742 protein-coding genes, 3 tRNA genes, 1 other RNA gene, 25 pseudogenes, 1 riboswitch and 1 other annotated feature (2 of these 773 only partly in view) are annotated in these 922,746 nt (G+C 55.7%); of the genes and pseudogenes, 571 read left to right on the forward strand and 200 right to left on the reverse strand.

Annotated elements, in window-relative coordinates:
- The 8 genes from PM3016_RS08135 to PM3016_RS08170 all read left to right on the forward strand — a co-directional run.
- Positions 1 to 2,319 carry the 3' portion of a DNA polymerase III subunit alpha gene (locus PM3016_RS08135; protein WP_014369083.1) on the forward strand. It extends 1,644 nt beyond the left edge of the window, so 2,319 of the gene's 3,963 nt are visible here — the last part of the coding sequence; the start codon falls outside the window, past its left edge; its stop codon occupies positions 2,317 to 2,319.
- A 215-nt stretch (positions 2,320 to 2,534) separates the two neighbouring features.
- The gene (locus PM3016_RS08140; RefSeq protein ID WP_013915000.1) at positions 2,535 to 3,029 is read left to right on the forward strand and encodes a phosphatidylglycerophosphatase A family protein; all 495 of its coding nucleotides are present in this window, start codon (positions 2,535 to 2,537) and stop codon (positions 3,027 to 3,029) included.
- 232 nt (positions 3,030 to 3,261) lie between these two features.
- Positions 3,262 to 3,453, forward strand: coding sequence for a hypothetical protein (locus tag PM3016_RS08145; RefSeq protein ID WP_013915001.1), 192 nt, complete (start codon positions 3,262 to 3,264; stop codon positions 3,451 to 3,453).
- Between the two features lie 52 nt (positions 3,454 to 3,505).
- Entirely contained in the window at positions 3,506 to 4,432 is a 927-nt protein-coding gene (gene accD, locus PM3016_RS08150; RefSeq protein ID WP_013915002.1) for an acetyl-CoA carboxylase, carboxyltransferase subunit beta, read from the forward strand.
- Positions 4,422 to 5,402: an acetyl-CoA carboxylase carboxyltransferase subunit alpha gene (locus tag PM3016_RS08155; RefSeq protein WP_013915003.1), complete on the forward strand. Its 981-nt coding sequence runs from the start codon at positions 4,422 to 4,424 to the stop codon at positions 5,400 to 5,402. The genes accD and PM3016_RS08155 overlap by 11 nt, the downstream gene beginning before the upstream one ends.
- Positions 5,395 to 7,152 carry a pyruvate kinase gene (gene pyk / locus PM3016_RS08160; RefSeq protein ID WP_014369084.1) on the forward strand — a complete coding sequence of 586 codons (1,758 nt, stop codon included), beginning with the start codon at positions 5,395 to 5,397 and terminating at the stop codon, positions 7,150 to 7,152. The genes PM3016_RS08155 and pyk overlap by 8 nt, the downstream gene beginning before the upstream one ends.
- 278 nt (positions 7,153 to 7,430) lie before the next feature.
- Positions 7,431 to 7,874: an acyl-CoA thioesterase gene (locus tag PM3016_RS08165; protein WP_041619064.1), complete on the forward strand. Its 444-nt coding sequence runs from the start codon at positions 7,431 to 7,433 to the stop codon at positions 7,872 to 7,874.
- Positions 7,875 to 8,012: 138 nt separating this feature from the next.
- Entirely contained in the window at positions 8,013 to 10,112 is a 2,100-nt protein-coding gene (locus tag PM3016_RS08170; RefSeq protein ID WP_013915006.1) for an RNA degradosome polyphosphate kinase, read from the forward strand.
- On the opposite strand, the gene PM3016_RS39430 is transcribed toward PM3016_RS08170, so the two are convergent.
- Together PM3016_RS39430 and PM3016_RS08175 are read right to left on the reverse strand one after the other, a co-directional pair.
- Positions 10,078 to 10,317: a hypothetical protein gene (locus PM3016_RS39430; RefSeq protein WP_238540467.1), complete on the reverse strand. Its 240-nt coding sequence runs from the start codon at positions 10,315 to 10,317 to the stop codon at positions 10,078 to 10,080. The genes PM3016_RS08170 and PM3016_RS39430 overlap by 35 nt on opposite strands.
- Before the next feature lie 11 nt (positions 10,318 to 10,328).
- Complete coding sequence (locus tag PM3016_RS08175; protein WP_014369086.1) at positions 10,329 to 11,618, reverse strand: Ppx/GppA phosphatase family protein; 1,290 nt, start codon at positions 11,616 to 11,618, stop codon at positions 10,329 to 10,331.
- 638 nt (positions 11,619 to 12,256) lie between these two features.
- On the opposite strand from PM3016_RS08175, the gene citZ reads away from it, so the two are divergent.
- From citZ to PM3016_RS08205, 6 genes are all read left to right on the forward strand, one after another.
- Positions 12,257 to 13,369 carry a citrate synthase gene (citZ, locus tag PM3016_RS08180; protein WP_013915007.1) on the forward strand — a complete coding sequence of 371 codons (1,113 nt, stop codon included), beginning with the start codon at positions 12,257 to 12,259 and terminating at the stop codon, positions 13,367 to 13,369.
- A gap of 254 nt (positions 13,370 to 13,623) precedes the next feature.
- On the forward strand, positions 13,624 to 14,919 hold the full coding sequence (gene icd / locus PM3016_RS08185) for an NADP-dependent isocitrate dehydrogenase (protein WP_013915008.1): 1,296 nt from the start codon (positions 13,624 to 13,626) through the stop codon (positions 14,917 to 14,919).
- Between the two features lie 98 nt (positions 14,920 to 15,017).
- Positions 15,018 to 15,554 carry a hypothetical protein gene (locus PM3016_RS08190; RefSeq protein ID WP_014369087.1) on the forward strand — a complete coding sequence of 179 codons (537 nt, stop codon included), beginning with the start codon at positions 15,018 to 15,020 and terminating at the stop codon, positions 15,552 to 15,554.
- Positions 15,555 to 15,559: 5 nt separating this feature from the next.
- On the forward strand, positions 15,560 to 16,501 hold the full coding sequence (gene mdh / locus PM3016_RS08195) for a malate dehydrogenase (RefSeq protein ID WP_014369088.1): 942 nt from the start codon (positions 15,560 to 15,562) through the stop codon (positions 16,499 to 16,501).
- Between the two features lie 215 nt (positions 16,502 to 16,716).
- On the forward strand, positions 16,717 to 17,649 hold the full coding sequence (locus PM3016_RS08200) for an alpha/beta hydrolase (protein ID WP_014369089.1): 933 nt from the start codon (positions 16,717 to 16,719) through the stop codon (positions 17,647 to 17,649).
- Between the two features lie 187 nt (positions 17,650 to 17,836).
- Positions 17,837 to 18,265 (forward strand): hypothetical protein, encoded by a 429-nt coding sequence (locus tag PM3016_RS08205; protein ID WP_014369090.1) that lies wholly within the window; start codon positions 17,837 to 17,839, stop codon positions 18,263 to 18,265.
- Positions 18,266 to 18,448: 183 nt separating this feature from the next.
- Here the strand turns inward: PM3016_RS08205 and yfbR are convergent, their stop codons facing one another.
- The gene (gene yfbR, locus PM3016_RS08210) at positions 18,449 to 19,033 is read right to left on the reverse strand and encodes a 5'-deoxynucleotidase (RefSeq protein ID WP_014369091.1); all 585 of its coding nucleotides are present in this window, start codon (positions 19,031 to 19,033) and stop codon (positions 18,449 to 18,451) included.
- A 246-nt stretch (positions 19,034 to 19,279) separates the two neighbouring features.
- Between yfbR and PM3016_RS08215 the strand changes: the two genes are divergently transcribed.
- The 6 genes from PM3016_RS08215 to PM3016_RS08240 all read left to right on the forward strand — a co-directional run bounded on the left by PM3016_RS08215 (position 19,280) and on the right by PM3016_RS08240 (position 26,962).
- Positions 19,280 to 20,818, forward strand: coding sequence for a fumarate hydratase (locus PM3016_RS08215; RefSeq protein ID WP_014369092.1), 1,539 nt, complete (start codon positions 19,280 to 19,282; stop codon positions 20,816 to 20,818).
- A 12-nt stretch (positions 20,819 to 20,830) separates the two neighbouring features.
- Positions 20,831 to 21,823: a bile acid:sodium symporter family protein gene (locus PM3016_RS08220; RefSeq protein ID WP_014369093.1), complete on the forward strand. Its 993-nt coding sequence runs from the start codon at positions 20,831 to 20,833 to the stop codon at positions 21,821 to 21,823.
- Between the two features lie 86 nt (positions 21,824 to 21,909).
- Entirely contained in the window at positions 21,910 to 23,712 is a 1,803-nt protein-coding gene (pnpS, locus tag PM3016_RS08225) for a two-component system histidine kinase PnpS (RefSeq protein WP_013915016.1), read from the forward strand.
- 109 nt (positions 23,713 to 23,821) lie between these two features.
- Positions 23,822 to 24,544: a response regulator transcription factor gene (locus PM3016_RS08230; protein ID WP_014369094.1), complete on the forward strand. Its 723-nt coding sequence runs from the start codon at positions 23,822 to 23,824 to the stop codon at positions 24,542 to 24,544.
- Between the two features lie 120 nt (positions 24,545 to 24,664).
- Positions 24,665 to 25,555 (forward strand): Gfo/Idh/MocA family protein, encoded by an 891-nt coding sequence (locus PM3016_RS08235; RefSeq protein WP_014369095.1) that lies wholly within the window; start codon positions 24,665 to 24,667, stop codon positions 25,553 to 25,555.
- Between the two features lie 324 nt (positions 25,556 to 25,879).
- Entirely contained in the window at positions 25,880 to 26,962 is a 1,083-nt protein-coding gene (locus PM3016_RS08240; RefSeq protein WP_014369096.1) for a Gfo/Idh/MocA family protein, read from the forward strand.
- Between the two features lie 203 nt (positions 26,963 to 27,165).
- On the opposite strand, the gene PM3016_RS08245 is transcribed toward PM3016_RS08240, so the two are convergent.
- Positions 27,166 to 29,004, reverse strand: a complete 1,839-nt coding sequence (locus tag PM3016_RS08245) for a methyl-accepting chemotaxis protein (protein ID WP_014369097.1) — start codon at positions 29,002 to 29,004, stop codon at positions 27,166 to 27,168.
- A gap of 244 nt (positions 29,005 to 29,248) precedes the next feature.
- Here PM3016_RS08245 and PM3016_RS08250 point away from each other — a divergent pair, with 244 nt between their 5' ends.
- The 5 genes from PM3016_RS08250 to phoU all read left to right on the forward strand — a co-directional run bounded on the left by PM3016_RS08250 (position 29,249) and on the right by phoU (position 33,690).
- Positions 29,249 to 30,163, forward strand: coding sequence for a phosphate ABC transporter substrate-binding protein (locus tag PM3016_RS08250; RefSeq protein ID WP_014369098.1), 915 nt, complete (start codon positions 29,249 to 29,251; stop codon positions 30,161 to 30,163).
- Positions 30,164 to 30,427: 264 nt separating this feature from the next.
- Positions 30,428 to 31,366: a phosphate ABC transporter permease subunit PstC gene (gene pstC, locus PM3016_RS08255; protein WP_013915022.1), complete on the forward strand. Its 939-nt coding sequence runs from the start codon at positions 30,428 to 30,430 to the stop codon at positions 31,364 to 31,366.
- A complete protein-coding gene (gene pstA / locus PM3016_RS08260; protein WP_013915023.1) occupies positions 31,363 to 32,220 on the forward strand; it encodes a phosphate ABC transporter permease PstA in 858 nt (285 codons plus the stop codon). The genes pstC and pstA overlap by 4 nt, the downstream gene beginning before the upstream one ends.
- A 2-nt stretch (positions 32,221 to 32,222) precedes the next feature.
- Positions 32,223 to 32,996: a phosphate ABC transporter ATP-binding protein PstB gene (gene pstB, locus PM3016_RS08265; RefSeq protein ID WP_013915024.1), complete on the forward strand. Its 774-nt coding sequence runs from the start codon at positions 32,223 to 32,225 to the stop codon at positions 32,994 to 32,996.
- A 34-nt stretch (positions 32,997 to 33,030) separates the two neighbouring features.
- Positions 33,031 to 33,690, forward strand: coding sequence for a phosphate signaling complex protein PhoU (gene phoU / locus PM3016_RS08270; protein WP_013915025.1), 660 nt, complete (start codon positions 33,031 to 33,033; stop codon positions 33,688 to 33,690).
- 106 nt (positions 33,691 to 33,796) lie between these two features.
- On the opposite strand, the gene PM3016_RS08275 is transcribed toward phoU, so the two are convergent.
- Positions 33,797 to 34,561: an HAD family hydrolase gene (locus PM3016_RS08275; protein WP_014369099.1), complete on the reverse strand. Its 765-nt coding sequence runs from the start codon at positions 34,559 to 34,561 to the stop codon at positions 33,797 to 33,799.
- Between the two features lie 190 nt (positions 34,562 to 34,751).
- Here PM3016_RS08275 and polA point away from each other — a divergent pair, with 190 nt between their 5' ends.
- The 5 genes and pseudogenes from polA to PM3016_RS08300 all read left to right on the forward strand — a co-directional run bounded on the left by polA (position 34,752) and on the right by PM3016_RS08300 (position 40,333).
- Positions 34,752 to 37,463, forward strand: a complete 2,712-nt coding sequence (gene polA, locus PM3016_RS08280) for a DNA polymerase I (protein WP_014369100.1) — start codon at positions 34,752 to 34,754, stop codon at positions 37,461 to 37,463.
- Positions 37,464 to 37,481: 18 nt separating this feature from the next.
- Positions 37,482 to 38,325, forward strand: a pseudogene (gene mutM, locus PM3016_RS08285) (DNA-formamidopyrimidine glycosylase).
- A 143-nt stretch (positions 38,326 to 38,468) separates the two neighbouring features.
- Positions 38,469 to 39,149 (forward strand): sporulation membrane protein YtaF, encoded by a 681-nt coding sequence (ytaF, locus tag PM3016_RS08290; protein ID WP_013915029.1) that lies wholly within the window; start codon positions 38,469 to 38,471, stop codon positions 39,147 to 39,149.
- Between the two features lie 36 nt (positions 39,150 to 39,185).
- A complete protein-coding gene (coaE, locus tag PM3016_RS08295) occupies positions 39,186 to 39,782 on the forward strand; it encodes a dephospho-CoA kinase (protein ID WP_013915030.1) in 597 nt (198 codons plus the stop codon).
- Positions 39,779 to 40,333, forward strand: coding sequence for a lytic transglycosylase domain-containing protein (locus PM3016_RS08300; RefSeq protein ID WP_014369102.1), 555 nt, complete (start codon positions 39,779 to 39,781; stop codon positions 40,331 to 40,333). Before coaE ends, PM3016_RS08300 begins: the two co-directional genes overlap by 4 nt.
- Before the next feature lie 122 nt (positions 40,334 to 40,455).
- On the opposite strand, the gene PM3016_RS08305 is transcribed toward PM3016_RS08300, so the two are convergent.
- A complete protein-coding gene (locus tag PM3016_RS08305) occupies positions 40,456 to 40,680 on the reverse strand; it encodes an alpha/beta-type small acid-soluble spore protein (protein ID WP_014369103.1) in 225 nt (74 codons plus the stop codon).
- Between the two features lie 99 nt (positions 40,681 to 40,779).
- Between PM3016_RS08305 and nrdR the strand changes: the two genes are divergently transcribed.
- Both nrdR and PM3016_RS08315 read left to right on the forward strand, forming a co-directional pair.
- On the forward strand, positions 40,780 to 41,259 hold the full coding sequence (gene nrdR / locus PM3016_RS08310) for a transcriptional regulator NrdR (protein WP_013915032.1): 480 nt from the start codon (positions 40,780 to 40,782) through the stop codon (positions 41,257 to 41,259).
- A gap of 106 nt (positions 41,260 to 41,365) precedes the next feature.
- Positions 41,366 to 41,438, forward strand: a tRNA-Ala gene (locus tag PM3016_RS08315).
- A gap of 137 nt (positions 41,439 to 41,575) precedes the next feature.
- On the opposite strand, the gene PM3016_RS08320 is transcribed toward PM3016_RS08315, so the two are convergent.
- From PM3016_RS08320 to PM3016_RS08330, 3 genes are all read right to left on the reverse strand, one after another.
- Positions 41,576 to 41,977, reverse strand: a complete 402-nt coding sequence (locus PM3016_RS08320) for an ester cyclase (RefSeq protein WP_014369104.1) — start codon at positions 41,975 to 41,977, stop codon at positions 41,576 to 41,578.
- Between the two features lies 1 nt (position 41,978).
- The gene (locus tag PM3016_RS08325) at positions 41,979 to 42,332 is read right to left on the reverse strand and encodes an ester cyclase (RefSeq protein WP_014369105.1); all 354 of its coding nucleotides are present in this window, start codon (positions 42,330 to 42,332) and stop codon (positions 41,979 to 41,981) included.
- 84 nt (positions 42,333 to 42,416) lie between these two features.
- A complete protein-coding gene (locus PM3016_RS08330) occupies positions 42,417 to 42,977 on the reverse strand; it encodes an NADPH-dependent FMN reductase (protein ID WP_014369106.1) in 561 nt (186 codons plus the stop codon).
- 181 nt (positions 42,978 to 43,158) lie between these two features.
- On the opposite strand from PM3016_RS08330, the gene PM3016_RS08335 reads away from it, so the two are divergent.
- From PM3016_RS08335 to PM3016_RS08375, 10 genes and pseudogenes are all read left to right on the forward strand, one after another.
- Positions 43,159 to 43,941, forward strand: coding sequence for an ArsR/SmtB family transcription factor (locus tag PM3016_RS08335; RefSeq protein WP_014369107.1), 783 nt, complete (start codon positions 43,159 to 43,161; stop codon positions 43,939 to 43,941).
- A gap of 149 nt (positions 43,942 to 44,090) precedes the next feature.
- Entirely contained in the window at positions 44,091 to 44,684 is a 594-nt protein-coding gene (locus PM3016_RS08340) for a MarR family winged helix-turn-helix transcriptional regulator (protein ID WP_413783329.1), read from the forward strand.
- On the forward strand, positions 44,681 to 45,655 hold the full coding sequence (locus PM3016_RS08345) for an alpha/beta fold hydrolase (RefSeq protein WP_013915038.1): 975 nt from the start codon (positions 44,681 to 44,683) through the stop codon (positions 45,653 to 45,655). Before PM3016_RS08340 ends, PM3016_RS08345 begins: the two co-directional genes overlap by 4 nt.
- 173 nt (positions 45,656 to 45,828) lie before the next feature.
- Positions 45,829 to 46,497: a TetR/AcrR family transcriptional regulator gene (locus tag PM3016_RS08350; RefSeq protein WP_014369109.1), complete on the forward strand. Its 669-nt coding sequence runs from the start codon at positions 45,829 to 45,831 to the stop codon at positions 46,495 to 46,497.
- Positions 46,498 to 46,619: 122 nt separating this feature from the next.
- A complete protein-coding gene (locus PM3016_RS08355; RefSeq protein ID WP_013915040.1) occupies positions 46,620 to 46,988 on the forward strand; it encodes a DUF4180 domain-containing protein in 369 nt (122 codons plus the stop codon).
- A 56-nt stretch (positions 46,989 to 47,044) separates the two neighbouring features.
- A complete protein-coding gene (locus PM3016_RS08360; protein WP_013915041.1) occupies positions 47,045 to 47,701 on the forward strand; it encodes a formylglycine-generating enzyme family protein in 657 nt (218 codons plus the stop codon).
- A gap of 18 nt (positions 47,702 to 47,719) precedes the next feature.
- Entirely contained in the window at positions 47,720 to 48,142 is a 423-nt protein-coding gene (locus tag PM3016_RS08365) for a VOC family protein (protein WP_014649961.1), read from the forward strand.
- Positions 48,143 to 48,220: 78 nt separating this feature from the next.
- Positions 48,221 to 50,532, forward strand: a pseudogene (locus PM3016_RS08370) (winged helix-turn-helix domain-containing protein); the annotation flags it as partial.
- Positions 50,533 to 50,727: 195 nt separating this feature from the next.
- A complete protein-coding gene (locus PM3016_RS41555; RefSeq protein WP_476638827.1) occupies positions 50,728 to 50,898 on the forward strand; it encodes a response regulator transcription factor in 171 nt (56 codons plus the stop codon).
- A gap of 115 nt (positions 50,899 to 51,013) precedes the next feature.
- Entirely contained in the window at positions 51,014 to 51,922 is a 909-nt protein-coding gene (locus PM3016_RS08375; RefSeq protein ID WP_013915044.1) for an NAD(P)-dependent alcohol dehydrogenase, read from the forward strand.
- A gap of 24 nt (positions 51,923 to 51,946) precedes the next feature.
- On the opposite strand, the gene PM3016_RS08380 is transcribed toward PM3016_RS08375, so the two are convergent.
- Positions 51,947 to 52,549, reverse strand: coding sequence for a TetR/AcrR family transcriptional regulator (locus tag PM3016_RS08380; RefSeq protein WP_013915045.1), 603 nt, complete (start codon positions 52,547 to 52,549; stop codon positions 51,947 to 51,949).
- 226 nt (positions 52,550 to 52,775) lie between these two features.
- Here PM3016_RS08380 and PM3016_RS08385 point away from each other — a divergent pair, with 226 nt between their 5' ends.
- Together PM3016_RS08385 and PM3016_RS08390 are read left to right on the forward strand one after the other, a co-directional pair.
- Positions 52,776 to 53,318, forward strand: a complete 543-nt coding sequence (locus PM3016_RS08385) for a hypothetical protein (protein WP_014649965.1) — start codon at positions 52,776 to 52,778, stop codon at positions 53,316 to 53,318.
- Positions 53,315 to 53,947, forward strand: a complete 633-nt coding sequence (locus PM3016_RS08390; RefSeq protein WP_014369113.1) for a GNAT family N-acetyltransferase — start codon at positions 53,315 to 53,317, stop codon at positions 53,945 to 53,947. Before PM3016_RS08385 ends, PM3016_RS08390 begins: the two co-directional genes overlap by 4 nt.
- 37 nt (positions 53,948 to 53,984) lie before the next feature.
- Here the strand turns inward: PM3016_RS08390 and PM3016_RS08395 are convergent, their stop codons facing one another.
- Positions 53,985 to 55,592: a response regulator gene (locus PM3016_RS08395; protein ID WP_013915048.1), complete on the reverse strand. Its 1,608-nt coding sequence runs from the start codon at positions 55,590 to 55,592 to the stop codon at positions 53,985 to 53,987.
- 130 nt (positions 55,593 to 55,722) lie between these two features.
- On the opposite strand from PM3016_RS08395, the gene PM3016_RS08400 reads away from it, so the two are divergent.
- The 21 genes and pseudogenes from PM3016_RS08400 to PM3016_RS08495 all read left to right on the forward strand — a co-directional run bounded on the left by PM3016_RS08400 (position 55,723) and on the right by PM3016_RS08495 (position 81,404).
- Positions 55,723 to 57,552 (forward strand): sensor histidine kinase, encoded by a 1,830-nt coding sequence (locus PM3016_RS08400; protein ID WP_014369114.1) that lies wholly within the window; start codon positions 55,723 to 55,725, stop codon positions 57,550 to 57,552.
- A 464-nt stretch (positions 57,553 to 58,016) separates the two neighbouring features.
- Entirely contained in the window at positions 58,017 to 59,183 is a 1,167-nt protein-coding gene (locus tag PM3016_RS08405; protein ID WP_014369115.1) for an ABC transporter substrate-binding protein, read from the forward strand.
- Positions 59,184 to 59,266: 83 nt separating this feature from the next.
- Positions 59,267 to 60,160, forward strand: coding sequence for a carbohydrate ABC transporter permease (locus PM3016_RS08410; protein ID WP_013915051.1), 894 nt, complete (start codon positions 59,267 to 59,269; stop codon positions 60,158 to 60,160).
- Positions 60,157 to 61,020, forward strand: a complete 864-nt coding sequence (locus PM3016_RS08415; protein WP_014369116.1) for a carbohydrate ABC transporter permease — start codon at positions 60,157 to 60,159, stop codon at positions 61,018 to 61,020. Before PM3016_RS08410 ends, PM3016_RS08415 begins: the two co-directional genes overlap by 4 nt.
- Before the next feature lie 208 nt (positions 61,021 to 61,228).
- Positions 61,229 to 62,673, forward strand: a pseudogene (locus PM3016_RS39435) (glycosyl hydrolase); the annotation flags it as partial.
- Complete coding sequence (locus PM3016_RS39440; protein WP_238540583.1) at positions 62,647 to 63,825, forward strand: carbohydrate binding domain-containing protein; 1,179 nt, start codon at positions 62,647 to 62,649, stop codon at positions 63,823 to 63,825. The pseudogene PM3016_RS39435 and the gene PM3016_RS39440, both read left to right, overlap by 27 nt.
- Positions 63,826 to 64,881: 1,056 nt before the next feature.
- The gene (gene ppdK, locus PM3016_RS08425; RefSeq protein ID WP_014369118.1) at positions 64,882 to 67,560 is read left to right on the forward strand and encodes a pyruvate, phosphate dikinase; all 2,679 of its coding nucleotides are present in this window, start codon (positions 64,882 to 64,884) and stop codon (positions 67,558 to 67,560) included.
- 262 nt (positions 67,561 to 67,822) lie between these two features.
- On the forward strand, positions 67,823 to 68,668 hold the full coding sequence (locus PM3016_RS08430) for a glycoside hydrolase family 75 protein (RefSeq protein WP_238540584.1): 846 nt from the start codon (positions 67,823 to 67,825) through the stop codon (positions 68,666 to 68,668).
- A gap of 36 nt (positions 68,669 to 68,704) precedes the next feature.
- Positions 68,705 to 70,150: a LysM peptidoglycan-binding domain-containing protein gene (locus PM3016_RS08435; RefSeq protein WP_014369120.1), complete on the forward strand. Its 1,446-nt coding sequence runs from the start codon at positions 68,705 to 68,707 to the stop codon at positions 70,148 to 70,150.
- A 581-nt stretch (positions 70,151 to 70,731) separates the two neighbouring features.
- Positions 70,732 to 71,109 (forward strand): rhodanese-like domain-containing protein, encoded by a 378-nt coding sequence (locus PM3016_RS08440; protein WP_014369122.1) that lies wholly within the window; start codon positions 70,732 to 70,734, stop codon positions 71,107 to 71,109.
- A gap of 39 nt (positions 71,110 to 71,148) precedes the next feature.
- A complete protein-coding gene (locus PM3016_RS08445) occupies positions 71,149 to 71,412 on the forward strand; it encodes a metal-sensitive transcriptional regulator (RefSeq protein WP_013915060.1) in 264 nt (87 codons plus the stop codon).
- A 49-nt stretch (positions 71,413 to 71,461) separates the two neighbouring features.
- Entirely contained in the window at positions 71,462 to 71,869 is a 408-nt protein-coding gene (locus PM3016_RS08450) for a rhodanese-like domain-containing protein (RefSeq protein ID WP_014369123.1), read from the forward strand.
- 92 nt (positions 71,870 to 71,961) lie between these two features.
- Positions 71,962 to 72,189, forward strand: coding sequence for a sulfurtransferase TusA family protein (locus tag PM3016_RS08455; protein WP_014649972.1), 228 nt, complete (start codon positions 71,962 to 71,964; stop codon positions 72,187 to 72,189).
- Positions 72,190 to 72,214: 25 nt separating this feature from the next.
- Positions 72,215 to 72,694 (forward strand): DsrE/DsrF/DrsH-like family protein, encoded by a 480-nt coding sequence (locus PM3016_RS08460; RefSeq protein ID WP_014649973.1) that lies wholly within the window; start codon positions 72,215 to 72,217, stop codon positions 72,692 to 72,694.
- 44 nt (positions 72,695 to 72,738) lie between these two features.
- Positions 72,739 to 73,314, forward strand: coding sequence for a sulfurtransferase TusA family protein (locus PM3016_RS08465; RefSeq protein WP_014369125.1), 576 nt, complete (start codon positions 72,739 to 72,741; stop codon positions 73,312 to 73,314).
- A gap of 51 nt (positions 73,315 to 73,365) precedes the next feature.
- A complete protein-coding gene (locus PM3016_RS08470) occupies positions 73,366 to 74,493 on the forward strand; it encodes an MBL fold metallo-hydrolase (protein ID WP_014369126.1) in 1,128 nt (375 codons plus the stop codon).
- Between the two features lie 344 nt (positions 74,494 to 74,837).
- Complete coding sequence (locus PM3016_RS08475; protein WP_014369127.1) at positions 74,838 to 76,025, forward strand: acyltransferase family protein; 1,188 nt, start codon at positions 74,838 to 74,840, stop codon at positions 76,023 to 76,025.
- A gap of 291 nt (positions 76,026 to 76,316) precedes the next feature.
- The gene (locus tag PM3016_RS08480; RefSeq protein ID WP_014369128.1) at positions 76,317 to 79,112 is read left to right on the forward strand and encodes a fibronectin type III domain-containing protein; all 2,796 of its coding nucleotides are present in this window, start codon (positions 76,317 to 76,319) and stop codon (positions 79,110 to 79,112) included.
- 133 nt (positions 79,113 to 79,245) lie between these two features.
- On the forward strand, positions 79,246 to 80,235 hold the full coding sequence (locus tag PM3016_RS08485) for a cation diffusion facilitator family transporter (protein ID WP_014369129.1): 990 nt from the start codon (positions 79,246 to 79,248) through the stop codon (positions 80,233 to 80,235).
- A gap of 126 nt (positions 80,236 to 80,361) precedes the next feature.
- A complete protein-coding gene (locus PM3016_RS08490) occupies positions 80,362 to 80,922 on the forward strand; it encodes a GNAT family N-acetyltransferase (protein WP_014369130.1) in 561 nt (186 codons plus the stop codon).
- Between the two features lie 65 nt (positions 80,923 to 80,987).
- A complete protein-coding gene (locus PM3016_RS08495; RefSeq protein ID WP_013915072.1) occupies positions 80,988 to 81,404 on the forward strand; it encodes an NUDIX hydrolase in 417 nt (138 codons plus the stop codon).
- A 536-nt stretch (positions 81,405 to 81,940) separates the two neighbouring features.
- On the opposite strand, the gene PM3016_RS39445 is transcribed toward PM3016_RS08495, so the two are convergent.
- Both PM3016_RS39445 and PM3016_RS40700 read right to left on the reverse strand, forming a co-directional pair.
- On the reverse strand, positions 81,941 to 82,348 hold the full coding sequence (locus PM3016_RS39445) for a BclA C-terminal domain-containing protein (RefSeq protein ID WP_014649974.1): 408 nt from the start codon (positions 82,346 to 82,348) through the stop codon (positions 81,941 to 81,943).
- 68 nt (positions 82,349 to 82,416) lie between these two features.
- Complete coding sequence (locus tag PM3016_RS40700) at positions 82,417 to 82,551, reverse strand: hypothetical protein (RefSeq protein WP_016362424.1); 135 nt, start codon at positions 82,549 to 82,551, stop codon at positions 82,417 to 82,419.
- A gap of 1,049 nt (positions 82,552 to 83,600) precedes the next feature.
- On the opposite strand from PM3016_RS40700, the pseudogene PM3016_RS08505 reads away from it, so the two are divergent.
- A pseudogene (locus PM3016_RS08505) lies at positions 83,601 to 84,887 on the forward strand (IS110 family RNA-guided transposase).
- A 541-nt stretch (positions 84,888 to 85,428) separates the two neighbouring features.
- Here the strand turns inward: PM3016_RS08505 and PM3016_RS37175 are convergent.
- Complete coding sequence (locus tag PM3016_RS37175; protein ID WP_014649975.1) at positions 85,429 to 85,749, reverse strand: winged helix-turn-helix transcriptional regulator; 321 nt, start codon at positions 85,747 to 85,749, stop codon at positions 85,429 to 85,431.
- 191 nt (positions 85,750 to 85,940) lie between these two features.
- Between PM3016_RS37175 and PM3016_RS08510 the strand changes: the two genes are divergently transcribed.
- From PM3016_RS08510 to PM3016_RS08525, 4 genes are all read left to right on the forward strand, one after another.
- The gene (locus PM3016_RS08510; RefSeq protein WP_049819091.1) at positions 85,941 to 87,374 is read left to right on the forward strand and encodes a DHA2 family efflux MFS transporter permease subunit; all 1,434 of its coding nucleotides are present in this window, start codon (positions 85,941 to 85,943) and stop codon (positions 87,372 to 87,374) included.
- Between the two features lie 152 nt (positions 87,375 to 87,526).
- Entirely contained in the window at positions 87,527 to 88,270 is a 744-nt protein-coding gene (locus tag PM3016_RS08515; RefSeq protein WP_014369132.1) for an NADPH-dependent F420 reductase, read from the forward strand.
- 128 nt (positions 88,271 to 88,398) lie between these two features.
- A complete protein-coding gene (locus PM3016_RS08520) occupies positions 88,399 to 89,400 on the forward strand; it encodes a quinone oxidoreductase family protein (RefSeq protein ID WP_014369133.1) in 1,002 nt (333 codons plus the stop codon).
- Positions 89,401 to 89,703: 303 nt separating this feature from the next.
- A complete protein-coding gene (locus PM3016_RS08525) occupies positions 89,704 to 90,429 on the forward strand; it encodes an NADPH-dependent F420 reductase (protein WP_013915079.1) in 726 nt (241 codons plus the stop codon).
- Between the two features lie 419 nt (positions 90,430 to 90,848).
- Here the strand turns inward: PM3016_RS08525 and PM3016_RS08530 are convergent, their stop codons facing one another.
- Positions 90,849 to 92,126, reverse strand: a complete 1,278-nt coding sequence (locus PM3016_RS08530; RefSeq protein ID WP_014369134.1) for an IS110 family RNA-guided transposase — start codon at positions 92,124 to 92,126, stop codon at positions 90,849 to 90,851.
- Between the two features lie 235 nt (positions 92,127 to 92,361).
- Between PM3016_RS08530 and PM3016_RS08535 the strand changes: the two genes are divergently transcribed.
- From PM3016_RS08535 to PM3016_RS08550, 4 genes are all read left to right on the forward strand, one after another.
- Positions 92,362 to 93,648, forward strand: coding sequence for an IS110 family RNA-guided transposase (locus tag PM3016_RS08535; RefSeq protein ID WP_014369135.1), 1,287 nt, complete (start codon positions 92,362 to 92,364; stop codon positions 93,646 to 93,648).
- Between the two features lie 1,109 nt (positions 93,649 to 94,757).
- Complete coding sequence (locus tag PM3016_RS08540; protein ID WP_014369136.1) at positions 94,758 to 95,924, forward strand: epoxide hydrolase family protein; 1,167 nt, start codon at positions 94,758 to 94,760, stop codon at positions 95,922 to 95,924.
- Between the two features lie 43 nt (positions 95,925 to 95,967).
- Complete coding sequence (locus tag PM3016_RS08545; protein WP_013915082.1) at positions 95,968 to 97,092, forward strand: winged helix DNA-binding domain-containing protein; 1,125 nt, start codon at positions 95,968 to 95,970, stop codon at positions 97,090 to 97,092.
- A gap of 83 nt (positions 97,093 to 97,175) precedes the next feature.
- Positions 97,176 to 98,093 carry a helix-turn-helix transcriptional regulator gene (locus tag PM3016_RS08550; RefSeq protein WP_014369137.1) on the forward strand — a complete coding sequence of 306 codons (918 nt, stop codon included), beginning with the start codon at positions 97,176 to 97,178 and terminating at the stop codon, positions 98,091 to 98,093.
- Between the two features lie 185 nt (positions 98,094 to 98,278).
- Here the strand turns inward: PM3016_RS08550 and PM3016_RS38075 are convergent.
- Together PM3016_RS38075 and PM3016_RS40705 are read right to left on the reverse strand one after the other, a co-directional pair.
- Positions 98,279 to 98,362 (reverse strand): annotated as a pseudogene (locus PM3016_RS38075) (helix-turn-helix domain-containing protein); the annotation flags it as partial.
- Positions 98,325 to 98,567, reverse strand: coding sequence for an AraC family transcriptional regulator N-terminal domain-containing protein (locus PM3016_RS40705; RefSeq protein WP_081484311.1), 243 nt, complete (start codon positions 98,565 to 98,567; stop codon positions 98,325 to 98,327). The gene PM3016_RS40705 and the pseudogene PM3016_RS38075, both read right to left, overlap by 38 nt.
- 183 nt (positions 98,568 to 98,750) lie before the next feature.
- Here PM3016_RS40705 and PM3016_RS08555 point away from each other — a divergent pair, with 183 nt between their 5' ends.
- From PM3016_RS08555 to PM3016_RS08570, 4 genes are all read left to right on the forward strand, one after another.
- Positions 98,751 to 99,488, forward strand: a complete 738-nt coding sequence (locus tag PM3016_RS08555; protein WP_014369138.1) for an SDR family oxidoreductase — start codon at positions 98,751 to 98,753, stop codon at positions 99,486 to 99,488.
- Positions 99,489 to 99,493: 5 nt separating this feature from the next.
- Positions 99,494 to 99,688 carry a sigma factor-like helix-turn-helix DNA-binding protein gene (locus PM3016_RS37185; protein ID WP_238540586.1) on the forward strand — a complete coding sequence of 65 codons (195 nt, stop codon included), beginning with the start codon at positions 99,494 to 99,496 and terminating at the stop codon, positions 99,686 to 99,688.
- Positions 99,689 to 100,400: 712 nt separating this feature from the next.
- A complete protein-coding gene (locus PM3016_RS08565) occupies positions 100,401 to 100,850 on the forward strand; it encodes a VOC family protein (protein ID WP_013915087.1) in 450 nt (149 codons plus the stop codon).
- Between the two features lie 586 nt (positions 100,851 to 101,436).
- Positions 101,437 to 101,637, forward strand: a complete 201-nt coding sequence (locus PM3016_RS08570) for a tautomerase family protein (RefSeq protein ID WP_014369139.1) — start codon at positions 101,437 to 101,439, stop codon at positions 101,635 to 101,637.
- A gap of 79 nt (positions 101,638 to 101,716) precedes the next feature.
- On the opposite strand, the gene PM3016_RS37195 is transcribed toward PM3016_RS08570, so the two are convergent.
- Entirely contained in the window at positions 101,717 to 102,076 is a 360-nt protein-coding gene (locus PM3016_RS37195) for a winged helix-turn-helix transcriptional regulator (protein ID WP_174819280.1), read from the reverse strand.
- Between the two features lie 155 nt (positions 102,077 to 102,231).
- On the opposite strand from PM3016_RS37195, the gene PM3016_RS08575 reads away from it, so the two are divergent.
- Positions 102,232 to 102,963 (forward strand): NADPH-dependent F420 reductase, encoded by a 732-nt coding sequence (locus PM3016_RS08575; RefSeq protein ID WP_014369140.1) that lies wholly within the window; start codon positions 102,232 to 102,234, stop codon positions 102,961 to 102,963.
- 236 nt (positions 102,964 to 103,199) lie between these two features.
- Here the strand turns inward: PM3016_RS08575 and PM3016_RS39455 are convergent, their stop codons facing one another.
- Positions 103,200 to 103,508 carry a hypothetical protein gene (locus PM3016_RS39455; protein WP_238540468.1) on the reverse strand — a complete coding sequence of 103 codons (309 nt, stop codon included), beginning with the start codon at positions 103,506 to 103,508 and terminating at the stop codon, positions 103,200 to 103,202.
- 543 nt (positions 103,509 to 104,051) lie between these two features.
- Here PM3016_RS39455 and PM3016_RS41560 point away from each other — a divergent pair.
- The 5 genes and pseudogenes from PM3016_RS41560 to PM3016_RS08600 all read left to right on the forward strand — a co-directional run.
- Positions 104,052 to 104,240 (forward strand): annotated as a pseudogene (locus PM3016_RS41560) (IS110 family transposase); the annotation flags it as partial.
- A gap of 383 nt (positions 104,241 to 104,623) precedes the next feature.
- Complete coding sequence (locus PM3016_RS08585) at positions 104,624 to 105,202, forward strand: TetR/AcrR family transcriptional regulator (RefSeq protein WP_014369142.1); 579 nt, start codon at positions 104,624 to 104,626, stop codon at positions 105,200 to 105,202.
- A gap of 346 nt (positions 105,203 to 105,548) precedes the next feature.
- A complete protein-coding gene (locus tag PM3016_RS08590; RefSeq protein WP_236628641.1) occupies positions 105,549 to 106,256 on the forward strand; it encodes an SDR family oxidoreductase in 708 nt (235 codons plus the stop codon).
- The gene (locus PM3016_RS08595; RefSeq protein ID WP_013915093.1) at positions 106,253 to 107,038 is read left to right on the forward strand and encodes an SDR family NAD(P)-dependent oxidoreductase; all 786 of its coding nucleotides are present in this window, start codon (positions 106,253 to 106,255) and stop codon (positions 107,036 to 107,038) included. The genes PM3016_RS08590 and PM3016_RS08595 overlap by 4 nt, the downstream gene beginning before the upstream one ends.
- 354 nt (positions 107,039 to 107,392) lie before the next feature.
- Positions 107,393 to 108,415, forward strand: coding sequence for an NADP-dependent oxidoreductase (locus PM3016_RS08600; RefSeq protein WP_187298000.1), 1,023 nt, complete (start codon positions 107,393 to 107,395; stop codon positions 108,413 to 108,415).
- A gap of 585 nt (positions 108,416 to 109,000) precedes the next feature.
- Here PM3016_RS08600 and PM3016_RS08605 read toward each other — a convergent pair.
- Together PM3016_RS08605 and PM3016_RS08610 are read right to left on the reverse strand one after the other, a co-directional pair.
- On the reverse strand, positions 109,001 to 109,882 hold the full coding sequence (locus tag PM3016_RS08605) for a hypothetical protein (RefSeq protein WP_014369145.1): 882 nt from the start codon (positions 109,880 to 109,882) through the stop codon (positions 109,001 to 109,003).
- Between the two features lie 125 nt (positions 109,883 to 110,007).
- Positions 110,008 to 111,279: an MDR family MFS transporter gene (locus PM3016_RS08610; RefSeq protein ID WP_014369146.1), complete on the reverse strand. Its 1,272-nt coding sequence runs from the start codon at positions 111,277 to 111,279 to the stop codon at positions 110,008 to 110,010.
- 269 nt (positions 111,280 to 111,548) lie between these two features.
- Between PM3016_RS08610 and PM3016_RS08615 the strand changes: the two genes are divergently transcribed.
- The 9 genes from PM3016_RS08615 to PM3016_RS08650 all read left to right on the forward strand — a co-directional run bounded on the left by PM3016_RS08615 (position 111,549) and on the right by PM3016_RS08650 (position 119,161).
- Positions 111,549 to 112,283 carry a class I SAM-dependent methyltransferase gene (locus PM3016_RS08615; protein WP_014369147.1) on the forward strand — a complete coding sequence of 245 codons (735 nt, stop codon included), beginning with the start codon at positions 111,549 to 111,551 and terminating at the stop codon, positions 112,281 to 112,283.
- Between the two features lie 363 nt (positions 112,284 to 112,646).
- Positions 112,647 to 113,114: a hypothetical protein gene (locus PM3016_RS08620; RefSeq protein ID WP_148279671.1), complete on the forward strand. Its 468-nt coding sequence runs from the start codon at positions 112,647 to 112,649 to the stop codon at positions 113,112 to 113,114.
- A gap of 79 nt (positions 113,115 to 113,193) precedes the next feature.
- Complete coding sequence (locus tag PM3016_RS39465) at positions 113,194 to 113,571, forward strand: copper amine oxidase N-terminal domain-containing protein (protein WP_051044962.1); 378 nt, start codon at positions 113,194 to 113,196, stop codon at positions 113,569 to 113,571.
- Entirely contained in the window at positions 113,550 to 114,437 is an 888-nt protein-coding gene (locus PM3016_RS08625; RefSeq protein ID WP_014369148.1) for a peptidase associated/transthyretin-like domain-containing protein, read from the forward strand. Before PM3016_RS39465 ends, PM3016_RS08625 begins: the two co-directional genes overlap by 22 nt.
- 140 nt (positions 114,438 to 114,577) lie before the next feature.
- The gene (locus tag PM3016_RS08630) at positions 114,578 to 115,234 is read left to right on the forward strand and encodes a hypothetical protein (RefSeq protein ID WP_014369149.1); all 657 of its coding nucleotides are present in this window, start codon (positions 114,578 to 114,580) and stop codon (positions 115,232 to 115,234) included.
- Positions 115,235 to 115,329: 95 nt separating this feature from the next.
- Positions 115,330 to 116,556 (forward strand): sensor histidine kinase, encoded by a 1,227-nt coding sequence (locus PM3016_RS08635; RefSeq protein WP_014369150.1) that lies wholly within the window; start codon positions 115,330 to 115,332, stop codon positions 116,554 to 116,556.
- Positions 116,553 to 117,224, forward strand: a complete 672-nt coding sequence (locus PM3016_RS08640) for a response regulator (protein ID WP_014369151.1) — start codon at positions 116,553 to 116,555, stop codon at positions 117,222 to 117,224. The genes PM3016_RS08635 and PM3016_RS08640 overlap by 4 nt, the downstream gene beginning before the upstream one ends.
- Positions 117,225 to 117,386: 162 nt before the next feature.
- Positions 117,387 to 117,809 (forward strand): DoxX family protein, encoded by a 423-nt coding sequence (locus PM3016_RS08645; RefSeq protein WP_014369152.1) that lies wholly within the window; start codon positions 117,387 to 117,389, stop codon positions 117,807 to 117,809.
- Between the two features lie 119 nt (positions 117,810 to 117,928).
- Positions 117,929 to 119,161: a stalk domain-containing protein gene (locus PM3016_RS08650; RefSeq protein ID WP_014369153.1), complete on the forward strand. Its 1,233-nt coding sequence runs from the start codon at positions 117,929 to 117,931 to the stop codon at positions 119,159 to 119,161.
- A gap of 191 nt (positions 119,162 to 119,352) precedes the next feature.
- Here PM3016_RS08650 and PM3016_RS08655 read toward each other — a convergent pair whose 3' ends face one another.
- Positions 119,353 to 120,348 (reverse strand): DUF3231 family protein, encoded by a 996-nt coding sequence (locus tag PM3016_RS08655; protein WP_014369154.1) that lies wholly within the window; start codon positions 120,346 to 120,348, stop codon positions 119,353 to 119,355.
- Positions 120,349 to 120,668: 320 nt separating this feature from the next.
- Between PM3016_RS08655 and PM3016_RS08660 the strand changes: the two genes are divergently transcribed.
- The 6 genes from PM3016_RS08660 to PM3016_RS38505 all read left to right on the forward strand — a co-directional run bounded on the left by PM3016_RS08660 (position 120,669) and on the right by PM3016_RS38505 (position 131,273).
- Positions 120,669 to 123,188, forward strand: a complete 2,520-nt coding sequence (locus PM3016_RS08660; protein ID WP_014369155.1) for a GH39 family glycosyl hydrolase — start codon at positions 120,669 to 120,671, stop codon at positions 123,186 to 123,188.
- A 311-nt stretch (positions 123,189 to 123,499) separates the two neighbouring features.
- On the forward strand, positions 123,500 to 125,773 hold the full coding sequence (locus PM3016_RS08665) for a beta-glucosidase family protein (protein WP_014369156.1): 2,274 nt from the start codon (positions 123,500 to 123,502) through the stop codon (positions 125,771 to 125,773).
- A gap of 21 nt (positions 125,774 to 125,794) precedes the next feature.
- Complete coding sequence (locus tag PM3016_RS08670; protein WP_014369157.1) at positions 125,795 to 127,135, forward strand: glycoside-pentoside-hexuronide (GPH):cation symporter; 1,341 nt, start codon at positions 125,795 to 125,797, stop codon at positions 127,133 to 127,135.
- Between the two features lie 17 nt (positions 127,136 to 127,152).
- Positions 127,153 to 127,416 (forward strand): HPr family phosphocarrier protein, encoded by a 264-nt coding sequence (locus tag PM3016_RS08675; RefSeq protein WP_014369158.1) that lies wholly within the window; start codon positions 127,153 to 127,155, stop codon positions 127,414 to 127,416.
- A 98-nt stretch (positions 127,417 to 127,514) separates the two neighbouring features.
- Positions 127,515 to 129,833 (forward strand): glycoside hydrolase family 3 protein, encoded by a 2,319-nt coding sequence (locus PM3016_RS08680; protein WP_014369159.1) that lies wholly within the window; start codon positions 127,515 to 127,517, stop codon positions 129,831 to 129,833.
- A 1,263-nt stretch (positions 129,834 to 131,096) separates the two neighbouring features.
- A complete protein-coding gene (locus PM3016_RS38505; RefSeq protein WP_014369160.1) occupies positions 131,097 to 131,273 on the forward strand; it encodes a hypothetical protein in 177 nt (58 codons plus the stop codon).
- A gap of 113 nt (positions 131,274 to 131,386) precedes the next feature.
- On the opposite strand, the gene PM3016_RS08685 is transcribed toward PM3016_RS38505, so the two are convergent.
- On the reverse strand, positions 131,387 to 131,602 hold the full coding sequence (locus PM3016_RS08685; protein WP_041619070.1) for a hypothetical protein: 216 nt from the start codon (positions 131,600 to 131,602) through the stop codon (positions 131,387 to 131,389).
- Positions 131,603 to 131,938: 336 nt separating this feature from the next.
- On the opposite strand from PM3016_RS08685, the gene PM3016_RS08690 reads away from it, so the two are divergent.
- Together PM3016_RS08690 and PM3016_RS41325 are read left to right on the forward strand one after the other, a co-directional pair.
- The gene (locus tag PM3016_RS08690; RefSeq protein WP_014369162.1) at positions 131,939 to 133,390 is read left to right on the forward strand and encodes an IS1182 family transposase; all 1,452 of its coding nucleotides are present in this window, start codon (positions 131,939 to 131,941) and stop codon (positions 133,388 to 133,390) included.
- 319 nt (positions 133,391 to 133,709) lie between these two features.
- Positions 133,710 to 133,826 (forward strand): annotated as a pseudogene (locus PM3016_RS41325) (glycoside hydrolase family 88 protein); the annotation flags it as partial.
- Positions 133,827 to 133,948: 122 nt separating this feature from the next.
- Here the strand turns inward: PM3016_RS41325 and PM3016_RS08695 are convergent.
- On the reverse strand, positions 133,949 to 135,130 hold the full coding sequence (locus PM3016_RS08695; protein WP_014369164.1) for an MFS transporter: 1,182 nt from the start codon (positions 135,128 to 135,130) through the stop codon (positions 133,949 to 133,951).
- A gap of 73 nt (positions 135,131 to 135,203) precedes the next feature.
- Entirely contained in the window at positions 135,204 to 135,494 is a 291-nt protein-coding gene (locus tag PM3016_RS37220) for an ArsR/SmtB family transcription factor (protein WP_081473152.1), read from the reverse strand.
- A 211-nt stretch (positions 135,495 to 135,705) separates the two neighbouring features.
- On the opposite strand from PM3016_RS37220, the gene PM3016_RS08700 reads away from it, so the two are divergent.
- On the forward strand, positions 135,706 to 137,553 hold the full coding sequence (locus tag PM3016_RS08700) for a cache domain-containing sensor histidine kinase (RefSeq protein WP_014369165.1): 1,848 nt from the start codon (positions 135,706 to 135,708) through the stop codon (positions 137,551 to 137,553).
- A complete protein-coding gene (locus PM3016_RS08705) occupies positions 137,550 to 138,713 on the forward strand; it encodes a response regulator (protein ID WP_013915119.1) in 1,164 nt (387 codons plus the stop codon). Before PM3016_RS08700 ends, PM3016_RS08705 begins: the two co-directional genes overlap by 4 nt.
- 9 nt (positions 138,714 to 138,722) lie before the next feature.
- Here PM3016_RS08705 and PM3016_RS08710 read toward each other — a convergent pair whose 3' ends face one another.
- Positions 138,723 to 139,439, reverse strand: coding sequence for a polysaccharide deacetylase family protein (locus tag PM3016_RS08710; RefSeq protein WP_013915120.1), 717 nt, complete (start codon positions 139,437 to 139,439; stop codon positions 138,723 to 138,725).
- A gap of 313 nt (positions 139,440 to 139,752) precedes the next feature.
- Here PM3016_RS08710 and PM3016_RS08715 point away from each other — a divergent pair, with 313 nt between their 5' ends.
- The 8 genes from PM3016_RS08715 to hmpA all read left to right on the forward strand — a co-directional run bounded on the left by PM3016_RS08715 (position 139,753) and on the right by hmpA (position 147,108).
- A complete protein-coding gene (locus PM3016_RS08715; protein ID WP_014369166.1) occupies positions 139,753 to 140,850 on the forward strand; it encodes an ABC transporter substrate-binding protein in 1,098 nt (365 codons plus the stop codon).
- Positions 140,850 to 141,041 carry a hypothetical protein gene (locus PM3016_RS39475; protein ID WP_238540469.1) on the forward strand — a complete coding sequence of 64 codons (192 nt, stop codon included), beginning with the start codon at positions 140,850 to 140,852 and terminating at the stop codon, positions 141,039 to 141,041. The genes PM3016_RS08715 and PM3016_RS39475 overlap by 1 nt, the downstream gene beginning before the upstream one ends.
- Positions 141,042 to 141,051: 10 nt before the next feature.
- Positions 141,052 to 141,936: a carbohydrate ABC transporter permease gene (locus tag PM3016_RS08720; protein ID WP_013915122.1), complete on the forward strand. Its 885-nt coding sequence runs from the start codon at positions 141,052 to 141,054 to the stop codon at positions 141,934 to 141,936.
- The gene (locus tag PM3016_RS08725; protein WP_013915123.1) at positions 141,933 to 142,760 is read left to right on the forward strand and encodes a carbohydrate ABC transporter permease; all 828 of its coding nucleotides are present in this window, start codon (positions 141,933 to 141,935) and stop codon (positions 142,758 to 142,760) included. The genes PM3016_RS08720 and PM3016_RS08725 overlap by 4 nt, the downstream gene beginning before the upstream one ends.
- Positions 142,761 to 143,073: 313 nt before the next feature.
- Entirely contained in the window at positions 143,074 to 144,354 is a 1,281-nt protein-coding gene (locus PM3016_RS08730) for a DUF3500 domain-containing protein (RefSeq protein WP_014369167.1), read from the forward strand.
- Positions 144,351 to 145,070, forward strand: coding sequence for a HupE/UreJ family protein (locus PM3016_RS39480; RefSeq protein WP_238540470.1), 720 nt, complete (start codon positions 144,351 to 144,353; stop codon positions 145,068 to 145,070). Before PM3016_RS08730 ends, PM3016_RS39480 begins: the two co-directional genes overlap by 4 nt.
- Positions 145,070 to 145,663, forward strand: coding sequence for a HupE/UreJ family protein (locus PM3016_RS39485; RefSeq protein WP_238540588.1), 594 nt, complete (start codon positions 145,070 to 145,072; stop codon positions 145,661 to 145,663). Before PM3016_RS39480 ends, PM3016_RS39485 begins: the two co-directional genes overlap by 1 nt.
- Positions 145,664 to 145,866: 203 nt before the next feature.
- On the forward strand, positions 145,867 to 147,108 hold the full coding sequence (gene hmpA / locus PM3016_RS08740; RefSeq protein ID WP_014369168.1) for an NO-inducible flavohemoprotein: 1,242 nt from the start codon (positions 145,867 to 145,869) through the stop codon (positions 147,106 to 147,108).
- Positions 147,109 to 147,231: 123 nt separating this feature from the next.
- Here the strand turns inward: hmpA and PM3016_RS08745 are convergent, their stop codons facing one another.
- Positions 147,232 to 147,756, reverse strand: a complete 525-nt coding sequence (locus tag PM3016_RS08745) for a Crp/Fnr family transcriptional regulator (RefSeq protein ID WP_014369169.1) — start codon at positions 147,754 to 147,756, stop codon at positions 147,232 to 147,234.
- A gap of 159 nt (positions 147,757 to 147,915) precedes the next feature.
- A complete protein-coding gene (locus PM3016_RS08750) occupies positions 147,916 to 148,917 on the reverse strand; it encodes a DUF3231 family protein (RefSeq protein WP_014369170.1) in 1,002 nt (333 codons plus the stop codon).
- Positions 148,918 to 149,277: 360 nt separating this feature from the next.
- Between PM3016_RS08750 and pflB the strand changes: the two genes are divergently transcribed.
- Positions 149,278 to 151,542, forward strand: coding sequence for a formate C-acetyltransferase (gene pflB / locus PM3016_RS08755; protein WP_014369171.1), 2,265 nt, complete (start codon positions 149,278 to 149,280; stop codon positions 151,540 to 151,542).
- A gap of 72 nt (positions 151,543 to 151,614) precedes the next feature.
- The gene (pflA, locus tag PM3016_RS08760) at positions 151,615 to 152,370 is read left to right on the forward strand and encodes a pyruvate formate-lyase-activating protein (RefSeq protein WP_014369172.1); all 756 of its coding nucleotides are present in this window, start codon (positions 151,615 to 151,617) and stop codon (positions 152,368 to 152,370) included.
- A gap of 387 nt (positions 152,371 to 152,757) precedes the next feature.
- Here pflA and PM3016_RS38085 read toward each other — a convergent pair whose 3' ends face one another.
- Positions 152,758 to 153,447 (reverse strand): hypothetical protein, encoded by a 690-nt coding sequence (locus PM3016_RS38085; RefSeq protein WP_014369173.1) that lies wholly within the window; start codon positions 153,445 to 153,447, stop codon positions 152,758 to 152,760.
- Between the two features lie 115 nt (positions 153,448 to 153,562).
- Between PM3016_RS38085 and PM3016_RS08765 the strand changes: the two genes are divergently transcribed.
- The 13 genes from PM3016_RS08765 to PM3016_RS08825 all read left to right on the forward strand — a co-directional run bounded on the left by PM3016_RS08765 (position 153,563) and on the right by PM3016_RS08825 (position 163,356).
- Positions 153,563 to 153,925: a DUF3147 family protein gene (locus tag PM3016_RS08765; protein WP_013915133.1), complete on the forward strand. Its 363-nt coding sequence runs from the start codon at positions 153,563 to 153,565 to the stop codon at positions 153,923 to 153,925.
- A gap of 16 nt (positions 153,926 to 153,941) precedes the next feature.
- Positions 153,942 to 154,310, forward strand: a complete 369-nt coding sequence (locus PM3016_RS08770; RefSeq protein ID WP_014369174.1) for a DUF3147 family protein — start codon at positions 153,942 to 153,944, stop codon at positions 154,308 to 154,310.
- 80 nt (positions 154,311 to 154,390) lie between these two features.
- Positions 154,391 to 154,891: a hemerythrin domain-containing protein gene (locus PM3016_RS08775; RefSeq protein WP_014369175.1), complete on the forward strand. Its 501-nt coding sequence runs from the start codon at positions 154,391 to 154,393 to the stop codon at positions 154,889 to 154,891.
- Positions 154,892 to 156,425: 1,534 nt separating this feature from the next.
- A complete protein-coding gene (locus PM3016_RS08780) occupies positions 156,426 to 157,466 on the forward strand; it encodes a hypothetical protein (RefSeq protein ID WP_014369176.1) in 1,041 nt (346 codons plus the stop codon).
- The gene (locus tag PM3016_RS08785; RefSeq protein WP_014369177.1) at positions 157,453 to 159,657 is read left to right on the forward strand and encodes a molybdopterin oxidoreductase family protein; all 2,205 of its coding nucleotides are present in this window, start codon (positions 157,453 to 157,455) and stop codon (positions 159,655 to 159,657) included. The genes PM3016_RS08780 and PM3016_RS08785 overlap by 14 nt, the downstream gene beginning before the upstream one ends.
- Positions 159,654 to 160,217 (forward strand): 4Fe-4S dicluster domain-containing protein, encoded by a 564-nt coding sequence (locus tag PM3016_RS08790; RefSeq protein WP_014369178.1) that lies wholly within the window; start codon positions 159,654 to 159,656, stop codon positions 160,215 to 160,217. The genes PM3016_RS08785 and PM3016_RS08790 overlap by 4 nt, the downstream gene beginning before the upstream one ends.
- A gap of 40 nt (positions 160,218 to 160,257) precedes the next feature.
- Positions 160,258 to 160,794 carry a Rieske 2Fe-2S domain-containing protein gene (locus PM3016_RS08795; protein WP_013915139.1) on the forward strand — a complete coding sequence of 179 codons (537 nt, stop codon included), beginning with the start codon at positions 160,258 to 160,260 and terminating at the stop codon, positions 160,792 to 160,794.
- Entirely contained in the window at positions 160,784 to 160,972 is a 189-nt protein-coding gene (locus PM3016_RS08800; RefSeq protein ID WP_014369180.1) for a hypothetical protein, read from the forward strand. Before PM3016_RS08795 ends, PM3016_RS08800 begins: the two co-directional genes overlap by 11 nt.
- A gap of 18 nt (positions 160,973 to 160,990) precedes the next feature.
- Positions 160,991 to 161,338 carry a hypothetical protein gene (locus PM3016_RS08805; RefSeq protein WP_013915141.1) on the forward strand — a complete coding sequence of 116 codons (348 nt, stop codon included), beginning with the start codon at positions 160,991 to 160,993 and terminating at the stop codon, positions 161,336 to 161,338.
- Positions 161,325 to 161,651 carry a hypothetical protein gene (locus tag PM3016_RS08810; RefSeq protein WP_013915142.1) on the forward strand — a complete coding sequence of 109 codons (327 nt, stop codon included), beginning with the start codon at positions 161,325 to 161,327 and terminating at the stop codon, positions 161,649 to 161,651. Before PM3016_RS08805 ends, PM3016_RS08810 begins: the two co-directional genes overlap by 14 nt.
- Positions 161,652 to 161,897: 246 nt before the next feature.
- Positions 161,898 to 162,131, forward strand: a complete 234-nt coding sequence (locus PM3016_RS08815; protein ID WP_014369181.1) for a hypothetical protein — start codon at positions 161,898 to 161,900, stop codon at positions 162,129 to 162,131.
- A 158-nt stretch (positions 162,132 to 162,289) separates the two neighbouring features.
- Positions 162,290 to 162,796 (forward strand): SRPBCC family protein, encoded by a 507-nt coding sequence (locus PM3016_RS08820; protein WP_014369182.1) that lies wholly within the window; start codon positions 162,290 to 162,292, stop codon positions 162,794 to 162,796.
- Positions 162,797 to 162,858: 62 nt separating this feature from the next.
- Positions 162,859 to 163,356, forward strand: coding sequence for an SRPBCC family protein (locus PM3016_RS08825; protein ID WP_014369183.1), 498 nt, complete (start codon positions 162,859 to 162,861; stop codon positions 163,354 to 163,356).
- A 128-nt stretch (positions 163,357 to 163,484) separates the two neighbouring features.
- Here PM3016_RS08825 and hcp read toward each other — a convergent pair whose 3' ends face one another.
- On the reverse strand, positions 163,485 to 164,774 hold the full coding sequence (hcp, locus tag PM3016_RS08830) for a hydroxylamine reductase (protein WP_014369184.1): 1,290 nt from the start codon (positions 164,772 to 164,774) through the stop codon (positions 163,485 to 163,487).
- Between the two features lie 282 nt (positions 164,775 to 165,056).
- The gene (locus PM3016_RS08835; RefSeq protein ID WP_013915148.1) at positions 165,057 to 165,788 is read right to left on the reverse strand and encodes a Crp/Fnr family transcriptional regulator; all 732 of its coding nucleotides are present in this window, start codon (positions 165,786 to 165,788) and stop codon (positions 165,057 to 165,059) included.
- Positions 165,789 to 166,136: 348 nt separating this feature from the next.
- Here PM3016_RS08835 and PM3016_RS08840 point away from each other — a divergent pair, with 348 nt between their 5' ends.
- From PM3016_RS08840 to PM3016_RS08895, 11 genes are all read left to right on the forward strand, one after another.
- A complete protein-coding gene (locus tag PM3016_RS08840) occupies positions 166,137 to 166,595 on the forward strand; it encodes a GAF domain-containing protein (protein WP_014369185.1) in 459 nt (152 codons plus the stop codon).
- Positions 166,596 to 166,684: 89 nt separating this feature from the next.
- A complete protein-coding gene (locus PM3016_RS08845) occupies positions 166,685 to 167,338 on the forward strand; it encodes a response regulator transcription factor (protein ID WP_014369186.1) in 654 nt (217 codons plus the stop codon).
- Entirely contained in the window at positions 167,331 to 168,437 is a 1,107-nt protein-coding gene (locus PM3016_RS08850; RefSeq protein WP_014369187.1) for a PAS domain-containing sensor histidine kinase, read from the forward strand. The genes PM3016_RS08845 and PM3016_RS08850 overlap by 8 nt, the downstream gene beginning before the upstream one ends.
- 1,546 nt (positions 168,438 to 169,983) lie before the next feature.
- A complete protein-coding gene (locus tag PM3016_RS08860) occupies positions 169,984 to 170,526 on the forward strand; it encodes a hemerythrin domain-containing protein (RefSeq protein ID WP_014369188.1) in 543 nt (180 codons plus the stop codon).
- 15 nt (positions 170,527 to 170,541) lie between these two features.
- On the forward strand, positions 170,542 to 171,081 hold the full coding sequence (hpf, locus tag PM3016_RS08865) for a ribosome hibernation-promoting factor, HPF/YfiA family (RefSeq protein ID WP_014369189.1): 540 nt from the start codon (positions 170,542 to 170,544) through the stop codon (positions 171,079 to 171,081).
- A 391-nt stretch (positions 171,082 to 171,472) separates the two neighbouring features.
- The gene (gene adhE, locus PM3016_RS08870) at positions 171,473 to 174,085 is read left to right on the forward strand and encodes a bifunctional acetaldehyde-CoA/alcohol dehydrogenase (protein WP_014369190.1); all 2,613 of its coding nucleotides are present in this window, start codon (positions 171,473 to 171,475) and stop codon (positions 174,083 to 174,085) included.
- 337 nt (positions 174,086 to 174,422) lie between these two features.
- On the forward strand, positions 174,423 to 176,864 hold the full coding sequence (nirB, locus tag PM3016_RS08875) for a nitrite reductase large subunit NirB (protein ID WP_014369191.1): 2,442 nt from the start codon (positions 174,423 to 174,425) through the stop codon (positions 176,862 to 176,864).
- Positions 176,865 to 176,891: 27 nt separating this feature from the next.
- The gene (nirD, locus tag PM3016_RS08880; RefSeq protein ID WP_014369192.1) at positions 176,892 to 177,224 is read left to right on the forward strand and encodes a nitrite reductase small subunit NirD; all 333 of its coding nucleotides are present in this window, start codon (positions 176,892 to 176,894) and stop codon (positions 177,222 to 177,224) included.
- 123 nt (positions 177,225 to 177,347) lie between these two features.
- Positions 177,348 to 177,965, forward strand: a complete 618-nt coding sequence (mobA, locus tag PM3016_RS08885; protein WP_014369193.1) for a molybdenum cofactor guanylyltransferase — start codon at positions 177,348 to 177,350, stop codon at positions 177,963 to 177,965.
- Between the two features lie 175 nt (positions 177,966 to 178,140).
- Positions 178,141 to 178,899, forward strand: coding sequence for a GTP cyclohydrolase II (locus PM3016_RS08890; RefSeq protein WP_014369194.1), 759 nt, complete (start codon positions 178,141 to 178,143; stop codon positions 178,897 to 178,899).
- 211 nt (positions 178,900 to 179,110) lie between these two features.
- Positions 179,111 to 180,439, forward strand: a complete 1,329-nt coding sequence (locus PM3016_RS08895) for a diguanylate cyclase domain-containing protein (protein WP_014369195.1) — start codon at positions 179,111 to 179,113, stop codon at positions 180,437 to 180,439.
- Between the two features lie 157 nt (positions 180,440 to 180,596).
- On the opposite strand, the gene PM3016_RS08900 is transcribed toward PM3016_RS08895, so the two are convergent.
- Positions 180,597 to 181,076: a C40 family peptidase gene (locus PM3016_RS08900; RefSeq protein WP_013915162.1), complete on the reverse strand. Its 480-nt coding sequence runs from the start codon at positions 181,074 to 181,076 to the stop codon at positions 180,597 to 180,599.
- A 313-nt stretch (positions 181,077 to 181,389) separates the two neighbouring features.
- Here PM3016_RS08900 and PM3016_RS08905 point away from each other — a divergent pair, with 313 nt between their 5' ends.
- The 8 genes from PM3016_RS08905 (at position 181,390) to PM3016_RS08940 (ending at position 194,128) form a co-directional block, all read left to right on the forward strand.
- Positions 181,390 to 182,412, forward strand: a complete 1,023-nt coding sequence (locus PM3016_RS08905) for a TIR domain-containing protein (protein ID WP_013915164.1) — start codon at positions 181,390 to 181,392, stop codon at positions 182,410 to 182,412.
- Entirely contained in the window at positions 182,409 to 182,588 is a 180-nt protein-coding gene (locus PM3016_RS08910; protein ID WP_013915165.1) for a hypothetical protein, read from the forward strand. The genes PM3016_RS08905 and PM3016_RS08910 overlap by 4 nt, the downstream gene beginning before the upstream one ends.
- 270 nt (positions 182,589 to 182,858) lie before the next feature.
- On the forward strand, positions 182,859 to 184,589 hold the full coding sequence (hutH, locus tag PM3016_RS08915) for a histidine ammonia-lyase (protein ID WP_014369197.1): 1,731 nt from the start codon (positions 182,859 to 182,861) through the stop codon (positions 184,587 to 184,589).
- The gene (gene hutU, locus PM3016_RS08920) at positions 184,474 to 186,150 is read left to right on the forward strand and encodes a urocanate hydratase (RefSeq protein WP_081484362.1); all 1,677 of its coding nucleotides are present in this window, start codon (positions 184,474 to 184,476) and stop codon (positions 186,148 to 186,150) included. The genes hutH and hutU overlap by 116 nt, the downstream gene beginning before the upstream one ends.
- A 20-nt stretch (positions 186,151 to 186,170) precedes the next feature.
- Positions 186,171 to 187,460: an imidazolonepropionase gene (gene hutI, locus PM3016_RS08925; protein ID WP_014369199.1), complete on the forward strand. Its 1,290-nt coding sequence runs from the start codon at positions 186,171 to 186,173 to the stop codon at positions 187,458 to 187,460.
- Positions 187,457 to 188,707, forward strand: coding sequence for a Zn-dependent hydrolase (locus PM3016_RS08930; RefSeq protein WP_014369200.1), 1,251 nt, complete (start codon positions 187,457 to 187,459; stop codon positions 188,705 to 188,707). The genes hutI and PM3016_RS08930 overlap by 4 nt, the downstream gene beginning before the upstream one ends.
- 71 nt (positions 188,708 to 188,778) lie before the next feature.
- Complete coding sequence (locus PM3016_RS08935) at positions 188,779 to 190,116, forward strand: amidohydrolase family protein (protein WP_014369201.1); 1,338 nt, start codon at positions 188,779 to 188,781, stop codon at positions 190,114 to 190,116.
- Between the two features lie 625 nt (positions 190,117 to 190,741).
- Positions 190,742 to 194,128, forward strand: coding sequence for a family 14 glycosylhydrolase (locus tag PM3016_RS08940; protein ID WP_014369202.1), 3,387 nt, complete (start codon positions 190,742 to 190,744; stop codon positions 194,126 to 194,128).
- A gap of 83 nt (positions 194,129 to 194,211) precedes the next feature.
- Here PM3016_RS08940 and PM3016_RS08945 read toward each other — a convergent pair whose 3' ends face one another.
- From PM3016_RS08945 to PM3016_RS08960, 4 genes are all read right to left on the reverse strand, one after another.
- Positions 194,212 to 194,700, reverse strand: a complete 489-nt coding sequence (locus tag PM3016_RS08945) for a cytochrome c biogenesis protein CcdC (RefSeq protein WP_013915173.1) — start codon at positions 194,698 to 194,700, stop codon at positions 194,212 to 194,214.
- A gap of 105 nt (positions 194,701 to 194,805) precedes the next feature.
- The gene (locus PM3016_RS08950; RefSeq protein WP_420798969.1) at positions 194,806 to 195,669 is read right to left on the reverse strand and encodes a DMT family transporter; all 864 of its coding nucleotides are present in this window, start codon (positions 195,667 to 195,669) and stop codon (positions 194,806 to 194,808) included.
- Positions 195,670 to 195,981: 312 nt separating this feature from the next.
- Positions 195,982 to 197,808: an APC family permease gene (locus PM3016_RS08955; protein WP_014369204.1), complete on the reverse strand. Its 1,827-nt coding sequence runs from the start codon at positions 197,806 to 197,808 to the stop codon at positions 195,982 to 195,984.
- Positions 197,809 to 197,962: 154 nt separating this feature from the next.
- A riboswitch (cyclic di-AMP (ydaO/yuaA leader) is annotated at positions 197,963 to 198,127 on the reverse strand.
- A gap of 250 nt (positions 198,128 to 198,377) precedes the next feature.
- On the reverse strand, positions 198,378 to 200,030 hold the full coding sequence (locus PM3016_RS08960) for a family 14 glycosylhydrolase (protein WP_014369205.1): 1,653 nt from the start codon (positions 200,028 to 200,030) through the stop codon (positions 198,378 to 198,380).
- A 251-nt stretch (positions 200,031 to 200,281) separates the two neighbouring features.
- On the opposite strand from PM3016_RS08960, the gene PM3016_RS08965 reads away from it, so the two are divergent.
- The 11 genes from PM3016_RS08965 to PM3016_RS09015 all read left to right on the forward strand — a co-directional run bounded on the left by PM3016_RS08965 (position 200,282) and on the right by PM3016_RS09015 (position 213,207).
- Complete coding sequence (locus tag PM3016_RS08965; protein ID WP_013915178.1) at positions 200,282 to 200,440, forward strand: XapX domain-containing protein; 159 nt, start codon at positions 200,282 to 200,284, stop codon at positions 200,438 to 200,440.
- Positions 200,441 to 200,994: 554 nt separating this feature from the next.
- Positions 200,995 to 202,146: a BMP family ABC transporter substrate-binding protein gene (locus tag PM3016_RS08970; protein ID WP_014369206.1), complete on the forward strand. Its 1,152-nt coding sequence runs from the start codon at positions 200,995 to 200,997 to the stop codon at positions 202,144 to 202,146.
- A gap of 142 nt (positions 202,147 to 202,288) precedes the next feature.
- Positions 202,289 to 203,836: an ABC transporter ATP-binding protein gene (locus PM3016_RS08975; RefSeq protein WP_013915180.1), complete on the forward strand. Its 1,548-nt coding sequence runs from the start codon at positions 202,289 to 202,291 to the stop codon at positions 203,834 to 203,836.
- Entirely contained in the window at positions 203,833 to 204,954 is a 1,122-nt protein-coding gene (locus PM3016_RS08980) for an ABC transporter permease (protein ID WP_014369207.1), read from the forward strand. Before PM3016_RS08975 ends, PM3016_RS08980 begins: the two co-directional genes overlap by 4 nt.
- 9 nt (positions 204,955 to 204,963) lie before the next feature.
- Complete coding sequence (locus PM3016_RS08985) at positions 204,964 to 205,890, forward strand: ABC transporter permease (RefSeq protein WP_238540471.1); 927 nt, start codon at positions 204,964 to 204,966, stop codon at positions 205,888 to 205,890.
- A gap of 67 nt (positions 205,891 to 205,957) precedes the next feature.
- Entirely contained in the window at positions 205,958 to 206,443 is a 486-nt protein-coding gene (locus tag PM3016_RS08990) for a nucleoside deaminase (protein WP_013915183.1), read from the forward strand.
- Positions 206,444 to 206,650: 207 nt separating this feature from the next.
- Complete coding sequence (locus tag PM3016_RS08995) at positions 206,651 to 208,156, forward strand: methyl-accepting chemotaxis protein (protein WP_014369209.1); 1,506 nt, start codon at positions 206,651 to 206,653, stop codon at positions 208,154 to 208,156.
- A gap of 795 nt (positions 208,157 to 208,951) precedes the next feature.
- Positions 208,952 to 209,935 carry a LacI family DNA-binding transcriptional regulator gene (locus PM3016_RS09000; RefSeq protein WP_013915185.1) on the forward strand — a complete coding sequence of 328 codons (984 nt, stop codon included), beginning with the start codon at positions 208,952 to 208,954 and terminating at the stop codon, positions 209,933 to 209,935.
- Between the two features lie 44 nt (positions 209,936 to 209,979).
- Positions 209,980 to 210,948 (forward strand): carbohydrate kinase family protein, encoded by a 969-nt coding sequence (locus tag PM3016_RS09005; protein WP_014369211.1) that lies wholly within the window; start codon positions 209,980 to 209,982, stop codon positions 210,946 to 210,948.
- A 207-nt stretch (positions 210,949 to 211,155) separates the two neighbouring features.
- Entirely contained in the window at positions 211,156 to 211,773 is a 618-nt protein-coding gene (locus PM3016_RS09010) for a DedA family protein (protein ID WP_014369212.1), read from the forward strand.
- 300 nt (positions 211,774 to 212,073) lie between these two features.
- Positions 212,074 to 213,207 (forward strand): acyltransferase family protein, encoded by a 1,134-nt coding sequence (locus tag PM3016_RS09015; protein ID WP_014369213.1) that lies wholly within the window; start codon positions 212,074 to 212,076, stop codon positions 213,205 to 213,207.
- Positions 213,208 to 213,457: 250 nt separating this feature from the next.
- Here the strand turns inward: PM3016_RS09015 and PM3016_RS09020 are convergent, their stop codons facing one another.
- Positions 213,458 to 213,847 carry a hypothetical protein gene (locus PM3016_RS09020; RefSeq protein ID WP_013915189.1) on the reverse strand — a complete coding sequence of 130 codons (390 nt, stop codon included), beginning with the start codon at positions 213,845 to 213,847 and terminating at the stop codon, positions 213,458 to 213,460.
- Between the two features lie 358 nt (positions 213,848 to 214,205).
- Between PM3016_RS09020 and PM3016_RS09025 the strand changes: the two genes are divergently transcribed.
- The 15 genes from PM3016_RS09025 (at position 214,206) to PM3016_RS09090 (ending at position 239,060) form a co-directional block, all read left to right on the forward strand.
- On the forward strand, positions 214,206 to 215,549 hold the full coding sequence (locus PM3016_RS09025; protein ID WP_238540472.1) for a right-handed parallel beta-helix repeat-containing protein: 1,344 nt from the start codon (positions 214,206 to 214,208) through the stop codon (positions 215,547 to 215,549).
- On the forward strand, positions 215,546 to 215,863 hold the full coding sequence (locus PM3016_RS39490; RefSeq protein WP_238540473.1) for a hypothetical protein: 318 nt from the start codon (positions 215,546 to 215,548) through the stop codon (positions 215,861 to 215,863). The genes PM3016_RS09025 and PM3016_RS39490 overlap by 4 nt, the downstream gene beginning before the upstream one ends.
- Before the next feature lie 913 nt (positions 215,864 to 216,776).
- Entirely contained in the window at positions 216,777 to 217,454 is a 678-nt protein-coding gene (locus PM3016_RS09030; protein WP_013915191.1) for a response regulator transcription factor, read from the forward strand.
- Positions 217,451 to 218,833: a sensor histidine kinase gene (locus tag PM3016_RS09035; RefSeq protein ID WP_013915192.1), complete on the forward strand. Its 1,383-nt coding sequence runs from the start codon at positions 217,451 to 217,453 to the stop codon at positions 218,831 to 218,833. Before PM3016_RS09030 ends, PM3016_RS09035 begins: the two co-directional genes overlap by 4 nt.
- A gap of 163 nt (positions 218,834 to 218,996) precedes the next feature.
- Positions 218,997 to 222,752, forward strand: coding sequence for an S-layer homology domain-containing protein (locus tag PM3016_RS09040; protein WP_238540474.1), 3,756 nt, complete (start codon positions 218,997 to 218,999; stop codon positions 222,750 to 222,752).
- Between the two features lie 99 nt (positions 222,753 to 222,851).
- Positions 222,852 to 224,954 carry a cellulase family glycosylhydrolase gene (locus PM3016_RS09045; RefSeq protein WP_014369215.1) on the forward strand — a complete coding sequence of 701 codons (2,103 nt, stop codon included), beginning with the start codon at positions 222,852 to 222,854 and terminating at the stop codon, positions 224,952 to 224,954.
- Between the two features lie 41 nt (positions 224,955 to 224,995).
- Positions 224,996 to 227,581, forward strand: coding sequence for a putative bifunctional diguanylate cyclase/phosphodiesterase (locus PM3016_RS09050; RefSeq protein ID WP_014369216.1), 2,586 nt, complete (start codon positions 224,996 to 224,998; stop codon positions 227,579 to 227,581).
- Positions 227,581 to 228,795, forward strand: a complete 1,215-nt coding sequence (locus tag PM3016_RS09055) for an ABC transporter substrate-binding protein (protein ID WP_014369217.1) — start codon at positions 227,581 to 227,583, stop codon at positions 228,793 to 228,795. The genes PM3016_RS09050 and PM3016_RS09055 overlap by 1 nt, the downstream gene beginning before the upstream one ends.
- A 208-nt stretch (positions 228,796 to 229,003) precedes the next feature.
- A complete protein-coding gene (locus PM3016_RS09060; RefSeq protein ID WP_014369218.1) occupies positions 229,004 to 232,120 on the forward strand; it encodes an efflux RND transporter permease subunit in 3,117 nt (1,038 codons plus the stop codon).
- A 14-nt stretch (positions 232,121 to 232,134) separates the two neighbouring features.
- The gene (locus PM3016_RS09065; RefSeq protein WP_014369219.1) at positions 232,135 to 233,463 is read left to right on the forward strand and encodes an efflux RND transporter periplasmic adaptor subunit; all 1,329 of its coding nucleotides are present in this window, start codon (positions 232,135 to 232,137) and stop codon (positions 233,461 to 233,463) included.
- Positions 233,464 to 233,514: 51 nt separating this feature from the next.
- Positions 233,515 to 235,215 carry a hypothetical protein gene (locus tag PM3016_RS09070; RefSeq protein WP_014369220.1) on the forward strand — a complete coding sequence of 567 codons (1,701 nt, stop codon included), beginning with the start codon at positions 233,515 to 233,517 and terminating at the stop codon, positions 235,213 to 235,215.
- Between the two features lie 189 nt (positions 235,216 to 235,404).
- Positions 235,405 to 236,442 (forward strand): CapA family protein, encoded by a 1,038-nt coding sequence (locus PM3016_RS09075; RefSeq protein WP_014369221.1) that lies wholly within the window; start codon positions 235,405 to 235,407, stop codon positions 236,440 to 236,442.
- Between the two features lie 282 nt (positions 236,443 to 236,724).
- Positions 236,725 to 237,573, forward strand: a complete 849-nt coding sequence (locus PM3016_RS09080) for an MBL fold metallo-hydrolase (RefSeq protein ID WP_014369222.1) — start codon at positions 236,725 to 236,727, stop codon at positions 237,571 to 237,573.
- Between the two features lie 137 nt (positions 237,574 to 237,710).
- Positions 237,711 to 238,124, forward strand: a complete 414-nt coding sequence (locus PM3016_RS09085) for a PH domain-containing protein (protein WP_014369223.1) — start codon at positions 237,711 to 237,713, stop codon at positions 238,122 to 238,124.
- A gap of 111 nt (positions 238,125 to 238,235) precedes the next feature.
- Positions 238,236 to 239,060: a VanW family protein gene (locus tag PM3016_RS09090; protein ID WP_014369224.1), complete on the forward strand. Its 825-nt coding sequence runs from the start codon at positions 238,236 to 238,238 to the stop codon at positions 239,058 to 239,060.
- A 315-nt stretch (positions 239,061 to 239,375) separates the two neighbouring features.
- On the opposite strand, the gene PM3016_RS09095 is transcribed toward PM3016_RS09090, so the two are convergent.
- The gene (locus PM3016_RS09095) at positions 239,376 to 240,812 is read right to left on the reverse strand and encodes an alkaline phosphatase PhoX (RefSeq protein ID WP_013915208.1); all 1,437 of its coding nucleotides are present in this window, start codon (positions 240,810 to 240,812) and stop codon (positions 239,376 to 239,378) included.
- A gap of 265 nt (positions 240,813 to 241,077) precedes the next feature.
- On the opposite strand from PM3016_RS09095, the gene PM3016_RS09100 reads away from it, so the two are divergent.
- The 10 genes from PM3016_RS09100 to PM3016_RS09145 all read left to right on the forward strand — a co-directional run bounded on the left by PM3016_RS09100 (position 241,078) and on the right by PM3016_RS09145 (position 252,268).
- The gene (locus PM3016_RS09100; RefSeq protein ID WP_014369225.1) at positions 241,078 to 241,602 is read left to right on the forward strand and encodes a GNAT family N-acetyltransferase; all 525 of its coding nucleotides are present in this window, start codon (positions 241,078 to 241,080) and stop codon (positions 241,600 to 241,602) included.
- 123 nt (positions 241,603 to 241,725) lie between these two features.
- A complete protein-coding gene (locus PM3016_RS09105; RefSeq protein ID WP_014369226.1) occupies positions 241,726 to 243,765 on the forward strand; it encodes a methyl-accepting chemotaxis protein in 2,040 nt (679 codons plus the stop codon).
- A gap of 279 nt (positions 243,766 to 244,044) precedes the next feature.
- Positions 244,045 to 245,283, forward strand: coding sequence for a GTP-binding protein (locus PM3016_RS09110; protein ID WP_014369227.1), 1,239 nt, complete (start codon positions 244,045 to 244,047; stop codon positions 245,281 to 245,283).
- A 104-nt stretch (positions 245,284 to 245,387) separates the two neighbouring features.
- Positions 245,388 to 246,131 (forward strand): ABC transporter ATP-binding protein, encoded by a 744-nt coding sequence (locus tag PM3016_RS09115; protein ID WP_014369228.1) that lies wholly within the window; start codon positions 245,388 to 245,390, stop codon positions 246,129 to 246,131.
- Positions 246,128 to 246,880 (forward strand): ABC transporter permease, encoded by a 753-nt coding sequence (locus PM3016_RS09120; protein WP_013915215.1) that lies wholly within the window; start codon positions 246,128 to 246,130, stop codon positions 246,878 to 246,880. Before PM3016_RS09115 ends, PM3016_RS09120 begins: the two co-directional genes overlap by 4 nt.
- A gap of 40 nt (positions 246,881 to 246,920) precedes the next feature.
- The gene (locus PM3016_RS09125; protein ID WP_014369229.1) at positions 246,921 to 247,388 is read left to right on the forward strand and encodes a DinB family protein; all 468 of its coding nucleotides are present in this window, start codon (positions 246,921 to 246,923) and stop codon (positions 247,386 to 247,388) included.
- Positions 247,389 to 247,623: 235 nt separating this feature from the next.
- Positions 247,624 to 248,337 carry a C40 family peptidase gene (locus PM3016_RS36740; RefSeq protein WP_238540475.1) on the forward strand — a complete coding sequence of 238 codons (714 nt, stop codon included), beginning with the start codon at positions 247,624 to 247,626 and terminating at the stop codon, positions 248,335 to 248,337.
- Positions 248,338 to 248,540: 203 nt separating this feature from the next.
- Positions 248,541 to 249,644, forward strand: coding sequence for a GntR family transcriptional regulator (locus PM3016_RS09135; protein ID WP_013915218.1), 1,104 nt, complete (start codon positions 248,541 to 248,543; stop codon positions 249,642 to 249,644).
- A 248-nt stretch (positions 249,645 to 249,892) separates the two neighbouring features.
- A complete protein-coding gene (gene araD, locus PM3016_RS09140) occupies positions 249,893 to 250,582 on the forward strand; it encodes an L-ribulose-5-phosphate 4-epimerase (protein ID WP_013915219.1) in 690 nt (229 codons plus the stop codon).
- A gap of 15 nt (positions 250,583 to 250,597) precedes the next feature.
- Positions 250,598 to 252,268 (forward strand): ribulokinase, encoded by a 1,671-nt coding sequence (locus PM3016_RS09145; protein ID WP_013915220.1) that lies wholly within the window; start codon positions 250,598 to 250,600, stop codon positions 252,266 to 252,268.
- A 315-nt stretch (positions 252,269 to 252,583) separates the two neighbouring features.
- Here the strand turns inward: PM3016_RS09145 and PM3016_RS09150 are convergent, their stop codons facing one another.
- From PM3016_RS09150 to PM3016_RS09175, 8 genes are all read right to left on the reverse strand, one after another.
- Positions 252,584 to 252,787: a hypothetical protein gene (locus PM3016_RS09150; protein ID WP_013915221.1), complete on the reverse strand. Its 204-nt coding sequence runs from the start codon at positions 252,785 to 252,787 to the stop codon at positions 252,584 to 252,586.
- A 73-nt stretch (positions 252,788 to 252,860) separates the two neighbouring features.
- Positions 252,861 to 253,151 (reverse strand): hypothetical protein, encoded by a 291-nt coding sequence (locus tag PM3016_RS09155; protein WP_014369232.1) that lies wholly within the window; start codon positions 253,149 to 253,151, stop codon positions 252,861 to 252,863.
- 387 nt (positions 253,152 to 253,538) lie between these two features.
- Complete coding sequence (locus PM3016_RS09160; protein ID WP_014369233.1) at positions 253,539 to 255,092, reverse strand: FAD-dependent oxidoreductase; 1,554 nt, start codon at positions 255,090 to 255,092, stop codon at positions 253,539 to 253,541.
- A gap of 96 nt (positions 255,093 to 255,188) precedes the next feature.
- Positions 255,189 to 255,626, reverse strand: coding sequence for a hypothetical protein (locus PM3016_RS09165; RefSeq protein ID WP_014369234.1), 438 nt, complete (start codon positions 255,624 to 255,626; stop codon positions 255,189 to 255,191).
- Positions 255,623 to 256,033, reverse strand: a complete 411-nt coding sequence (locus PM3016_RS09170) for an HIT family protein (RefSeq protein ID WP_014369235.1) — start codon at positions 256,031 to 256,033, stop codon at positions 255,623 to 255,625. The genes PM3016_RS09165 and PM3016_RS09170 overlap by 4 nt, the downstream gene beginning before the upstream one ends.
- Positions 256,034 to 256,332: 299 nt before the next feature.
- Positions 256,333 to 256,497: a hypothetical protein gene (locus tag PM3016_RS38510; RefSeq protein ID WP_013915226.1), complete on the reverse strand. Its 165-nt coding sequence runs from the start codon at positions 256,495 to 256,497 to the stop codon at positions 256,333 to 256,335.
- 159 nt (positions 256,498 to 256,656) lie between these two features.
- Complete coding sequence (locus PM3016_RS38515; RefSeq protein ID WP_014650072.1) at positions 256,657 to 256,797, reverse strand: hypothetical protein; 141 nt, start codon at positions 256,795 to 256,797, stop codon at positions 256,657 to 256,659.
- A 1-nt stretch (position 256,798) separates the two neighbouring features.
- Entirely contained in the window at positions 256,799 to 257,608 is an 810-nt protein-coding gene (locus PM3016_RS09175) for an SPL family radical SAM protein (protein ID WP_014369236.1), read from the reverse strand.
- Between the two features lie 83 nt (positions 257,609 to 257,691).
- On the opposite strand from PM3016_RS09175, the gene PM3016_RS09180 reads away from it, so the two are divergent.
- Positions 257,692 to 257,979, forward strand: a complete 288-nt coding sequence (locus PM3016_RS09180) for an alpha/beta-type small acid-soluble spore protein (RefSeq protein ID WP_013915228.1) — start codon at positions 257,692 to 257,694, stop codon at positions 257,977 to 257,979.
- Between the two features lie 125 nt (positions 257,980 to 258,104).
- Here PM3016_RS09180 and PM3016_RS39495 read toward each other — a convergent pair whose 3' ends face one another.
- The 3 genes from PM3016_RS39495 to PM3016_RS09185 all read right to left on the reverse strand — a co-directional run bounded on the left by PM3016_RS39495 (position 258,105) and on the right by PM3016_RS09185 (position 259,139).
- The gene (locus PM3016_RS39495) at positions 258,105 to 258,230 is read right to left on the reverse strand and encodes a DUF6254 family protein (RefSeq protein ID WP_013915229.1); all 126 of its coding nucleotides are present in this window, start codon (positions 258,228 to 258,230) and stop codon (positions 258,105 to 258,107) included.
- A 186-nt stretch (positions 258,231 to 258,416) separates the two neighbouring features.
- Positions 258,417 to 258,590 carry a hypothetical protein gene (locus PM3016_RS38520; RefSeq protein ID WP_013915230.1) on the reverse strand — a complete coding sequence of 58 codons (174 nt, stop codon included), beginning with the start codon at positions 258,588 to 258,590 and terminating at the stop codon, positions 258,417 to 258,419.
- A gap of 111 nt (positions 258,591 to 258,701) precedes the next feature.
- Positions 258,702 to 259,139, reverse strand: coding sequence for a MarR family winged helix-turn-helix transcriptional regulator (locus tag PM3016_RS09185; RefSeq protein WP_013915231.1), 438 nt, complete (start codon positions 259,137 to 259,139; stop codon positions 258,702 to 258,704).
- Between the two features lie 202 nt (positions 259,140 to 259,341).
- Between PM3016_RS09185 and PM3016_RS09190 the strand changes: the two genes are divergently transcribed.
- Entirely contained in the window at positions 259,342 to 259,572 is a 231-nt protein-coding gene (locus PM3016_RS09190; protein WP_013915232.1) for a YuzF family protein, read from the forward strand.
- Between the two features lie 212 nt (positions 259,573 to 259,784).
- Positions 259,785 to 260,756 (forward strand): ROK family protein, encoded by a 972-nt coding sequence (locus PM3016_RS09195; protein WP_014369237.1) that lies wholly within the window; start codon positions 259,785 to 259,787, stop codon positions 260,754 to 260,756.
- A 48-nt stretch (positions 260,757 to 260,804) separates the two neighbouring features.
- On the opposite strand, the gene PM3016_RS37225 is transcribed toward PM3016_RS09195, so the two are convergent.
- Positions 260,805 to 261,122, reverse strand: coding sequence for a hypothetical protein (locus PM3016_RS37225; RefSeq protein ID WP_014369238.1), 318 nt, complete (start codon positions 261,120 to 261,122; stop codon positions 260,805 to 260,807).
- A 288-nt stretch (positions 261,123 to 261,410) separates the two neighbouring features.
- Between PM3016_RS37225 and PM3016_RS09200 the strand changes: the two genes are divergently transcribed.
- Positions 261,411 to 261,740 carry a hypothetical protein gene (locus PM3016_RS09200; RefSeq protein ID WP_013915235.1) on the forward strand — a complete coding sequence of 110 codons (330 nt, stop codon included), beginning with the start codon at positions 261,411 to 261,413 and terminating at the stop codon, positions 261,738 to 261,740.
- A 253-nt stretch (positions 261,741 to 261,993) separates the two neighbouring features.
- On the opposite strand, the gene PM3016_RS09205 is transcribed toward PM3016_RS09200, so the two are convergent.
- The gene (locus PM3016_RS09205; RefSeq protein ID WP_013915237.1) at positions 261,994 to 262,620 is read right to left on the reverse strand and encodes an FMN-dependent NADH-azoreductase; all 627 of its coding nucleotides are present in this window, start codon (positions 262,618 to 262,620) and stop codon (positions 261,994 to 261,996) included.
- A gap of 223 nt (positions 262,621 to 262,843) precedes the next feature.
- On the opposite strand from PM3016_RS09205, the gene PM3016_RS09210 reads away from it, so the two are divergent.
- A complete protein-coding gene (locus tag PM3016_RS09210) occupies positions 262,844 to 263,221 on the forward strand; it encodes a hypothetical protein (RefSeq protein ID WP_014369239.1) in 378 nt (125 codons plus the stop codon).
- A 123-nt stretch (positions 263,222 to 263,344) separates the two neighbouring features.
- On the opposite strand, the gene PM3016_RS09215 is transcribed toward PM3016_RS09210, so the two are convergent.
- Entirely contained in the window at positions 263,345 to 263,596 is a 252-nt protein-coding gene (locus PM3016_RS09215; protein WP_013915239.1) for a hypothetical protein, read from the reverse strand.
- A 155-nt stretch (positions 263,597 to 263,751) separates the two neighbouring features.
- Here PM3016_RS09215 and PM3016_RS09220 point away from each other — a divergent pair, with 155 nt between their 5' ends.
- Complete coding sequence (locus PM3016_RS09220) at positions 263,752 to 264,417, forward strand: tetratricopeptide repeat protein (protein ID WP_013915240.1); 666 nt, start codon at positions 263,752 to 263,754, stop codon at positions 264,415 to 264,417.
- On the opposite strand, the gene thiO is transcribed toward PM3016_RS09220, so the two are convergent.
- From thiO to PM3016_RS09230, 3 genes are read right to left on the reverse strand one after another with little or no spacing between them, the layout of a single operon-like run.
- Complete coding sequence (gene thiO / locus PM3016_RS09225; RefSeq protein WP_014369240.1) at positions 264,412 to 265,563, reverse strand: glycine oxidase ThiO; 1,152 nt, start codon at positions 265,561 to 265,563, stop codon at positions 264,412 to 264,414. The two genes, PM3016_RS09220 and thiO, sit on opposite strands and share 6 nt — an antisense overlap.
- The gene (locus PM3016_RS39500) at positions 265,563 to 265,748 is read right to left on the reverse strand and encodes a thiamine phosphate synthase (protein ID WP_238540476.1); all 186 of its coding nucleotides are present in this window, start codon (positions 265,746 to 265,748) and stop codon (positions 265,563 to 265,565) included. Before PM3016_RS39500 ends, thiO begins: the two co-directional genes overlap by 1 nt.
- Positions 265,720 to 266,253, reverse strand: coding sequence for a thiamine phosphate synthase (locus PM3016_RS09230; RefSeq protein WP_238540477.1), 534 nt, complete (start codon positions 266,251 to 266,253; stop codon positions 265,720 to 265,722). The genes PM3016_RS39500 and PM3016_RS09230 overlap by 29 nt, the downstream gene beginning before the upstream one ends.
- 213 nt (positions 266,254 to 266,466) lie before the next feature.
- On the opposite strand from PM3016_RS09230, the gene thiD reads away from it, so the two are divergent.
- The 3 genes and pseudogenes from thiD (at position 266,467) to PM3016_RS09245 (ending at position 268,918) form a co-directional block, all read left to right on the forward strand.
- On the forward strand, positions 266,467 to 267,312 hold the full coding sequence (thiD, locus tag PM3016_RS09235; protein ID WP_013915243.1) for a bifunctional hydroxymethylpyrimidine kinase/phosphomethylpyrimidine kinase: 846 nt from the start codon (positions 266,467 to 266,469) through the stop codon (positions 267,310 to 267,312).
- Between the two features lie 107 nt (positions 267,313 to 267,419).
- Positions 267,420 to 267,863 (forward strand): DUF86 domain-containing protein, encoded by a 444-nt coding sequence (locus PM3016_RS09240; RefSeq protein ID WP_013915244.1) that lies wholly within the window; start codon positions 267,420 to 267,422, stop codon positions 267,861 to 267,863.
- A 394-nt stretch (positions 267,864 to 268,257) separates the two neighbouring features.
- Positions 268,258 to 268,918 (forward strand): annotated as a pseudogene (locus PM3016_RS09245) (helix-turn-helix transcriptional regulator).
- A gap of 169 nt (positions 268,919 to 269,087) precedes the next feature.
- Here PM3016_RS09245 and PM3016_RS09250 read toward each other — a convergent pair.
- Positions 269,088 to 270,419 carry a hypothetical protein gene (locus PM3016_RS09250; protein WP_014369243.1) on the reverse strand — a complete coding sequence of 444 codons (1,332 nt, stop codon included), beginning with the start codon at positions 270,417 to 270,419 and terminating at the stop codon, positions 269,088 to 269,090.
- 169 nt (positions 270,420 to 270,588) lie between these two features.
- On the opposite strand from PM3016_RS09250, the gene PM3016_RS09255 reads away from it, so the two are divergent.
- Complete coding sequence (locus PM3016_RS09255) at positions 270,589 to 270,768, forward strand: hypothetical protein (protein WP_013915247.1); 180 nt, start codon at positions 270,589 to 270,591, stop codon at positions 270,766 to 270,768.
- Positions 270,765 to 270,992, forward strand: coding sequence for a hypothetical protein (locus PM3016_RS09260; RefSeq protein WP_013915248.1), 228 nt, complete (start codon positions 270,765 to 270,767; stop codon positions 270,990 to 270,992). The genes PM3016_RS09255 and PM3016_RS09260 overlap by 4 nt, the downstream gene beginning before the upstream one ends.
- Before the next feature lie 84 nt (positions 270,993 to 271,076).
- Here the strand turns inward: PM3016_RS09260 and def are convergent, their stop codons facing one another.
- Positions 271,077 to 271,604 (reverse strand): peptide deformylase, encoded by a 528-nt coding sequence (gene def / locus PM3016_RS09265; RefSeq protein ID WP_014369244.1) that lies wholly within the window; start codon positions 271,602 to 271,604, stop codon positions 271,077 to 271,079.
- Between the two features lie 76 nt (positions 271,605 to 271,680).
- Positions 271,681 to 273,321 carry an LCP family protein gene (locus PM3016_RS09270; RefSeq protein ID WP_014369245.1) on the reverse strand — a complete coding sequence of 547 codons (1,641 nt, stop codon included), beginning with the start codon at positions 273,319 to 273,321 and terminating at the stop codon, positions 271,681 to 271,683.
- Between the two features lie 252 nt (positions 273,322 to 273,573).
- Here PM3016_RS09270 and PM3016_RS09275 point away from each other — a divergent pair, with 252 nt between their 5' ends.
- The 3 genes from PM3016_RS09275 to PM3016_RS09285 are packed head-to-tail and all read left to right on the forward strand — an operon-like array spanning position 273,574 to position 277,000.
- The gene (locus PM3016_RS09275) at positions 273,574 to 274,863 is read left to right on the forward strand and encodes a hypothetical protein (RefSeq protein ID WP_014369246.1); all 1,290 of its coding nucleotides are present in this window, start codon (positions 273,574 to 273,576) and stop codon (positions 274,861 to 274,863) included.
- Positions 274,848 to 275,564: a response regulator transcription factor gene (locus PM3016_RS09280; protein ID WP_014369247.1), complete on the forward strand. Its 717-nt coding sequence runs from the start codon at positions 274,848 to 274,850 to the stop codon at positions 275,562 to 275,564. The genes PM3016_RS09275 and PM3016_RS09280 overlap by 16 nt, the downstream gene beginning before the upstream one ends.
- A complete protein-coding gene (locus tag PM3016_RS09285; protein WP_014369248.1) occupies positions 275,561 to 277,000 on the forward strand; it encodes a sensor histidine kinase in 1,440 nt (479 codons plus the stop codon). The genes PM3016_RS09280 and PM3016_RS09285 overlap by 4 nt, the downstream gene beginning before the upstream one ends.
- A 1,279-nt stretch (positions 277,001 to 278,279) precedes the next feature.
- On the opposite strand, the gene PM3016_RS09290 is transcribed toward PM3016_RS09285, so the two are convergent.
- Positions 278,280 to 278,927 carry a bifunctional 4-hydroxy-2-oxoglutarate aldolase/2-dehydro-3-deoxy-phosphogluconate aldolase gene (locus PM3016_RS09290; RefSeq protein ID WP_014369250.1) on the reverse strand — a complete coding sequence of 216 codons (648 nt, stop codon included), beginning with the start codon at positions 278,925 to 278,927 and terminating at the stop codon, positions 278,280 to 278,282.
- Between the two features lie 319 nt (positions 278,928 to 279,246).
- Here PM3016_RS09290 and PM3016_RS09295 point away from each other — a divergent pair, with 319 nt between their 5' ends.
- Both PM3016_RS09295 and PM3016_RS09300 read left to right on the forward strand, forming a co-directional pair.
- Positions 279,247 to 279,720 carry a DUF948 domain-containing protein gene (locus PM3016_RS09295; RefSeq protein ID WP_014369251.1) on the forward strand — a complete coding sequence of 158 codons (474 nt, stop codon included), beginning with the start codon at positions 279,247 to 279,249 and terminating at the stop codon, positions 279,718 to 279,720.
- Positions 279,698 to 280,093 carry a YtxH domain-containing protein gene (locus PM3016_RS09300; protein WP_013915256.1) on the forward strand — a complete coding sequence of 132 codons (396 nt, stop codon included), beginning with the start codon at positions 279,698 to 279,700 and terminating at the stop codon, positions 280,091 to 280,093. Before PM3016_RS09295 ends, PM3016_RS09300 begins: the two co-directional genes overlap by 23 nt.
- Before the next feature lie 292 nt (positions 280,094 to 280,385).
- On the opposite strand, the gene PM3016_RS09305 is transcribed toward PM3016_RS09300, so the two are convergent.
- The 11 genes from PM3016_RS09305 to PM3016_RS09345 all read right to left on the reverse strand — a co-directional run bounded on the left by PM3016_RS09305 (position 280,386) and on the right by PM3016_RS09345 (position 289,062).
- Positions 280,386 to 281,612 carry a phosphodiester glycosidase family protein gene (locus PM3016_RS09305; RefSeq protein WP_014369252.1) on the reverse strand — a complete coding sequence of 409 codons (1,227 nt, stop codon included), beginning with the start codon at positions 281,610 to 281,612 and terminating at the stop codon, positions 280,386 to 280,388.
- A gap of 94 nt (positions 281,613 to 281,706) precedes the next feature.
- Positions 281,707 to 283,470 (reverse strand): EAL domain-containing protein, encoded by a 1,764-nt coding sequence (locus tag PM3016_RS09310; protein ID WP_238540478.1) that lies wholly within the window; start codon positions 283,468 to 283,470, stop codon positions 281,707 to 281,709.
- A 132-nt stretch (positions 283,471 to 283,602) separates the two neighbouring features.
- Positions 283,603 to 283,725, reverse strand: a complete 123-nt coding sequence (locus PM3016_RS41110; RefSeq protein WP_014369254.1) for a cyclic lactone autoinducer peptide — start codon at positions 283,723 to 283,725, stop codon at positions 283,603 to 283,605.
- On the reverse strand, positions 283,697 to 284,278 hold the full coding sequence (locus PM3016_RS37235; RefSeq protein WP_014369255.1) for an accessory gene regulator B family protein: 582 nt from the start codon (positions 284,276 to 284,278) through the stop codon (positions 283,697 to 283,699). Before PM3016_RS37235 ends, PM3016_RS41110 begins: the two co-directional genes overlap by 29 nt.
- Positions 284,220 to 284,960 (reverse strand): hypothetical protein, encoded by a 741-nt coding sequence (locus tag PM3016_RS09315; protein ID WP_014369256.1) that lies wholly within the window; start codon positions 284,958 to 284,960, stop codon positions 284,220 to 284,222. The genes PM3016_RS37235 and PM3016_RS09315 overlap by 59 nt, the downstream gene beginning before the upstream one ends.
- A gap of 100 nt (positions 284,961 to 285,060) precedes the next feature.
- Complete coding sequence (locus PM3016_RS09320; protein ID WP_014369257.1) at positions 285,061 to 285,651, reverse strand: CPBP family intramembrane glutamic endopeptidase; 591 nt, start codon at positions 285,649 to 285,651, stop codon at positions 285,061 to 285,063.
- A 24-nt stretch (positions 285,652 to 285,675) separates the two neighbouring features.
- Positions 285,676 to 286,341, reverse strand: a complete 666-nt coding sequence (locus tag PM3016_RS09325; RefSeq protein ID WP_014369258.1) for a hypothetical protein — start codon at positions 286,339 to 286,341, stop codon at positions 285,676 to 285,678.
- 29 nt (positions 286,342 to 286,370) lie between these two features.
- Positions 286,371 to 287,027: a hypothetical protein gene (locus PM3016_RS09330; protein WP_041619073.1), complete on the reverse strand. Its 657-nt coding sequence runs from the start codon at positions 287,025 to 287,027 to the stop codon at positions 286,371 to 286,373.
- A 25-nt stretch (positions 287,028 to 287,052) separates the two neighbouring features.
- On the reverse strand, positions 287,053 to 287,691 hold the full coding sequence (locus PM3016_RS09335; protein ID WP_041619074.1) for a hypothetical protein: 639 nt from the start codon (positions 287,689 to 287,691) through the stop codon (positions 287,053 to 287,055).
- A gap of 12 nt (positions 287,692 to 287,703) precedes the next feature.
- A complete protein-coding gene (locus PM3016_RS09340) occupies positions 287,704 to 288,357 on the reverse strand; it encodes a hypothetical protein (RefSeq protein WP_014369259.1) in 654 nt (217 codons plus the stop codon).
- A 39-nt stretch (positions 288,358 to 288,396) separates the two neighbouring features.
- Complete coding sequence (locus tag PM3016_RS09345; protein ID WP_014369260.1) at positions 288,397 to 289,062, reverse strand: helix-turn-helix domain-containing protein; 666 nt, start codon at positions 289,060 to 289,062, stop codon at positions 288,397 to 288,399.
- Positions 289,063 to 289,222: 160 nt separating this feature from the next.
- Here PM3016_RS09345 and PM3016_RS09350 point away from each other — a divergent pair, with 160 nt between their 5' ends.
- The 3 genes from PM3016_RS09350 (at position 289,223) to PM3016_RS09360 (ending at position 293,149) form a co-directional block, all read left to right on the forward strand.
- Entirely contained in the window at positions 289,223 to 289,660 is a 438-nt protein-coding gene (locus tag PM3016_RS09350) for a hypothetical protein (RefSeq protein WP_013915269.1), read from the forward strand.
- A 228-nt stretch (positions 289,661 to 289,888) separates the two neighbouring features.
- Positions 289,889 to 291,922, forward strand: coding sequence for a glycoside hydrolase family 15 protein (locus PM3016_RS09355; protein ID WP_014369261.1), 2,034 nt, complete (start codon positions 289,889 to 289,891; stop codon positions 291,920 to 291,922).
- Between the two features lie 3 nt (positions 291,923 to 291,925).
- Positions 291,926 to 293,149, forward strand: coding sequence for a glucose 1-dehydrogenase (locus PM3016_RS09360; RefSeq protein WP_014369262.1), 1,224 nt, complete (start codon positions 291,926 to 291,928; stop codon positions 293,147 to 293,149).
- Positions 293,150 to 293,314: 165 nt separating this feature from the next.
- On the opposite strand, the gene PM3016_RS09365 is transcribed toward PM3016_RS09360, so the two are convergent.
- Positions 293,315 to 295,615, reverse strand: coding sequence for an S-layer homology domain-containing protein (locus PM3016_RS09365; RefSeq protein WP_014369263.1), 2,301 nt, complete (start codon positions 295,613 to 295,615; stop codon positions 293,315 to 293,317).
- Positions 295,616 to 295,617: 2 nt separating this feature from the next.
- Positions 295,618 to 296,700, reverse strand: coding sequence for an FG-GAP repeat domain-containing protein (locus PM3016_RS09370; protein ID WP_187298002.1), 1,083 nt, complete (start codon positions 296,698 to 296,700; stop codon positions 295,618 to 295,620).
- A gap of 219 nt (positions 296,701 to 296,919) precedes the next feature.
- Between PM3016_RS09370 and PM3016_RS38525 the strand changes: the two genes are divergently transcribed.
- On the forward strand, positions 296,920 to 297,087 hold the full coding sequence (locus PM3016_RS38525) for a hypothetical protein (protein ID WP_187298003.1): 168 nt from the start codon (positions 296,920 to 296,922) through the stop codon (positions 297,085 to 297,087).
- Between the two features lie 330 nt (positions 297,088 to 297,417).
- Here PM3016_RS38525 and PM3016_RS09375 read toward each other — a convergent pair whose 3' ends face one another.
- Complete coding sequence (locus PM3016_RS09375; protein WP_014369265.1) at positions 297,418 to 297,951, reverse strand: hypothetical protein; 534 nt, start codon at positions 297,949 to 297,951, stop codon at positions 297,418 to 297,420.
- Positions 297,952 to 298,066: 115 nt separating this feature from the next.
- Positions 298,067 to 298,915, reverse strand: a complete 849-nt coding sequence (locus PM3016_RS09380; RefSeq protein ID WP_014369266.1) for an AraC family transcriptional regulator — start codon at positions 298,913 to 298,915, stop codon at positions 298,067 to 298,069.
- A gap of 61 nt (positions 298,916 to 298,976) precedes the next feature.
- Here PM3016_RS09380 and PM3016_RS09385 point away from each other — a divergent pair, with 61 nt between their 5' ends.
- The 5 genes and pseudogenes from PM3016_RS09385 to PM3016_RS09405 all read left to right on the forward strand — a co-directional run bounded on the left by PM3016_RS09385 (position 298,977) and on the right by PM3016_RS09405 (position 304,923).
- Positions 298,977 to 299,405, forward strand: a complete 429-nt coding sequence (locus PM3016_RS09385) for a disulfide oxidoreductase (protein ID WP_014369267.1) — start codon at positions 298,977 to 298,979, stop codon at positions 299,403 to 299,405.
- Positions 299,406 to 299,523: 118 nt separating this feature from the next.
- Complete coding sequence (gene melA, locus PM3016_RS09390) at positions 299,524 to 300,825, forward strand: alpha-glucosidase/alpha-galactosidase (protein WP_014369268.1); 1,302 nt, start codon at positions 299,524 to 299,526, stop codon at positions 300,823 to 300,825.
- 627 nt (positions 300,826 to 301,452) lie between these two features.
- Entirely contained in the window at positions 301,453 to 302,634 is a 1,182-nt protein-coding gene (locus PM3016_RS09395; protein WP_014369269.1) for a delta-lactam-biosynthetic de-N-acetylase, read from the forward strand.
- 188 nt (positions 302,635 to 302,822) lie between these two features.
- Positions 302,823 to 303,632 (forward strand): glutamate racemase, encoded by an 810-nt coding sequence (gene racE / locus PM3016_RS09400; RefSeq protein WP_013915280.1) that lies wholly within the window; start codon positions 302,823 to 302,825, stop codon positions 303,630 to 303,632.
- 87 nt (positions 303,633 to 303,719) lie between these two features.
- A pseudogene (locus PM3016_RS09405) lies at positions 303,720 to 304,923 on the forward strand (M14 family zinc carboxypeptidase).
- Between the two features lie 76 nt (positions 304,924 to 304,999).
- Here the strand turns inward: PM3016_RS09405 and PM3016_RS09410 are convergent.
- A complete protein-coding gene (locus tag PM3016_RS09410) occupies positions 305,000 to 306,010 on the reverse strand; it encodes a glycoside hydrolase family 130 protein (RefSeq protein WP_014369271.1) in 1,011 nt (336 codons plus the stop codon).
- 143 nt (positions 306,011 to 306,153) lie between these two features.
- On the opposite strand from PM3016_RS09410, the gene PM3016_RS09415 reads away from it, so the two are divergent.
- A complete protein-coding gene (locus PM3016_RS09415) occupies positions 306,154 to 307,068 on the forward strand; it encodes a helix-turn-helix domain-containing protein (RefSeq protein WP_014369272.1) in 915 nt (304 codons plus the stop codon).
- A 213-nt stretch (positions 307,069 to 307,281) separates the two neighbouring features.
- Positions 307,282 to 307,509 (forward strand): hypothetical protein, encoded by a 228-nt coding sequence (locus PM3016_RS09420; RefSeq protein WP_014369273.1) that lies wholly within the window; start codon positions 307,282 to 307,284, stop codon positions 307,507 to 307,509.
- Positions 307,510 to 307,628: 119 nt separating this feature from the next.
- Here the strand turns inward: PM3016_RS09420 and ytvI are convergent, their stop codons facing one another.
- Together ytvI and PM3016_RS09430 are read right to left on the reverse strand one after the other, a co-directional pair.
- Positions 307,629 to 308,738 (reverse strand): sporulation integral membrane protein YtvI, encoded by a 1,110-nt coding sequence (gene ytvI, locus PM3016_RS09425; RefSeq protein WP_014369274.1) that lies wholly within the window; start codon positions 308,736 to 308,738, stop codon positions 307,629 to 307,631.
- A 32-nt stretch (positions 308,739 to 308,770) separates the two neighbouring features.
- Entirely contained in the window at positions 308,771 to 309,136 is a 366-nt protein-coding gene (locus PM3016_RS09430) for a winged helix-turn-helix transcriptional regulator (protein WP_013915287.1), read from the reverse strand.
- A gap of 267 nt (positions 309,137 to 309,403) precedes the next feature.
- Here PM3016_RS09430 and PM3016_RS09435 point away from each other — a divergent pair, with 267 nt between their 5' ends.
- The 5 genes from PM3016_RS09435 (at position 309,404) to PM3016_RS09455 (ending at position 313,341) form a co-directional block, all read left to right on the forward strand.
- A complete protein-coding gene (locus PM3016_RS09435) occupies positions 309,404 to 309,706 on the forward strand; it encodes a HesB/IscA family protein (RefSeq protein ID WP_013915288.1) in 303 nt (100 codons plus the stop codon).
- Between the two features lie 38 nt (positions 309,707 to 309,744).
- On the forward strand, positions 309,745 to 309,972 hold the full coding sequence (locus PM3016_RS09440) for a YuzB family protein (RefSeq protein WP_013915289.1): 228 nt from the start codon (positions 309,745 to 309,747) through the stop codon (positions 309,970 to 309,972).
- Between the two features lie 225 nt (positions 309,973 to 310,197).
- Positions 310,198 to 311,685 (forward strand): esterase-like activity of phytase family protein, encoded by a 1,488-nt coding sequence (locus PM3016_RS09445; RefSeq protein ID WP_014369275.1) that lies wholly within the window; start codon positions 310,198 to 310,200, stop codon positions 311,683 to 311,685.
- 418 nt (positions 311,686 to 312,103) lie between these two features.
- Positions 312,104 to 312,379 carry a hypothetical protein gene (locus PM3016_RS09450; protein WP_236628646.1) on the forward strand — a complete coding sequence of 92 codons (276 nt, stop codon included), beginning with the start codon at positions 312,104 to 312,106 and terminating at the stop codon, positions 312,377 to 312,379.
- Positions 312,380 to 312,528: 149 nt separating this feature from the next.
- Entirely contained in the window at positions 312,529 to 313,341 is an 813-nt protein-coding gene (locus PM3016_RS09455) for a DUF2935 domain-containing protein (RefSeq protein WP_014369276.1), read from the forward strand.
- Between the two features lie 252 nt (positions 313,342 to 313,593).
- Here the strand turns inward: PM3016_RS09455 and PM3016_RS09460 are convergent, their stop codons facing one another.
- Positions 313,594 to 314,769 carry a THUMP domain-containing class I SAM-dependent RNA methyltransferase gene (locus tag PM3016_RS09460; RefSeq protein ID WP_014369277.1) on the reverse strand — a complete coding sequence of 392 codons (1,176 nt, stop codon included), beginning with the start codon at positions 314,767 to 314,769 and terminating at the stop codon, positions 313,594 to 313,596.
- A gap of 143 nt (positions 314,770 to 314,912) precedes the next feature.
- On the opposite strand from PM3016_RS09460, the gene PM3016_RS09465 reads away from it, so the two are divergent.
- Complete coding sequence (locus PM3016_RS09465) at positions 314,913 to 315,551, forward strand: O-methyltransferase (protein ID WP_013915294.1); 639 nt, start codon at positions 314,913 to 314,915, stop codon at positions 315,549 to 315,551.
- Positions 315,552 to 315,779: 228 nt separating this feature from the next.
- Complete coding sequence (locus PM3016_RS09470; protein ID WP_014369278.1) at positions 315,780 to 316,280, forward strand: DinB family protein; 501 nt, start codon at positions 315,780 to 315,782, stop codon at positions 316,278 to 316,280.
- Between the two features lie 106 nt (positions 316,281 to 316,386).
- On the opposite strand, the gene PM3016_RS38530 is transcribed toward PM3016_RS09470, so the two are convergent.
- The 3 genes from PM3016_RS38530 to PM3016_RS09480 form a co-directional block, all read right to left on the reverse strand.
- Positions 316,387 to 316,536 carry a hypothetical protein gene (locus PM3016_RS38530; protein ID WP_013915296.1) on the reverse strand — a complete coding sequence of 50 codons (150 nt, stop codon included), beginning with the start codon at positions 316,534 to 316,536 and terminating at the stop codon, positions 316,387 to 316,389.
- 83 nt (positions 316,537 to 316,619) lie between these two features.
- Positions 316,620 to 317,855, reverse strand: a complete 1,236-nt coding sequence (locus PM3016_RS09475; RefSeq protein ID WP_013915297.1) for an MFS transporter — start codon at positions 317,853 to 317,855, stop codon at positions 316,620 to 316,622.
- A 161-nt stretch (positions 317,856 to 318,016) separates the two neighbouring features.
- A complete protein-coding gene (locus PM3016_RS09480; protein WP_014369279.1) occupies positions 318,017 to 318,766 on the reverse strand; it encodes a metallophosphoesterase family protein in 750 nt (249 codons plus the stop codon).
- 126 nt (positions 318,767 to 318,892) lie between these two features.
- Between PM3016_RS09480 and PM3016_RS38535 the strand changes: the two genes are divergently transcribed.
- The 4 genes from PM3016_RS38535 to PM3016_RS09495 all read left to right on the forward strand — a co-directional run bounded on the left by PM3016_RS38535 (position 318,893) and on the right by PM3016_RS09495 (position 322,450).
- A complete protein-coding gene (locus PM3016_RS38535) occupies positions 318,893 to 319,054 on the forward strand; it encodes a hypothetical protein (RefSeq protein ID WP_164923374.1) in 162 nt (53 codons plus the stop codon).
- A gap of 63 nt (positions 319,055 to 319,117) precedes the next feature.
- Positions 319,118 to 320,557 carry a CapA family protein gene (locus tag PM3016_RS09485; RefSeq protein WP_014369280.1) on the forward strand — a complete coding sequence of 480 codons (1,440 nt, stop codon included), beginning with the start codon at positions 319,118 to 319,120 and terminating at the stop codon, positions 320,555 to 320,557.
- A gap of 332 nt (positions 320,558 to 320,889) precedes the next feature.
- Positions 320,890 to 321,522 carry a fumarylacetoacetate hydrolase family protein gene (locus PM3016_RS09490; RefSeq protein WP_014369281.1) on the forward strand — a complete coding sequence of 211 codons (633 nt, stop codon included), beginning with the start codon at positions 320,890 to 320,892 and terminating at the stop codon, positions 321,520 to 321,522.
- A 100-nt stretch (positions 321,523 to 321,622) separates the two neighbouring features.
- Positions 321,623 to 322,450, forward strand: coding sequence for a DUF92 domain-containing protein (locus tag PM3016_RS09495; protein WP_014369282.1), 828 nt, complete (start codon positions 321,623 to 321,625; stop codon positions 322,448 to 322,450).
- 184 nt (positions 322,451 to 322,634) lie between these two features.
- Here the strand turns inward: PM3016_RS09495 and PM3016_RS09500 are convergent, their stop codons facing one another.
- The 7 genes and pseudogenes from PM3016_RS09500 to PM3016_RS09525 all read right to left on the reverse strand — a co-directional run bounded on the left by PM3016_RS09500 (position 322,635) and on the right by PM3016_RS09525 (position 329,660).
- The gene (locus PM3016_RS09500) at positions 322,635 to 324,275 is read right to left on the reverse strand and encodes a beta-propeller domain-containing protein (RefSeq protein ID WP_274379997.1); all 1,641 of its coding nucleotides are present in this window, start codon (positions 324,273 to 324,275) and stop codon (positions 322,635 to 322,637) included.
- A 13-nt stretch (positions 324,276 to 324,288) separates the two neighbouring features.
- Positions 324,289 to 325,098 (reverse strand): annotated as a pseudogene (locus PM3016_RS40710) (copper amine oxidase N-terminal domain-containing protein); the annotation flags it as partial.
- A gap of 240 nt (positions 325,099 to 325,338) precedes the next feature.
- Positions 325,339 to 325,689 (reverse strand): LapA family protein, encoded by a 351-nt coding sequence (locus PM3016_RS09505; protein WP_014369284.1) that lies wholly within the window; start codon positions 325,687 to 325,689, stop codon positions 325,339 to 325,341.
- A 122-nt stretch (positions 325,690 to 325,811) separates the two neighbouring features.
- Positions 325,812 to 327,605 (reverse strand): oligoendopeptidase F, encoded by a 1,794-nt coding sequence (gene pepF, locus PM3016_RS09510; protein ID WP_014369285.1) that lies wholly within the window; start codon positions 327,603 to 327,605, stop codon positions 325,812 to 325,814.
- A gap of 219 nt (positions 327,606 to 327,824) precedes the next feature.
- The gene (locus PM3016_RS09515) at positions 327,825 to 328,010 is read right to left on the reverse strand and encodes a hypothetical protein (RefSeq protein WP_013915305.1); all 186 of its coding nucleotides are present in this window, start codon (positions 328,008 to 328,010) and stop codon (positions 327,825 to 327,827) included.
- A gap of 285 nt (positions 328,011 to 328,295) precedes the next feature.
- Entirely contained in the window at positions 328,296 to 329,096 is an 801-nt protein-coding gene (locus PM3016_RS09520) for a TerC family protein (protein WP_013915306.1), read from the reverse strand.
- Between the two features lie 330 nt (positions 329,097 to 329,426).
- Positions 329,427 to 329,660, reverse strand: a complete 234-nt coding sequence (locus PM3016_RS09525; RefSeq protein WP_013915307.1) for a hypothetical protein — start codon at positions 329,658 to 329,660, stop codon at positions 329,427 to 329,429.
- Positions 329,661 to 329,968: 308 nt separating this feature from the next.
- Here PM3016_RS09525 and PM3016_RS09530 point away from each other — a divergent pair, with 308 nt between their 5' ends.
- Together PM3016_RS09530 and PM3016_RS09535 are read left to right on the forward strand one after the other, a co-directional pair.
- Positions 329,969 to 330,718, forward strand: coding sequence for a class I SAM-dependent methyltransferase (locus PM3016_RS09530; RefSeq protein WP_014369286.1), 750 nt, complete (start codon positions 329,969 to 329,971; stop codon positions 330,716 to 330,718).
- 86 nt (positions 330,719 to 330,804) lie between these two features.
- A complete protein-coding gene (locus PM3016_RS09535; protein WP_013915310.1) occupies positions 330,805 to 331,002 on the forward strand; it encodes a cold-shock protein in 198 nt (65 codons plus the stop codon).
- Positions 331,003 to 331,311: 309 nt separating this feature from the next.
- On the opposite strand, the gene PM3016_RS09540 is transcribed toward PM3016_RS09535, so the two are convergent.
- From PM3016_RS09540 to PM3016_RS09570, 7 genes are all read right to left on the reverse strand, one after another.
- Positions 331,312 to 331,959, reverse strand: a complete 648-nt coding sequence (locus PM3016_RS09540; protein ID WP_014650107.1) for a nitroreductase family protein — start codon at positions 331,957 to 331,959, stop codon at positions 331,312 to 331,314.
- A 221-nt stretch (positions 331,960 to 332,180) separates the two neighbouring features.
- On the reverse strand, positions 332,181 to 333,635 hold the full coding sequence (locus tag PM3016_RS09545; RefSeq protein ID WP_014369287.1) for a SulP family inorganic anion transporter: 1,455 nt from the start codon (positions 333,633 to 333,635) through the stop codon (positions 332,181 to 332,183).
- 375 nt (positions 333,636 to 334,010) lie between these two features.
- Entirely contained in the window at positions 334,011 to 335,114 is a 1,104-nt protein-coding gene (locus tag PM3016_RS09550; protein ID WP_014369288.1) for an efflux RND transporter periplasmic adaptor subunit, read from the reverse strand.
- A gap of 51 nt (positions 335,115 to 335,165) precedes the next feature.
- Positions 335,166 to 336,545 (reverse strand): ABC transporter permease, encoded by a 1,380-nt coding sequence (locus PM3016_RS09555; RefSeq protein WP_014369289.1) that lies wholly within the window; start codon positions 336,543 to 336,545, stop codon positions 335,166 to 335,168.
- Positions 336,542 to 337,234 (reverse strand): ABC transporter ATP-binding protein, encoded by a 693-nt coding sequence (locus PM3016_RS09560; protein WP_014369290.1) that lies wholly within the window; start codon positions 337,232 to 337,234, stop codon positions 336,542 to 336,544. The genes PM3016_RS09555 and PM3016_RS09560 overlap by 4 nt, the downstream gene beginning before the upstream one ends.
- Before the next feature lie 260 nt (positions 337,235 to 337,494).
- Positions 337,495 to 338,625, reverse strand: a complete 1,131-nt coding sequence (locus PM3016_RS09565; protein WP_238540479.1) for an MFS transporter — start codon at positions 338,623 to 338,625, stop codon at positions 337,495 to 337,497.
- Between the two features lie 58 nt (positions 338,626 to 338,683).
- Positions 338,684 to 340,048, reverse strand: coding sequence for a hypothetical protein (locus PM3016_RS09570; RefSeq protein ID WP_014369292.1), 1,365 nt, complete (start codon positions 340,046 to 340,048; stop codon positions 338,684 to 338,686).
- A 183-nt stretch (positions 340,049 to 340,231) separates the two neighbouring features.
- Here PM3016_RS09570 and PM3016_RS09575 point away from each other — a divergent pair, with 183 nt between their 5' ends.
- The 7 genes from PM3016_RS09575 to PM3016_RS09605 all read left to right on the forward strand — a co-directional run bounded on the left by PM3016_RS09575 (position 340,232) and on the right by PM3016_RS09605 (position 345,064).
- Positions 340,232 to 340,549 (forward strand): hypothetical protein, encoded by a 318-nt coding sequence (locus PM3016_RS09575; RefSeq protein ID WP_013915318.1) that lies wholly within the window; start codon positions 340,232 to 340,234, stop codon positions 340,547 to 340,549.
- Positions 340,550 to 340,588: 39 nt separating this feature from the next.
- Positions 340,589 to 341,188, forward strand: a complete 600-nt coding sequence (locus tag PM3016_RS09580; protein ID WP_014369293.1) for a hypothetical protein — start codon at positions 340,589 to 340,591, stop codon at positions 341,186 to 341,188.
- Positions 341,189 to 341,231: 43 nt separating this feature from the next.
- On the forward strand, positions 341,232 to 342,263 hold the full coding sequence (locus PM3016_RS09585; RefSeq protein ID WP_187298028.1) for a tetraprenyl-beta-curcumene synthase family protein: 1,032 nt from the start codon (positions 341,232 to 341,234) through the stop codon (positions 342,261 to 342,263).
- Between the two features lie 55 nt (positions 342,264 to 342,318).
- Positions 342,319 to 343,284: a 6-phosphofructokinase gene (gene pfkA / locus PM3016_RS09590; protein WP_013915321.1), complete on the forward strand. Its 966-nt coding sequence runs from the start codon at positions 342,319 to 342,321 to the stop codon at positions 343,282 to 343,284.
- 185 nt (positions 343,285 to 343,469) lie between these two features.
- The gene (locus PM3016_RS09595; protein ID WP_013915322.1) at positions 343,470 to 343,697 is read left to right on the forward strand and encodes a DUF3906 family protein; all 228 of its coding nucleotides are present in this window, start codon (positions 343,470 to 343,472) and stop codon (positions 343,695 to 343,697) included.
- Positions 343,698 to 343,789: 92 nt separating this feature from the next.
- Positions 343,790 to 344,323 carry an NADPH-dependent FMN reductase gene (locus tag PM3016_RS09600; RefSeq protein ID WP_013915323.1) on the forward strand — a complete coding sequence of 178 codons (534 nt, stop codon included), beginning with the start codon at positions 343,790 to 343,792 and terminating at the stop codon, positions 344,321 to 344,323.
- 36 nt (positions 344,324 to 344,359) lie between these two features.
- Complete coding sequence (locus tag PM3016_RS09605; protein WP_014369295.1) at positions 344,360 to 345,064, forward strand: uracil-DNA glycosylase; 705 nt, start codon at positions 344,360 to 344,362, stop codon at positions 345,062 to 345,064.
- Between the two features lie 164 nt (positions 345,065 to 345,228).
- Here PM3016_RS09605 and PM3016_RS09610 read toward each other — a convergent pair whose 3' ends face one another.
- A complete protein-coding gene (locus tag PM3016_RS09610) occupies positions 345,229 to 346,407 on the reverse strand; it encodes a putative glycoside hydrolase (protein ID WP_014369296.1) in 1,179 nt (392 codons plus the stop codon).
- A 130-nt stretch (positions 346,408 to 346,537) separates the two neighbouring features.
- Here PM3016_RS09610 and PM3016_RS09615 point away from each other — a divergent pair, with 130 nt between their 5' ends.
- Positions 346,538 to 347,692 (forward strand): MFS transporter, encoded by a 1,155-nt coding sequence (locus tag PM3016_RS09615; RefSeq protein ID WP_014369297.1) that lies wholly within the window; start codon positions 346,538 to 346,540, stop codon positions 347,690 to 347,692.
- A gap of 149 nt (positions 347,693 to 347,841) precedes the next feature.
- Entirely contained in the window at positions 347,842 to 348,138 is a 297-nt protein-coding gene (locus PM3016_RS09620) for a hypothetical protein (protein WP_014369298.1), read from the forward strand.
- A gap of 82 nt (positions 348,139 to 348,220) precedes the next feature.
- Here PM3016_RS09620 and PM3016_RS09625 read toward each other — a convergent pair whose 3' ends face one another.
- The 5 genes and pseudogenes from PM3016_RS09625 to PM3016_RS09645 all read right to left on the reverse strand — a co-directional run bounded on the left by PM3016_RS09625 (position 348,221) and on the right by PM3016_RS09645 (position 351,395).
- Positions 348,221 to 348,448 (reverse strand): Sec-independent protein translocase subunit TatA/TatB, encoded by a 228-nt coding sequence (locus tag PM3016_RS09625; protein ID WP_013915328.1) that lies wholly within the window; start codon positions 348,446 to 348,448, stop codon positions 348,221 to 348,223.
- 159 nt (positions 348,449 to 348,607) lie between these two features.
- Positions 348,608 to 348,803 (reverse strand): annotated as a pseudogene (locus PM3016_RS39510) (hypothetical protein).
- A 175-nt stretch (positions 348,804 to 348,978) separates the two neighbouring features.
- Entirely contained in the window at positions 348,979 to 349,812 is an 834-nt protein-coding gene (locus PM3016_RS09635) for a YitT family protein (RefSeq protein WP_013915330.1), read from the reverse strand.
- Positions 349,813 to 350,066: 254 nt separating this feature from the next.
- On the reverse strand, positions 350,067 to 350,786 hold the full coding sequence (locus PM3016_RS09640) for a DUF4247 domain-containing protein (RefSeq protein ID WP_013915331.1): 720 nt from the start codon (positions 350,784 to 350,786) through the stop codon (positions 350,067 to 350,069).
- Between the two features lie 78 nt (positions 350,787 to 350,864).
- A complete protein-coding gene (locus PM3016_RS09645; RefSeq protein ID WP_014369300.1) occupies positions 350,865 to 351,395 on the reverse strand; it encodes a DUF4178 domain-containing protein in 531 nt (176 codons plus the stop codon).
- 305 nt (positions 351,396 to 351,700) lie between these two features.
- Between PM3016_RS09645 and cshA the strand changes: the two genes are divergently transcribed.
- A complete protein-coding gene (cshA, locus tag PM3016_RS09650) occupies positions 351,701 to 353,314 on the forward strand; it encodes a degradosome RNA helicase CshA (RefSeq protein ID WP_013915333.1) in 1,614 nt (537 codons plus the stop codon).
- 81 nt (positions 353,315 to 353,395) lie between these two features.
- On the opposite strand, the gene PM3016_RS39080 is transcribed toward cshA, so the two are convergent.
- On the reverse strand, positions 353,396 to 353,491 hold the full coding sequence (locus tag PM3016_RS39080; protein ID WP_014369301.1) for a hypothetical protein: 96 nt from the start codon (positions 353,489 to 353,491) through the stop codon (positions 353,396 to 353,398).
- A gap of 134 nt (positions 353,492 to 353,625) precedes the next feature.
- Here PM3016_RS39080 and PM3016_RS09655 point away from each other — a divergent pair, with 134 nt between their 5' ends.
- The 3 genes from PM3016_RS09655 (at position 353,626) to fsa (ending at position 355,505) form a co-directional block, all read left to right on the forward strand.
- Positions 353,626 to 354,465, forward strand: a complete 840-nt coding sequence (locus PM3016_RS09655) for a YesL family protein (protein WP_013915334.1) — start codon at positions 353,626 to 353,628, stop codon at positions 354,463 to 354,465.
- A gap of 89 nt (positions 354,466 to 354,554) precedes the next feature.
- A non-coding RNA gene (gene ssrS, locus PM3016_RS36915) (6S RNA) lies at positions 354,555 to 354,734 on the forward strand.
- A 114-nt stretch (positions 354,735 to 354,848) separates the two neighbouring features.
- Positions 354,849 to 355,505 (forward strand): fructose-6-phosphate aldolase, encoded by a 657-nt coding sequence (gene fsa / locus PM3016_RS09660; RefSeq protein WP_014369302.1) that lies wholly within the window; start codon positions 354,849 to 354,851, stop codon positions 355,503 to 355,505.
- A gap of 198 nt (positions 355,506 to 355,703) precedes the next feature.
- Here the strand turns inward: fsa and xylB are convergent, their stop codons facing one another.
- Positions 355,704 to 357,242 carry a xylulokinase gene (gene xylB / locus PM3016_RS09665; RefSeq protein WP_014369303.1) on the reverse strand — a complete coding sequence of 513 codons (1,539 nt, stop codon included), beginning with the start codon at positions 357,240 to 357,242 and terminating at the stop codon, positions 355,704 to 355,706.
- Between the two features lie 218 nt (positions 357,243 to 357,460).
- Here xylB and PM3016_RS09670 point away from each other — a divergent pair, with 218 nt between their 5' ends.
- Positions 357,461 to 358,654 (forward strand): ROK family transcriptional regulator, encoded by a 1,194-nt coding sequence (locus tag PM3016_RS09670; protein ID WP_016362450.1) that lies wholly within the window; start codon positions 357,461 to 357,463, stop codon positions 358,652 to 358,654.
- A 101-nt stretch (positions 358,655 to 358,755) separates the two neighbouring features.
- A complete protein-coding gene (locus PM3016_RS09675; RefSeq protein WP_013915338.1) occupies positions 358,756 to 359,145 on the forward strand; it encodes a DUF1499 domain-containing protein in 390 nt (129 codons plus the stop codon).
- A gap of 162 nt (positions 359,146 to 359,307) precedes the next feature.
- Here PM3016_RS09675 and tpx read toward each other — a convergent pair whose 3' ends face one another.
- Positions 359,308 to 359,811, reverse strand: coding sequence for a thiol peroxidase (gene tpx, locus PM3016_RS09680; RefSeq protein ID WP_014369304.1), 504 nt, complete (start codon positions 359,809 to 359,811; stop codon positions 359,308 to 359,310).
- Positions 359,812 to 360,107: 296 nt separating this feature from the next.
- Between tpx and gltC the strand changes: the two genes are divergently transcribed.
- Entirely contained in the window at positions 360,108 to 361,022 is a 915-nt protein-coding gene (gltC, locus tag PM3016_RS09685) for a glutamate biosynthesis transcriptional regulator GltC (RefSeq protein ID WP_013915340.1), read from the forward strand.
- Positions 361,023 to 361,083: 61 nt separating this feature from the next.
- Here the strand turns inward: gltC and PM3016_RS38540 are convergent, their stop codons facing one another.
- A complete protein-coding gene (locus tag PM3016_RS38540; RefSeq protein ID WP_014369305.1) occupies positions 361,084 to 361,227 on the reverse strand; it encodes a hypothetical protein in 144 nt (47 codons plus the stop codon).
- 112 nt (positions 361,228 to 361,339) lie between these two features.
- Between PM3016_RS38540 and PM3016_RS09690 the strand changes: the two genes are divergently transcribed.
- Entirely contained in the window at positions 361,340 to 363,187 is a 1,848-nt protein-coding gene (locus tag PM3016_RS09690) for an ABC transporter substrate-binding protein (protein ID WP_014369306.1), read from the forward strand.
- Positions 363,188 to 363,252: 65 nt separating this feature from the next.
- Here the strand turns inward: PM3016_RS09690 and PM3016_RS09695 are convergent, their stop codons facing one another.
- The gene (locus tag PM3016_RS09695; protein WP_013915343.1) at positions 363,253 to 363,933 is read right to left on the reverse strand and encodes a zinc metallopeptidase; all 681 of its coding nucleotides are present in this window, start codon (positions 363,931 to 363,933) and stop codon (positions 363,253 to 363,255) included.
- Between the two features lie 39 nt (positions 363,934 to 363,972).
- Complete coding sequence (locus tag PM3016_RS09700; protein WP_014369307.1) at positions 363,973 to 364,404, reverse strand: MerR family transcriptional regulator; 432 nt, start codon at positions 364,402 to 364,404, stop codon at positions 363,973 to 363,975.
- Positions 364,405 to 364,804: 400 nt separating this feature from the next.
- On the opposite strand from PM3016_RS09700, the gene PM3016_RS09705 reads away from it, so the two are divergent.
- The 3 genes from PM3016_RS09705 to PM3016_RS09715 are packed head-to-tail and all read left to right on the forward strand — an operon-like array spanning position 364,805 to position 368,070.
- Positions 364,805 to 366,196 (forward strand): ammonium transporter, encoded by a 1,392-nt coding sequence (locus tag PM3016_RS09705; protein ID WP_014369308.1) that lies wholly within the window; start codon positions 364,805 to 364,807, stop codon positions 366,194 to 366,196.
- A gap of 33 nt (positions 366,197 to 366,229) precedes the next feature.
- On the forward strand, positions 366,230 to 367,309 hold the full coding sequence (locus PM3016_RS09710; RefSeq protein WP_013915347.1) for a DUF294 nucleotidyltransferase-like domain-containing protein: 1,080 nt from the start codon (positions 366,230 to 366,232) through the stop codon (positions 367,307 to 367,309).
- 23 nt (positions 367,310 to 367,332) lie between these two features.
- The gene (locus PM3016_RS09715) at positions 367,333 to 368,070 is read left to right on the forward strand and encodes an exonuclease domain-containing protein (RefSeq protein WP_013915348.1); all 738 of its coding nucleotides are present in this window, start codon (positions 367,333 to 367,335) and stop codon (positions 368,068 to 368,070) included.
- Between the two features lie 64 nt (positions 368,071 to 368,134).
- Here PM3016_RS09715 and PM3016_RS09720 read toward each other — a convergent pair whose 3' ends face one another.
- Together PM3016_RS09720 and PM3016_RS09725 are read right to left on the reverse strand one after the other, a co-directional pair.
- Complete coding sequence (locus tag PM3016_RS09720; RefSeq protein ID WP_014369309.1) at positions 368,135 to 368,587, reverse strand: M67 family metallopeptidase; 453 nt, start codon at positions 368,585 to 368,587, stop codon at positions 368,135 to 368,137.
- Positions 368,588 to 368,731: 144 nt separating this feature from the next.
- On the reverse strand, positions 368,732 to 370,048 hold the full coding sequence (locus PM3016_RS09725; RefSeq protein WP_013915350.1) for an MFS transporter: 1,317 nt from the start codon (positions 370,046 to 370,048) through the stop codon (positions 368,732 to 368,734).
- 224 nt (positions 370,049 to 370,272) lie between these two features.
- Between PM3016_RS09725 and PM3016_RS09730 the strand changes: the two genes are divergently transcribed.
- A complete protein-coding gene (locus PM3016_RS09730; protein WP_013915351.1) occupies positions 370,273 to 370,833 on the forward strand; it encodes a TlpA family protein disulfide reductase in 561 nt (186 codons plus the stop codon).
- Between the two features lie 185 nt (positions 370,834 to 371,018).
- Here PM3016_RS09730 and cimA read toward each other — a convergent pair whose 3' ends face one another.
- Positions 371,019 to 372,638: a citramalate synthase gene (gene cimA / locus PM3016_RS09735; RefSeq protein ID WP_187296761.1), complete on the reverse strand. Its 1,620-nt coding sequence runs from the start codon at positions 372,636 to 372,638 to the stop codon at positions 371,019 to 371,021.
- Positions 372,639 to 372,835: 197 nt separating this feature from the next.
- Here cimA and PM3016_RS09740 point away from each other — a divergent pair, with 197 nt between their 5' ends.
- The 6 genes from PM3016_RS09740 to PM3016_RS09765 all read left to right on the forward strand — a co-directional run bounded on the left by PM3016_RS09740 (position 372,836) and on the right by PM3016_RS09765 (position 380,760).
- Positions 372,836 to 374,158: a DNA polymerase IV gene (locus PM3016_RS09740; RefSeq protein ID WP_014369310.1), complete on the forward strand. Its 1,323-nt coding sequence runs from the start codon at positions 372,836 to 372,838 to the stop codon at positions 374,156 to 374,158.
- The gene (gene mobB, locus PM3016_RS09745; RefSeq protein ID WP_014369311.1) at positions 374,155 to 374,670 is read left to right on the forward strand and encodes a molybdopterin-guanine dinucleotide biosynthesis protein B; all 516 of its coding nucleotides are present in this window, start codon (positions 374,155 to 374,157) and stop codon (positions 374,668 to 374,670) included. Before PM3016_RS09740 ends, mobB begins: the two co-directional genes overlap by 4 nt.
- A gap of 149 nt (positions 374,671 to 374,819) precedes the next feature.
- Complete coding sequence (locus PM3016_RS09750) at positions 374,820 to 375,053, forward strand: ferredoxin (RefSeq protein ID WP_013915356.1); 234 nt, start codon at positions 374,820 to 374,822, stop codon at positions 375,051 to 375,053.
- A 156-nt stretch (positions 375,054 to 375,209) separates the two neighbouring features.
- Positions 375,210 to 377,042 carry a CHASE2 domain-containing protein gene (locus PM3016_RS09755; protein ID WP_013915358.1) on the forward strand — a complete coding sequence of 611 codons (1,833 nt, stop codon included), beginning with the start codon at positions 375,210 to 375,212 and terminating at the stop codon, positions 377,040 to 377,042.
- Positions 377,043 to 377,179: 137 nt separating this feature from the next.
- Positions 377,180 to 379,006, forward strand: coding sequence for a FecR family protein (locus PM3016_RS09760; RefSeq protein WP_014369312.1), 1,827 nt, complete (start codon positions 377,180 to 377,182; stop codon positions 379,004 to 379,006).
- 146 nt (positions 379,007 to 379,152) lie between these two features.
- Entirely contained in the window at positions 379,153 to 380,760 is a 1,608-nt protein-coding gene (locus tag PM3016_RS09765; RefSeq protein ID WP_014369313.1) for a stalk domain-containing protein, read from the forward strand.
- 147 nt (positions 380,761 to 380,907) lie between these two features.
- Here the strand turns inward: PM3016_RS09765 and PM3016_RS38545 are convergent, their stop codons facing one another.
- On the reverse strand, positions 380,908 to 381,045 hold the full coding sequence (locus tag PM3016_RS38545; protein ID WP_013915361.1) for a hypothetical protein: 138 nt from the start codon (positions 381,043 to 381,045) through the stop codon (positions 380,908 to 380,910).
- Between the two features lie 176 nt (positions 381,046 to 381,221).
- On the opposite strand from PM3016_RS38545, the gene PM3016_RS09770 reads away from it, so the two are divergent.
- Genes PM3016_RS09770 through PM3016_RS09780 form a run of 3 tightly spaced genes read left to right on the forward strand, consistent with a single transcriptional unit; the run spans position 381,222 to position 383,607 of the window.
- The gene (locus PM3016_RS09770) at positions 381,222 to 382,325 is read left to right on the forward strand and encodes a quinone-dependent dihydroorotate dehydrogenase (RefSeq protein ID WP_013915362.1); all 1,104 of its coding nucleotides are present in this window, start codon (positions 381,222 to 381,224) and stop codon (positions 382,323 to 382,325) included.
- A gap of 18 nt (positions 382,326 to 382,343) precedes the next feature.
- The gene (yjbM, locus tag PM3016_RS09775; RefSeq protein WP_013915363.1) at positions 382,344 to 383,147 is read left to right on the forward strand and encodes a GTP diphosphokinase; all 804 of its coding nucleotides are present in this window, start codon (positions 382,344 to 382,346) and stop codon (positions 383,145 to 383,147) included.
- A 43-nt stretch (positions 383,148 to 383,190) separates the two neighbouring features.
- Positions 383,191 to 383,607, forward strand: coding sequence for a DUF309 domain-containing protein (locus PM3016_RS09780; protein ID WP_013915364.1), 417 nt, complete (start codon positions 383,191 to 383,193; stop codon positions 383,605 to 383,607).
- A gap of 741 nt (positions 383,608 to 384,348) precedes the next feature.
- Here the strand turns inward: PM3016_RS09780 and PM3016_RS09785 are convergent.
- Entirely contained in the window at positions 384,349 to 384,834 is a 486-nt protein-coding gene (locus tag PM3016_RS09785; protein WP_013915366.1) for a thioredoxin family protein, read from the reverse strand.
- Positions 384,835 to 385,332: 498 nt separating this feature from the next.
- On the opposite strand from PM3016_RS09785, the gene PM3016_RS09790 reads away from it, so the two are divergent.
- The 3 genes from PM3016_RS09790 to PM3016_RS09800 are packed head-to-tail and all read left to right on the forward strand — an operon-like array spanning position 385,333 to position 388,439.
- A complete protein-coding gene (locus PM3016_RS09790) occupies positions 385,333 to 386,835 on the forward strand; it encodes an RsmB/NOP family class I SAM-dependent RNA methyltransferase (protein ID WP_041619075.1) in 1,503 nt (500 codons plus the stop codon).
- A 6-nt stretch (positions 386,836 to 386,841) separates the two neighbouring features.
- Positions 386,842 to 387,582, forward strand: coding sequence for a pseudouridine synthase (locus PM3016_RS09795; RefSeq protein WP_014369315.1), 741 nt, complete (start codon positions 386,842 to 386,844; stop codon positions 387,580 to 387,582).
- A 35-nt stretch (positions 387,583 to 387,617) separates the two neighbouring features.
- On the forward strand, positions 387,618 to 388,439 hold the full coding sequence (locus PM3016_RS09800) for a Cof-type HAD-IIB family hydrolase (RefSeq protein ID WP_013915369.1): 822 nt from the start codon (positions 387,618 to 387,620) through the stop codon (positions 388,437 to 388,439).
- A gap of 101 nt (positions 388,440 to 388,540) precedes the next feature.
- Here PM3016_RS09800 and PM3016_RS39085 read toward each other — a convergent pair whose 3' ends face one another.
- Positions 388,541 to 388,630 (reverse strand): hypothetical protein, encoded by a 90-nt coding sequence (locus tag PM3016_RS39085; RefSeq protein ID WP_014369316.1) that lies wholly within the window; start codon positions 388,628 to 388,630, stop codon positions 388,541 to 388,543.
- 262 nt (positions 388,631 to 388,892) lie between these two features.
- Here PM3016_RS39085 and PM3016_RS09805 point away from each other — a divergent pair, with 262 nt between their 5' ends.
- A complete protein-coding gene (locus tag PM3016_RS09805; RefSeq protein ID WP_014369317.1) occupies positions 388,893 to 389,966 on the forward strand; it encodes a hypothetical protein in 1,074 nt (357 codons plus the stop codon).
- A gap of 243 nt (positions 389,967 to 390,209) precedes the next feature.
- Here the strand turns inward: PM3016_RS09805 and PM3016_RS09810 are convergent, their stop codons facing one another.
- The 3 genes from PM3016_RS09810 to PM3016_RS09815 all read right to left on the reverse strand — a co-directional run bounded on the left by PM3016_RS09810 (position 390,210) and on the right by PM3016_RS09815 (position 392,417).
- Complete coding sequence (locus tag PM3016_RS09810; RefSeq protein ID WP_013915371.1) at positions 390,210 to 390,428, reverse strand: CsbD family protein; 219 nt, start codon at positions 390,426 to 390,428, stop codon at positions 390,210 to 390,212.
- Positions 390,429 to 390,800: 372 nt separating this feature from the next.
- Positions 390,801 to 391,010 (reverse strand): methyltransferase RsmF C-terminal domain-like protein, encoded by a 210-nt coding sequence (locus PM3016_RS41330; protein WP_081484363.1) that lies wholly within the window; start codon positions 391,008 to 391,010, stop codon positions 390,801 to 390,803.
- Positions 391,011 to 391,028: 18 nt separating this feature from the next.
- On the reverse strand, positions 391,029 to 392,417 hold the full coding sequence (locus PM3016_RS09815; protein ID WP_014369318.1) for an RsmB/NOP family class I SAM-dependent RNA methyltransferase: 1,389 nt from the start codon (positions 392,415 to 392,417) through the stop codon (positions 391,029 to 391,031).
- Between the two features lie 137 nt (positions 392,418 to 392,554).
- Here PM3016_RS09815 and queD point away from each other — a divergent pair, with 137 nt between their 5' ends.
- The 5 genes from queD to PM3016_RS09840 all read left to right on the forward strand — a co-directional run bounded on the left by queD (position 392,555) and on the right by PM3016_RS09840 (position 396,307).
- Positions 392,555 to 393,025, forward strand: coding sequence for a 6-carboxytetrahydropterin synthase QueD (queD, locus tag PM3016_RS09820; protein WP_013915373.1), 471 nt, complete (start codon positions 392,555 to 392,557; stop codon positions 393,023 to 393,025).
- On the forward strand, positions 393,022 to 393,756 hold the full coding sequence (locus tag PM3016_RS09825) for a 7-carboxy-7-deazaguanine synthase QueE (protein WP_013915374.1): 735 nt from the start codon (positions 393,022 to 393,024) through the stop codon (positions 393,754 to 393,756). The genes queD and PM3016_RS09825 overlap by 4 nt, the downstream gene beginning before the upstream one ends.
- A gap of 99 nt (positions 393,757 to 393,855) precedes the next feature.
- Positions 393,856 to 394,554, forward strand: a complete 699-nt coding sequence (queC, locus tag PM3016_RS09830) for a 7-cyano-7-deazaguanine synthase QueC (protein WP_014369319.1) — start codon at positions 393,856 to 393,858, stop codon at positions 394,552 to 394,554.
- A 416-nt stretch (positions 394,555 to 394,970) separates the two neighbouring features.
- Positions 394,971 to 395,492 carry a hypothetical protein gene (locus PM3016_RS09835; RefSeq protein WP_420798954.1) on the forward strand — a complete coding sequence of 174 codons (522 nt, stop codon included), beginning with the start codon at positions 394,971 to 394,973 and terminating at the stop codon, positions 395,490 to 395,492.
- Positions 395,489 to 396,307, forward strand: coding sequence for an AAC(3) family N-acetyltransferase (locus PM3016_RS09840; RefSeq protein WP_014369321.1), 819 nt, complete (start codon positions 395,489 to 395,491; stop codon positions 396,305 to 396,307). The genes PM3016_RS09835 and PM3016_RS09840 overlap by 4 nt, the downstream gene beginning before the upstream one ends.
- 249 nt (positions 396,308 to 396,556) lie before the next feature.
- Here the strand turns inward: PM3016_RS09840 and PM3016_RS09845 are convergent, their stop codons facing one another.
- The gene (locus PM3016_RS09845; RefSeq protein WP_013915378.1) at positions 396,557 to 397,705 is read right to left on the reverse strand and encodes a GGDEF domain-containing protein; all 1,149 of its coding nucleotides are present in this window, start codon (positions 397,703 to 397,705) and stop codon (positions 396,557 to 396,559) included.
- Between the two features lie 200 nt (positions 397,706 to 397,905).
- Here PM3016_RS09845 and PM3016_RS09850 point away from each other — a divergent pair, with 200 nt between their 5' ends.
- On the forward strand, positions 397,906 to 399,045 hold the full coding sequence (locus PM3016_RS09850; protein WP_013915379.1) for a glycosyltransferase family 4 protein: 1,140 nt from the start codon (positions 397,906 to 397,908) through the stop codon (positions 399,043 to 399,045).
- 940 nt (positions 399,046 to 399,985) lie between these two features.
- On the opposite strand, the pseudogene PM3016_RS09855 reads toward PM3016_RS09850, so the two are convergent.
- The 3 genes and pseudogenes from PM3016_RS09855 to PM3016_RS09865 form a co-directional block, all read right to left on the reverse strand.
- Positions 399,986 to 401,438: pseudogene (locus PM3016_RS09855) on the reverse strand (IS1182 family transposase).
- Between the two features lie 485 nt (positions 401,439 to 401,923).
- Positions 401,924 to 402,856, reverse strand: coding sequence for an EamA family transporter (locus PM3016_RS09860; protein WP_014369322.1), 933 nt, complete (start codon positions 402,854 to 402,856; stop codon positions 401,924 to 401,926).
- A gap of 76 nt (positions 402,857 to 402,932) precedes the next feature.
- Positions 402,933 to 403,697 carry a glucose 1-dehydrogenase gene (locus tag PM3016_RS09865; RefSeq protein ID WP_014369323.1) on the reverse strand — a complete coding sequence of 255 codons (765 nt, stop codon included), beginning with the start codon at positions 403,695 to 403,697 and terminating at the stop codon, positions 402,933 to 402,935.
- Between the two features lie 495 nt (positions 403,698 to 404,192).
- On the opposite strand from PM3016_RS09865, the gene PM3016_RS09875 reads away from it, so the two are divergent.
- Positions 404,193 to 404,639, forward strand: a complete 447-nt coding sequence (locus PM3016_RS09875) for a hypothetical protein (protein WP_014369325.1) — start codon at positions 404,193 to 404,195, stop codon at positions 404,637 to 404,639.
- Here PM3016_RS09875 and PM3016_RS09880 read toward each other — a convergent pair.
- The gene (locus tag PM3016_RS09880) at positions 404,565 to 405,611 is read right to left on the reverse strand and encodes a YkvI family membrane protein (protein WP_014369326.1); all 1,047 of its coding nucleotides are present in this window, start codon (positions 405,609 to 405,611) and stop codon (positions 404,565 to 404,567) included. The genes PM3016_RS09875 and PM3016_RS09880 overlap by 75 nt on opposite strands.
- Positions 405,612 to 405,807: 196 nt before the next feature.
- Here PM3016_RS09880 and PM3016_RS09885 point away from each other — a divergent pair, with 196 nt between their 5' ends.
- On the forward strand, positions 405,808 to 406,431 hold the full coding sequence (locus PM3016_RS09885; protein WP_013915384.1) for a DedA family protein: 624 nt from the start codon (positions 405,808 to 405,810) through the stop codon (positions 406,429 to 406,431).
- Between the two features lie 299 nt (positions 406,432 to 406,730).
- Here the strand turns inward: PM3016_RS09885 and PM3016_RS09890 are convergent, their stop codons facing one another.
- Positions 406,731 to 407,363 (reverse strand): hypothetical protein, encoded by a 633-nt coding sequence (locus tag PM3016_RS09890; protein ID WP_014369327.1) that lies wholly within the window; start codon positions 407,361 to 407,363, stop codon positions 406,731 to 406,733.
- A 353-nt stretch (positions 407,364 to 407,716) separates the two neighbouring features.
- Here PM3016_RS09890 and PM3016_RS09895 point away from each other — a divergent pair, with 353 nt between their 5' ends.
- Together PM3016_RS09895 and PM3016_RS09900 are read left to right on the forward strand one after the other, a co-directional pair.
- The gene (locus tag PM3016_RS09895; protein ID WP_013915386.1) at positions 407,717 to 408,286 is read left to right on the forward strand and encodes a xanthine phosphoribosyltransferase; all 570 of its coding nucleotides are present in this window, start codon (positions 407,717 to 407,719) and stop codon (positions 408,284 to 408,286) included.
- 255 nt (positions 408,287 to 408,541) lie between these two features.
- Positions 408,542 to 408,865, forward strand: a complete 324-nt coding sequence (locus PM3016_RS09900; RefSeq protein WP_013915387.1) for a hypothetical protein — start codon at positions 408,542 to 408,544, stop codon at positions 408,863 to 408,865.
- 69 nt (positions 408,866 to 408,934) lie between these two features.
- Here the strand turns inward: PM3016_RS09900 and PM3016_RS09905 are convergent, their stop codons facing one another.
- Complete coding sequence (locus tag PM3016_RS09905) at positions 408,935 to 409,258, reverse strand: hypothetical protein (protein ID WP_014369328.1); 324 nt, start codon at positions 409,256 to 409,258, stop codon at positions 408,935 to 408,937.
- A 96-nt stretch (positions 409,259 to 409,354) separates the two neighbouring features.
- On the opposite strand from PM3016_RS09905, the gene PM3016_RS09910 reads away from it, so the two are divergent.
- From PM3016_RS09910 to PM3016_RS09920, 3 genes are all read left to right on the forward strand, one after another.
- A complete protein-coding gene (locus tag PM3016_RS09910; RefSeq protein ID WP_014369329.1) occupies positions 409,355 to 409,585 on the forward strand; it encodes a hypothetical protein in 231 nt (76 codons plus the stop codon).
- Positions 409,582 to 410,301 carry an adenosylcobinamide amidohydrolase gene (locus PM3016_RS09915; RefSeq protein WP_013915390.1) on the forward strand — a complete coding sequence of 240 codons (720 nt, stop codon included), beginning with the start codon at positions 409,582 to 409,584 and terminating at the stop codon, positions 410,299 to 410,301. The genes PM3016_RS09910 and PM3016_RS09915 overlap by 4 nt, the downstream gene beginning before the upstream one ends.
- A 73-nt stretch (positions 410,302 to 410,374) precedes the next feature.
- Entirely contained in the window at positions 410,375 to 410,596 is a 222-nt protein-coding gene (locus PM3016_RS09920; RefSeq protein ID WP_013915391.1) for a hypothetical protein, read from the forward strand.
- A gap of 55 nt (positions 410,597 to 410,651) precedes the next feature.
- Here PM3016_RS09920 and PM3016_RS09925 read toward each other — a convergent pair whose 3' ends face one another.
- The 3 genes from PM3016_RS09925 to PM3016_RS09935 all read right to left on the reverse strand — a co-directional run bounded on the left by PM3016_RS09925 (position 410,652) and on the right by PM3016_RS09935 (position 414,090).
- Positions 410,652 to 410,879, reverse strand: a complete 228-nt coding sequence (locus tag PM3016_RS09925) for a hypothetical protein (RefSeq protein WP_014369330.1) — start codon at positions 410,877 to 410,879, stop codon at positions 410,652 to 410,654.
- 527 nt (positions 410,880 to 411,406) lie between these two features.
- Entirely contained in the window at positions 411,407 to 412,858 is a 1,452-nt protein-coding gene (locus PM3016_RS09930) for an IS1182 family transposase (protein WP_013915070.1), read from the reverse strand.
- A gap of 233 nt (positions 412,859 to 413,091) precedes the next feature.
- Positions 413,092 to 414,090, reverse strand: a complete 999-nt coding sequence (locus PM3016_RS09935; RefSeq protein ID WP_014369332.1) for an LCP family protein — start codon at positions 414,088 to 414,090, stop codon at positions 413,092 to 413,094.
- A 192-nt stretch (positions 414,091 to 414,282) separates the two neighbouring features.
- Between PM3016_RS09935 and PM3016_RS09940 the strand changes: the two genes are divergently transcribed.
- From PM3016_RS09940 to argS, 5 genes are all read left to right on the forward strand, one after another.
- Positions 414,283 to 414,366: transfer RNA gene (locus PM3016_RS09940), tRNA-Leu, on the forward strand.
- Between the two features lie 49 nt (positions 414,367 to 414,415).
- A tRNA-Leu gene (locus PM3016_RS09945) sits at positions 414,416 to 414,499 on the forward strand.
- A 315-nt stretch (positions 414,500 to 414,814) separates the two neighbouring features.
- Entirely contained in the window at positions 414,815 to 415,951 is a 1,137-nt protein-coding gene (locus PM3016_RS09950; RefSeq protein WP_014369333.1) for a DUF2264 domain-containing protein, read from the forward strand.
- A 105-nt stretch (positions 415,952 to 416,056) separates the two neighbouring features.
- A complete protein-coding gene (locus tag PM3016_RS09955) occupies positions 416,057 to 416,542 on the forward strand; it encodes a GNAT family N-acetyltransferase (RefSeq protein ID WP_014369334.1) in 486 nt (161 codons plus the stop codon).
- 268 nt (positions 416,543 to 416,810) lie between these two features.
- Positions 416,811 to 418,520, forward strand: a complete 1,710-nt coding sequence (argS, locus tag PM3016_RS09960) for an arginine--tRNA ligase (protein ID WP_013915399.1) — start codon at positions 416,811 to 416,813, stop codon at positions 418,518 to 418,520.
- 294 nt (positions 418,521 to 418,814) lie between these two features.
- Here the strand turns inward: argS and PM3016_RS09965 are convergent, their stop codons facing one another.
- A complete protein-coding gene (locus PM3016_RS09965) occupies positions 418,815 to 419,231 on the reverse strand; it encodes a YjdF family protein (protein WP_013915400.1) in 417 nt (138 codons plus the stop codon).
- Positions 419,232 to 419,482: 251 nt separating this feature from the next.
- Between PM3016_RS09965 and PM3016_RS09970 the strand changes: the two genes are divergently transcribed.
- From PM3016_RS09970 to PM3016_RS09975, 3 genes are all read left to right on the forward strand, one after another.
- Positions 419,483 to 419,710: a YqzE family protein gene (locus tag PM3016_RS09970; RefSeq protein WP_013915402.1), complete on the forward strand. Its 228-nt coding sequence runs from the start codon at positions 419,483 to 419,485 to the stop codon at positions 419,708 to 419,710.
- A gap of 218 nt (positions 419,711 to 419,928) precedes the next feature.
- Positions 419,929 to 420,090, forward strand: coding sequence for a hypothetical protein (locus PM3016_RS38550; protein ID WP_013915403.1), 162 nt, complete (start codon positions 419,929 to 419,931; stop codon positions 420,088 to 420,090).
- Between the two features lie 41 nt (positions 420,091 to 420,131).
- Entirely contained in the window at positions 420,132 to 421,496 is a 1,365-nt protein-coding gene (locus PM3016_RS09975; RefSeq protein ID WP_014369335.1) for an arsenic transporter, read from the forward strand.
- Positions 421,497 to 421,618: 122 nt separating this feature from the next.
- On the opposite strand, the gene PM3016_RS09980 is transcribed toward PM3016_RS09975, so the two are convergent.
- The 3 genes from PM3016_RS09980 to PM3016_RS09990 form a co-directional block, all read right to left on the reverse strand.
- Entirely contained in the window at positions 421,619 to 422,551 is a 933-nt protein-coding gene (locus PM3016_RS09980; protein ID WP_238540590.1) for a hypothetical protein, read from the reverse strand.
- 155 nt (positions 422,552 to 422,706) lie between these two features.
- Positions 422,707 to 423,822, reverse strand: a complete 1,116-nt coding sequence (locus PM3016_RS09985; RefSeq protein WP_014369338.1) for a YqhG family protein — start codon at positions 423,820 to 423,822, stop codon at positions 422,707 to 422,709.
- Positions 423,819 to 425,621 carry a DEAD/DEAH box helicase gene (locus PM3016_RS09990; RefSeq protein ID WP_014369339.1) on the reverse strand — a complete coding sequence of 601 codons (1,803 nt, stop codon included), beginning with the start codon at positions 425,619 to 425,621 and terminating at the stop codon, positions 423,819 to 423,821. The genes PM3016_RS09985 and PM3016_RS09990 overlap by 4 nt, the downstream gene beginning before the upstream one ends.
- A 268-nt stretch (positions 425,622 to 425,889) precedes the next feature.
- Here PM3016_RS09990 and PM3016_RS09995 point away from each other — a divergent pair, with 268 nt between their 5' ends.
- Positions 425,890 to 426,732: a lipoate--protein ligase family protein gene (locus PM3016_RS09995; RefSeq protein WP_013915408.1), complete on the forward strand. Its 843-nt coding sequence runs from the start codon at positions 425,890 to 425,892 to the stop codon at positions 426,730 to 426,732.
- A gap of 199 nt (positions 426,733 to 426,931) precedes the next feature.
- Here PM3016_RS09995 and dat read toward each other — a convergent pair whose 3' ends face one another.
- Positions 426,932 to 427,777, reverse strand: coding sequence for a D-amino-acid transaminase (dat, locus tag PM3016_RS10000; protein WP_014369340.1), 846 nt, complete (start codon positions 427,775 to 427,777; stop codon positions 426,932 to 426,934).
- A 351-nt stretch (positions 427,778 to 428,128) separates the two neighbouring features.
- Here dat and PM3016_RS10005 point away from each other — a divergent pair, with 351 nt between their 5' ends.
- The 21 genes and pseudogenes from PM3016_RS10005 to PM3016_RS10085 all read left to right on the forward strand — a co-directional run bounded on the left by PM3016_RS10005 (position 428,129) and on the right by PM3016_RS10085 (position 461,987).
- The gene (locus PM3016_RS10005; protein ID WP_013915411.1) at positions 428,129 to 430,744 is read left to right on the forward strand and encodes an adenosylcobalamin-dependent ribonucleoside-diphosphate reductase; all 2,616 of its coding nucleotides are present in this window, start codon (positions 428,129 to 428,131) and stop codon (positions 430,742 to 430,744) included.
- Positions 430,745 to 431,131: 387 nt separating this feature from the next.
- Positions 431,132 to 431,263 (forward strand): annotated as a pseudogene (locus tag PM3016_RS41335) (DinB/UmuC family translesion DNA polymerase); the annotation flags it as partial.
- Positions 431,264 to 431,399: 136 nt separating this feature from the next.
- A complete protein-coding gene (locus PM3016_RS10010; RefSeq protein ID WP_014369341.1) occupies positions 431,400 to 431,909 on the forward strand; it encodes a hypothetical protein in 510 nt (169 codons plus the stop codon).
- 827 nt (positions 431,910 to 432,736) lie between these two features.
- Positions 432,737 to 432,913 (forward strand): twin-arginine translocase TatA/TatE family subunit, encoded by a 177-nt coding sequence (locus tag PM3016_RS41565; RefSeq protein WP_081484315.1) that lies wholly within the window; start codon positions 432,737 to 432,739, stop codon positions 432,911 to 432,913.
- Between the two features lie 671 nt (positions 432,914 to 433,584).
- On the forward strand, positions 433,585 to 436,014 hold the full coding sequence (locus PM3016_RS10015; protein WP_238540480.1) for a CBM96 family carbohydrate-binding protein: 2,430 nt from the start codon (positions 433,585 to 433,587) through the stop codon (positions 436,012 to 436,014).
- Between the two features lie 298 nt (positions 436,015 to 436,312).
- Positions 436,313 to 437,635 (forward strand): ABC transporter substrate-binding protein, encoded by a 1,323-nt coding sequence (locus PM3016_RS10020; protein ID WP_014369343.1) that lies wholly within the window; start codon positions 436,313 to 436,315, stop codon positions 437,633 to 437,635.
- Between the two features lie 93 nt (positions 437,636 to 437,728).
- Positions 437,729 to 438,346 carry a carbohydrate ABC transporter permease gene (locus PM3016_RS10025; protein WP_238540481.1) on the forward strand — a complete coding sequence of 206 codons (618 nt, stop codon included), beginning with the start codon at positions 437,729 to 437,731 and terminating at the stop codon, positions 438,344 to 438,346.
- Between the two features lie 10 nt (positions 438,347 to 438,356).
- A complete protein-coding gene (locus PM3016_RS39520) occupies positions 438,357 to 438,662 on the forward strand; it encodes a carbohydrate ABC transporter permease (RefSeq protein WP_238540592.1) in 306 nt (101 codons plus the stop codon).
- A 1-nt stretch (position 438,663) separates the two neighbouring features.
- Entirely contained in the window at positions 438,664 to 439,494 is an 831-nt protein-coding gene (locus PM3016_RS10030) for a carbohydrate ABC transporter permease (protein ID WP_014369344.1), read from the forward strand.
- A gap of 38 nt (positions 439,495 to 439,532) precedes the next feature.
- A complete protein-coding gene (locus tag PM3016_RS10035) occupies positions 439,533 to 441,125 on the forward strand; it encodes a glycoside hydrolase family 43 protein (RefSeq protein WP_014369345.1) in 1,593 nt (530 codons plus the stop codon).
- 240 nt (positions 441,126 to 441,365) lie between these two features.
- Positions 441,366 to 443,444 (forward strand): glycoside hydrolase family 31 protein, encoded by a 2,079-nt coding sequence (locus tag PM3016_RS10040; RefSeq protein WP_014369346.1) that lies wholly within the window; start codon positions 441,366 to 441,368, stop codon positions 443,442 to 443,444.
- Between the two features lie 53 nt (positions 443,445 to 443,497).
- A complete protein-coding gene (locus PM3016_RS10045; protein ID WP_014369347.1) occupies positions 443,498 to 444,682 on the forward strand; it encodes a glycoside hydrolase family 88 protein in 1,185 nt (394 codons plus the stop codon).
- Positions 444,683 to 444,947: 265 nt separating this feature from the next.
- The gene (locus tag PM3016_RS10050) at positions 444,948 to 446,741 is read left to right on the forward strand and encodes a cache domain-containing sensor histidine kinase (protein ID WP_014369348.1); all 1,794 of its coding nucleotides are present in this window, start codon (positions 444,948 to 444,950) and stop codon (positions 446,739 to 446,741) included.
- The gene (locus PM3016_RS10055) at positions 446,716 to 448,305 is read left to right on the forward strand and encodes a response regulator (protein WP_013915424.1); all 1,590 of its coding nucleotides are present in this window, start codon (positions 446,716 to 446,718) and stop codon (positions 448,303 to 448,305) included. The genes PM3016_RS10050 and PM3016_RS10055 overlap by 26 nt, the downstream gene beginning before the upstream one ends.
- Before the next feature lie 183 nt (positions 448,306 to 448,488).
- Positions 448,489 to 451,947, forward strand: coding sequence for a COG1470 family protein (locus PM3016_RS10060; RefSeq protein WP_014369349.1), 3,459 nt, complete (start codon positions 448,489 to 448,491; stop codon positions 451,945 to 451,947).
- A 179-nt stretch (positions 451,948 to 452,126) separates the two neighbouring features.
- Positions 452,127 to 454,478: an AraC family transcriptional regulator gene (locus PM3016_RS10065; RefSeq protein ID WP_014369350.1), complete on the forward strand. Its 2,352-nt coding sequence runs from the start codon at positions 452,127 to 452,129 to the stop codon at positions 454,476 to 454,478.
- A gap of 132 nt (positions 454,479 to 454,610) precedes the next feature.
- On the forward strand, positions 454,611 to 455,594 hold the full coding sequence (locus PM3016_RS10070; RefSeq protein ID WP_014369351.1) for an ABC transporter permease: 984 nt from the start codon (positions 454,611 to 454,613) through the stop codon (positions 455,592 to 455,594).
- Positions 455,595 to 455,622: 28 nt separating this feature from the next.
- Positions 455,623 to 456,504, forward strand: a complete 882-nt coding sequence (locus tag PM3016_RS10075; protein ID WP_013915430.1) for a carbohydrate ABC transporter permease — start codon at positions 455,623 to 455,625, stop codon at positions 456,502 to 456,504.
- A gap of 60 nt (positions 456,505 to 456,564) precedes the next feature.
- Entirely contained in the window at positions 456,565 to 458,160 is a 1,596-nt protein-coding gene (locus tag PM3016_RS10080; protein WP_014369352.1) for an extracellular solute-binding protein, read from the forward strand.
- A complete protein-coding gene (locus PM3016_RS38095) occupies positions 458,144 to 458,515 on the forward strand; it encodes a hypothetical protein (protein ID WP_148279676.1) in 372 nt (123 codons plus the stop codon). The genes PM3016_RS10080 and PM3016_RS38095 overlap by 17 nt, the downstream gene beginning before the upstream one ends.
- A 13-nt stretch (positions 458,516 to 458,528) precedes the next feature.
- Positions 458,529 to 461,987 (forward strand): alginate lyase family protein, encoded by a 3,459-nt coding sequence (locus PM3016_RS10085; RefSeq protein WP_014369353.1) that lies wholly within the window; start codon positions 458,529 to 458,531, stop codon positions 461,985 to 461,987.
- A 206-nt stretch (positions 461,988 to 462,193) separates the two neighbouring features.
- Here PM3016_RS10085 and PM3016_RS10090 read toward each other — a convergent pair whose 3' ends face one another.
- Entirely contained in the window at positions 462,194 to 463,081 is an 888-nt protein-coding gene (locus PM3016_RS10090; protein ID WP_014369354.1) for a helix-turn-helix transcriptional regulator, read from the reverse strand.
- Between the two features lie 164 nt (positions 463,082 to 463,245).
- Between PM3016_RS10090 and PM3016_RS10095 the strand changes: the two genes are divergently transcribed.
- The 12 genes and pseudogenes from PM3016_RS10095 to PM3016_RS10160 all read left to right on the forward strand — a co-directional run bounded on the left by PM3016_RS10095 (position 463,246) and on the right by PM3016_RS10160 (position 479,549).
- Positions 463,246 to 465,156 carry a beta-L-arabinofuranosidase domain-containing protein gene (locus tag PM3016_RS10095; RefSeq protein WP_013915434.1) on the forward strand — a complete coding sequence of 637 codons (1,911 nt, stop codon included), beginning with the start codon at positions 463,246 to 463,248 and terminating at the stop codon, positions 465,154 to 465,156.
- Positions 465,153 to 466,286 (forward strand): glycoside hydrolase family 88 protein, encoded by a 1,134-nt coding sequence (locus tag PM3016_RS10100; RefSeq protein WP_014369356.1) that lies wholly within the window; start codon positions 465,153 to 465,155, stop codon positions 466,284 to 466,286. Before PM3016_RS10095 ends, PM3016_RS10100 begins: the two co-directional genes overlap by 4 nt.
- A gap of 1,034 nt (positions 466,287 to 467,320) precedes the next feature.
- On the forward strand, positions 467,321 to 467,521 hold the full coding sequence (locus PM3016_RS38100; protein WP_143768113.1) for a hypothetical protein: 201 nt from the start codon (positions 467,321 to 467,323) through the stop codon (positions 467,519 to 467,521).
- Between the two features lie 39 nt (positions 467,522 to 467,560).
- Positions 467,561 to 467,881, forward strand: a complete 321-nt coding sequence (locus tag PM3016_RS10115; protein ID WP_013915438.1) for a hypothetical protein — start codon at positions 467,561 to 467,563, stop codon at positions 467,879 to 467,881.
- Positions 467,882 to 468,213: 332 nt separating this feature from the next.
- The gene (locus PM3016_RS10120; protein WP_014369358.1) at positions 468,214 to 469,947 is read left to right on the forward strand and encodes a sensor histidine kinase; all 1,734 of its coding nucleotides are present in this window, start codon (positions 468,214 to 468,216) and stop codon (positions 469,945 to 469,947) included.
- Between the two features lie 18 nt (positions 469,948 to 469,965).
- A complete protein-coding gene (locus PM3016_RS10125) occupies positions 469,966 to 471,555 on the forward strand; it encodes a response regulator (RefSeq protein ID WP_014369359.1) in 1,590 nt (529 codons plus the stop codon).
- A gap of 157 nt (positions 471,556 to 471,712) precedes the next feature.
- Positions 471,713 to 473,218 carry an ABC transporter substrate-binding protein gene (locus PM3016_RS10130; RefSeq protein ID WP_014369360.1) on the forward strand — a complete coding sequence of 502 codons (1,506 nt, stop codon included), beginning with the start codon at positions 471,713 to 471,715 and terminating at the stop codon, positions 473,216 to 473,218.
- Positions 473,219 to 473,304: 86 nt separating this feature from the next.
- Positions 473,305 to 475,614, forward strand: a complete 2,310-nt coding sequence (locus tag PM3016_RS10135) for a glycoside hydrolase family 2 protein (RefSeq protein WP_014369361.1) — start codon at positions 473,305 to 473,307, stop codon at positions 475,612 to 475,614.
- 252 nt (positions 475,615 to 475,866) lie between these two features.
- Positions 475,867 to 476,772, forward strand: coding sequence for an ABC transporter permease (locus PM3016_RS10140; RefSeq protein ID WP_187298029.1), 906 nt, complete (start codon positions 475,867 to 475,869; stop codon positions 476,770 to 476,772).
- Between the two features lie 11 nt (positions 476,773 to 476,783).
- Positions 476,784 to 477,674, forward strand: coding sequence for a carbohydrate ABC transporter permease (locus PM3016_RS10145; RefSeq protein WP_013915444.1), 891 nt, complete (start codon positions 476,784 to 476,786; stop codon positions 477,672 to 477,674).
- Positions 477,675 to 478,055: 381 nt separating this feature from the next.
- A pseudogene (locus PM3016_RS37250) lies at positions 478,056 to 479,115 on the forward strand (IS110 family RNA-guided transposase).
- 119 nt (positions 479,116 to 479,234) lie between these two features.
- Positions 479,235 to 479,549, forward strand: coding sequence for a helix-turn-helix transcriptional regulator (locus tag PM3016_RS10160; RefSeq protein ID WP_013915449.1), 315 nt, complete (start codon positions 479,235 to 479,237; stop codon positions 479,547 to 479,549).
- A gap of 281 nt (positions 479,550 to 479,830) precedes the next feature.
- Here the strand turns inward: PM3016_RS10160 and PM3016_RS38555 are convergent, their stop codons facing one another.
- Positions 479,831 to 480,007, reverse strand: coding sequence for a hypothetical protein (locus PM3016_RS38555; RefSeq protein WP_014369364.1), 177 nt, complete (start codon positions 480,005 to 480,007; stop codon positions 479,831 to 479,833).
- 753 nt (positions 480,008 to 480,760) lie between these two features.
- The gene (locus PM3016_RS10165; protein ID WP_014369365.1) at positions 480,761 to 481,591 is read right to left on the reverse strand and encodes an AraC family transcriptional regulator; all 831 of its coding nucleotides are present in this window, start codon (positions 481,589 to 481,591) and stop codon (positions 480,761 to 480,763) included.
- A gap of 140 nt (positions 481,592 to 481,731) precedes the next feature.
- Between PM3016_RS10165 and PM3016_RS10170 the strand changes: the two genes are divergently transcribed.
- Entirely contained in the window at positions 481,732 to 482,643 is a 912-nt protein-coding gene (locus PM3016_RS10170; protein ID WP_014369366.1) for a phytanoyl-CoA dioxygenase family protein, read from the forward strand.
- Here the strand turns inward: PM3016_RS10170 and PM3016_RS10175 are convergent, their stop codons facing one another.
- The gene (locus tag PM3016_RS10175; protein ID WP_013915453.1) at positions 482,644 to 483,492 is read right to left on the reverse strand and encodes a helix-turn-helix domain-containing protein; all 849 of its coding nucleotides are present in this window, start codon (positions 483,490 to 483,492) and stop codon (positions 482,644 to 482,646) included.
- A 118-nt stretch (positions 483,493 to 483,610) separates the two neighbouring features.
- On the opposite strand from PM3016_RS10175, the gene PM3016_RS10180 reads away from it, so the two are divergent.
- From PM3016_RS10180 to PM3016_RS10200, 5 genes are all read left to right on the forward strand, one after another.
- Positions 483,611 to 484,588 (forward strand): aldo/keto reductase, encoded by a 978-nt coding sequence (locus PM3016_RS10180; protein WP_014369367.1) that lies wholly within the window; start codon positions 483,611 to 483,613, stop codon positions 484,586 to 484,588.
- Entirely contained in the window at positions 484,569 to 485,480 is a 912-nt protein-coding gene (locus PM3016_RS10185; protein ID WP_014369368.1) for a creatininase family protein, read from the forward strand. Before PM3016_RS10180 ends, PM3016_RS10185 begins: the two co-directional genes overlap by 20 nt.
- A gap of 253 nt (positions 485,481 to 485,733) precedes the next feature.
- Positions 485,734 to 487,524, forward strand: a complete 1,791-nt coding sequence (gene uidA / locus PM3016_RS10190; protein ID WP_014369369.1) for a beta-glucuronidase — start codon at positions 485,734 to 485,736, stop codon at positions 487,522 to 487,524.
- 119 nt (positions 487,525 to 487,643) lie between these two features.
- Entirely contained in the window at positions 487,644 to 488,435 is a 792-nt protein-coding gene (locus PM3016_RS10195) for an SDR family oxidoreductase (protein WP_013915458.1), read from the forward strand.
- 101 nt (positions 488,436 to 488,536) lie between these two features.
- Positions 488,537 to 489,421 carry an NmrA family NAD(P)-binding protein gene (locus PM3016_RS10200; protein ID WP_014369370.1) on the forward strand — a complete coding sequence of 295 codons (885 nt, stop codon included), beginning with the start codon at positions 488,537 to 488,539 and terminating at the stop codon, positions 489,419 to 489,421.
- A gap of 77 nt (positions 489,422 to 489,498) precedes the next feature.
- Here PM3016_RS10200 and PM3016_RS10205 read toward each other — a convergent pair whose 3' ends face one another.
- Positions 489,499 to 490,392: a helix-turn-helix domain-containing protein gene (locus PM3016_RS10205; RefSeq protein WP_238540482.1), complete on the reverse strand. Its 894-nt coding sequence runs from the start codon at positions 490,390 to 490,392 to the stop codon at positions 489,499 to 489,501.
- A gap of 17 nt (positions 490,393 to 490,409) precedes the next feature.
- On the reverse strand, positions 490,410 to 491,243 hold the full coding sequence (locus tag PM3016_RS10210) for a sugar phosphate isomerase/epimerase family protein (RefSeq protein WP_014369372.1): 834 nt from the start codon (positions 491,241 to 491,243) through the stop codon (positions 490,410 to 490,412).
- Positions 491,244 to 491,493: 250 nt separating this feature from the next.
- On the opposite strand from PM3016_RS10210, the gene PM3016_RS10215 reads away from it, so the two are divergent.
- Together PM3016_RS10215 and PM3016_RS10220 are read left to right on the forward strand one after the other, a co-directional pair.
- Positions 491,494 to 492,237, forward strand: coding sequence for a phytanoyl-CoA dioxygenase family protein (locus PM3016_RS10215; RefSeq protein ID WP_013915462.1), 744 nt, complete (start codon positions 491,494 to 491,496; stop codon positions 492,235 to 492,237).
- 189 nt (positions 492,238 to 492,426) lie between these two features.
- Positions 492,427 to 494,628 (forward strand): glycosyl hydrolase family 8, encoded by a 2,202-nt coding sequence (locus tag PM3016_RS10220; protein ID WP_014369373.1) that lies wholly within the window; start codon positions 492,427 to 492,429, stop codon positions 494,626 to 494,628.
- Between the two features lie 213 nt (positions 494,629 to 494,841).
- On the opposite strand, the gene PM3016_RS10225 is transcribed toward PM3016_RS10220, so the two are convergent.
- From PM3016_RS10225 to PM3016_RS10235, 3 genes are all read right to left on the reverse strand, one after another.
- Positions 494,842 to 496,911: an alpha-galactosidase gene (locus tag PM3016_RS10225; RefSeq protein WP_041619078.1), complete on the reverse strand. Its 2,070-nt coding sequence runs from the start codon at positions 496,909 to 496,911 to the stop codon at positions 494,842 to 494,844.
- A 206-nt stretch (positions 496,912 to 497,117) separates the two neighbouring features.
- Entirely contained in the window at positions 497,118 to 498,764 is a 1,647-nt protein-coding gene (locus PM3016_RS10230) for a response regulator (RefSeq protein WP_014369375.1), read from the reverse strand.
- Entirely contained in the window at positions 498,761 to 500,515 is a 1,755-nt protein-coding gene (locus tag PM3016_RS10235; protein WP_013915466.1) for a sensor histidine kinase, read from the reverse strand. The genes PM3016_RS10230 and PM3016_RS10235 overlap by 4 nt, the downstream gene beginning before the upstream one ends.
- Positions 500,516 to 500,739: 224 nt before the next feature.
- Between PM3016_RS10235 and PM3016_RS10240 the strand changes: the two genes are divergently transcribed.
- The 7 genes from PM3016_RS10240 (at position 500,740) to PM3016_RS10270 (ending at position 514,062) form a co-directional block, all read left to right on the forward strand.
- Positions 500,740 to 501,630 (forward strand): ABC transporter permease, encoded by an 891-nt coding sequence (locus PM3016_RS10240; protein ID WP_014369376.1) that lies wholly within the window; start codon positions 500,740 to 500,742, stop codon positions 501,628 to 501,630.
- 32 nt (positions 501,631 to 501,662) lie between these two features.
- The gene (locus tag PM3016_RS10245; RefSeq protein WP_013915468.1) at positions 501,663 to 502,535 is read left to right on the forward strand and encodes a carbohydrate ABC transporter permease; all 873 of its coding nucleotides are present in this window, start codon (positions 501,663 to 501,665) and stop codon (positions 502,533 to 502,535) included.
- Between the two features lie 115 nt (positions 502,536 to 502,650).
- The gene (locus tag PM3016_RS10250) at positions 502,651 to 504,348 is read left to right on the forward strand and encodes a type 2 periplasmic-binding domain-containing protein (RefSeq protein WP_013915469.1); all 1,698 of its coding nucleotides are present in this window, start codon (positions 502,651 to 502,653) and stop codon (positions 504,346 to 504,348) included.
- Between the two features lie 80 nt (positions 504,349 to 504,428).
- A complete protein-coding gene (locus PM3016_RS10255; RefSeq protein WP_013915470.1) occupies positions 504,429 to 505,673 on the forward strand; it encodes a TolB family protein in 1,245 nt (414 codons plus the stop codon).
- A 332-nt stretch (positions 505,674 to 506,005) separates the two neighbouring features.
- Positions 506,006 to 507,763, forward strand: a complete 1,758-nt coding sequence (locus tag PM3016_RS10260) for a right-handed parallel beta-helix repeat-containing protein (protein ID WP_041619079.1) — start codon at positions 506,006 to 506,008, stop codon at positions 507,761 to 507,763.
- Positions 507,764 to 508,044: 281 nt separating this feature from the next.
- Positions 508,045 to 512,106 (forward strand): sugar-binding protein, encoded by a 4,062-nt coding sequence (locus PM3016_RS10265; RefSeq protein WP_238540483.1) that lies wholly within the window; start codon positions 508,045 to 508,047, stop codon positions 512,104 to 512,106.
- A gap of 177 nt (positions 512,107 to 512,283) precedes the next feature.
- Positions 512,284 to 514,062: a right-handed parallel beta-helix repeat-containing protein gene (locus PM3016_RS10270; protein ID WP_014369379.1), complete on the forward strand. Its 1,779-nt coding sequence runs from the start codon at positions 512,284 to 512,286 to the stop codon at positions 514,060 to 514,062.
- A gap of 758 nt (positions 514,063 to 514,820) precedes the next feature.
- Here the strand turns inward: PM3016_RS10270 and PM3016_RS10280 are convergent.
- The 7 genes from PM3016_RS10280 to PM3016_RS10305 form a co-directional block, all read right to left on the reverse strand.
- Positions 514,821 to 515,897 (reverse strand): GerAB/ArcD/ProY family transporter, encoded by a 1,077-nt coding sequence (locus tag PM3016_RS10280; RefSeq protein ID WP_014369380.1) that lies wholly within the window; start codon positions 515,895 to 515,897, stop codon positions 514,821 to 514,823.
- Between the two features lie 18 nt (positions 515,898 to 515,915).
- Positions 515,916 to 516,146, reverse strand: coding sequence for a hypothetical protein (locus tag PM3016_RS10285; protein WP_014369381.1), 231 nt, complete (start codon positions 516,144 to 516,146; stop codon positions 515,916 to 515,918).
- Between the two features lie 13 nt (positions 516,147 to 516,159).
- Entirely contained in the window at positions 516,160 to 517,377 is a 1,218-nt protein-coding gene (locus PM3016_RS10290) for a Ger(x)C family spore germination protein (RefSeq protein WP_014369382.1), read from the reverse strand.
- On the reverse strand, positions 517,374 to 518,681 hold the full coding sequence (locus PM3016_RS10295) for a spore germination protein (protein WP_238540484.1): 1,308 nt from the start codon (positions 518,679 to 518,681) through the stop codon (positions 517,374 to 517,376). Before PM3016_RS10295 ends, PM3016_RS10290 begins: the two co-directional genes overlap by 4 nt.
- Positions 518,678 to 518,845, reverse strand: a complete 168-nt coding sequence (locus tag PM3016_RS39525; RefSeq protein WP_238540485.1) for a hypothetical protein — start codon at positions 518,843 to 518,845, stop codon at positions 518,678 to 518,680. The genes PM3016_RS10295 and PM3016_RS39525 overlap by 4 nt, the downstream gene beginning before the upstream one ends.
- 72 nt (positions 518,846 to 518,917) lie before the next feature.
- The gene (locus PM3016_RS10300) at positions 518,918 to 520,060 is read right to left on the reverse strand and encodes a DUF2264 domain-containing protein (RefSeq protein WP_014369383.1); all 1,143 of its coding nucleotides are present in this window, start codon (positions 520,058 to 520,060) and stop codon (positions 518,918 to 518,920) included.
- Positions 520,061 to 520,079: 19 nt separating this feature from the next.
- Positions 520,080 to 521,267 (reverse strand): glycoside hydrolase family 88 protein, encoded by a 1,188-nt coding sequence (locus tag PM3016_RS10305; protein ID WP_014369384.1) that lies wholly within the window; start codon positions 521,265 to 521,267, stop codon positions 520,080 to 520,082.
- 126 nt (positions 521,268 to 521,393) lie between these two features.
- Here PM3016_RS10305 and PM3016_RS10310 point away from each other — a divergent pair, with 126 nt between their 5' ends.
- From PM3016_RS10310 to PM3016_RS10320, 3 genes are all read left to right on the forward strand, one after another.
- Positions 521,394 to 522,269, forward strand: coding sequence for an AraC family transcriptional regulator (locus PM3016_RS10310; protein WP_238540486.1), 876 nt, complete (start codon positions 521,394 to 521,396; stop codon positions 522,267 to 522,269).
- Between the two features lie 145 nt (positions 522,270 to 522,414).
- Positions 522,415 to 523,578, forward strand: a complete 1,164-nt coding sequence (locus PM3016_RS10315) for a sulfite reductase subunit alpha (RefSeq protein ID WP_013915482.1) — start codon at positions 522,415 to 522,417, stop codon at positions 523,576 to 523,578.
- Positions 523,579 to 523,789: 211 nt separating this feature from the next.
- A complete protein-coding gene (locus PM3016_RS10320) occupies positions 523,790 to 524,683 on the forward strand; it encodes a helix-turn-helix domain-containing protein (protein ID WP_014369386.1) in 894 nt (297 codons plus the stop codon).
- Positions 524,684 to 524,692: 9 nt separating this feature from the next.
- On the opposite strand, the gene PM3016_RS10325 is transcribed toward PM3016_RS10320, so the two are convergent.
- The gene (locus tag PM3016_RS10325) at positions 524,693 to 525,838 is read right to left on the reverse strand and encodes a Gfo/Idh/MocA family protein (RefSeq protein ID WP_014369387.1); all 1,146 of its coding nucleotides are present in this window, start codon (positions 525,836 to 525,838) and stop codon (positions 524,693 to 524,695) included.
- A 232-nt stretch (positions 525,839 to 526,070) separates the two neighbouring features.
- On the opposite strand from PM3016_RS10325, the gene PM3016_RS10330 reads away from it, so the two are divergent.
- The 5 genes from PM3016_RS10330 (at position 526,071) to PM3016_RS10350 (ending at position 533,047) form a co-directional block, all read left to right on the forward strand.
- Entirely contained in the window at positions 526,071 to 527,129 is a 1,059-nt protein-coding gene (locus PM3016_RS10330; protein ID WP_014369388.1) for an SIS domain-containing protein, read from the forward strand.
- Complete coding sequence (locus PM3016_RS10335) at positions 527,099 to 528,109, forward strand: carbohydrate kinase family protein (RefSeq protein WP_238540487.1); 1,011 nt, start codon at positions 527,099 to 527,101, stop codon at positions 528,107 to 528,109. The genes PM3016_RS10330 and PM3016_RS10335 overlap by 31 nt, the downstream gene beginning before the upstream one ends.
- A gap of 29 nt (positions 528,110 to 528,138) precedes the next feature.
- The gene (locus PM3016_RS10340) at positions 528,139 to 530,565 is read left to right on the forward strand and encodes a glycoside hydrolase family 38 N-terminal domain-containing protein (RefSeq protein WP_014369390.1); all 2,427 of its coding nucleotides are present in this window, start codon (positions 528,139 to 528,141) and stop codon (positions 530,563 to 530,565) included.
- Positions 530,566 to 530,652: 87 nt separating this feature from the next.
- Positions 530,653 to 532,038: an ADP-ribosylglycohydrolase family protein gene (locus PM3016_RS10345; protein ID WP_014369391.1), complete on the forward strand. Its 1,386-nt coding sequence runs from the start codon at positions 530,653 to 530,655 to the stop codon at positions 532,036 to 532,038.
- 121 nt (positions 532,039 to 532,159) lie between these two features.
- Positions 532,160 to 533,047, forward strand: a complete 888-nt coding sequence (locus PM3016_RS10350) for an AraC family transcriptional regulator (protein ID WP_014369392.1) — start codon at positions 532,160 to 532,162, stop codon at positions 533,045 to 533,047.
- 194 nt (positions 533,048 to 533,241) lie between these two features.
- On the opposite strand, the gene PM3016_RS10360 is transcribed toward PM3016_RS10350, so the two are convergent.
- Positions 533,242 to 534,120: a ribokinase gene (locus tag PM3016_RS10360; protein ID WP_016362483.1), complete on the reverse strand. Its 879-nt coding sequence runs from the start codon at positions 534,118 to 534,120 to the stop codon at positions 533,242 to 533,244.
- A gap of 214 nt (positions 534,121 to 534,334) precedes the next feature.
- The gene (locus PM3016_RS10365) at positions 534,335 to 535,870 is read right to left on the reverse strand and encodes a sensor domain-containing diguanylate cyclase (protein WP_014369395.1); all 1,536 of its coding nucleotides are present in this window, start codon (positions 535,868 to 535,870) and stop codon (positions 534,335 to 534,337) included.
- 331 nt (positions 535,871 to 536,201) lie between these two features.
- On the opposite strand from PM3016_RS10365, the gene PM3016_RS36745 reads away from it, so the two are divergent.
- Positions 536,202 to 537,533 carry a GGDEF domain-containing protein gene (locus PM3016_RS36745; RefSeq protein WP_014369396.1) on the forward strand — a complete coding sequence of 444 codons (1,332 nt, stop codon included), beginning with the start codon at positions 536,202 to 536,204 and terminating at the stop codon, positions 537,531 to 537,533.
- A 100-nt stretch (positions 537,534 to 537,633) separates the two neighbouring features.
- On the opposite strand, the gene PM3016_RS10375 is transcribed toward PM3016_RS36745, so the two are convergent.
- Positions 537,634 to 538,200, reverse strand: coding sequence for a helix-turn-helix domain-containing protein (locus PM3016_RS10375; protein WP_014369397.1), 567 nt, complete (start codon positions 538,198 to 538,200; stop codon positions 537,634 to 537,636).
- A gap of 167 nt (positions 538,201 to 538,367) precedes the next feature.
- Here PM3016_RS10375 and PM3016_RS10380 point away from each other — a divergent pair, with 167 nt between their 5' ends.
- The 5 genes from PM3016_RS10380 to PM3016_RS38560 all read left to right on the forward strand — a co-directional run bounded on the left by PM3016_RS10380 (position 538,368) and on the right by PM3016_RS38560 (position 542,648).
- A complete protein-coding gene (locus PM3016_RS10380; protein WP_238540593.1) occupies positions 538,368 to 538,715 on the forward strand; it encodes a cupin domain-containing protein in 348 nt (115 codons plus the stop codon).
- Positions 538,716 to 538,744: 29 nt separating this feature from the next.
- On the forward strand, positions 538,745 to 539,620 hold the full coding sequence (locus tag PM3016_RS10385) for a sugar phosphate isomerase/epimerase family protein (protein ID WP_148279678.1): 876 nt from the start codon (positions 538,745 to 538,747) through the stop codon (positions 539,618 to 539,620).
- Positions 539,599 to 540,651 carry a Gfo/Idh/MocA family protein gene (locus PM3016_RS10390; RefSeq protein WP_148279679.1) on the forward strand — a complete coding sequence of 351 codons (1,053 nt, stop codon included), beginning with the start codon at positions 539,599 to 539,601 and terminating at the stop codon, positions 540,649 to 540,651. The genes PM3016_RS10385 and PM3016_RS10390 overlap by 22 nt, the downstream gene beginning before the upstream one ends.
- Before the next feature lie 199 nt (positions 540,652 to 540,850).
- Positions 540,851 to 542,020, forward strand: coding sequence for an ROK family protein (locus PM3016_RS10395; RefSeq protein ID WP_014369401.1), 1,170 nt, complete (start codon positions 540,851 to 540,853; stop codon positions 542,018 to 542,020).
- A gap of 325 nt (positions 542,021 to 542,345) precedes the next feature.
- Entirely contained in the window at positions 542,346 to 542,648 is a 303-nt protein-coding gene (locus PM3016_RS38560; RefSeq protein WP_187298004.1) for an aldo-keto reductase family protein, read from the forward strand.
- 136 nt (positions 542,649 to 542,784) lie between these two features.
- Here PM3016_RS38560 and PM3016_RS39530 read toward each other — a convergent pair whose 3' ends face one another.
- The 7 genes from PM3016_RS39530 to PM3016_RS10430 form a co-directional block, all read right to left on the reverse strand.
- Positions 542,785 to 543,339, reverse strand: coding sequence for a hypothetical protein (locus PM3016_RS39530; protein ID WP_238540488.1), 555 nt, complete (start codon positions 543,337 to 543,339; stop codon positions 542,785 to 542,787).
- A gap of 71 nt (positions 543,340 to 543,410) precedes the next feature.
- The gene (locus PM3016_RS39535; RefSeq protein ID WP_238540489.1) at positions 543,411 to 543,671 is read right to left on the reverse strand and encodes a hypothetical protein; all 261 of its coding nucleotides are present in this window, start codon (positions 543,669 to 543,671) and stop codon (positions 543,411 to 543,413) included.
- Positions 543,640 to 544,608: a helix-turn-helix domain-containing protein gene (locus tag PM3016_RS10410; RefSeq protein WP_148279680.1), complete on the reverse strand. Its 969-nt coding sequence runs from the start codon at positions 544,606 to 544,608 to the stop codon at positions 543,640 to 543,642. The genes PM3016_RS39535 and PM3016_RS10410 overlap by 32 nt, the downstream gene beginning before the upstream one ends.
- Positions 544,609 to 544,650: 42 nt before the next feature.
- Complete coding sequence (locus PM3016_RS10415; RefSeq protein WP_014369404.1) at positions 544,651 to 545,409, reverse strand: phytanoyl-CoA dioxygenase family protein; 759 nt, start codon at positions 545,407 to 545,409, stop codon at positions 544,651 to 544,653.
- A 212-nt stretch (positions 545,410 to 545,621) separates the two neighbouring features.
- Positions 545,622 to 547,154 carry an extracellular solute-binding protein gene (locus tag PM3016_RS10420; protein WP_014369405.1) on the reverse strand — a complete coding sequence of 511 codons (1,533 nt, stop codon included), beginning with the start codon at positions 547,152 to 547,154 and terminating at the stop codon, positions 545,622 to 545,624.
- 54 nt (positions 547,155 to 547,208) lie between these two features.
- Positions 547,209 to 548,087 carry a carbohydrate ABC transporter permease gene (locus tag PM3016_RS10425; RefSeq protein WP_014369406.1) on the reverse strand — a complete coding sequence of 293 codons (879 nt, stop codon included), beginning with the start codon at positions 548,085 to 548,087 and terminating at the stop codon, positions 547,209 to 547,211.
- 28 nt (positions 548,088 to 548,115) lie between these two features.
- A complete protein-coding gene (locus PM3016_RS10430; RefSeq protein ID WP_051045029.1) occupies positions 548,116 to 549,081 on the reverse strand; it encodes an ABC transporter permease in 966 nt (321 codons plus the stop codon).
- A 231-nt stretch (positions 549,082 to 549,312) separates the two neighbouring features.
- Between PM3016_RS10430 and PM3016_RS10435 the strand changes: the two genes are divergently transcribed.
- From PM3016_RS10435 to PM3016_RS10460, 6 genes are all read left to right on the forward strand, one after another.
- Complete coding sequence (locus PM3016_RS10435; protein WP_014369408.1) at positions 549,313 to 551,595, forward strand: helix-turn-helix domain-containing protein; 2,283 nt, start codon at positions 549,313 to 549,315, stop codon at positions 551,593 to 551,595.
- Between the two features lie 24 nt (positions 551,596 to 551,619).
- Complete coding sequence (locus tag PM3016_RS10440) at positions 551,620 to 552,453, forward strand: AraC family transcriptional regulator (protein WP_014369409.1); 834 nt, start codon at positions 551,620 to 551,622, stop codon at positions 552,451 to 552,453.
- Between the two features lie 108 nt (positions 552,454 to 552,561).
- Positions 552,562 to 553,686 (forward strand): amidohydrolase family protein, encoded by a 1,125-nt coding sequence (locus PM3016_RS10445; protein WP_014369410.1) that lies wholly within the window; start codon positions 552,562 to 552,564, stop codon positions 553,684 to 553,686.
- 3 nt (positions 553,687 to 553,689) lie between these two features.
- Positions 553,690 to 554,097: a Rieske (2Fe-2S) protein gene (locus tag PM3016_RS10450; protein ID WP_014369411.1), complete on the forward strand. Its 408-nt coding sequence runs from the start codon at positions 553,690 to 553,692 to the stop codon at positions 554,095 to 554,097.
- 106 nt (positions 554,098 to 554,203) lie between these two features.
- Positions 554,204 to 555,619, forward strand: coding sequence for a glycoside hydrolase family 88 protein (locus PM3016_RS10455; RefSeq protein WP_014369412.1), 1,416 nt, complete (start codon positions 554,204 to 554,206; stop codon positions 555,617 to 555,619).
- 100 nt (positions 555,620 to 555,719) lie between these two features.
- Positions 555,720 to 557,663 carry a glycoside hydrolase 5 family protein gene (locus tag PM3016_RS10460; protein ID WP_014369413.1) on the forward strand — a complete coding sequence of 648 codons (1,944 nt, stop codon included), beginning with the start codon at positions 555,720 to 555,722 and terminating at the stop codon, positions 557,661 to 557,663.
- A 66-nt stretch (positions 557,664 to 557,729) separates the two neighbouring features.
- Here PM3016_RS10460 and PM3016_RS10465 read toward each other — a convergent pair whose 3' ends face one another.
- Together PM3016_RS10465 and PM3016_RS10470 are read right to left on the reverse strand one after the other, a co-directional pair.
- The gene (locus tag PM3016_RS10465) at positions 557,730 to 558,623 is read right to left on the reverse strand and encodes a helix-turn-helix transcriptional regulator (protein ID WP_013915514.1); all 894 of its coding nucleotides are present in this window, start codon (positions 558,621 to 558,623) and stop codon (positions 557,730 to 557,732) included.
- Between the two features lie 31 nt (positions 558,624 to 558,654).
- Positions 558,655 to 561,024: a helix-turn-helix domain-containing protein gene (locus tag PM3016_RS10470; protein ID WP_014650270.1), complete on the reverse strand. Its 2,370-nt coding sequence runs from the start codon at positions 561,022 to 561,024 to the stop codon at positions 558,655 to 558,657.
- Positions 561,025 to 561,284: 260 nt separating this feature from the next.
- Between PM3016_RS10470 and PM3016_RS10475 the strand changes: the two genes are divergently transcribed.
- The 14 genes and pseudogenes from PM3016_RS10475 (at position 561,285) to PM3016_RS10530 (ending at position 573,335) form a co-directional block, all read left to right on the forward strand.
- Positions 561,285 to 562,250 (forward strand): ABC transporter permease, encoded by a 966-nt coding sequence (locus PM3016_RS10475; RefSeq protein WP_013915516.1) that lies wholly within the window; start codon positions 561,285 to 561,287, stop codon positions 562,248 to 562,250.
- Positions 562,251 to 562,285: 35 nt separating this feature from the next.
- Positions 562,286 to 563,155 (forward strand): carbohydrate ABC transporter permease, encoded by an 870-nt coding sequence (locus tag PM3016_RS10480; RefSeq protein ID WP_013915517.1) that lies wholly within the window; start codon positions 562,286 to 562,288, stop codon positions 563,153 to 563,155.
- A gap of 53 nt (positions 563,156 to 563,208) precedes the next feature.
- Entirely contained in the window at positions 563,209 to 564,759 is a 1,551-nt protein-coding gene (locus PM3016_RS10485; protein WP_013915518.1) for an extracellular solute-binding protein, read from the forward strand.
- A gap of 90 nt (positions 564,760 to 564,849) precedes the next feature.
- On the forward strand, positions 564,850 to 566,718 hold the full coding sequence (locus PM3016_RS10490; protein ID WP_014369415.1) for a glycoside hydrolase: 1,869 nt from the start codon (positions 564,850 to 564,852) through the stop codon (positions 566,716 to 566,718).
- Positions 566,715 to 566,864: a hypothetical protein gene (locus PM3016_RS38565; RefSeq protein WP_014369416.1), complete on the forward strand. Its 150-nt coding sequence runs from the start codon at positions 566,715 to 566,717 to the stop codon at positions 566,862 to 566,864. The genes PM3016_RS10490 and PM3016_RS38565 overlap by 4 nt, the downstream gene beginning before the upstream one ends.
- Before the next feature lie 261 nt (positions 566,865 to 567,125).
- Positions 567,126 to 567,263, forward strand: a pseudogene (locus PM3016_RS41340) (spore germination protein); the annotation flags it as partial.
- A gap of 121 nt (positions 567,264 to 567,384) precedes the next feature.
- Positions 567,385 to 567,588, forward strand: coding sequence for a hypothetical protein (locus PM3016_RS41345; RefSeq protein ID WP_420798955.1), 204 nt, complete (start codon positions 567,385 to 567,387; stop codon positions 567,586 to 567,588).
- Positions 567,585 to 568,682: a GerAB/ArcD/ProY family transporter gene (locus PM3016_RS10500; protein WP_014369418.1), complete on the forward strand. Its 1,098-nt coding sequence runs from the start codon at positions 567,585 to 567,587 to the stop codon at positions 568,680 to 568,682. Before PM3016_RS41345 ends, PM3016_RS10500 begins: the two co-directional genes overlap by 4 nt.
- Complete coding sequence (locus PM3016_RS10505) at positions 568,679 to 569,743, forward strand: Ger(x)C family spore germination C-terminal domain-containing protein (protein WP_013915523.1); 1,065 nt, start codon at positions 568,679 to 568,681, stop codon at positions 569,741 to 569,743. Before PM3016_RS10500 ends, PM3016_RS10505 begins: the two co-directional genes overlap by 4 nt.
- A 1,031-nt stretch (positions 569,744 to 570,774) precedes the next feature.
- Positions 570,775 to 571,080 (forward strand): PadR family transcriptional regulator, encoded by a 306-nt coding sequence (locus PM3016_RS10510; RefSeq protein ID WP_014369419.1) that lies wholly within the window; start codon positions 570,775 to 570,777, stop codon positions 571,078 to 571,080.
- On the forward strand, positions 571,080 to 571,430 hold the full coding sequence (locus tag PM3016_RS10515; RefSeq protein ID WP_013915527.1) for a DUF1048 domain-containing protein: 351 nt from the start codon (positions 571,080 to 571,082) through the stop codon (positions 571,428 to 571,430). The genes PM3016_RS10510 and PM3016_RS10515 overlap by 1 nt, the downstream gene beginning before the upstream one ends.
- 12 nt (positions 571,431 to 571,442) lie before the next feature.
- On the forward strand, positions 571,443 to 571,793 hold the full coding sequence (locus PM3016_RS10520) for a DUF1048 domain-containing protein (protein WP_013915528.1): 351 nt from the start codon (positions 571,443 to 571,445) through the stop codon (positions 571,791 to 571,793).
- A 15-nt stretch (positions 571,794 to 571,808) separates the two neighbouring features.
- Positions 571,809 to 572,567: an ABC transporter ATP-binding protein gene (locus PM3016_RS10525; RefSeq protein ID WP_014369420.1), complete on the forward strand. Its 759-nt coding sequence runs from the start codon at positions 571,809 to 571,811 to the stop codon at positions 572,565 to 572,567.
- On the forward strand, positions 572,568 to 573,335 hold the full coding sequence (locus PM3016_RS10530) for an ABC transporter permease (protein ID WP_014369421.1): 768 nt from the start codon (positions 572,568 to 572,570) through the stop codon (positions 573,333 to 573,335). It abuts the gene before it with no gap.
- Positions 573,336 to 574,002: 667 nt separating this feature from the next.
- Here the strand turns inward: PM3016_RS10530 and PM3016_RS10535 are convergent.
- Both PM3016_RS10535 and PM3016_RS10540 read right to left on the reverse strand, forming a co-directional pair.
- A complete protein-coding gene (locus PM3016_RS10535) occupies positions 574,003 to 575,292 on the reverse strand; it encodes a sensor histidine kinase (RefSeq protein ID WP_236628652.1) in 1,290 nt (429 codons plus the stop codon).
- Between the two features lie 34 nt (positions 575,293 to 575,326).
- On the reverse strand, positions 575,327 to 576,040 hold the full coding sequence (locus PM3016_RS10540; protein WP_013915533.1) for a response regulator transcription factor: 714 nt from the start codon (positions 576,038 to 576,040) through the stop codon (positions 575,327 to 575,329).
- Positions 576,041 to 576,187: 147 nt separating this feature from the next.
- On the opposite strand from PM3016_RS10540, the gene PM3016_RS10545 reads away from it, so the two are divergent.
- The 5 genes from PM3016_RS10545 (at position 576,188) to PM3016_RS10565 (ending at position 582,968) form a co-directional block, all read left to right on the forward strand.
- Positions 576,188 to 576,709 carry a hypothetical protein gene (locus PM3016_RS10545; RefSeq protein ID WP_013915534.1) on the forward strand — a complete coding sequence of 174 codons (522 nt, stop codon included), beginning with the start codon at positions 576,188 to 576,190 and terminating at the stop codon, positions 576,707 to 576,709.
- On the forward strand, positions 576,706 to 578,814 hold the full coding sequence (locus tag PM3016_RS10550) for a multicopper oxidase family protein (RefSeq protein ID WP_014369424.1): 2,109 nt from the start codon (positions 576,706 to 576,708) through the stop codon (positions 578,812 to 578,814). Before PM3016_RS10545 ends, PM3016_RS10550 begins: the two co-directional genes overlap by 4 nt.
- A 534-nt stretch (positions 578,815 to 579,348) precedes the next feature.
- Positions 579,349 to 580,155, forward strand: a complete 807-nt coding sequence (locus PM3016_RS10555) for a hypothetical protein (protein WP_013915538.1) — start codon at positions 579,349 to 579,351, stop codon at positions 580,153 to 580,155.
- A 2-nt stretch (positions 580,156 to 580,157) separates the two neighbouring features.
- A complete protein-coding gene (locus tag PM3016_RS10560; protein ID WP_013915539.1) occupies positions 580,158 to 582,053 on the forward strand; it encodes an FAD-dependent oxidoreductase in 1,896 nt (631 codons plus the stop codon).
- Between the two features lie 108 nt (positions 582,054 to 582,161).
- Entirely contained in the window at positions 582,162 to 582,968 is an 807-nt protein-coding gene (locus PM3016_RS10565) for a helix-turn-helix domain-containing protein (RefSeq protein ID WP_274380017.1), read from the forward strand.
- Between the two features lie 348 nt (positions 582,969 to 583,316).
- On the opposite strand, the gene PM3016_RS10570 is transcribed toward PM3016_RS10565, so the two are convergent.
- Both PM3016_RS10570 and PM3016_RS10575 read right to left on the reverse strand, forming a co-directional pair.
- Entirely contained in the window at positions 583,317 to 584,276 is a 960-nt protein-coding gene (locus PM3016_RS10570; protein ID WP_014369425.1) for a D-2-hydroxyacid dehydrogenase, read from the reverse strand.
- Between the two features lie 13 nt (positions 584,277 to 584,289).
- Positions 584,290 to 585,447: a glycerate kinase gene (locus tag PM3016_RS10575; RefSeq protein ID WP_013915542.1), complete on the reverse strand. Its 1,158-nt coding sequence runs from the start codon at positions 585,445 to 585,447 to the stop codon at positions 584,290 to 584,292.
- Here PM3016_RS10575 and PM3016_RS10580 point away from each other — a divergent pair.
- Both PM3016_RS10580 and PM3016_RS10585 read left to right on the forward strand, forming a co-directional pair.
- A complete protein-coding gene (locus PM3016_RS10580; RefSeq protein ID WP_238540491.1) occupies positions 585,416 to 586,711 on the forward strand; it encodes a CdaR family transcriptional regulator in 1,296 nt (431 codons plus the stop codon). The genes PM3016_RS10575 and PM3016_RS10580 overlap by 32 nt on opposite strands.
- Before the next feature lie 221 nt (positions 586,712 to 586,932).
- A complete protein-coding gene (locus PM3016_RS10585) occupies positions 586,933 to 588,411 on the forward strand; it encodes a glycoside hydrolase family protein (RefSeq protein ID WP_014369427.1) in 1,479 nt (492 codons plus the stop codon).
- Positions 588,412 to 588,432: 21 nt separating this feature from the next.
- On the opposite strand, the gene PM3016_RS10590 is transcribed toward PM3016_RS10585, so the two are convergent.
- Entirely contained in the window at positions 588,433 to 589,212 is a 780-nt protein-coding gene (locus PM3016_RS10590) for an AraC family transcriptional regulator (protein WP_013915545.1), read from the reverse strand.
- 353 nt (positions 589,213 to 589,565) lie between these two features.
- Here PM3016_RS10590 and PM3016_RS10595 point away from each other — a divergent pair, with 353 nt between their 5' ends.
- Both PM3016_RS10595 and PM3016_RS10600 read left to right on the forward strand, forming a co-directional pair.
- Entirely contained in the window at positions 589,566 to 590,285 is a 720-nt protein-coding gene (locus PM3016_RS10595) for a hypothetical protein (protein WP_041619084.1), read from the forward strand.
- A gap of 11 nt (positions 590,286 to 590,296) precedes the next feature.
- Complete coding sequence (locus PM3016_RS10600; protein ID WP_041619085.1) at positions 590,297 to 591,295, forward strand: heparinase II/III domain-containing protein; 999 nt, start codon at positions 590,297 to 590,299, stop codon at positions 591,293 to 591,295.
- 6 nt (positions 591,296 to 591,301) lie between these two features.
- On the opposite strand, the gene PM3016_RS10605 is transcribed toward PM3016_RS10600, so the two are convergent.
- Positions 591,302 to 592,132 (reverse strand): helix-turn-helix transcriptional regulator, encoded by an 831-nt coding sequence (locus tag PM3016_RS10605; RefSeq protein WP_238540492.1) that lies wholly within the window; start codon positions 592,130 to 592,132, stop codon positions 591,302 to 591,304.
- 258 nt (positions 592,133 to 592,390) lie between these two features.
- On the opposite strand from PM3016_RS10605, the gene PM3016_RS10610 reads away from it, so the two are divergent.
- From PM3016_RS10610 to PM3016_RS10710, 22 genes and pseudogenes are all read left to right on the forward strand, one after another.
- A complete protein-coding gene (locus PM3016_RS10610) occupies positions 592,391 to 593,266 on the forward strand; it encodes a LysR family transcriptional regulator (RefSeq protein WP_014369432.1) in 876 nt (291 codons plus the stop codon).
- Positions 593,267 to 593,273: 7 nt separating this feature from the next.
- Complete coding sequence (locus PM3016_RS10615) at positions 593,274 to 594,176, forward strand: LysR family transcriptional regulator (protein WP_014369433.1); 903 nt, start codon at positions 593,274 to 593,276, stop codon at positions 594,174 to 594,176.
- Positions 594,177 to 594,361: 185 nt separating this feature from the next.
- Positions 594,362 to 596,020 carry an extracellular solute-binding protein gene (locus tag PM3016_RS10620; RefSeq protein ID WP_014369434.1) on the forward strand — a complete coding sequence of 553 codons (1,659 nt, stop codon included), beginning with the start codon at positions 594,362 to 594,364 and terminating at the stop codon, positions 596,018 to 596,020.
- A gap of 35 nt (positions 596,021 to 596,055) precedes the next feature.
- Positions 596,056 to 597,957, forward strand: a complete 1,902-nt coding sequence (locus PM3016_RS10625; RefSeq protein ID WP_014369435.1) for a sensor histidine kinase — start codon at positions 596,056 to 596,058, stop codon at positions 597,955 to 597,957.
- On the forward strand, positions 597,950 to 599,497 hold the full coding sequence (locus PM3016_RS10630; protein WP_014369436.1) for a response regulator: 1,548 nt from the start codon (positions 597,950 to 597,952) through the stop codon (positions 599,495 to 599,497). The genes PM3016_RS10625 and PM3016_RS10630 overlap by 8 nt, the downstream gene beginning before the upstream one ends.
- Positions 599,498 to 599,989: 492 nt before the next feature.
- Positions 599,990 to 600,886 (forward strand): LysR family transcriptional regulator, encoded by an 897-nt coding sequence (locus PM3016_RS37255; RefSeq protein WP_014369437.1) that lies wholly within the window; start codon positions 599,990 to 599,992, stop codon positions 600,884 to 600,886.
- Positions 600,887 to 601,034: 148 nt separating this feature from the next.
- Positions 601,035 to 602,535, forward strand: a pseudogene (locus PM3016_RS10640) (FAD-dependent oxidoreductase).
- A gap of 101 nt (positions 602,536 to 602,636) precedes the next feature.
- Positions 602,637 to 603,314: a VOC family protein gene (locus PM3016_RS10645; protein ID WP_013915558.1), complete on the forward strand. Its 678-nt coding sequence runs from the start codon at positions 602,637 to 602,639 to the stop codon at positions 603,312 to 603,314.
- A 644-nt stretch (positions 603,315 to 603,958) separates the two neighbouring features.
- On the forward strand, positions 603,959 to 605,992 hold the full coding sequence (locus PM3016_RS10650; protein WP_014369439.1) for a PKD domain-containing protein: 2,034 nt from the start codon (positions 603,959 to 603,961) through the stop codon (positions 605,990 to 605,992).
- A 174-nt stretch (positions 605,993 to 606,166) separates the two neighbouring features.
- Complete coding sequence (locus PM3016_RS10655; protein ID WP_014369440.1) at positions 606,167 to 607,888, forward strand: sensor histidine kinase; 1,722 nt, start codon at positions 606,167 to 606,169, stop codon at positions 607,886 to 607,888.
- Positions 607,889 to 607,893: 5 nt separating this feature from the next.
- Positions 607,894 to 609,504 carry a response regulator transcription factor gene (locus PM3016_RS10660; RefSeq protein ID WP_014369441.1) on the forward strand — a complete coding sequence of 537 codons (1,611 nt, stop codon included), beginning with the start codon at positions 607,894 to 607,896 and terminating at the stop codon, positions 609,502 to 609,504.
- A 198-nt stretch (positions 609,505 to 609,702) separates the two neighbouring features.
- Positions 609,703 to 611,442: an extracellular solute-binding protein gene (locus tag PM3016_RS10665; protein WP_014369442.1), complete on the forward strand. Its 1,740-nt coding sequence runs from the start codon at positions 609,703 to 609,705 to the stop codon at positions 611,440 to 611,442.
- A gap of 50 nt (positions 611,443 to 611,492) precedes the next feature.
- Entirely contained in the window at positions 611,493 to 612,473 is a 981-nt protein-coding gene (locus tag PM3016_RS10670; RefSeq protein WP_014650295.1) for an ABC transporter permease, read from the forward strand.
- 22 nt (positions 612,474 to 612,495) lie between these two features.
- Positions 612,496 to 613,380 carry a carbohydrate ABC transporter permease gene (locus tag PM3016_RS10675; RefSeq protein WP_014369444.1) on the forward strand — a complete coding sequence of 295 codons (885 nt, stop codon included), beginning with the start codon at positions 612,496 to 612,498 and terminating at the stop codon, positions 613,378 to 613,380.
- A 47-nt stretch (positions 613,381 to 613,427) separates the two neighbouring features.
- Positions 613,428 to 614,504: a family 43 glycosylhydrolase gene (locus PM3016_RS10680; protein WP_014369445.1), complete on the forward strand. Its 1,077-nt coding sequence runs from the start codon at positions 613,428 to 613,430 to the stop codon at positions 614,502 to 614,504.
- 35 nt (positions 614,505 to 614,539) lie between these two features.
- Positions 614,540 to 616,984 (forward strand): glycoside hydrolase family 3 N-terminal domain-containing protein, encoded by a 2,445-nt coding sequence (locus PM3016_RS10685; protein WP_014369446.1) that lies wholly within the window; start codon positions 614,540 to 614,542, stop codon positions 616,982 to 616,984.
- A gap of 40 nt (positions 616,985 to 617,024) precedes the next feature.
- Complete coding sequence (locus PM3016_RS10690; protein WP_014369447.1) at positions 617,025 to 617,930, forward strand: nucleoside hydrolase; 906 nt, start codon at positions 617,025 to 617,027, stop codon at positions 617,928 to 617,930.
- A gap of 18 nt (positions 617,931 to 617,948) precedes the next feature.
- Positions 617,949 to 620,348 (forward strand): alpha-L-rhamnosidase-related protein, encoded by a 2,400-nt coding sequence (locus PM3016_RS10695; RefSeq protein WP_014369448.1) that lies wholly within the window; start codon positions 617,949 to 617,951, stop codon positions 620,346 to 620,348.
- A gap of 78 nt (positions 620,349 to 620,426) precedes the next feature.
- A complete protein-coding gene (locus tag PM3016_RS10700) occupies positions 620,427 to 621,365 on the forward strand; it encodes a nucleoside hydrolase (RefSeq protein ID WP_014369449.1) in 939 nt (312 codons plus the stop codon).
- Positions 621,366 to 621,436: 71 nt separating this feature from the next.
- The gene (locus PM3016_RS40715; protein WP_013915572.1) at positions 621,437 to 621,556 is read left to right on the forward strand and encodes a beta-xylosidase family glycoside hydrolase; all 120 of its coding nucleotides are present in this window, start codon (positions 621,437 to 621,439) and stop codon (positions 621,554 to 621,556) included.
- A 24-nt stretch (positions 621,557 to 621,580) separates the two neighbouring features.
- The gene (locus PM3016_RS10705) at positions 621,581 to 624,283 is read left to right on the forward strand and encodes a glycoside hydrolase family 78 protein (RefSeq protein WP_014369450.1); all 2,703 of its coding nucleotides are present in this window, start codon (positions 621,581 to 621,583) and stop codon (positions 624,281 to 624,283) included.
- Positions 624,284 to 624,878: 595 nt separating this feature from the next.
- A complete protein-coding gene (locus PM3016_RS10710) occupies positions 624,879 to 627,377 on the forward strand; it encodes a fibronectin type III domain-containing protein (protein WP_014369451.1) in 2,499 nt (832 codons plus the stop codon).
- Positions 627,378 to 627,468: 91 nt separating this feature from the next.
- Here the strand turns inward: PM3016_RS10710 and PM3016_RS10715 are convergent, their stop codons facing one another.
- Both PM3016_RS10715 and PM3016_RS10720 read right to left on the reverse strand, forming a co-directional pair.
- On the reverse strand, positions 627,469 to 628,233 hold the full coding sequence (locus PM3016_RS10715) for a hypothetical protein (protein ID WP_014369452.1): 765 nt from the start codon (positions 628,231 to 628,233) through the stop codon (positions 627,469 to 627,471).
- On the reverse strand, positions 628,223 to 628,378 hold the full coding sequence (locus PM3016_RS10720; protein ID WP_238540493.1) for a hypothetical protein: 156 nt from the start codon (positions 628,376 to 628,378) through the stop codon (positions 628,223 to 628,225). The genes PM3016_RS10715 and PM3016_RS10720 overlap by 11 nt, the downstream gene beginning before the upstream one ends.
- A 376-nt stretch (positions 628,379 to 628,754) precedes the next feature.
- Here PM3016_RS10720 and PM3016_RS10725 point away from each other — a divergent pair, with 376 nt between their 5' ends.
- Positions 628,755 to 629,228, forward strand: coding sequence for a MerR family transcriptional regulator (locus tag PM3016_RS10725; protein ID WP_013915579.1), 474 nt, complete (start codon positions 628,755 to 628,757; stop codon positions 629,226 to 629,228).
- Between the two features lie 20 nt (positions 629,229 to 629,248).
- Entirely contained in the window at positions 629,249 to 630,121 is an 873-nt protein-coding gene (locus PM3016_RS41115; protein ID WP_014369454.1) for an SRPBCC family protein, read from the forward strand.
- Positions 630,122 to 630,258: 137 nt separating this feature from the next.
- On the opposite strand, the gene PM3016_RS10735 is transcribed toward PM3016_RS41115, so the two are convergent.
- Positions 630,259 to 631,020, reverse strand: a complete 762-nt coding sequence (locus tag PM3016_RS10735; protein WP_014369455.1) for an SDR family oxidoreductase — start codon at positions 631,018 to 631,020, stop codon at positions 630,259 to 630,261.
- 157 nt (positions 631,021 to 631,177) lie between these two features.
- On the opposite strand from PM3016_RS10735, the gene PM3016_RS10740 reads away from it, so the two are divergent.
- From PM3016_RS10740 to PM3016_RS41350, 5 genes are all read left to right on the forward strand, one after another.
- The gene (locus tag PM3016_RS10740; protein ID WP_014369456.1) at positions 631,178 to 632,071 is read left to right on the forward strand and encodes an AraC family transcriptional regulator; all 894 of its coding nucleotides are present in this window, start codon (positions 631,178 to 631,180) and stop codon (positions 632,069 to 632,071) included.
- Positions 632,072 to 632,133: 62 nt separating this feature from the next.
- Positions 632,134 to 632,433, forward strand: coding sequence for a hypothetical protein (locus PM3016_RS41120; RefSeq protein ID WP_337999622.1), 300 nt, complete (start codon positions 632,134 to 632,136; stop codon positions 632,431 to 632,433).
- The gene (locus tag PM3016_RS10745) at positions 632,351 to 633,874 is read left to right on the forward strand and encodes an alpha/beta hydrolase family protein (protein WP_014369457.1); all 1,524 of its coding nucleotides are present in this window, start codon (positions 632,351 to 632,353) and stop codon (positions 633,872 to 633,874) included. Before PM3016_RS41120 ends, PM3016_RS10745 begins: the two co-directional genes overlap by 83 nt.
- Before the next feature lie 101 nt (positions 633,875 to 633,975).
- Entirely contained in the window at positions 633,976 to 634,398 is a 423-nt protein-coding gene (locus PM3016_RS10750) for a VOC family protein (protein WP_014369458.1), read from the forward strand.
- Positions 634,399 to 634,527: 129 nt separating this feature from the next.
- Positions 634,528 to 636,083 (forward strand): IS3 family transposase gene (locus tag PM3016_RS41350; RefSeq protein ID WP_420798945.1). Its coding sequence is split into 2 segments (ribosomal slippage): positions 634,528 to 635,179 and positions 635,179 to 636,083, totalling 1,557 coding nucleotides; the frame shifts between segments, so codons are not numbered across the junction.
- A 219-nt stretch (positions 636,084 to 636,302) separates the two neighbouring features.
- On the opposite strand, the gene PM3016_RS10765 is transcribed toward PM3016_RS41350, so the two are convergent.
- The gene (locus tag PM3016_RS10765; protein WP_014369459.1) at positions 636,303 to 636,896 is read right to left on the reverse strand and encodes a CBO0543 family protein; all 594 of its coding nucleotides are present in this window, start codon (positions 636,894 to 636,896) and stop codon (positions 636,303 to 636,305) included.
- A 1,013-nt stretch (positions 636,897 to 637,909) separates the two neighbouring features.
- Here PM3016_RS10765 and PM3016_RS10775 point away from each other — a divergent pair.
- The 4 genes from PM3016_RS10775 (at position 637,910) to PM3016_RS10790 (ending at position 640,924) form a co-directional block, all read left to right on the forward strand.
- Entirely contained in the window at positions 637,910 to 638,533 is a 624-nt protein-coding gene (locus tag PM3016_RS10775; RefSeq protein WP_013915587.1) for a CBO0543 family protein, read from the forward strand.
- A gap of 190 nt (positions 638,534 to 638,723) precedes the next feature.
- Positions 638,724 to 639,908: a serine hydrolase domain-containing protein gene (locus tag PM3016_RS10780; RefSeq protein ID WP_013915588.1), complete on the forward strand. Its 1,185-nt coding sequence runs from the start codon at positions 638,724 to 638,726 to the stop codon at positions 639,906 to 639,908.
- A 28-nt stretch (positions 639,909 to 639,936) separates the two neighbouring features.
- Positions 639,937 to 640,479 carry a LytTR family DNA-binding domain-containing protein gene (locus PM3016_RS10785; protein WP_236628658.1) on the forward strand — a complete coding sequence of 181 codons (543 nt, stop codon included), beginning with the start codon at positions 639,937 to 639,939 and terminating at the stop codon, positions 640,477 to 640,479.
- A 10-nt stretch (positions 640,480 to 640,489) separates the two neighbouring features.
- On the forward strand, positions 640,490 to 640,924 hold the full coding sequence (locus tag PM3016_RS10790; protein ID WP_013915590.1) for a hypothetical protein: 435 nt from the start codon (positions 640,490 to 640,492) through the stop codon (positions 640,922 to 640,924).
- Between the two features lie 8 nt (positions 640,925 to 640,932).
- Here PM3016_RS10790 and spoVB read toward each other — a convergent pair whose 3' ends face one another.
- The gene (gene spoVB / locus PM3016_RS10795; protein ID WP_014369461.1) at positions 640,933 to 642,471 is read right to left on the reverse strand and encodes a stage V sporulation protein B; all 1,539 of its coding nucleotides are present in this window, start codon (positions 642,469 to 642,471) and stop codon (positions 640,933 to 640,935) included.
- A gap of 129 nt (positions 642,472 to 642,600) precedes the next feature.
- Positions 642,601 to 643,209: an antiterminator LoaP gene (gene loaP, locus PM3016_RS10800; protein WP_014369462.1), complete on the reverse strand. Its 609-nt coding sequence runs from the start codon at positions 643,207 to 643,209 to the stop codon at positions 642,601 to 642,603.
- 331 nt (positions 643,210 to 643,540) lie between these two features.
- Here loaP and PM3016_RS10805 point away from each other — a divergent pair, with 331 nt between their 5' ends.
- From PM3016_RS10805 to PM3016_RS10835, 7 genes are all read left to right on the forward strand, one after another.
- Complete coding sequence (locus PM3016_RS10805) at positions 643,541 to 644,302, forward strand: 4'-phosphopantetheinyl transferase family protein (RefSeq protein WP_014369463.1); 762 nt, start codon at positions 643,541 to 643,543, stop codon at positions 644,300 to 644,302.
- Positions 644,303 to 644,325: 23 nt separating this feature from the next.
- A complete protein-coding gene (gene fabD, locus PM3016_RS10810) occupies positions 644,326 to 646,725 on the forward strand; it encodes an ACP S-malonyltransferase (protein ID WP_187298006.1) in 2,400 nt (799 codons plus the stop codon).
- 79 nt (positions 646,726 to 646,804) lie between these two features.
- Entirely contained in the window at positions 646,805 to 648,487 is a 1,683-nt protein-coding gene (locus PM3016_RS10815; RefSeq protein ID WP_041619089.1) for a type I polyketide synthase, read from the forward strand.
- 26 nt (positions 648,488 to 648,513) lie between these two features.
- Entirely contained in the window at positions 648,514 to 656,556 is an 8,043-nt protein-coding gene (locus tag PM3016_RS36750; protein WP_238540596.1) for an SDR family NAD(P)-dependent oxidoreductase, read from the forward strand.
- Between the two features lie 11 nt (positions 656,557 to 656,567).
- A complete protein-coding gene (locus PM3016_RS10825; protein WP_014369465.1) occupies positions 656,568 to 666,797 on the forward strand; it encodes an SDR family NAD(P)-dependent oxidoreductase in 10,230 nt (3,409 codons plus the stop codon).
- Positions 666,794 to 684,883 carry an SDR family NAD(P)-dependent oxidoreductase gene (locus PM3016_RS10830; RefSeq protein WP_014369466.1) on the forward strand — a complete coding sequence of 6,030 codons (18,090 nt, stop codon included), beginning with the start codon at positions 666,794 to 666,796 and terminating at the stop codon, positions 684,881 to 684,883. The genes PM3016_RS10825 and PM3016_RS10830 overlap by 4 nt, the downstream gene beginning before the upstream one ends.
- A gap of 24 nt (positions 684,884 to 684,907) precedes the next feature.
- Positions 684,908 to 685,894 carry an acyltransferase domain-containing protein gene (locus tag PM3016_RS10835; protein ID WP_014369467.1) on the forward strand — a complete coding sequence of 329 codons (987 nt, stop codon included), beginning with the start codon at positions 684,908 to 684,910 and terminating at the stop codon, positions 685,892 to 685,894.
- 157 nt (positions 685,895 to 686,051) lie between these two features.
- On the opposite strand, the gene PM3016_RS10840 is transcribed toward PM3016_RS10835, so the two are convergent.
- Positions 686,052 to 687,458 (reverse strand): calcium-binding protein, encoded by a 1,407-nt coding sequence (locus PM3016_RS10840; protein ID WP_013915599.1) that lies wholly within the window; start codon positions 687,456 to 687,458, stop codon positions 686,052 to 686,054.
- Positions 687,459 to 687,650: 192 nt separating this feature from the next.
- On the opposite strand from PM3016_RS10840, the gene PM3016_RS10845 reads away from it, so the two are divergent.
- The 26 genes and pseudogenes from PM3016_RS10845 (at position 687,651) to PM3016_RS10975 (ending at position 726,744) form a co-directional block, all read left to right on the forward strand.
- Positions 687,651 to 690,227, forward strand: a complete 2,577-nt coding sequence (locus PM3016_RS10845) for a glycoside hydrolase family 9 protein (protein ID WP_014369468.1) — start codon at positions 687,651 to 687,653, stop codon at positions 690,225 to 690,227.
- Between the two features lie 229 nt (positions 690,228 to 690,456).
- Complete coding sequence (locus PM3016_RS10850) at positions 690,457 to 691,431, forward strand: LacI family DNA-binding transcriptional regulator (protein ID WP_041617796.1); 975 nt, start codon at positions 690,457 to 690,459, stop codon at positions 691,429 to 691,431.
- 195 nt (positions 691,432 to 691,626) lie between these two features.
- Positions 691,627 to 692,535, forward strand: coding sequence for an ABC transporter permease (locus PM3016_RS10855; protein WP_014369469.1), 909 nt, complete (start codon positions 691,627 to 691,629; stop codon positions 692,533 to 692,535).
- 12 nt (positions 692,536 to 692,547) lie between these two features.
- Positions 692,548 to 693,458: pseudogene (locus PM3016_RS10860) on the forward strand (carbohydrate ABC transporter permease).
- A 118-nt stretch (positions 693,459 to 693,576) separates the two neighbouring features.
- Entirely contained in the window at positions 693,577 to 695,193 is a 1,617-nt protein-coding gene (locus tag PM3016_RS10865) for an ABC transporter substrate-binding protein (protein ID WP_014369470.1), read from the forward strand.
- Between the two features lie 124 nt (positions 695,194 to 695,317).
- The gene (locus tag PM3016_RS10870; RefSeq protein WP_014369471.1) at positions 695,318 to 696,853 is read left to right on the forward strand and encodes a glycoside hydrolase family 32 protein; all 1,536 of its coding nucleotides are present in this window, start codon (positions 695,318 to 695,320) and stop codon (positions 696,851 to 696,853) included.
- Positions 696,854 to 696,967: 114 nt separating this feature from the next.
- Positions 696,968 to 703,253, forward strand: a pseudogene (locus PM3016_RS36755) (S-layer homology domain-containing protein).
- A gap of 12 nt (positions 703,254 to 703,265) precedes the next feature.
- On the forward strand, positions 703,266 to 704,144 hold the full coding sequence (locus PM3016_RS10885; RefSeq protein ID WP_014650321.1) for a phosphotransferase: 879 nt from the start codon (positions 703,266 to 703,268) through the stop codon (positions 704,142 to 704,144).
- Positions 704,145 to 704,150: 6 nt separating this feature from the next.
- Complete coding sequence (gene sda, locus PM3016_RS10890) at positions 704,151 to 704,348, forward strand: sporulation histidine kinase inhibitor Sda (RefSeq protein ID WP_013915609.1); 198 nt, start codon at positions 704,151 to 704,153, stop codon at positions 704,346 to 704,348.
- A gap of 105 nt (positions 704,349 to 704,453) precedes the next feature.
- On the forward strand, positions 704,454 to 708,272 hold the full coding sequence (locus PM3016_RS40720; RefSeq protein WP_014369473.1) for a GH32 C-terminal domain-containing protein: 3,819 nt from the start codon (positions 704,454 to 704,456) through the stop codon (positions 708,270 to 708,272).
- A gap of 497 nt (positions 708,273 to 708,769) precedes the next feature.
- Positions 708,770 to 709,091: a sequence feature (23S ribosomal RNA rRNA prediction is too short), on the reverse strand.
- A gap of 14 nt (positions 709,092 to 709,105) precedes the next feature.
- Positions 709,106 to 710,299 carry an MFS transporter gene (locus tag PM3016_RS10900; protein ID WP_238540495.1) on the forward strand — a complete coding sequence of 398 codons (1,194 nt, stop codon included), beginning with the start codon at positions 709,106 to 709,108 and terminating at the stop codon, positions 710,297 to 710,299.
- Between the two features lie 93 nt (positions 710,300 to 710,392).
- Positions 710,393 to 711,631: an aspartate aminotransferase family protein gene (locus tag PM3016_RS10905; protein WP_014369475.1), complete on the forward strand. Its 1,239-nt coding sequence runs from the start codon at positions 710,393 to 710,395 to the stop codon at positions 711,629 to 711,631.
- A 76-nt stretch (positions 711,632 to 711,707) separates the two neighbouring features.
- Complete coding sequence (locus PM3016_RS10910) at positions 711,708 to 712,751, forward strand: zinc-dependent alcohol dehydrogenase (protein ID WP_013915613.1); 1,044 nt, start codon at positions 711,708 to 711,710, stop codon at positions 712,749 to 712,751.
- A 2-nt stretch (positions 712,752 to 712,753) separates the two neighbouring features.
- Positions 712,754 to 713,500, forward strand: a complete 747-nt coding sequence (locus PM3016_RS10915; protein ID WP_013915614.1) for an HAD family hydrolase — start codon at positions 712,754 to 712,756, stop codon at positions 713,498 to 713,500.
- Complete coding sequence (locus PM3016_RS10920) at positions 713,497 to 714,168, forward strand: nucleoside/nucleotide kinase family protein (RefSeq protein ID WP_014369476.1); 672 nt, start codon at positions 713,497 to 713,499, stop codon at positions 714,166 to 714,168. The genes PM3016_RS10915 and PM3016_RS10920 overlap by 4 nt, the downstream gene beginning before the upstream one ends.
- Before the next feature lie 332 nt (positions 714,169 to 714,500).
- Positions 714,501 to 715,334, forward strand: coding sequence for a histidine racemase CntK family protein (locus tag PM3016_RS10925; RefSeq protein WP_014369477.1), 834 nt, complete (start codon positions 714,501 to 714,503; stop codon positions 715,332 to 715,334).
- Positions 715,335 to 715,361: 27 nt separating this feature from the next.
- Positions 715,362 to 716,192: a class I SAM-dependent methyltransferase gene (locus PM3016_RS10930; protein WP_014369478.1), complete on the forward strand. Its 831-nt coding sequence runs from the start codon at positions 715,362 to 715,364 to the stop codon at positions 716,190 to 716,192.
- Positions 716,179 to 717,498, forward strand: coding sequence for an opine metallophore biosynthesis dehydrogenase (locus PM3016_RS10935; RefSeq protein ID WP_014650324.1), 1,320 nt, complete (start codon positions 716,179 to 716,181; stop codon positions 717,496 to 717,498). The genes PM3016_RS10930 and PM3016_RS10935 overlap by 14 nt, the downstream gene beginning before the upstream one ends.
- Complete coding sequence (gene cntA, locus PM3016_RS10940; protein WP_014369480.1) at positions 717,495 to 719,093, forward strand: staphylopine-dependent metal ABC transporter substrate-binding lipoprotein; 1,599 nt, start codon at positions 717,495 to 717,497, stop codon at positions 719,091 to 719,093. The genes PM3016_RS10935 and cntA overlap by 4 nt, the downstream gene beginning before the upstream one ends.
- Before the next feature lie 24 nt (positions 719,094 to 719,117).
- Positions 719,118 to 720,050 carry a nickel/cobalt ABC transporter permease gene (gene opp1B / locus PM3016_RS10945; RefSeq protein WP_014369481.1) on the forward strand — a complete coding sequence of 311 codons (933 nt, stop codon included), beginning with the start codon at positions 719,118 to 719,120 and terminating at the stop codon, positions 720,048 to 720,050.
- A 1-nt stretch (position 720,051) separates the two neighbouring features.
- Complete coding sequence (gene cntC / locus PM3016_RS10950; protein WP_014369482.1) at positions 720,052 to 720,945, forward strand: staphylopine uptake ABC transporter permease subunit CntC; 894 nt, start codon at positions 720,052 to 720,054, stop codon at positions 720,943 to 720,945.
- Positions 720,946 to 720,947: 2 nt separating this feature from the next.
- A complete protein-coding gene (gene cntD / locus PM3016_RS10955) occupies positions 720,948 to 721,772 on the forward strand; it encodes a staphylopine uptake ABC transporter ATP-binding protein CntD (RefSeq protein ID WP_014369483.1) in 825 nt (274 codons plus the stop codon).
- The gene (locus tag PM3016_RS10960; protein WP_014369484.1) at positions 721,759 to 722,502 is read left to right on the forward strand and encodes an ABC transporter ATP-binding protein; all 744 of its coding nucleotides are present in this window, start codon (positions 721,759 to 721,761) and stop codon (positions 722,500 to 722,502) included. Before cntD ends, PM3016_RS10960 begins: the two co-directional genes overlap by 14 nt.
- Before the next feature lie 28 nt (positions 722,503 to 722,530).
- Positions 722,531 to 723,748 carry a staphylopine family metallophore export MFS transporter CntE gene (cntE, locus tag PM3016_RS10965; protein WP_014369485.1) on the forward strand — a complete coding sequence of 406 codons (1,218 nt, stop codon included), beginning with the start codon at positions 722,531 to 722,533 and terminating at the stop codon, positions 723,746 to 723,748.
- A gap of 249 nt (positions 723,749 to 723,997) precedes the next feature.
- On the forward strand, positions 723,998 to 724,342 hold the full coding sequence (locus PM3016_RS10970) for an ArsR/SmtB family transcription factor (RefSeq protein WP_013915627.1): 345 nt from the start codon (positions 723,998 to 724,000) through the stop codon (positions 724,340 to 724,342).
- Between the two features lie 44 nt (positions 724,343 to 724,386).
- Positions 724,387 to 726,744: a heavy metal translocating P-type ATPase gene (locus tag PM3016_RS10975; protein WP_014369487.1), complete on the forward strand. Its 2,358-nt coding sequence runs from the start codon at positions 724,387 to 724,389 to the stop codon at positions 726,742 to 726,744.
- A 76-nt stretch (positions 726,745 to 726,820) separates the two neighbouring features.
- On the opposite strand, the gene PM3016_RS10980 is transcribed toward PM3016_RS10975, so the two are convergent.
- Entirely contained in the window at positions 726,821 to 727,930 is a 1,110-nt protein-coding gene (locus tag PM3016_RS10980) for an alpha/beta fold hydrolase (protein ID WP_014369488.1), read from the reverse strand.
- A 103-nt stretch (positions 727,931 to 728,033) separates the two neighbouring features.
- Here PM3016_RS10980 and PM3016_RS10985 point away from each other — a divergent pair, with 103 nt between their 5' ends.
- The 28 genes and pseudogenes from PM3016_RS10985 to PM3016_RS11115 all read left to right on the forward strand — a co-directional run bounded on the left by PM3016_RS10985 (position 728,034) and on the right by PM3016_RS11115 (position 760,245).
- On the forward strand, positions 728,034 to 728,906 hold the full coding sequence (locus tag PM3016_RS10985) for a LysR family transcriptional regulator (RefSeq protein WP_014369489.1): 873 nt from the start codon (positions 728,034 to 728,036) through the stop codon (positions 728,904 to 728,906).
- Positions 728,907 to 728,982: 76 nt separating this feature from the next.
- The gene (locus PM3016_RS10990) at positions 728,983 to 729,429 is read left to right on the forward strand and encodes an aminoacyl-tRNA deacylase (protein ID WP_013915630.1); all 447 of its coding nucleotides are present in this window, start codon (positions 728,983 to 728,985) and stop codon (positions 729,427 to 729,429) included.
- Between the two features lie 7 nt (positions 729,430 to 729,436).
- On the forward strand, positions 729,437 to 729,721 hold the full coding sequence (locus PM3016_RS10995) for a hypothetical protein (protein ID WP_014369490.1): 285 nt from the start codon (positions 729,437 to 729,439) through the stop codon (positions 729,719 to 729,721).
- 427 nt (positions 729,722 to 730,148) lie between these two features.
- A protein-coding gene (locus tag PM3016_RS41355) for an IS3 family transposase (protein ID WP_420798945.1) occupies positions 730,149 to 731,704 on the forward strand; the annotation gives its coding sequence in 2 pieces (ribosomal slippage) (positions 730,149 to 730,800 and positions 730,800 to 731,704; 1,557 coding nt in all).
- Between the two features lie 326 nt (positions 731,705 to 732,030).
- Positions 732,031 to 732,905 (forward strand): annotated as a pseudogene (locus tag PM3016_RS11010) (DMT family transporter).
- A 145-nt stretch (positions 732,906 to 733,050) separates the two neighbouring features.
- Positions 733,051 to 733,878, forward strand: a complete 828-nt coding sequence (locus tag PM3016_RS11015) for a family 43 glycosylhydrolase (RefSeq protein WP_081484316.1) — start codon at positions 733,051 to 733,053, stop codon at positions 733,876 to 733,878.
- 359 nt (positions 733,879 to 734,237) lie between these two features.
- Positions 734,238 to 739,901, forward strand: a complete 5,664-nt coding sequence (locus tag PM3016_RS11020) for a pectinesterase family protein (protein WP_238540597.1) — start codon at positions 734,238 to 734,240, stop codon at positions 739,899 to 739,901.
- Between the two features lie 174 nt (positions 739,902 to 740,075).
- Complete coding sequence (locus tag PM3016_RS11025; protein WP_014369493.1) at positions 740,076 to 742,412, forward strand: helix-turn-helix transcriptional regulator; 2,337 nt, start codon at positions 740,076 to 740,078, stop codon at positions 742,410 to 742,412.
- Between the two features lie 155 nt (positions 742,413 to 742,567).
- Complete coding sequence (locus PM3016_RS11030) at positions 742,568 to 743,530, forward strand: ABC transporter permease (RefSeq protein ID WP_014369494.1); 963 nt, start codon at positions 742,568 to 742,570, stop codon at positions 743,528 to 743,530.
- A 34-nt stretch (positions 743,531 to 743,564) separates the two neighbouring features.
- On the forward strand, positions 743,565 to 744,437 hold the full coding sequence (locus PM3016_RS11035; protein WP_013915638.1) for a carbohydrate ABC transporter permease: 873 nt from the start codon (positions 743,565 to 743,567) through the stop codon (positions 744,435 to 744,437).
- Positions 744,438 to 744,515: 78 nt separating this feature from the next.
- Positions 744,516 to 746,025: pseudogene (locus PM3016_RS11040) on the forward strand (extracellular solute-binding protein).
- 251 nt (positions 746,026 to 746,276) lie between these two features.
- Positions 746,277 to 747,092 (forward strand): TrmB family transcriptional regulator, encoded by an 816-nt coding sequence (locus PM3016_RS11045; RefSeq protein WP_013915640.1) that lies wholly within the window; start codon positions 746,277 to 746,279, stop codon positions 747,090 to 747,092.
- A 68-nt stretch (positions 747,093 to 747,160) separates the two neighbouring features.
- Positions 747,161 to 747,892 (forward strand): AzlC family ABC transporter permease, encoded by a 732-nt coding sequence (locus tag PM3016_RS11050; RefSeq protein ID WP_014369495.1) that lies wholly within the window; start codon positions 747,161 to 747,163, stop codon positions 747,890 to 747,892.
- Positions 747,883 to 748,230 (forward strand): AzlD domain-containing protein, encoded by a 348-nt coding sequence (locus tag PM3016_RS11055; protein ID WP_014369496.1) that lies wholly within the window; start codon positions 747,883 to 747,885, stop codon positions 748,228 to 748,230. Before PM3016_RS11050 ends, PM3016_RS11055 begins: the two co-directional genes overlap by 10 nt.
- Before the next feature lie 44 nt (positions 748,231 to 748,274).
- Complete coding sequence (locus tag PM3016_RS38115) at positions 748,275 to 748,649, forward strand: hypothetical protein (RefSeq protein WP_014369497.1); 375 nt, start codon at positions 748,275 to 748,277, stop codon at positions 748,647 to 748,649.
- Complete coding sequence (locus PM3016_RS37280; RefSeq protein WP_014369498.1) at positions 748,604 to 749,383, forward strand: YxiJ-like family protein; 780 nt, start codon at positions 748,604 to 748,606, stop codon at positions 749,381 to 749,383. Before PM3016_RS38115 ends, PM3016_RS37280 begins: the two co-directional genes overlap by 46 nt.
- Before the next feature lie 374 nt (positions 749,384 to 749,757).
- Positions 749,758 to 750,366, forward strand: coding sequence for a hypothetical protein (locus PM3016_RS11065; RefSeq protein ID WP_013915644.1), 609 nt, complete (start codon positions 749,758 to 749,760; stop codon positions 750,364 to 750,366).
- A gap of 529 nt (positions 750,367 to 750,895) precedes the next feature.
- Positions 750,896 to 751,033 carry a hypothetical protein gene (locus tag PM3016_RS38575; RefSeq protein WP_187296737.1) on the forward strand — a complete coding sequence of 46 codons (138 nt, stop codon included), beginning with the start codon at positions 750,896 to 750,898 and terminating at the stop codon, positions 751,031 to 751,033.
- A 12-nt stretch (positions 751,034 to 751,045) separates the two neighbouring features.
- Positions 751,046 to 751,219, forward strand: a complete 174-nt coding sequence (locus PM3016_RS37285; protein ID WP_081473164.1) for a hypothetical protein — start codon at positions 751,046 to 751,048, stop codon at positions 751,217 to 751,219.
- A gap of 69 nt (positions 751,220 to 751,288) precedes the next feature.
- The gene (locus PM3016_RS11075) at positions 751,289 to 751,867 is read left to right on the forward strand and encodes a TetR/AcrR family transcriptional regulator (protein ID WP_013915646.1); all 579 of its coding nucleotides are present in this window, start codon (positions 751,289 to 751,291) and stop codon (positions 751,865 to 751,867) included.
- Positions 751,868 to 751,937: 70 nt separating this feature from the next.
- Positions 751,938 to 752,498 (forward strand): NAD(P)H-dependent oxidoreductase, encoded by a 561-nt coding sequence (locus tag PM3016_RS11080; RefSeq protein WP_013915647.1) that lies wholly within the window; start codon positions 751,938 to 751,940, stop codon positions 752,496 to 752,498.
- A gap of 31 nt (positions 752,499 to 752,529) precedes the next feature.
- Positions 752,530 to 753,240, forward strand: a complete 711-nt coding sequence (locus tag PM3016_RS11085) for an SDR family oxidoreductase (protein ID WP_014369500.1) — start codon at positions 752,530 to 752,532, stop codon at positions 753,238 to 753,240.
- Between the two features lie 197 nt (positions 753,241 to 753,437).
- Positions 753,438 to 754,130 carry an ankyrin repeat domain-containing protein gene (locus PM3016_RS11090; RefSeq protein WP_187298008.1) on the forward strand — a complete coding sequence of 231 codons (693 nt, stop codon included), beginning with the start codon at positions 753,438 to 753,440 and terminating at the stop codon, positions 754,128 to 754,130.
- A 180-nt stretch (positions 754,131 to 754,310) separates the two neighbouring features.
- Positions 754,311 to 755,348, forward strand: a complete 1,038-nt coding sequence (locus tag PM3016_RS11095) for a helix-turn-helix domain-containing protein (RefSeq protein WP_013915650.1) — start codon at positions 754,311 to 754,313, stop codon at positions 755,346 to 755,348.
- Positions 755,349 to 755,398: 50 nt separating this feature from the next.
- Positions 755,399 to 756,193, forward strand: coding sequence for an SDR family NAD(P)-dependent oxidoreductase (locus PM3016_RS11100; RefSeq protein ID WP_014369502.1), 795 nt, complete (start codon positions 755,399 to 755,401; stop codon positions 756,191 to 756,193).
- Positions 756,194 to 756,431: 238 nt separating this feature from the next.
- Positions 756,432 to 758,687: an ATP-binding cassette domain-containing protein gene (locus PM3016_RS11105; protein WP_014369503.1), complete on the forward strand. Its 2,256-nt coding sequence runs from the start codon at positions 756,432 to 756,434 to the stop codon at positions 758,685 to 758,687.
- Between the two features lie 138 nt (positions 758,688 to 758,825).
- The gene (locus PM3016_RS11110; RefSeq protein WP_014369504.1) at positions 758,826 to 759,323 is read left to right on the forward strand and encodes a DinB family protein; all 498 of its coding nucleotides are present in this window, start codon (positions 758,826 to 758,828) and stop codon (positions 759,321 to 759,323) included.
- 244 nt (positions 759,324 to 759,567) lie between these two features.
- Positions 759,568 to 760,245: an alpha/beta hydrolase gene (locus PM3016_RS11115; RefSeq protein WP_014369505.1), complete on the forward strand. Its 678-nt coding sequence runs from the start codon at positions 759,568 to 759,570 to the stop codon at positions 760,243 to 760,245.
- Here PM3016_RS11115 and PM3016_RS37290 read toward each other — a convergent pair.
- Positions 760,157 to 761,452 carry a helix-turn-helix domain-containing protein gene (locus PM3016_RS37290; RefSeq protein WP_187298009.1) on the reverse strand — a complete coding sequence of 432 codons (1,296 nt, stop codon included), beginning with the start codon at positions 761,450 to 761,452 and terminating at the stop codon, positions 760,157 to 760,159. The genes PM3016_RS11115 and PM3016_RS37290 overlap by 89 nt on opposite strands.
- A 168-nt stretch (positions 761,453 to 761,620) precedes the next feature.
- On the opposite strand from PM3016_RS37290, the gene PM3016_RS38580 reads away from it, so the two are divergent.
- Positions 761,621 to 761,866, forward strand: coding sequence for a hypothetical protein (locus PM3016_RS38580; RefSeq protein WP_187298010.1), 246 nt, complete (start codon positions 761,621 to 761,623; stop codon positions 761,864 to 761,866).
- Positions 761,867 to 762,013: 147 nt separating this feature from the next.
- On the opposite strand, the gene PM3016_RS11130 is transcribed toward PM3016_RS38580, so the two are convergent.
- The 4 genes from PM3016_RS11130 to PM3016_RS11145 are packed head-to-tail and all read right to left on the reverse strand — an operon-like array spanning position 762,014 to position 765,664.
- On the reverse strand, positions 762,014 to 762,589 hold the full coding sequence (locus tag PM3016_RS11130) for a nitroreductase family protein (protein WP_014369507.1): 576 nt from the start codon (positions 762,587 to 762,589) through the stop codon (positions 762,014 to 762,016).
- Positions 762,590 to 762,602: 13 nt separating this feature from the next.
- Complete coding sequence (locus tag PM3016_RS11135; protein ID WP_014369508.1) at positions 762,603 to 763,646, reverse strand: FecCD family ABC transporter permease; 1,044 nt, start codon at positions 763,644 to 763,646, stop codon at positions 762,603 to 762,605.
- Positions 763,643 to 764,644, reverse strand: coding sequence for a FecCD family ABC transporter permease (locus PM3016_RS11140; protein WP_014369509.1), 1,002 nt, complete (start codon positions 764,642 to 764,644; stop codon positions 763,643 to 763,645). The genes PM3016_RS11135 and PM3016_RS11140 overlap by 4 nt, the downstream gene beginning before the upstream one ends.
- Positions 764,645 to 764,671: 27 nt before the next feature.
- The gene (locus PM3016_RS11145) at positions 764,672 to 765,664 is read right to left on the reverse strand and encodes an ABC transporter substrate-binding protein (RefSeq protein ID WP_014369510.1); all 993 of its coding nucleotides are present in this window, start codon (positions 765,662 to 765,664) and stop codon (positions 764,672 to 764,674) included.
- Positions 765,665 to 765,886: 222 nt separating this feature from the next.
- Here PM3016_RS11145 and PM3016_RS11150 point away from each other — a divergent pair, with 222 nt between their 5' ends.
- From PM3016_RS11150 to PM3016_RS11195, 10 genes and pseudogenes are all read left to right on the forward strand, one after another.
- Positions 765,887 to 766,336, forward strand: coding sequence for a hypothetical protein (locus PM3016_RS11150; RefSeq protein ID WP_014369511.1), 450 nt, complete (start codon positions 765,887 to 765,889; stop codon positions 766,334 to 766,336).
- Positions 766,337 to 766,811: 475 nt separating this feature from the next.
- The gene (iolE, locus tag PM3016_RS11155) at positions 766,812 to 767,705 is read left to right on the forward strand and encodes a myo-inosose-2 dehydratase (protein ID WP_014369512.1); all 894 of its coding nucleotides are present in this window, start codon (positions 766,812 to 766,814) and stop codon (positions 767,703 to 767,705) included.
- 25 nt (positions 767,706 to 767,730) lie between these two features.
- Positions 767,731 to 769,169: pseudogene (locus PM3016_RS11160) on the forward strand (sugar porter family MFS transporter).
- Positions 769,170 to 769,228: 59 nt separating this feature from the next.
- Positions 769,229 to 770,269: a bifunctional inositol 2-dehydrogenase/D-chiro-inositol 1-dehydrogenase gene (gene iolG, locus PM3016_RS11165; RefSeq protein WP_014369514.1), complete on the forward strand. Its 1,041-nt coding sequence runs from the start codon at positions 769,229 to 769,231 to the stop codon at positions 770,267 to 770,269.
- Positions 770,270 to 770,316: 47 nt separating this feature from the next.
- Positions 770,317 to 771,168: a 2-keto-myo-inositol isomerase gene (gene iolI, locus PM3016_RS11170; RefSeq protein ID WP_014369515.1), complete on the forward strand. Its 852-nt coding sequence runs from the start codon at positions 770,317 to 770,319 to the stop codon at positions 771,166 to 771,168.
- A gap of 28 nt (positions 771,169 to 771,196) precedes the next feature.
- The gene (locus PM3016_RS11175; RefSeq protein ID WP_014369516.1) at positions 771,197 to 772,048 is read left to right on the forward strand and encodes a transketolase; all 852 of its coding nucleotides are present in this window, start codon (positions 771,197 to 771,199) and stop codon (positions 772,046 to 772,048) included.
- A gap of 2 nt (positions 772,049 to 772,050) precedes the next feature.
- Positions 772,051 to 773,007 carry a transketolase family protein gene (locus tag PM3016_RS11180; RefSeq protein ID WP_014369517.1) on the forward strand — a complete coding sequence of 319 codons (957 nt, stop codon included), beginning with the start codon at positions 772,051 to 772,053 and terminating at the stop codon, positions 773,005 to 773,007.
- Between the two features lie 30 nt (positions 773,008 to 773,037).
- A complete protein-coding gene (locus PM3016_RS11185; RefSeq protein ID WP_014369518.1) occupies positions 773,038 to 774,465 on the forward strand; it encodes an aldehyde dehydrogenase family protein in 1,428 nt (475 codons plus the stop codon).
- Positions 774,458 to 775,552, forward strand: coding sequence for a tartrate dehydrogenase (locus PM3016_RS11190; RefSeq protein WP_014369519.1), 1,095 nt, complete (start codon positions 774,458 to 774,460; stop codon positions 775,550 to 775,552). Before PM3016_RS11185 ends, PM3016_RS11190 begins: the two co-directional genes overlap by 8 nt.
- Before the next feature lie 7 nt (positions 775,553 to 775,559).
- Positions 775,560 to 777,014, forward strand: coding sequence for a CoA-acylating methylmalonate-semialdehyde dehydrogenase (locus tag PM3016_RS11195; protein WP_014369520.1), 1,455 nt, complete (start codon positions 775,560 to 775,562; stop codon positions 777,012 to 777,014).
- Positions 777,015 to 777,234: 220 nt separating this feature from the next.
- On the opposite strand, the gene PM3016_RS11200 is transcribed toward PM3016_RS11195, so the two are convergent.
- Entirely contained in the window at positions 777,235 to 777,624 is a 390-nt protein-coding gene (locus PM3016_RS11200; protein ID WP_014369521.1) for a tautomerase family protein, read from the reverse strand.
- A gap of 77 nt (positions 777,625 to 777,701) precedes the next feature.
- Positions 777,702 to 778,502, reverse strand: coding sequence for a DeoR/GlpR family DNA-binding transcription regulator (locus tag PM3016_RS11205; RefSeq protein WP_014369522.1), 801 nt, complete (start codon positions 778,500 to 778,502; stop codon positions 777,702 to 777,704).
- Between the two features lie 343 nt (positions 778,503 to 778,845).
- Between PM3016_RS11205 and iolB the strand changes: the two genes are divergently transcribed.
- The 5 genes from iolB (at position 778,846) to fba (ending at position 784,495) form a co-directional block, all read left to right on the forward strand.
- Positions 778,846 to 779,673 (forward strand): 5-deoxy-glucuronate isomerase, encoded by an 828-nt coding sequence (iolB, locus tag PM3016_RS11210; RefSeq protein ID WP_014369523.1) that lies wholly within the window; start codon positions 778,846 to 778,848, stop codon positions 779,671 to 779,673.
- A gap of 21 nt (positions 779,674 to 779,694) precedes the next feature.
- Positions 779,695 to 780,684 carry a 5-dehydro-2-deoxygluconokinase gene (gene iolC / locus PM3016_RS11215; protein WP_014369524.1) on the forward strand — a complete coding sequence of 330 codons (990 nt, stop codon included), beginning with the start codon at positions 779,695 to 779,697 and terminating at the stop codon, positions 780,682 to 780,684.
- 39 nt (positions 780,685 to 780,723) lie between these two features.
- Positions 780,724 to 782,637 carry a 3D-(3,5/4)-trihydroxycyclohexane-1,2-dione acylhydrolase (decyclizing) gene (iolD, locus tag PM3016_RS11220; RefSeq protein WP_014369525.1) on the forward strand — a complete coding sequence of 638 codons (1,914 nt, stop codon included), beginning with the start codon at positions 780,724 to 780,726 and terminating at the stop codon, positions 782,635 to 782,637.
- Between the two features lie 49 nt (positions 782,638 to 782,686).
- Positions 782,687 to 783,553: a sugar phosphate isomerase/epimerase family protein gene (locus tag PM3016_RS11225; RefSeq protein WP_014369526.1), complete on the forward strand. Its 867-nt coding sequence runs from the start codon at positions 782,687 to 782,689 to the stop codon at positions 783,551 to 783,553.
- A gap of 66 nt (positions 783,554 to 783,619) precedes the next feature.
- Positions 783,620 to 784,495, forward strand: a complete 876-nt coding sequence (gene fba / locus PM3016_RS11230; protein WP_014369527.1) for a class II fructose-1,6-bisphosphate aldolase — start codon at positions 783,620 to 783,622, stop codon at positions 784,493 to 784,495.
- A 65-nt stretch (positions 784,496 to 784,560) separates the two neighbouring features.
- On the opposite strand, the gene PM3016_RS11235 is transcribed toward fba, so the two are convergent.
- Entirely contained in the window at positions 784,561 to 785,313 is a 753-nt protein-coding gene (locus tag PM3016_RS11235) for a DeoR/GlpR family DNA-binding transcription regulator (protein WP_014369528.1), read from the reverse strand.
- A gap of 215 nt (positions 785,314 to 785,528) precedes the next feature.
- Here PM3016_RS11235 and PM3016_RS11240 point away from each other — a divergent pair, with 215 nt between their 5' ends.
- The gene (locus PM3016_RS11240; RefSeq protein WP_014369529.1) at positions 785,529 to 786,326 is read left to right on the forward strand and encodes an inositol monophosphatase family protein; all 798 of its coding nucleotides are present in this window, start codon (positions 785,529 to 785,531) and stop codon (positions 786,324 to 786,326) included.
- 161 nt (positions 786,327 to 786,487) lie between these two features.
- Here PM3016_RS11240 and PM3016_RS11245 read toward each other — a convergent pair.
- Positions 786,488 to 787,413, reverse strand: a pseudogene (locus PM3016_RS11245) (sugar phosphate isomerase/epimerase family protein).
- Positions 787,414 to 787,680: 267 nt separating this feature from the next.
- Entirely contained in the window at positions 787,681 to 788,607 is a 927-nt protein-coding gene (locus tag PM3016_RS11250; protein ID WP_014369531.1) for an AraC family transcriptional regulator, read from the reverse strand.
- Between the two features lie 356 nt (positions 788,608 to 788,963).
- Between PM3016_RS11250 and PM3016_RS11255 the strand changes: the two genes are divergently transcribed.
- The 5 genes from PM3016_RS11255 to PM3016_RS11275 all read left to right on the forward strand — a co-directional run bounded on the left by PM3016_RS11255 (position 788,964) and on the right by PM3016_RS11275 (position 797,605).
- Complete coding sequence (locus PM3016_RS11255) at positions 788,964 to 793,511, forward strand: S-layer homology domain-containing protein (protein WP_238540496.1); 4,548 nt, start codon at positions 788,964 to 788,966, stop codon at positions 793,509 to 793,511.
- Between the two features lie 78 nt (positions 793,512 to 793,589).
- Positions 793,590 to 794,402 carry a DUF4430 domain-containing protein gene (locus PM3016_RS11260; protein WP_014369533.1) on the forward strand — a complete coding sequence of 271 codons (813 nt, stop codon included), beginning with the start codon at positions 793,590 to 793,592 and terminating at the stop codon, positions 794,400 to 794,402.
- Positions 794,399 to 795,286, forward strand: a complete 888-nt coding sequence (locus PM3016_RS11265; RefSeq protein ID WP_014369534.1) for an energy-coupling factor transporter transmembrane component T — start codon at positions 794,399 to 794,401, stop codon at positions 795,284 to 795,286. The genes PM3016_RS11260 and PM3016_RS11265 overlap by 4 nt, the downstream gene beginning before the upstream one ends.
- Positions 795,253 to 796,899, forward strand: a complete 1,647-nt coding sequence (locus PM3016_RS11270; RefSeq protein WP_014369535.1) for an ABC transporter ATP-binding protein — start codon at positions 795,253 to 795,255, stop codon at positions 796,897 to 796,899. Before PM3016_RS11265 ends, PM3016_RS11270 begins: the two co-directional genes overlap by 34 nt.
- A 1-nt stretch (position 796,900) precedes the next feature.
- A complete protein-coding gene (locus PM3016_RS11275) occupies positions 796,901 to 797,605 on the forward strand; it encodes an ECF transporter S component (protein WP_014369536.1) in 705 nt (234 codons plus the stop codon).
- A gap of 93 nt (positions 797,606 to 797,698) precedes the next feature.
- On the opposite strand, the gene PM3016_RS11280 is transcribed toward PM3016_RS11275, so the two are convergent.
- Positions 797,699 to 798,571: a LysR family transcriptional regulator gene (locus PM3016_RS11280; RefSeq protein ID WP_014369537.1), complete on the reverse strand. Its 873-nt coding sequence runs from the start codon at positions 798,569 to 798,571 to the stop codon at positions 797,699 to 797,701.
- Between the two features lie 110 nt (positions 798,572 to 798,681).
- On the opposite strand from PM3016_RS11280, the pseudogene PM3016_RS11285 reads away from it, so the two are divergent.
- The 6 genes and pseudogenes from PM3016_RS11285 to PM3016_RS11310 all read left to right on the forward strand — a co-directional run bounded on the left by PM3016_RS11285 (position 798,682) and on the right by PM3016_RS11310 (position 803,513).
- Positions 798,682 to 799,589: pseudogene (locus PM3016_RS11285) on the forward strand (PhzF family phenazine biosynthesis protein).
- A gap of 27 nt (positions 799,590 to 799,616) precedes the next feature.
- A complete protein-coding gene (locus PM3016_RS11290; RefSeq protein ID WP_014369539.1) occupies positions 799,617 to 800,150 on the forward strand; it encodes a DUF1572 family protein in 534 nt (177 codons plus the stop codon).
- Between the two features lie 16 nt (positions 800,151 to 800,166).
- Entirely contained in the window at positions 800,167 to 800,697 is a 531-nt protein-coding gene (locus tag PM3016_RS11295) for a GNAT family N-acetyltransferase (RefSeq protein WP_081484319.1), read from the forward strand.
- 351 nt (positions 800,698 to 801,048) lie between these two features.
- A pseudogene (locus tag PM3016_RS11300) lies at positions 801,049 to 801,379 on the forward strand (PadR family transcriptional regulator).
- Between the two features lie 13 nt (positions 801,380 to 801,392).
- Positions 801,393 to 802,259 carry a pentapeptide repeat-containing protein gene (locus PM3016_RS11305; RefSeq protein WP_014369542.1) on the forward strand — a complete coding sequence of 289 codons (867 nt, stop codon included), beginning with the start codon at positions 801,393 to 801,395 and terminating at the stop codon, positions 802,257 to 802,259.
- Between the two features lie 24 nt (positions 802,260 to 802,283).
- On the forward strand, positions 802,284 to 803,513 hold the full coding sequence (locus tag PM3016_RS11310) for a serine hydrolase domain-containing protein (RefSeq protein WP_187298030.1): 1,230 nt from the start codon (positions 802,284 to 802,286) through the stop codon (positions 803,511 to 803,513).
- A gap of 212 nt (positions 803,514 to 803,725) precedes the next feature.
- On the opposite strand, the gene PM3016_RS11315 is transcribed toward PM3016_RS11310, so the two are convergent.
- On the reverse strand, positions 803,726 to 804,049 hold the full coding sequence (locus tag PM3016_RS11315; protein WP_014369544.1) for a winged helix-turn-helix transcriptional regulator: 324 nt from the start codon (positions 804,047 to 804,049) through the stop codon (positions 803,726 to 803,728).
- A gap of 129 nt (positions 804,050 to 804,178) precedes the next feature.
- Here PM3016_RS11315 and PM3016_RS11320 point away from each other — a divergent pair, with 129 nt between their 5' ends.
- The gene (locus PM3016_RS11320; protein WP_014369545.1) at positions 804,179 to 805,081 is read left to right on the forward strand and encodes an NmrA/HSCARG family protein; all 903 of its coding nucleotides are present in this window, start codon (positions 804,179 to 804,181) and stop codon (positions 805,079 to 805,081) included.
- Positions 805,082 to 805,099: 18 nt separating this feature from the next.
- On the opposite strand, the gene PM3016_RS38585 is transcribed toward PM3016_RS11320, so the two are convergent.
- Complete coding sequence (locus PM3016_RS38585) at positions 805,100 to 805,330, reverse strand: hypothetical protein (protein WP_238540497.1); 231 nt, start codon at positions 805,328 to 805,330, stop codon at positions 805,100 to 805,102.
- A 280-nt stretch (positions 805,331 to 805,610) separates the two neighbouring features.
- Between PM3016_RS38585 and PM3016_RS11330 the strand changes: the two genes are divergently transcribed.
- Both PM3016_RS11330 and PM3016_RS11335 read left to right on the forward strand, forming a co-directional pair.
- Positions 805,611 to 806,078, forward strand: coding sequence for a hypothetical protein (locus tag PM3016_RS11330; protein WP_014650358.1), 468 nt, complete (start codon positions 805,611 to 805,613; stop codon positions 806,076 to 806,078).
- Positions 806,079 to 806,389: 311 nt separating this feature from the next.
- Positions 806,390 to 807,085, forward strand: coding sequence for a CTP synthase C-terminal region-related (seleno)protein (locus PM3016_RS11335; protein ID WP_014369547.1), 696 nt, complete (start codon positions 806,390 to 806,392; stop codon positions 807,083 to 807,085).
- 325 nt (positions 807,086 to 807,410) lie between these two features.
- On the opposite strand, the gene PM3016_RS11340 is transcribed toward PM3016_RS11335, so the two are convergent.
- On the reverse strand, positions 807,411 to 807,644 hold the full coding sequence (locus PM3016_RS11340; protein WP_014369548.1) for a mannose-binding lectin: 234 nt from the start codon (positions 807,642 to 807,644) through the stop codon (positions 807,411 to 807,413).
- Between the two features lie 226 nt (positions 807,645 to 807,870).
- On the opposite strand from PM3016_RS11340, the gene PM3016_RS11345 reads away from it, so the two are divergent.
- The 15 genes and pseudogenes from PM3016_RS11345 (at position 807,871) to PM3016_RS11420 (ending at position 826,163) form a co-directional block, all read left to right on the forward strand.
- Positions 807,871 to 809,199, forward strand: coding sequence for an ABC transporter substrate-binding protein (locus tag PM3016_RS11345; RefSeq protein WP_014369549.1), 1,329 nt, complete (start codon positions 807,871 to 807,873; stop codon positions 809,197 to 809,199).
- 117 nt (positions 809,200 to 809,316) lie between these two features.
- Positions 809,317 to 811,110: a cache domain-containing sensor histidine kinase gene (locus PM3016_RS11350; RefSeq protein ID WP_014369550.1), complete on the forward strand. Its 1,794-nt coding sequence runs from the start codon at positions 809,317 to 809,319 to the stop codon at positions 811,108 to 811,110.
- Positions 811,103 to 812,719, forward strand: coding sequence for a response regulator transcription factor (locus PM3016_RS11355; protein ID WP_014369551.1), 1,617 nt, complete (start codon positions 811,103 to 811,105; stop codon positions 812,717 to 812,719). Before PM3016_RS11350 ends, PM3016_RS11355 begins: the two co-directional genes overlap by 8 nt.
- Before the next feature lie 173 nt (positions 812,720 to 812,892).
- Positions 812,893 to 814,800: a GH32 C-terminal domain-containing protein gene (locus PM3016_RS11360; RefSeq protein ID WP_014369552.1), complete on the forward strand. Its 1,908-nt coding sequence runs from the start codon at positions 812,893 to 812,895 to the stop codon at positions 814,798 to 814,800.
- 18 nt (positions 814,801 to 814,818) lie between these two features.
- Complete coding sequence (locus tag PM3016_RS11365; protein ID WP_013915688.1) at positions 814,819 to 815,736, forward strand: carbohydrate ABC transporter permease; 918 nt, start codon at positions 814,819 to 814,821, stop codon at positions 815,734 to 815,736.
- Between the two features lie 14 nt (positions 815,737 to 815,750).
- Positions 815,751 to 816,590 (forward strand): carbohydrate ABC transporter permease, encoded by an 840-nt coding sequence (locus tag PM3016_RS11370; RefSeq protein ID WP_014369553.1) that lies wholly within the window; start codon positions 815,751 to 815,753, stop codon positions 816,588 to 816,590.
- A gap of 41 nt (positions 816,591 to 816,631) precedes the next feature.
- Positions 816,632 to 818,167 (forward strand): glycoside hydrolase family 32 protein, encoded by a 1,536-nt coding sequence (locus PM3016_RS11375; RefSeq protein ID WP_014369554.1) that lies wholly within the window; start codon positions 816,632 to 816,634, stop codon positions 818,165 to 818,167.
- 167 nt (positions 818,168 to 818,334) lie between these two features.
- Complete coding sequence (locus PM3016_RS11380; RefSeq protein ID WP_014369555.1) at positions 818,335 to 820,965, forward strand: glycoside hydrolase family 32 protein; 2,631 nt, start codon at positions 818,335 to 818,337, stop codon at positions 820,963 to 820,965.
- 414 nt (positions 820,966 to 821,379) lie between these two features.
- Positions 821,380 to 821,634, forward strand: a pseudogene (locus PM3016_RS11385) (hypothetical protein); the annotation flags it as partial.
- Positions 821,635 to 821,862: 228 nt separating this feature from the next.
- Positions 821,863 to 822,453, forward strand: coding sequence for a hypothetical protein (locus PM3016_RS11390; RefSeq protein ID WP_014369558.1), 591 nt, complete (start codon positions 821,863 to 821,865; stop codon positions 822,451 to 822,453).
- Between the two features lie 503 nt (positions 822,454 to 822,956).
- Positions 822,957 to 823,538 (forward strand): TetR/AcrR family transcriptional regulator, encoded by a 582-nt coding sequence (locus PM3016_RS11400; protein ID WP_014369559.1) that lies wholly within the window; start codon positions 822,957 to 822,959, stop codon positions 823,536 to 823,538.
- Between the two features lie 13 nt (positions 823,539 to 823,551).
- Entirely contained in the window at positions 823,552 to 823,893 is a 342-nt protein-coding gene (locus tag PM3016_RS11405) for a DMT family transporter (protein ID WP_013915694.1), read from the forward strand.
- Positions 823,893 to 824,207 (forward strand): DMT family transporter, encoded by a 315-nt coding sequence (locus PM3016_RS11410; RefSeq protein ID WP_014369560.1) that lies wholly within the window; start codon positions 823,893 to 823,895, stop codon positions 824,205 to 824,207. Before PM3016_RS11405 ends, PM3016_RS11410 begins: the two co-directional genes overlap by 1 nt.
- An 84-nt stretch (positions 824,208 to 824,291) precedes the next feature.
- Positions 824,292 to 824,891: a TetR/AcrR family transcriptional regulator gene (locus PM3016_RS11415; protein WP_014369561.1), complete on the forward strand. Its 600-nt coding sequence runs from the start codon at positions 824,292 to 824,294 to the stop codon at positions 824,889 to 824,891.
- A gap of 63 nt (positions 824,892 to 824,954) precedes the next feature.
- Positions 824,955 to 826,163, forward strand: coding sequence for an MFS transporter (locus PM3016_RS11420; RefSeq protein WP_014369562.1), 1,209 nt, complete (start codon positions 824,955 to 824,957; stop codon positions 826,161 to 826,163).
- Positions 826,164 to 826,316: 153 nt separating this feature from the next.
- Here PM3016_RS11420 and PM3016_RS11425 read toward each other — a convergent pair whose 3' ends face one another.
- The gene (locus PM3016_RS11425) at positions 826,317 to 827,387 is read right to left on the reverse strand and encodes a YheC/YheD family endospore coat-associated protein (protein WP_014369563.1); all 1,071 of its coding nucleotides are present in this window, start codon (positions 827,385 to 827,387) and stop codon (positions 826,317 to 826,319) included.
- Between the two features lie 555 nt (positions 827,388 to 827,942).
- Here PM3016_RS11425 and PM3016_RS37295 point away from each other — a divergent pair.
- The 8 genes from PM3016_RS37295 to PM3016_RS11460 all read left to right on the forward strand — a co-directional run bounded on the left by PM3016_RS37295 (position 827,943) and on the right by PM3016_RS11460 (position 837,030).
- Complete coding sequence (locus tag PM3016_RS37295) at positions 827,943 to 828,413, forward strand: exosporium glycoprotein BclB-related protein (RefSeq protein ID WP_274380018.1); 471 nt, start codon at positions 827,943 to 827,945, stop codon at positions 828,411 to 828,413.
- Between the two features lie 306 nt (positions 828,414 to 828,719).
- Positions 828,720 to 829,655: an ABC transporter permease gene (locus tag PM3016_RS11430; protein ID WP_238540599.1), complete on the forward strand. Its 936-nt coding sequence runs from the start codon at positions 828,720 to 828,722 to the stop codon at positions 829,653 to 829,655.
- A gap of 18 nt (positions 829,656 to 829,673) precedes the next feature.
- Positions 829,674 to 830,555: a carbohydrate ABC transporter permease gene (locus PM3016_RS11435; RefSeq protein WP_014369566.1), complete on the forward strand. Its 882-nt coding sequence runs from the start codon at positions 829,674 to 829,676 to the stop codon at positions 830,553 to 830,555.
- 38 nt (positions 830,556 to 830,593) lie between these two features.
- On the forward strand, positions 830,594 to 832,105 hold the full coding sequence (locus tag PM3016_RS11440; RefSeq protein WP_014369567.1) for an extracellular solute-binding protein: 1,512 nt from the start codon (positions 830,594 to 830,596) through the stop codon (positions 832,103 to 832,105).
- Positions 832,106 to 832,393: 288 nt separating this feature from the next.
- Positions 832,394 to 834,667, forward strand: a complete 2,274-nt coding sequence (locus PM3016_RS11445; RefSeq protein WP_014369568.1) for a helix-turn-helix domain-containing protein — start codon at positions 832,394 to 832,396, stop codon at positions 834,665 to 834,667.
- A 60-nt stretch (positions 834,668 to 834,727) separates the two neighbouring features.
- Positions 834,728 to 835,771, forward strand: coding sequence for a leucine-rich repeat domain-containing protein (locus PM3016_RS11450; RefSeq protein WP_014369569.1), 1,044 nt, complete (start codon positions 834,728 to 834,730; stop codon positions 835,769 to 835,771).
- Positions 835,772 to 835,937: 166 nt separating this feature from the next.
- Complete coding sequence (locus PM3016_RS11455; protein ID WP_014369570.1) at positions 835,938 to 836,531, forward strand: TetR/AcrR family transcriptional regulator; 594 nt, start codon at positions 835,938 to 835,940, stop codon at positions 836,529 to 836,531.
- A gap of 52 nt (positions 836,532 to 836,583) precedes the next feature.
- A complete protein-coding gene (locus PM3016_RS11460) occupies positions 836,584 to 837,030 on the forward strand; it encodes a DoxX family protein (RefSeq protein ID WP_014369571.1) in 447 nt (148 codons plus the stop codon).
- Positions 837,031 to 837,048: 18 nt separating this feature from the next.
- Here PM3016_RS11460 and PM3016_RS11465 read toward each other — a convergent pair whose 3' ends face one another.
- Positions 837,049 to 838,023, reverse strand: a complete 975-nt coding sequence (locus PM3016_RS11465; protein WP_014369572.1) for a quinone oxidoreductase family protein — start codon at positions 838,021 to 838,023, stop codon at positions 837,049 to 837,051.
- Positions 838,024 to 838,370: 347 nt separating this feature from the next.
- Here PM3016_RS11465 and PM3016_RS11470 point away from each other — a divergent pair, with 347 nt between their 5' ends.
- The 7 genes from PM3016_RS11470 to PM3016_RS11500 all read left to right on the forward strand — a co-directional run bounded on the left by PM3016_RS11470 (position 838,371) and on the right by PM3016_RS11500 (position 849,530).
- A complete protein-coding gene (locus PM3016_RS11470; RefSeq protein ID WP_014369573.1) occupies positions 838,371 to 839,471 on the forward strand; it encodes a rhamnogalacturonan acetylesterase in 1,101 nt (366 codons plus the stop codon).
- Between the two features lie 134 nt (positions 839,472 to 839,605).
- Complete coding sequence (locus tag PM3016_RS11475) at positions 839,606 to 840,643, forward strand: glycoside hydrolase family 88/105 protein (protein WP_014369574.1); 1,038 nt, start codon at positions 839,606 to 839,608, stop codon at positions 840,641 to 840,643.
- 75 nt (positions 840,644 to 840,718) lie between these two features.
- A complete protein-coding gene (locus PM3016_RS11480) occupies positions 840,719 to 843,055 on the forward strand; it encodes a helix-turn-helix domain-containing protein (RefSeq protein WP_014369575.1) in 2,337 nt (778 codons plus the stop codon).
- A 321-nt stretch (positions 843,056 to 843,376) separates the two neighbouring features.
- A complete protein-coding gene (locus PM3016_RS11485; RefSeq protein ID WP_014369576.1) occupies positions 843,377 to 844,342 on the forward strand; it encodes an ABC transporter permease in 966 nt (321 codons plus the stop codon).
- A 16-nt stretch (positions 844,343 to 844,358) separates the two neighbouring features.
- On the forward strand, positions 844,359 to 845,228 hold the full coding sequence (locus PM3016_RS11490) for a carbohydrate ABC transporter permease (protein ID WP_013915714.1): 870 nt from the start codon (positions 844,359 to 844,361) through the stop codon (positions 845,226 to 845,228).
- Positions 845,229 to 845,289: 61 nt separating this feature from the next.
- Positions 845,290 to 846,927, forward strand: coding sequence for a type 2 periplasmic-binding domain-containing protein (locus tag PM3016_RS11495; RefSeq protein WP_014369577.1), 1,638 nt, complete (start codon positions 845,290 to 845,292; stop codon positions 846,925 to 846,927).
- Positions 846,928 to 847,049: 122 nt separating this feature from the next.
- Positions 847,050 to 849,530: a glycosylhydrolase-like jelly roll fold domain-containing protein gene (locus PM3016_RS11500; RefSeq protein WP_014369578.1), complete on the forward strand. Its 2,481-nt coding sequence runs from the start codon at positions 847,050 to 847,052 to the stop codon at positions 849,528 to 849,530.
- A 46-nt stretch (positions 849,531 to 849,576) separates the two neighbouring features.
- On the opposite strand, the gene PM3016_RS11505 is transcribed toward PM3016_RS11500, so the two are convergent.
- Complete coding sequence (locus tag PM3016_RS11505) at positions 849,577 to 850,683, reverse strand: glycoside hydrolase family 88/105 protein (RefSeq protein ID WP_014369579.1); 1,107 nt, start codon at positions 850,681 to 850,683, stop codon at positions 849,577 to 849,579.
- Positions 850,684 to 850,819: 136 nt separating this feature from the next.
- Here PM3016_RS11505 and PM3016_RS11510 point away from each other — a divergent pair, with 136 nt between their 5' ends.
- The 9 genes from PM3016_RS11510 to PM3016_RS11550 all read left to right on the forward strand — a co-directional run bounded on the left by PM3016_RS11510 (position 850,820) and on the right by PM3016_RS11550 (position 863,153).
- Positions 850,820 to 851,677, forward strand: a complete 858-nt coding sequence (locus PM3016_RS11510) for an AraC family transcriptional regulator (RefSeq protein ID WP_014369580.1) — start codon at positions 850,820 to 850,822, stop codon at positions 851,675 to 851,677.
- A 244-nt stretch (positions 851,678 to 851,921) separates the two neighbouring features.
- A complete protein-coding gene (locus PM3016_RS40725; RefSeq protein WP_014369581.1) occupies positions 851,922 to 855,029 on the forward strand; it encodes a rhamnogalacturonan lyase family protein in 3,108 nt (1,035 codons plus the stop codon).
- A 192-nt stretch (positions 855,030 to 855,221) separates the two neighbouring features.
- The gene (locus PM3016_RS11520; RefSeq protein WP_238540498.1) at positions 855,222 to 856,784 is read left to right on the forward strand and encodes a glycoside hydrolase family 28 protein; all 1,563 of its coding nucleotides are present in this window, start codon (positions 855,222 to 855,224) and stop codon (positions 856,782 to 856,784) included.
- Positions 856,785 to 856,936: 152 nt separating this feature from the next.
- Positions 856,937 to 857,185 (forward strand): branched-chain amino acid transporter permease, encoded by a 249-nt coding sequence (locus PM3016_RS11525; RefSeq protein ID WP_081484320.1) that lies wholly within the window; start codon positions 856,937 to 856,939, stop codon positions 857,183 to 857,185.
- 109 nt (positions 857,186 to 857,294) lie between these two features.
- Positions 857,295 to 857,840, forward strand: a complete 546-nt coding sequence (locus tag PM3016_RS11530) for a hypothetical protein (RefSeq protein WP_014369583.1) — start codon at positions 857,295 to 857,297, stop codon at positions 857,838 to 857,840.
- Between the two features lie 520 nt (positions 857,841 to 858,360).
- On the forward strand, positions 858,361 to 859,326 hold the full coding sequence (locus tag PM3016_RS11535) for an ABC transporter substrate-binding protein (RefSeq protein WP_014369584.1): 966 nt from the start codon (positions 858,361 to 858,363) through the stop codon (positions 859,324 to 859,326).
- 89 nt (positions 859,327 to 859,415) lie between these two features.
- Complete coding sequence (locus PM3016_RS11540; RefSeq protein WP_013915728.1) at positions 859,416 to 860,981, forward strand: sugar ABC transporter ATP-binding protein; 1,566 nt, start codon at positions 859,416 to 859,418, stop codon at positions 860,979 to 860,981.
- Positions 860,978 to 861,949 (forward strand): ABC transporter permease subunit, encoded by a 972-nt coding sequence (locus PM3016_RS11545; protein ID WP_013915729.1) that lies wholly within the window; start codon positions 860,978 to 860,980, stop codon positions 861,947 to 861,949. Before PM3016_RS11540 ends, PM3016_RS11545 begins: the two co-directional genes overlap by 4 nt.
- A gap of 199 nt (positions 861,950 to 862,148) precedes the next feature.
- Positions 862,149 to 863,153, forward strand: coding sequence for a LacI family DNA-binding transcriptional regulator (locus PM3016_RS11550; RefSeq protein WP_014369585.1), 1,005 nt, complete (start codon positions 862,149 to 862,151; stop codon positions 863,151 to 863,153).
- A gap of 116 nt (positions 863,154 to 863,269) precedes the next feature.
- Here PM3016_RS11550 and PM3016_RS11555 read toward each other — a convergent pair whose 3' ends face one another.
- Complete coding sequence (locus tag PM3016_RS11555) at positions 863,270 to 864,313, reverse strand: LacI family DNA-binding transcriptional regulator (RefSeq protein ID WP_014369586.1); 1,044 nt, start codon at positions 864,311 to 864,313, stop codon at positions 863,270 to 863,272.
- Positions 864,314 to 864,904: 591 nt separating this feature from the next.
- Between PM3016_RS11555 and PM3016_RS11560 the strand changes: the two genes are divergently transcribed.
- The 4 genes from PM3016_RS11560 (at position 864,905) to PM3016_RS11575 (ending at position 869,931) form a co-directional block, all read left to right on the forward strand.
- Positions 864,905 to 865,831 carry an ABC transporter permease gene (locus PM3016_RS11560; protein WP_413783332.1) on the forward strand — a complete coding sequence of 309 codons (927 nt, stop codon included), beginning with the start codon at positions 864,905 to 864,907 and terminating at the stop codon, positions 865,829 to 865,831.
- 28 nt (positions 865,832 to 865,859) lie between these two features.
- On the forward strand, positions 865,860 to 866,741 hold the full coding sequence (locus PM3016_RS11565) for a carbohydrate ABC transporter permease (protein ID WP_013915735.1): 882 nt from the start codon (positions 865,860 to 865,862) through the stop codon (positions 866,739 to 866,741).
- 78 nt (positions 866,742 to 866,819) lie between these two features.
- Positions 866,820 to 868,409: an ABC transporter substrate-binding protein gene (locus tag PM3016_RS11570; protein ID WP_013915736.1), complete on the forward strand. Its 1,590-nt coding sequence runs from the start codon at positions 866,820 to 866,822 to the stop codon at positions 868,407 to 868,409.
- 25 nt (positions 868,410 to 868,434) lie between these two features.
- A complete protein-coding gene (locus PM3016_RS11575) occupies positions 868,435 to 869,931 on the forward strand; it encodes a glycoside hydrolase family 32 protein (RefSeq protein WP_013915737.1) in 1,497 nt (498 codons plus the stop codon).
- Positions 869,932 to 870,035: 104 nt separating this feature from the next.
- Here PM3016_RS11575 and PM3016_RS11580 read toward each other — a convergent pair whose 3' ends face one another.
- A complete protein-coding gene (locus PM3016_RS11580) occupies positions 870,036 to 871,274 on the reverse strand; it encodes a low temperature requirement protein A (protein WP_236628665.1) in 1,239 nt (412 codons plus the stop codon).
- A gap of 68 nt (positions 871,275 to 871,342) precedes the next feature.
- The gene (locus PM3016_RS11585; RefSeq protein ID WP_013915739.1) at positions 871,343 to 871,984 is read right to left on the reverse strand and encodes a hydrolase; all 642 of its coding nucleotides are present in this window, start codon (positions 871,982 to 871,984) and stop codon (positions 871,343 to 871,345) included.
- A 304-nt stretch (positions 871,985 to 872,288) separates the two neighbouring features.
- On the opposite strand from PM3016_RS11585, the gene PM3016_RS37300 reads away from it, so the two are divergent.
- From PM3016_RS37300 to PM3016_RS11595, 3 genes are read left to right on the forward strand one after another with little or no spacing between them, the layout of a single operon-like run.
- Positions 872,289 to 872,465, forward strand: coding sequence for a DUF1427 family protein (locus tag PM3016_RS37300; RefSeq protein ID WP_014369587.1), 177 nt, complete (start codon positions 872,289 to 872,291; stop codon positions 872,463 to 872,465).
- A gap of 41 nt (positions 872,466 to 872,506) precedes the next feature.
- Positions 872,507 to 874,342 carry an amidohydrolase gene (locus PM3016_RS11590; protein WP_014369588.1) on the forward strand — a complete coding sequence of 612 codons (1,836 nt, stop codon included), beginning with the start codon at positions 872,507 to 872,509 and terminating at the stop codon, positions 874,340 to 874,342.
- A 35-nt stretch (positions 874,343 to 874,377) separates the two neighbouring features.
- Complete coding sequence (locus tag PM3016_RS11595; protein ID WP_014369589.1) at positions 874,378 to 874,572, forward strand: CDGSH iron-sulfur domain-containing protein; 195 nt, start codon at positions 874,378 to 874,380, stop codon at positions 874,570 to 874,572.
- Between the two features lie 223 nt (positions 874,573 to 874,795).
- On the opposite strand, the gene PM3016_RS11600 is transcribed toward PM3016_RS11595, so the two are convergent.
- Positions 874,796 to 875,641 carry an alpha/beta hydrolase gene (locus tag PM3016_RS11600; protein WP_014369590.1) on the reverse strand — a complete coding sequence of 282 codons (846 nt, stop codon included), beginning with the start codon at positions 875,639 to 875,641 and terminating at the stop codon, positions 874,796 to 874,798.
- A 50-nt stretch (positions 875,642 to 875,691) separates the two neighbouring features.
- On the reverse strand, positions 875,692 to 876,924 hold the full coding sequence (locus PM3016_RS11605) for an MFS transporter (RefSeq protein ID WP_014369591.1): 1,233 nt from the start codon (positions 876,922 to 876,924) through the stop codon (positions 875,692 to 875,694).
- A gap of 198 nt (positions 876,925 to 877,122) precedes the next feature.
- Here PM3016_RS11605 and PM3016_RS11610 point away from each other — a divergent pair, with 198 nt between their 5' ends.
- The 6 genes from PM3016_RS11610 to PM3016_RS11635 all read left to right on the forward strand — a co-directional run bounded on the left by PM3016_RS11610 (position 877,123) and on the right by PM3016_RS11635 (position 881,719).
- Positions 877,123 to 877,560 (forward strand): Dps family protein, encoded by a 438-nt coding sequence (locus PM3016_RS11610; protein ID WP_014369592.1) that lies wholly within the window; start codon positions 877,123 to 877,125, stop codon positions 877,558 to 877,560.
- Positions 877,561 to 877,760: 200 nt separating this feature from the next.
- A complete protein-coding gene (locus tag PM3016_RS11615; RefSeq protein ID WP_014369593.1) occupies positions 877,761 to 878,717 on the forward strand; it encodes an alpha/beta hydrolase in 957 nt (318 codons plus the stop codon).
- Between the two features lie 31 nt (positions 878,718 to 878,748).
- Entirely contained in the window at positions 878,749 to 879,699 is a 951-nt protein-coding gene (locus PM3016_RS11620; protein ID WP_014369594.1) for a ring-cleaving dioxygenase, read from the forward strand.
- Entirely contained in the window at positions 879,696 to 880,337 is a 642-nt protein-coding gene (locus PM3016_RS11625; RefSeq protein ID WP_014369595.1) for an alpha/beta hydrolase, read from the forward strand. Before PM3016_RS11620 ends, PM3016_RS11625 begins: the two co-directional genes overlap by 4 nt.
- Positions 880,334 to 881,332, forward strand: a complete 999-nt coding sequence (locus tag PM3016_RS11630) for a type I glyceraldehyde-3-phosphate dehydrogenase (RefSeq protein ID WP_014369596.1) — start codon at positions 880,334 to 880,336, stop codon at positions 881,330 to 881,332. Before PM3016_RS11625 ends, PM3016_RS11630 begins: the two co-directional genes overlap by 4 nt.
- 159 nt (positions 881,333 to 881,491) lie before the next feature.
- Positions 881,492 to 881,719, forward strand: a complete 228-nt coding sequence (locus tag PM3016_RS11635) for a DUF896 domain-containing protein (RefSeq protein WP_187298031.1) — start codon at positions 881,492 to 881,494, stop codon at positions 881,717 to 881,719.
- A gap of 226 nt (positions 881,720 to 881,945) precedes the next feature.
- Here the strand turns inward: PM3016_RS11635 and PM3016_RS11640 are convergent, their stop codons facing one another.
- Positions 881,946 to 882,818, reverse strand: a complete 873-nt coding sequence (locus PM3016_RS11640; protein WP_014369598.1) for a helix-turn-helix domain-containing protein — start codon at positions 882,816 to 882,818, stop codon at positions 881,946 to 881,948.
- Positions 882,819 to 883,101: 283 nt separating this feature from the next.
- Between PM3016_RS11640 and PM3016_RS11645 the strand changes: the two genes are divergently transcribed.
- The 5 genes from PM3016_RS11645 to PM3016_RS11665 all read left to right on the forward strand — a co-directional run bounded on the left by PM3016_RS11645 (position 883,102) and on the right by PM3016_RS11665 (position 888,719).
- Positions 883,102 to 883,491, forward strand: a complete 390-nt coding sequence (locus PM3016_RS11645) for a hypothetical protein (RefSeq protein ID WP_014369599.1) — start codon at positions 883,102 to 883,104, stop codon at positions 883,489 to 883,491.
- A gap of 48 nt (positions 883,492 to 883,539) precedes the next feature.
- On the forward strand, positions 883,540 to 885,630 hold the full coding sequence (locus PM3016_RS11650) for a glycosyl hydrolase 115 family protein (RefSeq protein WP_014369600.1): 2,091 nt from the start codon (positions 883,540 to 883,542) through the stop codon (positions 885,628 to 885,630).
- A 308-nt stretch (positions 885,631 to 885,938) separates the two neighbouring features.
- Positions 885,939 to 886,322 (forward strand): DUF3024 domain-containing protein, encoded by a 384-nt coding sequence (locus PM3016_RS11655; RefSeq protein WP_013915755.1) that lies wholly within the window; start codon positions 885,939 to 885,941, stop codon positions 886,320 to 886,322.
- 289 nt (positions 886,323 to 886,611) lie between these two features.
- The gene (locus tag PM3016_RS11660; RefSeq protein ID WP_014369601.1) at positions 886,612 to 887,322 is read left to right on the forward strand and encodes an RDD family protein; all 711 of its coding nucleotides are present in this window, start codon (positions 886,612 to 886,614) and stop codon (positions 887,320 to 887,322) included.
- A 137-nt stretch (positions 887,323 to 887,459) separates the two neighbouring features.
- Positions 887,460 to 888,719, forward strand: coding sequence for a DUF5068 domain-containing protein (locus PM3016_RS11665; protein WP_014369602.1), 1,260 nt, complete (start codon positions 887,460 to 887,462; stop codon positions 888,717 to 888,719).
- Between the two features lie 128 nt (positions 888,720 to 888,847).
- Here the strand turns inward: PM3016_RS11665 and PM3016_RS11670 are convergent, their stop codons facing one another.
- Positions 888,848 to 889,609 carry an MBL fold metallo-hydrolase gene (locus tag PM3016_RS11670; RefSeq protein WP_014369603.1) on the reverse strand — a complete coding sequence of 254 codons (762 nt, stop codon included), beginning with the start codon at positions 889,607 to 889,609 and terminating at the stop codon, positions 888,848 to 888,850.
- Between the two features lie 138 nt (positions 889,610 to 889,747).
- Here PM3016_RS11670 and PM3016_RS11675 point away from each other — a divergent pair, with 138 nt between their 5' ends.
- The 15 genes from PM3016_RS11675 to PM3016_RS11745 all read left to right on the forward strand — a co-directional run bounded on the left by PM3016_RS11675 (position 889,748) and on the right by PM3016_RS11745 (position 911,685).
- Entirely contained in the window at positions 889,748 to 890,158 is a 411-nt protein-coding gene (locus PM3016_RS11675) for an Lrp/AsnC family transcriptional regulator (protein ID WP_013915760.1), read from the forward strand.
- Positions 890,159 to 890,558: 400 nt separating this feature from the next.
- The gene (locus tag PM3016_RS11680) at positions 890,559 to 891,617 is read left to right on the forward strand and encodes an MFS transporter (protein ID WP_420798956.1); all 1,059 of its coding nucleotides are present in this window, start codon (positions 890,559 to 890,561) and stop codon (positions 891,615 to 891,617) included.
- Between the two features lie 31 nt (positions 891,618 to 891,648).
- On the forward strand, positions 891,649 to 891,951 hold the full coding sequence (locus PM3016_RS11685) for an ArsR/SmtB family transcription factor (protein WP_013915762.1): 303 nt from the start codon (positions 891,649 to 891,651) through the stop codon (positions 891,949 to 891,951).
- 146 nt (positions 891,952 to 892,097) lie between these two features.
- Complete coding sequence (locus PM3016_RS11690) at positions 892,098 to 893,303, forward strand: MFS transporter (protein WP_187298032.1); 1,206 nt, start codon at positions 892,098 to 892,100, stop codon at positions 893,301 to 893,303.
- 414 nt (positions 893,304 to 893,717) lie between these two features.
- Positions 893,718 to 894,671, forward strand: a complete 954-nt coding sequence (locus PM3016_RS11695; RefSeq protein ID WP_014369606.1) for an ABC transporter permease — start codon at positions 893,718 to 893,720, stop codon at positions 894,669 to 894,671.
- A gap of 11 nt (positions 894,672 to 894,682) precedes the next feature.
- Positions 894,683 to 895,570, forward strand: coding sequence for a carbohydrate ABC transporter permease (locus tag PM3016_RS11700; RefSeq protein ID WP_014369607.1), 888 nt, complete (start codon positions 894,683 to 894,685; stop codon positions 895,568 to 895,570).
- A 101-nt stretch (positions 895,571 to 895,671) separates the two neighbouring features.
- Entirely contained in the window at positions 895,672 to 897,258 is a 1,587-nt protein-coding gene (locus PM3016_RS11705; RefSeq protein ID WP_014369608.1) for an extracellular solute-binding protein, read from the forward strand.
- A gap of 73 nt (positions 897,259 to 897,331) precedes the next feature.
- Complete coding sequence (locus PM3016_RS11710; RefSeq protein WP_014369609.1) at positions 897,332 to 899,578, forward strand: helix-turn-helix domain-containing protein; 2,247 nt, start codon at positions 897,332 to 897,334, stop codon at positions 899,576 to 899,578.
- A 213-nt stretch (positions 899,579 to 899,791) separates the two neighbouring features.
- Complete coding sequence (locus PM3016_RS11715) at positions 899,792 to 900,322, forward strand: DUF6933 domain-containing protein (protein WP_014369610.1); 531 nt, start codon at positions 899,792 to 899,794, stop codon at positions 900,320 to 900,322.
- 409 nt (positions 900,323 to 900,731) lie between these two features.
- The gene (locus tag PM3016_RS11720; protein WP_014369611.1) at positions 900,732 to 901,757 is read left to right on the forward strand and encodes a FecCD family ABC transporter permease; all 1,026 of its coding nucleotides are present in this window, start codon (positions 900,732 to 900,734) and stop codon (positions 901,755 to 901,757) included.
- Positions 901,758 to 902,792 carry a FecCD family ABC transporter permease gene (locus PM3016_RS11725; protein WP_014369612.1) on the forward strand — a complete coding sequence of 345 codons (1,035 nt, stop codon included), beginning with the start codon at positions 901,758 to 901,760 and terminating at the stop codon, positions 902,790 to 902,792.
- A 93-nt stretch (positions 902,793 to 902,885) separates the two neighbouring features.
- Positions 902,886 to 903,875, forward strand: a complete 990-nt coding sequence (locus PM3016_RS11730) for an ABC transporter substrate-binding protein (protein ID WP_014369613.1) — start codon at positions 902,886 to 902,888, stop codon at positions 903,873 to 903,875.
- Positions 903,876 to 903,899: 24 nt separating this feature from the next.
- Positions 903,900 to 904,493 carry an MSMEG_1061 family FMN-dependent PPOX-type flavoprotein gene (locus PM3016_RS11735; RefSeq protein WP_014369614.1) on the forward strand — a complete coding sequence of 198 codons (594 nt, stop codon included), beginning with the start codon at positions 903,900 to 903,902 and terminating at the stop codon, positions 904,491 to 904,493.
- 406 nt (positions 904,494 to 904,899) lie between these two features.
- Entirely contained in the window at positions 904,900 to 908,877 is a 3,978-nt protein-coding gene (locus PM3016_RS40730; protein ID WP_014369615.1) for a rhamnogalacturonan lyase family protein, read from the forward strand.
- Positions 908,878 to 909,075: 198 nt separating this feature from the next.
- Positions 909,076 to 911,685: a fibronectin type III domain-containing protein gene (locus PM3016_RS11745; protein WP_014369616.1), complete on the forward strand. Its 2,610-nt coding sequence runs from the start codon at positions 909,076 to 909,078 to the stop codon at positions 911,683 to 911,685.
- Between the two features lie 239 nt (positions 911,686 to 911,924).
- Here the strand turns inward: PM3016_RS11745 and PM3016_RS11750 are convergent, their stop codons facing one another.
- On the reverse strand, positions 911,925 to 913,040 hold the full coding sequence (locus tag PM3016_RS11750) for an NAD(P)-dependent alcohol dehydrogenase (protein WP_187296739.1): 1,116 nt from the start codon (positions 913,038 to 913,040) through the stop codon (positions 911,925 to 911,927).
- A 167-nt stretch (positions 913,041 to 913,207) separates the two neighbouring features.
- Positions 913,208 to 914,617 carry an MFS transporter gene (locus PM3016_RS11755; protein ID WP_013915778.1) on the reverse strand — a complete coding sequence of 470 codons (1,410 nt, stop codon included), beginning with the start codon at positions 914,615 to 914,617 and terminating at the stop codon, positions 913,208 to 913,210.
- A gap of 248 nt (positions 914,618 to 914,865) precedes the next feature.
- Here PM3016_RS11755 and PM3016_RS11760 point away from each other — a divergent pair, with 248 nt between their 5' ends.
- The 6 genes from PM3016_RS11760 to PM3016_RS11785 all read left to right on the forward strand — a co-directional run.
- The gene (locus PM3016_RS11760; protein WP_013915779.1) at positions 914,866 to 917,382 is read left to right on the forward strand and encodes a tetratricopeptide repeat protein; all 2,517 of its coding nucleotides are present in this window, start codon (positions 914,866 to 914,868) and stop codon (positions 917,380 to 917,382) included.
- Between the two features lie 143 nt (positions 917,383 to 917,525).
- Entirely contained in the window at positions 917,526 to 919,112 is a 1,587-nt protein-coding gene (locus tag PM3016_RS11765; protein ID WP_013915780.1) for a spore germination protein, read from the forward strand.
- 12 nt (positions 919,113 to 919,124) lie between these two features.
- Positions 919,125 to 920,324: a Ger(x)C family spore germination protein gene (locus PM3016_RS11770; RefSeq protein WP_014369617.1), complete on the forward strand. Its 1,200-nt coding sequence runs from the start codon at positions 919,125 to 919,127 to the stop codon at positions 920,322 to 920,324.
- Positions 920,325 to 920,331: 7 nt separating this feature from the next.
- Positions 920,332 to 920,571, forward strand: a complete 240-nt coding sequence (locus PM3016_RS11775; protein ID WP_013915782.1) for a hypothetical protein — start codon at positions 920,332 to 920,334, stop codon at positions 920,569 to 920,571.
- Between the two features lie 26 nt (positions 920,572 to 920,597).
- Complete coding sequence (locus PM3016_RS11780; RefSeq protein WP_014369618.1) at positions 920,598 to 921,704, forward strand: GerAB/ArcD/ProY family transporter; 1,107 nt, start codon at positions 920,598 to 920,600, stop codon at positions 921,702 to 921,704.
- A 5-nt stretch (positions 921,705 to 921,709) separates the two neighbouring features.
- Positions 921,710 to 922,746 carry the 5' portion of a GerAB/ArcD/ProY family transporter gene (locus tag PM3016_RS11785; protein WP_014369619.1) on the forward strand. The gene runs 58 nt beyond the window's last position, so only the first 1,037 of its 1,095 coding nucleotides appear in the window; it begins with the start codon at positions 921,710 to 921,712; its stop codon lies off the right edge, out of view.

A 922,746-nucleotide genomic window follows, 5' to 3' on the forward strand; every position in this document is an offset into this window, starting at 1 on the left:
CTGGAGTCGATCGGGCTGCTCAAGATGGATTTTCTCGGGCTGCGCACCCTGTCCATCATCGAGCGCTCGCTGGAGTGGATCCGCGAGCGGACGGGCCGGACCATCGACTGGAAGGGCGTATCGATGGAAGACCCGCTGACCTACGAGATGCTCGGCCGGGGAGACACGACCGGCGTCTTCCAGCTCGAGTCGCCGGGGATGCGCCGGGTGCTCAGGGAGCTCCGGCCCAGCGGGTTTGAAGACATTATCTCGGTTCTTGCGCTGTACCGTCCGGGTCCGATGGAATTCATTCCGCAGTATATCCGCTGCAAGCACGGCCAGCAGGAGGTGGAGTACCCTCATCCTGTGCTGGAAGGGATTCTGAAGGATACGTACGGCATCATCGTCTACCAGGAGCAGATCATGCAGATCGCTTCCCTGATGGCGGGCTTCTCGCTTGGCGAAGCGGACCTGCTGCGCAGGGCCGTATCGAAAAAGAAGCGGGAGGTGCTCGACGAGGAGCGCGCCCACTTCGTGGAAGGCAGCCGGGGCCAGGGTTACACCGAGGCGGAAGCGAACCGGGTGTACGATATGATCGTACGCTTCGCGGACTACGGCTTCCCGCGGGCGCATGCAACGGCTTACGGGGTGCTCGCCTTCCAGACGGCGTACCTCAAGGCGCATTACCCGGTGGACTTTATGGCTTCCATGCTGGCGGCCGTGACGGGCAGCCACCACAAGGTCGCCGAATACTCGGACGACTGCCGCAAGATGGGCATCGCCGTGCTCGGCCCGGACGTCAACGAGAGCGGCGTGCTGTTCACGCCGGTGGGGGCGCACCGTACGGCGGACGGCGCTGCTTCCGGGAAGATGGAAGCACCCGCCGATCAGGAAGGCGTCCGTCAGGAATCCGCATCCGGTCATGGGGCGATCCGCTTCGGACTGGCCGCCATCAAGAATGTGGGCACGAACGCGATCGAATCGATCATTAAGGAGCGGCGGTCGGGCCCGTACCAGAGCCTGATCGACTTCTGCCGGCGGATCGACCTGCGCGTGTGCAACAAGCGCGTGCTGGAATCGCTGATTCAGGCGGGGGCACTCGATTCGCTGCCCGGTCACCGCTCCCAGCTGCTGGCGATGCTCGAAGACGCCGTCGATGCGGCCGTCAAGTGGCGCAAGGACCGCGATGATCTGCAGCTTGTCCTCGACGGTTTCGTGGAAGAGGTGTCCTGGGAGGTGGAATATCCCGCCGTGGCGCCTTATTCCATGACCCAGAAGCTCGAGCTGGAGCGGGAGCTGCTCGGTCTGTACATCTCCGGCAGCCCGCTGGATGACTATGAGGACGTGCTCCGCAGGATGGAGCCCGATTCGCTGGCCCAGCTTCCGCAGTACCCGGACGGAAGCGAGGTCAAGGTGGCTGGGCTTGTCATGAGCAGCAAGACGATCGTGACGAAAAAGGGCCAGCCGATGGCCTTCATGGAGCTGGAGGACCGGGTCGGCAAGTCCGAGGTCGTCCTCTTCCCCGAGGTGTGGAAGCGGGCGGCCCCGGTGGTGCAGAAGGGCCGTCCCGTGCTCGTGCTGGCGAAGCTGCAGCTCGGCGACGAGGACTTCAAGCTGCTCGCCGACCAGGTGGTGGCGCTGGACGACCCGCAGCTCGAGCAGAAGGCCGCGAAGCCGGCGGGCGGCGGCTATGCCCGCGGCGGCGCCGGCCGGAGCACGCCTGCGGCCGGGCGTCCGCCGCAGGCAGCTGCGGCTGCCGGACGCACGGCGGCGCCAGCCGGCGGCCCGCCGCAGGGGGCGCGCCCCGGCAGCTCCGGCGCAGCAGCCGCGCCCCAGCGCTCCGCCGCAGGCAGCTCCGGCGCAGCAGCCGCGCCCCAGCGCCCCGCCGCGGGCAGTTCCGGCGCAGCAGCCGCGCCCCAGCGCTCCGCCGCGGGCAGCTCCGGCGCAGCAGCCGCGCCCCAGCGCTCCGCCGCAGGCACGGCTCCGCGCCAAGCGCCTGCGGCCCCGGCGTCCGGCCGCACGCCTGCTGCGCAGCCTGCGCCCCGCCCGGCGGCTCCGGCCCGCGGCCAGGCCGGCCCGGGCGGCAGCGCCCCGGCTCCGCGCACAGCGGCGGTGCAGCGCGTGTACATGCGCATCTCGCCGAAGCACGAGGAGCCGGCGGTGCTCGCCGAGCTGAAGCGGCTGATCACGGAGCACGGCGGGCCTCTGCCGGTGGTGCTCTATTACGAGAGCTCCCAGAAGACGCTCGGGCTCAGCGACCAGTATCAGGTGAAGCCTTCACCGGAGCTGTTCCACCGCATCGAAGAGCTGCTCGGCAAAGACAGCGTGAGAGTGAAGTAGTGGAAAGCTGCCGTTCACCGCGGCGGGCGGCGTTTACACAAATTTTATATAACGGATGTCTTCCCGGCTGCACGGCAAGTTTGATTTTGTGTTAACCTGAAATAAACCCTGCCTTCCCGGCATACATTTAGTAACCCGTACCAAGAAACCGGCTTAAGGATAGCCGGAGATGGCGCTGCGCGTGTTGCGAATGGAACCCGGAGGAGGCGTTTTTTATGACCAAAGACCCCATTATCGAATGCTTGGAGAAGCGTGGCGTCACCATTGACAGCATTGCCGAGATCGTTCACCAGCTCCAGCTGCCCTACAATCCGGCCTTGTCCAAGCAGGCTTGTGTGGACAGCGTCCTGACGGTTCTCCAAAAACGCGAAGTGCAGTATGTGCTCTACACGGGAATCGCGCTCGACGAGCTGGCGGAGAAGAAGCTTCTGCCGCAGCCCCTGCAGGGGCTGATGGAGACGGACGCTTCCCTGTACGGAGTGGACGAGACGCTGGCTCTTGGCATTGTTCACGTCTACGGCATGATCGGACTCACTAGCTTCGGCTATCTGGATAAGAAAAAAATCGGGATTATTCGGGAGCTCAACGACCATTCGACAGGCATACACGTCTTCCTGGACGACCTGGTCGCGGGCCTGGCCGCGGCCGCCTCAGCGCGGATCGCGCACCGTCATCAGGACGAACTCGACGGTCAGGATGAAGGGGCCTGAGGGGCCGATCCTGCCGAAAAACCGCTGATTTTCAAGGAATAGGGTCCCCCGCCGCAAGACCCCCCTCGGTTGCGGGAAAAAGTGGAGTTATGATATCATTATTCCATTATGTTCGTGATCCAGGCAGTTTCCTGCGGCGGGGGAATCTTCCGCGGCTGGGTCACCTAGATAAACGCGCCTGACCTTGAGCTTGTTGGCGAATTTCGTTTATCCCGGGGGAGGGTCTTTTTTCATGTGGACGGTTATTTATATCGCTCCAACCGCCAAAATTGCTGACAAGATCAAGCAAAGACTAACGGAAGAGGGCTTTCTTGTACAAGTACGGGCAATCAACATGACAAAAAACCAGTTCGAGATCGTCGTTCCCGAAGGTGAATTGGAAGAAGTTCAAGAGGTTCTGAACTCTATTCTGCATAGATCTTAAGGATAAGCGGTGAGTCTAGGAAAGCAGAAGCAACCGCAAGCGAGGTGTAGTCGTGCAATTTAAAGACTTGTTTCAGAAGAAAAGAAAATACGCTACCGTTCCTTCAACGGACAGGCCTGCCCAAAGCCGGGTGATCGATGGAGCCATTGACATTCCCGAGGAGCGGCCGCGGCGTGAAATCCCCGAAGGCCTCATGAACAAATGCCCCAAGTGCGGGACGATTCAGTACAACAAGGAACTCGACAAAAACCTGAAAGTCTGCACGTCTTGCGACTACCATTACAAGCTGAACGCCGTGGAACGCATTCAGATGACCATGGACGAAGGGATGTTCGTCGAGTACAATGCCGACCTGGCCTCGGAAGACCCGCTCGGCTTCCCGGATTACGGCAAGAAGTATGCCAAGGCGGTCGAATCCACCGGCATGCAGGATGCGGTGATCACCGGGGAAGGCACCATCGGGGGCTACCCGGTTGTGGTGGCCGTGATGAGTTTTGACTTCATGGGCGGATCGCTTGGCTCTGTAGTCGGCGAGAAAGTGGCCATTGCCGTGGAGAAGGCCATCGAGAAGAAGTGCCCGATGATCATCTTCTCGACATCCGGCGGCGCGCGCATGCAGGAGAGCATTCTGAGCCTCATGCAGATGGCGAAGACCTCCGCAGCCCTGGCGAAGCTCAGCGAACAGGGCGGGCTCTATGTATCGGTCATCACCGACCCGACATTCGGCGGCGTATCCGCAAGCTTCGCGATGCTTGGGGATTACATCATTGCCGAGCCGGGAGCCGCATTCGGCTTCACGGGACGCCGGGTCATCGAGCAGACGATCAAGCAGAAGCTGCCGGACAACTTCCAGACGTCGGAGTTCAACCTCCAGCACGGGCAGGTGGACATGGTGTCCCACCGCAAAGAGCTGCGGAGCACGCTGTCCCGTCTTCTTGGCATGCACACCATAAAGGAGGAAATCGTTCATGGCAAGTGAAATGCCCTTTGAGCAGCCGCTTGTGGAGCTTCGGGCCAAAATCGAAGAGCTCCGCAAGTTCAGCAGCGATAAGCAAATCGATTTCTCCGACGAGATTGCCCGTCTCGAGCAGCGTCTGCAGCAGCTGGAATCGGAGCTGTATGCCGGCATGTCCACCAAGCACAAGATGCAGGTGGCCCGTCATCCTCAGCGCCCGACGACACTGGATTACATCCAGCATCTCTTTACCGATTTCATGGAACTCCACGGAGACCGCCTGTATGGGGACGACCTCGCCATCGTAGGCGGTATTGCCCGTTTTAACGGCATTCCGGTGACGGTTGTCGGCCATCAAAAAGGGAAAGATACTAAGGATAACATTGCCAGGCATTTCGGCTGCCCGCATCCGGAGGGCTTCCGTAAAGCGCTTCGTCTCATGAAGCAGGCGGACAAGTTCCGGCGCCCGATCATCACGTTCATCGATACCAAAGGAGCGTTCCCCGGCAATGCGGCGGAGGAGCGCGGGCAGGGCGAGGCCATCGCCCGCAATCTGATGGAGATGGCGGCGATGCGCGTGCCGATTCTGTGCGTCGTCATCGGGGAAGGCGGCAGCGGCGGTGCCCTGGCCCTTGGCGTGGGCAACCGGGTGTTCATGCTGGAGAATGCGATCTACTCCGTCATTTCGCCGGAGGGCGCGGCCTCCATTCTGTATAAAGATGCATCGAAATCCATGGAAGCGGCTGAAGCCATGAAAATTACGGCGGACGAAATCTTGAAGCTCGGCGTGATCGACGGGATCATTCCGGAGCCGAAGGGCGGAGCCCACAGAGATCCGGCTGCACAGGCGGAGTCCATCAAGGACGCGCTCTGGAACGCCCTGCAGGAGCTTATGGCCATGTCGGAGCAGGAGTTAATCGAAGACCGCTACAACAAATTCAGAAATATCGGCCGGTTCACAACCATTCAGGAGGGTAACCCTAATCATGCGTAAAACGAAAATCGTCTGTACGATCGGACCAGTCAGCGAATCGCTGGAGATGTTCAAGAAACTCATCAATGCCGGGATGAACGTCGCCCGTCTCAACTTTTCCCACGGGGACTTCGAAGAGCACGGCAACCGGATCAAGAATGTCCGCCAGGCCTGCCAGGAGCTCGGCAAGAGCGTAGCGATTCTCCTCGATACCAAAGGTCCGGAGATCCGTACGGGCAAGCTGAAGGATGATCAGAAGGTTGAGCTCGTACAGGACAACCTGATCACCCTGACGACCGAAGAAATCGTAGGTGACGCAGAGCGCGTTTACATTACATACAAGGATCTGTACAAGGATGTGCGTGTAGGCTCCACGATCCTGATCGACGACGGTCTGATCGGCCTGACCGTAGAAGACATCCGCGGAACGGACATCGTCTGCCGCATCAAGAACGGTGGTCTGCTCGGCGGCAAGAAGGGCGTAAACGTGCCAGGCGTGAAGATCAACCTGCCGGGGATTACGGAGAAGGATGCCAACGACATCATCTTCGGGATTCAGCAGGGCGTGGACTTCATCGCGGCTTCCTTCGTGCGTAAAGCCAGCGACGTTATCGAAATCCGTGAGATCCTCGAGCGCCACAACGCGAATCACATTCAGATCATCTCGAAGATCGAGAACCAGGAAGGCGTAGAGAACCTCGACGAGATTCTCGAAGTGTCCGACGGTCTGATGGTAGCGCGCGGCGACCTCGGCGTAGAGATCCCGGCGGAAGACGTGCCTATCGTGCAGAAGGCGATGATCAAGAAGTGTAACCAGGCAGGCAAGCCGGTCATCACGGCAACGATGATGCTCGACTCCATGCAGCGCAACCCGCGTCCGACCCGTGCGGAAGCGAGTGACGTGGCGAACGCGATCTTCGACGGCACCGATGCGGTGATGCTGTCCGGTGAGACGGCTGCAGGTAAGTATCCGGTGGAGTCCGTGCAGACGATGGCCCGCATCGCCGAGCGCGCTGAAGCGGCTCTCGAGCACCGCGAAATCTTCATCCGCCAGAGCAACGCCCAGCAGACAACCGTAACCGAAGCGATCTCCCAGGCTGTGGCGAACTCCGCTCTGGATCTGGACGCAAAGGCGATCCTCACGGCTACCGAGAGCGGCTATACGGCACGCATGGTGTCCAAGTACCGCCCGAAGGCGCCGATCATTGCCGTTACGCCGGATGAGAGAGTACTGCGCCGCCTGTCCCTGGTATGGGGCGTTGTGCCGATCAAGGGCGAAATGTGCACCTCCACCGACCAGCTGTTCGAGCATGCGGTGGATACAAGCCTCAAAGCAGGCCTTGTTTCCCTTGGCGATCTCGTGGTGATTACGGCCGGCGTGCCTGTAGGACGCTCCGGAACGACGAACCTCATCAAGGTTCACCAGATCGGCGAGATGATCGCGAAGGGCCAAGGGATCGGTACGCAGATCGCTACGGGCAAAGTAGTTACTGCGCGTTCGGCTGAAGAAGCGGTAGCGAAGACTTCGGAAGGCTGCATTCTCGTTACGGTGACGACGGACAAGGACTATATGCCTGCATTCGAGAAGGCCGCAGCGGTCATCACCGAAACCGGCGGCATTACGTCCCACGCGGCGGTCGTCGGTATCTCCCTGGGCAAGCCGGTCATTGTCGGTGTGGAGAAGGCGCTTGAGATTCTCAAAGACGATGCGGAAGTGACCCTGTATCCGGAAGTCGGCGTGATCTATTCCGGCCGCGCCCGCGTCCTGTAAGGTTCCATAGCCTCACCCATAAGCGAAACTGAATTTACGGTTTCGCTTTTCTTTTTTTATTGGGATGTATTGTAAAGATAGTGTAAATAAGGGACTGGAGTCTCAGCGGGTTTTGCGGAATCCCGGTTTCTTCTATTAAAATAAAGTAAAGGCTCGGAATTCTTCGGCCCCCGAGGGTAGCCTGATCTGTATTGGGGTAATAGAGGTCTGTGCGCTCCCGGAACCGGGGATGAAGACGGGAGAAGAAGAACCGTCCCGGCCGGATACGAAAGAAGGTAATGAAAGTGGAAAGGGATCAAGCGCAGGCTGCCCGCTGGTTTACCCATGAAGTGCGGGTGCGCTATGAAGAAACCGACCAGATGGGAGTGGTGTATCACGCCAACTACTTGACCTGGTTCGAGATCGGCCGTACCGAGATGATCCGTTCGCTCGGCATGCCGTATCAGACGCTGGAAGCCAGAGGGCTGTTGCTGCCGCTCACGGAGGCGGAGATGAAGTTCCGGCTGCCGGCCCGGTATGACGATTGGGTTACGATCCGCGTAAGGGTCAGCGAGTTTTCGAATCTGCGGCTGACGTTCGACTGCGAGATTCTGCGCGGGGAGGACCTGCTCGTGACCGGCCGGACGAAGCATGTGTGGCTGAACCGCGACTGGCGCCCGACCCGGATCGATAAGGAAGCGCCGGACCTGTACGCACTCATTAAGGCCTCATCCGAATGTTAAGATTTTTTTAAAAAAAAGACTTTTTTCTTTACATAAAATTTACAAAAACCGGGCGCTCCCTTAACATTGTCGAATTACGATGAAAAGAGTTGAAAAAAGGATAGAATACCGTGAAATACCATGGAGGTTTGGGTCACTATGAAGGAAACTGCCCCTCGCGAGGCGGCTGCCGCCAACCATTATTTGAACCGTGATTTGAGCTGGGTGGAATTCAACTGGCGCGTGCTCGAGGAAGCACAGGATCCTACGACGCCGCTGCTGGAGAGAGTCAAGTTTCTGTCTATCGTTTCATCGAATTTGGATGAGTTTATGAGTGTCCGTGTGGCCGGCATTGTAGATCAGATTAAAGCGGGCTATACCAAGAAGGATTTCACGGGCTATACTCCCGCAGGACTGTTCAAGCGCGTGATGAAGCGGGCGGCCAAGATGGTGGCCGAGCAGTACCGGACTTCCAGGGAGATTACACGGGCCCTTGCCCGGGAAGGCATCATCCTGACGAGCTATGATGAGCTCAATGCTACGCAGCGCAAAGCGATGGACGAGTATTATCATGAGATCGTATTCCCTGTCCTGACGCCGATGGCCGTCGACCAGGCGCGGCCGTTTCCGCTGGTACATACCCAATCCCTGTATCTTGCCGTCGTGCTGATGAAAGAGGGGGAAGATCCGGAGGTGGAGCCGTATTTCGCCATTCTCCAGGTACCGTCCAACCTGAACCGCTTCATCGAGGTGCCCTGCCGCACGAACAGCAAGAAGCACGAATACATCCTGCTCGAAACGCTCATCGAGCACCACATTCATACCCTGTTCAGCGGCTATACGCCGGTGTCGGTACATGGCTTCCGTCTGACGCGCAATGCGGACCTGACTTTGAATGAAGAAGGGGCCGAGGACCTGCTCGAGGAGATCGAGATTCAGCTCCGCCGGCGCCGCTGGGGGGCACCCGTACGGCTGGAGGTGCAGCGGGGCATCCATCCCTATGCACTGCAGCAGCTGATCGAGGAATTCGAGATCTCGGACAATATCTTCGAGATCGACGGGCCGATCGACCTGACATTCTTCATGAAGCTGTCGGGCTCCCTGCAGGGCTACGACCATCTGCGCTATCCGCCGATCAAGCCGGTGTATCCCGCCGAGCTTGAGAACGAGGACGATTTGTTCCTGAAACTGCGGCAGCAGGACGTGCTGGTCTACCACCCCTACGAATCCTTTGATGCCGTGACCGACTTCGTCACACAGGCGGCGCACGATCCGCACGTGCTTGCGATCAAGATGACCCTCTACCGGGTGAGCGGCAATTCCCCGCTGATCCAGGGCCTGGCCCAGGCGGCGGAATCGGGCAAACAGGTAACGGTTGTCGTGGAGCTCAAAGCGCGCTTCGACGAAGAGCGCAACATCGCGTGGGCGAGAAAGCTCGAGCAGTCGGGCTGCCATGTGGTGTACGGGCTTGTGGGGCTCAAGACGCACGCCAAAATCACCTTGGTGGTCCGCCAGGAGCCGGACGGTCTGCGCCGTTATGTTCACGTGGGCACAGGGAATTACAACGACAACACGGCGAAGCTGTATACGGATGTGGGGCTGTTCACTACGGATAAAATTATCGGTGAGGATGCTTCCGCGCTGTTCAATGAAGTGACGGGGTACTCCGCTCCGCACAACTGGAAGGCATTCGGTGTGGCACCGACGGATCTGATGGATAAGCTCATCGAGAAAATCCGCAGGGAAGCCCGCAATGCCAGTGAAGGCAAGCCGGCCCGGATTATCGCCAAGTTCAATTCCCTGTCGAACCAGCAGATGGTCGACGAGCTCTATGCGGCTTCTCAAGCGGGAGTCAAAATCGATCTGATTATCCGCGGTGTATGCTGCTTACGGCCCGGTGTGCCGGGGCTCAGCGAGAATATTACGGTGCGCAGTATCGTGGACCGGTTCCTGGAGCATTCGAGGATTTTCTATTTCGAGAATGGAGGCAGCGAGGAGATCTATCTGGCAAGTGCCGACTGGATGACGCGGAACCTCACCCGGAGGGTGGAGCTGATGTGTCCTGCGTTCAATAAGGGGATTCAGCAGTCGCTGACCCGGATTCTGCAGCTGAACCTGGACGATAACGTCAAGGCGCGCCAGCTGCAGTCCAACGGCATGTATGAGCGGATGACGCCGGCGGCGGGAGAGCCGCCGCTCCGCAGTCAGTTTGAGGCCATGCGGATCAGTTCGTGGAAAACGAAGGCTCGTGAATTTTGAGCTGCAGTCCCCAGATTTTCCTGAAATCCTTCTGGAGCGCTTCGACCTCTCTGTATTCCGCAGAGGGGTCATGCAGCGTCAGGAGACGAAGGTGCAATGAAGTGTTCTCGGAGAAGGCGGCGGTCACATCGATCGCCTGCGTCTCGCTCACATCAAGCGCCACGGCAAGCTGAAGCAGCGTGCCGAGCCGCGCGATCAGATCCACATCGGATTCCTTCAGAATATCTTTGAATGGCTGGACCGCCTGCTGGGCCGGTTTTTTGCTTTGTAGGAAGCGATCAGGGCACAGAGCAGCATCTCCCGGTGGCTGAGCCCGTCGATCCGGGTATGGGCGATCATATGGAACGAATGTTTCGGATACTGGTAGTACAGCAGGGAGGCGCCGATCCGGTAGAGCTTGGCCGCTATGTGCAGACACATCCGCAGTCTTGGCGAGTACCGGTGGGTACCTCCTTCCGCCAGGGCGTCATAGAGCTTCAACGCCGTGCGGCACACCCGCTGGATATGGGCGGCGGGGGCGGTGGAGTGCAGCGCGAGCAGGTTGTCCGAGCTCTGTTCCGCAATCGGCTTCTCACTGGATACCGCAGGGTAGAAGGCCTCAAAGAAGAGGCCGTCACGCAGGCCCGCGCCGCTGACGATATAATGCGAGCCTTTGACGGTCTGGAAGACGGTCTGAAGGATGATCATTCCCGGCACGATGATATCGAAGCGGTCCTTGGACAGCCCGTCGATCTTCTTGCGCTTCTCCGCCGGAAGTCCGGGCAGCCAGGCCGCCAGCTCATCCACATCCGCCGCGGGCAGATGGTAGTTGTGGGTCTGGGGCAGGGAGTAGCGGCGGCGGCGCTGGTTGATTTTGCAGAGCGTGCGGACTCCTCCGCCCAGCCCGACTAGAGGGAGCCCGGGACTGGAGGCGATCCACGGCTCCCGCGCGAGAGCTTCTTCAACCATCTCGCGGATGGCCTTCAGCGGCCCCTCACCGAATTCGCCGTCCGGCGCGAACTTCCGCGTCGTGTTGACGGCGCCGAACGGGAACGAGACGCTGTGTACAAGCTTCCGCTGCCGGAACAGGGAGATTTCGGTGCTTCCGCCGCCGATGTCGACAAGGAAGCCGTCCTCGATATCCATCGTCTGGATCATGCCGAGGAACCCGAGACGCGCTTCGTCCTGTCCGGACAGGATCTCGATATCCCAGCCGGTTTCGCGGGAGAGGGTCTCTTGAATCTGCTCCGTATTGGTGGCGTTGCGGACGGCCGCGGTGGCGGCCACCCGGCATTCGGTGACTTCATGGGAGCGGCAGATCCGTTTGAAATGCGAGAGCATCCGCACCAGATCCTGTATCTCTTCAGGAGGCAGGGCGCCGTCCGGACCGATTTTCTGGCTGAGGCGCGCCGATTCCTTGAACTCGCTGATGACCCGGTACGCTCCGCCGGAATCCAGTTCATAGATCGCCAGCCGGATGGAGTTCGAGCCGATGTCGATGATGCCGATTCTCTTGGAGTCCTTCATACTAAGCCTCCTGTAATGGGGTTGGGGGTAAAGATCCCCTTTATTTTAACACCGTTTAGAGTCCTGTCCAAACTTTCCCGAATAAATTGGGAGGGGAAATGAAATGCTTCTATTGGGAGCTTTTGCAAGAAGGTGCGGTGCAAGGAGGCGGAGGAGAAGAGGAGAGAGCAGGGTTTTCCAGTATGAACGCAAATGAACCATAATGGAAATGGAATCAGGGCAGGTGGGGGACGTGCAGCCAGCCTGCGCGGATTGCATAAAAAACGGGACGGGGTATCTTTATTAAGCCTGACCGGCGTACATAGCTTGCAGCCGAAGGGGAAGAAATGCGGCGAAATGGTGTCGGAGCATCGATAAAAGTTTTGATTAGGGTCGTAAGAAAAGGCTTATCGATTGGCCGCACCGCAGGAAAAGGATCCACTAGACGTTGGATAAAAACTATTCCATCAGGTACTGAGATCAGGGTTTCCGGAGGAAACATACAGCGGACATGCCGCAGGAAAACTTTCTGCTTTTAATTGTTAAAAGGTTTTCCTATCGTGCTGATAATGAACTTTTATGTCTAAATTTGTTCACATCGGTTGGTAAATCCTTTATAGTAGACTTATGTGAAATTGAACGCCAAAGGAGAGATTAACTTGACCGCCACCAAAGGTTTGGAAGGGATCGTAGCGACAACGTCCTCCATTAGCTCCATCATTGACGGTGTGCTCACGTATCGCGGCATTAACATTGACGACCTTGCCGAGAACGCAACGTTCGAAGAAGTCGTATATTTGCTCTGGTATGGTAAACTGCCTAATCGCTCCGAGCTGAACCAACTGATCCAGGATCTGAGCAGCAGCGCGGCTGTGCCGGCTGAAGTGCTTGACGGGATCAAGCTGTTCCCTAAGAACGTGAATACTATGGCTGCCCTTCGTACCGCCGTTTCCTCGCTGGCGCTCTATGATGCGGAAGCTAACGATATGACTCCGGAATCGAATCTGCGCAAAGCGATCAAGCTGCAGGCTCAGCTGCCGACGATTGTGGCCGCTTTTGCCCGTATCCGCCAAGGCCAGGAGCCGATTGCTCCTAAATCCGGCGTATCCATCGCGGAGAACTTCCTGTACATGCTGACAGGCAGGAATCCGGAGAAGATCGCCATCGAAGCGCTCGACAAGGCCCTCGTTCTTCATGCGGACCACGAGCTGAACGCTTCCACCTTCGCAGCACGCGTTACCGTTGCCACGCTGTCCGACATCTATTCCGGCGTTACTTCGGCGATCGGCGCCCTCAAAGGCCCTCTGCACGGCGGTGCGAACGAAGCGGTTATGGCGATGCTCGAAGAGATCGGCACGGCTTCCAACGTAACGGCTTACATCAACGAGAAGCTGGCGAACAAAGAGAAGATCATGGGCTTCGGCCACCGTGTCTACAAGAATGGCGACCCGCGTGCGAAGCATCTCATGAAGATGTCCGAAGAGCTCGGCAAAATTACGAACAACATGAACTGGTACGACATGTCGATCCAGATCGAAGAGCTCGTTACCGGCCAGAAGGGCCTGAAGCCGAACGTGGACTTCTACTCCGCGTCCGTCTACACCTCCCTCGAAATTCCGCGTGACCTGTTCACACCGATCTTCGCGATCTCCCGTACGTCCGGCTGGACAGCGCACATTCTCGAGCAGTACGAGAACAACCGCCTGATCCGTCCTCGCGCGGAATACACGGGTCCGTCCCACCAGGCATTCATTCCGATCGAGCAGCGCTAATCGGAACATAAAGCAGCTTACGAACGGGCTGCTGTGGCACCTGACGGGTCTTCTCTTCCCCGCAAGAGAGCGGACCCGCCGCCGCAGCTCCCGTATCTTTTTGAGCATGAAGACCGGCGGAATATACGTACATAAGGAAAGCGGCCGGTGTGACGCTTCAGACTTGCGCTCCACAGTTTGCCAATGCTTTGATATACTTAATCCCAGGGGCAGTGAAGACTGGCTCCATATTACATGAGGAGGCAATACCAATCATGGCTCAATTCGAACAATATGCTCTGCCGACTGAGGGCGAGCGCATCACAATTACGAACGGCGTACTGAACGTACCGAACAACCCGATCATTCCTTTCATCGAAGGCGACGGCACAGGCCCGGACATCTGGGCGGCTTCCAAGCGTGTGCTGGATGCAGCGGTAGAGAAAGCATATAACGGAGAGAAGAAAATCGCTTGGTACGAAGTGTTCGCCGGCGAGAAAGCCTTCAACAAGTACAACAACTGGCTGCCTGCTGATACGCTGACAGCGATCCGTGAATACATCGTAGCGATCAAAGGGCCTCTGACGACGCCAATCGGCGGCGGGATCCGCTCCCTGAACGTTGCGCTCCGTCAAGAGCTGGACCTGTATGTCTGCTCCCGTCCGGTCCGCTACTTCAAAGGCGTACCTTCCCCTGTAAAGCGTCCTGAGCTCGTTGACATGGTCATCTTCCGTGAGAACACCGAAGACATCTATGCCGGCATCGAGTGGGCTGCAGGCTCCGAAGAAGTCAAGAAAGTGCTCGCGTTCCTCCAGAACGAAATGGGCGTTAAGAAAATCCGCTTCCCAGAGACTTCCGGTATCGGCGTGAAGCCGGTGTCCTCCGAAGGTTCGAAGCGTCTGGTTCGCGCGGCGATCGAATATGCGATCAAGCACAACCGCAAAACGGTTACTCTCGTACACAAAGGCAACATCATGAAGTTCACCGAGGGCGCGTTCAAGAACTGGGGCTACGAGCTGGCTGAAGAGGAGTTCGGCGACAAAACCTTCACTTGGGCTCAATACGACCGCATCAAAGAAGAGTCGGGTGCAGATGCAGCGAACGCAGCTCAAAAAGCAGCGGAAGCTGAAGGCAAAATCATCGTAAAAGATGCGATTGCCGACATCGCGCTGCAGCAGGTTCTGACTCGTCCGACCGACTTCGACGTCATCGCGACGCTGAACCTGAACGGCGACTACCTGTCCGACGCTCTGGCTGCTCAAGTAGGCGGCATCGGTATCGCTCCTGGCGCAAACATCAACTATGTAACGGGCCACGCGATCTTCGAAGCTACACACGGTACGGCTCCTAAGTACGCAGGTCTGGACGTTGTGAACCCAGGTTCCGTCATCCTCTCCGGCGTTATGATGCTCGAGCACCTGGGCTGGCTGGAAGCGGCTGAGCTGATCTACAAAGGCATGGAAACGGCGATCAACAACAAGACCGTTACTTATGACTTTGCTCGTCTGATGGAAGGCGCAACCGAAGTGAAGTGCTCCGCGTTCGCTGATCAGATTATTGCTAACTTTTAATTAAACCCACCCTCCAAACCTCCCTCTAGAGGGAGGCCCCAGGGGTTTCGCCCCCTGGACCACGAACGGCTGTCTATACGCGAGGCAGTGTCGCTCCCATGATAGTGGTGGTGCAGGGAACGCGTCCGTCTCGCCCCCCGTCAGCAGCCTTCCGGCTGCAGGCGGGGGGCGAGACACGCTTTCACGCGTGCGGGCTGCTTCGATGGGACGGGGGAGTGGGGAACGCGTCCGTCCCCGGGCGGCTTGAGCTGACGCCAAGCACGCCGGGGACACGCTTTCAGGCGGCGCAGGGCATGTGTGAGGGGGAAGCGACTTTGCTGGCGCAAAGCGGCTCCCCCTCGGGCACACTCTGCAGAGCGAAACAGCGGGCGGCCCTGCCGACCCGGGAAGAGCAGAACGAAGAGCAAAACTGCAGGCGGCTTTGCCGACCCGGGAAGAGCAGAACGAAGTGCAAAACTGCAGGCGGCTTCGCCGACCTGACGAGCGGGAAGCGGGCGGCTTTGCCGACCCGGGAAGAGCAGAACGAAAAGCGGGAACAACGGGAAGAGCGGGGAAACGGAAGAAGAGCGGAATACACAGGCGGCTTCGCGGACCTGGAAAGCAAAGAACAGACCACTACATTCCATAGGAGGTAATTCTGATGGCTATCCAACGGAAGAAGATTACGGTTGTGGGCGCCGGTTTCACCGGCGCAACGACAGCTCTGATGCTTGCACAAAAAGAACTCGGTGACGTAGTGCTGCTCGACATTCCGCAGCTCGAGAATCCGACCAAAGGGAAGGCGCTCGACATGCTCGAGGCTTCCCCGGTGCAGGGATTCGACGCCAAGATCATCGGTACGTCTTCGTATGACGATTCCGCGAGCTCCGACATCGTGATCATCACGGCGGGAATCGCACGGAAACCGGGCATGAGCCGCGACGATCTCGTGAATACGAATGCCGGCATCGTGAAGTCCGTATGTGAGAACATCAAGAGAACGTCTCCACAGTCGATCGTCATCATTCTCTCCAACCCGGTGGATGCGATGACGTACGTCGCATTCGAGACGCTGGGCTTCCCGAAGAACCGCGTCATCGGCCAGTCCGGTGTGCTTGACACCGCACGCTACTGCACCTTCATCGCGCAAGAACTGAATGTGTCCGTAGAAGACGTTCGCGGCTTCGTTCTCGGCGGCCACGGTGACGACATGGTACCGCTTGTCCGTTACTCCAACGTCGGCGGGATTCCGATCGAGAAGCTGATCCCGGCGGACCGCATCGACGCGATCGTGAAGCGTACGCGCACCGGCGGAGGCGAGATCGTCAACCTGCTCGGCAACGGTTCCGCCTACTACGCTCCCGCGGCATCGCTCGTTCAAATGACGGAAGCGATCCTGAAGGACAAGAAGCGGATCATTCCTGCGATCGCTCTGCTCCAAGGCGAGTACGGCTACGACAACCTGTTCATGGGCGTTCCTACGCTGCTCGGCGGCGACGGCATCGAGAAAGTATTCGAGCTCGAGCTGCTGCCGGAAGAGAAGGCCGCCCTGGATAAGTCGGCTGAATCCGTTCGCAATGTCATCAAAGTGGTAACGGGCTGATCCGTTACCCCTTCACAACCAGTCCCGGCAGCAGGCCGGGACTGGTTTTTTTGTTGGATGGCCGGGGCTCAGCGGGTCTGTAATCCGAGAGTGAGACAATTGGAAGGCGGGAGGGGTATAAAGAGATAGGGACTGGATGATGCTGACAAGTGAAGCGCCACGGCAGCAGAGGCCGGAGGCGAGTGAGATCCGCAGGAGAGGAGGCAGGGAGCCGCATGGAACCCAGATCGCAATCGAGGGCGCGGGCGAAGAGGTCCGTATGGCGTCTGATCGCCTCATGGATGATTCTGCTGCTGCTCGGCTTGGCCGCGGCAGGCTTTGTTTATCTTCGTCCGTATGAAGCGGACGAGGCGGCACGCCTCGCCATGATGGGAAGCGCCGGTGTGGAGGTTGCCAAAGAAGCGCATTGGCTCCGGTTTGAGCCCGGCAGCGGGGAAACGGGAGGTGCAGCGAAGCCTTTACCCGGGGTTATTTTGTACCCGGGCGGGCTGGTGCAGCCGGAGAGCTATGCTCCCTTGGCCTCCCGGCTGGCGGAGGAAGGCTATCCGGTCTATATCGCCCGGATGCCGCTGAGCCTCGCGGTGTTCGGGCAGAACCGGGCGGAGGAGCTGCTGCAGCGGGAGCCGCAGGGGGACTTTGTCATCGGAGGCCACTCGCTCGGCGGGTCGATGGCCGCCCGGTTCGCCGCGGCTCACCCGGACCGGCTGAGGGGCGTGTTCTTCCTGGCTGCGTACGCGGATGAAGGCGGCAGCCTGAGAGACGCCGGGCTGCCGGTGCTGTCCCTGGCAGGGACGAACGACGGCGTACTGAACCGGGAGCGCATGGAAGCGGGCAGGGCGTATGTACCCGGGGATGCCTCCTATCTCTCCATGGAGGGAGGGAATCATGCCGGTTTCGGGAGCTACGGGCCGCAGCGCGGGGATGGAGAAGCGGCGATCCGTGCCGGAGGAACAGTGGGAGCGGACGGTGGAGGCGCTGAAGAACTGGGCGCCGCTGCGCGGGGAGGCTCCGTGATAGGCGTGCGCGGCTTTTATTCCGTTTGGTATTCAAGGGGGACGGCGATGACAGAGGTGAACGTACGGCGTATACAATCCGTCGGGACCGCCCAGCTCTTTTTGCAGCAGGGAACGAAAGAGCCATGCCCGTGAAAGCGGTTCGCAGGCGTTGTTCTGCACGTTCTGCCGGCTTCACCGGACCGTCACAAGTGCCCCGGACGCATACGCTTCCCGGTTGCTTCCGCGGTACTCCCTCCGGTATACTTAGCTTATTCTCTATTTCGCAGTGCGCGGTAGATTAAGATGTTGCAAGGCAGACAAGGGAGGGTTTCGTTCAGTGATGTCACAAGTGTTTTTGTATCTTCATGTTCTGGGGGCAGCCCTCATGGGCTTTTATCTCGCGCTCCCGTTCCTGGCCGCCCGCGTAGAAGCGCTTCCGAACGGAAGCGCGCAGCACGGGTTCCTGTCGGTGCTGTTCTCGCTCAACCGGGCCGGTCAGCTCGCGCTGATCATCGCCTTCATCTCGGGCGGATACCTGGTAGGCAAAGGCGGCTATCCGGCCATCTGGTGGATTCTGGCGATTGTGCTGCTCCTGGCGATCGGCGCCGTAAGCGGGATTCTCGGCGGCAAAATGCGCAAAGCGCTCAGCGATGCAAACGGCAGCTCCATCAAAGCGCAGATCGGTGCGATCCGCACGCTGAGCTCGGTGGCCGGCATTCTGTATTTCCTGGTCATCACGCTGATGCTCTTCCCGAACGTGTTCGCATAATGCGGGAGTGCCGTATCGGTCGGCATCAAGCACGACATTCGTTTACCCTGAAGGGGCCGGCTAAGCAGCCGGCCTCTTTGCTTATGCAAGAACAAGGCGGCGCCAAGGGTCAGCACACAGCAGCTGCTACCCCGCATCCGTCGCCCAAACAGCAAAAAAGCCGGGGAGTTCCCCGGCGGAAGCTTACAGCTCGTCTAACGTTTTCTCCAGGCTCGGCGCCAGATGCTTCAGGAAGTAGTCGACCTCCGGCATGGCCATCTCCTGCAGCGTATCTTCAATCTGCTTCTTGGCCACGGCGAATTCGCGGTTGCCGGCGGACAGCTCGGTCACGCACTTAAGATAGGCGTCCAGGGAGTCGGCGGCTTTGATGTATTTTTTGAGTTCAGCATCTTCCGTAGTTTTCTTGGGATCGATCAGCGGCTCGTACACCCGGCGCAGCGGCTCCGGCACCATGTCGAGCAGGCGCTCGGCGGCCAGGTGCTCGATCTCCCGGAAGTTGCTCAGAATCTTCGGATTGTGGTGCTTGACCGGGGTCGGAATGTCGCCGGTGAACACCTCCGTGCTGTCATGGAACAGGGCCATCGAGACGACCTTGTCCGTCGGCACCTGGCGGCCGTATACTTCATTGGCGATCGTGCACAGCACATGCGTCAGAAGCGACACGTGGAAGGAGTGCTCGGCTACATTTTCTTTCATGGTGTTGCGCATGAGGCTCCACCGTTCGATAAATCTCAGGCGGTAGAGGTAGGCAAAAAAGTGGCTTTCCATTCGAATCATCCCATCTCATCTGTTTGGCTGCAGTCAGAAGCGGGGGCTGAGTATCATGCCGTGAATGCATCCATGCTGCATCGTACCTAACGCATTATACACGATTCGACGGTGCTTTGCCCTCTCCAAAATCGTACAGCGCAAAAGGGTGTGCCCCCGCGCGCCGGAATATGGTATGATGGAAATATGCATTTGGACTCATTTCAATACATATTATACGACCGACCGAAAGGGGTTTCCTGATCCATGCAGCACTTTCAAGAGAGTATGTATAAACTGATTGTCGAAACGAGCACCAACCTGCCGGCCGATGTCCGTCAGGCGATTCAGGCTGCCCGCGAACAAGAGGATGCAGGCACGCGTTCGGCGCTGTCCCTCTCTACGATCGCCGACAACATTCAGATGGCGGAGTGCAACGTATCGCCGATCTGCCAGGATACGGGAATGCCGACGTTCATCGTGCACTGTCCGGTGGGCGCGAACCAGATCGAGATGAAGAAAGCGATCATCGCCGCCGTGGCCCAGGCGACCAAAGACAGCAAGCTGCGCACGAACTCCGTCGATTCCTTGACCGGAGCGAACAGCGGGGACAACATCGGACCGGGTACGCCGGTCATCCACTTCGAGCAGTGGGAACGCGATGAGATCGAAGCGAAGCTGATCCTGAAGGGCGGCGGCTGTGAGAACAAGAACATCCAGTACAGCCTGCCTGCCGAGCTTGAAGGGCTGGGCAAAGCGGGCCGCGACCTCGACGGCATCCGCAAATGCATCCTGCATGCGGTCTACCAGGCACAGGGCCAGGGCTGCAGCGCGGGCTTCATCGGCGTGGGCATCGGCGGCGACCGGACGACCGGCTACGAGCTGGCCAAGCACCAGCTGTTCCGTGCGGCGGACGACGTGAACCCGCATCCGGAGCTGCGCAAGCTGGAAGAGTACGTCATGGAGAATGCGAACAAGCTCGGCATCGGGACGATGGGCTTCGGCGGTCAGGTAAGCCTGCTCGGCTGTAAGGTCGGCGTCATGAACCGTCTGCCCGCTTCCTTCTTCGTCTCCGTGGCGTACAACTGCTGGGCGTTCCGCCGTCAGGGCGTGCTCATCGACGCGAACAGCGGTGAGATCACCGAGTGGGTGTACACGAAGGGCGAGACCGTGCCGATGCAGAAGGACGAGCCGGCTGCCGCAGCGGCTGCCCCAAGCGAACGCCGTGAAGTCGTGCTGCAGACGCCGGTGTCCGAGGAGCAGATCCGCCAGCTGAAGGTCGGCGATGTGGTCATCATCAACGGACCGATGCATACGGGCCGTGACGCGCTGCACAAGCACCTGATGGACCACGACTCCCCGATCGACCTGAACGGTGCGGTCATCTACCACTGCGGTCCGGTTATGGCGAAGGACGAGCAGGGCGGTTGGGTCGTGAAGGCGGCCGGCCCGACGACATCGATCCGCGAGGAGCCTTACCAGGGCGACATCATCAAGAAGTTCGGCATCCGCGCGGTCATCGGCAAGGGCGGCATGGGCGCGAAGACGCTGAAGGCACTGCAGGAGCACGGAGCCGTGTACCTGAATGCGATCGGCGGGGCGGCGCAGTACTATGCCCAGTGCTTCAAGAAGGTGGAAGGCGTGGACTTCATGGAATTCGGTATTCCGGAAGCGATGTGGCACCTGCAGACCGAAGGGTTCGCTGCGATTGTGACAATGGATTCCCACGGCAACTCACTGCATGCCGACGTGGAGCAGGAGTCCCGCGAGAAGCTGGCCCAGTTCAAAGAACCGGTCTTCTCGTAAGGCAGCTCTTCCATGAGAGAGACAGGTTTGCGGCTGAACGCCGTCATAGAAAAATATTTATCCCTCATTGTCCCGGTATCTCTGATACTCGGGTTTCTTTTATCCCGGAGCTTCAACGGATCGGCGGCGCTGGTGCCCTACCTGTTCGGTTATCTCACCTTCGTCATGGCGACCGGCTGCTCCTGGAAGCAGATCCGGGAGGCCTTCCGGATGCCGGTGCCGATGCTGCTGACCTTTGGTCTCTGCCATGTGCTCGCCCCGATGATCGGCTACCTCATCGGCACGGCCGCCTTCGGGGAGGGCTCGCCGTATGTCGTCGGCTTCGTCATGTTCTCGGTCATCCCGCTCGGCGTGTCGTCCGTCATCTGGGTCGGGCTGTCGAAGGGGCACGTCCCTTTGACGCTCGCGATGATCGTCATCGACTCGGCGCTGAGCCCGCTGGTCATTCCGGCGGCGATCGAGGCCTTCTTCGGAACGACGATTGCCTTCGACCATACGAAGGTCATGATGGACCTGGTGCAGATTATCGTGGTGCCGACGATCCTCGGCGTGCTGGTCAACGAGCTGTCGAAGGGGCGGTTCAAGGGCTGGTCGGCGCCCGTCTGCGGCCCGACCTCCAAGCTCGCGATGGTCATCGTGGTTATGATCAACGCGGCCGTCATTCAGCCTTATGTCATGGAGATGAAGGCGGACATGCTGACCGTCGTGCCCCTCGTGTTTCTTCTGGTGGCCGTCTCCTATGCGCTCGGCTTCTTCGGGTCGCTGTGGCTGCGGAAGACCGACATCATCATCTCGGTCACCTATTCGTCGGGTATGCGCAACATTTCGCTCGGGCTGGTGCTGGCGCTGGCTTACTTCGAACCGTTGACGGCGGTGCCGGTCGTGCTGTCGATTCTGATCCAGCAGCCGATGGCTTCCGTGAACCGGTGGTGCATGAAGCTGTACGGTCAATCCCGCCTTTACAAAAAAATAACTGGCGCACCGCAGTCCGGACCCTTACGATAGAGAGTAAAACGTCTGCGCCATCACCGTGATTCCCCCGGGGGGAGGAACGAACAGCCGGCTGAACTTCTGGAGGGAACACTCTTGTTATGAAAAAGTTTCGTGCACGCCTGACCCTGATTTTTATCATCCTGATCGGTTCCTCGGTCCTCACCGCAGGAATCTTCATGGCCCGCATGCTGCAGCAGTCGTATATCGAGTCGCTGACGGCAAGCATGGAGCGGGAGCTTCGCGTCATCAAAGCGACAACCGACTGGAGGCAGTCCGGCAGCGAACCCGAGCTCTTCCGGTTTTATTCCGACCGGGCGGCCATGCTCAGGGCTTCGGCGGACGCCCGGCTGACCTTCATCCGCAGCGACGGCAAGGTGCTGGGGGACTCCGACCATGACCCTGCATTGATGGAAAATCATCTGGAGCGGGAGGAGATCCGGGAAGCCTCCGCATCCAAACTCTACGGCAGTGCGATCCGATACAGCTCTACGGTCCAGCGCAACCTGCTGTATGTGGCCGTGCCTCTGCTGGAAGGAGAGAATGTCACGGGATATCTCCGGATGGCGATGAGTCTCGAGGATGTCGAGGGCTCGATCCGCCAGGTCTGGTTTGTCCTCACCGGGATGCTGCTGGCTGTCTTCGTCATTGCGGGTCTGATCTCGTACCGTGTCGCTTACAGCGTAACCCGCCCGATCGAGCTGATCACCAGCGTGGCCCGCCAGATCACGGATATGAATTACAAATACCGCGTGCAGGTCAACAAGCGCGACGAGATCGGCCAGCTCGGCCATGCGATCAACCGGATGGCGGACTCGCTGGAGCTGCAGATGAACCGCATCTCCGAGGACGAGAACCGGCTGAAGAGCGTGCTGGAGAGCATGACCAGCGGCGTCATCATGATCGACCGGGAAGGGAAGATTGCGCTGCTCAACCGATCCGCCGAAGAGATTCTCGGCTTCTCGGCCAAGGAGCTGCTCGGCAAGTCGTTCAACCAGGCGAAGCAGCAGTACGAGTTCACACAGCTGATCCAGGAGTGCATCGACGTGCGGGATCATATCCGCGACGAGGTGATTTTCTACTATCCGAAGGAACGGATTCTGGAGATCAACCTGAACCCGATTGCGGAAGCGGGCGGGGAATGGGAAGGCCTGCTCATCGTGCTTCACGACATTACGGCGGTCCGGCGCCTGGAGCGGATGCGCAGTGAGTTCGTGGCGAACGTGTCGCATGAACTGAAGACGCCGATCGCGGCGGTCAAGGGCTTCGCCGAGACACTGCTGGCAGGAGCGCTGAACGACAAGGAGACCGCCCGATCGTTCCTGCAGATCATCTTCGATGAGAGCGAACGCCTCAACCGGCTCATCGGGGATATACTCGAGCTGTCCAAGATCGAGTCAAAGCGGATTCCGCTGCAGTTCTCTCCCGTGCATCTCGAGCCCTTCATCGGCAACTGCGTGCATGTGATGAATACGGAAGCGAAGAAAAAAGGCATTGAACTGGAGCTGAACGTGGACGGCGACTTCTATATGGAAGCCGATGAGGACCGGCTGCGCCAGATTCTGATCAATCTGCTGTCCAACGGGATCAGCTATACGCCCGAAGGCGGCAGGGTGCGGCTGAAGGTGGAGCAGCTCGTCAGCGGCAAGGAAGTGACCGAGCACGATAAGGTCCGGTTCACGATTGCGGATACCGGGATCGGCATTCCCAAGAAGGATCTTCCGCGGATCTTCGAACGCTTCTACCGGGTGGACAAAGCGCGTTCGAGAAGCTCAGGCGGGACGGGCCTCGGCCTCTCCATCGTGAAGCACCTGGTCGAGCTGCACAAAGGGACGATCCGCGTAGAGAGCGAGGTCGGCGTAGGTACGAAGTTCATTATCGAGATGCCGCTGATCCACAATTAAGCCGGATTTCCGGGTGGCTTTTCGGGCCTGGAATGTAAATAAATTGTCAAGGCCTGCGGGCTGTGTTAAGCTTTAAGTGAGAAATGAACTTATGTTTTGGGGGATTCCCATGCCGCAAAAAATACTTGTTATCGAGGATGAGCCTACGCTCGCGAGGCTGCTGTCGTACAACCTGACTCAGGAAGGCTATGAGACGAAGGTGGTCGATCACGGAAGCGACGGGCTGCAGGCTGCGCTGCAGCAGTATTTTGACCTGATTATTCTAGACATCATGCTGCCGGGCATGAACGGCTTCGAGATCCTGTCCAAGCTCCGCCAGAAGGGGAACAAGACGCCGGTCATCATTCTTACCGCACGCAATGCCGAGGAAGAGGTCGTCCAGGGGCTGAAGTACGGTGCAGACGATTACATCACGAAGCCGTTCGGCGTAGCCGAGCTGCTGGCGCGGGTGTCGGCTGTGCTGAGGCGCACCATGACGGAAGACGGTACGCAGGAGAAAGCGGGCACGGGAGAGAAGGTCATCTCTGCCGGAGACCTGTTCATATACCCGGAGAAGTACGAGGTGCTCCTGGGCGGAGAGTCGATTCCGCTTCGTCCGAAGGAGTTTGAAGTGCTGCTCTATCTGGTGCAGCGCCCCGGGGTCGTCGTGACGCGGGACGATCTCATGAATATCGTGTGGGGCTTCGATTACATCGGCGGCCAGCGGACGGTCGATGTGCACGTGAGCTCCCTGCGCAAGAAGCTCGAGATGAACCAGCAGTCGGTACAGATCGAATCGATTCGAGGCGTCGGCTACAAGCTGGTGACATCCATGGGAGCTTTGAAGAAATGAAGCGAATGCTGGAGAGGTCTTGAAGAAGGCCTCTTTTTGCTGTGTCCGGGAAGTCCGGTGCCAGGTGGGGCGCATGTGCAATTTCCCGGGAAATCTGTCGAGGGAAGGATGAGGAAGAACATGGAGAAGATTCGCTGGGGCGTGCTCGGGACAGGCTGGATCGTGAACAAGGCGGGGCAGGGCATTCTCTCGTCCGATAACGGGGTGTGGCTGGGGGCGGCCGGCCGAGAGCCGGGCCGGGGACAGGCGCTGGCGGAGAAATACGGTGTTCCGCGGGCCTACGATTCGTATAAGGAGCTGCTCGCGGACCCGGAGATTGACGCCGTCTACATCGCCCTGCTCAATCATCTGCACCGGGAGTGGGCCGTGAAGGCCTGCGAGGCGGGCAAGCATGTGCTGCTCGAGAAGCCCTTTGCACTGAATGCGGTGGAGGCGTCGGCGATTGCGGAAGCGGCCGGGCGTAACGGCGTGAGGGTGCGGGAAGCGTTCATCTGGCCGTTCTACCCGGGAATCGGTGAGATCCTGCAGCGCCTGGAGCAGGGGGCGGTCGGGGAATGGGTCCGGTTCCGCGGCCACTTCTCGTTCCGTGCGTTCGAGGACAGCACGCGGTGGCACAGGGATTGGGGCGGCGGAGCGCTGTACGACATCGGCTGCTATCTCGTCCACTGGGCAAGGAGCTTTACCCGTGAGGAGCCTCAGGCGGCGGAGGCCGTATGGACGATCGACGAACGCCACGGGGTGGACCGGCGCTTCTGCGGCACGCTGCACTTCGCCGGTGGGCGCACAGCCCAGTTCGATGCGGCGCTCGACATGCCGCACGGCTCGTCGTTCGAGCTGCTGGGGACGGAGGGGCGGCTGTCCGCCGCGTTCAAGGCGGGCCGGAGAAGCTGCGGATCGAGTGCCGTATCGGCGAAGAGGAGTATATATGGGAGACGGACCGGGTCACGCCTTTCCGGCGGCAGGCGGAAGCCTTCGCCGAGGAGGTGCTTCGAATGCGGACCGGAGAGGTAATAAGCAGCGACGGAGGCGGGGAGGCTCTGCGGCAGGCGAAAGCGATGGATGCGCTGCGGGAAGCGGCAAGGACGGGGAAGCGGATCGTCATCGGATAGTGGTTCGTGCTTATGGGGATCCCTGGGCTTCAGGCGCAGCAAGGGAGCCGGCAGAACGATCATAGAGCTTGGGGGAGGAGGCGCTTACGGCAAAATCGGATATAAGGACCACCAGATCTGTCATAGTTTTCTGAAACGCGGTTGTCTATACTAAAACACAGCAGCAGGCAGCTTATGCGAATGACGATTACATAGATGGTATATTTCAAAGGAGGAACCTTTACTCATGTCCAAGGTGTATCGAATCGGAATTATCGGATGCGGCGGCATCGCCAACGGCAAGCATATGCCGGCACTCAAGAACCAGCCCAACGCCGAGATGGTGGCGTTCTGCGATATCGTGGAGGAGCGGGCCCAGGAAGCGAAGAACGCGTTCGGAACGCCTGACGCGAAGGTATATACGGATTACAAGGAGCTGCTCGCGGACGGGTCGCTGGATATCGTTCACGTGTGTACGCCGAACGATTCCCATGCGGATATCTCGATTTTCGCGCTGGAGTCCGGCAAGCATGTCATGTGCGAGAAGCCGATGGCGAAGACGGCGGCGGACGCACGCCGGATGGTGGAAGCGGCGAAGCGGACGGGCAAGAAGCTGACGATCGGCTACCAGAACCGGTTCCGCTCGGACAGCCAATACCTGAAGCGCGTCTGCGCCGACGGCGAGCTCGGGGAGATCTATTACGGCAAGGCTCATGCGATCCGCCGCCGTGCGGTTCCCACATGGGGCGTATTCCTGGATGAAGAGAAGCAGGGCGGCGGCCCGCTGATCGACATCGGCACCCACGCGCTTGACCTCACCCTGTGGATGATGGACAACTACAAGCCGAAGGCCGTGCTGGGCACTGCGTTCCACAAGCTCGCGAAGAAGGCGGACGCGGCGAATGCCTGGGGCTCCTGGGATCCGGAGAAGTTCACGGTGGAGGATTCGGCGGTAGGCATGATCACGATGCAGAACGGCGCCACGATCATGCTGGAGTCCAGCTGGGCGATCAACCTGGTGAAGACCGGCGAAGCCAAGACGACGCTGTGCGGCACCGAGGGCGGCGCGGATATGGAAGACGGGCTGCGCATCAACGGCGAGAAGCACAGCAAGCTCTTCACGAACCACATCGAGCTCGACGGGCGCGGCGTGGACTTCTATGAAGGGAGCAAGGACAATCCGGCCGACCTCGAAGCGAAGCTGTGGCTGCAGGCAATCGAGAACGATACGGAGCCGGTCGTGACGCCGGAGCAGGCGTGTGTCGTCTCCGAGATTCTCGAGGCGATCTACGAGTCCTCGAAGACCGGCAAGGCGGTATATTTCGACTAAGCGCAGGCGGGAAAAAAGAAGAAGGCTGCTCTCTTATTCTGACGGATAGGGGGCGGCCTTCTTCTTTTTTATTACAGCGTCAGCCGGTAGGGAGGGCAAGAGCGGAACCCGCCTGCGGGCTTGGGCTGTCTGAAAGGCGCAGAGCAGGGGACGCAAGCAGGAAAGCCGCCGGCAAACCGGTAAAGCGGAAGAGCTGGAAAGCTTTATCCGGCGGACTTCAGCGGCGTCTCCTTCAGGGGAGGGGCCGCGGTCTCATCAGAGCCGCTGCCGGCTGCTCGGGGCCCGGCCGGTATCTCACCCGCAGCTTCCGCTGCCACTCCTTCGTCCTCCCCGATGCTGAATTTCTCCAGCTCGCTCTGCAGGCGCTGGGCCAGCGAGAGGATATCGTCGGAGCGGGAGGCGATCCGACGGATCGATGCATCCTGTCCTTGGGAGGAGGCGGCGACCTCCTGTACGCCAGCAGCCGTGTCCCGGGCGATACCGGCTACCGCCGAGACGGCTTCGACCAGCTGCAGGTTCTTCTGCCGGGCCTCAGCCGTCAATCCATGCACGCGGTCGATCCGGCCGGCCAGCTCGGCCATGGCTTCACGGATAGCGCCGAACGCAGCGATGCTGTCCTGCACGTCCGAATGCTGCCTGCCGAAGGTGGCCAGCACCTCGGACAGGGAGGCTTCGACATCCTGAATCTGCGTCTGCAGCGAGCCGACCACCTTGCCGACTGACAGCGAAGAGGCACGGCTCTGCTCGGCCAGTTGCCTAACCTCTCCGGCGATCACGGAGAATCCGCGGCCGTACTCCCCGGCTCTTGCCGCCTCAATCGTGGCGTTGAGCGACAGCACCTGCGTCTGGGCGGCCATGCCGGCCACCCGGCCGGACAGGTCGGCGATCTCCGCCGAGGAGCCGGTCAGGGAGCGGAGCGCGGAGCCCACCTTCTCCAGCACCTCAGCCGACCGGGCGGCCGAGCTTCCCAGCGCTTCGGTTGAGGCCGCCCCGGCTTCCGTCTGCAGGGCCGACGTGCGGCTCATCTCGCGGATGTCCTCCATAGAGCCGGTCATGCTGTGCATGGCTTCGGCCAGGCCGGACAGGAGGGCGGCCGCGGCTTCCGCGTGCCGTGCCTGCTCCTGCGCACCGGCCGAGATGTCGTCGATGGCGCTGACGATCTCCTGGTTCGCCGCGGCCGTCGTGCCGGCATATTCCCGGAAGGAAAGCGAGTGCTCGGCCAAGGCCCCGGCGGCATCCCGGGTGTGGGCCAGCATGGTCCGGACGGCATCCGCCATATGATCGAAGGCGGTGCTGAGCTGACCGAGCTCGTCCTGCGCCGTGCTCCGGATCCGGTGGCGCAGATCGCCGGCGGCGATCCGGGCGGCCGCCTCCTGCAGCCGGCGGACCGGCGGCAGGAACGAACGGAGCAGCAGTGTGAGAACAACGGCCGACAGGACAACGCTGACGGCAAGGGCCGCCAGCAGCAGGCCTACCGTTCTGTCGAGTCGTTGAAGTGTGCTTGCTACGGCACTGTCCGCATCTTCGCTGTACGTTATAAAGAACATGTCGACATAAAGGAAGATCTCCTTCATCAGCGTCTGCGATTCATTGTAGAGATATTCCATGTTCGCGGCCAGGTCTTTCTCGGACAGGCTGTTCTGCGTGATAAGCGCCGCTGCCACATCGAACGTATTCGTGTATTCGCCCGTCAGCAGAATCAGCTTGCTCCGCCACAGCGCCTTTTCCTCCGTATCCGCCGTATCGCCGATCCGCTTCAGATGAGCCTCGAACGCTTGGCGTTCTTCATTATAGCGGGGGATATATTCCGTTTTCCGCGAGATCTCCAGCCCCGAAGCGATAATATTGAGCTCCTGCACGCTTTCCTTCAATTCCAGCGCGGCCTGCTTCAGCTCGACCTTGTCGTTCTGGAGCCGGAGCTGCTCCTTGATCCGGCCCACCTGGTACAGATTGAGGAGCGCCGCGCAGAGGAAAAGCGCGATCACGCCCGTCATACCGGCGATCAGTTTTCTTTTGAGAGTCCATCCTTGCGTGTACAGCATGGGTTATCCTCCTATACGTATCGTTTATGCTTTTCGCCGCGATCCACCAGAATTCGCTGCGTATTTCCGTTAAGTATAGGACTAAAGTATTAAACGAAGATCCATACTATGTAAAAGGTGCGTAAATCGTTTCTCCGACAAAGTTTTACATTGCGTTAACTTACCGAGGGTTTAAACTTTACAATGCCCTGGTATGATGACCTAGTAAACATAAACGAGAAAAAAAAGGGAGGACATGCTGAACATGTTGAAGCAGCTGTCGAAGAAAAGTTTGAATGTAGCCATGATTATGGTGTTATCCGTAGGGGTCCTTGCCGCGTGTGGTCAAAAGACTGAGCAAACACAACCAACGCCTCCAGCCACTGGTGCTGGCACGGATAAAGGCGCTACTCCACCTGCTGCTGCTACTCCAATCGAAGGTACGGTAACAGCTTCCGGCTCCTCCGCACTGCTCCCGCTGGTTAAAGCGGCTGCCGACGAGTTCATGAAGAACAACCCGAAGGTAACGATCAACCCGACCGCAGGCGGCTCCGGCAAAGGCCTGAAGGACGTGGCCGACGGCACGTCCAACATCGGTAACTCCGATATCGAAGCGGGTCCTGAATATAAAGATAAAGGCCTCGTAGACCACGTGGTGGCCATTGCTCCTTTTGCCCTTATCGTCAACAAGGATGTCACGATCGACAACCTGACGAAAGCTCAGGCTACGGACATCTTCACCGGCAAGATCAAGAACTGGAAAGAAGTAGGCGGCCCTGACAAGAACATCGTGGTCGTTCACCGTCCTGACTCTTCCGGCTCCCGCGCTCTCGTGAAGAAGATCGTTCTCGATGGCCAAGAATTCACAAAAGACGGCGTAACGCAGGAATCCAGCGGCGCGATGGCGACGACGGTCGGACAAACTCCAGGTGCGATCGGCTACGTAGATACGCCATACGTCAAAGATCCGATTAAGGCCCTCAAATTCGAAGGCGTAGAATTCAGCAAGGACAACATCAAGGGCGGCAAGTACCCTCTCTACGGTGTAGAGCATATGTACACTAAAGGGGAGCCTACCGGCGCAACGAAAGCGTTCCTCGACTTCATCATGAGCCCTGAGTTCCAAGGCAAGCGCGTGGAAGAACTGAAGTTCCTCCCTGCCGATCTCCTCAAAAAATAAGAATTCGTAAAGAAAAGACAGCGGCGTTTGCCTGCTGTCTTTTTGTGTTAAATATGAAAATAAATGTTTGTCCAACAAGGAAGAGGCCGGGACACCGATTTGGGGAAAAGTAAAACCACCTTGTCGAAACGGAGTCGAAAAAAGCAATTTTTACATTAGCTTAACATTTCTAAGGTTTTGTCCTTACATTTGTCCACTATGATAGTAAGACGATGAACGTGCGAACGTGACTTGAACTATTCCAACTCAGGGGGTATCAGGCAAATGAATTCATTCGCCGACCAGTTAGCCGAAAGAACGCAGAAAGAGCGGAGGGGCAATCACAATAACGGTTGGACCAAAGCTCAGAACCGGAATGACCGGTTCATGAAGGTCGTGTTCGTAGGCAGCGCGACGATGGTGTCGGTTATCATATTCTCGATTATGCTCTTCGTAGGGTGGCAGGGAGTGAAGACCTTCACGGGGGTTACGCCGCTGGAGTTCTTCTTCTCCACGGACTGGACGCCGTCCAATAATAAATTCGGTGCTTTCTCGTTCCTGTACAGCACGCTGCTGCTCACTTTCCTGTCCGTTGTGCTTTCCGTTCCGCTGGCCTTATCAGGAGCCATCTTCTCCGCCAAGATCGCGCCGAAGTGGCTGCGTGAAATTCTCCGGGCGGCTACGGATCTGTTCGTAGGGATTCCGTCTGTCGTATACGGCTTTATCGGCCTGACGGTCATCGTGCCGTTCCTGGCCAAGTTCAACGAAGGCTTCGGCTACGGGATTCTGCCCGCGGCCATCATCCTGGCCATCATGATTCTGCCGACGATCCTCTCCATCTCCGAGGATGCGCTCCGTTCGCTGCCCGGCCGCCTCGAGGAAGCTTCGCTGGCCCTCGGCGCCACCCGCTGGCAGACGATCTGGCGCGTGCTGCTGCCGGCCGCTCGTCCCGGCATCCTGACGGGCATCATCCTGGGGATGGGCCGCGCGATTGGGGAGACGATGGCCGTATTCATGGTTATCGGCAACTCGCCGCAGATGCCGAAGTCGCTGCTCGACTCGGCCACCGTACTGACCACGGCGATCGTTAAAGACATGGGGAACACCAACTACGGCAGCACGTGGAATAACGCGCTGTTCCTGATGGCCCTGGTTCTTCTGCTGATCTCGCTGGCCATGATCCTTGTTATCCGCATTGTAGCGAAGAGGAGTGAAGTGAAATGACAAGCAAGGTTACAGACCGAATCGCTACTGCGTTCTTCTGGGCTTCAGGAGCGGTCATTATCGCCATTCTGGCATGGTTCCTGGTCCGCATCCTGGGTGACGGCCTGCCGATGCTGAGCTGGAATTTCATCACGGGCCGACCTTCGGAGATTGATGCCGGAGGCGGCGTCGGACCGCAATTATTTAACTCGTTCTACATTCTGTTCCTGTCGCTGCTGTTCTCCCTGCCGATCGGGATAGGGGCGGGGATCTACCTCGCGGTCTACGCCAAGAAGAGCGCGTTCACGGACTTCATCCGGGTATCCGTTGAAGCTCTGTCTTCCGTGCCTTCGATCGTCTTCGGTCTCTTCGGTTTCCTGCTCTTCGTGAACTGGTTCGGCCTCAAGTATTCGATCATCGGCGGCGCGGCCACCCTGTCGCTGCTGAACCTGCCGGTCCTTGTACGGGTAACGGAGGAATCGATCCGTTCGGTGCCGGAGTCTTACTGGGAAGCTTCGCTTGCTCTCGGTTCCACCCGCTGGCAGGCGATCCGCAAGGTGCTTCTGCCTTCCGCCATGCCGAGCCTGATTACGGGCATCACGCTGGTGGCGGGCCGCGCGCTCGGTGAATCGGCGATCCTGATCTATACGGCCGGCTTGTCCGTATCCCGGATCCTTCCGGACTTCAATCCCCTGGCGATGGGGGAGACGCTCGCTACCCATCTGTGGTACGTGCAGTCCGAAGCGATCGTGCCGGATGCGAAGCAGATCGCACAGGGCAGCGCAGCGCTGCTGCTCCTCGTGGTTCTTGCCTTTAACCTGCTGATCGGCATACCGAGCCGAATCCTACAGAAAAAATTGTCCGGAGGGAAATAAACATGGCGGTTGCAGCGGCGACTTCGAATAAAATCAAGGTAGAGCAGTTAAATTTGTATTATGGCGATAATCAGGCCCTGCAGAACATCGAGCTTGAGATCGGCAAGAACCACATCCAGGCCCTGATCGGCCCGTCCGGCTGCGGCAAGTCGACCTTCCTCCGGACGCTGAACCGGATGAACGACCTGATCGACAACGTGCGGATTACCGGCAAGATTTATGTGGACGGACAAAATATCTATGACGATGAGACGGATGTCGTGTCCCTGCGCAAGAAGGTAGGCATGGTCTTCCAGCGGCCGAACCCGTTCCCGATGAGCATCTACGACAACATCGCTTACGGACCGCGCATCCATGGTATCAAGAAAAAATCTGTATTGGACGGCCTCGTAGAGCGCAGCCTGAAGCAGGCGGCCCTGTGGGATGAAGTCAAGGACCGCCTGAACAAGTCGGCGCTGGGCCTCTCCGGCGGCCAGCAGCAGCGTCTGTGCATCGCCCGCCTGCTGGCGGTGGAGCCGGACGTCCTGCTCATGGACGAACCGACCTCGGCGCTCGACCCGATCTCGACCCTGAAGGTGGAAGAACTGACTCAGGAGCTGAAGGAGAAGTATACGATTATCATCGTAACGCACAATATGCAGCAGGCGGCACGGATCTCCGATTACACCTCCTTCTTCCTGAACGGGATTCTCGTCGAGACCGACAAGACGGATAAGATTTTCACGACTCCTTCGGACCAGCGGACGGAAGATTACATCACGGGACGTTTTGGCTGAGTAAAGAATCCATTGATACAAAGGAGCGTTGCAAGTGGATAACCGGGTGAACTTCCACCAATCCTTAGACAACCTGCAGCAGGATCTTCTCACGATGGGGATTCAAGTGGAACATCTGATTCATCAGGCGGTGGAATCGCTGTCGAAGCTCGATGAGAACCTCGCGATTCAAACGATCAAGCAGGATGACGCGATCGACGAAATGACGGCGAAGATCGAGGAAGATTCCATGCGGCTGATAGCCCTGCAGCAGCCGATGGCCAGCGATCTCCGGGTCATCTCCATGGCGCTGAAGATCGCCACGGACCTCGAGCGCATCGCGGATCATGCTGTGGATATCGCGAAGATCACAATCCGGCTGAACGGCCAGGAGCTGGTGAAGCCGCTCGAGGACATCCCGCGGATGGCGCAGATGACCCAGGCGATGCTTCGCGAGAGCCTTCTGGCTTACACCGAGCGCAACGTTCACCGGGCGGCATCGCTCGCCGAGAAGGACGACGAGATCGACAAGCTGTACGGGGTCGTGGTCAACGATGTCATCGCCCTGATGGGGGATGACCTGGCCCGCAACCGCCAGCTGTCGCAGCTGATGCTTGCCGCGCATTTCCTCGAGCGGGTGGCCGACCACTCGACGAATATCGGGGAAGGGGTCATCTTCATGGTGACCGGCAAGCGCAAAGATCTGAATGTCTGATCTTAAGTAACACACGGGAATACACGGCATAAGAAGGACAAAGCCTGCAATGCTCTCCGGAGCATGCAGGCTTTGTTTCGTTCTCGTCAGAGCAGATTCGGAAGCCTCAGGGGAACAAGTCGGTGAGCTGGCCGAGCTCCCGGATCAGGACGACCCGGCGCTTGCCGAGCCGCTGTTCGGAGACCGTCCGCGCCCCTGCCGCGGTTGGATGGACCCCGGGATTCAGCCAGACGGCGTCCATCCCGGCCTTGACCGCTCCGCAGACATCATGCTTCCAGGAGTTGCCGACCATGACGGCCTGCCGGGGCGGGACGCCGAGCGCCTGAAGCGCCGAGCGGAATAGGGAAGAGGCCGGTTTCTTCTCGGCGGGCCTGGATGCGGTGAAGATCCGCTCCTCGGGGAAGTAGCCGGTGAGGCCGAAGCGCCCGAGCATCAGCAGCACCTCGCTGCGGGGGCTGTTCGAGATGATCGCAAGCCGGTGGGTCTGCGACAGCTTCTCGAGGATCTCGGGGGTGCGGGGCATGAGCGTCTTCGCACCGACCTGCTGGCGCCGCAGCTCTTCCATGAAACTGCGGGCGAGGCCGGTGGAGATAGGGACGCCGAGCTCCAGCAGCGCTTCCCGCAGGCACTGCTGCTGCAGCTCATCGAGCTGCTTGAAGGTGGTCCGCGCTTTCTTGCGCTGCTGCCACCGGGTGATATAGGCCGCCCAGAGGGTCTCCTGGCTTGGTGTTTGTTCCTGCAGCCAACGGGCGGTATAGTCCTGCCATACCCCCCGGAAGCTTTGTTCGAAGCTCAATCCCTGCTGTACGAGCGTTTGGTTGACGTCGAAGCATACCGCCGTTTTGCCGTTCATGCGCGCTGCTTCTTTCATGAGTCCCTCCGATCTTCGCTTGCCCGGAAGCGACTTCGTTCCACTTCCCCCGGTAAAGCCAGGAGGCTTGCAGGGGAAGTCTTTTTCCTATGTTTATGCGGCGGGAACGGCGGTCACCCCATGGACCGGCACGATCCGCGATGTTTTTTTATTGCGCCGTCCTATGCTATCATGTAAGGAGCAGAGTTAGATGAATGGGGTGCTTCTTTTGTCCAAATTGGTGCTGATCGACGGCAACAACATAGCGTACCGCGCGTTTTTTGCGCTGCCGCTGCTTAGCAATTCGAAGGGACTGCATACCAATGCGATCCTTGGTTTTACACAGATGCTGCTGAGGCTCATCCAAGAAGAGAAACCGACGCATTTTCTCGTGGCGTTCGACGCAGGGAAGGCGACGTTCCGACATAGCAATTATGCCGATTACAAGGGCGGCCGGGAGAAGACGCCGGGGGAGCTCTCCGAGCAGTTCCCTGTATTGAAAGAACTGCTGGAGAGCTTCGGGATCAAGCAGTTCCAGCTCGAGGGCTATGAAGCGGACGATATTATCGGGACGCTGACCCGCATTGCCGATGAGAAGAACGATATGGACGTTCTCGTCGTGACCGGGGACAAGGATATGCTGCAGCTTGCCTCCGACCGCGTCTCGATCGCGCTCTCCCGCAAGGGCATCTCCGAAGTGGAGCTGCATGATCCGGCTTATATCGGGGAGAAGTACGGCCTGAAGCCGCTTCAGATCATCGATCTCAAAGGGCTCATGGGCGACGCCTCCGACAACATTCCGGGGATTCCGGGGGTAGGGGAGAAGACGGCGCTGAAGCTCCTTCATGAATACGGCTCGCTCGAGAATGTGCTCGAGAACGCTTCTTCCATCAAAGGAAAGCTTGGCGAGAAGGTGGCCGCGCATGTGGAGGATGCGAAGATGAGCAAGGATCTCGCGACGATCTACCGCGAAGTGCCGCTGGAGATGACGTGGGACGAGCTTGCTTACAGCGGCTATGACGATGATGCGCTGGCAGAGAAGCTGCGGAAGCTGGAGTTCAAGCAAATCCTGGAGCGGCTTGGTCTGTCCGGTGCCGGACTGGCGGCCGAAGGTGAAGGCGCACAGGCGGCCGTGGCGGTGGAATCGGTTCTCGTGGGACCGGATCAGGTGAACGCGCTGGTTCAGGCGCTGCCCCGCGTGAAGGCGCTGCATGTCGAGGTTATCGGAGAGAATCCCCACGTCGGCGAAGTGCTGGGAGCGGCCTTCCTGGTGGAGGGCGAGCCGGACGGGGAGGAGGAAGCGGCCCCGACGGCATACTATGTGCCGTTCTCTCTCCTGAAGGACGAGGCCGCCGCCGAAGTAAGAGCCTGGCTGGAGTCGGAGGACAAGTCCGTCTCGATCTACGATGTCCACAAGGCGTCCGTCGCCTTGTCCTGGCAGGGCGTAGAGCTGAGAGGCGTGAGCTTCGACGTGCTGCTTGCCGGGTACCTGCTCGACCCGACGGATACGACTCTGACCCTGAGCGGCTTGACGTCCCGTTACGGCATGCCCGCGCTGAAGAGCGACGAGGACGTCTTCGGCAAGGGCGCGAAGTTCAAGCTGCCGAGCGACGGAGCCGTCAGCGACTTCCTGTGCGACAAGGCGGCTGCGGTGTACCGCTTGACAGCGAAGCTGCAGGAGGAGCTGGAGAAGAGCGAGATGCAGAAGCTTTTCCACGAGCTGGAGCTGCCGCTGGCCACCGTGCTGGCGAACATGGAGCGCAAGGGCATCAAGGTCGATGTCGAAGAGCTCAAGGCCTACGGGGCCGAGCTCTCCGGCCGGCTGGAGAGCATTATGGCGGCGATCTACGACTCGGCCGGCATGGAGTTCAACATCAATTCGCCGAAGCAGCTCGGTGAGGTGCTCTTCGAGAAGCTGCAGCTGCCGGTAGTCAAGAAGACGAAGACCGGATATTCGACCGATGCCGAGGTGCTCGAGAAGCTGGAGCCGTTCCACCCGGTGGTCGGCCATATCCTGAACTACCGCACGCTGTCCAAGCTCCAGTCGACCTACGTCGAAGGGCTGCTTAAGGAGGTGCGGCAGGATACGGGCAAGGTGCACACCTACTACCGGCAGACGATCGCGGCTACGGGACGCCTCAGCTCCCAGTACCCGAACCTGCAGAATATCCCGATCCGGCTGGAGGAAGGCCGCAAGATCCGTAAGGTCTTCGTGCCTTCCCAGCCGGGCTGGCGCATCCTGACGGCGGACTACTCCCAGATCGAGCTGCGCGTGCTTGCCCACATCTCGCAGGATGAACGGCTGATGGAAGCCTTCCGCGAGGATATGGACGTGCACACGAAGACGGCGATGGACGTGTTCGGCGTGTCCGAGGACGCGGTGGATGCCAACATGCGCCGCCAAGCCAAGGCGGTTAACTTTGGGATCGTCTACGGCATCAGCGACTATGGCTTGTCCCAGAACCTGAATATCACCCGGAAGGATGCGGGGAGGTTCATCGAGCAGTATTTTGCCGTGTTCGGCGGGGTACGCAAATATATGGATGATATCGTGAAAAAGGCGCGCGACGACGGCTACGTGACGACGCTGCTCCAGCGGCGCAGGTATCTGCCGGAGATCAAGGCGTCGAACTTCAATCTCCGCTCCTTCGCGGAGCGTACGGCCATGAATACGCCGATCCAGGGAACGGCCGCGGATATCATCAAGCTGGCGATGGTCCAGCTGGAAGAACGCATGGAGCGCGAAGGCGTCAAGAGCCGGCTGCTGCTCCAGGTGCATGACGAACTTGTACTCGAGGTGCCGGAGGAAGAGCTCGAGACCATGAAGGCCATGGTCGCCGATGTGATGGAGAATGCCCTGAAGCTCGATGTGCCGCTGAAGGTCGACGTGGACTCCGGGGAGAACTGGTACGAGGCGAAGTAACAGGGAGGGAAAGACAGCATGCCGGAACTGCCGGAGGTAGAAACGGTCCGCAGGACGCTGAACGTCCTCGTGGCCGGCAAGACGATCGAGCGGGTGTCGGTACACCTGGCGCGGATTATCCAGCACCCGGATGACATCGAGACGTTCAAGGCTCTTCTTGAAGGCGAGACGATTCAGGAGGTGGAGCGCAGGGGCAAATTCCTGCGCATCCATACGGACCGCTTCACGCTCGTCTCCCATCTGCGGATGGAAGGACGCTACGGGGTTTATGAAGCGGATGACCCTTTGGAGCTGCATACGCATGTCGTGTTTCATTTTACGGACGGCACGGAGCTCCGGTATAAGGATGTGCGCCAGTTCGGCACGATGCATATCTACGAACGGGGGCGGGACCTGGAGGAGAAGCCGCTGAAGAAGCTGGGGCTCGAGCCTCTGGACGAGGCGTTCACCTTCGAAGCGTTCCGCAGCCGGATCGCCGGCCGGAAGACGAAGATCAAGCCGCTGCTGCTCAATCAGGAATATATCGTCGGAATCGGGAATATTTATGTGGATGAATCCCTCTTCCTGGCAGGCATTCACCCTGAGCGGGAAGCGGACACGCTGACGAAAGCGGAGATGATTCGGCTCCACCAGGCCATCATCCAGACGCTTACCGATGCGGTGGAGGCCGGCGGGTCGTCCATCAAGTCGTTCGTCAACGGCCAGGGGGAGATGGGTATGTTCCAGCACAGCTTCCGCGTGTACGGCCGCAAGAACCGAACCGTGCCCGAACTGCGGACACGCCATCGAGAAGACGGTGGTCGGAGGCCGCGGCACGCATACGTGTCCGAAGTGCCAGAAGATGAAACGCATGCGCAGTTAGCGTATAAGCCAGGCAGGCCCCGCGGGGAATGCACACCCCGCCCAGGACTCCCATATAGTAAGGGTGAGACGTCCTAATGCTGCTCGGGCTTGATATTCTACAGCCCCTCAGGCGTCATTCAACCCTTGAGGGAGGATTACGATATGCTGCCTGGTATCTCACTGCTGCTGCTTGCACTGGCCGTTTCTTTGGACGGTTTCGGGGTCGGCGTCACCTACGGCCTGCGCCGGATCCGCATTCCTCTTCTGTCGATCGTTATTATAGCAGCCTGCTCCGGAGGCATCATCTATGCTTCGATGGGGCTCGGCGTTCTGCTCCGGGGCTTCCTGAACCCGTCAGGGGCAAAGCTGATCGGAGCGCTGATCATGATCGGAATCGGCATCTGGGCGCTGGTGCAGATGATGACACAGCGTGACGAAGAGGATCCGGGTTCCGGCGAGGAGAAGCCTGCGGTTTCCGCGGCGGGAACGCCCGTATCGGCGAGGGAGATTCTGTACATCGAGCTCAAGCGGTTCGGCCTTGTGATCCAGATTCTGCGGACGCCGCAGGCGGCGGATGTGGACCGTTCCGGCAACATCTCCGCCTATGAGGCCACCCTGCTCGGCGTGGCGCTGTCGCTGGATGCCTTCGGGGCGGGGGTGGGAGCTGCGCTGCTCGGATTCACGCCTTGGCTTACGGCGGCGGTGATTGCCCTGGCCAGCGGGACCTTCCTGGCCATCGGACTGCGGATCGGATACCGGTACGCCGGCCTGCCGTGGATCCGCAAACTTGCGGTGCTGCCCGGATTTGTTTTGATTGTGATGGGCATCATGAAATTGTTGTAGCACTACTTCATACTTCTTACACATAGGGGAATGCGCATGAATATCGGATTAACCGGGGGGATCGCCTGCGGAAAAAGTACAGTAGCCGACATGCTCGTCCGCCGGGGTGCACTGCTCGTCGATGCGGACCGGATTGCCCGGGAGGTCGTCATGCCCGGCACTCCGGTACTCGCCCAGGTGATCGCGCGCTTCGGTGAGGATCTGCTGCTGCCGGACGGCTCGCTGCACCGCAAGAAGCTTGGCGAGCGCGTCTTCGGCAATCCGGAGGCGCTGAAGGATCTCGAAGGGCTGCTGCATCCGCCCATCCGGGCGGCGATGCGGGAGCGGATGCGGACCCTTGAGGCGCAGCATCCGGACAAGCTGGTCGTCGTGGACGTGCCGCTGCTGTACGAGTCGGGGCTTCAGGAGCAGTATGAGCAGGTCATGGTCGTATATGTGCCCAGGGCCGTTCAGCTCCAGCGTCTGATGAAGCGCGACGGTATCGATGAAGAGGCTGCAGTCCGCAGGCTGCAGGCCCAGTGGGATATCGAGGAGAAGCGGCGTCTGGCCGATGTCCTCATTGACAATTCCGGCACGCTGGAAGAGACGGAGCTGCAGGTGCAGCGGTTCTGGGATGAGAGGGGACTCTCATGACCTTTTGGCGAAAAAAGAGGGTGTTTGCCCTCCTGCTGATCACCTTTGTCCTCTTCTTGTTTCTCAGCAGTTCGCGGATGCTCTATCCGATCCGCTATCAGGAGGAAATACGCCAAAATGCAGCCAAATATGAACTCGATCCTTATCTGATTGCCGCCGTCATCCGGGTGGAGTCGAACTACAAGGTGGACGAGCAGTCCAACAAGGGCGCCTACGGGCTGATGCAGCTCATGCCCGATACGTCAGGGTGGATCATCGATAAGGCCGAACTGCCGGAAGGCTACAAGAACCGTCTCGTCGAACCCCAGATCAGCATCGAGCTGGGCGCGTGGTACCTGAGCTGGATGAGGAAGCAGTTCGCCGGCAACATGGTAGCCGTTGTGGCCGGCTATAATGCCGGCCACGGCAAAGTCAGCCGGTGGCTCGAGGAGAAGGAATGGGACGGCACGATGGAAGGTGTGGAGAACATTCCATACGGCGAGACCCGGCACTATGTACAGAGGGTGCTGTATTATTATCACAAATACCAGAAGCTGTATGGCGAAGGGTGAGGTAAGATGCTTCCTTAACGGATGCAGGCCCTCCTGCCGCTTCCGGGAATAAGGAAAGGAGTACCGGACAAGGCTTCCCGGGAAGCGTCCGATACTCCTTGCTTATTCTTTAAAACGTGTTATTATTTGAATTGACCGGCAAGCGACTGCTCAGCGATTTGTACCAGGCGGCGAGTAATGTGACCACCGATAGCACCAGTATCACGAGTAGCCATGTTACCGTAGTAACCGTCTTGCGGAATGGCGATACCCAGTTCCTGAGCTACTTCGTATTTCAGTTGATCCAACGCTGCGTTTGCTTGAGGCACTACCAATACATTGCTGCTGCGGGATTGTCCTGCACCCATGTCTGTTCACCTCCTTGTCGTTGGTAACACTATTATGCGGCGGTTGCCCGAAGTTCATGAGCGGAAGCTTGTGGTAATTATCCGAAAGGAAGCTATGCGATGAAATGCCCTTATTGTGACTACATCGGCACCAAGGTGCTGGATTCGCGGGCTGCGAACGAGAACAAATCCATACGGCGCCGCAGGGAATGCGAGAAGTGCCAGAAGCGCTTCACGACATTCGAGATGGTGGAAGAGACGCCGTTGATCGTTATTAAGAAGGACGGATCCCGTGAGGAGTTCTCCCGGGAGAAGATGCTGCGGGGCCTCATCCGTGCCTGCGAGAAGCGTCCCGTATCGCTCGAGAGGCTGGAGATGATCGTCTCCGAGGTCGAGAAGCAGGTGCGCAACACGGCCCATGCCGAAGTCGACAGCCGCGAGATCGGGGAGATCGTGATGACCGAGTTGTACCCGGTCGATGAGGTGGCGTACATCCGGTTCGCCTCGGTATACCGGCAGTTCAAGGACATCAATATGTTCATGAAGGAGCTCAATGAGCTGCTCTCCAAGCACCAAGTTGGCGGCGATAACTTGAAGTAAGGTATGGCCCGAAAAAAGAATCGAAAGATTGTTGACAAGCTTTGACCCTGTGTGGTATTATCATTCTTGTCGCCACGGACGAAGCGAGTGAGCGAGCAAGATACACGGGGCCTTAGCTCAGCTGGGAGAGCGCATCGCTGGCAGCGATGAGGTCAGGGGTTCGATCCCCCTAGGCTCCATAACCAAGAAGCACCGACCTTTGATGGTCGGTGCTTTTTTATTTGTAAGAAGGCGAGAATCAAGAGGATGAGCGTCAGGTTATACTTTAGTCATGGGATTTCGTTTGTGTTCTTGCTGCGGGTTGGCCGGGTGAGGTCTACTCGCCCCGAATTTGGTGCCACATGGTCACCATATCGATCCAGCCGCGATGCTCGGTAATCCTTCCGTCTACAACACGATATCGACGGTACAGAGTGACATCTATCCGCCTGCCCTGCGGCGCGGTTCCGAAGAAGATGCCTTGATGTGTGCCTTTCACTGTCATTCTTACGAGTACGATATCGCCTTGCCCCATCATCTCTTCTATGGTGTATCGTTTATCGGGGAAGGCCTCCAGGATCGTCGCTGCGAATTTCTTCAGGCCATCCTTGGATTGGTACGAGAGCTCCTGATAATCGGTTGCCAGAAAACGGTCCACACACTCGAATTCACTCCGGTTCCAAAATGCTTCAATAAATGTACGGACCGTTTCTACGTTTCGCTCTTCCATCGTTTTCATGTTAGACAGCTCCTTTCGCAATTTGAGGTAATAGCGTGCCTGTGTCGAACCAGCTCCAGTGTTCGGTGATGGTTCCGTCCGTAACACGGAATTCGCGGAACTGCGTTGCCTTTACGGTACGGCCTGTAGGAGCATGGCCTGCAAAATGGCCGGAATGCACAGCCGTCATGGCAATTCTCGCGATGACCTTCTCTCCATCAGCCAGAATCTCCTCCACGGAATAACGCCGGTCCGTGAATGCCTCCGCGATGTGCGGCACAAAGAGTTGACCGGTTTTCTCCAACAGGCCTTGATTTGAAGGCTCCTCGATAAAGGCTGCCACCGTTTCGGCATTTTTTTGTTCCCTGGTTTTCATTGCAAATCGCTCCTTCTATAGATTTTCTGTGATAATTATGTTACCAAAAGGTAACGTATTGACGAAAAAAAAGATCCCGCACGATTAGTTGACTGCCGCGGGGGCTGCCTTAAGCTTCCCGGTCAGCACCACGAAGCTGTGGACGGCATCCTGAACACTTTGGCGCATCCCCTCGTCCGATAGGGAGCCGTCGGGACCAAAGGCAGGGGAGCCGGCTCCGATCGAAATCCATTCCGGGCAGTTGATCCCATGCAAATTGCGGACAATCGACTGCAGGTGCGAGAGCGAGCTAACTCCGAGCGGACCGCCCGCCGAGCTTACGGATAGCACGGCCTTGCCCGCAACCTGGCCTGCGGTGATGTAATCCAACGCGTTTTTGAGTGTGCCTGACAGGGAACCATGGTATTCGGGGGTCGCCAGGATCAATCCATCCCCATCGGCAATGGCTTCCAATAGAAGTTGAGCGTTCGGATGAAGCTCCAGGTTGTCGGGTGAAAAAAGCGGCAGCGGCAGCTCGGATAAATCGACAAACCTGACCGAAATCTGACGGGCTTTCAAGAGGCGCTCGATAGATCTGAGAAGGCATGTGCTGGCTGCATTGGTCCGGTTGCTTCCTGCAATCAGGGTTACGTTCATGTTCGGCATCACCTTTCCATTTCAAATTGGCTGAGGGATCTGCGTGCCGCCGGCTGACAAACCGATCCGTGTGTGTTAACATGTGACTATAAAGTCACTTGTGATGTTTTTATAATACGTTACCAATTGGTAACGTGTCAAGGGCCGCAAAGCCGTTTTTTTCGAACTCGTGCAGAAGGAGGGATTTCGATTGGAAAACGACATATTCAAGGCGCTCGCGGATCCCAGCCGCCGGAAGCTCTTGGATCTGCTTCATGCCTCAGACGGGCGGACGCTGAACGATCTCTGCGCGCCGCTGGATATGTCCAGATTCGGCGTCATGAAGCATCTGAATCTGCTGGAAGAAGCCGGGCTCATCACCACGAGGAAAGCAGGGCGCGAAAAGCTGCATTATCTCAATGCGGTGCCCATACGTCAAATTTATGAGAGATGGGTGAGCAAGTACGCCGAGCCATGGGCAATCGGCCTAACCTCTCTTCAAAACGAACTGGAGCGTGAAACGCATATGGACAGCAGCCCCCGGCAGGTAAACCGGATAGCGATTAAAGCAAAGCCTGAACAAGTATGGCAGGCCCTCACCGATCCGGCCAAAACTTCGAAGTTCTGGTTCAACTGCGCCATCCGGTCGACCTGGGAAATCGACTCTCCGTTCGAACTATGGAATGGGGAAGAGAAGAAGGCGGAGGGGATCCTACTCGAGATGGATCCCCCGAATAAGCTAGTGATGAGCTGGAGATTCATTTCGTTTCCCGGAACGGAGAGCGACACCCCTTCGCGCATTACGTGGGAGATCGCAGCGCATCCCGACCTTCACGGCGTGACCCTCGTCACCGTTGTGCACGATGAATTCGGGCAGGCGGCAAGCACCGCTAAGATTCTTGAAAACGGGCTGCCGATGGTTCTTTCCGGTATGAAGACGCTGCTCGAAACCGGGGAGATGCTCGCCGGCAATGAAGGCAGCGCCATTGAATAGCAGCCTCCGTGTCATGCAGCGGCCCCGCCGCAAAGAAACTCTTCCAACCCGGCCACGCTGACCCAGGCGTGGTTTTTTCGTTAGGGTTATTAAAAGACAGTATATTGACTTATTTTCATTTCTTTGGTACTCTTTATATAGACAATATCATGTCTAAAAGAAAGGTGCTGAGGGTTATTTTGGATGCGTACCGGGAATTGTTTTTGATGCAGCAGACGTATGCCACTTTGTTCTCGCTTGCCAATAAGATCCAGATCAAGGGAGATGCTTACTTACAGCGCTTGACCTCCAGGCAGTATATGACGATGGTGGCTATTGCCCATTTGCAGCAGGATGAAACGACACTTAACAATATCGCCCGAAAATTAGGAACCACCAAACAGAGCGTCAAGCAGATCGTCGAGATCCTGGAGAAGAAGGGATACCTTCGGATCACGCCGAGCCTGAAGGACAAACGCGCAGTCAACGTGCAGATTACAGTGTCAGGCCGACAAGTTATGGTGGAAGCGGCCGAAAAAGGAATCTATTTTTTCGCCGATCTGTTTGCGGAGTTTTCAACGGAAGAACTGGAGCAATTGTGGGTCTTGCTTAAGAAAATGTACCGGTTTGACGGTGAAACTCAGGATGGATTCGAAGAGAAAGGCAAACTGGAGCCCGTTGACAATCAAGAGGAACTGGAATCCAGGGTGTTAAAGGAATTCGCAAGACGAAGAAAACAATCCCAAAGCGGGGTGGGCCAATGAAAAAGAGGATTGGCAAGAGGCCTATTTGTCTTGAAGAATATGTTCCGATTAATGGGATCAGTCAATTCCTGTACCACTTGGGAACCCGCCGCGATAATCCCGTTATGCTGTTTTTGCACGGAGGTCCCGGCTCGGTCGAATCTTTGTTCACCAGAACTTTCCAGGATAAGTGGGAGGAGATCTACACCGTTGTACATTGGGATCAGCGCGGAGCAGGGAAGACACTGGCCAGGCATCCGGATCAGTTTCCTACGATGGATGTGCTGCTCCAGGATTTGTATGAAGTCGTTCAATACTTGAAAGCCAAATACAGTAAGCGGCAGCTTGTGATTCTAGGCCATTCATGGGGGAGCGTTCTGGGTTCCTTGTTCATTCGAAAGCATCCCGAAGACGCAGCCTACTATGTCGGTGTCGGGCAGGTTGTGAATATGCTCGAAAATGAGAGGGTCGGATATCAAAAAGTCAAAGAAGCGATTGTGCTGTCCGGTGATCGGAGATCGTTAAAACAGCTGGAGTCCATCGGTGAATATCCCGGGGAAAACATCGTGTTTAACCGCGAGTTTCTGAAAAAGTGCGGAAAGGTCCGAAAGCTTCAGGGAAAATATAATTTGGCGGTAAAGATCGGTATCGGGATTTGGTTCACCGTATTCCAGAGCCCGATCTTCCGGTTCTCCGATATTACCTCGTTTCTCAACCTGGCCAAGGCAAATGCCTATCTTCATCAATTTCTAGGGAGCTTCAATCTCCGGGAAGAACCGGCAGTGTATCAAGTTCCCATCTATTATATTTTGGGGGGAAATGATTGGCAGGCCCCCTTTGTCATCGCACAACAATATTTCGAAGAAATCGCAGCCCCAAGAAAAGGGATCGTCATCCTTCCGGATGCCGGGCATATGACTATGATGGATCAGCCGGACTCATTCTATGATGCATTGCGGAATATCAGCCGGATGGAAGAAAGTAATGCATAAAGCGGGTGCTTCGGGCTTAAATTTGAACCTATTAGCCACACCATTGAAGGTGTGGTTTTTTGGTATGGCTCAAGCGCCGTTCTGCGAAGTCTTGTTTGACAAACTGGGAAATGCTGGTGTAAGATTTTTTTATTCCGACTGTACAGTATAAAAAGATTGAGGTCAGGTGAATCATGCCCAAAGTAGGAATGGAACCGAAGCGCCGCGCAGAGGTCATCAACGCCACGCTAACCTGCATCAGCCTGCACGGCATCGACGGCATGACGCTCGATAAGGTAGCCGAATATGCGGACTGCTCCAAGGGAGTCGTCACCTATTATTACAAGAATAAAGATCATTTGACGATCGAAGCTTTCAAGGCCTTTATGGCTTATTATGGACTTAAGATCGAGTCGGAACTACGAAGCACCATGACTGCCGGAGAAATGATCGGCGTAACGATGGATCACATCCTGCCGCCATACCGGGATGATGCAGACCGGAAAATCAATGTTTCGCAGCTGGACGGCATGGAGAACATGTATATCCCGTTTGAAGATCAGGCAAGGCTTTTCCTGCAGTTTTTCTCCAAAGCCGCGATCGACCCCAAGCTCCAGGAAGTCGTGTCGGAGAGCTATCAGGCCGACCTCAAGGGAATTACCCGGATTATGGACTACGGCCGGATGACGGGGCATATGGCTGTAGAAGATTCCCAGAGTGCCGCCTATGGACTGCTGGCGATGGTGGTGGGTCTCAGCTTCTTCCGGGTGGCGAAGATTCCGCCGGTCCATGGAGAAGATAACCGGTACATCGGCGAAGATTATGTTCGAAGGCTAACCTCTTCCCAGCGGTCAAGCGGGTAGGTCGTAGTGTCTTTAGTCGAAGCCTAGCGGAACTTAATGTTGAGTGAGGATATATCGTTTTTGGCCTTTGTGCGAAGTGGGGCGGAACGCAAAACGATATACCCGAACGAGGAGTGGGCATTTTGAAAATAAAAAAAGTAGAAACAGGCGGACATCCGATTGCCGTTGTCAGCGGGAGCGAGATTCTGATCGAGGATGTGCAGGCAGCGCTGGATTTGATGGCAACCGTTCGTTATGAAACGGACAGTGACCGGCTCGTCATTTACAAGTCGCTGCTCAGCGAGAGCTTCTTTGATCTGAAAACCCGCCTGGCCGGCGAAATTCTCCAGAAGTTCGTCAACTATCATGTGAAGGCTGCCATTGTTGGTGATTTCTCAGGCTACACGAGCCGGAGCCTGCGGGATTTCATCTATGAATCGAACAACGGAAACGATATCTTCTTCCTGGCGACCGAAGAGCAGGCCATCGAGAAGTTAAGCAGGTTGAAGTAGTGGAAACGGGAGGAGTACAGGTGTCTAACGCACAGCTGCGTACAGGTGAGTATCCCATGGTGTACATTCCCGCAGGGGAAGTGCAGCTCAGGGACGATCGCATCAAGACCGCATGGACGGTTCCGGTGGATTCATTTTGGCTCGCCCCGGTTCCAGTGACAAGGGCATTCTATGATTCTATCGTCCCGCCAAAGAAGACCGTCGCAGCTCTTGAAGACGCGCTTGTTCCGGCTGCGGATGTCTCATGGCTGGAGGCCGTCTTATGCTGCAATCTGCTGTCCCGGCAGTCGGGCCTTCAGGAATGCTACTCGCTTACCAGCGATGGGGAGAGCGTTCTCTGGGACCGGGGGGCGGATGGCTACCGTCTGCCTACCGAAGCGGAATGGCAGTATGCGTGTAAAGCGGGATCCGCCGGGTACCGGTACGGGGAGCTGGAGGAGATCGCCTGGTATCAGGAGAACTCCGGGGGCCGGGCCCGGGAAGTGGGACAAAAGCGGCCGAATGCATGGGGACTCTACGATATGCTGGGCAATGTGTGGGAATGGTGCTGGGATGTGTACGATGCCAAAGTCTATGGTTCCTACCGGGTGTTCCGCGGCGGAAGCTGGGCCGAGGAGGCCAGGGGCTGCGGGGCGACGTGCAGGCGCCGAAGTCACCCTACGTTTCGGATTGATGATCTCGGCTTTCGTCTCGCCAGGTCAATAGATGAATAGGAGGCTGTTGGAATCCTGATGAAACCACGTATCTCTGTACTCACCTTAGGAGTCGATGATTTGGAAAGATCGCTGACTTTCTACCGGGACGGGCTGGGCCTGCCGACGCAAGGAATCATAGGGAACGAATTCGAGCATGGGGCAGTGGCTTTTTTTGACTTGCAGGCGGGTGTGAAGCTCGCCATCTGGAATCGCAGGGATCTGGCCCACGAGGCGAAGGTGCCTTTGGCACCGCGAAGCTCCTCCGAATTTACGATAGGTCACAATGTCGGGAGCAAGGAAGAAGTGGATCGAATCATGGGGCTGGCTCAAGCGGCAGGAGCTGAAATAACGGATCCTGCGCATGATGCGTTCTGGGGAGGGTATTCCGGACACTTCCTGGACCCGGACGGGCATTTGTGGGAAATTGTCTGGAATCCGGATTGGGATCTGCAGGATTGAGCTTTGGTAAGCAGCGGCGATGATACATCCCAAATTCGAATGCATGCCGCGGCTGACGGCGCGGAAATGGAGGTACCGATGACTGTACCGATCCTCTCGACGAAATGGTTCATTCCTCCGCCGCGTCCCCAGCGGGTGCTTCGTTCCCGTCTGATCGCGCGGCTGAACGAAGGGCTGCACCGGAAGCTGACTCTGGTCGCGGCTCCGGCGGGCAGCGGCAAGACGACGCTGGTCAGCGAATGGGCCTCCGCCTGCGGCCGGCCGGCGGCGTGGCTGTCCCTGGACGAAGGGGAGAATGATCCGGCACGCTTCCTGGCCTACCTCACCGCTGCGGTGCAGACGGTAGAGGCGAAGCTCGGCGAGGGCGTGCTGCAGGCGCTCCGCTCTCCGCAGCCGCCGCCCATCGAATCGCTGCTGACGATCTGGTTGAATGACATTGCCGCAGCGGCCGACCCGTTACTCCTCGTGCTTGACGACTACCATGCGATCCATGCCAAGCCGGCGACCGATCTGCTCGCCTTCCTGCTGGATCACCTGCCGCCGCAGATGCACCTGGTCCTCGCGACCCGGGAGATACCGGACCTGCCGCTTTCTCGTCTGCGCGTCCGGGACCAGATCACGGAGCTGCAGGCGGCTGATCTGCGGTTTACGCTCACCGAAGCCGGCGACCTGCTCAACCGGGTCATGGGGCTGAGCCTCTCATCAGCCGACATTGCCGGGCTGGAAGCCCGCACCGAAGGCTGGGCGGCCGGCCTGCAGCTGGCCGGGATCTCGCTGCAGGGACAGCAGGACGCCGCCGGCTTCATTCAATCCTTCACGGGCAGTCACCGCTATATCCTTGACTACCTGGTGGAAGAGGTTCTGCACAGGCAGCCCGAAGAGACCCAGGCTTTTCTGCTGCGTACTTCCATCCTGGACCGGATGTGCGGCCCGCTCTGTGACGCCGTGATGCGGGGGGCTGCCGGAGAATCCCACGCGACTGCCGTCTCCGGGCAGGAAACGCTGGAGAGGCTCGAGCGGGCCAACCTGTTCCTCGTCCCGCTGGATCAGGAAAGGCGGTGGTACCGCTATCACCATCTCTTCGCGGAGCTTCTGCGGGAGCGGCTGCAGCGAAGCTTGGGGGTATTTGCAGGCAGCGGCGCAGACAAGGCGGCGGCTGAGCTTCACATCCGGGCCAGCGCATGGTATGAAGCCGAAGGGCTGGAGCTGGAAGCGCTGCAGCATGCGGCTGCCGCTCATGACGTAGATCGTGCCGCCCGCCTGGTCGAGGGCAGGGGGATGCCCCTGCTGTTCCGCGGGGGGGCGGCACCGGTCATCCAGTGGCTCGATTCCCTCCCGCCGGAGGAGCTCGACCCTAGGCCCTCGCTCTGGGTGATTTACGCTTCAGCCGATCTGCTGACGGGCCGCATATCCGGTGTGGAGCCGAAGCTCCAGGCGGCCGAGCGGGCCCTCCGGGGCGCGGAGCAGGACGGCCGTACCCGGGATCTCATCGGGCATATCGCCTCCATCCGCGCCGCCCTGGCGGTCAGCCGGCATCAGGGAGATATCGTCCTGGCGCAGTCGCTCCGTGCGCTTGAATACCTGCACGAGGACAATCTGCCGGTCCGTACGGCTTCCGCCTGGACGCTCGGCTGTGCTTACCAGCTTCAGGGGAACCGCACCGCGGCAGCCGAAGCTTACACCGAAGCCTTGTCCGTCTCCCGGAGGATCGGGCATGTCACGATTACCGTCATGGCAGCCCTCGGCCTGGGGTTGATCCAGGAAGCGGACAATCGGCTGGACGCGGCGGCTGAGACGTACCGTCAGGTGCTGGTATGGGCGGGAGACCCGCCGCTGCCGTCGGCCTGCGAAGCCCATCTGGGTCTGGCACGAATCTCGTACCAGCGCAATGACCTGGAGGCCGCGGAGGCGCACGCCGGGCAGGCGATCCGCCTGGCACGCATGCTCCAGCAGACGGACAGAGCCGTGGCCGGCGAGGTCTTCCTGGCCGGCTTGATGCTGGCACGGGGGGAGTGAGCGCTGCGGCAGCCATTCTGGCTCAGGCGGAGGGCGAGGCCCGCGAACTCCAATTCGGGAGTCAGCTTCCCTCGATTGCCGGGGCACAGGTGAGGGTGCTGCTGCAGCAGGGCCGGGCGGAGGCGGCCGCCGAGCTCGCGCGGAAGCACGGGCTGCCTCTCTCTGAGGCCCGGGTTCATCTGGCGCAGGGAGATCCTGCCGCCGCCCTGTCGGTGGTGGAACCGCTGAGGGAGAAGGCGGAGGCGGAGGGCCTGGCGGATGAGCGGCTGAAGGCCATGCTCCTGCAGGCGGCTGCCCTCTATGCCTGCGGACAGGAGGCCAAGGCCCTCCGGCTGCTTGCCGAAGTGCTGACGGCAGCTGTGCCGGCGGGCTTCATCCGGCTTTTTGTGGATGAGGGCGCCCCAGTACAGAGGCTGCTGTCCAAGGCTGCAGCTCAAGGTGTACTGCCGGCATATACAGGCCGGCTGCTGGAGGCGTTCCAGCCGGAGGAGCGCGGAGAAAGAACGGCGCCGGCACCGCTCCACCCCGACGAGCGGCTGATCGAACCCTTGAGCGAGAGGGAGCTCGAAGTGCTGCAGCTCATTGCCCAGGGACTCTCCAATCAGGAGATCGGCGAGCGTTTGTTCCTCGCACTCAGTACCGTGAAGGGGCATAACCGCCATATTTTTGACAAGCTGGGGGTCCAAAGACGAACGGAAGCGGTGGCCCGCGCCCGCAGGCTGGGGCTGGTCCAGAGCTGACTCCTCTCGGAGGAATCGCGGCAGTACCCCAAAACAAAACCATACTTAAGTATCTATCCTCCGCTGCCGGTTCGAGGCTATACTCATTGCATATCTCCGCCTGAGGAGGAAGCTCATGAAAGCGATGGTATGCACACAATACGGATCCCCCGATGTGCTGGAGCTGCGGGAGGTTGCCAAGCCGGCGCCCAAGGCCAAGGAACTGCTCGTCAGAATCCATGCGGCCGCCGTAACGTCCGGAGATATCCGGGTCCGCACCTTCAACAGCCCGCTGCTGATGTGGATCCCGATGCGGCTTGTGTTAGGCCTCACCAGGCCAAGAAATCCGATCCTTGGGGTGGAGCTGGCGGGAGTCGTGGAAGCGGTAGGCAAAGAGGTGACGCGCTTCAAGCCGGGGGACCGCGTCTTTGCTTTAACCGGGATGAGATTCGGTGGCTACGCGGAGTACACCTGCCTGCGGGAGGACAGCCGGGTAGCTTTACAACCGGACAATGTGACCCATGAGGATGCCGCGGCCATTTTGTTCGGGGGCACGACGGCACTGCATTTTTTCCGGAAAGGGAACCTGCGGAGCGGACATAAGGTGCTGATCTACGGCGCATCCGGGGCGGTGGGGACGTCCGCGGTACAGCTGGCGAAGCACTTCGGAGCCGAAGTGACCGCCGTATGCAGTGCAGCGGGGGCGGAGCTCGTAAAGTCCCTGGGGGCCGAGAGGTGGATTGACTATACCCGGGATGATTTCACGGAGAGACCGGAGCGCTATGATATCATCTTCGATGCCGTAGGCAAGCTTCCCAAATCGAAGAGCCTGCGGGCGCTTGCCTCGGGCGGGAGCTACTTGACCGTAGACGGCCAAGGCATTGCGAAGGAGCGCCAGGAGGATGTCCTGCTGCTCAAAGAGCTTACGGAACAGGGCCGCATCCGGGCGGTCATCGACAGACGGTATACGCTGAAGGACATTCCCGAGGCCCACAGGTATGTGGAATCCGGGCGCAAGAAAGGCAATGTCATTGTTACGATCTAGACGAAGTGAGGCTGGTCCGGAGGATCAGCCTTTTTGGTGTGTCGTACCGGACGAACCGGCGAGTCCATAGAAGAACAGCTGCAGCCAGGCGTCCAGATCCGGTATGCCGGCTTCCTGCTCAGAGGAGGTCCACGAGCGGACGAGCACGTCTTGGAACATGCGGAAGTACTTTATCGCCATCTCGTCGGACAGGTCCCCATCGATGTATCCCTCCTGCTTGCCGAGCAGGACGAAGCTCCTGTAGAAGCCGGTCACCTTTTGACTGCCGAACAACTCGACCGCCTGCATAGTCTCGGAGGAAGCGTTGTGCACGAGCTCTGCCGTGAGCCATTGGAGGCTGGCAGCTTCCAGACGGATGATCTCCTTTGTTTTCTCGGGAAAAGGAATGGGGGAGCGGAGGATAGCTTCACATCGCTCGAGCTGCTCCTTCATGGACCGGGTCAATGTTTCGGCGTACAGTCCTTCTTTGGTTCCAAAGTAATTGTAGATGGTCGCCGGAGAGACATGCGCCGCGGCGGCGATCTCATTCACGCTGACCTTCCCGCAGCCGTGCCGAAGGAAGAGCTCCCCGGCGACGGCAAGAATCTGATTGATTTTGGCCTGTTTGCGGCGTTCGAATCCGTTCATAGGTTCACCCCATGTATTAGTGTAATTGTAATTTTGGAGTGTTTCAACCGGATGACTACAAAAGTATTGCCAGACTGCCAGTCCCCTGCGTATTATGAATTATGTAGTTAATTCTGTGCACAAGTATAAAACTTTGGAAGCCAGTCCTTGATATTCCGACACATGAAAAGGGAGTGGGTTGAACATGAAGGGGAGCAGGAGCAAGAGGCTTAGGGTACCGGCGTTTATGCATGATCTGTTGGGAACAGGGCCTACACGCGGAACCCTGCTGGCCATGCTGGTGTGCGGAGCACTGTTCACCGCAGCATTTGGCGTACGGTTTCCCGAGTTTGGGGAGGGACGTCCGGTCTGGGGCAGCGTGATTACCATGCTGCTGGTTTGGGATATTGTTACAGGATGCATGGCGAACTTCACCAGGTCCACCAGCGGGTATTATGCGAATCATCCGAGGAAGCGGATCATCTTTCTGGCGGTACATCTTCATATCGTGCTGATTGCGGTTCTGCTGCATGCCGACCTGGGGCCTGCACTCTGCGTGTGGGTGATGAGCATCCTGGGGGAAGCCGTGGTCAGCGGCCTTACGGGACGGCCTTCCCAGCACTTTGCCGCCGGCGTGCTGCTCACCCTGGGGCTTGGCTTCGTTACGCTGCTGCCCTTCGACTCGCCCTTCATGATGACGGTTGGTCTCTTGTTCCTGCTGAAGGTTCTTTACAGCTTCGCTGTGGATCATTACGGCCATGCCGGCCGTGGAGCAGGTGAGGGAGAATGAAGCCGGGGGGCCGGATCGCCCCGTTAACCTCAGCGGATCAAGAGTCCTTCGCTGCGGTCATGGGCAGGGCGTTCGCCGACGATCCTTTGTTCCTGCATCTCTTCGGACCGTCCAAGAGCGACAGGTTCGCAGCAAAGCGGGTGAGGCTCTTCCTCACGTTGGTGTTCAAGAAGGCATTGCTTCAGGGGGAGGACATGCGGGGATACTTCGAAAACGGCAGATTGGCCGGTGCCTATCTGGCGGAGCCGCCTCGCACCAGCCGAAGCGGGATGAGGCAGAACGTCAAGCTGGCCGGGCTCCTGCTGCCGCTGCTCTTCCGGCTGCCGCTGAGGTCCCTGGGTCAGCTTAATGCTTATATGCGCGTTACCCGGAATGCAGCCCCGGTTACAGCCCATCATTACCTGGCCATGCTGGGGGTAGATCCTTCCGCCCAGGGCAAAGGGATAGGCCGGGCCCTGCTGCTCGATTTGTTCGGCCGGGTTCATGCCCATGCCGGCTCGCAGGGGGCGGCACTGGATACGGAGAACCGGAGGAATGTGGACTGGTACGTCTCTTTGGGGTTTGTCCTGTCCGCCGAAGCCAGCCTGGGCGGGCTTCCGCTGTACTGTATGCATTGGGCCCCAAAATGACGGTGCAGCCGAAGCATGAACGCGTCCTGACGGAGGTTCATGCTTCGGTGCGGGAATACCCGATCTTCCGGTATTCGCTCGGAGTCAGCCCCGTGACATTCTTGAAAGCGCGGTTGAACGAACTCGGATTGTCGTAGCCGACCAGGTAACCGACCTCGTATACCTTGACGTCCGGCTCCTCCAGCAGCTTCTTGGCCGCTGCGATCCGGATGTCAAGCAGGTATTCGAGGAAGTTCATTCCCGTCTCCTGCTTGAACACATTGCTGAAGTAGTTCGGGTTGAGATGCACTTGGGCCGCCACGGTCTGCAGGTTGATATTCTGCGCGTAATTCTTCCGGATGTACTCCTTGGCGGAAGCGATGACGGGGCTGTCCTTCTTCGCATGGTGAGCCTGCATCTCCAGAACGAGCCGGTGCAGGGCGCCGCAGAGCCGCTCCTGCAGCACCTGGGCGGCGGGGGCATCCTCGATCACCCGGAGCACGCTCGCCTCCGCGTCCGCTTCCGCGATCCTCTCGGCTTCCTCGAAGCGGGCATACACCCTGCGGACCAGCTTCGAGCAAACGCCCGCAAGCTGTGCGGGATCGACCCGCTGCGCGATCAGGGCGGAGAGGAGCGAGTCGAGCTGCCCGCAGGCCTTGTCCGCGTCGAAGGCTTCGACCGCCTGGAGGATCTGCTGGGCGGGCGCCGCCCACTCCGCGTCGCGAACGGGAGGGAAGACCGTCCGTTCGCGGTCGAATACATATACGCGGCCCGGCCCGTCATAGAAAGCCTGCCGGAGGCACTCGGCAGCCTGCCGGTAGGCCTGCGGTACGTCGGTCAGCGACGGGATGGGGCGGCTGATGCCCGCCGTGAATGCCCCTTCGGCACACTCCCGCATGCGGGAGGTCAGCCAGATGAACGGGGCGGGATCCGGGGCCTGGTCTCCGTCCGTCCCGTCCGCTTCCGCCGGGCAGGGCAGGAGCAGGGTCAGCTGCCCGTTCTGTATACTGAACAGGCTCTCCTCAAGCCACCTCACCTCCTCGCTCAGCTCTTGAAGCCAGGTCCCCCAATCGAAGGCGGCAGGAGGCTCCGCCGGGTCTTCGATCCGGACGATAGCCAGGATGAAGGAGGACACACGGTCGAGCCCGAACTCCGATACCCGTTCACCGAATGTGGCGGCCGGCCGTACCCGGTTCACGATCAGGTCCCAGAGCAGCCGCTCCCGGCGCAGGAAGCGGCTCTCCTCCACGCGCCGCTTCAGCTTCTCCTGCTGCTCGGCGAGCAGCAGCTCGACCCCCTTGGCCGCTTCCAGCCGGTCGAGCAGCTTGATCAGGTCCCGCTTGTTCAGCGGCTTGAGCAGGTAGTCGCGTACTCCCGCTTTCAGGCTTTCCTTCACATACTCGAATTCGTCATATCCGCTGAGCACGATCATCTTGACAGGAAGCCCCATCCCCGATATCGTATGGACCAATTGGATGCCGTCCATCACCGGCATCTTGATGTCCGTGATCAGCACATCCGGCTTCAAGGCGATAACCCGTTCAAGGGCCGCTTGGCCGTCCGAGGCGGTCGTGTCGATCCCATAGCCGCGCCCGAGGGAGCGGATGATGGTGCCGATACCCTCGCGGATCGTTTTGTCGTCGTCGGCAATTACAATGTTCAGCATGGCATGGATACCTCCGTTCCTGCAGGTTTGGGCAAGGCTGTGGACAGGCAACCGGTGTGATGCCGACCGGCGGCGAGGGCGGACGGCTGCCGTTATAAGCACTAAGCAAGAAAAAGGGGGCTGAGTTACGATGAAAATAAAGCGGTTACACTTCCGCAATCTGCCGATCGCGGCGAAGCTGTATGCCGGGTTTCTGTTCGTGTTCGTCATCATGATCGCCCTGTCCTGGCTGACCTATTCGAACTTCAGGAAGGACAAGGAGAAGGATACGCTGGAGGTGATCCGGCGGCTCAATACCCAGACGGTGAGCAAGATCGACGAGAATATGGACGGGCTGACCGCCATGTCCAAGGTGCCCCTGATCTGGGAGCAGGGGGAGCATTCCGCCCTGTTCAGCTACGTCGATGAATCGAACAGCACCGGGCGGTTCGATATTCAAATGCGCAGCGCCTTCACGGGCGAGGCCAACAAGTATATGACGGTGAACGACAATATCGAATCGCTTGCGCTGTTCAACCGCAGGGGCATAGGGCTGCTGTACATCGACGGCAAATGGTCGAGCGTGTCGATCCAGGATTCCGCCGTCCGGGAAGCGTTCGACGCCGCCCTTCAGGATTACAAGCAGGTCGTCAAGATGCCGACCTATCCGGTGGCCAACTCGACGCACCCCTCCAAGCCGTACTATGTCTTCGGCGTGGCCCGGGGCATCTACAAGCTGGAAACCTCCGAGACTATCGGCGTCGTCATGGTGGCCGGCTCTGTGGAGGACCTGCTGAAGCTGGCGGAGGAGATGCGCAGTGTCGAGGGCAACCGGGTGTTCCTGCTCGACGACCACAACCGGATTCTGGCCGACAGGGACCCGTCACAGATCGGGCAGCCGGCCCGGGAGGAGATCCGCTCCAAGCTCGACGCGCACCCGGGGGACCCCTCCAACCGGATTACGCTGGACGGCACCGATTATCTCTTCAGTTACGCGGTATCGGAGCGGACAGGCTGGAAGGTCGTCAACCTCATTCCGCTGAAAGCATTGTACAAGAACATGAATCACATGGCAATGACCACGTTCCTTACGACCCTGTCGCTGCTGCTGCTCATGATCGTCTTCACGGTGCTGTTCTCGCGGAGCATCGTCAAGCCGGTGCACAAGCTGATCCGCCTGATGAAGCGGGTGGAGGACGGGGAGTTCAACAAGGAAATCATCCTGCAGCAGGAGGACGAGATCGGGCAGCTGGCCCGCACGTTCAACCAGATGTCGGGACGCATCGAGCATCTGATTCACGAGGTGTCCCGGGAGAAGATATCGCAAAAAGAGATGGAGCTCCAGATGCTCAAGATGCAGATCAATCCGCATTTTCTGTACAACACGCTGGAATCCATCCGGATGGTGGCCGAATCGAGGCAGGCTCCGGATGCGGCGGATATGGCCTTCTCCCTCGGGGAGATTCTGCGGTACGGCATTAACCGCACCGGCGACCTCGTCACCGTCAGGGAGGAGATCTATCATCTCGAGCAGTACATGCTGCTGCAGAAGATCCGCTTCGAGGATGTGTTCTCCATCGAACTGGATATCCGCCCGGAGATCATGGAGCTGCGGATGCTGAAGGTCGTCCTTCAGCCGCTCGTGGAGAATGCGATCCTGCATGGCATCACAAACCGGTCCAGCGGCGGATTGGTTGAGGTACGGGGCTACAGTGACGGCGATAACCTGATCTTCGAGGTCTGTGACAACGGAAGAGGGATGCCGGAGGCGCAGTCCGCGGCACTCAACCGGTCGTTCCGGCATCCGGAGGAGGGGGCGGTCAGTATCGGTCTTCACAATGTCAACAAGCGGATCCAGCTGTTCTACGGGGAAGCGTACGGACTCGAGATCATCAGCACGCCGGAAGTGGGAACCAACATCTTCGTATGCATCCCGATCAAGGAGGAGGAGGCAGGCGTCCTCCTGCCTGCCCATCTGTGAGCCGTCAGTTTGGGTTTGGTTTAGTATTGCCAGCGAGGGTTGTATCTTTTGGGCTGCGACCTTTATGCGAAGCATAACGGAGCCCCAAACGATATGCCCGAGCCCGTCAGTTTGATTTTATAAAGGTTTTAAAGGTTTTAAAGGTTTTAAAGGTTTTTTGTTTTTTTAGCCAGCGAGGGTGTATCTTTTTGACAGCGACCTTTATGCGAAGCATAACGGAGCGCAAAAAGATACACCCGAGCACCTGTAGAAGTGCAAAGAAATCTTTATTCCTGTCATGTTCCGGGCCGCTCCGATCCGTTATGATAATAACAAAGAAACAAACATAACAAACAAAACGGTTGAGGGGGAACTTCGTTTGAAACGTTCGACTGCCATTCTGGCTGCTGCCTTTGCGGCCGCATCCCTGCTTGCTGCCTGCTCTTCCGGAGGTCCCGAGTCTGCCGGCGGCAGTGCCGCTCCGGATGCGGGGGGGACTAAAAGGGGACATCACGTTCCTGACCCACCGGACCGATCTCGCGGATACGGCTCTGACCGACATCGCTGAAGAATTCATGGCCAAGAATCCGGGCGTGAAGATCACCGTGGAATCGAGCAAGGGCGATGACGTGCTCAAGACGCAGATCGCCGCGAACGAGCTGCCGGACATTATGTTCGTACCCAGCGGACTCGGGATGACCCGGAAGGATTATCCGACGTACTTCGTGCCGATCGACGACCTCGGTTATACCAAGGAGAACCTCTGGTACTACGAGAACGGCGCGGGTCCTGACAACCACTTGTATACGCTTTCCATCGGATTGAACTACCAGGGCTTCGTCTACAGCAAGGCGGCCTTCCGCGCGGCAGGGATCGAGCAGGCGCCGAAGACGATGGAGGAGTTCCTCGCCGCGGCCGAGAAGCTGAAGGCGAAGGGCATCACGCCGGTCGCCTCGAACTTCAAGGACGGCTGGCCGCTCGGCAACTACGCGGACGGGGCGTACTCCAATGACATGACCGGCTCGAAGAACTACCAGAACACGCTCATCAGCAAAGACCTTTTCGCCAAAGAACCGGGCTCCCTCCTCGAGGGGATTCAGTTCCTGAAGACGCTGGCGGACAAAGGGTACCTCGAGAAGGACCTCATGTCCACGAACTGGGACGCGTCCAAGCGCGATCTCGCCCAAGGCAAGATCGGGATGACCTATCTCGGCACCTGGCTGCCGGCCCAGATCGAGCAGAACGGCGGCAAGCCGGAGGACATCGGGATGTTCCCGGTGCCGGGGGCGAAGGCGCTTGTCGGCTCGGCGGACTACATGTACGGGGTGACGAAGAACTCGAAGTCCCCGGAGGCGGCCAAGGCGTTCCTGAAGTTCATGTGGGATAACGGCTATATGCCGAAGAAGGCGGGGATGATTCCGCCGAACAAGGATTACAAGGCCGATGAGCCTTTCCTGAAGGAGCTGCTCTCTTACAATCTGCCGATTGTGGAGTGGGAAGCGCATGTGCCGGAATACCAGGAGCTCATCAACAAGGCGCAGATCGATGCGAAGAAGGCTGCCCAGGAGTATGTGCTGGCGGAGAATCCGCAGGAAGTCATCGACAAGTACAACAAGAAGTGGGCGGAAGCACGCAAGGCGCTTGGCAAGTAAAATGTGGGGAGGCGGGCCGGCAGGGCGTATGACGAGCCGGCTCTCTTTCCCATGCCCAAAGATCAGAGAAAGGCGGAGAGGCCATGCTGCAGAGTACGAATGACATTTGGGAAAGAAGATGGACCATCGGGCTTTTTCTGGCCCTTCCTTTGATCATCCTGCTTGTATTCTCATATTATCCGGCCCTGAAACTGTTCCAGATGAGTCTGACGGACTGGGACGGCATGAAGCCGGCGTACAACTATGTGGGGCTCGACAATTACAAGACGATTCTCCGGGAGAACATGGCCTGGAAGACGCTCATTAATAACATGGCTTATGTGATCATCTCGGTGATCCAGACGTTCCTCGGCCTGTATTTTGCGATCCTGCTCGATTCGAATATCCGGGGCAAGCGGTTCTTCCGCTCCTTCCTGTTCATGCCCTATATCCTGAACGGCGTGGCGGTCGCGTATATGTTCAGCTATATGTACAACTTCGAAGACGGTCCGGTCAATATTCTGCTGCGCGGTATCGGACTCGAGGAGTATGCGGTCCGCTTCCTCGGGAACAGCTGGTGGGCGAACATGTCGCTGGCTTTCATGGGACTGTGGCAGAATACGGGGCTGGCCATGGTGATCTTCCTCGGAGCCCTGCAGTCGATTCCGAAGGATCTGTACGAATCGGCGAGCATCGACGGCGCCAACTTCCTGCACAAGGTCCGCTTCATTACGGTTCCGAGCATGAAGCTCGTCGTGCAGATCAACCTCTTCCTGAGCTTGAACGGGGCCCTGCAGGCGTTCTTCCAGCCGTTCATCATGACGAAGGGCGGTCCGGGCGACCGCACCCAGACCTTCGCCTCCATGGCTTATTATACGGCGTTTAACTTTCACAACTTCGGATTGGCGTCCGCGCTCGGGGTCTTCCTGCTGGCCATCGTGCTGGTCGTGCTGCTGATCCAGAATCTGGTCATCCGCGGAGGAGGGGAAGAAGGATGAGGAAACATCGATCGATGGAATCGGGGCTGGTGGTGAATCATCCCCTGCTCCGCCTGCTGAATTATGCGCTGCTGCTCGGCTTCGTGATCCTGGTGATCGCGCCGATCCTGATCGTCTTCCTGGTCTCGTTCAAATCCAACCAGGAGTATATGTATTCGCAGGTCTGGGATCTGCCGCAGAGCTTTCTGAACTTCGACAACTTCAAGGTGTACTGGAAACGGGGAAAAATGCTGCTCGGCTTCCAGAATGTCGGCATCCTGATCGTCGTCTCCCTCATTACGAGCATTTTCATGGGAACGATGGTCGCTTATGTCGTCACGCGCTTCAAGTTCCGCGGCCGCAAGCTGATCCTGGGCCTGTATGTCTTCGCGGCCGTGCTGCCGACCACCACGACGGCCATCGCCACCTTCACGGTGATCAAGAGCCTTGCGCTCTACAACACCCTGTATGCCGGGCTGCTGCTGTATTCGGCCGCGGGCGTGCTCGATATTTACATGTTCATGCAGTTTATGTACAAAATCCCGACGGAGCTCGATCAGAGCGCTAGGGTGGAGGGGGCTTCCTACTTCCGGGTCTACTGGTCGGTAATCCTGCCGCTGATGCGGCCGGCGATCGCCACGATCTCCATCCTGAAGGTGGTCGGCATCTATAACGATTTCTTTATTCCGACGGTGTATATGCCTTCCTCGAAGCTGTCCACGATCACCAGCGGCCTCATGCTCTTCACACAGGACCGCATGTCGCAGTGGAATGTGCTGTCAGCCGGGATCATCGCGGTTCTGCTGCCTACGCTGATCATCTATCTCGCGGCGCAGAGGTTCATTATCTCGGGGGTTACGGACGGGGCGGTCAAATCGTAAGAGGGCAGGGCTTCCCACGGGGGAGCCCGCCCGCAGGGCCGCAGGTCAAGAAAGGGATGCATGGGGGACTGCGGACCGGCTGTATCCCGTTATGGAGGTGATGCAGGCTGCGGATCCGCCTGAAGTGACAACGCTTCACCCTGACTCGACACAATACGCGAAAGAAAAGGTGAATGGGATGACGAAGAAAATCAAATGGATGAGCAGCATGGTATCGCTGGCCCTTCTGGCGGCTCCGGTCTCTCCGGTGCTCGCTTCAGATCAGGCTGGACCGGTGAGGGCGCAGGCGCATCATGAATCGGGGGACGGAGCTTCCTGGGGACCGGGGAAGGGAGAAGCCTCAAGGAAGGCGCATGTCCGCGTGGAGAACCTGGCCGACAAGGATGCGACGGCGGAGACCCGTGCCCTGTTCGCTTACCTGCAGGACATCCGGGGCCGGGAGATTCTGTTCGGGCACCAGCACGCGACGACGGAGGGCCTCTCGATCACGGTCAAGGACGGCACGCAGTCCGAGGTGCAGAATTCGGTAGGTGATCTGCCGGGAATGTTCGGCTGGGATACGCTGAGCCTGGAAGGCCATGAGAAGCCGGGGATCGCAGGCGCATCGAAGGAGCAGAACCGGGACGCCCTGATCGCCGTAATGAAGTCGGCTTATAAGGAAGGCGGCGTGCTTGCGCTGAGCTCCCACATGCCCAACTTCGTCACGGGCGGCACCTTCTACGACACGAAGGGCAATGTGCTCTCGCACATCCTGCCGGGTGGAGACAAGCATGCGGAGTTCAACCAGTTCCTTGATACCATCGCCGACTTTGCGAACCACCTGAAGGACGACAACGGGAAGGCGATCCCGGTCATCTTCCGTCCGTTCCACGAGCAGAACGGCGGCTGGTTCTGGTGGGGGCGCCTTACCGCACGAAGGACCAGTATATCGAGATCTACCGTTACACCGTGGAATACCTGCGCGACAAGAAGGGCGTCCATAACTTCCTCTATGCTTTCTCGCCGGGCAGTCCGTTCAACAATACGGAGGCTTCGTTCCTGGAGACTTATCCGGGCGACGATTATGTCGATATTCTCGGCTTCGATACGTACTATGACGGAACAAGCCAAGGCTGGTTCGATACGGTCGTGAACGATGCCAAGCTGATCTCGCGCCTGGCGGACAGCAAGGGGAAGATCGCGGCGTTCACCGAGTTCGGCTACTCGAGTGTGAAGCCGACGGGGACGAAGGATCTGCAGTTCTTCACGAAGCTGGCTGCGGCGCTGAAGTCCGATCCGGATGCGAAGCGGATGGCCTACATGCTGACATGGGCGAACTTCAACACGGATTCCATCTTCGTACCTTACCGGAATGCACCGAACGGACTCGGCGATCACGAGCTCCTGCCGGACTTCGTGAACTACTACAACGATGCCTTCACCTCCTTCAGCGATGAAGTCCGGGCGGGCAAGCCGTACAGCAGGAAGGTGCTGGCCGTCAAGGAACAGCCGTTCATGCACATCGCCTCCCCGACGGCGAACCAGACGGTGCCGACGACGAAGCCGACGACGATCCGGGCCCACGCGGTGAACCAGAAGGTGAAGAAGATGACGTACAGCATCGGAAGCGACCCGGCGGAGCATCCGATGACGCTCGACGCGGAGGGCTTCTACTATACGGCGGATTGGACGCCGGGCGCAGCCCTCGATGAGTCGGGCACGACGCTGACCGTGAAGTCTTATGCGAAGAACGGCCAAGTGCTGTCCCAGACGATCCAGGTGTTCGTGAGTGATGTGCAGGGCAATCCCGATCCGCTGGTCGTCGATACCTTCGACCTGTACAAGGGCAGCAATGAACTGCTGGACGCGGCATACAGCCCGGCGGGAGATCTGAATACGATCACGCTGGATCCGGATCACAAGTACGGGGGCAAATACGGCCTGAGGTTCGATTACAACGTTGGCGGCCAAGGCTATACCGGAGAAGTCAAGAACATGAACAACGCGGACTGGTCCGAGGCCAACAAGCTGAAGCTCTGGCTGGCGCCGGACGGCAGCGGCCAGAAGCTGGTTCTTCAGGTGAATGCGAGCGGTATCTCGTTCGAGGCTTATCCGTCGCTGGCCGGAACGGCGGCCGGTGTGGTGGAGATTCCGTTCAGCCAGTTCACGCCGGCTCCATGGGATACCGCCAATGCGGGGAAGGTCATGACCAAGGAGAACCTCAAGGACATCCGCTCCTTCGGCATCTATGTGAACAAGGCGGAGGGCACGGCAGGGACCGCCGGAACGCTGTATTTCGACGACATCCAGGCTTATAACGACGGAACGGGCGGCGTGCCAAACGGCGGAACCGGCCCGGGCAGCATGCCTGCGCAGCCGGGACTGCTGTACGGATTCGAGAGCGATGCACAGGGCTGGACCGTGGACGTGAATAACGCAGGCGCGGGCACCGCGTCCGTTACGGCGGATGCTTATGCCGAAGGAGCGCATGCTCTTGCGGCCTCCTTCTCGCTGGCGGGCAGCGACTTCGAGCTCGTCAAGTTCGAGAACATCGATCTGAGTGCGGTGGATACGCTGAGCGCACAGGTGAAGCTGGCCGGCGGCACGGCCAAAGCCAGGTTGTACGTGAAGACGGGAGCAAGCTGGGCGTGGGCGGACAGCGGACCGGTCGATGTGGATTCCAGCGGCTTCCAGACGATTTCCCTTCCGCTGGCTGGGATCAGCGATCTCAGCAGCGTCAAGGCCATCGGGCTGAAGTTCGAGAGCTTCAGCGGCACGGGGGCGTCGGCGGTCTATCTCGACGATGTGCGGCTGACAAAGAACTAATAGGGTTCTGGAAGAAAAGCGCCTCTCCAAGATTGTCGGGATGACAAGCTCGGGGAGGTGCTTTTTTTTATTTTGGGGACGGCGGAACGCACGTACTTTTGCCAGCGCAGATCCGGCGAGGAAAACCGTGCTGTGAGGTTCTCGTCATCCGCGCAGGGGCCAGGTAACCATTACAGAGACCCGGAGGAGTAAGGCTTCGGTACCTTATTTTGTCTACGCGTTCTATGAACAGTGGGACGGCAAACAGCAGGCGGACTCTGCAGGGGACGGTTCTGCATCGGGGCAGCCGGAAAGCATCTCCTTCAAGGGACCGACCTGGGCTCGGCGGAAGAGGCCCCGATTGGATAGCGGGCTTCCATCAACGGAAGTGGACTGGATCGACCGCAGCGGAGAGAAGAGGGAGGATAAAATAATTTTGTCCGAATAGTGGCTTTGCATCGACGGTTGCAACGGAAATAAAGGAACCAGGATGACTTATTGGCATGGTTTTGCCGTTTTTCCTCGGATAACGGAAGTCAGGTGCGCTATTGCTGTCTTTTCGGGCAAAAAGCCGGCTCAAACGCTGAAATAGCGAATCCCAGTTCCGCTGATACGAAAATAGCCCTGTCGTGAACAAGGATAACGCACCGGAGCTCCTCTATTTCATCATCACCTGGCCGACTGCGGCCAAAGGCTCTCTGAATCCGCCGGTCGAGCATGATTTGCCCGAGGCGTTTCGTTCCACTGCTCCACCTCTCTGCACCTAAAAAACCTTCGTCTAAAGGTGTTTTTCGTTTGCTTAGGGATACCGGCAGAGCTGCGGCTTCGAAAAAGCAGAACCCCCTTGACCTGCCTGGCGGGTATGGGATGTCAGGTAAGTTGTTGTAATTCAATAGGGTGATCTTTTGGGAATAAGTATGACCGAATATTGAACGATTCCGACTGAATATTGGTTTGATTTTGAAGTTATCTATTGAAATATGTTGTTTAAAAAGGTATGATCATCAATATAATACATACTAAATAAATTTAGCGCGTCACATTACATGTTCACATAAAGATAGGAGGAGAAAGAGGATGAGGAAACAGAGGGTGCTGTTTTTTACAGAAGGGAATGCAGGGATGAAGACGCTGCTTGGGGGCAAGGGCGCGAATCTGGCCGAGATGACCAAGGCCGGTCTGCCGGTCCCTCCCGGCTTCACGGTAACGACGGAGGTGTGCAGAGCCTACCTGGCGGGAGGACATCAGCTGCCGGAAGGCCTGATGGATGAGGTCGCTGCCGCCATGACGGGCATCGAGGAGCTGAAGGGTCAGGGCTTTGGCAGGCCGGACGCCCCGCTGCTGGTATCCGTCCGGTCCGGTTCGGTGACCTCCATGCCCGGCATGATGGATACGATCCTGAACCTCGGTCTCAACGACGAGACGGTGGCCGGGCTTGCGGCCATGACGGGCAATCCCCGTTTTGCCTATGACTGCTACCGCCGCCTCCTGCAGATGTTCGGGAATGTGGTGTTCGAGATTGAACATTATCATTTTGAACGGGAGCTGCTTCTGCTCAAGAAGGAACAGGGCTGTGAGGAAGACAGCGAGCTCAGCGCAGAGAGAGTGGAGGAGCTCTGCCGTGCCTACCAGCGGGTGATCAAGAAGAAGGCCGGTGTCTCCTTCCCTCAAGGGGTGTTCGACCAGCTGCACATGGCCATCGAGGCGGTATTTCGTTCCTGGAACAATCCGCGCGCTGTCGTGTACCGCAAGCTGAACCGGATTCCGGACCACCAGGGGACGGCCGTCAACATCCAGTCCATGGTGTTCGGCAACCTTGGAGAGGACAGCGGCACGGGCGTTCTGTTCACCCGCAACCCTTCCACAGGGGAGAAGGTGCTGTACGGCGAGTATCTGATGAACGCGCAGGGAGAGGACGTCGTGGCCGGCATCCGCACCCCGCAGGGGATCGCCGGACTTGCAGGGGAGCAGCCTCAGCTCTACCTGCAGATTGATGAAGTGGCGCAGAAGCTGGAGCGGCACTACCGGGACATGCAGGATATCGAGTTTACGATCGAGAACGGGAAGCTGTATATTCTGCAGACACGCAGCGGCAAGCGGACGGCGCAGGCGGCCGTGAAGATTGCCGCCGATCTGGTGGAGGAAGGCGTGATCTCGAAGGCGGAGGCCCTGGAGCGCATCGAAGTGAGCCATCTGGATCAGCTGCTGCACCGCTCGATCGATGAGGGGCAGCCCTTGAACGTGCTGGCGAGCGGGCTGCCGGCTTCGCCGGGGGCGGCGACCGGACAGGCCGTGTTCGACGCGGACACCGCAGAGGAGTGGGCGAGAGCAGGCCGCCAGGTGCTGCTCGTCCGGGCGGAGACGACGCCGGAGGACATCCACGGCGTGTTGGCCGCCACCGGGGTGCTGACGACCCGGGGCGGCATGACCAGCCATGCGGCGGTCGTCGCGCGGGGCATGGGCAAGCCGTGCGTCTGCGGCTGCGAAGCGCTTCGCATCGGGGAAGGCAGCTTCACCATCGGCGGGACGCAGGTGAACGAAGGCGACTGGGTCTCCATCGACGGGGCGACCGGCCGGGTGATCCTCGGCAAGCTGGTCCTGAAGGAGCCGGAAATCTCGCCGGAGCTCTCGACGCTGCTCGGCTGGGCTGACGGAATCCGCCGCCTCAAGGTATTGACCAATGCCGATACGCCGGAGGATGCGGCCAAGGCGAGAGAGCTCGGTGCCGAAGGGATCGGCCTGTGCCGCACCGAGCACATGTTCATGTCGGCGGACCGGGTGCCGGTCGTCCAGGAGATGATTCTGGCCGAGGACGAAGCGGCGCGCCGGACTGCGCTCGGGAAGCTGCTGCCGATGCAGCAGGGGGACTTCGAGGGCATCTTCCGCTCGATGGCCGGCCTGCCGGTGACCGTACGTCTGCTCGATCCGCCCCTGCACGAATTCCTGCCGAGCCTGGAGCACCTCATCGTCCAGCAGGCCCGCCTCTCCTGCGATGCTTCGTCCGACAGGGCGGAGCGGGAGAAGGTCGACACCCTTCTTCGCAAGGTGCGGGGACTGCACGAGATGAATCCGATGCTGGGTACGCGCGGCTGCCGGCTCGGCATCCTCTTCGAGGAAATCTACGAGATGCAGGTTGAAGCGCTGTTCCGCGCGGCGCTGATCTGCCGGGCGGAGGGAGTCGAGGTGCTGCCCGAGCTGATGATCCCGCTGGTGGGACATGCGAACGAGCTGAAGCGCATGCGGGAGCTCGTCGACCGGACGGCGGCCCGGGTGCTGGGGGAGCGTCTCCCGGAGGTGCCTTACCGCGTCGGTACGATGATCGAGGTCCCTCGCGCGGCCATCACGGCCGGGCAGATTGCCAGGCATGCGGATTTCTTCTCCTTCGGGACGAACGATCTCACACAGATGACGTTCGGCTACAGCCGTGACGACGCGGAAGGCAAATTCCTGACGCATTATGTGGAGCACAAGCTGCTGCCGGAGAACCCGTTCCAGGTGCTCGACGAAGAGGGCGTGGGCGAGCTTATCCTGTGGGCGGTCGACAAGGGACGCGCCGTGAAGCCGGCCCTGAAGACCGGCGTGTGCGGCGAGCACGGCGGGGACAAGGACTCGATCTTCTTCTGCCACGGGGCCGGGCTGGATTATGTGAGCTGCTCGCCTTACCGGGTGCCGCTCGCCCGCATCGCCGCAGCCCAGGCGGTGATCGCTGCAGAGCGCGAGGCGGCAGCGGAGCGGGAGACGGTGCAGACCGCGTGAAGTAGCGGCCGGCCCGGGGAGAACCGGCCCGCTTCCGCCTTTACTTCGGAGAGAAACAACCTTAAACAAGAGAGCCAAGGGAACCGGATGCAGCGTGCACCGGTTCCTTTGCTTGTTTGGAAGAGGGGCAAATGTGGTCAAGGTCATGGGAATCAAGCTGTCATATTATGGAGGCATACTTCCTTCCTGATCGCATTATATTGGGAATAAGGGGTGGTAAATAATGTATTTTATGGTTCATCATGGGGATGATTTGTCTTACATGGGCCGGAAATTTGGAATCTCGGCAGAGAACCGGCCAAGGGCCAATCCAGAGACCGCTTTCACGGCGCTCTCTCAAGAAAGCTCTCTCACGCTTCCAACCGCTCACCACGGAAGGACTTATGGCGGATCAGCGGAATCCCTGGGAGGCTTGACGCTGCCGGGAGATCCTGATCCCGATCGTGGGGATGAAGACATGCTGCGGGCGGTGCCGAGCCCGCAAGAGACCACGGAGGAGCCGGATTTATGGCCTGCTTTTGTCAAAAAGGGGCATACCATGGCGGTCTTCAAGGCGAGGGATATTAACAAAAACATCCCCATCTATAACGCCAGGGCCTCTTATTTTTTCATGAGCAAGATGGCGGTCGAGGAGACGGGGTGTTATTCGATCTGCGACCATTCCGTGCGGCCCTGCGGCAAATGCTTTACGAGCGAAGCGGTACCCTTTTTTGTGATGCCCCATAATACCAACTGGATTGGACTGGGAGATTACGGCGTTGTGATCAATACCCGGACCAAGCAGGCTGCTTATGCGATCTGCGCGGATTGGGGGCCCAAAGAGCAGGCGACCGTATTGAAGGAGAATACCGTATACTCCGGAAAAATCGGCGAGGGCTCCATCCATCTTGGCAAGCTGTTAAATATTAAAGATATCGCGCCGCATCCCAAAAGAGCATTTGAGCCGTATGGCGTACTTTACATTTTGTTCCCCAACTCTTCCACGGGGGCCAGGGTGCTGCAAAGCGCGGAAGAAATTAACCGGAATGCCCACCGCCACTTCAAGAAATGGGGAGGATGGAAGCAGGCCAAATATGTGCTCAAGGAACATTTTAATCAAGAAATCTAAGCTTGCCTAAGCATGGTATGGAGGTGACCTGCCACGATGTGGTATGTTGTACAGCCGGGAGATTCCCTGCAGCGGATCGCCCAAAAAACGGGGGCTTCTCTGGAGTCGATCATTCGAAGCAATGCTTGGCCGGATGGAAAGCTGTATATCGGGCATCGGCTCTATATTCCCGAGGAGACCAGGGAACTGGTGAACTATACCGTCAAACCGGGGGAAACGTTGGAGGTTATCGCCCAAAAGTTTCATACGACCAAGCAGGCCATCATGCAGAAGAATCATCTGGACAGTGATTTCGTCGTTGCGGGCCAAACGCTTCAGATCGATGCTCCGGCCGGGGTGGCTGCCTCTTATATTAGACCGCTCGTGACGTATACGGTGGTCGACGGCGATACGCTCGATTCCATCGCCCAGAAATTCAATATCGGTAAGCAGGTGATTATGCATCTCAATCATCTTACAAGCGAGACCGTGACGCCGGGACAGCAGCTGCAGATCGATACGCGGATCAAAATTCCGTACTCGAACACAAGACCTCTGACCACATACAAGGTTGAGGTGGGAGATACCCTTGACACGATCGCGCAGAAATTCAATATCAGTAAGGCGGAGATTATTCAGCTGAACGGCCTGGGAAGCGAGACACTGAAAGCGGGCCAGACACTGACGCTGAATATCGAACCCAGGGACAGCTTGAGCCGGTTCCCCGAGGACTCCGGGACAGAGCCTACTCCCGCTTCCGAAGTATACCGGCAGGAGATCAATTCGGTCTATGACCGGGGGCTGCGAACCAACATCACCATCTGGAAAGCTTCCAAGGATGAAAACGGTACGTATTTTTTTGTGAGCAAAATGGCGGTGACTGCCGTGGGATCACCAAAGGCATTTCATCCCAATAATGAGTTGGGCCTGGATTTTCTCAACAGTGCCGGCAACGAAGGATATTGGTGGGACCTCGTCACTAACGACCACGGGGTTCCGGTCGTCCAGGGCGGCGGCGATCCGGCCCCGGGGTATTATGTATCGAGAACGATACTCTCCGATTGCAAAAAGCAGGAGACGGATCCAACCCGGTACGTGGATGCCGCCGTTGTTCCTTATATTGCGCTTCCGGCGCGCCACCTCACCGGCGCCAAGATCGGAGATCTGTGCGCAGTGGTCAATACGGGTAACAGTAAAATAGGCTACGCCATCGTTGCCGATGTGGGGCCGGATGACTCTCTTGGAACCGGTTCTATAGCGCTTGCGGAGGAATTGGGCATCCCCTCCAGTCCCAAAATCGGGGGAGCCGAAGACGGAATCCTCTATATCGTCTTTGCCCAGAGCGGAGAGAACCGCTGTACGGTCAAAACCAGAGAGCAGGTGATCCAGCAGGCCAAATGGCTGTTTGATAAGTGGGGAGGCATTCATAAAGTCCATGCCTTGTTCGGGAAGTTTCCTTTAAGCTACAAACAGCTTCATGCGGAGCAGGCGACGGCGCATTGAGCTCTGACATATTCTATTTGCAAGACGTTATATAGTCCATGACCGGTTCGTCTTTACCTTCGGGTAAGGTCGAGCCGTTTTTGTTTGTCTGCTATCGCAGGAGCAGCCGCCGGGGACAAAGATATGACGGTGAAGAATAAGTATTACTGACTGATATATATTGATTCGATATATATTGCTGGTAAAGTGAAATTATCCTTTTCCAAACATATCCTGAAGGGTATACCCTGCACATATGGACCTCTCCCATTGCTACAAAATCCGAAAGGGGACATGTCAGCTGAACAGTCAAGACGTCATTTTGGGCATTCTGATGCAGTCGGATGCCTCCGGCTACGATATTAAGCAGCAGTTCGAGAAGCCGTCCCTGAGGCATGGGGGGCTTCAAGGGAAACCGGCTCCGCCGCGCTGAACGGCGGGGCCGGTTTCATGCTGAGCTGCCGACGGGTTGACAAAAGGGAGCATCACGCCTTAAGATTAATACCCATAGGGGTATTGGTGCGTTACCGGATAGGCCCTATTAAATCATCGTGCTCTCGCAGGGGAATTTCTTCTTGAGAGAGGCATGCCGGGAGGTTTCCATGTCAATCCTGATTGTGCTGCTTGTCTTCTGTATCGTGTGGGCCGTGAGAAGCTGGATGCCGGTGAGAGGGTTGACGTTTGTGGAGTCCGGGAGCTTGCACAGCCTTTCAACCCAGGCTCAAGGGACCCTGAAGATGATCGATATCCGTGATGAACTGGATGCCCGAGAGGATCCGATCCCCGGTGCGGTGAACATCTCGCTTGGCCGCCTGCCGTATGTCTGGAAGAAGGAGCTTACGCCCGGCGAACCTGTGCTGATCTTATCAGACAGCCGGCGCCAAAGCATGAAAGCGGCACGGGTGCTGCAGAGAAAAGGATTCGCCGAAATCTACGCGCTGCAAAACGTGTATTGTCCTTATCCTTGTTATCGGACATAATAGCTGTACCTGCAGGAGTATAAGGGAGGAACATTCACCATGCGGACCTATGATGAGAAAGTGTGTCAGCGTCTTAAGCGGATGGAAGGACAGATCCGGGGCGTGCTCAAGATGATGGAGGAAGGCAAGGAATGCAAGGATGTCATCGCCCAGCTCTCGGCCGTTCGCAGTGCCGCAGACAAAGCGATGGCCTACATTGTTGCCGTGAATCTGGAGCAGTGTATCCTGGAGGAGAAGGAGAAAGGAAACGACACCGGAAAAATGGTGCGCGAAGCCGTAGAACTGTTGGTGAAAAGCCGGTAGACCGGTGGAAGCCGCCGTATCTTGAAAAGAACCGAAGGAGCTGGATCTCGTGGAATCCTCATGGATGGTCAACATCGCAATGCCGGCTCTTGTTTCCTTATGGGCTTATGCCCGGTTTGCGCCGGTCAAGGGCCTGAGAACCCTCTCGCCCTCGGAGTTTGGAGACGCCTTGCAGCAGGAGAAGGATACCTTCCTCCTGGATGTACGGGAGCCGCACGAATTCAGGGGAGGGTCCATTCCCGGGGCGGGGAATATTCCACTCTCTCAGCTGCCGAAGCGGATGGCCGAGATTCCCAGGGAGCGTGAAGTCCTGCTCTACTGCCGCAGCGGTATACGGAGCAAACAAGCGGCCAAGCTGCTCAGCCGCAGAGGATTCTCCAAGCTGGCTCATCTGCGGGGAGGGCTCGCTGCCTGGAAGGGGCCCATCACTAAGGAGCCCCCGATAAGCGGGGATTGACCGTTTTTTTTTATGCATTTTATATACCTGTACTGGTATAGGTATTAATGAATGTCGAATCTCAAAACAATTAATGGAGGGCACACATCATGATGAATGCAGACCAAATGCTTGACGCCAAAGGGCTGGCTTGTCCGATGCCGATCATCCGGACCAGGAAGGCGATGCAGGAGCTGGCGGCAGGCCAGGTGCTTGAAGTTCATGCGACCGACAAGGGAGCCAAGAGTGACCTGGCGGCATGGGCCAAGTCCGGGGGACATCGGCTGCTTGAGGACCGGGAAGAAGACGGCGTCCTGAAGTTCTGGATCCAGAAAGGCTGATGGGATGAAGAGAACTCACGACATCATGACCGACAAAAAGAAAACTACCATTATCCTGTTCAGCGGAGATTACGATAAAGCGATGGCAGCCTTTATTATTGCCAACGGGGCTGCGGCTTACGATCATGAGGTTACGATTTTCGCCACCTTCTGGGGCCTGAGTGCATTCCGTAAAGAACATCCCGTGCCGGTGAAAAAAGGGCTGCTGGAGCGGATGTTCGCGAAGATGATGCCGCGCGGCGCGGACCGGATGGGGCTGTCGCGCATGAACTTCGCTGGTATGGGGCCGCAGATGATCAAGCATGTCATCCAAAAGCATAACGCCGTGCCCCTGCCGGACCTGATCGAGCTGGCCAAGGAGCAAGGGGTCAAGCTGGTCGCCTGCACGATGACCATGGACCTGCTGGGTCTCCGGCCTGAGGAGCTCCTCGACGGTGTGGAGTACGCCGGAGTAGCTGCCTATCTGGGGGACGCCGAGAACGGGAATGTCAATTTGTTCATCTGACCGGCAGCATTTCTACATTTCACTTGCGGAGGGAGTATACCGGCATGATAATCAAATCTAATCGGATGGTGGATGCCAAAGGACTGGCCTGCCCGATGCCGATTGTCCGGACGAAGAAGGCCATGAATGAGCTGGAAGCGGGACATGTCATGGAGGTGCAGGCAACGGATAGGGGGTCTGCCGCGGATCTTAGAGCCTGGGCGGAGAGCGCGGGACACCAGTACCTCGGAACGGTGGAGGACGGGGGCTTGCTGAAGCATTATCTCCGCAAATCGGCGGGAGAGGAGCTCCAGGAGAAGAAGCATCCGCATAAGGCAGGGAACGATGAGCTTCAGCGGCTGCTGACCGCAGGCGATGCGCTTACTGTGCTGGATGTCCGGGAATCAGCCGAGTACCTGTTCGGCCACATCCCGGGAGCCGTGTCCATTCCGCTCGGTGAGCTGAGGGCACGGATCGGTGAGCTGGACGGGGAGAAGCCGGTCTATGTGGTCTGCCGGACCGGCAGCCGCAGTGATCTGGCCGCGCAGCTCTTGGCGGAGGCCGGGTTTGCGAAGGTCTATAATGTGCTGCCTGGCATGAGCGGCTGGTCCGGAATGAAAGTTAGCGAAGTCCAGTCCTGATGGGAAGGCTGTATTTTTTTTGCTCAGAAACATACTCCAGGGGGTATATAAGTGGCAACAAGAGCGATGACGGTAAAAGAAGCTGCAGCGAAAGTGTTGAGCCAGGAGGAGCTGTTCATCCTGGATGTGCGCAACCCGGGGGACTTCGCGGATTGGAAGATCGAAGGGAAGCACTTCCGTCACCTGAATATCCCGTACTTTGACCTGCTGGATGGAGTCGACGAGATTATGGACCGGCTGCCTGCGGGGCAGGAGATCCTGGTCGTGTGCGCCAAGGAAGGCTCGTCGGTCATGGTGGCCGAGATGCTGTCGGAAGCCGGCTTGGAGACAGCTTATCTGAAGGGCGGCATGAAGGCTTGGAGCGAGCACCTCGAGCCGGTCAAGGTTGGGGAGCTTAGCGGGGGCGGCGGGCTGTACCAGTTCGTACGGGTGGGCAAAGGCTGTTTGTCTTACATGGCCGTCTCGGATGGGGAGGCGGCGGTGATTGACGCCGCAAGAATGACGGAGGTGTACACGGATTTCGCGGAGTCCCTCGGTGCCCGGATTACGCATGTGCTCGATACCCACCTGCATGCGGATCATATTTCCGGGGGCCGTCTGATCGCCGGGCAGACCGGCGCCTCTTACTGGCTGCCCCCCAAAGATGCGGAGGAGGCGGTGTTCGGATACGAAGCGCTGGAAGACGGCCACAGCATCGCGGTCGGAAGCACGATGATCGGCATCCATGCGCTGTATTCGCCGGGACATACGATCGGTTCCACCTCCTTCCTCGTGGACGGACAATATCTTCTCTCCGGAGACCTTCTCTTCATCGATTCGATCGGAAGACCGGACCTTGCGGGGAAGGCGGGGGATTGGGCCGGCGATCTGCGAGAGTCACTGTACAAGCGTTATAAGCAGCTTCCGGGTAATCTGACCGTACTGCCGGCCCACTTCATGACCGTCGACGAGCTGGGGGAAGACGGGAGCGTATCGGCCAAGCTGGAGGAGCTGTTCGAGCGCAACCATGGTCTGCAGATCGAGGACGAGTCGGAATTCCGCAGACTGGTGACGGAGAACCTTCCGCCGCAGCCGTACGCTTACCGGGAGATCCGCGAGACGAATCAGGGCAAGCTCCGGCCGGATGCGGAGAAGCAGCGGGAGATGGAGATCGGACCGAACCGCTGCGCGGTGCGGTAAGAGGCGCGATTGCCGTGAAGAGTGGCAGCTGGAGTGTGATTCGAGGCAGCGGGGCTGCCTCTTTTTTACGTTCTATTCTTGCAGGAAGGGAGGGAGCTTGTTCTCTCCAATGAAAGTCTGAGTGAACGATCAGATTGGAACTGGAGCGAATGGGACTTGCGGCAGAGGCGAGAAGGCTGCTGCACTGCATGAACAATTGAAGCATTGTACCCTATATCTCCTAAATTTCACTTTAGAGTGCAGCCGTGCTGTTGTATGGATATCCCGCTTGGCGTAGAATGGTGCGTAGTATGAGGCTTCTTAATCAAACAGCACTTATCTTGTTTAAAGGAGGAATCCATCCGTTGAATGCTGTCATAACCCCTAAGAAGGAGCACTACAAAGAGCTGGATTCGATCCGCGGGGTGGCATCCCTGTCCGTATTGATCACGCATCTGCTGCTGGTGTTCCCGGTGATTGCCTCATCCGTCACGTATCAGGAGCATCCTTTACTTTTCATCGCCAAGTATGTGCCATTTCTAAGATCACTGTTCATTGGAGGTCCCGAGGCCGTCAAACTCTTCTTCGTCCTCAGCGGCTTCGTGCTGGCACTGCCCTTCCTCAGACCGGGGGCCAGCATCGCTTACCTCCCCTTCATGGTAAAACGGTTCTGCCGCATCTATTTCCCCTACTACACTGCCATCTCCCTGGCCTTCATCCTCAGCATGGCCGCAGTGCAAGGCCCCCTTCCCGAATACAGCGGCTGGTTCAACTCCAGCTGGGCGGACCCGCTGACCCTTCCCTTACTGCTTCACCATCTGTTCCTGCTCGGGGAATTCAACCATCATGCCTACAATAACGTCATCTGGTCGCTCATCCACGAAATGCGGGTTTCCCTCATCTTCCCCCTCCTCATGTACGGTGTGATCCGGTTCTCCTGGAAAGCGAATATCCTTCTCTACCTGATCCTCGGCTTTGCAGGATTCTACCTGGGAGGCTTCGGGAATACGCTGGGCTTCCTGCTCTTATTCGTGGTCGGTGCGCTGCTGGCCAAGCATAAGGACCGGCTGATCGCCGTGTATCAAGGCCTGACTCCTCTCCGCAAAACCGCCGTATTTTTCTTCGGATTCTGCCTCTATTCCCTGCATCTTCCCGACTCCCTGAAGAACAGCGTTCTAATCACCGCCTTCACCGACCTCAATATGATCGGCTGCTGCATCCTGATCCTCGCCGCTATGGCCAAAGGCGCCTTTTCTAAGCTGCTTCGGCACCCTGTCCTCCATTTTTTCGGCAAAATCTCCTACAGTTTGTATCTCCTTCACCTGATTGTACTGATCGCAAGCGTAAGATGGCTTCACGGATCGCTTCCCGTCTGGTTGATCCTTGGGATAGCAGCGATCGGGAGTATCGCCCTGGCCGCTCTTTCGTATTACGCCGTCGAAGTGCCCTCGATCAAGATCGGGCAGAAATGGGCCGCACGGATATCCGGTACGGGCAAACCGGCTGCAGCGGCGGGAACGGCAGGGAAGGTGAACGGAACACCGGCTCCATAGCCGGATGGTGATGGCCGGTCAGGAAGAAGATACACTATCTTAAAGAAAAATTTATAGGACAAATGGATGGAAGAACCTGTTATTCTCATTGCAATATTTGTATAATTTTGGAGGGGTTCTAAGGGACAGGGGGGAAGCATGCCGAAGAATGGCGGGATGCACATGGATTACACATCTGGGACAACGAAACCGCGCGGCTCAGGCAGCCGATCATACAGAGCAGATGCGGAATCTGCAGCTTGGATTTGAACCGAATGATACAAACTGTATCGAAAGGAGAGGATAGCACCTATGCGGAATCGCTTCTGGATGGTCGTCATGGGAATGCTGGTTGTACTTCTGCTTCCCCTGCAGGCACGGGCCCAAGAAGACATGCAGCTGGAGATTCGGGAACCCAGCGCAGGAGGGTCCTACAGCAAGGAACTGCCGTTAACGGTATGGGTTACCTCCGCTTATGAAGTAACCGAGGTGGTTGCCCATGTGGAGGGCAGGGAAACCAAGCTCAGCGCGCTGTGCGGGAATGGCTGCACGTCCTATTCCGGCACCCTTGCGCTGGATGGTCTCCCTTATGGCGAGCTGACCCTGGTCGTAAGAGCGGCCAACCTGATGAATCAGCACACGGAGACCCAGCTGAAATTCTATCATAACGCCACTCCGCAGGTGGAGCTTACGGTACCGATCGAGAATCACGAAGTCGTAAGAGGCCCCCTTCATCTTGCCGTGAGAGCTGCCGATGAGGACGGTGTGAACCGTTTCCTGGTCCGCATTCCCGAGCTGAACATCTTTGACCCGTATCCTCAAGAAGGGGCGGAAGCCGAGGCCGTGCTGGACCGGACCTTGGATCTTCAAGCCTACAACGGACAGAGCGTGACCTTGCTCGTCACGGCCTTCGATACCCGCAACCAGGGGACGGAGATCCGAAGGACCTTACATATTGAGATGGGTCCGAATCTGACGCCGGTAGAGCATGCGTCCGGCAGAATCTTGGATATGGACAGCGAACGGCTGCTCTATCTTTCCAATCCTAACTCCCTTGTCATCCAACAGAGGTCCGACCGAACCGAAACCGAGATCTGGAAGGACGAAGCGAATCCGGTGGTGCAGGCTTATCTGACTCCCGCGGGTGCTTTGTTCACCGTGACTCACGAGCCGAATGACACGCCTGTAACCGAACACCAGGCCTATCTTTTCCATGACGGGCAGCTGACCCGGCTGACAGGGGAAGACCATCCCCGGGACACTGTCTATGTCATTCCTCCGAAGGACGGGTTTGCCGTATACACCAAGAGCGGAGCTTCTTATCTCGTTAACACCTTGACAGGTGAGCGCCAGCTTCTGCCGGAGAGAGGAACGGCTTTCCATCTGCTCAGCGCGGGTACCCTGCTCTATCACAATGGTCAGGCGATGATTCGCAGGGACGTGACCGGTAAGGAAGAGACAGCCGTTCCGGAAGTCTTTCTCCGGGACATTGTCAGCGACGGGCAGGTCATTCTGTTCAGTACGGATTACACCATTAACAAGGTGGCCGGAGACCAATTTGTGACGCTGTCCCGAACCGACAGCCCGTTAACCGTTCCCAGGGCTTACCGGGACTACCAGACCAACGGAGGGTGGATCGCATACAACAAGTTTCCTGCACGCCGGGTGACGGATGTATATCTGCAATCTCCCGAGGGGGCGGAGAAGCGGCTGACGTTCTTCGGCACCGCAACAGCCATTGACTATTTGGCCCCTGACGGAACGGTATCTTACAAAGCCAATGGAAAAACCTACATCCACCCCGCAGGCAGCGAGCAGGGAACTTATGCCGCTTCCGCCGGCGGCAGGACGGTGTATATGGACGGGCAGTGGTACAAGCTGTTCGGCAATACCGTGTTCCAGATGCAGAGCGGTCCGGCGGACACGTCCGCACCGCAATGGCCTGCAGGCGAGCCGCTCACTTCCACGGATGTGAAGGCGAGCGAAGCTTCCCTGAGCTGGCAGCCTGCAACGGACAATGTGGGCGTGAAGCTGTACAACATCTATGTCGGCGGCCAGCTTACCGCTTCGGTGCCGGGTACGCAGACGAGCTACACCCTGACGGGGCTCACCCCATCTACAGCCTATGAGGTGAAGGTGGAAGCGGTGGACGCGGCAGGCAACGCAAGCGCGGCCAGCCCTGTCATTACCGTAACAACCCTGAAGGAAGTGCCTGCGGAGCAGGCCCCGTACTGGAACGATCCGGCGGGCGCGCTGACGGTGTCCGGCGTAACGTACGACAGTGTGCAGCTGCAGTGGCAGCATGCCGTTGATCCGACAGGCATAGCGAAGTATTCCCTGTGGAAGGGCAGCGAGCTGCTCCACACGGTAAGCGGGGAAGTATACAGCTACCGCGTCACCGGTTTGCTGCCAGGCACCTCTTATACCTTCTCGGTGTCGGCTGAGAATCCGGCAGGCCTTGTCAGCCTGAACAACCCTACCGTGACCGCCGTGACCTACGGGAATGGAGGCGGAGAGCCGCTGCCGGGCGGCAAGCTGTCCCTGCAGCTGAAGCAGGGGATGCTCAAGGTGGGCAGCGTGGCGGAAGTCACAGTGCGCGCCGATCAGGCTTCGGATCTGTACGCCTTCCTGACGAAGGTGCAGTATGACCCGTCGAAGCTGAGACTGGGGCAGGTGCTTCTCGCCGGTGAATTCGGCAAGGAGGGGACATCCGCCACCCTCACGAACTATGTGAACCAGGCAGCGGGCCGCGTGCAGTTGACCGGTTCCCTGCTGGGGCAGCAGGCGGGCAAGAGCGGCTCCGTGCCGCTGGTCGTGCTCAAATTCGTTGTCCTTCAGAACGGCCCGGCGACCGTCGGCTTGACGCCGGAGACTTCCATCGCGGACAGCGAGGGGAATGTGGTGAAGCTGACCGAGCCGGTGCAGCTTCAGCTGCAGATCGGCGGCAAGGATTTTGACGGGGATGGCAGGGTGGCGCTCAGCGATCTTGTCCTGATCGCCGGGCACTATGGCGAAGGGGCCGAATCGGGCTTTGACCTGAACCATAACGGCAGAGTGGACCTCAGCGATATTCAGGCGGTTGCGAACGAGATCGCCGCAGCGGAGTAATTGGTTTTGACACTTGGGCTGTTCCCTGTCATTGCTGACGGGAGCAGCCCTTTTCTTTGAAATACCAGAAAGTATAAATAAGAATGGACAATAGTGGAAAACTAAAGCAACAACGCTGCACCTGGAGGAACCCATGAAATCGGTACCCGAACGACAAAGCTGGATGGATCTCGTCAAAAAAGGAAACAAGTCTTCCGCCGTCGCCATGGCCGGCAATGCCGTGATCGCGGGAACGAAGGCGGTGGCCGCCGCCTGGAGCGGAAGCGGAGCCATGTTCGCTTCGGCCATGCACTCCCTGGCTGATGCCATCAACCAGGGCTTCGTCTTTATTGGCAGCGTGCTCGCCGAGAAGAAGCCGACGCGCCAATTCCCTACCGGCTTCGGGCGGGTAATCAACATCTTCTGCATGATCGCTGTTATCGTGGTGACGGTGATGGCTTATGAAACGATCCGGGAAGGGTGGCATCTGATCCAGCATCCCGTGGAGAGCAGCGGGGGGATTGGGCTGAATGCAGCCGTATTGTTGATTAATCTGGTGATCGACGGAGCGATTCTGGTCAAAGTCATGAAGGAGATTGCTGCGGAAGCGAGGGTCGAAGCCCGCGGCTTCGGTGTCATGGCCAGCAGTTTCAAGAACGTGGGCCGAGCGGCGCCGCCTACCCGGCTGGTCTTCTACGAAGACCTGGTCGCCGTCTCGGGTGCGCTGCTCGCGATGATCGCCGTGGTGGTCACGGCGCTGACTGCCTTTGACGCCGTTGACGGCGTCGTCACCATCCTGATCGGCCTGCTGATGGTCGGTGTGGCGTTCCGCGTCGGCTACGACAACATGATCGGCCTGATCGGCGTGGCCGCCCCGAAGGAGGTGGAGGACAAGGTGGCCGCCATCATCTTTGGCGAACGGTCGGTCACGGATATTTTCCAGATGCGTATCCTGCAGGAAGGGCGCTATTACCATGTGGAGGGCCTGATTGAATTGGAGCCCGGGCTGTCGCTGGCCGACGCGGACGACATCAAGTTCAAGGTTCGGGACAAGCTGCTTCGGGATACCGACATTGCTGACGTCACGCTCGGCATACTCGAAGATAACGGAGTAAGGAACTGGGTTCCGGCGGAGAGCCGGTAGGCTGGAGTGGAAGATCGCCGAGATGGTAGTGGCGGTCTTTTTTTGTGTTGGATGTATGGGGATTTCCTCGCATTTGCTGTATATTGGGAGAAGGAAATAAGGCCAAGATGCGGAGGAACCGGCGTTATGGAGATTGCAATAGAGTTGGCGTCCGAATGGGACATCCGGCGGTTAGGACACAGCGAGGTCCCGGACATCGTGACTCTCATGGAGGACGTGGTGTCCCGGCTGCCTTCGCAGGATCTGTTTGCTGTCGACGACGCAGCTTACCTGTATGCACACGTGGAAGAGCACGGGGAGATCTACGGGGCCTACCTGAACGGGACGCTTGCCGCGTACACAGTGCTCGCGTTTCCTGGGCCTGGGGAAGGCAACCTCGGAAGGGAGCTTGGAGTACCGGAGCAGGAGCTGGCGTATGTCGCCGTGCTGGATGCCACCATCGTGCACGAATCGGTACGCGGCAGGGGACTGCAGCGGTATTTTCATGACCTGCGTGAACGGCGCGCAGTGGAGAGAGGCTTCCGCTATCTGTATTCGACGGTTCACCCGGAGAATCGGGCGAGCATCCGGAATCTGGAGGCGAAGGGGTTCACTCTTGAATGTACCCGGCCCATGTACGGCGGCAAGCCCAGGCATTGTTACGTCAAGCGGATCGTGGAGCATGCAGGAGTCCGGAGGTTATCTTGACAGGAGCAGCTGCCGCGGCTGCTGCTTTCTTGTTATTTTATGAAACAGGATAAGGAGATCGTCTTGTGCAGGGATATAACGTTCTTATGATTTTCAGTCCGGATATGGAGCAGCTGCTCCTGTGCAAGCGCCGGAAGGATCCTTACAAGGGATTAAGTAATTTGGTAGGAGGCAAAATTGAGCCTGGGGAGGCTGGGATCGAAGCGGCCTACAGGGAGCTGGCGGAGGAAACGGGCATTACCAGGGAGCATCTTATCCTGCACCATGTCATGGATTTCACTTACTATTTGCAGCACTGCTATGTTGAAGTTTACGCCGGCCGGTTGAAGCGGGAGGTCGAGGCAGCCGGTGACGAGAACGAGCTGTACTGGAGTGATTTGACCCAAGATTTCTTTGACATGACCCTGTTCGCAGGCGAGGGAAATATCGGCCATATGATCGAGCAGGTGAAGATGAACCGGAGTCTGTTTCTTAAAGATTGAAAAGTGCTGCCTAGATGCAGACAGGATCTCCAAAGCAGCAAGGCGCAAGGCTGCCGGCATACCGGCAGCTTGCTTGCGTTCCTCCCACAGCTGAATGGAACGATAGGTGAAAATGACAGGAGCAGAGCGCACTGATACGCTCCCCTTACAGTTACAGGTTTTTTATTATTTCACCTGTCTACCGTATGGGGAGCGTATCACGCGGCAGCTGCTCCCTGTGTTTACTAAATAACGGCCAGGTTTACCACCTCACTGTTTTTAGTAATATGTAGCTTAGGGGGGAAACATCGAGAAGGAGTTATGCAGGATGATCTCCCTAAAAGTTGTCATTACCTTATTAGAAAGGTGGCATTTGCTACAGAACCATCGTCCCCAAAAGGGATCTATGGATGTCTATGTTGTTTGGACTCGTCAAGGCCCGGAGGCTGCGCAAATGAGAGGTGTCCGCTGCGGCTCTTCCCCCTCTATTTGTGCAAACCTCCTCCCGATTTATCGACTGAAGCTGCCCTCCATGTTTCACATATGGGGATTTTTGGCTAGCTCAATCTCTTGATAACAATCGAGGCGTTCACATTGGTTTGTGTACCGCCGGCCAGCGTCTGCAGGGTAACTGCAGCAGATGAACTATGATTCCTCAGTGTGATTACATCACCGGATGAGAGTGCGGTGATCACCTGCCCCGTGTTTTGCTGCGTGCCGGCCCCTGAACCGTATACCGTTCCCGGAACCAGAGCGCCATTGCGGAATATGGCGAACTGACTTGGCTCTACACCCGAAGCGGAAAAATTAATCTCATAGTTTCCGGCGTCGGTCACCGAAATGGTGCTGGTTCCCGGTGCATGCGTAATGCCAGGCGTCAAAATACCGTTTGAATCAAAGGTAACGTCCGCCTCAATCGGAACCACCTGCGCACCCAGGTTGTAAACATATCCGAACTGGGCCAAACCGCCTGCTGGTCCCGCCGGTCCGGTTGCACCTGTTGCTCCTGCCGGCCCGGTTGCGCCTGTTGCTCCTACAAGTCCTTGGGGTCCAAGAGCTCCAGCCAGTCCCTCAGGTCCAATGGCGCCAATCGCTCCAGCCAATCCTGCCAGTCCTTGGGGTCCAAGAGCTCCAGCCAGTCCTTCGGGTCCCAGTGCGCCAATGGCACCTACAAGTCCTGCCACACCTTGGGGTCCAAGTGCCCCTGCCAGTCCTTCGGGTCCCAGTGAGCCGATGGCGCCTACAAGTCCTGCCACCCCTTGGGGTCCAAGAGCTCCAGCCAGTCCTTGGGGTCCCAGTGAGCCAATGGCACCTACAAGTCCTGCCACACCTTGGGGCCCAAGCGCTCCAGCCAGTCCTTGGGGTCCCAGTGAGCCAATGGCACCTACAAGTCCAGCCACACCTTGAGGTCCAAGAGCTCCAGCAAGTCCCCTAGGTCCAGCTTCTGCAATTGCTCCCGCTAGGCCTTGAAGGAATTGCTGTCCATTAAGCGGGGCACGGGACGGTACCCGCACTATTTTTTTAATTACAATTTTTTTAATAACCCGAAGACAACGTTTCTTCTTTTTTTCTTTTGGAGGGCACACGATCACCGTTTTCTTTTTACACCGTTTTTTTCTGTCCAGACAACCCAACAACGACACCTCCCTATAAGATGGTTCAGTGTACGTGAGTCGTTTGTTTTAAGCATGGACTAATAACCGGGTAGCAGCTAGACTAAAAACCATTTTTTAGAATATTGAGTTTATAAACTGACGAATCGGAAGGTAGCAGTTGATGAAATGAGAAATCCAGGCCCTTCTCCTTGGTTTACATCAAGCTCTGGATGTACGGTGATCATATGGGGGGTATGGCATACTGGAAACGTTAGTTCAATGAAGCATTCGGCTGCCGGTTATGGTCCGGCAGCCTTTTTTCCTAAAGGAGGGGTTAAAAGCTGAGTCGCTTCATGTACATAGGTCATCGCATCATATCACCTATAACTTATTTGTACTGAAGAATATACGCACATATAAGTGATACCTGAAAGAAGGGGATGCTCTCCAGATTTTGTGATAGGGGCATCCCCTTTTGGTGATTTTCATTAAGTTAACGGGCAGCATTCCTATTATGAGCAAATACGAGGTTTGAGAAATAAAAAGACTCCTTGGTACGATGTTTACGGGTCCCAGAGCTCGCCAGCGACCGGATCCAAAAACAAACCAAGGAGACTACAAGATGAATTCTACTCAAAATGAACGTATTAATCAAATCACTTCTTCTACCTTAATTGTCGGAGTGGACATCGCAAAATTCAATCATGTGGCCCGGGCACAAGACTACCGCGGAGTCGAGTTCGGAAAGCCAATCACGTTTGGAAACACCCGGGAAGGCTTTGAATTGTTCGTAGGCTGGTACCAAAAGATTGCGACTGCACAAGGGTTCTAGGACGTCATAGTCGGCATGGAGCCGACCGGCCACTACTGGCTAAATCTTGCTCATTACCTAAGGGAGAATCACGTGAAGTACGGTATTGTGAATCCACTGCACGTGAAAAAAAGTAAAGAGCTTGATGACAATTCTCCTTCGAAGAATGACATGAAGGATGCGAAAGTTATTGCACAGCTGGTCAAAGACGGGAGATACGCCATACCCCATCTTCCTCAGGGCATTTATGCTGAACTGAGGGAGGCGATGAAAATTCGCGATCACCTGACCACTGACCTTTGCGTTGTACAAGCACGTGTCCATAACTGGCTGGACCGGTATTTCCCAGAGTTCCTTACGGTATTTAAGGATTGGGAGTGCAAGTCAGCCATCCAAATGCTCAGTCTATATCTACTGCCGCACGAGCTTGCTTGCGTATCGGATGAAACCCTGCTTAAGCACCTGAGAGAAGCCGCAAAGCGTGGGCTGGGTCTAGGCCGCATCCAGATGCTTAAGGCAGCAGCTAGCCGTTCTGTGGGCATACGAGACGGTTCAGAGCTGGCGAAAATGGAGCTAAAGCTGCTGCTAACCCAGCACCAATGGTTCCAATGCAAACTCGAAGAACTGGAAACGAAATTGGATGGATTACTGACACAGATCCCTTATGTGGAGCAAGTGCTGGCCATTAAAGGAGTTGGCAGAGACACCGTCGCAGGATTTCTTGCTGAGGTAGGCGACATTAGCCAGTATCGCCACCCCAAGCAGATCACGAAGCTCGCTGGATTGAATTTAAAAACAAATTCGTCAGGCACACACAATGGACAAACGAAAATCACGAAGAGAGGCCGCAAGCGCCTACGTGCCTTGCTGTTCAGAGTCATCATGCCATTGGTCTCTAAAAATACAGCCTTCCGAGCCTTGCACCAGTACTACACGAAAAGGTCGGTAAATCCATTGAAAAAGATGCAATCGCTCATCGCTTTATGTAACAAATTGATTCGGATCTTGTTCGGTATATTGAAAAAGGGACATGAATTTAGGGAAGAAAAGATGCTGCAGGATATCCCCCGAATGGCAGAATTACCACAAGCAGCTTAATTATAGCGATTTTTTGGAAGCTTTGCCCTAAGCAATAACAGACAACAAAAGCACGGATGAGTCGGAAAGGCACTATCCATACGGACAAAGATCCTGCCGGGCAGCATATCCGACCTCCACCTCATGGACAGGTTAAATGAAGGAATGTGGGAGCGTAGACTCTGTGAGACGTGGGAGGTTTCACCGCCATGAGCACATGTGGAGATCCAAAGGTGCAACCATACTTTACCAAGGTAGCCATTTTTTAAAGAGGATGGTCTGAGTGGAGACTCCTTTTTGCATCGCTAATCCCATATATTTCTTCGTTTACAACTTGCATCCATATCCATGCTGTCTACTGTGAAGAAAGCTAGGTCAAAGTCTAAGAAAAAGTGAGCATTTTAGAGCAAATGGATTCTCCATAGAGGGAGGTTAGTTTAATAAAGATTGAAACAATTTCAGGGAATAAATAATATCACTCTTTTTACTTGTTTAAATGCCATGATAAAACAGCCGGCCACCAGCCGGCTGTTTTATCATCTATATAAAGATTTATCGATTCTTATTTTAGATTGCACTCTCCCCATTCAGACATACTATGAAGGATTGGTAAAAACTGCTGGCCAAGATTTGTTAAAGAATATTCTACTCTTGGGGGAACCTCTTTATAAATTTCACGATGTATTAGTCCGTCACTCTCTAATTCCCTGAGTTGTTTCGTTAGCATCGATTGTGTAATATCTGGAAAACTTCGTTTTATGTCCCCAAATCTTCTTGTTTCATCGGAAATATACCATAGTAGTGACAATTTCCACTTTCCCCCAACCATTCTTTGCACTTTGTTTAGTCCACAATCATACGAATACTTCTTGCTGTGGTTCATATTTCCCCTCCCAAAATATATCTTATGCTCTTTAAAGTGTGTAGAACCACATTAGTACTGTTTTTGATAGTATGTTCTAAAAATAATCGTACTTGTTATAAATAACATACTCCAATATGCTAACTGTAGCAAGAAAATTCATTACAAAATTACACTTTATTATGGAGGAATAAGGATTGAAATCTTCAGAGATGAAAAAATACAATACGCGTGCCATCCTGGCATCGCTGCTAATCTGCGGTTTTGTCGGCATGTTTAGCGAAACCGCTCTAAACATAGCAATGACTAATTTAATGGAAGTGTTCCAAATTTCGGCCGCAACCGCGCAGTGGTTAACAACCGGGTTCTTGCTGACGCTTGGTATTTTAATGCCTATGAGCGGGTTACTGCTGCAAATGTTTACGACGAGGCAGCTATTCACGGGCTCGCTCATAAGCTTAATCGTAGGTACAGGGATTGCAGCGCTCGCGATTAATTTCGAAATGTTGATGTTCGCCCGAGTTTTACAGGCGGTAGGCATGGGATTGTTACTCCCACTCATGTTCAACACTATTCTTGTTATCTATCCACCGGAAAAGCGTGGGGCGGCGATGGGATTCGTCGGACTCGTTATCATGTTCGCGCCAGCGACCGGCCCAACCATAGGCGGTCTATTAATAGAGTATTTAACATGGCATTATATCTTCTGGTTCTCGCTGCCGTTCCTGGTTTTTGGGTTGTTGATAGGGCTGAAGTATTTGGAGAATGTCACCGATGTCAAGAAGCCCCGGATAGATCTGCTGTCTATCGCATTGTCAACGATCGGATTTGGAGGAGTTGTCTTCGGCTTCAGTAAGGCAGGCGAAGGATCTGAAGGATGGGGCAGCGCGGTTGTGGTCACTTCAATCATAGTCGGACTCATCTCGTTGGTGCTGTTCATTCTGCGGCAGAACGTTATGCGCGATCCGATGATGAATCTGAAGGTTTTCAAGTATCCGATGTACGTCGTCGGGCTGCTTATAGTGCTGTCGTGCATGTTGATCATAATGTCGAGTATGATTATCCTGCCGATGTTTCTGCAGACTGGTGCAGGATTGTCTGTGTTCACTGCGGGACTCATGCTTTTGCCGGGCAGCGCGCTGAACGGTATCCTCTCCCCGCGAATGGGGAGCTTGTTCGACAAATATGGCCCCAAATGGCTCGTTATCCCTGGATTCGCAATCGTTTCACTCACGTTATGGTTCTTTACTACTCTATCCCCTGCTTCGTCAGTGGCCTTTATCGTGGCTTTGCATATCGGGCTGATGGTTGGGATAGGCATGGTATGGATGCCTGCTCAAACGAACGGGCTCAATCAATTGCCGCCGGAGTTATACCCGCACGGCACGGCAGTCATGAACACGCTGCAACAGGTCGTAGGCGCGATTGGAACAGCTGTCGCAATCAGTATCCTTTCGGGCGGAATGGAGAAATACTTGCACGGTTCCTCTGCTCCTACCATAAAAACCGAAATTGCAAACGCGATGACGGCAGGATCACAAAACGTGTTCTTGTTTACGATGATCATCGCATTGATTAGCGTGGTCATGGCTTTCTTCATCCGCCGCGTTGTAGTCAACCGCGAAACGATTAAATCAATACATTGATAATTTAACTAGTATTAAAATGAATTACCTCTAAGCAGTAAGACAGCTTGAGGAATCAGAATCGGAAGCCGTTTACGGCTGATGGATCGAAACCCGCTGGTTCATGCCGCTTCCCGCCTAAAAATAATTTCTAACAGAAAGGATGAATCACCATGAAAATAGGAATTCTTGGAACAGGATTTATGGGCAGGCTTCTTGCTCGTAAGCTCGCCGCAGCAGGCCACCATGTGAAGGTGGCTAACTCGCGGGGGCCTGATAGCATTGCAGCGGATGTGCTGGAAACCGGTGCGTGCGCAGCAACAGCGGAAGATGCGCTGAGTGGTGTAGATGTTGCGATCCTATCCATGCCTCATACAGGCTTTGAGAAAATCAGGCACCTGGTGGCGGCATTGCCCGAGCAGACGGTGGTAATCGACATCTCTAACTATTTCCCTGGCCGCGACGGCGAGAACCCTGAGCTTGAAGCAGGGAAAGTCGAGAGCGAGTGGGTTCGCGACTATTTCGGACGTCCGATTACCAAGGCATGGAACTCAATCGGAATGGCATCCTTCGAGACAAAAGGACGGTCCAAGGGGCAGCCGGGCCGCATCGCGATTCCCGTCGCCGGTGACAGGACGCGTGACCGCGAAGTCGCCCTCGAATTGATAGATGACACTGGGTTTGATGGCTTTGACGCGGGCACGCTTGCAGATTCTTGGCGGCAGCAGCCCAGCTCGCCAGTCTACATTACCGATCTGACGTATGACGAGATGGGGTCAGCGCTTGAATCGGCAGAGCGGGATCGTCTTCCACGACGCCGTGATCTATCCGCTCAAGTATTCGCGGAGCGGGTCGGCGAACGGTCATCTCCTGACGTTGAAACGGTCGTGAGGATCGCTAGAGCACTGTTCATGTAAATGATTAGGCGCCCGGTCCTGGCGACAGGGCGATTTATCTGACGCACTGCTACAGCATGGTTAGGCTTATCGTATCGGCTGTGATGCGCTGGATTGAGAAAATAAATCGAGAAAGTAGGCGATTGAAAATGAAGGCTTGGCGTGCAGAAACATTTGGCAAACCCAGTGATGTCCTGAAGCTGGTAGATATCGACGTTCCGGTACCAGGACCGGGTGAGGCGCTGCTTAGAGTATTGGCAACTAACATCGGCCTGCCTGATCGCATGATGCTTGAAGGCCGATATTTCTTAACGCCGACCCCGCCGGTAACTCCCGGTCAAGAGGTTGTTGGCATTGTCGAGGTAGCGGGACCGGGCTATCCGTTTCCCGTCGGCAGGCGAGTAATCAGCGGTGTCAACTTCACTGCCGGCTCCGGCGGATTGGCGGAATATTGTCTATCGTCAGGCGACGGAGCGGTGACTGCAGCCGATGACATGTCCGACGAGCAGGCCGCATCTTTTCTAGGAACGTATCACGTTGCTTATGTCGGCTTAGTCAATCGCGCTCGCGCAAAGTTGGGCGAGACGCTATTGGTGCTCGGTGGAACGGGTGGAACGGGTTCGACTGCAATCCGGCTCGCCAAGGCTCTGGGTTTGAACGTAATTGCTACCGTACGCGATGCGAAGAAGGCCGCGTTCTGCCGTGAACAAGGAGCTGACCATGTCATCGAACTGGGCACGGGCTCGATGAGCGAGCAGGTTCGTGCGTTGACCGGAGGCAAGGGTGCCGACATCGTTTATGACACGGTCGGATCGCCCTTGGTCGAACAAGCGCTCGATGCAATCGCTATCGGCGGACGATATGTACTGATCGGTTTCGCTGGTGGCTCAGATTTCCCGAAGATTGAGCCGTTCAAGATCCTTATGCATGGCATCTCGGTCACCGGAGCTTTGCACAGTGTGCGTACTCCAGATGAGCGTGATGAGGCAATTACCGTACTTGGGCGACTGTTCTCCGAAGGGAAAATCACCGTGCCGATCGACCGGGTCGTATCCTTTGCTGATGTGCCTGAGGCGCTTGAACGTCTTGGTGGGGGTGTTAACGGTAAGCTGGTTGCCCGCGTAAGCCATCCAGGTCCCGGCCCACTTTAGGAGGACGTGTTGTGCTGATTGGTTGTGCTAGCGGAACATGGGGAGTCTCTAATCCTTTGTATATCTCATGGAAGGGGTATCCTATTACCGGAGCACTCCACACAGTTCGCTCAAAAAAGAGCGTGCGGATTGTAGCTGGAAGAAAGGAAAATCATTCCCCTTCCCATCTCTGTCCATGATTTTGATAGTGCTGTGAATGCGCTGGCAACTCTCCGTGACCGACAATCAGGATTAGTTATTGTACGAGGAACTCAATCATCAACTTGTTAACAGGTCAATTCAAATTGAAATAGGAGAATGAAAATGAGATTCGGAATTATTGGTGCAGGACCAATTGGATCTAATATTGCTAAAAAATTGGTTGAGAATGGACATGATGTCAAGATTGCAGATGCCCGTGGAATGAAACGCTTGGAAGGAAAAAAACTTACAGGAACACCTGTGACCGTAGAAGATGTAGTTAAAAATATTGATGTTCTTATAACATCTATCCCTTTCCATGCGCTGCCAAGCATTCGCAACATTGTAGATAAAGTTGGAGAGGAAGTTATTGTTGTCGACACTTCAAATTATTATCCTCAAATAAATGGTAAAATTGAGGAGGTTGAAAAAGGGATGGTTGAAAGTGTTTGGGTATCCAATCATTTAGGTAGACCTATCGTTAAAGCTTTCAACAATTTCTTAGCCTATACATTAGAACATCGTGGAGCTCCCGAAGGGACTGATGGACGCATTGCCATAGCGATTGCTGGTGATAACCTGTCCCATAAAAAAATAATCATGGGTGTCGCAGATGAACTAGGCTTCGATGCCGTTGATGGTGGTTCTTTAAGCGATTCGTGGAGACAACAGCCAGGAACCCCTGCGTACTGTACTGAACTAACTAAAGAGGATCTAACCGAAGCATTAACGAAGGCGAAAAAAGAAAAAGCCCCGTTATTAAGAGATCAGGCGATAGAGAAGCTTTCAGCGTCTATAGGTGGATACACACATAAAGATGTTATTAATGTAAATAGGGAAATATTTTAAATCCTAAGTTTTGACGTTAAGCTCCCTCAAAGAATAAGGATTTTCACACGAATGCTCGCTCATTCGCAGGATTTCACATGGAAGTTTCACATAGGAACTCAGATGAGTGGAGAGTAAGGGCCAGGAAATCCGTTTGAGCGCATGCGGGAACAGAAGGTGTTGATTCATTTTACAACATCTTCCATAAAATAATTCTGCTGCACGCCTCTCTCCACAAGGTCCTTGGGGATTTACTCTCCCAAATCTCGACGGGTCTATGCCCTCACATTCCTTCGTCCTATCTATCCAAGGTGTGGAGTCCGATCAACGTTAACGGAACGGGTCTTTGCCCTAAAGCGTAAAGATCTCGGTACTCCGTGCTTTCTTTGTGAAATCCTGCGAATGAGCCAATCTACGTGTCTGGGTTACAAGTCTTAATTTTAAGCTGCTAATGGTGGCTGGGCCTTATCGGGGGAAAATGCCTGTCCTTCCCTCGCCAAGGCTACAAGGATTCGAGCCAGTTTCCCAATCAACTTCATCATGGACTGCATTTTCGTCATTCGTTTCACTTCGGTATTGTGTACATGCATGGCTTGGAAAGCTCCATTAAAAGATAACAGGTGAAACACAGTGAAGTACAAATGCTTACGTAATAATGAGTTGCCTCGTTTGGTGAGCTTAATTTGTCCCTTATACTTGCCAGAACTTCGTTCTGCTAAGTTCAATCCTGCTTTTCGTAATAACTGCTTCCCGTGAGACAGCTTACGTAAGTCCCCGCCAAATGCTAATATGGCAGCCGTTGCAGGAACGGAGGCACCTACAGATCGAATGAGATCCGAACAAGGTATTTCAGGCAGCGCCTTTTCAATCATCTGGTCTGCTTCATCAATGATTCGGCGTATTCTCTCATATTCCTCAATGAGGTGCCTCAATTCCCATTTGTCTTCTTCAAGGGCACTCGTGTCTCCCACGCTATGTCTGGCAAGTGATTGAAGCTCTAACGCCTTGTTCTTACCGCGCTCACCGCCAGGTCTGGTCATGTACTCACTCCAGATTTGCACCATTTGCTCCGAGGTTAGCTGCAATATGTCAGAAGGGGCTGGAAACCGGCGCAAGGTAGCCAATGAGCGATCACTAAAAATGTCATCAAATGCTTGTCTGTATTCGGGAAAACGGATATCGAGCCAGCGGTGGATTCTGTTTTTAATACGTACAGATTTAACAACCCAGTGCTCTCTGTTTGTAACCATAACCCGTATACGGCGGAATGCTTCATCCTTTGGAGCAAAGGGCGTGTAAAACCCGCGGCTCACTGCATCGGCAATGACCAAGGCGTCCTTTGGGTCACTCTTGGAAGGAGAGTTATCTCTGTTTTCCTTATTGCGTTTGGTTGTCATTGGATTGACAAGAGCCACATCAATTCCTTGACCCACCAACCAGTTGGCGATATTGAACCAATAATGGCCGGTGCTCTCCATACCCACAACGACGTCATTCATGCCGTGCATCTTCTGTAATTTCCGAATGCTCTGTTCTAAATGCTCGAAACCAGCAAGGTCATTCGAAAATAAAATGGGGCGCTTGGTGAGGACAATTCCTCGAAAATTAATGGCTTGTGCAGCGTGTTTCTCCTTGGCAATGTCGATGCCTATAACCAGTGTGGAAGTAGAGATTCGCTCTACACGTTGATTTTGAGACTTTATTAGATTAGACTTCATGATAACGCCTCCTAAGGTGAGTTCTGAGGGCTGCAACCCAGTACATACTCATCCTAGCGAGGCGTCCATTTTTCTGCAAATCGGATCTCTTAAGACCTACAGGAATGTTAACGGGAAACGATAGTTGCACAAACATAAACATTCCTGTATAGCCTAAGAAATCGGCTTTGTTAAAAAAGGAGCGCCTCGGTATGATGGGTTTGTCCAATACACCATCAAGGAGGCGCTCCTCACTATGAAGTTTAAGCAATCTGACGCACAAAATCAACGGATTGAACGAATTACTACCTCGCACCTCGTTGTAGGAATTGATATGGCCAAGGAAACTCATGTCGCACAAGCCACCAACTTCCGGGGAATCGTCCTTTCCAATCGGCATCTTGCCTTCAAGAACACTGCGGAAGGGTTTGAAAAGCTCAAGCGCTGGATCGAGTCACTGCAGCAAAAACACCGCTTAAAGAGCTTCATTGTCGGTATGGAGCCAACAGGACATTACTGGTATAACCTGGCCAATTGGCTGGTTGATCTAGGGATCCATGTGGTGTTGGTAAACCCGGCAACAACCAAAAGGAACAAAGAAAATCGGGATAACTGTCAATCCAAGAGTGATCCAAAGGACGCACTGGTTATTGCAGATGTCGTTAGCCGTGGCTATTACTACGAATATAGTCGGCAGTCTGCAAGCTTTCAGCGGCTGAGAGTCATGATGAGTGACCGGGAATTCTGGGTTACCAACAGCGTTCGATTGCAAAATCGTATTGTTCGCTGGCTGGATATTCGCTTTCCCGAATATGCTTCTGTCTTTAAAAAATGGACGGGTATACGCTCCTTAGCGACACTGAAGGAGTTCCCGTCTCCACTTGATCTGAGAGGCCTCTCCACTGCAGAGATTATTACAGGTTGGAGAAAACATATGCAGCGAGCCGGCGGCTGCTCAGGTATTCAGAAAGCCGCGGAACTGCTTTCTAAAGCGAATCGGAGTGTTGGGGATGTTACGTCGCTCCGTGAGGCTAAGCAGGATCTAGTGCGGTTAATTGAAGAGTATGAACGAATTGAAAGTCATTTAGAGCAGATTGAAAAAGAAGTCGCAATGCTGCTCGAAGACATCCCAATTGCTGGCCAAATGCGCTCAGTTAAAGGTCTGGGCACCATATATATTGCGGCTATTCTCTGTGGCGCAGGCGATTTAGCTCAGTATGTTCACGGGCGTCAATTGCTGCGGAAAGCTGGGTTAAACCTGGCTGAAAGCATGTCGGGAAAACGTAAAGGGGAGGTTATACTCTCCAAGCGAGGGAGTGCCGTTCTCCGGAAGTACATGTATCTTGCTACCCTAACCCTGATAGGAGTCAATCCGATCTTCCGGCAGTTACATGAAAATAATCTAAAAGTGAAGCATATGAGCAAACAGAAGTCGATACTTAAATTGCTGGGGAAACTGGCGCGGATATTAATTGGAATGGTACACAGTGGAGAGTCCTTCACTCCTGAAAAAACTGTGCACACTTCGGTTCAAGCAGCGTAAGAATGTAAGCCCAAACGTGGGTTGACTCATTCGCAGGATTTCGAACAAAGAAAGCACGGAGGACCGAGTTCGTTCCTCAAAAGGGCACAGACCCATCCGCTAAACGCTATCGGTCTCCACACCTTGGACAGGTGTAACGAAGGAATGTAAGGGCACAGACCCGTAGAGCCTTGGGATGGTTAGTCTCCAAGGGATTGTGGAGTATGCGTGCAGTAGAGAAGACCCCAGGGAAATGTATCTGAGCGTTTCTTCTATTCCCGCATACCCAAAAACTGATCTTATGGATGTCTGTGGTTTATTTCCTGACTTATTCCGGCAATTCAAGGTTATGAAATCCTGCGAATGAGTGAGCATACGTGAGATAAATCCTTAATACTGAGGGAAGAGGAACGATAGCTAAAAACAACCAGGAAGGAGCTGCCGGCACACGATCGGCAGCTTCATTGCGTTAACTTGGAGGATTAATTTATCCAACTCGCGAATTTTCCTTATAAACGCTAGATAACAGGGGTGATCTAATGGAACGAAATCTCCGTACGAATTTGCTCAGATGAAGATCTGGACCTTCTGTCTGTTCTAAACAAGCAACTTATTGAAGATGAGAAACATGACAATCCAATGAACCTCAAACAGTTGAAAGATAGAATGAGGGGGTTCATCAATACAGAGGAAAATTGGCTTTTGAAAAGTTGCTCGAAGTATTGGATACTAGAAATATAGATATTGAAGTTATGTATTGGAACAATACTGGATATGCATTTTGGAAATCGCTTGGATTTAAAGAGAGAAGTGTTTATATGAGACATCAAGAAGAAACAAATTTTTAGCGGAACCACGCGGCAGCTGCTCCCTTCTTCATTGAAGTAACAGGGAGGATACTTGAAGATTAACTCCGGTGAACCGTACCACAAATAACAGCAAGTTTTTTGGAGCTAAGCGTGTAGGGGCCTGTTAAAGCGTATTGGCTGATATGAGTTTGGAGTAGTTCGATGGATTGAAGAGATTAAAAATCCCCGCCGTATGCACCCTGACATAATGTTGTCAGGGTGCATGGTTTAATATGGGTATTGTAAGCAAGAACAACAAACCCATTTCAAGGAGGAAACCCCATGACCCATTCAAGACGGATCAAATCCGAGGAAAAAACAGAAATTCGTCCGTTCCGCATCTCCATCCCGCAAGAGGATCTTGATGATCTTCGGAATCGGTTGTCCCGGACTCGTTGGCCGGATGCAGTAGGCGGATCTGGATGGAAATATGGGGTTTCGCTCGACTACGTGAAAGAGTTAGCAGCCTATTGGCAGAACGAATACGATTGGCGGGCATTCGAAGCTCGACTGAATAAGTACCCGCAATTCACTACAAATATCGATGGAGCCAACATTCACTTTTTACATGTTCGTTCGCCTGAGCCTGACGCATTTCCATTGCTGCTTACTCACGCCTGGCCCAGTTCGATTGTCGAGTTCTTGGAGCTGATCGGTCCGCTCAGTGATCCTCGCAGTTACGGCGGCGACCCGGCACAAGCGTTCCATCTGGTCATTCCTTCCGTACCTGGATTTGGTTTCTCGGGGCCGGCCCTTGATTCCGGATGGGATATCGCCCGCATATCGAAAGCGTGGGATACTCTGATGAAGCGCTTGGGATATACGGAATATGGTGCTCACGGCAGCGACTGCGGTGCACTCGTGTCTAGAGAACTTGGCATTCAGAAGCCGGATGGTCTTCGCGGTATTCATGTGCTGCAGCTGTTTTCTTTCCCTTCCGGAGATCCGGCGGAGATGGCCGGCTCATCGGAAGAAGATCAGCAGAAGCTCCAATTCCTAGCCAATTTCCATGAACGGGCAGGCTTTAATTCGATCCAATCCACACGCCCGCAAACACTCTCCTATGGGCTATCAGATTCACCATCAGGTCAGCTTGCTTGGATTGCCGAGTTATTTTGCGGCTTTGGCGACCATGTGGATTTTATCGACCGGGATGCATTCCTGACTAACGTCACTTTGTATTGGTTGACCAATACGGCGGAATCGTCCGCTCGTTTGTATTATGAGAATGCGCACAATCATAGGCTGGAGCCGCAGGGGCCGAATACGACTCCGACAGGTGTGGCTGTGTTCGGACATGATTTCAAATCGATCAAGCGTTTTGCTGAACGTGACAATACGAATATTGTGCAGTGGTCGGAATTTGAACGGGGAACCCACTTTGCAGGGATGGATGCGCCGGATCTTCTAATCCCTGACATTCAGGCTTTCTTTCGAAGATTCCGCTAATACTAAACTTAAATGATGGTAATAGAAGATGGGAGCTGCAAACATGGACGTGAAAAAAGCGCAAACGGAAGGCAAAGTACTCTGTAACCGCGAGTTGAATCGCGCCTTGCTGGCAAGGCAAATGCTGCTTAGCCGTGTGAAGCTTCCCATCTTAGAGGCCATCGAGAAGCTGGTTGGGATGCAGTCGCAGTCCCCGAACGCCCCTTATTTCGGTTTGTGGTCGCGAATAGAAGATTTTCGGCATGAAGAATTGTCCGGGCTTTTGCGGGAAAGGCAGGTGGTACGCATGGCGCTGATGCGTTCGACCTTGCACTTGGTCACTGCTCGGGATGCTTTGCGACTGCGGCCCTTACTACAGCCTGTTATGGACCGCAGCTTGAAGGGGGCTTTCGGCAAGCAGCTTCAAGGAGTTGACCAAGAAGCACTTGCTGCAGCCGGAAGGGAACTAGTCGAAAAGGAGCCTATGACGTTCCATGAATTGGGAATACGACTCTCCAAACATGGGTCAGGGCTCGACCCAGAGGCAGCAGCCGGTGTGGTTCGGAATAGGATACCGCTAGTGCAAATACCGCCGCGAGGCATATGGGGGGAAGGCGGACAGGCTCTTCATACGTCCGTGGAAACATGGTTAAGCCGGCCTCTATCCTCAAAGTCCGAGCCGGAATGGCTCATTCGGCGCTATTTGGCCGCATTCGGACCGGCTACAGTGAAGGATATACAAGTTTGGTCGGGACTAACACGTATTTCAGAAGACATAAAATCCCTTTGTCCGCAGCTGGTCACATTCCGAAATGAAAGGGGCGAGAAGTTATTCGATCTGCCAGATGCACCGCGGCCTGATGCCGAGACCCCATCTGCACCGAGGTTCCTAGGCGAGTTCGATAATATGCTGCTGTCCTACTCGGACCGCGGCCGCATCATGGAGGATTCGTACCGAAAGCGCGTATTTACGTCGAATGGAATCATCCGTGCGACCATTCTTATCGATGGCTTTGTCGTTGGAACCTGGAAGTTGACGAACAGTCGTGATTGTGGCGTTCTGCATATAAATTCCTTTCGCGGCCTTTCCATGCAAGAACGAGATGCCCTGTCTGAAGAGGGAGCTCGAATGCTTCATTTTGCGGGTGCGCATGCCGCAGCTTCCGAGATTATTTTCACTAACAGCTAAACATGGAAGGCCCAAACATCTGCGGGTAGAATAAGATATGGATGGTATCGCCTATTGCAGGGTTCCGGATCGGAGGTCGTTCAATGAAACTGGACCGTTTGCTGGCGATTACAATTACGCTATTAAATCAGCCCCGCGTCAGCGCTACGGTCCTTGCCAAGCGATTCGAGGTTTCTCTGCGAACAATCTATCGCGATATGGAAGCCATCAATCAAGCCGGTATCCCCATTGTGTCCTTCGCTGGATCGGATGGAGGGTATGAGATTATGCACGGCTACCGATTGGAGAAACAGGTTTTATCTTTGGAAGATTTCTCGTCCATCTGCTCTGCCTTGCGCGGAGTACGGTCCGCGACGGATCACTCCGAAATAGATCGATTAATAGAACGTATTGGTGCGATCATGCCTGAGCAGAAAACAGCCAAAGATCAGATTTATATGGATCTCGATTTCAAGCCGGCGCCAAACGATAAAGTGCACATGGGCCCATTGCACCAAGCGATTAGAGATCTAAATGTGATTTCATTCACATACCTGGATAATAAAGGTGTGGAATCCGCACGCAAGTTGGAACCCATGGGTCTTTTCCTCAAAGGATATACTTGGTATGTGTATGGCTACTGTCTGACCCGGATGGATGTTCGCGTATTTCGCTTGTCCCGTATAGGAGAATTGAAGATCTTACCGGAGCAGTATGTAAGGCGAGATTATTCACTGCAGGATGTCGAACAACAATTCATGAACAGAGTCGATTTTAAGAAGGTAAAAGCCGAATTAAGGTTTCAATCGGAGATGAAAACCCGGGTACATGATGAATTCGGCTTCGATCAAGCCCTTGTCAATTCTGACGGAACCCTGTCACTAACCACATATTTTTCATCCATGGAACGTGCAACTCAGAAAATCTTGAGCTACGGCTGTATGGTGAAGGTGATAGACCCCCCTGAATTAATGATGAATATAAAACGTCAAATCCAGAAGATGTCCGAGCTTTACGAGTAAGCACTTCTAAGAGCGAGCAAAAGAAAAGGAGCTATCAACCTGCCGTGCAGTTCTCAAAAAGGATGCCGGTGAATATGTTGGATTTATCCGATTGGTTGCTAATAAAAACTAAATGAGATAAGAAGGGGAACGTCAATTCGGGACGTTCTCTTTCTGTTGAAATCGTTAATTGAAAAAACTTGCAGTTACAGTACGTCCCGCGTCGGTGGTCGGCCATACATACGGGCATACTCACGGCTGAATTGGGACGGGCTTTCGTAGCCGACACGGACGTGACGTGACCGTCTTAGCGCCTTGCGCCACGATGCAAATGGATGCTTGGTAGACGGATTCCAGCGGTTCCGACAATTGAGAGGCATGCATCACGGATAAATTAGGAACTGCCGTCCGATAAGTTCCGGCATTAGGAGCATGGCGACATATTAAAATTGCCAATTGTTGCAAGGTGTATTCCATACGGAGCGTTTCGTCCATTGTCCATGTAGGTCAACCTATCTAGAAAGGTTGATTATTACTTTATATTGGGAGACGGAAGAGAATTAGGCAAGGATCGAACAGGAATGATCTAACGGCATGCTAAAATTACATACTATAATGAAATTGCAATATCTGGGAAATAACGGATATACCCAAACTTGATAAAGGAGAGGAAAGGAAATGAGTTTGAATGAAAAAGTCGCGATCGTCACCGGGGCGTCGCGTGGCATCGGTCGCCAAGTGGCTATCCAATTAGCGCGATCCGGAGCGAAAGTGGCTGTCAATTATTCCTCGAGCCGGGGCAAAGCGGACGAGGTTGTAAAGTCGATTGAGCAATTTGGCGGCCATGCGGTGGCAATTCAAGCCGACGTGAGCAAGGTGAACGAAGTTGAAGTGTTGTTTTCGGAGACGCTAGAGCGTTTCGGGCGTGTGGACATACTGGTCAATAATGCTGGCATCATGGAAAACCATGCGATCGCGGACATGTCGGAGGAGATTTTCGATCGGCATTTCGCGCTCAATGTGAAAGGAACTTATTTTGCTTGTCAACAAGCGATGAAACATATGGCGCAAGGCGGAACAATTATTAACTTCTCGACGTCCGTCTCTGGTGCTATGCTCCCAACATACAGTGTTTATGCCGCAACGAAAGGAGCGATCGAGCAGTTGACACGTCAATTGGCCAAGGAATTCGGTCCCAAGAACATTGTCATCAATTGCATCGCACCCGGGCAAGTGGCAACCGATATGTTCCTGGACGGCAAATCACCGGAGTTAGTCGATTCGTTCCGTCAAATGAATGCGTTCGGACGGCTCGGCGAACCGGAGGACATCGCGAATGTCCTCGAGTTGCTCGTCAGCGACAAAGCCCATTGGATAACTGGACAAACGATTCGCGTAAACGGCGGCTTTAATTGAATATTGTGAAGGATGTATTTGAATGGCCCTCCAAGCAGATTGCAGAAACGTTGGACATGTCGCCGGCAGCCGTTAATAGCGCTTTGCAGAGGGCAAGAGAAACACTGGATCGTGAAAAGCATCGTTCTGACGATTTCACGTTGAGCGGTGTTGAACCGAACCGGGAGCTGCTGGCACGGTATGTGGAAGCCTTTGAATAATTCGATCTCGATGCACTGGTTGCGTTATTCCATGAGGAAGGACGTATGTCGATGCCGCCTTTCGCCATGCGGGCAACATATATTTCAGTCGCATTTTCATGTGATTCCCAGATATCCAAGATGAGCCATTCGCAGGTAAAGGAATTCGATATATATTTTAGAGTTCAATGAATGAACGAAACAGCAACTAAGCTAACGGAAAACGATAGTTCAACGATACAGGAGCAGTTTGCCGCGGCAGCTGCTCCATTTTTCATTGAAGTAGTGGGTAGGATGGTTCCAATATGTGGTAGTATATTGACGTACATTATCCTTTCCATTTATCTGCGGAGGTTCTTTATCCGATTCCGATGGTCCATTTTGCTATTGCTTCAGAACTTTATTTGTGCAAGCCAACTCCAAGTTTATTAATTGGAAGTATTGCTCCGGATGCTATCCATGTAAGAGAAAATGTGACTAGAAAAGATAAGGGAATTACCATTTTGTATACGAAGATAAATTCCCTAGTATTGAAGTGCTTAAGGGAAAATGTTTGTATTATCTAAGCTTACATGATGATGTTGACTGGAAAAATGATTAGACTATCTGGGAACGTTAGCTGAATAAGACCCTGCAGCAACTGCGTAACTTTATGACAGTAACACTTAGACATAAACTTAATTGAGGACAGATTTTAGGAGATCATGACTTTTAATTCATAAGGAGGGAAAATATGATAAAAAATAAATTACTACGAATGGACAACGTCCTTATCGTTGTTGACGACCTCGAAGCCGTTAAAGCCTTCTTTCTCCAACTAGGATTCGAGTTGGAGGGCGAAACGACCGTCGAGGGCTCCTCCGTAGATCGTCTCATTGGCCTTCAGAACGTCCGTGCTACCCTCGTGTTTATGCGCACTCCGGACGGCCACGGACGGATCGAGCTGGACAAGTTCTACACACCGGATGCGCTCAGAACTGGGCCGGAGAAGGCTCCGGTGAACGAACTGGGGATCCGCCGCATTATGTTCGCCGTCGATGACATCGATGACGTGGTCGCGCGCCTGCTTGCCCATGGCGCCGAACTGGTCGGCGAAGTGGTGCAATACGGGGATACGAATCGACTCGCCTACATCCGCGGTCCCGAAGGCATCATCGTCGGATTGAGCGAGCAGCTCAAGTAATAAAACGGTTACGCTCCCTCGAAATGATTCGAAAATCTCATTCAGGCTCATGAATTCGCAAGATTACACCTTAGCTAGTTGTTCAACAGAATGATACGTGTGGGGCCGGTAGCCTGGAGAATCTAGTTTCAAACTTTCTGAAAACAAGCTGGTATCGTTAAATTAATAAGAGATAATAGTTCCATAACAACATGACGGCAGCCGGCCAGACGGATTTGCGCAACTGAATTGGATGCGGATCTCTTAATGAGGAGAATCATACTATTGAAGCTTTTTACAAAGGAATTCAAGAAAATTGTAGTCGACAATTACTTGTGCAAAGTTAATTCAATACGCCATTAGCAATGGCTGGGATTATAAATCTGAACACGCTGTGCTCAAACTCCAAGATGGAGACATCCTGGTAGATCGGCTGGGTTTGATGAATTAATTCTGTTACAGAACGCATTTTTGAGCAATCGGTTAAGCTAACTCGGTACCTTAGCTCAATAAGAGACACAGAGGTAGCCTGTCAGAAAACGTCTGCTCTTCATGGATTGAATTTATAAAATGAGACTTGATTCTACATTTAGTGAGGAGAGTTACGATGCCTTATATTAATCTTCAGATTACTAAAGGCGCTAGCAGAGAGCAAAAAGCGCAAATAGTTAAAGAATTTACTCAGACCCTTGTCAATGTACTTGGTAAGAAGCCTGAACATACCCATATTGTTATTCAAGAAATTGATGATGAAAATTGGGGGTTCAGCGGTGTTTTGACTGATGAGTTTCGTAGGAGTGAATCATGAGTCATTAAGTTAACGAGGAGCGATAGTTTAACCAGAACAGGGAGCAGGCCGCGCTGCGCTGCTCCCTGTTCTATTGAAGTCAATCTATTTTATCCCCAAACTTCTTCCCGAATTCTTCCATTAAATCAATAATGGGAATTAATTCCTCTCCTTTTAATGTTAATGAATATTCAACACGCGGAGGTACCTCTGGATAAATTTTGCGATTAATTAAGCCATCCGCTTCTAATTCTCGAAGTTGTTTTGTTAGGGACCCTTGTGAAATTCCCCATAAACGAGTCTTAATTTCATTATATCGACGCGGGTTAAACTTTAAAAACCAAAGAATTAGATACTTCCAACGTCCCGAAAGTATGTTTTGAGTATAAGCGATGCCATATACCTCTCTATGATCTTTCTTACATTCTTCACTAAATCCATCTTCATTTATTCTAGACACCTTAATCAACTCATTTCTGCTGTTAGGTACGAAAAAGTGTACTATGTTAATTTTAATTGCCTTCTTCAAATATCCGAGCAACGTATATATATTAGTACATGCATACAGATAACTCAATCAGGGGATCACAAAAATAGGATATTGGAGGAATGGAAATGAGATTTGGAATTATAGGTGCAGGAGCAATTGGGTCTAATATTGCGAAAAAATTGGTTGATAATGGACATGATGTCAAGATTGCAGATGCTCGTGGGATTGAACGCTTGGAAGGAAAAAATCTTGCAGGAACACCTGTGATCGTAGAAGATGTAATTAACAATATTGATGTTCTTATAACATCGATCCCTTTCCACGCGCTGCCAAGCATTCGCAACATTATAGATAAAGTTGCGGAGGAAGTAATCATTGTAGACACTTCAAATTATTATCCTCAATTGAGCGGTAAAATCGAAGAGATTGAGAACGGGATGGTTGAAAGTGTTTGGGTATCCAAACATGTAGGTAGACCTATCATTAAAGCTTTCAACAATTTCTTAGCCTATACGTTAGAACATCATGGAGCTCCCGAAGGGACTCATGGACGCATTGCCATAGCGATTGCTGGTGATGACCTATCCCATAAACAAATAATTATGGGTGTCGCAAACGACCTAGGCTTCGACGCTGTAGATAGTGGTTCTTTAAGCGATTCGTGGAGACAACAGCCAGGAACCCCTGCGTATTGCACCGAACTTACAAAAGAGGAACTAACCATAGCCTTAACTAAAGCGAATAAAGAAAAAGCGCCATTTCTGCGCGATAAGGTGATGGAAAAGCTAGCAGCTTCAGGTGGTACATTTTCCATTCATGATGTTGTTAGAGCTAATAGAGAAGTATTTAATTCATAAATTACTTCAACTAAACGAGGAACGTTAGTTGAATGAACAATGGGCTGCCGGTTATTATCCGGCAGTCTTTCTTCCGCTAAGGGAGGATTATGAACGGAGTTCCATCATATATAGTCATCATACTGCATCACCTATAACTTAGTTGTACTGAAGAATGTACGCCCATCGATGTCATCGGTGAGTATCTTTATGGAAAAATAAATACCCACCCAATTATTTATTCAGCCTAATCAGATCTACACAATCATCCATATAATACGGTATCGGTTCCGAAGGGAGGATAAAACATGAGCTGCGTGAAAGGCTTCGTTACAAGCACGGCGACAATCCTGGTACTTTATATTCTGCTGGTCATCGTTCTGGGGGCAGGTTGGATGATCTAATGGATTAAAGCTCAAGCCTTCGGGCTTGAGCTTTAATTTTGGTTCACAAAAAATATGGAACAACATAAAAATACTCGAATAAAGTGCTGTATAGAGGTCGAACGCCGCGGCCTCTTGCCTAGCTGAAGAGATGTTTGGATCGTCTGTCAGCAGCGCGCCCATGTGAGTGCCTCCTTATACCAAAGAAGCTTTCAGGCTAATTGCTTGGGAGCTTTTTTGATTATCTCAGCCGAAAACGAACCTTAGACTAGGCATATGCATAATTATGAAAAGAAGCAATTGTTACCAAGGAGTGAGTTCATTATGGCATTATTACCACCGTTTGGCTTTCCATCGGTACCGAGTCATCCCCCAGTTATCCCAATGAATCCGACAAGTTCTTATTTCGTTGACTGCTTGTATCAATATACCTTTGTAAGGTTATGGAATGGGGAAAGTTTTTGGTTTTATCCGACTGCTGCTGAATACAGTGAGGTTTCCGGTTATCGATGGAATGGAAGGTTTTGGTTCCAATTTGTAGTGGACCCAAGACATGTGAGATTTGTTTCTTGTCGTCCAGTTCCTACGCTTTACTGAGGAGAAAGAAAGCTGAGACAGGCTCTAAAGAAGTGCAAAAATAAAGGGATACTCTCTATAGTAAACGTGGAGGGTATCCTTTTTTGTTAAGCTAAAGGGTAGCATTGAGACTACAAGATGAATTCTACGGAGCCGACCGGCCACTACTGGCTAAACCTTGCTTATTACCTAACACAGCTGGTCAAAGACGGGAGATAAGCCGTAACCCATCTTCCTCAGGGCGTTTATGCTGAACTGAGGGGGGCGATGGAAATTGGCGATCACCTGACCACTGACCTTTGCGTTGTACAAGCACGTGTCCATAACTGGCTGGAGCGTTCCGGATGAAACCCTGATAAGCACCTGAGAGAAGCCGCAAAGCATGGGCTGGGTCTGAGCACATGTGGAGATCCAAAGATGCAACCATACTTTACCAAGATAGCCATTTTTAAAGAGGCTGGTCTGAGTGGAGACTCCTTTTTGCCTCGCTAATCCTATATATTTCTTCATCTACAACTTCAATCCATATCGACGCTGTCTATTGTGAAGAAAACTTGAGCATTTAAGAGCAAATGGATTCTCCATAGAGGGAGGATAGTTCCAATATGTAGAATTGTAGGACAACCAACTCAGTGGAAATATTATGTCATTCAGAAAAGAACATGACGATTCTTTACTGATCGTTCTCAATATGTTATATTAATTGAGGGAGGGGGATGGGAATGGCGAGAAGCAAGGAGTTTGAAGAGAAAGAGGTTTTGGATAAGGCGATGCGGCTCTTTTGGGAGCAGGGGTACGAGAAAACGTCCATGACCGAATTGGTTGAGCATATGGGTATTCATCGAAGAAGCTTGTATGATACTTTTGGAGATAAGCATAGTCTGTTCCTGAAAGCGATGGATCGGTTTGACGACAAAATCAGCGCCGCGCTTGCAAGAGGGGTTAAACGATCCAAGACCGCATCGGAGGCATTACAGTTTATTTTTAGCTTCATGATCGACGGGGATGAGGACTCGCCAGCCGGCTGCTTAATGGTGAATTCGGCCGTAGAATTGGCGGCGCGCGACGTCGAAGTGGACAACAAGGCCACGAAAGCATTCACGACAGCAGAGCAATTGCTCAAGGAGATTATTCTTTGGGGACAGCGTGAAAGTGAATTTACCTCCACATACAATGCTGAGGAATTGGCGGGATACCTGCATAATGTATGGATTGGGTTAAGGGTAATGGCAAGGACCTCGGCTTCAAAAGAAAAGCTTCACCGCATTACTCATATTTCGATGAAACTTCTGGAAGTATGAGGGTAGTCAGTTCAGATGTGAAAAGTCTCCCTTCTGTTAATCCATGCTCTTTCAGATCGATTTATTATATGTCTATTTTAGAATGAACATTCTATGATCGCAGAAAGAAGCTCTAAAGCTTTGCTTTACAATGAAATTTATCAGCGCAGTTAAAATAACAAACAACACAACACACAAAAATAACAGGATAAGGCACGCAGGTTTTTTTTTGCGTAATTGGGAATGATCGTTCTCGATAAGGGGCGGATATCGAGCAATACTCGCTACCGTATCTACTACGTATCAAAACGCAGACCGAATAGCTTCAAAAAACAATTTCATAAACAAAATACAATAAAAGGAGCACATGAAAATGAATATTTCTCAACAAGTTGCATTTGTCACTGGCGCGAACCGAGGTTTTGGCCGCCATCTCGCCCTTGAACTTATATCCAGAGGAGCTAAGGTTTATGCCGGAGCCAGAAATCCGCAGTCCATTGACATTCCCGGTGCAATTCCTGTAAAGCTTGATATTACGAACCCTCAAGAGGTAGCGGCAGCTGCTATGGCCGCTCAAGATGTTACGCTTCTGATCAACAATGCAGGCTCGGCTACAGGAGCTACTTTGCTTGACGGTGATCTCGATCAAATACAGTTGGAATTTAATACGCACTTCTTTGGCACATTATCCATGATTCGCAATTTCGCACCTATTCTTATTAATAATGGTGGGGGATCCATACTGAATATCCTTTCCGCATTATCATGGTTCAGTAGTGGCGGGAGTGAAGGCGCTTATTCGGCTGCAAAGGCGGCTGCGTGGGCAATGACGAACGAGTTGCGCTTAAATCTGTATCCTCAAAATGTGAGAGTAGCTGGCTTGCATGTGGGCTTTATGGATACAGACATGACATCAGGCGTTGAAGCTCCGAAGTCCAACCCTGCTGATATTGCAAAAATTGCAATTGATGGAATAGAGTCCGGTAGCTTCGAAATTCTTGCTGATGAACCGAGCCGTCAACTCCAGCGTGCTCTCGCTGGCGGCGTAGCTGCTATTTACCCACAGCTTAAATGATGAGCAAAACTGTACTAATTACCGGAGCGTCAGGCGGAATTGGAAAAGAGCTGGCGGATCGTTTCGCCAAAGACGGATACGACTTGGTGCTGGTCGCACGCAGCGAGGACAAGCTCGTGGATCTCGCGAGGGTATATCGGGAAAAGTACCGTGTCCAAACGACATACATCGCCAAAGATGTTGCGTTACCTGGCGTGGCAGAGGAAATCTACAGGGAGCTTGAAGAAAAAGGGATCAGCGTCGACTTTCTTGTTAATAATGCGGGCTTCGGCTTGTACGGAGAATTCTTGGAGACACAGTTGGAGCAAGAGATGAATATGATCGACATTAATATCAAGGCTCTGACTGTAATGACGAAGGTGTTCTTACCGGATATGGTCAAAAGGCACCAAGGGGGCGTGCTGAATGTGGCTTCGTTAGTGGCTTTTTTTCCTGGGCCACTGATGGCAGTTTACTACGCGACAAAAGCGTACGTACTATCGTTCACTGAGGCTTTGGAGAATGAGCTGCGCGGCACAGGCGTGACGGTGTCCGCACTCTGTCCGGGAGCGACAGCGACTGGCTTTGTCGATCGTGCTGGGCTAGCCACCTCAAAGCTGTTTAGAAGCGGCGTCATGGAGGTTGGGCAGGTGGCTGACATAGGATATCGCGAATTCTTGCGGGGCAAGACTTTAATTATAACAGGGGGGCGCAACAAGTTCATGGCGTTCTTGCCGCGGTTGCTGCCTCGCAAGCTCATGACAAATGCGGTCAGATCCGCACAGGCTAAAGTGGAGCGATAATCGAAAAAACATTGGAGTTAATAGAATAAACTCAATTCAAAGAGGAATTTTTAAAATGGAAAAACTGTGGAGCAAAACTAAAATTGGTAACCTGGAATTCCCCCATCGGTTAGCGATGGCACCAATGATACGTAGTAGAGCGCAAGAGGATGGTACGCGCTGGACGGGCTTCTACAAGATCTTAGTGTAGATATTGATAATGGCCTTGCTGAATGGCGCCAGTCGGAGTATGGTCATTAGCTAATCCGGACTTAGTTGAACGTCTTCAAGAAGGCTTTCCTTTGAATGAAGCAGATCGTAAACATTGTACTCTGGTAACGGAAACGAGGGTTACACAGATTGTGGAAAAGATAAATGAGAAAAGGAGAAGATGAAGAATTGAAAGCTGCACAAATGAAAAAATATTCAAAACAAATCCAAGTAGAAATAAACGATATAAAAATACCGGAAATCAATAACCACGAGGTTCTTATCAAAGTAAAAGCTGCAGGTGTAAATCCCTTAGACATCCTTATTTTAAATGGTAGTATTCGCATGATTGCCGATTATGACTTCCCTTTAACTTTAGGAAACGAACTATCCGGCGTTATTGAGGCTGTTGGAGAAGAGGTTGTGAAATTCAAGGTTGGAGATCCCGTTTATACAAGGCTACCAATAAATAAAATCGGAGCTTTTGCTGAGTATGCGGCAGTTCATGAGGATGCGATTTCCGTTATGCCTAAAAATCTTTCTTTTATTGAGGCCGCCGCGGTACCCCTCACGGCTTTGACTGCATATCAAGCCTTGCATGATGTACTTCATGTTCAACCTGATAAAAAGCTATTTATTCCTGGAGGAACCGGGGGCTTTGGTACGATGGCAATCCCGATTGCCAAATCGATGGGGCTATATGTGATTACGAGCGGCAGTGAAAGAGGTAGATCACGTACACTGTCCATCGGCGCTGATCAATTCATTAACTATAAAGAGGAAAATTATTTTGATTTGCTATCTAATATTGATTATGTTATCGATACATTAGGGGCAAAAGAAATTAAAACGGAACTTGCTATTCTCAAACCCCAAGGGAAATTGGTATCATTGAAGGCTTTACCCAATTACCGCTTTGCTGTTGAAAATCACTTTCCGATATGGAAAAAGCTATTGTTTGGTTTAGTAGGTGCTCGTTTAGATCGATTAGCAGCTAAACAGAATAAAGAATATCGCTTCTTATTCGTGTCCGCCAATGGCAGGCAATTACAAAAACTGACGAAACTAGTTGAGGATGAAGATATTAAGCCCGCTATAGATTCAGTTTACAATTTTGATGACATTAATATGGCTTTAAATAAAGTTTCTACTGGCCACTCCGAAGGAAAAGTGATTATAACCTTTTAACACCGCATGCACGCTTTGTAGCATTTGGCTGATTACGTTATCGGGAAACGTTTGTCCATAAACAATCTAGATAGGCCGCCGCGGATCTCCACGGTGGCTTGTTGACGATTGGGCAGTATGGTTTCAGTGTGAATGCTATAACCATGGAGCAGATCGCCGCGCGGCAGCTGCTCCCTTCTTCAATGAAGTAACGGGCAGATAGTTTAAAACGGCGGGTGATTTTTTCTACCGTTTTGGATATGGCGAAGGTCCATATAGGCAATGATTGCATGATCGCCCCGAATGTTGGGATCTACAGGGCTGGTCATAACATTGGACCAAAGGACCGAAATAAAAGCGGGTACGGCATACCGATTACGATTGGCAACAATGTTTGGGTTGGAGGCCATTGTGCAATTCTGCCCGGTGAATAGGAGAATAATTCCATTGTGGCAGCCGGTTCAATTGTTACAAAAGATGTGCCAGACCAGATCACCGAATGAGCATGGAGCTTCGTGTGGGAGTCCCATGATGGAACGCAACCCTTACTATCGTCGCCAACCGACAGTAGAATGGGCTGCGCTGCACGCTTTTCTCACTCCCAAGTCAGTCTATATTCTCATACCGGTTCACCCGGTCCAAGGGAAAGCGGATAAAATGAGGCATCCAGCAGTCCGCCGCTTCCTTCCCGACCGGGTGCCCATTTCGGCAGAATACATTAAAGGTTGATCCGTCGGGGCCGCAGCAGCCTGTGGCCGGCTCTTTCTTCATATCCATATAAAGGCCTTCGGTGGAAACCAGGATGTCATGGTTCGTGATTTCACTCACGCCTCTCCAGGGGAGCAGGCCGGCTTTGACGATTTCCGTTCCGTACACGTAGCTCAGGCGGGGAAGATAGCTTTCTCTATCTTTGAGTGCAATGCTGTTCAAATTTCCTATATGGCTCAATATACTGGTGACGAATGCGCCGCACTCTCTGCATGTAAACGAAGACCGGTGGATGTCTATGGTTCTCCAGGACTGGTCGTAGTGGACGGTGCTGTTCGCGTAGATGTCCATGAAGTCCTGCGTGATCTTCTCCGCGAGCTCCCTGACTTCCCGAAGATAGGGAATCCACTCCCGCTGGTCCGTATATTCCAATTTGTTCTTTACGCGCAGCGGCTTGATGTAGATCTCCCGCTGGTCCGAGAAGAGGAAGACATTGTCCTTACGGTTCGTCTCCACCCACTGCTGGATGTATTTCAATTCCGTCCGAAGGGACTCGTCCTGAGACTCCATATAGGCCATGACATCGACGGGGCTTTGTTTGTAGGCGCACATTCTCGAGATTTCAATGCAGCTGTTGATGGTTTCCATCAGGGCGCTGCTCTCGCCGATCAGCACATGCAGATGGTCTGAGCTGAAGTCTCTTAAGCAGGCTTCGATCTGTTCGTAATGATAGGCGAGGGATTTTCTTTTGATGTTCAGGATGTCTATGTAATTCTGCATGGTACCTCCTAAGGATGGATGCGACCGAATCTATACTAACTGAACGTAATGGATGGGAAAATGTTGCAGTGGCTCCGGCTATCCAAGCCGCCTGTGCAGGACCGGCAGCCTGGATGGCCTTAGGCTCAAGCCTTCAGCCCTTCGCAGTCTCGGGTGGCATGGCTGTAGATTCTAAACAATCGGATATACAGAACGATGCTGATGAGTGAAGACATCAGGATAAGACTGAAGATTCCCATGGGAGGGACCCAACCGGACAGGAACACCGTCAGTGGAGCCAGGAACCGCGCGATTGTATTCTGCAGGCTGTCCGCGCCCAGATACTGTCCCCTGGCATCCTCCGGGGCATAGCGGCTGATAAAGCTCTGGGTCACGGGGGAGCGTACGATCTCACCCAAGGTGAAGAGGAACGTTGCGAAGAACAGGAACTCTAGATGGGGGCTCAGTCCGAGGGAGAAGGTGCCGATTCCGGACAGCAGCGATGACAGGATGAATACGCTTCGCTCGGACCAAGGGGAGAGCCATTTAGTTACCGGCAGAATCAACAGGACGAACAAGAGACCGTTGAATCCCAGCAGCCAGCCGTAGATCTCCGTGCCGGACACAACGGGGGAATCCTCCTTCCAGGCGAACAGCGCCTGAGCGGGGACGTACTCGGTCACATAGACAGCCAAGTACAGATCGAGCTGCATGATGGGAATCAAGGCCAGGATGCCTGCCGCAATATAGAGCAGGAACACGCGGTCTTTGAGGATCACGCCGTACCCTTTCCACTGCTGCCGGAACACAAGAACAAGGGTAGAGGGATCTGCCTGCGTCTTCGCTGAAGGCGGCAGGGTCTCCCGCACCACGAAGTACATGGCGGCCCAATACAGCAGCAGGACAACCGTACAGGTCCAGAGCAGCTCTTGGCGGTAGTGGAAGTAGAAGACGGCCCCAAGGGCGGGCCCCAGCACGGCGCCGACGTTATTGGCCGTCGCGAAGGCGGCGAAGACCCGGCGCCGGTCCGGTGCGGGAACCAGGTCGGCCACCATCGCGGCACCGGCCGGCTTGTAGAGGGCTCCTCCCAGACCAAGGCCAATGAAGGCGGCATAGTCCAGCCAGGGGGACGGTGACAAAGCGAACAGGGCGAACATCCCAGCCTGAAGCGCTGCACCGAGCAGCATCACGGGACGCCGGCCGAGCCGGTCCGCAAGAGAGCCTCCGAGCAGATGGCCAACCATGCTGAAGAGCGGGGGGACTGTCATCAGCAGGCCCGCCGTATGGCTGCCCAGTGCTTCGCTGAAGTAGACGGTGATGAACGGAAAGTACATCCAGAACAGCAGGTGAAACAGCGCTTCACCGGTCAACCGGACTTTCAGATTCACGCTCCATATATGGAAGGGCACAAGATTCATCCTCTTTTCAATCCGATATGTTCCCGGCCGGGGTATCCAAAATATAGATTAATTTCCTGGGAAAATATAGACTTATTCTGAACGATGATTTATACTATTAATATGAAAATCAAGCACGTCCCCTGTCTGCTTTAGCTGCTTCACCAATCGAACATTTATTCGTGAATGGATGTAAGGCGCTCCTACCGGAAGCGCCTTTTTTGATTCCTGCACAGCAGGATGAAGGCGACACGCAAAGAAACGCAAAGAGCAGGAGGTCTTGTTCCGGGATGAAAGAGAATAAATACGATGAACCGGGGTTCTTCGGCAAGTACAGTCAGATGCCCCGGTCACTGGGCGGCCTGGAGGCCGCCGGGGAATGGGCCGACTTCCGCGCCCTGCTGCCCGAGCTGGACGGCAGAAGAGTGCTTGATCTGGGCTGCGGCTTTGGCTGGCACTGCCGTTATGCGCGGGAACAGGGAGCGCGGTCTGTAGTGGGCATCGATCTTTCGGCGAATATGCTGGAGCGCGCCAGAGCGATGACGAGCGATCCTCAGATCGAGTACCGGCAGCTCGCCGTGGAAGAGATCGACTTCAGCGAAGGGGAATTCGATGTCGTGATCAGTTCGCTGGCCCTGCACTATGTGGAGCGCTTCGACGCCATCTGCCGGAAGGTGTATCACTGCCTCGCCCCCGGCGGCACCTTCGTGCTCTCCGTGGAGCATCCGATCTTCACCGCCCTCCCGGCGCAGGACTGGCACTACGGTCCGCAGGGGGAGAAGCTCCATTGGCCGGTGGACCGCTATCACGAAGAGGGCCCGCGCCAGGCCCGCTTCCTGGACCATGATGTCGTGAAGTATCACCGCACGATGGCGGCCCTTGTCAATGCGATCATCGAAGCCGGCTTCCGTCTCCGGAAGCTGTCCGAGCTGGAGCCTACGCAGGAGATGCTGCAGAGGAACCCGGCGTGGGCGGATGAAGTCCGCCGCCCGATGTTCTTGCTGGCTGCGGCGGGTAAGGATTGAACTTGGAGAAGCAGCCTGGAACCATACTTGGTTCCGGGCCTTTTTTATTTTTGGGAGGGAGTTACCTACCCTATTGGGTCCATAAATGTATCCGATGGGGTAATATTCCGGTCCGGCGGCCTTTGGTAAGATGAGGAACGAACCAACAAATCAACGAAACCGAGCGATCGCCAGGAACAGCGGGACCGCAAACGAAACGAGGGAATCAATCTTTTCTGCTGTGCGGGGTGGTCAGATGTTGGATTGAAAAGATACGCGATCGCTTTTCGCACCTGAACGGTTCGTTTGACGGGAAGAGACGGAAAGCATGACGTCAAACAGGTTTCGGGTTGGACCAAAAACTCATGGGAGGCTGCCCCCTAGATGACTTCATTTCATTCAAAAGCACGATCAGCGATGCTCAGCTTGGTTCTGGCAGGAAGCTGCGCTTTCTCCGGCGTTTCCTTCGCATTCGGTGAGACACCGCCGGCAGGGGTGGCGATCAAAGAATTCAGTCTGCTGGATACCGCTTCCGATGTGATTGGCATTGCGGACTTCAAGCCGGAGGGCTACAAGGACGGCCACTTCAAGCTGCGGCTGAGCCTTTCGCAGAAGACGGTGATCAATGCGGTAGTGCTGCGTACCACCGATGCATATGGCGAGGACAACTACCACAGTATGTGGAGAACGAACCGGGTGACCGACGGCTGGCTGCTCGGTCTTGTGCAGAACAAAGGAACGGAGACCGAGATCATCAATCCGGGCTTCCGCAAGGACGTGAAGGAGCCGGTCGGCGAATTCCAGGGGGGAGCTTACGTTCGACTTATACGCCAGCAACAACGGATATATTAAGGAGAGCCAGTACTTCGTACTGGAGATCGAGACGCCGCAGGGGACTGTCGCATCGAAGCCGGTCAGATCCGAGAAGCCGATGGTCGCCGATGGCACGACCGCCACGCCAACACCTGCACCGGGCCCATCCATCCCGACACCGGCCCCTGCGCCGGAAACAAACGGGCCGGAGATTCATGTCTTCTTCAAGGGTCAAGAACTCCAATTCAGCGAGACGCAGCCGGTGATCAAAGACGGTTCTACACTGGTTCCCTTCCGCAAGCTCTTCGAAACTCTGGGCTTCACGGTGAGCTGGGTGGAGAACGGAGCGGTACGGCAGGCGGTCGGTACCAAAGACGGCCTGACGATCAAGCTAACCATCGACAGCACCACGGCTTCCGTCAATGATCAGAATGTCGCTCTGGAAGTGCCGGCACAGATCATGGGGGCAGTACGATGGTTCCGCTTCGGTTTGTAGCGGAGAACAGCGGCTACCAGGTGACCTATGCCAAGGAGAACAATATGGCGTCGATCCGGATTGAGGAGGGGACGGCAGGTGCGCCTGCGGAGACACCGTCTCAACCATCCACGCCGGCACCTACTCAGCCGCCTGCGGGGACACCATCCCAGCCATCCACGCCGGCACCGACTCAGCCGCCTGCGGGGACACCAAGCCAATTGACTGTAAAGCCTTATATCGTCCATGGTTACGTACGTGATGCAGCGGGCAAGCCCATCGAAGGCGCTTCGGTCTGGGCTGATAATACCCTGTTGTACGACAGCAACCTTCTCGGGGTGACCGATGCGTCCGGCTACTACAAGCTGGAGCTGCCAAGTTTGGCAACTACCTGGAGGATGGGCGGCGAGTACTCACGGCAGGCTGACGGCAGAACCTACCGGTTCGACTTGGTGCCTGAGGTGGATCAGCCATTTGCGGGCAATACAGGGGCGGTCCGGAATATGACTTGGAAGAATGACGTGGGATACCTGTTTGTGTATCCGGATTTCTCTTCTTTCGATGGAGATAACCTGCCTATGGTGGAGTTGAAGGACCTGGAGATGACCTTAATCCCTGTGAGCTCTGCACTGGACAGCGGTGCCGGCAAGACGATCGTCAAGCGAATCGGGCGGATGGAGTACGAAGGGCTCGGGATCGATAAAATTCCGCTGGGCCGCTACAAAGCGACGATCCGGTGGATGCCCCAAGGGCTTGAGCCGATGCCGCAGTTGATCCGGGTTGAAGGGGAAGGGGACTTCGCCGAGTCGGTGGAGTTTGATTTCAGCGAAAAAAGGGGCTACCTGGACGACGACTACATGATGGAATTTGAGGTTCAATACCCGTAAGGGCTCTACCCGAGTGCCGGTAAGTCTCAGACTTATCGGCACTTTTATTGTTTTGGACAACGAAGCGGTCTGACCGTCCCGCTCCTCTTGCAACATTAATGGATGCGGCGGCGTTTGGGGGATAAAGGGGGTGCTCATGCATGAAGCATGCAATCATGGCTCTAGGGCTGGCGGCCTCCGGAATCTTGGCCGGACCGCTGACCGGAGGGGGAGCGGGGGAACCTCAGATACCGGGGAATCCGCAGCAGGTTGTTGATCAAGAGCATTCCGTGAGGAAAGACAGGTCCCGGATCCCGATTCCCATTCCGGTTACCGTAATCCCCGACTCGGACAGCCTGATCATCGGTCCGCCGAAGGTGGTCCCCTCATCCGAGATCGGGTGGGTGCCGCCCAAGAAAAAGTCTCTATCCTACGGCTCTATAGAGGAGCTGAAAGGATTCAAGGGGTTTCCTGTGCTGGTTCCCGCCAGGCTTCCAGGCTCCTATGGCTCGCCAGTGATCCATGCCTCGGATACTTCCGTTCGCATCATCTATACGGATGCGGATGGAGTCAAGCTGTCTCTAACCCAAACGAAGCCTGTTCAGGAGTACACGGTCGAGGAGATGCCGCAAGCCGTTGACGAAGACAGTTATGGGATCATCGACAGTCCGTGGGGGAAGGTCAAATGGCGAAAACTAGACCGGCATTACTCCATCGCCTGGGAATCCGGCGGACTGCAGTATCAGATCGGTGCTCCGAGGCTACAGGATGGCATCGATACCCTTCATGCCCTGGTCGCGCTGGAGAACATGAAATAAGGGCCGCTTGCTGAGCTTACGGCTCGTTCATTTTTCACTCCTCCCCCTTCAAGGTTGTGTGCTAATATGAGTTCAAGCGAGGTGAGGATGTGAGCATGATCCAAGCGGTTGAAATCATCAAAAAGAGCCCCTTTTCATGGAAACTGCTATTCGGCCTGAAGCTCATTGTTGATTTGGCTTTAGCCGGTGCTTTTTATTTTGAACATTCGATGACGCTGTTGTGGAGATTGGGCTTTGTGGTCATCTCCCTGCTGATCTTCCTGGGGATTAATGCAGTTTATCTCGACAGGAAGAAACGGCAGAATTGGCTGCTTCACGTCCTGCTCATCGACTTCCTGGTGTCCGCTGCTTACGGCTACGTTTATATCAGCGGGGATTTCCCGAATCATCTGTTCATAGGGATTACCGCCCTGGCGATTCTCATGTTAGTCAAGAACACCCGGATGCTGGTTCTTACCTGCATCCTGCTGCTTGCCGTGTATGTTGTGACGATGGGCAGCGTGGACTGGTACTTATATCAACAGCTCCATACCGCCGGCTACTTTATTTCCTGTTCGTTTATTCTATTCGCGGGGATCGTGAGTGCGGTAATCCAGCATTATGGGCGCGCTCACGAGAAGGCGATGCAGCTGCATGCCCAGCTGCTGCAGTCCCATGAGCAGCTGCAGGAATATGCGCTCCAAACGGAAGAGTGGGCGGCAGCCAGGGAAAGAGTGCGCATGGCGCGGGATATTCACGATACGGTAGGTCATAAATTAACGGCACTATTGGTGCAAATGCAGCTGGCCCGCAAGCTGGGCGGGTCGGATGCCTCACGCAGTCAGCAAATCTATCTGGAATGTGAAGATTTAATCCGATCGTCCCTGCAGGAGGTGCGGCTGTCGGTAAGGGCCATCCGGGATGAACCTGCGGGGGCCGGCTCCCTGCATGACAGCCTCCAAAAGCTGGGGGAGGAGTTTACCCGATTTACCGGCGTACAAACCGCTTTCGAGATCAAGGGAGCTCCCGTCGCTCTGCCCCGCAATCTCCAGTTGACGGCTTACCGCATGGTTCAGGAATCGCTTACCAATGCGCAGAAGCACGGTCAGGCCAAGCATGTGCACGTGGCATTGACCTACTCGGAGAGCGGATTTTCGCTGAGCATACGCAATGACGGTGTGGTTCCTCATGAACTGAAGCCGGGTTTCGGTCTCATCAGTTTGCAGGAAAGAGCGAAGGAGTGGAATGGAGAGGTGCGATTCTACCTGGATCGGAACGAAGGATTTGCTGTCGAAGGAGCATTCCCCTATGCTGCACTGGAGAGGGAGCGTGTCCACCGTTGAAAATTCTGATCGTGGATGACCAGCGGCTCATGCGAGAGGGGCTTGCTGCCCTTATTGGCCTCGAACCGGGGATGGAAGTGGTGGGGACGGCAGTGGACGGGAGAGATGCCTATGCCAAAGCGCTGGAATGGCGGCCCGACGTAGTGCTGATGGATATCCGAATGCCGGGAATGGACGGTGTGGAGGGGACCCAGTTGATCCTGAAGCATCTGCCCGAAACCAAAATTCTGATTCTGACCACCTTCGATGATGCGGAGTTAATCCTGCGGGCTTTGGAACAAGGTGTCCATGGCTATTTGTTGAAGGATATGCCATCCGAGGCGATCGTCAGCAGCATTCAAACCGTATATAACGGCGGAACGGTGCTTCAATCCGAGATCACCGCCATGCTGCTGGGTGAGCTCCAAAAAATGTCGGAGTGGAACAGGGGACAGCCGGCTCTCCTCAGTACCAACGAACCTGCCGCTCTCGGGGGGCTGACCGAACGGGAGAAAGAAATCCTCGCTTTATTGGGCCGGGGATTCAATAATAAAGAGATTGCAGGCAGCCTTGTGATCACGGAAGGCACGGTGAAAAACCACGTGTCGAACCTCATCGCCAAGCTTGGTCTGCGGGACAGGACACAGGCTGCACTCTTTTCAGTCCGTCATGGAGCTAACATCCCCTAGGGGCATGACTTTTGGCATAGAGCATGAGATTCCTCATGCTTTAGCGATCAAATGTTCTGCCTTTTTTCTTTGTGATTCATGACTTTTCTCAGCATTGCCCTTCTCTCATACCAGCTACAATGAACAACAGAAACAACATTAACCGAGACGGGGAGATGTAAGATGAGAAACATCAAAATCGCTTACTGGGTCATCACGCTTTGCACGCTCACAGGATTCGCCATCAGTGCCTTCAATGAGATTACCCATTCGCCCAAAACGTTCATGGACACCACCCAGCTGCTGGGCTACCCGCCCTACTTCCTCACTCTTCTGGGAGTGGCCAAAATCATCGGTATCCTTGTTCTGCTCGTTCCCCGATATTACAGGCTGAAGGAATGGGCGTATGCCGGCCTGACGATTGACTGCATTGCGGCCTTTTGGTCCGAATTGGCGGTCGGCAATCCCATGGCAGGTATAAAGGCCGTGGTGGTCTTTGCCTTTGTGATGCTGTCCTATTTCCTGCTGCTGAGAATGGAGAAAGGCTTGAATAAAAGCGCTGAGAGCGGACCGATGGCGGCCGGCACTCACCCCCAAGCCGGCTGAGCAGCGTGCTGGACCGGCACCTTCGAAATAATTCACACTTTGTGGTATTCCAAACTGAATTGCCTGGGGACTTCAAGTAAGATACAGCTTAGAGATCAGCAATCAGAGGAGGATATAAAGTGTTTCCATTTCAAGGGTTTCCATTTCAATCCAAAGCCAAATCGGCAGTGCTGAGCCTGGTGCTGGCAGGGAGCTGTGCCCTGACGGGCACCCTGTCTCTTGGAACGGCAGCCTCGGCGGCAACTACAGCGTCCGGGACGGCGATCCATGTGTTCTTCGGGGGCCAGGAGCTTCAATTCACCGAGACGCAGCCGGTGATCAAGGACGGATCTACCCTGGTTCCGTTCCGGAAGCTGTTCGAGACGCTCGGCTTCGAGGTGAGCTGGGTGGATACGGGAGCAGCCCAGCAGGCGGTCGGAACGAAGGATGGCCTGACCATCAAATTAACGATCAACAGCAGCACGGCGTCGGTTAACGATCAGAATGTCGCGCTTGAAGTGCCGGCGCAGATCGTCGGAGGGAATACGATGGTCCCGCTGCGGTTTGTGGCGGAGAACAGCGGTTACCAGGTTACGTATGCCAAAGAGAATCATGTGGCGACCATTCAGATCGGCGAGGGCACAGGGGGCGCTCCTGCACCAACCACGCAGCCGCCTGTCCCAATCCCAGCTCAGCCGCCGGCGCAATTGTCCGTCGAGCCCTATGTGGTTCAGGGCTATGCGCGTGATGCGTCAGGCCGGCCGCTGGCGGGTGCATCGGTCTGGGCGGATAACACCCTGCTGTACGACAGCAACATCCTGGGCGTAACGGATGAGAACGGCTACTACCGTCTCGAGCTGCCAAGCCTTGCGACGACCTGGAGGATGGGCGGCGACTTCTCCCGGGAGGGGGAAGGCAGAGCCTATAAGTTCGACCTGGTTCCTGAAGTGGATCAGCCGTTTGCAGGCAATACGGGCGCGGTCCGGAATTTTACCTGGAAGAACGATGTGGGCTACCTGTTCTTGTATGCTGATTTCTTCTCCTTCGATGACGACAACCTGCCTATGGTAGAGATGAAAGATATTGAAATGACCTTGACCCCTGTGGGCTCCACGCTGGACGACGGTACCGGCAAGACGATCGTCAAGCGGATCGGACGGATGGAGTACGAAGGTCTTGGGATCGATAAAATTCCGCTGGGCCGCTACAAAGCGACCGCCCGTTGGATGCCGAAGGGACTTGAGCCGATGCCGCTGCTGATCCGGGTTGAAGGAGAAGGGGAATATGCCGAGTCCGTGGAGTTTGATTTCAGCCAAAAAAGAGGCTACCTGGACGATGATTACATGATGGAATTTGAGGTTCAATATCCATAAGCTTTTGACAGCAGGGGTGCCGACCAAGTCTTAAAGACTTGCCGGCACTTATTGTTTTTTGGCGGGAGCCCCTGTTTCCACAGTCTGCGCTGTGCCGAAAAGAAAAAGGCCTTATCGTCATATCTTCGACGATAAGGCCTTTTTGGGGGCTGCGCGCGGCCGCTCCCGGCACAGCGCAAGAGCAGCCATCTTCACTCCCCGGCACGCAGCTTCTCGCGTTCGGGCGCCTGCGGCGGCTGTTCCATCCCCCCCCGCTCGATGAGCAGCTTGGCCCCGTCGTCGGCGAATTTCATCGTTTCCATCAGATTGCGTTCGTAATCTGCTCCGAGATCATGTCTCGGGCTTACGGCGAGGGAATCGCCCCAATTGCGGACCTTCGCCGAGGACAGGTTGGAGACATGGAACAGCATGAGCTTGTCCGAGAAAGGCGGTACCGTGGACTTCGTAATTTGGAACTGGGATGGCAGGGTGGCCGGCAGATCATCCTGTACGAGCAGCTTGGAGAGAATCGTGGTCTGCTTGATATTGATCATCTTGCAGCGCAGGAAATAATCACGTACCTCATTCGTACGGGCCACCTGAATGAAACCGGTGACCAGGGCGGTCTTGATCGAGTTAAACTGGAGATTGGCGAAGACCTGGGAGATCTCCACCCCGCTCAGCGGGCGTTTGTCTCCAAAGAAGCCGGCCAGAAAGCGTTCCCTGTGCACATAGCCCTGTTCGGTCGGCGGAATGACCGGCGGGCGGATATAGAGCCCTTTGTTCAGCATCAGCTCGGTAATCGTATTCGAGAGTTCCAACGCCGCAGCAGACAGCTTGGTGATCCACCGGCGCAGCTCCATCCGGGAGATGTTGGACAGTGTAATCGCGTAATAGATGCCGCCCAGCTTGTACATCATGTCGAGGTACTGCAGATAGAACGTATCCGAAAAGAGCCGCGGCGCTTCCGCCTGCACGTCCTCCGCCCGGAAGCCTTCCGGCAGGGGTACCCCCTCTTCTCCGAATAGGGCGGTTACCCGGTCGATAATATGGCGGCTCAGCTTGTAGCTCTCGGTCAGGAGGGAGCGGATCTCCGGATCCTCCACGTTCGCCAGGAAGTGTGACAGCATGCAGCGCGACATCGTATTGGCCATATAGAAATTCCACAGGTTACCCATCTCGGCTGCGGTTAACGGTGCATGGTGCATCAAGGTCTTGTCCCCCAAATCTTTATGAGCATTCGAGACTTATAGGGTTACTATGCCATAGGAGGAAACAATACATACCTTTCCCGGGGAAGTCACCAAGGCGGCCGACGGCCGGCACAGGAGCGAAGGCACTTCCATGGAAAAACAGAATGCACCGTGCGGACCCCATCCTATGCAGGGAGTGTCGGCCGGCAATGGCGGCTTCTTTGTTGTGGAGGCATCGAAGCACGGCGGGGCAGAGCATTGCACTGGCGCTCCGGCTCGCCTATGATACTAAGTAACACAGTTGGCGACACAGTCCGGAGAGGCCAGGTGACAGCATGGATTATACCTACGAAATCATTCCGACGAGCAGCAGGCTGCCGCTCCATATCTTTTTTCACAATGTCCGTTATGTTCCGAATCATTGGCATGACAGCCTCGAGCTGCTCTTCGTGCTGAAGGGCAGCGCGATGATTACGGTGCAGAACAAGCCGTACAGCCTGTCGGAAGAAGACCTCATTCTCATCAACAGCAACGACATTCACAGCATCCAGGCGGATCAGGACAACCTGCTGCTTGCACTGCAGATTCCCGACACGTTCCTGAAGGAGCAGGGCGTGGATACGGAGCATACGGTCTTCAGCTGCCATTCATTCGGCTATGGTCCGGGGGAGCAGGAGGCCTTCGATGGCATTCGCCGGCTGCTCTCCTCCATCATGTGGGTGCACACGAAGGCGGGCTACGGGTACGAAGTCAAGCTCCGCTCGCTGCTGCTCGAGCTGATCTATCTGCTGCTCCGCAGGTTCAGAGGGGCCGAGAAGGGCAGAGAGAATCCGATCAACAAGCGGATGATGGAGCGGCTGCTCAAGCTGAACGAATACATCCAGAGCCACTATCAGGAGCCCTTGACCTTGAATGAGCTGGCGGAGCGGGAAGGCTTCTCGGTGACGTACTTGTCCAGCTTTTTTCAGAAAAGCATGGGGGTGTCGTTCCGCGCCTACATCACGCAGATCCGGCTGGAGCATGCGGTGACGGAGCTGCTGTCATCGGAGGAGCCGATCATCGAGATCGCCCTGCGGCACGGCTTTCCGAGCCTGAAGTCGTTCCATAAGGCGTTCAAGGACGCCTATGATACGACCCCGGCCGAGTATCGGCGGAGCCAGAAGCCGGCCGGCGCTCCGGAGAAGGACCCGGCGGGCAACGGGACCGGCTATCTGGCGTATGACCGGGACAACGCGTTCGTCAGCCTGTTCAAGTACCTGCCCTTGGAAGCCCCGAAGGAGGGAGGCGCGGGCGCCGCGGCGGAAAGAAACGTCGTGCACAAGGAAGTCGGCCTCCGCCTTCCGTCCGCCGGGAAGGGACAGCTGCTGAAGCATACGTGGCGGAACCTGTGTACGGTGGGCAAGGCAAAGGAGATTCTGTACGCGGGCGTGCAGGAGCACCTGAAGATGCTCCAGGAGGCCGTAGGTTTCCGGTATATCCGGTTCCACGGCATCTTCGACGACGAGATGATGGTGTACCGCCAGGGAGAGGACGGCCGTCCCGTCTTCAGCTTCACCTATGTGGATCAGCTCATCGATTTCCTCCTCGGAATCGGGCTGCGGCCGTTCTTCGAGCTTGGGTTCATGCCGGGCGGCCTCGCGGACCGGTCCCAGACGGTGTTCCACAAGCCGAGCTACATCAGCCTTCCGCAGCATCCGGAGCATTGGAAGGCTCTGCTGGAGGCGTTCGCCCGGCATCTGCTGCGGCGTTACGGGGCTGCAGAAGTAAGGACCTGGTACTTCGAATTCTGGAACGAACCGGACATGCATGTCTTCTGGAAGGAATCGCGGGAGCTTTATTTGGCTTTCTACGAAGAGAGCTTCCGGGCGCTGAAGGAAGTGAGCCCGGAGCTTCGCCTCGGGGGCCCCGGGGTCATCTCCGATCCGGAAGGAAAGGCCGAATGGCTGCGGAGCTACTGGGCTTACTGCGCAGAGCGGGACTGCCGGCCGGACTTCATCACCTTCCATGTCTATCCCGTGATGCCGGTGGAAGGGACCTGGGGGGAGGGGAAGCCCCCGGAGGACATCGAGTATGCCGGGGCGAGCTACCTGGCGGACACGCTGAGAGGCACCAAGAAGGCGCTGGCCGGGATGGGAGCGGGAGATCTCGAACTGCATGTGACCGAGTGGAATTCGACCTCACACCACCGGGAGCTGACGAACGATACGAGCTTCAAGGCGGCATATCTGGCCAAAAGCATCTCCGAGAGCCTCGACGAAGTGGACAGCCTGGGCTACTGGACGGCGACGGACCTGCTGGAGGAGCTGCCGCTGCCCGTCTCCACCTTCCACGGGGGGCTCGGGCTCATTACGAACAACGGGATCCGCAAGCCGGGCTTCCATGTGTACGGGCTGCTGGCCGGCCTGGGAGAGCGACTGGTGGAACGGGGGGAGGGCTACTGTCTGACGTCGTCTGCGGATGGAGCGTACCAGCTCCTCGTGTATAACTACTGCCACTTTGACCGGCTGTATATGCGCAACGACACTTCGGCGATCGACAGCCATAACCGGTACGGCGTCTTCGCCGATACGGGAAGGCTCGAGCTTACGGTGAAGCTGGAAGGGCTGCCTGCAGGGAAGGTGGAGATCCGCAGCCGCAGCGTCAGCCGCGAGCAGGGCAGTGCGTATGACTTGTGGCTGGACATGGGGGCCCCCGAGGAGCTGACTCCGGCGGATATCCGCTACCTGGACTCAGGCAGCCTGCCGCGGCAGCAGGTCAAGGTGGTTGAGGCGTCGGACGGCTTGACGGTCAAATGCAGCCTGAGTCCCCACGAAGTGCAGCTGCTGTGCATCCGGCCGGTTTGGACAGGAAGATAGACGGCAGGCTGAAGCCCTGGCTCCGGAAGCTGCGCAGGATGGATGAGCAGTTAACAGGCAAGCGGGTTGGTCAACTGTAAAAGCGGCAACGGATCATGGAAGGGACCCCTTTCATGATCCGTTTTTTGCGTTCGGGGAAGGGGGCGGGAAGAACGGCGTGAGAAGAAAGCATAAAAAACGGAATCGTTTTCAATAAACAACGGAAGGAAAGGGGAGCCGGGCGGAGGCTATAATCGGAGATATAGAAAGCGCTATCTTTAGTATAAGCAAAGGGACAACAAGGAAACGAACAAACCTATGGAGGGGTTCTTATGCAGCGTGATATACAGGAATTGATCTCGCAGATGACACTCGAAGAGAAGGCGGGAATGTGCTCGGGCCTCGACTTCTGGCACCTGAAGGGCGTGGAGCGCCTCGGCATTCCGTCGGTGATGGTGACCGACGGGCCGCACGGACTCCGGAAGCAGAAGGCTTCCGCCGATCACCTCGGCCTGTTCGACAGCGTGCCGGCCACCTGCTTCCCGTCGGCGGCCGGACTGGCCTGCTCGTGGGACCGGGAGCTGATCCGCCGGGTGGGCGTCGCCCTTGGCGAGGAGTGCCAGGCTGAGAACGTCGCTGTTCTGCTGGGGCCAGGGGCGAATATTAAGCGCTCGCCGCTGTGCGGACGCAATTTCGAATATTTCTCGGAGGATCCGTATCTGTCCTCCGAGATGGCGGCCAGCCACATTGCGGGCGTGCAGAGCCAGGGTGTCGGGACGTCGCTGAAGCACTTTGCCGTGAATAACCAGGAGCACCGGCGCATGTCGGTGGATGCCGTGGTCGACGAGCGGACGCTGCGCGAGATCTACCTCGCCTCCTTCGAAGGGGCGGTGAAGCAGTCGCAGCCGTGGACCGTGATGAGCTCGTACAACCGGGTGAACGGCACGTATGCCTCCGAGAACGAGTTTCTGCTGACGGATATTCTCAAGAACGAGTGGGGCCATGAAGGCTTCGTCGTGTCCGACTGGGGGGCGGTCGATGAGCGGGCGGATGCGCTGGCAGCGGGCCTGGAGCTGGAGATGCCGGCGTCGGGCGGTGTCGGGGAGCGCAAGGTGGTTGAGGCCGTGCAGAGCGGCCGGCTGTCCATGGAAGCGCTGGACCGGGCCGTGGAGCGGCTGCTGACCATCATTTTCCGGGCTGTGGATCACCGGAAGCCCGGTGCGGCCTACGATCCGGCGGAGCATCACCGTCTCGCCAGAGAGGTGGCGCGGGAGAGCATGGTGCTCCTCAAGAACGAGCGCAGCCTGCTGCCGCTGAGCCGGGGCAGCCATCTCGCCGTGATCGGGGCGTTCGCCGACAAGCCGCGATACCAGGGCGGAGGCAGCTCGCATATCGTCCCGACGCAGCTCGACCAGCCGGTGGAAGAGATCCGGAAGCTGGCGGACGCTTCGGGCGTGGTGACGTATGCGCAGGGCTACCGGCTCGAGAGCGATACGGCGGATGAAGCGCTGACGGAGGAGGCGAAGCGGGCGGCGGCTGCGGCCGACACGGCCGTGATCTTCGCCGGGCTGCCCGACCGCTACGAGTCGGAAGGCTACGACCGGACGCACCTGAGCCTGCCGGCCAACCAGATCCGGCTCATCGAAGAGGTGGCCGCCGTGCAGCCGAAGGTCGTGGTCGTCCTGCTGAACGGCTCGCCGGTGGAGATGCCCTGGATCGGCAGCGCCCAAGCCGTGCTGGAAGGCTACCTCGGCGGGCAGGCGGTCGGCGGCGCGGTGGCGGATCTTCTCTACGGTGAAGCGAATCCGTGCGGCAAGCTTGCCGAGACGTTCCCGGAGCAGCTGAGCGACAACCCATCGTATCTGTTCTTCCCAGGCGAAGGCGACCGGGTGGAGTACCGGGAGGGGATCTTCGTCGGCTACCGGTACTACGACACGAAGAACGTGAAGCCGCTGTTCCCGTTCGGCTACGGACTCAGCTATACGACGTTCGAGTACACGAGTCTGACCCTCGACAAGAAGCAAATTCAGGATACCGAGTCGGTTACCGTCCGGGTGACGGTGAAGAACACCGGCGCGGCAGCCGGCAAGGAGATTGTGCAGCTGTATGTGAAGGATGCGGAGAGCACCGTCATCCGGCCGGCCAAGGAGCTGAAGGGCTTTGCCAAGGTGTTCCTGCAGCCGGGAGAAGAGCGGACGGTCTCGTTCGTGCTCGACAAGCGTGCTTTTGCCTACTACAACGTGGACCTGAAGGACTGGCATGTGGAGACCGGCGAGTTCCACATCCTGGCGGGATCTTCTTCGCAGCACATCGTCCTGCAGGATTCCGTGGTTGTAGAGTCGACGGCCGCGCTCAGAAAGACCTATACCCGCAATACGACGCTCGGCGATCTGCTTCAGGATGCGGCCGCGCGGGAGAAGGCGCAGGGACTGCTGCAGGCGTTCCAGGAAGCAAGCGGCTTCGCGGCCGGACCGGAGGATGACCATGCGGACATGATGGCGGCGATGATGAAGTATATGCCGCTTCGTGCGCTTGTCGGCTTCAGTCAAGGGGCCTTGACGGAACAGACGCTCGAGGATTTGCTGAAGGAACTGAACCACAACTAGAGACGACAGGAGAGATTTGCTATGGATGCCGCAAAACTGGGATTTAAGGAAAAGCTCGGCTATGGACTCGGAGATTTGGCAAGCGGCTTCATCTGGACGGCGGCCTCGGCGTTCCTGACTTTCTTCTACACCGATGTCGTCGGCCTGTCGGCCGCGGCGGTAGGTACGCTGCTGCTCGTAGCCCGCGTCTTCGACGGGTTCGTCGATATCGGCGTGGGGGCGCTGATCGACCGGACGAAGAGCCGGCACGGCAAGGCGCGTCCCTGGCTGCTCTGGCTGGCGGTTCCGTTCGGCATTGCGGGCGTGCTGATGTTCACGGCCCCGGACCTCGGTCCGACCGGCGCCCTTGTCTATGCGTATATCACTTACCTGATCATGAATGTGATCTACTCGGGCATCAACGTGCCTTACGGCGTGCTGAACTCCCTGATCACCCAGGATGCTTACCAGCGTTCGGTCCTGAACATTTTCCGGATGGTGATGGCTCTGGTGGGGGCGGTTCTCGTAACTTCCCTGACGATGCCGTTAGTCGCCGCCCTGGGCGGCGGCAAGACCGGCTGGATGTCCACCTTCCTGATCTTCGGGGCGCTGTCCATCCTTCTGTTCCTGATCACCTTCAAGACGACGACGGAACGGGTCAAGCCCTCGGTAACCCAGAAGGACATTCCGCTGAAGCGGGGCGTGAAGGCTCTGTTCCGCAACAAATACTGGGCCCTGATGGTCGGCTTCGGCATCGTGTTCTTCACTTTGAATGCGGCCGGCAGCGCGGTGAACGTGTACTATGCGCAGTATGTGCTCAAGGACGCTTCGCTCGTCGGCATCCTGAATATCGCTGGGCTTGTCCCTATCCTGATCGGCCTGTTCCTGGTGGCCCCTATCATCAAAAAGTACGGCAAGCGCAACGCAGCCTTCGGCGGGATCATCGTGATGATCCTCGGCTCCCTGGTGATGCTGATCGACCCGGCCTCGCTGCCGGTGATTCTGACGGCTACGGTCATCAAGGCGATCGGTACGGTGCCGATCATGGGCACGTTCTTCGCCATGCTGGCAGATACGGTGGAGTACGGGGAGTGGAAAACGGGCATGCGGACCGAAGGTCTCGTGTACAGTGCGGGCAGCTTCGGGACGAAGGCGGGCAGCGGCATCGGCGCGGCGCTCACCGGCTGGATTCTGGCGTGGGGCGGCTATGTCGGCGGCCAGGAGGTGCAGAGTGACACGACCATCGCGGCGCTGCAGTTCCTGTTCATTTACCTGCCGGTGATCCTCTGTGCGGTAGGGCTTGTCATCCTCTGGTTCTACAAGCTCGATCAGAAGTATCAGCAGATCATTGACGATTTGAATGCGATCAAGACGATGTCCTGACGGGAGGAGAGGCCGCTGTGAGAAAAGAGTCGTTAACGGTTCGGCGCCAGGGCTTTCATGTGATCCTGGCCAAGCAGTTCACGGAGCTTGCCGCTTCCTTCGCCTCGGAGGAGATCCGGGTTGTCTGGCCGGCGAGGAACATCATCTCGGACGCGAAAAGCATCCTTGGCGTCATGGCCCTGGATGTCTCGGCCGGTGATGTGCTGGAGCTGACGACGGAAGGGCCGGAGGAGGACCGGGCTGTGGAAGCGCTGGCTGCCTTGTGGAGTGAGCACGGGTAAAGCCGGATGGTCTGAACATAGGAATGTAGTTGGGGCAGAGGGCCGGTCGAAGGGGGACAGGGCCTTCTGTTCTTATCATCATAAGGGGAGGAACGACTATGGACAAGAAGCAGGATGCTGGGGAGGAGCAAGGGAACCTGGCGGAGGGGGATGCCAGCCGGGCGCAGCAGGCCGTGCATGTGCAGTATGTGCGTAATGAAGGAGGGCCGACGCTCGGATTCTCGGTTACGTCTGGCGTAGGTATTCTTCAGCAGGACGGCCTGTTCTTCAAGGATCTGAACCGGAGCGGCTCGCTGGAGCCTTACGAGGACTGGCGGCTGTCCGCCGAGGAGCGGGCCCGGGATCTCGCCTCCCGGTTGTCGGTCGAGAGAATCGCCGGACTGATGCTGTACAGCAGGCACCAGTCGATTCCAGCTGCCAGCGGGGGATGGTTCGCGAGCACCTACCGCGGCAGACCGTATGAAGAGAGCGGCGCGAAGCCGTGGGAGCTGACCGACGAGCAGATCGCCTTCCTCGCGAAGGATCATCTTCGGCATATCCTTGTGACTACGGTGGAGAGCCCGGAGGCTGCCGCGCGCTGGAACAACCAGGTGCAGGCGTTCGCCGAAGGCACGGGATTGGGCATACCGGCGAACAACAGCTCGGATCCCCGCCACGGGTCCGACGCCAGCTCGGAGTTCAATGCCGGCTCCGGCGGGAGGATCTCGATGTGGCCGGAGACGCTCGGGCTGGCCGCAGCCTTCGATCCGCTGCTCGTCGAGCGCTTCGGCGAGATTGCGGCGATGGAATACCGGGCGCTGGGTCTGACGACTGCGCTCTCCCCGCAGATCGACATCGCGACGGACCCGCGCTGGTTCCGCTTCAACGGCACGTTCGGCGAGGATTCGGTCTTGTCCGCCGATCTGGCCCGCGCCTATGTCGACGGCTTCCAGACGTCTCACGGGGAGCGGGAGCTTGCCGGCGGCTGGGGCTTCGACAGCGTCAACGCCATGGTAAAGCATTGGCCGGGCGGCGGCTCGGGGGAAGGCGGCCGGGACGCGCACTACGGCTGCGGCAAGTATGCCGTGTACCCGGGAGACAACTTCGACGAGCATCTGACTCCTTTTACGGAGGGGGCGTTCAAGCTGTCGGGGAAGACGGGCAGGGCTTCGGCCGTGATGCCGTATTACACGGTCTCGGTGGACCAGGACCCGGTGTACGGGGAGAATGTCGGCAACTCGTACAGCTCGTACCTGATCCGCGATCTGCTCCGGGAGAAGTACGGCTATGACGGCGTCGTCTGCACCGATTGGCTCATCACGGCGGATGAGACGGCGAGCCGGGATTCCTTCCTCAGCGGCAAGCCTTGGGGCGTGGAAGGGCTGTCGGTGGCGGAGCGCCACTACAAGCTTCTGATGGCCGGTGTCGACCAGTTCGGCGGCAACAACGAGATGGAGCCGGTGCTGGAGGCTTACCGGATCGGTGTACAGGAGCATGGCGAAGCGTATATGCGCGCCCGCTTCGAGCAGTCGGCGGTACGCCTGCTCCGGAACATGTTCCGGCTCGGCCTCTTCGAGAATCCGTACCTGGAGCCGGAAGAAAGCTCCCGCACGGTAGGGAACCCGGCCTTCATGCAGGAAGGCTACGAGGCTCAGCTGAAGTCCATGGTGCTGCTGAAGAACAAGGGCGGGCAGCTTCCGCTGCAGCGCGGGAAGACGGTGTACATTCCGAAGCGGTTCACGCCGGCCGGGAAGGACTGGTTCGGCAATCCGACGCCGGAACGCTGCGAATACCCGGTGAACCTGGACATCGTCTCGCGGTACTTCACGGTGACGGAGAACCCGGATGAGGCGGACTTCGGGCTCGTCTTCATGAGCAGCCCGAAGTCCGGCAGCGGCTACAGCCAGGAGGACGCGGACGCGGGCGGGAACGGCTATGTGCCGCTGAGTCTCCAGTACCGGCCGTATACCGCGGTGCATGCCCGGAAGACGAGCCTCGCGGGAGACGCCCGTCCGGAGGATGCACTCGACCGCTCCTACCGGGACAAGAGCGTCACGACGCATAACGAAGCCGACCTGGATGCGGTGCTGGAGACCCGGCGCCGGATGGGAGGCAAGCCGGTGGTCGTCTCGCTGCTGCTCGCGAACCCGGCGGTGCTCGGGGAGTTCGAAGGGGAGGTCGACGCGATCCTCGCGAACTTCGGCGTGCAGGACCAGGCGGTGATGGAGATGCTTACCGGAGGGGCCGAGCCGTCCGGTCTGCTGCCGATGCAGATGCCGGCGAACATGCAGACGGTTGAAGAGCAGTTCGAAGACATGGCCCACGATATGGAGTGCCATGTGGACACCGAGGGGCACACGTACGACTTCGCGTACGGGATGAACTGGAGCGGCGTCATCGAGGACGAACGGACGAGGAAGTACCGCCGGAGCAGGTAAGCCCGGTCCGCGAGCCGGCTGGGGCTGCAGGGATGCTGGGGAGGCCGAGCGGTCGCAGCGTGTGAAGCCGAGAGAATCGGCGCGGCGGCGAGGCCAGGTATGCTTGCGGGCTGAGGGGCACGACGTGGCGTGCGGCCGGCTGGGATGCAGGCTGTCGTAGCACGGAGTGGCGTTACGGCCGGCCGGGGTTGGCTGTCAGGCTGATATGCTGGCGGGACTTGAAGCCGCAGGCCCAACCGCAAGCTTATCGCCAAATAGCGGAACTATAGTATGTTATTTGGTTATTTCCCGTCATTTCCCGGAAAATAGCGGAACTCTAATGTCTTATTACCCCGGAAAGCCATGCGGTTGTCCGTGTTTCGGGGAAATAGAGCATCTGAGTTCCGCTATTTCGAAAATGGGTGCCGTAGCAGGCCCGATAAAGCACTGGAGTTCCGTTATTTTTGCAGCGTGGTCCCGAGCTGCGTATTATCGGCATCCGGTGCAGGGCGGGTTCTTTTGTGGCAGCACCGCCAAGGGACGCCGGGATGGGATGGGATGGGAGCTATATTCTAGGTATCGTCTACCTGTCCCGAGAGCTTGTTTTGGTAAGGCAGCCGTCAGGAGGTTCTATCCTTGCGGTTTTTCTCGCTGCTGCGGCACTAGCCAAGTCAATGCTTGGCTGTTCGCCTTCCCAGGTCAGCCGGTGCGTGTAGGAGAACGGCTTATAGAAGGGGGGCAGGTCTGCGTCGAGTGACACTCACACGCTTGGATGCTGCAGATGAGTTTCTGCAACCCGCGTGGTAAAATATGGAGAAGCTGCGGTTGGTATACCGATGGAACTTTGGTGAGCGCAAAAAGGCTCGAGTAATGCTAGAAGTGTTGAGAGAGCAAGAGCGTTCGAGTTGGCGAGCACAAGAGGGTACGAGTAACGATGGAAGATTGGCGAGCACAAGAGGGTACGAGTAACGATGGAAGATTGGCGAGTACGAAGGGGTACGAGTAATGATGGAACTTGGTGTAAGAGGGTTTGTGAACTGGTTTGAAGTGTTGACAGCCCAAGTGGTTTCGTATCATGCTGCAACCTAGAGAGCCGGCGGCGCTTGTAAGGTCTGATGCCCTGGTTGGTGAGTTTGACAGCAGGATGCGATCGTGGAAGGTCGGGGGAGAGATTAGAGCGGGTGTTGGTTGTAAGATAACAGAGTCAATCCTCAGAGACGCAACCGTTCGAGCCGCAAAGAAGAATGCATCATGAATCCCGCAGGTGAGAAAGGTGGTCATAGGATGGGTGTCGGAGTGATATTGGCGTTAATGGCCGGTGCCGGAGGGCTGTTCCTCCGGAGGCCGCATCACGGAAAAGGACTGCGGTGGGTAGGGATCGCGCTTCTGATTATGACACTTCTGTTCATCGGCTTTGCCGTAATGATCGGGATCCAGGGAGAGCACATCGAGGGGCATTAAAGGCGGGCGGCGGTGAAACAAGCTGTTTGATCCGGGAATGCCCGGAAACGGCCTCTCTCCAACGCCTGGCTTCCGGCGGGCCTCCCCCATGCGAACGGGTATCGCCTTTTCCTTCAAGACCTGCTCTTGAGATGGCCTGCCAGACAGAGCAGCGCCAGCACGGCCAGCACGTGAGAAACCGTACGGGCATTATGCAGGCTGAGGCCGAACCAGGTGGTTTCGTGCCCGACATACAGCAGGATCAGGTTGATCTCTTCACGGAGCAGCAGGCAGAGAACGAGCAGAACGAGCAGAACGAGCAGAACGAGCAGGGTTTTCTTCAAGATCATCCCCCCTGTGGATAACGTATTCCTGGGTCATTCCATTATAGCGCAGCCGCGCCATCAGCCGTCCTGCAGAGGACGGTTTTTCTTTTGCTATCGATGACAAGCTGTAAACCCTTGTGCGGCGCGGGTTTCCCCGTTCTGCAAGAACTTCTTAATGCCGGAAATCGGTCTCTCTCCTAGATGGTGGGATCGGTCAAGGAATAGGTTTAGAGGACTGCTTGCCCGTAGGGAGGCCACTGAAAAAGTCCGTCTAAAAAAAGCACAGCCCTTCAAGAAAATTGAAGAGGCTGTGCTTTTTTTGACGTATAATTGAGTCATCTCGAAAAGCGGGTGAGACGGATGATTCAACAACAACAAAGCTTGGTTCTGAGCCCTTACGCGGCTCTGTATGATATCGTCGTGCCGAAGGACAACATGCTCCGTCAAATTAACGAACTGGTGGACTTCACTTTTATCTTTGAAGAACTGCAGACAAAATATTGTTTGGACAACGGACGTAACGTCATTGACCCCATCAGAATGTTTAAATATTTGTTGCTGAAAGCCATCTTTGAACTATCTGACGTAGATATTGTCGAGCGTTCTAAGTATGACCTGTCGTTTAAGTATTTCCTGGGCATGGCACCGGAGGATCCGGTCATCGACCCGAGTTCTCTGACAAAATTCCGCAAACTGCGGCTCAAAGACATCAACTTATTGGACATGCTCATTGGTAAGACGGTAGACCTCGCTATCGAACTGAAAATCCTGAAGAGCAACTCCATAATCGTCGACGCTACGCATACAAAAGCGCGCTACAATCAGAAGTCGCCGCTAGAAATTCTGCGAGACCGTGCACGAAAGCTGCGAAAGTCCGTTTACACGATGGATGAATCGCTCAAAGCCAAAATGCCCGCAAAGAACACGAGCGACGTACTCGAAGACGAAATCGAGTATTGTCAAAAGCTTGTGACCTTCATCGAGTTGGAATCCGGGATCGCGCAAGTACCAAAGGTTTTGAATCCGTTACACCTGCTGAAGGAAACGGTGGAGGATGACATCGAACAGCTTCGTCTAACGGCGGATCCGGATGCTCGAGTGGGACATAAAAGCGCCGATTCTGCATTCTTTGGATATAAAACTCATCTGGCCATGACGGAGGAGCGCATCATAACGGCAGCTGTCATTACAACAGGCGAGAAGAATGACGGCAAGCAGCTGCAGACGCTCATCGAAAAAAGCAATGCAGCAGGAATGCAAGTTAAGACCGTCATTGGCGATACCGCCTACTCCGAGAAGGATAATATTTTGTACACAACGAACAATGAGATTGAACTTGTAGCAAAACTCAATCCGCTGATCACGCAAGGCAGCCGTAAGAAAGAAGAGGAATTTCTATTCAACAAAGATGCCGGCATGTACGTATGCCCGGCTGGTCACATGGCGACTCGAAAGGCCCGGCAAGGCAAAAAAGGCGTCGGTAAAAACCAACAGGATACCTATTATTTTGACGTAGAGATCTGCAAGAGCTGTCCGCTCAAGGAGGGCTGTTACAAAGAAGGCGCCAAGAGTAAAACTTATTCCGTAACGATTAAATCTGATGAACACGCGGAACAGATGGCGTTCCAGGAAACGGAATATTTCAAGGCGAAATCCAAAGGGCGCTACAAGATCGAAGCGAAAAACAGCGAACTCAAACATAGACACGGGTATGATGTTGCCACATCTTCGGGTCTGATTGGCATAGAAATGCAAGGTGCAATGGCCATATTCGCTGTAAATCTTAAGCGTATACTGAAGCTGGTAGATTGAAAAAACGTATCGAGCAGACCAATTTTAAGCCTATAAAAAAGCCATCTGACCCTAAAAATGGGGGTAGATGGCTTTTTTATGACTTATACGAGGCTCCTGAGGAAAAAGCGTAAGTTCTTCAGTGGCCTCCCCGTAGGGGCAGGCTTTTTGTCCATATGGAAGCAGACGCTGAGTTTCACACGGTACCCGGGTTTCGTGAAGGGATGTCTCCGAAAAGGTCGAAATAGGTTAGTTTCGGATGTGCTTGCTAGGAGATGGCGAGTCGCAGCAAGATGTAAACGGACTAAGGGGGGACGCTCGATTGATCAGAAAAAAGGTGGGCGGAACCAGTCATAAGCCGGCCAACTCGAATGTTGATGTATCCCTGATTTATGGCGATTATTACTATGTGGAAGCTCTCGCCAAATTGATGGGGTGGAATAGCAAGGTTTATTAAGTAGCGCGCAGATGAAATTGTTAGTCGGGATGGATAAGCAGAAGAAGTAATGAATTTCTTTTTGGCAAGTTGATGTGAGCTGAAGACAATGGTCTTCGGCTTTTTTATTTTGGCTGCTCGGTTTATGCTGCCGGCTCCTTCTTTGGTTTCGCGTCACCGGCCAAAATACCGCTGAATATAAACGATAACAATGAACCGGCGAAGCAAACAGCCGCAAATATACCTACGGCGTAGAACCCGCTAAAAGCCGCGTAAATTAGACCGGCGATCCAAGAACCCAGCGTTGTCGCAGCGTACATGATGGAATTGGCCAAGCTGGAGATCGTGCCGCGGATGGCCCGATTCAAGGAATTCAGCATGCCCAATATGAGGGGAAAAACGATTCCCATGTGAACGAATATGAAAAAGTAAACACTTTCAAAAGCCGCAAGGGATGGCAGGTGAGGCAGGACAATAAAACATGCGATAGAAACAAGAAAGCCCGCAACCAGTGTATTATAACGGTTTAAAGCTTTGATCACATAGCAGCCTCCGAAGCTCCCGACGATATTCCCGAGGCCGAGAAAAAACATCACGCTGCCCGTTTGATCGATTGAAAGGTGAAAGCGATCCGTCACCCATTTTCCAATGAAAGCAAAGGCAGCAAAGAATCCGCATTGAAATAAGAAATGAGCGAGAAAAGCCCTTCTTGCCATTCGACTCTTCAACAGTGGGAGGTATCTGCTGAAAATCGGAGTCTTGGTTTGTGGACCTTGATTCGGTTTCAGCTCGGGCAAAGCATAGAAGATGAACACCGCCAACAACAATGCACAGGCTCCGATGGTAAAGAAAGGATAAGACCAATGGGATGAGGCAAGATGACTTCCTATAGGGATGCCGAAGGCTTGGGAAGCAGCCAAGCCTGCCATAACGATTCCTGATACTTTGACAATTTGAGGCGCTGGAAAGAGAGCAGGGATCGATGCCCAGACTTGAGGCGCCGTAAACGCCGCGCTAACTCCCGCTAAAAAACGGAATAAGAACATCGACCAAAAACCTGTGGCCAAGCCGCATAACATGGTTGAAACCGAGAAGCAGATCATTCCGGAAAGCATTACCTTTTTGCGGTCCCAACTATCGGAAAGCGGTCCGGCAATCAGTGCAAATAGGGCATAACCTAATGCATAGGCTCCAACCATCCAACCGGAATACTCGGTCGGAATATGAAACAAATGTTGAAGCGTGGGGATGAGCGGAGAAATCAAAAAAGTATCCGTGCCGATAACAAACAGGATGAGGAAGAATAAGGTTGTTAATTTAAACATGATATTCACCCTTTTCATTTAGTTCTAAAGTTCAATGATTATTGAACTAATGGCGAAAAAAAGAGATTTCCTTCTACAATGTATCCAGAAATCCAGGCAGGTAAGTTTGAAAAGTCTCTACATCGATACTCGTATACTTCACTTGAGCTTCTTTTCGTACCTTGATTAAATTCGCCTCCTTCAAAGCACGCAGGTGATACGAAGTATTTGATTTCGTAGTATCGCGAATGTCTCCTACTTCTCCACAATTCATCTCCTTCTTGCTGGTGTATAAAGCTCGTATGATGTCCAATCTGGTTTCATCCGCCAATGCCTTAAATATTTTGACTCGGAGTTCATCATTTGTTGGTTTTTGAGTAGTCATAAAACTATTGTACTAAGATGCCGCCGCAAGTCAAGTCTTTAGTAAAATACGACCACATTGTCCGATTTATAAGTGAAATAAAGGAGACAAGTTAATGATTATAGAATAAATTAATGATTTTGTTAATTATACGAGAACAAAAACGAAAGCCCTTACATGGCTGGCTCGGAGGCTTGCCCGATCCGGTTCCATGAGGGAAGGAGGCTGGGAAGTGAAGACGAAGGGCCGCATCCATGCGCTGCTCCGGCCGCTGCTGCGCAGAACCATCATCCGCAATGTGCTTGTCTCGTACCTCGGCATCAATCTGCTGCTGCTCTTCCTGCTCGGTGCCGTGTCGATCCGGGATTCGACGGACTCGATGACGGAGGAGATCACGGAGGCCAGCTACCGCGTCATGGAGCAGGCGGCGATCGGATTCCGCTTCAATCTCGAGGAGGCGAAGCGCTCCCTCGCCGGCTTCGCGGGACATCCGTCGGTCGTCCATATGATCCGCGCCGGCGACCGGATGGGGATGCAGGAGAAGCTCCTGCACGAGCGCAACATCTCGGACCTGGCCTTCGGCGTCTCCTCGTTCCAGTCGCTGATCAGCGACATTCTCATTCTCGGCAGGAACGGGTATGTCAACAACCTGGACGGACGGAAGTCGCTGCGGTGGGATTACCCGTTCACGGAGCAGTCCTGGTTCCGGGAGGCGGTCTCCTCCCCGCATGCGCAGGGCTTCGTGACTCTCGGGCTGCACAGGCAGAATTACTATGTCAGCAGCCTGCTCTCGAAGTCCAACACGTCCGTGCTGTCCATTGCGCTTCCCATCCGGGATGCCGGGCAGGAGCCGGACGGGGCGGTCATCGCGAATCTGGACCTCCGGAAGATCAACGGGCTGTTCGAGCAGAGTGCCTACGGAAGTGAGGAACAGATCTTCATGATCGACGGGAACCGGACGGTCATCGTGCACAAGGACAGCGGGATGATCGGGCAGACGCTGGATTTTCCAGGGATCGACCGCATGGACCGGGGCGAGTCGGGCAGCTTCGTCGCCACAGTCGGCGGGCAGGAGAAGCTCGTCATCTTCCAGCCCACGGCTGTGGAGGGACTGCGGCTGCTCTCCACGGTGCCGATGGCGGAGATCCGGGGCCAGGCGGGGCCGCTGCGCGCCAAGCTGGCCGGCATTCTCTACGTCTGCCTGCTGCTCAATACGCTGGTCTCCGTGCTGCTCACGGTGCGGCTGTCCCGCCCGTTCAGCCGGCTGCTGCATACGCTGGACAGCGTGGGGGAGGACAGCCTCTACGTCGTCCCCAAGAATTACAAATACGTCGAGCTCAACCTCATCGGCCGCAAGTTCAAGGAGCTTGTCGCGCGCATCGAGCAGCTCGTGAAGCTCAACTACAGCTCGGAGATCGCCCTGCAGGAGGCGCAGTGGAAGTCGCTGCAGTCGCAGATTCAGCCCCATTTTTTGTTCAATACGCTGCAGCTGCTCCAGACGGAGATCGTGTGCGGCAGTGCCGCCGATTCCAACAAGATCATCCTTGCGCTGAGCTCGCTGCTCCGCTACTCCATGCAGCGGTCGTCCGATACCGTGACGCTGCGGGAGGAGCTGGGGAATGTGCGGGACTACGTGTTCATCCTGGCCAAAAAGTACGATAACCGCCTTAGCTTCGACTGCGAAGTGGGGGATCCCGCGCTGCTGGAAGCGCCGGCGATCAAGCTGATCCTGCAGCCGATCGTGGAGAATGCGATTCTCCACGGCTTCCGGGAGAATCCGGTGGACGCCGAGATCCGCATCCGCGTCACCCCGGTGAAGAGGGGCATGCTCGTCACGGTGAGCGACAACGGCTGCGGCATGAGCCGCGAACGGCGGGAATGGGTGAGCCGGCAGCTCGGCGGCGATGCCTCCCGTTCCGGCAGCATCGGCATGCACAATGTGGACCGGCGCATCAAGCTGCGATATGGTCCGGGCTTCGGCCTGAGGATCCGCAGCACCCCCGGCAGGGGAACCCGCATCCATATCGTGCTGCCGGGAGCCGCAGACGTACACCCTGAGAAGGAGGAGAAGGTATCATGAAGCTGCTTATTGCCGATGACCAGAGATCGCTGCACCAGTACTTGCACACCATGGTGGATTGGGCCGCGCTCGGGATTACCGAGGTGCGCAGCGCCTATGACGGAGCGGAGGCGGCGGAGCTTGCCGCCTTGATGGAACCCGACCTGCTCCTGATGGACATCCGGATGCCGGGCGTGGACGGGATCGAGGCGCTGCGCCGGATCCAGTCGCTGCCGCAGAAGCCGAGGGCGGTCATCCTGAGCGCGTATGACCAGTTCGAATACGCGCGGGAGGCGCTGAAGCTCAGCGTGTCGCAGTATCTCCTGAAGCCCGTGGACACGGAGCTGCTGGAGGGGGCGCTGCGGGAGCTGATCACCGCGATCCGCTCGGAGGCAAGGAGCCTGCTGGAGCGGGAGCTGGCGCATCTGAGCCTCGCCGGCCGGCTGCCGGACGAACGGCTTGCTGCCGCAGAGCAGGCCATGGGGAAGCTCGGGATCGGCGGCTGTGCCGTGCTTACGGTGATGGCCGGGCCGGACGGGGCGACCGTTCCCACCGCGGACATGACCGAGGCCCTGCCGGACGGAGCCGTGCTCCTGCCGCTGGTGACCGGTGACGGGGAGGCCGGGCATCTCCTCTTCGCCGGCCTGCCTGAAGGGATGGAGCGGGAGGCACTGTGCGCAGGCCTTGAGCGGTACACAACACGCGAGGATGAGGAGGCGGTCGCGGTCTTCGGGGTCAGCCGGATCGCCGGCAGCCTCCGGGAGTTCCCGCAGCTCATCGCCGAGAGCCGGGAGGAAGCGCAGCGCGCCCGCGAAGGGAGCAGGGAGGGGGGGCCGCGGATGATGGAGAAGCTGCGGTGCATCCGCTCGCACATCGACAGCCACCTGGACGGCGATCTGAGCCTGCAGACCGTGGCCGACCGCTTCGGCATCGACAAGTACCAGCTGAGCCGCACCTTCAAGCAGGCGTTCGGCGAGAACTATTGGCCGTACGTCACACGACGGCGGCTCGAGAAGGCGGCGCAGCTCCTCTGCGGGACCGACTGGAAGAACGGCCGGATAGCCGAGGCCACGGGGTATGCGGACGAGAGCCATTTCAGCAAGGCGTTCAAGAAGCATTACGGCGTGGCGCCGAAGGAGTACCGTGCCGCAGGCGCAGGCGCAGGGCAGGCGGTTCGTTAGCACTCCGCTTCAGGAAGCGGAATGCCCATCCAGGGCCTGAAGTTCATTCACGGTAACGAAGGTGTATCCCTCATCGGAGAGGGCCCTCAGGATGGCTTCGACGGCGGCCAGCTCGCTCCCGGTTTTATCATACATGGGATGCATCAGGATAATCGAACCGGGCTTCACGTTGTTCTTGACGTAATTCACTTTCTCGGAGGCAGAGGTGGAATAAGTATCCGGCTCTATACTCCACATGATGGTCTCTCTATGATGCTGCTTCAGATAGTAGGGCAGGCCGATCAGCTTCTTGCCGTTGGGCGGCCGAATATCAATCTCCCCCGTATACCCGGCCTCCCGGATCAGCATGTCTGTCTTTTCGATCTCCTCCCGGATAAAGGAAGGCGTTTTGAAAATCATCCGGTGGTGGGAATACGTATGATTTCCGATCTGATGGCCCCCTTCGGCGATCCTGCGGGCAGCCTCCGGGTGGGCTTCGATCTCTTGACCGATCAGAAAGAAAGTCGCTTTGGCCCGGTACCGGTCCAGGATCGGGAGAATGGAGTCGATGTTCTTCGTAGGACCATCATCGAAGGTCAAGGCAACGACCTTCCGATCCGTCTGTACGGAAGAAGTCAAACCGCCGAAAAGCTGGTACGTCCGGGAAGTCATCAGTTTATAACTGCCGAACAGCAGCAGGGACAGGAACAGAATCCCGATCCCTGTATAGTATAATTTTCTTTTCATAGCGAAAGACCCGGCTTTCAACGTGGATTTTGGGGCTGTACAGGCGGCTGCGGTCCCGCTTGCGGAGCGAGTCCTGTCTGCGTTATCAGGAACGGTAGATCGTTGATATCTCCAGTGTATCCTGGGATAACCGCGATTACCATGCCTGAGGGCTGACGCATTCCTAACAGAAGACGGAGGAGGAGCTGCCGGCTTCCCACGCAAGGATTGACATGAAGATGTGCAAGATTAGAAATTCAGATCCTGCGGCCGGTTCCTTATAATCATAAATGTAAGTGCTTACAATAAAATGAACGATGGGGGTACTACCTGTATGAGAAGCTCGATGTGGAAAAAAAGTACAGCGCTGCTCGCTCTCTCGGCCCTGCTCTCGGCCTGCTCCGGCGGGAACGGAGGCGGGGAGGCGGCCGGGGGTTCGACGGACGCGGGAAGCACTGCGGCGAAGAAGGTGAAGCTCAGCCTCCTGTCCTGGAACAATGAGCAGGAGATGGCGCCCGTCCTCGAAGGGTTCAAGAAGAAATACCCTAACGTCACGATCGACTTCCAGCATGCGCCTCCGGTCAAGGACTATATCGCCAAGCTGCAGACGATGCTGCTGTCGGGTTCGGCGACGGATATCTTCATCATTGCGGCGGAGAACCGCAACGAGATCATCGACGGCGGCTACGCGATCGACCTCACCGACCAGCCTTTCATGGACAAGATGCTCGACAGCAACAAGCCGATGCTGAGCAAGAACGGCCGGACCTACGCGTTCACGCAGACCGGCTGGGCCGGGGGAATCTTTTATAACAAGGAGCTGTTCCAGAAGGCCGGAATCGAGAAGCCGCCCGCCACGTGGGACGAGTTCATCGCCGTCTGCCTCAAGCTGAAGAGCGCGGGGATCGTGCCGCTGTATGATAACCTTCAGGACGTGACGATGATCCATAACGGCCTGTATGCGAACATGACGCTGGCGAAGGACCCGGATTTCGATAAGAAAATATTCGAAGGCACGAAGACCTTCCAGGACGGCTGGCTTGAGCCGTTCAACGTCTGGAAGAAGGGGCTGATCGACAACAAGATCATCACCCCGGACATGATCGGGCTGACCGCCGATCAGATCGTCAACGAATTCGCGATCGGCAGTGTCGCGATGTTCCAGGGCGGGCCGTGGAGCATCGCCACGATCGAGCAGGCGAACCCGAATCTCAAGTACGATATGATGCCGATTCCGGGCGTGAACCCGGGGACAACTATTACTCGGGGGCCCCGGGCGTGGGCTTCGCCGTCAACAGCAAGACGAAGTACAAGGAAGAAGCGCTGGCGTTCGTCGAGTATCTGTCGACGCCGGAGGGGCTGCAGCTCTTCGAGAAGGGCACGCGGGCCTTCATCACGGCCAAGGGCTACGAGAGCAAGGTGCATCCGGTGATGGAGGGAGCGTACAAGGACGGCCTGCTCAAGGGCAAGTTCTACCTGCCGATGGTCGCCTGGCCGAGACACCAGGAGGCGCTGCGCAACCAGTTCACGATTGCGGTGCAGGACATGGTAGTCGGCAAGATGACGCCGGAGCAGGTGGCGAAGTCACTCGACAGCAAGCTCCAAGAGATGGAAAAGAAGTGAGGCGGGCCACATGAGCAAATTTCTGCGCAATGTGCAGTTCCAGATTTTTCTGCTGCCGATCCTGTTCTTCTATACGGTCTTCACGATCTACCCGCTGCTGAAGTCGCTGCTGCTCAGCTTCACCGACTTCGACGGGTATGTCAAGGAGTACAACTTCGTCGGGCTCGCGAATTATATGAAAATCTTCCAGGACGACGCGATCGTCTCGGGCATCTCGTATACGCTGATCTTCGCCATTGCGAGCACCGTGCTCATCACGGTGGTGGCGATTCCGCTGGCGCTGATCCTCGACCAGAACTTCGCCACCCGCAACCTGCACCGGGCGATCTTCTTCTTCCCGTCGATCCCGAGCGGCCTGCTCCTTGCCTACATCTGGGGCTTCATCCTCGCGCCGATCTCTTCGGGTGTGCTGAACAAGGTCCTGAAGACCTTGTTCGGCCTCGGGCCGCAGCCTTGGCTGTCGGACCCCGTGCTCGCCAAGGTGTCGACGATCGTCGTGTCGGCCTGGGCGGGAGCCGGCTGGCATGCGGTGCTCTACCTGGCGTTCCTGCAGGCGATCCCGAAGGACTACTACGAAGCCGCCGCGATTGACGGGGCAAGCCGCTGGCAGCAGATCCGCAGCATCACGCTGCCGCTGCTTGCGCCGGCCATGACGGTCAGCGTCATGCTGCTGCTGACCGGCGGGCTCAAGGTATTCGAGATTCCCCTCGCGCTGACCAAGGGCGGACCGGGCTTCGAAACGCACACCATCACTCAGGTGATTGTGCTGCGGGGCATCACGGAAGTGCAGTACGGGCTCGCTTCCGCGATGTCGATCGTGTTCTTCCTGATCGTGCTCGTGCTGGCGTTCGTGCAGGTGAGCTGGATGCAGAAGAGAGAGGAGGGAATCCAATGAACGGTGGTACGGCTGGACGCAAATGGCTGCTTGACGTGCTGATGCTGCCCTTCGGGCTGCTTACCTTCTTCCCGTTCTACCTCATCCTCATCAACACGGTGAAGACGCCGACGGAGACGGCCATCAACCCGATGAGCCTGCCGAAGAACTGGGATTTCTCGAACTATATCAAGGTCTTCGAAGAAACCCCGCTGCTCCGCAGCTTCGGGAACTCGCTCTTCATCACGGTCATCTCCGTGCTGCTGATGGTGCTGATCGGCGCGATGGCCGCCTACCCGGTCGTCTACAATCCGAACCGGCTGAACAAGGTGATTGTGGTGTACCTGCTCGCCGGATTCCTGATCCCGTTCCAGACGACGCTCATCCCGCTGTTCGAGCTCATGACCGACTTCGGGCTGATCAACAAGCTGTGGGGGCTCATCATCCTCTACATGGGCGGGGCGGTGTTCGTATTCTTCCTCGTCTCAGGATATATGCGCACGCTGCCGAAGGAGCTCTCCGAGGCGGCGATCATTGACGGCTGCTCGGTGTGGGGCGTGTTTTGGCGGATCATTCTGCCCCTGCTGCAGCCGATCACGATGACGAGTATCATCTACCAGACGATGTGGATCTGGAACGACTTCCTGGCGCCGATGCTCTTCCTGAATTCGCAGGACAAGGCGACGCTGGTGCTGCAGGTGTACAAGGCCAAGGGGGAATTCTCCGTGAACTGGCCGCTGTTCATGACTCTGACCGTGATCGTGCTCGTGCCGATCTTCATTTTCTTCCTCTTCATGCAGAAGCATATTGTCAAAGGCATTGTAGGCGGTGCGATCAAGGGGTAGAGCGAAGCGGGAGACGGAGAGCAGGCGGGGAGTGAAAGAGAAGCTGCAGTTTAGGAGTTGTGGTGTAAAAGAAGGCTCTGTCCGCAGGAAGCTGCGTCAGGGTCTTTTTTGGCGTGTCCGGTTCGTGGGCGGAGCAGGTGTTTCGAGCCGGTCCGGCGCTATTTTCAGCAAACGTTCAGCCTGCACTCATGAAGGGCTCAGTCCCCCGCGGCATAATGGGTAACAGATCGAAGGAAGCAGTCAAGCAGCCGCTTGGTGCGAAAGGATCGGCCTGACGGCTGACAACTAAGAACATTAACGGGGGTACATACAAATGAAGCGGAAAAAAGAAACGAAGACAATCCTGATGGCGGTGGCGATGAGCCTGGTGATGAGCGCCTGTGCGAATGGAGCGATCAGCACGACGGCGGGGAGCGGCAGCACGACGGCGGACACGACCGCTGCAGCAAGCACAGCGGAAGGGACGACAGCCGCACCGGCGAACGCGGGCCCGGGAGGCGGACCTCCGCCGGATGGGCAGGGCGGCCCTGGCGGAGGCCCGGGCGGTCCGGGAGGCGAAGCGGTGGACACGACGACGGGCCGGGTTACGGACGTGGCGGCAGCCGTTAAGGCGGATGCGGTGACAGGCAGCACCGCCTGCAGCAGCAGTGCGGAGACGGACGCAGCGGTGGCATGCCTCGCGGATGCGTTCCTGAAGACGCTGACCGACGAGCAGAAGGAAGCGGTGCAGTTTGACCTGACGGCCGAGAACGGCGCGGTCTGGTCCAATCTTCCGGCCGGCAATGTGAAGCGCAACGGCCTCATGTTCGGCACGCTCAGCACGGAGAGCCTGGAGGCCGTGAAGGCCCTCGCGGCGGAAGCGCTCAGCGGAACCGGGTACAGCACGCTGCGCTCGATCATCCTCGCGGATGAGTATCTGACGACGGATACGGGCAATACGATGTGGGACGCCGACCTGTACTATATCGCGTTCCTGGGCACCCCTTCGGCGACGGAGCCTTGGGTGCTGCAGATCAGCGGCCACCACTACGCGGCGAATCTTTCGTTCAACATGAAGACGGACAGCGCCACCCCGATGTTCGTGGGCGTGGAGCCGCAGACCTTCACGATGGACGGCGTGACGTATGAGCCGCTGGCAGCCCGCCGCGACGCCATGTACACTATGCTCGGCTCGCTCAGTGCCGAGCAGCAGAAGACCGCGACGATCTCGGGCAAGTTCGACGACGTGCTCGTCGGTCCGGGGCAGGACGGCAATTTCCCGGCGAAGGAGGAAGGCATCCTGTATACGGAGCTGGATGATTCTCAGAAAGCGCTCGTGAAGGCTTCCATCGAAGCGTGGGTGAAGGACGCGAACGAGGAGCTGTCGCAGGAGCTGCTGTCCGCCTACCTGTCCGAGGAAGCGCTGAGCCAGACGTATATCGGCTGGTCGGGCTCCACGAGCTATGCGGACCACGGTTCTTACATCCGTATCAGCGGCCCGAGAGTCTGGATCGAATTCGTCTGCCAGACGGGCGTCGCGTACAAGGACCAGATCCACTTCCACACGATCTGGCGTGACAAGCTGGCCGATTACGGCGGGAGCTTCTCGTCATGAGGGCCGGACGGAATCTGATCCTCCTCTGTCTCAGCCTCGTGGTGATGACGGTCCTGACGGTGCTGCCGGCGGGGCCGGCCTCCGCTCATGCCATGCCGAGCTCGGCCGTCTGTCTCGATGTGCATGAAGACGGTGTGGAGGCGGAGCTGCAGCTGCCGCTGGACCGGCTCGAAGTGGCCTTCGGGCAGACGCTTACCGCGAATCCGGAGGATGTGCCTGCCTCTTACGGCAGGGAGCTGTCCGCCTATGCGGCGGAACGCATTCAGCCGCAGACGCCGGAAGGGGAAGCGTGGACCGTGGAAGTCCGGAGCCTGGAGGTGCAGGCGGAGGAGCAGGGGAGCGAGCTGATCGTCAAGGTCTGGCTTCAGCCTCCAGCCGGCGCTTCCGTGGAGAAGTTCACGCTGAACTATGACGTGATTATCCGCGAGCTTCTGACGCATACCATCCTGGTGTCCGTACGCAGCGATTGGAAGAGCGGGATAACCGCGGCCGATCCGGAGCTGATCGGTACGATCCAGGGCAAGGTGCAGTCGCTGGATGTCGACCGGAGCGGGGGCAGCCTCTGGACCGGCTTCCAGAGTGTGGTCGCCTCCGGGATGCACCATATTGCCGAAGGCTTCGACCACCTGCTGTTCCTGCTGGTGCTGCTGCTCCCTGCACCGCTGGCCGTCCGAGGCGGGCGCTGGGACGGGTCGCAGGGGCACGGCACAGCGTGATGGGACTGCTCAAGGTCGTCACGGCCTTCACGTTCGGCCATTCCTTCACCCTGATTGCCGGAGCGCTCGGCTGGATCCCCTTTCCGGAGCGTACCGTGGAGATCCTGATTGCCGTATCGATTCTGGTTTCGGCGATTCACGCTCTGCGTCCGCTGTTCCCGGGCCGCGAAGTGCTCGTGGCCGGCAGCTTCGGGCTGGTGCACGGCATGGCGTTCGCCGCGCTGATCACGGAGCTTGGCATGACGTCCTGGCAGAAGGCCCTCAGCATTCTCGGCTTCAACCTAGGGATCGAGCTCATGCAGCTGTTCGTGATTGCCATTACCGTGCCGTGGCTGATCCTGCTCAGCCTCACACGGGCTTATCATCCGGTACGTACAGCCGGCGCGGTGTTCGCCGGGATTGCTGCGCTGGGCTGGATGGCCGAGCGGGCCCTTGGAACGTCGAACAAGGCTGCCGCACTGGCCGATGCGGCCGGCGGGCACGCCCTGTGGCTGGTCGCTGCGCTGGCGTGCATAGCGGTCATGGGCTTCACGGGGTCCTGGTTCAGGAAGAACGGGGAGCTGAAGCGGGGAGCGGTGCCTTCCTTGAAGTAGAATGCACTTGGAGAGAGTCTGGGCCCTTGGGGGTCCAGGCTTTTTTGGCGTGCAGGGAGAAAGGAGGATAGGGGTGTGAGGCTGGTGTGTGAGGTATGTCACAAATCGACCTTAGTCGGTGTGATTCGAATCACTATGGAGCGCGGCAGCCTTCTCTATAATGGGGGTATATTCCAATCCGTTCCCAAGTGAGGAGAATGCATATGTTAAGCCAGCCAACCATTGACATCATCAAGTCCACCGTCCCTGTCCTGGAGGTGCACGGTACGGCCATCACCCGGCGCTTCTACGAGCGGATGTTCAGCCGGCATCCGGAGCTGCTTCATATCTTCAACCATGCGAACCAAAAGCAGGGCCGCCAGCAGACGGCACTGGCAAACGCGGTGTATGCCGCGGCCCAGAACATCGACAAGCTGGAGACGATCCTGCCGGTCGTGAAGGGCATTGCCCACAAGCACCGCTCCCTCGGCGTCCGGCCCGAGCATTATGGGATCGTCGGCGAGAACCTGCTTGCAGCGATCGCGGAAGTGCTCGGCGACGCGGCAACGGAGGAGATCCTGGAGGCCTGGAAGGAAGCGTACGGCGTGATCGCGGACGTCTTCATCGGTGTGGAGGCGAACATGTACGCGGCCGCGGAGGCCAGTGAGGGCGGCTGGGCCGGCTTCCGGGCGTTCCGGGTGCAGCGGAAGGTGCGGGAGAGCGAAGTCATCTCCTCCTTCTATCTGGTGCCGGAAGACGGAAGGAAGCTGGCGGAGTTCGAGCCGGGCCAATATGTCAGCGTACGTCTGGATATCCCGGGCGAGGCGCACACCCATATCCGGCAGTACAGTCTCTCGGATGCGCCCGGCCGTCCCTATTACCGGATCTCCGTGAAGCGGGAAGACGCAGCGGGAGACCGCCCGGCCGGCAAGGTATCCCTCTACCTGCACGAGCAGGTCACGGAGGGCAGTGTGCTGTGGCTGTCGGCCCCGGCAGGGGATTTTGAGCTGAACCGGCATTCGGACGAACCGGTCGTGCTCATCAGCGGCGGGGTCGGCCTGACCCCGATGGTCAGCATGCTGCACACCCTGGCGGAGAAGCAGCCTCACCGGCAGGTCACGTTCATTCATGCGGCGCAGAACGGGGATGTTCATGCCCTGCGGGAAGAAGTGGAAGGGCTGGCGGCAGGGCATGAGCAGATCTCCGTGCACTGGTGCTACGAGAAGCCCACGGAGCGGGACCGGGCCGGGAACCGGTTCCATCAGGAAGGCTATATCGACCTGGCGTGGCTGCGCAGTGTGGTGCCCGGCGCCGGTGCGGATTTCTACTTCTGCGGCCCGGTGCCCTTCATGAGCGCGGTGAACGGTATACTCGAAGCATGGGGTGTGCCCGCTTCGCGGATTCACTACGAATTCTTCGGCCCGGCGGGCTCCTTGAAGGGAGCGGCGGCGCCGGTGCATCCGTAAAGCGGTGACTTTGCGGCTGGCTGTGCGGGGATGAGATTGCCCGTCTTGCCGGGCGGGCAGCCCAGGGAAGGGACCGAAGGGGCTCAGGCATGAAGCTGCGGAAGCATCGGCTGTGAGCAGAGGCTAATCCTTCGGCCCGCCTGCCGCCTCCGCGGCCTGGGCCCTAAGCAGCCGGTTGACCGTCTCGCGGCGCAGGCCGATGAACTGGCCGATCTCGTCCTGCGTGAGCACATCGGTCAGCTTGCCGGGGCCCAGGTACCGTTCGAACCAGGTCTGCAGCTTCTGCAGCTTGGCCGCCGGGGCCGTCTCCGTCAGCTGGTCGATCCGCTGCTGCATCATCCGCAGCTTGTCCTGCAGCAGCTTCGCCGTGGACCGGTATTTGGCCGGGTCGCTCTCGAGCCCGCCGTACCAGTCCGCAGCGGGCAGCACTTCGATCTCGCAGGTGACCAGCGCAACGGCCGTCCCGTAGTAGGGGTTCGGCGAGATCAGGGAGTGATGCGGGATGATCTCCCCCGGGACTATGATGTTCACGAGGAGCGCATGCCCGTCCTCATGAACGCGGATGATCTTCAAGAGGCCGCTCTTCAGATGATAGAGCGGCCCTTGTTCCCCCTGCCGGAATAATGTTTCGCCTTTGTGCAGTATCATGCCGCATGCCCCCTGTGAATCAGCGGAAGCCTTCCATGGCTTTCGCTTTTTTGTGTCCATTATACATCCGGAGCGCGTACGAGGACAGAGGCCCCCGCCGGTACAGCCCCTTCCGGGAATGGAGGGGCTGTACCGGCGAGGTGACGGAAGAAGCCGGGTCTATGCTTGAATCAGCGCATCGCGTTCGATAGCGCCCGGCATTTTCTCCAGCCACTCCTTGCGGATCATGAGCTCGGCCCCGTCATCCGCATACGTGCCGACCTCGGCGGCGAGCCGGATATACACCGTCGCGAGGTCTCTTCGCATGCTGCCGGCGACGGCCGCCCCGTAATTGCTGAGTCCGAGAGCGGAGAGCGATAGGGTGTGGTGGAGCATCAGCTTATCGGAGAACGGGGACTCCACCGAGTCGGTCACCTCGGCTTCCCAGGTCTCGGGGGCCGGCAGATGGTCGTCACGCAGCAGGGAACTGAACACTTCAATATGCTTCGTGGCGATCCGCATTCCCCGCACAATGTGGGGGATGACATCCTTGGACCGCACACATTGGGCGAAGGCCTGCATCAGGGTCTGCCCGATCCGGTTCGTCAGGATATTGAGGTGCAGATGGGTGATCTCGGCGGCATTAAGCGTTCTCCGGTCGCCGAGCAGCCCGTTCAGCCATCCTTCCTTTTGGACAAACTCGGCCGTACGCGGATAGGTGATATGGGGAACGCGCGGCAGCAGTCCTTTTTCCAGCAGGAGGGTGGTGGCCTTATTGTAGAGCTCCGCGGCCGTCTTCAGATTATGGTTGAAGAAAGCGCGGATATCCTCCCGGGTGGAGCTTGCCAGGGCCAGCCCGTAAGCCGTCATGCCGCCAGTGCCCATCTGCCGCAGATACAGCAGTGTGAAGGTATCAGAGAACAGTCTCGGCGCATCCGGATTCACATCTTCGCCGGTGAAGGCACGGGGGATCGGGAAGTCCTCATTGCGAAAAAGCTTGTCCTTGAACGCCATATGCTCATTGGTCAGCGAGAGGGCATATTCGAGAATCGGGCGGACTTCCTCGTCTTCCACCTTCCTCAGAAAATAATGGAGCACGCAGTTCGCCATGCTGTCTCCGAGGTACCCTGTCCACAAGGGGGCGATTTCGCCCGAAGTCAGCTTGATCGGATGCTTCTGCATGGATAATCCCCTTTCCTTGCCTTGGTAATGAAAGTATTCCATGACAAGCACCTGGCTATCCGTCGGAAGATGCGGTCGGGACAGGGCCGGCGGGGTTGTGATAGGAAGAGCACCGGCAGTGAATTTGGGAGGGGAAGTACGGCAGGGAGCTTCGAATTTCATCAGGTATAACGTCCAAAGGTAAGGCGGAACCCCCCTGTGGAGCATGGAAGGGAGGGCACAAGAAAGACACGTGAGGGATGCCACATTCCGAACACAACCCGAGTGATCTGGTTCACATCCGGCCCCCTGCCTTCCGTGATAGGATGAATCCATGCAGAAGAGAATCAAGCAGCACACAAATCATGGAGGTGCTCCAAGATGGCAATGAAAGAAGCGGAAGTAAGTCAAGGCAGGGCGGCAGGATGGAGAGAGTTCCGGGGCGGGGCATGGCAGCAGGAGATTAACGTGAAGGACTTCATCGACCTCAACCTGACACCGTACCATGGGGACCACAGCTTTCTTGCGGGTCCGACGGATGCGACGAATGCACTGTGGGCGAAGGTCCGCGAGCTGATGGTGCAGGAGCGGGCGAACGGCGGTGTGCTCGATGTGGATGTGAACACCGTGTCCACCATCACCTCTCACGCACCCGGGTATATCGATCAGGCGAAGGAGCAGATCGTCGGGCTCCAGACCGATGCGCCGCTGAAGCGCTCCGTGCAGCCGTTCGGCGGGATCCGGATGGTTCAGGACGCATGTGAAGCCTACGGCTACAAGCTGCCGGAAGAGATCGTGCGCCTGTTCACGGACATCCGCAAGACGCACAACCAGGGTGTGTTCGATGCATATACGACGGCGATGAAGACGGCCCGGAAGGCGGGCATCATCACGGGGCTGCCGGATGCTTACGGCCGCGGCCGGATCATCGGCGACTACCGGCGGGTGGCGCTGTACGGCGTAGACCGGCTGATCGAGGACAAAAAGAACGAGCTGCAGCGGCTCGAGGCCGGCGCAATGATCGAAGAAGTCATCCGCGACCGCGAGGAGCTCTCCGAGCAGATTCTGTCCCTGCGGCAGCTCAAGGCGATGGCGGCCTCTTACGGCTATGACATCTCCGCGCCGGCGTCGAGCGCGAAGGAAGCGGTCCAGTGGCTGTACTTCGCTTATCTGGCGGCGATCAAGGAGCAGAACGGAGCGGCGATGAGCCTCGGCCGGGTGTCCTCTTTCCTGGACATCTACATCGAACGGGACCTGCGCAGCGGCGAGCTGACGGAAGAGGCGGCGCAGGAGCTCATGGACCATTTTGTCATGAAGCTGCGTCTGGTCAAATTCCTTCGTACGCCGGATTATAACGAGCTGTTCAGCGGCGACCCTACATGGGTGACCGAATCCGTGGGCGGCATGGGCGAAAATGGGCAGACCAAGGTGACGCGCAGCTCCTTCCGGATTCTGCACACCCTGTACAATCTCGGCCCGGCTCCGGAGCCGAACCTGACGGTGCTCTGGTCCACCGAGCTGCCTCAAGGCTTCAAGTCCTACTGCGCGAAGGTGTCGATCGAGACGAGCTCCATCCAGTATGAGAACGACGACCTGATGCGTCCGCATTTCGGCGACGATTACGGCATCGCCTGCTGCGTATCCGCCATGCGGATCGGCAAGCAGATGCAGTTCTTCGGAGCCCGGGCGAACCTGGCGAAGGCGCTGCTCTACGCGATCAACGGCGGCGTGGACGAGAAGCTTGGCATTCAGGTGGCTCCGGCTGCCGCGCCGGTCACTTCCGAGGTGCTGGGCTATGAAGAAGTGCGCGCACGCTTCGATGCGACCATGGATTGGCTGGCTGAGCTCTACATGAACACGCTGAATGTAATCCACTACATGCATGACAAATACAGCTACGAGCGCCTGGAGATGGCCCTGCATGACCGCGAAATTCTGCGGACGATGGCCTGCGGCATCGCCGGACTCTCCGTTGTGGCCGACAGCCTGAGCGCCATCAAGCATGCCAAGGTCAAGCCGATCCGCAACGAATGGGGCACAGCCGTCGATTTCGAGATCGAAGGCGAGTACCCGCAGTACGGCAACAACGACGAGCGCGTGGACGCCATTGCCGTCGAGCTGGCGGAGACGTTCATGAACAAGCTGCGCAAGCACCGGACATACCGGAATGCGCTGCCGACGATGTCCGTGCTGACGATCACCTCGAATGTGGTGTACGGCAAGAAGACCGGCACGACGCCGGACGGCCGCAAGGCCGGCGAACCGTTCGCACCGGGGGCGAACCCGATGCACGGCCGCGACCGCAAAGGAGCTCTGGCTTCCCTGGCGTCCGTAGCCAAGATTCCGTATGACAGCTGCCTGGACGGCATCTCGAATACTTTCTCCATCATCCCTAAGGGGCTGGGCAAGGAAGAGGAGGCGCGGGTGAGCAACATGGTGTCCCTGCTGGACGGCTATGCCGCCACGCGCGGTCATCACCTGAACGTCAACGTCTTCGACCGGGAGCAGCTGCTCGATGCCATGGAGCATCCGGAGAATTACCCGCAGCTGACGATCCGCGTCTCGGGCTATGCGGTCAACTTCATCAAGCTGACGCGCGAGCAGCAGCTCGATGTCATCAACCGGACGTTCCACGGCAGGGTGTAAGCCCGGAGCCTTCAGTGGAACAGGCCGGAATATTCAAGCCACTCATTTGAGGAAAAAAGGAGCGCATCCCGCATGAAAGGTAGAATTCACTCCATCGACACCTTCGGAACGGTTGACGGTCCGGGCATCCGCTTCGTGCTCTTCATGCAGGGATGCGCACTGCAGTGCGGCTTCTGCCACAACCCGGACACGTGGGACCCGAACCGCGGCCGCAGCGTCACGGTTGACGAAGTGCTGGCCGAGATCGAACCGTATCTCGAGTATTACCGCCGCTCGGGCGGAGGCATTACCGTGACCGGAGGCGAGCCGACCCTGCAGGCTCCCTTCGTTGCGGAGCTGTTCAAGGAATGCAAGCGCCGCTGGGGGCTGCATACCACGCTCGATTCGTCCGGCTACTGCCAGCCGGACCATGTGGAAGAGCTGATGAGCGTCACCGACCTTGTCCTGCTCGACCTCAAGCAGATGGATGACGCGAAGCACCGGGCGCTGACGTCGCAGAGCAACGAGCGGATTCTCCGCTTCGCCGCCTGGCTGTCGGAGCGGGAGCAGCCGGTCTGGATCCGGCACGTGCTCGTGCCCGGCATCACGGACGACTATGCGGATCTGACCGCACTCGGACGCTTCATCGGCGGGCTCAGCCGCGTCGAGAAGGTGGAGATCCTCCCTTATCACCGGATGGGCGTGTACAAGTGGCAGCAGCTCGGCCGCGACTATCCGCTCGAAGGGGTGCCGACCCCGGACGACCGGGAGGTGCAGCGGGCATACCGGCTGCTGGAAGAAGGCCGGGCGCAGAGAGCCCGGGAGAGCGGCCAGGCGGTTTCGCTGTAGCGCAGGCATGAGAGGAGTTGAGGAGGCGCGTACCCCAGGCGGTACGGCCTTCTTTTTTGCTGTGCGTAAAAGGACGGGAGTAAGTATAGGGCTCGCTGGCAGTGTGCAGATGTGCAGCCGCTTACCGGCCGCTGGGTCAGTCGGCACGTGCGAAGGATGATCGGAGGAGGAAGGGGTGAGCCGGGGGGAAAGCGTGCCACGCCTTTGCTGACCTGTCTGCAGCCTGATTGAGTCCCAGCTCTTACGCCTTGTGCCGCGTCTCCCTGTTACCTGCTGCCACATCTGAAGAAAATGGCTCCGGCCGGCCTTTCTTGCCGGATCTCTGCCGCGGCAGAAGAACGGCTGAATAAAGGCAGACAGGCGGGGCCGAATTTTGCCGGCAGGTGATCAGCCGCGACAGAGGAACGGCTGGATAAAGGCAGACAGGCGCAGCGGACTTGTTGCCGGCAGGTGATCCGCCGCGGCAGAGGAACGGCTGGATAAAGGCAGACGGGCGTAGCGGATTTTTTGCCGGCAGGTGATCTGCCGCAGCAGAAGAACGGCTGGGTAAAGGGAGACAGGCGGGGGCGATTTTTGCCGGCTGGTGATCCGCCGGGGCAGGGGAACGGCTGGAATAAAGGCAGACGGGCGTAGCGGATTTTTTGCCAGCAAGTGAAGCCGCAGCAGAAGAACGGCTGGATAAAGGCAGACAGGCGCAGCGGATTTTTTGCCGGCAGGTGATCTGCCGCAGCAGAAGAACGGCTGGATAAAGGCAGACAGACGCAGCCGAATTTTTGCCGGCAAGTGATCAGCCGTGGCAGAAGAACGGCTGGGTAAAGGCAGACAGGCGCAGCGGATTTTTTGCCGGCAGGTGATCAGCCGCAGCAGAAGAACGGCTGGATAAAGGCAGACGGGCGCAACCGAATTTTGCCGGCAGGTGTTCAGTCGCAACAGAAGAACGGCTGGATAAAGGCAGACAGGCGCAGCGGATTTTTTGCCGCAAGTGATCTGCCGCACAGCTTCCGATGGCTTCCAGCCTGTAAAATGGAACCATAAGTTGGTGGTTCCGATGCAATTGTGCAGCGCATTCCATTGCACGTTCTTTTTACACCTTCTGCTGCATCTTCTATTGCACTTCGACTTCAAGGAATCCTTCCAACCTTACTACGTGAAAATAATCACAAAGACAAAGAGAAATCAGGAGGAGAAACCCATGGTTCGCCTGTCGCTTGCTGCTCTGCTGCTCCGTTTTTTGTTCGGGGGTGGCGCCGTCGTTCTGGCCTCCGTGCTCTCCAAGAAGCTTGGAGGCAGCGTCGGAGGGATTTTCGCGGCTTTTCCCGCCGTGTACCTGGCTGCCCTGGTGGCGATCCGTCTGGATCACACGGGCAATGAGCTCGTAGCCCGCTCGATCTCCCTGTCCCAGGGGGCGCTGATCGGGATGGGCATCAACATTCTGTGCGCTGCCGCCGTTGGATACCTGTGCGCCAAACGGGGATGGAAGAGGGGACTGTCGCTGTCGATCGGCGGCTGGTTCGCCGTCTCGCTCGGCGTGTCGTATCTGCTCTTCAGTATCTAAAAGAAAGGTTGGCCTGATGACCATGCATACGAATTGGAAGGATCTGCTGCTTCGTTTTTTGCTCGGCGGGAGTGCGGTGGTCTTGAGTTACGCGGCTTCGGTCCTGCTGCCGTGGAAGGCGCTCGGGGGGATCTTCGCCACCTTCCCTGCGGTAATGATCGTCGCGGTGCTCATGGTGGGCTGGGCGCAGGGGTCGGCACGGGCGTCCGAGATTGCCCGGGGCTCCGTGTACGGGATGGCGGGATGCGCCGTCTGCGTCGTTGCCGTGCTGTATTTTATGAAAACGACGGGGCTTTGGTGGCTCAGTCTCGGGCTCGGCCTTGTGTGCTGGTACCTGAGCGCTTTTCTCATCTACAAGGTCCGCCGCTCGATCAAAAGCTCATAAAGGACCGCCGCTCCTCGGCGTACCGGTCATTGATATAAACTGGGCGGCTAAGTCCGTATACCAATTAGGAGGGATTTAACATGACAGCATACTTGGGACCCGCATGGAGACGTTTGACGGAAGAGCACCGGAGCCTGGGCGACATGGTGTATACGCTGGAAGCGAAGGTTCGGGCGGCAGGGATGGACAGGGGAGGCCGGCGCTCCTTTCCCGAGTGGGTGCTGGACGATCTGCACCGGAGTGCTGCGGCCCTGCGCGCCGAGCTGGACCTTCACTCCCTGTGGGAAACGAAGGACCTGTTCCCCTGGCTGATGGAGCTGTTCCCCACACCGGAGGGGCATATCATCGTCACCTCCCTTTGGATGCTGGAGAAAGAGCACGAGCTGGCCGATGAGTTTTTCGACTCCTTTTTCCGGGAGGTGGGGGACCTGAAGGCCGGACGAAGGGGAGCTGCGCTGACCCGCGTGCTGGAGGACCTGATGCAGGCGGTCCGGCTGGTCCGCGAGCACCTCGAGGCCGAGGAGGATCTGCTGCTTCCGCTGATGCAGGAGAGCCTGCAGCTTGCCGGTGAGCAGGGATAATGGAGGCGGCAGTACGGAGCCCGCATGATGCTGGGCAGGGGAGGAGTGGCAGGTGGAGAGGAACAGTGTGTTCTTGATGTGCTGCTCGTAATGGCGCCATTGAAATAGCGGAACTACGATTCGCTAATGTTAACCTGCCCTGGGCAGATAGGTGATAGCGGAACTACGATTCGCTATTTGCCTCTTTTAACAGGCGAATGTGGAGATAGCGGAACTCAGATTCGCTATTGCTGTGTTCGAGGGCATGGGATGGCGGTTTGGAGACAAATAAGGCATCTGAGTTCCTCTATTCCTCGGGAAATGATGGGAAATACTCGAATAAGACATCTGAGTTCCGTTATCGCGGGCGCCACGGCAGCCGGTCGGGGCTGAGCCCGCAGGCCGTGCCGCTCGGCCACTCCGCCGTGGCCGAGCTCATCGACGTGGCACCGCTGATGAGCCGCCGCGGGTCTGGGCGGCCGCCACCGCTGCCGCTCACCGCCGTGTGCGTTCCGCCGTAGGCTGAGCCAGTCGCCGTGGTACCGTTGCTGGCCCGCTGTCGTTGCCAATCCGCCAACGTGTGCGATCCACTGCGATGGGGACCGCCGCGGTCCGAGTGGCTGCCGTGTCAGCTCGGCCACGGTGGCTCCCGCCATGGCTGAGCCAGTCACCGTGCACCGTTGCTGGCCCGCTGTCGTTGCCAATCCGCCAATGTGTGCGATCCACTGCGATGCGGACCGCCGCGGGTCCGAGTGGCTGCCGTGCCGCTCGGCCACGGTGGCTCTTGCCATGGCTGAGCCAGTCACCGTGCACCGTTGCTGGCCCGCTGTCGTTGCCAATCCGCCAACGTGTGCGATGCACTGCGATGCGGGACGGCCGCGGGTCCGAGTGGCTGCCGTGTCAGCTCTTCCACTGTGGCTCTTGCCATGGCTGAGCCAGTCACCGTGCACGGTTGCCGATCCGCTGCCGTGCGGCCCGTCGCGCGGCTGAGCCGCCACGTGCCCGAACCGCTGTCGTGGTTGAGTCACCGCCGTCGCGAGATTGAGCCGCCGCTAGGCTGTGTTCCCACGGTGTCCGTTCTTTACCGTGGATCATACCACCACCGTGCCGCTCCCGCCGCGTCGCGCCTACCGATCCTGCCCGCCGCAGCTCCCCTGCCTCAGCGGCAGCGCCCCTGCCTCAGCGGCAGCGCCCCAGCCTAACCGGCAGCGCCCCAGCCTAACCGGCAGCGCCCCAGCCTAACCGGCAGCGCCCCAGCCTAACCGGCAGCGCCCCAGCCTAACCGGCAGCACCCCTGCCTAATCGGCAGCGCACCTGCCTCAGCGGCAGCGCCCCAGCCTAACCGGCAGCGCACCTGCCTAATCGGCAGCGCCCCTGCACCGGCAGGCTGACACCAACCTGCCGCATCCCATACCTGCAAGCCCCACGCCCGGAAGCCCCCCGGGCGTCTTTGGCATGTTCCGCCATATCTCAGGTGATCTACATCACTGATGGGGGCCCTTTCAATATGGTTAACTGGATCTATCGAAACTGAACTGGCGAGGAGAAATGAAGCATGAACAGAGCATTCGCTTCGAGGTGGGCACGCAATGTTTTCATCACCGTCTGCGGTCTGATCATCCTGATGTACCTGGGTTCAAGGCTGTTTACCCATATCGATCTGGCCTTATACGGATACATGGTTGGCACGGTGGTTTTCATCGGCGGGTTCTTCTACCGCTTCATGGCATGGGCGGACCGGCCGCCTACCCGGCTTATTCTGACGAAGGGGCTGCGGCTGCTGTTCCGCAGGTCGACGCCCCAGACGGCCGCTGATCATCTGGTGGTCTACAAATTCATCTGGAACCGCGGCTGGTACCGGTGGGCGCAGCATATTTTGCTCGGCTGGGGATGCATCCTGTCCGCCTTCGTCACCTTCCCGCTGGTGTTCGGATGGATGTACTTCACGATGGAGAACAACGGCTACTACACGGTGGTCGGGTTCGGGATCGACCTCATGAAGGTCAAGGCCGACGGCATCCTGGCGTTCCTGTTCTACAACGCGCTGAATTTCACGGCGATGATGGTGATCGCAGGCGTTTGCATGGCGCTGTACCGGCGCCTGAAGAACATGCAGGCCCGGGCGGAGCAGAGCTTCGTCTACGACTTCCTGCCGCTGTACCTGCTGCTCTTCATCTCCGTGACCGGCCTGCTGCTTACCTTCAGCAACGTTTTCCTGCACGGCTGGGGCCACCCGGTGATGTCGATGATTCACCAGTGGTCCGTCATTGTCACTCTGATCTATCTTCCCTTCGGGAAGCTTGCACATATCCCGTTCCGCCCGATGAGCGTGCTCGCCCGCAATTACCGCGAGCATTACGGGCAGCAGGCGCCCAAGGCCTGCCGCGTATGCGCAGCGAATTACGTATCCGCCGAACAGGCGCAGGACGTGATGAACGTCCTGAAGAGCAATGGCATGGAGTTCACCACCCCGGAGGGTTACCAGCTCGCCGAGCTGTGCCTGCCCTGCCGGCGCAAATACCGCATGTCCCGTTTCTCGGGCGTGCCCACCCATGAGATCCGCGTGAAGGAGGCCAACCAGAATGCCAAAGGATAAATTCTTCAAAGTCATCGAGAACCGAACCCATCCGGGCGAAAAGCTCGTTGACACCCACTGCTCCTACTGCGGGATGCAGTGCGGAATGAAGCTGCGGGTGGATACCTCCACGAACCGGATCATCGGGGTGGAGCCGCGCTACGACTGGCCGGTGACCCTCGGCAAGATGTGCCCCAAAGGGGTGACGGCCTACCAGCAGACGAATCATGACGACAGGCTGCTGAAGCCGCTGATCCGCGACGACCGGTCGCTGCGCGGGACGAAGATGGGCTTCCGGGAAGCCACCTGGGAAGAAGCCTACGGGCTTATCGTGCGCAAATTCCAGGAGCTTCAATCCGGGTTTGGCAAAGACAGCCTCTCCGTCTTCAGCGGCGTATCCATGACGAACGAAAAATGCTACCTCACCGGCAAATTCGCCCGCGTCGCCCTGCAGACCCGCTACATCGATTATAACGGCCGCTTCTGCATGTCGAGCGCTGCCGCAGGCTTCATGCGCACCTTCGGCGTCGACCGGGGGTCCACACTGCCCTGGACGGACCTGCACGAGACCGACTGCCTGTTCATTGCCGGCAGCAATACGGCCGAGTGCCATCCAACCTCCATGTTCCGTGTCTGGGAGGTACAGAACCGCGGCGGCTACCTGATCGTCGCCGATCCGAGAGAGACGCCGATCGCCCGCCGGGCCGACGTCCATCTGGACCTGCGGCCGGGGACGGACCTCGCGCTGGCCAACTGCATGGTCAACCTGCTCATCCAGGGCGGCTATGCGGACCGGGAGTTCGTGGAGAAGCACACGAACGGCTTCGACGCCATGCTGGAGGTCGTGAAGCAGTTCACGCCGGAGTATACGAGCGAGATTACGGGCGTGGCTCCCGAGAAGCTGATCCGGGCCGCCGAGATCTACGGCAAGGCGCCGAACGCGGTCGTGATGTTCGCACGGGGCATCGAGCAGCAGCACAAAGGCGTCGATAACGTATCCGCCTATACGAACATGAGCCTGGTCACCGGCAAAATCGGCCGTCCGAAGTCGGGCGTGGCCACCTTCACGGGACAGGGCAACGGCCAAGGCGGCCGCGAGCATGGCCAGAAGGCCGACGCGCTGCCGGGCTACCGCAAGATCGCCAACCCGAAGCACGTGGAGGAAGTGTGCAAGGTGTGGGGGATCACGCCGGAAGAAATGCCTCAGCCCGGGGTATCGGCTTACGAGATGTTCGGCCTGATGCAGGACAAGACGATCCGCGGCCTGTACCTGCTCTGTTCGAATCCGGCGGTCTCCGCCCCGAACCTCAACGAAGTCCGCGCGGCACTGATGAACCTGGATTTCATGGTCTGCTGCGACATGTTCCTCTCCGAGTCCGCCGAGTTCGCGGATGTCGTACTTCCGACCGTCACCTGGAGTGAAGACGAGGGAACCGTAACGAACCTGGAGGGCCGTGTTATCAAAATCAACAAAGCCCAGGAGCCGCTTGGGGAATCCAAGCCCGACTGGGAGATCCAGGTGGAGCTGGCGGAGCGTCTCGGCCGGGGGCAGTACTTCCGGCACCTGAAGACGGCCCGCGACATCAACGACGAGTTCCGTCTGGCGAGCAAAGGCGGCTACGCCGATTACTACGGCGCCACCTGGGAGAAGATCGAGGAGCAGCAGGGCGTCTTCTGGCCGTGCCGTGACGAAGCGGATCCGGGCACGCCGCATATGTTCCTCGACAAGAAGTTCTACCACCCGGACGGCAAGGCCCTGCTCTGTGCGCTGCCTTACCGTCCGCCGGCCGAAGAGCCGTGCGGCGATTATCCGCTGCGCCTGACGACCGGCCGGGTCGTCTACCACTACCTGTCGGGCAACCAGACCCGCCGGATTCCGTTCCTGCGCGATATGTGCCCGGAACCGTTCGTGGAGGTGCATCCTGAGACCGCTAAGCGCTACGGGATCGCTCATGAAGAGATGGTCCGGGTCCGCACCCGCCGGGGCGAAGCCGAGTTCAAGGTGAAGATCACCGAGGCCATCCGTAGGGATACGGTGTTCGTGCCGTATCACTTCGGCCATGAGAAATCCGTCAATCTGCTGACCATTGCCGCGCTGGACCCGACTTCGAAAATGCCGGAGTTCAAGGCCTGCGCAGCGGAGATAGAGAAGCTTACGGCGGCACCCGCCGCACAAGCGCAAGAGCCCATCAAGGAGGTCATACAGACATGAAGCAGCATTTATATATCGAGATGGACAACTGCATCGGCTGCCGCAGCTGTCTGGCCGCCTGCACCCAGTGCGGCGGGCACGATGAGCGCAACCGCAACTATGTATACGACGTGAATCCGCTGGTGAACCGCCAGACGATTCCCCTGATGTGCCTGCACTGCGTGAATCCGGCCTGTGCCCGCAGCTGCCCGGCGCAGGCGATCCAGGTGACCCCGGAGGGGGCGGTGCTCTCCGCTCTCGTGGAGAAGTGCATCGGCTGCCAGAACTGCACGATCGCCTGCCCTTACGGGATTCCGAAGTTCGATGAAGAGCAGAACCTGATGTACAAATGCGACCTGTGCTACGACCGCACGAAGGACGGCATCCCGCCGATGTGTGCTTCCGTCTGCCCGACGAATACGCTGCAGTGGCTCACGGAAGACGAGCTGAAGGCGAAGCGGGAGAGCCATGAGCTCGGCCGGTGGACGGCGAGCCGCCTGCCGGACGATCCGCTCGTCGGCGAGACGAACGTGAAGATCAGCCTGCCGGGAATCCTGCAGGGGAAAGTGAAGCTGTTCTGAGCCGGAGGGCGTCAGGTAACAGGACGGAGGGATAACCATGATGAACGGAGATCAAACACGGGGGAACGGAGCGGTTCCTCCCCACGAGGATAATTACACCCACAATATCCGCAAAGATAATGAACGCCGGCTCGACCGCCGGAGCTTCATGAAGACGATGGTCGGGGCGGCGGGCGTGTTCGCCGTATCGACGCTTCCCTGGGGGGCGATTGCGGCCAAGGAGCTGTCGAGTCCGGCCAAGAAGGCTTTTCCGAAGACGAGGATCACTGCGCTGAGCGACCTGAAAGTCGGCGAAGCCGTCGAATTCGCTTATCCGGGAGAGCACGATTCCGCCCTGCTGGTCCGGCTCGGAGAAGGGGAGTTCAAGGCTTACCAGAATGCGTGCACCCATCTCAAGTGCCCCGTGTTCTGGAGCGGGGAGAAGGGCGAGCTCGTCTGCCCGTGCCATCACGGTCTGTTCGACGTACGTACCGGGGCCCCTGTCGCCGGCCCGCCGAAGCGGCCTCTGCCGGAGATCGAGCTGAAGCTCGAGCAGGGGACAGTCTATGCCGTTGGGGTGAAGCGATATGAAACGTAGCTGGCTTGGCGTCATACTCCTGAGTCTCGTGCTGCTGCTCAGCATCGTTTTTACGCAGCAGGTTGTGAACGCATTTTTCTATGAGAAGTATGCGAGAGTGCTGCTGTTCGCGGGAGGGAATGTCCTCCTGTTCCCGCTCTCGCTCTGGATTTACAAGCGGGAGAAGGATTGGGCATAGAAGAGGAGGAGAGAGTCCATGCCAAGCGAATACGATGCCGCGTTATGCTTCGTCCGGACGCCGGACAGGGAAGGCAGGCCTCTGCAGGAAGAACTGGCAGCCGATCTGCACGGGATCTTCCCCGGCGCCTCCCTGGATCTCGAGCCGAAGTCGGAGGACGGGTTCGAGATTGTCGTGGCCCGGATGAACGGCCTCGGCCCCTGGGGGTCCGAGGAAGAGCTCCTGGGCCGCATGGAGCGGGAGATGCCGGAGTCCTGGTGGACCTGGCTCGCCGGATACCGCCTGCTCGTGACGCCCAAAGAGGATGCGGGCCCATGCAGGCTGAAGAACAATCGAAAGGAGGCTCGGACCCATGAATGCCAGTAAGGATAAGCTCAGCGAGGTCATCAGGGACTTGGAGCAGGCGGTGAAGGGGCTCTGCGGCCGACAGGTGGAGATCCGGATCGAGGATACGATGGAAGGGGACACCCAGGCTCCGCCGCGTACCTTCGAGCTCGTCCGGGCTGTGATGGTTCCCGAAGGAACGCACCTCAAGTGCTACTTGAACCTTACCCAGCATATCTCCATTCCGGTATTCGCCGACGGGCGGACTTGCCTCGAAGTGGAGGGGCCGGGAGGGACACGGCTGATCTCCGTTGATCTGCAGTCCGGGCTGCGGTACAGGCTCCGCTGGCTCTAAGCTGAACCGATTTGGCGGGAGCCCAAGAGGGCATTGAGTGCCGCGGCAAATACGAAGTGCTCCCACGGCTGACTTTCTGCCAAGGGCGCGGGGTTCCTCTCTGCCGCCGCCTGCTGCTCGTTTGGCGGCAATTCTCACTCAGCCGGCTGACGGCGAAAGCTGAAGGTCGTCTTCTGTCGGCATCTCTGACTGTGCTGGTATAGTTCTCCTCCCCCCGGGTAATGTTACAAAAGGGAGGTGAACGCCATGAGGGAAAGGGAAAGGGAAGACGGCCCGCTGGACCCGGAGGAGCTGAAACAGGTGCTGACCGAGGCCCTCGAGCAGGAGAATGAGCTGCTGCGCACCTATGTGATTGCATCGGAGCGTATTGAAGATAACGAGGAGCTCAGGGTCAGGCTCCAGAACTTTGCCGAAGGCAACGCGAAGCGCTCGCGCCAGCTCATCGAGGAGCTGGGGGCCATGAAGGATGCGGACGAGTAAGACGACGGTTCTTCCCGCTTGTGCGGAGGAGGGCCGTTTTTTTGCGGCTCAAATATTCCTTGACTGGAATATTCCTATTAAGGTATATTATTGCATAAGCGGATTACATAAATGCTCTGCGACTTACCAAATCATATACAAACGAGAGGTTGGATATCATGGTCCATATTGGGGCGAATGGTTGTACGGAAACATCGGTGAACGGACGGGAAATCGTGGTTAACCGCACGTTGGCGGCGCCGCGGGAGCTGGTTTTCCAGACCTGGACAGACCCTGCGCATCTGCCGCACTGGTGGGGGCCGAAGGGCTTCACGATCACTGTGCAGGAGATCGACGTAAGACCGGGCGGCGAGTGGCGTTACATCATGCATGGCCCGGGCGGCACGGATTACGAGAACCGGATCCTGTACCGGGAGGTTGTCCATCCCGAGAAGCTTGTCTACTCCCATGGTGACGGCGGTGAAGAGGAGTCCTTCCGGGTGACGGTAACCTTCGCTGAGCAGGGGGAGGAAACCCGGCTTATGATGCGGATGCTGTTCAAATCCGCCGAGGAACTGAAGCAAGCGGTGGAGGAGTACGGTGCGATCGAGGGAGCCGGTTCGACGCTGGACCGCCTCGAAGAGCGGTTGGCAGCCGTTATTTCCGAGCAGGCGAGGCAGGGATAAAGCACTCATTGCAGCGTTTGATTGTATTCAGGCTCTATTCAAAATTCCGGGAGGAATGCGACATGTCCAATATCGTTGATCTGATCATCACCCGTACCATCCAAGCGCCAAGAGAGATTGTATTCCAGGCGTTCACGCAGGCGGAGCATCTGAAGCACTGGTGGGGGCCGAAGGGCTGGGTAATGGATGTGTCTCAGATGGAGGTCCGTCCCGGCGGGATCTGCCATTACCGCCTGCAGTCCGCGGAAGGGCATGTCATGTGGGCGAAGTTCGTGTACAGTGAGATTTCTACGCCGGAGAAGCTCGTCTATATCAGCTCCTTCTCGGATGAAGACGGCCGTACGGTCCGTGCGCCGTTCAGCCCGGCGTTTCCGCTGGAGGTTCGCAATACCCTGACGCTTACGGAGCAGGACGGCCGGACGGCGTTCACACTGCACGGGGAACCCGTATCGGCCACGGAGGAGGAGCTCGAGTTCTTCCGATCGATGCATGAGAGCATGCAGATGGGCTTCGGCGGCACCTTCGACCAACTGGCGGTGTACCTGGCCTCGAAGCGCTGAACCATACCTGCCGGTTATCAGTAGAGCAAGCGCAGCTTGCAGCTGGATCCCACGGTAAAAAAAGAGCCCGGCTCCTCTGTTCACAGCGGGGCCGGGCTCATGCAGAATTCGGGGTGCTGCGTGTTTTATTACTGGGCCAGCATCGCGGCCATGTCGTCCTGCGCATTGCCGATCAGCTTCAGGCCGAACGTCTCGGTGAGCACCTGCATCACGCCCGAGGAGATGAATTCCGGCGGCTTCGGCCCGATGCGGATGTCCTGGATGCCGAGGCTGAACAGGCCGAGCAGGATGGCTACGGCTTTCTGCTCGAACCAGGAGAGCACGATGCTGACCGGCAGCTCGTTGACCGTGCAGCCAAAGGCGTCCGCGAGCGCCATGGCGATCTTGACGGTCGAGCCGGAGTTGTTGCACTGGCCGAGGTCGATATACCGCGGGATGCCGGTGTCGCCGACCGTGCCGTAGTCGACGTCATTGAAGCGGAACTTGCCGCAGGACGTCGTCAGGATGACCGTATCGTTCGGCAGGGATGTCGCCAGCTCACGGTAATATTCGCCGCCGCTGCCCGGCGCGTCACAGCCGGCGATGACGAAGAAGCGGCGGATTTTGCCCGCACGGACAGCCTCGATGATCTCGGGGGCCAGCCCGATGACGGTCTCATGGTGGAACCCGGTGGTGAGCACCTGATCGGAATCGATGTCCGCCTTAGGGAGCGACAGCGCCCGTTCGATGAGCGGGGTGAAGTCGTCGTTCTCGATCTTGCGCACGCCCTCCAGGCCGGCGAGGTCATACGAGAAGAAGCGGTCCGCGTACGTTCCCTTGATCGGCATGACACAGTTGGTCGTCGCCAGGATCGCGCCGGGGAATTTCTCGAAGAGGCGCCGCTGGTCGAACCAGGCTTTGCCGATGTTCCCCTTGAGGTGCGGGTACTGCTTCAGCTTCGGATATCCGTGGGCGGGCAGCATCTCCGAGTGGGTGTAGATGTTGATGCCGAGTCCCTCGGTCTGCTTCAGCAGCTCTTCGAGCGCGTACAGGTTATGGCCTGTGACGACGATCGCGTGGCCTTCGACCCGGTTCTGGCTGACCTGCACCGGCTGCGGCACACCAAAGTGGTTCGTATGCGCCCGGTCGAGCACATCCATGATGCGGATCGCCGCGGAGCCGACCTTCATGGCCATGTCGATATGCTCCTGCACGTTGAAGTTCGAGTTCGTAAGCGTCATATAGAGCGCCTCGTGGGTGATCCGGTCCACTTCGGGATCGGAATAGCCCAGCTGGCGGGCGTGGGTGGCGTAAGCGGCAATGCCTTTGAGCGCAAAAATCATCGTATCCTGCAGGCTCGCGATCGTCTCGTCCTTGCCGCAGACGCCTACTACTTTACAGCCGCCGGACGGCGTTTGTTCGCATTGGTAACAAAACATGTGGATTCCTCCATTCCCTGGTAAAGGGTGATGTAATAAGCTTAACAGGCAGCGCAGTCAAAGGATGTGATCCGGCGCACAGCGTTTTCGTCCGCTTTTCGGCCGACTCTCGAACAATCCATGTCCGTCATGGCGGGGTGTTAACCACATCACTGACAAGCTGCTCTTCAAGCAAGTACGCAGAGCTGAAGGATACGCGCGAATACGAAAAAGCCCCCTTGGACCCAGATGCGAATGCGCCGGGGGGCTTCGCTTCCAGGTCCAAGAGGGCCTATCCTGCCTTTACACGCGGCAGATTTCCTTGGGGCAGGCCTCGCAGTGGCAGATATCCCGCAGGTACTCGAGATTCCGAATCACGATCTGGCCGTTGTCGATGGTAATGGCTTCTTCCTTGCGCATGTCGTTGAGCATCCGGTTGACGCTCTCGCGGGTCGCACCGACCATCTCGGCCATCTCGGCATTGGTCATCCGCTTGCGGATCACGATGCCGTCCTCCTGAGGGTGGCCGTACGAGTTGCTGAGACGAATAAGCAGCGAGCAGAGGGCGCCCGGCTTGCCGTACATCATCAGGTCGCGGAACTTGGTCTGGGTCATCTGGTGCATCATGCCCATCCACTTCATGAATTCCACGGCGAGGTCGCCGTGCTGCCAGAGCAGGATCTCGAGGTCCTTCTGCTGGATGATGCCGATCTCCGCATCCTCCGTCACTTCCGCGTCATAGCTGAGCAGGCTCTGCTGGAACGGCGTGATCTGGCCGAACAGGTCTCCGGTGTGGTGGATGTACAGGGTGATTTTGTTCCCTGCGTCGGTCGTCTTGGAGAGTTTGATGCTGCCTTTCTTCATATAATAAAGGTGGTTGGCCGGTTCGCCTTCCCAGAACAGATAGGAGCCTGCTTTAACCTGCTTCGAGTACATAATGCCCTTGAGCTTCTCGAGGTTCTCGTCTGTGAAAAATGCGCGGATGCCTTCGGTTACCGGGGTGCTGCCTGCTTTCGTATATTCGCAAATGGCCATGTGTGCCATCTCCTCTCGGGATCTCTTATGTATTCATCATACCTTCTTTGAGCTCCGGGGGGCATCGGGGGATCTTCTGATCTTTCGGGGGAGAAAACCCGCGCCTGCAGTGAGGCAGATCACATTCTCGAGGGGAATGTTCCCTGAGACCCGGGTGGTTTTTTACCGGAAACGCAGGCATAGACCCCTACCGCACAATCAGGGTTTTCCCTGAATTACAAAGGCTCCGACAGCCGTTACAATGGAGAGACATGGTTTTGCCTGCGGAAATCACTAGGTGTTCCTGTCCGCAGGACTTCATTCGTATAGGAACCTTTGTAAGATCAGGGCGTAAGGAGGCCGGTGGCCATGAAAAAAATACAGGAGCTGTTCGACAGGCTGCGGACCGAAACGGGCAGCGACTTCGTCGGCATTGCCGTGACGGACGGGAGCCACCGGCAGGGCCGCTGGATCGGCGCCTCGGGCAGCCAGAATGACCGGTACCGCCATATGGTGCTGAAGCCGGGCCGCGGGCTGGCCGGAACGGCCCTGCTGACCGCCCGTTCGGTAACCGGCCGGGCCGGAAGCGGGCCGCGGGCGTCGGGGAGCGCGGAATGTCCGCTGATGCTTGCCGAAGGGCTGTCCTCTGCCGCGGCCGTACCGATCCGCCACCTCGGGCGGATGCTCGGTGTGCTCTATGTCGGGATGCGGCAGGAGCACGAATACACCTCCGGCTCCCTGACGGTTCTGGAAGCGCGGGCCGAGACGATCGGCGGACAGCTCCGGGACGGGGGATTCGCGGGGGAACCTCATAGGAATCATTCGTGAATCTCGCTTATGAGATTCTTTTTTTGTTATGATAAGAGGAGACGGCTGAGTACAATCGCTGCATGCGGCAGGAGGAGTGGGGAACGGAAATGATTAAGCTGGTAATCGTAGACGACCATGCGGTGGTGCGCAGCGGACTCTCGATGCTTCTGAACGCCAAGGAGGATCTGGAAGTGGTCGGCGAAGCGGCGGACGGCGATGAAGGGATCCGCCTTGCATTGGAGCACCGGCCGAACGTCGTGCTGATGGACCTCAGCATGCCTCACGGCAAGGACGGGATGACCGCAACGAAGGAGCTCAAGGAGGCGGCGCCCGAGACGTTCGTCCTTATTCTGACGATGCATGACGATGATGAATATTTGTTCCGGGCGATTCATGCCGGAGCTTCGGGGTACATATTAAAGAGCGCGCCGCACGAAGAGCTGCTGAACGCGATCCGTTCGGTTGCGTCGGGGCAGGCTTACCTGAACCCGTCGGCTACGAAGCGGCTGATGGGCGAGTATATGGATCGGATGCGCAGCGGCGAGGGAGGCGGCTCGCTCGAAGCGCTCTCCGACCGGGAGAAGGAGATCGTCTCACACGTGGCCAGGGGCTACAGCAACAAGGAGATTGCGGAGCAGCTGACGATCAGCGTCAAGACCGTCGAAACCCACAAAGCGAACGTGATGGAGAAGCTCGGTTTGAAGACCCGGCCCGAGCTCGTCAAATATGCGATGAAGAAGGGGCTGCTGAATTTTGAATAAGGACCGGCAGAAGCACGCGGAAGTCATAGCGGAGCACGTGGGCGCCTTGATCGGCACGCTCGAAGCCCACATTGAAGATCCGAAGGTGAGGCAGGAGTTCAGGGAGTCACTCAAGCAGTTGGCGGACCTGAAGTTCGCGCTCGACGAGTCTTCCATCGTCGCGGTGACGGACCGGGAAGGCCGGATTCAGTACGTCAACGATAAGTTCTGCGAGATCTCGAAGTATCCGCGGGAGGAGCTCATCGGGCGGGACCACCGGATCATCAACTCGGGCTATCATGACAAGGCGTTCATGAAAAACCTGTGGGCCACGATCGGCAGCGGCAGGGTGTGGCGCGGCGACGTGAAGAACCGGGCCAAGGACGGCAGCTATTATTGGGTGAACACGACGATCGTCCCGTTCCTGGATGAGACGGGCCGGCCGTACCAGTATCTCGCGATCCGCAACGAAGTGACCGAGCTGAAGCGGGTGCAGGAAGAGCTCCAACAGATGATGAAGCAGGTCATGAACATCCAGGAGGAGGAGCGCCGGCGCTTCTCCCGGGAGCTGCACGACGGGATCGGCCAGAGCCTGTTCTCGCTGCTGATCCAGATGGACCGGGTGATCAGCGAGCGGGGCGATGCGGAGCTGGAGCACCTGCGGCATACCGTCTCGGACATTATCCAGGACGTCCGCGGGCTCGCCTGGGAGCTGCGTCCCTCCGTGCTCGATGACCTGGGCGTCGTGCCCGCGATCCGTACGTATATCGAGAACTACACGGAGCATTACGGCATTCGGGTGCAGCTGACGGGCACCCTGCGGGGACGGCTGCCGGCCCTGACGGAGACGACGATCTACCGGATCATCCAGGAGGCGCTGACGAACGTGGGTAAATACGCCGGCGTGAACGAGGCGTCCGTCTCCATCGGGACGGAAGGGGACCGCATCGAGGTCCGCATCAAGGACGAAGGCCGCGGGTTCGATCCCGCCGCCCGGCACCAGGGGGTCGGTCTCTTCAGCATGGAGGAGCGCGCCCGCATGGCGGGCGGCAGCCTCGAGCTGGTCTCGGCCCCCGGCCGCGGCACGGAAGTGATCCTTCGACTGCCGAGCGGGGCGTAGGATCGGAGGGGCCGTGCGGCCTTCCGTGGGGATCAAGTTCATGCCCACCTTTGCAGCGGCATAATGTCCGCTCGAGGTTGGACCGAGCACTTGGCAGCGAGAGCACCTGCTGGAATAGGTGCGCCAAGCTTGGATAGTTAGGGTGCCGCTGGGGTGTTACGTGAGATAGCGGAACTCCGATGCGCTATGTGCTCCACCGAGACGGTGATTCACAAAATAGCGGAACTCAGATGCGCTATGTACTCCCCCGAGACGGTGATTTGCAAAATAGCGGAACTCAGATGCGCTATGTGTGCCACAGAGATGGTGATTTGCAAAATAGCGGAACTCAGATGCGCTATGTACTCCACCGAGACGGTGATTTGCAAAATAGCGGAACTCAGATGCGCTATGTGCTCCACTGAGACGGTGATTCACAAAATAGCGGAACTCAGATTCGCTATCTCTAGGGGTGGGGCTGCTTTTCGGTGGGTTAGCGGACAATAAGATATCTGAGTTCCGCTATTCGTCGGGAAATAACGGGAAATGATCGAATAAAGCACCTGAGTTCCGTTATCGTGCGGGAGAAAGAGAAAGAGAGTTATCAGCGATAAATCGATCGGCTACATAGAAACCGTCCGGCCATGGCAGCCGGGCGGTTTCTATGTGTTTAAGGTGCGAGACGGCTCATAGTAAGGGGGGAAGGTTAGAATGACAATCGGTCGTCCATAATTTACGCGCGTTCCAGTGACGGAAATGCGGAGTACTCAAAAGAATAAAACGGAGCGAGCACAGGTGGTAGGTATATAAGCAGTGGGAAGTGAAATGTTTCATCACGATAAATCGTTCCCTTATTAGCCGTCCCGGCCATGGCAGCCGGGCGGTTACTATGTGTTTAGATTTACGAGGCTCCGCAGCTCAGCAAGGGATGGGTATGGGGTGGAAAAGCGAAGCGGTCGCCTTTGAAGTCGTGTTCACACCTCTAATAGCCGAATTCAAAAGAACACGACTTCAACAGTGATTGGAGCCCCATACCCATCCGGCCAGTGCTCAAACGTATGGGTCGGCACATGATGGGAGGTTTTAAGTTGAGAGAGGTGTGAAAGCATCGCAGATTGGAGCCCCATACCCACCCGGCAAGCACTCAAACGTATGGGTCGGCACATGATGGGAGGTTTTATAGTTCAGAGCTTCGTGAGGAGGGTAGCAGTGTGCCCATACCTGTCCCTCTCGATTACACAAATGCATGGGTCAGCTCAGGGCAGGAGGTTTAAGGTTTAGAATTTTGTGAGGGCGGCAGCTTTTAATTATATCTACAGCGATTAAAGCACCGTGCCCGTTCCCACGAATGCCCGAAATGGCTGGACCCGCACATGAAACAGGGGTTCCAAGTTTATGCACAACGACAGCTCCACCCGACCGCCCGGATCACCCGCCCACGGACGGTCTTTTCCCATTTTTAAAGTTGTCCATTGGAGATGTGATCCACTTCACTTACAGTGCACTCCGGCGAAGCGTATGATGAGGTCAGAAAGAACATTCCAGCAAGTAACGGAGGGATTACACCATGAAACAATCTACTCCACCGCATATGGAACGTACGGGCGAAGCCCATGTCACGGAATTGTCAGCCGCGATGGACCGGCTTAGAGAAGAACACGAGATGCTCGCCGGTCTGCTCGAAGAGATGGAAGAGCAGGCCATGAAGGTAGGCCAAGCCGAGAACCGCGCCCAGGCCTGGGGGCGCCTGCAGCACCTGCGGCTGTGGACGATCGGCGTAATGCAGGAGCTGGACGCCCACTCCGGCTGGGAGGAAGAGACGCTGTTTCCGTTCCTCGCGTCCTACTTCCGCCTCCGCCAGGAGCCGACGATGATCCCTTCCCTCTGGATGATGGAGAAGGAGCACGCGATGGCTGAGGAATATGTGGAGACGTTCATGAGAGAGTTCCACAAGCTGCGCGCGGACTCCCCGAAGGATGAGATGAAGAAGGCGGCCGCTCTGCTGATCCAGGCGTGCTATATCCTGAAGAGTCACCTGGCCAAGGAGGAGCAGATCGTGTTCCCGCTGGCCGAGCAGGTGCTGACCGATGTAGATTACCTATTCGCTTAAGAGGAGTGATGAGAGATGAGACTGAACGTCCACGGCAAACACTTCGAGGTTACTCCGGCACTGGAAGCATACGCGCAGGACAAAATCGGCCGGCTGGAAGGCTGGCTGCACCCAGGCACCGATGTGCAGATCAACCTTTCCGTGCAGGGGCACAGACACCTCCATGTGGTGGAGGTCACTATCCACGAAGAGGGGACGGTGTTCCGCGCGGAGGAGAAGCAGGAGGACATGTACGCCTCCATTGACCTCGCGGCCGACAAGCTTGAGCGGATGATCCGCAAGTGGCGCGAGCGGCTCAGACGCCGCAGCCGGCGCGGAGACGGCCGGACGGGCGGAGCGGAACCGGCACTGCCGGCCGCCTACGAGGACGCGGAGGAGCTCGGCGTAGTACGGTCCAAGCGCATCCAGCTGAAGCCGGTGGAGCTCGAAGAGGCGCTGCTGGAGATGCAGCTGCTCGGGCACGACTTTCATCTCTTTTTCAACCGGGAGACCGGAGTTACGGAGCTGGTCTACAAGCGGCACGACGGAACGTTCGGCCATCTGACGACGGCCTGAGGCACAGTGGAACTCCCTCGGACGGAGCCCGGAGCAGGGAGGCGAGCCAACTCACCGCCCTTGGTCCAACCGAAGCGGGTCATGTCAAGCCCAGGTGAACGCTCACCAAGGGGATTCAAGTCCCGTCCCTGGTCCCATCGAAGCGGGATCAAGTGAAACGCAAGGCCGCTCCCCCGAGTGAGCCAACTCACAGCTCGCAGGATCATCCATTGTGCGCGAAGTCACAAGCATCACGTATCCATGCTCAACCAGCAGCGTCCCGCCGCCAACCTCCATGAAAAACTTTCAAATACAGCCGGATGCTGTAAAACAGATCACAGATCCACGTTTGTGAAAATAGTAACATAGGTTGTGGAAAGGCAATCCAATCGAATCATGGAGGCGGAGAGACATGGCGATTAGAGAGAAACAGGAAGAACAGGCAAAGCCGGCGGCGGAACAGGAAGTAGGCCGGCTTGTCGCCAAGGCGATCAAGGCGCAGCAGGCATTCATGCGGCTCGACCAGGCGCAGGTGGACGCGATCGTGCAGGCGATGGCCCTCGCGGGGCTCGAGCAGCACATGAAGCTCGCGAAGATGGCCGTTGAAGAGACCGGACGCGGCGTCTACGAAGACAAGATCACGAAGAACCTGTTTGCGACCGAGTACATCTACCACAGCATCAAGTATGACAAAACGGTGGGCGTCATTGAGGAGAATCCTTACGAGAACTACCGCAAAGTAGCCGAGCCGGTAGGCGTGATCGCCGGGGTAACGCCGGTCACGAACCCGACCTCCACCACGATGTTCAAATCTCTGATCGCCATGAAGACCCGCAATCCCATCATCTTCGCATTTCACCCGTCCGCACAGAAATGCAGTGCGGCTGCCGCCCGCGTCGTCGTGGAAGCAGCCGTGAAGGCGGGCGCACCGGAAGGCTGCATCCAGTGGATCGAGCATCCTTCCGTCGAAGCGACCGGGCTGCTCATGAACCATCCGGATGTGGCGCTGGTCCTGGCTACCGGCGGCTCCTCGATGGTCAAAGCGGCTTACAGCACAGGGAAGCCGGCGCTCGGCGTAGGCCCCGGCAACGTGCCGTGCTTCATCGAGAAGAGCGCCGATCTCAAGCAGGCCGTCACGGACCTGATCCTCTCCAAGACGTTCGACAACGGTATGATCTGCGCCTCCGAGCAGGCGGTCATTATTGAAGAGGATGTCTACGCCGAAGTGCGCCGCCTTATGATCGGGTTCGGCTGCTACTTCCTGAACGGCGAAGAGACCGAGGCGGTATCGAAGCTTGTCATCAACAGCGACAAGTGTGCGGTGAACGCCGTGATCGTCGGCCAGCCGGCCGTGAAGATCGCGCAGATGGCCGGCATCAACGTTCCGGCCGACACGAAGATCCTGGTCGCCGAGCTGCAGGGTGTAGGTCCGGCTTACCCGCTCTCCGCGGAGAAGCTCAGCCCCGTGCTGGCGTGCTACAAGGTGAAGAACGCCGTCCAGGGAATCCAGCGGGCCGCGGAAGTGACCGCCTTCGGCGGGATGGGCCACTCCTCCGTGATCCACTCGAAGAATGATGCGGTGATCGCCGACTTTGCCGCTGCGCTGAAGACGGGCCGCGTCATCGTGAATTCGCCGTCCACCCACGGGGCGATCGGCGACATCTACAACACGAACCTGCCTTCCCTGACGCTCGGCTGCGGCTCCTACGGCCACAATTCGACGACCTCCAACGTTACGGCGGTCAACCTGATCAACGTGAAGCGCGTCGCCTACCGCACCGTCAATATGCAGTGGTTCAAGATTCCGCCGAAGGTCTACTTCGAGAAGGGCGCGACCCAGTACCTGGAGAAAATGCCCGACATCTCGCGCATCCTGATCGTCACCGACCCGATGATGGTGCAGCTCGGATACGTGGAGCGCGTGGAGCATTACCTGCGCAAGCGCCAGACGCCGGTGGCTGTGGAAGTATTCAGCGACGTCGAGCCGGATCCGTCGGTGGATACGGTCGAGCGCGGCACGGATCTCATGGAACGCTTCCAGCCGGACTGCATCATCGCCCTCGGCGGCGGCTCCCCGATGGACGCGGCGAAGGCCATGTGGCTCTTCTACGAATATCCGGAGACGAGCTTCCAGTCGCTGAAGCAGAAATTCATGGATATCCGCAAGCGGGTGTACAAATATCCGCGGCTCGGCCGCAAGGCGAAGTTCGTGGCGATTCCGACGACGTCGGGTACGGGCTCGGAAGTCACCTCCTTCGCGGTCATCACCGACAAGAAGCAGGGACAGACCAAATACCCGCTGGCCGACTACGAGCTCACGCCGGATGTGGCGATCATCGATCCGGACTATGTGTACTCCCTGCCGAAGACGGCGGTCGCTGATACGGGGATGGACGTACTGACCCACGCGATTGAGGCGTACGTCTCGGTGATGGCGAACGATTATACGGACGGCCTGGCAATGAAGGCAATCCAGCTCGTGTTCCAGAACCTCGAGAAGTCTTATGCAACGGCGGATCCGGTGGCCCGGGAAAAAATGCACAACGCCTCGACGATCGCCGGGATGGCTTTTGCCAACGCGTTCCTCGGGATCAACCACTCCCTGGCGCACAAGTGGGGCGGCGAGTTCCACACGGCGCACGGCCGCACCAATGCGATCCTGATGCCGCACGTCATCCGCTACAATGCCAGCAAGCCGTCGAAGTTCGCATCCTTCCCGAAATACGACCACTTCGTCGCCGATGAGCGGTACGCCGAGATCGCCCGCATGCTGGGACTGCCGGCCCGCACGACGGAAGAAGGAGTGAACAGCCTCGTTGATGCGGTCCGGGGGCTCGGCCAGGCAGTGGGCATTCCGGCTTCGTTCTCGGAGCTGGGCATTGACCCGCAGGTGTTCGAGAGCCGGGTGGAGGAGCTCGCCGACCGCGCCTTCGAAGACCAGTGCACGACAGCCAATCCGCGGATGCCGCTGGTAAGCGAGCTGGCGGAGGTATACCGCAAGGCGTTCTACGGCCGGTTCGAATAAACAGCATAAGCCATATAGAGTCAGCTTAGTTAGAGATCTCCAAGAGATGGAAAATCACGGCAATCATTCCAAAGCCAGCAGCACAAGGAAGTAGACAGGCGGGGCTGCTATCGGGCAAAGATGAAAGTCGGCCCGGGCAGTCCCGCTTTCTTTATACAACACGATACATCCCGCCAAGGCGGCAAGCAGCACCCTTACCATGAACATTCCACAGGGCCTTGTCCTGTGTCCAGCTTATAGAAGGGGATTCCAATCCCCTGGCATCCGTGTAATTGTACCAATCCAGGCCGGCTGGCCTGGCAATCCCATCAAGGCAAGCCGGAGGAGGCAGCATTCCATGAACGCTACAACTACACGTCAACGTCTGGTCGTCATCGGCAACGGTATGGCCGGCATCAACACCGTCGAGCAGATCCTGAAGCTGGATCCGCAGCGCTATGAGATTACGGTTTTCGGCAGCGAGCCGTACCCGAACTATAACCGGATTCAACTGTCGTATGTCCTGGAGAAAAGCAAATCGATCGACGAAATCATCCTGAACTCCTGGGAATGGTACCGTGAGAACGGCATTGACCTGCGGACCGGCACAACGGTAACGAGAATCGATACCGACAGCCGCACCGTCCATACGGAGGACGGCACCGTGGTTCCGTACGACAAGGTCATCGTCGCTACGGGCTCCAAGCCGCTGATGCTGCCGATCCCGGGCGCAGACAAGGAAGGCATCGTCGGCTTCCGCGACATCGCCGACTGTGAGACGATGCTCCATGCGGCGAAGCTGTACCGCAAGGCTGCGGTCATCGGCGGCGGACTGCTCGGTCTGGAGGCGGCCAAGGGCCTCCTGAAGCTCGGCATGGACGTGACCGTCGTCCACCTGGTCGAGGAGCTCATGGAGCGCCAGCTCGACCGGACGGCCTCGCTCATGCTTCAGGCGGAGCTCGAGAGCCAGGGGCTGAAGTTCGCCACCGGCCGGCAGACCGCCGAGTTCCTGGGCGGTCAGCGGGTGACGGGCCTGCGCTTCAGCGACGGCACGACGCTCGAAGCCGAGTTCGTGGTCATGGCGGCGGGCATCCGGCCGAACACGGAGGTGGGCCGGGCGAGCGGCCTGACCGTGAACCGCGGCATCGTGGTGGACGACTACATGCGCTCTTCCGCGCCGGACGTGTATGCAGTGGGCGAATGCGGCGAGCACCGCGGCGTCTGTTACGGACTGGTCGCTCCGCTCTTCGAGCAGGGGGCCGTGCTGGCGAAGCATCTGTGCGGTGTCGAGACGAAGCCGTATGAGGGCTCGGTTGTCTCGACCCAGCTCAAGATCTCGGGCGTCGACGTGTTCTCGGCGGGCGAGTTCATGGATGCGCCGGACCTGAATGTCGTCCGGATGCACGACGAATGGCACCGCATCTACAAGAAGGTGCTGCTGCGCGGCGGCCGGATCGTCGGCGGCGTACTCGTGGGCGATGGCAAGCAGGCGGCGCGGCTCCAGCAGTGGATCCGTACCGGCACGGTCATGACCGAAGAGATCCATGCGGCGATCATGGGCACGGCCGCGGCAGAGGCCGGTAACAGTGCGGCGGATCTGCCGGATGAAGAGATCGTCTGCGGCTGCAACGGCGTGACGAAGAAGCACATCGTCGATGCCATCCGCGATAATGGGCTCACGACAGTGGACGAGATCAAGGCGTGCACCGGGGCTTCGCGCTCGTGCGGAGGCTGCCGGCCGGTGGTCGAGCAGATTCTCCAGTTTACGCTCGGCGACAAATACGATTCGGCAGCCGCCAAGAAGGAAGGCATCTGCGGCTGCACGAAGCTGACCCGAGATGAAGTCGTGGCCGGCATCCAAGAGAAAGGCCTTCTCACTTCGAAGGAAGTCATGCACGTGCTCGGCTGGGACAATCCGGAGGGCTGCTCGAAGTGCCGCCCGGCGCTGAACTATTACCTCGGCATGATCTGGCCGGCGGAGCACCAGGACGAGAAGGATTCCCGCTTCGTCAACGAGCGGATGCATGCGAACATCCAGAAGGACGGCACCTTCGGCGTCGTTCCCCGGATGTACGGCGGTGTGACGACGCCGGAGGACCTGCGGCTTATCGCCGATGTGGCCGTGAAGTACAACGTGAAGCTGGTCAAGGTGACCGGCGGGCAGCGGCTGGACCTGCTTGGCGTAAGCAAGGAAGACCTGCCGAAGATCTGGGAGGACCTCGGCATGCCGTCGGGCTACGCTTATGCCAAGGCGCTTCGCACCGTCAAGACGTGCGTCGGCAGCCAGTTCTGCCGATTCGGCACCAAGGATTCGATGGGCATGGGCATCCTGCTCGAGAAGAAATTCGAGCGCCTCGACATGCCGGCGAAGTTCAAGCTGGCCGTCAACGGCTGCCCGCGCAACTGTGCCGAATCGTCGACGAAGGACATCGGGATCGTCGGCAATGAGGGAGCCTGGGAGATCTATGTGGGCGGCAACGGCGGGATCAAGTCGCGCCTGGCGGATCTGCTCTGCAAGGTGAAGACGGATGAGGAGCTGGTCGAGATTGTCGCCGCCTTCATGCAGCACTACCGCGAGACGGGCAAATACCTGGAGCGGACCTCGGACTGGATCGAGCGGGTCGGCCTGGCGTCGGTCACTGCTGCGGTGGTGGAAGATACGGAGAACCGCAAAGCGCTGGCGGCCCGGATGGAGACCGCACTGAGCCAGGTGAAGGAGCCTTGGAAAGAAGTGCTCGACAACCCGGTGCTCCGCCAGCGGCTCTACAGCGAGATTCAGGTTCCCGTTGGAACCAAGTAAGCACCCGTGAGAGAGGAGAGAGGCCGTATGGATACAAAAGAGGTCACGTATGTTGGCGTTGGAAGAGTGGGAGATTTCGAGGAGCGGATCGGCAGGGTCGTACGGATCGGCGGAGTAGAGCTCGCCGTCTTCCGGACGACGGGAGGCGAGTTCTTCGCTCTCGAGAACCGCAGCCCGGGGCCGCGCGGCGGCACGCTGGCCGACGGAATCGTGTCGGGCGTCGTCCTGTTCGATCCGATCTGCGACTGGCGGATCGGACTGAGAGACGGAGCCGTGCTGGCTCCGGATACCGGACAGGTGAGGGCTTACCCGGTACGGGTGCAGGATGGCGAAGTGCAGATCGGTTATTCCGCTTCGTAAGACTCGTGAATCCGGAACGCTGGAGACACAAGTGAAGCAGATCACGGAACTCGGGGTTTCGGACGTGTTTTAATAGAATGAGGAAGACCAAGAACATGAGGAAAGGGAAAGGGGAGATTTGTGATGCTAACGGGACTGATCCTGGCAGGCGGCGAGAGCAAACGGATGAACGGTGCGAACAAGAGCATGCTGAAGTTTGAATACGAGACGCTCCTGCAGCGGCAGGTCCGCCTGATGAGGACGGTCTGCAGCGAGCTTATGATTGTCACGAACGATCCGAAGTCTTATCTGCGGCAGGTGGACGAATCGGTGCGGATCATCACCGACTATATTCCGGGGAAAGGGCCGCTCAGCGGCCTGCATGCCGGCCTGACGCTGGCCAGGGGAGAGCAGGTGTGGGCGGTCGGATGCGGCATGCCCTTCCTCTCCCCCAAGGCGGCGCAGCTCCTCCTGGAGCAGAAGAACAGAGGCTTCGACGCCGCCTTTCCGCGGGTGGAGAATATGATCTACCCGCTGCACGGCATCTATGACCGCTCCTGCGGAAAGCGGATCGGAGAGCTGCTGCAGAGCGGGGAGGGCCGGCCGGATGCGCTGCACCGGGTGCTGAATGCGGCGCTGGTAGAGGAAGAGGTGTTCACCGGACAGGGCATATCCGCCTCCTTCGTGTTCGAGATCAAGACGGAAGAGGACTACTTCACGGCCGCCGAGATTCTCGAAGGCCGGTCGGCGGTATCGGGCTGATCGTTCTTCTTGGGCAGACGGCTGCAGGGGCGAAGTGCACGTGGGAACCGCCTGGCTTGCGGGATGAGGGGGGGCCGGTTGGGGGAATCTAGAGGTACGAGGCAGGATCAGGCGGTGAAGCCGGACGGTGATCCTGCAGGTACGGACACTCTGGAGAAGAAGGAGCTGCAGCATAGTGAGCCATGCAACCCGCATTACCCCTGATGTCATGGAGCATCTTCAGGACAAAATTCAGCTGATTGAGCGGCCCGAGGGCGCCATCTACCTGGTAGGGCCGATCCGGCTGCCGGTCAGCCTGTATGACGAGACGGTCGTGTTTCAGTGGTACTGCTGGCTGAACTGCAAGGAAGTCGAGAGCGACATGGAGCGCATTGTCGACAAGCTGTCTTCGATCAATCTCGCCGAATTCCAGCAGTCGAGCGTGCTCGTACACGGCGATTTCAAGAATGCCGATGAAGCGCTGATCCGGCTTCACTCCATCTGCCATACCGGTGATATCTTCGGCAGCAAACGGTGCGACTGCGGCTTTCAGCTGAAGCGGTCCATGAAAATGATCGCGGATCACGGCACCGGAGCCCTTTTTTACCTCGCGAATCACGAAGGAAGAGGGATCGGGCTGTTCAGCAAAGCGCTGGCGTATCTGCTCCAGGAGAACGGCTACGATACGGTGGATGCGAATCTGAAGCTCGGGTTCGTGGACGACGCCCGCAATTACGGTGACGCCGTCGCGGTGCTGAACCGGCTCCGCAGCAAGCCGGTGACGCTGATCACGAACAATCCGAAGAAGGTCGATGCCCTCAAGTCCTCCGGTCTTGATGTAGCCGGACGCGTGGAGCTGTGGGGAGATCTTTCCCCCTTCAACGAGAATTATCTCAAAACGAAGGTGGAGCGCTCCGGTCATATGGGCCAGGGCTGCTGCAACGATGACAACTAAGCTTGGACGGCCGCCTGGCTTCAGGGATTTCGGCCGGCTTGACTGCCCCGCAGGATTCTGCCGGGGTTTTTCTTATGCAGGGCGGCTGCTTGGAAATGGAAGCGAAAGTGTAGTCCGAACCCCGTATCCAGCGGCCCGCAACAGTGCTATAATCGGGGGATAACAGATCCCGTGACACCAAGACGAGTCAGCAGAGGAAAGGGACAGCCCGATGAAGAACCCAGTGGAACAGATGCTAAGGCATGCCCCGTACGAAGGGGAACATATACAGGTCCTGCTCGACCTCATTCAGGAATTTATCGTATTGAAGGACGGCGAGGGGCGGTGGCTGGTCTCAAACCAGACGGTGCTCGATGCCTATGAATTGAACGGGATCGATTACCGCGGCAGGACCGACCAAGAGCTCGCGGAGCTTGCTCCTCCCCAGTTCAAAGCTGCGTTTGAGTTTAACATCACAACCGACGAACAGGCATGGCAGAAGGGAGCTCCGCTGCAGATCGAGAAGTCTTTCGCCATCGCGGACGGCAGCATGCAGACGTGGGAGGTCATCAAGACCCCGATGTTCGACGGGGAAGGAAGCCGCCACCGGCTGGTGATCGTGAGCCGCAACGTGACGGAGCGCAAGAAGGCGGAGGAAGAGCTCAAGGCCAGTGAGAAGCAGTACCGTCTCATCGCCGAGAATATGAACGATATCATCTCCATGCTCAATCCCGATGGCCGCGTGCGGTATTGTTCACCGTCTTTTCGGAACATATTGGACTATACCGTGCTCGAAGGGGTGGATCTCTTCGAGTTCATGCATCCCGAGGACAGCCCTGCCGTCCGGAGGAGCTTCGACGAGCTTGTGGCCGGCGCATCGGACGCTGCTTCGGTGCAGTTTCGTTATGCGCATGCCGGAGGTCATTACATCTGGTTTGAGGCTGCACTTACCTGTGTATGGAGCGATGAGGGGACGGTGGACCATGTCGTATCGGTTGCACGGGTGATTACGGAACGCAAGGAATATGAGGCGCGGCTGCAGGGGATGGCGTACTATGATGCGCTTACGGGCGTGCACAACCGCCGCTGTTTCATGAAGCGGGTCAAGCTGGAGTTGGAGGAAAGCGACCGGCATGGAACGAGCCTCGGGATCCTGTATCTCGATGTCGATCACTTCAAACGGATTAACGATTCGTTCGGGCACGAGGCGGGAGATGAACTTCTCGTGCAGCTGGCTCGGCGGATCGAAGGCCATCTGGCTTCCGCAGGGTTTCTGGCCCGGCTGGGCGGAGATGAATTCGTGGCGGTTCTGCCCGGTCTCACGGCTCCGGAACAGGCGGCGGCGATGGCCGAGACCTTGTGCGCATCATTGCAGCAGCCCTGGCCGCTGGAGAGCGCCGGGGAGGTCCGAACATCCTCCTCCATCGGGGTGGCGCTCTATCCGCAGGACGCCGATGCCGTGCATCTCCTGCTCCGCTGTGCGGACCAGGCACTCTATGCAGCCAAGCGGGAAGGGAGAAGCCGGGTCCGTTTCTATGACGGAGTGGAGGCGGGTGAGTAAGCGGACCGCGCCCGGTGGCGGTCCCTTCCTCCGCTGGGAGAAGGGGAGCAGGCTGCATTGCGCGTAACGGGACATACTAAAAAGCAGGAGCCCCAGATGAAAAATCATCGGAGCCTCCTGCTTATTTTGATTGAATGAGTTTATGCTGTTTTCAGGACTACAAACGGCGGCCCGTAATATAACGGTCTTCCCAGTAACCCGAAGTCATGGACGTGATGACAACGCCTGCGCTTCTCGTGTTGCTGATGAATTTGCCGTTCCCCACATAGATGCCCACGTGATCGATTCTTCCCGGTGTGCCTACGCTGAAGAAGACGAGATCGCCCGCTCTCAGCTTCGACTTGCTGATCCAATTGCCTTCTTTGGCCTGCTCGCGGGAGCTCCAAGGAACGGAAATGCCGTGCTTCTTGAGAATGAACTGCGTAAACGAAGAGCAGTCGAAGATCAGACGGGACGCATCACGGGTACCGAATCTATAGTCTACATCTCCGATGTAGGATTTGGCGGTTGTAACGATCCGGCTGCCTGTCGTAGAAGAGATGGCGGCCTCCGTCCGGCTTGGCATGGCTGTTCCAACGCTGATGGTCGTAACCATGAGAGACAATGCCATCGCAGATGCTTTTAGCAGTTTGTTCATGTGTACCTCCATAAGTGTTGTTTGTCCCGGTTCAGGGGACTGGCCTATACTTTAGCATGACTCCGGGGGAGTGTCCTTAGTGCATCGCTGGAGGATTTACCATGTTTGCTCATACACATCAACCCGTCTCCTGCCTGCCACGCCGGTCCCTTGGGGGAATAAAGCCGGAAGGACGGGGAATTCCGCATGTCCGGACCTTCTTTTTTTGTGCAAAAAAAAGAGAACAAATATACGCATGGAAACGAAATGTATGGTATAATTGTAACAAACTGGTATGCATGTAATGAAAACTCGTTACGGGGGGGTTCGCTATTTGAAACGGCATACGTCCAAGCCGTGCGTCTTCATCGGTTCTGCCCGGGAGTCCATTGCAATCGCTTCCACAATTCACAAGGCACTGTCCCACTTTGCCCAGGTATCACCGTGGTACGCCGGTACGTTTCATGCGATGCACTATACGATGGATGATCTGGAGGCCAGGCTGGCAGCGAGCGATTTTGCCGTATTCGTATTTTCACCGGACGATCTGCTGCTTCACCGCGGCAAGCTGGTGCTTACCCCCCGTGACAACACCGTATTCGAAATGGGCCTGTTCTGGGGCAAGCTCAAGCGGGGCCGGGTCTTTTTTGTGGTTCCGGAATATGTGGAGATGGAATATCATAAAGAAAAGATTACGGAATTCCATCTGATGTCCGATCTGCAGGGGCTCACCCTTCTGCGCTACGAAGTCCGTACGGACGGGGATCTCCATGCCGCCGTGAGTGTGGCCTGCATGGAGATTGGTGCAAGGATCACGGAAGCGGGTAAATACGAGGACCCGGTGGAAGCGCTTCAGGAAGCCCGCGCGGAGCTGGAGCAGAACGATTCGCTGCATCATTTCTTTCTTCATTTTGTGAAGGACCTGATGACCGAGCCCGACAAGAAGTATGAGTTCCTCTATGACGCCCTGCGCAGCGCCTATCAGCCTATCGAAGGCTACCGTGTCGTGGGCGCGGCCGTATGGAAAGCACGGGGGAACGAGGGGCTTGAGCAGGTGGCCGGCAATGTCGGCAGGAACAAGTTCTACCCTTTCACGGTCAACGATGACAAGCGGGACGCCGAGGGGACCATCGTGGTAGTCGATGCCTTCTTGAACGGATTGGAGAAGGTCGTGCTGCTCTCGGACCGCGTTGTCAAAACCTACTTGCTGTGCTATCCTGTAGGAAAGGATCTCATGCTTGTCCTTCATGTGTCCGGCAAGCGAGCCATGTCACCCGAAGATTGCGAGACGCTGCTGCAAGTCAACCACAAGCTGATGGGCACCATAAACCACCTTTTTGGAGGCGAATCTTCATGAGCAGACAGGTCGATAAACCGGGGGCACGGCGTCCCAATTCCGCCGAGTTGTCTGATGCCGGGACATCGACAAAAAAGAGCAAAAAAGTAATCGCCCTCACAACGGAAGGCAAAGAAGTGGAAGGCGTCGTCGTATTTGAACGCAAGGCGAATTATGATAAGCCTTCGTTCGCGTGACGGACACAAGCTTCATCATCTATTGTCATCAATTTATAACCAACTGAGCAGCAGGCCAAGGGAAATTCCCTTCGCCTGCTTTTTTGTGTTCGGGGGCCGCGAGCCGTATGATTCGCCGCGCGGCGGCATACACATAGGGCAAGGATTCAGGCTTTCCTGCCGCCTGTCGGATGAACGATCGTGGTGGATGCTGCTGCTGCGCCCATACCCGCCGGCCCGGGTAGGGCTTTTTGGGTATCTTTACTGGTGAGGGAAGGGGGTGGAGCGGTCATGAAGCGGAGAGATAATGCCCCCATACGGATCGGAGACCAAAGGCTGACCCTCGCGGAGGTGGAACGGGCTGCCCGCAGCGGAGCGCCTGTGGTGGTCGAGAAGGGCTGCATCTCCCGGATGCAGGCTTCCTGTGACTACGTGCGGAAGCTGCTGGAGGAGAGGCAGGTCGTCTACGGGCTGACCACCGGCTTCGGCAAATTCAGCGATACGGTCATCGCGGACGGCGACGTGCTGCGGCTGCAGCTGAACCTGATCCGCAGCCACGCCTGCGGGGTCGGCAGCCCGCTGCCGGAGGACACCGTGCGGGCGGTGATGCTGCTGCGCATCCGCGCTCTAGCCCTCGGCTGGTCGGGCATCCGCCCCTGTGTGGTGGAGCTGCTGGCCGGCCTGCTGAACCGCGGGGTCACCCCCGTCATGCCGGAGCAGGGCTCCCTAGGCGCCAGCGGAGACCTCGCGCCGCTCGCCCACCTGGCGCTCGTGCTCGTCGGCGAGGGCGAAGCCTTCTTCGAGGGAGCCCGGCTGCCCGGCGGAGAGGCGCTGGCCCGGGCCGGCCTGCAGCCGGTTATCCTCGAGGCGAAGGAAGGACTCGCCCTGATCAACGGCACGCAGGTGATGACGGCCATCGGCACGCTGGCCTGCGCGGACGCCCGCCGGCTGGCGGACCTGGCCGACTGCACGGCCGCGCTCACCTGCGAAGGGCTGCGCGCCGTCCGCGACGCGTTCGACGGGCTGACGCACGGGCTGCGCCCCCACCGGGGGCAGCGCCGCTCGGCGGAGAATATCCGCCGGATGACGGAGGGCTCGCGGCTGCTGACCGGGCCGGGGGAGCTCCGCGTGCAGGACGCTTACTCGCTGCGCTGCGCGCCCCAGGTGCACGGGGCGAGCCGCGACGGGCTCGACTATATCGCCGGCGTGCTCGAGACGGAGATCAACTCCGCCACGGACAATCCGCTGATCTTCGCGGAGGAGGGCCGGGTCATCTCCGGCGGGAACTTCCACGGGCAGCCGGTGGCGCTGGCGATGGATCACCTCGCCCTGTGCGCGGCGGAGCTTGCCAGCATCGCCGAGCGGCGCATCGAACGGCTGGTGAACCCCCAGCTGAACGAGGGGCTTCCGCCCTTCCTCACGCACCGCGGGGGCCTGCAGTCGGGCTTCATGATCGCCCAGTACACGGCCGCCTCGCTCGTGTCGGAGAACAAGTCGCTGGCCCACCCGGCAAGCGTGGATTCCATTCCCTCCTCGGGCAACCAGGAGGATCATGTCAGCATGGGCACGATCGCCGCGCGGAAGGCGGCCCGCATCGTCAGCCACGGCTTCGAGGTGCTCGCCATCGAGCTGCTCTGCGCGGCCCAGGCGGCGGATTACCGCGGGCCGTCGGGTCTCGCGCCGGGCACCCGGTGGCTCTATGACCGCTGCCGGGAGCGGGTGCCTTTCATGGGCGAAGACCGGGTGCTCTCCGGCGACTTCCGCAGGATCTCCGAATGGCTGCGTTCGGTGGATGCCGCGGCGGAGCTCGGCTGGCCGGGGGAAGCGGAGGGAACGGCGGAGGCGGGAGGACCGGGAGGCGGGAGACGGAAGGCAGCGTCGGCAGATGCCGGAGAGGAGGAGCAGGATGGGGGAAGAAGCGAAGAGCCGGACGGTCCGTGCCCCGCGGGGGACGCAGCTCAGCACCAAGGGCTGGGTGCAGGAAGCGGCCCTCCGGATGCTGATGAACAACCTGGACCCTGAGGTGGCGGAGCATCCCGAGTCATTGGTGGTCTACGGGGGAATCGGCCGCGCGGCGAGGAACTGGGCGTGCTTTGACGCGATCGTCAGGAGCCTGCAGGCGCTGGAGGAGAACGAGACGCTGCTCATCCAGTCCGGCAAGCCGGTGGCGGTGTTCCGGACCCACCGGGACGCGCCGCGCGTGCTGCTGGCGAATTCCAATCTCGTGCCGGCCTGGGCGAACTGGGAGCATTTTCACGAATTGGACCGCAGGGGGCTGATGATGTACGGCCAGATGACCGCTGGCAGCTGGATCTACATCGGCTCGCAGGGGATTGTGCAGGGCACGTACGAGACATTCGCGGAGTGCGCCAGGCAGCACTTCGGCGGCACGCTGCAGGGGACGATCACGGTGACGGCAGGACTCGGCGGGATGGGAGGCGCCCAGCCGCTTGCCGTGACGATGAACGGGGGCGTGCTGATCGGTGTTGAAGCCGACCGGTCGAGGATCGAGAAGCGGATCGCGACCCGCTACTGCGATGTGCTCGCCGAGACGCTGGAGGCGGCGCTTGCGCTGGCGCAGGAGGCCAGGGACGCTGGTCGTGCGCTGTCGGTGGGCCTTGTAGGCAACGCGGCGGAGGTCCTGCCGCAGATGCTCGCCCAGGGCTTTGTGCCGGATATCGTCACGGACCAGACGTCCGCCCACGATCCGCTGAACGGGTACCTGCCGGCCGGCTGCTCTCTGGAGGAGGCGGCAAGGCTTCGCGCGCAGCAGCCGCAGGAGCTGGTACGGCGGGCCAAAGCCGGCATGGCCGTCCATGTGGAGGCGATGCTGGAGATGCAGCGCCGCGGGGCGGTGGCCTTCGACTACGGCAACAACATCCGGCAGGCTGCCTGCGACGAAGGGGTGGCGGAGGCCTTCGCTATCCCCGGGTTCGTGCCGGCCTACATCCGGCCGCAGTTCTGCCGGGGCCGGGGGCCGTTCCGCTGGGCGGCGCTCTCGGGCGATCCGGAGGACATCCGGCGCACCGACGAAGCGGTGCTTCAGCTGTTCCCGGACGATGAGGGGCTGCACCGCTGGATCGGGATGGCCCGCCAGAAGATCGCCTTCCAGGGTCTTCCTTCGAGGATCTGCTGGCTCGGCTATGGCGAGCGGGCGCTTTTTGGCCGGAAGATCAATGACATGGTCGCCGCAGGCGAGCTCTCCGCCCCGATTGTCATCGGCCGCGACCATCTCGATGCGGGCTCCGTCGCTTCGCCCAACCGGGAGACGGAGTCGATGCTTGACGGCAGCGACGCGGTAGCCGACTGGCCGATCCTGAACGCGCTGCTGAACACGGCGGCCGGCGCGAGCTGGGTGTCGCTGCATCACGGGGGCGGCGTAGGGATGGGGTACTCGATCCACGCCGGTATGGTCGTGGTTGCCGACGGCACGCCGGAGGCGGCGGAGCGGCTGGAGCGCGTCCTGACGACGGACCCGGGCATGGGTGTCGTACGCCATGCGGACGCGGGGTACGATCTGGCGGTGGAGACGGCGAAGACGCACGGCATTATCAGGCCTATGGGAGAGCAGACGAACGAATGACATAAGGGAGAGTGGGTGCCATGCCGACCCGCATGGTATATGTCCGGCGCGCCGCGCAGGTGGTGACGGCCGCCGGGGCAAGCCTCCGGCCGAAGCGGGGCGCGGAGATGTCGGAGCTTGGGATCATCGAGGGGGGGAGCGTGATTACGCGGGACGACCGGATACTCTTCGCGGGACCGGATGAGGAGGCTCAGCGGGTTCTTGCCGCGGCGCCGGAGGATGCGGAAGTCGAGGTGCTGGAGGCGGAGGGGAAGCTGGTCACCCCGGGGCTGATCGACCCGCATACGCATGTCGTGTTCGCGGGGAGCCGGGAGTTCGAGCTGCCGCTCCGCCTGAAGGGTGCGGCCTATATGGACATTTTGAAGGCCGGCGGGGGGATCCTGTACACGGCGGAGCAGACCCGGGCGGCGGAGGAGGACCTGCTGGCGGCGGAGACGCGAAGGCGGCTGGACCGCTTCCTTCTGCACGGCGTGACGACCGTCGAGGCCAAAAGCGGCTACGGCCTGCGCCTCGAAGACGAGCTGAAGCAGCTGCGCACGGCCCGCCGGCTGAACGCCGAGCATCCCGTAGAGCTCGTGTCCACGTTCATGGGGGCGCACGCCGTGCCGCCGGAGTACAAGGGCGACCCGGAGGCTTACGTCCGGCTCGTCATCGAGGAGATGATCCCGGCCGTCGCTGAGGCGGGGCTCGCCGAGTTCTGCGACGTGTTCTGCGAGGAGGGTGTGTTCACGCCGGAGCAGTCACGGCGCATCCTCGAGGCCGGCCTGGCACGGGGCCTGAAGCCGAAGCTCCACGCCGACGAGATCGTGCCGTACGGCGGGGCCGAACTGGCGGCGGCCGTAGGAGCCGTGACGGCGGATCACCTGCTGCAGGCTTCGGGCGAGGGCATTGCCGCCATGGCCCGGCGCGGCGTCATCGCGGTGCTGCTGCCCGGCACGGCGTTCTTCCTGCGCAAGCCTCCGGCGGATGCCCGGCGGATGATCTCGGCGGGCGTGCCGGTGGCTCTGGCTACCGACCGCAATCCGGGCTCTTCGCCGACCGAGTCGCTGCCGCTCATCATGAACCTGGCCTGCCTGGGCATGGGCATGACGCCTGAGGAGGTGCTCGCCGCTTGCACTATCAATGCGGCGCACGCGGTCGGCCGGGCTTCCCGGATCGGCAGCATTGAAGCCGGCAAGCAGGCGGATCTCGTGCTTTTTGATGCGCCGAATGTCACGTACCTGCAGTATCACTTCGGGGTGAATCTCGTGGATACGGTGATCAAGCGGGGCGTCTGCGTTGTGCGGGACGGAAGGAGGGCGGGGGCATGAAGGAGCTGCGCGTGAAGCCGGGGAGGATCCGCACGGCGCTGGAATCACTGGGGGCCATCGGGCGGGGCCCATCCGGCGGCCTGGAGCGGACGGCGTTCTCGGCGGCGGACAGGGAGGGCCGCGAATGGCTGAAGGCGGCCATGCGGTCGGCGGGACTGGCCGTGCGCACGGACGAGGCGGCCAATATCTGGGGTCTGCGCCGCGGAGAGAAGCAGAAGCTACCGCCGATCGCCTGCGGCTCCCACATCGATACGGTGCCATCCGGAGGGAAGTATGACGGGGCCCTCGGCGTCATTCTGGCCTTGGAGGCGGCCCGCGTGCTTGCGGAGCATGGCGTCAGCCTTCGCCGCGGACTCGAGGTCGTGTCGTTCAGCGCGGAGGAGCCGAACGGCTTCGGACTCTCGACGTTCGGCTCCCGGGCTGCGGCGGGCAAGCTGAAGCGCAGCGTGCTGGACGGGGTCCGTGGCCCCGGGGGCGTCCTGCTCACGGATGCGCTGCGGGATGCCGGAGGAGATCCGCTGCGCTTCGAAGAGGCGCGCCTCGCCCCCGGCGACCTGGCGGCCTATCTTGAGGTACATATCGAGCAGGGACGGCGGCTGGAGGACCAGGGCATCCCGGTCGGCATCGTGACCGCGATCACCGGCATCTACCGGGAAGAGGTGACGGTCACCGGGGAAGCCAATCATGCGGGCACGACCCTGATGCGCAACCGGAAGGATGCCCTGATGGCCGCCGCCGAGCTGATGCTGGCATTCGAAGCGATCTGCCGGGATGCGCCGGCGGAGGAGACCGTGGGCACGATCGGCCGCATCGCCAATCATCCGAACGCCGCGAACATTATTCCCGGGGAGGTGCAGCTGCACCTGGAGGTCCGCGGGGCGTCGAAGGAAGCGATAGCCGCCGTGCTCGACGCCTGGAGAGAGCGTGCCGGCGGGATCGCCCGGGCCCGCGGCGTCCGCCTGCAGTCTGTGACGCTGCTCGACCAGCCCCCCGTTCCCATGGATGGGCTTGTGGCCGAGGTATGCAGGCGGCAGGCCGAGCGGCTGGGGATAGCCGCCGTGCCGCTCGGCAGCATGGCGGGCCACGACGCGGCGCATATGGCCGCGATCACCCGGGCCGGCATGCTCTTCGTGCCGAGCATCGGCGGCCGCAGCCACTGCCCTGAGGAGGAGAGCCGGCTCGGCGAGATCGAGCAGGCCGGCAACGTGCTGCTCCACGCTTTGTTGGCGCTGGACCGTCAGCTTTGAGCCAAGGAGGCAGGAGTGAGACCGCTTATGGGTGAGGCGCCAAGCTGCCGGCAGAAAAGGAGGAGAGGCCTGTGCCCAAGCTGTATTCAGCGAAGGCAGTATATCTCGACGACACGTTCCGTGAAGGAAGCGCACTGCTGGAGGAGAACGGACGCATCCTGGAGACGGGTCCGCTGGTGGCTCTGCTGCAGCGCTATCCGGGGATCGAGCATGTCCGCTGGGAGCGGGGGGTGATCGTGCCGGGAACCGTCAACGCGCACAACCATTCCTTCCAGAGCCTGCTGCGCGGCATCGCGGTCGACAAGCCGTTCCTGCAGTGGCGCGACGAAGCCTTGTACCGGTATTCCCCGCTGCTCGATGAGGAGGCGGTTTATACGGGCGCGCTGCTGGCCTTCGGGGAGATGCTGAGGTACGGGGTGACCACGGTGTGCGATTTTTTCTACGTGCACAATGGAGGGACTGCTCTGGACGAAGCGGTGATCCGGGCGGCCGGGGATGTCGGCATCCGCCTCGTGTTCGCGCGCACGATGTACGATTGGAGCGGGGCACCCGCAGGCTACCGTGAGACGGTGGACGAAGCCGTGGATCGCACCCGCCGGCTCGCGGTCAAGTACCAGGGCGCCTCCATGGTGGCCGTCCATCCGGCCCCGCATTCGCCCCATGCCGCCTCGCCGGCAATGATCCAGGCTGGCCACCGGCTGGCGCAGGAGCTGGATACGCCTTTTCACATTCATGTTGCGGAGGAAATGTTCGAGGTGGAGGAGACCCTGCGCGATTACGGGCTCCGTCCGGTGCATTACCTGGATTCGCTCGGTGTGCTCGACGGGCGGATGATCGCTGTGCATCTCGTCTGGCTCGACGACTCGGAGGTCGAACGGGTCGGACAGCGGGGCGGGGCCTTGGCCTACTGTCCCTCCTCGAATATGTTCCTCGCCGACGGCATCACCCGCATCCCGGAGCTGCTCCGGCATGGAACCCGTGTGGCGCTGGGCACGGACGGCGCCTGCAGCAACAACCGCACCTCCGTCTACGAGGAGATGCGCATGTGCGCCCTGCTCCAGAAGGTCGCGAACCTTGACGGGACCTGTCTGACCGCAGGCGATGTGTTCCGGATGGGCACGGCGGCCGGCGGCGAGGTGCTGCGCCTTCCGGTCGGTACGCTTGCGGCGGGCAGCTGCGCCGATTTCTCGGTGCTGAACGCGGACGATCTGTCCCTGACGCCACGCGGCGAGCTGCTCGCAAACATCGTGTATGCGATGCAGCCCAGTGCGGTCACCGACGTTGTCGTGAACGGCCGGCTTGTTTACACGCAGGGGGCTTTGCAGACGGTGGGGGAAAAGGAGATCGTACGGCGGGTCGACACTTTGTTCGAAGCGTGGGAGCGGCGGCTGGGTGCGAAGGGGCCATAGTGATGTTTTCCATCACATAACACGCCCGCCTCGCCTTGCCGGCCGCTTATCCGATGTTTCGCATCAGATAAGTGCCCTCCGCCGCGCCTGTGGGCCGCAATCCCCGTGGTATGTGATGTTTTCCATCACATACCGCGCCCGGCCCGCCTTGCCGGCCGCTTATCTGATGTTTCACATCAGATAAGCGGGCCCTGCCGAGCCTTAGGGCCGCAGCCGCCATCCCCATCCAAATCCGAATATGTCAAACGATTACCACATAAACATTCGGGAAAAAGGCGAGGTCCACGTCAATATTTTCCACTTTCTAGAGCAATTTTGTCGGTTATGCCCAAGCCAGAGCTTGAATTATACTAAATCTGTAAACGTTTGCAGTATCGCCGAGAGATGCTTTCGTCGACCCGCACCGCTGCTGCTTCGTCCCCCGGTACATAAGATCATCCCCGACAGCAAATTTCTTGACGAAGCTTTATGCGTGTTTGGAAACCGGTTTTTATTCATCACACCAAAGAAAGGAGGCAGGCAAGCCGAGTAAACCAAAGTATGAAAACGCAGGACCAGACCCACTGTGATCCGGCGATAAAAAGAGAACGTTTACAATTATCAATCAGGGAGGGATTTTGATTTCATGAGTTCAGCCAGATTCCTTATGAAAAAAGCGTCCATGCTGCTCTTAAGCCTGGTCATGCTGCTGACCACGGTGATGGGGCTCGGGCCGAGCCGTACGGAGGCGGCCGTAGCGAGCGACTTCCAGGCTTCCGTGATGGGCCCGCTGGCGCAGGTGACGGATTGGAATGCGTTTAAGAACCAGCTGCGCACCTTAAAAAGCAACGGTGTGTATGCGATTACAACCGACGTTTGGTGGGGCCTCGTCGAGAGTGCAGGCGACAACCAGTTCAACTGGAGCTACTATCAGACTTACGCAAGCGCTGTCCGCGAGGCGGGCCTGAAGTGGGTGCCGATCCTCTCCACGCACAAGTGCGGCGGCAATGTCGGCGATGACTGCAACATCCCTCTTCCGGCATGGCTGTGGAACAAGGGAACCGCGGACGAGATGCAGTTCAAGAGCGAGACCGGCTATGTGAACAACGAAGCCGTATCCCCGTTCTGGAGCGGCATCGGCACGCAGTACAGCGAGCTCTACGCTTCCTTTGCTTCCACTTTCGCGGGCTATAAGGACATCATTCCGAAGATTTACCTGAGCGGCGGCCCGTCCGGCGAGCTGCGCTATCCTTCTTACTACCCGGCGGCAGGCTGGAGCTACCCGTCGCGCGGCAAGTTCCAGGTCTACACCGAGACCGCAAAGAACGCTTTCCGCACCGCCATGACCACCAAATACGGTTCCCTCAGCGGCATCAACAGCGCGTGGGGGACGAATCTGACGAGTGTAAGCCAGATCAACCCTCCGACAGACGGCGACGGCTTCTACACGAACGGCGGTTATAACTCCACCTACGGCAAAGACTTCCTGAGATGGTACCAAAGCGTGCTCGAGAATCATCTGGGCGTGATCGGTACGGCGGCGCACCAGAAGTTCGATTCCGTCTTCGGCGTGCCGATCGGTGCGAAGGTATCCGGCGTGCACTGGCAGATGAGCAATCCGACGATGCCGCACAGCGCCGAGCAGGCCGCAGGCTACTACGATTACAACACCCTGCTCCAGAAATTCAAGGACACGAACCTCGACCTGACGTTCACGTGCCTCGAGATGTTCGACAACGCGGCGGCACCGAACTACTCGCAGCCTTCCACGCTGGTGGATACGGTCTCCGCGATTGCGAACGCCAAGGGCGTGCGCCTGAACGGCGAGAATGCGCTTCCGGCTTCCGGCACGAGCGCCTTCGGGAAGATTCAGGAGAAGCTGACGAGGTTCTCTTACAACGGCTTCACGCTGCTTCGCCTGGCTAACGTCGTCAATGCGGATGGCTCCGTCACGGGCGAGATGGCCAATTTTAAGAATTACGTGGTCTCTCTTGCCAAGCCGGTCGATACGCACAACCTGGTCACGATCTACTACAAAAAAGGCTTTGCCACCCCATACCTTCACTACCGTCCGGCAGGCGGCACCTGGACGACCGCACCCGGTCTGAAGATGGCGGACTCGGAAGTCAGCGGCTATGCGAAGGCCACGGTGGATATCGGTTCGGCCACCCAGCTGGAAGCTGCTTTCAACGACGGCAATAACACGTGGGACAGCAATGCGACGAAGAACTATTTCTTCGGGGTAGGCACGTTCACGTACACACCGGGTGCCAACGGCGCTGCAGGCACAATCACACAGGGTCCTCCGCCAGGAGGCGGTACGGGCAATTCGGTTACGGTGTATTACAAAAAAGGCTTCACGACCCCTTACATCCATTACCGTCCTGCCGGCGGCACCTGGACGACGGCACCAGGCGTAAGAATGGCGGATGCCGAAGTGAGCGGATACGCGAAAGCGACGGTGGAGATCGGCACGGCCATCCAGCTCGAGGCGGCTTTTAACGACGGCAATAACACGTGGGACAGCAACGCGCAGAAAAACTATTTCTTTGGCACAGGCACCTTCACGTATACCCCGGGAGCGAATGGGGCGGCGGGCACGATCACACAGGGCGCTCCTACGGGCAGCGGCGGCGGTGACGGCGGCGGGGGAATCGTTACCCCTGTCGACTGGAGCACGCGCAGCATCTACTTCATCATGACGGACCGCTTCGTCAACGGCGACACCTCCAATGACAACTACGGCGGCTTCGCGGCGAACAAGAGCGACCCGGGCAAATGGCACGGCGGCGATTTTCAGGGCATCATCAACAACCTCGACTACATCAAGAATATGGGCTTCAACGCCATCTGGATTACGCCTGTAACGATGCAGAAGAGCGTCAACGCTTACCACGGCTATCATACGTATGACTTTTATGCGGTGGACGGCCACCTCGGCACGATGGAGAAGTTCCAGGAGCTCGTGAAGACGGCGCACGCCAAGAACATTGCAGTCATGCTTGACGTGGTGTTGAACCATACGGGCGATTTCCAGCCAAGTAACGGGTATGCCAAGGCTCCGTTCGACAAGTACGACTGGTACCATCACAACGGCGAGATTACTTCCACGGACTACAACCAGAACAACCAGTGGAAAATCGAAAACGGGGATGTGGCGGGTCTCGACGACCTGAATCACGAGAATACGGCGGTAACGGCCGAGCTCAACAACTGGATTCAATGGCTGATCGCACAGTCGGGCGTGGACGGCCTGCGTGTGGATACAGCCAAGCACGTGCCGAAGTCTTACCTGAAGTCCTTCGATACGGCGGCGAACACCTTCACTTTCTCGGAAGTGTTCCACGGCGACCCGGCATATGTCGGCGACTACAGCAACTACCTGGATGCGGCGCTCGACTTCCCGATGTACTACACGATCCGTGACGTCTTCGGCAAGGATGGTTCCCCTACGCTGATCCGCGACCGGTACACCAGCGATTCGAAGTACCGCGATGCGAGGCTGAACGGCCTGTTCCTCGATAACCATGATGTGAAGCGGTTCCTGAACGAGGCATCGGGCAACCCAAGCAACACGTCCGACAAGTGGCCTCAGCTCAAGGCAGCCCTCGGCTTCCTCTTCACCTCCCGCGGTATTCCGATCGTATACCAGGGCACGGAGCTTGGCTACAGCGGCGGAGACGACCCGGCGAACCGCGAGGATGTCGTACCGAATGCGAACCATGATCTCTACAAGTACATTGCGAAGCTGAACGGGGTGCGTAACAGCCATCCGGCGCTCCAGAACGGCACCCAGAAGGAAAAATGGGCCGACAGCACCGTTTACGGCTTCCAGCGCAGCAAGAACGGTGACGAGGCGGTCGTGCTCATCAACAATTCCTGGAGCAGCCAGACCCGCACGGTAGGCAGCCTCGATAACCTGACGGGCGGCACGACGCTCCGCAACCAGCTCGGCACCGATTCCGTCACCGTCAACAACGGATCGGTCACCGTTACGCTGGCACCGAAGGAAGTCAAGATTTTCACGAAATAAAGGTTGATCAAGCGCAATAAGGGCGGCGGCCGGTCAGGCGGAATCTCTCCTGACCGGCCGCTTTTTTGTGCATGCGCCGAAGGTTATAGGGGGAACCCTTGATCCTCCTGGCGGGCTGCTCCCTGGATGCGGCGGAACTTGACGAAGCCGGCGATCCGCCAGGGCACGATATAGGCCGCAGCGATCAGGTAGAACAGCATGGCCAGTTCGGCCGGATCGAGGGCCGACAGGTAGCTGCGCAGACCGAGCCGCAGGGCGATCAGGGCCAGGATGACGACAATGAAGGCTTTGCTCTTCACCGGGTAGATCCGTCCGTCCTCCCGGCGTTCGTAGTTCGTGGTCAGAATCATCGGGACCGACATGAGCAGGCCGAACAGAAGAGACAGCACGACCTCCTTCAAGGTCAGGTGAAGCTGCGGATTCCATACGCCGGGAAGGCCGAGCGGCAGGATCAGAAGGGGCAGCAGCAGTCTGAGCCCCCGGCCCGTCACCGGACGGGCGGCCGCCCGGATTCTCCGCCGCAGGACGAATCCGACAATAACGATCATGATCAATACAGGAAGTGCTTCCAAGGGTACCGACTCCTTTTCGTACAAATCAGACTTGGGTAACAACGCCAAAGAACAGCCTTGGGGTCAAGGCTGCCATGGCAGGGGACAATGGTGTCCGGTCGTTCGCTATTCCGTTAGGGCAGACGGCTGCGCCGCCCTGTCCTTCCGATCCCACAGAGGCACCGCCATGCCTCCGAAGAGGAGCACAATGCCCACGATCTGAAGCAGGCCCGGTCGGAAGCCGGTGATCAGCATGTCGAGCAGCATGGCAATCCCCGGGTCCAGGAAGGCGAGGAGGGAGATCGTCCGCGCGGGCAGATGCCGAAGGCTCCCGAAGAACAGATAGTAGACGAGGCCGGTATGGACCGCACCGATCAAGGCAATCCACAGCCACTGGCTGCTCCCGAGCCCCCCGAACGCCGCGAAGTGCACAAGCGGCGGCAGGAGAAGAACTCCGACCGCCGTCTGGAGCATCGCGACGGCATAGGGGCTCATCCGGCGGATGCCCTTGCCGAGCAGCGTGACCAGCGCGTACAGCAGTGCGGCCAGCAGGGCCCAGAGGAGGCCGCCCGAGAGCACTTCCCCCGGCGCGCCGGAGCCGATCCCGGAGACCAGCGCCGTGCCGGCGGCACAGACGGCGACCGATACGGCCGAGGAGACCTTCAGCCGTTCGCGGAAGAGCAGGCTGCCGAGCAGCAGCACGAAGACCGGGGCCAGGTAATACACTGAGACGGCAACGGTGACCGGCATCGCTTCGAACGCACGGAAAAGGAAGACCCAGTTGCCCACTAAGCACAACCCGCTCAGCAGCACGAGAAGCACCTCGCGGACCGGCCAGGCCTCTCGCCGGAATTGGCCGGAGAGCAGCCAGCCCGTCCCAAGGATCGGCACGGCGCAGATGCAGCGCACGAAGACGAGCTCGAAGGACTGCAGGCCTGTCCGGCCGGCGGCGAACCCGACCGACCCGAAGATCGCCATCGCGGCGATCATGCGGTAGAGCGCTCCCTTGGAGGAAGCGAGGGAGGCTGGAGAGGGATGCGAATCAGCGGATGAGTTGGTTTGATGGGGCATGGCGTGTACTCCTTACTTTCCACTAGCGTACAGGATTCCGCAGAAATTCTCAAATTTTGGATAGAAAGGCCGCGGCGCAGGAGCCAGTGGTTCGCGGGGGGGGGGGATGAGTTACCCGCCAGCGGCCGCATTGGCTTGAAAGCTTCTCGCCGGCAGCTAACCAGCCTGCCATGCCCGCCAGCCTTCAGACAGCAAGCAAGCCAGGATGGAGGAATCTCGGCTTGAACACCGTCATTTTTTGAGATGATACGGAACTGTGGTGACAATGACATTGCGGCGGTACAGCAGGTGGGCGCGGATCAGAAGGCTGGACTGGTTGTGCAGGATGTTATGCCAGCCCTTCTTCGGAATGAACTGGGGGATCACTACCGTCACTTGATAGTTCGATTCCCCGGCCTTGCGCTGCACGGTATCGATGAATTTGGTCAGCGGTTGAATAATGCTTCGGTAAGGGGAGTGCAGAGTGACCAGCCGGACATCAGGCTGCCATGCCTTCCATTTTTCCTGAAACTCCGCTTCATTCTCCCTGTCGAAAGGGATGTGCACTGCAATGATCTGGTGGGGAGCCAGCGATTTGACATAGTTCAACGAATTCTCCACCACATGGGTGATGCCCGCCACCGGAAGAATCATGACATTCCCCTCAATGGTCAGCGCAGGCTCACAGGTGGTCAGCCGGAGCTGGTCTCCCACCGCTTCGTAATGCTTCCGGATGCGGTGGAACAGGAGGATGATCAGGGGGAGGAACACGAGAACCGTCCACACCTGTGTGAATTTCGTCAAAAAGAACATGATCGTGACGAGCAGACTGATCAGGGCTCCGGCTGAATTGATCGTCAGTTTGAGAGCCCAGCCTTCCGGCTTCTCCCGCTTCCACTTCATCATCATGCCCGTCTGCGACAGGGTGAATGGAATGAAAACACCGACAGCGTAGAGCGGGATCAGGTGCTCGGTCTGTCCCTTGAACACAATAATGAGAAGAATGGACAGCACGCCAAGGATGATGATGCCGTTGGAATAGCCGAGCCGGTCTCCCCGCACGGTGAACATCCGGGGGATGAACTTATCCTGGGCCAGATTGACGGCCAGCAGCGGAAAGGCGGAGTAGCCGGTATTCGCAGCCAGGATGAGAATCAGGGCGGTCGTTCCCTGGATAAAGTAATACATGAAATTCCTTCCGAAGGTCGCCTCTGCGATCTCCGACACCACGGTCACTTCCGGACGGGGGGTAATCCCATAGTAGTAAGCCAGGAAGACGATGCCCGAGAACAGCAGCCCCAGCAGGAGGCCCATGGCGGTCAAGGTTTTGGCCGCATTCTTCGGGGCCGGATCCTCGAAATTCGGGATCGCATTCGAGATGGCTTCCACCCCGGTCAGGGCGGAGCTGCCTGAGGCGAAGGCCCGAAGGAGGAGGAACAGCCCGACGCCGGCCACCGGGGTACCCAGCGGCGCATGCACTCCGGACGGACCGCTGCCGGAGATGATGTTATACAGCCCCGCGCCAATCAGGATGAATAAGGCGAGCACGAACAGGTACACCGGATAGGCCAGGACCGACGCGGACTCCGTCACCCCTCTGAGGTTCAGGAGCGTGATGAAAATGACGAACGCCACGGCAATCAGAACGGTGTGGTCATGCAGCGCCGGGAAGGCGGACGTTATCGCATCCGTGCCGGCGGAGACGCTGACCGCCACCGTCAGGATATAGTCGACCAGAAGGGAGCCTCCGGCGATCAATCCGGGATAGATACCGAGATTTTGCTTTGACACGACATAGGCCCCTCCGCCGTGCGGATAAGCGAAGATAATCTGCCTGTAGGAGAGAATCAGCGCGGTCAGGAGGATCAGCACGCCCACGGCAATGGGAATGGAATACCAGAAGGCCACGGCACCCACGGTCATCAGGACGAGCAGGATTTGTTCGGGCCCGTAAGCGACGGACGAGAGGGCGTCTGAGGAAAGAATGGCCAAGGCCTTCAGTTTGTTCAGTTTTTGTTCCCCGAGTTCGTTGGACTTTAACGGCCGTCCTATAAGGAATCGCTTGATGGATGCAAACATCCGACACTCACCCGCCATAGATAAAATAGTTTAGTTGTATATTACCCAACCGATGTGCTAATGACGTTTGTCCGCTCTTTGTTCCCTGATTCCTTTTTTGATGCACGAAAAAAGCCGCAGGGTCCCCCTGCAGCTGTGATCCGAGCGCGCAGTCTCACCTTCTCTAAATACGCTTACGAGGTTAGCTGACGGATTCGGGCGTTAGAGTCGCCCTACAGCGGCGCCTGTTGCAGGCTGTGCTGATTCACCCCATGACGAAGCGGCTTCGTCCCAATGGTTCCCCCGTTTTCCTTGAACGGAAATTCAGCGAAATATGAATTTCATTACTGGAACGATCATAATCCTGCAGCCGTACTTTGTAAAACGTCAGATCCACCTTAATATCCCCGGATTAGGACTTTTTCCTTTATGTTACCGCGATCATAGCGATGAAGCTTAGTCCTGTTCGGTTTTGCGTCCAAATGAAAAGCGGCAGAGCCGGTTTGGGCTCTGCCGCTTCCTGATTCGGGGCAGCCTGTGGGGCAGGTTCAAGGCACAGGGGAGTCCCGGCCTAGCTCTGCCCTTCGGTATTACCAAGTGATCGTGTACGTGCTTGCGGCCGATGGAACGGTCAGCGTGTTGTTCGAGCCCGGCTCCCAGGTAACGGCGCCTGCGGAATTCTTGACGATCGCTTTGAACTCATAGTTCCGTCCGGACCCGATATAGGCTGTGCCTCTCCAGTCCGCTGTGGTGCTGTTGTAAGTAAGCTTCAGCGGGTAAACGCCGGTTGTCCAGTTGCCCATCTCCCAGCGGGAGCCGGTTACGTAGACGGTGTCACCGGAAGCTGTGGGAGCCCCCTTCACGACGAAGGTAACGGCAGTCGGAGTCATCGCCAGGGCATCGCGGAAGGAGCTCATCAAGGAGGTAGCCGTTCCGCTCGCATTCACGAGGCTCGACATCCGAAGCAGCGTGAAGCCGGAGAAGTTGTAGTTGAAGAGCATCTCGGCCACGTTCTGGTACTGGCCGGCGTCACCGATGGCCAGCGCGTTCTCGCCGTTGAGGCGGATGCCCTTCTGGTTGGCGAGGTTCGACACCTGGATCACGAGAGACTTCGGTGCGGAGTAATAAGGCGCCGTATTCGCCTGGGCGTCGGTCATCTCCAGGCACGTGAACGTCAGGTCGAGATTGGCGCTCTTGAATGCGTCCAGCAGCGTGCTGTAATTGTAATAGCCTGCGCCGTATTCGGCGGAATGCGGCATGGTCGGGTTGTTCATCTGCCAGTGCACGCCCGAGATTTTCGCGCCGACCGGCACGCCAAACACGGAGTCGAAGCGGCTGTGCGCCTTGGCGCCGATCGCCTTCACATGCTTCTCCAGGACACCCTGGTACCAGGTGAGGAAATCCTTGCCGTAGTTGGACTTATAGCCATTCGTGAAGAAATTGTCGCCGTCGCTCGGCGGGCTCACGTCGGAGAACGAAGCGAGGGAGGTTCCCCACGCCGTATTCAGGGCGCCTACTGTGCCGTACTTGGTCTGCATGGCGGTACGGAAGTCGGCCTTGGCGGAGTCCGTGTAAGCCTGCAGCTTGCCGCGGCTCGGGTAGGACCAGCCGTCCGCCGTATTGTAGGACGGGAAGCGGAGCTCGCCTGCCGGTCCGCCGGACAGATAGATTTTGGCGATGATGTCCTTGTAGCCGCTGAAGTTGGAAGCGAAGGAAGCATAGAGCTCGTCATACTGGGCGGCCGTGCCGCTCCACCATGGAGAGAGCGTTTCCTTGTTGTAGAAACCGGTTTCGCTGCGGATAGTCAGCTGATCCTGCGCTCCTTTGCTCCACAGCCAGTTCGGGAGCTTGATATCGCAGTCGTCGCCTACGTTGCCGCCGCATTGGTGTGTGGAGAGGATCGGCACCCATTTGAGCCCGGCCGCGCGGACCGTATCGGCGTAAGTTTTGTAGTAGGACCAGTCGAACACGTTATCCCCGGCACCTTCCACATCACCCCACCATACGTCGGTCGTGACAGCGTATACATTATTGTTCTTCAGGGTGATGAGCTGGTTGCGGAACGCATTCCAGTCCGTAATCTTGGTGAGCGGCGCCATGACATAGGCCTTATAATCGCTGGAGATACTGGATGCTTCGGCGGAAGGAATCGGAGCGAGCAGTCCGGCCCCTACGACAAGGGACAGCAGGGCGGCGGAGCTTTTGCGGAGCAGTACGGATGTAGAAACGGTGGTAATTGCCAAATGATATTCCTCCTGACAGCTTGGGTTTATGCTGCGCTATTCGCTATTTTGGTAGCGCTTGCATAACTTTATTATAATTGAAAGGGCTTCCCATTGAGAGTGGAAAAATCGGAGTGAAAAGGTGGAATATATTGACCGGCATGGCCCTTCTCTCATAATCGGCTGCCCGTTGCGGCAGAATATCCCGTAGATCTCATACCGATTCCGGGCGCAGACTCGAGCGCCTGGCGAGAGAGGGTGGATGGAGCTTGATGGAAGCGGTGTTGTCCCTGCTGGCAGGGATGGTTGTGGGCGTGCTGTTCACGTTCATCCGTCTGCCGCTGCCCGCACCGGTGACGATTGCCGGTGTGCTGGGCGTGGCCGGTGTTTATCTGGGAGGCAAGCTTGTCTCTTTGTTTATTCGCTCGTAGAGAGCTCGTAATATCGTTTTTGCGCTCCGTTATGCTTCGCATAAAGGTCGCTTTCAAAAACGATATACGTCGCTGGGTAAGAGAAAAATGAGCAAGACCAGGATTCCGGCAAGTTCGGAAAGCCTGGTCTCTTTGTGTTACAGAGATTTGGTGAAGACACACCCTGTGTCCTGCCAGGAGGAAGAAGCTCGGTGCACGGAGGGTCTCCAAAGGAGATGGGTATGGGGTGGAAGATAGGAGCGTCCGCCTTTTAAGGCATGGGATTCCCGCTAAGAAATCATTCAATACACATGACTTTAACAGCGGCTGGAACCTTATCTCCATCCCTTTATAGCGCCCTGTGAATTGGATGGATAAAGCCCAAGCCTCCGGGACATCCTCACTAATATGTTAATTTATATAACATGAACATCCATTAATAAAAGGCATAGTGCACAATTTTACCCGTCCAATTTAGAGATTATGCTAATTTTGTGTCATGTTAATTGACGTAATATGGCCTGGAACTATAGTTTAGATCTAGAAACGATAAAGCAGATCCGGGGAGGAAGCGTATGAACAGGCGTCGGAGATCAGGGGTAATCGGGTTGGTTTTGACGATGGTGATGGCATGGGCGCTGGCCGGATGTTCCGGCGGAGGTGCCTCCACGGGAGCAGGCGGCACGGCGGATCCGAAGAGTACGGAGCCCGCGCCGACAACGGATACAGGCAGCAAGACGCCGCGGGTCGCCTTCGTCTACATCGGGCCTCCGGGCGACGGCGGCTGGACGTTCCAGCACGATGAGGGCCGCAAGCAGATGGAGAAGGAGCTCGGCATCAAGGCGGATACCGTCGAGAATGTGCCGGAGAGCGCGGACGCGGAGCGGGTCATCACTGAGCTGGCGCAGAATCATGACATTGTGTTCACGACCAGCTTCGGCTATATGGACTACACGCTTAATGTGGCGAAGAAGTTCCCGAACGTGAAGTTCGAGCATACGGCCGGCTACAAGACCCATGCGAACATGAGCACCTACTTCGGCAAAAATTTCGAAGCCAGCTACCTGAGCGGCATCGCGGCAGGCAAGATGACGAAAAAGAACCTGATCGGCTATGTCGGCGCATTCCCTATTCCGGAAGTCATCTATAATATCAACGCCTTCACGCTGGGCATCCAGAGTGTGAACCCGGACGCCAAGGTGCAGGTGGTCTGGACGAACACCTGGTATGACCCGACGACGGAGCGGCAGGCCGCGGTGTCCCTGCTTGACAAGGGGGCTGACGTGCTGCTCGCGTACCAGGATTCCCCGGCCACGCTGCAGGCGGCTGCGGAGCGCGGTGCCATGGCGGGCGGCAATGACTCGGATATGTCCCGTTTTGCACCGAAGGCTTACCTGACCAATCCGATCTGGAACTGGGGCCCGTACTATACGAAGACCGTGAAGTCCGTCATGGACGGCACCTGGAAGAGCCAGCAGTACATGGGCTCGATGGCGGACGGCATGGTCGGTCTGGCGCCGCTTGGCGAGAGCGTTCCTGACGATGTCAAGAAGCTGGTCGAGGATGCCAAGGCGAAGATTCTCTCGGGTGAGCTGAAGGTCTACCAAGGTCCGATCAAGGATGCGGGCGGCACGGTAAAAGTGGAGGCCGGTAAAGAGCTGCCGCTCTCCGATATTCTTCAGATGAACTGGTTCGTGCAGGGAGTGGAGGGCACGATTCCGAAATAACGGCGCTGCCGGCACGGCAAGAAGGTCACCGCGTCTGTCTGCCGGCAAGACTCGCAAGGCGGCATGGCAGCACTCCCTGGCAGGTTAGGGGGTGCTGTCCTCTGTTCAGGGCGTGGGTGGCAAGAAGAAAGGGGAATGAGGTATGGGGAGCAGCGTGTTTTCGGTCGAGATGAAAGGCATCGTCAAGCAGTTCGGTTCCGTCACGGCCAACGATCATGTGGATTTCCGGGCGAAGCCCGGCGAGATCCACGCCCTGCTCGGCGAGAACGGGGCGGGCAAGAGCACGATGATGTGCATGCTCTCGGGGGTCTACCGCCCGACAAGCGGCGAAATCTACATCCGCGGCAAAGCGGCGGGAATCCGTTCGCCCAAGGATGCCATGAGGCTGGGCGTCGGGATGGTGTTCCAGAACTTCCGTCTGGTTCAGACGCTCACGGCAGCGGAGAATATCGTGCTCGGCGAGCGCTCAGGGTTCTGGCGGGGGCCGGGCTGGATCCGCCGCAAGCAGGAAGAGATTGAGGCGATCTCGGAGCGCTTCGGGCTGCCGTTCCCGGCGGACCGCCCGGTGTGGCAGCTGTCGGTCGGGGAGCAGCAGCGGGTCGAGATCGTGAAGACGCTGTACCGCGGGGCGGACCTCATCATTCTCGACGAGCCGACCTCCGTACTCACGCCGGGCGAGGTGGACCAGTTATTCGAGACGCTGGCCCGGATGAAAAGCGAAGGCAAAACCGTCATCATGACGACGCATAAGCTCAAGGAGGTCATGTTCGCCTCCGACCGGATCTCCGTCATGCGCAAGGGGCGGATGATCGCCGAGATGGAAAAGCGGGAGACGAGTGAAGGCGAGCTCGCCCAGCTTATGGTCGGCAGCCGTACCGCCCCCCAGCCTGCAGCGAAACTGCAAGGCAGCCCGAAGGCGGGAGGGCCGCTGCTTGTAGTGAGGGGCCTGGACGTCTACGGCGACCACGGCCGCAAGGCGCTGGGCGGACTCGGCTTTGAGGTCCGGGAGGGGGAGATCGTCGGCGTGGCCGGCGTCTCGGGCAACGGCCAGAAGGAGCTTGCCGAGGTGCTGACCGGCCTGCGGATGTGGAAAGGCGGCTCGGTGGAGTTCGCCGGACGTCCGCTCAAGAACGGTTCGGTCCGCGCCGCCATCGAGTCGGGGATTGCGCATGTGCCCGAGAACCGGATGAAGAGCGGGCTGGCCGGCAGTCTCGGCTCCGTCGACAATCTGCTTTTCAAAACGTACCGTTCCCCGAAGCGGTCACGCTTAGGTATCCTCCGCAGCGGGTCGAACCGGAGCTGGGCGGCCGAGCTTGTCGAGCGCTACGACGTGAAGACGCCGGGAATCGACGCCCCCGTACAGATGATGTCCGGCGGCAACCAGCAGAAGCTGCTGTTCGCCAGGGAGATCGAGCAGGATCCGAAGCTGATGGTGGCCGTCCATCCGACACAGGGGCTTGATGTCGGCGCCTCCCAGGGTGTACACCGGCTGCTCGGCGAGCTCCGGAGCCGGGGGAGAGGCGTGCTCCTCATCTCGGAGGATCTCGACGAGGTGCTGCAGCTGTCCGACCGGGTGCTTGTGCTGTACGGCGGCCGGAACGTAGGCACGGTGGACCGGGCCGAAGCGGACCGGGAGCGGATCGGCCGGCTGATGGCGGGGCTGACGGAGAGAGAGGGGGAAGCGGGATGAACGAGAGGCACACAGCCCCGTCCCTGCAGCTGGAGCAGGGACGGGGGGCACGCCGCAGCCGGTTCCGGCGGCCTTACCGCATCGAGATCGACCCGGCCGGAGGCCAGGGCCCATGGTGGGTCCCGGTGGTCTCGATCGTGCTGGCGCTGGCGGTGTGCGGCATCTTCATCGCCTGGAACGGCATGAACCCGCTCACGGTATATGCCAAAATGGTCAAGGGCGCCTTCGGCACCTCCTTCGGGTTCACCGAGACGCTGGTCAAAGCGATCCCCCTGATGCTCTGCGGTCTCGGCGTATCGATCGCCTACCGGATATCCGTGTGGAACATCGGGGCCGAAGGACAATTCATCGCCGGGGCCATGGCGGCAACCGCGGTGACGGTCTACTACCCGGAGCTGCCGATGGTGCTGTCGATTCCCTTCATGCTGCTGGCCAGCCTGGCGGCCGGAGGCCTCTGGGGACTGCTCACGGCGATCCCGCGCACTTACTTCGGGGTCAATGAACTTATCACCTCTTTGATGCTGAACTATGTAGCGCTGCTTGCCTTGAACTATGTCGTCTTCGGGCCGTGGAAGGACCCCAAGGGGTTCAACTTTCCGGGCACCCCGATGTTCACGGAGGCGCAGTCGCTGCCGGTTCTCGGCGCAACAAGGCTTCATATGGGCCTGGTGTTCGCACTGGCCGGCGTGCTGCTCTACTGGCTGGTTATCCGCTATACCCGATGGGGCTACGAGCTGCGGCTCATCGGTGCGAACGCGGAGGCGGCCCGCAATGCGGGCATCCCGATCTCGAGGCACATTCTCGCCGTCATGCTCGTCAGCGGTGCCCTCGCAGGTCTCGCCGGCATGAGCGAAGTGGCTGGTGTGACCCACCGGCTGATGTACGGCATCTCGCCGGGGTACGGCTATACGGCGGTCATCGTGGCATGGCTCGCCAAGCTGAATCCCGCCGGACTGGTGATCTCCTCTGTGCTCTTCGGCGGTCTTATCGTCGGCGGGTACAGCGTCCAGACGATCGGCCTGCCGTCGTCGGTCTCGTCGATGCTGCAGGGCGCGATCCTGTTCTTCTTCATCGCCGGAGCCATGGCCGGCAAGTTCCGGCTGCGGCGCAGCCGCTAGAAAGGAGTGATGGGCCTTGGAGCTCATGACACAAATTATCGCGGCGGCGATGGCCTCGGGCACACCGCTGCTCTGGGCGGTATCCTGATCGAGCGATCGGGCATCACCCAGCTCGGCGCAGAAGGTTTGATGCTGATGGGGGCGGTCACCTCCTGCATCGTGTTCATCCAGACCGGCAGCCTGACCCTCGCCCTTCTCGCGGTGCTCGCCGTAAGTGCTGTGCTCGGCCTGGTGCATGGCGTGCTGTGCGTCACGCTCCGGGCGAATCAGGTCGTCAGCGGCCTCGCCATGACGCTGTTCGGCACGGGGCTCAGCGCCTATCTCGGCAAGCCCGTGAGCGGGCAGCCCCTGCCGGGAGCCGTGCCGAAGCTGGACCTGCCGTCGCTGCAGGGCATTCCGGTCATCGGTCCGCTTTTTGGGCACCTGGACCTGTTCACGTATCTCAGCTTTGCGCTGGTGCTGGCGCTGCACCTTTTTATCCACCGCACCTCCTGGGGACTCAGTCTGCGCGCCGTCGGCGACAATCCCGCTACGGCCGATGTCATGGGCATTCCGGTGCTCGGGCTGCGCTACGCCTGCATCGTCATCGGCACGATGATGATCGGGCTGGCGGGAGCGGACCTGCTCCTCGTCTACACCCCTGCGTGGAACGAGGGGATGACGGCCGGCCGGGGCTGGATTGCGGTAGCTCTCATCATCTTCGCCCGGTGGAACCCCGTGCGTGCGCTGGTGTGCGCCTACTTCTTCGGCGCGCTGGATACGCTCGGCCTCCGCATCCAGCTGACGGGTATCGAGATTCCGTCTTATTTTCTCAAAATGATTCCGTATCTCGTCACGGTGGCCGTCCTGATGTTCCTGGGCTGGCGCAGCCGCGGCAAGCCCTCGGGCGCACCGGAGGCGCTCGGCTTGCCTTATATCCGGGAGCAGCGATTCTAAGCTGCCCCTTTGATCTTGCGAACGGAGGCATGAACCCAAGGCCTTCATATAGGAGGAGAACGAGTCTATGACCGATAGAGAGAAGCACATCCCTTACCTGCGCCGCTGCGTCGAGCTGTCCCTGCTGGCGCGGGAGTCCGGCAACACGCCGTTCGGAGCCCTGCTCGCGGGACCGGACGGAACGATCCTGCTCGAACAGGGGAATATCGAGATTACCGGGCGCAACTGCACCGGCCACGCCGAGCGGACCCTGATGGAGGCCGCATCGAAGCGGTTCAGCCGGCAGGAGCTGTGGAACTGCACGCTGTACACGAGCGCCGAGCCGTGCGCGATGTGCGCCGGCTCCATCTATTGGGGCAACGTCGGCCGGGTCGTCTACGGCATCTCCGAGAAGCATCTGGCGGAGCTCACCGGAGAGGATGAGCAGAACCCGACGCTCGACCTGCCGTGCAGGGAGGTGTTCTCCCGGGGGCGCAAGCCCATCGAAGTCATCGGCCCCTTCCCCGAGGTGGAGGAGGAGACGGCTGCCGCGCACGCCGGGTATTGGAAGTAGTCCGCAGGAACAGCCTGCGGTTAGGCCTGATCCGAGAGCCGGAAGGCCCGGAGTTCTGCGAACCCATGCTGCCGGGGGACAGGTGTGCAAGCACCGCCATGCACCGTTTTATTTTCCTCTAAACTTTGTGTACCGGGGTGACGATGAAATTCAGTGATGGCTGAATTCAGCGAAACCGATGACATAAAGGAAAAGAGGAGATTACTTATGGGCGTTACTTCCAAACAGATCCCGGAACCAACCGCTGCTCCGCGTGTTCTGAATGAGATTGAAGGCGTGTACCTGACAAGAAATAAAATCATGGCCTGGCTGTTTGCCGGTCTTTTTGCACTGAATGCGGTTACGGTTCTGATCACCCGGGGGTGGGGCTTCCTGCCTCTGACCCTGCTGCTGGGGGCGACCAGCGGGATCTTGTTCTATGCCGTTAATAAGCGTGCAGGCCTTACGAAGGTGCCTTTCGTTGTAGTAGGCTGTTTCCTCCTGCTTCATCTGATTCTGCTGGGCATTGAGTTCTCAGCGGTCAACACGTTGATCCTGGCTATTTTTCTGTGCTTGTTCCCATCCTACCGTTATGTTCTTACTTTCTCGGTACTGGCCCTTGTGGAAATGAACGTGCTCAGCGCGGTGACCGGGAAGCTTCCGGTCGGTGACAACCTTGTGCTGCATAACATTCTGCTGGTCATTGCGCTGGTGCCGCTGGTCATTATGGCCCTGCTCAGCCAGCGTCTGCTGCGCAGCATGCTCGTGCAGATGAAAGAGGCGGAGCAGGCCAGCCTGCAGGTGAGCACCATGTTCGACAAAGTAAAGCAGGCGGTAGGCATTCTCGGGGAGTTCAGCAAGGAGCTCCAGGAGAACAGCACGACTACCGGACAAATCACACGCGAAGTCTCGATCGGCTTCAGCGAAATTATGAAAGGCGTGGAGACACAAGCGGCCTCCGTGTCCGATATCTCCGAGCAGCTCGGCGGTTCCCATGCGGATATCGCGGCTGTGGCCGGCAGCGCGAACGAGATGAAGGAGATTTCGCGCCAGACCGCATCCGTTACGGCGGGCGGCACCGAGCAGGTGCACGATATGGCGGTGCGCATCCAGGAAGTGGAGCGGATCATGGACACGATTGTGGACTCCATGGAGAAGCTCAATGCGCAGAATGCGGCGATCGGGACGATCCTTTCCTCGATTACGGAGATTGCCAACCAGACGAACCTGCTGTCGCTCAATGCTTCGATCGAAGCGGCACGGGCGGGTGAGCAGGGCCGCGGCTTCGCCGTCGTTGCCAACGAAGTGAAAAAGCTCGCCGAGAGCTCGCAGAAGTCGGCGGAAGAAATCTCCGGCATTCTCGGCAGCATCCAGGGATCGTTCATATCCCTGACCGAACAGGTAGGCCGCGGCAAACAGGCGCTCGGCACGAGCAAGGAGTCGGCGAAGCAGTCCGAGACGATCTTCTCGCAGATCGCGGACTTTACGCAGCAGGTCGTAGCCCAGGCTTCCGAGGTGGAACAAAAGACGCTGAAGATCAAGACATCCTCCGATCATATCGTGCAGGAAGTGAGCTCGATCGCCGCCGTAACGGAAGAGTCCACCGCCGCCTTCGAGGAGATCTCGGCCAGTGTCGAGAATCAGAAGCAGATGGTGGAACGCACGGTTGCCAGCTTCCGCCAGCTCGAAGAGCTGATCGTCGACCTGAATAAGATGGTGAGCGGGCAGGAGTAATCCATGTCCGAATTAGGTAGATATACCAAAAAGATAAGCACTAGGGACGGCCGAACTTACGCCATTTCCTTGATGCCCGGCCGGGAGAGCTTGCTGCTCTTCCGGCTGTTTTTTTGTAAACAGGAACCATAGGCCGCCAAATCCCTGGATCCGCAGGATCAACCCGATGGCCCAAAAGAAGGACAAATCAGCCCATTCCTTGTGCCGGGCTCACTGGATTACCCGGGGCAGTCCCAAGCATTGACGCCTTCCTACAGCTGCCTTGCAGTCTGGCAAGCTAAGCTTTATATAGAAGAGTTGACAGACCAGCCAGACAGAAGCTATACTTCATATAAACGTTTACGTAAACGTTTAACTATATAAATAATTGTTTAAAGATCCGCGAATTATATCTTTCACAAAGAACTTTGTGCAAGCGCAGCAGAACGATCGGATGGCTATCGAAGGTGATTCGCTGGACAGATGCAGCCAGCCGAACAGGGCTACGATGCGCCTCGGCCCGACCTTTGTGCGAAGCACAACGGAAGTTGTATCCTTTCGTAAGCTGAACTAGTGTAAGCGTAACGCAGAAGAAGTACATACCAGCAAGGATGTATCATTTTGAAAGCGACCTTTGTGCGGAGCACGAAGGAGCAGCCGAGTTACATACCAGCGAGGCTGTATCATTTTGAAAGCGACCTTTGTGCAAAGCACAACGGAGCGCAAAATGATACACCGAGCGTCCGAGCGTCCGAGCACAAAATGATACACCCGAGCGTCCGAGGTGAACCCACCATAAAAGCAGGAATCAAACAAGTGGCCGAGCGGGCAGGCGTCTCGACGGCAACCGTGTCCCACGTCATCAACGGAACACGCTTCGTGTCCGAGGAGGCAAAGGCGAAGGTGAACCGCGCCATGGAAGAACTGGAGTACCGGCCGAATACCCTGGCCCGGGGCCTGCGGAGCCAGAAGTCGATGACGGTCGGGCTGATCGTGCCGATCCTGCCTTCCGATACGTCGAACTTTTTCTTCCTTACGGTGGCCCAGGGTATCCAGAAGGTGCTGCGGGAGCACGGCTACCAGCTGCTGCTCAGCAGCAACATGAGCGGGACGCCAGAGGAGGAGCGGGAGCAGATCCGGCTGCTCCAGTCGAAGTGGATCGACGGCCTCATTATCGCTCCGGCGGCGGGCGGGACCGGCTTCCCCTTGGAGCCGGGGGAGGACGGACTGTCGGTCGTGTTCATCGACCGGCAGCCGCAGGGCGTGTCCGGCGACTGCGTGCTCGGGGACAGCTTCGGCGGCGCTTACGAAGCGGTAAGCCTGCTGCTCGAGCAGGGACACCGCCGCATCGGCTACATCGCAGGCGAAGAGGGCATCACCACGAGCAGCGAGCGGTATGAAGGCTACCGCCAGGCTCTGGCGGACCGCGGCTTGACGCCTGACCCGCTGCTTGAGAAGTCAGCCGCATCAAGCTTCGAGAGCGGCTACGCTTGCGCGAAGGAGCTGCTCGGGGCAGGCGGCGTAACCGCCCTGTTCGTCGCCAACAATGTGCAGACGATGGGCGCCATGAAGTACATCCAGGAGCGGGGCTTCCGCGTGCCCGGGGAGCTTGCGATTATCGGGTTCGACGACTACGACTGGACCCGGGTCACGACACCGCCGCTGACGGTCATCCGCCAGCCGGCGTTCGAGCTGGGCTGCCGGGCGGCGGAGGTGCTCCTGGAGCGCATCGGGCAGCCGGACCGGCCGCCGCAGGAGTACCGGCTGAAGGCGGAGCTGATCCGCAGGGACTCCTGCTGAGCAGTACACGAAACCATAGAATACGGGACAGGGGAGAAATGATCATGAATTGGGATGTAACCGCACTGGGGGAAGTGCTGATCGACATGACGCCGGCAGGCACATCGGACAAAGGATACCCGCTCTACGAGAGCAATCCCGGCGGAGCGCCGGCCAACGTGCTGGCCGCGCTCTCGAAACTCGGGAAGCGGACGGCGTTCATCGGCAAGGTAGGGGCCGACGGCTTCGGCACGTACCTTCGGGATACGCTGCAGGAGTGCGAGATCGATACCTCGGGTCTTATTTTCACCGAGGAGGCAAACACCACGATGGCCTTCGTCCATCTCAGCGCGGACGGCGACCGCTCCTTCAGCTTCTTCCGCAAGCCGGGCGCGGACCGGCTGCTGGAGGCGGGGGAAGTGCGCGGCGAGCTGCTGGCGCAGTCGCGGATCTTCCACTTCGGCTCGATCTCGATGACGCATGAGCCTTCGGCGGAAGCGACGCGATTCGCGGTGTCCGGGGCGAAGGCCGCAGGAGCCCTGATCTCCTACGATCCGAACCTGCGCATGCCCCTCTGGAGCGATGCCGCCCACGCCAAGGCGATGATGGAGTACGGGCTCGGCTGCGCCGATGTCGTGAAGATCTCGGAGGAAGAGCTGGAGTTCCTGACGGGCCTGACGGATCTGGCGGACGGTTCGCAGCAGCTCGCCGAGCGGTTCGGCATTCCCCTGATCCTCGTGACGCTGGCCGAGAAGGGAAGCTTCTACCGCTTCGGCGGGGCGACCGGTCTGGTGCCCGGCTATGCCGTGAACACGGTCGACACGACAGGGGCGGGAGACGCGTTCCTCGGCGGCGTGCTGTACGGACTGCTGGAGAAGGACCGCCGTCTGTCCGAACTCCAGGAGGAGGAAGTCCGGCAGGTAGTCACCTTCGCCAATGCCGTAGGCGCACTGGCCACGACGGTGAAGGGCGCGATTCCGGCCATGCCGGACCTCGCGGCGATCCGCCGTCTGATGGATTCGGCAGTATCATAAGAACGGAAGACGGGGCTGCTCCCGGGGACTGCAACGCTGCGGTCACCGGAACAGCCCTTTTTTTGTTATGCCCGGACACACGCCCATTTTAAGAAATATGTGGAATTTCGGAGGGGTTTTGCCGTACGATACGTCTTATAAAGAAAAGCCTGATAGAGAGAGCCGCTTCAGACGGCAGGGTGATCCGGATAAGGAGTGTGGTTAAGCATGACGGTCGACACATTGGTGGCTTGGATAGAGCAGTTCGGTTACGCGGCGTTGTTCTTCTCCCTGTGGCTGGGCATTGTGGGAGCGCCCATCCCGGATGAGGCGATTGTGATGACGGGCGGTGCGGTAACGGCCGGAGGACTGCTGCAGCCGGTGCCTACGTTTCTTCTGACCTATCTCGGGGTCGTATCGGGACTCTCGCTGGGCTACGTCCTGGGACGCTATGCCGGAGGATGGGCTGTGGATAAGCTGAGGAGCAAGCCCAAACTGCAGAAGCATATCCTTTTCTCGGAAAGACTTGTGGAGCGTTACGGAAGCCTGGCGCTGGTGATCAGCTATTTTGTGCCGGTCGTCCGTCATGTGATGCCCTACCTGCTCGGCATGAACCGGATGCCGTTCAGCCGTTATGCGGCTTTGTCGTATTCCACGGGACTCCTGTGGACGATGCTGTTCTTCCTGCTCGGCCGGTATGCGGGAGATCATGCGGATGAAGCGGTGAGCTACCTGTACGGCTACGGAGTCAAGCTCCTGTGGCTGCCCTGCGTGCTGGCGGCGGGCCTGTGGGCGGTAAGAAGCGTGATGCGCCGCCGCCGGCTGCACAGGGAGGATTCCCTGTAACGCTGGAGGCATATTACGGCAAGACTGCAGGGGATAAAGGACTATCGCCCTAAGGGCTTTGTAGGAATTAGTCGGATTGCGTGGGCTAAGGGCTTTTCCGAACGGGAAAGAGCTCGTTTTTTGGGGAGAATGGGTCATTTCCATAAGAGTCCAAAGCTGATACTATTCTGGTAGGAAACAGGAGCGGGGAGGGAGCGCGGCCAGCTTGATACATTTTGTATCCATAAAGGTTGATATCCATAGAGGTTTACCTTCATGGGCTGGCATTATCAACTACATAGAAAGAAGGAGACAGAGAGAATGAGTGGAAAAAAACTGTCTTATGAGATTCTGCTGCTGAGATGCATCGGATGCTTGTTTGTTGCGGCAGTGCACGCGGTCATCATGACCTACCGGATTCACGACCCGATTCCGAACGAATTGTATCGCTTGGCCCTCAACTCCATCCGGACGATCTGTTCGGTAGGCACCCCGATTTTCATCTTCATTACGGAGTTCCTCATTGCCAAAAATTACAAGGAAGACCTCCCGAAGCAGTTCATCTCCAAAAGGCTTAAGGTCCTGATTCCTCCCTATATCGCAATGGGTATTATCGGTTCGCTGTACAAGGTTCAGGAGAGCGGACAGCCGTTCACGGCGTACAACCTGGGCATGCAGAGCCTCAAAAATATTTTCCTGGCGGACTATAACGGCTATTTCATCGTCATTATCATCCAGTTCATCCTGATTCACTACCTGTTCCACTATAAGCTCAAATCATGGCCGGCCAAAATCGTTCTGCCCGCGTCCTTCCTCGTCAACTTCGTCTACCTGGCGTTCTTCAACTTCGTTCCGCCCTTCGGTTTCAGCGAGTCGACCGGGAACTACATTTGGTATTACCTGAGCTGGATGCCGTTCTTCGGCTGGGCTTTCTACTTCGCCCTGGGCTATTACTGCGGGAAGCATTACGACAAGTTCATCGAGACGCTGAACCGGAGAAAATGGCTGATCCTCGCCGCTCCGCTGTTCTTCGGCGCTGTCCTTCTCGGCACGAAGATGCTCGGGATCCCGAAGGTCAATACGTCCAAAACGATCTGGTATCTGTTCTTTATGCCGTCGGTTACGTTCGTGATCTTCTATCTGTCGAGCAAGCTCAAGAGCGTTCCGAACTTCGTCGTGTCGATATCCGACCACTCCTTCGGCATCTATCTGACCCACGCGGTTATCATGCGGGTGTTCGTTCTGCTCTATAAGCCGTATTTTGCGGATGCGCCGGCAATCGTTACTTTCGTCCTGATCTACGTCACCTGCGTGGGGCTGGCGATGGCGGTCACGAACGTGCTCAACAAGGTGCCGTTCGGTAAGTACCTGGTTGGACCGGTACGGGATAACGCCAAAGCGGTCCGGAAGCAGCAGGGTCTCGATGCGCCATCGGTTGCTACCGCTGCGAAATAAGCGTAGAGAGCAAGAAGCGGGGGTTTGTAAAATGATCCGGCGTGCTCCGAAGCTGGAGTATGAGTGCACAGCTGAAGTGAGAGTGCGAAGCACGAGCGGGAGCACGAAGCTGTAGTACGACCGACCACACCGGTCCGTCCTCCCGCTCCAGCAGCCAAAAAAGCTTAACCTGTCATCGGCGTACGATGAGGGTTAAGCTTTTTTGTCGTGCGGAAGAGCTCCAGTGATGCCCCGCAGGGCGGGCTCCGGCTCAGATATGCTCGTAACGCACAGGCTCCTGGGAGCGCTGGATGATGAAGCCGAGGTGGCGCAGGCGTTCCTGCATCTTGCCGACGCCGAAGTCTTCCATGAATTCGAGCAGGCACTGCTCTCCGCCGCGCAGCGTGTCTTCGTCGAACAGCTCGCCGACTTCATTGTCACGGTTGTCGAACAGGTAGGGGGCGAAGGAATATTCGCTTGTGCCGTCCTCATGCTTCTCGATGACCACACGCATGGCGAGTCCGAGCGGGTGGAGGATGCGGCGGTTGATTTCAAATAAGAGACCGGTCTTCAAAAGATATTCCGCACCGTTATGAATTTTGCCGTCTGTGCTGCGGCCAAGGGCTTCCATCAGGAGCTGCTGGGTAGGAGTCAGGTTCATTCTTCATTACCTCCGATTCTTGATAAAACTGGGTTTGCTTGATTGATAGGGACGACATCCGTTGGTTGGTTGTACCTCTTTATCGACGGGAACCTTTTATCTATGAATACGACGCTGGATATATTTTTATTCTTGACACCTTTTCATTCTACCAAACCTGCTCCGGGCAAAGTATGATAGATTTCACACTTGGAGCGGGTAAAAAGGAAGACAGGAGGATGCTGCGAACAGACGCTGGCAGGAAGCTCCGGCGGAGAAGGTCCGGTTTCAAGCGGCTCGGACAAGGAGAGAGAGGCAGCCGAGGGACCGGAGCTCGCGCGGAAGAATTCGGAGAGCAGGAGATTATGGAGGGATACGCATGCTGGATGTAAGAGAGCTGGGAGCTGTGGAAGGCGGGAAGGCCGACTGTACGGCGGTCTTCCAGGAGGCGGTCGACCGGGCCAAGGCCACGGGAGACAAGATTTTTGTTCCCATCGGCACCTACCGGATCGAGGGACAGCTGCGCGGACTCGACAACGTCTTCATCGAAGGCGTCGCCTCGAACAAGCAGTACTGGTCGCAGGAGGATGATTTTGCCACCGGGGCTTCGGTGCTGGTGGGAGGAGGAGCGAACGTGCTCTTCGCGGAGGATGTGCAGCGGGCTACGATCGACAACCTGTGCTTCACCGATTTCGCCAAGATTGCGGAGCGGACGAGCCCGCGGTCGATGCGGTTTCGCAACTGCTCGTTCAAGAACATGGTCGTGCTCGACGCGCCGTCAGGGGAGAAGGGGGCGTACCACAACTTCCGCTTCTTCGGTTGCGACTTTACGAACTACGGGATCGACGTCACATTCAAGGGCCGGATCATCGACTCCGTCTGGAAGGACTGCACGTTCGTCGGTGCGGCGGCCTTCGATCTCGTGCAGGCCAAGGCGAACCTGATCGCCCACAACCGGTTCGAATGGATCGACCGGAGCTTCGCCATCGCGATGTATGCATGCGAGTATAACCAGATTATCGAGAATTTTTTTGACCGGGTGATGGGCAACGCCATCGTGCTGCGGCAGGGGAACCGGCACATTCACGTGTCGGAGAACCTGTTCAACCGGTGCGGCAGCGGACTGACCTCCGGCGGGAAGCCTGCGGATCCCCCGCTGACGGAGACGGCGCATGCTTTCATTCAGCTCTACGGGGAGTTCGAGAATGTGAGCATTCAGAACAATGTGTTCTGCCGGGGCAGCAGCGGTGACCGCGGAGGGGAAGAGACGCCGAAGTACGTGCTGTCGAAGGAGCGGAATATTCCCGGGTGTCTTTTTACGTTCAGGGGGAATCTGACGGAGAGTGCCTGCACGGACCGGCTGCTGTATGTGGACGGGGAGCAGTATGGCAAAATGTCCGCGGACACGGACGCCGTGTTCAGCGCCTTGACCGAGGATGTCGTCGATCTGGCGCGGATCAGCCGCGGGCCGGTCACCGTCTACAACAGCGCCGCCGTGAAGGTGACGGAGATTCCGCTCCATCTCATCGTGCATAATGCGGGGGGCCGGATTAAGCTGGCGCCGGGCGGCATCCAAGCCGGGCTGGTCTACGGCGGCCGGGTGAACGGACGGCCCCGGTACTCGCGCGACGAGATCCTTTTCGAGAGCGTGGAGCCCTCCGGGCCGAGGGGAAGGCCGGCGGCAGCCGCCTCGTCTACGAGGTGCCGGTCCCCCGCAGCATGAGCGGCGCCCCGCACACGCTGAATCTGCTCTACCGCACAGGCGGCAAGCCGGATGGAAGCGTGGAGCTGTGCGGCGAAGACGGCCGCGTGCTGCTGAAGCTGCCGCCCCTGCCTCCGCTGGCCGGAGCGGAGGAGCAGGGAGCCTATACGGAGACGATCGTCGTCTCCGAAGGCTACCTGGGGCAGATGATGCACCTGCACATCTATGCCTCGCGCGACCAGCCGGACGCCGCCGGCGCCTGGGTGGAGGTGGAGGCGGTGAGCGTCGGCTACGGCCGGTCCGTGTCGAAGACGTTCACGGACCGGATGCGGTAGCCGCGGTACGCGGCAGGCTGGCCGGGTATACGGCCGCGGGCTTGGGGAGGCGAGCGCCGGACGGCGGTGGGGAGAGGCGAGCGCAGGACGGCTGGTGAGGGGAACCTCTTCGTGGGGGATGACGCGGCTAGGAACAGGCAGCCCGTTCCGGACGCCCCTCGATCTTCGTCGTGAAGATGAACATCCGTCCCGGTTGGATGCTTGTGTGCGGAAAGGCACTGCGGTACGTCCCTGACGGCCTTGGTCGTTGCGGAGGTCGGCGGGCATGCGTGTTCCTCGGCGTAGAGGAGGCAACGAGCCGGCAACCGGGATGCAGGTGCGGGCAAACCAGTTTTGCAGGGCTGAAGTAACTTTGATGGATCGATATTTTATAGCTGCTCTGTTGTGGTACATGCGCAAGGGGCGGAAATTTACGTTTCCGCCCCTTTTACTTGTGCATTTTCACCCACTGTCCCTTCACTGTTCAGAAATAGAGGAACTCAGGTTCGTTATTTGACTGGTTTGGAAGGCCAAATTGGAAATAGCGGAACTCAGATTCGTTATCTGCCTCCGTCACCAGCCTATTCATTGGTTACAAAGAGAATAGAGCATCTGAGTTCCGCTATTCTTCGGGAAATACCGGGAAATACTCAAATAACGAATCGTAGTTCCTTTATTTCTTGGCAGCCTGCTGATTTCAACTGGCTTAGGGGGATCTCGTTAACGTCAGCACATTCTACTACGTTCGTATCACGCCGCCCGCCCGTGCCGCCCGCCCGCAGCGCTCGCCCGTGCCGCTCGCCCGCGGCGCTCGCCCGCGTCGCTCGTCCGCGTCGCCCGCCCCCTTCCGGTCGCGTCCGCTTGCCTCGGCTGCAACCCGGGCAGTAGAATGGGGAAAGATAACGATACCAATGACTTACGGAGGCTGTGCCCTGTGATCACGATTCTGTTAGTAGACGACGACAACCATATCCGCGAACTGATGAAGCTCAGCCTGCGGGAAGAGGGCTACCGCCTGATCGAAGCGGGCGACGGACAAGCCGCGCTCCACTGTCTGGAAGAGGTGCAGGTGCACCTGGTCGTGCTTGACGTCATGATGCCCCGCATGGACGGGTTCGAGCTGTGCCGGCAGATCCGCCGCAAATATAACGACCTGCCCGTGCTGATGGTGACGGCCAAAGGAGAGACGGGAGACAAGGTCGAAGGCTTCCAGCTCGGCGCCGACGATTATCTCGTCAAGCCGTTCGATCCGCGGGAGCTCATCATGCGGGTCAAGTCGCTCCTGAGGCGCTATAAGCTCGCCGGGTCCGACCGCATTCAGCTGGGAAGGGTCGAGCTCGACAAGAAGGGTTATGAAGTGATCCGCGGGCAGGAGCATCTGACGCTGCCGCTCAAGGAGTTCGAGCTGCTTCACATGCTGGCAAGTCACCCTAACCAGATCCTCACCCGCAATCAGCTCATCGAGGGGATCTGGGGGCTGGACTACGAGGGGGACGACCGCACCGTGGATGTGCATATCAAGCGGCTTAGGGAGCGCTTCAAGGGGGAAGAGGAAGGCTTCGTGATCAAAACGATCCGCGGCCTCGGGTACAAGCTTGAGGTCAAGGCATGAGGGGCTCCCTGTATACCCGGATTGTTCTCGCTTTCCTGGTTTCCGTCATCCTCGGCCTGTTCATTGCGTTTTACGCTACGGGGCTTCTCTTTGCGGAGCGCATCTGGAATAACATGAAAGAAGACCTGCATTTCGTTGCCCTGGATCTCATCGATACGTATCAGATGACAAACGGCATGGATATTAATCAATACCTGGAGGCCCGGGTGCTGACCCGGCCGTTCTACGTCTCCCTGATCGATGCCGAAGGTGGGTTCCGGGAGTTCGGCTACCGGAATGTGAAAAATAAACGGTCCGTAGATCAGGAGGCCGTGAAGCAGGTGCTGGCCGGCGGGGTTCATTACAGTGTGCTGGAAGAAGGGGGAGATGAGGGCGCCCTGCTGGGGTACCCGATGGAGATCGACGGCCGTCAATATGCGCTCTTTGTTCAACCCGCGGCGCCCAAGATGGCTTTAAATATCCGGAATGCGATGATCACGGCGCTTGCCATCGAGCTGGTCGCCGGCTCCTTCTTCATCCTGATCGGAGCCCGGTATCTGGTCAATCCGCTGAAGCTCATGACGAGGGCCTCCCGGAGAATCGCCAAGGGCGACTTTAACATTTCGCTTGACTGGAAAAGGCGGCGGGACGAGCTCGGTGAGCTTGCGGTCAGCTTTACGGAGATGGCCGGCGAACTGAAGCAGATGGAGCGCATGCGGCAGGATTTTGTCTCCAATGTCTCGCATGAGATTCAGTCGCCCCTCACGTCGATCGCCGGATTTTCGAAGGTGCTGCAGCAGCGGCAGATGCCTGAAGAGGAACGGAAGGAATATCTGCGTATCATCGAAGCGGAAGCTCAGCGGCTCTCCCGGCTCAGCGAGAACCTGCTCAAGCTCGCCTCCCTGGAATCCGAGCACCATCCGTTTCATCCCCAGACGTATGATCTCGACGAACAGCTTCGCAACGTGATTCTGACGATGGAGCCGATCTGGTCGGCGAAGGACATCGAGCTGGATCTCGATCTTCCTTCGGTCAAGGTACAGGGGGACCCCGATCAGCTGAGCCAGGTATGGCTTAACCTCATCGGCAATGCACTGAAGTTCACGCCGGAGAGCGGCACGGTCCGGATAGCAATAAAGACCGGCGTGGACAAGGTCCAGGTCAAGGTAAGCGATACGGGGATCGGCATCTCCGAGGAAGACCTGGCGCACATCTTCAGGCGCTTCTATAAAGCGGACCGTTCCAGGACGAGTGCGAACGGGGGCAGCGGCCTCGGTCTGTCCATTGTGAAGAAGATCATTGAGCTGCACGGGGGGACGATCGCAGTGGAGAGCAGGCCGGGAGAAGGGACGGAATTCACGGTGACGCTGCCTTATGTACTGCTTAAGCGGCGGGATTAGCAATTACGGTTACAACAATCACACCCTCATGTCAGGTCCTTTGCTATAATGGCGAAGGATCTTTTTGTCGATATAAAAAGAAACATGTCGTTGAATATCTTAAAATTAAGGGTGATTTCCAATGAATTCCACGGCTTCCTCACGGGTTAAGCGGTTTACATATATGATCAAGCTCCTGTTGTGCACTGCTATCGTGTTGGCGGGGGCTGTTCCGCTGTCTCTTTCGGCTTCGGCGCAGCCTTTACCTGATCTGGTGTTCTTCGGAGAGAACCCCAATACGAGCCACTGGGGCGTAGAAGTACAGAAGGAGAACGATCTGCTGCCGTTCGACGCATCGGTTGCTTTCAACGGACATCCCGCACACCGGGTGACGAATGTGTCCGGAGGCTGGTGGGGCATCGGGATGACGCTGCAGTGGACAACGCGCGATATCAGCGGCTATATCCCGTACGGAGCGCTGGAGTTTGAGCTGAAGGGCAGCAGGGGCGGGGAGCTGCTCCAATTCTCGTTGTCGGACGGACGCTCACCGGCTGCCGAGACGGGCTCCGTACCGGCGGAGGCTTCCGCCTCTTGGAACCATGTGACGATTCCGCTCGCCCAGTTCCCGCAGATCGGCAGCTTCCCGGCCTCGGCATGGAATACGCTGCTGATCACTAAAGTCAACGGGGAGGATCTGAACACGCTGTGGCTCAGCGATATGAAATTCACCTCCCGGTACATTACCGGATATGAACCGCTTATTCTGACCGCTCCGCAGGGGACGGTACCGGCCATGCCATCCGTTGTGACAGCCGTGTACAGCGACAGCACGACGACCGAGGTGCCCGTGACCTGGAGCGGCGTTCCGGACGGCTCGGCGGCGGGCGCCTTCACGGTGCAGGGCCATGTGGCCGGAGTATCCGTGCAGCCCACAGCCGAGGTAACGGTTGGCACGGAGGCGGACCAAGGGACCGGCTCGGAGGAGCCGCAGCCGGCACAAGAGACTCCGCCGGCAGTGGAAACCCCCTCGCCCGAGACAGTACCTTCGTCCGGCCAGCAGGAGCATGTGGTGTTTGAAGGGGTGCGAACCGATCAATATTTCGGCTCGGGCGGCAACCTGAAGCTTGAAACGGACCTGGTCAGCACGAGCTCCCTGCCGGTCGACAGTACGGTGGAGGGCACCTATAACGGGCAGCCTTCCTACAAGATCGCTGTCACGAAGCTTGCCGACCCGAACTGGGGCTACTGGAACGGAGTGCTTGCGGCCGATGGCTGGACGAGTTATTCCTTGGAGGCTTTCCGGGAAGGCACCCTCGAGTTTTATGTCAAAGGAGCGGCCGGAGGCGAGGACTTCGTCATCGGCATCATGGACACCAATGACGTGAAATCGGTCTTGTCCCTTAGCGGGCTGGCCCAGACCGTCACCACGGACTGGTCTCTGATCCGCATCCCCCTCAGCCGGTTCACGGAGCAGGCTCCGGATCTGGATCTCAGTATCATTGACAAAGTGGTACTGGAGAACGCATCGACCCAGGGAGAGATGAGCGTATGGCTGAACCGGATCAAGTTCACGCAGAACCCTGCGGCAGAGCTTGAGATCGCCAGTGTCGATCCGGTTAAGGCCGTAACCGTGGCGGGCCTCCCACCCGAACTGCCTCAAGAAGTGCCGGTCACTTACGAAAATGGAACGACAGGCACGGCCAACGTCAGCTGGGAGGCTGGCGACGGGTATCGGGTCCGCGGCCGCTATACCGTCCGGGGGACGATCCTGCAGGACACAGGCCCCGTACCGGTAACCGCGGAGGTGACCGTAGTCCGTGCACTTTCGGATGAGCCTCATGTCATTTTTCTTGATAAGAAAAAAGCCCAATGGGCGAGTGCCGAGGGGCATTTCTCCCTGGGTATGGAACAGGCGCTAGATGACCAAGGCATGCCGGTCACCAATGAACAGGGCAACCCGGTCATGACCCTGCCGGTCGACCCGCAGGTCACCTTCGGCGGGCTGCCGGCATACCGGCTGCAGGTCACCCGTATTCCCGGCCCCAACTGGGGGTACTGGGGTACGGGACTCACCATGGACAACTGGAATCCGGTGAATCTGGAAGCTCTGTACGAACGCGGCAGCCTGGATTTTATGATCAAGGGCCTTGCCGGCGGAGAATCGTTCTCCGTCGTTCTCACGGACCGGGCCGGAGCACTTGGGACTGTGAAGCTCTCCGATGTGGCTGCAGTGACGACGGGCTGGCGCCAGGTGTCGATTCCGCTGAAGCGGCTTGTACCCGTCTCTAGCGCCCACAGGCTGAAAGAAAGCACGGCCGTCACGTTTACGTCGGATACGGGCACCGGTGCGGCCCCGCTGACCGTATGGCTGAGCGATGTGCGATTGGCGTCCGAAGCGAGCCGGGAGGTGGTCCGTTTCGGGACGAAGCTCCCCGTGCAGGCTCAGCAGCTTCCGCAGCTGCCGGAGCTGCCGGCCACGGCCGAGGCTGTATACAATGACGGCACGACGGAGCAGGTTCCCGTTGCGTGGGACGCCGTGACCTTCTCCTCCTGGGGCTACCCGAATCCGGTGCAGGGCACGGCGCAGGGGATCGATCTGCCGGCGACGCTGCAGTTCACCGTCGAAGGCAGCCGCAGCAGCGGTTCCTCCGGCTCGGGTTCGGGCTCCGGCTCCGCAGGAATGCCGGAGGAGCCCGAGGCCCCGATCGCCGCACCGGTCGTCCCGGCGGCATCGTCGCTGTATCCGAACGGAGCGGCCGGCACCTACACGCTGCCTGCCCTCAAGCCGGCGGTGGACCCCGCGGACGCCCTGCTGGCTGTCGTCAACGTTCAACCCGGCGCTCTCAAAGAGGGCTACAAAGCCGCAGCACCGGGGCCCGGTCAGCGCCCCGTCATGCACATCAAGGTTCCGTACATGAGCGGCGTGACCGGCTATGCGGTCAAGCTGCCGGCAGGGGCCGTGTCGGGAGCCTACCCGGATGCGGAACTCTCCGTCACCACGGACCTTGGCAGAGTCGTGCTGCCGGCAGATCTGCTTAACCCGGATCAGCTGAACGGCGCTGCAGCAATACGTCTCGTGATTCGCAGGTCGGACACCGCGGATATGAAGAAAACGGCCCGCGAGCAGGTAGGCGGCCGCACCGTGCTCGACATTCACCTGGAGGCGGACGGCGTCATTCTCCCTTGGGAGAGCAGGGAGAAACGGGTCCTCGTGTCTCCGGACTACGCGCCGACCGATGAAGAGCTCGAGCATCCCGAGCGCCTGGTTATTCTCTACCTGGGCGAGGACGGGGAGGCCGAGCCCGTGCCGAGCGGCCGCTATGACCGCACCGGCGGGCGCATGATCTTCTCCGCCGGCCATTTCAGCCGGTATGCGGTGGCCTGGGGCAGCCGCACCTTCGGAGACCTGGCCGGCTACGGCTGGGCGCAGGAGGCCGTGGAGCTGCTCGCTTCGCGCGGCATCGTCCAGGGCACCGGTCCTGCGGAGTTCGCTCCCGGCAGGGGAGTGACCCGGGCCGAGTTCGTCTCGCTGCTGGTCCGCACGCTGGACCTCGCCGGACTGCCCGCTGAAGCGGACTTCCGCGACGTGGACCCGTCGAGTCCGCATTACCAGGCGATTGCGGCAGCTGCAAGGCTCGGTATCGCCGGGGGCATCGGCGGCGGCCTGTTCGCGCCGGATGCACCGGTCTCCCGCCAGGACGTCATCGTCCTGACGGAGCGGGCGCTGGAGCGGGCCGGCCGGCTTCATGCCGGGGCGGCGGACAGCCTGCCCTCCGGCGTCTTCCGCGACGCGGAAGACCTCGCGGGCTATGCCGTACCGGCGGTGTCGGCCCTGTACGGGGCCGGTCTGATCGAGGGGGCCGGCGGCCTGCTGCGTCCCGAAGCGGAGATGAGCCGGGCGGAAGCCGCCGTGCTGCTCAACCGGATTTACCCATACTGACGACGGCGGCCTGGGGAGGCCGGGGAGACAGGGCAGAGCCCTGCGGCTCATCCGGCCCGCTCCTGCCCCGTCACATTCCAGATCGAGAGGATGGCTGCCATGCTGCGCAAACCCTTTGTCCCCCTTGCCGCCCTGATGTCCGCACTGCTTCTGCTTACCTCTGCCGGGGCGGCGGGGTATGCGGAGGAGGCGGCCCCCGGCACTTCACAGGTGAACGCCTTCCGGGCCGTCACCGCGGTTCAGGCGGCCAAGGCGATGTCGCCCGGTTGGAATCTCGGCAACACGCTGGATGCTTACCCGGATGAGGGCTCCTGGAACAACCCTCCGGCGGAGGAAACGATATTTGAAGATATCCGGGCGGCGGGCTTCCGCAGTGTCCGGATTCCCGTGACCTGGGACAGCAAGATCGGACCCGCCCCGGATTATATCATCGATCCCGCCCGGCTTGACCGGGTGGAGGAGGTTGTGGACTGGGCACTCGAGCGGGGGCTCTACACGGTCCTGAACGTGCACCACGACAACGGCAACTGGGTGACGAAGATGGCGGTCGATCCGGTCACCGGCCTGTACGTCGACGATTACAACCGCAATATGGACAAGCTGGAGAAGGTCTGGAAGCAGATCGCCGGGCGGTTCAAGGACAAGAGCGAGAAGCTGCTATTCGAGGTCCTGAACGAGCCCAACAACGGGGAATGGGAACCGAAGATTGAGGCGCCGACGGACCCGGACTATCCGGAAGCGAGGCATCACCTGACGCCGGAGGAGCTTAACGCGATGAACCACCGCATGCTGAAGGCGATCCGGACCTCGGGCGGCAGCAATGCGAGCCGGATTGTCGTCATTGGGGCGGAAATGGACAACAGCGAGAAAGCGGTGGCCCATCTTGAAGTGCCGGACGACCCGTATCTCATGGCGACATTTCATTACTATACCCCATATCCGTTCATCAGCAACTCGTGGGGACATACAGCCTGGGGAACGCCGGAAGACAAGGCGGAGCTGACCCGGTACTTCAAGCCGGTATATGATACCTTCGTTCGCAAAGGCATCCCCGTGCTGCTGGGTGAATTCGGGACATTCGTGGATCCGGAAGCTTACGCGAAGAGCTATTATTTTAACGCGGTGGTCCGCGCTTCCTACAAGTACGGCTTCGTCCCCATGTATTGGGACAACGGCCTGGATAATTACGACCGCAAAGCGCGGGTGTGGCGCGACGAAACGGCCAAGGACGTGATCGTCCGGGCAGGCCTTGGCGAGATCAACTCGTTCATCGGGATGAGGGACGCTTATTTCCCGCAGGGGAAGGAACCCGGAGATCTCGTGCTGCCTCTGGAGCTCGGGGGCAATGAGCTGACCGGTATTTATCACGGCTATTACCGGCTGGTCGAAGGCCGGGACTACGTCATGAATGAAGAGCGGACCGAAATGACGCTCTACGGCGGATTCATTGCGAAGCTGCTTCCAGCCCGAGGGGAAGCGGGAGCCAAGGAAACGCTGCGCTTCCGGTTCTCCGAAGGCGCGGACCAGCCGCTGAACCTGATCCGCTTTGCCCAGCCGGTGCTGCAGGACACGAAGCTTACGATCCCGGCGGGCGCCCTTAAGGAGAACCTGAAGATCCCGGTGCAGTACAACGGAACGAAGCTGGCGACCGTCCGGATGGTCGATGCGGCCACCGGCAGGCCGGTCAAGGACGAGTGGGCCCAGGGCTATGTCAACCGCGGAGATTTTGTGATGGACGCGGAGCATGTCATCCTCAGCAAAGAGATCCTGAACGGTCGGCCGCCGGGCAGCGAGACGAAGATCATCCTGGAGTTCTGGCCGAAGGGCACGACGGCCGAGATTACCGTGTCCGCCAAGGCGGTTAAGCCGGAGCCCGGGTACCAGCGCAAGGTCTCGGTGCTGCCGAGAACCGCGCCGAAGGCGCGCCGGCCGCTGACGATCGAAGGGACGATCCTATCTCTCAACGGGGCATCGGTCTATAAGGGCGTTATCGACGTCGAGATCAACGACGCCGAGGGCAATAAAGTAGAGCAGCGCATATACAACGAGAAGACACTGAAGCCGGGCGAACCTCTGACGGTATCCTTTACATGGAAGCCGCAAATGAGGGGAAAATATATCGTGAAATTCTCTTATTTTACTACGAATTGGAAAGAAAACCTGTTCTGGGATGATGCGGCGAGAATCATCGAAGTGCAGTAAGTCCGAATGGGTCCGGGACGGGTCAGGAAAGGAGGGGGGTCATGGCTGTGCCTGAGGCTGCCGGCAGAAAGGGTTCCGTTCTTATTTATACTTCGTTTACGTTTCTTGCTTTCTTATGCTACTTTCTGCCGGTCAAGCTTGTGCTGGGGACGGAGATGGTGTTCGCCTCTTTTTTCTTCCTGATCACCCTGCGGAGGTTCGGAGCGGCACTTACGGCCCTTCAGGTGACGGCTGTGCACGTGTCGGCATCGGCGTTTCTTCACGAACCGCTGCTGTCTTCTCTCGTGAACACGGTTGAGATCGGGGCGGTCTTTCTCCTTCTGCGCACCCGCTTGCGAAGTGTGCTGCCGGCCGCCGCCCTGTTCTGGGGACTGTTTGGCATCCCGCTGCTGCTTGTTATGTATTACATCCGTTTCGGGACGCTTGGGGCGGAGATCGGACTGTATACGGTCACGCTGCTCGTCAGCCGCCTGTTCAATGCGCTGATGGCGGACCTGATCTGGACCTATCTGCCTCATCTGCGGAAGCAGGCGAAGGCAGGAGGGCGGACCGGAGTACAGCTCTCCCGGCTCCTGCTTCATCTCACTTTGTTCAGCGTCATCGGCTCTTCGTTCCTCTTCATGGTGAATACGGGCAAAAACGCGCAGTCCAATCTGGAGGCCGAGCTTCAGGAGGAGGCGGCGGGACTGACAGCATCCCTTAGCAAATCCTATGCATCCTGGAGTCCGGAGCAGGTGCGGGCACTCAAGCTGCATTCGCTGATTCAGGCCGGTTATTTCCGGGAGCTCGCCGTCACCGCCTCCCAATGGATCTCGGATGAAGGACTCCTGATCGGTCCCCGGGGAGAGGTCATCGTCACCTATGGGCGGGGCTCTCTCGGAGCGGAGTCTGACTGGATGCGACGTACCGAGTGGCGTCCGCTGACGCCCGCCTTGTACGAGTGGAGGACGCCTGCCCGGCTGCTCGATATCCCGGGGAACCAGTGGCAGCGCATGGCTGTGGTGGCGGAAGTCCCGCTGCCTCCCTTCAAGCTCTATATGAAAATGTCGACGGTTCAGCATAAGGAGGAAGTTCTGGGCTATTACCTGAGCCAATCCGTCGCGGTTATCTTCACGACCCTCGTCATCGGGGTCTTCGCACTCTTCATCCACCGCTTCGTGCTGGGGCCGACGATCCGGTTGGCCGAGCTTACACGCGACGTGCCCGGCAGGCTTAAGGAGAACCGCCGGATCGCCTGGATGCCCCCGTCGCGGATCAGCGAGATCCAGACCCTGCTCGGCAACTTTCAGGAGCTGACGGAGCAGCTGAGCGTGATGCTGCGCGAAACCAAGGCGCAGGCCTACTATGACGCGCTGACCGGTCTGCCGAACCGCCGGCACTTCAACGAGCACCTGCAGGAGCTGCTGGGGCCGGAGACGGAAGCGGCCGGAACGACGGCGGTCCTGTTCATCGACCTTGACCGGTTCAAGCAGATCAACGATACGCTCGGCCATGCCGTCGGGGACGGGCTGCTGCAGGAGGTGGCCGCCCGGCTGACCGGGATAGTGGGCGGCCGGGCCTTCATTGCCCGGCTGGGCGGCGACGAGTTCGTCATCGTGGTGCAGGATACGGACAGCGCGGAAGTCTGCGAGATGTCCAAAAAGGTGCTCCGCGGACTCGTTGAAGCCTTCCAGGTGGGAGAGCATGAGCTGTTCGTCGCAGGCAGCATCGGCGCCGCCCTGTCTCCGCAGGACGGCAGTGATCCCGAGACGGTGGTCAAGAATGCCGATGCCGCCATGTATCTTGCCAAGGAGGAGGGAGGCAACGCCTACCGCTTCTTCTCGGGACAGATCGCAGGCTCGATCTCCGAGAACATGCGCATCGAATTCGACCTCCGGCGGGCGATCGAGCGGGGGGAGCTGCACCTGCATTATCAGCCGATTGTGGATGCCGTCGACGAAAGAGTGGTCGGAGCGGAAGCGCTGCTGCGCTGGGATCATCCGGAGCTCGGGCCGATCCCGCCCCTGCAGTTCATCGGGATTGCGGAGAGCAGCGGGCTCATCGGCACGCTTGGGGAATGGGTGCTTCGTGAAGCCTGCGGGCAGGGCGCACGCTGGCTTGCGCAGGGGCTGCCCCTGTTCGGCATCGGGGTTAACCTGTCCCCGACCCAGCTCACGCACAATAATGTCGTTGATTATATCGGGAAGGTGCTGGAGGAAACCGGACTGCCACCTGAATATCTGAATCTGGAGATCACCGAAGAGGTGTTCTCCAAGAAGACGGAGCGTGTCATCCATGACCTGACCCTCCTGCGGGAGATGGGGGTCCGTGTCTGGGTGGACGACTTCGGCACGGGGTATTCCTCCCTGGCGATGCTGAGCAAGCTTCCCGTGGTCGGGTTCAAGATCGATCGTGCGTTCATTCGGGAGATGGGTCAGGACTTGGCCATCGTCAAGACGATTCTTTCTCTGGCCAAGGATAAGGAATGGATCGTCGTTGCCGAAGGCATCGAAGATGAGGCGCAGAAAGGGGCGCTTCTGGAGCTGGAATGCCGGCTTCAGCAGGGCTTCCATTACAGCAGGCCGATGCCGCCGGAGGAACTCGCCAGGCTGCTCGAAGGCCAGCGGAAGAAAGGGGGGACGGCGTGATGCGCCGTTATTGGTTAAGTATGCTGCTCGCCGCCGTCCTGCTGTTCTCCGGCTGCGACATGCCGCCCGGGAGCCCTGCCGGGGAAGAGGGGAAGTCTGCGTACGGGGATGCCGAACCAGCCCAGGACAACCGGAAGGTGCGGATTCTGGCCTCCTATGATGAGCAGAAGCAGGTGACCGATTCGTTTCGACGGCTTCACCCCGAAACGGAAGTCGAATGGATCAAGGCCCGCAGCGATGTGTTCCTGGACATCCTGGCTTCCGAGAACCCGCCCGATATTATCATCATGGATAACGGAATGATCGCCGAGGTTAACGCGATGGATGTCTTCGAGGATCTGAGCAGGCCTCCGTACGAGGCCGAAACCCGGCACGCCGGGTTCCCGGGGCTCAAGCTGGACGGATTCCGTTCGCTGGACGGCAGCCGGCTGATCGCCGTTCCGAAAGATTTTCCCATGGCCTTAACCTTCTACCGGGAAGATATTCTGGCCGGCTACGGATATCCCGTCGAGCCTGAAGCGCTTGCCGCTTACCTCGAGGACCCGAGGCGCTGGCTCGACATGGCGGCGGGACTGCGCGCCGCCGGTCACTGGATCTTCAACACACCCGGCGACCCGGTCTATGTGGCAGCCACAGGACGAAGCTTCTTCGGCCCGGACCGCCAGTACCAGCGCAGCGGTCCGATGATGGCCGAGGCGGCGGAGATGGCGCGCACCGTGGAGAAGAGCGGTCTGGCCCGGAAGCTGAATATCTGGGACGAGAACGGAAGGGAAGCGATCCGCAAGGGCGAGATCGTCATGCTGTTCATGGGCGAATGGGCGGCCAACCTGCTCAAGGAATGGGATCCCGAGCATGCGGCACAATGGAGAATGACCCGTCTGCCGCTCGGGGTATACGGCAGCCAGGGCGGAGCCTCCTTCCTGATCTCCAAATACAGCCGGAGCAAGCAGGCGTCCTGGGATTATATTCAGCACTCCATGAAAGAAGAAGCGCCGTATCTGGAGAGCCTGAAGGGGCGTGAGTACTATGACCGTGTGCCGCCGGCCTGGGTGACCCCGCTGGACAGCAGAGCCCATGAAGTGTGGGATAAACAGTTCTATGATTCCTTGGCGGCCGGGCGGACGGCGGCCGAAATCCTGTCGGACCAGGAGATCAAGGTGACGTCCACCCTGAGCAAGGAGCTGCAGATCATGTACGAGATGCTGGAAGAGTGAACGTTGGAATGCGCTTGACCTGCAGCGCGAAAAGCCTTCGGATCCGGGAGGATGCTGAAGGCTTTTTTTCTGGCCGCTCCGCTCTGGCGTTCGTGTCGGATTATGGGTAAAGATGACAAAAAATGTCCTCTCTTCGTTCATGCTCCGTTCATATTCATGCTGTAATTTATGATTATCCTAGAGACAAACCTGAACAGGAGGGGCCATAGTGAACAGTTTGACCCGGTTTTCCATGAAAAATGTGGCGGCCTTGATGATCATCATCGCCATGCTGTTCGGCGGCGGGCTGTATGCGGCCTTCAAGCTGAAAATCGAGAACTTCCCGGACATCTCGTTCCCGTACGTAATGGTGACCACTACATATCAGGCGGCGCCTGAAGATGTAATGGAGGAGATAACGAAGCCGATTGAGGATAAGGTCGGCAATATGGAAGACCTCAATAACATGACATCCACCTCGAGCGACAGCATGTCCTCCGTGATCCTCGAGTTCAAGCAAGGCGTGGACGTCGACAAGAAAAAGCAGGACGTCGAGAGCCTCATGCAGGAGCTGAATCTTCCAAGCTCCGCCAATCCGAAGGTCTCCACCTTTGGGTTCTCGTCGCAGCCCGCTTATTACCTGGCCATCTACGCCAAGGACGGCATGAGCCAGACGGAGCTGGACCGGATCTACGAAGACCAGATCGAACCGGCCTTCGAAGGGATTGCGGGCGTCGACCATATCGACTCGGTCGGTACGCGTGAGACGAAGATGGACATCGAACTGGACGCCGACGCACTGTCTGCCTACGGGTTGACCCCATCGGGGGTCACGGAGGCGATTCAAAGCGCCTTGAATAACGGTCCGATCGGTACGGTAGAGTTGAGCGGCAACGAGAAAATGGCCCGGATTACCGCGGACGTGACCAGCGTCTATGCCCTGCAGGAGCTGGAGATCACGACGGAGAGCGGCGCCCCATTGCTGCTCGGACAGATTGCCAAAGTGCAGGCCGTGATGGAATCGGAGTTCGTGGCAAGGCTGGACGGACACCCGGCACTCGGTATTCAGTTGTATAAAACAAGCTCTGCGAACGCGGTGGATTTCTCGGCCGATGTGGAGGGGTACATCGAGCAGTGGAAGACGACCATGCCCGGCGTGGAATTCAAGCTCGTGTATGACAGCGCGGATGAAGTGGAGAAATCGATCCACGGTCTTGTGAAGGAAGGGATTATCGGCGCGGTATTGGCCGCCGTCATGATTCTGCTGTTCCTGAGAAACCTGCGTATGACGCTGATCGTTCTCGTCTCGATTCCGCTTTCGATTCTCGTCACCCTGCTGCTGATGATGCAGCTGGATATCACACTGAATACGATGACCCTCGGCGGTATATTCATCGCGGTAGGACGGGTCGTTGACGATAGTATCGTAGTTATCGAGAATATTTATACAGAGCTACAGAAGGCGCATGAACGGGGAGAATCGGTTATTCTGAAGGCCACATCGCAGGTGGCGATGGCGATTACCTCCTCGACGATAGCCACCTGCGGTGTATTCGCACCGATCGGTCTGGTCAGCGGGATTGTGGGCGAGATTTTCCGTCCGTTCGCCATTACGCTTGTCGTCGCCCTGATGACTTCCCTGGTTGTTGCGGTGACGGTCATTCCTATGCTGGCCAAGCTGCTGGTGCTGCGCGACTCCAAATTGGGTGCGGGACACGGCCATGACGAAGTGCCGAAGGGCCGGATCATGAATACCTACGAGCGCATGCTGCACTGGAGCCTGAACAACCGGATCAAGACGCTGCTGGCTTCCCTGCTGCTCCTGGTCGTATCGATTGCGGCCATCGTGCCGAATCTGGCCGTATCGTTCGTCCCGTCGGGAACGACGGCCCGGACGATGTATTACCAGCTGAAGCTGCCATATGATACTTCGATGAATGCGATGGATGCGAAGACCAAGGAACTCGAAGTCATGATGCAGGAGGCGAAGGACAGCCAGGGCGGACCGCTGTTCACTTACATTGAGTCGCTTGTCGGCTACGGCGGCGAAGACGACCAGGTGCCTTACAAGGCGGAGATTTATGTAGAGGTCTCCCCGAACGCCGATCCGGATCAAGTCAGAGATGAATACAAAGAACTTATTCTCAACGAGCTTCCGGCCGGTTCCGAAGTCGAACCCCGCGCTTTGGGCGGAGGAGGAGGCATCTCCACGACGGACTTCTCGTACTCGCTGAAAGGGGATGATCAAGACCAGCTGGAGCAGGCCTTGGCCGTCATCCGCGAGAAGCTCGAAACGTATCCGGAGCTCTCCGAGATCGAAGACAGCATCAGTGATTCCAAGACGCAGGTGGAGATCACGGTCGACCAGCGCAAAGCCAGAGCCTACGGTCTCAGCGCTGCGGCTGTCCGGCAGAGTGCCAGCGCCTGGATTGCCGAGCAGGAGCTTGGCGACATCAAGCTGGACAACATCACCTACACCACCAGCGTATCCCTTGCGGGAGATGACAAGAACTCGCTGGAGAAACTCGGCATCATGCCGCTCAAGGGCTCTTCCGGCACAACGGTATATCTGAACGAGATTGCCAAAATCCGTGAAGTCGAAGCTCCGATGAGCATCCAGCGGGAAGCACAAGAGCAGCTCGTAAGTGTTACGGCGAAGATCAATTCGACCGATAAAAGCGGCATAGCCGCCCGCGTCTCCAGTGAGCTGAATCAATTGGAGCTGCCGGATGGGGTTTCGCGCGAAGTCAAAGGGGTATCCGAGGACATTAACGAGAGCTTCTCCCAGCTCTTCATGGCTATGGGGGTAGCGGTATTCATGGTGTACCTGATCATGGTCCTGGCGTTCGGGAATGCCAGCGCACCGTTCGCGATTCTCTTCTCTCTGCCGCTTGCGGCCATCGGCGGCCTGATCGGCCTGTTCATCAGCGGAGAATCGCTCAACGTGACCTCGCTGATCGGCTTCATGATGCTGATCGGGATCGTGGTCACGAACGCGATCGTACTGGTTGACCGTGCGCAGCAGATGCGGGCCGAAGGGTATACCGTCCGGCACGCCCTGCTGGATGCCGGCATGGTCCGGCTGCGACCGATCATCATGACCGCCGGCGCGACGATCGTCGCCCTGCTCCCGCTGGCTCTCGGCTTCTCCGACAGCGGCGGTATGATCTCCAAGGGCCTCGCCGTAGTGGTCATCGGCGGACTCACGACATCCACGCTGCTGACGCTGTTCGTCGTGCCGATCGTCTACGAGCTGATCGAATCCATGAAAGCCCGGCTGGCACGCCGTTTCTCGAGAAATAAGGGCGCCGGTCCGGATATCACCCAGACTTCGGCAGGAATGTGAGGAGGAACGAACCCATGAATCCAGTATTTCAATCCAATCGAAATTCTAAACGGCGTTACGCCCAGACCTTAGGTATTCTTCTTCTGGCATCCTCGGTGGCGGCTGCGTGCTCGCCGCCGGGAGCCCCAGCCGCACCGGCGGCGCAGGGAGAAACGAAACAGAAGCCGGTGAAGACAGCCAAGGTGGAGCGGCATCTGGTCGCCGATCCGCGTGAGCAGCTGGCTGATGTGGTCGCCAGCGTCAAGCTGGATGTCATCACGAAGGCCGGCGGCCAAGTGACTGAGGTGCTGAAGAGCAAGGGGGAAGCGGTGAAGGCCGGAGAAGTGCTCTTCCGGATCGATTCCCGAAGTGCCGTTTCGGCGGTGCAGAAGAATGAGGTGGCTCTGCGAAGCGCCGAGCAGACGCTTGATAAGTCCAGGGAGGATCTGAAGAACTCCCGGACCGAGCTTCTGAATGCCATTGAGAAGGCACAGCAGACGCTCGACGATGCGAAGAAGAACCATAACAAAATGATGAACGACTACGATAACGGCCTGGTGACCAAACGCCAGCTGGAGCAGTCGGAGGAGACGGTGTCGAACGCCGAACGCGATCTGGGCATACAGAACGACAAGCTGAAGTCCCTGGATTCCACGAACTCGCTTGCGTCACAAGAGTCCCAGCTCGAATCGAATCGTATAGCGATCGCGGATGCGCAGCGTGATCTCGAGAACTATGAGGTGAAGGCTCCGGCGGACGGCATTCTTACGGACTTTACTGTAGAGAAGGGCATGACGGTCTCCCAGAACTTCACGGCAGGCCAGGTGCAGAGCGGCGGAGCGGTCAAGTTCAAGACCGAGCTCACCGAGTCGGCTTACGCGGCCGTCAAGAACAAGAAGGAGCTGACCTTCTACGCTCCGGCCCAGCCTGATCTGAAGGAGAAGGCGGTCATTACCTTCCTGAGCGGTGTGGTGAACGCCCAGACGAAGACCTACACGATGGAGCTGCAGGCAGTGAACCCGCAGGGCAGTTATGCGGCGGGCAGCCGGGTGCTGCTCCAACTGACGGACGAGGCGGAAGAGACGGTCGTCGCTGTACCGACGCTCAGCATCGTCCGGGAAGGCTCCGACGCCTTCGTCTATGTGCTGAACGGCGACAAGGCCGAGAAGCGCGCGATCAAGACGGGACGGGTCAAGGACGTGTACCAGGAAGTGCTCCAGGGGCTGAAGGAAGGCGAGACGATCATCACCTCGGGCATGGCGCAGCTGAAGGATGGGCAGACCGTAACCACGGCTGCCGCCTCCGCTACGCCTGCTGCAGGATCCGCCGAAGCACCGGCCGCAGCCGCTGCCGAGAAGAAATAACTTCACACGCATAGGGTCAAGTCACATCCAGACTGAATGGAGGATTTCAACATGAAAACATGGCACAAAATCGTTACTTCGGCAGTCCTGTCCACTGCGATTGCCGCTTCGGGCACGTTCCCCGTATGGGGTGTCCAGGGGGCCGTCGCCGCAGCCGTCGAATCGGCAGGCTACAGCCTGAACGGTTCGATCCAGGCGGAAGTCAAAAGCGCCGCCGTCAAGACGGTCGAAGACGGAACCCAGATCGCAACCGTAGTTCGTCTGACGAACACGTCCGCGAAGAAAACCCGCGTGCCGGAATATGAGCTGCGTGCGGTGACCGATGGCGGAGTCGAGTATCTGCTGACACCGAGCGCTTCGAACGCGAAAGCGGTCCAGGCCCGGGAAACCGTAGAGCTGGTCTACCTCTCCACCGTTGACGGCGGAGACTTCAATATCGCATCCCTGGCCTTCGTGGAAGTCGACGAGTACGTGTATCCGAAGCTGGAGACGGAGCTGCTCCGCATTCCCGTGACGGCAACGGATGCCGGACGTCCGGGCGCCGATACGCCGGCAGCGGCGTGGGGAACGGCCTTCACGATTCCGTCGCTCTCGTCCAAGCTGACCTACACGCCGCAGGGCTGGTCGCAGCAGCTCAGCGAGAAAGGACAGACTTATCTCATCACCCTGCTGGCCGAGAACCCGACGGACAAGCGGGCGTCGCTGCCGGAGTTCCGGATGGACGCGCTGGCCGGAGGCAAGCAGTACGCCGGCGTACGGACGGAGGGGGCTCCGGAAGCGCTGGAGCCGGGCGAGAAGGCTTATGTCCACTATGCCGTGAACGTGGATAACGGCGTGGAGCCGGAAGAACTGCTCATCCTGACTTCGGACGCCTATGGCGAAGGCACTGCAGCCGTCTCCTTCGATGTTCCTCGGCTTAAGCTGTCGCTGCCGGAGACATCGGGCGTGGATCTGGCGAAGCTGCCGGAATACAAGAGCGGGACGCCGATTTCCTTCGATCCGCTGAACCAGATTGTCGGGGAGAACACGCAAGTGTCTCTGGTCGAGCTGCATCGCCATGAGAATCCCGAGCAGGGCTTCCAGACGGTCGTCGCGAAGTTTAAGATGCTCAACCGCGGTACGAAGCCGGTCGTTCTGCCGTCCTTCCAGGCGGATCTGACAACAGCCGGCGGGGCTTCCTATACGGGCAGCCGCCAAGTGACGGCTGCGGCCACCCTGGTGCCGAACGTAGCCTCCGTGGTGACCTATTCCTTCAACGTGCCGAAGTCCGAAACGAGCGAAACGTTCGGGATCAAGCTCTCTGACATGAAGGCGGCGGCGCCGTACGTGAGCGAGATTGCGATGATCAAGGCGCCTCTGCAGAAGGAAGAAGAGGGCGGCACAACGTACAAGATGTACCCTTACGATGTGAAGCTCGGCTTCTGGACGCTGAACTCGCAGTTCAGCTCCACGACGCTGCAGTACTCCTACAAGCTGACGATGGACCTCGACTTTACCGTAACGGATGATGTGATGGTTGACGCCGGCTTCTCCAAGCTGAAGTTCGAGCTCGCCGACACGGAAGGCCGCGTCGTTGCCTCCGAAACGCACGGGTTCACGGGCGAGAACCGTCTGATCAGCGGCCGTCAGACCCTGACCTTCAGCAACCTGCAGACCGAACAGCTGCAGTATCCGCTGACGATCAACGTGTACGAATCGGTCGAGACCGAGTCCGGCACGGCGAACCGTCTGCTGTTCAAGCTGAAGCAGTAATGCGTCCTGGATCACCGCTCTTATACTTTACCCCCGCCGGCCACGGCGGGGGTTTTTGTACATAGATCAGAGAGGATAACTCGCTATAGGCGTTGACCTCATGCCTGCAGACCGGGCTATTGCCGGAGGTGACTTCCGGCCGGGCTTCGAATAGGATAACGTATCCCAGGAGCAAAGGATGTGAATCGAATGCCGGCAGAGCTGACCATTGCCGCCGTCGGAGACATTCTCATCTCCCAGCGGATCATTGCCTCCGCCTCCGTGCCGGGCCGCATCCGGAAGAATTTCGCCCCGCTGCTGAGGCATGTCGCCCCGATCCTGCGCAGGGCGGATCTGACCATCGGCAACCTAGAGATTCCGCTGGCCGGACCGGAAGAACGCTATACGCGGAAGTCGGCGGCTACCGGTTTTTTTACATTCAATGCGCCGGACGAACTGGCTGCCGACCTGAAGGAGGCGGGCTTCGATCTGCTCGTCACCGCGAACAACCACTGTCTGGACCGGGGGCTGGAGGGGCTGCAGCGGACACTGGATGTACTGGACGAGGCAGGTCTGTCGCATACCGGCACCTACCGGACGCCGGAGGAAGCGGAGCGGCCCTGGATCGGTGAGATCCGCGGGATCCGGGTCGGCGTGCTCGCTTACTCAAAGAGCACCAACAAGATACCGATCCCGAAGGGGAGCGAATGGTGCGTCAGCCTGCTGGACGAAAGCCGGATGGTGCAGGAGATCCGGGCGCTGCGGCTCCTGACGGATGTGCTTGTCGTGTGTCCGCATTGGGGGCGGGAATATACCCATGAGCCGGTCAACATTCAGAAGAGGTTGATGCGGCGCCTGCTGTCCGCCGGAGCGGATCTCGTCCTCGGCTCGCATCCGCATGTGATCCAGCCGGCCCTCCGGACGCCGAAGCAGGCGGCCTTGTACTCCCTCGGCAACTTCATCTCCCCAACCCTGATGAAGCGGCCCGCGACCCGCAGCGGCCTGATCTTCGTCGCCCGTATCGTCAAGGAGGATGACGGGACTGTCTGGATCCGCAGCGCCGACTATGTGCCTACCTGGACCCGCAGGATGGGCAGGGGAGCCGCCATGCGGTATGAGGTGATCCCTTCGGCGCCCGTTGGGCTCGCAGCCGGCCGGCGGTTCGGCCTGAGCCGCCGGGAGGAGCGGGAGTTCGCCGGGGTGGTGCGCCATACGATGAAGGTGCTCCGGACGCCGGTCAGGCGATAAGCCCGGGAAGCTGCAGGAGCAGGTGCCCTCACTCCGGGGATGCGATCCCGGGGTGAGGGCCTTCGGACGCCGGCTTCTGTTTCTAGGGCAGGGACGAGCCTTGAACGGATGGATTCGCCTTCCTTGGAGCAGAGTATAGGAAGGAATGACAGGTCCGGCGAGAGGCCGGAACGGGGGGGACCCGGCGCAGTCCGAAGATACGGCGGCTGCCCAGCCGGGTAATAACTTATTGAATCTGTCCGGTATATGGACGGGCACAATCGATTCAGGAGGTGCAGGAGAGTGGATAATCCGATGAAGGATACGCGGATGCCGATGACCTCGGTCCGCAGCGGGGAGGGCACCGAGGTGCTGAAGGATCTCTACGCGTACACCGTCAAGATCGTGAATGTCGTCTATGCCGGTTCGCCGGAGCGTCCCGGGGACGGCTGGGTGCTGATGGACGCCGGACTTCCCGGGAGTGCGGAGGAGCTGATCGGCGAGGCCGAAGCCCGGTTCGGCCCAGGGGCCCGGCCGCAGGCCATCCTGTTGACTCACGGCCACTTCGATCATGCAGGCGCCGTGGTCGAACTGGCGCAGCATTGGCAGGTGCCCGTGTACGCCCACGAGGCCGAGCTGCCGTTCGTCACGGGGCGCTCGCGCTACCCGGATGCCGATCCGGGCGTGGAGGGCGGGCTGCTGGCCAAGATCGCGGGCTGGTTCCCGAATGAGCCGGTGAATCTGGAGGGGCACGTCCATCCGCTGCCGGCCGATGGTACCGTACCGGGGCTGCCGGGCTGGCGCTGGATTCACACACCGGGCCATACACCGGGACATGTGTCGTTCTTCCGCGACGCGGACCGCGCCCTGGTCGCGGGAGACGCGTTCGTTAACGTCCGTCAGGACAAGCTGTACCAGGTCCTGACGCAGATGGAGCAGCTCAGCGGACCGCCGAGGTATTTCACTCCGGACTGGCCGTCCGCAGGAGAATCGGTGCGGAAGCTGGCGGCACTGCAGCCCCGCACAGCCGTCACGGGCCACGGGGAGCCGCTGGCCGGAGAGGCTTTTACAGCCGGGCTCGCGGAGCTGGCGGCCCAATTCGAGCGCGTGGCCGTTCCGGATTACGGGCGCTATGTTGACGGGAAGCGGTGAGGCTGCCCCCTGGTATGAAAACACCTTTGAACCCATCCGTCCTCAGCTGCCATGACAGCATGGGGATGGATTTTTTCTGTTTTAAATCCAAAAATGTAATTATATGTTATAATAGGCGGGGTAAAGGAGGTGCCGCCATGACACGCTTCCGAAGCGATAAAGACAAGCGCTTCGCAGCCGTTCACTGGACTGTGATCCTGGTTCTTCTGGCGATATTCGGGATGTGCTTCCCGACCGGCTGGTGGCCCGCAGGTATGCTGCCTCTTGGTGCCGCGGCCTTCTTCCTGTGGGCCTGGTACGGCACATGGTATGAACTGCGCGGTGCCGAGCTCCTGATCCGGTCAGGTCCGGTGAAGCGGCGGATTCCCGTAGCCGCGATCCGCCTCGTCCGGCGGACGAACCAGGCCCTCTCCGCCCCGGCCCTCTCGCTCCGCAGGCTGGAGATCGTGCACGAGCAGGGAAGCATCCTGATCTCGCCGGCAGAACCGGTGAGGTTCATTGACGGTCTGCTCGGGCTCAATCCCCGGATCAAGGCCGATTACGGAACATAATCGCCTGGAGGCTTGGAAGGGAACGGCCGGCCCCTCTCGCTCGTCCATAAGGGTATACGGCTTGGCCCCATATTGCGGCTGGGAGACGAGCTGACGGAGGAGTGTACGGACATGATCAAACACCGCATCGGCAAAACCTTTCCATGGCTCTATGAAGTGCGCATGAGGCAGCTGCAGTGGGCGCGCCGGTGGGCGGACCGGCGGAGCGGGGTGCGTTTCGCGCGGGTGCAGCGGCAGGAGCCTTTGGCCAGCATAACCGCCAGACACAGGTCGGTGCTCCGCAGGAGGCTGGCGGGCACCGATCCGCAGCTGCAGGAGAACAAGATCGTGAACCTTCGGCTCAGTCTGCCGCTGATCGACGGGCTCGTCCTCCGTCCCGGCGAGACGTTCTCGTTCTGGGACCGGATCGGGCGGACAACGCCCGAGCGCGGATATGCGGAAGGGCTCATGCTCTCCCGGGGCGAGGTGCGCAGCGGGCCGGGCGGCGGGCTGTGCCAGCTGGCCAACCTGCTGTTCTGGCTCGGGCTGCATTCGTCTCTTACCGTGGCGGAGCGTCATCATCACAGCTTCGACCTGTTCCCGGATGAGAGGAGGACCGTCCCGTTCGGCAGCGGGACCAGCGTGTTCTACAACTATGTCGACCTTCGTCTGCGCAACGATACGGAGAGGGAGTATCAATTCCGGGTGTGGCTGACGGATGAATATCTGGCCGGCGAGCTGCGGAGCTCCTCCGAGGAGGCTTGGGTCTACCGGGTCGAGGAGAGGAAGCACCGGTTGTTCGAGCGCGGAGGTCGCCGGTACCGCAGCAACGAAATCTGGCGGCTGCGGCTCGACCGCAGCGGTCAGCAGGTGCTGGGGGAAGAAAAGCTGCTGGATAATCTCGCGGAAGTCCGCTACCGGACAAGGGAGGGGACCGGCATGGAGCAGCAGGGTTGAAGCTCCGTGATCGCAATTGTGTCTGCAAGCGAAGATGCAGTCGGGTCCGCGTAGCCGGAACTTATAGGTTGAAGCCGTAGAACCGGAGCAGGTCTGCAGTGGATAGGCGGACGAGGGAAGCCTCGTAACCGGATCCGTCTGCTGGAATTCTCTTGGCTGCCGGACGGCCCGCGGTTTCCCGCTTCCGCAGAGCAAAGCACCCGCCGGACGGTCAGCGTCGCGGCGGGTGCTCCTTGGTGTTTCATAGTTCTGATTCATCTTTGTGATACTTGTTGTGCGTTTCCATCCGAATCCGAATCCGAAACCAAGTCCGGATCAGATCGTTACCCCGTGGCGCTGCAGTGCAGCGGCTTCGAGCAGGGAGATGCCCTGGGCTTCGGCGAAGCCGATGAGCTTGTCCGTCATCTGCGGAGCAAAGTAGGACGGAGGCTCGGCGTGGCTCATCACCCGGCGGCGGCCCGGATTATTGCGGGCGAACGGCCCCCAGATCGCGAACGTGATGCCGGGGCTCTGGATATTGACGAACAGCGTCTTCCCGTCCGGGGAGAAGGTCGGGCCGCACAGCTCGGAGTTATTGAGCCGGTTCGCGGCAAACGTATAGATCTCGCGCTCCGGTGTGATGCCGAGCAGGCGGTCAGCACCCCCGCCGTCTTCGACGAACCACAGATCGCCCCACGGCGTGATGCAGATATTATCCGGCATCTCCATCAGGTTCGCATCGGAGGCCTCATAGAAGAGCTCCAGCGAGTTCGTGGACGGGATGTAGCGGTAGATCCGCCCGAGCTTCTTCTCGCCGGCCGACGTGTCGTCGAACCAGAAGACGCCGCCTTCGAAGTGGGAGCCCTCGAGCCGGGAGAACCGGATACAGCCCTTGTTCATCGCATCGGCTTGCGCTTCTTCGGGGTTCAGATCGCGCCAGACGACGGCGAACTGCTGGCCCGGCTTGAAGACGGCCGCTTCCGTGTTCGACTTTTCCTCGATTGCGGCGGCCTGGAGGATACCGCCCTTCTGCAGGGCCCCCGGCTGCTGCCGGCGGTCATTCGGGATATAACGGTACAGGAAGCTTGGGGAGGCGTCTTCCGTGAGGTAGACGATGCCGGTTGCCGGATCGACGTCACAGGCTTCGTGGGAGAAGAAGCCCATGTCGCGGATCGGCGTCTTTGACAGCTCGTTCTCCGGATCGTCCGGATTCACCTCGAAGACATAGCCGTGCTCGCCGCTTGCCGTCTCCTCACAGGTCAGCCAGGTCCCCCACGGCGTCGCCCCTCCCGCACAGTTGCGGATCGTTCCGGAAGAGCTGACGACCTCGGAGACCAGCTTGCGGTTCGCATCGACCACGAGGGTGGTGGTTCCACCGGCTGCATTCTTGTCGTAAGGGTTCTTACCGATGACCGGATACTTCGCGTTAGAGCTCAGTTCGTGGTTGCGCACGAGCACGACGGAGTTGTGGCGTCCCTGGAAAGCGGCCATGCCGTCGAAGGCTCCGGGGACCGCCGTTCCGTTCGTCATCCTGCCCCCTTCCTCCGAAATAATCCGGTACTGGAAGCCCTCAGGCAGGTCAAGCAGACCGCCGGGGTCCTTCACCAGCGGACCGTAGCCGCCAAAAGATCGCTTCGCCTCGGTGTCCGCTTGGGCGAGGGCCTTGGCGTCGAAGGAGAACAGTCCTGCCGAGCCGAGGGCCAGGGCGAGCGTGCCGGCACCGCCGGCCTTCAAGAATTCCCTGCGGTTCATTCCTTGCAGCTTCTTGTCCAAGTGTAGAATACCTCCCGTATGATAGAAGTTCTTTGATCCCGTCAAACCAGACCGGGGTGGTGCTACCGCCCAGTGTATCAGACGGATTTTAAGGGATTGTGCGGGGGACTTAAAGATTATGTAAACGAATTCAACCTCCTGCTGCCGCTAAGCTCGGGGAATCCTGGTGCCGGGTGTGCCGCCTCGCCCCGGTGCGGGAAGGGGATTGTTCTTGCTTAGGGTCTATGATAAGATGGGTGAAATTTACAGTTGGGGAGGAGAGAGGATGGGCATGCTCAAGCTGGTGCGGCCTTCGTGGGAGCACAAGAAAGCTTACACTTCCTTCTATGAAGAGTGGCGGGAGAGCGGAGAGGATATGGTTCCTTGGGTGATCGCAAGGGACCCGTATGCGTACGGCGATATGCTGCGGTTTCTCGAAGACGGAGAGCGGCCCGAGCTGGCGCCGCCGAATTTCGTATCCCATTCGACCTATTGGCTGCTGGACGGGGCGGAACGGGTGGTCGGGGCGTCGAACCTGCGCCACTCCCTGAATGAGAAGCTACTGCGCAGCGGAGGCCATATCGGATACGGCATCCGTCCCTCCGACCGGGGCCGGGGCTGCGCTTCGGAGCTGCTGCGGCTTACGCTGGACCGGGCTCATGAGCGGGGCATCGGCCGTGTGCTTGTGGTCTGCGACCGGGGGAACACAGCGTCGGAGAGGGTGATCGTGAAGAACGGGGGCGTTTTCGAGTCCGAACATACGGAGGAGAACGGGAATGTGGTGCGCCGGTTTTGGATCGGAGGTGCCTAACTTTTTACAGCGGACAACAAGGTTCGAAGGTTTAACTTAATATAAAGATATCCTCCTGGACAGCCGATATTATTGAAGCACCAAGAATCTAACATCTTATGTAGCCAGGAGGACTAAAGAACCATGTCACTGCAAAAGCGTCTGCCCCTTATTATTATCGGGCTTGTGATTCTGTCCCTCGTCATCTCCAGTGCGCTGACGTATATCTACGGCGGTAATCTTATCGTAGCGGAAAGCAAGGGCAAGCTCTCGGCGAACTCGAACCGGATCGGGGAAACGGTATACTCCCTGGTGCAGGGCGAGATTACCCACGCCGAGCTCTTAGCCAAGAACAGCCTGTTCCTGGAGCTGCTTCAGCTCAGAGACCGCACGCCGAGCGATGCTGAATTCTTTACACCTCAGAATGAGCTGATGGTGAAAGCGCATAAGGTACTCCGCAGCTCCATCGCCAGTCTCAAGGATCATGAAAAATTGTTCGTCGTTGACCGTAACGGAGTACTGGTGGCGGGCAGCGCGGAGAAGGATGAGACCGGTGCCCTCAAGATTCCGGACCGTCCTTACTTTGTGGAAGCGATGAAAGGGAAGCTTTCCGTCTCCGACGTGCTCATCTCGAAGTCCAAGCAGGAGCAGATCGTCGTCTTCGCCGTGCCGGTCAAGGACGACGCGGGCAATGTCATCGGCGTCATCGGCAACTCGGTCTACGCCGCTTACTTCTCGAAGCATCTGGCCGGCCTGGATCTCGGCAACAATGCGCTCGTCTACATTATGGAACGCGGCGGCTCCTACATGGCCCACTCCCACGACCCGGCGCTCGTGAAAACGAAGCCGGAGCAGCAGCTGCTGCTGGACATCGCAGCGGCCCCGGCCTCGGAGCAGCTCACCTACGGTGAAGAGGAGATCGCTTCGGGCAGCGGCACGGCCTTCCTAGGACATACGAAGATACCGGTGACGAACTGGACCGTTATGGTACAGAACGATTACACCGATATCCGCAAGCCGCTCGGCTCGCTCTATACGAAGCTGGCCGTCGTCTCCCTCGCCGTGCTCGTGCTTACCTCCGTGGTCGGCTTCGTGCTTTCGCGCCGGGTAACCCGTCCGGTCGTCGAGCTCACGTCCGTCTTCCGCGAGCTGGCGGCCGGCAACCTGGCCGTACAGGCGAAGGGCGATTACCAGGGAGAGATGAAGGTGCTTGCCGACAGCATCAATGCCATGGTGGATAACAACCGTGAGCTGCTGAGTAACATGAACCGTTCGATTGAAGTCCTCAACGACAGCACCAAAGAGCTGGAGCACACTTCGCGGCAGACCGCCCGGGTGTTCGGCGATACTTCGGCAACAAGCTCGGAGATTGCAAGAGCGATGGAGTCCCAGTCCCATGAAACCGAGCATATCGTCGGCCGGTTCACGGATGTCGGCGACAAAATCAATGCCGTCAGCCGGATGGCCGAGTCCGTCAAGGAACGGGCAAATGGGATCATCGACGTGTTCCGCCAGAACAAGAACGTCATTGAGCAGCTCATCGCCACCAATGACAAGAACGAAGTGGAAGTCGGCAACATCTCCAGCCTGACGGGCAAGCTTGAAGAAAGCTCGAAGAGCATTGGCGCCATTACCGGTGCGATCGCCGATATTGCGAACCAGACGAACCTCCTCGCGCTTAACGCCTCCATCGAGGCGGCACGCGCCGGTGAGCACGGCCGCGGCTTCGCCGTGGTGGCCGACGAGATCCGCAAGCTCGCCGAGCAGAGCTCCAGGCAGTCCGCCGAGATCGATTCGATCATCCAGCGTACGCTCGGCTATGTGCAGGAGAACAATGCGAGCGTAAGACAAATCAACGACATTGCGGTACAGCAGGACGCCTTCGTACGCCAGACGCAGGAAGCGTTCGCTACGATCTTCAATCATGTGCAGGACATCGCGAAGCATATCGAAGAGATGGCCGGTGCCGTAGGCGGTATCCAGCAGGCGAAGGTGGAAGTGCTGGATTCGGCGCAGAGCCTGTCCGCTTCCGGGGAAGAAGTGTCGGCCTCCGTGCAGGAGGTGACGGCGACCATGCAGGAGCAGGCGGTTATGGTACAGCAGCTGACCGGCATGGTGGAAGCGATCGATTCGCTGTCCAAGGAATTGGCGCAGGCGGCGTCCCGTTTCAAGCTCAACGGATAAAAAACGAAGCTTCAGATTCACGATCCGGTCGGCTCAGATCCGGCCCAAATCAGATCAGGAAGAAAGCCTTCGGCTCCCGCAACAGGGAGCCGGGGGCTTTTTTTCGTTGGAGGAAAAAAGGCTTCCGATTGTTTAAATAGTAATAAATACGATTTACAAAAACGAGATAATGATCTATGATATTCATGCTCGCGATTATTTGTAATTATTACTATTAAATCAGATTCAATCCGCTTTGTCCTCAATGGGATCGCGGATCTTATAAAGGAGAGAGAAAACATGAAGGAACTACAGAACAGCGGCATCATTCCGGTCACCGTCCTCAGCGGATATCTTGGGTCCGGCAAGACCACATTGCTGAACCATGTGCTGAACAACCGGCAGGGAATGAGGGTGGCGGTCATCGTGAACGACCTCGGCGAAGTCAATATCGATGCGGAACTCATCAAAGGCGGGGGAGGGCTGTCCCGGACAGAGGAGAAACTCGTCGAGATGTCGAACGGGTGCATCTGCTGTACTCTGCGGGAAGACCTTCTACGCGAAGTTGAGCTGCTGGCCCTGGAAGGGCGGTTCGATTACATCCTGATCGAATCGACAGGGATCGGCGAGCCGCTGCCGGTAGCGCAGACGTTCACTTACGTCGACGAAGAGCACGGAATCGATCTGTCCCGTTCCTGCCGGTTGGATACGATGGTCACCGTAGTGGACGCTTACCGCTTCTGGCATGATTATACAAGCGGGGAATCCCTGCTGGAGCGGCAGCAGGCTGCCGGGGAGGACGACACCCGGGATGTCGTCGACCTGCTGGTCTCCCAGATCGAGTTCTGCGATGTGCTTCTCCTGAACAAGTGCGATCTTGTGGGAGAAGAGGAGCTTCGTGAGCTGGAAGGGGTCCTGCGCAAGCTTCAGCCGCGTGCCCGCATCTACCGTACCGTTCAGGGCCGCATCGACCCGGGGGCTATTCTGAATACCGGCCTTTTTGATTTTGAGGAAGCGAGCACTTCCGCGGGCTGGATCCAGGAGCTGAGCCGGGACCACCATACGCCCGAGACCGAAGAATATGGAATCGCCTCATTCGTCTACGAACGGCGAAGGCCGTTCCATACGGAGCGCTTCACGGACTGGATGTCCTCCTGGCCGGAAGAGATCGTCCGGGCCAAGGGAACCGTATGGCTCGCCACACGCAGTGAGCTGGCGCAGAGCTTGAGCCAGGCTGGGCCTTCCATTCAATTCGGCCCCGCAGGCTTCTGGCTGGCGGCACTGCCGGAGGCCGCGCGTGAAGAGGAGCTGGAGGCGGACCCGGCGCTGCGGATATACTGGGATGCCGAATACGGGGACCGGGTGACCCGCATCGTTCTCATCGGCATTGGCATGGACCGCGAGAAGCTGGTGTGCGGACTCGACTCGTGTCTGCTCACGGATGAAGAGATGAAGGTCGATTGGAAGGTTATGAAAGACGAACTGCCTAACGTCTCCTCCGCCCAGCTGGAGCAGCTATTTGCCGGTATTCAGGGATAACGTTTCCGCGATGTGCTTCCTCGGGCGGCCGTTTGGCCTCCCCTTCTCCCCCTGGTTGAATTTAGGTATAATGGGGGGCAGACAGAAGGGGGCGCAAACCGCTCATGAAGCAAGGACTGGCATTATCATCATTAATGAAGCAGCACGGGGAGACGGGCAGAATCCTGTTCTCCGGCATTTCGGCCGAAGCCGCCGCCGGGGAATCCGTCGCGCTGCTCGGCGGCTCCGGACAGGGCAAGAGCACGCTGCTGCGCATCCTGGCCTGGCTGGAATCGGCCGACGGGGGCTTCGTGGCCTATGAGGGCCGCGCCCGCAGCGAGTGGAAGCCCTCCGATTGGCGCCGGCGGATCTGCTATGTGGCGCAGCAGCCCGTCATGCTCCCCGGCACGGTGGAGGACAACCTGCGGACGGCCAGCCGGCTGCACCGCACCGCCTTCGACGAGCCACTGGCCCGGCGCTGTATGGAAGCGCTCGGGCTCGGCGGCCTGGCCTGGAGCAAGAAGGCCGGCGACCTGTCCGGCGGCGAGAAGCAGCGCACCGCTCTGGTGCGTTCCCTGCTCCTGCGGCCGGAGGTGCTGCTGCTCGACGAAGTGACGGCTTCGCTCGATCCGGGGAGCAAATCCGCAGCCGAGGAGCTGCTCGCCGCCTGGCGGCGGGAGCACGGCACCTGCCAGATCTGGGTGACGCACGATCTGCGGCAGGCCCGCGAGGCGTGCTCGCGGGTGTGGCTGCTGGCGGACGGGGCGCTGCAGGAGGACCGGCCGAGCCGCGCGTTCTTTGAAGAGCCTGCCACGGAGGCGGGGCGAAGCTTCCTTGGGGCGGCAGCGGAAGGGGAGGGAGAAGCATGAGCAACCTGGCGCTGCTGTGCACGCTGGCTTTCGTCGGCGTGACGATGCTGCTCTCCGTCTGGCAGAAGCTCGGACTCGAGCGGGACATTGCCGTCGGCACCGTGCGTTCCGCCCTCCAGCTGCTGCTCGTCGGCTATGTGCTGCAGTATGTGTTCGGGTCCCGGCACCCGGTGCTCGTGCTGCTGATCGTCGCCGTGATGATCGGTGTGGCGGCCTGGAACGCGGGCCAGCGGGCGAAGGGGCTGCCGGGCATCCGGCGCCGCATCGCCCTGGCCCTGGCCGTCACCGAACTGCTTACGGCCGGCCTGCTGGCCGGCCTCGGCATCATCGAGGCGACGCCCCAGTACCTGATCCCGATCAGCGGCATTACGATCGGCAGCGCGATGATCGTCTCGGGCCTCTACCTGAACCAGATGAAGCGCGAGCTGGAGTCCTCCCGCGGGGAGATCGAGGCGCTGCTCTCTCTGGGAGCCTCGGAGCGCCAGGCACTGCAGGATGCGCTGAAGCGCTCCGTCCGCTCCAGCATGATCCCGACCGTCGACGGGATGAAGACGGTGGGGCTGGTCCAGCTTCCCGGCATGATGACCGGAATGATTGTGGCCGGAGCCGATCCGGTCGAGGCGGTCCGCTACCAGATCCTGATCATGTTCATTCTGGCCTCCGCCGCCGCGGTCACCTCCATGCTGCTCAGCCGTTTGAGCTACAGGCTGTGGTTTGACCGTGAGGGGAATCTGCGCCGGGGGCTGTAGCGGACACCTGTCGAACCCAAGCAGAAGGAGTGTTGGAGCCGTGCAAAGACTGTTTCGCTACAATTGGCAGGTGCGCGAGGAATGGTTCGAGACATTGGCGGGGCTGCCGCAGGAGGGGCTTCTCAAGGAGCGGACCGGAGGTGTCCGGACGATTCTCTATACGATGTACCATATCGTAGACACGGAGTATTCCTGGCTGGCGGCCCTTCAAGGGAAGCCGGAGCCGCCGGAGGAATACGGCAGGTACGACACCCTGGCCAAAGTGAGAGAGCTGTCCGCCGCCTATCGGCCTTCCCTGATTTCCTTTCTCGACAGCTGGACGCCGGAGCAGGATTCACGCATTTTCGAAAGTGAACGGGGCGGCCGGACCCATCGCTTCTCCCATGGGGAAGTACTGCACCATGCGGCTGCGCACGAGATTCATCACATCGGCCAGCTGTCCGTGTGGGCCAGGGAGCTGGATCTTGCGCCGGTGAATGCGAACTTGATTTCGCGCGGGCTGACTTAAGGCCAAGCGTTCAGAGAGTCATCCGGTCCGGAAGGGGGCCGGGTGGCTTTTTTTATGCGGTTGGCAGCTGCAATGGCCCTTGACAGGAGTCCCGATATCGGACCCGGCCTGTATGGAATGGCGGCTCTCTAAGCAACATAGGGTTATCCGACAATGCAAAGGGGTAACTCTGATGACAAAAAAAGGGTGTTAGATTGGTCTTATGGGGCTGCTGCCTCTTTCTGGTGCTGGCCGGATGCGGCCGCGGGAATACGGGAGGCCGGGGGAAGGCGGCGTCTCCACCATGCAGAGCGGGATGGATGCCCGTCTGTTCGATCAGGAAGTAACGGAAGACGATGCGCTTCTGCACCAGGGAGATGCGGGGCTCGACAAGCAGGTGCCCGGCGTTCCGCCGCAGAACGGCACTGCAGGCGGCGGAGGGACGGGGCCGCGGGCCCTTCAGGAGACTCCGGGGATGGCTCCCGCACGGCCCAACCCCGCGATAGCTCCTCAGGCGGGCGGCTATACGGAGAATGTGCTGTCCACCGCGGCCATGTATTTCGGCACACCGTACGAATACGGCTCGGACCGGTCGGATCCTTCCACGTTCGACTGCTCGGATTATACGAGGTGGTCCTACCTGTATGCGCTCGGGATGAACCTGCCGCAGGATTCCCGCAGCCAGGCCCAGTACGTAAGAAGCTTCTCGAGCCGGGTGTACACCGACATCCATCAGGCACAGCGGGGCGACCTGCTCTTTTTCATCGGCTACCGCGGCGGTCAGCCCGATGCATACAGGGGGGCGTCCAAGGCGATGGGGAACATCAGCCACTGCGGTCTGTATCTGGGCAACGGCAAAATGATTCATACGGCCTCCGCCCGGACCGGAGGCGTGCGGATCGACAATGTATTCGACAATCACCTCGAATACCGCTTCGTGATGGGCGGCTCGGTGCTCCAGCTCAAATAATCTTTGCCAGGCAGGACGAACGGTTCTGCGTAAGCTTGTTTCCTTTCGGGGGAACGGGCTTTTTTTGTTGTGCCCGCCGGAAGGTACAACTTAAGAAATTGTGAATTTAAGTTGTACGTACAATATCAAACTTGGTATAATGGGCCTTACGAGAACAGAGCGGCGGCAGAGGCCGTACAGACGGAAGCAGAAGAGGTGTCGGCATGGAAAAGAACGGACTTCCCAAATATATGCAGCTGAAGGGGCAGCTTCTGGAGCGAATCAAGGAAGGCCAGATGCAGCCGGGCGATCAGCTGCCGACCGAATTCGAGCTGTCCGACTCTTACAAGATGAGCCGGCAGACGGTTCGGCAGGCGATCGGGGAGCTGGTGCAGGAAGGGTGGCTGTACCGCGTCCAGGGGAAGGGCACCTTCGTGGCGGCCTCGGCCGCCCCGGCGAAGAAAGCGGAAGAGACGGAGAAGACGATCGGCATCATTACCACGTACATCTCCGATTATATATTCCCTCTGATCGTCCGCGGGGCGGAGGCGGAGCTTCGCAGCCGGGGCTACCGGCTTATGCTCTCCTCCACGGACAACGACAAGGCGAAGGAACGGGAGAGTCTCGAGCTGATGATGAGCCACCCGCTGAGCGGGCTGATCATCGAGCCGACGAAGAGCGCGGAGGGCAATCCGAATCTTCATTATTACCTGTCGATGGGCATGTCGGACATTCCGTTCATCATGATCAACGAGCGGTATCCGGAGATGGACTGCCCCTGTGTCAAGCTCGATGACGAGAAGGGCGGGTTCCTGGCGGCGGAGCATCTGATTGAGCTCGGGCATCGGAGGATCGTCGGTTTCTTCAAGACGGACGACCTCCAGGGAATCCAGCGGCTGAAAGGGTTCATCCGGGCCCACCGGGATTACAAGGTGCCGCTCGATCCCGATTCGGTCGTCCGTTATTCCACGGAGGACAAGGAAGAGCGGCCCTTCGAAGCCGCCCAGGTGCTGCTGGCCTCCAGCGAGCGGCCGACGGCCTTCGTATGCTACAATGACCAGCTTGCCGTTCATCTGCTGGAGACAGCGCGGCAGGCGGGCCTGCGGGTGCCCCAGGACCTCTCGATCATCGGCTTCGACGATTCGTCGCTGGCTACGGCTACCGAAGTCAAGCTGACGACGCTGACCCACCCGAAGACCGAGATGGGGGTGGAGGCGGCACGGCGGCTCATTGACCGGATCGAAGGAATATCGGCAGGCGGCGCGGAAGAGGAAGCATATGTCTACGAGCCGCAGCTGGTGATCCGCTCTTCCACGGGACCTGTGTAAGGAGGCGGCCTTGTCCGGAAGCCAAGGAACGGCCTCCAGAGAAGGGGAGCCGCAGGCAGCTCTGCCGCAGGGATTGAGCCGTCTGTCCCGCTTCACCCTCATAGCAGCAGTCAACGAACCGTCCGGGCTTGCGCCCGGACGGTTTTTTGTTAGAGCACCGTACTTCAAAAAAGATGTGGAAAATTTGTACGTACAAGTATATAATGAGACCGAGAACAATCCGGTTTGGGAAAGGGGTTACGATACATTTGTTAGAACAATTGAAGCAGGAAGTACTGGAAGCGAACCTGGATCTGCCGAAATACGGCCTTGTTACGTTTACCTGGGGCAATGTGAGCGGCATTGACCGCGAATCCGGCCTGGTTGTCATCAAGCCGAGCGGCGTTCCCTATGACGAACTCCGTGCAGAGGATCTGGTTGTGCTGGATCTGGACGGCAAGGTTGTCGAAGGCAAGCTCAAACCTTCATCCGATACGCCGACCCACCTGGCGTTGTATAAAGCGTTCCCAACCGTCGGCGGCATCGTGCACACGCACTCCCCTTGGGCGACTGCATGGGCGCAGGCGGGCCGCAGCCTTCCGGCACTCGGTACGACCCATGCCGATTATTTCTACGGGGAAGTGCCCTGCACCCGCCCGATGACCCGCGAAGAGATTCAAGGGGCCTATGAGCTCGAGACCGGCAATGTGATCATCGAGACCTTCGAGGGCAAAGACCCGCTGCAGATTCCAAGCGTGCTCGTTCACTGCCACGCGCCGTTCTGCTGGGGCAAGGATGCTCACAACGCGGTCCACAATGCGGTCGTGCTCGAAGAGACGGCGAAGATGGCGTTCCACACGTACCAGCTGAATCCGAATACCGTGCCGATGGACCAGAACCTGCTCGACCGGCATTTTCTCAGAAAACACGGCGCCAACGCCTATTACGGACAATCGTAAGAGGCCGGGTCCGCCATGGCCATCCAATATGCGATCGGTATCGACTACGGTACGGAATCCGGGCGTGCGCTGCTCGTCAACCTCTCGAACGGGGAGGAAGTCGCGACGCATGTCACCCCTTACCCGCACGGCGTAATCGATGAAGAGCTGCCCGAATCCGGCGTGAAGCTCGAATACGATTGGGCGCTGCAGCACCCGGCCGACTATATCGAAGTACTGAAGCGCTCCGTGCCGGCGGTCATGAAGGAGTCGGGCATCGACCCGGCGGAGGTCATCGGCATCGGGATCGACTTTACGGCATGCACCATGCTGCCGATCGATGAGACCGGAACGCCGCTCTGCTTCAAGCCGGAGCTGAGGGAGCTTCCTCACAGCTGGCCGAAGCTCTGGAAGCACCATGCCGCACAGGATGAGGCGAACCTGATCAACGAGATCGCCTATGAGCGCGGCGAAGCGTTCCTCCCCCGCTACGGCGGGAAGATCTCGTCCGAGTGGATGCTCGCCAAGGTGTGGCAGGTGCTGAACGAGGCGCCCGATCTCTACAACCGGACGGACCGCTTCGTGGAGGCGGGTGACTGGATCATCGCGCAGATGACAGGCAGCCTTATCCGCAACTCCTGCGCCGCCGGCTATAAGTCGATGTGGCACAAGCGGGACGGCTATCCGGGCAAGGACTTCTTCGGTGCCCTGGATCCGCGGCTGACGAACCTCACCGAGACGAAGCTCCGCGGCGAAGTGCTGCCGCTCGGCACCAAAGCCGGTGAGCTGACAGCCGGGATGGCGGAGCTGATGGGCCTTCGTCCGGGCATTGCGGTAGCCGTGGGCAACGTCGATGCGCACGCGGCCGTTCCTGCGGTGGGCGTGACTGCGCCGGGCAAGCTGGTCATGGCGATGGGCACCTCGATCTGCCACATGCTCCTCGGCACGGAAGAGAAGCTCGTTGAAGGCATGTGCGGTGTCGTCGAAGACGGCATCATTCCGGGCTTCCTCGGTTATGAAGCCGGACAAACGGCAGTAGGCGATATCTTCGCCTGGTATGTAGAGCAGGCGGTGCCGGCCTATGTCACCGAAGCGGCCAGAGCCGAGGGTGTCTCCGTGCACGAATGGCTCGAGAAGCGGGCGGCCGCCTACAGGCCGGGCCAATCGGGACTGCTTGCGCTCGACTGGTGGAACGGCAACCGCTCCGTGCTCGTCGACACGAACCTGACGGGCCTCATTCTGGGCTGTACCCTGCTGACGAAGCCGGAAGAGATCTACCGAGCGCTGCTGGAAGCTACAGCGTTCGGTACGCGCAAGATTATCGACACGTTCCACAGCAGCGGTGTGGAAGTCAACGAGCTGTATGCCTGCGGGGGACTGCCGCAGCGCAACCGCCTGCTGATGCAGATCTATGCCGACGTGACCAACCGCGAGATCAAGATTGCGGCATCCACGCAGACCCCGGCTCTGGGAGCGGCGATGTTCGGTGCGGTAGCCGCCGGTTCCGCGCAGGGCGGATATGACTCGATCGTCGAGGCGGCCGGGAAGATGGCCCGCGTACGCGAAGAGACGTTCCAGCCGATTCCGGAGAACGTCGCGGTCTACGAGAAGCTGTATGAGGAATACAGCAGGCTCCACGATTACTTCGGCCGCGGCGGGAGCGACGTCATGAAGCGGCTCAAAGCAATCAAAGAAAGCCCCCAGTGAATCTTGCTCACGGATTGTAAATAGATACGGCACAAAGCCGCCCTTCCATTTGGAGGGGCGGCTTTGTACGCTGCTGATGCGAAACTGGGGAATCGGCTTGTACCTGCAGCAGAGAACAGCATTTAGCCTGCCTGTCCTGCAGCAGAGAGAAGCATGTACGCTTGCCTGCCCCGCAATGGACAGGAGGCAAGCATGCCTGAATGGCTGCAGTGGAGAGCGCCGATTGAGCCTGCTGCTTCCCCTGCAGCAGCGGCGCAGCTTAAGGCCGCCGCCCGTCATTCTTCTATTGCCGGGATGCCGGACAGAGCTTGTCCCTTACTTGGAGCGGCGGTTCTCCGAACCCTCATCTCCATCGAACGTGTGCTCGATGTTCTCCATGGTGCCTTCGACGAAATCGGCCAGCATGTCCGTTGCCGCTCTGCCTTGGTTCTCCTTCGGCGTGTTGATGCCGGCAGCCGTGTTCGACGTTTCGTTATATTCTTCCTGGTCGCGGTAAGCTTCCTGATTGCGCTTGGTCACGGGAGTCACCTCATCTTAAGGAATTTATGCCTCCCTTACCATTACCCGATCGGGCACCGTTTTATTCAGAATGTCATCGTGAAGTAAATGGGGGAGCCGGGCAGAAAGCCGGCCGGTCCGAGCGGCCGGCCGGCTTCCCGCGCTTAGTCGCGGCCTTGGAGGCGTCCGTGGCCGTGATGTCCGTGCTGCCCGCCGCCATGGTGGCCGCCGTGATGTCCGCCATGATGTCCATGATGCCCATGATGCCCATGATGCCCATGATGCCCGTGATGCCCGTGATGCCCGTGATGCCCGTGATGCCCGTGATGCCCGTGATGCCCGTGATGCCCATGATGCCCATGATGATGTCCGTGGTGATGTCCATGGTGCATCGGATAAGGCCAGTAGGGGTAAGGAACATGGGGTACATACGGGTTGTAATGCGGCTGCCCATAGGGCTGCACCACAGGGTACAGGGGATTCTGATAAGAGCGCGTGTTGTTGCTCAAGTCAATTGCTCCCTTCGGGTTGTGGGATCGGTGATTACACCTTACACTATGCCCGTAGGCCCCGGGTGGATGCTTATCCCTGAGAAAAGAGAGACGGATTTAGGCTTCCGCTCCATAGGGGGCAGCCTTGGATACATCCTGTCTCCTTAGAAGGAACGGGATGTACGTGCCGCTGGCTTTTTACCTTTACTCCCATGGGGCGCACGCCGGACAGCCAAGCATGCTGCCGGATGCCCCTCCGACGTCTGCCCCGTACCCCTGGCTTAGGATTTGGGCTTCACCACAAGCTTGCCTTGATTGACCTGCTCGATCTGCTGGGGCGAATAGCCTTCGATGAGATTGCGGCCGGGCTTGCCGTTCAACTCGATGCCTCTCTTCTTCATGAGCTTCTGCAGCCGCTTCATCTCTTCCTCCGGAATGGAGGCGAGCTCATGCCTGCCATCGATCAGCCCAAGGATCGCTCCGATCACTTCGCCGGCCTGGGCGGTGTTCGGCTGGATACGGGCGCTGCCGTACGCGACGGCTGAAGCGCCGACATTCTTTCCTGCGGCGATCACGTTGGCATAACCCTTGTACAGGAACGACCGGAGCGGCATCCCGTACCGGTCGGATTTGCCGATCTCGGTGCCCCAGGGATTCGCCTTCGTACCCTGCAGATCCAGCGCGTAGCCGGCGATGCCCACGGTGTCGGGGAACAGGGTGCCGCTGAACAGATCGGAAGCCTGCATCACATACTCCGTCTCGTAGCGGTCGTAGTCACGGATATACAGGTAGCGGGGATATCCGTTCACTTCGGCATTCTCCCAGCCGGGAAGCTCCCGCCGCAGGTGGTCTCTGACCTTCAAGGTCTCGCTGACCCCGAGCTCATGCGCTTTCTTCACGCTCTCCGCATCCGCCGGATTCACCCCGAAGACGAGCAGGGCGTTGATCAGCGCTTCGCCGTCCCGCTGGTTCACCACATTCAGCCCGCGCAGGAACACTTCCTTGCTGCTCGGCTTGTAGCTTTTACCGATATTCCCGAGCCCGTAGGCGAAGTCCTTGGATACATCGGTATTCACTCCGTATTTCTCGAACCTCTGCGCTTTGGGGAGTCCGCCGACTTCCTTCGCGAATTTCTTCCAGTCGACTCCCTTGAATTTCATCATCACCGAGGAAGCCATGTAATCCTTCCCCTTGGCAGGGAAAACGGTCTCCATTCCCGGAATGCGCTTCAGCCCGAGGCGCGAGGAGAGCGCGGCGTGATCGGTATTCTCCACCCAGTATTGGGCCGAGACCGTTTTCTCTTCGCCGTTCTTCGTCCGGTAAGTCATGGCGGTGATCCGGGTCGGGGACGATCCCTCCGGCTTGACGGCGGAGGAGGATCCCCCCGGAGAACCGGTCGACAGCGAAGTGATCGTAATTCCGGGGACGATGCGGATCCCCTCCGTCAGCGAAGCATAGTAGGACTCGTATTCGGGGAGCTTGCGGATCGTCCCTTTTTTGTATTCGTCGAACAGGCCCTTCACCAGACCCTGCAGCAGCGATGTCCCGCTGCGGTCGAACGGCTCGTCGAGATACAGCATCTCGCCCTGCAGCAGCTGCCCTCCTGGTTCTTCCCGGGGATCCAGCACGAGGACGCTCAGGCCTTCGTCCACAGCCGCACGGGCCAGGTACATGCCCTCGATCTCCGAACCGATGACGACGACATCAGGCTTCGACGGGTCGAGCGGCTTCGGCGTCCGGGTGACGGGCGCATCCGCACGCCCGAAGCAGGCGGTGAGCAGCAGCGCCCCCGCCATAACAATCGATGAAACAGCAAACCACTTGCGTCCGGTCATTTGTACGACACCCCTGCTCTATGAATTGATCATAGTCATAGACCTAGCAAGAGGAGGAAATGTTGCAAAACTTTGGAAATACAAGGCTATTCGGCATCAGTATCGGCCCGGAACGGGCTTCGTCCCTTTCTCAAAGAGCTCATCCAGGAGTGGAGAAAACTGGGGATCGGGAATATAGTAATGCTTTCCGAATTGCGTTGGGAGGAAGGAGAACTTCTCCTCCCCTTTCTCAAACAGGATCACGATGTAATTGAATCCGGCACGCTGTGCCTGACTAGGATCGGGGGAGAAGGGGAGGTCGCCGGCTTTACTGACCCAGTCGCGGATCACCTCCGGATTGGTGACCGTTCTCCATTCGCCGCTCATGCCGCTGCGGAGATCGATCCGGTCCACCGAGACGAGCTCTCCCGGGTAAAACTCATCCAACGGTCCGGCGGGCAGGGACTCGGGTGGAGGTACGGATTCGCATCCGGCCAGCAGCAGAAGAGGCAGCAGGAGCGCCGCGAGGCACAAATGAACGCGGGTGCGGCTCACTCCGGCTGCTCCCCGGAGGAGGCGGAGGCCCGGCGGTTCTCCGGGCTGCGGTACAGGTGGCGGATGCCCTTGCCGGCGTAGAACTCGTCGGCATATCGCGGAAGCACATGAAGGTGGGCGTGGGATAACGTCTGCCCGCCGACGGCACCGCAGTTCCAGCCGATATTGTAGCCGTCAGGACGGTAGGCTTCTTCCATATAGGCTTTCACCTGGAGGAGAAGGGGCTGCACGGCATTCCACTCCTCGGGGGTCAGATCGAAGACGGACTCCCGGTGGGCCTTCGTGACCAGAACGCCGGCCCCGGGGATCTCCTGGGTATCGAGCTGCAGGAACATGCAGTGCTCGTTCTCCAGGACGATCCGCTGCTTCGGCTCCAGCTCCACATGACAGAATACGCAATCTTGCATGGGGTTCACTCCTTGAATTTCCATAGGTATGAGATCTCCTATACTATAGCATACGGCGGTCCCGGGATGCTTCCGTTTCCCTCCTGAGCCGCCATCCCTCCCGAACTTCGCCGGCTTCTCGGGCCACAACAAAGCGGCTGACTTCAAGTTGAAGTCAGCCGCTTTGTGCCGTTAGCACCGCCGGAAGCTGCACAGCTCCATCCGGGCCCTGAAGGGAATCCTGCTGCCTGGTCCTGGTGCTGCCCGCCGCTCCGGACTATGCAGAGCTGCGAAGTCCATTGGCGGTGATCCCGGCCGCCTTATTCCTTGTTGTACTCCTGCCACAGCGTCTTCTCACCGGACTTCGGGCTCTCGGGGAACTTCTCATCTTTCTTGAAGTTCTCCAGTGCGCCTTCCGTACACATGTAGGGGCCGGTTTCCGGCACGGTCTCGCCGGTCGGATACTCCCGGTTGGATCCTGACATGGCCAGCACCTCCTTTCGGTGTTTCCTCCTACTTAACCTTAGGGGACAAGCCTGAATCCGCAGCCCCAATGCAGACGGAATAAGGGCGGGGCATCCGATGGATACTGAATCTTGAGGACACCGGGTTCTTCTGGGGACAGCCACGAGTGGATTCACCGTTCATTCGAAGGTAAAAGACAGCTGGACCGGCGAATCCCCGGCCGCCGGACCGGAAGCCGATGCAGCCGCCGGGGATTCGGGATCGTGCCGGTATTCGGGGATGCCGTACCGCTCCAGCAGAGCATGCAGGCGGGTTCTCACTTCACGCCGGTACGCATCCGAGGGATAACCCGGACCCGGCATACAGGCGGGCGTAGGAGGACAGGAGCTGCGGATACTGTCCGCGTACGGTACCGAAGAACCAGCTCTTGACCTCACGGGTGCTGAGCCGAAGCGGCGAGCCCATGACGAAGGAAGCGCCGGCCTCCCGGCTGCGTCTGACCACGGTCTCCAGCTCTTGTTCGCTGTCGGTCAGGAAGGGAAGGATCGGGGCAAGGAAGATGCCTGCGGTTACTCCGGCTTCCCTCAGCCGGGTCAGGGCCTCAAGGCGCTTCTCCGGAGACGGTGTCATGGGCTCGAAGCCGCGCCAGACCTCCTTGTTCATCGTGTTCAGTGAGATGTTCACGGAGCTGCCCGGCAGTTGCCGCAGCAGATCCAGATCCCGCAGGATCAGCGGCGACCGGGTGGTGACGCTCACGGGGATACGGCGGGAGACAAGGGCTTCGAGGCAGCGGCGGGTCAGCATCTCCCGTGCCTCGATCGGCTGGTACGGATCGGTGGCCGTACCGATAGCAATCCGGCCGGCGAGCTTCTCCCGGCCTCCCCGGCTGCGGAGCATCTTGTCGAGCTGCGCTTCCAGCGTTTCGCCAGCGTTCGCTTTGTAGAGAATCTGGTGCTGGAAGGCATCGTCGGTCCCGAGTCCCAGGAAGGCATGCGTCGAGCGGGCATAGCAGAAGCTGCAGCCGTGCTGGCAGCCCCGGTATGGATTGATGGACCAGTCGAAGGGCATCGAGGGAGCTTTCACTCCGTTCAGAATCTGTTTCGCATGAAGGGGTTCATAGGTGGTTTTCATCTGAAGGATCAGCCCGCTTTCTTCTATGGTATAGGAATATATGTTCGCATTTTGTGATTTTATTATACTAAGGAGGACAGGTTATGGCAAGGAGAAGAAGCAGGAGCCCGGTCGTACCGGGGGCGGGTCAGGGACTCGACAGGCTGAAGGCGGAAGTGATGCGCCGGCAGGGTTATGCGGTACAGGACGCCCGTCCGGACCTGGTGAAGTATGAGGTGGCCCGGAGCCTCGGGATTCCGCTGCAGGGTACGGGGAATAACCAGCAGCTGACGACCGAGCAGGCAGGGAAGATCGGCGGCCCCATCGGCGGCAGCATGGTGCGGGAGATGATCCGGATGGCGCAGGAGCACCTGGCGAAGCGCCAGCCTTAGAAAGCGCGGAAGCGAGGGAGGCGAAGACACGGCACCGCTCCTGCCGGACGCGCTGTTACAGTTCAGGCCGGCCGCCTGGTCTGCCGCCTGCAAAAAGGACCCTGCCGCGGCAGGGTCCTTCTCGCTTATTGCTGGTGCTGTGCATCATACTCGGCGGCATATTCCGCGAGTGACTTGATTTTGCCGTGCGGGTGCTGGGTTTGTTTGCGGATTTTCCACTGGTTCTCCTCGCGGCGTTTCGAATGGCTCATCTCACAACAGCTCCTTTGGCGTCAAGTTTGGATGATGCCTTACTAATATGGCGGGGGGACCGTTATTTTATGAACGGAGGGAAGAGGGAATACAGCAAGGAAACCGCGGCACAAGATAAACTGTTCGTTTATTCTTATATACAGAAAAAAAGGAGCGGCGGCTCCCAATCTCCGAGGATCGGGGCGCTACTCCTTGCGGTCCAGATGCAGATCTTCCAGCGTGTATCGGTAATTCCACAGGAACTCCATATCGTAATCGGTCGTATCCCTCCAGATAAACTCAAGCAGGCCGGCGGCGAAGGCAACGGTGACGGATGCGAACAGCATCAGCCACATGCCGAACGAAACGGCATTTTCCATAAGCGCAGCTCCTTTCCTCCCGTTTGCCTTCATTCTATGAACGCTTTCATAGAAAGATGATAGGGGAAAGGAAATTTTGCACGCCTGTCTTCGCCAGGGGAGCCGCGGAGATCAGGAGGTCGATTCGCTGTCCTCGAGGATTTGTTTGAAAATCCGGTTGAGATGATCGACATCTTCTTTGGGCAGGCGTCCGAAGAAACACTCGACGACTTCCGAACGGTGACGGTGAAGCGATTCCAGGACTTCGCGTCCCTTGTCCGTAATCTCCATCATAACGACGCGGCGGTCTTCTTCGGAGCGGGTGCGGGAAGCGAAGCCTCCGGAGATCAGCTTGTCCGACAAGCTGGTTACCGCACCGGAGGTGATATAGAGCATTTCGGCGATCTGGGATACCTTCAGCGGGCCCTCAGCCTCCAGCTTCTCGAGAATGACGGCTTGGGAGGCCGAAACCCCTTGTTCTTCAAACCGGGTCCAGGAGGTGCGGATTTTGCGGAAGAGCAGCCGGAAGGTGCTCTCGAGTTCATACAGGTTGTCTTGGCGGTCGGACATCAGATCTCTTCCTTTCATGGCCATGCACACGCACTATAGGCAGGTTCACGGAGTAAGACTTACAGGAATAGTACGGAGCGAACGGCATGAGGTTTCAAAAAGAGGGAAAAAAGCCCCGAAATCCGTGCGCATAACTTAGCATCACCGGGCATAGATTGGGTTATGTGCCCAAATGCGAGGATTCACGGGGAGGAAGACAAATATGAACCAACCGTATGCCGTGCAGCCGCAGCCGATTTTTGAAGTCCAGCCCTTCGTGGTGCAGGCGCTCCAGTCCCTGCTTGGACAGACACTCGTGCTCGAGACACCGAGGGGAAGCGTGTCGGGCGCGCTGAAGGATGTGAAGCCAGATCACGTTGTGGTTCATGGGACCGACGGCAATCTGTACTTCGTGGCCGTGTGTCATATTATCTGGATCATGCCGGTAAAGTAAGAGGGACGAAGGGCCGTTACGCGCATTGTCCGTAAAGGACGACGTAGCCGTTTATCCCGCAATAGATTGGCCGCCCCCGCCAAGGGGTTGGAACCGCCCGCGCCGTTGTGCCGAGCGGTTTTCTTTGCATTTCATCAAGAAAATTATTTTTATTGATATAACGGTTTCTATGAATTATATTTTCATTATCAGAGGAAAAAGGTGGAGATCCGGTGAGCAGGTATATAGGTATCGATATCGGCGGAACGAATATGGTATGCGGGTTGACGGACGGGGAGGGGCAGGTGCTGCGCACGGTCAAGATTGCGACGGAGGCCCCGAGCGGGAGCAAAGAAGTGATCCGCCGGCTGGCCGAGGCGGTGACCGGGCTGATGACCCATGCAGGCGGACAGGTGTCAGCCGTGGGGATCGGTCTTCCCGGGTTCGTGGACCATGTCCAGGGGATCTCCGAGCTGGCGGTGAATCTCGGCTGGAAGAACGTGCCTCTGGCGGACGAGCTGCGGGGGCATATCGGTGACATTCCGGTATTCCTCGATAACGACGTGCGGATGTACGTCTACGGCGAAGCCGTGGCGGGAGCGGGCCGGGGCTTCTCGCACGTGCTCGGCGTAACGATCGGCACTGGCATGAACTCGGCGCTGGTGGCGGACGGCAAGCTGTACTACGGCGCCGGCGGACGGGCCGGAGAGATCGGGCACGTGCCGATGGAAGGGCTGACCTACCCGTGCAACTGCGGGATGACCGGGTGTCTCGAGACGGCCGTCTCCGCGAACGGCATCGCCCGTCAGGGACGCGAAGCCGTGGCCCGGGGGGAACGGTCGCTGCTCGGCGAATGGTTCCCGGAGGACGGGGGAGCGCGCCTGACAGCGGCCGACGTCTCGCGGGCCTATGATCTGGGCGATGCGGCGGCGGCCGCCATCCTGCGGCGGACGGGAACGCTGCTCGGCCGCGGACTTGCGGCAGCCGTGACCCAGCTGGCCCCGCAGGTGCTGATCATCGGAGGAGGCGGAGCGCAGGCCGGAGAGCGGCTGCTCGGCCCCATGAAGGAGGAGCTGAAGCGCTGCGTGCTGCCGTTCTACTGGGAGCAGCTTACGGTCAAGACAGCCGAACGGCTGGAGGATGCCGGGGTCGTCGGAAGCGCTCTGTACGCGAAGGGCAGACTGGAAGCGCAGGCACAGCAGTAGGCCGCATCCAGGCCGGACAGACAGGAGCAGGCATGCCGCTGACTACTGTTACGCCCTGACAATGAGGCAGGCAGGCCAGGGATGGATCCCGTGGCATGGCAGCAGGGTACCGCCGGAACGCATGGAGGGAAGTCTGCCTGAGGAATCCCCCGGGCAAAAAGAAATGGAACCGTCACTCCCTCCCTGGGGCAGTCGGTTCCATTCTTTTTTGTGCTTATTCTCCTGACGGGACAATGCCTCCCGTTTGGTCGGTGTCGTCCGTTCGACGGGGACAAGACCCCTCCAGCTTCCCCGGTGAATGTCCGGGTTCAGGTGACCTTCGCGCTCGAGCCTGCGGCGCAGCTTGGATGCGTTGCTTCTTGCCATGGATATGCTTCCTCCTTGAGTATGCGTGATGATTTGGCCTGCCACTGTCCATTATACCAGCTTATTCCTGCTGTGCCTACAAGCTGCCGCCCCCCTTGAAATATATGATTTTATTTTTCGCCAAGGCTCGAACCCGTTTAATCCTCGCCGGGTTTGACAGATTTGGGACAATCGCGCGCCGGGCGTTGTTTCGGCGTGCGCTTTCATGATACCCTTGTACCTATAGGAGCGGGTTCCTGCCGTCGGTGACGGGAAGGAATCCGCCATTTTGCAGGAGGATGACAACCCTTGACTTATGATACCCTCTACTGGCTGATTCTCGGGGCCGGCTTTGTACTCACCGGGATCGTCGGCGTACTGTTCATGCTCCGGACGGAGAAGCTGCTTTTGTCGTTCCTGGCGGGTACGGCGGTGAATATAGCGATTACGGGAGCGGGCGTCTGGTGGTGGAGCTCGGTCTTCGCCGGCGAGGAGCAGCAGTTCTCGCGGATGTTCGGCTTGTTCGGCCTCGGCGTCTCGTTCGTGAACAATATCGTGCTGCTGTTCTTCGCCCAGCTGATCATGAAGCGGAAGATCGGGGGCGATCCCAAGCCGGAACCGGAGGATTACGACGACTGAAGGCGGCCTCCGCCGTCCGGCGGCTGACAACCGGTCAATTCTGTAACATAACTGTAATGTGATATTCATCCGTTATTAATGAAATCGGGATATACTGTTTATGACCCCCTTTTTAATATATATATCCCTTGATAACCCGCGATCCGTTGTGATGGCGGGTTCTTTTTTTATGTATACAAAAAGGCCCACCCACAGTGGGCGAGCCTTTTCCGGCCGAAGCCGAAAGGTCTGAAAGGGATGATTTTACAGAAATTTAGAAGCGGGAAGCGATTTCCGCCGCCTTCTTCAGGCCTTCCGATTTGATCTCGGCCGCACGGTCCGGGAACTGGTTGTGGCCTTCGATCACGACGCTCTCGATCTGGTTGATGCCGAAGAAGCCCATGATCGTCTGAACATATTTCAGGCTCATCTCGATCGCAGCCGCAGGGCCTTCCGAGTACACGCCGCCGCGTGCGTTAAGCAGCGCGACTTTCTTGTCGCCGAGCAGACCTTTCGGGCCTTCTGCGGTGTAGCGGAAGGTTTTGCCCGCTTGGCAGAGGTAGTGCAGGTAAGTGATCAGCTGGGCAGGCACGGTGAAGTTCCAGAGCGGGAACGCGAAGACGATCTTGTCAGCTGCGAGGAACTGGTCGAGGTAGGCGTTGGCCGTACCTGCGGCCTTCTGCTCTTCAGCCGTCAGCTCGAAGCCTTGGGAGCTCTTGTAGAGGCCGTTCAGCGTGTTGGTGTCATAGTAAGGAAGGTCAACGTTGAACAGGTTGAGCTCGGTGATGCTGTCGCCGGGGTTAGCGGCCTTGTAGCTCTCGAGGAAAGCGTTGTAGAGCTGCACGGATACGGCTTGATCGGCCGGACGGCCGTTCGCAAGAATAAAGAGAACATTAGACATGAATCGTTCCTCCTTGGTATGTACAATGAGAATTAATAACTTACTTTATGTAAGTATAATAAGATATAGACTTACAAAAGTCAAGTAAATAATTTTATAAGCAAACCAGAATCTGCATAGGCGGCCGGGACGGGTGACAACCTAGGATGGAGAGGCCTGGACAGATGGATCGGGGGACGGTTCTTGTCCCTACAGGCTACAATATGCAGGGGAGTGAATCCGCATGGCCGGAATCAAACATGCCGAGTGCAAACGGATTGTGGAGCGCAGCGATCAGCTCTGCGCCGATGTGGAGGTACAGCTGGAAGGCGAGAAGCAGGCATTCATTGCACTCTTCACCGATGCGGGAGATGAGGACTACCGTCTGGAGATGATCCTCAAAAACGATGCGGATCCGGCCATCGACTGGTACGATAATGACCTGCATGCCGCTTACGAGGATGTGACCGAGGAGCTGTTCGGCGGAACGCAGGGCGGGTCAGGCTGGAGCTCGAAAGAGGAGTTCAAGGAAGCGGTTCTGGCTTATCCCGGTGTCCGGTCGCAGATCCGCACGCAGCTCGATGCAGCAGAAGCACTGAAGCTGCAGGAGATCCAGGCCTGAGAAGGCCGCTTTCAGGGGCTCCCGAACGAGTGAGCGCCAAAGCACAAGAGCCGTCTGCCGGGAAGCTTCCCGGTTGGACGGCTCTTGATCTTTGGTGTCTGTCGCTGTGATGCAGGAAGCCGGTTATTGACCGCCCCGGTGACTGCGTTCGTTCTTTTCCCACTTGAAGTTGGAGAGAATGAAGCCTACGACGCTGAAGACGAGCAGGCGGATCGTCAGCCACTGGCCGGTGACCGTGCCCTGCGTCAGCCATTCCATGCCGGTGAAGAGCGCCGTCAGACCGACGCCCCACGCAGCGACCCCGTAATACATTACGTACCTTGCCTTGCCCATCGTGCGGATTTTGGCCCATTTGGCCGCTTGTTCCTGGTTCATTCGCTTTCCTGTTCCCCCTGATATCGTCATGCTTATTATTTCGCCCCGGCACCGCCGCACTCCTGCCCTGCGGACCTTCCCGCCCGGAAGATATTTGATGTAAGAATATGGTATACTCAGTGAAGACTATCGGAAGGGCAGGAACGGATGCAGGCATGAGTAAATTTTTGTTGTTTGGACTTCTTTTTTGGCTTACGGGCAACCCCTTCGTTGCCATCTTGGTCTTATTGGTCATCTTCTATGTGCTGGACCGCCGCTTCGTCGGCATCACCCCAAGCATCTTCAAGCCGATCCAGCGCATGCGGCGGCTGTCGAGGCTGAAGGAGGAGCTGCGGATGAATCCGCATCATACCTCCACGAAGCTGGATATCGCTCGCATCTATATGGAACAGCGCAAATACGCCGATGCCAAGGAGCTGCTCGGGCAGGTCCTGGCCGTCATGGAAGATTCAGCCGACGTGCTCAGCGAGCTCGGGATCTGCGAGCTGAAGCTCGGCCGGCCGGAGGAAGGGGAGCGGCTGATCCTCGAAGCGGTAGAGCGCAACCCGCGGGTCAAGTACGGCGAGCCGTACCTGCGTCTAGGCGAGGCTTTCGCGGAGCGGGACAAGGAGAAGGCGGTCGGCTATCTCCAGCGCTTCCGTGAAGTGAACTCGTCCTCGTGCGAGGCCTACTACCGGCTCGGCCAGCTGTACCGCCAGCTCGGCAGGGACGAAGAAGCCCGCGGAGCGTTCCGCGAAGCGGTGGAACTGTACCGCGGGCTGCCCAAGTACAAACGCCGGCATGAACGCCGCTGGGCGCTGCTGGCCCGCTTCCGGTCATAGAGCCGGAGCGGGTTGGTTCAGGTGGCGGGCCGGATCGAACGGGGCGAGATCCAGCAGCGGCTTCTCGCCGAGGGCCAGCTGCCGCACGATACGGCCGGCGGCCGGCGCGAGCAGAATGCCGTTGCGGTAGTGCCCCGTCGCGAAGATGAGGCCGGGCGCTGTCTCCCAGGTGCCCATGAACGGGAGGCCGTCCCGGGTGCCCGGTCGAAGGCCCGCCCAGGTCGAGAGGAACTCGGCGTCCGCGAGAGCGGGCAGCAGGGCGGAGGCTCTCGCATGCAGGTCCGCGATGACGGCGGCCGTGGCCCGCTTGTCGAAGCCGGCCTCCACCTGCGTCGCGCCGACCAGGCACGAGCCGTCCGCCTTCGGCACGATGTAGCAGCCCTTCGTGAAGACCGTGGACTGCGTCAGCGGAGCCTGGGGCTTCACGGAGATGCACTGGCCCTTGACGGGGAACATCGGCAGAGGCAGCCCGAGGGGCTCGGTCAGCGCGGGGCTCCAGGCGCCGGCGGCGAGCACGACGGTGTCGGCATACAGCGGACCTTCCGCCGTCTGCACGCCGGTGATGCGCCCGCTGCGGGTGTCCTTCAGCAGCCGGAAGACCGGCGTCTCCTCACGGATCGTGCAGCCCTGCTTCACGAGCGCGGCTTTCAGCGCACGTGCCAGGGCGGCGGGATGGACCTGGTGATCGGCCGGAAAATGCAGACCGCCCCGGACCTTCGGAGACAGCGCCGGCTCCAGCTCCCGGAGCTCATCCGGGGTGCACCAGCGCGCGTCCTGAATCCAGGCGAGGCGGGAGCGGAGCTCCTGCTCGTCCTCTTCCGTCAGCGCTGCGCGGAGGATGCCTTCGGCAATGTACTCGGTGGACACGCCGCCGGTATGCTCCAGCGCGTCGGTCCAGCGGCGGTACATGCCCTGGGAGATCCGGCACAGCTCGTAGAACGGGCCGGGGTGATGCGTCTCCACCTGGGCGCCGAGCATGCCGGCTGCAGCGGTGGTTGCCTCGCTGCACAGCCGGCCTTTATCGAGCACAGTGCAGTCGAAGCCGGCTTCGCTGAGCTGGAATGCGGCGGCGCAGCCGATTACGCCACCGCCGATGATGATCGCCTTGGGCCGGCCGGCCGAAGGGGTAAGGTGCTTCGTATTCATTAGAAGGTCCATCCTTTCCTGGGCTTGTGCCGGGTCCGGTCGAGCCCGAACCGGAAGGCCCTGAGCTGGCCGGCCGGGTCGGGGTGGCCGAACACGGACGACAGCACGGCAATGCCGGCGGCGCCGGTGGACAGCACTTCGTCGACGAGCGCAGGCTCAATGCCGCCGATGGCGATGACGGGCACAGGGCACGCCTCCACGGTGTCGGCCAGCGCCTGGCAGGCCCCTTGGGGCCAGGCCCGGCTTGGAGCCGGTCTCGTACACGTGCCCGTAGAGCACGTAGTCGGCACCGCCGGCGGCCGCCTCTGCGGCTTCCTCCGGGCTGTGCACGGAGCAGCCGATCCGCATCCGTCCCGGCGGGGCCAGCTCCCTGGCTTCGGCCGGGGAGAGCGAGGCGCCGGTGAGCTGCACGGCGTCCGCACGGACGGCCAGGGCCGCGTCGAGGCGGTCGTTGACCGCCAAGGCGGCCCCTGGGGGCAGCAGCGGCTTCAGCCGCCGGTACCATGCGGCGAGCTCGTGCGCGCTGCGGTGCTTCTCCCGGATATGGAGCATGTCGATCATTCCCGCGGGAATGATGCTGAGGATGGAGGCGGCGGCGTCCAGCTCCAGCCGGCCGGTCGTCAGCACATGCAGGGCATGGGTTCTCCCGGCGGGAGGAGGGGCGGCAGCTCCCGGATGTTCATGGGTCATGGCTCGAACGAACCCTTTCTGCATACATTTGGTATCCCCATCATACCCCTCCGCCCGGGAGGCGTCAAAGCGTTTGTCCCACTTGTCATAAAATGATCACGTAAGCGCTCTTCCGCTTGATGGCGTGCGCCTTGACGCGTCCGGAAGGGCGTACTACACTGATGAAGGAAGCAATAGGACGAGCGTCTGCAGTACCGAAGGAGAGGAATCCGAATGACTTTGTACAAAGCGTTAACGATAGCCGGCTCGGACAGCGGCGGAGGGGCCGGCATCCAGGCCGACCTCAAGACGTTTCAGATGCTGGACGTCTTCGGCACGTCGGCCGTCACGGCGGTCACTGCCCAGAATACGCTCGGCGTGCACGGGATCTACGACATCCCGCTCGAAGGCATCGAGCGGCAGATCCATGCCGTCCTGACAGATGTGGGGGCGGACGCCGCCAAGACCGGGATGCTCTCCCAGCCGCAGGTGATCGAGCTCGTCGCGGACTGCATCGCGAAGGCGGGGCTGACCCGGCTGGTCGTGGACCCGGTCATGGTGGCGAAGGGCGGCGCTTCGCTGCTGGCCGAGAGCGCCCGGGATGCGCTTCGGGAGAAGCTGCTGCCGCTGGCCGCCGTCGTGACGCCGAACCTGCCGGAGGCGGAGGTCATCACCGGCCTGAAGCTGAGCTCGCTGGATGATATGAAGAAAGCGGCCGTGGTGATCGTAAAGGAGATGGGGGCGGGAGCCGCCATCGTCAAGGGCGGGCACTATGAGGGCGCCCCGACGGATGTGCTCTATGACGGGGAGTCGTTCCATCTGCTCAGCGCGGAGCGGTATGAGACCCGGCATACGCACGGGACCGGGTGCACCTTCTCGGCGGCGGTCTGTGCGGAGCTGGCCAAAGGCAGAACGCTGCTGGAGGCGGCCCATACTGCGAAGAAGTTCATCACGCTGGCCATCCGTTACGAGCTGGGCATCGGCGGCGGCCACGGGCCGACGAACCACTGGGCCTATACGCGGCACGGAGGGGACACGGACAGCGGGGTACAATTACAGAAGGAGCTTACGACACCATGAGCTACGAATATCTGATGCAGGCTCTCCTGCTGATCATCCTGCTGTTCGCCGCATTCCCGGCCGTGATCCTGTGGTCGCGCTGGAAAAAGAAGAAACGGGGATAAGTCATGTACTATGTAAACCATGAGCAAATCGATACCCGCCTCGCGTTCCTGCCGACGCTGACGGCCGCCTGCCGGCAGCTGGAAGCCGCCGCGTGGGCCGGCGGCGGGGAGAATGGCGGTGCGCTCCTGCTGCACCTAGCCCAGGAGCGTACCCTGTACCTGGCCATTGAGACGGTAACGGACGTCGGCAGCCTGCTCATTGACGCATTCATGATGCGCGATGCCAGCTCCTATGAGGATATTGTCGACATCCTGGCCGGCGAAGGGGTGCTCGAAGCCGACACGGCCGCCGTGCTCCGCGAGCTTGTCGGTCTGCGCCGTGCACTGACCCAGGAGTATACCTCGGTGGAGCGCAGCGGTCTTCATCCGATGATCTCCCGGCTGCCCGCAGCCCTGGAAGCCTTCGCGGAGCGGGTGCCGGCGTTTATCCGCAAGGAAGTGATCTAGCAGCGGGAACCCGGCTTTTCCTGGACCCTTTCGCGGTTGGGTTCGGAAGCCGGGGGATGTGCGGAAAGCGGACTTCGCTTGGGAAACAAGGAATGCAGGATCTTACGCTGAGGCCGTCTTTCTTGGGACGGCCTTAATTCTTGTAAGGCCAGCCGGTGCAATCCGGCTGGCCTATTTATTATGCGGAGGGGCTTATTTCATGGAAGGAGGTAGGAAGAGCTGCCACTTTCTGTGTACCATTCCTCGTGACAGCCGGGAAAAGGGGGCTTTATATACATAGTAGTATAGTAATTTACTTATGGCGTACTTTCGTATACAATAAACGTATTCATACGGTACAGACATGAGCCGCGCATCGTAAGGCGGCTGGCTGCTAGAAGGACGGTGAGACCGCATGAAGACGGAAGACGGCTCCACACGCAAGGTCATAGTAACGATGCTTAAGACCAAGGGACCGCTGAGTGCAGGGGAGATGGCGAAGCAGCTCGGCATTACCGAGATGGCCGTACGCCGGCATCTGCACACCCTTGAGCGGGACCAGCTTATCGAGGCCAAGCTTGTGCGGCAGGCCATGGGGCGTCCGGCCCACCTGTATTCCTTGACGGAGCATGCGGACGATCTGTTCCCGAAGAAGTACCAGCACCTGGCGATGGATCTGCTCGAGGAACTGGAGCTGACGGCCGGTGCGGACAAGGTCGATTTTCTGTTCGACCGCCGCAAGGAACGGCTTAGTCTCACGCTACCGGGAACGGATGGATGCCAAGGACTGGGCGGGCCGCGTCAAGGAACTGGCGGCGATCCAGAACGCCAACGGCTATATGGTTGATCTCGAACAGCTCGAAGACGGGACCTATCTGCTCCAGGAATTCAACTGTCCGATCGCCCAGGTCGCGAACCAATATAATCATGCCTGCTCCTGCGAACTTGCCATGTTCCAGAGCCTGCTCGGTCCGGAAGCGCGGATCGAGAGGACGGAATGTCTGGCCAAGGGCGGGGGCAAGTGCACCTACGAAATTCGTCAGCTGTCCGCGGCTGGCGATGCGGAACCATCCTGACCGGCTTGCTGCCGTCAGGATGGTTTTTTGTTTTGCAGGGGAGGAGACAAGAAGAGGCTGAAGCCATCACGATCACCCGTTCACCGTTTACACAGGGGTTCGCCGCGGGGCTGGACTGGTGTTCAACAGAGAAGAAACCGTCCGGCTTCGGGAGCCGAACGGTTTCTGGCTATGCGCTGCGGCCTACTTCACCCTGCTTTCGGACCTTCTCCCCGGCTGGAAGGCCGCTCTCCGCACGCCTGCTGCACCGGTTGTTGACGGCGGCGGCCGTACAGGATACCAGAGCCAGTACGGCGAGAACCATGAGCTTCTCCCGCAGGCCGGCCGAGCCCAGATCGTACATCAGCGCCTTCACGAAGATGCAGATGAGTGCGAACGATCCGAAGGCCTGGTACCGCTTGCGCTGCTTCCAGGTTCCCCACAGGAACAGACCCAGTGCATGCCCTCCCCATATGGCCGACAGGGCCAGCTCCCGCGGCAGGAACCCGGCTTCATTCCACGGCAGGAGTGAAGCAGCCAGCCCGCCGAAGCAGACCTGGGTAAGCAGGATCAGCGAGCCGTTTACGATGCGGTTGTCTTCCTCCTGCAGCCCGCCGAAGGCGCTGCGCCTGCACAGGAGCCCCCCGGAGAGCAGCAGGAGCAGCCAGATGCCCCAGGGTCCCTGCAGGAAGGGCTGCCCGTGCGCAGCGGCCGGCAGGTCTGCGGCGGTATGGAGCTGGAGCCACAGCCAGCGGAGCAGAACGGCCAGCCAGACGAGGATCGCGCCGCCCCTCAGCAGGTCGAGCCGGCGCAGCTGCCCGGCTGCCAGCAGGCCCATGGAGAGCGCAATGCCGCAGATCAGGAAGAGCTGCGGAGGCAGCTGCAGGTCCCGGGCGAACCGGATGGCCGCCAAGAGGAGCAGGAACAGGCCTCCGAAGAGTTTGGTCATCACGGGAGTGGAGAGCTCCTGTGTCATCCGGTACGTGCCGAGCGACAGGAGCAGATAAATGCCTCCCATGGCCAGCATGACATAGGTTACCGGAAGCCCTCCCTTCCCCAGGACGAGAACCCAGAAGCCGAAGAGAAACCCGTTCACGATCCCGAGCCGCAGGTTCAGCCCCCCCTGCTCGCGGCGCTGCATCCAGGAGGTGCAGAAGAGGGCGGCTGTGTAGAACAGGTAGATGGACCAGGCCGCCCGCAGCGGAGTGCTCCAGCCTTCCGGTCCCGGCAGGTGGAGCTGCAGGTAATAGAGCAGGAAGAGCAGCCAGGTGCCGGCGAAGGCCGCAAGCCGCAGCTCCCGCCAGCCATAACGAAGGCTGAGCAGGAGACAGACCAGATTCCATAGCAGGACGAGCCCGCCGGCCCCCGCTTCACCCAGCCGGGTATACAGGCTCTCCGAGCCAGCCAGTCCGCGGGCCAGGAGCAGCCATCCGGCCAGCAGTCCCAGCGCCGCGGCTGCCCGCCCCCAGGCGGCAGGCAGAACGGCGGGACTGTGTCCCATCCGGTACAGGGTTTCCTTCATGCGTCTCTCCCCCCGATACTTGATCATATAAACGGATTGTAACGGGATCTTAAGCGGCTGCGTAAGTACTATTTTTTTCTAGTACCGGTGGGAAGACCAGTGGAGTGTAAGAAACGGGAAGGAGGGCCATCCTAAAACCGATCCTGTGAATCCGAGGAGGGGAACTGCCATGGACAGCATTCAATTTCGCCGGTTCAGCGAGGGGCTGGGCCGCTCTCTGCCTCAGGGTGTGGCGGCCGAGAGATGGAACGAATACATGCAGTACCGGGACGAAGAGGACCAGGCTGAGGATGACACTACGGAGATGGAGCGGCAGGAGCCGCCGCGCATAAGGAGGATCAAGCCATGAGCCGTCTGAATGAAATCATGGAGAACCACGAACAGCTGGAGAAGCTCAACGCGCTGCTGAAGCACTACAGCGTCAATGCCGAGTTCGTCACGGCGTCGCTGATCGAGAAGCTGGACTGTCTCTCCTCCTCCTCCGAGGAAGAGGAAGGCGAAGAAGGGGCAGCGGCCCAGGAGCCGAATGCCGAGCTGCTGGAAGACCTGAAGCGCTTCTCTTCGGGATTCTGATCCATGCAGAACGTCAAAAAGAGCGGCACTGGGCCGCTCTTTGCTTTTATCTGTAGGACTGTTATTCCGGTCGTCAGGCCCTTCTTAGAAAGCCGCCTGGCCGCTGCGGGACATCCGGACCGCTTCCCAGACGGATACCGCTTCGCCGGTATCTTCGTTGAAGAGCTCCCCGTCTTTCAGGTAATCGATATACAGGATGCCGTCGAGATGGTCGATCTCGTGCTGCATGCAGACCGCCGTCCGGCCCTCCGCTTCGAGGAAGACCTCCTGTCCTTCCCGGTTCAGGGTCTTGACCCGCACCTTCTCCGCGCGCTTGACCTCTCCGTATAATTTGGGCAGAGACAGACATCCTTCGATGGAGGCGATTTCGCCGCTCTTCTCCACGATCTCCGGGTTGATCAGCTCGATCAGACCCTCTCCCATATCCAGCACGGCCACCCGCTTGGCGATTCCAATCTGAGGTGCCGCCAGACCCGCCCGGCCGGAGTCGGCATATAACGTTTCCTTCAAATCGTTGAGCAGCTTGAGCACGGTCGGTGTCATTCCGGGAACGGGTCTGCACTTTTCCCTCAATACGGGGTCTCCAAGCTTGCGGATGATTTTTTCTGCCATTCCTTCCCACCTGACTTTCTGTTCATGTTTCTTCCAGTATACTGTGCCTCTATCCCAAAAAGAAAGACCGTCCCGCTCAGCGGAACGATCTTGTAGCTGCAGGCTCGGACGGCGCGTCGGCCTCCGCCTTGATTTCGGTTTGAACCTTCGTGGACCCGGCTGCCGGTACGGACGAAGGCTCGGTAGTCTGCGTCGGTGCCGATTGCGTGGGTTGTTCCACCGGCTCGGTGGTCTGCGTTGTTGTTGTCGTACCCGCGGCAGGGACCTTCGTTGACTCCGTACCCGTCGTATCGGTGGCGTCCGGAGCCTTCGTAGAATCGGTGGCCGGCGTCTTCGTCGAATTCGTAGTCTGCGTGGTGTTCGTCGCCGGAGCTTTCACCGAATCCGTCGCCGGCGTCTTGGTGGAATTCACTGTCTGAGTTTTGGTGGTCTCCGAGGTTGGGCTCTTGGCCGAATCCGTGGTCTGCGTCTTCGTCGAACCGGTCGTTTGTGTCTTCGTCGAAGTTGAACTTGAAGTCTGTGTCTTCGTCGAGTTCGTGGTCTGCGTCTTCGGCGTGGTGGTCGTCTGAGTCCTGGTTGAGTTCGCCGTCTGCGTCTTCGTCGAATTCAGACTCTGCGAATTCGCTGTCGATGCCGGTTCCTTCGATGCCACAGCCCGGTCGATCCCGAAGCGCTTGTAGAGCGAGCTGTATGTAGATCCGGATCCGCTCGCCGTCTGGGTATCGGCTGGAAGCTCCAGCTGCGCCCGGAGGGAAGCGATCGCCGCGGCCAGATCTTCCTCCTTCGGCACGATGTACGGGCTCTCCCAGCGGCCGTTCAGGTGGATGAACTCGATGCTGTCGGGCTTCAGCTTCTGGAAGGAGAGAATGAACCGCCGCAGCTCGTCGGCCGGGATATCCGTCTTGACGCTCTTGCCGGCAATCTCCAGGATTCCGCCCCATCCGGCGATGCCGCTGAAGGAGGTCATTTTGTCCAGGAGCTCATCCAGCACCTTCTGCTGCCGTTCGTTGCGCGCCGTATCGGAGGATTCCTCCGTCCCGCGGTTGGACTTGCGGTAGCGCAGGAAGTCGAGCGTCTGCTTGCCGTTCAGCGTCTGCAGGCCCTGCTTCAGATTGATGTCGGTGCCGTCCCACGTGTCCACATAGCGCATATCCATGTCGACATAGGTTTCGATTCCCCCGAGCTCATCGACCACATCCCGGAAGCCGTCAAAATCGATGGCCGCCATATAATCGATCGGCAGTCCGAACATGTCGCTGAACAGTTCTTTGGTCTTCGGGATGGCGCTATTTTTGTCCTGATTATAGTAGTAGGCGTAATAATAATTGGCTTTGTGGGCCGAGAGCCCGAACTCCTTGGGCTTCATCTCGAGATCCCGGGGAATGGAGACGACCGTGGCCTTGCGCGACTCGGGGTTCAGCGTGACGAGCATCAGTACGTCGGTATTCATGCTGCCACCGCTGCCTCCGCGGCTGTCCACCCCGGTAAGCAGGAAGCTCATCGGTCTCCAGGTGGCCTCACTGGCTGAAGCTTCGCCGGACAGAAGTCCCGTCTTGATCGGCGAGGGAGTGGCTACGGACATATTCTGAAGGGCCTTGTCGGCTTGAAAAAAGAGATATCCGGCATACGCGGCGGCTCCCGCTCCCAGGACCGCAAGGCATACGACAGTACTACGGAGCGTGATACGTTTTTTGGATTTGATACGCGATGGAAACATCGTCTACCTCCTGCAGCGAATGTCGAACACTGCCTATCATCATAACGCATGTTATCGGCTAAAAGGTTACAAAACGATTAAAATTATTCCGGTATTCGCCAAAATGTTACGGAAATGTTACCCGGGCGGCCCGAATTTCTTTTACAATATAGGACAGGCTGTTAGTGGCTATTACCCATGTTGTATGCGAAATACGCATGGTGCAGCCGCGGGATGATCTGATTCTATGCGGAAGGAAGGGAAGCACCTGCCATGGGCGACTACCTAACCAAAGGGCTGCTTCTGCTGGCTCTGCTCGGCTGTACAGGCTGCTCCCTCATCGGACAGCCCGGCGCCTACATGCGTCTGCCGAAGCTGCCGGCGGAGCAGGAGACGCTGAAGTCCGTAATCGAGGCGGCCCTGCCTCCGGGGGCGGCCCTGGTCCGTCCGAGCCATGCCGTACAGGCCGGCGCGATCTCCGTGGTCGATCTGGACGGAGACGGGAGCGAGGAAGCGGTCTTTTATTATAAAATCAAAGAAAGCGAGCAGCTCCACGGCGAGATCTGGAGCCAGTCGGACGGGGCCTGGAAGCGCTCCGATTCATTCGAGGGGGCGGGCTACGAGCTCGACGAGCTGCGCTTCGAACGGATTACGCTGGATGACACCGCCCGCGGGGTCAATGTGGTCGCCGCGTATGCGACCTCGGAGGATGCCCCGAAGGGGCTCGCCGTATATGCGGTGGAGCACGGCCGGGCGGTGAAGAAGTTCGAGCTGCCGTACACGGATTACGTGATCGACGATCTGAACGGCAACGACCGCCAGGATCTCACCGTCATCCTTCATGACAGGGAGAAGCGGACCTCCGCCGCTGCCCTTTATGAATATGAGAACGGACTGCGGAAAATAAGCACCCTTACCCTCGACGGCACGGTAGAAGGGTATTACAGCATGATCAGCGGCCGGGTGACGCCGGAGCTCCGGGGCGTCGTGCTGGACGCGGCCGTAGGCGCCCACTCCTCCTATACGGAGATGCTGATCTACAGGGACGGCCGGCTCCGGCGGGCCTTCGATCCGAAGCTGACCTCGAAGGCGTACACCGCCCAGAGCGAGGATGCGGACCGCGACGGCATCCTGGATGTCGTCGGCATGGAGGCGCCCCCCGGGTGGGAGAAGCAGCCGATCGCGCTGATCCCCTGGATCTATACGTACAGCCGCTGGGACGGCAGCGGCGGCTTCCAGCGGGTGCTCCGGCGGTATTGGAGCGGGCAGGACGGATATTACTTCGATTTCCCGGCCGAGTGGCCGCCGGAGACCACGCTGGAGGTGGAGGAAGGAACCGCCGTCCGGTTCATTGCGGCTCCAGGCAGCACGGTAAGGCTGGCCGAGATCCGCATGTTTCCGATCGAGGCGTGGAATGAGGAGCAGACCGACTGGCTGCCGGTTCACCGGACGGCCGACAAGGTGCTGGCGATCAACCGGGAGGCGGAGGAGTACCGGAGCCTGCTGCACCTGCTGTCCGAGATGAAAAGCGAAGGGAGTGCGCCGGCATGGGCCGAATCTTGATACTGGAAGACGAAGATTCCATCCGCAGCTTCGTTGTCGTGAATCTGAAGCGTCAGGGGCATGAGGTGACCGAGGCGGTGAACGGCGATGAGGCCCTGGCTCATCTGCTGGGCGAGCCCGGCTTCGATATCGCGCTGCTGGATGTGATGGTGCCCGGCATCGACGGGTTCGAGGTATGCCGCCGCGTCCGGGAGGTCAATGAGCGGATCGGCATTATTTTTCTTACGGCGAAGGTGCAGGAGCAGGACAAAGTCATGGGGCTCTCCCTCGGGGCGGACGACCATGTCAGCAAGCCCTTCAGTCCGGGCGAGCTCATGGCGCGCATCCAGTCGCTGCTGCGCCGCATCAGCCGGACGGAGCAGCAGGAGGCCGAGGAGGAAGACGGTGAGAGTCCGGTCCAGAGCGGGCCGTTCGAGCTGCGGCGGGGGGCGATGGAGCTGCTGAAGCATGGGGAACGGATTGACCTTACACCGACGGAATTCTCGCTGGTGTCGCTGCTTCTCTCCCACGATGACCGGGTGTGGACCCGCGACGCCCTGCTCGATGCGGTCTGGGGCGCCGATTATGTCGGGGACCCGAAGATCGTCGACGTCAACATCCGCCGGCTGCGCCAGAAGATCGAGGACCAGCCGTCAAAGCCGGTCTTCATTGAGACGGTGTGGGGCAGCGGATACCGCTTCAACCGGGGGGAACGCCCATGATGCTCCGCCGCCGCTCTCTGCGGCTGCAGATGGTCTCCCGCTTCGTGATTGCCGTCCTGCTGGCCCTGGTGCTCGTAGAGGGCGTCTTTTTCATCGCGGTCCGGCAGTTCTATTACAGCGGCATCGTCGGGGTGCTCTCGAACCATGCCATGGTCTCGACGTCCTTCTACACCCGGTTCGCGGGCGACCTGCATTATACGAATCTCAACCAGCATCTGAGCCGGCTTGTGACGAGCTTTGCTTACGAGACGGCGGAGCTGGAGATTGTCGACCGGGACGGGAGCGTGCTCGCCGGGACGAGCGGGTTCGTGTCCTCCGGCCTGGTGCGCACGGCCGACGTCGCCGAAGCCTGGAAGGGAGGCACCGGGGTATGGAGCGGGACGAACCCGGCCACCGGAGAGCACATCATGGCCGTCTCGATGCCTCTCATCTTCGGTGGCCAGACCCTCGCAGTGGCCCGCTATGTTACCTCGCTCGAGGAGGTGGACCGGGTGCTCCGGGCCATCTATACGATCGCCGCGTGCGTCGGCCTGCTGGTGCTGGTGCTCGTGATCCTGTTCTCCCTCACGCTGGCGGACTCGATCGTGAGGCCGATTAAGGTGATGACGAGGGCGTCGGCCGAGATGGCCCGGGGGCGCTTCGATGTGCGTCTCGACGCCTCACACCCCAACGAGATCGGGGAGCTGGCCGGCACCCTCAATTACATGGCCAGCGAAATTGTACGCAGCGAGGCGCTCAAGAATGACTGGATCTCCTCGATCTCCCACGAGATCCGTACGCCTCTCAGCTCGATCAAGGGGTGGAGCGAGACGATGCTGACCGGCGATCTCGAGGACCGGGAGGAGACACGGCTCGGCCTGTCGATCATCTCGAAGGAGACGGAGCGGCTCGTCGGCCTGGTGGAGGAGCTGCTGGATTTCTCGCGGCTCTACCAGAAGAACATCGAGCTGGACTTGTCGGCGGTTCCGCTGCAGGCTTTGGTGGAAGAGGCGGCGCTCCAGATGAAATCCAAAACGGCGGCCAAGCGCCAGGAGCTGCGTCTGCTGCTGCCGGAAGAGCGGCTCGTCGTGCGCGGCGATGCCAACCGGCTCAAGCAGGTGCTGCTCAATCTGCTCGACAATGCGATCAAGTTCACGCCGGCCGAAGGGTGGGTGGAGCTGGAGGTCGCGCGTTTCGATGAGGCGACTGCCCGGGTTCAGGTGCGGGACAGCGGCATCGGCATCGCTCCGGAGCATCTCGGCAAGGTGGAGCAGAAGTTCTACCAGGCCGATCCACAGAAGGAGGGCACCGGGCTCGGCCTTGCGATCTGCCAGGAAATCGTGGCGCTGCACGGCGGAACGATGCAGGTGGCCTCGGTCGAGGGGGAGGGCACGGAGGTACGGGTGCTGCTGCCGCTGGTGATGGAGCTGGGAGCGGAAGTGGCGCCGGGGGGATGAGGAGAGGGTAAGGCGGGTGCCGGTAATCGAGTACCGTCTTCCACAAGACCCTTTCTATCTACCTGATCGGGCCTGGGCCTATTCTATCTGCCTGCTTACTAACTGCTGTTCGGCTGACCATCGAGGGGAGTTGGCGTTCGGATCAGCCGGGTTCGAGCTGCATGCAGGAGGATTCCCGGTTTGATGCCCCTTCGGTTCGAAAAAGTTATTTCAGGTTCGCGTAAATGCACCACTCGAGCGTCTCCCGTTATACCGATCACCTTTACATACTCACAGAGAACGGTTGATATCCGTGCTGCTCCTGTCCCTTTGGGGCAGTCCTGGCAGCGGCTGCTTTTCACATTAAGGGAGGCAGTCACAGGGCGTGGTGTCCGGACTTGAAAGTTCCGCGGTTAGACATCGATAGTGAAGAAGGCTCGCTAGTGTGTCCGCTCTCCGTAGAGAGGGATTACTCTCCGATCTATAGACTGATAGACGGACTGATAGTGAAAATGCAAAACAGGCGGCCCCCGCAGGATCGCCTGTTTTTGTGCTGCCGGACTACGCGGCAGGTAGAAGGGACAGGAGACGCCCTTTCTGCTGGGCGTGGTGGATGGATACGGGGGGATCGTTTCACAATTTTCAAAATAGCGGAACTGGAGTTCTCTATTTCGGTATTTGACGTGCTATTTCCGCCGATAACGGAACTCAGATGCCTTATAGGCTCCGTTCCATGGAAAAAACAGCCTCTTGCGTCCAGATAGCGAACCTCAGTTCCGCTATTTGAGTCGCAGCCTTTGGGAAGAAGTGCATAGCGCATCGGAGTTCCGCTATTTCTTATTTTCCAAGCCGGTAGCTGATCTCGTGACCGATTTCTCTTCTCCTGATCCAGCAGCGGCTTGAAGCGACCAGTTGTAGCAGTGCCCTGCGGAACGAAAGTTCGCGGGTTTATGAATCGTCGGTTCACTAAGAATACAGTTATCAGTAACTCATGAATGGGGGCTCCATAATTTCCCTTTTCCCTTAAGGCAGCATGCTTCCCTAAGTTGCGTGCCTCTTCCGAGGAAGCTGGGAGCTGAGCTCCCATCACCCCCGTCTTCCGCATATTTCCACTTTGCTCTGTCACCGAACGCCTCATTCGCAGGCGCTGGGCAGATTGCCTCTTCTCCAACGCTCAACGGAAAACAGGGAGCAAAGGTCGCCATGACCTGCCCCCTGTTGTTCTACGATAGTCTCCGCCGATAGATCGGGCCAGACTTCAATCCGGCGGTGCAGCATACCTGCAGCGGCTCAAGCGCCATTACCGGGTCTCCGCTCCCCGGACACCGGCCGCCAGTCGAGCCGCTTTGTCGCGGACCCAGCCGTAATTGCCGGCTTCAATCTCCTTCAGGTTAATGAGGGAGCCGCCGATCCCGACGCCATAGCAGCCCAGCTTGATGAATTCGCCGATGTTTTCCTCGGTCACTCCGCCTACCGCCATCATCGGGATATGGCTCAAGGGGCCCATCAGCTCCTTGATGTACCCGATGCCGAGGCTCGCTCCAGGGAAAATCTTAATCGCCGACGCACCGTTCTTCCAGGCGCGGACGACCTCTGTCGGTGTCATGGCACCCGGGAAGATCGGGATATCTCGAGCTGCGGCATAGCGGATGACGTTCTCATCGGTATTGGGCGTGACGAGATAGGAGGCGCCCGCTTCGATCGCAGCCCTGGCATCCTCCACGTCCAGTACGGTCCCTGCTCCTATGTACATTCGGTCCCCGAAAGTCTCCTGAAGGCGCGAGATCATCCCGAGCGCCCCCTCCGTATTGAGGGTGACTTCCATAACGGGAATGCCGCCGTCCAGCAGCGCCTCCGCCACACCCAGGATATGCTCTTCCTTCACACCGCGCACGATAGCCACGATGCGCGCGCTTTCGAGCAGGGCCAGTCCTTGTTCCCGGTTCATCTCGTTTCCCCCGTTCTCCCACGTTCTAAGCCGTTCACATACACTTCCAGGAAGGCTTGACTTCATACGTCTATCATTATAGCTGAATTTCAGAATTTGCCAATGCTGCAGGGGAGGAGGGGAGCGGCTCTGTCCTTTTTTTGCGGAATCAGTGTCAAAATGGGCTCCCCCGCTTATACTGTAGTATCTCATGGGCATTCGCCCTGGGAGCTGGCCGGAGGCGGCAGAGGAAGGTGCCGGCGGGTACATACCCGCCAAGATCCGGAAACCGGCTATAGGGGAAGGCAGCGGGTTTCCGGCAGGAAGGGGGAGCAGCGCCATGTGGTGGCAGTGGGGGCTCGGGCTTTGTATGCTGGCTTTCGTCGTGCTGGCCGCTTGTGCGGTTCGTCTGATGCGCGATGCCGGCTCGTCGATGCGGCGTACGGTGCAGATCCTCGAAGACGTTGAGCGGCAGGTGAAGCGCAGCGGGGAAGAATCCGAGCGGCTGCTTCGCGCATCGACGGCGGTGGTCGAGGAGCTGCAGCAGCGGATGCGGGCGGCGGATCCCTGGCTCGAAGCCGCAGCGGAAGCGGGGACGGCAGCCAAGCGGCTGTCCCGTTCGATGCAGGAAGCGGCGTCGTCGGTGGAGCGTACGGTGCAGGAAGCGCAGCGGGCCTTGGAGGGTTCCCGGGACACGGTAGGCGACGTGGTAGAGCTGACGACCGCCGGACTTCATCTGTGGCAGCGATGGCAGGCTTCCAGGCAGGCCAAACCGAAGGAGTGTAGAGAACATGACAGCACCGAAAAAAGGTAAGGATTTGCTTGTTGGCGCCGTAGTCGGAACGGTACTCGGAGCGGTGACGGCTCTGCTGTTCGCGCCCAAGTCAGGCCGTGAGCTGCGCTCCGATATCGCAGAAGGCGCACAGCAGGTAGGGGATAAGACTCAGCAGCTGGCGGCGGACGTAGCCGAGAAGTCGAAGCAGATCGTCTCCGTCGTATCGGAGAAGACGCAGTCGGCGGCCGGGACGATCTCCCGCGGAACGTCGGAGCTGGCCGTCAAAGCGAAGCAGGCAGCCGCTCAGGTAGGGCAGGCGTTCAAGAAGAACGGCCAGGGTGACGGCGCAGAGGAAGTGGCGGCGGCCCAAGCTTCCGTTGCCGCTACGACAGCCGAAGCGGAAGAGCATTAATCGGCAAAGGGACGCTGTTCGTCAAGAACACGCGTCCCTTTCTTTTTTGCTCAGCGTCTTGCAGCTCATATAACAACGGACGCTCACTGAAACGTATGAACCGGATCGAACCCAGCCTTTAGACAAGACAGGCGGGGAAGGGGAGACCGAAGTTGCGTTCTGAGCGAAGCCGGAGCATTCGTTCCGCTGCTGCACTATCACTAGTTCATTTATTTAACCAAAGTTACGATATGTTGGCCAAATGGATTGTCCTCGTCCTGGTCCGACATGAGGGTATTCGCTGCCGGCCCTATTACCACTTGGAGGCATCGATTTTGCGCGGGTCCAGGCCTTCCCAGATGTTCTTGATCCCCGTTTGATCTGGATCTTCAAAGACCAGCCAAGCCGTCGGCAGGTAGCGTTCGCCGTACTCGCTGGACGGCTTGTTGAGCGGCTGCAGGGCGGTGCCTTCTTTCTTGCCGTTCGTCGCTGCAGTACCTGCCGCATGGTCTGGAGCAATCCCTTCGATCGCAGAGGCGTGCTTCGGATTGACGACCAGGACGCTGGACGAGCCTCCGTCGAGGTTGGCCGCCGTAACGGCTCCGTGCTCAAGGAAAATCTGCTGGATGTCATAGAGACTGGCACCAATGCTGTGTCCGGGCTGGCGGCCGTCAATAATAGCGAGCAGGATCGTCCCGTCGGCCTTCTGCGCCATGGCGGTGCGAGGGGCGATCCCCCAGCCGTCGGCCTGGTTCTTGATCTGCCCGACGCCGTTCACAATGAAGCGGGGGGCGAAGGTAACGGCTTCTTGGACATTCATGTCCAGGAGCGCTTGGGCGGTATATTTGCCGGCGATCATCCGTCCGTCCTTATCGATGCCGACAATATGATTGGGCGTGCTCATCCCACCATCGTTATAAAAAATCTGCCCGCCGGAAATAACGAGGCCGGTAGGCTGAAACCCGTTGCCCTTCCATTCCGGATCGACGAAGCCGCCCGCGTTCACTCCGGCTACGGCATCCAGGCGCTGTACCATGGAGCTGACCTTCTCTCCCTTGCCTTTGGTTCCGGGAACCGCGATACGCAGCTTCTTGGGATCATGGACGATGAGCAGCTTGCCCTTGAAGTTCGCGCCCTGGATCTCTTCGATCGAGACAGCAGGCTTGGCTTCGGCTGCAGGGGCTGTGGTTTCAACGGCTTCCACACGCACGAGGCCTTGGTCTTTCGCCACCGAATAGTCGTCGAATTTGGCCATATAGCGGCTGACACGCTTGTCGAGCTCTTCCGTACCGATGAGATACTTGGCCCAGTGCCGGTGCTGGGTCGTAATCAGGGTATCGGCCATCAGCATTCGGACTTCGGTCCCGGAGGAGGTTAAGAAAAACCAGAGACTGCCTGCGGAACCAAGCAGGAAAAGGGCGGTCAGGGTATAGAAAAAGAGAGGGAGGGCAGTCGAAGATCGGCGCTTCCTGGACGTCTTGGAGAGGGGAGCCGTGCGGGCCGGGAGCTTGCGGGCCGCTTCGGACAGGGGAAGAGACATGATTCCATTCCTTTCATCATAAGGTGAAACCTTCCAACCAGTTGGACGAAAAAAAAGGGAGAAAAGTTGCAGAATCGCAGACTTTTTTCCCTGATTAGTGCATATACAGCTGCCGGTTCTCTTTGATCATCGTTTCGAAAGCGTCGGCGGGGATTGGCTTGCTGAACAGGTAGCCCTGGATCTTGTCGCAGCCTTGGGCCACCAGGAAGTCCAGCTGTTCCTGGGTCTCTACGCCCTCGGCCAGGGACTTGATCTTCAGCCGGTGTGACATCGCAATCAGCGCCGTCACAATGGCCGCATTATCCTCATCCAGCGTTACGTCCCGGATGAAGGACTGGTCGATCTTCAGCGTCTGGACCCGGAACCGTTTGAGATAGCTCAGAGAGGAATACCCGGTGCCGAAGTCGTCGATGGAGATACCGACACCGAGCGCCTTGAGCTTTTGCATCGTCTCGATAATGTGCGGCACATTGTTCATCGCGATATTCTCCGTAATCTCGAGGCAGAGACGGTCAGGGGCCAGGCCCGATTCCTTCAGCGCGTCGGTGACGATCTGAACGAAGTTCATCTGGTTGAACTGGATCGCGGAGATATTCACCGAGACGACCAGCGGCGGATAGCCGAGCTGCTGCCAGCGCCGGTTCTGCCGGCAGGATTCGAGGAGCACCCAGTTGCCGATCGGCACGATCAGCCCGGTCTCTTCGGCCAGCGGAATGAACTCGCCCGGTGATACGACGCCCCATTCGGGATGCTGCCAGCGCACCAGCGATTCCATCCCGTAGACACTGCCGTTGCGCAGGTCGACGATCGGCTGGTAGTGCACCTGGAATTCACCGCGCTCCAGCGCCTTGCGCAGATGAATCTCGAGGTTCAGGCGGTGCAGCGAGCGTTTGTTCATATCGGGATGGTAATATTGGAAGGCGTTGCCGCCCTTTTCCTTGGACCGGTACATGGCGATATCCGCATTCTTGAGCAGGGTATCGACCTCTTTGCCGTCGCTCGGGTACATGCTGATGCCGATGCTGGCAGTGACGAAGAGCTCGTGGCCTTCAATCACAAAAGGATCCTTAAGCAGATCCGGGATGCCTTTCGCAAACTGGGCGGCCTCATCGGCGTGGGCCATATTGGTAAGCAGTATGATAAACTCGTCCCCGCCGAAGCGGGCGACGACGTCTTTGTCGCTGACATAGTGGCGGAGCTTGCGGGCCAGCAGCCTGAGCAGCTGATCGCCTACGTGGTGACCCAGCGTATCGTTGATCACCTTAAAACGGTCCAGATCAAAAAACATCACGGCCATCATGCTGCCGTTGCGTTCCGCTTCCTGGAAGCACCGCCCGAGCTTCTCATCGAACATCAGCCGGTTGGGCAGGTCGGTGAGAGCGTCGTGGTAAGCCATATGCTGAATCTTCTCCTCGGCCCGTTTACGCTCATTCACAGCACGAATCGTGGCATAGGATCGGAGAAGGTGGTAGTCGTTCGTTTCGCTGATGATGCGGGAAAAAAGTTCTTCGGTAAGCTCGGGATTATGCCCGGGAATCGAGCTGTCCGCGCTTTTGATGAGCTGCACGGCATTCTCTACGTGCTCTTTGTGTATACGTGCGGCCGAAGCGGTCTTCGGCTTTTTGGAACCGGCTGAGTTTAAGTAGACGAGACCCTTGCGGAAATCATACTCTTCCACGTGGTTCATGTTAACGATATTGGCGCTGTCGAGCATGCGAAACCCGTCTTCGAATAACCATTCTTCCAGGTTATCGAACGAAAAGTCCAGGTAGAAGGATTCCTCCTGGGTATGGACAATCATCTCGCGTTCGCGGATGCGGTCGATCTTCACGACATCCGAGGCATCAATGATCAGCACTTCCGAGCCTCTCTTGCCATCACGCGTTACCGGGATTTTTTGCATATCTTCGTTCAGCTCCATAGGAGTAGGATTAGGCTGAGGGTGGTTCACCGATCAGCCCGGTGATCCGGGTTGGTATGTATTGACGTATTACTTTTTGAGGAGTTCCTCCGGGGTTTCGGGGCGGTGTGCGATAGTTGAATTAGTAAATGCGAACATAGAAGCAATAATTGTTAGGATTATACTAGCATACTTTGCGATCAGTCTTTTCATCAGGAAAACTCCCTTCTATTCTAGTGACTAAATTGTAAGTAAAGGTCATAAGTGTAAGTGACTGAGCAAAGAAAACTGTGGCTAGAAGTGAGGATTGAATGAAAAAGTTACTTGTAACTAACACCACAGCAATTAATTTTAAATATGAGTAGTACTTTTTTGGAATCCTACTATAGTTTTCAATACCAAAAGGGGCCTGATAAAGCATAATGAGTAAACTAATTAAGTTTAATAAATAGCCTAAGTAACTAAATTTGTATGTTGAATGCGTAAAGATAACCAACATTATAGTGGAAAATACACAACAAGCTAAAGAAGAGCGTAGGTGGAACCCACCACTTACATTCCTAATAACCAAAAAGGAGATAATGGCTAGTAAAGCATTAAGTAGATGGTTTGTAAGAGTACCAATTATTATTGTTATTAAGATAGCACTTGATGTGTTAATTATTAAACTGAGGGCATAGAAAAGAACTTTTTCTGAGGCTGCAAATTCATAATTTTCTCGAATCTTTGTTGCGATTTTCATTGCGGAATGATCGATCCAATTCATTTTTCACCGGCCTCTCATAGGTTTCTCTAATAATAGCTTTGTTATGTCTGTATGCGAGAAAGATTCCTATAGAGAAGAGCAGGGCCATTATCAAAGACATGTAGAAACTAAGTGAGTTATTATAAAAAGAAATAAGTTCTAGCTGTGCGAAACCCAGTACAATTACTAATACTGTGGCTATAACGAAGTTATAGCCTTTTAGTGCTGTTCGAGAGTTTAGATTTTTGGTTTTAAATAAGAAGCCAATTTTTCTGCTCTGTAAAATGTAAATAATAAAAGACAATATCACAGCGACGGTAACCTGAACTGCTCCCAAAGTTAGCGCTGATTTCTGCACTTGAGCTTCATCAAAGATTCCAAGTTTAATTCCGGAGATCAGTACACTTAGTTCCACAAGTGATGTAGCAATATATCCGCAGAAACTGACTATTAAAGAGTAAAAGAATGGGATTCTGTATGTAATCATTAATAATATGATTTGTGTAGTTAATGCCGATATTATTGCAAGGCTAGTTAATTCTGGTATATATCTAAAATAAAATGAGATAAAAGACATTAGGAAAGCTATACCCGCAATTTTTGGGAGATAGTAATAAAATTGGAAGCGAAAGATGGATAATGCGAGGACAATCAGCGCAATAAACTCAATTCCCCCAAAAAAAACGTTCAGTGCAAAATTCATTTGATATTGCTCCCTTTGTGAAATGACACTTATCTTCTGAAATTTAGTGTAATATACTTTCAAGACACAAACAAGATAATTTTGTCGAATCCTGTGGGCTTCAACTAACGAATTGTTTAATTAATGACACAATGACTGCTATTAAATTGAGAACAATATGAATCAGGATACAAGAAGCAAGAGTCTGACTTTTTTTGTAGATAAAACATAGGATTAATCCAATTACAACATAAGGAATAAACCTCTGAATGTTGTAATGAAGAAGGGCAAAAACAAATGAAGAGGTCAAAGCTGCAAACCAGAAGTTTGTTTTTCTCTGTAATCCACCATATAGGATTTTTCTGAAAACAGTTTCTTCCGCTACAGGGCCGAAAAGGACCGTGTTAAGTATGAGCATTGGGGAGTGGGTAGCAGTAATCTCAAAAGTGGTTTCAGTGATTCCAAGTAATATGGTGCCAGCTGCTTGAACAAGAATGCAATATTGTATTCCTGTAAAAACCATACTATGAAAGCGTTTATCATGCAATTTATTTATGTTGAATTCTTTTAGGTTATCCAGATACAGAAGAACAGTAATTAGGAATAAAGTAGGGGGGAATATTATGATAGTATTATAATTGAAATAAAGAAGTTGCGGTGTAGAGGCAACCCCAAACAAAACCAACAGTAAATAAGGACTAAATTTCGTCATAAATATATTTTCTCCGATAGTGAGTTAGCCTTCTTCTTGTTCCTTCATATATAGCTTCCTGACAATAATAAACAGTGTTGGTATCAATAAGACCAGATTAATCACTATAAATTCTTCAAAGTGGAAAAGGGTAAGACTAAGGGAAGATAAATATAAGACAGCGAATAAAAGGATAGCGTCATTGTTATGGTGGTTTTGTCTTTTTCTTAGGGTGCGCTTACGAGGACTGATAAAAGTGAATCCTATCCGCTTCTTACTGAGTAACCATGATAAAAGCAGATGTGCAAAACCCATGATTACGCCATGATATCCTTTATACTTTTGGGCTGCCTGAATAAACCGAACACCTTGTATTTGACTTTCTATTACATAAAGTACTGATTCCAATAAGGCAAATAAAACAACGGAAATTACTGATAAAAGAAGAGAGTGTGAAAGGTTCCAAGTGAAAAAGAAGTAGGAGCAGCAGACCACAGCCGTGAGCATGATTAGACTCATAAAACTTTCTAAGAAAGTGTAATGTACAATCAGCGAAACGATGGACATAAATATTGAGCTAAGCAAAATACTGGAGCGGTTGCTTTTAACGTTCTGTCGAAAAAGTACTAATGTAAAGATAAAGAAAGCAGGCCTAGTGAAAAATAAGCCTATAATCGACGTAGCTAAAATGTTCGTCATTTGGCTGTTCATTTCAAAAGCTCCTTAAATGACTGTTTTTTTTACTCCGACATCTCCTTATTATAAAGAAAGTAAATATAATAAAAATAGAAAAGTACCAGGCTCACAAACCCCGTAACAACGCTTATCTTGGACTGAATAAAAAATATCGAGACGCACAGCAAGAATGCTCCACCCAAACAATAATACACCGCACGAGGAACTGAGCGGAGAAGCTGCTGCTGATTGCTGTTCCTTGTACGTTGAAATGGGACAAAAGAAAACCCGATTCGAGTCTTGCGTAAAATAAAAATGCCAATCACCATGAAGGCTGCGACAACAATGGATGGCATAACAAATTCTTCTCGGGCAAGCTGGACAAAAGAGTTGCCTGTTATACGGCTAGTCACAACATAAACGCAGGCTTCGGCAACAACATTATAGAGATACGATAAGGTAAAGACGACAGCTGCGTGGGTGAAACGAAGCCGAAAAATGACTAGAAAGCAGAGAAAAGCGCTGACAGGTTGAACAAAGGTGATCCCAAGCGCATGGTTGTATGTTTGCACCCAGTAGGTCACATAACACATAAGGATTGAGGAGAAAAGAATTTTATGGCGGGCCTTCCAGATGTCCTGTCTGAAGAGAGTAAGGGAAAAAGAAAAGAAGGGGGCCCATTGAGTTATGAAAGCAAACAGAAAAATCCATATTGAATCCATGGTTAAGCGCTCCTAGATTGCTGATTTATTCAGAGATTTCCCTTTTGTATATACGATAGAAAACTAAGCCCATGGAGACCAAGAGGAAGGATATAAGTAAAACCAAAACAGCGTCGTAGAGATAAAGTGAGACTATTGCTGAACAAGCGCACAAGATAGAGATCATTAAAATCGGTACTAAGTCCGGAAAGGTTTGCTTATTGTTAAGACGAATAAAGGAAAAACCCAGACGAAATTTAATTAAAAAGAAGCAGAGTACAATATTAAATACGCTTAAAAACAAAAACGGAAGGACTACACTTTCTTTAGCAAGAGTAATAAAAGAGGAGTCTGTCAAATGGCTTAGAAAAATATAAAAGATGATCTCAACAATAATGTTCAATCCGTAAAAAGAAACGAAAATGGTGAGAGATTGTGAGAATTTAATTCTAAAGATAAGCCAGAAGCATAGCCAGGTTGCTAAAGGTTGAAATATAGGAAGAGCCATTCCTTCTGGAATGAACCCTGACTGCAAAATAAAAGTTACTTGAGCCATAATCAGAGACGAAAGAATGATTTTGGATCTAAAGGGTCTTAATTGCTGCCTGAATAAAAGTAGAGACAAGCTAAATGCCGAAGGCCAGAAGATCAAAAAAGCCACGATGAACATCCACGCATTTTCCAAGCACGTTCCCCCTCAATCTCTGCTCTCTTCACGATAAGCTAATCGGACGATCAGAAGCCAAAGGATGACCAGCACAATGACAATTAGAATCATTACCGCAGTATGAAGGAAGAAGATCGCAAACCCTGCTATTCCGGTGATGCAGAACGCGGCCAAGAGAAAAGCCAGCATCTGATCCGACATGCTTCGGAAGCGTACAAGGGATGGATTGGCTGGAATGAAGGTAAAGCCTAAGCGGAAGTACTGAAGAATCCAGAGGATGAGCAGATTCGTTAAGATCAGCAGTCCCCCGACAGAGAACAAGTCTTCTTCAACCATGTGGTACACGACCCGATCCCATTGATAGCGCGTCATCAGGAAATTATAGAATACTTCCAAAAAAATATTAATAGGATAATACAAAATAACCATTAGGATGGAGTGCCACCAGCGGAAACGAAAAATAAGCCCGTAGCAGAGAACTGCGCCGACGGGCTGAATAATGGATGTGAGATAGGCACTGTTTAGAAGCTGAAGGATGACCGAGAGAAGCGTCATCGGGATCACGGAGATCATTAATGGGGCTGTGTAGGCCGATACCCTCATACGAAACAAGGCGAGCCCCAGAGATAAAACAATAGACCAAATGATTAGATATACAATGGTAAATACCAAAGGTCCTTCCATTTCCTTACTCCTTGCTGCAAGCACCTATCCCTTTTAAATTTATATGTTCTTCTCTGCTGTTGTGAAGGAAGCTTTCTTGCCGGCTTTGCCGAATGAGAATTCCAGACTGCGCTGGGTATTGTTGGCGGTGTGACGGTTGATCAGATCGTGGTATTTCCGCTGGCGGATCGCGGAGATGGTGACGGAGACGCCTTTGCCTTCTTCATCGAAGTACAGCTTGCCTTTGCGCTCGTCATATTTGCGGATATGATGCAGATTTACGTACAGATCCGCATCCATTTTTTTGAAACCGTGTTCATCGAGGGTATCCAAAAACGTGCTGAAATCCAGCAGGGAATCGATGCTCCAGGCGAGCCGGTCGGCTTCGGTGTGGTACGTAATTTCTTTCATGCCGATTTCGATAAAATAAACTTGGTTGAGGTCTACCTCCGGATAGCTGCGCGTTACCACAGGGGCAACATCATCGCTCATCAGGTGGCCTGCTTTGATCATAAGTTCCGTATAGGGATATCCGTAAGCGGCGGAGAGCTTTTGGAGCGTGTCCGGCGACGGTGTAATTTTGTCGTTAGTCGATCGGTTGCGTTCCAGTTCAAGGTCTCTTATGTACGCATGCGACAATCCGCTTTTTCTGGCTGCTTCCCTTAGTGACATGGAACCTCTAAGACCCTCTAAGAATTTACCGAAATCAGGAATAGGTTGTCCCATCCTGTTCACTCCTCTCTTGTCCTATTGTACCGGACAAAGCTTCGAAAAGAAATAGTATTATAAAAAAATCTTTAATGTACCGAACTAAGTCTTGACTGTTTGTAATATCAATAATACATTAGAAGTAGTATACTTTTTGAAAAAAAAGGGGGGACAACTAATGAGAGATAAGATCATGAACCGGTGGAGTACTTACGAGCCTTTCTACGTGTCGTTCAACGGATATAAGGTGGCGGACATCGTCATTACGAGCCATGCGCTCAGCCGCTGGACGGAACGGGTGGAAACGGAGCAGGGCGGAATTGAACACATCTGTTCCTTCTTATGGGACAAAATGAAGAATGAGAAAATCCAGCCTTATTATGCAAACGAGAAAGACGTGTATCTGATTGATGAAGATTTGGTGATGGTTGCGGAATTCGTGGAAATGAAGGAGGAGACGGACATCGCGGGGAACCCCCTGCACAAAATGATTGTCGTGACCTTCCTTGGCCGCGTATCCCAGGACATCCAGCTGCGCGACCTGAAAGCCTACTATTCCTGGCTTCGCCATTCGCGCCGAATGACACTTGTGAAGCACGGGAGGAAGAGAAAATGAATACAGCCTGTATGCGGCCCTGAGCGATCGGGGCGAAAGCGAACGAATCACACGAGACCGGCCTGAGGGCTGGTCTTTTTTTGTCCCCGGCCTTCGGCTTCAAGTCCCTTCACACAACGAGGAGTATACCATACGTTTCCATTCATTGCATCGGTTTTTTGAAGAAAAATGCATAAATGGGTTTCCGCTGAGGGGAAAGTAGGAAGAACAGGAAGGGGATGAACCGTAATGGCACGCGATCTGCCGATCGGCAACGGCAATGTTCTGGTGAACTTTGATACGCATTATAATTTGCGCGATATGTATTTTCCTTACGTGGGTCAGGAAAATCAGGCTTTGGATCATTTGTCCCACTTTGGAGTCTGGACCGCGGAGGATTTCTTCTGGATCGACAACCCTGAGCTGAAGCGGGAGGCGGGATACCTCAACGAGTCGCTGGTGACGAACGTGAAATGCATGCATGACCGCCTGGGACTCGGTCTGCTGATCCGGGACGGCGTCGATGTGCAGGAAGACGTCTTCGTCCGCAAGGTGGTCGTCGAGAACCGCAGGAACGAGGAGCGGACGGTCAAGCTGTATTTTCACCTGGACCTGCACCTGTACGGCAACGGAGTGGGGGATACGGTCTACTATGATCCGGAGCTGAAGTCGCTCGTCTTCTACAAAGGCCACCGCTATCTTTCGCTCTCCTGCTCGGCAGGGGGCGGCAAGGAGGCCGGTGTCTCGTCCTTCGCGATCGGGCAGAAGGAGATGAATCACCTGCAGGGCACATGGAAGGATGCCGAGGACGGAAAGCTCGGACGCCATCCGATTGCCCAGGGCTCCGTGGACGGAACGATCGAGCTGGAGCTCCGGATACCGGGCAGCGGAACGGCGGAGGCCTGGTTCTGGATCGTGTTCGGCAAGAATGCCGCGGACATCCAGCGTGTGGAAAAGGAAGTGCGCAAGGTCCACCCGCATACGCTTCTGCAGCGCACCTACAATCACTGGCTGCAATGGCTGGCGATGGACCGGCACGACCTGAAGCTGCTGGAGCCGGACGTGGCATTGTTCTACAAGCGCAGCCTGCTGATTGTCCGGGCGAACACGGATAACCGGGGGGCGATCATTGCGGCGAACGACTCCGACATCATGAAGTTCAACAAGGATACGTACTCCTACATGTGGCCCCGCGACGGGGCTCTCATTACGCATGCGCTGGACCGTTCGGGATATCATGCGCTGACGAAGCGGTTTTTTCAATTCTGCAAAAAGGGGCTGACCTCCGAGGGGTACCTGCTGCACAAGTACAATCCGGACGGCTCGCCGGGCTCCTCCTGGCACCCGTGGATTGATGTGCGGGGGGAGAAGCAGCTGCCGATCCAGGAGGACGAGACGGCGCTTGTCATCTACGCTCTCTGGCACCATCACAAGCTGGCACGGACACTGGATGAAGCCCGGGACGATTACGACCATCTGGTGCTGCCCGCGGCCGACTTCATGTCGAAGTATCAGGATGCGTCAGGTCTGCCCCTGCCCTCGTATGACCTGTGGGAGGAGCGCTACGGTGTGCATCTGTTCACGGTGGCGAGTGTGTATGCAGGCCTGCTGGCTGCGGCGAATTTTGCGGATTATTTTCAGGACAAGGCCCGTGCCGTGTACTACCGTGATCAGGCGGAGAAGGTCAAGCTCGCTGCGGAAAAATACATGTACTCGGAAAGCGAGAAGCGCTTCGTCCGCTCCCTCTACTGGAATTATGACAAGATGACATATGAGCCCGATTTGACGCTGGACGCCAGTATGTACGCGGTGTTTGACTTCGGGCTGCTGCCTGCGTCGGATTCCCGGGTAGCCGCAACGATGAAGGCGATCCGCGAGAAGCTGTGGATTCAGACGACGGTTGGGGGCCTTGGCCGCTACAGCAACGACTACTATCATCAGGTGACCAAGGACATTAGCCGGGTACCGGGCAACCCGTGGTTCATCTGCACGCTGTGGTACGCCGAATATCTGATCGCCACCGCGGCCGGAGAGCAGGATCTCGCGCCCGCGATGGAGCTCATCCGCTGGACGATGAGTCATGCGCTGCCGTCCGGCATCCTGGCGGAGCAGGTGCATCCGTTCACGGGCGAGCCGATGTCCGTCTCCCCGCTGACCTGGTCGCATGCGACGTTCGTGAAGGTCGTGCAGGAGTATCTCGCGAAGGTGAAGCTGTTCCGGCACCAGAAGCACGGGCGTGAGGACCAGAGCGACGAGAAGCTGCTGGAGCCGATGGGAGGGTAATGCATGAAAGCCATCACGGTAACGGGATTGTCTGCCGCACCCGGAGCGGGAGGCGGGGAGCCGCGGCTGGAGCTTGGGGAGGCGGACAAACCGCAGCGGCGGACCGGCGCGGAAGTGCTCGTACGGGTGCTGTGCGTCGGACTCGACGGCACGGACCGCGAGATCATCAGCGAAAAGTACGGCGTTCCGCCGGAGGGCGACACGACGCTGATCATCGGGCACGAATCGCTCGGCGTGGTGGAGGAGGCCGACCCGGCGACGGGGCTGAAGCCCGGCGACGCGGTCTGTGCACTCGTCCGCAGACCCTGCACGGTGCCGGCCTGCGTGGCCTGCCGCAACGGGCAGCAGGACTTCTGCGAGAGCGGGGCATACGTGGAGCGCGGGATCAAGGGCGCGCACGGGTTTCTCTCCGAGTACTACGTCGAGGAGGCCCGGTATCTCGTGCGCGTGCCGGCCGAAGCGCTGCCGTACGGTGTCATGACGGAGCCGCAGAGCATCGTCGAGAAGGTGTGGAGCGAGGTGCAGCGCGTGCAGCAGCGCCTCGTCTGGCAGCCGAAGACGGCGGTCGTGCTCGGCTCGGGGCCGCTCGGTCTGCTGGCGGCGCTGACGTGCCGCTGCCTCGGCCTCGAGACCATCGTCTGGTCGAAGGCCCCGGCGGATTCCGCAGGGGCGCAGCTCGTGCGCGAGTGCGGCGGGGTGTACAAGGAGGCGGAGGACGCGCCGGCTGCCGCCGCGGGGGCTGAGGCGGGAGCGGCCGTCTCGCCGCTGAGCGCCTTCCTGGCCGCGCAGGGCAAGCGGGCCGACCTCATCTTCGAATGCACGGGCTTCAGCCCGCTGGCATTCGATGCGATGGAGGCGCTCGCGCCGAACGGCGTGCTGGCGCTGCTCGGGGTCACGCCCGGCTCCCGCAGCATCCGCATCTCGGCGGATCTGCTCAACCGGGAGCTCGTGCTCGAGAACAAGCTCATCCTGGGCTCGGTGAACGCGTCGCGAAGGGACTTCGAGACCGGACTCTACCGGCTGCAGCAGATGGAGGAGCGCTTCCCCGGCGTTCTTGGGAAGCTGGTGACCGAGCGGCTGCGGATGGAGGACGTGCCGCAGCTGGATTTTGCGAAGCTGGGGATCAAGGCGGTCGTGGACGTCGTTCCGCAGGAACAGTGGGTGCAGCTCGTGCGGGCCGAAGGTGCAGGTGCGGAAGCGGAGATCGCTTACAGCTTCACGGTGTAGGCGGAAGCAGCCGGCTGACGTGAAAAAAGCGAGGCTCATGGGTTGAGCTCTCGCTTCAGTCTGTAGATCATCCCTCTTCCACAGGAAGGATCTACAGGCTTTTTTTATTGAATAGGTGAAGCCGCATGGAGGAGGCCCTGAGCTTATCCCAGCACAAACGGGAACTCATTGGGACAGCAGTTTATAAATTACGGCCGCGGTTTCGGCGCGGGTTGCCTCGGCTGTCGGATCAAAGTAGCCCTCGCTCCGTCCCTGCATGAACCCCGCCGTAATCGCCTTGTTCACTGCGTCTGCAGCCCAGGAGGAGACCTGGTCTGCATCATGGTAGGAGTTCAGTTGTCCGCCGGCCGTAAGCCGCTTGCCGGACTTATACTCGTACGCCCGTACCATCAACGCCGCCATTTGTTCGCGGGTGATAGGCGCTTCGGGGGCAAAGTGCGTTTCGTCCACTCCCTGAACGAGGCCTGCCTGAACGGCAGCCGCTGCCGCGCCCGTATACCACTCGCCTGCCGGCAGATCCACGAAGGGGGTGGAGCGATCTTCGGCATAAGGGATTCCGAGAGCACGCACCAGTATGGTGACAAAATCGGCTCTCGTTGTGATCTTCTCCGGTGCGAATTCACTGGCGGTAACCCCTTGGACCGCATGCTTGGCGCTCAACACCCGGATGGTATCGTAAGCCCAGTGCTGCGCAGTAACATCCGTATAGCTCTTGCTGTATTCCAGCACGGCATATTTGGAGTTATGCGTTAAGGCTGCCTCCAGGGTCCCGTTCGGCACATCGGGTTTGCCTCCTGCATAGTTCCATTTGCCGCCGGACTCATCGAGGTGATATATGCCCAGCAGTTCTACAGCTGCCCCCTGGGAAGGGAGGGGCAGTCGTAAGATGACAGGCTCCGGAAAGCTGTTCAAGCCTCGGGAGTCGCCGTCCTTAGGTTCGATCGTAAGGGTGAACTCCGTGACGGCTCCCATCGGCCGGATCGCTGCTCCGCTTGCACGGCCTGCCGCCTTAACAGCCTCTTCTATTACTGCCGATGAGTCCGGCTGAAGGGCGATACGGATCTGCGAAGCGGCCAACGCTTCCTTGTTGAGCTGATCGGCCAAGGCGAGCAGGACAGAAGAGGGAAGCTCTACGGAACTGCCTTTGGACTGAATCAGCAGGCGTTTTTGCGCACGTGCCAGCTCTGAGCCGGCACTCGGGGGCAGCAGAATTTGGCCATGGTTCACGAGGTCGATCCTGACCACGGAGGAAGCGCCGGACTCTGCTATACGCTCATTCAGTTCTTTGACCGACAGCGAGTAGGCAGCGGGCGCCGCGGGTTCGCTGGAATAACCGCCTGAAGAATGTCCGGATGAAGAATCAGAATCAGAGTCAGAATCAGACCCGGAGTCCGGGACATGAACCGTGAAAGAGGAGCTCCACGATGCGGCGGCATTGCCGGCCAGGTCCGTGACATCGATGGTTAAGTCATGCCGGCCATCGGAGAGCGAGTAAGTGGATGCGGTCACGGTGCCTGTCTCTGCATGGTAATTATGCCGGAGAGCGGTATTGTCCAGCCGGACCACAATGGATGCCGGGTCGATCCCTGAGCCTATGTCAGCCAATGCAGCTGAGATAGCGGGTCGTGCAGTCGTTACCACCTCGCCGTTGGCCGGGGTGACGGACTGAATGACCGGTGACGCTGTATCCGGCTCTTCGGTCGTTTGTCCCGTATCCACGAGGAAAGAGGAGCTCCACGAAGCGGCGGCATTGCCGGCCAGGTCCGTGACATCAATGGTTAAGTCATGCCGGCCTTCAGACAACGAGTAAGTGGATGCGGTCACGGTGCCTGTCTCTGCATTGTAGTTGTGCTCTAGAGTGGTATCCTCCAACCGGACTGTAATGGATGCCGGGTCGATCCCCGAATCGGCATCGTGAAGAGAAGCCGTGATCACGGGGGACGAAGTCTCCACCGTGCTGCCATCCGCCGGTCTGACTTCTGAGATCGTCGGCAGGGTGCCGTCATAAGTGTAGATGCTGCCATTACCGGGGGCGCTGTCTGTCCCGCCTGCAGTCACCGTCACATAGACTGCTCCTGTTACACTGCCTTGTTCGGCGGCAGGCGCGGTTGCCGTAATGCTCGAATCCGAATTCACGACGAATGTACGGGCAGCCACCGTGCCGAACTTCACTCCAGAGGCTTTTGCAAATCCTTTTCCGGTGATCTCCACTTCCTGTCCCCCCGCAGAGGGGCCGATTGAAGGTGTCACACGGTCGACTTCTACGGCACGAATGACCATGATGGTGTATTTCCGGGTCGTCGTGCCGTCTGCTGCGGTGACTTCCACCTCAATGGTATTGGTTCCCACTCTCAGCGGAATCGCCGCGCCCGGAACAGCGGGTGTCCCGTTCGCGCTCACGACAGCGGCTGCAGTCGGGTCTGCTGTTGTAGGTGTCACGGTGATGCTGTCGACGCTGTTCTCCACATTTACCGATAACCGCTCATGGTCTTGGGAGAGAAGGAAGGCGTCAGGGTTCCCTGCGGCACGCTGAGGCTGCTCAGTTTTGCATCCGAGCGGCTCAGCAGAATAGAGAGGGAATCCGAACGGACATTTCCTGCGGCTAGATCCGTTTTCCCGTCCTCGTTGAAGTCGCCGGCAATCAGGGTCTCGGGGACGGAGCCTGCGGCGTAGTCGACCTTTGGGTGAAAGCGGCCTGTTCCATCCCCTATGAGTACGGATATCGTGTTCGATGTGGAGTTTGCTGCTGCGAGGTCTGTCAGGCCGTCTCCATTAAAGTCCCCGGCCGTCACGGAATACGCACCCGCGCCTGCAGCATAATGGGTTCTGAATCCAAATCCTCCGGATCCATTTGCGAGCAGTACGGAGACCGTGCCGTTAAGGCTGGCGGCCGCGAGGTCAGCCAAACCATCTCTATTGAAGTCGGCTGTTGTCATGATCATGGGGTGAATGTCTGCGAAATAAAAGTCGCTAAGAACGAATGCCCCGGTCCCCGTTCCCGTCAATATAGTAACATCATTCGAGTAAGAGTTCGTGACCGCGAGATCCAGATTCGCATCACCCGTGAAATTCCCGGCCACTACGGATCTGCCTACTGCACCCGCGTGGTAATCCGTTCTGCCGCCAAATTGCCCGTTTCCCTGCCCCAGCATAACGGAGATGTGACCGGATTCGGATGCCACCGCCAGATCCTGGTGTCCATCCCCATTGAAGTCTCCAATGGCTGTGTATCTCGGCGAACCTGCCGTAGAATAGTCGTCAGGCAGAGCCAATCCCCCTTCCCCGTCTCCTAACAGGACAGAGACCGTATTCTGGACATTGGTGGTGACCACATCGAGCTTGCCGTCTTCATTCAAGTCTCCGACCGATATGGCTCTGGGGCTCTGCACCGGGGTGTCATGGTCCAGCGTTGTAAATCGGCCCGTTCCATCGCCGAGGAGGACGGAGACCGAATGGTCGCCGAGGTTGGCGACCGTAATATCCTCATGCCCATCTCCGTTAAAGTCTCCCGAGGCGGCGGACGCAGGATAGTAGCCTGTTGAATACGTCACTCCGCTGTGGAATCCGCCATCTGCATAGGTATGTAAGGGGAAAAGCGGCAGCAGAAGCAGTAATCCCGCGCCTGCTCTCCAGGCTGTACTCCGGGTCGGAGTCCTTTTGCTCTTCATTGGTCCACCATCTCTCATGAATGATAGGACAGGTTCCACTGCGTATGTACTGCATATAGATGATAAACTTGCCCTGTCGACTTAGGTACAAGATATCCATATTTGACCAAAGTGAAAAGAGACCTCAGGCATATTGACAAAAATTGCATAAGAGTTGACGGAGCGGATGAAGAGGTCGTCGTGCGCAGAAGAATCGTTTTGTTGTCAGCTGCCGGTATTTGGGAAGGCATGGTGATGTATTTTATGGCGCAGGAAGGGATGAAACGGTGATCATGAACTTGGATGCCGGAAAGCGCCGCATGAGATTCATGGCCAGGTTCATTCACTTACTCCCCGGATATGGCGGCGGTTTCGGCAGGGGGCGGAGCTGGAGAGAGGCCCCGTCATGGAGCGGAGCGGTTTGGCCGCGGAATAAGGTGTGCTTCGTGTTCGTGCCAGCCCGGGCCTGCTCTGAGGTTGCAGTATTCTGTGGGTCGGGCTGCAGACCAGGCAGGCAAGCCTTGCATGGGGACGACCCGCAGGCCGGCTATGCCTGCCTTACCGGCGGATGGTCCGCCTGGTCAAGGGCTTGCCCGCCGCCGCGCACATCTGCATCGCTGCTCACGGCCTCGAGCGTTTCTTCCTGCTGCGCAGGCTGTACACACGAAGCACGAACAGCAGCGCAATGACCAGCGACGCTCCGAGCAGGGTCCGCGCCAGGGGCGACATCGGCGTCTCGGCCGCCGGAGTGAAGGCATACAGCGGCTCGGGCAGGAACACGCGGTCTTCGGTTGCCGCGGACCAGAGACCCGTCCGGCCGCAGAGGTGGGCGGCAGGCACGCCGTCCTCCGCCGCCGCATAGACCAGATATTCGTCGCCGAGTGTGATGGGGATCCAGGAACTCACCCTCACCTCGAACTGTTCCTCGTCCGGCCCTTTCCAGGTGTCGACGGTGCGGAAGGTGAAGGTGTCTTCTCCCGACTTCTCTTCGGCAATGCCGCGGAAAACGAGGGTGCTTCGGTCATACTCTTCGGGGGCGGAAGGCTGCACGGCACAGCTCAGCGCATAAGTGACGCCGGTCATCGGCGCAAGCGTGCCGAATAATACCCCGCAGAGGAGAAGCAGCAGAGGCAGAATGTGCGGTCGTATTGTCATGTGCGGTAATGCCTCCTTTCGAATGCAGCGAATGGCAACGGTAAGTCTTAGCCAGAAGAAGGCCCTTTGAAACGCAAATCTTCCTAATCCGCATCATCTTCCTAGGAACAGCACGTCACACCGGCGCTGCTCCCTGACTGTTCCGGTAATCCGATGGGGAGACGCCGTACCACTTCTTAAACTGCTTGGAGAAATACAGCGCATCGGCGAAGCCGACGGAGGAGGCAACCTGCTCGATCGTCAGCCGCTCGTGCAGCAGGCGCTTCGCCCGCTCCATGCGGACCTGGAGCAGGTACTGCATAGGGGACATGCCGGTGTGCTGCTTGAACATTTTGGACAGGTGGGTCCGGTGGTAGCCCAGGGTCTTCGCCATGTGCTCGATGGAGATCGGCTGGTAATACTGCAGCGTCAGCCAGCGGATCGCCTGCTCCACCTGCTGCTGGATCATGGAGCCTTCGGTGACCGGGGGCGCCGCGGCGGCCGCTTCCTGGGCGTATTCGGCGAGCGCCAGCCGCAGATAGCCGCCCGCCTGCAGGTCGCTGCCGGGCCGGCCGGAGGCCAGCGTCCGCTCCATCTTGTGAAAGAGCGCGCCAAGCCGGCGGAAGTCCCGCGAGCGGGTCACGGGCTGGTGCTGTGAGATGCCGAGCGCACTCAGTGACTCGTCCGCCCGGGAGCCCTTGAAGGCGATCCAGCGGTAGTTCCAGGGCTCGACCTCGTCCGACGCGTAGGCGACAAGCTCACCCGGGAAGATGAAGAAGCTGTCCCCGGGACCGAGGCGGTAATCCCGTCCCATGCAGCGGAAGGTTCCCTTGCCTGAGGTGACGAGATGAACGAGATGGTAATCGAGCACCTGAGGCCCTGCTTTGTGCAGGGGAAGCGTTTCGGCATGGCCGCAGAACAGCACGGTCATTTCGCCTTTGCCCGGGGCCGGGTTGATCGCTACCGAATGCAGCCTCTCGGCCATGATGACACACCTCCGGCGGTTCTGTTATGATGGGAGTAAGGAAGGGAGAGACAAAAGTCTGATGAGATGGAAGCCGTTTATACGCGAAAATGCCATGCACTTATCCTGGGTCGTCGCTACGACAGCGACGCTGGGCAGCTTGTATTTTTCGGAAATTATGCACTATGAGCCCTGCCGGCTCTGTTGGTTTCAGCGGATTCTGATGTATCCTCTCGTGATTATACTGGCCATAGCGGCCATTCGCAAGGAACGACATTTGTACCATTACGTGCTGCCGATGTCGATCTGGGGCGGGGGCATCTCGCTGTACCACTACCTCATGCAGAAGACGGAGCTGTTCAAATCGGGGGCGACGGCCTGCGGCCTCGTACCATGCGACGTTGATTATATCGACTGGCTCGGTTTCATCACGATTCCATTCCTGGCGCTGATCGCTTTCACGCTGATTACGATCATCCAGCTGCTGCTGTGGGCTGCGGACCGGGACTAATCCCAAACGACATTCGTCCATATACATATCGCATGTGTCCATACCGTTTTCCCGGGCGGGGGAGTATAGTCTTCTTAGGCAGAACCCACCATATCCAACGCTTGGGAGGCGGTTTACAATGGCAGACAAAATTACGTTTCTTGGTGCGGGAAGCACCGTGTTCGCAAAGAATGTGCTCGGCGACGTCATGCTGACGTCGGCGCTGCAGGAGTTCGAGCTCGCGCTGTTCGATATTGACTTGGAGCGGCTGAAGGATTCGGAGAATATGCTGAATAACCTGAAGGCGACCGCCGGCAGCGGCTGTGTTGTGAAAGCGTATACGGACCGGAAGGAGGCGCTGCGCGGGGCCAAGTTTGTCGTCAACGCGATCCAGGTCGGGGGCTACGATCCCTGCACGATCACCGACTTCGAGATTCCGAAGAAGTACGGGCTCCGGCAGACGATTGCCGACACGCTCGGTATCGGGGGCATTTTCCGCAACCTGCGTACGATTCCCGTGATGATGGAGTTTGCCAGGGATATGCAAGAGGTGTGCCCCGACGCCTGGTTCCTCAATTACACGAATCCGATGGCTGTCCTCACGAACGCGATGATCACGCACGGGGGCATCAAGACGGTCGGCCTCTGCCACAGCGTGCAGGTGTGCATGCCTCATCTGTTCGATGCTCTGGGCATGGAGAAGGACGGCGTCCAGACGAAGATCGCGGGCATCAACCACATGGCGTGGCTGCTCGAGGTGACCAAGGACGGCGTCGACCTCTATCCGGAGATCAAGCGCCGGGCGCTCGAGAAGCAGAAGGAGAAGCACCACGATATGGTGCGCTTCGAGCTCATGCATCGCTTCGGCTACTACGTCACCGAGTCCTCCGAGCATAATGCGGAATACCACCCGTATTTCATCAAAAAGAATTATCCGGAGCTCATCGACCGCTTCAACATTCCGCTCGATGAATATCCGCGCCGCTGTGTGGAACAGATCGAGCGGTGGAAGTCGATGCGCGAGGAGCTCGTGGGCAGCAAAAATCTCGAACACCAGCGTTCTCATGAATACGCTTCCTATATCTTCGAGGCGATGGTCACGAACCAGCCGTTCAAGATCGGCGGCAACGTCATGAACACCGGCCTGATCACCAACCTGCCGAAAGAGGCCTGCGTCGAGGTGCCGTGCCTTGTGGATGCAAGCGGCGTAACGCCGACCTACGTCGGGGATCTGCCGCCGCAGCTGGCCGCGCTCAACCGCACGAACATCAACACGCAGCTCCTGACGCTGGAGGCCGCGTTCACCGGTAAGAAGGAACACATCTATCATGCGGCGCTGCTCGATCCGCACACGGCCGCCGAGCTGTCGATCGACGATATCGTGGCGCTGTGCGACGATCTGATCGAAGCCCACGGGGGCTGGCTGCCGAAATTCCAGTAATAGCTGACGGGAGTCCGGGCGGGCGTGGCGGGGGAGTGATCCGGCCGACGGTCCTGAACCGACCCATTGTGCCCATACAGCCGTCTTTCTCCGTTCCAGCCGTTCTCTCTGCATCCTTGTGGGATGAGGGAGGACGGCTTTTTTGTGCGCAGGGCTGAGGAGAGCGGAGTGGGGTATGCGATGAATATCATCAGATAAGCGAGTCTTAGTGCGTTGTACGCTAGTTATGTGATACGTTTCATCGCAAAAGTGCCGGAAACGGGCCGAACTGGCACGGCAGCCGTTTGATGCGATGTGAAATATCGTAAAAACGCCGTCCGCCCGCGTCATGTCCCTATATGCGATGTGTTTTATCGCATAAAAGGGCATGGATATAGTCAGAATCCCCCGGCCCTTGTTTTCAGCTTTTGGGAAAGCTGCGATCGCAAACACCGCGGGGGGACCTCCGTTATGCTGCGTCCTGTATTCTTGCTCCCCCATGCTGTACGTAAGCAGCTAAGCAGCTTCCCCGCACGCGCGCCTCGATTGCCAGATGCAGGAAGGCTTTGGTACAATGGACGCGAACGTCAATTCGCTCTTCCGGTGACGAACGGCGAATGTCAGCATCATGGATAAAGGAGAGCTGAGATGAATCCTACCGCCAGAATGATCATGCTGACCGCTGCGCTCGGGGCCCTGCTCACGGGATGCAGCGTCAAAGTAGAGGATGCGGTACAGCCGGAGGCCGCCAAGACACCAACCGCTGCGGGGGAGACCGCTGAAGGGGGCCGGGCGAAGGAGACGAAGCCGGCGCCCAAGGAAACGGCCGGGAAGGAAACGGCTGCGAAGGAAGCGGCGAAGCCCGCCGGGGAGGCCAAGCCTGCCGCCGACGCCAAGAAGAGCGGATCGGGGGAGGCCCAGCCGAAGGACGCCGCTGCAGGCGCCGATGGTGCCGCTGCGTCCGCGTCCAAGCCGGCGGCCGGCGGCAGCGCGAAGCCTGACGGCGCAGACGCATCCGCCGGCGCAGCCAAGCCCGCGGACAGCGCGAAGAACGCAGCGCCTGCCCCGCGCAACCCGGCGGCAGCGGCGGTCGGAAGCGCGGCTTCGAAGCCGGCGCCCGCCCAGGGAACCGGAGACCGCAAGGCGCTCTCATGGTATTACATGAAGAAGCCGAAGGGCCAGGTGCCAAGCTTCCCGGGAGAGACCAAATCTTATCCCCAAGGCACCAAGGCGCTGTGGGTCGGCACCGGCAAGAAGGTGTACCTGACGATCGATACCGGCGGCCCGCTCGGCGACACGAAGCTGCTGATGAAGTCGCTGCGGGATAACAAGGCCAAGGCGAATTTTTTTATCGCAGGCTATAATGTGAAGAAGGATCCCGACTTTGTGCGCCAGCTCGTGAAGGACGGACACCTGGTGGCCAACCACACGATGACGCACAGCGATATGAACGAGCAGACCGACGAGCAGATTGTCAAGGAGATCAAGGATTACGAGAAGCTGTACAAGGAAGTGACGGGAGAGAACATTCAGCCCTACTTCCGCTTCCCCTACGGCCGCTATAATATGCACATCCTGAAGACCGTCTCGGACATGGGCTATACCTCGGTCTTCTGGTCCACTGCGATGCGGGACTGGGAGCCGCGCAAGAACGGGGCGGAGGATCCTTACAACGACATTATGAATAATCTGCATGACGGCAACATCATCCTGATGCACCAGGGCTCGCCGGAGAATATCCAGGCGCTCGACCGCATTATCAAAGAGGTGCGCAAGGCCGGCTACGAGTTCGCATTGCTGACCGACATTAAGCCGCCTGCCACGCCATAATCCGAGTCATTGTCTTCTCATCCCGCTGTCAGCCGCAGCGGGTTTTCATTTGTCCCGGGCTTTGGTACTATGAATAAGCCTGAGGCGGACAACCGCTCAGGTTTGGTACCTTTCTTCCTCTCCCCTCATAAACTAAGGAGAATTCACCGAAGGTTATCACATCCCAAGATAAAGGAAGCGAAACCCACGTGCAGCAAGCGATTGCCATATTGGATTCAGGGGTCGGCGGTTTGACCGTTGCGAAGGAAGTCATGCGGCAGCTCCCCCAGGAAAAAATCATCTATTTCGGCGATACGGCGCGAACGCCATATGGTCCGAGAGGTGCCGAGGAAGTGGCCCGCTTCACGCATCAAATTGTCGACTATCTGCTGCAGTTCGGGCCCAAAATGATCGTCATCGCCTGCAACACGGCAACGGCGGTGGCGCTGGAGGAGATCCGCGCACGGGTTCCCATTCCGGTCATCGGGGTGATTCATCCGGGCGCCAGAGCGGCCATCAAGACCACACGCAACCAGATGGTTGGGGTGATCGGAACCGAAGGGACGATCCGCAGCCATGCTTACGAACAGGCGCTGCGTCAGATCGCACCGCAGATCGAAGTCGTGAGCCGGGCTTGTCCGTCGCTCGTGCCTCTCGTCGAGAAGGGCGAATTCCGCACGGAGCATACGCGCCATGTCGTCGAAGAATCACTGAGAGAGCTGCGTCTCATCCCCATGGACTGCCTGATCCTCGGCTGTACCCACTACCCCTTCCTGACCGAAGTCATCGGGGAAGTGATGGGGCCGGAGGTGACCCTGATCTCTTCGGCGGAAGAGACGGCCAGAGAAATCAGCACGATCCTTTATCATAAAGGCCTGCTGGCAAGTACGGGAACGATGCCCGTCCACCAGTTCTTCTGCAGCGGGGATCCCCGCATGTTCAAGTCCATCGCGCAGACCTGGCTGAACGAGCAGATCAAGGTGACGCCCGTCGTTTGGCGCGTGCCGAATATTATTTGACCGGGGCGCATACACATGAGGAAGCCATGACATCTGGCAGGCTTGTCAAACGACCGCCGTCATCCGGCGGTGATGGAGGGCTGCGGCATGACATTTCCTTATGTGGTGCGGCGCGGAGATACGCTTGGCCGGATCTCCGCGAGGTACGGGACAGACCCGGCCTCGCTCTGCGGGGCGAACCCGCAGCTTGGCGAAGGCGGGGTGCTGTCCCCGGGCCAAGTGATTCAGATCCCCGTCCGTCCGGTGAAGGGGGTACGCGGTGCAGGCGGGAGATACGTATGCCGGCGTGGCGGCCCGCTTCCGGCTGACGGTGGAGGAGCTGACCGCCTCCAACCCGGAGGCGGACCCCCGGCGGCTGCGGATCGGACAAACACTGATCATTCCCCAAGCGGGTCCGGTATCCGCAGTGGACTGCGGAAGACCCTACGGCTATACGGAGATGATGGAGGATCTGTCGCTCCTCGGCCGGATGCATCCTTTCCTTGAGATCACTTCCCTAGGCCGCAGCGTCATGGGCCGGGAGATCCCGCTCGTGAGAATCGGCAGCGGGCCGAAGGAAGTGCATTATAACGCCTCCTTTCATGCCAACGAATGGATCACCTCCCTGCTGCTGATGCGGTTCTTGGAGGCGTATGCCGGCGCTTATGCGGACGGCCTGACGCTGCAGGGGCAGGAGGTTCGGACAATGCTCCAAAGCACGACCCTGTGGCTGGTCCCCATGGTCAATCCGGACGGCGTGGAGCTCGTGCTCCGCGGGGCGGCGCCGGATCATCCTTACTACAGCGAGCTGCTGGAGTACAACGGCGGCTCCTGCGACTTCTCGGGCTGGAAGGCGAATATCCGGGGAGTCGATCTCAACGACCAGTTCCCCGCCCACTGGGAGGCGGAACGCGATCGGCGCGACGTGCCCGGACCGGGTCCGCGGGATTACACGGGAGCCGCGCCGCTGACGGAGCCCGAGGCGGCCGCCATGGCCGCGTTCACCCGCAGCCGGCCGCTGGCTCTCGTGATGGCCTTCCACACGCAGGGCCGGGAGCTCTACTGGAATTACCGGGACCTGGAGCCGCCGGAGGCCGAAGCGCTCGCGGAGCGGCTCGCGCTGTGCAGCGGGTACCGCGCCGTGAAGCTGACCGGCAGCGACGCCGGCTACAAGGACTGGTTCATCCAGGAGTTCCGCAGGCCGGGCTTCACGATCGAAGCGGGCTTCGGCGTCAACCCGCTGCCGCTGTCCCAGTTCCCGCGCATCTATGACGAGCTGCTGCCGCTGATGCTCGAGGGACTGAGGCTGTAAGCGGAAGCCGGACACAAGAAGAGCCGCCTTTCCCCCACACCGAGGGGAAGGGCGGCTCTTTGTTATTCATTCGAAGCTATCCCTTCGGTCCACCCTCGAGGCACAGCTTCACCAGGTCGTCGACGTGGGCGGCAGCCACGCATTCCACCGTATCGGCGGCGCCGTAATAGATCTTCACCTCGCCGTCGTCCTCAAGCACCATGCCGCCGGGGAAGATCACCTGGGTGCGGAAGCCCTCCTCCGCTTCGTACGGGGCTTCCGGCGCGAGCAGCGGCTGCCGGTAGAGGCCGATAACGCGGCTCGGGTCCTCCAGGTCGAGCAGGGCAAGCCCCGCGCAGTAGCGCTTCTTCCACGCAGGCTCCCAGCCGTTCTTGCCCCGCGCGGGGTCGATGTCCACGCTGTGGATGGCGGCAAGCCAGCCCTTCGAAGTCTTGACCGGCGGCGCACCGGGGCCGATCTTGTCATTGGCGTACGGCAGGTCCTCGACGCCCAGCAGCAGCTTCGCGTTCCCCCAATACTTCAGATCCGGGGAGTCCGAGACCCAGATGTCGAACCGGTCGCGCCCCCGGCTGTACACGGGCATGGGACGCTCGAGGCGGACATAATGGCTGCCGATCCGTTCCGGGAAGAGCACCATGTTCCTGTTGTCCGGCACGGACATGCTGAGCACCTCAAAACGCTCGAAGTCGTCCGTGACGGCAATGCCGCCGCGGATGCCGTGCTTCGTATCCACCGCGAAGCACATGAAGCAGCGGCCGTCGATAACGGTCAGCCGGGGATCGTACGTGCGGATGATCTCTTCGTCCGTGAGGCCGAAGCACGGGCCGGGCTGTACGTCCCAGTGGATGCCGTCGGAGCTGTAGGCGAGTCCGAGGTTCGTCGTGTGGCTCGGCAGCAGGGTCTTCGATTCGGCATCGCCGTAATCGCAGCGGAATACCATAACGTAGCGGCCTTGGTACTTGGTTACGCCGGCATTGAAGACGAGGGCCGGCGCGTAGGGCACGTCGGAAGGCTTCAGAACCGGATTGGCCGGGTGGCGCCGCATGATCTTCGCGGAAGACAGCGGGCCGATCAGGGGCAGAGTCATCGGGTCGGTCTCCTTTTTATGGGAATAAAGGATTGAGGATCGGATACGCTTTCATGATAAAATAAATACAGGCACGGACCATCCCAGTATTTCTCAAAAGAGTCTCATTCTATCGCGGCATGCGGCCAAGGAGGCGGGGCAAGGTGACGGTGTTTCCCGAGAGCAAGCACCTGGCGGATTATCCGTTCATAGAGGCGGGGTTTCCTTTTCATATCTCCCTTAACGAGATCCGGGGGCGCTTTCCGGCCCACCGGCACGACTTTCTGGAGTTCTCCCTGGTGCTGGGAGGCGAAGGCACCGAGACGGTCAACGGAAGAACACATAGGATGGAGCCGGGCGTCTTCACCTTCCTCCTGCCTTACCAGGTGCATGAGATCTCGGCCCGGTCCGAGGGGGGACTGAAGCTCTTCAACTGCATGTTCGACCTGAGCCTCCTGCTGCCCGCCTTCCGTGAAGAGGAGTCGTTGTCGGCCCTGCTGTTCAGCGAGGCGGAGCAGGCGCCTTATGTCAGGCTGGAAGGAGAGGACCGGAGCCGGATGGAAGCGCTCGTGCGGGAGATGTTCGAGGAATACCGCGGCTGCGGCGAGGGCAGGGCGTTCCTCCTCAAGCTGAAGCTTGCCGAGGTGCTGCTGCGTCTGCAGCGGGCCAGGGCCGGCGGCGGGCGTGTGAAACAGGCTCTGCCGGGTCCGGAATCTTCCGAGGAAGCGGCCGTCTGGCAGGTCATCCACTACATTCACTCGCACTACAGGGAGGAGCTGCAGCTGGGGAGTCTGGCGGATCGCTTCGGCTACCGGCCTTCGCGTCTCAGCGAGGCGATCAAGCGGCAGGCCGGTCTGCCGTTCGTCAAGCTCCTTCAGGAGGTGAGGCTGCGGCACGCCTGCTCGCTGCTGGCTTCCACCGATATGCGCACGCTGGACATCGCGCTGGAAGCCGGCTTCGGGTCGTTCCAGACCTTCAGCCGGCTGTTTCGCGAGCACAAGGGCATGACTCCTGGGGAGTACCGCCGGCTGGCAGAGCAATCCCGCCATCGTGCTCCTGCCGGCGGAGTGGGAAGCTAGCAGCCGGCTATGCCTCCGCATACGGGAAGCGGGACGTCGTCCTTCACCCACGGCATGGCCTGCAGCGTGAAACGAATGCGGGCCGCTCACGTACATTCTATCAGGAAGCCTGTCAGGAGAGGGACGCCGCTTTTTTTCGGAAACCGGCGGAACTCCGGTATACTGGGAGGTGAAACCGCAGCCCAGCCCGCTTCCCCAAGGAGGTTAGTGTATATGTGGAACCGATTGTTATCGATGCGCCGGTGGGGACATGTCTTCCGCCGGATCGTGCCGCTCCTGCGCTCCCCGCGAGTCCCGCTCCGGGAGAAGCTGCTCTTTGCCGTCCCGGTGCTCCTCTACTGGATAGCGCCGGATCTGCTGAACTTTTTGCCGGTGGACGATGTGGCCGTAACGCTGCTGCTCATGAACTGGTTTACGGAGAGGGCGGAACGGTACCTGTAACGGCTGCCGTGAGGGGCGAGACGCACTCGCACCCTGATACCAAGCAAAAGGAGGACTCCCAGACGGAGTCCTCCTATTTTTGCCGGACCTTTGGGGTCCCGGCCAAACCATTGCTGCGGTTACAGCGGATTCGGGCGCTCCGGCTCGTATTCCTCGGCCGGCATGCGGATCCACTTTTTGAGATAGCCCTGTTCGTAGAGTGCCTTGATCAGGATGATCAGCACCGGCGAGAGGATCAGTCCCGCCACACCGAACAGGGAGAGCGAGATGATCATGAACGACAGCATCGTGAACGCCGAGACGCCGAGCGAGTCGCCGGTGATCTTGGGCTCGAGAATCTGCCTTACCCCGATGACGACAGCCAGGAGCACGGCGAGCGAGATGGCCAGCGTCGTCTGCTTCACGATGAGCAGGTAGATGATCCACGGGATGAAGAGCGTCGCCACGCCGAGCAGCGGCAGCACGTCGAAGACCGCTGCAAGCAGGGCCACGGAGAAGGCGTTGTTCACTCCGAGAATCAGCAGGGTAACAAAAATGACGATGAACGTGATGGAGATCAGCTTGGCCTGTGCTTTCAGATACGTCACGATGCCGATCAGCACGTTCACCCGGAGGAAATGGAAGACCTTCAGGAACGTTTTCGGCGTTTTCTCCGCGGCCGCCCGCTTCCAGGATTGGATCTCTATACTTAGGAAATAGGCCAGAATGATCCCGATCACGAAATTGACGACGAACGTGGAGAAGGAGGTCAGCATGACGAAGGTGCTCGTCAGGAAGTTCCTTGCGTACTGGGTCACTTTCGCTGTAATCTCCGTTGAGAACTCCTTGGCCCGGTTGATCAGGTCCTGTGTCGGCAGCGGCCCGAGACTCTCCTGCAGCTGGTCGGTCCGCTCGATGATCTCCCGTTCCAGGACGGCGGCGTATTCCGGCAGCTTGTCCTTCAGGTTGATGATCTGGGAGGTGAAGATCATCCCGACCCCGGTGATGGCGCTCAGGATTACAAGCACGAAGACCAGCGTCGATAGTGCGGAGGCGATCGATTTCTTCATTCCCTTGCGGTGCAGGGCGCGGGCCAGCGGCTCGATGATGAGATAGATCACGAAGGCCATGAAGATCGGCGTGGCGATCCGGTACAGGTAGCTGAAGGCAGACATGAAGAGGTAGACCGTCAGGACGAGCAGCCCGATGTCGATCGCCGTTTTATAATATTTGCGGTAAAAAGAGATCATGCGTTATGTCACCTCGGATTAGCGGGTTCGGGTCAGCACCACTTGGCGGCCCACAGCTTCATTTCTTTGATCATCTGGTGCAGGTCCTCGCCCTTCGGGGTCAGCGAATACTCGACGGTCACCGGGACGGTCGGGTAGGCGGTCCTCTCCAGTACGCCGTATTCCTCGAGGTGGCGCAGCGTGTCCGTCAGGGACTTGGGGGACACGGATTGGATGCTGCGCTGGAGCTCGCCGAACCGCTTTTTGCCGCAGAATAATTCACGGATCACCAGGAAGGACCACTTGCCTCCGATGACGTCCAGGGCTTTTTCAATCGAGCATTCCACGTTCTCAGGGCTCTTCGGTATGTAATTGCTGGCTACCTTGGGGGAAGCCGTTTCTCTCTCATGTAAGGTCATGTTCTCCTCGTCAGCCTCGCTTTCGGTGGATTGGGGCGGCCGGTTACGTCGGGGTAAGCAGCTATCCTGTGGATATGAATGGCTGCGGACGACCGCTACTTTCCATAGTAGTGCAGAAGCCTTCAAATGGCAAATAAGGGGGAGCTGGGAAAAAGCGGCGCCGCGCGGGGCTGTTCTTTGGCGATTCCGGGGGAAGAATGGTTGCTTTCCCGGCACCGATTGCGTACAATGAATTGAAAACCGTACAAGTAGGAGATGGACCTCATAATGAACGTCAAAATTTCGCGCAACGCCGCTAAAGTGCTTCAGACCGAACTGCAGCAGGAAGAAAATAAAGAACTCAAGCTCCGCGTCTATATCACGCACTCCCACGGCGACCATGCCCACTACGGCATGGCGATGGACACGCCTACGGAAGACGATGTGGTTGTGTCGACAGATAAAGGCATCGATGTTATCCTGAAGAAGGACGAGCCTCTCCTCGACGGAATCCGGATCGACTATTTCTATGTTCCGGAAGAAGGCTTCGCCGTAACGAATCCGAGCAAAGGCAACCACGGCGACCACTAAGAAAGGGTTCGTGCTTGGAATAGAAAGGAATTGCCCGCATGGCCAATGATATCCGGGTTTGCGACAAATGCAAGCATATGCGCATGAAGACCGCGCTTCCGAAGCTGCAGAAGCTGGCGCCGGACGCCGAGATCAAGGTGGGATGCAAGTCCTACTGCGGTCCGTGCTCCCGCTTTGCCTTCATCTTCGTGAACGGCCGGTATGTTACCGGCAAGACCGAGGATGAGGCGATCGAGAAGGCCGCCAAGTATATAAAGAAATCCTGAATGCGCACCTGGGTGCTGCATACAGCACAGCGGGGAGCTCATCGCTCCGCCCTAAGCCCTTGTCTTCCCTGACCGGAAGGCGGGGCTTTTTTGCTTGGATGGCGGATGCCAAACTTTATGATATCTTCACATGCCCTTTACATGGTCGAAACAATGCGGATTTATGCTGAAGAGCAGTGAATTCGAGGTGAGTTCGACCAGTACCGGTGACGGAGGAGCATGAAGATGAAACAGATGGGCAGCAGAGCCAAATGGATGATGGGATCGCTTGCGGCGTTATCGCTGCTGGCGGCACAGGGTGTGGATGCGGCGGAGGAGGGACTGCGCGCGGCGGCAGTCAAGTACGGGATCTGGTCCGGCGGACAGCAGGTCAGCCTGGAGAAGGACCCGGTCGTCATCGACGGCAGCACCTACGTTCCGCTGCGTTCGCTGGGGGAAGCGCTGGGCAAGCAGGTGGAGTGGGATGAGTGGAACGGTGCCATCCGGCTGAAGGACCGGCCGGAGATCGCAGCGGTACATACATGGAAGACACCGGGAACGCTCACCGGAGACCTGAAGGAAGGGGGATTCTCGGGTCTTCTGCATCTGCCGGGCGATCCGGAAGATACGTTCTATACGCTGGCGGACCGGGGGCCGAACGGCGAATTCGGCAAGGACAAGCTCCGCACGTTCCCGGATGCCGGTTATGTGCCACGGATCTATAAAATTAAGGCGGCCGGCGGCGGGATTCAGGTGCTGGAGACGATCAAGCTTCATCTGCCGGCCGGCCGCTCCGATAAGGTGACCGGATCCCCCGGGATTTCGGGACTGCCGAACGTGGACGGACCGGACGAGGTTCCTTATGACGCGTCGGGCACGCAGCAGCTAGCCTATGATCCGGACGGGCTTGACTTGGAAGGGATCGCCTACAGCCCGTCGGACGATACGTTCTGGCTCGCCGATGAATACCGCCCGTCGCTCGTGCAGGTGAAGCGGGACGGCACCATTCTCGGCCGCTATGTCCCCCAAGGAATGAAAGAGCTGCTGGAAAAAGCAGGGGCGCAGACGGAGCTCTACGATGTGCTCCCTGGAGTATACGCCAAGCGCATTTCGAACCGGGGCTTCGAAGGGGTGAGCATCTCCCCGGACGGCAGGTACCTGTTCGCTTCCATTCAGAGTCCGATGGCCGTGCCGGACAAGAAGACCGGGGAAGCCTCGCGGGCCCTGCGTATTCTTAAGCTGGAGCTCGCCTCGAAGAAGGTGGTGGGCGAGTACCTCTACGTGGCCGAGAACGCCGAGCTGTTCGAGGGTGTCAAACAAAAGGACATCGTCATCAGCGATCTGTCGGCGTTGAGCGAAGGTGTGCTGCTGGTGGACGAGCGTGACAAGAACGCAGGTGCGGAGGCTCAGATCAAGCGTATTTACCGGGCGGACTTCTCGCAGGCGACGAATCTGCTCGGGACCGAGCACAGCGAGAAGCTGGAGGCTATGAGTATCGCCGAGATCCGGGAGAAGGGGATCGTCCCTGCCGCCAAGGAGCTTATTGCGGATGTGGCCCAGCTCGGCTACCCGTATGAGAAGCTGGAAGGACTCGCTGTTGTCGACAAGCAAACGCTGGTCATTGTCAACGACAATGATTTCGGCGTCGACGGCTACGACGCACAGGGAAAGCTGCAGGTGAAAGAGCTGCCGACCGAGCTGTACCTGATCCGTCTGAAGGAAGAGCTGCGCTAGAGCTGCCTTGACAGCGGAGCAGGACCGAGAGCAGGACCCGTTGCGGATGACGGGTCTTTTTGCTGTAGAACGGCAGGTGTGGAAGCGAGATTAGGTCCAATTGTGATGTAACCATGAAAAATAGGTATTAAGAACTATATACCAGGTGCATGGTATCTCTTATTCTTAGAGGTGGATTCTTTAGCATAATCAGACAAATTCCGAGTTTTGCTGCCGAAGCGGCCCGAATGGGCATGCAGGAACGGTAGGGAGTCCGGCACCTGCGGGTGTCAGGATCGGCCGGTCCGCGGCGTGCAGGGAAAGACGCCAATAGATCAGGCTCCCGGGCCCAGGGGAGTCCTTTTAGAATTCCGGGAGAACGGGCTTTATTTGAATGAAGGAGTGGACAGGAATGGTGCCGGAGCAGGGACGCAGCATTATGAGCAGAAAAGGGTTTTATACGAAGGTCGGCAAGAACTTTGTGGGTGTGTTTCTATCGAGCGAGGGGCCGAAGATGTTCATTAACCGGGACGTGTACGAATTGACCTCGCCGCATTGGGATGTGGAGATGGTCAAGGGACGCAGCCGGCAGATCATTAATTTCTACTGGCGCGGAGAAGTCAAGCTGTCCGTCCGCTGCGAAGCGAACAATGATGTGTTTCTGCCGCTGTTCGATTATCTCGACTGCCGCGTGAAGACCGCCGCAAGCTCCTAATCGTCGCCGAAGGATCCTGAAGGGTCCGTCGGTCAACGGTTCGCCGCAAGCTCATACGTTTCCTCCAAGCCCAGACACACTCTGGGCTTTTTGTGCATATCCTGCTCTTGACCTAATACATTCCAAGCGGAAGGGAGCGGAGGCTGCGTATGAAGGGGAGCGGATTTGTGAGATCGGCGCTGTTCGAGCACCGGTTCTGGCTGCAGGTGCTGGGAGACCATGCCCGGTTCATCAAGGGAGGGCTGTCCGCAGACGAGAAGGTGGAGCTCGAGCGGGCGGAGGGATTCATCCGCCTGATGGATGATCTGCTGGCGCAGGCCCGCGGAGAGCTGGCCGAAGAGGCACTGCTGGAGCTCACTCGGGAGGCGGGCCATGCGGCACAGGAGCTGAGGGCATTCAAGCTGCATCTGCTGGAGCGGCATCTCACGGGACGGATCGGTCTGAGCCTCTCGCCGTCATTCCTGAGCCACATGGTCAATGAGCTGGAAGAGTACCTGCGGGTGCTGAGTTATTTGTCGGCCGGACGCCCGGCGCCCGTGTGGGGAGAGCTGCACCACCACCTGGTCTGGCTGCAGGATGCTTACGGGCATGCCGCCTCTATCGCGGGCGAGATGGACATGGCGGAGACGAAGCTGATCGATATGGCCAAGACATTCGACAAGCACTTTCGCGATTATTACCTGAAGGCCGTAGAGCTGGCGGGCTATATGCGCACCCGGCTCAAGGAATTCCCGGCCCTGGCGCGGCTGAATAAGGAAGTGGAGCTCGAGATGGTGCTCTTCCGGCAGTTCCTCAGCGAGCTGGAGGAGATGAGGCTGAGCAAGGAAGCGCTCGGCACGCTCACGCCCCTCATGGCCGACCACATGGCCCGGGAAGAGTGCTACTACCTCGTGAAGCTGTCGGAGACCGCGGATGTGAAGCCGCCGGGCTGCGACCCGACCAAGGAGCGGACCGAGGGATAGACGTCCTTAACGGGTGCCCGGCGAAGCAGATCGTTTTTGGCAGCGACCTTTATGCGAAGCATAACGGAGCGCAAAAACGATGCTGCGAGCAGTGTGGTGTCATGCCTGCAGAAGTGAACCGGTTCTTGGTTTTGTAGGTTTGTAAGTAAGTCCTCCCAGCGAAGCAGATCGTTTTTGGCAGCGACCTTTATGCGAAGCATAACGGAGCGCAAAAACGATACTGCGAGCAAATAAAAAGCCCTGAGCGTGAAATCACGCTTCAGGGCTCTTGCCGCCGTCCCTGAGCCAGCCATAGAGGCCGCCGGGGGCGAAGTATTGGTACAGGTTGCACTCGATGCGGCCGTTGAACAGCTTGCGCTTCTTGTCCGACGGGCGGCCCATGTAGTGCTCGAGCTGCTTGCCCGGCGAGAGAATGAAGGCCGACCAGGTCGGCAGCTGCGCGTAGATCGAGCCGAGCTGGCGTACGGCCCGTTCGGCTTCGCGGGCGTCGCCGAGCCGCTCGCCGTAAGGCGGGTTCGTGATGATGCAGCCGTAGTCGCCGCGGGTCTGGATCTTCGACACCGGCAGCACCTCGAGGCGCAGCTCCTTCGCAAGGCCCGCGGCCTTGGCGGAGGCCTCGGCGACCTTGATCGCCTCCGGGTCGATGTCCGAACCCATGATCTGCAGCGGCACGTCGTCCTTCACGAGGTCATACGCTTCATCACGCGCCTGCTCCCATAGCTCCTGCGGGATAACGGGCCAGCCCTCGCTGTTGAACGTGCGGCGCAGCCCGGGAGCGATGTTCCAGCCGATCATCGCGGCTTCGACCGGGATCGTGCCCGACCCGCAGAACGGGTCGTAGAGCGGGCGCTCCGCCTGCCAGCGGCTGAGCAGCACCATGGCCGCCGCCATCGTCTCTTTCAGCGGGGCTTCGGTCACGAGCTTGCGGTAGCCGCGCTTGTGCAAGCCGGGGCCGGTCGTGTCGAGCGTGATCGTGGCGATATCGTTCAGGAGTGCCACCTCGATGACATAGCGTCCGCCCGTTTCACGGAACCATTCGGTGCCGTAGGTCAGCTTCATCTTTTCCACGACCGCCTTCTTCACGATCCCCTGACAGGCAGGGACGCTCGAAAGCTGGGACTTGTGGGAGCGTCCTTCCACCGGGAATTCCGCGTCCTCGGGAATCCAGTCCGGCCAAGGCAGGGCCTTCACACCTTCGAACAGGTCGTCGAAGGTGCGGGCCTCGAACTGGCCCATCTTCACCAGCACGCGGTCGGCCGTCCGCAGCCAGAGGTTAGCGCGGGCGATGGCCAGCAGGTCGCCCTTGAAGGTGACCCGTCCGTTCTCCGTGGTGACCTGGTCGTAACCGAGCTCCCGCACTTCGCGGGCGACGACCGCCTCGAGTCCCATCGGGGCTGTGGCGATCAATTCTATCGTATCCATGGACATGGTGTGGTTCACTCCGTCAATTCAGTCTGGTTGATCTCCTGAGGCAAAAGCCATACAATACTCTAGTATAGGAGATTGGGCAAAATTATACAAACGCCGGAGCGCAAAAGGTGGGCCGGCGGCGAGACAAAGGAGATGGCGCGATGACGGCGGAGCAAACGGCCGAACAATATATGGAATCGCTGTACGGGGAGGACCCGCAGCTGAAGCGGGTGAAGGAAGGCATCGCGGCCAGCGGCATGCGCGATATCTCGATTGAGCCCGGCTACGGCCGGCTGCTGACCCTGCTGGTCGGCATCACGGGGGCCAAGCAGGTGATGGAGATCGGCGCGCTGGGCGGGTACAGCGGCATGTGCCTCGTCCGGGGACTGCCGGAGGAAGGCCGGCTGGTTTCCCTGGAGCTGAATCCGGATTTTGCGGCGGTGGCCCGCAGGCATCTGGAGGAAGCGGGGTACGGGGACCGGGTCGAATACCGGATCGGCGAAGCGCTGGACAGCCTGAAGCAGCTGGAGGAGGAAGGACGCAGGTTTGACCTGTTCTTCATCGACGCGGACAAAGGAAATTACCCGAACTACCTGGAATGGGCGATCCGGCTGGCCAATCCGGGGGCACTCATCGTGGGAGACAACCTGCTCATGCGCGGGAAGACGACGAATCCCGAGGAGAAGGGCAATGGCGTGACCCGCATGCGGGAGTTCAACCAGATGATCGCGCAGGATCCGCGGCTGGAGGGCGTTCTGCTGCCGGCTTACGACGGGCTCGCCCTGGCGCGGGTGAAGTAAGGCCTGAATCCGTATTTCAAGGCAGCAGCCATTCCATAACAACAAAGCCGTTTCCAAAACGCCGGACGGGGCGGGCAGGGAACGGTTTTCTTATTTTAATTTAACAAAAGAGGACAGAGAACCCTGACAGTCTGTTGTCAGCGAAGCGGCGTTATACTGGATCTATACAGCTGTTCTGCACGCGGTACCCGAGCTGCGCAGCCCACCTACTCTAAGGAGGCCATGCCCATGTATACGACCATTCAAAGCTTCATCGCCGAATACGAGAACGAGTCCCTGGCTACCCGGAAGCTGCTCGATGCTCTAACCGACGTCTCGCTGTCCCAGGAGATCGCTCCCGGCTTCCGGAGCCTCGGCCCTCTGGCCTGGCACCTGGTTCACAAAGACCACGGACTGCTGACAGGCGCCGGTCTCTCGTTCCAAGCGCCGGCGGCGGACAGTGAGACGCCCGCTTCCGCCGCTTCCATTGCGGAGGCTTACCGCACGGTGACCCAGTCGATCCTAAGCGCGGTACGTGAGCAGTGGAGCGACGAGGCGCTTGGGGAGACGGTACAGATCTTTGGACAGTCCTGGACCAAGGGGCTGACGCTGTACATTTTCCTGAAGCACGAAATTCATCACCGGGGCCAACTGACCATCCTGATGCGCCAGGCCGGGCTGCCGGTTGCGGGCATGTACGGTCCGTCCAAGGAAGAATGGTCGGCGATGGGAATGGCCGCCCCGGTTTGATCCCGCTCCGGGGAGGACGGGGAAGCAAGCTTCTACCGTTCGCTAATAACAAAAGACCCGCGTGACGGGATGCCCTCTCAGGGGCCCCGTTACGCGGGTCTTTGTGCTACTTCTCCCGTTCATATAAAAATGCGGTGAGCAGCAGGGTGAAGACAAAAAGGAATAGGTACTTGGCCCATCCCCATGACAGGTAATCGAGCAGTGCCATAAGAGCCGTTACGCTCACGGCTGTAATCAGGGCTTTATCCCCGCGCATACGCTGTACCTCCCTCTTTAATAAAAAAGATGACTGCTGAACGAAACGTCAGGAGTCATCTTGGATGTGGCAAAGCCTCAAGCTTAAGGAGACGCGGGCGCCTCCCCTGAACCGGAAGAACCTTTGCGCGGCAGGCGGCTGAGCAGGGACTTGTACACCCACACCGCATTGACGAACAGGAGTACGGCCGAGATCAGAAACAGCTGCTGAATCGTGACATACCCCGACACGAAGCCCCCGACGACCGGTCCGAGCATGTTGCCGAGGCTGAGGGCGCTCGAGTTGAAGGAGTACGAGCGGCTCTCCATCCCGCCCGGCGTATACTTGCGGATGAGGCTGTTCACGGTCGGCAGCAGGCCGCCCAGGAAGATGCCGAGGAAGAAGCGGGCGGCGAACAGCTGCCAGACGTTCTGGACCAGGGCCTGCGGTACGGAGGCTATCGCCGCGCCGATGAGACAGATGGCGAGGATCCGCTCGGGCCCGATCCGGTCGGATAACCGGCCGAGCAGCGGTGAGGCGATCATGTTCGAGAAGCCGGTAATCGAGCCGACCATCCCGGCATAGAACGCCAGCATCTCCCCCGTTCCATGCAGCTTTTGCACGAACAGAGGGAGGAGCGGCAGCACGCTGAGGAGCGAGAACTGGATCAGGAACGTGACCGCATAGAGCGATGGAAGCTGTGGGATGCCCCGAAGCTGCTTGAAGGCGGCCGACATGGACTGCTTCGGCTTTTGGGCCGCAGCCTTGCTGTCGAACGTCTCCTTGACGAGGAGCGCCGCCAGCATCGAAGCCAGGAAGAGCAGCCCCCCGGTGATATAAAAGATGTACCGGTAGCCGATCCACTCGGCGAGCAGTCCGCCGAACAGCGGCCCGAGGATCGAGCCGGCGACCGCGCCGGACTGCAGCGTACCCATGGCGAAGCCCATCCGCTCGCGGGGAGCCGTGGCGGACATCAGGGCGACGCCGGCAGGAATGAAGCCGGAGATCGTGCCGTTCACCAGGCGCAGCAGCAGCAGGTGCCAGGGACCTGTGGCAAAGCCCATCAGCGTCATGACGACCGCCATGCCGAAGCCTGAGCGGAGCAGCATCACCTTGCGGCCGTAGCGGTCCGCCAGGCCGCCCCAGAGGGGCTGAAAGACGAACGAGGTCACGAAGTTCCCCGCAAAAATAATCCCCGACCAGGTGGCGAGGGCATGCGGCTCCGTAACACCGAGCTCTTGAAGATATAAAGGGAGAAAAGGAACAATCATGGTCATGCCCGCCATAACCAAGAACTGTCCGAACCATAGTACGGTGAGATTCGTTTTCCATCCGGGCAACGTGTATCGCCTCTTTCCTGCAGTTCCCGCGCCGGGTGAGACCCGTCCAGGAGACGGGCCTGCGGCCGCGTTTCATGTTGCGTTAAGCGGAGGACCGGCTGCCGGGGAGCGGCTGAAGGTCCGGCCGGACCTCGGCCTGAACCTTACGGTTACTCCTGGCTCTACTGTTCCAGGCCCGTCCGCATTTCGTACTGGAAGCGCTCGAGCTGGGGCAGCTTGACGCGCTCCGCAATAGCCACGACCCGTTCGATGTCGTAAGGCACGCGCACCATCTGGACCGAGAAGGGCCCGGGGGCCTCCGAGCCTTCGATCCCCTCCAGGATGACATAGCTGGCCTGGGGGAGTCCGTCGTACGGGGCGCCGACCGCGCCGGTGTTGAAGAGCAGCAGCCCCTTGCGGCGCCCCGATTTGAGCGTCTGGAGGTACGGGACGTGAATATCGCCGTAGCCTACGACATCCGGCGCTTCCTCCCCTCCGAGGAAGCCTCCGGTGGCCTCCGTATTCTCGAACATCGCGAGCTTCTCTTTCTTCTCGGATTTGCGGTAGACGCGGGTATACACGCTCTCCGCCGAGGCGTGGACGAGCCGGATGCGCCGGCCGCTCAGCAGCAGGTCCGCCGAGAACGGCAGGCTGCCGAGATACCTCAGCTGCTCGGAGCCCAGCCGCTCCTGCTGCCACACGCCCGCCTCTTTCACCTGCGGGGTACCGATACCGTGGTCCCAGTTGCCCTGGACCACCCGTTCGCAGAGCTCACGGATCCGATCCACCGCTTCGGCCGGCTGGGGTCCCTTGCCGACCAGGTCGCCAAGACAGAAGATCCGGCGGATTCCCCGGGATCGAATGTCCTCGGCAGCCGCCTCAAGCGCAGGAAGATTGCCGTGTATGTCCGAGATGACAGCGATGCGTTCCATGCGGCATCCCCCTTCGTCACTAAGTTGCCTTCCATTATATCACAAGCGGGGACGCAGTCTAAAATTCGGGGCAGAGGCCGGGAGCGGGCGGTTCCGCCGAAGCAGCCGCAGCCGGGACGAACCGGAATGCCAATAAAATTTGGAATAAAGGCCCATGACCGGGATGGCACGTTCTGGTATAATGGGAACACGAAAAATGCGGCGGACCAGCGGATTCGTCCGTTCGGCCGGCATGACCTGCCGGCTCCCGCAGCCGCTGCAGCGCAGCAGGACAGGGTAAAGGAGTAGGTTACGATTCAATCGCGTTCGGAGAAACACAAGCAGGAGAAGGCCAGCAAGTTCAAGAAAACGATGTGGCTGAAGATCGGGGCTCTGGTCGGCGTAACGATAGGCGCTTTCATTTATTTGATCGGCTGGCTTGAAGGGCCTCAGCCCGGCAGCGTCGAGACCCCGGCCCAGCAGCCGGCAGTTGTATTGGACAAGCCGCAGACGGTGCCGGAAAAGGCGGAAGAACCCGCGGGAGCGGCCGATGAGCCGAAGCCGGAGACGGTTCCGGTCACGCCGACGGCTGGAGAGAACGGAGGCGCGCTGCCGGCGGCCGGCGGGAGCAGTCCGCGCGTCAAGCTGAGCTTCGTCGGTGACGTCATGTTCGCCGGCAGAGTGGAGGACATCGTGAAGAAGAACGGATATGCTTATCCGTTCGAGCAGGTGAAGTCTTACTTGGAGAAGGCGGACCTGACGGTGGCCAACCTGGAGACGCCGATTACTGCGAGCGGTACGGCACAGTCCAAGGAATACGTGTACCGCTCGTCCCCGCTGGCCCTGCCGGAGCTCAAGGGGGCCGGTGTGGATCTCGTGAACCTGGCCAACAACCATACGATGGATTACGGCGAGAAGGGGCTGCTCGATACGCTCGATCACCTGGATGCGCAGGGAATTCGCCGGGTAGGCGGCGGCAGGAGTGCGGACGAGGCTTACCACCATGAGATCGTCGACCAGAACGGCATGAAGATCGCCTTCCTCGGATTCTCCGAGGTGCTGCCGGATGCCTCCTGGTTCGCGGGGGCCGGCAAGCCGGGCCTTGCCGAGAGCTATTCGGTGAAGCGGCCGCTGGAAGCCATAGCGAAGGCCCGGGCGGAAGCCGATCTTGTCGTGGTGATAGCCCACTGGGGGGAAGAGCGCGAGGAGCGGATGAACGAGAAGCAGAGAGATCTGGCGCACCAGTACATCGATGCGGGCGCCGACCTGATCATTGCGAGCCATCCTCACGTGCTGCAGGGCTTCGAACAGTACAATGGCAAGTGGATCGCTTACAGCCTCGGCAATTTTATTTTTACTACGAATTCGAACCCGAACACCCTCGAGAGCATGATCCTCGACGCCTCCTGCACCAAGGAGCGCAGCTGCGACCTCAGTCTGGTGCCGATCCACACGGAATGGGCTCATCCGGTGCCTATGGAAGCGGAGAAGGGGAAGAAGCTCTTCGAGAAGCTGACACGGATTTCCTATAACGCCAAGGTGGACGGAGAGGGGAAAGTGACGGCAGGGCCGGTCAACCCTTACAAGGCGCCTGCGGGCCCGGTACCGCTGCCGTCCAAGACGACGAACAAGAGCGGGGCGGTCTCCACGGGAACGGGAACGTCCTCGAAGTCCGCCTCCACCAAGCCGACGACAGAGTCTGCGAAGACGAAGACAACGACAACGACAAGCACCAAGTCGAAGGAGAACACGTCAACGGGAACCCAGGGAACGGCCGTGAAGAAACCGGCTGCGACGACAACCAAAGAATAATAAGAAGGCAGCAGCCCAAGGGCAGCACTCCCCAAGCCGGGAGGCTGCCCTTTTTTGAATGGAACGGATGCGGGAGCGGCCAGCGGGATGACCGGGAGTTACCTGGCATCAGCCCTTCTGTTTCCATGCGGTTCCACCTGTGCGGTACCAAGGCCTCATCGGTAACGAGCATGCGCAGTGGTTTCTCCTTTATATGCAGCCGGACCTTCAAGCAGTGGAGCGGCGTTGTGCTTTGAAGGGGAGAGGCTTATAATGAGAGGCAAGTCAAGGTAATTATCCGAATCATGTATCCTTATCAGAAATCTTAATCCGAACAAAGGACCGATGCGCTAATGAACGAATCCATCCGCAACATTTATTGTGTAGGACGCAATTACGGGCTGCATGCCGCCGAGCTTGGCAATGACATTCCCGAGGAGCCGATGATCTTCACGAAGCCGACGCATGCTCTGACGGCCATCGACGGAGGGGAGATTTCGCTGCCGGAAGGCCGCGGGGAGGTTCACTACGAAGCCGAGCTGGTGCTGCACGTGGGACGAGCGTACACGCCCGGCATCACGGTCGACGAGCTTGTCGACCGGATGGCGCTCGGTGTTGATTTTACGCTTCGCGACGTGCAGTCCGTTCTCAAAAAGAAGGGACATCCGTGGCTGCCGGCCAAGGGCTTCCTGAACTCGGCGGCACTAACCGAATTCCGCCCGTTCCCGGGGTTCGAGCAGGTGAAGCAGGTGGAGTACACGCTCCGGCGCAACGGGGAAGAGGTGCAGCGGGGCAATCTCAATGACATGATCTTTAACCTGCAGGTCATTGTCGACTATATTGCCAAGCACTACGGGCTGGGAGCGGGAGATATCATCTACACGGGAACTCCTGCCGGCGTGGCTGCCGCGCACGAAGGCGACCGCTTCGAGCTCCTCTGGGGCGAGACGGCGTTCGGCGCGTTCACGGCCCGTTTCGGGAAGTAAGCCGTCCTTATGGGGACACGAGAATGGACCGCTCCTCCGGTGGGAAGGGCGGTCCATATCGTTTACATGTTATTATCCTACTGTCGACAAGGGGGACCTTATGTCTGATCTGCTTATCGGGCTGCTGGGAAGCGCCGGGATTGCGGGAGCGGCTTATCTCAAGCGTTCGCTCTCCCTCTCGGGCTTCCTGGCGGCCGTCCTGCTTGGCACCGCCATGTATTCCGCCGGCAGCGCAGCCTGGTTCGGCACGCTGATTGCTTTCTTCATCACCTCGTCCCTGCTCTCGAAGGTTAAGGCGAAGCGCAAGGCGGCGGCCGAGGAAGGCTACGCGAAGGGCAGCCGGCGCGATGCGGGCCAGGTGCTCGCCAACGGCGGCCTCGGCCTGCTGCTCTGCCTGGGCGCGGCCCTCTTCCCGCATCCGGCCTGGTGGGCCGCCTTCATCGGCGTGATGGCCACGGTCACGGCCGACACCTGGGCCACCGAGGTCGGCGGCCTCAGCCCCACCGCGCCGCGGTCGATCGTCACGCTCCGCCCCGTGCCGGCCGGCACCTCCGGCGGCGTGACGCCGCTTGGCCTCGGCGCCTCCGCTGCCGGCGGCCTCTTCATCGGCGCGGCCGCGTGGGCGCTGGGCCTGCTGTCCGCGGAGCCGGCGCTGCCGGCCGGCTCGGTGGCTTCGGCTGCCGGGCTCTGCGCCATGGGCCTGGCCGGCGGTCTCGCCGGCTCGCTGGCCGACTCGTGGCTTGGCGCGGTCTGCCAAGCGATGTACCGGTGCAGCGTCTGCGGCCGGGACATCGAAAAAAACCGCCACTGCGGGGCAGCGGCGGTTCCGGTTCGGGGCTTCTCCTGGATGACGAACGATCTCGTCAACTTCCTGAGCTCGGCGGCCGGCGGTGCGGCCGCATGGGCGCTGAGTCTGGTTTTCGCGTAAGGCCTACTCTTCCTCTTTGCGGGAATAGGCTTTATTCGTAACATAGATGGCCGCGGCCGAGATGGCGAGGGCAATCAGGATCGAGACAATAATAATAAAAGTCACCATAATGGACGGAAGTACCTCCGGAGAATGTAGTTGCTTCTGCCATTGTACCGGATCGGAACCGGTATGCCAAGCGGACTTAAGGGCGAGGCTGCCACGGCGGCAGCGGGAGGGAGCGCAGCTCCTTGAGGGAGGCCAGGTCATTGGCCTTCATCATGCCCTGGGATGCCGAGTACAGCGTATCGCCGATATAGAGCAGCCGCTCGATGTTCAGATCACTGCCGTACCAGGAGGATCCCGCTTTCTTCATCGCTTCTTCCGACAGGTGAGTCACTTTCCCGCGCAGCTGGAAGCCGCTCTGAAGGTCCAGCCCATAGACATAGGCGCCCTGGAAGGTGAATTCGCCGTAAGCCTGGGGCGAAACGGAGCCTGCCGCATTCTTGTCCTTGATTTCCATCACGGTGACAGGGAAGGCGAGCAGGTTCTTTTCTTTGGAGAACAGAAGCGCTTTGTGGTTATGCAGCAGCTCGGATTCCGTGCCCCGGTCGCCGATCGTCTCCTTGAAGAGCTCCTTCGGGTTCGCCGGATCGCTGACGTCGAAGAGGGCCATCTTCATCCCTTGGGTGAAGGCGGCAGGCTCTCCGGTGAAGCCCGGTTCGGGCTTCGCCACGACAGCTTCCTTGCCGAAGCCGATCAGGTGATTCTCGTCATAAGGGTGCAGGTAATCGCTGTACCCCGGAATCTTGAGCTGGCCGAGCGTCTTCGGAGCCCTCGGATCCGAGAGGTCGATCGCGAACAGCGGGTCCACCTGCCGGAAGGTGACCATGTAAGCCCGGCTTCCCATGTAGCGCACGGAGTAGATCCGCTCACCGGGAGCGAGGTCTTCGAGAGACCCGGTGATCTTCATCGCTTCGTCAAGTACATAGACGTTATTCTTGGACGTGCCTTCGTCCGTGCGCCAGGAACTCCCGGTCGTTGTGGCGATCCGGAAATAGCCGTCATGTTCATCCATGGAGAACTGGCTCAGCGGGTGTCCGGGTACGGTGCCGCGGCCTTCATAGCGGGTGGTGCCTCCGTCAAGACCGAACTTGTAGATGACGCTGACGGTATCTTCGGCGCGTGGCACCGGTATGGACGGCGTTGCGATCCCGCCGATACCCGGATCGATCGGGATCGGCATCGGCTGTGCGGCCTGGTACTCGTTCACGGTCACGTACAGGTTGGACTCGGATGCATAGACATACTGTCCGGAGCCGAGGTAGCTCGTGACCTGCATTTTTTGGTCCGGGTGCTTCAGATGAATTCCGCCGACGAGCAGGTAGTTCGGCTCCACGGCCTTCGGGAAGTACCGGATGTCCTCGAACCCGATGGTGACAAAAGCATCCCCGGCAGCCGTATCCCGGTAGGCCGGACCGGCTGCAGCCGCCAGCTTCTCCTCAGGCGTTGCGTTCTCGCGCAGCAGCCAGTGGAAGTTCATCGACTTGTTCGTCACAATGTACAGCGAGTCGCCGATCTTGCGCGAGGAGATATAATGCCCCTCGAGCTCCGTCTCCCTGACGGCCTTGAGCTTCGTGCGGTCTCCGAGCTCGTAGACGATCGTCTTGGTCGTCGTGCGGTAAGGAGAGGGCCAGATGGCGATCTTCTTCTCCGCTATAACGGAATGGCTTGGGGAACCGCTGACGGGCGCGGCCTGGGGGCTGGTCTTCTGGACCGCCGAGCGGCACAGGTACGGACGCGGCCGGATAAGATGTGCTGCCGATGACGACAAGGTGGGTGTCATCCACATACAGCTCCTGCGGGTAAAAGTTCGCGTCTTCCCAGTAGACGGTGCTCACTACGTTCATGGATTCCGCAGGCAGCGCATCGGCGATGACGATGCGGTTCCGGTTGACCTGGTAGATGAACTCTCCATCGGTCTTGATGACATCGCCTTCGTCCACGCCCTCCACCTGCACATTCGTAGTGGAATAGCCCGGGGAGGCTGACGATCCCGATTCGCCGATGGCCGTGGGAGCCGCAGGGGCAGCGGCGGAATCCGTCACTGCTGTCTTGCTTTTAAACTCAAGCATCTCGTTCTGTACCGATATCCCCGCAGCTCGGGGCATTTCCTTCAGCAGCGACTCGAGCTTCTCGAAGGAGCCGACCGTGGGCAGGCTCTTGTCCGCATCGACGATGGATACCTTGCGGTTGAGCGCGTCCCAGTAGACGTTGAAGCCGAACGCTTCGCTGAAGAAGCGCAGCGGCACCATCAGCTTCTCCCCCTCGACATACGGAGCCTGCTCCAGCTTCACTTCCCGGCCGCTGCGGTAGGCGTTCTCGCTGCCGGGCTGCAGCTTGATGGAGGCCGAGCCCTTCTCCGCTTCGGCCCACTTCTCCGCCGCGTTCCAGCGGACCTCCACCCCGAGCGCCTGCGACAGCTCGCGCAGCGGCACCATCAGGGTGCTGCCCGCGAAGACGGGAGCTGTGGCGAAGCGGACATCCTGGCCGTTCAGGTTCATGCCGACGGGCGCCGATTCGGCAGCCGCGCCTGCCTGCGGGCCGGGGGATCCGCTGAGCAGCAGCGTCAGGGCGAGGAGCCCGACAGCCAGCTGTTTCCTTTTCATGATTGTTCCTCCCTTGTATGTTGCGTGCACAGTCTGATCTCTCTCTTATCTCTATGGACGCGCTGCCGCCCCAATATGTTTCAGTCAAGGAAGCGGCAGCTTCATCGTCCTTATAAGGCGCTTATCCGAGTCTTTATCCGCTCCAAAAGGCCCTGCGCATAAAAGCGTCAGGGCCTGCAGCCGTTTGGCTTGTCCCCTGCGCTCATTATAACAGATGGCGCGGGTGGCGGGGACAAGTCATCATTTGGTTGTATCCTGCCTCGGCACTTCAGGGGAGGAGGGGGTTCCGGCAGGCTGCAACTGGAGGTCGGACGAGGGGACAGGGGCCGAGCCGGCTTGTCCGCTCTCATACTCCGCCACCTTCTTCTCGAGCAGGCGGATCTGGCGCTTCAGCTTGAACTGCCGGAACAGACCGATGAATCCGGTGATGAGGCCGCCGAGCAGGACCGAGCCGAGAATGACGAGAATGAGCGGAATGTCCCGCTCGCCGAAGACATACTTCACCCGGACGGGATCGACATTGATTACGGCGAAGACGGCCGTGACGAGTGCGAATAAGAGAGTGAGAATCAGAATCCATTGGGCTTTCATGACGGCACGTTCCTTTCATCGCAGGCGCTTTTGGTATATCCTTTATTACCCGAAGGCCCGCACAGCAAAATCGGGTGATGCTCAAAAAGGCCGAGCCGGCAGGCCGGCTCAGCCCTATGATCTTATGCTTCCGACAGCTTCTCCATCTGCTCGAGCAGGTCCTTGAACACGCTCATCGCCTGCTTGATCGGCTCCGGCGTCGACATATCCACGCCCGCCTTCTTCAGGATGTTCAGAGAGTAGTCGCTGCCGCCGCTCTTCAGGAAGCCGAGGTAGCGGTCCACGGCAGGCTGGCCTTCATCCAGGATCTGCTTCGCAAAGGACGTCGCAGCCGAGAAGCCCGTCGCATATTTGTAGACATAGAACGAGTTGTAGAAGTGGGGGATGCGCGCCCATTCCATCTCGATATCTTTATCCACAGCCATCTCCTTGCCGTAATACTGGACGTTGAGGTTGTAGTAGATCTCGCTGAACAGCTGCGGCGTCAGGGATTCGCCCGCTTCGGCCTTCTCATGGATGATTTTCTCGAATTCCGCGAACATCGTCTGACGGAACACCGTCGTGCGGAACTGGTCCATGTAGTAGGTGAGCAGGTACATCTTCTCTTTCTTGTCGCTCGAATGCTTCAGCATGTAGTCCATGAGCAGCGCTTCGTTCAGCGTCGAGGCGACTTCCGCCAGGAAGATCGTGTACTGCGCGTAGCGGTAAGGCTGGTTCTCATCCGAGAGATAGGAGTGCAGCGCGTGGCCCATCTCGTGCGTGAGGGTGAACATGCTGTTGAGGTTGTCCTTGTGGTTCAGCAGCACGTAAGGGTGCGTGCCGTAGGCTCCCCAGCTGTAAGCCCCGTTGCGCTTGCCTTCGTTCTCGTAGATGTCGATCCAGTGGTTGTCGAAGCCTTCCTGCAGCACCTTGAGATAGTCCGGGCCGAGCGGCTCCAGGCTCTCCTTGACCTTCTCTTTCGCTTCTTCGTACGAGATTTCGAGCTTGTATTCGTCGACGAGGGGAGCGAAGAGGTCGTACATGTGCAGCTGGTCCACCTTCATCAGCTTGCGGCGCAGCTCCATATAGCGGTGCATGAGCGGGAGCGAGTCATGAACGGCGTCGATCAGGTTCGTATACACTTCCTTGTCGATCTTGTCGCCGAAGAGGGACATCTCGAGGGTGGAAGGGTACTTGCGGGCTTTGGCATAAAAAATATTCTTCGTCACATTGGCCGCAAGCGTGGCCGCAATGGTGTTCTTCTGCTTGCCGTACGTTTCGTACATCTTCTGGAACGCTTCCCTGCGCACCTCGCGGTTGCGGCTCTCCAGGAACTGGATGTACCGGCCGTGGGTCAGCTCGACCTCTTCGCCCTGCTCGTTCTTGACCTTCGGGAACTTCAGGTCCGCGTTGTTCAGCATGCCGTAGATCGTGCCCGGCGCCTGGGAGAGGTTGCCCACCTGCGCGAGGAGGGCTTCCTCGCTCTTGCCGAGGACGTGCTGCTTCTGGCGGATCATTTCCTCAAGGGTCCGCTTGTAGAAGGCCAGATCGGGATGCCCGACGAGCGCCTGGAGCACCTCATCGGAGAGACTCAGAATCTCGGGGGACACGAAGGAGAGGGCTTCGCCGACTTCTACGCTGAGCTTCTTGGATTTATCGGATAAGGCCTGATATACGGGATCCGCCATGTCTTCATGATGCTTCATGTTGGCATATACGTAGAGACGTTCGGTATGTATGGAGATTTCATCTTCTAGCTGGAAGACTTCCTTGATTGAAGCCGGATCGGCCAGCTTGCCTTCGAAGCGGCCCACATTCTTCAAAGCGTCCTTGACCTTCTGATACTCCGCATCCCAAGCTTCCTGGGAAGCGAACAGGTCCTGAAGGTTCCAGCGGTGTTCGGCGGGAACGTCATTGCGTTTGGGTAACTGATTCATGGGAGCCCTCCTTATCGGATGAATAGGTTTCGCGGCGGAGCCCGTCTGAGCTGCGGACGAGACCAGCAGTCCGCTCAGCAGGATGCCGCAGAAGAACACGGGAATAGCACGCATTGCCGCTCACGCTCCAAGGCAGCAGGATGGGTAGGTCTGGAAACGTTGGTTAGTATAACCGGAGCGTGATTCAAATATTAGTATAGGGAATTGCCGGACAGAAGTCTATTGCTGGGGCAGGGAGAAGAAGCTGTAGACCATCATGAAGAAGGAGAAGGAGATCATCACCAGGGCGATGATGGCCAGCGGCCGTTTGGTTCCCGGCGGCAGGGTGTCCTTCTTCATGATCAGAATCAGTCCCAGCGAGAACGATAGGATAATGAAGGTTACTACGGATGCGCTGTTGCTCATAAGTCTGAACGGTTCACCTCGGTTCGGTAGGCTTTTTTATCACTTGTATCCCCTAGTGTTCGCCAAGAAGGGCCGGAATCCTCTCTGACGGGAGGGGATTTCCGGTATGGCCCGGGGAGGGGCATGATGCGGAGGCGGCGGGGCGCATCCTTAATTTCTATGGAGACAGCCGGCCAAACAGAACGGCTCGGCTTGCTGCCGCGGATGACGAACAAAGGCCGGCATCGGGTAGCGATGCCGGCCTTTGCAGGATTGCGTTATGGAGATGCAGTAAGGCTGTGCGGATCAGCTGTTCGGCTTGAGCTTGACGAGCACCAGTCGGCCGTCTTCGTCGCGCTTCGCCTTGAAGCTGTCGTTCGGCTGGATGTCCGCCTCCTGCTCCAGCTCCTGGGGAATGGTCAGATGACCGTTCTCGTTAATGGAGACGAAGGAGCCGAACAGTTTTTTGCCGTAGCCGGTGATCAGTACGCCTACGACGATGAGAGAGATGAGCACCCATTTGAGGATGCCGTTCTCCTCGAACCAATTCGCAACGGATGGGTCTTCCGTAAGCATGGAGCCTGCCGTGTAGGCCAGAACGCCCGATCCGATGTAGATGATCCAAGGGTACTTCTCGACGAGCTTGATGAACATCGTACTTCCCCAGACCATGATCGGTACGCTGATCAGAAGGCCGAGCACCACAAGCAGGAAGTCGCCGTGCGAGGCGCCTGCGACGGCCATGACGTTGTCGAAGCCCATCACTCCGTCCGCAATAATGATGGTGCGGATGGCGGGCCACAGCTGAGGCTTCGCTTCCACCGCATGGTCGCTCTTGTCCACGAGCAGCTTGTAGGCGATCCAGATCAACACTACGCCGCCCACCAGCAGGAGGTAAGGCAGCTTGAGCAGCCATACAACGGCGAGGGTGGCAAGCACGCGGATGACCACCGCGCCGACCGTTCCCCACATAATCGCTTTTTTCTGGTGTACCTTGGGCAGATTTCTTGCAGCCAGCGCGATCACGATCGCGTTATCTCCTGCCAGAACAAGGTCGATGAGGACGATGTTCAGCAGTTTGAGCAGGAACTCCAGAGAGAAGTCCACGTTCACCACTCCTATTCAGTTTGGTTGGTCTTCCTTTCGCAGCCGAGGAGATTCCGTTTGCTGATCACATAAAAATGACCCGTACCTGACCGGAGGTAAGGGTCTGGACAAACAGAAAAGACCCTTACCCGATAGGCAAAGGTCTTGCTAACAACGTGACGTTGCCAATAAAGCCGGGGCTCCGCGAAGAACCCGAAATGACGACTTTTATTGTGGAAGCTACTCCCCTTTGGAGGACACCTTATGTAATTAGCTTCATTATAACGAAGAGCCAAGCAGGGAGTCAAGGCTTATCCGCGGGGGATTTTGTAAAAAAAAGCCGGCCGTTCTCTACACCTGCTTGAATGCGGCGATGATCTCTTCATATTCTTCCGGGTTATCCTCGAACTTCTCCTTCGGAAACCGCTCGGCGACCCAGTGCATCATCTCGGGGCGGGAGAGGAAGGTGCGGGATTCTTCGCCCCATTGATCGGAGATTTCACGGAGAATCAGCTGTTTGCCGTTGACTTCCACCGTAAGCATGTTCCATTTATCTTTTTTGTAGATCACGTGTTTTTTAATCATAGGGCAGACTCCGTTTCTGCGGCCCGCCGGCGGCGGTGCCGGATATTCAGGAAAATTCAGGTTCCTGCGCGAAAATGATACCTCAGCCGCGGCCGAAAAGCAAGGCTGTCCGAGGGCGGGAGGATCAGGCAGAAGGGCGGATGGGGCACCGGGGCTGCGACCGGTTTCATTTATTTGGAAAAAACATTGTAAAATCCTGCCTCCCTGTGCTACAATCCGTTGTAAGCTTCAGCACCTGCCGGAGGGCGGGTGGAAGCAGCGGACGGATAACGAGCCGAGATGAGATCAGATGAGGAGAGATGAGCTGCATGACCATGAACCATGAAGCACAGGAACCGCAGGCCCCGGAGAAGAAGCCGGTGTATGAGCAGGCGGGAGTTGCCATGACCTGCCGGTCATACGATGAATACGTGAGGATGTTTTCGCTGCCTGATGAGCTGCTGGAAGCGGGACCGATTCTGGATGTGGCCGCCGGTGCCTCCTCGTTCGTCGCCGAAGCCTGCCGCCGCGGACTCCATGCGTCGGCCGCCGACCCGCTGTATGCGATGACGGCGGATGAGATCGCGGAGCACGGGAGCCGGGAGATCAGCGTATCGACAGAGAAGCTGGGGAAGCTGCAGCATCTCTTCGACTGGAGCGTACTACGGGGACCTGCATCGCCACCGGGCGAACGGGAAGCGTCCCTGCTTCGGTTTACGGAGGACTTTGCGGCCCTCAAGGATCAAGGGCGTTATGTGTCTGCGATGCTGCCCCATCTGCCCTTTGCGGACGCGAGCTTTTCCCTTGTGCTCTGCAGCCACTTTCTGTTCCTGTATCAGGAGCAGTTCGATTATGAGTTTCACCTGCACGCCGTGAAGGAATTGTTCCGGGTATGCCGGCCGGGTGGAGAGGTGCGGATTTATCCCGTGTACTCGCTGAAATGGGAGCGTTACGCGGAGCTCGATCGCTTGATGGACGCACTTGCGGATGAGGGGGCCGAGGCGGAACTGCTGCCCTCGGGCCTGCCGTTTATCCCCGGTTCCGGCGAGCTTTTGCGGCTTCGCAAGCCCTCTGTATAAATTGCCCTCTGTTGATTTATCCTGCTAAGAGTGGTATACTTAGCATATTCGCCCATGATGGCGATACATCTAGGAGGTTGTTTTCATTGAAGGGTACAGTAAAATGGTTTAACGCAGAAAAAGGTTACGGCTTCATCTCTGTTGACGGTGGCGACGATGTATTCGTACACTTCTCCGCTATCCAAGGCGAAGGCTTCAAGACGCTGGAAGAAGGCCAATCGGTTGAGTTCGAAATCGTTCAAGGCAACCGCGGTCCACAAGCAGCTAACGTTCACAAACTGTAATTAAACTTATCGTCCGAATCCTTTCAGGGAACGGACTGCATGATATAAGGTTTCTTCCGGAAATCATAACGATTGAACCTCTTGATCTCGCTTCTTGATTTCAACAAGAAAACTTACCGTCACTTGTTTACGGTACTCATTCATGTGCAGATAGTTTTCTTACAATCGTGTCATCATTTTTGTTCATAAAGCGGTACCTGGAATGCTATCATTCCGGGTCCGCTTTTTTCTGTTTCCGGGAAAGCCGGAATCAAGAAACCCCCGGCATCACACCGGGGGCTCTTGGAAGGAGAAGAAGGCGGACAGTTCCTATTCCACAAAGGTCAGAATTTCATCGACCGGCTTGCGGGCCAGACGGGCCGGACGCTCGGACGGATAGCCGAGGGCAATGACCATGTTCACCTGGCATTCCGGACGGATGTCCAGCACCTCGCGCAGCTGCTCTTCGGCCAGCAGGACCGGACCGGTCATCGGGCAGGTGCCGAGCCCCTTGGCATGGGCGGCCAGCATCAGGTTCTGCGCCGCGAGGCAGGAGCTCTTGATGCCCTCCTCGGCCCAGACCGAATCGTCGACGAGCTGCACCGGATCGAAGATCCGCTCGCGGAACTTGGAGTTGTACGGCGTAGCCAGGCAGACGATCAGCACAGGCGCATCCGAGAAGGCGGTGGCATAAGGGCCGAACGACTTCACGAGCAGACGGCCTTCCTTGCTCAGACCGCGTTCCTCGGCCTGGGCCGCTCTGCGGTGAAGCTGCTCCCATGTCAGGCGCTCGATTTCCTTGATTTTCTCTTTATTGGTGACCGCGATGAATTCCCAGGTCTGGGAGTTGGTGTCGCTTGGCGCGTACCGGGCACAATCGATAATCTCGCGGATATCCTCGACGGATACCGGCTGCTCGGTGTATTTGCGGATGCTGCGGCGATCGAGAAGCACTTCTTTGAATTCTTCGAAGGCCATGGCGGCAGGGGTAGTCGGGTTCATGAATAAGTTCATCCTCTCAAAAAGCTTGGACTCTGGCAAATTTGGTACTTGGTGCTAAGATCTGCTCTCCAATTATACCTCTACCGGCCTGCGATGACAACAAGCGGATGCGCATGTAACGAAAAACCGCCTTCGGTCAGGAAGGCGGTTCGGTCTTGTGGAGAGAGAGGCTGCGCCGGCCGGCCGTTCCACTTCCGTCAGTGGGCGCCGGAGGTCCCTAGGCCGGTGCGCTTCAGCAGCCCCTGGCTCTCTTCATTGAGTCCGGCGAGCTTCACGCTTTTGCCGGCGCTTTCGTACTTGGCTTTCACCTTGGCCAGGGCGTTCACGGCCGAGTGATCCCACAGGTGCGAATGCGAGAAGTCGATCACAACCTGACGGGGGTCGTTCTCCGCATCGAAGCCTTCGAGGAAGCCCGAGACGGTACCGAAGAACAGCTGGCCGTGGACGGTATAAATCTTGACGCCCTTGGCATCGGTATGGCTCGTTGTCCGGATGCGGGCCATTCTCCAGGCGAAGATAACGGCGCTGAGTATGACGCCTGCGAAGACGCCCTTGGACAGATCGTGCGTGGCGACGACAATGACTACGGTGACCAGCATGACGAGCGAGTCGCTGTACGGAATAGTCCGGATATTCCGTAGGGAGGACCAGTCGAAGGTGCCGAAGGACACCATGAACATGACGCCGACAAGCGCGGCCATCGGAATCTGCTTCACCACGCTGCCGAGCACCATGATGAGGAAGAGCAGGAAGGCGCCGGCCACGAAAGTGGATAAGCGGGTCCGCCCGCCGGATTTGACGTTAATGACCGATTGGCCGATCATCGCGCAGCCGGCCATGCCGCCGAAGAAGCCGGTGGCGATATTGGCAATCCCCTGGCCGCGGACTTCCCGGTTCTTGTCGCTGCGCGTGCCCGTCATGTCGTCTAGCAGGGTGGCGGTCAGCAGCGACTCGAGGATCCCTACGACCGCCAGAGACAGGCTGTAGGGGAAGATGATCGCCAGCATCTCCATCGTCAGGGGAACCTGGGGGAGATGGAAGACGGGCGGTGCGTTCGTGATCTCGCCCATATCACCTACAGTTCTGACGTCTAGGCCAAGCGAAATGACCAGTACAGATACAATAATGATAGCGGCCAGAGCCGAAGGGATCGCCTTGGTGATGCGAGGCAGCCCATAAATGATGACCAGCGTCAGACCGACAAGGGCATACATCAGCCATCCCTGTCCGGTGAAGTGCACGAGCTGAGCCATGAAGATCAGGATCGCCAGCGCGTTCACGAAACCGGTCATGACCGAATGGGGGACGAAGGTGATGAATCGGCCGAGCTTCAGTACCCCCATGAACCATTGGAGGATGCCGGCCAGCACGGTTGCTGCGAACAGGTACTCCATACCGTGATCCTTCACGAGATTCACCATGAGCAGCGCCATGGCCCCTGTTGCGGCCGAGATCATGGCAGGCCGCCCTCCGAAGATCGAGACGAGGACGGCAATGCTGAACGAAGCATAGAGACCTACCATCGGGTCCACGCCGGCGATGATGGAGAAGGCGATGGCTTCGGGGATGAGGGCCAGCGCTACCGTAATGCCGGACAGGAGATCCGCGCGGGTATTGCTGAACCAGTGATTTTTCAGTTGTGGGGCAAGCAAAAGAAACCCTCCTTGATCATAAAAAAGTTGAATATGACTTTCCACTCTCAGAAAAGTCGGGGCCGATGTCCAATAGCCACGATTATACAAGAAGAAGAGAGGAGGGTTCAAGGCATGAAAGGGCGGTGTAAGCGGAACCATCCGGTCTGTTCTCCCGAATGCTCCCGATATCTTGTCGAATTGGACGCCGAAGAACCGTATCCTCACCGGATACGGCTTGAACAGGTATGTACGGATGCAGGATTAACGGCCCAGCCTTGGCCGAACGGCGATTTGTGCCGGAGAACCTGAATGCTTGAGCGTTTGGGCTCTGGAGCAATTCCCCTCTGACAGCCAGAGCCTGATGTTGAGGAAAACGCCCGCGCTCTGCTGTGCCTACTGCAGCACCACGGTTTCCCCCTCCGAGACGCCTTCCATGATCTCCGTCTTCTCCGGTGTCTCCAGCCCTGGCTTGACCGCCCGGCGTTCGGCGGCCCCCTGCGCTCCCCGGATCATGACATAGGGGCCTTCCTTGTCGCGCTGGACGGCCAGTGTGGGGACCGTGAGCACGCCGCTCTTGCGCCCGGTCTCGATCGTAGCGGTAAGGCTGAGGCCGGCGATCAGCCGCTCATGGGGCTCCAGCGAGACGACGACCTCGAACGGTGCCGCCGTAGTTGTGCCTGCCGTTCCCGAAGAGCTGCCGCTGTCTGCGGCCTGCGCGAATTTGGAGAGGCGTTCGATTTTGCCCTTCAGCTTCACATCCTTCAAGGCGTCGACCTGTACTTCAGCCGGCAGCCCTTCCTGGATGCGGAACAGGTCGAACTCGCTGACCATGCAGATCAGCTGCAGCTTCGTCACGTCGACGATGCGGCCGATGCGCTCGTGCTCTTTGACCGATTCGGGCTCCTTCGTATCGTCGAAGAGGAAGATGCCGGCTTCGGGCGCATAATAAGCCGCCCCGTTCAGCTTGCTCATCTTCTCCGCCAGCTGAGCCCGGGTATGCTCCAGGGTCAGCGCCCCGATCTCCTGGGTGATGCGCAAGCTCTCGGCATCGGCGAACCGCTCTTTGGCCTCCGCTTCGGAGAGTCCTGCGGCTTCCGCCTGAGTGCCCTGGGCCGACTGGCGGAACCGGGCGAGCCGGCTCTCGAGCTCCTGCTTCTTCGCGCCGGTCTGCAGCTCTGCGATTTCATTGCGCAGCAGGGTATCGTCCAGGCGGAACAGCAGATCACCCTTGGCCACCTGGGCCCCGTCCTTCACCGCCCAGGTCTTCACTTCCGCTCCGAAGGGGGCATTGACATAGGACTCCTGCTGGTAGGAGGATTTGCCCTTCACCTCCACGGTGGAGACGATGTCTTCCCTCGTAACGGGGAAGGTAATGGCCGGAGCGGCGGCGGGAGCGGCCTGCCGGTCGCCCGGAGGATGGCTCAGGCTGTAGAGCAGGCCGGTGACGCCCAGCGCAAGGACGGCGGCGGCTCCCGCCAGCCATTTCTTTTTGCTCATAAGTCCGACTTCCTTTCTGTACAATTACACGTCCTGTGGGGGTGCCAAGGCTCAGTCGCGTTTGATCGCGGTCAGGGCATCGGTACGGGAGGCGTTGACGGCCGGGTAGATCCCGGAGAGCACGCCGGTCAGCACCGCGAAGAACAAGCCTACCGGGAGAATCCACGGAGAGATGAAGAGCGTCTCCTCGCCGGGGACGTCCGCCAGCTTCAGCAGGGCAATGTTGATGCCCCAGATGACCCAGTAAGAGAACAGGATGCCGATGCATCCGCCGACAAGCCCCAGAAGGGCGGACTCTACCATGAACATGTGCCGGATCTGCCGAAGATTGGCTCCGAGCACCTTCATGATCCCGATCTGCCGACGGCGCTGGTAGGTGGACATCGTCATGGCCACCACGATGGAGATGGAAGCGACGAAGAGGATGAACAGGCCGGCCCCCGCAAAAATCAGACGGATCATCAGAAACTCCTGCTTCATCCGCTCCTCGTAGTGAAGGTTGGTCTGCACGTTCAGGTTCAGCTTCTTCAGCATCTCTTCCAGAGCCTTCACATTCGCGACGTCATCCGCCTTGATCTTGACCTGGCTGAAGGTGGTGCCGCCCGTGCGGCGGATGGCTTTCGCGCTTTCGTCTCCGGCGCGCTCCAGTGCTTCGAGCAGCTGCTCTCCGAGTTTCGGGGAGACATAGGCCGTTTTTTGCCGGGAAGCGGCCTCCTCGGAGGCGCCCTCGGGCTTCTTGATAATGCCTGCCACTCTGGCGTGCAGGGAGACCACGCTGCCGGCCGCCTGGCCCGCCATGCCGACCGCTGCAGAGGGGGCTTCCGGCTTCAGCAGCAGCTGCTTCTGGTACATGGGATAGGGGATAAGCTGATAACTGCGCCAGGCGGCCTGGGCTTCCCGCTGCTGTCCGCTGCGTGCCTGCTTCGCGATGGACGCTGAGGTGTTCGCGTCAAGCAGCCCCATGGTCGCGCCATAGGTGAGCACGATTGCATTCTCCCCCTCCAGTGAGCCGCCGCCCTGCCCGAATTCGATGCCGAAGTCCTGAAGCGTATCCAGCTCGGTAATATGGACCTCATTCAGGAACCCCCGCTTGCCCCCCAGCTCGAAGGGAAGGCCGTTCAGGGTCTGGAAGGAGGCGACCGCCTTCACGTGGGGCAGTCCGCGGATGACCCCGATCTTGGTCTGCGTAAGCTCGCCTGCCCCGGACTCGGCCGAACCTTCGGTGCTGTCGCCCGGCGCAACCAGGATCTCGTCCATGCTCAGGAACTGGTTCATCGAATTGCGGGCGAGGGTCTGGATCGATTCGCCGAAGGCCAGCGCCACGATAATGGAGGAGGAGCCGATCGCCAGCCCCATCGCGCACAGCAGGGTGACGACGATGCGCCGCCGCAGCTGATCCCACCCGAGGCGCAGATAATCGCCCGTTCTCATGGCGGCGTCACCTCCTGACGGCGGTCTTCCACGAGCCGTCCGTCACGTAGATGGATCACGCGCCGGGTCCGCTTCGCAACCTCCAGCTCGTGAGTGACGATCACGAAGGTGAGCCCGAGCGTCCCGTTCAACTCCAGGAGCAAGGCGATGATCTCTTCCTCCGTCTTCGTATCCAGGTTACCGGTCGGCTCGTCCGCGAAGACGATCGCAGGCTCCGTCACGAGCGAGCGGGCGATGGAGACGCGCTGCTGCTGGCCTCCCGAGAGCTGCGAGGGGAAGAGCGCGCCCTTGTCCCCGATGCCGACACGCGTCAGCAGGCTGTCGGCCTTCTCCCGCCGCACTTTCGGTCTGACGCCCTGGAAGACGAGAGGGAGCTCGACATTCTCCCTTACGGTCAGATGGGGGATGAGCTCGTAAGATTGAAAGATAAAGCCGATCTGCGACCGCCGGAACTCGGCAAGACGATTCTCGTTCATGCGCTCGATGGCCTCCCCGTTGATGAGGATGGAGCCGGTTGTCGGTTTCATCAGACCGGCCATGAGGTTCAGCAGCGTCGATTTGCCGGAGCCGGAGCTGCCGAGCAGCGACACCAGACCGCCCGCTTCCACTTCGAAGTCGATCTGCTGCAGCACGGGGGTCGTTTCGGTGCCGTTCGTGAAGCTATGGGATAATCCTCGTACGGCTAACACAGGGTACCCTCCAGGTCTTGCCATTGTGGGGACGCTATAGTCCCAGATAACAGACGAGCCTCTTATGCCAAAAGTTACAAGTTAAGGAATAGTTAAGAATTCGGGGGGGCGGATAAAGAGAGCTGCATGCCAAAAAGCCGGGCCTCGTCATACCTGGAAGACGGTGTCCGGCTTCAAAACATATCATGGCGGTGCGGTGCGGGATCGGGTGCGCAAGGCAGGCCCCCTGCTGCTTCGTAGTGGGCTCAAGGAGGGCACGGTTACCGCTCCCCGCGCTGCATCTCCGCTTCCAGCGAGCTGTCTCTTGTCTTCGCATGAAGGACAAGGAAGCCCAGCATGCCGAGGAGAGCCAGGGCGGAGGCGGCGCCGTACATCGCGTGGGGGCTCCAGTTATTGAACAGCCAGCCGCCCAGCAGGCCGCTGAGCAGCCCGGCGAGCCCGGACCAGGTGATGGCGAAGAGCGCCTGTCCGCTTGCGCGGAACTGGTCCGGAACCACGCTCTGGATGTAGCGGATGCAGGTGAAGAGGAAGATGCCGAAGGAGACCGAGTGCATGAGCTGGATGACGATCACCCACTGCGGGTTCTCCACCTGGCTCATGAGCAGGAATCGAAGTGCGTACATCGCCGCGCATACGGCAAGCAGCGGGAGCTCCTTCAGCTTGTGGCCGTACTTGCTCAGCAGGAAGAACACGGGAATCTCGCTGAGCGCAGAGGCCATCCACGAGTTCCCTACGATGGACGCATCGGCCCCGAGCCGCTGCAGGAACAGGGCGAGGAAGCCGTCGTTCATCCGGTGGGCGACCGAGAGCACGAGCACGGTCAGCATGAACGCCACGAAGGGCCGGGAGCTGATGATCGGCATGAGGCCCGAGAAATCCGGCTTCTTGACGCCCGCTTCCCTGGCATCCTTCAGGAAGAGCGAGAGGGCCAGCGAGCAGAAGATGGTGCCGAGCACGAGGACGACGGTAAGACCGGCGCCATAGCTTCGCAGCAGCTGGCCGAAGACCAGCGCGGCGAAGGCGAAGCCGATCGAGCCCCAGACGCGGAACGAGGCGTAGCTTTTGCCTGTCCGGCTTGCGGTCAGCAGGGACAGCGAGTCGCTCAGCGAGGTCATCGGCGTCTGGAAGAAGAAGAACGCGCCCATGAGCAGCATGAGCAGGCCGAACGCGTCGGACCGGAACACCAGGAAGGCCATCGTGAGCTGGCCGATCAGGATAAGGACGAGCACCTTCTTCACCGTCCGGAAGCGGTCGCTCATCACCCCCCAGAACAGGTTCGAGGCGATGCCGATCATGGGGCCAACGGAGTACAGGAGCCCGATCTGGATGGTAGAGAAGCCCTTGGACTGGAAGTAGAGCGGGAAGTAGGACGTAATCACGGCCACGGTCATAAAAAAGGAAACGTAAAACACCGGAGCAGCGTGGGGCTGCCGGTTTCCTGTGTATCGGTCATTCGGATTCACTCGATTCGTTTGGTTTTGGCGGAGCTGCGAGCAGGCTGCCGGGCAGGCGGCCGTCCGCTTTGGACGTCTCCCGCAGCACATAGAAGACCACGCACAGCTCGGCGGCGATCCCGAGCGACTGGGCCAGCGCGCCGATGGCGCCGTTCCAGGCGGGATTCCAGAGCACGCCGAGGAACAGGGCCGCGAGGGTCACGGTCACGTTGGCGGCCTGCGACCAGACCATCACTTTGGTCTGGCTGCGGAGCATGAGCAGTCCGTTGCCGAAGTCCAGCCACGGGAAGAGCAGCACCATGAGCATAAATATCTTCAAAGTGGACAGGCTGGCAAGCATAAGCCTCTCGCTTGCACCCATCACGTGCTGCAGGAACCAGGGGCCGGCCGGCGTAAAGCACAGCACGGCCAGCAGCGCGGCCGGAATGAGCGAGAGCATGACGGTGAAGCGGAGCACGGCCGCCGGATCCTTCCGGTGGAAGTTCAGCACGATCTGATGTATGTAAGAGAAGAAGCTCTGTACGAGCTGGGTCACGCTGCCCGCTATAGCGAACGACGCGATCGCTAAGGCGATGTCGGACGTTTTGCCGAGAAAGGCGTTGATGGCAGGGCCTGCGATGACCGCGATGAAGGACGAGTAGAGCAGCGGCCTGTAGAAGGGAAAGATCTGAGACGCCGAAGCGATCTCATGGCCTTCCTTCACCTCCGGAATCACCCGGCGCAGCAGCGAACGGCCTTCCCAGACGGAGACCGACGCCTCGATGATCATCCCGGTAAGGAAGATGACCGCCCCCGCAACCGCGCTGTCGACACCGGTGCGGATGTAGTACAGGGAGAGCAGATACATCCCGAGCAGGCGGATTCCCATCCCGATCGTCAGCCATTTCGTTCTCATATTATAAATAATGATGCCGTGGAACAGGCAGCGGATGCCGGAGAAAATGCTCACGAACATGAGCACCCGGTACACCGCGATCATGCCGGGTATCATGGCTTCCTCGGCGCCGAACAGGTTCGTGAAGATCCACGGGCCGAGCGGCGTATAGGAGATGATGCCGCCAAGCACGAATACGGAGCCCAGCACGTAGAAGGCTACCCGCGACATCGCACGGAAGGAGCGCCGGTCGCGCACCAGGGCCGAGCAGGTCTGCCTCAGCAGCACCGCGGGCCGTTCCGTGATGCCGAGGATGCTCATCGGCAGGGCGTAGCTCGCGATGATGAGCTCCGGCGATACCGACCGGGCAAGCGTACTGTTGATGATGACGTGAGAGATGGTGACGAGGCTGGCGGACAGGCCGAGCGGCAGGAAGAAAGCGAACAGCTGCCGCAGCGACACGCGCTCCTTGGTCCCTTGTGACATGGCGATCCCCTCTTTTCAGTTTAGACATTATAGCATTGATTCGTCACAAGTGGAGCGTTTACTTTAATAAAATTTACGGGGGCACTGGAAGCCTTTCAACGTTCGTGATACATTTATATAGATATTCTGCTGTACAACCTGTGCACGGCTGACCGCATGCCGGGATAGAAAGGTGGAACAGACATGGATCATCTATTTGTATTCGACGAACGTCTGGGAATCCCGCTGCCTCGTCTGGACAAAGATTTCGAAGATTACAGCGAACGGGAACAGGAAGCGATTCTGCTGCGGTGGGAAGAAATCCGGGGCATGATCCCCGATCGGATAAAAAGACTCGAGACGATGATAATCGCCAGGCAGGACCAGCTGAACGTCGAGGACAACTTTGTGAGTTCCTGCCGGCTGAACACCGAGATCGCCGAGCTGGCAAGCACGATCAACGAGCTGCATCTCTGGTTCCGCGTACATCAGGACATCTCGGTGGGCAAGACCCACCTCTAGATCGCCGCTTGACGGCGGCACAAGGAGGAGGCGAACCGCTTGGCTTGGAAAGATCACTTCATAACGCTCTCGCAGCGTCTGGCGGCTCACGAACCGTCGCTCTACCCGGCCGAAGAGCTGGATGAGCTCGATGACATCCGCATCGGCAAACTCTCCGTCGAGGGCTTCGGCGAAGAGGAGAAGCCGTTCGCGCTGGCCGTGAAGTCGGCGCTGCATCTCTTCAACGAGAGCCTCGATGCTTCGCATGAACTCTCGCAGGAGCTGCACACGCCCGAAGGCAGCCTGCTTCACGGCATCATGCACCGCATGGAGGGCGATTACCCCAATGCGCAGTACTGGCTCCGGCTGGCCGGCCGCCTTCCGTTCTCCGACGAGCTCGGAGGACGGATGCAGGCTTACCTGAAGGAGCAGGACCTGGCCCGAGTGGGAAGCCCGGCGCTGCGGGAGAAGCTGGAGGCGATGGCGTCGCAGGCCGTGTACGACCCCGCTTCCCTGACGCAAGCGGTCGAACAGCAGGTCACCCGGTCGCGGGACGAAGGGGCGGAGGTTATGCTGAAGCATCTGCAGTGGATGGAGCTGCGTCAGCTGCTCGACTACTGTTATGTGCGCTCCGGCGGAGAGGGCGGTCTCTTTGCGTAACGCCGCGCTGCGATCCGCCGTTCCCGGGAACCCCTTCTCCCTGATGCTCCGGGTATACCGCTACGTGCTCCCGGGCGTCAGGGAGCAGCTGAAGCACTGGCGTACGCGCGCCCAGGCGATTCCCGATGCGGAGCTTCGCCGGCAGGCGCTCGCTTCCATGGCCTGCAAGCAGTTCCACTGCGAAGGGGGCGCCGTCTATGCCGTCGCCAACATGTCGATGCGGCATGTGCTCATTCCGCTCATCGTCGCTCTGCAGACGATCAGCGATTACCTCGACAACCTGTGCGACCGCAGCACCTCGCTCGATCCGGAGGATTTCCGGCAGCTTCACCAGTCGATGCTCGATGCGGTAGACCCTTCGGAACCGCTGCATGAGTACTATGCCTTTCGCAGCGAGCGGGAGGACGGCGGGTATCTGAACGATCTCGTCAAAACATGCCAGGCCAGCATCCGGCTGTTGCCTTCCTATGCCCTTGTGGCGGGTCAGGTCCGGGAGCTGGTGGGTCTGTACTGCGATCTGCAGGTGTATAAGCATATCCGGCCCGACCTGCGCGAAGACTCGCTGCTCCGGTGGTGGGAAGGGCACCGAAACCGGTATCCGTCCATCGCATGGAACGAGTTCGCGGCGGCCACCGGGTCGACGCTCGGCATGTTCATGCTGTTCCTCGCGGCCTCGGAGAGCGAGCTGGCACCGCAGACCGTGGAGGAGATCCGCGAGACGTATTTTCCATACATATGCGGGCTGCACATCCTGCTCGACTACCTGATCGACCAGGAGGAGGACGAGGCCGGAGGGGATCTCAACTTCTGCAGCTATTACGCCGGCATGACGCAGACGGTGGAGCGGATTGCCGCCATCGTAACGGAGGCACGGCGCCGGTCCCGCAGACTCGATCACGCCGCTTTTCACGGCATGATCATCGAAGGGCTGCTGGCCCTGTACCTCTCCGATCCCAAAGTAAGCAAGCAGGCCCAGGTCAAACAGGTGTCCCGGCAGCTCATGAAGGACAGCCCGCTCATGCGGATTTTCTTCTTCGTGAACAGCCTGTGGATCCGCCGGACGTCCCAGGCCTGACGCTATATATAGTCACCAACCATGGAGTGCGATTGAAACAAGGAGGAACCATACCATGTCAGTTAAAAAGATTGCAGTACTCACCAGCGGCGGCGATTCCCAGGGGATGAACGCAGCCGTCCGCGCCGTTGTGCGCAGCGGCCTGTTCCACGGCCTCGAAGTGTTCGCCGTCCAGCGCGGTTACGCGGGCCTGATCAACGATGACATCCGTCCGATGGACCTGCGCAGCGTCGGCGATATTATCCAGCGCGGCGGCACGGTGCTCCAGACGGCTCGCTGTAAGGAGTTCCTGACGCCGGAAGGACAGCAGCTCGGCGCGGACAACCTGCGCAAGCACGGCATCGACGGACTCGTCGTGATCGGCGGGGACGGCTCGTACCAGGGCGCGAACAAGCTCAGCAAGCTCGGCATCAAGACGATGGGCCTGCCGGGCACCATCGACAACGACATCCCGTTCACGGACTTCACGATCGGCTTCGATACGGCGGTCTCCATCGTGGTCGATGCGATCAACAAGCTGCGTGATACGATGAGCTCGCATGAGCGTTCGTCCATCGTGGAAGTCATGGGCCGCCACTGCGGCGACATCGCCCTGTATGCGGGCCTTGCGAGCGGTGCGGAGACGATCATCGTGCCGGAAGTCGGCTACGATATGGACGAGATCTCGAACCGGATGGCAGAGAACTTCGCCCAGGGCAAGCGCCACAGTATCATCATCGTGGCGGAAGGGGTCTGCGGCGGCGACGAGATCGCGGCGGAGATCACCAAGCGCAACGGCATCGAGCCGCGCGTAACCGTGCTCGGCCATATTCAGCGCGGCGGTGCGCCGACGCATAATGACCGGATCCTCGCGAGCAGCCTCGGCGACTTCGCCGTGCGCAAGCTGATCGAGGGCGACTCGGGCAAGGCCTGCGGCATCATCAAGGGCGAGCTGACCGTGACCGACATCGACAAGGTCGTCAACACGAAGAAGCCGTTCAACATGGAGCTGTACGAGCTCGCGAAGCGTCTGTCCCAATAAGAAGTGTCAGCAAACAAGCATCCGACCCGCGGTAAGTACCGGGGGGCCGGATGCTTTTTTTTTGAAATATGAGAATTTATATCTACGCCGAGGCTCGAGCCCGAGGAACAGAGACTTCTTGCCCCCCGGCCGGCAATAGGATAGGATGAGGGGGCAGCTACCAACCCCCCGGGAGGCGGAACAACATGTTTATGTACAAGATCGAAGTCGAATTGCACGAGGAAACGGTATTTGTGGTGCTGATGGCGGAGGATGACGCGCAGGCTTTCGATGCTTTGGAAGAAACACTGGTCCGTCATTACGCGCCCAGCCCGGATGTGGTGGATGCCAGCATTCTGGAGAAAAAACGGGCGGTGAAGGGATCTGCCTACGTGATCGAGCCCCGGATCAAGGGGGAGCAAGGAACGGATTGACATAATTATACATAACATATTAAAATGTATAAAAAGTCGAGGCTGAGCAGGTCCTTGAGGAGCTGCGCTTCAGCCGGAAGGATGGGAAACCCATGAAGATTACGATCGTAACGGGAAGCAACCGCAAAGACGCCTCGAGCACCCAGCTCAGCCGCTATATCGGCAGAGTGCTGGAAGAATCCGGCTGCGAGGTCACGCTGTTCGATCTTTACGAGCGGCCGCTGCCGTTCTACAGCCCGGATACGGCCGGAGGGGACGCCAACCTGGCGGCCTTCCGGAAGGCGCTTAACGAGGCCGAGGGCATTGTGCTTTCCACGCCGGAGTACCATGGCAGCCTGTCGGGCGTACTCAAGAATGCGCTGGATTGGGTGGGCTTCGACCAGTTTGACGGCAAAGTGACGCTCTCCGTCTCCTCTGCGGGCGGAGCGGTAGGCGTCAGCTCCCTGCAGCAGCTGCAGACGATCGTCCGCAACGTGCACGGGATCAACTGCCCCGAGTGGATCTCGGTCGGCGGTTCCCAGCGCGATTTTGCCGCAGACGGTGAACCGGCCGACGGCAAGACGCGGGAGCGGGTGCTCCGTACGGTGCAGTATTTCGTAGGCATGGTGGAACGCTTCAAGAAGTAAATTCAAAGGGTAATAAGCAGGGAGGAGGGATCGAAGATGACAGCCATCTTGAAGAATGACTGGGGGCAGCTTCTGGCCGAGGAATTCGAGAAGGAGTATTATCTCCGGCTCCGCGGGTTTCTCAAGTCGGAATACAGCGGGCATACGGTCTATCCGGAGATGCATGACATCTTTAACGCCCTTCATTATACGTCTTACACCGGAACCAAGGTTGTCATCCTTGGTCAGGACCCTTATCACGGCCCGGGGCAGGCGCACGGCCTCAGCTTCTCGGTGAAGCCCGGCGTCCCGGCGCCGCCGTCGCTCCAGAACATGTACAAGGAGCTGCGCGACGACCTGGGATGCTCCGTACCCGACAACGGGTACCTGGAGCCATGGGCCAGGCAGGGAGTCCTCCTGCTGAACACCGTTCTGACGGTGAGGCAGGGTCAGGCCCATTCACACAAGGGTCAGGGCTGGGAGCAGTTCACGGACCGCATCATCTCGCTGCTCAACGAGCGTGAGCAGCCTATCGTCTTCCTGCTCTGGGGGAACCCGGCGCAGAAGAAGGGGCAGCTCATCACGGAGGGGCGGCACTGCATCCTGCGTGCGGCGCATCCGAGTCCGCTGTCGGCGCACCGCGGCTTCTTCGGCTCGCGGCCGTTCTCCCAGGCCAATGCCTTCCTGGAGGAGAACGGCATGGCGCCGATCGACTGGCAGATTCCGAATCTCGGCCGGGGGACGAAGAGCGGCACTGCCTGAGGGCAAGGACGAGAGGTCATACGTATCACGGCACCCCCAAAGCCCGGTATCAGGAGGAAGACTCCTGCTGCCGGGCTTTTGCCGTTGGTCGCTCGCTGTCTGGAGTCAAATCTTGCCACGGCCCACCCGCCCAAAGAACTTCTTTTGACGGCAAGCAAGGAGGGCTATTCGTAATTCACCCCAGGGGTATAGGTGTTCACGGCATTCCACAGCAGGTATTCTTCCACCCCCTGCGCCTTCAGGGCCCGGATCTGCTCCTCGACCTCATGCCTGCCGTACTTGATATGCCCGCGCACCCAGCCTGCCGTGAAATCCTGGATCCACGGCCGGATGACGGGCTTCGCCCCCTGCAGCGGTTCGAGCTTCTTGTGCGTATCCTTCATCGAGCCTTCGATGGTGGCGTAAGGCCGGGCATCCGGCACTTGCGATCCGTACCAGCCGGCCGAATAGTGGCTCGGATAGACCATCGGCGAGATCACGTCGACCTGGCGGGAGATCTTCTCGAAGTCCTGTCCGATGCCTTCGGCGGCGGGAACGGAAGCGGCATAGCCGAAGATGTCGACGGAGACCCGGACGCCGAGCGGGTTCAGCTGCTCTCTGGCATACTGCACGAAGGACGCCACGGCTTCGATCCGGCTCCGCTCGTCTTTGCCGTACTGCAGGGTATCCGCCCGGGTCTCGAAGCCCTCCGGGAAACGGACGTAATCGAACTGGATCTCCTTGAAGCCGGCCTTCGCCGCCTCCTTGGCGAGCAGAATATTATAGTCCCACACTTCCTTCATGTACGGGTTGACGAAGCTGTCGGGCGGATTCTTGGCGTTGCCCCAGAGGGTGCCGTCGGGACGGACGAAGGATAAGTCAGGGCGCTGCTTGGCGAGCAGCGTATCCTTGAACACGACGATCCGGGCGATCGGATAGATGCCGTGCTCCTGCAGTGTGTTCATCAGCTTCGGGAGGTCGGAGATGATCTTCTTGGTGGTGCCTCTCGCCTGCAGCTCCGGATGCCCCGTTTCGTATGTAATGTAGCCCCAATCGTCTTTGATATCGATTACCATGCCGTTCAGTTCGGTGCGGTCCAGCAGCTCCAGCAGCGTATTCATGCGGGAGCCGGCGGCGCTGTGGGCGGTGACGTAGATTCCCTTGATCTTGGGGGCATCCGGCTGCGGGTCGGTTTGCCCCGCAGGGTGGTCCGGTACCGGTTCGGAGGGCAGCGGGGGACCCGCCTGCAGCATGGCGGCCCGCGAGCTTACGGCGGCCGTGGCGGTATCCTCGAAGGTGGCGCCGGGGTGGTCGGCGCTTATGCCTCCATAGGCCAGCAGCAGAGCGGCCAGCAGCAATTCCATGGGCATTCTCCTTGCTAGATTGATATCTTTCATTATAATAAAAGAGTTGGCAGCGGGACATACGCCAAGGGCGTGAAGACAAGCAACCCGGGCCCATGCGCCAGACACTTACATAAAAGGAACGATGCCCATGGACAAACAGGTTTGGACGCTGCGCGGCCTGACATTCTCTTACTATGCCACGACAGCTGTGCTCATGCCGTTCCTGCCCGTCTATTTTGAGGGCCGGGGCTATACGTCTTCCCAGATCGGCCTGCTGATGATGATCGGTCCGTTCGTGACGATCTTCGGACAGCCGCTATGGGGCTATCTCAGCGACCGCTACCAGACGCTTAAGCTTATGATTTGCGCATTATGGGCTATGACTGTATTATCCAGCGTCGGCATCTTTGAAACGCAGGGGTATCCGCTGGCGCTTCTCTTTATGCTCATGCTTTACTTTTTCATGCAGTCGTCGAATCCCCTGCTCGACACCTTGTCGATCAAGGCCGCGGCCCGCTCGGGAGGGAGCTACGGGAGCATCCGTCTCTGGGGCTCGATGGGCTTCACGCTGCTGGCGGTATCCTCCGGCTGGATTCTGGAGAAGCTCGGCGGCCTGCAGAGCATTCCTTATCTGTACTGGAGCATCTGGGTGCTGCCGTTCGTGCTGCTTCTGTTCCTGAGGGATGACAAGGGTTCAGCCCCGCGGGTCACGCTCTCGATGTTCGCGAGCACCTTCCGCAACCGCAGGTTCCTCTGGTTCCTGCTGCTGATCTTTATCCTGATGATTCCGCACCGGATGAATGACGTGCTCTTCGTGCTTCACCTTCGGGATCTCGGCGCCTCGGATACGATGCTCGGCTTCGCCTGGGCGCTGGCGGCCGCGGCGGAGATTCCCACATTCGCCCTGCTCGGCAGGTACATGCACAAGTTCCACGAGCTGGCGCTGCTCGGCATCATTGCGGTCCTCTATACGGTCCGCTGGCTGCTCTACGGCTCGATTACCGACCCGTCCGTGCTCATGCTGCTGCAGACGATGCACTGCATCACCTTCGCCGCCTTCTGGATCGTCTCCGTGCAGTATGCCGTGCGGCTCGTGCCGCCGGAGCTGCAGTCGACGGGGCAGGCCCTGCTGTCCATGGTGTTCCTAGGCCTTGCGGGGATTACGGGCGGCTCCGCCGGCGGCTGGGTCAAGGACCACTGGGGCGGAAGCGGCATGTATTACGGGGGAGCGGTACTGACCGCCACCGCCGCCGTTCTGCTGCTCGGGACGCATGCGTATTACCGCAAGAAGGGCATTTCTTAAGGCGCCGCTTCCGCGGATGAGCCTCTTTTCCCGCGGGAAGGGGGCTTTTTTCTGCTTTCGGGCAGAACGGGAATGAGGGAAGCGGCGGAAGGGTAAAAGATACGATAAGCAGAAGTCCAATCGTTGACGACGGAAGGGGGAAGTGCAGGATGAGAGTATGGATGAAGGCGGAGCCCAGCGGTCCGCTCAAAAGCAGGGCCGAAGGGGATTCGCTGCGCTGCACGCTGAAGGTGGCTGCCTGGGAACGGAGCGATGCCCCGCCGGAGGACCCGGGGGAGACGGTGGCGCTGGTGATCGGGACGGCCGGGAGCGGCGGTGCGGAGATCCGGGTGCAGTACGAGGAAGCGGATTACGAAGAGCACAAACGGTCGCTTGTGGTGCAGCGGGCCGTCAAAGAAGCGATGAAGCGGGTCCAGCTTGAGCTCCAGAATCACTTGGGCTCCTGACACGGGAGCGTGACGAGAGGGCCTGCTGCGGATTACAAGAAAAAGCCGGCCCCATCGGGAGCCGGCAGCAGGGTGCAGCGATTTATTTGTTCGGCGTCTGCTGGACGGCATCGGCCGATACGGTCAGTTCCGGTTTCGCTTCGATCGCGCGGGGGGACTCGTCCGAAGGGCTGTTGCCGTTCGTCGCATCCTTGAATTCACGGAACATGCGGCCGAATCCGCGTCCGAGCTCCGGAAGCTTAGCCGGCCCGAACAGCAGCAGTGCGGCAACGACGATCACTAAAATATGCATGGGAGTTAGAGCGCCCATATTGAACACCTCCAAGATGGTACTGGCTTCTATCATACCATAGCTTTATCGGCAGGTTGTCCCCCATTTATTACGAATCCCCAAACATTTTCCCCTGAATTCGCCATTTTTATCGCCGGCTGGGCCCCGGGGGGAAGGGGAAGAAAAAACGTCCACCTTCTAATGAAGGTGGACGTCTTTCTGATGCTCGGAAATACTGTATTGTATGATTTCTAACGCGTCATCCGCTTCCAGGGAAGTCGAGGCCGTTCCGAAGAACAATCTCCGACTCGAGTTCATGTTTGCGCAAGAATGGATACATCTCGGGAGTCAGCTTCATAACAATGATGGATAATTTGACGGTTTCCACAAGCATCACCCTTCCTGTCATCTGTTCTTTAGCGTTTCGTGAGCGCCTTACGAAGCAATCCAGGTAGCCAGGGGAATCCTGTATGAAATTATACACCCTCATTATAGCATATGCCTGCGGACTTATGTATCGGTACATTTGATAAAATTCGGGTAAAGCTGGCACAAATGGGCCTCTTCGGCTACCGGCGGAACAGGCCCATGACGGCGACCGTCTGCGTAATATTGACAAAAGCCTGGGGATCCCACTGGCGGACCAGGTTCAGGAGGTCGATGAGCTCATAACGCGTGGTTACCGTCATCAGCATATGCTGCGACTCCCCGGTATATGCCCCCTGGGTCTCCACGACGGTCACGCCGCGGTGGAGCTTCTGCATTTTTTGGAGCAGCAGCTCCTTCTTCTTGGTCACGATGAAGACCGTTACCTTGACGTGCCGGATATGGATGGAATCGATGACCTTCCCGGCGATATAGATGGACAGCATGGAATACAGGGCCAGGTCCCAGCTCTGCTTGAAATAACCGAGCGCGATGATGATCGCCCCGTTCATCAGGGAGGAGAAGGTGCCGATCGAGAAATCGCGCTTTTTTGTCAGGATCGACCCGATGATGTCGAAACCGCCCGTAGAGCCGCCGACCCGCATGGAGATCCCGGCACCGACGCCTACGAGCACCCCTGCCGTGACGGCCGACATGATGAGGTCGCGGCTGACGGCATAGACCGGTACAAGCTCCATGAACCACGTGGTCATCGCAACCGAGAAGACGCTGAGAAGAATGAACCGCCGGCCGATCGTCACCAGCCCCCAGATCAGAACCGGAAGATTGAATAACAGGAACAGCAGGGCAATGGACCAATCCGTAAAATAGCCGACAATCATGGCTACGCCGGACAAGCCTCCGCTGAGCAGCTGGTGCGGAATTAAGAACATATTGAACCCGGTGGCGACGATGGCGGCGCCGAGAGCGCATACCAACATCGAACCGAACCATGAACGCTGGAACCACTGAATCACGGGAGCACCTCCTTGGGAGTAGTATGTCTGCATTGCGCCTCAGGCAAACACAGGCCGGTCCGGCGGGGGCGGCCGCTGGGGGACCGGTCGGCAAAAAGCTTTCCGCGGACGGCGGAAAGCCTGTTGGCTGGCGCCGCGAAGCACAGGCTCCGGGCCTGCGCTTCGCGGCATCTGCTATTGTACCTGTTGAGCTAACCCGCGTAAAGGTGGGGCGATCCTAGCGGAACGACTGATCGCTGTAAAGATACGGGCGGCTAGCGGCGGCGCTTGAAGGTGCCCGAGCGCTTCGTTGTGCCTGGTTTGGTCCCGCCGCCGGCCGGCGTACGGTATGTCGGAGTTGAGCCGTCATTGCGCCGCACTGCGTCGGTGGAGCTCCCCGGACTTTTGGTCGCCGGAGGGGTGGCGGGCGTCGTATAGCTGCCTTTGCGGTCCGTTGTAGCAGGCGGTGAGGTGCCGGGAGTCCGGGTATTCGGATAGGGAACGGTCTGGTGCCGGCCGTAATCCTCATACCGCTTCGTAGACCGGTAGCCCCGGTAATCGTAGCCCCCGCGGTGGGAAGTGTACCAGCCTCCTCCAAAGAGCGACTGCAGGAGGGTGGCCGTGATATACCCCTCCAGGAAGGAGGAGTCGTAATGGTCCCTGGCATAGGTGATCGTGTCCACTTCGACCAGGGTGGCGGCCTCATTATTCGGGTCCTTCTGCACATTGACGATCTTGTCGTTGTACACGAGGAACATTTGATCCGCAGACGATTTGGATATCTCCTGCGGGGGCTCGCTCGCCGCGATCTCCTGTGCTACGGTCGGAACGTCTTTACCTTCGACCGCATAAATCTTGGCCGTGCTTTTGCCCTGCCCCTGCACGTCGATCAGCGGATAGTTCTGCCTGATATATTGGCCTGCATCGCCGGCGCATCCCGCAAGAAGCGAGAGAACAAGCAGCAGGGAGAGAAGTCGTACCCCTAGTCTGCGCATACGCTTCAAGCACCTCCTTCATCTGACAGCTGTCGATAAAGCCGGGAATCCTTCGTTTCATCTGCAGGGCTCCGCCGGTCAAGAGCCTTTCATGAAGCGGATCTGGCTGCCGGGCGTGCGGCGGCCCTCCAGAGCAACGTACTTGCCGTCCTGCCACTGCAGGAAAAAGTGGCGGTCACCGCCGGCCAGGTAGCTCCAGAACAGAACCGTATCGTTCGACCGGAAGTCCGTCTGCCCTTCCGTGCGGACCTGATCGCTGCGGTGGTGCTCCAGATCATAAGTGACCTCGCCGCCGACATCAAGCACCGTAGGCACATCGTTCGGGTCGTCAAGCGCCCCCTCGACGAACTCGCACAGGAAGCAGTCATAGCTGCGCCCTTTTTCGATGAGCAGACAAGAGATATGTTTGCCGTTTTGGAGATAATAAGCGAAGCGGTGGGGCGGGAACCCCTGGTCGTAGTAGACGACCTTGCCGGAGACGACGTATTCTTCCAGATCCACGGTGAGGATGTCACCGACCCGGGTGTCCTCGAAGGGATTGGAAGGACGCTCCGGAGGCATTTCTTTGCCCGATTTCAGGATCGATCCGACCCGTTTCCAAATGGACATGCTCTTTCGCTCCTTTGGGATGCCGAACTCAAGTTGGCAGGAATGAATTGCACTCAACTTACCGTTTACCCCGTGTTGTCTGAGTCTACTACGATCATAAGGTTTTTCCGTTTCATTTCCAAGCGCAGTGGAATATGAATACAGGATGTGGTATAATACTAAAGATATTCTTAAGTACGGCCTTGACTGTTCAATTCTGGCACTTCTGGAAAGTGCCTTTGGTAAGAGTTAAATTTAGGAAGATAGGAGTCGCACTTAAGGGTATAGAAAACAGAAGAACCCGAGTAAAAGGAGAATGAAATCATTTGAAAACATTTAGCGAATTTGGCCTAGAGCCTAAGGTACTGCGCGCCATCACGGAGATGGGGTTCGAGGAATCCACACCCATCCAGGAGAAAGCCATTCCTGTAGCCCTTGAAGGCCGTGACCTGATCGGCCAGGCGCAGACCGGTACAGGGAAGACCGCTGCTTTCGGTATCCCGCTGGTGAACAAGATCGACGTGAAGGAAGAGAAAATCGTCGCTCTGATCATGTGTCCTACGCGCGAGCTGGCTATCCAGGTCGCGGAAGAAATCGAAAAGCTCGGACGCTTCAAAGGCATCCGTTCCCTGCCGATCTACGGCGGACAGGACATCGTGAAGCAGATCCGCGGCCTGCGCAAGAAGCCGCAGATCATCATCGGTACGCCGGGACGTCTCCTCGACCATATCAATCGGAAGACCATTAAGCTGGATGACGTGCAGACCGTCATTCTCGATGAAGCTGACGAAATGCTTGATATGGGCTTCATGGATGACATTAAGTCCATCCTGAGCCTTGTTCCTGAAGAGCGCAACACGATGCTGTTCTCGGCCACCATGCCCGTCAACATCCAGAAGCTGGCCCAGCAGTTCCTGAAGGATCCGGAGCATGTCTCGGTCATTCCTAAGCAGGTTTCCGCTCCTCTGATCGACCAAGCTTACATCGAGCTGCACGAGCGTCAGAAGTTCGAAGCGCTCTGCCGCCTCATCGATATGGAAGCTCCTGAGCTTGCCATCATCTTCGGCCGGACGAAGCGCCGGGTGGATGAGCTTTCCGAAGCCCTCCAGAAGCGCGGTTATGCGGCAGAGGGCCTGCACGGCGACCTGTCCCAGAACCAGCGTGACAACGTGATGCGCAAATTCCGTGACGGCAGCATCGACGTGCTCGTAGCTACTGACGTAGCGGCACGCGGTCTCGACGTATCGGGCGTTACGCACGTTATCAACTTTGACCTTCCGCAGGATCCGGAGAGCTATGTTCACCGGATCGGCCGTACGGGCCGTGCGGGCAAGGAAGGCGCAGCTTATACCTTCGTTACGCCGCGCGAGATCGATCACCTGCACTTCATCGAGAAGATCACGCGTCACCGCATCACGAAGAAGCCTATACCAAGCCTGGCGGAAGCCATCGAAGGCAAGCAGAAGGTAACGGCTGAGCGCGTCCTGGATGTTCTCCAGAAAGACGAGCACAACGAATACAAGGGTCTGGCCATCTCCCTGCTCGAGCATCATGATTCCGTGCATCTGCTTGCAGCGGCTCTCAAGCTGCTGACGGGCGGAGACAAGAAGGAAGTCGATATCGAGCTGACACCGGAAGATCCGATCCGTGCGAAGAAGAGAAGACCGGATGTGCGCAGCAACGGTCGTCGTCCTTCCGGCTCTTATGGTACGGCAGGCGGCGCTCGCCGTAATGACCGTCCATACGGCGGCGGCGGACGCGAGGGCGGCGGCTACCGCGGCAACCGCGAAGGTGGACGCCGTGAAGGCGGAAGCTATGGCGGCGGCAGCCGTGAGGGCGGATACCGTGGCAGCCGTGACGGCGGCGGCTACCGCGGCAACCGTGACGGCGGCAGCAACTACTCCCGTCCGTCGAACCGGAGCGAAGAAACACTGGTATAAGCCATTCCGGTGTAACAAAAAGAAGCAGGGGCGCCTCAGGGCGCTGCCTGCTTCTTTTTATTTGTCCTTTGTGCAAGATCATTACACGAGAAGGCTGCGGCTAACGATAACCAGCAGGATGAACAGTACGAGAATCGTACCCGTGGAAGTCCATGCACCAGCTGCAGGGTAACCCATAGTGACAACCTCCTTTGGATGATATTTACCGGATGGTGATATATCCTATGCCGGGACTCCTTTTTGGTATAGACTGCTACCTAGATGCAGGGAATTAGGCTATAATAGGGGTATACAAGAAGGAGGGCATCAAGTTGGAATTTCGTGGAATTATGGGCGGTTTCTACCGCATCTCCGAATGGATCATGCGCCTTTCGGTCATTAATGTGCTTTGGATTCTATGCGGTATCCCCTTCTTCATGCTGGGGCTGATCCTGCTGCAGGCGGGGACGACCGATCAAGTTTTGCAAACGCTTATACTGATGGCGATTGTCTCGCCGTTCACCCTGTTCCCTTCAACGGCGGCCATGTTCAGTGTAGCGCGGAAGTGGCTGACCGGTGATGAGGACGTACCATTGTTCAAGACGTTCTTCCGCAGCTACAAGAGCAACTATGTGCAGGCGATGCTGGGCGGTCTGCTGTATGTGCTCTTCGGAGTGATTCTGTATACGAATTTCCGGTTCTACGGCAATCAGACCGGACTCTTCAGCGTCCTCCGGTTCCTGGTATTATCCCTGACCGTGCTGCTGTCGATCTCGCTGTTCCATTTCTTCTCTATCCTGTCCCATCTTCATATGAAGACACTTCAGATCGTGAAGAACGCAATGCTGATCACCATCGGCAATCCGATCCGCTCCATCTCGATGATCGCTTTGAACGGCGTCGTCCTGTATATCAGCTTTACCGTCTTCACCTTCCTCATCCCTTTCTTCATGGGCAGTTTGATTGCAATCGTGTCGTTCTGGCACTTCAATCTCATTTTCGGCAAGCTGCAGGAGAAGCAGCAGCAGATCGCCGAGAAGGAAGCGGAAGAGGCGGAGAAGGCGCGGCTGGAAGCGGAAGGGGGCGCCGATGCCCTGGATGCGGCGCTGGACGGAGCCGAGCTTCGGGGAGCCGAAGAGCGCAAAGACGAGCGTGGAGACCCCAGCCGGTAGCTCCATGTTTTCACTGAAGTGCCAGCAATGAGCCGGGCCGCTGAGGTTTACTTTCACCTCCGGGTAGACTATAATAAACCTACAAACAAAAAATCCTGCGATGTGCGTTTCGGTTATCGTGTTTTAAACCAATGATTGTTTCTAGGGAGACCTATATAGAATTGCGGCTGACCTGCCCTCGAAAAGGGACTTCAAAACCGATTCTGCGGTCACCCACCTGCTAGCGCAGGTTTGAGACAAGTTGACCGGACGGCATAGGCGGGTTTTTTTTATGCCGAATTGTTCACGTGAACAAACGTTTGGGTGAACAGCAGCATGTGCGTACATAGGGACGGCGGGTGTAAACAAACCATAAACCAAGTGCAGAGAGGGAGTTTGGAGAAATGAAGTTGTTTATTGATACCGCGAATGTCGAAGAGATCCGTAAGGCTCATGAGCTTGGCGTTATTGCCGGCGTAACCACGAATCCGTCCCTGATTGCCAAAGAAGGCAAAGACTTCTTCGCGACGGTGAAAGAAATCATCGAAGTCGTGGGGAATGTTCCGATCAGTGCGGAAGTCATCTCGCTGAAAGCGGATGAGATGGTGGAGCAGGGCAAGAAGCTGGCTGCGCTTGGCGACGGCATCGTGGTGAAGGTTCCGATGACGGAAGAAGGGCTGAAGGCTACGAAGATCTTCACGGAGCTCGGCATCAAAACCAACGTCACCCTGATCTTCTCTTCCACGCAGGCTCTGCTGGCCGCCCGTGCGGGAGCTACCTATGTATCTCCGTTCGTGGGACGTCTGGATGACATTAACCAGATCGGCATGAATCTGATCAAAGAAATCAGCGAAATCTTCGCTATTCACGATATTCAGTCGGAGATCATTACGGCCAGCGTCCGGACGACGACTCATGTAATCGAAGCAGCGCTGCTCGGCGCCCATATTGCGACGGTTCCATACAAGGTCATCCAAGGTATGGTCAAGCATCCGCTTACGGATGCGGGGATCGAGCGCTTCCTGAAGGATTGGGAAGGTGCGAAGCAGTCGGTATTCTAGGAGACGGGACAAGCTCCGGTGAGAAAAAGAGAGGCATCCGCGGGAAGCGGATGCCTCTTTGTTGTAGGGAGGACAGGGCAGGAGGAGTGGCTGTGGCGCCCCGGTAAAGCTCCACAGCGCAGCCTGCATGCACCGGTACCCCGAGGGGAGTCTTGACGGCTCAAATGGTATATGGGGAGCCGGATCCTTCCTCAGGCCTCAGCTCCGGCCTTCTGCTGCAGCCAGGTCGCTGAGCTGATGGAAGCTCGTCTTCAGCGTGCCGTACAGCGTACGATAGATGTCGTAGTAGGCCTGGTAGCGCTCCTGGTTGGCGGCAATCGGTTCGACGCGGTCTTCGACGCGGATCCACTCCTCGCAGAGGTCGGGGATCTCCCGCTTCAGGACGCCGGAAGCGGCCATAACGGCTGCGCCGTAAGCCGGACCGTCCGTGGAGTTCACGGTGACCACCGGATAGCCGAAGATGTCGGCGATCATCTGGCGCCAGAAGCGGCTGCGGGCGCCCCCGCCGTTCACACGAAGCTCGGTGATGGCGATGCCCGATTCCTTGATGAGCTCCATGGAGTCCCGCAGGCCGAAGGTGATGCCTTCCAGCACGGCGCGGGTCAGGTGGGCTTTGCCGTGGCGCAGGTTCAGGCCGATAAAGCCGCCGCGGGCCTTCGGATCGGGATGCGGGGTGCGCTCCCCGGTAAGGTAAGGCAGGAAGAGGAGTCCCTCACTGCCGAGCGGCGCCGAAGCGGCAAGCTCCGTGAGGTATTCGTACACGTCTCTGCCTTCCTGCTCGGCGCGCTGCAGCTCCTCGTAGGCGAAGTGGTTCTTCCACCATTGGAACGAGCCGCCGGCAGCAAGCATGACACCCATCCGGTGCCAGTTGCCCGGCACGCCGTGGCAGAAGGAGTGGAGCCTGCACTCCTCGTCGGCCTGGTACGTATCGTCGTGTACGAACACGACGCCGGAGGTGCCGAGGGCGACGGAGGCAATGCCGCTGCGCACGACGCCTACACCGACGGCACCGCAGGCCTGGTCGCCGCCGCCGGCGACGACGGGGGTTCCGGGCGCGAGGCCGGTCAGCTCAGCGGCGGCAGGCAGCACCGTGCCGGCAACGTCGCTGCTCTCGAAGAGCGGAGGCAGCCAGGAGGCTGGAATGCCGAGCTTGCCGAGGACCTCCTCGGACCAGCGGCGGTTCGCCACGTCGAGGAGCAGGGTGCCGCTCGCATCGGCCATATCCATGCCGAACTCGCCGGTCAGCTGCAGGCGGACATAATCCTTCGGCAGCAGGAGGTGGGCGGTACGCTCGAAGTTCTGCGGCTCCCGGCTGCGCAGCCAGATCACCTTCGGCGCCGTGAAGCCTGTGAGCGCTTTATTTCCGGTGAGGCGTCCCAGTTCCTCTTTGCCGATCGTCTCTTCGATCCATTCGCACTCGGCCCCTGTGCGCTGGTCGCACCAGAGCAGGGCGGGGCGGACGACGTTCAGCTCCTTGTCGAGGAAGACCGAGCCGTGCATCTGGCCCGATAAGCCGACGCCGGCAACCTCGGCTCCTGTAATGCCGGCCTTCTCCAGCAGTTTGCGGATGCAGCCGGCCGTGCCTTTCCACCAGTCCTCCGGATGCTGCTCAGCCCAGCCGGGCTGCGGCTGCAGCAGAGGGTATTCCTCGCTTGCACTCGCTTTCACTTCGCCGCGGTCATTGACCAGGATACACTTGACGGCGGACGTTCCAAGATCGATCCCTAAGAAAAACATGCATGTCACCCCGTTAGGATTATTGGAAGGAATAGAATAAGTAACTTTGTTTACTTAATAAACAAATTATATTACGATAGAGGACAGATGGCAATGTGAAAATGAGCTGGCGCTTAACAAGGGGCCGCAGATCGGATACAATAGGACGATATCTGCAGGACTAGGGCGGAAGGTGAACGAACGTGAAATCAAGACCGGTTTCGGGTGACAGTACATTCTTGAAAAGCTTGAATAAATCGACGCTGCTGGGGCTGATCCGGCGGCAGGCTCCAATCTCGAGAGCCGACCTAGCGAAGGCAACCCGGCTGACGCGGGCTACCGTGTCGGCTTTGGTAGAGGAGCTTATCGGAGATCACCTTGTGATCGAGACGGGAATCGGTGAGTCGAGCGGCGGGCGGAAGCCGATGATGCTGGAGCTGAACCGCAACGGCGGCCGGGTCATCGGGCTCGATCTGCGGCCGACGGATCTGCTGCTCGTGGTGACGGATCTCCATGGACAGATCCGCAAGCGTGCGGAGTATGCTTACGGCGAGGAGGCCTCCAAAGATCCCGGACGCTTCCTTCAGGAGATTCTGTCGCTGCTGGAGAAGGAACGGGAGGCACTGGAGCCGACTCCGCTCGGACTGATCGGCGTGGGTATCGGCGTCCACGGTTTTGTGGAGTACCCGTCGGGCCATGTTGTTTTTGTGCCGCACACAGGCTGGAAGGATCTGTCGTGGAAAAAGGAGCTCGAAGCCTCTCTCGGCCTGCCGGTCGTCCTCGATAACGAAGCGAACCTGGCGGCGCTGGGCGAGCTGGAGTTCGGGGCCGGGGCGGATGCGGACTGCAGCGACATGCTGTACCTCAGCGCAGGCGGCGGGATCGGGGCCGGCCTCATCCTCGGCGGCGAGCTTTTCCGGGGAACCGGAGGGCTGGCGGGGGAAGTGGGCCACTCGACCATCCAGATGGACGGGCTGCCCTGCTCCTGCGGCAACCGGGGCTGCTGGGAGCGGTATGCCTCCGAGCGGGCTCTGGCGGAGAAGCTCGGCATGGATTATGCGCCGGGGTTCTCGGAGCGGCTCTTGGCCCTGCTTGAGCAGGGAGACGGGCAGGCGCGTGAAGCGGTCCGGCAGGCCGGGTCGTACCTCGGTATCGGCATCGGAAACATGATGCACACCTTCAATCCCCAGATGATCGTGGTGGGCAATGCCATGAGCCAGTACGGGGCTTGGGTCAACGGCCCGCTGCTGGATGCGCTCGCTTCCCGTTATTCCTACCTGGCTTCCTTCCGGATTACGGTCCGGTATTCGCAGCTTGGCGAAGACGGGTGCGCGCTGGGGGCGGCTTCCTCGATCATCCGCGCCCGGATGCGCCTGCAGGAGTATGAGGCGTCATCGGCCAGGGGCGGGGCCGGGGAACCGAACGAAACGTGAACGAATTGTGTATTCCCTCTTTCTCTCGGAACCAAACAATGATATGATTAAGGATAGTGTGAACCGGAGTTCATTGTTTACTTCATTGAGGAGGGAAGGCTTTGCTTAAGCGTACCTTGGTCGGCCTCATCCGCAGCCACGAAACCACGGGTGAGAAAGCGAAAGATCCGGCATTGAAAACGAGATACTACAAAATCTCCATGGATCAGGCATGGGATGAGATTATCAATATGTTCAAGAAACTCAGCGGGTACAAACTGCTCCATGAAGTAAGAAGTGTCGGAGAGATTGTGGTAGAGCGCAAGACGATTACCGGCCGGACCCAAGATATTACACTGACCCTGTTCAGCATTACGCCGGTGAAGACGGCTGTCGATATCTATTCGGCTTCCCGTGGATCGCTGGGGGATCTGGGGGCGAATTACCGGACCATCCTCGATATATACAAGCATATCGACAAGCGCCTTGCCGCTTATAAAATAAACGAATAACCCCGAACAGCGTGGTGGCCAAGATGGCTGTACGCTGTTTTTTTGTTGGATACATGGCAGTCTCTAGCTTGTCCGTGCTCCGCTGGGCCTGAAGATATGGAAAACACCGTCCGGGAAGGACGGTGTCAGGTTCATCTTATGAAGTTCCCGGTGCAGGCTGGATTAAACGAGCTTCTTCACAGCTTCGATCGCTGCTTCGTAGTTCGGGTGCTCCGTCATTTCGCCGAGGTATTCCACGTATTGGATCGTGTCGTTCGCGTCAATCACGAAGATGGATCTCATGAGCAGGCGCAGTTCTTCGATCAGCACGCCGTAAGCTTTGCCGAAGGAGTGGTTTTTGTAGTCGGAGAGCGTCACGACTTTGTCGATGCCGGCAGCGCCGCACCAGCGGGCTTGAGCCATCGGGAGGTCGACGGAGATCGTCAGGACGATCACGTTGTCGCCAAGCTTTGCAGCTTCTTCGTTGAAGCGGCGGGTTTGAGCGTCACATACGCCCGTGTCCAGGGAAGGCACAACGGAGATCAGCTTGATTTTACCCGCATAGTCCGCCAAGGAGGCAGTTTCGAGCAGATTCTTGTTCACTGTAAAGTCAGGCGCTTTGTCTCCTGCTTTCAGTTGAGTTCCGACCAGGGTGATCGGATTGCCTTTCAGAGTCGCTTGTGCCATGAGTACATGGGCCTCCTTCAAGATCCTTGATAATGTTGGTATTCACCGAGGAATATTATAACATTGTGGGAGACAAGCCTACAAGCTTGGCGGAAATGTTGCACCGAAACCATCCTCTAAGGGCTTCAATCAGGGTTTCGGTATACCATTGAACTTAGGCGAGTGATCCAGTCATCAACGAGTCTGCAATGCTGCACCGAAACCTTACGTGCTTTTCTGCGTAAGTATGGACAAATCCCGCCGAACATGCGATTATACAACTTTAGAATGGCATCAGTGGAAGGAAGGAAGCGTTTGTGGAACTGCGGCAGCTTCAATACTTTGTGAAAGTGGCGCGCAAACAGCATGTGACCCAGGCGGCTGAAGAAATGCACGTCGCCCAGTCGGCTGTCTCGCGCCAGATTCATCAGCTCGAGGAGGAGCTGGGTGTCCAGCTCTTCGTGCAGAAAGGCAGGAACCTGCAGCTGACTTCCGTCGGCAAGCTGTTTCTCTGCCGGGTCGAAGGAATCTTGACGGACCTCGAGAGGGCCGTGAATGAAATACATGAATACCTGGACCCCGAGAAAGGGGAGATCCGGGTCGGATTCCCGCACAGCTTGGGGATCTATCTGCTTCCCACCTTAATCGCCAGCTTTCGCAAGCATTATCCGAATGTCACGTTCCGCCTTCGGCAGGGAACCTATAACAGCCTCATCCGTGATGTGATGAAAGGCGAAATCGACTTGGCCTTCATTTCACCTTTTCCCGAGAAGCACAGTCATGTCACAGGTGACCTGCTCCTGCAGGAGGAACTGTACGCGATCGTTCCGCAGGGGCATGTGCTCGCCGAATCGAAGACGATCCGGCTCGAGCAGCTCAAGGAGGACTCCTTCGTCATGTTCAGTGAGGAGTACTCCCTTCGCTCCATCGTGCTGGAGGCGTGCAGCAAGGCGGGCTTCGTTCCCCGGATCGGATTCGAAGGGGAAGAGACCGATACGATCCGCGGCCTGGTTGCGGCCGGCATGGGCGTCTCCCTGCTGCCGGAGATGGCGCTGACCGAGATCAGCGTCCTCCAGCCCGTCAAAGTGCGGGTCGTTGAACCTCAGGTCACACGCAGCGTGGGCATGATTCAGCGGACCGGCGAGAAGCTCCCGCTGGTGGCGGAGGTCTTCCGGAAGTTCCTGCTGGATTTCATGGCGACGAAGTACCTCAAGGGTGAAGACACCGAATAGAAAGCAAAACGGCCCTCCCAAGGCAGCATGTGCGCTTAGAGGGCCGTCCTCCGTTAACGGGTTACAGTCCGGCCAAGATCAGGGCTCCGCTCGCACCGACCAGCCAATCCATGATGGGCAGCCGGAGCAGCCGGAGCTCTTGTGTTTTGGTACGCATCTCTCTCTGGTGCTCTCTCATTAACATTTCCAGTTCAAAATGATTCATGGTGCCACGCTCCCCTCTTTTGTCTTCATTATATCTTGCGAAAGATGAATAAAAAGTGTAAGGTAATTTCTAATCCTTCATCTTTTGAAGCCAAAGAGGAGGCTGGAGCGGCATGCTGGACTACTATTACCTGAAACTGCATGAAAGGTTTTTGGATAAGGACCGGGAAGAGGAGGTCGAGGTGACCCTGCCGGAGCTGACGGCGCTGTTCCAATGCTCGGGGCGCAACGTGAATCTGGTGCTGAAGCGCCTCGAAGCGCTCGAGTGGATCCGCTATACCCCCGGACGGGGGAGGGGGAACCGTTCCAGGCTGAAGCTGCTCATCCCGGGAGAGACGGTGGCGCTGGAGACGGCCCAGGATTATGTGCGCAAGGGCGACATCCAGCAGGCCTTCGCCTATCTGGAGGGTGTTCCCCACCTGCAGGGGGTCAAGGATCAATTCGTCTACTGGCTCGACACCCAGTTCGGCTTCCGGCCGCACCGGAAGAACGACCGGCAGACCGATACCCTGCGGCTCCCTTACAGCAAGCGGATCTCCTGCCTCGATCCGGCCCACCTGTATTACCTGGTAGAATGCCACATCGTCGAGCAGGTGTTCGATATGCTGGTACGGTACCGGGAAGAGACGGATACGTACGAGGGGGGGCTCGCCCACCACTGGACGATGTCGAAGGACGAGAAGGAGTGGCTCTTTTACCTGCGCAAAGGGGTCTACTTCCATCACGGCCGCGAGATGACCTCCGAGGATGTCAAGTTCACGCTGGAACGGCTCAAAAGCGAGGAGCTGCGGTCGCCGTTCCGCTGGCTGTTCGCGGATGTGCAGGAGGTGCGCTGCATCGACAGGTATACGGTGCACATCCGCTTGGAGCGGGCCAATCCGCTGTTCCTGCAGCATCTGAGCTACAACCGGGCCTCTATTGTGCCGTATGATGCCGTAACCGAGATGGGCGAGCGCTTCGAGCAGACGCCGATCGGCACGGGCGCGTTCAAGGTGGTTCAGCACGACGCGAACATGCTCGTTCTCGAAGCGTTCGGACGGTATTATGACCGCAGGGCCCACCTCGACCGGATCGAGATCTGGTATACGCCGGAGCTGCTGCGCAAAGCGAGTCAGCTCGAATCGATGTGCTACAGCATGCGGTATGAGGGCTGCTCGGTCGAAGGAGGCGAAACGCCGGAGGGGTGGAAGTCGATCGAGAAAACCGGCCGCGACTGCAGCTTCCTGACCTTCAACCTCGAGCTGCCCGGGCCGCAGCATTCGCTGGCGTTCCGCAAAGCGGTGCAGCATGCCATCGACCGGCGCCTGCTTATCCCGAAGAATGAAGAAGGCGACCGGACCTATGCCAAATGGTTCTATGAAGACGGGCAGGAGTACAGTGATACCGATGAGAATTACGATCCGATCCTGGCGAGGCGCTTCTTGAGCGAGAGCGGCTACGCCGGGGAGGTGCTGCTGCTGAATTACCATAACACGTACGGCGAAGTGTGCAGCATTCAGGAACAGCTCGGGAGGATCGGCATCCGGACGGAGCTTGTGCAGCGGCATACGTCCTGCTCGGTTGAAGCCAGGGCGAGCGAGGCGCACCTCTGGTTCCACCGGAATATCATGGATGAGCAGCCGGAACTGTCGATCATCGAGCTGTTTCTGGCGGAGAACAGCGTCCTGCGGCTGCACCTTGGCGAAGAGCTGAGGAGCGGGGCGGACTGGCTGATTGAGCGGCTCTATCAGGAGAGCTCCAAGGGGACGCGCAGGACCTATCTGGAGCGTCTGCGAACGCTGGTGACGGAGCAGGCGAGCGTCATCTTCCTGTTCCAGCATACGCAGCGCACGATCTTTCATCCGTCGCTGAAGAACGTCTCCCTCGGTTCGCTCGGCTGGGTCCGCTTCCGGGACCTGTGGTTTGAACCGGCGTATGCCCTGAGCGGGGAGGAAGAGCGGGCGGACCTGCTTCAGACCTGATTCGCACAAAACAAGAAAGCCCGGCTTCCGTGTAGGAAGTCCGGGCTTTTGCGCTTGTTGAACGCTTAGTCGTCGGAACGGTTGAAGATCCAGATGTACTCCAGCAGCTGCAGGAGAGATACCAGAGCCGCCGCTACATAAGTCAAGGCCGCTGCATTCAGTACCTTGGCCACACCGGGTTCCTCATCGTTGCGGATGAAGCCGGAGGAGACCATGAGGTCGCGGGCTCTTGAGGAGGCGTTGAACTCTACCGGCAGCGTAATGAGCTGGAACAGCACCGCGGCGCTGAAGAGAATGATACCGAGCAGGATCAGGCCGGACATCTTGAAGAGAAAACCGCCGATAAGCAGAAGCGGCGCGATCCCCGATGAGAAGTTCACAACCGGGAAAATCTTATGTCTTGCGACAAGCATCGGGTAGCTGACCTTGTGCTGGATGGCGTGGCCGACTTCGTGCGCCGCGACGGAGACGGCGGAGACGGAACGCTCATAGTACACGGGCTCGGACAGCCGCACAACCCGGGCGATCGGATCGTAGTGGTCGGTCAGTGCGCCCCGTACCGCTTCCACCGGAACGTCGTGCAGTCCGTTCTCGTCTAGAATGCGTCTTGCCACATCATAACCGGTCAAGCCGGAGGCCACGGGAACATCAGACCACTTATTGAAGGTGCCCTTGACCCGGAAGCTGGCCCAGATGCTTAAACCGACTGCTGCGAGAATAAGTATGGTCCATGGTGTAAACAGCATGTTTTGACACTCCATTTCTTCATAGTATCTTGCGACAATCTACGAAAAGGGTCCCTTACCCAGGAGCAGCAGGAGCGCTTCGATGCAGGCGGCCGTCGGCTGGTTCAGCATCTTATGAAGCTTCTTGAGCTGGGACGGCTTGAGCTTCTCGAGCATCGGGCCGACTTCCTTGGCCTCCTTCTCAAGCTGCTTCAATAGAAGCTGCAGGGATGTGAGTTTATCTGTCACCATTTCATCCTTGCTCACCTTGCCCAGCTGCTGAAGGCTCGCTTTGATTTCCTCTAAGGTATACTTCTCCCTCTTCATGGATTCAATACGCTTGAGACGGGCTAAGGTTTCGTCGCTATACAGCCGGTAGTTCGTGTCGGAGCGGGTTTCCGGATCGATCAGGCCCAGCTTGGTGTAATAGTCGATCGTTCTGGGGCTGACCTCCGATAAGCGTGCCAGCTCACCGATTTTGTAAAGCTTCATATCCCCATATTCCTTCACCTCATTATAATATGTATGGATTGGCCCGGTACCGGGCGGGGAGAGAGAAAGCCGTTCTTCCTCCCATGATAACTGAATCCAAACCATACAGTCAAACGTTATGCTTTCCTCCATTATTATCCGGACGCGGGAATGCTGAATCACCTCCTATATTTTGGAACGAAAAGCAGCCTGCCCGCCGCTTATGTTATGTTTCTAGAGTCTAACTTCCTAATATATGGACAAGAAAACCGAATTATGCCTATGGCATGTCAGGTTATTTTTCGTTTTTATCGATTCTTTATAGAAAAACCTATTGCCAAACCTAAGGTCGGCCTATATAATGACAATAAGAATTTCAACTGATGTTATATAAACTTACATTAAGAAGGAAGTGGTCGGTTTGTTGAAGAAGTTGCTCTTATCCACGGGTCTTATGTCAGTTATGTTGCCGACAGCCATGGCTTTTGCCGCGGAAGATGCAACGCCCGCTCAGCTTCAAGGAGCGGTTGATGCGGTCTGGGTCATGCTCGCCGCCATTCTCGTTATTTTTATGCAGGCGGGCTTCGCACTGCTTGAGGCAGGTTCCACACGCATGAAGAATGCGGGGCACGTTGCCGGCAAGACGATCCTGACCTTCGGCATCTGCGCCATTGCCTTCTGGGCTGTAGGTTTCGGCCTGGCCTTCGGTGACGGCAACAGCTTCATCGGGATGAAGGGCTTCTTCGTAGACGGTACGGAAGAACAGGCCGCGGCGGCCTACAGCTCTCTGGCTTACTCTGATGTGCCAATCGGCATCAAGTTCCTCTTCCAGCTCGCTTTCGCAGGCGTATCGCTTGCCATTGCCTTCGGCGGCTTCGCCGAACGCGCCAAGCTTTCCGTATACTTCATCTTCAGTATCCTCTTCGTCATCTTCATCTATCCTGTTGCGGCTCACTGGATCTGGGGCGGCGGCTGGCTCGCCGGCCACGGCAAGCAGGACTTTGCAGGATCGACGGTCGTTCACCTGCAGGGCGCTACCGCTGCACTCGTAGCCACACTGATGCTCAAACCGCGTATCGGCAAGTATAATAAGGATAAAACTCCGAATCTTATCCCGGGTCACAACCAAGTTCTCTCGGTTCTCGGCGTTATTATTCTCTGGATCGGCTGGTTCGGCTTCAACCCGGGCTCCACGCTCAGCGCCATGGGTGACGGCTTCTTCGGTTACATCGCTATGACGACCAACCTGGCTGCAGCAGCCGGCGGGGTAGCGGCTATCGTCATCGCATGGATCTACTTCGGCAAAGCGGACATTCCAAGCATGCTGAACGGCGTACTTGCGGCACTTGTTGCCATTACGGCTTCCTGCGCCTTCGTTTCCGTAAGAGACGCCATCATTATCGGTGCCGTTGCAGGGATTCTGACGTTCTTCACGGCCCAGTGGTTTGAGAAAGCGGGCATCGACGATCCGATTTATGCCTTCTCCGTTCACGGGATTGCCGGAATCTGGGGCACGCTGGCCAACGGGATCTTCGCAAAGCCTGAGCTCGTAGAGAAAGTGGGCATCGGCAAGCCGGGTCTGCTGTACGGCGGCGGTCTGGAGCAGCTTGGCGTTCAAGCTCTGGGGATTTTCACAACGTTCGTGTTCGTGCTTATCGTTTCCTTCATTATTCTGTACATCCTGAAAGTTACCATCGGTCTGCGGGTTACGGAAGAAGAAGAGGTGGTCGGTCTCGACCTGTCCGAACACGGCTCTTACGGCTATCCTGAGCAGATGAAGAAGGCAGCCGGAGGCAGTTCGGCCGTCCTCTAAAGCAACATTACAACTATAGAAGGGGATGTCGTCATGGAACGTCTCTCATTGGATCAGATCTGCAAGGAAGCCGCGGGCGCCCGGGATGTGCCGGAGCTGCGGGCCTTCCGGGATCGAATGCATGGGGAGTTCCAGCGGCATCTCCTTTTTGCAAGCCCGCTGGAGTGGAACCGGGACGCGAACGCCTTCCACGATGCGGTGATCCGCAGGGTTATCGAGCTGTCCGAGCAGGACTATGCGGCGGCCCATGGGGCGGCTCCGCTGCCTTACGCCTTCCTGCTCTTCGGCAGCGGAGGCCGGGGGGAGCAGACGCTGTGGAGCGATCAGGACAACGGCCTGATCTATGCGGATCCGGCCACACCCGACGAAGAAGCGGCGGCGGAAGGTTATTTTAAGGGACTGGCGGAGAAGATCTCGCTCAGTCTGGAGCTGGCGGGCTATCCGCCCTGCAGCGGCAATGTTATCTGCACGAACGCCAAGTGGCGCAAGAGCGTTACGGCGTACCGGCAGACCATTGCGGGCTGGCTCCAGGAGCCGGACTGGGAGAATGTCCGGTACCTGCTGATTGCGGCCGATCTCCGCACCGTGTATGGAGATCCCGCCTTCGGCGAGGCGGTCGCCGAGGAATTCCACGCCTATGTGGCGGCCCATCCCTCCATGCTGGAGCATCTGCTCCACAATACCCTGCATCACAAAGTCTCGCTAGGCCTCTTCGGACAGCTCATCAAAGAGCGGTACGGGGAGGATGCCGGCGGGGTGGATGTCAAGTACGGCGCGTATATCCCCATCGTCAACGGAATCCGGCTGCTGGCCATCGAAGCGGGCATTCGGAGCACGTCAACGGAAGAGAGGACGCTGGCCCTGATCCGGGGCGGGCATGTGGAGGAGGAGATTGGGCACGATTGGCTGGAAGCCCTGAATCTGGCGTTCAAGCTGCGGTCCATGACACCCTATCAGATCATAGACGGCAGATATAACTCCCGGGGCAAGCTGACCGCGGAGCAGCTCACCAAGGAACGCATCTCGGAGCTGAAGCTCTGCCTGCGCATCGGGATCGAACTGCAGAAGTATGTCAAGCGAAGCGTGCATCATGAGCTGGAGAAAGGACAGTAACAGGAGAGGAGAGGTGAAGTGTCATGAAGGATATGAGACCCGCTGGGCGGATGTGGCATCTGTACAAGATGGGCGGATTAACGCCGGCCCTTACGTCCATGTTTGATGTGCAGAGTGCACAGCAGATGGCCTTCATCCGCTCGATCATGAAGGAGCAGCGCAAGAATTCCTTGTATGAGATTCCATTGGATACGGTGGAGCTGGTAGTCTTTGATCTCGAAACGACCGGCTTCTCGCCCTACAACGGAGACGAAATCATCTCCTTCGGGGCGGTGACGGTGACCGGACGCACGTTATCGGAGAAGGATACCTTCTATTCCCTTGTCAATCCGAAGCGCGCTATTCCCCGGGAAATTGAGGAGCTGACCGGGATTACGAACGAGATGGTGGCGGATGCGCCGGATCTTCTGCATGCGCTGCGAGGCTTCCTGGAGTTCGTGCAGCAGAAGGTGCTCGTAGCCCATGGATCGGGTCATGACAAACATTTTCTGAATTCCGCGCTGTGGAAAACCTCGAAAGTCAATTTGTCGCACCGGCTGCTCGATACGATGATGATCGCCAAATGGCTGAATCCCAGGCTTCCCGCATTCGATTTGGATTCGCTGCTGAATCTGTACGGGATTGAAGTGACGGTCCGGCATCATGCTCTGGAGGATGCGGTGATGACGGCCAAATTATGGAGCATGCTCATGCTGGAGGTGGAATCCAGGGGCATTCATACGCTTGGCGAATTATATACGCATTTAAGCCATACGAATTGAGACGAATCTTCGGTTTGCACCCCGTGCTGAATCTGAAGATTTTTTTGTGTCCAGTCAGGCAGCGTTAGAGCGAGTCGGGGAGAATGTGAAAAGAGAGCGGTTCATACCGCATCCGTCCGCTGCTGTCCCGGAAATACCGGTACACGCCCGCCGTTGGAACGGAAGGGGTCTGCAGCGAGAGAATCCAGTGGCTTGGCACGGTGTGCCAGGAGGTGGAGAGGTCCGGATCTGAGGGTATGGGAGCCGAAGACGGATGAGAATGGACGAACCCGACGACTTCGCGCCCCTGCTTCGCGGCGGCATGAAGGACCGGGATGAGCCCGGCCGGATCCATAGCAAAGGAGGTCCGGGGCTCCGGTGAGAGGTTGGCAACGGGATCAAACCGGTCGGCCGTCCATATGCCTTCCGCCGTGCGAAAGCCGGATAACACTCCGCATGCTTCCTCAGGGAGGAGGGAGAGGCCGTAGCGGACCATCTCCCGGTAGATGCTTTCCATGATTGCAATAGGTAATGCCATGTCGTCTCCGCCCCGCCTTATTCACGCGCCAGCATTCCGCCGGCCGGTCCTGTAGTAAGGCTATTATACCTTCTGCAGGAGCGGGCAGCCATCCCTCCGGAACGGAAGCGCACTTCCGGTGGCGGACTTGGGAGAAGGGACAGGCTATCCCTTGATCTGCGCTGGGGGCTTGATCAGGAAGAATACCAGAGCCAGCGCGACGGCGGCCAGGACGGTGACGACGATGAACACGAGGCTGTGGGACTTGTCCATCATCCACCCGAACAGCGGTGGACCGAACGCCACCCCGAGAAACCGCAGCGAAGAATACAGCGAAGTGATGACCCCGCGCTGCTCGCGTCCCACGGAGCCGGTGATCATGGTGTTCAGGCATGGCAGAAGCAGCCCCGTCCCGACGGAGCTGAGGGTCAGCAGCCCGATGAAGATATAGATGTTCCCGTTATAGAACAGCGTGCACAGACCGAGGGCGATCGACATGATCGCGAGGCCGACATTCATCAGAATACGCATGAGACGGCCGTTCTTTTTAATGAGCGATCCGGTCGTATACGAGGTGATGACCAGACCGAGCAGCGGGATCGCCAGAATCATGCCCTTGCGCACCCCCTCAATACTGTGCGGAGCCTCCTCCAGAATGTCCGAGAGATAGAACAGGACCCCGAACAGCACGAACAAGGCGAGCGAGCCGGCGAAGAAGGCCGGAATCATCCATCGCCCTTTCTCCTTCAGCACCTTCCCGATGCCGCGGATATACACGCCGAGCTTGGGGGGCTTTTTGGTCTTTTCGGGCTCCTTGAGCACGAACATGACGAGCAGGAGCGAGATCAGGCAGAACACCGGGAACGCAAAGAAAGCGGCGTACCAGACGATCAGCGCGAACAGGGAGCCGAGAATCGGGGATACCACCTTGCCCGCCCCGTTGGAGGCTTCCGTCAGGCCAAGCGCTTTACTCTCCGTTCCCGCCTTGTACAGGTCGCCTGCGAGCGCCATCGCGATCGGTGCCGTACCGGCCGCCCCCAGCCCCTGAATCGCCCGGGCGATGATGATGATCGTATAGGAGTTCCATACGGCGCCCAGACCCGCGAGCACCCCTGCCGCTCCATAGATGATGAGGGAGGGGATCATGACGCCCTTCCGCGAGTAACGGTCGGACAGATAGCCGGAGACGGGAATCACGAGTCCCGCCGTTACGGAGAACAGCGTTATGACAAGCGAGCTCTGAAACTGGCTGATCCCAAGGCGCTCCTGCATGTCCGGAAGAATCGGCACGAGCATGGAGTTCCCGAGTACGAGCACCATCGGCACGCTTGCAATCGCAATGAACTCGAGAAGATGGCCTTTGGAAGAGCCGCCTTCCGGCGATTTTTTCTTGGGCTTGGCGTCATGGGGCTTCGCTTCCTGATCGGCTGCCATATCGCTGTCAAAGGAAATTTGCAGCCGTTTGGATTTTGCCTTTTCCATTCCACTTATACCTCCCTGACCGTAATTCAATCTTATGGTAGGGTTACTATTCCCGTGAAAAGAGGGCTTCATCCCCCAGGGGCATAATTGAGACGCTGGGGACGCCGCTACAGCTGCAAGCGAAGGAATGGAGGGTGCCTTGCGTTAAGCTATGGCGTAAGGTTTGGTCTTCCGTTGGCAATACTTCAGGAATAACCAACCATTGCCGACAGGGGGATGTGCCCATGACAAGAAAATATGCAGGCATGCTGGCGCTGATCGCGCTGTTGACGGGAGCGGCCCTGTATCAGATGAAAGGGCAGGGACAGCCGGAGAGCCGGCCGGTGTTCGCGGCGGCCTCGAAGGCGGGGCGTGTGGTCCCCGGTCAGCCCGTGCCAGCCCTGCGGCTGCAGGGGATGCGCGGAGGAGAGTTCACCGTAGGGGGTGAGCGGAGCAAGCCGCTCCTGCTGAACTTCTGGGCTTCGTGGTGCGGACCGTGCCATGAGGAAGCGCCCGATCTCCAGGCGGTGTACGCCAAATACAAGGACCAGGTTGATTTCTATGGGGTGAATGTGACGAGGGAAGACGGCCTCCGGGAAGCGGAGGGGTTCGTAAAGAAATACGGCTTTACGTTCCCCGTGCTGCTGGACACAGAGGGGACAGCCGCGGATGCTTACCGGCTGCGTTTTGTACCTACGAGCTACCTTATTGACCGCAAGGGGAACCTGGTGGAGGTCATTCATGTGCTGCCGGCGGCACAGCTGGAGGCGAAGATCCGCGGGCTGATCGGTGCGCAGGGAGCCTGATGGCCCGCTGGACAGGGAGGAAGGCTGTACTCTTGTTTGTTCGGATGAGCCCGGAGTCAGTCAATGAACAGCCAAAAAACCGCAGGCTCGGAATTGAGGCCTGCGGCTTTTATTAATGAACTGCTGTGATTTTCATGAAAGGCAAACGGCTGCCTGCGAATATCGGGTGAGCCCTGTACCTTGCTTCAGTGGTTCACGATGCCCAGCGGCTCGCGATGCTCCAGCGTACGGATCTCGGCCGGCGTCTGGTTCAAGAGAGCGTACCGGATGCTGTCGGCCAGCGCCTCCCAGCTCGCTTCAATGATATTCTCGGATACCCCCACGGTGCTCCAGGAGCTCTGGAAGTCCGAGGATTCGACGAGGACGCGGACTTTGGCTGCAGTCGTATCCTTGTCGTCGAGCACACGTACCTTGTAATCCGCCAGGTGCATGTTCTGGATATCGGGATAGTGCCGCTCAAGACACTTGCGCAGCGCGTTGTCGAGTGCATTGACCGGACCGTTGCCTTCGGCGGCGTTGTACACGGTCTCGCCATGCACGCGGACCTTCACGATCGCTTCCGAGACGACCGGCTGGTTCACCGTTTTGCCGACCATAATCTTGAAGGATTCGAGCGTGAACACTTCCTCTAGCTGGCCGTATGCATTGCGCATCAGCAGCTCCAGCGTCGCATCGGCCCCCTCGAACTGGTACCCCTGGTGCTCCATCGACTTGATCTGCTCGATGAGCGCCTTCGTCTGCGCGTTGCCCGTATCGAAGTCGAGGCCGAGCTCCTGTGCTTTGAACACGAGGTTGCTCTGGCCGGCCAGCTCGGATACCAGGACGCGCTGCTTGTTGCCCACAAGCTCCGGCTTGATGTGCTCGTACGTGCTCGAGTCGCGCAGGATCGCGGAGACGTGAATCCCGCCTTTGTGAGCGAAAGCGGCCGTACCGACGTACGGCTGGTTGATCGGCATGTGCATGTTGGCGATCTCGCTGACATACCGTGCGACACTGGTGAGCGACGCCAGCTGCTCCCCGCTGATCACGTCATAGTTCAGCTTGAGCTGCAGATTCGGAATGACCGAGACGAGGTTGGCGTTGCCGCAGCGCTCGCCGTAGCCGTTGATCGTTCCCTGTACCTGGGTGGCACCGGCCATGACGGCCGCGAGGGAATTCGCCACGCCCAGCTCGCAGTCGTTGTGGGCGTGAATGCCGATAGGACAGGAGACGCGGGTGCGCACATCGGCGACGATGGCCGACACTTCGTGCGGCAGCGTGCCGCCGTTCGTGTCGCACAGGGCGATCCAGTCCGCACCGGCTTCCTCCGCCTTGCGGATGGTCGCGACCGCATACTCGGGATTGCTCTTGTAGCCGTCGAAGAAATGCTCGGCGTCATAGATTACTTCCAGTCCGCGGCTCTTCAGGAAGCGGACCGAATCGTAGATCATGGCCAGATTCTCTTCGAGCGTCGTCTGGATGGCCGTGTGAACCTGGAAGTCCCACGATTTGCCGAAGATCGCGGCCGCCTTGACGCCGACCTCAAGCAGCCGGTTCAGGTTCGGGTCGTTCTCGGCGAGCGTATCTTTGCGCCGCGTGCTGCCGAAGGCCGTAATCTTGGCATGCTTCAGGTTCAGCTCGCCGACGCGCAGGAAGAACTCTATATCTTTATTATTGCTGCCGGGCCAGCCCCCTTCGATATAGGAGACACCCAGGCTGTCCAGCTTCTGGGCAATCTTGAGCTTGTCCTCAACGGAAAGACTGACGCCTTCCCCTTGTGTTCCGTCCCGCAGGGTAGTATCAAATATTTTCACCGTGCTCACTATAGTCTTCCTCCTGTTTCGGCAGCTTTCATGCTTTTAGGCTTTAGTAGGGCAAAATAGATTTGCATAATTATAGCATATGAGTCCGGGAGCGGGCTATGCTCTTTTCGTGAAATTTAGTAGTCCGATCGGAAAAGGCTAAAGTCTTGCCTGGGAAGAAAGAGAGCGGTATGCTGATAACTAAAAAGGGAGGTGGGACGATGGATGGCAGCGGAGCGGACAAGGGCGCAGGCCCGGCGAACGGCTACCCGGCGAAGGGGAGGGTGATTCTCCATATTGATATGAACGCTTTCTACTGTTCGGTGCACGAGGCGGTGGAGCCGGAGAAGTACAAAGACAAGCCGACTGCGGTCGCAGGCAGCGTCGAGCTCCGGCACGGCATCGTCGTTACCTCCTCCTACCGTGCACGGGCCAAGGGGGTCAAGACGGGGATGCAGGTGCGGGAAGCGCTGAAGGTGTGCCCGGATCTCATCTTGATCCAGCCGGACTTCGACCTCTACCGCCGGTTCTCCCGGGCGTTCATGAAGATTGCCTACTCGTATTCTCCCCTGGTGCAGGCCGTCTCGATCGACGAATGCTATGTGGATATCACCGGCTCCAAAATTTTCGGTACGCCTCTCGAGATTGCCGACAGCATTCAGCAGCGGATCCGCATCGAGCTTCTGCTTCCCTGCTCGATCGGAGTGGCGCCGAACAAGCTGCTCGCGAAGATGGCCTCCGATATGAAGAAGCCGAACGGCATCTCGGTGCTGCGCAAGCGGGATGTGCCGAACGTGCTCTGGCCGATGCCCTGCGGCCAGCTCTACGGCATCGGCAGGAAGACGGCGGAGAAGCTGAAGCGGCTGCAGATCCACACGCTGGGCCAGCTTGCTACCGCTGACGAGCATCTGCTCGTATCGAAGTTCGGCGTGATGGGAGCGGCGCTCAAGCGGGCGGCGAACGGGGAGGACGATTCGCCGGTGAACCCCGACAGCGAGCAGAGCAAATCAATCGGGCACACGACGACTCTGCCCGTGAATTACAAGGACCGCACCGAGATTCACCGCGTGTTCCTGAACCTGTCGGACCAGGTGGGGCGGCGCCTGCGGAAGCAGCGGCTGATGGCGGGGACGGTGCAGATCACGATACGCGATCCCGATATGAAGACGATCACCCGGGCGATGAAGCTCAAGGAACCGACGGAGCAGACGGATGAATTCTACCGCGCCGCCTGCATCCTCTTCGACAAGCACTGGCCCGAGGGCAGCGAGGTGCGGCTGCTGGGCGTCACCCTGCAGAGCCTGACGGCCCGCAGCGAGGCGGCGGTGCAGCTGGACCTCTTCAGCTACCAGCAGCAGCCGGCCAAGGATAAGCTGACGAAGGTGATGGATGTGCTTCGGGACAAGTTCGGGGAAGGGGCCGTGCTTACCGCCGGGATGCTGGGAGACGACCCGTCCGCGCTGATCCGCAATGCGAAGCGGCGGGGGACCTCGCTGCAGATGGATCATCTGAAGCTGCGGGCACTGAAGGAGGAAGATTCATGAGCATGACCGTGATCGGTCTGGCCGGCTGGTCGGACAGCGGCAAGACCACCCTGCTGGTGAAACTTGCCGGGGTGCTGGAGGGGCAGGGCGTGCGGGTGGCGGTCATAAAACACGATGCCCACGGACATTATAAGGAAGCCGAAGGAGCGGATTCCACGCGATTCGCGCAGGCCGGAGCCTCGGCGGTCGTCGTCGTTTCGCCGGAAGCGGTCCGGACTTACGAACGGCGGCGGAGCGGACTGGGAGAAGCGCTGGATGCCCTGCGTGCCGGCGGCCGGTATGAACTCGTGCTCGTGGAGGGCTTCAAGGAAGAGCACCACGACAAGATTGCGGTATTCCGGACGGCGGAGCAGGCGAGAATCCTGTCGGTGCTTTCGCGCCCGCCCATCGCCTGGGTTACGCCGGATGAGGGGACGGCGGGGAATCGGCCCGAAGGGCTTCCGGTTTTTCACCCCGATGAGGTGTCCGGCATAGCTGATTGGATCCGCTCAAGAATGGGTAATAGGGAATAATATACAGAGAACGGCCTGTCTGCGTGTCCTTATGCGAGCCCTTATAAGCTGAGCTTATCACCCCGGCCGCATACTTTCTATTTGAACTTTGGAGTTTTTTATATTATATTCTAGGATGAGGTTACACATTTGGAGGAGGAAGAATAATCATGGCAAAATACACAATCGTGGATAAAGAAACCTGTATCGCGTGCGGCGCCTGTGGCGCTACGGCACCAGACATTTACGACTACGACGATGAGGGCCTGGCTGAAGTCATCTACGAAGCGGACGGCAACAAAGGCGTAACGGAAATCCCGGAAGATCTGTACGACGATCTGCAGGACGCACAAGATGGCTGCCCTACTGACTCCATCAAAGTAGCTGACACGCCATTTGCTTAATTGGCCTGCGCGGCCTGAATCATATCATCAAAGATAAGCCTGTTCCCTTTGGAGGGGACAGGCTTTTTTTTCGCTCCCCGGGCGGGTGGATATGTTAAGATAAATTACACCAAAGGATACCGGAAGTGAAACGGAACTTTCATCAGGGGGCGTACTATGAAACGACAATGGAGCAAGGCCGGGGTGATCGCCGCCGGCAATGTGCTCATCCTGCTGCTCTGCCTGGCCCTGCTGCTTACGGATTCGCTCAAGGTGATCTCGAATCAGCTCTACGACTTCAATATGAAGGCCACCATGTCCAGAGAGCCGCATGAAGACATCCTCGTGGTTGCGATCGATACCCAATCGATCAAGGAGATCGGACCCTATCCGTGGGACCGCTCGGTCTATGCGGACCTCATCGAGCGGATGGAGGCCGGGGGCGCGAAGGTGATCGCCTTTGACATCGAGCTCTATACGGAGAGCAGCAGCGGAGGGGACGGCAGGCTGGCCGAGGCGCTGGCCAAGTACGATAACATCATTGTGCCGTCGCATGCCGATGTGGAGAGCCGCCTCCAGCGGTCCACGCTGATCCGCGAAGGAGAACCGCTGCGGGCCGAGGGGGCCGTTGATCCCATCCCGGCCTTCCGCAAGGTATGGAACCGGGCGCACATCAACGCCACGTTCGATGACACGGACGGCACGATCCGCTCGAATTGGATGACCATCGTGACCCCGCAGGGAACGTATCCGACACTGGCTCTTGCGGCTGCCCAGGCGGCCGGAGCGGACGTCAGCCGGTATCTCGATCCGCCCCAGCTCCCGGGCAAGCCCCAAGGGGAAGCCCTCATCCGCTGGACCGCCGGGGAATACGACTTCGAGACGATCCCGTTCACCAGTGTGATCAAGGGGGCCATCCCGCCTGAAGTGTTCAAAGACCGCCTTGTCCTTATAGGATACACCGTGACGGGGGCGGATGAAGGCATCACTCCCGTGGAGAAGCATATGCATCTGGTCTACGCGCATGCCAACCTGCTCCACCAGATTCTCAGCGGGGAACTGGTGGCGCCGGTGCGCCGGGGAATCGATCTGGCCCTGGCGGTGTTCGTCATGCTGGTTCTCGGCCTGATGACCTGGCGGATGAGCGAGATCGGGGGGGCGCTGCTGGCGCTGGGCGTCTTCCTGCTGCTGCTTGCCGGCCAGTTCGTCCTGTTCGCGGCGAGCGATCAGTACCTGGATACCCTGCCGGCTCTCGCCTGCGGCCTGATAGCCTATCTCGGCAATATCGCGATGAAGACGTATTTCGAGTCGAAGCAGAGGCAGTACATTACCCGGCAGTTCGGGCGCTACATCTCCCCGGATCTCGTCCGGGAGATTGCCCGGAGCGAGCAGGATATCCGGCTCGGCGGCATCTCCAAGGAGCTGACGGTGCTCTTCCTGGATGTCCGCGGCTTCACGCCGCTGTCGGAGAAGCTGAAGCCCGAGGAGGTCGTCGATTTACTCAACATGATGTTCAACCTGATTACTGAGCGGGCGCTCCGCAACCGGGGGACGATCGACAAGTTCATCGGGGATGCGGCCATGATCCTCTTCAACGCGCCGCTCGATGTGCCGGACCATCCGTATCGGGCCGTGAAGACGGCCTACGAGATTCAGGAAGGGATGAGGCGCGTGCGGGAGGAGGTCCGGGACAAATATGGCGTAGATATCGCCGTGGGCATCGGTATCCACACGGGGGAGGTCGTCGTCGGCAATATCGGCTCCTATCTGCGGATGGAGTACACCGCCATCGGTGATAACGTCAATACGGCGGCACGGATCGAATCCTCGACGCAGCCGAACCAGATTCTCGTGTCCGAAGCGACCTACGCCCGGACCGGCGGTGCTTTTGCCTACCGGGACGCCGGAGAGAAGCTCATGAAGGGCAAGAGTCTTCCGCTGCGGCTCTATGAAGTGATCGCTCCCCAAGAGAGTTCGGACAAGGAGCGGACGGCACCCAAGGTGTCCTGATCCGGAATTTCGACAAGAATCGACAGGAACGGACTGCGTTCGAACGATTTGGCGTTGATCTTTGAGTGGCGCGCTTTTACAATGATAGCAAAGATTTCTTGTGCCGCTGGGTGCGGTGCGAGGAGAGGGGATTCCACATGGGAGAGAGAGAACAAGGGGGACGGGCCGGACTCCGCCGGATGTCGGTGGTGCTCGTGATGGCGCTGCTGTTCACGCTGCTCGCGTCCTTCGGGCCGGCGCTCCGGGCGGAGGCGGCATCGGAACGTGTCGCTTATGTCGCCGAGGTGTCGGGGAAAGTGACCTACAAGAAAGCGGGGGGCTTCAAGACCTTCCAGGTGTACAAGGATCTGAACCTGAACCAGGGCGATTACCTGTACACCGCCGCGGATTCGTACGTGATCCTGAAGGTTGGTGCGGACGAGGTGGAGTTCACCGTCGCGGCGAACACGGAGATCTATATCGCCGATCTGTCGGAGGGGGACGGCAAGACGACCCGGGTGCAGTCCTGGGCGGGCAGTCTGTGGTCCAAAGTCAAGTCGCTGGTGGGCTCCGGAGATGAGGTGGAGCTGGAGACGCCGACGGCCGTTATGGGCGTGCGGGGGACTCATTTTGCGGTGCTGATCGACCCGATGACCGGCAAGAACGTGATGCTCGTCGGTTCCGGCCTGGTCGATACGAAGACCGTGCAGAGCAGAACGAACGGTACCCAGGAAGTAAAGTATGCGATGGTATATCCGTCGCAGCAGATCGCCGTTGATCCGGGCGGCGTGACCGGTGATATGCGGACGCAAGTCGAGTATGTGGATGTGGAGGAGCTGGTCAGGATGGCACCACCGAAGGTGCTGGAGGCCATCCTGCGGAACGTGCCCCACATTCAGGAAGAGAACGAAGCCATGAAGAAGAAGCTGAAGGAGCAGCTCGAGCAGGGAATGAACAAGCCGGATCCCCACTCCATTCTCCGGGTTGAAGACGCGGACGATTTATCGAAGGTGCAGCGCAATTTCGATGCCTTTGTGTCCCTGATCGCCAAGGAAGCCGTGAACCAGAAGAAGATCGACAAGAAGCTGATTGATGAGGTCAACAAGGAAATTCCCGATCCGCTGAGGAAGCTGGATATCGACAATCCGACTCCGCTGGACGCGACGGCGGGTCTGGACACGCTCATCCTGCAAGGGAAAACCAAGGTGGACGAAGAGAACGATCCGCACCTCCTCGAAGAGCGGCAGATGCAGGAAAACCAGAAAGCGCTGGAGGCCCATCGTGACCAAGTCGAGGCTCAGATCAAGGCTCATCAAGAAGCAAATTGGAAAGCGGAGCAGGAGCAAGCGAAGAAGGCGCAGGAGCAGCTTCTCTCTCAGTTAAGTGAGCAGGAGAGAAAGGCGCTAGAGGAGAGGATCAGGCAAATCGCTTCCGGAGGAAGCACGCCGGCCGTGGAGCCGGTGCCGGATACGGGCTCGGGCGGCGGCTCCGGCGGTGGTTCGACGACCGTGCCTCAGGTGAAGCTCACCCAGTCGGCGGCCGCCGAACCGGGGACCGTCCAGCTCAGCCTGCAGATGGAAGACTTCACGGAGGAGCTTCCGTTCTATGCGGTGGAGGCTCACGCTTCGATGGCTGCAGGGAAGCTGAGCTATGACGGCACAGCCGACGGGAAGCTGGAGGACAAGCCGGGCACCGTCTTCGACGGGGAGCAGACGGCCGAGGTGCTGCGGCAGGCCGACGGCTCCGGGCTGAGCGAGCTCATCTACACGGGCACGCTCTTCCAGGGCAGCGGCCGCCAAGCGCCGCCGCCGATCAAGCTGAACGGAGACCGCGTAACACTGGTGGATATCCCGCTGCGGACGGAAGGGATGAAGCCGGGGGAAACCACGCAGGTGGAGCTGTTCTACTTCAAGGTGCTGGACGCGTCAGGGAACACGGTCTATGAGCTGAAGACTCCGATCACCTTGACGGTTACCGCTCCCTAGAAGCTTCAATTGAAACTCCAATTGAAATTCCAATTGAGATTCCAATTGAAATTCCAATGGAAACACCAATAGAGCTCCAACAGAAACTTTAATAGAAACTACTCTATATAGAAACAACAGGGAACGGTCTGGAGAGGAGTAAGGCCATGACTTTGAAGGCAAAACGATTCATCATCGCTTCCGTGCTGTCCGCCATGCTGGCGGGCGGCTCCGGAGCGGCCGCTTCTTCCTGGTCCGGGGGACTGCGGACCGCAGAAGGACGGCTCATGACGGAGCTGACGACGGCAGCAGGAACCGGCCGGCTCGGGAGCGCGAACGGAACGGGACTGGAGGCGTCCTTTCGCGTACCGGCGGGGCTGGCCGTGCTGCCGGACGGCACGGCTGCGGTAAGCGATTCGCGCAACGGAGTGATCCGGAAGCTGACCGGGGGCAGGGTTGACGTCTTGGCCGGGGTGTTCTACCGGAAGGACGATAAGGGCTATCCGGTCGGCGGCCTGCTGGACGGGGCGGCGAATGCTTCGCTGTTCCAGGAGCCGCTCGGACTGTCCGCCGGACCGGACGGCAGCCTCTACGTTGCCGATGCGGGCAACCATGCCATCCGGCGGATCGACGCCAAAGGGAATGTCACTACCGTTGCCGGCAGCGGAAGGCTGGGGGCCAAGGACGGCAAAGGCGCTGCGGCCGAATTCTACCGGCCGGGGGACGTGGCGGCGGCTCCGGACGGCACGCTCTATGTGGCGGACACGCTCGGGCACACGATCCGCCGCATCTCGCCCCAGGGCGAGGTGACGACGCTGACGGCGCCTTCAAGGCGTGTGGTGGAAGCCACACCGGGACAGGTCGCAGCAGCGGGAGACTTCGCGGACGGGCCGCTGGCGCAGGCCAAATTCAACGAGCCGACCGGGATCGCCCTCGATGCGAAGGGCAATCTGTACGTCAGCGACTCGGGCAACCAGCGGATCCGCTATATCGATCTCGCCAAGGGCACGGTGACAACCGTCGCAGGCGGAGGAACGGCCGCAGAGCTCAAGGATATGTACGTTCCGGGAGGGTTCTCGAACGGAGCCGCCCTGCAGGCACGCCTGAACTACCCGATGGGGATCGCGGTGACCGAAGAAGGCGGGCTGCTGATCGCCGACAGCCAGAACCATGACGTCCGCTACCTGTTCGGCGGACAGCTCAGCACCCTGGCCGGAGCCGGGGAGCAGAAGATGGGCCTCCTGGACGGCATGGAAGGGAAGGCCGGGCTGAACCGTCCGGCGGACGTGGCGGTCCTTGGGGACGGAAGCGTGCTCGTGGCGGATTCGTTCAATAACCGGCTGCGCAGGCTCACGGGCTACCGGCTGCCGGAGGATCTTCCGGCCGGGGTGAAGGTCGTACTGGATGCCGGGGTCATGAAGTTCGACGCCCAGCCGGAGATCACGGAGGGCCGGCTGATGGTGCCCGTGCGGGCCATTACGGAAGCGCTGGGCTACGAAGTGGCTTTCGATGAGGGCGAGCGCTCCGTCAGTCTGTCCAAGGAAGGACGCAGCGTCAAGCTCTTTGTGGGGCGTACGGGCATCCGCCTCTACGAGGACGGCTCGTTGAAGTCCGAGAAGGAGACGGACGCCGCGCCTTACATTAAGGAGGACCTGACCTTCGTTCCGATTCGGTTCTTCGCCGAGGAGATCGGCATGGACGTCCAGTGGGACGAGCGTACACGTACGGCGATTCTCCGGACGCCGACGCGGGACAAATATATCGCGGTGCCCTAAGAGGGCTGAACGCACCTCATAGGCGGGCCAGCCGCCCAAATACAGGCCATACCAAAAACACCTTTTGGGGGGAGAAAAGCGCCCGGCCCAAAAGGTGTTTTTGCGTGTGCTGTGCGGTTGAGGAAAGTAAGAAGCCCGCGGAAACGGTTACTGATTCAGGATCAGGAGCACGGACATGCCGACGATGACCGCACCGAAGATGGAACTTACCCAGATGATGAGTTTTTTGTTCGGTTCCTCTTTCGCTTTGCGCGACAGCTGGGGAGCCGGTTTCTTTTTCTGCATGGTGATCAGCCCTGCCTTTTCGAATGGTGTACACATATAGTACCATATTGCAACCGTTTTACCACCAGGGATTTGTTGGCCCTCCCCTTTATTTTTAAGCGCTAAAACGATACACTTATCAGAAGACACTATCAGACAGAGCTAGCGCTGCTGCACGGGGGAGAGGACGCAAGAACATGCTGTACAAAAACATAGCCAAGCCGGTCCTGTTCAAAATGGATCCGGAGAAAGCCCACCATCTCATTATCGACGGTCTACATACATTCGGAAACCTGCCGGGCGGCCGGGCCGTGCTGAACACGGTATGGGGGGTCAGAGCGGCGGCGGAGCTGCGGACGGAGCTCTGGGGCATCGAATTCCCGAATCCGGTGGGACTGGCTGCAGGACTGGACAAGAACGGCAAGGCCGTGCCCGGCTTCTCGAATATCGGTTTCGGCTTCATGGAAGTCGGAACGGTCACCCCGAAGCCGCAGGAAGGCAATCCGCTTCCCCGCCTGTTCCGGCTGCCGGAGGACACGGCGCTCATCAACCGGATGGGCTTCAACAACGTGGGCATCGAAGGCATGAAGCGCAATCTTCGCAATCAGGGCAAACGGACCATTCCGCTTGCCATTAATATCGGGAAGAACAAGGCCACCCCGAACGAGCAGGCGGAGAACGATTACCGTGCCTGCATCGAGGCGCTGTACGGCTACGGGGATTTCTTCGTCGTCAATATCTCTTCCCCGAATACGCCGGACCTGCGGAGCCTGCAGCACGGAGACGAATTGTCGAGCCTGCTGGTGGCCGTGAAGGATGAGATAAGCAGGCAGCACGCACGTTTCGGAGGCCGGGAGAAGCCGGTGCTCGTGAAGATCGCACCGGACCTGACGGCGCAAGAGGTCGAATATATGGCGGCGACGATCCTCCGCAGCAATGTGTCGGGCATCATCGCCTCCAATACGACCATCGGGCGCGAAGGGCTGCAGAGCCGTCACCGCGGAGAGACCGGCGGGCTCAGCGGGCGGCCGCTGACCGAGCGCTCCACGGCGCTGATCTCGGAGCTTTACCGCGCCACGGAGGGCAAGCTGCCGATTATCGGCTCCGGCGGGATCTTCACGGCGGAGGACGCCTATGCGAAGATCCGTGCGGGCGCTTCGCTTGTCGAGATCTATACGGCGCTGATCTACGAGGGGCCGGCCGTGCTCGGACGCATCAACCAGGGACTGATCAGACTGCTCAGGAAGGACGGCTTCTCGAATGTGTCGGAAGCCATTGGTGCGGCGCACCGGGGCAAGTAACAGAACGGAGGAAGACGTATGGACGGACGGGACTGGAAGAAATTTCTGATGCCTTACGAACAGGCAGTGGAAGAATTGAAGGTAAAGTTCAAAACGCTGCGTACGGAGCTGAAAAGCCGGGAAGAGTATTCGCCGATCGAATTCGTAACGGGCCGGGTCAAGAGAATCTCCAGCATTCTCGATAAGGCCAAGCGGCTGAGCGTGCCGATGGAGAAGCTCGAAACCGGCATTGAAGATATAGCGGGCATCCGCATCATGTGTCAATTCGTGGAGGATATCGAGCGTCTTGCCGAGCTCATCCGCAGCCGGGAGGACATGACGGTGCTCTACGAAAAGGATTATATCGTGAACAAGAAGCCGAGCGGCTACCGCAGCTATCATATCATTGTGGAGTATCCGGTACAGACCGCTCTCGGCATGAAACGGGTGCTCGCCGAGATTCAGCTGCGGACGCTCGCGATGAACTTCTGGGCTACGATCGAGCACTCGCTTAACTACAAGTACCGCGAGAGCCTGCCGCAGGAAGTCGTCAACCGGCTGAGCAAAGCGGCCGAAGCCGCTTATCTTCTTGACCAGGAGATGAGCTCGATTCGCGTCGACATCATGGAAGCGCAGAAGCTGTTCGAGGACAAATCGAACACGGTGACGAAGGTGCTGAACGCGATTCAGGAGCTGTATTTCTACCACCGGGTGCGCGAAGCGGCCCAGTTCCAGCTCCGCTTCAACGAGTTGTGGGAGACGGACGACCTCCGGCAGCTCGAAGAGCTCTACAACGATCTAACGGAGGCCATCTCGAGGGCCAAGAAAGCACAGCAGTCTTAAGCTTCCGGGCTTAAGGCGGGAAACGGGGGGGCTGTTTCGGGCCATGGCATATGACCGTCTGTACGTGCTGTTCGTCTATTATTTCAATATTGCACGCGATTATTTCGAATGCCACGAGGTGATGGAGGAGCTGTGGCTCGAAGAAGGCCGGAACCCGCTGTACCAGGGCCTGCTGCAGGTTGCAGTGGGCCTTTACCATTACCGCAATGGGAATGCGAACGGGGCGGTGAAGCTCATGAGCGCCGCGCTTGAGAAGCTCGAGGGGCATCCCGACGTGACCCTGGGGATCGATCTGAAGAAGCTGCGGGAGGACGGACGGGAGTACCTCGAGAAGCTGCTCGATCCGGGGCAGACGGGCTTCGAGTTCTACGATCTCGATATCCGCATTCTGGACAGCGGGCTGGAGGAGCTCGTAGAGGAACTCCGGCAGCACCCGCCCGAGCCTCACGAAGAGGACTGAGCAGGAGAGATTGGATTGCTTGGACCGATTCGAAGCCGGATCAGGACTTGTTGGACGGGGACAAATCAGGCGTGGAAAGCTCCGGTCTGTCGACGCCGGGACGGGATACATAAGAAATCGAAGCGGGGTAAGGTTGGATGCAGGCAGACGCTGGGCGCGGTCTCTTTTCGGTGGATGGTATGCCTTGCGCCAAGTCAATCCCGCTCCTGTCCGGTGGCCAGGCTGCCAGTAAGAAGAACGCCTGCCGGCGTCCTTTAAGGACGATAGGCGAGAGATATAAAATGTTCAGCTGCTCTAACGGGACCGCGGGGATCCTGTCTGACGGATGGGCTCGACTGCAGCCGCTGCAGGCGGAGCAGACAGCTATTTGCCGCAGGTGGCCGCGATCCGCGGCCTACAGTTCGAGCCGGACGGTGTATACGTCCCTTCCGCCTCCAAGAGACCGATCGTTTCAGCAGTGCATCGGAACGTTCGGTTTAAAATAGCGGAACTCAAATGCCTTATAAGGGGAAAAGGGGCCCGGAAGCCTTGCTCATTTATAGCATAGCGCATCTGAGTTCCTTTATTTCTGAGGGGAACCATCGAAAAGTGGAATAACGCACCGCACTTCCGCTATTCTTAAAGAAGCCTTCACGACTGGGTCGTGAAGGCTTCTTTTTGTTACTCCGGGATGATTACCGGAGGAGGGATCTCAGCTTGCTGCGCGGCTTTGGAGCCAGGCAGGGAAGTCGGGAGCTCCCTCTATTTCTTGTTGTGCTTCTCGATGAAGGCTTTCAGCTCAGGAGCTTTCTGTTCGCCAACGATGCGATCCGCTTCCTGACCGCCTTTATAGTAGACGAGCGTCGGAGTATACTCCAGGTTGTATTTTTTCCAGCCGTCTTTGAATTCTTCCAGGTTGAACTGGTTCATCTGTACGCCCAGCTCCTTGGCCACCGGCATCAGGACCGGCGTCGTCACTTTACAGTGCGGGCAGGTCGAGGCGAAATAATAGACGAAGAAGTCCTCTTTGGCGGCCAGTTTCTTGTCGAGCGCGGCCGGCAGGATGATGCTCTGATAGTTCGGATCATCAAGCAGTTTCAAGGTTTCAGGATGAAGCTTATCTGGCGTTACGCCATATACATTGTCCATGTGCTTGCCGTATTTCGCTTGGTTCGACTGTTGGTTCACGAAGTACAGTCCGCCGAAAAGTACGAGAATGACGGCCAGGAAGATACCCAGCTTTTTCAATTGCTGCCCCTCATTTCTTCAAGTGTAGTAATGCTGCCCCTATACCAAGGATTCGGTTCCATCTCCTCGGAATCCTTCTATATCATACAACAAAAGTGAAGGATTTACGAACGTTCGCTAGCTGGGACAGGCCGGTTGCAGGAAGGAGGCGGAGGAACGGCAGGAAACAGGAGCAGCAGCTGGGGGCAGCTTGGACGAGAGCGGGTTAAGCCGGACCGACAGGGGTGTACAGCTGGGTATACGCAGATTCAAGAGCGGATCAGGAGCAGACCCAAGGGCCGATTCAGAACAGATTCAGAACAGATTCAGAACAGGTCAAGCATGAACACAGGCCGGGAGGAAGCGGATCAAGACGCGTTTGCTGCGGTTGCGGCACCTGGAAAGAAACAGTACAATGGGTATTCATCGGCCCTTTTTTCGACGAAAAAAAGGCGGCGCCCACAAGGGGGCCGTCGGAACGGGCAGCATAGAAGCATACGGAAACGGGGTTTGACTTTCATGGCGGAGTGTTCGCTGCCGCAGGCGTTTTTGTTACATATGAAGGAGCTGCTCGGGGAGGAGTACCCGGCCTTCGAGGCTTCCTACGGCGAGGACAGGCTGTATGGCCTGAGGGTGAATCCCCTGAAGATCTCGCCGGCCGCATTCCGGGAGCTGACGGAGTGGGAGCTGAAGCCGATCCCCTGGGCACCGGAGGGCTTCTACTACGAGGAGGGCGTACGCCCCGGCAAGCACCCGCACTACCACGCGGGCTTGTACTATATCCAGGAGCCCAGCGCGATGGCTCCGGTGGAGCTGCTGGATGTCCAGCCGGGGCACCGGGTGCTCGACCTGTGCGCCGCACCGGGAGGCAAGACCACCCAGCTGGCCGGCAAGCTGCAGGGCACCGGCCTCGTGGCGGCCAACGACATTCACTCCGAGCGGGTGAAGGCCCTCGTCAAGAACCTGGAGCTGAACGGGGTGCGGGAGGCGGTCGTGCTGAACGAGGACCCGGCGAAGCTGCAGGAAGCGTTCCGCGGATACTTCGACCGCATTCTCATCGACGCCCCGTGCTCCGGCGAGGGGATGTTCCGCAAGGAAGAAGAGATGGCCAAGGCCTGGCAGGAGGACTGGACGGAGAAGTACGCCTCGATGCAGCGCGTGCTGCTGCGGCAGGCCGCCGTCATGCTGAAGCCGGGAGGCCGCCTCGTCTATTCGACCTGCACGTTCTCCCCGGAGGAGAACGAACAGATTATCGCCGGGTTCCTGGACGAGCACCCGGACTTTGAGATCGCCCCGGCGCCGGAGCTGCCGGGCTTCGCCCCGGGCCGCCCGGACTGGGTCCCGGCCGGCAGCGCCCGCGCGGCCGAGACGGCCGGCGCCGCGCGCCTGTGGCCGCACCGCCTCGCGGGTGAAGGGCACTTCGCGGCCGCGCTGCGCCGCCGCGAAGCGCCGGAAGGCGCCGCCGCGCTGGCCGCGGAGCCTGCGCCGGAGGCCCGGCGCGCGGCCCGGCCTTCGGCGAAGCCGCAGCGGCGCGCCGCCGGCGGGCGCCCGGCCGCGAAAGCCGCGGCTGCGGCCGACCCGCGCGAGGCGCTGGCGCGCTTCGCGGGAGAGTCGCTGGCCGGCGAGCCCTACGGCAGCGCGGAGCTGGTCCTGCGCGGCGAGCACGTGTACGCCGCGCCGGCCGGCCTGCCGGTGCTGGACGGCATCCGCGTCGTCCGGCCCGGCTGGTACCTCGGCAGCGCGGCGAAGGGCCGCTTCGCGCCCTCGCATGCGCTGGCCATGGGGCTTCGCGCGGAGGAAGCGCTGCGCCGCGTGAATTTCACGGGCGGCGATCCGCGCGCGGTGCGCTACCTGAAGGGTGATACGCTCGAGCTGACGCCGGAGGAGCTGCTGCGCGCCCATGAGAACGTCCAGACCAAGGGGTATACGCTGGTCTGCATCGACGGCTATCCTGCCGGCTGGGCCAAGTGGCAGGACGGCCTGCTCAAGAATGAATATCCCGCCGGTTGGAGGTGGACCTAAACGAAGATGAAATCGTCTATACGTCTTGATAAATTATTGGCCCACACGGGCTTCGGCACGCGCAGCCAGATCAAGCTGCTCGTGAAGGCCGGCTCCGTGACGGTCAACGGCAAGACCGCCAAGGACAGCGGCCAGCAGATCGTCCCCGAGCGAGATAACGTGCAGGTGGATGGGGAGACGGTACGCTACCGGGAGTTCGTGTACCTCATGCTGCATAAGCCGCCGGGCGTCGTATCGGCGACCGAGGATAACCGGGACCGGACGGTGCTGGACCTGCTTGACGAGGAATACGCCCATCTGGAGCTGTTCCCGGTGGGGCGGCTCGATAAGGATACGGAAGGGCTGCTGCTGCTGACCAATGACGGCAAGCTTTCGCACAATCTGCTGTCCCCCCGCAAGCATGTGCCCAAGACTTATTACGCGGATGTCGAGGGGGCCGTCGACGAGTCGGACATCGAGGCTTTTGCCCAAGGGGTCACCCTCGATGACGGGTATGTGACCATGCCTGCGGAGCTGCGGATCCTGCACAGAGGAGATCCGGCTGCAGGCGACCTGTCGCGGATCGAGCTAACGATCAGGGAAGGCAAATTCCATCAGGTGAAGCGGATGTTCCAGGCGGTAGGCAAACGGGTGGTCTACCTGAAGCGCCTGTCCATGGGGCCGCTGAAGCTGGATCCGCAGCTCCCGCTGGGCGAGGCCAGGGAGCTGACCGAAGAAGAGCTGGAGGGGCTCCGGCAGCACGGCTGACCCCGATATAGAGAGAAGGAACGGAGTGGAGAGGCGTGAGCTATAGACTGATTGCTTTGGATGTGGACGGAACGCTGCTCAATGACAAGGACGAGCTGACGCAGCGCACGGCGCTGACGATCCGGGAAGCCCACGAAGCCGGGGCGCGAATCGTGCTCTGTACCGGCCGGGGGCCGGCGAATGCGGTTCCCGTGCTTGATGAGCTTGGCCTGCAGGGTGTGCTCATCACCCACAACGGGGCGGCTACGGTAGAGTCGCCGGGACCGAAGCTACTGCATGAGTACAGCTATGATGTGAGACAGATCGAAGGGCTGATCGAGTACTGCCGGTCCCAGAGCATCCACTATGACGTCTGTACGGCGCTGGATATGTTCGTCGACCGGGTCGGCGAGGAAGCGGCCGGCATGTATGACAAGTTCGGTGTGGTCGTTCAGCGGGTCGAGGATGTGCTGGCGATGACGGCCCCGGTCGTCAAATGCACACTGTTCGGCTCCGGCGAGCAGCTGGATGCGGCCGAGAGCGAGCTGTCGCAGATCGGGCTGCCTCCGGGGATTCAGAGCATCCGCAGCGGCGCCCACTTCCTCGACATCATGGCGGAGGGGGTCTCCAAGGGCAGCGCCCTGCGCCAGCTAGCCGAGCTGTGGGACATTCCGGCTTCGGAGATTCTGGCGATAGGCAATTATTACAACGATATCGACATGATCACTTTCGCGGGCCTCGGGATTGCGGTTGCGAACTCGCCGGATGCGGTCAAAGCCGCCGCCGACGTCGTGGGGCTTTCCAACAATGAAGAGGGTGTGCACCATGCGGTGCAGCGTTATGTACTGGAAGCCGCCTCCGGGGCTGCGGGGCAATAGATAACCAGGTTCACAAGAAGAAGAGGAGCGTCCGGGTTTCGGGGACGCTCCTCTTCGTTTGGGACTGCCTTAAAGAAAGGGCGGGCCCGGGATATATGAGATTAGACCAGCAGGGAGCGGGATACGATCACCAGCAGAATGAACAGAACCAGGATGACACCTGTCGAAGTGAAACCAGTTGTGTGAGTCATTGCATAACTCCTCCTTACGTGTTGTGAGATCGAACCGGACCTCCATGTCGGCGGTGCTTGCTGCGCCTTCGCTGTATTTTTGCTTCCGTGCGGTGGGGAGGTTCGGTTTACATTACAGCATATGCGGATATCCTGATTGGGTATAGACATCCGCCCGGCGCATAGAGTTTGGGCGGGTAAGGACATGCTAAGGCCGTAACAAAATGTGGTCAGGCATGCCATGATCTAGGAGCCGAAGCGGCAGATTGGGAGGGGAATGAGGATGAATCACGTGTGGATAAGACCGGATTTGAAAACAGCGGGCGGCGAGGTCAGCGACATCTTGTACAAGAACCGATATGTCGGTACACTCACTCTCGTATACCGGGAGTCGGACCGGATCGCAGGCTCCATCCAGCTGGAACAGGAAGTTCTCTCTGCCGAGGCTGCAGATGAAGTGTACGAGCATCTGCATGCCTATGTGCATTCCCTGGCTGCTGCACTGCGGGTTGACGAATGCGAAGTTATGGTGACGAACAGCTCCATTGACCATGTGATTGCGATGGAAGAGGAGGAGACGCTGGTCGGGGAACTCGAAGCGGTCGACGAGGACTTCGACTACGATACCGAGTGGATTGATACCGACACGCTTCTTGTGGACGACGACCCGTATGAGCGCGACGAGCTGACCCTCGGTGACTTCGAGCTGGTACTGGTGGGCGAAGACGAGGATGCCGTGGAGTATCACATTTATGACGGGGACGAAGATTGGGTGGCTGAGGCTTTCCTGGAGATTGACGACCGGGAAGTGACCGGTACGGTGCACTGGCTGATCGAACCCGGGGATGATGCGCTGGATGCGGTGGCCGACCTCATCGTACTGGACTTCGACGAGGACGAAATCGATACGTTCGTCATCCATATGCTCTACGACAACGAAGTCATCGAAACGATCGAGCTGACGCACGAGGATCTCCTGGATGAAGCTGACGGGGATGACCTGCTGCTGCTGGATGAGGAATCGGACGAGGATGAGGATGCCGATGTTTACGAAGGGAACCGGGACTATACGATCGTTCTGGCCCGTGATGACGGCGATGTGCTCACCTACGAGATTTACCAGCAGTCCCGCGGAGGCCTGCCGATCGGTACGGCTACGGTCGATATCAGCGAACGGCAGCTGACGGGGTTCATCGATTTCCGGGAGCCGGGCAACGCAACGGACCGGGAAGAGATTGCAGCCCTGCTGATGGAAGAGCTCGATAAGGAAAAAGACTACGAAGCGATCAATCTGTCGATGATGCACCGCAGCCGGGTGATCGAAGAGGTGTTGTTCGAGACGGAGTCGTTCCATTAACATACAGTTTCAGGCAGGGCGGGAACCGGAGGGTTTCCGCTCTTTGCTGTGTGGTGCGGGAGGATTAGAACGGGGGACTCCTACCTGCGAAGGTCATTACGCCAAAATGCCCACGGCAAAAAGGCGGGAGCAGCTCCCGCCTTCTGCATGCAGATATCCGTTCGCACGGACTTGAGAGCCGTCCGGCAGCTGCTGACCGCCCCGCAGCAGGAAGCGGGTTTGAGCGGATGGTTGGCCGCTCTGTCAACGGAGCGGGTCGCTGTCCGTCCAGCGGATCGACCATTCCTTGTATTCGCGCTCGATGTCTTCTCTGGCATGGCCGTAGCGTTCCTGCAGAATGCCGATTAAGCGGTCTTTCTCGCCGCTGATCTGCTCGAGATCGTCATCGGTCAGCTCGCCCCACTGCTTCTTGACTTCTCCCTTAATCTGGTTCCATTTGCCTTTCAGTACGGTGGTTTCCATGATGGTTCCCTCCCTGCATTCAGGTTCATTCCATTGGCTTGCCCAAGGGACAAGTCCATCATCTTAACCTTACCCGGGGGTGCAGGGAATGAACCGGCAGAGCGCGGCTTGCTGCTCCAGCGGGCGGCAGGCGGCAGGCAGGAGGGAGCCTGGGAGGACGTTAGGGTATTGCGCCTAGAGGGAAGAGTCATTAACGGAACTCAGATGCGTTATGATTCATTCGCGAGGGGTTTTTCGAGCAATAACGGAACTGAGGTTCGCTATTTCATGGATTGGGTCTCTTTCTTGTCAAAAGGAGACCCATAACGCATCTGAGTTCCGCTATGTGCCGGGAAATGGCGGGAAATAGTCGAATAAGGCATCCTGGTTCCTTTATTTCAACAGGACGGCCTTATCTGCTTCCTCCCGCGAAAACATGGCTCCAGCTACCGTCGGAGGCCCTGTGGGCAGTGGTTCCCGCAGCAGGCCGCCGGACAGCTTGCCCCAGCCTAGCGGGTATCCGTCGACGGTGACGAGCGTCCATCCGCTGCCGGGCGCTCCGCTTTGCAGCGCCTCGCCGCGCAGGCAGCGCTGAGCTGTCAGTCGTTCGCCTGCTTTTCCCTAACGGCGGAGGCCCTTTGGGTAGTGGTTCTTGAGCAGGCCGCCGGACAGCTTGCCCCAGCCTAGCGGGTATCCGTCGACGGTGACGAGCGTCCATCCGCTGCCAGGCGCTCCGCTTTGCAGCGCCTCGCCGCGCAGGTAGCGCTGGACCTCTTCCCCTTCGGAGGAGAGGTCTGCCTGCAGCCGCACCTTGGCAGCCGGAGGCAGCGACAGGGCAAGGGCGTGGGCCGGTTCGACCCGGTTCTTCTTCACCTCGGCGAGGTGAAGGCCGGGACGCAGCACCTTCAGGCCCTGGAGCCAGCTGCTGTCAAAGGGGCAGCCGTCCGCCTGCGGCAGCCAGTAGAGCTGCTCGCCGAACAGCAGGGGCTCCCCGGAAGGCAGCCGGAAACCGCTGCCCTCCGGCGCCCAGGTCTCTGCGGCCCAGCGCTCGTAGAGCCGGACCGCTTCCTCCTCCGGCCGTACGGTGCCCCGCTTGCCCCGGGCCGCTGTCCGGCCTCTGACGGCAGGCGCTGCCGCTTCGTCACCGCCTGCCCCCGCCTCAGTAAGACGGAACACGGCGACGAAGTGGCCTTCGCCCCGGTGCAGGTGCGGCCAGATCCGCTCGGTCCGCTCGAGTTCAAGCCCCGGGCAGAGTTTCACGATCGCGTCAGCGGTGAGCTCGTTCTCCTGCTCGTTGAAGGTGCAGGTAGAGTAGGCCAGCCGCCCGCCCGGCTTCAGCATCCGCACCGCGTCCTGCAGAATATCGAGCTGGCGGGCGGCACACATCTCGACGTGGGCCGGCGACCATTCGCCGACCGCATCCGGGTCCTTGCGGAACATGCCTTCCCCCGAGCAAGGGGCATCGACCATGATCCGGTCGAAAAAGCGGGGGAAGCGCGCCGCAAGCTGCGGCGGATTGCTGCTCACGACGACCGCGTTCGGGATGCCCATCCGCTCGATATTCTCGGCGAGGATTTTGGCCCGGGCGGGGTGGATCTCGTTGGAGATCAGCAGGCCCTGGCCGGCCAGCTTGCCTGCGATGTGCGTCGACTTGCCGCCGGGGGCGGCGGCAAGGTCGAGCACGATCTCGCCCGGCTGCGGATCCAACAGCTCCACGGCGGACATGGCGGAAGGCTCCTGGATATAGTACACGCCCGCCGCATGGTACGGGTGCCGGCCCGGTCTAGCGTCTTCCTCATAATAAAAGCCGGTGGGGCACCAGGGCACAGGCTCCAGCGCGAAGAGACGCTGCAGCTTTGGCAGCGCCCCAGGATCGCTATCATTTATTTTACGCGGGTTGATTCGCAGGCCCTGCGTTCTCGGCTGACCGTAGCTGGCGAGGAACGCCTCAGCCTCGCCGCCGAGCTGCTTCCGCATTTGTTCGATATAGCTTGAAGGTAAGGTGGTCATTCGGTTCACTTGGCTCCCCTGTCGTCACTTCGGCCGTGCGGACCCGCACGGTTCCTTTATTATACAAGTTTCACCTTATTGTGAGAAGTCAACCGTACATGATATAATGGATTGTCTTTTGGGAGAGGGGAGTTCTAATGGAGTACGAAATTCCCAAGAAAGTGCAGATACTGGGAGAAGATATACAGCAAAGCCAGCTCAAATATCATGATCGGGAAGTGCTCGTCTCGAAGGAATTCACCTTCGACAGCGCTCACCATCTTCACTGCTATGAGGGCAAATGCCAGAGCCTCCATGGCCATACGTATAAGCTGCAGGTCATCATGCGCGGCAAGGTGGACCACCGCGGGATTACGATCGATTTCGGCGATATCAAGCGGATCGCCAAGGAACGGGTAATCGACAGGCTCGACCACCGCTACCTGAACGACGTGCTGCCTCCGATGAATACGACGGCGGAGAATATGGTTGTCTGGATGTACGAGCAGCTGGCGGCTGCCCTGCGTGAGGAGAACCTGTATCCGGCGGTGCGCCTTGAAGAGGTGCGCCTGTGGGAGACGCCGACCTCGTTCGCAGCCGTCACCGCCCGCCTGATGGGAGAGGAATGATCGAGTTGGAACAGCAAGAACTTACAGTGCAGCAGGAGAGCATTAAGAACCCGCTTGACATCCGGCTGCCGATGGTCGAAATTTTCGAAACCGTGGAGGGCGAAGGGACGCGTGCCGGCTTTCCGACGGTCTTCATCCGGCTGTTCGGCTGCAACCTGCGCTGCACCTGGTGTGATACGAAGTACAGCTATCCTCCGGCCGAGGCCGAATTCGTCATGACGATCGGCGAGATCGTGCAGGAAGCGGCCAAGTACAAGGCGAAGCACATCTGCTTTACCGGCGGGGAGCCGCTGCTCTACGGGGACAAGTCGGCCGCACTGATCGAAGCGCTGGTGGCCGCAGGCCGCTATACGGATCTTCACGTGGAGACGAACGGAGCAGTCGACCTTGCCCCGTTCCTGGAGCGCATCGACTCTCCTGTCGTCCGCTACGTCATGGATTACAAGCTGCCGGACTCCGGCGAGCAGGAGAAGATGCTGACCGGCAATCTGGCGCTGCTCCGTCCGCAGGACGAGCTGAAGTTCGTCATCGGCAGCGAGCGTGATTTCTTCACGGCCGTGCAGGTGCTGAAGGATTACCCGACGAAGGCGCTGCCGCTGTTCTCCCCGGTGTGGGAGACGATGCCGCCGGTGAAGCTGGTGGGTCTGATGCTGGAGCACGGCCTCAGCCATGTGAAGCTGAACATGCAGCTGCACAAAATCATCTGGGACCCGGCCGAACGGGGCGTGTAGCGCGCGCAGGCCGGGTTTTTCCATCCGCTGCGGCGGATTACATAATTGCACCTGACTTACACAAGTTACCAAGTTACCGAAGAAAGAAGGAATAGAACGATGACCACGAGCAAAAAAGCGGTCGTTATCCTGAGCGGCGGTCTCGACAGCACGACCTGCATGGGGCTTGCACGCGAAGCGGGGTACGACTTGTATCCGATTACGTTTGATTACGGACAGCGCCAGAAGCGGGAGATCGAGAATGCGCGCAAGGTCACCGAATTCTACGGTGTATCCGACCGGCACAAGGTGATTTCGCTTGGCTTCCTCAAGGAATTCGGCGGCAGCGCGCTGACCGACGAGAGCATTGAGGTGCCGGCTGCCGGCGAAACCGGGCTCGAAGGAAGCGAGATTCCGGTTACTTACGTGCCGGGCCGCAACCTGCTGTTCCTCTCCATCGCGACATCGTATGCAGAGGTGAAAGGAGCCGAAGCGATCTATATCGGCGTGAACGCGCTCGATTACAGCGGCTATCCGGACTGCCGTCCGGAGTTCATCCGCAAGGTCGAAGAGGTCATGGCACTGGCGACACGCGTCGGCGTCGAAGGCGGCCCGATCCGTATCGAGACCCCGCTCATCGACTGGACCAAGGCGGAGATTGTCCGTCAGGGCAACCGGATCGGCGTTCCTTATCACCTGACGACCTCCTGCTACAACGGGCAGGAGGAAGCCTGCGGCGAGTGCGACAGCTGCCGCCTGCGGCTGAAGGGCTTCGAGGAGGCCGGCTCGACCGACCCGATTCCTTACCGCGAAGCGTAAAGATAAAGGTGAGGGCACCCTGCCGCCTGTGGCGGGCGGCCCGTGCATCGTACCGGTGTAGGGGCCCGGGCTTGGCGCTGTGCCGGTATGCAAGCGGGCTTGGCAGTGCGAATGCCGGGTTGGCTGCGCCGGCTGTGTGACTATCCGGCGTCATACCGCCTTATGAGGCGGAGCGTCTGGCCGACGTCTGGGACTGGCCGCACCGGCCATACGAATTTACGGCAGCATCTTGCCCTATCGGGTAGCTGCATCAGGCTGCTAGCCGCTCTGGCAGTGTGTACGGCCTGTGTGTCAGGGCTTGAGTTCGCCCGCGTCAAGACGGCCGTCAGCGCCCTGTTCCATTATGGAACAGGGCGTTTTTCGTTTGCTGCGGCAGCCGGTAACTTTTTCCCCCGCTGCTCCGTCTGAATACCGGGGTGAAGATTTTGCAGTATCCATGGATTAGGATTACCTTACTATCCTGCTGGCTGTTCGGGGGATTCTACCTGCTGACCTTCTTTGTAACCGCAATGAGCTACAGTCTCATTTGGCGCATACCGGCGGACATGTTCCGGGATGTTTCGTGGATTTTTTATGGAGTGCTGTTCTCCGTGCTGCCGTATGTGCCGATGGGAGGCTTGCTGTACAGCTATCTGGGACGGCGTCCGCTTATTCTGACCGTGCATGCGGCAGGAGTAGGTTTTTTGGTTGAGAAGGGGATCGGCGTCTTTCTTGCCGCGATGATGGCCAGCGGATTCCCATCGTCATGGTACGGCCAGGATTATCCCGGGAGCGGACATGCGCTGCTATGTGAGGAACTTCCAATGTACTGCAGTGGATTTGTCGAAAGCTATTACCTATGGGGCACGGCAGCATCTTTGGTATCGGTTTATGCGGGAACGCTGATCTGCCGCAGCCTCAGAACCACATCCATGAAGAAAGAGAAGGACGCGTCATGAAACCCATCGAAGGAAAGCTATATACGATCGACAGTTTGGTTGAAGATTTGCGGCGTATTGGCCTGCAAAGGGGGATGACGGTGATCGTGCATTCCTCGCTCAAATCGTTCGGCGGCTGGATTCCGGGCGGCCCGGCAGCTGTTGTGCTGGCCCTCGAAGAGGTGCTGGGACGGGAGGGAACGCTGGTGATGCCGACCCACTCGGGGGATCTCTCCGATCCGGCCCGCTGGCAGAACCCGCCGGTGCCCGAGGCTTGGTGGGAGACGATCCGCCGTACGATGCCGGCGTACGAGCCCGGCTTGACACCCACCCGGGCGATGGGGGCGATCCCGGAGTGCTTCCGCAAGCAGGAGGGCGTGCTGCGCAGCGCGCACCCGCAGGTATCGTTTGCGGCCTGGGGAGCTGGGGCGGCGAGGATCACAGAAGGGCACGAGCTCTCCTACAGCCTCGGCGAAGCCTCTCCGCTGGCCCGCCTCTATGAGGCGGATGCCCGGGTGCTGCTGCTAGGGGTCGGACACGGTAACAATACTTCGCTTCACTTGGCTGAGTACCGGGCATCTTACCCGGGCAAGGAGGAAGAAGAACTGGGAGCCCCGATCCGGAAAGACGGGCAGCGAGTATGGGCGGCCTATTCGGATTTCCGCATAGACAGTGATGATTTTGAGACGATTGGAGAGGCTTTCGGGGCGGAGACGGGACTTGTCACCGAAGGCAGGGTGGCAGAGTCCCGAACGTTGTTCATGCCGCAGCGCGCTCTGGTGGACTATGCGGTGAAATGGATGGAGGCGAACCGAGGAAGGGCGAGACAGGAGTAGGGGGAAACGTTAGGGGATGACCTGCCTCCCCAGGGAGCAGTCACCTGTGGGAAGGAAAACTGTTGGCGGCGCACGTGCTGGAATTTTTCGGTGCGTTCCGTGCTGCAGTGTAGTGAGTACAAGTTCAAGTGCCCCATCTGCCGGTACTTGGGTCGAGCCCCGACCGCAGCGGCAAGGGCTGCTGCATTCCCGTGCCCGGGGAGGCTTTCGCCCCCGGGGGCTGCACAGCAAAACAAGGCGGCCGGCCTGTCAGCCCTGAACCACCTTGTTTTTCCCTGTTGTTTTGGCCTCGTACATGGCTTTATCCGCTCCCTTGATCAGGGAGGCCGGGGACATCCGGCGCCGCCACTTTTTGCATCCCATGCTTACGGTAACGACCGTTTCTTTTTCGACCCTTTGGCGGATCCGTTCGGCGAGCTCCAGCGGGTCCGTATCGGGATCTTTGACCAGGATGACCATCTCCTCGCCCCCGTATCTTCCGCAGATGCCGCTCTCGTCGGTTTCCTCAGTAAGAATCCGCGCCACCTGTTTCAGCACCTTGTCGCCCATATGGTGGCCCTTCGTATCGTTCAGCTTCTTGAAATTATCGATGTCGCTGAAGATGACGGACACGGGGACGGCGCTTTTGACATACTGCACGACCCGGGCATCGAAATACTTGCGGTTATAGAGCTTCGTCAGGTCATCCGTGATGGAGGAGGTGTAGATGGCCTGGAGAATTTCGATGACCCTCTCAACGATGAAGAGGAACAGTACGATATAAAAGAGGAAGGGAGTCGTCAGCTCCAGCAGGCGAAGCTCCCCCTGCTTCCCGTCGAAGAGATATACGTTCACCGTATGGATGGCATGTGCGGCAAAATACACGGTCAGCATCGTCTGGTACTTCCCGTTCTGCCCGATCCGGGGATGGACGAGCATGAAGCACAGGAAGATAAGCACGAACAGGAACAAATCCATGCCGAGAGGGCGCAGCAGCGTGTGAAGCTCTTCATTGCCGACCAGCCACCGGTGGGCCGACCAGTAAGTGATCGAGACGCAGACCGTTAAGGCGAAGGTAAAGCCGTAGAGGATAAAATCCCTTCGTTTGGTCGCATTGTAGAGCTGATAAATGCCGATGTTCACCATGACGAACGCGAGCACCTTCAGCAGAAGCGAGGTATATTCTTCACCTGGCGACAAGGCGCCCGAATAGGCCAGGACGATCATCTGAATATGCTGGATGACCAGGAGCCCGAGAGCAATGATCATGGACAGGTAGCCGATCTTGCGCCGCGTGACGAGCAGACGGAAGGAAACAAGCATGGTCATGAAGATGATGACGATGAGCAGGCTGTAGAGATAGACGGAGCCTGCAGGTCCGTAAAGGGTATCGCTGAGCGATGCGGGATTCGAGTTCATGCGGTTTGAAAAGGCCTCCGCCCTGGAAAATGGTGTGAGTTTAAGTGACACCTGCCTATTATACCAAACATATATTCGTTTCGGGAAGCCTTGTGATAGGTTCTGAGAATCTGTTAGGATGGAAGTGTAAGCAGTGCAGCGGCACGCGGGCGTGCCAAGCCGCGAGCGACAACAAAGAGAAAGACCGGAGGAGGAGAATCATGCGTATACTGCAAGCGTTATTTTTTCCGCCGGAGCAGCCGGGCGGCGTATCCTCCATGGTGCCCTTCATGCTGGACCGATTCAATAAGCGCGGCTGGGAGATGGACCTGTTCTCCCTGCCGAAACGGGTGCGCAGCAAGGGGAGCGAGGAAGTGACGTTCTCCACGTTCGATTGGAAGGTCTATGAGGGCCACCCTATCGTGGATAAATACATACAGACGTTCAAGGATTATGTCTGGTGGACGAAGATGCGCCAGACCAAGACCTATGATCTCATTCATGCTCATCATCCCATTGCCGCTCTTGTGATGAAGCGTCTGTTCCCGGACATTCCGCTGATCATGACGATCCACTCGAGTTATGAGCGGGAGCTGATCCTGAACGGCCGCATCCAGGAGAACGGCCCTGAGCATCAGTTCCTTACCTCCATCTACCGTGAGCTTGAGGAGACGGTGGACCAGCTCATTACGGTGTCGAATTCCTTCAAACAGTATCTTGCCGACTACGTGCAGGAGCCTGAGAAGATCGGCGTCATCCCGAACGGGTTCGACGAGAAGCGGTTCAAGCCGGTGCACCATGAGAACAAGGTGCCTCAGCTCATTACCGTCTGCCGTCTCGTTCCCGCCAAGGGCCTCGATACGCTGCTGCTCGCCTGCGCCGAACTGCGCCGCCGGGGGCATCCCTTCGTGCTGCACCTGATCGGTGACGGGCCGATGCGGCCGGAGCTTGAAGCGCTGGCCATCGAGCAGGGCCTCTACGAAGACACGATCTTCTACGGCTACATGCTGCATCCGGAAGACTTCATGCCGTTCTTCGACGTCTTCGTTCTCCCGTCGCAGGCGGAGGCGTTCGGCTCCGTATTTGCTGAGGCTGCCCTCTGCGGCCTGGCGGTCGTCGGGACGCAGGTGGGCGGCATCGCCGAGCAGATCGAGCACGGGGTGAACGGCCTGCTTGTTCCGGTAGGCGACGTGCAGGCGCTGGCGGGCGCGCTGGAGAAGGTCATCGGGGACCCGATGTACCGCTATCAGCTCGGACGCGTGGCTCTCGAGAAGGCGACGAAGTCGTATTCGATGTCGCGGGTCGTCCAGCAGCTGCGGGGCGTGTACCGGACGTACCGGAAGGAAAAAAAGGACACGTAGGCCCAAAGGCCATTCTCGTGTATATATTGGATTGCGCGTTGGAAGGAAGACTCCGCAGCGCTTGGCCGCTCTGTGGCGGTATGGACAGCATAAGGCCTGGGGAAGGACCGCGGTGCGGGGAGGATCAACGGAGGCATGACGGCCGGGAGCCTGTGTTAGGATGATCCAAAGGGCGGCATGAGGATGGGCGTCCGCGTTAGGGTGGTCCAAAGGTGGCATCAGGTCGGGAGCTCGTGTTAGATTGATCCAAAGGGCGGCATGAGGATGGGCGTCCGCGTTAGGGTGGTCCCATTGGCAGCATAGGCCGGAAGCCTGCATTAGAGGGGCAAAGGGCGGTAACGCGTTTATGGGTGAGGCCCCCCGTGTGCTGGGAGGCCTGGACGGAGCTCTTAGCCCCGGTCCGCATAGGTCGGTTTTGGACGAAATCCCTTGCTGTCCCTGCCTTCCAGCCGCGATGGTGGGAGTACCCGCCGGGGCCGAGCCGAGAGCTTGCCCGTGGTTCCCCCTGCTCCTGCCCCGCCAATAGAGGAACTCAGGTGCGCTAATCGCCATGTCAGAAGGGTATTTTAGAAATAGCGGAACTGAGATTCGCTATGCAGCAGAGTAGGGCCGTTTTTTCGTACAAAAACCGGAGAATAAGGCATCTGAATTCCGCTATTCTCCGGGAAGGCATGGAAAATCATCCGATAAGGCATTATAGTTCCGCTATTTGTCCGGGTGGCGTGAACCATCCGTTTCTGTTGAGATAGATGCAGGAATGGTCCATGGCTGGGGCACACCTTATTGCATATAAAAAAGCCTGACGGTTAGCGGAGGCCACTGAAGAACTTACGCTTTTTCCTCAGGAGCCTCGTATAAGTCATAAAAAGCCATCTACCCCCATTTTTAGGGTCAGATGGCTTTTTTATAGGCTTAAAATTGGTCTGCTCGATACGTTTTTTCAATCTACCAGCTTCAGTATACGCTTAAGATTTACAGCGAATATGGCCATTGCACCTTGCATTTCTATGCCAATCAGACCCGAAGATGTGGCAACATCATACCCGTGTCTATGTTTGAGTTCGCTGTTTTTCGCTTCGATCTTGTAGCGCTCTTTGGATTTCGCCTTGAAATATTCCGTTTCCTGGAACGCCATCTGTTCCGCGTGTTCATCAGATTTAATCGTTACGGAATAAGTTTTACTCTTGGCGCCTTCTTTGTAACAGCCCTCCTTGAGCGGACAGCTCTTGCAGATCTCTACGTCAAAATAATAGGTATCCTGTTGGTTTTTACCGACGCCTTTTTTGCCTTGCCGGGCCTTTCGAGTCGCCATGTGACCAGCCGGGCATACGTACATGCCGGCATCTTTGTTGAATAGAAATTCCTCTTCTTTCTTACGGCTGCCTTGCGTGATCAGCGGATTGAGTTTTGCTACAAGTTCAATCTCATTGTTCGTTGTGTACAAAATATTATCCTTCTCGGAGTAGGCGGTATCGCCAATGACGGTCTTAACTTGCATTCCTGCTGCATTGCTTTTTTCGATGAGCGTCTGCAGCTGCTTGCCGTCATTCTTCTCGCCTGTTGTAATGACAGCTGCCGTTATGATGCGCTCCTCCGTCATGGCCAGATGAGTTTTATATCCAAAGAATGCAGAATCGGCGCTTTTATGTCCCACTCGAGCATCCGGATCCGCCGTTAGACGAAGCTGTTCGATGTCATCCTCCACCGTTTCCTTCAGCAGGTGTAACGGATTCAAAACCTTTGGTACTTGCGCGATCCCGGATTCCAACTCGATGAAGGTCACAAGCTTTTGACAATACTCGATTTCGTCTTCGAGTACGTCGCTCGTGTTCTTTGCGGGCATTTTGGCTTTGAGCGATTCATCCATCGTGTAAACGGACTTTCGCAGCTTTCGTGCACGGTCTCGCAGAATTTCTAGCGGCGACTTCTGATTGTAGCGCGCTTTTGTATGCGTAGCGTCGACGATTATGGAGTTGCTCTTCAGGATTTTCAGTTCGATAGCGAGGTCTACCGTCTTACCAATGAGCATGTCCAATAAGTTGATGTCTTTGAGCCGCAGTTTGCGGAATTTTGTCAGAGAACTCGGGTCGATGACCGGATCCTCCGGTGCCATGCCCAGGAAATACTTAAACGACAGGTCATACTTAGAACGCTCGACAATATCTACGTCAGATAGTTCAAAGATGGCTTTCAGCAACAAATATTTAAACATTCTGATGGGGGTCAATGGCGTTACGTCCGTTGTCCAAACAATATTTTGTCTGCAGTTCTTCAAAGATAAAAGTGAAGTCCACCAGTTCGTTAATTTGACGGAGCATGTTGTCCTTCGGCACGACGATATCATACAGAGCCGCGTAAGGGCTCAGAACCAAGCTTTGTTGTTGTTGAATCATCCGTCTCACCCGCTTTTCGAGATGACTCAATTATACGTCAAAAAAAGCACAGCCTCTTCAATTTTCTTGAAGGGCTGTGCTTTTTTTTTAGACGGACTTTTTCAGTGGCCTCGGTTAGCGCCGTCAGGCTTTTTCGCTGCGATGAGCATGCTGCCAAGCATCACTGCGATCCGTTTGCCGGCGAGGCAACGCGCGCTGCTAGGCACGCTGCTCACCCGTATTGCTTGGCGCTCTGGCTCGCCCGCGTGGCCTGCCTGCATCACTTGGCGCGTCACTCGCCCGCGTTGCTTACCGGCATCACTTGACGACTGCTGGCTGCCCGCCTCCGCCTCTCTACAAGGCGAGGCGCAGCACGATCACTTCGAGCAGCGCGTCAGGCCGGCCGCCTCCAGCCGGGTGAACGGCTCGCGCAGTCCGAAGCGGACGTTCAACGCGAAGAAGACGTTTCACCTCGCCGCGCCTCTCGCTGCCTCTCCAACGCCTCTCTACGAGGCCAGACGCAGCACGATCACGCCGATCAGCGCCGCCGTCAGGCCGGCCGCCTCCAGCCGGGTGAACGGCTCGCGGAGCCCGAAGCGGGCGTAGAGCAGCACGATCACGACGTTCATCGCGGAGACGACGGAGACGAGCCCGGTGACGCCGAGCCGGAAGGCCGGCATGATGAGCATCATGCCGGAGATGTTCGTCAGGCCTACGATCATGCCCCACAGGAACGTGCGGCTGCCGGTCCAGGCTGCGGGGGCGGGGGAAGGCCCTTCGGCCGCTCCGCTTTCCTGAGCGGCGGCCAGCTCGCTGCGGGCAGCGACGGCTTCCCTCTGTGCGGCATCCGCCTGACTGCGGCCAAGCCGCCACATGAGGCCGAAGAGCACGGTGCCGGTCCCGTACATCAGGGTAAGGGTCGGCAGGGTGGCCGCTCCCATCATCGTGGCTCCCTTCGTCGAGAGGTCCGTCAGACCGAAGAACAGCATGGCGATCGCGCCCCAATGGGCCCCCTGCAGATTCTTCAGGGAGATGTCGTTGGAATAGCGGATCATGAGCACGCCGGCGACGATGATCAGGAAGGCGGCCAGCTGCCAGCCGTTAAGCTTCTCGCCCCAGAGCAGGAATGCGAGCAGCACGACGACAACAGGGGGGAGGCCGGTGAACATCGCGACGAGCGAGGCTTTGCCGACGGCATATCCTTTGTACATCGCGGCGTTGGAGGTGAAGGAGAAGAGGCCGAGCAGCGCGCCCATCCACACGGCCGGACTCCAGGCGGCGGAGGTGAGCAGGCTGGCGGCCAGAGCCACGACCATACCGCAGAAATAGACGCCGAAGAGCATCAGATTGCGGTCCAGCGGACGCTGGGACGACCATTGATACAGAATGCCCCTTAGCCCGAAGCACAGGGCCGAAGCGGCGGCAAAGACAAACCACATAACAAAAAACTCCCTGCTGACATGGAATGGCGCCCTTCCGACGGACGGAAGAGGCGCCTTAAGCTGTAATGCATGTTTATTCTTCTTCGTAGATCATCTTCACCGTCATGCCTCCGTCGATGACGAGGTTCTGGCCGGTGATGAACGACGCCTGGTCGCTGGCCAGATACAGGCAGGCGGAGGCGATGTCCGGCGGGGCGCCGACACGGCCGGCGGGATGCTGCAGCCGGTCCCGTTCGGAGTGGACGGGCTTGCGGCGGGCCGAAGCCTTCTGCCAGTCGGACGTCTCGATCCAGCCGGGGGAGATGGCGTTCACCCGGATGCCGTAGCGGCCGAGCGACACAGCCATCGCGTGCGTGAGCGAGAGCAGGCCTCCCTTGGAGGCGGCGTAGGACTCCGTATCGGGCTCCGACATCAGGGCCCGGGTGGAGGACATGTTGAGGATGACGCCGGAGCGCTGCTCCTTCATCAGCCTGGCGGCGAGGCGCGAGCACATATAGGTGCCGCGAAGATTGACCCCGAGCACCTCGTCGAACGCGGCGAGCGGCAGCTCGAGCATCGACCCGGGCCGCATGATGCCGGCGTTATTGACCAGCACATCGATTCTTCCGAAATCTTCGCGGATCAGCTTGAACCACCGCTCCACGTCCTCTTCCTTGGAGACATCGGCCGGCACATACATGGCCCTGCCTCCGAGCCTGCGGATCTCCTGCACCAGCTCCAGCCCCCCTTCCTTATCGGGGTCGGCGGCTGCGATGTCATAGCCGGCCGAAGCGAAAGCGAGGGAGACCGCCCGGCCGATTCCCTGGGCTCCGCCCGTTACGGCGGCAACCTTCGTCATAAGCTCACCTCCGGTTTATGCGGGTTATGAAGACAGACTTGTACAAAGAAAGCCCGATCGTATATTCTGGACATAGCCTTACTGCCGGGCGCAGCCTTGGTTGAAGGCTCGCTTTATTCCTCTGAGTATAGCGAATCCGGCGGGAGCATTTCAAGTAGAAAGGAGCTTCGCCATGGACTCCGGCGGGCGCGCACCAAGAGAATTGACTTACAGGGACGGATGGAGGCGCGGGAGAATCTCCCCGGCAAGCCAAGGATCCCTCCCGGATCCGGCAGGGCACGGAGACAAGGGACCTACCGGTATGCCGGGCAGCCTGCTTTGGCGGAGCCCGCACAGCGGCCTGCCCCGGTGTATCCCCATGCTGCTGTTTCTTCTGCCTGCAGCCGTCTTCGCAGGCTTCCTCTGGCTGGTCTATCTACTGGCCCGAATGGCGTAAGACCGCAATCACCGTAATAAACGAAATGAGATAATGATAACCCGAGGTGTATGAGAGCCATGATGATGATTCTTGCTATACTGGGTGCGGCGCTGGGACTGGCCGCGACGGGAACGGCCGTATGGATGGCCTGGTCCGTCTGGTCCGCCGGCCGTGCCGGTGCGGCTGCGGCCGCGGACGGGACAGGGGGCGCAAAGCCCGGACTGCTGCCCCATCTGCAGGCCGCGGTTCCGCGGCAGTGGACTTATTTTGACTATATGCTTCTTCTTCTGTTCCTCACCGGCAGCATGTTCCTCTTCACGGACCTGATCGCCGTGCTGCGCGATGCGGAGCTGTTTCCGCCGTACCATTACGGGTATCTGCTGTGCGGCTTCGTCTTCAGCTTCACCGGAATGCTCATGATGGCTGTCCGTCTTTTCCTTGTCCTCGGTTCAGGCGCCTCCGGAAGCGGGACTCCGGCGGAGAATCATCAGGACCAGCCAGGCGAGCGAGAGCATGCCGAATAAGGGATAGAGCGACGAGAGCAGCGTCTTGAAGCCGACCTGGCTGACGAAGTAGCACAGACACAGAATGACCGGCAGGAGAACCTGGTAAGACCATCTTGTCCGCTGCTCGAGCTGCAGAACCAGCCCGTACACGTCGGAGAGCAGGGTGGTGAAGATCTCGCCGTAGATGACGAGTACGAAGAGCAGCTGCAGCACCGGTCCGACGCGGTGGATCAGCTGGCCTGTCGGAATGTCGTATTGGGTGATGCCGGGCATGTGGGCGGAGAGGGCAAAATGTCCCGCAAGGAGCATGACGCCGATCCAGATCCCGCCGATGATCCCGCCCCAGCGGAGCACGCTGCGGTCACCGACACGCACCCCGAGCGGAACGAGCACCGCCTGCGCCATGGTGAGATTGAAGGCGGCGTAGAGCAGGGGAGAGAACCAGATCCGGACGGCAGGGTAGTCCGACTCGAGCGTAAGCCAATTGCCGGCTCCGGGGGTGCCGATCGTCTGCCAGACGATCAGACAGATGAAGCCGCCCATGAGGGGAACGACCACGGTATTCACCGCCATGATCGCATCCATGCCCCGGACCAGCAGGATGTAGGCAAGAACCAGGGTGAACAGCAGGCCGAGCTGGTGCGGGAAGCCGAGCTGCTCCGAGAATACGGCGCCGGAGCCCGCGAGCATTACCGTGGACACGCCGAAGAGGGAGATCAGCGTGAGCAGGCTGACCCACCCGCCCGCCTTCTCGCCGAAGAGCAGCTTGTTGAGATCCTCATACGATTTGGCGCCTACATCGTTTGCCAGAATCATGAGCTTGATGCCGAGCCAGATGAACAGGAACGTGGAGATCCCGATGGTGAAGGTGGCCATCCACCCGTACCGGGTAAAGAACTGGAGGATCTCCTGCCCTGTGGCGAAGCCGGCGCCGACCACCGTGCCCACATAGGTAAAACTGACCTGCAAGACGCCAGTCCATTTTTTCATGCGTACCCGAGTCCTCCTCGCCGACCTGAGCTTACTATACAACCTATGAAACAGGGGCAAGCCTCATGCCTTTTCTTCCAATTTGGCCTGAGGGAAGCTTGGGCTTTTGGGCGTTTTCTGATACAATGGGTAATAAGGTACAAGTTTCGACAAGTGCCTTTTCTTCTCCTGAAAAAAATGGCTGGAGCGTGTCAGAGTGGAGCATCTTCTGCAGTATATAAACCAGTACGGTTATATCGCACTGTACGGGCTGCTGGCGCTGGGGATTGTCGGGGTGCCGGTGCCCGATGAGATTCTGATGACGACCGTGGGTACCCTGACAACGTCCCATAATCCCGTACTGCATTTCGGCACGACGCTCCTGGTGTCGTTCCTCGGGGCGATGACGGGGATGGTGGTCAGCTATGCGCTGGGCCGTACGGTGGGCAAGCCCTTCCTGTACAAATACGGGCGTTGGATCAAGCTGACACCGGAGCGGCTCGCCGTAGCGGAGGGTTGGTTCAAGAAGTACGGCATGTGGGCGGTCTTCTTCGGCTACTATGTGCCGGGCGTACGTCATTTTACCTGCTACTTGGCAGGAGTGAGCAATGTGAGGATCTGGCGGTACCTGCTTTACGCCGGAAGCGGTGCACTCGTCTGGGTAACCACGTTCCTCACGCTTGGACATGTCATCGGGGCCAATGCCCTCCGTCTGCTTCACAGTCTTCATCATCATATGGCGCTGCCGATCGTACTCATCCTTATTCTCGTTGTAGGCGCATTCCTGTTCCTGCGGTACCGGCGCCGCAAAAAGTCGGCCTTCGGCTCATCCTCGGAGTAAGGCAATGCCGCGAGAAGAGCGGCTCTGACTCCGTACCGTCTCCACCCGAATAGGTGCAGCGTGCTTTAACCGCGCGCGGGAAGCCCCCGCGGAGGGATGTCTCCGCGGGCCCGCTTCTGTGCACAAACAAAAACCTTGACCGGGTGGCCAAGGTTTTTTTGCCGTTCCTGCGGCAGGCTGTTCCATTGTGGGTACGCCGCTGAGAGGACCGTATTATTCCGCAAAAAGCTTGATCGAATTGACCTTCTGGGTCTTCGGGTCGATGTCGAGCTTGAGAATGGCGCCTGTCGCCTTGTAGGTCAAGACATAGCTCGTGTTGGATCGGGCTTGCCGAGCGCCTCGTATACGCTCGATACCGGGTCCCCGAGCTTCAGCCCGTTCAGTCCCGGGTTGACGTCGGCGCTCCGTACATCGACGAAGTGAAGCTCGTTCCTGCTGTTGAATCCGACCAGAAAGTCCGTGTAATCGTACACCGTAACCGGATCCGCATCGTCTTCCATGACGAACTGCTCCTTCGGCTTGCCGAATTTACCCGTGATTTCGGAGGCAGCCGTCTTCAGCGTCAGGCCGAGGAGGGTGGGGTTCGCCTCGGTATAAGGCGATTGAATCTCGATTTTGGGTTTGTCCGCAGCCGCGGTCTTCCCCTTGGTATCTTTGGGCTGCGGGGGCAGGACGGTGCCGCCCGACTTCTCCGCGTTGCTCGCAAGCGACACCTGATCTTCAGGGGAGGCGGGAGCGGGCTGCGGCGCCGGCGTCGGAGGGCCGGCCGGTACGTCCAGGACGGCCGCTGGCTTCTGCTGCTCCACCGCAGACCCGGAGGGGGACTGGGGCGGTGCGGCTCCGGGCCCGCCGGACTGGCACCCGGCCGCGGTCAGGAGCGAGGTTATGGTTAAGACGGACAAGAAACCGGTGAGGGCTCTCTCTCTGGTCATCACGAACTTCCTTTCCGTACATGGATACGCTCTACTAATTCTTAGCTTTATTTTACTATTAAGGCAGCCTGTAGAGATAGACTATCTCATCATACTCCGTTCGGCTCCGGTCTTCAAAGAGGATATCGGTCGAAATCCGGTCAAAATGAAAGAAAAACTTCCGTTTTCATTCCGAGCATACCAAATTCTTGGACATACCGCATCTTTCTACCCTATATACCCTATAAAACGGAAGCTCAAACCGGAAAGTTGCACCGGGACTGGGGAAACTTCCCCTGCCGCTGCACTTGAAACCCCTGCGGACCTTGTGATAAGTTTACGAATAAGGTTGAAGAGCGGAAGGAGAACGAGGTATGGAATTGTTGAAAGAAAAGATTCGCGAAGTGGGTGTGGTGGTTTCAGACGAGGTCATCAAGCTGGACGCCATTCTCAACCACGCGGTGGATCCCGTCCTGACGACGGAGATGGGCCGCGAATTCGCCAGACGCTACCGGGAGCAGCGCGTGACGAAGGTCCTGACGATCGAATCCTCAGGCATTCCGATCGCCTTCGCAGCAGCCCAGGAGCTTGGGGTGCCGATGGTGTTCGCACGCCGCAAAAAGACGCTGAACACGGACACCGAAACGTACTGCGAGCGCGTGCCTTCGTTCACCAAAGGGTTTGTAACGGACATTATGGTGGGTAAAGAATTCTTGAGCGAGAATGACCGCGTCGTGCTTATCGACGACTTCATCGCCAATGGCGATGCGGCCCGCGGGCTGATCCGGATCATCCGCCGCTCCGGCGCGGAGCTTCTCGGCCTCGGCATTGCCGTAGAGAAGTCCTTCCAGGCCGGCGGACGGACCATCCGCGAGTCGGGCGTACGCGTGGAATCGCTTGTGAGAATCTCGTCGCTCGCCGGCGGACGCATCGAGTTCGAGTAACAAGATTTGGGCAGGCGGGATTCGGGGAGGAAGCCTTCCATCCGGTGTCGTTTTCCTTTATAATAGCGTTAAGCGACTAAGGGTAAACGGGCACCGCCGCCCCGGGCGGATGGTGCGATTGCCGGCAGGGAGACCCTATTCCCATCACCGTTTGCTGTGCAGGAGAAGCTAAGACTGAAGGATCTACGCGAGAGAGGTCACGGTTTTGACGCAGGAAGGATTGTTGCTTGACTACCAAGGGGAGGTGCAGCTAGCATGGGGAAAGAAATTCCGGTTGATTTTTTCGTAACGAAGCTGAACGAAGCCAAGATCCACTTTGAACGTGCCCTGGATTGTAAACATACGGATTTTGACGATCTGTATCCCTATATGATTGAGCATCCGCAATTTTTCTGGTACAAACGGTATGTCGCCTGGTCCGAACTGCTCACGATTGTGAAGCTGTGCAAAGAGCTTGAAGTTTCGTGGGAGGAACAATTCACGGAGCAGCAGATCGAGTACATCAACAAGCGCGTGATGTCCAGCAAGGTGCTGGATTACTGGTTCGAAACCAACGATTCCCGCGAACACGTAGGCTAACCGCTTGATAATGACAGAACCTGTCCCCGGTTTTCCGGCGGAGCAGGTTCTTTTTGTGCTGGAGAAGCCTCAGGGTCTGAGCCCGTCCAGGATGTTCATCGACTCAATATGGCTCCGGGTTTCGGGAGTGCCGAGCTGATGCAGCATCCGGTAGATTTCCTGCAGGTTGGCGTCATAGGCGTCATTCTCTTTATCCTTATGGTACAGACGGTAAGGGATGATGGCTCTCGCCGCCGTATCTCCCTCGGCATCATCCTGATCTTCGAACAGCTCCGCAAGCTGATCTATCTCCTCCGGGGTGGCCTGAATCTCGAATTCAAAGTTGCCGGTGGTATCGGCGGGCTCGAGGATTTCACCTGATCCGACCGCAATATAATAGGTTTTCTTGTCCATGGTCTGTGCACCCCTCCGGCCTAATCTCGCGTTCTCTCTTGTTTATTGTATCCCCCAAATGGTGTATTCTTATAACAAAGGAAAGGCGGGTAGATGATGATTACCGACGAAGAACTGGATCGATACCGTGTGGACGGGACGCTGCTGCGGGTTGTCCGCGATGCGGACCGGGCCAATGATGTCCGCGGCTATGTCGTCGCGTGGGATGACCATACGGTCATGATCCGCAAACGGACACGGCGCGTGGTCAAGCTGGACCGGAGCTATGTATACCAGCCCTATACGGAAACGCGGGCGGAGCTGTTGGCGGAGGAGGCGGAATCATGAGAGGGGCCCAGTACGAGCCGCTCCCGATCGAGGGGCTGCGCTTCGGATACGTGGACAGCGGGTACGAAAGCGTGATGATCGTCGAGAGCGGCACGCCGATGCGTGTGCTGAATTCCTCGATGTGGGGCGAGGGGTTCACTGCCTCCCGCAGGCTGGTCAACCGTCAGGTCTCGAAGCATTACCTTGCCGATGATCCGCTGGAGGAAATGCGGGCTTATTTCGAGGGGCAGGGCATGCCCTGGGAGGAAACCGCGGCACTGCTCACGGCCGCCGAGCTTCATGACCGGGGAACCCGATATGTGGAGCTGGGACTCGGCGGCGGCGTATATACCTGGGTCACGGCCGGACTGCGCAACAAGATCCGGGGCGGCAAAGACTGCGAGGAATCGGCCCTGTATCCCGGCACGATCAATACCATCGTGGTGGTGGACGGGCATCTGACGGACGCAGCCTTCGTGAATGCGGTCATTACCGCAACGGAAGCGAAGACCGCCGCGCTGCAGGACCTCGACGTACGTCTGGAGGACTGCGGGCTGACCGCAACGGGCACATCCACGGACGCCGTCATCATTGCAGCGCTTCAGCGCGGGGAGCGTTTCCGGTACGCGGGCATCTCAACGACGCTCGGGTATGCGATATCCCGTACGGTTTATGAGTCGACGGTGGAATCGGCTGCCAGGTATTTGAACCGCCAGACCCTGTCTCCGGGGGAATGAGAGCTTCCGGGGGCGTACATTCTATAGGCAGCAGGCAGCCGGAGGAATAACGATTCGGACAGGAGGCGCCGGAATGGAACGCAGACGTGAAGAACCATGCCGCAGCATGGAGCTCGAGAAGGACTATATTCTCCAATTGTATACCGTCGGATCAGGTGTGGAAGGGGAAGTCGTGATGAGAAATCGGAACGCGCCCGGCACCGGTACCCATCTGTTTCATGTGCCCCTTCAGGGCTCGGAGGAAGAGGCGGCTTCCTGGGCCCATACGGCGTTGAGGGCCATAAGGGAAGGCTGATCTCTGCAGGGAGTAACCAATCTCAGGCAAAAGGGGGACGCTGATGATCCCCCCGTCATGTTTTGGTCCGGAAGGGAGCCCCGATGCAGAGGAGCGCCAGGGTGGCGATCAGGCTGACCATGACGAGCAGCAGGCTCCCGAGGAGAAGCAGGACGCCCGGGAACACCAGCGACAGCAGGAAGAACAGACTCACCGCCGTCAGCAGAATATGCACCGTCAATTGAACGAGCTTCCAGAACAGCACGGCCAGCAGGATGCCCGCCAGAATTTGCAGAACGACCACAGTTCATCCCTCCTAAGAGGAGTATATGAAGGCCCGGACAAAAGATGATGAACCGGTCGGGCCGGCATATACAGGCATGCCGGGACAGGTGCCGGGCATATACTGTTAGACCACTATGCGTTCAGGAGGCGGGGCTGATGAGAGAAGGCTCGGCTTTGCGGGGGACGGTTATCGGAATCTTGTTTACGCTGCCGATCTGGGCACTGATCATCTGGGGGATCAGCCGGTGGATCGGCTAGCCGGAGCGGCGCGCTCCGGTATCTTGTAAGAGAGTGCAGGGTGAAGGGGAGGAGTTCCTTTTTGGTTGGTTCCGGGTTAGGGAAAGACCAAAGGGAGCTGGCTGGACTCGCCAAGGATGACCACAAGCTGTCGGCAGGCAAAAAGCCGTTCCCTGGCGGGGGGCCACTGAAGAACTTACGCTTTTTCCTCAGGAGCCTCGTATAAGTCATAAAAAAGCCATCTACCCCCATTTTTAGGGTCAGATGGCTTTTTTATAGGCTTAAAATTGGTCTGCTCGATACGTTTTTTCAATCTACCAGCTTCAGTATACGCTTAAGATTTACAGCGAATATGGCCATTGCACCTTGCATTTCTATGCCAATCAGACCCGAAGATGTGGCAACATCATACCCGTGTCTATGTTTGAGTTCGCTGTTTTTCGCTTCGATCTTGTAGCGCTCTTTGGATTTCGCCTTGAAATATTCCGTTTCCTGGAACGCCATCTGTTCCGCGTGTTCATCAGATTTAATCGTTACGGAATAAGTTTTACTCTTGGCGCCTTCTTTGTAACAGCCCTCCTTGAGCGGACAGCTCTTGCAGATCTCTACGTCAAAATAATAGGTATCCTGTTGGTTTTTACCGACGCCTTTTTTGCCTTGCCGGGCCTTTCGAGTCGCCATGTGACCAGCCGGGCATACGTACATGCCGGCATCTTTGTTGAATAGAAATTCCTCTTCTTTCTTACGGCTGCCTTGCGTGATCAGCGGATTGAGTTTTGCTACAAGTTCAATCTCATTGTTCGTTGTGTACAAAATATTATCCTTCTCGGAGTAGGCGGTATCGCCAATGACGGTCTTAACTTGCATTCCTGCTGCATTGCTTTTTTCGATGAGCGTCTGCAGCTGCTTGCCGTCATTCTTCTCGCCTGTTGTAATGACAGCTGCCGTTATGATGCGCTCCTCCGTCATGGCCAGATGAGTTTTATATCCAAAGAATGCAGAATCGGCGCTTTTATGTCCCACTCGAGCATCCGGATCCGCCGTTAGACGAAGCTGTTCGATGTCATCCTCCACCGTTTCCTTCAGCAGGTGTAACGGATTCAAAACCTTTGGTACTTGCGCGATCCCGGATTCCAACTCGATGAAGGTCACAAGCTTTTGACAATACTCGATTTCGTCTTCGAGTACGTCGCTCGTGTTCTTTGCGGGCATTTTGGCTTTGAGCGATTCATCCATCGTGTAAACGGACTTTCGCAGCTTTCGTGCACGGTCTCGCAGAATTTCTAGCGGCGACTTCTGATTGTAGCGCGCTTTTGTATGCGTAGCGTCGACGATTATGGAGTTGCTCTTCAGGATTTTCAGTTCGATAGCGAGGTCTACCGTCTTACCAATGAGCATGTCCAATAAGTTGATGTCTTTGAGCCGCAGTTTGCGGAATTTTGTCAGAGAACTCGGGTCGATGACCGGATCCTCCGGTGCCATGCCCAGGAAATACTTAAACGACAGGTCATACTTAGAACGCTCGACAATATCTACGTCAGATAGTTCAAAGATGGCTTTCAGCAACAAATATTTAAACATTCTGATGGGGTCAATGGCGTTACGTCCGTTGTCCAAACAATATTTTGTCTGCAGTTCTTCAAAGATAAAAGTGAAGTCCACCAGTTCGTTAATTTGACGGAGCATGTTGTCCTTCGGCACGACGATATCATACAGAGCCGCGTAAGGGCTCAGAACCAAGCTTTGTTGTTGTTGAATCATCCGTCTCACCCGCTTTTCGAGATGACTCAATTATACGTCAAAAAAAGCACAGCCTCTTCAATTTTCTTGAAGGGCTGTGCTTTTTTTAGACGGACTTTTTCAGTGGCCTCCCTGGCGGAAACGGCTTTTTATCGTTTGTATCGTTAGGATGGGAAGGGGTACTGCGAAGGACGGGTGGGAGCTGGAAACCCACGCCGCGTTCCGTTCGGACGCTTGCGAGCTGAACTGCCGTATCAGCGTAAATACTGGCTGCCGATGCTGCGGACCGCCGGCAGGTCCGGCTCCCAGTACCACAGCGGCTGGCCCACCAGCGGATCCTGTGCCGTGAGCGCGGCTCCCGGGAGCTGTACGTAGACCATATCCTCCGGCATCAAATCCTTGTACATCAGCGTCAGGGAGAGGATGTCGCTGTCGGTGAGGTTCGTATCGATGACATCCTTCTTGATCTTCTGGATGAGTCCCGGCAGCTCGGGCAGCCGTTCGGGGGACAAGAGCTTGTGGACGACCGCCCGGATCAGGGCCGACTGGTCGGCCTGACGCCCGAAGTCCCCGTTGTCGAGCGAGTAGCGCTCCCGCACAAAAGCCAGCGCCTTCCACCCGTCCAGGTGCTGCCGGCCGGCGGGGAGGTTCTGCTGGATGGCCGTCAGGAAGACGTCGGCCGGGATATCGATATCGACTCCGCCGATTTCATCGATGAAGTCGACGAAGCCCTTGAAATTCATTTTGACATAATAATGGACGGGCACCTGCAGCAGGTTGCTTACGGCCTGAATGGAAGCCTCCGTACCGGCTTCCCCGCCCCCCTTCAGTTCCGCCATGAAATGCGCGTGATTGACTTTCGTCAGGCCGATGCCGGGGAGAGGAACCCGGGTGTCCCGCGGGATCGAGACGAGGTTGACCTTGCGCTCCTGCGGCTTCACGCGGCTCAGCATAATCACGTCCGACCGGGAAGACTGCCGGCCGAGCGTATCCAGACCCAGAACCAGAACATTGAAGGCGCCCGGGTCCGCCTTCTCCTGGGTGCCGGTCTCCGGCTTCTCCGCGGCAGCCTCCGGCTGCCCGGCGGCCGCCGAGACTTCGGCCGATGCCGGAAGATCGGCGGCAGGGACGGCCACCACCGGATGCTCCTTCTCTTCGAAATGCCGGGAGGGCAGAAGTTCCCTGTAGACCCATCCGGCGGCTCCGCCCGCCACAATGATGCCGACGATTACGTATTTGACCCACTTTCGCATGCTGTGCACCTACTCCTCAAGACGTAAACCGGAACCATATGATTCATGTAAGATACGAAACGTATCATTGTACGGACCGACTTCATTTTGTATACGAATTGTATCATAAATGGGCTTCCAATAAAAAGATTTGACTTGTGAACGGACAAGGTGGTATGATACTTCTTGTCTCCTTACGTAGACATCCATTGTGCGGTCATGGCGGAATTGGCAGACGCGCTAGATTCAGGTTCTAGTGGTGTAACAGCCGTGGAGGTTCGAGTCCTCTTGACCGCATTGCTTATTTATCCGATGTATTGGGAATAAGCAGTGCAGCACGACATACGCGGTCGTGGCGGAATTGGCAGACGCGCTAGATTCAGGTTCTAGTGGTGTAACAGCCGTGGAGGTTCGAGTCCTCTCGACCGCATCGCGAACAAGGAACAAGGGTCTGATCCGGAAGGATCGGGCCCTTGTTTGTTTTGTGCTGCAGTGCAGCAGGCCCAGGCTTGGCTGAGCGTGCCTAAGAAGCGCCCCGCTTGCCGCTGGTGATGAAGCCGGCAGCAGGGAGGGGGTAATCTAGCTGAAGAACCTGCCGCAGGAAAGGAACACAAGTCCAATACGCTCATACAAGCTTCTTGATAACTTTGTCACTAAATCCGGTGCGGTGCCGGCGTCCTTTTGATATAATAGGTATAGACTTTATTTAAACGTTTAAATAATGATGATCAAAGGAGACTGCCCCATGCACGAGCACCGTACCTATTGGATCGAATCGTTATCCCGGATCGCCGGGCCCGTACTGAACGCCCTGGCCGGGCGCCGCTTGAAGGAGCTGATGCCCGTGGAGGCGCACTCCGAGGACCGGGCGCAGTGCTCGCACCTGGAGGCGCTGGGCCGGACGCTGGCCGGCATCGCCCCCTGGCTCGAATCGGGCGGCCGCGAAGGGGAGGAGGGCCGGCTGCGCGAGACGTTCGCCGGGCTCGCCCGCGAAGCGGTCGATGCGGCGACCGACCCGGCGTCGCCCGATTACATGAACTTCAGCGAAGGCACGCAGCCGCTGGTGGATGCGGCGTTCCTCGCCCATGCGCTGATGCGGGCGCCCGGAGAGCTGTGGGAGCGGCTGGACGAGCGCGTGAAACGCCAGGTGATCGGAGCGCTGAAGGCGGCGCGGACGATCCGGCCGTGGTTCTCGAACTGGCTGCTCTTCAGCGGCATGATCGAAGCGTTCCTGGACCGGGCGGGCGAAGGCGGAGATCCCATGCGGATCGATTACGCCCTCCGCCAGCATGAGCAGTGGTACCTCGGCGACGGGATGTACGGGGACGGTCCCGAATTCCACTGGGACTATTATAACTCGTTCGTCATCCAGCCGATGCTGATCGACATCGTGGAGCAGGCCGGCCGCCGCTACCCCGAATGGGAGGCGATGCGGGAGCCCGTGCTTCGACGGGCGGGGCGCCACGCGGCGGTGCTTGAGCGGCTGATCTCGCCGGAGGGCACCTTCCCGCCCATCGGGCGGTCGCTGGCCTACCGCTTCGGCGCGTTTCAGCTGCTCGCGCAGATGGCTCTCCGCCGCGAGCTGCCGGAGAGCCTGGAGCCCGCCGCGGTGCGCTGCGCCCTCACGGCCGTGATGCGGCGGATGCTCGAGGCGCCCGGCACGTTCGATGCGGACGGCTGGCTGACCATCGGCTTCTGCGGGCACCAGAAGAACCTCGGCGAAGGCTACATCTCCACAGGCAGTCTCTATCTCTGTACGGCCGTGTTCCTCCCGCTCGGTCTGCCTGCGGACGATCCGTTCTGGACGGGCGAGGCGGAGTGGACCAGCCGCAGGCTGTGGTCGGGCGGAGAGGCTCCCATCGACGGTGCCCTCTACGGGTAAAATATACCTGGGCTATGAAGGAAATTGACCGTTGTCATCCTCTCCAAACCCTGCTATAGTATGCGGCAGTAGAACCTGTAGGTGCAGAGAGGAAGGCATGTTCACATGATCATCAGAAAAGCCCAGGCGGGCGATCTTCCCGCTATTGTCGATATTTATAACGAGGCTGTGCTGAATACCGTGGCCACCTTCGATACCGTCCCCCGTACGCTGGAGCAGCAGGAGGCCTGGTTCAAGCAGCACGGCGACGCTTATCCGGTGATCGTTGCGGAGCGGGACGGTACGGTAGTAGGCTGGGCCTCGCTCAACCAATATTCCGACCGGCTTGCGTATGCGCGGACTTCGGAGCTTTCCTTATACATACATGCGGGACACCGGGGGCAGGGGACCGGCAAAAAGCTGCTCGAAGCCGTGCTGGCTGCCGGCCGCGAAGCGGGCCTGCATACAGTGCTCTCCCGGATCGTGGAGGGCAACGACAGCTCGATCCATATCCACCACGTATACGGATTCGAGACCGTAGGCACCATGCGCCAGGTGGGCTTCAAATTCGGGCGGATGCTCGATGTGATCCTGCTCCAGAAGATGCTCTAAGGACGGCTTCGACTAGGCTTCGGGGGCCTGCCGTAAGGGGGTGTCCAAGCTTGACTCGGTTTTGGCCTCCCGATATAATGGAAGGTATGCAAAGGCTGGAAAGTCAAGAAGCACCGCAAACAGGCACCCCCAGGCGGGGTGCTTTGTTGTAATTGGAGGAGTCCGCCGGGGCTGTCCGGCCGTGATCTAGCCGGCGGTTTTCGGAATCCTCCGTGACGGTGGTCTCTGCTTCCCGCCTCTTCGTACGACGAAAGGGGTTTATCCTATTATGAATTACAAACAATGGCTCGCGCAGCAACTCGCCGGGAAGTTCGAAGGACTGGACCGGGAGACGCTCGCAGACCTGATCGAATACCCGCCGAACCCGCAGATGGGCGACCTGTCGCTGCCGTGCTTCAAGCTGGCCAAGCAGCTGCGCAAGGCTCCGCAGGCGATCGCCGAAGAGCTCAAAGCAGGCTGGACCGGTGACGAGTCCGTCGAACGGGTGGATGCCGTCGCGGGCTATTTCAACGTATACCTGAATCCTGCGAAGTTCGCCGCCCAGGTGGTGGGTGAAGTGCGGGAGAAGGGAGATCGCTACGGCTCCCAGAACATCGGGCAGGGCCGCAATATCGTCATTGACTTCTCGTCGCCGAATATCGCGAAGACGTTCCATATCGGGCATCTCCGTTCCACGGTGATCGGGAACGCACTCTACAAGATTTTCGAATTCCTCGGCTACAACAGCGTGGGAATCAACCACCTCGGCGATTGGGGAACCCAGTTCGGCAAGCTGATCGTCGCCTACAAGCTGTGGGGCGACAAGGATGCCGTCGAAGCCGACGGGATTGCGGAGCTGCAGCGCATCTATGTCAAGTTCCATGACGAAGCGGACAAAAACCCGGCGCTGGACGACGAAGCTCGCGCCTGGTTCGTGAAGCTGGAGCAGGGCGATGCGGAGGCGACGGAGCTGTGGCGCTGGTTCGTGGACATCTCGCTGAAGGAGTTCCACAAGATGTACGACCTGCTCGGGGTCACCTTCGACTCCTATGCCGGCGAGAGCTTCTACAACGACAAGATGGCCGCCGTGGTCGAAGAGCTCAAGGCCAAGAACCTGCTCGAGGAAGACCAGGGAGCTCTGCTCGTGCGTCTGGATGATTACAATATGCCGCCGGCCCTCATGATCAAGAAGGACGGAGGCACGCTCTACCATACCCGTGACGTGACTGCTGCAATCTACCGGAAGAATACATACGACTTCGACAAAGCGATCATCGTAACGGACGCCGGACAGAGCCTGCACTTCAACCAGTGGTTCAAGGTTGTGGAGCTCATGGGCTACGAGTGGGCGAAGCAGCTGCAGCACGTGCCGTTCGGCAAGGTATCGCTGGAGAACGCGAAGCTGTCCACGCGCAAAGGCAACGTCATCAACCTTGAGGACCTCCTGACGAAGGCCATCGAGAAGACGCGGAGCATCATCGAAGAGAAGAATCCGTCGATGGAGAACAAGGATGAAGTGGCCCGTCAGATCGGTGTGGGGGCCATTATCTTCAACGACCTCAGCAACAACCGGATCAAGGATATCGTCTTCTCGTGGGACGATGCGCTGAACTTCGAAGGCGAGTCCGGCCCTTATGTGCAGTATGCGCACGCACGTGCCTGCCGTGTGCTTGGCAAGGCCGATCCGGCCGAAGTGACAGCGGCTGCGTCGCTGAATCCGGAGCACCTGACGAATCCGGAGGCCCAGGCCGTGCTGCGCCAGCTGTACCTGTTCAAGGAGCGTGTGGAGCAGGCGATGCACAAGCTGGAGCCGTCTATCGTCTCCCGCTACCTGATCGATCTGGCCCAGAGCTTCAACCACTTCTACCACCAGTGCAAAATCGTCACGGCAGACGAGGCGGAAGTGCGGATTGCCCGCCTGGCACTGACCGACTGCTTCCGGACGACGATCCGCAACGGTCTTGCGCTGATCGGCCTGGAAGCGCCGGAAGAAGTGTAAGCACCAAGCGTAGTCGCTGTAACTATAAAACCCCGCTGAACCCAGACTGCAGTCTGAGGATTCAGCGGGGTTTTGTCGCAGCCGAAGGGGAGCGTCTTCCATCAGGCTCAAGGCAGGCTGACGAAGCATGGCAGAAAGCTTCACTCCAGGCTGCAGGGCAGGCCGCCCGAAAGCGGGGAAAGGCAGGCGCTCCGACCTGCCTGCACTTCCCATCCTCCGGATGCCGCTCATGAGCCGAAGGGCCTGCAAGGCATCGTCAAAGCCGAGGCCTGCCGGGCTCCTGCCGCAGGGCGGCTACCGGCCGCGGTGCCTGGCTTTGGCCTTGCGGACGGCGATCTCGCGCCGGCGGGCCTGCTCCGCTTCCTTCTGCGCCTTCGTTACGATCCGGCGCGTCTTCCTGCGGTGCTCGAGGTCCCGGGCCAGTGCCTCCTGGGCCAGGCTGCGCACGCCGGTGCGCTGCATCTCCCGGGCCGCTTCGCGCGCCAGCCGTTTGGGGCTTACGCGGCCGCGGTCCGGCAGGGCCGAGCCGAGGTCGATGCCGGTCTGCGTCCGCCCGAGCAGGGGCATCATCTCCCTCTGCACGAACTCCAGCACCTCCGCATCATGGGGCTCGGAGCCGAAGACATGCCGGCAGGCTTTGTACAACCCGCCGGATTCGTCCTCCACCACACCGACCCAGAACTCGCCTTCAAAGTACACCGTCAGCTTCATGACATGTCCCTCCCTCTGATCTTACGAGCGATGGACATCCCGAGGGGGAAGGATATGACACGGCGGGGAAGCGGCGGAGCCGGCCGTATGAATTATCTTGCCGCTGCTCCGCTCCCGTTCCGCCTTCCGTGCATCCGGGCTACCAACCGGACCGCGATTTTACGCTCACTTCCATTATAAGGAAGTGTTGGGTTTGTCACAACCGGGTCCGGGCGATACTGAGGCTAAGAGCAGAGAAAGGGCGGGAGGGCATGGCCAAGGGAGACGAGCTTGTCAAATATTTGACCGTACAGGTCATCAAATATTTCGAGACGCCGAAGGAGGAGCGGAAGCTGAAGAGGGCAGGAAAGCGGGAGGCCCGCGAGCAGTGGCAGTACCGGTGGTTCGGCATGCTGCCGCTCGCTCTGAGCATGTGGCTCGAACCGCTGCGCCGCCGTTTCGAAAGATTGCGAGAGGCAAGAGAGAGAAACAAGCTTTAGCCGGATTTCCGGCTGAAGCTTGTTTTTGTTTCCGGCCTCCGAACGGATCCCTGCCGCACCAGCGGATTTAAGGGAAAGACAGGCTTTTCGCTCAGAACATCCTTCCGGCGGGCAACGTATCATGCAGTATGGATTTATATCAACGGCAGATGGCCTTCCTATGAATCCGTCACGGAGATTCATATAACAGTGTCCGGCTGCGAAAGGAGGAATGACCTGTGATTACCCTTCTGATCGTCATGGCGGCGGGCTGCTCGCTGTACTTCGTGCTGAAGCCGCCGCACCCGCAAGGAGCGGTGGAAGCTGAACCTGTAGCTTATGCCGCCGCACTGCCCGAAGCCCATCTGTCCGAATTGCCTCCTGCGCTGGCCAGAGAATGACAGATCACCGCATGCAACTACATGGGAAGGGGAGTTCATGAATGATGACGGAACCGGCCATGATCAGTTTGACGGTGTTCTCTTTTCTCATGACGATGCTGCTGATCCTCCTCCGCCCGCGGGGATTGAACGAAGCGGTCCCCGCGGTCTTCGGAGCGGTGCTTGTCCTGTTCAGCGGCAGCGTTACGCTGGCGGACCTCGGCCAAATCGGCACGACGATCAGCGGTGCCGCCATCACCATAATGGCAACGATCGTCATGGCCATCGTGCTGGAGAGCTTCGGCTTCTTCCAATGGGCGGCCGAAGGACTGGCCGCGCGGGCCCGGGGCTCGGGCATCCGGCTGTTCTGGTACGTCAACCTGATCTGCTTTTTGATGACGCTGTTCTTCAACAATGACGGAAGCATCCTTATCACGACGCCGATCCTCCTGATTCTGCTGAAGAGGCTCGGTCTAAAGAACCACCATAAGATTCCTTACCTGCTTTCCGGGGCGCTGATCGCCACGGCCTCAAGCGCACCGATCGGCGTAAGCAATATCGTGAATCTGATTGCGCTGAAGATTGTCGGCATGGACCTCTATATGCACACGCTCATGATGTTCGTCCCGTCGATGCTCGGGCTGCTCTTCCTCGTCGCGCTGCTGTTCCTCTACTACCGGGAGCGTCTGCCGGTGAAGCTGCCGCACCGGGCGCCTTACTTCCATGGGCCGGGGCACCATCCCCTGCAGCATCCGGCCGACGTCACCGCGCTGCGGGACCGCGACCGCTTCATGCAGCGGATTCTGCTGTTCGTGTTCCTCGTCCGCTGCTCGCTGTTTCTGGCCTCCTACCTTGCCATCCCCATCGATCTGGTCGCGGTGCTCGGCTCGGTGCTGCTGCTCCTGTGGCGCTGGTGGGCGCTCAAGATTCCGCCCAAGGATATGCTGAGAAAGACGCCATGGCATATCTTCGTCTTTGCCTTCGGCATGTATGTCATCATCTACGGCCTGAATAATATCGGCCTGACGCAGCTGCTCGTCACCACGTTCGAGCCCTGGGTTCAGGACAGTCTGCTCTCGGCAAGCTTCGTGATGGGCGGCCTGACGACGCTGATGTCTCTGATGTTCAACAACCATCCCGCCCTCATGATCGGAACGATGACGCTGACGGGCATGGAACTGGACCCGCTGATACTCAAAACGGCTTACCTCGCCGCGGTGATCGGAAGTGACCTCGGGGCGCTGCTGCTGCCGATCGGGACGCTGGCCTCGCTGATCTGGCTCGGCATCCTGAAGGAGCATAAGGTGAACCTGCCATGGAAGGAGTATGTGAAGGTAACGTTCGCCACCATCCCGCCGGCGATGCTCTTCACGCTGTTCCTGCTCGCTTACTGGATCGAATGGGTGTACGGCTCTGTCGTTCCATGAAGAAGGAAGGGAAGAGGGAACCCCTGGACATAAAAAAAGGAAAGCTTCTTGCCGTCCGCTGCCGAGTTACCGGAGCGGGGTGGCTGGAAGCTTTCTATATAGGGAGAGGAGAGAAACCAAAGTTAGGGGTAGAACCCGCCCAGATGGTGCAGGGCGCCGAGAGGAAGATAACGGTCATCATCCTGCAGGGCTCTGACATAGGCGGTGCCGCCTGACCAGACCGCAAGTCCGGTTACGGCCAGCGGGATCAGATGGCGGCCGCCGTATACCTCGGCGGCATAGATCGGTCTGCTGCCCTGCTTCAGCCACTCGCCGAGCTGAGCGGGCGAGGGGGGAGAAGCGGGAGGCGAGGTCACCCAGGGAAGCCGTTCATAGGCATCGAAGGGGGAACCGCCGATCAGGTGTTCGGGCTTGGGAGCCGGGCTCCCGGTTTGATAAGAGATGCCTTCTCCGGCCGGGAGTTCCTTATGCGGAACCTCACCGGGATGCAAGGGAAGTTCTTCGCCCGTCTTGGCATCAAGATACCTAACGGGACCGCCCGGGGCGGTAATCTGCCATAAGGCTTCCAGCGGATTGTAATACAGGCGCTCGGCATGAGTATCGGATGGGATAAGGTCAAGCCGCACCAGAGAATGATGCAGCGTCTGTAAGCTGAATAAAGGGTACTCGCCTCGGCCGTATTCCGAGAGGAGGTACCGGCCGGCTCCGGCATCCTGAATGACGAGATAGCCGGCTTCGACGCCGTCCGTCTTCAGGAGCACGACCCAGCCATGAGTGCCGGGTCCGAGCGGGTAGCTCGTCCATTCGGCCTTGGCCCAAGACTCAAAGCCTTCCTGAGCGGAGAGCTCCCGGATGAGCGCCTGCACGGCTTCCTCAAGGGAGCCGGCGGTCTGGTGCTTCTGCGCCGGGGCGGCAGTTTCGCTGGTCTGCCCCGTCTCACGGGGCGGCTGCTCCACGGCAAGCGCGGGAGCGTATTCGAGCGGTCCTGCGGCCTGGAGGCCGCCGGCGAGGAGCAGCGCGGCTAGAGCGAGCGTGAGTTTCTTCAAGATTTTCACCATCTTTGCTGGGAAGTGGGCGGCTATCGGCTCTATGCGCTGTCTGCTTCGAATATGTCTTTACTATACAGCGTATGCGGCGAAAAGTTTGTTAGAACCTGTAAGCGTTACAAAAAAACTTTTCCCGAAGAACCGCTAGCCTTCGCGGCGCTTCGTCAGAAGGACGCCCGGTTCGCGGCAGGCACATGGAATAAACCGCAGTTGATGGCGGATACATGCACCCGCGGGTGATACTGCCACTCGATTTCGTTGATCCGGTTCGTGTACTGCGCTTCGATCTCGGCGCGCTTATCGGGCTCGGCGGCCTGCAGCAGCGAATCGTAATAGCCCCGGATCCGCTCGAGCTCCTCCCTGAGCCGCAGCTGCGCTTCACGGGCCCATCCGTGATCGTACGCGGCCAGCTTCTCCTCGAGATACTGCTCGAGGAAGAGCACCGCCCGCGGAAGTGTGATCTTGTCGGGCGTTACATAGACGTGAGCGGGGAGACGGGGGGTCATCCGGCGCCCGGAGATCCACTCATGGAAGCCCTCCCGCAGCTGACCGGTCTGGAGCTGGATGCCGATCGAGTGAATCTCGCTGCGCTTCATGTCGCAGGCAAGCTCCACCTTGTAGTTGACGGCAAGCCAGCTCTCGTACGGCACGGTAGAGGTCATCTTCGGCTGATCGGGCACATAATGCTCGAAGAGGCGCACGAAGCGGCCCTTACCCCGCACGGCCCCGAAGATCTGCTCGAGCCGGCGGGAGCCGTAGGTCATCTCATCGCGCGGAACCCGGGCGACGAAAGACGTCGGCACGAAGCCGAAGTACCGGCCTAGGATGCTGTCGCCCTGCGGCGGGGGGCTGCCTGGCGGCTGCGGTCCGCCTGCGGGTGCGGGTCCCGCGGGCGCCTGCCCGGGTCCGAGGGCGTCAGGCGCACCTGCCGCCCCCGCTGCCGGAGCCGCAGCGGAAGGCGGTGCAGCCACCGGCCCTGCGCCCGCGCCGGCCATGCCGGGAGGGGCCGCCATCGGGCCGGGCGCCACCGGCCCCCCCTGCGGAGGCGGGTTCAGCTCACGGTACGTCTCCGGATCGAAGACGAACGTGCAGGTCATCGTCTCCGGCGTCACGCCGGTGCGCTCCACGAAGCTCCAGTAATACGGCCGGTGGTTCAGGTCCCGGTCGGCGGAAGGCGAGAGCTTCACCGTCACATAGGCCGGATGCTTCTCCTGAATCTCGCACTGCTCAGCCTCGAGGTAGCGCATAACGAAGCTGCGGATCTGCTCGGCATTCATCATGGCTGCACCTCCTCCAGGCCGCCGTCCGCCACCGTCTGGCCGACGGCGTTCAGCATCGAGTGCAGACGGGAGCCGCCCTCGGCTTCCTGCTGCACCTCGGAGCGCACCTGGGTGAACGTGTGGCCCAGGTCGTCGAGCTGGCGGCGGATCTCATCCTGGCTGCGGGAGGCGAGAATGAGCTTCGCGAGATGGGACTCCAGCGACGTCTTTTTCTCGAAGCGCTCCAGGATCGTATCCAGCTCGCCGATCACGAGCTCGAACATGTTGATTTTCTCATGCAGCAGCGACAGGATGTGCTCCTCGATCGTGCCGGTCGTGGACAGGTTGTAGATCTTCACGTCCTCCTTCTGCCCGAGCCGGTGTACACGACCGATCCGCTGCTCGACCCGCATGGGGTTCCACGGGAGGTCGAAGTTGATCATGTTGTGGCAGAACTGCAGGTTGATCCCCTCGCCGCCGGCCTCCGTCGCGATCAGCACCTGGGCCCGGTTGCGGAACAGGTCCATCATCCAGTCCTTCTTGCCCCGGTTCATGCCGCCCCGGTAGGGCACGGCAGAGATCTTGTGGTCCTTGAGATACTGCAGCAGGTACTCTTGGGAAGCGCGGTACTCCGTAAAAATAATCACCTTGTCATTGATCTCACGGATGAGCTCCATGACCTTCTCCGCCTTCGTGTTCGCCTTGATGGAGCGGATGAGCTCCACCAGCTCCCAGATCCGGGGCCGCAGGGGGGAGGATTCGTCGGTCTTTTTGAACATATTGACGAGGGTGATGAAGACGGCGTCCCGGGAGGAGCACACCTCGCGCTGCAGGGTCACCAAAGACAGCACGGAGCTGAGATCGCCTCCGGCCTCCTCGAACCTTCCCTTGACGAAGTTCGTCACGCCGTCGTACAGCGCCTGTTCCTCGGGGGAGAGCTGGAGCGGGATGTTGCGCACGATCCGCTTCGTGAAGTTCACGTTGCCGTCGCTGCGGCGGTTGCGGATCATGACCTTGCTGAGCTCGGCCTGCAGCTGCTCTTCGTTCTTCGGAATGCGCTTGTCGACGACGAAGTTGGCCTGGAAGCTCGTTTTGCCGCCAAGCTGGCCCGGCTTCAGCAGGGTGATCAGGTTGTACAGCTCGCTGAGATCGTTCTGGACCGGCGTGGCGGTCAGGAGCAGACAGTATTTTTTGCGCAGCTCGTTGATGAACTGGTAGCTTGTCGTCTTCTTGTTCTTGAGCTTGTGGGCCTCGTCGACGATAAGCATGTCATATTCGAGCCCGAGCACGATCTCCCGGTGCGGGTCGCGCTTGGCCGTATCCATGGAGGCGACGACGATGTCATTCTGGGCCCACATGTATTCCTTCTTCTGAGCGACGGCCGGGATGCCGAACTTCTGGTTGAGCTCGCGCACCCACTGCAGCACGAGGGAGGCGGGAACGAGGATCAGCACCTTGCGGATCAGCCCCCGGATCATGTATTCCTTAAGGATCAGACCGGCTTCGATCGTTTTGCCGAGACCGACCTCATCCGCGAGAATCGCGCGCCCGCGCATCCCGGTAAGCACCTTCTTGGCCGTCTCGACCTGATGGTCCATCGGCACGAGGTTGGGCAGGTGCGTCAGGCACTGGAGCTCGTCGAAGCTGTGGATGAGTCCCGCATGCTCCGCTTCGTGCGCGAGCTTGAACATGGTGAAGTCGTCCCACGGGCCGTTGCGCAGGGCACGCTCATGCAGTTCCTCGAACCAATCCCGTTCAAAGTGGACCTGGACATGCTCATTCAACTGCCGTAAGTGTACCTTCCGATCGGTTGGCTGCATCTCACGCGCTCCTTTTTCTTTGAAAATGGTGAAGGTTTCGGGCACACTGCATCCCTCTTATCAATTCCTAGTATGTACACAAAGAAAAACTTTCAAACGAATGCGCGATCCATTATGATGGAGGGACGGGCGTTCCTTGAACGGTATGGACAGGGAGCCTTTGCTTTGCCCGCGGTCCGGCCATCGGGGCCGGAGGGCCCTTTGGGGCGTATCCGCCTTTGGGGCGTATCCGCCGGGGGGCGGCTTGAGAGCACAGGAGGATGAAAGAATGAACGAATGGAGATGGATCCGCAGCGGGTTGTCCGCTCCGGATTACAATATGGCTGTAGATGAAGCGATTCTGACCGCGCACAGCGAAGGCCGGGTGCCGCCGACCGTGCGCTTCTATGGATGGAACCCGCCGACCCTGTCGGTAGGGTACTTTCAGAAGGCGCAGACGGAAGTGGATTTCGGCGCCCTGGAGCGCCAGGGTATCGGCTTCGTGCGACGGGCGACGGGCGGCCGGGCGGTGCTTCACGACCGCGAGCTGACGTACAGCATGATCGTCTCCGAGCAGTACGAAGGCATCCCGCGCAGCGTGACGGAGGCTTACCGGGTGCTGAGCCAGGGGCTGCTGCTCGGGTTCCGGCGACTGGGGCTGGCCGCTGACATGGTGCAGCTCGAGAGCGAGGAGGACAAGAGCCAGTACGCGTCGATGGGCTCGGCGGCCTGCTTCGATTCGCCGTCCTGGTACGAGCTCGTAGTCGAGGGACGCAAGATTGCGGGCAGCGCGCAGACCCGGCAGAAGGGCGTCGTGCTGCAGCACGGCTCGATCCTGCTGGATCTCGACGCGGACCAGCTGTTCGGGCTGCTGAAGTTCGCCAGCGAGCGGGTGGGCGAGCGGATGAAGGCCCAGTTCCTGCGCAAGGCGGTCGCGATCAACGACCTGCGGCAGGCGGCCGGCCTGCCGGACGTGACGCCGGCCGAAGTCGAGGAGGCGTTCGCCCACGGCATCGCTGAAGGCCTCGGCATCCGGCTGGTGCCGGGCGAGCTGACGCCCTGGGAGGCGGAGCTGGCGGAGCGGCTCGTCGCGGAGAAGTACGGGAACCCGGAGTGGAATCTGCGCCGGTAGGGGCTTGCGGCTGCTGCTTTCGGCCGTATGTGCCTGCGATGGCTGCGGCCCTGTAAACAACAATCCCCCGGAGAGAAGCATGAGCTTCCACTCCGGGGGATTTTCTGTGCGGCATATGGCTGCAGCCCTTGGCCGCCCGCAGGCTTTCGCTTTTTCGCCATAATTGCCTGTTGCAAAGAGGGGCCTGCGTGGTAAATAATCAGGAACGTATGGCTTCCGAGAAGGCTTCCTGCAGACGCCGGGTGACCGGTCCGGGCTGTCCTCCGGAGACCGGCAGGCCGTCTACGGAGACCACCGGAGTCACTTCCACGGTCGTTCCCGTGATGAAGACCTCGTCCGCTGCCTGGAGCTCGTCCAGGGTGAACGGTCTCTCTTCAGCCGGGATGCCGAGCCGTTCGGCCAGCCGGAGCATGACCATGCGCGTAATGCCGTGGAGAATGAGATGATTGGCCGGATGCGTGATGATCCGGCCGTTCTTGACGATGGCGGCGTTGGAGGCGCTGCACTCGGTGACGGTTCCCTGGCGGTGCAGGATGACATCGTCGGCACCCTGGGAGAGCGCATGCTGCTTCGCCATCGTATTGGCGAGCAGGTTCAGCGTCTTAAGGTCGCATCGCAGCCAGCGGATGTCATCCATCGTAACGGTACGGATGCCGTTCTCCATGGCGGCGAGCGGACGCTTCAGATCGCCCGCATAAGCCATAAGGACTGGCTCGGCCCCTTGGGGGAAGCTGTGGGCGCGCGGAGCGATGCCCCGGGTGTATTGGAGATAGACGGTGCCTTCCTGCACCTGATTGCGCTTGACGAGCTCGTTCAGGCCGTCCAGCAGCTCTTGTTTGGACAAGGGCAGCGTCATATGGATGGCCTCCGCCGTCCGGACGAGCCGGTCGTAATGGGCATCCGCCTCAAACAGCTTGCCGTGATAGACGCGGATGACCTCGTAGGCGCCGTCGCCGAAGTAATAGCCCCGGTCCTCGGGCGAGATGCGCACTTCGTCCTTCGGCAGGAATTGATTCTGGTACCAGTAGATTTGAGTTTGAGACATACGGCTGCTCCTCCTGTCATACAATAAGCCAAGGGTGGGGAACATATGTTTGACTGAGTCCCCGTTGCTTGTGTATTATGAGTTCAAGACTACCAATCCCAAGGGATGTTTGTCAAAAGACTCTATGGTGATATTTGCCTGACAGCGGGGGCCCGTTTGTCGAAATTCCTTATTTCAGCACGAACGAGAAAGAGAGCGCGGGAGAGAAAATGCAAGAGAATCGGACGGCAGCTTGTACTAAATCCCGAAATTCGCTGATTTTCCATTAGAAACACTACATATTGTATTGTATAATCGTATCTCAACCAGATATTGTACATTCCATGATCTTACATACAGGAGGTTGTTGTTGTGAAGACCGTACAGCAGACCAAATTGGAAGGCTTAAGCGAGAAAATTTTCCTTGACCGTTATGCGATGAAAGACGCCGATACATCGAAGACGAAGGTGGGCGACACCGTTCTCGTGCTGACGAAGGACGATCCGAAGTTTCCGGCGAAGGAAGTCGGCGAAGTCATCGAGCGTCAGGGAAATACCGTACAGGTGCGCACACGCAGCGGGGAGGTTGTCGAATCCTCCGTCGAGAAGCTGACGCTGACCCGCGAGAAAACCCCGCAGGAGATGTGGGACCGCTTGGCTGCTGCGATGGCTTCGGTGGAAGCAACACCCGAGAAGCAACAAGAGTGGACCGAGAAATTCCGCTACGTGCTCGACGACTGGAAGCTTGTTCCCGGCGGCCGGATTGCGGCGGGTGCGGGTGCGAGCGACGAGCTTACGCTGTTCAACTGCTACGTGATTCCATCCCCGCATGACAGCCGTGGAGGCATCATGGCCACGCTGTCCGAGATGACCGAGATTATGGCCCGCGGAGGCGGCGTAGGGATCAACCTCTCCTCGCTCCGTCCGCGCCGCTCCATCGTCCGCGGCGTTAACGGTTCGTCCTCCGGCGCAGTTTCGTGGGGCGGGCTCTTCAGCTATGCCACCGGCCTCATCGAGCAGGGCGGAAGCCGCCGCGGCGCGCTCATGCTCATGATCAACGACTGGCATCCGGACGTGGTCGATTTCATCACCGTCAAGCAGACGATGGGGCAGATCACGAATGCGAACCTGTCCGTTTGTGTGAGCAACGGCTTCATGAAGGCTGTGAAGGAAGACCTCGACTGGGAACTCGTGTATCCGGACACGGCTGATCCGGAGTACGACGATGTGTGGGACGGCGACCTGGAGAAGTGGAAGAAAGCCGGCCGCAATGTGATTCCTTACCGTACGGTCCGGGCGCGCGACGTATGGCATACGATTATCGAATCCGCCTGGAAGTCCGCCGAGCCGGGCGTCGTGTTCATGGAGTACTACAACCAGATGTCGAACTCCTGGTACTTCAACCCGATCATCTGCACGAATCCGTGCGGTGAGCAGGGGCTGCCGGCTTGGGGCGTCTGCAACCTGTCCGCGATCAACCTCTCGAAGTTCTACGACGAAGAGAAGCACGACGTCGCCTGGGACGAGCTCGCGAAGACCGTCCAGTACTCGACGCGCTTCCTCGACAATGTCATCGACAAGACGCCGTACCACTTCGAGGAGAACCGGATCAACCAGCAGGGCGAACGCCGCGTAGGCCTCGGGTCCATGGGTCTGGCCGAGCTGATGATCAAGCTCGAGATCCGTTACGGCAGCCCGGAATCGCTTGAGTTCCTCGACAAGCTGTACGGCTTCATGGCGAAGGAAGCTTACCTCGCTTCCGCCGACATTGCGGAAGAGAAGGGCTCCTTCCAGCACTTCGAGGCCGAGCCGTTCCTGCAGAGCGGCTTCATGAAGAACATGGTGGCCACGTTCCCAGAAGTGGGGGCGGCGATCAAGAAAAAGGGTATGCGCAACGTTACGGTCATCACCCAGGCGCCGACCGGCTCCACGGGCACGATGGTCGGCACCTCGACCGGTATCGAGCCTTACTTCGCCTTCGAGTACTACCGCCAGAGCCGTCTCGGCTTCGACAAGCAGTACGTGCCGATCGCCCAGGAGTGGAAGGACGCGCATCCGAACGAAGATCTGCCGGCTCACTTCGTGACCGCGATGGATCTTTCGGCGGAGGACCACATCCGTGCGCAGGCGGCCATCCAGAAGTGGGTCGACAGCTCGATCTCCAAGACGGCAAACTGCCCGGCGGACTTCACGGTCGAAGAGACGAAGCGCCTCTACGAGCTGGCGTTCGACCTCGGCTGCAAGGGCGTGACGATCTACCGCGACGGCTCCCGCGACGTGCAGGTGCTCTCCACCGAGAAGAAGGAAGACAAGGCGGAAGCGGTCAGCGCACCTGCTGCGGACACGGCCGCTGCTGAAGTGGCTCCTGCTGCAGCGCCGGCTTCCGATGCTTCGCTGAACAGCCTGTCCAAGACGCTGGCAGTGAACATCGACGCGAAGACGGAGAAGGTCTTCGACAAGGAATACAAACGCCGTCCGCAGGTGCTGCGCGGGGCGACTTATAAGTTCAACACGCCGTTCGGCATGGCTTATATCACGATTAACGACATGAACGGCTCCCCGAGCGAGATCTTCCTCAACGTGGGCAAAGCCGGTTCCGACGTGTTCGCGATGTCCGAAGCGCTCGGCCGCGTCTGCTCGCTGTTCCTGCGCTACGGCGATCACGGGAACAAGGTGGATCTGCTCGTGAAGCACCTTAAGGGCATCGGCGGCTCCGGTGCGATCGGCTTCGGCGCCAACCGCGTCGAGTCCATTGCCGACGCGGTTGCGAAGGCACTCGAATCGCATGGCGAGTTCACCGACAGCGCCGATGAGCTCATCACGGCGACGCAGGAGATCGACGTGATCCACGAGACGCCGGCCCAGTACGCGGTGACCCGCAACGCGGCCACGTCGCTGGACCTGTGCCCGTCGTGCGGCTCCGCTTCGCTGATCAACAGCGAAGGATGCAAGAACTGCTCCAACTGCGGCTACAGCCGCTGCAGCTAATGGATACGTAGGAGAGGCCTTCGGGCCTCTCTTTTTTTAATTGATTAGATAGTTTGTTGAACCCCATGTGTGCCTACAACCTGGGGATCTGGCCAGAATGCTGTCGAGCGGCTTCGTAAACGGCTTGGTAATATAGGAGACCAGCTCCATAATCACGCGCACGGCATCGATCTGAGTGAACCGTATCATCGACCTCAGCTGCATTGCAATGAACTGGTGCAAAAAGGCGTAGGGTCAGGAATTACGCTCATGCGAGATTACATGGGGGATGAAGTGCTTACGGTGTCTTTGACCAGATCGAAGGAGGTCACGCAGCGCATGCGGAACGTGAACGATCTCCCTAGGCTTCGGGTATAGCCATGACGAAGGGGGAGGGGGGGCAGCCGCGCACACACGATCCATGCAGCCACGAATGTCACGACGAAGATTTATGAGGTGTGCACGGAAATCTTCAAACAGAATTACCGCGGCCGTTCCGTTCGAAACGTACATGTGTCGATTTTCCCTTTTTTATACTGATTCACCAAAAGGCTCGCTTTGACCGGTTGAATTAATCCAATCTTAATAGTCAAAAAAATGTAAAATATAGTGAACTTTTAAAAAAATATGATATATATTATCCAAGTGACAAAATACAAAAGGATAGAGGTTATTTATGAAAAAGTTCACACTCATTTTGTCTGCGGCACTGATGCTTCAATTCTCCATCGTCTCTGCAGCTTTTGCAAAGAACACTCTTGTTAATGGTGAAACACTTCGTAAAGGGCAGACGTTACAGTCGAATAACGGAGTTTATTCTCTGCAATTTAAGACCGATGGAAACCTTGTACTTTATAAGAATAATACTACGATGCTCTGGCAATCAGGTACTGCTGGGGCTCGTAAATATTTGACGACTTTCCAAGGTTTTCAATTTTATACCTATCCAGAGATTTTAGAATTGTATAACGGATCAATTCAAATAATCGATGATGTAACTTATTACGCGTTTTGGAAGTCAGATAATAAAGCATTCAGTACGATGTGGTATGGTCAGGGGAATGTCCCCACTAATCTTTATGGAGACAGGTTGGTCGTTCAAGATGATGGGAATCTAGTTCTCTATAATACATCGGCAAGCAGCAGCCCATATCCTGTTTGGGCTTCACATACAGGTGGACAATAAGAATTAAGCAAGGGAACCGTGTTAAGTGAAATGAACTTTAATAATTAGACAACACTGTCTAGCCATTGGAGGTACATTTCATAAGATGCGGTTCTTTTACTTTGGTCGATGTTCTCAGCGCTACTTGCTACTTACCGCAGCCTAACTAAGAATGCAGATGGTACTGGAGGTCCGTATGGTACCGATGCAAGAAGATCCTCTATTGTAGAGCCTTCTTTCTGAGACAGGAATGATAAAAAATAATGATGTATGTGAAGTACATTCTTTTTTTTTCTTATTAACTTCATTGCAACATATTTTATTTTTCCGGAACCGAGCTATGTTAGGTCCTTTTGGTACTCTGTTTTTCTACTATTAGTTGTAGTTATTATGGATCTAATCAAGACAAAAAAAGAGTAAGTTATTTGGCGCTGCTGGGCATCTTTCGGTAGTGCCATTTTTTTTGATTTCCTCGCATGACAGCGTTCTCTTAACTGCAAGGAGCGGGAGATATGGACTCCGAGCTATAACACGTCGGGATAAGGCAGTAGAGGATACGGTTGAGCGCAGAGCGGAACGTCGCGAGATGGCCGTCATCCTTGGGAAAACACGATCAACCCCATGCCCACCGATAAACGTGTTTCCCACGTTCCCTTCCCTAACTACATACAGACGATCGTTGCCCGCCCATCATCCATTCGGTTTTCCTTCGAGAAAAATATGCGGACCCGGTCTTCACCGTTGCCAGCAAGGACTTGGTTGTTCCCTTACATGATCCTGTCCCTCCGAAGGTGTTCCCGCGATGGCCGGACTTCCACCCAATCAGCAAACTCTACTGGAGCGGAGGCGTGCGATGGCTACCGGCGCGGCTGGGTGACGATGCTGGTGATTCTACTCCTTTTGGGCCTAGTAAGCTGCCAGAGATAAGACGCACATTTGGAAGAATGCTTAGCGAATTCAAGGACTCGAGGAAAGAATCAGCGGAGGGGACTCACCAAAAAATACGGAAGGCTCGGGACCCCTAAATAAAGCATTGGGTGGCGGAATGATTCGGCAGCCTTGCGCGGGAATGGATATAAGTTCTATAAGTATATGTGGCGACTCATCAGGCGCCCATTTAGCCTTATTAGCAGGGCTTGACGCTATGGGGGACTTAGATGAACGGGTGGAGACTGCGGCGATGCCTTCACCAAATCATATCCGAAGAGCCAGGGGATTATCGTCGGCTGCATGACGGCCATTGCGAAAATAGGTACCTTCAAGGCAGCCGTCAGAAAAATAAGCTCAAGGACTATAGGCACTGTTCATGAGCATGCTTTGAAGAAAGGACCTTGCGTACCGTTCGAAGCATTATGAACCGCCTTCTACCCTGGCATGCCGGGAGGAAGGCGGTCTTCTTCATGCCGGAGAGATTTTGGTAAGGATTACACGCCTGTTTAGTTACGAGGTGGTTGGATCGTTACTTTTTACACTCCGGATCGGGGCGTCTGCCGTGGTATGTTTGCCCCAAGAGAGGAGGCGAAGGGTTCCGTCCAAGCTGACCATGCAACGAAAGGGTTGATCTACAGGAGGTGAGAGCTTGAAGAAAGCTGCAGGCCGAATGGGCTGCAACTTAAGGAGGGTTATTACACAACAATCGGAAAACGCTTACTTTGTGCTGAGAGTGAATGACTATTTTCATATCCGGAGGTTCTCCATGACGAAAAAAGGTACAAAAACGCAAAAGAGTGTCATTCTGGGGATGTGCGCGGTGCTGCTTCCCACGATCTTCCTGCCCGTGAACACACAGCCTGCCGCAGGAGCCGCAGCGGTTCTGAATCTGAATCCCGCCGCAGACAGCTATGTCAGCAGCGAAGCGGCAGCGGTGAATTATGGGAAGGCGGCTTCGATGGTAACAAAGCAGGCCGCAGTGAATGACCGCAGTGCTTATCTGAAGTTCGACCTCAGCGGGATCATGGGGACGATCACCTCGGCCAAGCTGAAGCTGTACGTCAAGAACAGATCTGCGAGCGTCAGCCGTTCCGTCTATGCGGTCTCTACCGACAACTGGACGGAGAATGGTCTTACGTACAGCAGCAGGCCTCCTTACGGCAGCCAGGTTGGGGCTGCGGTCATCACCTCCCCTGGGTGGGTGGAGTTCGATGTGACCCCCTACATCAAAGGAGAGCATGCGGGGGACAAGACGGCGAGCCTCTATATCAAGGATCCGGTGCTGAGCAGCGATGCCGGCATTGAGTTTTACAGCAAGGAGAACGGCACGAATATCCCGGTGCTGGCCGTGACCACAGGTACCGCGAGCACCGCGCCGGCACCGTTCGTCCATCCGGGAGGCCTGTTCAAGCAGTCCGACCTTGACCGCATGAAATACATGGTGCAGGCGGGGGTCGAACCGTATCTTACTTCATTCAACGAACTGAAGGCGGACGCCAAATCCAGCTACCTCTATACCGTGAAAGGGGATCCCAGCTGGACGTCCGTCAACAGGGGAGGACTTCATGGGTCCGAGTTCGAATCCGATGTCACCGCCGCCTATCTCAATGCCTTGATGTGGGCGATTACGGGAGATGCGCGGCATGCCGACAAGGCGGTTCAAATATTCAACACCTGGAGCAGCCTGACGGAGGTGACCGGCGGCGGCACGGAAGCCTTGAACGCCGGCTTATTTGCCTGGAAGCTGGTCGAAGCGGCGGAGATTATCAAGAGCACCTACAGCGGGTGGGCGCCCGCAGACCTTCAGAAATTCAAAGATATGCTGGTATATCCCGGGTATTCCACGACAGGCGTGCCTTCGAGCGTCACCCAGAACAACGGAACCTTCTACTGGAGAATATACAACGGCGATCCGGGGCGTCACGGGAACCAGGATCTCCTCGCTTGGAGAGCGATGATTTCAATGGGGGTCTTCCTGGACAACCGCACCATGTATGACAGGGCGCTGCGGTATTTCAAGGGACTGCCCCACAGACCGGACGATCTGCCTTATACCCCGGGTCCCTCGACTTCGGGAACGCAGCTCGGGACCAACATGTACTTTGATACGTTCCAGGCGAACCGCCAAAGCACCACGGCGGACTGGGGCTATAACGGGGTTCTCCAGCATTACATCTGGGAGAACGGCCAGAACCAGGAGAGCTCGCGCGACCAGCAGCATGCTTTCCTCGGCGTAGGAACAGCGGCAGGCATAGCGGAGGTGGCCTGGAACCAGGGTGACGACGTGTGGAATTCGTTGGATAACCGGCTCTTGAAGGGCTTTGAGTTTATGGCGAAGTACAATACGTCCTACATTGCCTCTTTCCCAGACCAGCCGGGCCCATGGGAGCCCGACAATTTCATTCAGCGGACGGACCGGACCGGGCGGTGGTTCTCCAAGATGATGAATCCGCATTTTGAGAGCGATTTTGTCAGGGTGAGCCGGGGTGACTTCCCAGGCAAACGGCCGGTCTACGAGCAGGCGGTAGCCCACTTCCAGGTGAGAATGGGGCAGGGCAGCCTGGCCCCTTGGACGGAACGGTCGCGCGATGTGGCCATCAGCAAGTCCGGATATGAGAAAACCGGCTTCAGCCTCGACCATCCCGGCTGGGGAGCGCTGACGTTCCGCCGGCCGCCAGGAGTGGCCGGTGATCCGGTGAAGGGCTTCGCGGGCGGTGTGCCGAGCTTCGGCGTGCATGTGCTGCCGGGGACGGTCGAAGCCGAGAACTACGACCACTTCCCGGCGAGCGGCGAAGGCCGGACGTATCACGACCTGTCCGCCGGCAACTCGAGCGGGCAGTACCGCAGTGACAGCGTCGACATCCAGTCCGTGTCCACCGGAGGATATGCGCTGACCGACCTGGATGCCGGCGAATGGTACACGTACACGGTCTTCGTGCCGGTCACGGGCAAGTACAAGGTCCGTGTCAGCTACGCTTCCCCGAGCGGAGGCGGAGCGGTCAAGTTCGCCTTCAACGGCACGGATGCGGGAGGTCCAACCGCGCTCCCGGCAACGGGCAGCTGGACGGCGTGGTCTGCTCACACCGCAGCGGACCAGGTGCAGTTAAGTGCCGGAGTGCAGACGATGCGTGTATATGTCGGAGGCACGTCGGATAAGTTCGTGCTGGACCGGATCCAAATCGAAGCTGTGAATTAATCCACACGCTCCAAGCCCCTTGGCTCGCTGAATCATCGGCGAGCCAAGGGGTTTATGCGTTTGACGTGTCGGCGGTATAGGACCGTCGAGACACGGCTTCAACAGCGGCTGGAACCCCATACCTATTCCGCCCCATGTCCCGATGTATGGGTTTCTGAGATGACATAGAGTATTTCATTTATTTCTTATCCGCATGAAGGTTCTTAAATACCCGCATATCGCGCTTAAAAAAACGCATTTGAACCAAAATACCCCTATGGTAACCTTAGAGCATAGACGAAAGGGAGGTTCTTACCACATGAACAAGCGATCATTCCTGAAAGTATTGGCGGGCACGGCGGCTCTCAGCCTGGTGCTGACCGCATGCGGAGGCAGCACGGAGAAGAACGAGGGGGCGGCAGGCACCGCCGATCCAGCAAAGAAAGAAGTGTCCTTCACCCTGGGCTACGCAACGGGCGACCCGGCGACCAAGCAGGCCATGGCGGACGCCGTTGACGCCTTTATGAAAGCGAACCCAGGCATCAAGATCAAGAATATCAGCGAGGGCGGATCGGCCGCTTACCTCGATTGGCTGAAGACCAAGGATGCTGTCGGCGAATTCCCGGACCTCGTGGAGATGCGGGATACGCAGCTGTTTGCGGATGCGGGCAAGATTGCGGAGCTGCCTGCGGACCTTCAGGGCTTGTTCGAGAGCATTCCACAGGTGAATAACAAATCCTATGTCGCCCCGATCGCCCTGCCTGTGCCGCAGGGGATGATCTACAGCAAGAAAATGTACGCCGACGCCGGCATTACGGAGGAGCCGAAGACCTATGCGGAGTTCATAACCGCCATGGAGAAGCTGAAGGCCAAAGGCGTGTCCCCGATCGTCGTCGGCGGTAAGGATATTTTCCACTGGGGCTTCTGGGTCAACAAGTTCCTGATCGACGAAGTCTTCATCAAGAACCCGGATTGGAACGCGCAGCGCACGGCCGGCAAGGTGAGCTTCACGGACGAAGGACCGATGAGGGCGATGCAGGAGTTCACGAACCTGTTCACCAAGGGGTACGTGGACAAAGGGTATCTGAGTACAGCGGATAACCAGACCGCTTCCATGCTCGTAACAGGTAAGGCAGCGGGCCTGTTCTCCGGACCTTGGATGTTCGACCAGATCAAGCAGGCGGACCCGAACTTCGACTTCGGATGGTATCCGGTTCCGGACCGGCAGGGCGGGGTGAACGTGGTGGGACTTCCGCAGCCGCAGGGCTGGGCGCTCTCTTCGAATGTCGTGAAGGATGCGGAGAAGACGGCGACGATCAAGACGTTCATCCGGTTCTTCTTCAGCAAAGAGCAGTACGGCAAGTATCTGAAGGCGGTCAACGGCATTCCGGCGACCAAGGAGAAGGTAGCGTACGAAGCGCTGCCGCAGATGAAGGAAGTCATCGACATGATGGCGGATCCGCAGGTGAAGAAGTCGCTGCACATCAACGGCTTCTGGGGCGAGAATCAGATTCCGCCGCAGTTCCGCAACTGGTTTTACAAGATGGCGCAGGAATGGCTGACCAAGGGCGACTTCGGGCCCGAATATATGAAGAAGGCCGATGCCGAGTGGGACAACGAAGTCAAAGCCATGAAGAAGTAGGATCGAGCAAGTTCATATAGAGGCTGGGAGAGCTTCCGCGGGGCAGCTGCGGAGGCGTCCCTTCTTCAGCCGGACGGATAGGAGTGAGAGAGCATGGCAATGAACCTGGCAAGCCCGGAGAGAGCAGCCGGCACCATGACACTGAAGAAAAAAAGACCCTGGATCACATTTTCCGTACTGTTTATTCTGCCTTCGTTTCTGCTGTATACCTTGTTCGTGATCGTGCCGACATTCAGCAGTATCTACCTCAGCTTCACCTCATGGGACGGTGTCAGCGACGACATCCGATATATCGGCTTCGACAACTTCGTGGAGATGTGGCACAGCGAGCGGGTGCACAATGCCCTGAAGAATACCCTGATTCTGTCTGTCGTGCTGGTCATTCTGGAGAATATCACGGCCATCGCGCTGGCCATCGTGGTGGATCAGGTCCGCTGGTTCCGGAACCTGTTCCGAAGCGTGTTCTACTTCCCGGTCCTGCTCAGCGGGATCGTCATGGGCTTCGTGTGGACGATCATCCTGAACTATAATTTTGGCGTACTGACCCAGCTGCTGGATACAATGGGCCTCGGCTCCCTGAAGATCGACTGGCTCGGTAATCCGAAATATGCCTTGCTCGCGATCATTATTACTACCGTGTGGAAGTCCTCGGGGTATTACATGATTATTTACCTGGTCCGGCCTGCAGGGGATCCCGGCCGAGCTCCATGAGGCTGCGGCGATCGACGGAGCGAACCGGTGGCAGCAGTTCCGCCATATCACTTTTCCGCTGCTCGCCGGTGCCATGACGGTCTGCGTCATGCTGTCGATGATCGCCTCGCTCAAGATCTTCGACCAGATCGCGGTGATGACCGACGGCGGCCCGGGATTTGCCACGGAGACGTTAACTTACATCGTGTACAAGGTCGGCTTCGGCGAGCTCCGCCAAGGCTACGGGACAGCGCTTTCCCTGGTTTTGTTCCTGCTGATCCTGATCGTGTCCCTGCTCCAGATTCGGATTCTCCGCAAGAGAGAGGTGCAGATGTAGCATGAAAACCCGGAACAAGTTGTTTGACATTCTGCTGTTTGCCGCAGCCCTGGTCCTGGCCGTCCTCTTCTTCTTCCCGATCTACTTCAGTCTCATCTCGGCCTTCAAGAGCAACGGGGATATTCTCCGCAATGCCGTTTCGTTCCCGAAGAGCTTCTATGTCGACAGCTTCAAGTACCTGTGGACGAAGACGGATTTTCCCGAAGCGATGGTTAACAGCGTCATTCTGACCCTCACTTCCATCGTGCTCATGATCGCCGTGATTCCGATGGCGGCCTATGCGATTGAACGGACGAACAAGAAGTGGACGAATGCCGCCTACGTGTACTTCTTGGCGGGGATGATGATTCCTTTCCAGGTCTATATGATTCCGCTCTTCAAGGAGATGAAGATGCTCGGTCTGTACGGCTCCCTGGGCGCGCCGATCCTCATCTATATCTCCGGCTCAGTGGGCTTCGGCGTTCTGCTCTATACGAGCTTCATCAAGGGGATTCCAAGGGAGATCGAAGAAGCGGCTTCGATTGACGGCTGCTCGAGCTACAGCATCTTCTGGCGGATCGTATTCCCGCTGCTCGGGCCCTGCACGGCGAGTATGGTGGTATTGAACGGCCTCGGGATCTGGAATGACTTCCTGATGCCGATGCTCGTCCTCCCTTCCGGGGAGCCGAAGACGATGATCGTCGAGATCTTCAAATTCGTCGGCGAGATGGCTTCGCAGTGGGATATGGTGTTCGCGGGAACGGCCATTTCGATTGTTCCCGTGCTGATTGCGTTCATTGCACTGCAAAAATACTTCGTCAAGGGCGTCGCCGCGGGAGCCACGAAGGGATAAAAAGGCAAGCCGTGTAACCGAAAGGAGATTCCTTCCTCATGTCAACAGGAAATATAGCCAATCCGATTCTCGCCGGTTTCCAGCCTGACGCTTCGATCCTCCGGGTCGGAGACGATTACTACATCGCCACCTCGACGTTCGAGTGGTTCCCGGGTGTCGTCATCCATCACTCCAAGGACCTCGTTCATTGGAGAACACTGACACGGGCGCTGGACAGGGTGAGCCAGCTGGATTTGCTTGGAGCTCCCAGCTCGGGCGGGATCTGGGCACCTGCGCTCAGCTATGACAATGGCACGTTTTACTTGTGCATTACGGATGTGAAGGCACGCCGGGGCGTGTATAAAGATCTGCATAACTACATCGTCAGCGCTCCTTCCATCACGGGTCCCTGGTCCGATCCGGTCTATCTCAATTCCAGCGGCTTCGATCACTTTCTCTTCCACGACACAGACGGCCGCAAATGGCTGTTCAACATGCAGTGGGACTTCCGGAAGAACAAGAAGCGGTTCGCCGGCATCGTCATGCAGGAATACAGCGTGGCCGAACGCAAGCTGATCGGGCCTGTTCATAAGGTCACCGAAGGGACGGATCTCGGGGTGACGGAAGGGCCGATGGTGTACAAGCGCGGCGGGTACTACTATCTTCTCTTGGCGGAAGGGGGGACCGGAATCAACCATGCGGCCACGCTGATGCGCTCCAGATCCATTACAGGCCCTTACGAAGTGGACCCGGACTATCCGGTGCTCACAACAGCGGGACATCCGGAATATCCGCTGCAGAAGGCAGGCCATGGGTCCCTGGTCGAAACGCAAAACGGCGAATGGTACATGGTGCATATCTGCAGCCGGCAGCTTCCGGATGGCAGCGGGCTGAGCCCTCTCGGCCGTGAAACGGCGATCCAGAAGGTCGTCTGGACCGAGGATGGATGGCTGCGGCTGGCCGCCGGCGGACGGCTGCCCCAACTCGAAGCGCCTGCCCCCGACCTGCCCCCTTATCCGTTCCCGGCGGAGCCGGCACGCGATGAATTCGGCACTGCCGAGCTTGGCGTCCACTGGCATACCCTGCGCGTGCCGGCGGACGACTCTTGGCTGTCCCTTACCGCCCGGCCGGGGTATCTGCGGCTCACCGGGCGCGAATCGCTCAATTCCTGGCACCGTCAGAGCCTGGTCGCCCGGCGGATCGGCAGCTTCCGCTGCTCGGTGGAGACTTGTGTAGAGTTCGAGCCGGAGTGTTATACGCAGATGGCCGGTCTCGTGCTCTATTATGACGAGCAGGACCACTTCTACCTGCGGATCTCGCATGACGAAACGTACGGCAAGCATCTGGCTGTAGTAACAAGCGAGCGGGGGCAGTACGACGAGGCGGAGGATTACGTATCGGTCGAAGGCTGGGGGCGCTGCTATCTCCGGGCGGTGATCGACAACGAGAACACCCGGTTCTCCTATTCCGGGGACGGCAGTGACTGGAAATCCATAGGGCCGGCGCTGTACACCGGACAGCTCGCGGACGAGTATCAACGGAAGCTTTCGTTCACCGGGGCGATGGCGGGCGTTTGCGTGCAGGATCTCAGGGGAACGGCGCTTCATGCGGACTTCGATTATTTTGAATACAGGGAGCACGAGACGCTTTAATCTCCAGGAGAATCTGTGCCAATTGTTGCTCTGGTTCTATCACAGTCCCCCCTTGGGTGCATCAACGATCCGAGGGGGAATTTTTTTATTTTGGAATCGAAAGTGAGGGAGAGGCGAGATCCATTAAAAAAGCGCAGGTTCCTCTTAAATAACCGCACTCCATTTCTGCGGGGCGAGGGCTATAATAGGGGCAAACCTGGAGGAAATCTTCCTCCGAATCCGGGAAAAGAGGGAAGTGCCATGGAACGTATTGCAAATGGAGTGTGGAAGCTGCGCTGGGGCCAGCCGGAAGAACATACGCCGGTAAGTCTCAGGGATCATGAGATCCGTCAGGAGGCGCTGGAGAAGCTGATCTGCGGCGGAGAGCCGCCGATTCCGCTGGAAGACATTGGGGTGCAGCGCACGCGCAGGGGCATCCGGATCGAGCTTCCGCTGGGGGCGGAGGAGCAGATCTACGGCTTCGGTCTGCAGCTGCACCGCATCAATCATACGGGACGCAAGAAGGTCATCCGCGTGAACAGCGATCCTGTGGCCGATACGGGCGACAGCCATGCGCCGGTGCCGTTCTATGTGTCGACGGCAGGCTACGGTGTGCTCGTAGATACCGCGAGGTATGCCGCGTTCTACTGCGGCACGAATCTCCCGAAGGGAGCTTCCGCGCACCGCCGGAACGAGAAAAAGGAGGTCGGCACCTCGGAGATCGAGCTGTACGGCTACCAGACGGCGCAGGGGGACCGGTCCGTTCTGGTCGATGTGCCTGCAGCCGAAGGCATCGACGTGTATTTCTTCGAAGGGCCGGACCTGCTGCAGGCGGTGCAGCGCTACAATCTGTTCTCGGGCGGGGGCTGCCTGCCTCCGGCCTGGGGCCTCGGGGTCTGGTACCGCGCTTACAGCGCGGCCCGGACCGAGGACGTGGTGCGTCTGTCCGAAGGGTTCCGCCGGGACCGGATGCCGGTCGACGTGTTCGGCTTCGAGCCCGGTTGGCAGACCCGGGCGTACTCCTGCTCCTTCGTCTGGGACGAGGGCCGGTTCCCGGGACGCCAGGCCATGCTCGGCCGGCTGCGGGAGATGGGCTATAAGGTCAATCTCTGGGAGCATCTCTTCGTGCACCCGACCTCCCCGATGTATGAGGGGCTGCTGCCCCACTCGGGAAGCGACGAGGTGTGGGAAGGACTCGTCCCCGACCTCTCGGTGGAGGAGGCCCGGGACCTTTTCTCGGCGTATCATCTCCGGGAATTCGTCGAACAGGGCATCGACGGCTTCAAGCTGGACGAGTGCGACAGCTCGGATTACGTGCATTCGAACTGGTCCTTCCCCGATACGGCGGACTTCCCGTCGGGCATGGACGGGGAGCAGATGCACAACCAGCTCGGCACCCTGTACCAGTCGGCCATTGCGGCTCCCTTCGAAGCGGCGGGCAGGCGGACCTTCTCGCAGGTCCGGGCCTCCGGGGCACTGGCGGCGCCTCAGCCGTTCGTGCTGTACAGCGATCTCTACAACCACAAGGTCTTCATCCGCGGTGTGGTGAACTGCGGCTTCTCCGGGCTGCTCTGGTCGCCGGAGGTCCGGCAGGCGGATTCGGCCGAGGATCTGGTCCGGCGCATCCAGACCGTCATCTTCTCGCCGCTTGCGCTGCTGAACTGCTGGCGCATCCCGAATCCCCCATGGATGCAGACCGACCGCGAGAAGAACGTGGGAGGCGAATTTTTCGAAGATTATGAGACTCTCAGGGACCTGTGCCGAAGCCTCTTCGAGCTGCGCATGTCGCTCATTCCGTATCTGTACACGAGCTTCGCGAGGTACCACTTCGAAGGACGGCCTCCCTTCCGGGCGCTGGTGATGGACTACCCGGAGGATTCGAACACGTACGGCATCGACGACGCCTACATGATGGGCGACTCGATCCTCGTGGCCCCGCTGGTGACAGGCACATCCGGCAGAGAGGTCTATCTTCCGGGCGGCCGCTGGCGGGACTTCTGGACGGGCGAAGCCTATGAAGGCGGGCGGACTTACAGCGTGCAGCCGGCGCTGGAGCGCATTCCGGTCTTCGTCAAGGACCATACGCTCCTGCCGCTTGCCGTGCCGCAGACGAGCGTCCCGGACGATGCGTCCTTCGATCTCACAATCCGAGCCTATGGTGACCGGCCCGGGGAGCTTCACCTGTATGAAGACGACGGCAGCACCTTTGCTTACCGTGACGGCTCCTACAACTGGGTGAAGCTGACGTGGAACGGCGGCGCGGCCGGGAAGATGGAGCGGCAGGGCGGATATGCCGGAGAGCAGTACCGCATCGTCGGCTGGGAGAGGGTTCAGCCGTAAGGCGTCCGGCTCAGGCGGATGATCAGGGATAGACGGAGAGGAGCAAAGAGAAAATGGAGACGGAGATGAAGGACAGCCGCACAGGCGGAGCGGGGAACGACCCAAGCCCCACCCGGGCGGATTTTGAGAAGGCGGCACGCTTCGTATTGGAGGTGATCGACCGCAATCTGCCGGTATTCCGGGATACCTACCCGGCACCGGCCAGCGAGGGGGACGTATATCCCGCCATCGATAACATCGAATGGACTTCAAGCTTCTGGACGGGCATGCTCTGGCTGGCTTACGACCTGACCGGCGAAGCGAAGTACAGGGAGGCGGCGGAATACCAGCTTGCAAGCTACCGAAAGCGCATTGAGGAGAGAATCGAGACGCAGACGCATGACCTCGGCTTCCTGTATTCGCTCTCTGCGGTGGCCGAGTACAGACGGACCGGCAGTGAAACGGCGAAGGAGACCGCGCTCAAGGCGGCGGATCTGCTTGCGGCGCGCTACTTTCCCCAAGCGGGCATCATTCAGGCATGGGGCGATCTGAACGACCCCGAGCAGTGCGGACGCATGATCATCGACTGCCTGCTGAACCTGCCGCTCCTCTATTGGGCTTCGGAGGTTACGGGTGAGCCGCATTATGCCGAGTATGCGAGGACTCATGCGGCGCAGGCCGCCAGGTACATTGTCAGAGAGGACGACACCACCTACCACACCTTCTATATGGATGTCGAGACCGGGGCGCCGAAGCACGGCAGCACGCATCAGGGCTATGCGGACGATTCCTGCTGGGCCCGAGGCCAGGCGTGGGGGATGTACGGCTTCCTGCTGAGCTATCTCTATACCGGGGATGAATCGATGATCTCTCTGTCCAAGCGGCTGACGGATTACTTCCTCACCCGTCTTCCGGAGGACGGCGTCGCCTACTGGGATCTCGTCTTCACGGAAGGCACGGAGCAGGAGCGGGACAGCTCGGCTTCGGCGATTGCGGTGTGCGCCATGCTCGAGCTGACGAAGCATCTGCCGGCTGCCGATCCCGATAAGCGCGGATATGAGGACCGGGCGCTGGAGATCCTCGCTTCGCTTGGGCGAAGCTTCACGACGGCGGAGCTGCCGCACTCGAACGGCGTGCTGAAGCATGCGGTCTACAACAAGCCGCGGGGGATGGGCATCGACGAATGCTGCATCTGGGGCGATTACTTCTACTTCGAAGCGCTGGTCCGCGTGCTGAAGAACTGGAAGCCCTACTGGTAAGCCGGACGGAGCACGTAAAGTGACGTAAGGGAACCATGCGAACCCGCGGAGCATCATCCCCTCAGCGCGGGTGCGCAGTACGGTTCCCTATAGCAGGTCCCTGCAGCCATGCCTGCAGGGACTTTCCTGTATGCTTAAGAGACGCGTGAGCAGCCGTCCGGCCGAACCGTGCTGGAGTCTGCTGGAATCCGGCCGAAACGGTAGGTAAGTCCGCCGGAACCTGCTATGATAATACAAATGACATGCTTACAAGGAGCGGAACCCCGTGTACAGGTCGACCTTCTCGCGTCTGCGCAAAAGCATTTTCGCCAAATTCACCTTGTCTTTCATTCTCGTGGGACTTCTTCCGCTGCTGGCCCTGAGCTATCTGTCGCTCAACACCTTCAGCGGCTACATGGAACGGTACACGGTCAACAACTATGAACAAATGCTGCTGTACGCCGGACGTAACGTCGACGACATGTACGCCAAGTACAATAATATCTCCAAGGTGATGTATTCGTACGGAGTCGAGGGCAGGTACGGTCATCTCGGGGAAGCGATCTCCGCCCAGAAGAAGACGGGGGATTACCGGCTGGCCTCCACGGTGGACGACTTCCTCCGCACAGTACTGTATACGGACAGCTACCTGCAGAATATCTTCTTCGTGTTCCCGGACGGCACGACCCAGCGGCTGACCAAGGAGAACAAAAGCATGGATTTCCGGGTTTCGTTCCCGGCCCCCGAATGGAAAACTGAGCTGCTTCAAGACAGCAGGAATCTGGCCTTTTTCCCGTCCCACAAGCAGACCTACCATACCGGGACGAACCCTCCGGTCATGACCTTCGCACGCAATCTCCTGGACATCTCCATGGCCGGCCTGCAGGAGCATATCGTGGGTACGCTCTATATGGATGTGGGGATGGGGGCGTTCGACGAGATATTCGGCCAGCTGGCGCTGAATCCGAAGGATACGGTGTATGTGCTGGACGGCAGCGGGAATGTGCTGTACAGCAACCGGTCGGAGCGGATCGGACAGGTCTATACGCCTGCCGAGTCCGGCGAATACCTGCGGACCGAGCGGGAGATCGCAGGGAACGGCTGGAAGGTCGTCGGGGAAATCTACAAGGAAGAGCTGTTCCGGACCGTCACCCAGATGATGAATACCGTCCTGGTCGTGATTCTGCTGTGTGCCGTCTCGCTGCTCATCGTCGCGCTCCTGTTCTCGAGGCGCTTCTCAGGTCCGATCCGCTCCATTACCCGCGAGATGACCAAGGTGGAATCCGGGAACTTCGACACTCGGGTGACGGTGAAGACGGATGACGAGATCGGGCTGCTCGGCCGCGGCTTCAACAAGATGGTCGTGCGGCTGCAGAGCTATATCGACGAGGTGTACGTGGCGCAGATCAAGCAGAAGCAGGCGGAGCTCAGCGCCCTGAAGAGCCAGATCCGGCCCCATTATCTGTACAACACGCTCGAAGTGATCCGAATGAGCGCCGTGGCCAACGATGACCAGGAGGTCGGCGACATGATCCTCTCGCTGTCGCATCAGCTCAAATATGTGCTGGATTACGGACAGGAGACCGTGACCCTCCTCGACGAAAAAAGCAATATCGAGCAGTACTTCCGCCTGATGGTGTACCGGTACGGCGAGCACCGGCTCTCGCTCGATTTTCGGTTCGACGCCGGCCTGCTCGGTGCGGCGGTGCCCAAGCTGTCCATCCAGCCGCTGGTCGAGAACGCGGTTTATCATGGGATTATGCCGAAATCCGGCAAGGGGAATATCCGCATTACGGCCGAGCTGCTGCCCGGGGAGCTTCTCTGCATAACCGTGGACGACGACGGAGTCGGTATGACCGAAGAGACGCTCGAGAAGGTCCGGAGCAAGCTCGGGAGCCGCACGGCAGGCGAGTTCGGGAGCATCGGTCTGAAGAATGTGCATGACCGCATCCAGGGGCTGTATGGAGGGAACTTCGGGATCGAAGTGAGCTCCAGCCGCCATATCGGGACATCCATACGGATGACGCTGCCTTATCAGAAGGAGGGGAATGCAGATGCTGAACGCCATATTGGCGGATGACGAGCCGGTCATCATCCGGGGGCTCCGGAAGCTGATCCCCTGGGAAGAGCTCGGGGTCCGCATCGTCGGGGAGGCCTGGACGGGCCAAGGGCTGATGGATCTGATCGAACAGGAGAAGCCGGATCTGGTGATCACGGATATCAGCATGCCCGACGGCACGGGCATCGATGTCATCAAGTGGGTCAACGAGCGGAAGCTCCGGACCAAAGTGATCTTCGTCAGCGCCTACCAGGACTTCGCCTATGCCAAGGATGCGATTGCTTACGGGGCGGTCGACTATTTGGTGAAGCCGATCGAGAAGGACGCCCTGCTAGCCGCCATCGGGAAAGCCGTCCATCTGGTCCGGGAGGAGACGGAGGAGCTCGGCACGAAGGGCAGGCTGGCGGTCTATGAACAGAAGGATATGAGTTCCCAGGTCGAGGAGCTCTTCGACCGCCTTGCCAGGGGGGAGATCCGGACGGAGGAGGCGAAGCGGCTGCTCGGGAAGCTGAAGGCCGAGCTGCCGTTCCCCTGCTATACCGCTCTGGAGCTGGAGCTCGAGGAGCATCACTCCGGAAGCTGGGAGGAGCATGAGAAGCGACTGCTGCTGTTCGCCGTCACGAATCTGTGCGAGGAGCTGGTGAAGGAGAAGGACGCCGTCGTGGTACTGGGCCGGACCGACGGCTTGTGCCTCATCGTCAACCACGCGCCGGGCCGGGATATGTTCCAGCTCGCGGAGGAGATGGTGGAGAAGATCCGCGGCTATCTGAAGACCGGCGTGACCGTAGGCGTAGGGGGGCAGGCTTCGGGGCTCGAAGGGATCCGGGCGTCTTACCTGGCTGCCCGCGAGGCGCTGCAGGCGAGTTATTTTGACGGTACCGGACGGGCCCACCAGTGGATGCCCCCGCGGGAGACGGGCGCTTCGGCCTCCGGGTGGAGCGGCGGGCTGAAGGATTCCTTGCTGCAGTCCCTGCTGGCCAAGGAAGAGGAGGGGGCGCTGGAGATCCTCGGCGAGCTGTTCGAGCGGATCGCCCTGGAGGCCGGAGGCAGCAAGGAAGCTGCCGTGGCCAGCTGTTATACGCTGCTCTTCGAGCTCATGGAGGGACTGCAGAAGGTGGGCATTGGCGCTCCCGCTTCGGCGCAGGAGCAGCAGGGCTGGCTGCGGACGATGCAGGGGTACGGCCGGTTCGAGGAAGTGAAGCGGTTCGTCACGGGAGAGCTCCGGGGGATGCTCGGCAGGCTGCGGGCCGGCAGCGGGGCCAAGGAAGCGCAGCAGATGAAGCTGGTCAAGGACTACATCGAGGGGAACTACCAGGAGAATATCACGCTCGAGAGTATGGCCTCCTTGGTTTATATGAACCCTTATTATTTCAGCTCCTTCTTCAAAAAGCACACGGGTCAGAATTTCAAGCAGTACCTGACGGAAGTGCGGATGAACCGGGCGGTGAAGCTTCTGCTGCACACGGAGCTTATGATCTACGAGATCGCCGAAGCGGTAGGCTACAACAATGCCCGCCAGTTCAGCGACATGTTCAAGAAGCAGTTCGGCAAGCTGCCGCATGAGTATAAGAGCGGACGGGCGTAAGAGGCCTGTTCCGCTTTTTATTTTATAAGAATTGGCGCTTAGCCATAGTCTGATGAAATCGTTATATTTTGATGCGTGCTTCCTTCGTCATTCAGTGTATTCACCAGAATTTGCAGTACCCCTGAATCAGAGCGGGTCGCATACTGGAGAGCATCCACCGTATGATGAAGGGAAAGTGAGCCAATGAAACGCATCGAAGATCTTCGTGCCTGGAGCGGGATGAATCTGCGGGTGGGAGAAGCGGCTGATGACGCCATACCAAGCGCTGCAGTGAGCCCGGGAGTGGAAGCCGTATTCCAATATGACCACGCAGAGGACTGGAGGTCCTGGGAAGCGCTGGCCTTGGAAGTGTGGGTCCCGGCGGGTACTGTCGTGGAGCTTACGGTGAAAGTGTACCCGCTGTGCATCGGCCGACCGGAATATATTCCGGTGACGACTGCCGTGCTGGCCGTTACGGGTCAAGGCTGGACTCCGGTGGAAGCCGCCTTCGAGCGGTTCGATGCCAAGCGGGCGGCGCCGGCCTTCTGGCGGCTGATCACCAAGGTCGGCCTGACGGTGAGGTACGCGAGCGGAGAACAGGCGGAACCCATGCCGATCCGCCGCATCCGGCTACAAGCCAAGGGAGGCCTGCGGATGCATGCCGAGCGCCTCTCCAGGTCCGCCTTGCCGGGAGAGACGGTGCGGTACAATCTCACCGTGCGCAACGAGTCGAAGGAGCGGCAGGCCGTGGTGCTCGGTGTCGAGCAGTACGGGTACGAGTCCATGGAGACGAGGCTGGAGCCCGCGATGCTGCTGCTGCAGCCGGGCGAGTCGGGAGAGGCGGCATTCACGGCAGTCATGCATGAGGGGATCGCGCCGGGGGGCTGCGAGGAGCATCAGCTCTATGCGCTGCCGAACGGGGATTCCAGCCGGGCGAAGCGCCTGAAGCTGTATACGGCCAGGGCGATGCCGCATCCGTATATTCTTCATACGGAAGCCGGCTGGGAAGAGGTGCAGCGCCATGTGCAGACGTACGCATGGGCGCGGAAGGAGCTGGAGGCTTGCGTCCGGACGGCTGAAGCATGGATCGTTCCCGAGACACGGGGCGCGGGCGAGCCTTATGCGTTCGAGCTTGCCGAACGCTTCAACCTCCATGCCGCATCCGTGGCCTGGAAGCTCACCGGCCGGCCGGAGTTCCGGGACAAGGCCGCTCTCCTGCTGAAGCGGTTAGCCAATGAGGAGAGCGGGTATCCGGCGACGGATTCCCCGTATCTTCACATCTATGCGGCGGCGGAAGAGCTGGAGCTGCGGACACCGCGGGGGCCGAAGGTGTGCGGCGGGGGACTTATCCACGAAGGCGAATTCATGCTGGACGCCGCCTCCTGCTACGATCTGCTGCATGACTCCGGTGCCTTCTCGGCAGAGGATCACCGCCGCATCGAGTCCGCCTTCCGGATCTATATCGAGAAGGCGGACTGGATGATTACGGACGGGGATACGAACAACATCCCGTCCGGCGGCATGGCCGGAGCGCTGCTCTGCGCGCTGGCGATACAGGATATGCGCTGGGTGCGGCGGTTTATCGACGGGCCCGGGGGCTTCAAGGACATGGTGGCCGCAGGCGTTATGGATGACGGCTGGTATTTTGAAGGGGCGAGCAATTATGTGGTGCTCTTCGCGGATATGTTCACGAGGCTGGTGCATGCCTGCGAGCCGTGGGGGCTGGGGCTGAAGGACCTGCGGGTCCGCCCTGCCTACCGGAAGAACGCGATGCTGTCGCCCTGGACGGAGCGCACGGACCGGCCATTCCTCGGCATGTCTTTCGACAAGCTCGGCCCGGTCACCCGGAACTACCGTACCGTCAAGGACGTGTGGGATGCGATGCTCCCGTTCACCGACGGCCGAGGCATCCTGTTCGGCGTGAACGACTCCACGGCCAAGGATATGGTCCGGTGGTACGACCTCGCCTACCATGTATGGCGGGATCCGTCTTATGTCTCGGTGATCCGGGGCGCGGACCGGCGGGACCTCCTGTACGGTGTCGGCGAGCTGCCCGAGCCGCCGGCCGATCACAGCGAGAGGTCCGCCTGTGCCGACAATACGGGGCTTGCCATCCTCCGCTCCCGCCGGGATGCCGCAGGGAACAGCGCCCCGATAACGGCGGTAATCAAGTACGGTTCGCACGGGGGCTATCACGGACATTTCGACCGTACGGCCCTTACCGCGCTGATGCGCCACGGGAAGAATGCATACGGGCCGCTGGCATCCTGGTACGGCTATGGTTCCTTCCTGTTCAAAATGTGGGTGCAGGCGTCCTTGTCCCATAATATGGTGGCGGTCGACCAGCGCATGCAGGAGCCGGCGGAAGCGAAGCGGCTGCTGTTTCACAGCGGCGAGATGCTTCAGGCCTGCGCGGTGGAGACGACGGCCCGGTGGATGGACCCGCCTTACGGCGGCCAGACCCCTTACCCGGAATCGTTCCCGGAGGAGCGGGGCTGGATTGAGGGAAGGGACATGCCGGTTCCCCCGGTGCCGAGAGCTCAAGGGGATACGGGGACATCCTCCGAACCGGTGCTGCAGCGAAGGCTGGTAGCCGTGACGGATGACTATGTCGTGGTGGCCGACTATCTGAGAGGGGAAGAGGAGCATACCTTCGACTCCCTGCACCACTACCAGGGGTTCGAGGGGCTCGAAGCCCGGGAGCTGCGGCATCTGCGGCACACGGGCCAGATGAACGGGGATCCGTATGGAGCCGGCCAGTTCATCACGGACTGCGACTGGTATGCGTGCGGAGGACCGGCGAAGGTCCGTTTCTCCCACCATTATGACCGGCAGCGGGATGACAGCGCCGGCCGGCATATCCTGCACAATGAAGAGGGCAGGATGCATCTTCATCTTCACTCGCTTTGGCCCCCGCGTCAGGAGGTCATGACGGGCTGGTATGCGGAAGCGGACCCGGTGAACAAGCGCGTCACCTACGAAGTAACGGGCGACGGGGAGGTTCTGGCCGAGGGCCGGTTCGGGGCCTGGATTCTGGGCACCCGGCAGGTCAGCGTCCCCCTGGAGGGGACACGCGAGCTCCGCCTTCGCGTCACTGTCGACCGGTCGGTGAAGAAGACGGTGTTCTGGGGAGATCCGGTTGTCATCCTCGCTGACGGCCGGCGCCTGCCTGTGACCGAGCTCCCCGTCCGGTACGAGAACGTGGATAGGGGGAGCGGGGCAGGGACCGATTATTATGGAGGTCCGGTGCACCTTGCAGGCATGCCGTACCCGGCCGCGCTGCCGTTCGAGCCGCTCGATCCACAGCTTCCGGCCGCAGCCGTATTCGACCTGACCGGCGTGAAGGCCGCGTCGTTCGAGTCGGTTCTTGGCGGCGACTACCCGGCAGGCCTCGATCCGGCACGGAGGAAGACGGTCAGCATCCGCAGCAAGGGGAGGGAAGCTGCCTTCATCGCCATCCTGGAGCCGCATGAAGGAACGTCGGCCATCCGGTCGGCCGAAGCCTTCTCGGCAGACCTCATCCGCGTCACGCTGACGGACGGCCGGGTCCAGGAGATCTCGATCCACGGCATGAACGGGGACGGGAAGGACCTGGGCATCCGGATCCGCGAGAGCAGGGACGGAGGGATGGTGCGGGAGGAAGAAAGCGGGCCTACGGACTGACTGGCGCCTGTATGCCAGGTTGATTTTTTTGTTGAATGCCGATCACAGGGTTTCCAGTGCCTTCCAACTCCTTAAAAATCCGCACAAGCTCCTTAAAAAACAGCATGCCGCCCTATGGTATGCTGTTTTTGCTGCGGAAATGTAACCGCATTCAGTTCAGTGAACGGGAGGGACTGCACATGCAGCGAATCAAAGCCTTCATGCTCCACAAACCGTTATTGATCCGCATTATCCTGTCCTACCTGCTGGTGGGGCTGGTGGTGATCGGCGTTCTTACGATCATTGTCACCTCCAGGGTATCGGCACAGCTGACCGGGGAGATCACCTCCTCCACCGACAGGGCGATTGAGCAGTCTTACAATACAGCGAGTGTGTTGCTGAATTCGACCTACAACCACTTTGCGGGCCTCTTCACCAGCACGGAGCTTCAGCCGGCCTTCTATGGCAGGAATTTCAGTACGCCCGAGCTGGGGCGGATCGGCAGCAAGCTTTACGAGGCGGCGAGCTCGAATCCGTTGGTGCACTCCGTCTACCTGTTCAATTTTCAGGAAAAGCTTGTCTTCTCGTCCCTGTCTACGGTACGGCCGTTCGACGAGTTCTACGACCGGGACCTGCTGAAGCTGCTGGAGAGCACGGAACCGTACCGTTCGGGCATCTTTATTCCGCGGCGTGCGGCATTCGAGCTTAACGGCAGGGCATACGACCAGCACCTGATCTCCATCGTGTATCTCCAATCGAGGGAGGACCGGGTGAGCAGCGGGGCGATGGTGCTGAATCTGGATCAGCGGCTGCTGCAGAACATGGTGATGAACGGGACGGGAAGCCGCTCCTTTCAATCGATGATCATCAACCGGCAGGGGACCGTCGTCTCCCACTCGGACAGCACGCAGATCAACAGGAACCTGTCGGATGAGAGCTATGTAGAGCAGATCCTTGGGAGCCGGATGGGGAAGGGGACGTTGGAGCTCACACGCGGTGGGAAGGACCACCGTGCCTTCTATATCAAGTCGGAGAGTCTCGGCTGGACCTTCATCGGACTGATCAATTATGAGACGCTGCTCGGCCGGGTCCACGAGATCAAGCGCTTTATCCTGTGGGTGACCGCCATCCTGCTTGGGGTGGTGCTGCTCTCCGCCGCCTTCTTCACCCGGATGATCTACAGTCCGATTCACCGTCTGATCACGGACGTGCGGAGACTGCATGGGGAAGTCCGGCAAAGGCCCTCGCTCTCCGAGCTGGACATGCTCTCCGGCGCCTTCAGCTATCTGGAGCAGAAGGTGCAGGATCTGCAGGTCCGGGCAGCCGGTTATCAGTCCGCGAGGCGCAGGGACACGCTCCGCATGCTGACCGCGGGCGGCTGGACGGATGCGGGCGAGATGGCCCGCAAGCTTCAGGATGCCGGAATTCAGTTGGCGGAAGGACCGCTGCAGGTGTGCCTGCTCCGGCTCGATGCCTACGGACAGCTCTCCGCCTCCTACAGCACGGCCGACCTTGCGCTCCTGAAGTATGCCCTGTGCAATATTGCCGAAGAAATGGGCGGGAGCCGATGGGCCGTGACGGCGTTCGAAGAAGCGGAAGATGCCGTGACCCTGATCGTATCCTCCGATTTGGGCGAAACGGAGGCCTCGCGGGAAGAGGCGCTCCCGGTGCTGCTGCAGGCTATCCAGCAGAGCGCGTCGCACTACCTGAAGCTCAGCGTTTCAGCCGCCATCGGTACGAGGGCAGAGGATCTGGCCGGGATCCCGGCCTCCTGGACCTCTGCCTATCATGCTTCGCGCTATCGTCTCGTGCTCGGCAGAGGGAGCATGATTCCCGCCGGATTTGAGGCGGCGCGCGAGCCGCTTCATGACGGGTATGCCTCCGCTATGGAGAAGCAGGTGGTGGACAGCATCAAGCTCGGCGATCTGGCGCGGACCCGTGCCGCCGTGGAGGAGTACACCGCGCTGCTGCAGCGGGCCCCCTATGAGGAGATGATGCTGCTGCTGACCCAGCTGCTCATCTCCACCGCACGCACAGCGGCTGCCATGGGCGCGGCGGGGGAGGAGTTCCGCCTCGGTATCGGCTATCTGGGCCAGCGGCTGTACCAGTGGGAGACCCTCACGGAGATCCGCGAGTGGTACCTGGACCTCTGCGGCCGGGCCGTGGAACAGCGGGACCGCGAAGCCTCCCGGAAGAACCGGCTGATCGTGGATCGAATCAAGGCCCATATCCACGAGCATTACACCGATCCAACCCTGACGGTGGAGTCTCTTGTGGAAGTCGGCGGATTATCGACGAATTACATGAGACGCGTATTCAAGGAAATCTCCGGCGTCTCGATCAATGTATACCTCAGCGAGTACCGGTTCGAGAAGGCGAAGGAGCTTCTCCTCCGTACGGAGTTTCCGGCGAACCGGATCGGCGAGATGGTAGGCTTCGAGAATACGAACTATTTCTATGTCTCCTTCAAGAAATACTGCGGCAGAACACCGGACCACTTCCGTAAAACGCAGCGCGGCGAGGGGATGGACGAGGCGGCAGGCAGGAATTAAAGGGTTTGGTCGGATTTTAAAGTACCTCTGGTATCAAAAATCAGTGTCTTTCTCGTGATTCCACACTTTCGGATGGTGCCGGCATCGCCTATTCTGAGCTCATGAGCAGATGACATGCGAAGGAGGATGGATATGAGCGGTACGGTTATGAAACAACCCGAGCTTCTGCAGAAGAAGCTCTCGGGACAGCAGCGCGGAGTTCTGGGCGCATTCTTCCACGAACTCATACGCAATAAATTCCTGTACGTCCTGGCGCTGCCCGGGATCGTCTGGTTCTTTATCTTCTGCTACGTTCCGATGGGCGGCATCGTGATTGCTTTCCAGGATTTCAAAGCAGTGAAGGGCATCACGGGAAGCCCGTTCGTCGGACTGAAGAACTTCGAGTTCTTTTTCCATTCGAAGGACTGGCTGCTTATTGTCAGGAATACGGTGCTGCTCAATGTGCTGTTCATCGCCTTCGGCACCCTGGCTTCGGTCGCGATCGCGGTCATGGTGACGGAGCTGGGCAGCCCGTGGTTCAAGATGATCTCCCAGTCCGTGATGATCTTCCCGCATTTTCTCTCCTGGACGGTCGTGGCGATGTTCATGACCGCCTTCGTGGCGACGGAAGGAGGCTTCATCAACCAGCTCCTCGGGATGATCGGCGTACAGCCGGTCGCTTTCCTCTCCTCGCCCCAGTACTGGCCTGCGATTCTGGTGCTGCTGAAGATCTGGCATGGGGCCGGCTTCGGTGCGATCATTTACATGGCTGCAATTGCCGGGATCAACCCCGATATCTACGAGTCGGCATCCATCGATGGGGCCACCCGCTGGCAGAAAATCCGCTTCATCACCCTGCCGCTGCTGAAGCCGACGGTGATCCTGCTGACGATCCTGGCGGTCGGGGGGATCTTCAACGGGGATTTCGGACTGATCTACGCGATCATCGGACGAAACCCGGCCCTGTACCCGACAACGGACGTCATCGACACCTATGTCTTCCGAGCGCTGATGGACCTGGGGGATATGGGCATGTCGGCGGCGGTCGGCTTCCTGCAGTCCTTTATCGGCTTCATCCTGGTGCTCACCGTCAACTATATCGCCAAGAAGACGGCGCCGGAGTCCGCTATTTTTTAACGTATCCCTGCCAGAAAGGAGACTGCCCATGATCCGGGAAAGCATCCCAGACAAGCTGCTCAAGCTCTCGTTCTATCTGATTCTGACCTTGTTCTCGGTGTACTGCCTGCTGCCTATTGTCGCTGTTGTGTCTTCGTCCTTCTCAACCGAGTCCTCCATCCTGAGGGACGGATATACCTTGTTCCCGGTGGAATTCTCCCTGGAGGCCTACAAGCTGATCTTCCAGGACCAGACGATCTACAAGGCTTACGGCGTAACGATCTTCATTACGGCGGCCGGCACGGCCCTCTCGATGATCTTCACCAGCGCCATGGCTTATGCCATCTCCGTCAAGACCGTGAAGTACCGCAATGCCATCGCCTTCTATGCCTACTTCACGATGCTCTTCCACGGGGGCCTGGTGGCGAACTATCTGCTGATCTCGAAGTATCTCGGCATGAAAAATTCCATCTGGGTCCTGATCATCCCCGGGCTGATCAGCGCCTGGAACATGTTCCTGCTCCGCAACTTCTTCGCTTCCATCGATGAGTCGCTTGCCGAATCGGCCAAGATGGATGGAGCCAACGATGCGTACATTCTGATGCGCATCATCCTGCCGGTCTCGCTGCCCGCTCTGGCAACGGTAGGACTGTTCTATGCGCTGGGGTATTGGAATAAATGGTTCGACGCCCTGCTGTATATCAGCGATCCGGACAAGTTCCCGCTGCAGTATCTGATCCAGCGGATCATGAACAACCTGGACTATGTGAACCAGATTGCGGCGGATGTGTCCATTCCGAACTTCATCCCGCCGGCCATCACGGTGCGGCTGGCGACAACGATGGTAACGATCGGTCCGATCGTGCTCCTGTACCCGTTCCTGCAGAGGTATTTCGTCAAGGGATTAATGGTAGGCGCGGTCAAAGGCTGATCTGCTCTATAACTGCAAGCTGAGACTACGACATAGTCAGAACAAAAGGAGGATCCATCCATGACAATAAGACGCCTGATGACAGCCCTGATGACGGCAGCCCTGGCCGGAACTACAGCAGCCTGCGCCGGCGACGATCCCGCCGCTTCGGGATCCGCAGACGCTTCCGGCAAGGATCTGCCTCCGGTCACCCTGAAGGGCATGCTGTTCGGGGACCAGCCGAAGGATCTGCCGCTCGTGCTTGAGGAATTCGAGAAGCGGACGAAGGATACACTGAACACGAAGCTCAGTATCGAGTGGAATCCGGTCAGCGACCATAAGCAGAAGGTCAAGCTGATGATGGCCGCAGGGGAGGAGATGGATTTTGTCTTCGATGCGGAATTCATGAATCTCAAGGAGCTCGTCCCCCAAGGGGCGTATGCACCCCTCGACCAATACTATAACAACGATGCTTACCCGGGACTCAAGAAAGCGTTCTCTCCCGAGTTTGTGGAAGCAAACAAACGCAGTGACGGACACATCTATACGATTCCGTTCACTCAATACTTCTATGATATCCAGGTGATCTACCTCCGCAAGGATCTCCGGGAGAAATACGGCATGCCGCCGATCAGCTCCTACGAGGATCTGCAGAAGTTCTACGAGCGGGTGCTTGCCGATGAGAAAGGGATGACCCCGCTTGCCCTGAGAGGAGTCAGCGGCTATCAGGATATCCTGGCCTCGGACGAGCCCGAGAGCAGGACCGTTCGGCCGATCCTGGTGAGCGGCATCCCGTACCTGGTGCATCTGTCCGACGATCTCCAAACGGTCAAGAACGTCGTCATCGCCGGCGACCCGGCTTCCGAGTGGGCGAAGCTGCCGGCTCCGTTCAGCACGATGAAGACCACGTTCCCGCAGTATGACAAATGGGCCATGTGGCGGAAATACCTGGAGAAGGACGTACTTAGCCAGAAGGACCAAAAGGCCTTCTTCATGTCCGGCAAGGCGGCATCCTACCACGGCACGCTGTCGTCGTACGCCGCAGACCGCAAGAAGCTGCAGGATACGCTGGCCGGAGCGGATCTGGAATTCTTCGTCTTCCGCAAGAATATGCGGGAGATGAAGCCGCAGAGCATCGGTACAAACTACAAGTCGAACAACTCGATCGCCATCCCGGTCACCTCGGAGAACATCGACCGGACGATGAAATTCTTCGACTGGCTGTTCGCCTCCCGCGAGAATCACGATCTTTTCGAACACGGGATTCCCGGCAAGCACTGGGAAGCTGTAGGCGACACGGGCATCAAGCTGCTGTCCGAATCCAAGAATTATACCTTCCCGGGCTATGAACTGACCTGGAACCCGACCTTGATCCGTATGAATACGGAGCTGGATGACACGGCGAAGAGATACTTCGAATATTCGGCGAAGGCGGACTCGTACTACGCGCCGGTGCTCGCCAAGTTCACCTTCGACAACTCGGGTGTGAAGGGCGAATTCGCCAATATCGCTTCGAAGGCCGAGCCTTTCGTCCAGCAGCTCAAAACCGGCCAGTTTCCGGACTGGGAAGACCAGTTCACGAGGCTGAACGGGGAGCTGAAGGCACTGGGGCTGGATAAGCTCCGGGCCGAGGTGCAGAAGCAGGTGCAGGCTTACCTGGATGGAGGCGGCCAATAGAAAAGGGGTTCTAGACACACGAATACTCGACTTGAAAGCCGCCTATCGTGCGGCTTTTTCTTTTGGAGGGGGTGCGGAGAGACAAGAATATATATTTATTAAGGGCCGCGTCAGTTGCTTTTTCTTATATTCGGATATGTTCTTGTCCAAAGATGCCCTGATTTCAAGCAGTTTAGATAGATCAAAAGTGTTCAAATCAACCAAAGCAGGAAAGGTTTCTTCAGTATTCAACCAATCCGGTATTTTTCAAACAATCCCTTGGACGAGTAGCGATGGAATCGCCAACGTTCAAACTGGCGAATGCCGGAAATCCCCACTACACTCAGGATACATCCGGTTCTTAGTCGCCGAATGAAGGTCAAAATGGGGTGATCGCTGTGATAACGAAGATCGATCTATTGAAGGATTGGAACGTATCGGGAGTTCAGGATGCGAAGGGCGGCTATGCACTGGCCGATTCCGTAACTTTGGAGTACCCGTCGCCCGTGAATGCCGTCGGCTGGTATGGAATGGGGTTCGAACGTGGGAACGACTCGTCCTTGGACGCGATGGGATGGTATGGGTTAAAGCTCGCTCTGCGCTCCGATGCAGAGGAGGCCGAGATCAGGGTGATGGCCGGGTTCATGGATGGGCGGAGCGTAAGCACGAGACTCCTGCTGGCCGGCCCTGCAGAGCACCGTGTTAAAGTGAGGCTGGCCGATTTTGAAATCGAGGGCATCAAGGCGAATATCTGGAGGTTCCTCAAAAGCTTCGAGCTGCTCGGGAATGCGGATCTTTTATCCGCAAGTCTGGTACGGGGAGACCGGATTTATGTGGAAACGAATGTGCTTGGCCGGTCGGGGGCTGTAGACGAAGACGTCATCTATACGATGAACGTTCATAACTGCACGGATGCCCGGCAGCGTGTATCGGTGAGACAGCTCTTCTATGGGTGGGAATCCCTGCTGCCCGTAATAACGCCGGAACAGTTTGTTCTGGAGCCGCGTGCTAGCCAGGAGGTTGCGGCTGCCGTCAAGGTGCATCAAGCGATGGTGCAGGGAGGCCATGAAACGACGGTGCTGCAGTTTGTACCGAATGGCGACAGCGGCAGTGCCGTGAAGGTAGAGTTCAAGACGCTAAGCCGGCTGCCGCATCCATATATTTACCATAATGAGCAGCAGTGGCGTGAAACCAGAGAGAAGATCGACAAGTATCCGCAGTTCAAGCCGGGGTATGATCAGATCCTTGCTGACGCGGACAACTGGGAAGTCAAGCCTCCGGTTCCGGTGGATGAGCGGGATTACTGCTACGACACCCATGAGGAGCATGGGATCATGTCGGCCGCTTACGCATATGCGCTGACAGGTGAGATCCGGTATGCCGAGAAGGTGGCACAGTTCCTGCGCTATTTTATCGACGACGAGACAGGCTACCCCCGGAAGAAAAAAGGCTGTTCCCAAAGCTATGTCCAGGAAGGGCACTTTTTTCAGCATCTCGCCATTCCTTATGACATCATCCACAGTGCAGGAGTCCTTACACCGGATGAGCACAAAGGGGTGGAGAAGACGTTCCGGATTTATATGGATATTCTCGACCATCACATCCAGCGCGGGCATATCTCGAATTGGCTGCTGTCCGAAATCACCGGTGCGTTCTACTGCGCACTGGCGATCGAGGATATCGAACGGGCCCTGCGGTTCGTGTTCGGCCCGGGAGGGGCGGTCGACCAGTTGAAGTACGGTTTGTTTAATGATGGCTGGTGGTACGAATGCTCTGTCGGTTACAACACCTGGGTTTCTTCGATGTTTATACATATGGCCCGTGCGCTGCTTCCTTTTGGATACAACATCCTGCATACGCACTTCGCGGTCCCCTTCAGTGACGAAGTGAACAGCACCTACCGCGGAGCGGATGCGGAAGTAAAGTTCGGGATGTACAACAAGAAGTGGGGCGGCCGTGTCAAGAACTATGTCTGCATCAAAGATATGTTCGACGCGGCCATTCCGTTTCTGGACTACAGGGGCGTCCTGTTTGGCATCAGCGACTCGGACGAGAAAAAGCTGGAGGGGGTGCACTTCGGCTCCACCTACGACCTTGCCTACCACTATTACAAGGATCCGGAGTACATTCCTGTCATAAAGCAGAATGTCCGCCCCGACCCGATCTTCGGGCATGCCGAGCTGCCGGATACTCCTTCCTCCTTCATCAAGAAGAATGCTTATTCGGATAATATAGGCATTGCCATGCTGCGGAGCCAGACGCCGGAGCGGGAACAACGCGAGCAGATCCAGGCCGTTCTGCGGTACGGCTCCCACGGGTATGCCCACGGGCATTTTGACCGGACGGCACTTCTATCGGTGATGCGCTATGGACGCAGCTTCTTCAATCCGGAGCATGTGTGGTGGGGCTATGCGCATTTTATGTACAAATTCTACGTGCAGAATTCGATGACGAAGAACATGGTGGCCGTTGACGACAAGGTTCAGGTACCGAGCGATTCCAAACGGCTCTTATTCTACAGCGGTAAAGCGATTCAGGCCGCTGCGGTGGAGACCCAATCCAAGTGGGCTTATCCGCCTTACGGAGGGATGGTATACAACGAAAATGAAACCCTGCAGGAGCGCTGCCGCAGGAATGCGAGCTCGCTGCCAGAGCTGGAAGACGCACCGCCGTATGGGGAGATGTCCGATTTCACCGAACCCATACGCCAGAGACGGGTCATGGCCGTCACCGACGATTACATCGTCCTGTTCGATGATGTGAAGGGCGAGCAGGAGCATGAGTACAGCAGCCTGTTCCAGATCAAAGGCTTCCAGGGGCTGCAGGCTGAAGTGCTGGTGAAGAAAGGACATTCCGGCCAATGGACCGAGAATCCTCTGTCCGATGCGCAGTTTATCACGGATTGCCATTGGTATGAAGTGAGAGGGACCAGTACGGCCCGCTTCTGCACGATCTTCGGTGAAGGGGAGGATCAGCGGGGCAACCGGACGTTCCACAATACCCCAGGGGAGCTGCATATGGATGTGCATACGGCCTGGCCCCGGCAGACGGAGCAGGTCGTAGGCTTGGCTGCCGAGTATCACGGGATTACGATTCCGATGGAATACCGGGTGGAGGTGGACGGAGCGGTGACTGCCCAAGGGGAATTCGGCGCCTGGCTGCTCGGCGAAGGCCGGTGCGATGCGGATCTTCGCGGAGCGGAGACGTTAACGCTGCGGGTGAAGCAGCATCCGACCTATAACGAGCAGAATTATGCGCAGAGAACGAAGCAGGGATTATTCTGGGGTGAAGCTTACGTGGAGCTGGCAGACGGAAGCCGCAGGGACCTGAGCGATCTCATTCTGCACTATGATAATGTCGATCAGGGCTTTGGCATCGGCCGCGATTACGAGGGCGGCCGGGTGACGATCGTGGGCCGGGAGTATCCCGATGCGATCCCGGCAAGCCCGCTGGACCACGACAGGGAAGGGGTCATCACGCTGGATCTGACGGGGCTTGGAGCCGTACGCTTCATGGGGCTGATTGGCGCGGATGCCTTTCCGGGGGATGAGGAGCAGAGGCGCCGGACCTACGGGGTCCGGACACGGGGCAGGGCTGCGCGTTTCATCACCGTAGTGGAGCCCTATGAAGCGGAGGCCATGGTGAAGTCGGTCCGGTCGCACGATGAACGGTCCGTGGAGGTGCTCCTCAAGGACGGACGCACCCAAATCATCACGGTAGATGAGCTGGAAGGGGATGACCTTGCCGTCCGGATCGCGGAGTACCGGGCCGGACAGCTGCTGCGCGAGGAAACGGCAGGGAAGGGGAAGCCTTCATCCGAACCGGTGAAGGCAGGACTCTGTCGGTAGTACGCCGGCAGAGCGGCTGCGTTCTACTCCGGAACCAAGATATTCGCTACGAATCAAGCTCACGGAACCGAACATAACACAGTCCGGGTGGACAGCACGTGAGGCAGCATGCAATAGCAAAGAGAAGGAGTCTCTGCTGAAGATACGGCGGAGGCTTCTCTTAATTCTAAGCAAGCCGGACAGGAGCTGCCGAAGGGTTCAGGCGCTTACTCCCTATCCTTCTCTTGGCGCTGCGGCTGATAAAATTGGCGTGCATACGCAGACGGCGGCTCGCCGAAGGTCTTCTTGAACACCCGGCTGAAGTAGAAGGGGTTCTGGTAGCCGAGCCGCTCGCTGATTTCGGCGATGTTCAGCGTACTGTGGCGGATCAGCTTCACCGCCTCGTTCAGTTTGAGCCGGGTATGCGCTTCAATGATGCTTTGACCCGTGGCCTTGCTGAAGGAGGAGGAGACATAGCTGTAATTCATGCTCAAGTGGGCTGCCAGCTTGGCGCCATCGAAAGGCTCTTCGATGCGAGCGGTTAAGTAGGCCATCACACGTTCAGCCAAGCGGGCTCCGGAACCCATGGCTCCGTTCGCCGAACGTGAGGCGGATGTATGCAGGTCCAGCAAAAATGAATAAACACTCAAGCTGGCCCGTGTCATCCGGTGGCTGCCGGCTTCTTGCAGGCCTGTAAACATGGAGGCCAGACGCTCTTCCGTTCCCGGTTCCGCAGTGCCGTATTTCGGGAGGGAAATCCTGTAACGGTAATGATCGGGAGCGTAATACTCGATGCGGGGGAGAGGAGGATGCTCTTTGTAATCCGCCTGCTCTTCCGGGACCGTATTGAAATGGATCCAGTACCACTCGGTGCCCGCAGGGGTGGAAGGCAGCCCCCAGTGATGCAGGCCTTTGTGAAGGAATAAGAACTCCCTCTCCCGGACGACAAAAGCGGTATCCTCCTCAATAACCTGCATGCTGCCCCGGGATACATAGAGGAACACATGATATTCCAACACCCGGTCGGGATGGGAATACAGGCTGTCCGTCCGGTTCCAGCCGATATCCCGGACGAGGGGAAAGCGGTCTGCCGTCAGTATGATGGCGGGGTTCAACAGGGATCCTGCTCCTTTCCGGCTGTTCCTTATCTCAGTATAAATAACAAAAAAAGTATAGGCAAATGCTAAATCCAGTGCATGTACCCCGTTGTATTAAGACTATACAATGAAGGTGTGGAACAAAAATTGTACGGGGGGAAGGAACTATGAGAAAGACAGCCATGAAGGAGCTCTCGTCTGGCCGGGTCAGGCTTGCGCCCGGACCGCTTCAAGCAAGACTGGAACTCAACAAGCGGTACGTGATGAGTCTGACGAACGAAAACCTGCTCCGGAATTTCTATCTGGAAGCGGGATTGTGGAGCTACAGCGGCAATGGAGGCACGACAAGCGCAACCACGACGAGCACGGATGGCCCCGAGCATTGGCACTGGGGCTGGGAATCGCCGACGTGCGAGCTGCGCGGCCATATTATGGGGCACTGGCTGTCGGCCGCAGCCACGATCTATGGACAGACGCAGGACGGGCTGGTCAAAGCGAAAGCGGATTACATCGTGGCAGAATTGGCGCGTTGTCAGGAAGCGAACGGAGGAGAATGGCTGGCTGCCTTCCCGGAAAGTTATATGCACCGCATCGCGAGGGGGAAGTACGTATGGGCTCCGCATTATACGATCCATAAGCTGCTTATGGGACTCTATGACATGTACCGGCTGGCTGGCAGCGCCGCGGCACTCGAGCTGATGACCAATATGGCGGCCTGGTTTTACCGCTGGACGGACGGGTTCACCCGGGAAGAGATGGACGACCTGCTCGACCTGGAGACGGGCGGCATGCTGGAGACCTGGGCCGATCTCTACGGGGTGACAGGCAGCGGAGCCCATCTGGAGCTCGTCCGCCGATATGACCGGCGGCGGTTCTTCGATGCGCTGCTGGAAGGCCGCGACGTCCTGACGAATAAGCACGCGAACACGCAGATTCCCGAGATTCTCGGCGCGGCCCGGGCGTGGGAGGTTACCGGCGAGGAGCGGTACCGCCGGATCGTGGAGGCCTTCTGGCGCTGTGCCGTGTCCGAGCGCGGCTATACAGCGACCGGCGCAGGGGATAACGGCGAGCTGTGGATGCCGCAGGGGGAGATGGCTGCCAGGCTCGGTGCAGGGCAGGAGCACTGCTGCAACTACAACATGATGCGCCTGGCGCAGGTGCTGCTCCGCTGGACGGGAGATCCCGCCTATGCGGATTATTGGGAGCGGCGGTTCGTCAACGGCGTGCTTGCCCACCAGCATGGGGAGACCGGCATGATCTCGTACTTCATCGGTCTCGGTGCCGGCAGCAGGAAGACCTGGGGAACGCCGACGGGGCACTTCTGGTGCTGTCACGGTACATTAATGCAGGCGAATGCCTCCTATGAGGGGCAGATCTTCATGGAAGAGGAAGACGGCCTTGCAGTCTGTCAATGGCTGCCCTCGAAGCTGGAGTACGAGATCGGCGGCACGGCCATCCGGCTGCGGATCGAGCAGGATGGGCAGCACGGGCTCGAGCCGCTGAGCAGCTGGTCTGTCACAGGCATGACGGCCATCACGCGGGCCGATCTGCCGCCGATCCCGGTACACCGTCCGGACCGGTTCATGTACAGACTGACCTTTGAAGCCGAACGGGCTGTTACGTTCAAGCTGCGCATGCGCCTTCCTTGGTGGCTGAGCGGAGAGCCGGTGATTACCGTGAACGGTGAAGCTCCCCTACAAGGAGAGCTGAAGCCCTCTACGTTCGTGGAGCTTGAGAGGGAATGGAAGAGCGGCGATACGATTACGGTTGAACTGCCCAAGGGGCTGAAGGCTGAAGCTCTTCCGGGGGAACCGGGCACCGTCGCTTTCCTGGACGGTCCGATCGTACTGGCGGGCCTGACGGCGGAAGAGCGCATCCTGACCGGGAACCTGGAGCAACCGGAGACACTGCTGGCTGCGGACCGGGAGCGCAATCACGGGTGGTGGAGTCCGGGCTATTACCGTACCGTAGGGATCGACCGCGGCTTTCGCTTTGTCCCCCTGTACGAGATCAAGGATGAAATCTATTCGGTCTATTTTCCGGTACGGGCTCATGGTGCGGCCGGCCGGGAGAATGGGGAGGTGTCCAAGTGAACGTGATTGCGAACATACCGGAATTATGGAAACGCATCGAAGAGAAAATCAACTTCCTGATGGAAACCGTGGGAGACGGAATCCCGGATCATGCCGACTCCACGGGGGGTTACCGGTTCCGCCGCAGTGATTGGTGGACGTCCGGCTTCTATCCAGGGATTCTGTGGATCTGGTATGATCTGACGAAGGATGAACGCTGCAAGACCGCTGCCTGGCACCGGGACGCCGAGATGGAGCCTTGGCTGCTTCATCCCGAGGGGGAGATGAATCACGATGTCGGCTTTCAGTTCCTCCCGACGGCGGTGATCAAGCATACGTTGACGGGGGATAAAGAGGCGAGGCGCCGGGGACTTGCGGCGGCGAACTATCTCGCGGGCCGGTTCAATCCGGCAGGCGGGTTCCTGCGGGCATGGAACCTGGGACCGGACGGTCAGCCGGTGGCGGGGTGGGCCATCATCGACTGCCTCATGAATCTCCCGCTGCTGTTCTGGGCGGGCAGACAAACCGGCGATCCGAGATATGCGCAGATGGCGGTCCGGCATGCGGATACCTTCCTGCAGTATGGGATGAGAAAGGATGGCTCGGCCTGCCATATCCTGTCCTTCGATCCGGTCACGGGGGAATTCCTCGAATCCCTGGGAGGACAGGGCTTCGCACCGGATTCTGCCTGGAGCCGGGGGACAGGCTGGGCTCTGTACGGATTCCTGCTCGCTTACCGTAATACAGGGGAACCCCGTTACCTGGAGGCTTCCCGGCGTGCGGCCGATTTTTTCCTGTCCCATCTGCCTGAGGATGGCGTGCCCTATTGGGATTTCAGGCTGCCGAGCCTGCAGGGCGAGCCGCGCGATTCTTCAGCCGCCGCGATTGCCGCCTCAGGCCTGCTCGATCTGGCCGAGGCTGTGCAGGGAACTCAGCGGAAGACCTATCAGGATGCTGCCGGGCGGATACTTCGGTCGCTGACGGAGAACTATGCCGTCTGGGACCGGCCCGGCTTCGGCCCGATTCTGACCGGAGCGACAGGAAACCGGCCGCTCGGGCACCACGTGGACTGCTCGCTGATATTCGGAGACTACTATTACGTCGAGGCGCTGGCGAAAGCGGGGAGGTGGAAGAACCGGATCTTTGGGTAAGAACGGGAAGCCCTGCTGGTAAGCCCTAGCTATAACAATGGATTGGACAGCCGTAGTTTGTTTAACTAACGAAGGCGGCGCAGCAGCGTGGAGAGCCATATGTCAGAGGACAAAAACACTTACAATGAATGCCGCCGTAGTGCGGTATTTTTGTTCTATGTAAGTAAGTTCTTGTCTTTAAGGCAGGACAAAACTTACTTACATTGTCGACAGTATCGCCAATCGAGTGATCTATGAGTTGAGCAAGCCGTACCGTTTTCATGATCATAAGTTGGCCAGCGGCTGGGCATCCGCATACATCTGCAGATACATAAAAGAGGCCACTAGACTTGCAGGTTTCGGTATTGTGCTGGACAATGGGGGAGAGTGGCTCGCTATCTAGAGGTCATCCGCAACCAGTTCCATGCGCACTCGTAAATATCCCATGCCATTATGCCGGCATGACAGAACTCATATAGAAGAGCATGTTGGGAAGGGGAGTCTAATACCTGCCGTGAAAAACATCCCATACCGCCGATCGCCCGGGGCTTAGCCAGCGAGAGATTTTATACCTCATCGTCTTCCGCGAACTTCATGCCAGAGGCATGGAAAGCAAGAATCTCGTTGAGGTCATCCAGGACGAGACGGCAGCCATGGACCGGAAAAAGACTTCTGGTACATCTATGACATCCTGGAGTCCATGGAATCTTTCGGAAGGATCTCATGTAACACCGAACGCAATCGTTACATCACCATCACCAGCAGCGGCCTCGAGAAGATGGAATGGTTTGGGGGCACGTACACGATCTCGATCTCCAAGATTCATCATATGTGCCGGCATTTTATCCGATATATTCAAGGTGACCACATGAGGCGCCTCCCGTAATGACGGATGAGGAGATCAAGCTGTTTAACCGGATGATCAGCGTCAAGCATACCATCAGGTACCTGTTCCTCTGGGGGCTAGAGCAGTACGAACCTTATCCGGCCACGAGTTTCGTGAGACGCTATGGATGGAAGCTCAATATATCCTACCTGTACGCATTGATCCATGCTTGGAAGGACCCAATGGGGGCGGCTGGATTGAAGGACGATGGGAGATCCCGCGTATTCGCTCGGTCTGCCACTTCCGCCTGACGCCGGCCGGCAAGCGCGTCATGCCGATCGAGGGCGATAACACCAAGAAGATCATGCAGGATATTCTGCGCTATACCGATAGCATCCTTCGCCTTCTCGGCGACCACACAGGCGAGTAAGCCTGGATACATACGTTAAATGAAATGGAGAGTGTACTTATGAGCTTTGCTTTTGCTTTGTCTGTCACCACCCGCATCTATTACCGTACACGTGACCAAATCTTCCGGATCTTCGAGGGGCCCCGCTGGGTGGAGATTTCCCAGGAGCAGCTGCAGGCAGAGCTTACGCGCAGCAAGGAAACCGGAGAGACATACATGATGGTTTACGATTACATGATCATGAGCAAATGCGATAAGTGGGATGCCAATCCAAGCTCCATCACCCGCGATGAGCTGGATTTCTGGTACCTGTACGGCCTGCTGAGTGAGGATCAATATCTCCATTTCATTAACCTGATGCATGCCGATACTGAAGGCTGAGGGGATCGTACTGCCGAAGTGGGATTTTTTGGGGCGACATTGCTGAATTGAATATTCGTTTCAATACTCGAGCAGCCTTCACCTGATTATGTTCCCTTGTAATAACCGATGATTCGGACATCATATACAGTCCAACACCGGTAAGGAAGAAAGTCGTCAAATTGCACATCTAAAGTCGCCAAAACGGTAGTTCATTCCTTTTTGGCTGTTTATCATTAAGGATCAGGGGACATAATAACGCATTGCCCAAACTGAAAATAATATTAATAAATAACGGGCTGTCGGGCATACGCTCGGCAGATTTTTTGCATCATGAGAAAGGAGTGGAAGTAGTGGGTATCCCCAAACTCTCGTGGAATTCCATTCGGTTCAAACTGGTGGTAGGGTTATTTCTCGTGACGATACCGCTCATTACGCTGCTCATCTACAATAACTACTACAGTATCAGCGTTGTTCGCAATCAAGTGGCACTCTCCAATAAAAATATGATCTCGCTGTACATGGCCCAAATCGATACCCAATTGCAGGATGCCGAGCGGAATCTGATGAGTTTGGTGACATACGATTACGATATTCAATCAATGGATGACCCCAATTCGGGGGATGAGTACCAACTGGCGAAACACCGCGTTTCGGTGAAGTTATCGAACGAGATCGTTCTTTATAAATCCGTCGACGCTTTTTTCGTCTACTCTCAAACAAGGCAGGATTTGCTGGACGTCTTTAAGGCGGGGGTCCCATTTTCGGAGCGTGATCAGGTTGAGCAATATCTGCGTCGTTGGTTCGGTGGACAACCCCATCTGGAGGGGGGCGGCGAACACAGTTGGTTTACGCAAAAAATCGGAGAAGACTACTATATGCTTAAGGTCATCTCTTACGGGGATCTCTATATCGGGGCATGGGTCAACGCGAAGACACTGCTTGTTCCGCTTCACTTAATTGATCTCGGAGGAGAAGGGACTGCTCTGCTGGTAACAGAGGGAGGGGAAACGATGATCAGCACGCAATCATTGCCTGACGATCATATCGACTTTACGAAGGGTTTCCTGCAATATCATCTCTCCGGCGGAAAGAACAATATGCTCATCGTTGGAGAACCTTCTCAAAAGGGGAACTTCGGCCTCGTAGCCGCCATCCCGGAAAAGCAAATTTTGCAGAACCTGCCGAGAATATCGCGCACCATCGAAATTATATCCCTTGCCTCGATCGGGTTACTTCCCATCAGCTTGCTGGTGCTTCGCCGAATTCTGCTTTTGCCGCTGAAACGCCTCCTTGCCGTCATGAGAAGAATCAATGATGGGAACTTCAATGTACGAATCGAACCATATCCTGCATCCGATGAGTTTCTATTGGTGAATCATACCTTTAATAGGATGATGTCGCAAATCGAGGAATTGAAAATCAGCGTGTACGAAGAGCAGCTGAGCAAGCAAAAGGCGGAGCTCCAACACTTGCAACTGCAGATTAACCCGCACTTTTTCATGAATTCCTTAAACATCATGTACAGTTTGGCGCAAGTGAAAAATTTCGAGTTGATTCAAGAAATGACCTTGTGCTTGGTTCAATATTTCCGCTTCATGTTTCGCAGCAATCTGACCTTCGTCGCTCTGCGGGAGGAGCTGCAGCATGTACGTAACTATATGAGAATTCAGGAGCTTCGATATCCGAACCTCTTAACTTGCCGAATCGATGCTCCGGCTTTTCTGCAGCATGTTCCGGTACCGCCACTTGTGATTCAATCCTTCTTGGAGAATTCAATGAAGCATGGCGTGACGCAGGACGAGCCTATCCATTTATCCGTTGACGTAGATTTAAAAGAAACCGGGTTGGCACCATACATCGAGATGATCATCCGTGATACAGGCTGCGGCTTTTCGGAACACGCATTAGCTCAAATTCGCTCCGGGAACCGTGTGATCGACGAACAAGGCGAACACATCGGCATATGGAACGTACGCAAGAGACTTCAGTTGCTGTACGGCGATCAAGCATCCATTGCTTGCTACAACGGGTTCCCAAGAGGCGCTGTAGTTGAACTAAAGCTTCCATATTATGTGGAAACGTAGGAAGGGGACGTGCAACGAATGGTTCATTTGTTAATCGTAGACGACGAGATTCATGCCGTGGAAGGGATCCGTTCGGGCGTCGAGTGGCAGAAGCTCGGAATCACTAGCGTCTTTACCGCGTATAACGCCAAACAGGCCCAAGAGGTTTTTGATCGCGAACGTGTCGATATCATGCTTTGCGACATTGAGATGCCCCAGGCTACGGGGCTTGAACTGGCCGAATGGGTACGGAATAACTCCCCGAAGACAGAAACGATATTTTTGACTTGTCATGCGGACTTCAAATATGCTAAACAAGCGCTTCAGTTGGGAAGCTTGGATTACATTCTTAAACCCATTCCGTTTAAAGAACTGGAGAAGGTAATCCTCAAAGCCGTCGAGAAGATTGACAAAGATTCAGAGTTGATCGAATTCAGCCAATATGGCCGCTTCTGGTTCCAGCACCAACCGATGCTGATCGAGCGTTTTTGGCTGGACATCATCACTCAGACGATTCCATCCAACGCGGAAGCGGTAGGACGCGCCGCGGCGGACCGAAACATCCCTTATGCCGCAGAGATGATCTTTGTGCCGATTTTGATCAGTGTGCAAAGGTGGCATAAACAACTAACACTTCGCGACGAAAAAATTTTGGAGTATGCGCTGAAAAATACGGCTGAGGAAGTGCTATTCGGGTCCCGCCGCGACGGACAAATCATATCGACCGGGAACGGGCGGTTGCTTGCGATCTTGTCCGCCAGTAGCCATACTGACTTTGAATTGACGTTAAGGTCATTGTGCGAACACTATATCGACATGTGCAGACAGTATTTCTATTGCGATCTCTCTTGTTATATCGGGGATAAAGTGCACGGGCACGGCATGTTCGAAATGGTGAATCGTCTGCAGCTTATGGAAAAAAACAATGTCGCTTATAACAATAAGGTGATTTTGTCGTTCGAGCTGAAACAGCATCCTCCCGCCAATCGACTGCCCGACATGGAATTGTGGGGAGTCATGTTGAAGGAAGGAAAAGGCGAAAACGTATTGGAGGAAGCCGCCTGCTATTTCGAACGGCAAATGAGGATCGACGCGCTGGACGCAAATTTGTTGCATCAGTTTTACCAGAATTTCCAGCAGATGCTATATCACATGCTCCAAACCAAAGGAATACAAGCCCATCAGTTGTTCAGCGACAGCATCTCCCTAGAGCTGGCTGCGAATGCAATCCGTACCGTTACGGATACCCGCTCGTGGATGAATCATGCGGTACGCAAGGCGATGGGTTATATATCGGCGATCGAACAATCGCAAAGCGTGATCGAAAGGGTCAAACATTATATTAAATTGAATATCGCAAAAGACCTGTCGAGGGAAGATATCGCGAATTACGTATTCCTCAATCCAGACTATTTAACTCGGATTTTCAAGAAGGAAACCGGGATGGCAGTATCCGATTATTTATTTTATGAACGGCTCAAACTGGCCAAGGAACTGCTGGCCAAGACCGATATGTCGATCGGTGCAGTGGCGTCGCACATTGGATATGCCAATTTTTCGCATTTTTCCCGAATGTTTAAGAAGTATACGAATCTCAACCCTAACGAATATCGACAATTGCATCAGTAATTGCCGGAGGGGATGAAGTCGTCAAATGTATAACGAAAAGTCGTTAACGGGGCGGTGCCCGTATAGTGGGAAGCGTACAATAAAGACAAATACGCCGGTAATTCCGCGGGATCGCAAGCGGTTTCAAAGGCGGGGATCAAACGAATGGGGGAGTACGATGAAGAAGAATCTTATGATTGCATGCGCACTCGTGACCGCGGCGGCACTTTTCTTAACCGCGTGCCAAGGTAACGGCGGTGATGCCCCTGCGGCAAACGGCGAAGCCTCGAAAACGCGGGAGCAAGCTGCCGATTTGACCGTAGCTTTTCCGATCTTCGGAGCCGTGCCGAAGGATTTGAAGGCGGTTCAGGATGCAATTAATCAGATCGCGAGGGAGAAAATCAATGCTACCGTTACATTGACGCCAATCAGCTTCGGAAACTGGGACCAACAAGCGAACCTGATGCTAAGCAGCAATGAAGAGCTCGACTTGATGTATGTCGGCAGTAACAACTACAGCAATTATGTCGCCAAAGGACAACTTATTGCGCTCGACAAACTGGTGGAGCAGTATGGGCAAGGGATCAAGGAAGCGCTTGACCCTGCTTATCTGAAAGCGCCGCAAATCGCAGGATCCATTTACGGGATTCCGACGGTACGCGACTTTGCCGTTTACAGCGGGATCGCGATGCGGAAGGATCTTGCCGATAAGAACGGGATCGACGTCAACCAAATTCGTACGCTTGACGATGTAGAGGTTGCCTTGAAAACGATCAAGGAGAATGAGCCGAATATAACGCCTTTGATTCCTGGCAATGTCGGCGTATCCATTCTGGATCGGTATCGTACGTATGATAATCTTGGCGATTCGATCGGCGTTCTGCCGAAATTCGATAACGATTTAAAAATCGTAAACCTCTACGAGACAGAGGAGTATACCCAACTCGTTAAGAAGGTAAGAAGCTGGTACACCTCAGGCTTGATCCTGAAAGATGCCGCGACGAACAAGACGACTGTGCCAGATTTGATGAAGTCCAATCGCAGCTTCGCTTATATGTCCAATATGAAGCCTGGGTTCGTGGAGCAAGAGTCCCAAAATAATGGGATGACGATGGTAACGTCGACCTTGATTCAGCCGGTATCGACGACTTCCAACGTCACGGGCGTCATGTGGGGGATTCCAATTAACTCCAAAATGCCGGAGAAAGCGATGGAGTTCCTGAACCTGATGTACGCTGACGCCGATATTGTCAATTTGTTAAATTGGGGCATCGAGGGACAGCATTACGTCATCAAAGCGGACAACGTTATTGATTTCCCCGACGGCGTCGATGCGCAAAAGTCGGGCTACAATCTGAATTTGGGATGGTTGTTCGGCAATCAATTTTTGTCCTATGTGTTTGCAGGCAACGACCCGGAAATTTGGGGAAAGATGGACCAATTTAACAAGTCGGCTGTTAAATCCAAGGCGCTCGGCTTCACGTTCGACGCCAGCTCGGTGAAGGCAGAGTATGCCGCGGTCACGAACGTGATTACGGAATATAAGCTACCGCTCGAGACGGGAAGCGTAGACCCGGACAAGATCCTGCCGGAATTCATTTCGAAGTTGAAGTCTGCCGGTATCGACAAGATCATCGCGGAGAAACAAAAGCAGCTCAACGAGTGGGCAAAAAACAATCAATAAACATGAAAAACCAATTCCATTGCCTTGATCAACCTTGTTGAAAGGGGCTTTTTTTCGATGCCGATGCGAAGAGAGAGGGAAATACGATGATTCGAGAGATTCCTTACAATGAAAATTGGATGTTTACTAAAAATAACGAACCAGCTTATGCGCACGAGCGCATGAAAGAAGGACAGTTTGTCTCATTGCCGCACACGTGGAATGCAGAGGATGGGTGCAGCTCGGATTATTATCGTGGGTCGTGCTGGTACCAGAACCTATTGACGGTTTCCCCGGAGGATTTGACGAAACAAATTTACCTGGAGATCGGAGCTGCCGGGAATGTCGGGAAGATCTATGTCAACGGATGCCTGGCGGAGGAAAGCCGATGCGGCTATGCCATGTTCCGAGCGAACCTTACCCCCTATTTGAAAGCAGGGGGAAATTTGATCTCCATTATGGTCGATAATACCTATGATAACGAAGTGCTCCCCCTCTTGGCTGATTTTACGTTTTATGGAGGTTTGTACAGAGAAGTTAAACTACTTATGATGGAAGATCTGCACTTCGATGTAATGGATAACGGAAGGGACGGGGTGTACTTCACGCAAAAGAAAATCGGGGACCGGGTGTTCGAATGGGCAGTTCAAGGGCAAGTGATCAATGAACTCTCTCCCACGACGGGAAACGTTCGACTTTTGCTCAGGGATCATGACGGGAATGTCGTATCGGATTCAACGTCGGAACTCGAATTTGAGGGTGTAACGCCGTTCGAGCTGCGAGGCGAAATCGTCGACCCGATTCTTTGGCATGGAGTCGAGCGACCCTATCTTTACACGGCAACGATTACCATCTCCGCGGCAGGGCGAATTCGGGATTCACGGCAAATCGAAATCGGCTTTCGAACGATCGAAATTACGACCGAACAAGGTTTGCTTTTAAACGGGTCGCCCCTGAAGTTAAACGGCGTTTGCCGACACCAAGATTTCGCAGGCGTGGGCAATGCCGTCACTAAATCGCATATGGAGCAGGATATAGCCTTGATTCGTGAGGTGGGGGCGAACAGCATTCGTCTGGCTCACTATCAGCATGACGACTACTTTTATAGCTTATGCGACCGACACGGATTGTTGGTGTGGGCCGAAATTCCGTTCATCAGTGTTCCATCCAGCAAAGATCCGGAAAATCAAAATGCGGTAGAGCAGTTGGAAAAACTCGTCAAACAGGCCTTTAATCACACCTCGATTTATTGTTGGGGCGTGCAAAATGAAATCACCATAGCAGTGGAGACGGAGTACACCCATAAAACAATTAATAAATTAGTCGACTTGGTCAATGAGTGGGACCCCGGTCGCTATACCGCCCAGGCCAATATCAACGGAGTAGAGGACAACAGCATCATTAACAGTTACACAGATGTGGTCGGCTACAATTTATACTACGGTTGGTATTACGGTGATGTACAGGATTTGCAAAAACGATTTGATTCGTTCCATGCTGCGAACCCTGATATCCCGTTGATCTTATCCGAGTACGGCGTGGATACGAACCCCAAATTTCACTCGTATGTGCCCAAGGTGAAAGATTATACCGAAGAATATCAGCTAATGTTTCATCATAACGCCATCAAAGCGATTCACGAGCGTCCTTTCGTGATTGGCGGTTATGTGTGGAATATGTTCGATTTCGGCAGCGCGAATCGGAAGGAAGGCGGCGAGACGGGCAGAAACTTGAAGGGCCTTGTAACATTCGACCGATTGACTAAAAAGGACGCATTTTATCTTTATAAGGCCTACTGGTCCAAGGAACCATTCGTGCATCTTGCAGGGCGGCGATTTGTGAATCGGCACCAGGCACAGAATGATATCATGGTATTGACCAACCTTCAGGATGTCCGGGTATATGTAAATAACGCATTCATTGCTAGAATCCAAAGCGACGAAGCGGTGAAAATTGTTAAGAATGTCTTGCTGTCCGAGGGGGATAACCTTGTACGGGTCGAGGGTGTCGACGGCCGAGGCTCCGTGTGCATGGACGAAATGGTGTTGCACCGCGTATACGAGCCTGACGAAAGCTATATCCACGTCGTCGAAGATCAATCCAAGAATGTCGTGAATTGGTTCGAAAAATTTGATTTGTCGGAGACCGAGGCCGTGCCATTAAAAGACGGTTACTATTCGACGTTCGATACGATTGAGGATCTTTATAGCAATGAAGCGGCGAAAGCCGTATTTCTAAAGTATTTCGGGCATGTCACCGGAAATCCATTTTTCGAAGTGACGATGAACGTAATGTCGATCGAGAAAATGGCCCAACTCGAATTTTATAAGATCGTTCCGGAATTATTGATTGCAATGAATAAAGAACTGAATGTGATTCAAAAAGTTGAAGCCGAAACCTCCGACGTACAGCAATAATAAACAGCGCCATGATCTAAAGACCCCTGCCAACGAATCCGTTGACAAGGGTCTTTTTTTGTATTCTCGAGGTGGTCGGCAAAGTGCAAAACGGAAGTCGGAGGAACGGTAGTGAGGAAGTTCGGTTTTCACTATGATAAAAGTACACCGAAAAAAGCATACGACTGAAAGGGGACCTATTACATGGCAAACCACACCCATAGCGTAGCGGTAAAGAGCGGACCAAAGATCAAATCCGCACGGAAGACGGCTATGAAAAGAATTTGGAAATACAGCCCGCTCTACTTAATGATGATCCCGGGAATCGCTTACTTGCTCATCAATAACTATTTACCGATGTTCGGTCTCGTCATCGCCTTTAAGGACATTAACTTTGCAAAAGGCATTTGGGGAAGTGATTGGGTCGGGCTTCAGAATTTTAAGTTTCTCTTCCAAACATCCGACGCTTATGTCATCACCCGCAACACCATTCTATATAACCTGGCTTTCATCGTGATTAATCTGATCGTTGGAGTAGGCCTTGCGATTTTGCTCAATGAAATCAAAAGCAAGTTCGCGTCTCGACTGTACCAAACCGTTATCATTTTGCCCTTCTTGATTTCCATGGTGTTGGTAAGTTATCTCGTCTACTCCTTGCTGAGCATGGAGAGCGGATTCATGAACAAAACGATATTGCCGCTGCTCGGCGTCGATCCGGTCTCTTGGTATAACGAACCGAAGTATTGGCCGATCATACTTACCGCTGTTGAAGTATGGAAAGGGGCCGGGTACGCTTGCATCATCTATTTGGCGGCCATTATCGGGATCGATCCCGAATATTATGAAGCGGCGACGCTGGATGGTGCCTCGAAATGGCAGCAAATTCGAAAAATTACGATTCCGTTAATTATGCCGGTTATCATTATGCTGACGCTGCTGGCGATCGGACGTATTTTCTACTCGGACTTCGGGTTGTTCTATCAAGTGCCCATGAACTCGGGTGCATTGTTCAGCACAACGAACGTGATCGACACGTACGTGTTCCGAGGCCTTTTGCAACTCGGAAACATCGGGATGTCAGCGGCTGCAGGCTTCTACCAATCGCTCGTCGGATTCGTACTCGTCCTTGCATCCAATTATATCGTACGCAAATTTAACAAAGAGAACGCATTGTTCTGAGGAGGATATCTGTGAATAAAGAAACGGTGGCATGGCGGTTGGCGGCCCATACTGTGTTGATTTTGTTTTCCCTCACTTGTTTCGTTCCGTTCGTGCTATTGACGATGTCTTCCATTACAGACGAACAGTCCATTTTGCAGCACGGATATTCCTTCTTTCCGAAGGATTTCAGCTTTGAAGCCTACGAATATTTGTGGCAGCAATCTTCGTTGATCTTTAATGCTTACGGCATTACGGTGCTCATAACGGTCGTCGGGACAGCCGCAAGCTTGTTGATCACGTCGCTGCTCGCTTATCCGTTGTCTCGTCGGGATTTGCCGGGCGGTACCTTCTTCGCTTTCTTGGTTTTCTTCACGTTATTGTTTAACGGTGGACTCGTACCGACGTATCTGGTTTACACGCAGGTGTTCGAAATCAAAAATACGCTGTGGGCATTAATTATCCCGGCGCTTTTAATGAAAGGCTTTAATGTTCTTCTCATGCGGACATTTTTTATGACGACTATTCCAGTTCCGGTGTTGGAATCGGCGAGCATTGACGGGGCGAGCGAGTTTAAGCTGTATTATAAGATCGTATTGCCGCTGTCGCTGCCCATTATGGCTACGGTTGGCCTGTTCCAAGCGCTGGCATACTGGAACGATTGGAACAACGGGTTGATTTACGTGACGAACCCGAAATTGTTCAGTTTGCAAAACGTGCTGAATCGGTTGATGAGCGATATTCAGTTCTTGGCGAGTAATAGCGATTTCGCCTCGAATGCCAGCGAGAGTATCGCTCAGCTCCCGAGCGAAACGTTCCGAATGGCCATTGCGGTCATCGCCGTCGTTCCGATTCTTATTGCATATCCGTTCTTCCAAAAGTACTTCGTCAAGGGCATGACCATTGGCGCTGTCAAAGGTTAATTTTATACCTATGCAGCGGTTAAATTCACTGGGTTTGAAAAACGGTGCCAATAACTATACCAGTTGCAGAGGGGATTTTATATGAGTAAAAATATAAAGCGTTGGTATCGCAGACGACATTGGAGGAAGGTGCAATTGAATGTAATTTAACGCTAATCAATTTTTCAACAATCAAACCGGAGCCAGGTGGTTTGCTGGCTCCGGTTCAAATACGCTTTGCGGGATATCGGGCAGCATTCATAGAACTTACCTTTCAAACTAAACTGCCCTTTAGCCATCCATGCCGCGCGAACGAGGCACCACGGAATCATGAAAATTTATACTTCCTGCCTTATACTATTCTTACGGCTGGTGAGGAAGGTCGATAAGCTGGTGAGTATCATGGAAGTTCTTATTGAGCGAGCTTGCGGGTTGGATGTCCATAAGAAGTCCATCACAGCCTGCATCGTTACTCCCGAAGGAAAGGAGATCAAGACATTCCGTACCCATACGGTCTTTCTTCTCGAGCTTATCGATTGGATTAAGGAACACCGCTGCACCCACGTGGCCATGGAGAGCATTTTATTCCTGACCGGAACCAACGCTAAATGCGGGAGCTGGTTCGATATCGTCGAAGCTTAATCCAGGAGCGTGCCCGCGAGCATAACAGGGTTCAGAAGGTTCTTGAAGGGGCAAACATCAAGCTGGCTTCTGTCGTTTCTGACATTATGGGCGTCTCCAGCCGGGACATGCTGGAAGCGATGGTGAACGGTGAGACGGATCCGGAAAAGCTGGCAGGCTTCGCTCGCCGAAGCATGAAGAAAAAGAAAGAAGAACTGGAACTTGCGCTGCGGGGGAACATGACTGCACACCAGCGCCTCATCCTCAAAAGCATGCTGACACACATCGACTTCTTAAGTGAGCAGATTACCGAACTGGATAGGAGGTAGCCAAAAGGCTCGACCCTTTTCTGCAAGATCTGGATCGCCTGGATACCATTCCGGGGGTCGCCAGACGGACCGCTGAACAAATCCTGGCTGAAATCGGCACCGATATCGCCTCCCGTTTCCCAAGTGCACCACACCTCTGCTCGTGGATTGGCCTTGTGCCGGGCCACAATGAGAGTGCAGGTAAGCGCAAACCCTCCAAAACCCGAAAAGGCAACAAATACCTCCGCTCTGCCCTCATTGAAGCTTCCCATTCCATTCGAGGATCGAACAACTACCTCGGTGCTCAGTATAGACGCATTGCAGCCCGTAAAGGCGGACATAGAGCAGCTGTTGCAGTTGCTCACTCCATCATGACTATTGCATACCATCTGATAACACGGCAGGAAGATTACACGGATTTAGGCTCTGATTACTTTGAGAAGCGAAAGCAAGACGCCATTGTCAGACAGGCGGTTCGAAAGTTAGAAAACTTAGGATACTCTGTTACTTTGGCCACTACCGAAGTATCTTAGTTCTTAAATAACATTATTACTTGGAGGAAGACGCAGCTTTTAAAAAATTGAAGCAGCTGCGCCTAGTTTCGTGCTGCCTTTTTAGGCTATACGCTATGAGTTATTTTCAGGGTAGCTTAATGCGAAGCAGGTTCAAAGAGAAGCTGGACACGGGATTTGCGGCGGAATTTCGCATCACCGAATTGGCGGAGCAGACCGGTTTCTCCGCCGTCTATTTGCGCAGAACCTTTGCGGCCCGGTACGGGTGCAGCCCCAAAGAGTACCTGGATCAGCTTCGCAATGAGCATGCCGTCCGCCGGCTGCGGTTCACGGACGATTCCATCACAGATATAGCGAGAGCCTGCGGTTACTCTGACGTCTACCAGTTCAGCAAGGCCTTTAAGAAGCGTAACGGCTTCTCTCCGACCGAATACCGCAGAATGCACGGGGGCTGATGATGCGGGGAAACTAAAGAGGTTCATTCCGTGTATGCCTGACCGGCGGTTCACAGCTTCCGTTTCCTTCTCGTCACAAAGGGGTCCCTTTGGGCGGATATGTACAACGATCAATAAGACGTCACAAGCGGAGGAGTATGTGTGAATCTTTAGGGAGTCGTAAGAGGTGAATCCCGCATCAAGGTGCACGGATAGTCACGGGCTGGACATGCCAAAACAGAGTCCTCAAGGTTAACTCCCTCAAGCACTCTGATCAGCATAGACGGAACGATCGCTTCGGATTACAGAGCATAGAAAATCAGCAGCTCTTCGGTGGTGAGATCTTGGGGTTCTTCAAGTATCATGTCCTTGGCTGTCCAGCATTCGACGCATGTCTCTTCCGTCTCGCATTCGCGGGCATCAGCGCAGATGTAGCAGAAATGAAGCATTTGGCGTGTAATGAATTGTTCGTCTCTCATTTGGACTCACCTCTTCGTTGGTTTGGAAAGATCTTAGAGCCGTATGAATAGCCTCTGTATGGGTGAACACTCTTATTCGTCGCGGCGTGAGATCCAACAGGGGAGGATGGCTCGGTCCGTTCCTTTAGTAAAATAAATCACATGAATGATTTTAACTATAGCGTCTTTTTGGGCTGTTTAGCGACCTTAGACACTCCGTCCACGTCCTTTCAGGGCTGTCATAGAAAGTACCTCCTCTTGACACCTTTATCTTAGCACGTGGCCGGCTTCTACCGACGTGATTTGCATCACATAAGAGTCCGTTTTCTTCCCGAAAATCCTCGTCGGCAGTTCCTTAGGCTTCGGAGTGCAGATTAGAGGATCCACTGTTCCTCTATTACGGACCGGCTTCTCTCGAGCGAAAGGCACTCTTTTGCATTTCTTCCGATTCCGTTTCAGGTAGCTGAATGCGTATTTAAAATAATGACCGTGCCAGTTGTCTGATAAAGCGTGTTCCCAGTAGGAGACTTAAGAGGTTAACGGAAAGCGGCTGCACAATAACCAGGGGAGCAGCTCGCCGCGCGGCAGCTCCTCCCTTTCTTCTGGTAAAAAGCAGCGCAGCTTAAGCAGTCAAGGCCTGCAGCCGCTGGTGATGATCAGCTTAGAAAGAATGCCAGCGGTACTTGGCTGACACTGCAAACCTATGCGCAAAAGACGTGGTATCCGTCGCAATGACAGACGACACCTCGTTCTGGAAATATTTGTTAAGAGCAGCTATCTCGTGTGGTTCCTATAGGCGGAAGGGGTAATCCCCGTAACTTTTTTAAAATGTCTCGAGAAGTGGGTGAGACCCAGTCCGATCCGGTCAGCAACCTCGGAGACACTGCAGTCGGAGAAGGATAAGAGTCGTTTGGCCTCCTCCAATCTTTTTTGCTGTACATAATGCATGGGGGTCATTCCCATATGCTTCTTGAAATAGGGAATGAAGTAGTTGGGGTGCAGGTGGACAAGCTCGGCCAATCGATCAATCAGCAGCTCTTCGCCTAAATGTTCATCAATATAAGAGAGGACCGCTGCCAGCTTATCCCGTTCTGTTCCCTGCATAAAGTCTTTTATAAAATCGGCTGCTCCTTCTCCTTCTTCCTCAAGGCAAGATGCCAGCAGAATCAGCAGAGCGGCCTGAGTCCGCATGGTTGCAAAGGGCCCGCCATGATGAAATTGCTCAATGAGTTCGGAGAATACCGAGATGGTCATTTCCGGATTGGCTGCCTGCTTCATATAAAGTCGGTTGGAGGCATGGAACAGAGGCCATTCTCCAATCCAGGCGTCAAAATGGCAGATGTACCGCAGGTAAGGATTCTCGGAGGATGTATTCGTTGTTTGCCGGGTGCCCGCAGGCATAATCAACAGCTGACCGGGCTTCGGTTCGTAGCTGGTTCCATTAAGGATGACCATTCCTTCCCCGTCTGCAATGTAATATAACCGGTTAAAACCGGGAGTTTCATCCACTCGAATCCACTCCATATTCCCGCGAAGCTGGGCATAAGACACACTCACCTTCAAGTTTTCGAGCAGACGGGTAAAGGTTAAAGAAGAAGTTTGCATCGACATGCTCCTCTGTTCATATTAGAACACCGGCATAACAGTGTGCTTTTGGACACCATAATGAGAGTTTCGGCTAAAGCCTTTTGAAGGTGAATCCTGTATATTCATGTTGTAAATCAAATTACAGGAGGCTGGGCTATATGAAATCATCCAACTTGTCATTATTGGAAGTCGACGCTTCAATTCAAGAAAGCATCACGGAAGAGCAGGCGCAATTTTTTCTGGACAACGGTTTCCTGGTGATCCGCAACGTTATCGTGGGGGAGGAATTGGAGCTGCTGCAAAAGCAAACCATGAAGCTCGTTGAACAGGGGATAGCAGGCACCGACGATGAGGATTATTTATACAGAGTAAGAAAGTCCGGCGAACGCGCTTATTGGCGGACTGAATATGTACTCGATAAGCTGGAGGGCACCAAGGCGCTGCTCGGCCATCCGTTCATCCTCCGGTCTGTAGAGAAGCTGCAGGGACCGAATCTGATTCCCACTTGGGACTCTCTGGTAGTGAAGATCCCCGGCCAGGCGGCTAGCGTGCCATGGCACCGAGACGCTACTGTCCCGGAGGGCTGCAGTAACCCTAGACCCATCTTCAACGTGGATTTTTACATGGATGCAGCCGACGAGAAATCATGCCTATGGGTTATTCCAGGCAGCCATCGGTGGGAGAACAGCAGAGCCGAAGAACGCTGCAGCAGCCGGGCGGATTTTGATTTCTCGGAAGCTGTCCCGGTTCCGATGAATCCGGGCGATGTCATCTTCCACAATATTCAACTGCTGCATGGTTCACCCGAAGGGGATGGGAATTCGCTGCGCCGTACGATCTATTACGAGTTCCGTGCCGGTGAGATTGAAGCCGAATTCGGTCCGCACACCCTGGAGTATCTGACGCTGAAGCAGCATGTGCTGTTTGATGCCATCAATCGTCGCAGCAACACGTCATACACTGCTTCCGAGAAGCCTTACGAATACCGCCCTGCCGGTGCATTCAGGATTGCTGAGCCGCGGAAGCCGGAGACTTACCGTTATGCTCATCACCAATACTGGCGTTCATAATTAGGAGTAAATGAGATTGGCACAGAACTGGGAAAGACTTTGACCGGTTTTCTTTTTGAACATCCGGCCAAAGGTGTGAACATCCGAATAACCAACAAGGCAGGCAATTTCCCCGATGGATAGCTTGCTCTGGATGGCAAGCTCCTTGGCTTTATTGACTCGCAGCCATGACAGATACTGCATGGGAGACATGCCGACATGCCTTCGGAAGAGGGTAAGTATATAGTTTTTGCTCAGACCAGAAATCTCTTCAAGCTCCCTGATTTGAACCTCCCGGTGAAGATGATCCGACAAATAATTTTTGATGAGAACCAGCTTGGGAATAGCCTGTGGATACTTCTTCATCTCAGGGGAATTGGAACTACTCGACACTGAAGCCTGAGATAAAATCGCCATAAGCAGACTTTGACACTGCATCTGGTGCAGCAGTCCGGGCTGTCGATAGTGACTCACCAGCTGAGACAGCATCGTCTCTACAGGATGTCCGGAGAAGTTCCCAAGCAGATGCCTGTGACGGAAGAGTTCTTCAAAAGGGAAATCCACCTCGCCAAAATGAAAGACAATTGAGATGCACACATAAGGCTGATCATCCGTGGTCAGGATCGAGTGCAGCTCGTGGGGACGGTGAAACAGCAAATCCCCGCTCCTTGTTTCGTAGGGCTGATCACCAATCGGATAACGGGCGAATCCGTCGACGACATACTGCAGCACGAACTGCGACATTTCCCTATTGTGAATCGCCCAGCCCTTGGGCGCATGAAACATATGGGCCAGCGTAATGTACGGCGGGAAATGATAATTGGGGAGCCTGCCGATCGTTTCTGCCGGAGGCAAGTAGTCCAAAGTCACAATGGCACCTGCTTTACTGCTTATTATTTTATTGAATTATATCACGAGAAGGTAACGTTAACGAAGGGCACGTGATAACTGCGTTTATTCTCAATAATGATCAAGGAGTTGTCGAGCTTTGAGATACAGTATATTTCCTAAAGCAGAACAGAAGGTATCCCGGGTTACTTATGGTTCGTTTGGTATGGCCGGGGTCTTCGGCTCCTACAGTAAGACTGACTTCATACAATCCGTGCTTCATGCCCTCGAACGGGGAGTAAATATGATCGATACCGCCCGGGGTTATGGGCCGGCTGAACAGCTCATCGGACAGGCGCTCAAGGAATGGAAGGGGGAGAGACCTTTCATTGCGACGAAGGTGCAGGCGCGGGGGAGCGTAGCCGGATGGGGAATTCCCGAATCGGTAGAGCATGACTTTCCACCTGGAGCGATTAAGGAAGATGTGGAGCATTCTCTGCGCGAACTGGGCATAGACACGATTGATTTGCTCCAGCTGCACCGTTACTGGCCGAATTGGGATTACTCGGACTATTGGATGGAAGAGCTGGAGCGAGTCAAGGAGGAAGGAAAGGTGCGCTTCGTTGGCGTATCCATTCCGGATCAGCGGCATGACATCGCACTGCCGCTCGTCAGAAGCGGCAAGATCGACAGTATACAGACTGTATTCAATATCTTCGATCCGCTGCCGCTGGACTGTCTTATTCCGGAATGTCAGAAGCATGACGTGGCCGTCATTGCCAGATGCGTGCTGGATGAAGGAGGCTTGACGGGCTTTCTGACGCAGGATACGACTTTTGCCGACGGAGACTACCGAAAGTCGTTCTTTGGCAGTGTACCCAGAGAGATGTATATCGAGCGGGTGGATCGCCTGCGGTCCTTCATTCCCCAGTATGCGGCCAGCCTGGCCGAGCTGGCGATTCGCTTTGTGCTCCAGCACCCGGCAGTAACGACTGCAGCGATATCCATGCACGTGCCGCAGTATACAGAGGAGAATATAGCAGCAGCGGATCGGGATCCCCTTCCCCCCGCAGTCTTCGAAGAGCTTCGCAAGCACCACAGGTGGGTGAGAAACTTCTATGATAACAAGTTCTGGTAAGACGGCAGGGAAAGTGTGCTGGGAAGAGATGCTGCCCTGGGAGTTTAAAGAGCAGCAGCGTCAGTGTCCCATCGTATACCTGCCCATGGGGCTCTGCGAGCCGCATGGGCAGATCAGTGCATTCGGCCTGGATACGCTGAAGGCGAAGTATATATGTACGGCAGCGGCTGAGAGAACCGGAGGGATTGTAGCGCCCGCCATGGGTTATCACGTGCACGAATCCGGCTATCACGCGCAGTGGCTGGAAGAGGTGGTAGGTGAAGAGAATCCACATATGACTGCGATTCCCCCGCATATCCTATATTCGTTCTTTCTGTATCAGCTCCGAGCCTTCATTAATGCAGGCTTCAGAGGGATTATTGTCGTAACGGGCCATGCCGGAGGGAACGAACACGATTTGCGCCTCGTTGCCGATTCCATGTCACAAATGAGCTCGGTTCCCATTCATGTGGTTAGTGATCCTGAGTTAGTGCAGGAACATTACACCGGAGACCACGCCGGTGCATATGAGATCTCGCAGCTGCTCTACATTCGGCCGGATCTGGTGGATTTTGAGTACGCACCGCTGGCAGAACAGCCCGGGTCTGGCGGGATGATGGCAATGGGTGCGGATGCGATGCAAGCATCAGCAGAACTCGGACAGAAAATCATGGAATCCTGTGTCCAAGCTTTGTCCTGTGCTGCGGCAAGGATGCTTAAAGAGATTAAATCTGCTTCCGAATCGACTGTGCCAGCACATCTTACTTACGATCAGACCGAGAAGGTATGGCGGCAGCTGCAGGCTGAAAATGTACCATGGATTGCAGCGAAGCCCTATCCGGGGCAGCCGCCCATTGCTCCTCAGTCCAGGTGGAAGCCTTATGAGTTCTTGAAGGAGTCAAGAAGGTTCTAAATCGGATGAACCCCGGAGGAGGATTGTGTACATGGCATGACTTCCCTCCGTGGTAATTTTGCATCGATCTACCGTTACATACACGCTCGTATATTTAACAATAGGATCTTAGTTTAAGATAAAACATCCTTAGTCTAAGCCATACTCAGACTGCCCGCTTCCCGTTATGCTTAAGAGGAGTAGTAAAGCAGTCCTTCAGGGGCTGTGCAGTCGTGAAAATAGCGAAGTTACATAAAATGGCGGAGGTCTCAGCATGTTATATCCTGTAGAGAATGGAATCAGGGAAGTGAAAGAGCTGTCAGGCATTTGGCAGTTCAAAGCAGATTATGAGAATACAGGGCGCGAACAAGCATGGTACAGGGAGAAGCTGACGGATACGATCGCCATGCCTGTACCTGCCAGCTATAACGATATTACAACGCAAGCGGCGCTCCGGGATCATATCGGGGATGTGTGGTATGAGCGGATGTTTCACATCCCTGTCTCCTGGAAGGATCGGCGGATTGTGATTCGCGTCGGCAGTGCTACGCACCACGCTGTACTGTGGATTAACGGGGAAGAAGTGACATCCCACAAGGGTGGATTCTTACCTTTTGAAGCGGACATTACTGATAGAGTCAAGATTGGTGCGGAGAACCGGGTTACCTTGGCGGTCAATAACATCCTGGACTGGTCCTGCCTGCCTTCGGGTGAGATCAAGACCTTTGAAGACGCGCCGGAGGGGCGTTATCCCAAGGGTCACCGTGTACAGGATACCTTTTTCGATTTCTTTAATTATGCGGGGCTTCATCGTCCGGTCAAGCTGTACGCAACGCCGCTGGACTATATAGAGGACATTACCGTAACAACGGACGTCGAAGGAACGATGGGTGTTGCTGCTTATTCCCTTCAAGTTCAGGGACAGGCCGCTTCGATCCGTGTCCGTCTGATGGATGCGGCAGGGAACGAAGTCGCAGCGGCAGCGGGAGCGGACAATCGGCTTACGGTAAACGAGCCGAACCTGTGGGAACCTGGACGGGGCTATCTCTATACACTCGAAGCGGAGCTGCTGGACGCGGATGGAGCCGTCACGGACAGCTATCAGCTGCCTGTCGGGATTCGTACGGTCGAAGTGAAGGATAACCAGTTCCTGATTAACGGCAAACCGTTCTATTTCAAGGGCTTTGGCAAGCATGAAGATGCGGATATCCGGGGTAGAGGCCTTGATGAGGCGCTCAATGTGAAGGACTTCAACCTGATGAAATGGGCCGGAGCCAACTCCTTCCGTACTTCCCACTATCCTTATTCGGAAGAACTGCTGCGCCTGGCCGACCGGGAAGGCTTCGTTGTGATCGATGAAGTGCCTGCTGTAGGCATGTGCTTCTGGAGCGAGACGAATACCGTGTTTCGCGAAGATCGGGTGAACGCGGATACGCTGAAGCATCATCTGGACACGATGGGGGAGATGATCCGCAGGGATAAGAACCATCCATGTGTCGTCATGTGGAGCATTGCCAACGAGGCGGCAACCAATGAGGAAGCCGCCGTGCCATATTTTACAGCGGTAGCCGAGGAGACCCGCAGACTGGATCCCACCCGTCCGATTACGATTGTCCAGACTATGTGGCCCTCGGCCGACCGGGTAGGCGGGCTAGTGGATATCATTTGTCTCAATAAATACTTTGGCTGGTACAGTGATCATGGACAAATTTCCGTCATTGAACGGCATATGGATCTAGAGCTTCAGGGCTGGCACGAAAAGTATGGCAAGCCGATCATCATTACCGAGTATGGCGCCGATACTATCGCAGGGCATCACCAGCTGCCGGCAGTCTCCTTCTCGGAAGAGTTCCAATACGAATTTTTAGAGCAGTACCACCGCTCGTTTGACAAGCATCCTTTTGTGATCGGGGAACAGGTATGGGCCTTTGCAGACTTTGCCACCAAGCAGGGCTTAACCCGTGTTGTCGGCAACAAGAAGGGCATCTTCACGAGACAGAGACAGCCCAAAGCGGCCGCCTACAAGCTGCGCGAGAGATGGACGGGCGAGCACGCCAAGTGGTGAAATCCGCATGCAGGCAATCCTGCTCAGTCAAGCGATGCGCCTGCTTGGCGTGATTCATTCCTAACCCCCTATGGTGAATGGTTCGTGTAACCGTATGCCAAGGGGGAGGATTGGGAATCATGGATGAACAGCGCTTACGCGGAAAGGTCGCCATCGTTACTGGAGGGGCATCGGGAATCGGGCGCGCTTCGGCAATCCGTCTGGCAGGCCAGGGAGCAAAAGTCTGTCTCATGGACCGGAGTGTTCAAGAGGCCGAGAAGGTTCGGGGTGCCATTGAACACGCTGGAGGAGAAGCCACCGTGGTGGAATGCGACGTCTCCCGTCCGGAAATGATTCGGGAGGGCATCGAGCAGGTGGTCAGTCGATGGGGCCGGCTTGATGTGGTATTCGCGAATGCCGGCGTCAATGGCACGATGGCCCCGATTGAAACGATGGATATCAGGGACTGGGATGAGACACTCACCATCAATCTGCGCGGGACGTTCGCTACGGTCAAATATGCCGTGCCGCATCTCAAGCCTCAAGGCGGCAGCATCATCATTACCAGTTCGATCAATGGCAGCCGGGTATTCTCCGGTTTCGGGTTCTGTGCTTACAGTACGAGCAAAGCCGGACAGGTAGCCTTTATGAAAATGGCGGCGCTGGAGTTGGCCCAGTTTAAGATTCGGGTGAATGCTATCTGTCCGGGAGGAATCAAGACGAACATCGGCACCAATACGCACCCGACTCCCGAGCTGGAGGAAATTCGGATCCCGGTCGAATTTCCGGAAGGCGCTGCGCCGCTTGCCGAAGGACCTGGCATGCCGGAGCAGGTGGCTGATCTGGTCTTGTTTCTGGCTTCCAAGGAGTCAAGCCATATTACGGGAACCACGGTCTATATTGACGGTGCTGAATCATTGCTGCAAGGATAGTTAGGACAACATACGTAATTGGGAAAGACGAACGAGCATACGAACCCATTGGTTTGGGATGCTCGTTTTTCTTATATAGACCTCAAGGGGGAGTAATGGCCATGACTCGAGTTCTGGTCACAGGTGTTACGGGAAATGTAGGGTATGAGGTGGCAAAGAAGCTCCAGGAGATGTTCGTGGATATGGTTGGGGCTGTTAGGAATATTGAGGCTGCCCGGTCAAAGCTGGGGGATGAATTCACTTATGTTAAGCTGGACTACAGATCCCCTGAGACCTTCATACCGGCACTCGATGGGGTCAATCGGATTTTCCTTATGTTCCCTCCTGAGACAGATCTGCCTCACTTTCATTCTTTTATTCGCTGTGCCAAGGAACAGGGAATCGAGCATATCGTCTATTTATCAGTAAAAGATGTTCAATTTTTACCTTTTATACCGCACTACAAGAACGAGAAGGAGATTACCAGGCAGAAGATCTCGAGCACTTTTTTAAGAGCGGGGTATTTTATGCAGAATCTAAATATGTTTCTGCTCGACGAGCTGAAAACAAACAATCGAATTTATGTGCCTGCAGGCAGGGGGGAAACCAGCTTCATTGATGTGCGGGATGTTGCCGAAGTAGCGGCTCTGACTCTAACGGAGGAAGGGAAGCACCGGGACAAAAAGTATGCCATAACGGGAAACCGGTCTCTCGATTTTTACGATGTGGCCCGTGTGATGTCGAATATCTTGGGGAGAACTATTACTTACAGCAATCCATCCATCCGGGACTTCAAAGCTTACATGGTAGAAATAGGATTGGATGAGTCATATGTGAATGCAGTGGTCGGTGTGCATATTCCTACAAAACTCGTCTTATTGGAACTAAAAAGGATTGCCCGAATACACCTCCAGGGACACGATGGCCGCTTCGCTGGATATAGGTGCCGATCGTTTTTGAAACGAGCGACCCAATCCGGGATCCGGATTAGGGTCGTGTTCCTGTGAAGTGTATCGGTAAATGCCACCTGTGACCTACGAATATGTCATGGGTTCTGTGTCTATCTATGCCAGGATGAACCGGATCATTTCGGTGCAGCTTCCCTCTTCCCAGTGCCACACGTCGGCTCAAACGATCGTTGCTTTTTTGCCTGGCGGGGAGTTATGCCATAATGCTGTCTGAAGATCTTCTCGAAATGAGTTAACGTATTGAAGCCGGCGATATAGCATGCCTCCGTTACGGGCAGATCTGAGCTGCTGAGCAGGGCGTGGGCGAACTGTAGCCGCAGCTGCTGCAGATGCTGTTGGAAGGAAGTACCCGTCGATTTGCGGAAGAGCTCGCTGAAATAATTGGGCGATAAATGCGCCTGCTCGGCAGCCTCCTCCAAGGAAATAGGCTGACGGAAATGGTGTTGAATAAAGATGATTGCTTTTTGGATGCCCGGATGGTAGGCCGTATCCTGCTTAAGCCTTGCTGGTCCCTCCGATGTATGCGGAGATGTTGAAGGCACGGCTGCCCGGCATCGGTGCCAATCGATGAGAATGCGGGTCAGTTCGCTCTGCAAGGCCATCTCCCTGCCTGGAGCATTAGAGTGACAGTCGTACAGAATACCCTTTAAACGAAAGACCATCCCATCGTACCGCTCCTGCTCCGTAAAATGGACGTACCGGCCATAATCCCGGGCGAAGAGCAGCTTTGCCATCTCACCTGGGAGTATGTGCTGGGAGAAGATCAGGTTGTACAGCTCCAGGGTTGTACCTCCCTCAGGTGAAATTTCATGAAAATCGGCAGGCGTTAGCAAAAACATGTCGCCGGCCTGCAGGGCATGGGGGCGCCCGTTAACCGTATTCGTGCCCCTACCCGACAGGATAAAGGTGAGTTCATAAAATTCATGCCAATGCAGCTCATAGGTTTCTGTTAAATGCTGATGATGAAGCCTGATCTGCGGGCTATCGCTAAAGAACGCTTCGTTCAGCAATCGGTTCGGTGTCCTGCTCATAGCTGTGAGACGAGCACATCTTCGGACAGCATTTCCCGATACCGCTGTTCAAAGGTTTGGAACATCCACAGATTCACTGCCCACAGGTCGGTCACCGGTTGACCAGTGAAGGGAAGCAGCTGCAGGTAGGGTGCCGGTCCGAATTCAGGAGTAAAGGTCATTATTGGCGCACCTGCAGCGAGGCGTTGTCTGCATATGGTGAGCCATAGGTCGATGAAACGATTTACGTACTCCTGATATTCGGGTGCTCTCGGATCGGAGATCTGAGGTCCTCCCGGGTAGCCGACCCTGCCGTGAATATGGATAGAGCGCTGCAGACAGAGGTGCACATCTTCGTCCTCGGCATCCGGCATCCTCTCGCAAACCGCGCACCAATGGCTGAAGTCGGCTCCCAGCTTAAGCTCAGGGAACTGCCTCAGGACAGCGGCCGTCTGCCAAGGCGTGAAGAAGGCCCTTCCCCGGTGCGTCTCATGGGCAATGGGAATTCCGATCTGCTCCTCAAGCCGGAGTGCTTCACCGAAGAAGCGAAACTGCTCTTCCGCTGGCATCCGGTCGGCTGCGCTGTGGGAGTTGATCAGCAGAGGCTGCAGATCCGCCGCCCGAAGCACCTGCTCGCGGAAAGAAGTGATGTGGTCCGGGCCTCGCGTAACAACTTGTGCGATGTATTGGAGGTTCATTTCATCCAGAGCACGCCGGAACGTACGGTCCTCCTTCGCATCGGCAGGAGGTGTATACTCCACTCCAGCATAACCCGATTCAGCTGTCTGCTCGAGCCGTCCCTGCCATATCCCGTTCCACTCCCATAACGATTTGAATACCAGAAGCTTCATGAGGAACCTCCTTTGTACATATAGATGTACTTTTAATTATAATCGATACTCAGTCTGCCGAACTTATGGAATTCTAAGAAAGATGCCGCTTATCTTCGGGTAGATATCCATCACAGGCGGGTGGGGAAAAAGCCTGAAGATAAACGTGATTTTTCGGAATAAGCCATAAGCAGTACAGGCATCCCCTGGTGTAGAGTAAAACTAGCAAAGGATGTCTCACCTCAATATACCGTACAAAGGAGAATGGAGCATGAGCATGGTATTGAATCAGGATACAGCAGCGTATCAGGAGAAAGGTTACCACTTGTATAAAAAGCAGTTATTCTCGGAAGAAAAGCTAGCACGGCTGACTCAAATATTCGAAGAGCAGCTTGCACAAAAGGGATCCAAGCTCTCCGACGAGCTGGACACACCGCATTTCCGGGATGAGAGGCTGTTGGAATTCCTCCTGGCCGATGAGGTGCTGGATTTGGTCGAGCCATTCATCGGACCGAATATTGCCCTGTGGTCCTCTCATTTCATATGCAAAGACCCATTCGTCGGGCGTGCAACACCTTGGCATGAGGACTCCGCCTATTGGAAGAACCGGGTGGATGGCTTCGACCAAATCATCACCGTATGGCTGGCATTAGACCGCAGCAGCAAGGAAAACGGATGCATGCGCGTTATTCCGGGTACCCACCGCAATGGCTTATCTGAATATGAGGAGGTGGATGGAGCAACAAATACGTTCAATACCCAGATCAAACATGTGGATGAGTCCCAAGCGGTCTACTTCGAACTGGAGCCTGGTGAATGTTCGCTTCATGATTCACGAATCATTCACGGAGCAGCACCGAATAAGAGTCCATACCGCCGCTGCGGCTATACCATGCGGTATTTCTCTACTAACATCAAAGTATTGCAAGATACAGACCCACGCGGTGGAGAGTTCAAAGTTTGGCTTGCCCGGGGCAGGGACCTTGCCGGCAACAAGTATGCTAATGTGAAATAAAACAGTAAATTCATTTAGAAAACATAACCAATATTAAGTTTAGGCTCCTTTAAGAAGGCGGGATGCTCATGTAGAGTTGGGTTTAGGTAATGAGAGAGGAGGGAGCATCGTTACAATGGAAGAAGAACGCATCACTATCGAATAGGATGAGCTTATGGATACCCAAATACGTAAAGAGGAGCTGTTATTATGCTGCTGGGAAAGAAGTTTGAAACCGTATCCAAAAGCGTAGTGTGTACAATGGCCGCTGTATTGACCCTAATGTCAGGTCCTGTAGGTGCTGTGAACCTCTCCGCTGCCTCCGCGAATGCGAATGCTGCCTCTCTCCCTGCTGCTAATTCGTTTAGCGCTGAACAATATCGATTTCCGCATAATGTGGTATACCCCCATGGGATCATGCCCAGTCTCGACCGGGATACGCTGAACCGGGACATGCTCAATATGTATACCAAATGGCGTGACCTCTATATTACTTCAGAGGGAGCTCAACCCGGGGAGCTCAGGATTCGTGCTAATGATAGCACTTATAAGAATGGAACTTGTTCAGAGGGCATGGGATTTGCCATGCTCATCACTGTATATATGGCCAACCCAAGCAACAGCGGCCGCAGCGATTTCGATGGGTTGTTTCGCTACTATCAACGCGCCCTCTCCCCCGGATACAATTTTATGGGATGGAAAGTGGATAAGGACGGCAATAGTGTGGATCCTTACTCTGCTCCGGACGGGGACCTTGATGCTGCGATTTCACTATTGATGGCTCATAAGCAATGGGGCAGCGGCGGAGAGATTAATTATTTGGCAGAAGCGAAGAAAATTATCAGGGACACGATGGAGTATCTGATTTACAAGCCTTCTTATATTGTCAAGCAAAGTCAGGCGACGACAACAGCGGTGATCAGCTCGTATGAAATCCCTGGTTGGTTTAAGCTGTTCGGCGAAATTACAGGCGAGGATCGCTGGGAGAAAGTCACAGACGCGGCGTACAAGATGTTTAACCATTACTATAACTTGCATCCCCAAACCGGATTGGTGCCATATAAGTGGGTATTATCACCTACTGGCATTCCTACGTATACGGGGATAAACGGACCGGATAGCAACTCAACAAGTTATGGCTTTGATCCCAGCAGACTTCCTTGGCGGGTTGGTCAAGACTTCCTGTGGAATGGTACCTCGAGTCATGTACTGGCACATGATTTTCCGGATCGCAATCTGAAATGGTTTATGACCAAAATTAATGGAAACCCTGACACCGCGTTGGCCAGTTACAATATAGACGGCACAAACAGAGCTGCCTATACATCACCACGTAATATGGTGGGACCGATGGCCGTGGGGGCTATGGTCGATGCATCGAATCAAGCTTCACTGGATTTGCTGTATCATTATTTGAGAAAACAGGAGCCAATGAGCGATTGGCCTGGCGGTTATTATCAGGATGCTGTCATGATGATGAGCATGCTGGTGCTTACCGGCAACATGCCGAACTTTTACGATTATGAGCCATACCCGAATAGTACGCTGCCCGCCCCTCTGCCTGTGACGGACACAACGGCACCTACCAAGCCGCTGAATGTAACTGTAACAGGAAGCACCTACAGTACGATCGATCTTTCCTGGAGTGCAGCAGCAGATGATCAAGGGCCGGTGATGTATGAGATTACAAGGGATGGGAAGCTTTACAATGTGACTCCTGCACTATCGACCAAGCTGGAGTTCCTTGATCCGGGTAAAGAGTACACCTTTGCCGTTAGAGCCAGAGACGCCGCAGGCAACAAAACGTCCAGCGATGCCGTGAAGGGTTCCACGGCTGCAGATCTTGCTCCACCGTCTAAAGCCACAGGAATTACCGCGCAAGCAAGATCATTAACCAGCATCACCTTGAAGTGGAATCGCCCTGCTGACAATGATGCGATTAATGAGATTGCTTATGACGTGTATATGAATGACACCAAGGTAAACTCGAGCAAGGTTTATTTTCCCGGTGATTTTAAAATGGAGAACCTCCAGCCGGCTACCACTTACAAATTCAAGATCGCAGCGACAGATAAATCCGGAAACACCTCTACCAGCGATGTATTCACGACATCTACAACTGCTACAGATGTAACCAAGCCGACGAGACCTTCATACGTATACGCTGTTAAAAAGACCAGTGACCGCATTACCTTAGCCTGGAATGCATCGGTAGATGACAATCCTGCGGGTACAGTCACGTATGATGTGTACAGTGGCCAGCAAAAAATGAATACAGTGCCCATCGGCGGCACTACATTTACGATGACGAATTTACAGCCCGGAACGGAATACTCCATTAAAGTTATAGCCAGGGATGCAGCAGGTAACTCGCAGGAAAGCTATATTTATGACACCAAGACAAAAAAATGAAATGCAGGTAGAAAGGAATAAATCAAGCGGTAGAACAGGGGGACCGATGAAGATGCGGTTCTTCCGTTGTTCGCCCTCCACTAAACATCCTTATGGAGCATAAACAAGAGGCACCGACCTTCCAAGGTCGGTGCCTCTTGTATTTATGGAGATGAGCCGCCGCACAGAGTGACCACGATTAGTAAATGCATACGATGATATTGTGGGGGATGCCTATACCAGGGAATACTTATATAATGCATATTTGAACTGCCCGTCCAGCTGGAAAGCGGCAAATCCCTCATGATCCACCTTGATTTGCTCCTGCCTTCCAGATCCCAGGATACACTCCAGCTGCAGTGTCTTATCCCTTAGATTCCAGAGTTGATACTTCTGTTCACGGTCCGTATTGTATTCCTTGATGACTAATAAATATCCGGTATCCACAGAGCGGATCGATTGGAATCCTGTCCAGACAGTACCGTTGGGCTCATCTCCAATAGGGAGGACGTGGCCTGCCAGAATATCACTTTGGACTTCTCTATATCTCAGAATCATCCGTCCCAAAATAGCAATGGACGCTTCATCCAGGCCTGTCTGTTCCATCCATGCGAGTGGATTTGCGAACATCGTTATTGCAAAAGCATATTCCATTCCGCAGGCAGAGGGTGCCAGTGGATCTCCCTGATATAATTCGATGTTTCTATGTACATTCAGGAATTCAGCCTGTAAACGGCAGGAGGGATAGTACCTCGAGAGCATCCAGATATTTCTCAAGGTACAGTGCGGGAAGTAGTTAGGCCATTCCCCGAATTTACCGGTAAATCGATTCTCGAGAAATAAGGAGCCGTACTGAAGCTGCCCGTAATAACCACTTCGGATCCCCGCAGTTACATCCATATTGAAGAATACTTTGCCATCCGTGCCCTCGAGTACGGTCTGCAGCAGCCTGGTCAGATTTTCTTCCCCGGCCTTGGATGTAAACTCAATACCGTCCATTTTAAAAGCAGCTATATCGTATTTATGGTGAAGGTCGATCAATACACGGCTGTCCTTCTCCCAGTTCTCGAAGTCATTGATAGAGTCTGGAGAGAACCATAATCCCATTTTAATTCCTTTCTCTTTGGCTGAAGCAATGATGGGCTCCAGTCCATTAGGAAATCTCCGGTCATTCACCTTCCAAAAATCCGGATTATGCTTATAATAGCCCATGCCCCAGGCACCGCCGGGAAGAACGGAGTTCGCGGTCGTTCCATTCTGCCAGCCATCATCAATCTGATAAAAAGTAATGCCTGTCTGTTTTGCCACTTCAAGCTCTGCCAGCAGGAAGGCTTCGCTAAGTCTCCCGTCACTGGATTGATCGCCCCACGTATTGGACATGATAAACGCGTCTTTCTCCGGGTTAAAGATATGAATGGCATTATGGTACTCGTTGAGCACGGAGAGCGCATTCTCCTCGCTTCCGCTCCAGAGCATAACCGTGCTGCCGTAAGTAGTCAGCGTTTTGTGTTTTATCAGGTCGTTCCTGTCGAATCCCCAGCCTGTAGTGAAGACATTGACTCCTTTGATAAAAAAGTCACTATCGGCATCCCGAAGATAACCTAAGGGTGTGGGTCCTTCCTTGATCAAGGTCAGCCCTTCCTTGGACAGATGGTCTTGTACGAATATAAGATTGCCTTTGACAAATCTGCGCTCACGCCTATGGAAAAGCCCGTGCTCGGTATGCACCAGATTGTCAAAATCGTCCGTTACGTCTACAAACCGGACACTCTTCCAGCCGCAGTGTTTGGGCTCCAAGGGATAGCTGTCCTGATAGCCGTCCGATATCTCTCTGAAATGCTTCTTATCGGCCGGCAGCTCCTCTGCCGCTGCACGTTCGGAAAGTACTGCATCCTCTTTCACTGTAACTCTAATGAAGGATCGAATGATGGGTGACACGGGATAGATCAGATGAGTCCATTGTACAGTGCAGTTTTTATAACCTATACTTACCTGCACTCTTAAATGCTTCTTGGCAACACCGAAATCATCATCCGGAGCAGCTTCAACGGTTAGGCTTACTTTGTCCTCACTGATAAAGGAGGAATGAAAGAAGGCATACTTCCTATTCGCAGCAGCCAACCAATCATGCGTTTCATCTGTTGTGAACCATTCTTTATTCGCAGCTTTATTTTTTAATGAAACTACGGTTGGAATTCCATTTGAGATATCCCATACTCTTTCGAGAGAATGGTTCCCTATTTTTAGTTCACTGCCATCCAACAAGACGTAACAATCTTCAAATCGATTCTCATACGTATTCAAACAACAACACTCCCCGCATCCTATGATAAGCTGCAAACATATTACCCTACTTATTATAACTCTTATATAAATGAATCCCAAGCATTTTCTTATTGATAACAGCTGCTTTGGTTATTCTCACCGGATTGCCGAAAAAAGACCCGTCATGCCCAGGAGGAGGGGGGACTAGGTCCCCGGTCTTGTATCTCAGGCTGAACTGTACAACTTTACTCCATGGAGGCTTCGCGGAATTCTTGTGGAGTCACTCCGAAATATTTCTTAAATATTTTAGTGAAATAGGGTGGATTCTGGTAACCGACTTTGCTGCATATTTCATATATGCGATCATCGGTTTCTTTCAGTAAATAAGCCGACTGTTCCATTTTTAGCCGTATGATATATTCACTGAGATTTTCACCTGTTCTGGCCTTGAAAATTTTCGATAAGTAAACAGGGTGCAAATGTACATGATCTGCAATTGCTTGAAGCGTCACGTCTTCAGACAAATGGCTGGTGACGAATTGTTGAATTTGCATAATGCTGATGCTCTTCGCATCGACCCAGTCGCGGTTCAGATCTTCATACAGCAGGTCGGTCACTTTGAATGTCCAGTCTTTTAGCTGGCGGATACTTAAAAACGGTTTGCGTGCCACCAGCGGCTCATATTCCGTTCCAATCAGATTCTCAAGCAGCTTGCCGTTCTTGTGTGCGGCGTAGGTGAAGGCAGCGCCAAAGTGAAGGAAAACCTCGAGCAAATGCTCCTGGGAATCAGCCCATTGTTCCTCCAGCTCTTTGATGATCGTCTCCATTTTCATCATGGTTTGCTCTTTGCGTCCCATGTCGAAGAGCTGCATTAGAGTGGGGGGGTCATATAGGCTGCGAAGTGATTTCACCTGCGTACTGAGGCTGTCGTCGTCCAAGGTTAGGAAGATGTCGCGGTCATTCCCTACAGTGCGCCTGATGGTAGTGATGCACTCTTGATACAAGTAGGGCACATCTCGTGGAAACGCGCCCCATGAACTTACAATAAGAGAGATTTTCCCACGCAGGAACGTTCTTACATTTTCCTGAAGCTTGAGCGCCATCTGTTCCAGAAGTAAGGAATGCTGACCGGCATCTTTCAAAGACCCCTCATATGTTCCCCCCTTGTGCTGGTTAACCTTCACCAGAATGACCAGATAATCATAGACATCTTTTGCTGCAAGCACATCGAAATATTCCCGTAATGTTTCGTCCGTAATATTCAAAATAGCATATTCGAATAGAGAGAGGCTTGCTTGGTCGAACCCCACGAAGCCTTCCTCCAAACGGATAACGATGAGCGCAAAAGGGTCATCCATTCGAAAAGGGAGGTCCGTCAATTCCAGTTTACTCTCCAGCTCAGAGTGAGTGATCTTCTTTCCTTTAATCAAATCATTCAGCAACAGGGAGCGGATAAACGGCCTTTGTTCCTTTAAGGCGTTAAATATTTTTTGCTGGGAAAACTGTACTTGCAGCTCCTCATGCAGTTGGGCTTTGACACGCATAACGGCATTGATGATATCCTCATCGCTTGCCGGTTTGATTACAAATTCGGTGACTTGAGAAGACATCGCCTGCTTGGCATATTCAAAGTCAGCATAACCCGAATGAATAATGCACTTGGTCCGGCTGTTGGTTTCTCTAATCTTGGCGATCAACTCCAGTCCACTTAACTCCGGCATCCGGATATCGGTAATAACAATGTCAATCGGATGGGTGTTCATCAGCCTCAGCGCCTCCAGGCCCGAGTAGACACGGTAAACCTGATCGATCCCAAGTTCGTCCCACGGCAGCAGATCTGCCAGCGAATCAGCCACTATGCGTTCGTCATCTACAACTAACAATTGAATCATGATGTGCCTTCCTCCGGTTCGCGAATTGGCCAATATAAAATTATTTTCAATCCTCCGTACGAAGAGGGCTCCATGAAGATCCCTGCTTCTTCGCCAAATTGAAGAAGCAGTCTTTGGGCGACATTCCACAGCCCGCACATGTTGTGATCATCCCTTGTCTGCATAATCCTGGACAGCAGCTGCTCCTGTTCCTCCTGACCTAATCCGGCGCCGTTATCCTCAACCACCAGCCGGATGAATCCATCTTGTCTTTCAGCGATTATGCGGACAAAACCATCTTGACTCAGATTCGATATCCCGTGGATGATGGCATTCTCAACGACAGGCTGCAGCAGGAGCCGGGGAAGCTCTACGTTGTTCAGAACCTCAGGAAAGACGAGCTCGTAATTCATTTGATGCATGCGCAGCTTATGGATCTCCAGATAGCTTTTGACCAGATTCATTTCTTCTCCCAGCGTCGTCATGGCCTTGCCCAGCCGCGTAGCGGAGCGATAGTAAGCTCCCAGGTGCAGGGTCATGGAGATAACAGCCTCTTCGTTATGCTGCTTGGCACTGTATTTTATGAAGTTGAGGCTGTTGTACAGGAAATGGGGATCGATTTGGGATTGGAGCTGCTTCAGTGTCGCCTCCTGCAGCCGGATCCTGGACTCATAGGTCGTTTCAATCAGCTCTTTAATCTTGATGGCCATGGTGTTGAACTGCTGGATGAGATAATAAAATTCATTTTTCGTATCGTATGATATATGGGTGGAGAAATCTCCTCTTGCGATCGCCCGTGCACTGGTCACCAGCTTTAATATGGGAATCTGTACATTTCGATAAATGAAGTACGAAACCGTTAATCCCAAGATCACAAGAGTCATGACCGAACCTACAAATATTTGGCTCGAACGTTTGATGGGGGCCAAAGCTTCATCCAACGGTACATAGTCAATCAGGTACCAATTCAACGCACTGGAGAGCTGATAAATAACGATATATTTCTTGTCCTGTATCACAACGGTTTCGTTACCCGACGTCTGCTGCATTTTGTCTGCTACCTTCTCAACCAGCTCATGGATAAAATCCCTGTTGGAGGTGGCATTGGTGATGGGTTTATCACCAGGCTTGAACAAGAAAGGATCATGCACATTCCCCTTGTGCTTGAAGAGATCGAGCATCTTTACCAAATCATAGATAGGGAAGGTGATCTCGGTAATGAGCTGATAGGATGACAAGGCACGCTGAGGGATATAGGAAGGCTCTACTAGATGACGAATGAAATAAGGATGAGTATATCGGGAGTCTTCGGGAAGAAGCTGCCATTCCGTGCTGAGGTGCTCTCGCAGAAAAGACGCATCGTACGTAACATTCCCGGAAGTAGAGAGCGCTTCCTTTGTAAGCGGTTTATATACAGTAATCTGATTTCTCCAGGGCATGGAGGAGCTGTTTAGGTTTAACTTTTCAAGAATATTCGAAACGACAACGAGCTTATCGTAGGGCTGCTGAAAGTCTTCATAGTTCAAATAAGACCTTACGGCGCTGTCTCGTCCCATGCCTAGGGCAAAAGTTGACATTTGATTGACGGTTGTATCGATCTGGTTGGTCAAAAGAGACAAATAAGTTTCGCTTGAGCGCAAAATTTCATTGCGGACCACCTGGTTGCTGGTTTCATTGGAATAGTAGTTCAAAGCGAAAAGCGGGAGCAGCAGCATAAGAAGAATCAGATTGATTTTGACAAAGGTGCTGAGCGTATTGAATCTCACGAGCATGAAATCACTCCTGCCTCCAGGAACGTGGTGTCCATATCAGAGGTATCTTTTATAGAATAAATGCTAAACGAAATTTAGGTAGATGTAAATACCTCTGTAAAATGGTTAAGATAACATACCCTATATTGAATTCCTCTCCTATTCACCCAACTTGAAGGCATGTTAGAGTTAATCTACAGAATACTAGTACAAAACAAGATAAGATGTAGGAGATGAATACGGAGATGAAGCTGAGAAAAAATGGGGTACTGTATTGGATGCTGCTCCCCGGAGTTTTACTGACCTTACTTTTCCACTATCTACCCATGGCAGGTTTGGTCATTGCGTTTCAGGACTTCAAGCCATGGCTGGGTTTTTCCAAGTCCGCCTGGGTTGGGCTCGATCATTTTCGAACGGCCTTTCAGCGGGAAGATAGTCTTCAGGTGGTATGGAACACCTTCTTTATTGCGTGTTCCAAGATTATTGTCAACCTGGTAGTGCCGGTCATCTTTGCTTTATTGCTGAATGAAATCCGTCAGATGAGATTTAAGAAAGCTGTTCAGACATTGGTCTATCTGCCTCATTTTCTGTCATGGGTCGTGTTCGGTGGGATCGTGAGCGACATGCTGTCCTCACAGGGCATTATCAATACCCTGCTGCTTCCTTCCCTTGGTCTGCAGCCGATTTTATTCCTTGCCGACGGAGACTGGTTCCGATTTGTGATCATCTTCTCAGACAATTGGAAGGAATTCGGATTTGCCACGATCGTCTTCCTGGCGGCTCTGTCAAATGTAGATCCTTCGCTCTACGAGGCTACAGAGGTGGATGGCGCCAACAGGTGGCAGCAGACATGGACGGTGACGTTCCCCGCGCTGGTTCCGATCATCATCGTCGTTGGAACCTTGGCCATGGGCTCTGTGTTGAATGCAGGGTTTGACCAAATATTCAACTTGTATAACCCGTTAGTGTACGATAAAGGGGATATTATAGATACCTTTGTCTATCGTGTCGGACTATTGAACAGTCAATTCGGGCTGGGAACGGCGATCGGGTTATTTAAATCCGCGGTAGGCTTTGTCATGATTGTAATGGCTTATTACCTTGCTTCCCGTTTTGCCAATTACCGGATCTTCTAATATGGAAGGCCGTTCATCTGAGGAGGGTTTTGATGTACTACAAAACAAGATCGTATCGAATTTTTAACGTGCTGAATATTATTCTGCTTAGTCTGGTCGCACTGAGCTGTATTCTCCCGCTCATTCATATCCTTGCTATTTCCTTCAGCAGCGGATTGGCTGTGGAGGCGAATCGGGTAACCTTCTGGCCGGTTGATTTTAATCTGGACTCCTACACGAGGACTTTTGGCGACGCGAACTTTCTGGATGCCTTTTTCACTTCCGTTGTACGTGTCATCCTGGGTGTGGTCATCGGAATTACGGTTACGGTACTCACAGCCTATCCTTTATCCAAGATGGAAGCACTTAGAGGAGGCCGGGTGATTGCATGGTTTTTCGTGTTCACGATGCTCTTTCACGGAGGGCTCATCCCATCCTATATTCTCATTCAGAAGCTGCACTTGATGAATACGATCTGGGCGCTGATTCTTCCGGGTGCGCTGGGCGTCTACAACATGATCCTCATGCTGAATTTTTTTCGGGCCATTCCAAGGGAGTTGGAGGAAGCCAGCTTAATCGATGGGGCCGGGCATCTGACTACCCTGCTCCGTGTATATCTGCCGATATCGATGCCATCCATTGCAACCATTGTCCTTTTCGTAGCGGTAGGTCACTGGAATGCCTGGTTCGATGGTCTGATTTACATGCAGAAGGAGAATTGGCCCATGAGCACCCTGCTGCAAACCATGATCAAGGTGCCGGATCTGAGTCAGCGTACTGTAGCGGATACAGAGATCGTCAATATGACAGAGCGTACACTGAAATCGGCAAAAATCTTTATCGGTACGCTTCCCATCCTTCTAGTGTATCCATTTCTACAGCGCTATTTTGTGAAAGGGATCGTCCTGGGTGCGGTGAAGGGATAAAACGGATGGATATTTTGGTTAAGAAAACATACCCGATGTTGAATCATTTCTCTGTGAACACGCTTGCAATTCTATTATGATATAGTTGTAGCAAACAAATAGGGGGTATAGCAACATGCGTAAAACTAAAATGAAGCTGCCTGCGATCCTGCTGGTAACAGCTGTCGCTGTCACGGCCTGTTCACCTGGCGGGGAGCAGGCACAAACGTCTGAACCACAGGTCGAAGCCAATAACGGCTTCGCTAACGGGAAATTCGACCCGCCCATTACGTTAACTACGGTTGGAGCCGTTGGAGCTACCCACAGATTCAAGAATGGGGAGACACTCGATAACAACGTGCATACGAAATGGGCCAAGGAAAAGCTGGGCATCGATATCAAGTACAACTGGGTGACCTCCAATGACCAATTCATGACCAAGGTCAGACTGGACTTGTCCGCCAATACAAAGCTGCCGGATGTCATCCATGTCGCTGATCCGCAGTTATTAAACGATCTGATTGAATCGGAGAAGTTTGTGGATATCACCAGCGCCTTTGAAAAATATGCGTCCCCCAAAGTAAAACAAATTTATAGTCAAGACCCGCTGTACTGGGCGCAGGTCACAAAGGATGGCAAACGCTATGGTCTGCCAACCCTCTCCAGAGCGCATCAGAATGATACGCTGCTCTGGCTTCGGACCGACTGGCTGAAGAAGCTGAATCTGGAACCGCCAAAGACATTCGATGATCTGGAGAAGATCATGGAAGCCATGCAGAAGACCGATTTCGGGAAGGGGCCTGTGAAGCCTCCCCTGGCAATCAGCATCAAGGATGCCAACATGCCGTTTGTACAATGGCGCGGGGATGCGAGCTGGATCTTTGGTGGATATGGGGTCATCCCACACTATTGGAATAAGTGGAACGGCGACAAGCTGGAATACGGCTCCGTTCAGCCGGAGATGAAGCAGGCCCTGGCCAAGATGCAGGAATGGTTCAAAAAAGGTTATCTCTCTCCGGATGTTGGGCTGATCGATGTAGGCAAGAGTGATGAGACGTTCCGAAATGAGAAATCGGGCATCATGACCGGTCCTCCGTTCCAATCAACGGTAGTTCGAAACGCCTTGCAGAAAAACAATCCCGCTGCTGAGGCAAAGCCCATTCCTATTCCGGCAGGTCCAACGGGTAAACCGGGACTCCGAAATACGACCGTACCTGGCGGCGCATTCTTGATCAACAAGGACTTCAAGCATATCGATGCCTTTTTCCTCTATATCAACAAGCTGTATGAAATGGGCGATCCGGCCAAGGGCAGTGAGTACGAGAATGGTTACTTTGAAGGCTACGATTACGTTATGAAGGATGGCAAGCCGTCATCGATCGAGGCAGACTTCCCGGACAAAACCAAGATCAATACGCCAATTTATTTCCTGGGCGGTCAAGCTTTCCAGGATCCGGAGCTTGAGATAAAATCACTCATCAAGCTGTACAACGGGGAGAAGCCTTCGACTCCGTATGAAACCAAATTGTATAATGCGATTCCGGAAGCAGAGCGTGCTGATTCCAAAAACGTAATCGAATGGCAGGCAGCGTACTACACGCTTCAGCAAAAAGAGAATACCATGCCGAACCTGTTCCTGGGGCCACCAACCAAGACCATGAAGTCGAAATGGGAAGGCTTGCTCAAGATGGAAAGTGAAACGTTCCTGAAGATTGTTTATGGAAAAGCACCTATTGATGAGTTCGATAACTTTGTGAAGAACTGGAAAGCCATGGGCGGAGATGAAATAACCGAGGAAGTCAATGCCTGGTACAAAACGTCGGTAGGTAAATAGGAAGAAGGGAGCCATGGATCAGAAATGAACCATGGCTTCTTCTATCATAAACTTCCCAAATGGATAAAAGGAGTTTCCTTATGTACATATCCAACAAATTCCCAATTTATCAGAAATACGCGCCCTCGGTACCTACCTATTGTGTAACGCCTGCCGAGGGCCGGGTGATTCACCGCTTCTTTGATACGTCCCCCTTCAGTCCGTCCGGCCGTTACCTTGGGCTGTTCCGAATGCCGTTCGAGGACCGGAATCCGCAGCCAGGGGATGAGGGCGAGATCGTATTGGTGGATTTGTGGTCAGGAGAGGAACGAATAGTGGGCAGAACGTGCGGATGGGAAAGCCAGGTCGGCGCCAACGTACAGTGGGGTGCTAGTGATGAGGAGTTGTATTACAATGATGTCGATACCAGCGCATGGCAAGCCCACGGGATCAAACTTAATCCGTTTACCGGGAAAACGAGTGTCCTGGATCACGGAATCTTCATGATTTCACCGGACGGAAACCTGTCCGCCACTACCTGCCCGGTTCGGGCGAGACGAACCCAGATCGGCTATGGTGTTATGCTGCCTGACAGACGGGTTCCTGTCAATTCAGGGCTTCCGGAGGATGACGGACTCTATATAACGGATACGGCAACGGGGAAAGGCCGGCTGCTCGTTTCGATTCGGCGTATGCTGGAGGAGCTTCACGATAAGGGGAAGCTAAACATGGAGGACTACCTGAATGGAGAGAGCTATGGATTCCAGTGTAAATGGAATCCTCAAGGGACGAGGCTGCTTTTCGTACTGCGTTCATTCAGCAGAGACCGCACCAGTCGAAAGAATCATGTTATCACAATGAAGCGGGATGGAACGGATATCCAGTTGGCTATTCCCTCCCACGTATGGGCGAAGGGAGGGCATCACATCAATTGGACCCCGGATGGAGAGCATCTTACGATGAATCTTAATATGGATGGTCAAGGATTGCGGTTTGTAAAAGTCCGCTATGATGGAGTGGGTTTACACAAGCTGCTCGATGATGTTGTGGGCTCCGGGCATCCGACCGTTCATCCGGATGGGATTCATCTGCTGACGGACGCCTATTTAGAGGATACTGTTGCCTTCGGGGATGGCACCGTGCCGCTTCGTCTGGTTCATTTGCACAGCGGCGAAGATAGGGTGCTTGTGCGGGTGCCCACACAGCAGCCATTTGACTTCACACTGCGTGTCGACCCGCATCCAGCTTGGGATCGTGACTTTTCCCGCATTGCGTTCAACGCCTTTGTGGGGGGCACTCGGAGAGTGTTCGTAGCGGACCTGAGAGGGCCTTTCATCACAGGGTGAATTAAAAAGTGGAATGAAGACAGCGCAATGGCGGTAATGAATCATTCATAGATTCGCCGCCATTTTCGATTAACAAACGGGAGCAGCTGTGGATACGATTAAGAAAACATAGTCTATGTTAAATTCCTTATCTATATGTAAACCTTTCTCCGTGATAGAGTATAAAAAGGCTAACAATTATTAGCCTGCGTGCCGGAAGTTATTTTGTAAGCGCTATTAAGTCCGTGGTACATGCCATGGAGATCCTGCGGGGAGGTGATTGTTAGCTGTATATTACGTGCTGAGGCAAGGTTTGCTGCTGGTTCTTTCGCATCAACCCATTTTAAGGAGGAATGTTAGTGACTATCGAATCCGCTCTGAGGAAGCCCATGAGATTGACGAGTTTGTTTTTGTCCCTGCTGCTGATTTGCTTCATGTTTACTTTTGCAGTGCCCGCTCATGCCGCTGGGACCACGTATTATGTAAACGCAACCACCGGACTGGACCAAAGTGGTTATGGCACTTCGGCCAACCAGCCGTTTAAGACGATCCAGTATGCGGCTAACCTTACCAATCCGGGAGATACTGTATATGTGATGAATGGAACATATACCCAGACCTCGGATCAGTCCGTATTTCAGGTTACCCGGTCAGGGAATGCCGGGGCTTACATCAGTTACCTGGCGTATCCGGGACATAAGCCTAAGCTCAAGGCAACAGAAGCCTGGAACCACATTCTTGTAAACGCTTCATATATCAGGATCGAAGGTTTTGAGATTGAAGGAGACAATGCCAATCTGACCTTAAGCGATGGGGAAGCGCGGTATACGCACTTTATTCAAAATAAGGAAGCAGGCACCGTCAACTGGAGTTATGTCCGCAAAACCCAAACCAATGGAATTTTTATCAAACCGAGCACGGGAAGCACTTCTTACCCACATCACGTCATCATTAAGAACAATATCGTTCATGATGTTCCGGGTGGGGGAATCAGCACTACCGATACGGATTATATTACCATTGAGAACAATACGGTCTACAATACTTCATGGTATACGCTCTATGCGACGAGCGGCATCTCGCTCCTGACGCCCAAAAATGTGGATACGAATACTGCAAGCTACAAAAATGTAATTCGGAACAACCGGGTATATAACAACAAGACATTGGTCAAATGGGAAAAAATTCGGGATTATTCGGATGGCAACGGAATTATTGTTGATAGTACCGTGCATGCTCCTGCCTACACGGGCAAGACTCTGGTAACCAATAATGTTACTTATCTTAACGGGGGCTCCGGCATTCATGCGTTCAAAAGCGCGAACGTGGATATCATCAATAACACATCGTACAACAACTCTGCCCAATTGAACTACGGCGAAATCTTTTCCAATGGTAGCAGCAATGTCAACATATTCAATAATATCATGGTGGCCAGAACCGGCAGGAATATCAATACAAATTACAACAATACGAACGTCAACGTGAATTACAACATCTACCATAACGGAAATCCTGTAGTTAGCGGACCCAACGACATTTGGGCAGATCCCCTGTTCGAGAATGCATCAGGCGGAGACTTCCGGGTGAAGATCGGTTCCAGGGCTATTGACACGGGCACTACAAATTTGGCTCCAAATCATGACTTCGCGGGCAATCCGCGTCCAAGAGGAGCAGGACCTGACCGCGGAGCCTACGAAAGCCAGAATCTGATTGGCAACCCGAGCTTTGAGTGGACCAATCTGAACGGCGGATGGACCAAGGAATTAAACAGTGCGGGAATTACGGCTCAAAATGCGGGTGCCTACTCCGGTACCTATAGGGCTAATTTCAGCACAACCGCGGCTACGAAGTTGTCCCAGACTGTCACAGCTCCTACGTCGAAGACATATACAGTTACGGCCTATATCAATACGAATATCGCAAGTAATGTTAAGCTCGGAGCAGATGTTGCCGGCGTGAGCAAAGGTGAGCAGACGGTCGTTTCAGGGGGTTATAAGAAGGTAACCTTCACGGTCAGCGCCACGGCAGGACAAGCAATCAAGGTATGGATCAGTGCGCCTCAGTCCGCCAGCGGCTGGGTTGCCATCGACGATGTTTCGGTGGAGTAGTTTTACTGCTGGTTGGAATACGTGATTAATCAAACAGGATCGCCGCTCACTTCCACATAGGGAACTGGGCGGCGATTTTTATGTTCATATCATGAGCAGCAACGAATTGATTAAGAAAACATATCTAATGTTGATTCTATTACCTATGAGCAAGCTTACTGTTCATGCTACTGTTGTTACAGACATTGTTCTTATTGATGAATGACTCGATTTAAAATGAAGGGGTGTGGAACTAGAGATATTAGGCTTAGGTTTATATGTGGGTAGATAGGCAGAGGAGGATGAAGGTATTGAACGTATTAAAAAAGATAGGGTTGTCCGTTCTGATGATGACCACGGTGTTAACCCCCATATTGGCACCTATTATGCCCGTGAACAGGGCTTATGCGGCGGGCGAAACGCTCTATGAGGCGGAGACTGGAGCAAAAGTAGATGCCGAAGTACAAACAGTAGGAAGCGCGGTTTACTCGGGCACCGGATTCGTCAATCTGGGGGATAAGGCGAATGGCGCCAGCGTTACGTGGAACACAGTTCAAGCGGCCGTGTACGGGAATTATGTTCTAAAGATCAAATACAGCAATTCGGATTCTGTTCCTAAACCGATTAGCTTAACGGTGAACGGCCAGAATTACGCCAATTTTACAGGCGAGCAGACGGGAGAGGAAACAACGCCTGCTTGGGGGACCCTCACTGCCGTCGTATTTTTGAATCCAGGAGCCAATACGATCAGGCTCGCTTCCGAGAGCGCTGACGGCCCTCTGCTGGATGTCCTTGAGGTGACTCCCTTTGCAACGATTTTTGAAGCGGAGAATGGCGGCGGTGCTGCTCATTCCGGTGTAACCATCGGATCCAATGTGAGCGGGGCAGCCGGATTCTCGGGAACGGGTTATGCCAGCATCGCTGCGGGAGGCACCGGGTATATGCTGTATAACAACGTTGTCGTTCCGGAGACCGGGAAATATACGGTAAAAATAAGGTACTCCAACGGCAGCTCAGCAAGGCCTTACGCCGTAACGGTAAACGGTGCCCGGGTTCAAGACGCCAAGGGACTTGCGACGGGTGCCTGGTCCAACTGGATCTATGAGGAACTGACCGGGATCAACTTCAACGCAGGCGTCAATACCCTGAAGATCGAGCGGATCGGTGCGAATGCCACCCCCGTTATCGACCGGTTCGAAATCGTGAACGAAGCTGTGATTGAAGTGGGAGATCAAACCTTCCGGAACACCAACTTCGAGTCGAACGACGTGGATCCCGTGATTGCCGGCACGTCGACAGGAGCGGCTCTGAGTTCACCGCTGATCAGCGGCAGTGCCGTGAAAAGCACCTCGGCCAGCACGGTAAGAGTAGTGGAAGATGCAGGCTCCCGCCGGGCGGAAGTGACAGTACCTGCTGCCAAACCGGGTCTCATCGGCTTCCCATTCCATTCCAGCTGGATTACTCCGGTGCCGATGAAGAGTTATACGTTCGAATCGAGCTTCAAGCTGAAGGATGATAAAGCGAATTATATTTTCAAGCTGATCACAGCTGCAGGACTGGAGAGCCCAATCTTTGCTTTTGGGATGGACGGCAAAATCTATGCCCGCTCTAACAATTCGGCCGGCGGAGCCTTGGCTGCAAGAGCGAGCTGGACCCCGGATACCCTCTATCAAGTGAAGCTTGTGTACCATCTTGACACCAAGAGCTATGACATGTATCTCGATGGCAGCAAGATTGTGAACAGCGAGCCCCTGCAAAATGATGCCTACCTGGGCGGATTGAAGGGCTTCTTCATGGAAGTGAAAGATGGCGCGCGGCAGGAAACCAAAATTCTTGTGGATGATATAACGCTGTCGGGTTCGAATACAGCCGGTACTGCTCCGGTAACGAATGCGAATCCCGGAACCCTCTTCGTTGAACAGCCGTACATTGGGACACCGGTACAATATTATGTAAGTCCGGCCGGAGCGGATACGAATAACGGTCTAACAACGACGACCGCATTCAAATCGCTTAGCAAAGCGGTAAGTGTGACGAATCCTGGAGATACCGTCAACATCATGCCGGGAACGTATTCTCCCACAAACGATCTGAGTGACTTCCTTCTTATCAACCGCTCAGGAGCTCGTGATACGAAAACCGGCATAGCGCATTACATCACCTACAAGGCGTATGATCCAGCTAATAAACCGAAGCTGCTCCTGCCTCCGAATATCAGAGGGATCTGGGATATGGTGGAGGTTAGCGCCAACTACATTGTTATCGACGGTCTGGAAATCGAAGGGAACAATCTGAATTTAACTTTGGCAGAAGGCGAAGCGAATTATGAGCACAAGGTAGCGGGCGGATCGGACTGGTCGAGATATGCTTTGACCAACACCAACGGTATCAATATTAACGGGCATAATATCATCGTGAAGAATAACCATGTTCACCATATGGCCGGTGGAGGAATTGGCGGCGGCGGTGACTATATTACCGTGGAGAACAACAAGATTCATTCGAACAGCTGGTATACCTTCTATGCGACCAGCGGGATCAGCTTCATGGCTGACTGGGATATCGACAACAACACCACGGATTACAAAATCATCGTTCGGAATAACCTGGTTTATGACAATGAGACCAAGGTGAAGTGGGAAAAAACCAAAGGCTATTCCGATGGCAATGGTATTATCTTTGATGTGGATGAAACGTACAAGGGCAAGAAGCTTGTGACGAACAACGTGGTCTATAACAACGGCGGCGGAGGAATCCACATCTATCGCAGTCACAATCTGCACGTTATCAACAACACGGTGTACCATAACAGCCGGAGCCCGCACCTGAAATATCCGAATATGGACGTTCAGTCCGGGGATAATGCGGTCTTTCTGAACAATATCTCCGTGGCCAGGGATGAAGCGGGCGAATATGCGAACGGCAACAGCGGATTCAACAATCTGTTCGCCAATAACCTTTACGTTGGTTTAACCCGCTCCTTGGGGAAAAATGAACGCGTGGCAGATCCTAAGTTTGTCTCTGTAACAGGCGATACCTATGATTTCCATCTGCAGGCCGATTCACCGGCCATTGATTATGGTACACGTACCCTGCAGACACAGACAACTACGGTAGACTATGACGGCAATGTGCGTCCCTACGCAGGAGCCGGGTCTCATTCCCGGGTGGATATAGGTGCCTACGAAACCCCATTTAATAATCCGGCCTACCTGGTGGACGACTCCATTCAAATCACGGAGCCAACCCCGGAAATATCCAAGGAAGCAACGGCAGCCAAGGGAACGGCTGTGATTGACGGTGAAATCGATGAGAAGTGGTCCACAACCGAGAGTTTCAAGGCCCAGTATGTCAGTGATGTAACGAAAGAAGCGCCAGAAGCGACTGTACGTCTGCTTTGGGATGAAACTCATCTGTATGTGCTCGCCGAAGTAAAGGATGCCAACCTGAATGCCACAGGCGGCAATCTGTGGGAGCATGATTCCATGGAATTCTTCGTGGATGAGAATAACGCCAAAACGACGGCTTATCAGCCAGACGACCGCCATTACCGGGTGAACTATTTGAACCTGAAGAGCGGCGGCAGGAACGTAACACCGGACATCTTCACCTCTGCCGCACGCGTTGTTCCAGGGGGCTACATCATTGAAGCTGCGCTGCCATTAACCAGCATCACCGGTGAGGTTGGCAAGGTGATTGGTTTTGACGCCGGCGCCAGCGATGACAGCAACTATGATGGAATTCGGGACAATGCAACGATGTGGAGCAACCGGAGACTTAATTCCAATATCTCCACACAGTGGTACGGTAATGTTACCTTGGTGGCGGCACCTGCGGCCATTACCGGCATAACGCCAGTCGCGGTGAGTACGACAGCAGGAAAGGCACCTGTGCTGCCATCCGTGGTGGAAGCCGTATATAGTAATGGCAATAAATCGAACGTGAGCGTGGTATGGGATACCATTGATCCGAGCCGTTATGCAAGTGCGGGAAGCTTTACGGTAAATGGTGCAGTGAATGGCACGGCAATCAAGGCGGCTGCCAATGTTACCGTAACCCCGGCGCCTAATGCATCGCCTACCGTCAGAGTGACAAGCCCAGCGAATAATGCAATCTTTAAGGCTCCTGCCAAAATACTGCTGAAGGCTGCGGCGTCAGACAGCGACGGGACAATCCGCAAGGTAGAGTTTTACAATGGAGGCACCCTGATCGGAACTGCGACAGCAGTTTCAGCGGGCAACTACGCCATCTACTGGACGGGGGTTCGAGAGGGAACCTACAGTATTAAGGCTAAAGCTTATGATGATAAGGGGGCGACAGCGACCTCAGCTGAAGCTACAATCATTGTAAAAAAAGGAAACTAGAAATCCTGTCACCTGAAGTACCCCGGGGAATAATTAGTTGAGGTTATTCCCCGGGTTTTAGTAAGATAGAAGACTTTATAAGTTTTCAGCGAAGCTGAAGGGAGGTGAGGGACGCTATTATTTTTATTAAAACTAAAATGAAAACGCTAACAAAATGGATTGTAGGAGGAAATGAAAATGAATACTGGAGTTACCCGTAAGAAATCTACAAGATTACTGGGCTTAAGTTTATCTTTAGTGGTATTATGTTCTTCTTTTGTTTGGGAAGAATCAGTCCAAGCCGCTGGGAAAACGTATTATGTTGATATCGATACGGGAATTGACCGCAGCGATTATGGACTCACAGCTGATAAACCGTTTAAGAACATTCAATATGCCGCCAATCTGACCAACCCGGGTGACACGGTCTATGTCATGGACGGAACCTACTACAAGACGAATGATCAAGATGTATTCCATGTTACCCGATCCGGGGATTCCACTTCTACCGGGGGTTACATCAACTATCTGGCCTATCCAGGGCATCGGCCTAAGCTCAAAGCAATCGATGCTTGGAATCACATTGTTGTAAACGCTTCATATATCAAAATTGAAGGCTTTGAAATTGAAGGAGACAATGCCAATCTTACATTAGCCGACGGTGAAGCGCGATACAATCATTTTGTTCAGAATCAACCAACCAATACGGTGGACTGGGCTTACATACGTAAGACTCAAACGAATGGGATTAATATAAAACCAGCAACCGGAACTACCGTTAATCCTCATCATGTGATCATTAAGAATAATATCGTGCATGATACACCTGGCGGTGGAATTGGCGCTGATGAGTCGGATTATATAACCATCGAGAATAATACGGTGTACAACACGTCCTGGTATAATCTCTATGCGACCAGCGGCATCTCAGTATTTCACTCGGTTGATAAGGACACCAACACGACCACTTATAAAAATCTTATTCGTAATAACCGGGTCTACAACAACATGACGCTGGTTAAGTGGGGGAAAACGAAAGATTATTCCGACGGAAATGGAATCATTATTGACGACAACCAGAATTCACAATTAAATGGCAAGTACCCAGCTTATAAAGGTAAAACTTTGGTAACCAATAACCTGGCTTATAATAATGGCGGCTCCGGCATTCATTCTTATTTCAGTCACAATGTGGACATCATAAATAACACGGCCTATCAAAACAATTCTCGTTTGGATGAAGGCGAAATTTACGCCAATTCCACCAATAATGTGAAGATACTCAATAATATTCTGGTAGGCAGAACCGGCAAGAAAATCAATTCAAACTATAACAATACGAACCTTACGTATGACTATAATGTTTATTCCAACGGTAACCCGGTAGTAAGCGGTACTAACGATATATGGGCAGATCCCCTGTTCTTGAATGCGGCGGGAGGAGACTTCCGGTTGAAGATCGGCTCCAGAGCCATTGATGTCGGAACCACGACGCTGGCTCCGAGCAATGACTTCCAGTACAACCCTCGGCCAAGAGGTGCAAATCCGGACCGTGGGGCACTGGAGAGCCAGAATCTGATCGGCAACCCGAGCTTCGAATGGACCAATCTGAATGGCGGTTGGACGAAGGAATTAAACAGCGCAGGCATAACGGCTCAAAACTCGGGTGCATACAGCGGAACTTACAAGGCTTCGTTCAGTACGACTGCGGCAACAAAGATGTCACAGACCGTAACGGCACCGACAACGAAAACCTACACCGTAACCGCTTACATTAATACGAATATAGCAAGCAATGTCAAATTGGGTGCGGACGTTGCGGGCGTGAACAAAGGTCAGCAGAGTGTGGCATCCGGAGCATACCAAAAAGTAACCTTTACCGTCAGCGCCACCGCAGGTCAAGCGATTAAGGTGTGGATCAGCGCTCCTCAATCCGCCGGCGGCTGGGTTGCCATTGATGACGTTTCTGTTGAGTAACTTTTCTGCAAGCTCACCGGGATAGATGATATCCCCATATCGAGATCGCCGTTTCGCTTCAATCGATGAAGTGAAACGGCGATTTTTTTGGCGGTATAGATAAGGGAGGTTGATTCTTAAGGAACAGCACTAGAGTAAATCTCATATGGATTCCCTCCTTTAGCCTTCGCATGATACATGGCATGGCCTGCTTGATGGCTCCATGAGTCATTAATAGGTCGGCTTCACGCACAGACTGGTTTCCGAAGTAATCTCGATAGACAAATAAAAATTGCTCCTTACGTTCCGGGATTACGAATTGAATAAAATGCTGATTAACCAGCGAGCGTTCTTTATCGAATTCAAACAATGAGTATGCTTGTGTGTTGCTTCCTTGATCCTGGCGTTCTGGTCAAGAAGCAGGATGGCTGAAGGTGATAATTCGAACAAGCTCTTGTATCTGCGTTCGTAGGATGAGAGAAAGTCATGTTTAACCACCAGCATCCTCAAGTCAAATTCTGCTGATTATGGAGCCGGACCCAGCCTAGTGAAGAAGAACAGCGGTTGACCATCACTTATTGTACAAAACCCCTTTTTAAGTAAGCCGCAGGAATGGTCGGTGGACCTGAAAGGGGTTTTTGGCTTGCTAATCATTCAGTCCCTTATGCAGATATCCTCGCGATGGATAGAGCAGAGTCAGCGAAGCTGACGAAGTCTTATATCGCAAGAAAAGTTATCTCTTAAACACGAATATATTTTCTACTTCGAAAGGGCTTCGATCAAAAGCTTTTCTTAACATGCGCCCCTAGCCATAACAAGAGTGGGAACAGGTACCCGAACAGCATGGCGTAGGCAGGCCAAATTTTGAGAAAATCCAGCAAAAATGAAATGTTGGGCCAAACGACGTTGGCCAGAAACAAGGAAGCAAGAGCCAATGGCAGCAGCAGGGGAGAGGCATCCTTCAGTTCAAATACTTCGGCTAGTCCATGAGCTGATACATACATGAGCAGATTGATCCGGAAAAATATGGTGATAAAGTAGAGGACGGCGAGCAGTACTTCGAAACGCTCGTAGAAGTTCCAGATACTGATGGTGCGGACCGCAAAATAACTGGGGAACAACAAGTTTTCCGTCACTTCCGGGCTCAGGACCATAATGACGACCCATGTGGTGGCTAGATAAACAAATCCGCTGATCAGGGAACTCTTAGTGACAGCTTTCTTCCAAATTTCCTTTCCCTGCAGCAAAGGAACGAGGAACAAGAACAGAACCGTTTCCATATAAGGAAAGGCAAGCAGCGGAATGGACCCTCGAATGGCAGGCTTCACACCGTTCTCCAATATCGGAAGCATATGCCCCATCTTGACGCCTGGAAGCAGGGAGGCCATCATGATAATACACAGAAAGATGAACAGGGGATACAATATCTCGGCGGCTCGTCCGATGACCCTTGCTCCCAGCCGTCCCCCATAGATTACAGCCGCAAGCATCATGGCATACACCATTTCGATTGGCGATCTGGGAGTGATCGAGGTGGTCAGGAAATCACCCAAATTCCGGAGCGTCAGCACCAGGATGAGATAGGGAAAGCACAGTATAAAGCTTAGCAGCAGCAGCTTTCCGGCCCATGTACCGAACAATGCCCTCAAATGGACGCCCATGGTCTGCTGATTCATCTGGCCTGCAATGGAGACATACAGAGGAATCCATAGAAGATGAACGCCTATAGCCAAGAGGACAGACAGCCAGGCATCCTGCCTGGCTGCGGTTGCAAGCGTGGAAGGGAGGACGAGAATCGCGCTGCCGATTTCGTATAGGATGAACCAGAGGGTTGCTTGTTTCAGAGTAATCCGCATACGTTTTCGACAGCCTCCTTACTGCAGTAATGAATCCATCAACAAACTGAGCGGCTGGAACACCCGCTTAATCCCCATAAGCGGGTTCGGGATATGGATACGGAGCAGGCTGAATATGCCCAGCGTAAGGGCTGCACCCATGAATACGAGAGAAATGGCAAGATCCCGAATACGACCGTTTCTTGCCAGCGCCCGGAGATCCACCCAGGCGATAGCTAACGCGGCGAGCAGCAGCATTGTAACGACCACGCAATCTCCTCCTTCACTCCGACTTGGAGAGGCTTTCCAGCGGCGAAATGATTTTTCCCAGCTTGCGCAAATGGTAATCTATCTCAACAAGAACGTGCATCTCCTTAAATCTGCTGTTCCAATCCTTTTCCCACAGGTGCCATTGAGCTGGAAATTTCCGGTGGAAGGCGATGCCGAATCCATAAATATCTACCCCATACAATTGCTGACTGTTCCGAATGCCGCTGTCCACGATATGATGAATTGTATCCCGACCTGCTTGCTCAAGCGCCAGGTAATCCTTCTCTTTCTTCAAATCAACAGCGCATGTCACCTCGCCGATATTTCCTTCTACCGAAAGTTTGATGTGCATTTCCGGCTTGCCGCCCACCAGCATCGGCTTCATGCTCGACTTGGCCTCAGTCACCTCCACCGCGAATTCTCCCTCACCGCCAGGGCATTTTGCTTTACCTACTGTGCTGCTCACCTTATTCATCACATAGCTGTACGCTTTGCTGTCTGACTCGTTCAGCCAGCCGAGCAGCTTGTCATCGCGAAAAACGCCTATGCCCTTGTACTGATACTCGCCATAAGTTGTTTGCTGCTTGACGTTATCGCTTTTCTTCCCTTTGTCTACATCTCCGATTAAGGTGATCCCGGTAAGCACCGGCTCCAGTCCTTTCTTGGTCAGCATCTGGTATAGATCCACCACATTGACGGCGGCTGTGGGTGCCCAAGCCCTTTCAGAAACCTGAAGGGATTTATAGAGATCGGCTGCAGGTAAAACCTCGAAAGGGGTGACGATGGACAGGATATCCTTGGCGCTGTATCCCCTGCTTAAGACAATGTTGAAAGATGGCCGGGGCTCGTAGTCCCGGAAGAATAAATCCAGTGCCTCCCGTATCCCCTGTTTTGCTATTTTCTCATCCAGAATCAGCAGCTGGAGGTGGCCGGCGTACATTTTCCGGGAGGCCTTGGTGGTGATTTTGCGGATCGCTTCATATACCGTTAGGTCTTTCTCGGAAACGATAAGCGTAGGGGAACGGTCAGCCGACCGGTTGCGGGACATCTGCGAAGGATCGACAACCTGCAGGGTGACCTCATACCCGCCGTCAACCATGTCAATCCCGGCTGCGAGGGCAACGGAAACCTCGTTCAATTCCCTGCGGTCCCAGCAGCCCGTGAGCAGCACAAGGCCAGGCAGGCATATCCATAACAGGGTAAAGGCTCTTTTTAAATTTCCTGCTTTCATACTTTGGGTCTCCTTGAACGAAATGCCCAGTGTGGGAAACGGAGGAGAGCATCCTTTTGTTTGGACTTGGAATAGGGAGCCAGGGGACTGAGATAGGGCACTCCAACCGATTCCAAGCTGCACAAATGTAGAATCAGTATAAACAGGCCGATCGTGATCCCGTATGCGCCAAAAGTAGCTGACAGACCCATGAATCCAAATCGAAGCAATCGCAGGGCAATGGACATCGTGTAGGACGGAATCACAAAGCTGGAGATGGCAGTGATGGACACAATGATCACCATGACTGCCGATACGATGTTGGCTTCAACGGCAGCTTGGCCGATGACAATGGTGCCTACGATCGACACCGCCTGCCCGATCGTCCGCGGCATACGCAATCCGGCCTCACGCAATATTTCAAATGTTACTTCCATTAAAAGGGCCTCGACAAAAGCAGGGAACGGAATCCCCTCCCGCTGGGCAGCCAGGCTGAGCAGCAGCTGTGTCGGCAGCATATCCTGATGGTAGGTGGTCAGCGCAATATAAACAGAAGGTGCCAGCAGGCATACGAGCAGCGATATATAACGCAGAACCCGAATAACATTGCTGTAAATATTGGATTGATAATAATCCTCCGATGAATGGATAAATTCAATGAACAGGGCGGGGGCAAGCAGGACAAAGGGGGTGCCGTCCACAAAGATGGCAATCTTGCCATCCAGCAGACCTGCGGCAATGGTGTCTGGCCGATCCGTATTGTAAATCGTTGGAAAAACCGACTTTTGCTTGTCGGCAAGCAGCCATTCCTCCAAATACTCGCTCTCCAAAACGCGGTCCAGCGGATATTGATCCAACCGGTTAGTGATCTGAACCACCAGGTCCGGGTCAGCGGAACCTTCCAGATACATGACAGCCACATCCGTCCGGGTGGATGTGCCGATCTTCTTTGAAATAACACGAACCCCAGGATGCCGGACTCTGCGGCGAACCTGGGTCGTGTTGGTGCGAAGTGTATCGGTAAAGGCTTCCTGCGGGCCCCGAATAACCGACTGGGTCTGGGACTCCGTAATGCCGCGGTCCTTCCATCCCGAGAGGGCGAGGAGCAATCCAGTGCAGCTTCCCTCCACTAAGAGAAGAACCCCGCCAGAGAGAATGCTATCTAACGCTTCCTTCAGAGAAGCTGCGGATGAAATCTCGCCAACGCCCATAACATGATGTTTGATATGAGCCCATAGATCCGCAGTGTCATCCTGGGGATGAATTTTGCTGCGGTCGAGCAGAGAGGGAATAACCGTTTCAAGCAGGGCCGTCTTATCGATCATTCCATCGAGATAGCATAATGCGGTGTGAAAAGGGGATGGGAGGCTCCATGAATGGTAAGCTCCCGAATGACAAAGTCGGAGCTGTTTCCCATCAAACCACGTAAATGCTCCAAGTTGCGGTTCAGGTCAGACTGAATCATGGTGAGTTCCGTGTGCTGGGTCATGTAAAGTATCCCTCCCCGTGCCGAGTTTCTGGCGTTAGGGTATCCAGATTATGGAGTTACTATTCCAAAGCTCTATTGTAATGCAGCATCGATGGGGAAGGCTTGTCCGCTCCATGCCTTCTTCGATGTCCACTCCGCTTTACCTTGCCAGAATGAATGCTCCGGCGGCAGACCAAGCGGTAAAAATACGGAAGTGCAAAGGTATAGACTGCCGGTGGAAATGTATGCCTCTCCCATATCCGGTTGGTCGCCGCAGAAGCCGATACGCAGCCATCCATCCGGATCAAATGTACCGGGCGCTTCGATCATCCGTTCGATGACAGCTGTCAAAGCACATCGAACCTGATTGGAGGCGACCCCTGGCAGCGGCCACTCCTTCAGTGCCGCCTGGGAGAGCAGCTGAAACGCACCGAACCGGTAAGCCAAGGATCTCCCGATCGCGGGAAAAGTCCCTTCCGGTGAAATAAGCCGTTCCTGCTGAACTGCATGGCGTGCAGCCCTCTGAATAACCTTCTCCGTGAGCTCTTCCCATTCCGGTGCCTCAGCTCCCAGCGTCAGCACGATATCGACCAGCATGGGCTGGATTACAAAGCTGTTGTAATAATCCCAGTGAAACTCATCGCCGTCCCCGTAAATACCGTCACCAAGATACCATTCCTGATGCTTCTTAAGCGCAAAATCCACACGCATCGGGTCCCAGTCTGCACCAAGCTTGTACAGCGCGGTCTCTGTCATGGCTGCAAACAGCAGCCAATTGTTATAGCATGGTTTTCTGGTTCTCGTTGCTTTCAAACAAGCAATCAGATTGTGTTTCACGCGGTCATCAAGCTTGGCAATCAATTCAACCGGCGCCCGAAGAAGCGCATGAGACAAAAAGGCAGCATCCACTATGGGCTGGTGTCCCTTGGAGAAGTTCATAAAATCCGGGGAAGAGGGGTCTGTTGCAGCATCAATAGCGTTCCGTGCAATCAGCGCCATTTTTCTTTGCAGCTCTTCTTCCTCACCCGTAAGCGCTGTAAGCTCAAGCCAGGGCGCCATCCCGCAGAGCAGTCTTCCGAGGCTCTCCAAATAGGTATACTCCCCCCGATCATCGAGTTTCCCCTGGATGGGCATACTGCTTTTCAGCGACCGTTCATTTAGAGCACTCAGCACGGGCTCTGCGATGCGGAGCATCCATTGAATCCATCTTTTACGATCTAATTCTCCTTGATCCATTCCTTTTTCTCCTCTCTGCCTACCAATATAATTCCCAATTTTTTACCAGACGCACCAGTGCTTCAAAGTAAAAGTAGTCGCCCCAAATGTTGCATTCGTCGATTCCTTTATTGTGAGGCTTGGCATACACTGCATGGAGCAGTATTCCGTTGGACTCCGGATGGTCTGCAGTGGTGTAGTTGGATGCGAGAGAATGTATCATGTGCATAGCTGCATTTTCATATAATCTTCGATTGTCGTCAGTCGGCGGGAGATATTTGGAGAGCTCCAGCAGGCCGCAGGCCGCAATGGCCGATGATGAGCTGTCTCTCTCCTCCGGACCTGAAGTGAAAATGAGGTCCCAATACGCTATGGAATCATCCGGAAGGCGGTTAATGAAATAGTTCGCCACTTTTTTGGCAAGAACAATTAAACCGTAATCCCCTGTATATTTGTAGCTGAGCGGAAAACCGTAGATCCCCCATGCCTGTCCCCTTGACCAACAGGACCGGTCGGAATAGCCCTGCACTGTTCGTCCATACTTGGGGGCACCTGTATAAATATCCATGAAATAGGTATGGTAGCTGGATGCATCCTCGCGGATGATATATTTCTCTGCCTGCTTCACGTGGCTGTAGGCTGCCTGGCAGTACTTCGGATCACCAGTCACTTCGCTGGCCCAATATAATAAGGGAAGATTCATGCAGCAATCAATAATCATCCGTCCGCCATTTTCGGGGTCATCCAGACCTCCCCACGCCTGGATGATACCTGCCTTTTCAAAATATTGCCCCATAAGCAGGTCTGCTGCTTTGACTGCGATTTCTTTTGCCGCTTCACTCTTGGTCAGCTTATAAGCTGCGACACTGGATAAGGTATAGAGAAATCCCAAATCATGTGTTCCCGTTGCAATTTTCTCATCTACCCGTTTTTTATAGCTTTCCAGCTGGATTTCCGCAACACTGCGGTATTTTACATCCCCAGTGATTTCATAAGCAAGCCACAGCATGCCGGTCCAGAAAGAGGAGGTCCACTCTACGTTGTCCATGGCGGCATAGACCAGGTTTACGCTTGCGGGTTCAGGAAATTTGTGGGTAAACGTTCCTAAGTTTTGATCGATTTTGTGCAGGACATAAGCGATTGCTTCTTCACAGAAATGTTTCCTTACCGCTGGCGGATGCTCAAATTTACCTCTGTTTTTAATTCCTTCATCATGGATCTCTGACATATAACTGTTCCCTCCATTAATCTTCGACTCCTCTTGACATATCTTATTATAGTAGGAAATCCAGTTCCCTTTTGTCTCTCCATTGCGGTATAATACCGCTATCTTGTTATTTAAGGAGTGGTGGTGGTGAGGGGCAAATTAAATATGGGCTATAATTATAATTCATTGCGCACATCTTTTGACTTCGCTTATCAATCCACAACCACCCTTGAGGACTGGCATATCTTTCATATGCATGAAGGGATGGAGTTTCTCTATGTTCATGAAGGTAGAGGCAACGCCATTATTGATCAAAAAATAGTTGAAATGGGCCCCCGTACGTTGGTGTATTTCCAGCCTTTTCAACTCCATGGTACAAAAGTATATCTGGACCAATCCAGCGTCTATACGAGGTCGATTCTGTCGTTCGAACCCTCTGAATTGAATGCATATCTGCAGCTTTACCCTGCCTTGAAGGCGTTTTTTCATTCCCTATGGAAAACAAAACAGGCAGCTCAAATTATCTCGGAGCTGCCCGCGAATAACCCTCTTGAAAGCATGTTTGAACATTACCATCGTACCCTGAGCTCCCCAAGTGAAATGAAAGAAGCATACATCCTGTTTATCATCGGTTTCCTCCAATATGTGAAGAGCATTTGGCCTCAACAAAAGGTTGATGAAGATCAGCTGACCGCCACATCCCCGTCATATATGGAAAGAATCATGACTTGGATAGAAGAGAATTACACGAATGAATTTCATCTGGAGGATCTGAGTAAAGAACTGCACCTGTCTCCTTATTACATTGCTCATCTGTTTCATAACTCGACGGGTTCCAATATCTCACAGTACTTAACGGCACGAAGAATGCGGCAGGCATGCTGGCTGTTGAAGAACAGCACCTTATCCATTCAACAAATCTGCCAACAGGTTGGGCTCACCAATGTATCTTATTTCTGCAAGAAGTTCAAGGAATTTACCGGCAGGACTCCCTTGAAATACAGAATAGGAGGAGCCCAATAAACAAGAAGCCCAATAAACGTAACCGTCCGCATCAGATCTTAATTAGAATGGTCATCATGAGAGAGAATAGTATTTTTTATTCATGCATTTTCATGTATTTTCATGTATTATTTAATAGATCATATTATTTTTTGAGGTGAAGACTGTGCAAACTACTATTACTGATGTCACAAAGGTACCAACAGCATTTTCAAGGACCAATCCATTTCAAGCGAAAGTTCTTAAGAATGTAAATTTGAACGGGGCCGGTTCCAGTAAAGAAACGAGACATATTGAATTATCGTTAAAAGGGTCGGATCTATCCTATGCTCCAGGTGATTGCCTTGGTGTTATCCCTGAAAATGATAAAGAACTAGTGGATGCCCTGCTGGAGGAAATGAACTGGGATGCAGAGATGGCTGTTACAGTTAATAAGCAAGATGACACAATCCCTTTAAAAGAGGCGCTGCTAAAACACGTTGAGATTACGTTGTTGACTAAAAAAATGGTACAGCAGGCAGCGGAACTAACAGAAAACGAAGAGTTACAGAAGCTTGTGTCGAATGAAAGTAATCAACTGAAAGAATATATCGCAGGGCGGGATTTGCTTGATTTGTTACGTGATTTTGGTCCATGGAAAGCATCTGCGCAAGAGATTGTCTCTTTATTAAGAAAAATGCCGCCGCGGTTGTATTCAATAGCAAGCAGCATCGCCGCCAATCCTCAGGAGGTGCATCTAACCATTGGAGCTGTTCGCTACACGGCTCACGGACGTGAACGAAAAGGAGTTTGTTCCGTTTTTTGTGCAGAACGTCTTGAAGTGGGAGATACACTTCCAGTATTTATTCAGCAAAATAAACACTTTAATCTGCCGGAGTCTCATGATAAAGATATCATTATGGTTGGTCCTGGTACGGGCATTGCACCATTCCGTTCCTTTATCCAGGAGCGTGCGGTTAATCAAGCAACAGGCAGATCATGGCTATTTTTTGGAGACCAGCGTTCAGCATCGGATTTTCTGTATCAGAACGAGTTGGAAGAACATCTAAAAGATGGGGAACTGACAAGAATAGAAACTGCATTCTCTCGTGATACTGCGCAAAAAGTATATGTACAGCATAAAATGCTTGAGAATAGTAAGGAAATATTCGAATGGCTGGAAAATGGCGCATACTTCTACGTTTGTGGAGATAAACAGAATATGGCTAAAGATGTCCATAACACGCTTCTCAGCGTGATTGAAAAAGAAGGTGTCATGACCCCTGAAGCAGCCGAGGCATATCTAAATGATATGCAAAAGCAAGGGCGTTACCAGCGTGATGTGTATTAAGCTTAATAGGTGCTGAGGTGACGTGTCCATTTTTTTGCGATGGATACGTTTGCCTTCCGGGTACTGCTGGATCTGCAGGGATTCGGGATGATCAAACGGTGAAGAACGATAAGAGACTGCCTGGTGGCAGTCTCTTATCTTATAAACGAATATAGACTAGGGTAACGCGGTGCTTTTACCAATGAGAAAAAGACCAACAAGGAGCTTCCCTATGAATCAAATACGAATGCACACCGGTTCATTTCCTCTTGTGCGGGACGTGGGGATGACCCTGACGAGTGAAGGCTGGGTTCATCCTGACCGGATTACGGATTTCAATGTGTTTATCTTTGTAATTAAGGGTCAAATGCAGGTTGTGGAAGAAGGTACGGAATATATTCTCCGAGCAGGCATGGGATTCTTCCTGAAAAGTGGACTCCATCACTTGGGCACAGCAGGAACCATCCCAGGCACTTCCACGATCTGGATCCACTTCTCCGAGGGTCTGCAGGATGCACATGTTCCTGAACGGGTCGAAGAAGGCAGCCTCCAACCGTTTCAAGCGTCAAGAACCTATAAGGTTTTTGGACCGGTTGACTATCGATTCGAACTCCTGCTGCCCAAGTTGGTAGAGCTGCAGGAACCAGCCTCCTTCATCTCCAAAGTAAAGGACTTGTACGAATTGTACTGCTCTGCTCCGTTGTTTGGTCATGTGCTGTTAAGCATAAAAACGATGGAGCTCTTTCTGGACCTCTACCGGCTGCACCATGACCCGGAACGCCACAGAATGACTAGTAAGTCCGATGCCGTTGTCCGCAAGCTAGCTCTTTATCTCGAAGAGCACTGGGAGAGCCTGCTTGAGCCTGATCGGATCCGCGCTGAGTTTGGGCTCAATTACCGCTATATGAGCACTTTATTCAAGACCAGAATGGGGATCAGTATATTTCACTATCATGAACGCCACCGCATACATAAAGCGGCTGAGTTATTAAAGAGTACGAGCATGAACATATCCGAAGTAAGCGACAAGCTCAAATATACGAGTCCCTATTACTTCAGTCGTGTCTTCAAGAAAGTGATGGGCGAAGCGCCGTCCGTCTATATCCGCAACATCTATAGGATGTAAGCCATCAAGTTATTCGAAGGAAGGAATAATGACTTCCCTGCCGCCGCTCATGGCAGATTCATGCGCACAGATGCCCGCCGCAGTCCAGTTCGCTGCCGTAACAGCATCGATCCAAGGCTTGCGCTTCTCTATAATACTGCGCAGAAATTCGTGCACCAAGTGAGGATGAGACCCGTGGTGGCCGTTGCCCTGCAGCACGGATTGGTGAGGATTGTTAGGATCGAGTATGGCCTGACTTGTAATATGTTCAGCGAGCTCAGGAGGAAGCAGGTCTGGCCTTGATGGCGCCTTCACGATCGTAGTATCCACTTTGCGGCCGCGTTCGCCCTCAACCTCGGCGTGCGTCCGGAAAAGTCTTAGAGGCTCATCTTCCATGTGCCATTCCAGGGATGCTTCTTCGCCATAAATATTGAAGCTTTCCATATAAGGCCTTGTCGTCTGGAACAGAGAGCGGGTTACTTCAGCACTCAGCTGATCCTGATCCAGTTGGAATAGAGCGGACTCAACGGGGTAGGGGTTGCCGTACTGCCGGACCAGTTCGTCGTTCATTACGCCGGAGCCGATACAGTTCACTTTTGTTGCCCTTGAGCCTGTCAGGGCTAGCAGCGGTGAGATCGCATGGGTTGCATAGTGCATGGGAGGCAGGCCCATCCAGTATGAAGGCCAATTGACCATGTCTTGATAATGGGCTCCTCGAAGGAACTGAATTCTTCCGAACTCCCCTCTGCGGTACATTTCTTGAGCATACAAGAACTGATACGTATAGACAGCGGTTTCCATCATCATATAATGAAGTCCTGTTTCTCTTTGTGCTTCTACAATCGCCCGCAAGTCCTCAATCGTAGTAGCCATCGGAACGGTGCATGCACAGTGTTTGCCCGCCCGCAGTACCTCCACAGACTGTTTGCCATGGAGCGGGATAGGTGAGACCAGGTGTACGGCATCGTATTCGTCAGATGCAAGGATATCCTCCAAACGCTCATACCGTCGTTCAAAGCCGAATTTGTCGCCATACTTATGTAACAGTTCACGGTCGGTATCACAGATCGCAACGTATTCTACGTTAGGATGTGCATGATAAATCGGGGCGAAGGCACCTCCAAATCGAAGCCCAACTACAGCTACACGTAATTTATGGTTCGCAGGGATACTCATATCTGTCTTCCTCTCTCAGTTATAGATTGGCTGAACACACTTTTATTATTAGGCAAGACAGGGGAGGTGTGAATGAATTAGATGGCATAAAAGATGTATTCTGTTCAGGTAAGAACTATACAGATATGAAATATTCATCTTGACGAGGGGGTAGCTGTAGGCTAAATTATTCGTAAGAACTTATTATAAGACTTAAAATAAGTCGGATAAATTAAAGTCGGAGGTTTGCACTATGCGAAATTTCATTGATGATGTTAAAGATCAGCCCGAAGCGCTCGGACGGCTGGCCGAATATTATGCTACCCGGGAGGGAGGAGAGCTTCTGGCCCGGGTGACGGAGCTTTCCGGAAGAAAGTATGATCGTATCTTATTTACCGGGATGGGAAGCTCCTATGCAGCGTCCAGACTGGCCGCGACTTATCTGTGGTCGCGAGGGATCCCTGCGATTCACGTGGAAGCTTCCGAGCTTCTTCATTATGGAGCGGGTACACTTCTCACCAATGCGCTGCTCTTCTTTATTTCCCAATCTGGAGAGAGTGTTGAGATAAGGCAGCTGCTGGACATTCTGCCTGCTGATGCGGTGGTTATAGGCATTACCAACGTAAAGACCAGTACACTGGCGGTGAAATCGGCCCTGGTCCTCCCTTTGCTCGCCGGCGAAGAGTCCACGACCTCCAGTAAGACCTATACCTCCACGCTGGCGGTAACCCTGTTAGCATGCCAGGCCTTGGCCAAACAGCCGGCAGCAGATGGAATTGCGGCCATTCAGGCGGCGGGGGAGCGGCTGTTCACGCTGGAATCGCATGCGGCTGCCCTGGATTGGAACCGGATCACGGAATGGCTGAGAACTGCAGATTCCATCTATCTCATAGGGAGGGGACCGGCGGTAAGCACAGCCATACAGGGCGCACTGACCTTCAAGGAGCTGGTCAAGGTTCAGGCGGAGAGCATGGAAGCGGCGACCTTCCGGCATGGACCGCTGGAGACGGTCAATGAACAGACGCTGATTTTTGCAGTCGCCTCACCGGGAAAGACAAGTGCACTGGTCGATTCCTTCACGATGGAGCTCACGCGGTGCGGAGCCAAGGTAATAACGATTCATGAAGGGATTGCCCGGATCGCGAAGGACGAGTATGCTGAAGCTCAGGAGGAGCACACAGCAGCTCTTGATGAATACTTCGCGGCCTTGGTTGACATTTATCCCATACAGCTCGCGGCGAACCTGCTGGCCGAACGGTTGGAGAGGAACGGAGGGTTCCAATGGATCACCAAGGTCACTACCAAGGAGTAAGGGGTTCAAGCGCTGGAAATGAAGCAGGCAGCAGGCATGGCGTATGCATGGTTGGGAACGTGAATATCGACCTTCTGATGAAGTCGCTGCCAGAGCTCCCTGCATGGGGAACAGAAGCGCTGGTGGAATCATACGAAGAGCGTCTTGGAGGCTGTGCTGGTAATTCAGCCCTGGTGCTCGCGGCCCTGGGGGAAGAAACACATATCGTGGCGGCTGTGGGTGAGGACCGCTTGGGCAGGAAGCTGACGGCTGAGCTGCAGCAAGCAGGAGTAAGGCTGGACGGTCTGAAGCGGTCCTCCCAGGCAACGGGCGTCTCCCTGTCCCTGAATCGGCCTGACGGTGAACGGTTGTTTGTGACCTATCCGGGATCCATGTTGGATACCAGCTGCGAGGAAGTCATGAATTACCTAAGGAGAGCTCCTTACTGCAAAGCGCTGCTGTTAACCGGTTATTTTCTTCTCTCTCCCGATATCCATGCCAAGGAGATATTCCGCGCTGCAAGTGAGCTGGGGATGGTCACCTTATTCGACACGGGGTGGCCTACCCAGGACTGGAGCCCGGAGATCCGTGAGGAGATTTGGGGGCTTCTCCCTCTGGTGGATTACTTTTTGCCCAATGAATTGGAAGCTGCCGCCTTAACAGGGAAGAGTCATTACAGTGAAGCAGCCGGGATGCTGGCGGCTCAGTGCAGGAGAGGCGTTGTCATCAAGCGGGGAAGAGAGGGGAGCTGCTTCCTGGGTAGAGATGGTAAGGAGATTAACACTACCGGGTATGAGGTTAGAGTAAAGGATACCGTCGGTGCAGGAGACTCCTTCAACGCAGGGTTTATATACGGTTTGCTGCAGGACTGGCCAGCCGCTAGGTGCATAGAGCTGGGGAATGCCGTTGCAGCCAGTGTCATCTCGGGCGATGCTGGGTTTCATGTGCTGTGGAACCAGGTTCATCAGCTGCTGGAGGATTCAACAAGATTCAAGGGTTAGAAATACGTACACATACAAGGAGAACCACAATGAATAAGCAAAAATATTGGGTTGTCGGAAATACGCATGTGGATCTGGCCTGGAAGAAGGGTCGTCATGAGATGGCCGAGGTCTTTGATATGTATATCACCAGGGTGCTGGATATTCTGGATTCGCATCCCAAGTTCACTTACACCATCGAGCAGGCCGCCCATTACCGGCTGCTCGCCCGGCGGCGTCCGGACCTGCTTGCAAGGGTCAAGAAATACGTACAGCAGGGACGTCTAGAGATGGTTGGCGGGATGGCGTCCACTTTGGAGACAAATCTGCCGCATGGAGAGTGTTTGGTCCGCAATCAGGCTCTCGGTCTCAAGTGGACAAAGGAGAACCTGGGGGTCGACGTGCAGACGGCATGGCTTATCGATACCTTTGGGATTCATGCCCAGATCCCCCAGCTGCTGCGGGGGTTCGGTTTTGGTCGGCTCATGGCCAACCGGTTTGGCGGCAACAAGAATCATGATGTGTTCATCGCACGGGGGATTGACGGCAGCGAAGTGCTCATTGCGGGGAGAGATGTATATTCTCCTTTCATCAAGCCGGGGAACGTGCACTGGAAATTTGTCCAGGACTGGAGGGACCTGGACTCTTTGTTCGAGGAAGCCGCAGCGGATCAGGGAGAGGGCCCGTTCCTGGTTACGGCGTATACGGAGAATGAGGTGCTGCCCAGCACCCGTCCGAACTATCATATGGAGCGGGGGAATGACGGGGATAACGAAGGACGCTGGCAATATGCGACGCTCAGCTCGTTCTTTGATGCAATGGAATCGAAAGCGGCGGACTGGCCGGTTCTTCATGGAGACCTGAATCCCGAATTTACGGGGACGTTCTCTCAGCGTATCCAGATCCGGCTCCGCAACCGTCAGGTGGAGAATCTGCTCCTGGAAGCGGAGAAATGGGCGGCATGGACTCAGCTGAACGGATGGCAGAAGAAGCTGGAAGAAGCATGGTGGGAGATGGCTTATATTCAGTTCCATGATGTGTTCACCGGTTCCCATCCAACCTCCGTGTTCAAATCCCTGTTGAAGAGCCTCGATGAAGTGGAGGGGGCTGCGCAGGACGTTCTGGACCGCGCATTCCAGGCACTGCGTCCGTCGTGTTCTCCTGATGAAGACACGAGCTCTATCCTTGTGTTCAACGGCCTTCCTTGGCAGCGCAGGAGCCTGCTTGTTCTGCCAATGACGGAACTGGAAGACCATGTTCCTGTGGGGTCAAGCAAGGAGAGACCTGTGGTGTATGATGTCAAAGACGGTAACCTGCGCATCCTGTTGGAGACACCGGCTATGGGGACGGCGAGGCTGGTCATGGAGCCAGGCTCTGCTGTGGAGCCAACAGGCCGTACGGCTGAGAGGGCGAGGATAGAGAACGAATTCCTGATCCTGGAATGCGACTCCAGCTCCATGATCAAGCGCTTGATCTGGAAGGAATCGGGCCGGGTGATGATAGAGAATGCGGCGGATTTACTCACTGTGCAGAATGATCATGGCTCATTCCAGATTGAAGAGCCCCATGGCGCGGAAATACCATTATCGGTCGGAGAGGTGGAGCTCATTCAATACGAGGCCACCGCGATCGGTCACCGGGTTGTGCTGAAGGGATCGTTCACAGGCATCCCGGTCCCAGGGACAGAAGGTACGATGACGTGGCAGGCGGAACTGGAGCTGCTGAGCGGGAAGCCTGCGCTGTATATCCGCTTCCGTATCCATTGGCAGGGGGAGGCGAGCAGACTGCGGTTCAATATCTCCTCTTCGCTCGCCAGTTCCGAAGGTATCTATGAGATTCCCTTCGGGACCGTCACACGCAAGCCGTACGGAACACGCGGGACGAGCCGCGGAGAATGGCCGGCGCAGCGCTTTGTCTCCATCGAAGAGCAGGGACACGGTATGGCGTTAATCAATACAGGAGCTGCGGGAGTCGAGGTGAACGGCGGACGGATCACAACGACGCTGCTGCGCGCGCCCAAGGAAGAATATGCCGGCATGGTTCCGGATGATACCTCCTCGCAGCATGGGGAGCATACCTTCGAATTCGTCCTCGCACCTTACAGCGGCACGTGGTCTGAATCGGCCGTTCTCTCCCTGGCCCAAGAGGTCAATGTACCGCTGGGCAAGCTCCTGTTGGCGGGTGCGGTGCGGGATCAGCCGGAGGCTTCCTCCCTCATGACCCTCTCCCCCGGACATGTGGTTCTCTCTTCCGTGAAGGCTGCAGATGACGGTTCGGGAGAACTCATCATCCGGGTGTATGAGACCGCAGGCGCGGCATGCACTGCAAGGCTGAAGGTTCATGAAGCCGCGGAGATCTGGCGGACTAACCTGAGAGAGGAGCGTTTGGATCAGGTATTATTGGGTCAGGATGAGACGATCGAGCTCCCCCTTGCCCCCTTTGAAATTTGCACGCTTCGTGTGAAACGCAAAAAATGAGAGTGACCTGCACATTATGGGAGGCCTCCCCACCTCTTCTCCATTAGACTGAAGGTAAGAAATCAGGATGATATGGGAGGAATCAAGATGGCCGGATGGGTTGGTTTGCAGGAATTATTGAAGGTTGAAGTCCAGCAGCGGCAGGATGAAGATTGCAGCGTGGATGGCTTCTTGGAGAGAATTGAAGCAGCGGGTGATAACCAGGAACAGCTTATGAGTATTTACGCTGAACTGTCTGCTCTGGAGCCGAAGGTGCCGAATCTGAACGAGCCTAACGAATTGGAGAAAATTCGAGAGCTTCGCCCGGAAGGGCCCCGGGTTCTCCCGAATGAGCTGACGGCTGATCAATGGCTGGATAAGTTTCGAGGGGCATGGCTTGGAAGAGCTATCGGCTGCGCATTGGGCAAGCCTCTGGAATACCCTAACTTCATGTCAGGCTCAGACGGCCGACCAGGCTGGGAGAATGTGTATCTGTGGTTTAAGGGCGCAAATGCCTGGCCGATCAACGGCTATACACCTGAGTTTTCAACAGCCGAAGATGAGTATGGTATTAAGTTAGCTCCTTACGGGCTGGAGAGTACCAGAGAGAGAATTTCCTATATGCAGACGGATGATGACATCCGGTACACGGTATTGGGTCTGATGATGCTGGAGAGAAAAGGCCGCGAGTGGGGCTCCTGGGATATCGGCAAGCTGTGGCATGAGGTACTGAGCTACAAGCAGGTATGTACCGCCGAGACGCAGTCTTATTTGAATTTTGCTCAAGTGACGCATCATTATGAGGTGGACGGAGCACCGGCGGACTGGGGACAGAAGCAGCAGTGGGTTCGGACCTATCTGAATCCGTACCGCGAATATATCGGTGCCCAAATCCGCGCCGACGGCTTCGCTTATGGGGCTGCGGGTCAACCGGAGCTGGCAGCGGATTTTGCCTGGCGTGATGCTTCGTTCTCCCACGTCAGGAACGGCATATACGGGGAGATGTTCGTGGCCGCTATGATTGCTGCCGCCTTTGTGGAATCGAACCCGTTGAAGCTGGTGGAGATCGGTCTAAGTGAGATCCCAGCCAACTGCCGCCTGGCCCGTGACATCCGTCAGGCCGTAGAAATTGCGCAGAGCACGGAAGATCAGCTGACTTTGGTACAGCGGATTTGGGATGCTTTCAACCATTACGATTGTGTGCATACCAACAACAATGCGGCTCTGGTCGCGGCTTCCCTGGTATTTGCCAAGGGCGATTTCAATAAAGCGATCTCCACGTCCGTCCTCGGCGGTTGGGATACGGACTGCAATGGCGCCACCGTTGGTTCGATTATAGGTGCTTCGCTCGGTGCGAGTCAGCTGCCGGCCCATTGGGTAGAGCCTCTCCATGATACCCTCTACTCGGAGGTGAATGGTTTCCATCCGATTGCTATATCGGAGTGTGCCCGGAGAAGCTGCGAAGTATTCCTGAAATTAAAGGAACAAGCATAAGTCCATCTGCTTGGGTTCAAGTTCCACATGCCCGGATAAGGAAGGCTCTCTCCTTGGCCGGGCTTTTTTCTGTTACAATGAAAGCATTGATCCCAATCTGGCTCAGAGGAAGGGCAACGAGATGATCCTGCATATTGCTTATGAGGATAAAGAACTGCCGGTCAATATATTCAAGTGGATTCCGCTGCCCTCGCTGGAGCAGCAGCATCATCATCCATGCTTTGAGATGGGGATGTGTATTTCGGGTAGTGGAACATTTCACTTTGGCAGCACGGTGTATCCGGTTGCTGCAGGCGACATTTTCATTGTGAATGTATTGGAGAGCCATATTGCCCAGTCCCATCCTGACCATCCCTGCGAGTTTCTATTTCTTAACTTCGATGCGGAACTGCTGGAAAAGGAAGAGCCGGAGCTCATGGTTCCCTTCCGCTACTATCCCTTTCATTTCCGAAACCGGCTGGAGGGAGATGGAGTGATGATGGAACGGCTCCGTGTGCTGATCAGGCAGATCTATGAGGAGAAGCGGAGTATGGCGCCAGGATATCGGACGGCGGTGAAAAGCTTGCTGCTGTCCATATGCGTGGAGCTGCTGCGGATGTCCAAGGAAGAGATCAGCTCCACAATATGGATGGACGGGATGCGCAAATATGAGCATGTCCGTCCAGTACTGCAGTATATAGAGACGCATTACCAGAAAGACATAGACTTAACCCGGCTGGCTCAGCTATTTCATATCAGCCAGTCGCATCTGTCACGGTTGATTCTGGAAGCCACAGGAAGAAAGTTTAAGAGTCATATCGTCACTCTGCGTATCCAGCATGCTAAGCGGCTGCTGGCAGGGACGTCAATGAATGTGACGGAAATATGCTTCGACTGTGGTTTTCAGAGCATGGCTTCCTTTTATCGTAATTTCAAGCAGTATGTGCAGATGTCTCCTGAGGATTATCGTCGGACAGTGCTGACGAATTCCTTGAGCATCCGTGCGGATCTGTCATCGGTGATTGGTTAGACGAAAGGCACGGATGACAGCTGCAGCCGGTCATGACGGACAGAGATCCTCCTTAATGATACCCGTTCGTCCAAGTGCCGATATTACGGTCAACTGCTGCACTTTGGCGCCGGATTGCTGATGATAAAAGGCCTCCAAATCCACTCTGACCGTGGGTTTGGAGGCTTCTTCATGGGATTCAAGGAACCGATTCTTCACGCATATGTGGAGTCCACCTCGGACCATGTGGGAAGGCCTCCTTGGGCACCAAACTTCGTCACGGATAACGATGCGGTCCGGCAGGCGAAGTCCACGGCGGTCCTGAACGGGAGTCCTGCAGCTATGCAATAGCCCAGTGCGCCGTTGAAGGCATCTCCTGCCCCGGTAGTATCCGCCACCTTAACCTTAAGCGGCTTTACGGTTTGGAGCACGCCTGCCTCCAGATAGGAGCTGCCGATCGCACCACGTGTGACTACAACCGTTCCTTCATGCAGTTCTCGCCAGTAAGCCAGCTGCTCCATCAGTGCCTGGTCTGTCTCAGCCACCGGCTGGTTCGACAGCAGAGCGAGTTCCGTCTCATTGGGTGTCAGGATGTCTGCAAGCGAAAGGATATCTGCAGGAAGCGGCACAGCGGGCGCCGGGTTCAGGATGGTGCGAACACCGGCACTGCGTGCAATACCCAGTGCTTCGCGTACCGTATCAAGAGGCACTTCCAGCTGAACCAGCAGGAGATCTGCCTGCTCAATGAGCGCATGGTGACGCCGGACGGCATCTGCGGAGCAGCGGGCATTCGCTCCGGGAACGACTACGATACAGTTGTCCTCTCTCGTATGCAGGATCGTAGCTGTACCGGTTTCCACACCTGGCAGCATATCAATGGCCTCCGTGTCCACGCCAAACGCTCGGAGGCTGTCCACGAGCTGAGTGCCGAAGATGTCCGATCCTACGGCTCCGATCATCTTCACCTCGGCTCCAAGCCTGGCGGCTCCTGCGGCCTGGTTGGCGCCCTTGCCTCCGGGGACGTAGTGAACGGCGCTTCCTTGCACGGTCTCGCCGACCAACGGCATCCTGGCCATCGATACTACGATATCCATATTCAGACTTCCAACGACTGCAATCTTGGGTTTCATATCGTGCTTTGTCCTCACTTCCATCGACATCCGTTGTCTCGTATGCCGATCATGTTATCTGCTTCATGTATATAGACAGCACTTATTATAATGAAGCTGGAGAGAGAGGACTGCTCAATAACAGGCTTGTTATTCTCATTTCTTGCGGATGCACTTGCGACTGAGCTAAGCCGCTTCCCTACTCATGTGCCCCAAGCTTGCTCTTCTTCTTCATCACATACATGTCATGATCTGCCCTTTTCACAACCTCATCGGATGTTTGTCCATCCTGTGGATACATAGAAATTCCGATACTGCCGGAAACCTCAAGACAGTTCCCTTTGAACTGAAACGTTGTCTTCAGCCGCCGCATAATCCGTTCAGCCGCTTCGGCAGCGGGCTCCCTTCCAAGACATTCAGGAATTACAATGATAAATTCATCCCCTCCAAGCCTGTAAGCCCTCCCTAGCCCGGACATTTCTTCACCAAGGATTCGGCTGACGTACTTCAGAACCTCATCGCCCGCATCATGTCCGTAAGTGTCATTGATCTGTTTGAAGCCATCCAGGTCGATGACCAGCACGGCAAATGGAGTATGCTCTTCGAGGAGGGTGTTCGTGTCCTCATGAAATGACACCCTGTTACGAAGACCCGTCAAGATATCGTGATAAGCGAGGTTAATAATTTGGGCTTCATAATTTTTCTCCGTAGTGATGTCTCGGATGATCATGAATCGTACTCTCTCGTACTCAATCTCCAGAATGTCGGAGTCCAGAGAAAACACAACAGGTTCCCCCAGATGGGTGGTACAAGAAATTTGTTTATTGTTCAGTTCCCCCACAGCCAGACATAGGTTCATTTCGCGCGTCAGCTTATGCCTGTCTTCTTGGACGAACAAATCGTAGAATGAGGTGCCGATCAGCCTCTCCCTGCTGATCTGGAACCGGTTCAAGCATTGGATATTAGCGTCTTCAATGGTCATATCCTTACTCAACAGAACAATCGGGTCGGGCGAAAGGTCATACAGCTTCTTGAAACGAAGTTCATAACCCGGCATGGAGGCGTATTTGATCATGGTAACCCGTAGGGAAAGCGCCCAGTACAAACAACCAAATACAGCAATCAGCGGTATCTTGGGGTATAAAGCGCCGACCACACCGGCAAAAATACCCCACCCAAAGGTTGCAGATAGGCCAAACAGCCAGATGGAATTTTTCCTCCGTTCCATGGCATCTTCACTCCGATAGGTGGCGAACAGCACAATACCCACGATAAAATAAGCTGCTGCCAGGAACAGGAACAGGTATAGGCCTGCCGCCGGATAAAATAAGCTGTATCCCTGTTGATCGATTTCCACCCGATGCACCCAACCGGGGATCGGTGAGCTGACAGAGAATAGTAAGGCAGGCAGATAGCATACGGACAGCAGCAGCCTGCGGTTGAATCCTTCAAACTTATAGGTGGCTATCATGGACAGATGTGTGCCTATAGCTATAATGAAAGAAAGAACAGGGTATTCCAACCAGAAGACTAGAAGCTGGGATACCTTAACATTCGTTATGTACACCGATTTCAGATGCTGCAGGAAAAACCAGGTCGACATAAGAAACAGGAGGAGAGCCGCCAGCCTGTGCGTAAAGTTGTTTCTATTCTTTAGATATACTTCAATTGAAAAATAAAATAAATAAAAGGTCGACACGATATATCCGATATAAATTAGTGAGTAAAGCATCATTTAACCACCACCAATACCGCATTATACGATATTATTCGACATTAATCGATAATTTCCTCCATATGTTTGGGCTCTTTTATCGTATCCAATTACTGCTAGATCTTTTTGAACAACACAAAAAGAGACAGAGCAAGCAGTTCTGCCTGTCCGCCCATGTACATTGCCATAGGAGAATAGTTTGAGGTAGGGGATATGACTTGAACGTTGAGCGTGCGGCCCCTGAGTTCGACGATCTGACGTTATGCACTCCGTTTACATGAGAAGAGGGTGGGGAACCATTCTTCACGTCTCCACAGTATGGTTCTCTCCTAAAAGTTAAATAATACATACCTTGGCATGGAATGCTTATACGCTGGGTGATGAGAAGCTGGGCAGCTATGGCAGTGCAACATATGAGCTGCAGGTGCTCGTTCCAAATGACGGCAGGGTATGGGCTCTGGATGTTCCCGTCGTGTTCACCGCTTACCGGATCTGGGTGAATCAAGTCGAAGCAGCAAGCTCCGGTACGGTGGGGCAGTCAGCCAAAAGCGCGGTGCCGGCAAAATATCCTCAGGTTGTTTATCTCCCGGGCACAGGGCAAACCTCGCTCCATATCGTCATACAAGTGTCCAATTATGAGAACTATCGAGGGGGGCTGGTATATAGACTGTATCCGCAAGATGGGAGCAGGAGATTCAAATCCCTCCTTACTTGGGTGTGCAGCGCGTTTGGATTGTTCATCATGGCAGGAAGCATTCAACTGGTTACCGAGGCTCTGCTCTTTCTTCAGCTGTTTATTTTATTCACTGCGCTCTACATGTGCGCGGTATTTATCAGGGCGGTGAGTAGACGGAGGGAAGGGGCGCTTGCCGCCGTTGCCGGGGCCATGGTCCTTGGAGCAGCTATCATGAATGATGTGCTCTACCTTCGCGGATTAGTGCACACTGGTAATTTCACAACTTTGGGATTGTTCGTCTTCATTTTTGCGCAGAGTTATTTATTGTCCAGCGGCTTTGCGAAAGCATTCTCTTCCAGCGAGGAGCTCGCCGGCAAATTGATCCACTTGAATGCTTCGCTCGAAGAAAAAGTAAGGCAGCGAACACGGGCCTTGGAACAGGTTAATAAGTCTCTGGAGAGAATGACTTTAGCTGACGGATTAACGGGAATTTCCAACAGGAGACATTTTGATATCGCGGCGGAGAGGTTATGGGAGACCTCAATAGAGAGCGGCACACCCATGTCAGTGCTTCTGATGGATATTGATTTCTTTAAACTATATAATGACACCTACGGTCACCTACAGGGAGACGAGTGTCTCAAGGAGGTTGCACGTACGTTATTAGCTTCTGCCAATTCCGACTGCGAGTTGATTGCAAGGTATGGGGGCGAGGAGTTCGCCGTACTGATGTCCGGTAATCAGAAGGAGGCGGGCAGGGTAGCTGATCTATTGACTACCCGGATTAGGGAGCTTAATCTGCCTCATAAGAATGCGAAGCAGGGGATTGTGACGATCAGCTGCGGAACGTCAACTTGCTCTCATGGTGAGTACGCTTCCCTCTTGGCATTGATCAGGGCCGCGGATGAAGCGTTGTATACCGCCAAGAAACAGGGACGAAACCGTTATGTCCAAGCGGAAATGGTTGAGGGCGTGGAAGGTACAGGTCCGGTGGACAAACTTGAATAAACCAACACGCAAGCTGTTGACGGAGGAGGAATCCGTTCCATCAGCTTGTTTTGTGTTTCATTCGAATAGTGGTTGAATTATGATCTTCGCCGGAGCGAGCTTAGGACTTACGGGGTACCGGAGATGCAGGGAATTGGGTGAAAATGCCAATATATTTAACCTCTTCTGTCAAAGGTATCAGCGTATGCTTCTCAATCGAATCGAAGTAGAGGCTGTCGCCCGGCCTCATAGTGTACTCTACATTTCCGACTTTGTAGCGCATTTCTCCTTCCAAAATATAGATGAACTCTTCACCGACATGGCTGTATACATTCTGACTGTCTTGATCTTCTTTACGTATGACAAATAGAAAGGGCTGCATCAGCTTGTCACTGCGTTCCACGGCAAAGGTGAAGAAAGAGTAGCCCTTCTCGGTTTTCACCATGCGGCTGTCGCTGGCCTCCTTCGGCGTGAATACGGTGCCGGACTGCTGTTCATCATCCAGCAGGATGGAGATTTTGGTGCCGAGCGCATCGGCAATTTTCAGGAGGGTGGATATCGGTGGGACGGTTTTCCCGTTCTCTATTTTCGAAAGCAAGCTTTTGGAAAAATTGCAGATGCTGGCGATTTCATCCAGACTGCGGTTTTGCTCTTTTCTCAGCTTCTTGATTTTATCCCCAAGATTCATGGCTCAATCCCCTAAATAAACATCGATTCTAACAAAGTTTATCATAACTAAACAAAGTTAACCAAGTCAACGATTGAACAATTCAACAATGTTTAATATAATGAAAAAATATTGAAGAAATATGTGATCTTAGACCAATTTAAAGGGGATGAACCGTTTTGGCTACCGTGATGAATTTGTCGGATGAAAAACATGTTCTGGATATGGATTGGGGGAAGATTCAATGGCTGTGCGGTCAAGAGATCGATCCAGAGTGTGAAATGACCCTTGGCATGGTGTACATCAATGCAGGTGTTGAAAATCCGAGACATTATCATCCGAACTGCGAGGAATATATCTTTGTGCTCTCCGGGGAATGCGATCATACTTTGGGGGATGAATGCTACCATTTGAAGCCGGGCATGATGCTGCGAATTCCGAGAGGCGTCCCGCACAATGCCTCAGTAACCACTTGGGAGCCCTGTCGCATGATGATTATGTATTCTGCACCGGATCGTCAAACCATCGGCGAGTAGCAGGGGGTTAGAAGAAAAGGGGTGAATGCGTGGAGCCAAAAATTACGATGCTGAACAGTATGGGAGGGGGCGACTTTACTGCTGCGATGGATCAGTTTGTGAGGTGGGGGCTTGACGTTGTCGATCTGAAAGACGGCATCTATGGGAAGTCTATCGGAGATCTCACCGAGGAAGAAACGGATACAGCCGCGCAGGCGCTTCAAGAGCGGAATTTATCCGTCTACTGCTTTTCGACCGGGCTCTTTTACGAGGATATCGAGTACGGGGAGCAGCATTTCCGAGACCGGCATCTAGGAATGCTCGACAACATCCTAAGATCAGCCCAGAAGCTGCGGCCCTTGATGATCCGTCTGCTCGCCGCCCAAACGGCACAGCGGGACCATATTGTGAATAGTACCGATTATATTCGGGAGTGTGCGCCCTGGGTGTTTGAAGTGTATCGTGAAGCGATCGATCGGATCCATGACGCCGGCTTTCAGGTGACCATCGAAAATGAAGCGCATGCCTGCATATGGGCATCCCCGCAGGAAGTGGTGTCATTCTATCAGGAGCTGGATCGAAGCGGCAGGGTTCATTTTACATGGGATGTGCAAAATTTGTGGCAGATGGGGACATTTCCCTCGCTGTCCGTTTATAACGAGCTCAGACCGTTAATTGGATTTCTTCACCTGAAGGGTGGACAGGTCCGAGGGGCCAGCTCCGAGCTGGTTTGGAAGTCTGCCTTGGAGGACGCCTCCTGGCCGGTGGAGCAGATTACACGTCAAGCTATCGCGGATGGGGTGAGCCCGGTGATTTGTCTGAACCCTTCACACGGACAGCCTAAGGAAGGGTACGATTACAATAACCTGACGGAACGGGACCTGTTGTATCTGCGTTCAATCATATGGAAAGAGGTATCGAGTTGACCTACCAAAGAGAGTTTAAGCAGCGACTGTCTGTTGCAGTAATCGGTGCCGGCAATCATGCCTATCGGAATATCATTCCATGCTTACATCATTTGCCGGTGAGGCTGCAGGCCATTTGCGACCTTAACGAGGAATTAGCCCGCGAGACTGCCGGCCAGTTTGGTTGCAGGGCCTATATGAATCCCGCGGATCTGTTTGAGCAGGAGGAGCTTGATGCTGTATTTTTATGCGTATCTCCAAAGCTCCACCCGTATTTGGCTATGGAGGCGTTTGAAGCGGGAGTCCACGTCTGGATGGAGAAGCCGGTTTCAATGAGGGCTTACGAGGTTGAACGGATGATCGAGAAGCGAAGTGGCCTTGTATCCGTAGCAGGCTTCAAGAAAGCATTCATGCCTTCGACAGAAAAAGCGATCGAGATCGCTCATTCCGATTCGTACGGAAACCTGCAGTCGATGCTGGCTGTATATCCCATGAGCATTCCGGATCATGGACGTGAAGTGCTGGAGAGCGGACAATTTACCGACTGGCTCGGCAACGGCGTGCACCCGCTGTCACTCATGCTTGCAGTAGGAGGGGATGTCGAAGCGGTTACCGTACACCACAGCCGCAGCGGAAGAGGAGTATGCCTGCTCGATTTTGCCGGCGGGGCGGTAGGCAATTTCCACATGGCTTCGGGGCCGCATCCGATTGAGCGATACAGCTTCTACGGAAACAACTGGCATTTGGAGATCGAGAATTCCCTCCGTGTGACGCTGCAGCGGGGGATTCCTCATGAGTACAACAAGACCTGGAATTACGTGCCGGAGGGCACAGATACCGGAGCCATTGTCTGGGAGCCGCAGAATCATCTGGCTACGCTGGAGAACAAGGCTTTGTTCACTCAAGGCATGTATGGTGAAATGAAGTATTTTTGTGACTGTATCCTGGAGGGCAGGCAGCCGCAGCGAGGCTCCCTCGAATTTGCCCTCAAGCTGATGAAGGTATATGAAGCAGCTCTGCTGTCGAACGGCAAAACCATAGCAATAAGCTAGCGCAGAAGCAGCAGGTTCCATAACCCAGCGGGATTGAGCGGAATACGCAGTACCCCCGTGGGTATTCATGTGCCTCGCGGCGTTTCGTATTGGGGAAAAACGGCTCCTTTCCTTCAACATGTACGGGAAACTGTGATTGCGCCGCATCCTCACAGCAAGTTATACTACTTATTACAACATTAGTAATAAGAGGAGTCACATGAATATTACCAATACAGCCGAGATTCGGAGCCAGAATAAGAAAAAGATCATCGAGTATTTGCGAAACGAGTCGTCCACCAAGAAGATCATGTCCGACCGGCTGGAACTCAGCTTCGCAACCGTATCGAATTTGTGCAATCAGCTCATTGAGGAAGAGATTCTCCAAATCACTTCCTCAATGAGCTCCAAAGGAGGCAGAATTCCAGGGCTTATCTCTATTCGTCCTAACAGCAAGTATACACTATGCCTGGATTTTAACAATGCCGAGGACGCCAGAGTCGCTCTCGTGAACCTAAGCAACGAGCTGGTGGATTGTACAAAGGTTGTGATCCAGGAGTCAGCGGATTATTCGCAGTATCTCCAGGCTTACTACGATGCGGCACTGGGTCTCCTGGAGAAGCACAGCATTTCACACAGCCAGCTGCTTGGTGTGGGGGCCGCCATTCCCGGGATTTTCTACAAGAAAAACAACACGGTGATCAACTCAACGAACGCTTTGTTTGAGAACAAACCGATGAAGTTGGATATCGAGCAAAAGTTCGGACTTCCCGCTTACCTCGAGAATGAATCCAATCTGCTCGCACTGGCTTCACTGCTGAAGGATCAGGTGAAGGGCAGCAGCGCTGATATCGTGTATATCTACCTTGGTGAAGGTCTTGGTGTCGGAATCACCAGCAGGGGCAGCCTGCTTACCGGGACCAGAGGACTGGGCGGGGAAATCAGCCATATGGGCATCGGTGCCAGGTCATTTCCCTGTTACTGCGGGAAAGCAGGATGCATTGAGAGTGAACTCACCATCAGCGGATTTTACCGTAAGCTTCGTGGAGCAGAAACTGCTCTGCCGGACAACCCGGGCGAGTGGTGGGGGCATTTCGTGAAGGAGGTCCTGTCGGGAGAGCCTGCAGCTGTAGATGTCATTGCAGAGAATGGCAGGCTGCTGGGCAGTCTCGTTTCCGTGCTCGCCAATATTTTTGATCCGGATGAAGTATATATCGGAGGATTCATTGAGGGGATCTTTCCTGTGCTCCATCCGTACATTGTGGAAGAGGCCCAAAGCCGGATGGCCACGCATGAATACTTCTTCCCGTCCATTCGGGGTAGTGCCGGTTATGAGCACCTGCTCATTCAGGGCTGCGGCGAGCTTGTCTTCAAGCAGTGGAACCCCTAACCTTCGAGGGGCTGCTTCATAAGTCACATCAGTCACGTAACACGCTCGAAAGCCCCTCTTTTCGGCTGCTTTCTGGGAGAAAAAAGGGAATCATGGAAGGGGAGTATACGGTCATGAAAGCAACCAAGCTGATGCTCGGCGGCCACTCTTTTTTTTCCGAGCTTGCGAGTGATCCGGAACCATCCGATGCGGAGAAGGAGGCTATTGTCACGGAATGCTTAAATCTGGGCATTCATGGGTTTGACACAACCTATTACCAGGAGCGCGTACATTTGGGGCGTATTCTGGAGGAGCTGGGACGGCGTGAGGAAGCGATGCTCATGGCATGCAGCCTGGAGAAGCTGCGTTTTGCTCTGCCCGGCAGAGAGGAATCCGGTGCATCGCCCTGTCTCCGTTCGTCCGGGGCTGGAAACTGGAGAAGCTTGCAGGAAGCAGGGCGGACAACGCTTCGCTCCTGCTCCGCTGGCTGACGGGCAAGCCTGAGGTGGATGGTGTCGTCGTTTCCATGCGGAATAAGGAATGGGTCGGCGCGAACCTCGCAGCAGAGCGCGCAGGGCAGCTTAGTGTCCGGGAGCTTCAGGAGCTGGAGGAGAAGTTGAGGGTATTAAGCCCTGACGCGATGGATTAATAAGCACGCTGCTAAAACCTTTGTCCGGAATATACAAAAGCATGATGCTGCTCCTGGCGCATCATGCTTTTAATTACGTATAGGAAATTGTACGCAGCAATTAGATGCAAATCACCGTGGAGTACGGTCCGATAAGTCAATTATTTCGCAGTGCCCTGTGCCATGCCTCTTCCATCAGGGACTTCAGTACAAGCGCCTGCTCCCAGCGGTTTGATATTTCACTGCCGTAATTATCCATGGTAATCGCATAGGAAGGCGGACCAAGCTCAGCGACAAATGGAAGTACGTCACCAGGCTGAGCCTCCTGCAGCCAGCTCCGAATTCCCTTCTCCCACCATCGCATGAAGCGTGTCGTCATGGGATGGGCTGCGTCATGTCCAATATCCACTTGAATTTGCTGTCCGTTGGAAACACGGGCATGTAAGGCTGAAGTCCGATTCAGCAGGATATCGAAGAAAGGCTCGGCCTGCTCGGATTCATCCACCATTTCACCGGCAAGAACATAGTGGGACAAGTCAATGGTTAACCGAAGCTCCGGAATCGCATGAACATAATCCACCGTACGATGCAGATCCTGCGTGATCCGGCCTCGGTGAGTCTCTACAAAGTAAGGGATACCCGCCGCCGCAGCCTCTTCGACCAGCTCGTTTAATAAATCAATAGCTTGACTACCGATCTTAAAGGAATTCATGACCTGCGAATTGACGTACTGGACGCCGAAGCTTTTGGCTTCTCTCAGGACGGGAGGCAAGGTCGTCGCGTTTAGGCCGGGAAGGAATGGATGCCAAAGCTGAAGCCGTATTCCTCCAGCAGCTGATGCCAGCGTTCCGACTCTTCAGGCTGGGGTAGAGAGCCGAGGATTCCCGCAAATCCCGCTTTGGCGATGTTCTCAAACTTTTCCTCCAGGGTCCATTCACGGTCACCGTTTCCAAGGCCGATCATGGCCCACCATGACTGCTGTAAGTCCAGACGCGGCGGCTTTTTTGACCCATCATTCACACGGGAGAGCGGTTGATTTAGCATCTTTAGAAAACTCCTCTTGATTTACTATGCCTGCATAGCTTTCTCTGCGTATTTCACTCGGTGTTTTTCCGGTATGACGCCTGATGGTGCGGGCGAAATGATACGAGCTTTTGAATCCGACCTGTTCAGCGATCTCTCCAATATGCAGCCCGGTGCTGCTGATCAGCGCCAAGCCCTGCTTCACTCTATAGGACCATAGGTACTGGATAGGCGTCATATGCTGATCCCGCCGAAATAAGCGGATCAGGTGCTCGGGTGTTCTGTGCACAGCCTTGGCCAAGTCATCGAGAGACAGTTCCTCTGCAAAACGTTGGTGTATGATCTCCTTGGCCTGCACAACCGCCGGATGTTGGGTCTCATTCGCATGAAGACGCTCACATTCCGCTATGTACAGCAGGATGGCCGATTCCCCCAGTGATTTCATGAGTTCTTCTTCAGGAGCGGTTCCACTGTTCAGTAGAGAGTATACCATGCTGCACAGCGAGTCCATATGTTCCGATAGGGGGATGGAGAAGGGAAGCTCATCAAGCCGCTGCAGAACGGCGGAGTCTGCTGCTTCCACATGGACGGCTATCCACCGATGCCAGGTTTCCCGTTTCGGATCGAAGAAAAAATGCTCGGTGCGTCCTGGCTTGAGAAGCGCTGTATGTCCGCTGGGGACACTGTAGTTTTTCCCGTCGATTTCAACGGACATGGAGCCGGAGTGCAGCAGCACGAGCTGGAGATCCTGCTGGACCCGCGGACCATAGGTCCCTCCGGGACCATACACGACCGTTCCTGCAGAGGCGCCTGTCGTAAGATAAACGGCTTCGCCGTCCTTCAAGGACGGTCCGCGTTGATTAAAAATATCAGATGCCGGAAATGAACCTCGGTGAGTTTTACTTTCTGATATTTCAACAAAAGACGGATTAGGATCCGTCTCTGTCCGTATATGCATGTCGAGTTCACGCCCTCGCAGCAGGATTTGGCTTTTATCCTATTATACGAGAGAGATCTTGCGTTTTAAATCCTCCCGCTCAATCGTGGAGTCGTGGCGGATGTAATGGCATACATAAGACCGTCTCCAGCGTTCCGAGCGGTTGCGTGTTGAAGAATGAATCAGCAGGCTGTCGAAAATGAGAATGTCTCCTTTGTCCAGAACAACAGGAACCTCCTGCGTCAGATCAATGCCTTCCACCTCATCCGTCCACGCTTCATGCTCCTGCAGGTTCTTGACGGCTCCATGAGGCAGCATCCCCAGCTTGTGAGTCCCGGGGATGACCCACAGGCAGCCGTTCTCTTCGTTGATATATTCCATGGCGACCCATGCTGCCGTCAATGTATTTGGCTCGTTGCGGATGTAATAATAGTCCTGGTGCGCCGCCTGTCCCGGAGAGCCGGGCTCCTTGTAGAAATACATGCTCTGAACCCCGCAAGCCTCATCTCCCAATACTTGCGCGAGCGCGCCGCGCACGATGGGAAGCTTCATCATTTGAAGAGAGAAACCGTCATGAAGATGAGGATTGAACAGGCGAATGGAGAAGCGCTCCTGATCGCTGACCTCTTCCTTTCCTTTTCTCGGTTTTGCCCATTCTTCCATCACATCAGCCGAGCGAATGGTGTAGATATGGGCGTTATAGGCATCAATCAAGTCATCGCTGCAGCCGTTCTTCAGGATGAGGTACCCATTTTTATGATACTGATCTACTTGTTCCTCGCTTAGCGGCGAGAGCCTCTTGGTTTGGGTTTGAATCTCCATATTTAAATCCTCCCTATGTATATAATGAAGAATGAGAAGCACCTGCATCTTCATTCTAAGGGATCCAATCATTGACTTAAATGCACGAGTTACACTTCATTTGTGTCTCCAATTGATAATTCGCCTGTCCGGAGCCTCGGCGAGTTATACATTGCAAGAGAAAAGAACCTTCGCACCACAGATCGTGGTTGAAGGCTCTCCCGTTCACCCTATTACTTCTGCTTATAAGCTTCGTTGATTTCCTGGGTAATCTTTGTAAAGGTGGCGTCCGCTTTCAGCTTGGCTGTGAACTCATCCCAGGCGGCGAGGGACTCCTTCCCCATAATGACCTTGGTCTTCATATCCTGAATCTTCTTGTTGAGGTCCGGTCCTGCGGTCAGTGCCGTTTGCGATATGAGGCCGTAAGCGGGGTCCGGTACGCTGATGGCTTCACGCTCGTCGATAATCTTCTTGTTGCGGTCGTAGAATTCCTTGGGGATTCCGTTGTAATAAGCACGGGCATACATGTCATATTTTTGGAAAATTTGCAGCAGGTTATTCGTCGTATCGGCAACGTTATCCGCCTTCGCCTGCTCGGTTGCAATCTTGAAGCCGTCCTTGACGGTGTAATGCTTGTCTGGGAAGCCAAAGCCTGCTAAATCGCCTATTTCCTCGCTGTACGCTTGATCCATGAAGGCCAGGATTTTCTTCATCTTGGCTTCGGGAACGGTTTTAGGAATGACATACATTCCGAATACGCCGGAGTCACGGCCTGCAAACTTCCTGCCGCTCGGCCCCATGAGATATGGAAGCGGGTAGGAGTCGCCCTTCGGATCGATCTTGCGGATCGCGTCCGTGAACAGCCACTGAGGATTAATCGCCACGCCCAGTACCCCGGCCTTGCTGCCCATATACTGTTCACGAGATTGCGAATTTTTAAGTACCGGGAAATCGGGCACGAGCACTTTCTCTTCGTAAGCTTTCTTCAACCACTCGAGTGCCTGGCGTTCTGAGGGCTCGAGCACGACGGGGGTAAGCTGTCCGTTCACCAGCTTGTAGCTTCCCGGCACTTCATTGAATACGTTCTCGACCCAACCGAGAGAGCCCATGTTGTCGGAGGCCACTTCCCCGACCAGCCCGATGGTATCGGCTTTTCCATTGCCGTCAGGGTCCTTGTGGGTAAAGGCCTGCAGCACTTGGTACAGATCATCCATCGTCTCCGGTACGGGAAGTCCCAGGTTATCGAGCCAATCCTTGCGCACATGGGCTCCCCAAGATCCTTCGAGAGGCCGGGGGCGCGGAATTCCATAGTTTTTGCCTTGAATCTTTGCGTTATCCCAGATCGCCTGGGGCAGAGCACTAAAGTTTTTGTAGTCCTTGATATAAGGAGTAAGATCCCAAAACGCACCGGAAGCAGCCATCTGCACCACTTGGGAATCAAATACATTGCTCACATAGGTAAGCTCCGGGATATCGCCGGAAGCCAGCATCACCTTGGTTTTCTCCGTAAGGGTGTTGAATGGCACCCAGGTAATATTCAGCTTGGTATTCGTTTTCTTCATGATTTCCTGGAAGATGGGGTTCGCAGGATCGACCGCCTGTGCCCCCTGCTGATTGGTGAAGATGGAGATTTCCGTAGGCGCTCCGGATGCGTCGGCGGCAGCCCCATTGTCGGGGTTGCCTTCACTCCCGCTGCTGCAGGCGGCGAGCAGTGAGCTGAGTGCAAGCAGGGATGCGGCGGAGAGAGCAATCGTTTTTGTTTTCATCTGAGGTAACCTCCCGATTGTATTGTAGCATATAGAGGCAGGTGGAGGATCCGGCTAGCCTTTGATCGACCCCACCATGACGCCCTTGGCAAAATGCTTTTGCAGTAACGGATAAACCAGCAGGATGGGGCCGGTCGAGATCATGATGGCAGCCATTTTGAGGGTGTCGGTCGGAATCTGGATTTCGCCGGACAGCTGGTTGGCGAACTCTCCGGAGGAGGAGCTCGAGTTGTCGATGAGCAGCTGCTGCAGCACGATCTGCAGTGGACGAAGGTCCGGTTTGTTGATATAGAGCACGGCGAAGAAGAAGGTATTCCAGTAGGCTACCGCATAGAAGAGTCCGAAGGCGGCGAGGGAAGGCAGAGACAGCGGCAGAATGATTCGCCAGAAGATGCCTATATCCGATGCCCCGTCAATCTTGGCGGCTTCTTCGAGCTCATCGGGGATGCTCTCGAAAAAGCCTTTCATTAAGATCACGTACCAGCCGCTGGTCAGCACCGGTAAGATCAGAGCCCAGATGCTGTTAATCAGGTGGAGTTCCCTCACCAGCAGGTACGGTGGAATGAGTCCCGGGTTAAACAGCGTGGTCATTAAAATCAGAATTAACAGAGTTCTGCGGCCCTGAAGGCGTTTGCGGGACAGTGCATAAGCGCCTCCGGCGGTTACGAGCAAGCTGAGTGCAGTGCCTGCGGTTGCCAGGAATGCGCTTACACCTGTTGCCTTAATAAACACATTATTCGAGAGCAGGTAGCGGTAGGAGGTCAGTGTCCACTGCTCGGGCAGCAGAACGAGACCTTTGCGCAAATATTCGACCGGCGAAGTGAACGAAACGACGAACACATAGTAGAACGGGAACAGCATGAGCAGGCCGATCAGCACCAGAGCTGCGATAATGGCACCGTCGAATAAGCGATCAGTTGTACTGCGGATCATAGGGTCTCCTCCTTACAGCGGGGCAGCATCAGTAGACGCCGTCCTCGCCGAATTTTTTGGCAAGTCGGTTGGTGATGACGACGAGAATTACTCCCACGATCGATTTGAACAGCCCTACAGCGGTACTATAGCTGAATTGAGCCTGTTGAATTCCGCTGCGGTAGACATAGGTGTCGAACACATCGGCTACATTGGATACAGCCCCGTTCATCATCAGATACACCTGCTCGAAGCCGACGTCCATCATGTGTCCTACACGCAGGATCAGCAGAATGATAATGACATTGCGGATGGCCGGCAGTGTTACGTGCCACATCTGGCGCAGTCTTCCGGCACCGTCGATACGAGCCGCTTCATACTGCTGCGGATCGACTGAAGTGATGGCGGCCAGGAAGATGACCGTGCCCCAACCCGCTTCCTTCCATATAGATTGGAAGGTGAGCAGGAGCCAGAATACGCTCTCATTGGTCAGAAAGTCGAATTTGGCGAATCCTGCTGCAGCCAGCAGCTTGTTGATGATGCCGTCGGAAGTGGAAAGCAGCAGATACGTAATGCCGGCGATGACCACCCAGGACAGGAAATGGGGCAGATAGATGATGGACTGAATGGTACGTTTGATCCATTCCCTGCGGGCCTCATTAAGCATGAGGGACAGCAGGATGGGAAGAGGGAAAAATAGGGCAAGGTTCAAAAAATTGATCGCCAGGGTGTTCCTCAGCAGCAGAATGAACGCTTCATTGGAGAAGAAACGGTAAAAGTGCTCCAGACCAACCCATTCGCTCTTCATGAAGCCAACAAAGGGAGTGTAGTTTTTGAAGGCAATCAGTACGCCCCACATCGGAACGTATTTGAAGATCAGAAAGTAGAGCAGCATGGGAGAGGCAATAAGATACAGGGCGCGGTCTCTGATCAGACCCCGGCCTATGGTTTTAAGTCTGCTCCTTTGATTCGTGTGTGGAGCCGCTGTTCTGTTTTGCTGTACTTGCAGATCCATTTCCATCCAGGCCACCTCGCTTATTCTTTAGATATTCTGAGCTTACGGTCCGGCTGTATTTCCTGCAATTGAACAATGATTCCACAGCCTTTTCCACCGGTTGTACTCTTCTCCCGAAGATATTTCCGGGGATTGCACATTCATTCCGGCCGTGAATTCCCTTTTGCCTTCCTGCCCGGGTATGTACTATGATGAGGAAGGAAAGCGATTACGCGGCGAAGGGTGAGGCGAATGTGGAAACAGAGGGATGGGCACAAAAGGTTTATTATCGCTGTCGTCAGTGCCTGTCTTCCGGCTGCGATCATTGGCATCCTCGTCTATGTGCTTGGTACGAGAAGTATCGAGGCAGAGGTTAACAAATCGCGTCAAAACCAGGTTGCTTATGCAACGGAGCGGATCGACAGCAATCTGACACATCTGGAATCTTCCATTGCACAGTGGTCCTTCAAGCTCTCCCTCGGCACCACCTTCGGACGGCTGGATTTGGGCAATGATTATAATGATGTTCAAACCCTCTATCAATCCCTTACCTGGGTAAAGGCGTCTGATCCACTAATTGAGGAGGTATCTCTGTACCTGGACCGGCAGGAAGTGCTCATCCGGGATACGACGGGGATTGTAAAGATTACCTCACCCGGCGAGCTCGCCTACTACAAGGAGCTGTCAGCCAGACAGAGGGACATTTACTGGGCGGAACGCTATACCCAAACAACGAATTCCGCTCCTTATATGCTCGTGCTCCGGCTGCCGGGAGGGCTCGTGCAGTCTGAAGCGGTGCTGCTGGTGGAAGTGAGCGCCAAGCAGATCGACCGGCTGATTGGGGAGCTCGAGTCCGGAGGGACCGGGGCAGCGCTGCTGATGCAGCAGGATGGCAAACCGATCTCGCTGGGACGGCGAAAGGTGTCAGAGCCGTCTGAGCTCGACAGCCTGCTCGCCGAATCGGCAGCGGCGATGCAGGGACAGGCCGGTACGATCCTCACCTCATGGAAGGGCGATACGTACTCCTTTTCCTATGCGGGCATGAAGCGGATTGGCAGTATATGGAGCGTAGCCTCTGCTGTACCGCTGGCACATATGACACAGCCCGTTCAGACAATGTCACGCATCATCCTCGGGATCAGCTGCCTTGGGCTCATGCTTGCGGTGCTGCTGTCCTGGTTGGCGTACCGCCAAATGCATGAGCCGTTCCGCCGGCTCGCCCACCAGCTGACGGGCAAACCGAGCAGGGCGGCTAACGTTCTCGAAGATATCGCCAGCGAGTGGCAAAACCTCAGCCGGGAGAGCCGAAACCTGCAGGAGAGGATCGACCGGCAGCTGCCGACGCTGCGCGAGAGCTTCCTGCTGCAGCTGGTACAGGGACACTTATATTATTTGCAGGAAGATGAGCTGGTCCAGAGAATGGAGCAGTATGGCTGGGATGTGCGGGACCGTGTATTTGCCGCCATGGTCCTGCAGGTGCACGGATTGTATGGGAATGAAGGACGTTTCTCGGCCAGAGATGAGCAGCTGGTTACCTTCTCGGCGGCCAATGTTGCAGAGGAGCTGACTGGTGGCATGGGGCTCGAGGCCAGCGTTATCAATTTTCAGGATCTTACGGTAGGTCTGCTCCTGCGCTTTCCGGTGGAGTCGGGGCAGGAAGGACAGATGTCCATGCTCTATCCCTTGGCAGAAGAGCTGACCTCTACGCTGCATAGCCTTCTGAAGGTTGAAATCACCGTCTGTGTAGGCAATTCGACCCGGACGCTGCGTGAACTCCCGCAGTTGTTTGATGATGCCCGCAGCGCGCTGAGTCATCGCATGCTGGGTGAACCCCAGCAGATTCTCGTCGTCGAGGAAGTCATGCCGGCGGGACCCGAGGCGATTACCTATCCGTTCGAGACGGAGAAAGCGCTGCTGCACGCGGTGAAGATGGGGCTGGATGAAGAGGCGGACGAGCTGCTGGACCATTACACTGCGCAGCTCAAAGCGTTGGCCGGCAAGGAGATCGAAGTTCGGCTGGGGCTGCTGCAGCTGTGCGGGAATGTGCAGCACACCATGATGCAGGGGGGCTATAATCCCCTTGCGCTTACCGGCGGAACAGTTCTTTGGGAAGAACTTGCGGACGTGCGCGATCCGCTGGCTATAGTCGACTGGCTGAAGCAGCGGCTGCTGCGGCCCTACATGAGTAAGCTGCACGGCTCGCAGAACCGGCAGTTGAAACAGCTGGTGGAGAAGGTGCTGGAGACCATTCATGCCAGCTACATGAATGATATCTCGCTGGAATACTGCGCGGATCTGCACGGAACCTATTCCAAACGGCTGAGCATCGGGTTCAAGCAGGTGACAGGGCAGACCTTCATCGACTATTTGACCCGGTATCGGCTGGGACAGGCCAAGCAGCTGCTGACGGAAACGGATGAGACCATAGGCGAGATCGCGCTGAAGGTAGGCTACCAGCCGCCCTATTTCAACCGGCTGTTCAAAAAGTATGAAGGCGTGACACCGGGTCAGTACAGGGAGCAGCAGGGACGTTAGGATAGACGGAAGGAGGGGTCTGAATTGGATTATGAGTTTTTGAATGGCTTCAGTCCGAAGCTGCTCGATGTAGTGGTACGGGATGCGGCCTTCTGGGCTCAATCGGATTACCGTCTGCTGCGGGAGCGGACCCGTCTTCATATTCTGGCCTTCGTGCATCGGGGCGAGGGGACGCTGAGTGTCGACGGAAAGGAGTGGCGGCTGCGTCCTCATACTTTATTTCAGGTATGGCCCGGCCAGCGTATGCAGATCGAAACTTCACGGGAGCAGCCGGTCTGTTTTTACTCCGTTCATTACCAATACGGTCTCCTGCAGTGGGAGGGAGTTAAGGCCCAGTGGCGGGAGGCCGAGGGACCGCTGCCCTTCGGGGATCTGCTCGCGTGTATGGGCAGTCCGGAGCTCCACGAAGTGTTCGAACGCATGTACAGGGTCTGGGGCGGCAAGGACGCGGGGTACGAGTGGGATGTGAAGGTCCGATTTCTGGAGGCCGTGCGGCTCGCGGCTGCCGGCAGCGTGATGAGCAGATCCGCAGAGGATGCGGATGGGGCCGCAGCCGTGCGGGAGGCAATCTCCTACATGAAAACGCATTATCAGCAGGAGCTATCCCGTGATCTCATGGCACAGCATGTGGGTCTATCTCCCGCATATTTCTCCAGTTTATTCAAAAAGCAGACGGGGACCTCACCCATCCGGTATTTGAATCGGCTCCGGCTGGACCGTGCCAAGCAGCTTCTCCGGCAGAGTGGAATGCCGGTAAAACAGGTCTCGGAGGAGGTCGGGTTCCTGGATTCGTTCTATTTTACACGACTGTTTACGAAGGAAACGGGCATGTCTCCACGGGAATACCGTAAGGCTTGATCATCGAACAAAAATCCAGATATATCGAAGGATTCTGCATGTACGACAGGTCCTTTTTCTTTTATCATGAAGCCAAGAACAACATGAAAAAAGAAGGGGCTGCAGCATATGGAACTTCAGGATGATGTAAATAAGAAGCCGCGTATGATTGATGCGGATGTGCATAATGCGATAGGGAAGGCGCAGGATCTGCTGCCTTATTTGCCGAAGGCCTGGCATGATCAGTGGCTGGCGGTAGGACCCGGCTATGGCGGAGGCTGGTATTCGCCCATTGGGGTCATGCGCAAGGATGCGGCCCAGCCAGACGGTGGAGTACCCGGCAGCGATCCCCAGTTCATGCTGAAGCATCACTTTGAGAAGTGGGGCATTGATTATGGGGTTCTCACGGGCTCCGGCATTCTGGGCGTTTCCCTGAATCCGGATCCGGACTTTGGCAATGCGGTGGCCAGTGCATACAATGATTGGCTTGTGGAAACGTGGCTTAAGGCATCTCCCGTATTCAAGGGCTCGATACTCGTGAATCATGCGGACCCTCAGGCGGCAGCGCAGGAGATTGACCGGATGGCCAACAACAAGGACATGGTGCAGGTCATTATGTGCAGCGGTTCACGCATGCTCTACGGGCAGCGGTTCTTCCACCCGATCTATGAAGCGGCGGAGCGCAACGGACTGCCGGTGGCCGTGCATCCGGGAACGGAAGGCCGTGGAATCGCCGGTGCGCCGACGCCGTCCGGTTACCCGACCAGGTACATGGAATGGCATAATATTTTGCCGATCAATTACATGGCTCATGTGAACAGTCTGGTCTGTGAAGGCGTGTTCGAGAAGTTCCCGGGGCTGAAATTCGTTGCCATCGAAGGAGGAATTGCCTGGGCGCCCCACCTCATGTGGCGGATGGACAAGAACTACAAGGCGCTGCGTGACCAGGTGCCTTGGCTGAAGCGGCTGCCATCGGAATACATTCGGCAGCATGTGTACTTCACGACGCAGCCGATCGAAGAGCCGGATCGTCCGGAGCAGTTAAATCAGATTCTCGATATGGTGGGAGCCGACCATGCGGTGATGTTCTCGTCCGATTACCCCCACTGGGACTTCGACAACCCTAAGGTCGTGCTGCAGCCGATCCGCCGGGAGCTGCGTCAGAAAATTTTGTGCGACAATGCCATGAACTTGTACAGGCTGTTTGAGCGGTCGTCACCTGCCGGCGCGGCTCTCATTCGAGAGGAGGCGTAACCCATGGCGCTGGAAAAACAGCAGAGTGCGAACCTAAGCACAGGCAGGGCCGCAGGAAAGACCAGATACCGGGTATGCTCCGTTCAGGATGTGCCTGAGGGTGGACGCCTGATCGTGACGGTGAAAAACATGGAGCTCGGCATTTTCCATACCGGCGGACAGTGGTATGCCTGGCGCAACGTCTGTCCCCATGCCGCGGCTCCGGTCTGCGAAGGTGTGGTCTGCGGAACCCGGCTGCCGTCCATGGTATATGAATATGAATACGGCCGTGATCGCGAGGTACTCCGCTGCCCATGGCACGGATGGGAGTTCGACCTGCTTACGGGCAAGCATTTGGCCGATGAGAGCGGAATGAAGCTGCGCGGCTTCGAAGTCGAGATTGACGGTGGAGAAGTCTACGTTCTCACCTAATGGGTTGATCGATATAAAAGGCCTTTCCCCTGGCAGATAAATTTCTTCCGGGGCAGGGCTTCTTCCATTTCTAAATCCGGGTGGAAACCGTTGGAGGAGAGATCACGTGACAGCGAAAATAGGGATGGTGCAGGTAACGGCAGCGCAGGCTGTACTGCCGGCAGGAAAACGGATTCCCGCAGGGTGGAATGCTGCAGCAGTAGGCCCGGGAGCAGCCCGGACCCAGATCGCTTGGCATCTCGGGCGTGTAAGCGGAAGAGCACGGCTGCGGCTGAGCGCTGCGGTGGATATTCGTGAGGAGAAGCTGATCGAGGTTAGGTTGGGAGATTCCGGTGAGCGTATAGGATGCTTCGATATCCGGTTTGCAAATGTATTTCAGCCGCATGAGATCAGACTGACAGAGAAGCAGGCGCAGGCGGCTGTACAGGAAGGTATAGAGCTGCAGCTCGTGCAGGGAAAAGAGCCGTTCTGGTTCCTCACGGAAGCACCACGGGGGCTGGAAACGGAGGCTGATCTGCTGCTCCCCCATCTGCTGTGCGAAGAGAGGCTGGAGGGGAGTCCGCTCCAGCATTTCTATAAGACCATGGCTTCGGTCTCTTCCATCCAGCCGTTCGGCTGGATGGAAGGCTGTGTGCTGGACGGACTGCTCGATCTGCATGAGGCATGCCAGGAGGAGGCATTCCGCTCTGCTGCAGCCACGCACATCCGGTTATTTCAGGGTGAAGATGGCAGGCTGTCCTACGAAAATCCGCGAAGCGAGCCTGTCGAGCATACCGTGTACGGTATGGAGGGAACGCTGCCGTTCGCGGGGATGATGAGGTTGTGGGGACAACATCCCTTGATAGAGCCCGCACTGAACTTCTGGAGAGAATCCCAGGATCAACAGGGGCACATTCTGGACGGAGGCATGCTGTCCGCCGAAGGAAGCTATACGGTAGCTTATCCGATGGCCTTGGCGGCCCGGTTCTATGAAGGGAACTGGAGAACCCTGGCTCTGAAGCAGCTGAAGGTTCGGGCCGAGCGGTTGGTCGTGGATGGACAGCTGTACCTGCGGCTGCATGAGGATGGCAGCCGCAGCTTCAAAAATTGGGCACGGGCGCATGCCTGGTATTTGCTGGGCCTCGTACGAACCTTGGACGCCCTGGGGCACGGTGAGGATACAGCCGAGCACGAGCGGGAGCTTGAACGCGCCCTGAAGGCGGCGCTGGCCTGGCAGCGGGCAGACGGATTATGGAGCGTGTTCATTGACCAGCCTGCCGGACGGGCTGATGCGTCCGGCTCGGCGGGCATCGCTGCGGCTGCTGCCCTGGCGGTTCGAGGCGGTTGGTTCAGCATGAATGACCTGCAGCGGCTCTTTCGCACCCGTGACGCGCTGGTTGGATCTCTGACCCCGGATGGCATTCTGCCCGGCGTGGCACAGGGGAATAAGGGAGGAGTGGAGCTGCAGCAGGGGGACTACCGGGTCATGTCGCAGATGGGCATGGGACTCCTGGGGCAGCTGCTGGCTGCACTCCCAGAATAATAGAATTGTTATACTTTCATGCTGTTTTCTGATATCCCTCATCCCTCCCGCGATGTAAGCTAAAGACAAGATTTTATCCGCAATCAACGGAGGTTTACAGATGCAGCAGAAGCTTTTTCCTTTATCAAGTCCTTTTTTCATCGGCACGAATTATTGGGCTTCGCACGCGGGAACGGCGATGTGGTCCGATTGGCGTCCGGAAGTAGTAGAGCAGGATCTGCAGAGGTTGTCCGAAGCAGGCCTGGAGGTGCTGAGGGTATTTCCCTTGTGGCCGGATTTTCAGCCGATTGATCAGCTATACGGCGGATCAGGTCAACCTATGGGCTGCCGGCACGGCGAGCAGCGGCTGAGTGATGATGCGGCCGGACGCGCAGGGGTATCTACCCTCATGATGGGTCGGTTCGCCGAGTTTCTGGCTATCGCTTCGAAACATGGTTTCAAGGTTATTGTCGGCCTGATCACGGGCTGGATGAGCGGACGCCTATTCGTTCCGAATGCCTTGAAGGGCAAGTCGATCCTAACAGACCCGGATGCCATACGCTGGCAAATCCGGTTTGTGAAATATTTTATCAGTCAGACCCGGTCCGAGGAGAGTATTATTGCGTGGGATCTTGGAAATGAATGCAACTGTATGGGAGAAGTGGCGTCTCGGGAAGAGGCCTGGATGTGGACATCGTCCATCTCGAATGCGATCAAATCCACAGACAGCACCAGACCGCTCATTTCGGGAATGCACAGCCTTACGCCAACCGGGAAATGGACGATGCAGGATCAGGGTGAGCTGACCGATATTCTGACGACGCATCCTTACCCTTTCTGGACCCCGTACCTTGATTATGACCCGATCAACACGGTCCGCCCTATTCTCCACGCTGCAGCTGAGAGCCTGTTCTACGGTCAGATCGGTGAGAAGCCTTGTTTCGCCGAAGAGCAGGGGACCATGGGACCCATGGTCTGCAGCGAACAGGTCGCTGCGGCCTTCGGCAGAGCGAGCATGCTGACGCAGTGGGCTCATGGACTTCCCGGCCTGCTCTGGTGGTGCGCGAACGATCAGACCAAGCTGATGACGGCTCCGTATGATTGGGTGGCTTGTGAAGGAGAGCTCGGACTGATGACGGAGGAGGGGCGCGTGAAGCCGGTTCTGCAGGAGCTGGGAAGGCTGAAGCGCATGATTGCGGAGCTGCCGTTCGGGGAGCTGCCGGAGAGAACGGTGGAAGCCGTCTGCATCCTGAACAGCGGGCAGGATCACTGGGCGGCGGCTCTCGGCTCCTTTCTCCTCGCCAAGCAGGCGGGATTCGACCTGAACTTTCAGTTCGAGGACCAGCCCATCCGGGATTCCGAGCTGTACCTGCTGCCCTGCGTGAGTGGTGTCAATGGTGTTCCGAAGCAGCGGTGGGAAGAACTGCTGCATAAGGTTCGGGAGGGAGCGGCGCTATACCTTTCGGTTGAGGACGGGTACCTGCTGAATTTCGCGGAGCTGACAGGGCTAACCGTGGAGAACCGCAGCCGCCGTGCGAAGGAAACCGAAGTGTCCTTTGAAGGGGCGGTTGGAGAAGTGCGGATCCCGCTCGCCTCTCCCTTCAGGCTGGAATACCGTGCGGATCAGGCAGAAGTACTGGGGAGAGAGACGGCGGACGGCAATGTGGCCTTCTCCAAAGCGTCATACGGCAGGGGGACCGTTTATTTCTTCTCCCTGCCTGTCGAGCTGGAGATGACCCGCCGTGCCGAAACGGCATACCGGCCTGACGAGATTCCCTACTGGAGCGTATATGAGCTGATCTCCAGAGAGCAGCGAAGCAAGCGGGCTACAGCGGCTCTCGATCCGTTCGTTGGTGTAACGGAGCATAAAATGGGTGAGCACACGATAGTGGCTGTGCTCATCAACTATTCACCGGATGCAAGAACCACAGAGCTGACGGTTCGGGAGGACTGGACCTTGGAGAAAGCCTATTACGGCGCTTTTCCGGAGTCAGCCGGTTCCGGCACCTATAAGGTGGCACTGCCTCCGAATGAGGCCATTGTCCTCGAATTGGGCAGACAGTAGCCGAATGAACAGGAAGAAGCAGGGAGCAGCCTCGGCTGGTTCCTGCTTCTTTTCCGTTTCCTTGATTCACCGCTTCAGGAGCCTCTTCCGATATTGATGCGGGGAGATGCCCTTGGTGCGCTTGAACTGCTCAATGAAATAACTGGAGGCGCTGAAGCCTGTCTCCTGTGCGATCTCCGCAATGCTCTTCCCGGGATCGATCAGCAGCTGCTCCGCCTTGCGTATCCTTACGAAGTTCACATATTTGGTCAGCGGGGTATGCATCACGCTCTTGAACAGCTTCGCGAGGTGGCTGTAGCTCATGAGACTGACATGCGACAAGTCGGAAGCGCTGATCTCTTCCTGATAATGGTCATCGATGTACCGCAGAACCTCCCGGATGGCGTCCAGCTTGCCCGGATGCACGGGGTGCATTGACAGGAGGGAGCCTGCCAGGAGCTGATGGGAGTGGTGGCGGAGAATCCAGTGCATCAGTCGGTATATATGGGAGGTGACGCTGAGCTCATACCCGCTGCCCGCCTCGGTGTATTCTTCCAGGGTGTTCGAGAACTGCTCACTCAGCCAGCCTGATTCCTCTGGGCAGTGGATTACCTTCCGGTGCGGACTCACAGCGGCCCTGTACGGCATCAGGTACCGCAGCTCAAACGCCAGGCTGGGCATGGGGCTCAGCAGCTCGGCATCGAATCCGATGATGATATGCTGTGACGGGATCCCGCTGTCGACGGTCACGGAATGCACCTCACAGGGATACATCAGCAGAAGATCGCCCTCGTGGATCTCGAGTTCTTCGCCATGAGTCCGAACCCTGGCCGTGCCGTCCTTCATATACAGCAGCTCCATATGATAGTGCCAGTGGGGATCAATATGATAGCCCTCCGACGTCGTGATCACCTGCCCTGCATAAAAGGGCTTTTCCGGGCCGCCGGTTTGATTTTTGTTGCTTTCAAAGTAAGGTTTCAAAGGTAATGCCTTCCTTCAACAGAGGAGCTGATCAATGATGGTTATCCCGGTACTGGGAAGGTGTAACCCCTTCGGATTTCTTGAACACCCGGTTAAACCAGGAGTGCTGGTAGCCGACCCTCTCGGCAATCTCGCTGATTTTCAGGTCCGTTTCCAGCAGGAGCTTTTTGGATGCATCGATGCGAATCTTTGTTACATAGTCCACATAGTTGATTCCTTTGATCTGCTTGAAGGTCTTGCTCAGTGAGGAGCTGTTGAGGCCGAGCAGATCTGCACATTCCTCTAGTGATAAATCGGTCATGTACCGCTCTTCAATGAGCCGTACCACTTTCTCTACCGTCTGCGTCTGATGGGCTTGATACGTTTGATTCATCTCGCTAACATACGGCGAGATGATGCTGTTTTTGAACCATCGAAGCATCTCCGCCGTTTGTCTCAGCTGCGAAATCTCTTCATATAAGTTCTGCCCTTGATGGAAATGATACACATTGAAACCGGCCTGGAGCAGGGCGTTATTCACGTTGCCGACCAGCTGTGTCATCGCCTGCTGCAGGTATAGCTCCACGCCGGCGTTGTGGTTCAGCTCGGCAATGAATTCCTCCGCAATCCGGAAAGCGTCCTCTTCTTGTCCAAGCCGGATGGCATGAATGAGCTCCTTTTCAATCTCGAATGGATAATGGAATGTGAAGTCGCCGGACAGGAAGAGGGAATCCATGTCAATAATCTGATTGGCCTCGAGCAGCTTCCGATAGCGCAGGGTATGACGGGCTTCCTCCATCAAGTCGGAAATACGTCCAAGCTCCGTGCTCAGCTGACCGATACATACGGTTACCTGGACTTTGAGAATGGAACTAAGCGTCGAAATTATCTCCTGGGACAGCTGGCCCATCTCTTTTTTGATTTCATTGGCAGGTACCGTGGAAGGCAGTCCAATGACGATCCCGACAAACAGGTCCTGGAAGTTTATCACATAGGCCTGCTGCATGTGCAGTTGAGTCAGCTCATTCACGATATTAGCCGCCGCAAAGGTGACCAGCTGCTCATCATCCTCTTTGAATTTTCCTTCGGCAGAAGAAAGTCCTATCAGCTGCAGAGCAATGACAGTATACTGCTGGTCCTCTGTTTCCCAACCATAGTAAGCGATTCTCGATCTTAATTCTTCCTCCTCGAGATAATACAGACGGCCTTGTACCAGCTGCAGCATGAAGCCTTCCCGAAGGGTAGGCAGCTGTTCTTCAACCTTGGTTTGAAGAACATGACTTTCACGGGACAGGGCGTGCCACTCTTTTTCAATGTATTTCAGTTCGTCGCCGTTCACGATACCCTTGTCAGACTTATCTCCCGTAATGGCGCCAATCAACCGGGCAATGGGTTGGTAGATTCGATGTGAGGCAAACCAGGAGAGAACAAAAGCTGTCAGGATGCCGGCCATGCTAATGGAAATGATCAGACGGGACATCATAATGACGGGACCTGATATGGTAGAGAGATCTGATGACGTCGCAAAGATCCATTCGGAGCCTAATCGGGACAAAGTATAGTAGGAAACAGAATATGTAGTCCCTTGAAACTTGTACAGGAAGGTGTCCTGTTTCCGATCGCTCAAGCGCTTTTGGATCTCGCTTTGAAGCGTATTTTTCAGGACAGTCTTTTCCTCGGTCAGCTGGTTTTCCTGAATTAACAAATCCCCCTCTTCGTCCACCAGAAAGGATACTCCCGCATCATTTAATTCGTGGAAATACGAACTGATCTTGGATTTATCAAGTCTGACCATGAGGGCGCCATACTTTTCAGAAACATCGCCAGGGAGCTTATGTACCAGGCTGTACATGAAGTCCTTTTGATGCACAGGGTTGTCTGTAATCCCCGGCAGAGGGATGGATTTGGTCCAAAAGATCGATTTCTGTGTTCTCATTAACTCACTGAATTCGTCGTAGTTCTTCAGTTCATTCTCCCGAATAGCTGTTACGCCATTCGAGCTGCTGATCAAGGTCTTGCTATCATGAATGTAAAGATACACCTCGGATATGAGAGGATTGGTCTCCTGCAAGATCAGCATCGTTTTCAGCATGTCCCGGGTGAAGTCCACTTCCTGCGCGAAATCCATGGTTTTCAAGCGGTCGTTGAACATCGGGTTGAAGGCCCACTGGGAGAGCCTGACCTCGAGCTGGGTTAACTGATCTTCAAGCTGCCTGGATATTTGCGTCAGTCTCAATTGATGTGTCTTATTGACTTCGCTTTCAATACGGTTCACACCTACAAAGTACAAACTAAAACCAATGAAGGTCGTAGGCAAACAGGTAATAAGCAGAACAATAATCAGGCTTTTTCTGAAGAAGACGGAATGCACGGAGGAGCTCCTTGCGCGTTTTTTATATAAATCCGCCATTCGCTCGAGCATGAAAAACACCATCCCAAATCGTACGTTTTCGTTAATTAACTATATACTCCCTTAGTGTGCTCTGCAACAATAGTTCAACGTTTAACTAAGTTTCCGGCCTTAAGACTTTTTTGAAAGTCCGGCTTTATATCGGAAAATCCCAGGAAGTATAGGGCTCAGCCGTCTTCAATTAACTCCTATTGTAGGAAAGCCGTCAGGGCCATAAAGTTAGGGCATAAACCAAAGTGCTTAGTAAATGAGAATGTGAAGGAGAGGCAGCGATGACTATGATGAAAGAGAATCTTCTTGCAGCTAAACCGTTGGCGAAGCCGCGGAATAAGCGCAGGAAGAAGTGGCAGGCACTCAAACGGGACAGGTACTTGTATTTGTTAGGTCTGCCTGGCATCTTGTGCTTGATTATTTTTAAATATATCCCCATGTGGGGTGTGCTCATTGCCTTCCAGGATTACTCGCCGTTTAAGGGTCTTCTGGGCAGTGAATGGGTCGGACTGGAGAATTTCAGAGTCTTCTTCGAAAATCCGGATTTCCCGATGCTTCTCAGGAATACGATTGCCATAAATGTAATGAGTCTCGTATTTTTCTTCCCGGTTCCCATTATTTTATCCCTCATGATGAATGAAGTACGCAATGAGCTGTTCAAACGTACGATTCAGTCGATTGTGTATCTGCCGCACTTTCTTTCCTGGGTTATCATCGCCGGTCTTACCTTTACCTTATTTGCCACGGGCGAAGGCTTGGTCAACAAAATCTTGATTCAACTGGGTTACGAAGGAGTACAGTGGCTGACAACGCCTAATTATTTTTGGGCTTTCCTGACGGGTCAGAGCGTATGGAAAGAAGCAGGGTGGGGAACTGTGATCTTCCTCGCTGCCATGGCCAATGTCGATCCACAGCTCTATGAAGCTGCACGCATGGATGGGGCGAGCCGTCTGCGTCAAATGTGGAACATTACCATTCCGGCAATCCAGAACGTGATCATCATCCTGTTGATCCTGAAGCTGGGACATATTATGGACGTTGGTTTCGAACAGGTATTCCTCCTGCAAAATGCGGCAGTGTCTGAAGTAGCGGATGTATTCGATACGTATATTTATCGTGTAGGGATTAGACAGTCCGAGTTCAGCTACACGACGGCCGTAGGGTTGTTTAAAGCAGCGATCGGCCTGATGCTGGTTATTATCTCCAATAAACTTGTGAAAAAAGCAGGTGGCGAAGGGTTTTATTGAGAACTTACAAAGCCATATGAACAGGAGTGTTATCCTTGAGAGAATCATTGGGTGATCGCATATTTTCAACGGTGAATGTCATTATATTAGCAATACTTGGGATCGCTTCGCTCTTTCCCTTCTATTATGTGGTCGTGGTTTCGTTCACATCCCCGAGCGATTATACGGGAAGCAGCTTGATTCTGTATCCCAAATCATTTTCGCTGGCAGCCTATGAGTACATCTTCTCTACCAATACCTTCATCAAGTCGCTGGGAGTCAGTGCTTATCTCGCTATAGTGGGCACGCTGCTCAGTTTGATGGTTTCCGCGGCATTCGGCTATATGATCTCACGCAAGAGACTGTTTGGCCGCAAGCCGCTTACCGTAGCTTTAATCATTACCATCTTGTTCAGCCCGGGTATTATTCCGAATTACCTGCTTATTAAAGATTTGGGGCTCATGAACAGTTTATGGTCCATTATTTTGCCGGGTCTTCTCAGCGGATGGAATGCACTGCTGCTCAAAACGTTCTTTGACGGAATTCCCGAAAGCCTGGAGGAGTCCGCCTACATTGATGGTGCCAATGATCTAAGGATTTTCTTCCAGATCATCCTGCCGCTCTCACTTCCGGCATTGGCCGCTTTTGGACTGTTCTTCGCTGTAGCCTATTGGAACACGTTCTTCACCGCGATACTCTATATTACGGATCCGGATCAGAGGCCGCTCCAAGTCCTGCTGCAGGGAATGCTCGTCCAGTCGGAGACGGGAATTGCCGATCCGAGTGCCGCCGCCGAGCAGTCGGTTCCACCGGATACCATTAAGATGGCAGCTGTCGTGGTTGCCACGGTACCAATCCTGTTGGTGTATCCATTCCTGCAGAAGCATTTCGCCAAGGGAGTTATGCTTGGCTCAGTCAAGGGATGATATCATATAGTAAAGGGCATTACTTGCATGGAAAAAAGGGAGGAATCACAGAAATGAAAAAGAAACTAGTCACCGTTATTTCCGCATCCTTACTATTAAGCAGCACGCTGGCAGCTTGTGGGGAAAAGGAGGAAGCGTCTTCAGCTTCTCCCGATGGCTCAAAGTCGTCGGCACCTGCCGAGTTTAATATCACAACTATTAACTACAGTCCGGAAGCGGCTGCTAACGATAACCCGATAGAGCTCGAGATGGAAAAACGTACGAATACCAAGGTGAATATAACGTATTTGCCAAGCAATAACTATATGGACAAATTTAAGGTGATGCTGGCATCAGGGGAAATTCCTGACGTTTTACTGACAACCTCGATCTATGATCCATCGGTTCTAAATGCCATCCAGGATGGAGTATTTTGGGATTTGACTCCCTATCTGAAAGATTACCCCAACCTGCAGAACAATTACCCGAAGGAAAGCTACGAGAATACCAAGATCGATGGTAAAATTTACGGCCTGCCCCGTCCTCGTCCTTTGGTCGGTGGTGCCGCATTCCCGGCTCTTCGCCAGGACTGGCTGGACAAGCTCGGACTTAAAGTGCCGGAAACGATGGATGAACTCTACACTGTACTGAAAGCCTTTGCCGAGCAGGATCCCGATGGAAACGGCAAAAAAGATACCTACGGATTCACGGGCAGTGTGGCAGAAGGCTGGATGGATCAGCTCAGCTTTGTTGAAGATACCTTCAATGGCTTCAATAATATGATTCTGAGTATGGAAGGGAAACCAACCGAATACAGAGATTTCTCACCGGCCACTCGTGAGGCGCTGCTATGGATTCATCGTGCCTATAAAGAAGGTGTGCTGGCACCTGACTTTGCCATCATCAAACAGTCGCAAGTATTGGATATGATGAAGCAGGGTAAAGTCGGGATGATTCCTACTGCGATGGATGCGAGTAAAATAGGGGACATGGTGGGGACGCTGAGAAAAACAGTTCCAGCTGCGGGCCTTGTACATGTGCCCTACCTGATTACTCCATCATCAGGGAAAAAATATGCGACAAAAGAAGGCGGTTTCTTCGGAAACTACCTGATCTCCAAGAAAGTACCCGAAGAAAAGTTGAAACAAATCCTGGCATTCTTTGACTACGGTGCTACGCCGGAGGGGATGGAGCTGGCGAACTTCGGGCTCAAGGATGTTCACTATACCGTTCAAGATGGCAAGAAAGTAACTACGGAAGAGTATAAGAAAATCGCTGCGGCTTCCATTGTGAATGTTTGGACATTGGTCGATCCTTACAGCCGTGTTCAGCAAGCTTCCACGGACTATCCGAAAGAGTATCTGGAGCGCGATAAGAAAGTCGTCGATGAGCGGCTGAAGCATGGTGTGTTCATCAACAATAATGGTGTTATGTCTGAGACCGAAATTAAATTCGGTTCCGAGATTGCCAAAAAGCTTCAGGACAAGAAGATTAAGGTAATCATGGGCAAAGAGCCGATCGAAGCCTGGGATAAATTGATTGAGCAGATGAAGAATGATGCGAACGTGAAAAAGATCCTTGCCGAAAGAGAAGCAAGCTACAAAGCCATATTCGGTGGAAAGTAATTTCGTTGAGTAGGGGAGGAAGAGGCCGGTGGACAGTTCAAGTCCGCCGGCTATTTTCTTTCCCATATCACTTGGAGAGGACTGAAGGATATGCCGGATGTATGGGTGATCTCGGATTCGAATCTGGAAGTGAGGTTCGACCAAACCGTCAATCTATTGGGTGTGAAAGATAAGCGCTCGAATAAGCTCTGGGAACAACTGCCCCTTGGCAGGGAGCTGACAGTAAATAAAGTCTCCCAGCACAGGAATGCTCTACACCTGGAGCTTCAGGGAGGAGCGCTTGCCTTCTCAGCGGCCCTGGAGCTGACAGAGACATCGGAGTTGGTGGTTACGATTACTGCCGATCCAGAGGCTTCTTTTGACAAAATCAGCTTCCCTGCCGCCTTTCAGGCACCGGACCCGGATCACTACCTGCTGCAGACAGACAGCCAGGGTCTGCTGCTGCCCGTGGACGATACGCGCTATCCGCTCGAGGAACATCCGTTTTTCTTCTGCGGCGGAGGGCCGGCCATGGCCTGGATGGGGGTTACGGATTCGGTTTTCGAGACGGGCTACATGGCCATTTTTGAAACCCCCTATGATGCCGCTATCGCACTCAAGCGGGAGGAGGGACTCATTACCTTTGCCCCTGTGTGGCTCAGCTCTATGGGAGAGTTCAGCTATGAACGCAGAATCCGATATGTGTTCTTTCCTACAGGCGGCTACATCGCCCAGTGCAAGAGATATCGAGAGTATGCCTGGCCGAAGAACAAGGTCCTTACACTGAAGGAAAACCAGAAACGGTTTCCGGCTATCGAGAAGATTCTGGGGGCTGTTCATATTTATGTATGGGATAAGGCCCGAGAGGTGAGTTTCGCTCAAGATTTGAAGAAGTCCGGAATCGAAAAGGCGTTATTCCTGTGGAATGCCAACCATTTACCCTATCCGGAACCGGACTACGACAGCCGGCTCCAAGAACTGGGGTATGGAACCGGAGGTTACGAGCTTTTTACCGACATCCACCCTGATTCCCATCCAGGCTATGCAGCCCTCGACCGAATTCCGCTGAAGCGTAATGTTTACCCTGGCTTGTTCGATCAGATTACGGCGCGAAAAAAGGATGGGTCCACCTATTTTAATCAATACGGAACCTATGTATGCCCTGAAGCGGTTCGGCCGGAGATGATCAAGCGGGTGGAAAAAGAGCTCAGCTTATATCCCCATGAAACTTATTTTTTGGATGTTTATCAAGCCAATGGCCTCTATGAATGCCATAATCCCGAGCACCGGCTGACCCGCGAGCAGTATGCCGAAGCCATCATTCGAAACTGTGAGCTGCTGGAAGAGAAGTACAATACGTTTCTGGGAGCCGAATTTGGCGCCGACTTTGCCGGATCCCATGGAGTATACGCCCATGGAATGATGACGCTGCAGCGTATGTGGTGGTTTGAATCCGAGGCGAACAGGAAGGGAACGATTTACTATATGGGGGACTGGAAGGATAACTCCAGGCCTTCGATCATGCTGGGAGAGCGGACGGCTACCGGTGCCTATCTGGAGTATTCCATTCATGAATACACACGGGTGCCATTGTACGAGTTGGTTTATCACGATGCCATTGTCACTTCATGGCGGTGGGAGGATTGCAACCATCACAGCCCTGAGATTTGGTGGAAGAAGGATCTGTTCAATATTCTCTATGGAACGGCTCCGTTGTGGTCTATCGATCAAGAACGGTGGGACAGCTTTAAATTCACTTTCGTGGAGAGCTACAACAAAATTTGCCCTTGGCTGCAGCAGATTTGCTACGACGAGCTTGTATCCCACCGTTTCGTGAGTTCGGACCGCAAGGTTCAGGAGAGCCGGTTTTCCTCCGGAAAGCGAGCGGTAGTTAACTTTGGGGATACATCCTATACGTTCGAGGGACGGATCATCGAACCCCGCGGATTCATCACAATGGATGATGGAGCTACCAATTGATCGCTTCTACAAATCGGTTCAGCAAGCTGTGGTTCCTTCACGGGAACCACGGCTTTTTTTCGATGGACAGGCAGAGGCAGATCAAATCCCGCATCAAGCGGATGGAGAAAATCGAAATTGAAGGCGTGCAGCGGCCGAAATCGTAAAAAGTTTGGATCGAATGTTCGTTAATTGCGGAATAAGGAAAAGGAGTCTGCGGGAAACATAGGGAAAACTTTCCGTAATGGAAAGGACGGGTACTAATTCATGAACGTCGATCTGTCTTTGGACAAAAACGAGAAATCATTGCAAGCCATGTTATCTCATAGCGCTGACTTCAAATCAAGTGAATTCACGGCCGGCGTAAACCGGTATCGATTGTTTTATTTGGACATATTGCGATGCCTCCCGTAATGGAAGCGATGTTTATGTTGGTCACACTGGAAATCCTGCGAGAGGCGACAATCCGTCTTTCTAATCCGGTCGGCCAGACGATCGGAGTTGTGGGCGGTATCGTCATCGGTACCGTGGTGGTTCAGTCGAATCTGATTTCCAATATGATGGTGGTCGTAGTAGCATTCACAGCTATAGCTTCTTTTGTTATTCCTGTGTACGAAATGAGAAGGTACGGTACGATTACTAGCTTACCCGAACATTATCTTGTGCGCGATATTCGGGTTTATTGGCTTGGAGCTTTCCTTTCTCTTGATACTAACGCATTTGGCTCGTTTGAACACTATGGGCATTCCGTATTTTTACTCGGGGCTTCTAGGAGGTTCAATCAAAGATACGCTTATCAGAGGACCGCTTGGGAGCTTGAAAGAGCGTCCGATGGAAAGCTTAGCTAAAGACGAGATGAGAATCGAGTCTCCAAGGGGATGGAATGAATGATTCATCTGAAAGAAATATCCATTAAGCAGCTGATTTGTCTTGTTATTTTCACCCAAGTAGGTGCCAAAGTGCTAACGATTCCTTATGAAGAGTCTCGCAATTCGGGGTATGACTCATGGATGTCGGTACTGCTCGGAGGGGTGATCGCTCAATTGGTGATCCTCATCGTGTACCTGCTGGGAAAAAGATATGAAGACCGTCCTTTTCCTCAATATGTAACGGAGATTACAGGAAAACCGTTAGGATTATTATTAAACGTCTTATTCGCATTGTATTTTATTGAATCATCTCTCATGGTTCTAGTTACTTATGCCAATTTCATCAACCGTTGGGTGTTATTTAAAACACCATGGTTTGTGATTATTGCACTTATGGCGGCGACCGCTGCCTATATCGCTTCCTCTTCGCTTCGGTCTATAGCCGTCATTACGGAAACGTGCATTTTGATGTTTACGATTTGCTTTGTGATCGTATGTATTAGCGGATTGGGGAAGGGCGATTGGCTTCATTTTGCGCCAGTCGGATCTCATGGTCTGGGGCCGATTATAAAGGATGCTATTCCGGCTTTTTGGGCTTACGCAGGATATGAGCGGCTTCTGTATTTTTCCCCCTTTGTCAAGAGGCATAGCAATAAGGAGATCTTAATTGGCATGTCCATAGCTAATGGATTTACGACCTTTTTCTATGTTCTGATCTCGGCCATAGTGTTGTACAACTTCAGTGAACCTCAACTGGACCTCGTCACCGAACCGATGGTATTCATTCTCCGTCAATTCAAATGGCCGATGGTGCAAAATCTGGATATTTTATTTATGGTCATTTGGTTATCAATGACCTTGGTTACCATCTATGTCTATCTGTTTATGTCTGCACGGTTTCTGGCTTCCACCTTAGGGAGGAAGCTCGGAAACCATGCTCTGCTCGTATGGATATTGGCGTTTGTTTGTTTTGCTATTGGGGTATGGTTCTCCGACCGCCAAACGTTATTAGAATTTGCCGATTATCATAACAAAGCTAGTACCCTTATTATAGCTGGTGTGCCGACCATTTTACTGCTTGTCTCTCTAGCTCGGGGAAAGGCGGGTATACGATGAAAAAAGCGGCGGTCATATTCATGTTGTTGCTGGTATGTACCGGTTGTTGGGATCAAAAGCCGCTGCGCAATCTTCATTTAGTTGACGTTGCGTGCTTGGATCTGGATGAGAAGAGCGGTGAAGTATTGCTCAATTACATCGTCACTGTACTCAATAAGGCAGGACAAGGAGAAGGAGACCCCAAATCCGAGACAACGCTGCTAAAAGGACCAAGCTTTGTCGAAGCGGTCGGACAAGGGGATTACTTTGATGAAGGTCCATTTCTGGGTATCCACAATAGAATCTATTTATTAAGTGAAGGCTTTGCTTCTCGGGATCCAATCGGACAGCTTGCTTTTTTGCTTCACGCTCCTTATGCATCGATCAACACCCCGGTTGTTATATTCGAAGGTTCAATATCTAAGCTTATGCAAAGAAAATCGTTTAATAGGGAAGATTTTACGGAAACATTGAATCATTTTATTATGAATTTGGAATCGAGTCGAATCATACCTAACGTTTCCATGATGCATTTCATACTATCCAAGGAAGAACCTTTGGAAGACATCGCATTGCCTGTAATAAAGCAGCAGTCGAATTCAGAATTGGAATTCAGTGGCGCTCTCTTATTCCGTCAAGGAACGAAGGCAGAGGAGAAGCTCAGCAAGGAACAAGTCCAAATACTGATGTTGTTGTTAGGAGAAAACTTCAATAAGCACAAGGTGGGCGGACGTTCTACGTCAGGCATCGGACAACAATTGCTGACCGGGCATATGAATAGCACAGAGTATGCATTTTCGATCAAAAAGGGTGTTTCAAGGATTACGATTCACCCTGAATCCAATGGATTGCCGAAAGTTATCGTGAATGTCAAATTGAAAATCAATGTATATAAGCTTGGGCAGCAAGCGGTTAGACTGAAATCAGATTATGTTAATCAAATGGAAAAACAATTGAATAGTTATCTGGAAGAAAGGGCCGTGGCGACGATCCGGACGATGCAAAAAGCAAATTCTGATGTTCTCGGTATCGGAAGGAAGATATATTCACTCCATCCCGGCCTCTGGAAATCACTGGACTAGCGTAAGGACTATCCGCAGATTTCGATCGAACCGAAGTTCGATATACAAATCATTAACTCAGATGCACAATAGGTCAGAGGGCATGGCCGTATTGCCGCGGAAACAAAAGAGCAGCCTTTGCTTCCAACTCCGAGGATTCCTGACAACTCTGTACAAATGGTTCTATATTGAAAACCCCAAACTCGGTGAACGACTACCCAAAAGCCTTTCACTACAGGATGCCATAAAGTTTGAACAATTCGCCGCATTGTCAGTAACCATCCGCATCTATTACCGCACCTGTAACCAAATCTTCCGGATTTTTGAGGGCCCCGCTGGGTGGAGCTTTCTCCTAGGAGCAGCTGCAGGCCAGAGCTTGCGCGCTGCAAGGAAACCGGAGAGAAGACGGCAACTTTACACGTAACCAAAGGAGAACATGCAATTTTTTGGCTCTGAAGAATGATGAGGAGCGGAGGGCTTGCCTGCAAGGACTGCCGTTCGAGAAGCTCACACACTGCTAAAGTCCTTCACCCTTCTGATCCTGGGCAAAACGGCTAAGCTTGGGGTACATATCCCTGCCGGGGTAAAAGAATTTCTAGAGCGGGTCGAGACCGAAGTAAAGAAAGCGGTACGTTGACCCAAGTAACTGTATCCAAGACCGTGGATACGGTGAAAGTTACCTTGGATTCGTCGGCTATATCGCAGCTATTCTTTTTGGGATCTCGTTAGCATGCAATCCTGTCGTAGCCCCCATTCTTATGTACATCGTGGGGTTCTATGATCTCTTAAGCTGGTTTGATGGGGACAAGAAACCGGTCTATAAGCCTTTTGGAATGTGCCAAGTAATAGTTATTCTCAAAACGTATTCTTACGGTATTTAAGTAGGTTACCTGACGTTAGGTTGAAGTATAGTTCTTATGAGTTTAGTCAGTTTCTCGAATACCGCTTTGACAAACCCGCTACTGCGTGTTACTATGTAGAGGTAGTAAGTATCACTGCATACCAGTCCTACAGAATAGTGAAGGGTGATTGAGCTGGAAAACTTAACGGAAATGCTTAAAGGCGTGCTTGAGGGCTGCGTCCTCGAAATTATAAGCCGCAACGAAACCTACGGTTACGAAATTACGCGGAGGCTGAACGCCCTCGGCTTCACAGATGTTGTGGAGGGAACGGTGTACACCATCCTGATCCGGCTTGAAAAAAGCAAGTTGGTGGAAGTCACCAAAAAGCCCTCCGACATGGGGCCGCCGCGAAAGTTTTTCGCGCTCAACGACGCGGGACGCGAGGAGTTACGGAGGTTCTGGGAAAAATGGGCGTTCGTATCATCTAAAATTATCGAATTAAAGGAGAGAGATTAATGAATTTTTGGGAAAAAATCACCGGCAGCGATATGACGAAAGAAATGAAAGCTTTTGAATCCAGAGCCAAAAAGCTGCCGGCTGATTATCAAGCGGCATGGAAACAAATTAATGCGAATCTTTGGATGCACTCCGATTTCACCGGTCGCAACCTCATGCCCATCCTTGACGGCGTGCTTGGCCTGCTCGAAGAAACGGCGGCGGATGGTCAGCGTGTCCATGAGGTTTTGGGTGACGATATCAAAGGTTTCTGTTCAGCGCTGGCCGGCGAAGAAGGGGCAAAGTCTTTTCGAGACAAGTGGCGCGAGCAACTAAATCATAATATCGCCAAAAAATTAGGTAAAAAATAGGAGGGTAATAAAATGAATATACGAGATATCATCGAAGGCAAAAAAGAGTGGCGAGCGCACGTGGCGCGTGTCAAAGCGCTCCCGCAAGATTATCAGATTGTTTACAAAGAGATGCAGAAATATTTCTTTAAGGTTGGTCCTGTGGAGCTAACCGAGGGGACGGGTTTGCTCTCGGGGATTGTCGATCTTTTTGAGGAGGGCGCGGCCTCGGGGAAAGGAGTGTTAGAAGTGACGGGCAGAGACGTAGCAGCTTTCTGCGATGATCTAATCAAAGATTCAAAAACTTACGCTGACATTTATCAAGAATCTGTTGACCAAGCGAATAACAAGACCATCAGAAAGGGTGCGGATAAAAAAAAGTAAAAGGGGGATATGGGGATGGGAAAAGCAATTGAAGTGAACGGTCTGCAAAAGTCTTACAAGAAACTTCATGTTCTAAAGGGCGTCGATTTCGAGGTGGAAAAGGGAAGCATTTTCGCCCTGCTCGGCTCCAACGGGGCTGGCAAGACAACGGTTGTCAAAATTCTCAGCACGCTGCTCCAACCGGACAGCGGAACCGTCACCGTTAATGGATTCGATATTGCGTCAAATCCAGACCTGGTAAGGCAGTCCATCAGTCTGACCGGGCAATTTGCCGCGGTTGATGAGATTTTGACCGGGCGGGAGAATCTTATTTTGATCGCCAAGCTGAGGCACCTTAAAAATCCGCGTCAGGTTGCGGACGATATGCTTAAACGCTTCGGTCTGACAGATGCCGCGGACCGAAAGGCATCTACTTATTCGGGTGGTATGCGCCGCAGGCTCGACATCGCTTTGAGCCTTGTGGGAAAACCGCAGATCATTTTCCTCGACGAGCCAACCACCGGGCTTGATCCTGAGGCACGTATCGAGGTTTGGAAGATTGTAAAGGAGCTTGCCGATGGCGGCACGACGGTATTCCTGACCACGCAGTATTTAGAGGAAGCTGAACAGCTTGCCGACCGAATTTCTATTCTGCACGAGGGCAGGATTATCGCCAGCGGCACGCTCGCCGAACTGAAAAAGCTGTTCCCGAAAACGAAGGTGGAGTATGTTGAAAAACAGCCGACATTGGAGGATATATTCCTCGCCATCATCGGTAAAAGGGAGGCCATGTAGATGGATGCAAAAAAACATTTTTTCAGCGACATGAGCGTAATGCTTGGACGTTCCATGCGCCATATTTTCCGCAGTATGGACACCATCTTCACGGTCTGTATCACCCCCATTGCAATGATGCTGCTATTTGTCTATGTTTTTGGCGGCGCAATCGAATCCGGTACGGATAACTATGTGAACTATCTGTTGCCTGGCATATTGCTTATGGCGATTGCGAGCGGGGTTGCCTACGTGGCTTACCGCCTGTTTATGGATAAGCAGCGGGGCATTATTGAACGGTTCCATACCATGCCGATTGCGCGTTCCTCCGTGCTGTGGGGGCATGTGCTGACCTCGGTGGTATCTAACATCATTTCTGTTGTCGTCATCATTCTCGTAGCGCTCCTGATGGGCTTTCGCTCATCGGCGGGGGTACTGGCTTGGCTTGGCGTAGCGGGTATACTTGTGTTGTTTACGCTGGCTTTGACCTGGATCGCGGCCATTGCCGGACTGACAGGAAAAACGATGGAAGGCGCTAGCGCCTTTTCCTATCCATTAATCTTCCTGCCATTCATCAGTTCGGCCTTTGTTCCGACCGAGACGATGCCGGCAGTCGTGCGTGTCTTTGCTGAAAACCAGCCGGTGACCTCTATCGTAGAGACCATCCGAGCACTATTGTCAAATCAACCGGTGGGCCATGATATCTGGGTCGCTTTAGCGTGGTGCTTAGGGATCATGATTGTTGCCTATCTATTTGCGGTGCGCGCATACAAACGGAATACAGCTTAATGTTTGTATTATAATGACAGTGATAGTGGTCAAAAAACCGCACCAAAACGACGCCGATCTCGGGGACGAGGATGATAGTGATGGCGCATGTAAGATGGCCAGGAAATGCGAAAAAAAAGTCCCAGTACCCATCGCAGCGAAAAAAAGGAGGCAGTTGCGTTCGCAACTGCCCCAATGAACCTATTCATAGCATAGCGTTAATTCTAATAGATTCATATCAAGTATTCAAGAGCTTTACGGAGGCTCCCTGTCGGAGAACAAGAACATATATTCATAAGCGCCGCATAAGTTGCGGTTTTTTCTTTTTAAGGATATTGTTCTTGTCCATAAGTGCATGACAAGAACATATATCTTAGCCGTAAATGACAAGAGCATGTATTCATTGCCGTATAGCTCAAAATTCTCGGGTGCTCGTTAACGGACAGTTTAGTGCAACAATCACCAACAAATTTCGTCTGAAACATGTGGAAATTTTTGTATGATGGGATAAGGAACATGGGATGTTAGCTTTGTCCATCATGGATAGCCTGTTGCAAACCAGTCTTAGTTAAAAGATTATAGAGCAATTTGCCGCGGCAACTGCTCTATTTTTAAACCCGCAGGAAGCAGGGGCACGGGCCGTTTGGCTGCCGGTGGATCTTGCCTTTTGTGCAGGGCAGAAGAAGCGTCAGTCAGCCGGCAGGCTGATCGTGAACCGGCTTCCCTTTCCAACCTCGCTGTGTACCTCGATCGTCCCTTGATGCAGCAGGATGTTCTGCTGTGCGATTGCCAGGCCCAGGCCGGTTCCCCCGTTGGCACGTGTTCTGGAATCGTCTGACCGGTAAAAGCGGTTGAAGATGTGAGGCAGGTCTTCTTCGGGTATGCCGTAGCCATTATCCTCAATGATGATGCGGACGCTTGCATCCTGCTGCTTCTCTACACCGGTACCCTCTACCCGGATATGGACCTGCCCGCCGCGGCTTGTATATTGAATCGCATTCGTCAAAATATTGTACAGGGCCTGCACGATGCGATGCTTTTCTACGGATACGGTGACCCTGTCTCCCGGAGTGTGCAGGGATACGATGATTTGCTTATCGTCCGCCAGGAATTGAATTTGTTCCATCAAGCCTTGCAGAATCAGAACGATGTTTTCCGGCTGCCTGCGGAGCTCTGTTCGACCAGCCTCCATTTTGGCTAAATCCAGCACATCATGTACCAGCCGGGACAGGCGCAGCACCTCGTCCAGCAGGGAGGAGAGCCGCTCCGGGGAAACGGGGGCCTGCAGCTCCAGTGCCAATTCCAGCTCGCCCTGCATAATCATGAGCGGGGTTTTGAGTTCATGTGCAGCGTCAGACAGCAGCTGCTTGCGGGATTGCTCGAGTCGGGTCAGACTATCGTACATTTCCTGGAGTGCCCGCGAGATGGCCCCGAATTCATCCTTTCTACGAACAGGCAGTGCGATGTCGGTTTTCCCTTGTTTGATCCGGTCGATCCCCTTGATAATCTTGCGGATAGGGCTTGTCAGCGTCCAGGACAGCAGCAGGATGATAAACAGCGCAGCGATGCAGGTAAACAGTAGGGATACTTTTACAATGCTGGGCAAAATTCCATACCACAAGGATTTGAATTCAAAGGTCTTGTATTGGCCTGTGTTCATCGCATAGATTCGTCCAATTTCGTGCTCATTCAGTTGAAGCTTAAGCTGCATACCGTTTTTTTGCACATCAATAAGCTCCAGGGTTCCTCTCCGGTACAGCACCTGGCCCTCCACGACCAAGGCGATTTCAACAAAGGAGGAGCTGTGTTCGAACTCGCCTGCACTCACGCCAGCCCATGACTCATTGTGCGCAGCATAGTACTGCTCAAACTCCTCCTGAAGCGCAGTGAAGCGGGACTTCTCATTAACATAGGCGAAGTCGCGCACGATATAAAATTGAACGTGGGTAACTGCCAGCAGGCAGAGCAGGATGAACACGATCAAGACACTCATGGACAAGATCAGCTTGCTTCTAATTTTCATGGCTTGCCCCGAAACGATACCCGAACCCGTACACTGTCTGGATATAAGCGGAAGGATTGGCATCAAGCTTCTTGCGCAGCTTGGAGATATGGGCGTCTACCGTACGCTCGTCAATGACGAATTCCTCTTCGAAGGCATGCTGCAGCAGCTGCATTCGGCTGAACACCCGCCCGGGCCTCGAGGCGAGCAAATGCAGCAGCTTGAATTCCGTAGGCGTCAGCCTCAGCTCCTGCCCCCCCATAAACACCTGCAGGCGCTCCTCGTCAATGCTCAATTCCCCTCTTCGCAGCACGCTGCCCTGTGCGCTGCTTCCTGCTCTGTTCATTCGCCGCAGCAGCGAGCGGATTCGGGCTGACAATTCTCTAAGGCTGAAGGGCTTGGTTAAATAATCATCCGCTCCCATTTCAAGGCCGACAATTTTGTCCATCTCCTCCGTTTTGGCCGTTACCATGATGATCCCAGGCTCCCCGATTTCCCTGAACCGCCTACATGCATCCAGACCGTTCATGTGCGGCAGCATCCAATCGAGCACGATAATGTCCGGTTTGCTCTCCATATATAATTGAACAGCCGCATTCCCGTCCCTGGCCGTGAGAATCTCGTAGCCTTCGGCTAGGAGATAGGTTTCCATCAACGACAGAATTTTTTCTTCATCCTCCACGAGCAGCACCTTGACCCCTATGTTCGTCCCCTCCCGGCTCATTTTCCGATTTCTACAGCCCATTATACAATATTTTGAACTCGCAGCCGCCCGCATCACAATTCCTGCAGCATTTCGCAACAAGTTCGCAGCATTTCGGTGCTAAGGTTACAGCAGGAAGAAATTTTGAAGCTGTAGGGAGGATCTGGAATGAGTTACAAATTATCCATGAAAGCGAAGCAGGCCATCATCACGGTTCATGTGCTGTCGGTCGTCTGTTGGTTGGGAGGCGCTGCGGTCATGCTCCTGCTGGGGCTGCATGTACTCAGGGCCGAAAGCGGAGATCAGCTGCATTATACCCTCGAAAATATGCATCTGGTGGATGTCGTGATGATCCGGTACACCGCGCTGGTCGCTTTATTGACAGGACTGGTTTTATCGATTTGGACACATTGGGGATTGTTCAAATATTATTGGATCGTCATCAAGCTTATCCTGACCGTAGGCTTGATCGTGTTTGGCATACAGTATATGGGCTCATGGCTATCCCAGCTCATGCGTGACGGGGACCTGCTGAGAGATCTCGCACTCGGCGCCCCCGGTTTTCGCCAGACGGGTTACTCTCTGATGGGAGGAGCCATTGCGAATATCGCGGCGTTGGTCTTCATGACGGCCATCTCTTACTTCAAACCGTTTGGGAAAATCAATGGCAGCCAGAAGGGGAAGGGGTGAACATGGCTGCGATCTATGCCGGTATTCCTCTAACCCTGGTCATGACAGCATTGTGGGCTCTCGCCAGCTGTATAGTGACAGGGCTCTGTTATGCTGCCAGCCCCAAACGTTTGAGAGTCTGGACGGCCGTTCTCCTCTGGGTCTGCGGTCTGGCCATCGTTCTCAGTGCTGCATGGCATTGCTTGATTCTGGGTGTGTATGCTGCCAAAGGCTGGTTGTTTGTGGAGGGGACGGTCAAAACGGCCGTACCTGTCATGCTGCTCTCTCATCTGTCGTATATTCTCTTCGCGCGGCCGCAGCTAAGAGCCATTCGAATGATGGCTGCAGACGAAGCGATGGTGAACCTGCAGGCAAAAGCGAGCCATCCCCGGTTCGTGATCCCGGTCTATGCGGCAGGAGCGGCGTCAGGCCTGAATGCGTTAAGCACCATTTTCTCACAGCCGGTTCTGCCGGGCTTCATGGAGATCATGCAGTGGCCCGCACTGCTGCTCATCATATTATTCATCCCTTTCGCTGTCATCCGAAGGAGATATCAGGCCATGCTGAACTGTCAATTCCTGATCAAGCCGATCGGGGAAAGACTGCTTACAGCTGCGGCATCGGTCACCCTATCCCTCCTGATGGCCGGTGCAGGGGTTGGCTCTGCAGCTCTGTTAGAGAGGAACGCTTCCCTGTTACCGGAAGCCTCGGACATGATGAACCATCATGAAGTGGATGAGGGAGGCGGAGTGCCTACCGCGCTCACGGCGCTTCATACGCATGATGCGCATCATGGGCATGCCAATGGAGTGGAAGTAGCCGCGCTGACAGGCGACATCTCGGCTCCTGCAGATGTCAGGTTCGAATTGACGGCGCAGAAACAGAGCGTCACCCTGACTTCCGGAGCCATCGTTGAAGCATGGACCTACAATGGTGAGCTTGCGCCCCAGCTGCGCGTGAAGCAGGGAGAGATGGTCGAAGTCAGGCTGGTGAACAAAGATATCGAGAAAGGGGTCACCATTCACTGGCATGGTTACAATGTGCCGAATGCAATGGACGGTGTGCCCGGTATGACCCAGAATATCGTGAGGCCGGGGGAAGACTTTACTTATAAATTCCGTGCGGATCAGGCTGGGACCTATTGGTTTCACTCCCATCAGCAGGCATCCGAACAGGTAGGGAAGGGGCTCTTTGGTTCCCTGCTTGTAGACCCGCTGCGAGAAACGGAGGAGACGGATTCGGAGCTGGTCGTCATCCAGCACACCTGGAGAACCAGTCAAGGGCAGTTAAAAGCTTTTGGGAATGAGGATCAAAAGCAGTTCAAGCAGGTGGAGCCAGGCAATAAAATAAAGCTGCGAATCATCAATACGGATCATCAGTCACAAAAATATCGTCTGCAGGGAACTGATTACCGAATCACGAGTATCGACGGTATGCAGATTCTAGAGCCGGAGCCTTTGGAGAATCAAACTTCCTTCCGGATCGCTTCGGGAGGGAGATATGATGTGACCTTTACGATGCCGGACCATCCCGTGCAGCTGCTCACAGGCGGCTCAAGCGGAGCTGGCGGTCCGAGTATCCTTTTTCATACCGGTATCCCTCCAGAACATTCGGAGCTTGGGGAGGAATCCCGGGAGTTCGATCTGGCGGAATACGGAAAACCCCTGGCGAATGATCTGACCTCCGCAGCGGCGTTCGACCGGGAATTCACGATGATCATGGGAAACCGGCTGGGATTCTATAATGGACAGCTTCGGTTTCTGTGGACGATCAATGGGAAAGTTCATCCCTATACGCCAATGTTTGCTGTCAAGGAAGGCGACAAAGTCAAGACGACCTTCGTGAATCGAAGCCTCGCAGAGCATCCGATTCATCTTCACGGGCACCACATGACCGTACTCAAGAAGAACGGACGGGAAGTAAAGGCCCCCTGGCAGACCGATACGTTAAACGTACTGCCGGGTGAGAGTTATGAAGTGGCTTTTCTCGCAGATAATCCCGGCATGTGGATGGATCACTGCCACAACCTCGACCATGCGGCGACCGGCATGATCCTGCACCTGATGTACGACCATGTGCTGCCATCCTATGAGGTGGGGATGAGGTCCGGAAACCTGCCCGATTAAACAGTAAAAACCCAGGAGCTTCTGCCGCGGCGGAGGCTCCTGGGTTTTTAGTATAAATCATGACCCGTCAAGACTCTGCAGATCCTTGCAGCTGAACGCCCGGCAGCACAGCAAGAGCAGAACGGCCAAATACCTGGCCGTATAGAGCAGGAAGACGTTCGAAGGAACGCTCGGTACGGAAAAAGGCCCTAACGGATTCATTCTTCAAAATCATGAATGATGAATGGGTATCTGAGGTAATTGGGGATTGGGATTTTCCATATAATTACAGAAATATTGGCTGCCGTATCTCCCGACCGGATTGCATTGGTTATTAATCTTCGGTTTGATACACCGATTGAATTTGTACAACCCACATTAAATGTGCGCTATAAAGAATTGTATAGAGAGTGGAGAATCCTCCATATTTCAACTCTGATCATCCATTTACTCCTAGTGGCTCCAGCGTATAATTAAACATATACAACATCCTAAAACCTCTGATGGCTTGATAAACAAGCATTTCAGGGTACACAAAGCAGGAGGTCTTGGAACATGAAACAAGATGAACACGTACCGACTTTGATTATAGGAGCCTCCATGCTGGGCCTCGGGCTGGCGTCCTCCAAGGGGGGCGATGCCGTGGTGCTGGAGTCCGGCAACAGCGTCGGCAGCGAGTTTATCCGGAGCTTCAAGCTGAGCCGGCCATGGATTCCTGCGGAGGAAGCTTCCCCCAGCCGGGAGATCCGCGAAGAACTGACAAAGCGGAACATTATGAGTGGGGAGGGCAGCATCCACCTGCCCGGGTTGATGCCCGTCATGATCAAGCACATCAAGGAGCACGACCTTCAAGTGAGAATGCAGTCCTCTGTTGTAAACGTCAGCATGCGGGAAGGGAAATTTGTTGTGTTGTATTATGATGCATCGGGCCTCAGGACCATAACAGCAGACAAGCTGGTGGATACTTCAATCCCATGCTCCACCAAGCCCGAATGCCTTCGTGTGAAAGCCAAAAGCCTGAATGTCATGATCATGGGATTACCGGAGGGCTCTGATTTTGTAGCGGCAGAGGGATATGAAATTCGGCGAGGCCGGTTTGATTCCGAGACCATCCTCCGATTCCCGCTGGACCCCAACGAGGACTGGATATCGGCAAGGAGCAGGCTTTTCCAGTTTTGGTTAAATCGGCCGCTCTCGCTGAAGCCGTACGCATTTGTCACACATGCAGAGGAATTCGATATGGAGTACGAGGAAGCCCGGCAGCAGATCGCTCCAGGTTGGGAATGGCTTCCCTCGGCTTTTTATGCAAACCCTCTTGAAGCCTTCGATCAGGGCTTCCACTATGGGAAAGGAGACTTCTAATCATGCAGCTCATGGAGAAACGGGATGGCAGAATCATGGCTTCACCGGCAGAGGGTCTATTCGAGGAGCACTATGATGTCATTGTGGTAGGGCTGGGGACAGCCGGCTCGATGGCCGCCATAGCTGCTGCCAGAAGAGGACTTAGGGTGCTGGGTATTGAGCGTCTTAACTGCATGGGAGGGACGGGAACCGTTGGCGGCGTCGTAGGCTACTACTATGGAAACCGCGGCGGAATATTTGAGGACATCGACAGTCAAGTGGCAGCTTATCAGAGGCAGGACGATTTCGCGCCTTTCCAGGGAGTCCATGCCGAAATCAAGAACTGGATCCTGGATACCGAAGCGGTCAAAGCCGGTGTGGAATTAAGATATGAATCGTTTGTGATTGGCGTTTACCGGGAAGAGCTCAAGGTCAAAGGCTTGTGCTGGGTGTCCCCGGCCGGTATTCACCGGACCACAGCAGGCGTTGTGATAGACAGTACGGGAAATGCGGAGATTTGTGAGCTTGCCGGTTGTGCTTTTGATATGGGAAGAGAGCTTGACGGAGAATGCCAGCCGTTCTCGAATGTTCAGATGAAGCTGTACCCGAACGGATCGGTAGGCAATTTCTATACCGATTCCGGCTATATTGATGTAACCGATCCAGAGAATGTGACCCAGGCGATCATCGACTCCAATATGCTCGGTACGCATCTGCAGGAAACCTTTACAGGGGAAGCGCTCCTGCTCAAGACGGCTCCATTGCTGGGGATTCGGGAGAGCCGCAGAATCGTCGGTGAAGAACGGGTCACGTTTACGGATGTGCTGGAGGACCGCCTAACCCGGGAGCCTGTTTTCTTTGGCTTCTCCAATCTGGACAATCACGGCAAGGATATGGCATTTGAGAGCGAGAATCAGCAGGATTGGCTGGTGGCGGCGAGTCTGTTCGGACCGAACATGAATGTTCCGGTTCCTATGGGGACATTCATTCCCCAGGGGTTTGACGGATTGCTCGCGGCAGGACGCTGCATCTCCCTGGATCATGATATTGCCTCTGCGATTCGCCAGAAGAGGGATATGGAAAAATCGGGTGAGGTTGCTGCTGGTATTGCCTACCTGGCCATTCGGGAGAACATGCATGTCAAGGAAGTCCCCTATGATACGCTGAAGGAATTGCTGGTCGAGACGAAGTGTCTAAAGCCTGGGCAAACTCTGGAGTTCCGTGAGATTACTCCCCAGGAGGATCATGAGCTGAAGCCGATACCCGCCTCCAAGTGGCTGACAGATCCGCAAGCCATCAAAGAGGGCCTTGCAGGTGATAAACCCGGGATTGCCATCTGGTCCGCCAGACGGTTGGGCGGCTCCATCCTCACCTCATTGAAGGAATGGATGGATGAGCGCGATCAGCCTCTGCTCCGGAAGAACAGTGCGCTGGCACTGGGTTTAATGGGGGAGAGCGCATGCCTGCCGGTCCTGCGCGAGATCGTGTACTCACGAGATTTGTACCTGCCGCGAACCAGTCGTAAATACAACCAACCTCATGTGTTCGCGGCTATTTATTTGCTGGGTCGTTTGAAAGACCATGAAATCATGCCTGAGTTGATGAGCTTCATGAGCAATGAATCTTTCATGGACACTCTTGAGGCTGACAGCAGCAATGATGAGTTTATCTTCGACCGGGCAGAGCTGTATTTTCAGTTCTTCAGCTTTTCCATGATGGCGGCTCTGCGCATTGCTGACCGGTATGAAGAGTGGAGACCACAGATCGACGAGGTTGTTTCCGGACGTCTCGCCGACCCGGATTTCGAATTAATCATTACCCTGAAGACTCATATTAGAGAGGCCAATGGGTTCCTCAAGAAAAAGATGAATGAACGGGTCCGGCGTATATACAGCGCCTATACAAGCCGTTGGAATTGACTTTGATCCGAGAGGCGTTAACTTTATAATGAAAGAGTAGCGCTTTTTTGTTTCATGCTTAAGCAGCATGGAGGGATCAGGATGGACCAGGATTTTATGAATCGTTTTATGCCCCGGATTCATGATGTATTATTCCGGGATGAGGATCACTGGCGCAGTCATGCTTATCAAGTGGCTATCCACTCCACCAGGATGTGCAATCTGGGCTTTGTCGTTCGAGGATATGGAGTGCTGGAGGTGAACGGGAATTCATATGAATTAGGCCCGGGATGCTTTTATCAGATTTCACCGCCGGGCAGCAGAATGAAATTCTCGACGGATGAAGCCGATCCGCTGCTGTACATTGCTGTACACTTCGACTATCGGCTGGTGCAGTGGGAAGGAATGGACATGTCTTCCAAAGAATCGGGGTCTGCGATCCCCATGCCTCATATGCTGGCGCTGGATGCTGTGTCTGAGGTGGAGGAGCAGTTTCGCAGGCTGCATCAGTTGTGGAACGGGAAGCAGCCGGGGTATGAATGGCGGTCAAGGATACTCCTCATGGAGCTGCTGGATGGGATAGAGAGGAAGCAAGCGGCCCCGTCACTGGCGGTTCTGAGAGCGGAGGAAGCCATCAGGAAGGCCATGGAGCACATACACGCTCATTACAAGCAGCCTGTCAACCGGGACCAGATGGCCCGCAATTGCTCCATGTCTGTCAGTTACTTTGCCTTATTATTCAAGAAGATAGCGGGTTACAGCTATGTGAATTATGTGCATAAGGTCCGCATGGATAAGGCCAAAATTCTCCTGCGCAGCGGACTTGCTCCGATATCCGAGGTGGCTTTCGAGGTTGGCTACCAGGATCCCCTTTATTTTTCCAAGCTGTTCTCCCGCGAGGTAGGGTTGTCCCCCAGAGAATACCGCAAGGGATAGCACAGCGGTGGAAATCCCCTGAATGTCGTGGGCCTTGGAAGGACGATGGACGCTCATACTGGGTATATTTATTGGGTTCGCTGGTTTGATTTTGTGCTCGATGGAGCATGGGGAAACGGCATTGAAGTAACAGGGAATGATAGTTGAACGATCCAGGAGCAGTTTGCCGCGGCAGCTGCTCCATTTTTACATTGAAGCAGCTGGCGCAATAGGAGTACCGAACCCTGGCTTTCAATTCGGAATGGTACAATAGCGCTAATGATTATGGAGGAGGAACGAGTTGTCGAAACGTTACTACATACAAAACCTGCCGCATGACGGATGCAGCAGGTCGTTTACCCCGATCATCTATAGATTAACAACATGAATAAGTGCCCCAGCCTGGAACTGACGCACGTTCTCTACGGCAGTGTCCATAAGTCTCTCGCGTGCCTCTTTGCTTGCCCAAGCGATGTGTGGGGTTATGATGCAGTTTGGCGCATGCAGCAGTGGATGATCCTGCGGAGGAGGCTCGATAGACAGAACATCCAAAGCGGCACCTGCAAGCTTTCCGTTATGGAGTGCATCAGCAAGGTCCTGTTCTGCAATAATCTGTCCTCGTGATGTATTGATCAAATAAGATGAAGATTTCATAAGCTTAAGCCGATCCTTATTGATCAGCTGGAATGTATCCGGTGTAAGAGGGCAATGCAAACTTACGACATCGGCTCGTGTCAGCAGCTGCGGCAGGTCCACCCATTCTATACCTTTGACAGGCGTTGGTGATCTACGCCCGCTACCTGCAGCAATTACATTCATTCCAAAAGCACGAGCGATTACTGCTGTTTGGTGTCCAATTTTACCGAGTCCGATCAGGCCAATCGTCTTGCCGGCCAACTCCATTAATGGTGTACGCGTGAAGCTGAAATCGGGGCAGGCAGCCCATTCTCCCGACGCAACGGAAGATGCATGTATGCCGACCTGCTGAACAAGCTCAAGAATCAGCGCAAAAACGAATTGTGCAACAGAGTTCGTGCCATAAGTTGGCACATTGGTTACTGGTATACCACGTTTACGAGCTGTTTCCACATCAACGATATTGTAGCCGGTAGCTAGAACACCTATATATCGAAGATTGGGCAATTGTTCCAAGGTTTCGGCTGTTAAAGGTGTTTTATTTGTAAGAATGATATCCGCGTCTTGAGCTCTAGTTATGATCTCTTCGGATGCTGTTCGATCATAAACAATTACATCACCTAATGTTTGTAGTTTTACCCAACTGAGGTCATGTTGCTGTAAGGTATATCCATCCAGCACAACAATTTTCATGTCGAATGCTCCTTTATCCGATTTTTCGACTTGACTGAATTAGCCGCACCACATTTCGTGTACATTGCAGTAACAGATTCTCAGCCTCCTGCAGACAGTGGTCGAGTGTCGCTGGCTTATTCACCGAGGCAAAACAACCGGTGAAATGAGAGTAAAGCGACTCGATGCCTTCACCGTGACTACCGGAAATAAGCACCACAGGCTTTCCCGACTCTGCTGCCAGTGTGCTCACATAGCTGGGCAGCTTGCCGTAGAGGGTTTGGTAATCGCTCCTGCCTTCACCGGTCAGGACCCAATCGCTTTCCCGGATGGCGCTCTTCAGCCCCGTCAGATCAGCAATAATCTCAGCTCCCGGAACGACACGTCCACCTATCGATTGCAGTGCAAAACCAAGTCCTCCCGCTGCGCCAGAGCCAGGGGAAAGAAGGAGTGAATGATTAGAATTGCGGCCATTTCCAACCTCCAGCAGTCTTCCATATCGGGCCATAGCTTGATCTAATGGCTCCATCATTTCGGGAAGGAGTCCTTTCTGCGGACCAAAGATATACGTGGCTCCAGATGGACCTGCTAAAGGGTTTGTTACATCACTCGCAATGATTAGCTCGCATTCCATAATACGGCTATCCAGTTGGCTCCAGTTAACAGAAGCAACGCTTAGCAAATCTGCTCCGCAGCCATATAATTTTTGTCCCCGTTCATCGTAAAATTGTACTCCAAGGGCAGCCAGCATTCCCATACCGCCATCATTGCATGCGCTTCCTCCTAAGCCTATGACAGCGTGGCGTATTCCTTGGTCCAGCAAAGCCTTCAGCATGTCTCCAAGTCCTCTGCTGGACACAATTAGAGGATCTCTTTGTCCCTCGTCTACCATCGTTAATCCACAAATATTGGCTATCTCGACTACAGCCGCAGGATGTGGCCAGTGACCATGTAGTTTCCCGTAATAGGAAATAGTCTGAGTTCCATCCGGGCCCGTAACAGGCACACGAATCGGATCTGCTCGACCGGCGCTAATTACGGCATCAACCGTGCCTTCCCCTCCATCTGCCATCGGAAGGATTCGAACATGTGCATCTGGAATTTCTTCCATGATTGCTTGCGACATGATGTTTCCGACCTGCAGAGAAGTCAGACTGCCTTTGAAGGAATCAGATGCAATAAGAAATTTCATGGGGTATGACCTCCTGTCCGATAAGTTGATCTTAGGTTATAATTTTCATAAAGTCATTAGAACAAATGCACAAGAACGCCTATTAAATTTCATTGTTTTTAGTGTAATACTCACAAATAAGTGCTCCATCGAGGTGAACTTGTTGATTACGAGAGAGCTTGCGACGGTGATTGTTAGGGAAACGATGCTCCGTACGAATTTTAACATCAATGTCATGGATGTGAGCGGGCATATTATTGCCTCCGGCGACCCATCAAGGCTTGGGGATTATCACGCTGCGGCAGCTTACGTTATTCGACAGGGCCAAGAATTGCTGATAGATGAATCGAATCAATCCCGCTGGAAGGGATCTCAGCCCGGATTGAATCTACCGATTATCGTGCATGGACAGGTTGTTGGAGCAATTGGAATCTCGGGCAGGATAGAGGAGATCAGCCCGGTTGCCCAGTTAGTGAAAATGACTACAGAGCTGATGATTAAACAGAGCCAGCTGAAGCTGCAGCAGGAATGGAGGCAACTGCATATGGACTGGGTTCTGAAGGAACTTGTGGAAGGTACCGGGATTCATGAGGGGAAAATTGATCAGCGGCTTCAAGCCATTGGATGTATCATCACCGCCCCATATCAGGCCATTGTAATTGAGCACGAACCATCTCTCCTATTCAATACCGAAGAGAGGTTTTTTGATGTTATGAGTCGGAGGTTAGCAGGCAGGTCCATCCTTCTAAGCGCCTATCGTCCCCATCGAACATTATTACTCTGCTATGGAAATGCGACTTCTTCGTTATCATCAATGCTGGATCAGGTACGCCTAATGGTTACCTCTTGTACAGCGGACTATTGCATTGGAGTCGGTTCCTTGGTCCAATCCCTTTATGCGGTTCGTTCCAGCTTTGAAGAGGCGGAAGCGGTGCTTCGCTACCCCAGCAATAAGGAGCGTGTCCTCACATACCGCCAGGCAGCAGGTCCAATTATCATTAATGAACTGCCCAGCCCAATCAAGGAAAAACTAATTTATGCCTCAAAAGAGTACTGGAATAAAAAAATCGAGGAAACCCTTGAGGCATTTTTTTCATCCGATCTTAATATGGCAGAGGCCGCAAAGCTGCTTGGCATCCACCGGAATACAATGCAATATCGGCTGGAACAAATACATAAGCAAAGTGGTTATAACCCTCAAAAATTTCAAGAAGCTCATATTTTGCAATGGATCGTTTGGCTCCAACAGGCATTGCGTGCTGAGGGAGGCGGTAGCGCGAATTGAGTTGAGTAATGGCCATCCTTCCTTGGGGTGGGGTCGGGATCAAATCTCTTATGGGCGAGCCTGGCCGAGCTGGCAAATCCGCCTTCGATTATCCCCAATGCTTGAATAGTGCAGAAAACAGATCGGATCTGTCATTGACCGGTTAAAGGATATCTCTGTATGCTTGATGTAAAGCTATCTCGCATGTGAGATGATACTGACGGGTTAGGGAGAGAATGCACATGACTAAGGTTAAATCTGATAGAACGCATTATGTCAGTCCAAGGGCTACAGATAACGTAGAGGGATTCAGTATGAAAAAGCCTGACCATCCGATTGATCTGCCTGATATTGGTTCTGTGAGACCGAGAAGTACTGATGCAATAGAATCCTCCAATTGGATGCTTGGATGCGAAACTTTAGATCGTGATTATGCGGATTATCATCAGTATAAGGAGTATATTTCTGCACTGGGAATAAAAGTGCTTCGTATGCAAGGAGGATGGGCTAAAACTGAAAAAGTCCAAGGGATATACGATTGGACGTGGATGGATAACATTATTCACGATGCGGTTGACAGAGGATTTATGCCGTGGCTGCAAACCGGATATGGCAATCCCATTTATCCCGGCGGTGGGGGTGAAAATCTGGGAGCGGGGATGCCATTATCACATGAAGCACTGACTGCATATGAAAATTGGGTAGCGGCAATGGTTTCAAGATATAAAGAGAAAGTGAAAGATTGGGAAGTATGGAATGAACCTAACTTCAGTGATAATTTGGTCAATACACCGGAAATTACGGCCGACTTCAATATTCGCACAGCAACGATTATTAAATCTATTCAACCGGATGCAAGAATTTCAGCCCTTGCTTTAGGACATATCGATATTGAATATGTAGAAAGATTCTTTCTATATTTGAACGAGAAGAAGGCGACAGGATTATTCCACAATGTCACGTATCATGACTATGTCTATAATCCTGATGCCAATAAACTTGCTGTATATAAGATGAAACAAATCGTAGAACAGTATGCTCCGGGCATGATCATGAGACAAGGTGAAAATGGTGCGCCTTCAGTAGGCGGTACAGGCGGAGCGCTTTCCGATTATAACTGGTCTGAATTAACACAAGCCAAATGGGATGTAAGAAGAATGCTTGAGAACCTTGGAAACGACATGGAGTGCAGCATTTTTGGAATCATTGACATGAACTATTCCGGGAACGGCCCAATAAGAAGAAAGAATACGAAAGGAATTATTGAATCCGCTTCCGACAATCAAGCAGTAAGGCCGAAGATAGCTTTTTATGCAATCCAACATGTAACATCGATCTTTGATCATACACTTGAAAGGCTGAAAACGTTAAAGCACACGCATCAAATTGCATCAAGAGGGTCACGCCCTGCGTATTCGATAAATACGGACAGAAGCATTTCGGTATATGGCTACCGAAATAAGGCTACACAGAAGCAGCTATACGCAATGTGGGCGGATGATGCTATACCAAGAGACAAGTACGAACCGAAGTATCTGGAATTTAGTGTTGAAAATGGAAACTTCGATGATCCTGTTTATGTAGATATCATCACGGGCGGAGTTTATGAAATACCTGCAGAACAACAGAGTATAGTTGGGGACATTTATACATTTAAGAATATCCCAGTATATGATTCTCCCATACTAGTTGCGGATAGAAGCTTAATAAGTATGAAGTAATTGCCGATTCTATCCAAACAGCTACTTCTCTTTCCCCGGACTATGTCCGAAGAGCCTTTTGTAAGATCGACAGAAAAAAGACAGATTGGTAAAGCCTACGGCTTCTGCTGCTTCGTCAATGGGGTATTCCCCGCTGCGAAGCAGTTTTTTTGCTTCTTGGAGTCTTATTCGATTGCGATAGTCAATCGGAGATAAACCAGTATATTCGGTAAAAAGCCGTCGAAATCCGGGTTCGCTCAATCCGGTCATATCCGCATAATCGCTGATCTTACGACGGTCCGCATAGTGCATATTCATTTCTTTCAGAGCGGGCTGCAGCTTTTTGAACTTGTAAGGAATGTTCTGAATTTTCCTGGAGAGATGCCACAACAATTCATACAACCGGTAAAAATAATACATCGGATTTTCGCCGGCCCCGGCTTTCAGGTCCGTACGCAAAGAAGAGAAGATCTCTTCCGCATGATCAAATGTGATCAGAGTCGGTGCGGAAAGGTAATAAGGAAGCTCTCCGTCGATTGTATCAAATTGTGCAATTCCGACCTCGTTCTCGGCATCCAGATAGGCACTGGTGTGACGGGTCCCCGAAGGAAGAAATACTAATTGTCCCGCAGAGGCCATGATATTGCTATTGGCAGGGTCTATAAAGCTGTAGCACATGGTACCGCGGAAGGTATAGATGAACGAATGCTGGCTTCTGCCCTCGGAATACGACATGATATGTCCTTGGTGACGTTGTACGGTAATAAAGCTTATATTTCCGATGGTAAACAGAGCTTTTTGCGGACTGTAATTGGTTTTCAAGATCAATCATCCTTGTGCGTTCAAGTTGAATTTAGTATAGCTATTGTTCATGCAAATAGTCAATCGAATATTGCTCGAATAGTGCAAAAGCGGATTGGATCTGTCATTGTGAGATGAAGGTTATCTATGTACCATTTAAGTATGTCGAAGCCGAGCAGTCCGGATCCTTGCATGAAGAGGATGCTCAGCATCTTGAATCCGCACTGCATTGCAATATTGTCTGCTGATCAGCTTCAAAAGAGCTGAAGCTCTATGGAACGGACTGGTTGAACGTACGGGAAGATATGTGACGTTTGATGGGCTGAAGGCACCGCAGGATACAAATGAATGGTGGCACACGGTGTGGGATAAGCTTGCAGCCGGATAAGCCGATAGACGAATTTATCGGTCCGTGGTTCCGTGCAAGGTCGAACCCGCCGGAGGGGATGCTCGAGACATCTCATGTGGGGCTTGCCGTCTCCATGGCGTTGATCTTAACCCCTACGCTGTTCGACGAAGAGGAAACAAGGCGCATCCTACAGGCACTGCGTGATAAATGTCAGGAGCCTTGTCGGCGCTGGTTGGACAACCGCTTCCGGGAACGTAATGCCTTGAGCAACTGGTTTATGATTCTGCTTGACGGTTTTGGTACCGCATCCATCTTGCTAGAGGATGAAGAGGCTGTAGCTTGGACGGTAAAGCAATACGGATTTCTCACCCAGCTGTACAACCAGGACAGCTACGGGGAATCATTGCAATATTGGAACTACGCTACGATTCATCTGAGCCATCTTCACGAGATGCTGATCCGCTACAAACCGCAATTAGCAGGAGAGCTGGACTTGCTCTGCTATACCCGCTGCATTCCCTGGGCTGTTTATTCGTTCCTTGGGATGAAGCCAATGACCGGTTGGGGGGAGAAGCCTTACCCGCGCTCACTGAACTTTGGCGATTCTACCGTGTTATTCCGTCCTTCAGGAGATGTGCTCATGCACATTGCCGCTCGAGCAAAGGAGCAATCGCGTACCCGGGAGAGGAGCTGGAACCAAACGATCTCGGTACCTTTGGCATTTTTCCAACGCATTCTTATCTGACGCTGCTTCTCATGCCGGGTGCAGCCGCACCACTCGATCCCCGCTCTGACGAAGAACCGCTGCTCGCTGCGTTCGAAACCGGGACCGTCGTCATGCGAGACAACTGGGAGAAGCCGAAGACGGTCCTGGGCATGCAGGCCGGTTTTATACCACTGCGGGTGAACTCACACAATCATGAGGACCAGAACAGCTTCATTCTCGTCCATCAAGGTGAGCGCTTCTTTGCCGATCCGGGCCATTGCTGTTATCGTCTCGCTTCCCAACAGGCCTCCATCATCACTCAAGCGCATAACACATGGTCGTTTGCCCCAGATGGAGCACCCGAACATAGAATTGTACAGGAGAGGGTAACGGGAAATGTGTATCGACCGGCACCTTCTAAGTGTGATCGACTCTTAGTGAAACAGTTGGACGAAGTGGCTGTTATCCGCGCCGATGCGGCGAAGCTCTATGGCGATCCAATCCGCCGGGCTGAACGTACCTGGGTGACGCTGCTGCCGCACATCGTGCTGATCATCGATCGGATCGAGGCAGAGCAGCCTATACAGGTCTACACGCACTTTGTAATGAATAACCGGGATGGAGCTCTAGAAGAGGATACAAGACTGCCGGCGTGTCTCGAATTCCGGCGCGGGCAGACAGGCGTGAAGCTGATCCATCATGCTGCAGAAGCAACCGCTCCCATTCAGCTTAAGCCATCCTGGGGCTTCGTACACGATGTATACCATCCGCTTCCGAATCAAAAGGGTCAAGGAGCGGAGGGGAGCGCCAATATTTATACCTATGTGACAACGGCATGTAAAAAAGAACATGTGAATGTGTACGCCATTTTGATGGATGATGCTTCGTTGTTAGGGGAGTGGGGGATAGAGGAGATGGGGGAAGGGGGACTGGCGATTCACCCGGTCGGGCTCGAGCTTAAGCTGTCTCCAGATGAAACGCTGGCTTTGACACGTAACAGCACCGGACAATGCTATCACATTACGAAACATGGGCTGCATAGAAGCTAATTAGATCTAGCGTCGCTTAAGCAGCTCAGAGGGATTTATGCCGGTAAGCTTTTTGAATACAGCACTGAAGTAATACACGTTGTCAAAACCGACCAGCTGCGCAGCTTCGGTCACGTTGCAATCTCCTGAAAGAAGGAAATCTCGTGCTTTGTTGATTTTCATACGCGTCTGGAACTGACCTACAGTAAAACCCGTCAGTTTCTTGAATACCAGACGGTAATAGGACGGACTCAAGCCCGCATGAGCCGCCAGTTCATGAATCGAAAAAGTGCGGTTATAGTGCTCCGTCATCATCGCAATCGTATGGTCGATGGTACGGGCTTGGGGTGTCGTCTGGAGCTGCTGCTCTCTCATCAGCAAATAAAGCATCTTCATCAATAAGCCACGGCAGAGCAGCAGATGCCCTGGCTTTTTGGCTGTCCAGGCATCCAGCATCTCTCTAAACAGAAGCGTCAATTCTATCAGAAAGGAGGTACGGGATATTGCAGGCAGGGCATGGTCCAGAATGCTTGTTTCAACGCTGAGATCAATCGCATCAAAGATGACGACGAACACCTTCCATGGATTGACAGGGTCCGAGGTGGCGGAGTGCAGCAGTTGTTTTCTTAGAAACAATACATCTCCCTTACGGATCTCTTGAGGCTGCTCGAAGCCATCTAGCTCATAAACGGCTCTTCCTTCGGCCGCCAGGGCGAGTACATAGTGGTTAGAATACGACAGCTGCTGCAGCTTCCACTGAGGTGTCGTCTCGCGCTCAATCAGGTTGTCTATCCTCCCGTAATGATATACCAGAAAGAAGATTTTTGAAAAAGGAAACTGCAGCACGGTATTCTCCATAAAATCGAAGCGCCACTCATGTACTGATGATAGGTGCACCTCCATTTTTTCAACTTCGCGGCACACATCATGTTCCCAACCGCACCAACCCTAAAATCCAGCAACCTTCACCTGAAATCCAGCGGATATATTCCATCACAGGTTCCCTCTTATAATATATACAATAGCAAAAACCAGGAGGAATCGCGGAATTCAAGATTCGTATTGAAACTTGCCTCAAAATGCAAGCACAGTTCCGATGACTAAGGGGGATACACCGTGGAATTGCGCCAGCTCGAATATTTTATTCAAATTTGCAAATCAGGCAGCTTCACCAAAGCGAAAGAAGAATTAGGTGTGACTCAGCCTACCCTAAGTCAGCAAATCCGGGTTTTGGAGGATGAGTATAATATTCAATTGTTCGATCGGGTAAGCAGGGGAGTTGAGGTAACCGAAGCGGGAAAGATTCTCTTGAATAAAGGCAAAGCTATCATGAATCTTCTTGAAGAGGCGCGCAATGAAATCGATGGGCGAAACAGAAAATCTCAAGAAACCATTTCTATTGGATGCTGTCCTGCTGAACTTGAATATCTTGCTCCTTACTTTATGAGATTTCACCAAAAGTACCCGAATGTTTTATTAAAAGTTATCGATACAGAAGATGCCGCGAATAAAGTGTTGGAACAGATGGTGGACATTGGAATCACTGCATATCCGGTTTCAGATGCTTCGGTCATTTCAACTCATTTGTATCGGCAAGAAATGGCGTTGTTGGTTCATTCAGAACATCCCTTGGCTAATAAATCTTCGATTCCTTTTCAATCTTTGAAGCAAATGAATTCGATTATGTTCCGAGAACAAAACAAATCACTAATTGATATGTATGGTTTCTCTTGTGGGTTGACCTTGAAGTCGATCATAGAAACGTCCTCCTCTTCCGTATTGATTCATTGGGTTCGTCATGGACTCGGAGCAGCACTTATACCAACATCTTTACTCGAAAGTCTAAGGGACGATTCATTGCGTATTGTTAAACTGGAGGGCCATACTCCTTGTTGGGATATATCTCTTGTACATCTTAATTCTGTTACGATGAGATCCACTGCCAGAGTATTTATGCAAGAGATGGATTCCTATGTACGGAAGTTGAGGTGAATCTTTCATGTTCAGGCAGTTAGAATGTTTCATTCAAATTTGCAAAGAGGGAAGCTTTACTAAGGCAGCAGAAATTCTAATGATTTCTCAACCCACTTTAAGTCAACAGATCCGCTTTCTGGAGACGGAGGTTGGTGCCTCACTATTTGAGAGAGTCGGCAGAGGGGTAAAGGTTACAACCGACGGGGAAATACTTTACGAAAAAGCACTTTCCGTGATGAGGCTCATTGAAGAATCAAAGAAAGAAACTTACGAGTTACGCAATGCCCGGGCAGCTAAACTTTCGATAGGGATTCCTCCGATGGACTTTTTTTGGTTAATACCCCATTTTTTGAAATTTCATGAACAGTATCCTGACATTACGTTAAAATTCACCAGTACAGAAAATACATCACGACAATTACTGAATAGCAGTATCGATATCGGCATTACCGACATGTATGATCCGAACAAAGAAGTTCATATGATGCACCTGTACAAAGAAGAGCTGGCATTGGTTGTTTATGCGGATCACCCATGGGCAGATCGAACCGTTGTTTCTTTTCATGAGCTGGAAGAGTTAGAAACTTCCTTATTTGTTGGGGACATCAGTTTAAACGAGCATCTTCATACATTGGGCACGCCCATCGCCAAATCTTTGCAATCGCAGTTTGAGTCCACTTCCACGGCCATTCTTATCTCTATGGTACTGCAAAAGATGGGAGCAGCTATTTTACCTGCTTCCTCAATTGATATTTTATGTGGCCAGCAATTGAAAATCATTCGTCTTGTAGATCCAACGCCTGTTCGTGAGATCAAGCTTATGTTTAGAAGGCATCATTATCATAATCCTTCCGTTCAGAAATGTATCGATTTTTTACTGGAACATATTCCTTTAAGAACGCCCGATTCTTTAAAATGTAGTTCTTAAATTCAGTCTATATAGCCCTTTTATTTGCTTGTAATAACCTTTATACTAGCACTAAAATTGATGCTCCTGAAAGCGAGCCTATTTTTTTATGGGGAAAATCAGGGGATTCATTCTATCAGTGCGCGGACGAAGGGGAGCTATGAGTGGGTAAAAGGGGTAAATCAGCAAGGTTGTTACTAGTTCTGATGATGTGTACGGCGGTAACGGCTTGCTCTGGGAATGCAGACCCATCGGGCAGCGGCACTGCTGAGAATCATAAGAACTCCAAAGCCAATCTGAAGGAGGCAGCTCCTTCTCAAACGAAGCTTTCTCCGGATGAGCCTGCCTGGAAGCTGGACACGACACCGATTACGTTTGACTGGTATATCAATTTCGACTGGTACACCAGCAAGTGGGGGGGGAACGTCGTTTCCGAGTATATTACGAAGAAGACCGGCGTCAGCCTGAACTTTATCGTGCCTGCCGGCGACGCCAGCGAGAAGCTTAACACGATGATGGCGGCAAGGTCACTCCCTGACTTCATCACGCTGGGCTCGTATGAGGATTCCGTGCAGAAGATGATCAATGGAGATATGGTGCTTCCATTAAATGAGCTGGCGGACCAGTACGATCCTTATTTCTTTAAAGCCGCAGACCCCGTGAAGCTTAGCTGGTATACGCAGGCAAACGGCAATGTGTATGGCTACCCGAATGCATCTTCATCCCCTGCGGACTATCGGAAATATGGTCAGCTTTTTACGTCTAATCAAACCTTTGTTGTTCGGAAAGACATGTATGAAGCACTTGGAAAACCGGATATGAGCACGCCGGAAGGGTTTCTCAGCGCGCTGAAAGCAGCGAAGGAGAAGTTTCCGGACGTGGACGGCCAGCCGCTCATTCCGATCGGCATGCATGAATTTACGGAAACCGGCAACTATTCGCTAGAGGCCTTTCTTCAGAACTTCCTGGCCATTCCGCAGCAGAAAGACGGCAAACTGTACGACCGTCGAAGCGACCCAACCTACCTGAAATGGCTGAAGGTGTTCCGCCAAGCGAATGAGGACGGGCTGATCCCGACAGATGTCTATATTGATGAAAAACGGCTGGAAAAAGATGAAAAAATATCGCAAGGGCGTTATTTTGCCATGCTGTATCAGTGGTCTGATTTTTTAGAGATTAACCAAGCGTTATACCGCAAGGATCCGGATAAGGTGTATATCGCGATTGATGGTCCGGCAAATGATGCACATGATCCGCCAACCCTTGCAGGAAATGGCATCTCCGGTTGGACGGTGACGCTCATCTCGAAGAACGTCAAGGATAAGAAGCGGGCCATTGCCTTCCTCAGCTATTTGCTCAGCGAAGAGGGGAACAAAGATTTGTTCTTAGGAGAGAAGGGTGTTACCTACGATACGATCGACGGTAAAGATCAGTTCCTGCCGGAGGTCCTGCATCTGCTCAACACCGACCGCCTGGCATTCAATAGGAAATATGGCGCTTCGTATATGTACTGGATGCTAATGGATAAGAACATGAATCTGGCATGGATGACGGGGATGGATGCTGAACCCGCCAAACAAATTGCCGATTGGACGAGGGGCAAGACGATCAGCATGAGCGAGTTCGAAAATCTGGGTCCGGACCCGTCGACGAAGGAAGGTATTGCGCAAGGCGAAAACACGCGGCTCTGGGCCGAGACGCTGCCCAAGCTGCTGATGGCGGGGTCGGATGCTGAATTTGATCGGCTGTTCGCCGGATTCATGAAAACTATTACCGAGGATCCCGAGTATGAAGCAATCAAAGCCAGTCGTCAAACAGCCTATGAACGAAATGTACAGAAGTTGAAATCGTCGCTCAATCCATAGTTCTATAGGGGAAAGAGCAGGATGTGAGGCAGGGGATGGGACGCGCGGTAAACCGTTGGTTATTGGGGATACGTGCATTTACGTTTAAACTTTCGCTTCAAGCCAAACTGATTCTGTCATTTGTGGTCGTTATCTTCATACCGGTTGTTCTATTCTCTTGGTATACGCTCAATGAAGATTCCGCCAAGGCCATGAAAGAATTGATGAAGAACAACGAGAATGTGCTTGAGGTTGAGAAGAAAAACATTGAGAATAACATAGAACTGATGAGATGGACGGCACAGCTCGCGTTATCCAATCGGGAAATGAACAAATATTTGCAAGTTGCACAAACTCAGGATGCAGCGGATGTTCTTCATATTAAGAAAGCTGTGGTCAACAACTTTCAATATTTTCTGTACAACAATCCACGAATTGCGAATGTCCGGTTGTTCACGGATAATCTCTATGTGAATGAAATATGGCCCGTCATTCTGCAGGAATCACGTATTCAAGACAAGCCTTGGCATGATGAAGTGGTGAAGCAGAACGGTATGCCCTGGTGGACTATCCAGGGGAACGTTGTCCTCACCGGTTTGCCATCCGAACCCTTGCCGAATGAGCCCTTCATGACGTACTTGCAGGAATTCAAATATCCGGACAACGCAACACATAACGGGATCCTGGAGATATCGATGAGATTATCGAACTTCTTCTCTCGGACGTTCAGCAGTGTGCAGGACATGAACTCTCAACTGATCGTAGTCGACAGGAGCGGACAGGTATTCAGCTTGAAGGCTTCACCTGTGTTCGAACAGCACAGCGCGGAGGAATTGATGAACAGCGTGAAGCTGACGAGTAACACAGATAGCGAGACGGTACAGTTTAAGGTTCATGGGCAGTCCTTCTTGGCATTTCAGAGCTACATCCCATCGGTCGACGTCCATCTGGTCAATATGGTTAGTCTTGCGGATACGATGAAAGGCATTACCCATTCGAGAGTTCGTTATATTGTTCTCTTTTCGTTACTGGCGGCATTTCTCGTGCTGCTGTCTTACTCGATGCAAGCGGTGATACTTCGCAGGCTAAAGGCGTTGAGAGAATCGATGCAGCAGGTAAGAAGCGGCAACTTCAACGTCGAGCTGCCGACCATTACCGGTACCGATGAGGTAGGTGAGCTGGGCTATCATTACCGCAAGCTCATTCTGAAGATTAACGAGCTTATTCAAGAGCAGGCAGCCAGGCAGGCGGCAGGCAAAGAAGCCGAGCTTCGGGCGCTGAAGAACCAGATCGATTCCCACTTTCTCTATAATACGCTGGAGAACGTCAAGATGCTGGCGGAGATTGAAGGGCAGTATCTCATATCGGATATCATGACGTCCCTAGGCGGTATGATGCGGTATTCCATGGAATGGAATCAGGATCACGTGATGCTCAGCGATGAGATTCAGCAGGTCCAGGATTATGTATCCATCATGAATATCCGTTATGATGGAAGACTTGATCTCCGATTGTCGATTGCACCGGAATGTCTCAAGCAGGAATCACTCAAAATGTCACTGCAGCCCACAGTCGAGAACGCGATCAAGCATGGGATGCGCCGCATGCATTCCAGCGATGGAAATCTGGTCATTACAATCTCTGCCGTCCGGCGTGATCAAGCTTGTGTCATTGAGATTACGGACAGCGGCTGCGGCATACCGGAAGAGACACTAAGCTTGTTGAATCGAATGCTGCGAATGGAAGAGTCCGCTTACCAGAATGCCCGGCAATTATTCTTTCGCAAGGATAACCAGGACAGCAATGGAATTGGTCTGCGTAATGTGGATCAACGATTAGTGATGAGCTATGGGGTGGAATATGGGATTGGGATCGAGAGTCAGGAAGGAAGCTATACACGCGTAATCATGACTTTGCCCTATCGGGTCATGGGAGGGGGAGCGGACATCTATGATTAGCTTGCTGATCGTCGACGACGAGAAGATCATTCGGAGGGGCTTGCAATCGGTCATTGAAAGGCAGTTTCCTAATCTGTTCAGCTACCGGTTTGCCGAGAATGGACAAGAGGCGCTGGAACTGCTTCGCCAGGAACCTGCGGATATGATGTTCACCGATATCCGAATGCCAATTATGGATGGGATCGAACTGCTCGAGCAGCTGCAAGACCATCCCGTTAAGCCCGAGGCTGTACTGCTGTCGGGCTATAATGACTTTGTATATGCACAGAAAGCGATCCGCTGTGCTGTGAAGGATTATCTCATCAAGCCTGTGAAGCGGGAGGAATTGTTTGCCGTCCTGGAACGATTAATACTTGACATCAGGATGAGAGAAGAGCGGGCAGACACAGCGGGCGAAGAGGCCCGTCTTGTTGCTGCCGAGCTGGTTACGCTGCATTTGACCCAGAAGGATGTGGGTGATGCGATAACACCGAACAAAGCCGGATTAAGCTGGTTGGATGCAGGATATACACTGGGCTTGCTAACGCGGCGCGGCGAGGGGGCGCAGGCTAGCAGAGCGGATGCTGCCGCTTTCAGGAATCAAATCACTGAGCTGTTACAAGGGCATATGGACTGGATGCTCACGCGTGATGGAACAGGCGGAACGATCCTGATTGCACGCGATCCGGTTATGTTCTACCAGTTGGCGGAACGGTGGAGGTTAAGTGGAACTGAGTCGCAGCTGCGAATTGCAATTAGCGATTCTGTTCAAGGGATCGAACAGATCAGGTGGGCATACAGTCAAGCGAAGCAAACCTTGAAATACGGTATTTTGCTTCCGGAACTCGATGTGCTGGAACACAACGGCATTAGTGAACGCAATGAGCGGCATGTCGTTCCTGTTGAGTTAATTCGGCGAATAATGAATTTCATCGGATTGGGACGCGGGGATGAAATCAAACAGCTTCTCGATCAAATCCTCGATATTCGCATGATTAGCAGCTGTGAGATCGGCTATCTGGAACGAATTAGCCAGCTGCTAAACGAGGAGGTGTTCGACAAGCTGTTCGGCATCTATGGGTATAAGGTACTTGGTTTATTAAGGTCGCACGCCCATGTGGGGCACATCGGGAACTACGATCGATTTGAAGATTATTACACAGCCGTCGAGCAGCTTCTGGGTAGTCTGGATCGGTTCATCCAAGATCGGAGAGAGAAAGCGCCGACGGAACAACACACGATGCAAAAGGTTGTCGCCTACTTGCAGACGCATTATGCCGACGATTTGAACATGGCGGTCGTATCCAATCATTTCTCCCTCAATTACTCGTATTTCAGCCATGCCTTCCAAGAATATAGCGGCGAGAGCTTCTCGAACTATGTTCGCCGGTTAAGACTGGGCAAGGCGAAGGAGCTGTTGGAGTACTCCGATTTGAAGGTGTACGAAATCAGTGAGCAAGTTGGATTCGAAAATGTGAAGCATTTTACGAGAATATTCAAAGATACCGAAGGCATCACCGCGCTGGAATTCCGTAATCAGCGGAGGCAGAAGTATGAGTGAAAATGCACTGAACCTCCTGTGATTTATGGGTCACCGTTCACATCTTCAGTCTAATGAAATGTAACTGTGCAAACAATCTTCAGTTTTCTATACATACCATAGGAAAAAACTATATAGAAAGCTCAATAAAGCAGCCGACGTTGCAGCGGCAAGCCGTATCGCTTCCTGAGTATCTCGGAGCTGCGTAAACCTCCTAGTCCTAATCCGCCTTCATTTAGGTGGATTTTTTATTTTCACGGGGCGGGCGACTTCCATAAGTGCCGAGCGGATATATATTGCTTCGTTTTGTTTTGGCAAAGATGGCGGATTCTCGAATTGGATCGGCGGCGTAACGCAAGGCCTATTCGAGCTCATCTTTTTCCGCCGCGGGAAGACCATGAGCTTTTTTGGATTTTCTTCCCCTCGATTATGGCTCCCCTCATGTCACGGCTGCTCATCCTCATAATTGCCTTTATAATAAGATTGATGAAAAAGAATGTGAGGTGCATAACATTGGAACTTCTTCAGCTCGAGTACTTTCGTACCGTAGCTCGTTTGGAACATATGACCGAAGCTGCGGGGGTATTGCATGTCACGCAATCATCGTTGAGTAAGACGATTCGATTGCTGGAAGAGGACTTGGGTGTCTCGTTATTTGACAGAAGTGGAAGAAAGTTGCGGTTAAATGAGTTCGGTCGTTCTTTTCTTGCGCGTGTAGAGAGGGCTTTGTTTGAATTGGAGGAAGGGAAACGTGAAATCGTTGATCTGACCAAGGCTGATTATAGTACATTGTCGCTGGCTGTCAACACAGCCTACATGCTGCCGGATATCCTTCATCGATTTCGGGAAATTCGACCACATGTCCAGTTTCATGTACAACAGCTGGGGACCCATGAAATGGAAATTCGGGTCAAGAAGGGGGAGATCGATTTTTGTTGTTCTTCCCCACCCGTTCAAGGAAGTGAACTGGTTTGTGATATCGTTTTTCAAGAGCGGATTTATTTGATTGTCCCGACAACCCATCGATTTGCAAACAGAGACCGAGTTCCTTTATCCGAACTTAAGGAAGAACGGTTTGTCAGTTTAAATAAAGGTTATGGAATTCGTGACTTGATGGACTTTCATTGTGAGAAGGCTGGCTTCATACCCCAAAACGCGTATGAAGGCGATGAACCAGCTACATTAGGTCTTCTTGTTCAAGCAGGACTAGGCATTTCCTTTGTACCAGAATCTGCATTACACTTCTGGCCTGTGGAGAATATTGTATTCTTACGAATAGAGGAACCCGTGTGCGAACGACAAATTGGACTATCGAGGCATCACAGCCGCTATTTATCAAATGCTGCGAAGGAATTTCGCCAAGTTATCATTGAGCATTTCCGGAGGATGGCTCGGAACGATGCTCGTTAACCTCTTGGCCTTTTTTTCATTCATTCTAATCCATGGTTTCATGAGTTTAAATGCGTTTGAATAAATGTGAGTGATTGCATATGATGGGTTTGAAATCAGTTATTTTTCCAATTTCTATATTGAGAAAGGAGATGTTTAAAGAACAGCCATGATGTACATGAACAAAGCTGTAGTTATTGGGGCGGGAATCGCTGGACTGATCACGGCAAGAATGCTATCCGAGTATTATAAGGAGGTATATATTGTTGAACGCGATGAATTACCGACAGCACCAGCCATTAGGCAAGGCACTCCACAGTCTTTCCATCCTCATCGTGTACTGCCACGCGGTCACATGATTCTGGAGCGCTGCTTCCCTGGTTATACTCATGAGCTGATAGAGCACGGTGCTCATACCTCAGACGCCGAAGAGATGGTACTTGTTAATCAGTTCGGTATACTTGTGTTCCGTCCCCCAATCGTGAGTGCTTCGAGCAGCAGGGCACTGCTGGAATGGGTGCTTCGTCGCCGTTTACAAAACATCCATAACGTTCACTTCCTAACCAACACAGAAGTTATAGGTTTAATGTCTTCTGAAGACCATAAGACGATTACTGGCATCTATACAAAAAAGCGCAGCAAGAATAAACAAGAAGGTATGCTTACGGCGGACATGGTTATCGATACTGCTGGACGCTCTTCAAAGGTCATCAAAAGTTTGAATTCGCTGGGCTATACTGTACCGGATCCGGAGGTGCTCAAGGTATCTCTTGGCTATAGTACCCAGTATTATAAAATTCCTCGGCAAATGGAACAGCAATGGAGATCAGTTGTGTCAGAGGCACAACCTGCTAAAGGAAAAATGACTGGTATGCTATTGCGCATTGAAGATAATATAGCCGGAACATTACTGTTTAGCGCAGGGGGTGAGAATTATCCTTCCGCTAAACCGGATGAATTTCAGGAGGAACTCAAAAAATCTAAATGCGTCTGAAATTGCTAAGGTTGTTAGTAATTTAGAACCTTTGCAGGGCCCCCGCGGATATCGCACACCTGAATCTATTCGGCAGCATTTCGAGAAGATGGAGAATTGGCCGTCGGGATTGCTTGTTTTGGGAGATGCGTTCTGCAACTTTGACCCCATTTATGGACAAGGGATGACGGTGGCTGCAATTGAAGCAGAAATAGTCGCAAATTGTCTGGAAGAGCAGAGGCGCAATCCACAGCCATATTTTGAGCGACACGTGCTGCATCGGATGCAGGAAGCCATCGAACCGGCTTGGTGGCTAAGCTCCATTACTGATTTGCGTTGGAAGGGTGTCGAGCATGTTGGTGCAACGCCCTTAAAGGGGGTTACATTTGCCCAGAAATACATCGACTTGTTTACAAAAAAGGCGATGGACTTAGCAGCTAGTGGTAACAAGAATTTTTTCCTAACCCAGTTCTTGATGACTTCCCTAGTACTGCCTCCCAGTAAATTTTTTAATGCTGAAATACTGACCATGATATTGAATGATAATGGTTCGCCAGAAGAACAACAAGTAAGATCGGAGCTTGGTGTTCAGGACCCTACATTATTTCAACAACGAATTGATGAATTAATTCCGTCGTTTCATGCTGCATTCGATGAGCGTTTGAAGGACGTTCTTATGCCTTTCGAACAGCAGTAATCCAGGTCCTGGTGCAAAAATCTCATTCTGGATAGAAGTTATCCAAGGTAGTGTAGCTTCTGCTGATGAGAACTAATAAACAAGCAAAGGGAGTAGGTTCTATGACAAATCAGAATGCGGGAAGTCCAACAAATAAGGAAGACCGGCTCGATACGCCAGGTATTCCACCTATGCAACTGCATCACATTGGGTTTAAAACTGCCCAATTTCTGGAGATGCGGGAGTTCTATCGCGCCTTCCTCGGTGTCCACCCGACTCTCGAAGTCGAGAGCATGGTGGGGTTTTACACCTTCGATCTGGCTCACCATCGTCTGGTCCTCTTTCACGATCCCACGTGCACCAACCAGGTACCCACCGGCCCGGGCATGCATCATGTAGCATTTAACTACACCCTGGACGATCTCATGCGGGCGTACCAGCGTTTGAAGCACAAGGGTCTGCTGCCGGATATGGTGATGAATCATGGTCCGAATACGTCGTTCTATTACAGAGATCCTGACAACAACGCCCTTGAACTCCAAGTAGACAACTATGGACCCGACTTACGCAAGGGTCTGGAAGCCATGCGCGCACTCCAGACACATTCCAATCCTCTCGAAGCCCTCGGAGTCTTGGTAAACCCGGAAACCTTCTTGAAAGCATGGCAGGAGGGAGCAACACTCACGGAGCTACACGAACGTTCCTACGCTGGTGAGTTTGTCGAAGGGGCACCTTCACTCCCAATAGGAAGGGCCGCCGAGGAGCCGACCGGGGACACTTCTGCATCGAAAGGAGAGTAAGTCACAGAGTACCTATTTTATCGGGAACATTAGCCATAAAATCGCACAGATTGAGAACCATACGATGCTCTAACGATCTCAACCCATATATTGTGGTGTTGATAAGATTAAAGCACATTGGCATGTCGATGGCACATTCGGCGGCGACATTCATCTTAATGCATACACGGCTGAGTGCGGAAGGATTCCGAATGGCTTGACTTGCGGTGTATACGAGGGATGGATTTATAAAAGAGAGTCGTTTTTTATGGCGTGATGTCATGGTCTGTCTCTTTCCAGGGGACAGACCATGATACAAAGTGGTTGTGGGAGAAATACAAGGAGATCTGTTCTTAGTAGAACCACTCATCGAGTGACGAAGTCTGTCCTTTTTCGGACAGGGTATCGCCTTATTGACGTTTATTAGTCGCTGGATGAGTGTTTTTCCGAACATTTGGAGGGATCTATTATGAAATCCAGAACTGCTCAAGAATCCTATTTTTTCAGGGTTAATAATAAAATCATCCCAATGACGCCATGGAAAAAGACGAACTCACAAACGAAAGTCCAGAATCCAAACAAAGTCTAATATTCCTTTCATTCCTCCCCCTATATACTAAATTCAGAAAGCGTATTCAACATTCAACAGGGCGGGGGATAGTCGTATGATTTCTTCGAAGAACGTAAGTCGCAAAGCTTCAACTAGTGCTATGGTAGTGATCATGCTCAGCACATTATTGATGACAAACACTGGAGCCTCTGCTGCAGTAGGCAGCACAGCATCAACAAATGTAAACGCATCCGCAATGGTTACGCCGGACAGCGCAGATCCGTTATACAATCGGCCTGTCATTGACAGCGAGACCGATCTGGCTGCACCGGTTCCGCATCGTAAGGTGTCGGGCCACTTTGAAGGGACGGACAAAAAGTTCACCTTCTACTTCCCGGAGAAGAGCAAGTTTACCGGACGATTCTTCCAAAACGTGTACCCGCTTCAGGATGAGAATGTAGCCGATGTGAATATCAGCTTCGGTGCGGACAGCGGAGCTTACACTGTGCAGACGAATGGAGGGGGCGGTTACCGGGTCGATGCCGCCGCGGCCAAGTTCTCCAGAACGGCAGCAGCGAAGTATTACGGCTGGTCCGGACGGATCTACGGATATATTTACGGTGGCAGCGGAGGCTCATATCAGACCATTGGTGCCTTAGAAGGCAGTAAGGGGGTATGGGATGGTGCCGTGCCTTACATAACAGGCGTTCCAACCTCGATTCCCAATAATTTCTTCATACGGGCATTCGCGCGTTTCGCATTAGAGAAGAAGGCGCAGCAAATCGCAGAGGCGGTGAGCCCTGGAGGCAGCGGAAATCCGTACGCTGGGCTTAATGATATGGAAAAGACGGTTCTGCAGGAGGTCACGAAACTGGGTGTACCCCTGCGGGCCTGGGAAGACTACAATTACTTGCTCGGGCTGCATGATACTGAAGGATTGCTCGGTTTTTTGAATGTCCTTCGCGGCATAGACCCAACTTATGTGGAGGACTTCTGGAATAAACCGGGGTATCTGGGTACGGAGCCATCAGCATTAGGCGAGCTGTTCCGTTCATCGAAGGTCGACTCCACCTCTATCGTCACGCAAGTCACGCGAGATGCACAGAACAACACGACGAGTCTGACCCTTGATCAGGTACCTGCCGTTTCGACGCCAATGTATTGGCTAGACTATACACTCCTTGCAGCTGACGGCACGACGACGGCTCAGAAGCTGTCAGGTTCATTCGATGCGGCGACGAAGGTATTCACCATCGGGAAAGGAAACCCCGAGAATGTATTATCCGCCATCGAAACAGGCGCAAAGCTGAAAATAGACAATCGATGGTACCTTGCTGCGCTCTCCTATCATCGTCACCAGGTGCCGAAAGCGCAAAGCTACACGGCCTGGGACCAGTTCAGAGCACCTGACGGTACGCCGTTTTACCCGCAGCGTACCATGGAGATTGGACCGCTTATCACCCAGGGCGTGTCCGGCGGAGCTGCTTACCATGGCCATATCCACGCCAAAGTAATTATGGTTGTCAACCTGTTCGATGTGGATGCTTATCCTTGGAATGCCGACTGGTATAGTGCCAGGGTAAAAGAGGCGCTCGGTGATCGTTATGCTGACAACTTCCGGGTGTGGTATAACGACAATGCGGATCACATCAGCCCTGCCCGTACTCCACGACTTGTGCAATATGATGGGATTCTTCAGCAAGCGCTTCGGGATGTAAGTGCTTGGGTAGAGAAAGGCGTGGCTCCTCCACGTTCGACCAGCTATGAAGTCGTCGACGGACAGGTTGAGGTGCCGGACAAGGCATCGGTGCGCCATGGTATTCAACCGGTTGTGGATTTGTCTGTGGGCGGTGCTGCGAAGATTGATGTTAAGGCTGGTCAGACCGTGACCTTCACCGCGCGGATTCAGGTACCGCATGGAAGCGGGAAGATTGTGGCCACCGAATGGGATTTCGACGGGACAGGCGATTTCAAGGCATGGAAGTTCGGGGCTCCGCGGCAGACGGTTAATATCTCGATGACATTCAAATACACCAAACCGGGAACTTACGATCCGGCGATTCGAGTGACTGCCCAGCGTGAAGGAGACACGAAGACGCCTTTCGCGCTAATTCAAAATCTTGGCCGGGTTCGAGTCGTCGTCCATTAAACGGTATACAAGCATAGTTCAACTGTCGGCTGCAAAACGGGTATCGAACGGGATGGAACAGAAAATACGCAAGGGAAAGCCTATTTACGGCTTTCCCTTTTCATCATCATTTCGATATGATAATGGAAGTCGCTCCCGATGCGACCACAACATGAATTCAGGGAAGGGTTAAAGATGCGTTTGATCAAAAAAATAGGATCAATCCCCATTTTACCTAAGATTGCGCTGACCTTTCTGATGGTGCTGACGCCGCTTTTCTATTTAGGGCTGAAAATGAACGAAGCCGGGGCGGATATCGTCCGCCAAGAGATTGCGGGGTCGCTCTCTTCGCGCGTAGAGTTGTATATGGACATTCTGGACGGAGACTTTGACCGGTCGATGCGGCTTTTGCGGGAGTATGTCAATGACGAGGACCTACTGAAGCTCAGCACGACGTCGGAGGTGATGCCGGTGATCGAACGGAACCGATCGGTGCTTCGGCTAAAGCAGCAGATGGACCTGCTCAGTCGATCGAGTGCTTTTATCGAGAATGCGATGGTCTTCATTCCCAGGATGAACAGGATTGTGGCATCCAACTCGAATTCGATTGTCGATTTCAATGAAGAGATGTTCCGGACGCTGTCCGAGCCGACGAATCCGCTTGATTCTCCTTTTGTGGTCTGGGATAACCGTGTCTTTATCACGATGCCGTATGGGTACATCGACAATGGGCCGCTCTTTCTGATTGCCGTCGAGATCTCCAGCGCGGAAATATCCGCAAAGCTCAAGCAGTTTGCCCTGGAAGACAGCATCGCCGTTCTGTCAAGCGACAGAATGGTATGGTCGTCATTAGGCGAAAGCGCCCCGGCATTGGACAATGAAACGAGGAATGTGCTGTACATGGCGGAGGAAGGCAGCCGAAGAGTCTCGATCGACAACCGGGATTATCTGCTGGCTATCAAAAAGTCGGAAATTCACAATACCAAGCTGTTGATGATGGTACCTTCCGAAAAGGTCGAGAGACCGCTCGACCGGTATCGAAACTGGGTATTTGTCCTATATGGCGTCTCCGTATTGGTTATCATCGCTTTCTCGTTCAGCATGTACCGCATTATTCACCGGCCGCTCATGCAGCTTGTCCGTTCGTTCCGCAAAATCGAGCAAGGCCGATTCGACGTGTCCGTCGATTATCCGTTTCAAGATGAATTCGGCTATCTATACCGGCAGTTGAATGCGATGATTCTGGAGCTTAAGCGGTTGATCCAAGAAGTGTACGAGCAGCAGTATCGGATTCGTCTAGCCGAGCTAAAGCATCTTCAGTCTCAAATCAATCCTCATTTTTTATACAACACCTTTTTTATTTTGTACCGCATGGCCAAGCAGGATGGTAACGAGAGGATTATGGGACTGACGAAGCACCTCGGCGAATATTTCCAGTTCATCACCAGAGATGATGTCGAGGAAGTGACGCTGGCAAGCGAAGCGGCTCACTCGAAGTCCTATACGGAAATTCAGTCGATTCGATTTTCTAATCGGATCACGGTTCGTTTCGCGGAAGTGCCGAAGGGTGCAGAGCAGCTTCTTGTACCGCGGCTCATCCTTCAGCCGATTATCGAGAACGCTTTTATTCATTCGTTGGAGAAAAGAGCAAAGGGCGGGGTGCTCGAAGTCGATTTCCACATGAGGGAATCTGAATTGCATATCCGCGTGGAAGACAGTGGAGGGATCGACGAAGCAATCATCGCCCGTCTGCAAGCGCTGCTGAACGGCCGGCAGGACGTTACGGTCACAACGGGTATGATCAATGTGCATAGACGATTGCAGATCAAATTCGGCAGCACGGCTGGTTTGCATTTAAGCAAAGGTGAGCTCGGTGGACTTCAAATTATAATTGTGATTCCCTTACAAGGAGGCTGAGCCCCATGTATAGATTATTGATCGTTGATGACGAGCCGTTTACCGTCGACGGGCTCTACGAGATGCTGCTGGATGAACTGGACATGGACATGGATATTTACCGGGCGTATTCCGCAGCGGAAGCAATGGGTTGGCTTACCCGCACGAAAATGGATATCGTCTTGAGCGACATTCGAATGCCGGAGATGGACGGACTGCAGCTGCAGCAATGGATACAGTCCCGCTGGCCGCGCTGCAAAGTGATCTTCTTGACGGGGGTTAACGATATCCAATCTGCCCAGCAAGCGCAGCGCAGCGGCGGCGTTGACTATATTCTGAAAACCGAAGGCGATGAAGCGATCGTCCAAAGCATTCGGCGTGCAACGAGCGCGATCCAGGAAGATCTCCATAACGAGGACCTCCTGATCCGGGCGAAAGGCCAGTTGAAGGAGCTGCTGCCGATGCTGCGCCGTGAATGGTTTACGGCTATCATGGAGCAAGGCGGTCTAGCAACTGCCAATCTCTCCGAGCGCTTAAGGGAGCTCGATACGATACTTCGTGCCGAGGAGGCCGTCATGCTCGTCTGCGGCCGCGTTGACTATTGGGACGAACGCTACAGCATGTCCGATCAATCGCTGCTCTTATACGCGGTCCAAAATATTGCCGAGGAGTATCTGGATCGCGTCGTCATGCTCCCCGTCATGCTCAGCGGCTCCTATTTTGTGTGGCTACTTCAGCCGAAGCTTGACGGAGAAACACAGTGGGACGAATTGCCGGCTTATATTCAGGGCACGCTGGAAAGTATCCAGCAGACGTGCAGAGCCTTGCTGCATATACCGGTATCGTTTATCAGCTACGGAAGCCAAGCGGCCTGGGAGGATATCGCGAGAATCTTCCATCTCTTGAAGCAAAGCCTGATCCTGGGTCTGGGCAATGGGCAAGAAATGATTCTCCTCTACCGCGGGGAGGAACATGCGACTCCAGCTTCGGAGGCGCCTGCACTGGTCATACCCAGAATCGAGAGTGCCGTCGAGATGGGGCAAAAGCCGTTGTTCGTGGAGCTGCTGAACGAGCTGTTCCGAGGCTTGCCGAATAGATTCGCAGTCTATGCGCAGACGTATTACGCCGTTGCCGTCATTTTGCTCAAGCAATGGAATCATATGAACCGCAACGATTACGGTGATGACGCGGATGCCGAGACTACAATCCGCAGGCTGCTTGACGTAAACGCGCATAAGACGAAGGAACAAGCGGTACAGTTCCTGAGTGAGATGGGCTGCCATCTTATTCGGCACGGGAAACAAGAGCAGGATGAGCGGACAGAACGTATGATCAACAAGCTGAACCGCTACATCGTGGAACATCTGGACAAAGATCTTTCGCTGGCCTTCCTGGCGGACGTCGTCTACCTGAATCCGTCGTATCTGTCCAATCTGTACAAGACCTATACCGGACGCAACATTTCCGACTACATTACGGAGCTGAGGGTGGAGCGTGCGAAAGCATTGCTTGCGGAATCCCAGGCGAAGGTGCAGGAGGTAGCGGTAGCGGTTGGCTTCGATACGGCGGGGTATTTTACCCGGTTTTTTAAGAAGCATGTCGGCGTTACGCCGCAGGAATTCCGAAGCAGAATTTAGTCTGCATCAATATTCAAAACCTTAAGGGGAAGCCTATATTGGGCTTTCCCTTTTGTTATCCGTACTACATGATCCGGGCGAGCGAAAATTCGTAAACGAAAGTACAGAATACAAACAGAGTGCAATATACGGGGAGGAGGCCATTTTACTATACTTAATTCAAGAGATCTCTTAAAAACAAAACCGGGGGGGACAAGCATGAAGAAACGTGGAGGGTTGTTGGCTGCATCCAGTCTGTTGATCCTTAGCTTAGCAGTAAGCGCATGCAGTTCTGACAATGAATCTGTGGATAACGCAAGCAAAGAGGGGAATGTCAATACCGAGGCAGCTCCTGCAGCGGAATCTGCGAATCCGGAAGATCTGTATCTTGGGAAGTACGCGGAGCCTGTTGAAGTATCGACGGTACGTATTCTCAGTCCCTCGGTGAAATTCGTCAATGGAGAAACGATTGACAATAACGTTTGGTATCAGGAATATGCGAATAAGCTTGGCATTAAGCTAAAAAACAAATGGTCCATAGTCGGAGATGAGCCTGGCGGTCAAGGTGAGCAGAAGATGAATGTCTCTATAGCATCTGGAGATCTTCCCGATATCGTTCCGCTCAATTCCTCGCAGCTGCGGCAATTAGCGGATGCGGGTAAACTGGCAGACCTCACAAAAATCTACGAGAAGTACGCCAGTCCAATAACGAAAGGAGTCCTGACATCTTCAGGACCCGAAGCGCTTGGATCGGCCACCATGGATGGCAAACTGCTTGCAATTCCGGCTCCTACGTCCAAGATCGACCAAGCGCAGATGATTTGGATCCGCGCTGACTGGATGGAGAAGCTGGGTCTTCAAGCACCGAAGACCATGGACGATGTCTTTAAGATCATGGACGCATTTGTGAACCAGGATCCGGACGGCAACGGGAAGAAGGATACGTACGGCATGGCCATGGATAAGGATCTGTACGGATTCTTCGATGGACTGGAAGGGTTCTTCAATAGTTATCACGCGTACCCGCGCCAACAAGGAAAAGCGAATTGGGTGAAATCCTACGATGGCAGCATTGTCTTCGGCAGCATTCAACCGGAAGTGAGGACGGCGCTTGGCAAGCTGCAGGAGTTGTATAAAAAAGGGTATATCGACCCAGAATTCGGCGTAAAAGATTGGAACAAGGAGAAAGAGTTAGTCGTCGGCGGCAAGATTGGCTTGTGGTTTGGCAGTATGTCGGCTCCGCTCGTCCTGCAAGATCTCAAGAGCAACGATCCGAATGCGGATCTAAGGCCGTTCCCTCTCGTGTCCATCGACGGACAGCCGGTTAAAGCGCAAGTGCCGGGGATCAATCTCAAAACGCCGCAATATCTTGCGGTAACCAAAGATGCTAAGCATCCGGAAGCGCTGATCAAGATGATTAACCTGTTTCATGAAGTCTCTTACGGTACATCTTATACCCAGGAAGAAGTCAATCGGTTAAGCACCAGTCCTGAAGACGGGATTGAGCGTTGGATGTACTCCATCTATACGGCCGAGCCGGAGAAAAACCTGAATACACATCGGATCGTGAAAGAGGTCATCCAAGGCAAGAAGAACGAATCGGCAATCACGATCGAGCAGATGGGCGCTTATCGCAGCGTCAAGAAGTTAGTGAACGGTGAGAAGCTGGAGACGATCGATTGGGCGTTAAACCGCGTATTCAGTCCGGAGAACTCTTCCTTCAGCTTAATTGACAATTATGAAAAGAACGGCCAGCTTCTTCCAAGCGCATTTAATCAGGTCATGACAGAGACGATGGTAAAGCGGGACTCGACGCTGCTTAAGCTGGAACTCCAGACATTTACCAATATCATTCTCGGTGAATCGCTCGACAGCTTCGATAAGTTCGTAGAGAACTGGAAGAAGCTCGGAGGAGATGCAATGACGAAGGAAGTCAATACATTGATGAACTCCAAATAGTGGAAGATAAGTCTGGATTCTGTCCTCACCGGGGGGCAGAATTCGGCCCTATGGGCAAGAAAGGAAGATCCGCCGTGTTGAATAAAATGACAGAAGATCGAATAGCCATCTTGGATTCGGTGGCTAAGCCGGGGAAAAAACGCGCATGGATGTTTCAACTGCCCTTGCATCTGATGATTTTGCCAGGGCTGATCTTGATTCTCGTCTACAGCTACGGCCCTATGCTCGGAGCCGTCATCGCCTTCCAGGATTTCAACCCTGCACGAGGCATTTTCGATTCCGAGTGGAACGGCCTTGATAACATCCGTTATGTTATGGCCTTGCCCGGATCCTTCCAGATCATCTGGAATACGCTTATCATTGCCGTAATGAAGATCGTGGTCGGGTTGATCGTTCCGGTTGTGGTTGCTTTGCTCCTTAACGAGATTCGCAAGGAGCTGTTCAAGCGAACGGTTCAGACCTTGATTTATCTGCCGCACTTTTTGTCTTGGATCATACTCGGAGGGGTTCTGATCGATATTTTGTCTCCTACATACGGACTCGTTAATCAAATGTTGAACGGGCTCGGATTGGATTCGATCTATTTCTTGGGCAGCAACGACTGGTTCCGCTCCGTTCTGGTCACATCGGATGTGTGGAAGGAATTCGGATTTAATACCATCGTCTATTTGGCTGCGCTGACCGGCATTAATCCGACGTTATACGAAGCGGCGGTAATTGACGGCGCGAATCGGTGGAAGCAGACGCTGTATGTGACTCTGCCAGGTATGGCGCCGATCATTATTTTGACAGCAACGCTGGCTTTGGGCCAGGTCCTCAATGCCGGTTTCGATCAGGTATACAATTTGTATAGTCCTCAAGTGTATGAGACAGGCGACATTATCGACACATTCGTTTACCGGATCGGCATTGTCGATGCACAGTACGGAGTAGCGACAGCGGTTGGTCTCTTTAAATCCGTCGTTTCTTTGATTCTGCTTTCGGCGTCTTACTTCCTTGCCTACCGTTTCGCCAACTACAGAATCTTCTAAGAGGGAGAGGGGAGGAACAATCATGGTAGAACGCTATACGCTGAGCCGTAAGATGTTTATAGGGTTTAATTACATGTTCCTGGCGCTCTTGTCGGCCCTGTGCATATTACCGCTTATTCATGTGCTGGCTGTATCGTTCAGTTCAAGTTCTGCGGCTGCCGCCGGCTATGTGAAGCTTTGGCCGGTGGAATTCACACTTGAATCGTATAAGTACGTCCTGGGTAAAGAAGCGTTTTTTGATTCCATCCTGATGACGATCCAACGCGTCGCCGTCGGCCTGACGGTCAATATGTTGCTGACGATCCTCGTCGCTTACCCCCTGTCGAAAGAGGTAAATAAATTCCGGGGACGGACGGTCTACGCTTGGGTGTTTGTGTTTACGATGCTTTTTAACGGCGGGCTGATTCCGTTGTATATGATGGTGAAGTACACCGGAATCCTTGACACCGTATGGGCACTCGTCCTGCCGCAAGCGGTGCCGATTTTTAACATGATCCTCTTGCTTAATTTCTTTAGGGGCCTGCCGAAGGAATTGGAAGAAGCAGCCTTTATGGATGGTGCCGGCCACTGGACGACGCTCTGGAAAGTGTATGTGCCGTTATCCGCTCCGGCGCTGGCTACCATTACGCTGTTCACCATGGTATTCCACTGGAATTCCTGGTTCGACGGTCTTATTTTCATGAACTCGCCGGAAAATTACCCGCTGCAGAGTTACCTGCAAACCGTAGTGATCCAGCAGAATTTCAATAACGCCAGTCTTGAAACGATAGCGGAGTTGTCGAAAATCAGCGACCGCACCTTTAAGTCGGCGCAGATCTTCCTCGGTTCGCTGCCGATTCTGCTCGTGTACCCGTTCCTGCAGCGCTTCTTTATGAGCGGGATCGTGCTCGGCAGCGTGAAAGAATAGCATATTCAGAGAAATCCCAAAGATGGTTACAACGAAGGAGCTAGTCGATGAGATACCATTCGATCAGACCGGGCCAGGTATGGCTGGACACCGAGGGCAAACGAATTCAGGCCCATGGCGGATCTATTATTACCGTAGGCGATACATTCTATTGGTATGGGGAAAACAAAGAAAAGACAAAGGCTGGCAGCGGGATTTGGCACTGGGGCGTCAGATGCTACGCCTCCAAAGACTTATACAACTGGGAAGACAAAGGCGTCATCATTCCTCCGGACGTTGACGACATTGATTCGCCGCTGCATCCTGCACAATATATGGACAGGCCGCATATGATCTTTAGCCAGTCGACGCAGAAATTCGTATGTTGGATTAAAGTCATGAGGCAGGAGGGGCAGAAGTCGACGATCTTAACAGCGGACCATATCCTTGGTCCCTACACGGTTGTACGAAAAGATATCCGTCCTTTAAACATGGGCGCCGGCGATTTCGATTTGGTCGTCGCTCAGGACGGCAAGGCCTATTATTACTTTGAAAGAGTCCACTCTGAACTCATTTGCGCCGATTTGACTGACGATTATACGGATGTAACCGGCTATTATTCTACGCATTTTCCAAATCTCCAGCCTCCTTACGTGCGGGAAGCGCCGGCTTATTTCAATCGGAAAGGGCTGCACTATTTATTTACGTCGGGAACAACCGGCTATCATCCGAACCCATCCCAAGTCGCCTGCGCGAAAACCTTCCATGGCCCGTGGGAGGTTCTGGGGGATCCGCATCCTGACGACCGGTCGCGCACGTCTTATAATTCGCAAATTACGTCCGTCTTTAAGCACCCGTTCAAGAAAGACCTGTATATCGCGCTCGCGGACCGATGGATACCGAATCTTCCGGAGCTTGTAGGGGATCGTTTTGCGGATGGAACGCAATCCCGCATCGCAGCCGACCTTTATAAGTCGATTTTCGACCCGGAAATCGACTATGTATTGAAAGAGGAAGACAAGCTGCCCGTATCACTTGATTTCGATACTTGCCATTCCAATTATGTATGGCTTCCGGTCCGCTTCGACGGGAATATGGCTTACCTGGATTGGAAGGAAGAATGGAACATAGAGGATTACGAATAGTCATGAATTGACTGAGGCAGGAGTGGAGGATACGCATGAACAGAACAACGCTCAATTATTTGGATTCTTCCCTGTCAGCTCAAGAGCGTGCGAATGATTTGTTGCAGAGGATGAGTATCGAAGAAAAAATGGGCCAGATTGTCGGCTATATGCCGGATAAAGGGTCGATTGAGAAGCTGGAGAAGAACTACCCCCAAGGCGCCGGGGAAGTCGTTATGTTATTCGCCGGCGAGTTGGAGAACAAAGAGTCCGTTGTGGAAAAGGTCACCCGCATCCAGGACAAAATGATGGAATTAAGCGAACACCGCATTCCTGCTATTTTTCACCTGGAAACGTTGGCGGGTGCGCTGCTCCCGGAAGCGACAAGCTTCCCGCCGGGAATCGGACAAGCCTCCACCTGGAACCCCGGGCTTCAGAAGGAACTGGCCACTATTATTCGCAAGCAGGCCCGGGCCGTCGGCGTTTCGCATGCGTTCGCCCCGGTGTTGGATATTGCCCGTGATCCGCGCTTCGGTCGTTTTGGTGAAACGTATGGGGAAGACCCGGCATTGGCGGCGGCAATGGGAACGGCTTATGTGTCGGGTTTGCAAAACGATGGTGACCTTAAAGAAGGGATGCTGGCCTGCGCCAAACATTTTGTCGGCTACCATATGACCCAGGGAGGTATTCATGCTGCGGCAACGCCGGTTCCGCCAAGAATGCTCCGGGAGGTATATGCGAAGCCCTTCCAGGCTGCCATGACGCTTGCAAATATGAAATCGATCATGAATACGTACAGTTCCATCGATGGCGAACCGGTCGGTGGCTCCCGAAGGTACCTCACCGAATTCCTGCGTGAGGAAATGGGCTTTGACGGCATGGTCGTATCCGACTACACCTCCATCGCGGAGCTTCATACGAGGCATATGGTTAGCGAGACCCGGACGGATGCCGGCGAATTGTCTTTGAAGGCCGGCATGGATGTGGAATTACCTTCCAAAGACTGCTATAACGAAGAGTTAATGCAGCGTGTTCGTGAAGGTAAGGTCTCCATGGAGATTCTCGATCAAGCTGTCCGTCGCGTATTGATCGCGAAGTTTGAATTGGGGTTGTTCGAGAATCCTTATCCAATGTCGAGTGATGCCGTGGAACGGATTTATACAGACCCTAACAATAAAGAAACCAGCTTGGAAGCGGCACGTCAATCGATCGTTCTGCTGAAGAATGATGGCCTTCTTCCGCTGAAAAGGAACGCGCAGAAGAAGATCGCCGTGATCGGCCACCATGCGGCATCCACGAGATCCTTGTTCGGCGGCTATTCGTATACGAGCTTGTTCGATGCCATGCACAATGTGGGGAACACGATGGCAGGCGTGGATTTTGAAAAAATCTCAAACCTGAGTGCGAGTGAGTTCGGCGCGGCTAAGAATCACTATACGTATCCAGGAAGCATTGTCCAGGTTGAGAGCGCGAAGACGGAGGAGCTCGTCAGAAAGCATTATCCGACGTGCCATCACCTGCTGGAGCAGATTACTCTGGAATGCCCGAGTGCCGAAGTGACCTACGCTTATGGTTACGCCTATGCCGGGAACGATACGTCCATGCACGATGAGGCATTGGCGGCAGCAGCGGAAGCGGATGTGGTCATCCTTACGTTAGGCGGGAAGCATGGCTGGGGCATGTTCTGCACAACGGGCGAAGGCATCGATACGACGAATATTGGGCTTCCGGAATGCCAGGAAAGCTTCATCGGGAAATTGGCGGCTTTGAAGAAGCCGACGGTTGCGGTTCATTTTGACGGCAGACCGATCTCGAGCGACATGGCCGACCAACATATCGACGCGATGATTGAAGCTTGGAACCCCGGGCAATACGGGGCGAAAGCCGTGACGGACATCTTATTCGGCGATTATAATCCGGCGGGAAGATTGCCTGTTTCGGTCGCTTACAACGCCGGGCAAATCCCGCTTTTTTACAACCACGATCATGGATCGAGCTACCATGTCGGTACTATGAACGAATATACGAGTTATCTGGATTGCCCGCGCGAGCCCCGGTATTACTTTGGACATGGCTTATCGTACACCTCCTTCGGTTATTCGAACATGACGGTCAGCAAGGAAGCGTATGAGCCTGCTGAGCAAGTTATCGTCACAATTGACGTCACGAATACGGGTGAGGTATTCGGCGAGGAAGTCGTTCAGCTCTACATACGCGACAACTATGCGAGTGTTGTTCGTCCCGTACAAGAGCTGGCCGGTTTCGTTAGAGTCCCGCTGCAGCCGAACGAGACAAGAACGGTCCAATTCCTCATGGATCCGAGTCAATTTGCTTTCTTGGATACCCACATGGCATGGAAAATCGAGGCAGGTGAATTCGAAGTGATGATAGGGGCTTCTTCCCATGACATTCGGGCGAAAGGTTCTTTCCGGATTTCCTCCGACTTGTTCATTGACGGTAGAACTAGAGGGTTTTATGCAGAGGCAAGCATTCAGTCGTAATTCGATTGGTTTGAATATGCAGAACGGGAGTAGGGTAAGTATGAATTTTCAAGTGCCGGACCCGAAGCGGGTAAGAGTGCTCATGAACACGGACGCCAAAAATGAGGCGGACGACCAGTACGCGATCGTACATGCTTTGCTCACGCCTATGTTTATGAACAAGGGAATGATTGCGGCACATTTCGGTACCGCGCGGACAACCGAATCGATGGAAGAAAGCTACGCCGAAGTGAAGCATGTTCTAAGTCTGATGGGGGATGCCGGAGAGGTGCCGGTTTACAAAGGGGCACCACAGGCGCTGCAGGATGAGCAAACGCCCGTCGTCTCGGAAGGCGCGGAAGCGATTATTCGCGAAGCGCTCTTGGACGATTCCCACCGGCTCTTCGTCGTGTTCCTTGGGCCCTTGACCGACTTGGCGTCCGCATACCTTATGGAGCCTCGTATTGCAGACCGATTGACGGCAGTATGGATCGGCGGCGGGCCATACCCTAACGGTAGATCGGAATTCAACCTGAGCAATGATATCCACGCGGCTAACGTGGTGATGGGCTCCAATATTCCGCTCTGGCAGGTACCGCAAAACGTGTATGGCATGATGCGGGTCAGCCTGGCGGAATTGGAAGCCAGAGTGAAGCCGCACGGCGAAATCGGGAAGTACCTGTTTGATCAGCTCATTCAATATAATGACGATCCTGCGCATGGGTGGCCGAGAGGCGAGTGCTGGGGCTTGGGCGATTCCCCGGCCGTGAGCCTGATTCTCGACGATCTGGAATACTCGGACGGCTTTGTAACGGTGCCCGCGCCGCGAATCACCGCTGACATGCACTATGTTCACCATCAAACGGAACGGCTGATCCGGGTCTACCGGAATGTTGATGTCCGATTTACGCTGGAAGACATGTACGCCAAACTGGAGTTGTTTGCCAAGAAACAGGCGGGAAAATAAAACAGAGGGGGAAATGAAATGGAGGAGAATCGGTTATGGAATGCCAGATGGATCTGGCATCAAAGTTATCCATGGACATCGGATCCGGGAGCGCACGAAATGGTTTGGTTCCGCCGTGAGTTTGACGTCTCTGATCCTCATCTCGCTCAGCTTGTCGTCGACGTTTCTGCAGACAGTCGGTATCGCTTATTTCTCAACGGCGACTCGGTCTCGGTTGGACCATGCAAGGGCGACCGGTCGACGCATTATTACGAGACGGTGGATCTGAGCGAACGTTTAATTGCAGGGACGAACGTGTTGGCGGCTCAGGTGCTGCACTTCGCCCCTTCCGGTCCTCACTTGTTAGGAGTCAGCGGACCGCTTTCGATTCATCGGGCGGTCAGCGGCGCGATGTTTCTTGAGGGAGTATTAATTGAAGGAAACGGACACTCCCAAACGTTGCATTCCGACGAGAAGTGGCTGTGCAAAAAAATGCCGGGATTTAAGATTGTACCGAGCCCGATCATCTTCTTTCTCGGCGGGTTTGAAGATACCGACGGGAGCGGCCTTGACCATGGCTGGGAGCTGCCCGGATACGACGGTGAAGGTTGGGCGAATGCAGTAATCGTTTGTGAGACTGGCGATAAATTCGGCCAGCTGACCCCGTGGCCATTGGCGCCGCGCCCGATTCCGCCAATGCGCGAAGAGCCTGCTTCGTTCCGGGGCATCACGAAAGCCGACGATAGAGCTGCCATTCCCAGTTACGAGGCCATGTTGAGAGGCGGAGATACAAGAAGTGTAAGAGTGGAAGCTGGCCAATCCATTTGGCTGGAGCTGGATGCCGGCGAATTAGTGACCGGATACGTGACGTTGAAGCTGCGGGGCGGCAGAGAGAGTCGGATCAAGCTCCTTTATGCAGAAAGCTATGAGGAACCCGCTTCGAATCTTCATCACAGAGTCAAAGGGATTCGGGATGATGCGGAAAACGGGATCCTCCTTGGGGAAGCGGATCATTATACCGTGGCGGGAGTGGGCATCGGAGAAAGCGTGGAGCGTTACGAGCCATTCGACTTCCGCACCTTCAGGTATCTTAGGCTTGAAGCTGCAGCGAAAGACGAGCCGCTTGAGATCGTTCTCCTATCCTACCGAGACACCGGTTACCCATTGAATGCTCAAGCTGCATTCTCTTGTTCGGATCCGGACTACGCTGCACTTTGGGAACTGTCGTTAAAGACGCTTCGGCGCTGCATGCATGAAACGTACGAAGATTGCCCGTACTACGAGCAGCTGCAATACACGATGGATACGCGTCTGCAAATGATGTTCACTTACGCGGTCAGCGCCGACGACCGGCTGGCTCGACGTGCGCTGTTCGATTACCATAGTTCCGCGCTGCCTTCGGGCATGCTGCAGAGCCGCTATCCATCCGAGTATAGACAGGTTATTCCTTCCTTCTCCCTATATTGGATTCATATGCTCTATGAGCACTATTGGCATTTTGGAGATAGAGAGTTGATTCGGCGGTATGTACCGACGATGACCGGCGTTCTGGATTGGTTCCGAAGAATGCTGACGCCGGAAGGGCTTGTCGCCCCGACGCCGCGCGCTTACTGGCCTTATTTCGACTGGTGCATCGATTGGGAGAATGGAACGCCTCCGGCCCATGCGAAAGGTCCGCTCACGCTTCTAAGTCAGATGTTTGCGGCAGCACTTCAAACCGCTTCCCAAATCTATGAAGCGGTTGGTTGGTCGGATGCTGCACGCGAAGCAAAGGCGGACGCGAATGCCGTGAATGAAGCGCTGCTTCGGCTTTGCTGGAGACCGGAACGCGGGTTGTTCGCAGATGGGCCGGAAGTGGAGGAATTTAGCCAACACGCCCAGGTGTGGGGCGTTGTATGCGGCACTGTACAAGGAGAAGATGCGGTTCGTTTGCTGGAGCGTACCATCGAACCGCAGGCTGAGCACATGGCGCAGCTATCGGTGCCGGCTTCCTATGAACTGTTTCGAATGCTGTCGCGTCACGGGTTGTACGGGAAAGCATCCAATGTGATTGATCGCTGGAAAGCTTATCTGCATTTGCATTTAACGACGCTGCCGGAGGTAACGGATGACAATCATCCCCGCAGCGATTGCCATGCCTGGAGCGCGCTGCCGCTATCGGAGTTCACCGGCGAGATTCTAGGGGTTCGACCTGGCGCTCCGGGGTATTCGGAGATCATCGTTGCACCCCAGCCATTGCAGCTGAGTTGGGCGAAAGGCAGCGCCGCCACCCGTCACGGGTCCGTTGAAGTCGAGTGGACTCTGGATGAGGAAGCGGTATTCCGAATGTCGGGAAACGGACCGGTAGGAATTCCGCTCCTCGTAATGCTGCCTAACGGCAAACAGGTTGAGTTCCGGCATGGTGGGAAGTTCGAAGCGTCAGCCAAGCTGAGGGCATAGCTTGAAAGGCGAGATGGCGTATCCGGACTGGAGCGGAATGGAAAGTAGTAGACTGTGATGGAATGGAGACGATCAACCGTGATCTACGACAAGTACAACTTTACCGTACCTAACCCAAAGATGATCCGGCTCATCATGGACACGGATGCAAAGAACGAAGCGGACGACCAATATGCGATTGTCCATGCCCTCTTAAGCCCGAAATTCGACAATCGAGGATTCATTGCTGCCCATTTCGGTGATTGGCTGTCACAGAGCAGCATGGAAGACAGCTATGAGGAAATTGCGAAGATTCTGGATCTTATGCAGATACCGGACAACCATCTGATATTCAAAGGGGCTCCGAGGGCTCTAGCCGATGAAACGACGCCGATTCCCTCGGCCGGAGCGGAGCTCATCATCAAAGAGGCAATGTCCAATGATCCGCGGCCCTTGTTCGTCACGTTCTTAGGTCCCCTTACGGATATGGCCTCCGCTTTGTTGATGGAACCTCGTATCGCTGACCGATTGACGGTGATCTGGATTGGAGGAGGCGCATACCCGGCAGGGGAGCCGGAATATAACCTGTGGAACGATATCCACGCGGCAAATGTCGTGTTCAAATCCAAAGTCCCCGTGTGGCAGGTTCCCAAAAACGTATATCAGCGCGTCATGGTCTCGATGGCTGAGCTGGAGTATAGGGTTAAGCCGCATGGAGAGCTGGGGAACTATCTCTTCGAACAGCTCGTTGAATTCGGACATACGGAGGCTGCCATCAACACGGCCATCCGAACCGGCGAATGCTGGTGCTTGGGCGATTCCCCTGCCGTAGGGCTGCTGCTTTGCGACCATGAATACCATTACGACTGGCTGCCTGCTCCGGAATTCACTGCGGATATGAGATATATTCATGAACGGAATAACCGGCCGATTCGCGTCTACAAAGATGTAAACAGCCGGTTTATCTTAGAAGACTTCTTCATCAAGCTGGCTATGTTTACCGAGAAACAACGCGCTTCCATTATGAGATCGCGCTAACCTATGATTCGGACAAGGGGTGCAAAGTAATTCTACGGCGCCGGATACCGTTCGGCACCGGCGAATGTGCTTTGCTATCTACCGAGGTGGCCGGCGGTTTCACCGGCGTGTATATCGGGATGTATGCAACGGGAGATGGCAGACCTTGCACCGTTCCCGCCTATTTCGATTGGTTCGAATACAAGCCGTAATGACCTAAAGGAGCGACGATCTTGATGAACCATTTTGCAGTAACGAACCTTCGGGTGAACTATAGAAAGAATCCATTGGGTATAGATGATCTTCGTCCCCGGCTCAGCTGGCAGATGACGTCGGAAAAGAGAGGCTTTATCCAGTCCGCCTATCAAATCGAGGTCGCAAATCAGGGCGATTTTATGTCGGTATTGGTATGGGACTCCGGCAAGATCGAGTCGGACCGCAATGTTCATATCGAATACGCCGGCCCTAACCTGAAATCCCGTACGCGTTATTATTTCAGGGTTCGCGTATGGGATGACCAAGGGAGCGTAACGGAATGGAGCGAACCTTCCTACTGGGAGACGGCTCTGTTAACTTCCGGGGAGTGGCAGGCCAGCTGGATTACGCCGTCTTCGTCGCCTCAAGACGCAGATCAAGAACCGTGTAACTATTTGCGCTCGGACTTCACGGTACCGGGCCAGATCGTGTCCGCGCGGATATACGCCACTTCGCTCGGGTTGTACCGGCTGTTCGTGAACGGTGTGCCTGCCGATGACACGTTATTTAACCCCGGTTTCACAAGCTATACGAAACGCCTTCAATATCAAACCTACGATGTTACCGTGTTGATCTCCCAGGGAGCCAACACGATCGGCTGCATGCTGGGGAACGGATGGTACAAAGGATATTTGGCGTGGGAAGGCAAGAAGGAATTCTTCGGGGCAAACCGCGCCGTTCTGATTCAGCTGCATGTGACATTGTCGGACGGATCGGAACGCATCATCGCCTCGGATGGAAGCTGGCGCGCGTCGACCGGACCGCTGCTCTACTCGGAGCTGTATCATGGGGAAACCTACGATGCCAGACTGGAAGTCGATGGTTGGTCTTCGCCAGGCTTCGATGATCAAGCCTGGCCGAATGCGGCCATCCATCAGGCTTCAGGTTCCACGCTTGTTGCCCAAGAGAATGAGCTGACTAAAGTGACCGAGATGCTGAAACCAGCGGCGGTGATCACCACACCTCAAGGCCACACGGTGCTCGACATGGGCCAAAACATGGTCGGGTGGGTCAGATTCACCGTGAATGCGGAAGCAGGGACCGTGATCACGCTGCAGCACGCTGAGGTGCTGGACCGGGAGGGGAACTTCTATACCGGCAATCTTCGTTCCGCTAAGCAGACGGTCACCTATATTTGCCGGGGCGGCGGAGAGGAAACGTACGAACCGTATTTCTCATTCCAGGGCTTCCGCTATGTCAAGGTGACCGGCGTTCCGAAGGAGCAGCTTATGGATCGGTTCGTGGGCTGCGTCATTCATACGGATTTGGAGCCAACCGGCAGCTTCGCGTGTTCGGATGAGTTCGTCAACAAGCTCCAGAAGAATATCGTTTGGGGACAAAGGGGGAATTTCCTCGATATCCCGACAGACTGTCCGCAGCGCGACGAGCGATTGGGGTGGACGGGAGACGCGCAGGTTTTCATCCGTACCGCGGCCTATAACATGAACATCGTCCCGTTCTTCGAGAAGTGGCTGAAGGATTTGGCGGCGGATCAAGAGGCTGACGGCAGAGTACCGCATGTCATTCCCGATATCCCCGCCGCAGGCTACGGGTCTTCCGCTTGGGGGGATGCCGCCGTCATCTGTCCGTGGACGCTTTATGAGTGTTACGGAGATACCCGTGTGCTGGAAACCCAATATCCGAGTATGAAGGCGTGGGTGGAGTATATGCGGGCGCAGGGCGACAACGAGTATTTGTGGAACACGGGCTTCCACTTCGGAGACTGGCTTGGTCTGGATGCCAAAGAAAACAGCTATACCGGCGCGACGCCGAAGGATCTGATCGCCACGGCGTTCTACGCGTATTCGACCGAACTGCTGACGAAAGCCGCTTCTGTCATCGGCCGAACCGAGGATGCTGAAGAATACCGCGCCTTGCACAAGCGAATCGTATCGGCATTCCGGACGGAATTCGTGACGCCGGGCGGCCGGGTCGCCTCCCCGACACAGACCGCGTACGTGCTCGCTCTGATGTTCGATTTGCTGGAGGAGAAAGACCGGCCCCGCACGGCGAGAATGCTGGCGCAGCATATTGAAGAGAACGGAACGCATCTTACGACTGGGTTTGTAGGCACGCCTTATCTGAACCTGGTGCTCTCCCGTTTCGGGTATACCGATCTCGCTTACCGTCTCCTGCTGCAGCAGGAATATCCGTCATGGCTGTTCTCCATAGTTCAAGGCGCGACGACGGTCTGGGAGCATTGGGACGGCATCAAGCAGGACGGATCGTTCTGGAGCGACGATATGAACTCCTATAACCATTACGCATACGGCGCAATTGGAGATTGGTTGTACCAGATCGTCGGCGGGATCGACCTGGCGGAGCCGGGCTATAAGAAGATACGGATTCAGCCGGAATTCGGCGAACATTTTACTTGGGCCGACGCTTCTTACGAATCGATACATGGTACCATTGCAGTATCGTGGAAGCGGGAGCAGGGCAGTACGTTCGAGATGAACGTGACGATTCCCCCGAATACGACAGCCGAGGTCGTCGTTCCGGTGAGCGACCGAAGCCGCATTGCCGAGAGCGGGGAGCAGCTGGATCAAATATCCGGTCTGATCCGCGTTGACGCAGCTGAAGAAGGTCTTTTCCTGGTGATCGGCTCGGGAAGCTACCGGTTTACGTTTGATGGGGGCTGGCGGCTTGGTTTAGTCTACCGGTTGCCGCTGGGGGATTTTTAGTAAGAGTAATGCTGAGTTTATTTTATTGTAATATTCGGTTTCCGCTGCTGGATTTAGGGAGAACAACCTAGAACTGAGATCGGATTTGATTTAGAAGCTGTCGGCACATGATCGGCAGCTTCATTACAAATATTGGGGGAACTGCGATGGTTGAGGAGTTTTGACTTAAGACGAAAGATGGAGCTCTTTGATGAGGCTGTTAATGTTTTTTTATCAAGATTGCATGATCAGTTCGTGTACCTCGCGGAGCGACTTACCGCGATTTTATAGTGCTGCATCTGCTGGGACATGCTATTCCTCCATAATCGAATCGATCCGGGGACCGACTGTATCCTTTTTTCGGCGGGAGTATGGATACAGCCCAATTTTTAGAAAGAATGAAGAAGCACTTCCTTCCTCCCGGAGGGAAGTGTCTTTTTTGGTTGGAAATAAAGCTTTTTTTAAGTGACATTCTATTTTACATATCTTACATTTAGTAGGAAAGGAGGGTGGGAATGGATCGAGATGGTAGCGTAGCAAATACTTTTGATGAAAGAACCGGACTGCTGCGAAGCATAGATAACCACGAACTCATTAGATTGGGAGGAATTTCGTTATGCTAATGATAAAAAAAGGATTGGCAGGCTTGTTGTTCGGCCTTTTTATGATTCTGCTGCTGCCATCTTACGTACTGGCAGCAGGAGAAGTGACAGTAAAGATTAACTCCATTCAGGTGTACGAAGACACGGTATATGTGAAAGCTACGATTAGTTCAGCTAGTAAGGTAACTCAGGTCAAGGCAAGCGTGGACCATCTTGTCTTTCCTTTGTATGGCTCTTGCTGGGATCAGTGCCAATGGGAAGGCTACTACGAAAACTTATGGGAACTCACCCAAGGAACGAAGACCTTGACAGTAAGCGCCATTAATGAATTGAAGCAGACAGGTAAGGCCGCCCAGACGTTCGCTTATGACAAACCACCGATGTTGGTTCTTCAGAAACCGCAGGATGGCGTGATCACTGCCGGATATCTTCGTGTCAAGGGCTATGCATTCGATTTCATAGGACCGTCAGAAATCCGTGCATCCGTCGCCGGGAAGGAATTTGCCGTGGATGATACTATGGTGGTCAACAATATGATACAGCTCGATCATATGATCGATCTCACCACGGCACCGGAAGGCCTTCATCAACTTCACGTGCAAGCCAAAGATACGGCCGGGCATGTCTCAGAAGATACAAGGCAGGTACTCTTGGTGAAGAAAAATCTTCAGGTGACCGATCATGTGTACGGCGATATTCTCGATTTTGATTCCGGCCGAATCCTGTACCTCGGCTACGATGAAAAGCTTTGGTTGAGGGATCGGTCAACCGGAAGCGAGACCGAGCTTTATCAAGGCTCCAATTTTAGTATGACCACATTGACCTCAAAAGGGGCCGCTTTTATTCCTTATAGGGAAGATGGGCAGGATATAAAGCTGCATTTGTTCGTGAACGGACAAACGCAGGAAATTCCAGTATCTCAGCTCCACGGCTTTGCTCTACATGGTTACGGCGGGGATGCGGCCCTGCTCTCTGAACGCTATGATGATATGACTTACGTAAATCTTAACACCGGCGAAAAGATCAAGACGAGCTGGAACCCCGTTTATGACGGCGACTTCAGTAGAGTATTCATGACCAAAGACGGGAGAGCTATCATCTTAAATTACAACCGGCTCTATGAGTACGACCCTGCAAGCGGCTACAAGCTGCTGGCAGAGCTGAATGGTGAACCGAGAGGCCTCGTTTCCGACGGGAATACCCATCTGTTCGAGATGTACGAATGGATGGGCGGCGATAAATATACGACCTATATATACAAGGATGGAAGCCTTACGGTCCTGAATACCCAAAATCGATATAACCTCAGTCCATTCGCGGTTAAAGGCGGATGGGTCGCTTACGTGAAGCTCGTGGCTGGTGTTGAGCAAATTTTCCTGCGTTCGCCCGATGGAGTCGAGAAGCAGGTTACGGATGCCTTTGATCACGCTGCCCTGGAGGCACTGGCTGAAGACGGTTCCCTCATGTATCGTACCATGGGAATCTCGCATTACCTGCCTGTGGGTGGAGAATCAGCCGTGGAAATGGGGACCTCATTCGGCGTACATCGATATGTAGATAACCGGCTCTACAAGATTACTGAAGGCACGCTTGCTGAGGTTTTGATAGACTCCCAGCCGGACCAAACCGCGCCCTACTGGCCATCACCCGAACCACTGACGGTAAGCTCGGTGACTTACGACCGTGCGGAGCTTTCCTGGCAGTCCGCAATGGATGATGTGGGTGTGTCGGCTTACGAAATCTACAAAGACGGCCAAAAAATCAATACGGTAAGCGCAGATGTTTATGCGTATGTCATCCAGAATCTGACCCCCGAGACAACGTATGAGTTTGAGGTCAAAGCAGTGGACGGAAACGGGAACGTGAGCACCGATAATCCCAAAATAACCGTAACGACACTGCCCGAACAGCCCCCTGCCGCCACAGGACTTAAGCTACAAGTCAAACCAGGTTATCTGGACACCGGATCGACGGTAGAGCTGCAGGTACGGGCAGAGCAAGCCACAGATTTATATGCTTTTCTCACGAAACTGCAGTTTGATCCCACACGATTTAAGCTGATGCAGGCACAGCTGAGCACCGATTTTGGAATAGAGAAAAGCACGGCGGTTCTCGCCACATCCAAGGGGGCGTCGGGAGTTGTGAACTGGTCCGGCTCGCTGCTCGGCCAGGTGAATGGACGTACCGGAAGCACCGGCCTGCTGACATTGAAGTTCACGGTTTTACAAAAAGGAGCAGGGGAGTTTGTTCTGCTTGAAGGCTCTCAGACGGCAGACAGCCAGGGGAACATTAGCCGCTTGGATGAACCGACACGCATCAGTGTGTATGTAGGAGGAGCCGATCTGGATGGGGACGGCAGTGTAACACTGAGCGACCTCGTACTTATCTCCTTACACAGCGGAACGAGCGAGGGACAGTCTGGTTACGATGCTCTGTACGATCTCAACAACGATCATGTGATTAATGCTTCTGATGTTCAGATCGTCGCTAATAAGGTGGCCGCGGCGGCCTAAATCTGAAGTGACTTTATTTCAAAAAAATTGACTATCCTCAGCAAGGATGAAGAAACACTTCCTCCCTCCGGGGGGGGGGGGGGGAGTGTCACTAGCGCCGCATAAATTCTGGAAAAAGAATGGAAAGGATAAGAAATACACTCTCTACCACTACGCATACAATGGTCCAGATTATTGCCTTGCGTGATGGCGGCGGGCCGTCGCGCAACACTTTGACACCTAATGGGACTAACGCTATGCAAAGTCCCAAGATCAGGAATGTAGACTCGAATCTTGTACCTTTAAGGGTGCCCAAGGGTAGGAAGAACATCGAGGCCAATGCTGTCGAGCGAATGAGCCCTAATGTACGTGAACGGTAGGCACCGATGGCCAACAGGATCCAGCCAAACATCATCATGCCATTAAAATAACGGACAATATGGAATGCATGGTACGAGTCGTTTACGGCTTTGTCAGCGAGAACAAGGCTTTGTACATTTACGAGTTGGAAGGCCATATGATCAATGCCGCCATGAAAAACACGGCCAATCAGCCCCAAAATCGTAAACATGCCGCCCCAAATGGCTAAAGCGGGATGTTTCATGCCGATGAATCTTACTAAGGTAATGATCCCGGGCCAGAGGAAGAGGCAGCCCAGCACAAAGCAGCTGTAGGCGGCAGTGATGAGCACAGGATGATCGGCGTAGGCAGCAAGCTGCGCGTCATAAAAATAATGAAATTGGATCCTGAGAAGAGCGGCTGCCAGTAATAAGAGCGGTCCAATGAGTAAGGAGAGGCCTCCGATCCAGCGCCCAGGGAACCAAAAAGCAGTTTGATCTCTTTCATGGGATGAGGTTTCTTGTATGTTATGATTCATAAACACTTCCACCACCAAAACTTCCGAAGATTTTTGACCCTATGGAGCGGTTTGCGGCTTCCATTGCAGCTGCGGCCTGACTTTTCGCTTCGATGATCTCACGGAGTGCGGCAGCCATATCGGGGGTCAGCACGTTCTGTTTCACGGTCACGGCGTTCTTCTTCCAGTTGTATTTCCATTTTAGTAAAGCTATGCCCATTTTTTTCTGCGATTTCCGATGTGCTATTTATACGCTTTTACACTTGTAGCATGTTCTTCTATCATACCGCGGCGTATCACCTCTTATTATTAACGATTCGGCGATACGACGATTAATTCCTGCTGCAGGTTAATGGATGGATTACATCATCATTGTCTTGGCGGGAAGATTTCCGAAATCGGCCGGCCACATGTTCGGCTGCCTTCTTCTACTGAAATAACGGGCAAAATTATTTTTTTAGTTATCTCTTGCACCTTACGTAACGTCACGATTTATCCTAAAGTCACCGGTAAACAGCTGGCAGCAAAGAAAGGAGTGGGTTATGCCGCAGCATTGGAAAGTGGGGGATCTTGCTAAATTAACCGGGCTTACCGTCCGCACTCTTCGATTTTACGACCAGATTGGATTATTTTCACCATCTGGGCATTCCGATAGTGGTCATCGTTTGTATTACGAAGCAGATATCAAGAAACTGCACCAAATTCTATCCTTAAAAGATTTGGGCTTATCGCTTGAAGAAATTCAATCGGTACTTAAAGGGCATACGTATACCCCGTCTCACATCGTGGGTATTCAGATTGAACGGGTCCGGAAAAATATTAAAAATCAACAGAAACTTCTGGCTGAACTCGAACGCGTTGCGGAGCAAATGGATGATCAGGATCCGCCTTCCGTCGACGAATTTATTTCTCTACTTGAAACGATGAAGATGAATCACGAAAAGTATATCATTGAACACCGGCTGAGATGGGAACACCATTTTGATCAGCTAGGCGACCTGTTAAGCGAAAAATGACAATGGGGAGGATTTACCTTATGAAACCGCGATTTACGACTCACTCTACTTTTCAAATTGAACGCATTTACCGTGCCACACCCGAACGCGTATTTGCGGCGTGGTCGGACCGGAGCGCTAAAGCGCGGTGGTATCAACCTGCTGAGGTATTCGACTTCCGCGTAGGGGGACGAGAGTTTAGTCGGGGCGGCCCTGCAGGCGGACCTGTCTTTACATTTGACGCTTATTACCAGGAAATCGTGCCTAATGAACGTCTGGTGTATTCGTACAGTCTGGACCAAGGAGAAATCCGGATTTCAGTGTCCATCTCAACCATTGAATTGATGCCGGCCAGCGAGGGCACTAAACTGGTGTTTACAGAGCAGGGAACGTTCTTCGACGGCCATGACTCACCGGAACAACGTGAGCAGGGGACCAAGGAATTGCTGGACCTTCTCGGTAAATCTCTTGGGGAAAGTCATGCAGAAACTTTCGAACTCGTGTCCCGTCGTAAACTTGATGCTCCTCGGAACTTGGTCTACCGGGCTTGGACGGAACCGGAATTACTAGCTCAGTGGTGGGGACCTAGAGGTTTCACAAATACATTTCACACGTTCGATTTAAGGCCCGGAGGAGTCTGGGAACATACGATGCATGGTCCAGACGGAACAGACTATCCAAGCCGAAACATTTTTCAGGAAATCGGGCCGGAACGTATCGTGCTGCAGCATGAGACCGGACATTACTTTACCCTGACGGCTACATTCGAAGACGTTGACGGTGGGACAGAAATTACATTCCGACAGACTTTCGAAACAGAGGAAGAATATATAAAGGCCAAACCGATTTGCGAAGAGGCTAATGAACAAAATCTAGACAGGCTCGTTTCGCTCTTAAATCACATGAGGCATTAAGCTGACTGAGAACTATAGCTCAATGAGGACAGTACGGCAGCCGGCCAGAACGATCGGCTGCCGTTGTTGTGTTATCGAGGAGATATGCGCATTAAAGGGAGGATTATTTCTTTCCTGTTACATCATACCATGTTACCTTACGCTTGAGCTGTGGGGCGAATCACGATCTCGTTCACATCCACGTCAGCCGGCTGCTCGATGGCGTACGCAATGGCACGGGCAATCGATTCCGGCGGCAGCGCGAACTTGTCTCGGATCTCTTCGAGCCGGGCCCTCACCTCCAGATTCGTCACACCCTCAGCGAAATTCGTCCGAATTATGCCGGGTGAGATGATCGTTACCCGTACCTGATCACCGGCTTCCTGTCGCAAACCCTCGGAGATGGCGCGGACGCCGAACTTCGTGGCGGAATAGACGGACTGGTTCGGTACAGTTTTATGTCCCGCTGTAGAAGCGATATGGACGAAATGTCCGGAACCCATCTTGCGAAAGACAGGCAGTGCTCCGGCGATACCGTACAATACGCCTTTCATGTTGACGTCGATCATGTCCTCCCAATCCTCGACGCGCAAGTCGTCAAGGGGAGAAACCGGCATCACGCCGGCATTGCTGACGAGAACGTCAATCGTGCCGAACCTCTCGCATGCCAAATGGATGAGCTTGGTTACGTCTTCCCGCCGTCTGACATCTGTACTGGCATACACGACTTCACCGCCAACCTCCGCGATACGGGCTGCTAGAGCCGCAAGGCGATCATGCCGGCGTGCCCCAAGTGCAACTTTCGCCCCGCGCTCCGCCAGTAAAAGCGCAGTCGCTTCACCTATCCCGCTGCTTGCACCCGTAATGACAACAACTTTGTCTTTGATTCCCGCCAAGGTTTCATTCTGGCTTAATCTCATAGCCGAGTCCTTCTTTCATCTGAATATTTGTCTCTCTCCTTTGAATTATAAGGAATATCACATTAAGGCAGGTAGACGATTCATAAGCATTCCTTGCCTATTCCTGTCCGGTTTGAGTTACAATATTCGTACTAGATAAAAGGATGGGGGAATAAGTTTGAACCAACTTATTGCCGACTTGGTCAGGCAAATTGCACGTCATGCGCTTAGGGATGGTTTGCACCAAACCGCAATTCCGGAGCTTTGTTTCAGGCGCGCATCCGCGGAATCAGAACCCACTCATACCCTCAACATGCCCTCTCTGTACATCATTGCCCAAGGCTCCAAAACGGTCACATTTGTCGAGGAGAGTCACCTGTGCGATTCGGCTAAATATATGGTTGCATCCGTTCATCTCCCGGTGATAGGGAGAATTACTCAAGCATCACCCCAGAGTCCGTACTTAAGCTTACAATTAGCCCTGAGCCCTGATGTCCTTGTAGATATAAGCAGGAAATCCAGTTCCCAGAAAAGGGGAGAAACGGGAAGGGGCGTTTTGGTCAATCCGTCCAGTTCCTCCTTGTTAGATGCGATTCTGCGCCTCGTCAATCTTTTGGATTCGCCCACGGATATGGAGATACTAGCTCCACTCTACATCCGCGAGATATTTTACCGGGTGCTGCAGGGAGAGCAAGGAGCGTTAATCCGGCAGTTTGCCGTGATCGGGAGCTATGCGCAAGGGATTTCAAATGCAATCCATATGATCAATCGTGATTATTCTAAGCCGCTAGTCATAGAAGCGTTGGCCAATAAAGTGAGCATGAACCCAACAACCTTCCACAAGCATTTCAAGAGAGTAACGGGAATGAGCCCGCTTCAGTATCAAAAGGTCATACGATTGCAAAGCGCACGCCGATTGATGCTCACGGAAGGCTTCGATGCGGCATCGGCGGCATTTCGCGTCGGCTACGAAAGCCCTTCCCAGTTCAACCGAGAATACGCCCGCTTATTCGGACGCCCGCCAATGAGAGATATCAATTATTTGCGCGACATAGAATTCAATAATGGTTGAACATAAGCCTGGGCCGCGGATTCGGAATCGGAACCGGTCTGGTTGGGTGTGGGGAATGCTCCATGCAGGTCACGGAAGCTGCCGGCGGGTTCACCGGTGTGATCATCGCGATGTACGCCACAGGCAGCGGTGCTTGGTCGACATCCCCAGCCCACTTCCGGCACTCTCGAATATTACAAAATTGTAAGGTGGATGTAAGGCAAATCGATAGCTTAGGCCAGCCTGGCAGGATAATATTGGAACAAATAAAAATAGAGATTTTTTATAAGGAGAACCGAGATGAGGCTGTTCGAACTGTTGCTTTTTTTGTCAAACATCGGCTTGTTTGCATTAACAGTCCTATTAAAAAAAGGACGGCGTAGAATTCCCGTATTCGCTGCCAGCGGGATCGCCACACTTTTACTGATCATTCATTGGACGGTGGAAGGATACAGAGTTCAGCTATTTTTCCTGTATTGCATAACGATCATTTTTTTAGCCATTTCAGGTTATAGCTATTGTAAAAAAAACGTCCAAAAGAAAATCCCACGATTCATGTTGGGTTCAGCTTATACCGCTACAGCGATCATGCTGGTCGTAACAGCGGGTCTCATGTATGCTTTTCCTGTATTTAAACTACCTGAACCAACAGGCGAATTTATGGTAGGAACGCAAACCTTTCATTTCGTGGATACAAATAGGGAAGAGATTTTCGACGAAGCCAGAGATGGAAAGAGAGAATTAATGGTTCAGGTATGGTATCCGGCTCAAACTGGCACCGGCAAGTACGCTCCCTTTATTCCCGATACCCCGATTTTACATTATATGGCGGCGGACTATGGCCTTCCCGGGTTTACTTTTCAACACCTGAAGTATGTATCCAGTCATTCTTATTCGGGGGCCGAAGTCTCTTCGGCGCAGACTTCATACCCGCTGATCCTTGCGAATCCCGGCAACGTCTCTTCCAGGTTCCTCTACACGTCACAAGCCGAATATCTCGCGAGTCACGGATATATTGTGGCAGTGATCGACCATACCTACAATACATTTGCAACCGAGTTTCCGGACGGGCGAGTCACGACCAGCACAACCAACGACTTATTCTCACCCCACCATGATTACCGGACGAGCAGAGGAAATCGCGACAAGCTGGGAACAGTTCTAACCGGCGATGTGGCATTTGTGCTGGACCAATTCGAGCTCATCCAATCGGGGCAAACTCCAAGTCATCTAAAAGGGAGGATGGATCTAGGTCATGTCGGGGTGTTCGGTCATTCCATCGGCGGTGCGACGGCCTATGACGCTTCTTACGACCCGCGAATCGCGGTTGGAATAGACTTGGATGGAGGGCTTTATCGACTGCGTGACAGAGAGGGACTGCGAAAGCCGTTTTTGTTCATCAACTCGGAAAGCTATTTCGAAAAATTAAAAATGGTCATGGATAACCGGGTCTACACGGATGCAGAGCTTAACCGTATGGGCTCAACAAGAGAGTGGGAGGATCAAGTAACGGAAGATAAAAAGTTGGAGCTTGAACGGATGCGCGATACAGCCGAGGAAGGGGGACAAGTCCTCTATATCGACAATGCGGAGCATTTGAATTTTGCCGACGTACAGTTCATTTCTCCGATTTTCAAAGTGCTGGGCATTTCAGGAAAGATTGCGCCTGAAAGAGCGAACTCCGTTATCAATGCCTATATGCTGGATTTCTTCGATATGTATCTGAAACATCAAGGCGGAATCTTAATGAAAGGACCGGATCGCCGCTTTCCGGAGGTGAAGTTCGTCACCTCGCTATTGACAGGTGATAACAAGTTACGTTAGCACAACATTCAGGGAGCAGGTTAACATGCGATTTATACCCAATCCTTGGAAGGGTGCTATAATATAAGAGCAGGATGAAGATTTCAATGAAGGAGGCCCCAATGATTCAATCCATTGTCCATATTGCTCTTGTTGTTAAGGACTATGATGAAGCTATAGATTTTTATACAAAGAAGCTGAACTTCACACTAATTGAGGATACATATCAACCCGAACAAGATAAACGATGGGTCGTTGTATCTCCACCTGGGTCTGCAGGTGCTACATTACTGCTTGCAAAAGCATCAAAACCAGAACAAGATGCGTTTATTGGAAACCAGTCGGGAGGCAGGGTTTTTCTCTTTTTAAATACGGATGATTTTTGGAGAGATTATAATGAAATGGTGAGTAGGGGAATTGAGTTCGTTAGAGAACCAAAGGAACAAGAATATGGGACTGTTGCTGTATTTAAGGACCTATATGGAAACCTGTGGGATTTGTTAGAGTTAAATCAAGACCATCCCAGTTCAAAGAGAATGAAGTAGTGCCTATTTCATTGGGCTAAACGGGAGACGTTGTTCAGCACCATACAGGAGCAGATTGCCGTGATACGCTCCCCATACGGTAGACAGGTGAAATAATAAAAAACCTGTTACTGTAAGGGGAGCTTTTTCATGTCTAAAGAAAAATACTGTGCTACGGAGAAACTTGCTATCCTTGAAGAAGTTTCAAGTGGAAAAATTGGTTTTATCGCTGCAACCAAAAGATACGGTATGAATAAAACAACTTTAATGAAATGGCAGCGTCGTTATAAGCTATATGGGTATGAAGGACTGGAAAGAAGTACTCGCAATCGAAGTTACAGCGCTGAGCTGAAGCTTCAAGCGGTGAAAGATTATGTAGAGGGTGGATTGTCAAAATACCGGATCATCGACAAATACAGGATCTCAAGTACAACGCAGCTTTCTAACTGGATTAAGAAGTATAATGGTCATAGCAGCTTAAAAGCCTACAAAGGGGAAGCACAAGCTATGACAAAGGGTCGCTCTACTACGTGGGATGAGAGGATCGATATCGTCCACTATTGCCTGGCACATCAGCATGACTATCATAAGACAGCTGGCCAGTTTCAGGTCTCCTACCAGCAAGTATATCAATGGGTGAAGAAATTCGAAGCCGGCGGTGCGGATGCTTTAAAGGATGGCCGGGGGCGAAAGAAGGCGCCGGAAGAGATGACGGAGGCAGATCGCCAGAAGCTCGAGATGAAGAAGATGGAATACGAAATGGAGAGGCTTCGGGCGGAGAATGCATTTCTAAAAAAGTTACGGGAAATCCAAAGGAGGCGAAGCTAAGCCAATATCGCCAAGAGAACGTCTACCTTGCCATCCAAGCGCTTCAGGAAGAGGAGTCGATCAGCATTCAACTTCTGTGTGAAGTCGCAGGAGTTGCACGCTCAAGCTATTACAAATGGTTAAACCGCAAACCCAGCTCTCGTGAGCAGGAGAATGAGCGGCTGACAAAGATGATGATGTCCATATATGAAAAAGTAGAGAAAACCTTTGGGTACCGCCAATTAACACTCCACATGCGCAAGGAAACCGGACAGACGATTAACCATAAACGCGTGTACCGGCTGATGAAAGTCAAGGGAATCCAGTCGGTCATCCGCAGGAAGAGAAAGAAATACCCTCATTCTACTCCCCAGCACGTGGCCGAGAATGTGCTGAATCGTAATTTCCAAGCAGCTGAACCCAATGAGAAATGGGTAACGGATGTAACAGAATTTAAATACGGCAACGGTCAGAAAGCGTATTTAAGCGCGATTCTCGATCTTCATGATAAATCCATCGTCTCCAGAGTAGTGGGGCATTCCAACAACAACCCACTTGTTTTCGAGACGTTGAAGCAAGCCTTGCAAGCAGCTCCAGGAAGCAAACCAATGCTTCATAGTGACAGAGGATTTCAATACACTTCACTTGACTTCAAAAAGCTTTTGGACGATAACGAACTGACTCAAAGTATGTCCCGGGTTGGGCGGTGTATCGATAACGGGCCGATGGAATCCTTCTGGGGGACCTTAAAATGCGAGAAGTATTATCTACACACTTACCAAACCTTTGAGGAGCTTGAGAGAGACATTCTGGCTTACATCGATTTTTACAATAACGAACGATTACAAGCAAAACTAAACGGCCTCAGTCCAATGGAATACAGGACCAAGGCCGCTTAAGATTTTTATTTTTTGTACTGTCTACTTGACGGGGGGCTGTTCACCGCCGCGGCAGCTGCTCCTTCTGTCGTTTAGCTATTGTGCGTTGGAGGATTCCAGGAGGTAGAAGTGCAGCCGGCGATGGAGTTTTGCTGGAGCCATTTGCGTGGGCGTACGGGTTTAAGGCCAAGACGAGGCAGACGCCTTTAGTTCAAGAATTAGAGGTCGTTGATCTCGGCCTCATTTGATTTTCCGGATCCTGATCGTGTCATTCTTCTTGTTGAGGTAGACGAATGCATCCAGGACGAGTTTTGCCATGATCGACCCGCCGAAGTAATTCACGTACATGATCAAGTAGTTGAAGCCGCGATACATTTGGAACATATCCAGCCACATGAAGATCGGATGGATGATAAAGACGAATATGGCGGACACGCCGGCTGCGCATAGATAATAATTAATCCGTTTACGGGACTGCCACTGATACATGAGCATGAAGGCCACAGGGATCATCGAACTGGTCAGCGTAAAGCTGGTGGGCAATACGGGGATCATTTTGTACGGATAGGACCAGAAACCATAGTTCGTACCGATGGTGTCCACATAGACGCCAAGCATATGAATGGCGAACCCGTAAAAGCCAATCTGATAAACCCGATTGCGGTCTATCTTGAAATAAAGGACCAGGAGCGGGACGGCCAGTAAAATAAACGTCAGCCAGAATCGCCATGAATCAAAGGAAGAGTATTCCCACCAATAGTTGATGGTGTCCAGGTTCGTGTCGCGGTAGCTTTGGATGATGTGTTCCAGCTCTTTTTTCTGTTCGGCGTCCATGGGAATCAGCTCCTTTGCCATTATGTTTCCCACCGCTTCGCTGCCGTATTACATTCGGGCGGCAGGGCAACATTCGCAGGAGGGATAGTCATCGTTTTGGGGAGCGAAGAGTCTACCCAGCTGCTGGAGGAGCATTGAACGTCCTTAATTATTCGCTGTTCACAAGATGCCCCTCCCGGCATGTCCACGCCACGCATTTCATTTTCATACCCTTTTTTGAAGGGAGAGATACGTATGCGGAATTTCCTTGGGGTGCTGGGAGCCATTTTGCTAACCATGATACTGACGAATCCCACCCAGGCCGAATTTGAAACGTGGGTAAAGGACGAAGTCCTGCTGACAAATCCGAGGCACACAAATCCGAGGCACACTATGGAAGATTTGGGGTTGGAGATCATTCTAGTTCGAAGCCGAAGGTTACTTGTTCTTCTCGTATCATGAATTAACGGTGCGTGATATCAAAAGTTGGACATTCGACACGTACACATACGCGGCATATGGGGCATGGTCCACTATCCTCTGGAGTTCCAACCCAACCCATTCCAGTGTAAAATCCTAACACTACCTATCAAGGTAGGAGTAAAGTCGCCAGTAGCTCGCAGTCCCTGTTGGAGAGACCTTAAGGCTGAAGCCCCGTAAGCCGAACAATAAAATCAAAGTGTCTGAGCAGCAATTTCCCTCCGGATGGGATTGTGGCTTCCATTCACAAAGCGAGACTGGATTCATTGAAGGTTCAGCCACCAAACTGAGGATAGCTTTGATCTGGACGGCAAAAGAACAGAATCTACTGTTCTTTTGCCGTTTTTTGATATGCTAGATTACTCACAGCAATATTGACTACACCTCAAAAAAAGCTGACTGCCTCCACCAATTGAGCTTACAGCGCGGCACGGACCGAGGATGTGATGCGTTATAAACATTCAACCTCCGTCGCCCCGTAATTTCCCACTTTTGTCTTAAGACGTATGTAATGAGAATTTGTAGTGCAAATTATAACAAGGGGGGGATGAATCATGACTTTTGAAGAAGCCTTGAAGAAAGTGAATGAGGCGAATGAAAAAATTGTAGAAGCAAACCGTATGGTTTCGGATGCCATAATGCATTCGTTCCTTTTCACTTGGAGGTGGTGGATCGGAGTATCCTTAATCGTTCTACCCTGGATTGCTTGGTTAATTTTTAGAGATAAGCAAAGTACGGGCCGCCTTCTGACCGCTGGTTTTTTTGTAATGATTTTCTCAGCGGTTTTAGATACGATTGGAATTGAAAATGGACTGTGGGCTTACCCGGTAAAAGTGATTCCATCACCTACGTTAAGTTTCTCTTTAAGACTTTCGGTATTACCCGTTATCGCTATGTTTTTTATCCAATTCAAGCCAAAAGTCAATCCATTCCTAAAAGCAATTATTTATGGTTCATTCGCGGCCTTTGTTGGGCTGCCGCTGCTTTCCATGATCGATATGTATAAAAGGATCCATTGGGAGTATGCATATTCATGTTTTATTTTGACTGGGATGTATTTGTGTTCTTATTGGTTCTATAATTTGAACAGCTTCGAAAGAGTCCAGCCCTTAAAGCCAGCAGGCACCGCTGTGGAGATGAATATGAGCTTCTTGCGTAAAAAACAGAAGATAAAGTAAATTCGGCTGCCGGTAGTTCCGGCAGCCTTTTTCCGTTAAGGAAGGTGAATCCCGGCTTCCCTGCCCAATATACATCACAAAAAAGTCATCTTGGCCTTGAATTATGACCGCTTAGATGAAATGCGTATCCAAATAACAGCCCACCGATTAGATTAAGGGATATAAAGTACTTGATCGAAAGGTGGTCCATATGAAAAGAGCCGTTAAAATTTGGGCTGGCGTACTCATCTTCGTTGGAATGGGGTACGGCTTAGCGGCCTATATGAATAGGCCGATTTCTGAAGAGGCCGTTACAGCCAAAATAGAAGAACACATAAGAAACATTGTAGAGAAGAATGATTCGTTATCCAGCGCATTAGTCACCATTTACTCTAACCGGACAGGTTACTTTGAACAATTTGCCGAAGGCACGAAACATCGAGCGTCCGATCAACCTGTCCAAATCGACAGTCCATATCATACAGCCAGCATCGGAAAAACGATGTGCGCCGTGGTCTACGGCATGTTAGTAGACGAAGGTAAGATCGACTTTGACGATAAAATCAATTCTTGGCTGGATGATGACATCCTTCAGGGGTTATTCGTGGTAGACGGTACAGATTACAGAGATCAGGTAACAGTAAGACACTTACTGGGCCATACCTCAGGAATTGCCGATTATTTTGCAGGCCCGGTAAAGCGGGGGGTGCCAATATTGGAGATGATCTCCTCTGATCCCGATCTTTCATTTACTCCCGAAGAGCTGATTGCGTTTACCAGAGACAACCAGGATCCGATTGGCAAACCAGGACAGCAATTTTATTATTCGGATACGGGATATATTTTGCTTGGACTTATTCTGGAGGCGATCGAGGACAAACCTTATTCCGATGTATTAGAAGAACGGATCTTTGAGCCCTTGGGCATGAGTGACAGTTACTTGATGTTTTATAATGACAAACCCGCTGCTGATATTCTTGGAATTTACTTGAATGGCATGGACTACAGCGGCAAAAATGCATTATCGGTGGATTGGGCAGGCGGTGGTGTGGTTTCCACTATGGATGATCTGCTGGTCTTCATGAAGGCTTTGGAACGTAGGGAGTTCCTGTCCGATGAAGTGTACAGAGAGATCACTGATTTTAAGCACCGTTATGAAAAAGGGATTTATTATGGTATGGGCATGATGTATTTTGACTTTAGTGAGCTGTCCTTCCTGTTAGGCGGTATGACCGATGTTTATGGCGCTGTCGGAGCTACGGGGACCTATATATTATATGATAAAGCGAAGGATACTTACTTTATAGCTAATTTTGGGTCACTTGATTTTACGGAAAAAGGGATAGAAGAATTAGTAAAAATAAGAATGATTTATGATAGGATGATAGTTGAATAAATAAATTCATACGCTGTCTTTAGGAGACATGATGGTTCAATTATTGTGTTCGGATAAGGTCTATGAAAAATTGAAGCAAGAATTAACTAAGTACCAAATTGAAATAGAGCAGGACAGCGATTGGGTGCTCGTTGAAAAGGGATATGACCTGCCGGAGGGTAAGCTTAGCGTTGTATTCGATGCTATGGATTACATGAATGTGATCAAGCTTTTGGTCTCCGGCATTCGAGAAGGCACGCATTATATGGACACTCTTACAGGCTTAACCGAAAACAAATTTGTCGTATTTGAACCAAGGGATGTTGTATATCTGGAAGCAGGTCCTGACGGTCTTATGGCCTTTACGAAGTCCGGTCGTTATAGTATCAAAGAAACCTTACAGTATTATGAGACCCTGTGGGCACCCAAAGGATTCATACGAATCAATAAATCACAACTCGTTAATTTGCTGCACGTTAAAGAAATCATCCCTTGGTTTAACTCCAGATATGTGCTTCGAACGGATAATAACGCGGAACTGGAAGTATCAAAAATGTTCTCGAAAAAGCTTAGGAACACACTGAATATTTAGGAGAACACCCATGGAGAAAATTCATTTGGCCAACATGATAAAGTCATTTTTTCTTGGTCTGCTCATCGGAGTGATACTGCAATTTTTTGATCATGCGGATGTGCAGTTCTCTTACAAAGTGATGACGGTATTAGCCAGCGGAAGTGTAGGGTTCATTATTGGTTTTATTACAGAATGGCTGACTTCCGTTCTCCCTATTCGTATGGCGAATTCTCGAACCTACTTCTTTATTAACAACTTCATTGCACTAATCGTTACCACATTGATTATGACGGCATCCTTACTCATGATCTCAGGCAGTGAAATGGAGAGCAATCGGGAATTTGTGCCGGTGTTATTGATCGTGCTTGGGATCATATGCATAGCGAATCTGTTTGACTATATGATGTATCGACGGGCTCAAAATAAATTGAAAACATTTAAGGCGTGGATTAAGGACAAATAAGCTGTAACTTATGAATAAATCCGTTTGCTCTTCTGACTCCAGGCCTTTGTAAAAGACAGAACGGCGATATAAACGAGCAGCGAGAAGCAGACGGAACCGATCGTGTTCCACAGCATGGGAAGGGCCAGGCTGTCCAGATAACGGATCGCCCACTGCCCGCATAGCACCATGATGATCATGGAAAATGTGCCCCTTGCATAGGGGCGGATATCCCAGTAGAGCCCGATGCTGCCGGAGATCGAGTAGAAGTTGAGCATCGTCATGAGCACAATGCTGAGGCCCAGCGCAACAGCGATACCGACAATGCCGAACTCGCTGCCCAGCACATAGATGGCAGCAATTTTGAATGCTGTGGTAATGACGTAATTCCATAGGGTGGCATTCGCACGGCCAAGCCCCAGCAGTATGGCATGAAGCGGCGCATCAAAGTAATGCAGGAAAAACATCGGTGCCAGGATTTGCAACAGTTGGCCGGCTTCCGGTGCGTTATAAATGAGGGTAGTCAGCGGCGTGGACCAAACGTACAGGATCACGGTGGCCGGTGCCCCGATCAAAAAGCCCAGCCGCAACGCCAGCTCCATTCTTTCGTGCATTAACAGGCTGTTCTTGTTGGCGGCCGCTTCGCTGATGGCCGGGATCAGAGCGGTGGAGAGAGACTGTGTGATAAAGCTGGGCATGAAGAGCAGCGGGAAAGCATATCCGGCAATCATTCCGAACTGTTTGGTGGCTGCTGCCGTGCTAATGCCGGCAGCGGCCAGGCTGGTCGTGATGAGCAGCGGTTGGAAAGCGTGGTAGAGCGAGTGAATCAATCCATTGCCGGTAGTCGGCAAGCCGATTCGAAGGAGCTCGGTGAGGGTCGATCGGCCCTTCCGAAGGTGGGCGGCCCATGTCTCTCCCGGCAGCTTGATTTCCCCGCGCAGCTTGTAGCTTGCCAGCAGAAACATCAGACTGCTGATCTCGCTGACCACGGAGGCGGCCATAGCGCCGGCAGCGGCATAGGCAACGCCGTAGGGGAGCAGGACGTGTACCAAAGCCAGCACACACGCGATCTGGACGGTGTTCTCCAATACGTCGGAGGCGGCGATGGTCTGCATTCGCTGCTTCCCGCGGAAGTAACCCTTGAGCACCGCGGAGACGGCAACGATCGGCGCAATCGGTGTGATCGCGAGCATGGCGTAATAAGCCCGCTGATCGCTGAGAAGTATGGAGGCAATCCATTCCGAGCCGAGCAGGGTGAGAGTCGTCAGCGCGACACTCAGGAAGCCGGTAACGAACAAGGAGACGTGCAGGGTCCGTCTCACCTTGGTCCGATCCCCGCGGGCATCGGCCTCTGCAACCAGCTTGGAGATGGCGACAGGCAGGCCGAGCTCCGTAATCGTGATAACCAGCGGAACCAGGGGGTGGGCCATCATCAACAGGCCGATCCCCTCGGCACCCAGCACCCTGGCTACGAACATCCCGCTGATTAAACCCAGGATGCGGTTGATCAGCGCGGCGGCGGACAAGAATAACGTACCCCTCATGAAGGCTTGCGACGGTTTCGGCATCGGAACTCACATCCTCCAGTTGATCAAATACTACCATTGTATTAGACCATCCGGAAAAAAATGTGAACAAGCTCCTATTGTCGGTCCCTTTTAATGAAGCGCGCATCCCCTTCATTCCCAACGATCGATTTACCGCATCTCCCCCTGATGACCGCTTGGGATGACCGAACTAAACTCAATTCCGAGATCCACCAGTTGTGCCGTACCCATTAGGGACATCAACACCTTGGCCCTCTTCTTATGTTTATCGATTTTTTTTATATAAGATTCCATCCCCTTCAAGGGGCCGGCCTGAACGGTAAAGCCGGATTCCTGAAAACTGATTTTCGAGCATTCAATGATGTCATCCTGTTCTATAAGTTTAAGAACCAGGGTCATTTCATCCACCGGTATTTCCTTGAATAATTCGCTCTCATCGCATAGCTTTGCGGAGGAATCCAATTTCCATGCTTCTTCATAGGCGAAGGCTTTATCTCTCCCGTTTTGATAATTCAGGGTCCGGTAGATGAACGGATTTTCTTTAAATTGATAGTACAGATGAACATTCATTTTGGTCTGGACAAAAACATAGCCGGGGAAGAGCGTTTTCACAACATGATATTCTTTCCCTCCTCTTTTCTCCGGAACCTTTCTTCTAGGTATTACGCAGTGTAACAAAGCACGATCGTATCTAGCATCCAACCACTTTTTAGTATTGGATTCATAGCCGGTTTTTACAAATAGCGCATACCATGACATCACTAAGCCTCCTTTTCTATTAGTCGTAATATTACCGCAAATAGGAGGAAAATAATGTAGAAAAATGTAGATCGATACTGAAATAACTTTATTTATGGTAAGTAAGGAATATATACAAAAATGCAATGTTATTGTATGATATGGGAAGTAGATCATGAATCCATATCCTTTACATAACTTATGACGGCTTAATCGACGTTTCGGCGCGTTAAGAAAAGACATAAGAGACCATAACCTGTACACGTAACCAAGTGTAAATGCTTGCGGCTCCTCCTTCGGGTGGAGTGCCGCAGGCATTTTTTGTTATCTGACATCAAAGGGAAGGGTCTGTATGACGCGTGAAATATCAGAACGATTTCAGGCTGTGAAGGGAGAAAGCCATGGTGGTGCCCTGTATCTTTTTCAATGTACTGCCGAAGAATTGAGATTCCTGTCTCTCCCCTATCTGCATCCGGCCGAACTTGCATTCTGGGACTCGCTGAAGTATGAAGGCCGAAGGAACACTTACCTGGCAGGGCGGTATGCGGCCAAACGGGCCCTCTTGTTCAGCCTGGAAGACTGTCCTGAAGCGGAGAGAGCAAACCGCATCCTGATTGATCGCGGTGTATTGGGTCAACCGGTCGTTCAGGGGGCAGGCAGCATGCAAGTAAGTATAACTCACAGTGGAACTATAGCCGCCGCCCTTGCTTTTCCCGAGGCCCGGCCGATGGGGATCGACGTTGAACTGATTCGAGAGGATCGACTGCGGCTTCTTGATGAACAGATGACGCCAGGGGAAACCTGCATGCTCAGGGAGTTTGCGCATCCATACCTCAGTATGTTAACGCTATGCTGGACGGCCAAGGAGGCATTGTCCAAAGTGATCCGCACGGGCATTACGACCCCGCTTCACATCTTTGAACTGCAGGGGATCGAAGTCAGAGACGGATTGTACTTCAGCCGATACCGGAACTTCTACCAGTATGAAACCGTTTCCTTTCTATGCGCCCCCTTGGTTTGCTCGATTACCTATCCGAAAGGCACGGCCATTCACGCGTCTTCCATCAAGAGAAAAATCATCGACTCGATCACATTTAATCTCGATCACATTTAATGACGGAGGGGAGTATGGCGCGTATGATGACTTACGTATTTCCGGGACAGGGAGCCCAGCGAAAGGGAATGGGCGGGGAGCTGTTCGATGAGTTTGCCGAATTGACCTCTCAGGCGGATGAGATCCTGGGATATTCGATTAAAACGTTATGTCTTGAGGACCCGCAGTCCCACTTGAATCAGACGCAATATACGCAGCCTGCTTTATATACGGTGAATGCGCTGACTTATTACCATAAAATCGTAGAATCGGGCCGTACGCCGAATTATACGGCAGGGCACAGCCTGGGAGAGTACAATGCCCTGTTAGCTGCAGGCGTATTTGATTTTCGGACCGGGCTGCTCCTTGTGCAAAAGAGGGGGGAACTCATGAGCCGGGCGGAAGGCGGCGCCATGGCAGCCATTATCGGGCTGAGCGAGCGGCAGCTGATGGAGGCCCTCTCCGAGAACCGCCTGGATCGGATTGATATCGCCAACCTGAATAGTCCTGCCCAGATTGTGATCTCGGGACCTAAAGCGGAGATCGACCGTGCCAGACATCTGTTCGACGGGATGAAGGAAGTCAAATCCGTGGTGCCGCTGCGGACCAGCGGGGCCTTTCATTCCAGGTATATGAAAGAGGCGGCAGAGGAATTTGGGGACTTCCTTCATGCGTTCGACTTCGAAGAGCCGGTGCTCCCCGTCATTGCCAATACTACCGCCAGACCCTACCGGTATGAAGAGATCAGGAAAAACCTGAGGGACCAGATCACGGGCTCCGTCAAATGGAGCGAGAGCATCCGCTATCTGTTAGGCCGGGGGGAGATGGAATTCGAGGAGATCGGCGGAGGCCGGATCCTGACGGGATTGATCCAGCAAATCCGAACGGAAGCGGGGCCGTTGGTCACGGAGGAGGAGAGGGTCGGTATGAAGCCCGCCGATGCGGGGGGCACGGCCTCTTATGCATCCGCCGGTGTCATAACGGTGCCTGCCGCGCCTGTGGTATCAAGGGCTCCGTTGATCGAGAGATTGGCCGTGGACGAACCCTCCCCAGCCGGGCTTGGAACACAGACTCCGGCATGGATAAGAATAAAACCGGCCAACCTGGGGAGCCCGGAGTTCCGGAGGGACTACGGCCTGACCTATGCCTACATTTCCGGTGCAATGTACAAGGGCATTGCCTCGAAGGAGATGGTCGTGCGCATGGGGAAAGCTGGAATGATGGGCTTCTTTGGTGCGGGTGGTCTGAAGATGCAGCAAATTGAAGAAGCGATCCGCTTTATCCAGGGAGAACTCCTGCCCGGTCAAGCGTACGGCATGAATCTGGTGCATGAGCCTGCAGAGCCGCATATCGAAGAAAGCATGGTGGATCTGTTTTTGCGTACGGGGGTAAAGGTCGTTGAGGCGGCGGCATTCATGACGATCACGCCCGCCTTGGTGAAGTACCGGGCCAAGGGACTTAAACGGGATGAGAACGGGAAAGTGACTTCGACGAATAAAATTATCGCCAAACTGTCACGTCCCGAGGTAGCGGAAGCGTTCCTTTCCCCTGCGCCTGAACGGATCACAGCCAAGCTGTTGGAAGAGGGCAAGATCACACGGGAGGAAGCCTCCTTATTGGCGGAGATTGCCGTTGCGGACGACCTGTGCGCGGAGGCGGATTCGGGAGGGCACACCGATGGAGCGGTAGCCTATGCCCTGATGCCCGCTATCTTGAAGCTGCGCGATGAAATGATGGAAAAGCACCGGTACGCCAAGAAGGTCAGGGTAGGGGCTGCGGGGGGGATCGGTACCCCGGATGCCGCGTTGGCGGCATTCAGTCTCGGTGCCGATTTTATCGTTACCGGATCGATCAATCAGTGTACGGTGGAGGCCAATACGAGCCCGGAGGTCAAGGACCTTCTGGAGCAGATGAATGTACAGGATACGGAATATGCGCCGGCCGGGGATATGTTCGAGATGGGAGCGAAGGTCCAGGTGCTCAAGAAAGGGCTGTTCTTTCCGGCCAGGGCCAACAAGCTGTACGACCTTTACAGGCAGTATAACGCTGTGGAAGACATCGATGAGAAAACGAAGATTCAGCTTCAGGACAAATATTTTAAACGCAGCCTGCAGCAAGTCTATGATGAGGTCCGTTCGTATCACCCGCCGCATATCATCGAGAAGGCCGAACGAAATCCGAAAATCAAGATGGCCCTGATCTTCAAGTGGTATTTTGCTTACAGTACGCGGCTGGCCTTGAGCGGTAACCCGGAGAACAAGGTGGATTATCAGATCCAGTGCGGTCCGGCCTTGGGGGCATTCAATCAATGGGTAAAGGGGACGGAGCTGGAATCCTGGCGGAACCGGCATGTGGACGAGATTGCGCTCCGGTTGATGAATGAAACGGCAGAGCTGCTGAACCGCAGATACCAAAGCTTTGTACAGGCTGCGGCCAACGAGTAGAGGGAGGGGAGGCGCCGCTCAACAAGTACCTTAGGTTCAACAAAATCTCCACTGCGGGAGCGGGAAAGGTGAGAAGCAGATGACGGGAAGAATCGATAAGGATATCGCCATTATTGGAGTAGCATGCCGGTTTCCCGGGGCCAAGAACGCTGATGAATTCTGGGAGAATCTGAAAGAGGGCCGCTCCAGTATAGGCGAGATCCCCAAGTCACGCTGGGATTGGGAGTCTTATTGGGGCGATCCGCAAAAAGAGAGAAATAAAAGCAGCAGCAAATGGGGGGGCTTCCTAACGGACGCCGATCAGTTTGACCCGGGCTTCTTCGGACTCTCTGTGCGCGAGGTGGAAGCCACGGATCCCCAGCAGCGCATCATGCTGCAGCTTGCGTGGGCGTGCCTGGAGGACGCGGGGATTGTGCCCTCCCGCATATCCGGGCATCAGGTCGGGGTATACATGGGTGTCTTTAATTTTGACTATAAGGGACTGCAGGAAAGCAGGGAGCGGACGATAGAAACCTACCATTCGATCGGGACGGCTTCAGCGGTGATCGCCAACCGGATCTCCCATTATTTCAATTTCAAAGGACCGAGCTTTCCGATTGATACGGCATGCTCCAGCTCGTTCAATGCGATTCATTCGGCGGCCCAGTCTCTGCTGCTCGGAGAGTGCAGCATGGCCCTCGCAGGGGGAGTCAATCTGATCCTGACACCGACAAGACATATTTCGTTCTCCAAGGCCGGCATGCTGTCTCCCACGGGCTCGTGCAAAACATTTGATGACCGTGCCGACGGATATGTGCGCAGCGAGGGGGCAGGGATCATCTTGCTGAAGCCGCTGAGCCAGGCCCTGGAGGACGGGGATTCCATCTACGGCGTTCTCAAGGGAAGCGCCGTCAATCACAATGGCCGGACCCATACGCTCACTTACCCTAACCCGCAGGCACAGGCGGATGTGATTATCGAAGCGCACCGGAGATCGGGAATTCCGGTGGAAAGTGTGAGCTACATTGAGGCCCATGGGACCGGTACACCGAAGGGGGATCCCCTCGAGTTCCAGGGACTTCAGAAAGCATTCGAAGTACTCGGTTCCTCAAAAGGACCCTCCGCTTTGTCCAAGAATTTCTGCGGTCTCGGCTCGGTGAAGACGAACATCGGACACCTGGAGTCGGCGGCCGGCATCGCAGGTGTGGTTAAGGTGCTCTTGTGCATGAAGCATGGGATGCTTCCCGGGTTAGCGGGATTCCGCACGCTGAACCACCGGATTGCCATAGAGGACACTCCTTTTTATATCGTCGACGCTCTCCGGGAATGGAGCCCGCCTCTCAATGAGGAAGGACATCCGTATCCGAGGCGCGCCGGAATCAGCTCGTTCGGCTTCGGCGGCACGAATGCGCATGTGGTGCTGGAAGAGGCCCCGGATGCACCTTCTGAAGGAAGGAAGGCTTCAGCCAAACAGCCGCCTTACCAGCTCGTCTGCCTATCCGCCAAAACGGAAGAGGCCCTGCGGCGAAAGCAGGAGGATCTTGCCGAATGGCTCGACCGGCATGGGGAGGAGCATACCTTAGCCGCTGTCAGTTCCACCCTTCTTCACCACCGGGAGCACTTTGGGATCAGGGCCGCCTATGTGGTCAGAGACCTGACTGAATTGCGGAATTCCTTGAGTGACGTCATCCGGACAACCCATGCCGATGGATACGCCGCCACCCCCACCCGTTCGCACAAGGCAAAGATCAGCTGCTATTGGACCGGCTGGCCAAACTTCTGATGAAGGAGCTGCAGTCCGGATTGAAGATGCCCCCCGAAGAATACCGGGAGCATCTGCTCTCCTTGGCGGAGCTGTATGTCCAGGGGGTGGATGTCGATTGGAAGGTTCTTGTTCCCGACAAGGGGCTGCGCCCCGTTCACTTGCCCACGTATCCCTTTGCAGCGGAGCGTTATTGGATTCCGGACGAGGAGGCCCCGGAGGCGCAAGCGACTGCTCCGGCGACGGTTCACCTTCACCCGCTGCTTCATGCTAACACGTCCGATTTCACGGAACAGCGTTTTACTTCGGTGTTCAGCGGGCGGGAGTTCTTCCTCCGCGACCATGTTGTGAAAGGGAGATCCGTCCTCCCGGGGGTCGCCTGCTTGGAAATGGCGCGTGCCGCCGCAGTGCAGTCGCTTGGCATGGAGGAGGATGCCTTACAGCTGCACATCTCCCATATCGTATGGGTCAGTCCCATTACGTCGGGAGCGGAGCCGAAGGAAGTACATATCGGCCTTTATCCCGAACATAGCGGCGAAACCACCTTCGAGATCTACACGGGGAAGGGGGAAGAGACTGTTCTGCACAGCCGGGGGGCCGTTCAACTGCGCCCGGCCCAAGCTATGCCGACACACAATAGGGACGAGCTGAGGAAAGGGCTCTTGCTCTCCCCACTCCCTATGGAATGGTACTACGAAGGGTTCCGTCACCGGGGGCTTTCCTACGGACCGGCACACCAAGCGGTGAATGAGGTCTACACGGCAGACGACCGGATCTTGGCCCGTCTGCTGCTTCCAAGTTCGGGGGGGCTTACAACAGAGCCGTTTGTTTTACACCCGAGTCTGATGGATGCGGCCCTGCAGGCAGCCCTCATCCTCCTCACGGATGCACATCGTCAGGCAGGTGCAGAACAGGGAGAGAGGAAGCTGATCCTGCCTTTCGCGTTGGAGGAGCTGGAGATCTTCGGTCCGTGCTCGGACCGTATGTGGGCCTCGGTGCAATTCAGCGCCAACCAGGGCTTGAAGAGGAGAAGCGTGGATATCGAGCTGTTCGATGAAGAGGGCGCCTTACGTATTCGAATGAAAGACTTAGCCTGGAGAGAAGCGGAGGAGCGGGAGGACATTGCCGGTACCCCGGCAAAGGAAAAGCTCGCTCTTATGGTTCCTTATTGGAAAGCGGAGGACGCTCGTAAGATCCCGGGATGGCCGGGAGACAGGGAGCGTCTGATTGTGCTCTGCGGAATGGACAAGCTTCTCGGAGAAGGACTTCAGCCCCTTCTGGAAGAGGCCAGGATCCTGGATCTGACGGCCGGCGCGACGGGGAGGCTCCCCGAAGATTATGAAGCTTGTGCAGCTTCCCTGCTTGCACAAGTCCAAGACGTTTTAAAAACCGGCGATGGGAGACCATGGGTAATCCAGTTGGTGATGCCCAAAGGGGAGCTGTACTCGGGCCTTGCGGGGCTGCTGCAGACGGCTCAACTAGAGAACCCGAAGTTCAGCGGGCAGGTGATCGAAGTAGAGCCGGGGGAATCCCCCGAGAGCTTGGCTTCCAAGCTCCAGGGCGATGGAGCCGCCGGCACGGACCGGATTCGGTACCTGGGCGGGGAGCGCACGGTGCTGGACTGGAGAGAACTGGAGGACACTCCGAACCAACAAGTCCCGCTGCCCTGGAGGGACGGCGGCACCTATCTGATCACAGGCGGAGCGGGCGGTCTCGGCAGGTTGTTTGCCAAGGAGATTGCCGGCCGGGCGAAGAACCCCCGCCTTATTCTTACCGGGCGCTCCCCCCTTCGCGACGACATACAAGTCCTGCTGGATGAACTCACCGCAGCCGGCGCCAGGGCCGAATATATTCAGATCGATGTATCGAATGCGGAAGCGGTGGAGAAGCTGTTCGGCGGTATCCGGTCAGATCATGGTCAGCTTCACGGCATCCTGCACTGCGCAGGGGTGATCAAGGACAGCTATATACTGAAGAAAACCTCCGGAGAACTGCGGGAAGTGTTCGCACCGAAAGTAGCGGGGCTGGTCCACATCGATCAAGCATCGAAGTCATTCGAGCTTGATTTCTTTGTGATGTTTTCTTCCGTGTTCGGCGCCATGGGCAATCCGGGACAGGCGGATTACTGCGCGGCCAACGCCTTCATGGATGCGTATGCAGCGTATCGGTCCAGCCTTGCCGCCTCACGTGAACGAAAGGGCCGCACACTGTCCTTGAACTGGCCGCTGTGGGAAGCGGGAGGGATGCACGTCGATCCGTTGATCGAGCAGCGGATGCGCGATCAGCTGGGAATGACGCCGCTGTCTGCAAGCAGCGGATTCCGCGCCTTCTACCAGGCACTTGCGGCGGATGCCGATCAGGTGCTGGTGTTGGAAGGGAGACCGAAGGTCTTCCTGTCCAAGCTGACGGGACAGCCCGCAGAGGAACAGGTCAACCCGCAAGGAACTGCTCCGCTCCCGGTACCCGCAGCGGCTTCCGCTTCGGAGATGCCCGTGGATGTACTCGAGGAGAAAGCGGCTCAGTATTTGAAAACACTGCTTTCTTCCGTACTGAAGCTGCCGGTCCAGCGGATCGATACCGATGCTCCGATGGAAGCGTACGGGATCGATTCCATCATGACCACCCAGTTAACCCATGCACTGGAGAACGTCTTTGGCACCCTGTCCAAGACCCTGTTCTTCGAGTATCAGACACTGCGTGAACTGACGGGGTATTTTCTGAAAGCGCACCGAGCGCCTTTGCTGCAGCAGCTGGGTGCGGGGACACAGGGCACCATCCAGACAGCTCCCGCAGCGGCTTCCGTCCGTGCCGAAACCGCTCCGGTGCATACGAGAAGCCAAAGACGGCCACGCTTCACCGTCCCGCAGGTTCAACAGAGGAATGGCAGCCTGAGTAATGCCTCCGAGGATGTGGCCATTATTGGCGTGTCCGGCCGGTATCCCGGAGCGGAAGGCATACGTGAGTATTGGGACGTGTTACGGGAGGGGAGAGACTGCATTACCGAGATTCCCCCGGACCGCTGGGATCACAGCGCTTACTTCAGTGAAGACCGGAACGAAGCCGGCAAAACCTACAGCAAATGGGGAGGCTTCCTTCGTGACGTGGACAAATTCGATCCTTTGTTCTTCCAGATCCCCCCTCGGGAAGCCGAACGGATGGACCCGCAGGAGCGCCTGTTCCTGCAGTGCGTGTACGAGACGCTGGAGGATGCGGGATATACCCGGGATGCGCTGGCCAAGGACAGCCGCTGGGGGCTTGAAGGCAATGTCGGTGTATACGTCGGCGTGATGTATCAGGAGTACCAATTATACGGAGCGCAGGCCCAGCTGCTGGGTCAGCCGCTGGCCTTGTACGGACTGCCGGCCTCGGTAGCCAACCGGGTCTCTTACTTCTGCAATTTCCATGGACCGAGCATCACGGTGGATACCATGTGTTCGTCTTCCCTGACGGCCATCCACCTTGCATGCAAGAGTCTGCAGAGTGGAGAATGCGACGTGGCGGTTGCAGGAGGGGTGAATCTCTCCATTCATCCCAACAAATATCTCTTATTGGCGCAGGGACGATTCATCTCCGGCAAAGGCCGCTGCGAAAGCTTCGGTGAAGGCGGCGATGGCTACGTCCCGAGCGAAGGTGTCGGCGCCGTGCTGCTCAAGCCGCTGTCCCGGGCCGTTGCGGACGGTGATCAGATCTATGGCGTCATCAAGGCAACGTCCGTGAACCACGGCGGCAAAACGAATGGCTACACCGTTCCGAATCCTAACGCACAAGGGAGTGTCATCGGCCGGGCGCTGGAGGAAGCCGGAATCGATCCGCGCACGATCAGCTACGTTGAGGCACACGGCACCGGTACTTCCCTTGGTGATCCGATCGAGATTGCGGGCCTGACCCACATCTTCCGGCAGTATACGGATGAGAATCAATTTTGTGCCATCGGTTCGGCCAAGTCGAATATTGGGCACTGCGAGAGCGCGGCCGGGATTGCCGGACTGACCAAAGTGCTTCTTCAGCTGAAACATCAACAGATCGTGCCCTCCCTGCATTCGGCGATCCTCAATCCGCATATTGATTTCTCACACACGCCATTCGTTGTCCAGCAGCAGCTGGCTCCGTGGCACAGACCGGTTCTCCATATCGATGGACAGACCAGGGAGTATCCGAGGATTGCCGGCCTTTCGTCCTTCGGGGCGGGCGGATCGAACGCACATGTGATTATTCAAGAGTACCATAGGCCGGAAGCGGTTTCTTACGAAGTGAGCACGGATCCCAGACCATCCCTTATCGTACTGTCCGCCAAAAGTACCGGGCAGCTTCAGCAGCAAGCGGAACGCCTTCTGGCTGAGATTCGCCGTCAGCAGTGGGGAGACGAACGCCTGACCGAGATCGCCTATACCCTGCAGACCGGACGGGAAGCCATGGAAGAACGGCTGGCTGTCCTGGCTTCCACGATGAGGGAGCTTGAGGACAAGCTGACGGGGTATATAGAAGGGCGGAATACGCAGGAGGATCTGTTTGTCGGTCAGGTCAAAAGAAACAAAGAAACCATCTCCGTCTTTGCCCGGGACGAGGAGCTGCAGGAGGCTTTGGCCAAGTGGATGCAGCGCGGCAAGTATGCCAAGCTGGCCGGTCTCTGGGTGCAGGGACTAAGTGTCGACTGGAACGGGATGTACCCGGGCCGGAAGCCGTCCAGAATAAGTCTGCCGGTCTACCCGTTCGCCAAGGAGCGCTGCTGGGCTCCCGCGTTCGAGCTTGCTCCCCTGGACCGGGGCGCAGCCCCGGCGTCCGCGTCGGAGAAGGTACGTGCTCCGCTTCAGGAACGGGAGGTCCCGCCTGTCCGAAGAAGAACCGCCATGCTTATCAAGCAGTGGGAGCCGGCTGCAGCAGTTCCATCCCGCAGCACGACCCGTACCGTGGCTATCTTGATGACACCCGGTACGCTTGACCTGGCTGTCAGGATATCCCGTCATCTCCCCCATTGCGAGATGATCGATGCGAGGGAGCTGGAGAAGCGGACTCCACGTCCGGCTGTGAATTGGGCAGCCTACGAAGGATGCATCGATCTGGTGGGCTGCAGTGAGTGGAGCACGGAAGAAACGGCATGGCTGACTTGGCTTCAGCGGCTCATTGAGCACGGGTCCCGGGAAGGCATCATGCTGCTGGGCGTAACGAAGGGCCTTGAAGCTTTCGATGGGAACGGGGCCGGACAACGTTCCTCGACGATGTATGGCGCTGAGCGGGCCGGTTTGTACCGCATGCTGCAGAGCGAATACAGCCATCTTCGCACACGTCATCTGGATGTATCCGCCTCCTCTGACCTGGAACAGCTGGCAGCGCAGATTGCAGACGAATTCAGAACGGACTGCCCGGATGCCGAAGTCTGCTACCGCGGCGGTGTACGCTGGCGCGCCTATTTGAAGGAGCTGCCGGCAGCCGGCGGACGGACCCCGGCGAGCTCTTTCCCGGAGGGGCACGTCCTGTGGATTACAGGGGGCACCAGAGGAATCGGTTATCTGTGTGCACGCCATTTCGTGGAAAAGTACGGTGTCAGGAAGCTGGTCCTGACAGGCCGGGAATCCCTGCCGCCACGGACGACATGGGCAGATGCAGCCGATCATCCGGATGCGGTTATGCGCAAGATCAAAGATCTGCTTGCGCTGGAAGCACTGGGGGCAGAGGTGACCCCCCTTGCGGTTGATCTGACGAATGGCGAGGAAGTGCGCCGGGCCGCAGCGGAGGTGAAGGAGAAGCTCGGTCCGATCGGAGGCGTAATCCACTGCGCCGGTGTCATAGACTCGAAGAATCCAGCCTTCATCCGCAAACCGGAGGAGGGGATCCGGCAGGTGTGGAGCCCCAAGGTTGCCGGTCTCCGTATTCTGCATGAGAGCCTGAAGGAAGAGCACCTCCAGTGGTTTCTTCTGTTCTCCTCGGTTTCTTCCATTCTCCCCGGTCTCGGTGCCGGCCAGAGCGATTACGCAGCGGCGAACGCTTATATGGATTACTTCAGCGGGGCTCATTCACAGAAAAGCCCGGTCATCAGTATCCAGTGGCCGAGCTGGAAGGAAACCGGCATGGGGGAAGTCCGGAGCCGAATCTATGAACGGACGGGACTGCATAGTCTGACGAATGCGGAGGGCCTGCAGCTGCTGGATCAGGTTCTCGCGGGAGCGCTCGGCCGCTCCGTCATCCTTCCGGCTGTAGTTAACACGGACATCTGGCAGCCGGAGACCTGGATGCGGTTCGAGGAACAGGCGAACCCGGCCGCCGCCCGGACGCTGCCGGTTCAAGCGCGGGATGGAAGCGACGGCAGCCTCCGGAGGAAGACGGCAGGCAGCCTGCTGCTCAAGATCGAAGCCTGGCTTACAGATCTCCTGGCGGAAGAGCTCAAAATCGACGCAGTCCGGCTTGATAAGGAAACGCCGTTCCAGGAGTACGGGGTAGACTCCATTATGCTCGTTCAGATGATGCAGAAAATCAATGAACAGGTGAAGGAGGAATTGGAGCCGACGCTGCTCTTCGAGCACCCGAGTATCGGGGCGCTCTCCGCTTGGCTTGTAACCGAGCATGGACCCGCGATGTCCGGTCTTCTTGCATCCGGGGAGCCGCATTCGCCGGTTCAGGACGACGAAGCGGCACAGGTATCTCCGCCCGCTTCCGAACCGCTTCGCTCCCCCTCGGGTTTTTCGCAAGCGGCTTCGACCGGGAGGACAGCTTCTTCACGGGTTGCCGTGGTCGGGCTGTCCTGCCGCTTTCCGGGAGCCGAGTCGCTCGGCGAGTACTGGAGGCTGATTTCCGAAGGGCGTTCGGCGATTCGTCAGGTGCCCGCAGCCCGGTGGGGGAAAGCGACGGCTTATTTTGCCGGCGTGCTTGAGGATATCACCCGGTTCGACCCATCGTATTTCCTTATTCCGGAGCCGGATGCCAGGGCGATGGACCCGCAGGCGTTACTGGCGCTGGAGGAGAGTCTGAAGCTCCTGTGCCATGCGGGTTACACCGCCCAGGAGATCAAAGGAAAGGCGGTCGGTGTATATCTCGGGGCACGCAGCCAGCATCGGCCGGAGCGCGGGCTTCTGCTCCAGGCGCGGAATCCGATTGTCGCGGTCGGCCCCAACTACCTGGCGGCCAATATCTCCCAATTCTTCGATCTGCGCGGCCCGAGCGTGGTGGTGGATACGGCCTGCTCCTCTGCGCTCGTTGGCATGCAGATGGCGGTTCAGGCCCTGTTCAGCGGCGATATCGAATCCGCCATTGTGGGCGGCGTCAGCTTGCTCACGACGCCGGGGGCTCATGGCATCTTCGAGCAGCGTGGAATTTTGAACCGCTCGGAGGAATTCCATCTCTTCGATGCACGAGCGAACGGCATTGTGCCTGGCGAAGGGGCGGGCATGGTGCTCCTGAAGACGGAAGAACAGGCTCTCGCGGACGGCGACCGGATCTATGCGGTAATCAGCGGAATCGCCGTCAATAACGACGGCCGGACGGCCGGTCCGGCTTCTCCGAATGTGAAAGCACAGCGGGAGGTCATGGCATCCGCTCTGGGCAGAAGCGGCCGGAGGGCGGAGGAGATCCGGTATATCGAGGCTAACGGCTCGGGAACCGAAGTGACGGATATGCTGGAGCTGAAGGCCATACAAGCCGTCTACCGCAGCTCGGGAGGTGCCTCATTGGGACTGGGCTCGGTAAAGCCGAACATCGGACATCCGCTCTGCGCGGAAGGCATTGCGAGTTTTATCAAAGTCGTCCTGATGCTGCAGCACGGGAAGTTCGTTCCTTTTCTATCCGCCCGGCAGCCGATGACGCACTACGATCTGTCGGCTTCGCCATTTCATTTCAGCAGGGCTGCCGAGACATGGGGCGGCGGTGATTCGGTGCGTGCGGCGGCGATCAACTGCTTTGCCGACGGCGGGACCAATGCCCATTTGATTGTGGAAGAGCCGGCAGCGGATAGGGAGGAAGCAGGATTCCGGAGGCAGCCGCTTCCAGTTCCCCCGCTGAACCGAAGACCGGTGAGTGGAGCCGCTGAAGCAACGGCCGGTCCTCCTGTAAGCGCTGCGGCAGGAGCACCCCAAGCAATGATCTGGGAAACACTGGGATAGGAGGGGAAACCATGATCCATGAAACGTTCTACCTGTCGGACAACAATCCATTCGTCGCCAACCACAGGGTACACGGGCAGCAGCTGCTGCCGGGATTGGCCTATATCGATATTCTTTTTCAAGTGTTCCGCAAGCACGGCTTTGATTACAAGACGCTGGAGCTGCGGCACCTGAGCATCTATCAGCCGTTGATCGTTCCCCCGGCATCTTCCTTAAAGCTGTCTGTGCGCTGCAGTGAAACATCAACGGATTCATGGGATATCCGCGTGGAGGGAGAGCAGCGGCACACGGACGGGACGGAGCCTGCCGTTCCCCTGTATGTTACGGCACAGATGCTTCGGACTGCTCCTGCCGAATACAAGGAGCAGCGCCTGGACCTTCAGGAGATTCGCCAAACCGCCTTAACCCGCCACGATTTGTCGGAAGCTTACAGGCAGTATCATACGCAGGGGTTGGTCCATACCGGGTGGATGCAGGCCGAGGGGCAGATCTATGAGACCGGCTCGGATCTGTTAATTGACATTTCATTAGGCCGGGACGCAAGACCAAGCGAACCGCAGTTCATGTTTCATCCCGTGCTGATCGATGGCAGCGGCGTAGGCTCCGGCAGGCTGTTCGCCCCGCCGGCTGAGGAAGAGCCCCGGCTCTTCCTGCCCTTATTCTACGAGAGCTTCCGGGCCGTGGAACTACTGCAGGGGGACTGCCTGACCCGAATCCGCAAGTCATCCGTCCTTCGCAAAAAAGAGCTCATCTACTGGACCATGGAGTTCTTCAACAGGAACGGAATCAAGATCGCGGAGCTTACCCGATTCGCCGGCAAGCTGGTTCGCGAAGCGGGACTTCTTCAGCCTGACCGGGGTTCCGATAAGGTGCTTCGAATAGAGCGAGGGCAGGAACCGGCGGCAGAGCCAAGGGGTGACGGTACCTCAGGCGTGAAGTCCTTCCTTCAGGAGCTCATGGCGGAGCGCCTTGGGCGGCATCCCTCCGAGATGGAACCCTCTGCAGGGTACTTTGAGCTTGGACTGGATTCCCCCGGGCTGCTCGGGATGGTCAAAGCGCTGGAAGAGCGCATCGGCATTCCATTATCCCCAACGCTGCTCTTTGAACATTCGACGATTAACGAATTGGCGGACTACCTGGTGGAGAATCACGCCGCCGTCTTCGTGCAGGAGGAGATCAAGGTCCCTGGGTCCCGGCCTATCCCGGACTCGAATCGAGGGAGCAGCGGGCCCCCTGCTTCTACCTATCTCGCGGGGAATGAGGAGATCGCCATCATCGGGATGGCCGGCCGCTATCCCAAGGCGGGAAGCCTGGATGAATTCTGGAAGAACCTTCTTGAGGGGAAAGACTGCATAACTGAAATTCCGGGATACCGCTGGTCCCGGGAACGGATGAAGGGCCTGACTTCCCCTTCGGGAAAACCCATGTCCGTATGGGGCGGGGTGATTGACGATGCGGATTGCTTCGATCCGAAGTTCTTCCGGATCTCCCCGCGGGAAGCGGAGACCATGGACCCGCAGGAGCGTTTGTTCCTCGAGGTCTGCTGGGAAGCGATCGAGGATGCCGGGTATACAACCAAGACACTGGTCCGGCCGCGGGGGATCAGCGGGAGACGGGACGTCGGCGTATTCGCCGGTGTGATGCATAAGGACTACACGCTGGTCGGAGCCGAGGCCCTATCCCAGGGGCAGGCCGTCCCGTTATCCTTACATACCGGCCCAATCGCCAACCGGGTATCCTACGCCTGCAACTTTCATGGACCCAGCATGACGGTGGATACGCTGTGTTCTTCTTCCCTCACGGCCATTCATCTGGCTGTCGAGAGTATCCGTCGCGGGGAAAGCGAGGCTGCACTGGCCGGCGGGGTGAATCTGTCCCTGCACCCGGCCAAGTATATCACCTACGGTCTTTGGGGGATGCACTCGAGCGACGGCCGCTGCCGGACCTTCGGCAGCGGCGGAGACGGTTACGTATCGTCGGAAGGCGTCGCAGCCGTGCTGCTCAAGCCCCTGAGCCGGGCGGTGGCTGACGGGGACCGGATTTATGCGCTGATCAAGGCCGCCACCATTAACCATGGGGGAGCGGCAAGCGGGATCCTGGTCCCCGGCCCGGCGGCGCAGGGGGCGGTTATCTCAGATTGCCTGGAGCGGGCGGGCGTAGATCCACAGACGATCGGCTATATCGAAGCCCACGGAACGGGTACTTCACTTGGCGATCCCATCGAAATCGAGGGGCTGTCTCAAGCCTTCGGCAGCGGGACGGGGGATAAGCAGTTCTGCGCGATCGGTTCCGTCAAATCCAATATCGGGCATGCCGAATCCGCAGCCGGGGTGATCGGACTCCAAAAGGCGGCACTGCAGCTGTACCATAAGAAGCTGGTTCCCTCGCTTCATTCGGAGGAACTGAATCCCTACATCGACTTTAAGAACTCTCCATTCTATGTCCAGCGTACCACCGAAGAATGGAAGAAACCGGTGATGACGGCTGGCGGCCGGCAAGCCGGGATCCCGCGCAGGGCCGGCCTCAGCTCGTTTGGAGCCACAGGCTCGAATGCCCATCTAATTCTGGAGGAATACGACGAAGAGAGTCTCCCGCGGAGGAGCCCAAGGCAAGGGGGGAACTTGAAGGAGCGCACGGTGATCGTCCCGCTTTCCGCACGGAATCCGGAGCGGTTGAAGGCATATGCCGAGAAGATGCTCCGTCATCTGGACAATGTACGCCCGCTTACAGCTCATCTTGCGGAAGAACGTGATAACGCGGACACGAATACCCGGAGGCTTCTTATGATGAGGCTCCGTTCTCTCCTTGCTGCCTTGATTCATGTCGACGAGGAAGCTCTGGATTTCGGGGGTGACTGGAGCGACTACGGAGCGGAGCCGGTGCACGTGCGTGAACTGGCCGAGAAGATCCAGGAAGCATATGGAGTGGAATTGGAGCCCGGCGTCTGGGTTCACTGGAGTTCCGTAGAGGACGCAGCCGAATATCTGTGGAGCCAGCACCGCGAGATCCTTCAGGGAAGCGCAGCGCCCTTGACGGGGACGGGCGATGAGCTGCTGCCGGGGGAAGAGAGCCCGGGTATGGCACTCGAAGACCTGGCTTACACCCTGCAGGTGGGGAGGGAGGCAATGGACGCACGGGTTGCCTTTGTGGCGTGTTCCACGGAGGAACTGATCTTGAAGATGAGTGCCTTCCTGGAGGGTGAGGACAGCGGTCACGGCTGGTTTCAAGGAAACGCCAAGCAGTACAAGGCTGCAGCGGAGAGCCTGGCGAAGACAGATGCGGAGCTTCCTGAAACCCAGGGGATGACCGTCAAACGTCTGGAGTCGCTTGCGCAGCAATGGACTCAAGGCGCTGATGTGAATTGGCAGCTCCTGTATGGGGCTGAGAAGCCGAGAAGGATCAGCCTGCCTACGTATCCTTTCGCCAAAGAACGGTACTGGATTCCCGGCCACGGGGTCTATTCATCCGGTACGGCCTCTTCCCCTGCGGCTGCCGGGGATCAACTGCATCCTTTGCTGCATAGGAACCGATCGACCTTCCGGGAACAGCGGTTTACTAGCACCTTTACCGGAGAAGAGTTTTTCCTGGCCGATCATGTCATCCAGGGACGCAGGATTCTGCCCGGCGTGGCCTGCCTGGAGATGGCAAGGGCCTCCCTGGAGGAATCGGAAGGCGGGCAGACCACAGAGGAGAACCGGGTTCTTCGGCTGAAACAGGTGGTCTGGCTCCGGCCCTTCTCCATCACGGAAGGGATGGCCGCTCTTCAGATCCGGTTGAAACCGGAGGAGCGGGGCGCCCTTGCGTATGAGCTGAGCAGCATGCCCGCAGATGAGGGGGAGCCGGAGCTCTTCAGCAAGGGCCGGGCTGAACGTGTCCTCGGCAGCGGGCGGCCTCAGAGGTTGGATTTGGAGGCAATCCGATCTCAGTTCGGGGATGGTACGGTGCCTGCCGACTCGTTGTATACTGCATTCCAAGCGATGGACATGAACTACGGCCCGGGGCAACGGGGGGTCGAAGAGATCTATACAGCATCCAACCAGGTTCTGGCCAAACTGTCGCTCCCCTCCTGCGTAGCATCCACTCTGGAGGATTATGTGCTTCACCCCAGTCTGATGGATTCCGCACTGCAGGCCACTTTACTGCTTCAGCCCCGTGAAGGGAGGGCTCCAAGTCAGCCGGTCATGCCCTTTGCCCTTCAGGAAATGGACATCCATGGCGGCTGCACTTCCCGGATGTGGGCTTGGATCCGGATGTCAGAGCGGGAGGGACAGGGGGACGATGCCAGCCGCGGGGGGGAAAGTGTCAAGTACGATATCGATTTATGCGACGAGGGGGGACGGATTTGCGTGTCCATGAGAGGCTTCACCCTGCGGTCGCCGGCAGGGGAGCCTTCCGCCGGGAGTGGGGCGTACGACCGTCCCGCATCGACGGTTCAGCCCCCTTCCGGTAATCTGATCCTTCAACCGGTATGGGAACCGGTAACTCCAGGAGCGGGCAGCCGCTTCCCACGGTCGGAAGACAGCGTGCTGATCATTGGGGGAGCGGGCCGTCAGCTGGAATCGCTGCAAGCCATCTATTCCGGGTCCGCTTCACTGAGCATACAGCCTGCGGATTCGATGGAAGCACTGACCCGAAGGCTCAACGCCTTGGGACGGATCGATCATATCGTTTGGATCGCTCCTGCGGGGACCTCTCTCACCGCTGCGGACGAGCGGATGATCGAGGAGCAGGAGAGCGGGGTGATCGCCTGCTTCCGTCTCATTCAAGCCCTGCTTGCCGCAGGTTATGCAGCTCAAAGCCTGGGGTGGACGCTGGTTACTTTCCAGACCCTCCCTGTACACCGTACAGATCCGGTCCATCCGACACATGCGGGCCTGCATGGACTGTTGGGTTCCATGGCGAAGGAATTCCCGCAGTGGAGTATACGGATTGCAGACCTGGGGGACAACGGCGAGTGGCCGCTGGGGGATATCCTCACCCTGCCTGCTGACCATCGCGGACATCCTTGGGCGTACCGGGGCGGGGAATGGTATAGACACCAGCTTATTCCGGTCCGCTCCCCGGATGAGGACTGGACGGCGACACGGTACCGTGAAGGCGGCGTGTATGTGGTTATCGGCGGAGCCGGGGGCGTAGGGAAAGCCTGGAGCGAATACATGATCCGCACCTATAGGGCGCAGATCATCTGGCTCGGCCGCAGAAAGGCGGATGCCGGTATTCGCTCGGAGCTCGAGAAATTATCGCGGATGGGTCCGAAGCCGCATTATATAGCCGCGGATGCGGCTGATCCGGCGGCACTGGAGAACGCTTACCGGATCATCAAGCAGGATTACGGCCGTATCCACGGCATTGTGCATTCCGCCATGGTACTGACCGATATCCCTTTGACGGAGCTGGACGAAGACCGGTTTCGGGCAGGATTGTCGGCCAAAGTCGATACCAGCGTACGCATGGCCCAGGTCTTCCATGAAGAGCCTTTGGATTTTGTTCTGTATTTTTCTTCGCTGATCTCCTTCATCAAGAATCCGGGTCAGAGCCCCTATGCTTCGGGCTGCACGTTCAAGGACGCCTTTGCACACCGGCTCGCCCGGGAGTGGACCTGCCCGGTGAAGGTGATGAACTGGGGGTATTGGAGCAGCGAAGAAGCAGCCGCATCGGCAAGCGTGCAGCAGCTGGCCCGGATCGGAATCGGTCTCATTGAGCCACCGGCAGGAATGAAGGCACTGGAGACCCTGTTAGCCGGCCCCTTGAACCAGCTGGCGATGCTCCATACCACGAAGCCTCTGCCGCTGGAAGGGCTGAACCCGAACGATCGGCTGGACATCCGGCCGGGCACCGATTCCTTCCCGCTTCCGGGCATACGGAACCGGCTGACAGATCAGGGGCACGTTCTGCGAAGGATTCAGGAAAGCACGTCAACGGGGCATGGCCTGCAGGATCTGCTCTGCAGAATGGTGCTCTCTGAGCTGTGGACGATGGGAATGGGCCGGTCCCAGAGCTCGGAGATTGAGGAGCTGCGGGCAGCGGCAGGCATACAGGACAAGTACGGCAGTTGGCTGGCGGAAAGCATCCGTGTTCTGGCCGGCAGCGGATTCCTCCAGGTTCGTGAGGAGGGGCCGGTCATCAGCCAGGGCCGCCCGGGGCAGCCCGAAGACCTGTGGGAGGAATGGGAGCGGAAGAGCCCTTTATGGCTCAGCGATGCCAGCTTGAGGCCTTGGGTCCGGCTGGTGGAAAGCACGCTTCGCTGCCTGCCGGACATTTTGAGCGGCAGGAAGCCGGCTACCGATATTATGTTTCCTAACTCCTCTATGGAGCGAGTAGAGGGAATCTACAAGAATAACCCGGTTGCAGATTATTTCAATGAAGTCCTGGCCGAGCTGCTGCTCGCTTATTTGGAAGAGCGGATCAAGGGCAATCCGGAGACCGCCATACGGATCATTGAGATTGGGGCGGGCACCGGCGGAACCAGCAGCCTGCTCTTCGAGAAGCTGAGGCCTTACCGGGCACATATTCAGGAGTACTGCTATACGGACATCTCGAAGGCCTTCCTGCATCATGCCGAGCGAACCTACGGTCCGGACCATCCTTATCTGACTTACAAGCTGTATAACGTTGAAGAGCCGTTCCCGGGTTCCCAAGGTCCGACCGGCGTGTTCGACGTCGCCGTGGCCACCAATGTGCTGCATGCCACCCGAAATATCCGCAGGACAATAAGGCATGCCAAGAGTCTCTTAAAGCCGGCCGGCATGCTGCTGCTCAATGAGCTCAGTGACAACCGCCTTCTGACACATTTGACCTTTGGGCTTCTCGAGGGCTGGTGGCTTGCGGAGGACCAGGCGCTCCGTATTCCGGGCTCCCCCGGTCTTTACCCTAAGGATTGGCAAAGAGTGCTGGGTTCCGAAGGATTCGGCCCGGTCCTGTTCCCTGCGCAGGCTGCGCACGATTGGGGTCAGCAGATTATTGCGGCGGCAAGCGACGGGGTCATTCGCACAACGGTGAAGGCCGGAAGGGAAGAGGATGTGGTCAAAAGCAAAGGGACTCTCCCGCAGGTCCCCCGCACCGCAGTCTCACCTACGGCAATGCCAAAGTCAAATACGGTACGGGAAGCCGTGCGCGGGGAGGCTGAACTGACGGGGGGCCTGCTCGAAGAGCTGGTAAGGAAGACCATCCTGGACAAGCTGTCGGAAGCCCTCAAAGTCGATGCCCGGGAAATCGACGATGAAGAGTCCTTTTCGGATTACGGGCTGGATTCCATCATCGGTGTGAACCTGGTGCAGGTCTTGAATCAGGCGATGGATATCGACCTGGATACCACCAGCCTGTTCGATTACAGCACGGTTGCCCGCCTGAGTGCCTATATCCTTGCGGAGCACCGGGAGCCTGCAGCCCAAGCCCTGGCCCGTCAGCAAGCGGCGCCGGAAGCGGGCCAAGCCGCGCTCATGAACCGGGCCGCAAGCCGGACGGCAGCGGAGCCGGAGCGCCCCGGGACGCGTGCCGATGCCGAGGGGCCTGCGGAGGCGCCGCTTCCTTCGTCCGCAGCGCCATCCGCCAAAGAGCCCATTGCCATCATCGGCATGAGCGGAAGGTTCGCGGGGTCCGACTCCCTGAGGGAGTTATGGCAGCATCTTGCACAGGGGGCCGAGTTAATCGGCCCGTCGCCGCGTTGGGATTTATCCGCCTATTATCCGGAAGGCAGCTCCTACTGTGACCGCGGAGGTTTCGTGGAGGATATCGACCGGTTTGATCCTTCCTTTTTTCATATCAACGCACTGGAAGCGAGCTTCATGGATCCGCAGCAGCGGCTCTTTATGGAAGAATCCTGGAAAGCGTTAGAGGACGCCGGCTACACCGGCGATCGGTTGAAGGACCGTCAGTGCGGCGTGTATGTCGGGTGCCTGGGCGGGGGCAGCGACTATGCCCGGCTGGCCGGCGAACAAGCACCGCCGCAGTCCTTCTGGGGCAACGCGGGCTCCGTTATCCCCGCCCGGATCGCGTATTATCTCGATCTTCAGGGTCCGGCTGTCGCTGTGGACACGGCCTGCTCCAGCTCCTTGGTCGCCGTACATCTCGCCTGCCAAGGCCTATGGGCGGGCGAAATGGGGATGGCCCTGGCCGGAGGGGTTTTCGTACAATCCACACCCTGGTATTATCTCAGCACGAACAAAGCCGGTATGCTGTCGCCGACCGGTCACAGCTATACCTTCGACGAGCGGGCTGACGGGTTCATTCCTGGCGAGGGCATTGGAGTGCTGGTGCTCAAGCGGCTCTCCGATGCTGAGCGGGATGGCGACCTGATCCATGGGGTCATCCGGGGATCGGGGATCAACCAGGACGGTACGACCAACGGGATTACGGCACCGAGCGCCGCTTCCCAGGAGAGATTGGTGTGCAGCGTCTACGATACCTTCGGCATTCACCCGGACTCCATCCAGGTCGTGGAAGCCCATGGAACGGGGACGAAGCTGGGGGATCCGATCGAGTATCAGGCGATCTCCCGGGCATTCCGGCGATATACCGTCCGGAAGAAATACTGCGCGATCGGCTCCATCAAAACGAATATCGGGCATGCCGCTCATGCAGCCGGAGTAGCGGGGATACTGAAGATCCTCCTTGCGATGAAGCATAAGCTGATACCACCCTCGCTCCACTTCAAGAATGGAAATCCGAACATCCCGTTCGACGGCAGCCCGTTCTTTGTCAATACGGAACTCCGGCCTTGGGAAACAGAGGCACACGAGCGCATGCGCGCCGTGGTGAGCTCCTTCGGTTTCAGCGGCACCAATGCCCATATCGTTCTGGAGGAAGCACCCGCCAGGGTGGGAACACATGCCGGGAAGCCCGGATATCCGATGGTCCTGTCCGCCCGCACGCCGGAGCAATTGCGCAGCCTGGCCTTGCAGTGGATGGACTACGCCCAGGAGAACCGGGAGGCAGACTGCGCAGACGTGAGCTACACCCTGCTGCTCGGGAGAAAGCAGTTCTCCTGCCGTCTGGCCTGTGTCGTAAGCGGATTAAGTGAATTCAGCCTGCTTTTGAAGCAGTGGCTTTCTCACGGCAGAACACCGCAGCTCTTCGTTTCCGAACGTCCTGACCCGGATCGGCGGGAGCAGCTTTCTTTAAGGCGGTACGGCAATCAGTGCATTCTGGAGAGTCAGAAAACCGAGAGCGCAAGTGAATATTTCGAGCTGCTCTCGACGGCAGCCGAGCTGTTTGTGCAGGGATATTCGCTCGACTATGGCCCCCTGTTTGCTGACGGGCAGTATCACATCGTATCTCTGCCGACATACCCCTTTGCGGACGAGCGGTATTGGGTGCCTGTGGAGAAGAATGAGGCGGACGCGGTCCACAGTCAGATCCCGGCGGAACGGCCGGCCGTACTTCATCCCCTGCTGCACCGGAATACCTCTGACCTCACGGGTCTGCGCTACAGTTCGATGTTCAGCCGCGATGGCCTTCGCCTCGTACCCCGGAGTGTCCGGAACAGCCGCGGGGCGGGGGCGCTGGCCATGCTGGAGATGGCAAGGGCGGCTCTGCTGCATGCGGGAGGCGCATTCGCAGAGGCGGGAGCCATCCGCCTCCGTCAGGTCGTTTGGGGGAGTCTGCAGGGACTGGGCGTGGAAGAGCTCACCCTGCATATCGAGATTCTCCCGGAACCGGACGGTACCGTGTCTTACGAGATCTACAGCGGTTCTCCCCCGGGGGGAGATGCGGTCGTCTTCAGTCAGGGAAGAGCCTCGGCCGATATCATCACCGCTGAGCGTCTTGATCTGGCTGGGCTGCTATCCCAATGTGAACGTGCAGCCCTGGGGAGCCTCGAAGGGGAGTATCCGGACATTGGGGAGCTGTACGCCGGGAGGGAGCAGGTGCTCGCCAAGGTGCGGTTCCCCGGCTCCCGGGAGAAGGCGAAGCAGGACTGGGGCTTATCTCCTTCCGTCGCAGGCGCCGTGCTGCAGGTATCCGCCTGCTTGTTGACCGCAGGGCGGCTGCCGGAGGCAGGCCAGCCGGAGGTCCTGCCTTTCTCACTGGAGGAAGTGGAAGTGTCACGAGCAAGCGTGCCGGAAGGCTGGGTTCTTATTACGTATAAAGGCGCAGCAGATTCGCTTCATGAATTCGATCTGGATTTTTGCGATGAAGAGGGGCTCGTTTATTTGCGGCTCAGGGGATTGGCCGTCCGCATGACGCAGCCGCAAGGACTGAGTGTCCAGCAGCCGTCCATACCGCTAGGGGAGGTTACCGTATGAGAGGTCAAAGGTTGAAAGTGCATCCTATGTCAGCTGGAGAGCAGGGCCGGCCGGACATTCCCGTCTCCCTGTTCAAGCCCTATTGGAGGGAGGCGGAGCTATCGCGAGACGGGGCGGAATCTGCGTATGACCGGCACATCGTCATGCTGTTCGGTTGGGATGAGGCAGCTGCGGATGAGCTCCAGCAGCGCATGAAGGGGCGCATGAAGGGGCGCATGAAGGGAATCGAAATCGTACGTCTGCACGATCCTTGGACGCCGGCCGGTCATTTCTTCGAGCACTGCACGGAACAGGTGCATGAAACGGTCCAAGGTCTGCTGAAGAGCTTGCCGAAGGGAAGGGTGCTGCTCCAGGTCGTCCTCCCCCTCTCCCGCAGGGAGGAGCATCAGCCCCTCTCCGGTCTGTATGCTTACTTGAGGACGGCACAGGCAGAACAGCCCCGCCTGATTCCTCAACTGATCGAAGCCGGAACGGAGGTGACGGCAGAGGCGCTCGGCCGGCTTCTGCAGGACAACGGCCGGTTCTCCGGCCTGGGCAGGTTCCGTTACAAGGACGGAAAGCGTTGGACTGCGGGCTGGATGGAAGAAGAGCATGTTCCTGTACGAGCCCCTCTGCCTTGGAGAGAGCAAGGAGTGTACTTGATTACCGGGGGGGCCGGGGGCCTGGGTATGATCGTTGCACGGGAGATCGTGAGGCAGACGGAACGGCCGGTCGTGATCCTCGCCGGCCGCTCGGCGTTGAACCCGGACCGGGAGAAGGAGATTACGCTTCTCAGACAAACCGGTGCCGTAGTGGAATACAGGCGAGCCGACCTATCCCGCAGCGACGAAGCGGAAGAACTCGTGCAGTCCATCCTCAAGGACTTCGGGAAGATTCACGGCATTCTTCATAGTGCCGGAACGGTTAGCGACAGCTATATCCTGAACAAAACGAAAGAGGAGCTGCGCCGGGTATTGGCTCCGAAGGTGTCGGGGCTGGTGAATCTGGACCGGGCCAGCAGAGGGACACCGCTTGAGTTCTTCGTCCTGTTCTCCTCGCTCGCCGGCGCGGTCGGGAACCCGGGACAGGCGGACTATGCGGCGGCCAATGCTTACATGGATGCCTATGCGGCTTATCGCAATACGCTTGTATCTGCCCGCGAACGCCAAGGACATACGCTTTCCATCAACTGGCCACTGTGGAAGGAAGGCGGCATGCAGGCGGATGAGCAGCGGATGCTGCAGCAGTGGGGGATGACGGCCCTGGAGACAGAGCAGGGTCTGCAGGCCATGTACCAGGCACTGGCTCTGGGAAGTCAGCAGGTGCTGGTTATTCCTCGGAATGCGGATCTTCTGCGGGATGAGCTGCTCTCCTGGGGCGAGAGGGCGGCTTCCGGTGTCCGTGCAGCTTTCGACGCAACCATAGTACCCGCTTACCTGAAGGAGGGGACAGGACAGTGCCTCCGGCTGCTGTTCGGAGAGGCAACCGCCCTAGAGCCCTCCAAGATTGATCTGCACGAACCGCTCGAAAGCTACGGCATCGATTCCCTTCTGATCAACCAATTGAATCAGAAGCTGGAGAAGGTGTTCGGAGACCTGTCCAAAACCTTGTTTTACGAATACCAAACCTTGGGCGAACTCGCCGACTATCTGAGCTCGTCGTATCCCGAAGCCTGCATGCGCTGGGCAGATCTGCCGGGACCGACCCAAGCTTCGCGGGATGGTGCGGGGGCGGCAGCAGCCGGCGAAGAACCGTTCCCTCACTTGGTTTCCTTAAGGAAAGGCCGCACCGGAGCTTTCGCTGCCGCTGCGGCGGATATACAGTCTCCGAAAGGAACATGGGAGCCGATCGCCGTCATCGGAATGAGCGGAACTTATCCGCAGGCCCGCAACCTCAGGGCGTACTGGGAGAATCTCAAAGCGGGAAAAGACTGCATTACGGAAATCCCGGAAGAGCGCTGGTCCCTCGACGGGTTCTACCATCCGGATCCGGAGGAGGCGGCTGCGTACGGCATGAGCTGCAGCCGGTGGGGAGGGTTCCTGGAAGGCTATGCGGACTTCGATCCCTTGTTCTTCCACATCTCCCCGCGGGAAGCGATGAACATGGACCCTCAGGAACGCCTGTTCCTGCAATCCTGCTGGGAAGCGCTCGAGGATGCCGGCTACACCAGGCAGCGGCTTGCGCTGAAGCACAACCGCCGGGTCGGCGTATTCGCCGGCATTACGAAAACGGGGTACGAATTGTATGGTCCGGGCTTGTGGGAGAGGGGGGATACAGCCCATCCCTATACCTCCTTCAGCTCTGTTGCCAATCGGGTATCCTATTTCCTCAACCTAAGCGGTCCGAGTCTGCCGGTCGATACGATGTGCTCCTCCTCGCTGACGGCGATTCATGAAGCCTGCGGGCACCTGCACCGGGGAGAATGCGAGATGGCTTTGGCAGGCGGGGTGAATCTGTATCTTCATCCTTCGAATTATTCGCTCTTGTCCGGGCAGAACATGCTTTCGAAGGACGGGAAATGCAGAAGCTTCGGCAAGGGCGCCAATGGATTCGTGCCGGGCGAAGGCGTCGGTGTGGTCTTGCTGAAGCCCTTGTCCCGCGCTCTTCTGGATCAAGATCCCATTCATGCCGTGATCCGGAGCACGAGTGTCAATCATGGCGGCAAAACCAATGGGTACACCGTGCCGAACCCCATTGCCCAAGCGGAGCTCGTCCGTACAGCGCTGGATCAGGCAGGCGTTGATGCGAGGTGTGTGAGTTATGTGGAAGCTCACGGCACGGGTACAGAGCTTGGGGATCCCATTGAAATCACGGGGCTGACCCGGGCGTTTGCCCAGGATACACAGGACACCGGATTTTGTGCCATCGGCTCGGCCAAATCCAATATCGGGCATCTGGAGGCTGCCGCCGGCATAGCGGGGCTGACGAAGATTATCCTACAGATGAAGCATCGGATGCTGGTGCCCAGTCTTCATGCGGAAGAAACGAATCCCAACATTCCGTTCGGCAGGACCCCTTTCGTGGTCCAGCAAAAGCTGGAGCCCTGGAAGCAACCCGAGGTTGTGATCCATGGAGTCCGGCAGGCCGTACCGAGAACGGCCGGTATTTCCTCTTTCGGGGCGGGCGGCTCGAACGCCCATGTACTGCTGGAAGAATACGTGACACCTGCCGCCAAGCGTCCCGGTATCACATACTCTCCGGAACATCCGGCCATCATTCCCTTGTCGGCCAAGACGGAGGAGCGCCTGAGGAAGAAGGCCGAAGAGTTGCTGGAATGGCTCCGGGAGGAGCAGGAACCGTCGGGCTCTTTGGCCAGTCTGGCTTACACGCTTCAGGCAGGGCGGGAAGCAATGGAAGCGCGTCTGGCTGTGCTCGCCGGTTCTCTGGAGGAACTGCAGCGGAAGCTCCGGGAGTATCTGGAAGACACGGAGAGCATGGAGGTATATATCGGAAGAAGGAAGACTGGCAGCCAATCGGAGTCTGGACAGGTAACGGTCGAAATCCTGAAACCAGGCAGCGGGGAACCAGACCCGGATGCTATAGCCCGGTGGTGGGCGAGCGGTGGGGATTGGGACTGGGATCTCCTGTACGGCGAGGAGACCCCCTGCCGGATCTCGCTTCCCGTGTATCCGTTTGCCGGAGAACGATACTTCATCGGAGAGCATGTTCAGGGAAGGAAGGGACAGACGAAGGACGCGGATATCGAGTCCCGGGCACTGGAAGGAGAACAGGAGGCTTCGGCGGCTGCAGGTGTCTCTTCAGCCTCTGCCGGCAGAGGCTGGATCGAGCAAATGCGGGGATTCAGCCTGAAGCAGTCCCTGGAATGGGATCTGAAAAGCCAGATCGGCCAGCTGCTGTGCATCGCTCCGGAACAGCTCGACCCGGAAGAAAATTTGGCGGACTTCGGGTTTGACTCCATCAGCCTCGCCCGGTTGGCCGCTGTGCTGACGAAGCATTGGGACATCGAGGTCTTACCCTCTCTTTTCTTCGGCCACCCGACGATCGACAAGATCATCGAATATTTTCTTTCCGAGCATGAGACCGCGCTCGGTTTGTTCTACCGGGAGCCGAAGGCGGGTCCTGCCGAGGCTGCATCCTCATCCGTCCGGAGGACAACGGAACGGCGGCCGGCCCGGCCCGCAAGACACGGGGCAGCTGACGAGCCATCGGAACCTATCGCCATCATCGGAATGAGCGGCCGGTTCCCCGGAGCCAGAACCGTGGAAGAGCTGTGGACCCTCCTGGCCGAAGGGAAGAGCGCTGTAGGTGAGATCCCTCCGGAACGGTTCCGCTGGGAGGAGTACTACGCAAGCGGGAAGTCACCGGGAAAAACGGACGGCAGGTGGTGCGGATGCATTCCCGGTGCCGGTGAATTCGATCCGCTGTTCTTTGAAATCTCACCGAAGGAAGCGGAAGAGATGGACCCCCGGCAGCGGCTGCTCCTCCAGGAGGCTTGGAGGGCGCTCGAGCATGCAGGGTATGGCGCTTCCAGGCTGAAGTCCTCCACCGTCGGCATGTTCGTCGGGGCCGAGCAAGGCGATTACCAGCGGCTTACGGGCGGGGAGGGAAGCATTACCTCCAACCACAACGCCATCCTGGCGGCGAGGCTGTCGTACTTTCTGAACCTTTCGGGCCCGGTTCTGGCCTTGGATACGGCCTGCTCCTCGGGGCTTGCCGCCGCGCATCAGGCGTGCCTCAGCCTCCGCAGCGGCGAATGCGATACGGCTTTGGCCGCAGGGGTGAACCTGCTCCTGACACCGGAGCCCTATATTGGGATGACCCAAGCGGGGATGCTGTCCAAGGATGGACGTTGCTATGCTTTCGATCAGCGCGCCAACGGCCTTGTACCGGGAGAAGCCGTTGCGGTCGTCGTGCTGAAGCGGTTATCGCAGGCGGAAGCGGACGGAGATCGGATTCTGGCGGTCATCCGCGGCAGCGGGCTCAATTATGACGGGAGAACCAACGGCATAACGGCTCCGAGCGGATCCGCCCAGGCCGAGCTGCTGAAGTCCGTGTATACCCGTTCCGGCGTAGACCCGGCGCAGATCGAATATGTGGTGACTCATGGAACAGGCACGAGGCTGGGGGATCCGATTGAGATGAATGCACTCCACCAGGCCTTCAAGGAATATACCTCCGAGCGGGGATCCTGCGCTGTTACTTCCAATAAGACGAACCTTGGGCATACCTTCGCAGCATCCGGCCTGGTAAGCCTGATCAATCTCGTGCTGGCCTTCCGGTACGAGACCGTACCGGCGAGTCTTCATGTGGAAGAGGAGAATGATTTCATCCCGTGGCAGGACACGCCGTTCTATGTCAACAAGGAGAGCAGACCGTGGCCGGAGCGGCCGGAAGGCCCCCGGACCGGGGCTGTCAGTGCGTTCGGCATGAGCGGCACCAACGTACATATGGTGCTGCAAAGCTATGCAGGGGAACGAACGGAACAGCCCGCTGCCTGGCCCCCGTTCTTCCTGTTTGTTCTCTCCGCCAAAACGCAGGAAGCGCTGGATGACAAGGTCCGTGACTTGATCGAAGTGTGCCGCGGCAGGGAGCGCACTCCCCGCGAACTGCTCGATATCGCGTACACGCTGATCGAAGGAAGGCATCACTTCGGGTACCGCACTGCGGTCGTTGTAAGAGACGGGCAGGATGCGGTCACGGCCCTGAGAGGCAGCGGCAGCAGGGGCCGGCTGGCGAGCCGGTTCGACGGGATCGTACCGCGCGACTTCGCGGGCCAGCCTTTGCTGCAGAAGGTTCGCGATGAGCTTCTTGCCGGTGCCGCGGACTTGATGGGGCAGGACAGCTCCTACCGTGAAGCCCTGTGCACCTTGGCGGACCTCTACTGCCAAGGGTATGCATTGGATGGGGGGGCGCTCTACGGATGGGCGGATCCACGGACTGCCGAACTGCCGGGGTATCCTTTTGCCAGGGATACCTATTGGGTCTCCTCTGTCCATAAACCGGCGGCGCAAGGCAGGCCAGCCGCCAGGAAGGCCGTGCTCCGGCTGGACTCCCAGACAGGGCATCGGACGAAAGAGGCGGTAAGGAATTCGGACTCGTCCCGGTCGGCGGAGCCCTTCGAGCTGATGACCTTCCGGGAGACATGGAAGGAGCAGGCTTTGGCGGCTTCGCCTGCTTTGCGCGCGAAGACCCTTCTTTGCTTCGTGTCGGAGGCGCAGAACAAGGAGGCGGTGCGTGAAGCGGTCCGGTCCCTTCGGGCGGAGACCGAACTCATCTTCATTTCTCGGGATTCGGAAGATGTCCAGTATTCCCCGCATGACTATGGCTTGAACACAGCGGATGCCGCTTCCTATACCAGCGCACTGCAGAGCATCGGGACGGATCATCCGAACATTGACGCGGTCCTCTATCTCTGGCCGCTGGAAGCACCGGGGCTGTCGGCGGACTATCATGCCGTCTTCTCCTTGGTGAAGGCGCTGTCCCTCGCCAAACTGAAGCCTGCCAGATTGCTCTTGGCCGGCGGGTTCGAGAATCCTCTCCAGCGCTGCTATCTGGAATCCTGGATCGGCATCGTGCGCTCATTGAGCCTGGTCCTGCCGCAGGTCCGGGCATCTGCGGCGGCTGTCGACAGGCAGGGGGAACGCTCCTGGGGGCTGCCTGAAGCACTTCCCCACCTGCTGGCGGAGCTCGGGATTCAAGACGTTCCCGGCGTGCTGTATCAGGAGGGCCGGAGACATGTCGGCCGGATCACCCCGACCACGCCGGATCAGGGTATCAGCGTCTGGAGACCGGGCGGGACTTATCTTCTGACCGGCGGATGCGGGGGGCTGGGCCTCCTGACTGCTGAGTATGTGGCAGGCAGGCAGGAAGTGAATCTGATCCTTACCGGCAGGTCGCCGTTGACGGAAGAGAAGCGCAGCCGAATCGCCGCGTTGGAGCGCACAGGCAGCCGGGTACTGTATGTGCAGGCGGACATCGGTGATCGATCCGAGATGCAGAAGGGGCTGCAGACGGCCAGAGAGCGTTTTGGCCCCATCCATGGGATCCTTCATGCTGCGGGAGTGACCAGCGGGCTTACCGTCCTGGAGAAAACCATAGAGGAAGCGGAACAGGTTCTCTCACCCAAGATTGCAGGCACTCTTATTCTGGATGAGCTGCTTCAGGAGGAGCCGCTGGACTTTGTGTGTTATTTTTCCTCGTCGGCCGCGGTTCTGGGCGACTTTGGTTCCTGCGATTATGCGGCCGCTAATCGGTTCCAAACCGCCTATGCCCGAACCCGCAGAGAGCGCGGCCTTCCCGGAAGAACGGTCGTGATGAATTGGCCGCTGTGGAAGGATGGGGGAATGGGCTTCACCGACGAGAGTTCGACCCAGATGTATCTGAAATCGAGCGGCCAGCGTCTTCTGGAAGCGGCGGAGGGCATGGAGCTGCTCGATCGGGCCCTGTCGCAACCCGAAGACACGCAGCATCTGGTGCTGGCGGGTCAGCGTACCCGGGTAGTGCGGTTCCTCGGGCTGCCGGCAGAGAACGAGATCCCTTCGGTGCCGCTGCCGGAACGCATGGAGGCCGGCAGGGGCTGGCGTGAGGTCTACCGGGGAATGAGCCTCGAGCAGTGCCTGGAAAGGGACTTGAAGGAGCTGATCAGCAGCCAGCTGAAGATCTCGCGGGACAAGCTGGATGAGCGCGACAATCTTGCGGATTTCGGGTACGATTCCATTCTGCTGGCCGCCTTTGCCGAGGTGCTCACCCGGCATTTCGGTATGGACATCACCCCTGCCGTGTTCTTCGGGAACTCGACGATCCACAGCTTGGCGGGCTATTTTACTGCAGAGCATTTGGAGGCCGTGCAGGCCTTCTACCGGGAACCGGCTCCTGCTCCGGCCGACCTCCATGTGCCTCCGGCCGCTTCCTCAGGGGAGGGGCGGGCGGCATTCCGCCGGATGAAACGAAGAAATACTGCGGCCGCCAGCCCACTTGATGAGCCGATCGCGATCATCGGCATGAGCGGCCGGTTCCCTGGGGCCAGGGACACGGACGAGATGTGGAGGATCTTGGCCGAGGGCATTCATGCGGTACAGGAGGTTCCGGTCGAGCGGTTCGATTGGCGCCGGTACGCCGGCGGGAAGGAAGAGGAGTCCGGGCGGGTCCACTGCCGCTGGTGCGGCACCCTGCCGGGCGTGGCGGAATTCGATCCGCTGTTCTTCGATATTCCCCCGAAGGAAGCCGAGACCATGGACCCCCGGCAGCGCCTTCTGCTTCAGGAGTCGTGGAAGGCCCTGGAGGATGCGGGATACGGAACCGCACAGATCAGGGAAGGCCGAATCGGCATGTTCGTTGGTGTCGAAGAAGGGGATTATCAGCTGCTCGCCGGAGGTCAAGGCAATCTCACCTCGACGCATACGGCCATACTGGCTGCACGGCTCTCCTATGTGCTGAACCTTTCAGGTCCCAATATGGCGATTAACACCGCCTGCTCTTCGGGGCTGGTTGCGGCGCATCAGGCCTGCCTGAGCCTGCGAAACGGAGAATGCGATACGGCGCTGGCCGCCGGTGTGAACCTGATGCTGACCCCTGACGCCTATGAAGGAATCAGCCGGGCAGGCATTGTGTCGCCGGACGGCAAGTGCTATGCCTTCGACGGGCGCGCGAACGGCACGGTGCCCGGGGAAGCGGCAGCGGTTGTTGTACTCAAGCGGCTGTCGCAGGCCGAAGCGGACGGGGATCCGATCTATGCCGTCATTCGCGGCAGCGGCATCAACTATGACGGCAAAACGAATGGCATCACGGCTCCAAGCGGGGTGGCGCAGGCCCGCCTGTACAGGGAAATCTACGACCGGTACCGGATTCGTCCCGAGGAGATCGAATACATCGTCACTCACGGAACCGGGACCAAGCTGGGGGATCCCGTAGAGATCAATGCCTTGAATCAAGCCTTCAAGGCATACACCGACAAGCAGGCCTACTGCGCCCTTACCTCCGCCAAGACGAACTTCGGACATACCTTTGCCGCATCGGGGCTCGTCAGCCTGATGAACCTGGTGCTTGCGCTGCGGCATGGCTACATCCCGGCCAGCCTGCACTGCGAGCAGGAGAACCCCTATATGGACTGGCAGGGCAGTCCGTTCTATGTCAATAAGGAAGGGAAGGTATGGGAGGCCGGCGGCCGCAGGGTTCGGACCGGGGCGGTCAGTGCCTTCGGCATGAGCGGAACCAATGCCCATATGGTGCTTGAAAGCTATGAGGGGAAACCGGGCGACCCTGCGCTTGTGGAACAGGGGAGACCGCCTTATTATCTGCTGGCATTATCGGCCAAGACGGAAGAGGCCTTGCAGGAGAAAGTCCGGAGCCTGGCGGCGGTAATGCCGACGGCGCAGGGGGACGCTGATCTGCTCGGGATGAGTTATACGCTGCTGCAGGGCAGGCAGCACTTTGCTTACCGCTGCGCGGTGGTGATCCAGGAGCGGCAGGATGCCTTGGTTGCGTGCGAGATGGTCCTGGCCGGCGAGCGGCTGCCGAACCTCTTCAAGGGACGGGTGCCGCGGGAATTCACCGGGCAGAAAGCCATCCGGCAGTACATGGAGGAGCTGATGATCCGCAGTCATGCCCAGCGCAATGAGGAAGCAGCTTACCGGGAGACGCTGCTGGCGCTTGCGGATCTCTACTGCCAGGGGTACGAGCCCGATTGGAGTTCGCTCTTCGGGAAGAGGAAGCCGGGCAAGCTGAGGCTGCCAACCTACCCGTTCGCCAGGGACATCTATTGGGTGAAGAGATCCGGCGCCGGGAAGAGAGCGGAGTCGATGCAGGATGCGGGGATAGAGGAACCCCCGTTCCCTGTCACGGAGTCGTTCCGGGCTCGGGCAGGGACCGGGGGATCCGGGGCTCAATCCCGGCCTGCGGAAAGTGAAGAGAAAGCGATAAGGCCTACGCTGCAGCCCTTGGTGGAAGTCAGCGCTGCTGCCGAGCCGGTCCCTTCGGCGGGACCGGGTCCGCTCCTTACGGTCCAAGCGGCATCCGAACGTCTCAAAGAGCTCCTGCAGGAGGTTACCGGCATTCCGTATGATCGTATGGAAGATGGTGCCTCCTTCGAGGAACTGGGGCTGGATTCTCTGATGATCACCCAGCTGAATCAGCAGCTGAAGAAGTGGATCGGCCGTTCGGACAGCACGCTGTTCTACCAGTATAACAGCATTCAAGCTCTCGGCACTTATCTCGCTGAGACCTATAAGGCTGCGGATGTGACTACCGGCTTCTCATCCGCCTCCGCACAGGCTGAGGATCCCGCGCCGAGGGCCAATGGCCCGTCGCTCTCCATCTTGCCGGCTGCGGAGAGAAGTTCAGCCCCTGTTCCGAGGGCGGATATTCATGGGCCTGCACTCGAATTCGTCCCCAGCCCGCTGCAGCTTCCAGCCCGTTCTGCCTCGGAGCCTGTGGATATAGCCATTGTAGGCGTTGCGGGACGTTATCCGAAAGCCGACACGCTCGAGCAGTTCTGGAACAACCTCTACGAAGGCCGGGATTGCATCGAAGAGATTCCGCGGGACCGATGGCCGCTTGAGGGCTTCTTCGAGGAGGACCGGAAAAAAGCGGTGGAGCAAGGGCTCAGCTACAGCAAATGGGGAGGCTTCCTGGAGCGTGTCCGGCATTTTGACCCGCTGTTCTTCAATATCTCGCCAAAGGAAGCCATGTATATGGATCCGCAGGAACGGCTGTTTCTCGAAACCGCCTGGGCCTGCATGGAGAATGCGGGCTACACCCGGGACGGGCTAAAACGGGAAGGCCTTGGCAGCGGCATCGGCGTTTTCGTCGGCGCTACGTTTAACAATTATCAGCTGCATATGGCGGACGCCGCCCACAGGTCCGGCACGGAGGCCTATCTGGCGACGAGCCAGATGTTCTCCATCGCCAACCGCGTCTCGTATCTCATGAACTTTACGGGTCCAAGTCTCACAGTGGATACGGCCTGCTCCTCGTCTCTATATGCGATTCACTTGGCCTGCGAGAGCATCCGCAGCGGGCAGTCGCGTGCAGCCATCGCAGGAGGAGTCAATCTGACACTGCATCCGAGCAAGTATATTACCCTGTGCCAGGGGCAGTTCAGCGCCTCGGACGGCCGCTGCCGCGCCTTCGGGGAAGGGGGAACCGGCTATGTGCCCTCGGAAGGGGTTGGGGCCGTATTCCTGAAGCCTCTTCACGAGGCGGTGAGTGACAAGGATTGGATCTATGGGGTGATCAAAGGGACGGCGGTCAGCCATGCCGGCCGGACGAACGGATATACGGTACCGAGTCCGTCTTCACAATCCCAGGCGATCGAACAGGCGCTCGAGCGGAGCGGGATTCACCCCCGGAGCATCAGCTGCATAGAAGCGCACGGCACGGGCACGGCTCTCGGTGATCCGATTGAAATCCGGGGCCTGACGGACGTGTTCGGCAAGTACACGGAGGATACAGGCTTCTGCGCCATCTCTTCCGTGAAATCGAACGTGGGACACGCCGAGGCGGCCGCCGGTATTGCGCAGCTGACCAAGGTGCTTCTGCAGCTGCGTCATGAGACCCTGGTCAAAAACGTCATGCACGGACACGGGCTGAACCCTAACATCGATTTTGCATCCACCCCGTTCGTGGTGCAGCAGGAAACCGCTTATTGGCAGCGCCCTGTGATCCATGGGGAGGAGATGCCTCGGCGCGCCGGGATATCGTCTTTCGGAGCAGGCGGGGCCAATGCCCACATTGTCGTAGAAGAGTACCCGCCTTCCGGCTTCCGCGCCGGAACCCCGGAAGGTGTGACGCCCCCCGCTCTGGTGGTGCTGTCTGCCCGGACGGAAGATCGGCTGCGCGCACAGGCGGAACGTTTGCTGCATGTCATCCGGGAGCATCGCTTTACCGACGCGGACCTGCCTGGCATAGCCTTTACGCTTCAGGTAGGGCGGGAGGCGATGGAAGAGCGGGCGGCTGTGCTGGTGGGCTCCATTCAAGAGCTGGAAGCCAAGCTGCAGGAGTTCACGGAAGGTCGTCAACCGGTGAAAGGGCTGTTCCGGGGACAGGTCAAGCGCGGCCGGGAAACGGTCGCACTCTTCGAAGCGGATGAGGATATGCAGGAGCTTCTCGGAAAATGGTTCGAGCGCGGCAGCTATGCGAAGCTTCTCGAGCTTTGGACGAAGGGACTTGGGATCGACTGGATGCGTCTTTATCCCGGTACCCAGCCTGGACGCATACCGCTGCCCGCATATCCGTTTGCCGGGGAAGCTTACTGGGTGCCCGAGTCCGAAACTCCGCCGCCGGCGAATAAGAATGACCGCACCGGTACAGGGTCCGGCTTGGCTGCCGCAGGGGCGCTTCATCCTCTGCTGCAGCGCAATATCTCTGACATCACGGGCATACGGTTCAGTTCGGTCTTTACCGGCAGGGAATTTTTCCTGAGAGACCACGTCGTTAAAGGACAGCCGGTCCTTCCGGGTGTGGCCTATCTGGAAATGGCCCGTGCGGCAGCTGAGCATGGAGCAGGGCTGCATATGGAGGGTGGAAAATGCATCCGTCTGCGCAATGTGGTGTGGGCACGGCCGATCGTTGTCGAAGCGGAGCCTGTGGAGGTTCATGTCGAGCTCTTCTCCGGAGATCGCGGCGCTCTTGATTATGAGGTCTCCACTTCTGCGTTGTCCGGCGGGGATACTGCCCAGCTTCACAGCCAGGGCAGCGTCCTGCTGGATTCATTTGAAGTCCGTCCAAGCTGGGACCTGGCCGCCTTACGAGCGGAGTTTGGCCAAGAGACGGTGCCAAGTGCACGGATTTACGATGCGTATGCCTCGATGGGAATCGGATACGGTCCGGCACACCAGGGGATCCGGCAGGTGAACACAAAGGACGGGAGGGTGCTTGCCCAGCTATGTCTGCCTGACGCCGCAGCCGAAGCAGGGAAGGGGTTCATTCTCCACCCAAGCCTGATGGATTCCGCCCTGCAGGCTACACTTGCCTTAATGCTGCGTCCGGGTAAAGGGGATTCGGAGACGCTCACACCGGGCCTGCCTTTTGCCCTGGGAGAGCTGGAGATTTACGGCAACCTTCCCCCTGAGGCCTGGGTGCTTATCCGGTATAGTGAAGGCAGCAGGCCGGGCGACCGGGTACAGAAGCTGGATATCGACCTGATCGGGGACAATGGACTGGTTTGTGTAAGAATGAAAGGCTTCTCAACCCGTACGTTGGAAAGCCCGGCGCAGCCTTCAAGTGATGCGGAGCCGATCGATGTCCTTCTCCTGGAACCCGTCTGGAACGAGCTGCCCGCAGCGGAAGGGACGGTCCAAGCCTACGAGAAGCATTTGATTGTCTTATGCGAAACGGGTGCCGGTTCTGTTCCTCACCTTCGAAGCCGCCTAAGCAGTGCACGCTGCTTGGTCCTGGAGGCCGGACCGGCGTCGGTGGGAGAACGGTTTGCCGCCCACTGCACCCGGATCTTCGAGGAAGTAAGAGCTCTTCTAGCCGAGAAGTCCCGGGGCAAAGTTCTTGTGCAAATCGTCATTCCGCCGCAAACCGGAGAGCCCTTGGCCGGGTTGTCCGGCCTGATCATGGCGGCCCAGAGCGAGAACGGCAAGCTGGTCGGCCAGGTCATTGAAAGCGAAGCGGCCGGTCCGGTGCTTGCGGACCAGCTGATGGAATGCAGCCATAGTCCATTGGATAAGCGCATCCGTTACCGTCAAGACAGGCGCTGGACTGGCGGCTGGGCCGAGATCACCAGGGAGATGGAGCCGGAACTCCCCTGGAAGGACGGTGGCGTGTATCTCCTGACCGGCGGTGCCGGCGGCATCGGATTGCTCCTTGCGCGGGAAATCTCCGACCGGGTCCAGGCTCCTGTGCTGATCCTCACCGGTCGATCCATCCTAGGGGAAGCGCGGCGGGCGGAACTGGAACAACTGCAGGCCCTTGGAGCTCAAGTCGACTACAGGCAGGTGGACGTGACGGACGCTGAACAGGTGTCCCGTCTGATTGGCGGCATTATGATCGACTACGGCAAGCTTGATGGCATCATTCATGGAGCGGGGGTCATCCGGGATAATCTGCTTCAGAAAAAGACCGTCCCGGAAATGCTCGAGGTCATCGCACCCAAAGCGCAGGGACTGGTCCTGCTCGATGAGGCAAGTCAATCGATCCCGCTGGACTTTATGATTGCCTTCTCCTCCGTAGCGGGAGCGATGGGGAATCCGGCGCAGACCGACTATTCGGCGGCCAATGCTTTCCTGGACGCGTATGCAGTCTATCGCAATTCCCTGACGGCCTCCGGCCGGCGGCACGGCCGGATGCTATCCGTCAACTGGCCTCTCTGGAAGGACGGGGGAATGCAGGTCGGCCTCGAGGTGGAGAAAATCATGCTGCAGAGTCTCGGTACGGTCCCTATGCCGACCCGGACCGGCATGGAGGCCCTTTACAGGAGCTGGGCTTCCGGGCGTGATCAGGTGATGATTCAGGTCGGACGCTTGTCACGAATCCGGCCGAGGCTGCTGCCGGTTGTCAGCCCGCTGTCCGCACCTGCTCGCACCAAGACAGCGCCTGCCGCCAAACAGGACGCCGCGGGCCGGCTTGAACAGGTCCGGACCCTTTTGACGGCAGCCGTATCCAGACTGCTTATGGTGAAACAGGAAGAGATCGACGTGCATTCGGAGCTGGGCGATTACGGTTTTGATTCGATCTCGTTTACGCAGTTTGCCAACAGGCTGAATGATGACCTGCACCTGGAATTGACGCCTACCCTTTTCTTCGAATATACAACCGTTCATGAGGTGGCGGAATATCTGATCGCCGAGTACCCCGGTCACTTTGGCGGCGAAGATCCGGACGTCCCAGAAGAGGTAACGGAGGCAGCCTCTGTCCTCGCGGAGTATGCGGAGGAAGCGGAATCTGTTCCAACTCCTCCCGGTAGAATTCGTCTGCGTCCGGGAGGGAAGGCGCCGCTGCCTGCCGCCCCCGGTGTGGAAGAAACCGGAGGCGCTCCGGTGAAGGGCGAAGCTGCAGGGGCGTCCGCCGAGCCCATCGCCATCGTGGGGATGAGCGGCCGGTTTCCGAAAGCGGAGGATGTGCATGAGTTCTGGCATAACCTGATGGAAGGGAAGAACTGCATCGATGAGATTCCTGTAGAACGCTGGGACTGGAGGTCGGAGCTTGAGGGCACTGCGGAGCCTGAAGACAGCGGACTCCGCTGGGGAGGCTTCATCAACGGCGTCGAGAACTTCGACCCGCTCTTCTTCAGCATCTCTCCGCGGGAAGCCGAGATGATGGATCCCCAGCAGCGGCTGCTGCTCATGGAAGTATGGAAGGCGATCGAGGATGCGGGTGTGGCCCCCAAGAGCTTGTCGGAGCGTCCAACCGGCGTCTTCGTAGCGGCAGGACCCGGTGATTATATGGGTCTGGTCTCGATCAACAAAGACAGTCCGCAGGCCATGACGGGAGTGGTTCCTTCTCTCATCCCTAATCGGATCTCCTACGCGCTGGATTTGAAGGGACCCAGCGAGTACTGTGAAACCGCATGCTCCAGCACGCTGGTGGCGCTGCACCATGCGGTCCGGTCCATACGGCTCGGTGAGTGCGAGCAGGCGATCGTCGGGGCAGTGAACCTGCTCATTTCGCCGGTCGGGTTCACCGGCTTTGATGCCATGGGGTATCTGAGTCCCAGCGGTCAAGCGAAATCGTTCCAGCCGGAGGCCGACGGCTTCGTGCGCAGCGAAGGGGTGGGAGCCCTGCTGATCAAGCCCTTGTCCCAAGCTCAGAAGGACGGAAATCCGGTATACGCGCTCATCCGGGGCACCGGTGTGGCGCATGGCGGAGCAGGGATGTCCCTCACCTCGCCCCATGCTGCGGGAATGAAATCGGCCATGGCGCAGGCCTTCAAGGACTCCGGCATTCATCCGCGTACCGTATCGTATATCGAAGCACATGGGATAGCATCCCCGATGGCTGACGGTATTGAGGTAGCGGCCTTAAAGTCCGGTTATCTTGAGCTGGCGGCGGAGAGGGGAAGTGCCGACTCTCCGGAAGAGTCTGTCTGCTTCATCAGCTCCTTGAAACCTGTAATGGGTCACGCGGAAGTGGCGTCCGGGCTGGCTTCGCTGATCAAAGCGGTTCAGGCCATCCGGCATCGGGTCATCCCGGCCGTCCAAGGGTTCACTGCGCTCCACCCTCATATCTCGCTGGAGGAGAGTCCGTTTCGCATCACAGGCCAGCACCAAAGCTGGGAACCTCTGCAGGCCGGGGATGGCGGGCCGATTCCGCGGCGGGCCGCCATCAACAGCTACGGGATTGGCGGGGTGAACGCGCATGTGCTCATTGAGGAATATGCTCCACCCCAGGAAGCTTCATCTGAAACGGGTGACTCCCGTGAGAGTCAGGTCGTGATCCTGTCCGCCAAAAACAAGCAGCGTCTGGCTGAAGCCGCGCAGCGGCTGCATGACTGGGTGCGGAGTAACGGGGATTTACGGCTGCCCGATCTGGCCTACACGCTTCAGATTGGCCGGGAATGGCTGGAGTCCCGGTTCGCTTTCGTGGTAAACAGCAGGGAGGAGTTACTGCACGGCTTGGCTGCCTATGCAGGATTTCTTGATAGAAGCACAACGAACGGAGTAACCGCCCCGTTATTCACCGGGGAAGTGCGGGGATCAGGTGCTGCTGGCAAACCGTCCGCCCCGGTTGAAGCGGAAGAGCTCGAAGTGCTGCTCCGGATGAGGAAGCTGGATGTTCTGGCCCGGAAGTGGACGGAAGGTGCCGTCATTCCATGGGAGCTCCTCCATCAGGGAAGAAGGCCCCGGAGGATATCGCTGCCGACCTATCCGTTTGAACAAAGGCGATGCTGGCCGCTGCCCGACACAATCGGCAGCAGACGCATCGGGAAGGCAGCCGCCGCTGAAACCGCCGGCAGTTCCAAGACTGCCATCAACTATGCGGGCAGGGTAACGGAGATCGTCTCCCGTCTGCTCGGCATGCTCCCTTCGGAGCTTCATCCTAATACGCCATTGGACCAATACGGGATGGACTCGATTCTTTGGATGCAGCTGCTGAGGGAGCTGCAAAGGGAATTGGACCCGTCCTTCGATCTCATGAAGCTTCAAGAATGCCGGACGCTGGAAGAGGTCCAATCCGCAGTACAGCGTTATGCCGAAGCCACTCCTTTGGCAAGCGGCAATATCAAGGGCCACGCCATCGATGTAACACCGTTTCCGGAGCTCATCCTGCTGAATCATGGCAGCGATGAGCGGCCTGTGTTCTGGTTCCATGGCGGCTTAGGAGGGGTGGAGATGTACCAGGCTCTAGCCCAAACGAGCCGTCGTCCGTTCTATGGCATTCAGGCGAGGGGATGGATGACCGGCCGTTCTCCACTTCAAGGCATTGGAGCCATGGCCGCTTATTATGTGCATATCCTGCTGCAGGTGCAGCCTGAAGGGCCGTATGACTTGGGAGGCTACTCTCTGGGAGGGGTGATTGCCTATGAGGTCGTACGACAGCTTCAAGAGTTAGGGAAAACCGTGAATACGGTGGTGATGCTGGATTCGCCGTACGGACCGGCCTTCCAGCAAGGCGCCGTATCCAGGACATCGGCGGTTCTGCAGGCCGTCAATTTGGCACTGGCATCGAAACATTTTCAGCAGCCGGAGCAATTCGCACAAACCCTTATTCATCGCGACGAAGTCACCTTCGGCCTGGAAGAGGGGGAGCTTCTTCAGCAGCTCATCGGGCTAGGCAGCGGGCGGGGGTTGACCAAGACGGCAGAGCAGCTCCAAGCCATGATTGAAGCCAATGTCAAAATCCAGCACGCTTACCAGTTTGACCGGTATACCGCCATGCCGCTGCCGGAACCCCATGCGGTAGCGTGCTACTATTTCCGAAATAAACGGGGTCTTATCTTCGGGGAGCTCGAGCCTTATTTTTCCACGACAGAGGATTCTACCGTTCTGGACCGCGCGGCCTATTGGAAGGAATGGGAGCGGCAGTTCGCGAATCTGCATATGATCGACGTGGATGCTTCTAATCATATGGTGCTGCTGTCGGAAGCCAGGTCATACGAGAGGATTTTCGAATTTTGTGAGCGGCTGTATTCCGGCGGGGGGATTACGCACGAGTTCCTCGAGGGGTTCAAGGACAAGATGAAGCAGCTGCACGGGGTCAGAGTATAATGGGATCTATCGGAATCGGTGGTGATGGATGTGGACAAACCGATTGTTTTTATGTTCTCCGGACAGGGGTCACAGTACTACCAAATGGGTAGAGCGTTATATGACGGGCACCCTGTTTTCCGCCACTGGATGGACACCTTGGACCGGAGCTGCCTTGCGATCGGCGGGTACTCCGTAACCCGGGAGCTGTATGATGAGCGGCAGCCTGCAGGCAAATACTTTGACCGCCTTGAGTACACGCACCCAGCCATTTTCATGTTGGAATATGCTTTGGCGAATGTCTTTATGGAGCTAGGATTGCACCCCCAATATGTCTTGGGGACCAGTTTGGGCGAATATGCGGCATGTGCCGTTGCGGGGGCTCTCGATTACGAAACGGCCTTGGCCTCAGTCATCGTTCAAGCCGAGATGATTCGAACAGAGTGCGAGCCCGGAGGGATGACCGCGGTCCTGGCACCGTATTCCCTGTATTACGACGAGCCGGTATTTCACACCAACACGGAACTCGCCTCCGTGAACTACGATACACACTTTGTTGTGGCTGGAGGTGAGGCCGGTTTGACCGCAGTGGAGCAATACCTCAGAGGGCGGGAGATCACCTTCCAACGGCTTCCCGTCCCGTATGGGTTCCACTCCCGCTGGATTGAAGCGGCCAGGATGCCTTATGCAAGGCATCTTGGTTCCGTTACGCTTCATTCGCCGCGAATGAAAGTGGTCTCCGGCTGCAGGGGAGAACAAGAGAACCTGGATGCAGAATTCCTCTGGGAAGCCGTGCGCGAACCCCTATTTTTTCGCAGCGCCATCAAAGCGCTGAAGCCAGAGAAGTCGAAGATCTATATCGACTTGGGCCCATCAGGTACCTTGGCCAACTTTATGAAACAAAATAAATATCTTGGGCTTGCCACAGAAGATATCTACCCCGTCATAACCCCGTTCTCCAAAGAAATGACTGGTATGGAACGGATCGTCGCTCGAATAGCGGCTGAACAGAAGGAGAGACCGTGGCTTTAGTGCCAGGTCTCTCTTTATTTAAGGCGTAAGCTGAAATGTTATGGTTTCAGTTTTATAAAAAAGCGCGGGTTGGGTGGAGTTTAACTCCCACAACTCGCGCTTTTTTTTGTTCATCTCCGCCTATTGGGCAGATTGTGGGCCTTCATGCTGTCACTCTTCATCCTATGGCGGGGCCGATCAGAAGCTCCTGCAGCTGGGCTCCAGTCACTGATACTTTCTCATATTCACCTGCCGTACTTGCAGAGGCAGCCGAAGCTGCTTGGATCATTCGCTCGACATCCGCATCAGTGAAGACGAAACTGTCTTCTCCCTCTCCATATACGAAACGCTCGATTCTGGAGGCAGGGCTTCCGAAGAACCCCTCAACGAGCACTTCATGCTGTTCGTTTACTTCGTCTATTAAGGTGACGATCAGATCACCTTCCTCGCGGGTAAACTGGGTTTCACCCACCTTATAGGTCGCTGTCAAAATGTTTAACGTATCTACCTCTCCAGCGAGTCCATCATCTTGTATGGTGCACTTTCCAACAGTGGGTCCAATGGCATATAGATCCGAACCCGAGCCGCCAATCATTGTTGTGTTCAAATCTCCTGATTTGTAAATATTGCCTCCTAGCATTAAACTATCATTGCCCGAACCGCCGATCATCAAAGAATCCATCCCCGCGGTAGAAAGACGGTCGTCTCCAGTTCCGCCATCCATATAGGACCCGATACTGTAATCATGAAGAGCCCACCCTGTTCCAATCGAGTCATTGCCTTGTCCCCCATAGAAGGACGACATGGATGTAGTTCCACCCAAAGAATCATTACCCTCTCCACCATAGATGGATGATCTGAATGTGGATGTGTTTAAGGAATCATCGCCACTCTCTCCATACAGTACCGAATTGGACGCATAGCCGTGGGCCCAATCTGAGTCATCTCCACCATGAACTGTATGACGGGAACCGGACAACTCAAAAATATCCTTGCCCTGTCCGCCGAAATAGGTATTTCCCTCACTCCAGCTTGGAGGTGAATATTCGTCACCAGGCCAATCTATGAAATGATCGTTGCCTGCTCCACCTTCATAGCGTCCTCCTGTTGTAGAGAAAATCACCAGTTCGTCGTCACCGTCACCACCTTTCCATATGCTGCCGCTGTGTGAGTAAAGACGGGATCTATCGTCGCCTTCACCCATGTTCACTCTCATTCTCTTCTGGTCATATGCGTTCACATAGTCGTTTCCGATCCCAAGATCGACTTTATTGTTCGCGATCTTCGCGTCTGTACCGGTACCGATGAAAGTTGCCCCATCATTCCCCTGGTTGTCTAATACGATGTTTTCCCCGGAAAATAGTATAAACTGGTCTTTTCCCTCGCCTCCATGGATCCGATGACTCGGGCCCTCAGCGGTAATCAGATCATCGCCTGAACCGCCATGAATTAGGCTTCCTCCGCGGGTTCCCAGTGCATGGATTGTATCGTTCCCATCGCGGCCAAAGACGTATTGATTCCCCTCGGGGGAAATCCGGATGAGATCATCACCAGCAGTACCAAAGAGCGGCTGTTTATACGCCAATCGAAACACCATCCTATCGTCAGTGATTGGATATTCTATTTGATATTATCATAGATAAAGGTTTTAAATCCTAAAATTAACAACCAATTTTTGAATGAAAACTATAGCATTTATTCATGTAGTTTGTACGGAAATGAAGGGATATAGTATTTATGCAAGCGTTTTCTTAATAAGTTCAGGAGGAATGTAACGATGTTCACAGGAGGCAAGCTTCGCGTAAGAAAGAAATGGTTTCCCATGATCCTGGCTTTGACGATGGCATGCAGTATGCTGCCGCAGCCGGTCAGTGTCCATGCAAGCGAGACGAATCCCTACCTGCCGCCCGAAGGGCCGGAGTGGAACAAGCTGCGTGATCTCAATATCGACAGTTACGCTTGGGGCTACGGAAGCACGGTGACATCCGTCAGCTATGCAGGCAGGCAAGCGTTCCGGCATGACGTTACGGGTTCTTGGGCCAGCCAGTTTATTATGAATGGATGGCAGACTTTCAATCTCGCTCCGTATGATGAGAATGGGACGCTGGAGTTTGATATCATCGGCCAAGCCGGAGGCGAGCAGGTGCAGATCGGGTTCCAGGATGTGGTCCATGAGCGGAGAGTGAACGGGGCGTTCTTCACGGATTCGGACGCGCAGCCTGAGGAAACAAGACAGGATGCCCTGTCGCAGGATATGAATTCCTACGTTCCGGTAACTCGGGAATGGCAGCACGTATCGATTCCGCTGAAGACCATCACGGGCAGCAATGCCCTCTTCGAAAAGAAACAAGTTCAGCTTCTGAAGTTAACCGGGACAAGCAGCAGCCCGTCTACGTTCTGGATCAGCAACATTCGCATCGTATCGCCGGATAAGGAAGCGAGCGCGATGCCGATCAAAGTCAACCAGGTCGGGTATACGCCCGGCAGTGACAAGTACGCGCTTGTCAGCGGGTACTACAACGAAGTATCCGCCGGACCGGGCACCCCGTTCCAGGTAAGAAGACAGTCGGATGACAGCATAGCTTATTCGGGTCAATTATCCCTTGTCAAAGCTTATGACGCTCTCTCCGGAGAGAAAGTGCTCAAAGCGGATTTCACACCGCTGAAGGAAACGGGCTCGTTCTATGTTACCGTCAATGAAGTGGCAGTTCCCTCCGTCCCTTTTGAGATAAACAGCGGCGTGTATGGCGGTTTGCTGAAAGATGTCACGAAATTCTTTTATTATCAGAGAGCCAACGCAGACTTGCAGGCAGCCCACGCCGGTGAGTATGCCCGTACCGGTGCGCATAAGCAGGATGCTGCGCTTCCCCTTCAGTCCAGCAGTATAACGAGGGACGTGTCCGGAGGCTGGTGGGATGCCGGAGATACCGGCAAATACGTGACGGCCGGTGCGACAGCAGTATCGGATCTGCTGTGGGCGTACGAAACGTTCCCGAAGCAGTTCAGGGACGGGCAGTTGAATATTCCGGAGAGCGGGAACGGCGTTCCGGATCTGCTTGACGAAATTAAATTCGAGACGGATTTCTTCCTGAAGATGCAGGACCCGGTATCGGGCGGCTTCTACGCTTATGTGAACCGTGAACCTGTCCCGAACCGGTACATCATGGACGGTACAGGCTCTGCAAGCGTTATTCCTACCGCCCAGACGGCCAATACGGTTGGAGCCTTAGCCCATGCTGCTGTGGTATTCAAAGGGGTGCCGGGGCAATCGGCGTACGCCGCCAAGCTCCTCGCAGCGGCTGTCCGCGGATGGAATTTTCTTGAGGTCAATCCGCAGTATATCGCACAGCCGGACGGACCGTACAATGATCAGGAAGACCTCAATGACCGCTTCTATGCCGCGGCTGTACTGTACCGTGCAACAGGTGAGCAGAAGTATAACGCTTACGTGCAGGCCCATTATCAAGCCTTCGCTTCCAAATTCAGTACCGCGGACTTCTCGCACGGAATTAACGGGATGGAAATGATCGGTTATTATCATTACCTCAAATCGAATATGCCGGATGCGGCGGTCAAAGCATGGTTTACGCAGCAGTTTACGGCTTGGCGCGCCAAGGTGATCGATACAACCCTGAATACCGCGGTGTGGCGCAACTCCACGAACGAGGGGTTCTATTGGGGAGCCAATTCCAATGTGGCCAGCGTACCGATGAGTCTGGCTATCGGAAGCATGATTACCGGGCAGTATAACGCGGAGAATCTGAAGGTGGCTTCCGGCAATCTTCATTACCTGCTCGGCATCAATCCGCTGCAGTTGAGTTACATTACCGGTCACGGCGAGAATCGGATTCACCGGACGCATCATGAGATCTTTATGAGAGATTTCAAAGTGGAAATGCCGGGAGGCTATATGGTGGGGGGGCCGAATAACGGGAAGGCCAAATTCCCGGCCAAAGCTTACAATCATTCGACCGTAGACTGGGAAACGAATGAGCAGGCGCTGAACTATAACTCTCCGCTCGTATTCCTGACTGCCATGATGCTGGCTGCAGAACAACCGGAGAAGGTTTATGTATCTTCCATTACCTTGAATAAAACGACTGAAACCTTAAAGCTGCGTTCTCAATCCACGGTAACGGCGTCCGTTGGTCCGGAGACTGCCGAGAATAAAAGGGTAACGGTGAAGTCCAAGAATCCTAACGTGGCCAAGGTGGCATATGCCGTTTATGATGCAAGCACCGGACAAACCAGCTTTACGGTCTCGGCCGTCGGGATCGGATCAACACAGATTGTCGTCACGTCTCAAGACGGCAAAGCGTCAGCCCTTTATAACATCAGCGTAACCAGGAAGTAGTTTGGAAAAGAGGCTGGGCTAGCTTAGGGACAAACGAAGGTTCAGCCGATGAAAATAGCCGTGAGACTTGGAAGAATACTCTTCAAGATCACGGCTATTTTTTTGATGCTTGAAAGGTTTGATGCTTGAAATTGCAGCTTTCTCACAAAATGATATTGAAACGTTTCCAAATAGGTGTTATGATATGGATATCAAGGAAAGAGGCAGTGTGCAGCGGGAGGTATCAGGCTTGTCAAACTTGAAAGATGTGGCGGAATTGGCCGGAGTTGGTGTGGGTACCGTATCGCGGGTCATCAACAATCATGCTTCCGTCAAACCGAAGACTCGGGAAAAGGTCCTGGAAGCGATTAAGCAGTTGAATTATGTGCCGAATGAAATCGCCAGGAACTTTAAAATGCAAAAATCCAATCTAGTCGCGCTGCTGCTGCCAAGCATATGGAATCCATTCTTCTCGGAGCTTGCTTATTACATTGAGGACGAGCTGGACCGTGAAGGCTACAAATTGATTCTGTGCAACAGCGGAGGCAAGCCGGCGAAGGAACTGTATTACTTCGATACGCTCAGCCAGAACAAAGTGGCGGGGGTTCTTGGGATTACCTATAACGATATTGAGAGCAGTCTGGATACGGAGATTCCGATCGTCAGCATCGACCGTCACTTTTCCAAATCCGTCCCCTGCGTTACGTCGGATAACTATACCGGCGGCCGGATTGCCATGAGGGAATTGTACAGGGCGGGTGTTCGTAAGCCGGCTTTCCTGGGCGTAGTGACCGCGATTTTTAGCGAGACGATGCTCCGGAAGAAAGGGTTCATTGACGAGGCGGAGTCCTTGGGGCTTGACTATATCGTCTACGAAGAGCCTGACCCTGTGATGGACGATCTGAAGTACTTCGGTAACTTCTTCAAGGTTAGAGAGCATCGCGAGGTCGATGGTGTATTTGCCATCACGGATATTTTTGCGGCCAAATACATCGATCAAGCGCAGAAGTACGGGATCCGTGTTCCTCAGGACGTGAAGGTGATCGGCTATGACGGCATTCAAGATAACACGCTTTTCCATCCCATTCTATCCACGATTCGCCAGCCGGTAGAGGAGATGGCCCGCACCTCGGTGAGACTGCTTCTGAGTCAAATCGCCGGAGAGTCGGTTTCGCTGGACACCATTCGGATTCCGGTACAGTTCAGGCCCGGGGAGACAACGTAGCTTCTTACGCAGGGCCTGATTTTTTCACCCGATTTGGAAACGTTTCAAATTCGATTGCCTGGATGGGGTCTTGATCGGGGTTTTGGAAACGTTTCAAAAAAACCGCACGAAACCGTTTCCTATTCGTAAAAAGGGGGTCACTGCAGATCTGAAATGGAAACGATTCAATATACATCGAAAGCGAGGTAAATTCTTTTGAATTCAAGTCGTTTCAAAGCGATTGCAAACAATTATCAGCTTTACCTTTTCTTGCTGCCCACGCTCTTGTATTTTGCAATTTTCGCTTATTGGCCCATGTACGGGGTCATCATCGCGTTTAAAGATTTTTCCGTGACGAAGGGAATCTTGGGGAGCCCCTGGGTAGGGTTCGAGCACTTCGAACGGTTCTTTACCTCCTATAACTTTAAGGAGCTGATTGGCAATACGCTTGGACTCAGTGTGCTTGGTCTGATCGTGACCTTTCCGCTCCCCATCGTTCTTGCCTTGCTGTTGAATCAAGTGTCGAACCTGCGTTTTAAGAAGTTCGTTCAAACCACGGTGTATGCCCCTTTCTTTATATCGACTGTCGTCTTGTCGGGCATGATTCTGGTTTTCCTGTCTCCGACGGGAATTATCAATCAGGCTATCGTGCAGTTGAGCGGAAAAGAACCGATTCTGTTTATGTCCCAGCCGGAGTATTTCAAAGCCATCTATATCTTATCCGATGTCTGGCAGGGGACAGGATTCAGTGCCATCGTCTATATTGCGGCCCTGGCCGGCGTGAATCCCGAAATTCATGAGGCGGCCATCGTCGATGGTGCAACGAAGTGGCAGCGTATCTTGAATGTCGATCTGCCTTCGATCATGCCTACAGCGATTATTCTCTTGATTCTGGCGGTCGGCAATGTGATGGGGGTGGGCTTCGAGAAGGCGTATCTGCTGCAGACACCGACCAATTTACCGAGCTCGGAAATTATCTCAACCTATGTTTACAAGGTGGGCCTGAAGCAATCTCAATACAGTTTCTCCGCTGCAGTGGGGTTATTTAACTCGGTCATTAATCTTATCCTGCTGATCGCCGTCAACAAAACCGCCAAAAAACTGTCCAATACAAGCTTATTCTAGGAGGGACGAACCGTGTCCGTCGGTCAGACCAACGCAACGTTAAGATCGCGCAACGATTTGATATTCGATGTCCTGAACTATTTCGTTCTATCGGCCATCGCGATTATTGTACTGTATCCCTTGTATTTCGTCTTTATCGCTTCCATCAGCAACCCCACAGCGGTTCTCAATGGGGAGATGTGGATTTGGCCGAAAGGCATTACGATGGAAGGCTATTCGAGAATCATCCAGGAAGGCAGCATTTGGAGAGGGTATCAAAACACCATCCTCTATACGAGCGTCGGTACGGCCATTAACGTACTGCTCACGGTACTGGCAGGCTACGCTCTATCGCGCAAAGATTTATATGGACGCAATACGATCATGGTATACCTGCTCATCACCATGTTCTTCTCCGGCGGGTTGATCCCCTACCTATCTCGTCATCAAAAAGCTGCATCTGATCAATACGATGTGGGCGCTGATTCTGCCGAAGGCCGTATCCCTCTTTAATATTCATTATCGCCCGGTCGTTTTTCCAGGATACGATTCCCGTTGAACTGCTTGAGGCTGCGAAGATGGACGGATGTTCGGACGTTACTTTTTTTGCCAAGATCGTGCTTCCGCTCTCCAAGGCCATTATTGCCGTATTGGCATTGTTCTACGCCGTCGGTTACTGGAACTCCTTCTTCGACGCCCTGATCTACCTGGGGGACGAACGGATGTATCCGCTGCAGCTGGTGCTGCGCAACCTGTTGGTCATTCAGAACGAGCTCGCGAGCCAATTCGTGACCGATGTGGAATCGGCGGAAGTCCAGCAGCGTGTGGCCAGTTTGTTGAAGTATGGTGTCATTGTGATTGCTTCTCTGCCGTTACTCATCGTATATCCCTTTATCCAGCGTTATTTTGTCCAGGGGGTCATGATCGGCAGCGTGAAAGGATAGTCCGGCCGGTTTTTGGGAAGATAGCCGTAAAGGGGGTGGTGGATTCCAGAATCAACGTTGGCTTGTGAGGGAAAAGGGCGGTTACTTGATCAGCGTGTAAAAAAGGGAGGAAAAGAAATTGAAAAAAAGATATGCTGCGTCTGTTGTGCCATTGGTCATGGCAAGTCTGCTGGTAAGCGCATGCAACAAAGAAGCTGGGGATTCGAACGCGTCCAAGTCGAATGAAGGCGGTACTCCGGCGGCCGAAATCAATATGACCGGATACCCGATTGTAAAGGATAAGGTCACATTGAAGTTCGTATCCCCCAAAAATCCGTTAGCTCCGAGCTTCGGCGAAATGACCTTCTTCAAGAATCTGGAGGCCCAATCCAATGTGCATATTGAGTGGAATAATATCGCAAGCGACGGCTATCAAGAGAAGAAGAACTTGCTATTGGCGACAAACGATCTTCCGGATGCCTTCTATAACGCACAATTCTCGGATTTCGACTTGATTAAATACGGCAGCGAAGGAACCATCATCCCGCTGGAGAATCTGATCGATAAGTACATGCCGAACCTGAAGAAGTTATTCGAGGCGCGTCCGGATTTGAAAGCGGTGGTCACGGCCCCCGACGGGCATATCTACTCCTTGCCTTACGCAGAAGAGATGAATCTCATCAACATGCCCAACCAGATGTTCATCAACAAGAAGTGGCTGGATCAATTGAATCTGAAGGTGCCGACGACGCTGGATGAGTACCATGACGCCTTGAAGGCGTTCAAGGACAATAATGTGAACGGCAAGGGGACGGTCATTCCGCTTTCCTGGTGGTTCCAGGGCTGGTGCGGGAACGAAGGAGATCTGCTGGGGATGTTCGGAGCGCCGGACGTAACGACGGATGACCACCGGATCGTCAAAGACGGCAAGGTCCACTATTCGCTGGCTCTCCCGGAATATAAGGAAGCCATTGCCTACTACCATACTTGGTACAAAGAGGGATTGATCGATAAGGAAATCGCCAGCATGGATGGGGAGAAGCTGAAGGCAAAGGGCAAAACCACCGATGAAACCCTGGGATCCTTTATTTGGTGGGAAGGAGCCGAGATTGTCGGCGAAGAGCGGATGAAAGATTACGTCCTGATGCCGCCTCTCAAAAATAAAGAAGGCCAAATTCTCATCGGCAAAAGCAACTACTCCGAGTACTCTCGCGACTCTTTCGTGATTACGAAGGCGAACAAGCATCCGGAAATTACTGCCCGCTGGGTAGACCAGCTGTATGAACCTAAGACGGCGATCCAGGCGCACTGGGGACCGATCGGTGAAGTGTACAAGGAAGAGAACGGCAAGCTTGTGAACCTGCCGGTGCCGCAAGGGACAACGGCCGGCGAATACCGTATTAAAGTAGCTCCAGGCGGACCGGTTGTCATTACGAAGGACGCATTCGGCAAGCTGGTGGAGATGGAGCCGCGCGCGAAGCAGCGTTTGGACGAACTGCAAAAGCATTACTTCCCGTACCAGGTAAAAGAAAATTATCCTTTCGTCTTCTTCTCCGCAGAAGATCTGGAGCAAATCAACCAGATCGAGACCCAGCTCAAAGAGTATACGAAGCAAATGAAAGCGAAGTGGCTCATGGAAGGCGGCGTCGAGAAAGAATGGGACGGCTACCTGAAGAAACTGGATCAGATCGGACTGCAAAAGCTGCTCCAAATCTACCAAAAGGGCTACGACGATTTCAAGAAGAACAACAGCTAAAGCAAGCCGCATGATATCCGGCACCTAATGCGGAAGAACAAACCGGAGCGATATTCCAGTGGTTCCGGTTTGTTCTTCACGAACGAATAAGGCTTTGTCTTTGAATAGGAAGGATGAACACGAATTGACCACTCCATACCTGAATGAAAAATTCCAGAATGAAAAATTTCAGAACGAAAAGTTTCGTCCGCAATTTCACTTTACCCCTTCGGCCCATTGGATGAATGACCCGAACGGCATGGTTTATTTCGAAGGGGAGTACCATCTGTTTTATCAGCATCATCCGAATGGGACAACGTGGGGGCCGATGCATTGGGGACATGCGGTCAGTTCGGATCTGGTGCATTGGGAGCATTTGCCGATCGCGTTGAAGCCGGATCACAACGGTTTTATATTCTCGGGCAGCGCCGTAGTGGATTGGAAGGATAGCAGCGGCCTCTTCGGCGGCCGGCCGGGCCTTGTGGCGATATTCACGCACGCTGACCAGTACCCGGATTCCGACCGTCCCAGACAGCGGCAGAGCCTGGCCTACAGCACGGATCAAGGCAGAAGCTGGACGATGTACGAGAACAATCCTGTTCTTGCGAACGAGCTGTATACGGATTTCCGGGATCCTAAAGTATTCTGGCATGAGCAGAAGCAGCATTGGGTCATGGTGCTGGCTGCCGGTGATCATGTTCAGTTCTACACCTCGAATGATTTGAAGCTTTGGACCTTCGCCAGTGAATTTGGCACGGCGGAAGGTTCACATGAGGGGGTATGGGAATGCCCCGATCTCATTGAGCTGCCGGTCGAGGGCTCGGAAGGCGAGTGCAAGTGGGTGCTGATTGTCAGTATCGGAGATCATCCCGATCATCCGGAGGGTTCCAGAACTCAATATTTCATAGGACAGTTCGACGGAAGGACCTTTACGAATGAGAATGCTGCGGATACGGTGCTGTGGCTGGATCACGGCCGGGACAATTATGCCGGTGTTACCTGGTCGGATGTTCAGCGGCCGGATCAAGCGAAGCTGTTTATCGGATGGATGAGCAACTGGAAATATTGCAATCTGACGCCGACGAAGGAATGGAGAAGCGCCATGACGCTTCCGAGAGAGCTGCGGCTGCGGCGTACACCTTCCGGCATTCGAGTGGTGCAGCAGCCGGTTTCCGAGCTGCAGGAACTGAGGCAGCAGGAGCAGAGCCGGCAGTGGGGGGGCGTAACCATTCGTCCCGGGGATAACCTGTTGAAGGATGTGACGGGCGACCGATACGAACTGATTTGCGAATTTGACGTTGGCAGCGCGGAGGAAGTCGGGTTTCATCTTCGAACCTCGGATACGGAGAAGACGGTAGTCGGATATCGTGCGGCCGAAAGAAAGCTGTTCGTCTGCCGAACCCACTCTGGCGAAAGTGCATTTCATCCTGGCTTCGCATGCAGGCATGACGCACGGCTTGAGCCCCTTGAAGGCCGGATTCATCTTCATTTATTCGTCGACCACTCTTCCATTGAGATCTTCGCCAATCACGGGGAAGTGGCCGTGACCGACCAAATCTTCCCTGACCCATCCAGCGTAGGTCTGGAGCTGTATGCCCGCGGCGGTGAAGCGACCATTCATCGCTTGGACTTCCACCCGCTTCAATCCATCTATTCATACGCGCCGATCTCAAGACGATAAGGCGGCATCGTTTTCTTCTCTCCAGTCTATACTTCGACATGGTCGGTATAGGTTTGGGGAGAATGAACTGAAACAATATGTAAGCGCAATATTTGGATCAAAGGAGGCAGACTCTTGATAATAAAGAACTTTCGTTTCAGCCTGATCCATACGATCATCCTGTCGATAATGCTGTCGACAGGGGGACCTGGAATCAGCCTTGACAGAGCCTATGCTGATGATTTCCCTTCTACGAATGCTGCTCATACAGTAACAACCGCTGCCTCATCGGTCTATGCGGATACCATGGAGCCGGTTTTCACACCTGCGGATGCTACCATTAAGGGATCAACCCCTGTTACCTCCACGGTATATGCGAATACCCTTGAGAATCCCGGCTTTGAAACCGGAGACATGACGGGTTGGACGGTGATCGACGGAGGTGCTTTCGGTCCGGACAGCGTATCGGACGAAACCATGTACTGGGCTGAAGGGATTCCCTACGGGGCAGGAAGGCACCTACCATCTGAATGGATGGAAGCATGAAGAATCGGCCACAGGAAGGGTACGTTCTTCCACCTTCACCTTAAGCGGTTCCGGATGGATTACCTTTATGCTCGGCGGCGGCAGACACACGGACCGGGATTACATTGAAATAAGCAATGCGGATACGGGTGAAGTGTTAGCACGATACGGCAATACGGAGTGGAGCGCGGAGAATTTTCCGAACGTAGAGCTTGGCCTGAACTTGGCCAACCTGGTGAAATATAAGGCCGATTTGAGCCCCTATATCGGGCAGCATCTGTATATCGATATCGTAGATCACGGTACATCCGACTGGGGTCTGCTGTTCGCCGATGCCATCCATACATACCATGAGTCCAAGCCAAGTGAGGGTGTGAGAGCCGACAATTTGTACGATCCGGGCGTGAAGGAAATCCAAAATCCCGGCTTTGAAACGGGAGATCTGAGCGGCTGGACCGTTGTGGAAGGGGAAGCTTTCGGTCCGGGGAGCGTATCGAATGAAACGACCTATTGGGCTGAGAAGATCCCTTATAACCAAGAAGGCCAATACCATCTGAACGGCTGGACCTATCCGGAGGAGAAGACGGGGAAGCTGCGTTCGACTGCGTTTAAGCTGGGCGGAACCGGCTGGATTACGTTCCGACTGGGGGGCGGGAAACATACCGATTTGGCCCATATCGATGTCTATGATGCCAAGAGCGGCGAGCTGGTGGCGCGTTACGGAAACACGGAATTCGCAGAGCTGAACTTCCCGCATGTCGACCAGGGCCTTCGGCTGGCGAATATGGTGCAGTATAGAGCGGATTTACGATCGTATATAGGGGAGGAATTATATGTTGAGATTGTAGACGATGCCACAAGTGACTGGGGAGTCGTCTTCGCCGACGATTTCAGGACCTATCTTCCGGATACGCCGACCGGTGGTGTCCTTGCGAAGAATCTGTATAATCCAGTCCGGTACGAGCTGCGCAATCCCGGCTTCGAATCGGGCACCCTGCTGGGCTGGACGGTTGTCGCCGGCAGCGCCTTCGGACCGGGCAGCGTGTCCGGCGATCCGACCTGGTGGGACGAGAACATCCCCTACAACCAGGAAGGCAGCTATCATCTTGACGGCTGGAGGTATGACGAGAAGAACACGGGTATCCTTCGTTCGTCTGCGTTCACCTTGGGCGGAAGCGGCTGGATTACGTTTAAGCTGGGCGGCGGCAAACACACCGATCTTGTGCATGTGAACGTATACCATGCGGATACGGATGAGCTCATCGCCCGTTACGGAAATACGGAGTTCAAGGATGTGAATTTCCCGAATATCGATCAAGGGATGCGGCTTGCCAATATGGTTCAGTACAAGGCGGATCTGTCCAAGTACCTGGGCGAGAACCTCTATCTTGAATTGGTCGACAATGCCGAATCGGATTGGGGAATGATGTTTGCGGATGCATTCTTTACCTACCAAGAATCGGTTCCGGCGGATGGCGTTATAGCAGCCAATCTATACTCGACAACTCCGGACACTCTCGAGAATCCTGGTTTCGAGACCGGCGATTGGAGCGGTTGGACCACGGATGGCGATGCGTTTACCGGTGCGCTGACCGATCAATCCAGTTTTGGTGACCCTGCAGCGCCATATGGTCAGGAAGGTGCCTATCACGTGTCCGGCTATGGTCAAGCGGACAAAGATACGGGAACATTAACGTCCCGTCCCTTCAGGCTGAGCGGAACGGGATTCGTTACTTTTCTTGTGGGCGGCGGAGCTAACCCAGACGAACTTTACGTGGCCCTGGTCCGGGCTTCAGATCAATCCGTGCTGATGAAAGCGACCGGAACTCGGTCGGAGGCATATACCCGCATCCAGTGGGATGCAACGCCTTATCTCGGCCAGGAGCTCTATATTCAAGTTGTGGATGGGGATCCGGCCGGCCATATCAATGTCGATGATTTTCAGGTCAAAGGATCCGGTCTGATCGGCAGCTGGCGTTTGGACGAGGGTCAGGGAGCGGCTGCCAAGGACGATGTCCGCAATAAGAATGACGCGGTTCAATACGTATTCAACAATGCCAAATACAAACCGGACAGCGAACCTTTATGGAGACCAGGCGCTGCCGGCCAAGGGCTGCTCTTTGATGGATACTCCACTTGGATCGCCAGACCTGCCAATGAAATCGCCAAGCCCGCGGATGAAATCACCATAGAATCCTGGGTTGCCCCCAGGTCTTATGAGTGGGGCGATGGGGGGAAGCTATCCGCGATAGTCAATCAATACGACAGTGATACCCGCACCGGCTACATTCTTGGCATGGGCCGTCATGGCAAGTGGTCGTTCCAGGCAGGGATTAACGGAAAGTGGACGGAAGTATGGGCCGATGAAGACAAACCGCTCCCCAAATTCGAGTGGTCTCACATCGCTGCCACCTACAGTAGAACCGACGGGAAGCTGAAGCTGTATTTGAATGGCGAACTGGCAGGGATCGCTGCCGCGGAGAAGAAGCTCCCCATCTCTCCGGCGAACCAAGATTTTATGATTGGCAAAAATAACTCCGGCGTTGTGATTAACGGGGTCTTCACCGCCAATATGTTTAACGGCATGATCGATGAAGTGAAAGTGTTCAATCGGTCTCTGACTGCAGAGGAGATTCAAAACGACTATCATACCGTCGCATCGAATTTTGAGGGAGGCATGGCCCCTGCGCCTTCCATGGATTTTGACCGGAGCGTTTACGATGGAGACCGCTATCGGCCCCAGTATCATTTGATCGCGCCCGGCCACTGGATGAATGAGCCGCACGCTCCGCTCTATTTTGACGGCAAGTATCACATCTTCTATCAGTTTAATCCGCAAGGTCCTTACTGGCACCAGATTCATTGGGGGCATGCGGTAAGCGAGGATATGGTGCACTGGAAGGATATGCCCGTTGCCCTTGCCCCGGAAGCGGGTTCGGAAACCCCCGACGGCGTGTGGTCCGGCAGCGCGGTGATCGACGACAATGGCAATCCTGCTTTGTTCTTTACGGCAGGGAATGACAAGGCTTCGCCTAATCAGGCGACGGGACTTGCCAGAAGCACCTTCACGAATGACGGTGATGTCAACCTGCAGAATTGGGTTTATCACGGAACACCGGTAACCACTCAAGCGCCTAATCTTCCGGCGGAGGAAGGCGAAGTATGGTACGGCAATTTCCGGGATCCCTACGTATGGAAGGACGGGAATACGTGGTACCAATTGGTAGGGTCCGGAATCAAAAACGTAGGCGGAACGGCTTTGCTCTATACCTCGGAGGATATGGTTCACTGGACTTACCAGCGTCCGTTCTTCGTCGGCGATTATGAGAAGTATCATCAAACCGGGCAGGTGTGGGAGCTTCCCGTATTTCTTCCGCTGGGCAAGGACAGCAGTGGAACGATGAAATATGCCTTTTTTATTAATCCGTGGTTCGACCACTATGATGCCGATAATGTGAAGTATGTCTTCCACTGGATTGGCACCTGGGATAAAGTCAACAACAAATTCGTCCCCGATCACGAAGAACCCCGCATGTTCGATTTTGGCGAACATTTTACCGGTCCGAGCGGGATGGTAGATGGTCAAGGACGTTCGATCTTGTTCAGCATTACCCAGGATCGACGCACAGAACAGCAGCATGCGGATTCAGGCTGGGCGCATAATGGCGGTCTGCCGCTCGAGTTATCCTTGCGCGGTGACGGCACGCTCGGTGTGGAGCCGATTACCGAGCTTCAATCTCTTCGTGGCCGGAAGCTGGTGGATCTAACCCAGACTTCCATGGGAGCCGCCAATGCCAAGCTGGCTCAAGTGCAGGGCGATATGCTGGAGGTTGTCCTGGAAGCCAGAATCGGTGCAGCGAACAAGGTTGGCCTTTCGCTGCGGAAGACCGCGGACGGCAAAGAGGAGACCCGACTGGTTTATGATGCGGAACAGCAGCTGCTGAGCCTGGACAGATGGAAGTCTTCTCTGGACCCGGATGTGCAGAAGGGGATCCAGAGCGGCAGGATGGAGCTCGACGGGGATGTGTTAAAGCTGCATATCTATCTCGATCGTTCGATGCTGGAGGCTTATGCCAACGGGAAGAACAGCATCACCTCCCGGATTTATCCGACGCGCGCCGATGCACTCGGCCTTCGCCTGTGGAGCGAAGGGGGACAAACTACCATTGAGACATTGCAGGTATGGGAGATGAACTCCGCTTATGGAGATAAGGTGCCAGCCAGCTGGCCGGTTTCTGAGGTTCAGAAGAAGCCTGTCGGCGAACTGCCCAATGCCGATTTTGAGAAGGGCGATTTGTCCGGGTGGACAGTGGAAGGCGATTCATTTTCCAATCAGAATGTCGTCAAGGTGAATGATTGGGGGTGGGGAGGGCCCTTTAACCAAGCCTCAGCTGCCAAAGACCCCGAGCGCTATCATTTGTGGGGATTTACGCCGGAGATTGGAGATCCTGCGACAGGTTCCCTGAAAACTCAAAGCTTTACATTAGGCGGGGATGGCAGGATCAGCTTCCTGATTGGCGGCGGCAGGGATATCGATAAGCTTTATACTGCCCTTGTTCGTGCTTCCGACGGCCAGATTCTAATGAAAGAGACCGGAGACAACAATGAAGCCTACCGCCGTGTAACGTGGGATGCTTCGGCGTACAAGGGAGAGCTCCTCTATATTCAGGTTGTCGACCAGGCAACAGGCGGCTGGGGGCATATCAATTTTGATAATCTGAATGTTCCGGTGGCATTGAAGGGGAACAGCCGCCCTGGCACGGCTGGTGGGATAGCCATTGATCCGAAACCGGAGACGGTGAACCTCCCTCAGGCCGACCCGGATGGCAAAGTCGCCGTTTCGATTGCTGGTGGTGCCAAGATGGTCGTTCTTCCCGCTGACGCAGCCGTCATTACCAACAAGAATAGCATCGAGATCTCCAATGACCATGTGACGGTTACCATTCCAGGTACCGTTCTGGTGAAACTGCAGAGTTTCCTCCCGGCGGACGAACGGAAGGATGCGACGATCTCCCTTAAGATGGAGCCCGTATCCTTGGCGGATCAAACCATGCTGCTGAACAAAGCGGGAGAGAAGTCGAAGGCGAAGCTGACCGCCGCAGGGGAGATGCTTGAATTTTCGCTTGCCATAGTTGGCAAAGACGGAGTGGAAAAAACATTATCCCAGTTTGACGAGGAAATCTCGATTGCATTTCGAATCTCAGGTGATGTCAAGACAGAGCTCCTGGGCGTCTACTGCATCGAAGATGACGGTTCTATGGAATATGCGGGAGGCCGGATGGAGGACGGCAAGTGGGCTGCGCAAGTCAGCCATTCTAGCAAATATGCCGTGGTCAGCTACGATAAGAGCTTCTCCGATGTGAGCGATTCGTTCTGGGCGGCGGGAGTCATTAAGGAAATGGCCGCCAAACACATCCTTGCCGGGATCCATGATACGCAGTTTGCGCCGAACCAGCCGGTGACCCGCGCCGAATTCACCGCGTTGATCGTGCGGGCACTTGGCCTTGGGGCGCAAGGGGCCGTGACGTTCACTGACGTGGCCCCGACAAGCTGGTACGCGGGTGCTGTGGCGGCTGCCGGCGAAGCGGGAGTGGTAACCGGACTCTCAGATACGAGGTTCGCACCGGATGCGACCATAACCCGTGAGGAGATGGCCATCATGCTCGTGCGTGCCTATGAGAAGCAGGCTAAAGGCGCCCAGGCGGATGCGGCCCATGCCAAAGGGTTTGCTGATGAAGAAAGCGTCAGCACCTGGGCGCTGGATGCAGTAAGAAAGGCGCAGGCACTGGAGCTGATTAACGGACGGGGCAGCGGTCTATTCGTGCCCAAAGATGAGGTGACCCGTGCGGAGAGCGCACAGGCGATTGCCCAATTGATAGCTTGGAAGGCGGGGTGAATCCTCTTGAGGATGAAAGTGGAAGACATTATTCGTGAAGTACCCGAGCTGAACCGCGAATTGTTGGGCTTTGAAACGCTGGGAGGCGGCCTGTGCAACGAAACGTATAAGGTACAAACCCAAGAGAAGGCCTACGTGCTTCGCATCAACAGCAGGCAAAATGAATATCTAAACCTGACCCGCCGCTCAGAGATCGAAGTGATGAAGATGGCAAACCGTGAGGGATTTTCGCCTAAAGTCATCTCTAGTGCTGTTCCTGAACAATTTGTAGTTACGGAGTTTATCGAAGGCCGAATGGTAGCGAAGGACGACCTGAAGAACCCTGCGATCAAAGGAATGATCATGGATCGTCTCAAACGAATTCACCGAATGGAGGATCAAGGAAGAATATGCACCCCTTACGACTTGATTTATGGCTATTTGAAAGGCGCTGCATTGTTTCAAGTCAAGCATCCGGAGGGGTTACACCGAATCCTGCACCGGGTAGAGACCATTGCGCATAGGCGGAGTAATGACAAGGAATATAACAACAAGTTCTGCCACAACGATTCCTTTCTGTGCAATATGATCTACACCGGCGACCAGCTGCAAATCATAGATTGGGAGCTGTCGGGAAGGGGGGATGTGTTTTTTGAGTTGACCCTCATTCCGTTCACAAACCAATTCAGCGAAGAAGATGAGCGGGAGTGGCTTAGGTTATATTTCGGACATGCCGAAGAGGATGCCTTTCATATTCTGCAGGACATGAAATACGTTTCTATGGTCCGGGAGGTGGCGTGGGGCTTATTTTACAGTGGACTTACGAAGGACTCCAGGCATCATGACTTTGATTACTACCAATTTGCCGAATCCTGCATTCAGCGAATAGAACAAGGGATTTATCAGCTATAGCGGGTGATGAATGTGATCGATGGGGCAGACAGCACGACTGGATTGGAGCAGGCGAGCACGGATGTGCTCGCCGCCGCCTATCAAGAGGCCGTTGCGCTCGGACTGGGCAGGGAGTTCATCCGTCTGCTGGAAAAGGAGCTGTTACGAAGAGACGTCAGAGCGACGAGGTTCCTGGGAATCATACCTAAACAGGAGAGGAGGTGATGGATAGCCACGATTAGGAGTTATGGTAATCATCAAGGAGGGAACGAACGTACGGAGATTCATGCAGACGGTTACATCAGCTGACAATCCAAAAGGAGGAAACACATGTTTCATCGTACAAAATGGCTGAGCATCATGCTCTCTGTGTCCTTGGGTCTCATCTCCTGCCCCGTTATTCAACCTGCCCAGGCGGCTGCAGCGACCATTGCCGAATGGAAGTTTGATGAAGGCAGCGGGAAAACAACGAAGGAATCGGTGGGAAATACGAGCGATCCCATCCATTATGTGTTTAATAACGCAGTCTATAAACCATCCGGCGCCCCGGAATGGAAAGCGGACGGCATCTCCGGCAGTGCCTTATTATTTGACGGCTACTCCACTTGGGTAACGCACAACCCGATTGCCACGCCTTCGACGGCGATGACCATCGAGACCTGGGTCGCACCCCGGGCCTACGAATGGGGGGATAACGGCATGCTGTCGGCCATCGTCAATCAGCATGATAAATCCGCCAAACAAGGATTTGTGCTGGGGGTCTTTCGTGGAGGCACCTGGTCGCTGCAAATCGGATCAGGCGGAAATTGGTATGAACTGTGGGCATACGAGCCGCTTCCCAAATACGAGTGGTCCCATCTTGCAGCCACGGTGGACGGAACGCAAGGGACGATGAAGCTGTACCTGAATGGGCAGCAGGTCGCATCCCGCAGTATTCCTGCGAATTCCACGATCACTCCCTCAGGGAATCCTCTGCTGATCGGCAAGAACAACCAGAGCACGCCGCTCGCTGTGTTCCCCCTGAATATGTTTAACGGTCTCATTGATGAAGTGAAGATCCGAAGCGGAGCCGCCAGCGCGGCGGAGGTGCAAAGTAGTTACCAGAGCTATTTGACCCAGCTGGGCGGGAACCTTCCAACGCCTGACACAGGTTTTAACCGAAGTACGTACAATGGGGACAAGTACCGTCCCACTTATCATGCTATCGCACCGGGCCACTGGATGAACGAACCCCATGCGCCGCTCTATTATAATGGGCAGTACCATCTCTTCTACCAAAACAATCAGCACGGCCCGTATTGGCACAATATGCATTGGGGACATTGGGTAAGCGAAGACATGGTGCACTGGCGGGATCTTCCGCCGGCGCTGTCGCCGGAGCTGTTCCAGGTGGACCCGGATGGCGACTGGACGGGAAGCTCCGTTATAGACGATGCCGGGAACCCTACGCTGTTCTTCACGGCCGGTAATGACGCCAAGCCCTACATCGGCAGCAATCAGAATATCGGTGTCGCACGGAGCACGGTGAAGCAGGATGGCGACAATGATTTGAAAAAGTGGATCAAAGAATCCAAGCTTGCGGTTACCCAGCAGCCAGGTCAAGGAAAGACCGGTGAGTTCCGCGACCCTTATGTCTTCAAGGATGGATCGACCTGGTTCATGCTGGTGGGGACGGGGATCGAGGGTCAAGGCGGAACCGCCGCCGTTTATTCCACGTCAGATCCCAAATTAATGAATTGGACCTACCGGGGTCCATTGCATCAATCGAATACGGCTGCTTATCCTCACCTGGGAACGGTGTGGGAGCTTCCGGTGCTGCTGCCGCTGGGCAATGGCAAGCACCTGCTCGCCATTAGTCCGGTCGGGTCGGGAGCGGATGTGGAAGTATACTACTGGATCGGGACGTGGAACAGCGGCACCGCCAAATTCACACCGGATCAGCCGGCCCCGCAATTGATGGATTTCGGGGATTTCAAGTTCACGGGTCCGAGCGCTTTTGTTGACCCGGTATCGGGACGGAATATCCTGTTTACAATTGCACAGGGAGAGAGGTCCTCTCAGGAAGAATCGGATGCAGGATGGGCGCATAATGCCGGCCTGCCGGTGGAATTAAGTCTCCGGCCGGACGGTCGACTGGGGATCAACCCGATTGCTGAGCTGAAGTCTCTGCGCGGACAGCAGCTGGTCAATATCACGACGGATACCAGTTTTGCCGCGGCGAACACCGCTCTGGCCGCAGTATCCGGCGATACGCTGGAGATTGAGGTGGAGCTCGCCAGAGGGGCTGCAGATCAAGTGGGTATGAAAGTACGCCGATCTCCAAACGGAGAGGAAGAAACCTTGCTGTATTACAAGAACAGCACGGATGAATACGGCGTGAACCGGACCAAAACGGTGGCGGGCACGAACAAGGGCATCCAAAAGGGCACCGTGGATCTTGGAAATGAAAATGTAAAGCTGCATGTGTATCTGGATAAATCCATGGTGGAGTCTTACTTGAACGGGCTAAAATCCATCACGACGCGCACGTATTCCACGCGGGAGGACGCTAAAGGCTTGCAACTGTGGGCGGATACGAATACGGACTCCATTGTCGTAAAGTCGTTAAAGGTATGGAGCATGAACCCGGCTTACGTGCAGACGCCGGCAAGCGGCGTAACGCTGTCTCCCGCAAGCCTTCAAGTAACCGAGGGCGGAAAGAAATCGTTACATGCGACGGTGGCTCCTTCGAATGCGACGAATAAAAACGTGACCTGGACTTCGAGCAATCCGGGCGTCGCGACGGTTGTCAATGGTGTGGTCACCGGCAAGTCGGCAGGCACCGCAACGATAACGGCTGCAACCCGTGATGGTGCCAGGACGGCATCAAGCGCGGTTACCGTTGCCGCGCCGGCTTCGTCCGCGAATTTGACGAACGGCGGGTTTGAATCCGGCAATCTAAGCGGCTGGATTGTTGAAAGTGGGACTGCTTTCTCGGATGCGGCTGTTTCGAATCAGTCCGTGTTCTGGGACACACAGCCATTCAACCACAAAGGCACATATCATCTCTGGGGTTTTAAACAGGGAGAAGAAGCAACAGGTGTTCTCAAGTCGTCTAACTTCACATTAGGGGGCAATGGTCAGATCAGCTTCCTGGTTGGCGGAGGTTCCGATATCGACAAGCTTTACGTATCCTTCCACCGGGCTTCGGACGGAAAAGAATTATTCCGGTCGACGGGACCCGGCACCTACTGGAACTGGCAGAGCAGTAAAGGCGAAACGGAAAGCTACACCCGAAGATATTGGGACGCCACGGCTTATATCGGGACTTCCATGTATATTAAGGTCGTCGATGAGCGTACGGATGGGTGGGGTCATATCAACGTGGACGACTTCCTTGTTCCCGTTCAAGGAGGCGCGACGGATACGCAAGCCCCAACTGCACCGGCGAATCTGCAAGCACCGGCCAAGACGGCGAATTCGGTCACGCTCGGCTGGGGGGCATCAACCGATAATGTCGGGGTTACCGGCTATACTATTTTCCGGAATGGGACTCAAGTGGGCACCAGCACAACAACGGGGTATACGGACACTGGATTAAGTCCCAATACGGCCTACGCCTACACGGTAAAAGCATTCGATGCTGCCGGAAATGGGTCCGCCGCCAGCAGCAGCTTGACGGTTACGACCCAGGCTTCCACGATCGGTGGAATAACCAATCATGATTTCGAGAGCGGGAATTTGACCGGCTGGACGGTCGAGAGCGGTAACGCATTCAGTGCCGCTGACGTTACGGCCGATGTGAACTGGGGATGGGGAGGACCCTTCAATCAGAGCGGAACGCATCACCTCTGGGGATTTAAAGACGGGGGCGACGGACAGGTCGGCGTTCTCCAATCCGAGACGTTCACGCTTGGCGGCAGCGGTGTGATCGATTTCTTGATCGGCGGCGGGAATGATATCAACAATCTGTACGTTGCCCTGGTCCGCGCTTCCGACGGAGTAGAATTGATGAAGGCGACGGGCAGCAATAACGAAGCGTACAGCCGAATCACGTGGAATGCCGCTTCTTATGTGGGAACGCCATGCTACATGAAGATTGTCGATAACGCAACGGGAGGCTTCGGCCATATCAATGTAGATGATGTGAATGTCCCTGCTTTGAAATAGTGTGAGATAAACGGAGCCTCGCGGGTTTGCGGGCTCCGTTTATCTGTTTAGGAGATCGGCGCATGGGCGAGAGCGTGTGTGTCACAAGTTCGTCGGACTTGGGCTCATGAAGGGCTATCCGAACGGCAAATTTGCTGCCAAAGCAACCACAACGCGCAGTAGCGGCCGCAGCTCTGAGTGTGCCGGTTGCGGCGATTGAATTTATCCACAAACTTCTGGCTTGATGTTACATCATCGCAGATATCGTAACAAAAAGCACCATTTCGTAATATAAGGCATTGTGTTATTATTTTACACTAATGTATATTGAATACAAATAATGGATGAGATTTACAATCTGTAAAGCGCGATGCCGCTCCATTTTTAATCGGATTGTCTAGTGAATCAGGAACACACACTTACAGTCAACATAGGAAGGGGGATTGTGTCCGAAGAACTTTTAGACTATCGGCGGATCAGATTCTCACTGAACTTTTCGTTACCCCTACCGGCATTCTGACTTGTATGTATCCAGCTGCCCTCACGATCAGCCTTCAACCCGCATACAACGCTCCCCTACCATAAATGGACTCCTAGCTTCGGTGGTGTGTTTAGCCCCGTTACATAATTTGGCCCAAGCCACTCGACCAGTGAGCGATCACGCACCTTTCGTTGGCGGCTGCTTCAGCGCCCATACCCTTCTGTCTGTTCAGCTCCACATCCTTTCCCACTTAACACACTCGGAGATCTTAGTTGATGATCTGCGCTGTTTCCCTCTAGACAAACTAAAGTTGATGTCCAAGGAAAGGTTGAGCCTAATGAAGCGACTGTTCGGAATGAGCTGTTATTTTTATTTGTTAATTGGAATTACAAGCGTACTACTGGGTTCACTGCTGCCGAAGCTGCTGCCGCACTATGGGCGGGATTACAGCGACGGAGGAATGCTCCTCTTTCTCCAGTTCATTGGTTTTTTGTGCGGAGTCATGACCTCGCCCTGGTGGTCCCAGCGGTTTGGGCGTAAACATCTCCTGCTGATAGCCTTGATCAACGTCGTCATTCCCTATGCCGTCATCGGCTTTCTGCCGAGCTGGTATGCTGTGATAGCAATGACTTTCTGCACAGGCTTCGGCTCGGGGATTATCGAATCGGCGGTTGGTGCATTTACCATCGAGTTTGCCGAAGGTCAAAAGTCGATTGCGATGACGAAGCTTGATGTTTATTTTGGCGTGGGCGCTCTGCTCATGCCAGCGGTAATCAGCGGATTTGTAGCGATCGACTTATGGTCCTACTCTTTCTTCGCAGCAGCAGCGGCTGCAGCCGGACTGCTGCTCCTGTGGGTGACGATGCCGGCCCAAAGCTCCGAGCTGCTTCAGCTGCGCACGGTCCCGGCTTCGGGTACCGATAGCCGCGACAGCGCTGGGACACCGGCGGCAGCTGGTGGATATATAGGGAGGCAACGGGTTATTCTGCTGATTTATGTGGTGTTCTTCTTTGTGTACATGGGGCTGGAGCTGGGGATTATGAATTTTCTGCCTTCCATTCTCATTGAGAGCACTGGAGTCAACCCCTCTACTGCGGCACTGGGCGTCACTGCGTTCTGGACTGCGATGGTGGCAGGGCGACTGTTCGCAGGGCATTTGGCCGAGCGGGTCAGGTATATCCCTTTTCTGCTGGCCAGCAGTATGGGCACACTGCTGCTGCTGATTGGACTGGCGGTGGTTCAGAGCCAGATCAGTATTTTTCTGCTCATTCTGGGTGTGGGTCTGCTCATGTCGGGATTATTCTCGATCGCGCTGGTACTGGCTAATGCTCTGCTTCCGGGCCAAATCGAACGGACAACCAGTATTCTGATTGCAGCGGGAGGCATCGGAGGCTCGGTACTGCAGTTCTTCATCGGATGGAGCATGGAGCAGTGGAATGTCGGGTGGACCCTGTGGATGCTTGCGGGATTTGCCCTGATTCTCTTTATTATCGTCTTCCTCTCGGAACCGCTGGGAGGGAACCGTGCGGGCAGGAACACAGCAGGGCTGAAGGCATCGAACCAATAACCCTCATTACGGAAGGGAGGTGATGCAGCAAGGGTGTGATTCATGCGAACAGGCGGTATGCAGCAATTCCAATTCAAATGGAGGATCGAAATAATGCAAACTCTGGTCAAAAGCGTGTTCAAGTACGGCAAGGGCATCAAGCTGATCAACGAGGCCGGCGAAGAATATATCGATGGGGTATCCGGCACCTTCAACCTCTCTCTGGGATATGACCATCCTCATGTTGTAGGTAAGCTGCAGGAGCAGATCGGGAACTTGTCACACATGTCTTCCACCTTTACAGAGCCTTATGTTACCGAAGTGCTGGACCAGCTGCTGGAATATGCACCCCAGGGGATCGACAGCGGGTGGATGCGGGACATCACGGGATCGACAGCCAATGAGTGCGCCGTGAAGATTGCCCAAAAATATACAGGGGCCGACGATGTGGTGAGCGTATTCATGTCACATCACGGGCAGACGCAGTTTACAACCGGATTATCCGGGAATGCGTTTCGCCGGAAGGCCTTCCCGAACGCCTCCGCTGCGAATCATCTGCATGTGCCTCCTCCATACTGCTATCGCTGTCATTATAAATTGACGTATCCCGGCTGCGGCTTCCAGTGTGTGGAAGCGATTGCTGATCATATCGAGTACGGGAGCTCCGGCACAGCGGCCTGCATGATCATCGAACCGATCCTGGGCAACGGGGGGAATATTATTCCGCCGGAAGGTTATTTCAGACAGCTGCGCAAGCTGTGCGACGAACACGGCATGCTCCTGATATCCGACGAGGTGCAGACGGGCATCGGCCGGACGGGCTATATGTTCGCCAGTGAGCTGTTCGGCATGCAGCCGGATATCATTACACTGGCCAAGGGACTCGGGGGGATCGGCATCCCCATTGCGGCCGTGCTGATGCAGTCCCGTCTGAATGTTCTTGAGAAGCATGAGCACTCCTTCACATCGGGAAGCAATCTCGTATCGCTGGCGGCTGCCAAAGCCACGATGGATGTCGTTTCGCAGCCGGGATTCCTGGATGAGGTCAAGCTGAAGGGCGAGATTCTGGGCAGTCTGCTGAACGAGCTGCCGATGAAGTACCGGTGCATCGGTGACGTTCGGGGCATCGGATTGATGTGGGGCCTTGAGATCGTGGATGAGGAGGGAGCACCGGATGTGCGCAGGGCTAATGCCATCATCGATGCGGCCTTCTCCGATCAGCAGCTGATTCTAAGAGGATCGAGATACGGCTTCGGTAACGTAGTCAAGGTCCGTCCGGCCCTGATTGCAACGGATGACGAGCTCGTAGAAATCGTGGAACGGCTGAGCTCCGTTCTTGCCAAAGTGGGGTAGTCCGTTCATTCATGCGCCACAGATTACAGATCCAATAATTAAAATAGTTAAAAATCGTTATCCGGGAGGAATACCAATGCTGTCACTGATTTATAAATCGGAGTGGGATATTGCACTGGAGGAGCGGCCGATTCCGCAGATTCAATCCCAGCATCAAGTGCTGGTTCGAATCCGCGCTACGGGAATATGCGGAACGGATCTAGGCATCATCAGCGGCAAATATCATGCTAAGCCGTCGATCATCTTAGGGCATGAGTCCGCAGGTGACGTCGTGGAGGTCGGCAGCGGAGTGACGACCTTGAAGCCCGGCGACAGGGTTGTGATCGATCCCACCTACTACTGCGGGCAGTGTGCGAAGTGCCGGACGGGAAGGCAAAACCACTGTATGCACAAGGGCGTGACCGAGACGGGCGTGAGCAGTGATGGAACCTTCACGGACTACTATGTGACCGAGGATCGCTTCCTGTATAAGCTGGCAGATCACACAACCTACGAGGAAGCGACCATGACCGAACCGCTGAGCTGCATTTTAACGGGGATCAATCAAATTCAGCTGCTGCCGAATTTCCGCACCTTGGTATTGGGGGCCGGCCCCATAGGCATGCTGTACAGCTATGCACTGGCATCCAAGGGCGTCACCGGAACGATTGTGGAAATTTCCGCAGAGCGCAGGGATATTGCCAGATCCGTTGCCCCACAGGGATGGGATGTGCAGCATTCGCTCGGGGACGCGGTTCGGCTTCATTCTCCGGAGGACGGGCAGGTAGACTTGATTGTAGATACGACCGGGCTGCTCGCTACACCGTCCATTGCCCATCTGGCCCATGGAGGGTATCTCATGCTGGTCGGACTTCGTGATGGGGAATCGACCTTCAATCCCAAGGAGATTGTGGACCGCAGTCTGAAGATCATTGGCTCCATAGATTCGCTGGGCACCTTCGCGACAGCCCATTATCTGATTGAACAGGGTATCGTCCCCGCGAAGAAACTTATTACGCATGCCTTCCCCGTCACGGATTATAGCGAGGCTTTTGCCGTGCTCGGCTGCGATCTCAAGGGCCGTCTGTTAAAAGCCGACTCTACAGCGGTCAAGGTCGTACTGCATTCCGGAGGTGCGTGATCGTGGCCATTCGAGCAATCACGCTGGACCTCTGGGACACATTGTATCACGATTGTCCGGTTAGGGACGGCATCCGCAGACGGCGGCGGGAGGAGCTCATTCATCAGAGGCTGTATGAGCTCGGTTACGCAGTAGAGCGGGCACGACTGAACGCGGCAATCCGCCGGGCAGCGGATACGAGCAGGAAGCAGTGGGACGAGGAGTACTATACTCCGGGTGCGCAGGAGCGGCTGCTGTTCACATTAGCTCATATGCAGATCGCCCTGTCACCGAATGAACTGATCCGTCTCTCGGAGGAGGTGGCCGAGATCGGCTGCTCTTATCCGCCGCTGCCCTTTGAGGAGACGAAGAAGACGATTGCGGAACTGGCATGCGTCTTCCCATTGGCGATCATTTCGGATACCGGTCAGACATCAGGGGACGCTCTGCGGCGGGTGCTGCAGCGGGACGGCCTGCTGGATTATTTCAAGGTGCTGACATTTTCCGACGAAACGGGAGCCTCCAAACCGCATGCCCGGGCATTCGTTCTCACACTGGAGAAGCTTGGCGTATCTCCCGGTGAGGCCGTTCATATCGGGGATCATGAGACCAAGGATTGCTTGGGCGCTCTGAACGCCGGCATGCGTACCATCCATCTGGCGCCTCGTCCCTCCCCATCTCTCGAGCCGAACAGCGGGTATTATCATCTGGAGGGGATCGGGCAGGTGCCCGGGCTTCTGAGCTCACTGTCCGTAGAGGCCGGGCGATGAAACAGCTCGAATTCGGGCACCTGCTGGAGGAGCTCCTGCGGAGGCACGAGGAGAGGAAGAAGGAGAACCGTCACTTGCTGGTGTGCATCTCCGGCATTGACGCCTCGGGGAAATCGACTCTGGCGTACCGGCTGCAGGCTGGCCTGCAGGAGAAGGGGGCTGCCGTACTTCCCGTTTCGGGAGATGATTTTTTCTTCAAGCGGGAAGTGCGATACCAAAACCCGGACCCGGCTCTCGGATATTACCGGGAATCCTGTGATTACGAGAAGCTGTTCGGGGAACTGCTGCTGCCGCTCAGGGATGGGGGAGCCGTTCACAGAACCTTGATTCTCGTGGACTGGGAATCGAATGAGTATCGTGAAGCAATCTATACCGTAAGTGAACCCGCCATAGTCCTTGTTGAGGGGGTATTCCTGCTGCGCAGGGATTTACCCGATGTGTTCGATTACAAGGTGTGGGTCCATGCCACATTCCGGACTGGTGTCAAAAGGGCGTGCAGCCGGGATCGGGACCTGCAGTATTATGGATCGGTGAAGGCCATCCGGGAGCGGTACTTGAAGCGGCTGTACCGGGGGCAGCTGCTGCATCTGAAACAGGACCACCCATGGGAGCGGTGTGAGGGCATCGTATTTACGCAGCAGTGTCTCGACTTGTCTTTTCTTCATTAAATACAGACCTCCCTGAGGGGCCCGAATACGGCTGGGAGGCTCAATCCCTAGAGCGGCAGGAGAAGAGATGCAGATCTCGATTCCCGCCGCTTTTCTATGTGAAGGGGACGGGATAGCAGAACGCAATCATAAGTTGTAATTATTACGAATATATAGGAGTGGGGGTAACGTTTGTCCATTTTGAACGAAGCATGCAGTCCGAACGTTTAAAGGTAAAGGGTGGAAAAATTAGGATTGACGGTAATGCAAATTATGGATATAATCCTAATCGTAACTATTACTATTAGTGATGGGCAGGGAGATCTTATAAACTATGTCGAGAGGGTATTGTGATGAAACGGGAAATCAATTTTATCAAATGTAATCCCACACAAAATATGACCATTCTTGTGAAAACGGATCACCCGGCTGAAGAGTACAGGCATATCGCATCCAAAATTATGGCCTATGACAGCGTGTATGCCGAACAGGTAGGATTTATCGTCAAGCCGAATGGGCATGAGGCTGCAGCCCATTTGCACATGGCCGGCGGCGAGTTTTGCGGGAATGCCTGCATGGCACTGGCCGCTTATCTCGTATCGGAGAATGACTGTAACCCTAACGATTTGACGGAAATCATGATCGAAGCTTCGGGGACCGATCGGTTGGTCTCTTGTCAGGTGAAGAAAAGGGAGGATGACTATCACTGTCAAATCGCGATGCCTGTTCCTAACAAGATTGAGCAGCGAACCATAACGTACGAGGGTATGGATTTGGATATTGTGATTGTGAGGTATCCCGACTTTATTCACATTGTGATGGAAGTGGAGCAGGTTAACGAGGCCGTGAGAGACAGGGCGCAATCCTTAGCGAAGCTGCTGGGCGTCACGCTGGGGGCGAATTTGATCGGCATCCTGTTGTACAATGCCGGCACCGGTGAACTGGCTCCGCTCATTTATGTTCCGCTGATCGACAGCATGATTTGGGAAAGAGGCTGCGGCTCGGGCACTGCGTCGGTGGGAGCTTATTTGGCATGGAAACATCGAGGAGCCATTACAGCACCCATCAAGCAGCCCGGCGGCACCATACAAGTCACTGCCCAATTTGATCATGAAGAGATAACAGGACTCGCCATCGAAGGAGTTGTTGGGATCGTTGCGGAAGGCAAAGCCTATGTAGATGTGTAGTCATTCCATTTGAATCGGAGGGTAAGTATGAAGACGAAGACACAAGACCATGTCAAATTCATTTTATCTGAATATGCAGAGCAATTCATCACCTTAGCCGGGCAGTATGACGGTACCGTCCATTCCTGCTTGGAGCTGGAGAGGGTTATAGATCAATACTCCGCCTTTATTACAAATGAAGCTAACCAAGAAGTTTGGGAAGAGATCCATCGGGATGAATCCGGCGATATGAATCAACTCGCTGCGGACCTGCGGAGACACTCTGCAAGATGCGTGGGGATCATGGAGAAATATCGTGCTTTGAAGCTGCTTGGTGGAAACGCGGAAATGACGGATTATTTTCAAAATATAGAATCCTGCATTGAAGAAGAGTTCGGAGGATTCCGGCTGACTGCGGAGTCCAAAGTATTGATGATCGGCTCAGGCGCCTTTCCCATGACGCCATTGTTCATAGCTAAGCGTACAGGTGCGGCCGTGGTCGGTATCGATATTGACGAGGAAGCTATCAAGCTTGGACGGCGTGTTGTAGACAAACTGGGGAGCGGGCTGCCGATCACGCTGGCCAAAGTATATGTGGAAAACCTGGAATACACGAAGGAAGCGACCCATATCATTTTCAGCTCAACGGTTGAGAGTAAGTACGATCTGCTTAGGCAGCTGCATCCCATCACGAATGAAGAAGTGGTCGTGGCGATGAGATATGGAGACCGGCTGAAGTCTCTGTTCAACTACCCCATGAAAGCCGTGGATGCGCACAAATGGAGGCTGGCAGAAGTGCTGTTGCGTCCTGATCATGTGTTTGATATCGCCCTGTATACCAAAGCACCGTCAGGAGGTTCCTATGATGAGCAGCTTTAACCGTGTCTTGATTCTGGGAACGGGTCCTGCCTCCGTACAGCTTGCGGTTACGCTGAAAAACAAGTGGAACTGCTGCATAGGCATTGCGGGGCGGGAGTCGGTCCGTTCCGAACCGTTCTTCACGGCACTTGATGAAAGCGGCCGGCGTGTTCGTGCAGACATCCAAAATGAAAAGCATCAGGCGATGCAGGGCGAATGTATCGTGGATCATGTGTTTCAGGGATACGGGACCATTACGGGAGAATGGGATACCCTGATACTCGCGGTCACGACGGATGCTTATGTTGCCGTCCTGAAACAAATCCATGGTGAGCTGTTGAAGCGGGTCAGGTGCATGCTGCTGTTATCTCCGACCTTCGGTTCAAACCGTCTGGTGCGCCATTATATGAACGGCATTCAATCCTCCGCCGAGATCATCAGCTTCTCTACCTACTCATGCGCTACACGCTGGGCGGGGCCAAGACCTTCCCATCAGGTGATCACAACGGCCGTGAAGAAAAAGGTATTTATCGGCTCTACGCACGGCCGTTCTCCAGCGATCGAAAGCCTATGCGGGCTCTATGAAAAGCTGGGCACAACGCTGGAGGTGATGGATTCGCCAATGGAGGCGGAGTCCAGGAATATCTCGTTATATGTCCACCCTCCGCTGTTTATGAATGAGATCTCGCTTGGGGCTGTATTCGGAGAAGACGTCACCCAAAAGTATGTGTATAAAATGTTTCCGGAGGGTCCCATCACGCAATATTTAATTCGCGACATGCTTGCGGCGTGGAAAGAAATGATGAGTATACTTGAACAATTGCATTTCGAGGGCATCAATTTACTCAAGTTCATGACGGACGATAATTATCCGGTGAGATTGGAAAGCTTGTCGCGTCATGATATCGAGCATTTCACGGAGCTCGAGACGATTCATCAAGAATATTTGCTGTATATCCGGTACACCTCGTTGTTGATCGACCCTTTCTCGGAGCCGGATCAGGAGGGAAGATATTTTGATTTTTCCGCTGTTCCGATCCGGTCCATATTCGTGGACAGGGAAGGGTACTGGGATATTCCGCGAATGCCCAAGGAGGATTATTACCGGATCAAGATCATCCAAGGAATCGCAAGGCATTTGAACGTGAGCTGCCCGACCATCGACAAGTTCATCTCAGCGTACGAGGGGAAATTGGAGGCAGTGGCTCAAGCCCGCAAGGGCGAGTTGTTGTCCGATGCCTTTGTCATACAAGACTTTGCCGAAGATGTGAAGATGATATGCCATGAAATGGAGAACCAGATTGAGCTGTCGGGGGAACTTACATGAGAAGACGTTGGGTCACTGTAATAACGGTAATTATGGTATGTGCTGCACTGCTCGCAGGCTGCGGCGGCACGCAAACGGGCTCCAAGGAGTCCCCGAAAGAGCTGGTGTACGCTTCGGCGAAAGACATTAATGATATGAATCCTCATGTGTATACGGGCTCGAATCCGGCACAAGGGGTGGTCTATGAGTCGCTGGTTGAGAATACCGAAGAAGGCTTCAAGCCGCTGCTCGCCGAATCCTGGGAAATCTCCGGCGATGGAAAAGTATACACATTCCATCTGCGCAAAGATGTGAAGTTCCATGATGGCGAGCCCTTTAACGCGGAAGCCGTGAAGAAGAATATCGAGGCTGTGCAGAGGAATGCGGCGAAGCATGCCTGGATCAAGCTTTCAACCAAAATCGTAAGCTGCAATGTGATCGACACGCATACGGTTCAACTGGTTCTCTCGGAAGCGTATTATCCTGCTTTGCTTGAGCTGTCCTTCACCAGACCTTATGTGTTCATCTCGCCCAACCATTTCAAGGACGGGGAGACCAAAAACGGCGTGAATGGCTACAGCGGAACAGGACCCTATAAGCTTACGGAACATAAAGTCGATCAGTATGCCGTATTTGAAGCTAATGAAGGCTACTGGGGCGGTGCCCCGAAGATCAAGAAATTGACGGCCAAGGTTCTGCCCGCCGGGGAAACGACCTTCCTCGCCATGAAAAAGGGAGAAGTGAACTTCTTATTCACGGATGATCGGGGCACCGACAGCATTGATGTGGAAGCGATGACGAAACTGGCGGATTCAGGCGGATATCAAATCGTGAGAAGCAAACCGATGAATACGAAAATGATCGTAGCCAACAGCAGCAAGACGAACAGTCCGGTCCATGAAACGGCTGTGCGTCAGGCGATCTGGCATGTGATTGACCGGGAGACCATCAGCAAGCAAATCTTCAAAGGCACCGAACCGGCGGCGTATACCCTGTTTTCTGCGAATGTCAAATACGCCGATGTCGACTTGAAGAAGCAAGGCTATGATCCGGAAGCAGCCCAGAAGCTGCTGGAGCAGGCCGGCTGGGTTCTTGGCAGCGGTCAAGAGGTAAGAACGAAGAACGGCAGCAAGCTGTCGATGAAGCTGTATTATGATTCCAATTCGTCCTCCCAGAAAACACAAGCGGAATTGATTCAGCATGCCGCGAAAAAAATCGGGATTCAGCTTGAGCTTGCCGGCGAGCAGTCGACTTCCATCGCGAAGCGCAGAGCTACAGGCGATTATGATCTGTTGTTCAATCAAACCTGGGGACTGGCGTATGATCCGCAGAGCACCATTGCCGCCTTTACTTCCGACTCTTCTTATTTGCATACGACGAAGGGCATTGCGAGGGCAAACGAGCTTTACCAGAAGATTACTCAGGTTACAGCAGCCATGGATGAGAACGTCCGCAAGTCGTTATATGCGGACATCTTGAGAATCGTTCATGAAGAGGCGGTCTTTATTCCCATTACCAATGGCAGTGTCACGATTGTCGCCCCCAACACGCTGCAGGACATCGGATTTAAGCAGTCTCAATTTGAGCTGCCTTTTGAGAAGATGCACTTCCAATAGATAAAATTGAAAATGGAGAATGGTATGGGCTGGTATATTACCAAACGGGGATTATTATCGGTCCCCATGATTGTCATCATCTCATTCTTGACCTTTGTTCTCATCAACCTGTCTCCCCAGGACCCGGCCGAGGTGGTGCTGCAGGCGCAGGGCGTCCCCCAAATTACAAAGGAACTGATTGCGCAGACCCGAGCGGAGCTCGGGATGGATCGGCCGTTCCTGACCCGGTACTTCCATTGGCTGACGGCATGCCTGCAGCTCAATTTTGGGAATTCGTACGTGACCGGGGAGCCTGTCTGGGCGCTGCTCGGCCCCGCCTTTTCGAACACATTCAAGCTGACGCTTGTTTCGGTCATTGCTATGATTGCATTGTCCATTGTACTGGGGGTTATGTGCGCATTGAAGGAAGGAGGCTTAATGGATCAATCGGTTAGGGGCGTTTCCTTTTTCCTGACCTCCATGCCGTCCTATTTACTTGCTGCACTGATGATCTGGTATTTCTCGGTGAAGCTGGATTTGCTGCCGACAAGCGGGATGGAGTCGTACCCAAGCTATGTGCTGCCGGTGACGATCATCGCAGTCAATTATGCGGGCATTTACTTTCGAATTGTCAGAAGCTCGATGATAAGCAATCTACACGAAGACTACGTTCTGTACGGAAGGGCCTGCGGCTTACCGGAGAGGAAGATCACGATCCATATGGTACGCAATTCATTACAGGTTGCCGTTTCCGTATTTTGTATGGCGGTACCCATTATTCTAGGCAGCACGGTCGTTGTGGAAAATATGTTTGCTTGGCCGGGTTTAGGCAGTCTGAGCGTAAAAGCAATTCTAAGCAGGGATTTCCCGATGATCCAGGCCTATGTATTGGTTCTGGCCGTCTCTTTTGTGCTGTTCAACACCGTCTCCGACATGGTTAATGCGGCGATGAACCCGAGAGTAAGAAGGGATCTCTAGAATGAGCATGTTGAAACGGATACTGAAAGATAAGCTGGCTGCGGTTTCCTTATCCATCGTTGTAATCACGATTATGGTCGGGATCTTCGCCCCTTGGTTTGCGCCGCATGATCCGCATGAAGTCCATATGGAGCTGAGATATGCAGCCCCTACAGGGGAATACTTGCTGGGCAACGATCACCTGGGCCGCTGCGTTTTGTCCCGATTGATATTTGGCATTCGCCCCAGCGTGCTCTGGGTGTTCGTCGCGTTGGTATTGTCCGTAGGGGTGGGAGCGATTCTCGGGTTTATCGCAGGCTATTTCCGGGGGAGAACGGATGCGGTTCTCATGAGAATATGCGATGTGATGCTTTCGTTCCCGGGATATGTCATGACTCTGGCCCTTATCGGCATGCTCGGTGTAGGTCTTCAGAATATTTTGATTGCGTTTGTGTTGAGCAAGTGGGCCTGGTTCGCCCGGGTCATCCGGACATCGGTCATGCAGGCAGCGGAATCTGATTATGTCAAGTTTTCCCAAGCGATCGGTGCCGGTCATCTGAGCATTATGGTGAGGCACATTGTGCCGGTATCCCTCCCGGACATTGCAGTGATTTCCAGCAGCTCCTTTGGTTCGATGGTCCTGCAAATCTCCGGCTTTTCTTTTCTCGGATTAGGCATTCAAGCTCCCCACGCAGAATGGGGAATGATGCTGAACGAGGCCAGGGAAGTGATGTTCTCGAGGCCGGAGATCATGCTCGCGCCCGGCTTAACGATCATCATGGTCGTATCGGCCATCAACTTCTTGTCCGATGCGCTTCAGGTTGCTTTGGATCCGAAGCTGATGACCTCCAAGGGCAAGCTGCAGGCGGATGCGGCCGCCTTGGAGGCGAGGCTTCCAGGGAAAGAGGTGGCTTAACCTTGACACACCTGTTAGAGGTTGCCAATTTGAAGATTTGGGACAGCGGCACGGGCAAAGTGATCGTCCCCGGCAGCTCTTTTCATGTCAAGCAAGGAAGCTGTCTGGCCATTGTCGGGGAAAGCGGCAGCGGCAAATCGGTGACATGCAGAGCCATAATGAGGTTGAACAAAACCCGACTTCGCCAATCCGGAGACATTGTATTCAAAGGGGAAAACCTGGCCGATCTCCCGGAGAGCGAAATGAGAAAGAAGAGGGGAAAGCAGCTGTGCATGATCCTGCAGAATGGCATGCGCGCCTTTGACCCTTCTTGTGTGGTGGGCGTGCATCTCAAGGAGACGCTTCACCAGCATTTTGGCTGGAGCAAGGATGAAGCTGTGACCCATATGAAGCTTGCCATGGCCAGCGTGATGCTGAAAAACCCGCTCGAGGTGATGAACAAGTATCCCCATCAGCTGTCGGGCGGCATGCTGCAGCGGGTGATGATTGCGCTGGCGATGGTGCTGGAGCCCGACATCCTCATTGCGGATGAGCCGACAACAGCCCTGGATACGATCTCGCAATACGAGGTCGTCGAACAGTTTCTTCAGCTGCGGGAACGAATGGGCTGTTCGATGATTTTCATTTCCCACGACTTGGGGGTTGTGAAGAAAATAGCCGATGAAGTACTGGTCATGAAAGACGGAGTCATTGTGGAAAAAGGGACTACCCGGGCCATATTCACTGAAGCAGAGCATGAATACACCCGTTATCTGGTGTCCACGAAGCAGGCGCTGAATCATCATTTTAGGCGGTTGATGGGAGGCGTTGGCCTTGCTGAGCGTTAAAGGCGTAGAGAAGTTCTATAAAAAGGGCGGATTCTTCTCCAGGGAGAGGCAGCATGTACTGAAGAACATCAGCTTCGAGTGCAGCCAGGGCGAATGTCTCGGCGTGATCGGAGAGAGCGGCAGCGGCAAATCCACACTAGGGCGCTTGATTCTGGGGATTGAACAGCCGGATCAGGGAGAGATTCGGTTCGAGGGAGCGAACGTGACAGGCAGGAGAGCGAGATCGGGGAGCATCAGCGCCGTATTCCAGGACTACACGTCTTCCATGAATCCGTTCTTCACGGTAGAAGAAGTGATCAAGGAGCCGTTGCGTTTACTGAAGATGAGCAAGCAGGATATGCACGACAAGATAGATGTTTTATTGAATCAGGTAGGTTTGAGCCCGTCTTACCGCCCAAAATATCCGCACGAGCTCTCCGGCGGAGAGGCTCAAAGGGTCAGCCTTGCGAGGGCCGTTGCTGCAGAGCCGAAATTGATATTGCTGGATGAAGCCGTCAGCTCCTTGGACGGGTCGGTTCAGCTCCAGGTGCTGGACCTGCTCAAAAGCTTGAGGAGGATCTACGGCATGAGTTATATCTTCATCACGCATGACATTCAGGCAGCAGCTTATCTATGCGATACCGTCATGATCATTCGCGACGGGCAGATCGAAGAGAAGGTCAGGATAGAACAATTAAAGGACGTTCAGTCCGCTTATGCCAAGAAACTGCTGCAGATGATCATTGCCTAGAGGATGGAGAAAAAGGAGGAGCAAACTTGTGAGTGGAGCACTATCCTGGCCATTTTTGCGGCTGTATTTATTGACACTGTCCTATTTTAGCGCCAATTCAATATTGAATGTGATCATCCCTTTGCAGGGGAAATCGCTCGGAGCCACCAATACGGGCATCGGGATCATCATGGGGGCCTACTTGTTTACAGCCATGTTCTTCCGGCCGTGGGCAGGCCAAATGATTCAAAAGTATGGACCCATCAAAGTGCTGCGTACGATTCTGATCCTCAATGGATTGGCATTGATCCTGTATACGTTTAGCGGACTCGAGGGCTATTTCGCTGCCCGCGTGATGCAGGGGGTGTGTACGGCCTTCTTCTCGATGGCACTGCAGCTGGGCATCATTGATGCGCTGCCGGATAAGGATCGTTCGCAGGGGATCTCGCTCTATTCGTTGTGCGCTTATATGCCGGGGATTGTGGGACCGCTGCTGGCGTTAGGCATTTGGCAGGCTGGGGATAGGGGAGCCTTCACGATGGTCATGATCGCGCTCGCCCTATTCACTGGACTTGTCGGCTATAGTGCCAGGATGGACCACAAAGAGACAGCTCAACCTGCTCCCGAACAGCCGAAGCAGGGAGCGGGTATGCTGAAGTCCATTGGCCAGTTAACCAGCAATCCGTATTTGTTTACATGCAGCGTCCTGATGCTGACGGCTTCCATGGTGTTCGGCTCGGTGACGACCTTCATTCCGCTGTACGCCGGACAAATCCAAGGGGGGCATGCGGGAATTTATCTTATGCTTCAGGCAGGCACCCTGGTCCTGGCCCGGTTTACACTGCGGAAGAAGATTCCTTCGGACGGCAGATGGCACTCTTCTTTTATTATGGGCATCATGCTCATGGTAGCCGCGGCGGCGCAAAGTGTCAGCTTTTCCATGATGGGCGGAGCTGTGTTTTTCTATGTCGGTGCCGTTTTGATGGGGATGGCTCAGGCGGTTCTCTATCCTACGCTGACCACTTATTTGTCTTTTGTGTTACCCCAGGCGAGCCGCAATATGTTCATCGGATTATTCGTAGCTACGGCTGACTTAGGCGTTTCGCTGGGAGGGGTTCTCATGGGGCCGATTGCGGATCTAACCTCCTATTCCTCCATGTATATGATTTGCGCTATGCTGGGCGCGTCGATGATTCTGTTCGCTTATGTCCGCCGCAGCAAGTTAGTCGATAGGAGTGGAGAGAAGATCGTTGAATCCATAAGGTAAGAACAAGGGGAAGGAGCGGCGGCATGGAGAGGTCCGCCGATATTGGCGAGAGATATACATACAAAAGGACGGGCTGCGGCGGCGGCTCGTCCTTTTGCTTATTCAGAGAGGCTGGGGCTCCGGTACTTATTCCCACCTGGCACTCCCCGGATGTAATCCGTTCCTTTGCCTGATTGACCTTCATATTAAGTAATGCTAATATGATAAAACAAAGACGTATTAAAATTTAATAATATGAGGAGAGCCCGCATGGAGCACCTTGAAATAACGGCGAAGTTCATCCGCGGTTTTGCAGACAAGACGAGACTTCAAATTCTTCATTCGCTGATGCGTAAGGAAAAAACAGTATCCGAACTGGTGGAAGAGATCGGCGTTGCCCAATCCCGGGCCTCTCAGCATTTGGCCTGCCTTCGTGACTGCGGCATTGTGGAGGGCAGACAGGAGGGGAAGTTTGTCTATTATTCCATCAAGGGGGAGGAGATCATCCGGCTTCTTCAGATGTTCGAGACCGCTTTGAAGCCGGTTGAATCCTTGGTGGCTTGTTGTGAGACGGTAGAGGAATTAACCTGTACACCTGCAATACGTAAAGAGTGAGCTGCTTAGATCCGCGCGCGGCTTGCTGGAATGGGGGGAGTAGGATGAAAGACAATGAAACCGTCGAGACGGGCAAGAAGGAAGCTAAGAATCCGCCGGCCTTCAAGAAAAGCTTGGACTTCACAGTGACCGCTACCTCGTCGCCCAAGGCCGGTGACTCTTGCTGCTCGAATGCGAATCAGGGCTCATCCGCATGCTGTGAAGAGGATCATTGCTCTTCGATGTCCGGAGAGAACGCCGGCGTATATGAGCGAATCCCGCAGGAGCGCCGGAAGCCTGGGGATCAGGCTGAAGCCATGGAACCGAATGGGAGCATCCGGAGTTATCGAATTGAAGGCATGGACTGCAGTTCTTGTGCACTGACCCTGGAGAATCACCTGAAGGAAAAACCCTATGTGAAGTCCGTAAGTGTCCATTTCTCCAGTGCTACGATGAAGATTGACCACGGGAATGAGGTTACGGACATCGTACGAGAGGTGGATAAACTTGGCTATAAAGCCTCCCTCATCACGAAGCGCCGCGGCCAAGTCGAATTGCAGCCGGCCAAGGGAGCTTCATCGGTACCCCTGCTGTCCGGCGCTCTTCTCGCATTAGGTTATTTAGGATCCCTTGCCGGCGTCACCGCGTGGCTGACCATGGCGTTATATGCGGTATCCATGATGATCGCGGGCTATAAGCCGGCCAAGAGCGCATTTTATGCCGTACAAAGCAGGTCTTTGGACATGAATGTGCTCATGACGGCTGCCGCCCTGGGAGCTGCATTCATCGGAGAGTGGCTGGAAGGAGCCACGGTCGTATGGTTGTTTGCGGTTGGCAATATGCTGCAGACAAGGTCCATTGACAAGACAAGGAACACCCTTCGGAGCCTGATGGATCTAACCCCGGATGACGCATGGCTGAAAACCGACTCCGGTCTTGCCCGAAAGCCGGTTGAGGCAATCTCGGCAGGTGATCGGATCGTTGTGAAGCCGGGTGAGAAGATTCCCTTGGACGGTGTAGTGCTCGAGGGGCTGTCCATGGTTAATCAGGCACCGATTACCGGCGAATCTGTTCCTGTAGACAAGGAGCCTGGCAGCATCGTGTATGCCGGATCGCTCAATGCCAATGGATCTCTTGAGATCCGGGTAACCAAGCCGGCCGATGATACGGCCGTTGCCAGAATTATTCACATGGTGGAGGAAGCCCAGGATAAGAAAGCCCCCACACAAACCTTTGTGGATCAATTTGCCCGAATCTACACCCCTGTCGTGTTTATATTGGCCTTGTTGATCATGTTTGTACCGCCCTGGTTTGCCGTCGGATCCTGGTCGGAATGGTTTTATCGGGGGCTGGAGCTGCTTGTTGTCGCTTGCCCGTGTGCGCTGGTCATTTCAACCCCGGTTGCCATCGTTTCGGCTATCGGCAACGCTGCGAGGCAGGGCGTTTTGATTAAGGGGGGCTCCTCTCTTGAGATGGCAGGGAAGATCGACGCGGTGGCATTTGACAAAACGGGAACGCTGACCGAAGGCAAGCCCAAGGTATCCTATGTGACGGGCTTCGGCATACCGGAAGAGGAAGTGGTCTCCATAGCGAGAACCATCGAGGAGCATTCCAGGCATCCGATTGCGAGTGCGATCATGGAATATGCGAAGGAACAACAAATTCGTCCGCTTTCCGGCGAATCGTATCAAGCTATCGCGGGCAAAGGCGCGCAGGCATCCATTAACGGAAAGCCGTATTTTGCCGGGAACGCCAGGCTGTTTCAGGAAGATCTGCATCTCTCTCTTGCTCCTATAGCAGCGATATTGTCAGAACTTCAACGCTCCGGGAATACGCTGGTTATTATAGGTACGGATCAAGAGCTTCTGGGGATCATTGCCGTTTCGGATACCATCCGTCCGGTGACAGCCGCGGCGATTAGTAAATTAAAAGCTGCAGGGATCCGGCAGACGGTCATGCTTACGGGGGATCATGAAGGCACAGCCGCTAAAATCTCGAAGCAAGCCGGAGTGGATCGGTACTTGGCCGGACTGCTTCCGGAGGATAAGGTGGAAGGGTTGCGGCAACTGCAGCACGAAGGTTATACAATCGCTATGGTGGGCGACGGAATCAACGATGCGCCAGCCTTGGCGTCTGCCGATTTAGGTATTGCCATGGGGGGAGCCGGCACCGATACCGCCATGGAGACCGCTGATATCGTACTCATGGCGGATAATTTGGAGCGGCTGCCCTACACGGTGGAGTTAAGCAGAAAGGCCCTGGCCATCATCAAGCAGAATATCTGGTTTTCCCTGATCGTTAAGGCAGCTGCCTTATTGCTGATCTTCCCGGGGTGGCTTACCTTGTGGATTGCTGTACTCAGTGATACCGGTGCAGCCCTTATTGTCATTTTGAACAGCATGCGGCTCCTGCGTATGAAGTAAGGAAGAGCCTCCTTCACCAGAAGGGGGCTCGATGATTATAAGCAGCCTTGAATCCTCCAAGGTGAGAGTATTCGTGTCAATTTTCATTCATGGCCCGCAGCACTTCTTCTATGAACTGATTTCGCCCTTTATCGGGACGATCCAGATGTGCGTAATGGGTTGCACCTTCGATCAATACATCCTTGACGTAAGGCGCGTGAACAAGCTGTTCGACCAGCCGTTCCCGGTCCTCATGCCTTGACCAGAAATCATATTCCGATTGGATCACAACGGTTGGTACCCGGATAAGCGAGGCATCCCACAATTGTCTGCCCGAGGCGAGATAGTACGTATCTTCCATTGCCCCGCTTGGAGAACGAAAGCTCTCCGGCATTCGATCCCCGCCGGTTTCGTCGCTGGCCATGCTTTCCTTAACATATGCCTCCACGATACGCGGATCCCGCCATTCTGACTTGTCCTCCACCGGGATACTGCTGTCCCATGACGGAAGCAGGGATGATGCTGTATTCAATCGGTAGGCTCCATAGGCTTCCTCGTTAAATCTTCCCGGATGATTCGGATCTTCCATAGGGGAGCCGCTTCCGAGCGTCGGATGGTTCGAACTGCCGCCGTATATCGTATTGTACAGGATAAGAAGACGGACGTGATCCGGATGCATGGTTGTATAATGCCCCGCCCAAAGCCCGCCTGTGGCCCAGCCAAGGATGGCCACCTTCATTCCTTTGTTCCTCTTTTGAATCCAATCCACGACGACCGACAGATCACGGACGGCTTCGGTCGATCTCACCAGCGGTGGATGGGAAGAACGTAATTCCGACATTTCGGGTGGACGGGTGGATCTGCCATAACCCCGAACATCCATGATATAGACCGGAAAGCCATGTTCAGCCAGATCCTCTGCCAGAGAACCGTTCGGAACCTGAAGATCGAACGACGGGATACCCGGAACTCTCGCCCCATGAATGAGGAGCAGGGGTGTTTTGTTCGAATTTTTGTTAGATCGGACTTCCCGGACGAAGAGTTCAATTCCCGGTTCGCCTTTGATTCTGTGATCGTTCCTCTGTATTTCCGCTTTGTCTTCTCCCTTTCCCCGCCCGGCCAACTCTCCTTCGGAAGCGAACACGGGTACATAGAGAAGGGATACAATGGCAATCAGTAAACCAAGAGACGTCGTCGCCAGCTTCATGGACCAACCTCCTTTAATCACTGCTTTTCGTTTTTATCATAAATTGACGCTAATCATATTTCCAATATATAATTCATTATCATGTCATATTTTGGGAGTATACATGGATCTGCGGCTCATGAAATACTTTGTGACGGTTGCTGAAGAACTGCATTTCAGCCGAGCGGCGAAGCGTCTGAATATGGCCCAGCCTCCGCTGAGTCAGCAAATCAAAAGCTTGGAAACCATGCTCGGTGTACAACTGTTAAAACGAAATAATCGAACCGTAGAATTAACCGAACCGGGCCGTGTGTTTCTTGAAGAAGCGAAGAAAACCTTGAAACAGGCCGAACACGCCCTGAAAGCCGCTCAACTTGCCGAGCAAGGGCTGATCGGGCGGCTTTCCGTGGGATTTGTGGGGTCGGCTGCGGATGGGCCTTTCATCCATAGACTTACATCGTTCCTTGAAACATACCCTTTCATCGAATTGACATTGAAGGAAATGACCACCAGTCAGCAGCTGGATGCGCTCCTTGCAGGGGAAATCCACGCAGGCGTACTGCGTTCGGATGTACAGCATCCTGAGATTCACATGCTGGAGTTTACCGAGGAGCCCTGCATGCTGGTTATACCCGAGTCTCATCCGTTGGCCTCATATCAGACCCTATCCGTCCACGATATTTCGAGTGATCCGTTCATTATGCCTCCGCGCCATCTCGGTCCTTATTTCCATGATATCATCATCGGATTCTTCCACAGCTATGGGTGCAGTATCCGGATTGCGCAGGAAGCGATTCAGATGCATACGATCGTCAATCTGGTCTCTTCGGGTTTAGGTATCGCCGTAGTTCCTGCTTCCGTAAGCCATTTCCAGAGACCGGGAGTGGTTTACAAGCATTTTGTTGAGCCGCCGCCGCATGTCCGTCTCTCGGCAGCATGGCGGAAGGACCGCGTATCCCAGGCTCTTGAGCTTTTCTTGAACCATTTTAAGGCTTGAATTGCACCAAGGGAGCGTGGCGAATTATTTTGTATGAGGTCAGCCCAAAATCTTTATATCAAGGAGACAGACCCATATGGACAAATTAATTTCACTACTAAAGAGTCAGCACGTGGATTATGAGGTCATCGAACACAGGAAACCCATTCATACTGCACAGGAAGGTGCGGATTATTTTGGTATTCATATCGGTCAAACGGCCCCGACACTACTATTGAAAACAGATAAAGGTTACTATGCATTGGTCATTTCCGGTGATTACGGACGAGTCGATCCTGTTCATTTGAAGGAGTTATTTCATTTCCAAGAGATCAAATTAGCCAGACCTCAAGAGGTAGAGAAGGTGACTGGAAGTACGGTCGGCAGTGTAGCGTTAATAAACCCCGATATCCCAACATTCATAGACAGAGAATTATACCGATTTGATTATGTTTATGGAGGTACGGGCGTCCCGCAAACAACATTGAAGATCCGACCAAAGGATATAGAGAAATTAAATCATACCGTTGGATACATAAGGTAGAGAGAACATGACTGCTCCACTCACGGCGGAAGGGGAGGCTGATGTTGAAAGAATCGCGCTGCTTTACAATTGCGGCTCGATCCTATGGCGCGACTCTTCTAAGAATCAATCGGATACACGTGCATGTCCAGCTGTCGAATCCATGGGATTAGAGGAAAATGGCCAAGAAACTATGATCGTCCCACTGTCCAATGAATTCATGGATCAGGGCTATATTAACATGAAGTATGAAGTAGATGAGAAAACTAGTGAGCTTGTTATTAAATTGGAACCAAAAGAAGAAGGGACGTAGTCCGGCATCTTCATTCACAGAGATGGCTGCCGGATGATCCCAAGTCTAAGGTGCTCCCATACGATGAAATAATAAGTAGGGAACTCCGATCGCGAAAATGATAGCTGCGATGGAAACGGCAAATAACAAAAGAGAATAAACGGTCCGGAATGTATAAAAGTAAGCAATTGAAATAACGGCTAAAATGATGAATATTGCTAGTCCCAAAAAGTAAAAGATCACTATTATCATCACCTCGCTTAGTTAATTCCATTTTCAGCCCTATTCCCAATAATGGGTAGAACTATATTTACCTAGTACCTATATGATAATTCAAGGGACTTGGAACGTTGGCACAATAACTAGGGAGCAGATCGCCGTGATACGCTCCCCATACGGTAGACAGGTGAAATAATAAAAAACCTGTTACTGTAAGGGGAGCTTTTTCATGTCTAAAGAAAAATACTGTGCTACGGAGAAACTTGCTATCCTTGAAGAAGTTTCAAGTGGAAAAATTGGTTTTATCGCTGCAACCAAAAGATACGGTATGAATAAAACAACTTTAATGAAATGGCAGCGTCGTTATAAGCTATATGGGTATGAAGGACTGGAAAGAAGTACTCGCAATCGAAGTTACAGCGCTGAGCTGAAGCTTCAAGCGGTGAAAGATTATGTAGAGGGTGGATTGTCAAAATACCGGATCATCGACAAATACAGGATCTCAAGTACAACGCAGCTTTCTAACTGGATTAAGAAGTATAATGGTCATAGCAGCTTAAAAGCCTACAAAGGGGAAGCACAAGCTATGACAAAGGGTCGCTCTACTACGTGGGATGAGAGGATCGATATCGTCCACTATTGCCTGGCACATCAGCATGACTATCATAAGACAGCTGGCCAGTTTCAGGTCTCCTACCAGCAAGTATATCAATGGGTGAAGAAATTCGAAGCCGGCGGTGCGGATGCTTTAAAGGATGGCCGGGGGCGAAAGAAGGCGCCGGAAGAGATGACGGAGGCAGATCGCCAGAAGCTCGAGATGAAGAAGATGGAATACGAAATGGAGAGGCTTCGGGCGGAGAATGCATTTCTAAAAAAGTTACGGGAAATCCAAAGGAGGCGAAGCTAAGCCAATATCGCCAAGAGAACGTCTACCTTGCCATCCAAGCGCTTCAGGAAGAGGAGTCGATCAGCATTCAACTTCTGTGTGAAGTCGCAGGAGTTGCACGCTCAAGCTATTACAAATGGTTAAACCGCAAACCCAGCTCTCGTGAGCAGGAGAATGAGCGGCTGACAAAGATGATGATGTCCATATATGAAAAAGTAGAGAAAACCTTTGGGTACCGCCAATTAACACTCCACATGCGCAAGGAAACCGGACAGACGATTAACCATAAACGCGTGTACCGGCTGATGAAAGTCAAGGGAATCCAGTCGGTCATCCGCAGGAAGAGAAAGAAATACCCTCATTCTACTCCCCAGCACGTGGCCGAGAATGTGCTGAATCGTAATTTCCAAGCAGCTGAACCCAATGAGAAATGGGTAACGGATGTAACAGAATTTAAATACGGCAACGGTCAGAAAGCGTATTTAAGCGCGATTCTCGATCTTCATGATAAATCCATCGTCTCCAGAGTAGTGGGGCATTCCAACAACAACCCACTTGTTTTCGAGACGTTGAAGCAAGCCTTGCAAGCAGCTCCAGGAAGCAAACCAATGCTTCATAGTGACAGAGGATTTCAATACACTTCACTTGACTTCAAAAAGCTTTTGGACGATAACGAACTGACTCAAAGTATGTCCCGGGTTGGGCGGTGTATCGATAACGGGCCGATGGAATCCTTCTGGGGGACCTTAAAATGCGAGAAGTATTATCTACACACTTACCAAACCTTTGAGGAGCTTGAGAGAGACATTCTGGCTTACATCGATTTTTACAATAACGAACGATTACAAGCAAAACTAAACGGCCTCAGTCCAATGGAATACAGGACCAAGGCCGCTTAAGATTTTTATTTTTTGTACTGTCTACTTGACGGGGGGCTGTTCACCGTGCGCGGCAGCTGGTCCTCGTTTTTTTGAAGTAACCGGCAGAATAGTTCAGCAGCTGGGGTTTACTAAGCGCATTCGGTCTGTTCAACAGGAATCAATTTTGTTACTATAACAGGTATTATTGTAGTCAGCTTGGGACTAGAGGTGAATCAATATGTACTTGGCTCCATTATTTGAAAACGATGTACCGGTAGTACTTTTACGCCCTTAGTGGAGTGAAGGTGACTACAGCATCTCTCCGTTAAGGGCTTTACCTTAACTAAAAACGGAGGGAACACAAAATGAAAAATACCTTAGTGGGATCTATATGTTTGGCTTTAGCCGCCAGTATTTGGGGTGGGATGTACGTTGTTGTTAAAATCGTGGTTTCGGTCATACCTCCACTGGAATTGGTATGGATCCGCTATGCAGTAGCGATTGTCGCACTGATCATAATCGGCTTGTTCACACGTCAAAACTGGCGCATTCATAAACGTGATTTTCTAATCATCATAGCGATTGGGATCATCGGGAATACCATATCGATTGTGACTCAGGAAATGGGTACGATGCTGTCCACAGCACAAATGGGGGCGATTATAACCTCCTCAACACCGGCTTTTATGGTTATTTTTGCCCGGCTGCTTCTTAAGGAGAGGGTAACCTTTAAAAAGGGTCTCTCTATTTGTTTAGCAACAATGGGGTTCTTCTCATTGTTGGAGCGGGTCATGTGAACTTGTCCATGAAACTAGGCGGAATTTGGCTTCTAATAGCTGCGCTAACATGGGCCTTCATGTCTGTGCTTGTTAAGCGTGTGCCGAGTGAGTATTCACAAATTGTGGTAACGACTTACTCCATCTTGGTAGCCCTAATGGTGCTGACTCCTTTTGTTTTGCCGCGATTGCACGCAATGAACGGCTCTCAACTGACTCACCCGACCATTTGGGGTGGATTATTGTATTTGGGTATTGTTTCAACAGCGGGTGGATTTTTACTCTGGAACCGTGGATTACAATTGCTTAACGCCTCTAGCGGGGGGCTGTTTTTCTTTTTTCAGCCTGTAGTCGGGACATTTCTTGGATGGCTTATTCTAGGAGAGAACATTGGAGTAACGTTCTGGCTTGGATCGGGTTTCATCTTGATTGGCGTTTTATTGGTGATTAAAGAAGAAAAGTAGTACACCGAAACCCCTTCAGCCGATATGCTGCAGGGGTTTTGTTTGCATAAACGAAGCCAAGTGAAGAAATTAGCTTGCTATAATTCAATGGTCTAAGTATCTTGACTTCTGCGCAAGGAGGAACCTCCGGTCCCCGACGAGTCATATGGTCATATCGGCACGTTCCAAACACCCGTGGGGGCCTTTCGAGAACTCGCCGTACAATCCGATCATACGAACCGAGAGCCGTGATGAACGCTGGTGTTCCAGGGGACATGGCACCTTGGTGGACACGTCGGACGGAGACTGGTGGATGGTGTACCATGCTTACGAAAAAAATTACTACACCCTGGGACGGCAGACGTTACTAGAGCCGATCGAATGGACGGAAGACGGCTGGTTCCGAGTACCCTCGGGAGTCTCCCCGGACAAGCCGATTCGGAAGCCGAAAGGCTCGGCCGCAGTTCCCGGTAGGCCGAAGTCCGAGACATCGGATGGGCTCGGACTGCAGTGGAGCTTTTTCAAGGAGCACGATAAAGACCGATATGCTGTAACCGGAGAGATCATCGAGCTTCAAGCTTCGGAGCGGGTGTCGCCGCTGGTCTATATGCCGGAGGACCATCATTACGAGGTTCAAGTGGAAGTTACCATACAGGAAGGCAGTCAGGGCAGACTCCTGCTCTTCTATAATACGACGTACTTCAGCGGCATGGGGATATCCGCGGATGGGCTGTATGGAATCCTGCGCGGTTGGCATACGCCATGTATTCCGTACAGCGGCAGTACCGTGCATCTGAGATTATGCAGTGCAGATCATGAAGTGATCTATTACTATAGTCATGACGGCGGCGAATGGACGAAATTCCCGCACTCCTTTGAAGCATCCGGGTTCCACCATAACGCCTTAGGGGGATTTCTTGCCTTACGGATCGGGTTGGATGCGCTGGGCCAAGGGAAGGCCACATTCAGGAACTTTCAATATCGGAGCCTATAGCTGCTCTCCCAATAAGCTGCATAGCATATCACCAACGTCTCCACTCTGTTTACAGGTGGGGGCGTTTGTATTATGGCATGTGCTTAACAAGCTTCAACCCATTAGCCGATATGCTCGAAATAATCAAAGGTGTGCATCGGATAGCTTTTTCGGATCACACTTGCACAGGGGCAGGCCGCTGCATAACAAGTTATCCAGAATGTATGGTGTGGTATGCTCGCTTCCCCCATAATGAAGGCCAGACCACAGGCTTGGGTCAGCTCGATTAGATGTTAGAGGAGAGGGGGGCATAGAAGCTGCAAGCCCATCACGGGTAACACAGAGGATCTAAGAACAGAGGAGGAGTATCGTTGAAAAAAGTGGTTTCGTCTTTACTGGTGGCCGCCATGCTGACCGGCACCCTGCCGGCAACCGCAGCGGCTGAAACGGGCTCAAGTCCGCTGCCTGCATTCCCTGGAGCAGAGGGCGGGGGCATGTATACAACCGGGGGAAGAGGCGGGGAGGTATACGAGGTCACCACGCTTGCCGATTCCGGTCCGGGCTCGCTTCGGGAAGCCGTGAGCAGAAGCAATACAACCGTTGTATTTCGGGTAGGAGGGACCATCCATCTGCAGTCCCCGCTGAAGATCACCGGTTCCAACCTGACGATTGCGGGTCAAACCGCACCTGGGGAAGGCATTACGGTGTCCGACTACGCTACAGCATTTGAAGCGGACAACCTTATTGTACGGTATATGCGCTTCCGCTTAGGAGACCGGCATCCGAGTGATGACGATGCGTTCGGCGGACGCTACCATAAGAATATCATCGTAGACCATTGCTCGTTCAGTTGGTCCGTAGATGAGGTCCTGAGTATGTATGTCAACGAGAACACGACGGTGCAGTGGTCCATTGTGTCCGAAAGCATGCTGATGACATCTCACTATAAGGGGAGGCACGGATACGCCGGCATATGGGGAGGCAATAACGCATCCTTTCATCACAATCTGATCGCCCATAATGTCAGCCGGAATCCCCGGTTCGCCGCCTCCGAGAACCATAAGATCGACAGTTATAACAATGTCATCTATAACTGGGGCTTCTTCTCCGCTTACGGTGGAGAGCAGGGCATGTACAATCTTCGGGACAATTACTACAAATATGGTCCGAATACATACCGGTCGGCCCGTAACCAGGTGTTCCTTGGAGTCGGCGCGGATACGCGCATCTACATCGGCGGGAATTATATGTACGGCAATCCTGAGGTAACGGCGGACAATTGGAAGGGTGTCGGCGACGTAGCGAACCCGGAGTCCAAGCTGAGCTCGCCTGTCGTCATGCAGAATCCACCGGTACCCGAACCGGCCGAGCTGGCGTACGAGCATGTGCTTGAGGGCGCCGGAGCCATTCTTCCACGGAGAGATGCTGTCGATGCCCGGGTCGTCAGCGAAGTGGTGTATGGAACGGGGAAGCACATCAATTCCCAGAAGGAGGTCGGCGGCTACCTGGAGTTCGCCCAGACGGTCTCGACTTCCGCAGACGACGATCATGACGGCATGCCTAACGAGTGGGAGACGGCGAACGGATTGAATCCGAATGAGCCTTCCGACCGCAACGGCCTTCATGCCTCGGGGTACACTCATCTGGAAGTATATTTGAACGGAATCACCGGCAGCGGTTCCGCCAATCCGGCCGCAGTCATAACCCAGCCTGCGGATAACACCATCGTGACCGAAGGGGCGTCGGTCGAGATTCAGGCCTCCGCATCCGACGCGGATGGTTCCGTAGCCAAGGTGGAATTTTACCGTAACGATGTCTTACTTGGTGAAGACAGCACTGCGCCCTACTCGTTCACCTGGGAGAACGTGCAGGATGGAACGCATTTCCTGACCGTCAAAGCCGTGGACGATACAGGCACTTCCACGCAGTCCAGCAATGTCGCCGTTCATGTGAACCGGCCCGGCAGTATCCTGCCTTGGCAGTCGGCCGATATCGGGACGCCGGGAATCGCAGGCCATACCCAGCTTGGGGCCACAGCCGCAGACGTTACCGTGAAATCGGCAGGCGATATCGACGGCAGGTCGGACAGCTTTCATTTCGCTTATCAGCAGCTCACCGGGAATGGCGAAGTGATCGCCCGCGTGGAAAGCGTGACGGCTACAGATGACGGGGCAGAGGCCGGAGTCATGATCCGTGATAACCTGAACGCTTCCTCCAAATTTGCGGCCCTGCTCATTCCATACGTCAAGCTTGGCAAGAAGAGCGTGACCATGAACCGGATGACCGAAGGCGGCAGTGTGACCAAAACCGAGCCGGAAGCGTTCATCCAGACGCCGTATTGGGTGAAGGTAGTCCGCTTGGGCGATCAGTTCACTTCCCTGATCTCGGAGAACGGAATCGATTGGTCTGTACTTGAATCGGTTACCATCCCGATGGCGGAGACCGTCTATTTCGGTCTCGCGGCGGATGCGTCCAAGCCCGATGATGAAGTGAACAAGTATAACGCCTCCGTGTTCTCCCACGCTGTGGTGAATCCGCTGGACGCTGACTTTCCGGCCGCTCCAACCGGCGTAACGGCGAGTGCAGGCAATAAGTCGGTACAATTGAATTGGACTGCCAGTACTTCTGCAGACAGCTATAACGTATTCCGGAGTGATATTCCGGGTGGACCTTACTCGCAGATTGCGGGCGGCATTACCGCTCCCTCTTACACCGACTTGAATTTGACACCGGGCAAGACCTACTTTTATGTGGTTGCGGCCGTCAATGAAAAGGGTGTGAGCTTCAACTCTTCAGAGGCCAGTGCCACGCCGGAAGGCGAGCCGGAGACAGTATATCTGGTCAACGATGACTTTGAAGCCCTCGCCAATGAAACGACGCCTCCCGGGTATTCGTATCTGCCTGATCCGCAGGACATAGACCACAAGGTCGTTGTAACCGACGTTCCCGCAGATACGACAGGCAATACTTCAGGCAAAGCGATGATCGTCTATGATAACGGTGCGGGCGGTACGCAGTTTATCCGCAAGTTTGCCCCGCAGCTTGGCAGCGTGGTGATCGAGGTCGATATCACGGCACCCGGATGGCCGGGCACCTCTTACGTACTGCAGCTGCAGGATGAGTCCGGCAGCAGGACTCCGCTGTCTATCGAACTCCGCAAGCCGGCGCTTCCTGTAGCGGACCCGAACTATACCCTTACTTACAAGCTGAGCGGTTCAGACTACAAGCTGATGGATCCGCCGGTGAGCAAGCGTTGGTATAACCTGAAGATTGTGACGAACGCAGCGGCGCAAACGGCCGACATCTATATCGACCAGTCGCTCCTTGCCGACAACGTTCCGTTCCAGGCGGACGTGAAGACGACGGGCATCGCGCGGATTACGGCACGGACGCCGGGCACCGGCAAAGGGACTTTGTATTACGATAATGTCAAGGTCTATGTAGAGCCGGTACAAAGCCCGAAAGGGCTGAATGCCCTGCCGGGCAACGGGAAGGTACAGCTGAGCTGGACAGCCGCGGACGGCGCGGATTATTACACGGTCAAACGCAGCACGACAGACGGGGGGCCGTACACCGCCGTGGCTTCCAATGTGACGGCTGCGACTTATATCGATGAGTCCGTCCAGAACGGCACGACTTACTACTATGTCGTGACGGCATCGGGCACGACAGGGGAAAGCGGGCCGTCCAACCAGGTGACGGTGTCGCCTTCGGAGGATGCGGTGAAGCCCGAAGCGCCTGCAGGGCTTACGGCCGGAGCCCGCAGTACACAGGTGGATCTGAGCTGGCAGCCTGCAGAGCGGGCGAACACGTATACGGTCAAGCGGAGTACCAACCCGGAGGGTCCCTTTACCGTAATCGCTTCCGGCTTAGGCTCCACGTCTTACCGGGATGGCGGGTTAGATAACGGTACGGAGTATTCCTACGTGGTATCAGCAGTCGGCGTAGGGGGTGAAGGGGCGGGTTCGGCCCCGGTCGCGGTCACCCCTTCGCGGCAGCTCTCCACACCGGTAGTGACGGTTCAGTCCCTGCCTAGTGGAGCCCTTGTGCAGTGGGGGCCTGTCGACGGCGCTTCATCCTATCTTGTGAAGCGTGCTGATCAATACGGAGGGCCATACGAGGTGCTTGCCGAATCGGTAACCGGCGTAACCTATACGGACTCCGGTCTGATCAATGGAAAGCCTTATTACTACAAGGTGACAGCGGTGGACGGAACTACGCACAGTCTGGATTCTTCCTCCGCCGGTGTCCGCCCGTCTGCTCAGGACGGCACCCCTGCACCGCCACCGGGCCTGACGGCCGAGCCGGGCGACAGCAGCATCCGTTTGAACTGGATGGAAGTGCCGGAAGCGGCTTCCTATACGGTTAAACGCAGCGACACGGCTGAAGGACCGTATACCACCGCAGCTTCGGGACTATCGAATCCCTCTTTTACCGATTCGGGCCTTGTGAACGGAAAGAATTATTATTATCTTGTTTCCGCTGTGAATGAAGCCGGAGAAGGGGGAACCAGCGTACCGGTTCGGGAGGTACCGGCTCAGGTGCTGACGGTTGCCGCTGACGGAAGCGCACAATATACCAAGGTCCAGGATGCCATCCAGGCTGTTCCGGACAACAGCGCAACCCCCACCATCATCAAGATCAAGAACGGCACGTACCGCGAGAAGCTCGATCTCCCTTCCGCCAAGATCAATGTACGTATGATTGGCGAAAGCCGGGAAGGAACCGTCCTGATCTATGGAGATGCTGCCAGCACACTGGATGCGAACGGGAACCCGCTGGGCACTTCGAACAGTTACAGCTTCAGGGTGCAGGCGAGAGATTTCACGGCGGAACATCTGACAATTCAGAACGACGCCGGGGACGATGCAGGCCAGGCGGTGGCGCTCTATGCGAATGGAGACCGGATGGCCTTCCGTGATGTCAGTCTGCGGGGCTACCAAGATACGCTGTACTCCAACAATGGCCGGCAGTATTTCACGGACAGCTACATCGAAGGCGACGTGGATTTCATCTTCGGCAACGCCTCGGCTGTCTTTGAGAACAGCATCATTCACAGCTTGAGCAGCGGCTATGTCACCGCGGCTTCAACCGCGGAGGGGAAGACAGGGTATGTCTTCCTGAACAGCCGGATTACCGCCGAGCCCGGGCTGACCGGTACCGTAGCCCTCGGCAGGCCGTGGCGCGCCTATTCGAACGTGAAGTATGTGAACAGTTACATGGACGATCATATTAAGCCGGTCGGCTGGGATAACTGGGGAAGGACGGAGAATGAATCCACGGCCCAATATGGAGAATATGCCAGCTACGGACCGGGAGCGGACCCGAAGGCAAGGTTCCGTTGGTCGAAGCAGTTAACGACGGAGGAAGCAGCGCTCTTAACGCCGGCGGACATTCTCGGCGGAAGTGACGGCTGGAATCCGTTTGCGGCGGTGCCTCTGGTTGATGGCAGTCGGGAGCTGGCGGCCCTTACCGTAAACGATGCGCCGGTGCCGGATTTCTCGCCTGCGACAACGCAGTATCGGATCGAGCTGCAGGATCCCCGTATCCTTCCGGTCGTTACCGCGGCCGTGTACTCGGATACATCTTTAGTGTCGGTTAAGCAGGCGGCATCGGTGCCCGGTACGGCAGAAGTACACATTCAGGCCAGGGATGGCGGGGAACGGACCTATACGATCCAATTCGTAGCTGCCGATCATCAGGCGCCCACGCTCAAGCTTGAAGTGGATCAACCGGTTCTTCAGGCAGATGATCATCGGATGGTATCTGTTCATGCCTCTGTATACGCATCCGACGAAGGAACCGGTGTAGCTTCGATTCGGCTGCTATCGATCACAAGCAGTGAACCGGAGAATGATCAAGGAGACGGCAATACGGCGGTCGATATTCAGGGAGCGGAGTACGGTACGGCGGATTACGATTTTGAACTGCGTGCCGAACGCTCAGGACCAGGCAGCGGCCGTATATATACCATCACCTATGAAGCGGTTGATTTTGCTGGCAACCGGACCCAAGCTTCAACAACCGTAACCATCTTACATTAAGCTGTACAGCCTTCCCCGATACGCCTTTTTGCGCATCGGGGCGGCTTTTTTATAGCGTCGAACATGACTGGAACAGCGGAACCATTCAGGTTGCAGGCATTGGGGCAGGCTGTGAAGAATGATTACATTCGTGGAAAGCATGAGAACAATCAGATCTGGAGGAGGCAGCCTTTCGTGCGTACATACTTGCTGCGATTACTCATTTTCAGTCTTATTCTTGGTGCACTGCCAACCTTGTTTATCGGTGCCGCTTCTTATTACATCGCTACACGGGGAATGGAAGAGAAGGTCAATGAAGGGAGCATGCACCTGCTGCTTCAGACCCAGCTTCGTGTGGAGCAGATGCTCCAGTCGCTGGAGAAATCTACGACTCAATTCGTCAACTCCTCCTTATTGAAATCAACGCTTGACCGGGCACTGACCTCCCAGGATTTCATTCAAGTCCGAGGGTTGCAAGCGGAACTGACCCATTTGCAGTCAACGGCGGTGGTGAAGCAGGCGCATCTCGTGAACTTCAGCCATGATTGGGTGTTGAATCTGCTCGCCCTAAAGCCTCTCAGCACTTCAGAGGAAGCGGATACATTCCGAACCTACGCGGGCCAATCCGACGGAATTGCATGGAACACGCGCATACGGCTGGCCACAGACACGGCAGCCGCGGGAGAAGCCGGAGCAGATCTGCCAGGGGCTCCCGTCGAAACCATCAGTCTGATTTATAAGATTCCGCTCATTCCTCCGGGCAGTCCGTCCAAGGCGCTTCTTGTTGTTCAGATCTCTTCGAATGATATCCGAAGTGTCCTGACCCACAGCGAGACTCTCGGGGTTCATTATATCCTGGATCCGGCGGGCAACCCGTTTCTCTCCTCCCGCTCCGATGCGGAAGCGTACAGGAATATCAACAGCGCGATCGGACGGCGGGTTCAAGAGCTGGGCCAAGCGCAAGGCTTCTTCTATGCGGAGGTGAACGATCGGAAAGTCGGTGTCATGTACCGGACATCCGGCTACAACGGGTGGACCTATGTCTCGGTAGTATCCCATGAGGCGATCACACGTGAAACGAAGACCATTGGGATCTTTACCGCAGCGGTTTGCGGGGTGATTCTGCTCATTGTACTGGTTCTGGCTTACTTCGGCAGCAGGAAAATGTATTCTCCGATCCGCAGTCTTCTCGTCTATACGGAAGAAATCGGTGAGGATGGGGAGCCGGAGAGAGGGCGCAAGGATGAACTTGCTTTCATCAAACAAAGGATCGAATCCCTGGCCGTATCCAAAACCAATCTAAAGCAGCTGATGCAGGGACAAGCCGGAAGCTTGAAGGAATTTTGTGTACTGAAGCTGTTCACCGGCCAAATGTCGGACAACGAATTTGCCTTCCGTACGGCCTCCTACGGCTTCCCAACGGAGTGGAATCAGCTTGGCGTGCTCACCCTTCAAATCGACAGTCTGAGGAACACCCGTTATAAAGAGCAGGACCGGGAACTGCTGCTCTTTGCAATTAATAACATCGTCGATGAGCTGCTGCCTGCACAGACCCGGTTCAGCCCCATCCTGCTGAATGAATCGCAGATTACGCTGCTGGCGTCCCAGACAGAGGATGTGCAGGAGCTGCGGTCGTTTTTTTATCGGACGGCCGAGCAGATTAAATCTACGGTAGAACAATATCTGCAGCTGACGGTCAGTATAGGGATCAGCCGCCCGTTCACTCAATTATCCGAGTCTCCCCTGGCCTACGGTGAATGTCTCGAGGCACTCAAAAGCCGGATCAGTCTCGGCCCCGATATCATCGTGCACTTCGAGGACAGCGTGAGCAAGGGAACAGGCGAGACGGTCGTCTATTCTCATCTGAAGCTGATCGAAGAGCAGATTATTCAGTCCTTGCGGGAGGTCCATCTGCAGAGGGTGAACGGATTGTTCCAGCAGTACCTGGATGCCGTCCTGAACAAAGAGCTCTATGCTCAGGAGCATCGGATTCTCTTGGTTCAACTCGTATCGCGCATTCTGCAGATCGTCCAGGAGCAGGGAATTTCCGTGAGGAAGGTGGTCGAAGGGGAAGCAGTCGTCGAGCGCCTGCTGCGGATGCAGACCCGCGAGGAGATCAGCTTGTGGTTCGAAGCCAGACTGTTCGCTCCGGTCATAGGGCTGCTGGCCGACAAATCCGAGACCCAATACATCAATATCGCCGACCGGATGCTGGCCATGATTCATGAGCAGTACGATCAGGACCTGACGCTTGAGCTCTGTGCCGGCACGCTGAATTTCCACCCTGTCTATCTCAGCCGCGTGTTCAAGAGGGAGGTCGGTCTGCCGTTCAGCGACTACTTGTCGGAATACCGGATGAAGATGGCCAAGCTTATGCTCGAAACGACATCGATGAAAATATCGGAGATCAGCGACAAGCTGCAGTACAAAAACAACAGTTCGTTCATTCGCAACTTTCGCCGTTTGTTCGGTGTGACGCCGGGGCAGTATCGGGAAAACCTGCAAAACGACAGCAGGCCGCCCGAAAGCTAAATGCGTCCAAGGCCTGCAGGTTATGCCGTGCATATCCGAGGTTATCCGAACGGCATACGAGGCTTGCTCCACCCATGAAGTTAACCGGCGAGTATAGCGGGCAATGACATCGGGCTGCATAATGGGGACATTACCCAAGTGAAAGGAGCAAGAGAATGGCGCTGGATTCAACCTTGGCAAGGCCCAAACCGGCCCCCACCAAACGAAGTGCGATCCGCACACTGATGAGGGATATCCTGCGGGACCGGTGGCTCTACCTGATGCTGCTGCCGGGCATTGCGTACTTTATTGTTTTTAAATATGTGCCCATGTACGGGGTTACCATGGCATTTCAGGATTACAAGCCGCACCTCGGGATGCTGAACAGTCCCTGGGTTGGGATGAAGCACTTTGAACGTTTTTTCGCTGAGCCCCAGTTCTGGATGCTGTTCCGCAATACCGTGCTGCTGGCCGTGTATAATCTCGTGTTCTTCTTTCCGATGCCGATCATTCTGGCCTTGATGCTCAACGAGGTCCGCTCCGGCGGGTACAAGCGGTTCGTACAAACCCTCATTTACATTCCCCACTTCGTATCGTGGGTGGTTGTCGTCGGTATTTTCTATCTGCTGCTGACGACCGAGAACGGGGTGCTCAATGAAATCATCTTCCGACTTACAGGGGAAAAAATCGCTTTCCTCCTGGATCCCGATTGGTTTCGTACGATGATCATCTCCCAATCCATCTGGAAGGAAGTGGGCTGGGGCACGATTATTTTTCTTGCCGCCTTGGCCGGCGTTGACCTGCAGTTATATGAAGCCGCCCGCATGGACGGGGCCGGCCGCTGGCGGCAGCTGTGGCATATCACACTGCCGGCGATCCGCAGTACGATCATTATTCTGCTCATTCTGCGCCTCGGTAACTTTCTCGACTCGGGTTTCGAGCATATCTTCCTGATGCTGACGCCAACGAACCGCGATGTCGGGGATGTGTTCGATACTTATGTTTACGTGAAAGGCATGACACAAGCGCAGTACAGCTACAGTGCTGCGGTCGGGTTATTCAAATCCGTCGTAGGCTTGGGTCTAGTGCTTGGCTCCAATTGGCTGGCCAAACGCTTTGGACAGGAAGGTGTGTATTGATGGCAGCCCATGGAGAGAGAAGGAGGGTAAGGCTATGAATCATGATAGAACGCTGGGCAATCGCCTCTTCGATTGGGTGAACGGGACCATTCTGCTGCTGATCGCCATTGCCTGCGTCATTCCATTCGTATACGTTCTTGCCATATCGTTTACCAGTCCTGCACAGGTGGCGCAGGGCGGATTGATCTTGTACCCAAAGGAATGGTCGCTGTCTGCGTATCGTTACATTTTTTCTACGGACACCCTGTGGCGAAGCATGATGGTTTCTATCTATATCACCGTCGTAGGGACGTTGATTAATCTGGTGTTTACTTCGCTGATGGCCTATCCGTTGGCCAAGACTCATTTGCGGGGCAGACAGTATATTCTGCTCGGCGTATTATTCACCATGCTCTTCAGCGGAGGTCTCATCCCGACCTATTTTGTTGTCAAGGCAATGCATCTGACCAATACGCTGTGGTCATTGATGATTCCTGCGGCCATCAGCGGATTTAACCTGATTGTACTCAAGAACTTCTTTCAGCAGATCCCCGATGGGCTCGAAGACTCCGCCAAGATTGACGGATGCAACGACTTGGGGATTCTGTTCCGGATCGTCCTGCCGCTCTCCATGCCGGCCATGGCCACCTTTGCTCTTTTCTATGCCGTGGGGCATTGGAACCAGTTTTTTAACGCCATTCTGTATATCAATGACAATACCAAATGGCCGATTCAGGTTCTTCTTCGAGAGATTGTCATCCTGGCCTCCGGAAGAATCGGTGATACCGATATCGATGACGCGGATATTCAGCCGCTTACGATTCGTATGGCCGTAATCGTGTTCGCTACTCTGCCTATTCTGCTTGTGTATCCGTTCCTTCAGAAGCACTTCTCGAAGGGCGTACTGTTAGGATCCGTGAAGGGATAGAATATCGTTCTTTTTTTGACTTTTGTTGTTCATCAGGTGTGGGCATGAGGCTGAAACGAGTTGGAGGGGTTACGGGATATGAAAAAGAAAATCAATGTATTCATCGGAGTTACGCTCTTCAGTGTAAGTGTATTATCGGGATGCAGCGGCAGCGGGGGCAGCGAAGCGGCCGGCCAGGAGCTTTCGGAGGACAAGCCTTATCCGCTCACATTGGTTGTGAATCAAGTGGGTGAGATTCCGGCCAAGGGCAATGAGATCGAGCAGGCCATCATGAAGTACACCAATACCCAGCTGGATATTCAGTGGATTCCGACGTCCGCCTACGACGAGAAGATCAATGTCATGATCGCATCAGGTGAGCTGCCGAAGTTAATGAAGCTGGGCTACAATCCTACCACGATCGCTTCGCTCAAGTCGGACTTGTTCTGGGAGATCGGACCTTATTTGAAAGATTACAAGAATCTTTCCGCGCAGAATCCGCAGTTCTACAACAACATCAATGTGCAGGGGAAAATATACGGCGTTCCGTTATTCCGGGAGCTTGGCCGCTCCACTCTGCATTACCGCAAGGACTGGTTCGACTCGCTTGGCCTCAAGCCGATGAAAACCTTGGATGACTGGTACATCGTCGTCAAGGCTCTGGTGAAGAACGATCCCGATAAGAACGGCAAGGACGATACTTACGGCATTCTGCTCGACAAGAAATATAACCAGGAAGCCTTCTCGACCTTCACCCGCATTTCCGTTTCCCAAGGGGGCCCGAACAAATGGCAGGTGGATGCGGAGGGGAATTTCACCCCGGATTTTATGACCGAGCCCTATTACAATGTGATGAAGCTGTTCAAGCGGCTGTATGAGGAGAAGCTGATCAATCAGGACTTCCCCGTCGTCGATTCGACCGAGATGGATAAATTGTACGATTCCGGCCGAGCCGGCTTCCGCTATTCCGGCGGCAATGCACAATCCTGGCATGATAAAATCACCAAGGTCATTCCGGGGGCCGTCATTGATGTGGCGCCGGTGGAAGGACCGGGCGGCAGACGTCTGCCGGGAGAGAACGGGCAATGCGGGGTTCCTGGCCATTCCGAAGGCCACGGTCAAGACCGAGGCGGAAATGAAGCGTATCCTGAAATTCATCGATCAGCTGATGGATCCTGAGATGGCCACCTTATTGGTCAAAGGGGTGGAAGGGAGACACTGGAAGGATGCGGGCGAGTTCACCGAAGTGATCGACCGTGATGCGGAAGCCAAGGAAGTGAAGCCGTACCGGGATACACTGCCTCAGCGCGGCGAACAGTATAACATCGCGAAGCCATCCAAGCAGCCGGAGCTGTTCCGGAAGGGAACCCAAATCGGGAAGGAAAATGAGCAGTACATTGTCACGAATCCTGCGCTAAATCTGGACTCCACGATGTATTATGAGCGCGGCAAGGAGCTTGAGGTGCAGATCACCGATGCCCAAACGAAATTCATCATGGGCCAAATCGACGAGGACGGCTGGAAGCAAGCCGTGGAACAGTGGAAGAAAGCGGGCGGCGAGCAGATCATGAAAGAGTATAAAGAATCTTATCTGAGCAGCAAAAAGTAAAGTAGATGGTCGGGTCGAACGGGATTTCCGCTCGTTGAGTTATACAAAGAAGCTGTCTCGTTGATGAGGCAGCTTCTTTTTTTAGATATGATAAACATGGCGTGTACAGCTGGACGCCCCCTGCAGCAGAAAAAAAGAACATGAAAAATTCCTTGATTTTTCCTTTAGTAAGTATTAAACTAACTACTATCTGAAACTGTAGTGAGTATGGAGCTAACTACTACAAAATCGTATAGAGAGGGGATGTTATTATGGAGGATATCTTTAAAGAATTACAGAAGCTGGGATTCTCCCAGTATGAATGTAAAGCTTATATCAGTTTGTTGAAATATTCACCGATTACCGGATATGAGATTAGTAAACGATCCGGTGTACCACGTTCAATGATTTATGAGGTTCTTGGAAAGCTGCTTGATAAAGGGGCGGTATACATTGTGCCATCTGAGCCTGTAAACTATGCACCACTCCCGGCAAAGGAACTGGTCTCTCGTCTTCGAGGGAACTTTGAGCAAACCTTTGATTACCTGGAAAAGAACTTGTCTGCCCTTGAAAGTGAGCAAGAGATCGACACCATTCACCGGATTGCTGGTGATGAGAATGTACTTGCTGAAATGAATGATTTAATTATTCGTGCAAAAGAGGAAATTTGGTTATCAGTCTGGGCACCCCAAATTCCACATATTGAGGAGGCCGTGTTACGAAAAGTAAAGGAGGGTTTGTCGGTTACATCCATTTTATTCGGTGCTCCTGACACATCGCTTGGGTACACGACACACCACGATTACATGTCTCCTAAAGTGGCAGAGGAACGGACTAATGGCCGCCTAACGATTGCAGCCCGTGATAATGAAGAGGTTATTATTGCGAACTTTTCCCCGACTACCGCAGGTTGGGCTATCAAAACACAAGACCCCGCTCTTGTTTTGGTTGCCCTGGAGTATATTGGACATGATATTATTTTTGCGGCGGTAACGAATGAAATTGGAGAGGCAAGAGTCGAAGCTCTTTGGCGAGACAATAAAGATTTATTCCGTATTGTCACAGGAAAACGGTTCAAATCAATTTGAATCGTTTTTTTATCCGACTTTTGTTAGTGGTTAGTATAATAACCTCTAATGATTAAAGGAGTTTGCTTATGCAACTTGATACCAGTTCCCCAGCGATGGACATAAGTAATGAAACAAATGAGTCATTTTTTCATGGAGTTCGGGCATGCATTCCAACACTATTGGCTTATTTAAGCATTGGTTTTGCTTGTGGGATCGTTCAGAGAACAGCAGGGTTAAGCCTATCGGAAATCGTACTGCTCACGTTATTTGTTTATTCAGGTTCAGCGCAATTTATCGTGGCCGGTATGTATCTTGTCAGTCCGCCGCTTGCCGTCATAGCAACCATTTTTTTCGTTAATTTGCGGCATTTGCTGCTAAGTGCCGCGCTATCGCCCTATGTTCGGCACGTCAGCCCGTTTCGGACGATGTTAATCGGTGCCATGTTAACGGATGAAACCTTCGGTGTTGCGATTCAGAAGGCTGCTAAAAAGCGCCGCATCGATGAAAAATGGGTTCACGGTTTAAATGTTACAGCTTATGTGAACTGGTTTATCGCTAATTTGGCGGGGGCTTTCTTTACACAGTGGATTACAAACGCGGATACACTTGGATTGGAATTTGCATTGCCGGCCATTTTTATTGGTTTATTAACCATTTCTATTGTGGAACGGCAAATCATACGAATTGACTTGATTGTCAGTCTTCTTGCAGTGCTGCTTGTGATGGTTTGCTCGGTTTGGCTATCAAGCAGTTTGAGTCTCATTATAGCAACGGTTGCAGCAGCAACAATGGGGATGGTGGTGATCCAATGGAAGTAAGTCGGGATTTACTGCTAATTGTCATTGGGGGGGCTATCGTGACGGTCATTCCACGAGTCGTTCCCATCATGGTCCTCAGTAAAATGAAATTATCTGAAAACGTGCAAAACTGGCTGCATGTTGTCCCGATTGCCATTTTATCCGCTTTAGTTGGGCAAGCATTATTTATGGATGAGAATAAAGTGAACATTACGCTGAACGAAGAAGGACTCGCAGCCGTGGTATCTATGCTGGCTGCGGTCAAAACGCGTAGTTTGTTATGGACGGTTTTTGCAGGAGTATTGACCTTTGTCATAACGCGGCGGTTATTTGCCTTATTATTCAATGCTTCGTGGTAAGATAGGATTATTCGTATGTATGTGCCGGTAGAAGGATGATGTAAATGAAAGAGGAAAGTTATAACGAGTGGCCTACGGATGAACAAGCCAGATGGGCCAAGATGGGGCATTTCTTTGGCAAGACACGGTCTTATGATGTGATTAGATGGGGTATGGTTACACTGGCGAATAACGAAAACGGAATCAACCCACGACGGCAGCCGGCTAGCGAATCGGCTGCCGTTTTTTCTGCTGAAGGGAAACGATGGCACAACAACCAGGGAACAGATGCCGCGCGGCATCTGTTCCATTCTGTAAAGAGGTACTGGGGTAATGGGTTTCATTATGTGGTAATATTGATAGTTTTTGTAACACCCAATCGCGAGGTGAAAGAATGCATATTTTTGGATTCTCTTTGGATCGAAATGAATTATGGATAGCGGCCTCCTCCTTTAAAGAGGCTGTAACCATTGCTCTAAGTAAATCGCCAATCATTAAGAAGTATGTTCAACTTGATAATAAGGATTTTATTGAGCTGCCAGGTGCGAAAAAAGAACAAGTATCTGACTTTTTGAAAGATAAGACGGTAAATTATTTCATTGGACAAAGCGGCATTTCATTTGACGAAGAAGAAGTCGGAGAGATTGTTGCTTATCATCGCAAGCCATGGCAGCCTGTACCGACTGTATTTCTGCCGCCACCGATTGACAGTGATGCCTACTTACCGGAAGTATCGGTCTCATATTCCGAAGTTCCAGAGGAAAGGGAAAGGGAAGGCCCCGATTGGCTTTCCAGCAATACGGATCCAAGGATTCAAAAATTAAAAAAGATGAATATAGCCACACCCTTCCCTTCCAGAGATATAAGTAAAATGATGGTTGATTTTCGTCATGACTTTCAAAAACTAGGGGGGCAAGCGATATGTTTTAATGCAGATTTTGCCGAATACTGTATGGTTATTGCCGGCACTTTAAGTTACGTCTTAACTGGTAAATCGAATGAAATCCCCCAAATACAAATCGATTATATAAAGCTGTCATTCTTTACTTGGTATCCGCAGTACAAGTTTATCGAGGGGAGGATGAGCGAGTATAAGGAGTTCAATCGTAGATATGAGAACAATGAGGAAGTTCGGATGTTATTGTTGGAGTTCTTGTCAGTGAAGGCTGATTAAGCTTTTTTAGAACGTTAGCGCGTTGCAACAAAAAGGCTGCCAACACGACCGGCAGCTCCTGTTATTATAAAGTCTAAAAGAGGGCAAGTAACGACGAGATAATGGCATAAAGGCCAAAGATAAAGAGTCCGATCGCGATGAATTTGAATAAAGGCTTTAATGTAAAGTAGAACAATGGCGGCACCCCTCCCGTTAGATGTACTTCTATTATATCCTAAATAAAACATTAATTGTAATAAAATTACATATGGGGTGATTTCCAAGAGAGTTTGATTATTGAAGTAACGAGTGACGTTCATAAGGCAGGAAGTGGAATTGCATGTTACTATGGGGCAATACGATGTGCAAAATTTACGAATAGAGGAGGCGTCTTAGTGAGCTGGAGCGAACTGAAATTGATTCCAAGTGAATATAATGATGAGATCAAGGCTATCGATGAAAGCATTCTAAAACTTCTAATGGAACGAATGAAAATTACAAAAGGTAAAAGATATTTTCCTCCCAGAGAAATTGTCAAACAGTGGGCAGCGGACTTTGATATGGAGATCGCTCAGATTATTGGAACTCTTCATAGTCTTACAGAGGGAGACGTCTCTCATCAGTTACCTGCCGGGCCAGGAAAATTGCTGACTGTCTTACCTCTTATGAAAAGTAAAATTCTTGATGGTTTCGAGTACGAACTAACACATGCTATGCAGCATGAGAATGGAAGCATCGTGTTCCTAGAGATTACTCTCCGTCAACTTGAAGAAAATATTGGTCATATCCGTCCTCAATTACTGCTGATGGTGAACGGACCACAGCCATATAACATTCGCAGAAATGGAGCTCATGGCGGTGGAGGACATAGCCAATTAAGCTTTTTGGTTACCCCTCGTTTGCCCGATGATATTGCAGGCTTGGAATTTTCCTTAATTCCGTATGCTCGACCCATGGAGTCCCGTCCCAAGGAAGTTATTTTGAATCAAGAAATCTCCTTCTAGCCATTAAACTAATGCGGAGCCTCTGTTGGAGGCCTCTTCATTTCGACTGAAAGCAGCACGACTGATTTGCTTCATAAAGTTATCCCTTCCTCCAACGCAGCCAGCAAGGATACTAATCGAGAACGGTCAGTAAAAAATGATTATTTGCTGATCGTTCCCAATATGGTAGGATGAAGTTACAGGAAAAAGAATCCACCTGCATCCAATAAAGAACGATCATTCTACATTGAACGAGAACGACGAGATTAGCGCTGCTGGTGGAAAGCTGGTGATAAGTTAGCTTGGTTGATTCATGGAGCTGCTAGATGGAGGGATAGGTACTTGATCCATAGTAAGCGGGGAGTGATCAAAATGGTTCATAAAGTGGATGCGCTCATCATCCGATGCGGTACTGGTTGCAGCCGGCAGAATGGCCAAAACGGATCAGCTGAATCTGAAAGCGGCCGGGATCAGCCGAACGGCACGCGGATTCATTTAGGTTAACGAGAAGCTGCAGACGAATGTTCCACACATCTGGGCACTAGGCGACGTGAATGGGGGACCTCAGTTTACGTATATCTCCCTCGACGATTTTCGGATCGTGAAGGATCAATGGTTCGGAGGCCGGCAGCGGACGGCGCTGGACCGCAAGCAGGTTCCCTACTCGGTATTCATAGACCCTCCGTAATCCCATGTCGGACTGACAGAGACGGAGGCTCTGAAATTGGGCTATACCGTCAAGACTACCAAATTACCTGTCACAGCTTCACCCCGGGCCCGCCAGCTGAAACAGACCGAGGGCCTTCTGAAAGCCGTAGTCGATGCCGAAACGGAGCAGCTGCTCGGGTTCACCATGTTCGGCGTCGAATCCTGAAGCAGGCTGCCGACTCTATTCTTTACCGGTCATTCCCAAAATGGTATGATGGTGTGGGAGGGAAGTACAATGGCCAGAAGCAAGGAATTTGAAGAAAATGCCGTCTTGGATAAAGCCATGAGGCTTTTCTGGGAGCAGGGATACGAGAAGACGTCGATGAGTGATCTTGTCGAGCATATGGGGATCCATCGCCGAAGCATTTACGATACATTTACAGACAAACGCACGTTGTTTCTTAAGGCGATGGACCGGTTCGAGAACCGTACCGACGCCAAACTGGCGGCAGGGGTCAAACAATCGCAGACAGCCAGGGAAGCACTCCAGTTCATCTTCGACTTCATGAGCAAGGGTGAAGAGGGTGCGCCGCTCGGATGCATGTTTGTAAATTCAGCTGTGGAATTGGCATGCCGAGATGAAGAGGTGGATGCCAAAGCTGTTGTTGCCTTCGAAAAGGTGGAGCAGCTGCTGGTGGAGGTTGTGTCCTGGGGACAGCGGAACGGCGAGTTCTCCGATCAGTATGAAGCGCAGGAGTTGGCCGAGTATCTGCATAACGCCTTAACGGGACTCAGAGTGATGGCCCGGACCTCGGTACCGAAGGAAAAGCTTCAGCGTATTTCCGTACTGACGATGGAAATTTTAGAGAAATAAACAGATACAAATTTTTTTGAGATATTTAGAACGGTCATTCCCGTATGGGTAAAACAAAGGAGCGAATGACATGAAAACATTGATTATTGTGGCCCACCCGGATTTGCAAAACTCCCGTATTAACCGGGCTTTGACCGACACCATGAGGGAGCAGCCGGATACGACGGTACATGATCTGTATGAGCTCTATAGAGATAGCAGCATTAATGTTCCCCAAGAACAGGCGCTGCTCGACAGCCATGACCGGATTATTTTTCAATACCCTCTCTATTGGTACAGCACACCTCCGCTTCTGAAGCAGTGGTTTGATGAGGTATTGGCATACGGTTGGGCGTTCGGCCCCGGCGGGGAGCACCTGTTGGGCAAGGAAATCGGCATTGCCATCTCAACGGCGGGGACCTCCGCATCGTATCAGCCGGGCGGCTACAATCTGTTTACGATTCGGGATATCGCGAAACCGGTGGAGGCGCTCGCCAACTACGTAAGTGCCCATTATCTGTCCCCTTTTGCCATCCATAATGCGCAGCATATTACGGATGAGCAGCTGGCCGAAAGCCAGGCCGCTTATGTGCAGCATCTGGAACGTGTACGTCATGTGAAGACAGCGGACTTGATCACGATGAACAAATAAAAAAACAACTATTCCTGAGGAGAAAATGAAAATGACAAACAAAATTGCATTGGTCACAGGGGCAAACAAAGGAATCGGGTATGAAGTCGCCAGACAGTTGGGGGAACAAGGCATCACCGTATTGGTCGCGGCACGCAACCAGTCGACGGCTGATGAAACGGCAGCTCAATTGCGCAGGATAGGTATGGATGCGGTTGGCGTAGAGCTGGACGTGACGAATGCGGAACATATCGCGGCTCTGTCCCAACGGATCCATAACACCTACGGCCGCTTGGATATCCTGGTTAACAATGCGGGGATTTGGGTGGAAAATGATGAGTACGAAGGGGATGCATTCCGCGATACGTTTGAGGTCAATACCTTCGGTCCTTACCATCTTACGGAAGCACTGCTGCCGCTGCTCCTGAAGAGCGAAGCCGGCCGCATTGTGAACCAGAGCAGCGCATTGGGCTCCATACAGTTCCTGCTCTCCAATGAGCTGGCACAGCGAATTGCCACCCCCGCGTATTCGGCATCCAAGGCAGCACTGAATATGCTTACGGCCTATTGGGCACAGCAAGCGCAAGGTACAAAACTCAAGGTCAATTCGGCGCATCCCGGCCTGGTCAAAACCCGGATGGGCGGGGAGAAAGCGGAGCTCTCAGCAGAGGATGGGGCGAAGACGGCCGTGCTTCTGGCTACTCTGCCTGAAGATGGTCCTACGGGCGGCTTCTACTACATGGATAGTCAGCTTCCATGGTAAACAGGAAGATCCGCAAGTATAGACCGGCGAACATCTAGTTCCTGACAAAGCCGCGTAACTGCGGCTTTTTTGGTTTGAGGGCGATACTTTCCAAAAGTTTAACCTTCCGTTTAGGTTTTGTTTATACATTGTTCGAGTATATTTTATCCTTATCCTGTATTCTAAACACAGCTGGAATCAAGAGGTGAATGAGAATCATGCCGAAGTGGCTGATGATCTGTATAGGATGTATATTCATCCTTCAGGGTTGTGCGTTAGTGGACAGAGGAGAAACTATGAAGACGGAGGGCCAGTATATGAACCATTCATTGCTTCAAGCTGCTGAACGTAAAGATGCGGATTCCGTACGAAGGCTGGTGAAAGAGGGCGCCGATGTGAACGTGCAGGACTCGAAGGGAAGGACCCCTGCGATGATCGCGACATACAACCATGATGTGGCAACGGTAAAGGTGCTCCTAGAGGCTGGCGCGGACGTCAACATTCAGGATCATATGAAAAATACTCCATTCTTATATGCTGGTGCAGAAGGCTATATCGAAATCTTAAAGCTGACGATTGACGCGGGGGCAGACCCGACCCTTACGAACCGGTTCGGAGGAACCGCATTAATCCCTGCTTCCGAACATGGCTATATCGATGTGATTGAAGAACTTCTTACCCGCACGGATATCGATGTAAATCATGTGAACCATCTTGGATGGACGGCGTTATTAGAAGCCATTATTCTGAATGATGGCGGGCCCAAACAGCAGCAGACGGTACAACTGCTCATCCATCACGGGGCGGATGTTTCGATTCCGGACCATGATAAGGTAACCCCTTTGCAGCACGCGAGAAAAAAAGGCTTTAAAGAAATAGAGCGAATCTTGATGGAGTCAGGAGCAAAGTAAGCTGCTCCGGTCCGTGGAGGAACAATAGCTTCATGGAGCATGAAGGGCAGCCGAGATCGATCGGCTGCTTTTTCCGCTTTATTGGGGGAGGGGGGACGGCGTATGATGATCGCCGCCGCGGCAGCTGCTCCCGTCTGCTATAATGGAGGGTAAGACGAATAAACAGGAGACCTAGAGGGTATGAGCTCTTATACATCGGACCGTATTAAATTGCCGCCAGGATTCTGGGCAGCATTACACCAATTAGGGATTGCTGCTCAAGACATAGCCCGTAAAGCACGGCTGCCGCACACCATGATTACTTCACCTACCGTTACCACCGACCAATATTTCGCGATCTGGCAGGCGTTTTCGGATCTTATCGGAGACACGGCACAAGGAATCATTAAGCTTGCGACCGTCTTTGAAACGGCAAAGTATCCTCCGACCGTCTTAGCGACTTACCATGCACGCGACTACCGTGATGCTCTTAACCGAATGGCGCGTTACAAGCAGCTGTGTCCCCCCGAACACCTGCGTATTACCGAGCAGGGCGAGTTCGCAGCGATCGAACTGGGATGGCTTCAGGAGCACCCCGGTCCGCCCCTGCTGGCAGGTATCACTCTGGCCTTTCTTCTGGAGCTTGGGCGGCGGGGTACGGGGCAGCCTTTGACTGCGCGGTTGGTCGAATTTTCGCACGCCATGGGTGATAGGCAGGCACTTGAAGCTTACTTCGGCTGTTCTGTCCGGATGGGGGCTGAATGCAGCCGGCTGATCCTGCATCGAAGTGATCTGGACCGTCCTTTTGTCTCGTTCAATGAAGAGCTGCTGGACATCCTGACCCCCGTTCTGGACCGATCGCTGGATGACCTGCAGGGCGGCCGCTCCCTTTCCGAGAATGTCAAACGGCTGATACAACGCAGTCTCCCAGAAGGGCCCGACATTCAGGTTGTCGCCAAGAAGCTGGGGATGAGCGATCGTACCTTGCAGCGCCGACTCCATGACGAGAATACGAGCTTCAAGCACCTGCTGACACAAGCTAAACGTGAGCAGGCACGAGCCTATTTGGCAGACCCCTCGCTGGATATCAAAGAGGTGGCTTTCTTGCTCGGATATGAAGACCAGAACTCCTTCTATCGTGCCTTCCGGCTCTGGGAAGGCGATACACCTTCAAATTGGCGTGTGAAACAAGAAGGTTGGCGCCGGATGCTAGTTACTGAACCATACGGACCAAGGTAAGATAATCCCTATCCGAAGAACAAGACTGCTAACGACTGGAGACATGCTGTATGGAGATGGGATTGAAAAATAAAGTGGCTCTCGTTACCGGATCAACCAAAGGGATAGGTAAAGCCATTGCGATTGAACTTGCTAGGGAAGGTGTAAATGTACTCATTAATGGACGAAATGACGAAGACGTAGAACGGACGGTAAAGGAGATAAAATCTGATTTTCCGACCACCTCTCCCCAGAATGCCGCAGCCGATCTCGTGGACCAGCAGCAAAGGGCTGCTCTGTTCGACAAATACCCCCACATTGATATTTTGGTGAACAATATGGGGATTTATGAAGTCATGCCCTATGAGGACGTTGACGATGAAGTATGGGAAAAGTACATTCGTACGAATGTGCTCGCTGCCAATGGATTGTCTAAATTTTATTTGCCCCGCATGCTGAAACATGACTATGGCCGTATTATATTTATTGCAAGTGAAGAAGCCGTGATGCCTTCCGGATTGATGCCTCAGTATGCTGTGACAAAATCGATGGTACTATCGCTGTCAAAAAGCCTGTCGAAATTAACAAGAGGAACAGAGGTTACAGTGAATTCCATCATGCCGGGACCAACCCTTACTGAAAATGTACACCGGATTATCGATGGGATTTACCCCGGTGACGAGATGGCTTTTGCGGAAAAAGAGAAGAAGTTTATGGCTGCAAACCTGCCTCAATCTGAGCTGCAGCGATTTATCCAACCTGTTGAAATAGGCAGACTAACGGCATTTATGTGCAGTCCTTATGCCGGCGCATTCAAAGGTTCTCCTATCCGTATGGACGGGGGAATGATCCCCACCATTTATTAAAGACAATAACCAAAGCGTAATGAGAAGAGGGTGCAGAACGCCGGTACGGCAGCTGCTCCCTGTTCTCGTTGTGCTGACAGCCGGTTTGCGATCAATGAAGGATGGAATAAGCTTGTCTCGATCAACTCAATCGTAGAACAAAGCGGGTAGAAGTTCAGGCTGCCTCACTTTTGATGCACGATGAATGGTACAATGTGAATAGGAGTTAAAATTAACAGTATTAGGAAGGGTGGTATGCATGAGCGTATCCAATCAGGAGTATATCGTCATCTCGGGGGCGAGGGAAAACAATCTCAAGAACGTAACCCTGCGCATTCCCAAGCGGAAGATCACGATCTTCACCGGGGTATCGGGATCCGGCAAGTCATCGATCGTATTCGATACCATCGCCGCCGAATCACAGCGCCTGCTCAACGAAAACTTCAGCATGTTCGTCCGTACCTTTCTGCCGCGGTTTCCGCAGCCGGATGCAGACGCGATCGAGAACCTGAGCATGGCTGTCATTGTGGACCAGAAGCGGCTGGGCGGCGGTTCTCATTCCACGATGGGCACGATTACCGATATCTCTCCCATTCTCCGTCTCCTCTTCTCGCGTGCGGGTCAGCCCTATGTGGGACAAGCGCACATGTTCTCGTTTAACGATCCGCAAGGCATGTGCCCCGAGTGCAGCGGGATCGGTCGCAGACTGGGCGTCGATATGAGCAAGGCGCTGGACATGTCCAAGTCGCTCAATGAAGGGGCCATCCTGCTGCCGGATTATAAGGTGAACGGCTGGGATTGGAACATGGTCGTGCAGTCGGGTTCCTTCGATCCCGACAAGAAGCTGAGCGATTACTCGGATGAGGAATTAGAGCAGCTGCTGTACTCCAAGGCGAGGAAAGTGGAGATGGATTTTGCCGGGAAGGCAATGAATATTACGGTGGAAGGCATCATTGAGAAGTTCACCAACAAGTACATCAAGCAGGATGTGAAGACGAAGTCCGAGCGTACCCAAAAAGCGGTTGCGCCGTACATCACCGAAGGTCCCTGCTCCAGCTGCCGCGGCGCGAGACTCAGTCAGGCCGCGCTCAGCTGCAGGGTCAATGGATACAACATTGCGGAGCTCTCCTCCATGGAGGTCGGGCAGCTCATTCGCGTCATTCGGGAGATCGACGATCCTGTCGCCGCCCCGGTCGTGGGGGCGTTGACAGAGCGGCTGCAGCATCTGGTGGATATCGGGCTTGACTACTTGACGCTGGACCGTGAGACGGATACATTGTCCGGCGGCGAATCCCAACGAGTCAAGATGGTGAAGCATCTGAGCGGCAGCCTGGTGGATGTCACTTACATCTTCGATGAGCCCAGCGTGGGGCTGCATCCCCGGGATGTACACCGGTTAAATGGGCTGCTTCAGAAGCTGCGGGACAAGGGCAATACCGTGATCGTCGTCGAGCATGATCCCGATGTGATCAAGGTGGGGGACCATATTGTCGATGTCGGGCCGCACGCCGGCAGCCGCGGCGGTACCATCGTGTATGAAGGAAGCTTCGAAGGCCTGCTGGAGGCGGGGACGCTGACAGGCACCCATATGAAGCGGCCGCTTCAGCTGAAGCAGAATTGCAGGCAGCCATCCGGCAGACTGTCCATCAAGGATGCCGGGCTGCACAATCTGCGTAACGTGAGTGTAGATATTCCAACCGGCGTGCTCACCGTAGTTACGGGGGTTGCCGGCTCGGGCAAGAGTACGCTGATTAACGAAGTATTCCTCCGCCAGCATCCGGATGCGATCGTCATCGACCAATCGGCGGTAGGCGTGTCCACACGCTCGAATCCCGCAACCTACACGGGGATGATGGACGATGTACGCAAGGCGTTTGCTTCCGCGAATAAGGTGAACCAAGGCTTGTTCAGCTTCAATTCCAAGGGGGCTTGCGAGAACTGCCAAGGGCTGGGTGTCGTGTATACAGACCTCGCCTTCCTCGACAGCGTGAAGCTGCCATGCGAAGTATGCGGTGGCAGACGGTTCAAGGAAGAGGTGCTCGCGTATAAGCTGAACGGCAAGTCTATTGCCGAAGTGCTGGAGATGACGGTGGAGCAGGCATTGGAGTTTTTTGAACTGAAAGAGGTTGGGCGAAAGCTCCAGGCGATGAGTGATGTGGGGCTGAACTATATTACACTCGGCCAGCCGCTAAGCACGCTCTCGGGCGGGGAATGCCAGCGCATCAAGCTGGCAAGCGAGCTGCATAAGAAGGGCAGCATCTATGTGATGGACGAGCCGACGACCGGCCTGCATATGTCAGATATAGGTCATCTCTTGGGCATCATGAACCGCCTCGTGGATGCCGGCAATACGGTGATCGTCATCGAACACAACCTGGATGTGATCAGCCAAGCGGATTGGATCATCGATATGGGACCGGACGGAGGGAGCAAGGGCGGTCAGGTGGTATTCGAGGGCACACCCGCGCAGATCATCCATGCGGAGCAGTCGATCACGGGTAGATACTTGAGGTAAGGCATCCGATCCACTCTTGTGAGGGGGCAGTTCGCTGTGAGGCCGCTGCTCCCTCTCTTCAAATTCATGGACAGAAAACTTACAATATATGCTAGTATAGAAAAGGGTACATCCCATATCAGGGAGGAGAGGGAATCTGTGGTAAAACAATTGATCATCGGAGACGCCATGCATGAACTGGCCAGTACGCGCCGCATTCTGGAGCGCTTGCCCGAAGAGCAGATGACTTGGAAGCCGCACGTAAAATCGATGACGCTGGGCGGGCTGGCCACGCACCTGGTCAATCTGCTGAACTGGCAGGCAGCGATTTTTGCTTACACGGAATTTGATCTTTCGACCGTGCCTCTTCGGCGGGAGCCATTGGGGAGACGCGAAGACGTGCTGGAGGAATTCGACACGAACGTCGTCAAGCTTGAGAAGCTGTTAGCCGAATGCGACGAGACAACGCTCGGTGAGGAATGGACCTTGCGGAACGGCGACCATATCATCCTGCGCCAACCGCGGGCGATCGCGCTTCGCACCTTCGGATTAAGCCACATGGTCCACCACCGGGCGCAGCTCGGGGTTTATTTGCGGCTTCTCGATATTCCGGTGCCGGGCCTCTACGGTCCATCGGCCGACGACGAGGGCAAATGAACTAAGGGATTAACGGAAAGCGGTCGCACAATAACCGGGGGAGCAGATCGCCGCGCGGCAGCTGCTCCCCTTCTTATGGTATAAAGCAGCGCCTGAAGCAGCTTAAGCAGTCAAGGCCGGCGGCCGCTGGTGATGATCAGCATAGACCGGCCTTAAACGTGTTTAAACCGGCAAACCAAGCAGTTTATGAAAAGGACTTGGATCGTAAGGTACTCTGGAGGAGTTCAAGTACCAGACGGAGTACGTGAACAATAACGGGAACTACTCGGCCTCCGATCTGGAAGGCATGGGGCAAGGGGGATATCCCTACTTTGCTTATGCTGCAGTGTATCTTCCCTATAATTACAGCCGGGACGGCAAGCCTTTCAAGGTCATGTACCTGTCCCACGGGGCTGGCAACCCTGCCAGCGAGCACTCCTGGACGGGCAAAGGCGTGATCCAGAACCAGATGGACAACATGATCGCATCCGGCGGCAGCGAGCCTTTCGTCGTCGTCAGCATTGACAATTACGCCACGGGCTGGAATGGGGATAATTTCCTGAACGTACTCGTTCCTGCGATTGAGGCCAAATATAATGTGAGCCGGGACCCGGCGGACCGCGCGGTGGTGGGCTTCTCCAGGGGCGCTTACTTCACCCACGACGTAATGAAGACGGGCCCGGATTTCGCTGACAGCTACGGCCTGTTCAGTGCCTATCTGCCCGACTCCACCATGGCGGCGGACTACACCGCCCTGTCCGGCAAGAGCATCTACATCGGCGTTGGAATCTTCGATGAGTATTATTGGGGTACGCTGAACATTCAAAAGGCGCTGGCCAAGGACGGCGTATCTTTCAGCTCCCATCTCCTGAATGCCGGCCATGACTGGTATGTCTGGCGCCTGCTTTACAACGATCTGGTGAGCAAAATCCTGTGGAAGTAATTCTGGTTTCGTTTGGAGAAGGTTTTTCATGAAGCAAACGTGGCTGGTCCCGAAGATCCGCGGAAACGGATGGAGGCAGCAGCAGTTCATCCATGATCTGATTTTGCCCGATCGGGGTCCAGCTTAAAGCGATCCAATTCGCTATGATTCGAATCCGACCGCTGCGGTACGCGTGCATCCCGCACCAGGAAGGGCTTGCTTGCAATTGCGAGAGCACTTCTTCATCGTATCTAGGTGGATAATGCTTAAATATAAATAAGTGGTCCGTCTCGAACGGGGCCAGGTTCGTCAGAGGGAACTCCTTGACCTGCTCCTTGATCGGCACGGCGCTTCCGGGCTTAAGTCCCAGCTCCGTGTACAGCAGCTCGTTCACAGGATGGCCCGATGAGCCCTGCACTCTGATTTTGTCGGGGTACAGACGCAGGAGGGATATCGTTTCATGGCCGTAGCTGTCGGATAGCAGGTGACGGGCATAGCTTACCTTCTGTTCCAGCTGGGTGAAGTTTTGCTGTGCTTCTTTTTCGCGGCCAATCAATTCCGCGATTCTGCGGTGATTTTTGCGCCAATCCACCGTGAATTCGAGCATGACCGTAGGTGCGATCTGCTTCAATTGCTCGTAGAAGGGCATATGCCGGAAATCGGCGAGGATCAGGTCCGGGCTGGCTTGCCGCAAGGCGTTCAGCTGGGTTTGAACAAGCCGCTTATGCTCAGACTCGCTTTGCTCGGCATAGTTGTACCCGTTCATTTCCGCCACGGCTTCCACACCCAAGGCAAGCAGGTTATCCTGGTAACGGAAACAAGTCGCTACCGCTACCCTCAACTGTTTTCGCCGCACATATAGGGTTGGAGTAATGCCGGTTTCCCGCTTAAACATACGGCTGAAGTAAAATTCGTTGCCGAAGCCTACTTGTCCGGAAACCTCCTTAATCGAGCAATCCGGTCTGAGCAGCTGCTTCGAGCAGTCAATCCGGATTCGATTCAGGTATTCCACCGGGGACACGCCTTTTTCTTTTTTGAAGCTTCTGGAATAGGAGGTTTGCGTCAATCCCGCGATATGGGAAAGCGTATCCAGCTTCACTTTTTCACGGAAATGCTTGTACATATACTGGATGCTTTGGTCAATTCCCTTGCTCGCTTCCTCTATGCGGTGCTCTTCCGGAGCAGGCTGCAGGAAGCTGTGGAGGAGGCTCTGGAATGCAAGCCGCATCTCTGCTGGATGGACTGAAGGCGATCGACTATCTTCATATAACCGCCGGGTTTCTTCAACGATGGATTGGCCTGTCGTGATGTGCAGCCTGCCGTGGGGAAGCAGGGAGGCGTCCTCATCCGTACGGGAGGCGGTCCAGCTCTCTTTCTGCCTGGAAACCGTTATACGGTGGAGCAGCAGAAGATAGCATTCCACATAGGCGGATTCCAGGATCGCTTCCAGCCTCATCTTCGGATCAAGATAGAATGCTTCCCCTGTCTGCAGGGGAAACACCTCATGGTCGATGCGAAGCAGGCCTTTGCCCTGAATCACGACGCATATAAGCTCTCCCGGGAGCTTAGGATACGGCAGCATGCTGCTGCGCAGAAATTTGCGTTTATGTATAGAAGAGAGGAGAATAAGAGGATATTTTGAGGCACGACCTGGACTTGGCAGCATAGCCGCCTTCACCTTCCTTACCCAATGCGAATAACGAACGTTGAGAATCATTATCAACGTTCGTTATCAGTATAAACCTATATACGAGGTTTGGGAAGGGAGGGCGGCAGCCAGGCGCCTGATCTACTCCTCAATAACGGTCAGCAGCTCCTCGGCAGGCGTACGCTGCTGCACAGGCGGGACGATATCTGGATAGCCGATGTGGAGAATGCCGACGATTTTTTCCCCGGCCTTTACACCGACGTCATGGCGGAAGCGCGGATCGTAGCCGAAGTTGTTGGTTTTCCATACGACACCCAGGCCTTGCTCCCACGCGGCAAGCTGGAAGTTCTGAATCAGACTGCAGACGGCGGCATAATCCTCATCCCACACCTTCTGGCGGGGATCTTCTTTCATGACTATGATGAGATGCGCCGGCACGGCCTGGTAATACTCCATTTTCTTTCGGCCGTACTTTTCTTTATCCTCTGCGGAGTAGGTTTGTACCATGGCCTTCGCAAAGGTCGTCCGTCCTTCGCCTTGAAACAGGATAAATCTCCACGGCTGTCTGTTCAGATGATTGGGAGCCCATACCGCGACGTTCAGCAGCTCTAGAAGCAGGCTTCTCGAGACCGGATCGCTTTTGAACGAGCGGATCGTTCTTCTCGCTTTGATCAGCTCCGCTATCGGGCCATCAAGCTTGGTTTCCATGAAATTCATAACAGGTCGCCTCCTAAGCGGAATTTCGTTTGGTATACAGCAGATAAATAAAGAACGGGGCTCCCACCGCAGAGGTGAGCACGCCTACCGGGACATCCAGGGGCAGGAACAGCGTCCTGCCGGCAAGGTCCGCCACCATAACGATAAGGGCCCCGAGAAGCACCGAGACGGTAAACACGCTGTCGAAGCTGGGGCCAACAAGCTTGCGGGCCATATGCGGTGCTATGAGTCCGACGAATCCTATGCCGCCTGCGACAGAAACGGCGGAGCCTGCGAGAGCCACGCTGATCAAAAGCAGCAGGAGCCGATTTCGTTCCACCGAGCTGCCGGCGCTCGTTGCAATATCGTCCCCGAGCTGCCCGATATTGACATGCCGGGCAAGCAGGAGGGACAGCGGAATAAGAGTTACGCTCCAGGGCAGAATGGTCAGCACGTTCTCCCAATTGGCGGCATATACCGAGCCGGTCAGCCATAAATACGCCTGGCCGGCATCGTTCTTGGGGCTGAATAGGATCATCATGGTTGTGGCTGCCGTGGTTAACGCGGCCATGCCGATGCCGACGAGGATGAGACGGATCGGGGTTACGCCCTTTTTCCAGGCCAGCAGGTACAGAGCCGTGGAGGCGGCCAAAGCTCCGAGCATAGCCGCCACCGGCAGCAAGCGTATACTGACATGGCCGGCCATATAGGTAAGAAAGGTGACTGCCGCAGCGGAAGCGCCGCCGGTTACCCCAATCATGTCCGGCGAAGCGAGCGGGTTGCGGACCATTCCCTGCAGAATCGCGCCTGACGCGGCTAACGATGCGCCAACCATGACGGCTGCAAGAATACGCGGCAGTCTGAGCTGCTGAACAACCATGATATACGACTCCGCGCCCGTTCCCCCTATCGCCCGGATGACATCCGGAGGAGAAATGTACATATCCCCGAGCCCGGTGCTTACGATCGCGATCACGATGCCGAGCAGGAGCAGGACGAGCGAGAGGATCACGGTTTTCTTGTGAATCAAGATGGACCAGCTGCCCTGCTGTGAGCGCAAGAGGATGTAGGATTTCATGTTTTTACAATCCCCTTTCGCGCGATATACATAAAGAACGGGGCGCCGACCGCAGCCGTCATCACGCCGACCGGCACCTCCTCGGGAATCATGATGAACCGCGCGGCCAGATCGGCCAAGATGAGCAGAACCGCACCAAGCACCGCACAATAAGGAATCACCCAACGGAGATCAATGCCGACGATAAACCTGGCGGCATGCGGGATGACAATGCCGATAAAGCCGATCGGGCCGGCCACGGATACCGAGGACCCGGCAAGGATCACGATAATGACACCCGTTACGATTTTCAGCAGGAAGGTCCGCTGTCCCAGACCCTTGGCCGTGTCTTCGCCCATCATCAGAACGTTCAAGTCCCGGGCGACGATCCAGGCCGCTATCCAGCTCATCACGATATACGGAATGACGATGCGCAGCATTTCGGGTGAACGGCCTGCTACCGTTCCTGTCAGCCAATACAGCACGGTGCTGAGGCCCTCGCTGTTCAAAACAAGGATCGCTTGGGTGAAGGAGGCGAAGAGGGCCGTCATAGCGGCACCTGCCAGCACCAGCTTCAGGGGTGTGAGTCCGTCACGTCCGACGGAGCCGAGCGCGTAGACAATCACCGCCCCGAATGCGGCGCCGGCGAAGGCCAGCCACATCAGCGTCTGCATGGAAGACACGGAGAAGGCGATGGCCGCCAGCACCACAATAAAGCTCGCGCCCGCATTGATCCCAAGCGTGCCGGGCGAAGCGAGCGGATTGCGGGTCAAGGTTTGCATGAGCGCTCCTGCAATGGCCAGACTTGCTCCTATGACAGCGGCAATCAGAGCTCTGGGTATTCGGGTTGTCCTGATAATGATCTGCTCGTTCACCGTCTCATCGTAGTGAAAGGCCGCTTGCCACGCAACCGGTACGCTGTAATGAGTCGCCCCGAATAACAAACTAGCCGCTATACACAACAGCAAAGCGATGCAGCCCGCCAGAAGTCCTGCAGACTTCCATACATTCGAATTCATTCCCATCCAGTCCTTCGTCCAGTCTGCTTACTTGATTTCGAAATACTTGTAAAGGTCATCCAGTAATGCCTGAGCGGCTAAAGCGCCTGCGCTCAAATTCCAGGTCACGACGTCCACTTTGAAATACTTTCCGTTTTTGACACCCTCTAAATTTTTCCATAACGGATGTGAAGTCCAGTCGTTCTGCGTCTGCGCCTTTCCCGGAGCATCCGCGTTCAGTTGGGTAATGTCGAAGATATAGTCGCCGTCGAGCTGCGCCATCTGCTCCTTCGAGGTCAGGTTGATGACCGTCTTGCCTTCTACCTGCTGAGACTTCGGACGGGAGAGACCCAGTTCCTTAAAGATCGTTCCGGCAAACCCGGTCACATAGATCCGGGAGCTGCCATCCTCCTCGAACCGCATAATCGAAATCTCCGTTTGGCCCAGCTTGTCGCCGACCTTTTGCTTGAATTCAGCAACGCGCCGGTCCCAATTCTTTATGATTTGCTCCGCCTCTTTCTCCTTGTACAGCGCCTCAGAGCTGATCTTCAGATTTTCCTTCCAGTTGAAAAGATCTTCCGTGATGAGGGTAGGCGCAATGCTGCTGAGCTGCGGATAGATTTTCTCATGACGCGATTTCGTTCCGATAATCAGGTCGGGCTTCAGAGCGATGATCGCCTCCAGATTGGGCTGCGCTTCGCTGCCCAGGTTTTGGACCCCGTCCATTTTATCCCGCAAAAAGGTATACCAGGGCTTTTGGTCCCATGACTCAACGGCGCCGACCGGCTTTACACCCAAGGCAAGCGCGTTGTCGACCATGCCGCTGAACAGCACGACTACGCGTTCCGGCTTTTTCTTCAGTGTAACGGTGCCTAATGCGTGCTTAATCGTTTTCTCCGCCTCGGCGGCAGGCTGCGCTGCTGCGGTCGTGCCGGCAGGAGCTGTGGCAGTACTGCCGTTGGTTCCTGTACTTGCAGTTGTGCCGCATGCCGTGATCACGCATAGGAGCAGCATAATCATCATCATTCGTAAAGCTTTCATTAAACGGCTTCCCCCTTAAGGCTCTCTATGATTGATATTGATAATTATTATCAATTATAGAAGTCACCCTTGCCGTTGTACATGTCCGATTATATCCGTTTTACACACCGATTTTGTCATGGTCATACTCACTTGATTCAAGGGCTTTGAAATAGATGCATAACATTCTAGGAAATGGAAGAAATTATGGTTATCCCGAAGGTAGAAGGAGCCTGACTTGCAATGAGCATTCAACAAATCATCACCATAAGCCTGCTGGTGGTACCGTGGTTAACCATTCTTTTTATGGATGAGCATGAACGGAGACGATTCATGCCGACAACCTTATTTACGGCAGTGACGAGTGGACTTATTTATGAATTTGGGATGATGCTTAACTTTTGGCATTTCGAAGAGGTAAGTTTTCCGCTTGTCATGTACGGATTACTTCCGATCATTGGCATGTGGGTCATCAGGTTTACATACGGACACTTCCTTAGGTTTATGGTGGTGAATGCCATCTTGGATTTAGGGTTTGCTTTTGTGCTCGCCCCTATGTTTGATTCCATAGGCATACTGGGTTCAAACCCCTATACCGGATTGTATATCTATACTATCAACATCTTTCATGCCGCATCCCTGTATGGCTACCAAGTTTGGCAGGAAGGGCATGGAGCGGCGAAGGCCCGATAACTTTCAGAAGGAACGTTATGGCGTCAAAACAAGCCTCCCATCCTTAGAAGATGCGGGGCTATTTTTATAGAACTTATAACTTGCTGCCGGGATGCAGCCGCGTTCATTGGCCCGGTTTCCTTCATCGAACCCTAAAAATGATCACAACAGTTTCAAGACTTAACCATTATTGCGGAGCGGATGAGCCATTATAAGCAGTATAACCGGGCTTATTAACCGAAATTGCGATTAACTATTTGGAAACGTTGGATTATTTTAATAAATGCGTTGACTGAAAGCGCATTTAATATTATGATGTAACCATACAGTTAATCAAAACATAATCATAACATTATCAAATAGGGTAAAGGAGCTGGTGGAACAGAAGTAAAGTTCAGCGCATTCTTGAACAGGAAGTAAACGGAGCCGTATGTTCGAGGAATGGGCATTAGTGAAAATGAAAGTGCTCTCAATGCAGGAAAAAAGGAGAAGGCAGATGAAAAACCAGGATATCTTATGGGGAATTGCTCCGATCGGCTGGCGTAATGATGACATTCCTGAGATTGGTGCCGAGAATACACTTCAGCACCTGTTAAGCGACATTGTGGTGGCCGGCTTTCAAGGTACGGAGGTGGGCGGCTTTTTCCCCGGCCCTCAAGCGTTAAACAAAGAGCTTGGACTCCGTAATTTGAGAGTGGCGGGTCAATGGTTCAGCAGTTTCATCATCCGTGACGGGATGGAGCATGTGCGCGAACGGTTCCACAGCCAATGCCGTTATTTGCAGGAGGTTCATGCAGACGTCATTGTCGTATCGGAGCAGACTTACAGTGTGCAGTGTCTGGATAAGAACGTGTTTACGGAGAAGCCCCATTTTTCAAAGGAAGAATGGGAGAGCTTATGTGCAGGTCTCGAAGAGCTGGGTCAAATTGCCGAATCCTACGGGCTGAAGCTGGTCTACCACCATCATATGGGGACAGGCGTCCAAACGGCGGAAGAAGTGGACCGACTGATGACGGGCACAGATCCGAGATACGTGCATCTGCTGTATGACACGGGACATATGTACGTTTCGGACGGTGATGTTCTGTCTCTGCTTCACACCCATATCGACCGGATCAGGCACGTTCATTTCAAAGATGTAAGAAGCGATGTGCTGGACGGCTGCAGGAAAGACGGGAAGTCCTTTTTGCAATCCTTTTTAAGCGGCATGTTTACGGTACCGGGTGACGGCTGCATCGATTTTACCGGGGTCTACGCTGCTCTGCTGGAGTACGATTATAAAGGCTGGATTGTGGTCGAGGCCGAACAGGACCCTGCCGTGGCGCATCCGCTGGAATACGCGCTGAAGGCCCGCCATTATATTGACGAAGCTTTGCTTGTGACTTCCTAAATAGCGAAGGGGGAAGGATATGAATATGGATGCAGCTCGAAAGTCCGTATTGAACCGTATCATTTTGATTTCAACTTTGGGCGGCCTTTTGTTCGGTTATGACACCGGAGTGATTAACGGGGCGCTTCCCTATATGTCCGCAGCCGATCAGCTCAATCTGACTTCGTTCACTCAGGGGCTCGTAGCCAGCTCGCTTCTGCTGGGCGCAGCGCTCGGGGCCGTGCTGGGGGGCGCTTGTCCGATTACCAGGGACGCCGGAAGAATATCATGTACCTCTCGTTACTGTTTTTTGTATCCACTCTCGGCTGCACCTTTGCGCCGAATGTCACGGTGATGGTGATTTCCCGATTCGTGCTCGGACTTGCCGTAGGAGGCGCTTCCGTAACGGTTCCGTCTTACCTGGCCGAAATTTCCCCTCCGGATCGGCGCGGACAGATTGTGACCAAGAACGAGCTGATGATTGTCTTCGGCCAGCTGCTGGCTTATATCTTCAACGCCATTCTTGGAACGACGTTAGGCGATGTGTCTCATGTGTGGAGGTACATGCTGATCATCTCGGCACTCCCGGCCGTATTCCTTTTTATCGGTATGTTCCGTGTCCCGGAAAGTCCCCGGTGGCTCATTTCCAAGCAAAAGCATGATAAGGCACTGGGAATATTGAACAAAATCCGGGAACAAAAACAGGCGGCAGCCGAACTGTCAGAGATCAAAGCCAACTTATCCCAAGAAGCGGATATCCGTAAAGCGGGATTTAAGGATTTGGGTATTCCATGGATCCGCCGGATTATGTTTATCGGCATAGGGATCGCCGTGGTTCAGCAGGTCACAGGTGTGAACTCCATCATGTACTACGGCACGGAAATTTTAAAGAATGCGGGTTTTGAAACCAAGGCAGCTCTGATCGGCAATATTGCCAACGGCGTCATCTCGGTGCTGGCCACGTTCGTCGGCATCTGGCTGCTGGAGAAAGTCGGCCGAAGGCCGATGCTGATGGTCGGTCTCGCCGGAACCACGTTCTCTCTCCTGTTAATCGCCATTTTCTCCGCTGTACTTGAGGGGTCAACTTCGCTGCCCTATGTGGTCCTGGCACTCACCATTACGTTCCTGGCATTCCAGCAGGGAGCCATATCCCCTGTAACCTGGTTGATGCTGTCGGAGATTTTCCCGCTGCGGCTGCGGGGATTGGGGATGGGGTTAACGGTATTCTGTCTCTGGATCGTAAACTTCGTCATCGGTCTGCTGTTCCCTGTACTGCTTGGGGGTGTCGGCCTGTCCGTAACCTTCTATATTTTTGTTGTCCTGGGTATATTCGCGATTCTGTTCGTCAAAATGTTCCTTCCGGAAACCAGAGGGCTGACCCTCGAACAGCTGGAGCAGCAGTTCCGGGATTACAAGAAAACTCCGCTGCCCGGCAGCTACTCCAATGAAGTGGACAGCTCGAAGAGCGAATTGAACTCGATTTGATGTAAGCGTTATTAATAAGGAAGAAGTACAGCTATCCTACATTCAGGAGGAATCGAATCATGACATTGAAGATCGGTGTAATTGGAACAGGGGCCATCGGACGCGAGCATATCAGAAGAATTACCAATAACTTGTCCGGCGGCAGAATTACCGCAGTAACGGATGTGAATCAGGAAGCGGCCAAAGCCGTGGTCGAGCAGTTCGGGCTGGATGCGGTTGTGTATCCGGATGACCGAACGCTTATTGCTTCCGAGCAAGTGGACGCCATTCTGGTGACCAGCTGGGGGCCGGCCCATCAGGCCAGTGTCATGGCGGGGATTGAAGCCGCCAAGTATGTCTTCTGCGAGAAGCCGCTGGCCACGACGGCGGAGGGATGCAGGAGTATTGTGGACGCGGAAATCAAATTCGGCAGGCGTCTTGTGCAGGTGGGCTTTATGCGTCGCTATGATAACGGATACATCCAGCTGAAAGAAGCGATCGACAGCAACTATATCGGGGAGCCGCTGATGATTCGCTGCGCGCACCGTAATCCATCCGTAGACGAGGGCTATACGACGGATATGGCGATCACCGATACCCTGATTCATGAAATCGACGTGCTGCACTGGCTGATCAACGATGATTACAGCTCCGTCCAGGTAACCTATCCCAAGAAAACCAGACATGCTTCGAGCCACTTGCGTGATCCGCAGCTGGTGACGCTGGAGACGGCAAAAGGGATCGTGATCTCCGCTGAAATCTTCGTAAACTGCAAGTATGGCTATGACATCCAATGTGAAGTGATTGGGGAAGAGGGGATTGTGAAGCTGCCTGAGGTGGCAAGCATCACCTACCGTAAGGAGGCCAAACTGGGCGTCCATCTGCTCATGGACTGGAAACAGCGGTTCCTTGATGCCTATGACAGGGAGCTCCAGGATTTTATCGATTCGATCCGGAAACACGGGCAGCCGCAGGGACCGACTTCGTGGGACGGATATATTGCTGCGGTGACAGCGGACGCTTGCGTGAAGGCGCAGGAATCCGGTCACAGGGAAACGATTGTGTTCGGTGAAAAGCCGGAATTATACAGGGACTACGAGGTCAGCTTCCACCGCGTGTAGTAGGTTCCTATAGAGGGCATGATCAATCCGGTAAGGGAGAGAATGAGATGAAGCTGTGTTTTAACCAAGCGACAACGCTGAACAATTCGAATTTGGTCAAGGACCTGGAGTACTGCGAGAAGCACGGTTACGATTATATCGAAATCCGGACCATGGACAAGCTGCCGGAGTATCTGCAGGATCATTCGATCGACGATCTGGCTCATTATTTCCAGACCCATCATATTAAGCCTCTGGCATTTAACGCCTTGGTCTTCTTCAACAACCGCGATCAGGCCGGCCATGAAGAAATCATCCGGGAGTTCAAGGACATGATGGAGATGGGATCGAAGCTGGGGGTGCAGTACGTTGTAGCCGTCCCCCTGGTGACCACGGACAAAATACGGAAAGCGGACATCAAGAGCAGCTGCGTGGAAGTGCTGAGGGAGCTGTCGGATATCGCCAAGCCTTATGGTCTGAAGATTGCAGTCGAATTTGTCGGACATCCGCAGTGCACGGTGAACACGTTCGGTCAGGCATACGATATTGTAGAGGCCGTGGACCGGGCTAATGTAGGTCTGGTTCTGGACTGCTTCCACTTTCATGCCATGGGCTCGAAGCCGGAGGATTTGGAGAAAGCCGACGCGTCCAAAATTTTCATCCTCCATATCGACGATACCGAGGACTTCCCCATCGGCTTCCTGACCGATGATGACCGGGTATGGCCCGGACTCGGTGCGATCGATCTGGATCATATCTTATCGACCCTCAAGAAGAACGGGTACTCGGACGTGGTATCGGTGGAATTATTCCGGCCGGAATATTATGAGCTCGATGCGGAAGAAGCGATCCGAACCGCGAAAGAGACTACACTTCAGGTAGTATCGAGATACTTCGACCTTCAGTCGGTCGTCGGGTAATGTACCACGAAAATAACGGGGTGAGGTTATGAATACGGCTTTCCAAAGCTGCTCAGCAGATGAATTGACGAAGAAAGCTTCAGAGGCACGGAGAATCATTCTCGAAACCGTGCACTATGCGAATGCCGGCCACGTGGGAGGGCCCTTGTCGGCCATCGACATGCTCATCGCACTGTACTTTTCCGTGATGAACATCAACCCGGATGACCCGCAGTGGGAAGACCGGGACCGCTTTGTACTCTCGAAAGGGCATTCCGCGGTTGCGTTGTATACGGCGCTTGCCCTCCGGGGGTACTTCCCCCTCGAGGAGCTGAAGACGTTCGACCATATCGATTCCAGGCTGCAGGCGCATCCGGATATGAAGCTGCTGCCCGGACTGGACATGTCGTCAGGCTCGCTTGGCCTGGGAATCTCTACGGCCGTCGGCCTGGCCCTAGGAGCGAAGCTCAAGCATCAAACCTTCTATACTTACTGCATGATCGGCGACGGGGAATCGCAGGAAGGGCAGGTATGGGAAGCGGCCGATGTCGCTTCCAAATATAAGCTGAACAACTTGATTGCATTCTTGGATTATAACAAGCTTCAGCAGTACGGCTGGAAAGGGACGGACCGGGAGAGGGAAGTGCCGGTTACGGCACCGGAGCTGCGCTGGGAGGCATTCGGCTGGAACGTCATCAGCATCGACGGGCATGACATGGCCCAAATTCTCGATGCCTGCGCTCAGGCGAAGACGGTGGCGGACCGGCCGACCGTAATCATTGCGCATACGCTCAAAGGCAAAGGGGTCAGCTTTATGGAGAACAACTACCTCTGGCATGCCAAGGTTCCCGATGCGGACGAGTTGAACCGTGCCATTCACGAGATCGAAGCGGAGGGCTGAAGATGACAAGCATGCTATCGGAAAAGCAGGCGGCAATGAGGGATGTATTCGGGGACGTCCTGCTGGAGCTCTCCAAGGCGGACCCCAGGGTACTGGCCCTGGACGGGGACTTGGCGAACTCCACCAAACTCGATAAGGTGGCGGAGCACAATCCGAGCCAGTTCCTGCAGATGGGCATCGCGGAACAGAACATGCTGAGCGTTGCGGCAGGCCTGGCTGCGGTTGGGTTTCAGCCCTGGACGTGCTCGTTCGCGGCTTTCATCTCCAAACGGGCGATCGACCAGATTCAGGTGAATGTGGCTCAGCCCAAGCTGGATGTGAAGATGGTCGGCGCCTACAGCGGTCTGCTGACAGGCTGCACAGGCAAAACGCATCAGGCGCTCGAGGACATCGCGATGATGAGAAGCCTTGCCCATATGGTGGTATTGGCTCCCGCAGACGGAATTGAAGTTCGCAGGGTCATGGAATTTGCCCATCAGTATAACGGCCCGGTATATATACGGTTAGCGAGGGACCCCCTGCCTTATCTCTTTGACGACAGCCATACCTTCACCTTGGGCAAAGGCGTTCAGGTGAAGAGCGGGTCCCATGTCACCATCATCTCGACCGGCACCGAGACGGTCCGGGCACTTCAGGCTGCGGAGTTATTGGAAGGGGAGGGCATCCGGGCGGCCGTTCTGCATATGCCTTCCATCAAGCCGATCGATCATGAAGCGATCATCCGGGCTGCGGAAACGACCGGAGCCATTGTGACGGCGGAAGAACACAGCATCATCGGAGGCTTGGGAAGTGCGGTAGCCGAGGTCCTGGTCGAGAACAGGCCTGTTCCCATGCGGCGCGTCGGTGTTCGCGATCTCAATGCCGAATCCGGATCGAACGAAGCGCTTCTGAAGAAGTTTGGGATTGCGCCTGAACATATAGCGGAAGCGGTGCGTGAGGTTTTGGCGCGCAAAGTGTAAAAGAAAAAGAAGAAGACGGAGGAGTACAGGATGGAGAGGGAACAGAAGCTCTTTATTAACGGCGAATGGGTGTCAACAGGACAAACCCATCACGTCTATAACAAATATACCGGGGAGCTGTTCTGCGAGGTGTACAAAGCCGGAGCCCATGAAGTGAACCATGCCGTCGAAGCCGCCGAGTATGCCTTCAAGCATGTGTCCTTCCCGGCGGAAGAAAGAGCTGCCGTCTTGACGAAGGTGGCGCAGCTGCTGCGGGAGAATGTGGAAGACATCGCCAGATGCATCGCGGAGGAGGGCGGCAAGCCGCTCAAGGACGCCCGGGTGGAAGTGGGCCGCTCGGCCAACACCTTCCAGCTGTCCGCCGAGGAGGCCAAGTATTTAAAGGGAGAGCTGATTCCAAGCCAAGCCTCCCCCAATATCGGCAGCCGGCTGATGTATACGATCAAGAAGCCGGCCGGCGTCGTCTGCGCGATCTCCCCGTTCAACTTCCCGCTGAATCTCGTTACGCACAAAGTGGCGCCGGCTTTGGCGGCTGGCAACCCGGTCATCATCAAGCCGGCATCCGATACTTCCGTGTGTGCGCTTAAGCTGTGCGAGCTGCTGGAACAGGCAGGTGTGCCTAAAGGTTATGTCCACTGTCTGGTGGGAGAGGGCTCCACGGTCGGCGAAATGCTCCTGAAAGATCCGCGCATCCAAATTTACACGTTCACCGGATCTCCCGGAGTAGGCAAGCATATTCAGGAAACGGTCGGCATGCGCAGGACGATTCTGGAGCTCGGCTCCAATTCGGCAACCATTGTACATGAAGACGGGGATGTGGAGAAAGCGGCAAAAAAACTGGCCAAGATGGCGTTTGCCCATGCCGGCCAGGTGTGTATTTCCGTTCAGCGCATCTACGTCCACCAACGTGTAGAGAAGGCATTCATGGATTTGTTTATAGATGAGGTCAAACAGCTGAAGGTCGGCGATCCGCTGGATCCGTTAACGGAGGTGGGGCCGATGATCAGCGAGAAAGAGGCGAAACGGATCGAAGCCTGGGTCAACGAGGCCAAGGAAGCCGGAGCGCAAATTGCCATCGGAGGCAGCCGAAGCCGCTGCGTCTATGAACCGACGGTCATTACAGGGGCCGGCAAAGGGATGAAGGTGGTGGACGAGGAGGTATTCGCCCCCGTCGTTACGGTTACGTCTTATGAAACCATAGAAGAAGCCATCCGTCAGGTCAACGATTCCAAGTACGGCCTCCAGGCGGGGGTGTATACCGGTTCGATCTCGCTGGCACACCGTCTTCCCTATCTGCTGGAGGTAGGCGGCGTCATCATCAACGATACATGCAACTTCAGAGCCGACCACATGCCTTACGGCGGTGTGAAAGACAGCGGTATGGGCAAAGAGGGGCCGCATTATGCCGTGGAGGAAATGTCGGAGACGGTCACGGTTGTGGTGAATCTGGATGAATAGCCATCGCATCGCTGTCATTCCGGGAGATGGAATTGGACCGGAGGTTATAGCCCAAGGGATCAAAGTATTAAACCATATTGCCGCGCTCGATGGAAAGCTGCAGTTTGAGTTTACATATTATCCTTGGGGCTGCGAGTTCTACAGCAAGCACGGCAGGATGATGGATGACGACGGTCTGGACCAGCTGAGTCAGCATGAAGCCATCTATCTGGGGGCCGTCGGCTATCCCGGCGTACCTGACCACATCTCGCTCTGGGAGCTGCTGCTCAAGATCCGCAAAGGCTTCGACCAGTATGTCAACCTTCGGCCGATTACCCTGCTTGAAGGTGCACCATGTTCCCTTAAGGAGGTTACGCGTGAGGGGATCGATATGCTGGTGATCCGCGAGAACAGCGAAGGGGAGTATGCCGGAGCCGGCGATTGGCTGTTCAAAGGCAAGCCGGAAGAGGTAGTGCTTCAGACGGGCGTGTTCTCCCGGATGGGCACGGAGCGGATCATCCGTTACAGCTATGAGACCGCCCGAAGGCTCGGCAGGTCGCTGACGAGCATCAGCAAAGCCAATGCGCTCAATTATTCCATGGTGTTCTGGGACCAGGTGTTCGAAGAAGTGGGCCGGGAATACCCGGATGTCCCAACCTCTTCCTATTTGGTGGATGCAGCGAGCATGTTCTTTGTCCGTGAGCCCGAACGCTTTGAGGTCGTGGTGACCTCGAATTTGTTCGGCGACATCTTGACCGACCTGGGAGCGGCGCTTGTCGGGGGCCTCGGCCTTGCGGCCGGAGCCAATATCAATCCCGAGAGAAAGTACCCTTCCATGTTCGAGCCGATCCACGGATCGGCACCTGACATTGCGGGCAGGGGGATTGCGAATCCGCTCGCCGCGGTCTGGTCGGCAAGCCAGCTGCTTGACTTCTTGGGCTACGAACATCATGGCCGCAGCGTGCTGAAGGCCATCGAAACCGTGATGACCGATGGCAAGGTCTTCACACCGGATATGGGAGGCAGGGCATCGACGGAGCAGGTAGGGAATGCCGTCGTTGAGGCTCTGCATGCATTGCAGCCAATTCACTCACCTTGGAAAGGATGAAACATACATGACACAGAGTCCGAAAACCATGCAAAACTACATTGGGGGACAATGGGTGGATGCGGCCTCCGAACGGACGGATATCGTCACGAACCCGGCAACGGGAGAGGCGATCGCTTCCGTTCCGCTCTCCTCCAAGGAAGACGTGGACCGTGCGGTCACGAAGGCCAGAGCCGCATTCAAGGAGTGGAGCAAAGTTCCGGTGCCGCGCAGAGCACGGATCCTGTTCAAATACCAGCAGCTGCTTGTGGAGCATTGGGATGAGCTGGCCCGGCTGGTTACGTTGGAGAACGGCAAAAACTACGCGGAAGCCTACGGAGAAGTGCAGCGCGGCATTGAATGTGTGGAATTCGCTGCAGGTGCGCCGACATTGATGATGGGCAGCGGGCTTCCGGATATCGCAACCGGACTGGAATCCTATATGTACCGCTATCCCATAGGGGTTGTCGGCGGGATCACGCCATTCAACTTCCCGATGATGGTGCCGTGCTGGATGTTCCCGCTCGCCATCGCTTGCGGCAACACGTTCGTGCTGAAGCCTTCGGAGCGGACGCCGATCCTGGCCTGCCGCCTGGCTGAGCTGCTTCAGGAAGCCGGACTGCCTGACGGAGTCTTCAACATCGTACATGGCGCACATGACGTGGTGAACGGTTTGCTGGAGCATCCGGAGGTCGCCGCCATTTCATTCGTCGGCTCGCAGCCGGTTGCGGAATATGTGTACAAGACCGCGGCGGCACAGGGCAAGAGAGTGCAGGCTCTGGGCGGAGCGAAGAATCACTCCATTGTGCTCCCGGATGCGGATATGAACCTGGCGGTCAAGGAAATCATCAATGCCGCGTTCGGATCGGCGGGAGAGCGCTGCATGGCGTGCTCCGTAGTCGTAGCGGTCGGCGAGATTGCAGACCCCTTGGTGGAGCAATTGGTGGGTACGGCCAAACAATTAACCATCGGGAACGGGATGGACAAAGCGAACTTCCTCGGCCCGGTCATCCGCGAATCGCATAAAGCGAGAACAATTGGTTATATCGAGAAGGGGGTCGATGAAGGGGCCCGCCTTGTGTTGGATGGGCGGCGGAACGAGGCTGCGCCCAGTGAAGGGTATTTTATCGGCCCGACGATCTTCGATGAGGCCAAAGCGGGGATGACGATCTGGAACGATGAAATCTTTGCGCCCGTACTGCAAATCGTTCGTGCGGACAGTCTGCAGGATGCCATTGAGATCGCGAATCAATCCGAGTTTGCCAATGGAGCTTGCTTGTACACCTCCAGCGGCAAGGCCGTTCGTGAGTTCAGGGAGAATATCGATGCGGGCATGCTGGGCGTCAATGTCGGCGTTCCTGCCCCCATGGCCTTCTTCCCCTTCTCCGGCTACAAGAAGTCTTTCTATGGCGATCTCCATGCCAACGGCAGAGACGGCGTAGAGTTCTATACCCGCAAGAAAATGGTGGTAGCACGGTACTAATCCGGCGGCGCTGTCCTTGATCGTTAAGAGGGCGGCGCCTCTTTTTTGCCGTTTACTCTGGTTCAGCCGCGTCCGGCGGCATACCTCCATTGAATTTTGCTTTGCTATCTCCGGACGCACAAAGGCCCATGTCCTGGAGGTGGAGTACCTTCAACAAAGGACATGAGCCTAATAAGGAGTATTTCAACGGAGCGTCTATGCGGCATCGACTAGCAGAGGGTCATAACAGACCGGCTAAAAACTGTGCCTTACCCAATCCGAAGCTCCAGTCGGCTTCGCTGTTCTCTGTAATGGAAATCATCAAATCCGTAGGAGCGATGCCGCATTCCTGTTCCAGGCGCTCGGCCAGCAGGGCATAGAGCTTTTGTTTTTGCTCCGGTGTTCGGGTTTTGCTGACAACGCTGATGATGACTATATCGTTGGTGCGCGGATAGCCCAGGCCCGTATCTTCAATGATCAGCTCTTGAGGCGGATGCTGGTGCACGATTTGGTAACGGTCACGGACAGGAACCTGGAAGGCATCGACCATGGCCTGGTGACAGGTGTCGAGCAATTTCTTCAGGGACTCGGGGCTGCGCCCTTCAATTAAATCAAAGCGTAAAAGTGGCATTCTTCATTTCTCCTTTTTGGATAGAATAGGTTCACCGCCGGCTGATTTATGATCCGCTCATGCGGAGTTCACCTCCTTTAAAACCCTGCACCGGGAGCATTCAGCTTCCTGTTCTGTTCCTCATCCGGATGAGCATGCCGGATCTCAATGTCATGAGCCGCACAAAACTCTTGGTATTCTCTTGGAAGAGCCTGCGAAGTAATAATGGTGTCCACCCGGGAGAGGGGGGCATAGGTGAGAAGGGTCGACTTTCCGAATTTGCTTGCATCGGCCAGGAGAATGAGCTTTTTTGCTTTCTCCGAGATGATCTTCTTGATTTCATATTCGAGCGGATCCGAATTCGTAAGCCCATGCGTGTCGCTCACACCGGTGACCGACATGAAGGCTTTGTTGACGTTGTACTTGTCAAGCGAACGCGGATCGTCGAGGCCGATAAACGATTCGGTGTTTCGTTTGTAGAAATTCCCGACCACAAACAAGTCGACATTCGGCATGCTCGAGACCCCGTTGATCACATCCAGGCTGTTCGTCAAGATCGTCAGGGGTTTGTCGGGATCCAGGTAATGGACCATGTATCTTGTCGTCGTTCCGGAATCAATAAAAATAAGATCGTTCTCTTCAATGCAGGAAGAGGCAAGGCGGCCGATCTCGTGCTTTTCGGATTGGTTCTTTATCGTTCGGTTCTTGAAGGATACCAATTCAGGGTTGGAAACCACACCGCCATATACTTTTTGAATGGTTCCTTTTTCCGAGATTTGATTGATGTCCCGGCGGATTGTATTTTTGGATACGTCGAATCTGAGGCAGAGCTCATCCAGCGTCACATTTTTTCTGGAATGAATGTATTCTTCGATGTGGTTAAGGCGTATATCTCTCATTTTCGATACCCCTGTTAGGTTTTGAATTGCTCTCACTATATCATATGTTCAAAATATTATCAATAGTTAACAAATAGTATACAATAATGTTCCCGAATATTGTGGTGATATGATGATTTGTGATGGATATGCCGTGTTTTATGGAAAGAAACCATGCATATTTTCAATGTTCTCCATTGTAACGTACATTTGTGAGAGATTGTTTCAATATTTCGGCTCCTTTTTTAGCTTGACGGCAATATCTTAATTAGTTATGATAAAAATATAACCAAAATATAATCAAAAGTTTGATGGTTTGTTGTGATATCGCAGCAAACACCAGAAGAAAGGGAGGGATATACTCATGTCAGTCCAATTGCTTCGTAAAGCGGGCAATATCAGCTTGGGCGACGAGGGCGGCGTAACGATCGTGCATGAGATTCCGGCCAAGGAGTCTATACTCCAATACGTCGGGTTTAAAGTCATTGACATGAAACCAGGCGCGCAGTATGAGGAAGCGCTGCAGCAGGAAGAATGCTGCATCGTTGCGCTCAGAGGGAGAATCACCGTAGCCGACGGAGAGAGGACGTTCGAGCATATTGGGACGAGAGACAGCGTTTTTGAGAAGAAGCCTACCGACAGCGTATATGTATCCAATGACAGAACCTTCCTGATCCATGCCGACAAGGAGGCCAGGGTCGCCTTGTGCTACTCCCCTTCTGACAAGCAGCTTCCTACCCGGCTGATCAGGGCTGAGGATGTAGGAGTGGAGCATCGCGGCAAGTATCAAAACCAGCGTACGGTACATAACATTTTGCCGGATCACCATCCTTCCGCGAACAGTTTGCTTGTTGTGGAAGTGTTTACGGAAGGCGGGAACTTCTCCAGCTACCCGCCCCACAAACATGACCGGGACTGTTTGCCGGAAGAGTCTTTGCTGGAAGAGACTTATTACCATGAACTCGATCCGCAGCAGGGCTTTGTCTTCCAGCGGGTGTATACGGATGACCGGAGCATTGATGAAACGATGGCCGTTGAGCACGGAGATGTCGTCCTGGTCCCGGCAGGTTACCACCCGGTCGGCGTGCCGGACGGCTACACCTCGTATTACCTGAATGTGATGGCAGGGCCGCAGCGCATCTGGAAATTTTACAATGATCCGGCACACGAATGGATCTTGAACCGTGATTGAATTGGAAGGAGCTGTCAGGATATGAGCGGTGGAGCAGCGGATGACAAGCGATTTGATCTGATTGCCATTGGAAGGGCCTGCATCGATTTGAATGCCGTGGAGTATAACCGGCCGATGGAAGAGACCATGAACTTTACCAAATATGTAGGCGGGTCGCCTGCCAATATTGCGATCGGGGTATCGAGACTGGGGCTGAGGGCCGGCTTTATTGGGAAGCTTGCGGACGATCAGCATGGCCGGTTTATCAAGAAGTATTTAAGCGATGCCGGAGTCGATACTTCGCAGCTCATCGTGGACCGGGAGGGGCATAAGACGGGGCTGGCTTTCACGGAGATCAAAAGTCCGGAAGAATGCAGCATCTTGATGTACCGCGACCTGGCGGCGGATTTATATTTGAAGCCGGAGGAAGTCAGTGAAGGCTACATCAGTCAAGCGCATACGCTCCTTGTTTCCGGTACTGCGCTCGCCCAGAGTCCATCCAGAGAAGCCGTGTTGAAAGCGATTCAATTCGCCAAGAGACAAGGGGTCAAGGTCGTATTTGAACTGGATTACCGTCCTTATACCTGGAAGTCTGCAGAAGAGACCGCGATCTATTACTCCTTGGTGGCCGAGCAGTCCGATATTGTGATCGGCACGAGAGACGAGTACGACGTACTGGAGAACAAAGCGGGAGGATCGAACGAAGAGACCACCGGCTATTTGTTCCGGCACAAGCCCGAGCTGATCGTGATCAAACACGGTGTGGACGGCTCCTACGCGTACACCAGGGCAGGCGATGTGATCCGGGCGCATGCCTATCGAACCAAGGTGTTAAAAACATTCGGCGCCGGTGATTCCTACGCCTCCGCTTTCCTGTATGCGCTCGCTCAAGGCAAAGACATTGAAACCGCGCTGAAATATGGAAGTGCTTCCGCATCGATCGTTGTCAGCAGGCACAGTTCTTCTGATGCCCTGCCGCAGGTAGAGGACATTGAGGCCGTGATCGCCGGGCATCTCATTGCGAATGGATAGACAGGGCATTTTTATCTTTAGTCAAAGGTGGAGTCGGTAATGGGCAGCAAAATCAGATTAACTACATCCCAGGCACTGATCAAATTCCTTAACCAGCAGTATATCCATGTCGATGGCAGAGAGTCGCCGTTTGTGGAAGGGATCTTTACGATTTTCGGACACGGGAATGTGCTGGGGATCGGGCAGGCACTCGAACAGGACCCGGGGCATCTCAAGGTGCTGCAGGGCAAAAATGAACAAGGCATGGCTCATGCGGCCATTGCGTACAGCAAAGAAAAGCTGCGCAAAAAAATCTATGCGGTGTCCACCTCGTCCGGGCCGGGTTCGGCCAACCTGGTAACGGCTGCCGGAACGGCTCTCGCCAATAACATCCCGGTCCTGCTCCTGCCGGCCGATACCTATGCCACGAGACAGCCTGATCCGGTTCTGCAGCAGATTGAACAGGAGTACAGCATTGCCGTCACAACGAACGATGCGCTGAAGCCCGTTTCCCGTTACTGGGATCGGGTGACCCGGCCCGAACAGCTGATGAGCAGCCTGATTCGCGGCTTTGAGGTGCTGACCGATCCGGCCAGAAGCGGTCCCGTTACGATCTGCATCTGTCAGGATGTGGAAGGGGAAGCGTTTGATTATGAAGAGTCGTTCTTCCAGAAACGCATTCATTATGTGGACCGCAAGGAGCCGAGCGAACGCGAACTGGAAGCGGCGGTACAGCTGATCCGGGAGAGCCGCAAGCCGCTGATCCTTGTGGGCGGCGGGGTCAAGTATTCGGAAGCCCGGGAGGAGCTGACGGCCTTGTCGGAGCGGTATCAGATTCCGCTTGTGGAAACACAGGCGGGCAAATCTGCGGTCGAATCCACCTTCCGGAACAATCTTGGAGGCATGGGCATTACCGGAACGCTCGCTGCGAACAAGGCTGCCCGGCAGGCGGACCTGATTATCGGCATCGGCACCCGGTATACCGATTTTGCCACCTCTTCCAAAACGGCCTTCGATTTTGACCGGACCAAGTTCCTGAATATCAATGTCAGCCGTATGCAGGCGTATAAGCTGGATGCCGTTCAAGTCGTTGCGGACGCCAAAGTCACGCTTCAACAACTGTACCCCCTGCTGGAAGGCTACAGCAGTGACTTTGGTCCGGTCATCCCGGAGCTCAGGGCCGAATGGGATGCGGAGCGGGAGCGGTTAAGCCGGGTGGAATTCAGTCGATCGGGTTTCCTGCCGGAGATCAAAAACCAATTCTCGCAGGAAACGATGAATGAATATGCGGATGCCCTGGGAACGGAGCTCCCGCAGACAACGGCGTTACTTGCCATCAATGACACCATTGAGAATGACAGCATTATCCTCAGTTCGGCAGGCTCTCTTCCGGGTGACCTGCAGAGATTATGGAATGCGGAAGTACCGAATACATACCATCTGGAGTATGGATATTCGTGTATGGGTTATGAGGTATCCGGCACGCTGGGACTCAAACTGGCCCATCCCGACAAGGAAGTATATTCCATTGTGGGTGACGGAAGCTTCCTTATGCTTCACTCCGAACTCATTACAGCGATGCAATACCATCAAAAAATCAACATCCTGCTCTTCGATAATTCCGGCTTCGGCTGCATCAACAATCTGCAGATGGATTATGGCTCCGGAAGCTTCTTCTGCGAGTTCCGGACGGCCGACAACCGGATTATGAATATCGACTATGCCAAAGTGGCGGAAGGCTACGGAGCCAAAGTGTATCGCGTCAACAGTGTGGAAGCCCTGAAGAGTGCACTGGAAGATGCGAAGCTTCAGGAGACGTCCACGCTGATCGATATGAAGGTGCTGCCCAAAACGATGACGGACGGCTACGACAGCTGGTGGAATCTCGGGGTAGCGGAAGTCTCCCATAAAGAGGGCATCCAGCGGGCATACGAACATAAATTCGAAATGCTGAAGAGATCCAAATCCTATTAGGCAAACGAGACGGATCTGATCCGCCATTCCAGTCCGGGAGGAAGAAACCATGAAATTAGCCTATGATCCAACCCATTTTAGAGATTCATTGTCGATGGAAGAAATGATTTTTAAAACAGCGGAGCTGGGATACGAATATATCGAGCTGTCCCCCCGTGAAGATTTTTGCCCGTTCTATAAATACCCGAAAGTCGACAAGCAGAAGATCAAGCAGGTCAAAAAGTGGCTGAATGAGGCCGGCGTCAAACTCTCTTCGCTCCTGCCGCTTTATCATTGGGCCGGTCCTGAGGAAGAAAGAAGACAGGCAGCGGTGAGAAACTGGAAGCGGGCCATTGAAATTGCGGTGGAATTGGATGTTGACCTGATGAACAGCGAATTCAGCGGAACCAAATACAATCCTGTGGTCTGCGAGGAACATTTCGTCAGATCGATGGATGAGCTCATCCCGGTGTTTGAGAAAGAAGGCGTAAGATTAAATCTGCAGGCGCACCCCTATGATTTCATCGAGACGAACACGGGTGCGATCGATATGATCCGCGCCTTGGACCGTCCCTGGATCAAGCTGGTGTACTCTACGGCCCACACCTTCTTCTATGATGATGGCATTGGCGATGTAGGGAAGATGCTTGATGAAGCGGGGGATTTGCTCGATCACGTTCTGTTTGCGGATACTTTCAATCATAAAGCGGCCTACGGCCTGCGCTATATCGTGAATCCGCCCGATGCGCAAATTACCGTCCATCAGCATTTGAATATCGGGGAAGGCGAAGTGGATTTTGATACAATTTTCAGAAAGCTGCGGGAAATGAAATTTGACGGGATTGCCACCAATGCGGTATTTGCTTACAGTGACCGGGCGGAGGAATCGAGCGCTTTCATGCTGAAGAAAATGAAAGAAGGCCTCGGCATCGCTTAAATCCCGCTGATCGCGATCACGTATGGATTGAGCAAAAGTAAGAGGCCGGTATGGAGGTGATGCGGTATGGCGTTGGTGTCAATGAAAGAGTTAGTAGTCAAAGCCAAAGAGGAACAATACGCGATCGGCCAGTTCAATGTGAATGGACTTTCCTGGGTGCATGCCATTCTTGACGCGGCGGAGGAAGAAGAAGCTCCTGTCATTCTTGCTGTAACCGATCGATTGATTGACTTTCTGGGCGGTTATAAGACAGTTGCAGCCATGGTTGGCGCGCTGCTCGAAGAAAAGCGTATCCGCGTGCCGGTTGTCCTTCATCTGGATCACGGCAAAACGGTTGACCGTTGTGTGAAAGCCATTGACGCGGGCTTCAGTTCGGTGATGTTCGACGGTTCTCACGGGCCCATCGACCAGAATATCAGGGATACGAGACAAGTGGTGGACTATGCAGCAGCCCGCGGCGTATCCGTAGAAGCGGAAGTGGGGACCGTCGGCGGCATGGAAGACGGCTTGATTGGCGGAATTAGGTACGCCGATCTGCATGAATGCAAGAGGCTTGTGGAGGAGACCGGAATCGATGCGCTGGCGGCAGCCCTTGGGTCCGTACATGGCAAATATCAAGGAGAACCGCAGCTCGGATTCGAGGAAATGGAAGCTGTTTCGCAGGCCGTAGGCATTCCCCTTGTGCTTCATGGGGCTTCGGGAATTCCCCTTCACCAATTACAAAGAGCGATCCGGCTGGGCCATGCGAAAATCAATATCAATACCGATTGTGTGACGGCCTGGACCGCGGAGCTTCGCAAAACTTTGGCGAACCATCCGGAAACGACCGATCCGAGAACCCTATTGACTCCGGCACGGGAAGTCATCAAAGAAACCGTGAAAGGGAAAATTCGGGAATTCGGCTCCTGCGGAAAAGCAAGACGATGGGCTGAAGTGAACTAGAACAGCATAGCGGGTTCGGAAATAAATAAGAGCGCCAAAACGGATTTGGCGCTCTTCACGTTGGGCTATGGGGTAACAAGGGTAATATGCTGCTCCATTGCGTACTGCAGATAGATATCTCCGGGTTTGCTGTTCGTCACGATGTAGTCGATATCGCTTAAGGAGCAGTAGGTCGTTAAAGCATATTTGTCGAATTTGCTGTCATCCAGCATTAAAAACACTTTCATGCTTTTTTTAACCACCGTGCTTTTGATCTCGGTTTCCAAGGGAGAAGCATTGGTGACTCCATTCGTAATGGAGATTCCGGATGTCGAGATGAACGCTTTATTGATATTGTACTTCTGTAAAAATTCAATACTTTGGAATCCGACAAACGAATTGGTTGTGCGTTCAAACATGCCTCCCGTCGAAAAAATCGTCAGCGTAGGAAAGGGTTTGGCCTCCTGCATAAAATCAAAATTGTTGGTGACAATCGTCAGCTGCTTGTTTTTGATAAAATGAACCAATTCCAGTGTCGTCGTGCCGGAATCTACGAAAATGACGTCACCGTCTTCTATAAATTCAGCTGCAAGCCTTGCAACTTCCTGTTTTTTGGTAAGGTTCATATCTTTTCTTTCATTAAATACGACCAAGGTGGAATGATTGACTGAGACCCCGCCGTACACTTTTTTTAGAATCCCCGACTCGATCAGGGGCTCGATGTCTCTGCGGATCGTATTTTTGGATACTCCAAAATGCTCGACCAATTCGTCGAGTGAAACCGTTCCTTGTTCAAATACATATTCTTTTAATTGATTTATCCGCTGTGTTTTGATCATCTTTTGATTCTCCCAATTCATTGTATGACCATTTATGATGCAAACATGAATAATCTGCAATAATCTATCGTTTATTCAATTAAATTATAGCATATCTGCATTGCATTTCCTTAAGAAAGAGAATAAAAAAGAACAAAAAGAAGCCCAAATGATGCGATTTATTTCCCATTATTCTCTTTTCTTATCCTATTTTAAACGTAAGGGAGAAAATAGCCATGAGTTATTTGGAGACCGCATGCAGCGCGGCGAAACAAGCGGGTACAATGATTCTCTCGCAAATGGGCACAGGTCAGGCGGCTGAGAAAAAAAGCTCCAGGTTTGATGTCGTGACGGAAATCGACAAGCGAGCGGAGGAGATGATTCGAAGCATCATCCTGGAATCGTATCCCGACCATGCCTTTCTTGGGGAAGAAGAGACTTTTGGCTCCGGGAAGCCGGTAGAACAGATTCTTAAAGAACGATCCGATCGACCCTATTTGTGGATCGTCGACCCGATCGATGGCACGGCCAATTTTATTCATGGGATCCCGGGATATACTGTGTCTATCGCGCTGCTGTGCAGAGGGGAGCTGAGGCTCGGTGTCATCTATGATCCCTGCAGAGATGATTTATATTGGGCGGAGTCAGGCAAGGGGGCCTTTTGTAATGGTAAGCCCGCCGCGGTAACCGATGCGGAGCAGGCGGAGGATTGTGTGATAGGGACCGGCTTTGTATCAACACCGGCCTATCGGGAGATGAATATCGCCACGATGGAAGCGATCGGCAGGGAATTCAGAACGATCCGGTCGCTCGGCTCGGCTGCGTTAACTTTGGCGTATGTTGCTTGCGGCAAGCTCGATGCCTTTTGGGAGTACGGTTTGAGTGCATGGGACGTTGCCGCGGGTGTGCTGCTCGTTGAGGAGTCCGGGGGAATGGTTACGAACACGAAGGGAGACCCCTTCCGTCTGTGGGATCGGAATATCGCGGCCAGCAATGCGAAGGTGCATTCTACACTTCTTCCTTGTTTGGTTTAATTATGGAATGTAAAAGGGTACCCCGTTGGACCATGCCGTTTCGGAGACGATCCTATCACAAGGGTCATTCCTGGCAGGAAACGTCTGCCAACGCAGCGGCCGGGTGAAAAGAGAAGAAAAGCCTCCAAGACCTCGGAGGCTTTTCTTAATGGGCAGGCCGGTTAGACCGTCAGTCCGCTCGCAGAAACGCCGTCGCGCTGAAACCTTCTCGGCAGAGCATCTTGCAGCAGCTGCATCGACTTTTGAACGCCAGTCAGCGGGTCCATCGTCAAATCTTCCATTCGATTACAATTGGCCCCGCATAGCCGATCATGTTGATCACCGTAAAAAATTCCTTCCACCAGCCGGGCTCATGACCGTAGCCGAGTGCGGCATAATTCCACGAACGCGAAGCAAAGCTGTCCATCGGCTTGACGTCGATCAGGCCATGTGCGCCGCTGATGCCGCGTTCAACGCGCACATCCTTCGCATGGACGTGATAGATCACATCGCCCAGTACACGGGCCGCCGCGATCGGATCTCCCCCCATCCAGAAAAGATGGCTCGGATCAAGGTTCATGCCGATCATCGGGCCGACCTCGCTGCGCAGCTTCAGGAGCGTTTCGGCATTATAGACAAGATTGCATCCCAGGTTCTCAATGGCAATCCGCTTTACACCGTATTCCGCAGCACGCTCGGCTGCCTTCTTCCAATATGGAATCGCGACCTCATTCCACTGCCAAGCCAGACTTTCAAAGTGCTGCGGCAGAATCGGGTGTGTAATCCAATTGGGCAGCGTATCGTTCGGACCGCCTGCGGGGCAGCCGGACATCGTGACAACCGTTTCGACGCCGAGCAGTCCGGCAAGCTTAAAGGTTTTGTTGACAACGGCCTGATGCGCTTTCCCGGTTTCAGTCGGCTCCAGCTGGTTGCCGGAGCAGTTCAGCGCAGCGATTTCCAAGCCTCTTGACCGGATCGCATCCGTAAACTGTCTGCGGCGAAGCTCACTTTCCAGCAGACTGTCGAGCTCAACGTGGGGGGCCTTCGACCAATTCCCGCAGCCCAGCTCCAGCGCTTCGAAACCCAGGGCCGCGCAGGTATCCAGCATTTGTTCAAACGGCAGAAACCCAAGAATATCTGTGACCTATCCTGCTTTCAGCATGCCATTATCTCTTCGTTTAGGGGATGTTGTTTTTCTGTCCCGAATGGATTAGGGTCATATGAAATTTTCGTCAAATTCTTTGGTAATGCTCGTAATTATAAGACAAATGCAAAACCCTGTCTTTGCATTATGCAGACAGGGTTTTGCATTTTGGAGACAACCTGTATAGGACTCTATTTTAACAAACGAATCCCCCGCTTATCGTTTATCCGGTTACAGGGTCTTGATTTTATCCTGGACCTGGAAGGAGAGAGTCTTGGCATCGGCATACAGAGTGCGGAACAGGCCGGGGGCAGTCCGGAACTTTAAGGTGAACGCTCTGGTAAAATATTGGACAGAGGAAAATCCCGCCGTTTCGGCAATGGTTTTGATGGGAAGCGCCGTCGTCTTCAGCAGAGCTGCGGCCGTCTGAAGCCTCTCGTTCTGCACATAATCCGAATAGCTGCCGCCCCACTCTTGGGCGAAGATCCGTGAGAGATGCCTGCCGGAAATGTGAAGATATGCGGCGGTATCGCTAAGCCGCAGCGGCTGGGACAGGTTATCCCTGATAAACAGCTTCGCCTGACTGAACAGCGCGGAAGCGGATTGGGCTTGTGCAGGTTTCTCTTCGCGGTGGTCTTCGGGCACAAATGTACGCAGCAGCGACAGCAGCAGTACGGCAGCGAGGTCATGCAGGATGCGCCCCGCCAGAAAGCCGCCTGATTCGGCGGCCTGCAGCAGCAGCGATTCCCATAACCTCGGCACGATGCTCTCTTGTTTGAGGGCGACCACTATACTGTCGCAGGCCGCGGCTTTCTCCAGCAGGGTATGCCATTCTTCGACCGAGTCCGCTTCATTCAGCTCAAAGCCGACGTAGAGCAGAAACAGGCCATCCTGGCTGGCAATCCGATGCGTGCGCTCCGGTCTAGATAAAAACAACGATCCTGTTTCCAGCCTGAATGCCCGGGTATCTTCCAGGTAGGTGCCGCTTCCTTCGATCACATAACAGATTTCAAAAAAGGAATGCTGATGCGCCGGAATATCGTAGTGCTTCGGCATGACGCCCCAGTAATGGATAGTGAACGCAGCCCCATTTGTGGACAAATAGGTGGTGCTGCGGTTCAGGCTGGCTTTTCCCAATGTGTATATGCTCCATTCCATATAGCATGCCCCCCAGTGTTCCTCCCATCCTATTATATCAGTTGGCGCTGCTTAGGAGGCTGTTAAGAGAACGAAGCGGCAGATCTTTTGGGATCCGATGATAGGGCTTGAACGTGTAGCAGGCACGCCGCAACAATCAATGGACGCCGTGCCGCGAAAGTGGTATTCTATGTAAAACATTGAAAGACAATATCGAAAGTTGTCGAATGATAGTTTCCCAGCTGTTGGTATTTATTCGGTCAGGGAACATCTTTCGCCTGCGGGTCTAGTGTGCAATCGGCATCCCTTCTCGTAGGGATGCTTTTATTTTTTTGGCGGAGAGGGGTATGGAATCAGGAATGAAGAGTCACAGAGGGATGAAACGAATAGGTATGCTGCTGCTCAGCTGGTGCTTGATGGTATCGATGCTGGGCGGGCTGCTGCCTGTGTATGCGGCTGGGGCAGCTAGGGGGCAGGTTGCCGTTCCTGCGGCAATTGACGATGCTGCGGGCTATATCATGGCTGTGAACGGCAGCGCGCCTACGGATTGGGACGCGTATGCACTGGCCAAGGTGGGGAAACCGGTACCGGCCTCCTATTTACCGTCCGTGAGTGCGGAGCTTCAGAAGAGCGGCGGGGTGTACGGCAATGTAACGGACTATGCCCGCATAGCGCTCGGGGTGAAGGCGGCCGGGGGCGACCCCGAGGCGGTCACTTCCGGCTCCGCTTCGTATAACCTCATCCAGAGCATCTATACCAGCGAGCGGATGACGGCGCAGGGGACCAACGGGGCGATCTATTCCCTGCTCGCATTGAGCAGCGGGTCTTACGATATCCCGTTAACCGCACAGTGGAATCCCGACAAGATCGCAGCCTGGCTGCTGACGCAGCAGAATGCGGACGGCGGCTGGCCGCTTGCGGCCGGGGGAGCGGGGAACATCGATATTACCGCTTCGGCGATCTATGCCCTGTCACCCTATAAGACGCTTGCCGGTGTGCAGCCGGCGATTGACAAAGGAGTGCAGTGGCTCTCCGGCAAGCAGCTTACGAACGGCGGATTTACGGAGTACGGCGAGAATGCGGAAAGCACGGCTCAGGTCATTCTGGCGCTGTCCGCAGCCGGCGTGGATGCGCGCAGCGGAAGCTTTGCGAAGGCGCAAGGCAATCCGCTAAGTTATTTGTTCGGCTACCGGCAGAGCGACGGCGGGTTCGCCCATGTACTCGGCGGCCCATCCAACGCGGGAGCGACCGGACAGGCGATCATGGCCCTGGCCGCTTATCATGCCTTTACCGGAGGGAACAGCGGCACGTACGATGCGGTGCTGACCACCGGAAGTACGGCGCCTCAGGCGGCAAGTGTAACGGTGCATGTGGCAGGTCCGGCCGGCATCCTTGCGGAGGGCCCGGTAACTGCGGCTACCGCCTATGAGGCTGCCGCCCGGCTGCTGCAGTCGTCGGGGATTGCGTGGCAGGAGGGCGCAGGCCATTTTATTACTTCCATAGGCGCTGTAGCGAATGACAACAATGCTTATACTTATTGGCTGTACAATGTGAAGCGGCAGGGAGCCTGGGATTTTGCCGGCACGTCGAGCCTTGGGGTGGCCGATTATTCCCTTCGCAACGGTGATGAGATCTACCTGTACTACGGCGGGATGGACACTGCCTTCGTCAAGTCGATTACGGCAGATCCTGCGCTGCCGGTGGCCGGACAAGCCCTTGAGGTGAAGGTTCAGCAGACGGCATGGGATTGGAATACGGGCATGGAAGCTGTAACCGTGGCTTCCGCCGTATACGTGGAGCTTGGCGGACAGAAGGTGCAGACGGACAGCCAAGGAATCGCCCGGTTTGCGTCCGGCCTGCCGGGCGGCACTTACAAGGCCGTGGTTACAGGATACCCGGAAGGCACGGCTCCCCGGATTGTAACGGATTCGAAGGTGCTGGAAGTCGGCTCGGCGGACATTCAGATCGAGGGATCCACGGGCACGTATGCAGTCGGGACGGCCGCTTCTCCGAATCTGCTGGACAGCGTACAGACGCTTTTGACGGACAAAGGGGTTCCGTTCCGCATAGAAAGCTCTTCGTTCGGCAAATATGTCAAATCGATCGGCTCGGATGCCGACGCCTGGAACTATGCGGTCTACCGCCAGGGCAAATGGAATATTCCGCAGGTGGGGATGGCCGACTATACGCTTCAGCCGGGCGACCGGGCGGTGATCTATTACGGCGGGTACGATGCAAGCTGGAATCCGACGACGTACCTGGTGGAATCGGTGAAGCTGAGTCCCGCACAGCCCAGAGCCAACCAGTCCTTCACGGTGACGGTGAACAAAACACTGGGTTATGACACGCCTGCTCCGGCTGAAGGCATTCAGCTGAAGATCGGCAGCCTGACTGCCGCGACGAACAGCGCAGGCACGGCGACGTTCGCCGGGCTGCCGGCAGGGACGTATACACTCGATATCTCAGGCTATGCCGCGGGAGCGGCGCCTCACATCGTCCACACGACGCAGACGGTAACGGTTCTCCCGAGGACCGGAGCCGGAGGGGGCGGCGGAGGAACGGGGTCGTCCGGGAGCCCGTACGTGTATTTATCCGTTGCCGGGGATGAGGAGAAGGGAACCATCCTATCGTCCGCACAGGTATCTCTTCAGAGCGTCGACACGCCATATTCGGTCCTGATCCGCCAGCTGGGGGCGGACCGGGTGAAGTCGTCCGGATCCGGTTCAACGGCTTATGTGCAGGGGATTGACGGTCTGTATGAATTCGACCGGGGGCCGCTCAGCGGCTGGATGTATGCGGTCAACGGCACTTACCTGAGCAGCGGAGCGGATTCCGTAACGCTGCAGTCGGGCGATACGGTCGCATGGCGGTACACATTGGACGGCGGCAAGGACCTCAATGCCGACAGCAGCTCGGCCGGTCCGGCAGTTACGACGGGGACGGCGGCTGCACAGGCGAACGCGCTGAAGACGGTATCGGAGGAGCTGGGACTGGCTTACGATAACCGGAAGCCGGTTCAAGAGGTGGCGAAGCCGGCCATCGTGCTGAACGCTGACAAGAAAATGACGGCAAACGCGGCTGCCGTACTGCAAGAAGTGTTGACCGCGAATACGGTCAACGTACAAAAGTCAGTGACTTCCGGCAGCGCAGCTACCTTAACCGATGATAAAGCAGAACATGAGCTGTACATTCCCGCGGGTGCGCTGAAAGAGACGGCGACCCTTACGGTGAGAGAGCTCCCTTCGGACGGACGCAGCGGGCTCGTATCCCCGATGTATGAATTCGGTCCGGCCGGCCAGACCTTCGAGAAGCCGGTGCAGATCACCATCAAGACACCGGTCGCATCCGAGAACCTGGATGCCTTGTCCTTGGCTTGGCTCAACGAGCTGACGGGCGAGTGGATTCCGATTCCGGCGGTCCTGGATGCAGAGACCGGGAAGATGACGGGATTGGTGAACCATTTTACGAAATTCGCGGTGATCGATAAGTCGAAAGTGCAGAGAGATGCGGCTGTCGAAGCGCCTTCGGCTGTCGAGGTGGGGCCTGCCATTACCCGGGCGTCGGCTTGGCTGAAGAACGGAACGGAGCTGAGCGACTGGTCGGCCTACGCGCTGAATAGAGCCGGTGTGAGCATCCCGTCCGGTTACCTGACGGATGTGGAAGCCCATCTGAGGGAGAAGAACGGGACGTTCCGGAATGTGACCGATTATGAGCGGCTGGCGCTGAGCGTCCAGGCGGCGGGGGGCGACCCGCAGTCCATCGGGGGCTTCAATCTGATCGAGCGGATTTACAATAACGAACGGATGGAAGCGCAGGGAACCAACGGCCCGATCTACGCGCTGCTGGCTCTGAACGCCGGAGACTATGAGATTCCGGCCGATGCGGCATGGACCAAGGAAAAGCTGCTGCAGTGGATTCTGGATGTTCAGAATGCGGATGGCAGCTGGCCGCTGGTCAAGGGCGAGACGGGCAGCACGGATCTAACCGGTTCGGCCCTGGCGGCTTTAAGCTATTACGGGACGCAGGCGGAAGTGAAGGCGGCTGTGAACAAAGCCGTGCAGTGGCTCGGCACCCAGCAGGCGGAGAACGGCGGCTTCGCGCTGGATGGTGTGGTGAACGCCGAAAGCACGGCACAGGTGCTCTGGGGGCTGTCGCTCAGCGGTATCGATCCGGTACACAGCGCTTCCTTCAAGTCAGGTGACGGCCATATGGTGAACTACCTGCTTGGGCTGCAGCTGGACAGCGGAGCCTTCCCTCATGTAAGCGGCGGGGAAGCGGAAGGGATGGCTACGGAGCAGGCAGTAATGGCGCTGGGAGCATACCGGGCCGCCTTCTCCAAGGCGGGGGTGGATGTTCCCAAAGCCGCGCCTGGCTATGCGGATGAGACGGAGATCTCCTCATGGGCGCTGACCTACGTAGAGAAGGCGGCGGAGTATGGGATCATGGAGGGAACAGGCGATGCGGTGCCGACCTTTGAGCCCCAAAAGCAGGTGACCCGCGCGCAGTTTGTGGCGATTCTTCTGAGGCTGCTGGGGGAACCGCCTTCCTCGGAGGAGGCCGCCGTCCGATTTGCGGACGTCGCGCCCGGCTCCTGGTACGCAGGCTATGTCGCTCAAGCCGTATCCCAAGGCATTGTGGAAGGCGTAAGCGAGGATCGGTTCGCTCCGGATGCGTCCATCTCGCGGCAGGAGATGGCGATCATGCTGGCCAGAGCGCTGAAGCTCCAGCCGGATGATGCCGGTCCGGCCGCATTTACCGACCTTGGCGAGGCCTATCCGGGAGCCGCCACCTTCATCGGGGCTGTTCAGGCGAACGGTCTGATGGAAGGGGACGAGTCCGGTCGGTTCCGGCCCGAGGACCCGGCTACGCGGGAAATGGCCGCTGTCGTGGCGGTAAGAGCCTATGAATTGACAAAACAGCCCTAATCGTTGACGATGAGAAGAGCCCTGTTCGCGGGGGCTCTTCCTTTCCTTTTTCAGACGATGTGTACAGGAGGAACATAGATGAAAAGATGTATATTGCTGCTGGGGCTCGCCGCAGCGCTTATGCTGTCCGGCTGCGGCAGCGGGGAGCAGCAGGCGGCCGTCGCGCCGGTGCAGGCTCCTGCACCGGAGAAGGCTCCGGCCGCTGCAGCGGCCGGCGGGCCGAACGCAGGGGCCGATGCGCCCCCGGCGGATGCGGCCAAGCCGGCCGGGGCCGCACCGGTGGCCGCGGAGCCGTCGGCGCAGCCGAAGGCGGCTGCAGACGGGCCCGCAGGGCCTGGTGCTGCGCCGGCTGAGGCGGCCCCGCCCGGCACGGCGGAGCGTCCGGCCGCAGGCGGCGCAGCGGCTCCGGCGGCAGCCCCGCTCGCGGGCGAGGCGGCGGCTGCACCGGCTCCGGCAGCGGCCCCGCCGTCCGCAGCCGGACAGCCGCCGGCGGCCGAACCGGCCGTGCCGGCCCAGCCCGCTTCGGCGGAGGCCCCGGCGCCTGCGCCTGCAGCGCTGACCATCCGCATTACCGGAGACGGGGCGCGTGAGATTTTGAAAGAAACTTCCGTGTCCTTCCAGGATGGAGCGACCGTACTGGAAGTTCTCAAGCTGGCGGCCAAAGCGAACAAGCTTCAGATGGAATACCAGGGCAAGGGCGCTTACGCCTATGTGCAGGGCATCGACAACTTATACGAGTTCGACCACGGGCCCAAGAGCGGCTGGGTGTACAAGGTTAACGGACAAGCGCCAAGTGAAGGGGCCGGCGCTTATAAGCTGCAGGCGGGCGATCGGATTGAATGGTTCTATACGCTGGACCTCGGCGAAGACGTAGGGACGAAGATGAAATGAGCAGCGGATTCCGGTCGTTTCATCCGTTTCCCTGCTTTTTCTTTTATATGGGGGCTCTGATTCTGGGCATTGTCGTGACCCATCCTGTATATATCCTGACACTTCTGTTCCTTCTCATCGGGCTTGTGGCTTTGAACGGAGAGATGCCGGCCTTACGGGGCATGCTGAGGTTCTTTCTCCCGGTTTCTCTGCTGTATGCGATGATCAACCCGCTGTTCTCCCATCGGGGTCGGCATATATTGTTTTATTTCTGGGACCAGCCGGTGACGCTCGAGTCGCTTGTCTACGGACTCTTTGCGACGGTGAACCTGCTGGTGATTCTGGTTTTGTTTATTTCTTTCAACGCGGTGATTACGCCTGCCCGGTTCTTGTATCTGTTCGGCTCGGTGTTCCCCAAGCTGGGGCTGCTCATCGTGATGTCGATGCGCTTTGTTCCGCTGTTGAAGCGCAGGCTGGGGGAGATCGCTTCGGTCCAGCAGACCAAGGGCATCGATGTTGGACAGGGAAGCCTGCGCAAGCGGGTAACGGATGGAATGAAGCTCCTGCAAATTCTGCTGACCCTCTGTCTCGAGGAGGCGCTGGAGACGGCGGACGCCATGAAAGCGAAGGGCTACGGCTCGGGCCCCCGGGGGCGGTATGAGGAGTTCGTCATGCGGCCCGGGGATTGGACTCTGCTGGCGGCGCTGCTCGGACTCTTTGCCGCCTGCATCGGATTCAGGCTGCTGGGCTATGGAGCCTACCGGATCTTCCCGGCGCTTGAGACCGTTACCCTGCACGGCTGGGAGCTGCTTTCGTACGGGTGCTTTACGCTGTTCGCGGCTGTGCCGGTCATCATAGAAGGGAGGGAGATGTGGCTGTGGCGATACTGGAGATCCAGGATGTGAGCTTTCGTTATCCGGACGGGGAACAGGCGGTGCTTGACGGGGTGAGCCTGACCGTGGAAGCCGGCGAATTTGTGCTTCTCTGCGGACCCGCAGGCTGCGGCAAAACCTCGCTGCTCCGTCATATCAAGAGGGAGCTTGCGCCTGTCGGCGTGAGGAGCGGGGACATTTTATTCGATGGACGCCCTCTGTCCTCCTATGACGACAGGGTTCTCTCCGGGAATATCGGGATGGTTCAGCAGAGCCCGGAGAACCAGACGGTAACGGACCGGGTGCTGTCGGAGCTCGTCTTCCCGATGGAAAATGTGGGCTTGGAATCCGCTCTCATGCGGAGGAGGGCGGCGGAGCTGTCCCACTATTTCGGCCTCGACGGGCTGCTCGGCAGGTATGTACATGAGCTGTCCGGCGGGCAGAAGCAGCTCCTGCAGCTCGCATCCGTGCTGGCTCTGCAGCCCCGGCTGCTGCTGCTCGACGAGCCGACGGCGCAGCTCGACCCGCTTGCCGCCCGGGAGCTGATCCAGCTGCTGCAGCGGATCAATCATGACCTGGGGCTGACCATCCTTGTGGCGGAGCACCGGTATGAAGAGCTTTTGCCCGTCGTGGACAGGGTGATCGCCATGGATAGCGGCTCGATCCGCCATAACGGCACACCGCGGGAAGCCGCTCAGGCCTTCTGGTCCGATCGGGCGGGGGGATGGCGCGATTTTGTTCCGCCGATTCCGGCTTGGTTTCTGCAGGACAACCGGCAGCCGGACGACTGTCTGCCGCTTACTGTCAAGGAAGGGCGGCAGCGGCTTCAGCGGGGGAGGAGCAGCGGGAGTGCGGGCCGTCCGGCAGTCGGTAAGCCGCCGGAAACGGCGAAGAAGGAGATGGGCTCCGTTCTGCTGGAGTGCCGGGAGCTGTATTGGCAGTATGGCCCGAAGGACCCCGCCCCGGTATTGAAGAATGCGTCGCTTCAGGTGCGTGAGGGGGAGGTGCTGGCCATCCTGGGGGCCAACGGATCGGGCAAAACAACCCTGCTCAAAGCGATGGCCGGCATCCTGAAGCCCCAGAAGGGCAAGGTGCTGCTGCAAGGGAAGGACCTGGTCAAGTGGAAAGCCCGCGAAAGAGCGGCAAGGGTAGGGTATCTCGATCAAAACCCGTTAACCTTTTTCATCGAAGAAACGGTGGAGGCGGAGCTTCAGGCCGCTGCCGCAAGGGCGGCGGACGGAGAGGGCCTGGAGGCGAAGGCGGTGCGCATCGAAGCCTTGGTCAAGCGGCTGGGGCTTAGCCATGTACTTGCACGGCATCCTTATGATCTCAGCGGAGGGGAACGCCAGCTTGCGGCGTTGGCTGCCGTCCTGCTGGCAGGCCCCGATCTTCTGCTGCTCGATGAGCCGACCAAGGGGCTGGATCCTGCGGCCAGGCGCAGGTGGGGAGAACGGCTTAGGGAGCTGCAGCAGACAGGCAAAACCGTTGTCATGGTCACGCATGACGTCGAATTTGCTGCGGACCATGCCACACGCTGCGCGATCATGTTCGACGGTATGCTTGCCGGCGACGGGCCGCCGCCGTTGTTCTTCAGCGATAACTTATACTATACGACGGCGCTCAGCCAACTGCTGAGGTGGAATTGAGATGAGGCGGTCCCGCATCGCGTTCTTCGTCGTCATTCTTCTATTCTTCGGGGGGCTGGCCTTGACGATCTGGGCGGCTGACAACCAGTATCTGCCCTTGGCGTTATTCCTGGTGTGCGCCTCGATCGCGCCGTTCTTTCTCCGCTTCGAAAGACGGTCCATCCAGGCGAGGGAACTTGTACTGCTGGCCGTTCTGTCCGCTCTGGCTGCGGTCGGCCGCGTCCCCTTTGCCGCGCTGCCGAGTGTGCAGCCGACGTCATTCATCATTATCGTCTCCGCGCTTGTGTTTGGTTCGGAGACCGGCTTTATGGTCGGGGCCGTGGCAGCCCTGGTCTCCAACATGTTCCTCGGGCAGGGCCCCTGGACGCCCTGGCAAATGTTCAGCTGGGGCATGATCGGCTGGACGGCGGGAACGCTGTACCGGTGGGGATGGCTGAAGCACCGCCTGCTGCTGCTCGCCTTCGGATTTGCCTGGGGCATCTTGTTCGGATGGATTATGAACATCTGGTTTCTGGCCAACATGGGCCAGGATCTCACCTGGCCCTCGGTCCTCGCCGCGTATGCCGCCAGCTTTTATTTTGACCTCGTCCACGCGGTTTGCAATGTGTTGTTCCTCGCGCTGCTGGGGCCCGGATGGATCAAGATCCTGGAGCGGTACAAGCGGAAGTACGGGCTGCTTGAGCTGTCTTCCGATGAGCGGGTTTAGTTTGTTTGTAACTATAAAATAAAGTGTAACTAAGGCGCCCGATAGTCATATATCGGTGCGCCTGTTTTGTTTATAAAATGGAGTCCTCCCCCCCTAAGTGTGCTCCAGGAACCGCGTTTGCGCCTCTTTGATAAAGGCGGCTGCGGCCGGGGAGACCATGTGCTGTGAGAGTACAGATAATCCGATGTTACGAATAATCGGAGGATGCAACGGTCTAACCGCTACATTTGCCGGCACAGCCGGCAGGATCATGGAAGGTACGATGGACACTCCAATGCCTGCCTCAACCATGGAGAGAATGGTGGAATTCTCTGCTACCTCGAACTGCTTATTCAGGCTAAGTCCCCTCTCTTGAAATGCACTCATCACAAGATGTTCGCATCCGGATTTAAGTGAAAGAAACGGTTCATGGGTAAGCTGCTCGATGGAGATCATGTCATGCCCCCGCAAAGGATGATTCGCCGGGAGAATGGCAACATATGGATCGCTAAGCAGCTGCACGGTGTCTAATCCATCACTTGGATCAGCCAGAAACCCAAGGTCAACGACACCTGCCTTGATCCATGCTTCCACCTCTGCATAGCTTCCTTCAAAGAGAAGCAGTTCCACACCCGGATAATGGCTGCGAAACGCTTGAAACAGTTCTGGAATCACATTCGCCGAGAAACTGGGAAACGAACCGATCCGGATGGTCCCGCTATTCATACCTCTTGACGCAGCGGCAGCTTGATGGATCTGTTCCGTATGATTCATGATCTCACGAACATGTGCCAGGATTTGTTCTCCCGTATCCGTCAGCTTAACGCCTTTGCGATTACGCGTAAAAAGAGGAATTCCCAGCTCTTTTTCCAAATCACCAATGCTGTGGCTGACGCCCGATTGGCTTGCATTCAAAAGCTCCCCTGCTCTGGTGAAACTGCCAGTCTGCACGACAGCAAGGAATACTTCCAGTTGAAAGAGTGTCATTGTCGCCCCTCAATTCCATGAATTTTTCTTCATGTATGGTATGGTAAATTTTCATTTTACGTTGGGTTGGAACTTAACTATTATGAAAAGCTATAAGGGAGTGATTCATAATGATGAAGCAGATAAGAGTGTATCATGTTGATGCCTTCACCCAAAATCCGTTCGAAGGCAACCCCGCTGGAGTAGTGCCTGATGCCAGTGATTTAACATTAACGCAAATGCAGAAAATTGCCAACGAGCTAAACTTGCCGGAGACGGCATTTTTATTGCCGCCCACGGATCCGAAGGCAGATTTCCGAGTCCGTTACTTTACACCGCAGGAAGAAATCAATTTTTGCGGTCATGCTACGGTTGCTTCCGTCTGGTTGCTTGCCAATGAGTACGGATGGGCCCAAAGAGCAGATCATATCACATTAGAAACCAATATAGGTCTGATTCCTGTGCATTGGGATCAAGGTGAAACCAAGGTCAGCAAGGTGACCATGACACAGATTTCGCCACAAGTAAAAGAAGCGCCATTCCATGATAGATTAGAAATTGCTAACTTGATAGGCGTTGATGTGGATCAATTGGATGAGCGTTTTCCTATCAAACTTGCCTATACAGGGAACTGGACTCTAATTGTTCCCGTGAAAACACATCAGGCAATCGATCTAGCCCAACCTAAAATGGATCAACTGGCCATGTTTAATAAAAAATATTCCATTAGCAACACACACCTATTTACTTTTGACGCAAAACAAGGGTTTGATCTCTATACACGAGATTTTGCACCTGCGATTGGTATTCCTGAAGATCCCGTGACAGGGGCGGCCAATGGTGCTCTGACCGGGTATCTTGTCTTGGAAAACATAATAAGTAAAGAAAAAACTCACCTCACGATCGGTCAAGGTGATGCATTGGGACGACCTGGCACACTTTATGTAACCATCAAACGACGGAAACGGATATGCTGATCCAAGTCGGAGGATTCGCCCATGTCACACTGGAAGGTAATCTGCGATTACCGGAACGTTGAACCCATAATCAACTTGGAGGGATTGTCATGGTGGAACTGATTAAGGACGTACTGGAAGACATGAATAAGCAGCTTGATCGAATCGAACGAAGCTTGAATCTGCTTACCGATGAACTGATTTGGAAGCGATGGAAAGATTCCATGAACAGTATTGGTAATATCTGCTTGCATTTGGCGGGTAACGAATATCAGAATGTTGTGAGCGCCATTGGAAACAGACCATTCATCAGGGAGCGTTCCCGCGAATTTACTACGGAGGGGGGGATATCAAAGGAGGAGCTGATTGGCCTTCTACGCCAAACTCGATCCGAGTCGGAAAGTGTATTATTCGCCTTGACTCCTGATGATCTATCCCGGGAAGTCACAATCCGCTATGGGCTGGAGGATTGGAGGCGTATGCACCGAAGGGATTCCCTTGACCATGAAGCCTGCGATACAAGATTCATTGGCCGGCTTCTTGTGCAGGTTTCCGCACACTACGGGTACCATGCGGGACAGATCATCATGCTCACCAAAATGTTACAGGATACGAATGAGCATATAACGGGGCAATACCACTAAATTCAAGTTTAAGGGAATGATGGCAGTGATCAAACTTGAACATTTCGAACGATCCGACTTTGCTCAGCTTATGGAATGGATGGATTCACCAAAGTTTCTATTTCAATGGGGAGGTCAAACTTTTAGCTTTCCCTTAAATGAGCAGCAGCTGGAGCATTACATCAAAGACGCCAATACCAATACTGCTCAAGCCTTCATCTACAGGGTAGTACATGTAGAAAATAATGAGGTCATCGGGCATATCCAATTACAGATGGATCGGGTCAATCAATCTGCAAGGATAGGTAAGGTGCTGGTTGGAAAGAGAAGCTTAAGAGGACAAGGCATAGGGCAATTGATGATAAAAAAGGTGGCAGCTATTGCTTTTGAAGAATTAAAATTACACAGAGTTAGTCTGGGTGTGCTGGATTTTAATCTTTCTGCTATTGCATGTTACGAGAAGGCAGGGTTTGTTAAAGAAGGACTAATCCGAGATAAACGAAGAATGGACAACGAATTCTGGAGTGTGTGGGAAATGAGTATGTTAGAAAACGAATGGATGAAATGAAGAGTAAGAATTCATGTTATGCCGTTGGCAGCAAGGGGGAAGATCGCCGCGAGGCAGCTGCTCCCTGATTCGCGTTAAGCTGATGGGCCGGATGATGCAATTTTTGCCCTCTACAATCTTGAACTCAAGTACGAAAAGCATGTTACCGCGAGAGCGGCGGCTGCGCCAACAGAACCGTTTAGTAAAATGGGCCGTGTCGGGCCTTAAAGTATACTCCCCAGGAAACCGCGAACCGCGCTCTGCGCGGTTCTATTTGTCTGCACCAATTATTTCAGATAAAGTATCTAAGTAAAAACACTACCTTGACAGACACAGTAATATGTCTTATCATGCAGATATGGAGGTGATTGAATGAGCGAGAACAAAATCACATCCGACCTGTTACGCGGACATACGGATACGATGATTTTACGGCTCTTGTCTGAAGCCTATGGTTACGGTTACGAGATTGTCAAGCTGATTGCCGAGCGTTCGGGCGGCGCGTATGAACAAAAGGGAGCCAAGATGTACTCCGGCTTCCGGCGGCTGGAAGCGGACGGCGATATCGAGTGGTACTGGGCGATGAATCACAGGGGGGACGTCGCAAATATTCTGGGATTACCGAAAGGGGCAAGGACATACATACACCCGCAGCATAAGCAATTGGGAGTATGCCAAACGCGTATTAGAAAATTTATTATAAGGAGATTGAAATGATGAATTCGAAATTGACGGATTATCTGAACAGCGTTTTTATGCCATACGATGGGGTGAAGAGCGTCGCCGAATTAAAGGCCGATCTGCTCTCCGATTTGCAGGAGCGATACCGTGAACTCAGAGCGGAGGGGAAAGACGATGAAACGGCGTTTAAGCTGACCGTTGAGAGTATCGGCAACATCGAACAAACGATCCTGGAGGTCGCCAACCTCTCCCGCTCGCTGGAACGGCAGGCAGTAACAAACTTTAGCGGAAGCAGCCTGGCCCAAAGCGACTTTGCGGGCGTGATGGCCCATAAAGGCCGGTTTACAGGCAGCGCGCTGCACGGTTCCGACTTTTCGGGCGCAGATTTGACCGGCAGTTCGTTTAAGAGCAGCGACGTACGCGAAGCCAATTTTGACGGTGCGAATCTGACGGACTGCAGCCTGTCCACGCTCGATCTGGCCAATGCTAGCTTCCATAAGACGATCCTTGTACGCACCAACTTCAGCAAGTCGGGCCTGGATGGAGCCCAATTCACAGGAGTAAGACTGACCGACGTCACGCTAACGATGACCGATCTTAGAAAAACGATCTTTGAAGGTTGTGTATTCGATGGGGTTGACTTCTCGTACTCCGACCTGAGCGGGCAGTGTTTGGACGGACAGACGTTTATCCGCGTTAAGTTTGACAAAGCGGCATTAAACGAAGTTTCGTTCAAGGGCGCAACGCTCAAGAATGTGTCCTTCCAGTCGGCGTCTATCTTCTCTAAGAAGTATTTTCGCGCCATCCAAACCGTCTGCTTTGACGGCGCAGCGATGGATAAACTGACCTTTGCTCTGCTCAAAGGCATGGAAGCCGATTTGTCAAAAGTTACAGTCATTTAATGTATGGGAGGGAATCCGATGCAAATGGGACAAAGCAAGAACGGCTTCTCTAAAACGGGGCTGCGCAGAATGCGCGATGTGCTGGCACGGCATGTCGAGTCCGGGAAGATTCCTGGGCTCGTCGCCATGGTCAGCCGGTATGATGAGACGCATGTCGAAGCGATCGGCACGATGCGCCATGACGGTGGAACGCCGATGCGCCGGGACACGATCTTCCGGATGGCCTCGACGTCCAAGCCGGTCTCGATGGCGGCGGCGATGGTTCTGCTCGACGAGTGCAGGCTGCGGCTGGACGATCCGGTAGAGACGTGGCTGCCCGAACTCGCCGACCGGCGGGTGCTGAAGCGGATCGACGGCCCGCTGGACGATACCGTGCCGGCACGGCGGCCGATCACCGTACGGGACCTGCTGACCTCCACGTTCGGGCTCGGCATGGATATGACATCGCTGGGCACTCCGATCATGGGCGCGATCTTCGAGCAGGGGCTCACGCCCAATCTGCCGGTGCCGATGCCCGAGCCGGATGAGTGGATGCGCCGCCTCGGCGCGCTTCCGCTGATGCACCAGCCCGGAGAGCGCTGGCAGTATCACATCAGCAGCGATCTGCTCGGCGTGCTCGCCGCTAGGGTCACGGGCCAGTCGTTTGAGACGTTCCTGCGCGAGCGCATCTTCGACCCCCTGGGCATGAAGGACACCGGTTTCCACGTGCCCGCCGACAAGATCGACCGGCTTCCGCCCCTCTACGCCCCCGACCCGCAGACCGGAGAGTTCATCGTGTGGGACGAGGCCAAGGGGGGACGCCACAGCCAGCCACCGGCGTTCCAGGGCGGAGGAGGGGGACTTTCCTCCACCGTCGACGACTACCACGCCTACTTCCGGATGCTGCTGAATCACGGGATGCACGGGACCGAACGGATCCTGTCCCGGCCCGCCGTCCAGCTGATGACCACCAACCGACTCACGCCCGAGCAGCAAGCCGCCCGAAACGCCATGGCGAGCAGCAATGTCCATGTGTCATTCGGCCAAGGGCAGCAAGGCGGCTGGGGCTACGGGATGGCGGTGCGCACCTGCCGCGGTGACTATGCGCCCATCGGCCAGTTCGGCTGGGACGGCGGAAGCGGCACCTCAACCTACGCCGACCCGGACAACCAGCTCGTGGGAATCCTGCTCACCCAGGTCGGGATGTCAACTCCGGATTCAGCGCGGCTTATCCACGACTTCTGGACCACGGTCTATCAGGCAATCGAAGACTAATACCGAGCCCGCGCCTGGTACCACCCGCCCTCAACCCGCGACAGCCAAAGGACTTCATTAACCTACCCTGAAAATAACTCAAAGCGTAGAATGAAAAAATGCAGCACGAAACTAGGCGCAGCTGCTTCATCTTTTAAAAAAGCTGCGTCTTCCTGTAAGTAAGGATGCAGTTTCGGAACTGGGAAGTCCGATCTCTGTTCATTAGAGGTATGTCAATCGCTCCATTTTTCGCCCCATTGGAACATAAAATCAAGCATTGGAACCAGTGACTTTCCTTTCTCAGTAAGTGTATATTCGACTTTTGGCGGCATGACATTATATTGTTCTCTATGTATAATTCCATCCGCCTCCAACTCCTTTAACTGTTGGCTTAGAGTTTTATGTGCAATTGGTGGTAAGTATTCTTTTATTTTCCCATATCTGATTACCTCTTCTTTTGAAATAAAGAACAATATAGCCCATTTCCATTTTCCACTTATCACAGACAGTGTGTAAAAAATGGGACAGTTAAGTTTTTCGGTATTGCAATCGTCCATAATTGCTCCTTTACTAACTTTTTGTTTAGAATATAACAATAATGTGCGTACTATATTATTTTACTATAAAAAGTTATACTCTGCTTAACACAAAGAGGGGCTTTTAAAAAATGTTAAGGGAGACCAATTATGGAATACACAAAAAAGATTATTCTAGTAACTGGTGCTACCGGTCAACAAGGAGGAGCGACAATACGCAGTTTACTTGCAAATGGTGACTGGTCCGTTAGAGCACTCACCCGTGACCCAAGTAAACCTTCAGCGAAAAAAATGCTGAGAGCTGGGGTAGAAATATTTGAAGGGGACCATGGCAATCCTGATTCGTTACTAGAGGCCATGCAAGGAGTATACGGGGTGTTCAGCGTTCAACCTACAGAATTCTCCCCCAATATATCACCGGAGTTTACCTACGAAGACGAAGTGAAATTTGGAAAAAATGTAGCAAATGCGGCGAAGAAGGCTGGCGTTCAACATTTTATTTACTCCTCAGTAAGTGGAGCGGATCGATTAATCGGTGGACGAAATTATAGTAAATGGGAAATTGAAGAATTCATTCGAGGCCTTGGTTTGCCTCTGACAATTCTACGTCCGGCTTGGTTCATGGATAATTTCTCCGATCCACTCTTTGGACTTCAAACCGGCCAACTTGCTACCGCGTTAAAATCAAACATAAAATTGCAATTAATCGCTGTTGAAGATATCGGTATATTTTCAGCTTTAGCTTTTGAGAACCCGAAAAGATACTTAGGCAAAACAATTGAAATCGCCGGGGATTCTTTGACCCCCGTGGCTATATCAAACGCAATATCGCTTGCTATTGGGAAAAATATTCCCTATGTTGAGATTCCAATCGATACTATTCGTCAAATAAGTCCAAGTGGAGCAAGAACGTTTGAGTTTATTAATAATGAGGAACTCAAAATTGATATCGATGAAGTCCGAAGGTTACACCCCAGGTTATTGACTTTTAATGAATGGTTAAAAAATATAGGTAAGTCAAAGATAGAGAAGCTATTCGCCTCCGAACATTAAGTGATATTAGTGATTCGCTTAAAACCAAACGGCCCTTTTCGTCTGGGAATGAGCAGGGATGAGGTCGAGCAGGTTTTTCTTGACCTTGACGATTGGAGACTCGACGATGGCATAGAGGCTAATCCCAGCTACATCGAGATGCTGTTTATGCGAGAGCATTTCGAATACGACACCAAGGGCAGGGTGAAATTCATTCGACTGATCAATGCGCACTACTCCGGCCACGTTAGCATTCCATGCCTGTTTCAAGGTTTGGGTGTCTTCAGGATTAAGGCAGAGGAACTGATCCACACGCTTAGAAAAAAAGCATCCAATGATTGGAGAGGCAAGTAAGTGAAGTGCACTCACGTGACTAGAGAGAAAACGAAGAGCATAATATGTTTCGTTACGCTAACAGGGAACTACAGTTGAATGAACGCCGCGGCAGCCGACCAAATGATCGGCTGCTGTTTTCATTGAAATGGGAAGTATTACGGAGTGATCTGTTACAATATTATTAGGCTGTTTGTCATAGGGAGATGCTCAAACAATGGAATTGGTGAATAAAATTGAAGTCGTTTTGATGAAGAGTACGTATTGTGAGGTTGAACACCAAACGATTGTCATTGATGGTATCCCTTTGGATTTACTACTTCATAGTCAGTATCCTTCAGATAACCTTGTTGGTATGATTCCAACAATTGTTGATTGGGTTGATGACTCGAGACAGAAAGAGTTGCTTAAAGAGAGGTTCAATTCAGAAGGTAAAGAAATTGTCTTGCCAGTTTTAATGTGCCCAGATGATTGTGATTTGTGGTGTACAGTAATTGTTGCAAATGTAGTTAAAATTGACGAGTTTATCATCTGGAAGCAAATCGGCATTGATATGATTACAAGGGATGAATTGCTTATGGGATACGATGGAATTGGTTCGAAAGTTAATTGGCTTGATAAGATTCATCCAATGACTTTCCAAGAAACCCAATATATTTCTCAACTCAGTAAAGTTTACGATTGAGCAAAAGGAGAACGTATCAGAAGTGGAGGAGTTCATAAGCAGGAATAAGTCATTTCAATCAGCTGGAGAACTGTTACTGCAAAATTAGCGATCAAGCATTAAGCTCTTTGAGGCTAACTTTACTAAACATTCCTGTATAGCCTAAGAAAACAGCTTTGTCAAAAAAAGGAGCGCCTTGGTATCATAGGTTTGTCCACTACACCATCAAGGAGGCGCTTCTCACTAAGCAGATCGTCGCGATTTACTGGATTAATCATATTCCTTTATGTTTTTAAATGAGTCCCATAATAGAGAGAGGCGGCTGTAAACAAATGATTCGCGTAGGACTAATCGGTGATTATGATCAAGAGGTCAAAGCTCATATAGCAATTCCACAGTCTCTTGAACTTGCGGCGAATGATTTCGGATACCAGGTCCATTTCGAATGGATAGCAACTCCTTCGTTGGAACAAGATTTCGAACAGAAGCTGGGCAATTATCAAGCTCTTTGGACAGTACCTGCAAGTCCTTACGCCAGTATGCAAGGTGCACTTAATGGCATCCGATTTGCTCGCGAACATCAGATTCCTTTTCTAGGAACCTGCGGCGGTTTTCAGCATATGATCATTGAGTTTGCCAGAAATCAGATCGGACTTTCTGATGCAGATCATGCGGAGGAAAAACCTGCTGCCTCCTTCATGCTAGTTGCTCCTCTTACATGCTCTGTGAGTGAAAAAACGCACACTTTCAGACTCGCACCAGAATCCAAGGTTGCGGCTATTTATGGAAAAGACGAAATCACTGAACAATACGGTATATGCAATTATGGTCTGAATCCAGAATTTGCTCCCCTTTTAGAACAAGCAGGAATGCGTAGTGTGGGAGTAGATGAAAAGGGTGAGACTCGAATAATGGAGCTTGAGCAGCATCGCTTCTTTGTCGGAACATTATTTCAACCGGAACGCTCCGCTTTTAATAAAATAGTACATCCGTTGATCAAGGCTTTTCTCCAATCAACAATGGAATAAAAAGTGGTATTAAATGAAGAAGATCTATTTAATATTACTGATGGCTGTAAGCATTTTCGCCGCAGCAACTGCTAAGTGGCAGCCCCCTTCATCTTTTATCCGTCCAACGATTAATACATACGAACTGCTCTGGGCTTGCTCAAGCAGCGGGTGCAGGAGGCGCGAGTGGGGAAAATAATCTCTACAACTGAAAAAGAGCCGCAACTTGAGGCGACTCTACTAATAATATAATCTTAATACCCGCTCGTATCACTAGCCCAGACAGGGTAGGTATTATTTGGGTTATCGCTGTTATAAATAACAACATTTCCATCACTCTGAACTACTAGAAAATCACCATAATAGTTTTTACGCTCCAAATCGGGATACCGTGATCCCTATAAAGCACAAGATTACCATCGGTCTGCATAACAAGGTTGAGCCTGCCGTTTTGTGACTGTAATGATTGTCCAGCAGCAAGTTGTTCTCCAACGAATAAGGTGTCCTTTGCAAAAGCGGCAGAGACAAGGGTGAGTTGAAGCATTAGAGCCGCGAATAATAATAATGAAATCTTTTTCATAAAAAAAACCTCTTTTCTGTATTATATTTGTACCTAAATTTGGTGCTCTTATAGACTAGGCATCAACATCTGTACCAGCACCGATGCTACTTCGGCATTCCTATAGCGGATGGAGGTTTCGAATCATATTACAAGTGATGATCAGAGAATAGTGAATTTTTTTACCCCCTCGCTCTGGTAAGATACGTGTAGACAAGAAACACAACAAGAAAGAGGGGCGATAAGTTTGAACAAGACAACCACCATCGTATGTGCGGCGCTGCTTGCATCCAGCCTGCTGACGGGCTGTTCGGAAGAAGCTGGGAAAGCGGGTTCGGCTTCCGGAGGAGAGGGCCAAGAGGAGAAGATCACGCTCACCTTCTGGAGAAACTCGGGGAACGACGCGGAGAACGCGGCCTATGATAAGCTGGTCGCATCATTCATGGATAAGTATCCGGATATTGCCGTGGAGATGACACCGATCCCCTATGCGGACTACGATACGAAGCTGCGGGTGTCCATTGCTTCAGGCAGTCCTCCGGATATTATGGCGCTAGATGCCCCCACACTCGGCTCTTATGCGCACGCAGGGGCGTTGAAGCCGCTGACCGCGTATTTCAAGGCGGACGGCAACCTGGAGGATATCCCCCCATCTACGCTCGCTACCTATACGTACCAGAACGAGATCTATATGGCCCCGCTGACGGAGTCCTCTATCGCCCTGTTCTATAACAAGAAGCTGTTCGAGGCCAAGGGCATTCCGCTGCCTTCCAAGAATCCGGAGGAGCCCTGGACCTGGGAGCAAGTGCTGGATGCAGCCAAAAAGCTGAGCGATCCGGCGAACGGGATCTTCGGTATTGATCCCGCCCAGGGCTTCAATAACGCAGGGGCGACGGCTTACTTCAAGTATCCGATTATCTGGCAGTTCGGCGGCGAGATCATGGATGGGGAAGGGAAGACCTCCAAAGGGTATCTGGATTCGCCGGAAACGAAGAAGGCGCTGCAGTTCTTCTCGGAGCTCTACAACACGCACGGGGTCTCCGCTTTGGAGTATCCGCCGGATCCGTTCCCGAACGGCAAGCTCGGCATGACGGTGGACGGATCCTGGTCGCTGGCCTATCTCACCGAGAAGTTCCCGCAGTTCAAGCTCGGTGAAGATTATGACATCGCTCCGTTGCCGAAGGGTACCCGGCAGGCCGTGGCGAATGGAAGCTGGTCGCTCGGCATTTCCTCGAAGAGCCAGCATGCGGATGCCGCCTGGAAGTTCGTGAATTGGGTGACGAGTAAGGAAGGACAGGTCACGTACAGCACAATGACCAAGGATATTCCATCCCGATACTCAGCCGCCAAGGAGTTCCCGGAGCTGAGCCAGTATCCGAAGAACATATTCGTTGTGCAGAACCAAAAATTCGGCAGACCGCGGCCGATCACTCCGGTCTTTCCGCAGATGTCGGAGGCTGTCAACAAGCTCTTTGAAGAGGTGGTCATCGGGAAGCGAAATGTGGATGCGTCCGTGGCCGAGGCCATCAAGAAGATCGATAAGGCTTACGCGGATCTCGGTGCCCAAACCAAATAGCTTCTTTCATTCGCAGTGCGGAGGCGGTTCCAGTTCATGGACGCCTCTTTCGCTGTTTCAATCCGCAGTTCCATTCGGCTGTTTACATTCCATAGATAAGAGGGCGGGGGGTCCCATGTGTTTTTCTCACTGCGCAGCCGTCTCATGACGGCCTTCTCCATCCTGATGATCGTGCCTTTCACCCTGCTTGCTTTCACTCTCAGTGAGCAGGCGGAAGAGATCATCCAAGCTTCCGTCGAATCGTCCGCAGCACAGACAATAGACCAGTTTGCATCCCATGCCGTTACCCTCATGACCCAGGTCGAGGATATCGGCAGCCAGGTGATGAGCAGCCGCACGGCTCAAGCATGGGCCGCCCTGGAGCTGGACCGGGACCGGTCCACTGCCGAAGCGGTGCTGGCCAAGCAGGCGCTTCGTGAGTATATGTCCTCGTATGCACTCAATAATTCGAACGGGATCTCGATCACCACGTATACGGAGAGCGCCGGCGGGATGTGGACGCAGGACCGGACGTACCGGAACAGCGAATGGTATCGGCGTTATCAGACGGACAATCTTCAATGGACGGCGGCGCACCGGGATAACGACCAGGGAGATCTCACTCTGCGGAACCGAGAGGTGAACAGCTTCGTGCTCCCGCTGGTCCACCTGCAGTCCCTGCGGGCAGCCGGCATTGTGAAGATCAATTATCCCACAATCCTGCTGCGAAGTGCGATCAGCAAGATTCAATTCGGAGAGACGGGGAAGGTGTTCCTGCTGACCGGGGATGGAGGAAGCGTGCTGAATCAGGATCTGTCCGGACATACGGAGCTCCTTCGGGAGGCGCTGTCCAAGCTGAATGGGACGCCAGCAGGGCAGCCGGGGGGAGTCTTTTCGATCGAGCATGAAGGGGTGGCTTATTCGATTTTCTTCCGCAAACTGCCGCAGGCGGATTGGACCATTGTCGGTGAGGTGCCGGAAGAAGAACTGTATGCCCAAATCAAGCGGACGCGCCGCACGATCCTTCTCGTCACCCTTCTGTTGCTTGTGGTGGCGGGGTCCGCGGCTTACCGGCTCTCAGCCGGCGTGACCCAACCGCTCAGCGCCATGGCCAGGGCGATGAAACACGTGAAGCTCGGGGAGTTCGCCGCCGCTCTCGGGCAGATGCAAGGACAGAAGACATCCGGCAGTGAGGTGGGCTATGTGGCCGGGGAGTTTGAACGGATGACGCATCGCCTGCAGTATTTGATCGAGACGGAATATGAGACGAACCTGCGCCGCAAAAGTGCAGAGTACAAGGCGCTGCTTCTGCAGATCAATCCGCATTTCTACAATAATACGCTGGAGATCATCAGTGGACTTGCGGCGATGAAGCGGGAAGACCTGGTCATGGATGCGGCGGAGGCCCTGGGTAAAATGATGCGGTATTCGCTGAATCTCAACTCCGATCTGGTCCGGGCGGGGCAGGAGCTCGATTATATCCGTGACTATCTGCTGATCCAGCAGCTGCGGCATGGGGACCGCTTGAAGCTGGCCGTCAGGGATGACGGGCCGTCCAGACAGCCTTACATCGCTAAGTTTATTCTCCAGCCCCTCGTTGAGAATGCGGTCAAATACAGTCTCGAGAAGGACGGGATCGCGGAGGTTGAGATCAGCGCCGTGATCTCCGGAGAGCATCTTGTGCTGAGCGTGCGGGATAACGGCATCGGCATGAAGACGGAGCTGGTGCGCGAGCTGCAGGCGGAAGGCGAATCCGGGGATTCGGTGACCATCCTGGACAGCGAGGGGCATAGCATCGGGCTGCGCAATGTGATATCCCGCTGCCGCCTGCAGTACGGTCAGGCGTTTCGGCTCACTCTCCAATCCGCCCCCGGGGAGGGGACAGAGATTGTCTTGAATTTGCCTATCCTAAGGGGTGAACCGCATGTATAAGATTATGCTGGTTGATGATGAAATTGGGGTCCGCTCCAGTATTAAGGCCAAGATAAACTGGGAAGCAGCCGGCTTTCGTATTGAGTCGGAGGCGGCGAACGGGCTCGAAGCGCTCGAGCTGCTGGAGGGACGCGGGCTCCCCGATGTGGTCATCTCGGATGTGCGGATGCCCCGTATGGACGGCATCGCCTTCATAAAGGCCTGCCGGGATAAGTACCCCGGCCTGCGGATCATCGTGCTCTCCGGGTATTCCGACTTCGAGTATATGAAGGCGGCCATCCAGCTCGGGGTGAAGGATTATCTGCTGAAGCCTGTGGTCCGCAGCGAATTGACGGACCTGCTCGCCAAGCTCTCTGCCGAGCTGAAGGAGGAGGAGAACCGCAGCCGCGAGCAAGAGAGAGAGCAGCTGCAGACAAGCCAGCATCTGAGAACACTGCAGGAGCAGCTGATCTGGCAGGTGGTGAAGGACGAGGATTTCAGCCTCGCCGCGGTGAGGGAGAGGCTGCGACAGCTGCAGCTGACCGGACTTGCCGGTGAGGGGCTGAAGGTCCGGTTCGCGGCGGTGGAGATGCGTGTACCTCCCGGACGGCTCGATGACTGGAGCGAGCGCAGGGAGCTGCTTACCGTCGCCTTTCAGATGGTATGCAGGGAAAGCTTGGAGCCGTGGCCGAATGTCTACCCCCTCTACGATTACAGTTATCCCTCCATGATGTACTGCCTGTTGACGTGCAGCGGCGGCAGACCGGATGAGCTGCCGGCGGAAGACATGCTCCGCGAGCTCCAGCGGAACATCAAGCGGTATCTGAGGGTAGAGACCGTAACGGGTCTGGGAGACTGGGCTGTAGGGCTTCAGGGGCTGAGGGATGCCTATGCTTCCTGCATGCTCGACTGGAGTCAGGGTACGGTTCAGCGGCGCGGGGAGGGCGGGCAGCTGGAGAAGGAGACGGTGCATACGCTGCCTGCAGAGCTGGAGCGGAAGCTCGTGCTGTCTCTTGAGAATCTCGATGCGGAAGGTACAGGAAGAGTGCTCCGGGAGATCTTCCATAAGGACGGGGATCTGTCGATGTTCGCCTTTACGTTCCTCAGCTTCCGGGTCATTCTGCTGCTTAGCTCGATCGCTAAGAAATTCGAGCTCGGCGCCCCCTCGCTCCAGCAGCACCTGTGGAACTGCCAGATGACCCTCCGCCAGTTTCATTCCAGGGACCAGGTGGTCGATCAGCTGAAGATCCTGGCGGAGCTCGTGATGAACGAGGTACGGAAGACGCGTTCCTCCGGCGGACAGCAGCTGGCGGAGGCCGTGCGCCGGTATGTAGAAGAGAATTACGCCTATGAGCTCTCGCTGGCTTCGCTGGCCGAGCGTTTCCATATCAACGAAACCTACTTGTCCGGTTTGTTCAAACAGAAGGCCGGCTTCACCTTCAGCGATTACGTCACGAAGCTGCGGATGGAGAAGGCCGCTTCCCTGATGGAGGAAAGCGGGCTGAAGCTCACGGATATCGCCACCCTGGTCGGCTATTCCAGCTCCAGTTATTTCAGCACGGTATTCAAAAAATATTACGGCGTCAGCCCCAAGGAATACAGGGATGCGCTGCCGTCCCGCCTGCCATAGCGCTGCAGGAGAGCAGGGCCTTATCTTCGGATGAGGTCTTTTTGCCGTTCACCGGATGTCCGCCCACTAAACAAATCACAACAAAAGACCAGAGGATAGTGAAATGATTCATCACCTCATTTCGCTACAATAAGGTCAGCCAAAACGGAGCAGGACGCAGTGGAGGATAAGACATGGGAAACGTATTAGGGAAGAAGAGGCCTGCAGGGATCGCAAGCCGGCTGCTGACCGGCATACTCGCCGCCTCCTGTCTTGGTCTTACGGCGGGGTGCACAGATGAAGAGCTCGGGAGGGGAGGCGAGAGGGAAGTGAAGGAACAGAAGCAGGACGCACCGCAGAGCGCGGCATACCGGTACCATCCGGACCCTGACTATTATACGGAACTGTACCGGCCGCAATATCACCTGTCTCCGCCAACAGGGAACCTGAGCGATCCGAACGGGATGGTGTATTTCGAGGGCGAGTACCACCAGTTCTACCAGAACAGCGGCCAGTGGGGCCATGCGGTGAGCCGGGATCTGCTGCACTGGGAGCATCTCCCGGTCGCGCTTGCCCGGGACCCGCTCGGAGAGATATGGTCCGGAAGCGCCGTGGTGGACTGGGAGGATACGAGCGGCTTCTTTGGAGGGAAGCCTGGGCTCGTCGCGGTCTTTACCCATTTCAAGGGAGGTACGCAGTCGCAGAGCATCGCCTACAGTGCGGACCGCGGCCGGACATGGACCAAGTACAAAGGGAACCCGGTAATCCCGAACCCGGGATTGAAGGACTTCAGGGACCCGAAGGTGATCTGGCATGAGCCTTCCAATTCATGGGTGATGGTCGTGTCGGCGGATCAGAAGATCCAATTCTACACTTCGAAGAATCTCAAGGAGTGGAAGCTGGCCAGCGAGTTCGGAACGGGACAGGGCTCCCACGCGGCGGTGTGGGAATGTCCAGATCTGTTCGAGCTTCCGGTGGAAGGCACCGGGGAGAAGAAGTGGGTGCTGCATGTGTCGATCGGCAGCAATGCGGCCACCAAGGGATCGACCGCGCAGTATTTCATCGGATCCTTTGACGGAACTCTGTTCCGGAATGAGAATCCGCCGCAACAGGTGCTGTGGACAGACTATGGCAGGGACTTCTACGCGGCCGTCTCCTACTCGGATATCCCGGCCGAAAACGGCCGGCGCATCTGGACGGGCTGGATGTCGAACTGGCGGTATCCGTTCGGAATGCCGACGGCGCCATGGAAAGGCAATCTTTCCATCCCGAGGGAGCTGCGGCTGCGGGAGATCCCGGGCAGCGGGCTGCGGCTGGTACAGCTGCCCGTCAAGGAGCTGGAGCAGCTCCGCGGGAAGCCGGTGCACGCCGCAGGCAGGGAGCTGGGTCCAGGCCTTCACCCGCTGGAAGGGATGAAGGGAAGCAGCTATGAACTCCAAGCGGAGTTCACGGTGAGCGCAGGCGCCCGATTCGGCCTGAAGGTACGCAAGGGCATCAGCCAAGAAACCTTGATAAGCTATGATGCTGATGCAGGAAAGCTGACGGTGGACCGGGCGAGATCGGGGGTGAGCGCCTTCGAGGCTGACTTCGCCGAGACGATGGAGGCTCCTCTGACGCTCAAGGATGGGAAACTGAAGCTGCGCCTGTTCGTCGACGAGTCAACCCTTGAGGTCTTCGGCGGGGACGGGGAGGCGGTAGTATCCGCTATCCTGTTCCCGGATGCCTTGAGCAGCGGGCTGGAGCTGTTCGTCTCGCAGGGCCACGTCACGCTGGAGGAGGCACGCTTCTACCCGATGCGCACCGTCTGGCGGGATGAGGACCCGGACAGCCGCGTGCCGCGTCGGATTGTGCTCAGCAGCGGCAGCCTGGACTTGCCAGCAAGAGGCAGCGCCAGGCTGCGGGCTGAGGTGACACCCGCGGGTGCTCCCCAGAAGCTTCGATGGGAGTCCAGTGATTCTTCCGTGGCCGCAGTCCAGGCGGACGGGGAAACGGAAGCCCTCTTATCAGGAGGGAAGCCGGGCGAAGCAGAGATCAAAGCGGTAACCCCGGACGGCAGGGTATCCGCTACAGTCAGCGTGTTTGTCTATGAAGAGAAGAAATAATGGAGGGGGGAGCCGGCCATGGAGCTGAGAACCGCAGTACCGGCGGCACAGCCGAAGAAGACAGTGAGCCGCTTTCACCGGCATGAACGCAGAACGGCGGCAGGGTTCCTGCTGCCTGCCCTGCTGCTTCTCCTGGTATTCGTCTTCTACCCGATGGTGCAGGCCGTCGTGATTTCGTTTCAGAATTATTCGCTGGTGGGCTCAAAGCCCTCGTTCGTGGGCCTGGATAATTACGTGGCCCTGCTTTCGGACCGGAACTTCTACAGCTCGCTGAAGCATTCGTTTTATTTTGCGCTCGTGGTGATTCCGCTGCAAACGGCGCTCTCTTTGGGCCTTGCGCTTCTAATTCAGAAGCCGGGCCGTCTAAGCGGGGGGCTGCGTACGATTTATTTTATCCCCGTCATCATCTCTACCGGTGTGGCGGCAACGGTCTTTAAGCTTATCTATAACAAGGAGTTCGGTCTGCTCAACACGTTCCTCAAAGCGCTGGGACTGCCGGTGACGAGCTTTCTGTCCGACCCTGAGACCGCCATGAACGGAGTCATCGGGCTCGGGATCTGGAAGGCCGCCGGCTTCTTCATGATCATCTTCCTTGCGGGACTGAACAACATTCCCCGGGATTTGTACGAGGCGGCACACGTCGATGGAGCCTCACGGCTCCAGCAGTTTCGGAGCATCACGCTGCCCCTGCTGAAGCGGACGATGGCCTTCGTGGTCATCATGACGACAATCGATGCGATCAAGCTGTCGGGGCTTGTCTTCGTGCTCACGAATGGAGGACCGAACGGATCTACGGAGACCGTGGTGTTCTATATTTACAAACTGGCATTCCAACAGATGCAGATGGGGTATGCGACCGCTGCGGCCTTCGTGCTCTTTGCGATCGTGCTGCTCATCTCCCTCATTCAGATGAAGCTCTTCAAGGAAGAGCAGTAAGGAGGCCGTACGTCATGAAGCTTACTCTTCGAACGCTGAAATATACTCTGATGCTGCTGCTCGCGGCGGCATCCCTGCTGCCTATCATATGGATGGTCTTCGGGTCCTTCCGGCCTTACCAGGAGCTGTTCAAATACTCGTCGAGCCTCAGCCCGCATATCCTGATCCCGGTCGAGTTCACGTGGAAGAACTATCAGAATGTGATCTTCAGTACCCGCAATCCATTCCTGAGGTTCATCGGCAATACACTGTGGGTCGCGGGCGCGGTCACGGCCGCCGTCCTGCTCATCAACAGCATGGCCGCCTTCGCCTTCGCGAAGCTCCGCTTCCGCTGGAAGCCGGCGCTGTTTGCCCTCTTCATGTCGGCGATGATCATTCCGGGAGAAGTAACGCTCGTCCCGAACTATCTGTTGATGCACGATCTCGGCTGGCTCAACTCGTACAAGGCGCTGATCATTCCCTCCATGCTGTCGGTCTTCGGTATCTTCATGCTCCGGCAGTTCTTCGCCGAAATTCCCGATGAACTGCTGGAGGCGGCCCGCATGGACGGGGCTTCGCTGCCGAGAACCTTCCTCAGTGTCGTGCTTCCCGCCGCTGTTCCCGCCCTAATTACGCTGGGGCTGATGACCTTCCTGGGGAACTGGGACTCGTATCTCTGGCCGCTGATCGTCATCAACGATCATAAGATGCAGATGATTCAGGTGGCGATCGCCGCATTCTCTTCCACGGAAGGAACGGATTGGTCCAGGATTCTGGCGGCAAATACGATATCGACGGTCCCGATTCTGCTGCTGTTCCTGTTCCTTCAGCGGTATTACATCCAGGGCATCACGATGTCCGGAATCAAAGGATAAAGCGAAGTCTTTTCTTAAAACTCGTAGAGGGAGAATGATATATGAATGCCAAGGAACCGAATGCCGTGAGCGCTGCTGAGAATGGAGGGATTCCTCATGCCATCCGGATTGATGAGGCGAACCTGGCCCTGGAGCTGCTTGCGGCTGCCATTCCGGTTGACGGATACCGTCTCCAATATCACCTGATGCCTCCGGCCGGCTGGATGAATGACCCGAACGGGCTGATCTATTACCGCGGCGAGTACCACGTGTTCTACCAGCATTACCCGTACAAGCCGATACACGGGCCCATGTACTGGGGTCACGCCAAGAGCCGCGATCTCGTGCACTGGCAGCATCTCCCGGTCGCACTGGCACCGTCCGAGACGTATGACCTCGGCCAGCAGGGGGGCTATGGCTGCTGGTCGGGCAGCGCGGTGGACGATGAAGGCGTGCTCACCTTGATCTATACGGGTCATGTGGACGGCCGCCGTCCCGAAGAAGTTCAATGCCTGGCCCGAAGCGAAGACGGGATCCGGTTCGGGAAGGACCCGGCTAATCCTGTCCTTGAGGGTGCGCCTACAGGGGCGGCCGGATTCCGGGACCCCAAGGTATGGAAGCATGACGGCCGGTGGTACATGATTCTCGGATCCGGAAAGGAAGGACGCGGAGAGGCCCTTCTGTACGCCTCCCCCGATCTGCTCGAATGGTCCCCGCTCGGCACAGTGGCGGAGAGCGACGGGACCTTGGGCGATATGTGGGAATGCCCGGACCTGTTTCCTCTGGGGGACAAGGGGGAGCATGTGCTGATCTTCTCCCCGATGAACATGGGGGCGACGAAGACGATGTATCTCACCGGCCAGATGGACTATGGTAATGGCCGGTTCAGCCGCCGCTATGGGGAGCGGCTGGACTACGGGTTTGACTTCTATGCGCCGCAGACGTTCCTGGACGGGAGCGGACGCCGCATTCTGATCGGCTGGATGAATATTTGGGGCGCGGCGATGCCGGAGCAGGAGGAAGGCTGGATGGGGGCGTGCACCCTGCCGCGCGAGCTGCTTCTGGCGGAAGACGGCTCCCTTCGGATGAAGCCGGTGGAGGAGCTGAAGGTTCTTCGCGGAACACATTTCGGTACAGGCCCGCTCACCATTGGCCCGGACGAAACGGTGCCGGTCGGTATGAAGGGCGATGCACTGGAGCTGAAAGCCGTGTTCGATGCCGGTGCATCCGGGCAGGCGGTGGAATTCGGTCTGCGGGTCCGCTGCTCGGAGGACGGGGAGGAATTCACGGAAATCAGCTATTCACCGGACAGCGGGAAGCTGACCGTGGACCGCAGCCGGTCCGGCCGTGGAGAGGGAGGCGTGTGTGAAGCGCAGCTGCTTCCGATGGAGGATGGCCGGGTGGAGCTGCATGTGTTCCTGGACCGCTCGTCTCTGGAGGTCTTCGCCAATGAAGGACGGAAGACAATGACGAACCGGATCTACCCGGACAACAGCTCGCTAGGCATTCACCTGTTCGCAAGGAAGGGGGAGGCTGTACTCGAACGTCTGGATCTATGGGAGCTTCGGCTTCGGGAGAGAGACGGTGCAATGGAATAAGCGGGGACGAACCCCAGGAGATAACGAAAGAGCGCAGGGATGGCTGCGCTTCTTTTGCCGGACAAAGTAGAGCGCTTACATGAATGGCGGCCGGAAAGGGGGCGAGGCCCGGTCAGCAAGAGGGAAGGCGAAGGACGGAATTCAATGGTGAAGGAGGCTGAAGAAAGATGAGTAACAAGATGGGAAACAAGGATAGAATGAAGGCGGGAATACGCACGCTGGTTCTCGGCGTATGGATGGTGATGCTGATGGGGTGGTTCTATCCCCTTTACAGCTATGGGGCAGAAGCCAACAATGTGTCGGGCTGGACGGCCGCCGGTGGCACATGGACCGCGGCAGGAGAAGGTTGGAGAGGGACTGCCCCCGGCGGCCAGAATATGCTTGCCCTATCCAATACGCGCTCGGATGATTTCACCTATGAAGCGGAAGTGACCGTGGAGACTGCTTATGCGGTCGGTACCCTGCTGCTCCGCTCGAACGGGGATGGGACCGAGGCCTACGGCCTGCAGGTGGACCCGAATCTGGACCGGCTGCGATTGTTTAAGACCGCAGGAGATGTGACGCTCGGGGAAAAGCCGATGACGATCGAACCTGGACAGAGTTATAAGGTACGGGTGAGAGCGGAAGGAACGGTACTTAAGGTGTATTGGGGCACTGTCTACGATCCTGTGCTGACGGTAATGGACGGCTCTTATGCGGTTGGGCTGGTCGGAGCCGGCGCATATAACGGCAGCGTCCTGTTCCAGAATGTGAGGATCGGTTCGCTGCTATCGAATCTCCAGAACTGGACGGAAGCCGGGGGCAGCTGGACGCCTCACCTGGACGGCGTTAAGGCAGTTACTCCCGGGGCGGCCAATGCCTTCCGGACAGCCGATACCCCCTATACCGATTTCGTGTTGGAGGCCGATCTGAAGGTGGATGGGGGGACGCCGCTGGGAACGGCGGGTCTGCTCTTCCGTGGCAACGCGGCGGGGACACAGGGGTATGTGGTGAATCTCGATCCAAACCTGGACCAGGTCCGTCTCTTCGATGCGGACGGAGGGGCGACCATCGCGTCCAGGAGCATGGCGGTCGAGGCAGGCCGGAACTACCGTGTCGAGGTCCATGCGGTCGGTTCCAACATCAAGGTCTACATCGACGGTTATGCCGCGCCGGCAATCTCGGTGTCAAACGCCCGTTACACGAGCGGACGCATAGGCACTAACGCATATAACGGGACGGCCTACTTCCAGGACGTGTATGCCTGGTCCTCCGCCGCTTACTATACGGAGAAGTACCGCCCGCAATATCACTATTCGATGGCAAGAAACTGGATCAGCGACCCGAATGGCCTCGTGTACTATGAAGGCGAGTATCATCTGTTCAATCAGGATGGGGGTAAGTGGACGCACGGCGTCAGTACGGATCTCCTGCACTGGAAGCGCCTGCCGATTGCGCTGCCCTGGAACGATCAGGGACATATCTGGTCCGGCTCGGCCGTCGTTGATGCGAATGATGCTTCCGGACTTTTTGGAGGCGGCTCCGGACTGATTGCCTATTATACCATGTTCCATCCCGACAAACCGAACGGTAACCAGAAAATCGGAATCGCTTACAGTAAGGACAAGGGACGCACCTGGTCGTACTATGGGGGCAATCCTGTCGTGCTGAACCCGGGTGGTCCCGACGGGAACTGGGATTTCCGCGATCCTAAGGTAGTCTGGGACGGCGAACGTTCACGCTGGGTCATGGTCGTCTCAGGCGGGGATCATGTCCGATTCTTCACATCTACCGATCTGCTTTCATGGACGTATGCCAGCTCCTTCGGCTATGGCGCTTATCTGCATGCCGGGGTATGGGAATGCCCGGATCTCTTCCAGCTGCCGGTAGACGGCAACCTGTCGAACCGCAAGTGGGTGCTGTCGATCAGCACGGGCGGTGCGGCAGTTACCGGGGGTTCCAGCGCCGAATACTTCGTCGGTTCGTTCGATGGTACGGCATTCACGAGTGACAACCCGGCAAGCGCCATACTCCGGAATGAAGCCGGCAAAGACTTCTACGCCTCGATATCCTTCGATGGCATTCCGGCTGCCGACGGACGGCGAATCTGGCTCGGCTGGATGTCCAACTGGGATTATCCGTTCGGCTTCCCGACAACCGCCTGGAAGCACATCATGTCCGTACCCCGGGAACTTCAGCTCAAGACAATCGCCGGTGAAGGCGTAAGGCTCGTCCAAACGCCTGTCCGGGAACTACAGTCCCTGCGCGGGAGCGCCAGCAGTTGGACCAACAAGACGATTACGCCCGGCACTTCGAATCTTCTCGCCGGCTTGTCCAGCAGCGCGTATGAGATTGAGGCTGAATTTGAACTGCCCGGCACGGATGCCGCATCCGAGTTCGGCTTCAGGCTTCGCCAGGGAGGCAGCGAGCAGACGGTGGTCGGCTATACTCCAGCCTCCTCTAAGCTGTTCGTGAACCGGGCGGATGGCGGGGAGGACGATTTTGCCCCCGCAAGCTACGGTACGCTTCAGGAAGCGACACTGTCGCCGGTGAGTAATCGGGTGAAGCTCCGCCTGCTCGTGGATGAATCGTCAATCGAAGTGTTCGGGGGCGACGGCCGGGTCACCTTCTCCAACCTGATCTTCCCGGATCCGTCCAGTTTGGGCATGTCGCTGTATACCATCGGCGGCAGCGTGAAGGTCGTATCGCTCAACGTGTATCCACTGACAAATACGTGGAAGCTGTCAGCGGCACCTGGTAAGCTCAAGGGCTATGAGAAGGACAAAGACAATGACAAGCCCATCGGCGGCACCCTATAATGCCGATCAGCTGCATGTGGGTGGTTACCTATTTGGGTATATCAGTTGAGAATGTAAGGGAGTGGTACAAAGATAATTATTCGTTGTAAGCAAGTAAAAAAAGAGCCCGTGCAGTTGCATGGGCCCTTCTTTTTGGGGTGAAACAGGGAAGGAGGTCAGACCTACGGGTACTGAACTGAACCAGCCAGCCTGTTGATGGGGATAATACTGCCTTTTGTTTCGAAAAAAGTAGTATAGTTGTAGACTGGAAAATAAAGTCGTAGACTGAAAAATATAGTATTAGACTACTCCAAGCTTCTCTAACCGGATGTGAAGGCCATGCACCAATACAATATCCGAGAAAAGAGGCTCAAGAAAATGAAATCCAATGAATTTGTGGGCAAGGTAGCAAGAATGCTTGTTGGCCTGGCCAAAAAAGAAACCCCTGCAACCTACGTTTACATTCTTGGAGCGATATTTGAGTTCATTCCTCATCTTCGCAAATTCGGGCTAAAGAACGCCACTAGAATTTTCAAACACAACATTTCTAAGCCGTGGCTTGAACATTTAGCATCTGATAAATATATATCAGAAAAACAATACCATGAACTGTATGGAAAGTTATTGCCTAATTGTAAATTTCAAAGAATGGGCTGGGCAATGGGTATTGCATGGGAAAAATATAAATGAAACTTACCAAACCGCCTTCCCGTGAAGGTGGTGTTTGCGGGGGATCAGTTTGATCTGATTGCCGACGCAGACCGCCGCATGAAAGGCCACCCAATTGTTTGACACAACGAACGATTGGGGTGCACTTCATTCGTGGCGCTGCTCCCTGGTTCTCGTTAACTGGAGGATAGCGAGCTAAGGGATAATAGTATAAAAAGCATTAATTATGACATTACGGGGCTGGATAGGATGCTAAATAAAATTGACGCGCACCGATTCTTACATCAATTGATAACGCATCAAATATCTATACATGAATTTGAGCGATGGTTATATAGTCATAATGAGCTAGAAGACCTTTTGGGAAGAGACGAATATCTTGAATTTGTTTCTAGGGATTATCAAAGCAAGTTTGCTTTTCAAGAGACTGAAAAACAAATTAAGAATCTGATTACCGTTAGTTTTTTTGTACAAGAGAGAATGATTGTTTTGCTCAATAGATTGATTCAAAGTGATCAAAATTTCTTGGTCATAATGGAAAAGTTGTATGACGATTACTGCGAGGGACTTACTTTTCTGAGGTATATTGCGCTGTACTTCGTTACTACCGGTGAAGAATATAAAGAATCACTCATAAACGATCCCGTTAAACTTGAACAATATTTGGCACCAGTAAAAGACGAGGCGAAGAGATTATTAACTTTTTTTGAAAAAGACCAACTTTCCATCATAGGTGAAAATGAATTTTTGGACAGCAGAACAGAGGCAGATCGAATTGAACTCCACAGTATAAATGAAATGTCGGCTGTAAATAAGAAGAACCCTGACGCGCTGCGTTAACCGGCAAATGGCAGAAATGTAAATGGTTTATTTCCCTATCGGGCGTCGGCAGCTGCCACAGTTATCATTTCAATGACTGGAGTGTTATATTAATAGTTGGTTTTGATCAGGTGCTGGCTATTGTATGACGCAGGAGGGCGGTTTCCATTCTTAGCATAGTGTCCATTGCTTTTGCTATCGTTTCGTTATTCTTTTGGTGGATCAATATGGATCGATTCTTGTTCGTTATCACGCCTTTTCTGGGTTTTATCCTTGCCTTGATTGCCTTAAGGAAGAAGATGCCCGGTTCTAAAGTGGCGTTATGGTCAAATGTATTGATTCTTGGCTCTTACGTCATTTGGTTTATAGCGATGTGTATCAGATGGGCCGCCTTCCTATTTTCTTAGGAAGGCAGGATAATTTCAGCGGGGTCTGGACAAACTTGGTATGCAATAAAGATTGCATTTTGAATCTTTCTGTGTTTAAATAAACTGACGAACGTTCGTAAGTCCGGAGGGGATTCGATGACAGCAGAGAAAATTAGGGGAACGGCGCTTATTCATTTCGCACGAAACGGCTATGAAGGAGCATCCCTTGCCGATATTTCCGCTGAAGTAGGGATAAAAAAACAGTCGATTTATAACCACTTTAAAGGCAAGGATGATTTGTTCCTCGCCGTCTTTCAAGACGCGGCTGTGAGGGAGATGCTTTTTGTCGAGGATTATCTGAAGCGCGGCGGCCGGCTGTCGCTGGAGAATATGCTGTACGGCTTTTTGAATGAATACAGAAAGCGATACGAGCGGGAAGAGGATACAAAGTTCTTTCTGCGTATGGCATTCTTCCCGCCCGGTCACCTGCAAAAGGAAATTGTAGAGTATTGCAATCGCCACCTCGATCGAACGGAACAGCTGCTCGAACCGGTCTTCGCCTTGGCGGCAAGTAATGGTGAGATGCATCCCGATGTTTCCATTGAGCGGGCTTCCGCAGCGTTTACCGCCGTACTGGATGGTATGTTTGTCGAGATGCTGTACGGAGGCTTGGAGCGTTCTCTGAAGAGACTCGACGCATCCTGGTTTGTATACTGGCGAGGGATAAAGAACACTTAAAGGAGGATTAGACGTGAACCGCAGTTGGATTTACATTATGGTTGGCGCGTTATTCGAAGTGTGCTGGGTTATCGGCTTCAAGCATGCAGACGATTGGGTTACGTGGCTGGGAACCGCGATCTCCGTTCTCATTTCGTTCACACTCATTATCATCGCATCTACCAAATTGCCTGTGGGTACGGTTTATGCCGTATTTACCGGACTCGGGACCGGCGGTACCGTGCTTGCCGAAATGATTTTGTTCGATGAGCCTGTGAAGGTGGCCAAGCTTCTACTGATTGCATTACTGTTGGCAGGCGTTTTGGGATTGAAGTTGGTCGGCGGCTCTTCCGATTCCAAGGAGGTGGCGCACTGATGGCTTGGATATCGTTAATTTTGGCCGGCATGTTCGAAGTCGTAGGTGTGCTTGGGATGAACCGAATCAAGCGTGACAATAACGCACAGGCTTATCTTCTCTTCTCCAGCGGTATCATTCTGAGCTTTATCTGCTTGAGTTTTGCCATGAAAAGTCTGCCTATGGGTACGGCGTATGCGATATGGACAGGGATCGGTACGGTTGGAGGAGCCTTGGTCGGTATGTTTTTCTTTGGTGAATCCAAAGAGTGGCGCCGCATCCTGTTTATTGCCATGGTGTTAGCCGCGGCTGTCGGTCTGAAGCTCATCTCTTAAGGTTTGCCAAAAGAGTTCTCCTAGCCTATAATACTGAATGAAAGTTCAGTATTATTTTTTTATCCGGAAAGCGGTGAGGTACGTGTGAATAAAAAGCAGCAGCAAACCGAGCAGACAAAGAAGAAGATCGCCGATGCCGCCAGAGTCTTATTTGCTCAAAAAGGCTATAAAGCAACTGCCATTGAAGACATTGTGAAAGCTGCCGGATGCAGTGCCGGTAACATCTATTATCATTTTAAGAACAAGGAAGGGCTTTTTTTACACTTGCTTGAGGATTGGAACAAGGAATGGGATCAGTCATGGCTGGCCCGGGAAAATCAGTACCCAACTACAGTCGAAAAATTGTATGGCATGGCCGAATTTTTGGCGCTCGATCAACTGAGTCATCCGCTGACCAAGGCTGCCGATGAGTTTTTCAACAATGCTGAGAAAGCTCCGGAGGTGGAGGAGCGAATCAACGACATGGTCAAAGGGTACATTGACTTTAATCAGCAGTTACTGCAGAAGGGGATCGATAACAATGAATTCGATGTCAAGAATGTTTCCGGTCTCGCCATTATTCTGGACAGTCTGCTGCTTGGATTAAATCAGCACAGCCGGAGGATGGAACGGGAAGAAGCGCTGGCGGCCTATCGGTTGGCTGTGGATGTATTTTTGCATGGCATTGTCAAGCCGACCCGCTAGCCCCTTTTTTTTGCTAATATCCTGAATATTTATTCAGTATTTTTTGATAATGGAGGAAATAAAATGGCAATACTAACAAAACATCGGGGAGCCATGCTCATTCTTATGTTCAATCTGCTCCTGGTTTTCTCGGGCATCGGCCTGGTCATCCCCATAATGCCTAAGTTTATGGAGAGCCTGGGCATTACCGGGGGGATGGTCGGCCTGTTGGTAGCCGCTTTTTCGCTGACACAGTTTCTTTGTTCACCGCTCGCCGGCCGGTTGGCTGATTCCTTCGGAAGAAAAAGAATGATTGTCATCGGGTTGATGGTGTTCGCCATTTCGGAGGGTCTGTTTGGGTTAGCCGCTTCACCTGTGCTGCTTTTTGCTTCAAGGCTGCTGGGCGGGATCAGCGCCGCCATGATCATGCCGGCCGTTATGGCTTACGCGGCGGATATCACAACGCCGGAAGAACGCGCCGTAGGGATGGGGTACATTACAGCATCCATTACAACAGGCTTTATCATTGGGCCGGGCATTGGCGGTTATATTGCAGAGTTTGGTATCCGTGTGCCCTTTTATGCCGCGGGGGCTGCGGGGATTCTGGCTGCATGTATAACACTGTTGGTCCTTAGGGAATCGCTGCCTTCCAAAACGAATGAATGGGATACTCCACCTGACGAAGTGGAACGGAGAGGTCTTCTATCGCAATTGAGGTATGCCTACAGAGAGCCCTATTTTTTAGGCTTGATCATCGTTTTTGTTATGTCGTTCGGTCTTGCTAATTTTGAGACGGTCTTTGGACTGTTTGTGGACCAAAAATTTGGTTTTGAGCCAAAGGACATCGCCTTGATCATAACATTCGGTTCCATAGCCGGCGCTGTGGTTCAGGTTACGGCCTTCAGCTGGATATTGAAGCGGTTCGGGGAGCAGCGCGTCATATCTCTTTGTCTGCTCCTGGCCGGATTGTTTATTCTGCTGACGCTTTTCGTTCACCAATTCTGGATGATTTTTGCCGTTACTTTTATTGTATTTTTGGCGGTCGATATCTTACGGCCGGCCATCAGTACGCAGATGTCCATGGTAGCTGAGGATCAGCAGGGCTATGTGGCCGGCTTGAACTCCGCCTTTACGAGTCTTGGCAATATTGCAGGCCCTATTGCAGCCGGTTTTTTATTCGACCTGGATATCCATTATCCGTATGCGCTGGCATGCCTGGTCTTGTTGATGTGTTTCATTCTATCGGTTAAAGGGAAGAAGATCAGCCTGAAGGATGCCCATGCGTCCTCCTGATGAACAAGGAAGCAACGGATACAGCACAAAAACCAGGGAGCAGATCGCCGCGCGCGGCAGCTGCTCCCTGGTCTCGTTGAAAGTAACGGCATAAAATAAAAAAAGGGGACAAAGAACCTACCTGTTATCACCCACATATACTGGAGCAAATCATCAGGATGGACGATTGCGTAGGAAATGTGCATATTCCAAAGGCAGCTTATAGGCAGTACCATAGCTTTCAAAGTGTTTATACAAGTTTTTTTGCGGCTTGCCGTTCACTTCAATAATCCAGGGTCGGTCATCGCAGTCCAATGCCAGATCAACGCTTAATTCTCCTAGATGCAAGCTGCCGTAAGTTTCTATGCATTCTGCTGCCTTCAAGCTGACATCATGAATGGAAAGCATCAAGGCTTGAGCTTTTTCAGGTGTATATAGATATTGGAGGAAGTCCTGAGTTGCGTACATGTGTTCAAATAGGCTCGTATTGAAACAACCAGAATAGGAAACCCGGCTAACCGCACTCGTAACCGACCATAAGCCCGCCCTATTTTTTTGCACGAGGACACGGATGTCGAATACCCTGTCAACTAATGTCCGTACGTTTACTCCCTGTTGGATGATGTAGGGGGTTGAACCGAGATATTCGTCCATCTTCTCCAGGAACTGCGAGAGATCCTGCGCGATGAACAGGGATTGAATGTGATGTTCACCGATGTGAATCTGACCGGATTCCTTCATCTCCACGCGGTACACCCCTTGCCCCTTATTCCCCAGACAGGGCTTAAGGTAGAGGAGTTTATGAGCAGTCAGAAAATCGGCGGCTGTCTTCTTATCATAAGGGATGGTCTCCGGCAGGAAAGCATCGAGCGATTGGCTTAGATGGCCATACATCTCATATTTGTTTAGATGGTTGATATGATTGAAGCATTTGTTTTTACCCATGACGGCCTCCAGCCGATCGATCAAATCTTCATTCACTTCGTAGCATCGATTATAAATAATATCCGGAAAAGGGAAAAGGCCCTTCTTCCAATTTCGATCGATTCGATGCAGCCCCGTAATCTTCTTCCGTTCCCAATCAATATCTGATGGTGTAAAGCTGAACAATCTCATCTTGGTCGTATTGTAACGCGCATACCTCGCAAGGACGGCCTTTTGAACCTTTGCGTCAGCAACCATGATGCCAAGCAAGCCCGTCTTTTTCTTTACGGTCTTTTTGGCGGGGTTCTTTGTATTCACCATCTTTCACTCCCATGCTTTACAGCGCTAGTTACGATTAAGGTATGTCTCTGAGCTGGAAGTGCATGGACTACCGTACACGCTGTGTAAAATATGTCTTTTAACCAACGGCTCGAAGCGGAATAAACAAAGTTCAACAGGAATACAGTTTTTTCGTGGAGGGCCTTACGATATGCTTTCCTGCCGTTTATTCAAACTGCTTAAGGAGCGTGAATCTGTATGGGCAGACTAACAGGGCCTCCGGGTCCTCCGGGGCCGCAAGGACCACAGGGACCACAAGGGCCACAAGGGCCACAAGGACCACAGGGACCACAGGGACCACAAGGGCCGCAAGGAGCCACAGGTGAAACAGGAGCAACTGGAGCTACAGGTGCTACAGGCGCTACAGGTGCTACGGGAGCTGCAGGTGCTGCAGGAGCTGCAGGTGCTGCAGGAGCTATAGGTGCCACAGGTGCCACAGGAGCCACAGGAGCTACAGGAGCAACGGGGCCGGCTGGAATTCCAGGCGGCGGTGCGATCATTCCATATGCTTCTGGCACTCCTCTGACTCTGACCTTTATTGCGGGAGGATTAGTCAGCACGGCCGGTCTTGTAGGATTTGGACTCTCAGCGCCCACTCTCGCTATAGCTGGTGCACCCATCAGCCTCCCAGGTGGTCCGGATGCTCTTCTTAACTTTGCCTTTTCTGTTCCAAGAGATGGCACGATTTCATCGATTGCGGCAACATTCAGTAATACCCTAGCCCTAACACTTACTGGAGCAGCCATCACCATCACTGCGCAGTTATATTCCGCGGCCGCTACAAGCAACACCTTTGTTCCAATTCCGGGAGCCATTGTTACGCTAGCACCAGCCCTTACAGGTGTAATAGCACTTGGCACTCCGGTCAGCAGCGGCGTTACAACCGGATTAACCATCCCTGTGACTACAGGAACCCGGCTCCTGCTTGTATTCTCTGCGACATCATCAGCAGCTCCGCTTGTTGCTGCTGTAGCCGGATATGCCAGTGCAGGTGTCTCCATCGTTTAAAGTTTGAACCATAGCTTCCCCCTTCTTCATTGAAAGGTTCGCAAGTATAGCCCACATCTCAAAAAGATGTGGGCTATTTGGTGCGCAATGGCGGAATTTCAAAATGAACACGATGCGAACCGGCAGCAACCCATGACAGCAAGTGCAACGGATGACTGTTCCCCCCGGTGCCCGCCGCGGAAAATCCAGCCGGCGGCGATCTGAACAAGCAGGGACTATCGACGGCAGTCCGATCCCTTCCGTATGATACAGCTACAGCTTTACAGTTCATGGAGAAGGAAAGGATGGAAACGCATGCAGACAGGAATGAAAGCGCAGGCTTATCCGGCAGCGAAGCCGTCGGCGTGGATGGGCAGATTCATGCGGAACCGGTGGCTCTATTTCATGGTATTCCCGGGTTTATTGTATTTTCTCGTGTTCAAATACTGGCCCATGTACGGCATCTTCATCGCATTCAAAGACTATCAGCCGTTTCTCGGCTTCTGGGACAGCCCGTTTGTCGGACTCAAGCATTTCGAGCGGTTTTTCAGTGATTCGAATTTTCTCGTTCTCTTTCGGAATACGCTGATCCTGGCCACTTACAATATTCTGTTCTTCTTTCCGCTCCCGATCGTAATTGCGCTCATGCTCAATGAGCTGAGACAGGAATTCATTAAGCGGACGGTGCAGACGCTGGTCTATATTCCCCACTTTATGTCGTGGGTGGTTGTCGTTGGGATCGCTTATATCTTCTTGACGACGGAAGGCGGCATGGTGAACGAGCTGCTGGTGCGTTACGGAGGAGAGAAGATCAACTTCCTGGTGAGCAACGAATGGTTCCGGACGATCATTACAGCCGAGGTCATCTGGAAGGAAACAGGCTGGGGCACGATTATCTTCCTGGCGGCACTGGCCGGCGTTGACCCGCAGCTGTATGAAGCGGCACGCATGGACGGTGCAAACCGGCTCCGCCAGCTGTGGCATATCACCCTGCCGGCCATCCGCAGCACCATTATTATTCTGCTCATCCTGCGGCTGGGACATTTTCTCGATACGGGCTTCGAGCAGATCTTCCTGATGCTTAACGCCATGAACCGCGAAGTCGGTGAAGTATTCGATACGTATGTCTACTCGGTCGGCATCAGCCAGGGACAGTATAGCTTCAGCACGGCCGTCGGCCTGTTCAAGTCGGTGATCGGTCTGATTCTCGTCGTCGTATCGAACCATTTGGCCAAGAAGTTCGGAGAAGAAGGAATCTACTAGAAAAGGAGGAGAACCGTTATGCCCATCAAGCCAAGCTGGGGAAGCAGGATCTTCGACAGCCTGAACGTGACGCTGCTGCTTGCCTTTGCTTTGATTACCGTCATTCCATTTATTTATGTCATAGCCGGCTCGTTCGCTACGCAGAAGGAACTGCTGCAGCGCGGGTTCATCTTATTTCCGACGGAGTATACGCTGGATGCGTACAAGTACATTTTCTCCACTCCGACGCTGGTCCGAAGCCTGCTGGTCACCGTGTACATCACCGTCGTGGGGACGCTGATCAACATCTTCTTCACCTGCATGATGGCGTATCCGCTGGCCCGCAAGGATATGGATTTCCGCAAGCCGATCCTGCTGCTGGTCGTGTTCACGATGCTGTTCGGCGGAGGGATGATTCCGACGTTCCTGGTGGTGAAGCAGCTCGGGATGATCAATACCTACTGGTCCCTGCTCATCCCGGGCGCCATCAGCGCCTTCAACCTGATCATTATGCGGAACTTCTTTCAGCAGCTGCCCGACGGCCTGGAGGAATCCGCCAAGATCGACGGCTGCAACGACCTCGGTATCTTTTTCCGGATCGTGCTTCCGCTGTCCCTGCCGGCGATCGCCACTTTCTCGTTATTTTACGCGGTAGGCCACTGGAATACGTTCTTTAATGCCGTGCTGTATATCAATGACCATACCAAATGGCCGATTCAAGTGCTTCTCAGACAGATTGTCATCCTGGCCTCGGGCGGAGTCGGGGACTCCAGCTCCATGGAGGCGGATTTTGTCGCTCCGCCGGAGCAATCGGTGAAGATGGCGGTCATCGTGGTATCTACCCTGCCGATCCTGCTGGTCTACCCGTTTTTGCAGAAACATTTTGCCAAGGGAGTCCTGCTGGGCTCGGTCAAAGGTTGAAGATATAATAGGCTCATAGATAAAGGGAGGATCTTCAGATGAACAGAAGGCACAGAAAGACACTCGGCAAAGCCGGAGCGCTGCTCACTACGGCGGCACTCGTGATGACCGCCTGCGGAGGGAATGAGGGGGACGCCGTCCAAGGCACCGGGGATGGAGGCGCGAATCAAGGTCCGCTTCCCCTGACGATGATGCTGCCGACGTACAGCCCGGAGCAGATGCCTGCGGACAGCCCGGTGCTGAAGCAGCTTGAGGAGAAGACAAATACGAAGCTGACGGTGTCCTGGGTGCCTTCTTCGTCCTATACGGATAAATTAAGCGCCACGGTGGCCTCCGGCGAGCTGCCGAAAACGTTCGTGGCACTGGAGCCCAAGGCTTCCTACATCGTTAACGCGGCCCGAAGCGGGATGTTCTGGGAGGTGGGACCCCATCTGAAAAGCTACCCGAACCTCGGCAAGATGTCGGACCTCGTCCTGAAGAACATCTCGATCGACGGCAAAGTGTACGGGGTGTACCGTGAGCGGGATCTCGCCCGCTTCGGGCTCATGATCCGTCAGGATTGGCTGACGAACCTGGGGCTCCAGCCGCCCAAGACCATGGATGAGCTTTATTCGGTTCTGAAGGCCTTCGCGACGGGAGATCCGGACAAGAACGGCAAGCAGGATACGCTCGGACTTGCCGTGGGGATGCAGGGCAGCAACATCGCCGGCTTCAAGGATATTCTGGTCTATATGGGCGGCGCCAACGAGTGGGAGCTGCAGGACGGCAAGCTGGTTCCGGCTCATATGACGGAGGCTTACCTGGATACGATGAAGTTCTACAAGAAGCTGTATGACGAGAAGCTCATCAATCAGGACTTCGCGATCGTGCAGGACGGACGGGCTGTCATGTATAAGGGTCAAGCCGGGCTGTGGATCGATAATATGCTCGACGGCAAAAATATCGAGGAGAACATCAAGAAGGTGCATCCGGACGCCAAAATCAACTTGGTCAACCGGATATCCGGTCCGAAGGGCGAGAGAACGCGTGCCGGTTCCGGCTATCTCGGGATGTACATGATTCCGAAGACCAGTGTCAAGACGGAAGCCGAGCTGAAGCAGATTCTGGCATACTTCGATAAGGTGTCGGAGAAGGAAAACCAGAACCTGATGAAATACGGGATTGAAGGCAGGCAGTTTACGCTGGAGAACGGTACCTACAAGCCGACGCAGGATCCGAAGGCGAAGGCGGAAGTCACGGACGGCAACCAGTTCATGATCCTGCAGAATGAAGTGGTCAACTACGGGACCGAGCTCGAGAAGCTCAGCACGAAGCTGTTCCAGGACAACGCCACGATCGCCCTGGCTAACCCCGCCGCACCGTTCATCTCCAATACCGAGATCGAGAAGGGCAAGGAGCTCTCCAAGATTATCGCGGATGCCACCGTGAAATTCATCATGGGCGCGGTGGATGAGGCCGGCTGGAAGCAGGCGGTGGACAAATGGCTGCAAAGCGGAGGCACCAAGGTGATAGAGGAATTCAATGCGGAATATGCCAAGACAGCGAAGTAACGTGACTGCGGGCGGGGAAGGGGAACGTCACCCTTTCCCCAAACCGCGGGTGCGGCCCCCCATAGGCAGACAGGCGGAATGATGGAAGCCTGCTGCAAGGGGGGCTTTTTGCTATGCTCACGCAGGACAGCAGCCAAGGACAGCGAGTGGAGCTTATGACTATTCCCGGCAGTCCGCCTCCGGAACGGGATGGGGCAGCCGGCCCAGCAACCAGGGACTATCGACGGCAGCCCCAATCTTACGTATGATAGAAGTACGAACGTCAACGAACTGCAACCTGGAGGCTTTATGAGATTTCAGTCTTCTTCCTATTTGGTTAAGCTTATGCTGTTGTCCATCTTGATCGGCACCCTACCGGTCATCCTGCTGGGCACCTTTGCCTACTACAATTCTTCCCGGGCCGTACTGGACAAAGTGAACGAGAGCAACAAGCAGCTGCTGGCGCAAATGCAGCTCCGCGTGGAGCAGACGCTCCGGACGGTTGATAATTCGGCAACGCAGCTCTTGCAGTCTCCCGTCGTGACCGGGGCCTTCGACAAGGAGATTACCCATCACGATTTCGAATTGGTGCAAGAACTGTTGAAAGGCATCTCACTGATTCAAACCTACGAGCTCGGGATCAAGGATGTTTATTTGTTCAGTCTTGACAGGAAGTGGATGGTTTCAAGCAGCGGGGTGAACGAATACAGCACCCCGGACTTCAGGCCGCAGCTGGAAGATTTCTCCTGGATCGCGGCAGGCTCCTTCTGGGTCAGAGGTGCAGAAGGGCAAGGGCCGCTGAGCTCCTCCCCTTCCCTTTACTTTGTGAAGAAGTATCCGTTCAATGCGTCCCATCCCAAGGGGATGATCTGCGTCGTGCTGTCGTCCCGTGTGATGAAAGAGTCCGATGCGCTGAGCAATGACCGTCTTGGCAGCGCTTTTATACTGGATTCCCAGTTCGATATCATTGATCACCATGACCGGTCCCAGCTTGGAAGAAGGGTATCGGGCGACCCTTATCTGCAGCCGCTTCTTGAGACCGAGGAGGCTGTCGGCCAGTATGCCGCGGAGCTGGATGGGGAGGCAGTGACCGTTACCTTCCGAAAGTCACCTTATAACGGCTGGAGCTATGTCTCGGTGTCCTCCAACGGGCAGGTGAACGAACAGAATGCCCTCATCGGCTGGATTACGCTGCTCGTATGCATGGTCATTCTGCTGGTTACGCTGCTCTTGGCCTGGATCGGGTCCAAGAAGATGTACCGGCCCATTCAATCCATCTATACCGCGCTCTCCGGCATTCCTTCCCCGGCGGACGAGAAGGAGAGCCACGGCGAGCTTCAGGTGATCGGGGAACGTGTGGATTATTTGATCCGCAACCAGTCCCTGATCCTGAACGAACTGCAGGGGCAGCAGACCCAGCTTAAGGAATTTTTCATGCAAAAATTGTTCAGCGGCGCTATCCCGCCGGCCGATTTTGAGGAGAAGCTGAGCTTGTACGGGGTGGACAAGCCGTGGCCTTCCATGTGCGTGGTAGCCGTACAGATCGATACCCTGAAGGACACGAGGTTTGAAGAGGCGAACCGGGATCTGCTCATGTTTGCGATCAACAATATCGTCGGCGAACTTGTACTGACCGAGCAAAGGCTGGTGCCGATCGTTACCGCAGATTGCCAGGTGACATTGATCGGCTCATCCGAAGAGGGGGCGAAGTTCAAAGAGCTGATTTTCAACCTGTCCGACGAGATCCAGAAGGCGATCTTCCAATACCTCGAGATTAAGGTGAGCATCGGCATCAGCCGCCCGTTCACTTCATTCGCCGAGGCACGGCAGGCGCTGCATGAGGCGATGACCTCGCTCAAGATCAGGGTGGGCCTCGGGGACGAGTCGATCCTGTTCATCGAGGATGTGCAGCCGCAGAAGAGCAGTCTGTTCCTGTTCCCGCATGATAAGGAGCAGGCTTTGTTCGATGCGATCCGGGCCGGGGACCTGCAGCTGTCGGAGCAGGCCCTGCAGCAGATCATCCAAGAGCTGTTCCAGCCTCATACGCAGCATCGGGACTATCAGCTGTCACTGCTCCGGCTGCTGGTCGACCTGCTCAAATTCGGGCAGGACTTGTCGATCCCCATGGACCGTATCGCCGAAGATGAAGCATCCCTGATCCAGGCCCTGTTCAAGCTCAGGAACATCCACGAGATCGAGATCTGGTTCCGGTCGAGCTTCGTGCAGCCTTACCTTCAGGAGCTCGACACCCGCCGCGATTGCCAGTTCAAGATGATCTCGGAGGCGGTGATCGATATGATCCGGCGCGAATTTGACTCGGAGCTGACGCTGGAAAGCTGTTCCGCCCGGATCAACTATCATCCCCATTATGTGAGCCGTGTGTTCCGCCAGGAGACGGGCATTAATTTCGGCGAGTACCTGACCCAGTACCGGATGGAACGGGCTAAGCAGTGGCTGAAAGAATCGGATATGAAAATTGTTGAGATCGCGGAGCGGCTGCAGTACAACAACTCGGCCAACTTTATCCGTTCGTTTCGCAAAATGGCAGGGATGACGCCGGGACAATACCGCGAAGAGGGCTAGGAAGGCGTCCAACGTTAACGACAGGATAAGGTGTGTATATCACGAATAAGGTGGGGGCATATGTACAGCCAAGTATACATGGGCAGGACAGATATAAAGAACAACCTAACGGAAGCAGAAGTAGAGGAACTGCTTTCCAATCAGGAACTGGAGGTTATCCAGTTCTCGGCACCCCTGGAGCCATACACATTTCAGCTGTTGAATGATCTGTTCTTTAAGGAACGGGATGACGTCGAGCTTCGGGTGTACGGCTTCTATGACAGCAGATGCGATTTGAGCTTTCTCTCCGCGCTTCCTAATGTGACTCGGTTTACTGTCGATTGCATCAGAGAGGTGGATCATTTGGATGCCATCACCCATCTCGACAAATTGAAGGCACTGCATATAGGCATTTATCATTTGGATAACCTTGACATCCTGACTCGTGTACCCGCGACGCTGGAAAGCATGATGTTAGAGCAGACGCAGTCGAAGAAACCGGACCTTGCTGTTCTGGAACGGTTTAGCGGGTTGAAAAAGCTTTATATCGAAGGCCATACCAAAAACATCGATGTCATCGGCAAACTCCATCAACTGGAGGATGTCACCTTGAAGTCGGTCACAACGAACGATGTAGAATTTCTGGCCCCGCTTCAAAAGCTGTGGTCGCTCGATATCAAACTGGGGGGAATCCAAAATTTTTCGGCCATCGAAGGGATGGACAGCATCAAGTACCTGGAGCTGTGGCAGATCCGTGGATTAAAGGATCTGTCGTTCATCTCGACTTTGACCGGACTGCAATACTTATTCCTTCAGTCGCTCAGGAACGTGGAATCCCTGCCGGCGTTAAACGGCCTGACCAAGCTCAGAAAAGTACATCTGGATCTCATGAAGGGCTTAAAAGATATAAGCAGCCTGGGTCAGGCGCCATCGTTAGCCGAATTCACGCATTGGTCAGCGATGAATATGAAGATGGAGGATTACACTGCGTTATTGAGTAATCCGTCTGTACAAAGAGTCAGGGCCACCTTTGACAGCGCGAAACGGAATAACGAGTTTGAAGCCATGGTCGAACATTATGGCAAGACAAGCGAAGTGCTGTGGAGAGAGTTCCCCTATGAGTAAGGACATGAAGGCGGCCGGCCAGAGTGATCGGCCGCCTTCTCCAAGCTTACGGGCAGATCAGCTTCGATGAAATGACCATTTACAAACCGATGGTCGGTATATATAATGTATGGTAAGAGCAAGATGGTCAACGCCATTTGGAATAAACACTTAGGAGGGGTCCGTATTGAAACAAGAGGAACGCAGGCAGCAAACCATCAGACTTTTGCTTGATACGACGAAAGAGCTGGTAACGGAAAAAGGATGTCATTCGATTACGATGAAGGACATCATGAATAAGTCAGGCTTGTCCAAGGGAGCTATTTTCCACTATGTGAAGACAAAGGATGAAATTTTTGTCTGGCTGCTGCAGGAGCGGCTCGAAGAGACGCACGAACGTTTTATGAACGAAGTGGAGCAAGGCCGACGTACCTTCGAAGAGCCTATGCTAAAGATCGCAGAGAGTATTTCGGCATATGAAAATGCTCAGGAAGTGGCGAACAAAGTGCTGTTGTATTTGCTCGGAAAGGAGGAACAGCCTATTATCGCTGAAGCGCTCAAGCAGTATTATGAACGGTCCGTGTTTTTATCCAGACTGTGGATTGAAACCGGCGAACGCAACGGCGTTATTCCGGAATCGGTCGATGCCGCCAAAACAGCCGATATGTTTGTCCTTCTGACGCTCGGTTTGCGTGTCCGCTCCTCTATTCCAGGTACAGCGCCTGTTTTTAAGGCGGACGACTTCACGGCGTTTATTATCGATCTATTAAAATCCCGATAAGGTCGATCCACATGGTTTCTCGTTCACGATCCATGATAAAGGGAGTGTTCTAATGCTGCCATTTTATGCGCTGGTCGCAGCTTGTCTGCTGTTCAGGATTCTTGGTTTTATCGGCCTTTCCTATTTCGATGAATGGCATTCCTCGCTTCAGGGCGCAGTGGCTGTCATGTTCATGCTTACGGCCTCCGCTCATTGGGGGACCAGACGCCCTGACCTGATCCGTATGGTTCCGCCGGCTCTTCCCAGGCCGGATCTGATCGTGACGGTCACCGGGTTGTTGGAGGTTGCCGGCGCTATAGGCATCTTGTTCACCGCTACCTCTAAGGTGGCTTCGATAGGTCTGGCCGTGCTATTGGTCGCTATGTTCCCGGCGAATGTGCGGGCGGCCAGGGAACAATTATCGATTGGGGGAAGACCTGTACCCAAGCTTCTGCTCCGAATCGTACTGCAGATTGTCTTTCTTGCAGCGGTCCTTTTGGCGGGGGCCCCCAGTGCGTGAATAACAAACGGATTTTCGTTATGGATTCACCTCTAGGCCTATTTTCCCTAAGTAATGATGATGGAGGGCGGTATGAGCCTTATCGGCATCCTTAAGAGCAAACATTTGACTGATCTGAACGGTTAACTTTCTTTGTAAAATATAACGGTGAAGTCGGGCAATAATCTCGGGGTCTGGATCGCCGTTATATCCTGCAGCTGTGATTCCAGGGGGGATCCGCAGCTCAGGGTGTATCCCATTCGGATAGGCGAGTCGTCCGCCATCACGGAGACAGCGGACAGAAGCATCGGCCGCCTCACCCCCTGCGGTAAAAAGAGCCGCATCGAATCCGGAGGGCGAAAATTTTCTTGCCATCGAAGTGATATCCACAGCCTTGCCGTTTACAGCAGCATCGCAGCCAAGCTTCTTCATGAACGCTGCGCCGTCATCACCCGAAGCAACCGCGAATACATGAGCCCCCATAGCCTTCGCCAACTGCACGGCAATATGTCCAACTCCGCCGCTGGCGCCGAAGATCAGAACAGACTCTCCTTGCCGCAGCTGAAGCACATCCTCCAGCCCGCGCAGTGCCGTAATTCCGACACCTGATATCACCGCCGCTTCTTGTTTGGTAAGTCCTTCGGGTATACGGGACACATATTTCGATTCGACGGCAGCGTACTCAGCATAGAAGCCGCCATGGGGATTCAGAAAAGCCGGAGCGTAGACCGGGTCTCCCACATTCACATTCGATACCTTCTCCCCTCGAGCGACAACCGTGCCGGCACCTTCAGAACCGAGAATGTAGGGAAATTCCGTGTTCAAGCCCAGCATCGCTGCGTATCCGCCTTGACGTTCGAAGGCGTCCCACTCTCCGACACCGGCGTAAGCAACTTGAATCAATACGTCCTCCGGTCCAATCTCAGGCACATCGATCTCCTGTAGTGTCAATTCTTCCGGACCGCCAAATCTGTGAAGAACTGCAGCTTTCATAGCAGCTCGATCCCTATTCATGACTGCCTCCTCTATATAGATATGTTGATCATGCAAAACGAGCTTATCATCATAATACGACAAGTGCTGTCATGGTTAACGCATCCGGACAGAAAGATATAAAAGATGTAACGCGATTGGATTATTTGGAAAAAGTAGGATTATTGATGTGTTTCGGGAAGCAATAAAGCAAGCAAACCCGGTATCCGTCATAATCATTTGATATGATTATTTCCGGTCGGCGCCTGGTGTGATAAGCTGGGAGCGCAATGCCAAGAGCTTCAACATCATGAAAGACCGCGGCATGCCATGGTTCTATGGGGCATGCCGCTTTCCACTACAACGCAGGATGTGCGGAGGAGACGGGGATGAGTTTGCGGTTTGATTTTGGTCCGGGGGGCGCCGTAGAGAACGGATATACCAAGGTAACCGAAGCGGATCTTTACGATTCGGAGAAGGGGTACGGCTTTGTCGATGGCTTGGGTATCACTTACCGAAGGAGGGAAGAGCAGCCGCTGACCGGGGACTTCTGCATCCCGTTTGGCGCCGCTTTCGCGGTCGATGTGAAGGATGGCAATTATCTCGTCAGCTTGACGGCGGGCGATGCCTGGGCACCGACCTGCACCACGGTGAAGACCAACGGAGAGCGGCTCGTGCTTCGGGAGATCCGCACGGTGGCGGGTCAATATGCATTCGAGCAGTTTGCTGTGAACGTGCGGGGAGGGCAGCTCAAGCTCAGCTTCAGCGGCATCGCCCCGCGCATCAATGCCCTGGAGATTACGCCGTCCGGAGAGCAGATTACGCTGTTTCTTGCGGGGGATTCCACGGTTACGGATTCGAGCGGGAAGGGGTTTCCCTTCTCCGGCTGGGGGCAGATGCTGCCGTGCTTTTTCAGGCACGACGTGGCGGTCGCCAATCACGCTGCGGGCGGGCGCAGCTCCAAGAGTTTTATAGCGGAGGGACGTCTGGCTGCGATAGAGGAGGAGCTGAAGGAAGGGGACTACCTGTTCATTCAATTCGGGCATAACGACCAGAAGTGGGATGAGCCGCGTCATACCGACCCTGCGACCACCTACCCGGAGCATCTGCGCAGGTATATCGATGCCGCGCGTTCCAGGAAAGCCGTGCCGGTGCTCGTCACTTCCGTGCACCGCCGCTACTTCGATGATTCGGGGAAGCTCAAGAACACCCATGACGCGTATCTTGACGCCGTGAGGCAGCTGGCGGAAGAGGAAGCGGTTGCGCTTATCGATCTGGCCGAGAAGAGCAGGCGGCTGTTCGAAGAGCTGGGCCCGGAAGGGACAAAGTCCATCTTCCTCTGGGGCGGGCCGGGGGAATGGATGAACTATGCAGGCGGCATTCAGGATAACACCCACTTCCAGGAGCGCGGCAGTCTCCGGATCGCCGAATTGGTGGTGGAAGGCATCCGGGAGAGGAACCTTCAATCTCTGGTCATGTTTCTTAGGTGAATCGCCAGCCGCCGGATGGTAGAATAGTAGACAGAGTCTGCCCCGGGTAGACAGCAATCCGAGACGCATCAGCATACCGAGGGCCTAGATGAATACATATCCTGGATAGCCCAGGACAACGGGAGATGGATGGAATGCGAAAGTTCGAATGCGATGAGCAAGAAGTAAAGGAGCTGCTTGACCGGGTTGTCCGCAGAACGATGAATATGGATTTTACATGGAACTGGTCCTGCGGGGTGGCTTATTACGGCATTAGTAAAGCCTGGGAAGTCACCCGCAACCAGGAGTATATTGATTTTCTGGTGAAGTGGGTGGATGAATATCTGGAGCTTGGGCTGCCGACCCTTATGGTCAATTCGTGCGCCATGGGACACACCATGCTGACCCTGCATGAAGCCACAGGCGACGCCAAGTACCTGGATCTGGCTCTCATGAAGGCCGAGTACCTGCGCAAGGATGCGATCCGGTTCGGCGAAGGCGTATTCCAGCACACGGTATCCTCCAAGAATGACTTTCCGGAGCAGGCGTGGGCGGATACGCTGTTCATGGCGGCCTATTTTCTCCTTCGCCTTGGCTTTAAGCTCGACAACAAGGAATATATCGAGGATGCCCTCAACCAATTCTATTGGCACGAAGAATATTTGCAGGATACGAAGACGAATCTGTTCTATCATGCCTGGGATAATGTAAGACAAGACCATCTCTCGGGCATTTATTGGGGGCGTGCCAATGCGTGGGCCGCTTATACGATGGCGCAGGCGCACAAGATGCTGAACCCCTTCATGCCGATGTGGATGCAGCTCGGCGGGGCCCTCGGCGACCAATTGAGCGCCCTCGTCCGACTGCAGACCCCTGACGGGCTGTGGCGGACGGTACTGAACGATGAAACCTCGTATGAGGAGACTTCGGCCTCCGCGGGCATTGCTGCGGCGATGACCATCTATGCCCATCCGCTGCATCAGAATTACATGGCCAAGGCCTATAAGGGCATCCTGGCCAATATCGACGAAGACGGTTCGGTCCGGAATGTCTCGGCCGGTACGGCGGTCATGTATTCCGCGGATGATTACAAGGTCATTTCGAAGAAAAGGGTTCAAGGCTGGGGGCAGGGGTTGACACTGGCCTATCTGGTGGCCCTGCTCCAGAACAGGGAGCTGGTCAGCGCGATATAGTTTCGGCGGGAAGAATCACCCGGGGATCCAGGTGGTTCTTCCTCATTTTGTCATCAGAGATAGGTGGGGAGAACCATGCTCAGCAAACTGTGGACACCTTTGGCATCCGGATCCAAACCTGAGCTCAGAAAAGTGCTGATTATCGCTTCGCTGCTTGCCACGGTTCCGGTCTTGATCATGGGAGCCGTAGCCTACTTCACCGCAAGCGGCCGATTTATCGAGGAGATCCGGGAGGCCAACCGGCAGACGATGCTGCAGATCCAGCAGCGGATCGACGAGAAATTGATCACGCTCGAGAAGATAGCCCTTCAGAACGCCGTGAATCCGACGCTTTCGCGGTTTGTTTCCTTATCGAATCCGGAAGAGGATTTTGAGACCCTGGGGCTGACGATGACCCTTCTCAATTCCATACAGGTATTGATCGAGGATATAGACGCGGTCTACCTCTACCGGCCGGATCAGCATCTTGTCGTGTCGCCGAACCGGGGCCTGGTGGGGGAAGAGGTGCTGCCGGAGTATGTAAGGGAGGCCGTCAGTCTGAATCCCTCCAAAGTCTGGCTTGATCATAAGCTGGAGTCGGAGCTCGTCCGGGATGGCTTCCACCAGGTGACGTTCGTGCGGCGGATCAATACCTCGGGCCAAACGCCGGCAGGCTATTTGATCGTCAATTTGAACGACACGGCTTTCTTCCGCGTGTTCAGCAACATGAAACTGGGCTCCAGAGAGCTCGTGATCGTCACCCCGAGCGGCAACGTATTTGCGGATGGCTCCAGCAGTCTTCTGCAGAACCCGCTCGCGCAGTATCCATTTTTTCAGGAGCTGATGAATTCCGATGAGCGCGAGATGCTCATGACGGAGCAGGTCGATGGAAGCCCCATGTCCATCAATTATTTGAAGTCGAATTATAACGGCTGGAAGTATGTCACGATGATCCCCTACAGCGATCTGACTCAGCATCTGCAAAAAATCAAGCAAACGACGTTCCTCATCTGTCTCCTGCTTGTATTGATCAGCGTAACGGCGACCGGGGTGCTATCCAAACGGTGGTACCGTGCCCTGCAGTCCTTGATGGATCTCATCAAGAACAAGGGCGGGCTGGCGGAAGCGCCTCACAGCCAGAATGAATTCGCGGTGATCCGGCATTATTTCGACTCGCTGCATGAGAATAACGAAATTCTCAGGGAACAGATTCAGGAGTCGATGCCGCTGCTGCGTGCCAACTTTATTCAGAACCTGCTGACCGAGCCGTTCCACAGCAGCATGATCGAACGTGCGGAATACTATAACATCCCGGTGCAGCATGCCTATTATACCGTTCTTTGTATTGAACTCGACAACACTCGCGGACATACGGAGCAGGATTCCAACCTCTTTCATTATGCCGTGATTAACATTTCCAAAGAGATGATCAGTCATCATGCCGAGGGACTGGTGATCCGGATGCATAACGGGCATATTGCCATTCTCATCAATCATGACGCGGAAGAACCGTCGCTGGCCGATCTCAAGACGAAGTCGTTCCTGGTGGCCGAGGAGATCCGCAGCGTGGCGGAAAGTCTGCTTCATATTACGGTAACCATAGGGATCGGGCGCAGCTACGAAGGGCTCGGACAGGTAAGGACCTCCTACGGGGAAGCGCTGGAGGCATTGAAGTACCAGCTCGTCGAAGGCAGCGGAAGGGTCCTGTTCGTCGGGCAGATCAAGGCGGAGACCTCCTCGTTCGCGTATCCTTATGACCTCGAGCAGCAGCTTCTGACCTGTCTGAAGCTGGCGAATATGGACAAGATCAGCACGCTGCTGGACGATTTCGCGCAGGCGCTGAGGGCGGAGATCGTGAGCCATGAGCATGTCCGCCAGTCGTTCATTCAGCTCATCGCCGCTTCCCTCCGGGGATTGTACGAGATCGATCCGAACAGTACCCGGGTTCATGACTACAATCTCTACGAGCGGCTGAATGAACTGAATACTTCGGACAAAATCGTGGGCTGGCTGAAGGCGGAGGTCTATCCGCCGATGGTCGGGCACATCAATACGAGAACGGCCAGCCGCAACCACAGCACCATCCAGAAGGCCCTGGATTATATGCATGAGCACTATGATACGGACCTGTCCATGCCGCAGCTTGCGTCCATGATCTCCATCCCGGTATCCCAATTCAGCCACTTGTTCAAGGTGGAGGTCGGGATGTTTTTCTCCGAATATTTGATTGCGCTGCGCATGGAGAAGGCGAGAGAGCTGCTGGAGACGACGGATTTCAAAATATCCGACATTGCCGAAAAGCTCCGCTACAATAACTCACAGAATTTCATCCGGGTGTTCAAAAAGATGAACGGCATGACCCCGGGGGAATACCGGACACGCCATGCGAAAGAGAAGCCGGAACAGAAGGCGGCTCAAGGGGTGAATAAGTAAAGGGAGCGTTGGCGTTGTGGAAGCGCATCCCTCCAAACGAAGTGCCGTTCAGCAGGCTGGAGGTAAGCCGGCTGCCGATGACCGGGAGCAGCTCCGCCCGGCCCCGTGTCCGAACTGAGGCTGATTCCGATCGGGTGGTCGGGATCAGCCTTCCTTGTTTCTCCCCCTGGGCCTAGTCATCTCGGATGATTGCAGCTTGGAGCCCTTCAGTGCCTCCAGGACCCATAATCAAATCATCTGATTATTTTCGGGGAAGCCCCCGCGTGATAATCTGGGAACCAGCAAGGCGACTACCAGCTTGTCAACGGGAGGTTAGAAACAGTGGATGTAAGACATGAGGTTATAACGGCGAAAGGCATCGCCGCCCCCAAAGGCAGGTTTGCCTTTTTGAAGAAGGAATGGATCCGGAACAAGTATCTGTACCTGATGCTGGTGCCTGTGCTCGCTTACTACCTGATCTTCCATTACGGACCGATGTACGGTCTGCTGATGGCATTTCAGAAGAGCTACAGTCCGGTCAAAGGCATTCTTGCGGGGACGTGGGTCGGCTTTGACAACTTCACTTCTTTTTTCAACAGCTTCTACTTTTGGAGACTGCTTCGCAATACGGTGATCCTGAGCATGCTCAGCATCGTATTCGGGTTTCCGGCTCCGATCATTCTGGCTCTGCTGCTCAATGAAGTGAGGCATAAGTGGTTCAAAAGCACGGTACAAACCGTAAGCTATCTGCCGCACTTTATCTCGGTCGTGGTTGTCGTGGGGATGCTCAACGCGTTCTCCGCGCTGGACGGCGGCCTGTTCAACATCATCCGTTCGTTCTTCAGTCTCCAGCCGATCATGTTCTTCACGGAAGCGGACATGTTCCGGCCGATGTATGTCTTATCGAATATCTGGCAGGGAGCGGGATGGGCCTCCATTATCTTCCTGGCGGCACTGGCGAATATCGATTCCCAGCTCTACGAAGCGGCCAAGATGGATGGTGCCGGCCGGTGGAAGCAGCTGCTTCACGTCACGATACCGGGCATCATGCCGACCATGATCATCATGCTGATCCTGCGCCTCGGCGCCGTCATGAACGCGGACTTTCAGAAGATTTTGCTGATGCAAACCGCCTCCACCTACGAAGTATCCGACGTGATATCCACGTTCGTGTACCGTTCGGGTGTGCTGGAAGCGAACTATACGTATTCGACGGCCATCGGCTTGTTTAACGGCGTCATCAACTTTGCGTTCCTCGTGATCGCGAACGCCATCAGCCGCAAAGCCAATTCGTCGAGTCTGTGGTAGGGGGGACCAAGAGGCTATGAAACCAACGGTTGGCGAACGCATATTTGACGGGTTGAACACGCTGCTTCTTCTGCTGGTCATTTTCATCTCGGTCTATCCCATGCTTTATATCTTCAACTCCTCCGTCAGCGATCCGGATGCGCTGCTGCGCAACCGATCCTTTATGTTCCTGCCCGAAGGCTTCCAGCTCGAGGCTTACAAGCAGGTGCTGCAGAACCCGAAGGTATACAGCGGGTATATCAATACGTTGTTTTATGTCACGGTCGGCACGGCCGTGAATCTGCTGATGACCTCGCTTGCGGCTTATGCGCTTTCGAGAGCGGATCTGTACGGCCGCAAGTTCATGATGAAGCTCATCACCTTCACCATGTTTTTCGGCGGAGGCATGATCCCTACGTTCCTGCTCGTGCAGAATCTGGGGCTGGTCGACAGCCGGATGGCACTTATCCTTCCCGCGGCGATCAGCACCTTCTACTTTATTATCATGAAGACGAATTTCGAGAGTATCCCCAATGAGATGATCGAATCGGCGAGGCTGGACGGCGCCAACGACTTTACGATTCTGTTCCGGATTGTGCTGCCGGTCTCCAAGGCCATTCTCGCGGTGATGACCCTGTATTACGCGGTGGACCATTGGAATGAATATATGGGACCTCTCTTGTATCTGCGGGATCAGGGATTATATCCGATTCAGATCGTGCTGAGAGACATCCTGCTCAGCAGCAGCATGGAGTCCATGGGCCCCGGGGCGGATACGGGCTATGCCATCGGCGAGAACATCAAGTATGCCACCATTATCATCTCCACGCTTCCGATCGTTATGGTGTATCCGTTCATCCAGAAGTATTTTGTCCAAGGGGCTTTAGTCGGCGCTGTTAAACAATAATCGAGCAACACATGGAACTCTAATCGGGCACGTAAACACCAAGATGGAGAGGATGTTGTACATGAAGAAAAAGCTGATGCTGATCGCCTGCAGCACCGTATTAACCGCAGGCACCCTGACCGGATGCGCGGACAAAGGCGGGGAAGCGGGCACGAATTCCACGCCAATCGAGGGGGAGAAGCTCACCTCGATTCCGCTGCCGATTACGAAGGAACCGGTCACGATAGAGTACTGGCGGGCCAACGACGCCAAGGTAACGGCATCGCTGCAGAATTTCGGCGGAATCGCAGCGTACAAGAAGAAGGAAGAACTGACGGGCATCCAGGTCAAATGGACGCATCCGCCGCTCGGACAGCAGAAGGACCAGTTCAACCTGCTTGTGGCTACGAACGACATGCCGGACGTCATTTATTATAACTGGTATGACGCGGTGGGCGGTCCGGAGAAGATGCTGGCAGACGGCCGGATCATCCGTCTGAACGAATACATCGATCATTATGCGCCGAACCTGAAGAAGCTGATCGAGTCCGATCCGGACATCAAGAAGCAGATCTCGCTGGACGACGGGACGATCTATATGTTCCCCTACATCCGTTCGGAGGGCAGAAAGCTCAATGCCACCGCGGGCCAGATTATCCGGAAGGACTGGCTGGACAAGCTCGGGCTGAAAGTGCCGACGACCATTGACGAGTGGTATACCGTGCTGAAGGCATTCCGGGAGAACGATCCCAACGGAAACGGGAAGAAGGACGAGCTTCCGTATACCGGCTCGAGCGCCGGCAGCCTGAACAGGCTCCACGAGTTTGCTCCGGCCTTCGGCGTCATCGGCGGCCTGCAGTTCAAAGACGGCAAAGTCGTCTACGGACCGCTGCAGCCCGAATATAAGACGTTCCTGGAGACCATGGTCAAATGGTATGGCGAAGGGCTCATTGACCCGGAAATCATCACCAATGACGGCAAGGCGATCGATTATAAAATAACGAACCATCTGGCCGGTACGTTCGGCGCAGGCGTCTTCAGCGGGATCGGGAAATACATGAACCTGATGAAGGATACGAATCCCCAGTTCAATCTGACGGGGGTGCCGCAGCCGATCGGACCTGCAGGGAAGCCGTATTCCAAGGACGACCTGGACATGAAGGTGCTGTCGTACGGGGAAGCGATAACGTCTTCCGCAGAGGAAGACAAGATCAAATACATCGTGCAGTGGATGGACTTCAACTACAGCCCGCAGGGGCATGAACTGTTCAACTTCGGCATTGAAGGAGAAAGCTATACGAAGGAAGGCGATGCGGTCAAATTCACGGATACCATCCTGAAGCATCCGAAGCTGACTTATGACCAGGCGCTTGCCTCCTACGCGCTCTCGGTCATGGACGGTCCGATGAACCAGGACGGCCGGTATCTGGACGCCCTGATGTCCTTCCCGGGGCAGAAGGAGGCGAATGAGGCATGGATGAAAGCCGATGATTCCCTTGCGCTTCCTACCTATCTGCGGTTCACGGAAGACGAGTCCCGCATCCGCGCTTCCGTCCTGAACCCGATCACGACGTATGTGAACGAGATGATGACCAAGTTCGTGACAGGGAAGATCCCGCTCTCCGAGTACGACAAATTCACCCAAACGATTCAATCGATGGGAATCGACCAAGTGGTCAAGATCTATGAGGATGCTTACGCCCGTTCCCAGAAGCGGTAAGAGAGAATTGGAGAATCGCCGGGGGAACCGTTCAGGGAGATCCGGCGGTTCTCTCTTTGTATGAATCAAGATCCGTGCATGATGGGAATCAGCAAACAATCCAGGATAACGAGGTACAAGGTATGCACGAATTCGATGTTATGAAGAGGCAGTTCGCCGCTCCCCCTGCGGAGTACAGCCCGATTCCGTTCTGGTTCTGGAACGACGAGCTGTCCCGGGAGGAAATCATCCGGCAAATTCACGATTTTCATTCGAAGGAAGTGGACGGCTTCGTGATTCATCCGCGGATGGGGCTTCCGCGTTCGATGCCCTATTTGTCGGAAGCGTATATGGAGCTGGTGGAAGCGGCTGTGGCCGAAGCCGACAGGCTCGGCATGCGGGTCATCCTGTATGACGAAGGCATGTACCCTTCGGGATCTGCGTGCGGGATGGTCGTAAAGCATAACCCGGGCTATGCCAGCCGGGGACTGCAGCTGAGAGAGTACCCGTGCCGGGAGGGAGAACCCTTAGAGATCCCGGTGGTACTGCCGCCGGGGGACACCGTCGTCTCGGCGCTGGCGGTTCGCAAGCTTGCCGAAGGAGAGATCGAGGCGGAGCTCACGCTGGTGCTCGGGATCGAACAAGGCCGCGTGAGGTTCACGCCTCCAGCCCCCGGCAGCTGGTCGGTCCTGCTCTTCGTCGATACCCCTTCGGGAGGAACCATCCGCGGGGTTCATCCGGGCCAGGACGATGGGGAGCCCGATGCGCCCGCAGCCGCCGACCTGCTGAACCCGGAGGCGGTGCAGACCTTCATCCGGCTCACGCACGAGACTTATTACCGGAAGCTCAGCCGCTGCTTTGGCACCACGGTAATCGCGATGTTCACGGACGAGCCGGATCTGCTCGGCCGCGGGCATACGAAGGGGATCAAGCCCTGGACCCGGGGGCTCATCGGAGAATTTCTCGGGAGCGGCTGCCTGGAAGAGGATCTGGCGGCGCTGTGGTATGATGCCGGAGAGGACACGGAACGCGTCCGCGAAGCCTTTGAGACCGTGGTTCGCAGCCGGCTGTCCCGAACCTACTACAAGCCGCTCGCCGATTGGTGCGAAGCGCACGGGATCGGGTTGACCGGCCATCCGGCAGGCAGTGACGACATCGGGCTGCTGGAGCCTTTTCACATTCCAGGTCAGGATGTCGTGTGGAGATATATTGCCCCGGAGACAGAGAGAGGGCTGACCGGCGTACACAGTACGATGGGCAAGTGCTCGTCCGACAGCGCGCGTCATCGGGGCAAGCGCAGGAATCTGAACGAATGCTTCGGTGTCTGCGGGATCGAGGGAGGCTGGTCGCTGAGTGCGGACCATATGAAATGGTACCTGGACTGGCTGTTTGTCCGCGGCGTCAATCTGATCGCCCCGCATGCTTTTTATTACTCCATCCGGGGAGAACGCAGGGACGAACGTCCGCCGGATGTCGGGCCGCATAATATCTGGTGGCCGGAGTACGCCCGGTTCTCGAGGTACATCAAGCGGATGAGCTGGCTCATGACGGACAGCAGGAACGGTGCGAACGTTGCGGTGCTCGCAGGGGCTGCGTATCTGCCCTGGAAGATCGTGAAGCCGCTGTATGAGGGGCAGATCGAGTTCAACTACTTGGAGGAAAGCCTTCTGCGCGGTTCCTGCGAGTGCAAGGACGGGACGCTCAGCATTGCCGGTTACCGCTATGAAACCGTCTTGATTGAGGACGGCAGATGGCTGACGCCGGACAGCCGGCAGGTGCTGGAGACGTTCGCGGGACAGGGCGGCCTGGTCATCGAGCTGGGAGAAGGCAGCGGATTCACCAGGGAGATCGGTCAGGTTCGCGTGGAACGGGCGGAGGAAATTCCCGATGTGCTGGAGCGCAGGATCGGAAGAGAGGTCTCGCTCGAACCCGCGTCGGATGCAGTGCGAATCAGCCGCGTGACGAAGAACGGCATCCCCTTCTACGTCATCGTGAATGAGGGCGAAGCCCGTTACGAGGGAACGCTTCGGATGAAGCAGAGAGGTCATGCGGAATATTGGCGGCCTTGGACAGGGGAATGCAGTCCGGCAGGGATACAGCCTATCCCGGAAGGCCAGATCGTTCCTGTCACCGTGGAGCGCAGAGAATGCCTGGTCATCGCCGTGGATCCTCATTCCAATCCTGCGGCAGCGGATGAGCATCCAGGTAAGACCGAGGAAGTTCAAGACTTATCCGAAGGCTGGCGTGTGATCGAAGGACCGTGGACCGGCGAGCTCCCGGCACTATCCTCCTGGACCGGTTGGGAGGGCATGGCGCATTACTCCGGGACGGTTACGTATGAGAAACGTTTCGAGCTGGAAGATCCGGCGGGCTGGGAGGAGCTTCAGCTCGATCTGGGGGACGCACACGAGCTGGTCCGGTTAACCGTGAACGGCCGGGAAGCGGGTGTCCGGATGTGGAGTCCCTATGTGTTTGACGTGGGGAGCGAGCTGCAGCAAGGATGGAACATCCTGCGCGTATCCGTCACGAACAGCCTGGCGAACCGTTACGACGGCCGGTCTCTGCCGTCCGGTTTGCTCGGACCGGTACGTCTGTTAAGTTCCGGCCGCAGAGGAAGCCTATAGCCTAAAAAAAAGCTGAAGCCCGTGAATCGGGCTTCAGCTTTTCGTCTTATTGCCCCGCAGGCTGCGCCTGGCTCATCTCCACGCACATGAGGGTGAAGGCGCCTGCACCGTGCAGGTCATTCTCGCTGGTAGGACGGGCGATGTAGTGGGCGTAATCGCCAATCCCCGTGCCGATGCAGATGTTGCCGATGACGACGCGGTCATTCTCGTCGAACTTCAGCGTATCGATCACACCCTGATATCCTTTCCAGGCGTACTCGAGATACTTGGCGTCCAGGTAACCCAAGCGCACTGCTTTGGCAATGGCATGCACGAACAAGGAGGAGCAGGAATTCTCCAGCCAGTTATCCGGACGGTCTCCCTTGTCGATCACCTGATACCACAATCCGGTCGCCGGGTCCTGGAACTTCGTCAGGGCGTCGAGCAGATCCTGCAGGATGGCGGTCAGCGCGGCTTTGTCTTGATGATCCTCCGGCAGGTACTCGAACATTTCGAGCAGGGCGACCGGATACCAGCCGATGGCACGGCCCCAGAATTCCGGAGCGAGGCCGGTCACAGGGTCGGCCCACGCGGCCTCTTTGGTTTCATCCCAGCCGTGATACAGTAACCCGGTGCGTGGGTCCTTGGTGTGCTTGGCCATCAGGAGAGCCTGATAGGTCATCATGTCGAAATATTCGCTCTCCCCGAACGTCTTGCCGAACTGAACGGCAATCGGCCCGGCCATATATAATCCGTCGAGCCACATTTGATTCGGATAATGTCCCTTATGCCAGAACCCGCCCGACGGATTGGTTCTCCAGGATTTTAACAGGGGGACCAGCGTGTACAAGGCTTTCTTGTATCGTTCATCACCTGTTTGCTCGAACAGGTTAAAGAGAAGCACGCCCGGCTGAATATCGTCCAGTTCATCGGTTTTGTACTTCTTGATGCTGCCGTCGGCGAGTACCTGGCTGTCCACCCAGCCTTTAATGTAGTCGTAATACTTGGGATTCCCAGTCTGCCGCCAGCATTTTTCCATCCCGGACAGGAAGACGCCCTGATGGTAATGGAACCGGTCCGGCGGAAGCAGCTCGGGCTCGAATTTGGCCATAAGCGCCTCGCAGGCCTTCTCGGCCCATTCTATGGGGGTCAGCGTGGATACGGATGAGTTCATGGATTTTCCTTCCTCCTTTTTGATCTTAGCTCTATCATAGCACTTGGATATGTACATTTATTGCCGTTATCGTCTATTTCTTCTTATATTTTGCGGTATAATCAAGGAACGAACGGAAGGAGAGGAGAGGCTCTCGTTGGAGGATCTTCATTTTCACAACGACAGGGGAACATTCATCGTATCCCACCGGAAGGCGTTAAGCCATCACATGCCGGACAGCCATTTTCACAGCACCTATGAAATTTACTATCTCATGTCCGGGAAGCGAGAATTCTTTATTAAAGACCGGACGATGGTGATCCGCGAAGGCGATCTCGTCATCATCGCTCCGAATATTCTGCACCGGACGACCAATGCGGAGATGCCGATGCATGAGCGCTTTATCGTGAATATGCATGAACAGGATATGATGACGGCAGGGGGCTATAACGAGATTCTGCAGCCGCTGTTCGAGAAGGATTACCTGATCGTCCCCTGCTCCCTGCATGACCGGCTTTCAGTCGACGCGCTGGTGCACGGTGTAATCCAGGAGATGCAGGAGCGGAAGCCCGGATTCGAGATGTATGCCCAGACGCTGGTTCTGCAGCTGCTCATCACCTGCTGCCGGCTGCTCCGGCATAACACCATGGAGCCGCTGGTGTCCCCGAGCCCCATGCATGAGAGAATTTCGGAGATCGTGCAGTATATCAACAGCCGCTATATGGATGAACTGTCCCTGAATCTGCTGGCGGATACCTTCTACGTGAGTCCCTATTACTTGAGCCGATTCTTCAAGGAAGCAACGGGCTTCACCTTCGTGGAATATGTGAACAGCGTCCGGATCAAGGAAGCGAAGAAGCTGCTGGAGCGCTCCACCCTGAAGGTCAACCTGATTGCCAAGAAAGTGGGCTTCGGCAGCATTACGCATTTCGGCCGGGTGTTCAAGGCGGTAACCGGTCATGCACCGTTATACTACAGAAAAGCGAAGGAGCCGGTTCAACCCGTTGAACGGTAGGATCATGAACGGAAAGATAATCATCTCAGATGATTATTTGCCGGGTGGTCCGATCATGGTAATCTAGGTGTCGGCGGTACCTGGTATCCGGTTCATGGCAGGACCACTTTGCCCGGAAGGAGGGGGAGAGCAGTCTGGATGTCGGCCTGTTCCTTCAAGATGCGGCCGAGAAGGAGAGTGCAGCAAGGAAACAGCATAACGGAAATGCAGTGCAAGCCAGCTCACGATAAGGAGGATCGGAATAATGTATAGTCATGCAAAGCCACTTAGGGCGCGCGGCACGAAATGGCTGAAGATCTTGGCGGTGTTGTTGACGGTGTCGCTTGTTCTCCCGGTCATTCCCCCGCCTGCGCTTGCTGCGGACACCGTCCTGGTGGACGAGGATTTCAGCAGTTATCCGCCCGGCCCGTTGACCGCAGGAAGTGGAAACGCCTGGTCCAAGGAGGGGAATACGCCTGAGGTCACGGTTGTTGAGGATACGGTGACCGGAAGAACGTACGCATCGTTCACGAACAACACCACCGGATCGATTTATGTGGGGCAGCGGTTTGCGGCTCAGAGCGGCGGGATGATTCTGGAGTTCGATGCCAACATCCCTACCAGCAAGGGAGCAAGCTTCTATGTGATGGACGGCAAGGTCAACGCGACGGGCGCGGCTGCTCTGAACTACAGCCTTAGCTCCGGACTGATCAAGCGGGGAGACTCGACGGCCTATCAGATCAGCTACGATACATCGCATTGGTACCGCTTCAAGTACGAGTTCAATGTCCCGAAACAAACGTATCGAACGGCGATTACGGATCTCCATACGGGAGCTGTCGTCGCTGATTGGAATGAACCGTTCTACAGCAGCAGAACGAGGGTCAGCAGCTTCGGATTCTATCTGAATACGAACGGCGGAACCATCCATCTCACGAACGTCCGCGTTACTTCACTCGATCTGTCTCTGAGCGGACTGCAGCTAACTGCCGAAGGCTTTACTCCGCAACTGGTTCCTTCCTTTGATCCCAATGTGGAAGCGTATTCACTTGATGTCCCGTATTCTACGACTCAGCTTTCCGTCACACCAACGGCCGGTAATCCGGTCGGCGTTACGATGAAGGTGGGAGAGACTGGTGCTGCAAGCGGCACTCCTGTGTCCGTTCCCCTCGCGGATACGGTCACAAGCATTGCGGTGAACGTTGCTTCCGCGGTATACACGGATATTTCGAGAACCTATACGATCGGCGTGACCCGATTGGAGCCATCGCCGAACCTCAAACATGTATCCACCCTGCCTGATGATTCGAAGGTCAAGATCGGCTGGGAGGAAACGGTCGATCCCACTTACCGGGAAGCCCGCATTTATAGAGTCAATGGAGACCGGAGCTTAACGCTGGTCGATACGGTGCCCCAAGGGACGTACGTCTCGACGGTGAGCGGTCTGACGAACGGCACGCCTTACTCCTTCGTCGTCAAAGGCTACTACGCGGACGGCACGGAGTCGTCCGGAGTCACGGTTCAGGAAACGCCTAGGAAGCTCCCACCCCGTCAGATGGAGAGCCTGGACCGCGGTCTGATTGCTATGAAGAAGCCGGGAGGCGTCTATGTCGGCTGGCGCCTGCTGGGAACGGACCCCAAGAACGCCGCGTTCAACCTCTACCGCGATGGGATCAAGGTGAACAGCGCCCCGATTACCGGCAGCACGAACTTTGAGGATAAAAAGGGCACCGGCGGTTCTACTTATTTTGTCCGGACCGTAGTGGGCGGCAGGGAGCAGAATCAATCCCCAACCGTGAAGGTATGGGATTCGGCCAATCTGAGTATACCGCTCCGCAAACCGGCCGATGGCGTTACGCCAACCGGGCAGGCGTATTCGTACCGGGCGAACGACGCCACGACGGCCGATCTCGACGGGGACGGCGCATATGAAATCATCCTGAAGTGGGACCCGACGAATTCCAAGGACAATTCGCAGAGCGGGTATACGGGCCATACCCTGGTAGATGCTTACAAGCAGGACGGTACCTTCCTGTGGAGGATCGACCTCGGCCGCAATATCCGTGCAGGAGCGCATTACCTTGACATCATGGCCTACGATCTGGATGGGGACGGCAAAGCCGAAGTCACCTTCCGAACCGCGGACGGCACGGTCGACGGGCAGGGCCAGGTGATCGGTGATCCGAATGCCGATTGGCGGAACTCAAGCGGTTATATTATCACCGGGCCGGAATATCACACGATATTCGACGGAGCGACGGGCAAAGCGCTGGCTACGGAAGCTTATGAGCCGGCCAGAGGCAGCATCTCCGATTGGGGGGACTCGTACGGGAACCGCGGGGACCGCTTCGGTGCGGCCATCGCTTATCTGGACGGGGAGCGGCCGAGTGTGATTATGCAGCGGGGCTATTATACCCGCATGGTGTTCGTGGCGTACAACTGGAGGGACGGCAAGCTCACCAAGCTGTGGACCTTCGATACGAATACGCCGGGCAACGAGTCCTACAAGGGCCAAGGCAACCACCAGCTGTCTGTCGCGGATGTCGACGGTGACGGGAAGGACGAGATCATTACCGGACCGGCTGCGATTGACGACAATGGACAGGGCCTGTGGAACTCGGGGCTCGGCCACGGGGATGCGATGCACGTAGGCGATCTGGATCCGAACCGGCTGGGGCTGGAAGAATGGGCGGTCCAGGAGAACACTTCCGCTGCATATTCGGCGGAAATGAAGGATGCCAAGACGGGCAGAGTGCTGTGGGGGCAGCGGCAGATCGGCCTGGACGTGGGCCGCGGACTGAGCGCCGATATTGACCCAAGGCATCCCGGTGAAGAAGTCTGGGCGATTGACGGGGAGTGGAACAGCGCGACCGGCGGTTTGTTCACGGCGGCGGGCGAGAAGATCGCCTCCAGCATCCCATCCTCGAACTTCGCAATCTGGTGGGACGGCGATTTGAGCAGAGAACTGCTCGACCATAACTTTACGACAACGCCAACCCGGCAGGGTGTGCCGAAGATCGACAAGTGGGATTATCTCAACAACCGGTTGAACAATATCCTCACCCTGGACGGCACGCTGTCGAATAACGATACCAAAGGTACGCCTTCCCTTCAGGCCGACCTGTTCGGCGATTGGCGGGAGGAAGTGATGGTCCGGAGCGTGGAGAGCACCGAGCTTCGCATCTATTCGACGACCGATGTCACCAAGCACCGTCTTGTGACGCTGATGCACGACCCGACTTACCGGCTGGCCGTGGCCTGGCAGAATACCGGCTATAACCAGCCGCCGCACCCCGGATTTTATCTCGGCACGGAGATGGAGCGTCCGGAATGGCCGAACCTCTATACCCCTGTATTCCCGGCAGCCAAGTGACAAGAGGAAGACCGCACCTGCTCCAGGTGTGGTTTTTTTCGATGGCTCTATACCCATTTCCCAACAGGCTGTACCACCGATTAGGGTATCAATATATGCGGGGTTTATGTCTTATTTGCACGAAAAGGCGGGGAATATCTTCGAATATTGTGCTACTCTTGTTGCATAAGACCAGGAATGAAGGAAGGAATCATGACTATGCACTCCGCGAATACCATGGATTTTGCCCCGATCAATTTACTGTCTCCCCCGGCTTCCCAGACCGATACCAGCATCGCTCTCCTATGGGATAAGCCCCCGCACGCGCCTGAAATCGCCTGCTACCGTGTGTATGTGAACGGGAAGCTCCATGGCCTCAGCAGCAGCACGGATTATACGATGAACGGGCTGGAAGCTTCGCATGCGTATGAAGTGTATGTATGTTCGGTATCCCAAAGCGGAGAGATCTCCCAGCCGAGCGACAAGATAAAGGTTTCGACCAGAGGCCAGGCAGACCGATTCGATATTACCGAGTTCGGAGCGGTGGCTGACGGACAAACGATCAACACCGAAGCGATTCAGGCGGCTATTGATGCCTGTACGGCCGGCGGCAAGGTGGTGGTTCCGAAGGGAACATTCGTGACAGGGGCGATCTTCCTGAAGAGCCGCATGACGCTGTATGTCGAACAAGGCGGTGTCCTGCTTGGCAGCGATAATCCCGACGATTATCCGGTCATGCAGTACCGGTGGGAGGGCAGGGAGCAGCTGTGCTACGCCAGCCTGATCAACACCAAAGACCCGGCCGAAGGCAGGCTCGAGCAGATCATCATCGAAGGCGAAGGGAAAATCGACGCCAACGGTATGGCTCTGTTTCACAAAGAGATGGCCGAAAAGAAGGGATTCCGGGGCAGAGCCGTCTGCCTCCGAAACGTGGATGGGGTCTATCTGAAGGATATTACCGTCAGGCAGTCTCCCGCCTGGTGCGTGCATCTGATTTACTGCAATGGGGTCAGTGTGAATCATGTAGAGATCCATACGAAGAAGGATGAACGGGGCCGGAGATATGAGCATATTTTTAACGGGGACGGGCTCAACCCGGATTCTACGAGCGACGTGTATATTTTCAACTCCATGATCGCCAGTCAGGACGACTGCATCGCTATCAAGTCAGGCCGTAATGAAGAGGGGAGAAGGGTGGGAATCCCTTCGCAGAACATTCGGATCAGCAATTGCATCTTCAAAAGCGGCTTCGGGGTTGCGACCGGCAGCGAAATGTCCGGCGGTGTGCGCAATGTCCGGATCAGCGACTGCCGGTTCGAGGACGTGTACAGCATTGCCACAATCAAAGCACCGAGAGGCCGGGGCGCCGTGATCGAGAATGTCACGGTCGAGGACTGCACCTTAACGAACTACAGCCTGGAACACGAGGACTGCCGGTGGTTCAGGGGCGCGATCAACATCGATCAGTTCTACAGCCACGCAGATTTCGATGCCGACAAAGTAGAAGAGGTCGATGAAGGCACTTCGGTGATCCGGAATATTCATTTGAAGAATATCGTATTGGATACGCATGCGGGGAATGCGGTATTTATGGCCGGTCTGCCGGAAAGCCCACTGCAGAACATCCGCCTGGAGAATGTCAACGCACTCGGGAAGTATGGACTGAAGGCGTATAATATCAAGGGCCTGGTCCTGAAGAATGTCTCGGTGGCTTCGCGGGAAGACCAGGACGTTCAGTTCCACAACGTGGAGTATACCGAAGCCGGCGAAAGCTAGGAAAAGGGACATAAGAGCTGTAAATCAAGGGTGTTATCCGTGCCGGGCATGACGGCAGGGATAGCACCCTTTTGTCTGTGTCCCGTTACGGAACGGACGGAAACGAGCTGAAGACGGTACATTTCGGCGATTTCAATCCAATTCGATAGCTCTTGTTCCCTCCCGGCCGGCCGACTCCATCGTATGTGCGGTACCTGGGCCAAGTGCTGCCGGCCGCGGCCCCGGGACTCCTGGTCATATACAGTTTTAAGGATGTGAATCGGTTCTCCGGCAGCCGCGGGATCCGGGAGCTGCTCTCGGCTGCGGTCGTTGCGCTGCTTCACCTGTGGCGCCGGAGCATGCTTTTATCCATAGCGAGCGGTACGCTGGTCTATATGTTCCTGATTCAAAGGGTCTTTTAGCACAGAGGCTTCCGTTGGCATGGTATGATAGGGAGAAAAAGGGAAGAATAGATTACGATTACGAGTCTATAAGACATGGAACCGTCACTTCTTTGAAGGAGATGATGAGATGGATGCATCCATCCGAACGTGGTTGGCTGAATTGGAATCGGCAGATAAGAATGTCCAATATGAAGCCTTGCAGAATCTTTTGGCGGCGACGGATACGAAAGTGGACTGGGCCTACGAAATGTGGGGACCTCTGCTGGGATGGTTAACTGACCGGGATAATCACCGAAGATCCAGAGCGGCCCAGCTGCTCTCGAATTTGGCCCGGAGTGACCCGGACCAGAGAATGCTTGCTGATTTTTCTAAGCTGTGGGCGGTGACCTATGATCCGAAATTTGTGACGGCGAGGCATACGCTGCAGAATATTTGGAAAGTAGGGCTGGCAGGTCCCGAGCAAAAGAGCATGGTGGTAACGCATTTGGCGGATCGCTTTCGAACGTGCTCCGATGAGAAAAATTATACATTGGTTCGGTATGATATCATCGCAGGCTTGAAGAAAATGTACGACGAAAGGAACGAGGAAGAAATCAAGCGGACAGCCTTGTCCCTGATCGACTCCGAAGAAGATCTCAAATATCGGAAAAAGTATGCGGCGGTATGGTCTTGACTCGAGGGGCCGAAGCGTGACACGCTGCGCTGACGGGAATTAGTTAAATACCGGGGAGCAGAGGCAGGAGGCCGAAACTCCCTGGTTCCTGAGCAGCGGATTATATGGCAAAAACAAGATGTGGGGAAAGATTCCAAAATAAAGGATTGACATATCCAATTATTAGGACATATAATTCAGACATCAAATGTTGTATGCGATTACAATTCGGTTTATCCTTTACGTAATCGATTACCTGGTGTGGTTTGCTGCTCGCAGGATAGGTTGCGAAAGAAGCAAAGAAGTAGGTGAACGGCAGGAGGCTGGTTTGTCGTTCCGCCTACGTAATCGATTAACTGGGCAGCTCGCAGTGCTTCGTAGTCTGAACTCCCCTTGCAGCCTGTACGTAATCGATTACCTGAATGCATAAATTGTTCTCCGGGAAGGGAGGTGGTCAGCCGTTTGGATTAGGTAAGCCCTGAATGTGAAGATGCGGTGGTCAAAAAAGGCAAACATAACAGACGCTTTGGGAGGAAAACCAATGAAACGTACAGTGAAACCGAGCTTTATGATCCTGTCTCTTCTGATGTTCATCATTCTGTCGGCCTGCGCGACCGGTGCGAACACACAGAATACGAGTGCCGGCAGCACGGATGCCGCCAAGAAGGTGCGCATCGGCTTGACGGTTCCCACCTTGAGCAACCCGTTCTTCGTTGCGATGTCCAAGGGGGCTCAGGAAGCCGCCTCCAAGTTCAACGCGGAAGTAATCACGGTGAGCGCCGATCAGGATTTGGCGAAGCAGACCGCCCAGATCGAGGACTTCATCACGAAGAAGGTGGACCTGATCCTGCTCAGTCCCTTCGATTCCAAGGGAATCGCTGCGGCCGTAGCCCAGGCCAAGGCGGCGAACATTCCCGTGATCGCCGTGGACGGCTTCGCTGAGGGCGGGATCAACACGGTTGTCATGTCCGACAACGTCATGGCCGGCACCCTCGCGGGCGAATACTTGGCGAAGCGCCTGAACGGCAAGGGCCAGATTGTCATCATGGACGGGCCTCCGGTATCCGCGGTAACCGACCGTATCAAAGGCTTCGAAGAGGTGATGAAGAAATACCCCGAGATCAAGGTCATCTCGAAGCAGAACGGGGAAGGCAACCGGGAGAAGGCCCTCTCCGTCATGGAGAATATCCTGCAGGCGAACAAAAAGATCGATGCGGTATTCGCCATCAACGATCCGGAAGGCGTAGGGATTAAAATCGCAGCGGAGCAGGCCGGGCGCGGCGGCGAATTCTTCATCGTGGGTGTGGACGGGGCTCCTGATGCCGTAACGGCCCTGAAGGAGAAGAAGGCTTTCGCGGCCACCTCCGCCCAATTCCCGAACGAGATGGTAGTCAAGGCTGTGGAACTGGGACTTCAGATCAAGGAAGGAAAAAGCATCGATTCCAAGGTTCTGATTCCCGTGGAGCTGATCACGCAGGAGAATGTGGAGCAGTACCGGGGCTGGTAAGAAAAGGGGGAGGCAGGCGGTGCCCTGAGGGACACCGCACTGCTGCCCGCATACGGAATGCATAACGAACCATTCGGGAGTGTGGCCATATGTCCGTGGTAAGGGAGCCGGAAGTGAGGCGGCGGGAAGGGCTGCCGCATCAAAGCATTGTGCACATGAAGGATATCTGCAAGTCATTCTCCGGGGTGCGGGTGCTCCGCGGGATCAACCTGACGCTGTATCAAGGGGAAGTGCACGCCTTGATGGGGGAGAACGGAGCGGGCAAATCGACCTTGATGAAGATCATCTCGGGCATACACCGCCCCGACTCCGGAAGGATGGTATACAAGAACGCCGAGGTGACCTGGAATAACCCGCAGGAGGCCAGAAACCGGGGGATCAGTGTCATCCACCAGGAGATCAGCTTGTCGCCGAACCTGACGATTGGCGAGAATATATTGATGGGGACGAAGCTACCGAAGAATGCGTTCGGTCTCATCAAGTGGAATGAAATCCATGAGAAAGCCGAGGCCGTGCTTCAATCCATCGGATCCCCGCTGAATCCCCGGATGAAAGTATCCGCCTTGAGTGTCGCCCAGCAGCAGATCGTGGAGATCGCCAGAGCCCTGTCCTTTAACTCGGAAGTCTTGATTATGGATGAGCCTACCGCTTCCTTAACGGATAAGGAGATCGACAAGCTCTTCGGGATTATCGAAGATTTGAAGCGCAAGGGCGTGGCCATTGTCTACATCTCCCACCGCATGGATGAGATCTTCCGCATCTCGGACCGCTGCACCGTGATGCGCGACGGCCAGTATATTGCTAGCATGCCGATCGCGGAGACGAACCCGGATCACCTGGTGAAGCTGATGGTGGGACGGGAGCTGACGGATCTGTTTCAAAGAAAGGCTGCGCCGCACGCGGCTTCCCGGCCCGGGGGCAGCGAACCGGTCCTCGAATTGGTCGGGGTCTCCGACCGGAACCTGGTCCGGAATGTGTCGCTGAAGCTCTTCCCGGGAGAGATCGTAGGTCTGGCGGGACTGGTGGGCGCCGGACGAACGGAGCTGCTGCGGACCATCTTCGGGGTCAGCCGAAGGACAAGCGGCCAAATCTACCTGGAAGGGGTGCAGGTGCAGATCTCCTCCCCGAACGATGCGATCGGGCTTGGGATCGCCCATGTGCCGGAGAGCCGCAAAGAGCAGGGATTGTTCCCGAACCTGACGGTGAAGGAAAACATTATGATGAATCGGATGCACCAATACCGCAAAGCGAGGATTCTCCGGTACAGGGAGATGGATGCCGAAGTGGAGCGGTACATTCAGGAGCTTGGGGTCAAGACGGCTACCTCCGCCCAGAATGTGATGGGGCTCAGCGGGGGGAATCAGCAAAAGGTCGTCATTGCGAGGTGGCTGTCGATCGGGCCCAAGGTTCTGCTGCTTGACGAGCCGACGCGGGGAGTGGACGTGGGGGCCAAGACGGAAATTCACAAGATCATCTGCGAGCTGGCGGCGAAGGGACTCGCCGTGCTCATGGTTTCGTCCGAGCTGCCCGAGATTCTCGGCGTGAGCGACCGGATTCTCGTCATGCATGAGGGCCGGATCGCTGCGGAATTATCCCGAGAGGAAGCGACGCAGGAGAAGATCATGTATTACGCTACGGGGGAGAGTAAAGAATGAGCGCGAATCTGCAGAGTGCGGCGAATCCGTCATTGTCGCTGAAGAAGAGAATCCTGCCTGTATGGAATCAGCTCGGGATGCTGATCATCCTCGTGCTGTTGTGTGTGGTACTGGCCTTATTTGCACCCTATTTTACGGAGACGAACAACATCCTGAACATTCTCAAGCAGTCTTCTATTACGGCCATCCTCGCAGCCGGAATGACGATGGTCATCTTAACCGGAGGAATCGATCTGTCGGTGGGGGCTACGCTGGCCTTGGCGGGCGTCATCTCCGTCATGCTGTCCAATGCGGGTGTGCCCGCCGGAATCGCGATGCTCACGGGAGCAGCGGTCGGCTACACGGCCGGCGCGGTCAACGGCTATTTCACCGCCGTCGCGAAGCTGCCTTCCTTCGTGGTCACGCTTGGAAGCATGACCTACCTGCGCGGCATCGCCTTTGTCATCAGCGGGGGTCTGCCGGTCGTGCTGCAGGACAAGCTGTTTATCTTTTTCGGCTCCGGGTCCTTGTTCGGCATTCCCACTCCGATCTATATCATGGCCGTGGTCTATATCGCGATGTTCTTTGTCCTGAAATACACCTTGTTCGGACGCCATGTGTATGCGATCGGAGGCAATGAGGAGGCGGCCCGGCTCACAGGCATCAAGGTGGAACGCACCCTGATCCATGTCTATTCCATCAGCGGTCTGATGGCGGGCATTGCAGGCGTCGTCATGGCCGGCCGCGTGATCTCCGGGCAGCCTAACGCCGGGATCAGCTTCGAGCTCGATGCGATTGCAGCCGTCATCCTGGGGGGCACCAGCTTTGTGGGCGGGGTAGGCCGCATTCAGGGAACGATTATCGGCGTGCTCATTATGGCGGTGCTCGGCAACGGCTTGACGCTGCTCGATGTCGATTATTACTGGCAGCTCATCGTGAAGGGGCTGGTGATTGTCATCGCGGTACTGCTCGATAAACTGCGCAATTAGATAGAGAACTTGAACAGGCGCCTGCCGGGTCGGCAAGCAGCCGGCAGGACGGCAGCTATAGGAGAGGAGAACGGCATTAGAGCGGATCTAGTGCCTTTTTTCTATGGGGCGGCGGCTTGAAGAAAGGGGAGGGTGAAGTTATGATAAGAGGATAACGGGTGTCATCATCCGCCATGATGGATGAGCGAGAGGTAGGCCTATGGTCGCGAAAATCAAAGATGTTGCCAGTCTTGCCGGGGTGTCCACCGCAACGGTGTCCCATGTCATTAACAATACGAGATACGTCTCCGATGAAGTCAAGAAAAAAGTAAACGATGCCATGCAGGAACTGAACTACCTGCCGAACCCTGCGGCACGTTCCCTGCGCCGCCAGAGATCGAATATTATCGGCCTCATCGTGCCGATTAAGAATAACGATTCCACCCAGCAGTACTTCATGTCGATTGCAAGCGGAATCGAAAGCGTTCTGAAAAAACACGGGTATCATCTGTTGCTGAGCAACTCCATGGAAAACGCCGAAGAGGAGCTCGAGCGGATCAAGGTATTCAACTCCCAGCATATCGAGGGGCTGATCATCGCGCCTACGTCCAGACTCGGCGAGGGATTGGAGCAGTCTCCGTTCGGCAGTTACCCCGTCGTTTATATTGACCGCAAGCCTCCGCGGTTTGAAAGTGACTGCGTTGTCGTCGACGGCTTCAGCAGCAGCTGTGCGGGGGTGAAGCTTCTGATCGACCGGGGGCACAAGCGGATCGGATTTCTGTCGGGGGGGCTGGAGATCTCCTCGACCCGCTCGCGGTTCGAGGCTTATGAGCAGGCGCTGCGGGACCACGGGCTGCCGTTCGACGAGGCGTTGATACGCAAATCGTACGATACCTCGTGGAAGGCGGGCTGCCAGCTGACGGCAGAGCTGGTCGAGCGGCAGGGGATCACCGCGCTGTTCGCCGCGAACAATACGCTGTGCCTCGGGGCGACTAGCTATCTGAGAGAGCGGAACATCCGTATCCCGGAGGACTTCGGGCTGCTGTGTTATGACGATTATGAGTGGACGGAGGTCATGACGCCGTCGCTCACGGTGATCCGGCAGCCGACCTTCGGGATCGGGGAGAAGGCGGCCGAGCTGCTGCTGCAGCGCATTTCTTCGCCGAAGAAGAAATCGCAGGAATACCTGCTGCCCGGCGAGCTGATTCGAAGGGGCTCGATCTAGGGATACAAGAACACCTCTGCAGCGTGGGCCAATGAACAGGGAGCAGAATGAAACGAATAAGAAAAGCCAAGCCCCAGGGGCCCATGCAGCAGCATAGGCTCATGGGGCTTCGTCTGTTACCGGGATGCGGGTATCCCTGTGGAGCTGCGGTAAACCGGCTTGGTCTGCACGTGCGTGACCTGGGGAGGCTTGTGCGGATTGCGGATCCGGGACAGCAGCATCTCTGCCGCCTGGAGGCCCATTTCGTCGCGGTAAATATGGACGGTGGTCAGCTGGGGCTCGACGATTTGGGATTCAGGAGAATCGTCAAAGCCGGTGACCGCAATATCCTCAGGTATGCGCACCTGTTTTTGCTTTAAGATCCGTATGACATTGATGGCGATAAAATCGTTCGCGCAGACGAAGACGGTAGGAAGGGCGTCCAGCAGGCTGATTCTCTCCTCCAGCCAGGAGAGGTTTGAGATCAGACGGTCCGCTTCCGTAATGGACAGCGAAGGATCCTGCGGCAGACCGGCGGCGCTCAGCGCCCTTGTGAATCCGGTCCAGCGTTCATGGAAGCTCCGGCAGTGGCGGATATCGCCGACAAATCCGAGGCGGGTATGGCCGCTGTCGATCAGCGTTCGGGTCAGACGGAAGGTGCTCTGTTCATTCTCCATCAAGAGCACATCGGCCCCGAGGTCTGGACCCAGGAGGTCGGATGGCGCGTCGATACAGATGGTCGGGATCTGAAGCGACTGAATAAACTCGGTATAGTCCTTGTCGAACAGCTCGATACATACGATACCGTCCACCTTTGTCTTATCGAAATTAACAGGAAGCGTCAAGGCCTCGAGTTCGGTCTCCCGAACGATATGGATGGATAAATTGAACCCTTCCGCGCTGATCATCTTCTCCAATCCGCTCAGCAGCGAGGTGCCGAAGTGGGTGTTATGCGGCATGTTGGCGGTGAAGAGCGCAATGTTGCCCGGGGCCTTGGAGGAAGCTTCTTCCGGTTCGATCAGGGCGAACTGCTTGTACTTGAGCTCGATGGCTCTCTTGATCACCCTGCTTCGGGTCTCGGCCGGGATGGTTTCGCTGCCGTTCAGCGCTTTGGAGACGGTGTTTCTGGATAACCCCAGCGAGTCGGCTATATGTTGAATCGTGATTTTTTCTTTGTTCATGATAAGTACTCCTCTAGGGGACAGATGGCCGGATCGTTGAGCCGGCGGAGATCATCGAAATTACATTCAATGTATACTATTTCCACCGAAATATCAACAAAAGAAAGTTACAAATGAACAATCGATTATGCATTTGTAAAGAAAAAGAAAGAGGCCGGCCCTCCTCGTTCCTCGTAAACAAATGCACAATTCAAAATTGGTCATGCAGGGGGGATACGTCTTGCCACTTGGAACGCGGAAATGAAAAGGGGTGAAACCGAGCGTAACCGGCAGGATGTAAGCAAAATCGGTCTTGGGATCGCTTGTTTGTGATCAAAATCAGTCATTTGTAAAGTAGGAACAGGATCATATGTAAATTTTATTTATTCATATGCACAGTAAAAGTGTAAAAATAATGATTGACTCCGTTTCCGTGAGGATGTACATTAGAACTGTAAGCGCTGAGCAAATGGCCAGTGAAAGCCTTTACCTCGTGGAAAAAAGGGGCTTCCGGGGTGCTGTTAACTGGCGAAATGTGCAAATGCACAATTCATTGTGCGGACAGGAGGTAAGCATGTGGAAGAAACAGTGAGGTGGAATAAGAACATGCAGATGCAGGGGAGCAGCCGAATTCGAAAAAGCAAGCTAGACTACATAAGAAGGAATCCTTTCCTGTATCTGCTGCTAGCCCCGGCTGTGATCCTTACGATCATTTTCAAGTATGTTCCGATGTACGGAGCCATCATCGCCTTCAAGGATTTTAATCCCAGCAAAGGCATTTGGGGCAGCGAGTGGGTGGGACTCAAGCATTTCGTGAAGTTCCTGACCGCTCCGAACTTCGAGGTGATCTTCATGAACACGCTCAAGCTGAGCTTCTACGGTCTTCTCTTGGGGTTCCCCGTGCCTGTCCTGCTGGCACTGATGCTGAATCAGCTGCGCAGGGCGGGAGTGAAGAAGAACATCCAACTGGTCTTATACGCTCCGAATTTTATCTCCGTTGTCGTCATCGTAGGGATGCTGTTTATTTTCTTCTCGCCGGTAGGGCCGATCAATGCCCTCATCACTTCGATTACCGGTGCGCCGGTCAAGTTCATGTCGGACCCGGATTACTTCCGGACCGTCTATATTCTATCGGGGATCTGGCAGGGAGCGGGCTGGGCATCGATCATCTATGTGGCGGCGCTCGCGAATGTGGACCCGGAGCTGCATAACGCGGCTACCCTGGACGGGGCCAATCTGATGCAGCGAATCCGGCATATCGATCTGCCGACGATCAAACCGGTCATGGCCATCGTGTTCATCCTGGGTGCGGGCGGCATCATGGCTATCGGATTCGAGAAGGCTTTCCTCATGCAGACCGCACTCAACCTGCCTGCCTCGGAGATTATCCCTACCTACGTCTATAAAGTAGGTCTGCAGTCGGGGAACTATGCTTATTCATCGGCTGTCGGTCTGTTCAATTCGGCGATCAACGTCATCCTGCTCATCCTCGTGAATTTTATCGTGAAGAAATTGAACGAAGGGGAAGGCTTGTATTAATTCCGCCGAAAGAAAGGAGAAACGCCGTATGAACATCAAGCTGTCCATGTCCGACCGGTTGATCGTGGGGATCAGCAACCTGCTGCTGGGAGCCGCCGTACTGGTCGTGCTTGTGCCTCTGCTCTATGTTGTATTCGCTTCCTTCATGGAACCGACGGCACTGCTGAACAAAGGCATATCGTTTCATGCCGCCGATTGGAGCATCGAGGGCTACAAGCGGATCCTGACCAATGATGCCATGATCCAGGGATTTGTGAACGCCGTGTTTTACTCGGCTGCTTTTGCGGCGGTTACGGTAGCGATCTCCGTCTTTGCGGGTTACCCGCTGTCCGTGGACGGCTTCGCCGGTCATCGCTTCTTTATGACCCTGTTTGTCATCACCATGTTTTTCGGCGGCGGGCTGATTCCCACCTATCTGGTCGTGAAGAACCTCGGGATGCTCGACACCGTGTGGGCCGTCATTATTCCCGGTGCCGTCAGTGTATGGAATATTATTCTCGCCCGGACCTTCTTCAAAGGCATTCCGAAAGAGCTGAATGAAGCGGCCAAGGTGGACGGGGCTTCCGACCTGCTCCTGTTCTTCCGGATTATCCTTCCGCTGTCCAAGCCGATCATGTTCGTGCTCGCCCTGTACGCCTTCGTCGGTCAGTGGAATTCGTACTTTGACGCCATGATCTATCTCGAGAACCCGAAGCTGTATCCGCTGCAGCTCGTGCTGCGGTCCATCCTCATCCAGAATCAAGTGGCTCCCGGCATGATCGGGGATCAGCTGGCGATGGCAGAGATGAAACGGTTGTCCGAAATCATTAAATATGCGGCGATTGTCATCTCCAGCCTTCCGCTGCTGATCATGTATCCGTTCTTTCAGAAGTACTTCGAGAAGGGGGTTATGGTCGGTTCCTTAAAGTAGGATGGGCATCACACGTATGGACAGAAAGCAGGCACGAAGATTCAGGGGATTCAGGTTCGACTATAGGGAGGGGTACATATGAAACACTTCACCAAGGCAGCGATGATTACAGCGGCATCGATGCTGGCCGTAACAGGCTGCAGCGACAAGGACTCCGGGACCTCGGATGCGGCAGGCACGGGAAGCGATTCCGCTGTGACGCTGAAATTCATGACACAGAGCTCTCCGCTGGCTCCGGCGGATCCCAATCAGAAGCTGATCTTCCAGCGGATGGAGCAGAAGACGGGGATTCACATTGAGTGGAAGAACTATACCAGCGAGACGTTCGCGGAGAAGAGAAACCTCGCGCTGGCCACCGGCGACCTGCCGGACGCCATCTTCGATGCGGGCCTGGGGGACTATGACCTGCTGCGTCTGGCCAAGGACGGGACGATCATCCCGCTGGACGACCTGATCGAGAAGATGCCGAACTTCAAGAAGGTCCTCGAGCAGGCGCCCCAGTACAAATCGTTGATTACCGCGCCGGACGGCCATATCTATTCCCTGCCGTGGATCGAGGAGCTTGGGGCCGGCAAGGAGAGCATTCACTCCGTCGATGACTTTCCGTGGATCAATGTAGAGTGGCTGAAGAAGCTGGGACTCCAGATGCCGACGACTACAGAGGAACTGAAGCAGGTGCTGATCGCCTTCAAGACGAAAGACCCGAACGGCAACGGCAAAGCCGATGAAATTCCGCTCTCTTTCATCAATAAAACCGGCGGCGAAGACCTCGCTTTCTTATTCGGCTCCTTCGGTCTTGGGGAGAACTGGGACCATACGGTGGTCACCGATGACGGCAGGGTTCGGTTCACCTCATCGGATCCCGGCTTCAAGGAAGGGGTGAAGTTCCTTCATGAATTAGTTCAGGAGGGCCTGGTTGATGTCGAAGCTTTCACGCAGGATTGGAATACGTATCTTGCGAAGGGCAAAGAGGGAAGATACGGCCTCTATTTCACTTGGGACAAAGCGAATATCTCCGGCGCGAATGACAAGTACGACCTGATGCCGGCCCTCAAGGGACCCTCGGGCGAGAAGAACGTCACCCGGACGAACGGAATGGGCTTTGACCGCGGCCGGATGGTGGTCACCAAAGAGAACAAGAACCTGGAGGCCACGGCCAAGTGGATGGATCAGCTGTACGATCCGCTCCAGTCCGTGCAGAATAACTGGGGCACTTACGGCGATACGGCCCAGCAGAACATTTTTGAACTCGATCCATCGACCAACATGCTGAAGCACCTGCCCCTGAACGGCACGGCTCCGGTTGAACTGCGGCAGAAGACCTCCGTCGGCGGACCGCTGGCGATTCTCGACAGCTACTACGGCAAGGTGACGACGAAGCCGGACGATGCCGCCTGGAGACTGGACCTGATGAAGAAGGTCATGGTGCCGGACATGAAAGCGAAGCAGATTTATCCGCGGGTGTTCTTCTCGCTCGAGGAGCTGGACCGCCTCTCGGCCATCGAAACCGACCTGTTCGCCTACGTGCTCCGTATGCGCACGGAATGGATGGAGAATGGCAGGGTCGAAGCGGAATGGGCCGACTACCTGAAAGAACTGGACCGGCTTGGCCTGCAGGAATGGCTGAAGATCAAGCAGGCCGGGTATGACCGCAGCGTAACCCAATAAATCAAGGGAATGGGAGAGATGATCCATGAATGCCACACCATACCTAGAAAAATACCGCTCGCAGTTTCACTTTACTCCGCCGGCGAATTGGATGAACGACCCGAACGGCATGGTCTACTGGGACGGGGAGTATCACCTGTTCTATCAATATCATCCCGGCGGTACCACCTGGGGGCCCATGCACTGGGGGCATGCGGTAAGCACGGATTTGACGCATTGGGAGCATCTGCCGATGGCCTTGAAGCCGGACCGGCACGGCCAGATCTTCTCGGGATGCGCCGTCGTGGACTGGGAGGACAGCAGCGGCTTCTTCGCCGGCAGCCCGGGTCTGGTGGCGGTCTTCACGCATGCGGACCAGCATCCGGATACGGACCGTCCAAGACAGCGTCAGAGCCTGGCCTACAGCCTCGATAAAGGAAGAACCTGGACGATGTACGATGGGAACCCTGTGCTCAGCCATGAGCAGTTGACCGATTTCCGGGATCCCAAAGTGTTCTGGTATGCTCCCAATCGGACGTGGGTCATGGTGATTGCTGCGGGGGACCGCGTGCTGTTCTATACGTCTCCCGACTTGAAGGCATGGGCGTATGCAAGCGAGTTCGGGGCGGAGGAAGGCTCGCACGACGGCGTATGGGAATGCCCGGACCTCATCGAGCTGCCTGTAGACGGACAGGCGGACCGGACCCGGTGGGTGCTGATTGTCAGCATCGGAGACCGCCCGGAGTGCCCGGAAGGCTCACGGACCCAATATTTTGTAGGCAGCTTTGACGGCAGCCGGTTCACAAGCGATGCGCAGCCTGAGGCCGTGCTGTGGCTTGATCACGGAAGGGATAATTATGCCGGTGTGACCTGGTCGGATGCGAACCGGGCGGATGGGGGCAGGCTCTTCATTGGGTGGATGAGCAACTGGAAATATGCCAACCTCACGCCGACGGACAGCTGGAGAAGCGCCATGACGCTCCCGCGGGTGATGTCCCTGAAGACCGGGCCATCCGGAGTCCGGCTGGTGCAGGAGCCGGTGAGCGGGCTTCAGAAGCTGCGCAGGGAAGAGCGTCAGTGGGAGAATGTGCCGGTGACTCCCGGTATCAATATCCTGTCGAGTGAGAAGAGCGGGACGTTTGAGATCGAGTGCGAGCTCGAGCTGGGCAGCGCCACGGAGGTGGGGCTGAAGCTCCGGCAGTCGGAGAGCGAGGAGACGGTCGTGGGGTACAACGCCTCAGCGCAGACGCTGTTCATCGACCGCACCCGGTCAGGCGAGACCGGATTTCATGCGGCCTTCGGCTGCAGGCATGAGGCTCCCCTGGAGGCGCGGGAAGGCAGGCTGAAGCTCCGCCTGTTCGTCGACCACGCTTCAGTCGAAGTCTTCGCTAACGACGGTGAATTGGTGATGACCGACCAAATCTTCCCCGATCCGGGCAGTACCGGATTGGAGCTGTACGCCCTTGGCGGAGAAGCTCGGCTGATCTCCCTCAGACTATACGAGTTGAATTCGGTCTACTCGGCTGTGACCGCCGGAATATAATTGGCATCCATACCAGAGCAAGCGGTCTATTGACCGCTTGCTTATTGGTGATGTAACAAGAACGCCCTCCTGCAGCTCTCGCGGCATATAGACGGCGTTCTTTGTTATAGCTCGCCCTTGAAGGCGGATGCCTCTCTTGGCTTCACGGAAGCGGAAGAGGGCATCCGGCAGAGCCGCTCCGAGAATACGTGTCCCCACACGGAGACGAGAATGAGAACGGCGGCGGCAAGGGCAGCCAGCAGGAGCGCCGATACATACCCGGCGAAGATGAAGAGCAGCAGCAGTGCGGCTGCGCCGGTGATATAGGGGGAGGGGACCACCCCCGCCGCCACTTTCATGAAGAGCGCATTGCCGAGCAGGAACAGCGCCGGCCCTCCCAGCATCATCGCGGCCGCTATCGGACCCGGATGCTCCAGCGGGTGGGCGAGAAGCAGTTCCCCTGCTACGGCGGTCAGGATAATGCCCGCAACCAGCAGCAGATGGGTATAGGTGTAAGCCGAACGGGCCAGTCTGCCCGGGTCGGCGGAATGGGCGATGAGATGATGTCCGGTCTTGGAGGTGGCGTCGAAGTAGATCCACCATAAGGCGACCGTGACGATAAAGGCTGCGGCAAAAGCGGCCGCCGTGGGGAGAGTCCACGCAGACTCAGCAAATGTGACGCCCATTAGCAGGATGGACTCGCCGAGAGCGATGATAATGAACAGGCCGCACCTCTCGGCCATGTGAGAGCCTTCGACGTCCCATACAGAAGTGGGCGTTCTGCCAAGCAGCGGCACCCAGAAGCCGAGAGAGGGGGCGGCATATTCCACAAGAAGCGCGACCGCCCACAGCGCAAGCCGGTACGAATCCTCTGCGAATGCTCCTGTGATCCAGAATATTCCCGATACACACATCCACAGTAAAATGCGGACAAAATTAACCCGGAGCTCCTGGAGCCCCTTGTGAATCATCCCAATGGCGAAAGCGGTCCGGCCTACTTGAAAGAGCACATACGCTGCAGCGAAATAGAGCCCCCTGGACTCGAACGCCTCGGGTATGGAAGCCGACAGGATCAGGCCCAGCAGCATCAGCCCGATGAGCATGAGACGCACCGGCAGCGTCTCGGGATTCAGCCAGTTGATCACCCAGGCCGTGAAGATCCAGACCCACCATACGGCCATCGTCAGAAGCACCAATTGCACGGCACCGTGCATCGACATCTCTTCGAGGAACGAATGGGAGAGCTGGGTGACGGCAAAGACGAAAATCAGATCAAAAAACAATTCGATAAAGGAGACTTTCCCCGAGTCGCTGTTCCCCCTGCTGCGCAGCAGGCCCGCTTGCGAAGGCCGCTTCATCATCATATTCCTCCCCGGATGCTGCAAAAAGGACAGTCTGACACTGTCCTCTTCGGAATCTACATTCAAACATCTTATTTTCCTTCATGCCCGCCGAACATGGTGTGGGCGTAGAATACGCCTGCGCCGTAAGCGCCGCTGTGCTGCAGAGCGATATCCATCACCGCGTCGTAAGTCTCTTGTCTTGCCCAGTCGCGCTGATACTCGAGAAGCACCGACTGCCACGTTACCGGAATCGCTCCGGCTTGGATCATCCGCTGAATGGACGTATTGTGAGCCTCAACCGTGGTTCCTGCGGAAGCATCGGTAACAATGTACACCTCGTAGCCTTCCTTCAGCGCGGCGATAGTCGGGAAGGCAAGACATACTTCGGTCCACAGCGCGGCAATGACAAGCTTCTTGCGGCCGGTTGCCTTCACGGCGGCTACGAAGTTTTCGTCTTCCCACGAATTCATGCTGGTCCGGTCGATGGGCTTGTATTCAGGGAACACTTCCTGAATGTGGGGGTGAATCGGACCCGAGAACGATTCAGCCGCTACGGTTGTGAGAATGATCGGAGCATGGAATACCTTCGCCGTTTTGGCCAGGCCTACCGCATTGTTGATAATGGCTTGCCGGTCCGCGCTTTGCACACCGAACAGCATCTGGGGCTGGTGGTCGATCAGAATAATCGCCGAGTTATCGCCTGTGAGCAAGTCGGTCTTGTCATTAAACATAAGTATTCTCCCTACTTTCCGGAATTTGGTTACAACAGATCTGCTGCCTTGCCTGGGGAACGGCTGTTGTATGTAACCATAGTAGGAAAACCCGCAAAAACGAGCAATCCTCATTTTCCTATACGATCTATAGAAGAAACTTATACGTTTGGAAGCAGGCGGGCGGGTCCCCTGTTCGGGCGGACACATTAGTTTTTTCTATGTATGGTATAGTCAAAGCTTTATTGATGGATGGGGAGCCGGATACTACAATTGCATGTAAATCGTCTGAATTTATTGCATAGTCGAGGGAGGGATGACATCGATGTGGGGTTCCATGCTGCTTGCTCTGGGCACCGGTCTTGTGATCGGACTTGTTTTTCAGTCGCTTCGGATTCCATCTCCCGCGCCGCCCTTCTTGGGTCTGCTGGGCCTTCTGGGTATGTTCCTGGGCCAGAATGCAGTGCCGTGGGTCAAAGCGTGGCTGAGCCATCATTCATGAGCGGCGATTACAAAAAAGACCGTTAAAGGAGATGCAAAAGGATGACTCTGGAACCAAATGCAGTAGAGGCGGATCTGTTGATCTACAATGCCAACATCGTAACCATGGATGAATCCAACCCGACAGCTACCGCTGTGGCTGTCAAAGGGGACCGGTTCCTGGCCGTGGGCAGCGACTCCGACATCATGCGCTACCAAGGACCGGCCACACGCATGGTCGACGGGAACAAGCGGCTGCTCATTCCGGGGCTGAACGATTCCCACATTCACCTGATCCGCGGAGGCCTGAACTATAACCTGGAGCTGCGGTGGGATGGCGTTCCCTCGGTTGCGGATGCCCTGCGCATGCTGAAGCAGCAGGTGGACCGTACGCCGGCCCCGCATTGGGTGCGTGTGGTAGGCGGATGGACGGAGTTCCAGTTCAAGGAGCGCCGGATGCCGACGCTGGAGGAGATCAACCGGATCGCCCCGCACACGCCGGTCTTCATTCTGAATCTGTACCGCCAGGCATTTTTGAACCAAGCGGCTCTGCGGGTCGTCGGCTATACGAAGGACAGCCCCAACCCTCCGGGCGGAGAGATTCAGCGCGACAGCAACGGCAATCCGACAGGGATGCTCATTGCCCGACCCAACGCCACCATCCTGTATGCCACTCTCGCCAAGGGACCGAGACTCTCGTACGAGGATCAGATGAACTCCACGCGGTTGTTCATGCGGGAGCTGAACCGGTTCGGGCTTACCAGCGTCATCGACGCAGGCGGCGGCTTTCAGAACTACCCGGATGACTATCAGGTCTTTGCGGAGCTGGACCGGCGCGGGGAGATCACGGTCCGCACCGCTTACAATCTGTTCACGCAGCATCCGAATCACGAGCTGGAGGATTTTCAGTCGTGGACGTCCACCACACAGCCTTATACCGGCAGTCCCTACTACCGGCATAATGGCGCCGGGGAGATGCTGGTCTACAGCGCAGCGGACTTCGAGGATTTCGTCGAGCCCCGTCCGGAGCTGCCGGCCGTCTTGGAAGACGAGCTGTATTCGGTGACGCATCACCTGGTTCAGCAACGCTGGCCGTTTCGTCTACATGCGACGTACGGCGAGTCGATCTCCCGTTTTCTCGACGTATTCGAGCGCGTGAACAAGGACGTTCCATTCAAGGACCTGCGCTGGATCCTGGATCATGCCGAAACGATTCATGAGAAGGACCTCGAACGCGTCGTCGCGCTCGGCGGTGCCATTGCCGTTCAGAACCGCATGGCCTTCCAGGGCGAATATTTCGTTGACCGGTACGGAGCGCAAGCGGCTGAAGAAGCCCCGCCGATCACCAAAATGCTGACGGCCGGATTGCATGTAGGCGTGGGGACAGATGCCACGAGGGTAGCCAGTTACAACCCGTGGGTTTCGCTGTACTGGCTCGTGACCGGCAAGACGCTGGGCGGACTCCGTCTGTATCCCGAATCGAACAGGGTGGACCGTCACCAGGCTCTCCGGATGTACACGGCAGGCAATGCCTGGTTCTCCAAGGAAGAGGACGTCAAAGGTCAGATCAAAGCGGGGCAGTATGCGGACTTGTCGTTCCTGACGGACAATTTCTTCCAGGTGGCCGAGGAAGAGATCAAGGGGATCGAATCGGTCCTGACCGTTGTAGGCGGCAGGATTGTGTACGGCACGCGCGAGTACCAGAAGCTGTCGCCGCCGGCCCCGAAGGCAAGCCCCGACTGGGCGCCGCACAACTTCTTCGGGGGCTATTACAGCGGACCCGGGTATGGAGGGGGCAGCTCGGCGGTTCAGGCCCCCGCGCACAACAAGCTGCATCACCGGGGCTGCCACCATCACCACGGCAGCGGCTTCTGCGACCTGGACTGCTTTGTGTTCTAGTGTGTACAGGTATGAACCGGAAGGAGGTGGCGTAGATGTCCGATGTGACGGTCAAAGTCATTGACAATGGTCCGCTCTGTATCACCGGCCTGGTGGACGTGGTGGATGCGGAAGGCAACCGGTTTGAAACGAAGGAAACCTTCATCCTCTGTCGATGCGGTTTATCCGGCAAAAAACCGTTCTGTGATATGACGCATAAAGGCAAGTTTGAAAGCGCGCCCCGCGCCTAGGCCCATGCAGTCATGCCGGAGTGAACGGCAGGATTCTTAGTACGGTGTACCAGTGCCTCTTGCATACGGCAGTCGTCCTTTGGGGGATGATGCCGGAAGGCAAGGGGCCTTTTCTTTGTCGGGCGGCCTGGCCTGAGGCACGCGGAACGTCAAAAAAGCACACCTCCTCACGTCCGGTGAGGAGGTGCGCCTGTGCGTGGCAATGGCTTTTCCGCGATTGGCATTACGCCAGGGCATCTTTCCCGGCAGGGGAAGCGTGGGGGGATAATCCCAAGTCCAGCTTGTCGTTCAGCCAGTCGAAGGCATAGCCGGCCACCTCTTCCCAGCCCTCCTGTGCAATAATCCAGTGGGTCCGCTCCGGGAAGGCTTTAAACTCGGTGACCGTACGGGACGATGGTCGGTACAGGCTGAAATTTTTGCGGATGGACGCTGCCGTAGTAATCCGGTCTTCTTCTCCCGCAACCAAGAGCAGCGGCCCCCGATTGGCGGGGTTGTAGTTCACGGCAGTGGGGCTCTTGGGGTCAATGGGAGACAGCGCGGTCTGAAAGAAGATTCGGCTTGTCTCCGGCACGACGTTATCGTGGTATGCCTGTTCCTGCTCCTCTCTGGACAGCAGGTGGACGAAGGCATACTGGAAGGTGCTGAAGGGCATCAGGTAGGTGGTCTTCCATGGCTTGGACAGAATGCCGAAGACGGACCTTACCGTCGTCGGATACCGTGCAGCGATGACCCCTCTTGTCGCCACGGGACTGATCGCGATGCCGGCTGAACCCAAATCCCGGTCCATCAAAATCTGCGTCAGCATGCCGCCATAAGAGTGGCCGATCAGGATCGGTTTTGACGGCAGGGATTGGATGATGTTCGTGTAGTAAGCGATAAGCTCTTCGAGCTTCAAGGTTCCCAGCCGGGAGGCGGGATGTTTCCGCAGCTCTGCCGCCTCCTTCTCATGATAAGGCCATGCCGGTGCGATGGTTTGAAATCCCCTGGCTTCAAAGTAGCTTCTCATGAGGCCCCAACTGGATGCGGTGACAAAAGCTCCATGAATGAACAGAATGACAGGTTTGTTCATCGATCATGCTCCTTTTTCAATGCATAATGATAGGGTCTTCTTCAACCTTGTTACACATGAGGAAGGTGTGCGCTTGAACGGTTTGCGCTGCTGGCCTGCCCCTTCCCGTCCAGGCGAATGAACACAGGCACCAGCATGCTTAACCCGAGCAGGGCGGTTAATACCAGGAACGCTGGGAGATGCCCCGCTGCATCTACCAGAGCGATAGAGAGGATAGGACCGAGCGACGCGCCGATGAACAGCATGAACATATGGAAGGAGACCGCAATGGCCCGCAGATCACCGGCCAGCTGGCCGATTAATGAGATTAAGGCGGGAAGGGTCACCGCGATTCCCGTGATGAATACGACGCTCATCACGATCAGGAACGGCAGGCTGGGCCAGAGTCCGAGCAGCCCGAGACCGATGCAGGCAATCAGAAGTCCGCACCACACCACGTTCTTGACCCCGATCTTCGCCACCAATCGGCCGTCGAAGAGGGAGACGAACATACCGATGATCCCGACCGCGCGCACCCACAAGATCTCCTGATGACCGAGCCCAAACAGCGGGCTGTTCAGATAGCTTCCCAGTGTCGCGAAGAATCCGACAAGGGAGATAAAGAGCGTGGCGGAGATGATATAGCACAGCGGCAGGCTTTTCTGTTGAAAGATCGCCGGAATGCGTCGAAAAGGCGAAAAAAAGCTGCCAACCGCTTTGGGGGCTCCGTCCACGGGGACCAAGCAGGCCACCAGCAGAAAGGAAATCAAGTACCCTGCCGACAGGAAGTGGAATACGTAAGGCCAGCTGAAATGCAGAACCACCGAGGAGCTGTAGAGCTGTCCCCCGATGCTGGCCATCAAGAATGCCGTGCTGATCACCCCGATGGCGCCGACTCTCTTCTCAGGCGGAAACATCTCCATGGCATACGCCAGGACCGAGGGGGGAAACATGGATGCCGCCAGCCCTTGGATGGCCCGCAGGAAGATCAGCCAGGAGAGGTCACCGGCCGTCCCGATCAGCGGAGTCACCACGGTGAGCAGAAGCAGACCGGACATCATCATTTTCTTCCGGCCGAACCGGTCGGAGAGGACCCCGAAGAAGAGACCGCCGCCGGCAAAAGCAAAGGAGAAGGCGCTTCCCGCCCAGGCAGCTTCCGAAGGGGAGACGCGGAATTCTTCGGCGAACAGCTCCACCAAGGGAATCGTCAAATAGACGGAGGATACGACCAGCAGGGAGCACCAAAATAATATGCCCGTCAGGATAGGGAACTGCGGCGGTCTGGACAAGGATTCGTTAGCCAAAATGAGCCTCCTGTTCATCCGGATATGGATTATTCCGATATAAGTACATTTATCTTAGGGGGCGGGATGACCGGGTATCAATATCCGCCTTTCTATACTTCATATAGGGATTTCCTATAGTGAATTCACCTTTATATACAAGCATAGAACCCTATGCTATTCTATGTTTTGCCAAATGACCGAAGGGAGATTTTGTATATGTACAAACCGCTGTTAGAAGTTCTGAATACCCAGATCGCCAACTGGACGCTCTTGTTCACCAAGCTTCACAATTATCATTGGTATGTGAAGGGGCCTCAATTTTTCACGCTTCACCTGAAGTTCGAGGAGCTGTATACGGAAGCGGCCCTGCACGTGGATAATCTGGCGGAGCGCCTGCTTGCGCTCGGCGGCAGCCCGGTGGCCACACTGCACGAAGTCATTCAGCTCTCTACGGTGAAAGATGCGCGTGGACAGGAGAAAGCCGAAGAAATGGTGCGTTCCGTCGTCGAGGACTTCGGCATCGTGATCGGCGAGCTGAAGGAAGGCATGAGCCTGGCTTCAGCCGAGGGAGATGAAACTACGGGGGATATGCTGCTTGCCATCCACAGCTCCCTCGAGAAGCACGTATGGATGCTGCGGTCGTTCCTCGGATAATCGGGGCGGAGCAGGGAAGATACGCCGATATGGCCAAACGGAAGCCCGGGGAAGTGGTCCCCGGGCTTCTTTGGCTGTGCGGGAGATATAGGATATTCTTATTCCTCCTATAGAGAGAAGGGGATGGTTCGCCGTTCCCTATTTGAATTAAGATGAGAGCAGTGTATCCAAACCATTCGAAACCAAAGGAGAAGGTACCTATGGCAGAACAAGTGAAGACCAAGAAGCCCGTGCTGGAAGCGGCGGCTCTGAAATTTGCACAGGATACGGCCCATCCCCCGTACCTGTATGATCTGGGGCCTGTGAAAGGGCGCGAAGTCGTAGACGAAGTTCAATCCGGGAACGTCGCGAAGCTGCCGGTCGATATCCGGGACCTCACCATTGACGGCGGTCCGACGGGACAGGTTTCGGTCAGGATTCTGCGGCCCCAGGGGGTGACGAAGAAGCTGCCGGTGATTCTGTACATCCACGGTGCGGGATGGGTCTTCGGCAATGCCCATACGCATGACCGCCTGATCCGTGAGCTTGCCGTCGGTGCCGAAGCCTGCGTCGTCTTCCCGAACTACAGCCTGTCTCCGGAGGCGAAGTACCCTACCGCGATCGAGGAGATTTATACCGTTCTGCAGTGGGCGGCGGAGAATGGAGAAGCGTACGGCCTGGATACGGAACGGCTCACGGTGGCCGGGGACAGCGTCGGAGGCAATATGACCGCGGCCATTACCCTGCTCTCCAAAGAACGCAAGGGCCCGGCCATCCGTAAGCAGCTGCTGTTCTATCCGGTGACCGATGCCGGTATCGATACCGCGTCGTATCATGAATTCGCCACCGGCTACTTCCTGCGCAGAGAGGCCATGGCGTGGTTCTGGGAGCAGTATACGACCACTCCGGCTGAAAAAGAGGAGATCTATGCATCGCCGCTTCGTGCCGGTCTGGAACAGCTGCAGGGCTTGCCGGAAGCGCTGATCATTACGGCTGAGGCGGATGTGCTTCGCGACGAGGGTGAAGCCTATGCGAACAAACTGCGTGAGGCCGGCGTACGAGTAACAGCCGCCCGGTTCCAGGGGACGATCCATGACTTTGTCATGCTCAATGCGCTCGCGGATACGGCTGCAGCCCGGGGCGCCATCGCACTGGCCAACGCTTGGCTGAAGGATTAGGGACACGAGTATACACAGGGGAGAGGTTGTCATGTCATTGCAAACGGCAGGAATACATCACATTACGGCATTTGCCAGAAACCCGCAGGAGAACGTTGATTTTTATGCGGGCGTCCTTGGGCTGCGCCTTGTGAAGAAAACGATCAACTTCGATGCGCCGGAAGTGTACCATCTGTACTTCGGCGATCAAGGGGGGAACCCCGGCACGATTATCACGTTCTTCCCTTGGCCGAATTCCCGCAGGGGCCGGATCGGGGGAGGGCAGGTCGGCATCACGACGTACGTCGTTCCCGTCGGGGCTCTTCCGTTCTGGGAGGCGCGTCTGGCCAGCTTCGGCGTTTCGGTGATGCAGGCCGAGCGATTCGAGGAGAAGTATCTCCAGTTCTATGATAATGAAGGCCTGCGGATCGAGCTGGTGGAACGCGAGGGCGGGGCGAACAACGGGTGGAGCTTCGGCGGAATCACGCCTGAGCATGCCATTAAGGGCTTCGGCGGCGCGGTGCTGTACAGTACCGAGGCGGAGCAAACCGCGTCGGTCCTTCAGGATGTGCTCGGGCTGACGAAGGTCAGCGAGGATGTCGGTTACTGGCGTTTCCAGGCCCCGGGTGAGATCGGCAATCTGATCGATCTTTCCTCCACCAATGTGGCCCGCGGGGTTGAGGGGGCGGGCACCGTTCATCATATCGCCTGGAGAGCCAAGGACTTCGAAGAACATGCGCAGTGGCAGCAGGAGGTGCTGCAGGCCGGCTATATTCCAACGGACTTGATCGACCGCCAGTACTTCCATGCCCTGTACTTCCGGGAGAGAGGAGGCATTCTCTTCGAGATTGCTACAGACCCTCCGGGATTCGCCAATGACGAGGAGGCCGATGCCCTCGGACAGAAGCTCATGCTGCCTTCCTGGTTCGAAGGGAAGCGGGAGGAGATCGAGAAGAACCTGCTGCCTGTGGAGGTCCGGGAGCTCGAGGCGTACTCCAAATGATCCATTACTTCGAGAGAGGCCGCAGCCACGAAGCTCCGGTTCTGGTGCTGTTCCATGGCACCGGCGGGACGGAACGTGATCTGATTCCTCTCGCCAGGCTGATCTCGCCGGAATCGGCCATCCTGAGCCTCCGGGGGAATGTGCTGGAGAACGGCATGCCCCGCTTCTTCAGGAGACTGGCGGAGGGCGTATTCGATGAAGCGGATCTCGTCTTTCGCACGAAGGAGGTCCAGGACTTTCTGGACCATGCGGCAGAAGAATACGCGCTCCCCAGAACCCGTTTCGTGGCGGTCGGTTATTCGAACGGCGCCAATCTGATCGGCAGCCTGCTCTTCCACGGCCGGGAGTCGTTCAGCGGCGCCATCCTGCACCACCCGATGGTTCCCCTGCGCGGCATCACGCTGCCGGATCTCTCCGGAATCCCGGTGTTCATCGGCGCGGGAAGAAACGATCCCATCAGCCCCGCCCACGAGACGGAGGAGCTGCAGTCGCTGCTGGCGGGTGCCGGGGCTGACGTATCGGTACACTGGACCTATTACGGACATGGGTTGTCCGATGGGGAGGCGTCTGCGGCGAAAGACTGGTTTGAACAGCATTTCACATCAAAGGATGGCAAGGAAAGGAGTGGCAGCATATGAGCTCGATCGCGATTTTCGGCTTCGGACGCATCGGAAGACAGTTATTGCGGGTAGCCTTACAGAACCGGCTGTTCGTCCCGTTCTCCGTCTCGGATCTCAAAGATGAAGCAACTCTCGCCGCATTGTTCGAGGTGGATACGAACTATAAGCGGTGGCATGAACCCGTAACCGGGCAGGAAGGCTCTTTCCTCATTGGCGAGCGCACCATCCGGTTCATCAATTCGGCACAGGAAGTGCCGGATTGGAAGGCCCTCGGGGTGAGCCTGGTTGTGGACTGCACGGGCAGAGCCGTCACCCGTTCCGTAGCCCAGATTCATCTGGACCGGGGCGCAGAGCGGGTGCTGGTCAGCGGCCCGAGCAAAACGCTGGAGGACTGCGATGCGGTCCTGCTGAAAGGAATCAACCTGGATCAGTTCGATCCGGAGAAGCATAAGATCATCAGCATGGCGAGCTGCACGACCAATGCATTGGCGCCTGTCGTGAAGCTGATCAAAGAGAATTATGGCATCCGGTACGGCCTGTTCTCAACGGTCCATTCTTACACGAACACCCAGTCCTTAACGGACCAGCCGATGAAGGACCGCCGGGATTCCTGGGCGGCCGCCGAGAATATCATTCCTTCTTCCTCGGGAGCGGCCAAAGCGTTGAAGTTCATCTGGAACGATCTTCAAATTACGGGGAAGGCATACCGCATTCCCACGCGTACCGGCAGCATAGCGGAGCTGAACCTGGTTACGGACCAGCCGTGCACAGCCGATGAAGTCAATGACCTGTTTCGTCAGGCGGCATCCGAAGGGGAGCTGAAGGGCGTGCTCGACGTCCTGGAGGGCGAGTGGGCCTCCTCCCGTATTGTAGGGGATTCCCATTCTTCGATTATCGATCTGCCGCTGACCCAAAAGCAGGGCGAGATCCTGTCCGTTGCCGCCTGGTACGACAATGAGTGGGGATATGCATCCCGTTTGGCAGAGGTAGCCGCTTTTCTGGCGGGTCATTAGACGGAAAGGACTGTCGCCCCTGGCGGCGATAGTCCCTTTCCAGAAGCTTGGTAAGGGTATTGACATTTATCTTCAAATCGTATATCTTTAAATCAAGACATTACTTCTCTATGAAGATGTGCCGTTCCAAAATCAAAGAATGAGGTGATGAGGATGACGATGATTCCGTTTCTGGACCGAATCAACGAGCTGAGCAGAAAGGATCGCAGCGAAGGATTGACCGCGGCCGAGAAAGCCGAACAGCAGACGCTGCGTGAGGATTATTTACGGTTGATTCGCGGTCAAGTATTAACAACCATGTTAGGCGTCTCCGTAGTGGATTCGGAGGGAAATGATGTCACCCCATCGAAGCTGACCGAAGAGAAGTCACGTCTGACCCATGAATAATCATACGATAACGATGGGCCGTGCAGAGCGCGGCCTTTTTCCATATTCGCTGCGCATCCATCCTGGTGTTGATTGTTGAACCTGGGCTCCGCGTTACTGGTCAGCCGGTTCGCGGAGCCCAAACCTGCCCGTGAGATCAAACAGCCCTTCGATCCAAACGCCGGTGCACTATCTTCAGGAAATCACCAGGAAGGAATAGCGTGCAGCCCCCGGGTTGAATGCACTCTCATCCGCCGGGGCGGTTCAGCTTCCGGTAAGCGCGGGGGGAGAGGCCGGACAGCTTCTTGAACATCTTGCCGAAGTGCGAGAAGTTGTCGAAGCCGCAGTGCTCCGACACCCGGGTGATGCTCCAGTCCGTTTCGGCAAGAAGCCGCTCTGCCTCCTTGATCCGCGTGATATTCACGTACTCGGTGAACCCGAAGCCGGTGACCTCCTTGAACACACGGCTCAGATGGCTCTTGCTGATATAAAACTGCCTGGCCACCGTGTCCAGCTGCAGACTTTCCCCGTAATGCTGATTGAGGTGCCGGACGATGTCCGTAACTTTCCGCTGGACCGGGGAGAGTTCATCCGCCGGCCCGGACGACTCCTGCTTCCGGAGGCGGCGTGCGGCGAACAGCAGAAGCTCTGCAGCCATGTTCCGGATATGAAGCGTATAGCCCGGGGGGCGTTCGCTCAGCTCGGCCAGCAGGGAGCCGAGGAGTGTCTCCACGTGCCTGCGTTCCTGGAGATTCAGCCGCACCAGCGGCTGCACAGGGCCGAAGGGGGACAGGAGAAGCTCCTTCTCTTCCCGGGGGAAGCCGCCGAAGAAGGAAGGGGCGAAGTGGAGCACAATCCGTTCATGATCCGGCTCGCTGCGCTCGGACGTCTTGTGAACCGCATAGGAATCGATGAGCATCAGGTCGCCGGAACGGATGTGATAGACGGAATCTTTGAGAAAAAAGTTCCGTTCCCCGCGAAACAGGTAATAGATTTCATACTCGATATGATAGTGGTTGTTGACCATCTCATAAGGACCGATTCTCCGGTCAAAATCGATCCACAGGGGATCGTTCCTCGTGCCGAAGCGAAGCATGCCGGGAAGGGACTGGACAAGCATGGAAGGCTCCTTTCCCCATCTTGGGACTTGGTAACCCGATGATAGCAAAATAAGCGGGGTTTATTCAAGGATTGCGAGAATTGGCGGAGAAATTCCTCTTCTGTTTTGGTATTTTAAGAGCAAGTAAGGATATAAAGCAAGAATCCGGCCGGAATCACCATCCGGCCAAGCGGCAACCATCCGGCTGCCCGGGCCTCTCCCCGGTCCGGGTGGTTGTTGTTCTGAAGGGGGGAGGCAGGGTGCCGGATATCCTTCGATTCGATTTGGGCCGGCAGGGAAAGCGGTGGAGGGCTATATCAAGGTGACCGCTGCGGATGCGTATGATGCGGAGCGGGGATATGGCTTCACGGATTGCAGTCTTGTTACCGGGAGAGTCCGGGAGGGGATGCACGGGCTGGAAGCGGATTTCTGCATTCCCCTGGGCACCTCCTTCGTGGTCGATGTTCCCGGCGGCACCTACCTGGTGTCCATCCTGCTCGGCGATGCGGCGGTCCCGACCTGTACCACACTGAGAACGAACGGGGAGCGGCTCGTTCTGTACATGCGCTGTACGGCGGCAGGGCAGTTCGTACGGGAGACGTTCACTGTGGACGTATGGGGGGAGCCGCTGAAGCTGATCTTCAGCGGCATTACTCCCCGCGTCAACGCCGTCGACATCACGCGCTCCTCCTGACCGGGGCGGTGCATGCAATTGATCGATAGACGAAAGGAATGTTGGGATATGAGTCAACAGTCAAATGAAGCATTGCGCTTGAAAGGAAGGGTGCGCATCGGAGTTCCCGGCACCTATCCTTCCCCGGTTGCCCATGCGATCCGGATGCTCGCCAGAGACCTCGAAGCCGTGCTGGGCGCCGAGCCCGAGCTGGTTGCGGAGGAAGAAGCGGCGGAGCTCCGGATCCGTTTGGCGGCGGAAGAAGACCGCTGTCCGGAGCGTCCGGAGGCGTTCGGCTTTCGCAGCCATATGGCGGGCGGCCGTCCGCGGATGGATATCGTGGGCCGGGACGAGCTGGGGCTTGTGTACGGGATTCTGGAATTCAGCAGGCTCCACCTGGGCATCCAGCCGTTCTGGTTCTGGGCGGATCAGTCGATTGCGGAGCGCCCGGAGATCGTGATTCCGCCTCAGGATTACGACGCTCCCGCCCCGAAGGTCCGTTACCGCGGCTGGTTCGTCAACGACGAAGTATGCCTGATCGGCTGGAAGGAGCCATACCCGCCTTCGAGGGAGGTCTGGGAGCCCGTATTTGAAGCCCTGCTGCGCTGCGGAGGCAACATGGTCATTCCCGGAACGGACCTGCCAAGGGACGGCATCCATTACAAGCTTGCCGCCGAGATGGGCCTCTGGGTGACCCATCACCACGCCGAGCCGCTGGGCGCCGAGATGTTCCTGCGCGCCTATCCGGGAAGAACGGCCAGCTATCAGGAGGCGCCTGAGCTGTTCGAAGCCTTGTGGCAGGAAGCCATTGAAGAGCAGAAGGACATGAAGGTGCTGTGGGTGCTGTCCTTCCGCGGACAGGGAGACAAGCCGTTCTGGATCGATGACCCCGCCTTCGACACGTCGGAGAAGCGGGGAGCGATGATCAGCAGGGTGATCCGGAAGCAGTATGACATGATCGCAAGCGCCGTCCGCAATCCGGTGTACTGCGCAGCCTTGTATGGCGAGATCGCCGAATTGTATAAGGGCGGCTATGTTGATCTGCCCGAGGACGTGATCAAGGTGTGGGCCGACAACGGCTACGGCCGGATGGTCTCCCGCAGGCACGGCAATCAGAACTTCCGCGTGCCGGCCCTTCCGGCGGCCGATGACGGCGGCAAGCATGGCTTGTATTACCATGTGACGTTCCATGACCTGCAGGCTTCGAATCATCTGACGATGTTCCCGGGGCCGGCGTCCTTCCTGAAGCGGGAGATCGAGTCGGCGTTCGAGGCCGGAGCCGACGAGTATCTGCTGCTCAACTGCGGCAACATCCGGCCCCATGTCTATACGCTGGATGTTCTTCGCGAGCTTTGGAATGCCGGGACGATCGACGTGAACGGGCATCTGGGGCAGTTCGTCAGGGACTATTATTCGTCACATCATGATGAGCTGGCGGCCCTGTACCAAAGCTACGCGGAAGCGGCCCTTCCGTACGGACCGCATGAGGATGACCTGGCCGGAGACGAATATTACCACCATCCGGCGAGGAAGATCATCGGCCACTGGCTGCAGGGCAAGGGCGACGAGCCGCACCCGAGATTGGCCTGGGCGGTCGGGGACGTGCCCTTCGAAGAGCAGGTGAAGGGCTTCGAAGCGCGGCTCGAGCAGGGCATGGGGCGATGGAAGGCATGGCTTGAGCGCTGCAGCGAAGTGCTGGCGCAGCTGGGACCGGACGAACGGCGCAGAGCCGCCGATCAGCTGATGTTCCACGGCGCGCTGCATCTCTCCGGCTGCGAAGGCTTCTACTGGCTGTGCCGCTCGTACAGAGAGTACCGCCGGGAGCGCTGCCCGCAGGCGTTCGTCTTCGCCTCGGAATCGATGTGGGCGTATCAGAAGGGGCTCGACGTATTAAGAGACGCCGAGCATGGGAAGTGGGACCGCTTCTACCGGGCAGACTGGCTGACGAATATCGAGAGCACCGTTCAGAACGTCGATACCCTGAGACGGTTTCTGCGCATGCACGGCGACAGCCCGGACTTCTTCCTGTGGTACAAGGAGTATCTCATGCCGGTAACGGAGAAATATATTTATTTGGAGAACACGCACCGCAATCCGCTTTCTGACGACGAGCTTGCCGGGAGGCTGAAGGAGTACTTTCAGCAGGAAGGGATGCTGTAACGGGGGCGGCCTGGAGCGTATGGCGGGTCCCCGAGGCTTGGCGGGGATTCAGTAGAAGAGACACGGAAGGCCGTCTTCCGGTTAGAACCGGGAGACGGTCTTCTTCATGTTCATGCGTTAATTAACCGCCTGAGCGAGTGCACGGCGAAATGTGGTGCGCGCCTTCATATTAAACATAAGGACGTTTTAGTGTATACTGTAAAAAAACGTACAATGGAGGTAACATTGGGGTTGAAAACATTAGAGGTGAAACGGTCGGAACAAGATAGTAATCAATGGATGTAAAGACATCAGGGGAAGTCATCTTGATGTCTTATTTTGTGCTGGATCAGTTTACTAAGAAAGAAGTGAGAAGTTTGCCCCTTGATGCATTTACTAAGAGAAGAATAGAAAAAATCATGGAAGCCTACATAGAATCCAAAGTTCCCGAAAATATAAGAATCCAAATAAGAATGAATTATAAGATTAGAGGTAATAACGTCACACTTATTGAAGAGAGACCAGCTTTTCGAAGTGATCATTGGGTGCAGCATGATATTGCACAATTTCGATTGGAAGATACGAAGTGGAAGGTCTATTGGAGAGATAGTAAGAATAAATGGCATTTTGTGGATGACATTATTCCCAGTGATGATTTCGAAAAGCAATTGGAAATTGTCGACAATGACAACAGAGGCCTCTTCTGGGGCTGATGCTAAGGGTATTCACGGCCTTGGGCTATATCGTTAACGCAGCCATGTCAGCCGGAATCATGTCCATCGTAAACAGGCCGTCTGAGCTCATTTGGAGTGCAGGCGGCCTGTTTTGAACACTTTTAGAACGGGGCGTGTTACTAATTCCAGCTAATATACCTTCGCTCTGTCTGTACTTCAGCGGCGTCAGCCTACAAAGGGGTACTAAGCGAAATTAGTACTTTTCGGGGAGCAGGCACTCCACGATAATGGACATACCAAATCCAAACACAGAAGGAACGAATGCAGCATGAATCAGATGGTTTATCCCGCACCCGCCCGTTTGAGGCTCCTGGCCGCAGGCATCAACCTGCTGCCTTGTATCCTCATCACTATGTATCTATCGGCGGACCGGAACACGCCGGTCACCGTCACGGATTTTGTCGTGGTGATGGCCTTGATCGGATATCCGGCTGTGCAGCTGGTCCTGTATTTGACAAAGGGGCAGAGTATCGGCAAGCGGGTGCTCGGATTGAGTGTGTACGCAGATCATCATGGCTCCGCTCCGTTCTGGAGACTGCTGGTCCGCTTGCTGACGGGCCTCCTGCTAACCCCGTTTCTTTTATTTTACCCGGGTCTCCTGTTCCCGAGGAACCGCAAAGGTGCGCATGATTATTTGTCGGGTACATACGTAGGGACCCTGAAGGCACCCGGGAAGATCAGTCATGAGGCGAAGAAGCGCTTGGCTCTGGCCCTCGACATTACCTTGCCGCTTGGTATTGCACTTGCCTTTTTTCTGTTTTATTGGGCGGGGATCCTGCTGTACTTGGCAGCCAGTATCCTCACGATAGGCTATCTTTTCCTGTACATCGATGATTTTGCCCTGGTTCTGGAGTGGGCTGCATGGATTCTAGGAGGAGCTGCCATGCTGTTCTATGGAGGGGCTCAAGTCTATCTGGTGAGAAAGAAACAGACTACGCTGGGAAAGAAGCTCCTCCTTGGAAGAGATTTTTCTCCATAATTCGATCCGTTTCGCTCTATTTATACATTATTTTCCACCCATTTGGCTGGTTGTACCTATTTCTTTCTGTGGAAATGTAAGGCAGAATGTGATATTGAACCATGATTAATTAATACATAACAAAGGTTGGGACATCATTGAAGAAAACAACAGTCGTATCCATCGCACTGCTCACAGCGGCCCTGCTGTCGGCCTGCGGCACAAGCAAACCGCCGGAGGGGGAGAAGGAGGCCGCACAAACGGAATCCAAGACGTCGGCAGCCTCTTCGTCCAAGGAAGCTTCAACGCCTCAGGACACCCCGAAGTCCGCGGGGGCTTCGTCCGGAAGCGGAGAGGTGCTCAATCCGAACATCGCGGTGGAATCCGAAGGAAACGTGGAAGTGGTGTATACGAATAAGGCGCCGGGTTACACGCACAATATGAACGGATTCAAGGTTTCCGTCGATGAATACCAGATCGTGAAGGTAACCGGCATGAATAAAAGAGTGGCTTCGATCCCGTTCCAGGACCAGACGGACGGCTATGTCGTCACGGCGAAAGTCACCATCGATAACGCTGCGGGCAAGGCGATGTACTATAACAATATGTACCGCATCCAGCTCAGCAAGGCTACCGATTATATCCCGAATGACGGCAGCGCGACCTTCGTCCGCAAGGAAGACCGACTGAAGTCCAAGCAGGAAACCGAGACTTCGAAATTCGCCGCCGGCGAGAAGGTGACGGGGCTTCTGTCGTTTACGCTGACCAATGAGCAGTTCGAATCCCTGAAGACCGTGAAGCCCAAGTTCGTGATCGAGGACGGCGCGGCAGACAACAGCGAGGCGAAGGACAGCTTCAAGGGGAATGCGGTGTTCGATTTCTTCTACAGCGAAGAACAGAAGAAGCAGGTGGAGAGCGAGCCCAAATTCTATCCTGACCGCCTGACGACCGATAATATGGCGGACAAGAAGATGATCTTCGAGAAGACGGGGATCGGGGAAACGAAGCAGATCGGCGATCTGAAGGTCACGCTGGACGGCGTGCAGTATGCCGAAATCGTGCCGACGGCAGCCAATCAGGCGAGGTTCAAAAACTTCGGGGAGAACGGCATCGTGGCGGTAACCGTGAAGCTGCTGCTCGACAACCAGTCGGACAAGACGGTAAGCCTGTCCTTGACCTCCTCCAAGCTCCGTGTGGATCAGGACCGCGGCACGGCCTTATCCGAGGGCATGGTGGAGCCGAACCATCCGCGTGAGCTTGCACCGGGCAGCCAAGGAGAGAAGTATCATGTCTTCTTGTTCCGAAAGGATGAGTTCGGACTCTTCAAATCCTTCCAGATGGAATTCGGTCCGGTCGTGGATGCGGACGCGAAGAGACTGTTCAAGGAAGAAACGGCGACGTTTACACTCCCGAGATAACGGACAGGCATCCGCTCTGCTGTTCAGTGCAGTCAAGAAAAGGCAGCTCTCCCGCTTGGGGAAGCTGCCTTTTGTATCATAATCAACCGCAAGCTCTTGCGCCCGTTCACCGGGGCTCTGACATCATCTTAGAGGGTGTACGATTCGCCGTCATCCGGCACATAAACCGAAGAAGAGATTCCTTTTTCCTGAAGGAAGCTTCGTAATTCTTCTCTGGATAAGGTCCAATGATTGACGGCTTCCATATGGCTGGATATGATTTTTGCGTCAGGAGCCGCCAGGAACACTTCATATATATCCTCTTTGCCCATCACAAGGGAACCGAGTCCAAGCAGCTGGTTATCCCCGCCGTTGACCACGATGATGTCCGGCTTGTGGGTTTCGAGGACTTCCCGGACGCCTTCATACCAGACGGTATCTCCGGCGATATATAACGTTTTCTCGCCCGGATGCCTGAAGACCACGCCGGATACTTGGCCGAGAAGCTTCAGCACTTCTTCTCCCCGTCCGTGCTCTCCCTTGGTTTTAGTGAGCCTGATCTCCTCAAAGACGGTATCCGCCCCCAGTACCTCGACGTTTTGGAAACCGGCTTTTCTCACTTCCGCCGCATCTACTTCATTTTGCACAAACATTTTGATATCCTTAGGCAGGGCCTCTTTGGCAGCATCGTCAAAGTGATCCATATGCAGATGGGTTACAATCACGGCATCGGCCCGGATCAGATCATCGAGCGAAACCGGCAGGCTGACCAGAGGATTGCGTTGATCCTGTCTTACCGAGTTAGGGATAGGAGGGTAGGCTCCTTTTTCCGCCAAATACGGGTCAATCAAAAATGTCTTACCTGCATATTCAACGACTAACGTTGCATTCCTTATTTGAGTTACTTTCATATCGTCAGCTCCTTTGTTTTTTACTGTAATCATTGTATAAGAGGAGCCGCCGGCTTTTACATAGCATAATTCAAGTCCTTCGGCGGTTTGACTTGAAATTTGAAAGTCATCACATGTTCACGAAAAGGATGGGGTTCCATGCTGGATCAAACCGACCTGCGCATACTGGACGAGTTGTCCAAAAACAGCCGCATTACAATGAAGGAATTGGGGGAGAAAGTTCATTTAACCGGGCAGGCAGCCGCGGCCCGGGTAGCCAAACTGGAGGATAACGGGGTACTTGAGGGGTACACCATCAAAGTCAATCAAGTGAAATTAGGGTGCTATATCCATGCCTTTATTACGATTTTTACCAACAGCCCGTATCATCAGCCTTATCTCACGTTTATCAAAGCGCAGGAGAATTACGTGGTAAACAATTATAAAATCAGCGGGGACGGCTGCTATCTTCTGGAGTGCAGATTCCCGTCCAATACACACCTGGATGAGTTCCTGGTCGCGTTGAACGAGCATGCCAACTACAAATTATCGATTGTGATCAATAAATAATCGAATAACACACGGCGTTCGTGCATTTTTTCAAAAATCAAGTGAAATGAGACAATGACTTGATTTTATCTATGTATCGGGTACAGGAATCGTATTACACTTTACCTCATAAATGTATTGAGGCTGTCAGCAGGCTAACCATAACCAAGGAAGGTGTTCTACGCGATGAACCATGAACACGGGAACAGCCGAAGCGGTGGTGAGATCGACGCCGTGCAGAGGCAGTTATATCAACGTTCGCTGCTTATCGTGGTGTTCTCGCAGCTATTTGGAGGGGCGGGACTAGCCGCGGGGGTCACGGTGGGTGCGCTGCTTGCGCAGGAGATGCTGGGATCGGAGAGTTTCGCAGGTATTCCCTCCGCCTTGTTAACGCTGGGCTCTGCTGCGGCTTCCCCTGCTGGTGGGACGCATTTCTCAGCAGTACGGCCGGCGGCTGGGTCTCGCCGGGGGATTTATGGCCGGCGGCATTGGGGCGATCGGGGTCATATGGGCTGCAGCATGGAATAGTGTCCCTCTTTTGTTCGTATCACTGTTTATTTACGGGGCGGGAACGGCAGCCAATCTGCAGGCACGGTATGCGGGAACCGATCTGGCGCGGCCTGCCCAGAGGGCCAAGGCGATTAGTATGGCCATGGTTTCGACTACGTTCGGCGCCGTTGCAGGTCCTAACCTGGTGGGCGTTACGGGCCGGTTTGCAGCGGCCATCGGGTTTCCACCCCTCACGGGCATATTCTTTTTGGCAGCGGCCTCATTTATCCTGGCGGGAAGCGTATTATTCCTGTTTCTTCGTCCGGACCCCTTACTGGTGGCCCGAAGGATGGCAGCGGCCTCACAGCAGAGTGAACCGGCAGCCCCCCAGCTGGACTCAACCGGATATGACCAAAGAAAATTAGTCGTAGGGGCCACCGTCATGGTGCTGACCCAGATCGTGATGGTCGCCATTATGACCATGACCCCGATCCACATGAAGCACCACGGGCATAGTCTGGGTGACGTGGGGTTAGTGATCGGCATTCATATCGGCTCGATGTTTCTCCCTTCCCTGATTACAGGCATTCTGGTAGATAAGCTGGGCCGCGCCGTGATGTCCATCGCTTCGGGTGGCGTGCTGCTGCTTGCAGGGTTGATGGCAGCAGCCGCACCTCCCGATTCTTTGCCGCTGCTCACTCTTGCTCTTGCCCTGCTGGGGCTCGGGTGGAACTTGGGTCTGATCAGCGGTACGGCGCTGATTGTGGATGCGACCGATCCGGCCACCCGAGCCAAAAAGCAGGGAGCGATGGATGTACTGCTTGCCTTGGCCGGAGCCTCGGGAGGGGCTCTGTCCGGGATGGTTGCAGCCCATTCCAGTTATGCCTTCCTGTCGCTGGCCGGCGGTGGACTCGCGCTGCTGCTCATTCCCGTAGTGATCTGGTCCCGAAAAAAACAAAAGAACAGCGGACGCACGACAGGAGATTCTTGACAAATCGATAATTCTCGATATGATTATATGTATGGATCCTATCGAAATTTTCAAAGCGCTGTCCAACGAGTCGCGGCTTCAAATTCTGCATTGGTTAAAGGAACCCGAAAAACATTTTAAACCCCACGAAGGGATTGATATGAGAAAGACAGGGGTATGCGTCAGCCAGGTCACGGAGAAGCTCCATATGACCCAATCCACCGCGTCCCAATATTTGTCCATCCTCCAACGGGCCGGGCTGATCAAGACGGAGCGGATCGGCAAATTCACCTACTATACCAGGGACGAGGAGAAGATCCGCGAGATCGGCGATTTCTTGAACAATGAGATCTAACCCCAATCGGCTGAATGCTTCGAGGAGCATTCGGCCCATTTCAAGATAACATATCGATATATCTTGATATGTTAATATATTGCTGTATGCATCGACATTTTTTAATATATAGATGCAAAATTCGATTGAAGGAGTGAATGATGATGGTGTCGAGTACGTGGAGGGTGTACGTTTTGGCGTTGGTCAGTTTTCTGGTGGGAACTTCGGAGTATGTGATTTCGGGCATCATGGATAAAATCTCGGGAACCATGGGCATCTCGATTACCGCGGCGGGGCAGCTTGTGACGATCTTTTCCTTCGTGTATGCGGTTTGCACTCCGATCCTGATGGCCCTGACGGCTAAGGTGGACAGAAAGAAGCTTCTGCTTGGCTCGCTGGGTCTGTTCGTGCTGGCCAATCTGCTGTCCTTCGCTCTGCCGCAGTTTGAGCTGTTCCTCCTCGCCCGCGTGATCATGGCTCTGGGGGCCGGTATGGTCGTTGTGACAGCCCTGGATATCGCGGCCAAGATTGCTCCTGCCGGGAAGCAGGCCGGTTCGATCGCAACGGTGATCATGGGGTTTACGGCGTCCCTGATTATCGGGGTTCCCATCGGCCGTACGGCGGCTGCGGCATTGGGCTGGCAGTCCATATTCGGCTTCATTGCGCTGGCCGGACTTGCCGCGATGCTGGTGCTGTCCCGGACGATTCCGCGCGTACAGGGGGATGCCCCGGTTCCCCTGGGCCGGCAGCTGCAGCTGCTAAGAAACCGTAAGGTGGCGCTGGGCTTATCCATTACTTTCTTCTGGCTGGGCGGGTATTCGATTGCCTATACCTACATCTCGCCTTATCTGCTCCAAGCGGCAGGGATGGAGGAGCGGCTGCTGAGCGGGGCTCTGCTCGCCTTCGGTGTGGCCAGTCTCTTCGGATCCAAGTGGGGCGGTTACAGTACGGACAAATGGGGAGTATCTTCCACGCTTCTTGGGGGCATGGTGCTGCATGCGGCGGCACTGGTGATGCTCTCCGTCACCACGGCACTTTCGCCCGGACCGTTCCCTGTGATGGCCATCCTCGTCTTATGGTCCTTTGCCGCATGGTCTTCCGGACCTACGCAGCAGTTCAATCTGGTCCGCATCGAACCCAATTACTCGGGCATCATGCTGGGCCTGAACCAATCCATGATGCAGCTTGCGATGGCCGCGGGAGCGGGAATCGGCGGGATTGCCGTGGAGCTGGTCTCCTTGTCTTTGATTACCTGGCTGGCGGTGATCGGTGTGGTGATCGCGATCCTGGCTTCCCTGGTGCTGAATTCCATGTTCAACGAAAAAGCGGTGCAGTCTTCAAGCCATATCCGGAAGCCCTCTTCGCAGAGCTGAAGGGTGATAGCTTATAAAATTGCAGAGTTCCACTGGTGACCCCACAAGCCGCCGGATGCTTTCGCTATCCGAGCGGCTTTATCTACGTATGCTTGCCTGCCCAGCGATGCAGCGGTGCCATCCTGTACGACCCTGAGGATGAATAGGGGAGGCTTCTTTTTCATTTGCGCGTACGGCGGTGGGGCAGTCGGCAAGGGAGACGTTCACGGTGAAGGTGCAGGCCGGCCGAGGTCAAGTGTCCGCAAACCCAGCTGTATCAAGGGTTTCGGAAAACTGTCAATGGTACGGAAACGTGTTAATTGTGCCGTTCGTGCGGTTCCCCGTATAGTGTGGTTACCGGCCCGCTGCAAGATGAGGCCGGGGGACGGAGACTCACGGCTTACACTTACAACGTAACAGAGAGAAGGGATACGAATGAGCAGAAGTTCGGCACAGCAGCCGCTGTTGTCGCAGACCGTGTTGAAACCCCGCCGGGCGATGGGGTTGCGGAGGGATTACCAGCTGTATCTGTTGATGATCCTTCCCATTGCGTATTTCATCGTGTTCAAGTACGTACCGATGTACGGCGCGGCGATTGCATTCCAGAATTATAGTATTTTCCAAGGCGTTTCCGGCAGTGAGTGGGTCGGATTCGATAACTTCCGGCAGCTCTTCGCGATGAGCCAGTTCTACCAAGTGGTGAGGAATACGCTGCTGCTGAATTTCCTGGACCTCTTCTTCTCGTTCCCCGCACCGATTGTTCTTGCGCTCCTGCTGAACGAGCTGAGAGTGGTCTGGTTCAAAAAGGTGGCGCAGACGATCCTGTACCTGCCTCACTTTATCTCCTGGATCATCATCGGCGGCCTCGTGTACCAGATGTTCGCCACAAACGGAGGGCTCGTCAATAATCTGATCGTCAGTCTGGGGCTGGAGGCCGTTCCTTTCCTGACGGAAAAGACGATCTGGGTGCTCGTGTACCTGGGAACCGGGATCTGGCACAGCGCAGGCTGGGGGACGATCATCTACTTGGCGGCGTTAACGGGAATCAACAAGGAGCTCTATGAAGCGGCTGAGGTGGACGGGGCCGGCCGAATGAAGAAGATGTGGCATATTACACTGCCGGGGATCCGCTCGACGATTGTGGTCATGCTCATCATGCAGCTCGGCCATATCATGACGATCGGCTTCGAGCGGCCGTTCGTGATGGGCAATCCGCTCGTCATGGATTATGCGGAAGTCATCAGCACCTTCGTGTATAAGTCGGGTCTGCAGGCGGCTCAATTCTCGCTGGCGACGGCGATGGGGCTGTTCCAGGCACTGGTGGGACTGATCTTCGTCGTACTGGCGAATACGATCGCCAAGCGCTTCGGGGAGCAGGGAATATGGTAGGAGGCCGGGAGATGAAAACAGGAACATTACGGAAAACGCCGGGATTTCGGCTTGTGGACGCCGTCATCATGCTGATCGTCGGAGCGGTGATGCTCATTTGTCTCCTGCCCTTTCTGCATATCATCGCCATCTCGTTGAGTTCCAAGCATGCCGTTCTGTCGAATCTGGTTACGATTTTTCCGCGGGAGATTGACTTTCACGCCTATGAGATCGTCTTCCAGGATTCAAGAATGCTGTGGTCCATGGGCTTGACCATCGTACTGACGGTATCGTATACGCTCATCAGTATGGTGATGAGCATCTGTGCGGCGTATCCGCTGACGAAGGAGAATCTGAAAGGGAGATCCGCATTTATGATGCTCATCGTCTTCACGATGTTCTTCAGCGGCGGATTGATTCCCGAATACTTGCTGGTGAAGCAGCTCAGTCTGCTCGACAATCTAATGGCACTCATCGTGCCGGGGATGATCAGCGCATTCAACCTGATCATCCTGCGGACGTTCTTCACATCGATCCCGGCGAGCCTGGAAGAATCGGCTTACCTGGACGGAAGCTCCCACATCGGCACGCTGATCCGGATCGTTCTTCCGCTCTCCCTGCCGGTGCTGGCGACCCTCAGCCTCTTTTATGCGGTATCGAGATGGAACGGCTTTATGGATGCCCTCTTCTACATTACGAATGCCGATCTGTATCCGATCCAGCTGAAGCTGTACCAGGTCGTCATGAACAGCATGGTCACGGATTTGACGGCGCAGGAGGGGGCGGCTCAGGTCGATGTCGTGCCGGAAGGCATCAAGGCGGCCAGCATCATGTTCGCCACTACGCCGATCTTGATCGTATACCCGTGGCTTCAACGGTATTTTGTTTCCGGCGTCATGATCGGTGCGGTCAAAGGGTGATCGCACTGCAGAACGGGGCACATGGAATCGATGGCTCCCACTCCTTTCCAGAGGTGTAAGGTACATGAGAGTCGAAACTAATAGATGAAGGGGAGTTCAACATGAATGAAAAGCATAGCAAATGGTTCCGTATGTTGGCGGCGGCCTTGATGCTGACAGGGATGCTGTCCGCTTGTTCCAGCCCATCCAAGGAAGCTTCGCAGGATGCCTCCGGAGGCGCAGCGGGCAAAGACCCCGTCACCTTGAAGGTGGAGGTATTCGACCGGGGCAATGCGCCTGCCGGGGCGGGTCCGGTAACCGATAACTTCTGGACGCAGTGGATTCAGAAGAACTTCGGAGATCCGAACAACATCAAGCTGCAGTTTGTGCCGGTCCCGCGGAATCAGGAGGTGGATAAGCTCAATGTCCTCATGGCTACCGGTGACGCGCCCGATCTTGTATTCACTTATGACCTCAACACGATTAATAACTATGTGAAAAGCGGCGGTCTGACCGAGCTCGGCAAGCTGATCGACGACCATGGACCGAATCTCAAGAAGTTCCTGGGCCCGGACGTGCTCTCCTATGGGGTCTTCAGCGGCAAGCAGTATACGATCCCGGCCAAGAGACCTTTGCAGCACACCCAGTCTTCCTATATCCGCAAGGATTGGCTCGATAAGCTGGGGCTGCCGGTTCCGAAGACGACCGAAGAATTCTACAACGCCATGAAAGCGTTTAAGGAGAAGGACCCCGGGCAGACCGGCGGCAAAGTGATTCCGTACTCCTTCAGCGCCATGAACGGTACGACCATTTCCACTCCGGGCGTCCTGATCAGCTCGTTCGTGAAGCCATTGTCCGAGGAAGATTTCTACGCCACACCGGAGCTTCTGAAGCCAGGGTACAAAGAGGGCGTCCGGTACCTGAATAAGATGAATCAGGAAGGCTTGATCAATCCAGACTTCGCGCTGGATAAGGACGGCAAGACCTTCGAGAGGGATGTGGCGAACGGGTATGTCGGCGCCTTCACGGCACTGGCCGCCCACCCGGCCTTGATGGGGCCGGGCAACGTCTTCGATACGCTCCAAAAGAACGTTCCGGGTGCCGAGTATGCCGCCATGGATCCCTTCACGAATGAGGAAGGCAGGACACCGAAGGCCATCTATGATCCGGTCGGCTTGCACATCCTGATTCCGAAGTCGAGCAAGCATGCGGCGGAGGCGATCCAATATCTGGACTGGATGTCCAAGCCGGACGTCCTGTTCACGCTGACCAACGGCATCGAAGGCCAGCATCATACGGTGGAGAACGGCTTCCCTAAGGCGATCACGACCGATGAAGCGAAGAAAACCTTCTATAATAACACCGATATTGCGCTCGTCATCAACGGCAAAGACTTCGGGTCCCAGGATAAAAATATAGAAGCGACCTCCCTTGCATTCCCGAGCTATACGGAGCTGGCGAAGCAGACGATCAAGAATGCGCTCAAGGACGGGTATACGAATCCCCGCTTTGACCGCCCGATCGACTCCGAGATCAAGTACAGCAAAACGCTTGCGGACAAAGCACAGGAGGCTGTTGTGAAGAGTATTCTCGCCAAGCCGAATGAGTTCGATGGAGTCTTCGATTCGAAAGCCGCTGAATATGTGAAGCTGGGCGGCCAAGCCGTCATGGATGAAAAGAGGGCGGCTTACAAGGAAATGAAGAAGTAATCACCGCAATGACGGATAACCCCCTGATGGTTCAGGGGCTTGTCTGCAGGACACCGCAGAGGAGGACGGGGAGATGAAAGCGATCAATTCCAACTACATTAAGAGAATGCTGCTGTCCTATCTCCCCATCCTCCTGGTTACGGTCAGCATGCTGATCTTCATCTTCATTTCCATCATCAACGAAATTAATGTCCGAAACGCCATTCAGGCGAATCAGCTTACCGCCGCATTCGTCAAGAACATGGTGGACAGCACGCTCAAAGGCATCTCCTTCGACGCACAGAAAATGATCGAAACGAGCGGAGAGCTGCAGCTGTACCTCGACGGTCCAACGGACCGGGCACGGGAATTCGATGTCTCCAATATGCTGAGCGGCCTTATGGTGCGGTACGGGCTTATCGATTCTATCTATCTGTACCGGGCAAAAGACGGCAGGGTGCTCGACCAAAGTGCGAGCCGTCCCATCGGCCAGTTTCCGGACAGGGGGTATCTCCGCAGCTCGGTGGAGCGGATCCTGACAGGCGTCTGGTCTTCGCCGCGGGTGAAGGAAAACGAGGTGCGGACGGTGTCCACCTTGGTACACGTTACCTCCCTGGGACTTAAAATTCCCCGGGATTCCGGCAGTCTGGGCTATCTGGTCATCAATATCAAGGTTTCGTCGCTCGAATTATTGATCAGCCAGATGATCGACCGGAACGTGACGCAGGCGCAGCTGTTCGATACGCAGGGGCAGCCCTTTTTCGATGGGAACGGCCTTGCGCCCTCCAACAACAGTCTGAACGCGGAGACCGTGTCGGATTATACGGGCTGGACCTACCGGATGAGTATTAAAGGCGGCAGGCTGCTTGATCTTCTGTTCCACGGAAGCACGGTGTGGGTTACGCTGGCTCTCGGGGCCATTGTCTTTGCGTTCGGCTCCACCTTCTATGTCACCCGGCGCAACTATAAGCCCATCGAAGCCATTCTGCACCGGATTGACCGGTTCGCTTCCGTGGTGAAGACGGCCGGCCCCAAGGAGAACAAGAATGAGTTCGCCTTTATCGATCAGGCTATTGAACGGCTGATTACGAACAATATGGTCTTTCAGGAAAAGCAGCAGGAGAACCTCGTCATCCGCAGGCAGCAGTTTCTGCAAACCCTGCTCAAAGGGGAATTTGAGGACGACCGGGCGACCTGGCAGCAGGAATGGCAGCATTTTGGGCTGGAGGCAGGGCATTTTATTGTGGCTCTGCTGGAGCTGGACCATTATGTGCAGTTCGGCCTGAAATACAGTCCGAATGACCAGTCCCTGTTCAAATTCATCATCAGCAGCGTCGCCGTCGAGAGCGCCGAGCAGCAAGGCCGGAGAATCATAGCCGAGTGGATCTCCAAGAATCAGCTCGTGCTTCTGCTCCTATCGGATGAAGGCGAGTCGCTCGAGCACCATCTGCTGCAGCTGTCGGAGCAGGTTCGAAGCTGGGTGGAGAAGCACCTGGAATTCACGGTGACGATCGGCATCGGTTCGGCGGCACACCGCGAATCGGACATAGGCCGTTCGTTTGAGGACGCGGCGGCGGCCGTAAGCTGCAAGGTGACGCTGGGCGTGAATCAAATTATCGATGCGGTCGAGCTCCAAGAACGGCAGGGCGGCGAATGGTTCGACTACCTGGAGATGATCCGCACGATCGTTCGCAAGCTGCGGATGTCGGAGTCCGGATGGCCGGGAGAGCTCCTGCGGCTGTTCCATGAGATGAGGGTCCGGCACCTTCGCAAAGATGATGTCGAGCGGCTGCTGCACTATCTGGTGTTTCAGCTGGATTACGAGATGGCGGAGACGCTGCCGGATGAGGCCAAGGCATGGCTTCAGGACGCCAAGCCGGCCATGCTCCTTGCCCTGGGGCAATCGGATACCCTGGAGCAGCTGGAGCGCTGTTTTCTTATCGCCTTGGAAGGGCTGGCGGACCATGTCAGGGCGCTGGTGCAGAATCAGCGCCATCATGGGCTGTTAAGTGAAATCCGCAGTTACGTGGAAGGGCACTACAGGGACCCGAATCTGTCTCTCACTATGCTGAGCGACCGGTTTGAGATCAATGCCAAGTATTTAAGTCAGCTTTTCAAAGAAAGCTTCGGCCAGAACTTCATTGATTTCCTGATGAGTCTGAGAATGGAGCATGCCAAACAATTGCTGCGGGAGTCGGAGGTTTCGGTGCAGGACATCTCGGAAATGGTGGGCTATGTCAATACGACTTCGTTCATTAGAGCCTTCAAGAAATTCGTCGGGCTGTCGCCGGGACAATACCGCGAGGCTCAAAGTAAAGAGGGAGTACGCAGTATCCATTGATTAGCAAAAGATAAGACGCTCATGTTTGAGGCTGCTTGTACAGAGGGGGGATGGTTACCTTCCGCTTGACAGGAGTCTTAACCATGGGCTTTTTGTTTGGCTTGGGTGGCGCCGCATCCCCGATTCTACTTCTTCATTTCCTGGTAAGCAGGAATTGCTTATAATAGGTGAAGAGTGATACATGCTGCTGCCGATTTGGAAAGGAAGATACACTTGATCGTACTTAAATTTACCCAGGCCTTGTTGAAAGACATGAAGGCCGTACCGATGGAGTGCCATGACAGCGGAGAGCTATCCCTCTTTCATTGGCACGTCAATATCTATCAGTTAAACCGCCGGAAGCATATAGTTTTTATCAATGACCTGTCACGGTTGTGTATCCTCATTGACGGGATCCGAAGCGGTCAAGTCACTCGCTTGCAAGAGAAATTCTTACTGACGCTCAGAACCTATATGGCCAGTGAAGGAATAGGGGAAGCTGTGATGGATACCTACTTGAGAGAAGGTTCTGAGATCATGATATCCAAAACGAACAGCCGAAGCGTGTTAGGAACCATGAAAGAAGCCACTTATTTCACAGAGGATGATTTTGGGGATGATCTCAGCCGGCTGCAATGGATAAATCGACTGTTTTATAAACCGATTGATTATCGCAATCCTATCAAAGTTTTCAAGGAAGCGATCACCCTTCATTATGAAGGGAAGAGGACAGATTCGGCATTTCCAAGCAAGAGTGAGAAGTAAGAAAGGAAGAAGAAGTCCAATCCGCGAAGACACAAGAGACTTCATCGGGAGGGCCGATTGCATAGGGCAAAACATTGGCTGCCTGCTTATAATGGCAGGAATATCGTAAGAGGCTACAGCAAGCATTTTGGGGTAGACCTGCTGTGTGCCCTCTGCGAATTACGTTTGCTCGGAATAGCTGTAGACGAAAAGTATGTAAGACGCGATCCAGGTTGACTTTTTCTTTTTCGATTCACAAGAATAGGCTCTGGTGGGGAGTATCCCGCCTGAGCCTTTTACTCGTGCGGTCGCATATGAATTTATCTTAAATACATTGACAGCTCCACTAATAATGATTATCATTATCTTTTAGTGTTGAGAACGTTTATCACTGTATATCGTCAGGGGAAGAAGATGGATGGAGACATCAATGAATAAACCGGTTCAGCCTGTGATCCGGTCGCGTCCGGTGACGGCCGCGCTGATTATGGTTGGAGGGACAATCGCACTCCTGCTTGGCCTTGGTCTATCGATATCGGTTGGCGCTTCGGACATCCGTCTCCATACCGTTTGGGAGGCGCTGTTTCATTTTAATCCCGAAGCGACGCAGCACCGGATCATTCAGGATCTCCGCATGCCCAGAGCCTTGGCCGGGGCTATGGTCGGCGCCTGCTTTGCCGTGTCGGGAGCGATCATGCAGGGGATGACGCGCAATCCTCTGGCCGATCCCGGGCTGCTTGGAGTGAATGCCGGAGCCGGGCTGGCGCTTGCTCTCTGCTTTGCGTTTTTGCCGAACCTGCCGTTCCAGTACCTGATTCTGCTCTCATTCCTGGGCGCTGCCGTAGGAAGCGGTCTGGTGTACGGGATCGGTGCGCTTGCCAAAGGCGGGTTGACGCCCGTTCGGCTTGCGCTTGCCGGAGCGACGGTCAGCGCACTGCTCGTAGCACTCAGCGAAGGAACGGCGATCTATTCCCATATGGCGCAGGATCTGGCCTTCTGGCATGCCGGAGGGATGGCCGGCACGAAGTGGCTGCAGGTCAAGATGATGGCACCCTGGGTGGCTGCGGGTGTGATTGGCGCCATGCTGTTATCCCGGTCCGTTACCCTGCTCAGCCTGGGCGAAGAGATGGCGGTCGGACTGGGCATCCGGACCGGGTGGATTAAGCTCTGCGGCTCGGTGCTGGTGCTGGTGCTCGCCGGGGCTGCCGTGTCGGCGGTCGGACCGATCGGCTTTGTCGGCCTGGTGATTCCGCACGTAGCCCGGTACTTCGTCGGAAGCGACTACCGCTGGATCGTTCCCTGCTCGGCCGTACTCGGCGGTTTGCTTATGGTATTTGCCGATATCGGCGCCAGATTGGTGAACCCGCCATTCGAGACGCCGATCGGTGCAGTGATCGCCCTGCTTGGGGTACCCTTCTTTATTTATTTGGCACGCAGGGAAAGGAGGGAGCTGTAGGTGGCACATTTGCAAGCGGCTCCGGACAGGAATCATCGTACAGCACGTGCCGCAGCCGTGATCACAGGCCTGTGTGTACTGATCCTCCTTGCTTTCATCATCAGCATGAATACAGGGGTGATCCGTCTCGCTCCCGTCGATGTGGCCCGAACGCTCTTTGGGGGCGGCACGGACCAGCAGAAGCTCATTTTATTTGATTTCCGGCTGCCCCGCATCGTGATCTCCCTGCTCGTTGGGGCAGGGTTCGCCGTATCGGGAGCGATTCTTCAGGGCGTCTCCCGCAATGCGCTGGCCGATCCTGGCCTGCTCGGGATCAATGCCGGAGCCGGACTGGCGGTCGTCTTGTATATTTCCTTCTTTCCTGTCAAAGAGGAGGCCCCCGTATTCTTCATGCCGCTTCTTGCCCTGCTTGGAGCGGGAACCGCGGCGGCACTGGTCTACCTGCTTGCCTACAAGAAGGAGCAGGGGATTTCTTCCACCCGGCTGATTCTCATCGGTATTGCCGTTGCGGCGGGCATGGGAGCATTGATGCTCGTGCTGACGATCCGTCTGGATCCGAAGAATTATCAATTCGTCGCGGTGTGGCTTGCAGGCAGCATATGGGGGACGAGCTGGAAGTATGTCACGGCCGTTCTTCCCTGGATGCTCGTGCTGCTTCCCTTGGTCTTCTACAAGGCCCGCGTGCTGGATGTGCTGCACTTGGGAGAACAGGTTGCGGCCGGGCTCGGGGTTGCCATCGAACGGGAACGCCGTAGGCTGCTGGCGGCAGCCGTAGTGCTGGCCGGCGTATGTGTCGCGGTCGGCGGAGGGATCGGCTTCGTCGGTCTGATCGGCCCGCATCTGGCCAGGCTCCTCGTTGGGCCGAAGCACCGGTACCTGCTGCCGGCTTCGGCGCTTACCGGCGCTCTGATGCTGCTCGTAGCCGATACGCTGGGCCGGTGGATTTTGCAGCCGACCGAAGTGCCCACCGGCATTGTCGTAGCGGTGATCGGCGCACCGTATTTTTTATACCTGCTGTCAAGATCCAAAGCCTGATTCGCTTCTGACTAACTCATGTATTCCGGAAACGGAAATAGGCAAATCCTTGGCTCATACCCTTAATCGATCAACATCAACGGAGGTCATCTTATGAAGAAGAAACATACATACTCGTTATTGGGAGTCGTATTAGGCGCCGCCATCGCAGCGAGCGGCTGCGCAAGCTCGACCGAGCAGGGGGCTGCAGGCAGCTCTTCTCCTGCCCCTGCGGCATCCGAAGCGGCCAAGCCTGCGGCTGAACGGACGATGAAAGACGCACTGGGGCACGAAGTGAAGATCCCGGCGAACCCGCAGCGCATTATCGGCTCCTATCTGGAGGATCACCTGGTCACTCTTGGTGTCAAGCCTGTCGCCCAGTGGTCGGTCAGCAATGGAAAATCGGTACAGGTCTATCTGCAGAAAGAGCTGAACGGAATTCCTACGATTCCAAGCGATCTTCCCTTCGAATCGGTCATGAGCTTTACTCCGGACTTGATCCTCGTGGATAGTGCGGAGCAGGTGGCCGGAGACAAATATGCCCAATATGCCAAAATCGCCCCGACATTCACGGTAGGGAGCGGAGTCAACAATGATTGGCGGCAGGAGCTGCTGACGGTGGGCGAGGTGTTGAACAAGAGCGCGGAGGCCAAAAAAGCCTTGGAGAACTATGATCTCAAGGTGAAGGATGCCAAGGAGCAGCTGCAGAAGGCGATCGGCACTCAGTCCGTGGCCGTTCTCTGGGTAACCGCCAAAGCTGTATATGTTCCCAATGAGAAATTATCAAGCGGTGACGTGCTCTACCGGGATCTTGGGCTGACTCCGCCGGATGAAATCAAAGAAATTTCCAAAACGGCAACCGCGAACTGGAATCCCATTGCAACCGAGAAGCTGGCTCAGATGAAGATTGATCATATGTTTATCGTGAACAGCAAGGGCGTCACGAAAGAAGAGCTGCTGAAGGATCCGGTATATGCCGGCATTCCCGCAGTGAAGAACGGGCATGTCTATGAATATGATCAGTCGGCTAGCTGGTTGTACACCGGAACGATTGCGAACAGCCAGATGATCGACAATGTCATGACGAGCATTCTCAAGAAGTAATCGGGCAGGAAGGGGGAGGACGAAATGGAGCCATTCGATCTATTCGAGGACGAGATTACGACGGAAGAGGAGCTGCGGTCGGTCGTCGGCTTTCCGCATGAAGCCGTAGTGCAAAAATCGGTAGCGGTGATCGATGACCAGATCCGCCGCTATATCGCCATGTCCCCCCTCTTTTTTCTCTCCACTTCCCATGCGGACGGAAGCTGTGATGTTTCCCCGCGCGGAGACGTTCCGGGGTTCGTACGGGTCTGGGACGAGAAGCATCTCGTCTTCCCGGAGCGGCAGGGGAACCGGCGTGCCGATTCGCTGCTCAACCTCCTGACCAACCCTCATGCCGGAATGGTGTTCCTCATTCCGGGAATGGAGGAGGTGCTCCGGATCAACGGCCGGGCCCGGATCATACGGTCGGCCAAGGTGCTCAGCGGGATGCAGTCAGGGAACCAGACACCGCAGCTTGGTGTAGTGGTGGAGGTGCAGGAGTGCTATATTCACTGCTCCAGAGCGCTGAAGTCTTCCGCTGTCTGGAATTCGGGAACGTGGCCGAGGCCGGAGGAGCTTCCTTCATCGAAAGAGATGTTCCATGCGCATCTGAAGATCAACGGTTACAAGCTTACATGAATGATGCCCCTTGCGCTCAAGACGTAATGGGGCAGGAATGAACGGAACAGACAGGGAGCGGACTGCCGGGGGCAGCTGCTCCCTGTTTGCGTTGGCAGCCGCTTAAGGGGGAAGTGAACGTTTCGCTTGCTGGCGGCCATTGGACTTTTTTGAAGCCCGGATTTTTGAACAAGGAACACTGAAATTTGCATGTTCGATGCCTCTTTTTGACTATACACTGATATTGCAGTCCAGCCGGCAATGCGGTTGTTCAACCCTACCGGGGAATGAAGGAGGTACTTCGGTGTCATGCGTTCGTCATCTTGGGATAGAGACGGACGGAAGGATCGGAATTTGTCTGGGGTTTGACATGCGGGTCGTACGTAACAAGGATGGCTATCGGAATTTCGCGAGGAGGCAAGAATTGATGTTGAAGAGAGAAAAGGAAGCTGCAGGAAACCGGAAATGGTCCAAGCTGATCATCGTTATGCTGATTCTGGCGATGGTTCTTCCGGCGGTTCCGCCTGCGGCGCTGGCTGCAGATTCGGTGCTGGTTGATGATGATTTCAGCAGCTATGCACCGGGTCCGTTCACAGTTGGAAGCGGTAACAATTGGACAAAGGAAGGATCGACTCCCGACATGACCGTAGTTTCGGATACGGTTACCGGAAGAACGTACGGATCGATCACGAACAACACCACCGGTTCGATCTACATCGGCCAGCGTTTTACTGCTCAGGGCGGCGGTTTGATTATGGAGTTCGACGCGAACATGCCGACGAGCAAGGGCGGGACCTTGTGGGTGATGGACGGCAAAGTCAACGCGACGAGCGCGGCCGCTCTGCGTTATCAGATGGATGCCGGCGTCATTAAGCGCGGGGGGTCGTCGACCGCCAATGTGCTTCCCTATGATGTGACCCATTGGTACCGGTTCAAGATTGTGTTCAATATCCCCAAGCAGCTGTACACGATCACCATTACGGATTTGAATGACGGGAAAGCCGTCACATGGAATGAGAACTTCTACAGCACAAGGTCCAAGATCAGCTCCTTCGGATTCTATGTCAATCCGGGCGGCGGCAAAGTCAACTTGACGAACGTCCGCTTGACTTCGCTCGATCTGTCCTTAAGCGATCTCAAGCTTACTTCGGATGGTTATGCTCCGAAGCTCAGCCCTGTCTTCGATCCGAACGTGGAAACGTACCGTGTCGAAGTTCCGCATACCACGGACAGTCTTACCGTGACTCCTACAGCCGGCAATCCGGGGAACGTGAAGGTGAAAGTGGGAGAGACCGGCGTCGACAGCGGAATGTCCACCGCCGTACCTATTTCGGATGCTTCTACGAGTATTGCGGTGAACGTGGCCTCCGCGGTATATTCCGAGATCTCGAGGACCTACACGATTCAGGTGACCAAGCTGGAGAAATCGCCGAATCTCAGGTATGTATCCACGGAGCCGCACGATTCGGTGGTGAAGATCGGCTGGGAAGAAACACTCGACCCGACCTATCAAGCCGCTCATATTTATCAGATGAATGCGGATCAAAGCCTGACTCTGGTCGACACGGTCCCCAAAGGGACTTACATCTCCACGATTCAAGGCTTGACGAATGGGAAGACGTATACGTTCATCGTCAAAGGCCTCTACGCGGACGGCACCGAATCCTCCGGAGTCACAGTGCAGGAGACGCCGGTGAAGCGGGCCCCCCGTCAAATGGAAGCCTTGAACCGCGGTTTGATTGCGATGAAAACGCAGGACGGCGTCTATGTCGGCTGGCGCCTGCTCGGCACGGATCCCGGGAACGCGGCCTTCAACCTGTACCGTGACGGGGTCAAGGTGAACCCCTCGCCGATTACCGGCAGCACGAACCTGAAGGATCCGGAGGGAACAGGCAGCTCCACGTATTTCGTCCGGACTGTGGTGGATGGCGTCGAGCAGAAGCAGTCGGAGACCGTGAAGGTATGGGATACGAACTATCTGAGTATTCCCATCCGTAAGCCTGCCGACGGCGTGACGGTGACCGGAGAAGCCTATTCATACCGGGCTAACGATGCGACAGCCGCCGACCTGGACGGGGACGGGGAATATGAGATCATCCTGAAATGGGAACCGACCAATGCCAAGGACAATTCGCAGGCCGGTTATACGGGCAATACCTTTGTTGATGCATACAAAATGGACGGCACGTTCTTGTGGCGCATTGATCTCGGACGCAACATTCGTGCAGGCGCCCACTACTTGGACATCATGGCATACGATTTGGACGGGGACGGCAGGGCCGAAGTCACTTTCCGCACTGCCGACGGCACGGTCGACGGGCAGGGGAACGTCATCGGTGACGCGAATGCGGATTGGCGGAATACCAGCGGTTATATTCTTACCGGACCGGAGTATCACACGATTTTCGAAGGAGCTACCGGTAAAGCTCTGGCCACGGAAGCTTATGAGCCGGGGAGAGGCAATGTCTCCGACTGGGGAGATGCCTACGGCAACCGGGTGGACCGCTTCCTGGCGGCGATCGCTTATCTCGACGGCGAAAGACCGAGTGTGATTATGCAGCGCGGCTACTACACGCGCATGGTGCTCGTCGCCTACAATTGGAGGGACGGCAAGCTGACCAAGCTGTGGACCTTCGATTCGAATACGCCTGGCAACGAAGGGTACCGGGGACAAGGCAACCATCAATTGTCCGTCGCTGACGTGGACAGTGACGGCAGGGATGAGATTATTACCGGAGCCGCCGCCATTGACGACAACGGCGCAGGCTTGTGGAACTCGGGACTCGGTCACGGCGATGCGATGCATGTGAGCGACCTGGATCCGGACCGGTTAGGGCTGGAAGAATGGGCCGTACAGGAGAACACCGCGGCTGAGTATTCGGCGGAGATGAAGGACGCGAAGACCGGCAGAGTGCTGTGGGGCCAGCTGCAGGTTGGCATCGACGTGGGCCGCGGACTGACCGCCGACATCGATCCTACGCGGCGGGGCGAAGAGGCATGGGCCATTGACGGCGAATGGAACAGTACCACAGGCGGGTTGTTCAGCGCGAAGGGCGAGAAAATCTCCGGCAGCATCCCGTCTTCGAATTTTGCGATCTGGTGGGACGGCGATTTGAGCAGAGAGCTGCTCGATCATAACTGGACCACAACCCCGGTAAGGCAGGGCACACCAAAGATCGACAAGTGGGACTATGTGAACAACCGGCTGAACAATCTCGTCACATTGGAAGGCACGGCATCCAACAATGATACGAAGGGCAATCCTTCCCTGCAGGCCGATTTGTTCGGCGACTGGCGGGAAGAGGTCATGGTTCGCACCACCGACAGCTCGGAGCTGCGCATCTATTCGACGACCGACCGGACCGACCAACGCTTCGTTACGTTGATGCATGATCCGGTCTACCGGCTCGGCATCGCTTGGCAGAATACCGGCTACAACCAGCCGCCGCATCTGAGCTATTACCTCGGGAACGGCATGGAGCAGGCGCCGAAGCCGAACATCCGCACTCATGCGGTGCCGGCCTCCGAACTGTCCGTATATGCGGCTGCTGATGAAGTGACGGCCGGCGGGCAGCTGAGCTTCTTCCCTGTGATTACGCCTTCGGCTGCCAGCATCGGCAGTGTGAACTGGTCGGTTACAGGGGAGGACGGCTCCCCGACGTCGCTGGCATCGATTGACGCTAACGGTACCCTTACGGCGGCTGGCGCAGGCACGGTGAAGGTTACGGCCGCGGCAGCAGACGGCTCCGGATTGACGGGCAGCCGGATCCTTACCATCAAGCCGGTTCTCGTCACCGGCATTCAGGTCACCGCAGAAGGGAATGTGACGGAATTTACCGGTCCCGGCAGCTTACCGTTTCATGCGGCGGTGACTCCCGGCACCGCAACCAATCCGGCAGTGAAGTGGAGTGTGGCCGATCAGAACGGCGCGCCAACGAATATCGCCAGCGTGACGGACGGCGGAGTGCTTCAGACGACCGGAGCGGGATACATCAAAGTTAGGGCTGCCGCACAGGATGGCTCCGGTGTAACCGGGGAAGCGGTGCTCCGGGTGAAGCATGTACTGAACGGCATACTCACTCTGCCTGTCAAGCCGGATGCTTACGGCAAAGTGTCCGCAGCCGCCGCATCGGAGGATATCCGCAGGATGATTCTTTCGGCCGGCGGAGATACGGTTGCGATCGCACTGCAGTCTGCTTCCGCCGTGAAGGAAGCGCAAATCCGTGTGCCGCTCCAGGAGTTCAGCCAGGCATCGAAGAAAGGAATCAAGCGGCTGCAGCTGCGGATGGGATCGGCGAATTATACGGTCGACATGGGCTTCATCAACAATGCGTTGAAAAAAGGCTCGACTACGCTGATCCTGACGGTGGATGCCAAAGGAAACTTCAAGTACGTCAGCCAGTGAACTCAGCTCGAAAGCAATAGGATTAGAAGGAGAAACAGCCATCCCTGTATGATTAGGGGATGGCTGTTTGTGCTCTTTCTAAAGAATAGTTAAGGATGGAGGAGGCTGGGGAAGGATGCCGAATGCATACAGGGAGCATGGATGTATCGCACTCGGTTCGATACAAGGTGTATCATAAGGAGATTGGGTGGAGAGTCGATGAAGAGGATGGTGTTCGGATGGTGGATCGGGCTGTTGGTGCTGCTGCTGGTTCCCGTGTATGCGCACGGGGCGGGAGAAATCACGCTGCGGATTAACGATTTTGATCGCGGGGAGCCTCAATATGGGCAGATTTACGTGTCTGCCGCGATCCAATCCGAGTATGAGCTGCAGAAGGTCACCGCCAAGATCGATGATAAGGAAATCGAACTGCCATTTAGAGATTGCAACTATTATACGGACAATGCCTGTTACTGGGGGGATTACTTTCCGCTGAACGGCCTGGAACAGGGGACCAAGACCTTAACGGTAACGGCCCAGGATGCTCTCGGGAACACCCAGTCGGTCCCCAAAAGCTTCCTGTACGACGCGCCGCCCGAAGTGACGGTGGCGGGGGTTACGCCGAATCACCTGGTACAGAACGGGAAGTTCAGGGCACAGGTGCAGGCCAGCGATGCGCTGTCGACGCCGGACATCGTCGCCACGATCAGTCTCGGGAGCCAAACCATTGAAACCATCAAGGCGGCAGGCTCCCTGGATCGGGAAGTGGACCTGTCGGCTTATACAAATCGGGTTCTGACCTACAAAGTGGAGGTCTATGACGGCAGACGATCCCCCCGGTACACATTGGCCTATCTCCTGTATGTGGATCCCGTCGACCGGATCCCGGTATCCGACGTGGACGGCCGGATTGTAGATTATGACGGCAACCGGATCTTGTTTGTGAGTCCCGAAGGCAGCCTGAGGATCAAACAAGTTCATAACGGATCAGAGTCGTTCGTATACACCAGCCCTTCCGGATTGGAATCCTTCCATGTCTCTGATATGCACCTGACCCGCACGGGCGCCATTCTGTCTATCGGGCAAGATTACGGCAACATTCATGTATGGCATGACGGACAGCTGATCGATACCGGCGTCCAAACCACACCCGGGGACCGCGGAACGCCCACCTATTACCTCACGGTACAAGAAGACGGACGATATGCGTACATGCATCCCCAGAATATTCTGATCGACACGGAGACGGGGGCCGTGACGCCGTACAGCACAGAGGTCGTACCTCTGCTGAAAAAAGAACACGGCAGCCTGCACGAGAATAACGGCTGGAAGGCCATTATCCAATCAACGGTATCCGGACGCAATCAGATTTTTCTGGAGTCGCCACAGGGTACCGTAACGCAGGTGACCTATTTCAACGGATATTCCAGTATCCTGGAGTTGACGCCGTTCGGTGGGCTGGGCCTCATTTATAACGGGGACTTCTATACCTATGCGCCAGGAGACACGCTGCCGAAGAAAATAACGCCGTACTCCTATTACGATATGTCCTTCTACTATGCGGACGGCAGCTGGTATCAATCCGTGAATGGCGGGCTGTTCCGCCTGAATACCGGTATGGTCCCTCCGGGGGATTATACGCCGCCCCACTGGTCCGAGCCTAACAAGGCGCTCACGGTCACAGATGTGACTTATCAGGGCTTGAAGCTGAGCTGGCAGCCTGCTGTGGACGATAAGTCGGTTGCCGAATACAGGGTCTACCGAGATGGCGCCCGGCTCGCCACCGTGTCCGGGAGCACGTACAGCTATGCCGTTACGGGGCTTTCGCCGGCGGCCTCCTACACCTTCCGGATCGAAGCGCTGGATGCGGCAGGCAACCGGAGCCCGGTCCGGCCGTCGGTCACCGCGGTCACCCTGGACGTGCCCACAGGGGACAGCACGGCGCCGGTCTGGCCGGAGAATGCCGTGCTCAGCGTAAGGGACATCACGTACAGCAGCGTCAGCCTGGCCTGGACTCCGGCGGTTGATGACCTCGGGGTGGCCTCTTACCGCCTCTATCTGAATGGAGAGCTGCTGCAGACCGTCAGCGGCCAAGTATACGCCTACGCCGTCACCGGCTTGAATCCGGACACGAAGTACACGTTCCGGATCACCGCACAGGATGCCGCCGGGAACGTCTCCGCGGAGGGGATCGAAGCGGCTGCGGTCACGCTGTCCGAGAAGCCGGTGCCGGAATCCGCGTCCCTCTCGCTCACGGCGAAGCCGGGCTTCCTGGATGTGGGATCCTCCCTGGATCTGAAGATCCGCGCCGAAGAGGCGGTGGACCTGTACGCCTTCTTACTGAAGCTCGACTACGATGCGGCACGCTTCAAGCTTACGCAGGTATGGCTGGACTCCTCCTTCGGGACGGAGAAGCAGGATGCGCTGCTCAGCACACGGACCGCCTCCGGCTCCGCCGCGCTGGCCGGCACGCTGCTTGGGAGCCGCGCCGGTCATGAGGGGGACACCGGCCTTGTCACCCTGCGGTTTACCGTGCTGCAGCGCGGCAGCGGCGAGTTCGTGCTTGCGGGCGGCGCCTCGCAGCTGGCAGACAGCAGCGGCACCGTGAGCCCGCTGGGCCAAGCCGTGCGCCTGACCGTTCATGCAGGCGGAGCGGACTATGACGGGGACGGGCGGATCGGCCTCGGCGACTTGGTTCTCATTGCACGCCAGACGGGCCTCCGCAGCGGAGAGGCCGGGTTCGATGCCCGGTACGATCTGAACCGTGACGGAGTGATCGACCGGACGGACGTGGAGTATGTCGCGGGCAAAGCGGCGGCTGCGGGCTGACGATCCAGCGGCAAACCGCCCGCCGGCCTGATCTCAGGTCTGGCGGGCGGTCACTTGTTGGGGGCAGGAATGCAGGCAGCGGTACGGTCAGCTGCAGATGAGGAGCGGCGGCACGGGATTGTTTGTTCCTGTGTCGAGAAAGAAAACAGGCTGTCCTGATGGACAGCCTGTCATGTTTCTGCCAAGCTCACTCGCTTCACTTCACGCCATATAACCAAACTTCGGCTTGCAGCTCCCTGTCACTCCACAGTAACGGGGGTTTTGGCATAGGGAATCTGCGCAGCGGCAAGCAATCCATTCGGATATACGACGACTTTGAGACACTCACTTTTATAGTTGAGCGCTCTCTCCATAGCCTCGCCGGTTTGTTCCAGGGAGTATTGATCCGTGACCAGCGCCTGTACATCGGCCAGGCCGGCATCCAAAAAACGAATGGCTTTCGGATACGTGTTCGCATAGCGGAAGATGCCGTAAATATCGACTTCGTTATCTGCGATAAAAGGCACATTCAGCGGAATGTCGTTCTGGGGCGGCAGACCGACAATCGCCATCTTCCCGCCTCGCCGGAGCGACCCGAGTGCGGCCTGCAGCGCTTTGGGATTGCCTGCCGTCTCCCAAGCCACGTCCACGCCTTTTCCGTTCGTTGCCTGCTGTACCGCTTCGAGAGGATCCTGCTCTTTGACGTTGATCGTATGGGTCGCTCCCATCCGCCGTGCGGCCTCAAGCCGCAGAGGCTCCATATCCGAGACGATAATAGTGGATGCGCCGAAGGCTTTGGCCGCTGCAACGGCCGTCAGTCCAACGGGCCCCATTCCCATAATCGCAATGGAGGACCCTGGCTGCAGGCTGGTTCTTGCCGCCGCATGGATGCCTACGGAGAAGGGTTCGACGAGCGCGGCCGCTTCATAAGACAGGGAGTCGGGGATCGGGAAAACAAAATCGGCGCGGATTTTAATATACTGCACAAAGGCGCCGTCCACCGGCGGAGTCGCCAGGAACTGCACATCCGGACACAGGTTGTACCGGCCTTCCTTGCACGCTTCGCATTGTCCGCAGGTGACTCCCGGTTCAACAGCAACACGGTCGCCGACCTGGAGCCCGGATACCTCCGAACCGACGGCGGCAATGTCTCCGGAGCATTCGTGCCCCAGAATCATCGGCTTCTCGACCACATACTTGCCGATCCGGCCGTGCGAGTAATAGTGCAGATCCGATCCGCAGATCCCGACAGCCATCACTTTGACCAACACTTCATCGGGGGCGATTACGGGAACGGGCACCTCCTCAATGCGGATGTCCCGAATGTGGTGCATTACGGCAGCCTTCATGGTTTGAGGCACTCCATTGGTAGTCATATACAGCATCCCTTTCCTTCCTATGGTTTGGAACCGTTTGGTTGTGATTTGATTCTAGCTCCTGCGCTTGACAGTAACAATCCGGTCGTACTGTACATATACAGCGGCACTGTACCCTTTATGGATTTTCTCGCTGCATGCCCTCCAGCCGTTCTCTCCAGCAGGCTCTATTTCGATGAAGCGGCTTGCTTTTTTTTCAGGTCACCGATAATGGTGGCAAACAGCTTGGAATCGAGATTATAGAACAGTGAAGCGATGATCCCCAATACGCACAATCCGGCAGGCAGCAGGCAGAACAGACCGGCAATCCCGGTTAATGCCGTTGGCGTCTGAACCGTGTCCGGTACATAGCCGGAGATCTGAAGAATATACCCCGAGAGTGCTCCCGAGATGGCGATGGACAGCTTTTGGCCGAAGCTGAAAATCCCATACACCAGGCCCTCGGTCCGTACACCATGCTTCCACTCCGAATACTCTACGGTGTCAGGCAGCGCCCCCCAGATGACAGCCGCAGGGATCCCGCCGATGATGCTGCCGACCAGGGTCCACAGAATGATCATAGGAAGGTTGGTATAATCGGTCAGGTATAGGCCGATGCCGCTGAGTACCGTACCTGCCATTCCGATCATGATGACGTATTTTTTCTCGAACCACTTCGTTAACAGAGGGGCAAGCAGCGTGCCGAGGAGATTGCCCCCGAACACCAGCATCATGAAGATGGAGAGGAAATCGGTTCTGCTCATGTTGTAGGTCACATAGTAAATCGAGACGGAGGCCTTGATTCCGTAGGCGGCCTGGAACACCAGATAAATGAAGGTGATCAGCATCAGCGGCCGGTTGGTGAACAGCATGTGCAGCGACTTCTTCAGCGGAATCTTCACGGCTTCTTGCGCAGACACCCGTTCTTTGGTTCCTGCGAAACAGATCATATAGAAGATGAGGGCAAAGACCGAATAGATCATGAGCGTATTGCGGTAACCGGAGGAGAGATCCTGCGGCCAAAAATGGTCAATGATGATGGGCGTCATCACCGATACGATGATGCCTCCGATCATGGAGCCGACGATGCGGTAGGAGGACAGGCTGACCCGCTCCAGCGGATCCTGTGTCATGGCGGAAGTCAGAGCCCCATACGGTGTTCCGATGAAAGACATCATGACCATAATTCCGATGTATGTGATGTACGCATAAATGATTTTACCCGACAGTCCGAAATCGGGCACGGTAAAGCACAGAACTCCGATGACTGCCATCGGCAGGGCACCGAAGAGGATGAACGGACGGAGCTTGCCCCAGCGGGTCTGCGTACGGTCAATCACCACCCCCATCCCGAGGTCGACAAACCCATCGAGAATCCGTACGATAAGAAACATCGTGCCGACGATGGCAGCGGGAATTTTGGCCACATCCGTATAAAAGAAAAGCATGTAGGTCATCACCGTAGACCAATAAAAATTGATGGCCAAATCTCCACTTCCGTAGGCTGCCTTTTCCCAAATGCCTAATTTGCCCTTTGAAGTTTCCTTCGCTGCGGTCAGCGTGTAGTCCGGATTCGTAACCAGAGTTCGTTCCATCATGACAGGGATCATTCCTTTACAATAATATGGGGGAGAAAGCCTGTTGAAACCTATGCTCGGCATGGATGTAAGGGGATTCAACTTCTGCTTGCTCCGGGTTATTCCTAATGTAAAGGAAGGGGCGCCGTGTTATCTATCAGGCCGCACTGTTTATCCGTACAGCGGCGCTGTACATTCCCGTGCCTGCCCTATAGGAGGACTTTTGGGAAGGAATAGAGTAGAATGCTAAGAGCAGGAGGTGCTTCCATATGGCAGAGCTTGAGGATAAGGAACGGTTTGCCAATCTGCTTACCCTTGGGATTCAGGAATTGAAAGAAAATCCCGATTATAAGACCCAAAGAAAAAAGAGGGAGGCTCTGCCCTCCGGGCAGTTCACTTCCGAGTCCTACATAGATAAGATTGCCAACCAGCTTGGCGTATCGCCCAATACGGTCAAAAGCTGGATGGGGCAGATGGGCTCCAAATATATCCCCAGCCGAATTGAAGACGGCAAGCTGTTCGGCATTCTCTGGGTGATTCTGGAGAACACGGAGATGGATGCGGACTGGTTCGTTTCCCTGCTTCGCACTACATCCATTCCCGTGATCGACCCGCCGATCCCGGCCTGGGTGTCTTCCTGCTTGTCCAAGGCTAAGCTGCTGCGCGAGGAGCAGTTCCGGTCCCTGACGGAGGTGGAAATTCAGACGGTGGTTTCCGCGCGGTTCGCTAACACAGCCCCCCTCGTAAGACCCGCGGTCAAACATAATCTGCCTACGCGTTGGACCGAATCGTTCATCGGGCGTAAGCTGGAGTTGGAGGCCATCATCCAGTGGCTGTCGTCCCCGCTGCCGGTATGCCTGATCTCAGGCTGGGGCGGGATGGGGAAGACGACAATTGCACTGGAAGCGGCCTATGCTTGCGTGGGGGAAGGGCAGGGTACGGCGGCAGAGCTGCCATGGCCCGCTGTGGCCGGACTGGTCTGGATCAGCGCGGATCTCAAAAGGCTCAGCTATGGTGATTTTCTCGATACAATTGCTTATCAGCTGGGAGAAGTGGAACTGCTGAACAAATCACTTAACGAAAAATGGTTTGTGGTGCGCGATGCCCTCTCTTCCTACTCACCGGATCATCCGATCCTTCTTGTCATTGACAGTATCGATACGGCGGACAGCGGCATCAGCGAATACGTGACGCAGCTTCCCCAAGGCGTCAAAGTCCTGTTAACCGCCCGGGAGAATCACATGCAAATGAAGGCTCTGGCGGGCAAGGATGTATTCAGCATTCCGCTGCAAGGCCTGCAGCCTGACGAAGGGCTGGATTATCTGGAACAAGAGGCAGGGAATCGAATTCGGCTTCTCCATGATTCGCGGAAGAAAGAAGCACTGATGAGGCTGCTGAGCGAAACGTTCGAGGTCCGGCAGCAGCTGATTGACATCGCCGCCGGAAATCCGAAAGCCCTGGCTCTGAGCCTTGCCCAATTGGCGGAAGACGATCTGCCGATCCGGCAGCTGATACGGGAGATTGGCCAAGCCGGCTATTCGCTGTCGGGATTGTTCGAGTACTTGTTTGGGCGGACATGGGAACGCTGCAGCGAAGAGGCCAGGAGCCTCTGGATGGTGCTTGGCTTCTTTGGCAAACCGGCTTCCGATAAAAGCTGGGGAGCTGCAGCCGGACTGGACGGGCGGCGGTTCTTCCAGGCGGTAGAACAGCTGCGGGCCTATGCGCTGGTGGAAACAGAGCGTATCAACGGGCAGCTTCATTACCGGGCTCATCAGACGGTGGTTGCCTACGGTGAGCAGTATCTGCTGGAAAACAGCGCCTCGGAAGAGGAAGCACGGCGGCGTTGGAGTCTTCATTATCTGGAATATCTGGATACTCATTTGAAAAGGGAGGAGCCGGATCTGCCTTATTGGAACTTTTTGCTTGGCCGGGATTTGGAGCCGGTCAAACGGGAGTGGCCGAATATGGTGAAGCTGCTCGAATGGGCTGACGCGAACAACCAGGGGGAACTGCTCATCGAGCTGATGCTGCGTCTCAGTCATTTTCTCAGCCGGGTGAACCTGCCGCTGCGCATCGACTACGGGCTGAAAGCGTCCCGATTCGCATTGGCGGCGGGGAAGGAAGCACTCTGCGCCTTGTTTCTGATTGATACGGCCGGCTGGGCTCTCATGGAGATCGGATTCTGGGACGAGGCGCTGCGGCGTATCGAGGAAGGCCTGCAGGTGGTGAAGCATGCGGCTGCGGACGACCCCCGCATACAGGATGTAATCATCCTTGGGGCTGCCTCCAAAGCGAAAGTCTACTTAAAAACGGGCCGGCCGGAGGCCGCTGCCGAAGCATTGGACATTTCATCGGGGAAGCCCTGCTCTCCCTTAATCAAGCACCGCGTCTTGTTAGTGCAGGGAGATATGTTCCTGCAGAAGAAGGAGTGGAACCAGGCTATCGCCTGTTACGAACAAGCAAATGAAGTCAGCAGTACGTATGGCAAGGAGAAAACAATAGAGGCCTATTTTCATTTAGGTATCGCCTATGTACAGTCCGGAGCCTTCGCCAAAGCGCAGGGGGCCTTCGAGCGGCTGCTCTATGACACGGCGGGGGCCAATCAAATCGAGCTGATTTACTATCAATACGGTATGGGGCAGCTTCTGTATCACCAGGGCCGTCATGAGGAAGCGATGCAGCTGATCCACAACGCCCTGTCGATTATTGATTCATGGGAACGAACGATTGGGGTGCGGGAGGACATCGAGCATTTCTATCGCTGCATGAGCAAGCACAGCGGCTGAAGAGCTGACCGGCACCGATCCCATCAGAAACAATCCGGCTTCCAGGACTACCTGGAGGCTTCTTTGCGTTCCGGCTCCACATAAATTGTCCACTTTGGGAAATGATATCCAGAGCAGATCCCAAACGGAGGAAGATGCCAAGGATGGATGAGTTGAAGAATGCCGGCGGCCATCCGGGCCGCGGCCGGGAACAGGCAGCGCACGCGGCCCGGCCCCTGTCCTCCTCCTTGGAGGAGAATGTAAGCGGGATTCTCCGCGACGTGGGGAACAGCGATGATGTCGTGTCGAGAACTTTCCGTGCAGGCCCTGACGGGCAGCTGAACTTCTGCATCCTGTATACGGAAGGTCTGACCAACACGAATGCGGTGCAGCATTTTGTCCTGACTCCCCTCATGAACGGAATCGGTCCTCACGAGATGGACCTTCTCCAGCGGTCGGAAGGCTCCCTGCTGCAGGGATTGAAGGAGCTCGTCTTGACCGCAGGCTCCGTCGAGGAAATGACGGAACGTCAAGACCTGATGAGCTCGCTGCTGTCGGGGCAGGTCCTCCTGCTGGCCGACGGGATCCCGCAGGCGCTGTCGATCGGCATGAGACAGTGGGAGGACCGGAGTGTCACCGAGTCCACGGCCCAGAACGTCGTGCGGGGGCCGAAGGAGGCCTTCACGGAAACCCTGCGGACCAATACGGCGCTGGTCCGCCGGAAGATCAAAGACTCCAAGCTGCGGCTGGAGAGCATCTCGCTGGGCGAGTATACCCAGACGGCGATCGCTATTATGTATATCGATGGGCTGGCCAATGAGAAGATCGTTGAGGAGGTCCGCCTGCGTCTGGGCCGGATCAAGCTTGACAGCATCCTGGAGGGCAGCTATATCGAAGAAATGATCGAGGACAACAAGTGGAGCCCTTTTCCTACGGTATTCAACTCGGAACGTCCGGATGTGATAGCCGCAGGGCTCCTGGAAGGGCGCGTTGCGATCCTGGTCGACGGTACGCCTTTCGTCCTGATGGTGCCGGCGCTCTTCGTCCAATTCTATCAGTCGGCGGAGGATCATTACCAGCGGGCGGATATCAGTACGCTGATCCGGTTCATCCGGATTTTTGCATTATTTATCGCACTCAGCGCGCCTTCGCTTTATATCGCTATCACCACCTTCCATCAGGAGATGCTTCCCACGCGTCTGCTGATGAGCTTGGCGGCGCAGAGGGAGGGCGTGCCCTTCCCGGCCTTTATCGAGGCGCTGATCATGGAGATTACCTTCGAGATCCTGAGGGAAGCCGGCATCCGGATGCCCAAGGCCGTCGGGTCGGCGATCTCCATCGTCGGGACCCTGGTCATCGGCCAGGCGGCCGTTGAAGCGGGCATTGTGTCCGCGGCGATGGTCATTGTGGTGGCGATCACGGCGATCTCCAGCTTTGTGCTTCCGGCTTATAACCTATCGATTACGATCCGGATGCTGCGCTTTATTCTGATGGGTCTTGCCGCATCGTTCGGCCTGTACGGGGTGACCATCGGGACGATCACCCTGCTGCTGCACATGTGCTCCCTGAGGTCGTTCGGTGTTCCCTACATGAGTCCGTTCGGGCCTTTCATCCCCGGAGATCAGGATGACGCCCTCTTCCGGATGCCCCGCTGGATGCAGCGCAACCGGCCGAGGCTGATCTCCCAGAAGGATCCAAGCCGCATTGAGACCACGCCCGTCCGCAAATCCAGAGGTCCCGCTAGACCGTGAGGAGGAGCTGCCATGCGCAGTGGAAAGCCAGTTCTCATCATTCTGATCGCCTGCTGTACGCTTCTGCTCACCGGCTGCTGGAACCGCAGGGAGATGAACCAGCTGGCCATTAATATGGGGCTCGGCATCGATAAGGACGGGAAGGGCTACCGGATTACCGCCCAGGTGGTCGAGCCGAAGGAGGTTGCCGCCAAAGGGGGAGGCGGAGGCAATTCACCGGTCACCGTCTACCAGTCCTACGGCAAAACGCTTTACGAAGCCATTGCACGGATTACCGAGGAGAGTCCCCGCCGGCTGTACTTGTCCCATCTTCGTATCCTCGTGCTGGGGGAGAGCCTGGCCAAGGAGGGGGTCTCCCCGGTACTGGATTTCTTGTCGCGCAATCATGAGATGCGCACCGACTTCTTCATCGTGGTAGCCAAGGAATCCCGGGCCGAAGAGATCCTGAAGGTCCTGACCCCGATCGAAGAAGTGCCGGCCAACAAGCTGTTCACCTCCCTGTATGAATCGGAGAAAGCATGGGCCCCTGCGCTCACCATCACGCTTGACCGGTTCATTAACGACCTCGTCAAGGAGGGGAGGAACCCGGTGCTTACGGCGGTCAGGATCATAGGGAAGAAGAAGGCTTCAAGCAGTAAAGCGCTGAGCATGCCGGACCCGGAGACGAAAATTCGGATCTCGGGACTGGCGGTGTTCAAGAAGGATAAGCTGATCGGCTGGCTGGATGAGGCGGAGAGCAAAGGCTACGTGTATATCACCAATAAGGTGTACCGGACCGTGGGTCCGATGGCCTGTCCCCAAGGGGGGCAGATGAATCTGGAGACGGTCCGTTCCAAAACCGTGACGACAGGCAGGGTGGTGGGCGGAAAACCGGAGATAACCATCGAAGTCCACAATGAAGGCAATATCGGGGAGGTCCAGTGCGAGGTGGATCTGACCAAGCCGGAAACGATCGATGAGCTGGAGCGGATCGCAAGTGCGCGGCTGCAGGAGATTGTGAATAACACCCTTGCGGCAGCCCAAAAGAAGTATAAGTGCGATATCTTCGGGTTCGGAGACAAGATCAGACGATCGGACCCCAAGGGCTGGAATCAAGTCAAGGACCAATGGGACAAGCTGTTTCCGCAGGTGCAGGTTTACGTCAAAGCCGATTTCCAAATCCGCCGCTTGGGTACCGTTGCCAACTCGATCTTCAAGCAGATGAAGGAGTGAACGTGGGATGCCGTTCATTGTTCTGTCTATCATCGCCGCTGCACTGTTCTTCTTATGGATCGAATCTCCGATCTGGCGGAAGCAGCGGAGAAGGGACCGGCTCGTCTTCTTCCTGATGCTCCTGGCCGGTGCCGGTCTCAACATCATCCAGTTTGCTACCTACCTGGAGCTGCCGAACCCGTCGAAGATCATGGTCGTGGTGTACAAGCCGGTATCGGATCTGCTGAAACAGCTGCTTCAGGTCTAAGCACGGGAAGGAGAAGGGGACGAAAGATGCAGAAGGCCAAAATCAATGCGGGAGAGCTGGCCGCGCTCATGCTGCTGTTCGAAATGGGCACGTCCGTGGTGGTCGGCGTCGGCATGCAGGCCAAGCAGGATGCCCCGCTGGCCATTCTGATCGGCATGGCCTCGGGTCTGCTCCTGTTCCTGATCTATGACAGCTTATACCGCAGGCACGGGAACCTTTCTCTGGTCGGCTGGCTGCAGGCCGGATTCGGCAGGCCCCTCGGGGGCTTGGCGGCCATGCTGTACATGCTTTATTTTTTCTACATTGCGGCAAGGGTCATGAGGGATTTCGGTGCTCTGCTGCTGAGCTCCATCCTGCCGCTGACTCCAATGGCTGCCGTCCATCTGGTAATGGTCCTTCCGGTGATGTACGCCTGTCTGCTCGGTATCGAAACGATCGGACGGGTGGGCGAGATCTTTCTGAGTATCGTTGTGTTTTTGGGGGTACTGTCCCTATTGCTCCTTATCGCTTCGAACGTGCTCCAGTGGGAGAATCTGCTCCCCCCTCTGGAGCACGGCTGGAAGCCTGTACTAAAGACCGCGTTCCCGCTGACTACCACGTTTCCGTTCGGCGAACTGGTTGTTTTTACGATGCTGCTGCCTTGCCTGAATCATCCGCGGCTCGCCCGAAAGACCGGCCTCACCGTCATTTTGATCAGCGGCTTCGCCCTAAGCTCCATTATTACGCTCAACATCAGTGTGCTTTCCCTCTACGGGGCGGAGAATACGACCTTCCCTCTCCTCCGGACGCTGGGGAAGATCCGGCTGGGCGAATTTATCGAGAGGCTGGAGGTCATCGCCATTGTCACGCTGATTATCGGAGGCTTTTTCAAGATCACGATCTTCCTCTATGCGTCGATTATGGGATTCACCGAACTGTTCCACATCCGCAAACGGCGCCGAGAGCTCACCCTGTGTCTGGGCGCCCTCCTGTTTCTGTATTCGCTGCTCATGACGGACAGCTTCATCAAGCATATCGAAGTCGGACTGAAGATCGTGCCGCTGTACCTTCATCTTCCGTTCCAGGTCGTCCTTCCCCTACTGCTGCTCGCCCTTACATGGGTGCGCGGCAGAGTTCAAGCCCAAGGCAGGTGAGCGTCATGCAGAGCCAGGTGAAAATCAACAACCGGCAGCTAACCGTCCTGGTTACGCTGTACGTCATCGGAGACTCCATCCTGGTGCTGCCCTCCTTCCCGGCCATGTATGCCCAGGAGGATGCGTGGATTTCCGGGCTGATCGGGCTGTCGGTCGGACTGCTCTTTATCTATCTGTTCGCAAGGCTCGGGAAGCTTCATCCTGAGCTGAACCTGTATGAGTACAGCAGCCGCGTTCTGGGGAAGTGGGGCGGACGAGCCGCCGCCCTCTTGCTTTGCTTTTACTTTTTTATCATGGTGTCCGCCCAGGTCCGGGAGATGGGCGATTTCATGACGACGCAGATCATGCCGCTGACCCCGATTCAATCGATCCAGCTGTTATTCCTGTTCATCGTCGTGCTCGGAGCGCGGCTCGGGATCGAGACGCTCGTGCGTACGGGGGAGCTGCTGTTTCCCCACTTTTTCCTGCTGTTCTGCCTGCTGGCTGTCTGCTTGCTGCCGGAGATCGACCTGCAGAATGTGATGATCCCTTTCAGCAGCGGCGTCAAGCCGGTACTCTACGGATCGCTGACGGCCATCACCTTTCCGTTCGCGGAAGCCGTCTGTTTTCTCGTGATTCTGTCTTCTGTGAACAAAAAGGAGCAGATGCACCGAAGCATGCTGATGGGCGCGCTGATCGGAGGCATCGTCCTGGAGATTGTCATTGTTCTGACGATTGTGGTCATCGGAGCTCCAGTCGCGGCCAATCAGATTTATCCCGCTTATTCGCTGGCGAAAAAAATTGGGATCGGTAATTTCCTGGAACGCATTGAAGTGATTCTTGGAGTGATGTGGATCATTACCACCTATTTCAAGACGGTCATGAATTTCTATGCCCTGATGCTGGGTACGGCCTATCTGACCCGGATGAGCGAACCCAAGCTGACGACCCTGCCGCTCGGCATGATACTGCTCGTCTCCTCCATCGTCGCCTTTCCGAACATTTCGTACTTTAACAACCTGGCGGGAAGCTACTGGCCGTTCTTTGATTTTACGGTATGTCT

Source organism: Paenibacillus mucilaginosus 3016, assembly GCF_000250655.1.
Classification (GTDB): Bacteria; Bacillota; Bacilli; order Paenibacillales; family NBRC-103111; genus Paenibacillus_G; species Paenibacillus_G mucilaginosus.

Bases quoted from the DNA above. Each gene is read 5' to 3' on its own strand.
- PM3016_RS08140 (WP_013915000.1), top strand. From the start codon at position 2,535: ATGACCAAAGACCCCATTATCGAATGCTTGGAGAAGCGTGGCGTCACC.
- PM3016_RS08145 (WP_013915001.1), top strand. From the start codon at position 3,262: ATGTGGACGGTTATTTATATCGCTCCAACCGCCAAAATTGCTGACAAG.
- PM3016_RS08155 (WP_013915003.1), top strand. From the start codon at position 4,422: ATGGCAAGTGAAATGCCCTTTGAGCAGCCGCTTGTGGAGCTTCGGGCC.
- pyk (WP_014369084.1), top strand. From the start codon at position 5,395: ATGCGTAAAACGAAAATCGTCTGTACGATCGGACCAGTCAGCGAATCG.
- PM3016_RS08165 (WP_041619064.1), top strand. From the start codon at position 7,431: ATGAAAGTGGAAAGGGATCAAGCGCAGGCTGCCCGCTGGTTTACCCAT.
- PM3016_RS08170 (WP_013915006.1), top strand. From the start codon at position 8,013: ATGAAGGAAACTGCCCCTCGCGAGGCGGCTGCCGCCAACCATTATTTG.
- PM3016_RS08175 (WP_014369086.1), bottom strand. From the start codon at position 11,618: ATGAAGGACTCCAAGAGAATCGGCATCATCGACATCGGCTCGAACTCC.
- icd (WP_013915008.1), top strand. From the start codon at position 13,624: ATGGCTCAATTCGAACAATATGCTCTGCCGACTGAGGGCGAGCGCATC.
- PM3016_RS08190 (WP_014369087.1), top strand. From the start codon at position 15,018: ATGATAGTGGTGGTGCAGGGAACGCGTCCGTCTCGCCCCCCGTCAGCA.
- mdh (WP_014369088.1), top strand. From the start codon at position 15,560: ATGGCTATCCAACGGAAGAAGATTACGGTTGTGGGCGCCGGTTTCACC.
- PM3016_RS08200 (WP_014369089.1), top strand. From the start codon at position 16,717: ATGGAACCCAGATCGCAATCGAGGGCGCGGGCGAAGAGGTCCGTATGG.
- PM3016_RS08205 (WP_014369090.1), top strand. From the start codon at position 17,837: ATGTCACAAGTGTTTTTGTATCTTCATGTTCTGGGGGCAGCCCTCATG.
- yfbR (WP_014369091.1), bottom strand. From the start codon at position 19,033: ATGGAAAGCCACTTTTTTGCCTACCTCTACCGCCTGAGATTTATCGAA.
- PM3016_RS08215 (WP_014369092.1), top strand. From the start codon at position 19,280: ATGCAGCACTTTCAAGAGAGTATGTATAAACTGATTGTCGAAACGAGC.
- PM3016_RS08220 (WP_014369093.1), top strand. From the start codon at position 20,831: ATGAGAGAGACAGGTTTGCGGCTGAACGCCGTCATAGAAAAATATTTA.
- pnpS (WP_013915016.1), top strand. From the start codon at position 21,910: ATGAAAAAGTTTCGTGCACGCCTGACCCTGATTTTTATCATCCTGATC.
- PM3016_RS08230 (WP_014369094.1), top strand. From the start codon at position 23,822: ATGCCGCAAAAAATACTTGTTATCGAGGATGAGCCTACGCTCGCGAGG.
- PM3016_RS08235 (WP_014369095.1), top strand. From the start codon at position 24,665: ATGGAGAAGATTCGCTGGGGCGTGCTCGGGACAGGCTGGATCGTGAAC.
- PM3016_RS08240 (WP_014369096.1), top strand. From the start codon at position 25,880: ATGTCCAAGGTGTATCGAATCGGAATTATCGGATGCGGCGGCATCGCC.
- PM3016_RS08245 (WP_014369097.1), bottom strand. From the start codon at position 29,004: ATGCTGTACACGCAAGGATGGACTCTCAAAAGAAAACTGATCGCCGGT.
- PM3016_RS08250 (WP_014369098.1), top strand. From the start codon at position 29,249: ATGTTGAAGCAGCTGTCGAAGAAAAGTTTGAATGTAGCCATGATTATG.
- pstC (WP_013915022.1), top strand. From the start codon at position 30,428: ATGAATTCATTCGCCGACCAGTTAGCCGAAAGAACGCAGAAAGAGCGG.
- pstA (WP_013915023.1), top strand. From the start codon at position 31,363: ATGACAAGCAAGGTTACAGACCGAATCGCTACTGCGTTCTTCTGGGCT.
- pstB (WP_013915024.1), top strand. From the start codon at position 32,223: ATGGCGGTTGCAGCGGCGACTTCGAATAAAATCAAGGTAGAGCAGTTA.
- PM3016_RS08275 (WP_014369099.1), bottom strand. From the start codon at position 34,561: ATGAAAGAAGCAGCGCGCATGAACGGCAAAACGGCGGTATGCTTCGAC.
- polA (WP_014369100.1), top strand. From the start codon at position 34,752: ATGAATGGGGTGCTTCTTTTGTCCAAATTGGTGCTGATCGACGGCAAC.
- ytaF (WP_013915029.1), top strand. From the start codon at position 38,469: ATGCTGCCTGGTATCTCACTGCTGCTGCTTGCACTGGCCGTTTCTTTG.
- coaE (WP_013915030.1), top strand. From the start codon at position 39,186: ATGAATATCGGATTAACCGGGGGGATCGCCTGCGGAAAAAGTACAGTA.
- PM3016_RS08300 (WP_014369102.1), top strand. From the start codon at position 39,779: ATGACCTTTTGGCGAAAAAAGAGGGTGTTTGCCCTCCTGCTGATCACC.
- PM3016_RS08305 (WP_014369103.1), bottom strand. From the start codon at position 40,680: ATGGGTGCAGGACAATCCCGCAGCAGCAATGTATTGGTAGTGCCTCAA.
- nrdR (WP_013915032.1), top strand. From the start codon at position 40,780: ATGAAATGCCCTTATTGTGACTACATCGGCACCAAGGTGCTGGATTCG.
- PM3016_RS08320 (WP_014369104.1), bottom strand. From the start codon at position 41,977: ATGAAAACGATGGAAGAGCGAAACGTAGAAACGGTCCGTACATTTATT.
- PM3016_RS08325 (WP_014369105.1), bottom strand. From the start codon at position 42,332: ATGAAAACCAGGGAACAAAAAAATGCCGAAACGGTGGCAGCCTTTATC.
- PM3016_RS08330 (WP_014369106.1), bottom strand. From the start codon at position 42,977: ATGCCGAACATGAACGTAACCCTGATTGCAGGAAGCAACCGGACCAAT.
- PM3016_RS08340 (WP_413783329.1), top strand. From the start codon at position 44,091: ATGTCTAAAAGAAAGGTGCTGAGGGTTATTTTGGATGCGTACCGGGAA.
- PM3016_RS08345 (WP_013915038.1), top strand. From the start codon at position 44,681: ATGAAAAAGAGGATTGGCAAGAGGCCTATTTGTCTTGAAGAATATGTT.
- PM3016_RS08350 (WP_014369109.1), top strand. From the start codon at position 45,829: ATGCCCAAAGTAGGAATGGAACCGAAGCGCCGCGCAGAGGTCATCAAC.
- PM3016_RS08360 (WP_013915041.1), top strand. From the start codon at position 47,045: ATGGTGTACATTCCCGCAGGGGAAGTGCAGCTCAGGGACGATCGCATC.
- PM3016_RS08365 (WP_014649961.1), top strand. From the start codon at position 47,720: ATGAAACCACGTATCTCTGTACTCACCTTAGGAGTCGATGATTTGGAA.
- PM3016_RS08375 (WP_013915044.1), top strand. From the start codon at position 51,014: ATGAAAGCGATGGTATGCACACAATACGGATCCCCCGATGTGCTGGAG.
- PM3016_RS08380 (WP_013915045.1), bottom strand. From the start codon at position 52,549: ATGAACGGATTCGAACGCCGCAAACAGGCCAAAATCAATCAGATTCTT.
- PM3016_RS08385 (WP_014649965.1), top strand. From the start codon at position 52,776: ATGCATGATCTGTTGGGAACAGGGCCTACACGCGGAACCCTGCTGGCC.
- PM3016_RS08390 (WP_014369113.1), top strand. From the start codon at position 53,315: ATGAAGCCGGGGGGCCGGATCGCCCCGTTAACCTCAGCGGATCAAGAG.
- PM3016_RS08395 (WP_013915048.1), bottom strand. From the start codon at position 55,592: ATGCTGAACATTGTAATTGCCGACGACGACAAAACGATCCGCGAGGGT.
- PM3016_RS08400 (WP_014369114.1), top strand. From the start codon at position 55,723: ATGAAAATAAAGCGGTTACACTTCCGCAATCTGCCGATCGCGGCGAAG.
- PM3016_RS08405 (WP_014369115.1), top strand. From the start codon at position 58,017: ATGCGGGGGGGACTAAAAGGGGACATCACGTTCCTGACCCACCGGACC.
- PM3016_RS08410 (WP_013915051.1), top strand. From the start codon at position 59,267: ATGCTGCAGAGTACGAATGACATTTGGGAAAGAAGATGGACCATCGGG.
- PM3016_RS08415 (WP_014369116.1), top strand. From the start codon at position 60,157: ATGAGGAAACATCGATCGATGGAATCGGGGCTGGTGGTGAATCATCCC.
- PM3016_RS39440 (WP_238540583.1), top strand. From the start codon at position 62,647: ATGACGCTCGACGCGGAGGGCTTCTACTATACGGCGGATTGGACGCCG.
- ppdK (WP_014369118.1), top strand. From the start codon at position 64,882: ATGAGGAAACAGAGGGTGCTGTTTTTTACAGAAGGGAATGCAGGGATG.
- PM3016_RS08430 (WP_238540584.1), top strand. From the start codon at position 67,823: ATGGGCCGGAAATTTGGAATCTCGGCAGAGAACCGGCCAAGGGCCAAT.
- PM3016_RS08435 (WP_014369120.1), top strand. From the start codon at position 68,705: ATGTGGTATGTTGTACAGCCGGGAGATTCCCTGCAGCGGATCGCCCAA.
- PM3016_RS08440 (WP_014369122.1), top strand. From the start codon at position 70,732: ATGTCAATCCTGATTGTGCTGCTTGTCTTCTGTATCGTGTGGGCCGTG.
- PM3016_RS08445 (WP_013915060.1), top strand. From the start codon at position 71,149: ATGCGGACCTATGATGAGAAAGTGTGTCAGCGTCTTAAGCGGATGGAA.
- PM3016_RS08455 (WP_014649972.1), top strand. From the start codon at position 71,962: ATGAATGCAGACCAAATGCTTGACGCCAAAGGGCTGGCTTGTCCGATG.
- PM3016_RS08460 (WP_014649973.1), top strand. From the start codon at position 72,215: ATGACCGACAAAAAGAAAACTACCATTATCCTGTTCAGCGGAGATTAC.
- PM3016_RS08465 (WP_014369125.1), top strand. From the start codon at position 72,739: ATGATAATCAAATCTAATCGGATGGTGGATGCCAAAGGACTGGCCTGC.
- PM3016_RS08480 (WP_014369128.1), top strand. From the start codon at position 76,317: ATGCGGAATCGCTTCTGGATGGTCGTCATGGGAATGCTGGTTGTACTT.
- PM3016_RS08485 (WP_014369129.1), top strand. From the start codon at position 79,246: ATGAAATCGGTACCCGAACGACAAAGCTGGATGGATCTCGTCAAAAAA.
- PM3016_RS08490 (WP_014369130.1), top strand. From the start codon at position 80,362: ATGGAGATTGCAATAGAGTTGGCGTCCGAATGGGACATCCGGCGGTTA.
- PM3016_RS37175 (WP_014649975.1), bottom strand. From the start codon at position 85,749: ATGAACCACAGCAAGAAGTATTCGTATGATTGTGGACTAAACAAAGTG.
- PM3016_RS08510 (WP_049819091.1), top strand. From the start codon at position 85,941: ATGAAAAAATACAATACGCGTGCCATCCTGGCATCGCTGCTAATCTGC.
- PM3016_RS08515 (WP_014369132.1), top strand. From the start codon at position 87,527: ATGAAAATAGGAATTCTTGGAACAGGATTTATGGGCAGGCTTCTTGCT.
- PM3016_RS08520 (WP_014369133.1), top strand. From the start codon at position 88,399: ATGAAGGCTTGGCGTGCAGAAACATTTGGCAAACCCAGTGATGTCCTG.
- PM3016_RS08525 (WP_013915079.1), top strand. From the start codon at position 89,704: ATGAGATTCGGAATTATTGGTGCAGGACCAATTGGATCTAATATTGCT.
- PM3016_RS08530 (WP_014369134.1), bottom strand. From the start codon at position 92,126: ATGAAGTCTAATCTAATAAAGTCTCAAAATCAACGTGTAGAGCGAATC.
- PM3016_RS08535 (WP_014369135.1), top strand. From the start codon at position 92,362: ATGAAGTTTAAGCAATCTGACGCACAAAATCAACGGATTGAACGAATT.
- PM3016_RS08540 (WP_014369136.1), top strand. From the start codon at position 94,758: ATGACCCATTCAAGACGGATCAAATCCGAGGAAAAAACAGAAATTCGT.
- PM3016_RS08545 (WP_013915082.1), top strand. From the start codon at position 95,968: ATGGACGTGAAAAAAGCGCAAACGGAAGGCAAAGTACTCTGTAACCGC.
- PM3016_RS08550 (WP_014369137.1), top strand. From the start codon at position 97,176: ATGAAACTGGACCGTTTGCTGGCGATTACAATTACGCTATTAAATCAG.
- PM3016_RS40705 (WP_081484311.1), bottom strand. From the start codon at position 98,567: ATGGACGAAACGCTCCGTATGGAATACACCTTGCAACAATTGGCAATT.
- PM3016_RS08555 (WP_014369138.1), top strand. From the start codon at position 98,751: ATGAGTTTGAATGAAAAAGTCGCGATCGTCACCGGGGCGTCGCGTGGC.
- PM3016_RS08565 (WP_013915087.1), top strand. From the start codon at position 100,401: ATGATAAAAAATAAATTACTACGAATGGACAACGTCCTTATCGTTGTT.
- PM3016_RS08570 (WP_014369139.1), top strand. From the start codon at position 101,437: ATGCCTTATATTAATCTTCAGATTACTAAAGGCGCTAGCAGAGAGCAA.
- PM3016_RS08575 (WP_014369140.1), top strand. From the start codon at position 102,232: ATGAGATTTGGAATTATAGGTGCAGGAGCAATTGGGTCTAATATTGCG.
- PM3016_RS39455 (WP_238540468.1), bottom strand. From the start codon at position 103,508: ATGGGCGCGCTGCTGACAGACGATCCAAACATCTCTTCAGCTAGGCAA.
- PM3016_RS08585 (WP_014369142.1), top strand. From the start codon at position 104,624: ATGGCGAGAAGCAAGGAGTTTGAAGAGAAAGAGGTTTTGGATAAGGCG.
- PM3016_RS08590 (WP_236628641.1), top strand. From the start codon at position 105,549: ATGAAAATGAATATTTCTCAACAAGTTGCATTTGTCACTGGCGCGAAC.
- PM3016_RS08595 (WP_013915093.1), top strand. From the start codon at position 106,253: ATGATGAGCAAAACTGTACTAATTACCGGAGCGTCAGGCGGAATTGGA.
- PM3016_RS08600 (WP_187298000.1), top strand. From the start codon at position 107,393: ATGAGAAAAGGAGAAGATGAAGAATTGAAAGCTGCACAAATGAAAAAA.
- PM3016_RS08605 (WP_014369145.1), bottom strand. From the start codon at position 109,882: ATGCAGAATTACATAGACATCCTGAACATCAAAAGAAAATCCCTCGCC.
- PM3016_RS08610 (WP_014369146.1), bottom strand. From the start codon at position 111,279: ATGAATCTTGTGCCCTTCCATATATGGAGCGTGAATCTGAAAGTCCGG.
- PM3016_RS08615 (WP_014369147.1), top strand. From the start codon at position 111,549: ATGAAAGAGAATAAATACGATGAACCGGGGTTCTTCGGCAAGTACAGT.
- PM3016_RS08620 (WP_148279671.1), top strand. From the start codon at position 112,647: ATGACTTCATTTCATTCAAAAGCACGATCAGCGATGCTCAGCTTGGTT.
- PM3016_RS39465 (WP_051044962.1), top strand. From the start codon at position 113,194: ATGGTCGCCGATGGCACGACCGCCACGCCAACACCTGCACCGGGCCCA.
- PM3016_RS08625 (WP_014369148.1), top strand. From the start codon at position 113,550: ATGGTTCCGCTTCGGTTTGTAGCGGAGAACAGCGGCTACCAGGTGACC.
- PM3016_RS08630 (WP_014369149.1), top strand. From the start codon at position 114,578: ATGAAGCATGCAATCATGGCTCTAGGGCTGGCGGCCTCCGGAATCTTG.
- PM3016_RS08635 (WP_014369150.1), top strand. From the start codon at position 115,330: ATGATCCAAGCGGTTGAAATCATCAAAAAGAGCCCCTTTTCATGGAAA.
- PM3016_RS08645 (WP_014369152.1), top strand. From the start codon at position 117,387: ATGAGAAACATCAAAATCGCTTACTGGGTCATCACGCTTTGCACGCTC.
- PM3016_RS08655 (WP_014369154.1), bottom strand. From the start codon at position 120,348: ATGCACCATGCACCGTTAACCGCAGCCGAGATGGGTAACCTGTGGAAT.
- PM3016_RS08660 (WP_014369155.1), top strand. From the start codon at position 120,669: ATGGATTATACCTACGAAATCATTCCGACGAGCAGCAGGCTGCCGCTC.
- PM3016_RS08665 (WP_014369156.1), top strand. From the start codon at position 123,500: ATGCAGCGTGATATACAGGAATTGATCTCGCAGATGACACTCGAAGAG.
- PM3016_RS08670 (WP_014369157.1), top strand. From the start codon at position 125,795: ATGGATGCCGCAAAACTGGGATTTAAGGAAAAGCTCGGCTATGGACTC.
- PM3016_RS08680 (WP_014369159.1), top strand. From the start codon at position 127,515: ATGGACAAGAAGCAGGATGCTGGGGAGGAGCAAGGGAACCTGGCGGAG.
- PM3016_RS38505 (WP_014369160.1), top strand. From the start codon at position 131,097: ATGGGTGTCGGAGTGATATTGGCGTTAATGGCCGGTGCCGGAGGGCTG.
- PM3016_RS08685 (WP_041619070.1), bottom strand. From the start codon at position 131,602: ATGATCTTGAAGAAAACCCTGCTCGTTCTGCTCGTTCTGCTCGTTCTG.
- PM3016_RS08690 (WP_014369162.1), top strand. From the start codon at position 131,939: ATGATTCAACAACAACAAAGCTTGGTTCTGAGCCCTTACGCGGCTCTG.
- PM3016_RS08695 (WP_014369164.1), bottom strand. From the start codon at position 135,130: ATGTTTAAATTAACAACCTTATTCTTCCTCATCCTGTTTGTTATCGGC.
- PM3016_RS37220 (WP_081473152.1), bottom strand. From the start codon at position 135,494: ATGACTACTCAAAAACCAACAAATGATGAACTCCGAGTCAAAATATTT.
- PM3016_RS08705 (WP_013915119.1), top strand. From the start codon at position 137,550: ATGAAGCTGCTTATTGCCGATGACCAGAGATCGCTGCACCAGTACTTG.
- PM3016_RS08710 (WP_013915120.1), bottom strand. From the start codon at position 139,439: ATGAAAAGAAAATTATACTATACAGGGATCGGGATTCTGTTCCTGTCC.
- PM3016_RS08715 (WP_014369166.1), top strand. From the start codon at position 139,753: ATGAGAAGCTCGATGTGGAAAAAAAGTACAGCGCTGCTCGCTCTCTCG.
- PM3016_RS39475 (WP_238540469.1), top strand. From the start codon at position 140,850: ATGGAGGGAGCGTACAAGGACGGCCTGCTCAAGGGCAAGTTCTACCTG.
- PM3016_RS08720 (WP_013915122.1), top strand. From the start codon at position 141,052: ATGAGCAAATTTCTGCGCAATGTGCAGTTCCAGATTTTTCTGCTGCCG.
- PM3016_RS08725 (WP_013915123.1), top strand. From the start codon at position 141,933: ATGAACGGTGGTACGGCTGGACGCAAATGGCTGCTTGACGTGCTGATG.
- PM3016_RS08730 (WP_014369167.1), top strand. From the start codon at position 143,074: ATGAAGCGGAAAAAAGAAACGAAGACAATCCTGATGGCGGTGGCGATG.
- PM3016_RS39480 (WP_238540470.1), top strand. From the start codon at position 144,351: ATGAGGGCCGGACGGAATCTGATCCTCCTCTGTCTCAGCCTCGTGGTG.
- PM3016_RS39485 (WP_238540588.1), top strand. From the start codon at position 145,070: ATGGGACTGCTCAAGGTCGTCACGGCCTTCACGTTCGGCCATTCCTTC.
- hmpA (WP_014369168.1), top strand. From the start codon at position 145,867: ATGTTAAGCCAGCCAACCATTGACATCATCAAGTCCACCGTCCCTGTC.
- PM3016_RS08745 (WP_014369169.1), bottom strand. From the start codon at position 147,756: ATGATACTGCACAAAGGCGAAACATTATTCCGGCAGGGGGAACAAGGG.
- PM3016_RS08750 (WP_014369170.1), bottom strand. From the start codon at position 148,917: ATGCAGAAGCATCCGATCAAGCTGACTTCGGGCGAAATCGCCCCCTTG.
- pflB (WP_014369171.1), top strand. From the start codon at position 149,278: ATGGCAATGAAAGAAGCGGAAGTAAGTCAAGGCAGGGCGGCAGGATGG.
- pflA (WP_014369172.1), top strand. From the start codon at position 151,615: ATGAAAGGTAGAATTCACTCCATCGACACCTTCGGAACGGTTGACGGT.
- PM3016_RS08765 (WP_013915133.1), top strand. From the start codon at position 153,563: ATGGTTCGCCTGTCGCTTGCTGCTCTGCTGCTCCGTTTTTTGTTCGGG.
- PM3016_RS08770 (WP_014369174.1), top strand. From the start codon at position 153,942: ATGACCATGCATACGAATTGGAAGGATCTGCTGCTTCGTTTTTTGCTC.
- PM3016_RS08775 (WP_014369175.1), top strand. From the start codon at position 154,391: ATGACAGCATACTTGGGACCCGCATGGAGACGTTTGACGGAAGAGCAC.
- PM3016_RS08780 (WP_014369176.1), top strand. From the start codon at position 156,426: ATGAACAGAGCATTCGCTTCGAGGTGGGCACGCAATGTTTTCATCACC.
- PM3016_RS08785 (WP_014369177.1), top strand. From the start codon at position 157,453: ATGCCAAAGGATAAATTCTTCAAAGTCATCGAGAACCGAACCCATCCG.
- PM3016_RS08790 (WP_014369178.1), top strand. From the start codon at position 159,654: ATGAAGCAGCATTTATATATCGAGATGGACAACTGCATCGGCTGCCGC.
- PM3016_RS08795 (WP_013915139.1), top strand. From the start codon at position 160,258: ATGAACGGAGATCAAACACGGGGGAACGGAGCGGTTCCTCCCCACGAG.
- PM3016_RS08800 (WP_014369180.1), top strand. From the start codon at position 160,784: ATGAAACGTAGCTGGCTTGGCGTCATACTCCTGAGTCTCGTGCTGCTG.
- PM3016_RS08805 (WP_013915141.1), top strand. From the start codon at position 160,991: ATGCCAAGCGAATACGATGCCGCGTTATGCTTCGTCCGGACGCCGGAC.
- PM3016_RS08810 (WP_013915142.1), top strand. From the start codon at position 161,325: ATGAATGCCAGTAAGGATAAGCTCAGCGAGGTCATCAGGGACTTGGAG.
- PM3016_RS08815 (WP_014369181.1), top strand. From the start codon at position 161,898: ATGAGGGAAAGGGAAAGGGAAGACGGCCCGCTGGACCCGGAGGAGCTG.
- PM3016_RS08820 (WP_014369182.1), top strand. From the start codon at position 162,290: ATGGTCCATATTGGGGCGAATGGTTGTACGGAAACATCGGTGAACGGA.
- PM3016_RS08825 (WP_014369183.1), top strand. From the start codon at position 162,859: ATGTCCAATATCGTTGATCTGATCATCACCCGTACCATCCAAGCGCCA.
- hcp (WP_014369184.1), bottom strand. From the start codon at position 164,774: ATGTTTTGTTACCAATGCGAACAAACGCCGTCCGGCGGCTGTAAAGTA.
- PM3016_RS08835 (WP_013915148.1), bottom strand. From the start codon at position 165,788: ATGGCCATTTGCGAATATACGAAAGCAGGCAGCACCCCGGTAACCGAA.
- PM3016_RS08840 (WP_014369185.1), top strand. From the start codon at position 166,137: ATGAAAAAAATACAGGAGCTGTTCGACAGGCTGCGGACCGAAACGGGC.
- PM3016_RS08845 (WP_014369186.1), top strand. From the start codon at position 166,685: ATGATTAAGCTGGTAATCGTAGACGACCATGCGGTGGTGCGCAGCGGA.
- PM3016_RS08860 (WP_014369188.1), top strand. From the start codon at position 169,984: ATGAAACAATCTACTCCACCGCATATGGAACGTACGGGCGAAGCCCAT.
- hpf (WP_014369189.1), top strand. From the start codon at position 170,542: ATGAGACTGAACGTCCACGGCAAACACTTCGAGGTTACTCCGGCACTG.
- adhE (WP_014369190.1), top strand. From the start codon at position 171,473: ATGGCGATTAGAGAGAAACAGGAAGAACAGGCAAAGCCGGCGGCGGAA.
- nirB (WP_014369191.1), top strand. From the start codon at position 174,423: ATGAACGCTACAACTACACGTCAACGTCTGGTCGTCATCGGCAACGGT.
- nirD (WP_014369192.1), top strand. From the start codon at position 176,892: ATGGATACAAAAGAGGTCACGTATGTTGGCGTTGGAAGAGTGGGAGAT.
- mobA (WP_014369193.1), top strand. From the start codon at position 177,348: ATGCTAACGGGACTGATCCTGGCAGGCGGCGAGAGCAAACGGATGAAC.
- PM3016_RS08895 (WP_014369195.1), top strand. From the start codon at position 179,111: ATGAAGAACCCAGTGGAACAGATGCTAAGGCATGCCCCGTACGAAGGG.
- PM3016_RS08900 (WP_013915162.1), bottom strand. From the start codon at position 181,076: ATGAACAAACTGCTAAAAGCATCTGCGATGGCATTGTCTCTCATGGTT.
- PM3016_RS08910 (WP_013915165.1), top strand. From the start codon at position 182,409: ATGAGCAGACAGGTCGATAAACCGGGGGCACGGCGTCCCAATTCCGCC.
- hutH (WP_014369197.1), top strand. From the start codon at position 182,859: ATGAAGCGGAGAGATAATGCCCCCATACGGATCGGAGACCAAAGGCTG.
- hutU (WP_081484362.1), top strand. From the start codon at position 184,474: ATGGGGGAAGAAGCGAAGAGCCGGACGGTCCGTGCCCCGCGGGGGACG.
- hutI (WP_014369199.1), top strand. From the start codon at position 186,171: ATGCCGACCCGCATGGTATATGTCCGGCGCGCCGCGCAGGTGGTGACG.
- PM3016_RS08930 (WP_014369200.1), top strand. From the start codon at position 187,457: ATGAAGGAGCTGCGCGTGAAGCCGGGGAGGATCCGCACGGCGCTGGAA.
- PM3016_RS08940 (WP_014369202.1), top strand. From the start codon at position 190,742: ATGAGTTCAGCCAGATTCCTTATGAAAAAAGCGTCCATGCTGCTCTTA.
- PM3016_RS08950 (WP_420798969.1), bottom strand. From the start codon at position 195,669: ATGATCGCCGCGATGGCGATCTTCGGGTCGGTCGGGTTCGCCGCCGGC.
- PM3016_RS08955 (WP_014369204.1), bottom strand. From the start codon at position 197,808: ATGTTTGCATCCATCAAGCGATTCCTTATAGGACGGCCGTTAAAGTCC.
- PM3016_RS08965 (WP_013915178.1), top strand. From the start codon at position 200,282: ATGGAAGCGGTGTTGTCCCTGCTGGCAGGGATGGTTGTGGGCGTGCTG.
- PM3016_RS08970 (WP_014369206.1), top strand. From the start codon at position 200,995: ATGAACAGGCGTCGGAGATCAGGGGTAATCGGGTTGGTTTTGACGATG.
- PM3016_RS08975 (WP_013915180.1), top strand. From the start codon at position 202,289: ATGGGGAGCAGCGTGTTTTCGGTCGAGATGAAAGGCATCGTCAAGCAG.
- PM3016_RS08980 (WP_014369207.1), top strand. From the start codon at position 203,833: ATGAACGAGAGGCACACAGCCCCGTCCCTGCAGCTGGAGCAGGGACGG.
- PM3016_RS08985 (WP_238540471.1), top strand. From the start codon at position 204,964: ATGGGCCTTGGAGCTCATGACACAAATTATCGCGGCGGCGATGGCCTC.
- PM3016_RS08990 (WP_013915183.1), top strand. From the start codon at position 205,958: ATGACCGATAGAGAGAAGCACATCCCTTACCTGCGCCGCTGCGTCGAG.
- PM3016_RS08995 (WP_014369209.1), top strand. From the start codon at position 206,651: ATGGGCGTTACTTCCAAACAGATCCCGGAACCAACCGCTGCTCCGCGT.
- PM3016_RS09005 (WP_014369211.1), top strand. From the start codon at position 209,980: ATGAATTGGGATGTAACCGCACTGGGGGAAGTGCTGATCGACATGACG.
- PM3016_RS09010 (WP_014369212.1), top strand. From the start codon at position 211,156: ATGACGGTCGACACATTGGTGGCTTGGATAGAGCAGTTCGGTTACGCG.
- PM3016_RS09015 (WP_014369213.1), top strand. From the start codon at position 212,074: ATGAGTGGAAAAAAACTGTCTTATGAGATTCTGCTGCTGAGATGCATC.
- PM3016_RS09020 (WP_013915189.1), bottom strand. From the start codon at position 213,847: ATGAACCTGACTCCTACCCAGCAGCTCCTGATGGAAGCCCTTGGCCGC.
- PM3016_RS09025 (WP_238540472.1), top strand. From the start codon at position 214,206: ATGCTGGATGTAAGAGAGCTGGGAGCTGTGGAAGGCGGGAAGGCCGAC.
- PM3016_RS39490 (WP_238540473.1), top strand. From the start codon at position 215,546: ATGAGCGGCGCCCCGCACACGCTGAATCTGCTCTACCGCACAGGCGGC.
- PM3016_RS09035 (WP_013915192.1), top strand. From the start codon at position 217,451: ATGAGGGGCTCCCTGTATACCCGGATTGTTCTCGCTTTCCTGGTTTCC.
- PM3016_RS09040 (WP_238540474.1), top strand. From the start codon at position 218,997: ATGATCAAGCTCCTGTTGTGCACTGCTATCGTGTTGGCGGGGGCTGTT.
- PM3016_RS09045 (WP_014369215.1), top strand. From the start codon at position 222,852: ATGCTGCGCAAACCCTTTGTCCCCCTTGCCGCCCTGATGTCCGCACTG.
- PM3016_RS09050 (WP_014369216.1), top strand. From the start codon at position 224,996: ATGGCTGTGCCTGAGGCTGCCGGCAGAAAGGGTTCCGTTCTTATTTAT.
- PM3016_RS09055 (WP_014369217.1), top strand. From the start codon at position 227,581: ATGCGCCGTTATTGGTTAAGTATGCTGCTCGCCGCCGTCCTGCTGTTC.
- PM3016_RS09065 (WP_014369219.1), top strand. From the start codon at position 232,135: ATGAATCCAGTATTTCAATCCAATCGAAATTCTAAACGGCGTTACGCC.
- PM3016_RS09070 (WP_014369220.1), top strand. From the start codon at position 233,515: ATGAAAACATGGCACAAAATCGTTACTTCGGCAGTCCTGTCCACTGCG.
- PM3016_RS09075 (WP_014369221.1), top strand. From the start codon at position 235,405: ATGCCGGCAGAGCTGACCATTGCCGCCGTCGGAGACATTCTCATCTCC.
- PM3016_RS09085 (WP_014369223.1), top strand. From the start codon at position 237,711: ATGACACGCTTCCGAAGCGATAAAGACAAGCGCTTCGCAGCCGTTCAC.
- PM3016_RS09090 (WP_014369224.1), top strand. From the start codon at position 238,236: ATGATCAAACACCGCATCGGCAAAACCTTTCCATGGCTCTATGAAGTG.
- PM3016_RS09100 (WP_014369225.1), top strand. From the start codon at position 241,078: ATGGGCATGCTCAAGCTGGTGCGGCCTTCGTGGGAGCACAAGAAAGCT.
- PM3016_RS09105 (WP_014369226.1), top strand. From the start codon at position 241,726: ATGTCACTGCAAAAGCGTCTGCCCCTTATTATTATCGGGCTTGTGATT.
- PM3016_RS09110 (WP_014369227.1), top strand. From the start codon at position 244,045: ATGAAGGAACTACAGAACAGCGGCATCATTCCGGTCACCGTCCTCAGC.
- PM3016_RS09115 (WP_014369228.1), top strand. From the start codon at position 245,388: ATGAAGCAAGGACTGGCATTATCATCATTAATGAAGCAGCACGGGGAG.
- PM3016_RS09120 (WP_013915215.1), top strand. From the start codon at position 246,128: ATGAGCAACCTGGCGCTGCTGTGCACGCTGGCTTTCGTCGGCGTGACG.
- PM3016_RS36740 (WP_238540475.1), top strand. From the start codon at position 247,624: ATGCGGCCGCGGGAATACGGGAGGCCGGGGGAAGGCGGCGTCTCCACC.
- PM3016_RS09135 (WP_013915218.1), top strand. From the start codon at position 248,541: ATGGAAAAGAACGGACTTCCCAAATATATGCAGCTGAAGGGGCAGCTT.
- PM3016_RS09145 (WP_013915220.1), top strand. From the start codon at position 250,598: ATGGCCATCCAATATGCGATCGGTATCGACTACGGTACGGAATCCGGG.
- PM3016_RS09155 (WP_014369232.1), bottom strand. From the start codon at position 253,151: ATGGACATCACCACGGACATCATCATGGGCATCATGGGCATCACGGGC.
- PM3016_RS09160 (WP_014369233.1), bottom strand. From the start codon at position 255,092: ATGACCGGACGCAAGTGGTTTGCTGTTTCATCGATTGTTATGGCGGGG.
- PM3016_RS09170 (WP_014369235.1), bottom strand. From the start codon at position 256,033: ATGCAAGATTGCGTATTCTGTCATGTGGAGCTGGAGCCGAAGCAGCGG.
- PM3016_RS38510 (WP_013915226.1), bottom strand. From the start codon at position 256,497: ATGTCAGGATCCAACCGGGAGTATCCGACCGGCGAGACCGTGCCGGAA.
- PM3016_RS09175 (WP_014369236.1), bottom strand. From the start codon at position 257,608: ATGAAAACCACCTATGAACCCCTTCATGCGAAACAGATTCTGAACGGA.
- PM3016_RS09180 (WP_013915228.1), top strand. From the start codon at position 257,692: ATGGCAAGGAGAAGAAGCAGGAGCCCGGTCGTACCGGGGGCGGGTCAG.
- PM3016_RS39495 (WP_013915229.1), bottom strand. From the start codon at position 258,230: ATGAGCCATTCGAAACGCCGCGAGGAGAACCAGTGGAAAATCCGCAAA.
- PM3016_RS38520 (WP_013915230.1), bottom strand. From the start codon at position 258,590: ATGGAAAATGCCGTTTCGTTCGGCATGTGGCTGATGCTGTTCGCATCC.
- PM3016_RS09185 (WP_013915231.1), bottom strand. From the start codon at position 259,139: ATGTCCGACCGCCAAGACAACCTGTATGAACTCGAGAGCACCTTCCGG.
- PM3016_RS09190 (WP_013915232.1), top strand. From the start codon at position 259,342: ATGAACCAACCGTATGCCGTGCAGCCGCAGCCGATTTTTGAAGTCCAG.
- PM3016_RS37225 (WP_014369238.1), bottom strand. From the start codon at position 261,122: ATGGCAAGAAGCAACGCATCCAAGCTGCGCCGCAGGCTCGAGCGCGAA.
- PM3016_RS09205 (WP_013915237.1), bottom strand. From the start codon at position 262,620: ATGTCTAATGTTCTCTTTATTCTTGCGAACGGCCGTCCGGCCGATCAA.
- PM3016_RS09210 (WP_014369239.1), top strand. From the start codon at position 262,844: ATGGCCGGAATCAAACATGCCGAGTGCAAACGGATTGTGGAGCGCAGC.
- PM3016_RS09215 (WP_013915239.1), bottom strand. From the start codon at position 263,596: ATGAACCAGGAACAAGCGGCCAAATGGGCCAAAATCCGCACGATGGGC.
- PM3016_RS09220 (WP_013915240.1), top strand. From the start codon at position 263,752: ATGAGTAAATTTTTGTTGTTTGGACTTCTTTTTTGGCTTACGGGCAAC.
- thiO (WP_014369240.1), bottom strand. From the start codon at position 265,563: ATGAATACGAAGCACCTTACCCCTTCGGCCGGCCGGCCCAAGGCGATC.
- PM3016_RS09230 (WP_238540477.1), bottom strand. From the start codon at position 266,253: ATGACCCATGAACATCCGGGAGCTGCCGCCCCTCCTCCCGCCGGGAGA.
- thiD (WP_013915243.1), top strand. From the start codon at position 266,467: ATGACTTTGTACAAAGCGTTAACGATAGCCGGCTCGGACAGCGGCGGA.
- PM3016_RS09240 (WP_013915244.1), top strand. From the start codon at position 267,420: ATGTACTATGTAAACCATGAGCAAATCGATACCCGCCTCGCGTTCCTG.
- PM3016_RS09250 (WP_014369243.1), bottom strand. From the start codon at position 270,419: ATGAAGGAAACCCTGTACCGGATGGGACACAGTCCCGCCGTTCTGCCT.
- PM3016_RS09255 (WP_013915247.1), top strand. From the start codon at position 270,589: ATGGACAGCATTCAATTTCGCCGGTTCAGCGAGGGGCTGGGCCGCTCT.
- PM3016_RS09260 (WP_013915248.1), top strand. From the start codon at position 270,765: ATGAGCCGTCTGAATGAAATCATGGAGAACCACGAACAGCTGGAGAAG.
- def (WP_014369244.1), bottom strand. From the start codon at position 271,604: ATGGCAGAAAAAATCATCCGCAAGCTTGGAGACCCCGTATTGAGGGAA.
- PM3016_RS09270 (WP_014369245.1), bottom strand. From the start codon at position 273,321: ATGTTTCCATCGCGTATCAAATCCAAAAAACGTATCACGCTCCGTAGT.
- PM3016_RS09275 (WP_014369246.1), top strand. From the start codon at position 273,574: ATGGGCGACTACCTAACCAAAGGGCTGCTTCTGCTGGCTCTGCTCGGC.
- PM3016_RS09280 (WP_014369247.1), top strand. From the start codon at position 274,848: ATGGGCCGAATCTTGATACTGGAAGACGAAGATTCCATCCGCAGCTTC.
- PM3016_RS09285 (WP_014369248.1), top strand. From the start codon at position 275,561: ATGATGCTCCGCCGCCGCTCTCTGCGGCTGCAGATGGTCTCCCGCTTC.
- PM3016_RS09290 (WP_014369250.1), bottom strand. From the start codon at position 278,927: ATGAACCGGGAACAAGGACTGGCCCTGCTCGAAAGCGCGCGCATCGTG.
- PM3016_RS09295 (WP_014369251.1), top strand. From the start codon at position 279,247: ATGTGGTGGCAGTGGGGGCTCGGGCTTTGTATGCTGGCTTTCGTCGTG.
- PM3016_RS09300 (WP_013915256.1), top strand. From the start codon at position 279,698: ATGACAGCACCGAAAAAAGGTAAGGATTTGCTTGTTGGCGCCGTAGTC.
- PM3016_RS09305 (WP_014369252.1), bottom strand. From the start codon at position 281,612: ATGTCTCTTCCCCTGTCCGAAGCGGCCCGCAAGCTCCCGGCCCGCACG.
- PM3016_RS41110 (WP_014369254.1), bottom strand. From the start codon at position 283,725: ATGAAAAGACTGATCGCAAAGTATGCTAGTATAATCCTAACAATTATT.
- PM3016_RS37235 (WP_014369255.1), bottom strand. From the start codon at position 284,278: ATGAATTGGATCGATCATTCCGCAATGAAAATCGCAACAAAGATTCGA.
- PM3016_RS09315 (WP_014369256.1), bottom strand. From the start codon at position 284,960: ATGAATTTTGCACTGAACGTTTTTTTTGGGGGAATTGAGTTTATTGCG.
- PM3016_RS09320 (WP_014369257.1), bottom strand. From the start codon at position 285,651: ATGACGAAATTTAGTCCTTATTTACTGTTGGTTTTGTTTGGGGTTGCC.
- PM3016_RS09325 (WP_014369258.1), bottom strand. From the start codon at position 286,341: ATGAACAGCCAAATGACGAACATTTTAGCTACGTCGATTATAGGCTTA.
- PM3016_RS09330 (WP_041619073.1), bottom strand. From the start codon at position 287,027: ATGGATTCAATATGGATTTTTCTGTTTGCTTTCATAACTCAATGGGCC.
- PM3016_RS09340 (WP_014369259.1), bottom strand. From the start codon at position 288,357: ATGGAAGGACCTTTGGTATTTACCATTGTATATCTAATCATTTGGTCT.
- PM3016_RS09345 (WP_014369260.1), bottom strand. From the start codon at position 289,062: ATGGGACAACCTATTCCTGATTTCGGTAAATTCTTAGAGGGTCTTAGA.
- PM3016_RS09350 (WP_013915269.1), top strand. From the start codon at position 289,223: ATGAGAGATAAGATCATGAACCGGTGGAGTACTTACGAGCCTTTCTAC.
- PM3016_RS09355 (WP_014369261.1), top strand. From the start codon at position 289,889: ATGGCACGCGATCTGCCGATCGGCAACGGCAATGTTCTGGTGAACTTT.
- PM3016_RS09360 (WP_014369262.1), top strand. From the start codon at position 291,926: ATGAAAGCCATCACGGTAACGGGATTGTCTGCCGCACCCGGAGCGGGA.
- PM3016_RS09375 (WP_014369265.1), bottom strand. From the start codon at position 297,951: ATGACAATACGACCGCACATTCTGCCTCTGCTGCTTCTCCTCTGCGGG.
- PM3016_RS09380 (WP_014369266.1), bottom strand. From the start codon at position 298,915: ATGGCCGAGAGGCTGCATTCGGTAGCGATCAACCCGGCCCCGGGCAAA.
- PM3016_RS09385 (WP_014369267.1), top strand. From the start codon at position 298,977: ATGAGATGGAAGCCGTTTATACGCGAAAATGCCATGCACTTATCCTGG.
- melA (WP_014369268.1), top strand. From the start codon at position 299,524: ATGGCAGACAAAATTACGTTTCTTGGTGCGGGAAGCACCGTGTTCGCA.
- PM3016_RS09395 (WP_014369269.1), top strand. From the start codon at position 301,453: ATGAATCCTACCGCCAGAATGATCATGCTGACCGCTGCGCTCGGGGCC.
- PM3016_RS09410 (WP_014369271.1), bottom strand. From the start codon at position 306,010: ATGACTCTGCCCCTGATCGGCCCGCTGTCTTCCGCGAAGATCATGCGG.
- PM3016_RS09420 (WP_014369273.1), top strand. From the start codon at position 307,282: ATGTGGAACCGATTGTTATCGATGCGCCGGTGGGGACATGTCTTCCGC.
- ytvI (WP_014369274.1), bottom strand. From the start codon at position 308,738: ATGATCTCTTTTTACCGCAAATATTATAAAACGGCGATCGACATCGGG.
- PM3016_RS09430 (WP_013915287.1), bottom strand. From the start codon at position 309,136: ATGACCTTACATGAGAGAGAAACGGCTTCCCCCAAGGTAGCCAGCAAT.
- PM3016_RS09435 (WP_013915288.1), top strand. From the start codon at position 309,404: ATGAACGTCAAAATTTCGCGCAACGCCGCTAAAGTGCTTCAGACCGAA.
- PM3016_RS09440 (WP_013915289.1), top strand. From the start codon at position 309,745: ATGGCCAATGATATCCGGGTTTGCGACAAATGCAAGCATATGCGCATG.
- PM3016_RS09445 (WP_014369275.1), top strand. From the start codon at position 310,198: ATGAAACAGATGGGCAGCAGAGCCAAATGGATGATGGGATCGCTTGCG.
- PM3016_RS09450 (WP_236628646.1), top strand. From the start codon at position 312,104: ATGAGCAGAAAAGGGTTTTATACGAAGGTCGGCAAGAACTTTGTGGGT.
- PM3016_RS09455 (WP_014369276.1), top strand. From the start codon at position 312,529: ATGAAGGGGAGCGGATTTGTGAGATCGGCGCTGTTCGAGCACCGGTTC.
- PM3016_RS09460 (WP_014369277.1), bottom strand. From the start codon at position 314,769: ATGTCCATGGATACGATAGAATTGATCGCCACAGCCCCGATGGGACTC.
- PM3016_RS09465 (WP_013915294.1), top strand. From the start codon at position 314,913: ATGACGGCGGAGCAAACGGCCGAACAATATATGGAATCGCTGTACGGG.
- PM3016_RS09470 (WP_014369278.1), top strand. From the start codon at position 315,780: ATGTATACGACCATTCAAAGCTTCATCGCCGAATACGAGAACGAGTCC.
- PM3016_RS38530 (WP_013915296.1), bottom strand. From the start codon at position 316,536: ATGCGCGGGGATAAAGCCCTGATTACAGCCGTGAGCGTAACGGCTCTT.
- PM3016_RS09480 (WP_014369279.1), bottom strand. From the start codon at position 318,766: ATGGAACGCATCGCTGTCATCTCGGACATACACGGCAATCTTCCTGCG.
- PM3016_RS38535 (WP_164923374.1), top strand. From the start codon at position 318,893: ATGCCAATAAAATTTGGAATAAAGGCCCATGACCGGGATGGCACGTTC.
- PM3016_RS09485 (WP_014369280.1), top strand. From the start codon at position 319,118: ATGTGGCTGAAGATCGGGGCTCTGGTCGGCGTAACGATAGGCGCTTTC.
- PM3016_RS09490 (WP_014369281.1), top strand. From the start codon at position 320,890: ATGAACGAATCCATCCGCAACATTTATTGTGTAGGACGCAATTACGGG.
- PM3016_RS09495 (WP_014369282.1), top strand. From the start codon at position 321,623: ATGTCTGATCTGCTTATCGGGCTGCTGGGAAGCGCCGGGATTGCGGGA.
- PM3016_RS09500 (WP_274379997.1), bottom strand. From the start codon at position 324,275: ATGACACCCACCTTGTCGTCATCGGCAGCACATCTTATCCGGCCGCGT.
- PM3016_RS09505 (WP_014369284.1), bottom strand. From the start codon at position 325,689: ATGAAAGCCCAATGGATTCTGATTCTCACTCTCTTATTCGCACTCGTC.
- pepF (WP_014369285.1), bottom strand. From the start codon at position 327,605: ATGAATCAGTTACCCAAACGCAATGACGTTCCCGCCGAACACCGCTGG.
- PM3016_RS09515 (WP_013915305.1), bottom strand. From the start codon at position 328,010: ATGAGCAACAGCGCATCCGTAGTAACCTTCATTATCCTATCGTTCTCG.
- PM3016_RS09525 (WP_013915307.1), bottom strand. From the start codon at position 329,660: ATGATTAAAAAACACGTGATCTACAAAAAAGATAAATGGAACATGCTT.
- PM3016_RS09530 (WP_014369286.1), top strand. From the start codon at position 329,969: ATGACCATGAACCATGAAGCACAGGAACCGCAGGCCCCGGAGAAGAAG.
- PM3016_RS09540 (WP_014650107.1), bottom strand. From the start codon at position 331,959: ATGGCCTTCGAAGAATTCAAAGAAGTGCTTCTCGATCGCCGCAGCATC.
- PM3016_RS09550 (WP_014369288.1), bottom strand. From the start codon at position 335,114: ATGAGCAAAAAGAAATGGCTGGCGGGAGCCGCCGCCGTCCTTGCGCTG.
- PM3016_RS09555 (WP_014369289.1), bottom strand. From the start codon at position 336,545: ATGAGAACGGGCGATTATCTGCGCCTCGGGTGGGATCAGCTGCGGCGG.
- PM3016_RS09565 (WP_238540479.1), bottom strand. From the start codon at position 338,625: ATGACCGTGGCCGTGATTACGTCCTACTTCCCGCTCTACTTCCAGTCC.
- PM3016_RS09570 (WP_014369292.1), bottom strand. From the start codon at position 340,048: ATGTCACAAGGGACCAAGGAGCGCGTGTCGCTGCGGCAGCTGTTCGCT.
- PM3016_RS09575 (WP_013915318.1), top strand. From the start codon at position 340,232: ATGGATCATCTATTTGTATTCGACGAACGTCTGGGAATCCCGCTGCCT.
- PM3016_RS09585 (WP_187298028.1), top strand. From the start codon at position 341,232: ATGCTCCGGGTATACCGCTACGTGCTCCCGGGCGTCAGGGAGCAGCTG.
- pfkA (WP_013915321.1), top strand. From the start codon at position 342,319: ATGTCAGTTAAAAAGATTGCAGTACTCACCAGCGGCGGCGATTCCCAG.
- PM3016_RS09595 (WP_013915322.1), top strand. From the start codon at position 343,470: ATGTTTATGTACAAGATCGAAGTCGAATTGCACGAGGAAACGGTATTT.
- PM3016_RS09600 (WP_013915323.1), top strand. From the start codon at position 343,790: ATGAAGATTACGATCGTAACGGGAAGCAACCGCAAAGACGCCTCGAGC.
- PM3016_RS09605 (WP_014369295.1), top strand. From the start codon at position 344,360: ATGACAGCCATCTTGAAGAATGACTGGGGGCAGCTTCTGGCCGAGGAA.
- PM3016_RS09610 (WP_014369296.1), bottom strand. From the start codon at position 346,407: ATGGAATTGCTGCTGGCCGCTCTGCTGCTGGCCTATGGAGGCATAAGC.
- PM3016_RS09615 (WP_014369297.1), top strand. From the start codon at position 346,538: ATGGACAAACAGGTTTGGACGCTGCGCGGCCTGACATTCTCTTACTAT.
- PM3016_RS09620 (WP_014369298.1), top strand. From the start codon at position 347,842: ATGAGAGTATGGATGAAGGCGGAGCCCAGCGGTCCGCTCAAAAGCAGG.
- PM3016_RS09625 (WP_013915328.1), bottom strand. From the start codon at position 348,448: ATGGGCGCTCTAACTCCCATGCATATTTTAGTGATCGTCGTTGCCGCA.
- PM3016_RS09640 (WP_013915331.1), bottom strand. From the start codon at position 350,786: ATGCGCAGACTAGGGGTACGACTTCTCTCCCTGCTGCTTGTTCTCTCG.
- PM3016_RS09645 (WP_014369300.1), bottom strand. From the start codon at position 351,395: ATGTCCATTTGGAAACGGGTCGGATCGATCCTGAAATCGGGCAAAGAA.
- PM3016_RS39080 (WP_014369301.1), bottom strand. From the start codon at position 353,491: ATGGGTTACCCTGCAGCTGGTGCATGGACTTCCACGGGTACGATTCTC.
- fsa (WP_014369302.1), top strand. From the start codon at position 354,849: ATGAAGTTGTTTATTGATACCGCGAATGTCGAAGAGATCCGTAAGGCT.
- xylB (WP_014369303.1), bottom strand. From the start codon at position 357,242: ATGTTTTTCTTAGGGATCGATCTTGGAACGTCCGCCGTCAAGTGTATC.
- tpx (WP_014369304.1), bottom strand. From the start codon at position 359,811: ATGGCACAAGCGACTCTGAAAGGCAATCCGATCACCCTGGTCGGAACT.
- PM3016_RS38540 (WP_014369305.1), bottom strand. From the start codon at position 361,227: ATGAATCATTTTGAACTGGAAATGTTAATGAGAGAGCACCAGAGAGAG.
- PM3016_RS09690 (WP_014369306.1), top strand. From the start codon at position 361,340: ATGCTGGACTACTATTACCTGAAACTGCATGAAAGGTTTTTGGATAAG.
- PM3016_RS09695 (WP_013915343.1), bottom strand. From the start codon at position 363,933: ATGCTGTTTACACCATGGACCATACTTATTCTCGCAGCAGTCGGTTTA.
- PM3016_RS09700 (WP_014369307.1), bottom strand. From the start codon at position 364,404: ATGAAGCTTTACAAAATCGGTGAGCTGGCACGCTTATCGGAGGTCAGC.
- PM3016_RS09710 (WP_013915347.1), top strand. From the start codon at position 366,230: ATGGAACGTCTCTCATTGGATCAGATCTGCAAGGAAGCCGCGGGCGCC.
- PM3016_RS09715 (WP_013915348.1), top strand. From the start codon at position 367,333: ATGAAGGATATGAGACCCGCTGGGCGGATGTGGCATCTGTACAAGATG.
- PM3016_RS09720 (WP_014369309.1), bottom strand. From the start codon at position 368,587: ATGGCATTACCTATTGCAATCATGGAAAGCATCTACCGGGAGATGGTC.
- PM3016_RS09725 (WP_013915350.1), bottom strand. From the start codon at position 370,048: ATGGAAAAGGCAAAATCCAAACGGCTGCAAATTTCCTTTGACAGCGAT.
- PM3016_RS09730 (WP_013915351.1), top strand. From the start codon at position 370,273: ATGACAAGAAAATATGCAGGCATGCTGGCGCTGATCGCGCTGTTGACG.
- PM3016_RS09740 (WP_014369310.1), top strand. From the start codon at position 372,836: ATGGATGGCAGCGGAGCGGACAAGGGCGCAGGCCCGGCGAACGGCTAC.
- mobB (WP_014369311.1), top strand. From the start codon at position 374,155: ATGAGCATGACCGTGATCGGTCTGGCCGGCTGGTCGGACAGCGGCAAG.
- PM3016_RS09750 (WP_013915356.1), top strand. From the start codon at position 374,820: ATGGCAAAATACACAATCGTGGATAAAGAAACCTGTATCGCGTGCGGC.
- PM3016_RS09755 (WP_013915358.1), top strand. From the start codon at position 375,210: ATGAAACGACAATGGAGCAAGGCCGGGGTGATCGCCGCCGGCAATGTG.
- PM3016_RS09760 (WP_014369312.1), top strand. From the start codon at position 377,180: ATGGGAGAGAGAGAACAAGGGGGACGGGCCGGACTCCGCCGGATGTCG.
- PM3016_RS09765 (WP_014369313.1), top strand. From the start codon at position 379,153: ATGACTTTGAAGGCAAAACGATTCATCATCGCTTCCGTGCTGTCCGCC.
- PM3016_RS38545 (WP_013915361.1), bottom strand. From the start codon at position 381,045: ATGCAGAAAAAGAAACCGGCTCCCCAGCTGTCGCGCAAAGCGAAAGAG.
- PM3016_RS09770 (WP_013915362.1), top strand. From the start codon at position 381,222: ATGCTGTACAAAAACATAGCCAAGCCGGTCCTGTTCAAAATGGATCCG.
- yjbM (WP_013915363.1), top strand. From the start codon at position 382,344: ATGGACGGACGGGACTGGAAGAAATTTCTGATGCCTTACGAACAGGCA.
- PM3016_RS09780 (WP_013915364.1), top strand. From the start codon at position 383,191: ATGGCATATGACCGTCTGTACGTGCTGTTCGTCTATTATTTCAATATT.
- PM3016_RS09790 (WP_041619075.1), top strand. From the start codon at position 385,333: ATGGCGGAGTGTTCGCTGCCGCAGGCGTTTTTGTTACATATGAAGGAG.
- PM3016_RS09795 (WP_014369315.1), top strand. From the start codon at position 386,842: ATGAAATCGTCTATACGTCTTGATAAATTATTGGCCCACACGGGCTTC.
- PM3016_RS39085 (WP_014369316.1), bottom strand. From the start codon at position 388,630: ATGACTCACACAACTGGTTTCACTTCGACAGGTGTCATCCTGGTTCTG.
- PM3016_RS09805 (WP_014369317.1), top strand. From the start codon at position 388,893: ATGAATCACGTGTGGATAAGACCGGATTTGAAAACAGCGGGCGGCGAG.
- PM3016_RS09810 (WP_013915371.1), bottom strand. From the start codon at position 390,428: ATGGAAACCACCGTACTGAAAGGCAAATGGAACCAGATTAAGGGAGAA.
- PM3016_RS09815 (WP_014369318.1), bottom strand. From the start codon at position 392,417: ATGACCACCTTACCTTCAAGCTATATCGAACAAATGCGGAAGCAGCTC.
- queD (WP_013915373.1), top strand. From the start codon at position 392,555: ATGGAGTACGAAATTCCCAAGAAAGTGCAGATACTGGGAGAAGATATA.
- PM3016_RS09825 (WP_013915374.1), top strand. From the start codon at position 393,022: ATGATCGAGTTGGAACAGCAAGAACTTACAGTGCAGCAGGAGAGCATT.
- queC (WP_014369319.1), top strand. From the start codon at position 393,856: ATGACCACGAGCAAAAAAGCGGTCGTTATCCTGAGCGGCGGTCTCGAC.
- PM3016_RS09840 (WP_014369321.1), top strand. From the start codon at position 395,489: ATGAAACCCATCGAAGGAAAGCTATATACGATCGACAGTTTGGTTGAA.
- PM3016_RS09845 (WP_013915378.1), bottom strand. From the start codon at position 397,705: ATGAACTCGAATCCCGCATCGCTCAGCGATACCCTTTACGGACCTGCA.
- PM3016_RS09850 (WP_013915379.1), top strand. From the start codon at position 397,906: ATGCGTATACTGCAAGCGTTATTTTTTCCGCCGGAGCAGCCGGGCGGC.
- PM3016_RS09860 (WP_014369322.1), bottom strand. From the start codon at position 402,856: ATGTGGTTTGTCTTTGCCGCCGCTTCGGCCCTGTGCTTCGGGCTAAGG.
- PM3016_RS09865 (WP_014369323.1), bottom strand. From the start codon at position 403,697: ATGACGAAGGTTGCCGCCGTAACGGGCGGAGCCCAGGGAATCGGCCGG.
- PM3016_RS09875 (WP_014369325.1), top strand. From the start codon at position 404,193: ATGATGATGATTCTTGCTATACTGGGTGCGGCGCTGGGACTGGCCGCG.
- PM3016_RS09880 (WP_014369326.1), bottom strand. From the start codon at position 405,611: ATGAAAAAATGGACTGGCGTCTTGCAGGTCAGTTTTACCTATGTGGGC.
- PM3016_RS09890 (WP_014369327.1), bottom strand. From the start codon at position 407,363: ATGACCAGAGAGAGAGCCCTCACCGGTTTCTTGTCCGTCTTAACCATA.
- PM3016_RS09895 (WP_013915386.1), top strand. From the start codon at position 407,717: ATGGAATTGTTGAAAGAAAAGATTCGCGAAGTGGGTGTGGTGGTTTCA.
- PM3016_RS09900 (WP_013915387.1), top strand. From the start codon at position 408,542: ATGGGGAAAGAAATTCCGGTTGATTTTTTCGTAACGAAGCTGAACGAA.
- PM3016_RS09905 (WP_014369328.1), bottom strand. From the start codon at position 409,258: ATGGACAAGAAAACCTATTATATTGCGGTCGGATCAGGTGAAATCCTC.
- PM3016_RS09910 (WP_014369329.1), top strand. From the start codon at position 409,355: ATGATTACCGACGAAGAACTGGATCGATACCGTGTGGACGGGACGCTG.
- PM3016_RS09915 (WP_013915390.1), top strand. From the start codon at position 409,582: ATGAGAGGGGCCCAGTACGAGCCGCTCCCGATCGAGGGGCTGCGCTTC.
- PM3016_RS09920 (WP_013915391.1), top strand. From the start codon at position 410,375: ATGGAACGCAGACGTGAAGAACCATGCCGCAGCATGGAGCTCGAGAAG.
- PM3016_RS09930 (WP_013915070.1), bottom strand. From the start codon at position 412,858: ATGATTCAACAACAACAAAGCTTGGTTCTGAGCCCTTACGCGGCTCTG.
- PM3016_RS09935 (WP_014369332.1), bottom strand. From the start codon at position 414,090: ATGCGAAAGTGGGTCAAATACGTAATCGTCGGCATCATTGTGGCGGGC.
- PM3016_RS09950 (WP_014369333.1), top strand. From the start codon at position 414,815: ATGCACGAGCACCGTACCTATTGGATCGAATCGTTATCCCGGATCGCC.
- PM3016_RS09955 (WP_014369334.1), top strand. From the start codon at position 416,057: ATGATCATCAGAAAAGCCCAGGCGGGCGATCTTCCCGCTATTGTCGAT.
- argS (WP_013915399.1), top strand. From the start codon at position 416,811: ATGAATTACAAACAATGGCTCGCGCAGCAACTCGCCGGGAAGTTCGAA.
- PM3016_RS09965 (WP_013915400.1), bottom strand. From the start codon at position 419,231: ATGAAGCTGACGGTGTACTTTGAAGGCGAGTTCTGGGTCGGTGTGGTG.
- PM3016_RS09970 (WP_013915402.1), top strand. From the start codon at position 419,483: ATGGCCAAGGGAGACGAGCTTGTCAAATATTTGACCGTACAGGTCATC.
- PM3016_RS09975 (WP_014369335.1), top strand. From the start codon at position 420,132: ATGATGACGGAACCGGCCATGATCAGTTTGACGGTGTTCTCTTTTCTC.
- PM3016_RS09985 (WP_014369338.1), bottom strand. From the start codon at position 423,822: ATGATGAATGCCGAGCAGATCCGCAGCTTCGTTATGCGCTACCTCGAG.
- PM3016_RS09990 (WP_014369339.1), bottom strand. From the start codon at position 425,621: ATGCAGCCAACCGATCGGAAGGTACACTTACGGCAGTTGAATGAGCAT.
- PM3016_RS09995 (WP_013915408.1), top strand. From the start codon at position 425,890: ATGAACGAATGGAGATGGATCCGCAGCGGGTTGTCCGCTCCGGATTAC.
- dat (WP_014369340.1), bottom strand. From the start codon at position 427,777: ATGTCTCAAACTCAAATCTACTGGTACCAGAATCAATTCCTGCCGAAG.
- PM3016_RS10010 (WP_014369341.1), top strand. From the start codon at position 431,400: ATGAAAAAGTTCACACTCATTTTGTCTGCGGCACTGATGCTTCAATTC.
- PM3016_RS10015 (WP_238540480.1), top strand. From the start codon at position 433,585: ATGACGAAAAAAGGTACAAAAACGCAAAAGAGTGTCATTCTGGGGATG.
- PM3016_RS10020 (WP_014369343.1), top strand. From the start codon at position 436,313: ATGAACAAGCGATCATTCCTGAAAGTATTGGCGGGCACGGCGGCTCTC.
- PM3016_RS10025 (WP_238540481.1), top strand. From the start codon at position 437,729: ATGGCAATGAACCTGGCAAGCCCGGAGAGAGCAGCCGGCACCATGACA.
- PM3016_RS10030 (WP_014369344.1), top strand. From the start codon at position 438,664: ATGAAAACCCGGAACAAGTTGTTTGACATTCTGCTGTTTGCCGCAGCC.
- PM3016_RS10035 (WP_014369345.1), top strand. From the start codon at position 439,533: ATGTCAACAGGAAATATAGCCAATCCGATTCTCGCCGGTTTCCAGCCT.
- PM3016_RS10040 (WP_014369346.1), top strand. From the start codon at position 441,366: ATGGAACGTATTGCAAATGGAGTGTGGAAGCTGCGCTGGGGCCAGCCG.
- PM3016_RS10045 (WP_014369347.1), top strand. From the start codon at position 443,498: ATGGAGACGGAGATGAAGGACAGCCGCACAGGCGGAGCGGGGAACGAC.
- PM3016_RS10055 (WP_013915424.1), top strand. From the start codon at position 446,716: ATGCTGAACGCCATATTGGCGGATGACGAGCCGGTCATCATCCGGGGG.
- PM3016_RS10060 (WP_014369349.1), top strand. From the start codon at position 448,489: ATGAAACGCATCGAAGATCTTCGTGCCTGGAGCGGGATGAATCTGCGG.
- PM3016_RS10065 (WP_014369350.1), top strand. From the start codon at position 452,127: ATGCAGCGAATCAAAGCCTTCATGCTCCACAAACCGTTATTGATCCGC.
- PM3016_RS10070 (WP_014369351.1), top strand. From the start codon at position 454,611: ATGAGCGGTACGGTTATGAAACAACCCGAGCTTCTGCAGAAGAAGCTC.
- PM3016_RS10075 (WP_013915430.1), top strand. From the start codon at position 455,623: ATGATCCGGGAAAGCATCCCAGACAAGCTGCTCAAGCTCTCGTTCTAT.
- PM3016_RS10080 (WP_014369352.1), top strand. From the start codon at position 456,565: ATGACAATAAGACGCCTGATGACAGCCCTGATGACGGCAGCCCTGGCC.
- PM3016_RS38095 (WP_148279676.1), top strand. From the start codon at position 458,144: ATGGAGGCGGCCAATAGAAAAGGGGTTCTAGACACACGAATACTCGAC.
- PM3016_RS10095 (WP_013915434.1), top strand. From the start codon at position 463,246: ATGAAGGAGCTCTCGTCTGGCCGGGTCAGGCTTGCGCCCGGACCGCTT.
- PM3016_RS10115 (WP_013915438.1), top strand. From the start codon at position 467,561: ATGAGCTTTGCTTTTGCTTTGTCTGTCACCACCCGCATCTATTACCGT.
- PM3016_RS10125 (WP_014369359.1), top strand. From the start codon at position 469,966: ATGGTTCATTTGTTAATCGTAGACGACGAGATTCATGCCGTGGAAGGG.
- PM3016_RS10130 (WP_014369360.1), top strand. From the start codon at position 471,713: ATGAAGAAGAATCTTATGATTGCATGCGCACTCGTGACCGCGGCGGCA.
- PM3016_RS10135 (WP_014369361.1), top strand. From the start codon at position 473,305: ATGATTCGAGAGATTCCTTACAATGAAAATTGGATGTTTACTAAAAAT.
- PM3016_RS10140 (WP_187298029.1), top strand. From the start codon at position 475,867: ATGAAAAGAATTTGGAAATACAGCCCGCTCTACTTAATGATGATCCCG.
- PM3016_RS10160 (WP_013915449.1), top strand. From the start codon at position 479,235: ATGCGAAGCAGGTTCAAAGAGAAGCTGGACACGGGATTTGCGGCGGAA.
- PM3016_RS38555 (WP_014369364.1), bottom strand. From the start codon at position 480,007: ATGAGAGACGAACAATTCATTACACGCCAAATGCTTCATTTCTGCTAC.
- PM3016_RS10165 (WP_014369365.1), bottom strand. From the start codon at position 481,591: ATGCAAACTTCTTCTTTAACCTTTACCCGTCTGCTCGAAAACTTGAAG.
- PM3016_RS10170 (WP_014369366.1), top strand. From the start codon at position 481,732: ATGAAATCATCCAACTTGTCATTATTGGAAGTCGACGCTTCAATTCAA.
- PM3016_RS10185 (WP_014369368.1), top strand. From the start codon at position 484,569: ATGATAACAAGTTCTGGTAAGACGGCAGGGAAAGTGTGCTGGGAAGAG.
- uidA (WP_014369369.1), top strand. From the start codon at position 485,734: ATGTTATATCCTGTAGAGAATGGAATCAGGGAAGTGAAAGAGCTGTCA.
- PM3016_RS10195 (WP_013915458.1), top strand. From the start codon at position 487,644: ATGGATGAACAGCGCTTACGCGGAAAGGTCGCCATCGTTACTGGAGGG.
- PM3016_RS10200 (WP_014369370.1), top strand. From the start codon at position 488,537: ATGACTCGAGTTCTGGTCACAGGTGTTACGGGAAATGTAGGGTATGAG.
- PM3016_RS10210 (WP_014369372.1), bottom strand. From the start codon at position 491,243: ATGAAGCTTCTGGTATTCAAATCGTTATGGGAGTGGAACGGGATATGG.
- PM3016_RS10215 (WP_013915462.1), top strand. From the start codon at position 491,494: ATGAGCATGGTATTGAATCAGGATACAGCAGCGTATCAGGAGAAAGGT.
- PM3016_RS10220 (WP_014369373.1), top strand. From the start codon at position 492,427: ATGCTGCTGGGAAAGAAGTTTGAAACCGTATCCAAAAGCGTAGTGTGT.
- PM3016_RS10230 (WP_014369375.1), bottom strand. From the start codon at position 498,764: ATGATTCAATTGTTAGTTGTAGATGACGAACGCATAGTGGCTGATTCG.
- PM3016_RS10235 (WP_013915466.1), bottom strand. From the start codon at position 500,515: ATGCTCGTGAGATTCAATACGCTCAGCACCTTTGTCAAAATCAATCTG.
- PM3016_RS10240 (WP_014369376.1), top strand. From the start codon at position 500,740: ATGAAGCTGAGAAAAAATGGGGTACTGTATTGGATGCTGCTCCCCGGA.
- PM3016_RS10245 (WP_013915468.1), top strand. From the start codon at position 501,663: ATGTACTACAAAACAAGATCGTATCGAATTTTTAACGTGCTGAATATT.
- PM3016_RS10250 (WP_013915469.1), top strand. From the start codon at position 502,651: ATGCGTAAAACTAAAATGAAGCTGCCTGCGATCCTGCTGGTAACAGCT.
- PM3016_RS10255 (WP_013915470.1), top strand. From the start codon at position 504,429: ATGTACATATCCAACAAATTCCCAATTTATCAGAAATACGCGCCCTCG.
- PM3016_RS10260 (WP_041619079.1), top strand. From the start codon at position 506,006: ATGTTAGTGACTATCGAATCCGCTCTGAGGAAGCCCATGAGATTGACG.
- PM3016_RS10265 (WP_238540483.1), top strand. From the start codon at position 508,045: ATGAAGGTATTGAACGTATTAAAAAAGATAGGGTTGTCCGTTCTGATG.
- PM3016_RS10270 (WP_014369379.1), top strand. From the start codon at position 512,284: ATGAATACTGGAGTTACCCGTAAGAAATCTACAAGATTACTGGGCTTA.
- PM3016_RS10280 (WP_014369380.1), bottom strand. From the start codon at position 515,897: ATGCGGATTACTCTGAAACAAGCAACCCTCTGGTTCATCCTATACGAA.
- PM3016_RS10290 (WP_014369382.1), bottom strand. From the start codon at position 517,377: ATGAAAGCAGGAAATTTAAAAAGAGCCTTTACCCTGTTATGGATATGC.
- PM3016_RS10295 (WP_238540484.1), bottom strand. From the start codon at position 518,681: ATGATCGATAAGACGGCCCTGCTTGAAACGGTTATTCCCTCTCTGCTC.
- PM3016_RS39525 (WP_238540485.1), bottom strand. From the start codon at position 518,845: ATGACCCAGCACACGGAACTCACCATGATTCAGTCTGACCTGAACCGC.
- PM3016_RS10300 (WP_014369383.1), bottom strand. From the start codon at position 520,060: ATGGATCAAGGAGAATTAGATCGTAAAAGATGGATTCAATGGATGCTC.
- PM3016_RS10305 (WP_014369384.1), bottom strand. From the start codon at position 521,267: ATGTCAGAGATCCATGATGAAGGAATTAAAAACAGAGGTAAATTTGAG.
- PM3016_RS10320 (WP_014369386.1), top strand. From the start codon at position 523,790: ATGAATCAAATACGAATGCACACCGGTTCATTTCCTCTTGTGCGGGAC.
- PM3016_RS10325 (WP_014369387.1), bottom strand. From the start codon at position 525,838: ATGAGTATCCCTGCGAACCATAAATTACGTGTAGCTGTAGTTGGGCTT.
- PM3016_RS10330 (WP_014369388.1), top strand. From the start codon at position 526,071: ATGCGAAATTTCATTGATGATGTTAAAGATCAGCCCGAAGCGCTCGGA.
- PM3016_RS10335 (WP_238540487.1), top strand. From the start codon at position 527,099: ATGGATCACCAAGGTCACTACCAAGGAGTAAGGGGTTCAAGCGCTGGA.
- PM3016_RS10340 (WP_014369390.1), top strand. From the start codon at position 528,139: ATGAATAAGCAAAAATATTGGGTTGTCGGAAATACGCATGTGGATCTG.
- PM3016_RS10345 (WP_014369391.1), top strand. From the start codon at position 530,653: ATGGCCGGATGGGTTGGTTTGCAGGAATTATTGAAGGTTGAAGTCCAG.
- PM3016_RS10350 (WP_014369392.1), top strand. From the start codon at position 532,160: ATGATCCTGCATATTGCTTATGAGGATAAAGAACTGCCGGTCAATATA.
- PM3016_RS10360 (WP_016362483.1), bottom strand. From the start codon at position 534,120: ATGGATATCGTAGTATCGATGGCCAGGATGCCGTTGGTCGGCGAGACC.
- PM3016_RS10365 (WP_014369395.1), bottom strand. From the start codon at position 535,870: ATGATGCTTTACTCACTAATTTATATCGGATATATCGTGTCGACCTTT.
- PM3016_RS10375 (WP_014369397.1), bottom strand. From the start codon at position 538,200: ATGAATCTTGGGGATAAAATCAAGAAGCTGAGAAAAGAGCAAAACCGC.
- PM3016_RS10390 (WP_148279679.1), top strand. From the start codon at position 539,599: ATGGAAAGAGGTATCGAGTTGACCTACCAAAGAGAGTTTAAGCAGCGA.
- PM3016_RS10395 (WP_014369401.1), top strand. From the start codon at position 540,851: ATGAATATTACCAATACAGCCGAGATTCGGAGCCAGAATAAGAAAAAG.
- PM3016_RS38560 (WP_187298004.1), top strand. From the start codon at position 542,346: ATGCAGCCTGGAGAAGCTGCGTTTTGCTCTGCCCGGCAGAGAGGAATC.
- PM3016_RS39530 (WP_238540488.1), bottom strand. From the start codon at position 543,339: ATGAATTCCTTTAAGATCGGTAGTCAAGCTATTGATTTATTAAACGAG.
- PM3016_RS39535 (WP_238540489.1), bottom strand. From the start codon at position 543,671: ATGCTAAATCAACCGCTCTCCCGTGTGAATGATGGGTCAAAAAAGCCG.
- PM3016_RS10410 (WP_148279680.1), bottom strand. From the start codon at position 544,608: ATGCATATACGGACAGAGACGGATCCTAATCCGTCTTTTGTTGAAATA.
- PM3016_RS10415 (WP_014369404.1), bottom strand. From the start codon at position 545,409: ATGGAGATTCAAACCCAAACCAAGAGGCTCTCGCCGCTAAGCGAGGAA.
- PM3016_RS10420 (WP_014369405.1), bottom strand. From the start codon at position 547,154: ATGAAAACAAAAACGATTGCTCTCTCCGCCGCATCCCTGCTTGCACTC.
- PM3016_RS10425 (WP_014369406.1), bottom strand. From the start codon at position 548,087: ATGATCCGCAGTACAACTGATCGCTTATTCGACGGTGCCATTATCGCA.
- PM3016_RS10430 (WP_051045029.1), bottom strand. From the start codon at position 549,081: ATGGATCTGCAAGTACAGCAAAACAGAACAGCGGCTCCACACACGAAT.
- PM3016_RS10435 (WP_014369408.1), top strand. From the start codon at position 549,313: ATGTGGAAACAGAGGGATGGGCACAAAAGGTTTATTATCGCTGTCGTC.
- PM3016_RS10445 (WP_014369410.1), top strand. From the start codon at position 552,562: ATGGAACTTCAGGATGATGTAAATAAGAAGCCGCGTATGATTGATGCG.
- PM3016_RS10450 (WP_014369411.1), top strand. From the start codon at position 553,690: ATGGCGCTGGAAAAACAGCAGAGTGCGAACCTAAGCACAGGCAGGGCC.
- PM3016_RS10460 (WP_014369413.1), top strand. From the start codon at position 555,720: ATGCAGCAGAAGCTTTTTCCTTTATCAAGTCCTTTTTTCATCGGCACG.
- PM3016_RS10470 (WP_014650270.1), bottom strand. From the start codon at position 561,024: ATGCTCGAGCGAATGGCGGATTTATATAAAAAACGCGCAAGGAGCTCC.
- PM3016_RS10475 (WP_013915516.1), top strand. From the start codon at position 561,285: ATGACTATGATGAAAGAGAATCTTCTTGCAGCTAAACCGTTGGCGAAG.
- PM3016_RS10485 (WP_013915518.1), top strand. From the start codon at position 563,209: ATGAAAAAGAAACTAGTCACCGTTATTTCCGCATCCTTACTATTAAGC.
- PM3016_RS10490 (WP_014369415.1), top strand. From the start codon at position 564,850: ATGCCGGATGTATGGGTGATCTCGGATTCGAATCTGGAAGTGAGGTTC.
- PM3016_RS10500 (WP_014369418.1), top strand. From the start codon at position 567,585: ATGATTCATCTGAAAGAAATATCCATTAAGCAGCTGATTTGTCTTGTT.
- PM3016_RS10505 (WP_013915523.1), top strand. From the start codon at position 568,679: ATGAAAAAAGCGGCGGTCATATTCATGTTGTTGCTGGTATGTACCGGT.
- PM3016_RS10510 (WP_014369419.1), top strand. From the start codon at position 570,775: ATGCTTAAAGGCGTGCTTGAGGGCTGCGTCCTCGAAATTATAAGCCGC.
- PM3016_RS10515 (WP_013915527.1), top strand. From the start codon at position 571,080: ATGAATTTTTGGGAAAAAATCACCGGCAGCGATATGACGAAAGAAATG.
- PM3016_RS10520 (WP_013915528.1), top strand. From the start codon at position 571,443: ATGAATATACGAGATATCATCGAAGGCAAAAAAGAGTGGCGAGCGCAC.
- PM3016_RS10525 (WP_014369420.1), top strand. From the start codon at position 571,809: ATGGGAAAAGCAATTGAAGTGAACGGTCTGCAAAAGTCTTACAAGAAA.
- PM3016_RS10530 (WP_014369421.1), top strand. From the start codon at position 572,568: ATGGATGCAAAAAAACATTTTTTCAGCGACATGAGCGTAATGCTTGGA.
- PM3016_RS10540 (WP_013915533.1), bottom strand. From the start codon at position 576,040: ATGAGCCGGGAGGGGACGAACATAGGGGTCAAGGTGCTGCTCGTGGAG.
- PM3016_RS10545 (WP_013915534.1), top strand. From the start codon at position 576,188: ATGAGTTACAAATTATCCATGAAAGCGAAGCAGGCCATCATCACGGTT.
- PM3016_RS10555 (WP_013915538.1), top strand. From the start codon at position 579,349: ATGAAACAAGATGAACACGTACCGACTTTGATTATAGGAGCCTCCATG.
- PM3016_RS10560 (WP_013915539.1), top strand. From the start codon at position 580,158: ATGCAGCTCATGGAGAAACGGGATGGCAGAATCATGGCTTCACCGGCA.
- PM3016_RS10565 (WP_274380017.1), top strand. From the start codon at position 582,162: ATGCCCCGGATTCATGATGTATTATTCCGGGATGAGGATCACTGGCGC.
- PM3016_RS10570 (WP_014369425.1), bottom strand. From the start codon at position 584,276: ATGAAAATTGTTGTGCTGGATGGATATACCTTACAGCAACATGACCTC.
- PM3016_RS10575 (WP_013915542.1), bottom strand. From the start codon at position 585,447: ATGAAATTTCTTATTGCATCTGATTCCTTCAAAGGCAGTCTGACTTCT.
- PM3016_RS10585 (WP_014369427.1), top strand. From the start codon at position 586,933: ATGACTAAGGTTAAATCTGATAGAACGCATTATGTCAGTCCAAGGGCT.
- PM3016_RS10600 (WP_041619085.1), top strand. From the start codon at position 590,297: ATGCCGGGTGCAGCCGCACCACTCGATCCCCGCTCTGACGAAGAACCG.
- PM3016_RS10605 (WP_238540492.1), bottom strand. From the start codon at position 592,132: ATGGAGAATACCGTGCTGCAGTTTCCTTTTTCAAAAATCTTCTTTCTG.
- PM3016_RS10615 (WP_014369433.1), top strand. From the start codon at position 593,274: ATGTTCAGGCAGTTAGAATGTTTCATTCAAATTTGCAAAGAGGGAAGC.
- PM3016_RS10620 (WP_014369434.1), top strand. From the start codon at position 594,362: ATGATGTGTACGGCGGTAACGGCTTGCTCTGGGAATGCAGACCCATCG.
- PM3016_RS10625 (WP_014369435.1), top strand. From the start codon at position 596,056: ATGGGACGCGCGGTAAACCGTTGGTTATTGGGGATACGTGCATTTACG.
- PM3016_RS10630 (WP_014369436.1), top strand. From the start codon at position 597,950: ATGATTAGCTTGCTGATCGTCGACGACGAGAAGATCATTCGGAGGGGC.
- PM3016_RS10645 (WP_013915558.1), top strand. From the start codon at position 602,637: ATGACAAATCAGAATGCGGGAAGTCCAACAAATAAGGAAGACCGGCTC.
- PM3016_RS10650 (WP_014369439.1), top strand. From the start codon at position 603,959: ATGATTTCTTCGAAGAACGTAAGTCGCAAAGCTTCAACTAGTGCTATG.
- PM3016_RS10655 (WP_014369440.1), top strand. From the start codon at position 606,167: ATGCGTTTGATCAAAAAAATAGGATCAATCCCCATTTTACCTAAGATT.
- PM3016_RS10660 (WP_014369441.1), top strand. From the start codon at position 607,894: ATGTATAGATTATTGATCGTTGATGACGAGCCGTTTACCGTCGACGGG.
- PM3016_RS10665 (WP_014369442.1), top strand. From the start codon at position 609,703: ATGAAGAAACGTGGAGGGTTGTTGGCTGCATCCAGTCTGTTGATCCTT.
- PM3016_RS10670 (WP_014650295.1), top strand. From the start codon at position 611,493: ATGGGCAAGAAAGGAAGATCCGCCGTGTTGAATAAAATGACAGAAGAT.
- PM3016_RS10675 (WP_014369444.1), top strand. From the start codon at position 612,496: ATGGTAGAACGCTATACGCTGAGCCGTAAGATGTTTATAGGGTTTAAT.
- PM3016_RS10680 (WP_014369445.1), top strand. From the start codon at position 613,428: ATGAGATACCATTCGATCAGACCGGGCCAGGTATGGCTGGACACCGAG.
- PM3016_RS10685 (WP_014369446.1), top strand. From the start codon at position 614,540: ATGAACAGAACAACGCTCAATTATTTGGATTCTTCCCTGTCAGCTCAA.
- PM3016_RS10690 (WP_014369447.1), top strand. From the start codon at position 617,025: ATGAATTTTCAAGTGCCGGACCCGAAGCGGGTAAGAGTGCTCATGAAC.
- PM3016_RS10695 (WP_014369448.1), top strand. From the start codon at position 617,949: ATGGAGGAGAATCGGTTATGGAATGCCAGATGGATCTGGCATCAAAGT.
- PM3016_RS10705 (WP_014369450.1), top strand. From the start codon at position 621,581: ATGAACCATTTTGCAGTAACGAACCTTCGGGTGAACTATAGAAAGAAT.
- PM3016_RS10710 (WP_014369451.1), top strand. From the start codon at position 624,879: ATGCTAATGATAAAAAAAGGATTGGCAGGCTTGTTGTTCGGCCTTTTT.
- PM3016_RS10715 (WP_014369452.1), bottom strand. From the start codon at position 628,233: ATGAATCATAACATACAAGAAACCTCATCCCATGAAAGAGATCAAACT.
- PM3016_RS10725 (WP_013915579.1), top strand. From the start codon at position 628,755: ATGCCGCAGCATTGGAAAGTGGGGGATCTTGCTAAATTAACCGGGCTT.
- PM3016_RS41115 (WP_014369454.1), top strand. From the start codon at position 629,249: ATGAAACCGCGATTTACGACTCACTCTACTTTTCAAATTGAACGCATT.
- PM3016_RS10735 (WP_014369455.1), bottom strand. From the start codon at position 631,020: ATGAGATTAAGCCAGAATGAAACCTTGGCGGGAATCAAAGACAAAGTT.
- PM3016_RS41120 (WP_337999622.1), top strand. From the start codon at position 632,134: ATGCAGGTCACGGAAGCTGCCGGCGGGTTCACCGGTGTGATCATCGCG.
- PM3016_RS10745 (WP_014369457.1), top strand. From the start codon at position 632,351: ATGAGGCTGTTCGAACTGTTGCTTTTTTTGTCAAACATCGGCTTGTTT.
- PM3016_RS10750 (WP_014369458.1), top strand. From the start codon at position 633,976: ATGATTCAATCCATTGTCCATATTGCTCTTGTTGTTAAGGACTATGAT.
- PM3016_RS10765 (WP_014369459.1), bottom strand. From the start codon at position 636,896: ATGGACGCCGAACAGAAAAAAGAGCTGGAACACATCATCCAAAGCTAC.
- PM3016_RS10775 (WP_013915587.1), top strand. From the start codon at position 637,910: ATGACTTTTGAAGAAGCCTTGAAGAAAGTGAATGAGGCGAATGAAAAA.
- PM3016_RS10780 (WP_013915588.1), top strand. From the start codon at position 638,724: ATGAAAAGAGCCGTTAAAATTTGGGCTGGCGTACTCATCTTCGTTGGA.
- PM3016_RS10785 (WP_236628658.1), top strand. From the start codon at position 639,937: ATGATGGTTCAATTATTGTGTTCGGATAAGGTCTATGAAAAATTGAAG.
- PM3016_RS10790 (WP_013915590.1), top strand. From the start codon at position 640,490: ATGGAGAAAATTCATTTGGCCAACATGATAAAGTCATTTTTTCTTGGT.
- spoVB (WP_014369461.1), bottom strand. From the start codon at position 642,471: ATGCCGAAACCGTCGCAAGCCTTCATGAGGGGTACGTTATTCTTGTCC.
- loaP (WP_014369462.1), bottom strand. From the start codon at position 643,209: ATGTCATGGTATGCGCTATTTGTAAAAACCGGCTATGAATCCAATACT.
- PM3016_RS10805 (WP_014369463.1), top strand. From the start codon at position 643,541: ATGACGCGTGAAATATCAGAACGATTTCAGGCTGTGAAGGGAGAAAGC.
- fabD (WP_187298006.1), top strand. From the start codon at position 644,326: ATGATGACTTACGTATTTCCGGGACAGGGAGCCCAGCGAAAGGGAATG.
- PM3016_RS10815 (WP_041619089.1), top strand. From the start codon at position 646,805: ATGACGGGAAGAATCGATAAGGATATCGCCATTATTGGAGTAGCATGC.
- PM3016_RS36750 (WP_238540596.1), top strand. From the start codon at position 648,514: ATGCCCCCCGAAGAATACCGGGAGCATCTGCTCTCCTTGGCGGAGCTG.
- PM3016_RS10825 (WP_014369465.1), top strand. From the start codon at position 656,568: ATGATCCATGAAACGTTCTACCTGTCGGACAACAATCCATTCGTCGCC.
- PM3016_RS10830 (WP_014369466.1), top strand. From the start codon at position 666,794: ATGAGAGGTCAAAGGTTGAAAGTGCATCCTATGTCAGCTGGAGAGCAG.
- PM3016_RS10835 (WP_014369467.1), top strand. From the start codon at position 684,908: ATGGATGTGGACAAACCGATTGTTTTTATGTTCTCCGGACAGGGGTCA.
- PM3016_RS10845 (WP_014369468.1), top strand. From the start codon at position 687,651: ATGTTCACAGGAGGCAAGCTTCGCGTAAGAAAGAAATGGTTTCCCATG.
- PM3016_RS10885 (WP_014650321.1), top strand. From the start codon at position 703,266: ATGAAAGTGGAAGACATTATTCGTGAAGTACCCGAGCTGAACCGCGAA.
- sda (WP_013915609.1), top strand. From the start codon at position 704,151: ATGAATGTGATCGATGGGGCAGACAGCACGACTGGATTGGAGCAGGCG.
- PM3016_RS40720 (WP_014369473.1), top strand. From the start codon at position 704,454: ATGTTTCATCGTACAAAATGGCTGAGCATCATGCTCTCTGTGTCCTTG.
- PM3016_RS10905 (WP_014369475.1), top strand. From the start codon at position 710,393: ATGCAAACTCTGGTCAAAAGCGTGTTCAAGTACGGCAAGGGCATCAAG.
- PM3016_RS10910 (WP_013915613.1), top strand. From the start codon at position 711,708: ATGCTGTCACTGATTTATAAATCGGAGTGGGATATTGCACTGGAGGAG.
- PM3016_RS10920 (WP_014369476.1), top strand. From the start codon at position 713,497: ATGAAACAGCTCGAATTCGGGCACCTGCTGGAGGAGCTCCTGCGGAGG.
- PM3016_RS10925 (WP_014369477.1), top strand. From the start codon at position 714,501: ATGAAACGGGAAATCAATTTTATCAAATGTAATCCCACACAAAATATG.
- PM3016_RS10930 (WP_014369478.1), top strand. From the start codon at position 715,362: ATGAAGACGAAGACACAAGACCATGTCAAATTCATTTTATCTGAATAT.
- PM3016_RS10935 (WP_014650324.1), top strand. From the start codon at position 716,179: ATGAGCAGCTTTAACCGTGTCTTGATTCTGGGAACGGGTCCTGCCTCC.
- cntA (WP_014369480.1), top strand. From the start codon at position 717,495: ATGAGAAGACGTTGGGTCACTGTAATAACGGTAATTATGGTATGTGCT.
- opp1B (WP_014369481.1), top strand. From the start codon at position 719,118: ATGGGCTGGTATATTACCAAACGGGGATTATTATCGGTCCCCATGATT.
- cntC (WP_014369482.1), top strand. From the start codon at position 720,052: ATGAGCATGTTGAAACGGATACTGAAAGATAAGCTGGCTGCGGTTTCC.
- PM3016_RS10970 (WP_013915627.1), top strand. From the start codon at position 723,998: ATGGAGCACCTTGAAATAACGGCGAAGTTCATCCGCGGTTTTGCAGAC.
- PM3016_RS10975 (WP_014369487.1), top strand. From the start codon at position 724,387: ATGAAAGACAATGAAACCGTCGAGACGGGCAAGAAGGAAGCTAAGAAT.
- PM3016_RS10980 (WP_014369488.1), bottom strand. From the start codon at position 727,930: ATGAAGCTGGCGACGACGTCTCTTGGTTTACTGATTGCCATTGTATCC.
- PM3016_RS10985 (WP_014369489.1), top strand. From the start codon at position 728,034: ATGGATCTGCGGCTCATGAAATACTTTGTGACGGTTGCTGAAGAACTG.
- PM3016_RS10990 (WP_013915630.1), top strand. From the start codon at position 728,983: ATGGACAAATTAATTTCACTACTAAAGAGTCAGCACGTGGATTATGAG.
- PM3016_RS10995 (WP_014369490.1), top strand. From the start codon at position 729,437: ATGACTGCTCCACTCACGGCGGAAGGGGAGGCTGATGTTGAAAGAATC.
- PM3016_RS11015 (WP_081484316.1), top strand. From the start codon at position 733,051: ATGGTCATATCGGCACGTTCCAAACACCCGTGGGGGCCTTTCGAGAAC.
- PM3016_RS11030 (WP_014369494.1), top strand. From the start codon at position 742,568: ATGGCGCTGGATTCAACCTTGGCAAGGCCCAAACCGGCCCCCACCAAA.
- PM3016_RS11035 (WP_013915638.1), top strand. From the start codon at position 743,565: ATGAATCATGATAGAACGCTGGGCAATCGCCTCTTCGATTGGGTGAAC.
- PM3016_RS11045 (WP_013915640.1), top strand. From the start codon at position 746,277: ATGGAGGATATCTTTAAAGAATTACAGAAGCTGGGATTCTCCCAGTAT.
- PM3016_RS11050 (WP_014369495.1), top strand. From the start codon at position 747,161: ATGCAACTTGATACCAGTTCCCCAGCGATGGACATAAGTAATGAAACA.
- PM3016_RS11055 (WP_014369496.1), top strand. From the start codon at position 747,883: ATGGAAGTAAGTCGGGATTTACTGCTAATTGTCATTGGGGGGGCTATC.
- PM3016_RS38115 (WP_014369497.1), top strand. From the start codon at position 748,275: ATGAAAGAGGAAAGTTATAACGAGTGGCCTACGGATGAACAAGCCAGA.
- PM3016_RS37280 (WP_014369498.1), top strand. From the start codon at position 748,604: ATGCATATTTTTGGATTCTCTTTGGATCGAAATGAATTATGGATAGCG.
- PM3016_RS11075 (WP_013915646.1), top strand. From the start codon at position 751,289: ATGGCCAGAAGCAAGGAATTTGAAGAAAATGCCGTCTTGGATAAAGCC.
- PM3016_RS11080 (WP_013915647.1), top strand. From the start codon at position 751,938: ATGAAAACATTGATTATTGTGGCCCACCCGGATTTGCAAAACTCCCGT.
- PM3016_RS11085 (WP_014369500.1), top strand. From the start codon at position 752,530: ATGACAAACAAAATTGCATTGGTCACAGGGGCAAACAAAGGAATCGGG.
- PM3016_RS11090 (WP_187298008.1), top strand. From the start codon at position 753,438: ATGCCGAAGTGGCTGATGATCTGTATAGGATGTATATTCATCCTTCAG.
- PM3016_RS11095 (WP_013915650.1), top strand. From the start codon at position 754,311: ATGAGCTCTTATACATCGGACCGTATTAAATTGCCGCCAGGATTCTGG.
- PM3016_RS11100 (WP_014369502.1), top strand. From the start codon at position 755,399: ATGGAGATGGGATTGAAAAATAAAGTGGCTCTCGTTACCGGATCAACC.
- PM3016_RS11105 (WP_014369503.1), top strand. From the start codon at position 756,432: ATGAGCGTATCCAATCAGGAGTATATCGTCATCTCGGGGGCGAGGGAA.
- PM3016_RS37290 (WP_187298009.1), bottom strand. From the start codon at position 761,452: ATGCGGCTTGCATTCCAGAGCCTCCTCCACAGCTTCCTGCAGCCTGCT.
- PM3016_RS11130 (WP_014369507.1), bottom strand. From the start codon at position 762,589: ATGAATTTCATGGAAACCAAGCTTGATGGCCCGATAGCGGAGCTGATC.
- PM3016_RS11135 (WP_014369508.1), bottom strand. From the start codon at position 763,646: ATGAAATCCTACATCCTCTTGCGCTCACAGCAGGGCAGCTGGTCCATC.
- PM3016_RS11140 (WP_014369509.1), bottom strand. From the start codon at position 764,644: ATGAATTCGAATGTATGGAAGTCTGCAGGACTTCTGGCGGGCTGCATC.
- PM3016_RS11145 (WP_014369510.1), bottom strand. From the start codon at position 765,664: ATGAAAGCTTTACGAATGATGATGATTATGCTGCTCCTATGCGTGATC.
- PM3016_RS11150 (WP_014369511.1), top strand. From the start codon at position 765,887: ATGAGCATTCAACAAATCATCACCATAAGCCTGCTGGTGGTACCGTGG.
- iolE (WP_014369512.1), top strand. From the start codon at position 766,812: ATGAAAAACCAGGATATCTTATGGGGAATTGCTCCGATCGGCTGGCGT.
- iolG (WP_014369514.1), top strand. From the start codon at position 769,229: ATGACATTGAAGATCGGTGTAATTGGAACAGGGGCCATCGGACGCGAG.
- iolI (WP_014369515.1), top strand. From the start codon at position 770,317: ATGAAGCTGTGTTTTAACCAAGCGACAACGCTGAACAATTCGAATTTG.
- PM3016_RS11175 (WP_014369516.1), top strand. From the start codon at position 771,197: ATGAATACGGCTTTCCAAAGCTGCTCAGCAGATGAATTGACGAAGAAA.
- PM3016_RS11180 (WP_014369517.1), top strand. From the start codon at position 772,051: ATGACAAGCATGCTATCGGAAAAGCAGGCGGCAATGAGGGATGTATTC.
- PM3016_RS11185 (WP_014369518.1), top strand. From the start codon at position 773,038: ATGGAGAGGGAACAGAAGCTCTTTATTAACGGCGAATGGGTGTCAACA.
- PM3016_RS11190 (WP_014369519.1), top strand. From the start codon at position 774,458: ATGAATAGCCATCGCATCGCTGTCATTCCGGGAGATGGAATTGGACCG.
- PM3016_RS11195 (WP_014369520.1), top strand. From the start codon at position 775,560: ATGACACAGAGTCCGAAAACCATGCAAAACTACATTGGGGGACAATGG.
- PM3016_RS11200 (WP_014369521.1), bottom strand. From the start codon at position 777,624: ATGCCACTTTTACGCTTTGATTTAATTGAAGGGCGCAGCCCCGAGTCC.
- PM3016_RS11205 (WP_014369522.1), bottom strand. From the start codon at position 778,502: ATGAGAGATATACGCCTTAACCACATCGAAGAATACATTCATTCCAGA.
- iolB (WP_014369523.1), top strand. From the start codon at position 778,846: ATGTCAGTCCAATTGCTTCGTAAAGCGGGCAATATCAGCTTGGGCGAC.
- iolC (WP_014369524.1), top strand. From the start codon at position 779,695: ATGAGCGGTGGAGCAGCGGATGACAAGCGATTTGATCTGATTGCCATT.
- iolD (WP_014369525.1), top strand. From the start codon at position 780,724: ATGGGCAGCAAAATCAGATTAACTACATCCCAGGCACTGATCAAATTC.
- PM3016_RS11225 (WP_014369526.1), top strand. From the start codon at position 782,687: ATGAAATTAGCCTATGATCCAACCCATTTTAGAGATTCATTGTCGATG.
- fba (WP_014369527.1), top strand. From the start codon at position 783,620: ATGGCGTTGGTGTCAATGAAAGAGTTAGTAGTCAAAGCCAAAGAGGAA.
- PM3016_RS11235 (WP_014369528.1), bottom strand. From the start codon at position 785,313: ATGATCAAAACACAGCGGATAAATCAATTAAAAGAATATGTATTTGAA.
- PM3016_RS11240 (WP_014369529.1), top strand. From the start codon at position 785,529: ATGAGTTATTTGGAGACCGCATGCAGCGCGGCGAAACAAGCGGGTACA.
- PM3016_RS11250 (WP_014369531.1), bottom strand. From the start codon at position 788,607: ATGGAATGGAGCATATACACATTGGGAAAAGCCAGCCTGAACCGCAGC.
- PM3016_RS11255 (WP_238540496.1), top strand. From the start codon at position 788,964: ATGAAACGAATAGGTATGCTGCTGCTCAGCTGGTGCTTGATGGTATCG.
- PM3016_RS11260 (WP_014369533.1), top strand. From the start codon at position 793,590: ATGAAAAGATGTATATTGCTGCTGGGGCTCGCCGCAGCGCTTATGCTG.
- PM3016_RS11265 (WP_014369534.1), top strand. From the start codon at position 794,399: ATGAGCAGCGGATTCCGGTCGTTTCATCCGTTTCCCTGCTTTTTCTTT.
- PM3016_RS11275 (WP_014369536.1), top strand. From the start codon at position 796,901: ATGAGGCGGTCCCGCATCGCGTTCTTCGTCGTCATTCTTCTATTCTTC.
- PM3016_RS11280 (WP_014369537.1), bottom strand. From the start codon at position 798,571: ATGACACTCTTTCAACTGGAAGTATTCCTTGCTGTCGTGCAGACTGGC.
- PM3016_RS11290 (WP_014369539.1), top strand. From the start codon at position 799,617: ATGGTGGAACTGATTAAGGACGTACTGGAAGACATGAATAAGCAGCTT.
- PM3016_RS11295 (WP_081484319.1), top strand. From the start codon at position 800,167: ATGATGGCAGTGATCAAACTTGAACATTTCGAACGATCCGACTTTGCT.
- PM3016_RS11305 (WP_014369542.1), top strand. From the start codon at position 801,393: ATGAATTCGAAATTGACGGATTATCTGAACAGCGTTTTTATGCCATAC.
- PM3016_RS11310 (WP_187298030.1), top strand. From the start codon at position 802,284: ATGGGACAAAGCAAGAACGGCTTCTCTAAAACGGGGCTGCGCAGAATG.
- PM3016_RS11315 (WP_014369544.1), bottom strand. From the start codon at position 804,049: ATGGACGATTGCAATACCGAAAAACTTAACTGTCCCATTTTTTACACA.
- PM3016_RS11320 (WP_014369545.1), top strand. From the start codon at position 804,179: ATGGAATACACAAAAAAGATTATTCTAGTAACTGGTGCTACCGGTCAA.
- PM3016_RS11330 (WP_014650358.1), top strand. From the start codon at position 805,611: ATGGAATTGGTGAATAAAATTGAAGTCGTTTTGATGAAGAGTACGTAT.
- PM3016_RS11335 (WP_014369547.1), top strand. From the start codon at position 806,390: ATGATTCGCGTAGGACTAATCGGTGATTATGATCAAGAGGTCAAAGCT.
- PM3016_RS11340 (WP_014369548.1), bottom strand. From the start codon at position 807,644: ATGAAAAAGATTTCATTATTATTATTCGCGGCTCTAATGCTTCAACTC.
- PM3016_RS11355 (WP_014369551.1), top strand. From the start codon at position 811,103: ATGTATAAGATTATGCTGGTTGATGATGAAATTGGGGTCCGCTCCAGT.
- PM3016_RS11360 (WP_014369552.1), top strand. From the start codon at position 812,893: ATGGGAAACGTATTAGGGAAGAAGAGGCCTGCAGGGATCGCAAGCCGG.
- PM3016_RS11365 (WP_013915688.1), top strand. From the start codon at position 814,819: ATGGAGCTGAGAACCGCAGTACCGGCGGCACAGCCGAAGAAGACAGTG.
- PM3016_RS11370 (WP_014369553.1), top strand. From the start codon at position 815,751: ATGAAGCTTACTCTTCGAACGCTGAAATATACTCTGATGCTGCTGCTC.
- PM3016_RS11375 (WP_014369554.1), top strand. From the start codon at position 816,632: ATGAATGCCAAGGAACCGAATGCCGTGAGCGCTGCTGAGAATGGAGGG.
- PM3016_RS11380 (WP_014369555.1), top strand. From the start codon at position 818,335: ATGAGTAACAAGATGGGAAACAAGGATAGAATGAAGGCGGGAATACGC.
- PM3016_RS11390 (WP_014369558.1), top strand. From the start codon at position 821,863: ATGCTAAATAAAATTGACGCGCACCGATTCTTACATCAATTGATAACG.
- PM3016_RS11400 (WP_014369559.1), top strand. From the start codon at position 822,957: ATGACAGCAGAGAAAATTAGGGGAACGGCGCTTATTCATTTCGCACGA.
- PM3016_RS11410 (WP_014369560.1), top strand. From the start codon at position 823,893: ATGGCTTGGATATCGTTAATTTTGGCCGGCATGTTCGAAGTCGTAGGT.
- PM3016_RS11420 (WP_014369562.1), top strand. From the start codon at position 824,955: ATGGCAATACTAACAAAACATCGGGGAGCCATGCTCATTCTTATGTTC.
- PM3016_RS11425 (WP_014369563.1), bottom strand. From the start codon at position 827,387: ATGGTGAATACAAAGAACCCCGCCAAAAAGACCGTAAAGAAAAAGACG.
- PM3016_RS11430 (WP_238540599.1), top strand. From the start codon at position 828,720: ATGAAAGCGCAGGCTTATCCGGCAGCGAAGCCGTCGGCGTGGATGGGC.
- PM3016_RS11435 (WP_014369566.1), top strand. From the start codon at position 829,674: ATGCCCATCAAGCCAAGCTGGGGAAGCAGGATCTTCGACAGCCTGAAC.
- PM3016_RS11440 (WP_014369567.1), top strand. From the start codon at position 830,594: ATGAACAGAAGGCACAGAAAGACACTCGGCAAAGCCGGAGCGCTGCTC.
- PM3016_RS11445 (WP_014369568.1), top strand. From the start codon at position 832,394: ATGAGATTTCAGTCTTCTTCCTATTTGGTTAAGCTTATGCTGTTGTCC.
- PM3016_RS11450 (WP_014369569.1), top strand. From the start codon at position 834,728: ATGTACAGCCAAGTATACATGGGCAGGACAGATATAAAGAACAACCTA.
- PM3016_RS11460 (WP_014369571.1), top strand. From the start codon at position 836,584: ATGCTGCCATTTTATGCGCTGGTCGCAGCTTGTCTGCTGTTCAGGATT.
- PM3016_RS11465 (WP_014369572.1), bottom strand. From the start codon at position 838,023: ATGAATAGGGATCGAGCTGCTATGAAAGCTGCAGTTCTTCACAGATTT.
- PM3016_RS11470 (WP_014369573.1), top strand. From the start codon at position 838,371: ATGAGTTTGCGGTTTGATTTTGGTCCGGGGGGCGCCGTAGAGAACGGA.
- PM3016_RS11475 (WP_014369574.1), top strand. From the start codon at position 839,606: ATGCGAAAGTTCGAATGCGATGAGCAAGAAGTAAAGGAGCTGCTTGAC.
- PM3016_RS11480 (WP_014369575.1), top strand. From the start codon at position 840,719: ATGCTCAGCAAACTGTGGACACCTTTGGCATCCGGATCCAAACCTGAG.
- PM3016_RS11490 (WP_013915714.1), top strand. From the start codon at position 844,359: ATGAAACCAACGGTTGGCGAACGCATATTTGACGGGTTGAACACGCTG.
- PM3016_RS11495 (WP_014369577.1), top strand. From the start codon at position 845,290: ATGAAGAAAAAGCTGATGCTGATCGCCTGCAGCACCGTATTAACCGCA.
- PM3016_RS11500 (WP_014369578.1), top strand. From the start codon at position 847,050: ATGCACGAATTCGATGTTATGAAGAGGCAGTTCGCCGCTCCCCCTGCG.
- PM3016_RS11505 (WP_014369579.1), bottom strand. From the start codon at position 850,683: ATGAACTCATCCGTATCCACGCTGACCCCCATAGAATGGGCCGAGAAG.
- PM3016_RS40725 (WP_014369581.1), top strand. From the start codon at position 851,922: ATGTATAGTCATGCAAAGCCACTTAGGGCGCGCGGCACGAAATGGCTG.
- PM3016_RS11520 (WP_238540498.1), top strand. From the start codon at position 855,222: ATGACTATGCACTCCGCGAATACCATGGATTTTGCCCCGATCAATTTA.
- PM3016_RS11530 (WP_014369583.1), top strand. From the start codon at position 857,295: ATGGATGCATCCATCCGAACGTGGTTGGCTGAATTGGAATCGGCAGAT.
- PM3016_RS11535 (WP_014369584.1), top strand. From the start codon at position 858,361: ATGAAACGTACAGTGAAACCGAGCTTTATGATCCTGTCTCTTCTGATG.
- PM3016_RS11540 (WP_013915728.1), top strand. From the start codon at position 859,416: ATGTCCGTGGTAAGGGAGCCGGAAGTGAGGCGGCGGGAAGGGCTGCCG.
- PM3016_RS11545 (WP_013915729.1), top strand. From the start codon at position 860,978: ATGAGCGCGAATCTGCAGAGTGCGGCGAATCCGTCATTGTCGCTGAAG.
- PM3016_RS11550 (WP_014369585.1), top strand. From the start codon at position 862,149: ATGGTCGCGAAAATCAAAGATGTTGCCAGTCTTGCCGGGGTGTCCACC.
- PM3016_RS11555 (WP_014369586.1), bottom strand. From the start codon at position 864,313: ATGAACAAAGAAAAAATCACGATTCAACATATAGCCGACTCGCTGGGG.
- PM3016_RS11560 (WP_413783332.1), top strand. From the start codon at position 864,905: ATGCAGGGGAGCAGCCGAATTCGAAAAAGCAAGCTAGACTACATAAGA.
- PM3016_RS11565 (WP_013915735.1), top strand. From the start codon at position 865,860: ATGAACATCAAGCTGTCCATGTCCGACCGGTTGATCGTGGGGATCAGC.
- PM3016_RS11570 (WP_013915736.1), top strand. From the start codon at position 866,820: ATGAAACACTTCACCAAGGCAGCGATGATTACAGCGGCATCGATGCTG.
- PM3016_RS11575 (WP_013915737.1), top strand. From the start codon at position 868,435: ATGAATGCCACACCATACCTAGAAAAATACCGCTCGCAGTTTCACTTT.
- PM3016_RS11580 (WP_236628665.1), bottom strand. From the start codon at position 871,274: ATGATGATGAAGCGGCCTTCGCAAGCGGGCCTGCTGCGCAGCAGGGGG.
- PM3016_RS11585 (WP_013915739.1), bottom strand. From the start codon at position 871,984: ATGTTTAATGACAAGACCGACTTGCTCACAGGCGATAACTCGGCGATT.
- PM3016_RS37300 (WP_014369587.1), top strand. From the start codon at position 872,289: ATGTGGGGTTCCATGCTGCTTGCTCTGGGCACCGGTCTTGTGATCGGA.
- PM3016_RS11590 (WP_014369588.1), top strand. From the start codon at position 872,507: ATGACTCTGGAACCAAATGCAGTAGAGGCGGATCTGTTGATCTACAAT.
- PM3016_RS11595 (WP_014369589.1), top strand. From the start codon at position 874,378: ATGTCCGATGTGACGGTCAAAGTCATTGACAATGGTCCGCTCTGTATC.
- PM3016_RS11600 (WP_014369590.1), bottom strand. From the start codon at position 875,641: ATGAACAAACCTGTCATTCTGTTCATTCATGGAGCTTTTGTCACCGCA.
- PM3016_RS11610 (WP_014369592.1), top strand. From the start codon at position 877,123: ATGTACAAACCGCTGTTAGAAGTTCTGAATACCCAGATCGCCAACTGG.
- PM3016_RS11615 (WP_014369593.1), top strand. From the start codon at position 877,761: ATGGCAGAACAAGTGAAGACCAAGAAGCCCGTGCTGGAAGCGGCGGCT.
- PM3016_RS11620 (WP_014369594.1), top strand. From the start codon at position 878,749: ATGTCATTGCAAACGGCAGGAATACATCACATTACGGCATTTGCCAGA.
- PM3016_RS11625 (WP_014369595.1), top strand. From the start codon at position 879,696: ATGATCCATTACTTCGAGAGAGGCCGCAGCCACGAAGCTCCGGTTCTG.
- PM3016_RS11630 (WP_014369596.1), top strand. From the start codon at position 880,334: ATGAGCTCGATCGCGATTTTCGGCTTCGGACGCATCGGAAGACAGTTA.
- PM3016_RS11635 (WP_187298031.1), top strand. From the start codon at position 881,492: ATGATTCCGTTTCTGGACCGAATCAACGAGCTGAGCAGAAAGGATCGC.
- PM3016_RS11640 (WP_014369598.1), bottom strand. From the start codon at position 882,818: ATGCTTGTCCAGTCCCTTCCCGGCATGCTTCGCTTCGGCACGAGGAAC.
- PM3016_RS11650 (WP_014369600.1), top strand. From the start codon at position 883,540: ATGAGTCAACAGTCAAATGAAGCATTGCGCTTGAAAGGAAGGGTGCGC.
- PM3016_RS11655 (WP_013915755.1), top strand. From the start codon at position 885,939: ATGTCTTATTTTGTGCTGGATCAGTTTACTAAGAAAGAAGTGAGAAGT.
- PM3016_RS11660 (WP_014369601.1), top strand. From the start codon at position 886,612: ATGAATCAGATGGTTTATCCCGCACCCGCCCGTTTGAGGCTCCTGGCC.
- PM3016_RS11670 (WP_014369603.1), bottom strand. From the start codon at position 889,609: ATGAAAGTAACTCAAATAAGGAATGCAACGTTAGTCGTTGAATATGCA.
- PM3016_RS11675 (WP_013915760.1), top strand. From the start codon at position 889,748: ATGCTGGATCAAACCGACCTGCGCATACTGGACGAGTTGTCCAAAAAC.
- PM3016_RS11685 (WP_013915762.1), top strand. From the start codon at position 891,649: ATGGATCCTATCGAAATTTTCAAAGCGCTGTCCAACGAGTCGCGGCTT.
- PM3016_RS11695 (WP_014369606.1), top strand. From the start codon at position 893,718: ATGAGCAGAAGTTCGGCACAGCAGCCGCTGTTGTCGCAGACCGTGTTG.
- PM3016_RS11700 (WP_014369607.1), top strand. From the start codon at position 894,683: ATGAAAACAGGAACATTACGGAAAACGCCGGGATTTCGGCTTGTGGAC.
- PM3016_RS11705 (WP_014369608.1), top strand. From the start codon at position 895,672: ATGAATGAAAAGCATAGCAAATGGTTCCGTATGTTGGCGGCGGCCTTG.
- PM3016_RS11710 (WP_014369609.1), top strand. From the start codon at position 897,332: ATGAAAGCGATCAATTCCAACTACATTAAGAGAATGCTGCTGTCCTAT.
- PM3016_RS11720 (WP_014369611.1), top strand. From the start codon at position 900,732: ATGAATAAACCGGTTCAGCCTGTGATCCGGTCGCGTCCGGTGACGGCC.
- PM3016_RS11730 (WP_014369613.1), top strand. From the start codon at position 902,886: ATGAAGAAGAAACATACATACTCGTTATTGGGAGTCGTATTAGGCGCC.
- PM3016_RS11735 (WP_014369614.1), top strand. From the start codon at position 903,900: ATGGAGCCATTCGATCTATTCGAGGACGAGATTACGACGGAAGAGGAG.
- PM3016_RS40730 (WP_014369615.1), top strand. From the start codon at position 904,900: ATGTTGAAGAGAGAAAAGGAAGCTGCAGGAAACCGGAAATGGTCCAAG.
- PM3016_RS11745 (WP_014369616.1), top strand. From the start codon at position 909,076: ATGAAGAGGATGGTGTTCGGATGGTGGATCGGGCTGTTGGTGCTGCTG.
- PM3016_RS11750 (WP_187296739.1), bottom strand. From the start codon at position 913,040: ATGACTACCAATGGAGTGCCTCAAACCATGAAGGCTGCCGTAATGCAC.
- PM3016_RS11755 (WP_013915778.1), bottom strand. From the start codon at position 914,617: ATGATGGAACGAACTCTGGTTACGAATCCGGACTACACGCTGACCGCA.
- PM3016_RS11760 (WP_013915779.1), top strand. From the start codon at position 914,866: ATGGCAGAGCTTGAGGATAAGGAACGGTTTGCCAATCTGCTTACCCTT.
- PM3016_RS11765 (WP_013915780.1), top strand. From the start codon at position 917,526: ATGGATGAGTTGAAGAATGCCGGCGGCCATCCGGGCCGCGGCCGGGAA.
- PM3016_RS11770 (WP_014369617.1), top strand. From the start codon at position 919,125: ATGCGCAGTGGAAAGCCAGTTCTCATCATTCTGATCGCCTGCTGTACG.
- PM3016_RS11775 (WP_013915782.1), top strand. From the start codon at position 920,332: ATGCCGTTCATTGTTCTGTCTATCATCGCCGCTGCACTGTTCTTCTTA.
- PM3016_RS11780 (WP_014369618.1), top strand. From the start codon at position 920,598: ATGCAGAAGGCCAAAATCAATGCGGGAGAGCTGGCCGCGCTCATGCTG.